At 70.0% G+C, this 896,942-nt stretch carries 796 protein-coding genes, 4 tRNA genes, 1 other RNA gene, 33 pseudogenes and 2 riboswitches (1 of these 836 cut by a window edge); of the genes and pseudogenes, 338 read left to right on the top strand and 496 right to left on the bottom strand.

Annotated elements, in window-relative coordinates; translation table 11 throughout:
* Nucleotides 1-656, bottom strand: partial view of a cation:proton antiporter gene (locus tag JHW41_RS05810; protein WP_250449318.1) — the 5' portion only. The gene continues 652 nt to the left of window position 1, outside the view; only the first 656 of its 1,308 coding nucleotides appear in the window; the start codon lies at nt 654-656; its stop codon lies beyond the left edge, outside the window.
* A 510-nt stretch (nt 657-1,166) separates the two neighbouring features.
* Nucleotides 1,167-3,041, bottom strand: coding sequence for an ABC-F family ATP-binding cassette domain-containing protein (locus JHW41_RS05805; protein ID WP_250449317.1), 1,875 nt, complete (start codon nt 3,039-3,041; stop codon nt 1,167-1,169).
* A 205-nt stretch (nt 3,042-3,246) separates the two neighbouring features.
* Here JHW41_RS05805 and JHW41_RS05800 point away from each other — a divergent pair, with 205 nt between their 5' ends.
* Together JHW41_RS05800 and JHW41_RS05795 are read left to right on the top strand one after the other, a co-directional pair.
* Nucleotides 3,247-5,643 (top strand): TonB-dependent receptor plug domain-containing protein, encoded by a 2,397-nt coding sequence (locus tag JHW41_RS05800; protein ID WP_250449316.1) that lies wholly within the window; start codon nt 3,247-3,249, stop codon nt 5,641-5,643.
* A gap of 180 nt (nt 5,644-5,823) precedes the next feature.
* Nucleotides 5,824-6,135 (top strand): hypothetical protein, encoded by a 312-nt coding sequence (locus JHW41_RS05795; protein WP_250449315.1) that lies wholly within the window; start codon nt 5,824-5,826, stop codon nt 6,133-6,135.
* 77 nt (nt 6,136-6,212) lie between these two features.
* Here the strand turns inward: JHW41_RS05795 and JHW41_RS05790 are convergent, their stop codons facing one another.
* Nucleotides 6,213-7,076 (bottom strand): alpha/beta fold hydrolase, encoded by an 864-nt coding sequence (locus tag JHW41_RS05790; RefSeq protein WP_250449314.1) that lies wholly within the window; start codon nt 7,074-7,076, stop codon nt 6,213-6,215.
* Nucleotides 7,077-7,715: 639 nt separating this feature from the next.
* Between JHW41_RS05790 and ybaL the strand changes: the two genes are divergently transcribed.
* Nucleotides 7,716-9,404 (top strand): YbaL family putative K(+) efflux transporter, encoded by a 1,689-nt coding sequence (ybaL, locus tag JHW41_RS05785; RefSeq protein WP_057948765.1) that lies wholly within the window; start codon nt 7,716-7,718, stop codon nt 9,402-9,404.
* A gap of 171 nt (nt 9,405-9,575) precedes the next feature.
* Complete coding sequence (locus JHW41_RS05780) at nt 9,576-10,253, top strand: YceH family protein (RefSeq protein ID WP_082644631.1); 678 nt, start codon at nt 9,576-9,578, stop codon at nt 10,251-10,253.
* 404 nt (nt 10,254-10,657) lie between these two features.
* On the opposite strand, the gene JHW41_RS05775 is transcribed toward JHW41_RS05780, so the two are convergent.
* From JHW41_RS05775 to btuB, 13 genes are all read right to left on the bottom strand, one after another.
* Nucleotides 10,658-11,704: an AraC family transcriptional regulator gene (locus JHW41_RS05775; RefSeq protein WP_250449313.1), complete on the bottom strand. Its 1,047-nt coding sequence runs from the start codon at nt 11,702-11,704 to the stop codon at nt 10,658-10,660.
* Between the two features lie 123 nt (nt 11,705-11,827).
* The gene (locus tag JHW41_RS05770) at nt 11,828-12,571 is read right to left on the bottom strand and encodes an adenosylcobinamide-GDP ribazoletransferase (RefSeq protein ID WP_250449312.1); all 744 of its coding nucleotides are present in this window, start codon (nt 12,569-12,571) and stop codon (nt 11,828-11,830) included.
* On the bottom strand, nt 12,568-13,176 hold the full coding sequence (locus JHW41_RS05765) for a histidine phosphatase family protein (protein ID WP_250449311.1): 609 nt from the start codon (nt 13,174-13,176) through the stop codon (nt 12,568-12,570). The genes JHW41_RS05770 and JHW41_RS05765 overlap by 4 nt, the downstream gene beginning before the upstream one ends.
* A 130-nt stretch (nt 13,177-13,306) precedes the next feature.
* Nucleotides 13,307-14,371: a nicotinate-nucleotide--dimethylbenzimidazole phosphoribosyltransferase gene (gene cobT, locus JHW41_RS05760; protein WP_250450793.1), complete on the bottom strand. Its 1,065-nt coding sequence runs from the start codon at nt 14,369-14,371 to the stop codon at nt 13,307-13,309.
* Nucleotides 14,372-14,436: 65 nt separating this feature from the next.
* A complete protein-coding gene (cobU, locus tag JHW41_RS05755; protein WP_250449310.1) occupies nt 14,437-14,955 on the bottom strand; it encodes a bifunctional adenosylcobinamide kinase/adenosylcobinamide-phosphate guanylyltransferase in 519 nt (172 codons plus the stop codon).
* Nucleotides 14,943-16,463, bottom strand: a complete 1,521-nt coding sequence (locus JHW41_RS05750; RefSeq protein ID WP_250449309.1) for a cobyric acid synthase — start codon at nt 16,461-16,463, stop codon at nt 14,943-14,945. Before JHW41_RS05750 ends, cobU begins: the two co-directional genes overlap by 13 nt.
* Complete coding sequence (gene cobD / locus JHW41_RS05745) at nt 16,460-17,452, bottom strand: threonine-phosphate decarboxylase CobD (protein ID WP_250449308.1); 993 nt, start codon at nt 17,450-17,452, stop codon at nt 16,460-16,462. Before cobD ends, JHW41_RS05750 begins: the two co-directional genes overlap by 4 nt.
* Nucleotides 17,445-18,383: an adenosylcobinamide-phosphate synthase CbiB gene (gene cbiB, locus JHW41_RS05740; protein ID WP_250449307.1), complete on the bottom strand. Its 939-nt coding sequence runs from the start codon at nt 18,381-18,383 to the stop codon at nt 17,445-17,447. The genes cobD and cbiB overlap by 8 nt, the downstream gene beginning before the upstream one ends.
* Entirely contained in the window at nt 18,380-19,696 is a 1,317-nt protein-coding gene (locus tag JHW41_RS05735; RefSeq protein ID WP_250449306.1) for a cobyrinate a,c-diamide synthase, read from the bottom strand. Before JHW41_RS05735 ends, cbiB begins: the two co-directional genes overlap by 4 nt.
* 65 nt (nt 19,697-19,761) lie before the next feature.
* Nucleotides 19,762-20,394, bottom strand: coding sequence for a cob(I)yrinic acid a,c-diamide adenosyltransferase (gene cobO / locus JHW41_RS05730; RefSeq protein ID WP_250449305.1), 633 nt, complete (start codon nt 20,392-20,394; stop codon nt 19,762-19,764).
* A complete protein-coding gene (locus tag JHW41_RS05725; protein WP_425606399.1) occupies nt 20,391-20,990 on the bottom strand; it encodes a hypothetical protein in 600 nt (199 codons plus the stop codon). The genes cobO and JHW41_RS05725 overlap by 4 nt, the downstream gene beginning before the upstream one ends.
* A gap of 22 nt (nt 20,991-21,012) precedes the next feature.
* The gene (locus tag JHW41_RS05720; RefSeq protein WP_250449304.1) at nt 21,013-21,660 is read right to left on the bottom strand and encodes a hypothetical protein; all 648 of its coding nucleotides are present in this window, start codon (nt 21,658-21,660) and stop codon (nt 21,013-21,015) included.
* 50 nt (nt 21,661-21,710) lie between these two features.
* Nucleotides 21,711-23,597 (bottom strand): TonB-dependent vitamin B12 receptor, encoded by a 1,887-nt coding sequence (gene btuB / locus JHW41_RS05715; protein WP_250449303.1) that lies wholly within the window; start codon nt 23,595-23,597, stop codon nt 21,711-21,713.
* Nucleotides 23,598-23,715: 118 nt separating this feature from the next.
* A riboswitch (cobalamin riboswitch) is annotated at nt 23,716-23,970 on the bottom strand.
* Between the two features lie 350 nt (nt 23,971-24,320).
* On the opposite strand from btuB, the gene JHW41_RS05710 reads away from it, so the two are divergent.
* The 4 genes and pseudogenes from JHW41_RS05710 (at nt 24,321) to JHW41_RS05700 (ending at nt 30,834) form a co-directional block, all read left to right on the top strand.
* On the top strand, nt 24,321-26,717 hold the full coding sequence (locus JHW41_RS05710) for a TonB-dependent receptor plug domain-containing protein (protein ID WP_250449302.1): 2,397 nt from the start codon (nt 24,321-24,323) through the stop codon (nt 26,715-26,717).
* Between the two features lie 105 nt (nt 26,718-26,822).
* Nucleotides 26,823-26,879, top strand: a pseudogene (locus JHW41_RS26450) (hypothetical protein); the annotation flags it as partial.
* A 217-nt stretch (nt 26,880-27,096) separates the two neighbouring features.
* Entirely contained in the window at nt 27,097-29,133 is a 2,037-nt protein-coding gene (locus JHW41_RS05705) for an amidohydrolase family protein (RefSeq protein WP_250449301.1), read from the top strand.
* A gap of 225 nt (nt 29,134-29,358) precedes the next feature.
* Nucleotides 29,359-30,834: a hypothetical protein gene (locus JHW41_RS05700; RefSeq protein ID WP_250449300.1), complete on the top strand. Its 1,476-nt coding sequence runs from the start codon at nt 29,359-29,361 to the stop codon at nt 30,832-30,834.
* Between the two features lie 81 nt (nt 30,835-30,915).
* Here JHW41_RS05700 and clpB read toward each other — a convergent pair whose 3' ends face one another.
* From clpB to rluD, 7 genes are all read right to left on the bottom strand, one after another.
* Nucleotides 30,916-33,501, bottom strand: a complete 2,586-nt coding sequence (gene clpB, locus JHW41_RS05695) for an ATP-dependent chaperone ClpB (protein ID WP_250449299.1) — start codon at nt 33,499-33,501, stop codon at nt 30,916-30,918.
* A gap of 300 nt (nt 33,502-33,801) precedes the next feature.
* A complete protein-coding gene (gene gloA / locus JHW41_RS05690; protein WP_078998148.1) occupies nt 33,802-34,332 on the bottom strand; it encodes a lactoylglutathione lyase in 531 nt (176 codons plus the stop codon).
* Nucleotides 34,333-34,384: 52 nt separating this feature from the next.
* A complete protein-coding gene (locus JHW41_RS05685; protein ID WP_250449298.1) occupies nt 34,385-35,992 on the bottom strand; it encodes a hypothetical protein in 1,608 nt (535 codons plus the stop codon).
* Nucleotides 35,993-36,546: 554 nt separating this feature from the next.
* Nucleotides 36,547-37,263: a DUF4166 domain-containing protein gene (locus tag JHW41_RS05680; protein WP_057948783.1), complete on the bottom strand. Its 717-nt coding sequence runs from the start codon at nt 37,261-37,263 to the stop codon at nt 36,547-36,549.
* 11 nt (nt 37,264-37,274) lie between these two features.
* Nucleotides 37,275-38,108 (bottom strand): hypothetical protein, encoded by an 834-nt coding sequence (locus JHW41_RS05675; RefSeq protein WP_250449297.1) that lies wholly within the window; start codon nt 38,106-38,108, stop codon nt 37,275-37,277.
* Complete coding sequence (pgeF, locus tag JHW41_RS05670) at nt 38,105-38,896, bottom strand: peptidoglycan editing factor PgeF (protein ID WP_250449296.1); 792 nt, start codon at nt 38,894-38,896, stop codon at nt 38,105-38,107. Before pgeF ends, JHW41_RS05675 begins: the two co-directional genes overlap by 4 nt.
* Nucleotides 38,893-39,867: a 23S rRNA pseudouridine(1911/1915/1917) synthase RluD gene (rluD, locus tag JHW41_RS05665; RefSeq protein ID WP_250449295.1), complete on the bottom strand. Its 975-nt coding sequence runs from the start codon at nt 39,865-39,867 to the stop codon at nt 38,893-38,895. Before rluD ends, pgeF begins: the two co-directional genes overlap by 4 nt.
* Before the next feature lie 105 nt (nt 39,868-39,972).
* On the opposite strand from rluD, the gene JHW41_RS05660 reads away from it, so the two are divergent.
* Nucleotides 39,973-40,890, top strand: a complete 918-nt coding sequence (locus tag JHW41_RS05660) for an outer membrane protein assembly factor BamD (RefSeq protein ID WP_057948787.1) — start codon at nt 39,973-39,975, stop codon at nt 40,888-40,890.
* A gap of 120 nt (nt 40,891-41,010) precedes the next feature.
* On the opposite strand, the gene JHW41_RS05655 is transcribed toward JHW41_RS05660, so the two are convergent.
* From JHW41_RS05655 to sucC, 5 genes are all read right to left on the bottom strand, one after another.
* The gene (locus tag JHW41_RS05655) at nt 41,011-42,648 is read right to left on the bottom strand and encodes an NAD+ synthase (protein ID WP_250449294.1); all 1,638 of its coding nucleotides are present in this window, start codon (nt 42,646-42,648) and stop codon (nt 41,011-41,013) included.
* 80 nt (nt 42,649-42,728) lie between these two features.
* On the bottom strand, nt 42,729-43,025 hold the full coding sequence (locus tag JHW41_RS05650) for a type II toxin-antitoxin system RelE/ParE family toxin (RefSeq protein ID WP_250449293.1): 297 nt from the start codon (nt 43,023-43,025) through the stop codon (nt 42,729-42,731).
* Nucleotides 43,022-43,312: a CopG family ribbon-helix-helix protein gene (locus JHW41_RS05645; RefSeq protein ID WP_078998154.1), complete on the bottom strand. Its 291-nt coding sequence runs from the start codon at nt 43,310-43,312 to the stop codon at nt 43,022-43,024. Before JHW41_RS05645 ends, JHW41_RS05650 begins: the two co-directional genes overlap by 4 nt.
* A gap of 121 nt (nt 43,313-43,433) precedes the next feature.
* Nucleotides 43,434-44,309: a succinate--CoA ligase subunit alpha gene (sucD, locus tag JHW41_RS05640; protein ID WP_057948791.1), complete on the bottom strand. Its 876-nt coding sequence runs from the start codon at nt 44,307-44,309 to the stop codon at nt 43,434-43,436.
* Nucleotides 44,310-44,475: 166 nt separating this feature from the next.
* Nucleotides 44,476-45,642 (bottom strand): ADP-forming succinate--CoA ligase subunit beta, encoded by a 1,167-nt coding sequence (sucC, locus tag JHW41_RS05635; protein ID WP_057948792.1) that lies wholly within the window; start codon nt 45,640-45,642, stop codon nt 44,476-44,478.
* 356 nt (nt 45,643-45,998) lie between these two features.
* Between sucC and JHW41_RS05630 the strand changes: the two genes are divergently transcribed.
* From JHW41_RS05630 to coaE, 8 genes are all read left to right on the top strand, one after another.
* Complete coding sequence (locus JHW41_RS05630; RefSeq protein ID WP_057948793.1) at nt 45,999-47,624, top strand: sensor histidine kinase; 1,626 nt, start codon at nt 45,999-46,001, stop codon at nt 47,622-47,624.
* 98 nt (nt 47,625-47,722) lie between these two features.
* Nucleotides 47,723-49,141 carry a sigma-54-dependent transcriptional regulator gene (locus JHW41_RS05625; RefSeq protein WP_250449292.1) on the top strand — a complete coding sequence of 473 codons (1,419 nt, stop codon included), beginning with the start codon at nt 47,723-47,725 and terminating at the stop codon, nt 49,139-49,141.
* A gap of 599 nt (nt 49,142-49,740) precedes the next feature.
* The gene (locus JHW41_RS05615) at nt 49,741-50,181 is read left to right on the top strand and encodes a pilin (RefSeq protein ID WP_284499531.1); all 441 of its coding nucleotides are present in this window, start codon (nt 49,741-49,743) and stop codon (nt 50,179-50,181) included.
* A 58-nt stretch (nt 50,182-50,239) separates the two neighbouring features.
* Complete coding sequence (locus tag JHW41_RS05610; protein ID WP_250449291.1) at nt 50,240-51,946, top strand: phosphoethanolamine transferase; 1,707 nt, start codon at nt 50,240-50,242, stop codon at nt 51,944-51,946.
* Nucleotides 51,947-52,023: 77 nt separating this feature from the next.
* A complete protein-coding gene (pilB, locus tag JHW41_RS05605) occupies nt 52,024-53,751 on the top strand; it encodes a type IV-A pilus assembly ATPase PilB (protein ID WP_250449290.1) in 1,728 nt (575 codons plus the stop codon).
* Between the two features lie 3 nt (nt 53,752-53,754).
* The gene (locus tag JHW41_RS05600) at nt 53,755-55,023 is read left to right on the top strand and encodes a type II secretion system F family protein (protein WP_078998160.1); all 1,269 of its coding nucleotides are present in this window, start codon (nt 53,755-53,757) and stop codon (nt 55,021-55,023) included.
* A 19-nt stretch (nt 55,024-55,042) separates the two neighbouring features.
* Nucleotides 55,043-55,930 carry a prepilin peptidase gene (locus JHW41_RS05595; protein ID WP_057948799.1) on the top strand — a complete coding sequence of 296 codons (888 nt, stop codon included), beginning with the start codon at nt 55,043-55,045 and terminating at the stop codon, nt 55,928-55,930.
* A gap of 4 nt (nt 55,931-55,934) precedes the next feature.
* Entirely contained in the window at nt 55,935-56,549 is a 615-nt protein-coding gene (coaE, locus tag JHW41_RS05590; RefSeq protein WP_250449289.1) for a dephospho-CoA kinase, read from the top strand.
* Between the two features lie 218 nt (nt 56,550-56,767).
* On the opposite strand, the gene JHW41_RS05585 is transcribed toward coaE, so the two are convergent.
* The 3 genes from JHW41_RS05585 to JHW41_RS05575 all read right to left on the bottom strand — a co-directional run bounded on the left by JHW41_RS05585 (nt 56,768) and on the right by JHW41_RS05575 (nt 61,833).
* Nucleotides 56,768-57,685, bottom strand: coding sequence for a Nudix family hydrolase (locus JHW41_RS05585; protein ID WP_250449288.1), 918 nt, complete (start codon nt 57,683-57,685; stop codon nt 56,768-56,770).
* Nucleotides 57,686-57,827: 142 nt separating this feature from the next.
* Nucleotides 57,828-60,551, bottom strand: a complete 2,724-nt coding sequence (gene secA / locus JHW41_RS05580) for a preprotein translocase subunit SecA (protein ID WP_250449287.1) — start codon at nt 60,549-60,551, stop codon at nt 57,828-57,830.
* 370 nt (nt 60,552-60,921) lie between these two features.
* On the bottom strand, nt 60,922-61,833 hold the full coding sequence (locus JHW41_RS05575) for a M23 family metallopeptidase (protein ID WP_057948803.1): 912 nt from the start codon (nt 61,831-61,833) through the stop codon (nt 60,922-60,924).
* 7 nt (nt 61,834-61,840) lie between these two features.
* Between JHW41_RS05575 and JHW41_RS05570 the strand changes: the two genes are divergently transcribed.
* Nucleotides 61,841-62,293 (top strand): DciA family protein, encoded by a 453-nt coding sequence (locus JHW41_RS05570; protein WP_428995461.1) that lies wholly within the window; start codon nt 61,841-61,843, stop codon nt 62,291-62,293.
* Between the two features lie 328 nt (nt 62,294-62,621).
* Here the strand turns inward: JHW41_RS05570 and lpxC are convergent, their stop codons facing one another.
* From lpxC to mraZ, 15 genes are all read right to left on the bottom strand, one after another.
* Nucleotides 62,622-63,533 carry a UDP-3-O-acyl-N-acetylglucosamine deacetylase gene (gene lpxC, locus JHW41_RS05565; RefSeq protein ID WP_057948805.1) on the bottom strand — a complete coding sequence of 304 codons (912 nt, stop codon included), beginning with the start codon at nt 63,531-63,533 and terminating at the stop codon, nt 62,622-62,624.
* Between the two features lie 376 nt (nt 63,534-63,909).
* Nucleotides 63,910-65,142: a cell division protein FtsZ gene (ftsZ, locus tag JHW41_RS05560; protein ID WP_078996500.1), complete on the bottom strand. Its 1,233-nt coding sequence runs from the start codon at nt 65,140-65,142 to the stop codon at nt 63,910-63,912.
* A 201-nt stretch (nt 65,143-65,343) separates the two neighbouring features.
* Entirely contained in the window at nt 65,344-66,594 is a 1,251-nt protein-coding gene (gene ftsA, locus JHW41_RS05555; protein ID WP_057948807.1) for a cell division protein FtsA, read from the bottom strand.
* Nucleotides 66,591-67,334: a cell division protein FtsQ/DivIB gene (locus tag JHW41_RS05550; protein ID WP_250449285.1), complete on the bottom strand. Its 744-nt coding sequence runs from the start codon at nt 67,332-67,334 to the stop codon at nt 66,591-66,593. The genes ftsA and JHW41_RS05550 overlap by 4 nt, the downstream gene beginning before the upstream one ends.
* Nucleotides 67,331-68,308, bottom strand: coding sequence for a D-alanine--D-alanine ligase (locus JHW41_RS05545; protein WP_057948809.1), 978 nt, complete (start codon nt 68,306-68,308; stop codon nt 67,331-67,333). The genes JHW41_RS05550 and JHW41_RS05545 overlap by 4 nt, the downstream gene beginning before the upstream one ends.
* The gene (gene murC / locus JHW41_RS05540) at nt 68,305-69,738 is read right to left on the bottom strand and encodes a UDP-N-acetylmuramate--L-alanine ligase (RefSeq protein WP_250450779.1); all 1,434 of its coding nucleotides are present in this window, start codon (nt 69,736-69,738) and stop codon (nt 68,305-68,307) included. The genes JHW41_RS05545 and murC overlap by 4 nt, the downstream gene beginning before the upstream one ends.
* A gap of 175 nt (nt 69,739-69,913) precedes the next feature.
* Nucleotides 69,914-70,987, bottom strand: coding sequence for an undecaprenyldiphospho-muramoylpentapeptide beta-N-acetylglucosaminyltransferase (murG, locus tag JHW41_RS05535; RefSeq protein ID WP_250449284.1), 1,074 nt, complete (start codon nt 70,985-70,987; stop codon nt 69,914-69,916).
* Nucleotides 70,984-72,273 carry a putative lipid II flippase FtsW gene (gene ftsW, locus JHW41_RS05530; protein WP_057948811.1) on the bottom strand — a complete coding sequence of 430 codons (1,290 nt, stop codon included), beginning with the start codon at nt 72,271-72,273 and terminating at the stop codon, nt 70,984-70,986. The genes murG and ftsW overlap by 4 nt, the downstream gene beginning before the upstream one ends.
* Nucleotides 72,273-73,358, bottom strand: a complete 1,086-nt coding sequence (gene mraY / locus JHW41_RS05525; protein WP_057948812.1) for a phospho-N-acetylmuramoyl-pentapeptide-transferase — start codon at nt 73,356-73,358, stop codon at nt 72,273-72,275. Before mraY ends, ftsW begins: the two co-directional genes overlap by 1 nt.
* The gene (locus JHW41_RS05520) at nt 73,348-74,745 is read right to left on the bottom strand and encodes a UDP-N-acetylmuramoyl-tripeptide--D-alanyl-D-alanine ligase (protein ID WP_250449283.1); all 1,398 of its coding nucleotides are present in this window, start codon (nt 74,743-74,745) and stop codon (nt 73,348-73,350) included. Before JHW41_RS05520 ends, mraY begins: the two co-directional genes overlap by 11 nt.
* Nucleotides 74,742-76,253 carry a UDP-N-acetylmuramoyl-L-alanyl-D-glutamate--2,6-diaminopimelate ligase gene (locus JHW41_RS05515; RefSeq protein ID WP_250449282.1) on the bottom strand — a complete coding sequence of 504 codons (1,512 nt, stop codon included), beginning with the start codon at nt 76,251-76,253 and terminating at the stop codon, nt 74,742-74,744. The genes JHW41_RS05520 and JHW41_RS05515 overlap by 4 nt, the downstream gene beginning before the upstream one ends.
* An 8-nt stretch (nt 76,254-76,261) precedes the next feature.
* Entirely contained in the window at nt 76,262-78,085 is a 1,824-nt protein-coding gene (locus JHW41_RS05510) for a peptidoglycan D,D-transpeptidase FtsI family protein (RefSeq protein WP_138885282.1), read from the bottom strand.
* 194 nt (nt 78,086-78,279) lie between these two features.
* Nucleotides 78,280-78,543: a cell division protein FtsL gene (ftsL, locus tag JHW41_RS05505; protein ID WP_057948815.1), complete on the bottom strand. Its 264-nt coding sequence runs from the start codon at nt 78,541-78,543 to the stop codon at nt 78,280-78,282.
* A complete protein-coding gene (gene rsmH / locus JHW41_RS05500) occupies nt 78,540-79,586 on the bottom strand; it encodes a 16S rRNA (cytosine(1402)-N(4))-methyltransferase RsmH (RefSeq protein WP_231736194.1) in 1,047 nt (348 codons plus the stop codon). The genes ftsL and rsmH overlap by 4 nt, the downstream gene beginning before the upstream one ends.
* 11 nt (nt 79,587-79,597) lie before the next feature.
* Nucleotides 79,598-80,044, bottom strand: a complete 447-nt coding sequence (gene mraZ / locus JHW41_RS05495) for a division/cell wall cluster transcriptional repressor MraZ (protein ID WP_250449281.1) — start codon at nt 80,042-80,044, stop codon at nt 79,598-79,600.
* A 624-nt stretch (nt 80,045-80,668) separates the two neighbouring features.
* Between mraZ and JHW41_RS05490 the strand changes: the two genes are divergently transcribed.
* Nucleotides 80,669-81,127: an ester cyclase gene (locus JHW41_RS05490; RefSeq protein ID WP_250449280.1), complete on the top strand. Its 459-nt coding sequence runs from the start codon at nt 80,669-80,671 to the stop codon at nt 81,125-81,127.
* Between the two features lie 324 nt (nt 81,128-81,451).
* Here the strand turns inward: JHW41_RS05490 and rnpB are convergent.
* Nucleotides 81,452-81,813, bottom strand: an RNA gene (gene rnpB / locus JHW41_RS05485) — RNase P RNA component class A.
* A gap of 80 nt (nt 81,814-81,893) precedes the next feature.
* On the opposite strand from rnpB, the gene JHW41_RS05480 reads away from it, so the two are divergent.
* Nucleotides 81,894-82,238, top strand: coding sequence for a hypothetical protein (locus JHW41_RS05480; protein ID WP_250449279.1), 345 nt, complete (start codon nt 81,894-81,896; stop codon nt 82,236-82,238).
* Between the two features lie 6 nt (nt 82,239-82,244).
* Here JHW41_RS05480 and rsmI read toward each other — a convergent pair whose 3' ends face one another.
* Nucleotides 82,245-83,075 (bottom strand): 16S rRNA (cytidine(1402)-2'-O)-methyltransferase, encoded by an 831-nt coding sequence (gene rsmI, locus JHW41_RS05475; protein WP_250449278.1) that lies wholly within the window; start codon nt 83,073-83,075, stop codon nt 82,245-82,247.
* Nucleotides 83,076-83,246: 171 nt separating this feature from the next.
* Between rsmI and JHW41_RS05470 the strand changes: the two genes are divergently transcribed.
* The 4 genes and pseudogenes from JHW41_RS05470 (at nt 83,247) to JHW41_RS05455 (ending at nt 87,062) form a co-directional block, all read left to right on the top strand.
* Nucleotides 83,247-84,599: a penicillin-binding protein activator gene (locus tag JHW41_RS05470; protein WP_250449277.1), complete on the top strand. Its 1,353-nt coding sequence runs from the start codon at nt 83,247-83,249 to the stop codon at nt 84,597-84,599.
* Nucleotides 84,583-84,966, top strand: coding sequence for a YraN family protein (locus JHW41_RS05465; protein ID WP_250449276.1), 384 nt, complete (start codon nt 84,583-84,585; stop codon nt 84,964-84,966). The genes JHW41_RS05470 and JHW41_RS05465 overlap by 17 nt, the downstream gene beginning before the upstream one ends.
* An 81-nt stretch (nt 84,967-85,047) precedes the next feature.
* Nucleotides 85,048-85,545 (top strand): annotated as a pseudogene (locus tag JHW41_RS05460) (metal-dependent hydrolase); the annotation flags it as partial.
* A gap of 122 nt (nt 85,546-85,667) precedes the next feature.
* A complete protein-coding gene (locus JHW41_RS05455) occupies nt 85,668-87,062 on the top strand; it encodes an FAD-binding oxidoreductase (protein WP_250449275.1) in 1,395 nt (464 codons plus the stop codon).
* Between the two features lie 12 nt (nt 87,063-87,074).
* On the opposite strand, the gene JHW41_RS05450 is transcribed toward JHW41_RS05455, so the two are convergent.
* Both JHW41_RS05450 and JHW41_RS05445 read right to left on the bottom strand, forming a co-directional pair.
* Nucleotides 87,075-88,208: a hypothetical protein gene (locus JHW41_RS05450; RefSeq protein ID WP_250449274.1), complete on the bottom strand. Its 1,134-nt coding sequence runs from the start codon at nt 88,206-88,208 to the stop codon at nt 87,075-87,077.
* Nucleotides 88,209-88,581: 373 nt separating this feature from the next.
* Nucleotides 88,582-89,805, bottom strand: coding sequence for a hypothetical protein (locus JHW41_RS05445; protein WP_250449273.1), 1,224 nt, complete (start codon nt 89,803-89,805; stop codon nt 88,582-88,584).
* A gap of 227 nt (nt 89,806-90,032) precedes the next feature.
* On the opposite strand from JHW41_RS05445, the gene JHW41_RS26445 reads away from it, so the two are divergent.
* Both JHW41_RS26445 and JHW41_RS26440 read left to right on the top strand, forming a co-directional pair.
* Nucleotides 90,033-90,263 carry a DUF6053 domain-containing protein gene (locus JHW41_RS26445; RefSeq protein ID WP_428995460.1) on the top strand — a complete coding sequence of 77 codons (231 nt, stop codon included), beginning with the start codon at nt 90,033-90,035 and terminating at the stop codon, nt 90,261-90,263.
* Complete coding sequence (locus JHW41_RS26440) at nt 90,193-90,501, top strand: DUF6053 domain-containing protein (protein WP_428995459.1); 309 nt, start codon at nt 90,193-90,195, stop codon at nt 90,499-90,501. Before JHW41_RS26445 ends, JHW41_RS26440 begins: the two co-directional genes overlap by 71 nt.
* Here JHW41_RS26440 and thiL read toward each other — a convergent pair.
* The 5 genes from thiL to JHW41_RS05420 all read right to left on the bottom strand — a co-directional run bounded on the left by thiL (nt 90,483) and on the right by JHW41_RS05420 (nt 94,514).
* Nucleotides 90,483-91,523, bottom strand: a complete 1,041-nt coding sequence (gene thiL, locus JHW41_RS05440) for a thiamine-phosphate kinase (RefSeq protein WP_250450777.1) — start codon at nt 91,521-91,523, stop codon at nt 90,483-90,485. The two genes, JHW41_RS26440 and thiL, sit on opposite strands and share 19 nt — an antisense overlap.
* Before the next feature lie 134 nt (nt 91,524-91,657).
* Nucleotides 91,658-92,125, bottom strand: coding sequence for a transcription antitermination factor NusB (gene nusB, locus JHW41_RS05435; RefSeq protein ID WP_057948826.1), 468 nt, complete (start codon nt 92,123-92,125; stop codon nt 91,658-91,660).
* A complete protein-coding gene (gene ribH / locus JHW41_RS05430) occupies nt 92,122-92,589 on the bottom strand; it encodes a 6,7-dimethyl-8-ribityllumazine synthase (protein WP_057948827.1) in 468 nt (155 codons plus the stop codon). Before ribH ends, nusB begins: the two co-directional genes overlap by 4 nt.
* 144 nt (nt 92,590-92,733) lie before the next feature.
* Nucleotides 92,734-93,894 carry a 3,4-dihydroxy-2-butanone-4-phosphate synthase gene (gene ribB / locus JHW41_RS05425; RefSeq protein ID WP_250449272.1) on the bottom strand — a complete coding sequence of 387 codons (1,161 nt, stop codon included), beginning with the start codon at nt 93,892-93,894 and terminating at the stop codon, nt 92,734-92,736.
* Nucleotides 93,891-94,514, bottom strand: coding sequence for a riboflavin synthase (locus tag JHW41_RS05420; RefSeq protein WP_123646944.1), 624 nt, complete (start codon nt 94,512-94,514; stop codon nt 93,891-93,893). The genes ribB and JHW41_RS05420 overlap by 4 nt, the downstream gene beginning before the upstream one ends.
* A gap of 172 nt (nt 94,515-94,686) precedes the next feature.
* A riboswitch (FMN riboswitch) is annotated at nt 94,687-94,857 on the bottom strand.
* A gap of 82 nt (nt 94,858-94,939) precedes the next feature.
* On the opposite strand from JHW41_RS05420, the gene JHW41_RS26435 reads away from it, so the two are divergent.
* Nucleotides 94,940-95,053 carry a DUF6053 domain-containing protein gene (locus tag JHW41_RS26435; RefSeq protein WP_428995458.1) on the top strand — a complete coding sequence of 38 codons (114 nt, stop codon included), beginning with the start codon at nt 94,940-94,942 and terminating at the stop codon, nt 95,051-95,053.
* Between the two features lie 41 nt (nt 95,054-95,094).
* On the opposite strand, the gene JHW41_RS05415 is transcribed toward JHW41_RS26435, so the two are convergent.
* The 6 genes from JHW41_RS05415 to glyA form a co-directional block, all read right to left on the bottom strand.
* Nucleotides 95,095-95,871: a class I SAM-dependent methyltransferase gene (locus JHW41_RS05415; protein ID WP_250449271.1), complete on the bottom strand. Its 777-nt coding sequence runs from the start codon at nt 95,869-95,871 to the stop codon at nt 95,095-95,097.
* A gap of 92 nt (nt 95,872-95,963) precedes the next feature.
* On the bottom strand, nt 95,964-97,067 hold the full coding sequence (gene ribD / locus JHW41_RS05410; protein WP_250449270.1) for a bifunctional diaminohydroxyphosphoribosylaminopyrimidine deaminase/5-amino-6-(5-phosphoribosylamino)uracil reductase RibD: 1,104 nt from the start codon (nt 97,065-97,067) through the stop codon (nt 95,964-95,966).
* Complete coding sequence (locus tag JHW41_RS05405; protein WP_250449269.1) at nt 97,064-97,546, bottom strand: hypothetical protein; 483 nt, start codon at nt 97,544-97,546, stop codon at nt 97,064-97,066. The genes ribD and JHW41_RS05405 overlap by 4 nt, the downstream gene beginning before the upstream one ends.
* A 5-nt stretch (nt 97,547-97,551) precedes the next feature.
* Nucleotides 97,552-98,070 carry a transcriptional regulator NrdR gene (gene nrdR / locus JHW41_RS05400; RefSeq protein ID WP_250449268.1) on the bottom strand — a complete coding sequence of 173 codons (519 nt, stop codon included), beginning with the start codon at nt 98,068-98,070 and terminating at the stop codon, nt 97,552-97,554.
* 52 nt (nt 98,071-98,122) lie between these two features.
* The gene (locus JHW41_RS05395) at nt 98,123-98,785 is read right to left on the bottom strand and encodes a TonB family protein (protein ID WP_250449267.1); all 663 of its coding nucleotides are present in this window, start codon (nt 98,783-98,785) and stop codon (nt 98,123-98,125) included.
* On the bottom strand, nt 98,778-100,067 hold the full coding sequence (gene glyA, locus JHW41_RS05390; RefSeq protein WP_057948837.1) for a serine hydroxymethyltransferase: 1,290 nt from the start codon (nt 100,065-100,067) through the stop codon (nt 98,778-98,780). The genes JHW41_RS05395 and glyA overlap by 8 nt, the downstream gene beginning before the upstream one ends.
* A 319-nt stretch (nt 100,068-100,386) precedes the next feature.
* On the opposite strand from glyA, the gene lpxO reads away from it, so the two are divergent.
* From lpxO to pyrF, 5 genes are all read left to right on the top strand, one after another.
* Nucleotides 100,387-101,289 (top strand): lipid A hydroxylase LpxO, encoded by a 903-nt coding sequence (gene lpxO, locus JHW41_RS05385; RefSeq protein ID WP_057948838.1) that lies wholly within the window; start codon nt 100,387-100,389, stop codon nt 101,287-101,289.
* Between the two features lie 283 nt (nt 101,290-101,572).
* Nucleotides 101,573-103,234 (top strand): energy-dependent translational throttle protein EttA, encoded by a 1,662-nt coding sequence (gene ettA, locus JHW41_RS05380; protein ID WP_057948839.1) that lies wholly within the window; start codon nt 101,573-101,575, stop codon nt 103,232-103,234.
* A 143-nt stretch (nt 103,235-103,377) separates the two neighbouring features.
* Nucleotides 103,378-103,578, top strand: coding sequence for a YqaE/Pmp3 family membrane protein (locus JHW41_RS05375; RefSeq protein WP_057948840.1), 201 nt, complete (start codon nt 103,378-103,380; stop codon nt 103,576-103,578).
* A 100-nt stretch (nt 103,579-103,678) separates the two neighbouring features.
* The gene (gene map, locus JHW41_RS05370) at nt 103,679-104,416 is read left to right on the top strand and encodes a type I methionyl aminopeptidase (protein WP_250449266.1); all 738 of its coding nucleotides are present in this window, start codon (nt 103,679-103,681) and stop codon (nt 104,414-104,416) included.
* 365 nt (nt 104,417-104,781) lie between these two features.
* Nucleotides 104,782-105,594, top strand: a complete 813-nt coding sequence (pyrF, locus tag JHW41_RS05365) for an orotidine-5'-phosphate decarboxylase (protein ID WP_250449265.1) — start codon at nt 104,782-104,784, stop codon at nt 105,592-105,594.
* 103 nt (nt 105,595-105,697) lie between these two features.
* Here pyrF and JHW41_RS05360 read toward each other — a convergent pair whose 3' ends face one another.
* Nucleotides 105,698-106,567, bottom strand: a complete 870-nt coding sequence (locus JHW41_RS05360; RefSeq protein WP_250449264.1) for a hypothetical protein — start codon at nt 106,565-106,567, stop codon at nt 105,698-105,700.
* A gap of 104 nt (nt 106,568-106,671) precedes the next feature.
* Nucleotides 106,672-107,556, bottom strand: a complete 885-nt coding sequence (locus JHW41_RS05355; protein ID WP_078996528.1) for a hypothetical protein — start codon at nt 107,554-107,556, stop codon at nt 106,672-106,674.
* 158 nt (nt 107,557-107,714) lie between these two features.
* Between JHW41_RS05355 and JHW41_RS05350 the strand changes: the two genes are divergently transcribed.
* Together JHW41_RS05350 and JHW41_RS26430 are read left to right on the top strand one after the other, a co-directional pair.
* Nucleotides 107,715-108,701, top strand: coding sequence for an MBL fold metallo-hydrolase (locus JHW41_RS05350; RefSeq protein WP_250449263.1), 987 nt, complete (start codon nt 107,715-107,717; stop codon nt 108,699-108,701).
* Nucleotides 108,632-108,796: pseudogene (locus JHW41_RS26430) on the top strand (hypothetical protein); the annotation flags it as partial. The gene JHW41_RS05350 and the pseudogene JHW41_RS26430, both read left to right, overlap by 70 nt.
* 61 nt (nt 108,797-108,857) lie before the next feature.
* Here the strand turns inward: JHW41_RS26430 and JHW41_RS05345 are convergent.
* The 19 genes from JHW41_RS05345 to xerD form a co-directional block, all read right to left on the bottom strand.
* Nucleotides 108,858-109,748, bottom strand: coding sequence for a glycosyltransferase (locus JHW41_RS05345; RefSeq protein ID WP_082644642.1), 891 nt, complete (start codon nt 109,746-109,748; stop codon nt 108,858-108,860).
* A 7-nt stretch (nt 109,749-109,755) separates the two neighbouring features.
* Complete coding sequence (locus JHW41_RS05340; protein ID WP_057948846.1) at nt 109,756-110,595, bottom strand: glycosyltransferase family 2 protein; 840 nt, start codon at nt 110,593-110,595, stop codon at nt 109,756-109,758.
* A 423-nt stretch (nt 110,596-111,018) separates the two neighbouring features.
* On the bottom strand, nt 111,019-113,280 hold the full coding sequence (gene gspD / locus JHW41_RS05335; RefSeq protein WP_057948847.1) for a type II secretion system secretin GspD: 2,262 nt from the start codon (nt 113,278-113,280) through the stop codon (nt 111,019-111,021).
* A gap of 23 nt (nt 113,281-113,303) precedes the next feature.
* On the bottom strand, nt 113,304-114,080 hold the full coding sequence (locus tag JHW41_RS05330) for a hypothetical protein (RefSeq protein WP_057948848.1): 777 nt from the start codon (nt 114,078-114,080) through the stop codon (nt 113,304-113,306).
* Nucleotides 114,070-114,765, bottom strand: a complete 696-nt coding sequence (gene gspM, locus JHW41_RS05325) for a type II secretion system protein GspM (protein ID WP_231736197.1) — start codon at nt 114,763-114,765, stop codon at nt 114,070-114,072. The genes JHW41_RS05330 and gspM overlap by 11 nt, the downstream gene beginning before the upstream one ends.
* A complete protein-coding gene (locus JHW41_RS05320; protein WP_250449262.1) occupies nt 114,755-115,942 on the bottom strand; it encodes a PilN domain-containing protein in 1,188 nt (395 codons plus the stop codon). Before JHW41_RS05320 ends, gspM begins: the two co-directional genes overlap by 11 nt.
* Nucleotides 115,939-116,868, bottom strand: coding sequence for a general secretion pathway protein GspK (locus JHW41_RS05315; RefSeq protein WP_250451428.1), 930 nt, complete (start codon nt 116,866-116,868; stop codon nt 115,939-115,941). Before JHW41_RS05315 ends, JHW41_RS05320 begins: the two co-directional genes overlap by 4 nt.
* 53 nt (nt 116,869-116,921) lie before the next feature.
* Nucleotides 116,922-117,623, bottom strand: a complete 702-nt coding sequence (locus JHW41_RS05310; RefSeq protein WP_250449261.1) for a prepilin-type N-terminal cleavage/methylation domain-containing protein — start codon at nt 117,621-117,623, stop codon at nt 116,922-116,924.
* A complete protein-coding gene (xpsI, locus tag JHW41_RS05305) occupies nt 117,620-118,096 on the bottom strand; it encodes a type II secretion system protein XpsI (RefSeq protein WP_250449260.1) in 477 nt (158 codons plus the stop codon). The genes JHW41_RS05310 and xpsI overlap by 4 nt, the downstream gene beginning before the upstream one ends.
* Nucleotides 118,093-118,527 carry a type II secretion system protein XpsH gene (xpsH, locus tag JHW41_RS05300; RefSeq protein ID WP_250449259.1) on the bottom strand — a complete coding sequence of 145 codons (435 nt, stop codon included), beginning with the start codon at nt 118,525-118,527 and terminating at the stop codon, nt 118,093-118,095. Before xpsH ends, xpsI begins: the two co-directional genes overlap by 4 nt.
* 188 nt (nt 118,528-118,715) lie before the next feature.
* Nucleotides 118,716-119,153 carry a type II secretion system major pseudopilin GspG gene (gspG, locus tag JHW41_RS05295; RefSeq protein ID WP_057948849.1) on the bottom strand — a complete coding sequence of 146 codons (438 nt, stop codon included), beginning with the start codon at nt 119,151-119,153 and terminating at the stop codon, nt 118,716-118,718.
* A 340-nt stretch (nt 119,154-119,493) separates the two neighbouring features.
* Nucleotides 119,494-120,711 carry a type II secretion system protein XpsF gene (xpsF, locus tag JHW41_RS05290; protein ID WP_057948850.1) on the bottom strand — a complete coding sequence of 406 codons (1,218 nt, stop codon included), beginning with the start codon at nt 120,709-120,711 and terminating at the stop codon, nt 119,494-119,496.
* A gap of 15 nt (nt 120,712-120,726) precedes the next feature.
* Nucleotides 120,727-121,980: a tetratricopeptide repeat protein gene (locus JHW41_RS05285; RefSeq protein ID WP_250449258.1), complete on the bottom strand. Its 1,254-nt coding sequence runs from the start codon at nt 121,978-121,980 to the stop codon at nt 120,727-120,729.
* Nucleotides 121,977-123,686: a type II secretion system ATPase GspE gene (gspE, locus tag JHW41_RS05280; protein ID WP_057948852.1), complete on the bottom strand. Its 1,710-nt coding sequence runs from the start codon at nt 123,684-123,686 to the stop codon at nt 121,977-121,979. The genes JHW41_RS05285 and gspE overlap by 4 nt, the downstream gene beginning before the upstream one ends.
* A gap of 395 nt (nt 123,687-124,081) precedes the next feature.
* Complete coding sequence (locus tag JHW41_RS05275; RefSeq protein WP_250449257.1) at nt 124,082-124,543, bottom strand: hypothetical protein; 462 nt, start codon at nt 124,541-124,543, stop codon at nt 124,082-124,084.
* Nucleotides 124,544-124,665: 122 nt separating this feature from the next.
* The gene (gene purL / locus JHW41_RS05270) at nt 124,666-128,709 is read right to left on the bottom strand and encodes a phosphoribosylformylglycinamidine synthase (protein ID WP_250449256.1); all 4,044 of its coding nucleotides are present in this window, start codon (nt 128,707-128,709) and stop codon (nt 124,666-124,668) included.
* 299 nt (nt 128,710-129,008) lie between these two features.
* Entirely contained in the window at nt 129,009-129,893 is an 885-nt protein-coding gene (locus JHW41_RS05265) for a DsbC family protein (RefSeq protein ID WP_057948855.1), read from the bottom strand.
* A gap of 455 nt (nt 129,894-130,348) precedes the next feature.
* Nucleotides 130,349-131,236, bottom strand: a complete 888-nt coding sequence (locus JHW41_RS05260) for a DsbC family protein (protein WP_250449255.1) — start codon at nt 131,234-131,236, stop codon at nt 130,349-130,351.
* 193 nt (nt 131,237-131,429) lie between these two features.
* Nucleotides 131,430-132,374 (bottom strand): site-specific tyrosine recombinase XerD, encoded by a 945-nt coding sequence (gene xerD, locus JHW41_RS05255; RefSeq protein ID WP_078996011.1) that lies wholly within the window; start codon nt 132,372-132,374, stop codon nt 131,430-131,432.
* 127 nt (nt 132,375-132,501) lie between these two features.
* Here xerD and JHW41_RS05250 point away from each other — a divergent pair, with 127 nt between their 5' ends.
* The gene (locus JHW41_RS05250) at nt 132,502-132,981 is read left to right on the top strand and encodes an RDD family protein (protein WP_078996012.1); all 480 of its coding nucleotides are present in this window, start codon (nt 132,502-132,504) and stop codon (nt 132,979-132,981) included.
* A gap of 169 nt (nt 132,982-133,150) precedes the next feature.
* Here JHW41_RS05250 and lptG read toward each other — a convergent pair whose 3' ends face one another.
* On the bottom strand, nt 133,151-134,251 hold the full coding sequence (lptG, locus tag JHW41_RS05245; protein WP_250449254.1) for an LPS export ABC transporter permease LptG: 1,101 nt from the start codon (nt 134,249-134,251) through the stop codon (nt 133,151-133,153).
* A complete protein-coding gene (gene lptF, locus JHW41_RS05240; protein WP_057948859.1) occupies nt 134,248-135,330 on the bottom strand; it encodes an LPS export ABC transporter permease LptF in 1,083 nt (360 codons plus the stop codon). Before lptF ends, lptG begins: the two co-directional genes overlap by 4 nt.
* Nucleotides 135,331-135,632: 302 nt before the next feature.
* Here lptF and JHW41_RS05235 point away from each other — a divergent pair, with 302 nt between their 5' ends.
* The 6 genes from JHW41_RS05235 to JHW41_RS26420 all read left to right on the top strand — a co-directional run bounded on the left by JHW41_RS05235 (nt 135,633) and on the right by JHW41_RS26420 (nt 141,267).
* On the top strand, nt 135,633-137,105 hold the full coding sequence (locus JHW41_RS05235) for a leucyl aminopeptidase (RefSeq protein WP_057948860.1): 1,473 nt from the start codon (nt 135,633-135,635) through the stop codon (nt 137,103-137,105).
* Nucleotides 137,106-137,120: 15 nt separating this feature from the next.
* Nucleotides 137,121-137,426, top strand: a complete 306-nt coding sequence (locus JHW41_RS05230) for a DUF6968 family protein (protein WP_057948861.1) — start codon at nt 137,121-137,123, stop codon at nt 137,424-137,426.
* Between the two features lie 6 nt (nt 137,427-137,432).
* Nucleotides 137,433-137,858, top strand: a complete 426-nt coding sequence (locus JHW41_RS05225) for a DNA polymerase III subunit chi (RefSeq protein WP_057948862.1) — start codon at nt 137,433-137,435, stop codon at nt 137,856-137,858.
* 141 nt (nt 137,859-137,999) lie between these two features.
* Nucleotides 138,000-140,765, top strand: a complete 2,766-nt coding sequence (locus JHW41_RS05220; protein WP_250449253.1) for a valine--tRNA ligase — start codon at nt 138,000-138,002, stop codon at nt 140,763-140,765.
* Nucleotides 140,766-140,819: 54 nt separating this feature from the next.
* Nucleotides 140,820-141,002 carry a DUF6053 domain-containing protein gene (locus JHW41_RS26425; RefSeq protein ID WP_428995457.1) on the top strand — a complete coding sequence of 61 codons (183 nt, stop codon included), beginning with the start codon at nt 140,820-140,822 and terminating at the stop codon, nt 141,000-141,002.
* Nucleotides 140,953-141,267, top strand: coding sequence for a DUF6053 domain-containing protein (locus JHW41_RS26420; protein WP_428995456.1), 315 nt, complete (start codon nt 140,953-140,955; stop codon nt 141,265-141,267). The genes JHW41_RS26425 and JHW41_RS26420 overlap by 50 nt, the downstream gene beginning before the upstream one ends.
* Here the strand turns inward: JHW41_RS26420 and rimI are convergent.
* From rimI to pssA, 3 genes are read right to left on the bottom strand one after another with little or no spacing between them, the layout of a single operon-like run.
* Entirely contained in the window at nt 141,173-141,667 is a 495-nt protein-coding gene (rimI, locus tag JHW41_RS05215; protein ID WP_250449252.1) for a ribosomal protein S18-alanine N-acetyltransferase, read from the bottom strand. The genes JHW41_RS26420 and rimI overlap by 95 nt on opposite strands.
* Nucleotides 141,664-142,101 carry a hypothetical protein gene (locus JHW41_RS05210; RefSeq protein WP_250449251.1) on the bottom strand — a complete coding sequence of 146 codons (438 nt, stop codon included), beginning with the start codon at nt 142,099-142,101 and terminating at the stop codon, nt 141,664-141,666. The genes rimI and JHW41_RS05210 overlap by 4 nt, the downstream gene beginning before the upstream one ends.
* Entirely contained in the window at nt 142,098-142,892 is a 795-nt protein-coding gene (pssA, locus tag JHW41_RS05205) for a CDP-diacylglycerol--serine O-phosphatidyltransferase (protein WP_078996017.1), read from the bottom strand. The genes JHW41_RS05210 and pssA overlap by 4 nt, the downstream gene beginning before the upstream one ends.
* A 121-nt stretch (nt 142,893-143,013) precedes the next feature.
* On the opposite strand from pssA, the gene JHW41_RS05200 reads away from it, so the two are divergent.
* The 3 genes from JHW41_RS05200 (at nt 143,014) to JHW41_RS05190 (ending at nt 146,267) form a co-directional block, all read left to right on the top strand.
* Entirely contained in the window at nt 143,014-143,475 is a 462-nt protein-coding gene (locus tag JHW41_RS05200) for a DUF4124 domain-containing protein (RefSeq protein WP_078996018.1), read from the top strand.
* A 235-nt stretch (nt 143,476-143,710) separates the two neighbouring features.
* A complete protein-coding gene (locus JHW41_RS05195; RefSeq protein ID WP_250449250.1) occupies nt 143,711-145,429 on the top strand; it encodes a proline--tRNA ligase in 1,719 nt (572 codons plus the stop codon).
* Nucleotides 145,430-145,880: 451 nt separating this feature from the next.
* On the top strand, nt 145,881-146,267 hold the full coding sequence (locus JHW41_RS05190; RefSeq protein WP_057948867.1) for an H-NS family nucleoid-associated regulatory protein: 387 nt from the start codon (nt 145,881-145,883) through the stop codon (nt 146,265-146,267).
* 124 nt (nt 146,268-146,391) lie between these two features.
* Here the strand turns inward: JHW41_RS05190 and JHW41_RS05185 are convergent, their stop codons facing one another.
* Entirely contained in the window at nt 146,392-147,642 is a 1,251-nt protein-coding gene (locus tag JHW41_RS05185; protein WP_057948868.1) for a threonine/serine ThrE exporter family protein, read from the bottom strand.
* Nucleotides 147,643-147,780: 138 nt separating this feature from the next.
* Between JHW41_RS05185 and JHW41_RS05180 the strand changes: the two genes are divergently transcribed.
* The 13 genes and pseudogenes from JHW41_RS05180 (at nt 147,781) to JHW41_RS05120 (ending at nt 165,267) form a co-directional block, all read left to right on the top strand.
* A complete protein-coding gene (locus JHW41_RS05180) occupies nt 147,781-149,208 on the top strand; it encodes a sigma-54-dependent transcriptional regulator (protein WP_250449249.1) in 1,428 nt (475 codons plus the stop codon).
* Between the two features lie 4 nt (nt 149,209-149,212).
* Complete coding sequence (locus tag JHW41_RS05175; protein ID WP_250449248.1) at nt 149,213-150,523, top strand: sensor histidine kinase; 1,311 nt, start codon at nt 149,213-149,215, stop codon at nt 150,521-150,523.
* Between the two features lie 160 nt (nt 150,524-150,683).
* On the top strand, nt 150,684-151,940 hold the full coding sequence (locus tag JHW41_RS05170) for an efflux RND transporter periplasmic adaptor subunit (protein ID WP_250449247.1): 1,257 nt from the start codon (nt 150,684-150,686) through the stop codon (nt 151,938-151,940).
* Nucleotides 151,941-151,987: 47 nt separating this feature from the next.
* On the top strand, nt 151,988-152,713 hold the full coding sequence (locus tag JHW41_RS05165; RefSeq protein WP_425606404.1) for an ABC transporter ATP-binding protein: 726 nt from the start codon (nt 151,988-151,990) through the stop codon (nt 152,711-152,713).
* A gap of 10 nt (nt 152,714-152,723) precedes the next feature.
* Nucleotides 152,724-155,159 (top strand): ADOP family duplicated permease, encoded by a 2,436-nt coding sequence (locus tag JHW41_RS05160; protein ID WP_250449246.1) that lies wholly within the window; start codon nt 152,724-152,726, stop codon nt 155,157-155,159.
* Between the two features lie 429 nt (nt 155,160-155,588).
* Nucleotides 155,589-158,351: a class III lanthionine synthetase LanKC gene (lanKC, locus tag JHW41_RS05155; protein ID WP_250449245.1), complete on the top strand. Its 2,763-nt coding sequence runs from the start codon at nt 155,589-155,591 to the stop codon at nt 158,349-158,351.
* Nucleotides 158,348-160,066 carry an ATP-binding cassette domain-containing protein gene (locus tag JHW41_RS05150; RefSeq protein ID WP_250449244.1) on the top strand — a complete coding sequence of 573 codons (1,719 nt, stop codon included), beginning with the start codon at nt 158,348-158,350 and terminating at the stop codon, nt 160,064-160,066. The genes lanKC and JHW41_RS05150 overlap by 4 nt, the downstream gene beginning before the upstream one ends.
* Nucleotides 160,067-160,155: 89 nt before the next feature.
* Nucleotides 160,156-160,299: a class III lanthipeptide gene (locus JHW41_RS05145; protein WP_157490432.1), complete on the top strand. Its 144-nt coding sequence runs from the start codon at nt 160,156-160,158 to the stop codon at nt 160,297-160,299.
* Nucleotides 160,300-160,614: 315 nt separating this feature from the next.
* On the top strand, nt 160,615-161,736 hold the full coding sequence (locus tag JHW41_RS05140; RefSeq protein WP_057948876.1) for an ABC transporter permease: 1,122 nt from the start codon (nt 160,615-160,617) through the stop codon (nt 161,734-161,736).
* A gap of 37 nt (nt 161,737-161,773) precedes the next feature.
* A pseudogene (locus JHW41_RS05135) lies at nt 161,774-162,592 on the top strand (ABC transporter ATP-binding protein); the annotation flags it as partial.
* Nucleotides 162,593-162,693: 101 nt separating this feature from the next.
* Complete coding sequence (locus tag JHW41_RS05130; RefSeq protein WP_250449243.1) at nt 162,694-163,578, top strand: CPBP family intramembrane glutamic endopeptidase; 885 nt, start codon at nt 162,694-162,696, stop codon at nt 163,576-163,578.
* Nucleotides 163,579-163,612: 34 nt separating this feature from the next.
* Nucleotides 163,613-164,551, top strand: a complete 939-nt coding sequence (locus tag JHW41_RS05125; protein ID WP_057948878.1) for an MlaD family protein — start codon at nt 163,613-163,615, stop codon at nt 164,549-164,551.
* A 47-nt stretch (nt 164,552-164,598) separates the two neighbouring features.
* Entirely contained in the window at nt 164,599-165,267 is a 669-nt protein-coding gene (locus JHW41_RS05120) for an ABC-type transport auxiliary lipoprotein family protein (RefSeq protein WP_425606405.1), read from the top strand.
* 283 nt (nt 165,268-165,550) lie between these two features.
* On the opposite strand, the gene JHW41_RS05115 is transcribed toward JHW41_RS05120, so the two are convergent.
* Nucleotides 165,551-166,144 carry an alpha-ketoglutarate-dependent dioxygenase AlkB family protein gene (locus JHW41_RS05115; RefSeq protein ID WP_250449241.1) on the bottom strand — a complete coding sequence of 198 codons (594 nt, stop codon included), beginning with the start codon at nt 166,142-166,144 and terminating at the stop codon, nt 165,551-165,553.
* Nucleotides 166,145-166,385: 241 nt separating this feature from the next.
* Here JHW41_RS05115 and JHW41_RS05110 point away from each other — a divergent pair, with 241 nt between their 5' ends.
* The gene (locus JHW41_RS05110) at nt 166,386-168,041 is read left to right on the top strand and encodes an electron transfer flavoprotein-ubiquinone oxidoreductase (RefSeq protein ID WP_250449240.1); all 1,656 of its coding nucleotides are present in this window, start codon (nt 166,386-166,388) and stop codon (nt 168,039-168,041) included.
* A 208-nt stretch (nt 168,042-168,249) separates the two neighbouring features.
* Here the strand turns inward: JHW41_RS05110 and JHW41_RS05105 are convergent, their stop codons facing one another.
* From JHW41_RS05105 to JHW41_RS05095, 3 genes are all read right to left on the bottom strand, one after another.
* Entirely contained in the window at nt 168,250-170,625 is a 2,376-nt protein-coding gene (locus tag JHW41_RS05105; protein WP_250451419.1) for a reprolysin-like metallopeptidase, read from the bottom strand.
* Between the two features lie 407 nt (nt 170,626-171,032).
* Nucleotides 171,033-171,665: a CoA transferase subunit B gene (locus JHW41_RS05100; RefSeq protein ID WP_057948883.1), complete on the bottom strand. Its 633-nt coding sequence runs from the start codon at nt 171,663-171,665 to the stop codon at nt 171,033-171,035.
* Between the two features lie 31 nt (nt 171,666-171,696).
* Complete coding sequence (locus tag JHW41_RS05095; protein ID WP_250449239.1) at nt 171,697-172,413, bottom strand: CoA transferase subunit A; 717 nt, start codon at nt 172,411-172,413, stop codon at nt 171,697-171,699.
* Between the two features lie 128 nt (nt 172,414-172,541).
* Here JHW41_RS05095 and JHW41_RS05090 point away from each other — a divergent pair, with 128 nt between their 5' ends.
* A complete protein-coding gene (locus JHW41_RS05090; RefSeq protein ID WP_057948885.1) occupies nt 172,542-173,453 on the top strand; it encodes an ATP-grasp domain-containing protein in 912 nt (303 codons plus the stop codon).
* A 196-nt stretch (nt 173,454-173,649) separates the two neighbouring features.
* Here the strand turns inward: JHW41_RS05090 and JHW41_RS05085 are convergent, their stop codons facing one another.
* Nucleotides 173,650-175,062: a mannose-1-phosphate guanylyltransferase/mannose-6-phosphate isomerase gene (locus JHW41_RS05085; RefSeq protein ID WP_057948886.1), complete on the bottom strand. Its 1,413-nt coding sequence runs from the start codon at nt 175,060-175,062 to the stop codon at nt 173,650-173,652.
* Between the two features lie 176 nt (nt 175,063-175,238).
* Here JHW41_RS05085 and JHW41_RS05080 point away from each other — a divergent pair, with 176 nt between their 5' ends.
* Nucleotides 175,239-176,099 carry a D-hexose-6-phosphate mutarotase gene (locus JHW41_RS05080; protein ID WP_250449238.1) on the top strand — a complete coding sequence of 287 codons (861 nt, stop codon included), beginning with the start codon at nt 175,239-175,241 and terminating at the stop codon, nt 176,097-176,099.
* A 49-nt stretch (nt 176,100-176,148) separates the two neighbouring features.
* Here JHW41_RS05080 and JHW41_RS05075 read toward each other — a convergent pair whose 3' ends face one another.
* Complete coding sequence (locus tag JHW41_RS05075; protein ID WP_250449237.1) at nt 176,149-176,745, bottom strand: hypothetical protein; 597 nt, start codon at nt 176,743-176,745, stop codon at nt 176,149-176,151.
* Nucleotides 176,746-177,207: 462 nt separating this feature from the next.
* Between JHW41_RS05075 and JHW41_RS05070 the strand changes: the two genes are divergently transcribed.
* Both JHW41_RS05070 and JHW41_RS05065 read left to right on the top strand, forming a co-directional pair.
* Nucleotides 177,208-177,954 carry an electron transfer flavoprotein subunit beta/FixA family protein gene (locus JHW41_RS05070; protein WP_250449236.1) on the top strand — a complete coding sequence of 249 codons (747 nt, stop codon included), beginning with the start codon at nt 177,208-177,210 and terminating at the stop codon, nt 177,952-177,954.
* A gap of 115 nt (nt 177,955-178,069) precedes the next feature.
* Complete coding sequence (locus JHW41_RS05065) at nt 178,070-179,011, top strand: electron transfer flavoprotein subunit alpha/FixB family protein (RefSeq protein ID WP_250449235.1); 942 nt, start codon at nt 178,070-178,072, stop codon at nt 179,009-179,011.
* Between the two features lie 84 nt (nt 179,012-179,095).
* Here JHW41_RS05065 and JHW41_RS05060 read toward each other — a convergent pair whose 3' ends face one another.
* From JHW41_RS05060 to JHW41_RS05045, 4 genes are all read right to left on the bottom strand, one after another.
* On the bottom strand, nt 179,096-179,866 hold the full coding sequence (locus JHW41_RS05060) for a PIG-L deacetylase family protein (RefSeq protein WP_250449234.1): 771 nt from the start codon (nt 179,864-179,866) through the stop codon (nt 179,096-179,098).
* On the bottom strand, nt 179,856-180,704 hold the full coding sequence (locus JHW41_RS05055) for a GNAT family N-acetyltransferase (RefSeq protein WP_250449233.1): 849 nt from the start codon (nt 180,702-180,704) through the stop codon (nt 179,856-179,858). The genes JHW41_RS05060 and JHW41_RS05055 overlap by 11 nt, the downstream gene beginning before the upstream one ends.
* A 140-nt stretch (nt 180,705-180,844) precedes the next feature.
* Nucleotides 180,845-181,867 carry a glycosyltransferase family 2 protein gene (locus JHW41_RS05050; RefSeq protein WP_057948893.1) on the bottom strand — a complete coding sequence of 341 codons (1,023 nt, stop codon included), beginning with the start codon at nt 181,865-181,867 and terminating at the stop codon, nt 180,845-180,847.
* 171 nt (nt 181,868-182,038) lie between these two features.
* Nucleotides 182,039-183,778: a glycosyltransferase family 39 protein gene (locus JHW41_RS05045; RefSeq protein WP_250449232.1), complete on the bottom strand. Its 1,740-nt coding sequence runs from the start codon at nt 183,776-183,778 to the stop codon at nt 182,039-182,041.
* Nucleotides 183,779-183,902: 124 nt separating this feature from the next.
* On the opposite strand from JHW41_RS05045, the gene JHW41_RS05040 reads away from it, so the two are divergent.
* On the top strand, nt 183,903-184,442 hold the full coding sequence (locus JHW41_RS05040; protein WP_250449231.1) for a hypothetical protein: 540 nt from the start codon (nt 183,903-183,905) through the stop codon (nt 184,440-184,442).
* A gap of 24 nt (nt 184,443-184,466) precedes the next feature.
* Here JHW41_RS05040 and JHW41_RS05035 read toward each other — a convergent pair whose 3' ends face one another.
* From JHW41_RS05035 to JHW41_RS26415, 11 genes are all read right to left on the bottom strand, one after another.
* Entirely contained in the window at nt 184,467-186,044 is a 1,578-nt protein-coding gene (locus JHW41_RS05035; RefSeq protein ID WP_250449230.1) for a class I SAM-dependent methyltransferase, read from the bottom strand.
* Entirely contained in the window at nt 185,995-190,110 is a 4,116-nt protein-coding gene (locus tag JHW41_RS05030) for a glycosyltransferase family 4 protein (protein ID WP_250449229.1), read from the bottom strand. The genes JHW41_RS05035 and JHW41_RS05030 overlap by 50 nt, the downstream gene beginning before the upstream one ends.
* Nucleotides 190,111-190,182: 72 nt before the next feature.
* Nucleotides 190,183-191,157 (bottom strand): GDP-mannose 4,6-dehydratase, encoded by a 975-nt coding sequence (locus tag JHW41_RS05025; RefSeq protein WP_057948898.1) that lies wholly within the window; start codon nt 191,155-191,157, stop codon nt 190,183-190,185.
* Nucleotides 191,154-192,089, bottom strand: coding sequence for a GDP-mannose 4,6-dehydratase (locus JHW41_RS05020; RefSeq protein WP_057948899.1), 936 nt, complete (start codon nt 192,087-192,089; stop codon nt 191,154-191,156). The genes JHW41_RS05025 and JHW41_RS05020 overlap by 4 nt, the downstream gene beginning before the upstream one ends.
* Nucleotides 192,086-193,486 (bottom strand): methyltransferase domain-containing protein, encoded by a 1,401-nt coding sequence (locus JHW41_RS05015; protein WP_250449228.1) that lies wholly within the window; start codon nt 193,484-193,486, stop codon nt 192,086-192,088. The genes JHW41_RS05020 and JHW41_RS05015 overlap by 4 nt, the downstream gene beginning before the upstream one ends.
* Entirely contained in the window at nt 193,483-194,739 is a 1,257-nt protein-coding gene (locus JHW41_RS05010) for an ABC transporter ATP-binding protein (protein ID WP_198944554.1), read from the bottom strand. Before JHW41_RS05010 ends, JHW41_RS05015 begins: the two co-directional genes overlap by 4 nt.
* Nucleotides 194,736-195,527 (bottom strand): ABC transporter permease, encoded by a 792-nt coding sequence (locus JHW41_RS05005; RefSeq protein ID WP_057948901.1) that lies wholly within the window; start codon nt 195,525-195,527, stop codon nt 194,736-194,738. Before JHW41_RS05005 ends, JHW41_RS05010 begins: the two co-directional genes overlap by 4 nt.
* Before the next feature lie 2 nt (nt 195,528-195,529).
* Nucleotides 195,530-196,912: a glycosyltransferase family 4 protein gene (locus JHW41_RS05000; protein ID WP_250451416.1), complete on the bottom strand. Its 1,383-nt coding sequence runs from the start codon at nt 196,910-196,912 to the stop codon at nt 195,530-195,532.
* 56 nt (nt 196,913-196,968) lie between these two features.
* Complete coding sequence (locus tag JHW41_RS04995; protein WP_250449227.1) at nt 196,969-198,150, bottom strand: cystathionine gamma-synthase; 1,182 nt, start codon at nt 198,148-198,150, stop codon at nt 196,969-196,971.
* A gap of 308 nt (nt 198,151-198,458) precedes the next feature.
* The gene (locus tag JHW41_RS04990) at nt 198,459-199,829 is read right to left on the bottom strand and encodes a pyridoxal-phosphate dependent enzyme (protein ID WP_250449226.1); all 1,371 of its coding nucleotides are present in this window, start codon (nt 199,827-199,829) and stop codon (nt 198,459-198,461) included.
* Nucleotides 199,830-199,846: 17 nt separating this feature from the next.
* Nucleotides 199,847-200,053 carry a DUF6053 domain-containing protein gene (locus JHW41_RS26415; RefSeq protein ID WP_428995455.1) on the bottom strand — a complete coding sequence of 69 codons (207 nt, stop codon included), beginning with the start codon at nt 200,051-200,053 and terminating at the stop codon, nt 199,847-199,849.
* Here JHW41_RS26415 and JHW41_RS26410 point away from each other — a divergent pair.
* Entirely contained in the window at nt 199,971-200,192 is a 222-nt protein-coding gene (locus JHW41_RS26410) for a DUF6053 domain-containing protein (protein ID WP_428995454.1), read from the top strand. The genes JHW41_RS26415 and JHW41_RS26410 overlap by 83 nt on opposite strands.
* A 162-nt stretch (nt 200,193-200,354) precedes the next feature.
* On the opposite strand, the gene JHW41_RS04985 is transcribed toward JHW41_RS26410, so the two are convergent.
* Entirely contained in the window at nt 200,355-200,573 is a 219-nt protein-coding gene (locus tag JHW41_RS04985) for a YdcH family protein (RefSeq protein WP_057948905.1), read from the bottom strand.
* Between the two features lie 319 nt (nt 200,574-200,892).
* Here JHW41_RS04985 and JHW41_RS26405 point away from each other — a divergent pair.
* Nucleotides 200,893-201,108 (top strand): annotated as a pseudogene (locus tag JHW41_RS26405) (hypothetical protein); the annotation flags it as partial.
* Here the strand turns inward: JHW41_RS26405 and JHW41_RS26400 are convergent.
* From JHW41_RS26400 to JHW41_RS04975, 3 genes and pseudogenes are all read right to left on the bottom strand, one after another.
* Nucleotides 201,024-201,281: a DUF6053 domain-containing protein gene (locus JHW41_RS26400; protein WP_428995453.1), complete on the bottom strand. Its 258-nt coding sequence runs from the start codon at nt 201,279-201,281 to the stop codon at nt 201,024-201,026. The pseudogene JHW41_RS26405 and the gene JHW41_RS26400 sit on opposite strands and share 85 nt — an antisense overlap.
* 26 nt (nt 201,282-201,307) lie before the next feature.
* Nucleotides 201,308-201,904: pseudogene (locus JHW41_RS04980) on the bottom strand (hypothetical protein); the annotation flags it as partial.
* Entirely contained in the window at nt 201,901-202,278 is a 378-nt protein-coding gene (locus JHW41_RS04975) for a DUF4398 domain-containing protein (protein WP_078996049.1), read from the bottom strand. The gene JHW41_RS04975 and the pseudogene JHW41_RS04980, both read right to left, overlap by 4 nt.
* Before the next feature lie 103 nt (nt 202,279-202,381).
* On the opposite strand from JHW41_RS04975, the gene JHW41_RS04970 reads away from it, so the two are divergent.
* Entirely contained in the window at nt 202,382-203,497 is a 1,116-nt protein-coding gene (locus JHW41_RS04970; RefSeq protein WP_057948907.1) for a PilT/PilU family type 4a pilus ATPase, read from the top strand.
* Between the two features lie 197 nt (nt 203,498-203,694).
* Here the strand turns inward: JHW41_RS04970 and maiA are convergent, their stop codons facing one another.
* On the bottom strand, nt 203,695-204,357 hold the full coding sequence (gene maiA, locus JHW41_RS04965; RefSeq protein WP_057948908.1) for a maleylacetoacetate isomerase: 663 nt from the start codon (nt 204,355-204,357) through the stop codon (nt 203,695-203,697).
* A 281-nt stretch (nt 204,358-204,638) separates the two neighbouring features.
* Nucleotides 204,639-205,619 (bottom strand): fumarylacetoacetate hydrolase family protein, encoded by a 981-nt coding sequence (locus JHW41_RS04960; protein ID WP_123646873.1) that lies wholly within the window; start codon nt 205,617-205,619, stop codon nt 204,639-204,641.
* Nucleotides 205,620-205,859: 240 nt separating this feature from the next.
* On the opposite strand from JHW41_RS04960, the gene JHW41_RS04955 reads away from it, so the two are divergent.
* On the top strand, nt 205,860-206,378 hold the full coding sequence (locus JHW41_RS04955; RefSeq protein WP_250449224.1) for a GNAT family N-acetyltransferase: 519 nt from the start codon (nt 205,860-205,862) through the stop codon (nt 206,376-206,378).
* Nucleotides 206,379-206,639: 261 nt separating this feature from the next.
* Here JHW41_RS04955 and JHW41_RS04950 read toward each other — a convergent pair.
* The 3 genes from JHW41_RS04950 to rplM all read right to left on the bottom strand — a co-directional run bounded on the left by JHW41_RS04950 (nt 206,640) and on the right by rplM (nt 207,626).
* Nucleotides 206,640-206,714 (bottom strand) — tRNA-Gln (locus tag JHW41_RS04950).
* 75 nt (nt 206,715-206,789) lie between these two features.
* Entirely contained in the window at nt 206,790-207,182 is a 393-nt protein-coding gene (rpsI, locus tag JHW41_RS04945) for a 30S ribosomal protein S9 (protein WP_057948911.1), read from the bottom strand.
* A gap of 15 nt (nt 207,183-207,197) precedes the next feature.
* On the bottom strand, nt 207,198-207,626 hold the full coding sequence (gene rplM, locus JHW41_RS04940) for a 50S ribosomal protein L13 (RefSeq protein WP_057948912.1): 429 nt from the start codon (nt 207,624-207,626) through the stop codon (nt 207,198-207,200).
* A gap of 229 nt (nt 207,627-207,855) precedes the next feature.
* On the opposite strand from rplM, the gene JHW41_RS04935 reads away from it, so the two are divergent.
* Complete coding sequence (locus JHW41_RS04935) at nt 207,856-209,034, top strand: (Fe-S)-binding protein (protein WP_250449223.1); 1,179 nt, start codon at nt 207,856-207,858, stop codon at nt 209,032-209,034.
* A gap of 113 nt (nt 209,035-209,147) precedes the next feature.
* Nucleotides 209,148-209,789 carry a 2-polyprenyl-3-methyl-6-methoxy-1,4-benzoquinone monooxygenase gene (gene coq7, locus JHW41_RS04930; RefSeq protein WP_250449222.1) on the top strand — a complete coding sequence of 214 codons (642 nt, stop codon included), beginning with the start codon at nt 209,148-209,150 and terminating at the stop codon, nt 209,787-209,789.
* A gap of 470 nt (nt 209,790-210,259) precedes the next feature.
* Here coq7 and speD read toward each other — a convergent pair whose 3' ends face one another.
* Nucleotides 210,260-211,054, bottom strand: coding sequence for an adenosylmethionine decarboxylase (gene speD / locus JHW41_RS04925; protein WP_057948915.1), 795 nt, complete (start codon nt 211,052-211,054; stop codon nt 210,260-210,262).
* A gap of 243 nt (nt 211,055-211,297) precedes the next feature.
* On the opposite strand from speD, the gene crp reads away from it, so the two are divergent.
* Together crp and JHW41_RS04915 are read left to right on the top strand one after the other, a co-directional pair.
* Entirely contained in the window at nt 211,298-211,963 is a 666-nt protein-coding gene (gene crp / locus JHW41_RS04920) for a cAMP-activated global transcriptional regulator CRP (RefSeq protein ID WP_036148366.1), read from the top strand.
* Nucleotides 211,964-211,969: 6 nt separating this feature from the next.
* Nucleotides 211,970-212,431 (top strand): global regulator CLP-associated N-acetyltransferase, encoded by a 462-nt coding sequence (locus JHW41_RS04915; RefSeq protein WP_250449221.1) that lies wholly within the window; start codon nt 211,970-211,972, stop codon nt 212,429-212,431.
* Here the strand turns inward: JHW41_RS04915 and JHW41_RS26395 are convergent.
* The 11 genes and pseudogenes from JHW41_RS26395 to JHW41_RS04875 form a co-directional block, all read right to left on the bottom strand.
* The gene (locus tag JHW41_RS26395) at nt 212,412-212,771 is read right to left on the bottom strand and encodes a DUF6053 domain-containing protein (protein ID WP_428995452.1); all 360 of its coding nucleotides are present in this window, start codon (nt 212,769-212,771) and stop codon (nt 212,412-212,414) included. The genes JHW41_RS04915 and JHW41_RS26395 overlap by 20 nt on opposite strands.
* Nucleotides 212,693-212,860 carry a hypothetical protein gene (locus tag JHW41_RS26390; protein ID WP_428995628.1) on the bottom strand — a complete coding sequence of 56 codons (168 nt, stop codon included), beginning with the start codon at nt 212,858-212,860 and terminating at the stop codon, nt 212,693-212,695. The genes JHW41_RS26395 and JHW41_RS26390 overlap by 79 nt, the downstream gene beginning before the upstream one ends.
* 85 nt (nt 212,861-212,945) lie before the next feature.
* On the bottom strand, nt 212,946-213,698 hold the full coding sequence (locus tag JHW41_RS04910; RefSeq protein WP_250449220.1) for a haloacid dehalogenase-like hydrolase: 753 nt from the start codon (nt 213,696-213,698) through the stop codon (nt 212,946-212,948).
* Nucleotides 213,695-214,486, bottom strand: coding sequence for an indole-3-glycerol phosphate synthase TrpC (trpC, locus tag JHW41_RS04905; RefSeq protein WP_057948918.1), 792 nt, complete (start codon nt 214,484-214,486; stop codon nt 213,695-213,697). Before trpC ends, JHW41_RS04910 begins: the two co-directional genes overlap by 4 nt.
* Nucleotides 214,483-214,824 (bottom strand): antibiotic biosynthesis monooxygenase family protein, encoded by a 342-nt coding sequence (locus tag JHW41_RS04900; RefSeq protein WP_057948919.1) that lies wholly within the window; start codon nt 214,822-214,824, stop codon nt 214,483-214,485. The genes trpC and JHW41_RS04900 overlap by 4 nt, the downstream gene beginning before the upstream one ends.
* Before the next feature lie 52 nt (nt 214,825-214,876).
* On the bottom strand, nt 214,877-215,905 hold the full coding sequence (trpD, locus tag JHW41_RS04895; RefSeq protein ID WP_057948920.1) for an anthranilate phosphoribosyltransferase: 1,029 nt from the start codon (nt 215,903-215,905) through the stop codon (nt 214,877-214,879).
* Nucleotides 215,906-216,038: 133 nt separating this feature from the next.
* A complete protein-coding gene (locus JHW41_RS04890; protein WP_057948921.1) occupies nt 216,039-216,620 on the bottom strand; it encodes an anthranilate synthase component II in 582 nt (193 codons plus the stop codon).
* Nucleotides 216,621-217,213: 593 nt separating this feature from the next.
* Nucleotides 217,214-217,282, bottom strand: a pseudogene (locus JHW41_RS26385) (hypothetical protein); the annotation flags it as partial.
* Nucleotides 217,283-217,322: 40 nt separating this feature from the next.
* Complete coding sequence (locus JHW41_RS04885; RefSeq protein WP_250449219.1) at nt 217,323-218,696, bottom strand: sensor histidine kinase; 1,374 nt, start codon at nt 218,694-218,696, stop codon at nt 217,323-217,325.
* An 88-nt stretch (nt 218,697-218,784) separates the two neighbouring features.
* Nucleotides 218,785-219,459: a response regulator transcription factor gene (locus JHW41_RS04880; RefSeq protein WP_057948930.1), complete on the bottom strand. Its 675-nt coding sequence runs from the start codon at nt 219,457-219,459 to the stop codon at nt 218,785-218,787.
* 330 nt (nt 219,460-219,789) lie between these two features.
* Entirely contained in the window at nt 219,790-219,993 is a 204-nt protein-coding gene (locus JHW41_RS04875; protein ID WP_057948931.1) for a hypothetical protein, read from the bottom strand.
* A gap of 39 nt (nt 219,994-220,032) precedes the next feature.
* On the opposite strand from JHW41_RS04875, the gene JHW41_RS04870 reads away from it, so the two are divergent.
* Entirely contained in the window at nt 220,033-220,767 is a 735-nt protein-coding gene (locus tag JHW41_RS04870) for a hypothetical protein (protein ID WP_250449218.1), read from the top strand.
* A gap of 75 nt (nt 220,768-220,842) precedes the next feature.
* Here the strand turns inward: JHW41_RS04870 and trpE are convergent, their stop codons facing one another.
* The 5 genes from trpE to JHW41_RS04845 form a co-directional block, all read right to left on the bottom strand.
* Complete coding sequence (gene trpE / locus JHW41_RS04865) at nt 220,843-222,318, bottom strand: anthranilate synthase component I (protein WP_250449217.1); 1,476 nt, start codon at nt 222,316-222,318, stop codon at nt 220,843-220,845.
* Nucleotides 222,319-222,464: 146 nt separating this feature from the next.
* On the bottom strand, nt 222,465-223,445 hold the full coding sequence (yegS, locus tag JHW41_RS04860) for a lipid kinase YegS (protein WP_250449216.1): 981 nt from the start codon (nt 223,443-223,445) through the stop codon (nt 222,465-222,467).
* Between the two features lie 379 nt (nt 223,446-223,824).
* Nucleotides 223,825-224,298, bottom strand: coding sequence for a ribonuclease E activity regulator RraA (gene rraA, locus JHW41_RS04855; RefSeq protein ID WP_078996061.1), 474 nt, complete (start codon nt 224,296-224,298; stop codon nt 223,825-223,827).
* Between the two features lie 226 nt (nt 224,299-224,524).
* Entirely contained in the window at nt 224,525-225,205 is a 681-nt protein-coding gene (rpe, locus tag JHW41_RS04850; protein WP_057948936.1) for a ribulose-phosphate 3-epimerase, read from the bottom strand.
* Nucleotides 225,206-225,349: 144 nt separating this feature from the next.
* Nucleotides 225,350-225,688: a J domain-containing protein gene (locus JHW41_RS04845; RefSeq protein ID WP_057948937.1), complete on the bottom strand. Its 339-nt coding sequence runs from the start codon at nt 225,686-225,688 to the stop codon at nt 225,350-225,352.
* 354 nt (nt 225,689-226,042) lie between these two features.
* Here JHW41_RS04845 and JHW41_RS04840 point away from each other — a divergent pair, with 354 nt between their 5' ends.
* The 3 genes from JHW41_RS04840 (at nt 226,043) to JHW41_RS04830 (ending at nt 228,338) form a co-directional block, all read left to right on the top strand.
* Nucleotides 226,043-226,972 (top strand): phosphoribosylaminoimidazolesuccinocarboxamide synthase, encoded by a 930-nt coding sequence (locus JHW41_RS04840; protein WP_057948938.1) that lies wholly within the window; start codon nt 226,043-226,045, stop codon nt 226,970-226,972.
* Between the two features lie 411 nt (nt 226,973-227,383).
* Nucleotides 227,384-227,719: a DMT family transporter gene (locus tag JHW41_RS04835; protein ID WP_057948939.1), complete on the top strand. Its 336-nt coding sequence runs from the start codon at nt 227,384-227,386 to the stop codon at nt 227,717-227,719.
* A gap of 121 nt (nt 227,720-227,840) precedes the next feature.
* Nucleotides 227,841-228,338: a DUF962 domain-containing protein gene (locus JHW41_RS04830; protein WP_057948940.1), complete on the top strand. Its 498-nt coding sequence runs from the start codon at nt 227,841-227,843 to the stop codon at nt 228,336-228,338.
* A 28-nt stretch (nt 228,339-228,366) separates the two neighbouring features.
* Here the strand turns inward: JHW41_RS04830 and JHW41_RS04825 are convergent, their stop codons facing one another.
* The gene (locus JHW41_RS04825; RefSeq protein ID WP_158229788.1) at nt 228,367-228,822 is read right to left on the bottom strand and encodes a hypothetical protein; all 456 of its coding nucleotides are present in this window, start codon (nt 228,820-228,822) and stop codon (nt 228,367-228,369) included.
* A gap of 248 nt (nt 228,823-229,070) precedes the next feature.
* Nucleotides 229,071-229,502: a hypothetical protein gene (locus JHW41_RS04820; RefSeq protein WP_158229910.1), complete on the bottom strand. Its 432-nt coding sequence runs from the start codon at nt 229,500-229,502 to the stop codon at nt 229,071-229,073.
* Between the two features lie 68 nt (nt 229,503-229,570).
* On the opposite strand from JHW41_RS04820, the gene JHW41_RS04815 reads away from it, so the two are divergent.
* Nucleotides 229,571-230,449: a DMT family transporter gene (locus tag JHW41_RS04815; RefSeq protein WP_250449215.1), complete on the top strand. Its 879-nt coding sequence runs from the start codon at nt 229,571-229,573 to the stop codon at nt 230,447-230,449.
* A gap of 47 nt (nt 230,450-230,496) precedes the next feature.
* Here JHW41_RS04815 and JHW41_RS26380 read toward each other — a convergent pair.
* From JHW41_RS26380 to hppD, 8 genes and pseudogenes are all read right to left on the bottom strand, one after another.
* Nucleotides 230,497-230,541 (bottom strand): annotated as a pseudogene (locus tag JHW41_RS26380) (DUF6053 domain-containing protein); the annotation flags it as partial.
* Nucleotides 230,542-230,568: 27 nt separating this feature from the next.
* On the bottom strand, nt 230,569-231,435 hold the full coding sequence (locus tag JHW41_RS04810) for an NAD-dependent epimerase/dehydratase family protein (protein WP_078998166.1): 867 nt from the start codon (nt 231,433-231,435) through the stop codon (nt 230,569-230,571).
* 10 nt (nt 231,436-231,445) lie between these two features.
* A complete protein-coding gene (gene nhaA / locus JHW41_RS04805) occupies nt 231,446-232,678 on the bottom strand; it encodes a Na+/H+ antiporter NhaA (RefSeq protein WP_250449214.1) in 1,233 nt (410 codons plus the stop codon).
* Nucleotides 232,679-232,760: 82 nt separating this feature from the next.
* Nucleotides 232,761-233,774: a sodium:calcium antiporter gene (locus JHW41_RS04800; RefSeq protein ID WP_250449213.1), complete on the bottom strand. Its 1,014-nt coding sequence runs from the start codon at nt 233,772-233,774 to the stop codon at nt 232,761-232,763.
* Between the two features lie 88 nt (nt 233,775-233,862).
* The gene (locus JHW41_RS04795) at nt 233,863-234,516 is read right to left on the bottom strand and encodes a lectin (protein ID WP_250449212.1); all 654 of its coding nucleotides are present in this window, start codon (nt 234,514-234,516) and stop codon (nt 233,863-233,865) included.
* A 236-nt stretch (nt 234,517-234,752) separates the two neighbouring features.
* Complete coding sequence (hmgA, locus tag JHW41_RS04790) at nt 234,753-236,084, bottom strand: homogentisate 1,2-dioxygenase (protein ID WP_250451414.1); 1,332 nt, start codon at nt 236,082-236,084, stop codon at nt 234,753-234,755.
* A 172-nt stretch (nt 236,085-236,256) separates the two neighbouring features.
* The gene (locus JHW41_RS04785; protein ID WP_057948948.1) at nt 236,257-236,757 is read right to left on the bottom strand and encodes a hypothetical protein; all 501 of its coding nucleotides are present in this window, start codon (nt 236,755-236,757) and stop codon (nt 236,257-236,259) included.
* A 26-nt stretch (nt 236,758-236,783) separates the two neighbouring features.
* Nucleotides 236,784-237,875, bottom strand: a complete 1,092-nt coding sequence (gene hppD, locus JHW41_RS04780; RefSeq protein ID WP_250449211.1) for a 4-hydroxyphenylpyruvate dioxygenase — start codon at nt 237,873-237,875, stop codon at nt 236,784-236,786.
* A gap of 101 nt (nt 237,876-237,976) precedes the next feature.
* On the opposite strand from hppD, the gene JHW41_RS04775 reads away from it, so the two are divergent.
* The gene (locus tag JHW41_RS04775) at nt 237,977-238,549 is read left to right on the top strand and encodes a MarR family winged helix-turn-helix transcriptional regulator (RefSeq protein WP_078998170.1); all 573 of its coding nucleotides are present in this window, start codon (nt 237,977-237,979) and stop codon (nt 238,547-238,549) included.
* A gap of 369 nt (nt 238,550-238,918) precedes the next feature.
* On the opposite strand, the gene JHW41_RS04770 is transcribed toward JHW41_RS04775, so the two are convergent.
* Nucleotides 238,919-240,457, bottom strand: coding sequence for a peptide MFS transporter (locus JHW41_RS04770; protein WP_250449210.1), 1,539 nt, complete (start codon nt 240,455-240,457; stop codon nt 238,919-238,921).
* Between the two features lie 227 nt (nt 240,458-240,684).
* Here JHW41_RS04770 and JHW41_RS26375 point away from each other — a divergent pair.
* A pseudogene (locus tag JHW41_RS26375) lies at nt 240,685-240,738 on the top strand (hypothetical protein); the annotation flags it as partial.
* Nucleotides 240,739-240,842: 104 nt separating this feature from the next.
* Here JHW41_RS26375 and JHW41_RS04765 read toward each other — a convergent pair.
* Nucleotides 240,843-241,715, bottom strand: coding sequence for a tryptophan 2,3-dioxygenase (locus JHW41_RS04765; protein ID WP_057948951.1), 873 nt, complete (start codon nt 241,713-241,715; stop codon nt 240,843-240,845).
* A 342-nt stretch (nt 241,716-242,057) separates the two neighbouring features.
* Here JHW41_RS04765 and JHW41_RS04760 point away from each other — a divergent pair, with 342 nt between their 5' ends.
* The 8 genes from JHW41_RS04760 (at nt 242,058) to JHW41_RS04710 (ending at nt 258,111) form a co-directional block, all read left to right on the top strand.
* Nucleotides 242,058-245,585, top strand: a complete 3,528-nt coding sequence (locus JHW41_RS04760; protein ID WP_250449209.1) for a lamin tail domain-containing protein — start codon at nt 242,058-242,060, stop codon at nt 245,583-245,585.
* Between the two features lie 255 nt (nt 245,586-245,840).
* On the top strand, nt 245,841-249,344 hold the full coding sequence (locus JHW41_RS04755) for a lamin tail domain-containing protein (RefSeq protein WP_284499530.1): 3,504 nt from the start codon (nt 245,841-245,843) through the stop codon (nt 249,342-249,344).
* Between the two features lie 176 nt (nt 249,345-249,520).
* Nucleotides 249,521-252,781: a lamin tail domain-containing protein gene (locus JHW41_RS25940; RefSeq protein ID WP_284499529.1), complete on the top strand. Its 3,261-nt coding sequence runs from the start codon at nt 249,521-249,523 to the stop codon at nt 252,779-252,781.
* Between the two features lie 772 nt (nt 252,782-253,553).
* Nucleotides 253,554-254,624, top strand: coding sequence for a pyruvate dehydrogenase (acetyl-transferring) E1 component subunit alpha (gene pdhA, locus JHW41_RS04730; RefSeq protein WP_250449208.1), 1,071 nt, complete (start codon nt 253,554-253,556; stop codon nt 254,622-254,624).
* Nucleotides 254,621-255,652 carry an alpha-ketoacid dehydrogenase subunit beta gene (locus JHW41_RS04725; RefSeq protein WP_250449207.1) on the top strand — a complete coding sequence of 344 codons (1,032 nt, stop codon included), beginning with the start codon at nt 254,621-254,623 and terminating at the stop codon, nt 255,650-255,652. The genes pdhA and JHW41_RS04725 overlap by 4 nt, the downstream gene beginning before the upstream one ends.
* 1 nt (nt 255,653) lies before the next feature.
* Entirely contained in the window at nt 255,654-256,004 is a 351-nt protein-coding gene (locus tag JHW41_RS04720) for an SH3 domain-containing protein (RefSeq protein WP_057948957.1), read from the top strand.
* A 67-nt stretch (nt 256,005-256,071) separates the two neighbouring features.
* The gene (locus tag JHW41_RS04715) at nt 256,072-257,439 is read left to right on the top strand and encodes a dihydrolipoamide acetyltransferase family protein (RefSeq protein ID WP_057948958.1); all 1,368 of its coding nucleotides are present in this window, start codon (nt 256,072-256,074) and stop codon (nt 257,437-257,439) included.
* Nucleotides 257,440-257,727: 288 nt separating this feature from the next.
* Complete coding sequence (locus JHW41_RS04710; RefSeq protein ID WP_250449206.1) at nt 257,728-258,111, top strand: VOC family protein; 384 nt, start codon at nt 257,728-257,730, stop codon at nt 258,109-258,111.
* 88 nt (nt 258,112-258,199) lie between these two features.
* Here the strand turns inward: JHW41_RS04710 and JHW41_RS04705 are convergent, their stop codons facing one another.
* The 7 genes from JHW41_RS04705 to JHW41_RS04675 form a co-directional block, all read right to left on the bottom strand.
* Nucleotides 258,200-259,579: a sensor histidine kinase gene (locus tag JHW41_RS04705; RefSeq protein ID WP_078998178.1), complete on the bottom strand. Its 1,380-nt coding sequence runs from the start codon at nt 259,577-259,579 to the stop codon at nt 258,200-258,202.
* The gene (locus JHW41_RS04700; protein WP_078998179.1) at nt 259,576-260,265 is read right to left on the bottom strand and encodes a response regulator; all 690 of its coding nucleotides are present in this window, start codon (nt 260,263-260,265) and stop codon (nt 259,576-259,578) included. Before JHW41_RS04700 ends, JHW41_RS04705 begins: the two co-directional genes overlap by 4 nt.
* Before the next feature lie 126 nt (nt 260,266-260,391).
* Nucleotides 260,392-261,024 (bottom strand): class I SAM-dependent methyltransferase, encoded by a 633-nt coding sequence (locus tag JHW41_RS04695; protein ID WP_057948962.1) that lies wholly within the window; start codon nt 261,022-261,024, stop codon nt 260,392-260,394.
* An 82-nt stretch (nt 261,025-261,106) separates the two neighbouring features.
* Nucleotides 261,107-262,225 carry a GGDEF domain-containing protein gene (locus JHW41_RS04690; protein WP_250449205.1) on the bottom strand — a complete coding sequence of 373 codons (1,119 nt, stop codon included), beginning with the start codon at nt 262,223-262,225 and terminating at the stop codon, nt 261,107-261,109.
* 271 nt (nt 262,226-262,496) lie between these two features.
* The gene (locus JHW41_RS04685; protein WP_250449204.1) at nt 262,497-263,444 is read right to left on the bottom strand and encodes an MBL fold metallo-hydrolase; all 948 of its coding nucleotides are present in this window, start codon (nt 263,442-263,444) and stop codon (nt 262,497-262,499) included.
* Nucleotides 263,445-263,711: 267 nt separating this feature from the next.
* Nucleotides 263,712-264,035, bottom strand: coding sequence for a hypothetical protein (locus tag JHW41_RS04680; protein ID WP_231736207.1), 324 nt, complete (start codon nt 264,033-264,035; stop codon nt 263,712-263,714).
* Nucleotides 264,032-265,384 carry a tryptophan--tRNA ligase gene (locus JHW41_RS04675; protein ID WP_250449203.1) on the bottom strand — a complete coding sequence of 451 codons (1,353 nt, stop codon included), beginning with the start codon at nt 265,382-265,384 and terminating at the stop codon, nt 264,032-264,034. Before JHW41_RS04675 ends, JHW41_RS04680 begins: the two co-directional genes overlap by 4 nt.
* 269 nt (nt 265,385-265,653) lie before the next feature.
* On the opposite strand from JHW41_RS04675, the gene JHW41_RS04670 reads away from it, so the two are divergent.
* On the top strand, nt 265,654-266,499 hold the full coding sequence (locus JHW41_RS04670) for a hypothetical protein (protein ID WP_250449202.1): 846 nt from the start codon (nt 265,654-265,656) through the stop codon (nt 266,497-266,499).
* 283 nt (nt 266,500-266,782) lie between these two features.
* Here JHW41_RS04670 and JHW41_RS04665 read toward each other — a convergent pair whose 3' ends face one another.
* The 11 genes from JHW41_RS04665 to JHW41_RS04620 form a co-directional block, all read right to left on the bottom strand.
* On the bottom strand, nt 266,783-267,844 hold the full coding sequence (locus JHW41_RS04665) for an IS30 family transposase (RefSeq protein WP_057945874.1): 1,062 nt from the start codon (nt 267,842-267,844) through the stop codon (nt 266,783-266,785).
* A gap of 718 nt (nt 267,845-268,562) precedes the next feature.
* Nucleotides 268,563-268,763, bottom strand: a complete 201-nt coding sequence (locus JHW41_RS04660; RefSeq protein WP_057948967.1) for a CsbD family protein — start codon at nt 268,761-268,763, stop codon at nt 268,563-268,565.
* Between the two features lie 280 nt (nt 268,764-269,043).
* Entirely contained in the window at nt 269,044-269,193 is a 150-nt protein-coding gene (locus tag JHW41_RS04655; RefSeq protein WP_057948968.1) for an entericidin A/B family lipoprotein, read from the bottom strand.
* A gap of 140 nt (nt 269,194-269,333) precedes the next feature.
* Nucleotides 269,334-270,257: an arginase gene (rocF, locus tag JHW41_RS04650; RefSeq protein WP_123649464.1), complete on the bottom strand. Its 924-nt coding sequence runs from the start codon at nt 270,255-270,257 to the stop codon at nt 269,334-269,336.
* Between the two features lie 399 nt (nt 270,258-270,656).
* A tRNA-Thr gene (locus JHW41_RS04645) sits at nt 270,657-270,732 on the bottom strand.
* A 94-nt stretch (nt 270,733-270,826) separates the two neighbouring features.
* Nucleotides 270,827-271,693: an SPOR domain-containing protein gene (locus tag JHW41_RS04640; protein WP_250449201.1), complete on the bottom strand. Its 867-nt coding sequence runs from the start codon at nt 271,691-271,693 to the stop codon at nt 270,827-270,829.
* Between the two features lie 23 nt (nt 271,694-271,716).
* Nucleotides 271,717-272,475 (bottom strand): type III pantothenate kinase, encoded by a 759-nt coding sequence (locus JHW41_RS04635; RefSeq protein WP_250449200.1) that lies wholly within the window; start codon nt 272,473-272,475, stop codon nt 271,717-271,719.
* Nucleotides 272,472-273,476 (bottom strand): bifunctional biotin--[acetyl-CoA-carboxylase] ligase/biotin operon repressor BirA, encoded by a 1,005-nt coding sequence (gene birA / locus JHW41_RS04630; protein ID WP_250449199.1) that lies wholly within the window; start codon nt 273,474-273,476, stop codon nt 272,472-272,474. The genes JHW41_RS04635 and birA overlap by 4 nt, the downstream gene beginning before the upstream one ends.
* The gene (gene plsY, locus JHW41_RS04625) at nt 273,476-274,153 is read right to left on the bottom strand and encodes a glycerol-3-phosphate 1-O-acyltransferase PlsY (protein WP_250449198.1); all 678 of its coding nucleotides are present in this window, start codon (nt 274,151-274,153) and stop codon (nt 273,476-273,478) included. Before plsY ends, birA begins: the two co-directional genes overlap by 1 nt.
* An 8-nt stretch (nt 274,154-274,161) precedes the next feature.
* Entirely contained in the window at nt 274,162-274,278 is a 117-nt protein-coding gene (locus JHW41_RS26370) for a DUF6053 domain-containing protein (protein WP_428995627.1), read from the bottom strand.
* A 6-nt stretch (nt 274,279-274,284) separates the two neighbouring features.
* Nucleotides 274,285-276,117 (bottom strand): DegV family protein, encoded by a 1,833-nt coding sequence (locus tag JHW41_RS04620; RefSeq protein ID WP_250449197.1) that lies wholly within the window; start codon nt 276,115-276,117, stop codon nt 274,285-274,287.
* Nucleotides 276,118-276,263: 146 nt separating this feature from the next.
* Here JHW41_RS04620 and JHW41_RS04615 point away from each other — a divergent pair, with 146 nt between their 5' ends.
* Both JHW41_RS04615 and JHW41_RS04610 read left to right on the top strand, forming a co-directional pair.
* Nucleotides 276,264-276,545, top strand: coding sequence for a hypothetical protein (locus JHW41_RS04615; protein ID WP_057948975.1), 282 nt, complete (start codon nt 276,264-276,266; stop codon nt 276,543-276,545).
* 36 nt (nt 276,546-276,581) lie between these two features.
* Entirely contained in the window at nt 276,582-277,328 is a 747-nt protein-coding gene (locus JHW41_RS04610; protein WP_250449196.1) for a zinc-dependent peptidase, read from the top strand.
* A gap of 525 nt (nt 277,329-277,853) precedes the next feature.
* Here JHW41_RS04610 and JHW41_RS04605 read toward each other — a convergent pair.
* From JHW41_RS04605 to dusA, 5 genes are all read right to left on the bottom strand, one after another.
* The gene (locus JHW41_RS04605) at nt 277,854-279,260 is read right to left on the bottom strand and encodes an ATP-binding protein (RefSeq protein WP_057948977.1); all 1,407 of its coding nucleotides are present in this window, start codon (nt 279,258-279,260) and stop codon (nt 277,854-277,856) included.
* Between the two features lie 207 nt (nt 279,261-279,467).
* Nucleotides 279,468-280,151 carry a response regulator transcription factor gene (locus JHW41_RS04600; protein WP_031372686.1) on the bottom strand — a complete coding sequence of 228 codons (684 nt, stop codon included), beginning with the start codon at nt 280,149-280,151 and terminating at the stop codon, nt 279,468-279,470.
* Nucleotides 280,152-280,211: 60 nt separating this feature from the next.
* Nucleotides 280,212-280,550 (bottom strand): hypothetical protein, encoded by a 339-nt coding sequence (locus JHW41_RS04595; protein ID WP_057948978.1) that lies wholly within the window; start codon nt 280,548-280,550, stop codon nt 280,212-280,214.
* A gap of 179 nt (nt 280,551-280,729) precedes the next feature.
* Nucleotides 280,730-281,656: an arginine deiminase-related protein gene (locus tag JHW41_RS04590; protein ID WP_250449195.1), complete on the bottom strand. Its 927-nt coding sequence runs from the start codon at nt 281,654-281,656 to the stop codon at nt 280,730-280,732.
* A gap of 201 nt (nt 281,657-281,857) precedes the next feature.
* On the bottom strand, nt 281,858-282,880 hold the full coding sequence (gene dusA, locus JHW41_RS04585; RefSeq protein WP_250449194.1) for a tRNA dihydrouridine(20/20a) synthase DusA: 1,023 nt from the start codon (nt 282,878-282,880) through the stop codon (nt 281,858-281,860).
* Nucleotides 282,881-283,222: 342 nt separating this feature from the next.
* Between dusA and JHW41_RS04580 the strand changes: the two genes are divergently transcribed.
* Nucleotides 283,223-285,289, top strand: a complete 2,067-nt coding sequence (locus JHW41_RS04580; RefSeq protein WP_250449193.1) for a hypothetical protein — start codon at nt 283,223-283,225, stop codon at nt 285,287-285,289.
* Nucleotides 285,290-285,396: 107 nt separating this feature from the next.
* Here JHW41_RS04580 and rtcA read toward each other — a convergent pair whose 3' ends face one another.
* Nucleotides 285,397-286,431: an RNA 3'-terminal phosphate cyclase gene (gene rtcA, locus JHW41_RS04575; protein ID WP_250449192.1), complete on the bottom strand. Its 1,035-nt coding sequence runs from the start codon at nt 286,429-286,431 to the stop codon at nt 285,397-285,399.
* A 118-nt stretch (nt 286,432-286,549) separates the two neighbouring features.
* A complete protein-coding gene (locus JHW41_RS04570) occupies nt 286,550-287,785 on the bottom strand; it encodes an RtcB family protein (protein WP_250449191.1) in 1,236 nt (411 codons plus the stop codon).
* Between the two features lie 479 nt (nt 287,786-288,264).
* On the opposite strand from JHW41_RS04570, the gene rtcR reads away from it, so the two are divergent.
* Nucleotides 288,265-289,854 carry an RNA repair transcriptional activator RtcR gene (gene rtcR, locus JHW41_RS04565; RefSeq protein ID WP_250449190.1) on the top strand — a complete coding sequence of 530 codons (1,590 nt, stop codon included), beginning with the start codon at nt 288,265-288,267 and terminating at the stop codon, nt 289,852-289,854.
* A gap of 53 nt (nt 289,855-289,907) precedes the next feature.
* Here the strand turns inward: rtcR and JHW41_RS04560 are convergent, their stop codons facing one another.
* The gene (locus JHW41_RS04560; RefSeq protein WP_250449189.1) at nt 289,908-290,738 is read right to left on the bottom strand and encodes a penicillin-binding transpeptidase domain-containing protein; all 831 of its coding nucleotides are present in this window, start codon (nt 290,736-290,738) and stop codon (nt 289,908-289,910) included.
* Between the two features lie 248 nt (nt 290,739-290,986).
* Here JHW41_RS04560 and JHW41_RS04555 point away from each other — a divergent pair, with 248 nt between their 5' ends.
* On the top strand, nt 290,987-292,828 hold the full coding sequence (locus tag JHW41_RS04555; RefSeq protein WP_250449188.1) for an ABCB family ABC transporter ATP-binding protein/permease: 1,842 nt from the start codon (nt 290,987-290,989) through the stop codon (nt 292,826-292,828).
* 182 nt (nt 292,829-293,010) lie between these two features.
* Here the strand turns inward: JHW41_RS04555 and JHW41_RS04550 are convergent, their stop codons facing one another.
* The 8 genes from JHW41_RS04550 to JHW41_RS04515 form a co-directional block, all read right to left on the bottom strand.
* Nucleotides 293,011-293,523 carry a GNAT family N-acetyltransferase gene (locus tag JHW41_RS04550; RefSeq protein ID WP_250449187.1) on the bottom strand — a complete coding sequence of 171 codons (513 nt, stop codon included), beginning with the start codon at nt 293,521-293,523 and terminating at the stop codon, nt 293,011-293,013.
* A 148-nt stretch (nt 293,524-293,671) separates the two neighbouring features.
* Nucleotides 293,672-294,343 carry a hypothetical protein gene (locus tag JHW41_RS04545; protein WP_250449186.1) on the bottom strand — a complete coding sequence of 224 codons (672 nt, stop codon included), beginning with the start codon at nt 294,341-294,343 and terminating at the stop codon, nt 293,672-293,674.
* 232 nt (nt 294,344-294,575) lie between these two features.
* Nucleotides 294,576-295,043 (bottom strand): hypothetical protein, encoded by a 468-nt coding sequence (locus JHW41_RS04540; protein WP_250449185.1) that lies wholly within the window; start codon nt 295,041-295,043, stop codon nt 294,576-294,578.
* 246 nt (nt 295,044-295,289) lie between these two features.
* Nucleotides 295,290-295,766, bottom strand: a complete 477-nt coding sequence (locus JHW41_RS04535) for a hypothetical protein (RefSeq protein ID WP_250449184.1) — start codon at nt 295,764-295,766, stop codon at nt 295,290-295,292.
* 193 nt (nt 295,767-295,959) lie between these two features.
* On the bottom strand, nt 295,960-296,688 hold the full coding sequence (locus tag JHW41_RS04530) for an HAD family hydrolase (protein ID WP_250449183.1): 729 nt from the start codon (nt 296,686-296,688) through the stop codon (nt 295,960-295,962).
* 216 nt (nt 296,689-296,904) lie between these two features.
* Nucleotides 296,905-297,285 (bottom strand): hypothetical protein, encoded by a 381-nt coding sequence (locus JHW41_RS04525; RefSeq protein ID WP_057948991.1) that lies wholly within the window; start codon nt 297,283-297,285, stop codon nt 296,905-296,907.
* Nucleotides 297,286-297,769: 484 nt separating this feature from the next.
* On the bottom strand, nt 297,770-298,897 hold the full coding sequence (locus JHW41_RS04520) for a winged helix DNA-binding domain-containing protein (protein ID WP_250449182.1): 1,128 nt from the start codon (nt 298,895-298,897) through the stop codon (nt 297,770-297,772).
* Between the two features lie 211 nt (nt 298,898-299,108).
* A complete protein-coding gene (locus JHW41_RS04515; protein ID WP_250449181.1) occupies nt 299,109-299,297 on the bottom strand; it encodes a CPXCG motif-containing cysteine-rich protein in 189 nt (62 codons plus the stop codon).
* A gap of 316 nt (nt 299,298-299,613) precedes the next feature.
* Here JHW41_RS04515 and JHW41_RS04510 point away from each other — a divergent pair, with 316 nt between their 5' ends.
* Both JHW41_RS04510 and JHW41_RS04505 read left to right on the top strand, forming a co-directional pair.
* Nucleotides 299,614-300,117: a hypothetical protein gene (locus JHW41_RS04510; RefSeq protein ID WP_078997120.1), complete on the top strand. Its 504-nt coding sequence runs from the start codon at nt 299,614-299,616 to the stop codon at nt 300,115-300,117.
* Nucleotides 300,118-300,485: 368 nt separating this feature from the next.
* Nucleotides 300,486-301,628: a PQQ-dependent sugar dehydrogenase gene (locus tag JHW41_RS04505; RefSeq protein ID WP_250449180.1), complete on the top strand. Its 1,143-nt coding sequence runs from the start codon at nt 300,486-300,488 to the stop codon at nt 301,626-301,628.
* A gap of 157 nt (nt 301,629-301,785) precedes the next feature.
* Here the strand turns inward: JHW41_RS04505 and JHW41_RS04500 are convergent, their stop codons facing one another.
* Complete coding sequence (locus tag JHW41_RS04500; RefSeq protein WP_250449179.1) at nt 301,786-302,589, bottom strand: lytic transglycosylase domain-containing protein; 804 nt, start codon at nt 302,587-302,589, stop codon at nt 301,786-301,788.
* A gap of 234 nt (nt 302,590-302,823) precedes the next feature.
* Between JHW41_RS04500 and JHW41_RS26365 the strand changes: the two are divergent.
* Nucleotides 302,824-302,988: pseudogene (locus JHW41_RS26365) on the top strand (hypothetical protein); the annotation flags it as partial.
* Nucleotides 302,989-303,359: 371 nt separating this feature from the next.
* On the opposite strand, the gene JHW41_RS04495 reads toward JHW41_RS26365, so the two are convergent.
* Entirely contained in the window at nt 303,360-303,542 is a 183-nt protein-coding gene (locus tag JHW41_RS04495) for a hypothetical protein (RefSeq protein WP_057948996.1), read from the bottom strand.
* Between the two features lie 578 nt (nt 303,543-304,120).
* Between JHW41_RS04495 and JHW41_RS04490 the strand changes: the two genes are divergently transcribed.
* From JHW41_RS04490 to JHW41_RS04480, 3 genes are all read left to right on the top strand, one after another.
* Nucleotides 304,121-305,425 carry an APC family permease gene (locus JHW41_RS04490; protein ID WP_250451407.1) on the top strand — a complete coding sequence of 435 codons (1,305 nt, stop codon included), beginning with the start codon at nt 304,121-304,123 and terminating at the stop codon, nt 305,423-305,425.
* Nucleotides 305,426-305,610: 185 nt separating this feature from the next.
* Entirely contained in the window at nt 305,611-306,198 is a 588-nt protein-coding gene (locus JHW41_RS04485; protein ID WP_250449178.1) for an NADPH-dependent FMN reductase, read from the top strand.
* A complete protein-coding gene (locus JHW41_RS04480; RefSeq protein ID WP_250449177.1) occupies nt 306,195-306,692 on the top strand; it encodes a RidA family protein in 498 nt (165 codons plus the stop codon). The genes JHW41_RS04485 and JHW41_RS04480 overlap by 4 nt, the downstream gene beginning before the upstream one ends.
* A gap of 163 nt (nt 306,693-306,855) precedes the next feature.
* Here the strand turns inward: JHW41_RS04480 and JHW41_RS04475 are convergent, their stop codons facing one another.
* Complete coding sequence (locus tag JHW41_RS04475) at nt 306,856-307,644, bottom strand: N-acetylmuramoyl-L-alanine amidase (RefSeq protein WP_250449176.1); 789 nt, start codon at nt 307,642-307,644, stop codon at nt 306,856-306,858.
* 348 nt (nt 307,645-307,992) lie between these two features.
* On the opposite strand from JHW41_RS04475, the gene JHW41_RS04470 reads away from it, so the two are divergent.
* Nucleotides 307,993-308,199 carry a hypothetical protein gene (locus JHW41_RS04470; protein ID WP_250449175.1) on the top strand — a complete coding sequence of 69 codons (207 nt, stop codon included), beginning with the start codon at nt 307,993-307,995 and terminating at the stop codon, nt 308,197-308,199.
* Between the two features lie 117 nt (nt 308,200-308,316).
* On the opposite strand, the gene JHW41_RS04465 is transcribed toward JHW41_RS04470, so the two are convergent.
* From JHW41_RS04465 to JHW41_RS04450, 4 genes are all read right to left on the bottom strand, one after another.
* The gene (locus JHW41_RS04465) at nt 308,317-308,823 is read right to left on the bottom strand and encodes a hypothetical protein (RefSeq protein ID WP_250449174.1); all 507 of its coding nucleotides are present in this window, start codon (nt 308,821-308,823) and stop codon (nt 308,317-308,319) included.
* 299 nt (nt 308,824-309,122) lie between these two features.
* The gene (locus JHW41_RS04460) at nt 309,123-310,367 is read right to left on the bottom strand and encodes a glycosyl hydrolase family 8 (protein ID WP_250449173.1); all 1,245 of its coding nucleotides are present in this window, start codon (nt 310,365-310,367) and stop codon (nt 309,123-309,125) included.
* A 722-nt stretch (nt 310,368-311,089) separates the two neighbouring features.
* Nucleotides 311,090-311,992 (bottom strand): phosphogluconate dehydrogenase (NAD(+)-dependent, decarboxylating), encoded by a 903-nt coding sequence (gnd, locus tag JHW41_RS04455; RefSeq protein ID WP_057949001.1) that lies wholly within the window; start codon nt 311,990-311,992, stop codon nt 311,090-311,092.
* Nucleotides 311,993-312,262: 270 nt separating this feature from the next.
* The gene (locus tag JHW41_RS04450) at nt 312,263-313,327 is read right to left on the bottom strand and encodes an alpha/beta fold hydrolase (protein ID WP_250449172.1); all 1,065 of its coding nucleotides are present in this window, start codon (nt 313,325-313,327) and stop codon (nt 312,263-312,265) included.
* Nucleotides 313,328-313,584: 257 nt separating this feature from the next.
* Between JHW41_RS04450 and JHW41_RS04445 the strand changes: the two genes are divergently transcribed.
* Nucleotides 313,585-313,974, top strand: a complete 390-nt coding sequence (locus tag JHW41_RS04445) for a YciI family protein (RefSeq protein WP_250449171.1) — start codon at nt 313,585-313,587, stop codon at nt 313,972-313,974.
* A 133-nt stretch (nt 313,975-314,107) separates the two neighbouring features.
* Here the strand turns inward: JHW41_RS04445 and JHW41_RS04440 are convergent, their stop codons facing one another.
* From JHW41_RS04440 to JHW41_RS04435, 3 genes are all read right to left on the bottom strand, one after another.
* Nucleotides 314,108-314,995, bottom strand: coding sequence for an aldo/keto reductase (locus JHW41_RS04440; RefSeq protein ID WP_250449170.1), 888 nt, complete (start codon nt 314,993-314,995; stop codon nt 314,108-314,110).
* A 140-nt stretch (nt 314,996-315,135) separates the two neighbouring features.
* Nucleotides 315,136-315,330 carry a DUF6053 domain-containing protein gene (locus tag JHW41_RS26360; RefSeq protein WP_425606278.1) on the bottom strand — a complete coding sequence of 65 codons (195 nt, stop codon included), beginning with the start codon at nt 315,328-315,330 and terminating at the stop codon, nt 315,136-315,138.
* Between the two features lie 26 nt (nt 315,331-315,356).
* Nucleotides 315,357-315,902, bottom strand: coding sequence for an HD domain-containing protein (locus tag JHW41_RS04435; protein ID WP_250449169.1), 546 nt, complete (start codon nt 315,900-315,902; stop codon nt 315,357-315,359).
* Nucleotides 315,903-316,327: 425 nt separating this feature from the next.
* Here JHW41_RS04435 and JHW41_RS04430 point away from each other — a divergent pair, with 425 nt between their 5' ends.
* Nucleotides 316,328-317,242 carry a hypothetical protein gene (locus JHW41_RS04430; protein WP_250449168.1) on the top strand — a complete coding sequence of 305 codons (915 nt, stop codon included), beginning with the start codon at nt 316,328-316,330 and terminating at the stop codon, nt 317,240-317,242.
* Between the two features lie 62 nt (nt 317,243-317,304).
* On the opposite strand, the gene JHW41_RS04425 is transcribed toward JHW41_RS04430, so the two are convergent.
* Nucleotides 317,305-318,837, bottom strand: coding sequence for an amidohydrolase family protein (locus JHW41_RS04425; protein WP_250449167.1), 1,533 nt, complete (start codon nt 318,835-318,837; stop codon nt 317,305-317,307).
* Between the two features lie 152 nt (nt 318,838-318,989).
* Here JHW41_RS04425 and JHW41_RS04420 point away from each other — a divergent pair, with 152 nt between their 5' ends.
* Nucleotides 318,990-319,676, top strand: coding sequence for an SIR2 family NAD-dependent protein deacylase (locus JHW41_RS04420; protein ID WP_250449166.1), 687 nt, complete (start codon nt 318,990-318,992; stop codon nt 319,674-319,676).
* A gap of 13 nt (nt 319,677-319,689) precedes the next feature.
* On the opposite strand, the gene JHW41_RS04415 is transcribed toward JHW41_RS04420, so the two are convergent.
* Entirely contained in the window at nt 319,690-320,121 is a 432-nt protein-coding gene (locus JHW41_RS04415; RefSeq protein ID WP_250449165.1) for a hypothetical protein, read from the bottom strand.
* 112 nt (nt 320,122-320,233) lie between these two features.
* Here JHW41_RS04415 and JHW41_RS04410 point away from each other — a divergent pair, with 112 nt between their 5' ends.
* A complete protein-coding gene (locus JHW41_RS04410) occupies nt 320,234-320,731 on the top strand; it encodes an SRPBCC family protein (protein WP_078997136.1) in 498 nt (165 codons plus the stop codon).
* Entirely contained in the window at nt 320,731-321,576 is an 846-nt protein-coding gene (locus JHW41_RS04405) for a sterol desaturase family protein (protein WP_057949011.1), read from the top strand. The genes JHW41_RS04410 and JHW41_RS04405 overlap by 1 nt, the downstream gene beginning before the upstream one ends.
* A gap of 636 nt (nt 321,577-322,212) precedes the next feature.
* Here the strand turns inward: JHW41_RS04405 and JHW41_RS04400 are convergent.
* Nucleotides 322,213-322,830 (bottom strand): glutathione S-transferase, encoded by a 618-nt coding sequence (locus tag JHW41_RS04400; RefSeq protein WP_250449164.1) that lies wholly within the window; start codon nt 322,828-322,830, stop codon nt 322,213-322,215.
* A 148-nt stretch (nt 322,831-322,978) separates the two neighbouring features.
* Here JHW41_RS04400 and JHW41_RS04395 point away from each other — a divergent pair, with 148 nt between their 5' ends.
* Complete coding sequence (locus JHW41_RS04395) at nt 322,979-323,455, top strand: Lrp/AsnC family transcriptional regulator (protein WP_078997138.1); 477 nt, start codon at nt 322,979-322,981, stop codon at nt 323,453-323,455.
* Between the two features lie 65 nt (nt 323,456-323,520).
* Here the strand turns inward: JHW41_RS04395 and JHW41_RS26355 are convergent.
* A pseudogene (locus JHW41_RS26355) lies at nt 323,521-323,568 on the bottom strand (DUF6053 domain-containing protein); the annotation flags it as partial.
* Here JHW41_RS26355 and JHW41_RS26350 point away from each other — a divergent pair.
* Complete coding sequence (locus JHW41_RS26350) at nt 323,546-323,599, top strand: hypothetical protein (RefSeq protein WP_428995626.1); 54 nt, start codon at nt 323,546-323,548, stop codon at nt 323,597-323,599. The pseudogene JHW41_RS26355 and the gene JHW41_RS26350 sit on opposite strands and share 23 nt — an antisense overlap.
* 13 nt (nt 323,600-323,612) lie before the next feature.
* Here JHW41_RS26350 and JHW41_RS04390 read toward each other — a convergent pair whose 3' ends face one another.
* Nucleotides 323,613-324,500, bottom strand: a complete 888-nt coding sequence (locus JHW41_RS04390) for a LysR substrate-binding domain-containing protein (protein ID WP_250449163.1) — start codon at nt 324,498-324,500, stop codon at nt 323,613-323,615.
* A gap of 127 nt (nt 324,501-324,627) precedes the next feature.
* Between JHW41_RS04390 and JHW41_RS04385 the strand changes: the two genes are divergently transcribed.
* Entirely contained in the window at nt 324,628-325,410 is a 783-nt protein-coding gene (locus JHW41_RS04385) for a glutathione S-transferase family protein (RefSeq protein WP_250449162.1), read from the top strand.
* 241 nt (nt 325,411-325,651) lie between these two features.
* On the opposite strand, the gene JHW41_RS04380 is transcribed toward JHW41_RS04385, so the two are convergent.
* Together JHW41_RS04380 and JHW41_RS04375 are read right to left on the bottom strand one after the other, a co-directional pair.
* Nucleotides 325,652-326,797, bottom strand: a complete 1,146-nt coding sequence (locus JHW41_RS04380; RefSeq protein ID WP_057949014.1) for a fatty acid desaturase family protein — start codon at nt 326,795-326,797, stop codon at nt 325,652-325,654.
* A gap of 25 nt (nt 326,798-326,822) precedes the next feature.
* Nucleotides 326,823-327,929, bottom strand: coding sequence for a ferredoxin reductase (locus tag JHW41_RS04375; protein ID WP_250449161.1), 1,107 nt, complete (start codon nt 327,927-327,929; stop codon nt 326,823-326,825).
* 100 nt (nt 327,930-328,029) lie between these two features.
* Between JHW41_RS04375 and fabR the strand changes: the two genes are divergently transcribed.
* The gene (fabR, locus tag JHW41_RS04370; RefSeq protein ID WP_428995451.1) at nt 328,030-328,716 is read left to right on the top strand and encodes an HTH-type transcriptional repressor FabR; all 687 of its coding nucleotides are present in this window, start codon (nt 328,030-328,032) and stop codon (nt 328,714-328,716) included.
* 43 nt (nt 328,717-328,759) lie between these two features.
* On the opposite strand, the gene JHW41_RS04365 is transcribed toward fabR, so the two are convergent.
* The 4 genes from JHW41_RS04365 to JHW41_RS04350 all read right to left on the bottom strand — a co-directional run bounded on the left by JHW41_RS04365 (nt 328,760) and on the right by JHW41_RS04350 (nt 331,200).
* Nucleotides 328,760-329,254, bottom strand: coding sequence for a hypothetical protein (locus JHW41_RS04365; RefSeq protein ID WP_078997144.1), 495 nt, complete (start codon nt 329,252-329,254; stop codon nt 328,760-328,762).
* Nucleotides 329,255-329,352: 98 nt separating this feature from the next.
* Nucleotides 329,353-329,715, bottom strand: coding sequence for a hypothetical protein (locus tag JHW41_RS04360; RefSeq protein WP_250449160.1), 363 nt, complete (start codon nt 329,713-329,715; stop codon nt 329,353-329,355).
* 48 nt (nt 329,716-329,763) lie between these two features.
* Nucleotides 329,764-330,600: an ATP-grasp domain-containing protein gene (locus tag JHW41_RS04355; protein ID WP_250449159.1), complete on the bottom strand. Its 837-nt coding sequence runs from the start codon at nt 330,598-330,600 to the stop codon at nt 329,764-329,766.
* 90 nt (nt 330,601-330,690) lie between these two features.
* On the bottom strand, nt 330,691-331,200 hold the full coding sequence (locus tag JHW41_RS04350) for an STM3941 family protein (protein WP_250449158.1): 510 nt from the start codon (nt 331,198-331,200) through the stop codon (nt 330,691-330,693).
* A 175-nt stretch (nt 331,201-331,375) separates the two neighbouring features.
* Between JHW41_RS04350 and JHW41_RS04345 the strand changes: the two genes are divergently transcribed.
* The 5 genes and pseudogenes from JHW41_RS04345 to JHW41_RS26340 all read left to right on the top strand — a co-directional run.
* On the top strand, nt 331,376-332,053 hold the full coding sequence (locus JHW41_RS04345; RefSeq protein WP_250449157.1) for a glutathione S-transferase family protein: 678 nt from the start codon (nt 331,376-331,378) through the stop codon (nt 332,051-332,053).
* On the top strand, nt 332,050-332,424 hold the full coding sequence (locus JHW41_RS04340; RefSeq protein WP_078997148.1) for an ArsR/SmtB family transcription factor: 375 nt from the start codon (nt 332,050-332,052) through the stop codon (nt 332,422-332,424). Before JHW41_RS04345 ends, JHW41_RS04340 begins: the two co-directional genes overlap by 4 nt.
* Nucleotides 332,421-332,891, top strand: a complete 471-nt coding sequence (locus JHW41_RS04335) for an SRPBCC family protein (RefSeq protein ID WP_250449156.1) — start codon at nt 332,421-332,423, stop codon at nt 332,889-332,891. Before JHW41_RS04340 ends, JHW41_RS04335 begins: the two co-directional genes overlap by 4 nt.
* Before the next feature lie 94 nt (nt 332,892-332,985).
* A pseudogene (locus tag JHW41_RS26345) lies at nt 332,986-333,039 on the top strand (hypothetical protein); the annotation flags it as partial.
* Between the two features lie 65 nt (nt 333,040-333,104).
* Nucleotides 333,105-333,158 (top strand): annotated as a pseudogene (locus JHW41_RS26340) (hypothetical protein); the annotation flags it as partial.
* 49 nt (nt 333,159-333,207) lie between these two features.
* On the opposite strand, the gene JHW41_RS04330 reads toward JHW41_RS26340, so the two are convergent.
* Both JHW41_RS04330 and JHW41_RS04325 read right to left on the bottom strand, forming a co-directional pair.
* Nucleotides 333,208-333,744, bottom strand: coding sequence for a DUF3916 domain-containing protein (locus JHW41_RS04330; RefSeq protein ID WP_250449155.1), 537 nt, complete (start codon nt 333,742-333,744; stop codon nt 333,208-333,210).
* A 294-nt stretch (nt 333,745-334,038) separates the two neighbouring features.
* On the bottom strand, nt 334,039-335,031 hold the full coding sequence (locus tag JHW41_RS04325; RefSeq protein WP_078997151.1) for a hypothetical protein: 993 nt from the start codon (nt 335,029-335,031) through the stop codon (nt 334,039-334,041).
* Nucleotides 335,032-335,337: 306 nt separating this feature from the next.
* Between JHW41_RS04325 and JHW41_RS04320 the strand changes: the two genes are divergently transcribed.
* Together JHW41_RS04320 and JHW41_RS04315 are read left to right on the top strand one after the other, a co-directional pair.
* On the top strand, nt 335,338-337,002 hold the full coding sequence (locus JHW41_RS04320; protein ID WP_250449154.1) for an alkaline phosphatase: 1,665 nt from the start codon (nt 335,338-335,340) through the stop codon (nt 337,000-337,002).
* Between the two features lie 56 nt (nt 337,003-337,058).
* Entirely contained in the window at nt 337,059-337,808 is a 750-nt protein-coding gene (locus tag JHW41_RS04315; RefSeq protein WP_250449153.1) for a hypothetical protein, read from the top strand.
* Between the two features lie 282 nt (nt 337,809-338,090).
* Here JHW41_RS04315 and JHW41_RS04310 read toward each other — a convergent pair whose 3' ends face one another.
* The 7 genes from JHW41_RS04310 to JHW41_RS04280 form a co-directional block, all read right to left on the bottom strand.
* Nucleotides 338,091-338,429: a hypothetical protein gene (locus JHW41_RS04310; protein WP_250449152.1), complete on the bottom strand. Its 339-nt coding sequence runs from the start codon at nt 338,427-338,429 to the stop codon at nt 338,091-338,093.
* Nucleotides 338,430-338,588: 159 nt separating this feature from the next.
* Nucleotides 338,589-338,999 (bottom strand): hypothetical protein, encoded by a 411-nt coding sequence (locus JHW41_RS04305; protein WP_250449151.1) that lies wholly within the window; start codon nt 338,997-338,999, stop codon nt 338,589-338,591.
* Nucleotides 339,000-339,171: 172 nt separating this feature from the next.
* Nucleotides 339,172-339,654, bottom strand: coding sequence for a hypothetical protein (locus JHW41_RS04300; RefSeq protein ID WP_250449150.1), 483 nt, complete (start codon nt 339,652-339,654; stop codon nt 339,172-339,174).
* Nucleotides 339,655-339,760: 106 nt separating this feature from the next.
* On the bottom strand, nt 339,761-341,206 hold the full coding sequence (locus JHW41_RS04295; protein WP_250449149.1) for a peptidoglycan-binding domain-containing protein: 1,446 nt from the start codon (nt 341,204-341,206) through the stop codon (nt 339,761-339,763).
* Between the two features lie 30 nt (nt 341,207-341,236).
* Complete coding sequence (locus JHW41_RS04290) at nt 341,237-341,866, bottom strand: hypothetical protein (RefSeq protein ID WP_250449148.1); 630 nt, start codon at nt 341,864-341,866, stop codon at nt 341,237-341,239.
* 807 nt (nt 341,867-342,673) lie between these two features.
* Entirely contained in the window at nt 342,674-343,384 is a 711-nt protein-coding gene (locus tag JHW41_RS04285) for a DMP19 family protein (RefSeq protein WP_250449147.1), read from the bottom strand.
* A 536-nt stretch (nt 343,385-343,920) separates the two neighbouring features.
* Nucleotides 343,921-344,163, bottom strand: coding sequence for a helix-turn-helix domain-containing protein (locus tag JHW41_RS04280; protein ID WP_250449146.1), 243 nt, complete (start codon nt 344,161-344,163; stop codon nt 343,921-343,923).
* Between the two features lie 205 nt (nt 344,164-344,368).
* Between JHW41_RS04280 and JHW41_RS04275 the strand changes: the two genes are divergently transcribed.
* A complete protein-coding gene (locus JHW41_RS04275; RefSeq protein WP_250449145.1) occupies nt 344,369-346,237 on the top strand; it encodes a DUF262 domain-containing protein in 1,869 nt (622 codons plus the stop codon).
* Nucleotides 346,238-346,282: 45 nt separating this feature from the next.
* On the opposite strand, the gene JHW41_RS04270 is transcribed toward JHW41_RS04275, so the two are convergent.
* Both JHW41_RS04270 and JHW41_RS04265 read right to left on the bottom strand, forming a co-directional pair.
* Nucleotides 346,283-347,926, bottom strand: a complete 1,644-nt coding sequence (locus tag JHW41_RS04270; RefSeq protein ID WP_250451395.1) for a M28 family metallopeptidase — start codon at nt 347,924-347,926, stop codon at nt 346,283-346,285.
* Nucleotides 347,927-348,373: 447 nt separating this feature from the next.
* The gene (locus tag JHW41_RS04265; protein WP_057949035.1) at nt 348,374-349,255 is read right to left on the bottom strand and encodes a LysR family transcriptional regulator; all 882 of its coding nucleotides are present in this window, start codon (nt 349,253-349,255) and stop codon (nt 348,374-348,376) included.
* 286 nt (nt 349,256-349,541) lie between these two features.
* Between JHW41_RS04265 and JHW41_RS04260 the strand changes: the two genes are divergently transcribed.
* The 4 genes from JHW41_RS04260 (at nt 349,542) to JHW41_RS04245 (ending at nt 355,538) form a co-directional block, all read left to right on the top strand.
* On the top strand, nt 349,542-351,101 hold the full coding sequence (locus JHW41_RS04260) for an MFS transporter (protein ID WP_250449144.1): 1,560 nt from the start codon (nt 349,542-349,544) through the stop codon (nt 351,099-351,101).
* Nucleotides 351,102-351,342: 241 nt separating this feature from the next.
* Nucleotides 351,343-352,242 (top strand): class A beta-lactamase, encoded by a 900-nt coding sequence (bla, locus tag JHW41_RS04255; RefSeq protein ID WP_250449143.1) that lies wholly within the window; start codon nt 351,343-351,345, stop codon nt 352,240-352,242.
* A gap of 124 nt (nt 352,243-352,366) precedes the next feature.
* Nucleotides 352,367-353,293: a class A beta-lactamase gene (bla, locus tag JHW41_RS04250; RefSeq protein ID WP_250449142.1), complete on the top strand. Its 927-nt coding sequence runs from the start codon at nt 352,367-352,369 to the stop codon at nt 353,291-353,293.
* Between the two features lie 136 nt (nt 353,294-353,429).
* Nucleotides 353,430-355,538 carry an NHL repeat-containing protein gene (locus tag JHW41_RS04245; protein ID WP_250449141.1) on the top strand — a complete coding sequence of 703 codons (2,109 nt, stop codon included), beginning with the start codon at nt 353,430-353,432 and terminating at the stop codon, nt 355,536-355,538.
* 119 nt (nt 355,539-355,657) lie between these two features.
* On the opposite strand, the gene JHW41_RS04240 is transcribed toward JHW41_RS04245, so the two are convergent.
* Entirely contained in the window at nt 355,658-356,125 is a 468-nt protein-coding gene (locus JHW41_RS04240; RefSeq protein WP_078997166.1) for a hypothetical protein, read from the bottom strand.
* A gap of 714 nt (nt 356,126-356,839) precedes the next feature.
* On the opposite strand from JHW41_RS04240, the gene JHW41_RS04235 reads away from it, so the two are divergent.
* Nucleotides 356,840-357,268 carry an OsmC family protein gene (locus JHW41_RS04235; RefSeq protein WP_250449140.1) on the top strand — a complete coding sequence of 143 codons (429 nt, stop codon included), beginning with the start codon at nt 356,840-356,842 and terminating at the stop codon, nt 357,266-357,268.
* A 95-nt stretch (nt 357,269-357,363) separates the two neighbouring features.
* On the opposite strand, the gene JHW41_RS04230 is transcribed toward JHW41_RS04235, so the two are convergent.
* From JHW41_RS04230 to JHW41_RS04205, 6 genes are all read right to left on the bottom strand, one after another.
* Nucleotides 357,364-357,882 carry a hypothetical protein gene (locus JHW41_RS04230; RefSeq protein WP_250449139.1) on the bottom strand — a complete coding sequence of 173 codons (519 nt, stop codon included), beginning with the start codon at nt 357,880-357,882 and terminating at the stop codon, nt 357,364-357,366.
* A gap of 191 nt (nt 357,883-358,073) precedes the next feature.
* Entirely contained in the window at nt 358,074-359,225 is a 1,152-nt protein-coding gene (locus tag JHW41_RS04225) for a metallophosphoesterase (protein WP_250449138.1), read from the bottom strand.
* A 389-nt stretch (nt 359,226-359,614) separates the two neighbouring features.
* Nucleotides 359,615-361,999: a TonB-dependent receptor gene (locus JHW41_RS04220; protein ID WP_250449137.1), complete on the bottom strand. Its 2,385-nt coding sequence runs from the start codon at nt 361,997-361,999 to the stop codon at nt 359,615-359,617.
* Between the two features lie 330 nt (nt 362,000-362,329).
* Nucleotides 362,330-363,289 carry a DUF2268 domain-containing putative Zn-dependent protease gene (locus JHW41_RS04215; RefSeq protein WP_250449136.1) on the bottom strand — a complete coding sequence of 320 codons (960 nt, stop codon included), beginning with the start codon at nt 363,287-363,289 and terminating at the stop codon, nt 362,330-362,332.
* 101 nt (nt 363,290-363,390) lie between these two features.
* Nucleotides 363,391-364,176: a signal peptidase I gene (gene lepB, locus JHW41_RS04210; protein ID WP_250449135.1), complete on the bottom strand. Its 786-nt coding sequence runs from the start codon at nt 364,174-364,176 to the stop codon at nt 363,391-363,393.
* A 182-nt stretch (nt 364,177-364,358) separates the two neighbouring features.
* A complete protein-coding gene (locus JHW41_RS04205) occupies nt 364,359-364,607 on the bottom strand; it encodes a hypothetical protein (protein ID WP_250449134.1) in 249 nt (82 codons plus the stop codon).
* A 343-nt stretch (nt 364,608-364,950) separates the two neighbouring features.
* On the opposite strand from JHW41_RS04205, the gene JHW41_RS04200 reads away from it, so the two are divergent.
* Both JHW41_RS04200 and JHW41_RS04195 read left to right on the top strand, forming a co-directional pair.
* Nucleotides 364,951-365,148 carry a DUF6229 family protein gene (locus JHW41_RS04200; protein WP_057949046.1) on the top strand — a complete coding sequence of 66 codons (198 nt, stop codon included), beginning with the start codon at nt 364,951-364,953 and terminating at the stop codon, nt 365,146-365,148.
* A 106-nt stretch (nt 365,149-365,254) separates the two neighbouring features.
* On the top strand, nt 365,255-368,083 hold the full coding sequence (locus JHW41_RS04195) for a type 2 lanthipeptide synthetase LanM family protein (protein WP_250449133.1): 2,829 nt from the start codon (nt 365,255-365,257) through the stop codon (nt 368,081-368,083).
* 9 nt (nt 368,084-368,092) lie between these two features.
* Here the strand turns inward: JHW41_RS04195 and JHW41_RS04190 are convergent, their stop codons facing one another.
* Complete coding sequence (locus JHW41_RS04190) at nt 368,093-369,157, bottom strand: DUF4105 domain-containing protein (protein WP_428995625.1); 1,065 nt, start codon at nt 369,155-369,157, stop codon at nt 368,093-368,095.
* Between the two features lie 363 nt (nt 369,158-369,520).
* Nucleotides 369,521-370,021: a hypothetical protein gene (locus tag JHW41_RS04185; protein ID WP_250449131.1), complete on the bottom strand. Its 501-nt coding sequence runs from the start codon at nt 370,019-370,021 to the stop codon at nt 369,521-369,523.
* Between the two features lie 333 nt (nt 370,022-370,354).
* Between JHW41_RS04185 and JHW41_RS04180 the strand changes: the two genes are divergently transcribed.
* From JHW41_RS04180 to JHW41_RS04170, 3 genes are all read left to right on the top strand, one after another.
* Entirely contained in the window at nt 370,355-370,891 is a 537-nt protein-coding gene (locus JHW41_RS04180) for a fimbrial protein (RefSeq protein ID WP_250449130.1), read from the top strand.
* Nucleotides 370,892-371,033: 142 nt separating this feature from the next.
* On the top strand, nt 371,034-372,797 hold the full coding sequence (locus JHW41_RS04175; protein ID WP_250449129.1) for a S8 family serine peptidase: 1,764 nt from the start codon (nt 371,034-371,036) through the stop codon (nt 372,795-372,797).
* Nucleotides 372,798-372,799: 2 nt separating this feature from the next.
* Nucleotides 372,800-373,366: a hypothetical protein gene (locus JHW41_RS04170; protein WP_250449128.1), complete on the top strand. Its 567-nt coding sequence runs from the start codon at nt 372,800-372,802 to the stop codon at nt 373,364-373,366.
* 53 nt (nt 373,367-373,419) lie between these two features.
* On the opposite strand, the gene JHW41_RS04165 is transcribed toward JHW41_RS04170, so the two are convergent.
* From JHW41_RS04165 to JHW41_RS04140, 6 genes are read right to left on the bottom strand one after another with little or no spacing between them, the layout of a single operon-like run.
* On the bottom strand, nt 373,420-374,256 hold the full coding sequence (locus JHW41_RS04165; RefSeq protein WP_250449127.1) for a sulfotransferase family protein: 837 nt from the start codon (nt 374,254-374,256) through the stop codon (nt 373,420-373,422).
* Nucleotides 374,253-374,960 (bottom strand): SDR family NAD(P)-dependent oxidoreductase, encoded by a 708-nt coding sequence (locus tag JHW41_RS04160; RefSeq protein WP_250449126.1) that lies wholly within the window; start codon nt 374,958-374,960, stop codon nt 374,253-374,255. Before JHW41_RS04160 ends, JHW41_RS04165 begins: the two co-directional genes overlap by 4 nt.
* Nucleotides 374,957-375,712 carry a hypothetical protein gene (locus JHW41_RS04155; protein WP_250449125.1) on the bottom strand — a complete coding sequence of 252 codons (756 nt, stop codon included), beginning with the start codon at nt 375,710-375,712 and terminating at the stop codon, nt 374,957-374,959. The genes JHW41_RS04160 and JHW41_RS04155 overlap by 4 nt, the downstream gene beginning before the upstream one ends.
* Before the next feature lie 7 nt (nt 375,713-375,719).
* The gene (locus tag JHW41_RS04150; protein WP_250451393.1) at nt 375,720-377,069 is read right to left on the bottom strand and encodes a coproporphyrinogen-III oxidase family protein; all 1,350 of its coding nucleotides are present in this window, start codon (nt 377,067-377,069) and stop codon (nt 375,720-375,722) included.
* Nucleotides 377,069-377,350, bottom strand: coding sequence for an acyl carrier protein (locus JHW41_RS04145; RefSeq protein ID WP_057949056.1), 282 nt, complete (start codon nt 377,348-377,350; stop codon nt 377,069-377,071). Before JHW41_RS04145 ends, JHW41_RS04150 begins: the two co-directional genes overlap by 1 nt.
* Nucleotides 377,343-378,491, bottom strand: a complete 1,149-nt coding sequence (locus tag JHW41_RS04140; RefSeq protein WP_197414765.1) for an AMP-binding protein — start codon at nt 378,489-378,491, stop codon at nt 377,343-377,345. The genes JHW41_RS04145 and JHW41_RS04140 overlap by 8 nt, the downstream gene beginning before the upstream one ends.
* On the opposite strand from JHW41_RS04140, the gene JHW41_RS04135 reads away from it, so the two are divergent.
* Nucleotides 378,478-378,720 (top strand): hypothetical protein, encoded by a 243-nt coding sequence (locus JHW41_RS04135; RefSeq protein ID WP_175429300.1) that lies wholly within the window; start codon nt 378,478-378,480, stop codon nt 378,718-378,720. The two genes, JHW41_RS04140 and JHW41_RS04135, sit on opposite strands and share 14 nt — an antisense overlap.
* On the opposite strand, the gene JHW41_RS04130 is transcribed toward JHW41_RS04135, so the two are convergent.
* From JHW41_RS04130 to JHW41_RS04105, 6 genes are all read right to left on the bottom strand, one after another.
* Nucleotides 378,689-379,285, bottom strand: coding sequence for a chorismate--pyruvate lyase family protein (locus JHW41_RS04130; RefSeq protein WP_250449124.1), 597 nt, complete (start codon nt 379,283-379,285; stop codon nt 378,689-378,691). The genes JHW41_RS04135 and JHW41_RS04130 overlap by 32 nt on opposite strands.
* A 321-nt stretch (nt 379,286-379,606) precedes the next feature.
* The gene (locus tag JHW41_RS04125; protein WP_250449123.1) at nt 379,607-381,691 is read right to left on the bottom strand and encodes a hypothetical protein; all 2,085 of its coding nucleotides are present in this window, start codon (nt 381,689-381,691) and stop codon (nt 379,607-379,609) included.
* Nucleotides 381,688-382,467, bottom strand: a complete 780-nt coding sequence (locus tag JHW41_RS04120; protein WP_250449122.1) for an ABC transporter permease — start codon at nt 382,465-382,467, stop codon at nt 381,688-381,690. Before JHW41_RS04120 ends, JHW41_RS04125 begins: the two co-directional genes overlap by 4 nt.
* A 44-nt stretch (nt 382,468-382,511) precedes the next feature.
* Complete coding sequence (locus JHW41_RS04115; protein WP_250449121.1) at nt 382,512-383,195, bottom strand: GrpB family protein; 684 nt, start codon at nt 383,193-383,195, stop codon at nt 382,512-382,514.
* A gap of 1,427 nt (nt 383,196-384,622) precedes the next feature.
* Nucleotides 384,623-385,555 (bottom strand): hypothetical protein, encoded by a 933-nt coding sequence (locus JHW41_RS04110; RefSeq protein WP_250449120.1) that lies wholly within the window; start codon nt 385,553-385,555, stop codon nt 384,623-384,625.
* A 65-nt stretch (nt 385,556-385,620) separates the two neighbouring features.
* On the bottom strand, nt 385,621-385,902 hold the full coding sequence (locus tag JHW41_RS04105; protein WP_250449119.1) for a hypothetical protein: 282 nt from the start codon (nt 385,900-385,902) through the stop codon (nt 385,621-385,623).
* A 979-nt stretch (nt 385,903-386,881) separates the two neighbouring features.
* Between JHW41_RS04105 and JHW41_RS04100 the strand changes: the two genes are divergently transcribed.
* Entirely contained in the window at nt 386,882-388,036 is a 1,155-nt protein-coding gene (locus JHW41_RS04100; RefSeq protein WP_250449118.1) for a hypothetical protein, read from the top strand.
* Nucleotides 388,037-389,283: 1,247 nt separating this feature from the next.
* The gene (locus JHW41_RS04095) at nt 389,284-389,508 is read left to right on the top strand and encodes a hypothetical protein (RefSeq protein ID WP_250449117.1); all 225 of its coding nucleotides are present in this window, start codon (nt 389,284-389,286) and stop codon (nt 389,506-389,508) included.
* A 366-nt stretch (nt 389,509-389,874) separates the two neighbouring features.
* Here the strand turns inward: JHW41_RS04095 and JHW41_RS04090 are convergent.
* The 8 genes and pseudogenes from JHW41_RS04090 to JHW41_RS04055 all read right to left on the bottom strand — a co-directional run.
* Nucleotides 389,875-389,994 (bottom strand): annotated as a pseudogene (locus tag JHW41_RS04090) (DUF3574 domain-containing protein); the annotation flags it as partial.
* 171 nt (nt 389,995-390,165) lie between these two features.
* Complete coding sequence (locus JHW41_RS04085) at nt 390,166-390,540, bottom strand: hypothetical protein (RefSeq protein ID WP_250449116.1); 375 nt, start codon at nt 390,538-390,540, stop codon at nt 390,166-390,168.
* A gap of 7 nt (nt 390,541-390,547) precedes the next feature.
* Nucleotides 390,548-393,601 carry an RHS repeat domain-containing protein gene (locus JHW41_RS04080; protein ID WP_250449115.1) on the bottom strand — a complete coding sequence of 1,018 codons (3,054 nt, stop codon included), beginning with the start codon at nt 393,599-393,601 and terminating at the stop codon, nt 390,548-390,550.
* 73 nt (nt 393,602-393,674) lie between these two features.
* Nucleotides 393,675-396,392 (bottom strand): RHS repeat protein, encoded by a 2,718-nt coding sequence (locus JHW41_RS04075; protein WP_250449114.1) that lies wholly within the window; start codon nt 396,390-396,392, stop codon nt 393,675-393,677.
* Between the two features lie 487 nt (nt 396,393-396,879).
* Complete coding sequence (locus tag JHW41_RS04070) at nt 396,880-397,245, bottom strand: hypothetical protein (RefSeq protein ID WP_250449113.1); 366 nt, start codon at nt 397,243-397,245, stop codon at nt 396,880-396,882.
* A gap of 260 nt (nt 397,246-397,505) precedes the next feature.
* Nucleotides 397,506-397,742 carry a hypothetical protein gene (locus tag JHW41_RS04065; RefSeq protein ID WP_250449112.1) on the bottom strand — a complete coding sequence of 79 codons (237 nt, stop codon included), beginning with the start codon at nt 397,740-397,742 and terminating at the stop codon, nt 397,506-397,508.
* A gap of 136 nt (nt 397,743-397,878) precedes the next feature.
* The gene (locus JHW41_RS04060; RefSeq protein WP_250449111.1) at nt 397,879-398,043 is read right to left on the bottom strand and encodes a hypothetical protein; all 165 of its coding nucleotides are present in this window, start codon (nt 398,041-398,043) and stop codon (nt 397,879-397,881) included.
* A gap of 36 nt (nt 398,044-398,079) precedes the next feature.
* A complete protein-coding gene (locus JHW41_RS04055) occupies nt 398,080-398,565 on the bottom strand; it encodes an amidohydrolase family protein (RefSeq protein WP_284499553.1) in 486 nt (161 codons plus the stop codon).
* 142 nt (nt 398,566-398,707) lie between these two features.
* Here JHW41_RS04055 and JHW41_RS26335 point away from each other — a divergent pair, with 142 nt between their 5' ends.
* Both JHW41_RS26335 and JHW41_RS04045 read left to right on the top strand, forming a co-directional pair.
* Nucleotides 398,708-398,893 (top strand): helix-turn-helix transcriptional regulator, encoded by a 186-nt coding sequence (locus JHW41_RS26335; RefSeq protein WP_428995624.1) that lies wholly within the window; start codon nt 398,708-398,710, stop codon nt 398,891-398,893.
* A complete protein-coding gene (locus JHW41_RS04045; RefSeq protein ID WP_428995623.1) occupies nt 398,854-398,940 on the top strand; it encodes a hypothetical protein in 87 nt (28 codons plus the stop codon). The genes JHW41_RS26335 and JHW41_RS04045 overlap by 40 nt, the downstream gene beginning before the upstream one ends.
* A 342-nt stretch (nt 398,941-399,282) precedes the next feature.
* Here the strand turns inward: JHW41_RS04045 and JHW41_RS04040 are convergent, their stop codons facing one another.
* The 4 genes from JHW41_RS04040 to JHW41_RS04025 all read right to left on the bottom strand — a co-directional run bounded on the left by JHW41_RS04040 (nt 399,283) and on the right by JHW41_RS04025 (nt 403,990).
* Entirely contained in the window at nt 399,283-400,062 is a 780-nt protein-coding gene (locus tag JHW41_RS04040) for an NrdJb (RefSeq protein WP_250449109.1), read from the bottom strand.
* 160 nt (nt 400,063-400,222) lie between these two features.
* Entirely contained in the window at nt 400,223-400,717 is a 495-nt protein-coding gene (locus JHW41_RS04035; RefSeq protein WP_250449108.1) for a hypothetical protein, read from the bottom strand.
* Nucleotides 400,718-400,982: 265 nt separating this feature from the next.
* Complete coding sequence (locus tag JHW41_RS04030; protein ID WP_250449107.1) at nt 400,983-403,136, bottom strand: adenosylcobalamin-dependent ribonucleoside-diphosphate reductase; 2,154 nt, start codon at nt 403,134-403,136, stop codon at nt 400,983-400,985.
* Between the two features lie 698 nt (nt 403,137-403,834).
* Entirely contained in the window at nt 403,835-403,990 is a 156-nt protein-coding gene (locus JHW41_RS04025; RefSeq protein ID WP_250449106.1) for a hypothetical protein, read from the bottom strand.
* 42 nt (nt 403,991-404,032) lie between these two features.
* On the opposite strand from JHW41_RS04025, the gene JHW41_RS04020 reads away from it, so the two are divergent.
* From JHW41_RS04020 to JHW41_RS03950, 15 genes are all read left to right on the top strand, one after another.
* Nucleotides 404,033-405,472 carry a Do family serine endopeptidase gene (locus tag JHW41_RS04020; RefSeq protein WP_057949065.1) on the top strand — a complete coding sequence of 480 codons (1,440 nt, stop codon included), beginning with the start codon at nt 404,033-404,035 and terminating at the stop codon, nt 405,470-405,472.
* 273 nt (nt 405,473-405,745) lie between these two features.
* Complete coding sequence (locus tag JHW41_RS04015) at nt 405,746-406,108, top strand: hypothetical protein (RefSeq protein ID WP_057949066.1); 363 nt, start codon at nt 405,746-405,748, stop codon at nt 406,106-406,108.
* Nucleotides 406,105-406,614: a phage holin family protein gene (locus JHW41_RS04010; RefSeq protein WP_231736219.1), complete on the top strand. Its 510-nt coding sequence runs from the start codon at nt 406,105-406,107 to the stop codon at nt 406,612-406,614. The genes JHW41_RS04015 and JHW41_RS04010 overlap by 4 nt, the downstream gene beginning before the upstream one ends.
* The gene (locus JHW41_RS04005) at nt 406,611-406,985 is read left to right on the top strand and encodes a hypothetical protein (RefSeq protein WP_057949067.1); all 375 of its coding nucleotides are present in this window, start codon (nt 406,611-406,613) and stop codon (nt 406,983-406,985) included. Before JHW41_RS04010 ends, JHW41_RS04005 begins: the two co-directional genes overlap by 4 nt.
* Before the next feature lie 489 nt (nt 406,986-407,474).
* A complete protein-coding gene (locus JHW41_RS04000) occupies nt 407,475-408,596 on the top strand; it encodes an AI-2E family transporter (protein WP_057949068.1) in 1,122 nt (373 codons plus the stop codon).
* Between the two features lie 7 nt (nt 408,597-408,603).
* The gene (locus JHW41_RS03995; RefSeq protein ID WP_250449105.1) at nt 408,604-409,098 is read left to right on the top strand and encodes an endonuclease V; all 495 of its coding nucleotides are present in this window, start codon (nt 408,604-408,606) and stop codon (nt 409,096-409,098) included.
* Nucleotides 409,099-409,169: 71 nt separating this feature from the next.
* Entirely contained in the window at nt 409,170-409,916 is a 747-nt protein-coding gene (locus tag JHW41_RS03990) for an HAD family hydrolase (protein WP_057950286.1), read from the top strand.
* A complete protein-coding gene (locus tag JHW41_RS03985) occupies nt 409,913-411,289 on the top strand; it encodes a leucyl aminopeptidase family protein (RefSeq protein ID WP_250449104.1) in 1,377 nt (458 codons plus the stop codon). The genes JHW41_RS03990 and JHW41_RS03985 overlap by 4 nt, the downstream gene beginning before the upstream one ends.
* 25 nt (nt 411,290-411,314) lie before the next feature.
* Entirely contained in the window at nt 411,315-412,013 is a 699-nt protein-coding gene (locus tag JHW41_RS03980) for a nucleoside 2-deoxyribosyltransferase domain-containing protein (protein WP_250449103.1), read from the top strand.
* A gap of 504 nt (nt 412,014-412,517) precedes the next feature.
* Nucleotides 412,518-414,611 carry a hypothetical protein gene (locus JHW41_RS03975; RefSeq protein WP_250449102.1) on the top strand — a complete coding sequence of 698 codons (2,094 nt, stop codon included), beginning with the start codon at nt 412,518-412,520 and terminating at the stop codon, nt 414,609-414,611.
* A 228-nt stretch (nt 414,612-414,839) separates the two neighbouring features.
* A complete protein-coding gene (locus tag JHW41_RS03970; RefSeq protein ID WP_057949072.1) occupies nt 414,840-416,105 on the top strand; it encodes an efflux RND transporter periplasmic adaptor subunit in 1,266 nt (421 codons plus the stop codon).
* Between the two features lie 271 nt (nt 416,106-416,376).
* Nucleotides 416,377-417,069, top strand: a complete 693-nt coding sequence (locus JHW41_RS03965) for an ABC transporter ATP-binding protein (RefSeq protein WP_057949073.1) — start codon at nt 416,377-416,379, stop codon at nt 417,067-417,069.
* Nucleotides 417,070-417,085: 16 nt separating this feature from the next.
* The gene (locus tag JHW41_RS03960; protein ID WP_057949074.1) at nt 417,086-418,252 is read left to right on the top strand and encodes an ABC transporter permease; all 1,167 of its coding nucleotides are present in this window, start codon (nt 417,086-417,088) and stop codon (nt 418,250-418,252) included.
* Nucleotides 418,253-418,264: 12 nt separating this feature from the next.
* On the top strand, nt 418,265-419,590 hold the full coding sequence (locus JHW41_RS03955) for an ABC transporter permease (protein ID WP_057949075.1): 1,326 nt from the start codon (nt 418,265-418,267) through the stop codon (nt 419,588-419,590).
* A gap of 214 nt (nt 419,591-419,804) precedes the next feature.
* On the top strand, nt 419,805-420,833 hold the full coding sequence (locus tag JHW41_RS03950) for a hypothetical protein (protein WP_250449101.1): 1,029 nt from the start codon (nt 419,805-419,807) through the stop codon (nt 420,831-420,833).
* A gap of 1 nt (nt 420,834) precedes the next feature.
* Here the strand turns inward: JHW41_RS03950 and rarD are convergent, their stop codons facing one another.
* The 3 genes and pseudogenes from rarD to JHW41_RS03935 form a co-directional block, all read right to left on the bottom strand.
* Nucleotides 420,835-421,743: an EamA family transporter RarD gene (rarD, locus tag JHW41_RS03945; protein ID WP_078995865.1), complete on the bottom strand. Its 909-nt coding sequence runs from the start codon at nt 421,741-421,743 to the stop codon at nt 420,835-420,837.
* Nucleotides 421,744-421,823: 80 nt separating this feature from the next.
* Nucleotides 421,824-422,717, bottom strand: a pseudogene (gene yedA / locus JHW41_RS03940) (drug/metabolite exporter YedA); the annotation flags it as partial.
* Between the two features lie 372 nt (nt 422,718-423,089).
* Nucleotides 423,090-423,602, bottom strand: a complete 513-nt coding sequence (locus JHW41_RS03935) for a GNAT family N-acetyltransferase (protein ID WP_057949078.1) — start codon at nt 423,600-423,602, stop codon at nt 423,090-423,092.
* A 139-nt stretch (nt 423,603-423,741) separates the two neighbouring features.
* On the opposite strand from JHW41_RS03935, the gene JHW41_RS03930 reads away from it, so the two are divergent.
* Entirely contained in the window at nt 423,742-424,251 is a 510-nt protein-coding gene (locus tag JHW41_RS03930) for an Lrp/AsnC family transcriptional regulator (RefSeq protein WP_057949079.1), read from the top strand.
* 113 nt (nt 424,252-424,364) lie between these two features.
* Here JHW41_RS03930 and JHW41_RS26330 read toward each other — a convergent pair whose 3' ends face one another.
* From JHW41_RS26330 to JHW41_RS03920, 3 genes are all read right to left on the bottom strand, one after another.
* Nucleotides 424,365-424,556 carry a DUF6053 domain-containing protein gene (locus tag JHW41_RS26330; RefSeq protein WP_428995450.1) on the bottom strand — a complete coding sequence of 64 codons (192 nt, stop codon included), beginning with the start codon at nt 424,554-424,556 and terminating at the stop codon, nt 424,365-424,367.
* Entirely contained in the window at nt 424,553-425,446 is an 894-nt protein-coding gene (locus tag JHW41_RS03925; protein ID WP_078995867.1) for a bifunctional transcriptional activator/DNA repair enzyme AdaA, read from the bottom strand. The genes JHW41_RS26330 and JHW41_RS03925 overlap by 4 nt, the downstream gene beginning before the upstream one ends.
* A gap of 339 nt (nt 425,447-425,785) precedes the next feature.
* Nucleotides 425,786-427,999, bottom strand: a complete 2,214-nt coding sequence (locus tag JHW41_RS03920) for a carboxy terminal-processing peptidase (RefSeq protein ID WP_078995868.1) — start codon at nt 427,997-427,999, stop codon at nt 425,786-425,788.
* 589 nt (nt 428,000-428,588) lie between these two features.
* Here JHW41_RS03920 and JHW41_RS03915 point away from each other — a divergent pair.
* A complete protein-coding gene (locus JHW41_RS03915; protein WP_250449100.1) occupies nt 428,589-428,933 on the top strand; it encodes a hypothetical protein in 345 nt (114 codons plus the stop codon).
* Nucleotides 428,930-429,802 (top strand): DUF6973 domain-containing protein, encoded by an 873-nt coding sequence (locus JHW41_RS03910; RefSeq protein WP_250449099.1) that lies wholly within the window; start codon nt 428,930-428,932, stop codon nt 429,800-429,802. The genes JHW41_RS03915 and JHW41_RS03910 overlap by 4 nt, the downstream gene beginning before the upstream one ends.
* A 169-nt stretch (nt 429,803-429,971) precedes the next feature.
* Here the strand turns inward: JHW41_RS03910 and lipA are convergent, their stop codons facing one another.
* The 3 genes from lipA to JHW41_RS03895 all read right to left on the bottom strand — a co-directional run bounded on the left by lipA (nt 429,972) and on the right by JHW41_RS03895 (nt 432,066).
* Nucleotides 429,972-431,009: a lipoyl synthase gene (gene lipA, locus JHW41_RS03905; RefSeq protein WP_250449098.1), complete on the bottom strand. Its 1,038-nt coding sequence runs from the start codon at nt 431,007-431,009 to the stop codon at nt 429,972-429,974.
* A gap of 95 nt (nt 431,010-431,104) precedes the next feature.
* Entirely contained in the window at nt 431,105-431,800 is a 696-nt protein-coding gene (gene lipB, locus JHW41_RS03900; protein WP_250449097.1) for a lipoyl(octanoyl) transferase LipB, read from the bottom strand.
* Complete coding sequence (locus JHW41_RS03895; RefSeq protein ID WP_057950289.1) at nt 431,788-432,066, bottom strand: DUF493 family protein; 279 nt, start codon at nt 432,064-432,066, stop codon at nt 431,788-431,790. Before JHW41_RS03895 ends, lipB begins: the two co-directional genes overlap by 13 nt.
* A 230-nt stretch (nt 432,067-432,296) precedes the next feature.
* Between JHW41_RS03895 and JHW41_RS03890 the strand changes: the two genes are divergently transcribed.
* The 3 genes from JHW41_RS03890 to JHW41_RS03880 all read left to right on the top strand — a co-directional run bounded on the left by JHW41_RS03890 (nt 432,297) and on the right by JHW41_RS03880 (nt 434,660).
* A complete protein-coding gene (locus JHW41_RS03890) occupies nt 432,297-432,995 on the top strand; it encodes a hypothetical protein (RefSeq protein WP_250449096.1) in 699 nt (232 codons plus the stop codon).
* A complete protein-coding gene (locus JHW41_RS03885; protein ID WP_250449095.1) occupies nt 432,992-433,585 on the top strand; it encodes an NIF family HAD-type phosphatase in 594 nt (197 codons plus the stop codon). The genes JHW41_RS03890 and JHW41_RS03885 overlap by 4 nt, the downstream gene beginning before the upstream one ends.
* Nucleotides 433,586-433,751: 166 nt before the next feature.
* Nucleotides 433,752-434,660: a hypothetical protein gene (locus tag JHW41_RS03880; protein ID WP_078995874.1), complete on the top strand. Its 909-nt coding sequence runs from the start codon at nt 433,752-433,754 to the stop codon at nt 434,658-434,660.
* Between the two features lie 258 nt (nt 434,661-434,918).
* Here the strand turns inward: JHW41_RS03880 and JHW41_RS03875 are convergent, their stop codons facing one another.
* The 15 genes and pseudogenes from JHW41_RS03875 to JHW41_RS03800 form a co-directional block, all read right to left on the bottom strand.
* Nucleotides 434,919-436,160, bottom strand: a complete 1,242-nt coding sequence (locus JHW41_RS03875) for a D-alanyl-D-alanine carboxypeptidase family protein (protein WP_057949088.1) — start codon at nt 436,158-436,160, stop codon at nt 434,919-434,921.
* Between the two features lie 264 nt (nt 436,161-436,424).
* Nucleotides 436,425-438,110: a septal ring lytic transglycosylase RlpA family protein gene (locus JHW41_RS25935; RefSeq protein ID WP_284499528.1), complete on the bottom strand. Its 1,686-nt coding sequence runs from the start codon at nt 438,108-438,110 to the stop codon at nt 436,425-436,427.
* A gap of 77 nt (nt 438,111-438,187) precedes the next feature.
* Nucleotides 438,188-439,363: pseudogene (gene mltB, locus JHW41_RS03860) on the bottom strand (lytic murein transglycosylase B); the annotation flags it as partial.
* Nucleotides 439,364-439,721: 358 nt separating this feature from the next.
* Nucleotides 439,722-440,162 (bottom strand): hypothetical protein, encoded by a 441-nt coding sequence (locus tag JHW41_RS03855; RefSeq protein WP_250449093.1) that lies wholly within the window; start codon nt 440,160-440,162, stop codon nt 439,722-439,724.
* A gap of 7 nt (nt 440,163-440,169) precedes the next feature.
* Nucleotides 440,170-440,454 carry a cytoplasmic protein gene (locus JHW41_RS03850; RefSeq protein ID WP_250449092.1) on the bottom strand — a complete coding sequence of 95 codons (285 nt, stop codon included), beginning with the start codon at nt 440,452-440,454 and terminating at the stop codon, nt 440,170-440,172.
* Complete coding sequence (locus JHW41_RS03845; protein ID WP_250449091.1) at nt 440,451-440,942, bottom strand: GNAT family N-acetyltransferase; 492 nt, start codon at nt 440,940-440,942, stop codon at nt 440,451-440,453. Before JHW41_RS03845 ends, JHW41_RS03850 begins: the two co-directional genes overlap by 4 nt.
* Nucleotides 440,942-441,451, bottom strand: coding sequence for a YcxB family protein (locus tag JHW41_RS03840; protein ID WP_250449090.1), 510 nt, complete (start codon nt 441,449-441,451; stop codon nt 440,942-440,944). The genes JHW41_RS03845 and JHW41_RS03840 overlap by 1 nt, the downstream gene beginning before the upstream one ends.
* A 286-nt stretch (nt 441,452-441,737) precedes the next feature.
* Nucleotides 441,738-444,011, bottom strand: coding sequence for an XVIPCD domain-containing protein (locus tag JHW41_RS03835; protein WP_250449089.1), 2,274 nt, complete (start codon nt 444,009-444,011; stop codon nt 441,738-441,740).
* A 60-nt stretch (nt 444,012-444,071) separates the two neighbouring features.
* Nucleotides 444,072-444,977: a hypothetical protein gene (locus JHW41_RS03830; RefSeq protein WP_250449088.1), complete on the bottom strand. Its 906-nt coding sequence runs from the start codon at nt 444,975-444,977 to the stop codon at nt 444,072-444,074.
* A 233-nt stretch (nt 444,978-445,210) separates the two neighbouring features.
* On the bottom strand, nt 445,211-445,618 hold the full coding sequence (locus JHW41_RS03825) for a DUF1801 domain-containing protein (protein WP_250449087.1): 408 nt from the start codon (nt 445,616-445,618) through the stop codon (nt 445,211-445,213).
* A 46-nt stretch (nt 445,619-445,664) separates the two neighbouring features.
* The gene (locus JHW41_RS03820) at nt 445,665-446,318 is read right to left on the bottom strand and encodes a DUF1801 domain-containing protein (protein WP_250449086.1); all 654 of its coding nucleotides are present in this window, start codon (nt 446,316-446,318) and stop codon (nt 445,665-445,667) included.
* A 20-nt stretch (nt 446,319-446,338) separates the two neighbouring features.
* Nucleotides 446,339-446,785 carry a hypothetical protein gene (locus JHW41_RS03815; RefSeq protein WP_250449085.1) on the bottom strand — a complete coding sequence of 149 codons (447 nt, stop codon included), beginning with the start codon at nt 446,783-446,785 and terminating at the stop codon, nt 446,339-446,341.
* Nucleotides 446,785-447,471 carry an SIMPL domain-containing protein gene (locus JHW41_RS03810; RefSeq protein ID WP_250449084.1) on the bottom strand — a complete coding sequence of 229 codons (687 nt, stop codon included), beginning with the start codon at nt 447,469-447,471 and terminating at the stop codon, nt 446,785-446,787. Before JHW41_RS03810 ends, JHW41_RS03815 begins: the two co-directional genes overlap by 1 nt.
* 57 nt (nt 447,472-447,528) lie before the next feature.
* A complete protein-coding gene (locus tag JHW41_RS03805; RefSeq protein ID WP_250449083.1) occupies nt 447,529-448,038 on the bottom strand; it encodes a YcxB family protein in 510 nt (169 codons plus the stop codon).
* A gap of 52 nt (nt 448,039-448,090) precedes the next feature.
* Nucleotides 448,091-448,717, bottom strand: coding sequence for a HEAT repeat domain-containing protein (locus JHW41_RS03800; protein WP_057949099.1), 627 nt, complete (start codon nt 448,715-448,717; stop codon nt 448,091-448,093).
* 265 nt (nt 448,718-448,982) lie between these two features.
* Here JHW41_RS03800 and JHW41_RS03795 point away from each other — a divergent pair, with 265 nt between their 5' ends.
* Nucleotides 448,983-449,480 (top strand): hypothetical protein, encoded by a 498-nt coding sequence (locus JHW41_RS03795; RefSeq protein ID WP_250449082.1) that lies wholly within the window; start codon nt 448,983-448,985, stop codon nt 449,478-449,480.
* Nucleotides 449,481-449,513: 33 nt separating this feature from the next.
* Here JHW41_RS03795 and JHW41_RS03790 read toward each other — a convergent pair whose 3' ends face one another.
* Nucleotides 449,514-449,858: a hypothetical protein gene (locus tag JHW41_RS03790; RefSeq protein WP_250449081.1), complete on the bottom strand. Its 345-nt coding sequence runs from the start codon at nt 449,856-449,858 to the stop codon at nt 449,514-449,516.
* Between the two features lie 239 nt (nt 449,859-450,097).
* Here JHW41_RS03790 and JHW41_RS03785 point away from each other — a divergent pair, with 239 nt between their 5' ends.
* Nucleotides 450,098-450,415: a hypothetical protein gene (locus JHW41_RS03785; RefSeq protein WP_250449080.1), complete on the top strand. Its 318-nt coding sequence runs from the start codon at nt 450,098-450,100 to the stop codon at nt 450,413-450,415.
* Between the two features lie 86 nt (nt 450,416-450,501).
* A complete protein-coding gene (locus JHW41_RS03780; protein WP_250449079.1) occupies nt 450,502-452,778 on the top strand; it encodes a hypothetical protein in 2,277 nt (758 codons plus the stop codon).
* 77 nt (nt 452,779-452,855) lie between these two features.
* On the opposite strand, the gene JHW41_RS03775 is transcribed toward JHW41_RS03780, so the two are convergent.
* From JHW41_RS03775 to JHW41_RS03735, 9 genes and pseudogenes are all read right to left on the bottom strand, one after another.
* The gene (locus JHW41_RS03775; protein WP_250449078.1) at nt 452,856-453,332 is read right to left on the bottom strand and encodes a low molecular weight protein tyrosine phosphatase family protein; all 477 of its coding nucleotides are present in this window, start codon (nt 453,330-453,332) and stop codon (nt 452,856-452,858) included.
* A gap of 169 nt (nt 453,333-453,501) precedes the next feature.
* Nucleotides 453,502-454,611, bottom strand: a complete 1,110-nt coding sequence (locus JHW41_RS03770) for an FG-GAP repeat domain-containing protein (RefSeq protein ID WP_250449077.1) — start codon at nt 454,609-454,611, stop codon at nt 453,502-453,504.
* Between the two features lie 131 nt (nt 454,612-454,742).
* Nucleotides 454,743-455,039, bottom strand: a complete 297-nt coding sequence (locus JHW41_RS03765) for a hypothetical protein (RefSeq protein ID WP_057949107.1) — start codon at nt 455,037-455,039, stop codon at nt 454,743-454,745.
* A 460-nt stretch (nt 455,040-455,499) separates the two neighbouring features.
* Nucleotides 455,500-455,922 (bottom strand): hypothetical protein, encoded by a 423-nt coding sequence (locus tag JHW41_RS03760; RefSeq protein ID WP_250449076.1) that lies wholly within the window; start codon nt 455,920-455,922, stop codon nt 455,500-455,502.
* A 116-nt stretch (nt 455,923-456,038) separates the two neighbouring features.
* A complete protein-coding gene (gene rodA / locus JHW41_RS03755) occupies nt 456,039-457,154 on the bottom strand; it encodes a rod shape-determining protein RodA (protein ID WP_057949109.1) in 1,116 nt (371 codons plus the stop codon).
* A gap of 254 nt (nt 457,155-457,408) precedes the next feature.
* Nucleotides 457,409-459,415: pseudogene (gene mrdA, locus JHW41_RS03750) on the bottom strand (penicillin-binding protein 2); the annotation flags it as partial.
* A gap of 1 nt (nt 459,416) precedes the next feature.
* Nucleotides 459,417-459,902 carry a rod shape-determining protein MreD gene (gene mreD / locus JHW41_RS03745; RefSeq protein WP_057949110.1) on the bottom strand — a complete coding sequence of 162 codons (486 nt, stop codon included), beginning with the start codon at nt 459,900-459,902 and terminating at the stop codon, nt 459,417-459,419.
* Complete coding sequence (mreC, locus tag JHW41_RS03740) at nt 459,899-461,113, bottom strand: rod shape-determining protein MreC (protein WP_250449074.1); 1,215 nt, start codon at nt 461,111-461,113, stop codon at nt 459,899-459,901. The genes mreD and mreC overlap by 4 nt, the downstream gene beginning before the upstream one ends.
* Before the next feature lie 185 nt (nt 461,114-461,298).
* Entirely contained in the window at nt 461,299-462,345 is a 1,047-nt protein-coding gene (locus tag JHW41_RS03735; RefSeq protein ID WP_057949112.1) for a rod shape-determining protein, read from the bottom strand.
* Nucleotides 462,346-462,848: 503 nt separating this feature from the next.
* Between JHW41_RS03735 and JHW41_RS03730 the strand changes: the two genes are divergently transcribed.
* Entirely contained in the window at nt 462,849-463,781 is a 933-nt protein-coding gene (locus JHW41_RS03730; RefSeq protein WP_057949113.1) for a carbohydrate kinase family protein, read from the top strand.
* A gap of 88 nt (nt 463,782-463,869) precedes the next feature.
* Here JHW41_RS03730 and JHW41_RS26325 read toward each other — a convergent pair.
* The 6 genes and pseudogenes from JHW41_RS26325 to JHW41_RS03705 form a co-directional block, all read right to left on the bottom strand.
* Nucleotides 463,870-463,953: pseudogene (locus tag JHW41_RS26325) on the bottom strand (DUF6053 domain-containing protein); the annotation flags it as partial.
* A 62-nt stretch (nt 463,954-464,015) separates the two neighbouring features.
* On the bottom strand, nt 464,016-464,801 hold the full coding sequence (locus tag JHW41_RS03725) for a GH25 family lysozyme (RefSeq protein WP_250449073.1): 786 nt from the start codon (nt 464,799-464,801) through the stop codon (nt 464,016-464,018).
* Between the two features lie 39 nt (nt 464,802-464,840).
* Nucleotides 464,841-465,539: a hypothetical protein gene (locus JHW41_RS03720; protein WP_250449072.1), complete on the bottom strand. Its 699-nt coding sequence runs from the start codon at nt 465,537-465,539 to the stop codon at nt 464,841-464,843.
* A gap of 43 nt (nt 465,540-465,582) precedes the next feature.
* Complete coding sequence (locus tag JHW41_RS03715) at nt 465,583-466,314, bottom strand: hypothetical protein (protein WP_250449071.1); 732 nt, start codon at nt 466,312-466,314, stop codon at nt 465,583-465,585.
* Nucleotides 466,311-467,252, bottom strand: coding sequence for an alpha/beta fold hydrolase (locus tag JHW41_RS03710; protein ID WP_250449070.1), 942 nt, complete (start codon nt 467,250-467,252; stop codon nt 466,311-466,313). Before JHW41_RS03710 ends, JHW41_RS03715 begins: the two co-directional genes overlap by 4 nt.
* Before the next feature lie 52 nt (nt 467,253-467,304).
* Nucleotides 467,305-469,266 carry a M1 family metallopeptidase gene (locus JHW41_RS03705; RefSeq protein ID WP_250449069.1) on the bottom strand — a complete coding sequence of 654 codons (1,962 nt, stop codon included), beginning with the start codon at nt 469,264-469,266 and terminating at the stop codon, nt 467,305-467,307.
* Nucleotides 469,267-469,573: 307 nt separating this feature from the next.
* Between JHW41_RS03705 and JHW41_RS03700 the strand changes: the two genes are divergently transcribed.
* Nucleotides 469,574-470,317 carry an SDR family oxidoreductase gene (locus JHW41_RS03700; protein WP_250449068.1) on the top strand — a complete coding sequence of 248 codons (744 nt, stop codon included), beginning with the start codon at nt 469,574-469,576 and terminating at the stop codon, nt 470,315-470,317.
* Between the two features lie 280 nt (nt 470,318-470,597).
* On the opposite strand, the gene JHW41_RS03695 is transcribed toward JHW41_RS03700, so the two are convergent.
* From JHW41_RS03695 to JHW41_RS26320, 3 genes and pseudogenes are all read right to left on the bottom strand, one after another.
* Nucleotides 470,598-470,807, bottom strand: coding sequence for a hypothetical protein (locus JHW41_RS03695; RefSeq protein WP_139381769.1), 210 nt, complete (start codon nt 470,805-470,807; stop codon nt 470,598-470,600).
* A gap of 13 nt (nt 470,808-470,820) precedes the next feature.
* Nucleotides 470,821-471,585 (bottom strand): bifunctional demethylmenaquinone methyltransferase/2-methoxy-6-polyprenyl-1,4-benzoquinol methylase UbiE, encoded by a 765-nt coding sequence (gene ubiE / locus JHW41_RS03690; RefSeq protein WP_250449067.1) that lies wholly within the window; start codon nt 471,583-471,585, stop codon nt 470,821-470,823.
* A 42-nt stretch (nt 471,586-471,627) separates the two neighbouring features.
* A pseudogene (locus JHW41_RS26320) lies at nt 471,628-471,711 on the bottom strand (DUF6053 domain-containing protein); the annotation flags it as partial.
* Between the two features lie 87 nt (nt 471,712-471,798).
* On the opposite strand from JHW41_RS26320, the pseudogene JHW41_RS03685 reads away from it, so the two are divergent.
* Nucleotides 471,799-472,276 (top strand): annotated as a pseudogene (locus tag JHW41_RS03685) (GNAT family N-acetyltransferase); the annotation flags it as partial.
* 35 nt (nt 472,277-472,311) lie between these two features.
* On the opposite strand, the pseudogene JHW41_RS26315 reads toward JHW41_RS03685, so the two are convergent.
* Nucleotides 472,312-472,878 (bottom strand): annotated as a pseudogene (locus JHW41_RS26315) (DUF417 family protein); the annotation flags it as partial.
* Between the two features lie 409 nt (nt 472,879-473,287).
* Here JHW41_RS26315 and JHW41_RS03675 point away from each other — a divergent pair.
* The 3 genes from JHW41_RS03675 (at nt 473,288) to JHW41_RS03665 (ending at nt 475,592) form a co-directional block, all read left to right on the top strand.
* Nucleotides 473,288-473,743 (top strand): nucleoside deaminase, encoded by a 456-nt coding sequence (locus JHW41_RS03675; RefSeq protein ID WP_057949121.1) that lies wholly within the window; start codon nt 473,288-473,290, stop codon nt 473,741-473,743.
* A 33-nt stretch (nt 473,744-473,776) separates the two neighbouring features.
* A complete protein-coding gene (locus JHW41_RS03670) occupies nt 473,777-475,045 on the top strand; it encodes a hypothetical protein (RefSeq protein WP_139381770.1) in 1,269 nt (422 codons plus the stop codon).
* A gap of 76 nt (nt 475,046-475,121) precedes the next feature.
* On the top strand, nt 475,122-475,592 hold the full coding sequence (locus JHW41_RS03665) for a GNAT family N-acetyltransferase (protein ID WP_123646694.1): 471 nt from the start codon (nt 475,122-475,124) through the stop codon (nt 475,590-475,592).
* 302 nt (nt 475,593-475,894) lie between these two features.
* Here the strand turns inward: JHW41_RS03665 and JHW41_RS03660 are convergent, their stop codons facing one another.
* The 9 genes from JHW41_RS03660 to JHW41_RS03620 all read right to left on the bottom strand — a co-directional run bounded on the left by JHW41_RS03660 (nt 475,895) and on the right by JHW41_RS03620 (nt 483,543).
* Entirely contained in the window at nt 475,895-476,368 is a 474-nt protein-coding gene (locus JHW41_RS03660; protein ID WP_123646693.1) for a DUF2269 family protein, read from the bottom strand.
* Nucleotides 476,369-476,372: 4 nt separating this feature from the next.
* Nucleotides 476,373-477,716 (bottom strand): SDR family oxidoreductase, encoded by a 1,344-nt coding sequence (locus tag JHW41_RS03655; protein ID WP_250449065.1) that lies wholly within the window; start codon nt 477,714-477,716, stop codon nt 476,373-476,375.
* A gap of 212 nt (nt 477,717-477,928) precedes the next feature.
* Nucleotides 477,929-479,305, bottom strand: coding sequence for an ATP-dependent protease ATPase subunit HslU (hslU, locus tag JHW41_RS03650; RefSeq protein ID WP_250449064.1), 1,377 nt, complete (start codon nt 479,303-479,305; stop codon nt 477,929-477,931).
* A gap of 109 nt (nt 479,306-479,414) precedes the next feature.
* On the bottom strand, nt 479,415-479,966 hold the full coding sequence (hslV, locus tag JHW41_RS03645) for an ATP-dependent protease subunit HslV (RefSeq protein WP_057949125.1): 552 nt from the start codon (nt 479,964-479,966) through the stop codon (nt 479,415-479,417).
* 121 nt (nt 479,967-480,087) lie between these two features.
* Nucleotides 480,088-480,972 (bottom strand): tyrosine recombinase XerC, encoded by an 885-nt coding sequence (gene xerC / locus JHW41_RS03640; RefSeq protein ID WP_078995904.1) that lies wholly within the window; start codon nt 480,970-480,972, stop codon nt 480,088-480,090.
* Nucleotides 480,973-481,047: 75 nt separating this feature from the next.
* On the bottom strand, nt 481,048-481,731 hold the full coding sequence (locus JHW41_RS03635; RefSeq protein ID WP_057949127.1) for a DUF484 family protein: 684 nt from the start codon (nt 481,729-481,731) through the stop codon (nt 481,048-481,050).
* Nucleotides 481,728-482,585, bottom strand: coding sequence for a diaminopimelate epimerase (gene dapF, locus JHW41_RS03630; RefSeq protein WP_250449063.1), 858 nt, complete (start codon nt 482,583-482,585; stop codon nt 481,728-481,730). Before dapF ends, JHW41_RS03635 begins: the two co-directional genes overlap by 4 nt.
* Nucleotides 482,578-482,925, bottom strand: a complete 348-nt coding sequence (lptM, locus tag JHW41_RS26310; RefSeq protein WP_078995906.1) for an LPS translocon maturation chaperone LptM — start codon at nt 482,923-482,925, stop codon at nt 482,578-482,580. Before lptM ends, dapF begins: the two co-directional genes overlap by 8 nt.
* Before the next feature lie 153 nt (nt 482,926-483,078).
* Nucleotides 483,079-483,543: a YbaN family protein gene (locus tag JHW41_RS03620; RefSeq protein ID WP_250449062.1), complete on the bottom strand. Its 465-nt coding sequence runs from the start codon at nt 483,541-483,543 to the stop codon at nt 483,079-483,081.
* Between JHW41_RS03620 and JHW41_RS26305 the strand changes: the two genes are divergently transcribed.
* Nucleotides 483,542-483,700: a DUF6053 domain-containing protein gene (locus tag JHW41_RS26305; RefSeq protein WP_425606283.1), complete on the top strand. Its 159-nt coding sequence runs from the start codon at nt 483,542-483,544 to the stop codon at nt 483,698-483,700. The two genes, JHW41_RS03620 and JHW41_RS26305, sit on opposite strands and share 2 nt — an antisense overlap.
* 213 nt (nt 483,701-483,913) lie before the next feature.
* On the opposite strand, the gene JHW41_RS03615 is transcribed toward JHW41_RS26305, so the two are convergent.
* From JHW41_RS03615 to JHW41_RS03595, 5 genes are all read right to left on the bottom strand, one after another.
* Nucleotides 483,914-486,079 carry a S9 family peptidase gene (locus tag JHW41_RS03615; RefSeq protein WP_250449061.1) on the bottom strand — a complete coding sequence of 722 codons (2,166 nt, stop codon included), beginning with the start codon at nt 486,077-486,079 and terminating at the stop codon, nt 483,914-483,916.
* A 421-nt stretch (nt 486,080-486,500) separates the two neighbouring features.
* Nucleotides 486,501-488,621, bottom strand: coding sequence for a prolyl oligopeptidase family serine peptidase (locus tag JHW41_RS03610; protein ID WP_057949132.1), 2,121 nt, complete (start codon nt 488,619-488,621; stop codon nt 486,501-486,503).
* 351 nt (nt 488,622-488,972) lie between these two features.
* Entirely contained in the window at nt 488,973-489,371 is a 399-nt protein-coding gene (locus JHW41_RS03605) for a hypothetical protein (RefSeq protein ID WP_241833637.1), read from the bottom strand.
* 124 nt (nt 489,372-489,495) lie between these two features.
* Nucleotides 489,496-490,464, bottom strand: coding sequence for a patatin-like phospholipase family protein (locus JHW41_RS03600; protein ID WP_057949133.1), 969 nt, complete (start codon nt 490,462-490,464; stop codon nt 489,496-489,498).
* Nucleotides 490,464-491,432, bottom strand: a complete 969-nt coding sequence (locus JHW41_RS03595; RefSeq protein WP_078995910.1) for a helix-turn-helix transcriptional regulator — start codon at nt 491,430-491,432, stop codon at nt 490,464-490,466. The genes JHW41_RS03600 and JHW41_RS03595 overlap by 1 nt, the downstream gene beginning before the upstream one ends.
* Nucleotides 491,433-491,522: 90 nt before the next feature.
* Between JHW41_RS03595 and JHW41_RS03590 the strand changes: the two genes are divergently transcribed.
* A complete protein-coding gene (locus JHW41_RS03590) occupies nt 491,523-492,113 on the top strand; it encodes a hypothetical protein (RefSeq protein ID WP_250449060.1) in 591 nt (196 codons plus the stop codon).
* A 56-nt stretch (nt 492,114-492,169) separates the two neighbouring features.
* Here JHW41_RS03590 and JHW41_RS03585 read toward each other — a convergent pair whose 3' ends face one another.
* Nucleotides 492,170-492,373 (bottom strand): hypothetical protein, encoded by a 204-nt coding sequence (locus tag JHW41_RS03585; protein ID WP_057949136.1) that lies wholly within the window; start codon nt 492,371-492,373, stop codon nt 492,170-492,172.
* A 116-nt stretch (nt 492,374-492,489) separates the two neighbouring features.
* Here JHW41_RS03585 and JHW41_RS03580 point away from each other — a divergent pair, with 116 nt between their 5' ends.
* From JHW41_RS03580 to JHW41_RS26300, 6 genes are all read left to right on the top strand, one after another.
* A complete protein-coding gene (locus JHW41_RS03580; protein ID WP_250449059.1) occupies nt 492,490-495,366 on the top strand; it encodes a molybdopterin oxidoreductase family protein in 2,877 nt (958 codons plus the stop codon).
* A gap of 95 nt (nt 495,367-495,461) precedes the next feature.
* Nucleotides 495,462-495,665 carry a hypothetical protein gene (locus tag JHW41_RS03575; RefSeq protein WP_139381771.1) on the top strand — a complete coding sequence of 68 codons (204 nt, stop codon included), beginning with the start codon at nt 495,462-495,464 and terminating at the stop codon, nt 495,663-495,665.
* Nucleotides 495,662-496,471: a 4Fe-4S dicluster domain-containing protein gene (locus JHW41_RS03570; protein ID WP_284499527.1), complete on the top strand. Its 810-nt coding sequence runs from the start codon at nt 495,662-495,664 to the stop codon at nt 496,469-496,471. The genes JHW41_RS03575 and JHW41_RS03570 overlap by 4 nt, the downstream gene beginning before the upstream one ends.
* Nucleotides 496,472-496,764: 293 nt before the next feature.
* On the top strand, nt 496,765-497,718 hold the full coding sequence (locus JHW41_RS03565; RefSeq protein ID WP_250449058.1) for a dimethyl sulfoxide reductase anchor subunit family protein: 954 nt from the start codon (nt 496,765-496,767) through the stop codon (nt 497,716-497,718).
* 235 nt (nt 497,719-497,953) lie between these two features.
* Complete coding sequence (locus JHW41_RS03560) at nt 497,954-498,667, top strand: DUF481 domain-containing protein (protein WP_057949140.1); 714 nt, start codon at nt 497,954-497,956, stop codon at nt 498,665-498,667.
* 116 nt (nt 498,668-498,783) lie between these two features.
* Nucleotides 498,784-498,867: a DUF6053 domain-containing protein gene (locus JHW41_RS26300; RefSeq protein ID WP_428995622.1), complete on the top strand. Its 84-nt coding sequence runs from the start codon at nt 498,784-498,786 to the stop codon at nt 498,865-498,867.
* 73 nt (nt 498,868-498,940) lie between these two features.
* Here JHW41_RS26300 and JHW41_RS26295 read toward each other — a convergent pair.
* The 6 genes and pseudogenes from JHW41_RS26295 to JHW41_RS03535 form a co-directional block, all read right to left on the bottom strand.
* Nucleotides 498,941-499,033: pseudogene (locus JHW41_RS26295) on the bottom strand (hypothetical protein); the annotation flags it as partial.
* Nucleotides 499,034-499,104: 71 nt separating this feature from the next.
* Nucleotides 499,105-500,046 (bottom strand): hydroxymethylbilane synthase, encoded by a 942-nt coding sequence (gene hemC / locus JHW41_RS03555; RefSeq protein WP_250449057.1) that lies wholly within the window; start codon nt 500,044-500,046, stop codon nt 499,105-499,107.
* Between the two features lie 479 nt (nt 500,047-500,525).
* The gene (locus JHW41_RS03550; RefSeq protein ID WP_057949142.1) at nt 500,526-501,260 is read right to left on the bottom strand and encodes a LytR/AlgR family response regulator transcription factor; all 735 of its coding nucleotides are present in this window, start codon (nt 501,258-501,260) and stop codon (nt 500,526-500,528) included.
* Between the two features lie 17 nt (nt 501,261-501,277).
* Nucleotides 501,278-502,348, bottom strand: coding sequence for a sensor histidine kinase (locus JHW41_RS03545; RefSeq protein WP_082644678.1), 1,071 nt, complete (start codon nt 502,346-502,348; stop codon nt 501,278-501,280).
* Between the two features lie 65 nt (nt 502,349-502,413).
* Complete coding sequence (locus JHW41_RS03540; RefSeq protein ID WP_250449056.1) at nt 502,414-503,118, bottom strand: alpha/beta hydrolase; 705 nt, start codon at nt 503,116-503,118, stop codon at nt 502,414-502,416.
* Between the two features lie 164 nt (nt 503,119-503,282).
* Complete coding sequence (locus JHW41_RS03535; RefSeq protein WP_250449055.1) at nt 503,283-504,371, bottom strand: energy transducer TonB; 1,089 nt, start codon at nt 504,369-504,371, stop codon at nt 503,283-503,285.
* Between the two features lie 388 nt (nt 504,372-504,759).
* Here JHW41_RS03535 and JHW41_RS03530 point away from each other — a divergent pair, with 388 nt between their 5' ends.
* From JHW41_RS03530 to JHW41_RS03510, 5 genes and pseudogenes are all read left to right on the top strand, one after another.
* Nucleotides 504,760-505,119 carry a hypothetical protein gene (locus tag JHW41_RS03530; protein ID WP_250449054.1) on the top strand — a complete coding sequence of 120 codons (360 nt, stop codon included), beginning with the start codon at nt 504,760-504,762 and terminating at the stop codon, nt 505,117-505,119.
* A gap of 92 nt (nt 505,120-505,211) precedes the next feature.
* Nucleotides 505,212-506,594 carry a TolC family protein gene (locus JHW41_RS03525; protein WP_250449053.1) on the top strand — a complete coding sequence of 461 codons (1,383 nt, stop codon included), beginning with the start codon at nt 505,212-505,214 and terminating at the stop codon, nt 506,592-506,594.
* Nucleotides 506,591-507,640, top strand: coding sequence for an efflux RND transporter periplasmic adaptor subunit (locus JHW41_RS03520; RefSeq protein WP_250449052.1), 1,050 nt, complete (start codon nt 506,591-506,593; stop codon nt 507,638-507,640). The genes JHW41_RS03525 and JHW41_RS03520 overlap by 4 nt, the downstream gene beginning before the upstream one ends.
* Nucleotides 507,630-510,911: an efflux RND transporter permease subunit gene (locus JHW41_RS03515; protein WP_250449051.1), complete on the top strand. Its 3,282-nt coding sequence runs from the start codon at nt 507,630-507,632 to the stop codon at nt 510,909-510,911. Before JHW41_RS03520 ends, JHW41_RS03515 begins: the two co-directional genes overlap by 11 nt.
* Nucleotides 510,912-511,029: 118 nt before the next feature.
* Nucleotides 511,030-511,923 (top strand): annotated as a pseudogene (locus tag JHW41_RS03510) (cation diffusion facilitator family transporter); the annotation flags it as partial.
* A gap of 1,094 nt (nt 511,924-513,017) precedes the next feature.
* Here the strand turns inward: JHW41_RS03510 and JHW41_RS03505 are convergent.
* From JHW41_RS03505 to JHW41_RS03495, 3 genes are read right to left on the bottom strand one after another with little or no spacing between them, the layout of a single operon-like run.
* Nucleotides 513,018-513,605, bottom strand: a complete 588-nt coding sequence (locus JHW41_RS03505) for a hypothetical protein (protein WP_157490439.1) — start codon at nt 513,603-513,605, stop codon at nt 513,018-513,020.
* 26 nt (nt 513,606-513,631) lie between these two features.
* Complete coding sequence (locus tag JHW41_RS03500) at nt 513,632-515,818, bottom strand: xanthine dehydrogenase family protein molybdopterin-binding subunit (protein WP_250449050.1); 2,187 nt, start codon at nt 515,816-515,818, stop codon at nt 513,632-513,634.
* A 58-nt stretch (nt 515,819-515,876) separates the two neighbouring features.
* Nucleotides 515,877-516,413 carry a (2Fe-2S)-binding protein gene (locus JHW41_RS03495; RefSeq protein ID WP_078997461.1) on the bottom strand — a complete coding sequence of 179 codons (537 nt, stop codon included), beginning with the start codon at nt 516,411-516,413 and terminating at the stop codon, nt 515,877-515,879.
* Nucleotides 516,414-516,769: 356 nt separating this feature from the next.
* Here JHW41_RS03495 and JHW41_RS03490 point away from each other — a divergent pair, with 356 nt between their 5' ends.
* On the top strand, nt 516,770-517,795 hold the full coding sequence (locus tag JHW41_RS03490) for an XdhC family protein (RefSeq protein WP_250449049.1): 1,026 nt from the start codon (nt 516,770-516,772) through the stop codon (nt 517,793-517,795).
* A 3-nt stretch (nt 517,796-517,798) separates the two neighbouring features.
* A complete protein-coding gene (locus JHW41_RS03485; RefSeq protein ID WP_250449048.1) occupies nt 517,799-518,392 on the top strand; it encodes a nucleotidyltransferase family protein in 594 nt (197 codons plus the stop codon).
* Between the two features lie 376 nt (nt 518,393-518,768).
* Here the strand turns inward: JHW41_RS03485 and JHW41_RS03480 are convergent, their stop codons facing one another.
* Nucleotides 518,769-518,987, bottom strand: a complete 219-nt coding sequence (locus tag JHW41_RS03480) for a hypothetical protein (protein WP_057949150.1) — start codon at nt 518,985-518,987, stop codon at nt 518,769-518,771.
* 295 nt (nt 518,988-519,282) lie between these two features.
* Nucleotides 519,283-520,221 carry a LysR family transcriptional regulator gene (locus JHW41_RS03475; protein WP_250449047.1) on the bottom strand — a complete coding sequence of 313 codons (939 nt, stop codon included), beginning with the start codon at nt 520,219-520,221 and terminating at the stop codon, nt 519,283-519,285.
* Between the two features lie 103 nt (nt 520,222-520,324).
* Here JHW41_RS03475 and JHW41_RS03470 point away from each other — a divergent pair, with 103 nt between their 5' ends.
* Complete coding sequence (locus tag JHW41_RS03470) at nt 520,325-520,783, top strand: carboxymuconolactone decarboxylase family protein (RefSeq protein ID WP_250449046.1); 459 nt, start codon at nt 520,325-520,327, stop codon at nt 520,781-520,783.
* A gap of 53 nt (nt 520,784-520,836) precedes the next feature.
* Here the strand turns inward: JHW41_RS03470 and JHW41_RS03465 are convergent, their stop codons facing one another.
* Nucleotides 520,837-521,646 carry a class I SAM-dependent methyltransferase gene (locus tag JHW41_RS03465; RefSeq protein WP_250449045.1) on the bottom strand — a complete coding sequence of 270 codons (810 nt, stop codon included), beginning with the start codon at nt 521,644-521,646 and terminating at the stop codon, nt 520,837-520,839.
* Between the two features lie 342 nt (nt 521,647-521,988).
* Between JHW41_RS03465 and JHW41_RS03460 the strand changes: the two genes are divergently transcribed.
* On the top strand, nt 521,989-522,933 hold the full coding sequence (locus tag JHW41_RS03460; protein ID WP_250449044.1) for a DedA family protein/thiosulfate sulfurtransferase GlpE: 945 nt from the start codon (nt 521,989-521,991) through the stop codon (nt 522,931-522,933).
* A gap of 61 nt (nt 522,934-522,994) precedes the next feature.
* Here the strand turns inward: JHW41_RS03460 and gloA2 are convergent, their stop codons facing one another.
* Nucleotides 522,995-523,402 (bottom strand): SMU1112c/YaeR family gloxylase I-like metalloprotein, encoded by a 408-nt coding sequence (gloA2, locus tag JHW41_RS03455; RefSeq protein WP_250449043.1) that lies wholly within the window; start codon nt 523,400-523,402, stop codon nt 522,995-522,997.
* A gap of 137 nt (nt 523,403-523,539) precedes the next feature.
* On the opposite strand from gloA2, the gene JHW41_RS03450 reads away from it, so the two are divergent.
* The gene (locus JHW41_RS03450; protein WP_250449042.1) at nt 523,540-523,824 is read left to right on the top strand and encodes a DUF4031 domain-containing protein; all 285 of its coding nucleotides are present in this window, start codon (nt 523,540-523,542) and stop codon (nt 523,822-523,824) included.
* 161 nt (nt 523,825-523,985) lie between these two features.
* On the opposite strand, the gene JHW41_RS03445 is transcribed toward JHW41_RS03450, so the two are convergent.
* Nucleotides 523,986-524,615 carry a LysE family translocator gene (locus JHW41_RS03445; protein WP_057949156.1) on the bottom strand — a complete coding sequence of 210 codons (630 nt, stop codon included), beginning with the start codon at nt 524,613-524,615 and terminating at the stop codon, nt 523,986-523,988.
* Between the two features lie 602 nt (nt 524,616-525,217).
* Between JHW41_RS03445 and JHW41_RS03440 the strand changes: the two genes are divergently transcribed.
* Nucleotides 525,218-525,622, top strand: a complete 405-nt coding sequence (locus tag JHW41_RS03440; RefSeq protein ID WP_250449041.1) for a hypothetical protein — start codon at nt 525,218-525,220, stop codon at nt 525,620-525,622.
* Between the two features lie 17 nt (nt 525,623-525,639).
* Nucleotides 525,640-528,042, top strand: coding sequence for a type II toxin-antitoxin system VapC family toxin (locus JHW41_RS03435; protein WP_250449040.1), 2,403 nt, complete (start codon nt 525,640-525,642; stop codon nt 528,040-528,042).
* 180 nt (nt 528,043-528,222) lie between these two features.
* Here JHW41_RS03435 and JHW41_RS03430 read toward each other — a convergent pair whose 3' ends face one another.
* From JHW41_RS03430 to JHW41_RS03420, 3 genes are all read right to left on the bottom strand, one after another.
* Nucleotides 528,223-531,360, bottom strand: a complete 3,138-nt coding sequence (locus JHW41_RS03430) for a S8 family serine peptidase (RefSeq protein WP_250449039.1) — start codon at nt 531,358-531,360, stop codon at nt 528,223-528,225.
* A gap of 343 nt (nt 531,361-531,703) precedes the next feature.
* Complete coding sequence (locus JHW41_RS03425) at nt 531,704-532,363, bottom strand: response regulator (RefSeq protein ID WP_057949160.1); 660 nt, start codon at nt 532,361-532,363, stop codon at nt 531,704-531,706.
* Nucleotides 532,360-533,880, bottom strand: coding sequence for a HAMP domain-containing sensor histidine kinase (locus JHW41_RS03420; protein ID WP_057949161.1), 1,521 nt, complete (start codon nt 533,878-533,880; stop codon nt 532,360-532,362). Before JHW41_RS03420 ends, JHW41_RS03425 begins: the two co-directional genes overlap by 4 nt.
* 127 nt (nt 533,881-534,007) lie before the next feature.
* Here JHW41_RS03420 and JHW41_RS03415 point away from each other — a divergent pair, with 127 nt between their 5' ends.
* Nucleotides 534,008-535,198 carry a DUF418 domain-containing protein gene (locus JHW41_RS03415; RefSeq protein WP_250449038.1) on the top strand — a complete coding sequence of 397 codons (1,191 nt, stop codon included), beginning with the start codon at nt 534,008-534,010 and terminating at the stop codon, nt 535,196-535,198.
* Between the two features lie 134 nt (nt 535,199-535,332).
* On the opposite strand, the gene JHW41_RS03410 is transcribed toward JHW41_RS03415, so the two are convergent.
* The 3 genes and pseudogenes from JHW41_RS03410 to JHW41_RS03405 form a co-directional block, all read right to left on the bottom strand.
* On the bottom strand, nt 535,333-536,397 hold the full coding sequence (locus JHW41_RS03410) for a lipid A deacylase LpxR family protein (protein ID WP_057949163.1): 1,065 nt from the start codon (nt 536,395-536,397) through the stop codon (nt 535,333-535,335).
* Nucleotides 536,398-536,720: 323 nt separating this feature from the next.
* Nucleotides 536,721-536,792, bottom strand: a pseudogene (locus JHW41_RS26290) (hypothetical protein); the annotation flags it as partial.
* A gap of 32 nt (nt 536,793-536,824) precedes the next feature.
* Nucleotides 536,825-537,226, bottom strand: coding sequence for a DUF3224 domain-containing protein (locus JHW41_RS03405; RefSeq protein WP_250449037.1), 402 nt, complete (start codon nt 537,224-537,226; stop codon nt 536,825-536,827).
* Nucleotides 537,227-537,555: 329 nt separating this feature from the next.
* On the opposite strand from JHW41_RS03405, the gene JHW41_RS03400 reads away from it, so the two are divergent.
* Together JHW41_RS03400 and JHW41_RS03395 are read left to right on the top strand one after the other, a co-directional pair.
* Nucleotides 537,556-539,802: a TonB-dependent receptor gene (locus tag JHW41_RS03400; protein WP_250449036.1), complete on the top strand. Its 2,247-nt coding sequence runs from the start codon at nt 537,556-537,558 to the stop codon at nt 539,800-539,802.
* Complete coding sequence (locus JHW41_RS03395) at nt 539,799-541,151, top strand: PepSY-associated TM helix domain-containing protein (RefSeq protein WP_250449035.1); 1,353 nt, start codon at nt 539,799-539,801, stop codon at nt 541,149-541,151. The genes JHW41_RS03400 and JHW41_RS03395 overlap by 4 nt, the downstream gene beginning before the upstream one ends.
* 13 nt (nt 541,152-541,164) lie before the next feature.
* Here the strand turns inward: JHW41_RS03395 and JHW41_RS26285 are convergent.
* Nucleotides 541,165-541,245: pseudogene (locus tag JHW41_RS26285) on the bottom strand (DUF6053 domain-containing protein); the annotation flags it as partial.
* Here JHW41_RS26285 and JHW41_RS26280 point away from each other — a divergent pair.
* Nucleotides 541,211-541,351 (top strand): annotated as a pseudogene (locus JHW41_RS26280) (DUF6053 domain-containing protein); the annotation flags it as partial. The pseudogenes JHW41_RS26285 and JHW41_RS26280 sit on opposite strands and share 35 nt — an antisense overlap.
* An 80-nt stretch (nt 541,352-541,431) precedes the next feature.
* Here JHW41_RS26280 and JHW41_RS03390 read toward each other — a convergent pair.
* The 8 genes from JHW41_RS03390 to JHW41_RS03355 form a co-directional block, all read right to left on the bottom strand.
* A complete protein-coding gene (locus JHW41_RS03390; protein WP_250449034.1) occupies nt 541,432-549,318 on the bottom strand; it encodes an autotransporter outer membrane beta-barrel domain-containing protein in 7,887 nt (2,628 codons plus the stop codon).
* A 539-nt stretch (nt 549,319-549,857) separates the two neighbouring features.
* Nucleotides 549,858-550,283: an organic hydroperoxide resistance protein gene (locus tag JHW41_RS03385; RefSeq protein WP_057949168.1), complete on the bottom strand. Its 426-nt coding sequence runs from the start codon at nt 550,281-550,283 to the stop codon at nt 549,858-549,860.
* Nucleotides 550,284-550,445: 162 nt separating this feature from the next.
* Complete coding sequence (locus tag JHW41_RS03380) at nt 550,446-550,913, bottom strand: MarR family winged helix-turn-helix transcriptional regulator (RefSeq protein WP_057949169.1); 468 nt, start codon at nt 550,911-550,913, stop codon at nt 550,446-550,448.
* 221 nt (nt 550,914-551,134) lie between these two features.
* Entirely contained in the window at nt 551,135-552,244 is a 1,110-nt protein-coding gene (locus JHW41_RS03375) for a serine hydrolase domain-containing protein (protein ID WP_428995621.1), read from the bottom strand.
* Nucleotides 552,245-552,390: 146 nt separating this feature from the next.
* On the bottom strand, nt 552,391-553,188 hold the full coding sequence (locus tag JHW41_RS03370; protein WP_250449032.1) for a M15 family metallopeptidase: 798 nt from the start codon (nt 553,186-553,188) through the stop codon (nt 552,391-552,393).
* A complete protein-coding gene (locus tag JHW41_RS03365; protein WP_250449031.1) occupies nt 553,148-554,710 on the bottom strand; it encodes a serine hydrolase domain-containing protein in 1,563 nt (520 codons plus the stop codon). Before JHW41_RS03365 ends, JHW41_RS03370 begins: the two co-directional genes overlap by 41 nt.
* Nucleotides 554,711-554,831: 121 nt before the next feature.
* The gene (locus tag JHW41_RS03360) at nt 554,832-557,792 is read right to left on the bottom strand and encodes a TonB-dependent receptor (RefSeq protein WP_250449030.1); all 2,961 of its coding nucleotides are present in this window, start codon (nt 557,790-557,792) and stop codon (nt 554,832-554,834) included.
* Nucleotides 557,793-557,837: 45 nt separating this feature from the next.
* Nucleotides 557,838-559,274: a transglutaminase-like domain-containing protein gene (locus JHW41_RS03355; RefSeq protein ID WP_428995620.1), complete on the bottom strand. Its 1,437-nt coding sequence runs from the start codon at nt 559,272-559,274 to the stop codon at nt 557,838-557,840.
* A 336-nt stretch (nt 559,275-559,610) separates the two neighbouring features.
* On the opposite strand from JHW41_RS03355, the gene JHW41_RS03350 reads away from it, so the two are divergent.
* The 5 genes from JHW41_RS03350 (at nt 559,611) to JHW41_RS03335 (ending at nt 564,346) form a co-directional block, all read left to right on the top strand.
* Nucleotides 559,611-561,062 carry an SH3 domain-containing protein gene (locus JHW41_RS03350; protein WP_250449029.1) on the top strand — a complete coding sequence of 484 codons (1,452 nt, stop codon included), beginning with the start codon at nt 559,611-559,613 and terminating at the stop codon, nt 561,060-561,062.
* Complete coding sequence (locus JHW41_RS26275; RefSeq protein WP_425608197.1) at nt 561,059-561,196, top strand: DUF6053 domain-containing protein; 138 nt, start codon at nt 561,059-561,061, stop codon at nt 561,194-561,196. Before JHW41_RS03350 ends, JHW41_RS26275 begins: the two co-directional genes overlap by 4 nt.
* Before the next feature lie 111 nt (nt 561,197-561,307).
* The gene (locus JHW41_RS03345) at nt 561,308-562,408 is read left to right on the top strand and encodes a dipeptide epimerase (RefSeq protein WP_057949172.1); all 1,101 of its coding nucleotides are present in this window, start codon (nt 561,308-561,310) and stop codon (nt 562,406-562,408) included.
* A gap of 67 nt (nt 562,409-562,475) precedes the next feature.
* Entirely contained in the window at nt 562,476-563,324 is an 849-nt protein-coding gene (locus JHW41_RS03340) for a MurR/RpiR family transcriptional regulator (protein ID WP_250449028.1), read from the top strand.
* Between the two features lie 251 nt (nt 563,325-563,575).
* Complete coding sequence (locus JHW41_RS03335; protein WP_428995449.1) at nt 563,576-564,346, top strand: L,D-transpeptidase family protein; 771 nt, start codon at nt 563,576-563,578, stop codon at nt 564,344-564,346.
* A gap of 485 nt (nt 564,347-564,831) precedes the next feature.
* On the opposite strand, the gene JHW41_RS03330 is transcribed toward JHW41_RS03335, so the two are convergent.
* The 9 genes from JHW41_RS03330 to JHW41_RS03290 form a co-directional block, all read right to left on the bottom strand.
* The gene (locus JHW41_RS03330; RefSeq protein ID WP_428995448.1) at nt 564,832-566,694 is read right to left on the bottom strand and encodes a DUF885 domain-containing protein; all 1,863 of its coding nucleotides are present in this window, start codon (nt 566,692-566,694) and stop codon (nt 564,832-564,834) included.
* Nucleotides 566,695-566,843: 149 nt separating this feature from the next.
* Nucleotides 566,844-568,130, bottom strand: coding sequence for an alpha/beta hydrolase family protein (locus JHW41_RS03325; protein ID WP_250449027.1), 1,287 nt, complete (start codon nt 568,128-568,130; stop codon nt 566,844-566,846).
* Nucleotides 568,131-568,464: 334 nt separating this feature from the next.
* Nucleotides 568,465-569,676, bottom strand: coding sequence for a M24 family metallopeptidase (locus JHW41_RS03320; protein ID WP_250449026.1), 1,212 nt, complete (start codon nt 569,674-569,676; stop codon nt 568,465-568,467).
* A complete protein-coding gene (locus JHW41_RS03315) occupies nt 569,673-571,280 on the bottom strand; it encodes an aldehyde dehydrogenase family protein (RefSeq protein WP_250449025.1) in 1,608 nt (535 codons plus the stop codon). The genes JHW41_RS03320 and JHW41_RS03315 overlap by 4 nt, the downstream gene beginning before the upstream one ends.
* A 2-nt stretch (nt 571,281-571,282) precedes the next feature.
* Nucleotides 571,283-572,188: a dihydrodipicolinate synthase family protein gene (locus tag JHW41_RS03310; protein ID WP_078997485.1), complete on the bottom strand. Its 906-nt coding sequence runs from the start codon at nt 572,186-572,188 to the stop codon at nt 571,283-571,285.
* Complete coding sequence (locus tag JHW41_RS03305; RefSeq protein WP_250449024.1) at nt 572,185-573,528, bottom strand: FAD-dependent oxidoreductase; 1,344 nt, start codon at nt 573,526-573,528, stop codon at nt 572,185-572,187. Before JHW41_RS03305 ends, JHW41_RS03310 begins: the two co-directional genes overlap by 4 nt.
* The gene (locus JHW41_RS03300; RefSeq protein WP_057949179.1) at nt 573,521-573,769 is read right to left on the bottom strand and encodes a 2Fe-2S iron-sulfur cluster-binding protein; all 249 of its coding nucleotides are present in this window, start codon (nt 573,767-573,769) and stop codon (nt 573,521-573,523) included. Before JHW41_RS03300 ends, JHW41_RS03305 begins: the two co-directional genes overlap by 8 nt.
* Nucleotides 573,766-574,866 carry an NAD(P)/FAD-dependent oxidoreductase gene (locus JHW41_RS03295; protein ID WP_250449023.1) on the bottom strand — a complete coding sequence of 367 codons (1,101 nt, stop codon included), beginning with the start codon at nt 574,864-574,866 and terminating at the stop codon, nt 573,766-573,768. Before JHW41_RS03295 ends, JHW41_RS03300 begins: the two co-directional genes overlap by 4 nt.
* 19 nt (nt 574,867-574,885) lie before the next feature.
* Nucleotides 574,886-575,824: a 4-hydroxyproline epimerase gene (locus tag JHW41_RS03290; protein WP_250449022.1), complete on the bottom strand. Its 939-nt coding sequence runs from the start codon at nt 575,822-575,824 to the stop codon at nt 574,886-574,888.
* A 192-nt stretch (nt 575,825-576,016) separates the two neighbouring features.
* On the opposite strand from JHW41_RS03290, the gene JHW41_RS03285 reads away from it, so the two are divergent.
* Entirely contained in the window at nt 576,017-576,715 is a 699-nt protein-coding gene (locus JHW41_RS03285) for an AraC family transcriptional regulator (RefSeq protein ID WP_250451370.1), read from the top strand.
* Between the two features lie 37 nt (nt 576,716-576,752).
* On the opposite strand, the gene JHW41_RS03280 is transcribed toward JHW41_RS03285, so the two are convergent.
* Entirely contained in the window at nt 576,753-578,108 is a 1,356-nt protein-coding gene (locus tag JHW41_RS03280) for a Gfo/Idh/MocA family protein (RefSeq protein WP_250449021.1), read from the bottom strand.
* A gap of 242 nt (nt 578,109-578,350) precedes the next feature.
* Here JHW41_RS03280 and JHW41_RS03275 point away from each other — a divergent pair, with 242 nt between their 5' ends.
* The 4 genes from JHW41_RS03275 (at nt 578,351) to JHW41_RS03260 (ending at nt 583,124) form a co-directional block, all read left to right on the top strand.
* A complete protein-coding gene (locus JHW41_RS03275; protein WP_250449020.1) occupies nt 578,351-579,577 on the top strand; it encodes a hypothetical protein in 1,227 nt (408 codons plus the stop codon).
* A 199-nt stretch (nt 579,578-579,776) separates the two neighbouring features.
* Nucleotides 579,777-581,066: an amino acid deaminase gene (locus JHW41_RS03270; protein WP_250449019.1), complete on the top strand. Its 1,290-nt coding sequence runs from the start codon at nt 579,777-579,779 to the stop codon at nt 581,064-581,066.
* A gap of 28 nt (nt 581,067-581,094) precedes the next feature.
* The gene (locus JHW41_RS03265; protein ID WP_250449018.1) at nt 581,095-581,967 is read left to right on the top strand and encodes a MurR/RpiR family transcriptional regulator; all 873 of its coding nucleotides are present in this window, start codon (nt 581,095-581,097) and stop codon (nt 581,965-581,967) included.
* On the top strand, nt 581,964-583,124 hold the full coding sequence (locus tag JHW41_RS03260) for a 2-dehydro-3-deoxygalactonokinase (protein ID WP_250449017.1): 1,161 nt from the start codon (nt 581,964-581,966) through the stop codon (nt 583,122-583,124). Before JHW41_RS03265 ends, JHW41_RS03260 begins: the two co-directional genes overlap by 4 nt.
* 136 nt (nt 583,125-583,260) lie before the next feature.
* On the opposite strand, the gene JHW41_RS03255 is transcribed toward JHW41_RS03260, so the two are convergent.
* Both JHW41_RS03255 and JHW41_RS03250 read right to left on the bottom strand, forming a co-directional pair.
* Nucleotides 583,261-583,815, bottom strand: coding sequence for a nuclear transport factor 2 family protein (locus tag JHW41_RS03255; protein WP_250449016.1), 555 nt, complete (start codon nt 583,813-583,815; stop codon nt 583,261-583,263).
* A 269-nt stretch (nt 583,816-584,084) separates the two neighbouring features.
* A complete protein-coding gene (locus JHW41_RS03250) occupies nt 584,085-584,321 on the bottom strand; it encodes a hypothetical protein (RefSeq protein WP_057949188.1) in 237 nt (78 codons plus the stop codon).
* 699 nt (nt 584,322-585,020) lie between these two features.
* Between JHW41_RS03250 and JHW41_RS03245 the strand changes: the two genes are divergently transcribed.
* The 28 genes from JHW41_RS03245 to JHW41_RS03110 are packed head-to-tail and all read left to right on the top strand — an operon-like array spanning nt 585,021 to nt 606,779.
* Entirely contained in the window at nt 585,021-586,160 is a 1,140-nt protein-coding gene (locus JHW41_RS03245) for a tetratricopeptide repeat protein (protein ID WP_139381943.1), read from the top strand.
* Between the two features lie 28 nt (nt 586,161-586,188).
* The gene (locus JHW41_RS03240; protein ID WP_057949191.1) at nt 586,189-586,455 is read left to right on the top strand and encodes a flagellar biosynthetic protein FliQ; all 267 of its coding nucleotides are present in this window, start codon (nt 586,189-586,191) and stop codon (nt 586,453-586,455) included.
* Nucleotides 586,456-586,459: 4 nt separating this feature from the next.
* Entirely contained in the window at nt 586,460-587,212 is a 753-nt protein-coding gene (locus JHW41_RS03235) for a flagellar biosynthetic protein FliR (RefSeq protein ID WP_250449015.1), read from the top strand.
* Nucleotides 587,209-588,273, top strand: a complete 1,065-nt coding sequence (locus JHW41_RS03230; protein ID WP_250449014.1) for an EscU/YscU/HrcU family type III secretion system export apparatus switch protein — start codon at nt 587,209-587,211, stop codon at nt 588,271-588,273. The genes JHW41_RS03235 and JHW41_RS03230 overlap by 4 nt, the downstream gene beginning before the upstream one ends.
* Complete coding sequence (locus tag JHW41_RS03225; RefSeq protein WP_250449013.1) at nt 588,270-590,390, top strand: flagellar biosynthesis protein FlhA; 2,121 nt, start codon at nt 588,270-588,272, stop codon at nt 590,388-590,390. The genes JHW41_RS03230 and JHW41_RS03225 overlap by 4 nt, the downstream gene beginning before the upstream one ends.
* 8 nt (nt 590,391-590,398) lie before the next feature.
* The gene (locus JHW41_RS03220) at nt 590,399-591,208 is read left to right on the top strand and encodes a flagellar hook-basal body protein (RefSeq protein ID WP_250449012.1); all 810 of its coding nucleotides are present in this window, start codon (nt 590,399-590,401) and stop codon (nt 591,206-591,208) included.
* 3 nt (nt 591,209-591,211) lie between these two features.
* Complete coding sequence (locus JHW41_RS03215; protein ID WP_250449011.1) at nt 591,212-591,982, top strand: flagellar hook-basal body protein; 771 nt, start codon at nt 591,212-591,214, stop codon at nt 591,980-591,982.
* Between the two features lie 2 nt (nt 591,983-591,984).
* Entirely contained in the window at nt 591,985-592,581 is a 597-nt protein-coding gene (locus JHW41_RS03210) for a hypothetical protein (RefSeq protein WP_250449010.1), read from the top strand.
* A complete protein-coding gene (locus JHW41_RS03205; protein ID WP_250449009.1) occupies nt 592,578-593,177 on the top strand; it encodes a flagellar basal body L-ring protein FlgH in 600 nt (199 codons plus the stop codon). Before JHW41_RS03210 ends, JHW41_RS03205 begins: the two co-directional genes overlap by 4 nt.
* Nucleotides 593,178-593,182: 5 nt before the next feature.
* Complete coding sequence (locus tag JHW41_RS03200; protein WP_250449008.1) at nt 593,183-594,340, top strand: flagellar basal body P-ring protein FlgI; 1,158 nt, start codon at nt 593,183-593,185, stop codon at nt 594,338-594,340.
* Between the two features lie 36 nt (nt 594,341-594,376).
* The gene (locus JHW41_RS03195; protein ID WP_057949199.1) at nt 594,377-594,742 is read left to right on the top strand and encodes a flagellar basal body rod protein FlgB; all 366 of its coding nucleotides are present in this window, start codon (nt 594,377-594,379) and stop codon (nt 594,740-594,742) included.
* A gap of 5 nt (nt 594,743-594,747) precedes the next feature.
* Nucleotides 594,748-595,209, top strand: coding sequence for a flagellar basal body rod protein FlgC (locus tag JHW41_RS03190; RefSeq protein ID WP_078997504.1), 462 nt, complete (start codon nt 594,748-594,750; stop codon nt 595,207-595,209).
* Complete coding sequence (fliE, locus tag JHW41_RS03185) at nt 595,206-595,520, top strand: flagellar hook-basal body complex protein FliE (protein ID WP_250449007.1); 315 nt, start codon at nt 595,206-595,208, stop codon at nt 595,518-595,520. The genes JHW41_RS03190 and fliE overlap by 4 nt, the downstream gene beginning before the upstream one ends.
* Nucleotide 595,521: 1 nt before the next feature.
* Complete coding sequence (fliF, locus tag JHW41_RS03180) at nt 595,522-596,973, top strand: flagellar basal-body MS-ring/collar protein FliF (protein WP_250449006.1); 1,452 nt, start codon at nt 595,522-595,524, stop codon at nt 596,971-596,973.
* Complete coding sequence (locus tag JHW41_RS03175; protein ID WP_250449005.1) at nt 596,960-597,508, top strand: hypothetical protein; 549 nt, start codon at nt 596,960-596,962, stop codon at nt 597,506-597,508. Before fliF ends, JHW41_RS03175 begins: the two co-directional genes overlap by 14 nt.
* Nucleotides 597,509-597,549: 41 nt before the next feature.
* The gene (locus JHW41_RS03170) at nt 597,550-598,254 is read left to right on the top strand and encodes a hypothetical protein (protein WP_250449004.1); all 705 of its coding nucleotides are present in this window, start codon (nt 597,550-597,552) and stop codon (nt 598,252-598,254) included.
* Between the two features lies 1 nt (nt 598,255).
* Nucleotides 598,256-599,584 (top strand): FliI/YscN family ATPase, encoded by a 1,329-nt coding sequence (locus JHW41_RS03165; RefSeq protein WP_250449003.1) that lies wholly within the window; start codon nt 598,256-598,258, stop codon nt 599,582-599,584.
* A complete protein-coding gene (locus JHW41_RS03160) occupies nt 599,581-600,060 on the top strand; it encodes a hypothetical protein (RefSeq protein WP_078997509.1) in 480 nt (159 codons plus the stop codon). The genes JHW41_RS03165 and JHW41_RS03160 overlap by 4 nt, the downstream gene beginning before the upstream one ends.
* Nucleotides 600,057-600,752, top strand: coding sequence for a hypothetical protein (locus JHW41_RS03155; protein WP_250449002.1), 696 nt, complete (start codon nt 600,057-600,059; stop codon nt 600,750-600,752). Before JHW41_RS03160 ends, JHW41_RS03155 begins: the two co-directional genes overlap by 4 nt.
* Entirely contained in the window at nt 600,742-601,158 is a 417-nt protein-coding gene (locus JHW41_RS03150) for a flagellar hook capping FlgD N-terminal domain-containing protein (RefSeq protein ID WP_057949207.1), read from the top strand. Before JHW41_RS03155 ends, JHW41_RS03150 begins: the two co-directional genes overlap by 11 nt.
* Nucleotides 601,159-601,171: 13 nt before the next feature.
* The gene (locus JHW41_RS03145) at nt 601,172-602,431 is read left to right on the top strand and encodes a flagellar hook-basal body complex protein (protein WP_057949208.1); all 1,260 of its coding nucleotides are present in this window, start codon (nt 601,172-601,174) and stop codon (nt 602,429-602,431) included.
* Nucleotides 602,428-603,267, top strand: coding sequence for a FliM/FliN family flagellar motor switch protein (locus tag JHW41_RS03140; protein WP_250449001.1), 840 nt, complete (start codon nt 602,428-602,430; stop codon nt 603,265-603,267). Before JHW41_RS03145 ends, JHW41_RS03140 begins: the two co-directional genes overlap by 4 nt.
* The gene (locus JHW41_RS03135) at nt 603,264-603,605 is read left to right on the top strand and encodes a FliM/FliN family flagellar motor switch protein (protein WP_250449000.1); all 342 of its coding nucleotides are present in this window, start codon (nt 603,264-603,266) and stop codon (nt 603,603-603,605) included. Before JHW41_RS03140 ends, JHW41_RS03135 begins: the two co-directional genes overlap by 4 nt.
* Before the next feature lie 40 nt (nt 603,606-603,645).
* Nucleotides 603,646-603,987, top strand: a complete 342-nt coding sequence (locus JHW41_RS03130; RefSeq protein ID WP_250448999.1) for a hypothetical protein — start codon at nt 603,646-603,648, stop codon at nt 603,985-603,987.
* Complete coding sequence (fliP, locus tag JHW41_RS03125) at nt 603,984-604,769, top strand: flagellar type III secretion system pore protein FliP (RefSeq protein WP_123646598.1); 786 nt, start codon at nt 603,984-603,986, stop codon at nt 604,767-604,769. The genes JHW41_RS03130 and fliP overlap by 4 nt, the downstream gene beginning before the upstream one ends.
* Nucleotides 604,766-605,515, top strand: coding sequence for a sigma-70 family RNA polymerase sigma factor (locus JHW41_RS03120; RefSeq protein WP_250448998.1), 750 nt, complete (start codon nt 604,766-604,768; stop codon nt 605,513-605,515). The genes fliP and JHW41_RS03120 overlap by 4 nt, the downstream gene beginning before the upstream one ends.
* Nucleotides 605,512-606,150: a tetratricopeptide repeat protein gene (locus JHW41_RS03115; protein WP_250448997.1), complete on the top strand. Its 639-nt coding sequence runs from the start codon at nt 605,512-605,514 to the stop codon at nt 606,148-606,150. The genes JHW41_RS03120 and JHW41_RS03115 overlap by 4 nt, the downstream gene beginning before the upstream one ends.
* An 8-nt stretch (nt 606,151-606,158) precedes the next feature.
* Nucleotides 606,159-606,779 carry a lytic transglycosylase domain-containing protein gene (locus tag JHW41_RS03110; protein ID WP_250448996.1) on the top strand — a complete coding sequence of 207 codons (621 nt, stop codon included), beginning with the start codon at nt 606,159-606,161 and terminating at the stop codon, nt 606,777-606,779.
* Between the two features lie 55 nt (nt 606,780-606,834).
* Here the strand turns inward: JHW41_RS03110 and JHW41_RS03105 are convergent, their stop codons facing one another.
* Entirely contained in the window at nt 606,835-607,179 is a 345-nt protein-coding gene (locus JHW41_RS03105; protein ID WP_057949213.1) for a hypothetical protein, read from the bottom strand.
* A gap of 221 nt (nt 607,180-607,400) precedes the next feature.
* On the opposite strand from JHW41_RS03105, the gene JHW41_RS03100 reads away from it, so the two are divergent.
* Both JHW41_RS03100 and JHW41_RS03095 read left to right on the top strand, forming a co-directional pair.
* Nucleotides 607,401-608,000, top strand: a complete 600-nt coding sequence (locus JHW41_RS03100; RefSeq protein WP_250448995.1) for a hypothetical protein — start codon at nt 607,401-607,403, stop codon at nt 607,998-608,000.
* 133 nt (nt 608,001-608,133) lie between these two features.
* Entirely contained in the window at nt 608,134-609,636 is a 1,503-nt protein-coding gene (locus tag JHW41_RS03095; protein WP_250448994.1) for a PLP-dependent aminotransferase family protein, read from the top strand.
* A gap of 256 nt (nt 609,637-609,892) precedes the next feature.
* Here JHW41_RS03095 and JHW41_RS03090 read toward each other — a convergent pair whose 3' ends face one another.
* From JHW41_RS03090 to JHW41_RS03080, 3 genes are all read right to left on the bottom strand, one after another.
* Entirely contained in the window at nt 609,893-610,168 is a 276-nt protein-coding gene (locus tag JHW41_RS03090; RefSeq protein WP_250448993.1) for a hypothetical protein, read from the bottom strand.
* A gap of 126 nt (nt 610,169-610,294) precedes the next feature.
* On the bottom strand, nt 610,295-610,648 hold the full coding sequence (locus JHW41_RS03085) for a hypothetical protein (protein ID WP_250448992.1): 354 nt from the start codon (nt 610,646-610,648) through the stop codon (nt 610,295-610,297).
* Between the two features lie 135 nt (nt 610,649-610,783).
* The gene (locus JHW41_RS03080) at nt 610,784-612,460 is read right to left on the bottom strand and encodes a sensor domain-containing diguanylate cyclase (RefSeq protein WP_078997757.1); all 1,677 of its coding nucleotides are present in this window, start codon (nt 612,458-612,460) and stop codon (nt 610,784-610,786) included.
* A gap of 550 nt (nt 612,461-613,010) precedes the next feature.
* Between JHW41_RS03080 and JHW41_RS03075 the strand changes: the two genes are divergently transcribed.
* On the top strand, nt 613,011-613,877 hold the full coding sequence (locus JHW41_RS03075) for an endo alpha-1,4 polygalactosaminidase (protein ID WP_250448991.1): 867 nt from the start codon (nt 613,011-613,013) through the stop codon (nt 613,875-613,877).
* A 78-nt stretch (nt 613,878-613,955) separates the two neighbouring features.
* On the opposite strand, the gene JHW41_RS03070 is transcribed toward JHW41_RS03075, so the two are convergent.
* The 10 genes from JHW41_RS03070 to JHW41_RS03025 form a co-directional block, all read right to left on the bottom strand.
* Nucleotides 613,956-614,729 (bottom strand): Crp/Fnr family transcriptional regulator, encoded by a 774-nt coding sequence (locus JHW41_RS03070; RefSeq protein ID WP_078997789.1) that lies wholly within the window; start codon nt 614,727-614,729, stop codon nt 613,956-613,958.
* Between the two features lie 584 nt (nt 614,730-615,313).
* Nucleotides 615,314-615,652, bottom strand: a complete 339-nt coding sequence (locus JHW41_RS03065; RefSeq protein ID WP_057949220.1) for a RebB family R body protein — start codon at nt 615,650-615,652, stop codon at nt 615,314-615,316.
* Nucleotides 615,653-615,755: 103 nt separating this feature from the next.
* Entirely contained in the window at nt 615,756-616,076 is a 321-nt protein-coding gene (locus tag JHW41_RS03060) for a RebB family R body protein (RefSeq protein ID WP_057949221.1), read from the bottom strand.
* A gap of 56 nt (nt 616,077-616,132) precedes the next feature.
* Nucleotides 616,133-616,837: a hypothetical protein gene (locus tag JHW41_RS03055; RefSeq protein ID WP_250448990.1), complete on the bottom strand. Its 705-nt coding sequence runs from the start codon at nt 616,835-616,837 to the stop codon at nt 616,133-616,135.
* Entirely contained in the window at nt 616,834-617,097 is a 264-nt protein-coding gene (locus JHW41_RS03050; RefSeq protein WP_250448989.1) for a hypothetical protein, read from the bottom strand. Before JHW41_RS03050 ends, JHW41_RS03055 begins: the two co-directional genes overlap by 4 nt.
* Nucleotides 617,098-617,374: 277 nt before the next feature.
* A complete protein-coding gene (locus JHW41_RS03045) occupies nt 617,375-618,325 on the bottom strand; it encodes a hypothetical protein (protein ID WP_250448988.1) in 951 nt (316 codons plus the stop codon).
* A 70-nt stretch (nt 618,326-618,395) separates the two neighbouring features.
* Entirely contained in the window at nt 618,396-618,623 is a 228-nt protein-coding gene (locus JHW41_RS03040) for a RebB family R body protein (protein ID WP_057949224.1), read from the bottom strand.
* 112 nt (nt 618,624-618,735) lie between these two features.
* Nucleotides 618,736-619,365 carry an RNA polymerase sigma factor gene (locus JHW41_RS03035; RefSeq protein WP_250451368.1) on the bottom strand — a complete coding sequence of 210 codons (630 nt, stop codon included), beginning with the start codon at nt 619,363-619,365 and terminating at the stop codon, nt 618,736-618,738.
* Nucleotides 619,366-619,654: 289 nt separating this feature from the next.
* Nucleotides 619,655-620,167, bottom strand: coding sequence for a hypothetical protein (locus tag JHW41_RS03030; protein ID WP_057949226.1), 513 nt, complete (start codon nt 620,165-620,167; stop codon nt 619,655-619,657).
* The gene (locus JHW41_RS03025) at nt 620,164-620,748 is read right to left on the bottom strand and encodes an RNA polymerase sigma factor (protein WP_250448987.1); all 585 of its coding nucleotides are present in this window, start codon (nt 620,746-620,748) and stop codon (nt 620,164-620,166) included. Before JHW41_RS03025 ends, JHW41_RS03030 begins: the two co-directional genes overlap by 4 nt.
* 214 nt (nt 620,749-620,962) lie before the next feature.
* Between JHW41_RS03025 and JHW41_RS03020 the strand changes: the two genes are divergently transcribed.
* Both JHW41_RS03020 and JHW41_RS03015 read left to right on the top strand, forming a co-directional pair.
* On the top strand, nt 620,963-621,286 hold the full coding sequence (locus tag JHW41_RS03020) for a DUF6249 domain-containing protein (RefSeq protein WP_057949228.1): 324 nt from the start codon (nt 620,963-620,965) through the stop codon (nt 621,284-621,286).
* 193 nt (nt 621,287-621,479) lie between these two features.
* Nucleotides 621,480-622,478 (top strand): polysaccharide deacetylase family protein, encoded by a 999-nt coding sequence (locus JHW41_RS03015; protein ID WP_428995619.1) that lies wholly within the window; start codon nt 621,480-621,482, stop codon nt 622,476-622,478.
* 117 nt (nt 622,479-622,595) lie between these two features.
* Here JHW41_RS03015 and JHW41_RS03010 read toward each other — a convergent pair whose 3' ends face one another.
* A complete protein-coding gene (locus JHW41_RS03010; RefSeq protein ID WP_250448986.1) occupies nt 622,596-623,030 on the bottom strand; it encodes an Lrp/AsnC family transcriptional regulator in 435 nt (144 codons plus the stop codon).
* A 123-nt stretch (nt 623,031-623,153) separates the two neighbouring features.
* Between JHW41_RS03010 and JHW41_RS03005 the strand changes: the two genes are divergently transcribed.
* From JHW41_RS03005 to JHW41_RS02980, 6 genes are all read left to right on the top strand, one after another.
* The gene (locus tag JHW41_RS03005; protein WP_250448985.1) at nt 623,154-623,723 is read left to right on the top strand and encodes a cysteine hydrolase family protein; all 570 of its coding nucleotides are present in this window, start codon (nt 623,154-623,156) and stop codon (nt 623,721-623,723) included.
* A 725-nt stretch (nt 623,724-624,448) separates the two neighbouring features.
* Nucleotides 624,449-624,517 (top strand) — tRNA-Thr (locus tag JHW41_RS03000).
* A 2-nt stretch (nt 624,518-624,519) separates the two neighbouring features.
* Nucleotides 624,520-624,587 (top strand) — tRNA-His (locus tag JHW41_RS02995).
* Nucleotides 624,588-625,002: 415 nt separating this feature from the next.
* The gene (locus tag JHW41_RS02990) at nt 625,003-626,133 is read left to right on the top strand and encodes a slipin family protein (protein ID WP_057949231.1); all 1,131 of its coding nucleotides are present in this window, start codon (nt 625,003-625,005) and stop codon (nt 626,131-626,133) included.
* A gap of 147 nt (nt 626,134-626,280) precedes the next feature.
* On the top strand, nt 626,281-627,150 hold the full coding sequence (locus JHW41_RS02985) for a hypothetical protein (protein ID WP_250448984.1): 870 nt from the start codon (nt 626,281-626,283) through the stop codon (nt 627,148-627,150).
* Nucleotides 627,151-627,153: 3 nt separating this feature from the next.
* The gene (locus JHW41_RS02980; protein ID WP_250448983.1) at nt 627,154-628,374 is read left to right on the top strand and encodes an RtcB family protein; all 1,221 of its coding nucleotides are present in this window, start codon (nt 627,154-627,156) and stop codon (nt 628,372-628,374) included.
* A 64-nt stretch (nt 628,375-628,438) separates the two neighbouring features.
* Here the strand turns inward: JHW41_RS02980 and JHW41_RS02975 are convergent, their stop codons facing one another.
* Together JHW41_RS02975 and JHW41_RS02970 are read right to left on the bottom strand one after the other, a co-directional pair.
* Nucleotides 628,439-628,867 (bottom strand): hypothetical protein, encoded by a 429-nt coding sequence (locus JHW41_RS02975; protein WP_250448982.1) that lies wholly within the window; start codon nt 628,865-628,867, stop codon nt 628,439-628,441.
* Nucleotides 628,868-629,111: 244 nt separating this feature from the next.
* Nucleotides 629,112-630,032, bottom strand: coding sequence for a DMT family transporter (locus JHW41_RS02970; RefSeq protein ID WP_250448981.1), 921 nt, complete (start codon nt 630,030-630,032; stop codon nt 629,112-629,114).
* Between the two features lie 226 nt (nt 630,033-630,258).
* On the opposite strand from JHW41_RS02970, the gene JHW41_RS02965 reads away from it, so the two are divergent.
* Nucleotides 630,259-631,680 carry a PLP-dependent aminotransferase family protein gene (locus JHW41_RS02965; protein ID WP_078997771.1) on the top strand — a complete coding sequence of 474 codons (1,422 nt, stop codon included), beginning with the start codon at nt 630,259-630,261 and terminating at the stop codon, nt 631,678-631,680.
* A 209-nt stretch (nt 631,681-631,889) separates the two neighbouring features.
* Here JHW41_RS02965 and JHW41_RS02960 read toward each other — a convergent pair whose 3' ends face one another.
* The 8 genes from JHW41_RS02960 to JHW41_RS02925 all read right to left on the bottom strand — a co-directional run bounded on the left by JHW41_RS02960 (nt 631,890) and on the right by JHW41_RS02925 (nt 646,330).
* Nucleotides 631,890-632,522, bottom strand: coding sequence for a TetR/AcrR family transcriptional regulator (locus JHW41_RS02960; RefSeq protein ID WP_057949237.1), 633 nt, complete (start codon nt 632,520-632,522; stop codon nt 631,890-631,892).
* Complete coding sequence (locus JHW41_RS02955; protein ID WP_250448980.1) at nt 632,519-633,976, bottom strand: efflux transporter outer membrane subunit; 1,458 nt, start codon at nt 633,974-633,976, stop codon at nt 632,519-632,521. Before JHW41_RS02955 ends, JHW41_RS02960 begins: the two co-directional genes overlap by 4 nt.
* Entirely contained in the window at nt 633,969-637,163 is a 3,195-nt protein-coding gene (locus JHW41_RS02950) for an efflux RND transporter permease subunit (protein ID WP_250448979.1), read from the bottom strand. The genes JHW41_RS02955 and JHW41_RS02950 overlap by 8 nt, the downstream gene beginning before the upstream one ends.
* A gap of 12 nt (nt 637,164-637,175) precedes the next feature.
* Nucleotides 637,176-638,351, bottom strand: a complete 1,176-nt coding sequence (locus JHW41_RS02945; protein WP_197414779.1) for an efflux RND transporter periplasmic adaptor subunit — start codon at nt 638,349-638,351, stop codon at nt 637,176-637,178.
* Between the two features lie 538 nt (nt 638,352-638,889).
* Nucleotides 638,890-639,234, bottom strand: coding sequence for a hypothetical protein (locus tag JHW41_RS02940; RefSeq protein WP_138885372.1), 345 nt, complete (start codon nt 639,232-639,234; stop codon nt 638,890-638,892).
* Complete coding sequence (locus JHW41_RS02935) at nt 639,231-644,105, bottom strand: RHS repeat-associated core domain-containing protein (protein WP_250448978.1); 4,875 nt, start codon at nt 644,103-644,105, stop codon at nt 639,231-639,233. The genes JHW41_RS02940 and JHW41_RS02935 overlap by 4 nt, the downstream gene beginning before the upstream one ends.
* A gap of 192 nt (nt 644,106-644,297) precedes the next feature.
* The gene (locus JHW41_RS02930; protein WP_250448977.1) at nt 644,298-645,305 is read right to left on the bottom strand and encodes a hypothetical protein; all 1,008 of its coding nucleotides are present in this window, start codon (nt 645,303-645,305) and stop codon (nt 644,298-644,300) included.
* A 344-nt stretch (nt 645,306-645,649) separates the two neighbouring features.
* The gene (locus JHW41_RS02925) at nt 645,650-646,330 is read right to left on the bottom strand and encodes a DsbA family oxidoreductase (RefSeq protein WP_250448976.1); all 681 of its coding nucleotides are present in this window, start codon (nt 646,328-646,330) and stop codon (nt 645,650-645,652) included.
* A gap of 452 nt (nt 646,331-646,782) precedes the next feature.
* Here JHW41_RS02925 and JHW41_RS02920 point away from each other — a divergent pair, with 452 nt between their 5' ends.
* The 4 genes from JHW41_RS02920 to JHW41_RS02905 all read left to right on the top strand — a co-directional run bounded on the left by JHW41_RS02920 (nt 646,783) and on the right by JHW41_RS02905 (nt 652,488).
* Nucleotides 646,783-648,054 carry an MFS transporter gene (locus tag JHW41_RS02920; protein ID WP_250448975.1) on the top strand — a complete coding sequence of 424 codons (1,272 nt, stop codon included), beginning with the start codon at nt 646,783-646,785 and terminating at the stop codon, nt 648,052-648,054.
* Between the two features lie 398 nt (nt 648,055-648,452).
* The gene (locus JHW41_RS02915) at nt 648,453-650,057 is read left to right on the top strand and encodes an N-acetylmuramoyl-L-alanine amidase (RefSeq protein WP_250448974.1); all 1,605 of its coding nucleotides are present in this window, start codon (nt 648,453-648,455) and stop codon (nt 650,055-650,057) included.
* Between the two features lie 92 nt (nt 650,058-650,149).
* Nucleotides 650,150-651,478: a condensation domain-containing protein gene (locus tag JHW41_RS02910; RefSeq protein WP_250448973.1), complete on the top strand. Its 1,329-nt coding sequence runs from the start codon at nt 650,150-650,152 to the stop codon at nt 651,476-651,478.
* A complete protein-coding gene (locus JHW41_RS02905; RefSeq protein ID WP_250448972.1) occupies nt 651,475-652,488 on the top strand; it encodes a glycosyltransferase in 1,014 nt (337 codons plus the stop codon). The genes JHW41_RS02910 and JHW41_RS02905 overlap by 4 nt, the downstream gene beginning before the upstream one ends.
* A gap of 155 nt (nt 652,489-652,643) precedes the next feature.
* On the opposite strand, the gene JHW41_RS02900 is transcribed toward JHW41_RS02905, so the two are convergent.
* The 5 genes from JHW41_RS02900 to JHW41_RS02880 all read right to left on the bottom strand — a co-directional run bounded on the left by JHW41_RS02900 (nt 652,644) and on the right by JHW41_RS02880 (nt 658,107).
* Nucleotides 652,644-653,186: a DUF6630 family protein gene (locus JHW41_RS02900; protein WP_250451356.1), complete on the bottom strand. Its 543-nt coding sequence runs from the start codon at nt 653,184-653,186 to the stop codon at nt 652,644-652,646.
* A 174-nt stretch (nt 653,187-653,360) separates the two neighbouring features.
* The gene (locus JHW41_RS02895) at nt 653,361-653,570 is read right to left on the bottom strand and encodes a cold-shock protein (protein WP_057949247.1); all 210 of its coding nucleotides are present in this window, start codon (nt 653,568-653,570) and stop codon (nt 653,361-653,363) included.
* Between the two features lie 395 nt (nt 653,571-653,965).
* Nucleotides 653,966-654,904, bottom strand: coding sequence for a HEAT repeat domain-containing protein (locus JHW41_RS02890; RefSeq protein ID WP_250448971.1), 939 nt, complete (start codon nt 654,902-654,904; stop codon nt 653,966-653,968).
* A 229-nt stretch (nt 654,905-655,133) separates the two neighbouring features.
* Nucleotides 655,134-655,910 (bottom strand): M23 family metallopeptidase, encoded by a 777-nt coding sequence (locus tag JHW41_RS02885; RefSeq protein WP_057949249.1) that lies wholly within the window; start codon nt 655,908-655,910, stop codon nt 655,134-655,136.
* 55 nt (nt 655,911-655,965) lie between these two features.
* Nucleotides 655,966-658,107 carry a SpoIID/LytB domain-containing protein gene (locus JHW41_RS02880; protein WP_250448970.1) on the bottom strand — a complete coding sequence of 714 codons (2,142 nt, stop codon included), beginning with the start codon at nt 658,105-658,107 and terminating at the stop codon, nt 655,966-655,968.
* On the opposite strand from JHW41_RS02880, the pseudogene JHW41_RS26270 reads away from it, so the two are divergent.
* Nucleotides 658,089-658,175 (top strand): annotated as a pseudogene (locus JHW41_RS26270) (hypothetical protein); the annotation flags it as partial. The gene JHW41_RS02880 and the pseudogene JHW41_RS26270 overlap by 19 nt on opposite strands.
* A gap of 89 nt (nt 658,176-658,264) precedes the next feature.
* Here JHW41_RS26270 and JHW41_RS02875 read toward each other — a convergent pair.
* On the bottom strand, nt 658,265-660,241 hold the full coding sequence (locus tag JHW41_RS02875; protein WP_250448969.1) for an N-acetylmuramoyl-L-alanine amidase: 1,977 nt from the start codon (nt 660,239-660,241) through the stop codon (nt 658,265-658,267).
* Between the two features lie 326 nt (nt 660,242-660,567).
* On the opposite strand from JHW41_RS02875, the gene JHW41_RS02870 reads away from it, so the two are divergent.
* Together JHW41_RS02870 and JHW41_RS02865 are read left to right on the top strand one after the other, a co-directional pair.
* Nucleotides 660,568-662,667 carry a hypothetical protein gene (locus JHW41_RS02870; RefSeq protein ID WP_250448968.1) on the top strand — a complete coding sequence of 700 codons (2,100 nt, stop codon included), beginning with the start codon at nt 660,568-660,570 and terminating at the stop codon, nt 662,665-662,667.
* A gap of 328 nt (nt 662,668-662,995) precedes the next feature.
* Nucleotides 662,996-665,128, top strand: coding sequence for a hypothetical protein (locus JHW41_RS02865; RefSeq protein WP_250448967.1), 2,133 nt, complete (start codon nt 662,996-662,998; stop codon nt 665,126-665,128).
* A gap of 201 nt (nt 665,129-665,329) precedes the next feature.
* Here the strand turns inward: JHW41_RS02865 and JHW41_RS02860 are convergent, their stop codons facing one another.
* From JHW41_RS02860 to JHW41_RS02850, 3 genes are all read right to left on the bottom strand, one after another.
* A complete protein-coding gene (locus JHW41_RS02860) occupies nt 665,330-666,358 on the bottom strand; it encodes an aldo/keto reductase (protein WP_250448966.1) in 1,029 nt (342 codons plus the stop codon).
* Nucleotides 666,359-666,538: 180 nt separating this feature from the next.
* Entirely contained in the window at nt 666,539-667,711 is a 1,173-nt protein-coding gene (locus JHW41_RS02855; protein ID WP_250448965.1) for a lactonase family protein, read from the bottom strand.
* A 177-nt stretch (nt 667,712-667,888) separates the two neighbouring features.
* Nucleotides 667,889-668,578 carry an SIMPL domain-containing protein gene (locus JHW41_RS02850; RefSeq protein ID WP_250448964.1) on the bottom strand — a complete coding sequence of 230 codons (690 nt, stop codon included), beginning with the start codon at nt 668,576-668,578 and terminating at the stop codon, nt 667,889-667,891.
* 149 nt (nt 668,579-668,727) lie between these two features.
* Between JHW41_RS02850 and JHW41_RS02845 the strand changes: the two genes are divergently transcribed.
* Complete coding sequence (locus tag JHW41_RS02845) at nt 668,728-668,982, top strand: DUF3297 family protein (RefSeq protein ID WP_057949257.1); 255 nt, start codon at nt 668,728-668,730, stop codon at nt 668,980-668,982.
* Here the strand turns inward: JHW41_RS02845 and JHW41_RS26265 are convergent.
* A complete protein-coding gene (locus JHW41_RS26265) occupies nt 668,952-669,029 on the bottom strand; it encodes a hypothetical protein (RefSeq protein ID WP_428995618.1) in 78 nt (25 codons plus the stop codon). The two genes, JHW41_RS02845 and JHW41_RS26265, sit on opposite strands and share 31 nt — an antisense overlap.
* Between JHW41_RS26265 and JHW41_RS26260 the strand changes: the two genes are divergently transcribed.
* Nucleotides 669,028-669,243: a hypothetical protein gene (locus tag JHW41_RS26260; protein ID WP_428995617.1), complete on the top strand. Its 216-nt coding sequence runs from the start codon at nt 669,028-669,030 to the stop codon at nt 669,241-669,243. The two genes, JHW41_RS26265 and JHW41_RS26260, sit on opposite strands and share 2 nt — an antisense overlap.
* A gap of 80 nt (nt 669,244-669,323) precedes the next feature.
* On the opposite strand, the pseudogene JHW41_RS26255 reads toward JHW41_RS26260, so the two are convergent.
* Nucleotides 669,324-669,575 (bottom strand): annotated as a pseudogene (locus tag JHW41_RS26255) (tetratricopeptide repeat protein); the annotation flags it as partial.
* 277 nt (nt 669,576-669,852) lie between these two features.
* Here JHW41_RS26255 and JHW41_RS02835 point away from each other — a divergent pair.
* Complete coding sequence (locus JHW41_RS02835) at nt 669,853-671,505, top strand: vWA domain-containing protein (RefSeq protein ID WP_428995447.1); 1,653 nt, start codon at nt 669,853-669,855, stop codon at nt 671,503-671,505.
* A 1,035-nt stretch (nt 671,506-672,540) separates the two neighbouring features.
* Here the strand turns inward: JHW41_RS02835 and JHW41_RS02830 are convergent.
* The 5 genes from JHW41_RS02830 to tsaA all read right to left on the bottom strand — a co-directional run bounded on the left by JHW41_RS02830 (nt 672,541) and on the right by tsaA (nt 677,528).
* The gene (locus tag JHW41_RS02830) at nt 672,541-673,911 is read right to left on the bottom strand and encodes an amino acid permease (protein WP_057949259.1); all 1,371 of its coding nucleotides are present in this window, start codon (nt 673,909-673,911) and stop codon (nt 672,541-672,543) included.
* Nucleotides 673,912-674,253: 342 nt separating this feature from the next.
* On the bottom strand, nt 674,254-675,015 hold the full coding sequence (locus JHW41_RS02825; protein WP_057949260.1) for an ABC transporter permease: 762 nt from the start codon (nt 675,013-675,015) through the stop codon (nt 674,254-674,256).
* The gene (locus JHW41_RS02820; RefSeq protein ID WP_250448962.1) at nt 675,012-675,995 is read right to left on the bottom strand and encodes an ABC transporter ATP-binding protein; all 984 of its coding nucleotides are present in this window, start codon (nt 675,993-675,995) and stop codon (nt 675,012-675,014) included. Before JHW41_RS02820 ends, JHW41_RS02825 begins: the two co-directional genes overlap by 4 nt.
* Nucleotides 675,996-676,250: 255 nt before the next feature.
* Nucleotides 676,251-676,757 carry an SRPBCC domain-containing protein gene (locus JHW41_RS02815; protein WP_078997400.1) on the bottom strand — a complete coding sequence of 169 codons (507 nt, stop codon included), beginning with the start codon at nt 676,755-676,757 and terminating at the stop codon, nt 676,251-676,253.
* A 240-nt stretch (nt 676,758-676,997) separates the two neighbouring features.
* Nucleotides 676,998-677,528 carry a tRNA (N6-threonylcarbamoyladenosine(37)-N6)-methyltransferase TrmO gene (gene tsaA / locus JHW41_RS02810; RefSeq protein ID WP_250448961.1) on the bottom strand — a complete coding sequence of 177 codons (531 nt, stop codon included), beginning with the start codon at nt 677,526-677,528 and terminating at the stop codon, nt 676,998-677,000.
* Between the two features lie 305 nt (nt 677,529-677,833).
* Here tsaA and JHW41_RS02805 point away from each other — a divergent pair, with 305 nt between their 5' ends.
* The 4 genes from JHW41_RS02805 to JHW41_RS02790 all read left to right on the top strand — a co-directional run bounded on the left by JHW41_RS02805 (nt 677,834) and on the right by JHW41_RS02790 (nt 681,506).
* Complete coding sequence (locus JHW41_RS02805; protein WP_057949264.1) at nt 677,834-678,208, top strand: YciI family protein; 375 nt, start codon at nt 677,834-677,836, stop codon at nt 678,206-678,208.
* 113 nt (nt 678,209-678,321) lie between these two features.
* Nucleotides 678,322-680,340 carry a beta-propeller domain-containing protein gene (locus JHW41_RS02800; protein WP_250448960.1) on the top strand — a complete coding sequence of 673 codons (2,019 nt, stop codon included), beginning with the start codon at nt 678,322-678,324 and terminating at the stop codon, nt 680,338-680,340.
* Nucleotides 680,341-680,399: 59 nt separating this feature from the next.
* A complete protein-coding gene (locus JHW41_RS02795; RefSeq protein WP_250448959.1) occupies nt 680,400-680,792 on the top strand; it encodes an excalibur calcium-binding domain-containing protein in 393 nt (130 codons plus the stop codon).
* A gap of 141 nt (nt 680,793-680,933) precedes the next feature.
* Complete coding sequence (locus tag JHW41_RS02790; RefSeq protein ID WP_057949267.1) at nt 680,934-681,506, top strand: DUF3016 domain-containing protein; 573 nt, start codon at nt 680,934-680,936, stop codon at nt 681,504-681,506.
* A 170-nt stretch (nt 681,507-681,676) separates the two neighbouring features.
* Here the strand turns inward: JHW41_RS02790 and JHW41_RS02785 are convergent, their stop codons facing one another.
* The 3 genes from JHW41_RS02785 to JHW41_RS02775 form a co-directional block, all read right to left on the bottom strand.
* On the bottom strand, nt 681,677-682,096 hold the full coding sequence (locus tag JHW41_RS02785; RefSeq protein ID WP_057949268.1) for a VOC family protein: 420 nt from the start codon (nt 682,094-682,096) through the stop codon (nt 681,677-681,679).
* Between the two features lie 167 nt (nt 682,097-682,263).
* Nucleotides 682,264-683,025, bottom strand: coding sequence for an ATP-grasp domain-containing protein (locus tag JHW41_RS02780; RefSeq protein WP_057949269.1), 762 nt, complete (start codon nt 683,023-683,025; stop codon nt 682,264-682,266).
* 138 nt (nt 683,026-683,163) lie between these two features.
* Entirely contained in the window at nt 683,164-683,646 is a 483-nt protein-coding gene (locus JHW41_RS02775; protein WP_250448958.1) for a PepSY domain-containing protein, read from the bottom strand.
* A gap of 424 nt (nt 683,647-684,070) precedes the next feature.
* Between JHW41_RS02775 and JHW41_RS02770 the strand changes: the two genes are divergently transcribed.
* Nucleotides 684,071-684,943, top strand: coding sequence for a hypothetical protein (locus JHW41_RS02770; RefSeq protein WP_057949271.1), 873 nt, complete (start codon nt 684,071-684,073; stop codon nt 684,941-684,943).
* Nucleotides 684,944-684,980: 37 nt separating this feature from the next.
* Here JHW41_RS02770 and JHW41_RS02765 read toward each other — a convergent pair whose 3' ends face one another.
* On the bottom strand, nt 684,981-685,817 hold the full coding sequence (locus tag JHW41_RS02765; protein ID WP_250448957.1) for an arylamine N-acetyltransferase family protein: 837 nt from the start codon (nt 685,815-685,817) through the stop codon (nt 684,981-684,983).
* A gap of 160 nt (nt 685,818-685,977) precedes the next feature.
* On the opposite strand from JHW41_RS02765, the gene JHW41_RS02760 reads away from it, so the two are divergent.
* Nucleotides 685,978-686,865: a hypothetical protein gene (locus JHW41_RS02760; RefSeq protein ID WP_250448956.1), complete on the top strand. Its 888-nt coding sequence runs from the start codon at nt 685,978-685,980 to the stop codon at nt 686,863-686,865.
* Nucleotides 686,866-686,911: 46 nt separating this feature from the next.
* Entirely contained in the window at nt 686,912-687,388 is a 477-nt protein-coding gene (locus JHW41_RS02755; RefSeq protein WP_250448955.1) for a hypothetical protein, read from the top strand.
* Nucleotides 687,389-687,403: 15 nt separating this feature from the next.
* Here JHW41_RS02755 and JHW41_RS02750 read toward each other — a convergent pair whose 3' ends face one another.
* Together JHW41_RS02750 and JHW41_RS02745 are read right to left on the bottom strand one after the other, a co-directional pair.
* Nucleotides 687,404-687,916: a DUF1697 domain-containing protein gene (locus tag JHW41_RS02750; protein ID WP_250448954.1), complete on the bottom strand. Its 513-nt coding sequence runs from the start codon at nt 687,914-687,916 to the stop codon at nt 687,404-687,406.
* 101 nt (nt 687,917-688,017) lie between these two features.
* Nucleotides 688,018-688,269: a hypothetical protein gene (locus tag JHW41_RS02745; RefSeq protein WP_250448953.1), complete on the bottom strand. Its 252-nt coding sequence runs from the start codon at nt 688,267-688,269 to the stop codon at nt 688,018-688,020.
* A 155-nt stretch (nt 688,270-688,424) separates the two neighbouring features.
* On the opposite strand from JHW41_RS02745, the gene JHW41_RS02740 reads away from it, so the two are divergent.
* A complete protein-coding gene (locus tag JHW41_RS02740) occupies nt 688,425-689,306 on the top strand; it encodes a tetratricopeptide repeat protein (RefSeq protein WP_250448952.1) in 882 nt (293 codons plus the stop codon).
* Between the two features lie 117 nt (nt 689,307-689,423).
* On the opposite strand, the gene JHW41_RS02735 is transcribed toward JHW41_RS02740, so the two are convergent.
* Nucleotides 689,424-689,969: a DUF2058 domain-containing protein gene (locus tag JHW41_RS02735; RefSeq protein WP_057949278.1), complete on the bottom strand. Its 546-nt coding sequence runs from the start codon at nt 689,967-689,969 to the stop codon at nt 689,424-689,426.
* A 173-nt stretch (nt 689,970-690,142) separates the two neighbouring features.
* Here JHW41_RS02735 and JHW41_RS02730 point away from each other — a divergent pair, with 173 nt between their 5' ends.
* From JHW41_RS02730 to JHW41_RS02705, 6 genes are all read left to right on the top strand, one after another.
* Complete coding sequence (locus JHW41_RS02730; RefSeq protein WP_250448951.1) at nt 690,143-690,862, top strand: hypothetical protein; 720 nt, start codon at nt 690,143-690,145, stop codon at nt 690,860-690,862.
* A gap of 291 nt (nt 690,863-691,153) precedes the next feature.
* A complete protein-coding gene (locus tag JHW41_RS02725; protein WP_250448950.1) occupies nt 691,154-691,969 on the top strand; it encodes a gasdermin in 816 nt (271 codons plus the stop codon).
* Between the two features lie 56 nt (nt 691,970-692,025).
* A complete protein-coding gene (locus JHW41_RS02720) occupies nt 692,026-693,171 on the top strand; it encodes a trypsin-like serine peptidase (RefSeq protein WP_250448949.1) in 1,146 nt (381 codons plus the stop codon).
* Nucleotides 693,172-695,097 carry a trypsin-like serine peptidase gene (locus JHW41_RS02715; protein WP_250448948.1) on the top strand — a complete coding sequence of 642 codons (1,926 nt, stop codon included), beginning with the start codon at nt 693,172-693,174 and terminating at the stop codon, nt 695,095-695,097.
* A complete protein-coding gene (locus JHW41_RS02710; RefSeq protein WP_250448947.1) occupies nt 695,094-698,315 on the top strand; it encodes a hypothetical protein in 3,222 nt (1,073 codons plus the stop codon). The genes JHW41_RS02715 and JHW41_RS02710 overlap by 4 nt, the downstream gene beginning before the upstream one ends.
* An 84-nt stretch (nt 698,316-698,399) precedes the next feature.
* Nucleotides 698,400-699,011 carry a DUF1353 domain-containing protein gene (locus tag JHW41_RS02705; RefSeq protein ID WP_250448946.1) on the top strand — a complete coding sequence of 204 codons (612 nt, stop codon included), beginning with the start codon at nt 698,400-698,402 and terminating at the stop codon, nt 699,009-699,011.
* A gap of 31 nt (nt 699,012-699,042) precedes the next feature.
* Here JHW41_RS02705 and JHW41_RS02700 read toward each other — a convergent pair whose 3' ends face one another.
* From JHW41_RS02700 to JHW41_RS02690, 3 genes are all read right to left on the bottom strand, one after another.
* Nucleotides 699,043-700,275: an MFS transporter gene (locus JHW41_RS02700; RefSeq protein ID WP_250448945.1), complete on the bottom strand. Its 1,233-nt coding sequence runs from the start codon at nt 700,273-700,275 to the stop codon at nt 699,043-699,045.
* A 90-nt stretch (nt 700,276-700,365) separates the two neighbouring features.
* Entirely contained in the window at nt 700,366-700,614 is a 249-nt protein-coding gene (locus tag JHW41_RS02695) for an Imm32 family immunity protein (protein ID WP_250448944.1), read from the bottom strand.
* Nucleotides 700,611-701,219 (bottom strand): hypothetical protein, encoded by a 609-nt coding sequence (locus JHW41_RS02690; protein ID WP_250448943.1) that lies wholly within the window; start codon nt 701,217-701,219, stop codon nt 700,611-700,613. The genes JHW41_RS02695 and JHW41_RS02690 overlap by 4 nt, the downstream gene beginning before the upstream one ends.
* Before the next feature lie 129 nt (nt 701,220-701,348).
* On the opposite strand from JHW41_RS02690, the gene JHW41_RS02685 reads away from it, so the two are divergent.
* From JHW41_RS02685 to JHW41_RS02665, 5 genes are all read left to right on the top strand, one after another.
* Complete coding sequence (locus JHW41_RS02685; RefSeq protein WP_250448942.1) at nt 701,349-702,722, top strand: amidohydrolase family protein; 1,374 nt, start codon at nt 701,349-701,351, stop codon at nt 702,720-702,722.
* An 80-nt stretch (nt 702,723-702,802) separates the two neighbouring features.
* A complete protein-coding gene (locus JHW41_RS02680; protein WP_250448941.1) occupies nt 702,803-703,480 on the top strand; it encodes a winged helix-turn-helix domain-containing protein in 678 nt (225 codons plus the stop codon).
* The gene (locus JHW41_RS02675) at nt 703,464-704,708 is read left to right on the top strand and encodes a sensor histidine kinase (RefSeq protein ID WP_250448940.1); all 1,245 of its coding nucleotides are present in this window, start codon (nt 703,464-703,466) and stop codon (nt 704,706-704,708) included. The genes JHW41_RS02680 and JHW41_RS02675 overlap by 17 nt, the downstream gene beginning before the upstream one ends.
* Before the next feature lie 211 nt (nt 704,709-704,919).
* Nucleotides 704,920-706,053 carry an agmatine deiminase family protein gene (locus JHW41_RS02670; protein WP_250448939.1) on the top strand — a complete coding sequence of 378 codons (1,134 nt, stop codon included), beginning with the start codon at nt 704,920-704,922 and terminating at the stop codon, nt 706,051-706,053.
* 134 nt (nt 706,054-706,187) lie between these two features.
* Nucleotides 706,188-706,859, top strand: a complete 672-nt coding sequence (locus JHW41_RS02665) for a DUF2306 domain-containing protein (RefSeq protein ID WP_250448938.1) — start codon at nt 706,188-706,190, stop codon at nt 706,857-706,859.
* 9 nt (nt 706,860-706,868) lie between these two features.
* On the opposite strand, the gene JHW41_RS02660 is transcribed toward JHW41_RS02665, so the two are convergent.
* Both JHW41_RS02660 and JHW41_RS02655 read right to left on the bottom strand, forming a co-directional pair.
* Nucleotides 706,869-707,117 (bottom strand): hypothetical protein, encoded by a 249-nt coding sequence (locus JHW41_RS02660; protein WP_250448937.1) that lies wholly within the window; start codon nt 707,115-707,117, stop codon nt 706,869-706,871.
* A 216-nt stretch (nt 707,118-707,333) separates the two neighbouring features.
* A complete protein-coding gene (locus JHW41_RS02655; RefSeq protein WP_250448936.1) occupies nt 707,334-709,640 on the bottom strand; it encodes a VWD domain-containing protein in 2,307 nt (768 codons plus the stop codon).
* 759 nt (nt 709,641-710,399) lie between these two features.
* On the opposite strand from JHW41_RS02655, the gene JHW41_RS02650 reads away from it, so the two are divergent.
* The gene (locus JHW41_RS02650) at nt 710,400-711,947 is read left to right on the top strand and encodes a hypothetical protein (RefSeq protein ID WP_250448935.1); all 1,548 of its coding nucleotides are present in this window, start codon (nt 710,400-710,402) and stop codon (nt 711,945-711,947) included.
* 98 nt (nt 711,948-712,045) lie between these two features.
* On the opposite strand, the gene JHW41_RS02645 is transcribed toward JHW41_RS02650, so the two are convergent.
* The 6 genes from JHW41_RS02645 to JHW41_RS02620 all read right to left on the bottom strand — a co-directional run bounded on the left by JHW41_RS02645 (nt 712,046) and on the right by JHW41_RS02620 (nt 717,154).
* Nucleotides 712,046-712,525 (bottom strand): VOC family protein, encoded by a 480-nt coding sequence (locus JHW41_RS02645; protein WP_250448934.1) that lies wholly within the window; start codon nt 712,523-712,525, stop codon nt 712,046-712,048.
* 180 nt (nt 712,526-712,705) lie between these two features.
* Nucleotides 712,706-713,377, bottom strand: coding sequence for a hypothetical protein (locus JHW41_RS02640; RefSeq protein WP_250448933.1), 672 nt, complete (start codon nt 713,375-713,377; stop codon nt 712,706-712,708).
* An 83-nt stretch (nt 713,378-713,460) separates the two neighbouring features.
* Nucleotides 713,461-713,886 carry a DUF6869 domain-containing protein gene (locus JHW41_RS02635; protein WP_250448932.1) on the bottom strand — a complete coding sequence of 142 codons (426 nt, stop codon included), beginning with the start codon at nt 713,884-713,886 and terminating at the stop codon, nt 713,461-713,463.
* Nucleotides 713,887-714,238: 352 nt separating this feature from the next.
* Nucleotides 714,239-714,793: a hypothetical protein gene (locus tag JHW41_RS02630; protein WP_139381934.1), complete on the bottom strand. Its 555-nt coding sequence runs from the start codon at nt 714,791-714,793 to the stop codon at nt 714,239-714,241.
* A gap of 73 nt (nt 714,794-714,866) precedes the next feature.
* The gene (locus JHW41_RS02625; RefSeq protein WP_250448931.1) at nt 714,867-716,024 is read right to left on the bottom strand and encodes a PAAR domain-containing protein; all 1,158 of its coding nucleotides are present in this window, start codon (nt 716,022-716,024) and stop codon (nt 714,867-714,869) included.
* A gap of 533 nt (nt 716,025-716,557) precedes the next feature.
* Nucleotides 716,558-717,154 carry a hypothetical protein gene (locus JHW41_RS02620; RefSeq protein ID WP_250448930.1) on the bottom strand — a complete coding sequence of 199 codons (597 nt, stop codon included), beginning with the start codon at nt 717,152-717,154 and terminating at the stop codon, nt 716,558-716,560.
* 403 nt (nt 717,155-717,557) lie between these two features.
* Between JHW41_RS02620 and JHW41_RS02615 the strand changes: the two genes are divergently transcribed.
* From JHW41_RS02615 to JHW41_RS02605, 3 genes are all read left to right on the top strand, one after another.
* Nucleotides 717,558-718,103 (top strand): hypothetical protein, encoded by a 546-nt coding sequence (locus tag JHW41_RS02615; protein WP_139381936.1) that lies wholly within the window; start codon nt 717,558-717,560, stop codon nt 718,101-718,103.
* Entirely contained in the window at nt 718,100-719,218 is a 1,119-nt protein-coding gene (locus JHW41_RS02610) for an XVIPCD domain-containing protein (RefSeq protein ID WP_250448929.1), read from the top strand. Before JHW41_RS02615 ends, JHW41_RS02610 begins: the two co-directional genes overlap by 4 nt.
* Before the next feature lie 139 nt (nt 719,219-719,357).
* Nucleotides 719,358-719,771, top strand: a complete 414-nt coding sequence (locus JHW41_RS02605) for a hypothetical protein (RefSeq protein ID WP_250448928.1) — start codon at nt 719,358-719,360, stop codon at nt 719,769-719,771.
* A gap of 17 nt (nt 719,772-719,788) precedes the next feature.
* Here JHW41_RS02605 and JHW41_RS02600 read toward each other — a convergent pair whose 3' ends face one another.
* From JHW41_RS02600 to JHW41_RS02590, 3 genes are all read right to left on the bottom strand, one after another.
* Nucleotides 719,789-720,319: a lysozyme inhibitor LprI family protein gene (locus JHW41_RS02600; RefSeq protein WP_250448927.1), complete on the bottom strand. Its 531-nt coding sequence runs from the start codon at nt 720,317-720,319 to the stop codon at nt 719,789-719,791.
* Between the two features lie 474 nt (nt 720,320-720,793).
* Nucleotides 720,794-721,606, bottom strand: a complete 813-nt coding sequence (locus JHW41_RS02595; RefSeq protein WP_250448926.1) for an endonuclease — start codon at nt 721,604-721,606, stop codon at nt 720,794-720,796.
* Entirely contained in the window at nt 721,603-722,058 is a 456-nt protein-coding gene (locus tag JHW41_RS02590; RefSeq protein ID WP_250448925.1) for a very short patch repair endonuclease, read from the bottom strand. Before JHW41_RS02590 ends, JHW41_RS02595 begins: the two co-directional genes overlap by 4 nt.
* 133 nt (nt 722,059-722,191) lie before the next feature.
* On the opposite strand from JHW41_RS02590, the gene JHW41_RS02585 reads away from it, so the two are divergent.
* Nucleotides 722,192-723,508, top strand: a complete 1,317-nt coding sequence (locus tag JHW41_RS02585; protein ID WP_250448924.1) for a DNA cytosine methyltransferase — start codon at nt 722,192-722,194, stop codon at nt 723,506-723,508.
* 205 nt (nt 723,509-723,713) lie between these two features.
* Here the strand turns inward: JHW41_RS02585 and JHW41_RS02580 are convergent, their stop codons facing one another.
* Both JHW41_RS02580 and JHW41_RS02575 read right to left on the bottom strand, forming a co-directional pair.
* A complete protein-coding gene (locus tag JHW41_RS02580) occupies nt 723,714-723,905 on the bottom strand; it encodes a hypothetical protein (protein WP_250448923.1) in 192 nt (63 codons plus the stop codon).
* Between the two features lie 18 nt (nt 723,906-723,923).
* A complete protein-coding gene (locus JHW41_RS02575; protein ID WP_250448922.1) occupies nt 723,924-724,481 on the bottom strand; it encodes a hypothetical protein in 558 nt (185 codons plus the stop codon).
* A 68-nt stretch (nt 724,482-724,549) separates the two neighbouring features.
* On the opposite strand from JHW41_RS02575, the gene JHW41_RS02570 reads away from it, so the two are divergent.
* Nucleotides 724,550-725,683 carry an XVIPCD domain-containing protein gene (locus tag JHW41_RS02570; RefSeq protein WP_250448921.1) on the top strand — a complete coding sequence of 378 codons (1,134 nt, stop codon included), beginning with the start codon at nt 724,550-724,552 and terminating at the stop codon, nt 725,681-725,683.
* Nucleotides 725,684-725,695: 12 nt separating this feature from the next.
* On the opposite strand, the gene JHW41_RS02565 is transcribed toward JHW41_RS02570, so the two are convergent.
* From JHW41_RS02565 to JHW41_RS02540, 6 genes are all read right to left on the bottom strand, one after another.
* Nucleotides 725,696-725,968 (bottom strand): transcriptional regulator, encoded by a 273-nt coding sequence (locus JHW41_RS02565; protein ID WP_250448920.1) that lies wholly within the window; start codon nt 725,966-725,968, stop codon nt 725,696-725,698.
* Nucleotides 725,969-726,203: 235 nt separating this feature from the next.
* On the bottom strand, nt 726,204-727,781 hold the full coding sequence (locus JHW41_RS02560) for a DUF262 domain-containing protein (RefSeq protein WP_250448919.1): 1,578 nt from the start codon (nt 727,779-727,781) through the stop codon (nt 726,204-726,206).
* On the bottom strand, nt 727,768-728,082 hold the full coding sequence (locus JHW41_RS02555; protein ID WP_250448918.1) for a putative phage abortive infection protein: 315 nt from the start codon (nt 728,080-728,082) through the stop codon (nt 727,768-727,770). Before JHW41_RS02555 ends, JHW41_RS02560 begins: the two co-directional genes overlap by 14 nt.
* Before the next feature lie 134 nt (nt 728,083-728,216).
* Entirely contained in the window at nt 728,217-728,774 is a 558-nt protein-coding gene (locus tag JHW41_RS02550; protein ID WP_250448917.1) for a hypothetical protein, read from the bottom strand.
* 100 nt (nt 728,775-728,874) lie between these two features.
* On the bottom strand, nt 728,875-731,580 hold the full coding sequence (aceE, locus tag JHW41_RS02545; RefSeq protein ID WP_250448916.1) for a pyruvate dehydrogenase (acetyl-transferring), homodimeric type: 2,706 nt from the start codon (nt 731,578-731,580) through the stop codon (nt 728,875-728,877).
* A gap of 296 nt (nt 731,581-731,876) precedes the next feature.
* The gene (locus JHW41_RS02540) at nt 731,877-732,566 is read right to left on the bottom strand and encodes a hypothetical protein (protein WP_250448915.1); all 690 of its coding nucleotides are present in this window, start codon (nt 732,564-732,566) and stop codon (nt 731,877-731,879) included.
* A gap of 176 nt (nt 732,567-732,742) precedes the next feature.
* Between JHW41_RS02540 and JHW41_RS25930 the strand changes: the two are divergent.
* A pseudogene (locus JHW41_RS25930) lies at nt 732,743-733,150 on the top strand (transposase); the annotation flags it as partial.
* A gap of 230 nt (nt 733,151-733,380) precedes the next feature.
* Here the strand turns inward: JHW41_RS25930 and JHW41_RS02530 are convergent.
* Both JHW41_RS02530 and JHW41_RS02525 read right to left on the bottom strand, forming a co-directional pair.
* The gene (locus JHW41_RS02530; protein WP_250448914.1) at nt 733,381-733,710 is read right to left on the bottom strand and encodes a DMT family transporter; all 330 of its coding nucleotides are present in this window, start codon (nt 733,708-733,710) and stop codon (nt 733,381-733,383) included.
* The gene (locus JHW41_RS02525; protein WP_250448913.1) at nt 733,707-734,327 is read right to left on the bottom strand and encodes a glutathione S-transferase C-terminal domain-containing protein; all 621 of its coding nucleotides are present in this window, start codon (nt 734,325-734,327) and stop codon (nt 733,707-733,709) included. Before JHW41_RS02525 ends, JHW41_RS02530 begins: the two co-directional genes overlap by 4 nt.
* An 85-nt stretch (nt 734,328-734,412) precedes the next feature.
* Between JHW41_RS02525 and JHW41_RS02520 the strand changes: the two genes are divergently transcribed.
* Together JHW41_RS02520 and JHW41_RS26250 are read left to right on the top strand one after the other, a co-directional pair.
* Nucleotides 734,413-735,294: a LysR family transcriptional regulator gene (locus JHW41_RS02520; RefSeq protein ID WP_250448912.1), complete on the top strand. Its 882-nt coding sequence runs from the start codon at nt 734,413-734,415 to the stop codon at nt 735,292-735,294.
* Between the two features lie 37 nt (nt 735,295-735,331).
* Nucleotides 735,332-735,481 carry a DUF6053 domain-containing protein gene (locus JHW41_RS26250; protein WP_428995446.1) on the top strand — a complete coding sequence of 50 codons (150 nt, stop codon included), beginning with the start codon at nt 735,332-735,334 and terminating at the stop codon, nt 735,479-735,481.
* 32 nt (nt 735,482-735,513) lie between these two features.
* On the opposite strand, the gene JHW41_RS02515 is transcribed toward JHW41_RS26250, so the two are convergent.
* Nucleotides 735,514-736,416, bottom strand: coding sequence for a LysR family transcriptional regulator (locus tag JHW41_RS02515; protein WP_250448911.1), 903 nt, complete (start codon nt 736,414-736,416; stop codon nt 735,514-735,516).
* A 104-nt stretch (nt 736,417-736,520) separates the two neighbouring features.
* Between JHW41_RS02515 and JHW41_RS02510 the strand changes: the two genes are divergently transcribed.
* The gene (locus JHW41_RS02510; protein WP_250448910.1) at nt 736,521-737,150 is read left to right on the top strand and encodes a flavodoxin family protein; all 630 of its coding nucleotides are present in this window, start codon (nt 736,521-736,523) and stop codon (nt 737,148-737,150) included.
* 168 nt (nt 737,151-737,318) lie between these two features.
* Here the strand turns inward: JHW41_RS02510 and JHW41_RS26245 are convergent, their stop codons facing one another.
* The 6 genes from JHW41_RS26245 to JHW41_RS02485 form a co-directional block, all read right to left on the bottom strand.
* Complete coding sequence (locus tag JHW41_RS26245) at nt 737,319-737,363, bottom strand: hypothetical protein (protein ID WP_428995616.1); 45 nt, start codon at nt 737,361-737,363, stop codon at nt 737,319-737,321.
* Nucleotides 737,364-737,406: 43 nt separating this feature from the next.
* Nucleotides 737,407-738,429, bottom strand: a complete 1,023-nt coding sequence (locus JHW41_RS02505) for a glycosyltransferase (protein ID WP_250448909.1) — start codon at nt 738,427-738,429, stop codon at nt 737,407-737,409.
* A 42-nt stretch (nt 738,430-738,471) separates the two neighbouring features.
* Nucleotides 738,472-740,784: an NADP-dependent malic enzyme gene (locus JHW41_RS02500; RefSeq protein WP_057949308.1), complete on the bottom strand. Its 2,313-nt coding sequence runs from the start codon at nt 740,782-740,784 to the stop codon at nt 738,472-738,474.
* 218 nt (nt 740,785-741,002) lie between these two features.
* Nucleotides 741,003-742,175 (bottom strand): ABC transporter substrate-binding protein, encoded by a 1,173-nt coding sequence (locus JHW41_RS02495; protein ID WP_250448908.1) that lies wholly within the window; start codon nt 742,173-742,175, stop codon nt 741,003-741,005.
* Nucleotides 742,172-743,581 (bottom strand): sensor histidine kinase, encoded by a 1,410-nt coding sequence (locus JHW41_RS02490; protein WP_250448907.1) that lies wholly within the window; start codon nt 743,579-743,581, stop codon nt 742,172-742,174. The genes JHW41_RS02495 and JHW41_RS02490 overlap by 4 nt, the downstream gene beginning before the upstream one ends.
* Nucleotides 743,574-744,266 (bottom strand): response regulator transcription factor, encoded by a 693-nt coding sequence (locus JHW41_RS02485; RefSeq protein WP_057949310.1) that lies wholly within the window; start codon nt 744,264-744,266, stop codon nt 743,574-743,576. The genes JHW41_RS02490 and JHW41_RS02485 overlap by 8 nt, the downstream gene beginning before the upstream one ends.
* Nucleotides 744,267-744,490: 224 nt before the next feature.
* Here JHW41_RS02485 and JHW41_RS02480 point away from each other — a divergent pair, with 224 nt between their 5' ends.
* The 3 genes from JHW41_RS02480 (at nt 744,491) to phbB (ending at nt 747,987) form a co-directional block, all read left to right on the top strand.
* The gene (locus tag JHW41_RS02480) at nt 744,491-745,687 is read left to right on the top strand and encodes an OprO/OprP family phosphate-selective porin (RefSeq protein WP_250448906.1); all 1,197 of its coding nucleotides are present in this window, start codon (nt 744,491-744,493) and stop codon (nt 745,685-745,687) included.
* Between the two features lie 113 nt (nt 745,688-745,800).
* A complete protein-coding gene (locus tag JHW41_RS02475) occupies nt 745,801-747,129 on the top strand; it encodes a CitMHS family transporter (RefSeq protein WP_078997452.1) in 1,329 nt (442 codons plus the stop codon).
* A gap of 117 nt (nt 747,130-747,246) precedes the next feature.
* Nucleotides 747,247-747,987: an acetoacetyl-CoA reductase gene (gene phbB / locus JHW41_RS02470; RefSeq protein ID WP_250448905.1), complete on the top strand. Its 741-nt coding sequence runs from the start codon at nt 747,247-747,249 to the stop codon at nt 747,985-747,987.
* Between the two features lie 127 nt (nt 747,988-748,114).
* Here phbB and JHW41_RS02465 read toward each other — a convergent pair whose 3' ends face one another.
* A complete protein-coding gene (locus JHW41_RS02465) occupies nt 748,115-749,389 on the bottom strand; it encodes a flavohemoglobin expression-modulating QEGLA motif protein (protein WP_250448904.1) in 1,275 nt (424 codons plus the stop codon).
* A gap of 78 nt (nt 749,390-749,467) precedes the next feature.
* Nucleotides 749,468-750,655, bottom strand: coding sequence for a ribosome small subunit-dependent GTPase A (gene rsgA / locus JHW41_RS02460; RefSeq protein WP_057949315.1), 1,188 nt, complete (start codon nt 750,653-750,655; stop codon nt 749,468-749,470).
* A gap of 273 nt (nt 750,656-750,928) precedes the next feature.
* On the opposite strand from rsgA, the gene JHW41_RS02455 reads away from it, so the two are divergent.
* The 4 genes from JHW41_RS02455 to JHW41_RS02440 all read left to right on the top strand — a co-directional run bounded on the left by JHW41_RS02455 (nt 750,929) and on the right by JHW41_RS02440 (nt 755,301).
* On the top strand, nt 750,929-752,179 hold the full coding sequence (locus tag JHW41_RS02455; protein WP_250448903.1) for an aminotransferase class I/II-fold pyridoxal phosphate-dependent enzyme: 1,251 nt from the start codon (nt 750,929-750,931) through the stop codon (nt 752,177-752,179).
* 7 nt (nt 752,180-752,186) lie between these two features.
* Nucleotides 752,187-752,801, top strand: coding sequence for an SGNH/GDSL hydrolase family protein (locus JHW41_RS02450; RefSeq protein ID WP_078997456.1), 615 nt, complete (start codon nt 752,187-752,189; stop codon nt 752,799-752,801).
* A gap of 320 nt (nt 752,802-753,121) precedes the next feature.
* Nucleotides 753,122-753,793: a methyltransferase domain-containing protein gene (locus JHW41_RS02445; protein ID WP_057949318.1), complete on the top strand. Its 672-nt coding sequence runs from the start codon at nt 753,122-753,124 to the stop codon at nt 753,791-753,793.
* Nucleotides 753,794-754,239: 446 nt separating this feature from the next.
* A complete protein-coding gene (locus tag JHW41_RS02440; protein WP_057945874.1) occupies nt 754,240-755,301 on the top strand; it encodes an IS30 family transposase in 1,062 nt (353 codons plus the stop codon).
* A 660-nt stretch (nt 755,302-755,961) separates the two neighbouring features.
* Here the strand turns inward: JHW41_RS02440 and JHW41_RS02435 are convergent.
* Nucleotides 755,962-756,747, bottom strand: a complete 786-nt coding sequence (locus JHW41_RS02435; protein WP_250448902.1) for a polysaccharide deacetylase family protein — start codon at nt 756,745-756,747, stop codon at nt 755,962-755,964.
* Between the two features lie 345 nt (nt 756,748-757,092).
* Here JHW41_RS02435 and grxD point away from each other — a divergent pair, with 345 nt between their 5' ends.
* The 3 genes from grxD to JHW41_RS02420 all read left to right on the top strand — a co-directional run bounded on the left by grxD (nt 757,093) and on the right by JHW41_RS02420 (nt 760,695).
* Nucleotides 757,093-758,019, top strand: coding sequence for a Grx4 family monothiol glutaredoxin (gene grxD / locus JHW41_RS02430; RefSeq protein ID WP_250448901.1), 927 nt, complete (start codon nt 757,093-757,095; stop codon nt 758,017-758,019).
* 490 nt (nt 758,020-758,509) lie between these two features.
* The gene (locus JHW41_RS02425) at nt 758,510-759,076 is read left to right on the top strand and encodes a hypothetical protein (protein ID WP_250448900.1); all 567 of its coding nucleotides are present in this window, start codon (nt 758,510-758,512) and stop codon (nt 759,074-759,076) included.
* Entirely contained in the window at nt 759,073-760,695 is a 1,623-nt protein-coding gene (locus JHW41_RS02420; RefSeq protein WP_250448899.1) for an XVIPCD domain-containing protein, read from the top strand. The genes JHW41_RS02425 and JHW41_RS02420 overlap by 4 nt, the downstream gene beginning before the upstream one ends.
* Nucleotides 760,696-760,989: 294 nt before the next feature.
* Here JHW41_RS02420 and JHW41_RS02415 read toward each other — a convergent pair whose 3' ends face one another.
* From JHW41_RS02415 to JHW41_RS02400, 4 genes are all read right to left on the bottom strand, one after another.
* A complete protein-coding gene (locus tag JHW41_RS02415; protein ID WP_250448898.1) occupies nt 760,990-761,547 on the bottom strand; it encodes a DUF924 family protein in 558 nt (185 codons plus the stop codon).
* A 165-nt stretch (nt 761,548-761,712) separates the two neighbouring features.
* Nucleotides 761,713-762,276, bottom strand: coding sequence for a lysozyme inhibitor LprI family protein (locus JHW41_RS02410; RefSeq protein WP_057949324.1), 564 nt, complete (start codon nt 762,274-762,276; stop codon nt 761,713-761,715).
* Between the two features lie 121 nt (nt 762,277-762,397).
* On the bottom strand, nt 762,398-763,348 hold the full coding sequence (locus tag JHW41_RS02405) for a serine hydrolase domain-containing protein (protein WP_250448897.1): 951 nt from the start codon (nt 763,346-763,348) through the stop codon (nt 762,398-762,400).
* Between the two features lie 277 nt (nt 763,349-763,625).
* Nucleotides 763,626-764,402: an AMP nucleosidase gene (locus JHW41_RS02400; protein ID WP_057949325.1), complete on the bottom strand. Its 777-nt coding sequence runs from the start codon at nt 764,400-764,402 to the stop codon at nt 763,626-763,628.
* A 146-nt stretch (nt 764,403-764,548) separates the two neighbouring features.
* On the opposite strand from JHW41_RS02400, the gene JHW41_RS02395 reads away from it, so the two are divergent.
* Together JHW41_RS02395 and JHW41_RS02390 are read left to right on the top strand one after the other, a co-directional pair.
* On the top strand, nt 764,549-765,985 hold the full coding sequence (locus JHW41_RS02395; protein ID WP_250448896.1) for an amidohydrolase: 1,437 nt from the start codon (nt 764,549-764,551) through the stop codon (nt 765,983-765,985).
* Nucleotides 765,986-766,224: 239 nt separating this feature from the next.
* A complete protein-coding gene (locus tag JHW41_RS02390; RefSeq protein ID WP_428995445.1) occupies nt 766,225-767,529 on the top strand; it encodes an amidohydrolase family protein in 1,305 nt (434 codons plus the stop codon).
* Between the two features lie 117 nt (nt 767,530-767,646).
* Here JHW41_RS02390 and JHW41_RS02385 read toward each other — a convergent pair whose 3' ends face one another.
* Complete coding sequence (locus JHW41_RS02385) at nt 767,647-768,168, bottom strand: hypothetical protein (protein WP_250448894.1); 522 nt, start codon at nt 768,166-768,168, stop codon at nt 767,647-767,649.
* A 276-nt stretch (nt 768,169-768,444) separates the two neighbouring features.
* On the opposite strand from JHW41_RS02385, the gene JHW41_RS02380 reads away from it, so the two are divergent.
* From JHW41_RS02380 to JHW41_RS02370, 3 genes are all read left to right on the top strand, one after another.
* Entirely contained in the window at nt 768,445-768,849 is a 405-nt protein-coding gene (locus JHW41_RS02380) for a DUF1761 domain-containing protein (protein WP_250448893.1), read from the top strand.
* A gap of 10 nt (nt 768,850-768,859) precedes the next feature.
* Complete coding sequence (locus JHW41_RS02375; protein ID WP_078996913.1) at nt 768,860-769,492, top strand: 2-hydroxychromene-2-carboxylate isomerase; 633 nt, start codon at nt 768,860-768,862, stop codon at nt 769,490-769,492.
* A gap of 108 nt (nt 769,493-769,600) precedes the next feature.
* Complete coding sequence (locus tag JHW41_RS02370) at nt 769,601-770,548, top strand: DegV family protein (RefSeq protein ID WP_078996914.1); 948 nt, start codon at nt 769,601-769,603, stop codon at nt 770,546-770,548.
* A gap of 14 nt (nt 770,549-770,562) precedes the next feature.
* Here the strand turns inward: JHW41_RS02370 and JHW41_RS26240 are convergent.
* Nucleotides 770,563-770,703: pseudogene (locus JHW41_RS26240) on the bottom strand (DUF6053 domain-containing protein); the annotation flags it as partial.
* Between JHW41_RS26240 and JHW41_RS26235 the strand changes: the two are divergent.
* Both JHW41_RS26235 and JHW41_RS02365 read left to right on the top strand, forming a co-directional pair.
* The gene (locus JHW41_RS26235) at nt 770,657-770,773 is read left to right on the top strand and encodes a DUF6053 domain-containing protein (protein WP_425606422.1); all 117 of its coding nucleotides are present in this window, start codon (nt 770,657-770,659) and stop codon (nt 770,771-770,773) included. The pseudogene JHW41_RS26240 and the gene JHW41_RS26235 sit on opposite strands and share 47 nt — an antisense overlap.
* A 33-nt stretch (nt 770,774-770,806) precedes the next feature.
* Entirely contained in the window at nt 770,807-774,262 is a 3,456-nt protein-coding gene (locus tag JHW41_RS02365) for an amidohydrolase family protein (RefSeq protein ID WP_250448892.1), read from the top strand.
* Nucleotides 774,263-774,331: 69 nt separating this feature from the next.
* Here the strand turns inward: JHW41_RS02365 and JHW41_RS02360 are convergent, their stop codons facing one another.
* The 6 genes from JHW41_RS02360 to JHW41_RS02335 form a co-directional block, all read right to left on the bottom strand.
* A complete protein-coding gene (locus JHW41_RS02360) occupies nt 774,332-775,810 on the bottom strand; it encodes an FAD-binding protein (RefSeq protein ID WP_250448891.1) in 1,479 nt (492 codons plus the stop codon).
* Entirely contained in the window at nt 775,807-776,643 is an 837-nt protein-coding gene (locus JHW41_RS02355) for a TauD/TfdA dioxygenase family protein (protein ID WP_250448890.1), read from the bottom strand. The genes JHW41_RS02360 and JHW41_RS02355 overlap by 4 nt, the downstream gene beginning before the upstream one ends.
* Nucleotides 776,640-777,680 (bottom strand): L-tyrosine/L-tryptophan isonitrile synthase family protein, encoded by a 1,041-nt coding sequence (locus JHW41_RS02350; protein ID WP_250448889.1) that lies wholly within the window; start codon nt 777,678-777,680, stop codon nt 776,640-776,642. Before JHW41_RS02350 ends, JHW41_RS02355 begins: the two co-directional genes overlap by 4 nt.
* 455 nt (nt 777,681-778,135) lie before the next feature.
* A complete protein-coding gene (locus tag JHW41_RS02345; protein ID WP_250448888.1) occupies nt 778,136-779,380 on the bottom strand; it encodes a pyridoxal phosphate-dependent aminotransferase in 1,245 nt (414 codons plus the stop codon).
* Between the two features lie 30 nt (nt 779,381-779,410).
* The gene (locus JHW41_RS02340) at nt 779,411-781,117 is read right to left on the bottom strand and encodes a pyridoxal phosphate-dependent decarboxylase family protein (RefSeq protein ID WP_250448887.1); all 1,707 of its coding nucleotides are present in this window, start codon (nt 781,115-781,117) and stop codon (nt 779,411-779,413) included.
* Nucleotides 781,114-782,088: a DMT family transporter gene (locus JHW41_RS02335; RefSeq protein WP_250448886.1), complete on the bottom strand. Its 975-nt coding sequence runs from the start codon at nt 782,086-782,088 to the stop codon at nt 781,114-781,116. Before JHW41_RS02335 ends, JHW41_RS02340 begins: the two co-directional genes overlap by 4 nt.
* Nucleotides 782,089-782,326: 238 nt before the next feature.
* On the opposite strand from JHW41_RS02335, the gene JHW41_RS02330 reads away from it, so the two are divergent.
* Nucleotides 782,327-782,671, top strand: coding sequence for a hypothetical protein (locus JHW41_RS02330; RefSeq protein WP_057949335.1), 345 nt, complete (start codon nt 782,327-782,329; stop codon nt 782,669-782,671).
* Nucleotides 782,672-782,696: 25 nt separating this feature from the next.
* Here the strand turns inward: JHW41_RS02330 and JHW41_RS02325 are convergent, their stop codons facing one another.
* The 4 genes from JHW41_RS02325 to JHW41_RS02310 all read right to left on the bottom strand — a co-directional run bounded on the left by JHW41_RS02325 (nt 782,697) and on the right by JHW41_RS02310 (nt 784,836).
* The gene (locus tag JHW41_RS02325) at nt 782,697-783,638 is read right to left on the bottom strand and encodes an ADP-ribosylglycohydrolase family protein (protein WP_250448885.1); all 942 of its coding nucleotides are present in this window, start codon (nt 783,636-783,638) and stop codon (nt 782,697-782,699) included.
* The gene (locus tag JHW41_RS02320; protein ID WP_057949337.1) at nt 783,635-784,015 is read right to left on the bottom strand and encodes a cupin domain-containing protein; all 381 of its coding nucleotides are present in this window, start codon (nt 784,013-784,015) and stop codon (nt 783,635-783,637) included. The genes JHW41_RS02325 and JHW41_RS02320 overlap by 4 nt, the downstream gene beginning before the upstream one ends.
* 253 nt (nt 784,016-784,268) lie before the next feature.
* Nucleotides 784,269-784,475 (bottom strand): twin transmembrane helix small protein, encoded by a 207-nt coding sequence (locus tag JHW41_RS02315; RefSeq protein WP_057949338.1) that lies wholly within the window; start codon nt 784,473-784,475, stop codon nt 784,269-784,271.
* A 40-nt stretch (nt 784,476-784,515) separates the two neighbouring features.
* Nucleotides 784,516-784,836, bottom strand: a complete 321-nt coding sequence (locus JHW41_RS02310) for a hypothetical protein (protein ID WP_057949339.1) — start codon at nt 784,834-784,836, stop codon at nt 784,516-784,518.
* A 217-nt stretch (nt 784,837-785,053) separates the two neighbouring features.
* Here JHW41_RS02310 and JHW41_RS02305 point away from each other — a divergent pair, with 217 nt between their 5' ends.
* Entirely contained in the window at nt 785,054-786,472 is a 1,419-nt protein-coding gene (locus JHW41_RS02305) for a PLP-dependent aminotransferase family protein (RefSeq protein WP_057949340.1), read from the top strand.
* Here the strand turns inward: JHW41_RS02305 and JHW41_RS02300 are convergent.
* Both JHW41_RS02300 and JHW41_RS02295 read right to left on the bottom strand, forming a co-directional pair.
* Nucleotides 786,390-786,854, bottom strand: a complete 465-nt coding sequence (locus JHW41_RS02300) for an MmcQ/YjbR family DNA-binding protein (RefSeq protein WP_250448884.1) — start codon at nt 786,852-786,854, stop codon at nt 786,390-786,392. The two genes, JHW41_RS02305 and JHW41_RS02300, sit on opposite strands and share 83 nt — an antisense overlap.
* 77 nt (nt 786,855-786,931) lie before the next feature.
* Nucleotides 786,932-787,351 (bottom strand): GFA family protein, encoded by a 420-nt coding sequence (locus JHW41_RS02295; protein ID WP_250448883.1) that lies wholly within the window; start codon nt 787,349-787,351, stop codon nt 786,932-786,934.
* Nucleotides 787,352-787,633: 282 nt separating this feature from the next.
* Between JHW41_RS02295 and JHW41_RS02290 the strand changes: the two genes are divergently transcribed.
* Nucleotides 787,634-787,849, top strand: a complete 216-nt coding sequence (locus tag JHW41_RS02290; RefSeq protein WP_057949342.1) for a hypothetical protein — start codon at nt 787,634-787,636, stop codon at nt 787,847-787,849.
* Between the two features lie 184 nt (nt 787,850-788,033).
* Here the strand turns inward: JHW41_RS02290 and JHW41_RS02285 are convergent, their stop codons facing one another.
* A complete protein-coding gene (locus JHW41_RS02285; RefSeq protein ID WP_078996925.1) occupies nt 788,034-788,441 on the bottom strand; it encodes a GFA family protein in 408 nt (135 codons plus the stop codon).
* 85 nt (nt 788,442-788,526) lie between these two features.
* On the opposite strand from JHW41_RS02285, the gene JHW41_RS02280 reads away from it, so the two are divergent.
* Nucleotides 788,527-789,504, top strand: a complete 978-nt coding sequence (locus JHW41_RS02280) for a helix-turn-helix transcriptional regulator (protein ID WP_250448882.1) — start codon at nt 788,527-788,529, stop codon at nt 789,502-789,504.
* 59 nt (nt 789,505-789,563) lie between these two features.
* Here the strand turns inward: JHW41_RS02280 and JHW41_RS02275 are convergent, their stop codons facing one another.
* The 6 genes from JHW41_RS02275 to JHW41_RS02250 all read right to left on the bottom strand — a co-directional run bounded on the left by JHW41_RS02275 (nt 789,564) and on the right by JHW41_RS02250 (nt 800,652).
* Nucleotides 789,564-791,777, bottom strand: coding sequence for a S8 family serine peptidase (locus JHW41_RS02275; RefSeq protein WP_250448881.1), 2,214 nt, complete (start codon nt 791,775-791,777; stop codon nt 789,564-789,566).
* Nucleotides 791,778-792,382: 605 nt separating this feature from the next.
* Nucleotides 792,383-794,353 (bottom strand): GMC family oxidoreductase, encoded by a 1,971-nt coding sequence (locus tag JHW41_RS02270; RefSeq protein ID WP_250448880.1) that lies wholly within the window; start codon nt 794,351-794,353, stop codon nt 792,383-792,385.
* A complete protein-coding gene (locus tag JHW41_RS02265; RefSeq protein ID WP_057949347.1) occupies nt 794,350-794,853 on the bottom strand; it encodes a hypothetical protein in 504 nt (167 codons plus the stop codon). Before JHW41_RS02265 ends, JHW41_RS02270 begins: the two co-directional genes overlap by 4 nt.
* 12 nt (nt 794,854-794,865) lie before the next feature.
* Nucleotides 794,866-796,230, bottom strand: a complete 1,365-nt coding sequence (locus tag JHW41_RS02260) for a hypothetical protein (RefSeq protein WP_250448879.1) — start codon at nt 796,228-796,230, stop codon at nt 794,866-794,868.
* Between the two features lie 623 nt (nt 796,231-796,853).
* Nucleotides 796,854-799,289 carry a S8 family serine peptidase gene (locus JHW41_RS02255; protein ID WP_250448878.1) on the bottom strand — a complete coding sequence of 812 codons (2,436 nt, stop codon included), beginning with the start codon at nt 799,287-799,289 and terminating at the stop codon, nt 796,854-796,856.
* A 400-nt stretch (nt 799,290-799,689) separates the two neighbouring features.
* Entirely contained in the window at nt 799,690-800,652 is a 963-nt protein-coding gene (locus tag JHW41_RS02250; protein ID WP_250448877.1) for an AraC family transcriptional regulator, read from the bottom strand.
* Between the two features lie 573 nt (nt 800,653-801,225).
* On the opposite strand from JHW41_RS02250, the gene JHW41_RS02245 reads away from it, so the two are divergent.
* On the top strand, nt 801,226-804,444 hold the full coding sequence (locus tag JHW41_RS02245) for an efflux RND transporter permease subunit (RefSeq protein ID WP_250448876.1): 3,219 nt from the start codon (nt 801,226-801,228) through the stop codon (nt 804,442-804,444).
* Complete coding sequence (locus JHW41_RS02240) at nt 804,441-805,589, top strand: efflux RND transporter periplasmic adaptor subunit (protein WP_250448875.1); 1,149 nt, start codon at nt 804,441-804,443, stop codon at nt 805,587-805,589. The genes JHW41_RS02245 and JHW41_RS02240 overlap by 4 nt, the downstream gene beginning before the upstream one ends.
* A 130-nt stretch (nt 805,590-805,719) precedes the next feature.
* Here the strand turns inward: JHW41_RS02240 and JHW41_RS26230 are convergent.
* From JHW41_RS26230 to ppc, 6 genes and pseudogenes are all read right to left on the bottom strand, one after another.
* A pseudogene (locus JHW41_RS26230) lies at nt 805,720-805,788 on the bottom strand (DUF6053 domain-containing protein); the annotation flags it as partial.
* Between the two features lie 12 nt (nt 805,789-805,800).
* Entirely contained in the window at nt 805,801-806,631 is an 831-nt protein-coding gene (gene fghA / locus JHW41_RS02235; RefSeq protein ID WP_250448874.1) for an S-formylglutathione hydrolase, read from the bottom strand.
* A gap of 10 nt (nt 806,632-806,641) precedes the next feature.
* Nucleotides 806,642-806,953, bottom strand: a complete 312-nt coding sequence (locus tag JHW41_RS02230) for a hypothetical protein (protein ID WP_250448873.1) — start codon at nt 806,951-806,953, stop codon at nt 806,642-806,644.
* 7 nt (nt 806,954-806,960) lie between these two features.
* Nucleotides 806,961-808,070, bottom strand: a complete 1,110-nt coding sequence (locus JHW41_RS02225; protein ID WP_250451352.1) for an S-(hydroxymethyl)glutathione dehydrogenase/class III alcohol dehydrogenase — start codon at nt 808,068-808,070, stop codon at nt 806,961-806,963.
* Nucleotides 808,071-808,156: 86 nt separating this feature from the next.
* The gene (locus JHW41_RS02220; RefSeq protein ID WP_057949354.1) at nt 808,157-808,429 is read right to left on the bottom strand and encodes a metal/formaldehyde-sensitive transcriptional repressor; all 273 of its coding nucleotides are present in this window, start codon (nt 808,427-808,429) and stop codon (nt 808,157-808,159) included.
* Between the two features lie 271 nt (nt 808,430-808,700).
* Complete coding sequence (ppc, locus tag JHW41_RS02215; RefSeq protein WP_250448872.1) at nt 808,701-811,463, bottom strand: phosphoenolpyruvate carboxylase; 2,763 nt, start codon at nt 811,461-811,463, stop codon at nt 808,701-808,703.
* A 147-nt stretch (nt 811,464-811,610) separates the two neighbouring features.
* Here ppc and JHW41_RS02210 point away from each other — a divergent pair, with 147 nt between their 5' ends.
* Together JHW41_RS02210 and JHW41_RS02205 are read left to right on the top strand one after the other, a co-directional pair.
* Nucleotides 811,611-812,336, top strand: coding sequence for a hypothetical protein (locus tag JHW41_RS02210; protein ID WP_250448871.1), 726 nt, complete (start codon nt 811,611-811,613; stop codon nt 812,334-812,336).
* Between the two features lie 96 nt (nt 812,337-812,432).
* A complete protein-coding gene (locus JHW41_RS02205; protein WP_250448870.1) occupies nt 812,433-813,188 on the top strand; it encodes a tetratricopeptide repeat protein in 756 nt (251 codons plus the stop codon).
* Nucleotides 813,189-813,293: 105 nt separating this feature from the next.
* Here JHW41_RS02205 and JHW41_RS02200 read toward each other — a convergent pair whose 3' ends face one another.
* Nucleotides 813,294-814,238 (bottom strand): LysR family transcriptional regulator, encoded by a 945-nt coding sequence (locus tag JHW41_RS02200; protein ID WP_250448869.1) that lies wholly within the window; start codon nt 814,236-814,238, stop codon nt 813,294-813,296.
* 66 nt (nt 814,239-814,304) lie between these two features.
* Between JHW41_RS02200 and JHW41_RS02195 the strand changes: the two genes are divergently transcribed.
* From JHW41_RS02195 to JHW41_RS02155, 9 genes are all read left to right on the top strand, one after another.
* Nucleotides 814,305-815,411 (top strand): DMT family transporter, encoded by a 1,107-nt coding sequence (locus tag JHW41_RS02195; protein WP_250448868.1) that lies wholly within the window; start codon nt 814,305-814,307, stop codon nt 815,409-815,411.
* Nucleotides 815,412-815,611: 200 nt separating this feature from the next.
* Complete coding sequence (locus tag JHW41_RS02190; RefSeq protein WP_250448475.1) at nt 815,612-816,673, top strand: IS30 family transposase; 1,062 nt, start codon at nt 815,612-815,614, stop codon at nt 816,671-816,673.
* A gap of 583 nt (nt 816,674-817,256) precedes the next feature.
* Nucleotides 817,257-818,249 (top strand): lytic polysaccharide monooxygenase, encoded by a 993-nt coding sequence (locus JHW41_RS02185; RefSeq protein WP_250448867.1) that lies wholly within the window; start codon nt 817,257-817,259, stop codon nt 818,247-818,249.
* Nucleotides 818,250-818,571: 322 nt separating this feature from the next.
* The gene (locus tag JHW41_RS02180) at nt 818,572-819,771 is read left to right on the top strand and encodes a lytic polysaccharide monooxygenase (RefSeq protein WP_057949360.1); all 1,200 of its coding nucleotides are present in this window, start codon (nt 818,572-818,574) and stop codon (nt 819,769-819,771) included.
* Between the two features lie 91 nt (nt 819,772-819,862).
* Nucleotides 819,863-820,429: an L-threonylcarbamoyladenylate synthase gene (locus JHW41_RS02175; RefSeq protein ID WP_078999221.1), complete on the top strand. Its 567-nt coding sequence runs from the start codon at nt 819,863-819,865 to the stop codon at nt 820,427-820,429.
* A gap of 175 nt (nt 820,430-820,604) precedes the next feature.
* On the top strand, nt 820,605-821,039 hold the full coding sequence (locus JHW41_RS02170) for an EamA family transporter (RefSeq protein ID WP_250448866.1): 435 nt from the start codon (nt 820,605-820,607) through the stop codon (nt 821,037-821,039).
* Between the two features lie 62 nt (nt 821,040-821,101).
* Nucleotides 821,102-821,995, top strand: a complete 894-nt coding sequence (locus tag JHW41_RS02165) for a DUF4124 domain-containing protein (RefSeq protein ID WP_250448865.1) — start codon at nt 821,102-821,104, stop codon at nt 821,993-821,995.
* Nucleotides 821,995-822,681: a DUF4124 domain-containing protein gene (locus tag JHW41_RS02160; RefSeq protein WP_078999226.1), complete on the top strand. Its 687-nt coding sequence runs from the start codon at nt 821,995-821,997 to the stop codon at nt 822,679-822,681. Before JHW41_RS02165 ends, JHW41_RS02160 begins: the two co-directional genes overlap by 1 nt.
* Nucleotides 822,682-822,768: 87 nt before the next feature.
* Complete coding sequence (locus JHW41_RS02155; protein WP_250448864.1) at nt 822,769-823,350, top strand: hypothetical protein; 582 nt, start codon at nt 822,769-822,771, stop codon at nt 823,348-823,350.
* Here the strand turns inward: JHW41_RS02155 and JHW41_RS02150 are convergent.
* A complete protein-coding gene (locus tag JHW41_RS02150) occupies nt 823,338-824,114 on the bottom strand; it encodes an SDR family oxidoreductase (RefSeq protein ID WP_078999231.1) in 777 nt (258 codons plus the stop codon). The genes JHW41_RS02155 and JHW41_RS02150 overlap by 13 nt on opposite strands.
* A 100-nt stretch (nt 824,115-824,214) precedes the next feature.
* Here JHW41_RS02150 and JHW41_RS02145 point away from each other — a divergent pair, with 100 nt between their 5' ends.
* Complete coding sequence (locus JHW41_RS02145) at nt 824,215-824,433, top strand: hypothetical protein (protein WP_078999238.1); 219 nt, start codon at nt 824,215-824,217, stop codon at nt 824,431-824,433.
* 214 nt (nt 824,434-824,647) lie between these two features.
* On the opposite strand, the gene sppA is transcribed toward JHW41_RS02145, so the two are convergent.
* Together sppA and JHW41_RS02135 are read right to left on the bottom strand one after the other, a co-directional pair.
* Nucleotides 824,648-826,534 carry a signal peptide peptidase SppA gene (gene sppA / locus JHW41_RS02140; RefSeq protein WP_078999241.1) on the bottom strand — a complete coding sequence of 629 codons (1,887 nt, stop codon included), beginning with the start codon at nt 826,532-826,534 and terminating at the stop codon, nt 824,648-824,650.
* Nucleotides 826,535-826,705: 171 nt separating this feature from the next.
* Nucleotides 826,706-828,127: an MATE family efflux transporter gene (locus tag JHW41_RS02135; RefSeq protein WP_250448863.1), complete on the bottom strand. Its 1,422-nt coding sequence runs from the start codon at nt 828,125-828,127 to the stop codon at nt 826,706-826,708.
* A 119-nt stretch (nt 828,128-828,246) separates the two neighbouring features.
* Here JHW41_RS02135 and JHW41_RS02130 point away from each other — a divergent pair, with 119 nt between their 5' ends.
* Both JHW41_RS02130 and JHW41_RS02125 read left to right on the top strand, forming a co-directional pair.
* Nucleotides 828,247-829,731 (top strand): DUF3667 domain-containing protein, encoded by a 1,485-nt coding sequence (locus JHW41_RS02130; protein WP_250448862.1) that lies wholly within the window; start codon nt 828,247-828,249, stop codon nt 829,729-829,731.
* Nucleotides 829,732-829,798: 67 nt separating this feature from the next.
* Nucleotides 829,799-830,125 carry a DUF4286 family protein gene (locus JHW41_RS02125; protein WP_250448861.1) on the top strand — a complete coding sequence of 109 codons (327 nt, stop codon included), beginning with the start codon at nt 829,799-829,801 and terminating at the stop codon, nt 830,123-830,125.
* A 263-nt stretch (nt 830,126-830,388) separates the two neighbouring features.
* On the opposite strand, the gene JHW41_RS02120 is transcribed toward JHW41_RS02125, so the two are convergent.
* Complete coding sequence (locus JHW41_RS02120; protein WP_250448860.1) at nt 830,389-831,081, bottom strand: DUF3106 domain-containing protein; 693 nt, start codon at nt 831,079-831,081, stop codon at nt 830,389-830,391.
* Complete coding sequence (locus tag JHW41_RS02115) at nt 831,078-832,094, bottom strand: hypothetical protein (protein ID WP_250448859.1); 1,017 nt, start codon at nt 832,092-832,094, stop codon at nt 831,078-831,080. Before JHW41_RS02115 ends, JHW41_RS02120 begins: the two co-directional genes overlap by 4 nt.
* Before the next feature lie 443 nt (nt 832,095-832,537).
* Between JHW41_RS02115 and JHW41_RS02110 the strand changes: the two genes are divergently transcribed.
* The gene (locus JHW41_RS02110) at nt 832,538-834,790 is read left to right on the top strand and encodes a primosomal protein N' (protein WP_428995444.1); all 2,253 of its coding nucleotides are present in this window, start codon (nt 832,538-832,540) and stop codon (nt 834,788-834,790) included.
* A 339-nt stretch (nt 834,791-835,129) separates the two neighbouring features.
* On the opposite strand, the gene JHW41_RS02105 is transcribed toward JHW41_RS02110, so the two are convergent.
* Nucleotides 835,130-835,576 carry a g-type lysozyme inhibitor gene (locus JHW41_RS02105; protein ID WP_250448857.1) on the bottom strand — a complete coding sequence of 149 codons (447 nt, stop codon included), beginning with the start codon at nt 835,574-835,576 and terminating at the stop codon, nt 835,130-835,132.
* Nucleotides 835,577-836,409: 833 nt separating this feature from the next.
* Here JHW41_RS02105 and JHW41_RS02100 point away from each other — a divergent pair.
* On the top strand, nt 836,410-837,891 hold the full coding sequence (locus JHW41_RS02100; protein WP_250448856.1) for a hypothetical protein: 1,482 nt from the start codon (nt 836,410-836,412) through the stop codon (nt 837,889-837,891).
* A 365-nt stretch (nt 837,892-838,256) separates the two neighbouring features.
* Here the strand turns inward: JHW41_RS02100 and JHW41_RS02095 are convergent, their stop codons facing one another.
* A complete protein-coding gene (locus tag JHW41_RS02095) occupies nt 838,257-839,099 on the bottom strand; it encodes an NYN domain-containing protein (RefSeq protein ID WP_057949377.1) in 843 nt (280 codons plus the stop codon).
* 166 nt (nt 839,100-839,265) lie between these two features.
* On the opposite strand from JHW41_RS02095, the gene tal reads away from it, so the two are divergent.
* Nucleotides 839,266-840,219, top strand: coding sequence for a transaldolase (gene tal, locus JHW41_RS02090; RefSeq protein WP_250448855.1), 954 nt, complete (start codon nt 839,266-839,268; stop codon nt 840,217-840,219).
* A 10-nt stretch (nt 840,220-840,229) separates the two neighbouring features.
* Nucleotides 840,230-841,513 (top strand): NAD(P)/FAD-dependent oxidoreductase, encoded by a 1,284-nt coding sequence (locus JHW41_RS02085; RefSeq protein WP_250448854.1) that lies wholly within the window; start codon nt 840,230-840,232, stop codon nt 841,511-841,513.
* A gap of 82 nt (nt 841,514-841,595) precedes the next feature.
* On the opposite strand, the gene JHW41_RS02080 is transcribed toward JHW41_RS02085, so the two are convergent.
* The 3 genes from JHW41_RS02080 to JHW41_RS02070 form a co-directional block, all read right to left on the bottom strand.
* A complete protein-coding gene (locus tag JHW41_RS02080; protein ID WP_057949380.1) occupies nt 841,596-842,024 on the bottom strand; it encodes a hypothetical protein in 429 nt (142 codons plus the stop codon).
* Between the two features lie 80 nt (nt 842,025-842,104).
* Nucleotides 842,105-842,533, bottom strand: a complete 429-nt coding sequence (locus tag JHW41_RS02075; RefSeq protein ID WP_250448853.1) for a hypothetical protein — start codon at nt 842,531-842,533, stop codon at nt 842,105-842,107.
* Between the two features lie 181 nt (nt 842,534-842,714).
* Nucleotides 842,715-843,197 (bottom strand): DUF1203 domain-containing protein, encoded by a 483-nt coding sequence (locus JHW41_RS02070; RefSeq protein ID WP_250448852.1) that lies wholly within the window; start codon nt 843,195-843,197, stop codon nt 842,715-842,717.
* A 138-nt stretch (nt 843,198-843,335) separates the two neighbouring features.
* Between JHW41_RS02070 and JHW41_RS02065 the strand changes: the two genes are divergently transcribed.
* The gene (locus tag JHW41_RS02065; RefSeq protein ID WP_250448851.1) at nt 843,336-844,847 is read left to right on the top strand and encodes a hypothetical protein; all 1,512 of its coding nucleotides are present in this window, start codon (nt 843,336-843,338) and stop codon (nt 844,845-844,847) included.
* A gap of 197 nt (nt 844,848-845,044) precedes the next feature.
* Here the strand turns inward: JHW41_RS02065 and rpoH are convergent, their stop codons facing one another.
* Nucleotides 845,045-845,923, bottom strand: coding sequence for an RNA polymerase sigma factor RpoH (gene rpoH, locus JHW41_RS02060; RefSeq protein WP_057949384.1), 879 nt, complete (start codon nt 845,921-845,923; stop codon nt 845,045-845,047).
* A 594-nt stretch (nt 845,924-846,517) separates the two neighbouring features.
* Between rpoH and JHW41_RS02055 the strand changes: the two genes are divergently transcribed.
* Nucleotides 846,518-849,640 (top strand): TonB-dependent receptor domain-containing protein, encoded by a 3,123-nt coding sequence (locus JHW41_RS02055; RefSeq protein WP_250448850.1) that lies wholly within the window; start codon nt 846,518-846,520, stop codon nt 849,638-849,640.
* A 121-nt stretch (nt 849,641-849,761) separates the two neighbouring features.
* On the top strand, nt 849,762-850,217 hold the full coding sequence (locus JHW41_RS02050; RefSeq protein ID WP_057949386.1) for a hypothetical protein: 456 nt from the start codon (nt 849,762-849,764) through the stop codon (nt 850,215-850,217).
* A 123-nt stretch (nt 850,218-850,340) separates the two neighbouring features.
* Here JHW41_RS02050 and JHW41_RS02045 read toward each other — a convergent pair whose 3' ends face one another.
* Entirely contained in the window at nt 850,341-851,849 is a 1,509-nt protein-coding gene (locus JHW41_RS02045; protein WP_250448849.1) for a PLP-dependent aminotransferase family protein, read from the bottom strand.
* Between the two features lie 92 nt (nt 851,850-851,941).
* Between JHW41_RS02045 and JHW41_RS02040 the strand changes: the two genes are divergently transcribed.
* Nucleotides 851,942-852,637, top strand: coding sequence for a glutathione binding-like protein (locus JHW41_RS02040; protein WP_250448848.1), 696 nt, complete (start codon nt 851,942-851,944; stop codon nt 852,635-852,637).
* An 11-nt stretch (nt 852,638-852,648) separates the two neighbouring features.
* On the opposite strand, the pseudogene JHW41_RS26225 reads toward JHW41_RS02040, so the two are convergent.
* Nucleotides 852,649-852,720: pseudogene (locus JHW41_RS26225) on the bottom strand (DUF6053 domain-containing protein); the annotation flags it as partial.
* Here JHW41_RS26225 and JHW41_RS26220 point away from each other — a divergent pair.
* The gene (locus tag JHW41_RS26220) at nt 852,686-852,760 is read left to right on the top strand and encodes a DUF6053 domain-containing protein (protein WP_428995615.1); all 75 of its coding nucleotides are present in this window, start codon (nt 852,686-852,688) and stop codon (nt 852,758-852,760) included. The pseudogene JHW41_RS26225 and the gene JHW41_RS26220 sit on opposite strands and share 35 nt — an antisense overlap.
* On the opposite strand, the gene JHW41_RS26215 is transcribed toward JHW41_RS26220, so the two are convergent.
* Both JHW41_RS26215 and JHW41_RS26210 read right to left on the bottom strand, forming a co-directional pair.
* Nucleotides 852,750-852,845: a DUF6053 domain-containing protein gene (locus JHW41_RS26215; protein ID WP_428995614.1), complete on the bottom strand. Its 96-nt coding sequence runs from the start codon at nt 852,843-852,845 to the stop codon at nt 852,750-852,752. The genes JHW41_RS26220 and JHW41_RS26215 overlap by 11 nt on opposite strands.
* Before the next feature lie 127 nt (nt 852,846-852,972).
* A pseudogene (locus JHW41_RS26210) lies at nt 852,973-853,047 on the bottom strand (DUF6053 domain-containing protein); the annotation flags it as partial.
* On the opposite strand from JHW41_RS26210, the gene JHW41_RS26205 reads away from it, so the two are divergent.
* The gene (locus JHW41_RS26205; protein WP_428995613.1) at nt 853,013-854,410 is read left to right on the top strand and encodes a cupin domain-containing protein; all 1,398 of its coding nucleotides are present in this window, start codon (nt 853,013-853,015) and stop codon (nt 854,408-854,410) included. The pseudogene JHW41_RS26210 and the gene JHW41_RS26205 overlap by 35 nt on opposite strands.
* Nucleotides 854,411-854,425: 15 nt before the next feature.
* On the opposite strand, the gene JHW41_RS02025 is transcribed toward JHW41_RS26205, so the two are convergent.
* From JHW41_RS02025 to JHW41_RS02015, 3 genes are all read right to left on the bottom strand, one after another.
* The gene (locus JHW41_RS02025; protein ID WP_250448845.1) at nt 854,426-854,791 is read right to left on the bottom strand and encodes an ArsR/SmtB family transcription factor; all 366 of its coding nucleotides are present in this window, start codon (nt 854,789-854,791) and stop codon (nt 854,426-854,428) included.
* Nucleotides 854,781-855,236 (bottom strand): SRPBCC family protein, encoded by a 456-nt coding sequence (locus JHW41_RS02020; protein WP_250448844.1) that lies wholly within the window; start codon nt 855,234-855,236, stop codon nt 854,781-854,783. Before JHW41_RS02020 ends, JHW41_RS02025 begins: the two co-directional genes overlap by 11 nt.
* A gap of 128 nt (nt 855,237-855,364) precedes the next feature.
* Nucleotides 855,365-856,000: a hypothetical protein gene (locus JHW41_RS02015; protein WP_250448843.1), complete on the bottom strand. Its 636-nt coding sequence runs from the start codon at nt 855,998-856,000 to the stop codon at nt 855,365-855,367.
* 107 nt (nt 856,001-856,107) lie between these two features.
* Here JHW41_RS02015 and JHW41_RS02010 point away from each other — a divergent pair, with 107 nt between their 5' ends.
* From JHW41_RS02010 to JHW41_RS02000, 3 genes are all read left to right on the top strand, one after another.
* The gene (locus tag JHW41_RS02010) at nt 856,108-856,806 is read left to right on the top strand and encodes a response regulator (protein ID WP_057949394.1); all 699 of its coding nucleotides are present in this window, start codon (nt 856,108-856,110) and stop codon (nt 856,804-856,806) included.
* Complete coding sequence (locus JHW41_RS02005) at nt 856,807-858,183, top strand: ATP-binding protein (protein WP_250448842.1); 1,377 nt, start codon at nt 856,807-856,809, stop codon at nt 858,181-858,183.
* A gap of 143 nt (nt 858,184-858,326) precedes the next feature.
* Complete coding sequence (locus JHW41_RS02000) at nt 858,327-858,761, top strand: hypothetical protein (protein WP_139381816.1); 435 nt, start codon at nt 858,327-858,329, stop codon at nt 858,759-858,761.
* A 37-nt stretch (nt 858,762-858,798) separates the two neighbouring features.
* On the opposite strand, the gene JHW41_RS01995 is transcribed toward JHW41_RS02000, so the two are convergent.
* Nucleotides 858,799-859,467, bottom strand: a complete 669-nt coding sequence (locus JHW41_RS01995) for a TetR/AcrR family transcriptional regulator (protein WP_250448841.1) — start codon at nt 859,465-859,467, stop codon at nt 858,799-858,801.
* 907 nt (nt 859,468-860,374) lie between these two features.
* On the opposite strand from JHW41_RS01995, the gene JHW41_RS01990 reads away from it, so the two are divergent.
* The 3 genes from JHW41_RS01990 to JHW41_RS01980 all read left to right on the top strand — a co-directional run bounded on the left by JHW41_RS01990 (nt 860,375) and on the right by JHW41_RS01980 (nt 867,283).
* Nucleotides 860,375-864,400 carry an amino acid adenylation domain-containing protein gene (locus JHW41_RS01990; RefSeq protein ID WP_250448840.1) on the top strand — a complete coding sequence of 1,342 codons (4,026 nt, stop codon included), beginning with the start codon at nt 860,375-860,377 and terminating at the stop codon, nt 864,398-864,400.
* A 10-nt stretch (nt 864,401-864,410) separates the two neighbouring features.
* Entirely contained in the window at nt 864,411-865,796 is a 1,386-nt protein-coding gene (locus tag JHW41_RS01985) for a glycosyltransferase (protein WP_250448839.1), read from the top strand.
* A gap of 221 nt (nt 865,797-866,017) precedes the next feature.
* Nucleotides 866,018-867,283 (top strand): patatin-like phospholipase family protein, encoded by a 1,266-nt coding sequence (locus tag JHW41_RS01980; RefSeq protein ID WP_250448838.1) that lies wholly within the window; start codon nt 866,018-866,020, stop codon nt 867,281-867,283.
* 1,091 nt (nt 867,284-868,374) lie between these two features.
* Here JHW41_RS01980 and JHW41_RS01975 read toward each other — a convergent pair.
* Together JHW41_RS01975 and JHW41_RS01970 are read right to left on the bottom strand one after the other, a co-directional pair.
* The gene (locus tag JHW41_RS01975; protein WP_250448837.1) at nt 868,375-870,042 is read right to left on the bottom strand and encodes a phosphoethanolamine transferase; all 1,668 of its coding nucleotides are present in this window, start codon (nt 870,040-870,042) and stop codon (nt 868,375-868,377) included.
* Nucleotides 870,039-870,782: a phosphatase PAP2 family protein gene (locus tag JHW41_RS01970; protein ID WP_250448836.1), complete on the bottom strand. Its 744-nt coding sequence runs from the start codon at nt 870,780-870,782 to the stop codon at nt 870,039-870,041. The genes JHW41_RS01975 and JHW41_RS01970 overlap by 4 nt, the downstream gene beginning before the upstream one ends.
* A 412-nt stretch (nt 870,783-871,194) precedes the next feature.
* Between JHW41_RS01970 and JHW41_RS01965 the strand changes: the two genes are divergently transcribed.
* Genes JHW41_RS01965 through JHW41_RS26200 form a run of 3 tightly spaced genes read left to right on the top strand, consistent with a single transcriptional unit; the run spans nt 871,195 to nt 873,264 of the window.
* A complete protein-coding gene (locus tag JHW41_RS01965; protein WP_250448835.1) occupies nt 871,195-871,896 on the top strand; it encodes a response regulator transcription factor in 702 nt (233 codons plus the stop codon).
* Nucleotides 871,883-873,178, top strand: coding sequence for a sensor histidine kinase (locus JHW41_RS01960; protein ID WP_057949403.1), 1,296 nt, complete (start codon nt 871,883-871,885; stop codon nt 873,176-873,178). The genes JHW41_RS01965 and JHW41_RS01960 overlap by 14 nt, the downstream gene beginning before the upstream one ends.
* A complete protein-coding gene (locus JHW41_RS26200; RefSeq protein WP_428995612.1) occupies nt 873,109-873,264 on the top strand; it encodes a DUF6053 domain-containing protein in 156 nt (51 codons plus the stop codon). Before JHW41_RS01960 ends, JHW41_RS26200 begins: the two co-directional genes overlap by 70 nt.
* Before the next feature lie 98 nt (nt 873,265-873,362).
* Here JHW41_RS26200 and JHW41_RS01955 read toward each other — a convergent pair whose 3' ends face one another.
* Together JHW41_RS01955 and JHW41_RS01950 are read right to left on the bottom strand one after the other, a co-directional pair.
* Entirely contained in the window at nt 873,363-874,238 is an 876-nt protein-coding gene (locus JHW41_RS01955; RefSeq protein WP_057949404.1) for an EcsC family protein, read from the bottom strand.
* Between the two features lie 385 nt (nt 874,239-874,623).
* The gene (locus JHW41_RS01950; RefSeq protein ID WP_078996384.1) at nt 874,624-875,316 is read right to left on the bottom strand and encodes an FMN-dependent NADH-azoreductase; all 693 of its coding nucleotides are present in this window, start codon (nt 875,314-875,316) and stop codon (nt 874,624-874,626) included.
* 134 nt (nt 875,317-875,450) lie between these two features.
* On the opposite strand from JHW41_RS01950, the gene JHW41_RS01945 reads away from it, so the two are divergent.
* Complete coding sequence (locus JHW41_RS01945; RefSeq protein WP_250448834.1) at nt 875,451-876,353, top strand: LysR substrate-binding domain-containing protein; 903 nt, start codon at nt 875,451-875,453, stop codon at nt 876,351-876,353.
* A 106-nt stretch (nt 876,354-876,459) separates the two neighbouring features.
* Here JHW41_RS01945 and JHW41_RS01940 read toward each other — a convergent pair whose 3' ends face one another.
* Entirely contained in the window at nt 876,460-876,870 is a 411-nt protein-coding gene (locus tag JHW41_RS01940) for a tautomerase family protein (protein WP_057949407.1), read from the bottom strand.
* Between the two features lie 128 nt (nt 876,871-876,998).
* On the opposite strand from JHW41_RS01940, the gene JHW41_RS01935 reads away from it, so the two are divergent.
* On the top strand, nt 876,999-877,853 hold the full coding sequence (locus JHW41_RS01935; protein ID WP_250448833.1) for a LysR family transcriptional regulator: 855 nt from the start codon (nt 876,999-877,001) through the stop codon (nt 877,851-877,853).
* 186 nt (nt 877,854-878,039) lie between these two features.
* On the opposite strand, the gene JHW41_RS01930 is transcribed toward JHW41_RS01935, so the two are convergent.
* Complete coding sequence (locus JHW41_RS01930; RefSeq protein ID WP_036110112.1) at nt 878,040-878,255, bottom strand: transcriptional regulator; 216 nt, start codon at nt 878,253-878,255, stop codon at nt 878,040-878,042.
* Between the two features lie 1,053 nt (nt 878,256-879,308).
* Here JHW41_RS01930 and JHW41_RS01925 point away from each other — a divergent pair.
* Complete coding sequence (locus JHW41_RS01925) at nt 879,309-879,845, top strand: XRE family transcriptional regulator (protein WP_250448832.1); 537 nt, start codon at nt 879,309-879,311, stop codon at nt 879,843-879,845.
* A gap of 146 nt (nt 879,846-879,991) precedes the next feature.
* Here the strand turns inward: JHW41_RS01925 and ung are convergent, their stop codons facing one another.
* From ung to rhlB, 5 genes are all read right to left on the bottom strand, one after another.
* On the bottom strand, nt 879,992-880,696 hold the full coding sequence (gene ung, locus JHW41_RS01920; protein ID WP_250448831.1) for a uracil-DNA glycosylase: 705 nt from the start codon (nt 880,694-880,696) through the stop codon (nt 879,992-879,994).
* Complete coding sequence (locus JHW41_RS01915; RefSeq protein ID WP_057949411.1) at nt 880,693-881,547, bottom strand: response regulator; 855 nt, start codon at nt 881,545-881,547, stop codon at nt 880,693-880,695. Before JHW41_RS01915 ends, ung begins: the two co-directional genes overlap by 4 nt.
* Before the next feature lie 261 nt (nt 881,548-881,808).
* Nucleotides 881,809-882,705 carry a permease-like cell division protein FtsX gene (gene ftsX / locus JHW41_RS01910; RefSeq protein ID WP_250451350.1) on the bottom strand — a complete coding sequence of 299 codons (897 nt, stop codon included), beginning with the start codon at nt 882,703-882,705 and terminating at the stop codon, nt 881,809-881,811.
* A 152-nt stretch (nt 882,706-882,857) separates the two neighbouring features.
* Nucleotides 882,858-883,544, bottom strand: a complete 687-nt coding sequence (gene ftsE / locus JHW41_RS01905; protein ID WP_057949412.1) for a cell division ATP-binding protein FtsE — start codon at nt 883,542-883,544, stop codon at nt 882,858-882,860.
* 299 nt (nt 883,545-883,843) lie between these two features.
* The gene (rhlB, locus tag JHW41_RS01900) at nt 883,844-885,634 is read right to left on the bottom strand and encodes an ATP-dependent RNA helicase RhlB (protein ID WP_250448830.1); all 1,791 of its coding nucleotides are present in this window, start codon (nt 885,632-885,634) and stop codon (nt 883,844-883,846) included.
* 289 nt (nt 885,635-885,923) lie between these two features.
* On the opposite strand from rhlB, the gene trxA reads away from it, so the two are divergent.
* Together trxA and rho are read left to right on the top strand one after the other, a co-directional pair.
* Nucleotides 885,924-886,256, top strand: coding sequence for a thioredoxin (trxA, locus tag JHW41_RS01895; protein WP_057949414.1), 333 nt, complete (start codon nt 885,924-885,926; stop codon nt 886,254-886,256).
* Between the two features lie 263 nt (nt 886,257-886,519).
* Nucleotides 886,520-888,313: a transcription termination factor Rho gene (gene rho, locus JHW41_RS01890; protein ID WP_057949415.1), complete on the top strand. Its 1,794-nt coding sequence runs from the start codon at nt 886,520-886,522 to the stop codon at nt 888,311-888,313.
* Between the two features lie 219 nt (nt 888,314-888,532).
* Here rho and JHW41_RS01885 read toward each other — a convergent pair whose 3' ends face one another.
* The 3 genes from JHW41_RS01885 to JHW41_RS01875 form a co-directional block, all read right to left on the bottom strand.
* Nucleotides 888,533-889,036 carry an Ohr family peroxiredoxin gene (locus JHW41_RS01885; RefSeq protein ID WP_250448829.1) on the bottom strand — a complete coding sequence of 168 codons (504 nt, stop codon included), beginning with the start codon at nt 889,034-889,036 and terminating at the stop codon, nt 888,533-888,535.
* A gap of 80 nt (nt 889,037-889,116) precedes the next feature.
* Entirely contained in the window at nt 889,117-889,887 is a 771-nt protein-coding gene (locus JHW41_RS01880; protein WP_250448828.1) for an SDR family oxidoreductase, read from the bottom strand.
* A 144-nt stretch (nt 889,888-890,031) separates the two neighbouring features.
* The gene (locus JHW41_RS01875; protein WP_250448827.1) at nt 890,032-890,964 is read right to left on the bottom strand and encodes a LysR family transcriptional regulator; all 933 of its coding nucleotides are present in this window, start codon (nt 890,962-890,964) and stop codon (nt 890,032-890,034) included.
* A 385-nt stretch (nt 890,965-891,349) separates the two neighbouring features.
* Here JHW41_RS01875 and JHW41_RS01870 point away from each other — a divergent pair, with 385 nt between their 5' ends.
* From JHW41_RS01870 to sigJ, 3 genes are all read left to right on the top strand, one after another.
* Nucleotides 891,350-891,829, top strand: coding sequence for a carboxymuconolactone decarboxylase family protein (locus JHW41_RS01870; RefSeq protein ID WP_250448826.1), 480 nt, complete (start codon nt 891,350-891,352; stop codon nt 891,827-891,829).
* Between the two features lie 110 nt (nt 891,830-891,939).
* On the top strand, nt 891,940-892,368 hold the full coding sequence (locus JHW41_RS01865; RefSeq protein WP_250448825.1) for a cupin domain-containing protein: 429 nt from the start codon (nt 891,940-891,942) through the stop codon (nt 892,366-892,368).
* Nucleotides 892,369-892,454: 86 nt separating this feature from the next.
* A complete protein-coding gene (gene sigJ / locus JHW41_RS01860; protein ID WP_250448824.1) occupies nt 892,455-893,345 on the top strand; it encodes an RNA polymerase sigma factor SigJ in 891 nt (296 codons plus the stop codon).
* Nucleotides 893,346-893,587: 242 nt separating this feature from the next.
* Here sigJ and JHW41_RS01855 read toward each other — a convergent pair whose 3' ends face one another.
* The 3 genes from JHW41_RS01855 to JHW41_RS01845 form a co-directional block, all read right to left on the bottom strand.
* Entirely contained in the window at nt 893,588-895,393 is a 1,806-nt protein-coding gene (locus JHW41_RS01855) for an XVIPCD domain-containing protein (protein WP_250448823.1), read from the bottom strand.
* Nucleotides 895,394-895,665: 272 nt separating this feature from the next.
* Nucleotides 895,666-895,827 carry a hypothetical protein gene (locus JHW41_RS01850; RefSeq protein ID WP_158229802.1) on the bottom strand — a complete coding sequence of 54 codons (162 nt, stop codon included), beginning with the start codon at nt 895,825-895,827 and terminating at the stop codon, nt 895,666-895,668.
* Between the two features lie 232 nt (nt 895,828-896,059).
* Nucleotides 896,060-896,902 (bottom strand): energy transducer TonB, encoded by an 843-nt coding sequence (locus JHW41_RS01845; RefSeq protein ID WP_250448822.1) that lies wholly within the window; start codon nt 896,900-896,902, stop codon nt 896,060-896,062.
* Nucleotides 896,903-896,942: the final 40 nt, after the last annotated feature.

Here is an 896,942-nt window from a genome sequence, read left to right as displayed (position 1 = left end):
GTGGCGAACGCGGCGATCATGCCGACCATCACCAGCAGCGAGAACTCCGAGCCCGGCGCGTGCGGCGCGACCCAGCGGCCGAGCGCGACGAACACCAGCGGCAGCCCGATCAGCATCGCGATCAACGCGGTCGAGGACAGCGCCATGCGCATCGGATCGCCGGCCTGCAGCACCACGAACAACGCCACCAGCGCCAGCAGTTCGCCGGCGATGGCCTTGCTGGTGACCCAGAACCGCTCCTCCTCGTCCAGCCCCAGCCGGGCCAGGCTGTCGAGGATGAAACCGGTCGACGGCGTCAGCAGCGCCAGCGCCAGCAACCCCGCGGCCTGCCAGCTCATGCCGGCATAGCGCCAGGCCAGCCAGCCCACGCCGAACAACGTCGCGGTGCGGATCACCAGGTGCGCGATCAGCGGCCACAGCCCCTTGCGCAGCGCGCTGAGCTCCACTTCCAGGCCGGCGAACAGGAACAACGAGGAGATGCCGAGCGTGGCCAGCATCGCCACCACGGTGTCGTGCGACTTGTCGCCCCAGGCCAGCATCGCGACGATGCCGAACAGCAGGCAGGTCAGCGGAGCCGGGATCTTGTAGCGCTGCAGCGCGCGCGGGACGACCAGCAGGCCGAAGATCAGCAGCAGATAGATCAGTTCGCGGCTCATGCGGCCCCCTGGTGCGAAATCAGGGCGGGACGATAGGGGGTCGGGTGTGGAGAGGGCGACAAGCCGGGGCGGCGCGATGCAGGCGTTGCGCGTGTTCGTCGGTGCGACGGGTACGCCGGGCGCGGCGGGCGCGACGAATACCTCACCCCCGTCATTCCGGCGAAAGCCGGAACCCATTTTGACTTTGCCGTTGCGTGAGCCTTCGCGCGAACGGGAGTGCGTTCGCGAATGCCAGAAGCAAAATCAAAATGGGTTCCGGCTTTCGCCGGAATGACGGGTTATGAGGGTGTACGCGTTATGAGGGCATACGGGTTATGGGGGTGCACGGGTTATGGGGGTGCACGGGTTATGGGGGTGCACGGGCTATGAGGGTGCACGGGTTATGAGGGCGTACGGGTTAAGTGGCGTGCGGGTCGGGGGGTATCGGACTGGCCGCCCCCAAGCGCATCGGCGGCGCAAGCTCGGGCGGTTCGGAACCCGGCTCCGAATCGCAACCGTCGAACCGCTGCCTCAAGCCCCGTCGTACAACGCCATCCACGCCGCCTCGGCCTTCTCCAGCTCCGCCGCCATCGCCTCGCGCTGGCGCGCCAGTTCGCTGGCGTTGTCGCCGCCGCCGGCGTACTTGGTCGGGTCGGCGAGGTCCATGTCGAGGGTGTGCAGCTTCGATTCCAGCTCGGCCACGCGCTTCTCGGCCTCGGCCAGCTTGACCGGGTTGACCTTCTTGCCCGGCTTGCCCGGCGCCGGCGCGGCCGCAGCCGCAGCCGCGGCAGCGGCAGCGGCCGGCGCGGCCTTGGCCTTCTTGCCCTCGCCGCTGTCTTCGCGCGTGCGCAGCCACACCGCGTACGCGTCGAGGTCGCCGTCGAACGGCTGGGCGACGCCGTCGGCGACGCGCACGAAGGTGTCGCAGACCAGGCCGATCAGGTGGCGGTCGTGCGAGACCAGCACGATCGCGCCGTCGAAGTCGCTCAGCGCCTCGGCCAGCGCTTCGCGCATGTCCAGGTCGAGGTGGTTGGTCGGTTCGTCGAGCAGCAGCACGTTGGGCTTGCGCCAGGCGATCAGCGCCAGCGCCAGGCGCGCGCGCTCGCCGCCGGAGAAGCCGTCGACCGATTCGAACGCGCGGTCGCCGGGGAAATTCCACTTGCCGAGGAAGTCGCGCAGCTGCTGCGTCGCCACGCCCGGAGCGAGGTCGCCGAGGTGGTCGATCGGGCTGCGCCCTTCCTGCAGCGATTCGACCGTGTGCTGGGCGAAGTAGCCGATGCGCAGGTCCGGATGGCCGCTGCGCTCGCCGGCCAGCAGCGGGATTTCGCCGACCAGGGTCTTCACCAGGGTCGACTTGCCGGCGCCGTTGGGACCCAGCAGGGCCACCCGGTCGCCGGCTTCCATGATGAAGCTGGCGTTGCCGAGCACCTGGTGCGTTCCGTAGCCGCAATCGGCCTCGACCAGGCGCAGCAGCGCGTGCGGCAGCTTGGCCGGCTCGGGGAAGTCGATGCGCAGCGAGCGCTCGGCGCGCACCGCCTCGGTGCCGGCCAGCTTGGCCAGCCGCTTCATCCGGCTCTGCGCCTGCTTGGCCTTGCTGGCCTTGGCCTTGAACCGGTCGATGAAGCTTTGCAGGTGGGCGCGCTCGACCTGTTCCTTCTCGAACGCGATCTGCTGCTGGCGCAGGTGCTCGGCGCGCTGGCGCTCGAACGCGGTGTAGTCGCCGACGTAGAGCTTGGCCTTGCCTTCGTGCAGGTGCAGGGTATGGGTGCTGACGCCGTCGAGGAACTCGCGGTCGTGCGAGATCATCAGCAGGGTGCCGGGGTACTTCAGCAGCCACTGCTCCAGCCACAGCACCGCGTCGAGGTCGAGGTGGTTGGTCGGTTCGTCGAGCAGCAGCAGGTCGGACGGCATCATCAGCGCCCGCGCCAGGTTCAGGCGCACGCGCCAGCCGCCGGAGAATTCCTTGACCGCGCGCTCGTGGGTGTCGGGGCTGAATCCCAGGCCGTGCAACAGCTTGCCGGCGCGCGCGGTGGCGTCGTAGCCGCCGATCTCCTCAAGCCGGTGGTGCGCCTCGGCCACCGCCTCCCAGTCCTCGCGCTCGACCGCTTCGCGCTCGGCGATCACCGCCTTGTGCACTTCGGTGTCGCCGGACAGGACGAAGTCCAGCGCCGGATCGGGCAGCGCCGGGGTTTCCTGGGCGACGCTGGCGATGCGCACCCGGTTGGGCACGTCGATGTCGCCGCGGTCGGCCTCGACTTCGCCCTGGATCGCCGCGAACAGCGAGGACTTGCCGGTGCCGTTGCGGCCGATGACGCCGACCCGCCAGCCCGCGTGCAGGGCCAGGTCGACATTGGACAGGAGCAGGCGTTCGCCGCGCCGAAGGGCGAAATCACGGAAGGAAATCATGCCGATATGGTCGCATGACTGATCGGCATTTGCTCATGAGGATCGGTTCGGCCGCGCGCCGGGCCGGCATCGAATAATCCAGACGCCGGCCTCAGACCGCCCCCACGCGTCAACGAGATCGCCTTTCGCGGCAAACCGCCCCACCGGGCCGGCCGCGCGGGTTCGCTCGGCCCGACGTTCCCCGTTCGCATCGCCCGGAGTCTTCATGCACCGCCGCCTGTCCCTGCTCAGCAGCGCCGTCCTGCTCGCCCTCGCCGCTCCCGTGGCCGCCGCCGACGCCCCGGCCGAGGCCGAACGCGCCAACCCGACCAACCTCGACACCCTGATCGTCACCGGCACGCGCGTGTCCGACCGCACCGTGGCCGAATCCACCGCGCCGATCGACATCATCACCCCGCAGACCCTGGAGGCCACCGGCACGGTCGAACTGGCGACCGCGCTGGCCCGCGCCCTACCCTCGCTGAACTTCCCGCGCCCCTCGATCACCGACGCTACCGACGCGGTGCGCCCGGCGCAGCTGCGCGGCCTCGCCCCGGACCAGGTGCTGGTGCTGGTCAACGGCAAGCGCCGCCACACCACCGCGCTGATCAACCTCAACGACAGCATCGGCCGCGGCTCCTCGCCGGTCGACCTCAACGCGATCCCGATCGCCGCGATCGAACGCGTCGAAGTGCTGCGCGACGGCGCGTCCGCGCAATACGGCTCCGACGCCATCGCCGGCGTGGTCAACATCGTGCTCAAGGGCGCCGGCGAAGGCGGCTCGGTCGCCGCGCGCTACGGCCAATACAGCGCCGGCGACGGCGAGCAGTACCAGCTGTCCGGCGACGCCGGCTTCAAGCTCGGCGACAACGGCGCGCTGCACCTGGCCGCGCAGGGTGGCCACAGCGACAACACCAACCGCGCCCGTCCCTACCTCGGCCCGGTCACGCCGACCAGCAATCCCAAGGGCCGCGTGGTCCACCGCTACGGCGATCCGGAAATCGACCAGGCCGCGTTCGCCTACAACGCGCGCTACCAGGCGGCCGAGGGCGTGGAGTTCTATTCCTTCGGCACCGCCAGCCGCCGCCGCGCGATCTCCAACGGCTACTACCGCGCGCCGGGCAATCCGAACAACATCCTCTCGGTCTATCCCGACGGCTTCCTGCCGCAGATCGACAACCTCAGCCAGGACCGCGCCTTCGTCCTCGGCCTGCGCGGGCAAACCGCCGGCGGCTGGAACCTCGACCTGAGCTACAACTACGGCCAGAACCAGCTCGACTTCGACGTGCGCCACAGCCTCAACCGCACCCTCGGCGCCGCCTCGCCGCGCAGCTTCTACATCGGCACCCTGGAAACCACCCAGAACGTGCTCAACGCCGACTTCGACAAAGCCTTCGACGTAGGCTGGCTGAAGTACCCGCTGACGGTGGCGTTCGGCGCGGAATGGCGCGGCGAGAAATTCGACCAGGGCGCGGGCGAGCCGGCCTCCTACATCGCCGGCCCCGAGCCCGGCGCGCCCGGCGCGCAGGTGTTCCCCGGCTTCACCCCGGCCGACGCCAGCCGCCGCGACCGCCACAGCTACTCGTTCTATGCGGATCTGGAAACCGACGTGACCGACAAGCTCTCGCTCGGCGCCGCGGCGCGCTACGAGCGCTACAGCGATTTCGGCGAAACCACCTCGGGCAAGCTGTCGGCGCGCTACGCCTTCACCGACAAGGTCGCGCTGCGCGGCACCGTCTCGACCGGTTTTCGTGCGCCGTCGCTGCAGCAGCAGTTCTACCAGTCCACCCAGACCGTGATCGTGCTCGGCGATCCCAACCCGTTCCAGGTGCGCACCTTCGCCGTCGACGACCCGGCCGCGGTCGCGCTCGGCGCCGAACCGCTCAAGGCCGAGGAATCGACCAACCTCGGCCTGGGCCTGGTGCTGCAGCCGGCCGAGGGCCTGTACATCACCGTCGACGCGTACCAGGTCGACATCGACGACCGCATCATCCTCTCGGAGAACCTGCGCGGCCCGGCGGTTGCGAGCTTCCTGGAAGCGCGCGGCCACCCCGGCATCAACGGCGGGCGTTATTTCACCAACGCGGTGGACACGCGCACCCGCGGCCTCGACATCGTCGGCAGCTACAGCTTCGAACTGGCCGGCGGCGCGCTCGACCTCACCGCCGGCTACAACCGCAACAAGACCACGCTGGAGCGGATCGCGCCGAACCCGCCGCAGCTGACCGCCGGCGGCCTGAACCTGCAGCGCATCGGCCGGGTCGAGCGAGGCCGCATCACCCAGGGCGCGCCGCGCGACAAGTTCTTCCTCGGCGGCAGCTGGAAGCGCGACGGCTGGCGCTTCGACGCCACCGCCACCCGCTACGGCGAGTTCCACACCTTCAACGACGACCCCAGCGGCATCCGCGACCAGACCTTCGCCGCGAAGTGGACGCTCGACCTCGCCGCGACCTATGCGGTGGACGGCTGGGAGTTCACCGTCGGCGGCGACAACGTGCTCAACGAGTACCCGGACGAGGCGATCTACGCCAACAGCGAGAGCGGGCAGTTGCCGTACACCAGCTACGCGCCGTTCGGGTTCAACGGCGCGTTCGCGTACGCCAAGGTCGGGTACAAGTGGTGACGGCGCGGGAGGCGGTGCGCGCCGCCTCCCGGGCGTTGTGAAACCAGCGCCGCGTCGCCGACGGGATCGGCGGCGCGGCGGCTTTCGGCCCGGTTTTGTGCGACGCGCCCAAAACCCACGCGACCCCGGTGCTACCTTCGGCGGGCCGAACGACTCGGCGCGACCATGGGAAGGACCGTCATGTTCAAGTCTCGCTTGCTGACCCCCGTACTGCTCGCCACCGTCACCGCCATTTCCGCGTTGCTGCCGATCTCCAGCGCGTTCGCGGCCTGCAACGATTGTCCCTGGCTGTTCGTCCGCTGCATGAGCCGCGCCGACACGCCGGAGAAGGAACAGGCCTGCGAAGAATCGCGGCAGTTGTGCGAAGAGACCTTCTGCAACAATCCGCGCGCGGCGCGCCTGTCGGCGTCGCCGGCGATCGTCGAAAATCCGTTGCCGCAGGCGCGCGACCTCGCGGATCGCCGGCCGCAGGCGCGCCGCAGCGCGCAGTAACGCGTTCGCCGCGGCCGATGGCCGACTCCGAGCCCCGCGTCCGGCGGGGCTTTTTTATGCCCCCGGCGCCGCGGACGTCACCCGTGCGCGCGTTGCAGGAACTCGCGAACCCGCGGCAGCGCCTGGTCGAAATGGGTTTCCAGCAGCCAGTGGCCGGCGCCGTCGAGCAGGTGCAGCTCGGCGTCGGGCAGGTCGCGCAGGTACGCGCGCGCCGCGGCGGCCGGCATGTAGCCGTCCCGCGGCCCCCAGACGATCAGCCCCGGCGGGCGATGCTCGCGCAGGTAGCGCTGATAGCGCGGGAACCAGTCGAGGTTCGCTTCCAGTTTGTCCATCAAGCCGACCATCGCCGCGCGCCGCACCGGCGTGTCCATCAGCGGCCAATGCAATTTCCACAGGTCCGGCGCGACGCGCGACGCGACTTCCTCGCTCACCTCGCCGACGAACTCGTCGCGAAAACCCTGTTCGCTGACCGCTTCCTCCAGCGGCGCGCGATTGTGCGGCGAGCGGTCGGCCCAGTACCTCTTGATCGTCGCGTACTTGGGGCCCAGCGCGTCTTCGTAGATGTCGCCGTTCTGCACGATCAGCGCGGCGATGCGCTGCGGATGCGCGATCGCGTGGCGCAGGCCGATCTGCGAGCCGTAGTCGTGCAGCCACAGCGCGTAGCGATGCAGTCGCAGGCGGTCGGCGAACTTGGCGAGGAAATCGGCGTACGCATCGAAGTCGTAGCCGAACTTCCGCGGATCGGGCGTGCCGCTGTAGCCGAACCCGGGGAAGTCGGGCGCGAGCGTGCGCCAACGGTCGCCCAGCGCGGGCATGAGGTTGCGGTACTGGAACGAGGAACAGGGATAGCCGTGCGGCAGCAGCAGCACCGGCGCGTCGGCGGGGCCGGCTTCGCGGTAGAAGATGTCGGTGCCGTCGATCTGCGTGGTCAGGTGGCGCATCGCGCGCTCCTCGCCCGCGTTGGGGGCATGCGTCAGGTTGCGGGCGATGCTAGCGGGCGTGGGTCCACGTTCCGTTAAGCGCGCATGCGCGGGCGATGTCGCGCGGTGGCTTCGATACGGGCCAGCGCGGCGATGTGAGTTGCGGTGTGCGGTGTTCCGCTCGGGGCTGCGTTCGTCGCGGTTGGGCTGGCGTGGTCGCGACTTGCGTCGCTCCTACAGTGGCTACGGCGGAAAACGCGAACGCTCGTGCTATCGACGGTGCGGGAACCAGTTGCGAATCGCGCGGTCTCAGACCCCGGCCAACGCGCGGGCGCGACCCGTCCGCCCGCGCATTCCCGGCCGCCTCCCGCGCAAATCCGCCCACCGCCGCCGTCGCGACGACGCGGGGATGAATCCCGGTTCATCCTCGCGCATCACGCCGGAGCGACCGGCGCGCAGGCATAAAACCCGCTGTCCCCACTCGGCTGCAGGCCTTGCCGCGCGGGCCCGGGCAGGTGCGTCCTGCTCTCGTCCGCACGCGGTGCACTCGGGGAAAAATCTCGCAGAAACAATCGTTTGCGAGCATGAATCGCACCGGAAAACCTTGCATCTGACCGGTTCAGCGCACATTCTTGCAAGGACCAGACCACAGGAGAGCCGATGCACCACACGTCCCTGATCGCGATCCTGGTAGCCGGCTTCGTCCTGGCCTTCATCTTCGGAATGATCGCTCAACGCCTGCGGCTGTCGCCGCTGGTGGGCTACCTCATCGCCGGCGTCATCGCCGGCCCCTTCACGCCCGGCTTCGTCGGCGACCAGACGCTCGCGCCGCAGCTCGCGGAAATCGGCGTCATCCTGCTGATGTTCGGCGTCGGCCTGCACTTTTCCCTCGGCGACTTGCTGGAGGTGAAGGCCATCGCGCTACCGGGCGCGGTATTGCAGATCGCGGTCGCCACGGCCCTGGGCTGGGGCATGGCGTATTACCTGGGCTGGTCGCACGGCGCCGGCCTGGTGTTCGGTCTGGCGCTGTCGGTGGCCAGTACCGTGGTGCTGTTGCGCGCATTGGAAGAACGGCGCCTGGTGGAAACCGCCAAGGGCCGCATCGCCGTCGGCTGGCTGATCGTCGAAGACCTGGCGATGGTGCTGGCCCTGGTGCTGCTGCCGGCGCTGGCCGGCCTGCTCAAGGGCGAGGCCGGCGACGCCAGCCAGATCTGGAGCCAGTTGTTCGTGACCCTGGCCAAGGTCGGCGCCTTCGTCGCCTTCATGCTGATCGTCGGCCGCCGGGTGATCCCGTGGATCCTCGAACGCGTCGCCGGCACCGGCTCGCGCGAGCTGTTCACCCTGTGCGTGCTGGCGATCGCGCTGGGCGTGGCGTTCGGTTCGGCCACGCTGTTCGGCGTGTCGTTCGCGCTGGGCGCGTTCTTCGCCGGCATGATGCTCAACGAATCCGAGTTCAGCCATCAGGCCGCCAACGAGACCCTGCCGCTGCGCGAGGCGTTCGCGGTGCTGTTCTTCGTTTCCGTCGGCATGCTGTTCGATCCGCAGATCCTGATCCAGGAGCCGCTGGAAGTGCTGGCGGTGTTCGCCATCATCGTGATCGGCAAGTCGGTCGCGGCCTACGCCCTGGTGCGCGCGTTCGGCAAGCCGAGCTCGACCGCGCTGATGATCTCGGCCAGCCTGGCCCAGATCGGCGAGTTCTCCTTCATCCTCGCCGGCCTCGGCATGGACCTGGAGATCCTGCCGAAGGAAGGCCACGACCTGATCCTGGCCGGCGCTTTGTTGTCGATCGTGGTCAACCCGCTGCTGTTCGCCTGGCTCGACCGCAAGAACGCGCGCGAAGCCGCGGCGGCGCAGGAAGCCCGCGGCGAGGATGCGCCGCCGGTGCCGGCCGACATCGACAACCACGTGATCCTGATCGGCTACGGCCGCGTCGGCAGCGAGCTGGCGCGCCTGCTGGGCGAGCAGAAGGTGCCGATGGTGGTCATCGACGGCGAGGAAAGCCTGATCGCCAAGGCGCGCGCGGCCGGGTTGCCGGCGATCCTGGGCAACGCGGTCGACCCGCGGGTGCTGCGCGAAGCGGTGCCCGAGCGCGCGACCACGGCGATGCTGGCGATCCCGCAGGCGCTGGAGGCCGGCGAGATCATCGCCAAGCTGCGCGAGATCAACCCCGGGCTGAGCATCGTCGCCCGCGCCCACAGCGACAACGAGGTCAAGCACCTGATCGAGCACGGCGCCGACGGCGCGGTGATGGCCGAGCGCGAGCTGGCGCACAGCCTGGCCGAGATGGTCCTGGCCGCGCCGGTGTACCGCGGCGAGCGCCACCTGCCGCCGTCGACGGCGCTGGCGTGAGGGCGCCGGCCTGGTCTCGGACGGCCTGGCCTCGGCCGTCCTGGTCTCGGCCGTTCTAAGCCCGGACGGCCCGCGCCTGTCCGCCCGCCGCCGCGGACTGCGATGTCCGTGGCGGCCCGCGGCGCGATACGCTTGCGCCGCCTCCTTCCACGCCGCCCGCGAACCGCAGCCATGAGCGATATCGATCCGTCCGCCGCCGATGACACCCCAGCCGCCGCCGTCGAGGCGCAACTCACCCCGACCGAGGCGCGCGTGGTCGCGGTGCTGATCGAGAAGGAAGCGACCACGCCGGACGTGTACCCGCTGACCCTCAACGCGATCGTGGTCGCCTGCAACCAGAAGACCTCGCGCGATCCGGTCACCAATCTGGAACAGGGCGAGGTGGCGCATGCGCTGCGCCAGCTGGAGCCGCGCGGCTGGGTCAAATCGCACCATTCCCCGCGCGCCGAACGCTACAGCCACCGCGCCGGCACCGCGCTCGACGCGACCCGACCGCAGACCGTGCTGCTGGCCCTGCTGATGCTGCGCGGCCCGCAGACCGTCAACGAACTGCTGAGCCGCAGCGACCGCATGGCCAAGTTCGACGCGGCCGGCGACGTGCAATATGCGCTGGAACGGCTGGCCCAACACCAGCCGCCGCTGGTCAAACTGCTCGGCCGCCAGTCCGGCCAGCGCGAAGACCGCTACGGCCACCTGCTGTGCGGCGAACCGCAATGGACCGCCGCCGCGTCCGGCGCCGACCCGGCGTTGGCGAGCCCGGCCGCGCAGTCGGCCTTGGGCGAACGCATCGCCGCGCTGGAAGCGAAGGTCGCCGAACTGGAAGCGCGCCTGGAAGCCGCCGGCGCCTGATCGGTTGGTTCCTGTAGCAGCGGCGCGAGCCGCGACCGCGGCAACGCAAGCACCGGCGCCATGCTTCCCGGGCGGGCGACGTTCACGGCTCCTGATCGGTCCGACGGCGTTCGCATTGGCGCGGTCGCGGCTCGCGCCGCTCCTACAGGGGGCAACCGAAGCCGCGGCGCAGCGACTGTAGGAGCGGCGCGAGCCGCGACCACGACAACTCAATCGCCGGCGCCATGCTTCCCGAGCGGGCGACGTTCACGGCTCCGGATCGGTCCGACGGCGTTCGCATTGGCGCGGTCGCGGCTTGCGCCGCTCCTACAGGGGGGCGGCCGCAATGGCGTCGAAGCGGAGGCATCCGCCGCGCCATGATTTTCGCGCGGATGCGTTTCGCGGGATCGATTCGGCCGCGCCGGTCAGACCAGCGGCAGGTAGATATCGGTGCGCAGCACCGCTTCCGGGGTTTCGTCCGGGTCGTCCAGGTATTCGTGGAACAGCGGGGCGTCGCGCAGCGATTCGCCGCTCTCGGGCAACCAGCGCGCGAGCAGGGCGTCGGTCAGCGCTTCGAGCCCGTCGAAGGCGCCGACCAAGCGGACGCGCGCGTAGCGTCCGCCGCCCAGGACCTGCAGGCGGATGCCCTCGCCGGCGTCGGCGCCGAACGGCGCGCCCAAGGCCAGCATGCAGTCGAAGGCGCAAGCCTGCGGCGGGACGTCGCGGCGGTCGTCCAAGGGCACGCCGTAGAGGCCGCGCAGCGAGTCCAGCAGGCCGTTCTGCGCGGCCCAGCCGAACAGCCGGCCGTAGCCCTGGTTCTGTTCGGGGTAAGCGCCGGTCACCCGCAACGCGGCGACCTGGAACGGCTCCACGCTGACCACTTCCACCCGCAGCGGCGCGGCCTCGCCGTGTTCCGGCGCGGGCGGCTGGGCCAGGCGGTCGATCTCGCGCCATAGCCGTTCGGGCTCGGCGCGCAGTTCGCTCGGGGTGCCGCCGACGCCCTGGCGCAGCGCGCGGGTGAAGGCCTGCGGGGTCTGGTAGCCGACCGCGAGCGCGGCGTCGGTGACGCTGCGTCCGCCGTCGGCGAGCACGCGCAGGCCTTGCAGCAGGCGCAACCGGGCCACGGTCTGGCCGGTGGTCTCGCCGGTCATGGCGCGATAGACGCGGTGGAAGTGGAACGGCGAGAACGCCGCCGCTTCGGCCAACCGGCCCAGTTCCGGCGGCTCCTCGCCGGCGGCGATGGCTTGCTCGATCAGCGCCACCGCGCGCTGGATGCGGCGGTGGTGGGCGTCGCGGGTGCCGGGCTTGAGCGCGGCGCGCGCGGACGCGGCGGCGGTGCGGCCGGACTCCGGCGCCGCGGCGACGACAGGCGCCGGGGCGGCATGCGCTTCGATCGCGTGCGCAGCCGGCGCGGCGACGGCCGGCGTATCGGCCACGGATGCGGCGGCGGGCGAATCCTTGACGGGAGGCATGGTCTTGCTCCTCGCACTCGGCGGTGGGATGGCGGCCAGCATTGCAGCCGTGACGGCGCGCGGCGGTTCCTATCTTGCGCTTTCGCCGGTTCTCGCCTGCTCTGGCCGACTCCGGCCGGAGAATCAGTACGACAGCGCCAGCGCCGCCAGCACCGCCGCCTCGGTCAGCTCGGCCAGGGCGCCGCAGGTATCGCCGGTCATGCCCTGCAGCCGGCGCAGGCAGGCGCGCCGCCACAGCGCGAACACCAGCAGCGCCGCCGCCAACGCCAGCGCGCCGCGCCAGCCGGCCAACGCGCAGGCCGCGGCGCTGACGATCAACGCGGCGATGCAGCCCGCGCGCGGCGCGCCGGCCAAGGCCTGGCCGAGGCCGCCGCTGCGCACGTACGGGGTGGTCAGGAAGGCCAAGGTCAGCGCCGCGCGCGCCAGCAGCGGCGCCAGCAGCAGCGCGGCCCAGGCCGGCGCCGGCAGGCTCGCCAGCGCGGCGAACTTCAGCAACAGCAGCAAGGCCACCGCCGTCACCGCCAGCGGACCGCTGCGCGGGTCTTTCATGATGTCCAGGGTGCGCGCGCGGCTTTGCTGCGGATCGGCGCGCAGGCCGCCGACCCAGGCGTCGGCCGTGTCGGCCAGCCCGTCCAGGTGCAGCGCGCCGGTCAGCGCGGTCCAGGCGATCAGCAGCAAGGCCGCCGACAACAGCGGCGGCCGCGTCTGCAAGCTCCACGCCAGCGCGCACAGCAGCAGGCCGATCAGCGCGCCGGCCAACGGATACCAGGCCAGCGCGCGACGCTGCGCGTCGGCATCGGCGAACACCCGCGCGGGCACCGGAATCCGGGTCAGGAAACCGATCGCGGCCAGCGCGGCGCGCATCACCCGTCGACCGGATCGGCCTGCGCGCGCGCCGCCGCGCCGTCGCGCGCGGGCTTGGGCGGCCAACTGACCGCATGCAGCGAGGCGTGGGCGACGTCGATGTTGAGCAGGTCGGTGTAGCGGCGGCCGGCGGCGATGCAGCGCAGCAGGCGGATCGCGCCGCCGTGGGTCACCACCAGCACGCGGCGGCCGCCGTGGCGTTGGGCGATCTCGTCCATGGCCGCGGTCAGGCGCGCGGCGAAGTCGTCGAAGCGCTCCGCGCCGGGCGGCGGATACGCCACCGGATCGGCCCAGAACCGCGCCAGCGCCTCGCCTTCCTGCGCGGCGATGGCGTCGACCGGACGACCCTGCCAATCGCCGAAATGGTACTCGCGCAGGCGCAGCTCCAGCGCCCACGGCAGGCCGCGCGCCTGCGCCAGTTCCTGCGCGAACGCGGCGCAGCGCTGCAGCGGCGAGCTGACGATGGCGTCCCATTCGCGCCCGAGCACGGCGTCGCGCATCTGCCGCCAGCCCAGTTCCAGCAGGCTGTCGTCGAGCTGGCCGCGATAGCTGCGGTGGCCGGTATCGCCGTGGCGCAGCAGGTCCAGGTGCACGGGGTTGATGCTCATCGCGGCGTCGGTCCTTGTACGCGTCGGTGAAAGAACGGGCAATCGGCGCAAGAACCGGATGATGCCCGCAGGTGTGCCGGCAAGGGAATATGCCGCACGCCGGTCGCATCGCGCGCGAGTGCGCGTGCGTTCACGCGCGCGCGGCCGCCGGGTCGCTGTGCGAACCGTTCGCGCCCGACACGCCGGCCTGGGCGAAGGTCGCCATGCCCGCATGCAGTTCGCAGGCCAGCCGCAGCAGCGGCACCGCGACCGCGGCGCCGCTGGCCTCGCCCAGGCGCAGGCCGAGATCGAGCAGCGGCTGCGCGTCCAGCGCGTCGAGCAGCGCGGCGTGGCCGCGTTCGTGCGAACGGTGCGCGTACAGCAGCCACGGGCCGCAACCGGGATTGAGCCGCTGCGCGGCCAGCGCCGCGACCGTGGCGATGAAGCCGTCGACCAGCACCGCCACGCCGCCCTGGGCGCAGGCGATGTAGGCGCCGGTCAGGGCCGCGATCTCGAAACCGCCGAGCCGGCGCAGCCGTTCCCAGTCGCTGCCGGCGTCGGCATGCAGGGCCAGCGCGCGTTCGATCACCGCGGTCTTGTGGGCGATGCCGGCCGCGTCCAGGCCGGTGCCGGCGCCGGCCAGCCGCGCCGGCGCGCAGTCCAGCAGTGCGCTCGCCAGTGCGGCGGCGGCGGTGGTGTTGGCGATGCCCATCTCGCCGCCGACGAACAACTGCGCGCCGGCGTCGCGCGCGGCGCGCACGCTGGCGGCGCCGGCGGCCAGCGCGGCGCGCAGCTGCGCCGGCGTCATCGCCGCGGCTTCGCAGAAGTTGGCCGTGGACGCGGCGACGATCGCGCGGTGCACGCCCTTGATCGGGCCGGGGTCGTTGACCGTGCCGAGATTGACCACGTCCAGGCTCGCGCCGAGGCTGCGCGCGAGCACGGCGATCGCCGCGCCGCCGCCGGCGAAGTTGCGCAGCATCTCGCCGGTGACCGCCTGCGGGAACGCCGATACGCCCTCGGCGGCGACGCCGTGGTCGGCGGCGAACACGCTGATCCACACCCGATGCAGCGACGGCCGCTGGCTGCGCTGCAATCCGGCCAGCCGCACCGCGAGCTCTTCGAGCCGGCCGAGCGAACCCGGCGGCTTGGTCAGCTGGTCCTGGCGCGCGCGCGCTTGCGCGGCGCTGTCCTCGTCGACGCGCAGGCATTCGCGCAGCCACCAGGAAGTCTCGTCGTTCAAGTCCGCGTTCTCCGCATCCGCAGGGCTCCGATCACCGCCGCTCACAACGCCGGCCCCTTCAACACCAGCGGCAGGCCGGCCGCCACGAACGCCACCCGCTCGCAGACCTCGCCGAGCGCCTGATGCAGGCGCCCGGCTTCGTCGACGAAACGCCGGCTCAACTCGCCCATCGGCACCACGCCGAGGCCGACTTCGTTGCTGACGAACAGCACCGTGCCCGGCAACGCGGGCACGGCTTCGAGCAGGGCGGAGCGTTCGCGATGGAACAGCGAGGGATCGTTGGCGCCGAGCAGGTTGCTCAGCCACAGGGTCAGGCAGTCCACCAGCACGCAGCGCTGCGGCGCGACGTGCGCGCGCAGCGCATCGGCCAGCGCGATCGGCTCTTCCACGCAGCCCCAGGCCGCCGGCCGGCGCGCGCGGTGATGGGCGATGCGCGCGTCCATCTCGCCGTCCAGCGGCTGCGCGGTGGCCAGGTAGACGACGTCGGCGTGGGCGCCGGCCAGGCGTTCGGCCAGCGCGCTCTTGCCCGAGCGCGCGCCGCCGAGAATCAGGGTGCGCATGCGCTTTCCTCGCGTTGTGGTGTGTCGCGGTCCGCGCCCAGGCCGAACAGCCGGGCCAGCGCGGCGGTGTCCAGGTGCCGCTCGACCGCATCGGCGAGACGGTCGATGGAGTGTTCGCGCAAGCTGCGCAGGTCGAGCGGCTCGGCCTGTTCGAGCCCGGCCCAGCCCAGCAACGCGGCCAGCGCCTGCGGATGATCGAACACGCCGTGCAGGTAGGTGCCGAGCACTTGCCCGTCGGCGCTGATCGCGCCGTCTTCGCGGCCGTCGTCCAGGCGCAACGCCGGCCGTTGCAAGCCCGCGCCGGCGCTGACGCCACAATGGATCTCGTAGCCTTCGGCCACCGCGTCGGCGAAACTCAGCCGGCCCTTGGCGTTGCGCAGTTGCTTGTACGGCTGCAGCGTGGTGTCGAGATCGAGCCAGCCCAGACCGTCGCTGGAACCGGCCTCGCCCTCGATGCCGTGCGGGTCGTGCACCGCGCGGCCGAGCATCTGCAAGCCGCCGCAGATGCCGATCACCCGGCCGCCGTAGCGCAGGTGGCGGGCGATCGCCTCGGCCCAGCCGTTGCGGCGCAGCCACGCCAGGTCGGCGCGGGTGGCCTTGGAGCCCGGCAGCACGATCAGGTCGCACGGCGGCGGTGCATCGCCCGGGCCGACGAAGCGGCAATCGACCTGCGGATGCGCGCGCAGCGCGTCGAAGTCGGTGTGGTTGCTGATCCGCGGCAACGCCGGCACCGCCACGCGCAGGCGCGCGCCGGCTTTCGCGTCGGCCGCGCGCGGCAGCGCGTCCTCGGCTTCCAGATGCAGGCCGTGCAGGTAGGGCAGCACGCCGAGCACCGGCTTGCCGGTCTCGCGTTCGAGCCAATCCAGCCCGGATTGCAGCAATCCGATGTCGCCGCGGAAGCGGTTGATGACGAAACCCGCGACCCGCGCGCGTTCGCTGTCCGACAGCAGCGCCAGGGTCCCGACCAGATGCGCGAACACGCCGCCGCGGTCGATGTCGGCGATCAGGATCACCGGGCAGTCGACCGCTTCGGCATAGCCCATGTTGGCGATGTCGCGGTCGCGCAGGTTGATCTCGGCCGGGCTGCCCGCGCCCTCCACCACCACCGCCGCGTAGCGCTCGCACAGGCGCGCGTGCGAGGCCAGCACCGCGTCCATCGCAACGCGTTTGTAGTCGTGGTAGGCGCGCGCGTCGAGCTGGGCGACGGCGCGGCCGTGCACGATCACCTGCGCGCCGGTGTCGCTGCTGGGCTTGAGCAGGATCGGGTTGAAGTCGGTGTGCGGCGCCAGCCCGGCGGCCTGCGCCTGCACCGCCTGGGCGCGGCCGATCTCGCCGCCGTCGGCGGTCACCGCCGAGTTCAGCGCCATGTTCTGCGGCTTGAACGGCGCCACCGCGACGCCGCGCCGGCGCAGCCAGCGGCACAGCGCCGCGACCAGCGCGCTCTTGCCGGCGTCGGAGGTGCAGCCTTGCACCATCAACACGCGCGCGGGTCCGCACGATTCGCTCATCGCAAGCAGTCTCCGAGTTCGGCCAGAGCGGTTTCGAGCCGCCGCCATTCGTCTTCGCCGCCGGGCAGGCCGAAGCGCAGGCTGGATGGTTGTTCGAACAGGCGGGTGAGGATCGCGCGTCGCGCCAGCGCTTCGTGCAGTTGCGCGGCGCGCGGATCGCGCCGCCACTGGAAGAACGCGCTGCCGCCGCTGGGCGCGAGGCCGTGCGCGCGCAGCATCGCGGCCAGGCGCTCGGCTTGCGTCTGCAACTGCGCGCGCATGCCCCGCTGCCAGTCGCGGTCGGCCAGCGCGTGGCGCAGGACGTGGCGCGCCGGGCCGGTCAGGGTCCACGGGCCGAGCCGCTCGCGCAGCGCCGCCAGCAGCGCCGGCGCGGCGCAGACGAAACCGGCGCGCGCGCCGGCCAGGCCGAAGAACTTGCCGGCCGAACGCAGCACGATCAAGCCGTCGCGCGCGCTCTCGCCGCACAGGCTGCTTTCGGGGGTGGCGTCCATGAACGCTTCGTCGATCAGCAGCCAGCCGCCGCGGGCGGCGAGATCCCGGTGCAGCGCGAGCAAGGCCTCGCGTTCGAAGCGCTCGCCGCCGGGGTTGTTGGGATGGATCAGCACGACCACGTCGAAGCGCGCGCGCTGCGCCAGCAAATCGTGCGCCGGCAGCGTTTCGACCGCGTGCCCGGCGCGCCGCCAGGCATGCGCATGTTCGGCGTAGCCGGGCGCGATCACGCCGACGCGCGCGGGCGAACGCAGTTCCGGCAAGGCCTGGATCGCCGCCTGCGAACCGGCCACCGGCAGCGTCTGCGGCGCGCCGTAGTACGCGGCGGCGATCTCGGCCAGACCGTCGTCGTCCTCGGGCAAACGCTGCCAGGCGCGCGCGGGAATCTCCGGCACCGGCCAGGCCTGCGGGTTGATGCCGGTCGACAGATCGAGCCAATGCGCCGCGGGAATGCCGTAACGCTGCGCGGCGCGCAGCAGGCGGCCGCCGTGTTCAAGCATGCCGCCACCCCGCCAGAGCGAACGCTGCTACGGCCACCGCCAGCAGCCACAGCGCGGTGCCGCGCTCGACCAGCGCCAGCGCGCGGCGGATCGAACCGGCATCGGGCGTCGCGCCCTCGCCCAACTGCGGGCGCGATTCCCACACGCCGCGATACGGCGCGTCGCCGCCCAGGCGCACGCCCAGCGCGCCGGCGCCGGCGGCCATCACCGGGCCGGCGTTGGGGCTGTCCCACCGCGGCGCCTGCGCGCGCCAGCAACGCAGCGCGCGCGCGCCGTCGCCGAGCGCGGCATAGGTCAGCGCGGTCAGCCGTGCGGGCACCCAGTTCAGCGCGTCGTCGATGCGCGCGGCGGCCCAGCCGAAGCGCTCGTAGCGCTCGCTACGGTAGCCCCACATCGCGTCGAGGGTGTTGCTCAGCCGGTACAGCACGGCGCCGGCGGGCCCGAGCAGGGCGAACCAGAACAACGCGGCGAACACCGCGTCGCTGCCGTTCTCCAGCACCGACTCGGTGGCCGCGGCGGCGACGCGTTCGGCATCGAGCGCGTGCGCGTCGCGGCTGACGATGCGGCCGACCGCGGCGCGCGCGTCTTCCAAGCGGCCGGCGTCCAATGCCTCGGCCACCGGCACGGCATGCTCGCGCAGGCTGCGCAGGCCGATGGCGAAGTACAGCGCCAGCGCCGCGAACGCGCCGCCGGCCCACGCCGACCATTGCCACAGCGCGCAGTGCAGCCAGCCGGCGGCGGCGCTCAGCGGCAGCGTCGCCAGCGTCCACGCGGCCAGCCCGCGCGCGCGGCTGTCGGCGTGCAGCGCGGTTTCCAGCGCGCGCGCCAGGCGGCCGAAGGCGACCAGCGGATGGGCCCGGCGCGGCTCGCCCAGCGCGGCGTCGAGCAACACGCCGCCGAGCATCGTCCACGCCAGCGCCTGCGCGCTCATGCCAGGAACAGCCGCACGGCCGCGTCCGGGTTCGAGGGAAAGTAGAAGTGCACGAAGCTCGCGCTCATGCGATCGCGCCGGTACACCGCTTCGCGGCTCGGGCCGCCGTTGGGGTTGGCCGACATCGCGATGGCCTGCGCGGCGACCTCGGCCTGGGCGTAGTGGAAGGTGTGGCCGCGCAGTTCGCCTTCCGGCAACGCCACCGACTGCAGGCCGAGCGCGGCCAGACGCGTGCCGATGCGCGCGCGGCCGCGCAGCAGGCCGGCCATCGCCGCGCCGCGGCCGTCGCGGTCGGTCAGTTCGTCCAGGCAGTACAGCAGCCCGCCGCACTCGGCCAGCAGCGGCTTGCCGGCCGCGACGTGCGCATGCAGCGCGTCGCGCAACGCGGCGTTGGCCGCGAGCGCGTCCAGGTGCAGTTCCGGATAGCCGCCCGGCAGCCACGCCGCGTCGCACTCGGGCAGCGTCTCGCCCGCCACCGGCGAGAAGAACGCCAACTCGGCGCCGGCCGCGCGCAGCAGTTCCAGGTTGGCCGGATACAGGAAGCAGAACGCCGCGTCGCGCGCGACCGCGATGCGGCGGCCGCGCAGGCGCGGCGGCACCGCAGGCGCCTGCGCGGGCTCGAAGGCGACCGCCGGCGGCAACTCGGCGTCGGCGTGCGCGGCCCAGGCATCGGCCAACGCGTCCAGGCGCGCGTCGATATCGCTCAGTTCGCCCGCCGCGACCAGGCCCAGGTGCCGCTCCGGCAGCGCCAGCGCCAGCTCGCGCGGCAGCGCGCCGAGCCAACGCAACTCGCCGGGCAGGCTCTCGCGCAGCAACTGCGCGTGATACGCGCTGCCGATGCGGTTGGCCGCGACGCCGTACACCCGCAGCCCCTCGCGGTAACGCGCCAGCCCGAGCGCGAGCGCGCCGAAGGTCTGCGCCATCGCCGAGCCGTCGATCACCGTAAGCACCGGCACGCCGATGCGCTCGGCCAGATCGGCGCTCGACGGCGATCCGTCGAACAGCCCCATCACGCCCTCGATCAGGATCAGATCGGCCTCGCTCGCGGCCGCGTGCAGGCGCGCGCGCACGTCGTCCTCGCCGCACATCCACAGGTCCAGCTGCTGCGCCGGCGCGCCGCTGGCGCGTTCGAGCACCATCGGGTCGAGGAAGTCCGGCCCGGTCTTGAACACCCGCACCCGCCGCCCCTGGCGCGAATGCCAGCGCGCCAACGCAGCGGTGACGCTGGTCTTGCCCTGGCCGGAAGCGGGGGCGGAGACCAGCAGGGCTGGGCAGTGGCCGGGACCGGGGCCCCGGGACCCGGGACCTGCCAAGTCGATTCCAAGCTCGGCTCCGGACTTTACGGGTCCCCGGTCCCGAGTCCCCGGTCCCGCAACGCTCACAACTCGACCCCCTTCTGCGCCTTGATCCCGGCCTTGAACGCATGCTTGACCACGCGCATGTCGGTGACCGTGTCGGCGGCCTCGATCAGCGCATCGGGCGCGCCGCGGCCGGTGATCACCACGTGCTGGCGCGGCGGGCGCGCTGCGACCGCGGCCAGCACGTCGTCGACCGCGACGTAGCGGTGCGCGAGGGCGATGTTGAGTTCGTCGAGCAGGACGAAGTCGTAGGCCTCGTCGCCGAGCATGCGCGCGGCCACCGCCCACGCCGCCTGCGCGGCGGCGATGTCGCGCTGCTTGTCCTGGGTTTCCCAGGTGAAGCCCTCGCCCATCACGTGGTAGTCGAGCTCTTCGAAGCGGCGGAAGAAGGCTTCCTCGCCGGTGGCGAAGCTGCCCTTGATGAACTGCACCACGCCGCACTTGAAGCCGTGGCCGAGCGAGCGCGCGAGCATGCCGAAGCCCGAGGAGCTCTTGCCCTTGCCGTTGCCGGTGTTGACCACCAGCACGCCGCGCTCGATGGTGGCGCGCGCGACCTTGCGGTCGATCAATTCTTTCTTGCGCTGCATGCGCTCGCGGTGCTTGTCCTCGCTGGCCGCGGCGAAGCCGGCGCGGTCGCCATTGTCCTCGCTCATGCCGCCGCTCCGGCGCGCTGGCGCGATTCGATCAGCCGCGCCGCGGCGTAAACGGCGAAGCCGGCGCCGACGTAGCCGGCCAGGGTGCCGAGCGCGCGCGGGTAGTAGCGCGGGATGCGCTCCACGAACCCGGCCCAGCTCGCGTCCGGATAGCGGCCGGACAGGAAATAGAAGCCGCCCTTGGAGATCAGGTAGGCCACCACCGAGGTCGCCAGCAGGGTCAGCGCCAACATCGGCACCGTGGCCAGGCGGTCGCGGTGCATGCGCGCATAGATCCGCCCGCCCCACCACAACGCACCGTAGGCCAGCGCCAGCGCCCAGTACGCCGGCGACAGGCACCAGTCGGTGACCCGGCCCAGCGCCAGGCTGGCCAGGTCCAGCAACGACGACAACACGAAAAACGCAGGGAACAACCAGGCCGGGCGCAGCAGCGCGCCGGCGAGGAAGAACACCGCCCACGACGCGCTCGGCAGCGCATCGACGGTGGCGAAGTGCTGGCCGCGGGTGCACACCATCAGCGCGGCCAAGGCCAGCGCGGCGGCGATCTGGCCGTTGCGCGCGCGCAGCGGCAGCGCGGCCTGGCTCGGCGGAAGCAACAAGCTCATGACGCTCTCCTTCTCAGTGGCGCGGGCCGGATGCGGCGCCGCGCGGACGGGCGAAACGCGCGACCAGCGCATGCGCCAGCAACGCCGCGCCGACATAGGCCATCGTGGTGCCGACGAACAACGGGCCCCAGCGCCAGACCCGCTCGATGTACTGGGCGAAATTCGGATCGGCGTAACGGCCGCCGAACCAGTAGAACGCGCCGTTGGAAATCAGGAACGAGGCGCTGGCGGCGACCAGCGCCACCGCCAGCGCGCCGGCCAGCGCGCGCGGCCGCGCCGCCATCGACGGCGCCCAGGCCCGGCCCAGGTACCACAGCACCGCATACGCCAGCAGCAGGAACGCGTACGACGGCGTCACGCAGTAGTGATCGAAGAAGCTCAGCCCGCGCCCGGTCACGGCGATGTAGTCGATCGCCACCGCCGCCACCAGCAGCCCGGCGAACAGCCGGTGGCGCTGCAGGTACAGGCCGCCGAGGAAGAACACCGCCATCGATGCGTCCGGCAGGTGCAGCGCGCTGCCGACCGCGTGGAAACGGGTCGCGGCCATCAGCGTCAGCAGCACGGCCAGGATCGCCAGTTGCGCGGGGCCCGCGAGCAGCGGCCGCAGTTCGTGCCGGCGCGGGGCCGGGCGGTTCGGCTGGGACTGGGTCGTGGAGATCATCGTCGTCTCTCGGTCGGGGCCGGCCGCGCGCGCGGCCGGCGCGGGCGGGTTCAGCGGTTGGGACGGTAGCGCAGGCTCAGCAGGTAGGTGCGTCCGGGCTGATTGTAGAAGGCCGCGGTTTCGTAGCGCTTGTCGAACAGGTTGTTGGCCGCCAGCTGCACGCTCCAGTCCGTGCCCAGCGCGTAGCCCAGGCGCAGGTCGGCCAGGGCGTAGCCGCCGAGTTCGCGCTTGTTGGCGAGGTCGTCGTAGCGCTGGCCGGCGGCGTAGACGCTGGCGCCGAGCGAGAACGCGTCGCCGCGGTCGAGTTCGAAGCGGCGGTCCAGGTCGATGCGCGCGCTCTGCCGCACGCGCCGCGGCAGGATGTTGTCGCGGTAGCCGCCGCGGCTGTCGTTGCGCGGGTCCAGCCAGGTCGCGCTGGCGCGCAGGTCCCAGCCGGCCACGCGCGTGTCCAGCGCCGCTTCCAGGCCGCGGATGCGGGCGCGGTCGACGTTGCCGGGCAGGCCGATGGAGGCGTCGTAGGCGATCAGATCGTCGATCCGGGTCTGGTAGGCGTTGAGCGACCACACCTGGCGGCCGCCCTCGCCGAAGGTGCCGCGCAGGCCCAGTTCGAAGCTGCGCGAGGTTTCCGGGCCCAGGTCCGGATTGCCGTACCCCGGGTAATACAGCTCGTTGAAGGTCGGCGCCTTGAACGCGGTGCCGTAGCTCGCGGTCAGCCGCAGCGCGTCGGCGAAGTTCCAGCCCCACAGCACGCTGCCGGTGGTTTCGCCGCCGAACTGGCTGTCGTCGTCGCGGCGCAGGCTGGCCTGCAGCGCGTGCGCGCCGAACTCGCGCTGGTACTGGCCGAACGCGCCGCGCAGCACGCGCGCGTCGCGCTTGTAGGCGGTGTTGCTTTCGACTTCGTCGCGCTGCCAGTCGAAGCCCAGGCTCAGCAGGCCGCCGCCGAGGCCGAGGTCGCCCTGCAGCGAGCCGAGCTGGCGGCGGGTGTCGAAGGTGCTGGAGTACTTGCCGTCCTTGTATTGCTCGCTGAGGTCCCAGCTGCGGCCGGCGTTGAGGCTCAACGCGAGGCGGTCGCTCGGGCGGTAGCGCAGCTTCGCGCCGGCGACCTGCTGGACGGTGTCGGCCTGGTTGTTCTGGCTGCCGTCGTATTCGTTGTAACCCTGCGCGCGGAACACCCGCGCCTCGCCGTCCCACCGCTCGTTGAAGCGGTAGCCGCCCTGCAGGGTCAGCGACGAGTTGCGGTAACCGTCGCGATCGGGCGAATAGGTGAAGCAGCCGGCGCCGCCCGGCGACGGCTTGCCGCGGCAGGCGTCGATGCCGTCGGTGTCCTCGTGCGCGGCGTTGATCGAATACCAGCCGCGCTCGCCCTTTCCGGCCACGCCGGCGGACGCGCGATGGGTCTTGTCGCTGCCGATGCCGACGCTGAAGCTCGGCGCGAACGGCCCCTGCGGGCGGCGGGTGAAGATCTGGATCACGCCGCCGATGGCTTCCGAGCCGTACAGGCTGGAGAACGGGCCGCGCACGATCTCCACGCGCTCGATCTGCTCGACCGGGATGTCCTGCAGCGAGGCGCCGCCGCTGGTGGCCGAACCGAGCTTGATCCCGTCGACCAGCACCAGCACGTGATCGGATTCGCTGCCGCGCAGGAACAGCGAGGTGCTTTTGCCCGGCCCGCCGTTGTTGGCCAGCGACGCGCCCGGCGTGCCGCGCAACAGGTCCGGCAGCGACGAAGGCTGCAGGCGCTCGATGTCGGCGCGGTCGATCACGGTGACCGCGGCCAGGGTCGCGTCCTGGGTCTGCGCGGTGCGGGTGGCGGTGACCACGACCTGGTCGAGATCGACCGCCGGCGCGGCAGGGGCGGTGGCGGCCGCGGCGGACAGGGCGATGGCCAGGGCCGGCGCGAGCGCGCGGCGCGGGGAACGGACGAAGCGGTGCTGCATGGCCTGCGGGTCTCCAGGGCCGCGCTCTCCCGCGCGGCCGACAAGGGTCGGGACCGGCGCGAAAACAGCGCGGAAGGACACGCACAGGCGCGCTCGCTCCGCCACCAGGCCCGCCGCCGGTCGGTTCGCGCTCCAGGCCGGTCTCCGGGCTTGCGAGTGGAACCTGTCGAGCGTCCTTGTCCGAGGTTCCGGCGCCGCGCCTTCCCATGCATGAAGCACAGTGGCCGTTGCGGTGCGTGGACTCGCCTACCGTTGCGGGGGCAGCTCCGGCTTGAGCGCGCGGACCGTTCTGGCGAACAGACCCGCGGCGCGACCGGATTCCCGTTTCAATCGCCGGACTGTGCCGGCGATCACCTTGAGCGCGCGCATCTTAACAGTCGCGACGCCCGGGCGAGCGAACGGCACCGCCAGCACGCGGCCCTGTTTCGGACCGGTCCTATTCAATCGTCGCCGCATCCGCGGCCATGCTGGCGGCGGGCCTGCGCGCGATCGGGCCCCGCGCCACACCCCCGATCCTTGTTCGTTTTCCGGCCGCCGGCTCGCCGCGCATATGCGACCGGCGGTTCTTTTTGCCCGCGATCCGCGGCGCAGCGCCGAAAACGAGGCGTCTACCACTTTTTGATTACTTGCGTTAGCCGGTTCCTGGCCGCTTCATTGACCGGGTTGTTATGACCGTGTTAAACCCGGATGACATCGCTGTCAGTCCCCCATGCAGGAGTCTTCATGCACGCCAGCCGCACGCTCGCCCACCCCGGTCTCCGCGTCCGCCACCCGCTCGCCCTCGGCTTGGCCATCGCCTTGAGCCTGACCGCCGCCCCCGCCGTCCTGGCCCAGCAACCCGCCCAGGCCGACGCCAAGACCCTCGACCAAGTCATCGTCACCGGCACGCGCGTGTCCGACCGCACCGTCGCCGAGTCGACCGCGCCGATCGACATCATCACCCCCGAGACCCTGGAAGCCACCGGCACGGTCGAGCTGGCGACCGCGCTGTCGCGCGCCCTGCCCTCGCTGAACTTCCCGCGCCCGGCGATCACCGACGGCACCGACGCGGTGCGTCCGGCGCAGCTGCGCGGCCTCGCGCCCGATCAGGTGCTGGTGCTGGTCAACGGCAAGCGCCGCCACACCACCGCGCTGATCAACCTCAACGGCAGCCAGGGCCGCGGCTCTTCGCCGGTGGACCTCAACGCGATCCCGATCGCCTCGATCGAGCGGGTGGAAGTGCTGCGCGACGGCGCGTCTGCGCAGTACGGCTCCGACGCCATCGCCGGCGTGGTCAACGTGGTGCTGAAGGGTTCCGGCAGCGGCGGCTCGATCGCCGCGCGCTACGGCCAGTACAGCGCCGGCGACGGCGAGCAGTACCAGCTCTCCGGCGACCTCGGCCTGGAAGGCGAGCGCGGCTGGCTGCGCCTGGCCGCGCAAGGCGGCCACCAGGACAACACCAACCGCGCGCGGCCGTTCCAGGGCGTGGTCGAACAGCGCTACGGCGATCCGGAGATCGACCACGGCGCGTTCTCCTACAACGGCGAATTCAAGCCGGTGGACTACCTGTCGTTCTATTCGTTCGGCAGCTACAGCGAACGCGACGTGCTGTCGAACGGCTATTTCCGCTTCGCCGCCGATCCGCGCAACATCCCCTCGATCTATCCCAACGGCTTCTTGCCGCAGATCCACAACGTCAGCAAGGACCGCGCCGCGGTGTTCGGCGTGCGCAGCGAAACCGCCGGCGGCACCCAGATCGACCTGAGCTACAACTACGGCCACAACGGCCTGACCTTCGACATCGAGAACACGCTCAACCGCAGCCTGGGCCCCAGTTCGCCGACCAAGTTCTACGCCGGCGCGCTGGAAGTGACCCAGCACGTGTTGAACCTGGACTTCACCCGCCCGGTGGACTTCGGCTGGAAGTACCCGATCACCTTCGCCTGGGGCGCGGAATGGCGCGGCGAGGAATTCAGCCAGCGCGCCGGCGAGTTCCTGTCCTACGCCAACGGCGGCGTGCCCGCGTCCAACGGCCAGGTGCTGCCGGGCGCGCAGGTGTTCTCGGGCTTCCGCGCCAGCGACGCCGGCGAGTTCGACCGCCACAGCTATTCGTTCTATCTCGACGTGGAAGGCGACCTGACCGACAAGTTCTCCGCCGGCCTGGCCGCGCGCTACGAGAGCTACAGCGACTTCGGCGACACCACCTCGGGCAAGCTGTCGGCGCGCTACGCCTTCACCGACGCGGTCGCGCTGCGCGCCACCGTGTCCACCGGCTTCCGCGCGCCGTCGCTGCAACAGCAGTACTTCCAGTCCATCGCCACCAACTTCATCAGCGGCGTGCCGTACGAGATCGGCACCTTCCGCGTCGACAACCCGGCCGCGGTGGCGCTGGGTTCGGAACCGCTGAAGGCAGAGGAATCGACCAACTACAGCCTGGGCCTGGTGCTGCAGCCGGCCGACGGCCTGTACATCACCCTCGACGCGTACCAGATCAAGGTCGACGACCGCATCCTGCTGTCGGAGAACCTGACCAGCACCGCGGTGCGCAACTACCTGCAGGCCAACGGCTATCCCGGCATCGGCGGCGGCCGCTATTTCACCAACGCGGTCGACACCAAGACCCAGGGCGTGGACCTGATCGCGACCTATGCCTGGGACGTCGGCAACGGCAAGCTCAGCACCACCGCCGGCTACAACTACTCCAAGACCGAAATCGAGAACATCGCGCCGAACCCGCCGCGGCTGGCGGCGATCGACCCGGCCGCGGTGCGCATCGGCCGCACCGAGATCGGCCGCATCACCAAGGGCGCGCCGCGCGACAAGTTCTTCCTCGCCGGCGACTGGAAGAGCGGCAACTGGAACTTCACCGCCACCGCCACCCGCTACGGCGAGTTCACCGAACTGCACGCGAGCGATCCGCTGCAGGACCAGACCTTCAGCGCCAAGTGGACCCTGGACCTGGCCGCGACCTACCGCCTGGACCGCTGGGACTTCACCGTCGGCGGCGACAACGTGCTCAACGAATACCCCGACGAGTCCAAGCTGGTGCGCGGCACCCGCAACTACCTGCCGTACAACACCGCCTCGCCGTTCGGGTTCAACGGCGCGTTCACGTACTTGAAGGTGGGTTACAAGTGGTGAGGCGCGCGGCGCGCTGAAACCTGAGCGCATGAAGGCCCGGGCCCAGTCCCGGGCCTTCGCGCTTTTGCGGGAGGGCCTGCATGCTGCTTTTGTGGGAAGGGCTGCATGCTCTTGTGGGGAGGGCTGCATGCTTTTGTGGGAGGGCCTTCAGGCCCGATGCTTTTGTCTCAGGTCGCGGCGACCTGACCGGAAAGCATCGGGCCTGAAGGCCCTCCCACAGAGACCTCCCACAAGAGCCTTCCCACAAGACCTTCCGACAAAGCCGGCGACCGCCCGTCGGCACGCGAGTCCCCACTGCCGGCACATCCTCGCGCCGCGCGGATCGGCTATACCGCATCGGTACCGTCCCGCCACCAGCACGCCACCCCGGAGCCCGTCGATGCGCCCGATCGCCCTGCTGTCGCTGTCCCTCGCCCTCGCCGCCGCCTTGAGCGCGCATGCCGCGCCCGCCACCCGCGACTACGCCGTGCTGATGCAAGGCCGCAGCGCCGGCGAACAGAAAGTGACCACCGCCGACGACGGCTCGGTCCGGGTCGAGTTCCACTACACCGACCGCGGCCGCGGCGACCGCAGCAGCACCGGCTGGCGCCTCAACGACGACGGCACCCTGCGCGAGTACAGCGGCCGCGGCAACGACTACCTGCTGACCCCGTTCGAGGAAAGCTACCGGGCCGAATCGGGCAGCGCGCGCTGGAAGAACCCGAGCGAAAGCGGCGAGCGCGCGCTGACCGCGCCGGCGTTCTTCCTGCCGCTGCAGGCCGCCCCGGAAGCCACCGGCGCGCTCGCCCGCGCCCTGCTCAAGGCGCCGCAGCGCACGCTCGCGCTGTTGCCGGCCGGCGAGGCGCGGATCGAACGCGTCGGCGAATACCCCATAGCCGGCCGCGACGGCACGGTCACGCTGCAGCTCTACAGCATCCTCGGGCTCGACTTCACCCCGCGCATGGTCTGGCTGCGCGAGGACGGCCGCACCGCCGCGACCATCGCCGCCTCGGGCTGGTTCGTCACCGTCGACCGCGAGTTCGAACCGGCGGTGGCGAAACTGACCGAGCTGCAGGAAGCCGCCGGCGCGCGCTGGGGCGCCGATTTCGCCCAGCGCCTCACCCATGCGCCCAAGGGCCCGCTGCTGATCCGCAACGCGCGCCTGTTCGACCCGCGCGACCTCAGCGTCGAGGCCGGCACCAGCGTGCTGATCGAGAACGAACGCATCGTCCGCGTCGGCCCCGACGCGCAGGTGCGCGCGCCGCGCGGCGCGGAAACGATCGACGCGCGCGGCCGCTTCCTGATGCCCGGCCTGTGGGACGTGCACAAGCACTACAGCAGCACCGAGGACGGCGCGCTCGACATCGCCGCCGGCGTCACCAGCGCGCGCGACATCGCCAACAACTTCGACACCTTCCTGCAACGCGTCGAACGCTTCGACGCCGGCAGCGAGATCGGCCCGCGCGTGCTCAAGGCCGGCTTCATCGACGGCCCCGGCCCCTACGCCGGCCCGACCAAGATGCTGGTGTCCACGCCCGAGGAAGCGGTCAAGGCGGTGGATTTCTACGCCGACCGCGGCTACATGCAGATCAAGAGCTATTCCTCGCTGAAGCCCGAACTGGTGCCGGTGATCGCCGACCGCGCCCACGCCCGCGGCCTGCGCTACAGCGGCCACGTGCCGGCGACGATGTCGGCGCGCCAGTTCATCGAGGGCGGCGCCGACGAACTGCAGCACATGATCTACGTCGAGCTGAACTTCATGTACCCCAAGGTCGAGGACACCCAGGGCATGAAGCGGCTGACCGCGGTCGCCGAACACGCCCACGAGTACCCGCCCGAAGCGCCGAAGGTGCGCGAGTTCATCGACTTCCTCAAGCGCCACCGCACCGTGCTCGACCCGACCATGGCGCTGGGCGAGGACCTGTTCGGCGGCGATCCCACCGACAAGACCCCGCCGGGCCTGCGCGGCGTCGCCGAGCGGCTGCCGCCGCAGGCGCGGCGCAACCTCAGCTGGGGCGCGCTGAAGCCGCCGCACGGCAAGGAAGAGGCCTACCAGCAGGCGTTCCCGAGCATGCTCAAGCTGCTCAAGGCGCTGCACGACGCCGGCGTGACCATCCTGCCCGGCACCGACGCGATGGCCGGCTACATGCTGCACGCCGAGCTGGAAGCGTATGCGCGCGCCGGCATCCCCAACGCCGAAGTGCTGCGCTTGGCGACGCTGACGCCGGCGCAGGTGCTGGGCGTGGACAAGGACCGCGGCGCGGTCGCGCCGGGCAAGTACGCCGACCTGGTCCTGATCGACGGCGACCCGCTCAAGGACATGCGCGACATCCGCAAGGTCGATGCCGTATTCAAGGGCGGCAAGCGCTTCGATCCGGGCGAGATCGAGCAGGCGCTGGGGATCGTGCCGCGCAAGGCGGCGGCCGGCGCGCGCTGATGCCGAGTCCTGCGCCGGGACGGCGAGGCGCGCGCCGTTGCTTTGCCGGCGGCGCGGCGCGGTGGCGCGAAATCGCCCGGATCGGGCGGTAAAACAGGCACCGCCGCGACGGCCCGGCGGCGGCGCCGCGCTGGCCGGCGTTGCCGGGCCCATGTCCGTCGCGGCAGGCTTGCGCGCGATGTCCAATGAGACGCACCGCGCGATCCACGCGACCGGAAGGCTGCCATGAACCCCACGCCCCGAACTGCGGACCCCGCCGCGACGCGCCCTCGCGCATTCGCCCCGGTCGTCGCCGCCCTGCTCTTCGCGGCGCTCGCCCTGGCCGCCGTCGCCTGGGCGCTGGTCCTCGCCAGCGCACCGGTCACCGGCCCGCAGCCGATGCGCTGGCAGCGGGCCGACGGTTCGCCGCCGGCGCCGGCCGATGCCGGCGGCTATCCCTTCCGCGGTTGCCGGCTGGCCGACGTCCAACTCGACATGGCGCTGTGGAACGGCGGTGCGATCGTTCCCTGCCACGACCCGGCGCTGGGCAGCGGCTGGGCCTTCCTCGATCCGTGGCGACGAACGGCCACGCTGCGTTGGCCGCTGGCGGACGGCGGCGAAGCGCCGCTGACCCTGGGCCTGTCGCCCGGGCCCGGGCGGCGGCTGGCCTTGGTGTTCCAGCGGGCCGTCGAGGGCGACGCCTTCGTCGGCATCGCCGGCGCCGACGGCTGGGCGCGCGCACCGGAAAAACTCGGCCGCGTCCGTTACCTCGCCGCGGCCTGGGTCGGCGACCGGCTCGAACTCGCGCTGGTGCCGCTGACCGGGCAAGACCCTCACGGCCTGCGCGGACCGGTCAAGGTGGTCGGATTCGACGATGCAGGCAGGCAGGAACGCATCGCGGTCCGGGCCTGCGGCGCGGACTGCCCGACTCCACCGATCGCCTACCGCGCCGGCGCGCGCTGGGTGTTCGAGTACGCCGGCCGCGCGCATGCCGAAGGCGGCGAACCGGTCGCGCCGGCGTTCCCCGGGCGCACGCTCGAAGATCTCGACCTCGACCTGGTCGCGCACGGCCGGCTGCGTTCGCCGATCGGCCTCTCGCTCGGCCGCGGCGACACCCCCGCGATCGGCGCCGACGGCAAGCCCACGCTGGCCGCGCCGGCGCCCTGGGACGGCATGCGGACGGTGCGCCAGGAACGCTTCATCGTCGATGTCGCGCCGCAGCGGCTCGCGCAATGGGCCGAACCTTCGCTGCGCGCGATCACCGAGCGGGCCGGCGCGCGCACGCTCACCTGGTACACCGACGAGCGCGACCGCGTCCATGTCACCGATGCGCGGCGGCCCACGATCGAGGCGATGGCGGCCCTGCCGGCCGTGGCGCGATGGCCACAGGGCCTGGCCAGCCGCATGTTCGCGTCCGACGACGCCGGCGGATGGTGGCTGGTCGACAGCAGCGGCGAATCCATCCATCTCGACCGCGACCTGCGCCGCACCGATCCCCTGCCGCTGCGCCAGCACCTGCGCGACGCACGCGGCGAGATCGCGGTCTACGCGCTGGATTGGGCGTTGTTCGCGCTGCCCGCGCTGTCGATCCTCTGCGCGGGACTGTCGCTGTGCGCCGCGCCGCGCCGCCCGTTGCTGCGCGCCCGGCCGCTGGCGATCGCCGCGCTGCTGTACCTGCCCGGCGCGGTCTGGGCGCTGCTGCAGGTCGCGCCGCTGCTTTGACCCTTCGGGCGCGATCGCGCCGATGCCAAAAAAACGGCCCGCATCGCGGGCCGTTTTCGTTTGCCTCACAACCGAAGAGCCTCAGCCCTTGGCGAACACCAGATGCCCACCCGCGGCATCGACCTGGATCGTATCGCCGTTGACGAACTCGCCGCTGAGGATCTTCTGCGCCAGCGGATTCTCGATCTGCTGCTGGACCGCGCGCTTGAGCGGCCGCGCGCCGTAGACCGGGTCGAAACCGACGTTGCCGATCAACGTCAGCGCCGCCTCGCTCAACGACAGCTTCAAGCCACGCTCGGCCAGGCGCTTCTCCAGACCGTGCAGCTGGATCTTGGCGATCTCGCGGATCTGGCTCTTTTCCAGCGGATGGAACACCACGATGTCGTCGAGGCGGTTGATGAACTCCGGACGGAAGTGGGTCTGGACCACGCCCATCACCGCCGCCTTCATCTGGGTGTAGGCCTCCGGCGTGTTGTCGTTGCTGAGCTCCTGGATCATCTGCGAGCCCAGGTTCGAGGTCATCACGATCACCGTGTTGCGGAAATCCACGGTGCGGCCCTGGCCGTCGGTCAGGCGGCCGTCGTCGAGCACCTGCAGCAGGATGTTGAACACGTCCGGATGCGCCTTCTCGACTTCGTCGAGCAGGATCACGCTGTACGGACGGCGCCGCACCGCTTCGGTGAGGTAGCCGCCCTCTTCGTAGCCGACATAGCCCGGAGGCGCGCCGACCAGACGGCTGACCGCGTGCTTCTCCATGAACTCGCTCATGTCGATGCGGATCATCGCGTCGGACGAGTCGAACAGGAATTCGGCCAGCGCCTTGCACAGCTCGGTCTTGCCCACGCCGGTCGGGCCGAGGAATAGGAACGAACCGCTGGGGCGATTGGGATCGGACAGGCCGGCGCGCGAACGCCGCACCGCGTCGGACACCACCCGCACCGCCTCGTCCTGGCCGACCACGCGCGCGTGCAGGGCCTGCTCCATCTTCAGCAGCTTGTCGCGCTCGCCTTCGAGCATCTTCGCCACCGGGATGCCGGTCCAGCGCGCCACGACCTCGGCGATCTCCTCGGCGGTGACCTTGTCCTGCAGCAGCTTGAAGCCCTGGGTCTCGGCTTCCTGCGCGGCCTTGAGCTGCTTCTCCAGCTCCGGCAGCTTGCCGTACTGGATCTCGCTCATGCGGCCGAAGTCCTGGGTGCGCTGCGCGGCTTCCAGGTCGAGCTTGGCCTGCTCGATCTGCTCCTTGATCTTGGTCGCGCCGTGCAGGGTCGCCTTCTCGGCCTTCCACACCTCTTCCAGGTCGTTGAAGTCGCGCTCGAGCGTGGCGATCTCGGCCTCCAGATCGGCCAGGCGCTGCTTGGATTCGGCGTCCTTCTCCTTCTTCAGCGCCTCGCGCTGGATCTTGAGCTGGATCAGCCGGCGCTCCTTGCGGTCGAGCTCTTCCGGCTTGGAATCGATCTCCATGCGGATGCGCGAGGCCGCCTCGTCCATCAGGTCGATGGCCTTGTCGGGCAGCTGGCGGTCGGCGATGTAGCGGTGCGAGAGCGTCGCCGCGGCGACGATGGCCGGGTCGGTGATCTCCACGCCGTGGTGCACCGCGTAGCGCTCCTTGAGCCCGCGCAGGATCGCGATGGTGTCCTCGACCGTCGGCTCGCCGACGAACACCTTCTGGAAGCGGCGCTCCAGCGCGGCGTCCTTCTCCACGTACTTGCGGTATTCGTCGAGCGTGGTCGCGCCGATGCAGTGCAGCTCGCCGCGCGCCAGCGCGGGCTTGAGCATATTTCCCGCGTCCATCGCGCCCTCGGCCTTGCCGGCGCCGACCATGGTGTGCAGCTCGTCGATGAACAGGATCACCTGGCCTTCGTTCTTGGACAGGTCGTTGAGCACGGCCTTGAGCCGCTCCTCGAACTCGCCGCGGAACTTGGCGCCGGCGATCAGCGCGCCCATGTCGAGCGAGAGCACGCGCTTGCCGCGCAGGCCCTCGGGCACCTCGTTGTTGACGATGCGCTGGGCTAGGCCTTCGACGATCGCGGTCTTGCCGACGCCGGGCTCGCCGATCAGCACCGGGTTGTTCTTGGTCCGGCGCTGCAGCACCTGGATGGTGCGGCGGATCTCCTCGTCGCGGCCGACCACCGGATCGAGCTTGCCGTTCTCGGCGCGCGCGGTCAGGTCGATGCAGTACTTTTCCAGCGCCTGGCGCTGGTCTTCGGCGTTTTCCGATTGCACGCTCTCGCCTCCGCGCAGTTTGTCGATGGCCGGCTCGAGCTTGGCCTTGGTCGCGCCCGCGGCCTTGAGCGCGCGGCCGGCGTCGCCGCCGTCGTCGAGCGCGGCGAGCAGGAACAGTTCGCTGGCGATGAACGCGTCGTTGCGTTGCTGCGCCAGTTTGTCGGTGACGTTGAGCAGCCGCGCCAGGTCGTTGCCGAGCGACACGTTGCCGGCCTGGCCGCTGACCTTGGGCAGCTTTTCCAGCGCCTCGCCGAGGCGCTCGCGCAGCAGCGGCACGTTGACGCCGGACTGGGCCAGCAACGGCCGGGTGCTGCCGCCGCTCTGGTCGAGCAAGGCGGTCAGCAGGTGCGCCGGTTCGATCACGCTGTGGTCGCGCCCGACCGCCAGCGACTGCGCGTCCTGCAAAGCCTGCTGGAAGCGCGAGGTCAGCTTGTCCATCCGCATGGAGGGTTCTCCGAAAGGTAGGTGGCGGCTGCCGCGCGAGTCTGCCGAACGGGCCGCGAATGGGCTGTTAATGCGGGCTTTGGCGGGTGTTTCAAGCCGGTACCGGGGACCAGGGACCCGGGACCGGCATCAGCAACTGCTTGCTTTACGGGTCCCCGGTCCCGCCGCTTCAAACCCGCGACGTCGGCTGCAAGATTTCGCCCCATTGGCGGATGCCTCAAGCCGGGACGGGGACCGGCAACAGCAACCGCAAAGGCTTGCTCTACGGGTCCCGGGTCCCAGGTCCCCGGTCCCGCCGCTTCACACCCGCGAAGTCGGCTGCAGGATCTCGACCCAGTAGCCGTCCGGGTCCTTGATGAAGGCGATGTCCTTCATGCGCCCGTCGGTGAGCCGCTTCTGGAACGCCACGCCGAGCTGCTCGAAGCGCGCGCAGGCCGCTTCCACGTCCGGCACCGACACGCAGATGTGGCCGAAGCCGCGCGGGTCGCTGTTGCCGTGGTGGTAGGCGAAGTCCGCGTCGTTCTCGGTGCCGTGGTTGTGGGTCAGTTCGAGCACGCCGCGCTGGCTCAGCAGCCACTGCCCGCGCGCCGGTTCCTCGGCCGGGATCTGCGAAGGGTCGTTGACCAGCACCAGGAAGTACAGGCTGAACTTGGCATCAATGAAGTCGCGCTTGCGCACCAGGGTGAAGCCGAGCACGCGGGTGTAGAAGTCCAGCGAGGCGGCCGGGTCCTTGATCCGCAGCATGGTGTGGTTGAACACGAAGTCGCGGGTCGCGGCCTCGGGTTGCGCGGTCACGCCGGGCACGGCGTTGAGTTCGTTCTGCAGGGACATGGCGTGGGCCGGTGTGAGGGAAAAGAAAATCTGGGGCCGCGCGCGGCCGCTCTCAAGCCTGCGGCGGCGGCGCGACCGGGTCGCGCTGCAGGGACAGCAGGATCAGCAAGGCCGCCAGCCCCAGGTAGGCGCCGATGAACTGCCAGGCGATGACCTTCTGCAGCCCCTCCAGCGCCCACGGCAGGTACACGCCGCCGCGCGGATCGACCGAGTGGATGATCCCGAACAGCGCCAGCGCGGCGCCGCCGAGCAGGAACGCCGCGGCGCGGCGCAGGCGGCCGTCGACCATCGCCGCGACCGCCGAAGTCCAGATCATCGAGGTCATGATGAAGCCGTTGCCGAGGGTCACGATCACCGCCAGTTCCGGCAGGCCGTGGCCGTCGAGCGCGCCGGTCAGCTCGGCGTGGCGGGCCGGATCGATCCAGGCCGGGTTGCCGGTCTTGATCGACAGCATGTAGGCGATCGGCGGCAGGAAGCCGAACACCATCGCGGTGGCATGCTTGGCCGGGGTGGCCTGGAACGCCTGGGTGGTGATGTCGAGCGCGACGTAGACGATGATCGGCGCCAGCACCGCCAGCGGCAGCCACTGCACCAGCCCCGAGACGACGCCGAGGATGCCGCCCAGGCCGATGAACAAGCCGGTCAGCAGGGTGTAGCCGCTGCGCGCGCCCATGTGCTTGTACGCGGGCTGGCCGATGTACGGCGTGGTCTGGGCGACGCCGCCGACGAAGCCGGCGACCAAGGTCGAGAACGCCTCGGCCAGCAAGATGTCGCGGGTGCGGTAATCGTCGCCGGCCGCGCGCGCGCTTTCGCTGACGTTGATGCCGCCGACGATCATCAGCAGGCCGAACGGCAGCAGCAGCGGCAGGAACGGCACGGTGTGCGGCAGGCCTTCGATGAAGCCCAGGGTCGGCAGCGGCAGCACGAGTTGCAGCGGCTGCGGGGTCGGCCAATGGAAGCCCGGCGCTCCCAACCCAACCGCCCCGAAGCCGTAGAACAACACAGTGCCGAACACGAACGCGACGAACACCCCCGGCAGCTTCACCGGCAGCCTGCCCTTCGCGACCAGCACGTACAGCAGCAAACCGAGGGTCATGAACCCGACCAGCGGCGAACGCAGCGTCTCGATCAGCGGCAGGAAGCCCATCAGCACCAGCGCGGTGCCGGCGATCGAACCGAGCAGGCCGGCGCGCGGAATCATCCGCGTCACCGCGTCGCCGGCGAAGGACAGCGCGAACTTCAGCGCGCCCATCACCACCAGCGAAGCCATGCCGAGCTTCCAGGTCGCGTCGGCCGCGGCGGCCTCGTCCAGGCCGGCCTGCTTGAAGCCGACGAAGGCCGGGCCGAGCACCAGCAGTGCCATGCCGATGCTGGTCGGCGCGTCGAGGCCCAGCGGCATCGCGGTGACATCGTCGCGGCCGCTGCGCGCGGCCAGGCGCCGCGCCATCGCGGTGTAGATCAGATTGCCGACCAGCACGCCGAACGCGGTGCCGGGGAACATGCGGGTGTAGATGACCTCGGCCGGGAAGCCGAAGATGCCGATCAGGGCCGCGGCGATGAAGCCGAGGATCGACAGGTTGTCGACGACCAGGCCGAAGAAGCCGTTGAGGTCGCCGGCGACGATCCACGAGCGCTGCGACTTTCTCGATTCGACGTTCACCGTCCGCGTCCCCCGTCCACCCAGCCAGTCCTCGACCAACGACTCAACGCGGCCACGTCCGCAAGGCCAGGACGAAACCCTATCGAAACAAGGCGTTTGAAACGCATCGGCAGTACTCGCAAAAGGCAACGCGGAAGGGACGCATCCGTGCCGGCCAAGCCTGCAATCCATTCGCAACCGTGAGTGTGCCGGCAATCGAAGGCGCCGGGGCGTTTTCGCGGCGATGGATGGGTTATCGGCTTATGCCAACCGAAGTCGCGCAGCCCCGCCGCACCCATCCCGAAGCCCCGCACCTGCCCCGTCATTCCGGCAAAAGCCGACCGGAGCGACGCAGCCCCGCCGAAACCACCTACCCGGTCGTTCCGGCGAACGCCGGAATCCATCTTGATCTTGCTCCTGCGCGGGCAACGGTCGAAGGCCAAGAGCAACGTCAAGATGGATTCCGGCGTTCGCCGGAATGACGGATCGGGGAGGAATGCGCGGTCCACAACGTATCTCGCATCCGCACCCCGCACCCCGCACCCCGCATCCACACCTCGCATCCCATACCCCGCTCACTCGCCGACGTCGAGCCAGCCGCGATAGCGCACCAGCAAGCCCACGCCCGGCAGCTGCGCATCCACCTCGAAGTGATAGCGCCCCTCGCGTTCGAACTCGCGCGCCTGCACGCGCGCGAACCAGCCCGCCGGCAGCGGCAGGCCGAAGGCGCGCACCCGCATCAGGCGCCAGACCAGGCCGGGTTCGTTGCCGATGCCGTCCTCGTCCGCCTGTCCGGCGATGCCGTAGCTCGTCGGCGCGCCCATCGCCGCCGCCGGCAGCGCCGCCGACGAGACCGTGATCGAATCGCCGGTGTGCGCCGACACCGTGCGCGCCAGCGCCGCTTCGGGCGCCTCGCCGACCGGTTCCAGGGCGAACGCGAAGCGCATCGGGCCCAGGCGTTCCAGCACCAGTCCGTCGCGCCCGGCCAGGCGCGAGCGCATCCTGGACTTGCCGAAACGCCGGGTCCAGGTCTCGCCGCGCGGGCCGGCCACGACTTCGACCTCGATCGGACCGGCATACGCCGCGGGCAGGCGGACGATGCGCGCGAACAGCCGCGACCACAGGCCGCTGCCGCGCTCGACCTTGGCCTCGCCGCGATAGGTCTGCCGGCCGCTGCGTCCGTGCATCAGCCGCAGCGTGCGCGGCAACAATACGAAGCGCACGCCGAGCACGCGCGGGTACAGACCCTCGCGCGCGCCGAGCCGCGACGCGTCGCGCGAAGGGTTGGTCATGGCTGCGCCCACTACAGCCCGCGCAGTTCGCGGGGAACCGCGTACTGGCGCCCGTCGAATCCCAGGCGCTGGCTGCTCTTGCGCTTGGGCGCGGAGATGTCTTCGCAGTCGTCGTTCTGGGACGCGTTGCGGCGCGCCTGCGACACCGTGTCGATCCGCAAGCCGGCATAGCCGTGGTCGCGCTTGGCGTCGATGGCGACGGTGCGCTGCACGCTCTCGAACTCGCCGGTGCAGTTGCCGTCCCATTCGCCGCGATCCAGCGACACCTCTAGGTTGCTCAGCACCGGCCGCAGCGCGTCGCCGTCGGCGGCGTACAGGCTCAGCACCGTGTTTTCGTACGGATTGACCCGCGACGAGCCGCTGTAGGTCACGCGCACGCCGAACGCGGTGGTGGCCTCGTTGAGGCGATAGCGCGCGGTGTCCAAGGTCACCGAGGAGATCCGCATCGCGTCGGAGACCAGCGGCTCGCGCTCGCGGTAGCGCTGCAGGATGCGCGGCTTGGCCGAGTCGGCCACCAGCACCTCCAGATCGGCGGTGTCGACGTCGCCGCTGGCCTCGTCGTGGCGCAGGCGCACCGCCAGCAGGGTCTTGCCGGGCGCGGCCGGCCAGACCTTGCAGGCGACGTCGTCGAGCTTGATCCAGCGCTTGGGCGAACCCGCGGTGCGCAGGAATTCGCCCTCGTCGCCGGTCACGCTGTCCGCGCCGGGATAGGCGGCCAGCAGCAAGTCGTAGGAACGCCCGCCGCAACCGTCGTCGGCGCGCGCGCCGAAGGGCGCGGCGCCGAACGCCGCGGCGAGGGACAGCGAAAGCAACAGGACCGTCCGTTGGGCCTTGGGGTACGTCATCGTGTTTGCATCCAGACAAGAGTCGCCATGCGGCCGGTGCGGCGGTCGCGGCGGTGGGAGAAAAAGCGGTCGGGTTCGGAAATCGTGCACAAGCCGCCGCCGTGGATATGGTCGGCGCGCAGGCCGGCGCGCGCCAGCCGCTGCCGCGCCAGCGCGTACAGGTCGACCCGCCAGTGGCCGGGCCGGGTCGCGGCGAACGCGGTTTCGGCCGCGGCATCGACGGCGAGGAACGCGTCGCGCACCTCCGCGCCGATCTCGTAGCGCTGCGGCCCGGCGGCCGGGCCGAGCCAGGCGCGCAGGCGCGCGGGCTCGCTGCGCATCGCCGCGACCGTGGCTTCGAGCACGCCGTCGGCGAGCCCGCGCCAACCGGCGTGGGCGGCGCCGACTTCGCTGCCGTCGTCCGCGGCGAACAGCACCGGCAGGCAGTCGGCGGTGAGGATCGCCAGCACCGTGCCGGGCGTCGAGGTCACCGCGGCGTCGGCCTCGGGTTCGCCGCCGCCGGCATCGCCCGCGGCGGATTCGCCGTCGAAGCGGACCACCCCGGCGCCGTGCACCTGATGCAGCCAGCGCGGCGCCGACGGCAGGCCGGCGGCCTGCGCCAGCAGTTCGCGGTTGCGCCGCACCGCGGCCGGATCGTCGCGCTGCTCGCCGTAGAGCGTGCCGAGGTTGAACGCGTCGAACGGCGCCTGCGACACGCCCAGGCCGCGGCGCACCGTGGCGAAGCCGCGCACGCCCGGCGGCACCGGCCAGTCGGCGTCGATCCAAGGATTCGCCGTGGGCTCGGTCACCGCCCGGCCTCGGCCGCGGCGCGCGAATCCTCGCGCAGTTCGGCGACCAACTGCAGCATGTCGGCCGGCACCGGCGCGGTGCAGCGCACCGGTTCGCCGCTGATCGGGTGGACGAACTCCAAAGTCTCGGCGTGCAGCGCCTGGCGCTTGAAGCCGCGCAGGGTCTCGACCAGCGAATCGCTCGCGCCCTTGGGCAGCTTGAGCGGGCCGCCGTACAGCGGGTCGCCGACGATGGGGTGCTTGAGGTGCTGCATGTGCACGCGGATCTGGTGGGTGCGCCCGGTTTCCAGGCGGCATTCCAGCAGGGTGTGGGCGCGGAAACGCTCGCGCAGGCGGAAGTGGGTGACCGCCTCGCGGCCGTCCTCGCGCACCGCCATGCGCAGGCGGTCGCGCGGGTGGCGGTCGATCGCGGCGTTGGCGGTGCCGCCGGAGACCAGCGCGCCGACCACCACGGCCAGGTACTGGCGGTGGACCTCGCGCGCGGACAATTGATCGACCAGCGAGATGTGCGCCGGCAGGGTCCGCGCGACCACCATGACCCCGGAGGTGTCCTTGTCGAGGCGGTGGACGATGCCGGCGCGCGGCAGCGCGGCCAGCGACGGGTCGCGGTGCAGCAGGGCGTTGACCAGGGTGCCGGCGGAGTTGCCGGCGCCGGGGTGGACGACCAGCCCGGCCGGCTTGTCGAGCACGATCACCTCGGCGTCCTCGTACAGCACGTCCAGGGCGATGTCCTCGGCCACGGCGTGGGTCTGGGTGTCCAGGACCACGTTCAATTCGACCGCCTCGCCGCCCTGGACCGGGTCGCGCGGGCGCGCCTCGCGGCCGTTCAGGCGGGCGTCGCCGGACTTGATCCAGGCGGCCAGGCGCGAACGCGAGTAATCGGGGAACAGTTCGGCCAGGACCGCGTCGAAGCGGCGGCCGGCGGCGGCGTCGGGCACGGTCGCGGTCAGGGTCTGGCGGGAGTCGGTCATCGCGGCTTCGGGGGTGAGTGAGGGAAGACGGGTCCGGTTAAGGGCTCGGACCCGCGGACTGCTATTATCGGCTCTTCGTGCCTCCGGCGCCTGTCGATGCCTGCCATGACCGAACGTTCCACCCCGTCCCGCGCCGTCGTGCGCCTGGTGTCCCTGCTGCTGATCGTCGCCGTGGCCGGCACTGGCTGCTCGCGGGTCGGCAAGATGTTCAAGAAGAACAAGGACGCCGACGAGGGCCAGCCGGTCGAGGCCATCTACGAGAAGGCCCACAAGTCGATGACCAACGGCAACTGGGCCTCGGCCGAGCTCAGCTTCAAGCGCCTGGTCGCCCAGTACCCGTACGGCCCCTACACCGAGCAGGCCCTGATCGAGACCGCGTACGCCCAGTACAAGTCGGGCAAGCACGACGACGCGATCAGCAGCATCGACCGCTTCATCCGCACCTACCCGACCCACCGCAACATCGCCTACCTGTACTACCTGCGCGGCCTGGTCAATTCCAGCCGCGACACCGTATTCCTGCAGAAGGTCTGGCGCCTGGACGTGAGCCGCCGCGACCTGGCCACGCCGATGCAGGCCTACAACGACTTCCAGATCGTGGTCGAGCGCTACCCGAACAGCCGCTACGCGCAGGACGCGCGCAAGCGCATGATCGTGCTGCGCGACACCTTCGCCCGCCACGAGCTCGACGTCTCGCTGTACTACCTGCGCCGCACCGCCTACGTGGCCGCCGCCGACCGCGCCAAGTACCTGCTCGAGACCTACCCGCAGAGCGGCTACCAGAACGACGCGGTGGCGGTGCTGATGAAGTCCTACGAAGGTCTGGCCAACCCGACCCTGGCCGCCGACGCCAAGCGCGTGCTGCAGCAGAACGACGCCGGCCACCCGGCGCTGACCGGCGACTGGCCGGACTACCCGAGCAACCTGCGCAAGCTCAACCCGTTCGCGGGCGAGCGCTCGGCGGTGGACAACCGCGACAAGCTCGAAGCCAAGCGCGCCGAGCAGGCGGGCAAGGGCGAGTAAGCCTCCCGCCTTCGCCGCAAACGAAAACGCCGCCTCCGGGCGGCGTTTTCGTTTATGGCCGTGGCGACCTGCAGGAGCGGCGCGAACAGACGCGAGTACGCCACGGCCGCGGCAGCGACGTCAGCCGGAATAGCGATTGGTGATCGGATAGCGCCGCTCGCGCCCGAACGCGCGCCGCGACACCTTCGGCCCTGGCGCCGCCTGGTGCCGCTTCCATTCGCTGATCCGCACCAGCCGCAGCACCCGGTCGACGGTCGCGGCTTCGAACCCGGCGGCGACGATCTCCTCGCGCGACTGCTCCTGGTCGACGTAGCGCAGCAGGATCGCGTCGAGCACGTCGTACGGCGGCAGCGAATCCTGGTCCTTCTGGTTCTCGCGCAGCTCCGCCGACGGCGGCCGGTCGATCACCGCCCACGGGATCACCGGCGAGCCGGCGACCGCGTTGCGCCAGCGCGCCAGCGCGAACACCTCGGTCTTGTACAGGTCCTTGATCGGCGCGTAGCCGCCGCACATGTCGCCGTAGATGGTGGCGTAGCCGACCGCGTATTCGCTCTTGTTGCCGGTGGTCAGCAGCAGGCCGCCGAACTTGTTGCTCATCGCCATCATCAGCGCGCCGCGGGTGCGCGACTGCAGGTTCTCCTCGGTCACGTCCACCGGCTTGCCGGCGAAGGCCTCGGCCAGGGTGTCGAGGAAGCCCTGGAACGGCGCCTCGATCGGCAGCGCCAGCAAGCGCACGCCCTGGCTCGCGCACTGCTCGGCGGCCAGGTCGTTGGACAGGTCGGCGGTGTAGCGCGAGGGCATGCGCACCGCGACCACGTTCTCCGCGCCCAGCGCATCGACCGCGATCGCCATCACCAGCGAGGAATCGATGCCGCCCGACAGGCCCAGCCAGACTTTCTCGAAACCGTTCTTGCGGCAGTAATCGCGGGTGCCGCGCACCACCGCGCGCCAGGCCAGCGCATCGCGGCTTTCCTCGTGCTCGACCGGCCACGACACCGGCACGAAGCGCCGGCTGGCGTCGTCGTAGTCGGCGACCAGCCAGTGATCCTCGAACGCCGCCGCGGCCGCATGCACGTTGCCGTCGCCGTCGGCCAGCACCGAAGCGCCGTCGAACACCAGCGCATCCTGGCCGCCGACCACGTTGAGATAGGCCAGGGCCACGCCGGTCTCGCGCGCGCGCAGGTCCAGCAGCGCGTCGCGCTGGGCGTGCTTGTCGCGCTCGAACGGCGAGGCGTTGGGCACCAGCACCAGGCTCGCGCCGGCCTTCGCCGTCGCCGCCAGCGGTTCGGCGAACCACAGGTCCTCGCAGATCACCACGCCGACCTGCACGCCCTTGACGTCGAACACGACCGCTTCGCCGTCGGGGTCGACGTCGAAGTAGCGGCGCTCGTCGAACACCGCATAGTTGGGCAGTTCGCGCTTGCGATAGGTCGCCTCGATGCGGCCGCCGCGCAGCACGCTGGCTGCGTTGTAGACCACCGCCCCGGCCGCCTGCGGCCAGCCGACCACGGCGACGATGCCGTGCGTCGCCGCGGCCACCCGTTCCAGCGCGGCCTGGCAATCGGCGAGGAAGCTCGGACGCAGCAGCAGGTCTTCGGGCGGATAACCGCTGATCGCCAGCTCCGGGAACAGCACCACGTCGGCGCCGTGCTCGTCGCGCGCCTGCGCGATCAGCGCGGCGATGCGCTCGGCGTTGCCGTCGACCGCGCCGACGGGGAAATCGAACTGGGCCAGGGCGATGCGCAGGGGTGCGGACATGCGGGACTCGGCGTTCACAAATGGGAGTGGAAAGCCGGCGCGAACCGTGTGGTCCGCGCCGGATCGGAAACTCGCTGCGCTCAGGGCTGCGCGTAACCGGCTTCGCGCTGGGCCCGGATCGCCAGGATCAGGACAGTATCGAATTCGCTCAGGTAGCGGTACAGCGCCACATAGCCGCTGACGTCGCGGCCGATGACCAGTTCGCGCAGTTCCGCTTCGGCCGGCCGGCCGATCAGCGGATTGTCGCTCAGTACGTCGATCGCTCGCAGGATGCCGTCGATGCGCTGCTCGCGCCTTGCCGCATCGTGGCGGTCTAGATGATCGAGAATCCGGGCGAAGTCCTCGGCCACCGCGGGCGCCAGGACGATTCGGGTCACGGCTTGCGCCCGAAGGGCTTCTTCGCTGGCGGCGACGCGTTCTCGCCGCGCGCGCGGCGACCGAGATAGTCGCGCATGTCGCCCCACTCCAGGGCCTGTCCGTCGGCGACGAAACTGCGCCAGCGCGCCTGCGCCTCGTCCAGGAATTGCGCGCGGCGCTCGGCCTCGCCGACCTTCTCCTCCAGCGCGCCGAGGATGAAGCCATGCGGCGTGGTGCCGGCGCGTTCGGCGGCGTCGGCGATGCGCGACTTCAGCTCGTCGCTGAGGCGGATGGTGGTGGTGGACATCGGGCGTCTCCGCAAGGCGGGTCGGACGCCACTGTAGCACTTCTGTGACACACAAAGAAAAAGCCGCCCGAAGGCGGCTTTTTCCAGCTTCGGGCCGAAACCTCCGGCCCGGACGTTGAACTTACTTGCCCAGACGCTTGGCGATCGCCGCGCCCAGGTCGCCCGGCGACTTGACCGTGGTGACGCCGGCCTTTTCCATCGCCGCGAACTTGCCTTCGGCCGTGCCCGAACCGCCCGAGGCGATCGCGCCGGCGTGGCCCATGCGCTTGCCCTTCGGCGCCGAGGCGCCGGCGATGAAGCCGACCACCGGCTTGGTCACGTACTGGGCGATGAACTCGGCCGCTTCTTCCTCGGCCGAACCGCCGATCTCGCCGACCATGATGATGCCTTCGGTCTGCGGGTCGTCCTGGAACCACTTCAGCGCGTCGATGAAGTTGGTGCCGTTGATCGGGTCTCCGCCGATGCCGATGCAGGTCGACTGGCCCAGGCCCACGTCGGTGGTCTGCTTGACCGCTTCATAGGTCAGCGTGCCCGAGCGCGAGACGATGCCGATCACGCCCGGCTTGTGGATGTGGCCCGGCATGATGCCGATCTTGCACTCGCCCGGAGTGATGACGCCGGGGCAGTTCGGACCGACCAGCACGACGTCGTCGTAGCCGTTGAGGGTGTTCTTGACCCGCAGCATGTCCAGCACCGGGATGCCCTCGGTGATGCACACGATGACCTTGATGCCGGCGTCGGCCGCTTCCAGGATCGCGTCGGCCGCGAACGGCGGCGGCACGTAGATCACCGAGGCGTCGGCGCCGGTCTCTTCGACGGCGTCGCGCACGGTGTTGAAGACCGGCAGGCCCAGGTGCTGGGTGCCGCCCTTGCCCGGGGTCACGCCGCCGACGACCTTGGTGCCGTACTCGAGCATCTGCTCGGCGTGGAAGGTGCCCTGCGAGCCGGTGAAGCCCTGCACGATCACCTTGGTGTTCTTGTTGATCAAAACGGACATTTTGGTAAGTCCCTGCAAACGTGTTGTTGGGCGTCTTCGGACAGAACGGGCGCCGACTGCGTCGGCGTCCGCGGCGCATGCCTCCACATCCCCACCTCGCCGCTTCGCGTCGAGGTCGCCCCTTGACTCAAGGGGCTAGGCGCGGGGCAGGCCGCTGCGTCTGTTCTTAGGCGCCGGCGACGGCGGCAACCGCCTTCTTCGCGCCATCGTTGATGTTGTCGGCCGGGGTGATGGCCAGACCCGAGTTCTTCAGCAGTTCCTTGCCGGCTTCCACATTGGTGCCTTCAAGACGCACGATCACCGGCACCTTGACGTCGACTTCCTTGACCGCGGCGATGATGCCCTCGGCGATCATGTCGCAGCGGACGATGCCGCCGAAGATGTTGACGAAGATCGCCTTGACCTTGTCCGAGCTCAGGATGAGCTTGAACGCCTCGGTCACGCGCTCCTTGGTGGCGCCGCCGCCGACGTCGAGGAAGTTGGCCGGCGAGCCGCCTTCCAGCTGGATGACGTCCATGGTGGCCATGGCCAGGCCGGCGCCGTTGACCATGCAGCCGATGTTGCCGTCCATGGTGACGTAGTTGAGGTCGTGCTGGCTGGCCTTGACCTCGGTCTCGTCTTCCTGGCGGATATCGCGCATGTCGGCGAGATCCTTGTGGCGGAAGGTCGCGTTGTCGTCGCTGTTGACCTTGCCGTCGAGCACGGCGAGGTCGCCGTTGGTGAGGATCGCCAGCGGGTTCAGTTCGACCAGCGCCAGGTCCTTCTCGTTGAACAGCTTGTACAGGCCCAGCATGATCTTGGTCAGCTGGCCGGCCTGCTTGGCGTTGAGGCCCAGGTCGAACGCGAGCTCGCGGCACTGGTAGGCCTGCAGGCCCTGCACGTAGTTGACGTGGATGGTCTTGATCGCCTCCGGGGTCTCCTCGGCGACCTTCTCGATCTCCACGCCGCCTTCGGCCGAGGCGATGAAGGTGACCGACTTGGTCGAGCGGTCGACCAGGACCGACAGGTACAGCTCCTTGGCGATGTCGGTGCCTTCGGAAATCAGCACCGTATCGATCGGCAGGGCGACGCCGGCCGACTGGTAGGTCTCCATCTTGGTGCCCAGCATGGCCTGGGCGTACTGCTTCACTTCGTCGAAGTTCTTGGCCAGCTTGACGCCGCCGGCCTTGCCGCGGCCGCCCGCGTGGATCTGGGCCTTGACCACCCACAGGTCGCCCGGGATGGCCTTGGCCGCCGCGACGGCCTCTTCGGGAGTGCGCGCAACGCGCCCGGCCGGCACTGCGATGCCGTAGTCGGCAAACAGTTGCTTTGCCTGATATTCGTGGAAATTCATGCGTCACCGAGGGGAGTGAAAGACGTCCCGCGCGGACGCACGGCCGGGGGCCGGAGCGGGCGCGAGGGGGCCGCATTGTCGCCGATCGCGGCGGGGCGAGCAAAACCCGGGGCGGCCGGGCCGACCGGCGGAGCCCCGCATCCCGGGCTGCGACCGGTCCGGACGGGACTTGGGCAGCGGTCGCGGCCGGGGCCGCCGCGGACCCACGCGGGCGTGTGGCCAAATCCGGCAAGGCCGGCACGCTGCAAACGCAAGGTCTGCGCCCGCCCGCCCCCAAGGCCGCCCTGCGGCGATCCCGCCCGCGCCGGCCAGCCGCCCTATACTGATCGATACTCCGCCCGCGCAGGGAAACCCGCTTGCCGTCAGGTCTCGCCCCCGTCGCTCCGGCCGATGCCGACTCCGCGCTGCGCCGCGAACTGTATTTCTTCACTCTCTACCGCCTGCTCGAGGCGGCGCTGCTGGTGCTGTTCCTGTTCGGCCCGGTCGAGAACCTGATCGGCGCGCCGCGCCACGACCTGTTCGCGCGCTCGCTGTCGCTGTCCTATCTGTTCATCGCCAGCCTGCTGTTCGTGTTCGGCCGCCGCGGCGACCTGCGCGCCCAGGTCTTCGCCGGCATCGCCTGCGACCTGTTCTTCGGCATCCTCTCGATCCACGCCCTGCCCGGCGCCGGCACCGGCATCGCCCTGATGCTGATGTTCAACGTCGGCGCCGCCGCGCTGCTGCTGCCGACCCGCTTCGGCATCGGCGCGGCGATCGCCGCCTGCCTGGGGCTGGTCGGCGAATGGCTGTGGACCGAACTGGGCAACGAGGCGCTCGGCCGCACCGTCGCCGAACCGGTGATGTTCGCCCTGGGCTACCTGTCGATAGCGCTGCTGACCAGCACCCTGGGCCGGCAGATGCGCGAGAGCCAGGAACTGGCCGAGCGCCGCGGCGCCGAAGCCGCCAACTACGCCGAGATCAACGAACTCATCATCCGCCGCATGCGCACCGGGGTGCTGCTGGTCGACGGCGAAGGCCGGCTGCGCCTGGCCAACGAGGCGGCGATGCTGCTGCTCGGCGACAACGGCGAGCACAACGGCGGCCAGCACGGCCACCGGGTGCTGGCGATCGCCTCGCCGGAACTGTCGCGCCGGCTCGGCCGTTGGCGGGTCGAGGGCCGCCCCGACGAAAGCCCGCTGCGGCTGGCGCCGGACCTGCCGGAAGTGGTGCCGCGCTTCACCCGCCTGCTCGCCGGCAGCGACCAGACCCTGATCTTCCTCGACGACACCTCGCTGGTCTCGCGCCGCGCCGAATCGATCACCCTGGCCGCGCTCGGCCGCTTCTCCGCCAGCCTCGCCCACGAGATCCGCAACCCGCTGGCGGCGATCAACTACGCGGTGCAGCTGCTGGAGGAGTCGCGCGACATCGCCGTGTCCGACCGGCGCCTGCTCGAGATCATCCGCCAGCAGGGCTCGCGTATGAACGGCATCGTCGAGAATGTGCTCGGCATGGCCCGGCGCGAGCCGGCCAAGCCCGAGCACGTCGAGCTGATGGGCTTCGTGCGCCAGTTCGTCGACGAGTACCGCGCCATCCACCCGATCGAGCAGGACACCCTGCGCGCCACCGGCGCGCACGCGCAGGCGCCGGCGCTGGTCGATCCGCGCCAGCTGCACCAGGCGCTGACCGTGCTGGTGCACAACGCGCTGACCTACGGCCGCCAGCCCGGCGAGCCGGCGCGGGTCAGCGTGCACGTGTACTTCGACGACGTCGGGCTGCCGGCGATCGACGTGCTCGACCGCGGCCCCGGCATTCCCGACTCGGTCGCCGAACGCCTGTTCCGGCCGTTCTTCACCACCTCCGCGCACGGCACCGGCCTGGGCCTGTACATCGCGCGCGAGCTGTGCCGCGCCAACCAGGCCTCGCTCGACTACGTGCCGGTGCCCGGCGGCGGCGGCTGTTTCCGCATCCGCCTGGCCGGCGCCAGCGCGCTCGCGCCGGCCTGAGCGAACAGTGTGACTGCGCGCACGGCAAGCAGAAAACGTGCCACCAGCGTCTTGGCCGCGACAGGTTCGTTAAGTTATCGTGGGCGGTGGAGGGCGTAATGGCTGAAACCCGTAGTGCATTGGTAGTCGACGACGAACGCGACATCCGCGAGTTGCTCGTCATGACGTTGGGCCGCATGGGCCTGCGTTGCGATACCGCGTCGGGCCTCAACGAGGCCCGCAGCCAGCTGCTGCGCAATCGTTACGATCTGTGCCTGACCGACATGCGCCTGCCCGACGGCTCGGGCATGGACCTGGTCGCCGAGATCAGCCAGAAGCATCCCAACACTCCGGTGGCGATGATCACCGCCTTCGGCAACGTCGAGGCCGCGGTGGAAGCGCTCAAGGCCGGCGCGTTCGACTTCGTCGCCAAGCCGGTCGACTTGTCGGTGCTGCGCGACCTGGTGCGCCACGCGCTGGAGCTGCACGAGACCCGCCGCAGCGCCAGCGAGGCGGTCGGCTCGCGCCTGTACGGCGAATCGCCGGCGATGATCAAGCTGCGCCAGACCATCGGCAAGGTCGCGCGCAGCCAGGCGCCGGTGTACATCGCAGGCGAATCGGGCGTGGGCAAGGAACTGGTCGCGCGCACCATCCATTCCGAGGGCGGCCGCGCCGACGGCCCGTTCGTGCCGGTCAACTGCGGCGCGATCCCGGCCGAGCTGATGGAAAGCGAATTCTTCGGCCACAAGAAGGGCAGCTTCACCGGCGCCCACGCCGACAAGCCGGGCCTGTTCCAGGCCGCCGATGGCGGCACCTTGTTCCTCGACGAAGTCGCCGAGCTGCCGCTGGCGATGCAGGTCAAGCTGCTGCGCGCGATCCAGGAAAAATCGATCCGTCCGGTCGGCGCCCAAGCCGAGGTCACGGTGGACGTGCGCATCCTCTCGGCCACCCACAAGGACCTGGCCGCGCTGGTCGCCGAAGGCCGCTTCCGCCAGGACCTGTACTACCGCATCAACGTCATCGAGTTGCGCGTGCCGCCGCTGCGCGAGCGCCTGGACGACCTGCCCGGCCTGGCCGCGAAGATCCTCCACCGCCTGGCCGGCAACCAGGGCCGGCCGGTGCCGCGACTGGGCGACGACGCGCTCGAGGCGCTGCGCGCCTACAACTTCCCCGGCAACGTGCGCGAACTGGAGAACATCCTCGAACGCGCGCTGGCCCTGGCCGAAGGCGAAGTCCTCAGCGCCGGCGACCTGCGCCTGCCGCGCCTGGCCACCCAGGCCCCGCCGGGCGCCGTCGCCCCCGGCGCCGCCCCGCCGCCCGCCGGCCAGCCCGTGCCCCCGGGCGCGGTCGACCCGCGCACGCTCAACCCGCGCGACACCGCCACCAGCGCCCTGCCGTCCTACATCGAAGAGATCGAACGCGCCGCCATCCAACAGGCGCTGCAGGAGAACCGCTACAACAAGACCCGCACCGCGGCCGCGCTGGGCATTACGTTCCGGGCGCTGCGCTATAAGCTGAAGAAGCTCGGGATCGACTGAGCGGCGCTTGCGCCGCCGCGGCATAGGGGCCGTTCCGGCCCCCTCCTAATCTTTTGTGCACAGTTGCGTCTCGCCGCGCGGCGAGGCGTCCTTGAGTAGCGAGCGGTACGGCGCCGATAGTATTCGCGCCAATCAAGCAAGCCGCTTAGCGATCCGATTTCGAGCGAGTCCGGTTCAAGCCTCCGCGTGCCAGGCTTCGCCCACGGAGTCTGCCGGCAATCCATTCCTTGTATCGCTTCCGATTCGTCGTCGCCCGACATCGCCAGCCAGCCCTGACGAGACCCGCGCAACAGCCTCAGCGCGGCGCCGCGCAAGGAAAATTGCGATATTCATCGCAAATCACCCCTGGCCTCGACCAACCTGACGCTGTTGGTCACCCTCCCTTCCAGCGAACTGACCCTTAACGTCACACGATCCGAAGACGGGCCGTCGGGATACGTGACCGAGCCAGCACTTTCCTTCCAGACAACCCCGTCGCCAGAGGTTGGCATGGGTTGTGCGTAGTCCTACATGCACGTGCGGCATGCACGGCTGCCGAAGGATCGAATACCGATGCCTGCTGGCACGTGAAGCAACCAATCACTCCTAGGGGATACACCATGAAGAAGCAGCAAGGCTTTACCCTCATCGAACTGATGATCGTCATCGCGATCCTCGGCATCCTGATCGCCATCGCGCTGCCGGCCTACCAGGACTACCAGGTCCGCACCAAGGCCACCGAAGGTCTGAACGTCGCCGCCGCCGCCAAGCTGGCCGTCGCCGAAGCCGCCAACGACAATGGGGGGGTCGACAAGATCAAGACCGCCGACGTCGCTTACAAGTTCACCGCGGGCGACACCAAGTACATCGACACCATCGTCATCGGCGACGCGGGCAAGATCACCGTGACCACCCGCAACACCGGTGCGACCGCCCCGATCGTGTTCGAACTGACCCCGACGACCAACACCGACCGCACCGCGATCGACTGGGCGTGCAAGGGCACCGGCGGCGACAAGCCCTCGCAGCTGCCGTCCTCCTGCCGTCCGAAGGCCACCTAATCCGTCGATCGTCTGATCGATGCGCTTAGTGTTGGTGCAAGACCCGAAGCCCCGCCGCATGGCGGGGCTTTTTTATGGGCGGCTGCGCGATCTCGCGCTGGGCCTGCTGTTCCTGGCCTGCCTCGCCCCCGCGATCACCTTGCTGCTGTACTCCAACATCGCGTTGAACGCCGGCGAACGCGTCACGGTGATGGGCGCCAGCGCGCTCAGCCTGCTGGTGCTGTACGCCTTGCTGGAGCGCTTCCCGCGCGCGGCCTTGCTGCTGCTGGCCGGAGCGAGCGCCATCGCCTTGCTGGAGATCCGCTTCATCACCGACTACGGCTGGCCGATCAACGCCAACAGCCTGTCGCTGATCGCCGAAACCAATACCGCCGAAGCGCGCGACTTGCTCGGATCCTTGCCATCCGGCCTCATCGCAGGCTGGGCCGCGGTCGCCCTGCTGACGTTGGCCGCATGGCCGGGTGCGCCGCCGGCGATGCCGGTACGGCGACGCGGGCGGATTCTCGCCTACAGCCTCGCCGGCTCGGCCGCGCTGACCGCCCTGGCCTTCGTCAGCACCCCGGCGGCGGACGCCGAGGGCGACGACGCCATCTTTCCTGCGCAGATCTACGGCCAAGGATTAGCCCTGCGCGGCGCCTTCCCCGCGGGACTGCCCTTCGTGGTGACCGACTACTTCCGCGAAAGGCATGCCCTGAAGGTCGCCTACGAACGCAATCAACGCTTCCGCTTCGGCGCGACCGGCGCGAAGTCGGACCATCCGCGGGTGTTCGTGCTGGTGATCGGCGAAACCTCGCGCGCCGACCGCTGGGGCCTCAATGGCTATGCGCGCGACACGACCCCGCGGCTGGGCGCGCGCCACGACCTGATCGCCTTCCGGCACATGCTGTCGCCGTGGAGCTACAGCCGCCAGGCGGTCCCCACCATCGTCAGCAGAAAGCCGCCGAGCAACACCTCCGCCGTGTTCGACGAGGCGTCGATCGTCACTGCCTTCAAGGAAGCCGGCTTCCATACCACCTGGATCTCGCTGCAGGCGCCGGTCGGCTTCTTCGAGTCGCCGATCTCGATCCATGCCTACGAGGCGGACCGGGTCCTGTTCCTCAATCCGGTCGACTACACCAGCCACGGCAAGCCCGACACCGCCGCGATCCCGGAACTGGAAAAGATCCTGCGCGCCCCGCAAGACAGGGACCGCTTCGTGGTCATCCACACTCTCGGCAGCCATTTCCAGTATTCCAACCGCTACCCGGCCGAGTTCGCCCGCTACTTGCCCGACCGCCCGCGCGACCGCCCCGCGCGCCTGTTCGACCCCGGCGATCGCGAAGTGCTGTCCAACGCCTACGACAATTCCATCGCGTTCACCGACCACTTCTTGAACCAGGCGATCCAGTCGCTCGAACGTCATCCGGACGTCGAGTCGTGGCTGTTCTACTCATCCGACCACGGCGAGGCCCTGTTCGACGACTGCCGCCAGTACAGCGGGCACGGGCAGTCGAGCCGGCAGAGCCATTCGGTGGCCTCGCTGTTCTGGGCGTCGCCGCTTTACGCGGCCGGGCATCCGCAGTACCTGCAGAACCTGCGCGGCTACCGCGAGCGCCTGGTGTCCACCGCGATGCTGTTCGAAACCTTGACCGACCTGGGCGGGCTCACTGTGCCGGGCCGGCGCCAGAACAACAGCCTCGCCGCCGAAAACCTGCGCAAGGCCGAGGAAGTTGTGACCGTGTTCGACGATTCGGGCTGGAAATGCCCCACGCCGCAGGCGCCCTAGGCGATACTGGATGATGCCGGAACCCTTGGGGAGGGTTTGCGGTAGAGTTTGCAGGGGATAGAAGGGGAATCAGCACCATGTCCGTGGCAACGACAGCCAACCTGGTCGGCATCACCGGCATCGTCCGGCGCTTGGTGCTGGACGGCGCCCTGGAGGACGCGCGGGCCCGCGAAGCCTTGGCCGCGGCGACCAGCGAGCGCAAGCCGATCGCCGCCTATCTCACCGAACACCGGCTGGTCACGCCGAACCAGCTCGCGGCCGCCCACTCGGTCGAGTTCGGCGTGCCGTTGTTCGATCCCAGCGCGATGGATCCGGGCCAGGCGGCCGTGCGCATGATCGGCGAAGACCTGATCCGCAAGCACAACGCCCTGCCGTTGTTCAAACGCGGCAACAAGATCTTCATCGGCCTGTCCGATCCGACCAACACCTCCGCGCTGGACGAGATCAAGTTCCAGACCAACGCCGCGGTCGAGGCGATCCTGGTCGACGAGGACCTGATCCGGCGCACGCTCGACCGCTGGCTGGAGACCTCCGACTCGCTCGGCGACACGGTCGGCGACGGCGAAGGCCTGGAAACGCTGGAAATCGGCAAGGACGACGACCTGTCGACCAAGGGCGACAGCGGCATCGACGCCAAGGGCGACGACACTCCCGTCGTCAAGTTCGTCAACAAGGTGTTGGTCGACGCGATCCGCCGCGGCGCGTCCGACATCCATTTCGAGCCTTACGAAACCGACTACCGCGTGCGCCTGCGCATCGACGGCCTGCTCAAGCAGGTCGCCAAGGTGCCCAACAAGCTGCACTCGCGCATCGCCGCGCGCCTGAAGGTCATGGCGCAGCTGGACATCGCCGAGAAGCGCGTGCCGCAGGACGGCCGCATCAAGCTCAACCTGTCCAAGACCAAGCAGATCGACTTCCGCATGAGCACCTTGCCGACCCTGTTCGGCGAGAAGATCGTGCTGCGTATCCTCGACGGCTCCGCCGCCCGCCTGGGCATCGAGAAGCTCGGCTACGAGGACGACCAGAAGGAGCTGTTCGTCGGCGCGGTGGTCAAGCCCTACGGCATGGTCCTGGTGACCGGCCCGACCGGTTCGGGCAAGACGGTGTCGCTGTACACCGCGCTCAACATCCTCAACGACGAGCAGCGCAACATCTCAACGGTCGAGGACCCGGTCGAAATCCGCGTGCCGGGCATCAACCAGGTGCAGATGAACGTCAAGCGCGGCATGACCTTCGCCGCCGCGCTGCGCAGCTTCCTGCGCCAGGACCCGGACGTGATCATGGTCGGCGAAATCCGCGACCTCGAGACCGCCGAAATCGCGATCAAGGCCGCGCAGACCGGCCACATGGTGCTGTCCACCCTGCACACCAACGACGCCCCGCAGACCATCGCACGCCTCATGAACATGGGCGTGGCGCCGTACAACATCACCTCCTCGGTGACCCTGGTGATCGCCCAGCGACTGGCCCGGCGCCTGCACGACTGCAAGCGCGAAGTGCATCTGCCGGAACATGCGCTGCTGGCCGAAGGCTTCACCCACGAGGAAGTCGCCGCCGGCATCACCCTGTTCGAACCGGTCGGCTGCCCCGACTGCACCGAAGGCTACAAGGGACGTACCGGCATCTACCAGGTCATGCCGATGACCGACGAAATCCAGGCGATCGTGCTCGAAGGCGGCAACGCGATGCAGATCGCCGCCGCCGCGACGAGGTCGGGCGTGCGCGACCTGCGCCGTTCGGCGCTGGTCAAGGTGCTCAACGGCGTCACCAGCCTGGCCGAAATCAACCGCGTAACCAAGGACTAACCCATGTCCGCGACCCGTTCCGCCACTCGCGCCGCCAGCAAGACCGCCCCCCAGGTCCGCCGCGAAAATCCCCTGGCCCTGTTCGTCTGGCAGGGCACCGACAAGCGCGGCATCAAGATGAAGGGCGAGCAGGCGGCCAAGAACGCCAACCTGCTGCGCGCCGAGCTGCGCCGCCAGGGCATCACCCCGACCGTGGTCAAGCCCAAGGCCAAGCCGCTGTTCGGCGCCTCCGGCAAGCGCATCACCGCGACCGACATCGCCATCTTCAGCCGCCAGATCGCGACCATGCTGAAGTCCGGCGTGCCGATCGTGACCTCGCTGGAGATCATCGGCGAGGGCCACAAGAACCCGCGCATGAAGACCCTGCTCAACGCCGTGCGCTCCGATCTGGAAAGCGGCTTGTCGCTGTACGAGGCGATGTCCCGGCATCCGGTGCAGTTCGACGAGCTCTACCGCAACCTGGTCAAGGCCGGCGAATCGGCGGGCGTGCTCGAAACCGTGCTGGACACGGTCGCCACGTACAAGGAAAACATCGAAACCCTCAAGGGCAAGATCAAGAAAGCCTTGTACTACCCGGCCACGGTCATCGCGGTGGCGATCCTGGTCAGCGCGATCCTGCTGGTGTTCGTGGTGCCGCAGTTCAAGGCGACGTTCCAGAGCTTCGGCGCGGATCTGCCGGCCTTCACCTTGATGGTGATCGGCATGAGCGAATTCATGATCCAGTGGTGGTGGGCCGTCCTGCTGCTGGTGGTCGGCGCCGGCGTCGCCTTCGTCATGGCCAAGAACCGCTCGCTGGCGTTCTCCCACTTCATCGACCGGATGATGCTCAAGCTGCCGATCGTGGGCCAGATCCTGCACAACGCGGCCATCGCCCGCTTCGCCCGCACCCTGGCCGTCAGCTTCCGCGCCGGCGTGCCGCTGGTGGAAGCGCTCGATACCGTCGCCGGCGCGACCGGCAACGTCGTCTACGAGAAGGCCGTGCTGCGCATCCGCGACGACGTCTCGGTCGGCTACCAGGTCAACATGGCGATGAAGCAGGTCAACCTGTTCCCGCACATGGTGATCCAGATGACCGCGATCGGCGAAGAGGCCGGCGCGCTCGACACCATGCTGGTCAAGGTCGCGGAGTTCTACGAGCAGGAGGTCAACAACGCCGTCGACGCGCTGTCGAGCCTGCTCGAACCGCTGATCATGATCATCCTGGGCGTCATCGTCGGCGGCATGGTCATCGCGATGTATCTGCCGATCTTCAAGCTGGCCGCCACGATCTGATCGGCGATATCCTGCGCACATGGCATTCCTAGACCAGAACCCCGGCCTCGGGTACCCGCTCGCGGCCGGCCTCGGGCTGCTGCTCGGCAGTTTCTACAACGTCGTCATCCTGCGCCTGCCCAAGCGGCTGGAATGGCAGTGGAAGAAGGACGCGCGCGAAATCCTGGAGTTGCCGGAGGTCTACGACCCGCCGCCGCCCGGGATCGTGGTCGAGCGCTCGCATTGCCCGCACTGCAAGCACCAGCTGGCCTGGTTCGAGAACATTCCGCTGTTCAGCTATCTCGCGCTGCGCGGTCGCTGCCGGCACTGCAAGACGCCGATCTCGATGCAGTACCCGGCGGTCGAGTTCATCACCATGCTGCTGATGGTGGCTTGCGTCGCCCGCTTCGGCTTCGGCTGGCAGGGCTTCGGGGCGATGGTGTTCACCAGCTTCCTGATCATCCTGTCCGGGATCGACCTGCGCACCCAGTACCTGCCCGACAGCCTCACCCTGCCGTTGATGTGGCTGGGCATCGTCGCCGCCAGCGACAACCTGTATTTCCCGGTGAAACCGGCGGTGCTCGGCGCGATCGCCGGCTTCGGCAGCCTGTGGCTGGTCAACTGGATCTACAAGCAGTACCAGGTGGTGGTCAGACGGGTCAAAGATCCGCGCGACGGCATGGGCGGCGGCGATTTCAAGCTGCTCGCCGCGATCGGCGCCTGGGTCGGGCTCAAGGGCGTGCTGCCGACGATCCTGATGTCCTCGCTGGTCGGCGCTGTGATCGGTTCGATCTGGCTGGCGATCAAGGGCCGCGACATGGGCGTGCCGATCCCGTTCGGGCCGTACCTGGCCATCGCCGGCTGGATCGTGTTCTTCTGGGGCGAGAGCCTGCTGCAGGCCTACCTGTCCTACTCCGGACTGCGTTGAGCCCATGGCCGCGTTCTGCGTCGGCGTCACCGGCGGCGTGGCCTCGGGCAAGAGCGAGGTCACCCGGCGTTTCGAAGCGCTGGGCGTAACAGTCGCCGATGCCGACCTCGCCGCGCGCGCCGCGGTCGCGCCCGGCAGCGACGGGCTGGCCGAAGTCGCGGCCGCGTTCGGGCCGCAGGTGCTCGACGCCGACGGCGGCATGGACCGCGCCGCGATGCGGCGCCTGGTGTTCAACGACGACGCCGCGCGCAAGCGCCTGGAATCCATCGTCCACCCGCGCGTGCGGGCCATGCTGCAGGCGCAGTGCGCGCAGGCGCCGGGCGCTTACGCGATCGCGGCGATTCCGCTGCTGGCCGAGGGCGGCCGCGAAGCCTATCCGTGGCTGCAGCGGGTGCTGGTGGTCGACGTGCCGGTCGCCGTGCAGCAAGCGCGGGTCATGCAGCGCGACCGCATCGATGCCGAACTGGCCGCGCGCATGATCGCCGCGCAGGCCACGCGCGAGGCGCGACTGGCGATCGCCGACGATATCGTGGTCAACGACGGGTCGCTGGACGCGCTGCAGGCGCAGGTCGAGGCGCTGGACCGGCGCTATCGGGCGATGGCGGCCGCGGCGGATTGAGCGCGGCGAGCTGAAACACGAGCGTCGGACCTGAAGGCCCTCCCACAAAAGCCGCGGGCTCTGTCGCGACGCGGCGGCAAGGGTTCGGCTGTCGTGGGAGGGCCTTCAGGCCCGACGCTTTCCGATCCGACCCCAGCGCCGGTCCGGACCTTGCGAACAAACAGCGCTTTCGCCGACGGCCTTGCGCGCACCGCTGGCCCGTCCGTGCCGCCTGGTCCTCAACCCGGCCACAAGCTGCGGATCGCCGCCACGCCCTGCGCGCCATGCCGGCGCGCCTCGGCGAGGTCGTCCGGCCCCAGCCCGCCGATCGCATAGATCGGCAGCGACACCGACTCGCGCAGCGCCGCGAACGCTTCCCAGCCGATCCCGAGCACGCTCGGATGGCTCGGCGTCGGCTTGACCGAGCCGACCACGGCGAAGTCGCAGCCCAACGCCTGCGCCGCACGCAGCTCGTCGGCATCGTGGCAGGACGCCGCCAGCGGCAGGCCGGCGGCGAGCGGGCGCTCGCCCAGCTCGCGCAGTTGCGCGGCGCGCAGGTGCAGGCCGAGGCCCAGCTCATGCGCCAGTTCGAGATCGGCATTGACCAGCAGCTCGGCCTTGGCCGCGCGGCAGCGCTTGGCCGCGGCAGCGGCGAGCTGCCGCCACCGCGCGCGGTCGCCGGCGGCCAGCGCCGGCGCGCGCAGTTGCACGCGCCTGACGCCGGCGGCCAGGGCCGTGGACAGGCCCGCCAGCCAGACGCCGTCGTCTTCGGGTTCCGGCGTCACCAGATAACGCTCGGGCTGCTCCAGCGCCGCCACCACCGGACGGTCGGCCGGCGGCATCGCATAGCTGGCCAGTTTGTGCGGCGGCACCCAGGCCAGGGCCTGGCCCTCGCGGCCGCGCGCGCTGCCGCGCCAGGCGCGCACGTGGCGCACGTCCAGCACCAGGCGCTTGTCGGGATAGATCTGCGGCACCCGGATCACCTCGGCGCCGATCTCGGCGTCGATGCCGAGCTCTTCGTGCAGCTCGCGGCTCAGCGCCGCCTCGGGCGTCTCGCCCGGCTCGCGCTTGCCGCCCGGGAATTCCCACAGGCCGGCCAGATCGCGGCCTTCGGTGCGGCGGGTCAGCAGGACCCGGCCGCGCGCGTCGCGGATCACGCCGGCGACGACTTCTATCCGCCGCGACGGGCGATCCGGGGCCGGGGATTCGGCAACAGCGCTCGCGACAGCCGCGGGCGGCTCGGGATCGGCATCGGCGCTCTCGCCGACCCCGAATCCCGAATCCCGGGTCGCGGCCGTATCAGCCCAACTGCCCATGGCAATGCTTGTACTTCTTGCCGCTGCCGCAGGGGCAGGGATCGTTGCGGCCGACATTGGCGAACGCGTCTTCCGCCAGCTGCACCTGCTCGGCTTCCTCGTCGGCGCCGTAGCCGCCGGCGCTGGCGTGCTGGAACTGCATCTGGCGCAGCTGCGACTCGGCCTGGGCGCGCTCCTGCTGTTCCAGCGCGGCGATCTCTTCCTCGCTCTGGATGCGCACGCGCGCCAGGATCGTCACCACCTCGCGCTTGACCTTGTCGAGCATCTCCGAGAACAGCTCGAAGGCTTCCTTCTTGTATTCCTGCTTGGGCTGCTTCTGCGCGTAGCCGCGCAGGTGGATGCCCTGGCGCAGGTAGTCCATGCGCGCCAGGTGCTCCTTCCAGTTCTGGTCGAGCACGTTGAGCATGATGTGCTTTTCCAGCATGCGCATGGTCTCGGTGCCGAGCTGCTGCTCGCGCGCGGCGAAATGGCCGTCCACCGCCTCCTGCACCTGGCGCGCGACGCCTTCGGCGTCGAGCTCCTCGGCCTTGGCCGCGGTCTCCACCAGCGGCACCTGCACGCCGAACTCGGACGCCAGCACAGCCTGCAGGCCCGGCAGGTCCCACTGCTCGTCGACCGAATCGGCCGGCACGTGGCGCTGCACCAGCTCGGCGACCACGTCGCCGCGGATGCCGTCGACGTTCTCCTGCACGCTCTCGGCTTCCAGCAACTCGTCGCGCTGGCCGTAGATGACCTTGCGCTGGTCGTTGTTGACGTCGTCGAAGTCGAGCAGGTTCTTGCGGATGTCGAAGTTGTGGGCCTCGACCTTGCGCTGCGCGTTGGCGATCTGCTTGGTCACCAGCGGGCTTTCGATGATGTCGTCTTCCTTCAGGCCCATGCGCGCCATCACCTTCTGCACCCAGTCGGCGGCGAAGATGCGCATCAGGTTGTCTTCCAGCGACAGGTAGAAGCGCGAGGAACCCGGGTCGCCCTGGCGGCCGGCGCGGCCGCGCAGCTGGTTGTCGATGCGGCGCGATTCGTGGCGCTCGGTGCCGATGATGTGCAGGCCGCCGGAGGCCTTGACCGCGTCGTGGCGCTGCTGCCACTCGCCCTTCAAACGCTTGTGGGTGACCTCGTCGACCGGCTCGCCGTTGTTCTGCGCGGCAAGGTCGGCCAGCTCGGACTCCAGCGAGCCGCCGAGCACGATGTCGGTGCCGCGGCCGGCCATGTTCGTGGCGATGGTGATCGCGCCCGGCCGTCCGGCCTGGGCGATGATGTTGGCCTCGCGCTCGTGCTGCTTGGCGTTGAGCACTTCGTGGTGCACGCCGGCGGCCTTGAGCTGCTGGCTCAGCATTTCCGACACTTCGATCGACGTGGTGCCGACCAGCACCGGCTGGCCGCGCTCGTGCGCCGACTGGATCTCGGCCAGCACCGCGCGGTACTTGCCGTTGCGGTTGAGGAACACCTGGTCGGAGTGGTCCTTGCGCTGGGCCGGACGGTTGGTCGGGATCACGATCACTTCCAGACCGTAGATGCTCTGGAACTCGTAGGCCTCGGTGTCCGCCGTGCCGGTCATGCCGGCCAGCTTCTTGTACATGCGGAACAGGTTCTGGAAGGTGATGCTCGCCAGGGTCTGGTTCTCGCGCTGGACCGGCACGCCTTCCTTCGCTTCGACCGCCTGGTGCAGGCCGTCGGACCAGCGCCGGCCCGGCAGGGTGCGGCCGGTGAATTCGTCGACGATCACCACCTCGCCGTCGCGCACGATGTAGTCCACGTCGCGCTGGTAGATCGCATGCGCGCGCAGCGCCGCGTTGAGGTGATGCACGACCGAGATGTTCTGGCCGGCGTACAGCGAATCTTCGTCGCCGATGATGCCGGCCTTGCGCAGCAGGTCCTCGGCGTGTTCCTGGCCGGCCTCGGACAGGTGCACCTGCTTGCCCTTCTCGTCGACCCAGAAATCGCCGTCGCCGTCTTCCTTCTCCTGGCGGGTCAGCGAGGGGACGATGCGGTTGACCTTGATGTACAGCTCCGGCGACTCGTCGGCCGGGCCGGAAATGATCAGCGGCGTGCGCGCCTCGTCGATCAGGATCGAGTCGACTTCGTCGACGATCGCGTAATGCAGGCCGCGCTGGAAGCGGTCATCCTTCGACAGCGCCATGTTGTCGCGCAGGTAGTCGAAGCCGAATTCGTTGTTGGTGCCGTAGGTGATGTCGGCGGCGTAGGCAGCGTGCTTGTCGGCGTGGTTCATGCCCGGGTAGACCACGCCCACGCTCAGGCCGAGCCAGTTGTAGAGCTTGCCCATCCAGGCCGAGTCGCGCCGGGCCAGGTAGTCGTTGACGGTGACCACGTGGGTGCCCTTGCCTTCCAGGGCGTTGAGGTAGACCGGCAGCGTGCCGACCAGGGTCTTGCCTTCGCCGGTGCGCATCTCGGCGATCTTGCCCAGGTGCAGGACCATGCCGCCGATCATCTGCACGTCGTAGTGGCGCATGCCCAGCACGCGCCGGGACGCTTCGCGGCAAACCGCGAACGCTTCCGGCAGCAGCTTGTCGAGCGGCTCGCCTTCGGCGATGCGCTTCTGGAACTCCGGCGTCTTGGCCTGCAGCTGCGCGTCGGAGAGCTTCTCCATCTCCGGCTCGAGCGCGTTGATCTTGACGACGGATCGTTGCAGTTGGCGCAGCAGGCGATCGTTGCGGCTGCCGAAAACGCGGGTAAGCAAGCTGTTGAGCATGACGGGTCCGTGTAAAGCGAAACGGGGTTGCGCGGGCGGGACGTGTTAAGAACGCGTTGCCGCCGGCAAGTTCCCCAGGAATCCAGCAGACCGGCCGCCCCTTGCGTCCGCGCCCCGTTTCGGGGCCCTGAAACGCGATCGGGGGCGCCATGCGCCCCCGATCGGATCGAGCCTGGTCTTTGGCCACACGCATTCTAGCGTGGGGGGCGACCTGAACGGTATCAAGGGGGAAAAGCGACGGCGGAATGTGGGACTTTGCCCAATTCCACGGTTCGTGGGTCAGTCCTCAGCGGCGACTTGCGCGTCCGGCCGGCCGCGGAGCGGCCGGCGTTCGGCAGGCCGCGAGCCAGTGGCTCGCGAGCGGCCTGCCTCACCCCCGCAAAGGCGACTGCTGGTTGAGGAACTTGATCGGGTTGACCACCCGGCCGTTCTCCCACACCTCGAAATGCACATGGGCGCCGGTGGAACGGCCGCTGGAACCGGCCTTGGCGACTTCCTGGCCGGCCCGGACCAGCTCGCCGACCTTCATCAGCAGACGCGAGTTGTGCGCGTAGCGGGTCACGTAGCCGTTGCCGTGGTCGATCTCGACCACGTTGCCGTAGCCCGAGCGCACGCCCGAGTAGCTGACCACGCCGTCGGCCACCGCCAGCACCGGATCGCCGACATCGGCTTCGAAATCGATGCCCTTGTGGAACGCGGCGCCGCCGTTGAACGGGTCGGCGCGGCCGCCGAAGCCGGAGGTGATGTAGCTGTTGGCGATCGGCGCGCGCGAGGGCACCGCGTTCATGTCGATCTGGCGGTTGAACAGCAGCGACTCCAGCACCGTCAGCTGCTCGCCGGAGGCCTTGAACTGCTGCTTGAGCTGGTCCATGCCGGTGTCGAGCTCGGGCTTGGACATGTCGCGGACCGGGCCGGCGCCGCCGACGCCGACCGGCTTGTTGAAGTCGAATTCGCCGTCCTGGAGCTGGCCGATGCGGGTCAGGCGCTCGCCCAGGGCGTTGAGGCGGTTGGCCTCGGCCTGCAGCTCGCCCATGCGCGCGGCCAGGGCGTTGATCTCGCGTTGCGCGTCGCGGCGGGTCGCGACGATCTGGGTCTGCTGCTGCGCCAGTTCGGCGCGTAGCATGCGGTTGTCGGCGATGCCGGCGCCGGCGCCGACGCAAACGCCGGTGCCCAGCAGCAGCGCGATCGCCAGTGCGGGACGGCGGGCGCCGGCCCGGCCGCACTGCTGGAAGAAATGCCCCAGCCGTTCGCGCGTGTGCTCTACGATGGATTGATAGGTCATGAGTCCGATGTCTGATTCCAAGCCCAAAAGGCCGCCCTCGCGCCGCCCTTCCACTCCACGCATCGCTCTGGACGCGTTGATGGAGGACACCGCCGGCAACCCGATCAAGCGAGCCCTGTGGCTCGACGATCTGGACCTTCGGTTACGCCCCTACCTGCCGCCTTCGCTCGCCGCGCACGCGCGGCTGGCCAACTTCGAACGCGGCAGGCTCGTGTATGTCGTCGATGCTCCGGTGTGGCGCGCCAAATTGCGGCTGGCCGCACCGGAAATGCTCGACGCAGCCCGGTCCGTCGGGCTGAAAGCGGCCGAACTCGTCGTCAAGACGACGATCCCGCAGCCGGCGGCAGCACCGGTGCGACAGGCCAAACCCCTGCCGGCCGCGACGCAGAAAGCGCTGCAGGCCGCGTTGGATTCGCTGCGCGGCCCCGATGGTTCCAAGGGCCGCGACGACGCCAACTGACTGCTCGGTGCGGTTCGCGCGGGGGCGTTCCGATAGGGGCCGAGAGCCGGGTCGGGGCATCCTACTGGCCCGATCCCCGGGGGTTGTTAAACGATCGGAAGCATTCCGGAAAAGTTTCGTTAGAAATACGTTAACCCGTCACGTCGCGTTCACGAGTGTGATCTGGTTAACGTTCCTGACTTTTTCGGGTCGGCGTCATGGGCCGAGGGTGACGCGCGTTCAGCTTGAAACGCGGGATGAAGCCGAGAAGTGAGCGTGGAGGAGTGAGGAGTGAGCGGGGCGGCTTTCGCTCACTCCTCACTCCTCCACGCTCACTCCTAGCGAAGCGTCAGGCGAACGCGGCCTCGCCGCCGTACGCGACCGGGCCTGCCTCGGTCTCCGGATAGCTCACCAGCTCCCACGACGAGCGCTCGGCCAGCAGCGCGCGCACCAGCTTGTTGTTGAGCGCGTGGCCGGACTTGTAGCCCTCGTAGGCGCCGATGATGGCGTGGCCGGCCAGGTACAGGTCGCCGACCGCGTCGAGGATCTTGTGGCGGACGAACTCGTCGGCGTAGCGCAGGCCGTCGTCGTTGAGCACGCGGAATTCGTCGAGCACGATCGCGTTGTCCATCGAGCCGCCGAGGCCGAGGTTGCGCTCGCGCATGTATTCCAGGTCGCGCATGAAGCCGAAGGTGCGGGCCCGGCTGACTTCGCGGATGTAGTTCTGGGTCGAGAACTCGACCTGCGCGCGCGACTGCGAGGCCGGGATGGCCGGGTGGTCGAACACCACGGTGAAGCCCAGGCGGAAACCGTCGAACGGTTCGAAGCGAGCGATCTTGTCGCCGTCGCGCACTTCCACCGGGTGCTTGATGCGGATGAAACGCTTGGGCGCGTCCTGCTCGGCGATGCCGGCGGACTGCAGCAGGAACACGAACGGACCGGCCGAGCCGTCCATGATCGGCACTTCCGGCGCGGACAGTTCGACATAGCAATTGTCGATGCCCAGCCCGGCCATCGCCGAGAGCAGGTGCTCCACGGTCATGACCTTGCCGGCGCCGTAGGTCAGGCCGGTGCACAGCGTGGTCTCGGTGACCAGATCGGCGCGCGCGGGCATCTCCACCACCGGATCGAGATCGGTGCGGCGGAACACGATGCCGGTGTCGACCGGCGCCGGGCGCAAGGTCAGGAAGACCTTTTCGCCGCTGTGCAGGCCCACGCCGGTGGCGCGGATGACGGTCTTGAGGGTGCGCTGGCGCGACATGGGAATGGGGCTTTCCGCGAAAACGGGTTGGATTCTTATGGCGATCGGCCCGCGCGGCCGAAGCGGCTCGCAGGGGCGGAATAGCTGATTGGGGTCGCTATCAAACCGCGCAAGGTTAGCACGCGGGTTCCTGAACCTGAACGGAAAGGACACACTGTCCCGCCGTTGTCAACAGCGCGATTCAAACTGACCGGTCGGCCCGCTTTCCGGGCCGACCGGCCCAAAGGCCCCGACGCCTGAGCGCCGGGGCAAGGTGCCCTGGGGACCGGGGACGAGTCCGGTCCGGGGATGGAGCAGGAGCGAGCGCGGAGAAGCGAAGAGTGAGCGAAAGCGTCGCTTTACTCTCTTCTCACTCCTCTACGCTCGCTTCTCGCCTTCAGTCCGCCTGGCGGCGCAGGAACGCCGGGATGTCCAGGTAGCTGTTGTCGCTGCCGAAGTCCGCGACCGCCGGGCCGGTCGGCTCCTGGCGGGCGTTGCCGCGCAGGTTGCCGCCGAAGCTCGGCATCGGCGCGTGGCCGACATCGTCCATCGCCGAGAACTCGGGCTGGCCGGTGGTCGCGTTGCGCACCAGCTGGATCGGCGCGCGCTGCGCTTCGCGCTCGAAGCCGTGGCTGCTGCCATGGCCGCGCACCGACTGCTTGGCGGCGACGCGGTTGAGGCCGGTGGCGACCACGGTGACCTTGACCTCGTCCTGCATGTCCGGGTCGAGCACGGTGCCGATGACCACGGTCGCGTCTTCGGAAGCGAAGTTCTCGATGGTGCGGCCGACTTCGTCGAACTCGGCCATGGTGAAGTCCGGGCCGGCGGTGATGTTGACCAGGATGCCGTTGGCGCCGGCCAGGTTGACGTCGTCGAGCAGCGGGTTCTGGATCGCCGATTCGGCCGCGGCCTGGGCGCGGTCGTCGCCGCGCGCGGCGCCGGTGCCCATCATCGCCAGGCCCATCTCGCTCATGACCGTGCGCACGTCGGCGAAGTCGACGTTGATCAGGCCCGGACGCACGATCAGGTCGGCGATGCCCTGCACGGCGCCGAGCAGCACGTCGTTGGCGGCGCGGAAGGCCTGGATCATGGTCGCGTTGCGGCCGAGCACGGTGATCAGCTTCTCGTTCGGGATGGTGATCAGCGAGTCGCAGTGGTGGCTCAGTTCCTCGATGCCCTTGAGCGCCACCTGCATGCGGCGGCGGCCCTCGAACGGGAACGGCTTGGTGACCACGGCGACGGTCAGGATGCCCATCTCCTTGGCCAGCTGCGCGACCACCGGCGCGGCGCCGGTGCCGGTGCCGCCGCCCATGCCGGCGGTGATGAACACCATGTCGGCGCCGGTCAGCGCGTCCATGATGCGCTCGCGGTCTTCCAGCGCAGCTTGACGGCCGACTTCCGGATTCGCGCCCGCGCCCAGGCCCTTGGTGACGTTGCTGCCGAGCTGCAGCTGCAGCTTGGCGCCGCAGTTCTTGATCGCCTGCGCGTCAGTGTTGGCGGTGATGAACTCCACGCCGTCGACGTTGCCGCTGACCATGTGCGCCACGGCGTTGCCGCCGCCGCCGCCCACGCCGACGACCTTGATGACCGCGTTCGGGGCCATTTTTTCAACCAGTTCGAAATGTGCCATGTCCTCGTCCTCTTTGAGCCGGGATCTGGGATGGGGACTGCGGGATTCGCAACATGCGATCCGACCCTCCATCACCTTCCCGGCGTTTATGGTTTTTATGTTGAACAACTAAACGACGTACCGCTTCGTTACGACTTCCCTGTTTGCCCTGTTCCGCGTTGCCCTTTGCTGTAACTGAACTTCAATCCCGGACCGCGGCGATCAGAACTCGCCGCGATACCAGTTCTTCAACTTGCTCAGGAAGCTGCCGGCGCGTCCGGTCGAAATCACCGGACGGCGCGGGTTCTCGATCTGGCTGCCCATCAGCAGCAGGCCCACGCCGGTGGCGTGGACCGGGTTGCCGACCACTTCGCCCAGGCCGGTGACGTGCTGGGGAATACCGACGCGCACCGGCATCTGCAGCATTTCCTCGGCCAGCTCGACCACGCCTTCCATCTTCGCCGCGCCGCCGGTCAGGACCATGCCGGCGCGCACGTGGTGCTCGAAGCCCGAGCGGCGCAGTTCGGCCTGGATCATTTCGAAGATCTCCTCGTAGCGCGCCTGCACCGCCTGCGCCAGCGAGTGGCGCGGCATCCGCCGCGGCGGCCGGTCGCCGACGCTGGGCACCTGGATCGATTCCTCGGCGGTCGCCATCTGCGCCAGCGCGCAGGCGTAGCGGACCTTGATCTGCTCGGCCTCCGGCGTCGGCGTGCGCAGCATGTGGGCGATGTCCTCGGTGACCTTGTCGCCGGCGATCGGCAGGCTGGCGCTATGGGCGATGGCGCCTTGCACGAACACCGCGATGTCGGTGGTGCCGGCGCCGATGTCGACCAGGATCACGCCGAGCTCGCGCTCGTCGTTGGTCAGCACCGCATTGCTGGACGCCAGCACGCCGAGGATCAGATCGTCGACCTGCAGGCCGCAGCGCTGCACGCACTTGCTGATGTTGGCCGCGGCCGACTGCGCGCACACCACCAGGTGCGCATGCACCTCCAGGCGCACGCCGGTCATGCCGACCGGATTGCGGATGCCTTCCTGCGAATCGTCGAGCACGTAGTCGCGCGGGATCGCGTGCAGGATCTTCTGGTCGGCCGGGATCGCCACCGCCTTGGCCGCTTCCAGCACCCGGTCGAGGTCGCCGTAGGTGACCTCGCCGTCGCGGATCGGGGCGATGCCCTGCGAGTTGCGGCACTGGATGTGGTTGCCGGAGATCGAGGCGTAGACCGAGCGGATCTCGCAGCCGGCCATCAGCTCGGCTTCCTCGATCGCGCGCTGGATCGACTGCACGGTGGATTCGATATCCACCACCACGCCGCGCTTGAGCCCGCGCGATTCGTGCGAACCGATGCCGATCACCTCGATCGGGTTGCCAGGCCGGCCGTCGGAAGGTGTGTACTCGCCGACCAGCGCCACCACCTTGGAGGTGCCGATGTCGAGGCCAACGATGAGCGACTTGTCGCCTTTGCGGTTCATGACTGTCCTTGCTGCTTCGGTGCGGCCGCCGGCGCCTGTTGCGCGGGCGCCCACGTCAGCGAAAAACCATTGGTGTAGCGAAGATCGGCGCGTTCGAGCACCTGCGCCTTCTGCGCGGTGAGCTGCGGCAGCATGTGCACGAAGCGGCTCAGGCGCGAACGCTGCTCGGTGCGGCCGATCACGATCCGCGCGCCGTTGCTCAGGCCCATGGTCCAGCTGCCGCGCTGGTCGACCTCGACGTCGCGCACTTCCAGTCCCACCGGCGCGAACAGCTCGCGCGACTCGTTGTACAGCGCCACCACGTCGGCGACCCGGCTCTCGGGCCCGCCGAACCGCGGCAGCTTGTCGGGCACCTGCAGGTCCTTGCCGATCGGGAACAGGCGGCCCTGCTCCGACAGCAAACGGTCCTCGCCCCAGCGCGCGAACGGCTTGTGCTCGACCACGGTCACTTCCAGCACGTCCGGCCAGCGCTTGCGCACCTCGGCGCGCTCGACCCACGGCAACTTCGACACCGCGTCCTGCGCCTTGGGCAGGTCGACCGCGAAGAAACCGCGCTGGGCGTAGGGCAGCAAGGTCTTGCGCAGCGACGCCGCGTCCACCCGCTCGAACTCGCCGGTCACGCGCAGGCGCTTGAGCGGCCACTGGTTCGCGCCGATCCAGCCGTTCAACACGGCCACGATCGGCAGCGCCACCAGGACCAGCGCCAATGCCCATCCGACGAGTCGCAGCAGGGCGTTCACGCCGCGCCACCTCCCGCGACCACGGTGGCTTCGAGCACCCGCCAGCACAGTTCGTCGTATTCGATGCCGACCTGGCGCGCGGCCTTGGGCACCAGCGAGTGGCTGGTCATGCCCGGCGCGGTGTTGACCTCGATCAGGTAGAACCGGCCGTCGCGGTCGCGCATGAAGTCGACGCGGCCCCAGCCCTTGCAGCCGGCGGCGACGAAGGCCTGCATCGCCAGGCGGCGGATCTCGTCTTCGGCGGCGCCGTCCAGGCCCGGACACAGGTACTGGGTGTCCTCGGCGATGTACTTGGCATGATAGTCGTACCACTCGCCCTTCGGCACGATCCGGATCGACGGCAGCGCGGTGTAGCCCTCGCCGTCGATCAGCACCGCGACGGTGAGCTCGTCGCCGACGATCATCTGCTCCATAAGCATCTCGCCGGGATAGCGCGCGGCCAGGGCCACGGCTTCGTCGATGTCGGCATCGGCGAGCACGCGCGAAACGCCGACGCTGGAGCCTTCGCACGACGGCTTGATGATCACCGGCAGGCCGATCTCGCGCGCCGCCGCATGCACGTCGTCGCCCTTGGCGATGCGCTTGAAGCGCGGGGTCGGCAGGCCCGAGCCGATCCACACCTGCTTGGTGCGGATCTTGTCCATCGCCAGCGCCGAGCCGAGCACGTCCGATCCGGTGTAGGGCACGCCGAGCGCCTCGAGCACGCCCTGCAGCACGCCGTCTTCGCCGCCGCCCTTGTTGCCGTGCAGGATGTTGAACACGCGGTCGACGCCGCCGACGCGGATGCGCTCGATCAACGCCGGGATGCCGTCGACCGCGAACGCGTCCACGCCGCGCGAGCGCAGCGCGTCGAGCACGCCGCGGCCGGAATCCAGCGACACCTCGCGCTCGGCGCTGGTGCCGCCCATGAGCACGGCGACGCGGCCGAACACGGCCGGGTCGGTGACGCGCAGCGCGGCGAACTTCACACTCACTTCGACTCTCCTTGGAAACCGGTGGCGGCCAACTGCTGGGCCGCGGCGCCGATGTCGCCGGCGCCCATCAGCAACAGCAGGTCGCCGTCGTTCAATACGTCCGGCAGCACGCCGGCGAGGTCGCCGGCGGCGCCGACCACGACCGGGTCGATGCGCCCGCGCGCGCGGATCGCGCGCGCCAGCGACTTGGCGTCGGCGCCGGCGATCGGCGCTTCGCCGGCCGGATAGACCTCGGTCAGCACCAGCGCGTCGACCGACGACAGCACCGCGGCGAAGTCGTCGAACAGGTCGCGGGTGCGGCTGTAGCGGTGCGGCTGGAACGCCACCACCAGGCGCTTGTCCGGCCAACCGCCGCGGGCGGCGGCGAACACGGCTTCCAGTTCCTTCGGGTGGTGGCCGTAGTCGTCGACCAGTTGCACGGTCGCGCCCTTGTCGGTCTTGATCTGCGCCAGCAGGTTGAAGCGGCGGCCGATGCCGGCGAACTTCTCCAGCGCGCGCGCGATCGCCTCGGGCTGCACGCCGAGCTGCCACGCCACCGCGGCCGCGGCCAGCGCGTTGAGCACGTTGTGGCGGCCCGGCAGCGCCAGGGTCACCGCGGTGCGGGTGGCGTCGGGCAGGCACAGGGCGAAGCGCATCGCGCCGCCGTCCTGGCTGACGTCCTCGGCGCGCACGTCGGCCTCGGGCGCGAAGCCGTAGGTCATCACGTGGCGCGGCGTCTCCGCGGCCAGCCGGGCGACGTTGGCGTCGTCGATGCACAGCACCGCCAGGCCGTAGAACGGCAGCCGGTGCAGGAATTCCTCGAACGCGGCCTGGACCTTGGCGAAGTCGCCGCCGTAGTTCTCCAGGTGATCGGCGTCGATGTTGGTGACGATGGCGATCTGCGGGTTCAGGCGCAGGAAGCTGCCGTCGCTCTCGTCGGCCTCGGCCACCAGCCACTGGCCGCCGCCGAGGCCGGCGTTGGCGCCGGCGGCGAGCAGCTTGCCGCCGATCACGAAGGTCGGGTCGATGCCGCCCTCGGCCAGCACGCTCGCGGTCAGCGAGGTGGTGGTGGTCTTGCCGTGGGTGCCGGCCACGGCGATGCCGCGGCGGAAGCGCATCAGCTCGGCCAGCATCTCCGCGCGCGGCACCACCGGGATGCGCTGGGCGCGCGCTTCCATCAGTTCGGGGTTGTCGCGCTTGATCGCGCTGGACACCACCACGCAGTCGGCGCCGAGCACGTTGGCGGCGGCGTGGCCGCGGTGCACGGTCGCGCCCATCGACGCCAGCCGGCGGGTCACCGCGTTGTCGGCCATGTCCGAGCCGGACACCTGATAGCCCAGCGTGCACATGACTTCGGCGATGCCGCTCATGCCGGTGCCGCCGATGCCGACGAAGTGCACGCGCGGGAACGCCTTGGCCAGGTCGCCGGTGTGCTGCAGGCGGCGGCGCAGGGCGGTGCTCATGGCGTGGCTTCCGAAGTCGAGGGGTGGGAGTTGCGCAGAAGAGAAGTGGTCATGTCGCGAAGGCCTGAAGGGGCGCGCAGGGTACGCACAGCGCGTGAAGCCGCGAAGAAGGCGCGGCCTTCGATCGCGCGAACGCCCGCGGCGTTTCCGCAATGCGTACGCTTCATCGCGCCACCTCCAGCACCGCATCGGCGACGCGCTCGGCCGCGTCGGGCTTGGCGATGGCGCGCGCGGCCTCGGCCATCTGCAGCAGCACGCCGCGTTCGGCCAGGATCTCGATGGTCGCCGACAGCCGCGCGCCGAGGTCGTCGCCGGCCTGCGGCAGCAGCTGCGCCGCGCCGCGGTCGACCAGATAGCGCGCGTTCTTGGTCTGGTGGTCGTCGACCGCCTGCGGGAACGGCACCAGCACGCTGCCGACACCGGCCGCGCACAGCTCGGCCAGGGTCAGCGCGCCGGCGCGGCAGACGACCAGGTCGGCCCAGGCGTAAGCGGCCGCCATGTCGGCGATGAACGGCTCCAGCGAAGCGGCGACGCCGGCCTTCGCATAAGCCTCCTGCGCATCGGCCAGCATCTTCTCGCCGCATTGGTGGCGAACCTCGCACGGCACCCGCCCGCGCAAGCCGGCGACCGCTTCGGGCACCGCGCGGTTCAAGGCGCGCGCGCCCTGGCTGCCGCCGAGCACCAGCAGCTTGAGCGGGCCGCTGCGCTCGGCGAAACGCTGCGCTGGCGGCGCGATCGCGGCGATCTCGGCGCGCACCGGATTGCCGGCCACGTCGTCGTGGTCGCCGAAGGTGTCCGGGAAACCGGTCAGCACGCGGCGGGCGAAGCGCGACAGCACGCGATTGGTCAGGCCCGGCGCGCGGTTCTGTTCGTGCACGACCAGCGGCAAGCCGGCCAGGCGCGCGGCCAGGCCGCCGGGGCCGGCGGCGTAACCGCCGAAGCTGACCACCGCGCGCGGCTGGCGCTGGCGCAGCACGCGGCCGGCCGCGCGCACCGAAGCGGCGAGCCGGAACGGCGCGCGCAACAGCGTGGCGACGCCCTTGCCGCGCACGCCGCCGATCGCGAGCGTGTCGATCTCGATGCCGTGTTGCGGCACCAGCCTGGTTTCCATGCCGCCGTCGGCGCCGAGCCATGCGACCGCAACGCCCCTCGCCCGCAGCGCCTTGGCCACGGCCAGGCCCGGAAAGATATGCCCGCCGGTGCCGCCGGCCAGGATCAACACGGGACGCTCGCTCATGCGGTCCTCCCGAGCGAAGGCTCGACCCGGTCGCGCAGGCGGCTGGTGCCGCGCGCGGCGCCCGCGGCGGCCGCGGCCGGCGCCGGGCTCGCCGTCGCCGGCGCGCTGCCGGCGGCTTCGCCGCGCAGGCGCGCGACCTGGCGCTGGGCGCGGTCGAGCTCGTAGGACACGCGCAGCAGCACGCCGAGCGCGGCGCAGCTCATCAGGATGCTGGAGCCGCCGTAGGAAATCATCGGCAGGGTCAGGCCCTTGGTCGGCAGCAGGCCCAGGTTCACGCCGATGGAGACGAAGCTCTGCAGGCTCATCCACAGGGCGATGCCGAACGCGACATAGCCGGAGAAGTGGCGGCGCATCTCCACGCACTTCAACCCGGTCCACAGCGCGCGGCCGGCCAGCAGCGCGTACAGGCCGACCACGGCGCACACGCCGGCGAAGCCGAATTCCTCGGCGATCACCGCCATGATGAAGTCGGTGTGCGCTTCGGGCAGGTACTGCAGCTTCTGTACCGAGGCGCCGAGGCCGACGCCGGTCCACTCGCCGCGGCCGACCGCCATCAACGCATTGGTCAGCTGGTAGCCGGTGCCGAACGGATCGCTCCAGGGATTCATGAACGAGGTCAGGCGGATCACCCGGTACGGCTCGGCGATGGCGATCACCGCCAGCACCGGCAGGCCGATCAGCACCGGTCCGAACATGCGCGGCATGTTGACGCCGCCCAGCACCAGCATGCCGGCGGTGATCGCCAGCAGCAGCGAGGACGAGCCGAAGTCCGGCTGCATCAGCAGCAGGCCGACCAGCACCACCGCCACGCCGATCGGCTTGAGCATCGCGCCCCAGGTGGCCGAGATGTCCTCGCTGAAACGCTTGAGGTAGCTGGCGAGCCAGACGATGTAGAGCAGCTTCACCGCTTCCACCGCCTGGAAGCCGATCACCGCCAGGTTGATCCAGCGCTTGGCGCCGTTGACCTGGCGGCCGATGCCGGGGATGAACACCGCCACCAGCAGCACCACGCACACCAGCAGCAGCCACTGGTTGTGCTGCTCGATGGTCTTGAGCTCGGTGCGCATCAGCCAGAACGCCAGGCCCAGGCCGATGGCCAGGAACATCAGGTGGCGGGTCAGGAAATAGAACGGATCGACTTCGTGGGTGTTGGCCACGCCCAGCGAGGCCGAGCCGACCATGATCACGCCCACGCACGCCAGCGCCGCGGACGCGGCGAGCAGCCACGGGTCGTAACGACCGTGGATCGCTTCGAGTCGGGTCGCCTGGCGCGCGGTGTTTTCCATCAGCGGACCTTGAGGGTGGCCAGGCCGACCAGCACCAGCACCACCGAGATGATCCAGAAGCGCACGATCACGCGCGGCTCCGGCCAGCCCTTGAGCTCGAAGTGGTGGTGGATCGGCGCCATGCGGAACACGCGCTTGCCGGTCAGCTTGAACGAAGCGACCTGGATCATCACCGACAGCGTCTCGATGACGAAGATGCCGCCCATGATCACCAGCACCAGTTCCTGGCGCACGATGATGGCGATGGTGCCGAGCACCGCGCCGAGCGCCAGCGCGCCGATGTCGCCCATGAACACCATCGCCGGGTAGGTGTTGAACCACAGAAAGCCCAGGCCGGCGCCGGCGATGGCCGCGCAGATGATCACCAGTTCGCCCGCGCCGGGCACCGCCGGGATCTGCAGGTACTTGGAGAACTCGGCATGGCCGGAGGCGTAGGCGAAGATGCCCAGCGCGCAGGCCACCAGCACGGTCGGCATGATCGCCAGGCCGTCGAGGCCGTCGGTGAGGTTGACCGCGTTGGAGAAGCCGACGATCCACAGATACGCCAGCGCCACGAAGCTGACACCGGCCAGCGGCAGCGCCACCGACTTGAACAGCGGCACGTAGAAGGTAGTCGCCGCCGGCACGTCGGCGTACAGCCACAGGTACAGGCCGGCGGCGAGGCCGAAGATCGACTGCAACAGGTACTTCCAGCGCGACTTCAGGCCGTTGGGATCGCGCTTGACGATCTTGATCCAGTCGTCGTACCAGCCGATCGCGCCGAACGCCAGCATCACCAGCAACACGATCCACACGTACTTGTTGCGCAGGTCGCCCCACAGCAGGACCGAGGCCATCACCGTGAACAGGATCAGCGCACCGCCCATGGTCGGCGTGCCGGCCTTGGAGAAGTGCGACTGCGGGCCGTCCTTGCGGATCGGCTGGCCGCCCTTGAGCTGGCCGAGCTTGCGGATCACCGCCGGGCCCCACCACAGCGACAGCGCCAGCGAGGTCAGCGCGCTGAGGATGCCGCGGAACGTCAGGTACCCGAAGATGTTGAACAGGCTTTGCAGCTGTTCGAGCCATCGAGTCAATTCAAGCAACATGCGTCGTGCCCTCCCCCGGCCGGTGTGCCGACAACAACGCCGTCACGATCTTGTCCATCGCACTGCTGTGCGAACCTTTCACCAACACCCGCACGCCGGCGGCGAGCTCCGCGGCCAGCGCCGCGGCCAGTTCGTCGTGGCTGGCGAACGTGCGCGCGCCGTCGCCGAACGCGGCCGCGGCCGCGGCCGGCAGCTCGCCCAGCGCGTACAGCCGGCGCAGGCCGGCGGCCTTGGCGCGGCGGCCGATCTCGGCGTGCATGGCGATTTCTTCGTCGCCGATCTCGCGCATCGCGCCGAGCACCAGCCAGTTTTCGCCGCCCATTTCCGCGAGCGTGTCGATCGCCGCGCCGGTCGAGCCCGGGTTGGCGTTGTAGCTGTCGTCGATCAGCACCGCACCGCTCGGCAAGCGGTGGGTGATCAAACGGCCGTCGACCGGCTGCGCGGCGTTGAGGCCGTCGGCGATGTGCTGCAGCGACACGCCCGCGCCCAGCGCCAGCGACGCGGCGGCCAGGGCGTTGCGCACGTTGTGGCGGCCCACCAGCTTCAGCGCGACCTGCGCCTCGCCTTGCGGCGCAACCAAGGTGAAGGTCGAACCTTCTGGCGCCACTCGCACGTCGCGCGCGGTGACCTCGGCGCTGGCGTCCAGACCGAAGCGGATGACGCGGCGACCGGCCACGCGCTGCTCGAAATAAGGCGCGAACGCGTCGTCGGCATTGATCGCCGCGACGCCGCCGTCCGCCAGCGCGTCGTAGATCGCCGCCTTGGTGTCGGCGATGCCGAGCAGGCTGCCCATGCGCTCCAGGTGCGCCGGCGCGATGTTGTTGACCAGCGACACGTCGGGACGCGCCACCCGCACCAGATAGGCGATGTCGCCGGGCTTGCCGGCGCCCATCTCGTAGATCGAGTAGCGCGCGTCTTCCGGCGCGTCGAGCACCGCCAGCGGCAGGCCGATCTCGTTGTTGCGGTTGCCCGGGGTCGCGTAGGTCTTGCCGGCGCGCTCCAGGATCGCCGCGGTCAGCGCCTTGACGCTGGTCTTGCCGTTGCTGCCGGTGATCGCGACCACGGTGTTGCCGGCGCGCTGCGCCTGCACGCCGGCGGCGAGGTCGGCCAGCGCCTGCTGGGTGTCGGCGACCACCACCTGGGCGATCGGCGCGTCGATCTCGCGCGACACCAGCGCCGCGGCGACCGCGGTGTGGGCCAGCCCGGCGACGTGGTCGTGGCCGTCGAAGCGCTCGCCCTTGAGCGCGACGAACAGCGCCGCGCCTTCGGCCGGCAGCGCGCGGGTGTCGGTGCATACGACGTCGATCGTGCTCTCTCGACCGCCGTCGCCGCCGCGCAGGCGGCCGCCGGTGAGGCGCGCGATCTCGCTGAGGCTCAAGCGCTTCATGGCCGCTCCTGCCCATCCTGGGCGCGCGGCACTTGCACATCCATGTGCGGCGCCCGCGCCTCCAGCGCGGCGCGCGCGATCAAGGTGTCGTCGAAGGGATGCCGCACGCCGTGGATTTCCTGGTAAGGCTCGTGGCCCTTGCCGGCCACCAGCACGATGTCGTCGGGGCCGGCTTCGGCGATCGCGCGCTCGATCGCGGCGCGGCGGTCGCGCAGCACCAGCGCGCGCTGCGGGTCGCGAAAGCCTTCGAGGATGTCGGCGACGATGACGTCGCCGTCCTCGCCGCGGGGGTTGTCGTCGGTGACGATGGCCAGGTCCGCGCCGTGCTCGGCGATCGCCGCCATCTGCGGACGCTTGCCGCGGTCGCGCTCGCCGCCGCAGCCGAACACGCAGATCAGCCGCGCCTGCGCGTGCGCGCGCAGCGAGGCCAGCGCCTGCTCCAGCGCGTCGGGGGTGTGGGCGTAGTCGATCACCACCAGCGGCAGGCGGCCGTCGCCGCCGAGCCGGTTCATGCGGCCGTGGATCGGTTCGAGCTGCGACAGCACCCGCGCGATGGTCGCCGGCTCCTGCTCCAACGCATACAGCGCGCCGGCCACCGCCAGCAGGTTGTCGACGTTGAAGCGGCCGAGCAGGCGCGAGGCCACCGGGTGGGCCTTGCCGCCGACGACCAGGTCGAAACCGATGCCGCGGCTGTCGAAGCTCAGCCGGTCCGCGCGCACGCTCGCGCCGGCCTGGCCGCGCGAGCTCAGGCCGATGCCGCGTACGCGCTTGGGCAGCTGCGCGAGCAGTTCGCGGCCGAACTCGTCGTCGAGGTTGATCGCCGCCGCCTTCAGCCCGTCCCAGCCGAACAGCCGCGCCTTGGCCGCGCCGTAGCTGGCCATGTCGCCGTGGTAGTCCAGGTGGTCGCGGGTGAGGTTGGTGAACACGCCGACGTCGAAATGCACGCCGGCCACGCGGCCCTGGTCGAGCGCGTGCGAGGAGACTTCCATCGCCACCGCCTGCGCACCGGCGTCGCGCATGCCGGCCAGCAGCTCGTGCAACGGCAGCACCAGCGGGGTGGTGAAGCCGTTCGGCACGACCTGTCCGTACAGGCCGGCGCCGAGCGTGCCGATAGTCCCGCAGGACAGGCCGAGCAGGTGCCAGGCCTGCGCGATCAGCTGCACGGTCGAGGTCTTGCCGTTGGTGCCGGTAACCCCGACCACGCGCATCGACGCGCTGGGACGGCCATGGAAGGCGTCGCCCATCTCGCCCAGACGCGAACGCAGCCCAGGCACGGCGATGGCGTCGGCCGGCGCTGGCAGGTCGTCCGGCGCCGGCGGCTCGAACAGGATCGCGGCCGCGCCGGACGCGCGCGCCTGCTCGACGAACTTGAGTCCGTGCGCGCCGAAACCGGCGATGGCGACGAAGGCGTCGCCCGCGCGTACCGCGCGGCTGTCCATCACCAACCCACCGATGCGCAGATCGCCGGGGATACCGGCGACGTCGGGCAGCAGCTCTGACAGGAGCATCGAGCGGCTCATTGCGCGCCTCCGTGCGTGGAGGCCTGGGCCACCGTCGCCGGCAGGCCCGCGGCGATCGGCGCGTTGTCGGGCCTGAGCGGCGGCTTGGCGGCCGAGCGCGTGGACGCCGGCACCACCGGCCCCACCGGCTTGCCGCCGTTTTGCTTCTGCCGCTTGGCCTCGGCCGCGGCCTGCACCGCCATCCAGGTCTCGATGTCGTCCGGCGCCACGTCCATCAGCCGCAGCGCGCCGTCCATGACGTTGCGGAACACCGGGCCGGACACCGAACCGCCGTAGTAGCCCTTCTTGGTCGGATCGGGTTCGCTGACCACCACCACCATCGAGAAGCGCGGCTTCTCCACCGGCACCACGCCGGCGAACAGCGACACGTACTTCTTGGAATAGCCGCCGGTGGCGCTGAACTTGCGCGTGGTGCCGGTCTTGCCGGCGACGTGATAGCCCAGGATCGCCGCTTGCTTGGCGGTGCCGCCGGGCTCGGTCACGGTCTGCATCATGCGCATGATCTCGCCGGCCACGACCGGTTCGAGCACCTGCTTGCCCTCGTTGCGCTGGCCCTTGACGAAGGTCGGCGCGATCAGCTTGCCGCCGTTGGCCATCGCCGCGTACACCATCGCGATCTGCAGCGGCGTGGCCGACAGGCCGTAGCCGTAGGACATGGTGGCTTTGGTCGTCCCGCTCCAGCGCTGCGGCGGCGCGAGCAGGCCCGAGGACTCGCCCGGGAAGCCGCTGCCCGGCTTGCTGCCATAGCCGAAGCTGTGGATGAAGTTGTAGTAGTAGTCGTTCGGCAGCGGCAGCGCGAGCTTGGCCGCGCCGACGTTCGAGCTCTTGGTGATGACGCCGGTGACGGTCAGCACGCCGTTGTTGTGGGTGTCGGTGATGCGGTAGCGGCCGTTGGGCATCCAGCCCGGGGTGGTGTTGACCAGGGTCTGCGGCGTCACCGAGCCCTTGCTCAGCGCGGCGGCGACGGTAACCGGCTTCATCGTCGAACCCGGCTCGACCACGTCGGTGACGGCGCGGTTGCGGTGGGTGTCGCGGTTGCCGGCGCCCGGCAGGTTCGGGTTGTAGGTCGGCAGGTTGGCCATCGCCAGCACTTCGCCGGTCTCGATGTCGAGCACCACCGCCGAGGCGCTGGACGCACCGGTGTCGTTGAGCGCGCGGCGCAGCTCGCGGTAGGTCAGGTACTGGATGCGGCGGTCCAGGGTCAGGGTCAGGTCCTTGCCCGGCTCGGCGCTGCGCACCAGGTCGACGTTCTCGACGATGCGGCCGGCGCCGTCGCGGATCACCCGCTTGGTCCCGGGCTTGCCGCGCAGCTCGTGGTCGAACGCGAGTTCCAGGCCTTCCTGGCCGCGGTCGTCGATGTTGGTGTAGCCCAGCACGTGCGCCATCGCCTCGCCCTGCGGGTAGAAGCGGCGGAACTCGCGCTGCGAGAACACGCCCGGCACCTTCAGCGCCAGGATCTGCCGCGCCTCGTCGGGGTTGATGCGGCGCTTGAGGTACATGAACTCCTTGCCCGAACGCTGCGCCAGCTTGCGCGCCAGTTCGTCCGGGGCCACGTCCAGCGCCTTGGCTAGCTCCGGCAGGCGCTCGGTGTTCTTGGCCAGTTCCTTCGGGTTCGCCCACACCGACTCCACCGGCGTGGACACCGCCAGCGGCTCGCCGTTGCGGTCGGTGATCATGCCGCGCGAGGTCGGGATCGGGATCTCGCGCAGCGAGCGCGCATCGCCCTGCTGGCGGTAGAAGTCGTTGCTGATCACCTGCAGGTCGAGCGCGCGGGCGACCAGCGCGACCGCGCACAGGCCGAGCGCGCCGCCGACCAGCATCAGCCGGTTGCGCAGGTTGAACTGCAGGTTGCGGCCGCGCGGCTTGTTGCCGCGGCCGCGCTCCTCGCGCAGGCGGGCGAAGCCGTCGCCGAGGTTCTCGACCAGGCGGTCCAGGCCGCCGCGGCCGGCGCGCGCGCCGAGCACGCGGTCGAGCGGTCCGCTGCGGCCGTTGCCGCGATTCTTGCGCGCGCCGCTCATGGCCGGATCACCACGGTTTCGGCGCCCTCGGGGAACCGCATCCCGATGCGCTCGCGCGCGACCTGGTCGATGCGGTTGCTCTCGGCCCAGGTCGCCTGTTCCAGCTGCAGCCGGCCGAATTCGATGTTGAGCTCGTCGCGCTCGCGCTGCAGCTTGTTGAGCTGCACGAACAGCTGGCGGTGCTCGTGGCGCGCGAACACCACCAGCAGCGCCGAGGCGACGTTGGCGACGATCAGCAGGATCAGCAGCAGGCGCATCATGCCGCGCCTCCTGCGCTCGGGACCGGGGACCCGGGACCCGGAACCCGCGAATGCCCAGAAACGTCCGCCTCGGCCTTGCCGGGTCCCCGGTCCCCGGTCCCTGGTCCCGCAGCGCCCAGCTTTTCGGCCACGCGCAGCACCGCGCTGCGCGCGCGCGGATTGGTCGCGAGTTCGTCCTCGTCGGCCTTCTGCGCGCCGCCGACGGCGAGCAGGGTCGGGGTGAACGCGATCTCGACCGGCAACCGGCGGTTGCTCGGCGGGGCCTTGGAATGGCGGACGATGAACTGCTTGACGATGCGGTCTTCCAGCGAATGGAAGCTGATCACCGCCAGCCGCCCGCCCGGCTTCAGCCGCGCCAGCGCGGCGTCGAGCCCGGCTTCCAGGTCGGCCAGCTCGCGGTTGATGAAGATGCGGATCGCCTGGAAGCTGCGCGTGGCCGGATGGATCTTCTGGTCGCCGCGCGGCATCGCCTGGGCGATCACTTCGGCCAGCTCGGCGGTGCGCGCCAGCGGCTGGGCGGCGCGGCGAGCGAGGATCGCGCGGGCGATGCGGCGGCTCTGGCGCTCCTCGCCGTAGGTCCACAGCACGTCGGCGATGTCCTTCTCGGCGGCGCTGTTGAGCCACTGCGCCGCGCTCTGCCCGCTGTCGGGATCCATGCGCATGTCCAGCGGGCCGTCCTTGCCGAAGCTGAAACCGCGCTCGGCCACGTCGAGCTGCGGCGAGGACACGCCCAGGTCGAGCAGCACGCCGTCGAGGCCGCCGGCGGTGGCGTCCCAATGAGCGAGCTCGGCGAAGCTGCCGCGATGGATGGACACGCGCGGATCGGCGCCGAACTCGCGTTCGGCCACGGCGATCGCTTCGGGATCCTTGTCCATCACCAGCAACCGTCCTCCGGCCTGCAATTGGGAGAGCACGCCGCGGGCATGCCCGCCGCGTCCGAACGTGCCGTCCAGATAGGCTCCGTTCCCGTGCACCCGCAGGCCTTCCAGCGCCTGCCGATACATCACGGGAAGGTGGCCGGATCGCGCGTGAGTGCGTTCCATGCCACCGTCCGTCATAGCTGCAGGTCGAGCAGCTCGTCGCTCAGATCGTCGTCGCTGATGGTCTGACGGATCTGCGCGTGATGCGCCTGCTCGCTCCAAAGTTCGAACTTGTCGCCCATGCCCAGCAGCACCGCCTTCTTCTCGATGCCGACCGCGGCGCGGTGGCTGGGGGGCACGGTGATGCGGCCGTTGCTGTCGAGTTCGACGAACGCGGCGGCGCCGACCAGCTTGAGCTGCATCGTGCGGTTGACCGCCTTGGCCTTGGGCAGCTTGTTGACCTGATCGCGCACGCGCTCCCAGATCGTCAGCGGATAGAGATAGAGAGAGCCGGACTCGAACGGGTTGTAGGTGATGACCAGGCGGTTGTCGCATTCGCGCGCGACGAGTTCGCGGTAGGCGGTGGGCACCGCCAGCCGGCCCTTGTCGTCGATCGTGATGGCGGTCTCGCCCTGGAACATTGCGCACCTTGTGGGCTCCCGTCTCTACCGGACGGGTCGCCTCGTTCATTCGTCCCTACCGACCGGGACGACTGGCCTCCGAAAACCACAAAAACCCCGGTTTTCCCTCGGATGCCCACATTAGCAGGGCGCAACGGGTTGTCAACAACTTTCCTGACTCAATTTCGCTAGGCGCATCAATGGCTTGCGAAGAACTTCAGAGTCTTATTCAAGACTTATCCACTAAGCGTTGTTTCGTCTCAGGTTTTGAGACTATTAACGTCACAAAGTGACCCTGGCGCGAGCGCCGTCACATTTTCTTCACCCTGCTGAAATTGCGGCGGTTTGCGCGAATCGGCGCTAAGCATCGGAATGCAAAGGATGATCGGCCTCGGCTATGGGGCTGGACGTGCGGCGTCCAATTCGCCGGCGTAGGGTGGACTCGACATTCATTTGACGTGCCTCGCCCTAGCGTGGCGACGACTTGTCCCGGAGTTATCCACAATGCGCGCGATCGGCCCCTTTCGACCCGTCCCGCGGGGCGCCGCCCTGCCCCTTGTCGTCCTGATCGCCGCGGCCGTCGCGGGCTGCGCGCGCCCGCAGCCGGCCCAGGTTCCGCTGACGGCGGCCCGCGCCGACGCCGCCGTGCTCAAGCGCCTGCAGGCCGAGCAGGCCCAGCAGGACCGCAACCTGCAGACCTTCGACGAACTCGACTTCGTCCACTACAGCGGCCAGCAATGGGACCACTTCCACCGCAGCCACGCCCAGAACATCCTCGTCCATTACCCCGACGGCAGCACCACGACCGGCCTGGACGCGCACCTCGCCGCGCTCAAGCCGCAGTTCGAATTCGCCCCCGACACCCGGATCAAGGTCCATCCGATCAAGGTCGCCCAGGGCAACCTGACCGCGGTGACCGGAGTGATGGAAGGCACCTTCACCCGCCCGATGGCGCTGGCCAACGGCAAGACCCTGGCGCCGACCAACAAACCGTTCAAGCTCGACATGGCCACCTTCGGCCGCTGGGAAAACGGAGTGATGGTCGAGGAGTGGCTGTTCTGGGACAACCAGGCCTTCATGCAGCAGATCGGCGCTGCGCAGTGAGGTGCGTCGGGCGCGGGCGACCGGTTCGCCTTGAGGCGTGAGCGGGACGAAGCGCAATCGAGCGGCAGAATCAAAATGGGTTCCGGCTTTCGCCGGAATGACAGAGTGGGGAGTGCGCCGAACCTCCACCACCGTCATTCCGGCGAAAGCCGGAACCCATTTTGATTCTGCATTCAGCCCTCTCTCCAAATCACAACGCCCCTACCTACAGGAGAGCCCCCTTTGGTAAAGGGGGCGCCCCGAAGGGGCGGGGATTTGGAAGCTCATAGCCGGCGCCCGAAGTTTGCGCAGCAAACTTGGGTTTTGGGGCTTCGCCTAAAAAAGCCGCAAAGTGGGCCTGTAAGCCGGGTTCTGTCGTGGACAGTCATTCCTCTAGGCGCAGCGTCGCCGCTACGCTCAAGCAACCTACCCGGAGGCGACGCGGGCCGCGTCATGACCTCCCTATTTGGTTTTGCTCCCGGTGGGGTTTGCCGTGCCGGTCCGTTGCCGGACTCGCGGTGCGCTCTTACCGCACCGTTTCACCCTTACCACGCGCTTCCGAAGAAGCCGTTCGGCGGTCTGCTCTCTGTTGCACTTTCCGTCGGCTCGCGCCGCCCAGGCGTTACCTGGCACCGTGCCCTATGGAGCCCGGACTTTCCTCGGCACCGGATCTTGCGACCCGATGACGCGACTGCCTGGCCCACTTTGCGGCGCGCATTGTCGCACGAGCGCGCCGGCCCCGCAGCGCTAAAGTGAACGCCGCCCCCGTACCGGCCGCGCGACCGCGATGAGCGACCCCGTCGATCCCGAAGACCACTACCCGCTGTATCCGCGCGGCATGCTGCGCCGGCACGGCCTGCTGGACGCGCACGACCTCGCCGACTATCTGCCCGATTGGAGCGAAACGCAGTTGCGCGAGGATTTCAGGCGCGGCCTGGACGCGATCGGCGGCTCGGCCGAATTCGTCCTGGAGCAGAACCTGGGCCTGGACGGCGGCGAGACCGTGCTGCGCGTGCACGGCCTGCCGCTGCTGCTGTCGGACGACCTCTGGAACTTCCAGGTGCTGGCCCCGCCGGAGCTGCTGCGGCCGCTGGCCGAAGCGATGCGCGCGCTGCGCAAGCGCCGTTCCTGAGCCGGCTCAGTCGCCGCCGCTGCCGTACAAGGCCTTGCGCGGCGCCCCGCTCAATTCCGCGGCGAGCTTGGCCGCGGTCGACGGCGGCAGATGCTCGCTGAGCTTGGCGTACAGCCGCTTGCCTTCGATCACCTTGGCGTCGGCATCGTCGCCGGCGCCTTCGACGATCATCACGAACTCGCCCTTGCGCTGGTTCGGATCGGCCTTGACCTGCGCCGCCAGCGCCTCCAGCGGACCGTCGAGCACGGTCTCGAACAGCTTGGTCAGCTCGCGCGCCAGCACCGCCGCGCGCGCGCCGCCGAACGCGGCGGCCATGTCGTCGAGGGCTTCCTCGATCCGGTGCGCCGATTCGTAGAACAACAAGGTGCGCGGCTCGGCCGCGAGCTTGCCCAGGCGCTCGCGGCGGGCGCTGGCCTTGGCCGGCAGGAAGCCCTCGAAGGCGAAGCGGTCGGAGGCCAGGCCGGCCACGCTCAGCGCGGCGATCGCGGCGCAGGCGCCGGGCACCGGCGAGACCTTGATCGCGGCCGCGCGCGCGGCGCGGACCAGGCGGAAACCCGGGTCGCTGACCAGCGGCGTGCCCGCGTCCGACACCAGCGCCAGCGAATCGCCCGCCTGCAGCCGCGCCACCAGCTGCGCCGCCTGCTGCTCCTCGTTGTGCTGGTGCAGCGCCAGCAGCGGCCGCTCCAGGCCGAAGTGGGACAGCAGCTGGCGGGTGTGGCGGGTGTCCTCGGCACAGATCGCCGCGACCGTGCGCAGGGTCTCCAGCGCGCGCGGCGACAGGTCGCCGAGGTTGCCGATCGGGGTGGCGACGATGTGCAGGGTGCCGGGAGTTTGCATCGTAGGGCGGGACCGACTCGGAAGCGGGCGGGAATCTGACTGAACGGCGCGGCCCCGGCACGCATCCGCGTCGCCCGGGCCGGGTAGAATCCTACCCGGTCCCACAGGAACGCCGCCCGCGGCGCACGCAAGCCGATGAATCGAAGCAAGAACCGGCCCGCTCTCACATGGATGTTCTGCGCCCTGGCCGCCACCGCCGTGCTCGGCGGCTGTGCCAGCGTCGAGACCCGTCCGGTCGCGACCGTCGCCGCCTCCAATCCCATCGTCGCCCAGGCCCAGCACCTGGCGCGCAACCACGCCTCGCTCAGCGGCACCGAACGCAGCGAAAACGAGCGCCAGATCGAGCGCCTGCTCGGCCAGCTCGACGACGCCACCCTCAGCCGCGAAGCCAACGCGCTGATCGAAGGCGACCCGCTGTACAACTTCGTCGGCCGCGCGCTGATGAAGCGCGGCCTGCCGCTGCCGCGCCCGTTCGACCGCACCTCCGACTGGAGCTTCCACTCCGCCCAGCGCCCGCCGGCCGAGGCCGACGGCTATCGCCCGCCGGTCAAGCTGGCGGTGCTGCTGCCGAGCACCGGCCCGGCCGCGGCCGCCGCCGCCGCGGTGCGCGACGGCCTGCTCGCCGCCTATTACGGCGAAAGCCGGCGCCGCCCGGAGATCCACTTCTACGACACCGCCGGCACCCCGGCCGGCGCGCTGTCGGCCTACGACAAGGCCGCCGCCGAGGGCAACGACTTCGTGATCGGCCCGCTCGGCCGCGACGAAGTCAGCGCGCTGTTCGGCAAGAACGCGTTGCCGGTGCCGGTGCTGGCGCTCAACCGCGGCAACACGCCGCCGCCGAGCGGCAACGTCAGCTTCTCGCTGACCCCGGAAGACGAAGGCACTGCCGCCGCCGACTACCTGGTCGAGCGCAAGGCCAAGCGCGTGCTGGTCATCGCCGGCGACGACGACAGCCAGCGCCGCGCGGTCGCCGCGTTCAAGGAACGCCTGGCCGGCCGCGGCGCGGCGGTCACCGACGCCATCGGCGAAGGCACCGCCGACCTCACCCCGTTCGTGACCAAGGAAGGCGGCGTCGACGCCGTGTTCCTGGCGGTCAAGGGCAGCGTCGGCCGCACCCTGGTGCCGAAGCTGGCCCTGTCCGGACTGGCCGACAAGCCGCGCGCGGCGACCTCGCAGCTGTTGCTGGGCACCGGCAAGCCGGAGCAGGACCGCGTCCTCGACGGCATCGCCTTCCCGTCCGAATCCTGGATCAGCGGCGGCATCCGCGGCCTGCCGCCGGCGGTGGGCACCGCCCAGCAGCTGCCGACCGCGCGCGGCCCGGCCGCGCGCCTGTTCGCCTTCGGCTACGACGCCTGGCAGCTCAGCGCGTATCTCGAACGCCTGGCCGGCCGCTCCGACGCCTACGTCGCCGGCGCCACCGGCGTGCTGCGCATCGACGGCTTCGGCAACGTGCTGCGCACCCCGGCGTGGTCGACCTTCAGCAGCGGCGTCGCGGTGCCGCTGGCGGATGCCTCGCGCCGCTGACCCCGGCACGCGCGGGCGCGGCGCCGCGGTGGAAGCCGCGGCGCGCGACCACCTGCTCGGCTACGGCCTGCGCCCGCTGGCCAGCAACGCCGGCTTCCGCGTCGGCGAGCTGGATCTGGTGATGCTCGACGGCGACACCGTGGTCTTCGTCGAAGTGCGCTATCGCCGCGACGACCGCTACGGCGGCGGCGCGGTCTCGGTGGACGCGCGCAAGCGGCGCAAGCTGGTGCTCGCCGCGCTGGCGTTCCTGCAGCGCCATCGCGCGCTTGCCGACCGCGCCTGCCGTTTCGATGTGGTCGAAGCGCAAGGCGATCCGGAGCGGCCGCGACTGAATTGGCTGCGCGACGCCTTCCGCGCCGACGATTGATATCGCCGCGATCCGCTCCCGCGCGCGATCGCCCGCATTCCCGCCGCACCCGCGCTCACACTCGCTCCCGGACCCGACCGCATGCCGACCGTGATGACCCACGCCGTAGTCCCGCTGGCCTTGGGCCTGGCGCTCGGACGCCAGCGCATTTCCCCGCGCCTGCTCGCCGCCGGCGCGCTCGCGGCGATGCTGCCGGACGCCGACGTGGTCGCGTTCAAGCTCGGCATCGCCTACGCCGACGACTTCGGCCATCGCGGCGCCAGCCATTCCTTCGCGTTCGCCGCGGCCCTGGCCGCGCTCGGCGCGCTGGCCGCGCCATGGCTGCGCGCACCGCGCTGGCGCGCGGCGTGGTGGCTGTTCCTGTGCGCGGCCTCGCATCCGCTGCTGGACGCGCTCACCGACGGCGGCCTCGGCGTGGCCCTGTACTGGCCGTGGTCGGACGCGCGCATCTTCGCGCCGTGGCGGCCGATCGAGGTCTCGCCGATCGGCGCGCGCTTCTTCAGCGCGCGCGGATTGGAAGTGTTGTGGTCGGAGGCGCAATGGGTGGTGTTGCCCGCGCTGTCGCTCGGCATCGTCGGCGCGCTGCTGCGCAAGCTGATGCGCGCGCCGGCCACGGCGGCGCCGCGGCGGGGACGTGCTGGACAGGAGCCTGCTGGACAGGGGTCTGCTGGACAGGAGTCTGCTGGACAGGAGCCGGCGCAGTGAACGCCGGCGCGCCGCTGCCGCCGGCGCTGCAGGCCGAACTGGCGCAGCTGCTCGGCGAGGCCTGGCTGACCGATCCGGGCGAGCGTTTGGCCTACGCCTACGACAACTCGCGCCGTCTCGCCCTGCCCGACGCGGTCGCGCTGCCGCGCACGCGCGAGCAGGTGCAGGCGCTGGTGCGCGCGTGCCGGCGCGAGCGCGTGCCGGTGATCGCGCGCGGCCGCGGCACCAACACCACCGGCGCCTCGGTGCCGGTCGCCGGCGGCGTGGTGGTCTCGTTCGAACGCATGAACCGCATCGTCGACATCCGTCCCGGCGACCGCTGCGCGGTGGTCGAGCCGGGCGTGCTCAACGGCGACCTGCAGACCGCGCTCAAGCCGCACGGCCTGTTCTGGCCGCCGGATCCGACCAGCGCCGCCTACAGCAGCGTCGGCGGCAACCTCGCCTGCAACGCAGGCGGCCCGCGCGCGGTGAAGTACGGCGCCAGCCGCGACAACGTGCTGGCGTTGACCGCGATCACCGGCGCGGGCGAGTTGATCGTCTGCGGCACCGCGACCACCAAGGGTTCGACCGGCTACGACCTGCATCGTTTGCTGGTCGGCAGCGAAGGCACGCTGGCGCTGATCGTCGAGGCCAGCCTACGCCTGACCCCGTCGGCGCCGGCGCGCGCGGCGCTGCGCGCGGTCTATCGCGACGTGTCCTCGGCGGCGCAGGCGGTGGCGCGGCTGATGGCGCAACCGGTGACGCCGTCGATGCTGGAATTCATGGATGGCCAATGCGTGCGCCTGGCGCGCGACGTCGGCGGCGCCGATCTGCCGCTGGATGCCGGCGCGCTGTTGATGATCGAAGCCGACGGCGACGCCCACACCCTGCCCCACGCCATCGACGCGCTCAAGCGCGCGGCCGCGGGCGACGGCCTGCTGTCGCTCGACGACGCCGCCGACGAAGCCGCGCGCGAGACTTTGTGGGCCGCGCGCAAGGCGCTGTCGCCGTCGCTGCGCACGCTGGCGCCGGGCAAGATCAACGAAGACGTGGTGGTGCCGGTCTCGCGCATTCCCGAACTGGTCGACGGCGTGCAGGAGCTGGCGCGCGAGTTCGACCTGCCGATCGTGTGCTTCGGCCACGCCGGCAACGGCAACCTGCACGTCAACCTGTTGTTCGATCCGGCCGACGCGGATCAGAGCGCGCGCGCCCACGCCGCGATGGGGCGCGTGTTCGAACTGGCGCTGGCGCTGGGCGGCACCTTGTCGGGCGAACACGGCATCGGCCTGGCCAAGCGCGATTTCATGCCGCAGGCGGTGGGCGCGCAGACGCTGGCGTTGATGCGCCAGCTCAAAACCGTGTTCGATCCCGATGCGATCCTCAATCCGGGCAAGCTGCTGCCCGACGCCTGAGCCGCGCGCGCGTCAGCGCCGCGGATCGGGCAGCAGTTCGATCCCGGGAACCGAACGGAAATAGCGCGCGACCTCGCCGGCGCTGGCATGCGCGCGGCCGGCCTGCCCGGCCGAACCGTAGCGGCCGTAGTTGCCCGAATTGCCCGAGTTTCCGCTGCCGCCCGAGCCGCCGCTGCCGGAACCGCCGGAACCGCCGCGCCCGGACGAGCCGGCCGTGCCGCCTTCGCCCGGCAGGCCGCCGTCGACATCGAGCAGCAGCTGCCCGGCCAGCTCCGGATAGCGCGCGTCGTAGACCAGCTCGATCGCGCCGCCGTTGCCGCCGACGCCGCCATCGCCGCCGGAACCGCCGTGGCCGCCATCGCCGCCGCTGCCGCCCTGGTTGCCGTTGCGGTCGTCGCTGGCGCTGGCGCCGCTACCGCCGCTGCCGCCTTCGCCGCCGGCCCCGCCGCTGCCGCCCCGGCCGCCCTGCCCGCCGCGCGCGACCAACGCCAACGGACGGTCGGCCGGCGCGAGCACGAAGTCGTTCATATCGCCGCGTACGCGCACCGCGAGTAATTTCGGATGGCGCTTGGTGCGCACATAGGTCGCATAGACCTGCAGTTGCGGGCCGTCGTAACCGTTGCCGCCGGGACCGCCGCTGTCGCCCCAACCGCCTTCGCCGCCGCGCTGGCCGCTGCCGCCGCTGCCGCCGGAAGCGCCGTCGGACCCGTCGGCGCCGGCACGGCCGGGCGCACCGGGCGCGCCCACGCTGACGATGCAGCTGTAGTCGGCGTCGTAGTGCTGGGTCTGGCGCAACGGCGCATCGGGATGCAGCAGCTGCGTGGCGATCGTGAAGCCGCTGTCCACCGTCGCCAGCACATCGGGATTGGGCTCGAACCAGCCCCATTCGTCGAACCGTCCCTGCTCGCTGGCGAACGCGAAATCGGCGAAATCCAGCTTGCCGTTGCGGCGCATGCCCGGCGCGCCGCGCCAGGTGTCGTACGTCGCCGGCGCCGCTTGCCCGGGCCATTGCGCCGACACCGCCACGTGCATCTGCATCGGCTGGCGCGGACAGATCACCCGCGCTCCGCCGCCGATCTCGACTTCCATCGCATCGACCCGCGCATCGTGCAGGCGCAAGGTGTTGACGCCTGCGAGCGTGCGCACCGCGCCGCAGCCGCTCAGTGCGAGCGCCGCGACGATCGCGAGCGGCCACGCGGGCGCGATCGCGCGCGCAGAAACGCGCGACGATGCGAATGAAGAAACGAGCGACGAACGGACGGCACGGCGCATGAAATCCTTCTCGGCGGGTGCGATGGCGACGGTCGGCGATCAGACTCGCATTGTCGCGGTTAAAACGTTCTTAAGCCCACGGCCGGCGCGGCGGTCGCGGCGGTCGCTTGTGTTTTGCGCAACGCATGTCGCCGTGGCGAGAGCGCTCGCGCAATCGCGAACGCAGCGCAGCGCCGCCTCTGTCCCGCGCGGGCGCACACGTGCCGACGCCGCGTCCGCAACCGACGGCGCGCGCGCCGCGGTGGCGCTACAACGGCTTCACGCCCGGCAAGCCGCGAAACTGCGCCGACACATCGCCCGCCCGCATCCGCGCCAGGCCCGGGCGTCCGCTGGGACCGACCGGCCCGCTGCTGCCGTAGTCGCCCGAGTGCCCGTCGCGGCCCTTGCCCAGGCCGCCGCGGCCGCCATCGCCGCCGCTGCCGCCGGAACCGGCGCTGCCGCCGCTGCCGCCGCCCCCACCGGAGACATCGAAGCGCAGCAGTTCGGCGAGTTCCGGAAAACGCCGGTCGTAGATCAGTTCGATCTCGCCGCCGTCGCCGCCGTGGCCGCCCGGCGCGCCGTACCCGCCATCGCCGCCGTCGCCGCCATCGCCGCCATGGCCCGGGCGGTCCTTGTCGTCGCTGCCGCGACCGCCGTCGCCGCCCGCGCCGCCGCTGCCGCCGTCGCCGCCCGCACCGCCGCGGCCGCCGCTAGCGATCACGGTGAAGGCGCGCATGGCCGGCGCCAGCACCAGGTCCTGCAAGTCGCCTTCCACCCGCACCGCGAGCAGTTTCGGGTAGCGGCCGGTGGCGATGTAAGTCGCGTACGCGCGCAGGTGCGGGCCGTCGTAACCGCCGCCGCCGGGCTCGCCGTCGCCGCCGTTGCGGCCATAGCCGCCGCGACCGCCGTGGCCGCCGTCGTGGCCGTCGTGGCCGCTGTCGCCGTAACCGCCGTCGCGGCCCTGCGCGCCGCCGCCGCCGGGCGCGCCGACGGCGGCGATGCAGTCGTAGCTGGGCGGATAGTGCGCGGTCCGGGCGAACTGCGCGCTCGGGTGGATCAGGTTCGCGCCGATCGCGAAGCCGCTGTCGACGGTCGCCAGCACGTCCGGATTGGGCGCGAACCAGCCCAGTTCGTCGAACCGGCCCTGTTCGCTGTTGAACGCGAAGTTGCGGAAATCGAGCATGCCGTTGCGGCGGGTGCCGTTGCTGCCGCGCCAGGTTTCGTAGAGCAACGGCGCGGCCTGCGACGGCAACTGCGCGCCGACGACGACGTGCATCTGCACGCGCTCGCGCGGGCAGACCGTGGCCGCGCCGGAGGCCAGATCGACCTGCATCGAATCGACCCGCGCCTGCTCCAGATGGACGGTGTTGATGCCGACGATGGTGCGCACCGCGCCGCAGCCGCCCAGGCCGAGCGCGAGCGCGGCGCAGGCGCAGGCCGACGCGATCCGGCGCCGACGCGAACGAGGAGAAGTCGGCGCGATCCGGCGCATGCGGGCGATCCGTGGAGAGAGGCGTTCAGGCTTGCATCGGCGCGATGAAAACGGTCTGAACTTTTTCGCCGCGCCGACCCAACTGATGGCAGGGTGCGCGAGCGGAAATCGGTTTCGGCAAAGTAGGCAAGGCGGCGTGCGGTTCCTCGCGCCGCGCCGAGGTCGCGGCTCCATGGCTCGATGACAAAGTCAGTGCCTTGACTCTCGTGGGAGGGACTTCAGTCCCGATGCCGTCCGCTCAGGTCGCCGCGAGTTGGCACAAAAGCGTCGGGGCTCAAGCCCCTCCCACAAGAGCCGGACGCGACGCGGCGGGCTTGCGCCTGCGCCTGCGCCAGGCGACCCGACGGCGAGGCATCGTCTCGAAACCTTCGTGGTCTCGAAGCTTTCGTGGGAGGGACTTCAGTCCCGACGCTTTCCGCTCAGATCGCCGCGAACGGGCACAAAAGCGTCGGGGCTGAAGCCCCTCCCACAAGAGCCGGACGCGACGCGGCGCGCTTGCGCCCGATCCATCGCCAAGCGACCCAACGACGAGGCGTCGTCTCGAAGCTTTCGTGGGAGGGACTTCAGTCCCGACGCTTTCCGCTCAGTTCACCACGAACGGGCACAAAAAGCGCCGGGGCTGAAGCCGCTCCCGTAAGAGCCGCGCGCACGGCCCGAAGCCGCTTCCGGGCCTCGCTTCAACCGAAATGCTGGTAGCCGCGCTTCGACGGCGTCCACATCGCGCCGTCGGCCAGCCGCACGCGCACGCCGGGCTCGGCCTCGATCCGACCGATCACCGCGGCCGGCGTGTCCGCGGCGGCCAGCGCGCGGGCGATGGAGTCGCGTTGGCGCGCCGGCGCGGTGAAGCACAGTTCGTAATCGTCGCCGCCGCCGAGTTGCAGCGCGCGGCGCGCGTCCTCGGCGCAGGCCGCGAGCAAGGCGGGCGAAGCCGGCAACGCCGCCGCATCGAGGCAAGCGCCGACGCCGGACGCGACGCAGACATGCCCCAGGTCGGCGAGCAATCCGTCGGACACATCGATGCCCGCGCGCGCCAAGCCGCGCAGCGCGCGACCGGCGGCGACGCGCGGCTGCGGCCGGCGCAGGCGCTGGTACAGCCACGCGCTGGCGGCGTCCGCTTCGCTGTCGACGCCAGCGCCCGCATCGGCGCCGTCGATGCGGCGCACGGCGAAATCGCGATAGCCCTCGATCCCGTCCAACGCCAATGCGGCGCCGGCATCGCCGAGCGTGCCGGTCACCCAGATCTCGTCGCCTACGCCGGCCGCATCGCGGCGCAGCGCCCAACCGGGTTCGACGAAGCCGATCGCGGTCACGCACACCGACAGCGGCCCGCGCGTGGTGTCGCCGCCGACCAGGGCCACGCGATGCCGCGCGGCCAGTTCCAGGAAGCCGTCGGCGAAGCCCTCGACGAAGGCGGCGCGCGCGCGCGCATCGCCGTCGGGCAGCGACAGCGACAAGGTGCACCACGCAGGCTCGGCGCCCATCGCGGCCAGGTCGGACAGATTGACCGCCAGCGACTTCCAGCCGATGTCGCCGGCCGCCGCGTCGGCGGCGAAATGCACGCCGCGATTGAGGGTATCGGTGGCGACGACCAACTGCCGTCCCGCCGGCGGCGCCAACAGCGCGGCATCGTCGCCGATGCCCAGCGCGACGTCGCCGCGCGCCTCCGCGAGCGCGGCGGCGCGAGCGCGGATCGCGGCGATCAGATCGAATTCGGCCATCAGGCTACAAGCGAGCGGAGAGGAGTGAGGAGTGAGCAAGAAGCAAACGGGCGCGAATCCAGCAAGAGCGGCTCCGCTTTCGCTCACTCCTCACTTCTCTACGCTCACTTCTACGCTCCCCCCTTCCAACCGCGTCAGCGTTTCTTGGCCGCGGCGGCCGCTTCGGCCGCGCGCCACTGCGCGGCCGCGCGGTCGAGCACGCCGTTGACGTAGGTGTGGCCGTGCTCGGCGCCGAAGCGCTTGACCGACTCGATGGCCTCGTTGATGACCACGCGGTAGGGCACGTCGAGGCGGTGGCGCAGTTCGTAGGCGGCGATGCGCAGGCCGGCGCGCTCGATCGGGTCGACCTGTTCGATCTCGCGGTCGAGGAACGGGGCCAGCGCCGGGTCGAGGTCGTCCTCCTGGTGGCGGGCGACGCCGCGCACGAGGTCTTCGAAGTAGGCCAGGTCGGCGACTTCGTGGGCCTGTTCGTGGGCGAACTGGGCGATCACCTCGTCGGCGCGGGTGCCGGTCATCTGCCAGGCGTAGATCGCCTGCAGGGCGCGGCGGCGGGCGCGCGAGCGCGCGACGGGGTCGATGCCATCCGGACGGCGGCGATTCATGGCAGTTGCTCCAGCAGATGACTCATTTCCAACGCGGCCAGCGCCGCTTCCTCGCCCTTGTTGCCGTGGCTGCCGCCGGCGCGGTTCTCCGCGTCCTCGTGGCGTTCCACCGCGAGCACGCCGTTGGCGATCGGCAGGCCGTAGTCGAGCGAGACGCGCATCAGGCCGTCGGAACAACCGTCGGCGACCTGTTCGTAGTGGCGGGTGTCGCCGCGCACCACGCAGCCCAGCGCGACCACCGCGGCGTGCTGGCCGGCGGCGGCGAGGCGGCGCGCGAGCACCGGCAATTCCCAGGCGCCGGGGACGCGGACCACGTCGATGGCGTCCTCGGCGATGCCGTGCTCGGCGAAGGTCTTGCGCGCGCCGGCCACCAGGGTATCGGTGATGCGCGGATTCCAGCGGCTGGCGATGATGGCGTAGCGCGCGCCCGGCGGGCTGCGCAGGTCGCCTTCGTAATGGGGCATGGCGGGATTCGCTGTGCGGGGGGCGGACGTAAGGGGGCTTAGTCTACCGGTTGGGGGGCGATGGCGGGCCGCGCCGGGGCCGGGGCGCGGCCCACGGGGCATCGCCGCCCGCGCGCCGGGGGCGCGCGGGCGGCGTCGCGGGCCTCAGCCCAGGCGGGCGATGTCCACGTACTCGACCACCTCGAGCCCGAACCCGGCCAGGCCGATCTGCCTGCGCGGGGTGCCGAGCACGCGCAGCTTGCCCAGGCCCAGGTCGGCCAGGATCTGGCCGCCGGCGCCGTTGCGCCGCCATTCGGCCAGGGCGTGGCCGCGGGTCGGCGGCGGCGCGGCCGCGGCCGGCGTTTCGTCGTGCTCCCCGGCATGCGGCTCGTGCGCGCCGGGCTGCTCGCGCACCCGCGCCAGCAGCGCGTCGGGGTCGGCGTGGTCGGACAGCAGCACCAGCGCGCCGCGGCCCTCGCGTGCGATCGCGGCGAGCACGTCGCCCACCGCCGGGCCGAAGTCGGGCCGGCGCCAGTGCAGCGCGTCGGCCAACGGGTTCTGTACGTGCACGCGCACCAGAGTCGGCGCGTCCGCGTCGGCTTCGCCGCGCTGCAGGGCGAAGTGCACCGCGCGGGTCAGGCGGTCGCGATAGCTCAGCAACTGGAACGGGCCGTGCTCGGTCTCGATCTCGCGCGCGTCCACCCGCTCGACCGTGTGCTCGGTGGCGAGCCGATAACGGATCAGTTCCTCGATCGAACCGATCTTCAAGCCGTGCTCGGCGGCGAACTTCTCCAACTCCGGGCGCCGCGCCATGCTGCCGTCGGGATTGAGCACCTCGACCAGCACGCCGGCCGGCTCCAGGCCCGCCAGCATCGCCAGGTCGCTCGCCGCCTCGGTGTGGCCGGCGCGGCTGAGCACGCCGCCGGGCTGCGACATCAGCGGGAAGATGTGGCCGGGCTGGGCGAGATCCGACGGCTTGGCGTCGGGCCGCACCGCGGTGCGCACGGTGTGGGCGCGGTCGTAGGCGGAGATGCCGGTGGTGACGCCCTCGGCCGCCTCGATGCTGACGGTGAAGTTGGTGTGGTGCGGCGAAGTGTTGTCGCGCACCATCGGGCCGAGGCCGAGCTGCAGGCAGCGCTCGCGCATCAGCGACAGGCACACCAGCCCGCGGGCGTGGGTGACCATGAAGTTGATGTCGGCCGGGCGCACCAGTTCGGCGGCCATGATCAGGTCGCCTTCGTTCTCGCGGTCTTCGTCGTCGACGATGACGACCATGCGGCCGGCGCGGATTTCCTCGAGCAGTTCGGGAACGGTAGCGAAGCTCATGCCGACACCTCCGCGCCGCCGGCGCCGGGGCGCTCGCCGAGCAGGCGCTCGACGTAGCGCGCGACCAGGTCGATCTCCAGGTTCACCGGCGCGCCGACGGCGCTGTCGGAGAACGCGGTGTTGGCGACGGTGTGCGGGATCAGCGCGACCTCGAACCCTTCGCTGTCGACTTCGTTGACGGTCAGGCTGACGCCGTCGACGCAGATCGAGCCCTTCTTGGCGATGTAGCGCAGCAGCGGCGCCGGTGCGCGGAAGCGCCAGCGCTGCGCGCGCGCGTCCTCGCGCACGGATTCGACCGCGCCGACGCCGTCGACGTGGCCGCTGACCAAATGGCCGCCGAGCCGGTCGCTGGGCCGCATCGCGCGTTCCAGGTTGACCTTGGCGCCGGCCTGCAGCGCGCCGAGCGTGGTCAGGGCGAGGGTTTCGGTCGACGCGTCGGCGTCGTACCAATCCGCGCCGAACTCGATCACGGTCAGGCAGACGCCGTTGACCGCGATGCTCTCGCCGAGCTTGGGTTCGGAGAAATCCAGGCTGCCGGTGGCGATGCGCAGGCGCACGTCGCCGCCGATGGGCTGGGTGGACACGAGGCGGCCTACGCCTTCGATGATGCCGGTGAACATCAGCGGACCTCCTGGCGGAGCGCCGACGCGGCAGTGCTGTGAAGAGTGATCATGAAACGTTTCCCGCAAGTGGTGAGCGAAAAACGCCTCAAGGCGCGAAGGACAACGCACGACGCGCGGCGCGGGGCCGCGGGAACCGTTCTCGCCCGGCCTGGCGGACGGGCTCGCGCGCAGTCGTCTTCTTTCATCCGGACTGTGACCGTCGGCTCCGGCATTCGACCGGATCTGCTGACCCCGCGCGGCGCGGCTTCCTGACAGGAAACCGGACCGCCCGGGCGCTCGCGGGCTCGCGCGCAAGGCGCCTACCGCCGGTGGGGAATTTCGCCCCGCCCTGAAGACGTTACTGGTGGTGCCGGCCTGGGCCGGCGGGGTGCAGTTTAGCACCCGGCGGCCGGCCGGCCGGTTGTCCGGGGCGGTCGGATGCTGTGTTCCGCGGGCCGGCCCGCTGTTTTGGCGGGCGCCGGGTTGTTGTGGGAGGGCCCGCTGTTGTGGGAGGGCCTTCAGGCCCGATGCTCTCGTTTCAAATCGCTGCGAATTGAGACAAAAGCACCGGGCCTGAAGGCCCTCCCACAACAGCCGATTACGCCGGCTTGTGGCGCAAATGCAGCACCAATGGCCAGCGCAGTTCTCGCTCGGCGTCCGGCGGGCCCCAGGCGCGGCTCAGCGCGGCGCGGTGGGCGTAGACCGGGTCTTCGCCGGTCGCGTTCTTGCAGCGCTCGCTGGCCGACAGCGAATTGAGATACCCCAGGAACCGCGCCAGCCCCCAGCGCGCGCTCAACCACAACTCCGGCGCCGGCACCGGCTCGAACGGCCAGTCGTAGCCGGCGTAGCCTTCGCGCACCTCATGGTTCTCGCGCTGCCAATAGCCGTCGATGTCGGCACGGAACGCCGACACCGCCGCGTCCATGCCCTCCGGGATCTCGAAATCGCCGTAGCACCACGCCGCCAGCACGCCGCCCGGCGCCAGCACCCGCGAGCACTGCGCGAAGAAGCGCTCGCGCTCGAACCAGTGCAGCGCCTGCGCCACCGCGACCAGGCCGACGCCGCCGTCGTCGAGATCGCAGCGCTCGCCCGGCGCGACGCTCAAACGCACATTGCCTTCGCCGCGCAACGCGGCCGCATGCGCCCAATGCCGCTCGACCTGCTGCGCGCTGGGATCGCAGGCATGCACCCGCGCCCAGCGCGCGGCTAGGCCGCGCGTGGCCTGGCCGCTGCCGCAGCCGGGTTCCCAGACCTGCGCCTGCGCCGGCACGTGCGCGGCGATCGCGTCGAACAAGGCGTCCGGGTACTCCGGCCGCGCGACCGCGTAGGCCTCGGCGATGGCGGAGAAGTGGTCTTTGAAGTCGTTTCGGCTCATGGGGCGAGGAGTGAGCGCAGAGGAGTGAGGAGTGAGCGAAAGCAGGATGCGCTGATGCGCGGCGCTTTCGCTCACTCCTCACTCCTCTGCGCTCACTCCTGGCCCCTGGGCTTCAACAGCACCCGCGTATCCTCGCCCAAGCGCCGCACATCGATCACGTCGAGCTGGAACTTGCGGCTCATCGCATCGATGCCGAGGCCGTCGAACAGCGGTCGCGCGGTTTCGCCGAGCAGCACCGGCGCGACGTACAGCAGCACTTCGTCGACCAGGCCCTGGGCCAGGAACGCGCCGGCCAGGGTCGCGCCGGCTTCGAGCTGGATCTCGTTGACCTCGCGCTGCGCGAGCAGCCGCAGCACCGCTTCCAGGTCGATGCGGCCTTCGCGCACCGGCACCGCCGCGAGCTGGGCGTCGAGGCCGCGCGGCGGCTTGGCGTCGGGCGCGTGCAGGTACAGCGTCGGCGCGTCGCCCTCGCGCACGCGGCCGCGCGCGACCGTCGCCAGGCCCGGATCGAGCACCACCCGCAGCGGCGCCACGAACGGCGTGGCGTCGCCCAGGCGCACGGTCAGCGACGGGTCGTCGGCCAGCACCGTGCCGGCGCCGGTGACGATGGCGCCGGCGCGCGCGCGCCAGTGCTGCACGTCCTGGCGCGAGGCCTCGCCGCTGATCCACTTGGATTCGCCGCTGGCCAGCGCGCTGCGTCCGTCCAGGCTCGCCGCCAGCTTGACCCGCAGCCACGGCCGGCCGCGTTCCACCCGCGACAGGAAGCCGCGGTTGAGCGCGCGCGCCTGCGCCTCCATCAGCCCGCTGCTCACCGCGATGCCGGCGGCCTGCAGCTTGGCGAAGCCGGCGCCGTCGACCTGCGGGAACGGATCGCGCATCGCCGCGACCACCCGCGCCACGCCGGCCACGATCAAGGCCTCGCTGCACGGCCCGGTGCGGCCGGTGTGCGCGCACGGTTCCAGGGTCACGTAAGCGGTGGCGCCGCGCGCGCGTTCGCCGGCGCCGCGCAGCGCGTGCACTTCCGCGTGCGGCTCGCCGGCGCGCTCGTGCCAGCCTTCGCCGACGACGTCCTCGCCATGGGCGATCACGCAGCCGACCAGCGGATTGGGCTTGGTGGTGTAGGCGCCCTTCTCGGCCAGGCGCAGGGCGCGGGCCATGTGGGCGTGGTCGGTGGCGGTGAAATCGTTCGCGTTCATTCGTTCACCATCGGCTCGTATCTGGCCTGCGGGGCGTGTCGGCGGAACTGGGCGACGAACTCGTCCATATTGTCCAGGCCGGTCACGATCTGATAGCTCGGCCCCGCACGTTCGGCGACCAGCCGCACGGCCCGGCCCGAGCGCGCGTACAGGCGCACGCGCTCGACGTCCGCCAGCGACACGAACGACAGGCGCTCGCCGCTGCGCTCCACGCCGAGGTGGCCGGCTTCGAGCCAGACCCTCGCGTCGCCGTATTCGCGCCATAGCCTGGTCGACTGCCAACGCGCCGCCGCGCAGGCGAACGCCGCCACCGCGCCCGTAGTCAGGACGATGGCGAGCATCCCCGGCTCGACCAGCCCGTCGATCGCCCAGACGAACGCGGCGAACGCCGCCCACAGCGCCAGCAGCCATTCGGCGCCGCTGCCGTAATGCTTCGCCAGGGCCTTGCGCTCGTAGCGGAAGCGGCGCGACGTCCTCATCGCGCTCAGCGCTTCTTCTTGTCCGGGCGCGGATCGTCCCCGCCCAGCAACGGCAACTGCCCGTCGCCGGGCGCGTCGCGCTCGAGCCGGTCGAGCTCTTCGCGGAAATCGGCCACGTCCTCGAACGAGCGGTACACCGAGGCGAAACGCACATACCCCACATGATCGAGCTTGCGCAGCTCGGCCATGACGAACTCGCCGACCCGGCGCGAGACCAGCTCGCGCTCGGCGGTCATGCGCAGCTGGTGCACCACCGCGCGCACCGCCGCCTCGATCTGTTCTTCCGACACCGGCCGCTTCTGCAGCGCGCGGTCGAAGCCGGCGCGCAGCTTGCGCGCGTCGAACGCCTCGCGGCGGCCGTCGCCCTTGATGATGACCGGCAACTTCAACTCGATCGTCTCGATCGTGCTGAAGCGCTCGCCGCACGCCTCGCAGACGCGGCGACGGCGGATGGTGGCGCCGTCGTCGGACACGCGCGAGTCGATCACGCGGGTGTCGTGGTGCTGGCAGAAAGGGCAATGCATCAAGACACCGTAGGTCGATACGCAAGTGGACAGCCGCGGCGTCCGGGACCGGTCATTTGTGCCGCCGGAACCCGTATTGCGGCCCGTCCGGATAAAAACGCATGGACACATTGCCATAGTCGGCGACCGCCCGGCCATCGCGCAGCGCCGGCTTGAACACGACTTTCCTGGCGAACGCGAGCGCGGGCGCGTCGAAGACGGTGTCGTTGCTGCAGATCACCATCGCGTCGCGGGTGCGCCCCTTGGCGTCGATGACGACCTTCACCACGACCTCGCCGACCTTGCCGCCGGCCGCCGCGGGATACACCGCGTCGGGACGATTGTCGGGCTCCGGCGCGCGGCTGCCGGGTCGCGCATACCAGTCTGGCGCCCCATGGCGGTCGAGCTCGGACAACCACGCAACGCCGTTTTTGTCGTGGAAATCCGAAATCTCGCGCCAACTCGCCCGGTACGCGCCGCCCGGCATGCCCATGCGGCAGGCCGGGATGTAGTAGGTCTCGGTCATGCCGATGTCTTGGCTGAAGTCCGGACTGTTCGACGGCGGCGACGGTGGGGCGACCACGCTCGCCGCGTTCGCCCTCGCCTTCGCCGGCGTCAGCGTCCTGGATACGACCGCGGACGGCGCGGCGTCTCCGCCCGGCGGAGCTTCGGCGGCTTGCGCGCTCACGCACGCAAGCCAGCCGAGCGCCGCCGCCCGGAGAACGGCTTTAGCCATACACCGGGAACTGCGCGCACTGCTTGGTCACGTTCTCGCGCACCCCGGCGATGACCTTCTCGTCCTTCGGGTTGTCGAGCACGTCGCAGATCCACTCCGCCAGCGCCACGCAGTCGGCTTCCTTGTAGCCGCGGGTGGTGACGGCCGGGGTGCCGATGCGCAGGCCCGAGGTCACGAACGGCTTCTGCGGGTCGTTCGGCACCGCGTTCTTGTTGACCGTGATGTGGGCGCGGCCGAGCGCGGCTTCCGCGTCCTTGCCGGTGATGCCCTTGCCGATCATGTCGACCAGCATCAAGTGGTTCTCGGTGCCGCCGGACACGATCTTGTAGCCGCGCGCGATGATGGTCTTGGCCATCGCCTGGGCGTTCTTGATCACCTGCGCCTGGTAGGCCTTGAACTCCGGCTCCAGCGCTTCCTTGAACGCCACCGCCTTGGCCGCGATCACGTGCATCAGCGGGCCGCCCTGGATGCCCGGGAAGACGATGCTCTGCAGCTTCTTCTGCATGTCGTCGAAGCCCACCGCGCCCTCGCCGTCGCCGACCGCGCCGTCCCAGCGCTTGGCCACGACGATGCCGCCGCGCGGCCCGCGCAGGGTCTTGTGGGTGGTCGAGGTGACCACGTGCGCGTGCGGCACCGGGCTCGGGTAGACGCCGGCGGCGATCAGGCCGGCGACGTGGGCCATGTCGACGAACAGGAACGCGCCGACCTTGTCGGCGATGGCGCGGAAGCGCGCCCAGTCGACCACCTGCGAGTAAGCGCTGAAACCGCCGACGATCATCTTCGGCTTGTGTTCCAGCGCCAGGCGCTCGACTTCGTCGTAATCGATCAGGCCCTGATCGTTGACGCCGTACTGCACCGCGTTGAACAGCTTGCCCGAGGCGTTGACCTTGGCGCCGTGGGTGAGGTGGCCGCCGTGGGCCAGGCTCATGCCGAGGATGGTGTCGCCCGGGTTGAGCAGGGCGAAGTACACCGCCTGGTTGGCCTGCGAGCCCGAATGCGGCTGCACGTTGGCATAGTCCGCGCCGTAGAGCTGCTTGACCCGGTCGATCGCCAGCTGCTCGGCGATGTCGACGTATTCGCAGCCGCCGTAATAGCGCTTGCCCGGGTAGCCCTCGGCGTACTTGTTGGTCAGCACGCTGCCCTGGGCTTCCAGGACGCGCGGGCTGGCGTAGTTCTCCGAGGCGATCAGTTCGACGTGGTCTTCCTGGCGGCGGGCCTCGTCGGCGATGGCCTGGGCGAGTTCGTCGTCGAATCCGGCAATACGGGTGGTGCTGGGGAACATTCGCGGGCCTCGGGAGATTGAGCGGACGGGAGGGGGGAGGACTCGCGCCAGGGCGCCCACGGGCCCGGACAGCGCCGGCGCGGGCCCGCCCGGGCTTGAAATCTCGGGCCGGGCGGCCCCATCTGTGCGGCGCGGCCCGAGGAAACCTGCCCGGGCGGCTTGACGTAAGACTTGAAATGTTAGCCTAGGGGCGTATGGCGGCCAACCGCCAAAGCGCGGCTCCCGCCGGCCCCGCCCGGGGCGGACAATGGCCCCGCCCTTCCCCACCCACGGCCCGCCGCCGCCCGGCCGGCCCGCCCGCACCCTGGATGTCCCGACCGTGAAATGGGTCTTCGTCTTCCTGTTCCTGGCCGCCGCGGTCTACGTGCATTTCCGCGGCCGGGTCCGTCACCGCCTCGGCCGGCAGCTGCTGGACCACTCCACGTTCATGGCCCCCATCAACGTGCTGATGTACGCCTGCTCGAAGGTGCCGACCACCCCGTACCTCAAGCCCGACGAGCACTTCCCCGAGCTCGAGCCGCTGCGCGCGCGCTGGCGCGAGGTCCGCGCCGAGGCCCTGCACCTGCGCGAGATGCAGCAGATCAAGGCCGCCGACCAGTACAACGACGTCGGCTTCAATTCGTTCTTCCGCCGCGGCTGGAAGCGCTTCTACCTGAAGTGGTACGACGAGGCCCATCCCTCGGCCGCCGAGCTGTGCCCGGTCACCACCCAGCTGCTGCGCGAGGTCCCCAGCGTCAAGGCGGCGATGTTCACCGAACTGCCGCCGGGCAGCGAACTGCGCCCGCACCGCGACCCCTACGCCGGCTCCTTGCGCCTGCACCTGGGCCTGGAAACGCCGAACGACGACGCCTGCTTCATCGACGTCGACGGCCAGCGCTACAGCTGGCGCGACGGCGAATGGACCATGTTCGACGAGACCTACATCCACTGGGCGCAGAACGGCTCGCAGCACAACCGCATCATCCTGTTCTGCGACATCGAGCGGCCGATGCGCTTCGCCTGGGCGCGCGGGCTCAACCGCTTCATCGCCAAGCGCCTGATCGCCGCGGGCGCCTCGCCGAACAGCGAAGGCGACAAGACCGGCGCGATCAACAAGATCTTCAAGTACTTCTACGCCCTGCGGCTCAAGTCCAAGGCGCTGAAGGAACGCAGCAAGGGCGCCTATTACTTCTTCAAGTACGCCGCGGTGGCCGCGGTGATCGCCCTGATCGTCTGGCTGTAAGCCCGGCGGCGGGGCCGGCTCTTGTGGGAGGGCCTTCAGGCCCGATGCTCTTGTCTCAGGTCGCGGCGATCTGAGCGAAAGGCATCGGGCCTGAAGGCCCTCCCACAGAAGCCGGCCCCGGCCTGTCCAGGCGGGCCGGCGCCCCCGGATTCACCCCCGCCCGGCGCCCCCGCGCTGGAACCCGTCACCCGGCTGCGGGATAATCGGCTGTTCGCAACGCCCCCCGCCCCGCCCCGCGGCCCCTTCCGGGCCCGGCCAGGCGCGCCTCTGCTTCGGAGTCCGCATGCAATACATCTACACCATGAACGGCGTCAGCAAGACCGTGCCGCCGAAGCGTCAGATCATCAAGGACATCTCGCTGTCGTTCTTCCCCGGCGCCAAGATCGGCCTGCTGGGCCTGAACGGCGCGGGCAAGTCGACCGTGCTCAAGATCATGGCCGGCGTCGACACCGACTTCACCGGCGAGGCGCGCCCGGCCACCGGCATCAAGGTCGGCTACCTGCCGCAGGAACCGCAGATCGACCCGGAAAAGACCGTGCGCGAAGCGGTCGAGGAAGGCGTCGGCGAGGTCCTCAACGCCCAGGCCGCGCTCGACGCGATCTACGCCGCCTACGCCGAGGACGGCGCCGATTTCGACGCGCTGGCCAAGGAACAGGAGCGGCTGGAGGCGATCCTCGCCGCCGGCGACGCCCACACCCTGGAAAACCAGCTCGAAGTCGCCGCCGACGCGCTGCGCCTGCCGCCGTGGGACGCCGTCGTCGGCAAGCTGTCCGGCGGCGAGAAGCGCCGCGTCGCGCTGTGCCGCCTGCTGCTGCAGAAGCCCGACATGCTGCTGCTCGACGAACCGACCAACCACCTCGACGCCGAATCCGTCGAATGGCTGGAGCAGTTCCTGGCCCGCTACACCGGCACCGTGGTGGCGGTCACCCACGATCGCTACTTCCTCGACAACGCCGCCGAGTGGATTCTCGAACTCGACCGCGGCCGCGGCATTCCGTGGAAGGGCAACTACACCGACTGGCTGGTGCAGAAGGACGAGCGCCTGAAGCAGGAAGACAACCAGGAAAAGGCCCGCCAGAAGGCGATCCAGAAGGAACTGGAGTGGGCCCGCCAGAACGCCAAGGGCGGCCGCTCCAAGGGCAAGGCGCGTCTGGCGCGCATCGAAGAGCTGCAGGCGGTGGACTACCAGCGCCGCCAGGAAACCAACGAGATCTTCATCCCGCCGGGCGAGCGCCTGGGCAACAAGGTGATGGAGTTCAAGAACGTCTCCAAGAAGTTCGGCGAGCGCCTGCTGATCGACAACCTGAGCTTCGTCGTGCCGCCGGGCGCGATCGTCGGCATCATCGGCCCGAACGGCGCCGGCAAGTCGACCCTGTTCAAGATGATCATCGGCCAGGAAAAGCCCGACTCGGGCGAGATCGACATGGGCCCGACCGTCAAGCTGGCCTACGTGGACCAGAGCCGCGACAAGCTGGAAGGCAACCACAACGTCTTCCACGAAGTCTCCGGCGGCCTCGACATCCTCAACATCAACGGCATCGAGATCCAGTCGCGCGCCTACATCGGCCGCTTCAACTTCAAGGGCCAGGACCAGCAGAAGATGGTCGGCAGCCTGTCCGGCGGCGAACGCGGCCGCCTGCACCTGGCCAAGACCCTGCTGCAGGGCGGCAACGTGCTGCTGCTCGACGAACCGTCCAACGACCTCGACGTGGAAACCTTGCGCGCGCTCGAAGACGCCCTGCTCGAGTTCCCGGGCAACACCTTCGTGATCTCGCACGACCGCTGGTTCCTGGACCGCATCGCGACCCACATCCTGGCGTTCGAAGGCGACTCGCACGTGGAGTTCTTCCAGGGCAACTACCGCGAGTACGAAGAAGACAAGAAGCGCCGCCTCGGCGAGGAAGGCGCCAAGCCGCACCGCCTGCGCTTCAAGGCGCTGAAGTGAGCGCCTCCCGGCAGCTTGCCGGGTTGCGGTAAAGTAAGACGGCCGGCCGCGCTCCCATCACGACGGGCGCGGCCGGTTTTTTTTGTAGCGCGCGCCCCCCCGCACGAACGCCGGCGCCGCCGCCCGACAAAAGGACTCGACGCATGCGACTGATCATTGCCATCTTCCTGCCGTTCCTGGTGTTCTTCACCATCGGCCGTCCGCTGGCCGGCATCGTCTGCCTGATCCTGCAGATCACCCTGATCGGCTGGCTGCCGGCGGCGATCTGGGCGGTGTACGCCTTGAGCCAGTACAAGACCGACGTCAAGATCCGCAAGGCGCTGGACGAGCGCGGCCAGGCCTGAACCGCGCCGCGGCGAAGACGAGTGCGATGGCGATCGCGAACGCCGCTTCGACCGTAGCCCTGAACGCCTGCGTGTCCGCACCGCAGCCCGAGGTGTCGCCATGACCCTGATGCACGCATTCGAACTCGAAGGCCTGCGCCGCGCCGGCGCGCTGGTGTCTTCGATCCTCACCACCATGCGCGAGGCCGCGGTGCCCGGCGCGGTCTCGCGCGATCTCGACGCGATCGGCGCGGCGATGCTGCGCGAGGCCGGCGCGCGTTCGGCGCCGCAGCTGACCTACGACTTCCCCGGCGCGACCTGCATCAGCATCAACCAGGTCGCCGCCCACGGCATCCCCGACGGCAGCGTGCTGCGCGCGGGCGACCTGGTCAACATCGACGTGTCGGCCGAACTCGACGGCTACTTCGCCGACACCGGCGGCAGTTTCGTGGTCGGCGAGCCGACCGCGGCGCAGCGCAAACTGCTCGACGCGACCTTGGAGGCGCGCGACGCCGCCATCGCCCAATTGCGCGCCGGCAACCTGATCAACAGCATCGGCCGTACCGTCGAAGCGGTGGCCGCGCGCCACGGGCTGCGGGTGATCCGCAACCTCGGCAGCCACGGCGTCGGCCGCGCCCTGCACGAAGCGCCCGGCAACATTCCCGGCTACTACGACGCGCGCGACACCCGCCGCCTGCACGAAGGCATGGTGATCACGGTCGAACCGTTCCTGGCCACCCACTGCACCCAGACCGATGAAGGCAAGGACGGCTGGGCGATGATCTGCCGGCGCGGGTTCGCGGCGCAGTTCGAGCACACGGTGGTGGTGACCTCGGGCGAGCCGATCGTGGTGACTTGATCGAGCGGCATAGCCGCACCGTAGCGCCCCAACATCGAATACCCCCCACCCCGTCGTTCCGGCGAAAGATCGAATACCCCCCACCCCGTCATTCCGGCGAAAGATCGAATACTCCCCACCCCGTCATTCCGGCGAAAGCCGGAACCCATTTTGATTTTGTTCTTGCTCTTTATTTCTGATGCCGCAACGGCAAGATCAAAATGGGTTCCGGCTTTCGCCGGAATGACGGAATCGGAAGTTGCGCTCAGGCATCTCGGCTTTAGCCGCTTCCGCTTTAGGCGATTCCGCTTCAGACACCTCGGCTTTACCTTCTTGCCGTTCCACCCCCGCTTCGCGCCCCCCACCGCACCACCAAGGAATCCCCCATGAGCTTCATGCAGGCATTGCGCCGCCGCTGGCAACAGGCCGACACCCTGGTCTGCGTGGGACTGGACCCGGAGCCGGCCAAGTTCCCGGCGGCGTTCGCCTCCGATGCCGATGCCGTGTTCGCGTTCAATCGCGACATCGTCGACGCCACCGCGCAGTACGCCTGCGCGTTCAAGCCGCAGATCGCCCACTTCGCCGCGCTGCGCGCCGAAGACGCGCTGACCCGCCTGATCGCCCACATCCACGCGAATCATCCCGACGTGCCGGTGATCCTGGACAGCAAGCGCGGCGATATCGGCAGCACCGCCCAGCATTACGTCGGCGAGGCGTTCGAGCGCTACCGCGCCGACGCGGTGACGGTGAATCCGTATCTTGGCCGCGATTCGGTCCAGCCCTTCCTCGACCGCGCCGACCGCGGCGTGGTGATCCTGTGCCGCACCTCCAATCCGGGCGCCGGCGACCTGCAGGATCTCGACGTCGGCGGGCGGCCGCTGTACCAGCACGTCGCCGAGAAAGTCGCGCGCGACTGGAACGGCCACGGCAACTGCGCGCTGGTGGTCGGCGCGACCTGGCCGGAGCAGCTGCGCGAGGTGCGCGCGATCGTCGGCGACGTGCCGTTCCTGGTGCCCGGCGTCGGCGCGCAGGGCGGCGACGCCGGCGCGGTGGTCAGCAACGCCAAGAGCGCCGACGGCACCGGGCTGATGATCAGCAGTTCGCGCGCGATCCTCTACGCGTCCAATGGCGCCGATTACGCCGAAGCGGCGGCGAACGCGGCGCGCGAGTTGCGCGACGAGATCAACCGGTACCGCTGAAGGCGCCGCGGCGCGGGCGAATGGGGCGAGCGGATCGCGATCTGAAAGAACAGCGTCGGGCCTGAAGGCCCTCCCACAAGAGCGCTCTGGATCGAAGCCGCCGTCAATCCTCGAACGCGCGCAGGCCGCCGTCGCGCCATACGAACAGACCGGCCGACAGGCCGTACGCCGAACTGCCGGCGATCTCCTGCGCGATGCCGCGCAGCGAGGCCAGGTTTTCGCCGTCGTCGCTGCCGCACATCAGCAGTTCGTCGCGCGCGGCGATCGCGAACACCGGCTCGCCGCGCAGCGATACCCGCTCGCGCCAGCGCTCGAACAGCAGCGCCATGCCGGCGTCGTAATTGCGGTCCAGGCGCGCGGCGTAACGGCCATCGCCGCCCTTGATCTCCAGTTCCGGCAGCCGGCGGGCCAGGTTGTCCAGCGCGTGCGCGCGCAGCGCCGGTCCGTGCAGTTCGCGCTGCGCGGCTTGCTCGGGCGAGAGGAAACTCATCGACGCCGGGGTGTCGAGCACGTAGGTCACGACCAGGTCGCCGGCCAGCGGCTCGATCACGAACGGCGACGCCGCCTGCGGCTGCGACGCGCTCAGTTGGCGTATCGCCACCTCGTGCCAGGCGCGGGTCTTGATCACCGGCAGCACCACGCCCTCGCCGGCCTGCGCGTCCTCGGCCGACAGCTGGCGCTGCACCTCGCGCGCCGAGGCGATTTGGTCGGCGAGCGTCGCCTCCAGGTCTTCCGGCGCATTCAGATAACGCTGGTAGGCGTTGCCGACCTGCAGGTTGGCGCGGATGCCGTCGGCCAACGCCAACTCGATGCGCGCTTCGTGCTGCGCGCCGGGATGAATGCGGATGTGGGCGTCGGGAAAGGCGTCGCGCAGGGCGCCGGCGAAGCGCTGGGAGAACGCCTGCAGGTCCAGGACCTGCGCCGCCGCGGGCGCGGCCGGCTTGCGGCCGAACAGCTTGCTGAAGAAAGACACGACCGGTTCCTTGTGGTCAGGGGTGGCCCGACTATAGCGCCGCATCGCAATGCGGCAACGCCACGGCCGCGCCGGCCGTCCGCGCGCAGCGGCGCGCGCCCCGTTCAGTCCTCCAGCACGCGCAGCGCGCCGTCGCGCCAGACGAACAGCGCCGACGACAGGCCGTAGGCCGAGGTGCGCGAAATCTCCGCGGCGGCTTCGCCCAGGCGTTGCACGCCTTCGTCGTCGTCGCGGCCGCACAGCCACAGCTCGTCGCGCGCGGCGATCGCGAACACCGGCTCGCCGCGCACCGGCGCGCGCTCGCGCCAGTGCTCGAACAGCAGCGCCATGCTCGCGTCGTAGTTGCGGTCCAGCCGCAGCACATAGCGGCCGTCGCCGCCCTCGATCTCCAGCTCGGGCAGGAACCGCTGCAGGTTGCGCAAGGCGCGCGCGCGCAACGCGTCCGGGGCCAGGCCGCGGCGCTCGGCCTCGCTCGGCGACAGGTAATCCATCGAGTCGGCCCGGTCTTCGACGAAGCTCAACACCAGGTCGCCGGCCAGCGCTTCGACCACGAACGCGATCCCGGCGCCGCCGCCGATCGCGCGCGCCTGCTGCAACGCCACCTCGTGCCAGCCACGGGTCTTGAGCACCGGCAGGATCGCGTCGTCGTCGCCGGCTTGCGCGCCGAGCGCGTGGCGCCGCTGCAGCTCGCGCGCGGCCTCGACCTGTTCGGCGAGCACCCGCTCCAGCGCTTCGGGCGCATCGAGATAACGCCGGTAGCCGGAGGCGACGAACTGGGTCGCGGCGAAGCCGTCCGGCAGGCTCCAGTCGATGCGCGTATCGGCCAGCCGCGCGCCGTGGCCGACGCGCAGGCGGGCTTGCGGCCATAGCGCGCGCAAGGCCTGCGCATAGCGTTCGGTGAACGCGTGCAGGTCGAGCGGCGCCGGGCAAACCCCGGCATCGGCGCGCGCCAGGCGGCGTCCGCGGAACAGCTTGCTGAGCAACGACATCGGCATCCCGCCCCCTGCTCCGGGCGCCGGGCCCGTCGCGGCCGACTATACGAACGCGTTCGTGATGGCGCGCGTCACGCCGCCGGCACGCGGCGAACGCGAAGCGCGTCGCTTTCGCGCCGGACCGTCGCGGCGGCCCGGCGGTTAAGCTGGCGCGCATGCATACGCCCGACGATCCCGCCCGCCGCCGCATCCTCGCCGCTTCGCTGGCCGCGCTCGGCGCCGCCGCCCTGCCCGCGCTGGCCGCGGCCGCGCCGTCCGCCTCGGCCTCACCGGCGGACGCAGGCGCGCCGGCGCGAGCCGGCACCCGGCTGATCCTGCTCGGCACCGCCGGCGGCCCCACGCCCAAGGCGTTGCGCGCCGCGCCGGCCAGCGCGGTGGTGGTCGACGGCGCGGTCTACGTGGTCGATTGCGGCAACGGCGTGGCGCGCCAGCTGGCCCTGGCCGGGCTGCGCCTGGGCGCGCTGCGCGGCGTGTTCGTCACCCATCACCATTCCGACCACAACGCCGATTACGGCAACCTGCTGCTGCTCGCCTGGGCCGCGGACTTGCGCACGCCGGTGGACGCGTGGGGGCCGCCGCCGCTCAAGCGCATGACCCGGCAGTTCCTGCGCCTCAACGCCACCGACATCCGCACCCGCATCGCCGACGAGGGCCGGGTCGATCCGGCCACGCTGATCCGCGCGCACGAGCTGCGCGCCGGCGGCGAGGTCGTGCGCGACGAACGCGTGCGGGTGCGCGCGGCGGTGGTCGAGCATCCGCCGCTGACACCGGCGTTCGCCTATCGCTTCGACACCGCCGACCGCTCGATCGTGTTCTCCGGCGACACCCGCCCGAACGCGGCGCTGATCGAACTGGCGCGCGGCGCCGACGTGCTGGTGCACGAGGTCATGTACCTGCCGGCGCTGGAAAAGCTGATCGCCAGCGAAGCGCAAGCCGCGCGGCTGCGCCAGCACTTGCTCGACAGCCACACCACCGCCGAACAGGTCGGGCGGGTGGCGAGCGAGGCGGGAGTGAAGACGCTGGTGCTCAATCACTTCGTCCCGGGCGGCGATCCGGCGCTGACCGACGACGTGTGGCGCGCGGCGGTGGCGCCGCATTTCAAGGGCGAACTGGTGATCGGGCGGGACTTGCTGGAGTTGTAGGCGCGGCGGCTTGTGGCGGCGTCGGCCGCGATGCTCTTGATGCTTTTGTGGGAGGGACTTCAGTCCCGACGCCCTTCGGTCAGGTCGTAGCGATCTGGCACGAAAGCGTCGGGACTGAAGTCCCTCCCACAAAAAACTCCGCCTACGACATCGTCATCAACGCAACGCCGCGCGCAGCGCCGCGATCGGGAACCGCAGCCAGATCGCCGCGAACACGCCCGCGCGCACCAGCGCGCCGCGCCGCGGCGCTTCGAACTTGCGGAAATAGCGCCACAGCCCGCGGTGCTTGTTCCATTCCACGAAGAACGGCCGCGAGCGGCTCGACACGCCGCGCACATGCACCACGCGCACGCCGTTGGCGACCGCGACGACCCCGCCGGCCTCGCGCACGCGCCGGCACAGGTCGAGGTCTTCGGCGTGCAGGCGGTAGCCTTCGTCGAAGCCGCCGATGCGCGCGAACAGCGACCGCGGCATCAGCATCAGCGCGCCCGAAGTGGCCTGCACGTGCTGCAGCGCCAGCGCATCGTCGGGCGCGACCGCCATTTTCGGCGCCGCCCACGGCCGGGCGATGCCGGCCAGCATCGCGGCGAAGTCCGGATCGCGCCGGCGCACGGCGGCGTCGCGCTCGCCCTGTTCGTTGACCAAGTCCGCGCTGAGCAGGCAATCGCCGAGCCCTGCGCCGAGCGCGTGCAGGCGGCGCAGGGTGTCGGTTTCGACCATGCAGTCGGGATTGACGAAGGCCAGCCAGTCGTCGCCGTCCGCCGCCGGCTCCAGGTCGGCCGCGCCCTGGTTGCAGCCGACCGAGAAGCCGGGATTGTCGGGATTGGCGATGAAGCGCAGGCGCGGGTCCAGCGAGGCCTGGCGCTGGACGATGTCGAGGGTGCCGTCGTCGGACTGGTTGTCGACCACGCGGATCGCGCCGACGCCGTCGCAGGCGCGCAGGCGCTCCAGGCAGTCCTCGATGGTGGCGGCGCTGCGGTAGCTGACCACCACGGCCTTGAACGGCGCGGCGGCGCCGGCGCGCGCGGATGCGCCCGGCGCGGACACGGCCGGGTCAGAGGAAGAGATCACGTTGCATGTCCGGTGGGCCGACCTCGCTGAGGCGGTCGGCGAGTCGTTGGCGCAGGTCGCGCAGCGGGTCCTGCATGAGGAAATGGGCCAGGCGCGAATGCCAGTCGGGCCAGCGCGCGGCCAGCGCGTCCATGTCGCCGTCGTGCGGCCGGCCCTCGCCGGCGCGCGCGACGAAGGCGGTATCGCACAACACGTTGCGCCAGCCCAGGCCGGACAGGCGCAGCGAAAGATCGGTCAGCGCGGCGTACCACGAGCCGTAGCTTTCCGCGTCGAGGCCGCCGGCGCGGCGGCGCGCGCCGCCGCGCAGCAGCACCGCGTGGCCGACCGCGGCCGGAAGTTCCGGGTGCGCGGCCGGCATCTGCGCCAGCGCGCGCGCCAGCCGCTCGGCGTCGCCGGCGTCGGGCATCGGTTCGATTTCGCCGATGCGCGGCCACGCCGCGGCCTCGCCGGCGTTGCACCACGGCGTGGCCGTGGCGATCGCGCCGTCGGCGGCGAAGCTGGCCTGCAGCCGGCTGAGCCAGCCCGGCGCGGGCACCGCGTCGGCCGCGAGCACGGCCACGTCGCTGTCGCCGCAGGCCTTGAGGATTTCGTCCAGGTGCGCGACTTCGCCGATGCCGCGCTGGCGCCGGCTGTAGTCGGCGCGCAAGCGGGTGCTGCGCAGCCAGCGCTCGACGATGGCGTAGCCGCGCGGCCCGGACTGGGCGTCGTCGGCCAGCCACACCCGCGCGCCGGGCGGGGTGCAGGCGTCGAGCGCGGCCAGGCAGGCGTCGAGCGCGTCGTCGTCGACGCCGACCGGGACCACGACGATCGGCAGGTCGCTCATCGTCCCGGCTCCGCGCGGCCGCGCCCGGCGGCCTGCGTGCCAGCGGCCTGCGTGCCAGCGGCCTGCGCCGGGCCGTTGCGCGGCGCCGCCGGGACGCGGCCGGCGCTGGCCGCGGAAGCGGCGGCGCGGCGGTGCGTCGGCGGGAGCGTGCGGCGATCGGCCATCGGGGCGTCGGTATGGGGCGGCCCATAGTGTGCGCGATCGCAGCCGCCCGCGGGTGATGGCGGCGTCAGAGCGCGCGGCGCGCGGTGCGGCGGCGATGCGGCGCGGGGCGATGCGGCGCGATGCGCAAGGCGACCTGCCGCGCGCGCCGGTGCGCGATCCGAGCGGCGGCAGCGCCCCGCCGGCGCCGTGCGGCAGCGCAAAAAAAACGGGGCCGGCGATGCCGGCCCCGGTTGCGGCGTGCGCGCGCGTGCGCGGCGCTTACTTCTTCTTCGGCTTCGGATTCAGCGGTTCCATCGCGCGGAAACGACGGGTGTACTCGTCGGTCAGGCCGCGCGATTCCTGCGGGTTGCGCACCAGCGTCGGGGTCAACAGGATCACCGTCTCGGTGCGGCGCGTCGCCGAACCCTGCCGGCCGAACAGCGCGCCGACCACCGGAATCCGGCTCAGCCCCGGCAGGCCGCTGCCGGTGCGGTTGCTCTCGTCCTTGATCAGGCCGGCCAGCAGCACGGTCTCGCCGCTCTGCACCGCCGCCTCGGTCTTGAGCTTGCGCGTGTCGATGGAGACGTTGGTCGAGGCGTCGCCGGCCGCGCGCGGCACCGCCGCGCTGACCTCCTGCACGATGTCCATGAACACCATGCCGTCGCGGCTCACCCGCGGGCGCACCTTGAGGATCACGCCGGTGTCGAGGTACTGCACCTGGCTGTAGGTGTTGTTGTTGCTGGTGCCGGTGTTGACCGAGACCGACTCGATCGGGATGCGCGTGCCGACGTTGAACGAGGCCTCGGCGTTGTTGCGCACGAACACCGACGGCGTCTGCAGCACGTGCACGTCGGTCACCGAATCCAGCGCGCTGATCACCGCGGCGGCGCCGTTCTTGACCAGCGACCAGGACATGCCCGGGCCCTTCACCCCGCCGATGCTGGCGGCGATCGTGCTCCACTTCAGCGGCACGTTCGGATTGGTGCGGCGGTCGAGGTTGGGGAAGCCGTTGTCGGTGGCGGCCTGCTCCAGGAACCAGTTCACGCCGTAGCTCAACTCGCCGGCCAGGTTGACCTCGACCACCTGCGCTTCGATGTGCACCTGCATCGGCATGACGTCGAGCTTGTCGATCACGTTGCGGATCGAGCGCCACGCCTGCGGGGTGGAGCGCACCAGGATCGAGTTGGTTTCCTCGACCGCGGCCACGCCGACCTTGGCGCCGTCGACTTCCAGCGTGACCGCGCCGTTGCCGGCGCGGCGCTGGCCGAGCGAGGCGCCGCTGCCGAGCCCGCCGCCGCTGCTGCCGCTCGACCCCAGGCCGCTGCCGCTGTCGTCGCTCTTGCCGATGTCGGCGCTGGAGGTGCCGTTGCCGCCGTCGCGCAGTTCGGTGGATTCCAGGCCCGGCATCAGCGAAGGCGCGCCTTCCCCGCCGCCACCGCCGCTACGGCCGGCGCCGAACACTTCGGCCAGCCGGTCGGCCAGGTCCTTGGCCTTGATGTACTTGAGCTCCTGGGTATAGAGCTGGATGCCGTCGCCGGCGCTGTCGATGCGGTCGAGCCAGTCCTTGATGTCGTCCAGGTACTCGGCCTGCGGGGTGATCACCATCACCGCGTTGGCGCCCTCGATCGGCATGAAGCGGAACATGCCCGACACCGGCGACTTGCCCTGTTCGCCGAACACTTTTTCCAGGTCGGCCACGACCTTGGTGGCCTTGCCCGACTGCAGCGGGAACACGCCCACCGACATGCCCGACAGCCAGTCGACGTCGAACACCTCGACCGTGCGCAGGTAGTGCTCGAGTTCCTGGCGGGTGCCGCCGACGGTGATGACGTTGCGCGCGTTGTCGACGTTGACGATGGCGTTGGGGCGCGCGTACGGCTTGAGGATCTTCTCCATCTCGGTCGCCGAGACGTACTTCAGCGGCACCGTGCGCACCTCGAAGCCGCGCGCGTTCTCGGCGCCGCCGGTGCGCGGCGACACGTTGCCCGGCAGGGCCTGGTCGGCCGGCACGATGTTGTAGCGGCCGCCGCTGTAGATCAGGCGCGCGTTGTTCCAGCTCAGCACCATCTCCAGCAGGTTCATCGCCTCGGCGGCGTTGACCTGCTTGGGCGTGGCCAGGGTCACGGTGCCCTGCACGCCCGGGGCGATCACGTAGTTCTGGCCCAGCATCTCGCCGAGGATGGCCTTGACCACCGCGTGCAGCGATTCGCCCTCGAAGTTGAACGAGGCGGTGCCGGTGGTGCCGGGCAGGCCCGGCGGCGGCTTGGCCGCGACCGAGTTGTTGATGACCCGGCCGGTGCCGCGGCGGATCTGCGCCTTGGGACCGTCCGCGTCCTCGGCCTGGACCGGCAGCGGCTCCTGCTCGACGCCGTTGCGGACCATGCGCACGCCGGCCTGCTCCCCGCCTGTCCCGTTCATGGCCTGCGGATCGCCTTCGCGCTTGATCCTCGGGGAAACCACGCTGGCGCACGACGCCAGTTGCGTGGCGATGATCGCTGCGGCCAGGGCGTGGGTGGCGAATTGCTGGGTTCGTTGCTTCATGCGTTCCACTCTGCGTGCCAGTCTTAAGGCGAATTGGCCGGGGGTTGGGCGGCTTGCTGTTGCTGCTGCCGCAGTTGCTGACGTCGCGCTTCGATGCGCTTTCGGATGGCTTCCATTTGCGCCTGCTCGGTCAGCGGCGCCGAGGCTTCGGCCGGTTGCGGTTGAGGCTGGGGTTGCGGTTGTTGCACCGGCGCGGCGTTGGCCGGCGGCGGTCGGTTCGGCGGCGCGGGTTGCGGCTGCGGCACCGGGCGGCCGGCGGTCGGCGGCGCGGCGATCGCCGTCGGCGGCTGCCCGCCCTGGCCGTTGTACACGCGCAGGTCGAGTTCGCGCCGCCCTTCCGGCCCTTCGAACACGGCCCGGCGCGGCTCCAGCGAGGTCAGGCGCCAGGCCGGATGCGACTCGGGCACCTCGCCGAGCTTGACCGGCACCGACTCGCTGCCGTCGGCCGGCTGCAGGATCGCCATCGACAATTGCGGAGTGATCAGCACGCTGGTCAGCAGGTAGTCGAACGCGGCCTGCTGGTTCTCGCCTTCGCCCTTGCCCTGCATGAAGAACGGCTTGGGCCGGCGGTCGTCGACGAACAACGGGCGCGCGGCGATTTCGCCGTACTGGGTCAGCGGGCCGAGCGTGTCCGGCGGGCTCTTGCGCGCCTGCGGCAGCGGCTTGACCAGCGACGGGTCGGGCGGCAACGGGTCGACATGGCGGCCCATGCCGGCCAGCGCCAGCACCCAGGTCAGCAGCGCCCAGCCGGCCGCGGTGGCCAGCAGCCAGGTACGCGGGCTGGCGTCGTCAAAGCGCATCGGCGGCTCCGGCGGGGGCGTTGGCGTTGTTGCCGCCGCGCGCGTTGGCCGGCGCGGCGCTGGGGTTGGGACGCAGGTAGCCGTACAGGTCGAAGCTCACGTCCAGGCCGCCGTCGTTGGCCGGGCCGGCGCTGCCGGGCACGAAGTAGCCGCGCGTCGACAGCAGGTTGAGGTTGCCGACGAACAGCCGCGGCGAGCCGCTTTCCAGCGAGTGCAGCACCGCCGCGGTCTCCGGCGCGCCGCAGCGCAGGCGCACCTGCACGACCACGCGCGCGTAGCGGTCGCGGCGCGGTTCGGCCAGCGGCGAACGGTTGACGATGCCGCAGCTGCGGTTGCCCGGGCTGGCCTGCTGGACCACGGTTTCCAGGCGCTGGACCAGGCCGGCGGTGGCCAGTTCGGCGGTGGCCTCGGGCAGGAAGCCCGGCCGGCTGGACTGCTGCTGGCGCACGCGCTGGAGCAGCTGCGCGACCTGCGGCGCCTGCTGCAGCTCCATGCGCTGGCGCAGTTCGCGCTCCTGCAGGCCGTGCAGGGTGTCGTCGGCCTCCATCATCGGCACCGTCCACCACGGGTGGATCAGCACCGCATAGGCGATGCCGAGCGCGGCGACCAGCAGGCCCAGGGCGAGCCAGCGTTCGCGGTCGGCGGTGAGTTGGCGCAGGCGGGAGCCGGTAGCGTTAAGGGCCACGCGCGCCCTCCGCGTTCTGCGCCTTGGGCGGGCCGATCTCGGCGGTCAGGGTGAAACGGTCGCGGCCGGTGGCCGGATCGGGCTGGACCGCGCCGGTCAGCGCCGGCGAACGCCACAGCGGCGTGCCCTGCAGCTTGCCGATCAGCGACGAGGCCTCGCGGCTGAGGCCGATCATCAGCAGGCTCTCGTCCTCGATCGCGAGTTTTTCCAGGTAGGTGCTGTCGGGCATGCGCCGGCTCAGTTCGTCGATGATCTGCACCGTGCTCGGGCGCGCGGCGCGGGTGCGGTCGAGGAAGGCCTGGCCTTCGATCAGGTCGACCACTTCCTGGCGCTGGCTGGCGGCCTGGCGCGCGGCGTTGGCGTTGCGGGCGATGGTCTGCTGCAGGTCCTTGATCGCGGCGCGGCGGTTGTCGAGCACCTGCCACATGCCCGCGGCCAGGGCCAGCAGCGCGACCGCGGCCAGGGCCAGGTTCCAGTAGCGGAACGGGTCGCGACGGGCGCGGCGCTGCGCCGGCGGCAACAGGTTGACGCCGAGCGGGACGCCGTCGGCGCCGGCCACGTCGATGCCGGCCAGGGTCGCGGCCAGCGGGCCGATCGCGTGCAACTGCGGGTCCAGCGCCTGGCGCGGCACCGCGACCAGTTCGGCCTCGATCTGGCCGTCGCCGTCGCGCCGCGCCAGCACGCGCGCGTCGAACGCGACCGCCTCGGCGGTGAACGGGGTCTGCCGGTCGATCTCGAAGCCGACCACGTCGCGCAACCGGTCGGCGGCGGCGGCGGGCAAGTTCAGGCGCCGGCGCAGGCTGGTCGCCGGCGGCAGCAGCAGCCAGCGCGGCAGCTCGCCGATGCGCGGCGGCAGCAGCGGCGCCAGCGGATCGGCGGCGGCATCGGCCGGCGCGCCGGAATTCCAGGCGGACAAATCGGGCAGCGTGGCCAGTTCCTGGACCTGATCGGCCTGCTGCAGGCGCAAGCGGATCGAGCCGCCCTGGGCGCCGCCGTCGACCTGCAACAGCAGCCGGCCGCGGTCCACGCCCAGGGCCTGGCGCGTGCGCAGCGGCAGCCACGAGGCCAGGGTCCGGCCCCACCAAGAGAAAAAGCCGCCCGCGCCGGGCGCCAGGCGCGCGCTCAGACTTCGCAACCGGTTGGCGGCCAACCGGCCTTCGGCTACTTGCGAGTTCATCGTGTTGAAGCTCCCTCCTCCCAACGCAGCGGGGTATAAGGCATTCCCGGCACCGCTCCCCCTCCCGCTCGCACGACCACCCGCAACACCGATTCGCGGCCATCCGTCAGCCGTGCACGGCTCTCGATACTATAGGTGCCGCTGCGTTCGCCGACGAGACCGCCGCCGACGCCGCCCGCCCCGGCACCCTGCAATTGTGACCCCGGCTGGTTTCTTTCTCGTTGACGCACCAGGTCGGCGCCGTTCAACCCCATAGCATCGAGCACTTCCTTCGCCGCGAAGGCCTGCTCGGGACGCGTACGGCCGCTGTAAACCGTGACCAGGGGCTCGATCCGCGCATACAGCTCCGGGCTGATCCCCAGCACCTGCTGGAGTTCGGCCACGCTTTCGAATTCCGCATCCTTGGCGCCATAGGGACGCCCGGCGGACGCGTAATCGGCATCTTCGGCGCCGCCGGCCGGTTGCGTGAGGGTGTCGGCGTCGCGCCAGTCGATGATCGCGCCGGCCAGTCGCGCCGCTTCGGACTGCTCCATCTTTCCGGTCGCCTGCAGCAAGGCGGTGAGCAGCTGCGCGTCGGCCTGATTGAGGTCGACCTTGCCGTTCTCGTCGACGATCTTGATCTCCAGCTGCGCATCGCCGTAACGCCAGCGATTCGGGCGGCCGTCGGGCAGCCACTGCAGCTTCTGGTCGCTCATCGCCACCCGGGTCAGGGCGTACTCGACCCCAGCGCGCGCGGCGTTGTGCGCGACCAGCCCGCGCACCTGCACCCGGCCCTGCAGGTTCTCGGTGCGCGCGGTCAGCGCGAACGCGCCGATCAGCGCGGTCAGCAGGGCGACCAGCCACATCACCAACAGAAGCGCCGCACCGCGGGTTCTCGAAGGTCCGACAAAAGCGACATCGCGATCCACGCGCGGCCGCGCAACCATGCCCGCGCCGCGCAGCCGCTTCGTCGTCTCCCGATCGCCGATGCCGGTCTCCATCACAACTCCGGCACGAAACCGCCGCCCGCGGCCGAGGCCAGGGGCAGCGACACCACCAGCGGCGGCCAGGCGCGGCCGTCGCGGTCGGTGAGGGTGACTTCCACCAGCAGCGGCAATTGCTCCGGCTGCTGCCATTGTTCCTGCCATTCGCCGAGCTCGCCGCGCTGCGGGTCCAGGGTGCGGTAGCGGAAACGCGCCGATTTCAGCCCCTCCACCAGCACTTCGGGCTTGCGCGGGCGCTCGTCCTTGATGGTTTCGCCGGCCAGCACCATCGACAGGTTCAGCACGATCCGGGCCTGGTCGCCGTCGCTCTCGATCGCGAAGTCGTGCAGGTACGGCCCGCCCTGGCCGAGGTAATCGGGCAGGTCGGCGACGAAGCGCAGGCGGTCGGGCTCGCCGACGAAGCGCTGCGGCACCGCCGTGCTCTGGTCGAACGCGAACGGGATCGGCCGGGTCGCGGCGATGCGCCGGCGCAGGAAGTTCTCGACCGCGCGCTCGCGCTCGCTGCGCTGGGCCAGGGCCTCGCCGCGCGAGGCGGTCTTGGTCGCCGCCGACAGGGTCGCGAACGCCAGCGCCAGTCCGGCTACCAGCAGCACCATCGCCAGCAGCACTTCGATCAGGGTGAAGCCGCGCGCGGACGCGCGGCGCGACGGCGCGCGACGGCGCGGCGCGACTGCGCGGCCCGCGCCGACGCCGCTCACAGCTGCGCCTCGTTGCCGGCGTTGCCGCTGCGCAAGGTGCGCAGCAGCAAACGACGGCCGCCGCCGCCCTCGCCCCACTCCACCGCCAGCTGCACTTCGAACAGGCGCATGGCGTTGGGATCGATGGGCTGGTTCGACGCCGGCAACTGCGCATCGCGCCACGGCGCGATGCCCAGTGTCCAGCGGTAGCGGCCGTTCTCGAACTCGCCGCTGCGCTGGCCCGGACGCACCGGCTGGCCGACGCCGACCTGGTCCATCAACGATTGCGCGTACAGCGCGGCGCGGCCGGCGTCGGACGACCAGCGCACCTGCTTGGCCGCGCCCGACAGCGAGCCCAGCAGCAGGGTCAGCGCCATCGCCAGCAGGGCGAAGGCGACGATCACCTCGAGCAGGGTGTAGCCGCGCTGGCGCGCCCCGCGGACGCAGCCGCGCGCGCGGCGCGGCGAATGCGCAGCGAAGGCGCGCGCGCTCATCGCGGCGCCTCGCCGCGCTTGAGCTTGACCTCGCCCGTCAGCCAGGCGACATCGACGTTCCAGGCCGCCTGCTTGGCGTGCAGCTTGACCCGGCCGCCGGTGGAGGCGCCGTCGGGGAAGAACACGATCGCGCCTTCGCCGCGGCGCGGCTGCACGTCGCGCGCGCCGGTGAAGACGATGCCGACGCCCTTGGGAATCTCACCGCTGCGGCCGTTCGGCGCGCTCCAGGTGTGCGCGGCCGGATCGATGAGGAACTTCTGCGAGCGCCCGCTGGCGATGGCCTGGCTGCGGGTGTAGCGCAGCTGCGCGGCGACCTGCTTGGACGCCGAGCGCAGCTGCATGCCGGCGATGCCGCCGTTGAGCGCGGCCACGGTCAGCACGCCGATGGCGCCGATCAAGGCGATCACCAGCAGGATTTCGAGCAGGGACATGCCGCGCTGGCGCGCGCGCGGCGACAGTCCGTCCAGGCGCGCGCGCGGCGGGTTCGCGCCGCGGCGCGGCGCGTCCGGCGACGACGGCGCGAGACCGCGAACGGCGCCGCCGGCCGCTGGCGCGGCCGGTCCCCGACGCCCTCCGCGGGCGGAGGGACTGTGCCGCGCGCCGTGCATCTATCGCCGGCTCAGTTATTCTTGATGTCGCCGTCGACGCTGCTGCCGCCCGGCTTGCCGTCCTTGCCGTAGCTGACCAGGTCGTAGGGACCGTTCTCGCCCGGCTGGCGGTATTCGATCGGATGGCCCCACGGGTCCTTCAGCTCGGTTTCCTTGGCGTACGGACCGAGCCAGCCGCTGGCGTCGGCCGGCTGCTTGACCAGTTCGTCCAGCGTGCCCGGCAGGCGGCCGGTGTCCATCTGGAACGAATCGACCTTGCCGGCCAACGTCTGGATCTGGCCCTTGGCCAGGTTGTAGTCGCCGCGGTCCTTGCCGCCGAGCACGCGGTTGCCGACGAAGGCGAGCACCGCGCCGATCAGCACGATCACGATGATGATCTCGATCAGGCTCATGCCCTGCTGCTGGCGGGCCGGGGACGGGGAGCGGGTCATGGAGCGGAGGTTGCGCATCGTCGTCGTCATCCGTTGTTGGCGGCAGAGGGGTCCTGCCGGGGCTGCGGTCGAATGGGGTGGTGGTGCAAAGGGTCGTGCGGCCGGACAGCGCCGGCGGAGCCGTCGCGTCCAGGTTCGCCTGCGAACGTCTCGCGCATGCGGACGGGGTCGCTAGGATTCTGTTCCGCGCGCATTTGCAAAGTTCGCGGTTTGGACACCGCGGTACAGGCTGCGTTCAATCCGCGCGCATGAACAGGCGCATCGGTGTGACGCAGCGCGGCAAACCGGCGCGCGGGCGTGCCGCGCGGGACGCGGCGGCGGACGGACGCGGGCACGGCGACCGGAGCGGCGGGCATGCTCAACCGATCGCGTTGGTGAGGTCGTACAGCGGCAACAGCACCGCCATCACCACCGTGCCGACGATGCCGGCCAGGGCCACGGTCACCACCGGAACCAGCGCGGCCAGCATGCGGTCCAGGGCCATGCCGGTGTCCTGCTCGAAGGTCTCGGCGGTCTTCATCAGCATCGCGTCGAGCGCGCCGGATTCCTCGCCGACCTGGATCATCTGCAGGGCCAGGCGCGGGAAGCGCTTGCCCTTGGCCAGCGCGGTCGACAGCGCCACACCGTTCTTGACCTCTTCGGCGGCGGCGTCGACGTCGGCGGCGAGCACGCGGTTGTTGAGCACGTTGCGGCCGATGCCGATCGCGGTCATCAGCGGCACGCCGTTGCGCACCAGGGTGCCGAGCGTGCGCGCCAGCCGCGCGGTCTCGATCTTGCCGATCAGCGGGCCGACGAACTTGCGCTTGAGCAGCCACTCGTCGAGCGCCTCGCGGAACGCCGGGTCGCGGCGCTTGCGGTCGAACCACAGCAGCGCCAGCGCCGGCACCGCGATCAGCACGATCCACCAGTCGCGCACGAAGGTGCCGGCCCACAGCACCACCTGGGTGAACATCGGCAGCTCGGCGTCGAGGCTTTCGTACATCGCGCCGAACTGCGGCACCACGTAGCCGAGCAGGAACAGCAGGCTCGCGCCGACCATCAGCAGCAGGATCGCCGGATAGATCAGCGCGTTGATCACCCGCCCCTGCATCTGCCGGCTGCGTTCGAGGTAGTCGTCGAGCCGCGCCAGCGTGTCGTGCAGGTTGCCGCCGGCCTCGCCGGCGCGGACCATGTTGATGTACAGGCGCGAGAACGTGCCGTGCTGGCGCTCCAGCGCCACCGACAGCGACGTGCCACCGCGCACCGCGTCGCGGATGTCGGCGACCGTGCTCTTGGCCGCCTCGTCCTCGGGCAGGTCGAGCAGGATGGTCAGCGCTCGATCGAGCGGCTGGCCGGCGCCGAGCAAGGTCGACAATTGCTGGGTGAACTGGACCAGGCGCGCGCCGGTGAACGGCTTGGGCTTGAACAGCCCGCGCCAGCTCGAACCGCCGCCGCCTTCGCTGGCCAGCCGGGTGTCCACCGGCAGATGGCCCTGCTCTTGCAGGCGAGCCACCACCTCGGCGACGCCGCCGGCTTCCATCTGCCCATCCAGCAATTCGCCGCGGGCATTGAGCGCTTGGTAACGGTAGAGGGGCATGGAGGGCGGAATCCTTCAGGGCGCGCCGAGCGTTTTCAGCGCATCCTGGTAGTGCGCGAACAGCCGTTCGCGCTGCGAGAGGGTAGCACTGAAGTTCTCCTGCGGCTGGAGCATGCCGGCGCAATCGCCGCTGTCTTCGTCGCAATACGCGACCCACGCGGCGCGCGCCGCCTTGGCCTCGGCGAGCATGGTTTTCGCCTTCGCGCACACGGTGTCCGCCGCGTCGGTGCAGCCCATCGCCAGCGCGAGATACACCAGGTAGCCGCTGCCGACGCTATTGCGCTGCGCCTGCGCATCGCCCAGCGGATGCCCGATCAGGATCGTCTTGGCGAGCAGGTCGCAGCCCTCGCCGTCGATCAACGGTTCCTCGGCGCGGACGAAGCAGGCGGCCGACAGCAAGCGCCAGGCCTCCGCGTTGTCTTTTTTCGCGCCGATGCCGGTCTGGTGCATCCAGCCCAGGTACTTGCACGCATACGGCGCCTGGCCGGGATCGGAGCCCTTGCAGGAGCGGTCCAGGCGCTCGTAGGCCTTGGCGTAATCGCGCAATTGGCGGTTGTGCAGGTACAGCTTGCCGCCGTCGTAGCAGCCGTAGGTGACGAAACCGGCGTCGCAGGATTTGTCGTAATACCCCAGCGCCAGCGCAAGGTCGCCGGCGCGCGCCGCGGACACGCCGAGGCTCCAGCACGTGTCCACGTCGTTCTTGCGCGCGCACGGCGGCGCTTCGGAGAGCGGTCCGGGACGGTCGATGTCGTAGTTGCTCAGCGTGGTGCCGTCGGAGGCGTGCGTGCGCCCGCGCTCGCGCATGCGCTCCAGCAGCAGGTCCGGCGTGCGCACGATGGTTTCCGGCGCGCAGGCCAGTTCGGCGAGCGTGGCGCCCTGGCGCAGCACCTGCACGGTTCCGAATTTGTGCAGCGCGGACGGATCCGGCTTGCGGCCGTCGCGGAACCCGAACGTCACCCGGTAGGAATGGTCGCCGCTGGCGAAGATCGCGGTCTCGTCGACGGTCACGCCGGCGCCGCTCGCGGTCAGGTAGCCCAGCTCCATCAGCGGCACGCGCAGAACCAGCTCTTCCTTGCCCTGCACCGGGCCGTAGCGGTACGCCACGTCCATCGGTCCGGATTCGTCTTCGTAGAGGCAGATCGACACCTGCTTCTGCTGGCCTTCGATGCGGCAGGTCGCCACCGTTTCTTCCGCGGCCGCGCATCCGGCCACGGCATCGGCCGCGGCCAGGCCGCACAGCAGCACGAGGCCATGCAACAGCCGTTTCATGCGTCCTCGGTCACCCGCAGCACTTCCTCGATCGTGGTCAGCCCCGCCAGCGCCTTGGCGATGCCGTCCTCGTACATGGTGCGCATGCTCGCGGTCTCGCGCGCGATCTGCTCGATCTCGCCCATGCCGGCATGGCGCATCACCGCGCGGCGCAGTTCGTCGTTCATGACCAGGAACTCCATGATCGTGGTGCGGCCGTGGTAGCCGCTCGGCGCGAGCGCCGATCCACGCGGGCGGTACAGATAAATCTCGCCTTCGGGCTGGTAGCGGCGCAGCGAGAACTTTTCGATTTCCTCGGGCGAGGCCGGGTATTTCTCGGCATGGGTCGGCTCCAGCCGGCGCACCAGGCGCTGGGCGAGGATGCCGTTGATGGTCGAGGTCAGCAGATAGTCCTCGACGCCCATGTCGAGCAGGCGGGTGATGCCGCCGGCGGCGTTGTTGGTGTGCAGCGTCGACAAGACCAAGTGGCCGGTCAGCGCCGACTGGATCGCGATCCGGCAGGTCTCCAGATCGCGCATTTCGCCGATCATGATGATGTCCGGGTCCTGGCGCACGATCGAGCGCAGGGCGTGGGCGAAGTCCAGGCCGATCTGCGGCTTGGCCTGGATCTGGTTGATGCCCTCGATCTGGTACTCGACCGGGTCCTCGACGGTGATGATCTTGACGTCGCTGGTGTTGAGCTTGCTCAGCGCGGTGTACAGCGTGGTGGTCTTGCCCGAGCCGGTCGGGCCGGTCACCAGCATGATCCCGTGCGGCTGGTCGAGCACCTTCTGGAACTGCGGCAGGAATTCGTCGGTGAAGCCGAGCTTGTAGAAGTCGAACACCACCGTTTCGCGGTCGAGCAGACGCATCACCACCGACTCGCCGTGCGCGGTCGGCACCGTGCTCACGCGCAGGTCGAGCTCCTTGCCCTGCACCCGCAGCATGATGCGGCCGTCCTGCGGCAGCCGGCGCTCGGCGATGTTGAGCTTGGCCATGATCTTGATGCGGCTGATCACCGCCGCGGTCAGGTTGGCCGGCGGGCTCTCGCCCTCGGCCAGCACGCCGTCGATGCGGTAGCGCACCTTGAGCCGGTTCTCGAACGGCTCGATGTGGATGTCGGACGCGCGCAGCTCGACCGCGCGCTGGATCACCAGGTTCACCAGCCGGATCACCGGCGCTTCCGAGGCCAGGTCGCGCAGGTGCTCGACGTCGTCGAGGTCGCCGCTGCCCTCGCCTTCGGCGGTCTCCACGATCGCGCCCATGGCGCTGCGGCCCTGGCCGAACCAGCGCTCGACCAGGTCGCCGACCTCGGCGCGCAGCGCCACCGCCGGGCGGATCTGGCGGCCGCCGCTGGCCAGGCGCAGCGCGTCGAGCTGGTAGCCGTCCTGCGGATCGGCCATCAGCACATCGACGTGGGTCTCGCTCTCGGCCACCGGGCACACGGCGAACTGCTTCATGAACTTCGGGGTCAGGCTGACGCCCTCGGGCGGCAGCTCCGGCGCGTCCTTGACGCTGACCAGCGGCAGGCCCAGCACCGCCGCGACGGTCTCGGCGTGGTCGCGCTCGGACACCAGGCCCAGGCGGGCCAGCAGCGCCAGCAGGCTGCCGCCGGTTTCCTCCTGCAGGCGGCGCGCGCGGGCCAGGTCGGCGTCCTTGAGCCGGCCCTTGGCCAGCAACGCGTCGACGATGCGCGCGTCGACCGCGGCCTGGCCGTCCGCGGCCACGGCCGCGCCGGGTTCGGCGCCGGCATCCGCATCGGTAGTGTGGGCTACAGCATTCACATCACGCTCCTGCGCATTCACCCAGTCGCGGGTGACTCCTGACTTTAGCAGTTTCGATCGCGCTGTTTGCCAGTTCCGGCAAAGCCGCGAAAAGCCCGTGGCGCGGGCGCCTTGGGGCAATCTGAGCAGAGTAGTACGCGGACGTTTCAGTATGCGAGAAAGCAACCCGGGCCGGCCGATTTATAGCCCTGGTCACATTTCTCCTGACCATCGCCGGCACCGCCGGCTTGTCGGAATCGAGATGTTGTGGATATCGCGCCCGGCCCATGGCGGCACTCGACCGGATCGTTTGCCGCGGTACCCGGTTGCGCCGGCCCTCCCGCTGCGAGCCCTCCGATTCATTTGGAGCAATCGGCCCGCAGATCGATGCCGTCGCGCTGCCTGAGCACGAATGCCTCGAACGCGCCGGGTTGCGAGGCCGGCGGCTTGACCGGCTGCCCAGCCAGGCGGCGCAATCGCGGCAGCAAGCGATCCCGGAACCCGATCACCCCAGGCGCGCGCCGGGCGGCACCGGCGCTGGTCAGGATGGAGAACGCGCGTTCGTCGTTGATCAATACCAGCTCCGGGACGCCTCTGCATTCGAATTGAACCGACTGCGATCCCGAATCTCCCGCCGATACCGTGATGCCCAGCGGTCGCAACGGTTCGCCGGCCGCGATCGCCTGTTCGCGCAGCAGCCCGAAGTCCGAGCGGCTCAAGGGCTCGAAGTGATCGTTGTCGGCTTCCAGGCCTGCCGGGAAAAACACGACAGCGAATCCCGCCGCACACGCCAGCGCTATCGCAACGGCGATCTTTTTCATCCGATGGCCCCTAGTCATCGATACTGCGGATGCATACGCGCTCCACCGCCGTCGAGGCGGCGCGAAAAACAACGGGCGCTCAAGGCGCCCGTTGCTTCGTCGAGGTCGCGACGGCTGTCAGCTTATCCGACCCACACCCGCGCATTGCGGAACATCCGCAGCCACGGCGAATCCCCGGCCCAGTCCTTCGGCGCCCAACTGAAGTTGGCCGCGCGCAGGGTGCGCTCGGGGTGCGGCATCAGGATCGTCGCGCGGCCGTCGCGGCTGCTCAGGCCGGCGATGCCGTCGGGCGAGCCGTTGGGGTTGAGCGGGTAACGCTCGGCCACGCGGCCGTCGCCGTCGATGTAGCGCAGGGCGATGTCGGCCGCGCTCTGGTCGAGGTTGTCGGCGAAGCTGGCGCGGCCTTCGCCGTGCGCGACCGCGACCGGGATGCGCGAGCCGGCCATGCCGCGCAGGAACAGCGACGGCGATTCGACCACTTCCAGCAGGCCCAGGCGCGCTTCGAACTGTTCGCTGCGGTTGCGCAGGAACACCGGCCAGTGCTCGGCGCCGGGCACGATCGGCTTGAGCTGGGCCAGCATCTGGCAGCCGTTGCACACGCCGAGCGAGAAGCTGTCCTCGCGCGCGAAGAACGCGGCGAAGGCGTCGCGCAGCGCGCTGCGTTCCAGGATGCTGGTGGCCCAGCCGCGGCCCGCGCCTAGCACGTCGCCGTAGCTGAAGCCGCCGCAGGCGGCGAAGCCCTTGAACTCGGCGAGGTCGAAGCGGCCCGAGATCAGGTCGCTCATGTGCACGTCGAAGGCTTCGAAACCGGCCTGGTCGAACGCGGCCGCCATTTCGATCTGGCCGTTGACGCCCTGCTCGCGCAGGATCGCCACCTTCGGCCGCGCACCCGTGTTGATGAAGGGTGCGGCGATGTCTTCGTTCGGATCGAAGTTGAGCTTCGGCTTCAACCCCGGCGCGGCGAAGTCGCGCGCGAGCGCGCGTTCCTCGTCGGCGCAGTCGGGGTTGTCGCGCAGCTTCTGCAGCGCGTGGCTGGTCGACCACCAGGCGTCGAACAGCTCGTCCCAGCGCCATTCGACCAGGATCTTGCCGTCGTCCTTGACCCGCACCGACGGCGCCGTGGTCGGCTTGGCGATGCGCTGGGCGCAGTCGATCAGGCCGTGGCGCGCGACCAGGTCGGCGAACACCGCGCGGTCTTCGTCGTGGATCTGCACGATCGCGCCGAGCTCTTCGTTGAACAGGGTGCGGAACGGGTCCTCGCCCCAGCCGTCGAGGCTGATGTCCAGGCCCAGGCGCGAGCAGAACGCCATTTCCGCGAGCGCGGCGAACGCGCCGCCGTCGCTGCGGTCGTGGTAGGCCAGCAGCAGGCCGGCCTCGCGCGCGTCGCGGATCAGTTCGAAGAAATCGCGCAGGCGCTGCGGGCTGTCGAGATCGGGCACGCCGCTGCCATGGCGCGCGTTCTCGCCCGGCGCGCCGGCGAACGCCGGCAGGCCGCCGCCGTCGGACGCATTGCCGGCGCCGGCGTGCGGATGCACCTGCGCCAGCACCGAACCGCCCAGGCGCTGCTTGCCCGCGCCGAGGCCGATCAGCCACAGCTCGGTCTCGGCTTCGCGCGACAGCAGCGGCGTCAGTTGCTGGCGCACGTCGACCACCGGCGCGAACGCGCTGACGATCAGCGACACCGGCGACACCGATTTGTGCGTCACGGGACCGGGGACCGGGGACCCGGGACCGGTAGAGGCATCGGCATCCGGGTCCCCGGTCCCCGGTCCCCGGTCCCCGCTCCACTGCGCCTGCATCGACAGCGAATCCTTGCCGACCGGAATGCTCAGTTCGAGCTCGGGACACAGTTCCATGCCGACGGCCTTGACCGCGTCGAACAGCAACGCGTCTTCGCCCGGGTGCGATGCGGCCGCCATCCAGTTCGCCGACAGCTTGATCCGGTTCAGCGATTCCACCGGCGCCGCGCACAGGTTGGTGATCGCTTCGCCGACCGCCATGCGCGCGGCCGCGGCCGCGTCGAGCAGGGCCAGCGGGGTGCGTTCGCCGATCGCCATCGCTTCGCCGACGAAACCGTCGAAGCCGCTGAGGGTGATCGCGCAATCGGCCACCGGCACTTGCCACGGGCCGACCATCTGGTCGCGCGCGACCAGGCCGCCGACGGTGCGGTCGCCGATGGTGATGAGGAAGTTCTTCGCCGCCACGGTCGGATGGGCGAGCACGCGCAGGCCGGCTTCGCGCAGGTCCAGGCCGCTCCAGTCCAGTTCCGGCCACGGCGCGGGCGCCGGGTGGCGGGTGTCGCGGTGCATCTTCGGCGGCTTGCCGAACAGCACGTCCATCGGCAGGTCGATCGGCCAGTCGCGGCCGCTTTCGCGCGCGTTCTCGACCGTCGCGCCGTAGCCGACGACCAGATGCTCCTCGGCGGTGGCATAGCCGACCACCGCGAACGGGCAGCGCTCGCGTTCGCAAATCGCGGCGAAGTCGGCCACGCGGTCTGCCGGCAGACCGAGCACGTAGCGCTCCTGCGATTCGTTGCACCACAGCTGCATCGGCGACAGCGAGGGATCGTCGCTGGGCACGCGCGCCAGATCGATCACGCCGCCGAGGCTGGAGTCGTGCAGCAGTTCGGGGATCGCGTTGGACAGGCCGCCGGCGCCGACGTCGTGGGCGCTGTCGATCGGGTTGGCGTCGCCGAGCGCGACGCAGCGGTCGATCACTTCCTGGCAGCGGCGCTCCATCTCCGGGTTGTCGCGCTGCACGCTGGCGAAGTCGAGCGACTCGTCGCTGTCGCCGGACGCGACCGAGCTGGCCGCGCCGCCGCCCAGGCCGATCAGCATCGCCGGGCCGCCGAGCACGATCACCGCATGGCCGGGCTTGAGCCCGCGCTTGGCGACCTGCACGCGGTCGATCGCGCCGAGGCCGCCGGCGAGCATGATCGGCTTGTCGTAGGCGCGGGCGATCTCGCCCTGGCCGAGTTCGAAGCTGCGGAAATAGCCGACCAGGTTGGGCCGGCCGAATTCGTTGTTGAACGCCGCCGCGCCGATCGGGCCGTCGAGCATGATCTCCAGCGCCGGCGCCATGCGCGGGTTCAGCGCGCGCGCGCCTTCCCACGGTTGCGGCAGGGTCGGGATGCGCAGGTGCGAGACGCTGAAACCGCACAGGCCGGCCTTGGGCCGGCCGCCGCGGCCGGTCGCGCCTTCGTCGCGGATCTCGCCGCCGTTGCCGGTGCTCGCTCCTGGAAAGGGAGCGATCGCGGTCGGATGGTTGTGGGTCTCGACCTTGATGCAGAACGCCGAGTCGACCTGCGCTTCGGCCGCGTAGGCCTGGCTGCCCGGCTGCGGGCGGAACCGGCGCGCCGGATAGCCTTCCACCACCGCGGCGTTGTCGCTGTATGCCGAGAGCGTGTTCTCGGGCGTCTGCGCGTGGGTGTACTTGATCATCTTGAACAGCGACTGCGGCTGGTCGCGGCCGTCGAGAGTCCAGGATGCGTTGAAGATCTTGTGCCGGCAGTGCTCGGAGTTGGCCTGGGCGAACATCATCAGTTCGACGTCGGCCGGGGCGCGGCCGAGCGCGGTGTAGCGCTCGCGCAGGTAGGCGATCTCGTCCTCGGCCAGGGCCAGGCCGAGGCGGGCGTTGGCGGCTTCCAGTTCGTCCAGGGCGATGCGTTCGAGTTCGCCGCGCGCCGGCGTCGCGAACAACGCGGCCGCGTCGTCGCGCGCTTCCAGCAGCGACTGGGTCATCGGATCGTGCAGGACCTTGGCCAGCGCGCCCTGGGTCGGCGCGTCGTCCGGCCATCCGGCCAGGTCGTAGCGCAGGCCGCGTTCGACCCGCTTGACCGGCTGGCCGGCGCCGCGCAGCAGCTCGGTGGCCTTGCTGGCCCACGGCGACAGCGTGCCCAGGCGCGGGGTCGCGTAGCGCGACACGGCGCCGTCGGCGCGCGCGGCTTGCGCCGCTTCGGCCTGCAGGATGCGGCGCAGGGTGGCGTCGTCGGGCGCGCGGCCGGACTCGGGCTCGACCCAGTACACGGGCCAGGCATCGAGCAGGCGGACGGAGGGATGGAGGGCGGACAGGCGGGCTTGCAGCCGCTCGCGGCGGAACGAAGACAGGGCCGAGGGGCCCTCGAGGACGATCATGTCCGAAGAACCGTGCAACGCAGGGCCCGTCATTGTACCCGAAGGGCCGGCGGGGCTCGGGGTCGGGGGACCGAACGGCCGCCGGGGATCGACGGTTCGGCCGCCCCTGCAGGAGCGGCGCGAGCCGCGACCGCGCGGCCTGGGCGGGCGGCGTTGTCCGGATGCGCGGCGAAATCGCGCCCGGTCGTGGTTTGCGCCGGCGGCTGCGTGGTCGCGGTCGCGGCTTGCGCCGCTCCTGCAGGGGGCCATCGGGATGCCCGCGGGCGGGCCGGAAACGGCGAAAGGCCCGCTCGCGCGGGCCTTTCGGGCAAAGCTGCCGGGGCGGGCCGGGCTTACAGGCCGCCGACCGGGGTCGCCACCGCCGCGGCCGGCTTGGCCGCGGTCTTGGACTCGGCCGCCAGCTTGTCCAGCGCCTCGCGCAGCTGCGCCGGCGGCACGTAGCCGCCGAGCTGGACGCCGTCGACGTTCAGGATCATCGGGGTGCCGGTCAGGCCGGCGCGCTGGCCGACTTCGTACTGCTGCTCGACCGAGTTCTTGCACTGCTTCGACGACACCGCGCCGTGGTCGGACTTGGCGTCGGTCAGGGCCTTGCGGCGGTCGGTCGCGCACCACACCGACACCATCTTCTTGTAGTCCTCGCTGCCGATGCCCATGCGCGGGAACGCCAGGTACTCCACCGCGATGCCCTGGCGGTTGTACTCGGCGATCTCGCTGTGCAGCTTGCGGCAGTAGCCGCATTCCACGTCGGTGAAGATGGTGACGGTGTGCTTGGGGTTCGGCGGGGCGAACACGATGCGCTCGCTGGCCGGGATGGTCTTGAGCAGGTCGCGGCGCATGCCGGCCAGGGTGTCTTCCATCACGTTGCGCTTGGCCTTGGTGTCGAACAGCGCGCCACCGGAGCCGGGCAGGAACAGGTAGCGGCCGTCGTCGCTGACGTAGACCACCTGGCCGCCGACCACCGCCTCGCGGAAGCCCGGCATCGGCGCCGGGCCGACCTTGTCGATGTCGACCTTCGGGTTGAGCGTGCGCACGGCTTCGACCGCGCGCGCGTCGGCGCTGCCGGCGGCGACCTTGGGCGCGTTGCCGGTCGGCACCGCCGGCTGGGCGGCGTCGGCCTTGGCCGGATCGGTCTTGGCCGCGGCGGCGGCGCCCTGCGGCGCCTGGGCACAGGCGGACAGGCTGATGGCGCCGAGCACGGCGAAGAGGATGCGCTTCATTTGCTGTGAATCCTTGGCGGGAGCGATGGGGCGTTGGACCGCCCGGGGGACGTTAGGTTCGGTCGATTGTGGCATGGAGGGGGTTTGCAGTTCGTGTTCCGCGACCCGGGTCACGTGGGCTTGGGCGGGCATCGGTCGCGGATTGGAATCGTCGCCGCGCGGCGGGTCCGGCCGGATTAGGGCCCGCCGCGCGCGCCTTCGGCCGCCGGCCGAACGCTGGCGCGGTGCGGGCGGGCACGCCGCCGGCGCGGGCCCGGAGCGGCAGCGGCCGCACGGGCGGAGCCTTGCCCGGCCGGCGTCTTGCCGCCCGCCTGTTGCCGCCCCCTGTGGGCGCGAACCGCATGCGGCGAGCGCGATGCGGCGATGCCCGCCCGGGCGGCGATACCCGGGCCTCGGGACGGGAGCGCCGGGACGTGTGCGCCGGGACTCGATCGCCGGGATTCAGCCTCCGCGACTCACGCGCCCCCAGCCGCCGACGCCGGCCCGGCCGCGCCCGCGGGCGGCGCCTTCGCCGCCCCCTTGGCCTCGGCCGCCAGGCGGTCCAACGCCTCGCGCAGCCGCGCCGGCGGGACATAACCGCCGAGCTGGACGCCGTCGGCGGTCAGCACCGTCGGCGTGCCGGTCTCGCCGACGCCGGCCTGCAGCCCGATCCGGTACTGCTGCTCGACCGTGTTCGGACACTGCCGGGCCGGCAGGTCGCGCCCGGCCTTGACCTCGGTCAGGGCCTTGCGCCGGTCGGCCGCGCACCACACCGACACCATTTTCTTGTAGTCCTCGGTGCCCAGGCCCATGCGCGGGAACGCCAGGTACTCCACCGCGATGCCCTGGCGGTTGTACTCGGCGATCTCGCTGTGCAGCTTGCGGCAGTAGCCGCATTCGGCGTCGGTGAACACGGTGACCGTGTACTTCGGGCTGGCCGGGGCGAACACGATGCGCTCGCTGGCGGGGATCGCCTTGAGCAGGTCGCGGCGCAGGCCGGCCACGGTGTCCTGGGTCAGGTTGCGCTTGGCCCGCAGGTTGAACAGCGCCCCGCCGGGCCCGGGCAGGAACAGGTAGTCGCCGTCGTCGCTGACATAGACCACCTGGGTGCCGGCGACCACCTCGCGGAAGCCCGGCATCGGCGCCGGGCCGACCTTGTCGATGGCGACCGCGGCGTTGAGCGAGCGCACCGCCGCGACCGCGCGCGCCTCGGCGCTGCCGGCGGCGACCTTCGGCGTGGCGGGCATCGCGGCCGCGACGGCCGGCTTGGCGGCCTCCGCCGGGTTCGCGACCGCGCCCTGCGGCGCCTGCGCGCAGGCGGACAGACTGGCGGCGCCGAGCATGGCGAGCAGGATGCGTTTCATGGCCTGGATTCCTTGGCGGATGGGCGAATCGACCGCCCGCGGCGGATCGGAGTTCAACCGCCGGTCGCGGGCCGCGCGTTCATTCCGACGTTCCGTGAGTCCGATCACGGCGGGTGCGCCAGCGTCGCCGTTCGCCGCCCCGCCCCGCGCAGGGGATCGCGCGCACGCCGCCGCCAGACGCCGCCACGCCGGATCAACCGCGCGGATGGTGCTTCGCGTGCAGGCGCTTGAGCTGCTCGCGCGCGACCAGGGTGTAGATCTGGGTGGTCGACAGCGAGCTGTGCCCGAGCAGCAACTGCAGCGCGCGCAGGTCGGCGCCGCGATTGAGCAAATGGGTGGCGAAACTGTGGCGCAGGCCGTGCGGGCTGATCCGCGCGGGGTCGATGCCGGCCGCGGCGGCGTAGCGCTTGACCAGGTGCCAGAACGCCTGCCGGCTCGGCGCTTCGCCGCTGGGCTCGATGAACAACGGCGCCAGCGCGCGCTTGCCGGCCAGGGTCGGCCGCGCCTGCGCGAGGTAGCGCTCCAGCCAGTGCTGGGCCTCCTCGCCCAGCGGCACCAGCCGCTCCTTGCTGCCCTTGCCCATCACCCGCAGCACGCCCTGGCGCAGGTTGATCGCGGTCGCCGGCAACTGCACCAGCTCGCTCACGCGCAGGCCGCAGGCATACATCAGTTCGAGCATGGCGCGGTCGCGCAGGCCCAGCGGCTGTTCGATATCCGGCGCGGCCAGCAGTGCGTCGATCTGACTCTCGGCCAGCGCCTTGGGCAGCGAGCGCGGCAGTTTCGGCGGCGCCAGCAACGCGGTCGGGTCGTCGCGGCGCAGGCCGCGGCGCAGCCGGTAGGCGTAGAACGCGCGCAGCGCCGACAACAGCCGCGCATTGCTGCGCGGCGAATAGCCCTCGCGGGTGCGCCAGGCCAGGTAATCGAACAAGGCCGCGCGGTCGGCGCCGGCCAGCCCGCGCCCGTCGCGCCAGCGCGCCAGGCCCTCCAGGTCGCGGCGATAACTGTGCAGGGTCTGCTGGGCGAGGCCGCTTTCGGCCCAGATCGCATCCAGGAACGAGGCGATCGCATCGGCATCGGCCGGCTCCAGCGGCGGCAAGGCCATGGCGAGGACGCGGCGGTCGGCAGGGGTGGAGGTCATGGGGCGAGCTTAGGGCACAGGAGCGAGCGTGGAGGAGTGAGGAGTGAGCGAAAGCGGAAAGCAGGCGTTTGCGGCTTTCGCTCACTCCTCGCTCCTCCACGCTCGCTCCTGCCTTTATCCTGCCGCGATGACTCAACCCGCCGCCGCCACAGCCCCCGACCGCCCCGCCGCCCTGATCGGCTGGCGCCTGCTCTCGCTGTTCTACGACTTCTGGCCGGTGCTGGCGCTGTGGATGCTGATCGGCGCGGTGATGGTGGCGGCATTCACCGTCGCCGGGCACGACACCCACGAGAACATCCGGCCGCTGACCGCTTGGTGGTTCCTGGAATGGGCGCTGTGCTGGCTCGCCGCCGGCGGCTACGCCACGTTGAGCTGGCGCCGCGGCGGCCAGACCCTGGGGATGCGGCCGTGGCGGCTGCGGGTCGGCGCCGCCGAGGGCGGCGTGCCGGGCTGGAAGGCGCTGTGGCTGCGCTACGCGGTCGGCACGCTGTCGCTGGCGCTGGGCGGACTGGGATTCTGGTGGGCCTGGTTCGACCGCGACCGGCTCACCTGGCACGACCGCGCCAGCGGCACGCGCACTTCGCGCCTGCCCAAGCGCCCGCGCTGATCGGCCGCCACCTTTAGGAGCGACGCGAGTCGCGACCGCGCAACCGCGGACGCGCCAGCGCCATCACGACCCTGGCGAAATCACGGCGAACTGCGGCTTGGGTCGCGGGTGCGGTGTCGCGGTCGCGACTTGCGTCGCTCCTACAGGGAGATGCCCACCGGCGTTGCGGCTAGCCCGACCGTCGTCGGAACAAGAACGCCGACACCGACAGCATCACCACGGTCGGCATCAGATAGGCCAGGCGGAAGTCGAAGCGGAACACCTTGGCCAGTTCGACGAACTGGTTCTGCAGCAGCCAGAACATCAGCGCGAACACGATGCCGATGAACAAGCGCTTGCTCATGCCGCCGCTGCGCAGGCTGCCGAAGGCGAACGGCACCGCCGCCAGGCACAGCGCCAGCACGTTGAGCGGGTAGAACCAGCGGCCCCAGTAGTGGGCCTCGAACTCGCCGGCGTCGAGCTGGTTGCGCTGGCGATCCTCGATCGCCTTGTGCAAGGCGGTGGCGCTGAGGTAGCGCGGCCGGTTGGTGCCGCTCATCAGCGCCGAGCTGTCGAGCTTGGACTCCCAGCGTTCCTCGGCGATGTGCTTCTTCTCCGCCGATTTCTCGTGGAAGGTGGTGCGGGTGACGTCGCGCAGCAGCCAGCCGCCGGGGCGGTGCTCGGCCACGCCGGCCACCGCGATCGACACCAGCCGCCCGTCCGGGCCGAACTGGTACAGGTTGACGTTGCGCAGTTCCAGCCAGCGGTCGGCGCCCTGGCTGCGCTCCTGGCCCTGGCTGGCGGCCAGGATTACGTCGCCCTCGCGCGCCCACAGGCCGGAGTACTCGGCGACCACCTGGTTGTTGGACTTGGCCGCGGCCTTGAGGCTCTCGGCGCGGCGCTGCGCGGCCGGCGCCAGGGTCTCGCCGTTGAACACCATCAGCAAGGTCAGCAGCGCCAGTGCGCCGGCCACCGCGATGCTGAGCCGGCGCCGCGACAGGCCGACCGCGCGCAGCACGGTCAGCTCCGAGGTCGAGGCCAACTGGCCCAGCGCCATCAGCGAACCGACCACCGAGGCGTAGGGGAACAGCGCGTAGGCGCGGCGCGGCACGGTCAGGGCCATGTAGGCCAGCGCCTGCATGATCCCGTAGCGGCCCTTGCCGATGTCGCCGAATTCGCCGACGAAGCTGAGCATGAAGTCCAGGCCCAGCAGCACCGCCCAGGTCAGCAGCACGGTGCTGAGCACCACCCGGCCGACATAGATGTCGTGGATCTTCGGGAAGGGCTTCATGCCGCCGCTCTCCGCCGGCCGACCCGGCCGTCGCGCAGGTACATCCACGACGCCACCGCCAGCAGCGGCACGCTCAGCCACCACAGGCCGAGCGGGCCGGGAATCTTGCCGTCCTCGAGCCAGCCGGTGCCCATCATCATGAAATTGAAGCCGATCAGGTACGCCAGGAAGCCGATCAGCATGCTGCCGTAGCGGGCCTGGCGCGGCGTGCTGCGCGCCAGCGGGATCGCCAGCAGGGCGAAGGCCAGCGCCATCAGCGGCGGGGTCAGGCGGTAGTGCAGCTGGGCGTTGGCCTCGCGGCGCGGATCGCCGATCAGCTGCAGCGTGGTCAGCATTTCCGGCGACTTGGGATCGTAGCGGTCCTCGTTGGCCGGCAGCAGCACGTCGTTGCGCTTGTAGCGCATCAGCCGGTAGTTGAGGTCGCCGTTGTCGGGCCCTTCGACCTCGAAGCCGTCGTCCAGGGTCAGGTAGCGCTCGCCGTTGGCGTCGACGGTGAGGCGGCCGGTCTTGGAGGTGGTGACGTCGCGGCGGTCGGGCTTGGCGCGGTAGATGAAGACCCGGTCGAAGCTCTTGCCGTCGTTGGACATGCCGCCGACGTAGATCACCCCGTTGCCGTTGGGCAGGCCGGTGAAGGCGCCCGGCTCCAGCCCGGCCACCACCAGGCTGCGGTTGGCCTCGTTGATCATCGCCCGCGAGGAGCGGTCGGCCCAGGGGCCCAGCCACATCGAGCAGGCGCCGACCAGCAGCACGATCGGCCCGGCCACCAGCAGCAGCGGCCTGAGCAGCCGGCGCGGGCCGACGCCGACCGAGGCGATCACCGGCATCTCCGAATCGCGGTACAGCCGGCCCATGCCCAGCATCAGCCCCAGCAGCAGGGCCAGCGGCAGGATCAGCGGCAGCCACTTGATCAGGACCAGGCCCAGCTGGACCAGCATCAACCCGGCCGGGACCTTGCCCTTGGCGATGTCCTCGAGCACGTCGGTGAAGGCGCCGCCGACGCAGACGATCAGCAGCACCACCAGGGTGGCGAAGATCGCCTGGGCGAATTCGCCGGTCAGGTAACGGTCAAGCTTCTGCATGAGGCGTGGGGGCGCGCTTCGGAATGGGCTTCGGCATCGGGCGGGCTTGCTTTAAACTCGGGGGTTCGTTCGACGGCTGGCCTGCCCTCGCCGCCCGGCGACCGGTCCGATTCCGGTCCCGGAACGCCATGGCGGGCCTGGCCCCGGTCGCGAATCCTTCCGCGCCCCGCGTCGCCGGCCTTCCGCCGGTTCCGCGGTCCGCCCCGCAAGGCATGCCGCAGGGCATGCGTTCTCAGGATCGGCCTCGGCATAGCCGGACGATTGTACGTACTCACCTTCCTATCTGCTCGGGAATCTGTTGGATGACCCTCGAATTCGACCTGAACCGCGACGCTGCGGCCGCCGCCCAAACCGATTGCGTCGTGGTAGGCGCCTTCGCCGACAAGACCCTGACCGCTGCGGCGCGAACGCTGGATGAAGCCAGCGGCGGCCGCCTGACCGTGCTGCTGGAACGCGGCGACATCAGCGGCAAGACCGGCAAGACCGCGCTGCTGCACGACGTGCCCGGCGTGGCCTCGCCGCGCGTGCTGGTGGTGGGCCTGGGCGAGCCGGGCAAGTTCGGCGTGGCCCAGTACCTCAAGGCGGTCGGCGACGCGGCGCGCGCGCTCAAGGCCGGCCCGGTCGCGCACGCGCTGCTGACCCTCAGCGAAGAGCCGGTGGCCGGCCGCGACGCCGCCTGGGCGATCCGCCAGGCCGCCATCGCCGCCGATCACGCCTGCTACCGCTACACCGCCACGCTCGGCAAGAAGAAGGACGAGCCGGGCCTGCGCAAGCTCTCCATCGCCGGCGGCGACGCCGCCGCGCTCGCCCACGGCCAGGCCATCGCCGCCGGCGTGCAGTTCGCGCGCGAGCTCGGCAACCTGCCGCCGAACGTCTGCAACCCGGCCTACCTGGCGCAGCAGGCCAGCGAGTTCGCCGGCCGCTTCGCCAACACCGAGTGCGAAGTGCTCGACCGCGCGCAGATGCAGGAACTGGGCATGGGCTCGCTGCTCGCGGTGGCGCGCGGCTCGGCCAATCCGCCGAAGCTCATCGTGCTCAAGTACAGCAACGGCGGCGACGCCAAGCCCTATGTGCTGGTCGGCAAGGGCATCACCTTCGACACCGGCGGCATCAACCTCAAGGTCCAGGGCGGCATCGAAGAGATGAAGTTCGACATGTGCGGCGCGGCCTCGGTGATGGGCGCGTTCGTCGCGGCCGTGGGCATGCAGCTGCCGATCAACCTGGTGGTGATCGTGCCGGCGGTGGAGAACATGCCCGACGCCGACGCCTACCGTCCGTCCGACGTGCTGACCAGCATGTCCGGCAAGACCATCGAGGTCGGCAACACCGACGCCGAGGGCCGCCTGATCCTGTGCGACGCGCTGACCTACGCCCAGCGCTTCGAACCGCAGGCGCTGCTCGACGTGGCCACCCTGACCGGCGCCTGCGTGGTCGCCCTGGGCAAGTTCGCGACCGGCCTGATGAGCAAGCACGACGACCTCAGCGCCGAGCTGATCGGCGCCGGCGAGCAGGTGTTCGACCGCGCCTGGCGCCTGCCGCTGTGGGACGAGTACCAGACCCAGCTCGAATCCAGCTTCGCCGACGTCTACAACATCGGCGGCCGCTGGGCCGGCGCGATCACCGCCGGCTGCTTCCTGGCCCGTTTCGCCGAAGGCCAGCGCTGGGCGCACCTGGACATCGCCGGCGTCGCCAGCGAAGAAGGCAAGCGCGGCCTGTCGACCGGCCGGCCGGTCGGCATGCTGTCGCAGTGGCTGCTGGAGCGCGGCGGCGCCTGAGCGCCGCGCACGGGCATGTGGCTGGCCGAACGCCGTCTGCGCAGGGTCGCGGCCGATGGTTCGGTAGCGACGGTGCGGGTCCGCATCGGCCAGCCGCGGACCCACCGCGACGACTGCGTCTGCGCGGTCGAGCTCGACAGCGGCTCCGGCCCGGCTTCGCGCCATGAGATCCATGGCGTGGACGCCTGGCAGGCGATCGTCCTGGCGATGGGCTTCGCCCGCGCCATGCTGCAGGCGCAGTTGCGGCAGGGACACCGCCTGCTGTGGCCCGACGACGACGAACCCTACGCGCTCGACGACCTCTTTCCCTCCGCAAAGTAAGCACCCATGCCCCGCGCCGACTTCTACCTGATCCAATCGCCGCGCTTCAAAGAAGAGCCGATGCGCCTGGTGTGCGAACTGGCGCGCAAGGCCCACGCCGCCAGCCTGCCGACCCTGATCCTGGCGCGCAGCGCCGAGCAGGCCGAGCAGCTCGACGACATGCTGTGGGACATGGGCGAGGACGCCTACATCCCGCACCAGATCGCCGGCATGGACGAGGACGAGGACGAGGCCGACGTGCTGATCGCCGCGCCCGACCACGACCCCGCGCTGCGCGCGCTGGTGATCAACCTGCGCGACGCCGCGGTCGCCGACGGCTTCGAGCGCGTGCTCGAAGTCGTCCCCGCCGACGACGGCGCGCGCGGCCCGCTGCGCGAGCGCTGGAAGCAGTACCAGGCGCGCGGGTTGCAGCTGAACAAGCACGACATGTAGCCGCACGGCGAGGCGCGACGGCGATGGGAGCTAACCGCAACGGTTGTTCACCACGGCCTTCGCCCTCACCTTCGACCTAACGATTTCCCCGCTCGCGCTGTCCCCGCCTTTCCCATTCCTTTCATTGCCTGCCCTGACCCTATGTCCCTCGAGTCCAGCTACGATCCCAAACAGTTCGAAGCCCGCCTGTACGAACAGTGGGAAAGCAGCGGCGTATTCAAGCCGCGCGGCGAGGGGCCGGCCTACACCATCCTGCTGCCGCCGCCGAACGTCACCGGCACCCTGCACATGGGCCACGCGTTCCAGCACACCCTGCAGGACGCGCTGATCCGCTACCACCGCATGCTCGGCTGCGACACCTTGTGGCAGATGGGCACCGACCACGCCGGCATCGCCACCGAGATGGTGGTGGCGCGCAATCTCGGCCAGGAAGGGCTGACCCGCGACGGCCTCGGCCGCGAGGGCTTCATCGAGAAGGTGTGGGAGTGGAAGCAGCACTCCGGCGGCACCATCGAGCGGCAGATGCGCCGCCTCGGCGCGTCCGGCGACTGGTCGCGCTCGATGTTCACGATGGACCCGATCGCGTCCAACGCGGTGGTCGAGGCGTTCGTGCGCATGCACGAGCAGGGCCTGATCTACCGCGGCCAGCGCCTGGTCAACTGGGACCCGGTGCTGAAGACCGCGATCTCCGACCTGGAAGTCGTCAACGAGGAAGAGAACGGCTTCCTGTGGTCGATCTCCTATCCGCTCAGCGACGGCAGCGCGACGCTGGTGGTCGCCACCACGCGTCCGGAAACCATGCTCGGCGACACCGCGGTCATGGTCCACCCCGACGACGAGCGCTACGCGCACCTGATCGGCAAGACCGTGAAGCTGCCGCTGAGCGAGCGCGAGATTCCGGTCATCGCCGACGCCTACGTCGACCGCGAGTTCGGCACCGGCGTGGTCAAGGTCACCCCGGCGCACGACTTCAACGACTACGCGGTCGGCCAGCGCCACAACCTGCCGCTGATCAACATTTTCACCCTCGACGCGAAGGTCAACGGCAACGCGCCGGCGAAGTACGTCGGCCTGGACCGTTTCGACGCGCGCAAGGCGGTGCTCGCCGACCTAGAGGCGCTGGGCCTGCTGGTCGAGACCAAGGACCACAAGCTGCAAGTGCCGCGCGGCGACCGCACCAACCAGGTGATCGAGCCCTACCTGACCGACCAGTGGTTCGTGAAGATGGACGGCCTGGCCGCGCGCGGCCTGGAAATCGTGGAAAAGGGCGAGGTGCGCTTCGTTCCGGGCAACTGGATCAACACCTACCGCCACTGGATGGAGAACATCCAGGACTGGTGCATCAGCCGCCAGTTGTGGTGGGGCCACCGCATTCCGGCGTGGTACGACGACGCCGGCGCGATCTACGTCGGCCGCGACGAAGCCGACGCGCGCGCGCGCGCCGGACTCGGCGCGGACGTCGCGCTGCGCCAGGACAACGACGTGCTGGAGACCTGGTTCTCCTCGGGCCTGTGGCCGTTCAGCACCCAGGGCTGGCCGGACGAGGCGGCGATGGGCGCGCGCGGTTTCGAGCGCTACCTGCCGACCAGCGTGCTGGTCACCGGGTTCGACATCATCTTCTTCTGGGTCGCGCGCATGATCATGCTGACCGACCACTTCGTCGGCGTGGTGCCGTTCAAGGACGTGTACATGCACGGCCTGGTGCGCGACAAGGACGGGCAGAAGATGTCCAAGTCCAAGGGCAACGTGCTCGATCCGCTCGACCTGATCGACGGCATCCCGCTCGAGGACCTGGTCGCCAAGCGCGTCTCGGGCCTGATGCAGCCGAAGATGGCCGAGAAGATCGAAAAGGCCACGCGCCGCGAATTCCCCGAAGGCATCCCGGCGTTCGGCGCCGACGCGCTGCGCTTCACCATCGCCGCGCTGGCCACCCACGGCCGCGACATCAAGTTCGACCTCGGCCGCGCCGAGGGCTACAAGAACTTCTGCAACAAGCTGTGGAACGCCACCCGCTTCGTGCTGATGAACACCGAGGGCGCGAGCTTCTCCGGCGCGCCGCAGCCCAGGACCGACGCCGAGCGCTGGATCCTGGCGCAGCTGGCCAAGACCGCGGACGAGGCGCAGGCCCACTTCGCCGCCTACCGCTTCGACCTGCTCGCCCAGAGCCTGTACGAATTCGCCTGGAACGCCTACTGCGACTGGTTCGTCGAACTGTCCAAGCCGGCGCTGCAGGGCGAGGACCGCGCCGCCGCCGACAGCACCCGCCACACCCTGCTGTACGTGCTCGAACGGCTGCTGTCGCTGCTGCACCCGCTGATTCCGTTCGTGACCGACGAACTGTGGCAGCAGATCGCGCCCAAGCTCGGCCTGGACGAGGCGACGGTGATGCTGCGGCCGTACCCGCGCGCCGCCGACATCGCCGGCGGCGATGCCCAGGCCGAGGCCGACGTGGAGTGGCTCAAGGCGATGGTGTCGGCGCTGCGCAAGGTGCGCAGCGAGCTCAACGTCAAGCCGTCCGACGCGGTCTCGCTGCTGCTGGCCAAGGGCGACGCCAGCGATCGCGAGCGCAGCGCGCGCTTCGCCTCGCAGCTGCGCTTCCTCAACAAGCTCGACCGGATCGAGTTCGTCGAGGACGCGGCGTCCGCACCGCCGGCCGCGGCGGCGGTGGTCGGCGAACTGACCCTGCTGGTGCCGCTGCCGGCGGAGAAGCTCGACGCCGAGCGCGTGCGCCTGGACAAGGAAAGCAAGCGCGTGGCCGGCGAGATCGACAAGTGCAAGGCCAAGCTCGCCAGCGACACCTTCGTGCAGAACGCGCCGCCGGCGGTGGTGGAACAGGAGCGCAAGCGCCTGGTCGACTGGACCGCGATGCTGGAAGAACTGGCGGCGCAGCGGCGCAAGCTGGACTGAGTCCGGGCGTTTGGGATCGACGAAAAAGCCGCGACTTGGTCGCGGCTTTTTCGTATGCGTCCGGCGGTCGGCTTTCTGCCTTGCGCAGCGACCGGACACAAGAGCGTCGGGCCTGAAGGCCCTCCCACGACCAGCCAAGCGACCCAGGAGCCCGGGACTCGCTCTTGTGGGAGGGGCTTCAGCCCCGATGCCTTCCGATCAGCGCCCGGCGACCCGACACAAAAGCATCGGGCCTGAAGACCCTCCCACGCCCGCCGGGCGGCGTCGGAGCCCGGGACTCGCTCTTGTGGGAGGGGCTTCAGCCCCGACGCCTTCCGATCAGCGCTCGGCGACCCGACACAAAAGCATCGGGCCTGAAGGCCCTCCCACGAAACATCGAGCCCGCAGGACCCTCCCCCAACGGCCGCTCACTCCTGCGCGAGCAATTCGATCGCCATCACCAGCGCGTCCTCGCGCCCGCCGCGGGCCGGGTAGTAGCGCGGGCGGCGGCCGATCTCGTTGAAACCTTCGCTGTGGTACAGCGCGATCGCGCCGGGGTTGGACGGGCGCACTTCCAGGAACACCCGCTCGGCGCCGCGGCCGCGGGCGATGCGCAGCAGCGCGCGCAGCAGCCGGCGGCCGTGGCCGCGGCCGTGCGCTTCGGGCGCGACGCAGACGTTGAGCACGTGCGCCTCGCCGGCGGCCACGCTCATCAGGAAATAGCCGATCACGCGGCCGGCGTCGGTCAGCACCCAGGACGGATAGTCCGCGCGCAGGCAGTCGCGGAAGATGCCCGGGGTCCAGGGGAATTCGTAGGCGCGGATCTCGATGGCGTGGACCGCGTCGAGGTCGTCCTCGCGCATCGGCCGCAGTCCGGTCGGCGCGGCGCTGGCGTCCTCCAGGTCCGGCGCCAGCGCGCTCATCCGCGCGCGCCCCGGCGCAGCGCGCGCAGGCGCGGCCACAGCGCGCGCTTGGCGGCGGGCGCGCGCAGGGCGTCCGGATCGAACAGGGCCTGCACCTCGGGGTCGCCCGATGCGCGCCGGGCGGCACGCAGCAGGTTGCGCAGCAGCGCGCTCTCGGCGCCCTGGTTGCGCTGTCCCTGTGCGCCGGCGTTCGCGCGTCCGCCATCGCCGCGCGCCGGTTCGCCGCGTTCGTCCGCGCGCCGGTCGGCGCAGGGCGCGCCGCGGTTCGGCGTCTCGTTCGGGGCGCGGGCCGCGGCGCGATCGCGCTCGCTTGCGCGCGCGTCCTCGCCTGCGTCGCGGGACGGCGCAGTCGGCTCGTCGCCGGCCAGGGCCAGCACCGAGTAGCCCATCGCCTGCAGCCACTCGCGCTGCTGCGCGTCCCACAGCCCGCTCATGCCGCCCCCGCTCCGCCGGCCGGCGGCGACGGCGTTTCCGGCGTGCGCCGCAGCCGGCGCCAGAGCGCCTGCACCGGCCCGGACAAGGCATAGGGCGCGAAGATCGCCAGCAGCACCCGCGGCGGGTCGATGGCGATCGCCACCAGCACCGCCACCACCACCAGGATCGCCAGGAACGGCACCCGGTCGTTGCGCGGGCCGCTGCCCTTGAAGCTGACGTAGCGCACCCGGCTGACCATCAGCAGGCCGGCGAGCACGGTCACCGCGAGCGCGGCGTAGCGCAGTTCCTCGCCGGACAGGTCGAAGCTGTGGCAGGTCCACACGAAGCTCGCCACCAGCCCGGCCGCGGCCGGGCTGGCCAGGCCGATGAACCAGCGCTTGTCGACCTGGCCGACCTGGGAATTGAACCGGGCCAGGCGCAGCGCCGCGCAGGCGGCGTAGAGGAAGGCGCCGACCCAGCCGATCTTGCCGGGGATGACCCCGTCGAGCTTGGTCGCCTCCAGCGCCCAGTGGTACATCACCAGCGCCGGCGCCAGGCCGAAGCTGATGAGGTCGGCGAGCGAGTCGTACTGCACGCCGAATTCGCTCTGGGTGTTGGTCAGCCGGGCGACCCGGCCGTCCACGCCGTCGAGGATGGCGGCGACGAAGATCGCCACGCAGGCCTCGTCGAAGCGGCCCTGGGTGGCGGCGATGATCGCGTAGAAACCGGCGAACATGCCGCCGGTGGTGAACAGATTGGGCAGCAGGTAGATGCCGCGTCCGCGCGGGCGGGGCGTGGGTTGGGGTTCCATAACTGGGAAGTGTAGCGCTTGCCGTCGTCATGGCAGGATGCTGCAATTCCGTTTCCCCCCGCCGTACCGCGGCCTGGTCCGCGTTTTCCGACGTTCCGCTGCCCCGCTTCCGGAGCCATCCATGTCCCGCACGTCCCGCATTTCCGCCCGTCGCGCCCTGCCGGCGCTGGGCCTGGGCGCCATCCTGGCCGCCCTGACGGCCTTCCCGGCCGCCGCCACCGACCTGTACCAGTGGAAGGACGCCCAGGGCGTCACCCACTATTCCGACTCGCCCCCGCCGGCCCAGTCCGGCAGCGGCCAGGTCAAGAACCGGGTGATCCGCAACAAGAGCGGCACCCCGAGCCAGACCGCCGCCGCCAGCGCGCCGGCCGAGAACAGCCAGTGCACGTCCGCGCGCGCCAACCTCAAGCAGTTGCAGAGCTCGGCCCAGGTCGGCGTGGACAACGACGGCGACGGCAAGCCCGACAGCGCGCTCGACGCGCAGCAGCGCGCCGCCCAGGTGCAGTTGGCCGAGGCCTCGATCCGCGCCTACTGCACGCCGGCGCCGGCCGCCGCCGGGCAAACGGGCGAACCCAAGGCCTGACCCGGGCCGCGGGGCGCGCCCGGCGCGCGCCTCGCCGCCGCAGACCGCCGCCTCGCGCGGCGGTTTTTTTTCGCCCGCCGCCGGCCGCGGCCTCTTGCACGGCCCCGAACCCCGGCGACGTGGTCTTTCCGCCGCGCGCTGCGCGAGCCGTCGGCGCCCACGCCGGCCGGCCGCGGCAGCCCGCGCCGCGCGCGTGGCACACTGTCGCCCTTTCCCAGCCCACGAATCCCGACCGATGCGCCTGTCGCAGTTCCACCTCCACACCAGCAAGGAAACGCCCGCCGAAGCCGAGATCGTCAGCCACAAGCTGATGCTCAAGGCCGGCATGATCCGCAAGCTCGCCGCCGGCTTGTACACCTGGTCGCCGCTGGGCCTGCGCGTGCTGCGCAAGGTCGAGCGCGCGGTGCGCGAGGAGATGGCGGCGGCCGGCGCGATCGAGGTGCTGATGCCGGCGGTGCAGCCGCGCGAGCTGTGGGAGGAAACCGGCCGCTGGGAGAAATTCGGCGGCCAGCTGCTCAAGGTCAAGGACCGCAAGGAGGCGTGGTACTGCGTCGGGCCGACCCACGAAGAGGTCATCACCGATTTCGCCCGCAACGAACTGGCCAGCTACAAGCAGCTGCCGGTGAACTTCTTCCAGATCCAGACCAAGTTCCGCGACGAGATCCGCCCGCGCTTCGGGGTGATGCGCGCGCGCGAGTTCCTGATGAAGGACGCCTACTCCTTCCATCTCAGCGATGAGGACCTGGGCCGCGAATACCGCAACATGTACGACACCTACGGCCGCATCTTCACCCGCCTGGGGCTGAAGTTCCGCGCCGTGTTCGCCGACACCGGCGCGATCGGCGGCAGCGCTTCGCACGAGTTCCACGTGCTGGCCGATTCGGGCGAGGACGCGATCGCCTTCTCCGACGGCTCCGACTACGCCGCCAACGTCGAACTGGCCGAGGCGGTCTCGCCGGGCCCGCGCGCGGCCGCGGCCGAGGACCTGCGCAAGGTCGAAACGCCGGTGCAGAAGACCTGCGAGGACGTCGCCGCGCTGCTCGGCATCGACCTGCAGCGCACGGTCAAGTCGGTGGCGATCGTGGGCGTCGACGCCGACGGCGCGGCGCAGTTCGCGCTGGCGCTGGTGCGCGGCGACCACGTGGTCAACGAGATCAAGCTGTCCAAGCTCGCCGGCCTGGCCGAGTATCGCCTCGCCACGGAAGCGGAAATCCTCGAACACCTCGGCGCGCAGCCGGGTTTCCTGGGGCCGGTCAAGCCGGTGCGCGCGATCCGTATCGTCGCCGACCGCAGCGTTGCGGCGATGGCCGACTTCGTGGTCGGCGCGAACGACAACGGCTACCACCTCGCCGGGGTCAACTGGGGCCGCGATCTGGCCGAGCCGGACGAGATCGCCGACATCCGCAACGCGGTCGCCGGCGATCCCTCGCCCGACGGCCGCGGCACGCTCGGCATCGCCCGCGGCATCGAGGTCGGCCACGTGTTCCAGCTGGGCCGCAAGTACGCCGAGGCGATGAAACTGACCGTGCTCGACGAAACCGGCAAGGCCGCGACGCCGGCGATGGGCTGCTACGGCATCGGCGTGTCGCGCATCGTCGCCGCGGCGATCGAGCAGAACTTCGACGACGCCGGCATCGCCTGGCCCGAGGCGATGGCGCCGTGGCAGGCGGTGGTGTGCGTGATCAATCCCAAGAACGATGCCGGCGTGGCCGAGGCGGCGCAGGCGCTGTACCAGGACCTGCTCAAGGCCGGCGTCGACGCCGCCCTGGACGACCGCGGCCTGCGCCCCGGCGCGATGTTCGCCGACATGGAGCTGATCGGCGTTCCGCACCGCGTGGTGGTGTCCGAGCGCGGCCTGGCCGCCGGCAGTTTCGAATACCGCCACCGCCGCAGCGATGCGGCGGAGAATCTCGACCGCGCCGCGGTGCTGGCGCGGATCGGCGCCGGCGCCTGAGTCCGCCGCGGCGCCGGGGATTTTCCCGGCGCCCGCCGGACGCGACCGGGTTCGGCCGCGACCGAACCCGGCCCGGCTCGCCCAAGCAGGTTTCGTGCCCGATTTAGATAACCGCGGTCGCGTTGTGCGAAATCCAACCGCCATAACCGCGGCATACCGCGCCGCAGCAATGCCGCCGCCGCGGATTCAGCCCGCTTCGGCCCGCCTCGCCTCGCCCCAAGCCGCCGCCCGCCCACTGGTGCGCTGCGTTTCCAGCACCCGCGCGCTCTCGCGCCCACCGCCGCCGGCGCCTGGATTTACCCCCATGCCGGCGCCGAGGAATACCGCGCGCCACCTGTTAAATATGCCGGGCAATATCCCGTTCGGCATTTACGCCGCCCCGGCCCTGCCTTTACTATGCTGCCGCGCGCCAGGGACTGGCCGTTATTCCGACCATACTCCCGGAGGCTCCATGACGATCGACATCTCTGCGTTGTCCGCGAAAGAACTGGAAAATCTGATCAGCCAGGCCAAGAAGCGCAAGACCACCCTCAACAAGCGCAAACCGCTGGCCGCGGTGCGCAAGAAAGTCGTCGCCCTGCTCAAGGCCGAAGGCTACGCCCTGGAAGAACTGTTCGGCGGCGCCGCTCCCGCCGCGCGCGCCGGCCGTCCGGCCAAGGCCGCCAAGAGCGCCGCCCCGGCCGCGCGCAAGGCGCGCAAGCCGCTGGGCAAGGTCGCGCCGAAGTACCGCAACCCGGCCAATACCGGCGAAACCTGGACCGGCCGCGGCAAGCAGCCGCGCTGGCTGGCGGCGTACACCGCCCAGGGCAAGAAGCTGGAAGACTTCCTGATCAAGTAATCGGGACTGAAAAGCAAAATCCCCCGAAACCGCCGGCCTCGAGCCGGCGTTTTCATTTGCTCTCGTCTTTTTCGAACACGCCGCCCGATCCGAGACGAATCAACGCGCACGATCCCCCATCGCGCTACAGATTCCGCCGCGACGGCAACAACAGATTCCCGAATATCAATCCCGCGATCAGCGCCAGCAGGATATTCACCACCGCCAGCACCGCGTCCTGCCCGACCTGCACGTCCTGCTGCTGCAGCATGTTCAGCAGCCCGCGCAGGCTGACGCTGCCGGGCACCAGCAAGATGATGCCGGGCACGCGCAGGATCGCGCCGGGCCGGTTGCCCCAGCGCGCGTAGGCGTTGCCCAGCGCGGTCATGACCAGCGCGGCCAGGAAGATTCCCGCCGGACTGCCCCAGGCCAGGCCGACGAAACGCGAGATCAGATAACCGCCGGCGGCCGCGGCCATGACCTTGGGATAATCGGCGCGATGGGCGCGGAACAACACCGCGAACGCGTACGAGGCCACCGCCAGCCCGGCCCATTCGACCCAGCCGTCCTGCGGCCGCCACGCGCGCACCACCGGTTCCAGGCCGACCAGGTCGGCCAGGTACAGGCCGATCACCGTGCCCACCGCGAGTTTCACCACCGTCGTCACCGCACCGGCGAAACGCGCGGTGCCCGACACCAGGTGCTGGCTGGTCAGTTCGTTGACCGCGTTGGTCAGCGCCATACCCGGCAACAGCACGATCAGCGACGCGATGATCACCGTGTTCTGGTTCAGCGGGGCGACGAAGTTGGCCACCAGCACCACCGCCGCCGCCGCGAACATGCCGGCGATGGCCTCCAGCGCCTCGCGCAGGCGCGGGCGCTGGCCGGACACGTCGACCAGCAGGCCGATCATCAGGCCGTTGACCGCGGCCACGCCGATGTCCAGCCACGGCAGCCGCAGCAACGCCGCCACCGCGCCGGCGGCCAGGCCGTAGCCGAACACCTGCATCGCCCGCCAGCGGCGCGTGCGCGGGCGGTCCAGCGCTTCCAACGCGGCGTGGCCGGCGGCCAGGTCCAGGCGCCCGGCCATCACGTCCTCGGCGATGCGGTCGGTCTCGCTGAGCCGGTACAGATCGTTCTCGCCCGGCGGCAGGCGGATGACCCGGGTGGTGTCGCTGTCGCCCATCGGCCGCTGCGGGTCGCTGAAGGTCAGGATCAGCCCGGTCGGATTGGACCAGGGCTCGCACTCCAGCCGCAGCTTCTGCGCCACCGAGGTGACCGCCCCCTCCAGCCGCTGCGCGGTGGTGCCGTAGCTGTGCAGGCGTTCGGCCAGCTCGACCACGAAGGCGATGCGGGCGGCGTAGCTGGTGGCGCTGAGCGGATGCGGGACGGACATATCGGCAAAGCATGGCACGCGCGCGCGCGCTTGGGCAGCGGCGGCGCGCTCGCCATCCGCGCAGCGACAGGGCATGCTGGGCCGTCGCTCGCGCATCGCGGCGCGGCGCATTCCGCCCCTTCCACCGACCACCGGCCCATGGACGACGCAGCGGTCAGCCACAGCCCACGCAAGCCGGCGCGCGCAGCGCCGCCGCGGCGCGTGCTGATCGTCGAGGACGACGCCGACGTCGCCCAGGCGCTGCGCCTGCTGCTGGTCTCCGACGATTACCAGGCCGACATCGCGGCCTCGCCGGACGAGGCCGCGGCCCGGATCGAAAGCGCGCAGTACGCCGCCGCGATCGTCGACATGAACTACCGCCGCGACACCACCTCCGGCGGCGAGGGCCTGCAGCTGATCGCGCGCCTGCGCGCGGCGGCGCCGCAGCTGCCGGTGCTGGCGATGACCGCCTGGGCCAGCGTCGGCCTGGCGGTGGAGGCGATGCGCGTGGGCGCGGCCGACTTCATCGAGAAACCGTGGAGCAACGTGCGCCTGCTGCAAGTGCTGGCGACCCAGATCGCGCTGCACCGCAGCCATCTCAACGAACAGCGCCTGAGCGCGGCGCAGACGCTGCTGCTGGCGCACGACGGCGAGTTCGTGGCCGAATCGCCGAGCATGCGCGCGGCGGTCGAATCGCTGCGGCGCATCGCCGGCACCGACGCCAACGTGCTGCTGCTGGGCGAGAACGGCACCGGCAAGACCCTGATCGCGCAGAAGCTGCACGAGTGGTCGCCGCGCGCGGCGCGCGCGTTCGTCAAGGTCAACGTCGGCGCGCTGGCGCCGGGCGTGTTCGAATCGGAACTGTTCGGCCACGTCCGCGGCGCCTACACCGACGCCAAATCCGAGCGCGCCGGCCGCTTCGAGCTGGCCGACGGCGGCAGCCTGTTCCTCGACGAGATCGGCACCGTGCCGGCGGCGCAGCAGGCGGCGCTGCTGCGCGTGGTCGAGGACGGCGAGTTCGAGCGCGTGGGCTCCTCGCGCACCCAGCGCGCCGATGTCCGCCTGATCGCGGCGACCAACCTCGACCTGGCCCACGAGGTGCGCGAGAGCCGCTTCCGCCAGGACCTGCTGTACCGCCTGAACACTTTCGAGATCACCCTGCCGCCGCTGCGCGAGCGCGACGCCGACATCGTGCCGCTGGCGCGCCTGTACCTGGCCCAGGCCGCGGCCCGTTACCGGCGCGAGCCGCCGGCGCTGAGCGCGGCGGCGGAACGCGCGCTGCTACGCTACCCGTGGCCGGGCAACGTGCGCGAGCTGGCCCACGCGATGGAACGCGCCGCGCTGCTCGCGCGCGGCGCGCAGTTGGACGCGGCCGAGCTGCAGTTGCGCGGCGGCGGCGGCGCCGACGGCGACGAGCCGGATTGGAGCCGGATCACCCTGGAACAGGCCGAAGCGCGCCTGATCCGGCAAGCGCTGGAGCGCCACGGCGGCAACCTGCAGCGCGCCGCCGACCAGCTCGGCATCACCCGCCAGAGCCTATACCGGCGGCTGGAAAAGCACGGCCTGAGCGCGCCGGAAGAGCGCTGACCCGATGCGTTCGCGCGCCCTGCTCGCCGCCGCCGCGATCGCCTCGCCCGCGCTGGCGGCGCTGGGCCTGGTGCTGATCGCCGGGCGCCCCGACGGGTTCGTCGGCGCGGCGCTGATGGCGCTGGTGCTGGCGCTCACCGCGACGATCGCGTTGAGCCTGCGCCCGCGCGAACCGCACCGCCTGCGCACGCTCGGCACCCTCGCCGACGCGCTGCGCGACGGCGACTACGGCGTGCGCGTGCGGCCGCCCGCCGGCCCCGGCGGCTACGCCGAGCTCGCCGCCACCCTCAACGCCCTGGCCGACCACCTGCAGCGCGAACGCCACGACCTGCACGAAACCCTGCAACTGCTCAGCAAGACCCTGGCCGGCCTGGACGGCGCGGTGCTGACCTTCGAGGCCGACGGCCGGCTGAAGCTGATCAATCCGGCCGGCGCGCGCCTGCTCGGCGCCGACGCGACCGCGCTGGTCGGCCGCACCTGGAGCGAACTGGGCCTGGGCGAGCTCATGCGCGCCGACCCCGAAGCCCCGGCCAGCCGGGTGCGCGCGTACGAGTTCCCGGCCCGCGGCGGGCGCTGGCAGATCACCCACAGCCCGCTGCGCAGCCGCAGCCTGGCCGGCCACCTGCTGGTGGTGCAGCCGATCGAGCAGGCCCTGCGCGAGGAAGAAACGCAGGCGTTCGAACGCCTGCTGCGGGTGCTCGGCCACGAGATCAACAATTCGATGACCCCGATCATCTCGCTGGCCGACACCCTGCAACGGCTGATCGAACGCGGCGACGCCGGCGACGACGTCCGCGCCGGCCTGCGCCTGATCGGCGAGCGCGCGCAGTCGCTGCAGCGCTTCATCGCCGGCTACGCCGCGCTGGCGCGGCTGCCGCGCCCGCAGCCGCACGCGGTGTCGCTGCGCGCGGCCTGCACCGATGCGGCCGCGCTGCTGGACCGCTGCGGCGCGCGCATCGTCCTGGACGAGGGCGACGACCTGTGCGTGCGCGCCGACCGCGATCAGTTGCAGCAGGCGCTGATCAACCTGTTGCGCAACGCCGCCGAGGCCGGCGGCGAGGACGAGATCCGGGTGCGCTGGAGCGCCGAGGACGGACGCGCGCTGGTGCGCATCCTCGACCGCGGCCACGGGCTGCCGGCCAGCGACAATCTGTTCGTGCCCTTCTTCACCACCAAGCCCGAGGGCTCCGGCATCGGCCTGGTGCTGTCGCGGCAGATCGTGGAAGCGCAGGGCGGCCGGCTGAGCCTGCGCAACCGCGACGACGGCCACGACGGCGCGGTGGCCGAACTGGAACTGCCGCTGTGGGCGGCATGAGCGGCGCGGCACCGGCCCGGCGGCGGCCGCGACCGTAGCGGGCGCGACCGCAAACGGACGGTGCGATGTCCGATTCCGGACGGTCGCGGTGTCGCTCCCACACAGGATCAGACACTTAGACGTTCATCGGCGCTGGCACGCTCCTTGCGTGGAACCCCGCATGGACATCGCCAAGTCGCCCGCCGCCCGCCGCCCGTTCTGGAAACGCCACCGCCTCGCGCTGGCCGCCGCCGCGGCGCTGGCGCTGTGCGCCGTGGCGGCGCTGTGGAGCCTCGGCCAGGCCATGCCGAGCGTGGCCCGCACCCAGGTGTGGATCGACGACGCCCGGCGCGGGCCGATGCAGGTCGAGATCCGCGCCAGCGGCACCCTGGTGCCCAAGGACATCCGCTGGATCACCGCCGGCACCACCGCCACCGTGCAACAGGTGGTGGTGCTGCCCGGCGCGCGGGTGGAACCCGACACCGTGGTGCTGCGCCTGTTCAATCCGGCCGCCGCCGCCAACCTCGGCAAGGCCGAGGCGGCGCTGGCCGGCGCCGAGGCCGACGTCGCCGCCAAGCGCACCGCGCTGACCTCCGAACTGCTCGACCATGAGTCGACCCTGGCCGAGGCCGAGTCGACCTTCCGGATCAACCAGATGAAGGCCGACGCCTCGGTGCTCGGCGAACAGAAGGGCGTGATCTCGCGGCTGGAAGCGCGCCAGGCCACGATCACCGCCGACCAGAACCGGCAGTTGCTGGAGATCCAGCGCAAGCGCTCCGCCGCGTTCCGGCAGAACGTGCAGGCGCAGATCCGCGCGTCCGAGGCCCAGCGCGACGGCGCCCGCAGCGCGCTGGAGATCGCCCGCCAGGAGGCCGCCTCGCTGGTGGTCGTCGCCGGCATCTCCGGCATCCTGCAACAGGTGGTCGCCGAACCCGGCCAACAGGTCGCCGCCGGCGCCAACCTGGCGCGGGTCGCGCGGCCGGAAGCGCTGCTGGCCCGGCTCAGCGTGCCGGAGGTCCAGGCCAAGGACCTGGTGCTCGGCCTGCCGGTCAACATCGATACCCACAACGGCGTGGTCGAAGGCCGCATCGGCCGGATCGACCCGGCGGTGCGCGACGGCAGCGTCGCCATCGACGTGGAACTGGCGTCCAAGCTGCCGCCCGGCGCGCGCCCGGACCTGTCGGTGGACGGCCGCATCGTGCTCGGGCTGCAGAAGGACGTGGTCAGCATCGGCCGGCCGCCGCTGGCCGCGCCCAACAGCGTGTCCAGCCTGTTCGTGCTGCCCGCCGGCGCGGACGTGGCGCGGCGCACCAGCGTGACCTACGGCGCGGCGTCGAGCGACCGCATCGCGGTGCTCGCCGGCCTGCGCAACGGCGACCGCGTGATCCTGTCCGACACCAGCCAGTGGAACCAGTTCGAAGCCCTTCGCATCCGCTAACCGGAGTTGTCCCCGTGGCCCAATCGCACGACCGCCCGTCCGAGCCGCTGATCCGCCTGCAGGCGCTGCAGAAGGTGTTCCACACCGACGAACTGGAGACCCACGCCCTGTCGCAGGTCTCGCTGGAGATCGCGCGCGGCGATTTCGTCGCCATCACCGGCCCGTCCGGCTGCGGCAAGTCGACCCTGCTGTCGTTGCTGGGCCTGCTCGACGGCGCCGACGGCGGCCAGTACTGGCTGCAGGGACGCGATGTGACCGAACTGGGCAACGCCGAGCGCGCGCGCATCCGCAACCGCCAGATCGGCTTCATCTTCCAGTCGTTCAACCTGATCGCCGATCTGAGCGTCGAGGAGAACGTCGAGCTGCCGCTGACCTACCGCGACGACATCGACAAGGCCCAGCGCAAGCGCCAGGTGCGCGAGGCGCTGGACCTGGTCGGCATGAGCCACCGCCTGCAGCACTACCCCGGCCAGCTGTCCGGCGGCCAGCAACAGCGCGTGGCGGTGGCGCGCGCGCTGGCGGGGCAGCCGGCGATCCTGCTCGCCGACGAACCCACCGGCAACCTCGACAGCCGCAACGGCGAGGCGGTGGTGCAACTGCTGGAGCAACTGCACCGCGCCGGCGCCACCTTGTGCATGGTCACCCACGACGCGTCCTTCGCCCAGCGCGCGCAGCGCATCGTGCACATGCTCGACGGCAAGATCGTCGACGAAGACGCCTTCGAACGCCTGCGCCACCACTACGACGCCATGCCGGCGTTGGCCGAAGCCTGAGGCGCGCGCGATGAAAGCCGACGTGGCGATCGCCGAAGCCTGGCAGACCTGGCGCGCGCTGCTGCGCCGCCCCGCTTACCTGACCCTGGCCGCGGCGACGCTCGCGCTGGGCGTGGCCACCACCGCCGCGGTGTTCTCGCTGATCGACCAGGCCTTGCTGCGGCCGTTGCCGTTCCCGCAATCGCAGCAGTTGGTCACCCTCGGCGCGGCCCAGGGCGACGGCACCAACGTCGCCTCGCCGCTGCTGTTCGCGCGCCTGCGCGAGCTGCCGCAGCTGCGTTCGGCCGGATTGATCACCGGCTACCGCTCCACCACCAACCTCTCCAGCGGACAGGCGCCGGTGGTGGCCGCGACGGTCAGCGCCGACCGCGGCTTTCTCGACACCCTCGGCCAGCCGCTGGCGATGGGCCGCAACTTCAGCGCCGAAGAAGACCGCAAGAACGGGCCGGCCGCGGTCATCGTCAGCCACGCGTTCTGGATCGGCCACTTCGGCGGCGATCCGGGCCTGCTCAACCGCACCCTGCGCCTGGAAGGCCGCCCGGCGACCGTGGTCGGCATCCTGCCCGCCGATTTCCAATGGCCGATCGCGTTCGACCTGATGCTGCCGATGCAGCTGCCGTCGAATCCCGAGTCGGCGGCGACCAACGAGTTCCTGGTCGCGCGCATGCGCGAGGGCGTCGACGCCGGCGCGCTCAGCGTCCAGGCCGACGCCTCGATCAAGGCTGCGCTGAACGAACGCCGCGCGGCGATCGGCGAGAACGCCTACCGCAATTTCGCCGACCAGCGCTTCGACGCGCAGCCGCTCAAGCACAGTTTCACCAGCACGTCCGGCGCGACCCTGCTGCTGTTCGCCGGCGCCGCCGCCTGCGTGCTGCTGATCGTGGCGATCAACCTGACCAACCTGATGGCGCTGCGCGCGATCGCCCGCAGCCACGCGACCGCAGTGCGCGCGGCGATGGGCGCGCCGACCTCGCGCCTGGTCCTGCCGGCGCTGATGGAGGGCGCGCTGATCGGCGCGCTCGGCGCGCTGATCGGCGTGGCCCTGGCCTGGGTCGCGCTGACCCTGATGGCGGCGCTGGTGCCGCCGGAATGGCTGCGCGGCGCGCAGGTCCGCTTCACCGCGCTGTCGTGGCTGTTCGCGGCGGTCACCGCGCTGTCGGTCGCTTCGCTGGCGGCGTTGTTCGGCGTCTGGCGCGGACGCGGCGCCAACCTCGCCCATGAGCTGGTCGGCGGCGGCCGCGGCGGCTGGAGCCGCGCGGCCGGTCGCCTGGGCCGCGCGCTGGTGGTCGCGCAGATCGCCATCGCGGTGGTGCTGCTGACCGCGGCCGCGCTGTTCTCGCGCAATCTCTATTCGCTGGCGACCACGCCGATGGGCTTCGACGCGGCGCCGGTGCTGACCTTCAGCCTGTCGCCGGTGAAGACGCTGTATCCCGACACCGCCGCGGTCGAGCGGCAGACCCGGCGCTTCCTCGAACGGCTGGCGCGGCTGCCCGGGGTGCAGGCGGTCGGCGCCTCGACCAACCTGCCGACCGGCTCGCAGCTCAACATGCCGGTGGGCCTCGCCGACGGCCGCCAGATCGGGCCGCAGTACCGGCCGGTCAGCGCCGGCTTCCTCGACGCGCTGCGCGTCCCGCTGCGCGCCGGACGCGGCCTGGACGATCGCGACCGCGCCGGCGGCGAGCCGGTGTGCCTGGTCAGCGAGTCCTTCGCCCAGCGCTATCTCAGCGGCAATCCGCTCGGACAGATCCTGCACGGACCCGACCGCGGCGAACGCACGGTGGCGATGCGCATCGTCGGCGTGGTCGGCGACGTGCGCCAGTACGGCCCCGGCGAAGCGCCGCCGCCGGTGGTGTACGTGCCGCTGGCGCAGATTTCCGACGAGGTGTGGACCACCCTGCGCGATTTCGCCCCGCTCAACTACGCGCTGCGCGTGGCCGGCGCGCCGCAGACCTACGAGCCGCAGCTGCGCGCGGCCATGGCCGAGATCGACGCGGACCAGCCCATCGCCAACGTGCGCGGCATGGACGCGGTGGTCGCCGGCACGACCGACCAGCAACGCCTCGCGCTGCTGCTGGTCGGCGTGTTCGCGGCGATCGCGCTGCTGCTCGCGTCGATCGGCCTGTACGCGGTGACCTCGGTCGTGGTCGGCGCGCGCCAGCACGAGTTCGGCGTGCGCGCCGCGCTCGGCGCGCAACCGGCGAGCCTGCTGCGGCTGGTATTGAAGGACGCGGCGCTGCAGGTCGGCCTGGGCCTGTTGATCGGCCTGATCGCGGCGCTGGCGCTGTCGCGATTGATCCAGGGCTTCTTGTATGGCGTCAGCGCGGCCGACCCGCTGGCCATCGCCGCGGTGCTCGCGGCGTTGGCGTCGGCCGGCTTGCTCGCCAGCATCGCGCCGGCGCTGCGCGCATCGCGGGTGCACCCGATGCAAGTGTTGCGCGCGCCTTGATCCACTGCGAGCCATGATGTTTCGCGCGCGCAACATGCTGGAAAACACGTACGGTCGTGTTGCGCAGCGCGATCTCGCACATTGCTTGATTCGCGATGAAAATCACGAAAAACATCATAAAAGACACAGCGCTACGATTGACAGCGATACACGCGCAAACGATTCTGAGTTCATCAAGGACACAACAGACAGGACGTCGAAACCACTGCGCACCAGGCACCGCGTTCGCGAGAACGCATCCTTGCATCGATAGCGGCGAAAGATTCCGCCTCTGCCGATCGCGGCCGAACTCCCCTTCGGCGATAAGCCCTCGCGCGCAGCGCAACACACACAATCGGACCGGATCGCTTCGTCCGCGGAACGCGGGCGCGCCGCTGCGCCGAGCCGCGGCGGGATCCGTTGCGCAACGGAAGTCCTCAGGGGAGAGGCATGCATTTGCAGAACATGATGGTGAAGTCGCGATTCTTCGAATCGATCGACTCCTACCCGCATCTGTCCGACTGGCACGACGTCGTCGCCGCACGCCTCGGTCCGGGCTGGAGCCTGCACCGCTGGTCGTTCTGGCTGCAGGCCATGCCCGACGGCGAAACGCTGCCGGCGCAGGGCTTCAAGCTGCACGTCTCGCCGGATCTGACCCGGCTCGGACAGCAGGTCGCCGCCGTCGTCGAGGTGCTGGCGCGCGAGCGCGCCGGGTTCAAGTTCGTCGCCGACCGGCACTTGCTGGAGATGATGAACTCCAAGAACTTCGCCCGCACCGCCTCGGCCAAGTTCTTCACCGTCTACCCGCGCGATCACGATCACTTCCTCGCGCTCGCCGCCGGCCTGCGCGAGGCCATGATCGGTTACGACGGCCCCTACATCCTCACCGACCGGCGCGTACCGCGCTCGCGCGTGGTGTTCTACCGCTACGGCGGCCTGACCAGCGTCAAAAGCCAGGGCGCGGACGGCGAAGTCGCGCACATGATCCAAAGCCCCGACGGCGAAGCGGTCGAAGACAAGCGCGAGCCGATGTTCCAGCTGCCCGAGTGGGTGGCCGATCCGTTCGAGCGCGAGCACGAACCCGAGCCGCAAGACGATTCGCCCTACCTGGGCGGCCGTTTCGAAGTTAAAGAAGCGATCTACTTCTCCAACAGCGGCGGGATCTACACCGCCGTCGACCGCGAAACCGGCGATACCGTCGTGCTCAAGGAAGCGCGCCCGCACGCCGGCTGGCGCGGCGCGGAAGGCAGCTACATCGCCGCGCCGGAAGCGGTGAGCCACGAATACTCGATCCTCAGCCTGCTCGAACCGCTGAACATCGCGCCCAGGCCGTATGCGCTGTTCAAGGAATGGGAGCACACCTTCCTGGCCGAGGAATACCTGGATTGGCCGACGTGGATGCAGTACTTCGTCCGCGAAGAGATCTTCCTCGGCCCGTTCGTGCGCGGCACCTGCCCGGTGTTGCCGTTCCTGCGGGCGCTGGTGCCGGTGACGCGCAACGCCATCGCGCTGATCCGCAGCGGCCACGAACACGGGGTCATGTTCGGCGACGTCTCGCCCAACAACTTCCTGATCGAAGTCGAGACCCACCAGGTGAAGGTCATCGACGTCGAGTCGGTGGTCGCCGTCGACGAACGCTCGTCGTGGCAAACGCTGTGGGCGACCCAGGGCTTCGAGAACCCCGAACGCAAGCGCCGCGGCGCGCTGGCGCCGGAAGACGATTGGTACGCGCTCGGCAAATGCGTGCTCTCGGCGATCATGCCGCTGCAGGGCCTGACCGCGATGGGAATCCTGTCCGATCGCGAGCTGGCGCAGCGGCTGGTCTACGAAAGCGGGCTGCCCGGCGACGTCTACGACCTCATCGACGCCTTGCTGCGCGCCGACCCGGACGCCGCCACGGCGATCTGCGAACGCCTGGCCGAACAGTTGCAAGGCCCGCCGCAGGAACTCAAGCTGCAGCGCGCGCCGCTGGCCGCGCCGCGTCCGCAGCCGCTGCGCCTGGCCGACGATCCGCAGGCGCCGCAGCGCATCGCCGATTTCATTCTCGCGTCCTACCGCGGCCTGTCGGCCAACGAAGTGTGGCCGGGCGATCCGAGCCTCTACGAAACCGGCAAATGGAACCTGGCCTACGGCGCGACCGGCGTGGCCCTGTTCCTGGAGGCGGCCGGGCGCGAATTGCCGGCGGAACTGACCGCCGCGCTCGCCGACGAACGCCTGCTCGGCGAGCAGGTGCGCGAGATCGGCCTGTACAGCGGCCTGGCCGGGATCGCCGCGTACCACGGCCTGCACGGCCGCACCGGCATCGCCGGCGCGCTGCTGCAGCGCGCCGCGGCGAGCCCGTTGCGCTACCGCAGCGCCAACCTGTTCGCCGGCGAAGCCGGCCTCGGCCTGGCCGCGTTGTCGCTGCACGGCAACGGCGCCGGCGGCGCGCTGGCGCTGGCCGCGGACTGCGCCGGCTATTTGCACCGCAGCGCGATCGAAGGCGAGCACGGCGTGCACTGGAAGACCGGCGCCCAGGCGGAACGGGTCCAGTACGGCTACCTGCGCGGCATCGCCGGCATCGCCTGGTTCCTGTCCGAATACGCCCGCGCCGGCGACTGCGCGCGCAGTCGGGAGCTGTCGCGGCTCGCCATCGACTACGTGCTCGCGCACGCGGTCACCGATGCCAAGGGCCGGCTGCAATGGGGCGTGGACATCAAGGACATGCGGCTGATGCCGTACTGGTCCAACGGCGCGGCGGGCATGGGCGGCGTGCTGCTGCGCATGGGCGTGCTCGACCGGCGTCCGGATTACCTCGCCGTGGCCTGCGATCTGGCCCATTCGGCCTTCAGCAAGCTCTCGGTCAACGTCGGCCAGCTCGACGGGCTGGCCGGCATCGCCGACTTCCTGCACGACCTGTGGCTGGTCACCGGCGAAGCCCGCTTCCGCCATCAACTCGACGAAGTCCTGCAGGGCATCGCCTTGTTCGCCACCCGCACCGACGAAGGCCTGGCCTTCCCCGGCGCGCTGAGCCAGCGGCTGAGCTGCGACTTCGCCACCGGCTCGGCCGGCGTCGGCCTGTGCCTGCTGCGCGCGCGTTCCGGCGGGGCGCGCGTGCTGCACGATTTCGCTCTGCCCAGCGCCGCCCTGTTCGGCGCCGCTGTGTCGGGCGCCGGCCCGACGGCCACCGACGCGCTCGACGCCGATACGTACGCCGCCGGAGAAGCGGCGTGAGCCTGACGCGCCGGGCCGGCAACGTCGCGCGGGTGATCGCGCTGTGCTTCCGCTTCCCGATCCGGCAGATGCGCTGGCGGCGGCGCACGCTGTACCGCATCTTCGCCGTGCACCTGCTGGTCACCTTCGGCTGGTCGTTCGGCGATCCGCTGCTGCAAAAGCTCATGGTCGATCACCTGGTCGCCAAGGACTTCGCCGGCCTCGCCGCGGTGCTGGCGGCGATGCTCGGCATCTACGCGGTGGTCCACTATCTGTCGTGGAAGAACCAACTGGCGCAGGCGCGCGTGCACTACACGCTGCAAGCGCGGCTGATCGACCGCGCCGCGGCCTCGCTCTACGCCGAGCGCATCGGCCGCGACCGCAACGCCGGCGCCAAGCTGCTCGGCCGCCTGCACGCCGAACCCGCGCAGCTCACCGAACTGGTCCAGTTCGACCTGGAAGCGATCGGCATCCTCGCCGGCGGCATTTTCGCCCTGGTGTTCTGCAGCCTGGTCTCGCCGTTCGCGGTGTTGCCGCTGCTGATCCTGGTGCCGCTGGTGCTGTACATGACCGTGCGCGATTTCGGCTCGACCCAGACGGCGGCGGTGCGGGTGGAGCGGCGCAAGAACGAAGCCATCGCCCGGCTCAGCGAGAACCTCGACGCGCTGCCGCTGTTCGCGCCGTTCCGCCTGCTCGGGCGGGTGCGCCGCTCGATCGCGCTGGGGTTCCTCCCGTATCAGCGCTCGGCTTATGCGCTCAGCGCGTCGCGCGCCAAGGTCAGCCGCGACACCCGGATGATGATGACCACCGCCGAGTTGCTGGTGATCCTGACCGCGGCGATGGTGGTGATCTACGCCCAGCTCTCGATCGGCGCATTCTTCGCCCTGACCGCTTCGTACTGGCGGCTGGTCGGCTCGCTGCGCGAATTCGCCGAGCGCCTGCCGAACCTGCCGATCCACTACGGCCGCATCCGCCGCTTCGAACGTTTCTGCGCGCGCGCCCCCGGCCGCTGGTACGAGAACGCCTGGCGCGACGCGCGCGGCGAGGCGCTGGAGCTGCAGCGCCTGTCGCTGCGCCTGGACGCGCAGCGCAGCGTCGGCCCGATCGACCTGCGGGTGGAACCCGGCCGCAGCCTGATCCTGCTCGGCCCCAACGGCGCCGGCAAAAGCACCCTGCTCGGCCTGATCGCCGGCAACGGCATGGAGCACGAAGGCGAGCTGCGCACGCCCTCGCCGATCAGCCTGGCGCTGTCGCCGCCGCGCTTCCCTCATCTGAGCGCGAGCCGGCTGCTGGCGCTGGACGCGCGCGAACCGCTGGACCGCGACCGCCTGCTCGGGCTGGCGCAGCGCCTGGGCCTGAACCTGGAGCGCTTGCAGGAAGTGCCGGGGCACTGGTCCGACGGCGAGAAGCGGCGGCTGGCGATCCTGCTGGCGCTGAGCAAGCCCGCCGCGCTGTACCTGTTCGACGAACCGCTGTCGGGCGTCGACATCCAGTCCAAGGACGAACTGCTGCGCCTGATCCTGGAGGAAACCTCGCACGCGGTGTGCGTGGTCGCCCTGCACGAACCGGACATGGCCGCGCGCTTCAGCCAGCGCCTGGACATCGAACCCGGCGTGCGGCCGCTGCCGCAAGCGCCGGTGCCGCTCGCGCTCGTATCCGCGCCCGAACCCGAACCCACGCCCGAGTACGACCGCGAGCGCGAACCCATGCCCGAATACGCCTCGCCCGCGGCCTAGCCACGGGCGCCCTACTCGCCGCCTGCGGACGCGGAGCCCGCGGCCGGCGCGACATCAACGCTCCGCACTATCGAAAAGGAGTTTCACAAATGAACAAGGTCCTCTCGCTGCAGAGCCTGGAAAACACTCAGCAGCGCGCCGCCGCCGCCAGCACGGTCAGCAACCACTGCAGCGCCGCCAGCAACCAGAACTGCACCAACCAGCAGCAGCAGGAACTCCCGCAGCTGCCGTAATCGGCGCCTGATCCGGGTCTTCGCCAGTCCGCGGCTGGCGGAGCCCTCTGTGCGCGGCCGTACGCGGCCGCGCTCACGACGAGAACACGTTCATGAACAAAGTACTGTCCTTGCAGCGCATGAACCCCGACGACTGCTCACCGTGCCTGCCCAGCACGCTGAGCTTTTTTTGCAGCGTTTCCAGCTGCCAGAACTGCGTGGTGCAACCGCCGGAGCCCCAGCCCTACCCCTGAGCGGCCGCATCCGCCATTCGGTTCGGTAGCGGATGTGTATTGAAGCTTCGCCGGCAGCCTGTATGCTGCCGCCCGAGGCCCTATGACCGTACCGACCACGCAAGCGCCGGAACTCACCGCCGAGGGCAGCGAGCCCTCGCGCTTGCGCCTTTCCGGCTGCTGGACGCTGGAACACGCACTGGCCGTCGGCGCCGCGCTCAAGCAAGCGCCGCACGAGGTCGCCGAGGTCGACGCCACCGGGGTACAGCGCCTGGATTCGGTCGGCGTGCTGCAGCTGATGCGCTTCGCGCGCCGGCACGAGCTCGACTTCGACGCGGTGTTCCGCTTCCACGACAGCCACCGCGCGCTGGTCAGCGCGATCGAGGACGTCGCCGACGAGCGCCCGAAGAAGAAGCGCGAGTACGGCTTCCAGGCCGCGCTCGGGCGCCTGGGCTTCGCGGTCACCGACAACTGGAAGGAAGTGCTGGCGCTGGTGGCCTTCTTCGGCGAAACGCTGGTGAAGATGCTGCGGCTGTTCAAGAACCCCAGCCGCTTCCGCCCCACCGCCACCGTCCACCACATGGAGCAGGTCGGCCTCGACGCGGTGCCGCTGATCGCGCTGCTGTGTTATCTGGTCGGCGCGGTGGTGGCGTTCCTGGGCTCGACCATCCTCAAGGATTTCGGCGCGACCATCTTCGTGGTCGAGTTGGTCAGCATCGCCTTCCTGCGCGAGTTCGGCGTGCTGCTGACCGCGATCGTACTGGCCGGCCGCACCGCCAGCGCGTTCACCGCGCAGATCGGCGCGATGGTCAGCCGCGAGGAAGTCGACGCGATCCGCACCCTGGGCATGGACCCGGTCGACCTGCTGGTGATCCCGCGGGTGCTGGCGCTGCTGGTGATGCTGCCGCTGCTGACCTTCGTGGCCATGATCGCCGGCCTGCTCGGCGGCCTGACCGTCGGCGCCTACGGCCTGGACATCCCGCCGCAGCAATACCTGGCGCGCATGCACGAGACCATGCAGCTGCGCCACTTCCTGGTCGGCATGTCGAAAGCGCCGATCTTCGCCCTGCTGATCAGCCTGATCGGTTGCCTGGAGGGCCTGCAGGTCAAGGGCACCGCGCAGTCGGTCGGCGAGCGCACCACCTCCAGCGTGGTCCAGTCGATCTCGCTGGTGATCGTGCTGGATGCGTTCTTCGCGATCTGGTTCATGGAGATGGGCTGGTGAGCCTGGCCATCGCGAAGCGCGACGCGGAGACGCCGCGGTGACGAGCGCCGATTCCCCGGCGGTCCCGACCGCCCGCGCCGACGGCGAGGCCGGCGACGACGTCATCATCCGCATCCGCGGCCTGGTCAACCATTTCGGCGAGCAGGTGGTCCACGACGGCCTCGACCTGGACGTCAAACGCGGCGAGATCATCGGCGTGGTCGGCGGCTCGGGCACCGGCAAGTCGGTGATGATGCGCTCGATCCTGGGCTTGCGTAAGCCCAACGCCGGGCAGATCGAAGTGCTCGGCATCGACGCGCGCAACCCGGACCCGCAGCTGCGCCGCGAGATCGAGCGCAACACCGGCGTGCTGTTCCAGGACGGCGCGCTGTTCTCGTCGCTGACCGTGGGCGAGAACGTGCAGGTGCCGCTGAAGGAGTACCACAGCGAACTGCCCGACTCGCTGCGCTACGAACTGGCGCTGCTCAAGGTCAAGCTGTCGGGCCTGCCGGCCGACGCGATCGACAAGCTGCCTTCGCAGTTGTCCGGCGGCATGCGCAAGCGCGCCGGCCTGGCCCGCGCGCTGGCGTTGGACCCGCCGCTGCTGTTCCTCGACGAACCCACCGCCGGCCTCGACCCGATCGGCGCGGCCGCGTTCGACCGGCTGATCCGCACCCTGCAGCAGGCGCTGGGCCTGACCGTGTTCCTGATCACCCACGACCTGGACACGCTGTACGCCATCTGCGACCGCATCGCGGTGCTGGCCGACAAGAAGGTCATCGCCTGCGCGCCGATCCAGGAGGTCGAGAAGCTCGATCATCCGTGGGTGCAGGAATACTTCCACGGCCCGCGCGCGCGCGCGGCGCAGGTGGCGCGCGACAAGAACGAACATGGCCGGGACGCGCACGCCAGCCGCACGCACGATGGTGCCGGCAAGCGCGACCCGGCCCACGGCGCGGACGAGGATGCAGCGGCGCGATGAACGCCCTGCTCGCCGATACCGGCACGCTGTGGAGCGTGTCGATCTGGGGGCTGTTGTGCGCGGCCGCGGCGACGCTGTGGTGGCGCAAGGCGCGCATCGCGACGCTGGCGCTGTTGGCGCTGGCGCTGGCCGCAGCGTTCGCGCGCGGCCTGCTCGCGCCGCCGGCGCTGGCCGCGTTGGCGCTGCTGGCGCTGGCCGCATGGCTGGTGCGTCCGGCGCGGCCGCGTGCGGCGCGCATCGGCGGTCACGTAGTGTTCGTGCTGACCGCGTTCGCGCTCGGCCTGCACCTGCTGCCGGGTTTCGACAATCCGCGCTTGCTCGCCGACCTCACGCTCAGCGCCGGCTCGGCGCCGATGTCGCTGTACTTCAACTTCGACAAGCCGCTGGCCGGATTCTGGCTACTGCTGTGTTGGCCGCTGCTGCGCCTGTACGGCCCGGGCGAGCGGCCGCTGGCGGCCTCGCTAGGCGCGGGCCTGGCCGGCGCGGCGGCCGCGGCGGCGCTGTGCCTGGGCCTCGGCGTCGCCCTGGGCCTGCTCGCCTGGGCGCCGAAGTGGCCGTGGTTCGGCGCGCTGTGGGCGCTCAACAACCTGCTGCTGGTGGCGCTGACCGAGGAAGCGATGTTCCGCGGCTACCTGCAGGAAAGCCTGCAGCGGCGCTGGCAGGCGCAGCGCTGGGGCGCGCACGCGGCGATCGCGGTCGCGGCGCTGGCGTTCGGGCTGGTCCATCTCGGCGGCGGCTGGCGGTTCGCGCTGGCGGCGACGCTGGCCGGGCTGGCCTATGGCTGGGCCTACCGCAAGGGCGGCCTGGCCGCCGCGGTGCTGGCCCACTTCGGCCTCAACCTCCTGCATTTCACCCTGTTCACCTACCCCTGGCTGGCATGATGCCGGCCGTGGCTCTGCCGTTCGAAGGTGCCTGATGGAAACCAAGGCCAACTACGTGCTGATCGGTGCGTTCACCATCGTGGTGACGCTGTTCCTGTTGCTGTTCGCCTTGTGGGCGGCCAAGTACTCCTCGGAGAAGAGCTGGCGCGAGTACGCGGTGATCTTCAACGAACCGGTCACCGGCCTGTCGGAAGGCAGCACCGTGCAATACAACGGCATCGGCGTGGGCACGGTGCAGCAGCTGAGCCTGGCGCCGGACGATCCGCGCCGGGTCATCGCCAAGCTGCGCCTGCAGGCCGACGCGCCGGTCAAGACCGACACCCGCGCCAAGCTGTCGCTGACCGGCATCACCGGCACCCCGATCATCCAGCTCACCGGCGGCAGCCCCAACAGCCCGCGCCTGGCCGAGTCCGGCAACGGCGACGTGCCGATCATCCAGACCGAGGCCTCGGCGCTGCAGAACATCGCCGACACCGCCAACCGCCTGGTCGCGCGCCTGGACCAGGTGCTCAGCGACGACAACGTCCAGCACGTGTCCAAGACCCTGGCCAACATCGAATCGCTGACCGGCTCGATCGCCGACCAGCGCGGCGACCTGCGCGACCTGATCGCCAACGCCAAGAAGTCCAGCGAGCAGCTCAGCCAGACCCTGGCCACCACCAACCGCGCGGTCGAAAGCGTCGACCGCGAACTGGCGCAGAAGCTGCCGGGCGTCATCGACAAGCTCGACAGCACCCTGACCAAGCTCGATTCGGCCGCTTCCGGCGCCAACGGCATCCTCAACGACAACCGCGCCGCGATCAGCAGCTTCGCCAACGACGGCCTGGCCCAGCTCGGCCCGACCCTGGCCGAACTGCGCGCGCTGGTGCGCGACCTGCGCCGGATCAGCGACCGCCTCGACAGCAACCCGACCCGTTACCTGCTCGGCCGCGACGCCGCCAAGGAATTCGAGCCCGAGAAGGCCGCCCGATGAACTCCGCGACCCGCCGCCCCGACCGCCGCCACGCGAACGCCACGACCATGCCGACGACCCGCGCGCTACGCCCCTTCTCCGCCGCGCCGCTGCGCCTGTTCGGCGCCGGCCTCGCCGCCGCGCTGGCGCTGTCGGGCTGCTCGATCCTCGACGAAAAGCCCAAGACCCCGACCGTGCAGTACGCGCCGGACCCGCGCGTGCCGGCCGATCCGTCCTGGCCGCAGGCGAACTGGCAGTTGTCGGTGAGCGTGCCGAGCGCGGCGCGCATGATCGACAGCCTGCGCATCGCGGTGCGCCCGAGCGGCGACGAAGTCCAGGTCTACAAGGGCGCGGCCTGGGCCAAGCTGCCCAGCAACATGATCGAGGACGCGCTGCTGCGCACGCTGGAGGACTCGGGCAAGATCGCCGCGGTCGCGCGCCAGGGCAGCGGCATCGGCGCCGAGTACAAGCTGGTGCTGGACCTGCGCCGGTTCGAATCCGACTACGCCGGCAACGCGGTGCCGTCGGCGGTGATCGAGATCAACGCCAAGCTGTTCCACACCGTCGACCAGAAAGTGGTCGCCTCGCGCACCTTCCTGCAGTCCACGCCGGCGGCGACGACCGAAGTGCGCGACGTGGTCGCCGCGTTCGAGCGCTCGCTGGCCGCGGGCACGGGCGAGATCGCCGGCTGGACGCTGGCGTCGGGCGACGCGCACGAGAACAGCCACAAGCGCTGATCGGGCGCGGACCGGCCGCCGCGCCGGCACGCCTCCGAACCACGGCGACGGCCGCGCGCGAGCGCGGCCGTTCGCGTTTGTCGCATGGCGCTTGTCGCGCTGAGTCCGCTGCGCTGACGCATTCGCTCTCGGCTAAGGACCTTAAGACCCGGCGCGTCCGCTCTTGTCGGAGCGCCTCAGATCCGACGCGTTCGCGCTTGTGGGAGCGCCTCAGACCCGACGCCTTCTCTCGTGGGAGGGCCCTCAGGCCCGACGCCTTCCGCTCCGATCGCCGCGCCCCCGATCACCGCCGCGGCGCAATCACCCGGAACGTCAGATTGATCCGCTCCCCCACCGGCCGCGCGGTCCGCGGCAGCGCATGCCGGTAGTTCGCCTGGGTCGGTCCCGCCATCACCAGCAGGCTGCCGTGCCCAAGTTCCAGCGCCGCCTTCAACGACGGATCGCGCCGGTGCTTGAGCGCGAAGCGCCGCCGCGCGCCCAGGCTCAGCGAGGCGATGACCGGCGCCGGGCCGAGCTCGGGTTCGTCGTCGCTGTGCCAGCCCATCGCGTCGCGGCCGTCGCGGTAGCGGTTGGCCAGCACGCTGTTGAACGCCGCGCCGAGTTCGCGCGCGAGCCGCTCGCGCACCGGCCGCAGCGCCGGCGGCCACGGCTGCGGGCGGAACTCGGCGCCGGAATAGCGATAGCGCGCGTCGGGGTCGCCGATCCAACTGCTCAGCCGCGGCGAAGCGTGCTCGCGCCCGAACAGGCGGATGCGGTGCACTTCCCACGCGGTCTGCGCCAGCACCGCCGCGTACAGCGCATCGGCCGCGTCGGCGTCGAGCCAGTGCGGGTCGTAGGCTAGGTCGGCGTCTTGCAGCGGCAGGCGGGTCGGCGGCATCGGCCGGCACGCTAGCACGCGCGGCGCGGCGGCCGCGATCCGATTCCTGCGCCGGCCCGCGCGACGGCGGGCCTCCATACCCGGCCGCACCGATCCGGCTGGAAATCGTTTCAAACACACCGCGAACGTGCGTGCTTGCGCGTCGCGGGCGCGCGCGTCGCCGCGAATCGCGCCGGCGGAAATGGCGCCTGCCGGGCAAACCCGCGACAATGGCCGGATTGCACGCAAGAGTACCGCCAGCATGAGCGAACAGCCGACCGGCACGGTCCCGTCCGACACGCCAGCCATCGAGATCGAACGCGACGTCATGGAATACGACGTCGTCACCGTCGGCGCCGGTCCGGCCGGCCTGGCGTTCGCGATCCGGCTCAAGCAGCTCAATCCGGAGCTGTCGGTCTGCGTGATCGAGAAGTCCAGCACCATCGGCGCGCACATCCTGTCCGGCGCGGTGATCGAGCCCGGCCCGCTCGACGCGCTGCTGCCGGGCTGGCGCGACAACCCGCCGCCGATCTGCGTGCCGGCCGGGCAGGACGAGTTCTGGTTCATGACCAAGACCGGCGGCTACAAGTCGCCGATCGTGCCGCCGGACATGAACAACCACGGCAACTTCATCGTCAGCCTCGGCGCGATGTGCGCGTGGATGGCGCCGCAGGCCGAAGCCCTCGGCGTGGAGATCTACGCCGGCTTCGCCGCCGCCGAAACCCTGCACGATGCCGACGGCCGCGTCGCCGGCGTGCGCATCGGCGACATGGGCATCGCCAAGGACGGAACCCACAAGCCCGGCTTCACCGCCGGCATCGACATCCGCGCCAAGGTCACCGTGTTCGCCGAAGGCGCGCGCGGCCACCTGACCAAGCGCCTGATCAAGCGTTTCGAGCTCGACGCCGAAAGCGATCCGCAAGGCTATTCGATCGGCATCAAGGAGCTGTGGCAGGTCCCCGAGGATCGCGTCACCCCGGGCAAGATCGTGCACAGCGTCGGCTGGCCGGCCGACAGCCGCACCTACGGCGGCAGCTTCCTCTACCACCTGGACAAGGGCCGCATCGCCCTGGGCTACGTCAGCGGCCTGGATTACAGCGACCCGGACTACAAGCCCTGGGAAGCGTTCCAGCAGTGGAAGAACCACCCGCTGATCAAGCCGCTGCTGGAAGGCGGCAACCTAGTCTCGTCCGGCGCGCGCGCCATCGTCACCGGCGGCTGGCAGTCGCTGCCGAAACTCGACATGCCCGGCGCGCTGCTGATCGGCGACACCGCCGGCCTGCTCAACGTGCCCAAGATCAAGGGCACCCATCAGGCGATCCGCTCGGGCATGCTCGCCGCCGAGCATCTGGCCGCGCAGCCGCAGCTCGACAGCGCCGGCTTCGACGCCAAGCTGCGCGCGTCCGATGCGATGGCCGAGCTCAAGAAGGTGCGCAACATCAAGCCCGGCTTCAAGAAGGGCTTCTGGTTCGGCATGCTCAACGCGGCCTGGGAAACGGTCACCGCCGGCGGTTCGCCGTGGACGCTGAAGAACAAGGCCGACTGGTCCTCGCTGGACAAGCTCGGCCAGGCCGAACAGCCCAAGCGCGACTACGCCGACCGCACCCTGGCCCCGCGCGACCGCCTCGCCGGCGTGTACTTCGCCGCGACCGAACACGACGAAGACCAGCCGGTGCACCTCAAGGTCGCCGACACCAACGTCTGCGTGACCCAGTGCGCGAGCGAGTACGGCAACCCGTGCACGCGCTTCTGCCCGGCCGGCGTGTACGAGATCGTCGAGGAAGAAGGCGCCAAGCGCCTGCAGATCAACGCCGCCAACTGCGTGCACTGCAAGACCTGCGACATCAAGGACCCGTACGAGATCATCACCTGGGTCACGCCGGAGGGCGGGTCGGGGCCGAACTACCAGAACATGTAGCTTGGTCGCTTGCGCGCGCCGACGGCGCGCGCGAGGCCCGCAAACGAAGAGGCGCGGCAACCTAGTTGCCGCGCCTCTTGTGTTTTTGCGGTCGCCCTTGCGCGATGCGTGCGCAGACCGAGCGCGCGAAGCAGGCCGGCGAAACGCGCCGGCCGGCACGCTCGCGCTTCGACATCGGGACGCCGAATCGCCGCCGCCGCAGCCGCCGTCAGCGGCTGACGATCTTCCAGTTCATGTCGCCGACCGTGTACACGCCGCCACCGGACTTCACCGTCGGCCCGTCGAGCAGGTGCACGTAGTTCTGGCCGGTGCTGCGGTTGCGCCAGAAGATGTCGTCGCGGCCGTCGCCATCGTAGTCGCCGCTGTTGGCGACCTGCCAGTTCTGGTCGGGCTCGTTGTGGGCCAGGTTGACCACGCTGGGCGCGATGCCGCTCATCGTCCAGACGTAGCACTCGCCGCTGGCGCTGCTGCGCCAGTAGATGTCGCTGCGCCCGTCGCCGTTGAAGTCGCCGATCGCGGCGACCCGGTAGTTGCGATCGGCCACCAGCGGCGCGGCGCCGGAGCCGGCGATGACGCGGGGGCCGGCCATCAGGTGGATGTAGTTCTGGCCGTTGGCGGCGTTGCGCCAGAAGATGTCGGCCATGCCGTCGCCGTTGAAGTCGCCCGCGCCGGCCACCTGCCAGTTCTGGTCGGGTTCGACGTGCACGGTGGCGACGCTGCTCGGCTGCAGGCCGTTCATCAGCCACACGTCGTTGGCGCCGGTGGCGCTGTTGCGCCAGTACAGGTCGGTGCGCTTGTCGCCGTTGAAGTCGCCGGTCGCCACGATCTTCCAGTTGCCGTCGGCGACCAGGGTCGAGTAGCCCGAGGACACCACCCGGCCGCCGTCCATCAGGTGGACGAAGGTCTGGCCGGTGGCGGAGTTGCGCCAGAACGCGTCGTAGCGGCCGTCGCCGTTGAAGTCGCCGGTGGCGACGACCTGCCAGGCCTGGTCGGGCTCGACGTGCACGGTGGCCGCGCGCGCCAGCCAGGCGCCGCTCATGAACCAGACATCGTTGGAACCGGTCGCCGAGTTGCGCCAGTACACGTCCGACTTGCCGTCGCCGTCGAAGTCGTTGCGCGCGCCGGAACCGACCTTGGTCGCGCGGAACGTGGCCGCGATCGGCGCGGTCTGGTCGAAGGTGCGGGCCACGTCGGCCTGGCCCTCGACGCCGCAGGCGCGGTCGCCGCACAGGTTCACGCGCGGATTGGAGAACACGCGGTAGGCGGTCTGGCCGGAATCGCCGTAGGCCATGATGTCGTAGAAATTGCCTTCGGCCGCGCTGGTCTTGTAGCCGAAGGAATAGGCGAAGGCGCCGTACTTGAGCGAGCCGCCCGAGGACGCGGTGGCGCGGTCGTGCTGCGCGCCGAGGTTGTGGCCCAGTTCGTGGGCGAAGGTTTCCTCGCGGCAGAAATAGGTCGTGCCGCCCTGGACCTCGCGGCCGTCGCTGACCACCGAATAGCCCGAGTTGGCCGAGCGCGCGGTATAGGCCTGCTGGCCGCCGCCGATGATCCAGGCCACGCCGCAACCGTTGTGGGTCGCGCGGTCGTACTTGCGCACGAACGAGACCAGGTCGGCGCCGTATTCCTCGCGCGCGGCGCGCAGGGCGTTGAAGGCCGGATCGATCGTGGCGCCGTTGACCCCGCTGAGCGCGTCGAGCGTATCGCCGTTGTCGCCGCTATCGGTGTAGTTGACCTGCAAGGTGCCGACCAGGCGCAGGCGCGCGCCGGTCTGGCTGTTGCGATAGGCCTCGTTGGTGATGTCGACCAGGTTGCTCACCCGGGTCACCGCCTGCGAGGCGCCGCCGAGGCCGGCGGCGAAACCGTTGCTGTAGCCGATCAGCACGTCGATGGTGGCGACCGCGCCGCCGGCGGCGTTGGCCGACACGGCGGCGGCCGCGGCCACCGGCCCGCTGTAGGCCTGCTCGGCCGCGTGCGGGATCTTGAAGTCGTCGGCCTGCACCGAGGCTTCCTGCCCGGTCAGCGCCAACCGCACCGGATCGGTCTCCACCAGCCACGAGGCGCCGTCGCGCATGGTCAGCTTCAGCGACGGCTTGCCGGGCTGGTCGATCACGCCGAACACCGCGTGCGCGCCGAAGGTAACGATGGCCTGCTTGCCGGCGTCGCCGTCCTCGACCTGGCCGACCCAGGTCCAGTCGCCGCTGTCGTGCTCGACATGGCGCTGGTAGCGGAACGACAGGGTCTGGCCCGAAGGCGTGGTCACCCGCAGGCGGCCGCTGGCGATGGCGGCGAGCGCATGGCGCTCGCTGAGCCCGGCGCGGTGCCAGGTGTAGGCGCCGTCGCTCAGGACTTGCGGCTTGGCGGAGTAGTCGACCAGATCGCCGCGGTCGGGCGCGGCGGCGAAGCCGGCGGCGGCGCGTTGCGGCAACGGCGCGGGCACGGCGCGGAAGCCGTCGCGGGCCTGACCCGCGCTCACGCCTGCGCTGGCGAAGCCCGCGGGCGCCGCCGGCTGCGGCGCCGCCGGCGAGCCGGCCTGCGCGATGCGCTGCGAGGTTTCGCCCCATCCCCACCAGCCCGCGGCCCCCATCAAGGCCACGGCTCCCACCAAGAACGTACGACGCATGACGAACCGACCGATTTCGAGTTGAACTGCGCTGCGCATCCTGCATGGATGAACGAGCGACTGCAACGGGCTGAACGCCGCCGGCCCCTGTCACGCAAGCGAAGCAATCCACTATTGCGCACAGTTTTCGCATGCGGCGGCGGCAACGCCGGCGATCGGCCGCTGTTCAGCGCCGCGGTTTCCCGATTCAGGCGCCCGGGCGCTTGCCGGCGCGGACGTGAACCGCCGGTCCCGGGCCGATCCTGGGCCGGCCCCGCGTCGGCCGATCGCCGGCCGACCGCCCCCGCCCGGCGCCCGCGGCGCGACCGGCGCCGCAAACGCAGAAGCCGCCTCGCGGCGGCTTCTGCATCGGTCCGGCGGCGCGGCCCGGGTCAGGCCTTGCGCAGCGGCACGCCGGTCTTTTCCCGCAGTTCGTCCTCGCCGACGCCCGGCGCGGTCTCCACCAGCACCAGCCCGTCGGCGGTCACGTCCATGACCGCCAGTTCGGTGATGATGCGGTTCACCACGCCCAGGCCGGTCAGCGGCAGGGTGCACTCGGGCAGGATCTTGTGCTCGCCGTTCTTGGCGGTGTGCTCCATCAGCACCACCACGCGCTTGACCCCGGCGACCAGATCCATCGCGCCGCCCATGCCCTTGACCATCTTGCCGGGCACCATCCAGTTGGCGAGGTCGCCCTGGTGGGTGACCTGCATGGCGCCGAGGATGGCCAGGTCGATGTGGCCGCCGCGGATCATCGCGAAGCTGTCGTGGCTGCCGAAGTAGCTGGCGCCGGCGCGCGCGGTGACGGTCTGCTTGCCGGCGTTGATCAGGTCGGCATCGACTTCGTCTTCGGTCGGGAACGGGCCGATGCCGAGCAGGCCGTTCTCGGACTGCAGCCACACGTCCATGCCGTCGGGAATGAAGTTGGCCACCAGGGTCGGCAGGCCGATGCCGAGATTGACGTAGGCGCCGTCGGTGAGTTCCTGCGCGGCGCGCTGCGCCATTTCGTCGCGGGTCCAGGGCATTTCGAATTCCTCAAAGAAAGGGGCGGCGGCCTCAGGCGCGCACGGTGCGCTGCTCGATGCGCTTCTCGGGCGTGGCGTTGACCACGATGCGGTCGACGTAGATGCCCGGCAGGTGCACCTGGTCCGGATCGAGCTGGCCGATCTCGACCAGTTCCTCGACCTCGACGATGCAGACCTTGCCGGCCATCGCGCAGGCCGGATTGAAGTTGCGCGCGGTCTTGCGGAACACCAGGTTGCCGGCCTTGTCGGCCTTCCACGCCTTGACCAGCGACACGTCGGCCTTGAGCGCGGTTTCCATCACGTAGTGGTGGCCGTCGAACTCGCGCGTTTCCTTGCCTTCGGCCACCACCGTGCCGTAGCCGGTGCGGGTGAAGAACGCCGGGATGCCGGCGCCGCCGGCGCGCAGGCGCTCGGCCAGGGTGCCTTGCGGGTTGAATTCCAGCTCCAGTTCGCCGGACAGGAACTGGCGCTCGAACTCCTTGTTCTCGCCGACGTAGGACGAAATCATCTTCTTGATCTGGCGCGTTTCCAGCAGCAGGCCCAGGCCGAAACCGTCGACGCCGGCGTTGTTGGAGATCGCGGTCAGGCCCTTGGCGCCGCTGTCGCGCAGCGCGCCGATCAGCGCCTCGGGAATGCCGCACAGGCCGAAGCCGCCGACCGCGAGGATCTGGCCGTCGGCGACGACGCCCTGCAGCGCGTCGTGTGCGTTGGGATACAACTTGCTCTTGGCGGCGACCGCGTCGGCCATGGGACAGCTCCTGTGAGGGATGCGCCCAGTTTAGCGCGCGGCCGCGCGCGGCAGCAGCGGACTTTCGGGCAATGCCCGCACAGCGCAACGGCTGTGCCTGGATTGCAGGCGAAGGCTAGACTTGCGGCATGAGCCGACTCGCCCTGGTCACCGCCATCGCCAGCGCCGGACAGGACGACGACCTGTCGCCGCTGCTCGCCGCCTGCCTCGCCCGCGGCCTGCGCGCCGAGATCCGCGCCTGGGACGACCCCAGCGTGGCCTGGGCCCGATACGACGCCGTATTGCTGCGCTCGCCGTGGGACTACAGCGCCCGCTACGGCGAGTTCCTGGCGTGGTGCGAGCGCGTCGACGCCGCCAGCCGCCTGCTCAATCCGTGGCCGGTGCTGCGCTGGAACAGCGACAAGCGCTACCTCGCCGACCTCGCCGCGCGCGGCGTGCCGGTGGTGCCGACCGCCTTCGTCGGCGCCGACGGCGATCCGCTGCCGGCGTTGCAGGAGTTCCTGGCCGCGCACGCCGACGCCGAGGAGTTCGTGGTCAAGCCGACCGTCAGCGCCGGCTCGCGCGACACCCAGCGCTATGCGCGCGCGCAGGAGTTCGCCGCCGCCAACCACCTGGCGCGACTGCTCGACGAAGGCCGCGACGCGATGCTGCAACCCTATCTGGCCGCGGTGGACCGCGACGGCGAGACCGCGCTGATCCACTTCAACGGCGGTTTCAGCCACGCCATCCGCAAGGGCGCGATGCTGCAGCGCGAGGACGCGCTGAACCTGCGCGCGGTCGAACGCATCGCCGCGCGCGAGGCCGGCGAGGACGAGCGCACCGTCGCCCTGCACGCGCTCAACGCGGCCAGCGCGCGGCTGGACCTGGAAGAACCGCTGGCCTATGCGCGGGTCGACCTGATCCGCGATGCGCAGGGACGGCCGCAGGTGCTGGAACTGGAGCTGTGCGAACCGTCGTTGTTCTTCGCCCACGCGCCGGGCAGCGCGGAGCGGTTCGCGCAGGTGCTGGACGAACTGCTGGCGACGTCGGGCGCCGGCTAAGTTTCGATGCCTTCCTGTAGGAGCGACGCAAGTCGCGACCGCGACAGCGCAACTGCGGCGACAGTTGCGGCGTAGTTGCGTTGTCGCGGTCGCGGCTCGCGCCGCTCCTACAGGTAGATCGCGCAGATTCCCGCGCCGTAAAAAGCGAAGACCGGCCTCGGCCGGTCTTCGCAATGCATCGAAAACCGACGAAGGCTTACGAACGGCCGTACACGTCCTCGAGCCGGACGATGTCGTCCTCGCCCAGGTAGCTGCCGGACTGCACTTCGATCAGCTCGACCGGCTCGGTGCCGCGGTTGCGCAGGCGGTGCACGCTGCCCAGCGGGATGTAGGTGCTCTGGTTCTCGCGCAGTTCGAACACCTTGTCGTCGCAGGTGACCTCGGCCACGCCCGACACCACGATCCAGTGCTCGGCGCGCTTGTGGTGCTTCTGCAGGCTCAGCACGCCGCCGGGCTTGACCTCGATGCGCTTGACCTGGAAACGCTCGCCCATGTCGATGGAGTCGTAATTGCCCCACGGCCGGTAGACCTTGCGGTGGAACAGGTGTTCCTGGCGGCCGGCCTGCTTGAGCTTGTCGACGATCGTCTTGACATCCTGCACCCGGTCCTTGCGCGCGACCAGGGTCGCATCGGGCGTATCGACGATGACCAGGTCTTCCACGCCGATGGTCGCGATCATGCGCCGGTCGGAGGCGCGCACCAGGCTGTCGCGGGTGTCGACCGAGATCACGTCGCCCTCGTAGCGGTTGCCGTCGGCGTCGCGCTCGGCCACCGCCCACAGCGACGACCACGAGCCGATGTCGCTCCAGCCGCAGCTGACCGGCACCACCGCGGCGCGCGCGGTCTTTTCCATCACCGCGTAGTCGATGGAATCGTTCGGGCTGGCGGCGAATTCGTCCTTGCCGACGCGGATGAAGTCGAGGTCGCGGTTGGCCTTGGCGTAGGCGGCGCGCGCGGCGGCGAGGATCGCCGGCGCCAGCGCCTGCAGTTCGTCCAGGTAGCGCTGGGCCTTGAACAGGAACATGCCCGAGTTCCAGGCATAGGTGCCGGCGGCGAGATAGCTCTCGGCGGTCGCCAGATCGGGCTTCTCGACGAAGCGGTCGACCTTGAACCCGCCCTCGCCGAGCGCGTCGCCGCGGGCGATGTAGCCGTAGCCGGTTTCCGGATAGTCCGGGGTGATGCCGAAGGTGACCAGCCAGTCCTGCTCGGCCAGCACCGCGGCGCGCGCGACCGCGTCGCGGAAGGCGTCGACGTCTTCGATCAGGTGGTCGGCCGGCAGCACCAGCATGGTCGCCGCCGGGTCCTCGGCCACCAGGTGCAGCGCGGCCAGGGCGATCGCCGGGGCGGTGTTGCGCGCGCTGGGTTCCAGCACGATGGCGCCGTTGGCCACGCCGATGCCTTGCAGCTGTTCGCCGACCATGAAGCGGTGGTCTTCGGCGCAGACGGTGACCGGGGCGCCGGTGTCCGGCAGCGCGTTGGCGCGCAGCAGGGTTTCCTGGAACAGCGAATGGTCGCCGATCAGCGACAGGAACTGCTTAGGCTGATTCTGGCGCGACAGCGGCCACAGGCGAGAGCCGCTGCCTCCGCTCAATACGACGGGGTGAAGCATCCTGGCTCCAGATTTCGGAACGGAAAGGGGCGCCAAGGATAGCCGAAGCCCCGTTCTCCCCGGCTTCACGACCGCTAAACCGCACCTGTCGAGCGCCCGTTACTATGACCGGCGTGCCAGCTTGGCGCGGCCCGCGCCGCCATGCTGGCGAATTTCGCCTCCCCATGGACGGAACGATGAACGCGCCTGCCCTGCCCGCCCCCTTGATCCTGAACGGCCCCGGCGACGCCCGGGTCGAAGCCAGCGCCTTCGGCGCCCACCTGCTGTCCTGGCACTGCCGCGGCCAGGAGCGCCTGTACCTGAGCCCGAACGCCGGCTTCGGCGCCGGCAAGGCGATCCGCGGCGGCGTGCCGGTGATCTTTCCGCAGTTCGGCGAGCGCGGCGACGGCCCGCGCCACGGCTTCGCCCGCACCCTGACCTGGGAGGCCGAATCGGCCGATCCGGCCGATCCGCAGGCCGCGCGCCTGTCGTTCCGCCTGGCCGACCGCGAGGAAACCCGCCGCCACTGGCCGCACCGCTTCGAGGCCGGCCTGGACATCGAGCCCGGCGCCGACCGCCTGCGCATCGCCCTGAGCGTGCGCAACCGCGACCGCAACGCGTTCGAATTCAGCGCCGCCCTGCACACCTACCTGGCCGTGAGCGACATCGCCACGACCCTGGTCCACGGCCTGGAAGACCGGCCCTACCTCGACAGCGCCCAGGCCGGCGCGGCCTGCCCGCCCAGCGACGCGCCGGTGCGCTTCGACGGCGAGGTCGACCGCATCTACGCCGACACCCGCCGCCCGCTGCGCATCACCGACGGCGAGCAGATGCTGCGCTGCGAAGCCGAGGGCTTCGCCGACACCGTGGTGTGGAATCCCGGCGAAGCGCTCGCCGCCGGCATGGCCGACCTGGCGCCCGGCGGCCATCGCCGCTTCGTCTGCGTGGAGGCCGCGCAGGTGCTGCAGCCGGTGCGGCTGGAGCCGGGCGAGGCCTGGACCGGCGCGCAGATCCTGATCCTGGAGGGCTCGGCCGCGCAGTACCGGATCGGCGGCTGAGCGTGTCCGGCGACGGCCGGGCGCGGCCCGGCCGCGCCGCGCGGCGCGTTCAGCCGCAGCGGTAGCTGACGTCGGCCACGCTGTTGCGGAACGGATCGGTGAGGTCGTCGGAATACTCGCCCAGCAGCAACCGCTGGCGCGGCAGCAGGTTGCCGCGGAAGAACCGGCTGAAGCCGACCAGGCCGCGGCCGCGCTCGGTCAGGCGCACGCAGTCCTCGACGACTTCGATCGTGCCCGACTGCAGTTGCTCGGTCAGGCGCACGTCGATCAGGCGGTGCTCGACCATGTACTCCTGGGTCACCACGTGGTGCAGGCGGTCGACGTGGATGCCGCCGCCGCGCTGGTGGATCTTCTCCAGCAGGTAGAACGACAGCGAGCGGTCGATCACCGTCGGCACCGAGATCGCGAAGGCGTAGCCGCCGAGCATCCACAGGCACAGCATCTGCACTTTCTCGAAGCGGCTGAACTCGGCGAAGGCCTTCAGCGCGAACAGCCCGCCGCCGACGATCGCCGCGGCCAGGGCCGCGTCCAGGACCGCGCTGTACAGCACCACGTCGACCTTGCCGTAGCGCACGTGCGCGGCGTAGACCGCCAGCAGTACGAGCACGAACGCGAACGTCGCCGCCAACGCCTTGAGGTACTTCATCGCCAGCCTTCTCCTTAGCCGTGCCTGTGCGGGGCTGCCCGTCGGGGCGCGCCTGTCGGGGTATGAACGCAATACGGGCCCGGGCGCGGACCGGATGCGGCCAGGACCGCGGCCGCGGCGCACTGTGCCGGGTCGGTCCGCCGGCTTGCCCCCGCCGGCGCTCGCGATCCCCTCGCGCAGCACCGCGCGCCACGATAGCAGCGCCGGCGGCCGCGACGCTCGCCGCCCGTCCGCCGGGGTCGCGCGCCGGAGCCGCGCCAGAGCCGGGCTGCGACCGGCGCCCGTTGCGGGCGTGTCCGCGGTCGCGCCGGGAGCCGGCGCGGGCCGCCCGCGCCGCGCTCGCCCGGCCCCGGGCCCGACGGGGGCCGGACCGGCCGACCTGCGTCGGCTGGCCGTCTCCGCTAGAATCGAGGGCTGTCGGCCGCTCCCGGCCGGACACCCCCCACAAGGAAATCCCGCACGATGAAGATCCTCGTCGGCTACAAGCGCGTGGTGGACTACAACGTCCGCATCCAGGTCAAGCCGGACGGTTCCGGCGTGGTCACCGACGGCGTCAAGCTGTCGGCCAATCCGTTCGACGAAATCGCCCTCGAAGAAGCCCTGCGCCTGCGCGACAAGGGCATCGCGACCGAAGTCGTGGTCGCCACCATCGCCCCCGCCGACGCCCAGGCGCACCTGCGCAACGGCCTGGCGATGGGCGCCAACCGCGCCATCCACGTGGTCAGCGACCAGCCGATCCAGCCGCTGACCGCCGCGCGCACCCTGCTCAAGCTGATCGAGAAGGAACAGCCGGACATCGTCATCCTCGGCAAGCAGGCCATCGACGACGACGCCAACCAGACCGGCCAGATGCTCGCCACGCTGTGGGGCCGCCCGCAGGCCACCTTCGCCTCCAAGCTCGACGTCGAAGCCGGCAAGGCCACGGTCACGCGCGAAGTCGACGCCGGCCTGGAAACCCTGGAAGTCGACCTGCCGGCGGTGGTCACCACCGACCTGCGCCTCAACGAGCCGCGCTTCATCAAGCTGCCGGACATCATGAAGGCCAAGAGCAAGCCGCTGGAAACGATCCAGTTCGCCGACCTCGGCGTCGACGCCGGCGACACGCTCAAGACCACCCATTACGCGCCGCCGCCGAAGCGCAGCAAGGGCGTGATGGTCAAGGACGCGGCCGAACTGGTCGCCGCACTGAAGCAGAAGGGGTTGCTGTAAAGCCCCTTGAGTCAAGGGGCTGCCGCGTCCCGCGCAGCGGGATGCGGCGGGGTTATGGAAGCATGACCTCCTGCAGCCGAAGCCACTCATCTTCAAATTTGGGAAATATTCTTCAATGAGCAAGGTTTTGATCGTCGCCGAACATCTCGAAGGCAAGCTCAACGCGTCGACCGCCAAGTGCGTGTCGGCCGCGCAGGCGCTCAAGCCCGAATCCATCGACATCGTCGTGCTCGCCGCCGATCCGGCCGGCGTCGCCGCGCAGGCCGCGCAGATCGCCGGCGTGAACAAGGTGCTGGCCGTCGCCAACGCCGCCAACGCCAACGCCATCGCCCAGGTGCAGGCGCCGCAGGTCGCCGCGCTGGCGAAGGGCTACAGCCACGTGTTCGGCCCCTCGACCACCTTCGGCAAGGACCTGATGCCGTGCGTGGCCGCGCTGCTGGGCGTGGCCCAGGTCTCGGACGTGATGGCGGTCGAAAGCAGCCACACCTTCAAGCGCCCGATCTACGCCGGCAACGCCATCGTCACCGTCGAGGCCCCGGCCGACCACGCCGTGGTCGCGACCGTGCGCACCGCGTCGTGGCCGGAAGCGGCCGGCGGTGGCAGCGCCGCGGTCGAAGCCGCGTCGGTCGACGCCGCCCTGCCGAGCCACACCCGCTATGTCGGGCTGGCCGCCGGCAAGTCCGACCGTCCCGACCTGCAGAGCGCCAAGCGCGTGGTCTCCGGCGGCCGCGGCGTCGGCTCGCAGGAAAACTTCAAGATCATCTACGACTTCGCCGACAAGCTCGGCGCGGCGGTCGGCGCCTCGCGCGCCGCGGTCGACGCCGGCTACGTCCCGAACGAACTGCAGGTCGGCCAGACCGGCAAGATCATCGCCCCGGAGCTGTACGTCGCCGTCGGCATCAGCGGCGCGATCCAGCACCTGACCGGCATCAAGGACGCCGGCACCATCGTCGCGATCAACAAGGACGGCGAAGCGCCGATCTTCGAGATCGCCGACATCGGCCTGGTCGGCGATCTGTTCAAGCTGCTGCCGGAACTGGAAACCGCGCTGGGCTAAGCGGCGCTGGGATAAGCGGCGCTGGAATAGGCGCTGGCGACGGGCGTCCGCAACGGCCGCCCGTCGCGACCGCGCCGGCGCGTCTCAGGCCTGCCGGTGCGCGGCGGTCGCCGCGGCGAACTCGGCCCAACTCGGGCCGCCGCGGCGCTCGTACAACATCGCCCCTGGGTGCGGCCGCTGCGCGGTGCGGCGCGGATCGACCGGCTGGCGCCGGAACGCATCGGCGCCGAGCATGCGCCACAGATAGAACGGCAACAGGCCGACGAAACTCTTCCACTGCGAACGGTACGCCAGGCACGCCGCGGCGTAGCGCAGGCGCTCGCCCAGCGTCGTCGGCAGGACCTCGCTCGCGCCGTTGTCCGGCAGCGGCGAGAGCACCTTGAACCACGGGCCGCGCAGGCCTTCGCCGTGGTACAGCGAGAACTGCCACATGCGCGCGCCGCGCGCCTGCGCCACGGCGATGCCGACCAGGTGTCCGGCGTCGTGATCGTGATGGCCGCCTTCCCAGGCCGGCATCAACACCTCGCCGCCGCGCACCGAGCCGAAACGCTCGAGCGCGCGCGGCACCGCCTCGTCCAGGCGCAGATGCAGGCCGCCGTCGGCGATGCCCCATTGCTCGCCGCAGAAATGCATGCGCGCCGGGTCCATCCCCAACGCCGACAGCACCGCGACGCTTTCGGCGCGGCGGCGGGCCATGTCCTGCCCGCCCCAGCCGCCGTCGGTCAGCCACACCGCATCGACCGCGCGGCCTTCGGCCAACGCGCGGCGCAGCCATGGGAACGCGGCGAATTCGTCGTCGGGGTGTACGAACACCGCCAGCAACGGCGGCGCCTGTGCGGGAACGTCAGAACGCATCGAAGTCCAATTGCCCCAGGCGCACCGAGTCCGCGGCGGGCACCGCCACGCCTTCGGCCAAGGGACGGAAGATCATGTTCAACGGGCTCGGACGCAGGCGCTGCGGAATCTCGAACCACAGCCCCTGCGGACGCCCGCCGCCGGGCCGCAGCCCCAAGTGCAGGCGCATCGCCCACGCCGGCGAGCGCGCCGGCGACGGCATGCCGGCCGGCAGCGCGAGCTCGTCCCAGGCCAGCAGGCCGGGCTTGCCGGTCGCGGCTTCCGCCCCGATCGCGCCCTCGCCCGCGCGCACCAGCCGATAGGCGCGCTGCGGATTGGCGATGCGCCACTCCAGCGCCGCCTGCGACCAGTCGCGACGGAAACCGTCGGCTACGGCGACCGGCGCCGCGCGCTCGATCCGGCCGAAGCCGACGCGCGCATCGAGCGGCCGCACCAGGGCGAAGCCGAGCTTGCGCAGGAAACCCGGCGTCGAATTCGCGTTGGCCACGCCGTACACCGCGCCGATGCCGGCCTGCGCGCCGAGCTGGTAGGTCGCATCGGCCAGGCGGGTGAACAACCCCTTGCCCTGGAAATCCGGGTGGGTCGCGGTGTTGAGCGACAGCATCGTCCGCATCGCGCGTCCGTTCACCACCGCCTGCGCCGGCACGCAGACGTAATGCGCCGCGAGCCGCTCGCCTTCCCAGGCGTCGCAACCGATCACCGCGCCGGCGGGATTGCGCGCATACAGCCATTGCAGGTAGGCGGCGTTGAGATGCCCGGCGCCGGGAAAACAGGCGCGGAACAACGCTTCGTAGCTCGCCAATGCCGCGGCGTCGGTGCCGACCGGACGGATTTCCACGTTCGCTTTCCTCTCGTTACCGGCGCCGCCGCTCAGCCTGCGAGTGTATCGGGGCGCGCGAGGGCCACCTACCCATTGCGCCCATCATGCCGGTCGCGCCCGCGACCGAGCCGAGAAATGCCGCGTCCGCGCGCCGCGCCTCACTCATCGTGCGAAATGCGCTTGATCAAGGGACGCCGGGCCAGCAGCTGCGACAACGGCCGCCGCGGCACCGACGCGATGTCGTAACCGAAGAACGCGAGCAGGAACTGCAGGCCCGAGACCACCGCGACGGTGGCGATCATCACCGTGCCCACCGGCGTGGCGCTTTCGGCCTGGACCGAACGCACCCAGTGCCAACCGCCGAAGCCCAGGCCGAAGCCGAGCAGCAGCACCGCCGCCAGCAGCTCCAGCGAAGCCAGCGACAGGTCGCGCAGGAAGTAGTTGTAGCCCACGCGCTTGCCCAGGTTGCGCGCGTGCTTGAACAGGAATTCGAAGAAGATCTTCGAGGCCTTCAGGCCGCTGGTCTCGTCGCCGTAGCGCGCGTCCATCGGCACGTCGATCACCACCGCGCGCACGGTGTTGAGCCGGAACAGGATGTCGGTCTCGAAGAAATAGCGCTTGCTGATGCTGTTGAACGGCAGCATCGCGGCGACGCGGGCGTGGATCGCGGTGTAGCCGTTGGTCGGGTCGAACACGTCCCAGTAGCCGGTCGACGCCTTGGCCATGAAGCTCAGGCCGAGATTGCCGATGCGCCGCGCCAGCGGCATCTGCCGGATCTGGGCCAGGTCCCAGAAGCGGTTGCCCTTGGTGTAGTCGGCCTCGCCGGCGAGGATCGGCGCGACGAACGCCGGCAGCAGCGCCGGATCCATCTGCCCGTCGCCGTCGATCTTGACGATTACCGTGGCGCCGTCGGCGATGGCCTGCTGGTAGCCGGTGATCATCGCTCCGCCCACGCCCTGGTTGTGCGGATTGCGCAGCACCCGCACGCGCGGGTCGGTGGCGTTGCGCTCGATGAACTCGCCGCTGTTGTCGGGGCAGGCGTCGTCCACGCAGTAGACCGCATCGACCTCCGGGCCGATCGCGGCGAGCACGCCGAGGATGTGCCGCGTCACCTTGTAGCTCGGGATGACCACGGCGATGCCGCTGGTCCAGGAGCATGGGGCGTTCGCGTCGCGAGTCATTCGGAATTCCAGGGCGGCTTGCAGCAGGGGCGGGCCGAAGCGGCGGCCGCCGCCGGCAGGTCGGCCATCTTAGCCGATCGCAACCGGACAGGTACGTAAATCAGGGAGTTAGGGCCGCCAGGCGTCGGCGCCGGGGCGCCAAGGCACCCCGGGCCGCGCGGCGCGGCCGGCCTACTTCGTCGGGGCCGGGGCCGGCTTCGCCGGCTCGGTCGAGGACAACGATATCCCGTCCTCGTTCTCGCGCGGCGTGAGCCCGCACGGCACGCCGATCCCGTGCAGCGCGATCACCGTCGACGGCCCTTCGATCAGGCGGCAGTCGAACTCCTGGCCCGGCTGCAGGTAGATCGCGGTGCCGTCGCCGATCATGTAGAACGCGGAACGGTAGGCGTCCGCGTCGAGCTGCCTGAACAAGGCGAACTGATGGCCCGAGCGCTTGCCCTCGCGGTCGATGCGCTCGCCGTAGCGGTCGATCGCGCCGGGCTGGTTGGCCCCGCGCCGGACCTTGTCGACCTGGGTGCTGTTCCATGCCAGGTACAGCACCATCGCCGCCAGGATCGCCCTGCCGGCATGGCGCGGCCGCAGCACGAACACCGCCAGCGCCGCCCACGCGGCGAGCATGCAGTTGTAGCGGATGAAGCGGTCGTTGAACGCCGACAGGCCGAGCGCGAAATCGGTGTGGTACTGGTAGACCTCGCGCAGCAGCCACCAGTAGCCCGCCGACGACGCCACCAGCACCGTCGCCGCCACCGCCAGGCGCAGACGCAGGCTCCACAGGCGCCATTCCACCGACGCCACCAGCACCGCGTACATCAGCAGCGGCACCAGCGCGAATTCGTAGTAGCGGCCGTGCACGCGGTCCAGGCTCTCGTACATGCCGGTGCCGGCGACCGCGGCGGAGAACACCAGCGTCACCGCGAAGAAGCAGCCGAAGCCGGCCAGCACGAACCACACCGCCGGACGCATCCAGGCGAACTGCGGCTCCAGCGCCTGCGGACGCAGCAGGTTGCGCACCGCGCTGACCGCGACCAGCAGCAGCGGCAGCGACATCAGCGTGGCCAGGAACGCGAAATGGTTGCGCAGCGCCACGATGCCCTTGCTCAGCAGCAGCGCCGGGCTCAGACCGTTCTCGATGACCGAGGACTGCGCGCCGTAGTGGCCGCCGAACGGATTGAGCACCAGCTTGCCGAAGATCGCGCTCTCCAGCGCGACATAGCTGGCCACCGTCGCCGCCGCATACAAGCCCGCCATGGCCAGCGCCGACGCCGACCAGCCCACGCGCCGCGTGCGCGCGTCGTACACGGCCAGCAGCAGCGCGAACGGCGGCAACAGGAACAGGCCGTGCGGCTTGGTCGCGATCAACAGCCCGTGCAGCAACGCCGCCCACAGCAGCAGCGACGCGCGCGGCTGGCGCAGGTACGCGAACAGCATCGACAGCAGGCCCACGTACAACGCCGCAAACAGGCTTTCCGGCATGAAAAAGGCGATGTAGCCGCCGAGCCCCGCCCAGGCGAACGCGATCGCCAGCAGCAGCGCGCCGCGCGGCCGGTACACCTGCGCCGCGATGCGGTACAGCGGCACGATCGCCAGCGCCGTTACCAGCACGTTGAGCAGGCGCGCCTTGACGATCAACTCGCCGCCGCGCGAATGCGCCAGCGAATACAGCAGCGAGAAGAACCAGTTGTTGACCAGCGGCGCCTGCCCGGGCATGACCTCGCGGTGCAGCACCCAGTACGACCACGCCGCATAGCTGTACTCGTCGGCGAACACCATCGGCGGGCCGAGCGCCGCCACGCGCGAAAGCAGCAGGTAGAACGCGGCGACCATCGCCAGGATGCAGGCGGTGGTCGACAACGGCCAGTCGCGTGGCGCGCTCGCGCCGGAGTCCGCCGAAGCCCCCTGGATACTGCTCATTCAAGCCTGCTTTATGCGTAGAATTAACGACTTACTATAGCCAGCGGCCGGCTCCCGGACAAACCGGCGGCGGCCTTGCGCGGTGCCTCGCGGGGTGCGCCTGGCACAGCAGGAGACCGACCCGATGAGCGCACGATCCTCCCTTCCGTCCCCGGCCTGGGCGGCCCGAGCGCGTCCGCTGCGCGCCGGCGCGGCCGCCGCCGCGCTGGCCCTCGCGCTGTGCGCGTGCAAGCCGCCGGACATCCCGGGCCCGGTCGCCGAGACCGAGTACAAGCTCGGCGCGGTGCCGGAGTCGTCGGTCGGCAAGATCAAGCTCAACTATTGGAAGCTGGAAGGCCCGGTCAAGGCCGGCCAGCCGTTCGCCCTGGGCATCAGCATCAGCAACGGCAGCGAAGTCTGGCTCGCCGCCGGCACCGCCGATTCCCTGCGCCTGTCGGCGAGCTGGCTGGAACCCACGACCTATGCCGCGCGCGCGCCGACCGTGACCATCGAGCGCAAGACCGGAGTCGGTTCGGGTGTGTCCGGCGCTGAGCAATTCACCCTGGTCGCGCCGCCGGCCGCCGGCCGCGTGCTGCTGAAGCTGGTGCTGACCGACGCCGACGGCACGTCGCTGGAAGCGGCCGGGGTGGGGCCGCTGCACTACGACCTCACCGTCGATCCCTGAGCCCGCCCGCCGCCGGCGCGGGCCTCAGCCGCGCTTGCGGATCACCTTGCGCATGCCGCGCAGCAGCAGTTCCTCGCGGGTGTAGCCGCGCTCCAGGCAGCGCGCGAAGTTCGGATGCGCCTCGCCGTCGGGATGCGCGCAGCCAGCCCATTCCGACTCGTGCAGGAACTCGGCCCGCGCGCGCACCGAATCGAACGCCGCGCGGTAGTCGGCCAGACGCCGGCGGTTCATCGCGTAGCGGTATTCCTCGGCCTCGCCGTCGCTGCCGCCGGCGCGCTTGAGCGCGGCGACGAATGCGTCGTCGTCGCTGAGCAGGTGCTGCCACGGCTCCGGCACGCGGTACTGGAAGTGGCTGCCGCTGTCGCAGGTCCACATCGGATCGAACTTCATGCAGATCGTCCCGCCGGGCTTGAGCACGCGCAGCATCTCGCTCAGCGCCTTGGCCGGATCGGGAATGTGTTCGAACGCATCGAAGGAGAAGATCGCGTCGAACAAGCCGTCGCGGTAGATCAGGTCCATCGCGTCGACGCGGTGGAACTCCAGCCGCCCGGACGGCAGTTCGTAGCCGTTGCGCTGGGCTTTTTCCTGCAGCAGCTTGACCAGTTCGCCGCCGAAACGCGCGTTCTGGTCGCTGAAGTCGCTGCAGTAGATGCGGCCGACCCGGCCGGCGATCATCGCGCTGTGCGCGCCGGCGCCGCCGCCGACGTCGAGCACCAGCGCATCGGCGGCGGGCAGCGCGCCGCACTGCGCCAGCACTTCGAACGCGTAATCGACTTCGGCGCGGTGGGCGGCGACGTCGCTGGCTTCGTCGTAGCCGCCGGCGGCGACCGCCGGTTCGGCGGCGGATTCGGCGGAGGATTCGGCCGGCTCGGGCGCGGCGTCGATCAGCTCCAGCGCCAGCTCGCGCGGCAGGTAGAACGTGTTGGTGCAGGCGCCGTGGAACTTCGCCATGCCCTCGCCTTCCCAGCGATAAGGCGCGTAATCCAGCCCGTCCAGCAATTCGGTGACGTTGTGCCAGTCGCTGTTCTCGACCAGCAGCGCGGGCCGGCAGCGGCGGATGGTCTCGACCAGCCCGCGCAGGGCCTGCGCTTCGAAACCTTCGACGTCGACCTTGATCAGGTCCGGCTGCAGTTGGAAATCGTCGCCGCGCACGATCGGCACGCGCACCGATTCCAGTTCCAGGCCACCGCGCTCCTGGTACTTCTCGCGCACCCAGGGCTTGTCGAACTGCGCCGGGTCCAGCGACGACTCTTCCAGGTAAACCACGCCGTCCACCGAGGGCACCAGCAAGGTCAGTTCGCCGGGCTCGGCGCCGAGGCCGCAGCGGTGGATCTCGATCGCGCCGTCGGCCAGTCCGGCGATGCGGTCCAGCCCCGGCCACAGCCGCGGGTTGGCTTCGAAGCAGTGGATCGCGACGTCGCCGCCGAGCACGGCGCGCAGGGTCGCCACGGTCTGGCCGCCGTTGGCGCCGACATCCAGCACCGTGCGCAGCGGCCGCATCTGCCGCCCGATCCAGTCCAGGGCCCGGAAATCGGGATCGTGGATGCTCTTGCTATGCAGCTGGTGGAGCACCCTCTCGTGCAGCGCCGAAACGTCGTTCATCCAAAACTCCCGAGACAATGTCCCAAAGCCTGTCTGCCACCCCGTCCCACCCGAAGCCGCGGGCGATGTCGCGTCCCGCCGCGCCGTGCCGGTCGGCCAGGTCGCGATCGTCGATATAACGCTTGAGTTGCGCGGCCAACTCGTCCACCGAGTCGGCCAGATACCCGTTTTCCCCTTCTTCGACCAGCTCGGCGAACGCGGCGGTGGAACCGCGCGCGACCACCGGGCGGCCCGCCATCCACGATTCCAGCAACACGATGCCGAAGCTCTCGCTTTCGCTCATGTTGGCCAGGCAGCGCGCCTGCGACAGCGCGCCGACCACCACCTCGCGCGGCTGCGGGCCATAGTAATACACGCCCTCGCCGGCCAATGGCGCGCCGTCGTCGTCCGGGCCGATCAGCACCACGTCGACGCCGGTGCCGGCCGCGTTCAGGCGCTGGCACGCCTGCACCGTCGCGGCGTAATGCTTGGCCGCGGTCTTGCGCCCCAGCACCAGCACGAACGGGCGCTCGCCGCGGTGCACGCGGGCGAACGCTTCGCGCCCGCGGGCGACGAAGTCGGGAGCGAAGTCGGCCGCGTTCAGGCCGCCGCCGGCGATGCCCACCGAATGCGCGCCGACCTTGTCGAAGAACGCGCGCCGGCTTTCCTCGGGGAACGCCAGCACCCGGTCGGCGGCGGCGAACGCGTCGTAGAAATCGCGCCAGTGGTAGTAGCGGTCTTCCATGTGGAAATGCGGCAGCACGATCGACGGCAGCCCGTGCCGCGCCGCCGTGCGCACGCCCAGCAGCGAGCTGGCGAACGGCACGCCCTGGGCCAGGATCACGTCGTAATCGGCGGCATGCCGATCCAGCCAGCGCTCCATCTCGGCGCTGTGCGGGCCGCGGATCCTGCAGAAGCGGCGGTCGACGTCGCGCGCACGGCGCTTGGCCGCGGCGATCAGTTCGCCGATCCAGCGCTCCGGCGCGGCGCGGCGCGCGCGCTCTTCCATGCCCTCGCCCAGATCGATCGCGGCGGTCTCGCCGTCGGCGCCGACGGCATCGATGGCGGACACGATCACGCCCAGTTCGCGCGCATCGTCCTCGCTGTGCATCAGCGCCGACACGCGCAGCTCGAGCAAGGTGCCGGGACCGGCGAAGGAATGCCGGAACGAGAACCGGCCGGAGACGTTCTTGGCCTCCAGTTCGATGTCGTCCACGCGCACCGACACCCGCACCGGCTGCAAGGCCACGCCGGCGATGCGCACGCCTTCGCTGCCCTCGGGCAGCAGCGCCTGGGCGATCCGCCCGGTCCAGCGCACCACCCGGCCGTCGCTGCGCTCGGGATAGTTCCAGCCGCCGAGCAGGCCCGGGCCGATGTCCACCGCGAGATCGGCGCCGATGCGCAGCGACTCCTGCATCCACGCCGAATTCAGGATCGCGGCCTGGGCGAAGCGGTCCGCCGGCGGCGGATCGGGCCGGAACAGGCGCACCTGTCCCTTCATCGTCGGCACGCCGTCGGCCGCGGTCGGCGGTTCGTAGTCGGCGGAGAAATGCAGGCGGTCGTGGATCGGCCCGACCGCCGGGGCGACCACGTCGATCTCCAGACCCTCGCGCTTTTCCAGCGCGCGCAGCAGGTTGAGCAGGTAGACCTCGGCGCCGCCGCGCGCCGGTTCGCCGAAGCGGTAGGTCAGCACCAGCATCCGGCACGGGCCGTCGCGGCCGATCAGCTGGCGCAGCTCGCGGCGCATGCGCCCGCCGAGCACGCGCCAGTCCAGATGGGTGGCGACGTAGTCCATGGCCTCGGCGGAAATGCGCGCGCTCAGGCCGCGGTCGCCGCAGAGCTTGGGGATCCACTCGGCCATCGCCTCGGGACCGGCCTCGATGTAGTGGGTGCCCGCGCGCAGGCCGCCGAATCCGCGCACGCCGATCGGCGAGGTCAGCAGCGGCAGGCCCGCGGCGAGGAAGTCGGGCACCTTGAGGCTGGAGCCGCCGCCTTCGAACAGCGGATTCACCGCCAGATCGGCCAGCGCGAACAGCGCCTGCTTGTCGGCCAGGCTCAGGAAGCCGAGCAGGGCCACGTTGGGCGGTACCTCGGCCACGTCGATCGCCTCGCACACCGAGCCGACCAGGGCGAAGTTGACCCGCGGATTGCGCGCGGCCAGCTCATCGACGATGAACTGCGCGGCGCGCACGTTCGGCGGATGCGCGCTGCCGACGAACACCGCCAGCGGCGGCTGTTCCGGCCGCTCCTCGCGCGCCAGGCCGTTGCGGTGCACCTGCGGCAGGCGCACGCCGTTCTCCACGGTCAGCACCCGGCGCGCGCCGTAGCGCTCGCGCAGGCGCGCGGCGTCGGCGTCGGACACGCAGAACACCAGGTCGGCGCGCGACGCGACCTCGCGCTCGAGTTGTTCGGCCAGCTCGATCCACTTGTCGCCGTCCTCGCGCGAGGCCAGCAGTTCGCGCTTGAGTTCGGCCTCGACGTTGTGCGAGGAATGCACCACCGGCATCGCCTGCGGCACCAGCGACAGCAGCGGCGCCAGGAAGCAGTGTTCGAAGTCGACCAGATCGGCGCGCGCGAGCTCCTCGCGGAACGCCGCCAGCAGCGCTTCGTTGTCCAGGCAGTGCTTGGCCGCGACCAGATCGGCCACCGACACGCTGTAGCCCTTGAGCGACTTGACGTCCTCGCGGCGGTGCGCGGCGGTCTTGGGGATCGAGCGCTGGATCACGCCCGGGGCGATCGTGCAGCGCTCCTCGCTCTCGCCGTTGTTCAGGCACAGCAGGGTGACGTCGAACTCGCGCCCCAGCTCGGTCAGCAGTTCGTTGATCCGCACCTGGCCGCCGCCGGCGGCGCGGTGGGTTTCGTAGTCGCACACCGCCAGGATGCGCTTGCGCGCGCTGGCGACGGCCGGCGCCGACAGGGTTTGCGCGATCGCCTGCGCGCTGCGCGCGGCGATGGCTTCCCAGGTGTAGCGCGCGCGCGCGAACCCGGCGCCGCGCTCGCCCAGCGCGCGGCTCGCGCCGGCGTCGTCGAGCAGGCCGCGCAACGCGCCGGCGAAGCCGTCGAGTTCGCTGATCGCGGCCTGCGTGCCGGCCTCGATCTCCAGGCCGCGCGCGCCGATCGGCGTGGACAGCACCGGCGCGGCGTGGCCCATGTAATCGAGCATCTTCAGGTTGGTGCCGGCGCCGCTGCGCAGCGGGTTGATCGCCGCGCCGCAGCGCCACAACAGCGCGTCCTTCTCGGCCGCGTCGACGAAGCCCAGCAGCTTCACGTTGGCCGGCACCGGCTTGTCGTAGGCCTTGCAGACCGAGCCCAGCGCATAGAAGGTGACGTCCTTCAGCGCCGGCGCCAGTTCCTCGGCGATGAACGCCAGCGCTTCCACGTTCGGCGGATGCGCGCTGCCCAGGAACAGCGCCGAGCGCTCGCGCGCCGGCGCCGGCTCGGGCGCGGCGACCGGCTCGTAGCCGTTGGGCGCGAGGAAAATGCGCTCGGATGGGAAACCGAACGCGTCGTGGAACTCGACGCGCTCTTCTTCGCTGATCGCCAGCAGCGCCGAGCAGCAGCCCAGCAGGCGCGCTTCCAGCTCGCGCACGAACGCGGCGCCGCGGCGGCCGATTTCGCCCTCGAACATCTGCTCGGCGAGCCGGTACTCGACGTTGTAGGCGTTGTACATGCGCAGCTTGCCGTCGCTGCCGGCGCCGCGGTCGTACGGCAGGGTGAACGGCGACTCGTGCACGACCACGTCGGCCGCGCGCACCAGCTCGCCCATGCGCCGGCCCAGTTCGGTATCGAACTCGCCGGCCAGCGCCAGCGCCAGGCCCGAGCATTCCGGGCCGATGCGTTCGTTGTCGAGCTTCCAGTGGATCTGGTCGGCCTCGCGCGGCTTGGGCACGCGGATCTCGCGGAAGCCCGGCGAGTGCTCGATGGTCTCGGTCTTGGCGTCGGCGTAGGTCGCCGACAGCAGGGTCACGTCGAAGGCTTCGCTGAGATAGCGATACAGCATGTAGTAACGCTGCTCTCCCCCGCTCCGCGGCGGCACGAAGGCCGGGAAGAAGTTGATCGCCAGTAGCTTACGTCGCTTCTCTGCCATTTCCAGTTCCGGTCATTCCTTTAAATCTTTGGATCGCCGCCGGCCCGCCCTCCCCCGAGCCGGCGGTAGCGCTTACCGCGCGCCGAGGCGGCGAAGGTCCGCGTCCACCATCATCGTGATCAGCTGCTGCAGCGAGGTCTTCGGCGCCCATCCCAGCGCGGCCTTGGCCTTGGCCGGGTTGCCGAGCAGGACGTCGACCTCGGCCGGACGGAAGAACTTCTCGTCGATCACCAGGTGCGCGTCCATGTCCAGGCCGACGTGGCCGAAGGCGATCTTGCACATGTCGCGCACGGTGGTGGTCTGGCCGGTGGCGACCACGTAGTCGCCGCCGCGCTCCTGCTGGGTCATCAGCCACATCGCCTCGACGTAGTCGCCGGCGAAGCCCCAGTCGCGTTTGGCGTCGATGTTGCCCAGGCGAAGCTCCTTCTGCAGGCCCAGCTTGATCCGGGCGACGGCGTCGGTGACCTTGCGGGTGACGAACTCGATCCCGCGCAGCGGCGACTCATGGTTGAAGAGGATGCCGCTGGACGCGTGAAGACCGAAGCTTTCCCGGTAGTTGACCGTCGCCCAGTGCGCCATCAGCTTGGCCACGCCGTAGGGGCTGCGGGGGTAGAACGGGGTGGTCTCGTCCTGCATCTCGGCCTGGATCAGGCCGAACATCTCGCTGGTGGAGGCCTGGTAGAAGCGCGCCTGCGGGTTGACGATGCGCACCGCCTCCAGCACGTTCAGGGCGCCGACGCCGTCGACCTGGGCGGTCAGCAGCGGCTGCTGCCAGGACGAGCCGACGAAGCTCTGCGCGCCGAGGTTGTAGACCTCGTCGGCCTTGGAGGTCTGCATCGCCCGGATCAGCGACGACAGGTCGGTCAGGTCGCCGTCGAGCAGGGTCACCTGGTCGGCGATGCCCAGCTCGCGCAGGCGCCACAGGGTGTCGGAGCTGCGCCGCGCCAGGATGCCGTACACGCCGTAGCCCTTGGACAGCAGCAACTGCGAAAGGTAGGCGCCGTCCTGGCCGGTGATGCCGGTGATCAATGCGTTCTTGTTGCTCATGACTGGTTCCGCTGATCGAGAAGAATGTCTTGCAGGGTCTGTTCCATGGGGATGCGCGGCGCCCAACCGGTCGCCTCGCGCAGCGCGCCGGCCGAGCCGACCATCCGCCGCTGCTCGGCGCGGCGCAGCTTGGCCGGGTCCTGGCGGACCTCGACCTGCACGCCTTCGATCCGGCACATCGCTTCGAGCAGGTCGCGCACCTTGCGCTCCACCCCCGAGGCGACCAGGTACAGCTGGCCGGACACGCCGTCGCGCAAGGCCGCGGCGTAGGCGGCGACGATGTCGCGCACGTCGGTGAAATCGCGGGTGGTGTCGATGTCGCCGGCCTCGATCACCGGCGCCTGCCGGCCCTGGGCGATCGCCGCCACCTGGCTGGCCAGCGCCGGCAGCACGAACTGCCGGCCCTGGCCCGGGCCGATATGGTTGAACGGGCGCAGCACGATCGCGTCCAGCCCCTCGCTGCGCTGCCACTGCAGGCACAGCTGCTCGGCGGCGAGCTTGCTGACCGCGTAGGGATTGCGCGGCGCCGGCAGCAGCGCCTCGGTCACCGGCATCTGCGCCTCGGCCACCTGGCCGTACACGTCGCCGGAACTGATGTAGAGCAGGCGCCCGTCGAACCCGGCGCGCTTGAGCGCCTGCAGCAAGTTCAGCGTGCCCAGGGTGTTGATCTCGAAGGTCTCGCGCGGGTCTTCGAACGAGCGCGGCACGAAGCTCTGCGCGGCCAGGTGCAGCACCGCGTGCGGACGCAGTTCCTCGACCGCGCGGTTCACCGCCTCGGCGTCGCGGATGTCCCAGCCCTGGTCGGGAGTGTGGAATTCGTAGTCGCCGAAATCGCCGGCGCGCACCGCCGCCTCGACGTAGCGGCCGACGAATCCGCTGCCGCCGGTCACCAGCAGCCGGCGCGGCGCGTCCGCGGCGTTCGCGCCGCTCATGGACGCCTCGCCACGATGGCGTAGTCCGGAGCGATGTGCATGCTCCACAACATGTCGTTGAGCGACTTGGAGCCCGGCACTTCCGGCGGCAGCAGCGGCGGCGCGTTGAGCGGGCGATGCGCGCTCAGGCGCTCGATGCGCGACTCGGCGAAGCCGCGGTTCTCCACCACCCAGCGCAGCATCGCCGGCGGCAGCGGGTTGAGGTGGGTGGGGTCCATGTAGAAGTAGTGCGAGCCGACCATGATGTTTTCCGGGTTCGGCGTTTCCAGCAGCAGCAGGCCGCCGGGCCGCAGCGCGCGCAGCGCCGCGTCGATCAGCGCCACCACCCGCTCGAACGGCAGGTGCTCGACCAGGTGCATCGAGGTGACGGCACCGAGCGAACCCTCCGGCATCTCGCGCAGCACGTCCACCGCGTCGCCGGCGACCACCTTCAGGCCGGTGCCGGCGCAGCTGTCGACGAAGTCGCGGTTGAGGTCGATGCCGCTGGCCTGCAGGCCATGCTCGGCGAGCAGTTCCAGCCATTCGCCGCGGCCGCAGCCGATGTCGACCACCGGCGCGTCGGCGCCGCCGGCGCCGGCCTCGCGGACCCAGTCCAGGTACGGCTCGATCCGCGCCCGCACCAGCTCGCGCGAGCCGCGGAACTCGTCCTCGAAATCGGCGTAGAGCTTGTCCATGGTCGGCTGGAAGCGCTCGCGCTCGAGTTCGGCGGCGTGCATGCGCTCGAACATCGGCATCATCCGCGCGACGTTGCGCAGCAGTCCGGCCTGCTGGCCGCGCACCTGCTTCAACTCGTCCATCAGCAGATTGACGTGGCGGCCCAGCTCGTGCGCTTCGCGCGCCTGGGTCGCCTCGATCGTGTACTGGCGGTCGAACAGGCTGCCCAGCCGCGCCACTCCGTGCAGCCACGACAGCGCGCGGCCGAACACCGGCTTGCGTTTCCACTGCTGCAGCTTGTACGGCAGCATCAGCCCGTCGATATGGACCTGCTTGGCCATGCCCTCTTCCGACCAACGCAGCGCGCCGAGCACCTCGACCTTGGTGGTGTGGCCCGAGCGCAGCTCGTGCAGGAAGTAATTGAAGCCGTCCGGATCGGGCTCGCGCCGCAACACCACGCGGTAGGCCATCTCGACGAAGCTGGCGTCGGCCGGGCCGAGCAGTTCCGACAGCACGTATTCGCGCTTGACCGGAATCGAATGGGTGACCGAGCGCCAGTGCTGCAGCTCCTCGCCGTCGCCGCCGCGGCGCGCGAACGCGCGATCGAGCTGGCTGCGCATACGTTCGATCGCGCCGTCGGCGCCGGCGACGCCGTCGCTCTCCACCGGAATCGCCTCGCGCAGGCGCGCGGAGACGGCCTGCATGACCGCATCGACGTCCAGCGGGTCCAGGGCCTGGTTCATCGCACCGCCTCCGGTCGCGCCGGCGCCGCGGAAGCGGCCACTTCGATGACGGGCGGAATCCAGGCGGTGCCTACGAACATCGGCTTGTCCAGGTTGGCCACGGTGAACACCAGCGCGAGGTCGCGCCATTGGTAGTTCTTCTGCAAGTGGGTTTCCGCGCCGGTCAGCGCCACCGAGAACGAATAGGTGCCCACGCCGAGATTGGCCGGGAAACGCACCCGGAACTCGACCTCGCTGCCGGCCTGCAGCTGTTCGTTGGCCTGGCCGGTGTGGTGGGTGTTGGTGCCGTACAGCGCCTGTCCCAACCGGTCGCGGATCATGTAGCCGAACACCAGCCGCTCCAGCGTCTGGTGCACGCGCACCCGCGCGCGCAGCGTCACCGGATGGCCGACGCCGACGAACTCGACCGGCGCGCCGCCCTCGTCCAGCAGCTGCAGGTCGACGATCTCCGCTTCGCCGGTGCCCGACTCGGTCGCGACCTTGCCGTCCTTGGACAGTTCGGTCTTGACCGAGCTGTTCTCGCGCTGGGCGATCAGCGCGTTGTAATAGTCGAAGACCTCGTAGGGATCGCTGTCGAGCACGGCCTTGCCGCCGTCGAGCAGGATCGCGCGGTCGCACAGCGCCTGGATCGCCACCGCGTCGTGCGAGACGATCAGCAGCGTGGTGCCGGCGTCGCGGAACTCGTGGATGCGCTTGAAGCACTTGTGCACGAAGTAGGTGTCGCCGACCGACAGCGCCTCGTCGACGATCAGCACGTCCGGCCGCACCGCGGTCGCCACCGCGAACGCGACCCGCATCTGCATGCCGCTGGAATAGGTGCGCACGGCCTGGTCGAAGTATTCGCCGACCTCGGCGAAGTCCTCGATCTGCGGCATCAATTCCTCGATCTTGTCCTGCGGCAGGCCCATCAGGCCGGCGGCGTGGACCACGTTCTGGCGGCCGGTCAGCTCGCCGTTGAAGCCCAGCCCGAGCTCCAGCAGCGCCGACACCCGGCCGTTCACCGACACCCGGCCCGCGCTGGGCTTGGTGGTGCCGGTGATCATCTTCAGCAGGGTGCTCTTGCCGGCGCCGTTCTGGCCGATGATGCCGATCGACTCGCCCTGGTGGACGCTGAAGGACACGTCGCGGATCACCCAGTGCTCGTGCCGCGGCTTGACCGGGATGCCGAACCAACGCGCGAAGCGCTGCAGTTCGCTGGCGTACTCGACGTACGACTTGCCGACCTTCTCCACCACCATCACCGGGCCGCTCACAGCACGTCCACCATTTCCGCCGAGGCGCGGCGGAACAGGAACATCGCGATCGCCAGCAGCACCGCCGCGGTGACCGCCACCATCACCAGGCTCTGCTGCGGCGCGCGCTCGTAGACGATGACGTCGTGGTAGGCCATCGCCAGCGGCGCCACCGGGTTGAACGCCAGCGAGGCCTTGAACCCGGACGGCACGATCTTGATCGGATAGATGATCGGGGTGACCCAGAACCAGAACTGCAGCAGCACCGCCATCACGTGGCCGACGTCGCGCACGAACACGTTCAGCACGCCGACGATCAGGCCCACGCCGGTGGCCAGGGCCACGGTCAGCGCGATCAGCAGCGGCAGCCACAGGTAATGCGAGTTCGGATAGACGCCCAGGATCGGCAGGATCACCATCACCACGCACAGCAGCGCGATGTTGTTGACCAGCGACGAACCGACCGAGATCACCGGCAGGGCGATGCGCGGGAACTGCATCTTCTTGAGCAGGGTGGTGTTGTCGATGAACACGTTCTGCAGGCGCTGCACGATCTCGGCGAACAGCGACCAGCACAGGATGCCCGACATCAGGTAGATGGCGTAGGCGTACTTGCTGTCGACGCCTTCCAGGCGCGCGGCCAGCACGTTGGACAGGATCGTGGCGAAGATGATGACCTGCGCCAGCGGCTGCAGGATGATCCACAAGGCGCCGAAGGTGCTGCGCGAGAAGCGCGCCTTGAACTCGTTCACCACCGACGAGGCGATGAAACCGCGGTAGCGCCAGGCGGCGCCGAACATACCCACCATGATCAGGGACTCCCCTCGATTGCAGGACGCGACGGCGCGGCGTCGCGCGCCAAGGTCGCGGAAATGTCGCGCAGCCGCGCGGCGATGGCGTCGGCGGCCGCCTGCGGCGCCAGCGTGCGCCGCACCGATTCGCGCGCGCGCCGGCCCAGTTCGGCGGCGAAGGCGCGATCGTCGGCGAGCCGGCGCATGTGCGCGGCGGCCTGCTCGACATCGGCCTGCGCCCACAGCGCGCCGGGCGGATGCGGGTACTCGCCCTCGCCGACCGGCACCAGGCTGTAGCCGACCAGGCAGCTGTCGTTTTCGTCCATGAATTCCAGGTTGCCGGACCAGCCGGTGCCGATCACCGGCTTGCCCAGCGCCATGCTTTCGGCCAGGCCCAGGCCGAAACCCTCGGCCCGGTGCAGCGACACGTAGGCGTCGGCGCAGCGCTGCAGCGCGTGCACGTGGGCGCGGTCGATCACCTCGTCGCGCACGACGATGCGCGGATCGCGCGCGCCCAGCGCCAGCAGGCTGAGGAAATTGTCGGGATGGCGGTAGCCGTTGCTGGACTTGAGCAACAGCTGCACGTCGTCGCGCTCGGGCGGGAACGCGCGCTGGAACGCCTCGACCACCGCGAACGGGTTCTTGCGGTGGATCCAGGAATTGAAGTCGAAGGTCACCAGGAACACGAAGCGCTCCGGCGCCAGGCCGAAGTCCTCGCGGGTCAGGCCGCTGTCGGGCACCGGGCACAACGGCAGCGGCACGCGCAGGATCGGCTTGGCGGTCACGCGCCGGAACGCGCGCTCGACGAACTCGGTGGCGACCAGGATCTCGTCGACCTGGTCCAGCGCCGGCAGCCAGTCGGCCGGAATCTCCTCCAGCTCCCAGAACCAGCAGGCGATCAGATAACGCCCCTTGAGCTTGGCTTCGCCGATGTGGCGCAGCGCCTCGTCGAGGTAATCGGGGTTGACGAAGATGATGCTGATCGCGTGCGTCGCGTCTTCGCCGATGTGGGCGTCGAGGCTGCGGTCGGCCAGGCCGTGCGGCAGGTCGATGGCGATGTCGTGCAGGGCGACCGGATAGCCGGCCTCGATCAGCGCGCGGCCGTACATGCGCGCGCTCTCGGCCAGACCGAACTGGCCGCGCAGGTAGGCGAAGATGTTGACGCCCGGCGTGTCGTCGCGCACGGCGGCCGGCGCGGCGATCGCCGCCTGCTCCGGCAGCGCGCGCGACCACGCCGGCGTATGCGCGAAACGCGCGCGCCGGCTGGCGCGCGCGGCCAGCATGAACGACACCTTGTCGCGCAGGCGCTGCGGGAAGCGCCGGTACAGCGCGCGCAGCCAGGACTGCCGGCGCACCCACGCCGACAGCCCGAGCAGCAGCATTCCCGAATCGGCGCTGGACATCGCGGTCTGGCCCGAGGATCGGTCCGGCGTGGCGTCGGCGGAAGCGGCCACCGGCCTCAACCCGCCAGGGCCCGCTCGAGCTCGTCGCGCAGATCCGCCACGTCCTCCACGCCCACGCTCAGGCGCACGAGGTTGTCGCCGATGCCGAGCGCGGCGCGGCGGTCGGGCGGGATCGAGGCGTGGGTCATCACCGCCGGGTGGTTGACCAGGCTCTCCACGCCGCCGAGCGATTCGGCGATGGTGAACAGATGGCAGCGCTCCATCATCCGGCGCGCGCCGTCCATGCCGCCCTTGACGTAGAGGCTGATCATGCCGCCGAAGCCGTGCATCTGGCGCTTGGCCAGCTCGTGCTGCGGATGCGACTTCAGGCCCGGGTACAGGACCTTCTCGACGTTCGGGTGGGTTTCCAGCCATTCGGCCAGCGCCTGCGCGTTCTCGCAGTGCGCCTTCATGCGCAGGTGCAGGGTCTTCAGGCCGCGCAGGGCGAGGAAGCTGTCGAACGGGCCCTGGATGCCGCCGACCGCGTTCTGCAGGAAGGTCAGCTGCTCTTCCAGTTCCGGCGCGTCGCCGACCACGGCGATGCCGCCGACGATGTCGGAGTGGCCGTTGAGGTACTTGGTCGCCGAGTGCATGACGATGTGCGCGCCCAGTTCCAGCGGGCGCTGCAGGATCGGCGAGGAGAAGGTGTTGTCGACCACCACGATCAGCCCGCGCTTGCGCGCGATCTCGGCGATCCGGGCGATGTCGACCAGCTTCAGCAGCGGGTTGGTCGGGGTCTCGATCCACACCAGCTTGGTTTCGGGGCGGATCGCCGCCTCGAACGCGGCCGCGTCGCTCAAGTCGACCCAGCTGAAGTCGAGCCCGGCGCTGCGCCGGCGCACGCGCTCGAACAGGCGGTAGGTGCCGCCGTAGACGTCGTCCATGGCGATCACATGGCTGCCGGCGTCGAGCGTCTCCAGGATCGTCGAGGTCGCGGCCAGGCCGGAGGCGAAGGCGTAGCCGCGGCTGCCGCCTTCCAGGCCGGCGATGCAACGCTCGTAGGCGAAGCGGGTCGGGTTGTGGCTGCGCGAGTACTCGAAGCCCTGGTGCTGGCCGGGGCTGCTCTGGGCGTAGGTCGAGGTCGCGTAGATCGGCGGCATGACCGCGCCGGTGCTCGGGTCCGGGGACTGGCCGGCGTGGATCGCCAGGGTGCCCAGGCCGGGCTTGCGCGAGCCGTCTTGCGGCGGTTGGTGGCTCATCGAATTCGGTTCCGTGCGCTGCATGACGGCCGGGAATTCGGCCGAATAGGCGTAACCGTGAATTCTAACATCGCCCGCGTGAGGCTCCGGGTTCACGCGTTGGCACTTCAGGCCGCGTGCAGTGGCACTGTGACGGAGCCCGCGCCTGCGGGCGGGCCACGCCATCGGGGCGCAGGCTGAACGCGGATTCAGGAAGGCGGCGGATCGCCGCGGCCGCGTGCGCCGGCCTCCGCGCCGCGGCGCCCGGCCGGTGTTGTGTTGGCCGCGGGAGGCGCCGGCCGCCACGGAGGCGGCCGGCGCGGTCGCGATCACTGCACCCGGCGGCGCAGGAAGTTGAGCAGGTCGATGCGGGTGATCAGGCCGAGGAAGCGGTCGCCGTCGGCCACGATCGCGACATGGCCGCGATCGAACACCGGCAGCAGCGATTCGATCGGCTCGCCGACCTGGATCTTGTCGAGCTTGCTGACCATCGCGGTCGAGACCGGATCGCGGAAGCGCGACTCGTCGCCGTACACGTGCAGCAGCACGTCGCTCTCGTCGACGATGCCGACGATCTGCTCGCCGTCCATCACCGGCAGCTGCGATACGTCGTAGAGCTTCATGCGCTGGTAGGCGGTCACCAACAGGTCGTTGGGGCCGACCACGACCGTATCGCGCTGCGAATACGGGCGCAGGATCAGGTCGCGCAGGTCGCCGTGCTGGTCGCGCTGGATGAAGCCGTTGTCGAGCATCCAGTAGTCGTTGTACATCTTCGACAGGTACTTGTTGCCGGTGTCGCAGACGAACACCAGCACCTTCTTCGGCGCGGTCTGTTCGCGGCAGTACTTCAGCGCCGCGGCCAGCAGGGTGCCGGTCGAGGAGCCGCCGAGGATGCCCTCTTTCTCCAGCAGCTCGCGCGCGGTCAGGAAGCTTTCCTTGTCGGCGATGGCATAGGCCTTCTTGACCCGGGTGAAGTCGGAGATCGGCGGCAGGAAGTCCTCGCCGATGCCTTCGACCATCCAACTGGCGGACTTGTCCGACAGCGTGCCGCGGTTGATGTACTCCTCCAGGATCGAACCGACCGGATCGGCCAGCACCAGCTCGGTGGTCGGCGAGTGCTCGGCGAAGGCGCGCGACAGGCCGGTCATGGTGCCGGAGCTGCCGCAGCCGAACACGATCGCGTCGAGCTGGCCGCCCATCTGCGCCAGGATCTCCGGCCCGGTGCCGAACTCGTGCGCGGCCGGGTTGTCGGGATTGCCGAACTGGTTGATGAAGTAGGCGCCGGGGGTTTCGCGGGCGATGCGCTCGGCCAGGTCCTGGTAGTAGTCCGGATGGCCCTTGGCCACGTCCGAACGGGTCAGCACGACCTGCGCGCCCATCGCCTTGAGGTTGAAGATCTTCTCCCGGCTCATCTTGTCCGGGACCACCAGCAGCAGCTTGTAGCCCTTCTGCTGGGCGACCAGGGCCAGGCCGATGCCGGTATTGCCGGCGGTGCCTTCGACCAGGGTGTCGCCGGGCTTGATCTTGCCGGCCTTCTCGGCCGCCTCGATCATCGACAGGCCGATGCGGTCCTTGATCGAACCGCCCGGATTCTGCGATTCGAGCTTGAGATAAAGCTCGCACACGCCGGTGTCCAGGCGCTGGGCCTTGACGATCGGGGTATTGCCGATGAGTTCGAGTACCGAGTTATGGATGGCCATGCGATTCCTGCGAGCCGCTACCGTGCGGCGAATCGCGCCATTCTAGCCAGCCGCGCGGCGGCGGGGGACGGCGGCTGCCGAGGCTGGGCGGTCAGGGACCGGCGTCCAGGCCAGCCAAGACGGCTCCGGCTGGGGGCTCTTGTGGGAGGGGCTTCAGCCCCGACGCTCTTCTGCCCGGTCGCTGCGATCCGAGAGGAAAGCGTCGGGGCTGAAGCCCCTCCCACAAGAGCGTCTGCCACAGAAACGCGGGGCCCCGGGACAGTCCGCCGAAGCAGGCGGTTGCCCGAAGCCATCGTCCGTATTCGCAAGTATCAGCCGCGGACGGCGGCGACCGACGAGGATGGCCGCCGCCGCCCGCGCTGAGTCTGGAGGCCGCGCCGCGGGCCGGCGCCGGCTTCGAGGACGAGGCGGCCTGGACCGGCCCCGCCCTGGATCGATGACCGGCTCCGCGCCGGCCGGCGGACCTCCGGCGCAACGCCGGGGGTCCGCACCCGCATCCGCCGTCGTGGCGGCGCGGGCGGTGGCTCAGTGGTGTTGCTGTTCGTACAGCAGCAGCAGGCGGTCTTTCGCGGCCAGCTTCTCGCGCTTCATCTGTCCGAGCGTGGTGTCGTCGATCGGCAACACGCCGAGTTCGGCGTCCATGACCTTCTTGTCCAGGTCCTTGTGGCGCTGATAGAGCTGCTTGAACTCGGGGTTGCTCTTGATGAGCGCGTCGATTTCAGGCTGCGGTCGTTCTTCGAACATGAAAAGCCTCCTTCAGCACGAATGCGAACGCCCCGGCCTTGCGGCCAGGGCGTTACGGGGGAGCGTGAGATGGTCGGTCAGGCAGGGCGCGGCGCCGGCTTCACGAAGTCCGGCCGCGCCCTCGTGGGCGGCACCGGACTCCTGCTGAAGGGGTATTTGCGTCATCGGCCTGGCTCTTCGCCGAGCGTTATTCGCGCCGCTCGGATAACCGACCCTACTCCTGCATCCCGGTTCCGGCAAGGGCGCGATGCAAGCGGTTTCAGGTTCCGGCAAGATCGCCGACGAGCGGCGGCGCGATGGCACAAGCGGCTGATTTTTCTTGGTTTTCCCAGGCACGTCTAAAGCGGCTCCGTTGCGCGCTCGCCGCGCTCAAACCCAGGCCCCGCCTGGCTTGGCCGCCGCTCGGGCGAGACTGTCCGCCGCCCGGGCCTGGCCCGGGTGGAAGCGGCTTCAGTCCCGACGCTTTCGGCTGGGCCCGGACCGGGAGGGAGGGGCTTCAGCCCCGACGCTCTTGGGTCCGGTCAACGCGATCCGAACGCAAAGCGTCGGGGCTGAAGCCCCTCCCACAAAAGCGTTCGGGTCGGCGCGCAAACGCGCTACGCCGACCGCTTCGGATCCGAAACCACGGCGCCAAACGCAACGAGCCGGGCGCAGGCCCGGCTCGTCGGCGATGCTCGCAGCGCTCGGGGCTCGGCCCCGCGCGCTCACTTCTTCTTCGGCTTCGGCTTGGGCGTCGCCGGCGGCGGCTCGACCCCGAGCAGCTCGGCTTCCCTGCGCGCCAGCTCGGCGTCGCGTTCGCGCGCGGCGCGCAGCTTGGCCGCCTGCTTGCCGGCGACATCGTCGAGCAGGCCCTCGGCCTGCTGGCGCGCGGCGGCTTCCTGGTCGGCGGCCTGGCGCAGGCGCTCGGCCTCCTCGGCCTGGATCTGCGCCTGCACGCGCAGGCGCTCGGCCTCGGCGCGGGCGCGGTCGGCGTCGCGGCGGCTGGCTTCCACCAGCAGTTCGCTGCGCTCGCGGTCCAGGCGGTCGAGTTCGCGCTGGGCCAGTTGCGTGCGCACCACGATCTCGGCGGTCTCGACCCGACGGTCGGCCAGTTGCACCGCGGCGGGACGGTCGCGGCTGCGCGCCTCGCGCGCGGCGTCGATGGCCTGGCGCGCGCGGTAGCGCTCGAAGGTGCCGACCTGGGCGGTGTCGGGGCTGGCCTCGAGCACGGTCAGGCGCTGCGACAGGCGGGCGAGCTCCGGATCGTCCGCCGGCGCGGCGGCCGCGCCCGCCGCGGCGAGCGAGAGCGCGACGGCGAGGCCGGCGCGCAGGAGCGACTCACGCCGGCTCACTGGCCACCTCCCTGCAAACGGCGGCGCAACTCGGCCACCTCGTTGCGGCGCTGGTTGAGTTCGGCATTGGTGAGCGCCTCCTTGCTGCGGGCGAAGGCCAGGTCGGCCTCGGCCGACGCGCGCAGCGCCAGCCGCCGCGCGTCCTCGGCCTTGCCCTGCGACAACGCGCCCTGGGCCGCGCTGAGCGCGCTGCGGGCGGCGTTGAGGTCCTGGGGCGCGTACTGGTCGGCGTCGGCGTCGTCGGCGCGCATGACCGCCTGCTGGGCGGCGGACAGCTCGCCGGTCGGCGGAGGCGTGGAGGCGCAACCGGCCAGGGTCGAAGCGAGAACTGCGGCCAGCAGCGGCAAACGAATTTGTGCGAAGCTTGCGGACATTCTGGGGAGTGCCGTGCGGAAGGGAAGACGCGCGGTGAACATTGTCGTCAAGCCGCCAGCCTGCTTGCAACGGCTCGCGGCGTCAACAACGGGGTGAGAACGCATGGACATCGGCTATTTCTTGAAGCTGATGACGGAAAAGAACGCGTCGGACATGTTCCTGACCACTGGCGCGCCGGTCTACATCAAGGTCGAGGGGCGCCTGTACCCGCTCGGCAACACCGGCTTGCCGCCGGGAATGGTCAAGAAGATCGCCTACTCGCTGATGGACGAGGGCCAGGTCCCGCAGTTCGAGCGCGACCTCGAACTCAACATGGCGCTGGCCCTGCCCGACGCCGGCCGCTTCCGCATCAACGTGTTCAAGCAGCGCGGCGAAGTCGGCATGGTGATCCGCGCGATCCGCAGCGTGATCCCCAGCATCGAGGAACTGCAGCTGCCGCAGGTGCTCAAGAGCATCATCATGGCCCCGCGCGGCCTGGTGCTGATCGTCGGCTCCACCGGCTCGGGCAAGTCGACCACGCTGGCCTCGATGATCGATCACCGCAACAGCAACACCGCCGGCCACATCCTCACCATCGAGGATCCGATCGAGTACCTGCACAAGCACAAGAAGTCGATCGTCAACCAGCGCGAGGTCGGCCTGGACACCCACGCCTTCCACAACGCGCTGAAGAACGCGATGCGCGAAGCGCCGGACGTGATCCTGATCGGCGAAATCCTCGACGCCACCACGATGGAGGCGGCCATCGCCTTCGCCGAAACCGGCCACCTGTGCCTGGCGACGCTGCACTCCAACAACGCCGACCAGACGCTGGAGCGCATCCTCAACTTCTTCCCCGAGGCCGCGCACAAGAACGTGCTGATGAACCTCGCGCTGAACCTCAAGGCGGTGGTGTCGCAGCGCCTGGTGGTCGGCACCGACGGACGCCGCATCCCGGCCGCGGAGGTGCTGATCAACACCCCGCACATCCGCGACCTGATGCGCCGCGGCCAGGTGCACGAGATCAAGCAGGCGATGGAAGAGTCGCTGGAAGACGGCATGGAGTCGTTCGACCAGTGCCTGTTCCGCCTGTACAAGGAAGGCAGGATCGAGATGGAGGAGGCGCTCAAGGCGGCCGACTCGCGCGACGGCCTGGCGCTGAAGTTCCGCCTGTCCGAGGGCGGCACCGGCGAGCACGATCCGTACGCGGACATGTACGACGCGTCGGCGGCGCACTGAGCGATCGCCGGGCAGGAAACAGGACGGCCGCCTTCGGGCGGCCGTTTTCGTTGCAGCGTCCGTCGCGGCGGAGCGGAAAGCGTCGGGGCTGAAGCCCCTCCCACAAAAGCCTTGGCCGCGAAGTCGGCTTTTGTGGGAGGGGCTTCAGCCCCGACGCTTTTGTTACAGCCGCCCGGCCTGTCCCAGCCCGCCGCGCCTCAGGCCGGCGGACAATCCGGCTGGTTCTCCGGCCGTGCCCGATCGAACTCCGCCAACTCCAGGCAGGCCCGCTCGATCCGCAGAAGGGTCGGGAACGCCTCCAGCGGCGCGCCGAAGCGGCGCGCGTTGTAGAGCTGCGGGATCAGGCAGCAATCGGCCAGCCCGGGCGTGTCGCCCTCGCAGAAGACCCCGGTGGCAGGATGCTCGCGCAGCATCGCCTCGACCGCGGTGAAGCCCTCGACGATCCAGTGCTTGATCCAGCCCTCGCGCTCGGGCTGCGGCACGTTCCAGGTCCCGTCCAGGTACTGCAGCACGCGCAGGTTGTTGAGCGGGTGGATCTCGCAGGCGATGGTCTGGGCAATCGCGCGCACCCGGTGGCGGTCGCGCGCGGTGGTCGGCAACAGGTTCGGCCGCGGCCAGACCTCATCGAGGTACTCCAGGATCGCGATCGACTGGGTCAGCGTGCGCGAGCCGTGCTGCAGCACCGGCACCAGGCCCTGCGGGTTGAGCGCGCGATAGGCCGGATCGTGCTGCTCGCCGCCGTTGCGGACCAGGTGCACGGGCACGGTCTCGTACTCCAGGCCCTTGAGGTTGAGGCCGATGCGCACGCGATAGGAGGCGCTGGAGCGCCAGTACGAATGAAGACGCAGTTGATCGTTCACCGGTAGACCTTGCTGGGAACTCGTTGGGGCGGAATGCAACGGGCGAAGCGGGGCGACGGAGCGTCGGTGCGGAACCGAAGCGGCGCGGCCCGCACGCGCGTCCGCGTATGCGCGTTGGGCACCTTAGCCGGGCGCGACGGCGCGCGCATCGCCGTTCGTCCCGCGCCCGCCACCGTCAGGCGGGAGCGCGGCGCAACAAAAAAGGGGAGCGGACGCGGCGGGGCCGCGCCCGTTCCCCTGTGGTCGTGCGAGCGTAGCGGGTACGCGCGCCGGCGAAGCGCTTACGGCTTCTCGATGCGCTGCTCGATCGCGCCGAAGATGCTGGCGCCGGCGGCGTCGAACATCTCGATGCGCACGGTGTCGCCGTACTTCATGAACGGGGTCAGCGGCTTGCCGTGCTCCAGCGTTTCCACCGTGCGCTTCTCGGCGAAGCACGACGCGCCGAGCGAGGTGTCCTCGTTGGCGACGGTGCCCGAGCCGACGATGGTGCCGGCCGACAAAGGCCGGGTCTTGGCCGCGTGCGCCACCAGTTGAGCGAAGCTGAATTGCATGTCCACGCCGGCTTCCGGCGCTCCGAACCATTCGCCGTTGATGTGGGTGGTCAACGGTCGGTGCACCTTGCTGTCGATCCAGGCCGGGCCGAGCTCGTCCGGGGTCACGAACACCGGGCTCAGCGCCGAGCGCGGCTTGGACTGCAGGAAGCCGAAGCCCTTGGCCAGCTCGTTCGGGATCAGGTTGCGCAGCGAAACGTCGTTGACCAGGCCGACCAACTGGATATGGCCGGCGGCCTGCTCCGGCGTCGCCGCCATCGGCACGTCGTCGGTGACGATCACCACTTCGGCTTCCAGATCGATGCCATAGGCCTCGTCGGGCACCCGCACCGGATCACGCGGGCCGTAGAACCCGGCGCTGACCGCCTGGTACATCAGCGGGTCGACGTAGAAGCTTTCCGGCACTTCGGCGCCGCGGGCGCGGCGCACGCGCTCGACGTGCGGCAGGTAGGCGCTGCCGTCGACGAACTCGTAGGCGCGCGGCAGCGGCGAGGCCAGGGCGGCGAAGTCGAGCGCGAAGACGCCGTCGGCGCGGAACTCGTGGAGCGCGTCGGACAGCGCGTTCAAGCGCGGCGCCACGTTCGACCAGTCCTCCAGCGCGCGCTGCAGGGTGTCGGCGATGCCGGTGGCGCGCACGGCGCAGCTCAGGTCGCGCGCGACGACGATCAGCGTGCCGTCGCGGCCGCCTTCCTTCAGGGTTCCGAGTTTCATCCAGGCCTCGATTCGGTGCAGTCGGTACAGGCGCTCCCCGCTCGGGAGCGCAATTGGTTTCAAGTGTAACGGATTTGCCGGCCGACTCGCGCAGCCGCGGCCGGCGCCCGCGACAGACGCAATTGTGGGCCAGCGCCGGCCGCTTGCCGAGGGGCCGCTTGCCGAGGGCCTGCGGAACCGCGGGCCGCAGTCGCCAGACCCGACCTCACCGCATGGCGCAGCGCTGGGTAGAGTTCGGGCATGGATTCCCACGCCCCGTCCACCGCACCCGCCGCCGAACCGAGTGCGCTGCGCGCGCTCGAACCGGGCGACCGCGACGCCGTGCGCGCGTTCCTGCGGCAACGCTGGAACAGCGCCACGATCCTGCTCGACGGCCGCGCCATCGACGCCGCCGCCCTGCCCGGCTTCCTCGCCCGCGACGCCGGCAGGATCGCCGCGCTGATCACCCTGCTCGATGAAAGCGAACACTGCGAGATCGTCACCCTCGACGCCGTGCGTCCGCGCGCCGGCCTCGGCACGGCCCTGATCGAACGCGCCGCGCAGCGCGCCCGCGCGCTCGGCCTGCGGCGGTTGCTCACCCGCACCACCAACGACAATCTCGACGCACTGCGTTTCTACCAGCGCCGCGGCTTCCGTCTGTACCGACTGGTGCCGGGCGCGATCGACCTGGAACGCGAAGCCGACCCGACGATCGCGCTGATCGGCCGCCACGGCATCCCGCTGCGCGACGAAATCAGCCTGATCCGCGAGCTCGATTGAAGCCGCCGAAGCCCCTGTAGGAGCGACGCAGGCCGCGACGCGGCCGCAACGAACGCCGAGGAAAACGGACGCGCGCGATGTCGCGCGTCGCGGATGCCGCACTCGCGAACGGTTGCGCGGTGGATGCAGTGTCGCGGTCGCGGCTTGCGCCGCTCCTACAGGGGCTGCGGACGAAGCTTGCGGAATGCGGACAACAAAAAACCCGCCTTGCGGCGGGTTTCCTGTTGCGCTTGGAACCTTGCGGTTCTTAGCGATCTTGTTTGGCAGCCCCGGATGGATTCGAACCACCGAATGTCTGAGTCAGAGTCAGATGCCTTACCGCTTGGCGACGGGGCTATAAAACGGATTCTAGCGCAAAATTCCGCGACTGCAAAAACAATTTGAAGCCGCGGAACGACCAGCCTGCGAAGATTAGCGCTTCGAGAACTGGGTGGCGCGACGCGCCTTGTGCAGACCGACCTTCTTACGCTCGACTTCGCGCGCGTCGCGGGTCATGAAGCCCGCCTTGCGCAGCTCGCCCTTGAGCGTTTCGTCGTACTCGACCAGCGCGCGGGCGATGCCCAGGCGGATCGCACCGGCCTGGCCGGTGATGCCGCCGCCGGCGACGGTGATGGTCAGGTCGAACTTGTCGGTCGACTGGGTCAGTTCCAGCGGCTGGCGCACGATCATGCGCGCGGTCTCGCGGCCGAAGAATTCTTCGAGCGAGCGCTGGTTGATGGTGATCTTGCCGTCGCCCTTGCGCAGGAACACGCGGGCGGTGGAGGACTTGCGGCGGCCGGTGCCGTAATTCTGCTGGATAGCCATATTCGTGCCTTTACCTTAGATGTCCAGCGGCTGCGGCTGCTGGGCGGCATGCGGATGCTCGGAGCCCTTGTACACCTTGAGCTTGCGGTACATGGCGCGACCCAGCGGGTTCTTCGGCAGCATGCCCTTGACCGCGATTTCGATCACGCGCTCCGGGTGGCGCTCCAGGGCCTGGCCGAGGGTCTCGCTCTTCAGGTTGCCGATGTAGCCGGTGAACCGGTAGTACATCTTGTCCTGCAGCTTGTTGCCGGTGACCGCGATCTTCTCGGCGTTGATCACCACCAGGTAATCGCCGGTATCGACGTGCGGGGTGTAGACGGGCTTGTGCTTGCCACGCAGGCGGCGGGCCAGCTCGGTGCTGAGACGACCGAGGGTCTTGCCGGTCGCGTCGACGATGTACCAGTCGCGCTGGACGGTCTCGTTCTTAGCGGTAAAGGTCTTCATTGAGAGTCTGCTATGGGTGCCTGGTCGGGCTGGTTCCGGTCGCGGCCCAGGCGGGCAACCTGCGGCGGAACTTCGCCTCGCGTTGTGGAATACGAAACGCAAGAGGCGGAATGATAGCGGCCGTCCGCGCTGCGTGCAAGTCGGCGGGACGGGCCGCCGGACCGCCCATGCTAGCATCGCGCCCATGTCCGCCGCCCCGCCGCAGCCCGCTCCGCCAGGCCCCGGGGCCTTGCCGACCGCTCCGTCCGGGGACTTCGCAGCGGCTGCGGCCCAGGGCGATCCACTGGCGGCGCTGGCCGACCGCTGCGTGCAATGCGGCCTGTGCCTGCCGGCCTGCCCGACCTACGGCCACGACCGGCTGGAAGCCGAATCCCCGCGCGGCCGCATCGCCCTGGCCCGGGCCTGGGCGCTGGACACGATCCCGGCCACCGCCGCGTCCGACGCCCACCTGGACCACTGCCTGGGCTGTCGCAGCTGCGAGGCGGTGTGCCCGGCCGGGGTCGAATACGGCCGCCTGCTGGTCGCCGCGCGCAGCCGCCAGCGCGAACGGCGTCCCGCCGGCTGGCGCCAGCGGCTGGTCGAACGGCTGGCGGCGCGGCCGCGCGCGCTCGCCGCCGGCCTGGCCGTGTACCGCGCCGCCTACCCGTTGCTGCCGATGGCCGCTCGACCGTTGCCGCGGCCACCGGGCCGGGTTCGCGCCCTGCCGCGCCGGGCCGGCGCGTCGACGGCGCGGGTTTCGCTGTTCGTCGGCTGCGTCGCCGGCGCCTATGAAGCGCCGTTGCGCGCGGCGCTGGCGCGGCTGTGCGGCGGCCTCGGCATCGAGCTCGACATCGCTGCGGACCAAGGCTGCTGCGGCGCCCTGCATGAGCACGCCGGCGATACCGCCGCCGCGGCCGCGCTGGCGGCGCGCAATCGCGCCGCCTTCGCCGGCCGCGGCACCGTGCTGAGCCTCGCCAGCGGCTGCCACGACAGCCTGCGCCGGGCGCTCGGCGACGGCGCCCACGCGACCGACGCGCTGGCGTTCGTGGCCGAATGCGCCGGCGCGCTGCGCTGGCGGCGCACGCCGCAGCGGGTCGCGCTGCACCTGCCGTGCACGCAGCGCAACGTGGTCAAGTCGGGGCCGGCGCTGCGCCGGTTGCTGGCGGCGGTGCCGGGGCTGGAGGTGATCGAACTCGATGCCGGATTCGGCTGCTGCGGCGCGTCGGGGACGCAGATGCTGACCGAACCGGCGCGCGCGGCGGAATACCGCGCGCCGCTGCTGGCGCAGTTCGAACGCAGCGGGGCGACGCGGCTGTTGAGCGCGAATATCGGCTGCCGGCTGCACCTCGCCAACGGGACCGCGGCGCCGGTGCTGCATCCGCTGGAGTTCCTGGCCGAGTGCCTGGACGACGGGTCCGCGGCGGGCTGAGCGCAAGGCGTCGGGCCCGAAGGCCTCCCACAGCAACCCGCGGCCCGCGCCCGGGACGATTTGTCCACCCCGCTTAACCGACTTCTACCCCGCGCCCGCCGTAGAATCGGCGCATGAACGCCCGTGCCCTCAGCCCCCTGGATCGCGTGCTCAGCGAAGCGCAGCGCGCCCTCGACACCGTGTTCGGCGCGCCGCTGGCCGAACGCGCGAATCCGGCCGGCAGCACCGCCGAGCTGGTGCTGGAACCGCAGGAAAAACGCCATTCGGCAGGATTGATGCGAATCAACCATGTCGGCGAGGTCTGCGCCCAGGCGCTGTACTGCGGCCAGGCCGCGGTCGCCCGCGACGAATCCACCCGCGAGCACCTGCTGCACGCCGCCCAGGAAGAGACCGACCACCTGGCCTGGTGCGCCGACCGCCTGCGCGAACTCGACAGCCGCCCGAGCCTGCTCAACCCGGTGTGGTACGCCGGCAGCTTCGCCATCGGCGCGCTGGCCGGCCTGCGCGGCGACGGCTGGAACCTGGGCTTCGTGGTCGAGACCGAGCGCCAGGTCGAGGCGCACATCGACGAACACCTGGAGTCGCTGCCCGAGGGCGACCAGCGCAGCCGCGCGATCCTGCGCACGATGAAGGCCGACGAGGCCCGCCACGCCGCGAACGCCGAAGCGGCCGGGGCGCGGATCCTGCCGATGCCGGTGCCGACGATCATGGCGGCGGCGTCGAAGGTGATGAAGGCGGTGGCTTACCGGCTTTGAGGGCGGCGTTCCAGGCGCCGGGCGATTGATCGAGGCCGCTCGACGTCCGCCGCGGAGGCGTTGCTTGCGCCGGCCGCCTGCTGGCGCGGTCGCGGCTTGCGCCGCTCCTACAGGGGCTGCGGGCGGTTCGGTCGCCGATTGTAGGAGCGGCGCAAGCCGCGACGCGGCCCTGTAACGACCGAAGACATCCGGACCGGGCGCCCCCCCCCGCCGCGTCCCGAGGCATCCCGCTGCCAGACCGGGAGGTCGCCCCGCCCCCGACGCCCGCGCTGGCCGACGAACGGCGCGGTCGCGGCTTGCGCCGCTCCTACAGGGGCTACGGGCCAAGGCGAACCGCCTGCCCGGGCGGGCCCGACCGGGCCGAGCCGCGGAGCCCCCCCAAGCGCGCCCACGAAAAAGGCCGGCTCGCGCCGGCCTTTTCGCATCCGCGCGGGATCGCCCTGGGGCGCCCCCGACGCCGGGCCCCGGCCTCAGTCGGCCAGGTTGCGCCCGTGGTAGAGCTCTTCGATCTCGCGCTTGAGCCGCGCCTCGATCTTCATGCGCTCCTTGAACGAGAGGTTCTTGGCCTTCTCCTCGAACAGGTAGGTGTCGAGGTCGAATTCCTTCAGGTGCATCTTCGAATGGAAGATGTTTTCCTGGTAGACGTTGACGTCGATCATCTCGTAGCGCGACTTGATGTTCTTGGCTAGGTAGTCCTGGATCGAGTTGATCTTGTGGTCGATGTAGTGCTTGCGGCCCTTGATGTCGCGGGTGAAGCCGCGCACCCGGTAGTCCATCACCACGATGTCGGACTCGAAGCTTTCGATCAGGTAATTCAGGGCTTTCAGCGGCGAAATGACGCCGCAGGTGGCGACGTCGATGTCGGCGCGGAAGGTCGCGATGCCGTTGTCCGGATGGGTTTCCGGATAGGTGTGCACGGTGATGTGCGACTTGTCCATGTGCGCGACCACGGCGTCGGAAATGATCTCCTTGCCGGCGTCCTTCTTGTCGATCACCGGCTCTTCCGAGATCAGGATCGTGACCGACGCGCCCTGCGGGTCGTAGTCCTGGCGGGCGATGTTCAGGATATTCGCGCCGATGATCTCCGCCACATCCGTCAGGATCTGGGTGAGGCGGTCGGCGTTATACGCCTCGTCGATGTACTCGATATACCGTCGGCGCTCGTCTTCGGAGGCCGCGAAGCAGACATCGTAGATATTGAACGAGAGGGCCTTGGTGAGGTTGTTGAAACCCTGCAACCGCAGGCGCGGCAACGGCTTGACCACTGTAGGAAGATTCCGGAGGGACGGCGAGGGCCGCGATTATGAGGCAATTAGCCCCGGGGGGAAACGCACTGCGTTTTTGGGCCAAGTCGGTGACAAAAGCGTGACCGTCGCTGAACTTCCATCACAGGTCCCTATCGGAGCGGGATTTTCGGCGGCAGGATTTGCCCCAGCGGCCGTATCGCCCTAAGCTCGGTCGAAAACAAAAAGCCCAAATCCCCAATGTCCGCCAACCCGGTAGCTCCCTTGACCGCACTGCGCCGAACCAACAGCCCGTTGTTGCCCGACGGCGCAACGATCGAACGTTTCCTGGCCCACTGCCACCGTCGGCGTTACCCGTCCCGTACGGACGTGTTCCGCCCCGGCGACCCGGCCAGCACCCTCTATTATGTCGTCTCCGGCTCGGTCAGCATCATTACCGAGGAAGAGGACGGCCGCGAACTGGTCCTGGGCTACTTCGGCCCCGGCGAGTTCGTCGGCGAACTCGGCCTGTTCATCGAGAGCGACCATCGCGAGGTGATCCTGCGCACGCGCAGCACCTGCGAGCTGGCCGAGATCGGTCATGAGCGCCTCTACGACCTGCTGCTGACGCGGCTGTCGCTGGACGCGCCCAAGCTGCTGTATGCGATCGGCGCGCAGATTTCCCGGCGCCTGCTCGATACCAGCCGCAAGGCCGGCCGCCTGGCCTTCCTCGACGTGACCGACCGGATCGTGCGCGCCCTGCACGACCTGGCCAAGGAACCCGAGGCGATGAGCCATCCGCAGGGCACCCAGCTGCGGGTGTCGCGCCAGGAGCTTTCGCGCCTGGTCGGCTGCTCGCGCGAAATGGCCGGCCGCGTGCTCAAGAAGCTGCAGGCCGACGGCAAGCTGCACGCCCGCGGCAAGACCGTCGTCCTTTACGGGACCCGCTGAGCCCCGATGGGACGCGCCGCCCCGTCCGACCAGACCGCACCCACGGTGCGGCTGGCGGAAGCGGGAGACGCCAGCGACGTGGCCGAGCTGCTGAGCCAGCTCGGCTACCCGTGCACCCGCGACGAAGCCATCGAGCGCATCGCGCACCTGCGCGAGGATCCGCGCCACTACCTTTTGCTGGCCGAGATCGACGGCCACGCCTGCGGGCTGATTTCCAGCCATACCCGCTACTCGCTGACCCACGGCGCCGAGCTGGCGCGGATCACCGCGCTGGTGGTGGCCCGTTCCTGCCACGGCCAGGGCATCGGCCGGCAGCTGCTGCGCGAGGTCGAGCGCCGCGCGCGGCGCGACGGGGTCAGCCGGGTCGAGGTCACCAGCAACGTGTCGCGGACCGAGGCGCATGAGTTCTACCGGCGCTGCGGCTATGCCGACGGGTCGCTGAAGTTCGTCAAGACGCTGGGCGACTAGGTTCCGCCCTGCCCGCTCCCGCCGCCCAATCGCCGCGCTTGTCGCGGCGATCTGCTTTTATGGGGGCTGCTTTTGTGGGAGGGGCTTCCGCCCCGATGCCCTTGTGTCCGATCACCGCGACCTGAGCGCAAGGCGTCGGGCCTGAAGGGTCCTCCCACGACAGCCTTTTCTCCCCCTGCAGGTCCCGACCAAATCGCCGCACAAACCGCGGCGGTTCCGCTTTTATGGGAGGGGCTTCCGCCCCGATGCCCTTGTGTCCGATCACCGCGACCTGAGCGTAAGGCGTCGGACCTGAAGGCCCTCCCACGACAGCCTTCCACAACAGCCCTGTGGTCCGCATCCGGCTTCATCCGATCCGCTCGCCGCCGCAAGCCGCGGCGATTTCGCTTTTGTGGGAGGGGCTTTAGCCCCGACGCTCTTGTGTCCGATCGCCGCGACCTGAGCGCAAGCATCGGGGCTGAAGCCCCTCCCACAACAAGGGATCGCCGACCCCAGGCCGAAGCCGCGGGCCGGCTCAGCCGGCCGCGGAACCGACCGGTTCGCCGCCGCGGCCGGGGCAACCCCAATTCAGGATCGGGGTGCCGGGCGGCAGGACGCGCTGGAACATCTCGACCCGGCGCGCTTTCGGGTTCACCACCACCGGCTTGCGCGCGGCCTGCAGCAGCGGCAGGTCGGCGCTGCTGTCGGAGTAGGCGCTCTCCACCGGCGAGGTGAAGCCGGCTTCGCGCAGCATGGTCATCTTCATGTGCGAGTGGCAGTGGCGGCGCGCGCCGAGCGCGCCCAGGCGTGGGCCGACCAGGGTGCCGACCACGGGCACGTCCTCGTGGGCGACGAAGGCCAGGATCGCGCGCGCCAGTTCCGGCGGCGCGCCGGTGGCGACCACGACCTGGTCGCCCTGTTCGCGGTGGCGGTGCAGCACGTCGAGCGCGATCGGCAGCAGGCGGGCGCGGATCTGCTCGGTATGGCCGGCGACGTAGCGGTCGATCGCGGCGTCGAGCGTGCGCGCGCCGCTCATTCCGACCGTGCCGACCCAGACATAGGCCGAGATGCCGACCCGGCGCGTGCGCAGCCAGGCCACCATCGGCCCGGCCAGCGGCGTGATCAGCAGCGCCAGCGCCATCCGCCACCACGAGCGCTTGATCAGCCAGGCGAACAGGTGGCTGCCCGAGTCGCCGTCATAGAGCGTGTGGTCGAAGTCGAACACCACCAGCGGCGCGCCTTCGCGCACCGCCGGGAAGCGCCCGGCGGCGGCCGGACGCAGGCTCATGCGGCGAACAGGCGCTGCAGCGCCGTGCCGGGATCGCGCTCGCGCATGAAGCTTTCGCCGACCAGGAAGGTCTCCACGCCGGCCTCGCGCATGCGCGCGACGTCGCCGGCGGTGGCGATGCCGCTTTCGGTCACCAGGGTGCGGTCGCGCGGCACCGCGCTGCGCAGCGCCAGGGTGGTGTCGAGCGAGACCTCGAAGGTGCGCAGGTTGCGGTTGTTGACGCCGATCAGCTCGCAATCGGTCTGCAGCGCGCGTTCGAGCTCGTCGATGTCGTGCACTTCCACCAGCACGTCCATGCCCAGGTCCATCGCCAGGCCGGCCATCTCGATCATCGGGCCGTCCTCGAGCGCGGCGACGATCAGCAGGATCGCGTCGGCGCCGATCGCGCGCGCCTCGTAGACCTGGTACGGGTCGACGGTGAAGTCCTTGCGCAGCACCGGCAGCGCGCAGGCTTCGCGCGCTTCGGCCAGATAGGCGTTGCTGCCCTGGAAGAAGTCGACGTCGGTCAGCACCGACAGGCAGGCGGCGCCGCCGGCCTGGTAGCTGCGCGCGATCTGCGCCGGATGGAAGTCGGGACGGATCACGCCCTTGGACGGGCTGGCCTTCTTGACCTCGGCGATCACCGCCGCGGTGCCCGCGGCGTGCTTGTCGCGGATCGCCTGCACGAACCCGCGCGCCGGCGCCTGGGCGCGCGCGCGCGCGCGCAGGTCGTCGAGCGAACGCACGCGCGAGCGCTGCTGAATCTCCTCGTGCTTGCGCGCGATGATGGTGTTGAGGATGTCGCTCATGCCTTGCTCTTGCTCCCATATGCGCGTTCGACCTTGGCCACGCGCAATTCGAAATGGTCGTACCAGTGCTCGCGCCCGTAGGCGCGGGTGGCGGCGTGGTCGGCCTGGCGCTTCCAGGCGGCGATGGCCGCCTCGTCGCGCCAATAGCTTACGGTGATGCCGAAGCCGTCGCTGCCGCGCGCGGATTCCACGCCGAGGAAGCCGGGCTGCTGCGCGGCCAGCTCGACCATGCGCTGGGCGGCTTCGCCGTAGCCGGCGTCGTCGCCGGGGCTACGCAGGGAGCTGAAGATCACCGCGTAGTACGGCGGCGCCGGCAATTTGGCGAAGCTGGCGGACATGCTGGCTCCTGGGGCGGGAAGGCTTGCGGTGTTGGCGGGCGGCGAGCGGCGTTTATTTTCCTGCGAGTTGCGCGGTCAATGCGACGAACTCGTCGAGCTTGGCCCGCGCCGCGCCGCTGGCCAGGGTGCGTCGCGCCAGCTCGATGCCTTCGGCGATGCTCTCGACCTTGCCCGAGACGTACAGCGCCGCGCCGGAGTTGAGCGCGACGATCTCGCGCGGCAGGCCGTCGCGGTTCTCCAGCGCCTGCAGCACCATCGCCTTGGACTCGACCGCGTCCTCGACCCGCAGGTTGCGGCTGGCGGCCATGGCGATGCCGAAATCCTCCGGATGCACTTCGTATTCGCGCACCTGTCCGTCGCGCAGTTCGCCGACCAGGGTGCCGGCGCCGAGCGAGAGTTCGTCCATGCCGTCGCGGCCCCACACCACCAGCGCGCGCTTGGCGCCGAGTTCTTCCAGCACGCGCACCTGGATGCCGACCAGGTCGGGATGGAACACGCCCATCAGGATGCTCGGCGCGTCGGCCGGGTTGGTCAGCGGGCCGAGGATGTTGAACAGCGTGCGCACGCCCATCTCGCGCCGCACAGGCGCGACCACCTTCATCGCCGGGTGGTGCACCGGGGCGAACATGAAGCCGATGCCGGCGCGCTCGATGCACTGCGCGACCTGCTCGGGCTGCAGCTCGATCGCCGCGCCCAGCGCTTCGAGCACGTCGGCGCTGCCGGACTTGGACGAAACGCTGCGGTTGCCGTGCTTGGCCACCTTGGCCCCGGCCGCGGCGACCACGAACATGCTGGCGGTGGAGATGTTGAAGGTGTGCGCGCCGTCGCCGCCGGTGCCGACGATGTCGACCAGGTGGCTGCGGTCGGCGACCGGCACCGGCCGCGCGAACTCGCGCAGCACGGTCGCCGCGCCGGCGATCTCGCCGACGGTTTCCTTCTTCACCCGCAGGCCGGTGAGGATCGCCGCGGTCATGGTCGGCGAGACTTCCCCGCGCATGATCGTGCGCATCAGCGCGACCATTTCGTCGTGGAAGATTTCGCGGTGTTCGATGGTGCGTTGCAGGGCTTCTTGCGGGGTCATGGTGTCGGAGCCGAAAGTGGGGAGCGGGGAATGCAGGGGTTACGGGAGCGATGCGGCGACGGGCGACCCTCGCCATCGTTGCCCGCCCGCCCCGCTCCCGCCGTTCGTTGCCTTCATGGCGCGCGCCTTCGCTTCAACGCTGCAGGAAATTTCGCAGCAACGCATGACCGTGCTCGGTCTTGATCGATTCGGGATGGAACTGCACGCCCTCCACCGGGTGCTCGCGGTGGCGCAGGCCCATGATTTCCTCGAAGCCGCCGTCCTCGTACTCGGTCCAGGCGGTGACCTCCAGGCCGTCGGGCAGGCTTTCGCGCTCGACCACCAGCGAGTGGTAGCGGGTGGCCTCGTAACCGTCGGGCAGGCCGGCGAACACGCCCGCGCCCTGGTGGCGGATCGCCGAGGTCTTGCCGTGCATGATCCGCTTGGCCCGGATCACCTGGCCGCCGTAGGCCTGGCCCAGGCTCTGGTGGCCCAGGCACACGCCGAGGATCGGCGTATGCGCGCCCAGCCGGCGGATCACCTCGAGCGAGACGCCGGCCTGGTCGGGCGTGCACGGGCCGGGCGAGATCACGATGCGCTGCGGCGCGCGCCGCTCGATTTCGTCCACCGTCAGCTCGTCGTTGCGGATCACCTCGACCTCGCTGCCGAGCGCCTGCAGGTACTGCACGAGGTTGTAGGTAAAGCTGTCGTAGTTGTCGATCATCAGGACGGACATGACGCGCCTCGGGTGCGGGTGGAGCCGGGGTGGAGCGAGCGGGCGCGCCGGCGGACGCGCCGGCGCGAGGACAGGAGTACGGATCGGGACCGCGGCGGCGCCCGTCCCCGGCGGCGTCCCCGGCCGCCCATGGGGCCGGTATTATCGCGTGCGCGGGCGACGCCCGGTGCGATCCGCGAAGCGGTCCTTGCGACCGATTCGGGACCCGGGTCCGGGTGCGGGGAGGATGACGCGGCAGCGTCGCGCAGCGGGAGAACAACGGCGGCGCGGCGGACGCGCCGACCGCGGTCAGCGGTCGCGGGGCGGAAAGGCGATGGCGGGGTCACGCGGGAAATCCTCGGAAGACGGCAGCGGGCGGACGGAGGCGCTACGCCACCATCGCCAGCCCAGGCCGGTCTGCGGGGATTTCGTCGGGATCGCGCGGGGGATCATGCGGCTACTGTAACCGTTGCGGGGCCGGGGGCGCGAGCCGGCTCGGCCTCGGCGGACACGACAGCGTCGGGCCTGAAGGCCCTCCCACCAAGGCAACCGCAGCGCGACTGTCGTAGGCGGGCCTTTCCGGCTCGACGCTGTTGCCTTTGTAGGAGGGCCTTTCAGGCTCGACGTTCTTGTCTTTGTAGGTGGCCTTTCAGGCTCGTTGCTCTTGCCTTTGTGGGAGGGCCTTCAGGCCCGACGCCCTTGTGTCAGCCCGACGCGCCTGCATCAGCCCGCGCCGCCCTGCCCGCCCGCCTCGCCCAGCGTCACCCGCACCCGCAGCCCCGGCGCGTTGTCGAGCAGGGCGATATGCCCGCCGTGGCGGTGCGCGATCGCCCGCACCAGGCTCATGCCCAGGCCAGTGCCTGGCGAGCCGCGGTGCGCTTCCAGGCGGTGGAAGCGGTCGAACACCCGCTCGCGCTCGGCCGCGGGGATGCCGGGGCCGCGGTCGTCGATCCGCACGACCACGGCGTGGCGCTCGCGCTGCACGCCCAGGCCGACCTCGGTGTCGGCCGGGGCGTACTTGACCGCGTTGTCGAGCAGGTTGACCAGCATCTGGAACAACTGGTCGGCGTCGCCGCGCAGGCCGGCGACGCCGGGTTCGGGCAGGTCCAGCGTCAGCGCGATGCCGCGCTCGGCGGCGATCGGGGTGTACAGCTCGGCGGCGTCGCGGACCAGGTCGCTGAGGTCGAGCATCGGTTCGTCGTGCACCGGCGGCTGCGCTTCGATCCGCGCCAGCCGCAGCAGCGCGCCGAAGGAATGCAGCAGTTGGTCGGTCTCGCCGATGGCCGCGTCGAGCTGGGCGCCGGCCTCGACCCCGGGTTCGCGCCGGCGCAGTTCTTCCAGGCGGTTGCGCAGGCGGGTCAGCGGCGTGCGCAGGTCGTGGGCGATGTGGTCGGTGGCGTGGCGCACGCCGTCGAGCAGGTCCTGGATGCGGTCGAGCATGGCGTTGAAGCGCCGCGCCAACAGGTCGAAGGCGTCGTCGCTGCCGTCCAGGCGCGCGCGCAGCGCCATTTCGCCGCTGCCGACCCGTTCGGCGGTGTCGTCGAGGTGGCGCAGCCGGTGCGAGACCCAGCGCGAGGTCAGCCAGCCGATCAGCGCGCCGAGGGTCGCCGCGACCAGCAGCGCGGCCAGCGCGGTGCGCAGCATCAGGCCGAGGAAGCGGTCCTGGCTGCGGGTGCGGGTGCCGGTCAGCAGGGTGGTGCCGTCGGGCAGCCGCTGCAGTTGCGCGACCACGCGCAGGTCGCCGTCGGCGCGGTGCTCGGTGAATTCGATCCAGCGCGCGCCGCGGTGGTGGCGCGGCAACGCGACGTTGCCGGCGACGACGCGGCCGTCAGGCGCGGTCAGCGCGTACACCGCGTCGGGATCTTCGTCGGCGTCGATGCGGTCGCGCAGTTCGCCGAGCAAGGCGGCGCGGCCGTCGTCGCGGTACATCTCGACCAATCCGGCGGCGTCGACCCGGACCAGGTCGCGCGCGTCCTGGGTCAGCATCGCCGACACCGCGTAGTGCACGCCGATGCCGAGCAGCACGAACGCGAGCAGGAACGAGGCGGTGACCGCGAGCGCCAGGCGCGCGCTGGCCGAGCGCGGCATCAGCCTCATGCGCGGGCGTCCGCGCCGGCGCGAACGGCGCGGCGGCCGGTCGCGCGCGCGGGCGCGCCGGGCGCGGCGGCGCGCTTGGCAGCGGCGCTCACGCGCCCAACCGGTAGCCCGCGCCGCGCACGGTGTGCAGCAACGGCCGCGGATAGCCCTGGTCGATCTTCTGCCGCAGCCGGCTGATGTGCACGTCGATGACGTTGGTCTGCGGATCGAAGTGGTAGTCCCACACCGCCTCCAGCAGCATGGTCCGGGTGACCACGCGCTCGGCCTGGCGCATCAGGTACTCGAGCAGGCGGAACTCGCGCGGTTGCAGCTCGATGCGCTTGTCGCCGCGGCGCGCTTCGCGGCTGAGCAGGTCCAGTTCCAGATCGGCCACGCGCAGCCGGGTCGGCTCGCTGCCGCCGGCGCTGCCGCGGCGCAGGATGCTGTCCAGGCGCGCGGACAGCTCGGCGTAGGCGAACGGTTTCACCAGGTAATCGTCGGCGCCGGCGCGCAGGCCCTCGACCCGGTGGTCGACTTCGCCCAGCGCGGTCAGCAGCAGCACCGGGGTGCGATTGCCGGCGCCGCGCAGGGTCTGCAACAGGGTCAGCCCGTCCAGGCCCGGCAGCATCCGGTCCAGGACGATGGCGTCGTAGCTTTCGGTGGTGGCCAGGAACAGGCCGTCCTTGCCGTTGCCGGCGTGATCGACGCTGTGGCCGTCTTCGCGCAGGCCCTTGGCGATGAAGCCGGCGGTGTGGGGATCGTCTTCGACGAGCAGGACGCGCATACCGCCTCCGAAAGCGCGACGGTGCAGGAAGGGGCGCCGACAGGATAGCGCGCGGGCCGGTGGGTGAGGCGCGAATGCGGCGCGGGGATCGGCCGGGCGACGACAGGCGCGGGCGGCTTCAGGACGAAGCGCCATCGCGTCGGCGCGGGCCCGGCGGCAATGGCCTCCGCCGGCTCGCGCCTGCGACCAGCCGTGTAAAAAGATGCCTCGCCGACTCGCGCCGGCAGCGAGCATCTCCCTTGAAAAAAGACACCCCGCCGGCTCACGCCGGCGGGGTGTCACACCCACGCCGACGATGCGTGGGGCTCGGGGGAGCAGGCTCGCGAAGGATCAATTCGAGGCCGGCGCCGCTTCCGGAGCCGCTGCGGCCTTGGCGGCCTTGGCCTTCGAGGCCTTGTGATGCTTCTTGTGCTTGTGCGACGCGGTCTTGGCGGCCGGCGCGGCGGTCGAACCGGCGGCCGCCGGGGCGGCGGCGAAGGCGGAACCGGCGAACGCGGTCAGGGCGGCGGCGAGCAGGACGTTGCGGACGTTCATGGTGTGGCTCCTGGGGAATGGGGCGGGAGGTCTGGACCGGTGGGGTGGGCCCCATCGCGAAGCCAGAGTGCGCCCGCGGCCCTGCCCCGGGCCTTTCCGGCGGATGAACTTTTTTTAATCCGGGCGTGCGCGGTTCTGCGACGCAGCGCGCGGACAAGCCGCCGGCGACGCCGCGGTCGCGATGGACGCCACGGTCCGGCCGTCGCGGAAGCCGTCCCGCGACGGCGCGGGGCCTGCCGGGAGAATTGCTACAGTGCGGCGATGAACGATGCGAACGCGTTCCCCAGCCAATGGCGCGCGATGCGCGAAGCGGACGCCGCGCTGCTCGCCTGCCGTTTCCATCTGAAAAAACACGCGGACTTCGCGCGCATCCTCGCGCAAGCCCTGGCTTCCGCGTCCGAGCGCAACCTCGCGCTGCGATTCCTGCGCGACGATGCCGGCGCGCTGAGCGACGCGCAACTCGCCGAACTGGCGCCGGCCATCGTCGACCTCGCCGTGGACGGGAATCTCGACGACCTCATCGTCGCCAGGCAAACGCTGGTGCGCTACGCCGCCCGTTTCACCTCGAGCCGCGACGTGGTCGAGGACGCGGTCGCACGCGTCATGGACGGGTATCTGGCGCGCGAGGACGATTTCGTCTTGCGCAGGCTGGCGGAACTGCTGCTCGATGCGGGATTCGCGCACGCGCTGCGGCGCTTGCTCGCGGCGTGCAAGGATCACGCCGATCCGGACATCGCCGAGATACACGACGACTTCTCCCGGCATATCGCCTAGAACAGCGAGCGGCGGCACCGCCTCTGCCCGCGCCGCCGCAGGGCAGCGCGCATCGACGCGGGCGTTGCGCGGGAGTTACAGGCCGCGCGCCGCCTCGGCCACGGCGCGGAACAGCGCGCGGCCCTTGTTCATCGTCTCTTCCCACTCCTTCTGCGGGTCGGAGTCGTAGACGATGCCGGCGCCGGCCTGCACGTGCAGGCGGCCGTCCTGAATCACCGCGGTGCGGATCGCGATGGCGGTGTCGGCGTCGCCGTGCCAGCCGATGTAGCCGACCGCGCCGGAATAGACGTTGCGCTTGACCGGCTCGAATTCGCGGATCACTTCCAGCGCGCGGATCTTCGGCGCGCCGCTGACGGTGCCGGCCGGGAAGGTCGCGCGCAGCACGTCGGCGTAGCTCATGCCGTCCTTGAGCCGGCCGGTGACCTCGCTGACGATGTGCATCACGTGGCTGTAGCGCTCGATCACGAACTGCTCGCCCACTTCCACCGTGCCGGCCTTGGACACGCGGCCGACGTCGTTGCGGCCGAGGTCGATCAGCATCAGGTGCTCGGCGCGCTCCTTCGGATCGGCCAGCAGTTCGGCTTCCAGCGCGTGGTCTTCGTCGACCGTCTTGCCGCGCGGGCGGGTGCCGGCGATCGGGCGCACGGTGACTTCCTCGCCCTGCAGGCGCACCAGGATTTCCGGCGAAGAGCCGACCACCTGGGTGCCGCCGACATCGAGGAAGTACATGTACGGCGACGGGTTCAACGCGCGCAGCGCGCGGTACACGTCGACCGGGCGCGCCTTGAACGGCACGCTGAGCCGCTGCGACAGCACCACCTGGAAGATGTCGCCGGCGCGGATCAGCTCCTTGGAGCGCTCGACCGCGTCGATGAAGCCTTCGCGGGTGAAGCCGGAGACGAAGTCGCCTTCGTCCAGGCCGACCGAATCCAGCGTTTCCGGATAGCCCGGCCCGCCGATGCGCAGGCGGTGCACCAGTTGGTCGAGCCGGCGATTGGCGCGCGCATAGGCCTGCGGCTGGCTCGGATCGGCGTGGACGATCAGGTACAGCCGGCCCTTGAGGTTGTCGAACACCGCCACTTCCTCGCTCTGCATGAGCAGGATGTCGGGCGTGCCGAGTTCGTCGGGCTTGTCGCCGCCGGCCAGGCGCGGCTCGATGTACTGGATGCACTCGAAGCCGAACCAGCCGACCAGACCGCCGGCGAAGCCGGGCAGCCCGTCGATCTTGGGCACCTTGTGCTCGGCGCGCAGGCGCTCGACTTCGGCGAAGGGATCGTCGACGGTGCGGCTGTCGACCAGTTCGCCGTTTTCGGTGACGAACAAGGCGTGCCCGGCGAAGGCGTACACGCGCTGCGCCGGCAGGCCGATGATGGAGTAGCGGGCGAAGCGTTCGCCGCCCTCGACCGATTCGAACAGGTAGGTGTGCGGGCCGTCGGCGAGCTTGAGGTAGACCGAGAGCGGAGTGTCGAGGTCGGACAGGACCTCGCGCACGACCGGGATGCGGGTGTAGCCGTCAGCGGCCTGCTGCTGGAAGAGTTCGTGCGAAATCACGCGGGGATTCCTTCATGGACGAGTGGGCAGGAGCGGTGATGACCGACGGCCACCATCGCCAACCCACGTCGGCGCAGAAGGAATGCGGGTTCGCCCAGGCTTGCATGGCCGTCACTGTACCCGACTTCGCGCGCCGTGCGCGACGGTCAGGATGCCGTCGCGCGCGCGGCCGCGCCGGGCAGGGTTTCGGCCGCGGCCGGCTCGCCCAGCAAGGGGCAGCCGGGCGGCAGGTGCATGCGCACCCGTCCCGGTGCGCAGTCGATGCGGAAGTGGCGCGACTGGACCGGCTCGCCGTCGAGGTTGAGGTTCAGCGGCTGCGGCGATTCGATCTCGACCCAGCGCAGTTGCGCGCGCGCGGCGATGCGTTCGAGCGCGGCGTGCTGGCCTTCGGTGAGCAAGGCGCGCACCGTAGCGCCGACCTCGCCGGACAGGTCCGGGACCACGGTCACGTCGAGCAGCCCGTCGTCGATGCGCGCGTCCGGGCACAGCGCCTGGCCGCCGCCGGCCTGGCGGCCGTTGCCGATGCCCAGGGCGATGAAGTCGCCTTCCCACTCGAAGCCCTCGCCGTGCACGCGCGCGCGCATCGGTTCGATCCTGCCCAGCTTGGCGATGCCGGTGACCACGTAGGCCAGGCCGCCGAGCATCTTCTTGAGGCCGGCGTCGGTCTCCAGGGTGACCTGGGTGCCGAAGCCGCCGCTGGCGAGGTTCGCCGCCCAGTGCAGGCCGTCGGGCGCCTGCAGCCGCAGCAGGTCGACCGGGCGCGGCGGGCAGCGCTGGACCAGGTCCAGCGCCTGCGCCGGATCGGTCGGGATCGTGGCGGCGCTGGCGAAATCGTTGGCGGTGCCCAGCGGCAGCAGGCCCAGGCTCGGCAGCGCGTCGGCGTCTTCGTCGCGATGGGCGAGCGTGGTGGCGACTTCGCTGAGGGTGCCGTCGCCGCCGCCGGCGATCACCGTGTCGACGCCGTCGGCGATGGCCTCGGCGACGTAGCGTTCGGCGTCGCCGCCTTCCCAGGTGACGCGCACGTCCAGCGCGACGCCGCGGTCGCGCAGCGCGGCCACGGCCTTGCGCACGTCGTCGTTGCCGGCGGACTTGCCGTTGAGGATCAGGCGCCAGCGGGGCGAGGTCATGCGCGCGGTTCTCCGGTGGGAAGGCGCGGCGAGGCTAGCAGCCGCGCGCGAGGAACGGATGAATGTACGGATGCGCCAAGTCTGTCACACACGTGTCATGGCCGATCCGGAATATAGGAGGCCATATCAGGGACGACGGGCGGAGGCGGGATTGCCTCCAAATCTTCCGGGACGCGGGCCGCAAGGTCCGCGTCTTTTCATTTGCGGACGGTCGTTCGCGGGTGGGGTGCGGCGGCGGCCTGCGGGCGAAGTTCGACGCAGTCGCGGTCTCGCGGTCGCGGCTCGCGCCGCTCCTACAGTCGGATACGCACCGGCCGCAGCTGCTGTAGGAGCGGCGCGAGCCGCGACCGCGAAACCGCGGCCACGACGAAACCACGCGTCACTCCAACGCTTCGTCCGCGAACACCACCCCGTCCTCGTCCGCGCACACCCAATCGCCCGGACGGATCGACACCCCGCCGAACGCGAGCGCGACATCGCGCAGCCCCTGCCCGTGCTTGTCGGTCTTGCGCGGGCAGGTGCCCAACGCCTTCACGCCCAGCGCCATCGCGCCGATCGCGGCGCTGTCGCGGATCGCGCCGAACACGACCACCCCGGCCCAACCGTTCGCCACCGCCTGCGCGGCGAGCTGGTCGCCGAGCATGGCCCGGCGCGAGGAACCGCCGCCGTCGATCACCAGCACCCGGCCCGCGCCGGGTTCGGCCACTGCTTCGCGCACCCGCGAGTTGTCTTCGTAGGCCTTGATCGTGCTGACGATGCCGGCGAAACCGATGCGGCCGCCGAAGTCGCGCAGCGGCAGGTCGAGCACGCGCACGCGCGCGTCGTGGCGGTCGCACAGGTCGCAGGTGTTCATCGCGGCGCATCCGGTCGGCGGGGATGCGGGCACGATGCCATGCGCGGCGCGATGGCGACAGCGGTGCGTCCGGCCGCGGCGAGCCGTGCCGAGTGCGCGGTGCGCGGCGCCGACGGGTCGTATGCGCCGCCGGGTCGGAAACGATCGCGATACGGCGGCCGCTAGCGGCGGCCGCCTCCGCACGCAACCGACGCCGATGGCATCGGCCGCGCTGCCGCCGCGGCGCTTACTTGCGCGCCGCCGCCACCGCCGCCTTCATCCGCCCGATCGTGTCGGCGTAGTCGGGCGCGTTGAAGATCGCCGAGCCGGCGACGAAGGTGTCGGCGCCGGCGGCGGCGATTTCGCCGATGTTGTCGGCCTTGACCCCGCCGTCGATCTCCAATCGGATCGCGCGGCCGCTGCGGTCGATGCGCTCGCGCACCCGGCGCAGTTTCTCCAGCGCCGAGGGGATGAAGCTCTGGCCGCCGAAGCCGGGGTTCACCGACATCAGCAGGACCATGTCGAGGTCGTCGAGCACCCAGTCCAGCACCTCCAGCGGCGTGCCGGGATTGAGCACCAGCCCGGCCTTGCAGCCGAGCGACTTGATCAACTGGATCGTGCGGTGCACGTGCGCGCTGGCTTCGGGGTGGAAGCTGATCGTGGTCGCGCCGGCCTTGGCGAAGTCCGGGACGATGCGGTCGACCGGCTCGACCATCAGGTGCACGTCGATCGGCGCGGTCACGCCGTGCTTGCGCAGCGCTTCGCAGACCATCGGGCCGATGGTCAGGTTGGGCACGTAGTGGTTGTCCATGACGTCGAAATGGACCCAGTCGGCGCCGGCCTTGAGCACGTTGTCGACCTCCTCGCCGAGCCGGGCGAAGTCGGCCGAGAGGATGGACGGGGCGATGACGGTGGATTGCGTGGTCATGGACGGGGCCTGGCGGGGAGATGGCTATTGTCGCGCCGGGGGGCTTTGCCTGCAAAAGCCGAGGAGCGAGCGGGGAGGAGCGAGGAGTGAGAAAGAGCCTGCTTTCGCTCGCTCCTCACTCCTCCCCGCTCACTCCTCAGCTTTTCATCCGCGGCGCTTGCGCAGCGCCCGGATCCGGTCGTACGCGCGGTTGATCTCCCGCGCGCGGGCCTCGGCGCGCTCGCGGGCCTCGGCCGGGTCGTTGGCGTAGCGGTCGGGGTGGTGCTGCGAGATCAGGCGGCGGTAGGCCTTGTCGATCTCGGCGTCGCTGGCCTCGCGGTCCAGGCCGAGCGTGGCGTAGGGGTCGTCGCGGCGCAGCCGGAACCAGTCGGTGTCGACGGCGTGGCCGATCAGCAGGCCGACCAGGGCGACCCAGGGGTTGCCGCGCGACAGCGCCAGGCCGACGCAGAATCCCAGCAGTTTGCCGTACCAGTTCTGCTTCATCGGGGCCGCGTCCGGTCCTGGCTTCGGGCCGCCGCGGCCCTTCGCCGCGCATCTTAGCGGGGCGGCTGCCGGCGCGGGGCCGCCGGGCGGGCCCGGGCCAGGGCGGATCGTCGGAAACGACCGGGCGCGGGCCGCTCCAGGCCGCTTCGCGGCACTCCGGCGCGATCCGGGCCGATGCGCGCGCGACCCGCCCGCCGGGGGGCCTGCACGCCGGCCGCAAGCGGCGTACACTGCCCGGCCCCGTCGCGCACGCACGCGCGCGAACCCGGGCGGCCCGGACGGCCCCGGCCAACGACCGCTCAGGCGCGCAGGCGCGCGGGGAGTCGTTGCCTTACGCCATCAGGGGTCCCCACGTTGACGACCACGCTGCTGCAATCCGAACTGCCCGGCCTGCCTCTTCGCCACCGCGGCAAGGTCCGCGATGTCTTCGATCTTCCCGCCGACCGGCTGCCCGCCGGCGCGACGCCCGGCGGCGACTGCCTGCTGATGGTCGCCACCGACCGCCTCAGCGCCTTCGACGTCGTGCTGCCCGACCCGATCCCGGGCAAGGGCGAGATGCTCTGCCAGATCAGCAATTTCTGGTTCGGCAAGACCGCGCACATCATTCCCAACCACCTTACCGGCATCGACGTCGCCGCGGTCCTGCCCGAGGGCGTGGACGCCGGCCTGTACGCCAAGCGCGCGGTGGTGACCAAGCGGCTCAAGCCGGTGGCGATCGAATGCATCGCCCGCGGCTACGTGATCGGCAGCGGCTGGAAGGACTACCAGCGCACCGGCCGGATCAGCGGCATCGCCCTGCCCGGCGGCCTGCGCCAGGCCGAGAAGCTGCCCGAGCCGATCTTCACCCCCTCGACCAAGGCCGCCGTCGGCGACCACGACGAGAACATCGACTTCGACACCGCGGTGCGTACCGTCGGCGCCGAACTGGCCGAGGCCGTGCGCGACGCGACCCTGCGCCTGTACCGCTACGCCGCCGACTACGCGGCGCAGCGCGGCATCCTGCTGGCCGACACCAAGTTCGAGTTCGGCACCGACGCCGACGGCCGCCTGTACGTGATGGACGAGATGCTGACCCCGGACTCCTCGCGCTACTGGCCGGCCGACGAGTACCAGGTCGGCACCAGCCCGCCGAGCTACGACAAGCAGTTCGTGCGCGATTATCTGGAGACGTTGGATTGGGACAAGACTCCGCCGGGTCCGAGCCTGCCAGCGCAGGTGATCGAACGGACCCGGGCGAAGTACGCCGAAGCCTTGCAGAAGCTGGCCGGGATTTCGGTCGACTGACCCGGAGCCAGACGCACAGGGCCGCGCGAGCGGCCCTGTTTCGTTGCAGGGGTGTCGTTGCGTGCTGGGGCGGTCGTTGCGTGCGAGGGCGCGGAGCCGCGTGCGGTCGCGCCGTGGTTCGGGTTGGCGCGGTCGCGGCTTGCGCCGCTCCTACAGGGGCTTCGGCCGGTTCGTATCCGGCTGTAGGAGCGGCGCAAGCCGCGACGCGGTCAATCGGCCGCCGGGGAACCCCGTCCGGCGACGCTGCAGCCGACCTGGCCTCGGCGCACCCCAACCCCGCCCGGACTGTCGCCTGGTTTACAGACCCCACCGCCGCCGCGCGCGACACTGCGGCCAGTCCCGTCGAGTCCGTGCCAGCCCCGGCCATGCGCGCTACCCTGCCGATCCCCCTCGCCGCAGACCCGCACCCGCATGAATCCCGGCTACCTGTACCTGGCCGTCGCCATCGCCGCCGAGGTGATCGCGACCAGCGCGCTCAAGGCCTCGGAAGGCTTCACCAAGACCGGCCCGTCGCTCGTCGTCGCCGCCGGTTACGGGGTCGCGTTCTACTTCCTCTCGCTGGTGCTCAAGACCGTCCCGGTCGGGGTCGCCTACGCGATCTGGTCGGGCGTCGGCATCGTCCTCATCGCCCTGATCGGCTGGCTGTTCATGAAACAGCAGCTCGATGCCGGGGCGGTCGCCGGCATCGGCCTGATCGTGGCCGGGGTGCTGGTGATCCAGCTATTCTCGAAATCGGCGGCGCATTGAGCGCTGCGCCGGGCCGCGGGCCCGTCGCGCCGCGCCGACGCCGCCACAGCCGCGCGCCGTTCGCCGGCGCGTCCGCCACCGCGCGGGCCGCACGCCCGCTTCTCGCCCACGGGAGCCGTCCATGAGCACCCTCGCCCATTCCGCCGCCGTCGCCGACCGCCCGATCGACCGCTGGTTCGCCAGCTATTCCGGCGACCACGTCAACGCCACCAACCAGCGCATCCACGTGTTCGCCGTGCCGGCGATCCTGTGGAGCGTGATCGCGCTGCTGTGGTGCATTCCCTCGCCCGACCCGATGTTCCGCGCCGGCGTCTGGGCCGCGCTGCCGATGTTCGCGGCGATGCTGTTCTACTACCGCTCCTCGCGCGCGCTCGGCCTGGGCATGCTGGTCCAGTTCGTGCTGTTCGCGCTGCTGACCCACTGGATCGCGCAGACCTTCGGCATCCGCGCGCTGCTGTGGACCGCGGTGACGGTGTTCGTGGTCGCCTGGATCGCGCAGTTCATCGGCCACAAGATCGAAGGCAAGAAGCCGAGCTTCCTGACCGACCTGACCTACCTGCTGATCGGCCCGGCCTGGGTGCTGGCCAAGCTCTACCGCAAGCTCGGCTGGTCGTACTGAGGCCGCGCGCGGCCGGCGCGCCGCGCGCTCAGCCGCCGAGCAGCATCGGCGGCGTCAGCCAGCCCAGCAGCAGCGGCACGCTCAGCACCAGCGCGGTCGCCAGCCACCACGCCAGCGCCGCCGGCACCGCGAGCAGGCAGGCGCGCGGCCACGACAGCGGCCCGCGCTCGCCGTCGCGCACCGCCAGGCGCAGCCCCAGGACCAGGCCCAGCCACGGCAGCGCGGCGACCACCACGACCTGCGCCCACGGCGGCGCCTGCGCGCCGAACAGCCCCCAGGTCAGCGCGGCCGGCATCATCGACATCAGCGCGAACTGCACCGCGACCATCGCCGCGCCGTCGCGCAAGGGCGCGCCCAGCGCGCGGGGCGCCAAGCGCCGCAACACCCAGGCCACCGGCTGCAGCCAGAACAGGAACAAGGCCACGACCACCAGCGCGAAGCACAGCGCGGCCAGGACCACCTTGCCGACCATAGCGATGTCCATGCGCGCTTGTTCTCCGTTGCGGTTGCAGTGTCGCCGGGCGGTATCGGTGTGGCGGGTGGCGCGGTGGCCCGGTTGTCGCGGTGGTTGGGTTGCCGCAACCGTCGGGTTGTCGCGGTTGTTGCAGCGTCGCGGTCGCGGCTTGCGCCGCTCCTACAGGGGCTTCGGCCGGTTCGTATCCGACTGTAGGAGCGGCGCGAGCCGCGACCGCGACAATCGAACGACCGCGATCCCGTAACGCCGCATTGCCCTCAGCCGAGGCCGCCCCACTCCAGCGCCCGCCGCACCAGCACCGCCTCCACCCACAGCAGTGCCACCGCCGGCAACGCCGCCCACAGCGCGCGCCGCCACGCCAGTTTGGCGCCGGCAGGATCGGGCAGATACAGCCGCACGCCGACGCCCAGCGCCAGCCACGACAACGCCGCCGCCAGCGCCGCGAACGGCGCGCCCGAACCGATCGCCGAAGCGTGCGTGGCGATCAACGCCGCCACCGCCAGCATCGCCCACAGCACCACCGCGAACAGCACCGTCCACAGCGCCGCGCCGAACGCCGGCCGCGCGCCGACCGCGCGCGCCACCCGCGCCTGCAGCAGCCACGCCGCCGGCGCCAGCCCGAACACGGCGACCGCCAGCAACAGCAGTCCCCAGCCCATCGGTCCCGCAGCCTGCATCGCTTCCTTCACAATAGCCGTCCCATCACGCCATTCGCGTCCGTCCGCAAGGCGGCCACGATAGCCCACCGGCCCCCGCCATGCCCGCCCGCGATCTGCTCCTGCTGTTGCTCGTCGTCCTGTCGTGGGCGATCAACTTCCTGACCTCGGCGCTGGCCTTGCGCGAGATCCCGCCGTTCCTGTTCACCGCGCTGCGCTTCGCCCTGCTGGCGCTGCCGCTGGCGTTCTTCCTCAAGCGCCCCGCGCCCGGCCAGTGGCCGCGCCTGATCGCGGTGTGCCTGTGCATCGGCGTGCTGCATTTCGGCCTGAGCTTCAGCGCGCTGAAGGCCGCCGGCGACCTGTCCTCGCCGGCGATCGTGATGCAGAGCTATGTGCCGATGACCGCGCTGCTGGCGTGGTGGCTGCTCGGCGAGCGCTTCGCCTGGCGCACCGGCGCGGCGATCGCGGTCAGCTTCTGCGGCGTGCTGGTGCTGGGCTTCGACCCGATGGTGCTCGACCACCCGCTGGCGGTGGTGCTGATGCTGGTCTCGGCCGCGTTCCTGGCCCTGGGCACGGTGTTGATGAAAGGCCTGCGCGGGCTCGACATGCTCAGCCAGCAGGGCTGGACCGCGCTGATCGCGGTGACCCCGCTGCTGGCGATCAGCCTGGCGCTGGAGCCCGGCGGCGTGGCCGCGTTGCCGCACGTCGGCTGGGTGGCCTGGGCCGGCGTGGCCTACGCCGCGTTCGTGTCCTCGCTGCTCGGCCACGGCCTGTACTACGTGCTGGTGCAGCGCCATCCGGTCGCGCAGATCACGCCGTGGCTGTTGTTGGCGCCGGTGATCGCGATCGGCCTGGGCATCGCGTTCTGGGGCGACCGGCCGGGGCCGAGCCTGTGGGTCGGCGGCGCGATGGTGCTCGGCGGGGTGTTGCTGATCGCGTTGCGCAACCTGGCCAAGTCGCGCGCGCTTAAGCGGGCTTGAGGGGCTGTTGTGGGAGGGCCTTCAGGCCCGATGCCTTCGGCTCAGGCCGCGGCGATCCGAAAGAAAAGCATCGGGCCTGAAGGCCCTCCCACAACAGCCCCGCCCTTGCGGGCGCGGGCTCAGCCGCGCGGCGACTCGAACATCTGCGCGCTCGGCCGGAACGGCCGCGGCGCATAGCCGAAATCGCGCTGCGCGGGGCCGACGTCGAACGCCATGTCGCTGCGCATGCGCCGCACCGCGGCCTCGCCCAGGCCGGTGGCGCGGCCGCTGGCCTGGGCGGCCAGCAGGGCGAGGTTGAACAAGGGCGACGGCAGCTCGATCAGCTTCACCGGCGGGCGCAGGCAGGCCAGGGTGCGCGCGACCATGTCGCGGTAGCTCAGGGTCTCGCCGCCGGGCACCGCGTAGGTGTTGCCGAAGCTCGCCGGCGCCGCCAGCGCGGCGAAGGCGGCGTCGGCCAGATCGTCCACGTGCACCGGCTGGCGCAGGCCGTTGGCGCCGCGCGGCAGCGGGAAATAACGCAGGCGCTGGGCCAGCTGCGCGATCCGGGTCAGGGTGGCGTCGCGGCCGGCGCCGTAGATCAGGGTCGGGCGCAGCACCGTGGCCGCGTCGCTGCGCGGTTGCGCGGCGGCGAACAAGGTCGCCTCGCCCTCGCGCAGCTCGGCGGCGACCCGGCGCTCCTCGGCGTCGGCCGAGCCGCGCTTGGTCTCGGCGCTGGTCGAGCCGAAGCCGACCACGCGGCTGGCCTCGATGCCCGAGGTCTCGTACCACTTGGCGAACTTCAACAGCGGTCCGCAGCTGAAGATCGCGTCCACCCGCTTGGGCAGTTCGGGCATGCGTTCCAGGTCGCCGCGCAGCCAATGCAGGCCGGGCCGGTCGGTCTGTTCGCCGCGCGAGATCGCGGTGACCCGCCAGCCATCGTGGTACAGCCGCTGCAGCAGCGGCAGGCCGATCTGGCCGCTGCCGCCGAACACCAATGCGTGCTTCATTCGTTCGTTCTTAGCCCTGGGCGCCGCCGCGCGCGGGCAACACCGCGCGCAGCCAGACATAACCGATCACCGCCGACAGCAGCGAGGCGCCGAGGATGCCGAGGACGGCCTCTTCGTACAAGACCGGGTCCTGATAGGCCAGCGAGGCGATGAACAGGCTCATGGTGAAGCCGATGCCGCACATCAGGCCCAGGCCGACCATCGCGCGCAGGTCCATGCCGGCCGGAAACCGCGCCCAGCCCAGCGCGCGCATCAGCAGCGCCGCGCCGACGATGCCGACCGGCTTGCCGACCACCAGGCCCAGCACCACGCCCATCGGCAGCGCCGCCATCATGTCCTTCATCTCGATCCCGCCCAGCGACAGGCCCGCGTTGACGAAGGCGAACAGCGGCAGGATCGCGTAGGCCACCCACGGATGCAGCGCGTGCTCCAGGGTCTCCAGCGGCGAGTGTTCCTTGTCGTCGTCGATGTTGTTGGTCTTGTCGACGTGCGGGATCAGCAGGCCGGTGGCGACGCCGGCCAGGGTCGCGTGCACGCCGGACTTGAGCACGCACACCCACAGCACCACGCCCAGCGCCAGGTACGGGCCGAGCGACTTGACCCCGCGCCGGTTGAGCAGCGCCATCATCGCCAGCGCCACCGCCGCCCACACCAGCGCGCTCACCGACAGGCCGTGCGAATAGAAGAACGCGATGATCAGGATCGCGATCAGGTCGTCGACCACGGCGATGGTCGACAACAGCAGCTTCATCGCCACCGGCACGCGCGAGCCCAGCAGCGCCAGCACGCCCAGGGCGAAGGCGATGTCGGTCGCGGTCGGCACCGCCCAGCCGCGCATCGCCGCGGCGTCGTCGCGGTTGAGGGCGAAGAACAGCAGCGCCGGCGCGACCACGCCGGCGATCGCGCAGACCAGCGGCAGCACCAGCTGCGAACGCTCGGCGAGCTGCCCGCTGAGCGCTTCGCGCTTGATCTCCAGGGCGACGACCAGGAAGAAGATCGCCATCAAGCCGTCGTTGATCCACAACAGCAGCGGCTTGCCGATGTCGAGCGCGCCGATGCGCACCTGCACCGGGATCTCGCGGAAGGCTTCATAGGCCGCTTGCAGCGGCGAATTGGCGGCGACCAGGGCCAGGACCGCGGCGGCGATCAGGACGATGCCGCCGGCGGCTTCGAGGCGGAAGAACTCGCTGAGCGCGCGCAACGCGCGTCGCGGCAGCCGCGGCGTGGGAGTGATTTCGCTCATCCCGCCATTATAGGCGCGAGACTTGCATGGGGTTTGTGGACGCCCGGCTCGGCGCAGGCGCGGGCGCCGCGCCGAAGCGGGCTCAGCCCAGCATCGCCAGTTCCAGCCCGATCCACGCCAGCAGCGCCAGCACCAGCACCGCGCCCTCGCGCCGGCTGATGCGCAGGTCGCCACGCAGCATCGGATAGAGCATCAGCGCGAACACCGCCGCGGCCGGCAATTCGAAGCGCACGAACGAGGCCGGCAACGGCAGCGTGCGCAGCGCGGCCATGCCGCCGAGCACGAACAGCAGGTTGAACAGGCTCGAGCCGATCACATGGCCGACCACGATCTCGCCCTGCCCGCGCCGTGCCGCGGCGACCGCGGCGGCGGCCTCGGGCAGCGCGGTGCCGATCGCCACCGGCAGCAGGCCGGCCAGCAGCGGCGACAGGCCCATCGCCGCGCCGATGATCGCCGCGTTCGGCGAGCCGAAGCCGCCGGCCGCGGCCGGCAGCGGCGCGTGCAGGCTCCACAGGCCGTGGCCGCCGACGATCAGATAAGCGCCCAGGTGCAGCAACACCGCGGCGATCAGCAGCCGGATCAGGTTGAGGCCGAGGTGGGTCTGGGTCTGCGCGAACGCGGCGATGGCGTCCTGCACTTCGGGCTTTTCGTGGCGGGTGCGCACGGTGGCGAACACCACCACGGCGACGAACACCGCCAGCATCGCCAGGCCCTCGCCGCGGCTCAGCGCGCCGTCCAGGCCCAGGCCGATCACGCCGACGGTGCCCAGCAGCAGCACCAGCAACAGCGGCGCCAGCGCGCGCCAGCGCACCGTCAGCGGCGCGGCCAGCGCCGCCAGGCCCAGGGTCAGGCCGAAATTGACGATATTGCTGCCGACCGCGTTGCCCAAGGCCAGCGCCTGCTGGCCGCGCACCACCGCCTGCAGGTTGACCGCCAGCTCCGGCAGCGAGGTGGCGAAGGCCACCAGCACCAACCCCGCCGCGAACGGCGAGATGCCCAGGCGCTGGGCCAGGCCGGAGGCGCCCTTGACGACCGAGTCGCCGCCCAGGGCCAGCAACAACAGGCCCAGCACGAACAAGCCGACGGCTTCCAACATGGCGTTCTTCCCCTAGTGGCTCTGGATGGCGCGGCGGCGGGGCGTTCGGCCCCGGCCCCATCGGCCGATTATGCCCAGCCCGGCCGCCTCAGGAGCAGCCTTCGACGTAATCGACCTGCGGCGGGATGCCGATGCGCCAGCGCGCCACCTTGCCGTCGCCGGCGGTCTCGAACACCAGCACGCCGCCGCTGGCGTCGCCGACCCGCAGCACCTTGGCGCCCTGCTCGTACTTGTGCGGCTGGACTTCGACCCGGCCGGCATAGAGCTTACCGATCTCGTCGGCGCTCATGCCCTTCTTGCCGCCGCCGGGCGCGACCTCCTTGTCGTTGCCCACGTCCACGCGCACGAACTTGTCGTCCTCGACCATGAAGCCGAACTCGCGCGGATCGCTGCCCCAGATCGGCTGCAGGTAGTAGCAGCCGCCGGCTTCGTCGGGCTTGCCCTTGAGCTCGCCGCCCCAGGCCTGCTTGGCTTGCGCGGCGGTCATGCCGAAGCGCATCTCGCCGTAGCCGTCGAAGCGCGCCAGCCCCGCGCCGGACGCGGGCGGCGGCGTTGGTGCCGGCGCGGTCGCCGGCGGCACGTTCTCGGCCGGCTGGTCGTCCGCCGGCGCCTGATCGACCGCGGGCGCGGTGCTGGCCGACTCTTTCGGCGCGGGTGCGGATTCGCGCTGGCAGGCGCTCAGCCCCAACGCCAGCAGCGCGGCAGCGAGCAGGGAAAGACGGGCGTTCGCAGCGGGAAACATCGGCAGACTCCGGCGCAGTGGGCGCGTTGCGAAAGGCCGGAGCAGCCTAGCGTTTTTGCGTGAACGCAGTGAGAAACGCGGTGCGCGACGGGCAATGGACGGCACTTGCGAATGTGGGAGGGGCTTCAGCCCCGACGCTCTGGCTTCAGCTCATGCAGAGCCGAGAGAAAAGCGTCGGGGCTGAAGCCCCTCCCACAACAACGCAAAAACTTCGCCCCCAAGCGCCGCCGCCGCGCTCAGTCGCGCCCGACCGGATCGAAGTGCTTCTGCAATCCGGCCCAGCAGGCCTGGTAGTCGCGCTGGCGGTGCGCGGCGTCGAAGGCCTGCGCAGCCGGGCGGATCACCGCGCGGGTCTCGAACATGAAGGCCATGGTGTCGACGATGACGTGCGGCTTGCTCAAGTCGGCGTGCGAGGCCTTCTCGAAGGTCTCCGCGTCCGGGCCGTGGCCGGTCATGCAGTTGTGCAGCGAGGCGCCGCCCGGGGCGAAGCCGCCGGCCTTGGCGTCGTACACGCCGTGCACCAGGCCCATGAACTCGCTGGCGACGTTGCGGTGGAACCACGGCGGACGGAAGGTGTGCTGCGCCACCAGCCAGCGCGGCGGGAAGATCACGAAGTCGATGTTGGCCGTGCCGGGCGTGTCGCTGGGCGAGGTCAGCACGGTGAAGATCGACGGGTCGGGATGATCGAAGCTGATCGAGCCGATGGTGTTGAAGCGGCGCAGATCGTACTTGTACGGCGCGAAGTTGCCGTGCCAGGCGACCACGTCGAGCGGCGAATGGCCGATGTCGGCGCGCCACAGGTGGCCCTGGAACTTGGCGACCAGCTCGAACGTGCCTTCCAGGTCTTCGTAGGACGCGTGCGGGGTGGAGAAATCGCGCGGATTGGCCAGTCCGTTGGAACCGATCGGGCCGAGGTCCGGCAGCCGCAGCAGCGCGCCGAAGTTCTCGCACACGTAGCCGCGCGAGGCGCCGTCGACCAGTTCGACCCGGAAACGGATGCCGCGCGGGATCACCGCGACTTCCATCGGCTCGACTTCCAGCGCGCCCAGTTCGGTGCCGATCAGCAGGCGGCCGAGCTGCGGCACGATCAGGGTCTCGCCGTCGGCGTTGTAGAAGAACCGTCCTTGCATCGAGCGGTTGGCCGCGTACAGGTGGATGCCGCAGCCGTGCTGGCCGGCGGCCGAGCCGTTGCCGGCCATGGTGTAGAGGCCGTCGACGAAATCGACCTCGCCCTCGCTCTCGGGCAGCGGCAGCGGGTCCCAACGCAGCTGGTCGGGCGAAACCGGGCCGTCGCCGAAGTCGTTGTGGAAGCGCGGCTGCGCGAACGGCGAGAACGCGCCGTGCATCGCCGCCGGGCGGATCCGGTACAGCCAGCTGCGCCGGTTTTCCTTGCGCGGCGCGGTGAAGGCGGTGCCGCTGAGCTGCTCGGCGTACAGCCCGAACGGCGCGCGCTGCGGCGAGTTCTGCCCTTCCGGCAGCGCGCCGGCGACGGCTTCGGTGGCGAATTCGTTGCCGAAGCCGCTCATGTAGCCGCGCGGGCGCTGGCGCACGGAGTCGGTGCTGGGCATCGGGATCACGTTGTCGATGTCGTTGGCTGCGGTGCTCATACGGGCTCGCTATCGGACTCGCTATGCGGTTGATCGCCGCGCGCGTCGGCGGCGTGGCGCCGCCGTTCGACGACGCCGTTTCGAATCTTCGCGGCCGCGCACCGGCGCTCCAGCGCCGGCGCGGCCGCCGCCTTCACATGACCGGGCGGTGTCCCAGGGAGCGCTCGGTCGAGGACTCGATCGACAGCGCCAGCGCGCCGGCCAGTTCCAGCACCCGCGCGGTGTCCTTGCGCCACACCAGCAAGGCATTCAACTGGTCGCTGAAACTGTCGTCGAGCAGCATCAACCGATAACCGCCGCCGTCCTTGCCGCGCTCGGCCAGCAGCGGGTCGAGCCAGGCGAAGTACTCGTCCGGCAGATACCCGCGCCCATTGGCGTGACGCGGGAAATCGGCCAGCGGCTCGGCGAAGAAATCGCTGACCTGCTCGTGCACTTCGTCGATCTTGTCGCCGACGGCGAGGTGGTTCACCAGTTTGAACACGATCGCGTTCTGGATCAGCTCTTCCGGCGAAGGATCGTCCATCCAGTCCAGATCCGGATCGTCGCCGGCGTTTTCGATCGACGCCACCAGCTCCGCCAGTTCCTCCGGATCGAGTTCCCGGCAGGTCAACAGGTCGATCAGTTCCTTGAGCATGTCCACGGCCTTGCGAGGAGGAGCGCTTATAGTACGCCGCGCTTCATCTGGTCGCGTTCGATGCTCTCGAACAGGGCCTGGAAGTTGCCCTCGCCGAAGCCTTCGTTGCCCTTGCGCTGGATGATCTCGAAGAAGATCGGGCCGATCGCGTTCTGGGTGAAGATCTGCAGCAGCTTGCGCTGGTGGGTTTCCGGATCGGCGTCGATCAGGATCTTGTTCTTGGCCAACCGGGCGACGTCTTCCCCATGATTGGGCACGCGCATGTCGATCACGTCGAAATAGGTGTCCGGCGTGTCCAGGAACTCCACGCCCTGCGCGCGCATCGCCTCGACGGTGTCGTAGATGTTGTCGGTGAAGCAGGCGATGTGCTGGATGCCCTCGCCCTTGTAGGCGTCGAGGTATTCGTTGATCTGGCTCTTGGGGTCGTTGGACTCGTTGAGCGGGATGCGCACGATGCCGTCCGGCGCGGTCATCGCCTTCGACACCAGGCCGGTCTTGGCGCCCTTGATGTCGAAGTACTTGATCTCGCGGAAGTTGAACAGGCGCTCGTAGTAGTCCGACCACTTCTGCATGTTGCCGAAGTACAGGTTGTGGGTCAGGTGGTCGATGAAGGTCAGGCCGAACCCGGTCGGGTTCTGCTCGGCGCCGGCGATCGGCTCGTAGTCGGCGTAGGCGTCGCCCTTGTCGCCGTACTGGTCCACCAGGTACAGCATGCAGTCGCCGATGCCCTTGACCACCGGCGCGTCGATCACGCGGGTGTCGGCGCGGTCGGTCACCGCTTCGCCGCCGTTGGCGAGCACCGCCTTGAGCACGTCGCCGGCCGGCTGCTTGAAGCGGATCGCGAAACCGCTGGCGCAGGGGCCGTGGGCTTCGGCGAACGCGGAAGCGAAGCTGTCGGGGGTCTCGTTGACCAGGAAGTTGACCCCGCCCTGGCGGTAGACGGTGACCGGGCGCGACTTGTGCTTGAGCACGGCGCTGAAGCCGAGCTTGCGGAAGTAGTCGTGCAGCAGGGCGCCCTGGCCCTTCGGCGCGGCGAACTCGACGAACTCGAAGCCGTCGATGCCGAGCGGATTTTCGAAGGTGGTGACCTGCATGCCGAGGTTGGGCTGTGCATTCATGGCATTGTTCTCGATACGTGGCGGGCGGGTCCGCTGCGGGCGGCCTCAGGAAAGTAGCCGTTATAGTTTCAAATGAAACCATAAGCAAGGCATAGCGCAACATGAATCGACCGACTTCCCAATCCGGGGCCGCGGCTCCGTCCGCGACCGGCGCGCCTGAACAGGCCCCGGCCGCGCCGCAGCGCGCGGCCGCACGCGCCAGCGGCCGTCACGCCGAGCTCGACCTCGACCACTTCCTGCCCTACCGCCTGTCGGTGCTGTCGAACCGGGTCAGCGGCGCGATCGCCCGGGTCTATTCCGAGCGCTACGCGCTGAGCGTGACCGAATGGCGGGTGATGGCGGTGCTCGGGCGCTTCCCCGAGCTGTCGGCCAACGAGGTCGCCCAGCGCACGGCGATGGACAAGGTGGCGGTGAGCCGCGCGGTGGCGCGCCTGACCGAGGCCGGCCGGCTGGAGCGCGACACCCACGACGACGACCGCCGCCGCTCGGTGCTGCGGCTGTCGCCGGACGGCTACAGGATCTACGACGAAGTCGCGCCGATGGCGCTGGCGTTCGAGCAGCGGCTGCTGGCCGGGATCGAGACGGCCGAACGCGACGCGCTGTTCCGGCTGCTGGACCGGCTGGACGAGCTGGAGATGCAGGCCGAGGCCGAGATGGCGGCCGAATCGCGCTGAAGTTCCGGTTGCGCCGTGTAGGAGCGGCGCAAGCCGCGACCGCGAAAACACAGCCACGACGGCCGCACCGAACAACCCGGCTTGCGGCTCTGCGACGACGGTTGCGCCGTCGCTGCGTTGTCGCGGTCGCGGCTTGCGCCGCTCCTACGGGGGGCGCTGCGGCTGCGGGTCTATTTCCGCCGGTTTGCGAGGTAAGAGATCAGCCACACCGCGCCGGCCGCGCCGCCGATCAGCGCGAACAGGATCAACCAGTGGAAGATGCCGACGTTCATCGCGGGCGCTCCTTGTGCCTCGCCTGTCGCGCACCATCGCACGAACGAAAACGGCGGCCAAGCGGCCGCCGTTTTCGCGTTCAAACCCGCGGCGCGATCACTTCACGCCGTGCATCAGCTTCTGCACCAGCGGCGCGATCAGGAACAGCAGCACGCCGGCGCCGACCAGGGCCCAGAAGCCGAAGGTGTAGCCGCCGAGCGCCGAGGTCGTGGTCATGCCGCCTTCGCCGCTGACGTGGCCGGCGAAGATGCCCGAGAGGTTGTTGCCGATGCCGGTCGACAGGAACCAGCCGCCCATGCCGAAGCCGACCAGGCGCACCGGCGCCAGCTTGGTCACCATCGACAGGCCGATCGGCGACAGGCACAGCTCGCCGATGGACTGGATCCAGTACACCGCGAACAGGGTCCAGAACGGGATCTTGCCGTTGTCCAGCAGGTTGCCCAGGGCGAACATCAGCAGCAGGAACGCCAGGCCGTTGAAGATCAGGCCCAGGCCGAACTTGCGCGGGATCGAGGGATTGGCCTTGCCCATCGCGACCCAGATCCAGGCGATCAGCGGGGCCAGGGTAATGATCGCGACCGAGTTGACCGACTGGAACCAGGCGGTCGGGAACACGCGCTCGCCGCTGAGGCTGTAGACCAGGTCGGCGAGGCCGCCGGTGAAGATGTCGCGGTCGACGATCTTGTCGGCGAGGAAGGTGAAGGAGCTGCCGGCCTGCTCGAAGAACATCCAGAACAGGATGTTGAAGGTGAAGATGATCAGCATCGCGACGACCTTGTCGCGCTGCTGCGAACCTTCGCGGAAGCCTTCGGCCAGCAGCAGGCCGCACAAGCCCAGGAACATCGCGGTCAGCACGCCCTGCAGCGCGCCGGCGCCCATGGCGAGCAGGAAGTACACGACCGGGATCGCGACCACCGCGCCGAGGAACACGTACAGCACCTTGCGCGGGTCCTGCTGGCCTTCCGGCGGCACGCCGATGCCCTTGAGGCCGGCGCGGCCGAACCAGAACCACACCAGGCTGATCAGCATGCCGATGCCGGCGGAGATGAAGACGATCTTGTAGTCCGGCAGCGATTCGCTGCCGAAGATCTTCTGCGCCAGGTACTGGGTCAGCAGCGGCGCCAGCATCGCGCCGAGGTTGATGCCCATGTAGAAGATGGTGAAGCCCGAGTCGCGGCGTTCGTCGCCGACCGCGTAGAGCTTGCCGACCATGGTCGAGATGTTCGGCTTGAACAGGCCGTTGCCGCAGATGATCGTGGCTAGGCCGAGCTTGAAGATCTGCTCGTTCGGCAAGGCGATCATGAACAAGCCCGCCGACATGATCACCGCGCCGAGCAGGATCGAGCGCTGGTAGCCGAGGATGCGGTCGGCGACGTAGCCGCCGAAGATCGCCGCGGCGTAGACCAGGGCCAGGTAGGCGCCGTAGACGCGGTTGGCCGGCGCCTCGCCGGCGGCGTCGCCGCCGTGGAACTGGTGGACGATGTACAGCACGAGCGCCCAGCGGATGCCGTAGAAGGCGAAGCGCTCCCAGAATTCGGTCATGAACAGCATCCACAACGGCTTGGGATGGCCCAGCCGCGTGGAGAATTCGGGAATGGGCGCCTGGCCCTGGGTCGGTATCGCGGCTCCGCTCATGCGGTGTCCCCTGTCGTGTGGAAACTGAATGAAAATCCCACGCCGACGGCACGGGCCGGGGAGATTTACCGGCACAGGCCGGCGGCGTCAAACATTCGTGAAGGTGCGGGGCGCGTGTTGCGGCGCAACATTCGTGCTTGCAAATGCCTGAACGGGCGAGGATTTTGCGCCGGGCGGGTCGGGAAAGTCCGGCTTCTGGCGGGCTTCTTGCCGCTATCGGGTGACAACTGTCATGGTTTGCGGTTTGGTGCGCGGCGAGCTGGCGCGAAAGCGTCGGGGCTGAAGCCCCTCCCACAACAGCCGGCGTCGGCCGGAACTGGCGCTTGTGGGAGGGGCTTCAGCCCCGACGCTTTCCGCTCCGCCGCGACGCCGCCGCGGACGCCGCTCAGGCCCCATACCCCCCGGCCGGGGCCAGGGTGGTGCGCACCGAGAACAGTTCCGGGAAGAAGGTCAGCTCCAGCGCCTGCCGCAGGAAGCCGACCCCGCTGGAGCCGCCGGTGCCGCGCTTGAAGCCGATGATGCGCATCACCGTGCGCATGTGGCGGAAGCGCCACAGCTGGAACTGGTTCTCCAGGTCGACCAGGTCCTCGCACAGCGCGTACTCGCGCCAGTACACGTCGGTGTTCTCGTAGATGCGCTCGAACACCGGCTGCAGTTCGGCGTCGGCCACGTGCGGCTGGCGCCAGTCGCGCTGCAGGTGCGCGGCCGGCACGGCATGGCCGAAACGCGCCAGATACATCAGGAATTCGTCGTACAGGCTCGGCGCGGCCAGCGCGCGCTCCAGGTCGGCCTGGCCGTTGGGGTCGTAGGCGAAGACCTTGAGCATGTCCTCGTTCTTGTTGCCGAGCATGAACTCGATGGTGCGGTACTGCAGCGACTGGAAGCCCGAGGACGGGCCCAGCGTCTCGCGGAAGCCCATGTATTCCGACGGCGTCAGCGTCTCCAGCACCGACCATTGCTCGGTCAGCAGGCGCAGCACCTGCTTGCAGCGCGCGAGGATCTTCTGGCATTGCCAGACCTGGTCGCGGCGCAGGTGCGCCAGCGCGGCGCTGAGCTCGTGGATGATCAGCTTCATCCACAGCTCCGAGACCTGGTGCTGGACGATGAAGAGCATCTCGTCGTGATGCCCGGGTTGCGACAGCGGGCGCTGCGCCGACAGCAACTTGTCCAGTTGCAGGTAGCCGCCGTAGGTGATGCGTCCCTGCAGGTCGGTATGGATACCGTCTTCCAGTTCGCGCTGGTTCTTCTCTACGGACATCGGGGGCTCTTGGCGGCAAGCGCCGGGCACGGCAGGGGCGCAAAGCGTAGCGCATCCGGACCGCGGCCGGAGGCGCGCGCGGTTGCCGCGAACGGGCCGCATCGCGACGCCTCGCGCCGCACGCGGGCGCATCGCTCCGCGGCTGCCTGCTTCACGACGGCTTGCTCCGCGACCGCGCGCTGCGCGGCCGCTGTCGCATCGAGCGCCGGCCGCGCCGAACGCGGATGCGTCCGCGACGCCGGTCACGCGGTCGCGGCCGGTGCGACGCGCGAAAACTAAAATGGTCGCGCCTGCCCACCGTCGCAACGGTCCAGTCTGCAGGCGCACTTTCAAGGGGATTCCATGCAAAAACTCGCTAGCCGCGCACTCGCGGCCGGTATCGCCGTGGCCTTGTCCGGCACCGCCGGCGCCCAGGTCGTCATCTCCCAGGTCTATCCCAACGCCGGCGCCAACGGCTATCACGCCGATTACGTCGAGCTGCACAACACCGGCAACGCCACCGTCAATCTCGGCGGCTGGAGCCTGCAGTACGCGCAGCAAGGCAGCGGCTGGCAGCGCACCCAGATCAGCGGCACCCTGCCGCCCGGCGGCTACTACCTGATCCGCATGGGCACTACCACCGCGGGCCGCGCGCTGCCGACGTCCAACTTCAGCAGCCCGACCAGCATGGCCCCGCAGTCGGGCAAGCTCGCGCTGCTGTCCGGCGGCGGCACGCTCGCCCAGGCCTGCCCGAGCGCGCAAGCGGGGCTGGTCGATCTGTTCGGCTACGGCGCGACCGATTGCTACGAAGGCAGCGCGCGCGCGGCCGTCGTCTCGCCGCTCAACGCCTACCTGCGCAAGAACGACGGCTGCCAGGACAGCCAGTCCAACGCCGCCGATTTCTCGGTCGCCTCGGCCGCCCCGCGCAACGCCGCGTCGGCGCGCCTGGTCTGCGCGCCGACCCTGCCGAAGCTGAGCGTGCAGCCGGTGGCCAAGGCCGAAGGCCACAGCGGCGTCACCCCGTTCGAATTCGAACTCAAGCTCGACGCTCCCGCCGGACCCACCGGCGTGGATTGGTCCGTGCACATCAGCGGCACCGGCACCGCCACGCCGGATGCGGACTACACGCCGATCAACCTCAGCGGCCGGATCGAGCCCGGCCAGAATTCGGCGCGCTTCGTCCTGCCGGTGCGCGGCGACAGCGAGGTCGAAGCCGACGAAACCGTGACGCTGCAGATCAAGGTCCACGCCGGCGCGACCACCGCCAACGGCGACTACCTCGACACCGTCGCGACCCTCCTCAACGACGACACCGCGCCGCCGCCGACGATGAGCGTGGCGAACGTCGCGCGCAGCGAAGGCCACGACGGCTACGCGCCGTTCGAATTCGAACTGAAGCTGGACCGTCCCGCCGGCGCGGGCGGCGCGCAATGGCGCGCGCTCAGCGTCGACGGCGGCACCGCCACGGCCGGCGCCGACTATCTGCCGATCGACCTGGCCGGCACCATCGCCGAAGGCCAGAGCGCGGCCAGGTTCGCCCTGCCCGTGCGCGGCGACACCGTGCCGGAAGCCAACGAAACCGTGAAGCTGCGCATCGACCTGGGCGCCGGCGCGCGCGCCGCCGACGGCAGCGCCAGCCTCGCCACCGAAGCGGTCATCCTCGACGACGATCCGCTGATCACCCCGATCCACGCGATCCAGGGCCGCGGCGAGCGCTCGCCGATGCTCGGCCAGCAGGTCCAGGTCGAAGGCATCGTCACCGCGATCGTCAAGGACGGTTTCTTCCTGCAAGCGCCGGCGACCGAAGCCGACGCCGATCCGCTGACCTCCGAAGCGCTGTTCGTGCAGACCGGCACCGCGCCGAATCCCAACCTGCAGGCGTTGCGGGTGCGCGCGGTCGGCATCGTCGCCGAACTGTACGCGCCGGGCGATCAGCCCGACCGCGCGTCGATGACCGCCATCGTCGCCACCAACCCGGCGCAGAACGTCGGCAACGTGCGCCAGCCGCTGCCGCCGGCATTGGTCCGGCTGCAACCCGATCCCGGTCTCGGCGCGGCCGGCTACGAAGCCTTCGAAGGCATGCGCGTGCAGCTCGACGACCGCCTCGTGATCGGCGCGACCGGCGGCCGCACCGATGCGGGCCTGGAAACCACGGTCAGCGACGGCGTGTTCTATCTCCTCGACGGCGCCGCCGACGCGCCGCCGCCGATGCGCGAACCCGGCGCGCGCTACGGCGTGCGCGACAACGGCGCGCCGGCCGGCTGGATCCCGCGTTGGGACGGCAATCCCGAGGCCATCGGCGTGGACAGCGCCGCGACCGGCCGCGCGCCGTTCGATGTCGCCGTCGGCGCGCGCGTGGGCAACGCGGTCGGTCCGCTCGATCAACGCAGCGGCCGCTACACCGTGATCCAGCAGGCCGACCAGGCGCTGCTCGCGCTGGCGCCGGCACCGGCGCCGAGCGGCGTCGACGCGGCCGATCCGTACCGCCCGCCGGTCGATGTGGCGTACTACGACCTCGGCGCGTTCCACGACGAAATCAGTCCGCCCAACTCCGGCCAGCCGGCGAGCCAGCCGTTCGCGGTCGAGCGGCGCCTGGACAAGCTCGCCGAAGGCATCGTCGGCAAGCTGCGCCTGCCGCACATCGTCGCGATCGGCGGCGTCGAGAACCGCGCGCTGCTGGAACGCCTCGCGCAACGGATCGACCAACGCGCGGCGACCGCCGGCCAGGCGAATCCGAACTATCGCGCGGTGTCGTTGGAAAGCGATTCGCCGCTGCAGTTGGGCTTCCTGCTGCGCAGCGATCAGGTCGGGCCGGCGCCGCGGGTGCTGCTCGACGGCCACGTCCAGATCGGCTGCGAGGAAACCCTGGCGCTGCCGTCGGGCGACTGGATGCCGCTGTTCGAGCAGGCGCCGCAGTTCGTCGACGCGACGGTGCGCGACAACGGCGCCGAGTTCCGCCTGCGCGTGCTGCTGGCCGCGCTGGCGCCGCTGGACGGCAGCGACGCCGACAGCGCGCAAGGCCGCGCGCTGCGCTCGCGCCGCCACGCCCAGGCCGATTTCCTCGCGCGCTGGGTGCAGCAACATCAGCAGGCGGCGGGCGCGCTGCCGCTGCTGGTGCTCGGCGATCTGCAAGGCTTCGGCTTCGGCGACGGCTACACCGATCCGGTCGGCACGCTCATCGGCAAGCCCAGCGATCCGCTGTGGACGCTGGTGCCGGGCGACGGCATCGATCGCGTCGATCCGAACCTGATCGCGCTGACCGCCACCGGCGCCGACGGCGAACGCTATTCCTCCATCGTCGAAGGCTCGCGCCAGCAGTTGCAGCACGCACTCGCCGACGAGAGGCTGGTGGCGGCCACCGATGCGATCGAGTTGCGCCACGCGCGCATCAACGCCGGCCAGCCGGCGACGGCGCGCAACCAGGCCGGCAGCGAACTGCGCGCGGCGAACGCCGATCCGCTGCATGTGCGGCTGTTGCCGCGCACCCATGCCGATCTGTCGCTGTCGGTGCAGGCGCCGCAGCCGCCTACCGCGGGCCAATGGCTGGAGTACCGCGTGGTTGTCGACAACCTCGGGCCCGACGACGCGCATGGCGTCGGCGTCGGCATGGCGCTGTCGCAGGCCTTCGACCGCGTGCGCGTGCAGGCCCCGCCGGACTGGAACTGCGGCGCGCCGCAGATCGAGGCCGGCCGCACCAGCGCGGCGTGTTCGGCGCCGCGCATGTGGCGCGACAGCGGCGCGTCGCTGAGCCTGTTCGTGCTCACCTACGCCGACCAAGCCGGCACCGACCTGACCCTGGCCGCGTCGGCGACCGCGCAATCGGCCGATCCGCAACCCGGCAACAACGCCGCCCAGGCCAGCGCGAGGCTGACCGCGGCACCGGCGCCGTAAAACCCTGAACAGGCGCCACGCCGCCGCACCGAGGGGTGCGGCGGCGCACTGCCGGGCACGCGCCGAACCACGGGCCGGGCGCGTCCGCGCATGCTGCACTGCATCGCACGGCATCGCATAAAACGATTACGTGCACATTACCGATGGCAGAACTCGCACTGCGTCATCGCATTGCAACGCCAGAAAGTGAGTATTCGTGCACAATCCAGCTGTCTGCGGCCGGGGAGGCCGGCAGACGCTCACTTGGGGAACTACATGGACAAGAACACGAGCCGCCTCTGGGCGGCGGTGGTATTGGCTTTCGCCTCGGCCGGCACGGCCCAGGCGCAGGTCGTAATCAGTCAGGCTTACGGCGGCGGCGGCAACTCCGGCGCACCGGTCAAGAGCGACTACATCGAGCTGCACAACAACGGCGCCACCGCGGTCGACCTGACCGGCTGGAGCGTGCAGTACGCGTCGGTCACCGGCACCAGCTGGCAAGTCACCACGCTCAACGGCTCGATCGCGCCCGGCGGCTATCACCTGGTCAAGCAAGGCGACGGCGCCGGCAGCCAGCCCGCGCTGCCCACGCCCGACTCGGTCGGCGCGATCAACATGTCCGGCGCCAACTTCAAGGTCGCGCTGGTCAACAACATCGTCGCGCTCAGCGGCGCGTGCCCCGCCGGCACCATCGATCTGCTCGGCGTCGGCCCCACCGCCAATTGCGCCGAAGCCAACGCGCCGACCCCGGTGGTGAGCAACTCCACCTCGGCGATGCGCAACGACAAGGGCTGCGTCGACACCAACAACAACGCCGCCGACTTCTCCATCGCCACCATCACCGCCACCTCGCCGCGCAACAGCGCCTCGCCGGCGTTCGTGTGCGGCGGCGTCGGCCCGGTGCTGCCCGCGCTCAGCGTCGCCGACGTCTCGGCCGACGAAGGCAACAGCGGCACCACCGTGTTCACCTTCACCGTGAGTCTGAGCCAGCCGGCCGGCGCCGGCGGCGTGAGCTGGAAGGCCTCGACCATCGACGGCACCGCCACCGCGGGCAGCGATTACGCGGCCGTGTCCGATCTCGCCGGCACCATCCCGGCCGGGCAGAGCAGCGCCACGGTCGCGGTCAGCGTCAACGGCGACACCGTTTCGGAAGCCAACGAAACCTTCAAGCTGCGGTTCCAGAACATCAGCGGCGCGACCCCGGCCGCGCCTGGCTTCGTCGACGCCACCGCGACCATCGTCAACGACGACGTCACCGTGATCGCGATCCACGACATCCAGGGCAACGGCGCCAAGTCGCCGCTGGAGAACCAGGTCGTCACCACCGAAGGCGTGGTCACCGCGCGCAAGAACAATGGCTTCTACCTGCAGGCCACCGACGCCGAAGCCGATGCCGACCCGATGACCTCCGAGGGCATCTACGTCTTCACCAGCTCCGCGCCGACCGCGGCCGTCGCCGTCGGCAACCGCGTGCGCGTGACCGGCACGGTCGCCGAGTACATTCCGGCCGCCGACCCGGGCCAGCTGCCGCTGACCGAACTGACCTTCGCCACCTACAACCAGATCGGCACCGCGCCGTTGCCGGTGCCGGTGGTGCTGCCGGTGGTGCAGCCGACCTCGCCGCTGGACGCGCTTGAGCCGTACGAGGGCATGCGCGTGGCGATCCAGAGCTTCAAGGTCACCGCGCCGAATCAGGCCAACTCGGTCAACGAGACCAACTTCACCAGCACCAACCGCAGCTTCTTCTACGGCGTCATCGGCGACGTGCCGCGGCCGTTCCGCGAAGCCGGCATCCCGCCGGGCACCAACCCGCCGGCCGGCACCGTCCCGCCGATCCCGCGCTGGGACGGCAACCCGGAGCTGATGGTCGTCAACAGCGACGCGATCGGCGGCGCCAAGCTCGAGTTCGCCGCCGGCACGGTCATCGCCGGCCTGGTCGGCCCGCTGGACTACAGCTTCCGCCGCTACACCCTGCTGATCGAACCCGGCGCCGCGCTCAACGTGACCCCGGCGCCGCAGCCGCGTCCGTCGGTGGAGACGGTCGATCCGAACGCGGTGTCGGTCGCCGGCTACAACATGCAGCGCCTGTTCGACACCGTCGACGATCCGAACATCAAGGAACCGCTGCCGACCGCCGACGCCTACGCGCGGCGCAAGCAGAAGGCCTCGATCGGCATCCGCGACTATCTCAAGACGCCGGACATCCTCGGCGCGGTCGAGATCGAAAACCTGAGCACGCTGCAGGACTTGGCCGCGAAGATCAACGCCGACGCGGTCGCCAACGGCCAGCCGAACCCGAACTACGTCGCTTACCTCGAGGAAGGCAACGATCCGGGCGGCATCGACGTGGGTTACCTGATCAAGACCGCCGAAGTGCTGCCGGGCAAGCCGCGCGTGGAAGTGCAGGCGGTGACCCAGGTCGGCAAGGACACCCTGTGGGTGCAGCCCGACGGCAACAGCGACGAGCTCAACGACCGTCCGCCGCTGGTGCTCGACGCCGTCGTCCACTACGCCGACGGCCGCGCGTTCCCGCTGACCGTGGTGGTGGTGCACCAGCGTTCGCTGAGCAAGGCCGAAGAGGTCGGCAGCGAGGGCGACCGCGTTCGCCTCAAGCGCCAGCGCCAGGCCGAGTTCCTGGCCACCTACGTCAACCAGCGCCAGACCCAGAACCCGGCCACCCGCCTGATCGTGCTCGGCGACTTCAACGCGTTCGAGTTCAACGACGGCCTGACCGACGCGATGGGCACCGTGATCGGCGCGCCCAGCCCGGACGACGCCACCGCCGTGCCCGGCGACGGCGCCGACCTGGTCGAGCCGAACCTGATCAACCTGGCCAGCACCATCGACCCGATGGAGCGTTACTCGTACAGCTTCGACGGCCAGGCCCAGAGCCTCGACCACACCCTGGTCAACGAGGAAATGGTCGTCGCCACCAGCTCGATCAAGTTCACCCACGCCCGCATCAACGCCGACTACCTGGAAGCCAACCGCGCCGACGCCAACTCGCCGACGCGCATGTCCGACCACGACCCGATGGTGACCTACCTGGTGCCGCGCGAAATCGCCGATCTGGGCGTGACCGCGGCCGCCAGCGCCACCTCGGTGCAGGTCGGCCAGAGCATCGGCTACACCGCGGTCGCGACCAACCACGGTCCGGGCCGCGCCGACGCGGTCGGCGTGGGCTTCGCCCTCGACGCCGAACTGCCGTCGCTGAGCGTGACCAAGCCGGCCGAGTGGACCTGCGACGCACCGCAGATCGCCTCGGGCAAGACCTCGGTCGCCTGCCGCACCGGCGCCCTGGCCAACGCCGCCAACGCCAACTTCGCGCTGTCGGCCAACGCCACCGCCGACCTCGCCGGCAAGACGGTCAAGCTGGCGGTCAGCGGCGAAACCACCTCGCAGGACGCGGTCGCGGGCAACAACGCGGCCGAAGCCAGCGTGGCGGTGATCGCCCAGGACGACGGCACCCCGGCGCTGCTCAACGGCAAGGCCGTGGAACTCGGCGGCGCCGCCGGCGAAGCCAAGACCTTCCGCCTGGACATCCCGGCCGGCGCGCGCGGGCTGCGGATCATCACCCAGGGCGGCACCGGCGACGTCTCGCTGTACGCCAAGCGCGGCGCGCGTCCGAGCGCGACCGACTACGACCTGCGTTCGATCCGCAGCGGCAACAACGAAGCGGTGTTCTCCACCGTGCCGCAGGCCGGTACCTGGTACGTGACCGTGCAGGGCGGCGCCACCGCGTTCGCCCGGGTGCTGTTGCTCGCCAACTTCTCGCCCTGAGCCTCGCGCCCATAGCGACGACCCAGACCCCGGCTTCGGCCGGGGTCTTTTTTTTTGGCCCGACGCCGCCGCGGATTTTTTCGCCGCGGCGCCGCCGCATCGCCGAATCTGCGACGTCGGTCAGGCACACTCTGCGCACCGCCGCAGGAGCGTCGGTCCAGTCAACAGGGAATGCCATGAACAAGTCAGGGGGCCGCCTGTTGGCGGCAGCGCTGGCCTTCGCCGCGGCCGGCTCGGCCCAGGCGGGGGTCGTCATCAGCCAGGTCTACGGCGGCGGCGGCAGCGCCGGCGCCAGCTACTCGCACGATTTCATCGAGTTGCACAACAACGGCGACACCGCGGTCAGCCTCAACGGCTGGTCGATCCAGTACAACCTGGCGCCGAGCCCGGCGCCGTGGCAGCGCACCGCCCTGTCCGGCAGCATCGCGCCGGGCGGCTACTACCTGATCCAACAAGCCAGCAGCGGCGTCGCCGGCCTGCCGCCGCTGCCCGCGGCCGACGCCGTCGGCACGATCCAGATGCAGACCAGCGGCGGCAAGCTGGTGCTGGTCGACCACAACGGCGCGCTCAGCGGCGCCTGTCCGTCGCCGCGCATCGACGCGGTCGGCATCAGCGGCTCGGCCACCTGCTCGGAAACCCGGCCGCTGCCGGTCGTGCTGACGGTGACCACCGCCGCCGCGCGCAAGGACGGCGGCTGCAACGACACCGGCGACAACGCCGCCGACTTCGAAACCGCGACGCCGGCGGCGCGCAATTCGGCGTCGCCGGCGCGCCTGTGCAGCGGCGGACTGCCGCAACTGCGGATGCAGGACCTCGCCCTCGACGAAGGCAACGCCGGCCAGACCCTGGCGACGGTGCGGGTGCTGCTCGACCGCCCGGCCGGCCCCGGCGGCGCCAGCTTCGCCTTCGCCACCCGCGACGGCAGCGCCCGCGCCGGCGAGGACTACGCCCAGACCGCCGGCAACGCCAGCATCGCCGCCGGCCAGAGCGAGACCACGCTGAACGTCCCGATCTTCGGCGACACCGCGCCGGAGCCGAACGAAACCTTCTTCGTCGACGTCTCCAACCTCGCCGGCGCCACCGGCGCGGACGTCTCCGCGCAAGTCACCATCAACAACGACGACATGGCGATCACCGCGATCGAGGCCGTGCAGGGCACCGGCCCGGTCTCGCCGCTCAACGGCCTGCCGGTGACGGTCGAAGGCATCGTCACCGCGCGCCGCGCCGACGGCTTCTTCCTGCAGTCGGGCGCCGGTTCGCAGCCCGGCCCGGCCCCGTCCGCGATCTACGTCGCGGTCGGCTTCGAGCCGCCGGCCAGCGCCGGCATCGGCAACCGGGTGCGGGTCAGCGGCACCGTGGTCGAGTACGCACCGATCGGCCAGGCCGGCCGCGGCACCCGCACCCAGATCGCCGGTTCGCCGCTGATCACATTGCTGCAAACCGATCAGCCCCTGCCCGACCAGGTCCGCGACCTCGCCACCGTCGCCAGCGGCGATCTGGAGCGCTACGAAGGCATGCGCATGGTCGTGCATTCCCTGCGCGTCGTCGCGCCGGCCGACGGCATCCTCGACGAAGCCCAGGCGCGCGCGCGCAGCCGCGGGCTGATGTACGTCACCGCGGCCGGCACCACGCCGCTGCGCACGCCGGGCATCCGCTACGGCGATCCGTTTCCGCCCGGCGGCGACGTCGAATCCGGCGACTGGCACTACGAGACGCTCGTGCTCGACGCCACCTCGACCCAGGGCCATAAGGAGATGAACCTGTCGGAGGACACCAGCGTCATCGACGCGCACGGCGTCGTCGACTTCGTCGATGGCCGCTATGTCCTGCTGCTGGATTCGGAGAACACGCCCGATTACGGCGGCTACGAGCTCGCCGACGGCGCCATCGCCCTGGTTGCCGCCGCGCAGGCCGACCTCACCGACGGCCCCGGCGTCTCCATCGCCACCTTCCCGGCCCTGCGCCTGTTCGACGCGACCGACGCCGCCGGCATCGCCGAGCCGGTGTTGAGCGTGGCCGCGTTCGAGCGCCGCCTCGCCAAGCTGTCGCTGGCGGTGCGCGGCTACCTCAAGCAACCCGACGTGATCGGCTTCACCGACGTGGAGAACCTCGCCACGCTGCAGGCGCTGGCGACGCGCATCAACGCCGACGCCGTCGCCGCCGGCCAGTCCAGCCCGCAGTACGCCGCGCACCTGCTCGAAGGCAACGACGCGCTCGGGCTCGACGTGGGTTATCTGGTCAAGACCGCCGACGTGCTGCCCGGCAAGCCGCGCGTGCAGGTGCTGCAGGTCGCGCAGATCGGCAAGGACACGTACTGGGTCGGCGCCGACGGCAACACCTCGCGGCTCAACGACCGCCCGCCGCTGGTGCTCGACGCGGTCGCGCATTACGCCGACGGCCTGGCCTTCCCGTTCAGCGCGGTGCTGGTGAGCCAGCATCCGGCCGACGGCATCGTCGCCAACGACCTGGCCGGCCAGCAGGTGCGGCTCAAGCGCCAGCGCCAGGCCGAGTTCCTGGCCGGCTACGTCAACCAGCGCCAGAGCGCCGAACCCAACACCCGGCTGGCGGTGCTGGGCGACTTCAACGCGCCCGAGTTCAACGACGGCTACGCCGACGTGCTCGGCGTGGTCGCGGGCGCGCCGAGCCCGGACGAGACCACCGGCGTGCCCGGCGACGGCGCCGACCTGGTCGAGCCGAACCTGGTCAACCTGACCAGCCTGATCCCGCAGAACCTGCGCTACTCGTCCTTCCTGGACGGCCTCGGCCACAAGCTCGACCACATCCTGGTCAACGAAGCCATGGTCGGCGCGACCTCGGCGATCGAGATCCAGCGCGCCAGGATCAATATGGGCAAGCCGGAGTACCTGCGCGAACAGGCCGATTCGCCGGCGCGCGAATCGCTGCGCGATCCGTCGGTGGCCTACCTGATCCCGCCGCCGCGCGCGGACGTGGCGGTGAGCCTCTCCCATCCGTCGTATGTGTCGCCGAACCAGAGCTACGTCTTCACCGTCACCGTGACCAACCGCGGCCCCAGCCGCGCGCGCAACGTCGGCGTCGGCTTCGCCATCTCCTCGCTGAGCGTCTCCAGCCGCGTCAGCGCTCTGGACGCGCCGTCCGGCGACGGTACGCCCACCTTCGCCAACGCGATCTTCCCGGTGCCCGCCGGCTGGACCTGCGAAGACCCGCTGGCGAGCGGCGAGCAGAACACCTTCGCCTGCAACGCCGCGACGCTGGAGGTCGGCGCCAGCACGGTGTTCACCATCACCGGCCCGGCCGCGCTGGTGCCGAACTTCATCAACTACGGCGTGACCTTGGCGGTTTCGGCCGACGCCACCTCCATCGACGCGCAGCAGGACAACAACAGCGCGGGGGGCACGATCCAGGCGGTGTATACCCCCGGTCCGCCGGATCCTTGCTGCGTCGTTTCGGACATGTGATCGCGCTCGGCCTCGCGCATCCGCGCGCGGCGCAGCGGCCGACGTCCGGCCACGCCGCGCGCGGGTGCGCGACCACCGACTTGCGATCGCCCGCGAACTCCGGCCGCCCGCCGGAGTTCGCGCTTCACCCACGGCACGTTTCACCCACGGCGCGCTTCGCCCATGGCGCATTTGCCGATACGGGCGGTTGGGGCATCGATGCACCCGCCGCGCGCCGCCAGCGAGCGGCGGGTGCAAAGTCCGCCGCACGCGAACCATGCCGAACGGCACGATTCGTCGCAGGCCGCGCGCTTGTCATCGATACCGATGCCCACCCGCCACGCGGCGCCCGCACGCTACGCTGGCCTGCACGCGCCACCGCCGGTCGTCAGTCCGATACGGTACGGTGGCCCGCGAACGCATCCGCATCGCGCACGCGCCCCGCGCCTAACTGCCGGACGCGCATGAGAAAACCCCGGCCCGCGCGGAGATTCGCCGACGCCGCCCGCGCCGCCGCGAACCGCGCGAATTGCGACGCCTAGCGTTTTTCCTTGCGCAATGCATGCCGCAGCGCGCAACGGCGCTTAACGCCGCTTTCGGTATCATCCGCGCCATGACGCAGCGCCCCGCCAGCATCGAACGCGGGGCGCCGCGGCTTTAGCCCGGCCCGGAACCTCCGTCGCTTCACGACGGTCTCCGGACCCAGCCGTCTGAAGCTGACCAGCGCGCCCGGCACTGGATCCGGGACCGGAACGATTCGGACCTCATCCCCACCCGTGAGGACCTTCTCCCGATGACCGTCGCCGCGACGTTCGAAATCGAATACCTCCAATACCTCGGCGCCGACGGCAAGCCCGTCGCGCAGATCCCGGACGCGTTCAAGGACGCCAACACCCTGCTGCCGCTGTTCAAGCAGATGCTGTTCGTGCGCACCTTCGACAGCAAGGCGATCGCCTTGCAGCGCACCGGCAAGCTCGGCACCTACGCCGCGTGCCTGGGCCACGAAGCCACCCATGTCGGCATCGGCGCGTCGATGAAACCCGACGACGTGTTCGCGCCGAGCTACCGCGAATACGGCGCCCAGTTCATGCGCGGCGTGCAGCCGCGCGAAGTGCTGATGTACTGGGGCGGCGACGAGCGCGGCAACGACTTCGCCGGTCCGCGCAAGGACTTCGCCTGGTCGGTGCCGATCTCGACCCAATGCCTGCACGCCGCCGGCGCCGCGCTGGCGTTCAAGCTGCGCAAGGAACAGAACCTCGCCGTGGCCTGCTGCGGCGACGGCGGTTCGTCCAAGACCGACTTCTACGCCGCGCTCAATTCCGCCGGCGCTTACCAACTGCCGCTGATCCTGTGCGTGATCAACAACGGCTGGGCGATCTCGGTGCCGCGCAAGGCCCAGACCGGCGCCAAGACGCTCGCGCAGAAGGGCATCGCCGGCGGCCTGCATTGCCTGCAGGTCGACGGCAACGACCTGATCGCGGTGCTCGAAGGCATGCGCCGCGCGGCCGAACTCGCGCGCAACGGCGACGGCGGTAGCGTGATCGAGTTCATGACCTACCGCCTGCACGACCACACCACCGCCGACGACGCGCGCCGCTACCGCGACGACGCCGAGGTCAAGGACGCGTGGACGCGCGACCCGATGCCGCGCCTGCGCACCTACCTCACCGACCAGGGCGTGTGGAACGAAGAACTGGAAAAGGCCTGGCTGGAGGAATGCGGCAAGAAGGTCGACATCGAGATCAACGCCTATCTGGAAACGCCGGTGCAGCCGGTCGAGGCGATGTTCGATTTCCTTTACGGCGATATGCCGGCGGACCTCGCCGCGCAACGCGAGCAGGCGCTGCAGGAGAACCGTCGATGAACGCCGCCACCCAGAGCAAGATCGACACCGCGCAGACGGCCGCGACGCCGGCCGCGATCACCCTGATCGAGGCGATCACCCAGGCGTTGGCGTACGAGATGCGCAACGACCCGAGCGTGCTGGTGCTCGGCGAGGACGTCGGCGTCAACGGCGGCGTGTTCCGCGCCACCGCCGGCCTGCAGCAGATCTTCGGCAGCGAACGCGTGCTCGACACGCCGCTGGACGAAACCACCATCGCCGGCCTCAGCGTCGGCCTCGCCGCGCAGGGCATGAAGCCGGTGGCCGAAGCGCAGTTCGACGGTTTCGTCTATCCGATGCTCGACCACCTGATCTGCCACGCCGCGCGCCTGCGCCACCGCACCCGCGGCCGCCTGAGCTGCCCGCTGGTGTTGCGCGTGCCGTGGGGCGGCGGCATCCGCGCGCCGGAACACCACAGCGAGGCCAACGAATCGCTGTTCACCAACGTGCCGGGCCTGCGCGTGGTGCTGCCGTCCTCGCCGGCGCGCGCGTACGGCCTGCTGCTCGCCGCGATCCGCGACCCGGACCCGGTGATCTTCTACGAGCCCAAGCGCATCTACCGCCAGTACAAGGAAATCGTCGCCGACGACGGCGAGGCGCTGCCGCTGGACGTGTGCTACGTGCTGCGCGACGGCAGCGACATCACCCTGGTCAGCTGGGGCGCGCAGGTCAAGGAAACCCTGGAAGCCGCCGACAAGCTCGCCGGCGAAGGCATCAGCGCCGAAGTGATCGACGTGGCCACGCTGAAGCCGCTGGACTTCGCCACCATCGCCGAATCGGTGGCCAAGACCGGCCGCTGCGTGATCGTGCACGAAGCGCCGAAGACCGCCGGTTTCGGCGCCGAGATCGCCGCGCGCCTGGCCGAGGAGTCGATGTACGACCTGCTCGCGCCGGTCGAGCGCGTCACCGGCTTCGACACCCACATCCCGCTGTTCCGCCTGGAAATGAAGTACCTGCCCAGCGTCGACAAGATCGTCGCCGCGGCCAAGCGCGCGCTCGGCCACGGCTGACATGCGCGCCGTCGTCCTCGCCGACTACCGCAGCCAGTATCCCGACCCGATCGCGTTCGCGCGCGGCGCGGTGGTGCGGCTCGGCGAGCGCGACGACGAATGGCCGGCGTTCGCCTGGACCACGCTCCACGACGGCCGCGCCGGCTGGGCGCCGCTGCGCTGGCTGCGCCCGCTCGGCGACGGCCGCGCGCAGGCGCTGCGCGACTACGACGCGCGCGAGCTCGACGTCGCCGCCGGCCAGGACCTGCGCCTGATCGACGAGCACGGCGGATGGTGGTGGGCGCAACGCGACGACGGCGCGCAGGGCTGGGTCCCGGCGCGCCACCTGCAAACGATAGCCGAGGGCGCCTGACCGCGCCGATGCCAAGGACGACGCCGGCCCCGCCGCGTCGCCAACCTACTCAAGAGACCGACGAGTTATGAGCGATACCAAGACCTTCCTGCTTCCCGACCTCGGCGAAGGCCTGCCCGACGCGACCATCGTCGAATGGGCGGTCAAGGTCGGCGACACCATCCGCCTCGACGACACCCTGGTGTCGATGGAGACCGCCAAGGCGGTGGTCGAAGTGCCCTCGCCCGTGTCGGGCAAGGTGCTCAAGCTGGCCGGCGCCGCCGGCGATGTGATCGTCACCGGCACCATGCTGGCCGAGTTCGAGATCGATCCGAACATGCCGCAGCGCGCCGACGGCCAGGACACCGGCCACCACCACGGCGGCGGCCATGCCGCGCCGGCGGCCGCGCCCGCTCCCGCCAAGACCGAAGAAGCGCCGGCCAAGGCCGAAGGCAACGAGCGCGCCGACAGCGGCACCGTGGTCGGCGCGATGCAGTCCTCCGACGCCGTGCGCAGCGAGCAGGCGGTCGCGGTCGGCGGGGTCAAGGCGATGCCGGCGGTGCGCGCGCTGGCGCGCAAGCTCGGCGTCGACCTGGGCCGCGTGCGCGCCACCGGCGCCGACGGCACGGTCAGCAGCGACGACGTCAAGCGCGCCGCCGCCGACGGCTCCGCCAAGATCGGTTCCGCACCGGCCGCCGCGGTCGCGCCGCGCGCGGCCGCCGTCGCCGAGGCGCCCGCGCCCGCCGCCGCGCCCGCGCGCAGCACCCTGTCGCAGTCGGGCCGGCCGATGCGCACCCAGCCGCCGGGCGCCGCCGTCACCGGCCAGCCCGAGCAGCTCAAGGGCGTGCGCCGCAACATGGCGCGGGTGATGGCCGACGCGCACAGCAAGGTCGTGCCGACCACGCTCGCCGACGACGCCGACATCCACGCCTGGCTGCCGGGCAACGACATCACCGGCCGCCTGGTGCGCGCGATCGTGGTCGCGTGCAAGACCGTGCCCGCGCTGAACGCCTGGTTCGACGGCGACAAGCTCACCCGCACCCTGCATCCGCACGTCGACATCGGCATCGCCGTGGACACCGACGACGGCTTGTTCGTGCCGGCGCTGCGCAACGCCGACGTGCTCGACCCGCGCGGCGTGCGCGAGGCGATCAACCGCCTGCGCGCGCAGGTCGAGGACCGCAGCATTCCGGCGTCGGAACTCAGCGGCTACACCATCTCGCTGTCGAACTTCGGCATGTTCGCCGGCCGCTACGCCACCCCGGTGGTGGTGCCGCCGACGGTCGCGATCGTCGCCGCCGGCAAGGGCCGCCACCAGATGACGCCGGTCATGGGCGGATTCGAATCGCACAAGGTGATCCCGCTGTCGCTGACCTTCGACCACCGCGCCTGCACCGGCGGCGAGGCGGCGCGGTTCCTCAAGGCGATGATCGACGATCTGGCCCGGGCCAACTGAGGCTCGCGTCCGTCCCTCTCCTTGCGCGGAGAGGGACGGGCGGCGCGATCGGACACGAAAGCATCGGGCCTGAAGGCCCTCCCACAAGAGCAGGCGACAACGCCGCTTTGGTGGGAGGGCCTTCAGGCCCGATGCTTTCCGCTCCGACATCGCGCAACTCCGCACCCAGCCGCATTCGACGGCGGCGGTCACGAACGCGAGCCTCCGCCGCGCCGAACCCGCGCATCGACACTACCGCCGCGACAGCGAACGAGGCAGGCTGGCCGTCCACCCGCACAGGAGACCGCCATGGCCCACCGCAGCCGCTTGGCCGGATTCATCATCGACTGCGAGACCGGCGAGATCGACCAGGCCGCGCGCTTCTGGGGCGGCGCGCTGGGCCTGGCCCCGGGCGAAGTCGAGGACGACGAAGGCGCGCTCTACGTCAGCCTGCCCGACCATCCCACCCACCTGTACGTCGCGGTGCAGAAGGTCGATCACCCCTCGCGCGTGCACCTGGACATCGAAACCGACGACCTCGACGCCGAAGCCGCGCGCCTGGAAACACTCGGCGCGAAGAAGCTCAAATTCGTCAAACGCTGGTGGGTGATGCAAGCGCCGACCGGGCATCGCTTCTGCGTGGTCAAGATGCATCACCCGGACAAAGGCCCGGCGCCGAACGTCTGGGAGTGACTGTGGCGGGAGGGCCTTCAGGCCCGATGCTTTCCGATCCGCCGACCGCGGCTGAGACAAGAGCATCGGGCCTGAAGGCCCTCCCACGTCAGCCCTCGCCTTTGCCGCGAGCCGCCGCCAACGGCAGCGCCACCCGGAAACACGCGCCGCCGCCCTGCGCGTCCGTCGCCTCGACCGCGCCGCGATGCAGGCGCACGATGTCGCGCACCAGGTTGAGGCCGACGCCAGCGCCGCGTTCGTGCGGCTGCAGGCGGAAGAAGCGTTCGAACACGTGCTCGCGGTGCGCCGGCGGAATGCCCGGCCCTTCGTCGCAGACCTCGACCACGCCGTCGCTGGCTTCGATCGCCACCCGGATCGTCACCGTGCCGCGGTTGCCGCCGTACTCGATCGCGTTCTGCACCAGGTTCACCAGCACCCGCTCCAGCGCCAGCGCGTCGCCGTTGACCGGCACCGGCCTGGCCAAGGCGTCGAACGCCAGTTCGTAGCCCGCGGCGATCGCCAACGGCGCCAGGTCGGCGGCCACGCGCTGGCCGATTTCGCCCAGGTCCAGCGCTTCCAGCTGCGGCTCGGGCCGGTCCAGGCGCTGCAGGTCGAGCAAGTGCTCGGCCAGCACCGACATGCGCGCCACGTCCTGCAGCAGGCGCTCGCGCTCGGGCAAGGCCGGCATCGATTCCAGCCGCGCGCTGAGGATCGCGATCGGCGTGCGCAACTCGTGCGCGGCGTCGGCGAGGAAGCGCCGGCGCCGCTCGAAACCGTCGTCGTAGCGCGCCAGCGCGCCGTTGACCGCGCTCACCAGCGGCCGCACCTCGTCGGGCACGCCGGCCTCGGGCAGGCGCGCGCCGCGCCGCTCCACGTCCAGCGCGCGCGCCTGCGCGATCACCGGCTCCAGGCTGCGCAGCGACCAGCGCACCACCATCGGCGTGGCGATCGCGGTCACCAGCGCCATCACCGCCAGCAACGGCAGGATCAAGGTGGCGAACAACGACAGCGCCATCCACATCAGCCGCGAGGCCGACATCACCCGGCCCTTCTCGGTGGTCAGGATGCGGACCTCGCCGAAGCCGGCGTCCACCCGCTTGAGCCGCGCGCCGGCGATGCGGTCGTCGCCGAACAGGTAACCCAACCGCGCCTGGCTGACCCGGTCGAGCGCGCCGCCGATGCCGGCGAACTCGGCCGGCACCGGGCCATGGCGCAGTTCGCGCCCGGCTTCGTCGCGGATCACGTACCACAGCCGCGGCATTTCCTCGCGCAGCTCGCGCAGGTCGGCGGTATCGCGCAGGCTCAGGCGGCCGTGCGCGTCGCGCTGCAGCGCGTTCTGCAGCACTTCCACCGCGTTGTCCTCGTCGACCGCGACGTTGGCCGCGTGCAGGCTCAGCGCCACCAGCACGCCGAACGCGGTCAGCAACAGGCATTGCAGGCCGAGCATCCGCCACAGCAGGCGCGCGCGCAGCGACGGGGCGGCCTTCATGCGCCCTCCGGCAGCGCGCTTTCGCGCAGCAGATAACCGACCCCGCGGATGCCGTGGATCTCGACCCCGGCGCCGGCCTCGGCCAGGCGCCGGCGCAGGCGCGAGACGTGGGCGTCGAGGGTGTTGGACTGGATCTCGTCGTCGTAGCCGTACACCGCCTGCTCGATGGTCTCGCGCAGCACGGTGCGGCCGCGCCGGCGCAGCAGCGCTTCCAGCAGCAGCAGTTCGCGCCGCGGCAATTCCAGCGCGCGGCCGTCGACTTCGCCGGTGCGCGCGTCCAGGTCGAACGCCAGCCGGCCGATGCGCACGCTGTCGGTCTCCGCGCGCGGCGGCCGCCGGCGCAGCGCGCGCAGCCGCGCCAGCAGTTCTTCCACCGCGAAGGGTTTGACCAGATAGTCGTCGGCGCCCGCGTCGAGCCCGACCACGCGGTCGCTGAGCTCGCCGCGCGCGGTCAGCACGATCACCGGGGTGTCCAGCCCGCGCGCGTGCAGGCGCGGGATCAGCGCCAGCCCGTCGCCGTCGGGCAGGCCGCGGTCGAGCACGATCACGTCGTGCGCCTGGCTCGCCGCCGCCGCCTCGCCCTCGGCCAGGCTGCCGGCGTGGTCGGCGACCATGCCGTAGCGCTTGAGCGCGGCGACCAGGGCCGCGGCCAGTTCGGGTTCGTCTTCGATCAGCAGGATGCGCATGCGCCGATCATCGCCCGCCGGCGCCCGCCGCGTACCGTGCCATCGGTGCTCTTACACGCGGCGCTCTTGCACGCAGTGCTCTCACATACGCTGCTCTCATACGCGGTGCCCTCACACGCGGCGCCCTCACACGCCCATCAGGCGCCAGTCGCGGCGACGGGTGACCCGGTACACCGAGGCCGGCGGCAGGTTCAGCCGCGCCGCGCCCAGCCGCTGCACCTTGAAGCCGTAACGCTCCAGCCAGGCGCGCGGCAGCGGGAAGCTCAGGCCGTAGGTGAACTGGTAGTAGGCGCCGTCCTCGCCGAGTTGGGCGAACGCGCCCAGCAGCACCGCCAGGCGCTGGCGCGGCGGCAGGTTGCGCAGCGGCAGGCCGCTGACCACCGCGCCGGCGCCGTCCTCGCCGAACAGGCGCGCGCGGCGCAGCCGGCGCGCGTCGGCGCACAGCACCCGCGCCTGCGGGAAGCGCTCGCCGAGCATCTGCGCGAACTCGGGGCCGTATTCGACCAGGGTCAGGTCGCGCTCGGCGACGCCGCGTTCGAGCAGGGCGCGGGTGAACACGCCGGTGCCCGGGCCCAGTTCCAGCACCGGGCCGGTATCGGCGTCGATCTGCGCGGTGATCAGCCGCGCCAGCGCGGCGCCGGACGGGGCGATCGCGCCGACCCGGCCGGGCGCGCGCGACCACGAGCGCAGGAACGACCAGTAGTCGCCGCGCGCGGGAACGGCGGCGGCGCGGGCGGCGGGAGACAGCGGCTGGCTCATGCGGGCAACGCTCCGATCCAAGTCTTGGCCTCGATTGTCCGCACCGGCATTGCGTCAACATTGCGTCGCCGCGACCGGCCGCTCAGCCCTCGTCGGCGACCAGGCGGTCGCGGCCGCCGGCCTTGGCCCGGTACAGCGCCTGGTCGGCGCGGTCGAACACCTGCTCGGGCCCGTCGCGGCCGGGCTCGCCGGCGGCCATGCCGATCGACACGGTCAGCGCGAACGGCAGCGACGAACGCGCCACCCGCCGGCGGATGCGCTCGCCGACCTCGGCCGCGTCGGCCAGCCGCGTGCCCGGCAGCACCACCAGGAATTCCTCGCCGCCGTAGCGGATGGCGACGTCGTCGTCGCGGATCGAGGCGGCCACCGCATCGGCGACCGCGCGCAGCGCGCGATCGCCGAGCAGGTGGCCGTGGCGGTCGTTGACCTGCTTGAAATGATCCACGTCGATCAGCATCAGCGTGTAGGCCGCGCGGCCGAGCCGGTGCACGGTGTCCGGGCTGCCCTGCAGCTGCGCCAGCGCGCTGCGGTTGAGCAGGCCGGTCAGCGCGTCGTGGCTGGCGCTGTGCTGCAGTTGCTCGTTGCGCCGCAGCAGGTCGGCCTGGGCGCTTTCCATCTGCAGGGCGAAGGCCTCGCGCTCGGACAGCAGGCGGCGCTGTTCCAGCGCGTAGCGGCGCAGCTCGAACAGGTGCTGGGTCTGCCGCCCCAGCGCCGCCAGGCCTTCGGCCTGGGCCGGGCGCAATCGCCGCGGCACTGCGTCGAGCACGCACACCGTTCCGAGCGGATGGCCGTCGGGCGTCCATAGCGGCGCGCCGGCGTAGAAGCGCAGCGCGCGGCCGTCCTCCAGGCTCAGCCCGAGCGGAGCGAAGCGCGGATCGCCGCCGACGTCGTCGATCGTCAGCAAGCGGCCGGGCTGCGACTGCCAGATCAGCTCCGAACAGATCGAATGCGAGCGCGGCAGCTCGCTCGGCGCCACGCCGACGCGCGCCTTGAACCAGACCCGCTCGCGGTCGAGCAGGGCCAGCGCCGCGCCCGGCGTGTCGCACAGGGTCGCGGCGAGGCGGACGATGTCGTCGTAGGCGCTCTCGGCGACGCTGTCGAGCAGGCCGTAGGCGTCCAGCGCGAGCAGCCGCGCGGCCTCGTCGGCCGGCGTGGGCGGCGGCGGGTCGGGCACCATATGCAGCGGGCGGGGACGGGACACGGTCGCGGTAAACGTCTCGGCTCGGGCCTGTTCAGGGTACCGCCGCGACGATTCAACGATCGTGACGGCGGCCGGGCGGCCGCGCCCGCGGTTCAGCCGCCAGCCGGGCTCGTGCGCCGGCCCGCCGCGCGCGACCTGCGACTCGCCGCGACGCTTGCGTTTGCGCCGCTTCCGCGCCGACTAGCCCGCACCGACCGGCCCGCGCCCGCCGTCCCTGCCTGCGCATCGTGCCGGCGAACGCCGGAATCCATGGCGTCGTCCCCTCCGCGCCCTAGCCGCGCGCCAGCCACACCTCGAGCCCCTGCGCATTGAGCTCCACGTCGATCGCCAGCGCCGCCCGCACCTGCGCATCGCTCAACGCGCTGCCATGCGCCCGTGCCCGCGCCGCGTAGTAATCGGCCAGCGCCGCGGTCAATCGCGCGTGCACGCCCTCGCCGCCGACCTGCGCCGCGCGCGCCATCCGCACCATGTCGTCGATCTGTTCCATCAGCTCCGCGCCGAGCCGCTGCGCATCGCCGACCCGGCCGTAGTGGGTCAAGTACATCGCGGCCGGATCGCGCGCCAGCAACGCGCGGATCGACTGCTTGAGCGCCTCCGGCTCGAACTGCACCGGCGAACTGGTCGGCAGGATGAAGGGCCCGCGCGGCGAATCGAATTCGCGATACGACAGGCCGAAGGTGTCGCCGGTGAACCAGCCGCGGCTGCGCGCGTCCCACACGCACAGGTGATGGCGGGCATGGCCGGGCGTGTCCACGCACAGCAACGCGCGGTCGGCCAGGTCGACGACGTGGCCGTCGCCGGCCACCACCACCCGCTCGGCGGGCACCGGCACGATCTCGCCGTAGCTGCGCGCCATTTCCTCCTCGCCGTACACCGCGGTGGCGCCGGCGACCAGCCGCGCCGGATCGATCATGTGCGCCGCGCCGCGCGGATGCACCGCCAGACGCGCGTTCGGCAAGCGCCGCATCAACGCGCCGGCGCCGCCGGCGTGATCGAGATGGACGTGGGTGAGGATCAACCAATCGACGTCGGCCGGCGCCAAGCCTTGCGCGTCGAGCGCGGCGAGCAGGGCCGGAATCGAATGCTGGGTGCCGCAGTCGATGAAGGCCGCGCGGCCGTTCTCGACCACCAGATAGGCCGCGTCGAACGACGGCCGCTGGAATCCGGTGTCGACGGTGATCACGCCGTGTTCGGCGGCGGAAGCGGTGGCTGCGCTCATGGGCGATGGCGGGGCTGTGGCCGGTCCCCAGTCTAGGCCGGCGCGCGCATGCGCGGCGATGCGGCTTTGGTCGGAATCTGCGGGCCGGTAGCGGTTGTTGGTATGGGAGGGGCTTCAGCACCGACGCTTTCGGCTCAGATCGCTTGCGGCTTCACCGCGGCGGATCGGAAAGCATCGGGCCTGAAGGCCCTCCCACAGAAGCCCTCCCACAGAAGACCCTGCCACAGAGGGCCTGCCACAGAAGGCCTCGCCGCCGGAACCGACCGCTTACTCGCGATAGTCCTTGACCCCGCGCAACCAGCGCCAACGCAGCGCGAACGCCACCGTCAGCACCGCCAGGAACACGCCGTAGCCGAGCGAAGTGGCCAGGATCTGCGGCCACATCGCCCCATACTCGCGCCCGGCGTGCAGATGCGCCCAATGCACCGCCAGCACGAACGCGCACACCGATATCGCCAGCGACACCGCGTCGAACAGCTTGCGCGCGGGATTGCGCGGCCGCCGCGGATACAGCCAGAACAGCGCGCCGAGGATCGCGAACCACGGCAGGAACAGGATCAGCGCCAGGTTGAGCTCGACGAAGCGGCTCACGAAGCGGCGCGCTCCTGCGCGGCGGCGGCCTTGGCCTGGCGCGCGGCCTCTTCGGCTTCGCGGATCGCCTGCAGCGCCTGCGCCACGCGCGCGCGCGCGTCGGCCGGAACCGGCTCGCTCGCCGCCAGCAGCGCATCCAACAGCGCGTCCGAGTCCTCGCTCTTGGCCCGGCCGATCAACTGGCCGATGTCCTTGGGCGCGGCGAAACCGCGGCTCTGCAGCAGCACCTCGTCGCCGACGGCGAGCTTGAAGTAGAACCGGCCGTCGGCCTCGCGGTACTGCTTGAACGCCGCCACCGCCGCGGCCCGGGTTTCCTCCGCCAGCGACAGCCCGCCGGCGTCGGACAGGTCGCGCAGGCCGACCGCTTCGCGCAGCCGCTGCAGGTTCGCCTTGCCGTAGCGCTCGCGCACCCGCCGCGCGCCGTCGATCAGCAGCGCCTCGATGTCCTGCGGCCGCGCCATCAGCGCCTCGTACTTCTCGCGCAGCGGCGCGATCTCCGCGTCGATGCGCTCGAACAGCGCCTGCTTAGCCTCGCCCCAGGCGATGCCCTCGGCGAAGGCGCGGCGCATCGCCTCGGTCTCTTCCTCGCTGGCGAACGCCTGATAGATCTGGAACAGCGCCGAACCCTCGGTCGGCTTGGGCTCGCCCGGCGCGCGCGAATCGGTGACGATCGAATAGATCAGCTTCTTCAACTCCTCGCGCGGCGCGAACAGCGGGATGGTGTTGTCGTAGCTCTTGCTCATCTTGCGCCCGTCCAGGCCGGGCAGCGTCGCCACGCTTTCCTCGATCAGCGCCTCGGGCAGGACGAAATGCTCGCCGTACAGATGGTTGAAGCGCTGGCCGAAGTCGCGCGCCATCTCGATGTGCTGGATCTGGTCGCGGCCCACCGGCACCTTGTGCGCGTTGAACACCAGGATGTCGGCGGCCATCAGCACCGGGTACATGAACAATCCGGCGGTGATCGACGCATCGTCGTCCTCGCCGTCCAGCCGGTTCTTGTCGACCGCGGCCTTGTAGGCGTGGGCGCGGTTGAGGATGCCCTTGCCGGCGACGCAGGTCAGGAACCAGGCCAGCTCGGGAATCTCGACGATTTCGCTCTGCCGGTAGAACCACACCTTGTCCGGCTCCAGGCCGCAGGCGAGCCAGCTCGCGGCGATCTCCAGGGTCGAGCGCTGCACGCGCTCGGGCTTTTGCACCTTGATCAGCGCGTGCAGGTCGGCCAGGAAGTAGAAGCTCTCCACCCCCGGGTCGCGGCTGGCGGCAACCGCCGGGCGGATCGCGCCGACGTAGTTGCCCAGGTGGGGAGTGCCGGAGGTGGTGATGCCGGTGAGGACGCGGGTCTGGGTCATGGGGGAAATCTGCGATGGCGCCTGACAGGCCAGTGTAGCGGCTCGCGTCGCGCGCGGTGCGTACGCCGGCGCGGATCGGCGCGGGCGGTTGCGGGCGGCAGGCGCATGGTCGCCAAGCCGGACCGTCGCCCGCGGCTAAACCGTCGGCAACGGCGGCGGCACAGGCGGGCCCGCGACCGCACGGCCTAACCCCGCCCGCGCCGGCCCCGCGTTAGCAACCTGCGACCCCGGCCCCGCCGCGCCGCGCGCGGCCCCACAGGAGATCCGCCATGTTCCGCTCATTCGCCCTGCTCGCCGCCGCCGCGTTGACCGCAGGCGCCTGCACCCCGGTCCAGGCCCGGCCCTTGGTCGACGTGGCGGTGATCGACCGCGACAACGGCGACTGGCTGCCGAACTGGTCCTGGCGCGGCCAGCAATGGATCGCCGGCACGCCCGGCCATCGCTACACGGTCCGCCTCACCAACAACACCGGCGAGCGCGTGCTGGTGGTGCTGTCGGTCGACGGGGTCAACGCGGTCAGCGGCCAGACCGCCAGCCCGGCGCAATCCGGTTACGTGCTCGACGCCTGGCAATCCACCGAGATCAACGGCTGGCGCAAGTCGCTCGACGACGTCGCCCAGTTCGTCTTCACCGACCTGGGCGACAGCTACGCCGCGCGCACCGGCCGCCCCGCCAACGTCGGCGTGATCGGCGCCGCGGTGTTCCAGGAACGCCAGCGCTACCGCCCGTTCTACCCGACTCCGTCGCCCTACCCGTACCCGCCGTATGCGCGCAACGAGAACGGCGCGGCCAAGGCCGAAGGCCGCGCCGCCGGCAATGCCGCACCCGCCGCGCCGGCCGAGCGCGCGCGCGAATCGGTCGCCGCCGACACCGCGGCGCAGGCGCAGACCATCGGCACCGGCCATGGCGCGCGCGAATGGTCGCCGGTGTCGCAGACCGACTTCGTCCGCGCATCGCGTTCCCCCGCGCAAGTGGTGGAACTGCGCTACGACGACTACGCCACCCTGGTCGCGCGCGGCGTGGTGCCGCGCTACCCCGACCGCACCTACCGCCCCGACACCCCGCGCGCCTTCCCCGAAGGCTTCGTCGCCGACCCGCCGCCGCGCCGGTGGTGAGCCCGTCCGATCGGCCGCTGTCGGCTCGGCGGATGCTGATGCAGCTGCCGTTGCAGCTGCCGTTGCCGTTGCCGTTGCCGTTGCCGTTGCCGTTGCCGTTGCCGTTGATGTTCGCTTTGACGCATCTCTACCCGAGGCCCAGGTTCCGCAGCCCCGGAGGGCGTGCGCATGGATGCGCACGCGCGCCATGGGGCAGGATGCCCCTTATGGCGCGGCCCCGCGCCACGATGAGCCTTAGTGGCTCTTGATCCGAAAAATAAGGCCTTTTCTTTGGTTGGCGGAGTCAATGTCCAAGTGCATCACCCTGCGCCCGCGGGTTTTTGAGTTCCTCATAGAGCACCTCGACGGGCGAGCGCCTGCCCAGGCTACGGCGGGGGCGGTTGTTCATTTCCCACGCCACCTCTTTGAGGCGCTGCGCAGAATGCACCGACAGATCGGTGCCCTTGGGAAAGTATTGCCGCAACAAGCCGTTGGTGTTTTCGCAGGTTCCGCGTTGCCACGGGCTATGGGGGTCGGCGAAGTAGATCGCTAAACCAGTGCGTTCGCTCAACTGCCGATGCGATGCCATTTCCTTGCCCTGGTCGTAGGTCAAGGTCTTCTTCAAACTTTCCGGCACGCCTTCGAACGCCGAGCTGAAGGCCTCCAGCACCGTGTGCGCGGTCGCGTCGGCGAGCTTGACCAGCTTGACGTACAAGGTGCGGCGGCAGACCAATACCCCAATCGCCGAGCGGTTGTGCGCGCCCACGATCAGGTCGCCCTCCCAATGCCCCGGCATCAGGCGCTCATGCGCGGCCGGCGGCCGCAGGCGGATGTTGGGCAGATCCGGCAGATGGCCGCGGGCGTCGCTTCCCTGGCGCGTGCGGCGGCCGGACTTGCGCCCCTGCCGCAGCAGACGGGTCACCTGGCGGCGCAATTCGCCGCGCGGCATCGCATAAATCGCGGTATAGATCGTTTCGTGCGACACGCGCAGCCAGGGCCGGTCCGGGTACAGATCCCGCAGTTTGTCGGCAATCTGTTGCGGCGACCAGCACCGTTCCAGCCAATAGCGCACGCGTCGCCACAGCACGGTGTCGCGTCGCAGCTTGCGGCGCACCCGCGCCCGTCGCCGCAGTCGCTGGGCCCGCCGGCCCGCCCGGGTCGCATCGTAGCCAGGGTCGAAACGAGGGCGTCCGCGCAGCGGCGGCCCCGAATGGGACCGAAACCCATTACGGCGCAACTCGCGAGCAATTGTGCTTTGCGCCCGACCCAACGTCTGGGCGATTTGCCGTCCGCTCGCCCCTTGGGCGATCAAGACCATGATGGCCCCGCGCTCTTCTGCGCTCAGATGCGAATACTGCTGACCCATTCACAGTGCCTCACTGAGGTGATGCACTTGAGGTTAGAGACCAGCGTTACTTTCTTTGTGGCTTAAGACAAAGAAAGTGACCCGGCCGCTTGCGGACGGAAGCTCTTGATGGTCGCCTGTCATCACTCGTAGCGACGACAAAAGCGAGAGCAACAACAGAGTCAAAATGGATTCCGGCTTCCGCCGGAATGACGGCTTGGGAGGTTCGTTGCTTCAAGGATCATCGGCGGAACCACGTCGCTTCGGTTGGATTCCGGCTTCCGCCGGAATGACGGCTTGAGAGGTTCGTTGCTTCAAGAAGCATCGGCGGAGCCACGTCGCTTCGGTTGGCTTCCGCCGGAATGACGGCTTGGGAGGTTCGTTGCTTCAAGGAACGCCGGCGGAGCCGCGTCGCTTCGGTTGGACGCCGGCTCTCGTCGAAATGACGCGCTGTGAGAATGGCGCCACACCCGAGCGGCTCCAAAACAACGACGGCGGCAACCCAAACCGCACCGCAACGGCAGCCCGGCTCGGATCTCCGCTCATCCCCAGACGCCCCAATCGCGATAGCGCCGCAGCCGCCCGCAAAAAAGCCGGGCGTCGCCCGGCCTACCGTCCCCACTCCACAGCCGCGACCCAACACCGCTACGGCCGCGAACGGAACGGCGGGTACCTTCGCCCGCCGTCCCGCCCCCGGACCAACGCGCGCAATTCAACGCACTGAAACCGGATAAAGCATTCAGTTCAACGTCTCGCCGAACTCGCGCACTTCCTTCTCCGCCCGATCGCGTTCCCAGCCGTAGCGCTCCTGCAGCTTGCCAGCCAGATATTCGGAATTGCCTTCGGCGACATCGAACACGTCGTCGGTCAGATCGCCCCACTTGGCCTTGGCCTTGCCCTTGAGCTGGGTCCACTTGCCGGCAATGATGTCTTTGTTCATCGTTCCACTCCTGGTTGGGGGAAAACCTCGCGGCCCGCGTCGCGCTTCGCACTCGCAGCGATGCGCTCGCCATCGGCCGGTATCGCCAGGACAGCTTCGCAGCGGACGCATTCGCGAACGGTCACGATTGCGTTAGCCGCTGCTTGACCTCGATGAACGCCTTGAATCCTTCAGCCCGCGATCGCGACCCGCGGCGCAAGCCGCCAGAAAGACAGGCACAAAAAAACGAAGGCCGGGTCGCCCCGGCCTTCGTCGTCGCTCGTCAGGAGCCCGGCGCGCGTTACTTGCCGTCGCGCACGTCCTCGGCCTTCTCTTCGACCTTCTCGCCGGCCTTCTTCACGTCCTTGCCCGCGCCCGCGATGGTGTTGCACGCAGTCAGGGAGCCGATCGAGAACAGGGCCAGCAGCAGCAGGGCAGTCAAACGCTTCATGGGAACTCCTTGGGTCGTCGTTGCGGATAGCGAATCGGCCGCGCCAGCGGCCGCGTCCTGGGTCCGGATAAGACGCGAGCGAACGTGAAGCCGGCGTGCAGCGGCCTCCGTCAGCGCCGATTCATCCGCGCGCCGGCGCCTCAGTCACGCATCAGGGTCGACTTGCCGAACAGGCTCTCGACCAGGTCCACCGCCAGCTTGGCGGTGCGGTTGCGCTTGTCCAGTATCGGGTTGAGCTCGACGATGTCGAGCGAGCCCAGCCGGCCGCTGTCGGCGATCATTTCCATCACCAGCTGCGCCTCGCGGTAGTTCGGACCGCCCGGCACCGTGGTGCCCACGCCCGGCGCGATGCTGGGGTCGAGGAAGTCGACGTCGAAGCTGACGTGCAGGTGGGTGTTCTCGTCCACGCCCTCCAGCGCCTCCTCCATGACCCGGCGCATGCCGATCTCGTCGATGTAGCGCATGTCGTAGACGTCCAGGCCGTGCTGCTGGATCAGCTGCTTCTCGCCCGGATCGACCGAGCGGATGCCGATCTGGCGGATCTCGTCGGGCCGCATCGCCGGCGCATCGCCGCCCAGGCGGGTCAGCTCTTCCGGACCGATGCCGCACAGGCACGACACCGGCATGCCGTGGATGTTGCCCGAGGGCGTGACCTGGCTGGTGTTGAAGTCGGCGTGCGCATCGAGCCACAGCACGCGCAGTTGCTTGCCGGTGTCGCGGCAATAGCGCGCGACCGCGGTGATCGAACCCAGGCCCAGGCAGTGATCGCCGCCGAGCAGGATCGGCAGGCGGCCGACGCGCAGTTCCGCGCCGACGGCATCCATCACCGCACGATTCCACGCCACCACTTCGGCCAGATGGCGGTAGCCGGCGACCGGCTTCTGCCACGGATTGCGCGGGCCGTCGAGATTGCCGCGATCGACCACGTCGACGCCGCGCGCGACCAGCGCCTCGCCGAGACCGGCGATGCGCAGCGCTTCGGGCCCCAGGCGCGCGCCGCGGTGGCCGGCGCCGACGTCGGTCGGCGCGCCGATCAGCGAAACGAGGGGATAAGTGCGACTCATGCGAATGTCCTCTGCGCCGCGCCGGACTAGCCACGGCGCGGCATCGTTAGGTGAACGCGCCAGTGCCGGCGGCACCGCGCGATCGCCGCAACAGGGCCGTTGCGGCCGCCGACGATGCGGGCATTTTAGAGGCTGCGCAGTGAGCGGGCCATGGTGGCGCCGCGGAGCGGCCGGGACGGCAAAGGCTGAAGTGAGATGCGCGTTGGTTTCGCTGGGGATGCGCAGCGGGTATCGCGCGATGAGCGGCGTCTTGGGCGCGAGTCCGGGCTAGGCGGCTGGCGGACGCGGCGGGGATGCGACGCGCAAGAGCCTGGCGTTCACGGCGTTCGCGGCGTTGGCCCGGATCGCGAGCGACCTTCGGATGGTGCGGCCGGGCGGTTGTTTTTACTCGGATTCACGTGGTGCCGCTTGTCCGAATCGAACGGACGACCGCTCGCTTACAAGGCGAGTGCTCTACCAACTGAGCTAAAGCGGCAGCGAAACGCGGGACCGGCGACGCTGCGCGCGCCGGCCGGGCCATTGTATCGCGCCGGCGCGGCCGCGGGACAAGCCGAGCACCGCGGCGGCGCTCAGCGCACCTTGTCGCAGGAAATGCCGCGCCAACGTTGCGCGCCGGCGGCGACGCGCAGGGCTTCGCCCTTGGAGGTGACCGTGGCCGCATCGAGCCAGACCTGGCCGTTGCTTTCGCCGAGCGCCTCGACCTTGGCCGCGAACCCGGCCGCGGCCAGTTCCGCGCCGCGCTTGCGCGCCGATTCCTCGTTGCGGAAACGGCCTAGCGCGATCGCGTTGGCCTCCGCGCCGCTCATCACGAACAGATCGTTGAAGCCGGCCGCGCGGATGCGTTGCGCGGTGGCCTGCGCGGTCTCGGCGCTGGCGGCCGGCAGATAGACCCGCCAACCGCGCGAATTGCCGCCGCCCGACAGCGTGCGGCTCGACACTTTCTGCGCCAGCGGCACGAGCTTGGCGCGCGCCGCGTCGGCGGCAGCCACATCGGCGAACGGGCCGACACTGAAGCACTGCGGCTTCGCGGTCGGCACCGCCGGTGCGGGCGGCGGCGGCACGGCGGCGGTTTCGTCTGCGAGCGGTTTGCTCTCACCGGCTTTGCTCTCACCGGCTTTGCTTTCGCCGGCGTTGTTTTCGCCCGGCTTGGCTGGCGCGACGCTGCTGTCCGCCGGCTTAGCGTCGCCAGGCTCGAGTCCGGCACTCGCCCCATCGAGCGACCGCGCTTGCAGCGGCTGGCCCTGCCCCGCCGCGCCGGCCGCCAGCGCCGGCTTGGCCGCCGCAACGCGCTTGCCCTCGTCGACCAATTGCAACCGGGCCACGCCCGGCGGCAGGGTTTCCGCGACCGGCGCGGGCGGCGCCGGACGCGCGATCCACCACGCGGCGACGCCGATGTTGAGAGCGGCCAACAGGACGATGAGGGCGCGAATGAGCATGCCGGGATTCTAGCCTGCCGCGCTCAGCGCGGAGTTTCGACCGCGGCCCAGATCGCCAGGCCTTCGAGCACCAGCGCGGGCGCGGCCTGCGCCGTCGGCAGCGCCGCCATCAGCGCCTCGCCGCCGCCGCCGTGCAGCAACAGCCGCGGCGGCGCGCCCAGGCGATCCGCCGCGCGCGCCAGGCTGCGTTCGATCAGCGCGATCGCCGCGCCGTCGGCGCCGGAAGCCAGCGCGTCCTCGGTATCGGCGGCGAAGTCGAGCGCGCGGCCGCCGTGCTCGGGCAACTGCGGCGCGCGCGCGTGCAGCGCTTCGCGCATCAGCGTCGGCGACGGCGCGATCAAACCGCCGTGGTGCAGGCCGTCGGCGTCGATCAGGTCGATGGTCAAGGCGGTGCCGACGCCGCAGATCAAGCTCGCGCCGCGCGCGTGCGCGTGCGCGCCGAGCAGCGCGAGGAAACGGTCGACGCCGAACTTGCGCGGCTCGGCGTAGGCGATGCGCACCTCGCCGAAGCCCTCGGCGCGGAACCGCGATTGGGTGCGGGCGATGCTGATGCGGCCGCAGCGCGCGCTCAGCGCCTGCAGCACGGCCATGCGTTGGGCGGGATGGGCGACGCTGGCCAGGTAGGCGACGTCGATGCGCTCGCGCGGCAGCGCCTGCGCCAGCGCGGCGGCGATGTCCTCTTCGCGATGCGGCAGCGCCAGCGCGTCGCCGGGACGCCCGTCGGCGCGCAGCGGCGCGCACTTGAGCCGGGTGTTACCGAGGTCGAACAGCCAGGCGTTCAACGCGTCGCTCCGCCGCGGCGCACGCTGACTTCGCCGGCGTGGAAGCGGCGTTCCTCGCCATCGTCCAGGCGCACGCGCAGGGCGCCGTCGTCGGCCAGTCCCAGCGCCACGCCGCGGTGCTCGCGATCGCTGCCGAGCACGCCGACCGCTTGCCCGGCGAGCGCGTCGAACGCGGCATAACGGTCGAGGAACGGCGCCAGTCCTTGCGCGTCGAACTCGTCCAGCGCCGGCAACAGCGCGTCCAACAAGGCCGCCACGACCGCGTCGCGGGTCGGCGGCCGCGCGCCCGCCAGTTCGGCCAGCATGACCAGATCGCACCAGGGTTGGTCGATCTGCGCCGCCGCGGCCGCCGGCATGCGCACGTTGAGGCCCAGGCCGATCACCGCGCGCGCCGGCCCGGCGTATTCGCCGCCGCCTTCCACCAGCAATCCGCCGAGCTTGCGCAGGACGTCGCCGTCCAGCGCGACCAGATCGTTCGGCCATTTCAGCCGCACCGCGGCGAAACCGAGCGCGTGCAGCGCCTGCGCCGCGGCGATGCCGGCGACCAGGCTCAGCCCGCCCAGCCGCGCCAGCCCGCCGCCGAAGGCGCGCGCCAGCGACAGGTACAGGTGCGCCGCCAGCGGCGAGGCCCAGACCCGGCCGCGACGGCCGCGGCCGCCGGTCTGGCGTTCGGCCAGCAGCACCGCCGCGCCGCGCGCGGGCGTGGCCCGGCGCAGCAGTTCGCTGTTGGTCGAATCGATGCTCCAGGCGACGTCCAGCGAATCCAGGCGCGCGCGCGCCGGCGCCGACAGCGCCGCTTCGATCGCGGCCGCGTCGAGCAGGTCCAGCGGCTGCGACAGCGCATAGCCGCGTCCGGGTTTGGCTTCGATCGCCACCCCGGCCTCGCGCAGCGCTTCGATCCGCTTCCACACCGCGGCGCGGGTCTGGCCCGAGGCCGCGGCGAGCGCATCGCCGGTGGCCGGGCCGGCGATCAGCCGCTGCAACAGCGCGCGATCGTCCATCAGCCCCGGCGCCAGCGATGCAGCAACCGCGCCCGGGAGAAGCGCGATTCGGTGCCGGCGCGCAGCCGCGCCAGGTTGCCGCGATGGGTGAACAGCACCAGCGCCGCCGCGGCGACGCAGAACCACAGCCGCGGCGCGTCGGCGTCGCTGTACCAGGCCAGCAACGGCAGGCTCAGCGCGGCGATCACGCTGGCCAGGCCGACGTAGCCGCTCAGGGCGATGGTCGCGCCCCACACCAGCAGCAGCGCCGGCGTCACGAACGGCCACAGCACCAACAGGCCGCCGACCAGGGTCGCCACGCCCTTGCCGCCGCGGAAGCCGTGCCACAGCGGCCAGACGTGGCCCAGCACCGCCGCGAACGCGGCCAGGTAACCGTGCGCGGTGACCGACAGGCCGTCGCCGAGCGGCGCGTAGCGCAGCGCCGGCCACGCGGCCAGCGCGCCCTTGCCGATGTCGATCGCGACCACGCCGAGGGCGAAACGCGCGCCCTGGGTGCGCAGCGCGTTGGTGCCGCCGGCGTTGCCGCTGCCCTGGGTGCGGATGTCGACTCCGCGCAGCTTGCCCAGGACGAGGCTGCCGGACACCGAGCCCAGCGCGTACGCCGCGGCGAACAGCGCCAGCGAGCGCGGTTCGGCGAGGGTGGCGGACAACGAGGGCGCGAGATCGGAAAACGGCATGGCGCGGATTATGCGGGAGGCGGCGGGAATTGCGCTCCTGTGGGAGGGCCTTCAGGCCCGACGCTTTCCGGTCGGATCGCCGCGAACCGAAAACAAAAGCATCGGGCCTGAGAGCCCGCCCACAGGAGCGCTCACACCGCGCCGGGCACCGGCTGCAGCGACACCAGCAAGGCGCCGCGCCCGGCGTGCGCGCCCAGCGCCGGCCCGGTCTCGACCAGGAACGCCTGCTCCAGGTCGAGCCGCCGCCGCAGCGCTTCGAGCAGGCGCTCGCCGTCGGCGCGCGCGTCGCAATGGCCGACGATGGCGCGCCAGCGCTGCCGGCGCGAGGTACGCCGGGCGATGTAGCCGGCGAAAGCTTCCGGCGCGCCGGCGCGGGCGAACACGCCGCCGCTCACGCCCAGGCGGCCGTCGGCGCGCATGCGCGCGATCGGGGTCAGCCCGGTCCAGCGCACCAGCGGTCCGGCCCACGGCGGGATGCGGCCGCCGCGCACGGCGTGGGAAATATCGCGGGCCATCGCCCAGGTCGAGGTCAGCGGCTTGAGCCGCTCCAGTTCGGCCAGCACCGCCTCCAGGGCGATGCCGTCGGCGGCCAGTTCGGCCGCGCGCCAGGCCAGCAGCGCCAGGCCGCCGGCGGCGTTGCCGGTGTCGAACACCCGCACCCGCTGCGCATCGCTGCGCGCGGCCGCCTGCTCGCCGGCCTGCAACGTGCCCGAAACCGCGCGCGACAGGCCCACGTACAACACCTGCCGGCGATGGCCGGCGAGGAAATCGAACACCCGGCGGAAATCGCCCGGCGGCGGCTGGCTGGTGCGCGGCAGGTCGGCGCCGGCGGCCATGCGCCGGTAGAACTCGGCCGTGCTCAGCCCGGCCTTGTCGAGATAATCGCGCCCGTCCACCGACACCCGCACCGGCACCACCGCGATGCGGTAGCGCTCGGCCAGTTCATCGGGCAGATCGGCGGCGCTGTCGGTGACCACCGCCAGCGCCTGCGGGTGTTCGATGCTGCGCTGCTGCGCCAGCATGTCGTCGGCCTTCATGCCCTCGACCGCGCCGAAGCGCGCGCAGGCGTCGAACAAGGACTGCGGCGAGCCGACATGGCCGTGCACGCGCAGCCGCGCGGCGCCGCCGGCGAGCACCAGCGAGTCGGCGCCGAGCGCTTCGAGTTCGTCGCGCAGCGCCTCGCGCGGCAGGTTCTCGCCCAGCAACAGGCATTCGCTGCACCAGCGCCGCAGCGGATCGACCGCGTCGTGCGCGACCGGCAGCGCGTCGCCGTGGCCCGCGCCGCAGCCGTCGTTGGCGGCCGCGCCCGCGCCGCGCACGCGCAGCGCGCGCGGGCCGCCGTCGACGAACTCGGCGATGCCCTCGAGCAGGTCGACGAAGCCCTGCGCGCCGGCGTCCACCACCCCGGCGCGCTGCAACACCGCCATCTGCAGCGGCGTGCGCGCCAGCGCGCTGCGCGCCTGGGCCAGGGCGCGGGCGAAACCCGGGCGCGGGTCGCCGTCGGCGCTGGCGCGCGCGGCCTCGTCCAGCGCGTCGGCGAACGCGTTGATGACGCTGAGGATGGTGCCCTCGACCGGATGCGCCAGCGCCGCGCGCGCGTTGCCGGCGCCGTGGCGCACGGCCGCGGCCAGGGTCGCCGCGTCCAGCTCGGGCTGGGCGCGGGCGTACTCGGCCACGCCGAACAGGAACTGGGCCAGGATCGCCCCGGAATTGCCGCGGGCGCCGTCGATGGCGTCGTCGCCGACCCGCTTGAGCAGTTCGCCGATGTGCCGGCTGCGCCGGCTCAGCGCCCCGTTCAGCAGGCTGCCGAGGGTATGCGCCAGATTGCTGCCGGTGTCGCCATCGGCGACCGGGAACACGTTGATGCGGTTGAGCGCCTCGCGCCCGGCGATGACCCGGCGCGCGCCGGCGATCAGGGCCCGGCGCAGGGCCGGGGCGGTCAGCGGCGGACGGGAGGCGGACATGAACGCGAGTCTGGCGCAAATGCGTGCCACGTCTTGCTGCAACGCACAATAGGCCGCCGCCTGAGCCGCCGGATTCGGTACGGTTTTCGCGTTATAGTCGGCAACTGCCGCAGCCCCACGGGCCGCGCCGCCCCTAGGATTCCGCCATGTTACGGATCTGCCTGTGCCTGCTGTTCCTGTCCGCGAGCCTGGCCGTGGCGCAGGCGAGCGCGCGCGAGGTCAACAAGCTGAGTCCGAACGACGCCTGCTCGTCCGGCGGCGCGGCCAAGGACGCGCCCGCGCGCGCCCAGGCCCGCGGCGGCAACGGTGGCGCGCCGCAGACCGCGCGCGACACCAAGGCCAAGCCGAGCGTGCACAGCGACTCGGACGCCGGCAACCGGCTGCAGTCGCCGCGCTGGCATAATTTCCTGCCGGGCATGTTCCGCTGAACTGAGCGCGCCGCCCGCTTTCCGCCGGTTTTCCCCTTGTTCGAGTTCCTGCGCCGGCTGCGGCGCCCCGCCGCCATCGACGATGCCCTGTGGCGCGACACCGTCGCCGCCGTGCCGTGGGCGCAGACCCTGGACGCGCCGCGGCGCGAGCGCCTGCGCGAGTTGAGCGCGCGCTTCCTGCACGAGAAGACCATCAGCGCGATCGGCGAGTTCGAGCTCGGCGAGCTGCAGCGCGCGCAACTGGCCGCGCTGTGCTGCCTGCCGCTGCTGGAGTTCGGCGCCGAAGGCTTGCGCGGCTGGTCGCAGCTGATCGTCTATCCCGACGCGTTCCGGGTCGGCCGCACCCACCTCGACGCGGCCGGCGTGCTGCACGAATGGGAAGACGAGCTGATCGGCGAATCCTGGGAGGCCGGGCCGCTGATCCTGTCCTGGGCCGATGTCGTCGCCGACTGCGCCGACCCGCGCGCGGGCTTCTGCGTGGCCGCGCACGAAATGGCGCACAAGCTCGACGCGCTCGACGGCGCGCTCGACGGCACCCCGCCGCTGCCGCGGCCGTGGCAGCGCGAATGGGCGCGCGACTTCCAAAGCGCGTACGACGCTTTCATCGAAGCGGTCGACAGCGGGCGCGAGGTCGCGATCGACCCGTATGCGGGCGAAGCGCCGGAAGAATTCTTCGCGGTCGCCACCGAATACCACTTCAGCGATCCGCGCTTGCTGCGCGAGGCGATGCCGCAGGTAGCCGACCACTTGCGCCGCCTGTACGGCGAATCGCCGTTCGCCTGAGCGTTTGTGGGAGGGGCTTCAGGCGCGATGCTTTTGGCTCAGGCCGTTTGAAGCTTTCATCGCGGCGGATCGGAAAGCGTCGGGCCTGAAGGCCCTCCCACAAGAGCGCTGCGTGATCGCGGTGCAAGCAAGCCTTTTGTGGGAGGGGCTTCAGCCCCGGAGCTCTTGGCTCAGACCGCTCGATACCGCACAGCAACGGATCGGAAAGCATCGAGCCTGAAGGCCCTCCCACAAGAGCGCTGCGCGATCGCGGTGCAAGCAAGCCTTTTGTGGGAGGGGCTTCAGCCCCGGAGCTCTTGGCTCAGACCGCTCGATACCGCATAGCAGCGGATCGGAAAGCGTCGGGCCTGAAGGCCCTCCCACATGAGCGCTACGCGATCGCGGTGCAAGCAAGACTTTTGTGGGAGGGGCTTCAGCCCCGACGCTTTCGGCTCAGATCGCCAAAGCCTTCATCGCGACGGATCGGAAAGCGTCGCACCCGAAAGGCTTGCCGCCCCAAAACGCTTCCGCCCGAAGACGCCTCGTTTACAACCCCGGCGGCAGCTTCACCTCGAAACGCGTGCCGCCGAGCTCTTCCGACGCGGTGACGTCGAGCGTGCCGCGATAGCCGCGCACCAGATCCTGCACGATCGCCAGGCCGATGCCGTGGCCATGCACGCGCTCGTCGCCGCGCACGCCGCGCTGCAGGATTTTCGCGACTTTCTCGGCCGGAATGCCCGGGCCGTCGTCGTCCACCGCCAGCAGCAGGCCGGGGCGGCGCTGGGCCGCGGTCTCGCCGGGCTTGACCGTCAGCAGCACCCGCGAATTGGCCCACTTGAACGCGTTCTCCAGCAGGTTGCCGAGCAGTTCCTGCAGGTCGCCCGGCTCGCCGTGGAATTGCACGCCGTCGGCGAGATCGAATTCGCACAGGATGCCCTTGGACGCGTACACCTTCTCCAGCCCGCGCACGATCTCCTCGGCGTGCGGCTCGATCGCGATCGGCGCGGCGAACAGCGCGTGGCCGCCGGATGCGGCGCGCGCGAGTTGGTAGGACACCAGCTCGTTCATGCGCCGCAGCTGCAGGTCCAGGTCCTCGCGCAGTTCCTTGTCCATCTGCGCGCCGCTGTCGTCGTCCAGGCGCGCGCGCAGCACCGCCAGCGGCGTCTTCAGGCTGTGGGCGAGGTCGGCCAGGGTGTTGCGCTGGCGGTCCAGGTTCTCGCGCTCGCTCTCGATGAAGGCGTTGATGCTCTCGGTCAGCGGCTCCAGCTCGCGCGGGTGGCGCTCGCTCATGCGCGAGGCCATGCCGCGCTGCACCCGCTTGAGCTCCTCGATCACGCGCTTCAGCGGACGCAGGCTCCACTGCATGATCAGCGCCTGCAGCAACAGCAGGATCACGCCGGCGCCGCCGAGGTAGCGCCACAGCGCCTGGCGGAACACGCCGACCTGATGGCGCAGCGCGCTGGTGTCTTCGAGGATCAGGATCGTGTACTGGAACTCGCTCCTGGGATCGCCGTCGACGCTCCAGATCAGCCCGCGCCCGTAGCGATAGGCCTCGCCGGGCTTGCCGTTGATCTCGGTCAGCGGCAGCGGGCCCTCGAAGGACTCCTCGGCCGGCTTGAGCATGCCGCCGTTGGGCAGCACGGGGCCCTGCGCCGACACCGAGTCCCAGTGATCGTTGGGCAGGATCACTTCGGCGTACAGGCCGCTGCCCGGGCGGTCGAAGCGCGGGTCCGGCGGGTCGTAGGGCGGGATGATCTCGCCGCCGCGGCCGAAGTCGGTGTCGGCGGCGTAGGCCAGCGCGTAGCTGGTCAGGCGCTGGCGCAGGTTGTTCTCGGCGGTTTCCAGGAACGCGCGGTCCAGCGCCACGCCGGCCAGGGCGAGGAAGGCGAGCAGGCCGAGGCTGGCGGCGAGCAACTGGCGCGCGCGCAGCGAGCGCGGCTGGCCCCAGCTCATGGCGACCGCCGGGCGGTCGCGGCCGTCTGCGCCGCTACGGTGGATGGCGCGGGCCGCATGGGTCCGAACTGCTCCTGGGACCGAACTGGGGAAACCGCCGCCGGCGCGGTGTCGGCCGGGAAGCGGGCATGCCGCCGCGAAAGCGGCGGTCTATTGGATCGCCGCCGCGCGAATGCTGTCAACGTGCGCGGTCGGCGGACGAGCGGCTCAGTCGCCGCTGCGCGGAATGGCGAAACGGTAGCCGCGGCCGCGCACGGTCTCGATCGGCTTGAGCGCGCCGTCGGGATCGAGCTTCTTGCGCAGGCGGCCGATGAAGACTTCCAGCACGTTGGAGTCGCGGTCGAAATCCTGCTGGTAGATGTGCTCGGTGAGATCGGCCTTCGAGACCAGCTCGCCGGCGTGCATCATCAGGTACTCCAGCACCTTGTACTCGTAGCTGGTCAGGTCGACGTTGCCGCCGTTGACGCTGACCGTCTGCGCGGCCAGGTCGAGCATGACCGGACCGCACTCCAGGGTCGGCTTGCTCCAGCCGGCGGCACGGCGCACCAGCGCGTTGAGGCGGGCCAGCAGCTCTTCGACGTGGAACGGCTTGACCAGGTAATCGTCGGCGCCCTGCTTGAGGCCCTCGACCTTGTCCTGCCAGCTCGAACGCGCGGTCAGGATCAGCACCGGGAATTTCTTGCCCTCGTCGCGCAGGGCCTTGATCAGCTCCATGCCCGACATCTTCGGCAAGCCCAGATCGATGATGCCCAGGTCGAACGGCACTTCGCGGCCCATGTACAGGCCCTCCTCGCCGTCTTGCGCGGCATCGACCGCGAAGCCCTCGCGCTTCAGGCGCGCGGCCAGGGTCTCGCGCAGCGGCGCTTCGTCTTCGACCAGCAGAATTCGCATGGGCACTCCCTTGATGATTTCGGCCCGACAGGATCGTTTTGCGGACCGTCGGAGCGAAGGTTAGTCGTTATTGTTGTCGTCGCGGCGTGTAGGGCGGTCGTCGTCGCGGCGCCCGCGCTGCTGCGGATCGTCCATGTAGACCCGGACCCGGCCGCTGGAATCGACCACCTTGACCCGATTGACGTCGCGGCCGTCGAAGGGGACGCGTTCCGCGCTCAGGACCTGACCGCCGCCGCTTTCTTTCTCGAAGCGGCGGACCGAATCGGACAGGGTCTGCTGCTGGCCTTCGCGCCGGTCGTGGCCGCGCCAGCGCTCGCCGTCGTGCTGCGCCCAGGCGTTGCCGGCCGCCAGCGAGGCGACGAGCAGCAGCGACGGGACGCGGGCGGAGCGGATGTGCATGGCGTTCGGACTAGCCCCCAGCGGAACGATGTAGCGGCGAATAAGCGACGTGCCGGCATTTTCGAAACGCAGCGGTGAATCCGATCTGAACTTTTCCGGCGCCCCCGGGGCGCCATTCAGCCCGCCCGGACCCGCGTCACAGCGGGGCCGTGCGGTCGGCCGGCGGCGCCCGGCCATGCTCAGAACACCTCGCCGACGCAGCAACGCAACGAGCCGCCGGCGGCTTCGATCGCGTCCAGCTCGACCGTCGCCACCGCGAATCCGGCCGAGGCCAGGGCCTGGCGGGTCTCGTCGCGCAGGGCCCGGGACGCGCCCGCGCTCATCCAAAGCGTATACGTCGACAGGGCGATGGCGTTGGCGGCGAAGGCGGCCTGCTCGGCGGCGTCGAGCACGATCCCGCGGCTGCCGTAGAACCCGGCGATGGCCGCGGCGACCGCCGGATCGGCGAAGCCGGCCGGGCTGACCAGGGCGGCGCGTCCGGCCAGCACCGCCAGCACCACGTTGGTGTGGTACTCGCCCTGCGCCAGGTCGAACAGCAAGGTGGCGCGCAGGCCGAAGGCCCGGTGCATCAGCGCCGCGCCGCGTTCGTCGCAGCGCTCCGACAGACCGGCGTAGCCGAGCCCGCGCGAGCGGTCGATCACCATCGCGCCGGTCAGTTCGCACGGGTGCGGCTGCTGCGACAGGTCCACTTCCTCGTAGCCCAGCACGTCCTCGAAGAAGCGGCGGATATCGCTGCGCGCGGCCTCGCGCTGGCGCACCGGGTGGCGCATGCGCCCCACCAGATAGCGCGGCGCGGCGCCGGCAGAGCGGGCGGTGGCGAAGACGTTGTTGGGGAACAGCGCGTCGGGCGTCTCGGGGTCGCCGGCGAAGCAGACCGTCGGCAGGACCTGCGACAGGGCCTGGTGCAAGGCGCGGTGCTGGGCGCCGGCGCGGCCGGCGTCGAAGGCCTGGGCCTGCGCCATGTAGCGGTTGTCGCCGGCCGATTGCTCGGCGCGGGCGAAGCCGTCGGGCGCGACCAGGAACGCGGCGCGGGCGATGGCCGAGCCGAAGTCCGGGGCCAGGTCGCGGGCGTGCTCGAAGAAGGCGTGCGGGTCTCGGGTGATCATCGGCTCGGGTTCCAGCTCGGGTTCCGGCTCGGGTGCGGGCTCGTTTGGGGGCTTCGCCTCGGGCCCAGGTCCGGGTCGCGATCGCGGCCCGGCCGCTCGGTACGCGGAACCGGGCGCGACCGCGTCGCCGCGGACGCAGCGCGCCACCCAGACAGGTACGCAATCGGGCGACGCGACAGGCCTTGCGCCGGCGCCGCGGCCTCAGGCGGCATCGCGCGCGGCGAAGGATTCGGTGAGCGCCAGCGCGCGCTCGATCAGCGCCCAGTCGGCGCCCGGCCGGTGCGCGCCTTCGCTGAGGATCTGGCGGAACGCGCGCCCGCCACGCTCGCCGTGGAACAGCCCGAGCAGGTGGCGGGCGATGTGTTTGAGGAACACGCCGCGCTCGAGCTGAGCCTCCACGTACGGCCGCAGTGAGCGCAGCAGCTCGGCGCGGCTGCGTTCAGCGCCGCCGAACCAGGCGACGTCGAGGCGGTGCAGCAGGTAAGGATCGTGGTAGGCGGCGCGGCCGAGCATGGCGCCGTCGGCATGCTCCAGATGCGCGGTGGCCTCGGCCAGGTCGGCGATGCCGCCGTTGACCACCACCTGCAAGCCGGGCCGCTCGCGCTTGAGCCGGTAGGCCCAGTCGTAGCGCAGCGGCGGCACCTCGCGGTTCTCCTTCGGCGACAGGCCCTTGAGCCAGGCGTTGCGGGCGTGCACGACGAAGCTGCGGCAGCCGGCGGCGGCGACCCGGTCGATGAAGTCGAGAAACACCTCGAAACGGTGCTCGTCGTCGACGCCGAGCCGGCACTTCACCGTGACCGGCACCGCGCAGGCGCCGATCATCGCCGCGACCGACTCGGCCACCAGGTCCGGCTCGCGCATCAGGCAGGCGCCGAAACGGCCGGCCTGGACCCGGTCGGACGGGCAGCCGCAATTGAGGTTGACCTCATCGAAGCCCCAATCCGCGCCGATCCGCGCCGCCTGCGCCAGCAACGCCGGCTCGCTGCCGCCGAGCTGCAGCGCGACCGGGTGCTCGACCGGATCCATCGCCAGCAACCGCTCGCGGTCGCCGTGAATCACGGCGTTGGCATGCACCATTTCGGTGTACAGCCGGGCATGCGGGGCGATGGCGCGGTGGAAGACCCGGCAGTGGGAATCGGTCCAGTCCATCATCGGCGCCACCGACAGGCGGACCTGCGGTGCGGGGATGGCGGGCGAGACGGCGGTGGGCGGGGTCGGGATCATCGCGGCCATTGTAAGGCCTGGGGCCCGCAGGGCCGCCGGCCAGGCAGGGCGGGCCTCGCCGCGACGGTGAGCGTGGCAGCCGCTCGGTCGGCCCGACGTCGCGCAACGGCTCGCCGCCAGCCGCAGGCACGGCGCCCGCCTTCCCCACCCACGCCGGCCGCTACGGCGGCGGCGCCGCGCCGGGCATCCCAACGTGCCGCCAGTCGCCCGAAAATTGCGACCCAGCGAACTTTCCTGCACAACGAGCGCACGTTTTTACGCGTTTTTCATCTCGCTGAGCGGAGCGTGCGAATCGCGCCCGGACGCGCCCATGGGGGACGTCGGCTCCTGAGCCGCAACGCTATGCATAGACACGATCGCTGTTCGCGCAACGCCGGCCTGCGCCCGGCGGCACCTTGGGTGCTGCTCGGGTTGCCGCTGGCGCTGCTGTTCGCGCCCGCCGCGCAGGCCCAGTTCAAGGTCTCCTCGACCTTCCGCAACAACACCGAGGCGGGCTGGACCATCACCGGCACCAATCCCGGCACCAACCGCAGCGGCATCCTGACCGGCGGTTACGGCGCCATCCCCAACAACGTCAACGACGCCAACGGCAGCGGCTGGCTGCGCCTGACCACCAACCTCAACAATCACCAGGGCCAGGCGCTGTACACCGGCGGCTCGTTTCCGTCCACCCAGGGCGTCACCGTCGAGTTCGACTACGTCAACTGGGGCGGCAACGGCGCCGATGGCACCACCTTCTTCCTCTACGACGCCACCGGCACCATGGGCGGCAGCCCCGGCGGCAGCCTGGGTTATTGCGGCGGCAACGGCGCCTACCTCGGCCTGGGCCTGGACGAGTTCGGCAACTTCTCCGGACAACTGCCGGGCGTCACCGGCGGCTGCCCGTCCACCAGCGGCAGCCCCGGCAGCCAGTCCGACCGCCTGGTGCTGCGCGGCCCGGCCAGCGACAGCTACCGCTGGCTGGCCAACGCCGCGGTGAGCGGCGGCATCGACTCGCCCAGCGTCACCACCCGCCCCACCAGCAACCACCTGATGGTGGCGCTGATTCCGAACACGCCGCAGCCGGGCTACACCGTCACCGTTTCGCAGGGCCCGACCGGCGGCACCCAGACCGTGCTGCTCAACAACGTCAATTTCAACTACCCCGCGCCGGCCAACCTGCGCATGGGCTATGCCGCGTCCACCGGCGGCCTCAACAACATCCATGAGATCCGCAACATGCTGGCCTCGGTGCCGGCCGACGTGGGCATCGTCAAGACCGTCTCGGCCCCGCGCATCCGCCGCGGCCAACCGGTGACCTACACCCTGGTGGTCAGCAACAACGACATCAACCCGGTCGTCGCCGGCAACCAGGCGCCGACGATCCCCGGCACCGACGCGCCCGACATCGCCGACAGCTTTCCGGCCCAGGTCACCGGGGTCAGCTGGAGCTGCGTCGCGAGCGCCGGCTCCACCTGTCCGGCCAACGGCAGCGGCAACATCGCCGTGACCGGCGGCTATTCGCTGTTGCCCGGCGGCACGCTGACCTTCACCGTCACCGGCACGCTCGCCAACAACGCCACCTGCAACAGCACCGTGACCAACACCGCCACGGTCGCCTTCTCCAACAGCGACCGCTTCGGCGACATCAACACCGCCAACAACAGCTCCAGCGTCAACTTCGCGGTGGACTGCGTGAACCTGTCGGTGGACAAGACCGCCACGCCGGCCAGCTTCACCGCCGGCGGCACCGGCACCTACGCCATCGCCGTCGCCAACGCCGGCAACGTCGCCACGGCCGGCCAGATCACCGTCACCGACGCGCTGCCGGCCGGGCTCAGCGTGCCCAACGGCGCGGTCGCGCTGGGCGGCGCGAACGCGGCCAACTGGGCCTGCACCGCGGCCAGCAACGTGCTGACCTGCCAGAGCAACGCGGCCATCGCCGCGGCGGGCAGTTCCAGTTTCTCGTTCGCCGTCAACGTCGCCTTCGCCGCGACCGGGCCCTTGATCAATACCGCGCGCGTCGCCGGCGGCGGCGACCCCAATTGCACCCTGGCCACGCCCTGCCCGGATTCGACCCCAACCAGCACGCCGGTGGTGCGGCCGTCGGTGAGCCTGCGCCTCAGCAAGGACGACAGCCGCACCAGCTATACGCCCGGCACCAGCACCATCTACGTCCTCAACGCCTGCAACGACAGCGGTCCGGACCCGGCCAACGGCGCCACCATCACCGACACTCTGCCGGCCGGCGCGACCCTGACCACCGGCTGGACCTGCACCGGCAGCGGCCCCACCCCGGGCACCTGCCCCTCCGGCGGCGGCGCCGCCGGCAATACCTCGATCAGCGTCGCCGGCATCGTGCTGCCGGTCGGCGGCTGCGTCAGCGTCAGCGTGCCGGTGACTTTCAGTTCCAATCCGGCCAACTACTGAGGCGCGCCATCGAAAACGCGGCATCGGCGGACACGAGCGCCGCACCATGAAAAAGGCCGCGCGGTGGGGCCGCGCGGCCTGCTCGTTTGCGCCGTGGCTATGTTTGTTCACGAGTTCACCGTCACCCGCCAGCAGCGCTTGCCCTGCTGGACCCAGTCGATCTCCACCGGCAGGAACTTCTCGATCAGGCGCGCATTGCTCGACAGATGATCGCTGACGAAGGCGGTGGTGAATTCGCCGCCGCCGGCCAGCGCCATCGGCAGCAGCAACTGGTCGGACAGGTGCTCGCCGACCGCCGCGTCCGCGCTCAGGTACTCGCCCACGCGCCGCGCCAGTCCGGCGGCGACCTGCTCGGCGCCGACGCCGCGCTCGCCGAGCGCATCGAACAGCTCGGTGTGCTGGCCTTCGCCGCCGATCTTCAGCATCAGCACATTGGCCGGGCTTTGCGCGGTCGGCGCGCGGCGCAGCTGCAACGCGTCGGGGCCCAACTTCAGCTGCCCGGCCAGCACCTGCAGCTCGCGCTGGCCGATCGCGTCGGCCAGCGACGCCAACAGCGCGGTTGCCTGCAGACGCGGCGCGGGGTCGCGCTCGAGGAAATTCGCCGGGTGCAAGCCCGCGCCGGGCGCGACGCGCAACTGCACGCAGCCGCCGCCGGCCGGGAAGAAGCCGTGGCGGTGCAGCGCGAACGCGGTCTCCACGCCGAACCGGCGCAGCGCCGGCAGGTAGCACTCGGCGAGGAAGTCGGCGCTCGGCGCGAGCGGGTTGTGGGTGCCGCCTTCGACGGTGATTTCCGAGGCCGCATCGCAGGCCCACAACGCCGGCAGCACCGTCTGCAGCACCAGCGTCGCCGAACCGGCGGTGCCGATGGAGAAGCGGTAGCGGCCCGGCTGCACCTGGCCCGGGACGAAGCGCAGCGTGGTCGCGCCGAGCTGCGCGCCTTCGACGTAGGCGCGGCCGATCTGCGCGGCCGCGCCGACCGCGGTGAGGTGCTGGCGCATCAGGCCCGGGCGCTTGCGCTTGGCGCGGATGTGCTGCATCTCGAACGCGGTGCCGGTGCACAGGCTCAGCGCCAGCGCCGTGCGCAGCAGCTGGCCGCCGCCGGTCGCGCCGCTGATTTCGATCATTTCCATTTTCTTGTCCATGGTCTTTCCCGCGCGCGCGGGCTCCGCCGCGCGCTGTCGTTTCCTTGCCGGGTTCGATGCGGGCGGCTCGCGCCGCCCGCTGTGTCGGTTCAATCCGCCGCTCGCGTCCATCCGTCGATCAGCCCTTCACGCACACGACCTGGCGCAGGGTATGCACGATCTCGACCAAGTCGCTCTGCGCGGCCATGACCGCGTCGATCGGCTTGTAGGCGGCCGGCGATTCGTCGACCACGTCGGCGTCCTTGCGGCATTCCACGTGCGCGGTGGCGCGGGCGTGCTCTTCCAGGCTGATGCGCTTCTTGGCCTCGGTGCGGCTCATCACGCGTCCGGCGCCGTGGCTGCAGCTATGGAAGCTGTCGGCGTTGCCGAGGCCGCGCACGATGAAGCTCTTGGCGCCCATGCTGCCCGGGATGATGCCCAGCTCGCCCTTGCGCGCGCTCACCGCGCCCTTGCGCGTCACCAGCACGTCCTTGCCGAAGTGATGCTCGCGGTTGACGTAGTTGTGATGGCAGTTGACCGCCTCGGCCTGCGCCTGGAACGGCTTGGCGATGACCGTGCGCGCCGCTTCGACCACGTGCCGCATCATGATCTCGCGGTTGTCGCGCGCGAACCGCTGCGCCCAGTCCACCGCGAACACATAGTCGGCGTAATGGTCGCTGCCTTCGGGCAGGTAAGCGAGATCCTGGTCCGGCAGGTTGATCATCCAGCGGCGCATGTCCTGCTTGGCCAACTCGATGAAGTGGCTGCCGATGGCGTTGCCGACGCCGCGCGAACCCGAGTGCAGCATGAACCACACGCGCTGTTCCTCGTCCAGGCAGACCTCGACGAAGTGGTTGCCGGTGCCCAGGGTACCCAGGTGGCTCAAGTGGTTGCTGCGCTCGAGCTTGGGATGCTTGGCGACGATGCGGTCGAAACCCTCGTGCAAGCGTTCCCAGGCCTGCAGCGACGCCGCCGGCGGATTCGCCCACGCGCCCTTGTCGCGCAGCCCGCGGCCGACGGTGCGGCCGTGCGGCACGGCTTTCTCGATCGCCGCGCGCAGCGGACCTAACTGATCCGGCAAGTCGCTCGCCACCAGGGTGGTGCGCACCGCGATCATGCCGCAGCCGATATCCACGCCGACCGCGGCCGGCACGATCGCGCCGAGGGTCGGCACCACCGAACCCACGGTCGCGCCCTTGCCCAGGTGCACGTCGGGCATCACCGCGATCCAGCGGTGCACGAACGGCAGCTTGGCGATGTTCTGCAGCTGGCGGCGCGCTTCGTCTTCCAGCGGCACGCCGCGGGTCCAGTGCTTGATCGGCACCGAGCCCGGGTCGTGGATGACGTCGTAGTGGGCGTTGGCGTTGGCGTTCATGGGTGCAGCTCCTGCGGTTCGGGCTTCGTGCCCGTGGCTCGTTCGAGCCGTTGAATTGTCGTGATGCATCGTTGGTCCAGACCGGGCCGGCGGGCCACCCTGGCCCGCCGGCGTCTTCCCTGCGCCGCCTCGCACCTCCTTGGCGCGTGCGGCCGGCGGACCGTCCTGGTCCACCGCGCGGAGGCGATCCGTGCATCCGCGTCGCGGCGCGTCCTTGCGCCGCTGCGGCGACCGTCCGTGTCGCCGCTTGCGCCCGCCTCGCGGCGGTAGCGATCCGAGGCGAGGCGCCGAGGGGTTGGCCATCGGGCATTCGCTTTCGGGACTCGCCAGGACTAACGCAATGGCCGTGCCAACTTTCCCGACCGCGAATCAACTTGTTGTTTTTGAAAGATTTAAGGTCAATCAGCCCGCCGACGCTCGCTATCTACTTCGATCTGTTCCTATACTTTGAGATATAAATTTATCCAAATGGATAGCCCATGAAACGCCAGGTCGTCATCGGCATGCTCGGCACCCAGCTCGACGCCGCCTCCGGCGCCGGCCGCTGGGAGAAATGGCGCCCGACCGTCTCGCTGGGCATGCACGAGGACTTCCTGCTCGACCGCATGGAGCTGCTCGCCGACGAACGCCGCTTCGCCCGGCTCGCCGGGCAGGTCGCCGCCGACCTCGCCCAGGTCTCGCCCGAAAGCGACATCCGCCGCCACGACCTCTACCTCAGCGACCCCTGGGACTTCGAGGCGGTTTACGGCGTGCTCGACGATTTCGTCCGCGGCTACGACTTCCGCCCGGACGAGGAGGACTACTACGTCCACATCACCACCGGCACCCACGTCTCGCAGATCTGCTGGTTCCTGCTGGCCGAAAGCCGGCTGTTCCCCGGCCGGCTGCTGCAGACCGCGCCGCCGCGCAAGCAGGACGGCCGCTCGCCGGGCAGCTTCGCGATCATCGATCTGGACCTGTCGCGCTACGACCGCATCGCCCAACGCTTCGCCGAGCAGCGCCTGCACGACCGCGACCTGCTCAAGAGCGGCATCGCCACGCGCAACCCGGCGTTCAACCGCATGATCGAGCAGATCGAAACGGTGGCCACGCGCTCGAAGTCGCCGATGCTGCTGATGGGCCCGACCGGCGCCGGCAAGAGCCAGCTGGCGCGGCGCGTGTTCGACCTGAAAAAGCAGAAGCACCAGCTGCCCGGCCGTTTCGTCGAGGTCAACTGCGCGACCCTGCGCGGCGACGGCGCGATGAGCACCTTGTTCGGCCATATCAAGGGCGCCTACACCGGCGCCTCGGCCGATCGCGCCGGCCTGCTGCGCTCGGCCCACCAGGGCCTGCTGTTCCTCGACGAGATCGGCGAGCTGGGCCTGGACGAACAGGCGATGCTGCTGCGCGCGCTGGAGGAAAAGCGCTTCCTGCCGGTCGGCGGCGACAAGGAAGTGGAAAGCGACTTCCAACTGATCGCCGGCACCAACCGCGACCTGCAGGCCAGCGTGCTGGACGGCCGCTTCCGCGAAGACCTGTTGGCGCGCCTGAACCTGTGGACCTACCGCCTGCCCGGCCTGGCCGAGCGCGCGGAGGACATCGAGCCGAACCTGGAATTCGAACTGGAACGGCATTCGCGCGAGAACCACCAGCGGGTGACCTTCAACCGCGAGGCGCGCGCACGCTACCTCGCCTTCGCGCTCAGCGGCGAAGCCAGCTGGAGCGGCAATTTCCGCGACCTGGGCGCGTCGGTGATGCGGCTGGCGACGCTGGCCGAGGGCGGACGCATCCGCGCCGATCTGGTCGAGGAAGAGATCGGCCGCTTGCGCGCGCAGTGGCACGGCGCGCAAGCGGTCTCGGCCTTGGACCAGTTGCTCGGCGCGCATGCGGCGGCGCAGCTGGACCGCTTCGACCGGGTCCAGCTGGACGACGTGCTGACGGTATGCCGGCGCAGCAAGAGCCTGTCGCAGGCCGGCCGCGAGCTGTTCGCGGTCTCGCGCGCGAACAAGGCCAGCAGCAACGATGCCGACCGGCTGCGCAAGTACCTCGCCCGCTTCGGCCTGGACTGGGAACGCGTTCGCGCGGGCTGAAGCGGCGGGCGCCGGCGCGCGGGCGCGGCGAACGCCCCGTCAGCGCGCGACGGTCACTGCACGCCGGCGTTGCGCAGCTCGTGGCTCGCCACGATCTCGGCGGCATTCTGCGCCAGGCCGAGCGGGCCGGTCACGCAGCTGACGTAGACGTACTTGCGGTTGTCGCGGGTCAGCATGCCGACCTGCCAGCGCACCGATTCGTTGCCGGCATCGACCGCGCCGGTCTTGATCATCGGCGGCACGCCGCCGGTCATCGCTCCGGACGCGGCGATCACCCGCCCGCGCGAGGACACCACGTAGCCCGGCGGCTCCAGGCTCTCGCGCACGCTCATCATCGACTGGCGCGACACCGGCAACTGGTCGCCGAACAGGCGTTGCAGGAAACGCATTTGCTCGTTCGGCGAGATCAGCAGCGAGCCGCCGTTCCAGTACTCGCCGCCGCCGCGGGTGTCGGCGTTGCCGTAGCCGAAGCGGTTGAGATACTCGCCCATGCGCGTCGCGCCCATCTGCCGGTCGATGTCGCGGAAGTATTCCGGCGAGGAATAGGCCAGCGCCGATTCCAGGGTCTGGCCGTTGCTGGCGCCGGTGGCGCGCACCACCGAGGCGTCCAGCGCGGCCAGCGCCGCGGCCAGTTCGAAGGTGGCCGCTGGCGAGACCTGGCGATCGCAGCCCTGCGCCGGCCGCCGGCGCAGTTCGCTGCCGCCCAGCTCGCTGAGCAGGAAGCAGGCGCGCAGCGGCGGTTGCTCGGGTTGCGGCAGCTCCGACGCCGGCGGCGTCGGATAGCTGCGCGGGTACTGCGCGGCCAGCGGCGGCGCGGCCACGGCGCACGCGAGCGCGGCGAGGACGGCCAGACGGGGGACGAAACGGCGGCGGACGGCGTTCATGCCTGTTGCTCCTTGCAGCGGCGCGGCCCGCGCGGGCCCGCCGGTACGGGCGGACGCGCGCGCCCAGCGCGCGGGGCGCCCAGAATGCCACGGCGACGGCGCGGTTTTCGAGCGCGCGCCGCGCCGACGCGCGCGGTCGCCCGGTTCGGCACCATTCTCCGGCGCCGCCGCGGCGACGGCCCCCGGGTTGACCGCAAGCGCGCTTGAGGTCCTATGCTCGCGCGTTCCCTTCCCCGCGACCCGACCGCATGAGCGCCGTCCCGCCTCCCACCGATCCTCCCGCCGAAGGCGACGCCCGCGACGGCGCCGCGCCGGTCGCCCGCGCCGACGGCCGCCGCGACGACTGGTCGGTGCTGGCCTCGCTGCTGCCGTACCTGCGTCCGTATCTGGGCCGCATCGTCCTGGCCCTGCTGATGGTGCTGGCCGCCAAGCTGCTGAACCTGTATGTGCCGATGGCGCTCAAGCAGCTCATCGACCGGCTCAACGTGCCGGTCACACCGGCGCTGCTGCCGGTGGCGCTGCTGCTGGCCTACGGCGCGGCGCGGGTCGGGGTGACCTTGTTCACCGAACTGCGCCAGGTGGTGTTCGCGCGGGTGATGGCGCGGACCTCGCGCCAGGTGACCCTGCAGGTGTTCCGCCACCTGCACGGCCTGAGCCTGCGCTTCCACCTCGCCCGCCGCACCGGCGGCGTCGCCCGCGACGTCGAGCGCGGCGGCAGCGCGATCTCCGACCTGCTCGACTGGACGCTCTACACCATCGTCCCGGTGCTGATCGAAGTGGCGCTGGTGACCGCGGTGCTGGTGTGGATCTACGACTGGCGCTTCGCCGCGATCGCCATCGGCACCCTGCTGCTCTACGGCCTGTGGACGGTGGCGGTGACCGAATGGCGCACGCGCTATTACCGCGCCGCGGTCGAGGCCGACACCCGCGCCAACGAGCGCGCGGTGGATTCGCTGCTCAACTACGAGACGGTCAAGTACTTCAACAACGAAGAGCACGAGGCGCTGCGCTACGACGACAATCTGCGCCACCTGGAGAACGCGCAGGTGATGTCGATCAAGACGCTCGCCGTGCTCAACCTGGGCCAGAGCCTGACCGTGGCGCTGGGCGTGACCGCGATGATGTGGCTGGCCGCGCAGGGCGTGGCCGAGGGCCGCATGACCGTCGGCGACCTGGTCCTGGTCAATGCCTATCTGCTGCAGCTGTCGGCACCGTTGTTCATGCTCGGCATGATGTACCGCGAGGTGAAGCAGGCGCTGACCAACATGGAGCGCCTGTTCGGCCTGCTCGACGAACGCCAGGACGTGCGCGACGCCGACGGCGCCGTAGCGCTGGCCAGCGCCCGCCCGGCGGTGCGCTTCCGCGAGGTCCGCTTCGGCTACGACCCGCGCCGCGAGATCCTGCGCGGCGTCGACTTCGAGATCGCCGCCGGCGCCACCGTGGCGGTGGTCGGCCACTCCGGCTCGGGCAAGTCGACCCTGGCGCGGCTGCTGTACCGGTTCTACGACGTCGATACCGGCGCGATCGAGATCGACGGCGCCGACCTGCGCGCGCTGAGCCAGTCCTCGTTGCGCGGCGCGATCGGCATCGTCCCGCAGGACACGGTGCTGTTCAACGACACCATCGGCTACAACATCCGCTACGGCCGGCCCGAGGCCAGCGAAGCCGACATCGAGGCCGCCGCGCGCGCGGCCCACATCCACGAGTTCATCGTCGGCCTGCCCGACGGCTACGACACCCCGGTCGGCGAGCGCGGGCTGAAGCTGTCGGGCGGCGAGAAACAGCGCGTGGCGATCGCCCGCGCGCTGCTCAAGAACCCGTCGATCCTAATCTTCGACGAGGCCACCTCGGCCCTGGATTCCAAGTCTGAGCGCGCGATCCAGGGCGAGCTGGACCGATTGGCGGTGGGCCGCACCACGCTGGTGATCGCGCATCGTTTGTCGACGGTGATGGATGCGGACCAGATCCTGGTCATGGACGCCGGGCGCATCCTCGAACGCGGGACGCATGCGCAATTGCTGGCGATGCAGGGCGTGTATGCGCAGATGTGGGATCTGCAGCGGCGGCAGGGCGAGGAGGTTTCGGCCTGAGCCTTGTGCGCGGCCTCGCAGCGACGGCGTCGACCGGGATTCGCGGTCGCGGCTTGCGCCGCTCCTACAGTCGCTCCGAGCCCGTTCGCGGTTACGGCCGCTCCCTGTAGGAGCGGCGCAAGCCGCGACCGCGCACCCGCACGCTCGCGCCGCGACTGCGGGCACCGCGTCGAAACCGCCCCTCAACCGGCAGGCGCCGCCTCCCACACCATGTACACATCCGCGCGCTGGTAATGCGAACCCGCCCGCGGCGCCGGGCGATGGCGGAAACCGACGCTCTCGTACAGCTTCAACGCCGGCGCCAGCTTGGTGCTCGATTCCAGGAACAGCTCGCGCCCGCCCATCTGCGCGAACGCGTCGATCGCGCCGCCCATCAGGCGCCGGCCGATGCCGCCGCCGCGCAGTCCCGGCGCCACCGCCATCTTGGTCAGTTCGACCGTCCCGTCCGGGTACGGCAGCAAGGCCACCGTGCCGAGCGCGCGCTCGTCCGCGCCGACCGCGAACAGGATGCGGCCGCCGCCGGCCAGCAGATGGGTTTCCGGATCGCCGAGCACCTCGCGGTCGATCGGCTCGACCACGAACCAGCGCTCCAGCCATTCGATGTTGAGGCGGGCGAAATCCGCGCGCCAGCGCGGGTCGTAATCGACGATGCGGACGGGCTCGACCGCGACGGTGGGAAAAGAAGGATCGCTCATGCCGCGATCATAGCCGCGCCGCCGCGACCCGGCGCCTGGACCAAAGCCGCATGTGCCCGGCGGGAAACGAAACGTTGGTTTAAAAGCAGGGTGGCTTGAAGCACGGGGACTTGAAGCCGCCGTCGTGCGGTATGCGTTGCGCCCGCGCTCAGTCCTGGCCTTTGCCGGCCGTGCCCTTGCCCGCCGGCCCCTTGGCGGGAGCCTGCTTGCCGCCGTGCGGCTTGGCCGCCCCCTTGCCCGGCTTGGCCGCGTCGCCGCCCTTCGCGTTCTTGGCCTTGGCATCGCTGGCCTTGGCCGGCGCCGGCGTCTCGACGTCGCGGAACGGACGGTTGGGGAAATCGCGGCGCAGCTCGCTGTCGATCAGGATCGGCCGGCCCCACCGGTCGTAGGTCGGCACGAAGCCGCGCTTGAGCTTGTGGAAATCGGCCGAGCCGGGCTTGATGCCGAGCCGCTGCGCGACCGCGCCCCAGCCGTCGGCGTGGTCGCGGTCCCATTCGTCGACCACGTAGCGGCACGGGCGGCCCAGCACCTGGGCGATGGCGCAGGCGTAGTAGACATCGCCCGGCGTCCAGCGGCGGCGATCGAGCAGTTCGCCGACCAGTTCGCGCGGCGCGCCGTAGTAGCGCACCATCTCGTCGACGAACGGCTCGCGGTAGCGCCCGCCGTAGCGGTTGATGTCGCCCAGCCACGCGTCCACCCAACCGTCGCCGCTGCGCGGCTGCCACGCCGGCGCCAGGTCCTGCGCCTGCACCGAGGTACCGAGCAGCGTCGCCAGCGACGCGGTCAGGGCGAAGAATTTTCGTTTCAGCGAATGCGGCATGGCGGGCTCCTCGCGGCGGCGACGCGTTTCGTCGTGGGCGCTGTCGTGTGTGCTGCGCGTCCTTGCTAAATCGGGCCGGCGGTGCGGGGATCAACGCAGCGCGCGCGGCCAGTTCAGCCGGCAGCCACGGCGCGTTCGCGATCCAGTCAGCAGCGGCGCGCGCGATCCGGTCGAGACCAACGCCGGCACGGTTCGATCCGACGATGGCACCGCCGCGGCGCAGTCGCTGCGATCAGCGCGAGATCGTGAACTTGCCGAACGCCACGCCCAGGTCCCAGCCCTGGCCGGTGCCGGCCAGGGCCAGCGAAACCTCGCCCTTGGTCATCACCTGGGCCTTGCTCGAACGCGCTGCGCCGGCATGGGCTTCGGCGGTGGCGTAGCTGCCGAGTACGTCGGAGATCCGGCGCACACCGGCGAACTCGCCGGTGCCGCGATCGATCCGCGACTTGCCGACGGTCAGGCCGCCGCCCTTGGCGCGGATCTTCACGCTCATGCTCTGGCCGTTGCTGCACTGGATCGTGCCCGAGCCGCTGGAGGTCTTGTAGAACACCGACCAGCCCGACATCGAGAACTTGAGCTTGCAGGTCAGCGTATCCGCCGCGGCCGTGCCCGGCAGCGCGAGCGCGGCCAGCAGCGCCGCCGCGAGCGCGGCGCCGCGCAGGCGCGTGGAAGCGGGGGCTTGGACGGAAACCTGGGACATGCAGGACCTCGTGCGGACGGGGCGCGGGCGCCGGGTGCGGCCGCGGGGAAGGCAGGCTATCACCGTCCGCCCACGTTCGTGCGCGAGCCGGCGGCTCGCCCCCTGCGGCCCGGCGCGACGATGGACGCGGCCCGGATGCAACGACGGCGCCACCGGGGCGCCGTCGTCGTGGAGCTTGCCTGGCCGCGGCCCTGCGCCAGCGGCCGGACGCCGCAGGTTCAACCGCGCCGGTTCAACGGCACCGACTCAATCGTCGTCGCGATCGCGCCAGCGGCCGTTGCCATGGCCATGGCCATGGCCATGGCCTCGCCCGCGGTCGTAGTAACGGTTGTCCCAGCGATTGTCGTGGCGGCGGTCGTAGCGCGCGTCGTAATAAGTGGTCCGGCACTTGCCGTGGCGATTGCAGTCGCGGTCGTAATAGCGGCGGTCGTTGGCGTAGTAGCGCGGCGGCGGCGCCGGGCGATAGCGGTAATCGACGTAGCGCGGGGCGTTGCGGTAGTAGGTCGGCCGGCCCCAACGGTCGCGCACCACGATCAGGCGGTCGTTGTAGCCGTAGTTGCCGTAGCGCCAGTACGGCGTGTTGTTGCGCACGATCACGTCGGCGATATCGACGATGACCCGGGTCAGGTCGTCGGCGCGCGCCGGCGCGGGCAGCGCGAAGGCCGCCGCACCGAGACCGGCGGCGAGGGCGACGGGAGCGAACCAGCGGGAAAGAGCGGTCATGGCGGTCTCCTGGGGGATGCCCGCATCGTCGGCGGGCAAGGCGACTTTGCCGCCGTCTCGGTGAACCGGTTTTTAACCGTTCGCGCCGCTTTCACGGCCGCTCAGTCGCGGTTGCCGTCGGCCGCGGCGCGGCATCGGGCCGGTACCGTTTTCATGCGGCGTGTTTCAGGCGGCCTGCTCCATGCGGCCTGCTTCACGAGGCCTGCGCCGCGCGCGCCAGTTCGCGCACCGCCTGCGGCAGCTCGGCCGCGCCGGCGACGCGGCGCAGGCGCGGCGCGTCGGCGGCGACCTCGGCCTCGGTCTCGTGCGCCCAGGTGGTGTGGTACGGCATGTGGATGCCCCAGCCGCCCAGATCCAGCACCGGCGCGATGTCCGAGCGCAGCGAGTTGCCGATCATCGCGAACTGCGCCGCCGGCAGGCCGAACTCGCGCAGCAGCCGGGCGTAGGTGCCGATGTCCTTCTCGCTGACGATCTCGATGCGCCGGAACAGGTCGGCCAGGCCGCACTGCTTCACCTTGGCCTCCTGGTGGAACAGGTCGCCCTTGGTGATCAGCACGATCTCGAAGTCCGCGGCGATCGCCGCCACTGCCTCGGGGATGCCCGGCAGCATCTCCACCGGATGGCGCAGCAGGTCCTTGCCGAGTTCGACGATGCGGTGCAGGTCGGCCGCGGCGATGCGCTGGCCGGTGATCGCCACCGCCGCCTCGATCATCGACAAGGTCATGCCTTTGACGCCGTAACCGAACACGCCGATGTTGTTCTTCTCGATCTCGTACAGGCGCTCGTGCAGGCGCGCGTCGCCGAGGTCGACGTACCGGCCGACGATGCGCTCGAAATCGAGCTGGGCCTGATCGAAATAGTCCTGGCTGCGCCAGAGAGTGTCGTCGGCGTCGAAGCCGATCATGCGAAGGGGTGCGCTCATGCGCGGATTATCCCGCATTTGCGTTGCGCGCACCCGCGCCGGCGAAGCGCCGCGGCGAACCCGGCGCGGACCGAACAACCGCCCGGCGCCGGCGCGCGAATACGCGCAAAAAAGAAGGGCGGCCGAGGCCGCCCTTCGCACAACGCAGGAAGATCCTGCACCCCAAGGGGGCGGCCGGAGAGAGTTCGGCCGCCCTGACCGTGGCTGCAGCCGCGCTTACTTGCCGCCGCTGCTGCTGGCGCCGCCGCCCGACTGGGCCTTGGCGACGTAGTTCTTGTATTCGTCCGGCGTCAGCTGACCGTTGCTGTCGCTGTCGGCCTGCTCGAACACCTGGCTCAGCGCGGGCACGGCCGCGGCTTCGTTCTTGCTGAGGTTGCCGCTCTTGTCGGTATCGACGTCGGCCCAGCTCTTCTTCTGCGCGGTCGGCGCCGGCGCGGCGGTCGCGGCCGCCGGTTCCTGGGCGGTCGCCGCCGGGGTCGCGGCATCGCCGGTCGGCGGCGCCTGCTCGGTGGCCGACTGGGCGAACGCCATCGGTGCGGCCAGCGCGGCGGTCAGGGCCAGGGCGGCGATCAGCGGCTTGCGGGACTTGATGTTCATCCGTCGGTTCTCCTCGTATTGGGTGGGCCGTTGTTGCGCGATCGACGCCTCGTCTGTCGGCGACCGCTCGGCATGTGGTGCTGCGAAGCACGGGGCCACCTTGCCGATCCGGTTCTGAACCGATCACCGGACGCGGGAGTTAAAGCTACGTTGGCTTAACCACAGCGCGGCGCGCAGCGGTTAGGCGCGGCCCCGATCGGGGCGACGCGCTACGACGAAACGTGACTCGCAGCGGCAAATCGTTAGCGCTTCGTTCGATGGATTTGGCTGAATGCAACACAACGTTTACGAAAACGCGGTGCGGCGGGCGGGTGGATCGCGGCTGGCGCGAGAGCGTCGGGACTGAAGTCCCTCCCACAACAGCGATGCCGGAACCGCCTCGCGACACGGCGCCGACGCGTTCGCTATTGATAGGAGGCTTCTTGCGGGAGTGCTTTGTGGGAGGGGCTTCAGTCCCGACGCTCTCGTGCCAGCCGCGACGCCGCTACACCGGCCGCTGCACCCGCGCGAAATGGATCTCGTGCCGCTCCCGATCCGCCGCCACCACGCGCAGGCAATCGGCCGCCTGCGCTTCCAGTTCGGCGCGCTCCGCCGCCGCCAGGCGCCGGAACGGCGAGATCGTCAGCATCGCCGTGCGCGCATCGCGCTGCAGTTTCCACACCCCGGCGACGAAACCGTCCACGAGCACGGTCGCCGCGACCAGGCCGTTGCGGCTGAACACCGCCGGCCGCAGCGCCTCGTCGAGGATGCGCGCGCGCCGCGCGTGGGCGAGCAGGACGTTGTCGAATTCCGGCAGCAAGCGCGACGGCGCCGGCAGTTCAGGCGGCGGCCGCGGCGCGTCGGGCAGATCGAACAACTCGCTGCCGTCTTCGTCGCGGAACACGCACAGGCGCGAACGCAGGCGCTGCAGCCGCTGGTTGGTCGCGGCCAGCCCCGACCACGCCGCGAGATCGCGCGCGCTGGCCGGCCCGAACGCACCGAGGTAGCGCAGCGCCATCGCGTCGACAGCGTCCTCGTCCGGCGCGTCGGCGATCGCGGCGCCGAGCCAATCCAGCGCGGTCGCGAACGCCGCCGGCTTGTGCCAGTCCCAGGTGCCGGCCGGCGGCACGTGCACCAGCGGTTCGAGATTGCGCACCAGCCGCGCCAGTTCGTCGCAATCGTGTTGCGGCCACTGCGCGCGCAAGGCCTCGCCGAGCGCGGTCGCGCCCAGCGGCGCGGCGCGCAGCGCGTCGAAGCCGGCGCGGCGCAGCGCGTGCAGGTCCAAGCCCTTCAGCGCCTTGGCGTGGCCGCTGGCCAGCGACAACCGTTGCAGCACCGGCTGCAACACCGGGCGCAGGGCGCGGTAGTCGTCGGCGCCGACCAGGTGCAAGGTGCCGCGCATCATCGTCGCGCGGACGATGCGGCGCTCGCGCATCGCCTGGGTCAGGTCGTCGAGGGCGAAGTCCTGCAATCGCGTCCACAGGCCCAGGTACGGCGGGTTCGGCGCCTGCGCCTGCAGTCCGAGCAGGCGTTCGACCATCGCCAGCGGCGACTGCGCGCTGCGTTCGAGCAGCGACTGCCGCGCCAGCAGCGCGCGGTTGAGCGCGCGCGCCGACAATAGCGGCGGGCTCAACGCGGCACCGGGCCATGCGGCGGCCAATGGGGATCGTCGCGCCACAACGACCGTGTGCCGGAGCGTTCGCCGGCGGGATCGCGCGCGGACGCTTTCGAATGCCCATCCGGCGCCCACGGCTCGCCGCTCTCGCCGCGCGTGCCGCACTCCGGAAACGGCGCGGCGGCCAAGCCGCACGCAGCCGGGCTCAGCGCCGCCGTCGGCGTCGGCCTCACGCTTCGTTCTCGGCGAACACGTCCACGCGCGGCTCGCCGTCCTCGTCCACGCTCACCGCGACCACGATCGGGCGGCAGCAGACCTGGCAATCCTCGATATAACGCTGATCGCCGGCGGAGTCGTCGACCAGCAGATCGATCGGTTCGCCGCAATACGGGCAATACGCTTCCACGCTGGGCAGCATGCGGCGACTCCATGAGAGAACCTAAGAAACGATGCGACAGCGGCCGCAGGATGCGCGGCCGGCGCGGTCGCGTCCAGTGACGATCCTCATCCCAGGTCGCCGTCGGGCGTCGCGCCGTCGCGGCCCGCTGGCGCCGGGCCGATCGAATCCCTGCGCGAACCGGCCGACGAGCGGCGCGGCGCGTCTCACCGCGTTTTAACCCATCGCGGCGGACGCTGGTTTCGCCACGGCCGTGCAGGCATCGCCGCCGTGCCCGGCCGGGCTGCGACCGGCGTTCCTTCGCGAACGCCAGCGACGGCGGCGCGCGGAGGGCGACATGAAGACCCGTCATGTATTCAGTACTCCCCACCTCGCCAGCGCGCAGGCGGCGATGGACGCCGCGCGCGAGGCCGGCGTGCGCGACGACGACATCCTGCTGATCGCGCGCTCGGACATCGAGCTGGAATCGATCCCCGACGAACGCAAGGAAGCCGACACCGACCTGATGCCCGCGGCGCTGCGCGGCGCGGGCTACGGCGGCGCCGCCGGCCTGCTCGCCGGGCTGCTGGCGGTGGTGGTCACGCCGATCGGCCTGACCGTCGCCGGCACCGCCGCCGCGCTCGCCGCCGGCGCGATGGTCGGTTGCTGGGCCTCGGCGCTGGTGGGGTCGTCGCTGCCCGATCCGATCCGGCGCAAGTTCGATGCGCACATCCGCAGCGGCCGCATCCTGGTGGTGATCGACGGCGACCGCGAGCTGCTCGGCCAGGCCGAGGCGCGGGTGCTGGCGCGCGCGGAAGGAGTGGAACTGCTGCCGTTCGACGCGCCCAAGGCGCTGGCCTGAAGATCGCGCGCGCCGGGGCGGATACCGGCCCGCGAACGCGATGGCCTCACGCGGGCGCCGGCGGCGCACGCGCATCGGTCGCTACGCGTGCGAACGCAGCTTCGCCGCAGGGCTCCGGCTCGGCGGGTTTGCGCAGCCGCAGCAATCGCGTGACCTGCGTACAGCACCGATGCGGGCGCCTGCGCGCGGCCATCTCGCGCGCTTACGATTTCCTAGCGCGCAAGCCACATTGCGCGCGTGATCGCGGTTGAAGATCGTTCGCCATGCCTGCACGGCGGCGATGAACTGCCGAGGCGGTCGCAAGATCGCGCGCGCGGCGGGTGGCACTCTCGGCCGGCCTCCCCTCACGCCCACGCCGGAGACTTCCGATGAAACTCAAGACGCTATGCCTGTCGTGCGTTGCCGCGCTGGCCCTGTCCGCGGCCGCCACCACCGCCAGCGCGCACGATGCGCCGGCCGACGACGCGGGCGCGGCCAAGGCCAACCCGTTCACCGCCACCGAAGTGGCGCGTTTCAACGAACCCTGGGCGATGACCTTCCTGCCCAACGGCCGCCTGCTGGTCACCGAGAAGCGCGGCGTGCTCAAGGTGCTGACCATCGGCGGCAGCGCGCAGACCATCACCGGCGTGCCGGCCGTGGCCTACGGCGGCCAGGGCGGATTCGGCGACGTGATCCTGCATCCGCAGTTCGCGACCAACAGCCTGATCTACATCAGCTACGCCGAGAGAGGCACGACCAGCGGCACCGCCGGCGCCACCGTCGCGCGCGCCAAGCTCAACCTCACCAGTTCCGGCGGCTCGCTGAGCAACCTGCAGGTGCTGTGGCGCCAGCCCAAGCTCAGCGGCAGCAACCACTACGGCCACCGCCTCGCGTTCGGCCCGGACCACAAGCTGTGGATCACCTCCAGCGAGCGGCAGAAGTTCGACCCCGCGCAGGACCTCAACTCGCCGCTGGGCAAGGTGATCCGGCTCAACGACGACGGCAGCGTGCCGACCGACAATCCCTTCTACAACCGCGGCGGCGTCGCCGCGACGGTGTGGTCCTACGGCCACCGCAACCTGCTCGGCATCGCGTTCGATGCGCAGAACAAGCTGTGGACCCACGAGATGGGGCCCAAGGGCGGCGACGAACTCAACCTGATCGAGCGCGGCTCCAACTACGGCTGGCCGCTGGTCTCGCAGGGCGACCACTACGACGGCACGCCGATCCCGCGCCACAACACCCGCCCCGACCTCAACGCGCCGGAAGCGTGGTGGAACCCGGTGATCGCGCCGGCCGGCTTCGTGATCTACTCGGGCACCCGCTTCCCGAACTGGGCCGGCAGCGGCCTGATCGGCGGCCTCGCCTCGCAGGCGCTGGTGCGGGTCAAGTTCAACGGCAATACCGCGGCCGAAGCCGAGCGCTATCCGATGGGCAAGCGCATCCGCGAGGTCGAGCAAGGGCCTAATGGCGATGTGTGGTTGCTCGAGGATGGGACGAATGCGCGGTTGCTGCGGCTTACGCCTCTTTGAAGCAGGAGTGAGCGTGGAGGAGTGAGGAGCGAGCGTTTGCGGCGCTTCGCGCTTGCTCTGCGGCAGCAAAGAAAAAGCGGGCTTCAGCCCGCTTTTTCTTTGCTGCGCCCGCGCGCTTGTGCTCTCGCTCGCTCCTCCGCGCTCACTCCTGCTTCCTTCACTGCGCCGCGCGCAACGCCGGCTTGCGCGTCCCCAACGCCAACTGATAGCGCTGCACCAGCGCCTCGACCTTGGCGATGTACTCCTGGGTTTCGCGGTACGGCGGCACGCCGCGGTAGCGCGTCACCGTGCCGATGCCGGCGTTGTAGGCGGCCGTGGCCAGGGTCAGGTCGTTGTTGTAGCGCCGCAGCAGCGACTTGAGGTGGCGCGCGCCGGCCTTGATCGATTCGTCCGAGGAGAACGGATCGACCACGCCGTATTCCTTCGCGGTGTCCGGCATCAGCTGCATCACGCCCTGCGCGCCCTTGCTCGACACCGCTTGCGCGTCGAAGCCGCTTTCGGCGTGGGCGATCGCGCGCAACCAGGCGTCGTCCAGGCCGTTGGCCTTGGCCGCGCTGCGGAACTGCGCGGCGAACTTGTCCAACTGCGGCTTGCCGACCTTGCCCAGGCCCGGATGCGCCGGCTCTCCCGGCGGCGTTTCCACGCTGAAGCCCATCACCCGCACCGAACCGGGCAGGTTGCGCGTGCTGTAGACGGTCTTGCCGTCCTGCTGGCGCTCGTAGAGGTTGCCGTTGATGACGCCGAGCTCGCCCCACAGGTTCGGCAGCTTCACCGCGTTGTCGTCGATCTGTTTGGCTTCGCAGCGCGAACCCGGTTCGGGCGCGGTGGCGAGGCTGACGGTGCCGTCGCGCACGCAGCGGTACACGGTGCGCGCCTGCACGGCCGTGTTCGCCAGCGCCAGCAGGGCGAAGGCGGCGGCGAAGCGCAGAACCAGGGTGCGGGGGCGCGCGGGGGCGGTCATGGAGCGCGATTCTAGGGCCGCGGGGCGGCCCGGACAGCGCCGGAAGTCAGGGGACGGGCGAAACGTTCATTCAGCTTGCGGGGCGACTCCGCTTGCGTGGATTCAGGCCCGATGCCGCGCGGCGACCTGAGCCGGAAGCGTCGGGGCTGAAGCCCCTCCCACAAAAGCGCGCTTGTCGCGCCGCCGGCCGGTGTACCGCTCTGGTGGGAGCGCCTTCAGGCCCGATGCCTTCCGATCCGCTGCCGCGCAGCGACCCGAGCCGAAAGCCTCGGGCTCAAGCACTCCCACAAAAGCGCGCCTGTCGCGCCGCCGGCCGGTGTACCGCTCTGGTGGGAGGGCCTTCAGGCCCGATGCCTTCCGATCCGACGCCGCGCGGCGACCCGAGCCGAAAGCGTCGGGGCTGAAGCCCCTCCCACAAAAGCGTGCTGGCCGCGCCGCTGGCCGGGAAAACCGCTCTTGTGGGAGGGCCTTCAGGCCCGACGCCTTCCGATCCGATGCCGAGCAGCGACCCGAACCGTGAGCCTCGGGGCCGAAGCCCTCCCACCGCGCCAAGAGCGCCGGGGCTCAAGCCCCTCCCGCCGCCGTCGTTGTCGTTGCCCGCTTGTCGAGGACGGCGCTACGCGGGAGGGGCTTGAGCCGCGGCGTTCTCCGACCGCACGCCAGATTTGTCTCGACCCGAAAAAACGGGCGCGACGCCGCCGACTCGCCCGGCCGCACCGCGCCCGCAAAAACGGGGCCCGGCCGCCCGCTCCGGCGGCCGGGCGCGGGAATCAGCCGCCGTCGCCGCTGGTCGGCGGCGGCGCGGTGGCGGCGTCGGCCGGGGCGCTGGACGGCGTACTCGAAGAGGACGCCGGCGCGTCCGGCGTGGTTTCGCCCTTGCTCGCGCACGCGGCGAGCGACAGCGCGCCCAGCACGATCGAAGCGTAGGCGGCAGTGCGGAGATCGATCTTCATGGAAGCATGCACCTCTTGGTTGGTTCGGCCGGCCCGCGGGGCCGCGGCTCGGCCGGTTCATGGCTACGGCCGCGGCTGCGGCGCGGTGCGGGGGAACACCGAGGGGGCCGCCGCAGCCGCGGCCGGCTGCGCGTGCCGCAGGGGAAGTGGGACGGCACGGGCTGCACACTGCCGTCACCGCGATGAACGCAAACGGGGCGGCGAGCGCCACGGCTACGTTTCTTTAACCAGCCATGGCGGCGGCTGCGCTAGGCCGCGACGCGATCGCGCATGAAAGCGTGATCGGCTAATCGCTAATCCACTGCGGCGCCCGCACGCGCCGCCTGAACGAAACAAAACGTTTACGAACGCGGCGGATTCATGCGCGCCCGCATGTGTCCGCGAGCCGTGCGCCGCGCTCATGCCGATGCGGCGGCGGCACATGCCGCAGTGCGCATTGCGGTCGGCGCGGCGCTGGCACTAAGGTGGCCCATCGCGGCCGCCGCGCGCGCCGCCCGCCACCGAGCGAGGGGAACAACGTCTTGAGCCAGCCGTCGAGCGAGCCGACTTCCGTCCGCGTACCTGCCGCATCCCCTTCCCTGTCCGATCCCAGCCCTGCCCCCGGCGACGCCGGCACCGTGCGCGCGGTCAGCCGCTGGCAGATCGTCGGCCTGTCGATCAACGACGTGATCGGCAGCGGCATCTACCTGCTGCCGGCGACCGCGGCGATGCTGCTCGGGCCGGCCAGCTTGTGGGCGGTGCTGCTGGCCGGCTTCGCCGTGGCGCTGCTGGTGCTGTGCTACGCGCAGGCGGCGAGCTATTTCGACCAGCCCGGCGGAGGCTATCTGTATGCGCGCGAGGCGTTCGGCCCGTTCGCCGGCTTCGAGGTCGGCTGGATGCTGCTGGTCACCCGCATCTCCACCGCCGCCTCGCTCAGCAACGGCCTGGCCGAGGCGGTGGCGCTGTTCTGGCCGGCGGCCAAGGCCGGGCCGGCGCGGGTGTTCATCGTCGCCGGTTCGCTCGGCCTGCTGGTGCTGATCAACGTGCTGGGCGTGCGCACCGCCGCGCGCGCCGGCGTGGCCCTGGCGATCGGCAAGCTGGTGCCGTTGGTGCTGTTCGTGGCGATCGGCGCGTTCTACTTCGACCCCGCGCTGCTGCATTCCGGTGCGCCGCTGCCGATGGACCACCTCGGCGAAGCGGCGTTGTTGCTGCTGTTCGCCTACGCCGGCTTCGAGAACCTGCCCGCGGCGGCCGGCGAATACCGCAACCCACGCCGCGACGTGCCGTTCGCGCTGCTGACCATGATCGTGCTGGTGACGATCGTCTACTTCGCCGTGCAGCTCGTCGCCCTGGGCACCTTGCCCGGCATCGCCCAGTCGACCAGTCCGCTGGCCGAGGCGGCCGCGCATTTCAGCGGCACCGGCCTGGCGCTGGTGCTGACGGTCGGCGCGGCGATCTCGATCCTGGGCACCAACAGCAACACGGTGATGATGGGGCCGCGCTACCTGCTGGCGCTGTCGCGCGACGGCTACGGCCCGCGTGCGCTCGGCGCGATCCATCCTCGCTTCCACACCCCGGCGCGGGCGGTGCTGCTGCTCGGCGCGATCGCGCTGGCGCTGGCGCTGACCGGCTCGTTCCAGCAGTTGGCGCTGCTGTCGGTGGTGGCGCGGCTGTGCACCTACATCGGCACCGCGGTGTCGGTGCTGGTGCTGCAAAAGCGCCACCGCGGCCGCGAGGGCGCGCTGCACCTGCCGGGCGGGCCGTTGATCCCGATCGCGGCGATCGTGCTGTCGCTGGGGCTGCTGGCCAGCGCCAGCGTAAAAAACCTGATCGCCGCGGCGATCGCGCTGGTGGTGGGCGCGGTGATCTACAAGCTGCGGCGCGCGCCGGAAGCCGCCGTGTGATCGCGGCGGTTTCGCTCATTGCGGGAACTGCGCGAGTGCGGTCGCGGGACGGCGATGACGACGGATGTGCGGTGTCGCGGTCGCAGCTTGCGCAGCGCCTACAGCAGCTTCGGGCGGGACGCGCTTGACCTGAGGTTTGGTTGAGGTATTAGCCTGCGGGGCACTTCCCCCGAAGGTGCTTTGCCATGGCTTCCAATCTCCGCCTCGCGCTGGTTTACGGCAGCGCGCGCGAAGGGCGTTTCTGCGACGTGGTCGGCGAGTGGGCGCAGCGCCGCATCGCCCGCCACGGCGGTTTCGACGTCGACCGCATCGATCCGGTCGAATGGCCGCTGTCGGGCCGCCCCAGCCGCGCCGACGAGGCGCAACTGCAGCAGTTGCGCCAGCGCCTGCACGCCGCCGACGCGTTCGTGATCGTCACGCCCGAATACAACCACGGCTATCCGGCGGCGCTGAAGGCGCTGATCGACGCCTGCTACGAACCCTGGCGGGCCAAACCGGTGGCCTTCGTCAGCTACGGCGCCAGTTCCGGCGGGCTGCGCGCGATCGAGCAGCTGCGCCAGGTGTTCGGCGAATTGCACGCAGCGACCTTGCGCGACGGCGTGTGCCTGGCCCACGCCTGGCGCCAGTTCGGCCCCGACGGCGAACTGCGCGAGCCGCAGGCCGCGCACGCGGCGATGGACACGGCCTTGGCGCGGCTGCGCTGGTGGGCGCTGGCCCTGCGCAACGCGCGCGAAACGATGCCCTACGAACTCGCCACCGAGGCGGCAGCATGAGCGGCGCGGGCGAAACCGTGCGCCGGCACCGCTTCGACGGCGGCGACGGCCACGCGCAGGGACCGCAGGCCGGCGACCGTCTGCTCGCCTCGGGCGGCGCGCTGCCGTTCCTGGCCGCCACGACGCTGCCGCCGGGCTGCGAACTGGTGCTGCTCAGCGGGCATACGCCGCCGGTGATCGACGCCTCGGCCCCGGCCGACAGCATCGCCGCCTACGGCGATACCTTCGCCCAGACCGACGGGACCTTGGGCGAACCGCAACGCAGCTTGCGCGGGCTCGGACTGACGATGGGCGACCTGGTGCAACTGCGCGTGTACGTGGTCGGCGACCCGGCTCTGGGCGGGCGCATGGACAACGAAGGCTTCTCGCGCGCGTACGCGCGCTGGTTCGGCACGCCGGAGCAGCCGCGGTTGGTGGCGCGTACGCGGGTGCAGGTGGCCGGATTGGTCAATCCCGGCTGGCTGGTGGAGATCGAGGCGGTGGCGATCGCTTGAGCGGCGCGGTTCGGTTCGGCGCGGGTCTGGTCTGGTCGGCGGATCGGAAAGCGTCGGGGCTGAAGCCCCTCCCACAAGTGCCTGCGAGCACCACTGGGCACTTGTGGGAGGGGCTTCAGCCCCGACGCTCTCGGCTCAGGTCGCCGTACCTACGGGCCGCAGTTCATCGCAACGGCGGCGCGGGCAACGGCGGCGGCGCGCCCTCGGGCAGCGCCAGCAACTGCCGCTGCAGGTCGTACAACACCTCCGCGTCGCCCGCCTGCCACTCGCGCGCTTCATTGCCGCGGAAGCGGCGGTGGAACGAGGCCAACGCCGCGCCGGGGTCGCGCAGGTCGTAGCCGATCAGGCGCAGCGCGGCCCACGGGTCGAAGCCCGGCGGCGGCGGCGCGAGCGGTTCGCGCGGCCACAGGCCGAAGCCGGCATCGGCCAGGCGCTTCCATGGAAACAGCACGCTCGGATCGCTCTTGCGGCTCGGCGCGAGGTCGCCGTGGGCGAGGATCGCCTGTCGATCGATGCCCAAGCGCCGGGTCAGGTCGTCGAGCAGGCGCAACAGGCTTTGCACCTGCGCTTCAGCGAACGGCTCGCTGCCGTCGTTGTCGAGTTCGATGCCGATCGAGACCGAGTTGAGGTCGCCGATCTCGCCCCAGCGTCCCGCGCCGGCATGCCAGGCGCGGCGATCCTCGGCCACCAACTGATAGATCCGCCCGTCTTCGCCGACCAGATAATGCGCGCTGACCCGGCCCTGCGAGTTCGCCGTCTGCAGCGTGCGCAGCGCTTGCCCGGCGCTGTCCATCTGGGTGTGGTGCAGCACGATCAGTTGCGCGCGCCGCTCGTTGTGGTTCGGCGAACCGCGCCATTGCGCCAGCGCATTGTGCGGCGGCGCGCTGGCGCAACCGGCGAGCGCGAGCGCGGCGCAGAGGACGGCGGACAAAGGAAGGCTGCGCGATGTCATGCGGCGGGCGGCGGCGAAAACCCGAGTGTAGAACATGCCGGGCGCGGCGCCGGCGCGGCCGCGCCCGTTCGGGCCCGGGCTCGTTCATAGCGGACCTGCTCCGAGGAGGCCTGCTCCGAGGAGGCCCGCTCCGAGGCGGCCTGCTGCGAGCAGGCCTACTCCGAGCGGACCTGCGGCTAGCGGGCTTGCTCCGAGCCGCCCGCTCTGCACGGACCCGCGCAGGACCCGCGCCTTACAAGTGTCATCGCGCCCGCATTCGGTGACGCGGTCGCCGGTTGCCGGCGGTGCGCGCGCCTACAGTCGCCACGCGCGGGCCTGCCGCGCCATCGTGCCGCAAGGAGCCACGCCATGCCGCTCTTCCGCACCCACCGCAGCGCCCGCCTCTGGCTGGGCGTCTTCGCCCTGGCCGCGTTCGGATTCGGATTCGCCGTCCAGGCCGCCTCGTCGGCGCCGCCGAACCGCGCCTTGTGCAGCCTCAAGGTCTGCCAGGACCGCTGCGGCGGCCTGCCGGGGTGGAATCCCGGCAACGGCCAGCCGTGCCGATGTTGCGACTGAGTCGGGCGCTCTAGACGAGCGCCGCGCAGCCATCGGGCTGCGCGGCGCGCGAATCTCCGGCCGCGACCGCGCCCAGCCGCAACCATCCCGGCGGCTCAGCGCGCGTGGCCGTCGAGCTCAGCGCATGCCGGCCTGGTGCAGCTCGGGCTCGACCCGGTTCTTCTGCGCTTCGCGACGTTGCGAAGCCGTCGTGCACACGCGTTCGGTACGGTTGGAGCCGATCGCGCGCACGCGCTCGCAGCGGACCTTTTCCTCCGGTTCTGCCGCGGCGGCGGTCGCGGTAGAGGGCGCGGCCGCGCCGCCGGCCTGACGGATCCATTGCAGGTCCTGCTGCGCCTGCTCGCGCTCGGCCGCGCTGAGCTGGTCGTAGCTGCGGCCTTGCAACGAGGCCTCCAGACGGTCCTGGCGCGTGCGCAGTTCCTGGCGCTGGGCCGGATCGAGCCTGGCGTAATCGCCGCGGCCGGCGTCGACATCGCCGCGGATCTGCTTCTGCTGCGCGAGCACCGCGGCCGCGTCGAAGGGCTGGGGCTCGCCGGAGGCGGCCGCTGCCGCGCACGCGCCCGCCAGGACCAGAGCCGCCAGGCAGCGGCTCAACGAAAACCGGTTCGACTTCATCTTGCGCATGGCTCCCTTTGCTGTAGTCGATGACGGCGCGAACGCCGCGGGGGCGGCCGCCGAAGCGCCGCCCGCCTTCCTATGGTGTGTGGCCGACCCGCGTGGGGACCCGCGTTGCGATGCGTTCCCCAACGCGATCGGCAACCGATCCTAAATGAGATCGACGCCACAACTCCATAGCCTTTCGACCTAGAACCCCATCCGGCGGCTTGCCGAATCGGCCTGCTGGGTCCGCGGGGCTCCGCCATGCCGACGGGCCCGCGCTGCGCGCGCGGGCCCGCCTGTAATCCGTCCGTGCCGGGGTTCGCTCAGGGCTTGAGCCAGTTGTTCGACACCGCCAGCATCGACAGCAGCTTGACGCTGTCGCCGTAGTAGTCGCTGGTGCCGCCGCTGGCCATGTAGGTCCACAGCTTGTCGAGCCAGGCCTGATCGGTATCGACCGTGGCGGCGACCGCGAACGGCGCGGTGAAGAAGGTGCTGTTGTAGTTCTCGGTCACCGTGCCGTCGAGCTTGTAGCCGCTGCGGACGTTGTTGGCGTTGTTGCCGGCCTTGACCTTGATCCACTGGCTGAGCTTGCGCGCGGCGTTGCGCGAGCGGCTGTCGCCGCTGACCGCGGCGTCGATGCCGATGCGCCACGGCACCCGGCCGGCGTTCCACGAGTACCAGCCGTCGGTGTCGGCTTCCAGGAAGTTGGCCGGCGCCGGCTTGGCGGTGGTGTTGGTGTTGACGATGAAGTCCGGCAGCAGGCCGGTGTTGGGCGCGTAGCCGCTCTGCATCTTCGCGATCAGGTTCTGGTGCGCGTCGAGCACGCCGGTCCAGTAGCTGTCGCCGAGCTTGCTGGCGAAGCCGCGGAAGTGGCCGAGCATCCAGTCCGAGCTGCGGGTGGCGTTGTAGTAGTTCGGCGAGCCGCTGTCGACCCAGTCGCCGAGGGTGACCAGCTTGGTGTTGGCGTTGACGTTGCTGCTGCGGATCGCGGCGATCACCTTGCGCGCTTCGGCCAGGTAGTTGATCGAACCGCCCGAGCCCCATTGCAGGTCGGCCAGCAACAGCGCGTAGGCGATGTCGAGATCGCCGTCGGTGGCCGAATCGGCGCCGGCGACGTTCTTGCAGTTGACGTCCTGGGCCCAGGCCAGCAGGGCGGGATTCTGGTTGCTGGGGTGGCCGCGGTTGTAGCGGTGCAGTCCGTCGAACAAGGCCTGCGCGTCGGGATCGTTGCCGGCCATCATCACCGTGATCAGCATGCCGTAGCCCTGCCCTTCCGAAACCACGTAGGCGTCGGCGGTGGAAGCCTTGACCCGGTACTCGCCGGCCTTGCAGGCCGGCACCAGGTAGCGCTGCTTCCAGGTGCGGTAGAACGAAGCGGTGGACTGGTCGGCGGCGGCGCGGCCGACGCTGGGGCTCAGGGTGCCGGCGACATAGGCCTGGCGGTGGCTGGCGAAGGGATAGTTCGGCGCGGCCTGGGCGGCGAGCGGGACGCCGAGGACGGCGGCGGCGGCCAGGACCAGGGCGAGGCGCGTGCCGCCGCGGCGCGGGCGGGCGTGGGCTTGCTGCATGGGAGGTCTCCGGAACGGAACGAAACGTCGAAGGGCGACCGCGCAGGCGGCGCCGCACGCGGGCGCGGCGCGCCCGCGCCGCGACGGCGGCGGGAGAGAGGAGCGCAGCAGGCGCGGACGGCGCCGCTCGCGCGGTCGATGGGAACCGCGGCGGCGCGCATGCTTCGCCGCCGCGGGCGCAAGCAGGCTAGCGCGGGCGGACGCGGCAAAGCGCGACCGCCGTCATCGCGCGCATGAACGCTCATGCGCGGGTTCGCAGATCGACTTTGGTCTTAGCGCGGCGGGTGCGCGCAGTCGCGGTATACGCGTGCCCGCGGTTGCATTCGCGGGTGGGGTGTCGCGCGCGAGCCGGTAGCGGGGCGGCGGTGCGGAGGTTCTTGGCTCGGATCGCGATGCCGCATCGGATCGGATCGGAAAGCGTCGGGCCTGAAGGCCCTCCCACAGGAGCGCCGAGCTATGTGGGAGGGACTTCAGTCCCGACGCTTTCGGCTCAGGTCGCCATGTCGCGTTTGGATCGAAGAGCATCGGGCTTGAAGGCCCTCCCACAAGAGCGCCGAGCTATGTGTGAGGGACTTCAGTCCCGACGCTTTCAGCTCAGGTCGCCATGTCGCATCGGATCGAAGAGCGTCGGGCCCGAAGGCCCTCCTACAAGAGCGCTGGGCTATGTGGGAGGGCCTTCAGTCCCGACGCTTTCGGCTCAGGTCGCCACGGACCCGCCGCGCTCATTCCTTGCGGATCGCATGCCCGCCGAATTCGTTGCGCATCGCCGCCAGCAGTTTGTCGGCGAAGGAATCCTTCTCGCGCGAGCGCAGGCGCTCCATCAGCGAGGCGGTGATCACCGGCGCGGAAACGTCGAGGTCGATGGCCTCGGCGACGGTCCAACGCCCTTCGCCGGAATCCTCCACGTACGGCGCGATGCCCTGCAGGTCCGGGTTCTTGCCCAGCGCGTCGGCGCTGAGGTCGAGCAGCCAGGACCGCACCACGCTGCCGTGGCGCCAGATCTGCGCGATCTGGTGCAGGTCCAGGCCGAACTCGGCCTTGCGCCCGAGGATCGCGAAGCCCTCGGCGTAGGCCTGCATCATTCCGTACTCGATGCCGTTGTGGATCATCTTGGTGAAATGGCCCGCGCCGCTGGGACCGACCCGGCCCCAGCCGCGCTCGGCCGCCGGCGCCAGGGTTTCGAAGATCGGCCGCAGGCGTTCGACCGCGGCCTCTTCGCCGCCGATCATCAGGCTGTAGCCCTCCTGCAGCCCCCACACGCCGCCGCTGGTGCCGGAGTCGACGTAGTGCAGGTCGTGCGCGAGCAGCTCGCCGGCGCGGCGCACGGTGTCCTTGTAGTTGGAGTTGCCGCCGTCGACGACGGTGTCGCCCGCGGCCAGCAGCGGCCGCAGTTCGGCCAGGGTCGCGTCGACCGCGCCGGCCGGCACCATCAGCCACAGCGTGCGCGGTGCCGGCAACGCCGCGACCAGTTCGGCCAGCGACGCGGCCGCGCCGATGCCGCGCGCGGCGGCCTGTTCGCGCGCCGCGGCGCCGGGGTCGAAGCCCACCACCGTGTGCCCGCCGCGTACCAACCGTTCGGCCATGTTGGCGCCCATGCGGCCGAGGCCGACCATGCCCAGTTCCATGTCGTCTCCCGATATTTCGTGTTCGATGTGGATCGCGTTCGATGTGATCGCGGCGCGGTTCGCCGCCGCCGCGGGACAGGCGATCTTGGTGCCCGTCGCGGTAAGGAAGTGTGAGCGGATCGGGCGAAATAAAGGGGACGCAGCGTTCCGCATCGGGCGGGAATCGCGGCCGCGCTTGCGGCAGGGCCTCCAGGCCCGATGTTTTTCGCTCGGACCGCGGCGATCTGGGACAAACGCTTCGGGCCTGAAGGCCCTCCCACAGCCGCCGCCTCAGCGCCCCATCTGCTTGCGCATCTGCATCGCCTCGAACACGGCGATGGCCGGCGCCGCCGGCTGGTCGTTGGGGATGTCGTGCGAGCTGTCGGCGATGGTCACCCGCTTGGCGTAGCGCGAGGTGCCGATCAACGCCATATGGGTCTGCTCGCGCGCGGCGGTCAGCGCCTTGAGATCGTCGGCCGGCGCGCCGGCGTAGGGCTGCTCGGCGCTGAGCACGATCACCGGCTTGCCGTCGTGGCGCTCGCTCTTGGCCACCGCGCTGCCGTACAGCGACAGCCGGTCTTGCGAGCCGGTGATCACCGTCTCCCAGAACGTCGGCTTGGAGCGCCACGCGCGGATCGCGGCGTTCAATTTGTCGCTGTAGTTCGGGTTCGGCGGACGCAAGCAGTTGCGCAGCTCGGCCGGCGGCCGCGCCGCGCCGAGCCGGCCTTCGCGCGCGCCCTGTTCGCAGGCGCGGTACATCGCCAGCATGCGCGGCGCCATGGCGGCTTCGGTCTTGGCGTAGGAGGCGGAGAACTCGCCGACGTTCTGCTCGGGCGGATCGACCAGCACCAGCGCCGCGACCTTCTTCGGGTGCAGCTCGTCGTAGCGGCGCACCACCTGGCTGCCGTAGGAATGGCCGAGCAGGATCAGCGGCGTGTCCAGGTCTGCGGCCTCGATCAGCGCGTGCAGGTCGGCGACGTCGGCCGTGAGGTCGCGCGGCAGCGGGCCGCCGTCGCTGAAGCCCAGGCCGGCGCGATCGTAGGCGCAGACCCGGTTGCGTTCGGCGATCTGCGGCTGCGACCGCGCCCAGGCCAGCGAATCGGAGCCGAAGCCGGCTTCCAGCAACACCGTCGGCCGGCCCTGGCCGCTGCAGCGCAGGTTGAGCTTGCGCCCGCCGCCGATGTCGATGCGCTCGCCGGGCTCGGCGTAGACGTCCAGGCGCGCGTCCGGCGCCGGCTTGGGCGGCTTGCGCGCGCCCGGCTTGGCCGCGGCGTCGACGCCGCCGGCCACGATCATCAACGTCAATCCCAGGATCGCGCCGGAAGTCCGGCCGAAGTGTCCATGCGCCGCGCCCATCACCGCCCGCCTCAGGTCAATGAAGCGGCGATGGTAAGCAAGGCCGGTGCGGTTGCCGGCATCGGCCGGCACGCGCGAGACAGATTCGATTCAGTTCTGCGGCGCGGCCGATCGCCCGCGCCGAAGCGAAGCGCCGAGGCCGTGTCGATCCGCGCCGCCGCGGTTCGTCGCCATGGCAAGAGCGCGCGGGAACGGCCGCAACCGACCGGACCCGCCGCCCGCCCACCGATCCGCGCCACCCATCCAGGAGACCGACCATGCGTTTCATGATGCTGATGATTCCCCAGGGCTACGAATCCGCCGAACCCGGCACCCTGCCCAGCGCCGACAGGATCGCGACGATGATGGAATACAACCGGGCCCTGCAGGAGGCCGGCGTGCTGCGCGCGCTCGACGGCCTGCACCCGCCGTCGATGGGCGCGCGGGTCAGCTTCCGCGGCGGCGCCTCGCGGGTGGTCGACGGCCCCTTTCCCGAAGCCAAGGAAGTGCTCGGCGGCTACTGGGTGATCGAGGTCGGCTCGCGCGGGGAAGCGATCGCGTGGGCCCGGCGCTGCCCGGGCGCGGACAACGAGACCATCGAGGTGCGGCAGATCATGGGGATGGATGACTTCCCCGAGGACGTGCAGCAGGCGGTCGGGCCGGTGTGATGCGGCGATAGGCGCCTGTAGGAGCGACGCGAGTCGCGACCGCGAAACCGCGCTTGCGTCGTAGCTGCGGTGTCGCGGTCGCGACTCGCGTCGCTCCTACAGGGAGCACGGGGAGAACGCGAAGCGGACGCGCTTACGCGACTTCGCGCCCGGCGCTGGCCTGCCAGACCTCGTACCAGTCCTGCGCCGACAGCTCGATCCGCAACGCGTCCACCGCGTCGCGCAGCCCCTGCTCGCGGCCGCTGCCGGTGATCGGCCACGGCCGGGTCGGATGGCGCAGCAGCCAGGCATAGGCCATGGTCGCGACCGAGGCGCCGCCGTGGCGGCGGCCGAGGTCGGCCAGCACCGCGCGCACGCGTTCGGCGCGCTCGTCGCCGCCGCCGAACAAACGGCCGCCGGCGAGCGGCGACCACAGCATCGGCCGCAGTCGCAGCGCCTGGCATTGCTCCAGGGTGCCGTCGTCGAGCGGCGGCAAGTGCAGCGGCGACAGCTCGACCTGGTGGGTCGCCAGCGGATGCCGCGCATGCAGCAGCGCCAACTGCGCCGGGGTGTGGTTGGACACGCCCACGTGCAGCACCTTGCCCGCGGCCTTGAGCTGCGCGAAGGTCGCGGCCAGTTCGTCGGCGTCCATCAACAGGTCGGGACGGTGGATCAGCAACAGGTCGAGGTAATCGGTGCGCAGCGCGCGCAGCGAATGCTCGACGCTGGCCAGCACATGCGCGCGCGAACTGTCGTAGGACTTGATCGCATGCGTCGGCCTTTGCGCCGAAGTCAGCTTGATCCCGCACTTGCTGACCAGGCGGATACGTTGGCGCAGGCCCGGCTGCAGCGCCAGCGCCTCGCCGAACAGCGCCTCGACCGAATAATCGCCATAGATGTCGGCGTGGTCGAAGCTGTCGATCCCCAGCTCCACCGCCTGCGCGATCCAGCGCAGGCGCCCGGCGGCATCGAGCTTCCATTCGGCCATGCGCCAGCAGCCGGCGACGATGGGAGACAGCGTCAGCGATTCGGAAGCGCTCATGCGGGAAGCCGGAAACAGGGGAATGCAGTCTACCGTGGGAGAGGCCTCAACCCCGATGCTTTCCGCTCGGATCGCGATGTCGCTTCGGACCGGAAAGCGTCGGGCCTAAAGGCCCTCCCACAAAAACCCGCGCCGCGCGCCTAGCCCAGGCTTGCTCTTGTGGGAGGGGCTTCAGCCCCGATGCTTTCCGCTCGGATCGCGATGTCGCTTCTGACCGAAAAGCGTCGGGCCTGAAGGCCCTCCCACAAAACCCGCGCCGCTTCGTCGCCCAGACCCGCTCTTGTGGGAGGGGCTTCAGCCCCGACGCTTTCCGCTCGGATCGCCGTCCAGCGCAAGAACGAAAACCAAGAACCGCCAAGCTTCAGACGCTATCGCCCAACTCATCGATCCTGGCATACACCGCATCGAACTCCTCTTCCAGTACAGGATGCACGCCGCGCAACCCGGCAACCACCTGCGCCGCCCAGTCGAAGTACTCGCGCTTGCGCTGCCGCGTCCACGGCGGCGGCGACTGCAGCAGGTCGCGCAGGTTGCAGATCTTGTCGGCCAGCTTGACCAGCCGGGCCTCGGGCGAGATATGCCGCGCATGTTCGATCTGCAGGCGCTTGCGTTCGGCCTTGGGCAGCGACTTGTCGTCGCTGACCTGCGCCACCACCGCGGCGACGCGCGCGCCGAACGCCAGTTCGATCTCCTCCAGCGTGGTCGCGGTGTCCTCGACGGTGTCGTGCAGCAAGGCCGCGCACAGCACCACCGGATCGGCGATGCCGCCGAGGTTGGCCAGGATGTCGGCCAGCGCCAGCGGATGGTTGATGTAGGGGCTGCGCTCGGCGTCGTGGCGGCGCTGGCGGCGGTGGCGCTGCGCGGCGAACGCCGCGGCGCGCAGGACGGATCCATGGTCGTGGGTCACAGTCGCTCCTTGTGGCGAAACGGCAAAGCGGTCGTACCGCGCGCTCGCCCAGCCGCCGGCGTCGCGCGGCCAGGGGCTGCGCGACGCGGAACGATCCGGGGGAGAGTGCGGCGATGCGCCGCGGGACGGCAGCCGTTGCGGCTGCGCGGCCATTGTAGCGCAGCGGCGCGCGCTCGGAACGCGGCCGCGGCCCGCGCCGGGCCGGCCATGGGCTGCAGCCGCTCGCGCGATCCGGCCGAACGGTTCCGGCGCGCATCGATGCCCCCGCCCACTCCGACTCGCCCACTCCGACTCGCCCGCTCCGATTCGCCCGCTCCGATTCGCCCGATCCAAGTCGCCCGCTCCACGTCGCATGATCCGCCGGCCGCGCTTCCGCACCGCCGTTCGCGATTACCATGGCCGCCGACTCACGGAACGAGCCCCGCATGATCCGCCCGCTGCACGTCCGCCTGCTCGTCGACTTCGCCGCAGGCCCCGGCGCCTTGGTCGCCTTCGGCGCCGGCCCCGACCGCGCGTTGTACGCGTTGCATGCGCTCAAGCCGGTGGATTACCGCACCGCGGGGCCCGGGCCGTCGTATCCGAAGATCAACCCCGCCCGGCCGCAGGACTACCGCGCCCGCGCCTGGCTCGATGGCCAATGCGTGCTCGACCTGCGCATCGACGGCGAACGCTACAACGTGCACGCACTGCAGCCGCTCGGCGACGACCTGCTGCTGGCGTGCGCGCGCTCCGGCGGCAGCGCCGGCCGGGTGTATTCGCGCGACGGGCGGTTGCTGCGCGAACTCGCCCTCGGCGACGGCATCGAACACCTGCAGACCACACCGCGCGGCGCGATCTGGACCGGCTACTTCGACGAAGGCGTGTTCGGCGACGACCCGGTCTCGGCCTGCGGCCTGGCCGCGTGGGACGCGCACGGCGCGAACACGTACCAGTACCAGCCCGAGGACGGCCTCGACACGATCTGCGACTGCTACGCGCTCAACGTCGCCGACGAACGCGAAACCTGGCTCTGCTACTACACCGAATTCGCCCTGGTGCTGCTGCGCGAACGGCGCCTCGCCGGGCATTGGCGGCCGCCGTTCGAAGGCGCCCAGGCGATGGCGGTGCGCGGGCGCCATGCGCTGATGTACCGCCATCCGCGTCGCGGCCACGAGGCGGCGCTGTTCCGGCTCGAAGACGATGGCCGCTGCGCCGAGCTCGCCCGCTTCGAGCTGCGCCGCGAGGACGGCGCGCCGTTGCGGCCCGAGCGTATCGATGGCCGCGGGGATACGCTGTACTTCGTCGCCGACGGCCGCGCCTGGACGGTTTCGCTCGAACAGGCGATGGCGGCGGCGTTTTGAGGCCGCGACGCCGGCGTCGGCGGCGAAGCCCCTGCCGCGGGTTTCGCCGCCGATTTCGCGATCTACTGCGCCACTTGCTTCGCCGCGTCCGCCTTGCGCCGCTCGATCTGGCGCTGCAGCCCGCGCTCGAACGCCTCGCCTTGCGCCAGCTGCCGATCGATCTGCGCGATCGACAGCCAGCGCCCCTGCGCGAACACGCCGGCGACCTTGCCGACGTTGTGGATGTCGGCCAGCGGGTCGGCGTCGAGCAGTACTAGGTTCGCGCGCTCGCCTTCGCGCACCGCGCCGCTGCCGGCCTGCGGGTCGAACAGGCGGTGGGCGTTGAGCGAGGCCGCGCGCAGCACTTCCAGCGGGCTCAGGCCGATCTCGCGCAGTTCGATCATCTCCTGCCGCACCGACACGCCGAACGCCAGCCCCGGCAGCGCGGCGTCGGTGCCGACGGTCAGCGGCACGCCGCGCTTCCACAGCGCACGGGTCAGCACCCGGGCGAAGTCGTAACCGGCGGAAAAACGGTCGGCGCCCTCCTGGTCGCGGAAGGCCTGGCTCAGATAACGGTTGGCCGGCGGCGTCCAGTCCAGCCGGGTCACCGGATCGACCGTGTCCTGCCAGCCGTCCGGCACCGCCGGCACCTCGCGCTGCACGTACATCGCGACGATGGTGCGCAGGGTGACCAGGGTCGGCGTCACCGACGCGCCGCTGTCGGCGACCGCTTGCGCCAGGGCCTCGATCTCGGCCGGTGCGAGGTCGCTGCCGATGCGGGCGAAGCGCGCCAGTTCCTCGCTGTGGGCGATGTTGGTCATCGGATGGGCGAAGGCGAAGGCGCGGTCGGCGCAGCTCGCGCAGCCCAGTTCGGGCAGGTGGCCGGTGGTGACGAAGCCCTGCCGCCGCGCTTCCTCGACCACGGCCAGATACGTCTGCCGATTGAGGAACTGATAAGGCTTGATGAAGTCGTAGCCGCGTTCGCGCGCACGCCGCACCGCGGCGATCCCGTCGGCGGCGGTGGTCGGCGCCTCGGGCCTGGACGCCGGCACCGGCTTGCCGTCGGGGCGCACCGCGACCGCCGCGCGCGGGCCGTTGATGCGCTTGCCGACGTAGAGCTTGGGGCCGATCTCGCGGCCGGCGTCGATCTCGCCGCGCAGGCGCAGCAGGTCGTCGTCGCTGCCGGCGCTGCCGCCGAGATTGGCCGCGCCGGTCACCCCGGCCTTGAGGAACGCCAGCATCGCCTGGCGGTCGTAGTCGTGCCCGTCGCCGAGGTCGAGGCCGTTGATCGCCGGGTCCTTGCTGTCGCGGATCGCGCCTTCGGTGGCGATGTGCACGTGGGCGTCGACGAAGCCGGGCACCAGGTACTTGCCGCGCCCGTCCACCACCTGCGCCGCGTCCGCGCGCAAGCGCTGGCCGGCCGGCGCGATCCGCACGATCCGCCCGTCCTCGATCAGCACGTTGCGATGGGCCAGCACTTCGTCGGTGTCGACCGGAACGACGGTGACGTCGCGGACCAGATAACGCCCGGCCGGCGCGTCGCCCGGTCCGGCCCAGGCCGGCGCCAGCGCGGTCGATCCCAGGGCCAATCCCAGCGTCAAGGAACGGAAATTCATGCGGCTCTCCTGCGGTCCGGTTCGATCATAGGCATCGCTTCGCGCGCCGGCCATCGATCGCGGACCGGCGGCATGGGCAGATGCGCCGCGCCGCGCTATGGTTGAAACGCGCCCGCACGGGCGCGTTTTTCGCTTGCAGGGACGGCCATCGGATGAAACCCAAGATCGTAGTGTTCACCGGCGCCGGCGTCAGCGCCGAAAGCGGGCTCAAGACCTTCCGCGACATGGGCGGCCTGTGGCACGAGCACCGGCTCGAGGACGTGGCCTCGCCCGAGGGCTGGCGGCGCGACCCGGCCACGGTGCTGCGCTTCTACAACGAGCGCCGGCTCGGCGTGCTGGCCGCGCAGCCCAATGCCGCGCACGCGGCCATCGCCCGGCTGGAAGAGAAGTACGACGTCGTGGTGATCACCCAGAACATCGACGACCTGCACGAGCGCGCCGGCTCCAGCCAGGTGCTGCACGTGCACGGCGAGATCCTCAAGGCGCGCAGCAGCGCCGACCAATCGCGCGTCTACCCGATGACCGGCGCGCTGATCGAAATCGGCGACCTGTGCGAACTGGGCAGCCAGTTGCGCCCGGACGTGGTCTGGTTCGGCGAGAACGTGCGCCATCTGCGCGAATCGGCGCGGCATTTCGCCCAAGCCGACAAGGTGCTGGCGATCGGCACCTCGCTGACGGTGTGGCCGGCGGCCGGGCTGGTCGATCACGCGCGGGACCGGGCCGAGCGCGTGTTCGTCTCGCCGGAGCAGCAGGAGATTCCGGATCACTACCGCTTCCTGCGCGGGACCGCGGTCGAGAAGGTGCCGCCGTTGGTCGAAGCGTGGCTCGCGCAGGCCTGAAGCCGGAGCGGCGTCAGGGAAACTCGCCGCGATGCAGGCGCTCGCGCAGGCCCGGCGGCATCTTGTGCCAGACCGGATCCTTGCAGACCGAGCAACCCAGGCGCGCAGTGAACAGGATGCCGTGGGTTTCGCAGAACGGGGTCTGCGCGTCCGGAACGATCGGCTCGTCGCTGACGATGGCCGAGCCGGGCACCGCGAAGTCCGGCACGCTGTCGAGCGCGTCGGGCAGCTGGCGCAGGTGCAAGATCCATTCCAGGCTGACGTACTCGCCGCGCCTGGCCGCGTCGCGGCAGTCCAGATAGCGCGCCGCCACGCTCTTGCCCCCGGCGTGCTCGCTGCGCTGCGCGTACCAGGCCGAGGCGCCCACGACCTTGGCCGGGTCGATCTTGACCCAGACGTTGAACTGCATCGGATCGAAAAACTCGGCGTACTCGGGCGGGAGCATGGACAGGGATCGCGCCCGGAACGATGCGGGCTTCGCCGGCGGAAGTATGCCTGCGGCGCAGAACGTACGCCGGCGTGTGGACAGCCTCCCGACCCGCTCCTAGACTCGCCCCATGCGCCTGTCCCTGACCGCCGAACGCCGCATCGACGCGCCGCCCGAGGCGGTGTTCGCGTTGGCGCTGGACAGCGACCGCTTCCCCGCCCTGTTCCCCGGCTACGGCCCGATCCCGGCGCTCGTGCGCATCACCGCGCTGGCGCCGCCCGCGGTCGGCGCGCTGCGTTCGCTGGAAAGCAGCGACGGCTCGCGGCTGATGGAGCGCATCACCGCACTGGAGCCGCCGCACCTGCACGCCTACACCCTCGACGGGCTGCGGCCGCCGCTGGCGTGGCTGGCGCGCGCGGGCCATGCGCGCTGGGAGTTCGCCGCCGACCGCAGCGAAGGCGGCAACGCCACCCGCGTCGCCTGGCGCTACGACTTCGAACTGACCTCGCCGCTGGCCTGGCCGCTGGCCGCGCCGCTGCTGCGCGGCTGCATGCGCGCGGCGATGCGGCGCTGCCTGGAACGCATGGCCCAGGCGCTGGAAGGCGCCTGGCGCGAGGAGCGGCGCTGATGGAAGAGTGGATCCTGCTGGCGCTGGCGCCGGTGTTCCTGGCCCTGATCGCGCTGGAAGCGTGGTACTGGCGCAAACGCCGCCCCGGCCAGTACAGCCTGCGCGACACCTTGTCGAACGCGGCGCTGGCGCTGATGCACCAGGCCAGCGACGCGATCGCCTGGCTGCTGGTGATCGGCCTGTACTACGCGGTCTACGCCCACCGCCTGTTCGACCTGCCGGCCTCGGTGTGGACCATCGCCGCGCTGTTCGTGGCGCAGGATTTCTTCTACTACTGGTTCCACCGCGCCAGCCACCGCGTCCGCTGGCTGTGGGCTTCGCACGTCACCCACCACTCTTCGGAACGGCTGAACCTGTCGACCGCGTTCCGCCAGAGCCTGACCTACCCGATCTCGGGCATGTGGGTGTTCTGGCTGCCGCTGGCGTGGATCGGCTTCGAGCCCAAGCACATCGTCGCGGTGGTGGCGATCAACCTCGCCTTCCAGTTCTTCGTCCACACCGAAGCGGTGGGCAAGCTCGGCTGGCTGGAGAAGGTGTTCAACACGCCCTCGCACCATCGCGTCCACCACGCGCGCAACCCGCGATACATCGACCGCAACTACGCCGGCGTGCTGATCGTCTGGGACAAACTGTTCGGCACCTATGTCGAAGAGGACGCCGCCACGCCGTGCGAGTACGGCATCGTCGGCCAGATCCGCAGCCACAACCCGATCCGGCTGACCTTCCACGAATGGATCGCGATGTTCGCCGACGCCTGGCGCGCGCGCGGACTGCGCGGCGCGCTGGGGCAGCTGTTCGGGCCGCCGGAGCGCTCGCTGGCGCATCTGGAGCGGGTGCGCGAGTAGCCGGGGCTTTGGCGCATGGGTCGCTTTGGTGGGAGGGGGCTTCGGCTCCGATGCTCCTGGCTCGGGTCGCTTCGTCGCCTCGGATCGGAAAGCGTCGGGCCTGAAGGCCCTCCCACAAAAGCATTCGACACAACTGACGCGACGGCTTGCATTTGCGAGCAAGGCTGCTCTTGTGGGAGGGGCTTCAGCCCCGACGCTCCCGGGTCAGGTCGCTTCGTCGCGTGGGATCGAAAGGCATCGGGCCTGAAGGCCCTCCCACAAAAGCATTCCATGCGACGGCTCGCTCTGGTGGGAGGGGATTGAGCCCCGATGCTTTCGGCTCAGGTCGCTGCGTCGCGCTGGATCGGAAAGCATCGGGCCTGAAGGCCCTCCCACAAAAACTTTCGATGCGACGGCTCGCTCTGGTGGGAGGGGCTTCAGCCCCGACGCTTTTGGCTCAGGTCGCTGCGTTGCGTCGGATCGGAAAGCGTCGGGCCTGAAGGCCCTCCCACAAAAACTTTCGATGCGACGGCTCGCTCTGGTGGGAGGGGCTTCAGCCCCGACGCTTTTGGCTCAGGTCGCTGCGCCGCATCGGATCGGAAGGCATCGGGCCTGAAGGCCCTCCTACTGGATCTGAAACCAGGGTGTCTGCATCGCTCAGTCGTGCGTCTGCCCCGACAACGGCGTCGCCCGCATCGACGCGCGCCGCTCGAACGCGTCCTGCCACGCCGCCAGCCGCGGCCGGCCGATGCGGAAGCCGGGCAGTTCGCGGAATTCCAGCCAACTCAACGCGGTGGCCACGGCGATATGGCCGACATGCAAAGGCGAATCGATATCGAGTTCGCGCTCCAGCCAGTCGTAGCTTTCCACCAGCTTCTGCGTGTAGCCCTCGCGCAAGACTTCGTAACGCAACGCCTCGGGCCGGCGCACGGTTTCCCAGCGCACCTTGATCCCGGCATCGGCCAGCCCCTGCGCCACCGCCTGCAAGCGCAGCGCATGCCAGCGCGCTTCGCCGTCGGCGGGAATCAACGGCGCGCCGGCGTGCAGCGTGTCCAGGTAGGCGCAGATCACGTCGGAGTCGAAGATCGGCGCCAGCCCCGGCCGCAACAGCACCGGTACCTTGCCGAGCGGGTTCTGCGCATACACCGCCTCATTGCGCAGGGTCGGGCTGGTCTCATGGTGGACGACCTCGATGCGCTCGCCCAGGCCGGCTTCCAGGGCGAACACCAGGGCCTTGCGGGCGAACGGCGAGTGGGTCTGGTACAGCAGGCGCATGGCGCCTCCGATGATGGCGGGCGCATCAGGCTAACGGCGCGGCCGCGCGTTTGCGCCGCGTCCGCTGCCGCCCGCGCGCGGTTTTCCGGCGCCGATCCGGGTCCGCGCGTCGCGCCGCAGCGGGGACGGCGGCCCTAAGATGGCGGCCATGAAACTCGACCGCTTCGACCGCCGACTGCTCAACCTGGTGCAGGACGACGCCGACCAGACCGCCGAGCGCCTGGCCGAACAGGTGGCGCTGTCGCCTTCGGCGATCCAGCGCCGGCTGCGGCGGCTGCGCGAGGCCGGGGTGATCCAGCGCCACGCGGCGGTGCTCGATCCAAGGCAGGTCGGCAAGCCGACGTTCTTCCTGGTCTCGCTGCAGGTCGAGCGCGAGCGGCCGGAACTGCTGGCGCAACTGCGCCGCTGGCTGGCCGAGTGCGCGCAGGTGCAGCAGGCGTTCTACGTCACCGGCGAGGCCGACTTCGTGCTGGTGGTCGCCACGCCCGACACCGAGGCCTTCGACGCGCTGATGCTGCGGCTGGTGGCGGAGAATCCGAACGTGCGGCGCTTCACCACCAATGTCGCGCTGAGCCTGGTCAAGCGCGGGCTGGCGATCGCGGTGGCGGAGGAGGGGGACGAGTGAAGTGAAGCGATGCGGCGCGGCGAGCTGAGACAAAAGCATCGGGCCTGAAGGCCCTCCCACAGAACCGTTGTGGGAGGGCCTTCAGGCCCGATGCTTTTGTCCCGGATCGCTGCGCAGCACCGCAAAGAAAAACATCGCGGCTAAAGCCGCCCCACCATCACCGCGACAGGCACTCGACCAGGAACTCGACCGTCGCGCGCACGCCCGGCAACTGCCCGCGCCGATGCGGCATCAACAGGCTCGTCGTCACCGTGCCCGCGTTCCAGCCCGGCAGCACCCGCAGCAGGCGCCCATCGCCGAGTTCGGCCGCGCACAAGCGCTCGGGCAGGACCGCGATGCCGAGCCCCGCGACCGCCGCCGCCGCGAGCACCCGGCCTTCGTTGGCGACCATGCGCGCGCGCGGCGTCGCAACCACGCTGCCGCCGCCGTCCTCGCGCAAGGTCCAGGCGGTGTTGCCCGGCCCGGTCAACAAGCCGTCGTGGCCGGCCAGCTCCTGCGCCGACTGCGGCGTTCCGCGTTCCTGCAGATAGGCCGGCGCCGCCACCAGCACGATCGCCTCGACCGCGGCCTGGCGCTGGATCAGTCCCGAATCCGGCAGCGGCGCGAAGTGACTGCGCACGCCGATGTCGTAACCCTCCTGGACCAGGTCGACGAAGCGGTCGCTGACGTCGATCTCGACCTGCAGGCGCGGATACGCGCGCGCCAGCGCCGGCAGGTGCGGCGCCAGATAGTCCTGCGCGGTCGGCACGCCGCAGGTGATGCGGACCTTGCCGCTGGGCTCGGCGGTCAAGCGGCGCACTGCGTTCTCGGCCGCTTCGGTCTCGATCAGCGCGGCGCGCGCGTGTTCGTGGAAATCGCGGCCGGTGTCGGTCAGCACGAAGCTGCGCGAGGTGCGGTGGATCAGGCGCGCGCCGAGTTCGTCCTCGAGCGCGGCCACACGCTTGCTGATCGTGGACTTGGGCACGCCGAGCCGGCGCGAGGCCGCGGCAAAGCCGCCGCTCTCCACCGCGGTGGCGAACAGGACGAGGTCGTTTAGGTTCAACATGGCCCGCAAAGTACACATGCATGGACTTTGCGTCCACTTTTCGCCGACTACACGGCCGAAGTCCACATTCCTACAGTGGCCACACCCGCCGCGAACGCCGCGGCCACTCCAGCCCAAGGAATCCAGCATGTCCCCGATCCTCTACTACGGCGTCCCCTCCGGTTGCTCGTTCGGCTCCATCGTCGCGCTGGAATGGTCCGGCCAGCCCTACCGTCTGGCGCGGGTGAACATGCCCGAAGACATGCAGACCGATGCCTTCGCCGCGATCAATCCGGTCCGCGAGAGCCCGGCGCTGGCGACCGCGCGCGGCGACTTCCTCAGCGAGAGCATCGCCATCCTCAACCACGTCGGCGCCCTGCCCGGCGCGCTCGACGCCGGCATCTCGTTCGCCCAGGGCACGCGCGAATTCGACCGGCTCAACCGCATGCTGGCCTTCCTCAACACCACCTTCTTCAACTCGTTCGCGTCGCTGTGGTGGCTGCTGGAGCACGAGTCGGACGAAGCGACCCAGCGCGCGCTGACTGCCTACGGCCGCGCGCGGGTGATCCACGCCCATCAAGAACTCGAACGCATGCTCGGCGACCAGCCGTGGCTGCTCGGCGAACACCGCACCCTCGCCGACGCCTATTTCATCGGCATCGCGCGCTGGACCAAGTACCACGACGTGGTCGACCGCCGCGATTACCCCAACCTGCAGCGCCTGTTCGACAAGCTCGAAGCCGACCCGGCGGTGATCTTCGCCCACGCCATCGAGCAGCAGCGGCCGGCGACGAGCGTGGGGCGGTTCGAAGGCGAAGTCGGCATCGCCGAGTCGCTGGCGTCGCGGCCCGAGCCCGGGGCGCGCGCTGCGGATCCGGCGCCGCACGGCGTCGGGGATTCGCGTGGGGTTGGGATGGAACGCGAGAAGTGAGCGTAGAGGAGTGAGGAGTGAGCGAAAGCGGGTTCGCTCGCTTTTCGCTGCTCTGCGCTCACTCCTCGCCTTTCACCGCCGGCAACGCCCGAAACGAAAAATCCCCCGACACCGCGAGGCGTCGGAGGATTCGCGCACCGTTAGGGGAGAAACGAGCGAAGGAACGAAAAGCGCGCGAACCCGCTTTCGCTCACTCCTCACTCCTCCACACTCACTCCTCGCCCGCCCTTCATCTCCGCGCTCAGCCCTGCGCTTCAGCCAAGGTCTCGGCCCGCACCAGCGGCCGGCGCTTGCGCGGACGGCTCGGGAAGGCGTGACGGACGATGCGCCAGCTGACCTCGGCGAACTGCCGCGGCAGCGAGCCGGTGTCGTAGTGCTGGCCATAGCGCGCGCAGATCTCGCGCACTTCCACCGCCATCGACGCGTAACGCCAGGCCGGGATGTCGGGATAGAAGTGGTGCTCGATCTGATGGCTGAGGTTGCCGGTCATCAGGTTCATGGCCTTGCCGCCGGTCAGGTTGGCCGAACCGCGCAGCTGGCGCAGGTACCAATGCCCGCGCGACTCGTTGCGCACCGACTCCTTCGGGAACACTTCCACGTCGTGGGTGAAGTGGCCGCAGAAGATCACCACGTAGGTCCACACGTTGCGGATGCCGTTGGCGACCAGGTTGCCGAGCAGCACCGGCAGGAAGAACGGGCCGGCCAGCAGTGGGAACAGCACGTAGTCCTTGAACAACTGCTTGCCCATCTTGCGCCCGACCGGGACGAACTTGCGCCACATCGCCCGGTGCGTGGTCTTGCCGGCGAGCCAGCGGCCCACGCGCAGTTCCTGGATCGCCACGCCCCACTGGAACAGCAGCGCGAACACCACCGCGATCGGCGGCTGCAGCAGGTAGAACGGGCGCCAGCGCTGCTCCGGGAAGATCCGCAGCAGGCCGTAGCCGATGTCGTCGTCCATGCCGCGCACGTTGGTCCAGGTGTGGTGCTGGTAGTTGTGCGTCTTGCGCCAGTTGTCGCCGGTGGCGACGATGTCCCACTCGTAGCTGCGGCCGTCCAGGTGCGGATCGCGCATCCAGTCGTACTGGCCGTGCATCACGTTGTGGCCGACTTCCATGTTCTCCATGATCTTCGACGCGGCCAGCAGCAACGCGCCGAGCACGCAGGCCGGCCACAGCAGCCACGACACGAACGCGCCGCCGATCGCGCCGACGTACAGCAGCGCGCGACCGGCCAGGCCGGTCCAGCGCACCGCGGCGACCACGCGGCGGATGTAGTCGGCGTCGACCTTGCCCACCTGGGCCAGGGTGCGCGCGCGCAGCGCGTCGAGTTCTTCGCCGAAGCGGTCGAGTTCCTGCGCGCTCAGCGCGCGATTGCGTTGCTTGCTCATGCGGGGCTCGGAGGAAGGAAGTACGTCAGAGGTCGAGGACGAGATCGCCGGCCGGCGCGCTCACGCACAGGCGCAGCGCCGAGGCCGGCTCGGCGTGCAACTCGCCGGTATGCAGATGGCGGGTGGCGCCGGAAGACTTGCCGCAGGCGCAGGTGTTGCACAGGCCCATGCGGCAGCCCGAGGGCAGCTTCAGGCCCTGCGCTTCCAGCGCGGTCAGCAGCGATTCGCCGCGCGGCAGTTCGAACGTGCGGCCGCTGCGCGCCAGCACCACCTGGGCGTGGCCGTCCTCGCGCGTTTCGCGCGGCGGCGGGGTGAAGGCTTCGCTGGCGAACGAACGCGCGGCGCCGTCGGCCAGCGCGCGCGCGCTTTCGACGAAACCGCCGGGGCCGCAGGCGAACACCGCGCGTTCGCGCAGGTCGCGGGCGTGGCGCGCGAGCAGGTCGGCGTCGATGCGGCCGGCGTCTTCGTCGGCGGCCTGCGGCTCCTGCCGGGTCAGCAGGAAACGCACCTGGAAATTCGCATGCGCGGCGGCCAGCGCGCGCAGTTCCTCGATGAAGCACAGCTCTTCGCGGCGGCGCGCCCAATACAACAAGGTCAGCGGCTGCGGCATCGCTCGCGCGGCCTGCGCCCGCACCATCGCCATCAGCGGAGTGATGCCGCTGCCGGCGGCGAGGAACAGGCGCGCGCCGTCGTCGCGCTGCGGCAGCACCATCTCGCCGAACGCGGCGCCGAGCTCGAGCACTTCGCCGATGCGCGCGCGCTGATGCAGGTAGCCGCTGAGCTTGCCGCCCTCGATCGCCTTGACCGTGATCTCGATGCGGCCGTCCGCGCGCGGGGCGGCGGACAGGCTGTAGCTGCGCGTCACCAGCACGCCGTCGATGCGCGCGCCGATCAGCAGGTGCTGGCCGGCGACCGCGCCGTGCCAGTGCCGGTTCGGCGCCAGCAGCAGCGTCGCCGCGTCGGCCGAGGCCTCGCTGCGGCCGACGATGCGCGCCAGCGGACGCTCCCAGGACCAGGTCGGATGGAAGCGCGAGGCCCAGAAATCAAAGACTTGCGGCGAAACGAAGGGCGAAACCAGGCGGCGCAGGCGGCTGCGCGGACGGGCGGCGGCGGGGCGGACGGCAGCGTTCATGGGGGCACTATACAGATATCCGCACAGATGTGTGCACAACCGTATATTAATTCAGCAACGGGAGTATCATGTGCGCTGCCCGTCCACGCGCCGCCGCCCAGTGACCCAACGCCTTTCCACCGACATCGACGTCGACAGTCACCCGGGCCGCAAGGCGACGATTTCGCGCGAGGACATCATCTACGCCGCGCTGAAGCTGGTCGGCCCGCACCGCAGCGTGTCTTCGCTGAGCCTGCGCGAGGTCGCGCGCGAGGCCGGCATCGCCCCGAACAGCTTCTACCGCCAGTTCCGCGACACCGACGAACTGGCGGTGGCGCTGATCGACCTGGCCGGGCAATCGCTGCGCAAGATCGTCGGCGAGGCCCGCCATCGGCTGACCACCCGGCGCAGCATCGTGCGCAGTTCCATCGAGGCTTTCATGGAACAGTTGCGCGCCGATGACCGCCTGCTGCACGTGCTGCTGCGCGAGGGCACGGTCGGCTCGGACGCGTTCAAGCGCGCGGTCGACCGCGAACTGTCGTTCTTCGAGGAAGAGCTGCGCGTCGACCTGATCCGGCTGGCCGCGCTCGACCAGGTCGAGTTGTACGAACCGGCGCTGGTGGCGCGCTCGATCACCCGGCTGGTGTTCGCGATGGGCGCCACCGCGATGGACATGCCGCGCGAGAAGGACCCCGAGCTGATCGAACAGATGAGCGCGATGGTGCGGATGATCCTGGCCGGCTCGCGGGCGATGGCCGAACGCGGCAAGGCCGCGCGCGGGCGCGCCGAGCGCAACCGGACGCGCTAGGCCTCGCGACGGCCGGCGGGGCGGCGCCGCATTGCGCCCGCGCTTACGCCAGCTGCATCGGCACCGTCGCCATCGGCCCCGGCCGCGCGCCGGAGACGATCGCCTCCACCGCCGCCAGGAACGCCCCAGCGTCCGCCGCGGGGCCGTGGCCCCAATTCGCTCGATGGTCCGCGGCCAATTCGGCGATGACCGTGCACTCGCGCTGCTCGGGGAAACTCAGCGAACGCTCCAGGCAGAACACCCGGACGCCGCCGGAGCCGGCGACCGCGGCGACGAAATGGGCATCGTTGCGTTCCGGCGCGGGCAGGCTCAGCAACAGCGCCGGCGAGCCGTCGTCCAGGGCCAGGCCCTGCGCCGCCAACCCCTGCGCGGCGACCCGCTCGTGCTCGGGCAACTCGCTGCCGACCAGTTCCCAGAAACGCGCCAGGCAGCCGCTGCCGTCGGCGCCGCCGAAGGTGTCGAAGAACCAGGTCGCGTCCCGCAGCGCGGTCCGCGCCAACAGGTACTTCGCCTGCATCGGATGCGCGCGGCCGGCCATGCGGTGTCCCCTTTCGCCGCCCCATCGCAGCGCCAACGCATTGTGACCGCGTTCGCGGTGGAGTGTCGACCGCCGCACGGCACGGCCGGACCCGCGCCTCAGTTCTCCCAACCGCAGGCGTCCCACACGCCCAGCGCCTGCATCGGCGGCAGCCCGAGCCGCCACGCCAGCGGCTCGTAGCTACGCTGCGGCATCGGCTCGCCGAGCGGCGTCGCCGCCGGCGTGCGCGGCGCGGGCACGCGCTTGGCGAAGAGTTGATAGAGCGGGCGCTTGGTCGATTGCGGCGGCCGCTGTCCGATCGCGATGTAGTCCGCGTTCTCGGCCACGGCCGACACGCAGGGATCGGACAGGCCCATCGTCGTGGTGTCGTCGATGCGATAGGCCAGGTGCGCCTGGTCGGGCGCGTCGATCCACAGCACCACGTACCGTCCCGACGACCACAGCTCGCGCGAATCCAGCACGCCGCAGCCGCCGGTCGCGAACGCCAGCGCCGCCGCCCCGCAGCGCGCTCATCGCGCGCGCGCGCCATCGGCGCCGGCTTCGCAGGCCAACACCGCGTCCCATATCGCCCGCGGCGACGCGGCGGCATAGCCCGACTCCTGGCCGTCGTTGCATTCGATCACGATCCAGCGCCCATCCGCGGTCTTGGCGAAGTCCACCACCAGCAACGGCACCCGCAGCCGCCGCGCCGCCTCGGCGGCCAGCGCCAGCCCAGCTTCGATGTCGTCGCAGGCGTAAGGCGGGGCCTGATGCCAATAGCGTCCCCAGCCCACGCAGCGCCCGCGCCACCAGAAACTGCGGAACTCCAGCGAGGCCGGCACCTTGCCGGCGATGCCGCCGGCGACCGGCGCCAGCGGCACGAACTCGCGCACCGCCGGGCGCTGCCAATGCAGCACCGGATCGCGCCGATACTGTTCCACCGCCCAGGCGTAGTGCTCGCGGTCGCCGATCACCGACAGCTTGGCGTTGTGCTTGCTGGTCTGGCGCGAGCCTTTGAGGAAGATCGGCCAGGCGAATTCGGCTTCGATGCGCTCCGCTGGCGGCAAGGCGTCGAACACCTGGGTACGCGGGGTCATCTCCCGCAGCAAGGGATACCAATGCTCCAGCTCGCTGGCGCGGTCGTGTTCGGCCGGCGAGTTGACCGGGCGCAGGCCCAGTTCCGTCAACTCGGCATAGCGCACGGCGTAGTCTTCGACCGCGCCGACGCGCAACACGCAGGGCGTCTCCGGCGCGAAGAACGAGGGATGGCTGCAGCGGAAATACAAGGCGAAATCGAAGTCGTACACCGCCACGCCGATGCGGCGGCTGACGATGGCGAGCGTGTCTTGCAGCAAGGCGATGTCCATTCGCGCAGTGTCGCGTATCCGGTGCGGCGTTCAGTGTGCCAAAACAATCGACGACGCGGCAGCGCGGTTCACCGGACCCAACGGCGACGCTCAACCCCTGCCCGGCTCGTACATCGCCGAATACGTGAGGATCCGCTGCAAGACCGCCTGCGGATCGACCGCCGCGCCCGCCAGATTCACGTTGAGCATCGCGTAGCCCATGCGCTGGTTGAGCGCGGCCAGGCGTCGCTGGCGCGGCGACAGCTTGTCCGTCCAATGCTCGGGGTTGCGCAGTTCCAAACAGACGAACGCGTGGCCGCGCACCGTCAGCAAGCGCGCATCGGCGATATCGCGCCACGGGATGATGCCGACGCCGAGGGTGCGGTCGTTCAATCCGTCGTCGTCGAGGATCAATCGCGGCCGGCGATCGAGCAACTGGAACGCGAACAGCACCGCGCCGGCGCCGAAGAACGCGATCGACGCGCCGCCGATCAGGAAACCGCCCAGGCCGGGCTGGCGCAACACGATCAGCGCGCCGATGGCGACGAACGCCAGCGCGCACAGCAGCAACGCCAGGTACTTGCCGCGCGCATTCGCCACCACCAGCCGTTCCGTCCGCATCCGCGCTCCGCCCGTGCCGAAACCGCGCGGCCGCGCCGCGCACGCGGACTCTAGCCGGTGGGCCGCGGCCGCCGCCAATGCTTAGCCGATCGGGAAATTATTCTTGCAATCGCCCGAGGGCCAGGGCAATACTTACCCAATCGGGAAACAATCAACCCCGCCACGCGAGCCCGCCATGTCCTTGCACCTGTATTCGCACCCCCTGGCCTCGTTCTGCCACAAGGTGTTGATCGCGCTGTACGAGAACGACACGCCGTTCCAGGCGCATCTGGTCGACCTCGCCGATCCCGCGGGCAAGGCCGATTTCCTGGAGCGGTGGCCGGTCGGCAAGATGCCGGTGCTGCGCGACGAAGCGCGCGGGCGCACGGTGCCGGAGACCTCGATCATCGTCGAGTACCTGCAGCAGCACTACCCCGGCCCGCGCGCGCTGCTGCCGGCCGACGCCGACGCACGCCTGGACGTGCGGCTGTGGGACCGATTCTTCGACCTCTACGTGCAGGCGCCGATGCAGAAGATCGTCGCCGACTTCATGCTCAAGAAGAAGGACCAAGACGATCTCGGCGTGAGCCAGGCGCGACGCACCCTGCAGACCGCCTACGACATGATCGAGCGCCAGCTCGCCGACGACTGGATCTGCGGCGCCGACTTCACCCTGGCCGACTGCGCCGCGGCGCCGGCGCTGTTCTATGCCGAGATCGTCGAGCCGTTCCATCGCCATCATCCGCGCCTGATGGCCTACCTGACCCGCTTGATGGCGCGCCCCTCGTACGAACGCGTCTTGTTCGAAGCGCGGCCTTACTTTCACTTGTATCCGTTCCACGAGCTGCTGCCGCCGGGTTGGGTCCAGCGATGAGCCCGCAGGCTGCCCGCGCCCCGCGCCGGCGCGAGCCCAACCCCGCGCGACTGGACCGCCTGTTCCACGCCCTCGCCGACGCCAGCCGCCGGCAGATGATTGATCGCCTCAGTGCCGGTCCCGCCTCGGTGTCGGAGCTGGCCCAGCCGCTGGCGATGGCGCTGCCGTCGGTGGTCAAGCACCTCGCGGTGCTGGAATCCGGCGGCATCGTCGCGTCGGAGAAACGCGGCCGCGTGCGCACCTACCGCATCGCGCCCGACGCGCTGGCCCTGGTCGAGACCTGGATCGCCGAACGCAAGGCGCGCTACCAATCGCAGTTCGACGCGCTCGAACGCTACTTGGCGAGCCAACCCGACGAGGACGAGGCATGAACGCACGCAGCGTGCAGCACGGCGAATTCACCATCGAACGCACCTACGCCGCCTCCCCGCGCAAACTGTTCCGCGCCTGGGCCGACCCGCAGGCCAAGCGCGCCTGGAGCGTGTGCCAGGACGGCATGGCGACGATCGAGCACCGCATGGACTTCCGTCCCGGCGGCGAGGAAGTCATCGTCAACCGCGGCCCGAGCGGCGCGATCCATCGTTTCCACGGGCATTACCTCGACATCGTCGAAGACCACCGCATCGTCTACGGCTTCTCGATGGACGTGGACGAACAGCGACTGACCGCCTCGCTGGCGACGGTGCAGTTCCTGCCGGGCGACGCGGGCACGCGCATGGTGTTCACCGAGCAACTGGCGTTCTTCGATGGATTGCAGACGCTGCAAGAACGGCGCGAGGGGACGGCGGTGCTGTTCGACAACATCGCGCTGTACTTGCATGAGGCGACGGCGCAGTAGCGCGGGGCGGTTGGCGGCGCGGCGTCGGAGCGGAAAGCGTCGGGCCTGAAGGCCCTCCCACTACAGCAAACCACCAGCAGAAGGCGAGGCTCTCGTGGGAGGGACTTCAGTCCCGACGCCTTTGGATCAGCCGCTTCGCCGCATCGAAGCGGAAAGCATCGGGCCTGAAGGCCCTCCCACTACAGCAAACCACCGGCAGAAGGCGCGGCTCCCGTGGGAGGGACTTCAGTCCCGACGCCTTTCGATCAGGTGCTGCGTCGCATCGAAGCGAAGAGCATCGAGCCCGAAGGCCCTCCTACACCAGCGGACCATCCGCTCAGCCGACCGGCGCCACTTCGCCATAGCGCCACTGTTCTTCGCGGGCGCACTCATCGCCGGGCCGGCACTCGACGCCACGCTCCAGCATCCCCGGCGGCAACGCCAACCCCCATTCGGACGCCAGCGAGCGACCCTGGATCGGCACGATCGCGGCCACCCCGGACGCGTCGGCTTCGACATGGCTGCGCCAGTAATCCTCGTCGAGATAGATGCACAACTCGCTGCCCCAGACCTCGGGCACGCAGATCGTGCAGGTCACCCGCACACCCGCCGCCCAATCCGGCTTGGTCCGCAGCAGCGCGGCGCAGGCATCGATAAGGCGCTGCGCGCACTCGCGCCGCGTCGCCTGCGCCGCCGCATTCTCGCCCTGCAGCAAGCGGGCATCGAACGGAAGCTTCCAGTTCCAATACCGCGGGTGCTCGCTCAACTCGCGCGCGGACGGGAAACGGCCGGCGAATCCCGCGGCCCAGCGCTCGAGTTCGTGCAACGCGTGCAAGCGGTAGGGCAGCGGCTTGCACGGGCGGGACCGGGCCATATGGCGACATCGGGACTGAGATGTCGGCAGTCTAGCAATTGTCCGGCCAAGCCACCCCGCGATGCTCAATACAAGAGCTACGACAATTGCGAATGCGAGATAGCCACCTGCGTCGTAAGCGCGTTGTCGCGGTCGCAACTGGCGAAGTCACTACAACCGGACCTCGCGCATCGACGCGAGGCCGAACGAAAAATCGCGCCGCGAACCTCCACCGCCCACAAAGGAACGACGGAGACCACGGCGCGACGCGCACTTCAGGCTTGGACCCCGAACCTCAGATCCGTGCCCTTACGCTCACTCGACGCGCATCAGGTAACGCAAGGTGTTGCGCCCGCCACCCATGATCTCGTCGGGGCTGCCGAGCAACCACGAGTTCCAGTTGACAAGATCCTCGTCGTCCTGGTGCACGTAACCGGCGCCCAAAGGATGCGTCGGCATCGAGAGCGGAGCAAACACACCGTGCGCGAAACCGTGCTGCGGGAAGGTCGTCATGTGGCCCAGAGCAGACGAAGCTCCCCCGTCGAAGTGGCAATAAAGCGTGAACCAAGTGTTCAAAACACGGAAGTTCGGGAATACTCCGCCGTACGAACCGTTCTGATTACCCCAAACTTCGTTGGTCTGCATGCGCGTGTAGCGACGCGCGCCGGACGGGCAGAACAAGCCCATGTTCAGCACCGCATAGTCATAGCGGTTTCCGGCCTGGGGCAGCGGCCGGTACTGCATCGACTTGAACGTGCTGACTTTGCAAAAACGCCAGGACGTATTGGCGTTCGACACGGTCGCGCCGATCCAGCCCTCGCGGCGGTTGGCGTTTCGGCGATCCTCATCGTCCATGCGGATTTCCGTCCAGGCATAGCCCGCCGGGCACGCGTTGTTATGAGGAATGATGCCTACGTTGGTGAAACGCATCGTCAGCCAGTCCCACCAGCCCAACGCACGCTTGGCTGCGCTGTGTTCCGGCGAGTAGGCGACGAACACCTCGTCGCCCTTGCGGTCCTCGGGCACGCAAGGGCCATCGAAACCCAATACGTTGCAGTACGCCTGCGCCACCGCCTCGCCTTCGGTTTCCATGAAGCGGGCGACATCGATCTTGGCGCTGTCCGGATAGCGGCGGTCGAGATCCTCCAGCACCTTGAGGAACTTCTTGACCGGCTCGGTCATCGGATCGCTGCGCTCGGCGAGCTCCCATTCCTCCGGCGGGCTTTCCTTCTCCGAATCCTCGGCCCAGGCCGACAACGGTGCGGCGATCAACCCACACAGCACGACAGGCAGCAACTTCTTGTTCATTTCGCTTCCTTGATAAATGACGGATTGCTTGTGCCCCCTAGCGTCCTGGCCGAGTGCGTCGCTCCGTCCGCGCATGCCGGACGGATCGAGACAACAAGGACATTTGCGGTTACAAGCGCCCAAGTTATCGGTGCGCGAACGCGAACCCGGACAGTCGAATCGGGACGTACGCCGCACGACGGAGCAGGCAACGTTCGCAGTCACGATCCCGGTCACGCTTCTGCGATGCGCTTCCCAGTCAGTCATGCGACTGCAATCAAGCCGCCGGACAGTGGCCGCTCCCCCGAACCACCGAGCCCTGCCCTCATGCGCGCCACCTCGCATCGCTCCGCCCTGCCCGTCCGTACCGTCCTGGGCGCCGCCTTGTGCACCACCCTTATCGCCCTGCCGGTCGTCGCCGCGCCCAAGCAGGCCGCGCCGAAGGCGCCGCCGCGCGCGGAGAGCGCGCAGCGCTGGTTCGAAGAGGGCGCCGAGACCGCGCGCGCCGGCGCCAACCTGCGCCCGCTGCCGTTCAAGGCCAAGAACGTGATCCTGTTCGTCGGCGACGGCATGGGCATCTCCACCGTCGCGGCCGCGCGCATCCGCGAAGGCCAGCTCAAGGGCGGCAGCGGCGAAGAGAACTTCCTCTCGTTCGAGAAACTGCCGTACGTGAGCCTGTCCAAGACCTATTCGGTCGACGGCCAGACCCCGGACTCGGCGCCGACCATGACCGCGATGGTCACCGGCATCAAGACCAACCAGGGCGTGCTCAGCGTGACCCAGAAGGCCAAGTACGGGGACTGCGCGTCCGCGCGCGGCCAGGGCGTGGTGACCATGCTGGAACTGTCCGAGGCGCTGGGCCTGGCCACCGGCATCGTCAGCACCGCGCGCATCACCCACGCGACCCCGGCGGCGACCTACGCGCACACGCCGAATCGCGACTGGGAAAGCGACGCCGAACTCAGCGCCGAGGCCAAGGCCAACGGCTGCAAGGACATCGCCCGCCAGCTGATCGAATTCCCCTACGGCGACGGCCTGGAAGTCGCGCTCGGCGGCGGCCGCAGCTACTTCCTGCCCAGCACCGTCAGCGACCCGGAAGACGCCGGCGCCGCCGGCCGCCGCAAGGATGGCCGCAACCTGCCGCAGGAATGGAGCAAGCGCCCCGGCGCGAACTACGTCTGGAACAAGGCCCAGTTCGACGCGATCGACCCGCGCCGCACCCGCCACCTGCTCGGCCTGTTCGAACGCTCGCACATGGAATACGAGCAGGACCGCGCCAAGGACACCGGCAAGGAACCGAGCCTGGCCGAGATGACCTCCAAGGCCATCGACGTGCTCAGCAACAACAGCCGCAAGGGCTATTTCCTGATGGTCGAAGGCGGCCGCGTCGACCACGCCCACCACGCGGGCAACGCCAGCCGCGCGCTGACCGACGCCATCGCCCTGTCCGACGCCGTGCGCGCCGCGCTGAAGAAGACCGACGAGCGCGACACGCTGATCATCGTCACCGCCGACCACAGCCACACCTTCACCGTCGCCGGCTACCCGGACCGCGGCAACGACATCCTCGGCAAGGTCGTCACCAACGGCCAGCTGGCGCTGGACAAGAACGGCAAGCCCTACACCACGCTCGGCTACGTCAACGGCCCCGGCTACCGCGGCCCGAACGCGCGTCCGGACCTGAGCGGCATCGACACCGCGCACCCGGATTTCCTGCAGGAAGCGGCCGTGCCGCTCGGCGACGAGACCCACGCCGCCGAAGACGTCGGCATCTACGCCCGCGGCCCCGGCGCGCACGCGTTCCAGGGCGTGGTCGAACAGAACACGATCTTCCACGTCATGGCCCAGTCGCAGCGCAACACCAGCGTGTTCCTGTGCACCCTGTTCGGCTACTGCAACAACGGCTTCCCGCGCGGCCGCGGCGCGCTGGCCGCGCCGCTGATGGAAGAGGATCTGCGCGCGGGTATGGCGCGCAATCAGGCCAAGCTGTGATCGGTCGGGTTTTGATCGGTCGGGCCGCCATGGTTCGTGCAGTGATGCGTCCCGCAATGAAGCGACCCGCCGCCGTGGTGCGGCGGGTCGCGACGAGTAGCGGCCTTGCGCTCGTTCTCGTGTGCGCGCTCGCCGGCCCCGCGTGGGCCGGCGACGCGGTCGCGACGAACGCGGCGCCGGCCGACACCGTCGCGGCGTCCGCGACCGTGCCGGACACGCAAGCCTTGGTCGCCGAATACAAGGTGCGCGACGCTCGCGGCGAACGCAGCCTGACCCTGGTGCGCAGCGCCGACCGCATCGAATACCGCCAGCCCGGCGAACCCGCCGAACTGTGGCGACAGACGCCCGACGGCATCGCCCGCCTGGAACTGTTCGCCGCGGAAAAGCGCAGCGTCGCCTGGGCGCCCGGCGACCTGCGCACCACCGGCCGCATGCCGCAGTGGGAGCAATTGGCGAGCCCGATCAACCCGCAACTGCGCGACAAGCTCAAGCGCGACGGCTCGGCCAAGGTGTTGGGGCTGAGCGCGGAACGCTATCGCGGCGAAAGCGCGGAAGGCCAAGCGATCGCACTGGAATGGCTGTCCGCCGAAGGCCTGCCGGCGTACTACCGCACCGGCCCGGCGAAACCGAAGGCGGGCGATACCGGTTTCTACGAACTGAAGCTGGTCAAGCTCGAACGTGTCGGCCCGCAAACCGCCTTCACCGCCACCGGCGACTACCGCGAGACCGACTACGCCGACCTCGGCGACATGGAACTCGACCCGTTCGCCGCGGCCTACCTCAAGCGCAACGGCCACGCGCATTGACGCGGGAGGGACTTCAGTCCCGATGCCTTTCGCTCAGGTCGCCTCGCCGCATCGGACCCGAAAGCGTCGGGGCTAAAGCCCCTCCCACACGAGCCGGCCCACTGTGGGAGGGACTTTAGTCCCGACGCCTTACGCTCAGGCCGCACTGACGCATCGGCCCGAAAACGCGGGAACCACACCCTCTCATCACAAACGGCCCCGCTCGACCGCGCGCCGCGCGCAAGAAACGGCGCCGCTTCCGCGACGCCGTTCCGACCTAACCGCAATGGTCCACGCAGCAGCTTACTGCTGCTTCAGACAGACCACATAAGCCGTCGCGATGATGGCACTGTCCGGCGAGGGATAGGCGCTGGTATAGCGAATGCCCCAACCCTGCACGCCATTGTTCGAGATCGGCGCGCTCTTGGAGATGTAAAGATCGAGCGCATCGAAGGTCTTGTAGCCGCCGCCCGTCGCCACTTCCCCGGGCTCGCACCACACATCCACGTCTCGGCTGTGCGGCGCGGGGAAACCCCAGATCGTCGTATGGCGCACGGTCTGGACCAGGGCCGCATGCGCCGACGTGGACACCCCAAGAGCGAACAGGCCCGCGGCCAGGACTTTCAGCTTCTTGCCAAGCATGTACTTCCTCCTTGAATGACGATGAGCGCCGCCAGCCGAAGCGCACCATGCGCTTCCACTGCGCGGGCGATTCATCATGGCATGGGCGAGACACCGATCAGGCGCGCGTTATCTGCGTTCGGTCACAGATGGCAACGGCCCCGCATCGGCCTGAAGCCGTCACCCGCCGGCGCGCAGCGCGGTCTGCTCGTCGAGCCTGCAGAAATAGACCTGGGTGTCGTATTTGCGGCCCTCGCGCACGAAGGCCGCGAACTCGGCCGGCGAGAAATCGCCAGTGGCGAGAAATTCGCGCAGTTTGAACATCGCGTAGTCGATGGTTTCATCAGCCATTGACAAGCGCACCGCGGTCTCGGACTTGACGATCGCATCCTCGGCCGAGCGCGCCAGCACGATGCGGGCCACAGCGACCGAGGCCTCATGCAGGCGCGTCGCCACGAGATCCTCGCTGGCCTCCTCCCGATCCGCCGATGCGAGAGCCCGCATGGCGGCCAGCATGGCTTCGGCGCCGACTCGATCGAACCAAAAGCTCAGTTCGTCGGCGCTGTGCGGACCAAAGCGGTAGGCGATCATGGCGTCTGTCTCCAGTTCCTTGGGCCCGGGCAGGTGGGGCACGGCCGCTGGAAAGACTCGCTCACCCGGCACCGCATCCGCAACGCCTGCGAATTAGCTGGCGTTCGCAAGTGCGATACTTGTAAAGCGGGTAGAAGCTCGTACAAAGCGAATCCAGCCTTCCGCCGGCTCTCTAGAAGTATCGACGCCCATTCGACGAAGGAGGCCACGCTCCGGCTTCCAGTTCGCTCCCCACCACAAAACGCTCCCGGTCCAACTGAAACATCCATTCCTCCCGCCCTCGCACGGCGCCGTCCTTGACGGGGACATGCACGGCCGGCCCGCCGAACCGCTCGCAGAAAAAAAGCCATGCATCGCCCTGGATCGGCTCGTTCACGCTCTCGGGCGGCCGCTCCTTCTCAAGGGGATAGATGAATTCCACCAGCCAGAACCGAGCCTGCGCATCCACTCGGTAGACCGGGATATAACCGGACCACAGCGCCGAGCACCGGATCTTCGTGTCCGGGCTCGGCGTCGCCAGCGTACGGTAGCTTTGCCGCATGTCCCAACCCGATTCGCTGTCGGGCACATGCGCCAGGACCCGGTACAAGTGCAGACCGGAGAAGTCCAAGGCTTCGCATTCGTTGGTGAGGCGATAGGGTCGTTGGGCGGTCATCGGTTCGGAGGCGGCATGGTCCGCGCGGAAGCGTATCCCGGTTTGGGGCTACGCGTACCAAAACCGCTGTAGCTGCCCCCCAGGAATCGCAGCGACCATTGCCTCGTTAGCCCCGTACCAGCGGGCTTTTCTGTAGTTCCTGCACCGCTGTCTCTTGAGCTATATCAAACATCGGAGCCTTGATCTCCTCCAGCTTGCCCAGCGACTCCTCGACAGCGGTCCGCGCCGCAGCCTGGCCTGCCACATCGACACGGCGATTCGCCGGATCGGCCAAGTCTCCCACGACCGCGAATACATGGCGCCCAGAACCATCGGCCGCTGGGTTCCCAACAACGACGTGATCCGGACGATCGATACCTTGACGGCGGCATTCGACCGCCAAGCACACAGCAATCCGATCCATATCCGCATCCGCCGGAACCGCGCCTTGAACGGAAAACGCCCGCGGCAATCGCTCTCGCAAAGATTGCACCAGAGCATCGCTCATTCCCGGCGATGAGGTTGCGGAGAACACGGGATCGAGCGGCCTACGGCGCTCACCGGCTTCTTCGATCTGTCTCGGGGTCGGTGGCGCGCATGGACGGTCGTCCGCTCCCACTCCAAACGGATGAGGCATCGGAGCGAATGGCGCCTCCTGGGGCGAGATCCCCTCGAGCGCGGGGTCGAACGTCGGCGGCGCTTTCGCAGGGATGCCTTGCAACATGTGCCTATCGATATCGCCGGTCTGCGGCACGCATTGCTCACGCTGGTAATCGAGCACCGCACGTTGCATGTTCAAGCGATACACGCCATCGACCTCCAACGGATCGCCGTCTGCACCGATGTGGCCCAAACGGTTCAGATGCTCCTGCACATCGCGGATGCGCGAACTGGACTCCCCTAACCGCAATGCGCCGTCGTCCACCACGGCCCGAGGGCGAATGCCGGCCCGATGCTCGGGCTCCAACTTGAACCGTCCCTCCGTCAAATCGGCAACGTAGTTCTCGAACTGCCGGTAGTAACGGGTGTCCATCTCCAGGTGGACGTGCTTGCCTTTGGTAGCGACATCGTCCTGCTGACCCAGCGTCTGACCGTAAACGACCTGCTTGCCCTCCAGATCGGGAATCTTGCTCATATGCCGCACGCGAGCGATCAGGTCGCCATCCTTGCGGTCGTAGATATCGACCAACCCTTGGCTTCGACTGACTCTTTGGACATAGCCGTCCATAGGCGACGGCACATCCACATCGCGGCCGGCGCCGCGGGGCTTGGTGGAGTCCTCGAGAAGAAAGTCCTTTTTCAGCAGGACTTGATCCGGTTTCAACCCCTGGAAATCGCGACCACCGCGGGCCATCTCGATTTCCTGGATCTCGCCGCTGATGAACGCGTGGAGCCGCCCGGACTGCCCATCCACGACCAAACCGTTTTGCAGTCGCGCCCGCCTGTTGTCGCCAGGGTGATGCGTGGCTAAGCCATCGAAGTCCGCAACCGGCTCATTGACCTGCAAGCCCGCACGTCCACGCGGTGGGCCCAATTGTTCGACCCGATACGGCGTGCCTTCCCCATCGTCCATGATCGCCCCCTTCCAGCTGCCGAAAGAACCTCACCTCATTGGCGCCTCATGCTCGCGCTGTGCGCGGCACTCGTCCGGCCACTTGCACTCTACGATCGCTTCGCGCTCCCAACGTTCCACAAAGCGCCAGCAGCCAGAGGTCAACTCGTAGGTGTCGATATCGCCCTCGTCGTACTCGACCTCATAGCGGACATCCGTCACGCGGCGGATGCGGAAGAGAGGAAGCCCGGCGTAAGACACGTCCGTTTCGTCCGCTTGAATGCTGTTCCATCGCTGGCCCGGCTTCAGCTTCTTGCCCGACCATATGAAACGCTCGCTCGCCGCGTCGTAGCGGTACTTGACCCGTGCCGGACCGGCCTCCTCATCCACCACCCACTTCGGGTGCGCCGGATCGCCGGGCTGGGTGTTGTGCTTCCAGTAGTAGGGATACTTATGGCGGATACGGCGCGCCGAAAACGTGTCCTGCAGATCCGCGCTGTTGACGAACTCTTTCAGGAACACATCGAACTGCTGGGATGGGCAAGCGAATGCGCCATGCGCGCTCTTCGCCACCGACGCCTGACGCGATTCGGGCGGTTTTGGGGAAATCTGCGCGGCTGCGGGGGACACACTCGGCGCCGGTGGTTCCGCCTCGGTGGCGCAAGCGAAGAGCGAGGTCATTACCCCTGCCAGCACCACGGTTCGCAAAAGCCGTTGAGCCAAGCCACGACCTGAACGTCCCTGAGCGAATCGCATGCGCTTTCTCCTGTGACGCTGGCGGCTACCTTAGGCCGCCCGGACCCCGGCGGGAAGTACCCGTTGGTTACTGCCAGACCCGAACCGCCTTCGCCGCTGCTGAATCAGCACATCAGTGCCAGCTCATGTCATCGGAGTACACGATGCATGTGCCGGGCCGGAGGACGATTTCGTAGGCGGATTCCGCTGTCGCGTGCACCGGTCCGGCGGCGCTTCTTCGCGACGCGTGGCTCCGAAGCGACACGCTACGACTCAAGTAAGGATTTTTTGCCCTCCGGAGAGCTTCGCTTAGTCTCGCGCAAGCCGTTTTTGCTCTGCGTTGAGCCTCGCGCGGCTTCGCGTGAGCCTCTTTCGCTCAACGCCAAGCAAATTCGGGGCTCGCATGAAGAAAATCGGCTTAAGCGAGGAGCTTTTCGGGACTCGCGTAAGCGAATTTGCGACATCGATAGAGCAAAACGGGACTTGCGTGAGGAAATTTCGGACTCGCTTGAGCCAAGAAGGGACTCGCGAGAACCAATTTTGTCCATCGATAAGGCAATTCACGACTCGCGTGAAGCTTTTTTGGCTTCGCGAATGGAAAAAAGACTCAAAACTTGTGCACGTCCGGCTGTGCGAGGCGCTGACGGGGTCTATGAACGTCCGGAGCAAAGCCGCCGTGGCGGGAGCACCTGCAGGAGACGAGGGGGCCGGCAGGCGCGTCGGCTTCGCGCCCGCCTCGCGGCGGGGCGCTCGTCACTCTGGTGAGAAGTCCTCAAGCACCAAGCCGCCATCGTGCCGGCCGACCACGCGGAACCGCAGCCGCGTCCCGTCCTTCTGCCGCAACCAGCACCAGGCGCTGCCTTCGCTCTCGAGCGCCAGCCCCATCTCGTAATGCGCCGGACCGCGATTGGCTTCGTATGGATAGACACCAGGCTTATCGGGGCCGGGCGCCTCGAAGAGACCGGCCGACTCGGCCCCATGGAAGAACGTCACCCAAGGCGAAACCAGCGAGCGGACGAACGATTCCTGATGCTCCCGAACATACGCCGCCACCCAGTCGTCGAACGCCTCGCCAAGCGAACGCACGGCACGGTCTTGCGCGTCCCAAAGCGCGCCGGCCTCATCGCCGGACGCAAGCGGATTCATCCGTTCGGCTCGCTCATCGGGTTTGCCGGGCGGCAGGCCGTCGGGGAACACGGCCTTTGCATCCAGACAGGCTTGCCACGCCGCCTCGGCGCCCACCGCCTTGAATGCGTCCGCCACCTCGTCGAGGTCGGCGGACGACGCATACAACTGCGCGAATCCGCCCTCGACGATCACGCCCCTGGCCCACCACGCCAACAGGACGACGCGCTCGGGAACCGTAAGCGCAGCCCTGCCCTCACGCTCGGCCTTGGGCGTCAGTCCGTAGGTATAGATCGCGTGTACGAACTTGAAGGAAGTCAGTGTACCGATGCCAGCCATGATCCATTCCGTGATCCGGGAAATTGGAAGGATATAGAGCTGGCTCAGCGAAATGCGGGAACCTCGGACTTCCACGGGCAAATGCCGAGCCTCACGCGAGGAGGCCGTGGGCGAATCGGGTTAGCGCGCAGGACGCGCGGCCGGCGCTCGACGCTTGGGGTGCGACTTCGGCGCCGACGGACTTACCCGTGCCTTCAACTCCACTGCGAGGCTGCGCTGCTCGCGCTCGGGGAGGAGGCTGAAGGCAAGGATGACTTCGGCCAAGTTGCTGTTGTCAGCGTAAAGGTAAGCACGGGGAACACCGAGAGCATCTGCCCAGTCTTGAACTGCATTCTCTGATGAACCTCCCCCTCTCAAATGTTTCGGTGACTTCACTGCCAACCGAAGGGCATTACGCTGCTGCATATGCGGCTCCTTCCAAGTCCGGTGTCACACGTGACGGCCCGGTAACTGAACCAGAATAGCCCAATTCGGGATAATTTTATCCCAAATTGGGCTATTCGCAAGCAGCACACATAGAATTTGGGTCGCTCAGCTCATTTTTTGGAGTTCGTAACCTGACGAAGGACCTCGCCAGGATCTATCGACAAACAGGCACACACCTGAAGGAAGTCGATGACGTCGAGTCTGCGCTCTCCTAATTCGTACTTCGATACGAACGACTGAGCACGTTTAAGCTTCTCTGCGACTTGCGCTTGAGTCAGCCCTGCTCGCTCGCGAGCCTCGACCAGAAGCTGTCGCAGACGTAGGTACTCGGGCTTGGCAATGGCGGCAGGCACCGCACAAGCCTATAGGCCAAGGGCAAATAACCCATTTTGGGCTAACCCTAACCCCCACCTCGCCTCGATGCCTGCTGTAGCAGGCAGATGATGACAAGGGGGCGCACAGCATGGCCGTCATCTCAAGCGAATTACGTACCGCCTTGCGTCCTGCAAGTTGGATACGCTGTGCCCTAACCAAGACGTCAACAGGGGAATAGTAGCCATGGCGTATATAACACCCGCATCGCTAAGCACTCGCCAATGTTTTCAGCATCATTACTCCCTCCCATACTTCCAGCGTGAGTACAAATGGGAGAACAGTCATTTTTTAGAGATGCTCAATGATATTCAGCAAGCCTTTTTATCCTCTTACGAGCCTACTCACGGACGTAGAGACGTCTCCGGCTACCCCCCCTACTTCCTAGGATCGATAATAACGGCAGGAGAAGTTAGCGGAAAGAAGCCTCTCATCGACGGACAACAACGCCTAACATCTTTATTTCTGCTGATCGCGTTTCTTGGGCGATACGCTAAAGACGGAGATGTAAAAGACCCTCCAGATCTAAAAGGCTTGCTTGGCCGAGTAAACTACGGCGAACTCGACTACAGCATTGAATTTACAGCCGCCAGAAAGGCAATCTTCGATAACTACATAGATGAAGACAAGAATTATGACGAAGCTGTTGCGGCAGCCGAAGATGTTGCCGGCATAGACGACGGCGACAAAAAGATACTAGAGGCCCTTCGCAGCGTCGGCGATGCACTCGACTCGACCGTGAAAGAAAATATAACTTTCTTCATGGACTATCTAGTCGAAAAAGTACAGCTCATTGAAATTTCCGTGGAAACCGAGACGGAAGCTCACCGCGTGTTCGTAACAATGAATGATCGCGGACTTCGACTCGGCCCTATCGATCTATTGAAAGGAAAAATACTTTCCCAGATAAATGACGCAACAGACAGTCGCGCTAGTCACGCTGTGTGGATAGAAACGATGTACCAACTGCGGAAACATGGCAGCGAAGAAGATTCACTGTTTTTCAGAAGTCTACTCCGAGCTCGATGGGCCGAGTCCATGCGCGGCAAGAAGAAAGATGACGCGCCAGGTGATTTCGACATGATTGGCGATGCGTACCATCGCTGGTTTGAGGAGAATAGCCAGAAACTGAAAATTCGAACTTCAGATGATTATTTAAAATTCGCCAAAGACCAGCTCCCTAAATACGCCGAAATTTATCTAAAGATAAAAGAGGCGGAGGAGAACATGATCCCAGGGCTCGAGAGCATTTACTACAACGCCGCTCGAAAATTCAGCTTCCAATCGCAAGTACTGCTTGCATGCATAGACCTGGCAGATACAACAGAAGCATGGAAAAAGAAAATAAACCTAACCGCCAGACTTATTGACTTAATACTTACATCTCGCGCAATCGAAGGAAAGGAGAACAATTACGACAATCTGAAATCTCTCTCTTTTGATCTGACACGAAATCTACGTAACAAAGACTACGACGCGCTACTGGCTTACATCCAACACACGTGGGATGAATACTTCACAGGCATTCAAGCAGTACCATCGATGAAGTATGCGTACGCAGATCGATCTGATTTGCTGTACGTGCTGGCCCGCATAGCTTCCCACTTGGAAATCGAGCTTCTACTTACTAATAAGGTAGGCTTTATCGGATACTGGCAACGAGACAAAGGCGCCAAAACCTTTGATATCGAACACTTGCTGCTAGCTAAATTTGACACAGCCAAGCTACCCAATAACCACGGCTTCGCTGACAGCAAACAGTATGAAGAGAGCAGAGATTCAATAGGCGCACTGGTTCTACTCTCACGATCAAGAAATCGATCCCTTAAAGATTCCAGCTACAAAGACAAGCTGGCCGCTTACGCAACCGAAAACATTCTTTCCCAGACCCTGGCTTCCGAATTTTATAAAAACAACCCCAATGTAACTAGGTACTTTTCTGAAAATCCAGATATCAGTTTCGAGCCATACCCGGAATTTGGTAATGACCAAATCACGTTCAGAGCAAAAGCCTATAAATCTTTAGCCGAAAAAATTTGGAGTAAGCCAGCTTAAAGAAAAGCCGCGGGGAACAGATTCCCCGCGGCGTCTTCCCTACAGCTACTTAGTTGATCGCTCCCCCGCACTCTCATCCCGAGCCGCCCGAAACTCCGAATCCTCCGCCCAGTTCGGCCACCGGTTCGAATTCGCCAGATCGCTACCCAACGTGTAGAGAATCTGCAGATCCCGCGCCATGCCGGTGAAGGTCCAGCTGGCTTCCCACTGGTCCGCCGGCTGGTGGTAGCGATCCTTCACATAAGCCTCGCTCTCCGCCTTGCCCGCGGCGACGCCGCCGTCGACCTTGTCTTCGCCCGAGCCGAACGACACCGCCGGGACGCCGCGCTTGGCGAAGGGGAAGTGGTCGGAGCGGAAGAAGTGGCCGGCCTCGGGCTTGGGGTCGGGCGCGTAGGTGACGTTCCACTTCTGCGCGGTGGCGATCAGTTCGTCGAGCAGTTCCTGCTTGGCGCTGCCGGAGGTGGTGAAGTCGCGCGCGGGGCCGGTGGGGTCGAGGGCGTCGGTGTTGATGACGGCGACGGTCTTGGCCAGCGGGTACAGCGGTTTGGCGCTGTAGAACTCGGAGCCGAGCAGGCCCTTTTCTTCGGCGGTCACGGCCAGGAACACGACCGAGCGCTGCGGCTTCTTGGCCTTGGCGAAGGTGCGGCCCATTTCGATCAGGGCGGCGGTGCCGGTGGCGTTGTCGACGGCGCCGTTGTAGATGGTGTCGCCCTTGGCGTCGGGCTGGCCGATGCCGAGGTGGTCCCAGTGGGCGCTGTAGATGACGGTTTCGTCGGGGCGCTTGCTACCTTCGACGCGGCCGACGACGTTCTGCGAGGTGATGACTTCGCTGTCGACGGCGTAGTTGGCCGAGAAGCTGATGTTCTTCAGCGTCACCGGCTTGAAGTCGCGGGTCTGGGCCTGCTTCTTGAGCTTGTCGAAGTCCAGGCCGGCGCTCTTGAACAGGGCGACGGCGGTGTCGCGCTGGATCCAGCCTTCCAGGGTCGGGTGGGTCGCGCGCGGGTTGTCGCGGACCACGTCGAACATGGTGTTGGTGTTGGAGTTCTTGACTGTGGCCCAGCCGTAGGACGCCGGGTCGGTCTCGTGCACGATCAGCAGGCCGAGCGCGCCGCGGCGCGCGGCTTCTTCGTATTTATAGGTCCAGCGACCGTAGTAGGTCATGGCCTTGCCGCCGAAGTCGCCTTGGCCGGTCTCGAAGTCCGGGTCGTTGATCAGGACGACGGCGATCTTGCCCTTGAGGTCGACGCCCTTGAAGTCGTCCCACTGGCGCTCGGGGGCGCTGACGCCGTAGCCGGCGAACACCAGCGGCGCGTTCTTGATAGCGACGGTCTTGGAGCCGTCGAGCGCGGCGCGCACGGCGATCTCGTTGCCCTGGGTCAGCGGGCGGGCTTTCTTCTTGATCGAGTACGACAAAGTCGGAGTGCCGGCGATCTGCGAGCGCAGCAGCGGCACGGCCTGGGTCCACAGGCGCTTGCCGTCCTTGAGGTCGCCGCCGGGCTGGACGCCGGCCGCCTTGAACTGGGCGACCAGGTAATCGATGGTCTTGGTCTCGCCCTCGGTGGCGGGGCCGCGGCCCTGGAAGTCGTCGGAGGACAGCGTCTTCACTTCCTCGGACAGGCGCTTGGTGTCGAAGGTCGGGGCCTTCGGCGCTTTCGGCGCCTTGGCCGGCTTGGCGGCGTAGGCGGGCATCGACAGGACGGCGGCGCAAAGCACCGCCAGCGGAGTGGCGATCAATTTCATAGGTGGGGCCCCAGGGGTGGTCGGCCGATACTAGCCAGGGGCGCGTGACGGGTCTATTGGTTCTTGGGGTGGGGTTCGTGGGGGAGCCGGAAGCCCTTGTAGGAGCGGCGCGAGCCGCGACCGCGGGGGTGCGGCGGGCGGCGTCGGGTATGGTCGGGCGGCGATTTTCGCGAGGGCGTCGGCATTGAGGGTGGCGCCGGTGGGTGCGGTGGCGCGGTCGCGGCTTGCGCCGCTCCTACAGGCGGAAGCGCGGCTGCGGTCGCATCGTGTGGGGAGCGGCCCCGGCTGTTGTGGGAGGGCCTTCAGGCCCGATGCCTTTCGCTCAGGTCGCGGCGAACTGGAAGAAGAGCGTCGGGCCTGAAGGCCCTCCCACAAGGGCACAGGCTGGGCTTTGGCTCAGGCGCTGCGCAGGGTGCGCGCGGGGGTCGGCGCGCTGTCGGGCAGTTCTTCGATCATGCGGCCGAACGCGGCCACCGCCGGGGTGCAGGCGCCGGGGCGGCGCAGCAACACGAATTCGGCCGGCGGCAGTTTCGGCAGGCCGTAGTGGCCGTCGACGATGCGCATGCCGGCTTCGACGTCGTCCTCGATCATCACGGTGATGCCCAGGCCCGCGGCGACGGCGGCGAGCAGGCCTTGCTGGCTCGGCGAGGTGAACACGACATGCCAGTCCACGCCGGTGCCGTCGAGCGCGGACACGCCGATGTGGCGGTTGACGCACGGCGAGGGAAAGAACGCGAACGGCAGCGAGCGGCCGGCGTCGATGTCGAAGTGGTCGGCGGCGACCCAGACGAACCGCGTGCGCCGCAGCACTTGTTCGCCGTTGCGGCCGGGCAGGCCGATGACCACGGCGATGTCGAGTTCGTCGTTGTCGACCATCTGCCGCAGGTCCATGCTCATGCTGACGTTGACGTCCATGCGCACGTTCGGGAACGCGCAGGCGAACTGGCGCAGCAGGCCCGGCAGGCGGTCGCCGATGAAGTTCTCGGGCACGCCGAAACGCACGCTGCCGGCGATCGGCGAGGGCTGGAAGCGGCGCGACAGCGCTTCCAGCGAATGCAGGATCTGTTGCGCGTGGCGCAGGAAGTCTTCGCCGTCTTCGGTCACGGTCAGCCGGCGCGTGGTGCGGTGGAGCAAGGCGCGGCCGACCTGGTCTTCGAGGCGGCGGATCTGGTGGCTGATCGCGGACTGGGTCAGGTGCAGGCGTTCGCCGGCGCGGGTGAAGCCGCCGGTTTCGACGACGGCGACGAAGGTGCGCAGCAGGGTCGGGTCGAAATCCATCGCGGGGGCCTCGCGATTGATGATGGCGGGTGATGGATTCTACAAAATCAAATCATTTCCCTCATGAGTGACCGGGGAACACAATGGCTGCGCTGTCGGGACGCTGCGCCGCGCGCTCCGGCGGCCGGCCGCGGCGGCCGTCCCCGCCATGACGCTGGCAGCAGCCCCGCGCGAGGCTGAGGCCCCGACGCGTCCTTGCGCCCCACCCTGCCCCACACGCGAAGCCCGCGGGCCCGCGGCGCGTCCGCTCGCCCGCGCTTCGCCGACGTTTTCAACGGATGCCCCCATGACCTTGTCCGTCTCGACACGCAACGCGCTCGCCCTCGGCGCGATCAGCCTGGCCGCGCTGATGTTCGGCCTGGAGATCTCCAGCGTGCCGGTGATCCTGCCGACCCTGGAAAAACAGCTGCACGGCAGCCTGCGCGATCTGCAGTGGGTGATGAACGCCTACACCCTGGCCTGCACCACGGTGCTGATGGCCGCCGGCACGTTCGCCGACCGCTACGGGCGGCGGCGGGTGTTCGTGATCAGCACGATCGCGTTCGGCCTGACCTCGCTGCTCTGCGGGCTGGCGCCGAACATGCCGGTGCTGATCGCGGGGCGCTTCCTGCAGGGACTGGCCGGCGGCGCGATGCTGACCAGCCAGTTCGCGATCCTCTCGCACCAGTTCCGCGAAGGCCGCGAGCGCAGCCGCGCGTTCGCGGTGTTCGGCATCGTGTTCGGCTTCGGTCTGGGATTCGGGCCGATCATCGGCGGCGGCATCGTCGCGCTGTCGAGCTGGCCGTGGGTGTTCCTGGTGCACGCGCCGCTGGCGGCGCTGACCTGGGCGATGGTGATGGCCGGCGCGCAGGAATCGCGCGAGGCTCACAGCCATCGGCTCGACGTGGCGGGGCTGGCGACATTGTCGCTGGCGGTGCTGGGGCTGACGTTCTACATCACCCAGGCGCCGGAGACGGGCTACGCCGATACGCCGCTGCTGGGCGTTCTGGTCGCCGCGGTGGCGGCCCTGGCCGCGTTCGTGCGGATCGAACGGCGCCATCCGCATCCGATGTTCGAGTTCGGCGTGTTCCGCATCCGCGCGTTTTCCGGCGCGATCATGGGTTCGATCGGGATGAACTTCAGCTTCTGGCCGCTGATGATCTACCTGCCGATCTACTTCCAGAGCGCGCTCGGCTACGACGCGGTCAGCGCCGGCACCGCCCTGCTCGCTTACACCGTGCCGACCCTGGCGATGCCGCCGCTGGCCGAGCGCTGGGCCCAGCGCTACGGCGCGGGACGGGTGATTCCGGCGGGATTGGCGCTGATCGGCGCCGGCTTCCTGGCGATGTACGCGGGCAGTCTGCCGGCCGCGGCGAGTTGGAAAACGTTGCTGCCGGGCGCGGTGTTGTCGGGGATCGGGTTGGGGCTGACCAACACCTTGGTCAGCAACACCACGACCGGATCGGTGCCGGCCTCGCGCACCGGCATGGCCTCGGGCATCGACATGAGCGCGCGGTTGATCACGTTGGCGATCAATATCGCCTTGATGGGCTCGATCCTGATCGCAGGGATCGCATCGCATCTGCGCGATGCGGTCGGTGCGGCGCTCGACGACGGACAGTTGCGCGCGCTGGCCGCGCGGATCGCGGTGGGCGATCTGGAAGCTGTGCGCAGGCTCGAGTTGGGCGGCGAAGCGGGCGCGGTGGCGCACGCGGCGCTGGTGCACGGGTTCGCGTGGCTGTGGTGGTACGGCGGGTTCGGCGTACTGGTGCTGGCCGCGTTTAGTTGGCGACTGTTCGCGCAGCAGCGTCGGTCGCATGCGGATGGCGAGGTGCCGCAGGCGTCGTCCGGCGTGCGGGCGCATTGACGTGGGAGGGCCTTCAGGCCCGATGCGTTCCACCTGGATCGCCGCGCCCTGAAACGAAAGCATCGGGCCTCAAGGCCCTCCCACGGCGGGGCGCCGCGGCCAGCAGAACTTGGGCGAACGGACCGCTTGGGCAAATCGCGTTGCGCCGCAAGGATTTCTTTTGCCTCCCGCGAGAAATCCTCGTTTGCGGCATCACGCCGGGCCTGCGAATAATCGCGGCTCGCCCCGACGGAGTTCCCCCATGCAACGACGCGATTTCCTCCAGTTCACCGGCACCGCCCTGCTCGCCGGCGGCGCGTTCGCCAGTTTCGGCGCCGCCGCGCTCAAGCCGGCACCGGCCGACGAAGCGCTGCGGGCGAAGTTGGCGGAACTGGAAAAACGCAGCGGCGGCCGTCTCGGCGTGTCGGCGCTGGACACCGGCGACGGCCGTCGTTTCGATCTGCGCGGCGATGAGCGCTTCGCCATGTGCAGCACGTTCAAGTTCCTGCTGTCGGCGGCGGTGTTGCACAAGGTCGACCGCGGCGATCTCGACCTGCGCCAGCGCATCGCCGTGCCCAAGTCGGCGTTGTTGCCGCACGCGCCGTTCACCGCGCCGATCGCCGAGGCCGGCGGCGATGCCAGCGTCGCCCAGCTGTGCGAGGCGACCATGACCCTCAGCGACAATCCCGCCGCCAACCTGCTGCTGCCGCTGGTCGGCAATCCGGCCGGGCTGACCCGGTTCCTGCGCGGCATCGGCGATGCGGTCACGCGGCTGGACCGCAACGAACCCGAGCTCAACACCGCGATCCCCGGCGACCCGCGCGACACCACTTCGCCCAACGCGATGCTCGCCAGCATGCGCACGCTGCTGCTCGGCGACGCGCTCGGCGCGGCCTCGCGCAAGCAACTGACCGATTGGCTGATCGCCAACAAGACCGGCGACAAGCGCCTGCGCGCGGGCCTGCCGAAAGACTGGCGCATCGGCGACAAGACCGGCAGCGGCAACGGCACCACCAACGACATCGCCATCGTCTGGCCGACCGGGCGCAAGCCGGTGTTCGTCGTCACCTACCTCACCCAGGCCCGCGGCGAGGACGAACAGCGCAGCGCGATCCTCGCCGATTGCGCGCGCGCCCTGGCCGCGCATTGGATCGCGGCCTGAATGCGGCATCGCGGCGCGCGCCGGCGCGCTGCGAGGAAATCTTTTGCCTGGGGCGAGAATTCTTCGTTTGTGGCCGCGCGGCCCGCTTCGAATAATCCAGGCTCCTCACCGCAAGGAGCCGGACATGCAACGACGCGATTTCCTGCACAGCGCCATCGCCCTGACCCTCGCCGTCGGCGCCACGCCGCTCGCCGGCGCGCTGGCGGCGCAACGTTCCGGAGGCCGCGACGCAGCGGCCGCGCGCGCCGACAGCGACCAAGCGCTGCGCGAGCGCCTGGCCGCGATGGAACGGCGCAGCGGCGGACGCCTCGGCGTGGCCGTGCTCGACACCGGCGACGCGCGCCATTGGTCGATGCGCGGCGACGAGCGCTTCCCGATGTGCAGCACCTACAAGCTGCCGCTGGTGGCCGCGGTGCTGCGCAAGGCCGAGCTGGGCCAGATCGACCTGAATGCGCGCATCGCCGTGCCGGCGAACGCGCTGGTGCCCAATTCGCCGGCCACCGCGGCGCTCGCCCGCAACGGCGGCAGCGCCAGCGTCGCGCGTCTGTGCGAGGTCTCGTTGACGGTCAGCGACAACACCGCCGCCAATCTGCTGCTGCCGCTGGCCGGCGATCCGGCCGGCGTGAACGGGTTCCTGCGCGGCCTCGGCGACGCGGTCACCCAGGTGCAGCGCACGCCCGGCGCGCCGCTGCCCGGCGGCGACGCGCGCGATGTCACCACGCCCGACGCCATGCTCGCCACCATGCGCGCGGTGTTGCTCGGCGATGCGCTCGGCGACGCGTCGCGCCAGCGCCTGACCGAGTGGATGCTCGCCGCCACGACCGGCCCGCGCCGCCTGCGCGCGGGCCTGCCGTCGGGCTGGCGCATGGGCCACAAGACCGGCACCGGCCACGACAGCGCCAACGACGTCGCTATCGTCTGGCCGGGCCGGCGCAAGCCGGTGCTGATCGCCAGCTACCTCACCGGCGCGTCGGGGGACAATACGTCGCGCGATTCGATCTTGGCCGATGCGGCGCGCGCGCTGGCCGCGCATTGGATCGGCGCGGCCTGAGCGACGGCGCGGCGGCGATGCGCGGCGCGACGCGACGCAGCGCGGACATGCCGCGCGCCGTCCCAGACGCGCTGACATAGAATCGGGCGCTTGAGCGCGCCGCGTCCGCGATGCGGCGCGCGCCCCGAGGAACCGCATGTCCCGCAAACCCTGGATCCTGCTCGCCGTCGGCGTCACCGCGCTCGCGCTCGCCGCGACCTTCGTGTTCGAACCCAAGCCCGGCGGCTTGCTCGCGCCCAAGCCGGCACCGCCGCCGCCCACGCCGTTCGACTGGAGCTCGCAGGTGGAATGGATCGCCGGCGACGGCGTGCGCGGGCTGCGCAACGGCGCCAAGGCGCAGGCGCGCTTCGACGATCCCTACGGCCTGGTGCGCACCGGCAACGGCACGCTCTACATCGCCGACGCCGGCGACAACAACCGCATCCGCATGGTCGGCGCCGACGGGCGCGTGGCCACGGTCGCCGGTTCCAAGGAAGGCTTCGTCGACGGCTCCGGTTTGTCCGCGGCGTTCGATACGCCCTCGGGCCTGGCGCTGGACGGCGACGGCAATCTGTACGTGGCCGATACCGGCAACCACGCGATCCGCAAGATTTCCAGGCAGGGCGTGGTCAGCACGCTGGCCGGCGACGGCACGCCCGGCTATCGCGACGGGCCCGGCGCGCAGGCGCGGTTCGACGGGCCGATGGGCGTGGCGGTGAGCCGGCGCGGGCGGGTGTTCGTCGCCGACACCTACAACGACCGCATCCGCGTGATCGAGCCCGACGGCACGGTGAGCACATTGGCCGGCAACGGCCGACCCGGCTTCGCCGACGGCGCGGCGGCGATCGCCCAGTTCGACACGCCCACCGCGCTGGCGCTGGATGCGCGCGGCCTGCTGTGGGTCGCCGATACGCGCAACAAGGCGCTGCGCAGGGTCGAGCCCGACGGCGATGTCGCGACCCTGGCGCTGGCGCCGGGCGAATCGAACCGCAGCCCGCTGGTGCGGCCGGCGGCGCTGGCGATCACCCACGACGGTTGGTTCTACGTCGCCGATCAGGCGCTTGGCGGCGTGTTGCAGATCCGCCCCGACGGCAACTGGGCGCTGATCAGCGGCGACAGCCAGGACCAACGCCTGTCGCGCCTGGCCGGACTGGCGCTGGCCGACGACGGCTCGCTGTACCTCAACGACGCCAACGGCCACCGCGTGCACCGCATCGCGCCGGCCGCGCCGGCGGTGGCGCCGCCGGCCAACGGGCCGGTCGGCCCGGCCGACGCCGATCCGCTGCCCGACACCGCGGGGCGCTGGCCGCTGAAGCCGCAGGACGGCTGGCACGAAGTGGTCGGCACGCTCGGCGAGGTGCGCGGCGACGGCTACGGCGAAAGCCGCCACCACCTGCACGGCGGCCTCGACATCCGCGGCGACATCGGCCAGCAGGTGCTGGCCATCGCCGATGCCAAGGTGTCCGCGCCGGTGGCGTCGTGGGGTTTCGGCAATCTCGGCGAAGGCGCCGAACTCGGCCGGCTGTCCTACATCCACATGCGCGTGGGCCGCACCGCGCAGGGCGAGCCGCTCGACACCGACCGCTTCCAGCCGGTCTACGGCGACGACGGCAAGCTCGAACGCATGCGCCTGCGCCGCGGCACCCGCTTCGCCGTCGGCGACGTACTGGGCACGATCAATCCGATGGCGCACGTGCACCTGAGCCTGGGGCCGAGCGGCTTCGAGCGCAACGCGATCGCGCTGGACTTCGTCGGTTACGCCGACCATGTGCCGCCGCGGCTGGAACGCATCGAACTGCTCGACGCGCTCGGCCAGCCGCTGAAGGACAAGCGCGAGGGCCGCTTGATCGTGCCGCGCGCGCTGTCGGGATTGCAGCTCGTCGCCGAAGGCTGGGACCAGGTCGACGACAATCTGCCGCGGCGGCGGCTGGGGCTGTATGCCGTCGGCTATCAATGGCTCGACGCGCAAGGCAAACCGCTGCCGGGCTATGAAACGCCGCGCATGAACATCGAGTTCGACCGCTTGCCGCCGGACGATGCGACCCAGACGATCTACGCGCCGGGCAGCGGCATCACCGTGCATGGCAGCGCGGTGACGCGCTTTCGTTATGTGCTCAGCAACACCGTGCGCGGCGGGCGGGTCAGCGAAGGGCTGTGGCTGCCGAGCGAATTCGCCGCGGGCGACTACACCTTGCGGGTGGTGGCGCGCGACTACAGCGGCAACGAGGCGGTGGGGCGGCGGGATCTGGCGATACGGTTGCAGTGATCGGTTTGCGAGTGGGCGTGCGGTAAGCGCAAGAGCAGGATCAAGATGGGTTCCGGCTTTCGCCGGAATGACGATGTCTTGGGAGCCGGCGATGAGGCATCGGGCGGCGCGCCCGATGCTCAGCCCGACAAGGTCCAGGCGAACACGAAGTAGTGGCGGTCGGTCTCGACCAGCGCCGCCACGTCGTTGAACTGCTGGTACATGCGCAGGCCGCGGCGCCAGCCTTCGGGCTCGCGCACGAACGCGGGCAGCGGCGCGCGCAGCATCGCCGCGTACTCGCCGACGATGCGCGCGAACACCGCACGATCGATCGGTTGGCACAGCGCGGCCTCGATGTAGCGGATCTCGCCCGGATGCGCCTGGGCGCCGTCGATGCGCGCGCCGAAGCGTTCGCCGGCGCGCTGCGCGGCGATCCAGAAATGCAGCGGTTCGGCGAACTTCGCGCGTTCGCCGCGGACCACGCCGATGGCCTGGCCCGAGGCCGGCTGGGAGAAATCGCCGGGGCCGAATTCCACGAGGTCCAGCGCGCCCGCGGGCGCCGGCGGCGCCTGGCGCCAGTGTGCGATCAGATGACTGCGGTCGAACATTGCCTACTGCTCTGGTGACGGCTTGCGTTAGCTGCGCCGGATGATCGCATGCCGGCTCCGGCCAGCGCGACCTGGAGGCAAGGCCACGCTTCAGGTTGTGGCCGCGCGGCGGAAAAAAAGCACAGGCGGTCACGTGGGAAACCGGCGATCGGACCGGAAACGCAAAGTCGGCGCGGCAGGGTGTCGTAGCTGCGAGGCGGGAACAGGAGATCCGCCGAAGCATGGCGCTGAAGTCTCTGGATCCCCGCGTTCGCGGGGATGACGGTAGGTGAGGATGCGGCGAGTCCACCCGCGTCGTTCCCGCGAGGGCGAGGACCCGACTCGGTCGAAGCGCGATGCCGAACGCTTTGGACTTCGACTTCGCGAGATGGCGCGGGCAAGAACGCGGCGCCACACCTACGTCGTTCCCGCGACAGCGGGAGCCCAGGGCGTCATCGCAATGGGCTTGCTACGTGCATGCTTGCGAAGTGCGCACGCATGCTCGCCCGGACATCGATCCGGCGAACATCGAAGGATTCCGGCTGTATCGCAACGACGGCGTGGATCGGCGCCGTACCACAACGCCGCTAAGCCACGCCTACCCCATCCGCCGACGCCGCGGCGTTCGCGGCATGAAACGCTGCATGCGCCCGCGCCCCCTGTCGTCGCCCGCGTCGCGGCCTTACTGTCGTTGTCGCCGCAGCGCCGTCCCCGCCCCTGCCCGAGGAAATCCGCATGACCGCTTCGACCGTCCCCAGCGTCCACGCCCGCGGCGAAGCCGCGCCCTATGCGGTGAGCTTCGTCGACGACGGCGAGCACCGCTGGCAGGCCGACGAACCGGCCGAAGTCGGCGGCGGCGACCGCGCGCCCTCGCCCGAGCGCCTGCTGCTGTCGAGCCTGGGCGCCTGCACCGCGATCACCGTGCGCATGTACGCCGAACGCAAGCAGTGGCCGCTGGCCCAGGTGGAAGTGACGCTGCGCTTCAATCCCGCCGGCAAGCCCGCCGCCGGCACCGACATCGAACGCCATATCGTCCTGCGCGGCGAACTCAGCGAAGAACAGCGCGAGCGCTTGTTGCAGATCGCCAACGCCTGCCCGATCCACAAGGTGCTGAGCGGCGAGGTGCGCATCGCCACGGCGCTGGAAGCAGGCGCGCAGGCGTGAGCCGCGGCTGACGCGGCGCGGGCCCGCGCTGGAAGGCGGGAGCGATCAGCCCCGATGGCGTTCGAGGACCGGCCGGCGGCCGCGCCATTGCCCGCTCAGCGGCACTGGTACTCGTCGGCCGAGTAGTCGCTTTCGATGCCGCGGTCGTCGGCGCTGCCGTCCTGGGCGTCGACCACCCGGCGGAAGATCACGTAAGCCACCGCGTGGGTGCCGGCGACGCAGGGGCGCGGCAGGTCGTTGGGAGCGTAGAAGTTCTCGCTCGCCGACACGCCCTGGCCGTTGAGGGCATAACCGGCGAAACGGCACGAGGACGGGTACTGGTAGCCCAGCACGCACACGCCGGTGGCTTCGACCGCGTCGGCCGCCGCCATCGCCGCGTTGAAGTTGGCGGCCCAGCCGGTACCCGGGTCGGCGATGCAATCGCCCGAGGCCAGCGGCGTGGCGCCGCCCTGGCAGCCGTTGGAGCCGTTGCCGCCGAGCGGACCTTCGCTGAAGTACTGGTAGCGCCCGCTGTGGACCCAATCGGCCGCGGCCGCCGGCAACGCCGCGCCGGCCAGCGCCAGGCCCCACAACGCCGCGATCGCCGCGACCCGACCCGACTTGCGCATGTTCATCCTTGCCGCTCCTGTCGTATGAATGCGCGGCGAGGCATCGCCGGCGCAAGCGGCGCGAGGATAACGCAGGCATGCGAACGGCAGATTGCAGTTTCGGGCCGTCCGCTCATCTTCCGATCGGCTTCGCCGCGGCGGCCCGACGCCGCGCACACTCGCGACGCGCGCGGTGCACGGCGCCCGCGCGAGCGCATTCAGTCTTCGTCGCGCAGGCGCTCGCCGGGCAGCAGCGGCAGCCGGCCGCCGTCGAGCGCGCCGCGGCTGAAGCGGCCGTCCTCGACCAGCAGGATCTCGCCGCTCTCGCCGTTCTTGAGCCCGCTGTCCACGCCGATCACCCGGCCGTCGAAGTAGCTGGCGATGTGGTGGTGGGTGGTGTGGCCGACGACGATGCGCGAGACGCCGAGCCGGGCCGCGATCGCATCGACCTGCTCGCGTTGCAGCGCGGGGTCGGTGAAATAGCCGCGGTACCAGATCGGGCTGGTCTTGCCGTTGTACAGCGGCGACAACCGCGGATCGTCCTGCCACACCGCCTTGGGCGTGCCGAGCGAGGCGCGGTAGAGGGCGTTGCCGCGCTCGATGTCGCCGTCACCGGCGAGGTAGTCGGGCGAGATGCCGCCGTGCACGAACAGCAGGCCGCCGACCCGGGCGATGGCCGGACGGGTGCGCAGCCATTGGCCGAGCACGCTGTCGGGCCCGTACAACTGCGGGTACGTCTCGCCCAGCGCCGCGGCGCTGCGCTGGTAACCGGGATTGACGTAGCGCAGGTCGCCGCCGAGCGCCATCGCCTCGTGGTTGCCGATCAGGTAGTGCACGCCGCCGCCGGCCTCGCGCGCCTGCTGTTCCAGCGAATACAGCAACCACAGCGCCTGGTTGACCTTGGAGCCGCGGTCGAACACGTCGCCGACCACGACCAGATGGCCGCGGCCGTAGCGCCAGCGCAGATCGCGGCCGACGATGCCGTGGGCCTGCAGCAGCCGCACCAGCAAGTCGTACTGGCCGTGCACGTCCGACAGCGCCGCGATCCGCGTCGCCGCGGCGTCCGCCGCATCGGCCGGCGGCTGCGCCGGCGCGCGCACCAGGATCGGCCGCTCGAAACTGCAGCGCGGCGGTACCCGCACCGGCCAGCGCGCGGCCGGGTAGCGGCGCTCCAGCACCTTGCCGGCGCAGACCCAGCGGGCGATGAGTTCGCCGTCGCCGTAGCGGATGTAGGGGCCGTCGTCGAACGCGGCTTCGGCCGCGGGCGGCGGCGGCGCGGCGGCGGCCGGCGTGGCGGCGAAGGCGCTGCCCAGGCATGCGGCGTACAGGGCCAGACCCAGGCTCCAGGGGCGCAAGGCGAATGCGTTCAAGGCGGCTCCCGAAGCTCGAGGGATGGTGGGGGAGCTTGGCGCTTGCGTAAGGCGCGGGCAAGCGGCGGGGTTTGCGGCGGGTGGCGGGATGCGCGGGGTGGTGATGGGTTCCGCGGTTCGGACGTGGGTTGCGGGGCTGGGTAAAGCAAAAGCAACGTCAAAATGGGTTCCGGCTTTCGCCGGAATGACGGGAGGTGGAGGCGAAATTTCCACCTCGGCAATGAAGTGGAGGCAAAACCCCACCCCGTCATTCCGGCGAAAGCCGGAACCCATTTTGACGTTGCTCCCGCTCTTCAACGCGCCCCGCCCCCAAAAAAAACGGGGCTCCGAAGAGCCCCGTCCGGGTCGAACTCAGGATCGCAGCCGCCGGCCGACGCCGGCGCGCGCGATCACGGCCACTTGAGGTTCAGCGACACGCCGACCACGCGCGGCTCGTTGTACACCGCCGCCATGTAGTTCTCGATCACGCCCTTGAGGTTCTTCTCGTTGGTGATGTTGCGCGCGAACAGCGCCACTTCGTAGGCGCCGTAACCGCCGGTGTAGCCGACCTGCAGGCCGCCCTCGAAGTTGCCGCGCGAGTTGAACTCCTTGGAGTCGTACAGCACGAAGCTGGTGTAGCCCTGCTTGTTCCAGTCGGTGGCGACGAAGAACGCGCCCGCGTCGCTGACCGGGATGTCGTAGCGCGCGCCGAGGCTGAGGTTGTACTTGGGCGCGTTCGGCAGCGGGTTGCCGTCGATCTGGGCGAACACGTTGGAGCCGATCTTGATGGTCGGATCGTTGACCGTGCACACCACCTGGCCGTTGAGGCCGCAGACCTGGGCGTAGACGCGCTTGTCCTGGATCTCGCTGTGCAGCCAGCTGGCGCCGGCGGTGATCGACAGGTTCGGGATCGGGCGCCAGTCCAGGTCGGCCTCGACGCCGTAGGCGCGGGCCTTGTCGGCGTTGAACAGCACGCCGTTGCCGTTGGAGTCGTTGCCGTTGAGCTGGATGTCGTCGACGGTGTAGGTGAACGCGGCGGCGTTCAGGCGCAGGCGGTTGTCGAACAGGCTCGACTTCACGCCGGCTTCCCACGACAGGATGGTTTCCGAATCGGCGGTGGTGAAGTCGGCGTTGAACACCGCCGAGCGGCCCTGGATGGTCGGGCCGCGGAAGCCGCGGGCGACGCGGCCGTAGACGCTGACCTGCGGGGTGATCTCGTACATCGCGCTGAGGTCCCAGCTCGGCGTGGTGTCGGCCATCTCCACGTCGCGGCGGCCCTTGTAGGTGGACACGCCGGCGACCGTGTCGGCGGTCTTGAGCAGGCGCGTGCGCTTGCTGTCGCGGGTCTCGCGCACGCCGGCGGTGACGGTGAACTTGTCGCCGAACTTGTAGCTCAGCTGGCCGAACGCGGCCCACGAGGTGTTGCTGTTGCGCAGGCGCACCCAGTTGTTGGGGTTGCGCGCGTTGCCGCTGAGGAACCAGGCGCGCTGATAGAAGTCGGTGGTGTCGCGGCCGTCGAAGTAGAACGCGCCGAGCTGCCACTGCAGCGCGGCTTCGCTCTCGCTGGCCAGGCGGATTTCCTGGGTCAGCTGGTCGAGGTCGCGGACCTGGCCCATCGACTGGCCGTAGCCGTTGGGCTGGCCGTTGAACGGATAGTCGGCCGCGGCGCCGCCGTCGGTGTCGCCGCGGCTGTAGCCGGAGGTGGTCTCGTAGGCGCTGATCGAGGTCAGCGACATCTCGTTGAAGCGCCAGGTCGCCTTCACCGAGCCGCCGTAGGTCTTGTAGGCCTGCGGGTTGTCGCCGGCTTCGTCGTAGGCGACCTTGTCGCGCGCGCCGAACACTTCGTTGGAACCCTTGCGCAGTGCGTTGCGCAGGAACAGGGTCGAGGTGCCGTCGTAGTCGCGGGCGTGGGCCGAGGCCAGCAGCGAGAAGTTCTCGCTCGGCTCGAGCAGGAACTGCACGCGCAGGTTGCGGTCGTCGTAGCCGCCCATCGCGTCGTTCTTCGGCGACACGGTGCCGTCGGCGCTGGCGCCGCGGTAGGTGTTGTCGACCCAGTCGTCGCGGTGCTGGTACAGGGCCGAGACGCGGAACGACAGCACGTCGTTGATCGGGCCGCCGACGCCGCCGTCGAGCGAGACGGTGTTGTAGCTGCCGTAGCTGGCGCTGAGGCGGCCGGAGTAGTCCTGGCTCGGCTTGATGCTGTCGAACTTGACGATGCCGGCGGTGGTGTTGCGGCCGAACAGCGAGCCCTGCGGGCCGCGCAGCACTTCGACCTGGTCGACGTCGAACACCGGGTTGGACTTGAGCACGACGTGCTCGAGCACGACGTCGTCCTGGATGATCGACACCGGCTGCGAGGCGCCGAGGTAGAAGTCGATGTTGCCCAGGCCGCGGATGTAGAAGCGCGGGAAGATGCGGCCGGTGGTGGTCTCGGCGTAGAAGCTGGGGACCTTGCCCGACAGCGCCAGCAGGGTGTCGTCGCCGCCGGCGGTGAAGGCGCGCATCGCATCGCCCTGGACCACGCCGACCGAGACCGGCACGTCCTGCAGGTTCTGCTCGCGGCGCTCGGCGGTGACGGTGATGGCGTCGAGCTGGGTGGCGTTGGCGTCCGCGGCGCGCGCCGGCGGGGCGTCGGCCTCCGCCGCCTGCTGCGCGGTGGCCGGCAGCGCGGCGCCGAGCAGCAGCAGGCTGGCGACGGCGCTGGCCAGCGCGGTCTTGCGCGCGAGCGGACGACGGGAATGGAGAGCGGCGACGCGGCTGCGCTGCGGCAGGCGTGCGGCGGAAACAACGGACATGGGGGTGGGATCCTTTCGTGGCGCCAGGCTGCGAATGCGTCCGGCTGGCGCGGGGCCGGCAGCGGGGGCGGTATTCTCCGCGCCGCGGCAAGGTATGTCACCTGTGTTTCACGCCAATTTCAGGCCCTGTGCGCGCTGCGGCGCGATCGCCGCGACGATGGCGGCGTGCGGACAAATGCGGCAAAGCCGCGCCTTCGCCGCTGCCACGGCTGCGCTGTGGAGCGGCTTCAGGCCCGATGATTCGCATCACCGTGGGAGGGCCTTCAGGCCCGATGCTTTCCGCTCAAATCGCCGCGCCCTCGAACGCGCCCCCTCCGCCGCTCCCCGCGCTTACTCCCCCGGCACCCACCCACTCTCGCGCAGGAACGCCTTCGCGTCGGGCATTTCCAGTATCCGCGCCAACGCCGCGCGCTTGTCCGCGGCGCGTTCGTAGTAGGCCCTGGAGATGCGGTAGCCGACCCAGTAACCCTGGTCGTAAGGCTCGTCCGATCCCTTGCGGTAATTGAACATCCAGCGGCTGAAGTCGCGGTCGTCCTGTTCGCGCAGGAACGCCTCGCCGACGTCCCGCTCGCGGCCGCGCACGCGCACGGCCAGCCCCGGGTTGGCGACGCCGCCGGCGATCAGCTCGGCGACGAACTCCGCGCCGCCCTCGGTCAGCGACATGCCCAACACGCTCGCGCGCGGGTCGCCGGGTTCCAGGTCCTGGGCGGCGGCGGGCTGCTGGATGTGCGCGTATTCGTGCGCGATCACCCGCACGAAGCGATCTTCGGGATCGGGGTTCATGAAGTCCGCGGCGCACAGCGCCTCCAGCCCGATGGTCACGCCGGCCGGATTGGTGATGCCGACCGGCTTGCCGCGGCCGACCACGATCGCCACCGGCGGAAACTTCGACCGCGGATACAGTTCGCCGAGCGTGCGCAGCGACGCCGCCACCCGCCGCTTCACTCGCGGCAGCAGCTTCATGCATTCGCGTGCGTCGCGGTACATCACCGGATCGGCCGCCATCTGCGCGGCGATGCGCTCGCCGGTGACCCGCCGCAACTGCGCGAATTGCTTCAGGCTGTCGGTGCCTTGGGCGAGATACTCATCCAGTTGCGCCGCGTCCGGTTTGCCGTCGGTCGCGGCGTAGAGCGCATAGAAGCGGTCGACGTCGTCGGTACGGATGTCGGGCTCGACCATGGGCTCGGCGGCGCTCGCCGCGGCGGCGACGGCGAACCAGGCGGCCAGCGCGACGAGGCGCAGACGAAGACGGGAACCGGCTGTGGGCGAAGCGAACGGCGGTTTGCGCATGGGCGGACTCGGGCGACGAAAACGCGGGCAGCGCCGAGTCTGCGCCCGATCGTCGGCCCCGCTCACTGCCGCAAGTCATGACTTTGGGGTGCGTCGCACGCTCACGGAATCGAGGTGCCGATCCGCTCGAAGTCGAACCCGTCGTCGAAATTGAGCCACACCAGGAACGCGCGCCCGACCAGATTGCGTTCGGGCAGGAAGCCCCAATAGCGGCTGTCCTCGCTGTTGTCGCGATTGTCGCCCATGACGAAGTACTGCCCCGCCGGCACCGTCCACTCGCCTTCGGCGAGCAGCGGCTGCGGCAGGTCGCGGCGCAGCAGCACGCGATGGACATGCCGGCCCAGCGTTTCGCTCAGTTCCTGCGCGCCGGTCGCCTCCGCGCCGCTGCCGTGGCCGGTGTAGACGCCGACGGACTGGTACGCCACCGCGGCGCCGTTGATGGTCAGCCGCCCGTCGCGGTACTCGACCCGGTCGCCGGGCAGCCCAACCACGCGCTTGATCAGGTTGACGTCGGCGCGCTGCACCGAGTGGAACACCACCACGTCGCCGCGCTCGGGCGCGCCCAGCGGCAGCACCTTGGTGTTGCTGATCGGCAGGCGCAGGCCGTAGACGAACTTGTTGGTCAGCACGAAATCGCCGGTCAGCAGGGTCGGCATCATCGAATTCGACGGAATCCGGAACGGCTCGGCGACGAAGCTGCGCAGCACCAGCACCACCAGCAGCACCGGGAAGAACGCCTTGGAGTAATCCACGACCCAGGGCTCTTCGCCTTCGTCGAGCAGGCCCGCGCGCGCGGCGCGGCGCTTGGCCAGCCAGTGCTTGTCGAGCAGCCACACCAGCCCGGTGAAGGCGGTGAGCGAAACCAGCGCGATTTCGAACCAGCGCATCGATTACTCCATGGTCGTCGGACTTTGGCATCCTGCCGCCGCCGCGCGCGGCGGTCGGCGTCCTGGCGAGTGTGCGCCGTTCGCGCCGGGCGACGCCTGCCACAAGTCACGGTCGGCGCGACCTCGTACAGGCTCGCGCGCGCCACGCAAAAATCGCGCTGCGGCGGCCATCGGCGCCGGTTTCATTCGCGCACGAAGCCTTCGCTCCAGCCGCCGTCCGAGTCCTGATCCAGCCGATAGGCCTGGATGTAGAAACCGTCGCCGTCGCCGTCGCTCACGATCTCAGCGTATTCGCGGAAACCCGGCTGCCGGCCGAAGCGCTGCGCGGCGCGATGCGCGAGCTGCCGCGAACTGTAGACGCCGAGCAGCTTGGATTCTTCGTCGCCGTCGCAGGCGCGGTACAGATGTTGCAGCACGAACACTTCGCTCATCGCATCGCCCTCATCGATCCATTGCTGCGGCGCGGTCCGCGGCCGTCGCCGTCCTTGACGATACCGCGCGGGTGCATAGCGATCACAGTTTTCCGCCGCTTCGGCGCGAACGCACTGTAAGTTTTCTTGCCGCGCCGCACCATTTATGGACAAACGCTTTCGACCTGCGCGAGGATGCGGACGCGGCGTTTTCCCGGATCGGACGATGCGTCCGCAACCGCGCGAAAGCGCCGCGATGCTCAAGGAAGTCGCAGACCGATGTCCGGCAAGGAAGCGCTGTGTGCGTGTTGGACAGCCTCCGTCCGCCGGGCTTTTCCGATACCACAACCGAAGGAGTGGCGACATGCAAAACGACGACCATGTGTCCGACTGGCTCAACGGCGCGGACAGCGTCGACGGCCTCAGCAATCCCGCCGGCCCGCTGTACATCGAAGGCGCCGCGGCGACCGAGGACGCGCTGACGTCCCCGAACGAAGCCAATATGTTCTCGACCCGCACCGCGATCACCTGCATCGGCGCCGCCTGCTGCTTCTGCGCCTGAGTTTCTCCGCGACAACGGCGCGCAGCCGAGCCTGGCTGCGCGCCGCCCGGCAATCCCGGGCCCTCGCGCCGGCGCGGCGCGGGCGCTCCCGCTCATGGACGACACGATGACCGATGCAGGCTCCGCTGGCGGCTTCGCGCCGATCGTCGAACATTTCTGCGCCGCCGCGCGCGCGCGGCTCGCCGCGACCCTGGCGCAGCTGTCGCCGGCCATCGACGGCGAAGAGGCCGCGCGCATCCACGCCGCCGCGGTCGAGGCGCTGCACGGAAACGCGCGCCTCAAGCTCAACCGCGTGCTGCTGCTGGAGTTGTATGCGGCCAAGAGCGCCGGCGAACTCGGCGACGGCGACGATGCCGCGCGTTTCGAGCGGTTCGTCGACCGCTGCCGGCACGACGACTTCGGCCGCCACCTCGACCGCCGCTACCCGAACCTGCGCGCGCGGCTGACGCGGGTGCTGGACGAACAATGCGGCGGAACGGCGACCTTGATCGGGCGCCTGGCGCGCGACCGCGAATCGCTGGCGGCGCTGTTCGGCCGCCCCGCCGGACGGCTGACCGGAATCTCGCTCGGCCTGGGCGATCTGCACGCGCACGGGCAAGCGGTGGCGCGGCTGTCGTTCGCAGGCGGCCAGGTCATGTACAAACCGCGCTCGCTGCGCATCGACGCGGCGCTCGACGGGTTTCTCGAACATTTGTTTCCGTCCGATCCGCAACGCATCCGCGTGCCCGCGGTGATCGACCGCGGCGACTACGGCTGGGCCGCGCATGTCGCCCACCGCTATTGCGACGGCGACGACGAACTGCGCCGTTTCTACCGCGGCCTGGGCCAGTGGCTGGCGGTGCTGCGCCTGCTCGGCGGCACCGACATCCATCTGGAAAACCTGATCGCCGTCGGCCCGACGCCGGTGGTGGTCGACGTCGAAAGCCTGTTCGCAACGGCCCATGGCACGGCGCCGTCGGGATACGGCGACGCCCACGACCTCGCGCGCGAGCTGATCCGCACCTCGGTGCTGCGCACCGGCATCGTGCCTTCGCGCGCGCCGACGCTCGGCTTCGACAAGGTCGACCTGTCCGCCGCCGGCGCCCTGCCCGGCGAGCAGCCGCGCGTGCTGGCGCCGGTGATCGCGCGCGAGGGCACCACCGACGCGCACCTGGAAATCATCAGCGTCGATGTCAGCCCGGCGCAGAACCACCCGAGCCCGCGGCCCGAGCTGTCGCGCTACTGGGACGGCATCAGCGATGCGTTCCTGGAAACCAGCGCGCGCCTGCGCGAACTCGACGCGCAAGCGGCGCTCGCGCCGCTCATGCGCGGATTCGTCGGCTGCGGCGTGCGCGACATCCGCCGCGCCACCAAGGCCTACTTCGAGATCGGCCGCATGCTCTGGCATCCGGCGTCGCTGCACGACCAAGCCAAGGCGGTCGAACGCGCCCGCGACCTGTTCGTGCGCAACGCCGCGGTCATGCCCGCCGCGCCGTCGTCGATGCACGAGATCGACCGCGAAATCGACGACCTGCTGCACGCCGACATCCCGGTATTCGCCTCCGCATTGACGCCCGAGCGGGTCGATGCGGCGCTCGGCAGTTGGCGCGCGATGCGCGTGGATCTGGAAGAAATGACGATCCGCAGCGCGCTGGTGGTGACCGAGCTGAACCATCGCGCCAACGCGTCCGCGAACGCGCCGCCGGACGACGGGCAGCCGCGCTACGGCGCGCGCCGGCCGCACGCCGAAGACCTCGAACCGCGCCGGCGCGCGCTGGCCGCGCAGGCGGTCCAGCGCCTGCTGGGCCTGGCGGTGTACGGCGAGGACCGCTCCGCGACCTGGATCACCCCGGGCGCGAGCAGCACCGGCTGGCACGTGCATCCGCTGCAATCGGACCTCTATTCCGGACTCGGCGGCGTCGCCGTCGCGCTGGCCGGCTACCGCCGCGAGGTCGCGCACGGCCGCGCCGACCCCGTCGCCGGCGTCGACGACGCCATCGACGGCGCGCTGCGCGTGCTCGCGCGGATGACCGCCGAACGCCTGGACAGCGCCGGCGGCTTCAGCGGTTACGGCAGCCGCATCTGGTCGTGGCTGCGGCTGCACGATCTGCTGCAACGCCCCGACCTGCTCGAGCACGCGCTGGTCTACGCCGGCAAGCTCGAGGCCGAAGGTTTCGACGCCGACCGTTCGCTCGACCTCATCGACGGCAGCAGCGGCGCGATCGTGCCGCTGCTCGGGCTCGCCGAACGCAGCGGCGATCCGCGCTGGCTGGAACTGGCGGCGCGCGCGGGCCGGCATCTGGAGGCGACCGCCATCGTCGACGAGCGCGGCGCGCGCTGGCCCGCGGCGGCGTTCGCCGAGCCGGTCGCCGGCTTCGCCCACGGCGCCGCGGGCATCGCCTGGGCGCTGACCCGGCTGGCGCTCGCCGGCGCCGGCAGCGCCGCGGACCGCGAACGCTGGAACGCGCTGGCTGCGGCCGGCTTCGCGTTCCAGGACCGCGCGTTCGACGCAGCCGCCGGCAACTGGCGCGAACCCGCCTCCGGCCGCGCCGACATCCATACCTGGTGCGGCGGCAGCGTCGGCATCGGCCTGGCCGCGGCCGATCTCTACGCGCGCACCAGGACGCCGCGGCACCTGCGCGACCTGCGCCGCGCCGTCGCCGCGTCGCGCGGCCATTGGGGGCTCTCGCACACGCTTTGCCACGGCGACTTCTCGCTGTGGGAGCTGCTGGCCCGCGCCGCGGCGCTCGATCCGGACATGCCGGCGGACGACGGCGCCGACGCGACCGCGCAGATCGTCTCGGCGATGGAAGAGCACCACGGCATGGTCGGCGGCATGACCCGCGAAGCCTTCACTCCCGGCCTGATGACCGGGCTGGCCGGCGCGATCCACGGCCTCGCCGGCATGCACCCGCACGGCCGGTCGATGTCGCCGCTGCTGCTGGAGTGCGGCTGAGGCCGGGCCTCAAGGCGCCGTTTCGGCAGCCGCAATCCCCGGCACGCCGCGCCGGATCGCGCGCGAATAAGCGTCCGCGTCCGCCGCGTCGGCCGGGATCGAACGGGCGCGCGGATTGACGTAGCCGCGCTCGTGCAATTGCGCATAGCTGTATCCCGGCGTCAGCCCGCCCTGGTCGTAGACGTATTCGGCGAAGTGGCCGGCCGCCAGCAAGCGATAGTCCAGCGGCAGGTCCGGGACGACGTGGCGGGCGATCTCGAACACCACCGTGGTGCAGTTGCTGGTCAGGGTGTTGTAGAAGGACGGCGCGCGCCGCAGCGCGTCGGCCTTGGCGAGGAAACCCAGGAACATCGGCCGCAGCGTTCGCGGCGGAACGTTCAGCCGATACAGGTACACGTCCTCGCCGCGCGCGTTGCTGCGGGTGCGCACGATGTCGCGCTCGTCGGCGGCCACCAGCACCTGCTCGAAGCGGCGGAAGAAGCCGCCCAGCGCGGAGAAGCTTTCGCCGCGCTGCTTGCGGATCTCCAGCGAGAACACCAGCCGCTGGCCGTCGTCGAAGCCGAACGACACCAGCGTGTGGGCGATGTCCGGCCCCATCCAGTACGACAGCACGAGGTCGGCCGAGGACAGGCGCGAGAGATCGTATTCGCGGGTCTCCCAGCGCGGCGTGTAGTCGCTTTCGCTGCGCCATTGGAAATTGCGCACGTTGTGCAGCACCACGCGGTCGCCGCGCACCTGGGCATCGAACTGGCGGGCGACGTCGTCGGCCCAGTCGCGGTCCTGCGAGGGCGCGATCGCGGACCACCAGGCCAGCAACGCGGCGAAGCCGGCCGCGAACGCGATCAGCGCCGGCCGCCGCGCCGCACCGCGGTGCCGCCACGGCAAGGCCACGCAGGCGGCCACGCCGAGCAGGCACCACAACACGATGAGGCCGTTGCGAAGCAGCGCCGCGCCCGGGAACTGGAACGCGATCAGTCCCGCGCCCCAGGCCGCGACCGCGAGGATCGCCAACGCCGCCAGTCCCACTGCTGCGATGCGCAGCCACCGCCTGCCCGCGCTGGGCGCCGGCGGGATATCTTCAGCGGGCATGGCCGACTCCTTGCGTGCGGGCGAATCCGGTCCGCTACTTTACGCCGGCGGCCGAGCCGACGGCATGCCGCGCCGGTCCGGTGTCCGAGTCGGCCGTTCGGCCGGCCGCGTCTTGCGCGGCAATGTGAGCGATCGTTCCTGTTCCCCTCGCGCAGGCCGGACAAGCAACCCTCCGCGCGAATCGCCGCGGCGCGCGCCCGCGTCCGCCGGGATCGAAAGCGCCCCGCGCAGACGCGGGACGCTTTCGAGAACGCATGGCCTCATCGGCGAAGGGACGGTGTCAGGGGTACACCGCGCACCGCCGATGGACGGACTCATGCGCATTGCGGCCGCAGCCGGCCGTAGCGGTTACGGCGCGTAGCAGATGCCGCCGCCGATCGGGCAGACCTTTTCCAGGATCCACTTGTTGCCCGTACACCGGTAGTAGTAGCGCCAATTGCCGTGGACGGCGGTTTCCGATTTTCCGTTGGGGCTGCAGCTCTGCCCCGGCACGGGCTCCGCGCTGGCAACGCCGCCGATCGCCACACCGATCGCGAACAGTGCGGCGGCCATTACTTTCATCGTCGTTCGATGCATGAACTGTTTACTCCATGACGTGATGTCGCTGGAATCGCGCTCGCCCACCGGCGAATGCGCAGCCTGCGGCTCGCGGCCGCACGACGGGAACGGACATCCAGCGGTTCTGCCCGCTTCCGGCTTCGGCGCTCCGGGCTGCCGACGCAATGCGTGAAGCGCAACCCGATGCAATCGCTCGGATGTATCGATACCCGATATTTCGCGCGGTGTCCGAGCGCAGGCGATGGGCGTTGTATTTGAACTGTGTGTTTCCTCGCAGTTCTCCAGATGCATGCGCATCGATGTTGCACCGCGAGATCGTATGCGCCGCGCGACCGCCGCAGGCATCGGCGTTGTCGCGCCCGGTGCACGGGCACCGGTCGCCGACGCCATGAATCCGTCGGCCGGCGCGCATCCACGATGAGCAAAATCCATGCCTGATAATCAGTTCGTATGCGCACGTTACGTTGCCTGCGGGTGAGTGCGCGGAACGAAAAATGCGCAGGCCGCTGTCGCGGGCGAAAGCGGAGGTGGGGGGAGCATCCAAGCAACGCGTTTCTAAGCGAGGGGGAAGCGGCTTCCTTCAGGCGCAAGCCATTCATATTCGTTGGAAACGGAGATCATTCGATGAAACTGTTCCCTGTGCTCGCAGGCGTTGCGCTGCTGGCGGCCTCTTCGGCGGCGTCGGCGTACGACGGTACGATCCACTTCGAAGGCTCGGTGATCGCGCCGACCTGCGTGCTCACCAACGGGCCGTCGCCGGCCGACATCCGGGTCAAGCTGCCCGCGGTGGCGGTATCGGCGCTGTCGGCCGCCGGCGAAGTCGCCGGCCGCACGCCCTTCATCATCCGCGTCGCCGATTGCGACGCCAGCACCACGCTGGTCCAGACCTTCTTCGAGCCGGGTCCGACCATCAACACCAGCAACAACAACCTGACCCTGGAAGGCGGCACCGGCACCGCCGCCAACGTCGAGCTGCAGGTGCTCAACGCCGACTTCTCGCAGGTGCTGCTCGGCAACCCGCTGGCGCTGCAGAACAGCCAGCAGGTCGCGGTCGAGACCGGCGGCGCCGCGCTGCGCTATTACGCGCAGTACTACGCCACCGGCGCCGCCAGCGCCGGCTCGGCGAACAGCAGCGTCACCTTCACCATGATCTACCAGTGACACGTCCGGCGATGCGTCGCCGCGGCTGAACCCGTTCCAGCGATCCGCACGCGCGGACCGCGCGTCCGCGGCGAAGGCCGCGGATGCGAAAGGCACAGCGCGTTCGCGACATCTCTCATGACATTTTCAAGGAGTTGGCGGCATGCGACACCCTATCGATAAGAAAACCACGCTGAGCCTGGCCTTGCTGGCCATCGCCTGCAGCGGCGCCGCGCAGGCGCAGGCGCAGCAGGGCGATCCGCTGTATCGCTACCAGTGGCATCTGATGAATTACGGCCAGAGCGTGCTCGGCGATTCCAAGCCGGCGTTCGCGGTCGACCTGGGCATCGACGACCTGCACGACTACAACGTCCGCGGCAAGGGCGTGGTCGTCGGGGTGCTCGACGAAGGCGTGGAAATCGCCCATCCGGACCTCGCGGCCAACATGGTCCCGAACGGTTCCAGGAACTTCGATCCCGGCCGCCCGCTGCACGATCCGACCCCGACCAGTCCCGGCGGCTCGCACGGCACCGCCGTGGCCGGCATCATCGGCGCGGTCGGCTGGAACGGCATCGGCGTGCGCGGCGTGGCGCCGGCGGCGAGGCTCAAGAGCTTCAACGGCTTCGGCGAATCCGGCGGCCTGTCGGAGGACAAGATCGTCTACTCGTGGTGGGACGGCGCCGAATCCAAGGACGTGGCCGTGTCCAACAACAGCTGGGGCGGCTCGCCGGCGTTCGTGCTCGGCCTCACCCAGGACCAGGTCGCGGCGTACGAGCGTCCGATGTCGGCCACCCGCAACGGATTGGGCACGGTCTACGTCAAGGCCGCGGGCAACGGCTACGCCAGCGTGCCCTTCTTCGGATTCAACATGTGCGGCCAGGACGTCATCGATTACAACGTCGGCTGCAGCCAGACCGGCCTGGACCAGCGCAACAACCTATTCAACGTGATCACCGTGGCCGCGGTCAATGCGGCCGGCAAGCGCTCCAGCTACTCGTCGCCCGGCGCCGCGCTGTGGGTGTCCGGGCTCGGCGGCGAGTACGGCCACCAGCGCAAGTACTCCAACGTCGCCGGCGCGACCCGCGTCGATCCGGCCATCGTCACCACCGACCTGACCGGCTGCGCGAAGGGCTTCAACAACTACTTGCCCAAGAACGCGTGGAACCTGGAACGGGTCAACGACCTGGATTCGGCTCAGTCGACCATCGACGACAGCTGCAACTACACCGGCATGATGAACGGCACCTCGGCCGCCTCGCCGACCGTCGCCGGCGTGACCGCGCTGGTGCTGCAGGCCAATCCCAAGCTGAGCTTCCGCGATGTGAAGTACATCCTGGCGGCCACCGCGCGCAAGGTCGATCCGGGCCAGCCCGCGGTCAAGCATCCCAACGGGACCTTGCTGGTGCCCGGCTGGGTCACCAATGCTGCCGGACGCCCCTTCAGCAACTGGTACGGCTACGGTCTGGTGGATGCGACCGCCGCGGTGACCAGGGCGGGGACGTTCAAGCCGCTGCCCGCGCTCGTCGACAGCGGCTGGCAGCAGGTGCAGCCGGCCAGCGCGCCGGCCATCGGCTCGCCCGCGGCGCCGGCGACGCTGAAGATTTCCATCGCCAGCGCGGTGCGCAAGGTGGAGAGCATCCAGCTGGGTTGGACGACCGACTACGCCATCACCAGCGGCGCGCCGCTGCCCTTGCAGTTCGTGCTGATCTCGCCGAGCGGCACGCGCAGCCACGTGATGCCGGCCATGAGCTACGGCTCCGGCGATCTTTTCTCGCCGGGCTATTCGATCCCGTTCATCGCCAGCAACGCCTTCCTCGACGAGCCGGGCCAAGGGGTCTGGACCCTGGAGGTCGCGGACGTTCCGCTCGCCGACGCGGCCTCCAAGGGCGCGCTCCAATCCTTCAAAATCCGCGTTCTGGGGCATTGATCATGAAGAACTCCATCCTCTATCTGTCGTTGTTGGGCGCGATGCTGGCCGCGCCGGCCATCGCCCAGACCCTGCCGACGGCCAAGGCCCTGCAGCAATCGGCCACCGGCGAATCGTTCACCGTCGGCCAGATGCGCTTTCGCGTCGTGCCCGATGCCGTACTCGAACCGTCCGCCGCCAAGGCCCAGGCGACCCCGGCCATCGGCAAGGCCAATGCGCGCCAGCAGCCGGCGATCGGCAAGTACACCGTCAAACTGGGAGCGGCGAAGTCGGCCGCCGCCGTCGCCACCGGCGGCGATGCGCGCATGGCCGTGGCGATGTCCGACAGCGGCGTGCCGGTCGTGGTGACCTCGTCGCTGGACGTCTATGTCAGCCACATCGGCGCGCTGAACGAGGCGGTGCGCGACACCGGCGGAAAGCTGAAGTACTCCTCCGCGCTCGGCGGCAACGGCGTGATCGAGTACGCCAGCGTCGCGCAGGCGTTGCAGGCGATGCAGAAGCTGTCCGCCATCGCCGGCGTCAAGAGCGCCTCGCCGCGCCTGATCCGCGAGGAATTCGTTCTCTACTGACCGCGTTGCCCGCCCCCGCCGGACGCTGTTCCGGCGGGGGCGATCGCCGGCCGCTACCAGGCCTGCGGCCAGGGCCGCGCGGCGGCCGCCGCGAAACCGGCGTTGACTTCGCGGGCATGCTCGCGCAAGCGCGCGCGCAGCGTTGCCGGAATCGCCATCGACGCCTTGCCGGAGTGCAGGCGCGAGGCGGCGGGATTGAGCTTGCGGCGCAGGTGTTCCGGCAGCTCGCGCAACTGCTTCATCGCCGTCATGCGCACGGCTTCGCGCGCGCGCCGGGCATCGAAGCTGACCGCGGCATCGGGGTCGATCCCCAGCCACTGCGCGAGGTCGCGAAAGCCGGCTTCCGGCGCGCGATAGAACTCGTCGAACAGCGCCACGCGCATGCGCTCGCCGGGGAAGCATGCGCGCCAGCGCGCCAGCGGCGTGGCGAAGTCCATCAGCTGCAGGTAATGCAGGCCGAACGGGAAATAGCTCGTGGCGAAGCGGGTCTGCCCGGCGCGCAACAAGGCCGATTCCGGATCGGTCTCGGCTTCGTTGCCGGTGCGCAGGTACAGCTCGTACAGGCTGATCGCCATGTCCGCGGGGTTGCGCAGCAACACCACGATGCGCGCGTCCGGATGGTGCCGCGCGATCCGCACCGGCGCTTCGCGGCTGTACAAGTACCAGACCGAGGCTTCGGCGCGAATCCGCTGATCGCCGGCCGCGGCGAACAGCCGCGCATAGTCGTCGGGATCGGACACCGTATGCGGCTGCGCGGGCAGGTCCGGCGCGTGGAAATGCGGCTCCTTCAGCACCGAGGCGTACACGTCCGGGTGCTGCTTCAACGCGGCGAACAGCGAGGTCGTTCCGCAGCGCGGCGCGCCGACGACGAACAGATTGGGCGAGTTCACCACGGGAACAGCGCCTTGTCCTTGTAGAACCGTCCGGTCTCGCCGCCGCCGTCGAGCGCGAGCCACAGGATCGTGTCGGCGCCTTCCTCCGGCGAGCGCGGCGCGGCGATGCCGCCCAGTTTCGTGCGCACCCAGCCAGGAGTCATGCAGTTGACGCGGATGCCGCTGTCGGCGAGTTCCGCCGCCATCGCCTGGGTCAGCACGTTCAATGCCGACTTGGAACTGCGATAGCCCAGGTTGTTGCCTTCGATCCGGGTGGAACTGCCGTGTCCGCTGGAGACATTGATGATGTGGGCCTGCGGCCGGCCGCGCATCAGCGGCAGCGCCAACTGGCTCAGGCGCCAGGGGCCGAAGAAATTGACGTCGAAGGTCGCCCGGGCCTGCGCCAGGCTCTCATCGCTGGGCTTGTCGCGCACGCCTACGGACATGCCGGCGTTGTTGACGAGCAGATCGAGGTGGCCGTGCGCCTCGGCGATGGCGCCGACCGCCGCGGTCATCGACGCGTCGCTGCACACGTCCAGCCGGATCGGCTCGACGCCGGCGAGCCCGCGGCGCTTGATCGCCGCGCGCCCTTCGTCGAGGTCGCGGCAGCCCATGTACACCCGGACGCCGCGCCGCGCGAAGCCTTCGCACACGGCCAGGCCGATGCCGCGATTGCCGCCGGTGACCAGGGCGATGCGGGTGTCGTCGTTGGCGTCGGTCATGCGGTCACCGCCCGGTACTCGGGGAAACGATTGAAAAGGAAACTTTCCTTGCGCAGGACGAAATCGCGCAGCGCTTCGTCGAAGTAGTCGTCGGCATCGGCGCGCTCGCGGGTCTCGTGCGCCTGTTCGGGCAGCACCCGTTCATGCATGCGTACCGCCTCCGCCTGCGCGGCACCGACCCCGAAGCGGGCGAGCAGGTCGGCCAGGCCGTCGTTCAAGGTTTCCGTCTTCAGAAACTCGACCGGATATTCGTACGGTTCCGCGCGGCCGCGTTGCAGCACTTGTTCGGTGAGGCCGGCGAAGGCCTGGCGGGAGTCGCGGCAGTAGAAGCGCACGAACTGCTCGGTGTGCCAGCCCGGCGCCAGCGCCGGCGGCAAGCGCGGCGTTTCGTAGCCGGTGGCGACGCCGCGGTGGACGTTGACGAAGAACCGGTTGGCGATCTTCACGAAGTCGGCGAAGCCGACATCCGGATAGCGCGGGAAATCCTCGCGGATCGCGGCGGGATCGCAGTATTCCTGCGGCTGCGTCCGCCACCAGCCGTAGTGATACTGCGACACGTAGCGGTCGAACGGCGAGCGCATCACCGACACGATCGGCTTGCCGCGCTCGGCCTCGGGGATCTCATCGCAGGTGGCGTGCTTGCGGCCCGTTTCCAGCGCCGCGTCGCCGTAAACCTTCTGCAGCATCCTGACGATGAAGGTGCCGCCCGTCTTGGGCATGTGGATGAAGACGAAATCCGGAGTGATCAGCATGCGGTCGTCAGGCCCTCAGCGGCTTGGTATCGCCGGTGAACACCCGCCGCAGCCCGGCGCCGAGGTAGCGGCCGCTGTAGTCGCCGTAGACGATGCCTTCGTCGGTCAGGCGAAGACGGCCGTCCTCGACCGCGACCAGGCCTTCGCGCGACAGGTGCGCGATCTCGTCGGCCAGCGCGTGATCCAGGCGCAGGCCGTGCCGGCGACGGTACTCGTCGAGATCGATCACGGTCGTCTTCAGGCCCATGACCAGGTCGCGCATCATGTGGTCGGCGCTGCTGAGTTCCAGCACGCGCTGGGTCGGAATGCGGCCGCTCTCGACGCGTTCGAGGTAGACGTCGATCTCGCTGACGTTCTGGCGCGCATGCCCGGCCACGGTGCCGAACGCGGAGGCGCCGAAGCCGTACAGGTCCTCGCCGCGCCAGCGGCTGATGATGTGGTGCTGCGGGTACTTCCCTTCGCGGGTGAAGGTGAAATAGGTGGACGGCGCATAGCCGTTGTCGCGCAGGCGGTCCAGGCCCCAGCGCGCGAACGCCAGTTCCTCGTCCTCGCTCGGCAGCGAGAGCTTGCCCTGGCGGATCTCGCTCATGTAGTGCGCGTTGGAGTACAGCTCCATCTTGTAGACGGTGACCGCATGCACGCCCAGCGCGATGGCGCGGTTGATCGAATGCTGCCAGCTGTCCATCGTCTCGCCTTCGAGCCCGGCCAGCAGGTCGACGTTGACCACCGCGCCGGTCTGCAGCGCGCGCTCGATCGCCCGCGAGTTCTTCTCGTCGGTGTCGTGGCGGCCGGTCAGCGCGACGACACGGTCGTCGAAGGACTGGATGCCGAAGCTGATGCGGTTGACGCCGAGGTTCGCGAGGCCGTCGATCATCCGGTTGTTGAGCGTGATCGGTTCGATCTCGAACACGAACTCGGGATCTTTCAGGCGAAAGCATCGCTCGATGGTCCGCTTGATCCGCGCCAGCTGCTCCGGCGGAATCACGCTGGGCGTGCCGCCGCCGAAGTAGATCGACCGCACCGCGCGCCCGCGCAGCCGGTGCGCGTCGGCGACCAGCTCGATTTCCCGGCACAGCGCGCTGACGTAGCGCTCGCGCTGCGCATGCGAGGAGTCGGACAGTATCTCGATCTTGTAGAAGCAGTAGCGGCAGCGCTGCAGGCAGTACGGAATATGGAAATACAGGTGCAACGGCTTCTCGGAGGTCAGGTCGGTTTCGCTCGCGGACTTCCAGTAGCGTTGCGGCGGCCAGGCGACGACGAATCCGTTGCGGTTGGGCGTTTCGCCGCGATAGTCCGCCGGCGCTTCGGCCAGCGGCGGCGGGGCGTCGCCGACCAGCGATATCTTGAGCGGTTCCATCACGCGCCGACCTCGCAGGCGCTCTCGGCCAGCCGCTTCTGCACCAGCGCGGCCACGTTGTCGAGCGACTGGAACGTCGCCGACTCCAGGTCCTCGTCGAGGATGCGGATCTGGAACCGGCGTTCGAGCAGGTTGATGAACTCGGCCATGCTGATCGAGTCGAGCGCCAGGCCGTCCTCCAGGAACGAGGCCGCGTCGTCGACCTGGTCGTAGCCGATGTTGAGGTCGAGATCCTCGGCGATGATCTGCTTGAGGATGTCGATGACCCGGGATTTATCCATGGCGGTAGTCCTTGGTGATGGTGTTGCGGTCGGGTTTGCCGCTGCTCAGACGCGGGAGCTCGGCGGCGAGCGCGTAGCGGTCCGGCCGCGCGAAGACCGGCAGCGTGTCCGCCGCATGCCGCTTGAGGGCGTCGACGGTCAGCGCCGGCGACGAGGGTTGGATCACCACGGCGATGGCCTTGCCGGCGGCGCTGTCTTCGTCGAGCGCGATCGCCACGGCGAGATCGACGCCGGGCCAGGCCATGATCGCGCGCTCCAGATCGGCCAGAACCAGAAGCTTTCCCGCTCGATTGAGGCTGAGGTCGGCCCGCCCCTGGATCGCGAAGCCGCCTTCGTGATGGAAGATCGCGATGTCGCCGGTGTCCCATGCCTGCGGCAGGGCGATGGGCGCGTCGGTCTGGGCGATATGCGTGGCCGCGTGCGGATGGCGCACCAGCAGCCGGGTCTGTGCGGCGCCCGCTTCGGCCGCGAACGCGCGCACGCCATCGAGCGGATGCAGCGCGCGCGGTTGGTTGGGGCCGGAAATCGCGATCACGCCCAGTTCGGAACTTCCATACAGGTCGAAGACGCGCTGGAACACCAATTGCGCCTGCGCGCGCAGCGGCTCCGGAATGCCGTCGCCCGCGAGCACCAGGCTGCAGGGCGGCGAGATAGCGGTTTGCTTGCGCTGCACCAGCGTGCGCAGCAGATGCGGCGTCGAGTACACCCAGCTCGGCGCGGCCGCGCGCAGCGCGTCGTTGAAGCTGAGCAGGTTGGCCTTCGGCAGCAGATGCACCTGCGCTCCGGCCAGCAGCGCGGGGATCAACGCCGCGCCGAGGCCATACATATGGTGCAGGGGCACGGTGACCAGCACGCGGTCGTCCGCGCCGAGCGCCAGCCGCCGCATCACCAGCGCCGCGGTCGCGAGCAGGTCGCGCGGGTCGTGCCAGATGGTTTTCGGAGTTCCGAGCGTGCCCGAGGACAGCACCGCCAATCCGTCCGGGCACCGCTCGCGTTCGCCGGTCGCGGACGCGCGTTCGCCCGGCGCGTCCGTCGCGCGCGCCTCGGCCGCGGCGCCGATCGAACCGTCGCACACGGCGGGCGGGGTCGCGTCCGCGGCGCACAGCAGCACCGGGCGCCGGTCGACGATGGCGGCCAGCAACAGCGACAGCATGTCGACGTCGCCGATCCCGCGCAGCGCCGGAAAGCTGCAGGCCGCATGCGCCCGCCAGCCCGCGCGCCCGCGCGCCAACAAGTCCTTCGCCGAAATCGATTCGCCGCCCAGATGCACCACGCTGGCGCTGTCGGCGAGCGCCTGCGTCCAGTCGCGCCCGGTCCGGCGCGCGCGTTCGACCGCGTTCATCGTGCGCGCTCCAGCGATTCGTTGTTGAGGATTTCGCGGATCTCGCCGCAACACTCGCCGTTGAACTTCAGCGAGAAGTAACGCGAGACGGCCCAGTCCGATGCGGTCTGCAGACTGTGCGGCGCCGGTACGCGCGAGACTTCGATGTCGTTCTTTTCGAGCAGGCCGAGATTGCCCGGATCGAGCAGTTTGCCGATGCCTTCGCTGCGCTCGATGAGTTTCCGTCGTTGCCCCGGATCGAGCCGCGACAGTGCGATCTCGGATTTGGCGACCAGCACGATGTTGCGCGCATGGCGCACGTACAGGCGCGCATGCCGGCGCAGGATGTCGCCGCGATTCGGATGCGTCTCGACGCTCTGGTGCAGGACTTCGACTTCGACCGGATGGCCGGAGACGGCTTGCAGGAAGAAGGTCGTCGAGCCTTGCAGGGCCAGGTATTCGGCTAGCCGCTTCGAAGGCACGGCCTCGACCAGACTCGGATCGGCGAGGCTTGGATCGACAGGGCTCGGATCGACAGGGCTTGAACGGGAGTCTGGCGAAACAAGCTCCGCGCCCGAAAGCGCTGGCTGGAGAGCTAGCAAATCGGAGTTCATGGACGTCCGTGTCGAGAAGCAATTCCAATCGGCCGCAAGCGCGGCCAACGCATGTGCGCATCCAGCAACGCCGTCGCGTCCCTTGGCTTGCCTGCCGGTGGACGCGCTGCGATTTGTTGAAGATACGTGACGACTATAGGCACCGAAAACGCGGGAATTCAATACACCTGTCTAATCGCGATCACCATCGATCAGGAACGACATCACGAAACCTTTGAAGACTTCCGCGACGACGCGTTGTTGCGAACAAGGTAGGCCGCGCGGGTCTCGCCGAACGAGAATTCGTCCGTCGCGAACCTCGGATCGGCGGGACCCGAATCGTTATCGCGTGCGTTCAGCGAGCAGGGTTTCGGTCGATACCGAAAACACCCAAGCGGTCTGGCGGCATCGCTTGGCGTTGGGGTCGTAACCGCCGACGTACCACAGGCCCGACGCGAACGGCGACGCGGCGAAGCTGCGCGCGGCGACGAGATCGGCGACGGCGGGCGCGTCCGGATCGTCGACGCGCCCCAAGGTGTAACGCGCGCCGTCGGGGTCGCGCACCAGATACCACGCGTCGCCCACCCAGGCGTCGGCCGGGTGGGTATCGAGTTGCGTGCTGTAGGTCGCGCCCAGTCCGCACAACAGCCGCGGCGCGCCGCCGCGCGGATCGGGCACGGGGGTGAAGTCGTCGTAGGCGGCCACCGCGTAGGTCGGACGCGCACCCCAGTGGCGCTCCAGGAAATCGATGACGTCCAGTTCGAGGGTTTCGCGGTAGCCGTCGTTCGGATCGATGCGCACCACCCGGCACAGGTCGCCTTCCAGCGCGGCCAACAGCACTTCGCCGCGTCCGGCCGGATCGGGCACAGTGGTGAGCCCGCGAAAACCGCTGCTGGGAACGACCAGCGGCAGGCCGATGGTATAGACCTTTTCCCAGCGCGGCGCCGGGCCGTCGATGCGCCGGTAGATGTCGGGCTTGATGCTGACGTACAACTGGCCGTTGCATCGCGCGAACGACATCGGCCGGCGCGTGCGGCCCGACAGTTCCGCCGTGTCGTCCCAGCGGATGCGGCCCGGCACGCCCGGATCGTAGACGCCGCTGAATATGCCGGTCGGCGCGGTGCCCGCGAACACCCGCTCCTGGCCGGTCGCCGTGTCGCGATGGACGAAGAAGCTGCGGGTGCTGCCCGCGCCCGAGCCGCTGCCCAAGTGGGCGCGCGTCCACTGGCCGCTGTCGTCGTCGTAACTGTCGACATAGACATGTCCGCGGCTGTCCGAAGGCGCGGCGAGCAGCAGCGCGACGGGCGCGGCGAGCCTGCGCCCCTGGCCGTCCTCGCTGAAAGTCACCGATTCCAGCGTCGCGCGCCAATGCACGCGCTCGTAACCGCGGGCCAGTCGCCAGTCGCCGTCGGCGCGGTCGAGCACGGCGATCTGCGCGCCGGTGTCGGGATCGCCCGGCCGATAATCGTTCAACTTGTACGACAGCGAGGCGAACAGGCGCCCGCGATGCGGCACCAGGTGCAACACCTCGGTGCCGCCGAGCAGATGGCCCTCGGCGTCGCGCAGGCCGGCGCGGAAGGCGCGGCGGAATCCATCGGCCGCGGCCGGGGGCGATCCGTCCATGGACATGCTCCGTGGGAAGTGCTTGTCCAACACCGCGTGCGAGGCCGGCTGTCGCGCGTGAGCGTAGAGCGATCGCCGGAACTCGGCGCGCCGCGCGTCGTCGGAAGGAAAGTGATTGGACACCCAGGTGTGGATGCGCGCGCCCATGCCCTGGATGTCGCGGTCTGCGCGCTCGTCCAGATACGCGCGCACATTGTCGGTGGCCGCGTAGCCGCGGCCGAGGAACTGCAGGATGCGGAAGGTGATGCGATAGCCGGAGTCGAGCACGCGCCGGTCGGCGATCAGCCGCAGCGCCCTGGCGCGCACGTCGTCGCCGCCGCAGCCCAATGGATCGAGCAGCGCCTGGTCCCGGCAGTCGTAGTAGAACGCGTTGACCGAGAAGTCGCGCATCCGCGCGTCCTCGATCAGATCGCCGTGCGGGGCGAAGGCAGTGCTCCACATGTCGCCGTTGCGGATGTCCTCGCAGCTGCGCAGGATATTGATCTCCACGCCGCCGCTGGCCTCATCGCCCCAGCGCAGCACGCCGAAGCGCTGGTTGTGCATGCGCACGCCGTCGATGTCGGGATAGGCGTGGCGCAGCCGCCGCAGCGCCTCGTCGACGGACGCGTCCACGCACAGGTCGATGTCGATCCCGGGCAGGCCGAGCAGCCAGTCGCGCGGAGCGCCGCCGACGACGAACACGCGCATGCCGGCGGCCTGCAGCAGAGCGATCACGTCGCGCACGCGCACGTCGTGGCGGTCGTCGCGATACACCGGCCGCTCGTAGGCGGCGGCGACCAGGCCGGGATCGATCGCGAAGGTCAAGTGCGCGTCCCCACGCCGCGGCCGAGCAGGAACAATGCGAGCGCGGACAGGCCCAGGGTCAGGACCAGCATCACCGCGATCGACACGCCGACGCCCGGCGCGCCGGTGCCGAGCACGCCGTAACGGAACGCGCCGATCATGTGCGCCAGCGGATTGACTTGCGCGATCTCCTGCCAGGGCGTCTTCAGCAGGCTAATGGGATAGAACACGCCGCCCAGGTAGGCCAGCGGCGTGAGCACGAAGTGGGTAACGTGGCCGATGTCGTCGAGCGTCTTCGCGTACAGCGCGTTGATGAACCCCAACAGCGAGAAGATCGTCGCGGCCAGCAGGACCGACAGGCCGGCGATCCACGGATGCGCCAGCGGCAGCGACGGCGCCAACGCCAGCGCGATGGCGACGACGATCGCGCCCACCAGCAGGCTGCGCACCAGGGCGCCGACGACGTAGCCCAGCAGGATGGTCCGGTTCCGCATCGGCGACGCCAGCATCTCCTCCACCGCGCGGTTGAAGCGGACGAAGAAGAACGAACTGGAGGCGGTGCCGTAGCTGCTGGTGATGACGCACATCATCACCAGCCCGGGCGTGATGAAGTGCAGGTAGCTCGCCCCGCCCTCGACGCTGCCGATGCGGTCGCCGATCAGCTTGCCGAAGATCGCGAAGTACAGCGCCGTGGAGACCGCCGGCGGCACCAGCGTCTGCAGCCAAAGCCGCAGAATGCGCACGACTTCGCGACGCACGATGCAATGCAGCGCGATCAGCTCGGAGCCGACCCTCATGCCCGCGCGCTCCTGGCCTCGCCGCGATGGCGCCCCATCCAAGCTCAAACCCCACCACCGGCGGAGCGCCAGGCGTTGGCCCGCGCGGTAATGCGCACCACCAGGATCTTCTTCAACGCGCTGTATTCCAGCCAGGTCTGGCCCGGCACGGCCGCCAGTTCGCGCTTGAGCTCCACATAACGTTGCCGCTCGTGCGGAAAGGCGCGCAGGAAATCGCGGAAGTTCCTGACTTCGGCGAAGCGCGGATTGTCGGCGACGCAGGTGTGCACCACGAACGAGCGGCCGCCGTCGGGCCCGATCCGCCAATGCCACGAGAACCCGGCGTCGATCGGACTTTCGCCATGCGCCCGGTAACCCAGCCCGGCCAGCGTCGCGGCCGCGCGCTCGATCGCCGCCGGCTCGCGCATCGCCACCACGATGTCGAGGATGTCCTTACTGGCCAGCTGCGGGATCGACGTGCTGCCGATGTGTTCGATGCCGGCCACGTCCTCGCCGGCGAGCGCCGCGAGCAGGCGCTGCTTCTCCTCGTCGAAGGCTTGCGGCCAGGCCGGATCGCAGCCGCTGCGCAGGTTCAGGTCGAGCGTCGGCGCGCGCACGCGCGAGTAGCGGCGCACGAATTGCTCGACACTTTCCGCGCCCAGCTCGCCGGGCTGCACCTGCTCGCGCAGTCGCCTGAGCACGCGGGCCACCTGCAGGGCGCCGCTGAGGTCTCCCGTCGAGGCGTTCATCGCGTTGCGCCTCGTTCTTCGGGCGCGACGTTCTCGCGGCATGCGATGCGCGGTGGCGAGGACGCATCGGAACGCGCGCCCGGGATGCGGCGGTCGGCGCTGCCGGGCACGGCGGAGATGAGCGGGTTAAGTACGGCGGGTACGACGGCTAACGAATTCATCCTGATCCTTGGACGCGACTACTGAACTCCTGCAAGCGCCATAGCATGCCCCTACTCGCGTATCCGAAAGTGAGACTCGGTGCCGCGATCGCGCAATGCCGATACCGCAGCCGCCCCCACTCGACCGGCCTCAGAGTCGTTCAGAGCGACCTCGTCCTGGGCAGCCGCCAGGCTTGAACGGGGAAGCATCGACAGCTTGTCTCGGTGAAGCGTCACTACCGGACGACAGGCGGACGGCCGCCGGAGATGGTGTCGGCGCGTTCGCAGAGAGTCGCCACGCCGCGATCGGTCGCCAGCGTCTGGCAGCCTGACAGCGTGGCTATCGAGACCCGGTCGACCGCGGCTTGGGCTCGCACCCGCTGACTATGCTGAACAACGTTCGGCCGGTCGCTTCAGGAACGCGGCAAAGAAAGCCCGGGCGCGGCACGCAGCTCGCGACATTGCCGACGCTGCGGCAATAAAAAAGGGCTCCTAGGAGCCCTTTTTCAGCAGCATTAGCTTGCGCAACTGCGGCGCCGGCCGCTTCCGTGTGCGCGACTGCCCGGCAGCGACTTGCGGGGCCGCCCACACAGCGACCCGATACAGCCCGAATCGCAGCGTGTGGCTTACCGCACGGGTGTGGGTCTGCTCATAAGGGACTATTGCCCGCCCTATGAAAGCAAGGGTCTCTCCATCTTTGGACACCTCAGCTCGCTAGCAGTTGGAACCCTAAAGATGCTTTTTCCGTGGTAGTTGGCATCCTAAAAGGGCTAGCGCTTGCTCAATCCACAAAAATTCCCAATTAAATCTTACAGTTATGAAGAATTCGGATGGGGTGGAATGCGGCGGAAGCAGTCATCATGCACGCCGAGGATTGGTGGGGATGACTGGCACTGGGCTCTTTGCGGACTGCGCCTCGACGTCAAGCGCTGCAAGGACGGCGCGGACCTTGTATTGGACGATGGGACCGCAGAGCGGCCATTCGAACACCGCGGGCAGTAGTTCCGTGCCGATGGGAAACTTGGTGCTCCCCCTGTGCCGTGCCCAGGTACTCGGCCAGGGCCTTGGCCGTAGGCTGCCGTTCTTCTCCTCCACCTTGATGAGATCCACGAAAAGGCGGTTCTAGTTCTTGCTTGTGTGGTTCGTGGTGAGCCGGCGCGCGGGGGGGGAGGATTCGAGCACCACCAGCACTTTGTCGAACTCCGCCTGGTCGTCCGGCAAGAGCTCGGCGTACGAGCCAGATTGCCACGCCGCTGAGAAGATCCAGGCTGCGAGTCTTGCCACGTTTCAGCGTGCGGACATTGCTGGCAGGTAAGGTAAATACGATGTAACCAGGATGTTGGAAAGGATCTCCCCATCATTCGGCGTGATGAGCACGCCCCTGAGCACCGGCGGCCACAAGCCCAACGCGTTTGACTGCTCCACGTACCGGTTGATGTGGGCCTTCTTACGCATACGACCGGCAACGGCAAGCGCCTCGCGAAGCAACCGTCCGGACGCCGGGCCAGCTCGGTAAAGTGCCGCCCGGAATGCCAAGTCGTAAAGCGTTAACCCTTCCTCCCATCGCCACTGCCAGATGGCCAGCCGTGCCCGACACCAGCGGACCATCCATTCGGTGGCCCAAGGCGCTTTGGCTGCGGCGGCCCGCTGTTCGAACATAAGCAGAAGTTCCGCGGCGTACTCGATGTCTGCGCTCGCCGAGGGACCATCGAATCCAAGACGCTCGAACGTGTTTAGTCCAAGCTCGCTTAGTCCTTCCCAAGCCCGGGCTTGGCGAACGATCTCCGCATGAACCAAAGTCCCGATGTCAAAAACCGGCGCATCCTGAGGCAGAAGCCGCTGTACAGCCGCCGCGAAGGCGCGGGGATCCTCGAGGCGAGCTAAGCCGTATTCGAGCGCTCTCGCCACACGCAATGCGCGATTGAGACGCTGTGCGCGACGGCGATCGGAGTTCGACAGATCCCCAGACGCGGTCTTCTGATTGGACACGGCGAGTAGGAGCTGGCCCATGTCCGGAACATGGTCACCATTGATCCAGTCGCGTACCTTGTCGCGCTGACGGTCGGTTTCCACGGCCGTCCCTTGATATACAGCCGCGAACACGTCCGGCGCGACCTGCCCTTTGTGCCGCAGGTACTCCTCCAGCACGAAGCGAAGTGGGCTTGCCCGTGGGCGATTGACATCGAACGAAAGAGATTCGGCCAGCAGATGTTCCGGCAAGGGAATGAAACCTTTGTCGCGTGCCTCGATCAGGAAGTCGGCGACGACGCGCGGTACGTAGCCTTCTACAGAAGTGGCATCAGCTGTTCACGTGTCAGGGCATCGGCCGAGACCGAACCCAACAGCTTGGCGTAGTGCGGTCGCTTGCACCGAATGAAATCGGCGACGAAGTGGCCGAACTCGGGATCACCCTCGGCAACGAACGAGGTTTCGACCAAGGCGACGACAAGTTCATCGAATGTCTCCGCGTCGAAGTCCCCCTCGCGCGCCGCGCGGTCCAGCCTTTTCTTATCAGCCGCCTCGCCGCGAGCGCGCAAGTCGAGCGCCCCAATGACGAACCGCAGCATCTCTCCCAGTGTCGGATACGCCGCGTACTCGAGATTCCTTGTCACTCGCGCACTCTCCGAGTTTGAACTGTGAAGTTTGCGAACGTCCTGCGGTCGCCCGGCGTGCATGGCACTATAACGGTCACTCCGCAGGGCGCACGGAGCCGGCCGGGTCGCCGCCCGCGCTTGAATGACCATCCGACGCGCACGAGGTCGGCTACGGCGCGGTCGATATCCTTGTCGGTGCAGTATCGGGTAGCCATAAGAGCCTACTTGTTACGGGCGGCTGGGCGCGGGGCGCGAAGGTGCCGGCTTTGACGGCTCCTCCGTTAGCGCGGGCTTGCGTACTCTGGATCCGGGCAGCGGCCGCAGGCATCATCGGGCGCGGCGAGGGCGGGGTCTTCTTCATTGGGTCTCCTAAGGCCGGGCGAATCCCGTGAAAGAATCTTCCGGAGTCCTGTCCCATCCAGCCACCGGGCGAGAGGCCAGAATTTTTGGCCCCTTCCTTGCCACGCCGTAACGTCTTTCCAGTCCGAGCGAGACCTTCGGCCGGCAAGACCACCAGTTCAGCCTCTTCTCAGCCTCATCGCCGCGGCAAAACCCCGCAACGCAAGCCGCCGCCTTCAGGAGCAAAGGACTGCAACGTCCGCTTAAGGTCGGAAGCGAACACTGGCTGGTCGGCGCTGGGAGACTGGGCGGCCTCAGCCGAACCCTTTAGCTGACTCCGGCAGACCCCGGTCTGGATCTGAATCGTCCGCGGTGGTCGGCCCGTCCGGCGCTCCGCCACGGCTGGAACGGTGGCGCAGGGCACCAGCGCACGCAGTTTTAGCGCGCACTTGGAATCGTGGTAGCGGACGGCATACACTAGCCGCGGCGCCCGCCCTGCTTGCACACGAGCAAAAACAGGCCGTATCCCCTGATCGACTCTTCTTCTGGCCAGCTGCCGGGGACTTAAACGTGTGCGCCTGACCCGGATCGGCTTGGCCATTGAGGACGAGTCATGACCATCAAGCAATATGCGTTTCATGTCCATGCATACCTTCGGGCGCAGGGCACTGCGTCGCTTACCCGCAGCCAGGTCCATGAGCTGCTGGCGGCCGCCGCCGGATTTGCTACCCATGCGGCGTTCCATCACCAGGCCGCGTGGTGCGACGTGGCTTGGCGCGACACCGGATTCGCGCCGGATGAGGGCCGCGTCATCCAACGGTGTCTGGACTTTGGGCTGTCAGACGAGGAGGCGGTGCGCGCAGCCCAAGGCCTGGTCTGCTTCCTTGGCGCATCCGGCTACGCGCCGGTGCGCTTTGAGGAGCTGATTGCCGCGCTCACTAGCGATGAAGACGAGTGGGTGGAGGCGGACGAGACGGAGTCGGATGTCGTTGCCGAGTGGCTGTCGACCGCCCTAATCAGCCGCATGCAGCATGAGTTTGACACGCTGCTCCGCGGGCTCCCATTGCTGCTCGAAGGGTTGGAGGCAGCCGCGGCGCGCGGCATCGCCGCGGCGCACCTAGCGATCGCGTACATGCTCGAGCCGCATGGGGAGCTGTCAGATGAGGACGACCGCCGCTTCGGTCGCGAACTTCGCCGGTGTGGTGAGTGGTCGACCGAGCCAGTGAGCTTCGCGGAGATCGCCGCGGGCGCAGACAGATTTATTCGAGTGGTGGCCAAGCATCGGTACCACCTCCTTGCTGCGGCACGGGGCAGGGATAGGCGCGCGATGCTGCTCACCGCAACGCGCTACGGTGATCCTGGCGCGCTCGAGCTCGAGCCATCGGATGATATTTATCCGTACGACATGGCTGACTTGGCCGATGCGAATGATCGACCCGAGTTGGCCTACCAGTGGCTGACCGTGCTAGCACGCGAGGGTGATGTATCCGCCATGCGCGAGCTCATCGAAGATCGGGACGAAACGCCGTTCCGTGCTTGGGTCTGGATGTACCTGTCACGCATGCTGGGTCGGGACCTGAGCCAGGACCGGTATCAAGCGATCAACGAGGACCGCTCTCCATATGACGACGATGTCGGCGGGCCAGCGTATGCCGGGGGCGTCGCCGGAATCGAATTGACGCCACTCGCAGTCGAGGAAGACAGGCACGCCAAAGAAGAGGCTGCTCAGCTGTTCGCCGTAATCGAAGAGCGCTACGAACCGACCTGATCAAGTATGGTCATGGGCGAGCTCCCGCTCAGGGCGGGGGCTCGCCAGGATTTTCCCCTGGTCGTGCGCCATGCGCGCATCGTCAGAGGGGGCGGGCTTGCGTGCCGTGGTAATGGGGTTGCGTCGCTGTAATCGGTCATGTGCGCTTCCGGCCAGAAGCGCACATCGACCGGCACTGAGTTAAGCCGCGCCGCGAAGCGCCGTCGGCTTGGACGAATTGCTAGGCGCGTCACGCACTATATTATGACCCGCCAGACACTCTAACGACCCACCCGCGGCGCGCGGCAATCGCTTGGACAATAGTCTGCAACACAGCGGGCGCGTCTTACTTAAAATCGTAAGTAACCGACGACACTAATGACGTGAGCCTCAGTCGGCGCCAGTCCATCCCATCATGGACTGAGCCGTAGTAGCGGCCAGCGTAGCCATAATTTGTGTGCCGGCCGGCGCGTGCGGAGCGACCACGTGAACTATCTGCGTGATAGACGAGTAGATCACCCTGGAAAGCAGAAACTCCGCGATCCGTGAGAACGCGGCCTGAAAGGCGAATTTCGGGTATGCGAGAAACCATGGATAGCGCCCCCCTACCTAATAGCCGGATTCTTGGGTCCGGTTGTACGACTTATTCGCAGCGCACCGTATGGTGAGCTCCCCCTTTGATACCGCTTGATCTTAGAGCTGCTGGGTCCGGCTAACAAGCCGTTATACGAACGGACCCATAGGTGGCTTGGCCAAAGGTGCGCCTCCTGATTTGACCCTCCTGGGTGTGGACCTCCGAGGCCCCCACTCTTCCGCCAACGGCCCTGTTCCTCCGATGTCCGCTCTGGGTCGGAAGCAGACATCTGAAAGCCGCAAGAAACTGATAACCACATCTCGGCTTTGTGATGCTTTCGCTTCGGCTGTGGGTTTGCTCGTATCCGATCAAGCCCGATACTGCCAACGCTGAGGTCGATGGTCAGGAGTCGTGATCGGGCGGCTCAGGCGCGGCGACTTGGCAGGTGATAACTGGTGCGTCTCGAGACCGTCCGATGAGGCCCTTGGACCTCCGACGTCGCAGGCCTTGCGACAAGTTCATGAGAGGGTCGGTGAAAAGCCCCTTTTTCATCCTGAACCAATGACGGCAGGTCGCCATGTCTATCGCAATTCCTTGGCAAACGATGACCCCGCGTGAGCAGTTGGTCTGGACGGCCCGCTACGCGGCGCTAGCTGATCGTCCGGCCGACGCGGTCCGTCTAGCGAACTAGGCGGTGCAGACGCTTCGTGGCCTCGATGTGGACGACGAACGTTTCCTGGGGCCCGAGTACGAAGCGGCTCGGAGTGGGCCCGGCCTCACGTTCGAAGAGTTCCGCCTGTGGTATCCGGTGGCATTGAAGATCTCCAGGCGCGGCCCAGTTGCGCCCGATGAAGTCGGCGAGGCGGCGTGCCAGCGGGCTTACGACGCCTACCATCAAAGTGCATCGGACTTCTATTGATCGTATAGCCACGCCATGCCCTAACCTTTGGAAGTTCAATGGATTGCCTTCCCCTTTGCGGTTGTGCGCTCGACTGCTCGATCTGCACGACGCCCAACGATTGCCCGGCAACGCATCGGTGTACACACAGGCAGAGCGTACGGGTCGGAGACGCGCTCCTGGACGGACTAGCGGCCCATTGCGAGAGCCGGGCAGTCGACCAGGGGGCTTTGGACATCGTCCAACACCGAGCATTGGCGACCCACGCCCTAAGCGACGCGATAACCGATACGGCCGTGGGCAGCGGACCTGCGGCCGGCAATGTCCCGGAGCGCAACGCGTCTTCGACCTGACGTTGAATCTGCAAGCGCTTGCGCGGCCACAGCTTTAGAAGGAAACGATCGCCGATTGCTGCGGCCAAAACACTGATTGTGTTGAGTTCTCACGCTTCCAGGCCAGACGAAGCGCTTCGATGTCCGATCGGTGCTTTGGCGTGTCTTCGTGCAGTCTTTGGGCGCGCCTCAATTTGAGGCTGGCGATTGTCCTAAACTTCTGGGCAGCCCAAGCCCCCAGAAGGGGTGTCTAAGAATTCCTGATAACTCCATCGCTTGCGCAAGCCGGGTGATAACTTCCAAGCACACACAAGCAACAAGGCCCGCCAATGCGGGCCGTTGCGCTTCAGGGAATCGGATTAGTCCCCTCTATCGCCTTTGATTTCCATGGGGATGTAAGGAACTTTTCCAGAATGACGTTACGCGAATCCAGGACATAAACGGCACCAACGTCGTCCACATACCGGAGATCAAAGACAAAATACCTTTTCCCGCCACCTTCTCTATCCTGGAGTACGCGCGAAAGTGTCAGCTCTGAATAATTGCTGTCCTTAGGGGATTTCTTGTAATCCTCGATCAGCTGGCCGGCGAGCGTTTGATCAGCCGAGCTTGCACTCACAGCATTCAGCTTGGTAGCGTCAAAAGTTCTTACCCGCCATTCACTCCCAGTATTTGCAGGCACTGATTGGCACCCTGTCAAAATGAGGGCCGAAATCAGCATTACAGGGCTAACAATTCGAATGACAATTTCGCCTAGATTCGCCGACCGCATCCTTGTACTCATTCTCTGCATCCATAGCTCTCTCTTCACTTTTACGCTCCCCTGTTGCCGGATTTATGCTCCGATCCATGATGCCCTTGTCTTTGTCCCAACCGTGTCCGAGAAGTTCGTGAGTCAGCACTGTTTCACCGCTTGAAGTCACCTGCGTTCCATCGGAGTTGACCGTCGTCACTTGCGCCGTAGGATCTACAACTGTCTCGCTGCCAGTGCCAACGCCAGCAACACTTTCGTTAGCTCTGACCCCGGTTGTCTTATTTTCCGGTGACTCTCCCGACTGGGGGAATCTGATTGTGTGCAAGTTGTCGGAATCCCGCATCGCCTGCATTCTGGCCTTGGAAGCCGGATTCGATTTCTCAATTTTCTTCAAGGCGCTCTTTATCGCCCTGATCTCGGCCCTAGTCCCGGTTGGCTTAATTTCCCGCCCATCCGGGTCTGTGAAGTTGTAGGGCGCATTCGTCGCGTAAATGTAGCGGTTGAAGAACCGCATATCGCCGTTGTCGTAAGCAGTGACCGGATCGACGGACAAAAACCTTCCGATCTGCGGATCGTAATAGCGCTGTTGCATATTAATCAAGTCAGTGCGCCCATCCATGACATGCCCGGTGTAGCCCACGCCATCGTAGCTGGGCTTCCCGATCGCAGCGCCGTAGGGTTCCCACTCGGTCCGCTCGATCACTTGGCCTGCGCCATTGGTCACCGCGACCGGACTGCCCAGCGCATCGGTGTGGTAGTACTTCGTCTCGGCCGTGCTGGTCGCGCGGTTCCACTCGACGGTCGCCAACAGGCTGCTGCCGAGGTAGATGTGCGGCCGACTGATCTCAGGATAGTTGTCGTTCGTAGCCTCGTTCGCGTGCCCTTCGTAACGGAACAGCAGTTGCCCGCCCAAGCTGTAGAAGGAGTACGCGAATGTCGTGTCGGACCGATTCAACTGACTCAAGCGCCGCCCGTGGGCGTCATAAACGTAGGTTTCCTTCCCCGGCGTTCGACGCAGGCGATTGCCGTAGTCGAACTCGTACGCCTGGCCGTTCTTGTTGCTCAGATTGCCCTGAGCGTCGTAGTCCAGACCCACGACGCCAGCGTTGTTTTCGTCGCGGATATTAGTCAGCCGATTATTGCCGTCGTACCAGTAATCCCGGACCCTGCCGAAGGTGTCGCTCTTACGCTTGAGGTTGTCGAGCGCATCGTAGCTATAGCTTTCGTTGACGTAGTAGTGCAAATGCGCGTTCGCCAGACGGTCCAGGGCGTCGTAGCTCAGATCGCGATTGCCGCTGTAGGTGTTCGGTACAGCGTTGATGTTTCGAATCGTGGCGGTGTTGCCGTTGCGGTCATACTCGTAGGTCAGATCGAGCGCGCCCGCATCGGTGCTGCGCGAGGCTAACTGCCGGGCGTTCTGGGTCATCGTGTGAACGGTGCCGTTGCCGTAGGTGAACTGGCGAATCGCGCCGTTCGGGTAGTAGCTGACGCCGGAGGCGTAGGTTCTTCCGACCGAGCTGACATTAGTTTGCTGCCCCAGCGCGTTGACCGCGTAGTTGACCTGAAGGCCGTCCGGTGCGGTGTAGCTGATGCGGTTGGCATTGGCGTCGTAGCCGTTGTCGCTGCTCCAGACCGCCCCGTTTTGAAGCGTGACCGTTTCGTTGCTCAGCAGTCGTCGCTTGTTGTACTGGTAGCGATTGACGATGAGGCTTTGTCCGGTGCCCTCGTTGTCCGCGGTGATCTCGCGGGCCAAGCCGTCGGGATAGTAGTTCCAGACCTGATTGCCGCGTCCGGTGGGGAAGCTCAGGGTCTTGAGCCGGTTACGCGCATCGTACGTGCGGGCCACGACGCGGCCGGAAGCGGCGGCCTCGGCCCGATTGCATTGGCTCGGATCGGGCAAGTCCAGGCCGGCGGCCGACCACAGCAGATTGCCGGCGTCGTCGTACTCCATCACCGTCGAGCCGGTCTCCGGCTCGATAGTCTTGCACAGTTGCTGGCTCTGATCGTAGACGTAGCGGCGTGATATCCGCAGCGGCGCCGGGATCTTGTAAGTGCCGGAGTTGCCGATCAGCAGGTTGCCCGCGCCAATCGGCGATACACCATGAATAAAGATGCCTTGGTTGGCGTAGGCCTGTTGCTGCGCCGGCGTGATCGGGATCGAGAATCGGTAGGCCGTGCCTTGCGCCTGGCACGCCGCGGCGATGCCTGAATCGCTGGGAAGCGAAGCGGTGTGCCCGCTGACTCGGGTTCCCTGTGGCCAGCCGCCGCCCACGTAGAACTCCACGTCGATCGATGTGTTGTGGCCGCTGGTGCAGGCCCAACCGGTGACCCGGTACTCGCCGTTGCCGGCCGGCTGCACGCCGTCAATGTTGCCGCGAACGGCGGTCTGCGCCACGGCGACCGCGACGGCCGCCGAGGTGGTCTGCTTACCGTTGTTGTCGGTCGCTACCGCGGTGAAGCTGTAGTTGCCGGGGCCGACGTTGTTCCAGGTGAACGGGTAAGGCGCCGCCGTGGCGCTGCCGAGCGACTGGCCGTTGACGTAGTACGCCACGCTAACGACATGACCGTCCGGATCGGCCGCATCCGCCGTCAGGTCGATCTGCGCTGGGTTGATGAACGGCGCGCCGGTTGGCGCACGCAAAGACACGGTCGGCGGCTTCTCTCCGGGCGCGATAACGGTGAAGTTGCGCGTGGCCGATGCGGTACGGTTGAGGTTGTTGCGCGCGATCACCGACACCGCGTAGTTGCCGGGCTGCAGGTTCGACAAGGTGTACTGCAACTCGGGTCCTTGCACCTGGTGCAACTGCCCACTGGCGCCGTTGAGAACGATCGAGGTGACGAACACGTTGTCGTCAAGGACGGTCGCCGTGGCCTTGATCGCCACGTTCGCGGGCGCGACGTACTGCGCGCCCTCGGCCGGGTAATCGAACGCCACATGGATATACGGATTGGGCTGCTGCGCCGACGCCGCCATGGCGAACAGCAGGTACGACGCGACACCCAGCCACCACTTGCTGATCCGGCTCATCCGGAACTCCTTTCCTTTGTTGCGCGACGCCGCTTTGGACTGCGGCCGATTGGAACCACTTGCCTGGAAGCAGTCAGCCATTCGGACCGGACCGGATCAGTTCCAGCGGCTTACCGAACACATCGCGCGCGATCGTGGTCGATACGCCGGCCGGCGCTTCGATCAGTACCGGGCTGCCGAAATCGGGTTCGTCGAAGACCTGGAAACGCTCGTTGGTCGCGTAACCGCGTGGGTTGGTGGTGCGGCGCTGAAAGCCGGACAGGTATTCGATCGAGGTGGTCAGCACGCCCAGCTCGGAGTCCTGCTCGCTGGCGATCGGCCGGTCCAGGGTGTCGTAGCGCGTGCGCACGCCGGGCAGCGCGGCGCCGATGTCGGCGATATCGCGCAGCGGATAGGATTGGAACACCAGCCGGCCGAGGCCGTCGTAGCGCTTGACCACCTGGCTCAGGGTGCCAGCACGGTCGGCCACGTCGTAGGTTTCTTCCAGCACCGGACGCCAATAGGCATCGAAGAACACCCGGTCGCGCTTGTTGCCTTCGCTACGCACCTGGCTCCAGTGGCCCGCCGGCAGGCCGAACGCGGCCGCGCTGCTGGCGTTGAAATCGCTCGACATCGGGTTCCACGCAACGGTATCGCCGCTGGGGTAGGTGATACCGGCCAAGCGCCCCATCGCGTCGTAGCGATAACCGGAGCTGTAGCCGTTCTCGTCTGTGGTCGAGGCGATCAAGCCAGCGTTGTCGACGCTGGCCGACTCGCCCGTGCTGTCGGCGTAGCCGATGGCCTGCGGAATGCCGCGCTTCCATTGCGACAAGACCGTGGCCTGCCCCTTGCCGTCCTTGACGCTCGCCACGGTGCCGTCGGCGTTATAGGTCAGTTCCTGCTGCAGCCGGCCGAACGCGTAGACCTTGGCCGGCAAGGCGCTGGCGGCGTGATAGTCCACCTGCGACACGACCAAGCCCGTGTTCTGGTTGATCTGGCGCTTGCCCTGGCTCAGCACCCAGCGCGCGGTGTCGTCGTAGTACTCGTTCAGGTCGGTGCGGCTGAAGCCCAGCGAACTGGACCGAGTGGTCTGGGTCGGGCGCGCGAACGCATCCACGGTGGCGACCTGGCGATCGAAGTTCACCCCATCCTGCGACACCGTGCGGCCGATCTCCGGGCGCCGATACTCGGAACCGAAACCGTCGCCGCGCGGTTGCTGGGTGCTGCCGAGCGGCGCCGCGAACTGCTGGCCGGGCAGCGCCCAGGCGTAGCGGAACGTCTCCGTGCGCGCGATCGCGCTAGCGTTGCTGCCGCGCTCGATCTTCAGCAGCTTGCCCTCGTTGTAGCGGTAGCTGTTGCCGAAGGTGTAGCGGGTCCAGCTCGACTCCGGACCCTGCATGATCGTGGTCGAGGTGCCGGCGCAGGTGTCGGACGTGCATCGCGGTTGGCCACAGTCGCCGCTGGTGCAGACCGGGCCGGTACCGGGCGCGAACGATATCTGCGCCCCGTAGGTATAGTTCCACTCCGCTGCCGTCACGCCGGGCCCCGACAGTTGCTTCTTCTTGAGTGCGAAGCCGTCGTACGCCAGCGCGTAGTAGGCGACGTCGTCGTTGGGGTTGTTGTTGGGCGTGCTGTAGTTGCTGCACACCATCGGGACGTTGGAGCGCCCCATGCGCTGCACGCCGACCGTGAACACGCCGCGCGCGCCGGCGGGGTGGGTGATAGTCGCGCTCAGATCATCCGGACCGACGACGATGCCGGGATCGCCACAGCTGCGGACGAGCTCTTCCGGGCGGGTCGATTGCTCATAGAGAATCGTGGCATTGGCCAGGGCTGCCATGTCCAGGGTCCAGCGCGAGCCGTCTGGCAGGACCACGGCCGACAGGCTTGTACTAACGCCACCGGGCTGGCTGTACTCGTAGATCCAGCTGCGCGCGCCCTCGTTGACCTTAGCGATATGGCCGGCGGCGTTGTACTCCAAGGTCAGCGCGCGGCCGTCGCTGGCATCGATCCGGGTCAGGCGGACCGGCGCGGTCGCGGCGTTGGTGTAGGTGTAGCTGACCCAGTTGCCGAAGCGATCCTCGACGCGCGAGGCGTACAGAGACACCTGGCGCCGGCCCAGGTAGGTGACATTGCCGCTGGCGCTGCTGCCGCCGGCCGTGGTCTTTTCCAGCGTCGGTTCGAGCAACTGCGCCTGCCAGTCGAACCAGTACCTGGTGCCGTCCGAGGTCAGGGCCAGGAAGCCCTCGCCGCCTGCGTTCTTTTGATTCGGCAGGCAGGAAAAAAACGTCAGGTCCGCGGTCAACCAAGGATACGGACCGCCCGCGGACGGCGTCGCCGGCACCGTACCGTTGGCGACCATCATGTCCTGCGAGCCGCGCCCGGGCAGGATCATGCGATTGCCCTGCCAATACTCGTGCGGATAGAAGAACGCGGGTTGTTGGATCAACGGCGGCTGGCCGTTGCCCTGGTGCGTGCACGCACTGCCCCAACCGGAGCCGGCGGCGAACACGCCGGTCAGGCGCGGCAACTCGATGTCCCAATCGGCGAAGGCCAGTTCGTTCGGCCCGTAACCCTTGCGATTGCCGACCGAAAAAGAGCGCGACACCGCAACGCCGAGGCCGCCTTGATTGCCGGGAACGCTGACATCGGTCGCCGAGAAACTCAGCGCGCCGCTGGCCAGATCGACCGAATCGCCGAACAGGTCCGCGGTCAGCGCGATGACCTTGCCGCGTCCCTGGATGAGTTTGTCGTACTCTTCCCACGGGGCCTTGTTGCCCTGGCCCCATGCGAGCGTGGGCCACAAAGCCACGCAAATCGCACAGTGCAGCCATCGAGGGGAAGCGTTTGCAACCCGGCGCTTCGGGGTGTTCAGGTGTTCAGTCATCGCTCATCCATGTCGGCCAACCGGCCGTGCCACCAATCATTGGCAGCGCATCCCGCGGAGATTAGTCTCGCCAAAAGCGATCTCACCTTGCGATATAGCGTCTGTCTAGCTCAACGTCTGCATGAGCTTGCTGAACCACTACAGGGCAGACGTGCCGTGCTGAAGTCAACGGCTGCGCCAGCCTACTCACAGAGCGAACCAGTTTCTGTAGGAAAACTCTGATTTTGGAGCTGCCTGAATTTCGTGGGCACTCGCCACTTATCCGAGCTGATAGCTGGGGTGATATCCGTTCCCTCGCATATCGCTCAAGCACAAGCCAAGCAGGCCTGCAATCGGACTGCTTGGTTGCCAATCTGTGGTGGTCTAGGGGCTGCGCTTGACCCTGGCCTCTATCCAGGGCTATGGCTGGGCATCAAAGACGGAAGACATCGCGGGCTGGCGGGAACTGATCTGGCATGGCTAGTCGGGCAGCGGCCAGGGACGAGACATCTCCGGGGTCGAGGAGTTCGACGACCTGCCTGCGCGCAAGACAATTATCCAGTGCGCAAACCGCGACACGCTGACGTTGGCGAAGGCCCGCGCCGATATGGAAAAGGCTGTCGCAATTGCCGGAGGCAGACCGGATACCTTCAAGTTCGTCTGCCGCGGCGCCGTCTCCGACGCTAGCCGAACACGGATCGCCGACGCCGCTGCGGCGCTCGGCATCGAGCATGTGACGACATGGTCCAGCATCGAGTTTGAGGAGAACCTGCGCTTGCGCGGCGAGTACCTCTTGCATCGCTCCGTTCGGGGCGTCGAAGGGCCGCCAATAACGCGGAGCTGCCGGTGACCCGAATGACAAAGGCACCCGTCCGATCACGCTCAACAATCTCCACACCCCTCTGTGCGAGTTGCTCGGTGGCCCTATCCGCTATCCCGGCGAGTACATCGGCTAGCCAGTATGTTGGCACGCCACCAACAGACAGGACGTCTATGACAGTCCGCCTGAACGCCGTCGAGCGACCGAACAGGGCACGCAGCCTTGGCAAGGCGCGCGGGTCATTGGTCACGGATTGAGCCTCCCCCCACGCGCTCCTCGAAACCGTCCTGCGCTGCCGACCCAAGCGTCTGAACCACGATGCCCGCTTGGGCCATCCGTTCGATTGCGTCCAGGTCCGCGGCACCTACGACCAAACCACTGCCGCCATCGCCCTCTATGGCTCCGGTATGAGCCTCACGCTCGATCGCAATCAGTTCCGCTTCCTGCATCGGATAGGTTTTGATGAAGGAGCGCATACCCTGGTCCATCTAGCGTGTTGGAACGACGGAAAGGTCAGTACGTCCAGATTTATCTGATGAATCATGTTCAACAACGCAACATGGCCATCTTGGCCGACGCACCGACCTTTTCGGCCCCGAGGGCCCTTCTCGGTTAAGACTCGAATGCCTTCTTGGCATAGTCAGGCAGGTTCTTACTTTCGCGCATCGCTTTGCCGAAGGCCGGATCGTCGACCGCCGTCATCGGCTCCAGGGTCATGGGCCTTGCCGGAAATTGCTCATCCGTCATCAACATCATGCTCAGGGGTTGAGCGTTCATTTCATCTTCGATGACCCAGTCGGCCGCACCGCCGAGTTAACCTGCCAGGAAAAGTTCCTTCTTCCCTGCTTTTTCGAACTCGGGCAGCTTCGACAATCCAAACCGGATGTGCTCAATGGCATCAGCCAGTGTCATCCCGCCAGCGCCGCTTGGCCCTGCCTCTGCCAGGTCAATCACGTACGGCTTGCCACCGATACTGATCTGCTCCGCCGACAGCGGGCTGTAGGTGACCAGCCCATCGACCTCAGCCAAACGTACCCGACCATCGATAACCACGGCTCGGATAGCTGTCTCTTTGGCCTCCAGCAGACGCGCATACGGCTCATCGCCCGCGCCTTCCAGGACAAGCAAGTCAGCCCACTTCCCCGCCTCGATGCTCCCCAAGTAGGGATCCCATCCCACCATGGTGGCAGGGACAATCGTGACGCCTGCGACAATGTCCTCATCGCTGAGCACGTCGTCCATGTGCTGACTCGCAGCTCGTCTCAACAGCGATCTGAGGCGAGCCGTACGCGATTGCACATCTGCGTCAACATCGTGTTTGAACTTGACCTCGACCAGATGTAGTTGGCCCTTAGCAAGCACCACATAGTCGGGCACATGGTTGCGCCGAGCGCCGCACTCGAAATAGCACAAAGTCACAGCTTGTTCCGCGAACGCACTTATCGCACCGCCCAATCGAACCCCTCTCTCTCATGCGCGCTCATTTGGGCATAGACGCGAGGCCGCAGGATTCAGTCAGGAGGCATACGCCGACTCAATAAGCATGCACCGGACCTATTACAGCGCCATCGAACGAGGCAAAAAAACATGCAGTTGGATACCCTTGAGAAGATCTGCAAGGGGTTGAACGTCTCGTTGTGGGAAATTCTGAAAGATGCGGAGTGCACGACTTGACACATCAAGCATCGGCCCCCTTGCGCTACCTGCTTTACATGCACGCCTGAGATCAGCGACGCAGCGCAGTCCAATGCCGTGCCAGCCAGGGCGCTCCCGCAGAGAAGGCTCAGGGCATCCCTATCCGCTCATAAAATCAAGACGTCAAGGCAAAGAAAAAGGGCTCCGAAGAGCCCTTCTTTGTTGCCTTTGTCCCCAGGACTGAACGCCCATCACTTCTCAGTGGACGACGCTCTCCCAGTAGCACTTTTTGGGTTAATCAAGTAGCAACTTATGGGTGCCCAGATTGCAGCTTATGGGTTCCCCCACAAGGGCCAAGCCAAGCCGATCAACCGCCCCGCCTCACCCGCACTTCGAATACCCGCAATTCAAACACGTCGCGCAGCCGTCCATGATCACCACCGCCTTGGTGCTGCACTTATGGCACATGGTCGCGCTGGGCGGGAAGCTGGCGCCGTCGCCGGTGACGGTCACGTCTTCGTTGCGCGGGGCGACTACGGTGATCGAGGCGCCGGCGTCAGCGTTTTTTTTTGAGCGCTCTTCGTACGCGCGACGCTTCTCGGCGATCAGTTCGCGGTGGGAGTCGCTCATTTCCGGGTCGTGGATCATGCCGATCGACTTGAGGTGGTCTTCGACGATCGCGCCGAGCTCGGCCACCAGCGAGGGCATGTACACGCCGCCGGCCTTGAAGTAGCCGCCGCGCGGGTCGAACACGGCCTTCATCTCGTCGACCAGGAAGGTCACGTCGCCGCCCTTGCGGAACACCGCCGACATGATGCGCGTGAGCGCCACGATCCACTGGAAGTGGTCCATGTTCTTGGAGTTGATGAAGATCTCGAACGGACGCCGCGATTCGTGTTCGGTGCCGGCGTTGAGCACGATGTCGTTGATGGTCACGTACAGCGCGTGCTCGAACAGCGGCGATTTGATCTTGTAGGTCGAGCCGATCAGGATCTCGGGGCGCTCGATGCGTTCGTGCATCTGGATCACGTCGGCGGTCGGCAGTTCTTCCGCCTTCACGGATGCGACGCTGGCCGCGGCCGCTTTCGCCGCTTCCTTGGCCTTGTCTTCCGGCGTGACCACGCTGTAGCCCTTGATTTTCTTTTCGATCTTGACGGCCATCGGCCCGACTCCTGCGTTGCTGCGCTGCTGGTGCTGATTGGGGGAACTTCGTTGCCGGGCGGGAAAGCGCCCTGCCCTCTCCCGCCGTGCGACGGGAGAGGGACTCAGGCCGGCCCGGCGGGGTCGCGCTCGGCGAAGGCGCGCCCGGCCAGGCGCCGGCTCAACGCTTGGCGGCCTTCTTGGCGGCTTTCTTCGTCGGGGCCTTCTTCGCGGCCTTCTTGGCGGCGGCCTTCTTCACCGCTTTCTTGGCCGGGGCCTTCTTGGCGACCGCCTTCTTCGCGGCCTTCTTGGCCGGGCTCTTGGCCGCGACCTTCTTGACCGCCTTCTTCACCGCCTTCTTGGCGGCGGCCTTCTTGGTCGCGACCTTCTTGCCCGCCTTCTTCGCGGTCTTCTTGGCCGCGGCCTTCTTGCCGGTGGCCTTGGCCTTGAGCGCGCTCACTTCCTTCTTGGCCTCGGCGCTGGCCTTGGCCAGTTTCTTCTTGGCGGTGCCGACGGCCTTCTTGGCGGCCTTGCGGGCGCGGGTGGCGGTCTGCTTGACCGAAGCCACCGCTTCCTCGGCGCGCGTGGCGATGGCGCTGCCGAGGTTGCTCGCGGTTTCCTTCACGTTCTCCGCCGCCTGGGTCAGGGTCGCGGTCACTCCGTTACCGTTGCTCATTGGTGCCCTCCTGGTGGGCTTGTCTTGGCGTACGCATGGTCAGGTGCAGCAATCGGGGTGTTGCCGGAGTGATGCTATACCCGCGGCGCGCGAGAAAAACAGAGGGCGCGCGCCGCTTTCGACCGACGGCGCCGGCGCGGCGGCGGACCGTGGTCCGCGTCCGGATTTCCCGCCGCGGGCCGCGGTTTCGCGCGCCGCCGCCTGAACGCGAATGCCCGCCTCGCGCAGGCCGGCCCCGGGCCGGCCGCGCGCGGCGGGCGCGCCGTCAGAACTTGCCGTAATAGCCTTCCTTCAGGGCGTCGAACAGGTTCGCGGCGGTGTGCATCTCGCCGTCGTACTCGATCTGCTCGTTGCCCTTGACCTCCAGCACGCTGCCGTCTTCGAGCTCGAAGCGGTAGGTGGTGTTCTCCAGGTCCGCTTCCTTGACCAGCACGCCCTGGAAGGCGGCCGGGTTGAAGCGGAAGGTGGTGCAGCCCTTCAGACCCTGCTGGTGGGCGTAGCGGTAGATGTCCTTGAACTGCTCGTACGGGTAGTCCGTGGGCACGTTCGCGGTCTTGGAGATCGAGGAGTCCACCCACTTCTGCGCGGCGGCCTGGACGTCGACATGCTCCTTCGGCGAGATGTCGTCGGCGGCGATGAAGTAGTCCGGCAGCTTGGCCTCGGGCTCGTCGCTGAACGGCATCGCCTTGGGGTTGATCAGCTCGCGGTAGGCCAGCAGCTCGAAGGAATAGACGTCGACCTTTTCCTTCGACTTCTTGCCTTCGCGGATCACGTTGCGGCTGTAGTGGTGGGCGAACGACGGCTCGATGCCGTTGGAGGCGTTGTTGGCCAGCGACAGCGAGATGGTGCCGGTCGGCGCGATCGAGCTGTGGTGGGTGAAGCGCGAGCCGACGTCGGCGAGTTCGTCGACCAGCTCCGGCGCCGCCTCGGCCACGCGCTGCATGTAGCGCGAATACTTGGCGTGCAGCACCTTGCCCGGGATGTCCTGGCCGACCTGCCAGCCGTCGCGCTTCATCTCCGGACGCTTGCGCAGCATCTCGGCGGTGACGGCGAAGATCTCGTCCATGATCGGCGCGGGACCCTTCTCCTTCGCCAGCGCCAGGCCCATCTCCCAGCCGGCCACGGCCATTTCGCGGGCGATGCGCTCGGTGAACTCGCACGACTCGGCCGAGCCGTACTTCATCTTCAGCATCGTGACCGTGCTGCCCAGGCCGAGGAAGCCCATGCCGTGGCGGCGCTTGCGCATGATCTCGTTGCGCTGCTGCTCCAGCGGCAGGCCGTTGACCTCGACCACGTTGTCGAGCATGCGGGTGAACACGCGCACGACTTCCTTGTATTCCTCCCAGTCGAACTCGGCCCGGTCGGTGAAGGCGTTGCGCACGAACTTGGTCAGGTTGACCGACCCCAGCAGGCAGGCGCCGTACGGCGGCAACGGCTGCTCGCCGCAGGGGTTGGTGGCGCGGATGGTCTCGCACCACCAGTTGTTGTTCATCTCGTTGACGCGGTCGATCAGGATGAAGCCCGGCTCGGCGTAGTCGTACGTCGAGACCATGATCATGTCCCACAGGTGCCGCGCGCGGATGTGGCCGTAGATCTTGCACGCCACCAGGCCGTCGTCGCGGACGATGTAGTTGCGGTGGGTCGGCCAGTCGCGCCAGACCACGACGTTGGCGTCGTCCAGGTCGAGGTCGCCGCGCTCCTTGATATTGACCGGGAACACCAGCGGCCAGTCGGCGTCGCTGTCGACCGCTTCCATGAAGCCGTCGGTGATCAGCAGCGACAGGTTGAACTGGCGCAGGCGGCCGTCTTCGCGCTTGGCGCGGATGAAGTCCTTCACGTCGGGGTGGCTGACGTCGAACGTGCCCATCTGCGCGCCGCGGCGGCCGCCGGCGGAGGACACGGTGAAGCACATCTTGTCGTAGATGTCCATGAAGGACATCGGACCCGAGGTGTAGGCGCCGGCGCCGGCGACGAAGGCGCCGCGCGGCCGCAGGGTCGAGAATTCGTAGCCGATGCCGCAGCCGGCCTTGAGGGTCAGGCCCGCTTCGTGGACCTTGTCCAGGATCCCGTCCATCGAATCTTCGATGGTGCCCGAGACCGTGCAGTTGATCGTCGAGGTGGCCGGCTTGTGCTCCAGCGCGCCGGCGTTGGAGGTGATGCGGCCGGCGGGAATCGCGCCGCGGCGCAGCGCCCAGACGAAGCGCTCGTACCAGTACTGCTGCTTCTCGGCGTTGGGCTCGGCGTCGGCCAGGGCCCGCGCCACGCGCTGGTAGGTGCCGTCGATATCGGCATCGACCGCCTCGCCCGACTTGGTCTTGAGCCGGTACTTCTTGTCCCAGATGTCCTGGGACGCGGGCTGCAGCGCGATTTCCTGCTCTGCCGCCGGGTTCTTGACCGCCTCGAGGCGCACGGTGCTCATGCCTGTTTCGTCTCCTTCAATGGCGGCGGGCCGTTGGGTTGCGCCCGCCGCCGGTGGTTTCTTTGTACGAGGTAACCGGGGATCGTCGTGTTGCGGCGTGCCGGGTCAAGGGCACGGTGTTGCGCTCGCTACGTCGTTGACGCTGGATCGGTGAAGCAGGTCGAACCGGTAATCGGGACGTTCTTTTTGTGTCCCGGGACGTAGCTCCTCACTGACGTGTTGTGTATCGATTCACGTGTGTAGGAGTCGTCGCGGGTTGTCGCATCCGCTCGGGCGGCAGGAGCCCGGGCGGGGTCGTTCGTGGCCCGTCGTCAGCCCCCCGCCGACGACGAAGCCCACGGCGCGTTGGCTTACGCGCCGCGTGCGGCCATTAGTGTCGTTGCGAGGTTCGCGTCCGCTCTCGTCATGAGCATGTCCTGCCTCAAGGAGACGTGAAGACTTTCCCAAGCCGAACCCCTACGCTTGGGCTCCCTCTGCGGGGCCGACCACTACATGTTGTGGCCTCGCAGGGGAGTCACGCTACGCCCGGCGTCTGCGGAAGTCAACGGCTTGTTGATGACTATCACGCTTCGGCTGTCATCGCCGCGACCCGAATCGCAGCTCCGGGGCAGCTGGTCTATAACGCCGCGGCACTCCGCCGGTGCGCCTCGGCACGGATCGGCTTCGCGCATCGCCACAAGGCCCACTTCATCGGTTATTTATTGCCGCTCTCCAACACTGCGGCGCAGCGGGGTGGTCGCCGCCGTGCGGAACACGGCGCGGCCGGCGCGGTCCAAGCCCGGCACGGCGCGCTTGAAGCCGGGCGCCGCCGCCACGATTGCTGAAACACGATTGCTGAGATCGGTCTTCGTCACCGCACCGCCCTTTCTTCCACGCACTTCCGGAACCGCGACACGATGCGTCCCTTGCCGACCCTGTTGACCCTCGCCCTGGCCGCCGCGTTCGGCGGCTTCGCCGCCACCGCCGTGCGCGAAGGCCTGCAAGCGCCGGCGCAGGCCGCGCCGCCGCCGATTCCCTCGATCACCGTGCCGGCCGCGGCCGCGCTGCCGGCCTCGGTCGCCGGCCAGGCGCTGCCGTCGCTGGCGCCGATGCTGCAGCGGGTGACCCCGGCCGTGGTCAGCGTGCACACCAAGCAGACGGTGCGCATCCGCAACCCGTTCGCCAACGATCCGATCTTCCGCCGCATGTTCCCCAACATCCCGCAGGAGCGGATCAACGAGTCGCTGGGCTCGGGCGTGATCGTCGACGCCAAGAACGGCTACGTGCTGACCAACCATCATGTGATCGAGGGCGCCGACGAGGTCTCGGTGACGCTCGCCGACGGGCGCACGGTCAAGGCCGAGTTCCTGGGCTCGGACCCGGACACCGACGTCGCGCTGATGCGGATCCCGGCGCAGAACCTCAGCGCGATCTCGCTGGCCGATTCCGACGGGCTGCGGGTCGGCGACTTCGTGGTCGCGGTCGGCAACCCGTTCGGGATCGGCCAGACGGTCACCTCCGGCATCGTCTCGGCGGTCGGCCGTAGCGGCCTGCGCGGGCTGGGCTACCAGAACTTCATCCAGACCGACGCCTCGATCAACCCGGGCAATTCCGGCGGCGCGCTGGTCAATCTCAACGGCGAGCTGGTCGGCATCAACACCGCCAGCTTCAACCCGCAGGGCAGCATGGCCGGCAACATCGGCCTGGGCTTCGCGATCCCGGTCAACCTGGCGCGCAACATCAAGGACCAGTTGATCGCCAACAACGGCGTCGTGCGCCGCGGCACCCTGGGGCTGGAATCGCAGGACGTGACTCCGCAACTGGCGGCCGCGCTCAAGCTGGCCGAACCGCGCGGCGCGCTGGTCTCGCGCGTGTTCGCCGGCAGCGCGGCGGCGGCGGCGGGGCTGCGCCCGGGCGACGTGATCCTCTCGGCCAACGGCCAGCGGGTCGACGGCCGCGACGCGCTGCGCAACTTCGAGGGCTTGCAGTCGATCGGCAGCAAGATCGCGCTGGAAGTGCGCCGCGACGGCCAGGCGCTGCAGCTCGACGCGAGCCTGCGCGAACAGCCGCGCTCGATGCCCGGCGCCGATCTCGATCCGCGCCTGGCCGGCGCCACCTTCGGCGAGCTGCCCGAGCGCCTGCGCCAATCCGGATTGTCGGGCGTGGTGGTCGAAAGCGTGACCCGCGGCAGCCGCGCGGCGGCCAACGATTTGCGCAAGGACGACATCGTTCTTGCGGCCAGCAGCGGCAACTTCGACGATCTTCCGGGTTTCCGCGCGAGCTTCACGCGCGCTCCGGCACAGTTGATCCTGCGCGTGCAGCGCGGCAACGGCGTCGGCAACCTAGCCATCCGCTAGGGCCGCGGTCCTCGTGACCTTGCACGCGGGCCGTTAACATCGGCCCGCTAAGATCGACCCGCAAGCCCGCCCATCCATTCCAGGCAAGCGCGCCTGGTTCGTGGCAGACATGCAGATCCAGCGCACGCGACCGCCCGTCGGCCGCAGCGCGCGTCACCCGTTCATCGCCGTCGAGGGCAGCCACATCGCCCGGTCTCGTCACGGCCCGCCGAACCCGGGACCCGTTCCGCGGTTCATTCCCGCAGCACTACGGAGCAACACGGAGGAAACACCATGACCCCCACCTCGACCGACAACGTCAAGAGCAACCTCGGCCAGGCCGGCGGCCACCTCAAGCAGGCCGCCGTCGATGCCGGCGACGCCATCCGCAGCGCGGCCGGCGTGGCCGGCGAAGAGCTCAAGCTCGGCAAGGCCAACGTCAAGTCCGATCTCGCCGACAGCGCGCTGGCCGGCATCGCCGCGGCCGAGCACGCCGGCGGCGCCGCGCGCGAGCAGGTCGATGCGCTGATGGACAAGGGCCGCGACCTGATCGAAAGCGCCGCCGAGCTGGTGCGCGAGCGTCCGCTGGCGTCGTTCGGCGTGGCCTTCGCCGCCGGCTTCATCATCGCCAAGCTCGCCCGCAGCGGCGACAAGTGAGCGCAGGCGACGCGCCCCACGGCGAGCAGGCGCGCGCCGCGGGTCCCGATGGCGGCGAGCCCCGGCAGGGGCCGCTGCCGATCGACGAGGCGGTGCGCGAGATCGGCGAGGCGGGCCGCGAGGGCCTGTCCGCCGCGCTCGACACCGGCCGCGCGCTGCGCGGCCTGCTGATCGCCGATCTCGCCCTGGCCCGCAGCGCGCTGGGACGGGCGCTGATGTGGGTGGCGGTGGCGATCGTGTTCGGCGCGTCCACCTGGTTGTTGCTGATGGCGGCGCTGATCGCGCTGCTGCAGGGCGCGTTGGGTTGGTCGTGGCTGGCCTCGATGTCGGCCGCGGCCGGCCTGAGCCTGGTGGTCACCGCGATCGGCGGCTGGCAGGCACTGCGTTATTTCGAACACACCCGGCTCTCGGCGACGCGGCGGCAGTTGCGGCGGATGGGGCTGGGCCACGACGACGACGATGACGACGACCGGGGCACCGGCGCGCGTCGGCAGGAGGCGCGATGAGCCGGTTCGATCGTCTGCAGCGGCGCGTGGACAAGCGCGAGCGGCTGCTCGAAGGCCGCTATGAGCAAGTGCAGGAACGCAAGCAGGTGCTGCAGCGTTCTTGGCGCGAGGCGTGGACGCCGGGTCGGATCGTGATCGCCGGCTTGGTGTCGGGCTTCTTCATGGGCCGCGCCGAGCCGGTCAAGATCGCGGTCAAGAGCGGCAATCTGATGCAGATCGTGAGCCTGTTGTCGGGGCTGTTCGCCGGCGCAGGCGCGCAGGAAGCGGCCGATCAGGCGGGTCAGGCCGCCGGTCAGGCGGGGCGGGCGGCGCGCGCGGCGGATCAGGCGGCCGATGGCGCGCAGGCGGCTGCGGAGCGCAGCGCGGCTTGATTCGGTGAGCGGATACGTCGGGGCGTGGTCGCGAATTAGGTGGGGGCTTTGGACGTCGTCCGGGGGCAACGCAGGATTTTTCGTGTATCGGCCTCTTAGGCTGGGGGCGAGACTTCGGGCTTCCGGACCTTGGCCCGGGGAAGCTCCCCGCCGGCTAGGGCCTGCGGCAAACGCCTGCGGGGAGCTTCCCCGGGCCAAGGTCCTCCACCGCTATTGAGGTTCCGCTTGTTTGCGGGCCGCACGGTTGCATCAACGCGCACGCCCCATGCGTCCGACACCTCTCGCCCCAACGAAAGCCGCAGCCTCGGGCCTGCCGGAGTCCCTCCCGGGCCTTTGCCGCAGGCCTTGGCCCGGGAGGGACTCCGGCAGGCCCGAGGCCCCGCGTAAGCCCCGGCAAGCCCGACACCACGCGCCCCCCCCCCGAAATCCCGCTGGCGCCTACACACGCAAGAGCGCACAGTTTGCGCCGGCTCACCGCACGCTGCCGCCTTGACCCCGTCCGACTCCGCTCCCAACCCGCCGACCACCGCCGTCCCGCCGCCCGCCAGCGAACCCGCGGCGACACCGCCGCGCCCGCGCGGCCCCGTCTCGCTGTTGGTCCTGGCCACTCTCGCACTCGGCTACACCTTGTGGGCGGCGCAGGAACTGCTGCTGCCGATCCTGCTGGCCGCGTTCTTCGCCCTGGTCGGCAATCCGATCCTGCGCCTGCTCGGCAAGCTGCGCCTGCCGCGGCTGCTGGGCGCGCTGATCGTGATGGTCGGCGGCCTCGCCGTCGCCGGCGCGCTGACCCTGCAGCTGGCCGAACCGGCCGGCGAATGGGTGCGCCAAGTGCCCAAGGAACTCAAGCAGGTCGGCCCCAAGCTGCGGCAGATGACCAAGCCGTTCCAGGACGCCAACCGCGCCGCGCAGAACTTCGCCCGCGCCGCCGGCGGCGAGAACACCGCCAGACCGGTGCAGGTGGTCAAGACCGAACTCGACGATCCCTACCGCGCGCTGACCTCCACCCCGAAACGCCTGGCCCAGGTGCTGGCGGTGGTGCTGCTGACGTTCTTCTTCATGGTGTTCGGCGAGTCGCTGCAGCGCAACGCCATCGCGCTGCTGCCGAGCCAGCAGAAGAAGAAGCTCACCATCGACATCCTGCATTCGATCGAGCGCGAGATCTCGCGCTACGTGCTCACCATCAGCCTGATCAACACCGGCCTGGGCCTGGCCCTGGCCGGCGCGCTGTACGCGCTGGGCACGCCGCTGCAGGAAGCGCTGCTGTGGGGCACGATGGCGGCGCTGCTGAACTTCGCCCCGTTCGTCGGCCCGCTGATCGGGGTCGCGGTGATGCTGGTGATGGGCCTGGTCGCGTTCGACCAACTCGGGCCGTCGCTGTTGCCGGCCGGGCTGTACCTGGGCCTGCACACGATCGAATCGCAGGTGGTCACGCCGCTGGTGCTGGGCCGGCGCATGCGCCTGTCGCCGCTGGTGCTGATGCTGGCGCTGATGTTCTTCGGCTGGCTGTGGGGCATCGTCGGCCTGCTGCTGGCGGTGCCGCTGCTGGTGTGCGTGAAGCTGGTGCTGGCGCGCATCGAAGGCCTGGAAGGCTGGGCGCGGCTGCTGGAATGAGCGGCGCGTGATCCTCGCCACCGACGTGCACTACTTCGACGGCCGCGCGCGCGCGGCCGGGGTGCTGTTCGCCGACTGGGGCGACGCGCTCGCGGCGGCGACGCTGACCGCCGACATCGACGCGGTCGCCGACTACCAGCCCGGCGCGTTCTACCGCCGCGAACTGCCGTGCCTGGCCGCGTTGCTGGCGAAGCTGGACGCGCCGCCGGACTGCATCGTCGTCGACGGCCACGCCTGGCTCGACGGCGCCGGCCGCCCGGGCCTGGGCGCGCACTTGTGGGAGTCGCTGCAGCGCCGGGTCGCGGTGGTCGGCGTGGCCAAGACCCGTTTCGTCGACACCCCGGCCGAAGCCGAAGTGCTGCGCGGCGGCGCGCGGCCGCTGTACGTGACCGCGGCCGGCCTGGAACCGGCGCTGGCGCGCGCGGCGGTGGCGCGCATGGCCGGCGCGCACCGGCTGCCGGACTTACTCAAGCAGGCCGACCGGCTGGCGCGCGGCGGCTGAACGCGGCGATCGCCGCGCACGGCGACGCGCGTCGTCCATCGGCGCGGACGCGGCAGGCTAAAATGGCCGCCATGAGCTTCCCTGTCCGCGCCATCACCCTGGACCTCGACGACACCATCTGGCCGATCGCGCCGGTGATGCTGCGCGCCGAGGCGGTCCTCGACCAATGGCTGCGCACGCATGCGCCGCGCACCGCCGCGCTGTATCCGATCGACGCGGTGCGCGCGCTGCGCGACCGCATCGCCGGCGAGCGCCCGGACCTGGCCCACGACTACACCACCCAGCGCCGCCTGACCCTGCAGCACATGCTGCGCGAGTCCGGCGACGACCTCGCCCTGGCCGAGCCGGCGTTCGACGCCTTCTTCGCCGCGCGCTGCGAAGTCGAGCATTACGCCGACAGCGAGGCCGCGCTGGCGCGGCTGGCCGCGCGGGTGCCGCTGGCGGCGTTGAGCAACGGCAACGCCGACCTCAAGCGGATCGGGCTGATGCCGCTGTTCCGCTTCCAGCTCGGCGCGCGCGAGCACGGCCGGGCCAAGCCCGACGCGAGCATCTTCCACGCCGCCTGCGCGCGGCTGGAGTTCGAGCCGGCGCAGGTGCTGCACGTGGGCGACGACATCGAGATGGACGTCGTCGGCGGCCGCGGCGCCGGCCTGCGCACCTGCTGGATCAACCGCGAGGCGCGCCAGTGGCCCGGCCAGCACCCGCGCCCGGACCTCGAATTCTCCACCCTCACCGAGCTGGCCGACTGGCTGGATCGCACCTCCCTGGACCGCGCCGTCGTCGACGGCGCGTCCCGCACGGACACCACCTGCGCATGAGCGAACCCCTGGGCTTCACCTCTTCCGCCAGCGGCGCCTTGCCGCTGGACCTGGTCGGCCGCGTCGACTTCGCCGCCTGGCGCGACGCGCTGCCGCCGGCCTCCGCCGCCTGGGTGCAGACCCAGGGCTTCGACGGCGCGCCGGGCACCGTGGTGCTGGTGCCCGGTCCCGACGGCGAACTGCTCGGCGCGGCGATCGGCATCGGCGATCCGCTCGATCCGTATTCCTACGGCCACGCGCCGTTCGCGCTGCCGGCGCGCAGCTGGCGCGCGCCGACCGGGCTGGGCCCGGGCGTGCGCGACGCGCTGCGCCTGGGCTGGGGCCTGGGCAGCTATCGCTTCGACCGCTACAAGGCGCCGCCGCGCGCGCCGGCGCAGTTGCTGGCCGAGGGCTTCGACGACGAAGTCTTCGCGGTGCTCGCCGCCAGCGTGCGCGTGCGCGACCTGGTCAACACGCCGACCGAGCACATGGGCCCGGACGAACTGGAGCAGATCGCGCGCGGGATCGCCGAGCGCCACGGCGCCAGGATCGAGGTGATCGCCGGCGACGAGCTGCTGGCGCAGAACTTCCCCGCCATCCACGCCGTCGGCCGCGCCTCGCACCGCGCGCCGCGGCTGATCGCGCTGGACTGGGGCGACGCCGCGCATCCGCACGTGGCCGTGGTCGGCAAGGGCGTGTGCTTCGACACCGGCGGCCTCGACCTCAAGCCGGCCGACGGCATGCGCTGGATGAAGAAGGACATGGGCGGCGCGGCGCACGCGATCGCCCTGGCCGAATTGATCATGGCGCGCAAGCTGCCGCTGCGGATCACCCTGCTGGTGCCGGCGGTGGAGAACGCGGTCGGCCCCAACGCGTTCCGCCCGGGCGAGGTGATCGCCACCCGCCAGGGCACCAGCGTGGAGATCGACAACACCGACGCCGAAGGCCGGGTGGTGCTGTGCGACGCGCTGGCCTATGCCGGCGAGCGCAAGCCGGCGCTGCTGCTCGACTTCGCCACCCTCACCGGCGCGGCGCGGATCGCGCTGGGCCCGGACTTGCCGGCGCTGTATTCCAACCAGGACGCGCTGGCGCAGGACTGGCTCGACGCCGGCACCGCCCAGCGCGACCCGGTCTGGCGCATGCCGCTGTGGCGCCCGTACCTGCGCTACCTCACCAGCCACATCGCCGACATCGCCAACGGCGGCCCGTCGAAGATGGCCGGCTCGGTGACCGCGGCGCTGTACCTGGAGCGCTTCGTGCCCGCCGACCTGGCCTGGGCGCACCTGGACGTGTACAGCTGGAACGACGCCGACCGCCCGGGCCGCCCGGCCGGCGGCGAGGCCCAGGGCCTGCGCGCGGTGTTCGCCATGCTCAAGGCGCGCGCGGCCGGCTGAGGCCGGCGGCGCGGGAGGACGGCGGATGACGTACCCGTCGGTGTGCATGACGTTGGCGCTGGCCGCCGCGGCCGCGCTCGCGGTCGGTTGCGCGGGCGCGAAGACGAAACCGGAGATCGCAGGCATGACCCAGGCGGGCCCGACCGGGCGGATCGATTCGGATCAGGCCGCTTCGCGCCCGCCGCAGCCGGCCTCGGCCGCGCAGGCGCGCGCCGACGCGGCGCTGGCGCGGCCGGCGAACTCGCAACTGGTGCGCTCGCCGCAACCGGTGCCGGCCGACGACCGGCTCAAGGTGTTCCTGGCCGGCAGCATCGACATGGGCGGCACCACCGATTGGCAGGCGCAGCTGGCGCGCGAACTGGCCGACGAAGGCGTGGTGCTGCTCAACCCGCGCCGCGAGGACTGGAACCCGGCGTGGAAGCCGGTGGCCGAGGAACCCGAGTTCCGGCGCCAGGTCGAGTGGGAACTCACCGCCCTGCAACGCGCCGACGTGATCGCGATGTACCTGGCGCCGGGCTCGCAGGCGCCGGTCAGCCTGCTCGAACTGGGCCTGCACGCGGGCTCGGGCAAGGTCCTGCTGGCCTGCCCGGACGGCTTCTGGCGCAAGGGCAACGTCGACATCGTCGCCCAGCGCTACGGCATCCCGAGCTACGACAGCCTGCCGGCGCTGGCGCAGGCGGTGCGCGCGCGGCTGGCGGAACTGCGGCAGGCGCGGGCGCGCTGATCGCGCCCGGTCCGCGCGATGCGGACGCCAGCGGGCTTGCGCCGCGACGCTCCCCGGCCGTCATTCCCGCGAACGCGGGAATCCTGAGACTTCAGCGCCCTGTCTGGATAAAGCCCTGGATGCCCGCCTTCGCTGGCACGACGCCGGCGGGCGGCCCAGCGACGCTCCCCAGCTTTCATCCACGCCAACGCAGGGCGGATCTGGTCACAAAGGCCCGGCGGATTCGCGCCACCCTGCCGGCTCCCAAGCCCGCCTCCCGCCCCGCCACGCTTTGCCGCGTCGGCCGGTGTCCTCTGCGCTCCTCGTACCGCGTTGATTCGTTTCGGTTCCGGGTCGCCCAGGGGACTGGCGCCGGCGCCGTCGTTCATACAAAATGTGATTTGTGGCACATCAATTCAGTGTCATGAATCACTGAAACAGGCTCAGGCCTTGCGCCTGGGCCCAGGGCCGCCAGGCAGCCTCAGCGCCCGAACCTTCGCAGTAAGGCTCGCAACAGGGGAATCCATGAATCGCTCGACCCACTTCGGCCGCAAGGCCGGCGCGCTGCTGTGCGCTCTCGCGCTGGCGTTCGCCGGCCCAGTCCTGGCCAGCGGCGCCAACAGCCAGCGCCAGGCCAACGCCACCGGCGGCGTGCTCACCGACGGCTCCGACGGTCTGCGCGTGATCTGGGGCAGCAACAGCCAGTTCCAGGTGCGCCTCGGCAACGCCGACCAGGTCTACAACGCCGGCGCCACGCCCACCAACGGCAGCCTGTTCAACAGCGTCTACCTGCGGGTGGACCGCGGCAACGGCGCGGTGCGGGTCTACAACAACGCCAACAACGCCGCCCAGGCCGCGTTCGCGCTGTTCAACCAGGTCTCGCAGAGCGCGCTGACCGGCGCCGGCACGCCGGCCTCGCCGTACCAGACCACCACCGTGCTGCGGCCGAGCAACGCGGCCGACACCAACATCACCCTGACCATCGTCGACAGCTACATCGTCCCGCAGGCCTGGTTCACCCGCCGGGTCTCGTTGAGCGGCATGCCCGCCAGCGGCGCGACGATCCGCTTCTACCAGAACGTCGATACCTACCTGCAGGGCGGCGACAACGGCCCGGGCTTCAGCCGCACCAGCCCCGGCAACACCAGCGGCCGGCCCGACCTGGTCGGCGTCGCCAAGGGCACCCAATTCGAAGCGCTGTGGTGGGAGCCCTCGTCGGGCACGCCGAACTGGGACCGCTACTTCAGCGGCAGCTACACCTTTCCGCAATGGCAGATCTGCAACGGCGGCAACACCCAGAGCGGCAGCTGCACCACCGCCGGCGGCAACCTCAGCAACGCCATCGACACCAACGCCAACACCGACAACGGCATGGCGGCGCAGTGGAACATCCCCAGCGGCGCGTCCAGCTTCGTCGCCGAGTACCGCATCACCTTCGCGGTCAGTTCGGTCGACCTGGTCAAGCGCTTCGCCCCGGCCACGATCAACGTCGGCGGCGTGTCGACGCTGACCTTCGATCTGACCAACAAGAGCGTCAACACCACCAACAGCATCCGCTTCACCGACACCCTGCCGGCCAACGTGGTGGTGGCGCCGACCCCGAACGTGCGCACCAACTGCCCGGCCGGCGGCGCCTTGAGCAATACGCTGGGAAGCATGACCGTGACCGCAGCGGCCGGCAGCGGCTCGATCGCGGTCAACAACGCCACCGTCAACGGCGCGACCAGCAACGGCGGCCAGCTCGCCTGCCAGGTCACCGTCGACGTCACCTCCGCCACCGTCGGCGTTTACCACAACACCAACGCCAGCATCGGCAACACCAACAACCTGGTGAACCTGGTCGGCGACGAAGTGCTGACCGTGGTCCAGCCGCAGCTCACCGCCAGCAAGTCGGTGGTCGGCGCGCTCGCCGCCGGCCAGACCGGCGCGGCCGGCGACGGTTACTTCAACATCGGCGTGCAGAACAGCGGCAGCGGCGCGACCAGCGGCGCGATCGCCATCGCCGACACCCTGCCGGCCGGCTTCAGCCTGGTCTCCGCCTCCAGTGCGCAGGGCGCGGTGAACTGCGGCACGTTGCCGGCCACCGGCACGGTCACCTGCAGCTTCACCCCGACCGCGCCGATCGCCGCCGGCGACAGCGCCAGCGTGCGCCTCAACGTCGCCATCGCCGCCACCGCGACCGGCTCGCCGGTCAACCACGTCGGCGTGGCCGGCGGCGGCGATCCCGATCCGCTGCCGGCCTGCCCGTCCGCCGGCAACGCGCAGTGCGCGCAGACGCCGTCGCCGATCGCGGTCAACGTCAGCCTGAGCCTGATCAAGACCGAAGATCCGGTGTCGTCGACCTACACCCCCGGCACCTCCACCGTCTACACCCTGAGCGCCTGCAACGCGACCGGGCCGGCGGTGGCCAACGGCGCCACCCTCAGCGATCCGCTGCCCAACGGCGCGCGCCTGTCCGGCCCCTGGAGCTGCACCGGCACCGGCAACGGCACCTGTCCGTCCGGCGGCGGCGCGGCCGGCGACGCCGCGGTCAACATCGCCGGGCTGGTCTTGCCGGTGGGCGGCTGCATCAATGTGCGCGTGCCGGTGCAGTTCAATCCGAACCCGTCGGCTTACTGAGCCGACGCCGCGCGCCGCAGACGGCCGTCGCCGGGGTTCCCGGCGGCGGCCGTTTTGCGTTGCGCCGGCGCGAAGCCGCGACCGCGCGCCGGCGCCGCCATGTCGCGGCCATGACAAGTGTCAGCCGCAGCCGGCGACAGCGGCGCTGACAAAAACTGACTTTAAGCAGGTTGGATCGCGCGCGCGCCCCGGTCACACTAGGCGGCATCTGGCGTCTTGGTTGGGAACATGAGCGCATCCGCCGATCTGCTGAAGGAACTCCGCATCGACCGCAACCGCCCGGCGCCGCCGTCGGGCCCCGGCCGCGGCTTGATCGTCGGCGCGATCGTGCTGGTGCTGGTGTTGGCCGCGGTGGCCGGCTGGTTCGTCTTCGGCCGCAACGCCGGCGTCCAGGTCCGCACCGCCGGCGTCACCGCGATCGGCGCCGGCAGCGGCGGCGCGGGCGCCTCGGTGCTCGACGCCACCGGCTACATCGTCGCCCGCCGCATCGCCACGGTCTCGGCCAAGATCACCGGCAAGGTGCGCGAGGTGATGATCGAGGAAGGCCAGCGGGTCGAGGCCAACCAGATCATGGCCACGCTGGACCCGATCGACGCCAACGCCCAGCGCGAACTCAGCGCCGCCCAGCTCGCCGCCGCGCAGAGCGACGTCGCCCGGGTCCAGGCCCAGCTCAAGGAGGCCGAGGCCAACGCCGGGCGCCTGGCCGGGCTGACCCAGCAACAGTTGGTGTCGCGCTCGCAGTACGACCAGGCCGTCGCCCAGCGCGACTCGCTGCGCGCGCAGCTGCTGACCGCGCAGCGCAACGTCAAGGTGTCCGGCGATTCGCTGCGCATCTCCGACATCGGCGTGGACAACACCGTGGTGCGCGCGCCGTTCGCCGGCGTGGTCACCGCCAAGGCCGCGCAGCCGGGCGAGATCGTCTCGCCGCTGTCGGCCGGCGGCGGCTTCACCCGCACCGGCATCGGCACCATCGTCGACATGGATTCGCTGGAGATCGAAGTGGATGTCGGCGAGGCCTTCATCGGCCGGGTCCAGCCGAAGATGCCGGTGGAGGCCACGCTCAACGCCTACCCGGACTGGAAGATCCCGGCCGAGGTCATCGCCATCATCCCGACCGCCGACCGCGGCAAGGCCACGGTCAAGGTGCGCATCGCGATCAAGAGCCGCGATCCGCGCATCGTCCCGGACATGGGCGTGCGGGTGAGCTTCCTGGAAGCCGCCAAGCCCGCCGGCGCGGCCCCGGCCAAGCCCAGCGCGATGCTGCCCAACGCCGCGCTGGCCCAGCGCGACGGCAAGGACGTGGCCTTCGTGGTCGAGGACGGCAAGGTCCGCCAGGCCGCGCTGACCCTGGGCCGCAAGCTCGGCGACGACCGCGAGGTCACCGCCGGCCTGGTCGGCGGCGAGAGCGTGGTGCTCGACCCGCCCGATTCGCTCGCCGACGGCGCCAAGGTCCGTGTCGAAAACGCCGGCGCCGATTCGTCGGATACGCAATGACGCCGTGACCCGGCACTGAGGCAGACCACGCGCCGGCGGCCCCACGCCGCGGCGCGCGCATTCACCGCAGTTGCGCGCGGCCGTCGCGGCGAGGCGCGCGTTCCACCGGTCCGCGACCGGCGCGCCCGCGCGCGCCCCGCCCTCCGCCGCTTCGCTTCGCGCCGCACCGCTTCGAGCCGCACCGTACCGACCGCACCGCGCCCGTCGCCGCACCGCCCCGCATCGGCAACGCTCACCCGCACCCGCATCCGCACACCCGAGGACGTCGAAGATGGACACCCTGGTTTCGATCAACCACCTCACCAAGACCTACCAGCGCGGCCCGGAAAAGGTCGAAGTGCTGCACGGCATCAACCTGGACATCGCCAAGGGCGACTTCGTCGCGCTGATGGGCCCGTCCGGCTCGGGCAAGAGCACCCTGCTCAACCTGATCGGCGGCCTGGACAACCCCAGCGGCGGCGAGATCACCGTCGAGGGCGAGCGCATCGACCGCATGAGCCCGGGCCAGCTGTCGCAGTGGCGCAGCCGCCACGTCGGCTTCATCTTCCAGTTCTACAACCTGATGCCGGCGCTGACCGCGCAGAAGAACGTCGAACTGCCGCTGCTGCTGTCGCCGCTGGGCGCCGCCCAGCGCAAGCGCAACGCCGAGATCGCGCTGACCCTGGTCGGCCTGGCCGAGCGCCGCAGCCACCGCCCCAACGAGCTCTCCGGCGGCCAGCAGCAGCGCGTGGCGATCGCCCGCGCGATCGTCTCCGACCCGACCCTGCTGATCTGCGACGAGCCCACCGGCGACCTCGACCGGCAGTCGGCCGAGGACATCCTCGGCCTGCTGCGCCTGCTCAACCGCGAACACGGCAAGACCATCGTCATGGTCACCCACGACCCGAAGGCCGCCGAGTACGCCACCCACACCCTGCACCTCGACAAGGGCACCCTGGTCGAGCAGCAGCCCGACGCGCACTGAGCCGGAGGGACGGGCCATGAAGTACTTCCATCTGATCTGGGCCGAGCTGATGCGGCGCAAGACCCGCACCGCGCTGACCCTGCTGTCGATCGTCGCCGCGTTCCTGCTGTTCGGCCTGCTCGACGGCGTGCGCGAGAGCTTCGACCAGGCCGGCAACAGCGCCAACGGCGCCAAGCGCCTGCAGACCGGCTCGCGGCTGTCGTTCATCCAGCCGCTGCCGATGTCGCTCAACGACCGCATCGCCCAGGTCCAGGGCGTCAAGCAGGTGTCCTACGCCAATTGGTTCGGCGGCGCCTACCAGGATCCGCACAACCAGATCTTCAGCTTCGCGGTGGCGTCGAACTACCTCGATCTGTATCCGGAGATCCAGGTCGACAAGGCCCAGCGCAAGGCCTTCGACGAAACCCGCACCGGCGTGCTGGTCGGCGCCCAGCTGATGCAGCGCTTCGGCTGGAAGGTCGGGCAGAAACTGCCGCTGCAGTCGACCATTTTCCCCAACAGCGACGGCAGCAAGAACTGGAACTTCGACATCGTCGGGACCATCGCCGCCGCCGACAAGAAGACCGGGGGCTGGTACGACCAGATGGTGCTGCTGCACTGGAAGTACTTCGACGACTCCAATCCCTACAACCGCGGCCAGGTCGGCTGGTACATCACCGAAGTCGGCGACGTGAACCAGGCCGACCGCGTGGCCAAGGCCATCGACGCGATCTCGGCCAACTCCGACCACGAGAGCAAGACCCAGACCGAGGCGGCGTCGGCGGCGAACTGGATGAAGCAGATGGCCGACATCGGCCTGATCGTCGGCTCGATCATGGGCGCGGTGTTCTTCACCCTGGTGCTGCTGACCGGCAACACCATGGCCCAGGCGGTGCGCGAGCGCACCTCCGAGCTGGCGGTGCTCAAGACGATCGGCTTTCCCGACCGCAGCGTGCTGATGCTGGTGCTGGCCGAATCGGTGCTGCTGTTGCTGATCGGCGGCGTCGTCGGCGTCGCCCTGGCGCGCTTGATGGGCCCGATCGTCAGCGCCGGCAGCCGCGGCGCGATCAACATCCCGCCGATCAGCGGCCACAGCTGGGCGCTGGCGCTGGGCCTGATGGTCGCCATCGGCCTGGTGGTCGGCGCGCTGCCGGCGATCCGGGCGATGCGCCTGAACATCGTCGACGCCCTGGCCGGGCGCTAACGGAGACCGCACATGAAGAAGCTCTTATCGTTCGGCCGCGGCCTGCTGACCGCGCTGGCGTTGATCGCCGGACTGGCGTTGTGGGCGGTGGCGCCGTGGCCGGTGCTGGTCGGCCTGGCCGCGCTGGTCGCGCTGTGGATGCTGCTGACCCGCAGCGGCCAGCAGGCCGCCTCGGTCGCCGGCGTCGGCATCAGCACGCTGCGCCAGCGCCTGGGTTCGTCCTCGGTGGTGGTGATCGGCATCGCCGGCGTGGTCGCGGTGCTGGTGGCGATGCTGTCGATGGCCGAAGGCTACCGCCAGACCCTGGCCCGCACCGGCAGCGCCGACACGGTGCTGGTGCTGCGCGGCGCGTCCGCGGCCGAGGTGATGTCGACCCTGGACCTGGCCAGCATCAACGTGATCGAACAGGCCCAGGGCATCGCCCGCGGCCCCGACGGCCGGCCGCTGGCCTCGCCGGAGACCGTGGTCGCGGCCAACCTGCCGATCAAGGGCGGCGCGCCCGACCAGGACGGCAGCGTGCAGTTGCGCGGCGTCGGCGACCGCGCCTGGCTGGTGCGGCCGCAGGTCAAGATCGTGCAGGGCCGCAAGTTCGAGACCGGCAAGCGCGAGGTGGTGGTCGGCAGCGGCGCGCAGCGCCAGTTCGCCGGCCTCGACGTCGGCAAGCAGATCCGCCTGGGCAGCGAGCAGTGGACCGTGGTCGGCGTGTTCAAGTCCGGCGACGCCATGGACTCGGAAGTGTGGGCCGACGCCGAGATGGTCGCCGCGACCTACCGCCGCGGCGCCTCGCGCAACGCGGTGGTGGCCAAGCTGACCTCGGCCAAGGCGTTCAAGCCGTTCAAGGCCGCGCTGGCCGGCGACCCGCGCCTGCAGGTCGACGTCACCACCACCGCCGACTACTTCGCCAAGCAGTCCGAGGGCATGACCACGGTGATCCGGGTCATCGGCATCGTGGTCGGTTCGATCATGGCCATCGGCGCGGTGTTCGGCGCGCTCAACACCATGTTCGCCACCGTCGCCACCCGCGCGCGCGAGATCGCGACCCTGCGCGCGATCGGCTTCCGCGGCCTGCCGGTGGTGGTGGCGGTGATGCTGGAGACCATGCTGCTGGCGCTGGTCGGCGGCCTGATCGGCGGCGTGCTGGCCTGGGCGATCTTCAACGGCTACACCGCCTCGACCATCGCCGGCGGCGTCGGCCAGCTGACCTTCGACTTCCGCGTCACCGGCGAACTGCTGTGGAGCGGGCTGAAGTGGGCGCTGGCGATCGGCTTCGTCGGCGGCCTGTTCCCGGCGCTGCGCGCGGCGACGCTGCCGGTGACCTCGGCGCTGCGGGCTTTGTAAGCCGCGCCGCTCGAACCGCATCGCCATCGCGCGGACACGAAAGCCCCCTTCGCCGAAGGGGGCTTTTTCGTGACGCGCGGCGCGCCGCGTCGCATCGCGCTGCGCGCGCCTCGCGCAGGTCGCGCGCATGCGCCCCGCGCGGCGGAAAAGGCGCTGGCGGCCGCCACGCGGCGCGCGCTAGGCTGCGCCAACGCCATCGTGTTCGGGGACCGGAATGAGCGCCAGCATGCGCAAGCGGCTGTACCACGTCGCCGCCGTGGTCCTGGGCACGCTCACCCTGATGTTCGCGCTCGAAGGCGTGCGGCCCGACGGGCATTCGCCGTGGCTCGGCCTGCTGCTGTTGCTGGCCGGCATGGCCGCCGCCGGCACCTGCGCGATCGCGGCCTGGCGCATCGACCTGGACGCGGCCGATCGGCGCCATGCGCAGGTACGCGAGGCCTTGCGCGACGGCGAAGTGCGCGGAGTCGGCGCCGACCCTGCGTGGACGCTGGCCGCGCTGGCCGCATTCGCGGCGTTGTGCGGCGGGCTGGCGTGGTCCGAGCTCGCGCGCGGCCGCATCGCCCTGGCGCTGATTCCCGGCGCGCTCGCCGCTGCGTTCGGAATCGGCGCGCTGTGGCGTTGGCGCGCGCGCGGCGCGCGAGGCGAACTGCGCATCGACGCCGCCGGCGTGCGCTCGCCGGACTTCGGCCTGATCGCCTGGGCCGATGTGGTCGGCCTGCGCCGCTACCGCATGCGGGTGCTGGACACCGACAGCGAAGGGCTGCAGCTGCTGGTGCGCGACCCCGCCCGCTACATCGCGCGCGTGCCGGCCTGGCGGCGTCGCTATTCGGGCCTGGACGGCGCCGGCCGCCGGTTCGCGCCGCTGCTGCTGCCGCTGGACCTGTACGGCATCGCGCCCGAACCGGCCTATGTCGCCGCGACGACGTTGCGCCGGCGCGTTGCCGCGCCGTTCGTGGACGGCTGGCAGCCGCAGATGGACGACACCGAGATCGATGAACTGCTGGCCGCTTCGCCCCCGCGCATCGCCGCGCCGGCCAACGACGGCCCGAACGCAGCGAACGACATCGCCAACGCGGCGGCCGACGACGCGCATCCGCAGCTGGCCGCGCTGCGGCGCCAGCTGCGCTACCGCGCGCGCGAACGGCGCTGGCGCGAGACCGCGCCGGTGCGCGCGGGCATCGCGCTCGCCGTGGCGCTCGGCTACGTCGTGCTGCGGGCCTGGAGCGAAGGCTTGCTCGGCTGACTCAGGCCGGGTTCGTCGCCGCCGCCAACCGGCGCGAGCGCAGCACGCCCTCGCTGGCGAACACCGCCAGCCCCGCCCAGATCAACGCGAAGCCGATCGCGCGCTGGGCGTCGAAGGCCTCGCGCAGCACCAGCCAGCCGATCAAGAACTGCAGCGTCGGCGCCACGTACTGGAGCAGGCCGATCGCGGTCAGCGACACCCGCCGCACCGCGTAGGCGAAGCCGATCAGCGGCAGCGCGGTCAACGCGCCGGCGATCACCAGCAGCGCGTCGATGCCCAGGCCCCAGCCGCCGAAGAAGCCGCCCATGCCCTGGGTTTCGCCCCAGGTCATCAGCGCCAGCGCCGCGGGGAACAGGTAGACGTTCTCCACGCCCAGGCCGGTCACCGCTTCCACCGCGACCAGCTTGCGCACCAGCCCGTACACCGCGAACGAGATCGCCAGCCCCAGCGCGATCAACGGCGGGCGGCCGTGCTGCAGGGTCAGCCACAGCACCCCGGCGAAGGCCAGCGCGATCGCCAGCCACTGCACCGTGCGCAGCCGCTCGCCGAGGAACAGCACGCCGAGCATCACGCTCACCAGCGGACCGATGAAGTAGCCCAGGCTGGTCTCGATCACGTGGCCGGCGTTGACCGCCCAGATGTACAGCCCCCAGTTGAACGCGATCAGGCAGCCGCTGACCGCGAGCATGCCGGCCTTGCGCGGCTCGCGCAGCACCTCGCGCAGCCACTGCCGGCCGTTCTTCCAGCACAGCCACGCGCTCACCAGCAGCGTGCTCCAGACGATGCGGTGGGCCACGATCATCAGCGAGGGCACCGAGTTGAGCAGGTGCCAGTACAGCGGCATCAGCCCCCACAGCACGAAGGACGCGACCGCGATCCACAACCCGCGGCGGTCGGTGCCGGTATTCATGTCGATTTCTCCAGTTCGCTCGCGGCGACGACGGCCGGCGCGGACGCGACCGCGGCCGCGACCGGCGCGGCCTTGGCCGCGCGCGCCTTGGCCAGGGTGATGATGACCACGCCGACCAGGATCACCGCCATGGCGCCCAGGTCGTGGGAGGTGAAACGTTCGCCCGCCAGCAGCGCGCCGAACAGTACCGCGATTGGCGGATTGACGTAGGCGTAGCTGGTCGCCAGCGCCGGACGCACGTGGTGCAGCAGCCAGATGTAGGCGGTGAAGCCGAAGATCGAGCCGGCGACCACCAGATACAGCAGCGCCGCGGTGGCGCCGAAGGTCGGCACCTGCACGATGCGCTCGCCGGTGACGGCGGCCGCGCCGAGCATCCACGCGCTGCCGGTCAGCATCTGCGCGCTGGCGGTCATGAACGGCGACGGCAGGTCGAGGTCGCGGCTCCAGATCGAGCCCCAGGCCCAGGCGATCGGCGCGACGATCAGGCACACCAGCCCGAGCGTGGACGCCGACAGCTTGCCGCCGGCGTTGAGCCAAACGACGCCCGCGAAACCCACCGCCAAGCCCGCCCATTCGATCTTCGACGGATGGCGCCCGCGCAGCATCGCGAACACGCCCGCGAACAGCGGCATCGACGCCACCGCGATCGCCGCCAGGCCCGAATCGACCTGGGTCTCGGCCAGGTTCACCAGGCCGTTGGACAGCAGCACCATGAAGATCGACAGCACCCACAGCGTGCGCCACTGCTTGCGCGTCGGCGCCGGCACGCCGCGCCTGCGCAGCACCACCCACATGATCGCGCCGGCCAGGAACATGCGCGCCGCGCCGAGCAGGAACGGCGGATAGCTCTCCAGGGCGAAGCGGATGCCGAGGTAGGTCGAGCCCCACAGCACGTAGACCGAAGCCAGGGCGAAGGCGACGGCCAGCGGGCCGGGAGCGCGCGGGTCGGACGGCGGGGCGGCGGGGGCGCTCATGCGGGTACTCGCGGGGGAGGGGCGAACGGAACGGGGAGAAAAGCGCGATAGCTTGACGCGCCTGCGGGCTAAACAGGAGCGAGAAAAACTTGAGTCAGCCTGTAGCCAATCTTGAGTCCGCGCGGCGACGGCTGCGTGTCGCGGCGCGGTCGCGTCCCTGCGCTGCGGTGCGGGCTCGCGTTTGCGGCGCCGCGCACCTGTCCCGGCGCGCAGCGCTGCGCCGACCAAGCAGCGCGGCTCGGCTTCGTTGCCGGCGCGCCGCGGCGCTGCATCCTCGCGGCGCCGGCGACGCGCGCGCGTTCCCGCGCGCCGCGCCTGCGTCCCGATGCCGCACCGCGCAGCGCCGCCGCACGGCGACGGCGCCCTACCCGCTCAGTCCAGCGCGAGCAGGCGCGACACGCTGGTGCGGCCGCTGCCGACCACGCGCCGGCGCGGATCGTCGTAGACGTCGATGACCTCGAAACCGGCCTTGCGCATCATCCCGGCCGATCCCTCGTTGTCCTCGTGGCGTTCGATGTAGATCTCGCGCAGCCCCATCGCGCGCATGCGCGCCACCGCCGCGGTCAGCAGCCGCGAGCCCAGGCCCTGGCCGCGGTGCGCGCGGTGCACCACCGCTTCGCCGACGTGGCCCTGCCAGGCGATCTCGCGCCCGGCCGGCTGGTAGCGATGGAACGCGTCGCTGGGCTCGAACGTGACCACCGCCACGATCGCGCCGTCGGCCACGGCGATCATCGCCTGGGTGCGCCCGCGCCGGATTCCTGCCAGATGCGTGGCCAGCTCGACCTCGGGCAGGTAGTTCCAGGGGTTGGGCCCGTGTTCGCGGATCAGCGCGAGGATCTCGCCGATCTGCTCGGGCGCGGCGGCTTGCGTCACGTACCGGGACATCCCGGGGGCGTCCGTTGTGGAGGGGCAGGGAGCGCGCGGCGGCACATAAAAATTCCTGAGGACCGATGCGCGAGAATAGCGTATCGATGTCAGTCAAATTGCGGTTGAATAATTGCCCGCGCCGACGCAAAAATCTTGCATGAATTCCGCCCCCCTGGTCCTCGACGAGTTCGACCACAAACTGCTCGAACTGCTGCAACAAGACGCCTCGGCGACCCTGAGCGAACTCGGCGACGCGATCGGCCTGTCGCCCAGCGCGGTGCAGCGGCGCATGACCCGCTACCGCCAGGAAGGCCTGATGCGCCAAGTCGCGGTGCTCGACCCGACCGCGCTCGGCAGCACCCTGGCCGCGGTGTGGGTGACCATGGAGCGCGAATCGGCCGAGGGCAACGCCACCTTCCACGCCCGCGTGCGCGCCGCGCCGGAGGTGCAGCAGTGCTACACCCTGGCCGGCGAGTGGGACTATCTGGTGATCCTGGCCACCACCGGCGTCGCCCACTGCCGCCAGGTGGTCGATCGGTTGTTCCTTGACGAAGGCAACGTCAAGCGCTACGACACCCACCTGGTGTTCGACGTGGTCAAGCACGGGTTGGAGCTGCCGACCCGCGATGCGCCGCGCGCGGCGCGCAAGCGGCGCGGCGGTGGGTGAGGTTGGGCGGATGCGTCGTGGCGATCTGAGCGGAAGGCGTCGGGCCTGAAGGCCCTCCCACAGCAGCCCCTTCAGAAGCAGCCCCTTCAGAAGCGGCACCTTCCGCAGCAACCTCAGCGAGCATTTGTGGGAGGGCCTTCAGGCCCGACGCTTTTCGCCCGGATCGCGACGTTCCGCCCCCGCCCCCTGTAGGAGCGGCGCGAGCCGCGATCGCGACATCCGGCTTGCGGCGCAAGATTGAAGTGTCGCGGTCGCGGCTCGCGCCGCTCCTGCAGTCGCTGCGTCCGACAACGCGGTGGGTTCAAGCCGCCCGCTCGCGCTGCAACAGCGTCTGCTTGAGCGGCAAGCCCCAGCGATACCCGCCCAGCGAACCGTCGCCGCGCACCACGCGATGGCAGGGCACCACCACCGCTACCTTGTTGCTCGCGCAGGCCTGCGCCACCGCGCGCGCGCCGCGCGGCGAGCCGATCTGCCGCGCCACCTCTTCGTAGCTGCGGGTCTGCCCCGGCGGGATCTTCATCAACGCATCCCAGACCTTTTTCTGGAACGCGGTGCCGATCAGGTCGACCGGCACCTCGCCCGCCCCGCCGCCGAGCGTGTCGGCCACCGCCTGCACGCGCGGCGCCAGGAACTCGTCGCGACCGGCGTCCACCCGCTCCAGCGCCGCGCGCGGGAACTCCTCGCGCAGCCGCGCTTCCAGCGCCGCCGCGTCGTCGCCGAGCTCGACCATGCAGATGCCGCGCGCGGTCGTCGCCACCAGCGCCAGGCCGAGCGCGGTGCGGGTCACGCTCCAGCGGATCTGCTCGCCGGCGCCGCCGGCGCGATAGCGCGCCGGGGTCATGCCCAGGCGCGCGGCGCCGGCCTCGTACACGCGCGAAGGCGAGCCGTAGCCGGCGTCGTAGAGCGCGGCGCTGACGTCGTTGCCCTCGCGCAGCGCGTTGCGCAGGCTGCCGAGCTTGCGCTGGGCCAGGTATTCGGCCGGGCTGAGCCCGAAGCGCGCGCTGAAGCGGCGCTGCAGGTGCGACGGGCTCAGGCCGACCGCGGCCGACAGTTCGGTCAGCGAGAGTTCGCCGCCGTCGAGCAACTGCCGGGCGCGTTCGAGCTTGTCGCCGGCCACGGCGTTGGACGAAGCGCCGGCCGCCGCCTGATCGGCGGCGCCGGGACCGGACTTGCGCGTGGGGGTTTTGGCGTTCATGGGGCAAGACTAGGCCGGCGCGCGCGGGGTCGCTATCCGCATCTTGCGTGGGTGGGTTTTTCGTCGCGAATGGCGCGGGCGGTCAAAGCGTTCTGCGCGGGACCGGAGCGGCGCGGTCGCGGCTTGCGCCGCTCCAACCAGAAGGAATGGTGAGCGCGTCCGCAGCCCCTGTAGGAGCGGCGCGAGCCGCGACCGCGATGCCTCGATCTTGCGCCGCAAGCCGAATGTCGCGGTCGCGGCTTGCGCCGCTCCTACAGGGATGCTGCAGGGTTTTCGTCGGCGCCAAAAAGAAAGCGCGCCGTTCGGCGCGCTTTCGGTGTCGCGGGCGAGCGCTCGGGCTCAGTCGGCCCAATGCCCCGGCCGGGTCGCGGTCGGCAGGACCTGCGCCGACAGCTGCCGGTCGGCGTTGAGCAGGCGCACCGCGTCGGCCAGGATCGAGGCCGATTCGCGCAGCAGCGGGTCCGGACGCTTGTCGGCGAGCTTCTCGCGCGCCGCGTCCTTGACGATGTCGCGCTCCGACGAGGCCAGGCCGTCGTCGTTGGCGTCGTCGGCCAGCGGGTCCAGGGCCAGGCCGAGCGTCTTGCGCTCTTCCTGGCGCTGCTTGCGCTTGGCGTCCTCGCGGTCGCGCTCGGCGCGGCGGTCGGCCTCGTTGAGCGAGATCCACTTCTTGGCCCGCTCCTCGCGGAACTGCGCCACGTCCTGCGACCACCACTGGAATTCCTTGTCGCCGGCGATGCGCGCGGTGTGCAGGCCTTCCAGCTTCGGCAGCAACGGCGCGAAGTTGCCGTAGCTGGTGTGCTGCACCGAGGCGATCTTGGTCCACGGCAGGGCGTTGTCGTAGGTGCTCTCGCCGTACTCGGTCGCGTCCACCGACACCGGGAAGGCGAGGTCGGGCACCACGCCCTTGTTCTGGGTCGAACCGCCGCTGACGCGGAAGAACTGGGCGATGGTCAGCTTGAGCTGGCCGAAGCGCGCGCCCTCGTTGGCCGGCCAGCGGTCGAGGTCGAGCATGTTCTGCACGGTGCCCTTGCCGAAGGTGGTCTCGCCGATGACCAGGCCGCGGCCGTAGTCCTGGATCGCACCGGCGAAGATCTCCGACGCCGAGGCCGAGCCGCGGTTGATCAGCACCGCCAGCGGACCTTCCCAGGCGATGCCGGTGTCGCTGTCGCTCTCGACGCTGACCCGGCCGCCGGCCTCGCGCACCTGCACCACCGGGCCGCGGTCGATGAACAGTCCGGTGAGCTCGATGGCTTCGTTGAGCGAACCGCCGCCGTTGTTGCGCAGGTCCAGGACCACGCCGTCGACCTTGTCGGCGCGCAGCTTGACCAGCAGCTTGGCCACGTCGCGGGTCGCCGAGGCGTAGTCGTTGGCGTTCTTGCGGCGGCCTTCGAAGTCCTGGTAGAAGCCCGGCAGCTTGATCACGCCGATGCGCTTGGCCGGACCGTCGCCGGCCGCGGGAATGTCGATGATTTCCGACTTGGCCGCCTGTTCCTCCAGGCGCACCTTGTCGCGCACCAGCACGATGCGGTTGGGCTTGCTGTCCTGGCCGGCCTCGGCCGGGATCACGTCCAGGCGCACCTTGCTGCCCTTGGGGCCGCGGATCTTGGCGACGACGTCGTCGATGCGCCAGCCGATCACGTCCTCCATCTGCCCGCTGTCGCCCTGGCCGACGCCGACGATGCGGTCGCCGGGCTTGACCAGGTTGCTGCGCGCGGCCGGGCCGCCCGGGATCACTTCGCGGATCGCGACCACGTCGTCCTGCTTCTGCAACTGCGCGCCGATGCCGTCGAGCGACAGCGACATGGTCATGTTGAAGTTGTCGGCCGACTTCGGCGTGAGGTAGTCGGTATGCGGGTCGATCGCGTTGGCGTAGCTGTTGACGAAGGTCTGGAACACGTCCTCGCCCTTGAGCTCGCCGATGCTCTTGCCCATGTTGGCGTAGCGCTTGTCGAGTGTCTTGGCGATGTCGTCGGACTTCTTCCCGGCCAGCTTCAGGCGCAGCCAGTCGTTGCGCACCGACTGCTTCCACAGCGCGTCGAGCGCGGCGGTGTCGCCGACCCAGGGCGCTTCCTTGCGGTCGTAGTCGTAGCGCTCGCTGCCGCTGAAGTCGAAGTTGCCGTTCTGCTTGAGCAGGCCGCGCGCATAGGCGACGCGTTCGTCGACGCGCTGGCGGTAGGTGGCGAAGATCGAATAGGCCGGGGTCAGGTCGCCGCTCTTGATCGCGTCGTCGAGCTTGGTCTTGAACGCGTCGAAGCGGCCGATGTCGGCGGCGGTGAAGAACTGCTTGTTCGGGTCGAGCGCTTCGAGGTAGCGCTTGTACATGTCGGCCGACAGCGCGTCGTCGAGCGCGCGCGGCCGGTAGGCGTAGCGGCTGTCGGACAGCAGGCCGTAGACCAGCTTGGCCGCGGTCGCCTGGTCGGCGGTGGGCGCGTTGGGCAGGGTCGAGACGGTGGCCGCGGCGGCGGCGCCGTCGGGCCGGGCCAGCAGCGCCAGCGGGGCGGTCAGCAGCAGGCCTGCGAACAGGGTCAGGGCACGCGTGTTCTTGGGAGTCATCGCGGAGTCTTCCCGGCTGGGGGAGCCGGATTTGTCGGGTGCTGCGGGAGGATGATGCGGCGTTGGACAAGCCCACAGTGCCGAAAGTTGCCGGCCCTGTCACGCGAGCCGGCGCAAATGCCTGTTGCAGGGGTGAATCCGGTTCAGATTGCCCGCCGGGCCGCGCCGCGTGACCGCGCGAAGCCAGGCGGGGCGCGGCATTGCGCCGGATCGGGCCGGCCCGAATCGGCGCTGATCGGCTCGGGCCGGGCCGGCCGAGCCGGCTCGGGCTTGCCGCCCCAACCGGGCTCGACTATGTTGGCGCCGAGCAAAAGGAATGGCTGCGCGGCGCTTGCGCCCGGCCTGTCGCCCCACCCGCACGTGGAGTCCCCATGGAACCGGACCCTTCCGCCTGCGCCCGCCGTCGCGCGGGCGCATCCGCGCCCGGCCTGCGCCGCGCCGGCGCGATCGCCGCCGCCGTCCCGTTCGTATCGGGTCCGCGCCCGCCGGCCGCCCGCACACCGATCCCAACCGCGCCGACCCCGCCATGCGCCTGACCCGCCTCGCCCTGTTCGCCGCCCTTTCCACCTGCCTCTTGAGCGGATGTCCCATGTCCCAGTCCGACGACGCCCAGCATTACTTCACCCAACAAGTCGCCCACCTGCTGCAAGGCCGCGACTCGGCCGTGGTCGACGCCGCCCAGCTCACCGACTTCGACTGGCAGCAGCTGTGCTTCGAGCGCGAGGACCAGCTCGAACTCAAGTTCACCGGCGCCGGCGGCGAGAAGGTGTTCCGCTTCGGCTATGAGGACTATTTCGTCGCCGAGCCCTACGTCGCGCGCTCTCCGGCCGAGCGCTGCATCGGCCGCCAGGACAAGCTGGTGCTGAAGAAGAAGTACCCCGGCTACAAGGACACCGTGGAATTCCAACTCGCCGACGGAGCGGCGACGCCATGAACAATCCGATGAGCGACCTCAAGCGCGGGATCGAGCAGGACGCCTACCGCTATTACGAGCAACTCAGCGGCGAGAAACTGGCGCGCCGGCCCGACGGCAGCTTCGCCGGACAGGGCCACAACGATGCCCTCGACGCGTTCCGCCACGCCTACACCAGCGGCCGCACCACCCAGCTGGCGGCGGGCCAGCAATGGATCTCGCGCAGCTACGGCGACGACAACGAGATCGGCTCCAAGCATCCCAACGATCCGCGCGAACACCGCATGGACCTGTGGAACAACGAGGTCGGCCGGCGCCTGGGCGACGAGGCCTCGGGCAAGGACGACCTGGCCAAGCGCTGCTACGAGGCGGTCAAAAACGGCACCCTGATCACCGGCCTCGACGACAAGCGCATCGGCCAGCTCTATCCCGACGACCCGCGCCTGAAACGCCGCGAGGGCGACCCCGAGCGCGAGCTGATGACCAAGGAAGACGTCGCCAAGGTCAACCGCGACGTCAGTCACGCGCTCGACCATCCGCGCATTCCGTTTCCCAAGGACCACCCCGACCGCGACATGTACGACAAGCTGCGCTCGGGCCTGCCGGCCCAGGTCAGCGACGAAAAGGTCGCCGAGGCGGTGCTGGCGGCCAAGCGCGGCGGCATGCGCGAACCCTCCGACATCGGCAAGGTCGCGCTGCAGGACGGCCAGATCTTCATCGCCGGCAGCACTCCGGGCTTCCGCGCCCAGGTCGATGCGGGCAAGCCGGCGGCGGACATGGGCGGCACGGTGCAGCAGTTGGATTCGCACAACCGCACCGAGGCCTACGAACAGAAGCAGCAACAGCAACAACAACAGCAGCAGCCGACCCAGCAGTACGGCGGACGCTGACGCCGCGCACCGGCGCGGTCGCCAGGATCGGGAAACGAAAAAGCCGACGCATCCGCGTCGGCTTTTTCGTCATGGCGGACCGCGGCGCATCGGCGGCGGATCCCGCAGCGCGGATCCCGCGGCGGAGCCGGCGCCCCGCCCTCGCCCGCCGGCGACCGCGTCGCCCGGCTTACGCCACCGCGAACCCGGCGTCGATGGCCTGGCGGTCGGCGTGGTACGAGGAACGCACCAGCGGCCCCGAAGCGACGTGGGTGAAGCCCAGCGACATGCCGTAGACCTCGAGTTCCTTGAATTCTTCCGGCGTCCAGTAACGCAGCACCGGGTGGTGGTGCGGGGTCGGCTGCAGGTACTGGCCGATGGTGATCATGTCCACGTCGTGCGCGCGCAGGTCGCGCAGCGTGGCCCGCACCTGATCCATGGTCTCGCCCAGGCCGAGCATGATCCCGGACTTGGTCGCCACGTTCGGATGCTGGGCCTTGAACTTCTGCAGCAGGGTCAGCGACCACTGGTAGTCGGCGCCCGGGCGCACGTTGGAATACAGGTCCGGCACCGTCTCGACGTTGTGGTTGAACACGTCCGGCGGGTTGTTCGCCAGGATCTCCAGCGCGCGTTCCATGCGGCCCTTGCCGCGGAAGTCCGGGGTCAGCACTTCGATCTTGGTGCGCGGGCTCTGCGCGCGGATCGCGGCGATGCAATCGACGAAGTGCTGGGCGCCGCCGTCGCGCAGGTCGTCGCGGTCGACGCTGGTGACCACCACGTACTTCAGGCCCATGTCGGCGACGGTGTTGGCCAGGTTGACCGGCTCCTGCGGGTCCGGCGGCTTGGGCCGGCCGTGGGCGACGTCGCAGAACGAGCAGCGGCGGGTGCAGACCTCGCCGAGGATCATGAAAGTCGCGGTGCCGTGGCCGAAGCACTCGTGGATGTTCGGGCAGCTGGCTTCCTCGCACACCGTGACCAGCCGGTTCTCGCGCAGCTTGGCCTTGAGCTGGGCGACCGAATTGCCCGAGGGAATGCGCACGCGGATCCACGAGGGCTTGCGCAGCACCGGCGCGTCGGCGAACTGCACCGGCGAGCGGTTGATCTTGTCGCCGCCGAGCTGCTTGGCGCCCGGGGTCATCGTCGTGGACTGCAGCACCGCCGGATTCGCGACCGGATCGGCCGCGCCGACGACGGTGAGCGGGATGGTCTTGGACGCGGTGTCGCTCATGTGTGCTTCGACTCTGGAGATTGAACCCGCTCTCCCGTTGGCGGGAGAGGGCTGGGGGAGGGCCGCGGACGCCTGCCGCGTCGTGCCGCGCTGGGTCAGCCGAAATTCAACGGCGCCGCATCCTCGACGCTCAAACCGAACTGGCGCGCGAGGTTCGCCACCAGCACCGGCTTGACCTGGTCCATGCCCGAGGGGCCGCCCAAGTCTAGCACCGAGGTCACCTGCAGCCCCTGGTAACCGCAGGGGTTGATGCGCTGGTACGGCGACAGGTCCATCGCGATGTTGAACGCCAGCCCGTGGAAGGTGCAGCCGCGGCGCACGCGGATGCCCAGGGCCATGACCTTGGCCCCGGCCACGTACACGCCGGGCGCGCCGTCGCGGCGCACGCCTTCGATGTTCCACTCGGCTAGGGTGTCGATCACCGCCTGCTCGATCCGGTCCACGTACTCGCGCACGCCGACCTTGAGCCGGCGCAGGTCCAGCAGCGGATACAGCACGATCTGGCCGGGGCCGTGGTAGGTCACCTGGCCGCCGCGATCGACGTGGATCACCGGGATGTCGCCCGGCATCAGCACGTGCTCGTCCTTGCCGGCCTGGCCGAGGGTGAACACCGGGTCGTGCTCGACCAGCCACAGTTCATCGGGGGTGTCGCCGTCGCGGCCGTCGGTGAAGGCCTGCATCGCCCGCCATACCGGTTCGTAGGGTTGCCGGCCGAGATCGCGCAACTGCGCGCGCGGCGGCGCGGACGGGGCGCCGAAGAACTCGGCGACGGCGTCGACTACAGCGTCCACTTCACTTCCGGATGGTCGCGCAGCACCTGGTGGGCCAGGTCGTACTGGGCGCGGTCGGCGGCGCGGAAGCTGATCCGGATCGACACGTACTTGCCGGTCGAGGAGTGCTTCCACTGGATGGTTTCGGTTTCCACGTCGATCCCGGCCTCGAGCAGGCGCCGCGGCAGCTCGCGCTCCAGGCCGGCCTCGGCGGCGCCCATCGCGCTGAGCTCGAAGGTGCCGGGGAACTGGAAGCCGTGATCGGGGTTGTCGGAATGAATGTCCATGCCCGCCATTATGGGTCCGCGCGCAGGGCAACCCAAGCGCGGCGGCGGGACGGCGGCATCGCGCTGGTGGAACGCGGGCGCGGCGCGGCGCCGGGCGCGCGGCGGCGGCAGCCCCGGCCGCAGCCGCCAGATTCGGCACGGCCGCGGCCGCGCCGACGGTGGCGCCCATGCCCTGCCGAAACGGCGCGACAAACGTTAACGTGGGGCTCCCGTTCCGCAGTCAGGCCACGATGGGTCCGCGCGACCGCCAGCATTCGATCCGCCTCAAGGCCCCCGGCCTGCTCGCCCTGCTGCTGTTCGCGGCGGTGCTGGCGGTGGCGGTGCCGGCCCTGCGCAAGCCCGAGCACGAGGGCTGGATCGCGCTGCCGCCGCAGCCGATGGAAGCGACCGGCCCGGACATCCGCGAACTGCTGCGCAAGTCCGCCCAGTTCGCCCCCGCCGGCGAACCGCCCCTGGCCGCCAGCTGCGGCGCCGACGAGGTCGAAGCCGAGCGCCTGCCGCCCGACTTCGCCCGCCCGCCGGCGCCGGCGCAGAGCGACGACGCGCCGATCCGGCAGCGCTACGCCGTGCTGATCGGCGGCCCGGACCGCAAGACCTGGCGGCTCGACCTGCGCCTGGACGGCGAACGCGCGCGCCTGCGCGCGCTCGCCCCCGGCGCGGCCACGACCGAACGCGAACTGCCGCTGGCCGCGCTGGCGCCGCTGCGCGACGCGTTGAGCGCGCCGGAGCTGTGGTCCGCGCCGCAGCGCAGCTCGGTGTTCTGCGCCGACCGCCACCGCCTGCGCCAGGCCTTCTTCGAAGCCTGCATCGACGGCCGCTACTACGCCCGCGACCGCGCCTGCGACCGCAACGCCTGGCCGCTGCTGGACGGGCTGTGGCGCCAGGCGCGTGCGCTGGCGCCGGCCGCCGCGCCGGCGCCCGCGCCGTGATCGCGCGCGACCGTCCCACGCCGCCCAGCGGCGACCGCCTGGCGCTGATGCTGGACCTGGACGAGACCCTGATCCACGCCAGCGACGTCGAGCTCGACCGCGCGGCCGACTTCCGCGCCCTCGACTACCACGTCTACCGCCGCCCGCACCTGCAGGCCTTCCTCGACCACGTGCTGGCGCGCTACGACATCGGCGTGTGGACCTCCTCCGGCCGGCTCTACGCCGAAGCGGTCTGCGCCGAACTGTTCCCGCCGCAGTCGCTGCGCTTCCTGTGGGCCAGCGAGCGCTGTTCGCTGAGCCGCGACTGGAACACCGGCGAGCACCTCTACCGCAAGCGCCTGCAAAAGCTCAAGACCCACGGCTATCGGCTGGAACGGCTGATCGCCATCGACGACACGCCGAGCAAGCACGCGCAGAACTACGGCAACCTGGTGTGCGTGAGCGAATACCGCGGCGAAGACGCGCACGACGACGAACTGCTGCGGCTGATGCCGTACCTGGACGCGCTGGCGGCCGAGGCGAACGTGCGCGGGATCGAGAAGCGGCGCTGGCGCGAGCGGGTCGCCGCCGCGGGCCCGCGGCCGCTGTAGCAGCGGCGCGAGCCGCGACCGCGAAACCGCGGCGACGCCGTATCCACGATGGCGCGGCCGCGGCCCACGCCGCGCCGGCGAGGGGCGGCCTCGGCAACCGGACAGTCTCAATTCTTGCGCACAACGCGCGGTAAATTGGCACTCAAATCGCTCCCGGAGCCCGGCCATGCCCGCCAGCCAGTCCGTCGCCCTGCCGCTGCGCGGCCAGTTCCGCGCGCTGTACCAGCAGCTCAAGCGCCGCGGCGCGCTGGCGCATACGCCGGTGGTGTTCTGCGAGGGCGATTCGTGGTTTTCCACCCCGCTGGCGATGAACCTGCTCGACTGGATCGTCTCGCCCGCGCCGCAGGACGAGGAACGCGGGGTGCCGCTGCTCGGCCGCGGCGGGCTGTTCTTCCGCGCCGAACGCAGCGGCGACCACGCCTCGCGCAATCCCGACGATCCCAAGCGCTCGATGTTCGTGCGCGACAACATCGACGACCTGATCGGCTGGTATGCGAATTTCGAATTCGACCTGATCCTGCTCAGCGCCGGCGGCAACGACTTCGTCGAGGGCTTCCTCAAGCGCACCCTCGGCAGCCGCAGCGGCCTGAGCGCGCAGGCGGCGTTCCAGCGCGTGCTCGACAGCGGCAAGTACGAGACCGTGCGCAAGGCCTACGCGTCGTTCCTGCAGGCGGCGATCGCGGCGCGGCCGGGCGTGCCGGTGCTCGCGCACACCTACGATTACCCGCTGCTGATCGGCCGCGCCGGCGCGCTGACGCCGGGCAACCTCGGCGTGGCGGCGCTGCTCAAGAAGAGCGTGGGGCCGTGGATCGGGCCGTACATCCAGGGCATCGCCGAGGCCGAGCGGCCGGCGTTCGCGCGCCTGCTGATCGACGGCTTCGAGCAGCACGTGCTGCGCGCGCTCAAGGCCGATGCGCGTTTCGCCGCGGTGTTCGACTACGTCGATTTGCGCGGCACGCTGACCCAGCCGGGGCAGTGGTTCGACGAGATGCACCCGACCGAGGCCGGGTTCCATGCGCTGGCCACGAAGTTCCGCGGCGCGATGCTCGGCAAGCTGCCGGCGGCCAAGCGCTGAAGGCATGCGATTTGTGGCAGGGCCTTCAGGCCCGACGCTCTTCGCTCTTGTGGCAGGGCCTTCAGGCCCGACGCTCTTCGCTCTTGTGGCAGGGCCTTCAGGCCCGATGCTTTTGCTCTTGTGGGAGGGCCTTCAGGCCCGATGCTTTTCGCTCAGGTCGCGGCGATCTGAAACAAGAGCTTCAGGCCTGAAGGCCCTCCCACAACAACAAAAAAGGCCGGCGAATGCCGGCCTTTTTCATCGCGGGGGGAACGAAGCTCAGTCCGACTCCCACCACATCCAGAACTCGTCCCACAGCCGCTTGAAGAAGCCGCCTTCCTCGACCGCGGCCAACGCCACCAGCGGGCGCTGCGCGACCACCTTGCCGTCGAGCATGACCTTGACCATGCCGATGGCCTGGCCCTTCTTGATCGGCGCGACCAGGGTCTTGGGCACGTCCATGCTCGGCTTGAGCTGCGGGTACTTGCCGCGCTGCACGGTCACCAGCAGCGGTTCGGCGACGCCGAGCTGCACTTCGGCGCTCTGCCCCTTCCACACCTTCTGCTTGGCGATGGCCTTGCCGGCGTCGTAGAGCTTGTGGGTCTCGAAGAAGCGGAAGCCCCAGTTGAGCAGGGCCTGGCTGTCGCTGGCGCGCTGGGCTTCGGAGCTGGAGCCCATGACCACCGAGATCAGGCGCTGGTCGCCGCGCTGGGCCGAGGCCATCAGGCAATAGCCGGCCTTGGAGTGGTGGCCGGTCTTGATGCCGTCGACCGAGGAATCGCGCCACAGCAGCAGGTTGCGGTTGGGCTGGGTGATCGGCCCGACCTTCAGTTCCTTGATCTTGTTGTACGAGTACGCGGTCGGGAAGTCGTGGATCAGCGCGCGCCCGAGCAGGGCCAGGTCGTGCGCGGTGGAGTAGTGGTTCTCCTGCGACAGCCCGTGCGGGTTCATGAAGTGGCTGTTCTTCAGGCCGATCCGCGCGGCGTACTGGTTCATCAGCGCGGCGAAGGCGTCCTCGCTGCCGGCGACGTGCTCGGCCAGGGCGATCGCGGCGTCGTTGCCGGACTGCACCACCATGCCCTTTTCCATCTCCACCAGCGGCGCGGTCTTGTTGACCTCGAAGCCGGAGTAGCTGCCGTCGGTGGCCGCGCCGCCCTTGCGCCAGGCGTTCTCGGTCATCATCACCTGGTCGGTGTCCTTGACCTTGCCGCCGGCCATCTCGGCGGCGATCACGTAGCTGGTCATGACCTTGGTGATGCTGGCCGGCTCGACCCGCATGTCGGGCTCATGGCTGGCCAGGATGTTGCCGCTGGCGGCGTCCATCAGCACCCACGCGGTGCCGGCGATCTGCGGCGGCGGCGGGACCGGCAGCGAATCGCTGGCCGGCGGCTGCGCGGCGGCCGGGGTGGCGGCAGCGGCGGCGGGCTTGGCCGCGGGCGCCTGGGCCGAGGCCAGGCCGGCGACGGCGGTGGCGAGGAAGGCCGAGGTCAGCGCGGCGAAGGCGGCCGCGCGCGGGGCCATTCTCTTAAAGCGGGAACTCATCGTTGAACTGTCTCCGGGACCGGTACCGTGCCGGCCGCAAGGCTTGGAGGTCGGCGCCGCCGTCCTGGCGGCCACCGTCGAAAGTGGCCGGACCGTGCCTTCCTGCCGCGGTCCGCGAGCCGTGCATCGTGCCTGAGATGCGCGGCGCTTGCAGCCGCCGGCCGGTTCGGCCGGCAGGGCGGGTTCAGTCGGTCGTAGGCCGGACGCCGCCGTTCCCGGCCGCCCTGCCCGCCTGCGCGGCGCTCAGTCGCGCACGCGCTGCGGCTGGCCGAAGCCCAGACCGACGATGCGGGCCGCAAGTTCCGGCGCGGCATCGGCCTGCAGCGGGCCGACCCGCAGGCGCCAGATCTTCTGGCCGCTGGAGGAGTTGCCGTCGAGCAGCCGGGCCGCGGAAATGCCGGCGCCGCGCAGCATGCCCAGGGCGCGGTCGGCGTTGCTGCGGGCGGAGAAACTGGCCACCTGCAGGGTCACGTCGCCCGCGGCCGGGGTCGCGGCGGCGACCACCGCGGCGGCCTTGGCCGGGCTCGGCGGCGGCGGCGCGGCCGGCGGCGCCGGCAATGCGGTCTGCGAGGCGGCTGCGACGGCGGTGGCCGGCGCGGCCTTGCCGGCCTTCTTCGCCGCCTTCTCGGCCTCGGCCAGGGCGCGCTGCTGTTCCTTCTGCTGCTTGGCCAGCAGTTTCTGCTGCTCGCGCTGCTGCTTCTCCAGCGCGCGCTTCTCGGCCTTGGTCAGCGCCTTCGCCGGCGCCGGCGCGACCGGCTGGCCGGTGGCGACGCGCACCTGGCGCGATTTCATCCAGGCGTCGAATTCGTCCGCAGTCATCGACTTGCCGTTCTGCATCATGTCGAAGCGGTAGTCGTGCGGACCGGATTTGCCGGCCGCGGCGGCCGGCTGCGCGCTGGCGACGGTCTTGGCCGGCGCCGGCTGGCCGGTGGCCACCGTGGTCTTGGCCGGCTCGGCCGCGACCGGCGCCGGCTTGCCGGTCGCGACCGTGGTTTTGACCGGCGCGGCCGAGACCGGCGCGGACGCCGCGTTCATCGGCGTCGGCTTGCCGGTGGCGATGCGCACGCCCGGCGGCAGTTCGCCGGCGTTGGCGCTGGCGATCGGCATCGCCGAGACCAACCGGTCGATCGCGCTCGGCGTTTTCTCGCTCGGGGTCTTGGGCGGCGCGGCGGCGGGCGCCGGCGGCGGATTGTTGGCGGCGCTGGCGTACATCGGCGGCGGCGCTTCGCCCGGATGCAGCGCGCGCACCTCGACCCGGCCGGTGCCGCGCTGGGTGATGCCCAGCTTGACCGCGGCCGCGTAGCTCAGGTCGATCACGCGGCCGTCGTGGAACGGGCCGCGGTCGTTGACCCGCACCGTCACCGCCTTGCCGTTGTCCAGGTTGGTGACCCGGGCGAAGCTCGGCAGCGGCAGCGATTTGTGCGCGGCGGTGAAGGCGTACATGTCGTACACCTCCAGGTTGGAGGTGCGGCGGCCGTGGAATTTCTGGCCGTAGTAGGACGCCGTGCCGGTCTCGACGTAGTCGTCGTGCGAGTCGAGCACCTTGTAGGACTTGCCCAGCACCACGTACGGCGAGCGGTTGCCGAACTGCGAGCGCGCCTCGGCGACCACTTCGGGCTCGGGAATGGAATCGACGTCGGGGATGTAGTCCGGCGTGGTGTCCTTGACCCCCGGCGCGTACAGGCCGCCGGCCTTGTAGTTGCCGCGCTTGCTGAGGTCTTCCTGGGCCGCCGCGTACGGCGATTTCTTGCGTCCGCCGGAGTGGGCCAGGGCCGAGCTGTGGACGCGGTCGCGGTCGGGCAGCGCGTGCGCCTGCGAGCTGGATTTCTTCGGGGAACTGGCGCAAGCCGCGAGGGCCAGCGGCAGCGCGGCGACGACCAGCCGTCCGATCCAATCGATCGACGGCCGCTTCGGGCCGGCCGCGCTCACGGGCGCGGCGCCTGGGGTTTGGCGGCGGGCGCCGGCGCGGCGGCGGGCGCGGCGGGGACAGCGGGTGCGGTCGCGGTGGCCAAGGGATTCTCCCGTCCGGCGATCGCTTCCGCCAACTGATACACCGCCATGCCGTAATGCTTGGAGATGTTGTAGCGGGTGATCGCGTAGAAGTTGCGGAAACCGAGCCAGTATTCGGGACCGTTGACCCCGTCGAGATTCAGCAGCGTCGCGGTCTCGGTCGGCGCCACCGGGGTCAGCGGACGGTAGCCGCGCGCGGCCAGGTCCGTCAGCGAGTACACCGGATCCATGTTCTCCGGCACGAAGTCCGGCGCGCTCGGATCGCGGCCGGCGCGCGCGACCACCGGGCCGCCGCGCACCCAACCGCCCTTCTTGACGAAGTAGTTGGCGACCGAGGCGAACACGTCGTCGAGGTCGGTGAACAGGTTGCGCTTGCCGTCGTTGTCGCCGTCTACCGCGAACTCGCGGTAGCTCGACGGCATGAACTGGCCCCAGCCCATCGCGCCGGCGTAGCTGCCGGTGAGGGTGGTGATGTCGATGCCCTCTTCCTTGCCCAGCGCGAACAACTGGCCGAGTTCGCCGCGGAAGAACGCCTCGCGGCGGTTCTCGCGATCGAGCTTGGCCGGGTCGCCGCTGCGCGGATAGGCGAAGGCGAGCGTGTACAGCGCATCGACCACGTTGTACTTGCCGGTGTTCTTGCCGAAGCTGGTCTCGACGCCGACGATGGCGACGATGATCTCCGCCGGCACGCCGGTCTGCGCCTGCACGCGCTCGAGCTGCGCGCGATGCTCGGCGAGGAAGGCCTTGCCGCCGTCGATGCGCGCCTGGGTGATGAAGATCGGCCGGTAATCGCGCCACGGCTTGCCTTCGGCCGGCCGCGCCATCGCCGCGACGATGGCGTCCTTGATCTGCGCCTTGGCCAGCACCGATTCGATGTAGGCCGGCTCCAGGCCGTACTGGATCGCGGTGTTGGCGACGAACTGGGCGCGGGCCTGCTCCAGCGGCATCTGCACCACCGGCTCGGGCAGCGCGGGCGTGCCGACCACGGGCGTGGCCGCTTTGACCGGCGCCGGGGCCTGCGCGGCCGGAGCGGCGGGCCGGGACGCCGGGGTCGCCGGCGGGGCGGCCTGGGCCGAAGCGATGGGCGCGATCGGCGCCTGCGTAGCGCAGGCGGCCAACGCGATCGTGAGCGCGCCGAACAAGGCGCAACGGGCGGTATGGCGTCGGGTCATCGGCGCGAGAGTAGCACGCGATTGCGGGGCAAAAAACCTTGGCATTTCGGGACTTAACCGATTTTATTCATGTAGGGTTTGCGAAGTGCGGGCGCCTCCGGCCGGCACAGAAACATGAACAGCGGGCCACTTTTCTCCCCGACCCGGCCCGCCCGCCCCGGATCGCACGGGATCGTCCTCAGTGCGTCCGCAGGAGCGACCTCGAGCTTTTGTAGGAAAGGACTTCCCGCTTTGTGGGTGGGATTTCCCTCTTGTGTGGGAAGGACTTCCGCTTGTGTGGGAAGGACTTCCCAAGCTTTTGTGGGAGGGACTTCAGTCCCGACGCTTTCCGCTCAGCGCCCCGCGCCGCCCCAACCTCTCACTCCACTCCGCCCACCCGGCTATTGCCGATGGTCAGATGCAAGGCCGGCTGCGGCTCGCGCGGCAACCCCAGTTCCTCGCGCAACGCCAACAGGCGCTCGCAGCGCACCGGACACCACACGAACCCGTCGGTCTCACGCACCGCCGGGTCGTACTCGAACGCCACCGTCGCCCCGTCCCAGCGCTTCCACAGCGCCTCCAACGGCGGCCGCTCGCCGCGGATCGCCGAGATATGCGCGCCCCACAGCGGACTCTGCAACTGGCGCGTGCGTCGATGGCCGAGCAGGAACTGATGGCGCAGGTAGCGCCCCAGCTCCGGATCGCAGTCCACGATCAGCCACCACAGCGTGCTGCCGCCGTCGCGGCGGGTGTGGCCGCCGTGGCCGAGTTGCGGGCTGTAGCGCAGGGTGCCGGTGGCGGCGAGGAAGGCGGCGTCCATGGCGGCGTCAGTCCATGCCGCCGAACCAGCGCGCGCGCATCGCCTGCAGGAATTCGCGCTGCAGCGGAAAACCGGCCGCCGAACCGATCACCGCATCGATGCCGCAGACCGGGCACAGCGCAGTCGTGCCGGCCTCGTCGTCGTCGCTGTCGGCGTCCGCGTCGATCCATTCGTCGATGGCCTGCGGCGAGAACACGGCCAGGCAATAGAAGCAGCCGCAGCGCTCGCTGGCCAGCAACTCGGCGCGATGGCCGGCGCTGTGCCGATGGGCGCGGTCGAGGTCGAAACTCATCGCGGAACGTCCGGTTCGCCCAACACCGCGCGCATCCGCGCATTCGGCACTTCGACCCCGCGCACCACCGGCCGTTGCTGCGCCACGATGTCGAATCCGAAACGGGTGAAGAACGGCTGCGCGGTGCGGCTGACGTTCGAATGCACGACGCGCAGCCCGCGTTCGCGTGCCAGCGCGAGCAGGTGAGCCATCAGCGCGGCGCCGACGCCGCGGCGGGCGAAGTCCGGCGACACGTAGAAATGATCGATCAGGCCGTCGTCCTGCAGGTCGGCGTAGCCGGCGGCGACGCCGTCGATGTCGGCCACGAACGGGTGCAGCGCGCGCACCCGCTCGATCCAGCGCTCGCATTGCGCCGGCGGCCACTGCGCCGGCGACCAGGCTTCGATCTGCTCCGGCGCGTAGTCGCGCGCGGCGGTTACGCGCACGGCGGCGCGGAAGATCGCCAGCAGCGCCGGCGCCTCGTCCGGCCGCAGCGCGCGGATATGCATCAGGCCCGCGGCGCGCCCACGCCGGCGGCCTGCGCCAACGCGACCAGCGCCTGCTCGTCCTGCGGCGAGGCCAGCGCGCGCAGCGGAATCGCGTGCGCCTGGCGCGGCGCGAAGAACAGCAGCACGAAGCCCTGGCTGCGCTTGACCCGCACGATCGCCGACCACGGATGGGTGTGCGCGAACGCGGAGGTGGACACGTGCACGCCGGCGTGGTCGAACACGTAGTTGAACGGCTCCCGCGGCCCGCGACGGACCAGGAAACCGGCCGCGGCGCTGAGCGCCAGCAGCACCGGGATGAACACGATGCACAAGCCGATCATGCGCCACAGCGGCGCGCCGACCGGCACGCCGCCGGCCAGGGCGAGGATCGCCAGGATCAGGCCCACCGCCGGCCACGCCAGCGCGAACGCCAGGAACAGCTTGCGCTGGAAGGTCAGCACCGCGGCGAGACGGACGCGTTCCCAGGGGGTGAAGGCGAACGAACAGCGGATGTCCTGGGCAGATGGCATCGAATACGGTCGGAGAAAGGCGAAAACGTTCGGAGCGGCGGCAAGGACCCGCGCCCGTGCGGAAACAACGCCGACGCGCGCGCGGCGCCCACGGGGGCGACGCGATCGCGAGGCGATGCGCGGGCGGGCGCGATCCGCGCCGCCTGCGCAGGCGAGTGTACGTGGTGAGCGGCATCGGCCGGAAACGTTGCGGCCCGAGCCGCGCCGCGGCCCGACGCGCACCGCGGCGGACCCGCGCCGCCACGCCGCCGCGCCGCCCGCGCAGGACGGCGCGGCGCGCGGGGCGTTACTGCGCCATGGCCTTGGCCTGGGTCTGCTGCGGATCCTGGCGCAGCGGCGCGTTGGCCGGCACGTCCTGGGCCAGCGCCTGGGTGGTCTGCTCGACCGACGGTCCGACCGCCTGGGCCTTGTCGGCGACGACGCGGCGGTGGCTCGGGTCCTGCAGTTCGCCCTGCACCGCGAACAGGCGCTGGCCGTCGGCGCTGGCGACGACGTGGTCGATCTTGTCGAAGCCGCTGACCTTGGCCTCGTACACCATCGTCGCCGCGGCCCGCTCGAGCTTGTCGCGGTCGCCGCCGAAGCCGGCCTGCGGGCCGAGCTTTTCCAGCCCGGCGACGGCCTGGCGGTACATGCCGTTGTCGGGATGGTTCGCATCCGACAGCAGCGGCGCGGCCGGGCGGATCGGCGTGGGCTCGACCGCGCCGCGGGTCTGCGGCGTCGGCGCGACCGGCGTCGCGCCCGGCGCGGCGGTAGCGGGAGCCGGCGTCGCGCCCTGCGGCTGCTCGCGCGCCGGCGCGGGCGCGGTTTGCGTCTGGCCCTGGACCGGCTGGCCGATGCCCAGCGCGTTGAGGCTCTTGGCGCCGGCGATGCCGTCGTCCTCCAGGTCGTGGCTGCGCTGGAAGGCCTTGAGCGCGTCGGTGGTCGGGCGGTCGAAGGTGCCGGTGACCGGCAACTGGGCGCCGTTGCGGTTCAGCGCGGCCTGCAGTTCGCGCACGTCGTCGGGCCGGCCGCGGCCCTCGCGCAACGCGCCGCCGAGCACGGACGGATAGCCGCTGTTGCGATCGCCGGTGGAGACCTCGCGATACGCCTCGTTGGCCGACATCCCGCTCTGCAGGTTCTGCTGGTAGCGCTCGCGCATCTGGGTCAGCGCCGCCGCGGACTGCGCCGCGGTGATCGAGGAACTGTTGCCGCCCACGCCGTCGTGATAGCTGCGTCCGGTGTTCGGATCGGCGACGCTGGCGAACTCCTGCGCCAGCGCCAGCTGCGCGCCGCGCAGCGACTGCGGATTGCCGTCGCCGGTGATGAACGCGCGAACCTGCGGACGTTTTTCGTCGACCAGGTAGTCGGCGAACATGCGCTCCTGCAGCTGCGGGGTGAAACGCGCGTTCGGGTCGATGCCGAGCCGTTCCACCGTCTCGCGCATCGTGCCCGGGACCATCTGGTACTTGCCGACCGCGAACAGCTCGTCGCGATGGCCCGGGTTGGTCTCGTGCAGGCGCTGGCGGCGCATGACTTCGCCGACGGTCAGGTTCGAGAAGTCGATCTGCGCGCCGTTGGCGTCGCCCGCGCGGCCGCGGTTGAACGAGTTGTAGCCGCCCTCGCCGCCGGAGATCAGCGCGCTGAGCGGACTGTCGCGGAACTGCGGCGTGGCCGCGGCGACGGCGGGCGCGGCGGACGTCGCCGGCGTGGGCGTCGCCGGAGTCGGGCTCGGAGTTGGCGTCGGCGTCGGAGTAGTCGCGGCCGGCGCGGGCGCCGGGGCAGGCGTCGGCGCGACCGGAGCGGGCGCGGCAGGCGCCGCGGGCGCCGGAGCCTGCGCCTGCGGCGCGATCCCCAGAGACTGCAGCGTACGCGGGCCGGCGATGCCGTCGACCGGCTCCAGCCCCTTGGAGCGCTGGTACGCGGACACCGCCGCCTCGGTCTGCGGGCCGTACACGCCGTTGGTCGGCAGCTGCGCGCCGTTGCGGTTCAGCGCTTCCTGCAACTGGGTCACCTCGGCGCCTTGCTCGCCGCGGCGCAGCACGCCGTCGCGCATCGGCGAGATCGTGCCCGGCTGGATGGTGCCGTTGTCGATGTCGCGCACGTAGTTCTGGAACTGGCCGCGCTCGACTTCGACGTGGGCATGGATCGACCCCGGCGAACCGACATCGCCCATGCGCCCCAGCGGCTGGCCGTACTCCACGCGCGCGCCTTCGGGCAAGGTCGAGCCGTGGGCCATGTGCAGCACTTGGCCCAGCCGCACCGCGCCGGCCTCGCCGAACGGGCGATCGTAGATCTGCACGGTGTTGGTGCCGTCGTTGAGACGGTGCACGTAGCCGGCGACCGGCGAAGGAATGTTGACCGGGCCCGGGGTGTCCTGCGAGAGGATGAAATCCTTCTTGATGAAGGTGCGCCCGTCGGACAGATGGCGGACTTCCTCGAGCTTGCCGCCGATGACCTCGTAGTCGCGCCCGTCCTCGCGCCCGGCGCTGGGATGGTGCTTTTCCAGGTCTTCGAAGCTGTGCACGTCCTCGCGCCCGCCATGACGGTCGACGCTCTCGCTGATGCGGTACCTTCCGCTCATGACTGCTCTCCTGATCCTTGGTGAGTCCGGTGGTGGTTGAATGCGGGCCGGCCGCGCGCCTCAGGGCGAGGGCGGCTCGGGGTCTTCGGTGAGGCTCCAGCAACCGCCCTTGTCTTCGAAACGGTACGAATTGCCTTCGGACATGTTGAGCCGGTAAGCGACCAGGCGCGCGTTCGCGCCCTGCTTGGACACGTTCAATTTCAGCGGCTGCTTGTCCGGCTGGCCTTCGTAGACGAAGTGGTAGGCGCCGTTCTGATAACGCACATTGAAGCCGCGATAGGCCGAGCCCAGCACATACACCGGCTGCGGCACGTCGCCGTCCTCGTCCGAGCGCAGCTCCACCACCTTGACCAGCGGCGCGGTGAACTGGCGCGCCAGCGCCGGATCGGCCGCGAACCGGGTCAGGAACTGGTCGAAATCGCGCGAGGGGCACGCCGCCGCGACCGGCGCATCCAGGCCAACGAACTCCCAGTAGCGCACCGCGGTGGCGGTGCCGTTGCCGAGGGTGTTGCCGCGGTCGTTGGGGCCGTAGGTGCCGACCCGCACGCGCAGGCCGAGGTCGCGGTTGGCGAACCACATCTTGCAGTAGCCGTCGGAACTGCAACCTTCGACTTCGGGAAGATACGTGCAGACCCGCGCCTCGCCGCCGACGTTGCCGCGGCAATCGGGATCGCGCAGCGGCAGCCAACCGGCGCCGAGCAGGCGCTTGCGCAGGTCGCTGTAGGTCATGTCCTTGGAGAAGGACTTGGCGATCTCGGGTTCGGCGACGGTCGCCGCAGGCGTCGGCGCGACCGGCGCGGCGGCCGGCGCCGGGGTCGCTTCGGGCGCCTTGGCTGCGGCAGGTGCCGGCGCGGGTGCGGCGGGCGCGGCCTTGGCCGCGGCGGCCGCATCGGCGGCGGAAGCGGCCGGCTTGCAGGCCGCCAGCAGCAGCGCGAGCGGCAGGGCGGCGTAGATGGGGTAGCGCATGCTCGTCCGTGGGTGCGTTGATCCGCGCGCAGTCTAGCCAGAAAACGCAGCGGAACGCGCCGCGGGGCCGCAGGCGCTGATGGACGGACTATGAAACCGCCTGAACCGCGACGCGACCCCGCATTCAGCATCGGTGGCGGGCGCCGGCGCCAGTCATGCGGCCGCAATCCGCGCGGCCGGAGACGGCCGGCACCGGCCACCCGGTGCGCGAAGCGCCGCGGCGCGCGCGGCGGTTACTTCTTCTTCGACGCGTTCAAGGCGATCGCCGCGCGCACCAGCGCCTGCAGCGCCTTGCCGTCGATCTTGTCGCCTTCGTGGATGTCGATCGCGCGCCGGGTGTTGCCGTCGAGGCTGGCGTTGAACAAGCCCTTCGGGTCCGGCAGCGACGCACCCTTGGCGAAAGTCAGCTTGACCGCGCTCTTGTAGGTCTCGCCGGTGCACACGATGCCGCCGCGCGACCACACCGGCACCCCGCGCCACTTCCACTCCTCCACGATCTGCGGATCGGCCTCGCGGATCAATTTGCGCACCTGGGCCAAGGTCTCGCCGCGCCAGTCGGCGAGATCCTGGATGCGTTCGTCGATCAGCCGCGATGCGGCGACATCGGTGGGCGCGGCGTCCGCGCCGGTGTTCTTGCTCATGCGCTGGTTCCTGCGGTCGTGGTCGAAACTTCGGAGCCGGCGGCGCTCACATGCGCTCGCCCGGCAGGCGGCTGGCCTGCGCGATCCAATCGGCCAGTCGCGCCTCGTCGAAGGGATCGTGCTCGTGGATATGGTGATAACGCACGTCGGCCATCTTCGATGCGTGCGCCGGCGGCGGGTCCAGCGCCGCGCCGCGGAAGAAGGTGACTTTGAGATAACGGTCGAAGCAATGCATGGCGAGGAACCAATGGCCCTCCTCCACCGCGTACAGCGGCGTGTTCCACTTCACCGCCTTGCTCACGCCGGGCACGGTGCGCTCGACCAGCGCATCGAGACGGCGGGCGATCTCGCGCTTCCAGCCCGGGACGGCGTCGAGATAGGCCTGGACCGGCGCGTCGCCGTAGCCCTTGGGGATCTGCGGATTGCCGCCGGAGAGCAATCGCGGCCCGGGAGCCGCGGCTTTGCCGGGCTTCGCGGCCGCGGCTTTGCGCCGGGACGCGGGCGTTTCGTCGGCCGGCTTGCCGGCCTTCGCCTTTGCCGTCTTCGTCGCCGGCTTTGCAGCCGGCTTGGCCGCGGCCTTCGCTGCGGATTTGGACGTCTTTGCGGTCATCGCCAGCGCTCCCACCGAGAGGCCTAACAGGGCCGGACGATACCCCTTTTCGCAACGCCAGGGCGCGACCGCGTCGGCGGCGAAGATCATCGGCCGCCGGACGGACGCGCTCAGCGCTTGCCCGGCGCGGCCTCGGCGTCGGCGTGATCCCGCGACAGCGTTTGCCGCAAGGTGACGCGGCAGACCGGATCGTAGGTCGCCACGATCCGGATCCTGCGGCGCGTGTCGGTCGTGCGCACCACTGCGAAATAGGTATCGCCCCAACCCACGACCTCATGCGCGTGGGTACGCAACCCCGTCGACAACACCACCTCATCGCCGTCGAGCACCTCCATCCGCGCAACGTCCAGGTCCTTGCCGTCCACCTGCTTGGCCAGCAGTACGAAATACTCGACTTCGGTCTTGGCGTCGTCCGCATCCGTGGCCGGATGTTCGGAGACCTCATAACGGATCGGATCGGGCAGTTCCTTGGGATAACCGTGATCGGCGCAGACGATGCTCAGGGCGAACGCCGCGGGCGAGAAGATCGACAACGCGACGATCGCCAGCCAGCGCATCAGCCGCCTCCCGATTCGGTGCCGCCGATCGCCTCGCCGAACTCGCCGACGCGCAACTCCATCCGCACTGTCAGGCTCAGCTTGCCTTCGTGATTCTCTACCAGCTGATAGCCCTTCATGTCGTCAGCGCTGACCGACAGCTTGGCGCGCGCGCCGCGCGCCATCGGGTAGGCGTGGTCGTTGTCGTCGTTCGGCTCGCCCCACTGCTGCGACAGGCTGTGCACCGAGCGCAGCCGCAGCCCGGCGGCATCGGCGATCAACCGGGCCTGGCGCATCGATTCGGCCACCGCGGCGCGCAGCAATTCGTCGCGCTCGGCGCTGAGGGCGCCGTACTCGCGGCGCATGCCGCGCAGCGACACGCCCTTGAGCGAGGCCAGCCCGCCCAGCGCCTCGGGCACCGACTGAGCGGGCACTTCGCGGATCTCCAGGTCGATCTCGACCGAGGAGCCGGAGAACCAGCGTTCGCCGGCGGCGAAGGTCAGCGAGTCGATGCGGATCTTGTCATCGCCGACGCCGAGGCCGCGCATCAGCTCCTGGATCGCAACCAGTTCCTTGCTCTTGCGCACCGCCGCCATCGAACCGACCGAAGCGGTGCCGACGACGTGGACCTGCAAGGCGATGCCGATGGGCTTGACCCAGGCGTCGCGGACGACCTGGGTTTCGATGCGGTCGGGCTGCATGGACATTCGGGTATCCAGTGGGAGGGCGGGAGTGTCGCGGTGGATCGGATCGGACGCCCGGCTTCAGGCCGAGCGCACGTCGGCGCCGTGCGCCGCGGCCATCGACACCAGCGCGGCCTGCACCGCGGGGTCGGGAATCGCGCGGAACGGAATGCAGTGCGCGCAGCCGGGCGAGAAGAAGAACATCAGGAACCAGCGCTTGCGCTTGACCTTGAAGATCGCCGGCCACTTGTGGGTGAAGTCGTAGGTCACCGCGGCGACGTGGATGCCTTCGCCGTCGAAGGTGTAGGTGAACGGCTCGCGGGATTGGCGATGAAAGTAGTGCGTCATCGCCGTACCGAGCAGCACCATCGCCGGGACGAACGCGAACAGCAGCGCGATGGCCAGGGCAAGTTCGCCGGTGATCGGCCGGCCCTTGACCAGCGCGAACGCCGCCAGGCCGACGCCGCACAGCGGCCACAGCAGCGCCATGCACAGGCTGACCGGGCGTTCGGCGATCAGCGCCAGGGTGGCGCGCGCGCGGTCCCAGTAGCCGAACGCCAGCGAGAAGCGGATTTCCTGAGCGTGTTCCATCGGGCCGGATCCATCCAGTCAGAGCGGGCGGGTCGGCCGCTGTGCGCGGCCGCTACCGCGCATTCTGCAGCCGCTCGGCGAATTGGCGCAAAAACGGCCGCTCGTCGCGCAGCCCCTCCGCCAGCAACGCCTCGAACCGCGGCGATTGCAGCTCGCGCAAGCACTCCAGCGCCGACATCCGCGCCCACTCCTGGTATTCGTCCGGCCGATGCCACGCCGCCCAGGCCAGTTCCTCGGCCGCGCGCACGCCCAGGCCGGCCAGCGAGCGGGTCGCGCGGCGGCGCACGTACTCGTCCTGATCGCTGGCCAGCGCGAACAGCAGCGCCTGCGCTTCCTCGTCCCCGCCCAGGTGCCCCAACTCCACCGCCAACTGCCAGCGCGCGTCGATCTCGCCGTGGGCGAGCGAGGCGCGCGCCAGGAAGCGCAGCGTCCCCGGACGCAGCCGGCGGATCTCGCGAACCAGGTATTGCGCGTCGTTGTCGCGGGCGATCGCGTACAGCACGTGGCCGACCTCCGCGTCCGACCAACCGCGCGGATGGCGCCCCTGCACCCAGGCCAGCACCGCTCGGTGCCAGGCCGGCCACTGGCTGTAGTCGCATTCCCATTGCCCTTCGCGCGGAACGATGCCGGCCCCGGCCCATTCGCGAAAACGGGTGGTCTCGATGCTGAGGTCGGTCATGGCGGCGCGAAGGCCTCCGTGCGGGCGCTGGCGGCCAGCTTAGCGAAAAGCGCGCGCCGCCGGAGCCCGCGGCGCGCGGCCGCCTCACCGCCCCTCACGATGCAACGCCAATCACACTCGCCGCGGTCGCCGCACTCCTAAGATCGCGGCGACGGCGGCGCCTGCCGCCGTCCATCGCAAGGCCAGTCCCCGCGCGCAAGCGCCGTCGTCCCCCAAGCCGCAGTCGCGGCGCGCGCCGTCCGTCTTTTCCTCCACGGAGCAGACCATGAGCCGACGCACTCTCGCCTTTTGCGCTTTCCTGATCGCCGCCCTGCTGGCCGCCGACGCGGCCGCCAAGAACAAAGTCACCCGCCAACTCGGCGGCGCCTGCGGCGAAGACGCCAACACCATCGCCCAATGCGATGTCGGCATGAGTTGCAAGGACGGCTATTGCGCCATGAACAGCTACCTTTCCGAGGCGTCGAGGAGTTGCAAGGACCTCATGATCAAGGCCGGCGTGGTCGGCGCGCGCGAAACCGTCTCGGTGCACGACGGCTTCTGCTACAAGCATTGCGACGGCATGTACGAACTGGCGATGGAGGCCACTCCGGTCACCGAGCGCCTGATGCACCGCGCGCGCGTCGGTTCCAAGGAGTTCGGCGAAGAGGTCGCCAAGCTGTCGGACAGCGAGAAAGCCACGTTCAAGGCGGCCGAGAGCAAGTGCAACTCCTGCGGCAAGCAGTGCACGATCGGATCGAGCTTCCTCGGCCGCGGCGGCTACTGATCCGCAGCGGCGGCGCGCGCCTCCCGGCGACGGTCAAGGCAGGCCGGCCAACGCGCCGGCCACGAATGCGCCGTGAGCGGCCGCCTGCGCGGGCAAGACCTCGGTGGCCGACGCGGCGCAGTTGCCTGCGTGGACGCGGAACCCGGCCGGCAGCCGCCCGCCCGTCCGCGCTGCCGTCGCAGCGCGCTGCTGGTCGAACGCAGCGGCCAGCGACAACGGCATGGTTTCGACCAGATGCAGCGCCGCGGGCGTGCGCGCCCGCGACTGCCGCGCATCGTCCGGCGCGAACCGCAGCGCCGCGCCGGTCGAGGCCATGGCCAACGCATAGACGATGAAAGCCGGCCGCAGGGCCTGGATGAAATCGCTCGGCGTCAGCATGGGCGGAGCCTCGATGGGAATGCCATCGCACGCTATCGCCGGGGCGCCCACGGCGCGGGACTTATCTGTCGAGTGGGGGAATCGGGGGGCCAGCGGCCGCAGGGCCGGGCCAGCGGCAACGCGCGCAGCCGCGATGGCGTGCGGCGCTCGCTGAAACGGACTACCGCCCCCAAGCGACCGCTACGGCACCGAGACGCAACGCCGCCGTACCGGCCGGCCGTGGTGCTTCAACCCGCCCCATGCTGGTCGTCGCCGGCGACAAGGATTTCCACCCGTTCTTCTTGGAGCGGCGAGACTGGCGCGCCGACGCCTACCGCTTGCGCCCGGCGCCGAAGACGCTGTTGACCGTGTTCGGCGCCGAGCATCTGTACGGCGGCATCAGCGGCTACGACGCGAAGGAAACGACGGACGAAGATCCGCAGCGTCTGGCCGATATGCAACGGCTGAGCTGGGCGTATCTGCGCTCGGCGCTGTATCCGCAGGACTCGGCCTGGCCGGCGGTCGTGGAGGAGTTGGCGAAGGCTGAGCGGCCGGTCGCCGCGGTCGAGAGCAAGTAAGGCCGTTAGCCCGTTCAACGACAACGCGAAACAGGAGGCGCGATGGACTTGCGCAAGTCCGCTGCGCCTCCTGTTTCGCCGCGGCGGTGTTGCAGCGTTGCACGCCTGCCGGATGTCCGGTAGGCCGGAATGCCCGCGTTGTACCCAGTGGCGTCACCTGCATCCCGCAAAAGGACCTTGCCATGCCTCCCCGTCTGCTCGACCAGATCGCCACCGGCATCCAACGCGCGTGGCAGGAATCCTTCGTCGACCGCTATCGCCTGTGGTCGGCGCGGGTGAGCGGTATCGAAGTCACCCAAGCCATCCAGTATTACCGTGCGAACGAGCACCTGACCGATGCGGCCGACCGCGGCGCCGACAACTCGGTGCAACTGGTGGCGTTCAAGGCCGCATGGGTGCGCGTGTATGTGCGCTCGGGCTTGTTGGGCAATATCGTCAACGTCACCGGGACGCTGGAGGTGTCGCGCCGGAATCGCTTGCGCGACTACGAGCCGGTCGGCACCCACACGCCGCAAGGCGGCCCGGTCAGCGCTGAACAGCTGCCCGTTTACCGCACCGAGCGCGGCGACCTCGGCCGCAGCCTGAACTTCGTGATACCGGCCAACGAGTTGTACGGAACGCTGCGCCTGACCGCGCGCCTGACCGGCCACGACGGCAGCGAGAAGTCGGTGGAAGTCAGCGTACGCCTCGTGCAAACGCTGCGCGTGCGCGGGATTCTGGTCGCCTACGACGGCGACAGCACCTCGGCGCCGGCGACGCCGAACGCGCCGGTGACGCGATTAACCTTGGCGGCGCCGACGCTCGCGGATCTGCAAAGCACCGCGGCGACCGCGCTGGCGGCGATGCCGGTGCAGGCCATCGGCTCGTTCGCGGTCTGCGCGAACATGACCTGGTCCAAGCCGCTGGACGACGCGCGCGTCGCGCCGGGAAAGTGCTCGGACAACTGGAACGACCTGCTCGACGAAATGTCGCTGTTGCGCGACAACGACGGCAATCGCGACGACGTCGTGTACTACGGCCTGTTGCCGGCCGGCATACCGCTGGGCGTGCCCGGCTGCGGCGACGACGGACTGGGCGCAGCCGCGGTCGGCAACGAGCAGACCTTCCTGCACGAAACCGGGCACGGCTACGGTTTCCAGCACACCCCGTGCGGCGCCGCCGGCGACACCGATGCCGACTATCCGACCTATGAGCCGTACGCGTCGGCCTCGATCGGCGAATTCGGCCTGGACATCCGCGACGGCACGATCCACGACCCCCAGCTCATCTCCGACTACATGAGCTATTGCCGGCCACGCTGGATGTCGCTGTACCAGCATCGTCGCCTACTCAGCCATCCGCGGCTGGCGCCGGAGTGGTTGCCGCCGGATTTCCCCTTGGTGCCGCCGCTGGAGCGGCCGTTCAACCTCGAACACCTGTGGTGGCCCGACCCGCCGTGGCGCTACCAAGGCCCAGAATGGCGCATGACGCCGGTGATCTCCGTGCAGGGCCGGGTGCTGGAGAATGGACGCATCGAAGTCGAATCCGTCGCGCGCATCGAGGTGGCCGCGCCCGCGCTGGGCGTGCCGACCCAATGGAGCGCGCAACTGCTGGACGAGCACGGCGGCGTGCTGTCGCGCGCGGTACTGATGCGGCGCGAACCCCAAGGCGGCGGATGTTGCTGCGGCGGCGGCCATGACCATCGCGACAAAGACGCGCCGCCGTTCGCGTTTCGGGCCTATCTGCGCAACGTAGCGCCGGGTGCGTCGCTGCGGATCGATGGGCCGGACAAGCAGAGCTGGAGTCGCAAGGCTAGCGCGCAGCCGCCGCGCTTTACGCATGTGGCAGTGAAGGTGAGCGGCGAGCAGGAACTCGCGCTGGAATGGAAGCTCGATGCTGCGGACATCAAGGACGTCTGGGCGCAATGGCGCCGCGACAACAAGGACGCATGGCATGGCTTGTCTGTCGGCTTGCGCGGCAACCAGGCACGCCTGCCGCTGCAAGGCCTGCCGGCGAATCGCATCCAGGTCCGACTGATCGCGCACGACGGCTTCCACTCCGGCGAATCCGAACCGGTCGACGTGGACCTGCCCGAGCGCGAGCCGGTGCTGGCCATCGTCAGCCCGTCCAGCGGCAGGACGTTCCGTGTCGGCCGTCCGATGCAGCTGCAAGGCAACCTCACCGACAGCGCCGGCCAGCCGCTGCCCGACGATAGGCTGACGTGGTGGCTCGACGGCGTCCAGATCGGGCACGGCCGCGAGCGCTGGCTCGACGCGCCCGCCGAGGGGCGTCACGAGTTGATGGTGCAAACCCAGTGGAGCGGAGGCGTTGCGAAACGGGCCGTGAAGTTCACGACGGAGCGCGGGCCTGGGCGCGGCGGGTGAGATGCTCGCCTCGAACGGTGCTTGCGCAGGCGCGGGCGAACGCGGAGACGGCCAGCACCAGAGTCGAAGGCAAGAGCCTACGGTAGCCCGAGGATCGAGCCGACCGAGGCCTTGAGCAGATCGATCAGCTCCGGGTCCATGTACTGATACTCGTCCGGGATATCGAGCACATGCACGGGCTTGTTGGCGACGACGCGGCCGAACTCGGCCTGCAGCCTGGACCGATGCTTGTTTTCCATGACGAAGATGGCGTGGGCCCAACGGATGTCGTCGGCGGACACGCGCCGGCGCGCGTTGGGACTGGTGCCGGCGGATCGAGCGCGCAGGTCCGGGTGATTACGCCACACGGCTTCAGCCGTCGGGCTACGCCATTGGTTGCGGCTACAGATGAAGAGGACGTTGAGGGGTTCGTCGTCCTCGATCTCGTGCTGGCTCGATGGGTTCGGGTAGTCGATGCCGAGTTGCTTGGCGCGCGCGAGCTTTTCCGACCGGAGATAGAGCAGCTTCCAGTTCTTCTCTCGCTTTTCTTTGGTTTTGAGGCGGTCTTCTTTCATGAGATACGCAACTGAGTCGGGCCATGGAACGGTCTGTGAGAACTCGACAGGCTCACAGACCGCAGCCGAGATATTCTTGGCAGTGCAAACGGTTTCTGCGGCAATTGCGCGTTAACCGCAGAAACGCCAAGCCGGAAACTGTACCGGCTTGGCGCGACGGAGAACCGCCTTACAGGGCGCAATCGTGACCCTTGAGCAATACGAGATCCTGGTAATAGTCCGCGATCGCGACATCCGTGCACCCGTCGCCATCGATGTCGCCGGCCGCGAGGTCGTATCCGCTGTCGGGGGTGGCGACCGTTTTCTTCACCCAGGCCATCGGGCTGGATTGCAGGTAATACTCCAAAGCGTTTCCACCAAACGGCGCGGCGAAGAGGTCGGTCTTTCCATCCCGGTCCAGGTCCGCCGCGGACACGGCGCCGAAGGTCCCGTTGGTCGGCAGCGTGTGGTCCAGGTACAACTGCCCCGATGTGCGCTGAAAGAACAGGAAAACGCTCTTGGGATTGGCAGACGTGGAACCGGTAGCGGCCAGGTCGGTGTTTCCGCTGCCGTCGATATCGGCGGCCACCAGATTGTTGGCCGGCCGGTCGGACAGTTCCGACGGCGGCAGAAAACCTCCGCTCGCATCGTTGTAGGCGACGTACACGCCGTTGCTGCCGTCGGTGAACGCCAGGTCCGACCAGCCGTCGCCGTTCAGATCGCCCGCCTGGAAGTCGATTCCCGCAGTTCCAGTGCCGGCGAATTGGCTGCTTCGAGCGACCCCGCCCAGGCCATCGCCGAACAGCACCATGACATTCGACACATCGTCGATGTTGGCCACATCGACATTGCCGTCATGGTCGAAATCGGCGACGGCCAACTCCAGGTTCCACGACTGGCCGGCCTGCGTGTGCGCCGCGAACCCGCCCGAGCCGTTCGCCGTCAGCAAGGTCACGCCTTCCGCATGGGCGACGACGAAATCCTTGATGCCGTCGTGGTTCAGATCGGTCGTCGCGAGCGCCCGCGCGCGAGCCGGATCGAAGGTATGCACCGTCGGGCTCGACAGGCCGCCGCTTGCGTTCTGCAGAAACACGCTGATGTAGTGGTATTGGCGGTTGTACGTCGACAGCACGGCGACGTCCTTGCGCCCGTCCGCGTTGAAATCCTCGACGACGACCGACGTGGCCGCGCCGTTGACCGGGGTCGTGGAAAGCGGCTGCAAGGTGTACCCGCTCGCGGCAGCGATACTCGGCATCATGCCCGCCATGAAAGCCAAAGTTTTGATGGCTTTGTAGTCCATTGCGTCCTGCATCCTTGGTTTGCCCGGGAGTGGGCGAGCCGATGGTAGCCATTCCTCGGCCGGCGGAATCTACCTTTCGGCGGGGGACATCGGCGCGACATCCCGGGTGCGGTGAAACACGGACGCGCAGGTCAGAACCCCAGCAACGCCCACAAGGCCAGCCCGAGGCAGGCCGCCCCTGCCAGCGCTGCGATGCCGATGTCGCGCACCAGCGAGCCAGCGAGGCCGCTCGCCCGGCCAGCGGTCTTGCGCGCGGCCGCAGCCCTGGCGGCGTGGCGGTCCTGCACCCATTTCGAGGCGAAATAGGGCAGCGTCATGAAGACCAGGCCGGCCAGGATCGCCAGCGGCGGTTTGCCTTCGGCGAACAACAAGGCGCCACAAACCAGCCAGAACATGGCGAACAGGGCGAAGCTGCCGATCTGGTTCATGACGGTGGGTGGGTTGCCGGCTCGGTTCGATGGGGTTGCGTTCGTCCAGGCGCCGCATCCGCGGCGCTTGCCGTCTGCCGATCTTCCCCGGTCGGGACGGGCCTGCGCAAGCGGCGACAGAGACGAATGGGGAACCGGCGAAACCGAGCGTCGCTTGATCGAGCGAGCAAACGAATTGGTCTCCACGCAAAGCTGGAGCGAGTCGTCGGTGAATGCGCGCTTCTGCCAGGATCATCCCCAATCAGCACGGCGGCTGGCGGGCGATGCGCTGTCCGATGAAGGGCTCGGCAGAGCCGCCGCGACCGATGAGCCTATGCGCAGGCAAGGCGAACGGGAAGCCAGGATGTCGGGACGCGCTTTGGCATCCGGCCTGGACGTATCGTCTGGATCGGACTCACGCAGGGCGGCGCGGTTCGCGGTCGCGGCTGACGCCGCTCCTGCAGGGAGCTTCGGGCGCGGCTCAGCCGTCGAACCAGAAGACGATGCGCTCGGCGCCCAGGGCCTGTAGTTCGCGCAACTCGCTCACGAAGTCCGCGTCCAGGAATTCGCGATAGGTGGCCTCGGTGCAGTTGTCGCCGCGGCCGCCTTCGCGAAAGCGCAGTGGGGCGTCGTAGTCGAACGCCAGCAGTTCTTCCAGGCTCAACCACGACTGCGCCACCGCGTCGCCTTCCTGGCGCTCGCAGGCGGCGGCGATTTCGCGGCTGACGTCGACGGGCAAGCCGCGCGGCTCGCTGATCGGGACGACGTTGAAGGAGTTGCGGATGCCGGCGAGGAAGCTGAAGCGCCAGTAGTTGCGGTGGCTCAACAGTCCTGAGGTGCTCAGTGGACGATAAAGACCTTCGTTGTCCCGGCGCTCGGCGTACAGGTCGATGTCGCAGCCCATCGGTTGCTCCTTGCAGTGGGCGGTTGGGGTTGCGTCGTTCTTGCGGGTTCGCGGTCGCGGCTTGTGACCGAAGGTAATCCCCGTGGGACGCCGCTCCTACAGGGAGGCCATGCGGATTAGCGGCCGCCGTGCACCGGTTTATGAGCGCGTACGGCCATGACCACCCCCAACCCGGCGAGCAACGAAACCGCCGAGGTACCGCCATAGCTCAACAACGGCATCGGCACGCCGACCACCGGCAGCAACCCGGAAATCATGCCGCCATTGACGATCACGTAGACGAAGAACGCCAGCCCCAACGCGCCGGCGATCAATCGCGAGTAGCCATCGCGCGCGCCCGCGGCGATCCACAGGCAGCGGCCGACGACGAACAGGTACAGGGCCAGCACGGTGATCACGCCGACCCAGCCGAACTCCTCGCTGAGCACGGCGAAGATGAAGTCGGTGGTGTGTTCGGGCAGGTAGTTGAGGTGCGATTGCGAGCCTTGCAGCCAGCCCTTGCCGGTCATGCCGCCGGCGCCGATGGCGATCTTGGACTGGATGATGTTCCAGCCGGTGCCGAGCGGGTCGGTCTCGGGGTTGAGGAAGGTCAGGATGCGGTCTTTCTGGTACGGGCGCAGCAGCCAGAACCAGGCGACCGGGGCGATCGCGGAGACGGCGCCGAACGCGGCGACGAACCACCACCACGACAGGCCGGCGAGGTACAGCGCGAACGCGCCGCTGATGCCTACCAGCATCGCGGTGCCGAAGTCGGGCTGCAGCAGGATCAGCACGGTCGGCGCGCCGATCAGCACGCCGGCGACCAGCACGTTGAGGAACTTCGGCGGCAGTTGCTGGCGGTTGAGGTACCACGCCACCATCATCGGCAGGCTCAGTTTCAGCAGCTCGGCCGGCTGGAAATAGAAGACTTTCAGGTCGATCCAGTGGCGGCCGTGCTTGCCGGTGCCGATCACCAGCACGGCCAGCAGCGGGATCATCGACACGGCGTAGATCACCGGGGTCCAGTTGCGCAGTTGGGTGATCGACATGCGCGACAGGCCCCACATCGCGGCCAGGCCGACGGCGAAGCGCGAGCCCTGGGCGAACACCATGCGGGTGGAATGTTCGCCGGCGCTGTAGAGCACGGCCAGGCCGATGACCATCAGCGCGAGCAGCGCGGCCAGCATCATCAGGTCGAGGGTACGGGTGAAGCGCAGGCCCAGGTCCCACAGGTAGCGCAGGATCACTCTCACCGCTGCGGCTCCACGGTCGGGCTCACGTCGTCGTCTTCAGGGTCGAGGTTGGGTTCGATCAGGGCGTCGTCGTGGCGCGCGGGCGCCGCGGCGCCGTCGCCGGCCGGTTCGGGCGGCGGCACGTAGCCGGGCAGGTTCGCCTGCAGGCCCGATTCGGCGCCGGCCGCGGCCTGCGGCACGTGGCCGGGCTGCGCGGCGACGCGGGCGTTGGCCATCGCCACCGCCTTGGCCCAGGCGCCGTTGACCGGCACCGCCACGACCTGGAGTTCGGCCGGCACCGCGGCGCCTTCGCCGGGCGCCTGGCCGGGCGAGACGGTCGGCGCGGAACCGGGCGCGACCGCGAGCGGGGCCACGGTCGGCGCGGGCTTGCCGTCCTTGCCCGCCGGCGCTTCGGGCATCTTGCCGAGCAGCCAGGCGTCGAAGATCTTGCGCGCGATCGGCGCGGCGGTGCTGCCGCCGTAGCCGCCGTGTTCGACCACCACCGCGACCGCGATGGTCGGGTTCTCGGCCGGCGCGTAACCGACGAACAACGCCTGATGGCGCAAGTGATACGGCAGCGAGTGCGGGTTGAGGCTGACGTTGCCCTTGCGGCTGACCTTCTGCGCGGTGCCGGTCTTGCCGGCCATGCGGTAGGGCGCGCCGCGCGCCATGATCCGCGCGGTGCCGCGGCCGCCGTGGATGGTCGATTCCATGCCCTCGTGCACGGCCTGCAGGTGCGCGGGGTTGTCGGTGATGCGGGTCGGCTCGTTGAGTTCCTTCGGCAGCCACGGCGATTCGTAGCCGGTGCGGATCTCGCGCACCAGGTGCAGCTGGCGCAGGGTGCCGCCGTCGGCGATCGCGGCGGTGCCGCGCGCGAGCTGCAGCGCGGTCACCACCCAGTAACCTTGCCCGATGCCGGCGATGACGGTTTCGCCCGGGTACCAGCCTTCCTTCTTGTTGCGCTTGGCCTTCCACTCCGGCGACGGCAGGATGCCGATGTTCTCGCCGAGCAGGTCGATGCCGGTCTTCTGGCCGAAGCCGTAGCGCAGCATGTACTGGTCGACCTTCTGGATGCCCATGTCGAGGGCGAGCTTGTAGTAGTAGGTGTTGACCGACTGGGCGATGGATTCGCGCAGGTCGACCCAGCCGTGGCCGCCGCCGTGCGAGTCGCGGTAGCCGCGCTTCTGGCCGGGGATATGGAACTCGCCGGTCGACAGGATCTTGTCCTCGGCGCGGCGCGCGCCGCTGTCGAGGCCGGCCAGCGCCATGAACGGCTTCATCGTCGAACCCGGCGGGCCGCCGCCGAGTACGTTGCGGTTGAACTGCGGGCGCGAGGGATCTTCGTTGAGCGCCTTGTAGTTGGCGCTGGAGATGCCGTTGACGAACAGATTGCTGTCGTAGCTCGGCAGGCTGACCATCGCCAGCACTTCGCCGGTGCGCGGGTCCACCGCGACGGCCGAGCCGTCCATGTCGCCGAACGCGGTGACCATGGCGCGCTGCAGGTCCAGGTCGATGCTCAGGCGCAGGTCGGCGCCGGGCTTGGCCGGGACGTGGCCGACCTGGCGGATCGGGCGGCCGTCGACATTCGTTTCGATCTGCTCGTAGCCGACCTGGCCGCGCAGCTGCTGTTCGTAGGAACGCTCCAGGCCGGTCTTGCCGATGTGGGTCAGCACGCCGGCGTTGACCCCGAGCGCTTCCTGGTCCTTGGTGTCGATGCGGCCGACGTAGCCGATGACATGCGCGAACAACTCGCCGTACGGGTAGCGGCGATTGAGGTAGGACACCAGCTCGACGCCGGGGAAACGCCAGCGGTCGACCGCGAACGCGGCGACTTCCTCGTCGCTGACGCGCAGCTTCAGCACGATCGGCTTGAACCCGCGGGTGGCCTTGCGCTCGGCTTCGAAGCGCGAGATGTCCTCGGGGGTCAGCGCGATCACCCGCGCCAGCTGCGGCAGCCATTTTTCGCTGTCGCCGGCTTCCGACGGGGTCACTTCGATGCGGAACGCGGGGACGTTGTCGGCGAGGATGCGGCCACGGCGGTCGTAGATCAGCCCGCGCCCGGGCACGACCGGGCGCAGCTTGACCCGGTTCTGCTCCGAGCGCATCGCGTAGTCGTCGTGCTGCCAGACCTGCAGGCGGAAGTACCAGAAGCCCAGGCCGACCACGCCGATCAGGACGAAGAAGAACGCGACCGCGGCGCGCAGGCGGAACTGGTCGGCCTCGGCCGCGGTGTTCTTGAGCACGCGCGGGCGGCGGTTGAGCAGGCGGCGGCGCGGGCCCATGTCAGCGCCTCCGCCAGGTGCCCAGGCGCAGCGCGTCGAGCAGCAGGAAGATCACCGGCCACAGCGCCATGCCGACCAGCGGCGCGAACCAGTAGGTGGTCGGCAGCGAGGGCTCGCGCAGGACCATGTGGACCACGGCGGTGACGATGCGGTCGTTGAGCATCAGGCCGCCGATCGCCAGCGCCTGCTGCGACAGCGGGAAGAACCGCAGCCGCGCGCGGAAGCGTTGCAGGATGAAGGCCATCACCACCAGCCGCAACGCCTGTTCGCCGAGCAGGCCGTCAGAGACCAGGTCGCCGCACAGGCCGACGATGAAGGCGAAGCCCAGGCCGACGCGCTCGGGGTCTTCGATCACCCAATAGGCCAGGACCAGGCCGAGCCAGAACGGACGCAGCGGCGCCAGCACCTGCGGCATCGGCAGCAGGCTCAGCGCGAGCGCGGCGATCAGGCTGACCGGCAGCACCCAGTGGTGGCGGGCGCGGGTCATCGCTGCGGCTCCTGCGGGGCGTTGCGCGGTTGGGGGCGCGCGGCGGCGGGCGGCGCCGAGGTCGCGGGCGCGCGCTGCGCCGACGGGCGCGCGGCGGGCGCTGGGGCGTTGCGGCTGCCGGCGGCGGCGTTGGCGTTGGCGCCCGCGCCGGAGCGCGCGCCCGCGGCGTCGGCCGGCGGCGCCGGTTCGATTTCGGACTTCAGTTCTTCCGGCGACGTCGCGCTGCGCGCCTTGGGCTTGCGCTGCTTGAGTTCGCTCAGGCGCTGCGCGGCGGCCTGCTCGGCCGCGGCCTGGGCTTCGGGCGTGGAGGCCGAAGCGGTCTCGGCCACCGCCGGCTGGGTGTCGAAGTCCTGCGTGTTCACCGGCGGCGGCGGCAGCGACAGCAGCACCAGCACTTCGCGGCCGCGGTCGAGCTGCGCGGCCGGCTTCACTTCGCCGACCAGGAACGCGCGGCTGTCGTCGGGCTTGAGCGCGGCGATGGTGCCGACCGGGAAGCCCGGCGGGAAGCGCCCGCCGAGGCCCGAGGTCACCACCACGTCGCCGACGCGCACGTCGCTGGACAGCGGCACGCTGCGCAGGGTCAGGCGGTCGCTGCGGCCTTCGCCGTACACCACCAGGCGCACGCCGTTGCGGGCGACGTTGACCGGCACCGCGTGCGAGGGGTCGGTGATCAGCAGCACGCTGGAATGCAGCGGGGTGATGCCGGTGACCTGTCCGATCAGGCCGCCGGCGTCGATCACGCTCTGGCCCACGCGCAGGCGCTCGCGGCTGCCGGCGTCGAGGATCAGGCGCTGTCGCGACGGGTCCAGGTCGATGTCGAGGATCGGCGCCAGCACCACGTCGAGGTTGCCGCGCTCGGCCACTTCCAGCAGCCCGCGCAGGCGCTGGTTGTCGGCGGCGACCGACTGCAGCCGGGCCATGCGCGCCTGGTTCAGCAGCGCCTCGTTGCGCAGGCGGCGGTTCTCGTCGGTGAGCTGGCTCAGGGTGCCGGCGTCGTCGCTGACGCGTTCGACCAGCCGGCCGGGCCAGCCGGCCACGGCCCACAGCGGCGCGACCAGGGTCGCGGCCTGCTTGCGCGCCTGGCTCAGCCAGCCGCCGCGGTGGTCGAGCACAATCAGGGTCAGCGCCAGCGCCAGGTAGGCCATCAGGCGCAAGGTGTCGGCGACTTCGCCGCTGCGGGCTGCGGTGGGTGGGCCGGCGTAAGGAGGCATCGGGCCGGGAGGTCGCCGTTGGAATCAGAGGGAGTAGAAACGCGAACGCAGCGAAAGTTCGCTGCGCGCGTGACGATGGAGCCGGATTTGAATCTTAGCCACTGCAGCGCGCAGTGGGCGCATGGTCGGACCGGATCGGGGGAAACGCGGTCCGCGCACGCCGCGCGGTTGGATCGGCGGCCGGATCACTCCGGCGCGAAGAACTCGTTGCCGTGCATGTCCACCAGCTCCAGCGCGCGGCCGCCGCCGCGGGCGACGCAGGTCAGCGGGTCGTCGGCCACCTGCACGTGCAGGCCGGTTTCCTCGCTGATCAGGCGGTCCAGGTCGCGCAACAGCGCGCCGCCGCCGGTCAGCACGATGCCGCGCTCGGCGACGTCGGCGCACAGTTCCGGCGGAGTCTGCTCCAGCGCCAGCTTGATCGCCGAGACGATGCCCGACAGCGGCTCGCGCAGGGCTTCGAGCACTTCGTTGGAATTGATGGTGACCATCTTCGGCACGCCCTCGGCGAGGTTGCGGCCGGAGATCTCGACGGTGCTGGCGCGCTCCTGCGGATAGGCGCAGCCGATTTCGAGCTTGATCCGCTCGGCGGTGGCTTCGCCGATCAGGGTGCCGTAGGTGCGGCGCACGTAGTTGATGATCGATTCGTCGAAGCGGTCGCCGCCGATGCGGACCGAGGCCGAATAGACGATGCCGTTGAGCGCGATCACCGCGACCTCGGTGGTGCCGCCGCCGACGTCGACCACCATCGAGCCGCGCGCCTCGGTCACCGGCATGCCGGCGCCGATCGCCGCGGCCATCGGTTCCTCGATCAGGTAGACCTCGCGCGCGCCGGCCTCCTCGGCCGATTCCTTGATCGCGCGGCGCTCGACCTGGGTCGAGCCGCAGGGCACGCACACCAGCACGCGCGGGCTCGGGCGCAGGAAGCGCGATTTGTGCACCTTGCGGATGAAATGCTTGAGCATTTCCTCGGTATAGGTGAAGTCGGCGATGACGCCGTCCTTCATCGGCCGGATGGTGGTGATGTGGCCCGGGGTACGGCCGAGCATCTGCTTGGCCTCGCCGCCCACCGCCGCGACCGTACGGTTGCCGCCGATCATGCGGTCCTGGCGCACCGCGACCACGGACGGCTCGTTCAGCACGATGCCCTGGCCGCGCACATAAATGAGGGTATTCGCCGTGCCCAGGTCGATGGACAGGTCGTTGGAGAACATGCCGCGAAACTTCTTGAACATCGGGGGATTGGGCCGTCAAAAATGGGGGCGGAGCGGGGCCGTTAGCCTAGCAATCGCCCCCCCTGCGAGCAAGGAAAATCAACGGTTTCGGGCGCCGCCGGCTATTCAGCCAAGGCCCGCCCGGAGCGGCCCGGGACCCTGGGGATAACCCTAGGCCGGGGCCCTGGCGGGGCCGGTCGGGGACCGGGTCCGGGGCGGGGTCCGGGGTCGCCGGCGGCACCGGTCGGGACCTCCCCATCGGGACGATCCGCACGGCGCCCCGCCCCGCCGCGCGACCGGCGCCGCGGTCGCTCGCGAGGCCGGACGTCGACGCTTCGAGGCGATCCCGACGGCTCCCGCACGCCCCCGGCACGCAAAAAACTGGCCGCGCGCGCGTCCAGCCGCTACGCTACCGCCGCCGGGCGGCCACAAACCGCCCGTTCTTGCATTCGCGGACCGGCGCTTGCCGGTTTTTCCGTCCGCGACGACGACGCGTCCAATAACAATCTTCGGGGTGAACCTACATGTCTGCGCTGATCTGCGGCTCGCTGGCCTACGACACCATCATGGTGTTTCCGGACCAGTTCAAGAACCACATCCTGCCCGACAAGGTCCACATCCTGAACGTCTCGTTCCTGGTGCCGCGCATGCGCCGCGAGTTCGGCGGTTGCGCCGGCAACATCGCCTACAACCTCAAGCTGCTCGGCGGCGATCCGATCCCGATGGCCACCGTCGGCCAGGACTTCGGCCCGTACCGCGCGCACCTGGAGTCCTACGGCATCCGTCTGGACTGCGTGCGCGTGTTCGAAGAGCAGTTCACGCCGCAGTGCTTCATCACCACCGACCTGGACAACAACCAGATCACCGCGTTCCATCCCGGCGCGATGTCGAACTCGCACAGCAACCACGTGCGCGACGTCGCCGGCGTCACCTTCGGCATCGTCGCGCCGGACGGCCGCGAGGGCATGCTGCAGAACTCCAAGGAATTCGCCGAGCTCGGCATTCCCTTCATCTTCGACCCGGGCCAGGCGATGCCGCTGTTCAACGGCGAAGAGCTGCGCGCGTTCATCGAGCAGGCCGACTACGTGGTGGTCAACGACTACGAGTCGAACCTGCTGCAGACCCGCACCGGCTGGGACGAGAAGCAGATCGTGTCGCGGGTGAAGGCCTACATCACCACGCTCGGCCCGCGCGGCGCGATCATCCACACGCCGGAAGAGACCTACACCATCCCGCCGGCGTACGAGCGCCGCGTGACCGACCCGACCGGCTGCGGCGACGCGTTCCGCGCCGGCCTGATCTTCGGCATCGAGAAGGGCTACGACTGGATGACCATCGGCCGCATGGGCAACCTGATGGGCGCGCTGAAGGTCGAGCATCCGGGCACCCAGAACCAGCGCTTCGACTACGCCGAGTTCGCCGAACAGTTCCGCCAGCAGTTCGGTTACGCGCTGTAAGCGCGGCGGCGTTCGCGACACCCGAAAAATCCCGGCTCCGGCCGGGATTTTTTTGGGGCCTTCGCCGCTTCTTGGAAGACTTGGCTGTCGTGGGAGGGCCTTCAGGCCGGATGCTTTTGTCTCGGATCGCGGCGAGCTGAGCGGAAGGCATCGGGCCTGAAGGCCCTCCCACGACATCGCTCGCAAGCCGCGACCGCGAATCCGCAATGACGACCAAGCCTTCGACGCGACCGGTTACTGCGCGCTCGCGGCTCGCGCCACGCCCACAGGCGGGTCGCGCGGTTGCGCGTGCACGTCGCGCCAACGCGCGAACGCGGCGGCGTCGCCGTCGAATACGTTGAGGTCCACCGGCCCGTCGATGCCCGCCACCCGCGCGCGGTTGTGGTATTGCCACAGCGTCCACGCGGCGCGCGAGTCCGGCGCGCGCAGGATCGCGCGCCGCCACAGCGGCCGCGACGGCAGCGCCGCGCGGTAGGCGTCGAAGAATTCCGGGGTCACGTACAGCAGCGCCGGTTTGCCGTAAGCGGCTTCCACCGGCGCCAGGAACGCATCGAGCTCGGCGCGCATCGCCGCGCCGTCGGGGCGGCGCCCGCAGTTGCCGCCGAATTCCAGATCCACCGCCGGCGGCAGCGCGTCGGCGGCGGCCGGCGCGGCGGCGAGGAAGTTCGCCGCCTGCGCTCCGCCGTCGCGGCAGAAGGTGAAGAAGTGATACGCGCCGACGGCAACGCCGGCCGCGCGCGCGTCGCGCGCATTGGCCGCGTAGCGGCGGTCGCGGTGGTCGCCGCCTTCGCTGGCCTTGAGGTAGGCGAAGGCGACGTCGTCGCGCGCGACCGCGCCCCAGTCGATCGCGCCCTGATGGTGCGACACGTCGATGCCGCGCAGCGGGTAGCGCGCGCGGTCGGGTTGCCAGTGCAGGAACCACCAGCGCGCGGCGATGCCGATCGCCAGCGCCGTCGCGGCAACGGCGACGGTGCGCATCGCGATGCGGCGCCAACGGGTGCGATCGAACTGGTCGGGCATGGGCGCGTTCCGTTCGCGGCCGGCGCTGCGGCCGCCCGGCTATTCTTCCTCGTCGTACGCGCTCTTCGCCAGCGCGATGCCGGCGCGGCGCAGGATCGCATCGACCGCCGCCCGGTCGCCCAGGCCGCCGCTGTCGCCCGCTTCGCGCTCGCGGCCGGCGGCGACTGCGATTTGGTCGCACTGGTAACACAGCAACACCTCATAGCGCAGGCCGGCGCTGACAAAGCTCACTGCGTGGCGATAGCTCGGCATGCACAGGCTGCTCGCATCGGGGACCTGGCCCAGCGCCTGCGCCAGCGCCGCGCGCACCGCCGGCCGGTCGGCCGCGGCAAGGCGGGTGCGGCCGAGCACGCGTTGATCGTGGAAGCAGCGCTCGCGCTTGCACCAATCGCGGCGGCTGCGCTGCTCCAGCGATGCTTCGCGGCGCGAGAGTTCGACGGCGGACAGATCCTGCCACTGCGGCGGCGACGGCGGCGGCTCCCAGGGCTGCAGCGAATACAGTGTCAGGTCCTCGGCGCCGTCCAGCGCCGACAGCGCGCGGGCGCGCAGGCTGCCGGGCTGCGGCGCGCCGGATGCCGGTTCGGGAGTTGTGAGCCGTGCCGGCGGATCCAGCGCGGCCGGCGCGACGGCGGATGGCGCGCTCGTCGCCTGCGCCTGCGCCACGCCGCAGGCGCCGGTCGCCAACGCCAACGCCAACGCCAGCGCGACCAGCCATCGAAAACATCCTGGTTCGTGCATTCGCCTCCCTCCCTGGCCGGCGCGCGGCGCCGTCGCTATCGCCTCACTTCCACCCCGGCATCTTCTCCGGCTTCAACCCGCCCACCTCGAACGTCGCGGTGCGGGTGCCGCCGGCCTTGACCGGAAACTCGATGCTCAATTCCTTCGCCCCGCCGAGCAGCCGCCACAGCGCGCGCTCGTCCTCGACGAACATGGCGATGGCCTCGTCGGTCTTGGGCCGGCTGCCGGCCATGGTCTTGATCTTGCCGTCGACGCCGACCTTGAGCTTGCAACCGCCGTAGCAGTTGAAGTCGCCGACCTGCAGCACGAGGTAGCTGCTGCGGCCCCAGTCGGGATGGTCGCGGAAGATCAGCTGCACCGGGCGCGGGGTGCTGCCGTCGGTCTCCACGTTCGCCTTGGCGTAGATCGAGGCCGACAGCTGGATGCCGTCCTTGCCCTTGGCGAGCTTGACCGGCGTGCTCATGTACGACCACAGCGATTCGACCCGGCGCTGCTCGCGCGCTGTCTTGGCCTTGCCCTGCGCTTCCTCGTACTGGGCGCGGATGCGTTCGGCGGTGGGCGTGCCGGCGTACTTCGACGTCACGATCTCGCCGTAGGCGGCGGCCATGTCCCATTTCTGCTCGGCGTAGGCGCTGTCGAAGTTCTTGGCCTCGGCTGCGGCGGCCTGTTCCTTCTGCGCGGCCTGGGCCGCTTCGGCGGCCTTGGGATCGGGCTTGTCGCAACCGGCCAGGATCATCGCGGCGGCGAGCAGGGCGGTGGCTTGGCGGACGTTCATCGCGGGCGGGCCTCGGTTATCAGTCGGTTCACCGCCTCGGCGGCTTGTTGCGGTCGTTCGACGATCGACATGTGGCCGCAGCCCTGCAGCAGCACGCGCTGCGCCTGCGGCAGGCGCGCGGCGTACAGGTCCAGCGCGCTGGGATCGATCACCACGTCCTGCGCGCACCATAACAGCAGCGACGGCTGGCGGATGCCGGCGGCCTCGATGCCCGGCAGGAAGCGCTCGTCGCTGCGGCCGATCTTGTCGAGCACGGACTGCTCGAACGCGGCGTCGCGGCGGCGCTTGTCGATGTAGATGCGGCTGGCCGGCCACGGGATCACCGGCTTGGCCGCGTCGTCGTAGAACACGATGTCGATGTAGCGCTGCAGCGAAGCGGCATCGTCGACCGCGAACGGATTCTTGCCGCGCAGTACCGCCAGGCCGAACGCGTTGTCGTTGAAGCGCACGCCGGCGGCATCGAACAGGCCCATGCGGTCCACGTCGTGCGGATGCCGCGCGGTCGTCAGCGCGACGATGCCGCCGCCCATCGAATGACCGAGCAGCACCACCTCGCTGCCGGGCTTGCGCGCGACTTGTTCGATGAAGCGCGCCACCCGCGCGCTCTGGGCGAGGAAGCCGTAATCGCCGCCGGCCTTGCGCTCGCTTTCGCCCCAGCCGGGCAGGTCCGGCGCGAACAGGCGGTAGCGGCCGCGCAGGCGTTGCGCCAGCGGGTACCAGTTCTCCTTGCTGCCGGTGAAGCCGTGGATCATCACCACGGTCGGCGCGTTCGCGGGCGCGTCGTCGTTGTAGGCGTAGACCCAGCGGTGATCGTCGATCTTCGCCGCGTTGCGGGTCAGCCCGGCTTGCCAGCGCTGGCGCGCGTAGTCGGCCAACACCACGCGGTAGGGATCGGGCCACAGCCAGATCGCCAGCGCGCACAGCAAGACGGCCGCCACGAGGGCGGCCGTCCCGAGCAAGGCGCGAGGCTTGCGCATGCGCCCTGCGCGCTTACTGGCCCGCCGCCGCGGCCGGCGCCGACTTGGCCTTGGCGATGACCGCCTCGACCGAACCGGTGGTGATCGGGTGGTAGCCCGGCTTGGCCTTGGCGAAGGTGTCCTCGGCCAGCTTCAGGCCTTCGGGGGTTTTCGCCAGTTCGGTGTAGGTCGGCATGATCAGCTTGCGCCGGCCGATCTTTTCCAGGAACGCGGCGATCGCCTTGTCGGCATCGTGGTAACCGCTGCGCACCGTCAGCGGATACCAGCGCTGGGCGATCTCGCCGTTCGGCGTGCCGGTGAACTTGTAGGCCGCGTCCAGCGCCTTGAGCTGCTCGACGCTGAGCGTTTCGGGCATGCCCTCGATGAAGTGCACCCACTCCTGCGTGCTCCACTTCGCGGTCGCCGCGGCCGCGGGCAGCGTGCCGCCGTCGACCCAGGCCTTGCGCGCGGCGTCGACCGCGTCGAAGCGCGGCGACACCGTCGCCGGCGCCGACTTCGGGATGCCCGGGCCGTAGATCCACTCGTCCAGCTCGGCCTCGCTGACCTTGCCCGGATGCTTGGCCAGCAGGTTGGCCTTGGCGTATTCGACGAACTTGGTGGTCGGGATCGACTGGAACGCGAAATGGTCGAAGTAGCTGCGCAGGAACGGGTCGAACACCTCGCGGCCGTAGCGCTGTTCGAGGAACTGCAGGAACCACGCGCCCTTGGTGTAGACGGTCGCGCTGGAGGCGTCGTCGGGATCCTTCAGCGTGCCAGGCTTCAGCGCCAGCGCCTGCAGCTTGGGATCGATGGTCTTGAACTCGGCGGCCAGCTCGTTGCGGCCGATCACGTTCTCCATGTCGGCGCGCTCCTTGCCGTACAGCGACTCGACGATGCGGTTCTCGACGTAGCTGGTGAAGCCCTCGTTGAGCCAGCCGTCCTTACTGCTGCTGAAGGTGACCAGGTTGCCCGACCAGCTGTGCGCGAGTTCGTGCGCGACCAGCGACACCAGCGACTTGTCGCCGACGATCACGGTCGGGGTGGCGAAGGTCAGGCGCGGGTTCTCCATGCCGCCGTACGGGAACGACGGCGGCAGCACCAGGATGTCGTAGCGCTCCCAGCGATAGGGACCGTAGAGCTTCTCGGTGGTCTCCATCATCTTTTCGGTGTCGGCGAATTCGGTCGCGGCCTTCTTGACCATCGCCGGCTCGGCCCACACGCCGCTGCGGTTGGAGATCGGCTGGAAGCTCAGGTCGCCGGCGGCGATGGCGAGCAGGTACGACGGGATCTTCTGCGGCATCTTGAAGCTGTAGTCGCCGTCGCGCGCCGCCTTCGGATCGTTGTCGGCGCTCATCAGCACCATCGCGTCGTTCGGCGCGGTCACGTGCGCGGTGTAGGTGAAGCGCACGCTCGGCGTATCCTGCAGCGGCACCCACGAACGCGCGTGGATCTGCTGCGACTGGCTGAACATGAAGGGCTGCTTCTTGCCCTCGGTCATCGACGGCTCCAGCCACTGCAGGCCGGACGCGCCCGGCGACGTGAGGTAGGCCACGCGGATGCGCTTGTTGCGCTGCGGCGCGTCGATGGTGAGCTTGCTGCCGAGGGTCTTGTCGGCCTCGGCCAGGGCGAACGTGAGGTCCTGCCACTTGCCGTCGGCGCTTTCGCCGGTGACCTTGTCGATCTTGAGGTCGCGGGTGTCCAGCACCAGCTGGTTGGCCTTGGGATCGGTCCAGTCGAGCGTGTAGGTGGCGCTGCCGGCCAGGGTCTTGGCGGCGAAATCGACCTTCAGCTCCAGCGCGAGGTCGTCGATGCGGACCAGGTCGGGCTGGGCGTAGGAGTGTTCGTCGCGGTCGGCCGCGGCAACGGCAGTGTCGCTCACTTTGGCCTCCGGGGTCGCGGCGGGCTTGCTGGAATCGGCGGCCGGCGCGGATTCGCGCGAGCAGCCGGCGGCGGCGAGGGCCGCGACGAGACAAACGGAGAGGGTCGAAATGCGCATCGGAAAACCACGGAAGCCGGTGAATGGCCGAGTGTAGCGCCTCGCCCCGGGGCGGGGCTTGTGCATCTTGGCAGTCGGCGCGGGCGGCGCCCGTGCGGCGGCGCGGCGACGGCGGACCGGCATCGACGCGGGCGCGCGACCGGCCCGGAACGGGTGCGCCGCGGGGGTCAGAATCCGGATCGGGCCCGCCCCGCCGGCCGGTCTGCGATGCGCGCCGCGATATGCAGCGTCCCGGCCACGCGCACTGGCGCAATGGCCGCGGCCCGGCTAGCCTTGTACCGTTATTCCATCATTCGGAACTTTAGACATGACCCTTCCCCTCGCAGGCAAAGTCGCTCTCGTCACCGGCGCCAGCCGCGGCATCGGCGCCGCCATCGCCCGCCGCCTCGCCGCCGACGGCGCCGACGTGGCGATCACCTATGTCAGCTCCGCCCAGCGCGCCGAGGACCTCGCCGCGCAGATCCGCGCCGGCGGCCGCCGCGCGATCGCCATCGCCGCCGACAGCGCCGACGCGCAGGCGGTGACCGCAGCGGTCGAGCGTACCGTGGCCGAACTCGGCGGGCTCGACATCCTGGTCAACAATGCCGGGGTGTGGACCTACGGCCCGTTCGAGGACGAATCGCTGGAGAACTACGAGCGGGTCATGGCGATCCACGTGCGTGCGCCGTTCGTGGCGGCGCAGGCGGCGTCCAAGCACCTGCCGCGCGGCGGCCGCATCGTCACCATCGGCAGCTGCCTGGGCGAACGCGTCGGCGCGCCGGGGATGGCGCTGTACTCGCTGAGCAAGGCGGCGGTGGTGGGCTTGAGCAAGGGCCTGGCGCAGGACCTGGGGCCGCGCGGTATCACCGTCAACACGGTGCAGCCGGGGCCGATCGACACCGACATGAATCCGGCCGACGGCGAAGGCGCCGACCATCAGCGCGCGGGCCTGCCGCTGCGCGCGTTCGGCAACGCCGACGACATCGCCGCGACGGTGGCGCACCTGGCCGGGCCGGGCGGCGCGTTCATCACCGGCACGCAGATTTCGGTGGATGGCGGGTTTTCGGCCTGATGCGCGGTGGGGCGCAGGTCTCGATGCCGGTTCGCGGCGATTTGAGCGGAAGGCGTCGGGGCTGAAGCCCCTCCCACAAGTTTCATCGCGGTGAAGCCCTGGATGTCCGCGTTCGCGGGCATGACGGCGGGTGGGTTGCGCGGCGTGTGAAGTACGCGATGCTTCGAGAAGTGCGCGATGCTCAGATACGCGACGACTCTACAAGCCGTCATCCCCGCGAACGCGGGGATCCAGAGACTTCAGCGAGCAGGTTCGACCTGATCGTTCGCACTTGCGCCGGCTACCAAAACACCACCAGCAACACGAAGCCAATCACCGCCGCAAGCGCCAACACGCCGACCGCCAGGGTCGCTTGGCCGCCGCCGCAATCCTTGCAATAGCGCGCGCCCGGCAAAATACCGAGCAACGGGAACGTCAGCAAAGCCAGCAGGCTCAGCGACGAATCCTTGTCGACCGGCCGCTCCCCGCATTGCGCGCACATCCGTTGCATGCCGCGGAATCCGTCAGGCCTTGTAGCCCGTATGCACCGCGCAAATCCCCGCCGACAGGTTCTTGTAGTCCACCCGCGCGAACCCGGCATCGACCATCATCCGCTTGAGTTCGTCCTGCGGCGGATGCTTGCGGATGCTCTCGGCCAGGTAGCGGTAGCTCTCGCTGTCGTTGGCGAACAGCTTGCCCAGCTTCGGCAGCACGTTGAACGAGTGGAAGTCGTAGATCGGCTTGAACCAGTCGGCCTTCACTTCCGAGAACTCCAGCACCCGCGCCTGGCCGCCGACCTTGAGCACGCGCAGCATCTCGCGCAGCGCGGCGTCCTTGTCGGTGACGTTGCGCAGGCCGAAGGCGATGGTGACCAGGTCGAAGCTGGCGTCCGGGAACGGCAGCGCCTCGGCGTTGCACTGCACGTATTCGAAGCCGGACACGCGGCCGCGGTCGGTCATGCGGTCGCGGCCGACCTTGAGCATGTCGTAGTTGATGTCGCCCAGCACGATGCTGCCGCTGTCGCCGACGCGGTCGCGCAACAGCGCGGCGATGTCGCCGGTGCCGCCGGCCAGGTCGAGCACGCGGTCGCCGCGGCGGACCTGGGCGGTGGCGGTGAAGTAGCGCTTCCAGACCCGATGGATGCCCAGGCTCATCAGGTCGTTCATCAGGTCGTAGTTGCCGGCGACCGAGGAGAACACTTCGCCGACCAACTTGCGCTTCTGTTCGCGCGGCACGTCGCGGAAACCGAAGTGGGTGGTGTCGTCGGTCTGGGGCTTGGATTCGTTCATGGGCGCGATTATCGCATGGCGGCCGGGCCGGGGTTTTGCCTTGGTGGGAGGGCCTTCAGGCCCGAGGCTTTCGTTTCGGACCGAGGCGACCTGAGACCAAAGCATCGGGCCTGAAGGCCCTCCCACGAAAGTCCTCCTTCCCGCGGGAAAAATCCCCCAAAAGGATTAGCCCCGCCCCGCTCCGCCGGCCGCCCGCTTTGGCATGATGCGGGGATGACCGCGACCGTGACCTGGCAAGCCAAGCGCTACGCCGACCTCAGCCTCGACGAGCTCTACGAGCTGCTGCAACTGCGCTCGCAGGTGTTCGTGATCGAGCAGGACTGCGTCTACCTCGATCCGGACGGCAAGGACCGCCATCCCGAGGCGGTGCACCTGATGGGCCGCGCCGGCGACGGCCGGCTGGCGGCCTATCTGCGCATCCTGCCGGCCGGCCTGAGCTATCCCCAGGTCAGCTTCGGCCGGGTGCTGACCGCGGCGGAGTTCCGCGGCCAGCGCCTCGGCGGGCCGCTGCTGGAGGCGGCGCTGATCGAGATCGAGCGGCGCTGGCCCGGCGCCGACATCCAGATCGGCGCGCAATCGCATCTGCAGGCCTACTACGGCCGCTACGGGTTCGAGCCCGCATCCGAGCCCTACGTCGAAGACGGCATCCCGCACATCGACCTGCTACGGCGCGGGCGCGGCGCCGGCTGATCCGCCGCGGCCCGCGGCCGCACCCGCGCGTAGCAACGCCAGCGCGCCGAGCAGCAGCAACAGGTCCTTGAGCAGGAACTGGCCGGTACCGCCGACGAACGGCGCGCCGTAACCCGGCTGCCAGCCCGGCAGGGTGAACAGGAAGCTGTTGGTCAGCAGATAGGTCGCCACCGCCGCCCACAGGCCCCAGCGCGCCAGCCGCGGCCGCCACGGCCACAGCGCGATCGACGCCGCGGTCGCCAGTTCGACCGCACCGATCAGGTTCGACGCGCCCTGCACGTCCAGCGGCCCGTACAGCCAGGAAAACAGCGGGCTGGAGCGCATCAGCCCGGCCACGCCCTCGGCTTCGACCTGGGTGAACTTCATCAGCCCGATCCACACCAGCACCAGCAACTGCCCGGCCCACAGCGTCCACAGCGCGCGCGCGCCGCCGCGGGCGCAGCCGCGTTCGTGCGCGAACACGCCCAGCGCGAGGCCGGCGATGCCCAGGTGCTTGAGCAGGGTCTGGCCCGAACCGATCACCGGGAAACCCTCGTAGGGCGGCTGGTGGATCCACGCCGCCGGGCTCAGCAAGCCCAGCAGGCCGGCGCCCCAGAACGCCATCGCCGCCAGCGCGGCGCCGCGGCGCCAACGGCCCGCGGGCGCGATCAGCAATGCCGCGCCGATCGCGCATTCCAGCGCGCCCAACGCCGGGCTCAACCACGCCGCCTGCGACGCCAACCCCGCCAGGCCGCTCGCGTTCAAGAACTGGGCCAGGGCCGCGATCTCGAAATCGAGCGCGCGCATCGCGCCGAACCACAGCATCCACAGGCCCAGGACCCGGGCCGAAACCTCCCACACGCGCGCCATCGGCGCGCGCTGCATCGCACAGTGCATCGCTCCACTCCAGTGTGTCCCGCGCATTTCGCGCGTACCCCCATAAGAGGGCGGGACGGCGCGAAAGGATTCGCCGCCCCTCGACCCGGACGCGCCGGCGCGCCAGACTGCGCAGCGATACGCACCGGAGCCCCGCATGATCGCCACCCCCGACTACCGCGCCCTGCTCGCCACCGCCGTCGCCGAGGCCCGCCAGGGCATCGCCGAGGGCGGCATCCCGATCGGCGCCGCGCTCTATCACAACGACGGCCGCCTGCTCGGCTGCGGCCACAACCGCCGCATCCAGGAGAACGATCCCTCGGTGCACGGCGAGACCGACGCCTTCCGCAAGGCGGGCCGCCAGCGCCGCTACCGCGACACGATCATGGTCACCACCCTGGCGCCGTGCTGGTACTGCAGCGGGCTGGTACGCCAGTTCAACATCGGCACGGTGGTGGTCGGCGAATCGGTCAACTTCCGCGGCGGCATCGACTGGCTGCGCGAGAGCGGGGTCGAGGTGATCGACCTGGCCGACCAGGAATGCATCGACCTGCTCGGCGGCTACATCGCGGCCAATCCCGAAGTCTGGAACGAGGACATCGGCGAAGACTGAGCCGCCGCCATGACCGCGGAAAACGGAATTTCCATGCGCGCGCGCCGCCTCTGGCCGCTGCTGCCGCTGGCCGCCGCCGCGCTGGCGCCGGCCGCGGCGCAGCCGCCCGACTGCGGCGCCACCGCCGAGATCGCGCTGATCTGCCGCCAGGCGCCGGACGGCCGCAAGGCCAGCCTGGTGCGCACCGAACTGCCCGCGCGCGGCGGCTGCGAGCGGCCGCTGCTGGAAACCTTCACCGACAGCGACCGCGACCGCCCGCGCAGCCTGGCCCTGGCCGTGGGCCAGAGCGGCGAATGCCGCTTCGCCGACGGCGGCAGCCTGCGCGTGCGCGTGCAGGCCGGACCGCCGCCGCCGGCCGGACCGTGCAGCGGCCAGCCGTCGGCGAGTTTCTCGCTGTGGCTGGACGACCGCCGCGTGGCCGACCAGCGCGAAGTGCGCAGCCGCTGCGAAAGCGCGCCGACGCCATGGACCTACCGCGTCGACGGCGACGCCGTGTACGACTGCAGCAACGGCGACTGCGGGCCGCTGCTGGCGCCGGAGCAAACGCTGGCGGCGCTGCCGGTGGACGCCGGCGAATTTCCCGACGCCGCCGCCGCGGCGACAGCGCAGGCGGCGGCGCAGGCCGCGGCCGCGCCCAACGGCCTGCAACGCCTGCTCGACCGCGGTCCGGTCTGCGCCGAAGCCGAGCGCCAGCTGGCGCTCAGCTGGGACGCGTTCGATCCGTTCCGCCGCGGCGACGACGCCGACGCGCCGCTGCACCGCGTGGCCGCCAGCGAAGCGCCCGCCGGCACGGCGATGCCGGACGCGCTGGCGTTCGCGCACGGCGCATGGCGCGCGTTCGATTTCGACTTCGACAACGACGGCCTGATCGACCGGGTGTACCTGGGCGACGCCCGCGACGAAGGCGAGTGGTACGCCTCGCCTCTATTGGTGGTGCCCGGCGCGTCGGCGCAGCAATTCCAGGCGCGCGCGGGCGCCGCGGCGGCGCAGGCCGTTCCGTGCCAATGGGACGGCGCGCGGCCGCCGCTGTCGCACTGCGACGACCTGCGCAGCCCGGCCTGGAGCCGGCGCCAACCGCTGCAGCAGGCGGTGCCGGCGCCGCTGCCGGGCCTGCCCGGCGGCGACGCGTTTTTCCAGACCCGCACCACCACCGCGCTGCCGCTAAGCTACGAAGACGCCACCTATGTCGCCCTGCGGAGTTCCGCCGGCCCCGCGCGCGATTACGTCGCGCTGTACCGGCCAAAGCCGGGCGGCGGGCGCGAGGCGGTGTGTCTGATCCAGCGTCGGCCGGACGCGCGCTGAAGCCGCGCCGGCGCGCGCCGGGCGCTTACACCCGTCACTGGGCAAGCCGCGGGAGCCGGCGCAGAATCGCCCGCACATGGCCGCCGCTCCCGCCCCGCTGTCGATCCGCGCCTACCGGCTCAGCGACTGGCCGCGCCTGTGCCAGATCCACGACCGCGCGCGCCTGGACGAACTGCAGCGCAGCGCCAGCGCCGACGCGTTCCGCAACCTGGCGCGCACCGCGCACAGCGAGGGGCTGTTCGACGGCCGTCTCGACGTGGCCGAAGTCGACGGCGTGGTGCGCGGCTTCGTCGCGTTCCAGCGCGCTTCGCTCAACTGGCTGTACGTGGACCCCGACAGTTATCGCCAGGGCGTCGGGCGCGCGCTGCTGCGCCACGCGCTCGCGCACTCCGGGCCGGTGGTGTCGACCCAGGCGCTGCTGGGCAACGACCCGGCGATCGCGCTGTATCGCTCCGAGGGGTTCGTCGAGATCGAGCGCCGGCAAGGGCGGCTGGGCGGGTGCGACGAGTTCGTGGCGGTGGGGCTGATCCTGGAGTTGCGACGCTAAGCGATCGCGGCGCCGAATCCGTTCGTTGTTCGGGCGAAAGTCGACCACGCGGGCCCGTCATTCCAGCAAACGCCGAGGCCTCTCAGACGCGTCGTTCCGACGAAAGCCGGGACCTCACAAACCCGTCATTCCGGCGAACGCCGGAATCCATTTTGATCTTGCCATTGCCGTTTCTTCGCAAGAGCGCAAGCAACAGCAAAAAAATGGATTCCGGCGTTCGCCGGAATGACGGGGTTGCGAGCGGCAGGCCTCCATCTGGAAAGGAGGCCGGGTGTTCGCGGCTTCGGGTTGTCGCGGCGGAGCTACGTCGCTGCGGTTGGCTTCAAAACCATCAACCAGAAGATCCCCACCACGCTCAAGAACGCCGGCCAGCCGAGCCAGAACCACCAGAACATCGTGCGGTGGTAGCTCGCCGGCAACGGCGCGTTCGCGGCCGCCGCCTGCGCCGCGAGCCGGCGCGCGCGCGCCTGCAGCCACAGCACCGGCAGCCAGCACGCGCCGACCACGAAGAACAGGATCAACGCGGTCTTGAGCCAGAACAGCGACCACGGAATGCCCAGGTACAGCGCCAGCCACACGCCGGTGCCGAACTGCACCAGCACCGCCGGCGCGGTGAAACAGGCGTCGGCGATGACCACGGTGCGCGCGGTCTCGGCGATCACCTTGGCGTCGCCGCGCTTGTGCGCGATCCAGAAGAAGAACGCGATGCCCAGGCCCGTGCCGAACAGCAGGGTCGAGGACAGGATGTGAATCCACTTCACCCACAGGTACGCCATCGTCTTATCTCCGGTCCGCCAACACCCACGCCACCGCCAGCGCCGGCAGCACCACCAGGTTCTTGGCCAGTCCGCCGAGCGGGTCCAGCCACTGCGCCGGCAACAGCGCGCCGAACGCCAGGGTGTAGGCGAGTACGCTGATCCCCATCAATCCCAGCATCGCGCGCGGCCGCCAGCCGATCAGCAGGCCCAGCGCCAACACCGCATCGAGCGCGCCGGTGATGCGCGCCAGCGCCACCGGCTGCCAGGCCGCCAGCGGCGAGCCGGCGACCATCGCCTCGATCGTCGCCGCCGGCGTCGACCAGCCGACCGCGGCCGAGATCAGCCACAGCGCGACGATGGCGATGCGCAGGGTCGGCGCGAGGAAATACAGCTGCGCGTGCCAGCGGTCTTGCACTTGGCTCGGCGTCGCCGCCAATGCGTCGGCCAGCGCCGCCGGCGCGTGGCCGAAATCGGCACGCACGCGCGCATGCGCGTCGGCGCGGGCGACGTTGCCGCGGCGCAGCATGCGCCACATGGTTTCGCCGACCGGACCGCGGCCCAGGCGTTCGCCGATCGCCACCTGCAGGCTCACCAGCGCTTCGGGAAAGAACACCGCGCCGTGGCCGTCGATGCGCAGCCAGCGCCGCCAGGTCGACTGGTACTCGCGCAGGCTCAGCGGCGCCGGGCCGCCGATCTCGTAAACGCCGGATTGCGCGCCGCCCGCGGCGCGCGCGGCGATCTCGCCGAGGTCCTCGGCGGCGACCGGCTGCAACGGCCAGCGCCCGTCGCCGGGCAGCAGTTGGCGGCCCGGAAACGCGGCCAGCGCGCGCAGCAACGAGGTGCCGCCGTAGGAGCCCGAAGCCGCGTAGACCACCGACGGACGCAGCGCGACCGCGCTCAGCGGCAGTTTCAACAGCTCATCGTCGAAGCGATGCTTGGAGGCGATGAATTCGCCGTCGGCGGGTTCGCCCAACGCCGAGAGCTGGACGAAGCGCGGCACGCCGCAGTCGGCGCAGGCGCGCGCCAACGCCAGCGGGCCATCGACATGGATGGCCTGGAACGTCTGCGCGCCGGCTTCGCGCAGGATGCCGGCGGCGTTGACCACCGCGTCGACGCCGCGCAGGGTCTCGCGCCAGTCTTGCGGCGAGGTCATGCGGGCGAGGTCGGCCGGACGTTCGTCCTCGCGCAGCGCGCGGCCGCCGTCGCGGATGCCGCGCAGCACGCGCCAGCCGTGGCGGCGCAGGGCGGCGATGAGGTAGCCGGCGAGGAAGCCGTTGGCGCCGACGACCAGAACGGTTCGCGGCGCGGCGGGGTGCGGCGGTGCTGCGTCGGTCCGTGGCGCGCGTGCGGGTGCGGGGTCGTCCATGGGGCGACACGGTAGCAGAGCGCGACGAGGGAGAGGACTGTCAATAAAAAAGCGCCTTGCGGCGCTCGTTTTTCTGCTTGTCCCATTTACCCTCACCCTAGCCCTCTCCCGCAAGCGGGAGAGGGAACGGCCTCGTCGCTATCCAACCTTCGCAGTCAAAGCCCCTCTCCCGTTGGCGGGAGAGGGGTTGGGGTGAGGGCCGCTCTACGCGATCAAAGAATGTACCGGCTCAAATCCGGGTCCTTCACCAACTCGCCCAGGTGCTGGTCCACGTACGCCTTGTCGATCGTCACCGCTTGCCCGTCGCGATCGGGCGCCTCGTAGCTCAACACATCGAGCAAGCGCTCCAGCACCGTGTGCAGGCGCCGCGCGCCGATGTTCTCCTGGCGCTCGTTGACCTGCGCGGCGATCTCGGCCAAGCGGTCCACCGCATCGCCGGTGAACTCCAGCGTCACCCCTTCGGTGCGCAGCAGCTCGACGTACTGCGTGGTCAGCGCCGCCTTGGGCTCGGTCAGGATGCGCACGAAATCGTCCTTGCTCAGCGCGCCGAGCTCGACCCGGATCGGGAAGCGGCCCTGCAGTTCCGGAATCAGGTCGCTGGGCTTGGCCAGATGGAACGCGCCGGAGGCGATGAACAGGATGTGGTCGGTCTTGACCGCGCCGTACTTGGTGCTCACCGTCGAGCCTTCCACCAGCGGCAGCAGGTCGCGCTGCACGCCTTCGCGGCTGACGTCGCCGCCGCTCACGCCGGCCTCGCTGCGCTTGGCGACCTTGTCGATCTCGTCGATGAAGACGATGCCGTGCTGCTCGCAGGCCTCGATCGCGGCTGCGCGCACGTCGTCCTCGTTGACCAGCTTGGCCGCTTCCTCTTCGATCAGCTGCGGACGCGCGGCCTTGATCGACAGGTGCTTCTTGTGGGTCTTGCCGCCGGACACCTGCGAGAACATCTGCCGCAGCTGCTGGCCCATCTCTTCCATGCCGGGCGGCGCCATGATGTCGACGCCGCCGAGGTTGACCGCGGTTTCGATCTCGATCTCGCGCTCGTCCAGTTCGCCGCTGCGCAGTTGCTTGCGCAGCTTGGCGCGGGTGTCGCTGTCGGGCGCGCTGTGGTCGGCGGCCGGGGTTTCCGAGCCGAAGCCGAAACCGCCGGGCACGCGCTTGGGCAGCAGCGCGTCGAGGATGCGGTCTTCGGCGCGGTCCTCGGCCTGCACGCGCACGCGCACCTTGGCCTGTTCGCGATACAGCTTGACCGCGGTGTCGGCCAGGTCGCGCACGATCTGCTCCACGTCCTTGCCGACGTAGCCGACCTCGGTGAAGCGGGTGGCCTCGACCTTGACGAACGGCGCGTTCGCCAGCGTCGCCAGGCGCCGCGCGATCTCGGTCTTGCCGACGCCGGTGGGGCCGATCATCAGGATGTTCTTGGGCATCACCTCGTTGCGCAGTTCCGCGGGCAGCTGCATGCGGCGCCAGCGGTTGCGCAGGGCGATGGCGACCGCGCGCTTGGCCGAATGCTGGCCGACGATGTGTCGGTCCAGTTCCTGCACGATCTCGCGCGGGGTCATGGTGGCGTGGCTGTTGTCGGGTTTCATAGAGGCAGGAGTGAGATCGGAGAAGTGAGGAGTGAGTGGCGTGCGCTATGAACGGGAGACGGGGCGAGGAAACCGCTTTTTCTCACTCCTCACTCCTCTCCGCTCTTTTCTACAGCTCTTCCACTACTACATTGCGATTCGTGTAAATGCAGACGTCGCCGGCGATGTTGATCGCCTCGGTGGCGATGCCGCGGGCGTCGAGGCTGCTGTGCGCCATCAGCGCGCGCGCGGCCGACAGCGCGTACATGCCGCCGGAGCCGATCGCGACGATGCCGTCTTCGGGTTCGATCACGTCGCCCGTGCCGCTGATGACCAGCGAGGTTTCCTTGTCGGCGACCGCGAGCAGCGCTTCGAGCTTGCCGAGGCGGCGCTCGGTGCGCCAATCCTTGGCCAGCTCGACCGCGGCGCGGGTCAGTTGCCCGTGCTTTTCGAGCTTGGCTTCGAACAATTCGAACAGGGTGAACGCATCGGCCGCGGCGCCGGCGAAACCGGCCAGCACCTGGCCGTCGCGGCCCAGGCGGCGCACCTTGCGCGCATTGGATTTCATTACCGTATGGCCGAGCGTGACCTGGCCGTCGCCGGCGATGGCGACGCGGCCGTCGCGGCGGACCGAGACGATGGTGGTGGCGTGGAAAACGTTGGGATTCTGACTCGGGTCCATGGCGACCTCCGGGGGATAGCCCTTGGATGGGGGCGCCGGGCGGGCAGTCAAGCCCCCCGGAGGCGGAGGAGTGAGCGGAGAGAAGTGAGGAGTGAGCAAGAGCCTCGCCTCCCGCTTTCGCTCACTCCTCGCGCTTGCGCTTGGCCCGCGGGTGCGCCGCGTCGTACACCTTGGCCAGATGCTGGAAGTCCAGGTGGGTGTAGATCTGCGTGGTCGAAATGTCCGCATGGCCCAGCAGTTCCTGCACGCCGCGCAGGTCGCCGGAGGATTCCAGGATGTGGCTGGCGAAGGAGTGCCGCAGCAGGTGCGGGTGCACGCGCTTGAACAAACCCTGGCGCTGGGCCAGCGCGCGCACCCGCAGTTGCACCGCGCGCGCGCTGATCTGCGCGCCGCCGCGGCCGGGGAACACGAAGGCGTCGTTGGCCGCACCGGTGGACGCGCGCCATTCGCCCAGCGCGGCGCGCGCGTGCGAGCCCAGCGGCACGCTGCGCTGCTTGTTGCCCTTGCCGAGCACGGTGACCAGGGCGTCGTCGAGATCGAGGTCGCGCCAGCGCAGCGCGCACAGCTCGCTCAGGCGCAGGCCGGAGGAATAGAACAACTCCAGCAGCGCGCGGTCGCGCAGGCCCAGCGGCGCGTCGGTGTCGACTTCGACCAGGGCCTTGGCTTCGTCGGGATCGAGCACCTGCGGCAGCTTGCGCGGCGCCTTGGGCGCGCGGATCGGCGCGGCCGGGCTGGCCTCCAGCGCGCCCTGCCTGACCTGCCAGGCATAGAAGCTGCGGCAGGCGGACAGGCGCCGCTGCAGGCTCTTGGGGGTGAGGCCGCGCCGGTGTTCGGCGGCGATGAAGGCGCGGATGTCCTCGGCCTGCAGCGCGAGCACGTCGCCGCCGGCGTGTTGCAGGGTCCACACGGTCAGCGCATCGAGGTCGCGCCGGTACGCGTCGAGGGTGTGCGCGGACATGCGCTTTTCCACCCGCAGGTGATCGAGGAAGGCGTCGACCGGATTCATGCCGCGCATCCTACTCCGCCGCGCGCGGACGCGGCGTCGCGGCGCCGCATCGGCCGCATCCACCGCCGCCCCAGCTCAATCGAAGCGGCGCAGCGCCACCGCCAGCGATTCGCCCATCATCCGCAGGAACAGCGTGCCCATGCCCGGGAAGAAACGGTTGGCGTCGCGGCTGCCGACCGCGATCAGGCCCACGCCCGGCAGCGGCAACAGCGCGGTGGACTGCACGTCGGCGGCGCGATCGGCGTACAGCACCGCGTGCTTTTCCGGCTGCAGGCGGCCGCACAGCGGCTCGCCGTCGGCGAGCGCGTCGCGGAACGGCTGCAGGCGCGCGTCGCCGTCCTCGATGGTCTGCAACCACTCGCTGTCGGCGACGCCGTCGTAGCGGCGCAGCACGATCAGCCGGACCAGATCGCCGTTGAAGTCCTCGGCCAGGCTCGCGGCCATCGCGCGCAAGGTGTCGCCGGCGTTGGACTGGCGCATCAACGCCAGGGTCAGCTGGTGGGTGCGCACGGCCAGGCGTTCGTTCTCCTGGGCGTTGCCGAACAGTTCGTGCAGGCGGCGCGAGAGTTCGCGGTTCTTGTCGCGCAGCACTTCCAGCTGGTAGCTGGCCAGCGAGGCGGCCGAACCTTCCTCGCGCGGCACCACCAGGCTCATCGACAGGTCGGGGAAGTGCTGCAGGAAACGCGGGTGACGGCGCAGCCACGCGGCGACTTCATGGGCGCCGAGCTCGGTCGGCTTGTCGCCGGATCGTTCGCTCATCGATTCCACTCTCCTTCGAACACGAATGCGGTCGGCCCAGACATCGACAGCGTCGACTCGGCGTCGGGCCAGGCGATGCGCAGCTCGCCGCCGGGCAATTGCACGGCGACTTCGCGCTGGATCCGGCCGCGCTGCATCAGCACCGCGGCGGCGGCGCAGGCGCCGGAGCCGCAGGCCAGGGTCTCGCCGACGCCGCGCTCGTACACGCGCAGGCGGATGCGGTCGGGCGCCAGCACCTGGGCGAAGCCGACGTTGGCCGATTCGGGGAATTCCTGGCTGGACTGCAGCATCGGCCCGATCGTCTCCACCGGCGCGGCGTCGACGTCGTCGACCTCGATCACCGCGTGCGGGTTGCCCATCGACACCGCGCCGAAGCCGATCACGGTGTCGTGCACGTCGAGCACGTACTGGTCCTGGCGCGCGGGATAGCCGCGCAGCGGAATCCGCGCCGGATCGAATTCGGGACGGCCCATGTCGATGCGGAAGCGGCCCTCGCCGAGCGCGGCGACCGGATGGCGGCCGGCCGGGCTGTCGACGGCGAAGTCGCCATCGGCGGCGGCGCCGTCGCGCACCAGCCACGCGGCGATGCAGCGCGCGCCGTTGCCGCATTGCTGCGAGGCCGAGCCGTCGGAGTTCCAGATCCGGTAGGACGCCACCGCGCCGGCGCTGAGCGGGTCTTCGACGGTGAGGATCTGGTCGCAGCCCACGCCGGTGTGGCGGTCGGCCAGGCGCCGGCACAGTTGCGCGTCCGGCGCGACGCCGCCGCCGCGCAGGTCGAGCACGACGAAGTCGTTGCCGGCGCCGTGCATCTTGCTGAAACGCAGCGGCGCGGCCGGTGCGGCGGCCTCAGCCATCGCCCTGGCCGCTGGCGGGGACCGGCTCGGCGGACTTGTCCTGCGCCGGCTTGTCGGCGCCGTCGGTCGCGTCCTGCTTGTCCTTGTCCGTGCCATCGGCCGGCGGCGGGGTCAGCACCTGGTCCAGCGACGGCACCGCCGCGCCTTTCTTGCGCGGGTCGGTCGCCACCGGCGGCGCGTTGGCGTTGGAGATGGTCACCGGCACTTCGCCGGGCTTGGCCTTGGGCGGCTCGGGCGGCGGCGGCGCGGTCGGCAGGACCAGCGGGCCCTTGTTGCCGCAGGCGGCCAGGACCAGGGTCAGCGCGGCCGGGATCAGGAGCGGGGCGAGGCGTGCATTCATGGCCGAAGTGTAGCCCGCGGGGGTGACCGAATCGAACCCGGCGCGCGGGGACTGGGAGCGGCGTCGGGGTGCGGGTTCAGGCTGGATGCGACGACGGCTCGGTGGCGCGCCGGGCCGGAACCGGGGCGTCGTGGGCGGCGCCGCGCGCGACGCTCAACCGGCCGGCGGCTCGGGGCGACGCCACAGCCAGATCGCCACCGCGGCCATGATCGCGGTGCCGGTGGCGGCCATCCACCATTTCGGTGAGGTCAGGAACATGATCGCCGCGCACAGCGCCATCATCGACACCGCCAGCCGCTTGGCCCGGCGGCTCACCGCGCCGTGCGCCTGCCAGTCGCGGATCATCGGGCCGAACTGGCGGTGCGCCAGCAGCCGCGCGTGCAGGCGCTGCGAGCCGCGCGCGGCGGCGTAGGCCGAGAGCAGCACGAACGGCACCGTCGGCAGGCCCGGCACGACGATGCCGACGATGCCCAGGCCGAGGCTGGCGTAGGCCAGCAGCCACCAGGCCCAGCGCAATCGGCTGGAGCGCGCGGGCGGCGGGGGCGGCGCGGCCTCGGTCGCTGCGGGCGGCGTCGGCGCGGGGCCGGCGGCGTCCTGGGGAGGCGGGGGTACGGACATGGCGGGAGTATGCGGGGTGGCGCGATGGGGTTGCAGCGGGGGTGCGGCGAGCTGGAACAAGAGCGTCGGGGCTGAAGCCCCTCCCACGACAGCCGCTCGAACCGAGGCCGCGGGCGGCTGTTGTGGGAGAGGCTTCAGGCCCGACGCTCTTCACTAGTTGTGGGAGGGCCTTCGAGCCCGATGCCCTTCGCTCTTGTGGGAGGGCCTTCAGGCCCGACGCCCTTCGCTCTTGTGGGAGGGCCTTCAAGCCCGACGCCCTTCGCTCTTGTGGGAGGGCCTTCAGGCCCGACGCCCTTCGCTCAGATCGCGACGCCACCCCACAAACGAACAGGCCCGGCTCGCGCCGGGCCCGTCGTTCAATCGCGGCGAATCACTTCGCCTCGACCTCGTGGCTCACCCGCAACTGGTCGATCATGAACGCGAACATTTCCGACTGCTCGCGATAGCGCCGGAACCGGCCCGACTTGCCGCCATGGCCGGCGTCCATGTTGGTCCGGAACAGCACCGGGTACTTGCCGGTGTCGAGCGTGCGCAGCCGCGCCACGTACTTGGCCGGCTCCCAGTACTGCACCTGCGAATCCCACAGGCCGGTGCCGACGAACATCGCCGGATACGCCTGCTGCTTCAGATTGTCGTAGGGCGAGTACGACAGCATGTACTCGTAGTACTCCTTCTTCTCCGGATTGCCCCACTCGTCGTACTCGTTGGTGGTCAGCGGGATGCTCGCGTCGAGCATCGTCGTCACCACGTCCACGAACGGCACCTGCGACAGGATCGCCCGGTACTTGTCCGGCGCCATGTTGGAGATCGCGCCCATCAGCAGGCCGCCGGCGCTGCCGCCGTACGCGGCGACGCGGTCCGGCGCGGCGTAGCCGGCCTTGACCAACGCGTCGGTCACGTCGACGAAGTCGTTGAAGGTGTTCTGCTTCTTGAACAGCTTGCCGTTGTCGTACCACTGCCGGCCCATTTCCTGGCCGCCGCGGATATGGGCGATGGCGTAGACCATGCCGCGATCGAGCAGGCTGACGTTGGTGCCGGAGAAGCCCGGATCGCTGGAGATGCCGTAGCTGCCGTAGGCGTACTGCAGCAACGCGGCCTTGCCGTTCTTCTCGAACCCCTTCTTGTAGACCAGCGACACCGGCACCTTGACGCCGTCGCGCGCGGTCGCCCAGAAGCGTTCGGTGACGTACTTGTCCGGGTCGTAACCGATCACCGGCTGGCGCTTGAGCAGCTTGCGCTCGCCGGTGACGGTGTTGAGCTCGTAGGTCGTCGCCGGCGTGGTCAGCGAGGTGTAGGTGTAGCGCAGCCACGGCGTGTCGTGTTCGGCGTTGACCGACAGGCCCATCGAGAACGCCGGCTCGTCGGCCTTGACGAACTCTTCCTTGCCGTCCTTGCCGTCGGCGCCCTTGTGGATCAGGCGCAGGCGCTCGAGCGCTTCGGCGCGCTCGGACACCACGGTGTAGCCGTCGAACAGTTCGAAGCCCTCGATGAAGACGTCGTCGCGGTGGGCGATCCAGTCCTTCCATTCCTTGCGCGAGCGCGCGCCGTCGGGCGCGGTCACCAGCTTGAAGTTCGGCGCCGGCTTGCCGTCGGCGCCGGGCGCGTTGGTGCGGATCACCCAGCGGCCGTCGAGACGGTCGGCGTCGTATTCGACGTCGCGCTCGCGCGGGGCGAGCACGGCGAACTCCCTGGGATCGGCGGCCGGCGCGCAGCGGGTCTCGCTCGACACGGTGCTGTGCACCACGATGCACAGGTAGGCGTCGTCGCGGGTGCGGCCGATGCCCATGTAGAAGCTGTCGTCCTTCTCCTCGTACACCAGTTCGTCGCTGGCGGCCGGGGTGCCGAGCACGTGCTTCTTGACCCGCACCGTCAGCAGCGTTTCCGGATCGTTCTCGACGTAGAACAGGGTCTTGTTGTCGTCGGCCCAGACCAGGTCGGTGGACACGCCCTCGATGACGTCGGGATAGATCTCGCCGGTGTCGAGGTTCTTGAAGCGGATCACGTACTGGCGGCGGCCGACGGCGTCGTCGGCCCAGGCCAGGATGCGGTTGTCCTGGCTGACTTCCATCGCGCCGACGTTGAAGTAGTCCTTGCCCTTGGCCATGACGTTGACGTCGAGCATGACCTGTTCGGCCGCGTCCATGTCGCCCTTGCGGCGGGCGTGGATCGGGTAATCCTGGCCGGTCTCGAAACGGGTGTAGTACCAGAAGCCGCGCTCGCGGTACGGCACCGAGCTGTCGTCCTGCTTGATGCGGCCGACGATTTCGCCGTAGAGCTTGTCCTCCAGCGGCTTGAGCGGCTTCATCACCGCGTCGACGTAGGCGTTCTCGGCGTTGAGATACGCCAGCATCTGCGGGTTCTTGCGCTTGTCGTCGCGCAGCCAGTAGTACTCGTCCTGGCGTTGCGCGCCGTGCGGCGCCTTGACGGCGTGCGGCTGCTTGGCCGCGACCGGCGGCGCGGGCAGGCCGGCGGCGGGAGCGTTGAGGGTCGTGGTCATCAGGAGCGTGGCCGCTAGGGTGAAGAATGAAGGTTTCATATGGGGTCCGCCGGATTATTCCTCAATGGCGCGGGGTGGAGCGCGGGGAAACACGAACTGGGACGTGGGTTGCGGCAGCGCGAGGGCCGGGCGGCCGCCGGAGAGCGGCACGCCTTCGGCTGCGCCGGCGCTTCGCGAAGCTCGGTTTTCCAAGCCAGCAACTCCAGAACCGTCATTCCGGCGAAAGCCGGAACCCATTTTGATTTTGCCCTTCTCCGGCCAACGCAGCGAAGCAACAACAAGGTCAAAATGGGTTCCGGCTTTCGCCGGAATGACGGGGCGGGAAGAGGCGTCGCAGCTTGAGGCCCGTTTGTCGCGGCCGCACTGCGCGCTTCGCGCGAACCCGCCCCGCCGATGCGAGAACGGGCGCCCGAAGGCGCCCGTCCATGATCGGAATCCGTCGCGGTCGCCGCCGGCCGGATCACTTGGCCAGCTGCTCCCACAGGAAGGTGTAGGCCAGCGCGTTCATGTGCGCGGACTGGGCGTTGTTGGCCGCGCCGCCGTGGCCGCCTTCGATGTTCTCGTAGTAGCGCACGTTGCTCTTGCCGGCATCGAGCATCTTCGCCGCCATCTTGCGCGCATGGCCCGGATGGACGCGGTCGTCCTTGGTCGAGGTCATGAAGATCACCGGCGGGTACTCGCGCTTGGCGTCGAACAGGTGGTACGGCGAGAAGGTCTGCACGAACGACCAGTCGGCGGTGTCCGGATCGCCGTACTCGGCCATCCACGAGGCGCCGGCCAGCAAGTGGCTGTAGCGCTTCATGTCCAGCAGCGGCACCTGCACCACGACCGCGCCGAACAGCTCGGGGTACTGGGTCAGCATGTTGCCGGTGAGCAGGCCGCCGTTGCTGCCGCCCTGCACGCCCAGGTGCGGGGTCGAGGTGATCTTGCGCGCGATCAGGTCGCGGCCGACCGCGGCGAAGTCCTCGTAGGCCTTGTGGCGGTTGGCCTTGAGCGCGGCCTGGTGCCAGCGCGGGCCGTACTCGCCGCCGCCGCGGATGTTGGCGACCACGTACACGCCGCCCTTCTCCAGCCAGCCCTTGCCGATGCTGCCGGAGTAGTTCGGGGTCAGCGAGATCTCGAAACCGCCGTAGCCGTACAGCAGGGTCGGCGCCTTGCCGTCGTACTTGAGGTCCTTCGGCCGCACCACGAAGTACGGCACGCGGGTGCCGTCCTTGCTCGAGGCGAAGTGCTGCTCGATCACGTCCTTGGACGCGTCGAAATAGCTCGGGTTGGTCTTCAGCGTTTCCGGCTTCTGGCCGACCTGCGCGATCGCCAGCGTGGTCGGGGTCAGGTAGTCCGACACCGACAGCCACACCGCATCGCTCTCGTCGGCGTCCACACCCGAGACCGAGACGGTGCCGAACGCCGGCGCGCCGACGAATTCGCTGCGTTTCCACTCGCCCGGGCCCGGGGTCAGCACGCTGAGCTTGTACTTGACGTCGTCGAGCACGTTGAGCACGAGGTGGTTGCGGGTCCACGCGGCGCTGGCCAGCGAGGTGGTCGCGGTCGGCGCGAACAGGACGGTGAAATCGCGCTTGCCGGCCATGAAGTCGTCGAAGCCGATCGCGATCAGGCTGCCAGCCGGGTACTGCTTGCCGCCGGCCTCGTACGGATCGCGCAACTCGGCCATCAGCCATTCGCGGTACGCGTACTTGCTGGCCGAGTTCGGCAGGTCGATCTTGGTGAGCTTGCCGTCCTTGCCGCGCAGGTACAGCTCGTCGTTGTAGAACGCCAGGGTGCGGCGGACGAAGTCGCGCTCGAAGCCCTTGGTCGGGTCGTGGTAGGCATCGACCGACATGTCGGTGTCCTTGCCCTCGTACACCAGCTTGGCGTCGGCCATCGGCGTGCCGCGCGTCCACAGCCGCACGGTGCGGTTGTAGCCCGAGGTGGTCATCGTGCCCTTGCCGAAATCGGTGGCGACGTAGACGTGGTCCCGGTCGATCCAGCCCAGGCTGCCCTTGGCCTCGGGACGGAAGAAACCGTCCTTGACCCAGGTCTTGCTGGCCAGGTCGAACTCGCGGGTCACGTCGGCGTCGGAACCGCCGCGCGACAGCGCGACCAGGCAGCGCTGGTAATCGGGCCGCAGGCAGTCGGCGCCGTGCCAGACCCACTGCTCGTTCTCTTCGCGGTTGAGCGCGTCCAGATCGATCACCGTTTCCCACGCCGGCTGTTCCTTGCGGTACTCGGCCAGGGTGGTGCGGCGCCACAGGCCGCGCTGGTGCTGCGCGTCCTTCCAGAAGTTGTAGTAGTAGTCGCCGATCTTCTCCACCGCCGGGATCTTGGCGGTGGAATCGAGCACGGCGAGGATGCTGGCTTCGAGCTGCTTGAACTGCGGGGTCGCGGCCAGCTCGGCCTCGGTCTTGGCGTTGCGCGCCTTCACCCACTCCATCGCGCGCGCGCCGTTGACGTCTTCCAGCCAGGCGTAGGGATCATCGGTCACTGTGTTCTTCTCCTGGGCGGGCGCCGCGCCCGCGCTGGCGGCCACGGCCAAGCCGGCCGCGAACAACAGGGACTGACAGCTCTGGGACAACTTGGGCATGGCGGTTCCGGGACATAGGAAGGCCGCCACGCTAGCACAGGGCGCCGGGGCGGCCGCCCTGTCCTTGGTCATGTAGGGAGTTGCCGGGTCTGGCGCGTTGAAGGCGCCGCGGCGGAGGTCGCGAAAACCGCTTCGCTATCGGGGAAATCGCTCGCGTGCGGCCGCGCCGTCGGCGGTCGCGCCGGTCCGCAGCGGGGCCGTCGCCAGCGAATGCGTTTGCAGCGGCCCGGTGCGGGGCGGCCCTGTCCACGGCGCCTCGGTTCGAAGCATCCCTGTAGGACGCCGGCGGCCCGCGCTACGGCCGCACCGCGGCGGCCGGCCGTGCGCCGAAGCCGCCCGCGCCCGGATCGCTCATGCCACCCGCGGCAACGGCCGCGGCGCGGCCGGACGGTTGCGGCGGCGCGCCTGGATCGAGCCGCGGCGGCGACGGCGCGCGGGCTGGGCCGCGGCCGGTTCCTGCGCTTCGCCCCACGCCGGCAGGCGGAAACGGTTGAGCGCCCACCACGCCAACGCCGGCATGCCGACCAGCCACAGCGGCAGCCAGCCGATCAGCGCGTGCGAGCCGCGCGCGGCGGGCAGCATCAGCACCAGCAGCGCGCCGACGGCGGTGGCGTAGCCCAGGGCCGTGCCGAGGTCGGCGCGCCAATCCGGCGCGGCGCGCAGGTCGCCGCCGAACTCGGGATCGAACCCGCCATCGAACGAGGAAGCCGACGGGGAATCGGCGCGGCGGGCGGTTTCGAGGACGGTCATGGCCGGACTCCGGAAGCGTGGAAGTGGAAACTCGTGGTGAATCCAACTTCCCGCCGCGGCGTCTCAGGGGCTGCGATATCGGCGACCGCTCGTCGGGACCGCCGTCGCCGCGGCGGCGGCCGGCTCAGTACCCGGCCTTGTCCAGGGCCTGCTCGGCCTGCTCGCGCCCGAGTTCGATCAATTCCTTGGCGCGCCAGAATTCATAGAACTGGCAGGCGTCGCGCGGAATGCGGATGACCAGCTCGGGCGGGTCCAGCGCCAACTGCACGCGCGCGATCTGCGCCTGCATGGTGTCGAGCGAACGCGCCATCAGTTCGCTGAAGCTCAGCTCGTGCGGCGGCGCGTCTTCGGGCGGGTCGACCGTCACCGGCTGGTTGCGGCGGAACCAGCGAGTCAGCGGCGGCGGCTTGACCGAGACGATCTGCGAAGCCGGCACCGGCGCGTGCCGCGCTTCGTCGGCGCCGGCATGGCGGCCGAGCGCGCCGGTGGGCTGGTCGGGCCAGCCATGCATGTCCACCGCGATCAGCCGGTGCGCGTCGGACAGGCGCGTGGCGGTGATCGGCAGCGGCGCCAGCAGGCCGCCGTCGACCAGCTCGCGGCCGTGCAGCTCGTACGGGGTGAACACGCCGGGGATGGCGATCGAGGCGCGGATCGCGTCCCACAGGTCGCCTTCGCGCAGCCACACCTCGCGCTGGCGCAGCAGGTCGACCGCGACCGCGGTGAACTGCACCGGCAATTCCTCGATGCGCGGCTCGCCGATCAGCTCGCGCAGCGCGTGCATGAGCCGGTCGCCGCGGAACAGCGCCGGCTGGCCGAATACCGGGTCGAGCAGGCGCAGCATGTCGGTGCGGCTCATGCTGTAGAGCCAGTCGCGGTAGACCCCCATCTTGCCGGCGGCGAACAAGCCGCCGACCAGCGCGCCGCTGGAGGACCCGGCGACCGCGACGATGCGCAGGCCGCGCGCCTGCAGCGCTTCGATCACCCCGATCTGGGCCAGCCCGCGCGCGCCGCCCGCGCCGAGCACCAGGGCGACGGGTTCGCCCTGCTCGGCCAGGCCGGTCTGGCCGGCGCGCGGAATATCGGCGCCGGCCATCAGCGGCCGTAGTTGCTCAACGCCAGCTCCAGCATGGTCTTGGCCTGCTCGCGCAGCACCACCGGCTCGACGATCTCGGCGTCGTTGCCGTAATGCATCACGTCCATCAGCAGCTCGCGCCCGGCGCTGTAGGGCACCTTGAGCTCGTAGCGGCCGTCGGGCAGGAACCGGCCCTGCTGCTGCGAATGCCAGTGTTCGTCGGCGACCCAGCGCGCCGCCTTGGCGCTGAACAGGATCGTCGCCCAGCCCTTGGGCGCGCCGGAGAAGATGCCGTAGCTCGACGCGAGGTGCTGGTCGAGTTCGTCGTCGGCGACGTCGTGCGCCGCGTCCTCGCCGATCTTGGCCGCGCTGATGCGGTCGACCGAGAAGCTGCGCAGCGCATCGCGCTCGTGGTCCCAGGCGTCGAGGTACCAGTTCTCGCGATAGTGCGTCAGCCGCTGCGGCGAGACGCTGCGGCGGGTGCGCTCGTCGGTGGAGCGGGCGCGGTATTCGAACGTCAGGCGCTTGCGGTCGAGCACCGCGGTGGCGACCGCGCGGAACGCGGTCTCGTCCTGGCGGCGGGTGCGGTGCGGGATCACCCGCACCCGCTCCACCGGCAGACGGCGGCCGCCCGCATGCTCGTCGAGCAGCTTTTCGATGCGCTGCTGCAACGGCGCCAGCGCGTTCGACAACACGCCCCCGCCGCTGCGCATCAGCAACTGCTGCGCGGCCAGCAGCGCGTGCAGTTCCTCCGAGCTCAACCACAGGCCGGGCAGCTCGAAGCGGTCGCCCTCGCTGGTGTCGTAGCGGAAGCCCGCCTCGCCGTTGCCGACCACCGGTGCCATCAGGTAGTCGCGCAGATAGGCCAGGTCCCGATAGACGGTCGCCCGCGAGCATTCCAGGTCCTCCTGGAGCCGCTGAACTGTGACCGGGTACCTGGCCGCAGTGAGAATCCGGTGCAACGCGTGAATGCGTTCGATACGTTCCATGTCGGCCGAGATGTGGTGGAAGCGGTGGGGACGGAATTAGCATGGCACCGGCCGCTGTCCGGCCGCCACCATCGAACCTGGGGATCCTACGTGATCAAGACGTCATTATCCGCAACACTGGTCCCGGCGGCGGTACTGCTGGGCCTGGCCGCCGCCCACCCGGCCGTCGCCGGGCCGAAGGAGGAGGTGGTCGCCGCGGTGGACAAGTTCCTCGCCGCCAAGAGCTACCACGCCAGCATGAGCATGGGCCCCGGCGCGGCCACCGAGACCGACTTCGTCGCGCCCGACCGCATGCGCGTGAGGCTGGGAGCGGTGGGCGACCAGGTCCTGATCGGCGACACCATGTACGTGACCGTCCAAGGCAAGACCCGCAAGCAACCCGCGCCCGGCGGCGGCGTGGCGGGCACGCGCAGCCGCGAGAAGGTGTTGGGCAACCTGCAGACGCTCAAGGTCGCCGCGCTGGGCGGCGAAACCCTCGCCGGCACCGCGACGCGCAAGTACAAGGTGGAGAACAGCCAACCGAACAAGACCTCCTCGACCTTCTGGGTGGCTGCCGACACCGGCTACCCGGTGCAGGCGGTCAACGTGGCCGAGGTCGGCGGCAAGACCTATACCTCCACTTTGAAGTATTCGCGTTACAACGATCCGAGTATCAGGATCGAGGCGCCGGCGGTGAAGTGACATTAGACACGGGCGCGGTCGCATGGACTGCGACCGCGGCGACGCGGGTCGCGCATTCAGCCGCCCGTCGCGCGCATCGCCGCGCCCATTTTCTGTAATACGAACAAGGCGCCGACGCCGAGCGCCGCGGAGACGATCGCGGCCAGATGCCAGCGATTGAAGCCGGGCCGGCGCACGCGCTCGCGGTAGCCGACCCAGGCCAGCAGCGCGGCGGTCCAGATCGGTCCGCCGTAGGCGGCGAACCCGAATACGAAATCCATTCCCTGTCGCTCCCTGGGCGCGTCGCCGCGCGTCGCAGTATGTCCGCACCGCCGCAGCAGCGACAAGCCGCGCCGGCGCGCTCGCCTGAGTGCGACGCAGTAGGCACAATGGCCGCATGAGACAGCCCGCTCCGTCCGAGCCAGCGCTCGACCTGTCGCCCTCGCCCGGCGATACGGTCAAGACTACAACTTGTTACATGTGCGCCTGCCGTTGCGGCATCAAGGTGTGGCTGGCGGACGGTCGCATCCGCTACATCCAGGGCAACCCCGAGCATCCGGTCAACCAGGGCGTGCTGTGCGCCAAGGGCTCGGCCGGGATCATGCAGCACTACTCGCCGGCGCGGCTGAGCAAGCCGCTGCTGCGGGTCGGCGAACGCGGCCGCGGCGAGTTCCGCGAGATCGAATGGGACGAAGCCTTGTCGATCGCCGCCGGCTGGCTCGGCGCGATCCGCGAACGCAACCCGGACGAACTGGCGTTCTTCACCGGCCGCGACCAGTCGCAGGCGCTGACCGGCTGGTGGGCGCAGCAGTTCGGTACGGTCAACTACGCCGCGCACGGCGGTTTCTGCTCGGTCAACATGGCCGCCGGCGGGCTGTACACGCTGGGCGGTTCGTTCTGGGAATTCGGCGAACCCGACTGGGAGCATTCGCGCTACCTCATGATGTGGGGCGTGGCCGAAGACCACGACTCCAATCCGATCAAGCTCGGCCTGGGCAAGCTCAAGGCGCGCGGGGCCAAGATCGTCGCGGTCAATCCCGTGCGCAGCGGCTATGGCGCGATCGCCGACGAGTGGATCGGGATCCGGCCGGGGACGGACGGGCTGTTCGCGTTCGCGCTGATCCACGAGTTGCTGAAAGCCGACACGATCGACCTGGACTACCTGGTGCGCTACACCAATGCGCACTGGCTGGTGCTGCGCAATCCGGGCGGGGCCGACGATGGCTTGTTCGCGCGCGACGGCGAAGGCCGCGCGCTGTGCTGGGACCGCGACTCCGGCGGCGCGCAGCGCGCCGAGGCGGTGGACATCTCGCCGGCCGTGGTCGGCGAATACGCGCTCGCCGACGGCCGCCGCGCGGTGCCGGTGTTCCACCTCGTCGCCGAGCGCTACCTCGATCCGCAGTACGCGCCCGACGCCGTCGCCGAACGCTGCGGCATTCCCGCCGACACCATCCGCCGCATCGCCCGCGAACTGGCCGAAGCCGCGTTCGAACATCCCGTGCGCCTGCCGGTCGCCTGGACCGACGCGCACGGCCGCGAGCACGCCGAGATGGTCGGGCGCCCGGTCAGCCTGCATGCGATGCGCGGCATCAGCGCGCACAGCAACGGCTTCCACACCTGCCGCGCGCTGCACCTGTTGCAGCTGTTGCTCGGCGCGGTCGACACGCCCGGCTCGTTCCGCTATCAGCCGCCCTACCCCAAGCCGATCCCGCCGCCGAACCGTCCCGGAAAACAGCGTCAGGCCAACGGCGCGCTGGATGCGGCGCCGCTGGGTTTCGTCCACGGCCCCGAGGACCTGGTGGTCGACGCCGAAGGCAATCCGCGCCGCATCGACCACGCCTTCTCCTGGGGCTACCCGCTGTCCGCGCACGGCATGATGCACAGCGTGATCCGCAACGCCTGGGCCGGCGATCCGTACAAGATCGACACGCTGATGATGTTCATGGCCAACATGAGCTGGAACTCGGCGATGAACACCCGCCAGACCATGGGCTGGCTGACCGACAAGGACGAAAGCGGCGAGTACCGCATCCCGCACATCGTCTACGCCGACGCCTACGCCTCGGAGATGACCGCCTACGCCGACCTGGTGCTGCCGGACACGACCTACCTGGAGCGCTTCGACGCGATCAGCCTGCTCGACCGGCCGATCTCCGACGCGGATTCGGCCTGCGACGCGATCCGCCATCCGATCGTCGACGCGGCCAGCCAGCGCCTGCGCGAGGACGAAGCGCCGCGCGACGTGCGCGGCTTCCAGTCGGTGCTGCTCGACCTCGGCGCGCGCATCGGCCTGCCCGGCATGACTCTCGACGACGGCAGCCCGCGCTACCGCGATTACGCCGACTACATCGTCCGCCACGAGCGCGCGCCCGGCGTCGGCCTGCTCGCCGGCTGGCGCGGCGAGCGCGGCGAACTCGAAGCCAAGGGCCCGCCGAATCCCGAGCAGTTGCAGCGCTACATCGACAACGGCGGCTTCTGGCGCGGCCACGTGCCGGAGGCGGCGCGCTACTTCAAGATGAGCAACCGCGCGTATCTCGACTGGGCGCAGAAGCTGGGCTTCCTCGGCCACGCCGATCCGATCGCGCTGCAGTTGTACAGCGAGACGCTGCAGAAATTCCGCCTCGCCGCGCAGGGCCACGGCGCGCAGCAGCCGCCGGAACAGCATCGCGAGCGCGTGGCGACGTACTTCGATCCGCTGCCGATCTGGTACGAGCCGTTCGAAGGCGCGCAGGTCGAGGACGGCGCGATGCGCTTCCCGCTCAGCGCGGCGACCCAGCGGCCGATGTTCATGTACCACGCCTGGGGCTCGCAGAACGCCTGGCTGCGCCAGATCGCCGCGCGCAACTACCTGTACCTGCATCCGGACACCGGCGCGCGCCACGGCATCGCCGACGAGGACTGGATCGAGGTCGAATCGCACCACGGCCGCATCCGCGTGCAGGCCAAGTTCGCCGGCAACGTCCAGCCCGACACGGTCTGGACCTGGAACGCGATCGGCAAGCGCCGCGGCGCGTGGAAGCTCGACAAGGACGCGCCGGAAGGGCGCAAGGGCTTCCTGCTCAACCATCTGATCAGCGACGTGACGCCGCGCGGCGACTACGCCAACGCCGACCCGGTCACCGGCCAGGCGGCGTGGTTCGACCTGCGCGTGGCGATCCGCAAGGCCGACACCGCCGGCGACGCGCAGTCGCAACCGCAATTCGACCCGCTGCCGGGCCCGGCCGCCGATGACCGGCCGCTGCGTTACGGCGTAGAGTTCCGGCGACAGCGATGACCGACGTCGTTGCCGCATCAACGCCAGGGAGGCGAGCGCATCATGATTGCCGTTGCAAACACCGGCCGACGGGCCGCGTCGACGGGCGCATCGCGATGAGGGCGGCGCGGGTGTTCGCCGGCCTGCTGTGCATGCTGGCCGGCGTCGCGGTGGTGTTCCTGCTCGGCCTGGGCGGCCTGGATCCGGCCGCGCCGGCCGCGGCGACGCCGGCGATGGTGGCGTTGCTGCCGAGCGTGGCGCTGGGCCTGTCGGTGTTCGCGCTGGGGCTGTGGCTGGTGTTCGCAGGGCGCCGGCGATGACCGCGCTGCCGCCGCCGTCGAAGAAGAAACTCGGCCTGGTGATCGACCTGGACACCTGCGTGGGCTGTCATGCCTGCGCGGTCAGCTGCAAGGAGTGGAACGCCGGCGGTTTCGCCGCGCCGCTGACCGACGAGCGTCCTTACGGCGAAGACCCCAGCGGGGTCTGGTTCAACCGCGTGCACAGCTACGAGCTGGCGGCGCAGGACGCGCCGGCCGGCGGCTGCGGTGCCGCCGGTGCCGCTGCTGGTGCCACCGTCGCCGACGCGCCGCAACCGGCGATGACTCTGCACTTCCCGCGTTCGTGCCTGCACTGCGAGCAGCCGGCCTGCGTCACTGTGTGCCCGACCGGCGCCAGCTACAAGCGCGCCGAAGACGGCATTGTGCTGGTCGACGAGGACAAGTGCATCGGCTGCAAGCTGTGCTCGTGGGCCTGCCCCTACGGCGCGCGCGAGTACAGCGCGGTCGAAGGGGTGATGAAGAAATGCACGCTGTGCATCGACCGCATCTACAACGAGAACCTGTCCGAAGCCGAGCGCCAGCCGGCCTGCGTGCAGGCCTGCCCGACCCGCGCGCGCCACTTCGGCGACCTCGGCGACCCGGAGTCGGCGGTGTCGAAGCTGGTGGCCGAACGCGGCGGTGTCGACCTGATGGCGCAGCTCGGCTACCAGCCGACCAACAAATACCTGCCGCCGCGCCCGCGCCGCGCGGGCCAGGCGCAGGCCGACGCGCCGCAACCCGAGGAAGCGCTGGACCCGCAGGCGTTGCCGACGGTGCTGCGCTGGCTCGACCGGGTGTTGTCGCGATGAAGTTCGCGCGGCGCGGGGAACTGCAAACCACACGATCCGGCGCGTGGCGGCGCACGCTTCGGCGCGCGCGGCGGGTCGGGGCGGACGCGACTCGCGCGAACTCGGCTGGGGCCTGCACGACGCGCGCGCGCCGGATCGTCGCCCATCGGGCGCTGCCCGACCAGAATCCGCCGCACCCGCACCCGATGCGGACGGATCGGATCGGCACCGACGCATCGCTTCCTGCGCTGTCCCGTTCGATCCGCCCGGCGCCGGGGCGTTCGACTCCGCTCGCGGCTCGCCTTCGCTGACCCATGCATCCGGCTTTCTCGGTCATTTTCTTCACCACCCTGTCCGGCGCCGGCTACGGGCTGATGGCCTGGCTCGGCGCGCTCGCGCTGCTGCAGCACGCCGGCCTGCGCGACGCGCCGCAACTGCCGTCGTTCGCGCTCGGCGCCGGCCTGCTGGCGTCGCTGGCGCTGGTCACCATCGGCCTGCTGAGTTCGACCGCACACCTGGGCAAGCCGCTGCGCGCCTGGCGCGCGTTCTCGCAATGGCGCACCTCGTGGCTGTCGCGCGAGGGCGTGATGGCGCTGCTGACCTACGCACCGGCGCTGGCGCTGCTGGGCTGGCTGCTGGCGCTGGACCCGCAGCGCGCGCTGCCGCCGGCGTGGCCGGCGCTGGCCGGCGCGGCGCTGGCGGTGTGCGCGCTGCTGACGGTGGCGTGCACGGCGATGATCTACGCCTCGCTGCCGCCGATCCCGGCCTGGCGGCATCCGCTGGTGGTGCCGGTGTACCTGGCCTTCGCCCTGCTCAGCGGCGCGGCCCTGCTCGCGGCGCTGCCGGCCTCGTTCGCCGGCGGCCGCGTCGCGGCCTGGGCGGTGCTCGCGCTGGCGCCGCTGACCGCGCTGCTGAAATGGCGTTACTGGCGCGCGATCGACCGCGACCGGCTGCCGGTCACGCGCGGCGAGGCGATCGGCCTGCCGGCGCGCGCGCCGTCGGTGTTCGAACGCCCGCACACGCAGGACAACTACCTCACCCGCGAAATGGGCTATGTGCTGGCGCGCAAGCATGCGGCCAAGCTGCGCGCGATCGCGCTGGCGCTGTTCGCGGCCCTGCCGCTGGCGCTGGCCGCGCTGGCGCTGGCGTTGCCGGCGGCGACCGCGCCGCTGATGGCCGCCGCCGCGCTGTCGGTGCTGGCCGGCGCCCTGGTCGAGCGCTGGCTGTTCTTCGCCCAGGCCCGCCATCTGGTGACGCTGTACTACTGAGGCCGCGACGCCTCGAAAGCCGGTCGCATCAGGCTAAATAGCCTGAATATTGCCATGATCTTCACATTTAGTTTCGCGCCCGCGGCGCTTACAGGACGCGGCCCCTGGTATCGACTGCCGCCCGGCGTGGGTGCGGCCGGCCTGGAGATCGAATCGGACCAATGCACCACTTGCGTGACCGAAAGCTGTCCGATGCGCACTTCGGTCGCCGTCCTGTAACCGGTTCCATGGCATTATGCTGGGCCGTCTCCACGACCGCTTCCAGACGATGCTCGGTGCAATCGGGCTCGCCCTGCTCGGCGCGCCCCTGGTCACATTGCCCAATCCCGCCTTCGGCGGGGACCCGACGTTGATCGCCATCGCCAGCGATCCGGCGCAGATGCGCCTGTACTGTTTTTCGACCCGCTGCGGCGACGAAGAATGGCGCGTGGCGATGGCGCCGAAGCAGCGCCTGCCCGACATCGACCCGGCCGAACTGCCGCCGCTGCGGCCCAACGTGTTCCTGCCCGGCCAGCAGCGCGTCGGCATCGGCGGCGTCAGCGCCCCCGCCAGCTCGCGCGAGAGCCGGGCGATGTATTCCAACGACCACCGCATCGGCGCCCGCTACGGCGTTCAGGCCATGCGCGACGGTCCGACCCAGATCGGCCTGAGTTTCGGCGCCGGCTACCGCCTGGCGCCGCTGTACGACGACGGCATCAACCGCACCGGCGCGGTGTTCCGCGGCGAGCTCAACCTCGGCCAGCGCCTCACCGACCGCGCCCGCTGGACCCAGCGCGTGCAGGTCGAAAGCGGCCGCGGCGACACCTTCGTCAAACAGTCGGTGCGGCTGGACGTAGACCTGTACCCGAACTGGAAACTGGAAACCGACTTCGCCATCCGCCACGACAACAAAGGCGGCGGCGGCACCGACAGCGCCGAAAGTTCGATCGAACTGATCCGTCGGTTCTGAGCCCGGTGGAAGGGCTTTCAGGTCCGATGCCTTTCGCTCAGGTCGCTGCGCGGCAGCGGATACAAAAGCGTCGGGGCTGAAGCCCCTCCCACAACAGCCTTGGCGGCTTGCATGGCGTGGCTGTTGTGGGAGGGCCTTCAGGCCCGACGCTCTTCGCTCAGGTCGCAGCACAGCAGCGGACACAAAAGCGTCGAGGCTGAAACCCCTCCCACAGCAGCCCCCCGCGGCTTGCGCGGCTGTTGTGGGAGAGCCTTCAGGCCCGATGCTCTTCGCTCAGATCGCCACGCAGCATCGGACACGAAAGCGTCGGGGCTGAAGCCCCTCCCACAACAGCCCCGCGGCTTGCGCGGCTGTTGTGGGAGGGGCTTCAGGCCCGACGCTCTTCGCTCAGGTCGCCATGCAGCATCGGACACGAAAGCATCGGGGCCCCCTCCTGCTCAGTCGTCTTCACCAAGCCCGCCCTGCAGCGACGCGGCGATGAACTCGCCCGCGCCCTGCTCCAGCAGCCGGCCCGCCACTTCGATTCCCAGGCATTGCGGCGCGTCGCCGCGGCCTTCGCCGTGCGCGCGCACGCTGCGGCCGTCGCCGGCGCTACCGACCTGGCCGTCCAGGCGCAGGTGTTCGCCGTCGAGCCAGGCATAGGCCGCGACCGGCACGTGGCAGCTGCCGTGCAGGCTGCGGTTCATCGCCCGCTCGGCCTCGACGCAGGTGCGGGTGGCGGCGTGGTCGAGCGCGGCGCACAGCGCGCGCGTGGCCGCGTCGTCTTCGCGGCATTCCACCGCGATCGCACCCTGCGCCGGCGCCGGCAGCCAGTGCGGCGCCTCCAGGCGGCGGCGGATGCGCGCGTCCAGGCCGAGCCGCTGCAGGCCGGCGCAGGCCAGGACGATGGCGTCGTAGTCGCCGGCGTCGAGCTTGGCCAGGCGGGTGTTGACGTTGCCGCGCAGGTCCTGCAGCTGCAGGTCCGGACGCAGCGCGCGCAACTGCGCCTGCCGGCGCAGCGAGGAGGTGCCCACGCGCGCCCCCGGCGGGAGGTTCTCGATGCCGTCGTGATGGTTGCTGACGAAGGCGTCGGCGTAGTCTGCGCGTTCGAGCACGGCCGGCAAAGCGAAGCCGGGTTCCAGCTCCATCGGCACGTCCTTTAGCGAGTGCACGGCGCAGTCGGCTTCGCCGCGCTGCATCGCCAGTTCCAGCTCCTTGAGGAACAGGCCCTTGCCGCCGATCGCCGCGAGCGAGCGGTCCAGCACCTCGTCGCCGCGCGTGCTCATCGGCACCAGGGTCACCGTGAGGCCGGGGTGCGCGGCGCGCAGGCGGTCGGCGACATGCTCGCTCTGCCACAGGGCGAGCGGGCTCTTGCGGGTGGCGATGCGCAGGGTCTTCATGCCGGCATTATCGCCGCTGCGGCGGGTTGCGGCCAAAGGGGGCCGGGAAGGCGCGGCGGGGCGCGTGATCGAACAAGGGGCGGCATCGCCCTCCAGGCCGTCATTCCCGCGAAGGCGGGAATGACAGTTGGGGAGATGTCGCTGAAGGCTCTGGATTCCCGCGTTCGCGGGAATGACGGTTGAGGGATGGCGCTGAAGGCTCTGGATTCCCGCATCCGCGGGAATGACGGTTGGGGGGATGGCGCTGAAGGCTCTGGATTCCCGCGTTCGCGGGAAGAACGGCTTGGGGCTTGCGGTCGAGGCGCGGTGTGTGCCGGTCTGCGCTGTCGCAACGCAAGCCCCTCTAGGCGCTGCGCAAGCTGCGACCGCGATCCTGCGCTTGCGACGCAAACGGCAGCCCCGCGGTCGCAGCTTGCGCAGCGCCTACAGGGGGCGACCGGTTTTCAAGCGAGAAGGCGGGCCCATCGCCCGCGCCGCGATCACAGGTGCTTCAATGTCTCGCGCAGCGACGCCACGCAGCGCCGGCTCACTTCCAGCGGCTGCTTGCCGTGGCGCAGGATCGCCTGCACGTGGCCCTCGGCGTTGCGCTTGAGTTCGACGATCTCGTGCCGCGCCACCAGGCAGTTGCGGTGGATGCGCACGAAGCGTTCGCCGAATTCGTCCTCCAGCGACTTGAGCGATTCCTCGATCAGGTCCTCGCCGCGCGCGTGGTGGACGATCACGTACTTCTCTTCGGCGTGCAGGTAATGCACGTCCTCGATCGGGATCAGCCGCAGGCTGCCGCGCAGGCGCGCGCACAGGTGGCTGCGGACCTGGCCCGGCGCGGTCTCGCCGTCGCCGGCGCGCTCGCGCCCGGCGGCGAAGGTGCGCACGCGCTCGAGCGCGGCGTCCAGGCGCTCGGCCCGCACCGGCTTGACCAGGTAATCGATCGCCTCGGCCTCGAACGCCGACAGCGCGTGGGCGTCGTAGGCGGTGCAGAACACCACCGCCGGGCGCGGCTCGAACGCGGCCAGGTGGCGCGCGGCCTCCAGGCCGTCGATGCCGGGCATGGCGATGTCGAGCAGGACCAGATCCGGCCGGTGCTCGGCGCAGGCGTGCAGGGCGTGCTGGCCGTCGGCGGCTTCGGCGACGACCTCCACGTCCGGCCGCAGCGCCAGCAGCCCGCGCAGGCGTTCGCGCGCCAACGGTTCGTCGTCAGCGATCACCACTCTCATGGCCAGCCTCGCACCCTTCATCGGCTCTGCGCCTCCACCCCGGTCGGCACGTGCAGTTCGCACAGATAGTAGCCCCCGTCCCATCCTGCGGTCATCCGCGCCGTGGGTCCATAGGCATAGCGCAGGCGCTGGCCGATGCTGTGCTGGGCATGGCGGGCGCCGGCGCGGGCCTCGGCCGGGGCCGGGGCGGGGTTGCGGATGCGCAACAGCAGGTGGTCGCTGAGCTGGGTCAGCTCGATTTCGACCTCGCCGCCGCCGGGCAGGCGCGAGATCCCGTGCAGGACCGCGTTCTCGACCAGCGGCTGCAGCACCAGCCGCGGCAGCGGCATCTTCCACGGCAGCGGCTCGCGCTTGCGCCAGACCACCCGCAGCCGCTCGCCCAGGCGCAGCTGCTCGATCGCCAGGTAGCGCTCGGCCAGCTCGACCTCCTCGGTCAGGCTGGAATCGCTCTTGGACGCGCCCAGCGCGGCCCGGAACAGGTCCGACAGGTCCAGCACCGCCCGCTCGGCCACGGCCGGGTCGCTGCGCACCAGCCCGGCGATGGTGTTCATGCTGTTGAACAGGAAATGCGGCTTGATCCGCGCCTGCAGCGCCTCGACCTCGGCGCGCGCGTTGGCGCGGACCTGCGCCTTCCAGCTGTCGTTGACGTAGAGGTAGCGCAGCACCACGCTCACCGCCAGGATCGCGATCGCCGCGGTGCCGCCGACGAAGCGCGCGAACGTGGTGCCGGCCGGGATCAGGCCGACCCCGGTGACCGAGTCGATCCAATGGGTGACCGCCGCCACCGCGGCGGCGATGGCGGCGGCGGTGGCGGTGGCGATGAAGCCGCCCAGCCCCGGCGGCAGCCGCGACAGCTGCCGGCGCGAGACGCACAGCAGCACCGAGATCGCCAGCGCCAGCCACAGGGCGAAGGCGCTGGAGGACACGAACCGGCTCAGGTTCCAGGCGCTGCCGTCCGGGGCCAGCGCCAGCACGATCACGATCAGCTCGGCCATGCTCAGCATCACCACCAGCCGCGGCAGCCGGCACAGGTCCGGCAGCCAGGGCTCGGGTTCGCTCGCGGCGGTGCCGCTACGCAGGTCGGCCATGGGCGCGCGGTTCGGCGGCGGGCTCAGACGGGCGGGCTCGGATGGGCGGGCTCAGACAGGCCGGCTCAGGCGGCGGCGAAGCGCTGCGACAACCAGGCGGCGACCGCGTCGATTTCCTCGGCGCAGGCCTGGTGCGCCATCGGATAGGTGTGCCAGTCGATGTCGAAGCCGAGCGTGCGCAGGCGCGCGGCGGCCATCTCTCCGCCCTGGAACGGCACCACCGGGTCGTAGCTGCCGTGGGCCATGAACAGCGGCTGCGCGCTGGCCGCGGGCGCGGCCTCGCGGACCAGGCGGTCGGCCATCGGCAGGTAGGTCGACAGCGCGATCAGGCCGGCCAGCGGCTCGCGCCGGCGCAGGCCCGCGGCCAGGGCGATCGCGCCGCCCTGGGAGAATCCGGCCAGGATCACGCGCGCAGCCGGCACGCCGCGCCCGGCCTCGCGCGCGATCAGCGCCTCGACCTGGGCCACCGACTCCTCCACCCCGGCCTCGTCGGCGCGGTTGGCGAGGTCCTGGAAATCGCGGATGTCGTACCAGGCGCGCATGCGCGCGCCGTTGTTGATCGTGACCGCCCGCACCGGCGCGTGCGGGAACACGAAGCGCAGCGCCGGCCAGTCCTTGCGCACCAGCTCGGGCACCACCGGCGCCCAGCCTTCGCCGCTGTCGCCCAGGCCGTGCAGCCACAGCACGGTCCAGGCCGGCTGCGGGCCGGTTTCGATTTCGACGGTTTCGAGCGGGGCGGCGACGGCCGCGTCAGAGGTGGCGTTGTCCATGCGCGGCATTGTGGCCGCTCGCGCCAACCGCGCCAACCGCGGCGCCGAAGCGCCGGGCCGGGGCCGGTCCGGCGCGCGCCGGCCCGGCGGGCGGTTCGTGGTCCGGCCCGCCGTGCGCCGGCCGATCGTGCGACCGGCCGCGAGCCGCTGCGCGCGGCCCGCGCTCAGCGCCGCGGCAGCCTGAAGTTCAAGGTGCGCCGGGCCGGATGGCTCTGGCCGCTGGCTTCGAAACGCAGCCGCGCCACCGCCGACAGCGCGGCCTCGTCGAACACCCCGACCGGCTGCGAGGACAGCACCCGCGCCGCGCCGGTGCTGCCGTCGGGCTGGATGGTGAAGGCGACCTCGACGCTGCCTTCGAGCTTGCGGGTGATCGCCACCGACGGGTAACGCGGGCTGGCGTCGGCGATCAGGCGCGGCGCGATCTTGGCCGCCGGCTTGGGCGCGGCCGGCGCGGGCGCGGCGGACGCGGCCGCGGCCGCGGCGCTCGCCCCGGCCGGATGCGCCGCGGCCGGATGCGGCACCGGCGCCGGCGGGGTCGAAGCGCGCGCCGCGGCCTCGTCGGCCGCCGCCGCGCTGGCGTTGGCCTGGGCCTTGAGCGCGGCGTTGGCCGCGGCGGTGCGTTGCGCGGCCTGGGTGCGGGCCAGGGTCGCGGCCTCGGCGCGTTCGCCCGCCAGCCGCTCGGCGTCTTCGCGCGCGCGCCGCTCGTGTTCGCCCTGCGCGCTGCGCAGGCCCTCGCGCAGGCGCGGCAGCGCCGGCGCCTGCGGGTCCATGCGCGCCAGCAGGTCGGTCAGGCGCCGCGATTCGGCCAGGTCGCCGTCGGCCAGCGCCTGCTCGCCGGCGATCACCACGTACGGCTGCAGCTCGGTCAGCGCGGCGGCGACGTCGGCGTGGCCGGGGGCCTTCTCGCGCAGGGCCAGGTAATAATCGACCGCGCTGTCGCCGGCCGGGGTGTGGATGCGTTGCTCGCGCAGCGCGCGCGCGGCGCGGTCGCGCAGGCCGCCGGCATCGAGTTCGTCCAGCGCCGGCGGCAGCGGCGCGGCGCGGTCGGCGGCGTCCTGCGCGGACGCCGGCGCCGCGGCGGCCGATTCGGACGCGGCCGGCTGGCCGGAACCGCATCCCGACAAGATCGCCAGCCCCAGACCCAAGGCGACGCCGGCTGCGGCGTCCTGCCATCCCCACGCGCCATTCCTGCGGCGCGCGCCCGGGCCCTGGCCGGCGGCGACGATGCGCACCGGCTCGATCACAAACTTCACTGCCAACCCCCTGTACCACCGACTGCAGAATGCGAATTGCGGACTACGGACCGCCAGATGCGCGCGCAGATTAGGGCCGGGATGTGACGCGGCGAATGCACCGCATTGACCGCTCCTGGCGGATGCGGCCGTGCCGTCCGCGCCCCAGCGTCCTGCCGCGCGGCGCGGATTATCGCGGGGGCGCGACGCCGGCGCGATGCGCAATCGGTCCACTGGCGCCTGCGGCGCAAGGTCGCGGCATCGCGGCGCCCAGGCGCGCGTCCGCGCCAGGCGCCGCGGCCCGCGCGCGCGATAGCGCTGCCTGGCGCACGAAATGCAGGCTCAGACTGAACGATCTGCGCCCCGGTGAAATTGTATTGCGCGCGCGCCGGCTTCTAAGATCGCGCCCATGCCCGCCCGGTCCGCCCTCGCCAACGTCATGCGCCACCTCGTCTTCGGGGTGCTGATCGCGGTGATGCTGTTCAAGCCGGTGCTGGCCTTCGCCGGCGAAGTCAGCGAACTGGACGACCTGGTGCCGGACGCCGCCCTGGTGTTCGACGCCGCCCACGCCGGCGGCCTGCCCGACCAGGACGGCTGCGGCGACCTGCAACGCCACCTCACCCATTGCTGCGCCGTGCAGGCCGCCCTGCTGCCGCGCATCGAGCTGGGGCTGCTCGCCCCCTCCCCCGCGAGCCCGCTTCCGGCGCGCGCCACGGCCTTCGTCGCGGCCGATCCCACGCAACCGCTGCGCCCGCCGATCCGCGCCTGAGTCGCCGCCGGCCGTCGCCGGCACGGACACGACGTCCGCTCTCGCCGCGCCCTTGAGGCCGCGGCGTCTACAGCGATTCAGGAGACAACCCCATGCGTTTGCGTCCGACGGCCCTGGCCGTCCTGACGGCTGCGCTGTGCTTTTCCGCACAGGCGCGGCCGCCCGTTGCTGCACCCGCCGCTTCCGCCGCGCCGCCCGGCGCGCAGGACGGCATCCACGCCGAAACCGGCGCCCAGCGCGGTTCCGTGCGCGCCGCGTCCACCCGCGCGTCCTCGGTCTTCACCCTCGACGATGCCTTCGGCCGGATCCAGGACACCCACCCGGACCTGCGCCTGTTCGGCAACCAGCGCGGCGTGCTCGAAGCCGAGCGCGACATCGCCGCGCAGAAGCCCGCCTACGTCGCCGGCGCGGCGATCGACAACGCGCTCGGCACCGGCGCGCTCAGCGGGACCAAGGCGGCCGAAGTCACCCTGACCCTGGCCTCGGTGTTCGAACGCGGCGGCAAGCTCGACGCGCGCCGGGCCTTCGCCCAGAGCCGCATCGACGCGCTCGCAGTGGACCGCGAAGGCCGCCGCCTCGACCTGCTCGCCGAAACCGCGCGCCGTTACCTGGCGGTGGTCGCCGAACAGCGCCGGATCGAACTGGCCGAGTTCGACATCGCCCAGCGCAAGCGCGCCGTGGCCGCGGCGCGGGTGCGCCTGGAGGCCGGCGCCTCGCCCGAGTCGGGCCTGCTGACCGCGCAGGCGCAGCTGGCCCGCGCCGAGCTCGACCGCAGCCGCGCGCAGCGCGCGTTGCTGGCCGCGCGCCAGTTCCTCGCGGCGCTGTGGGGCGAGCGCGATCCGGGCTTCGCCGCGGTCGCCGGCGACCCGTTCGCGCTGCCGCAGGTCCAGGACGCGACCGCGCTGGCGAGCCTGCTGGAACGCAACCCGGAACTGACCCGCTTCGTCGACCAGCGCCGCATCGCCGAATCGCGCGTGCGCCTGGCCCAGACCCAGTCCAAGGCCGACGTGGATTGGCAGGTGGGCCTGCGCCGGCAGCAGGAGAACGGCGATTTCGGCTTCGTCGCCAGCGTGTCGATGCCGCTGGGCGCGGCCGCGCGCGCCGAACCCGGCATCCGCGGCGCCCAGGCCGAGCTGGCGATGCTGGAAACCGAGCGCGAGGCCAAGGGCCTGTCGCTGTACTCCACGCTGGTGGAAGCGCAAGGCCGTTACCGCCTCGGCGCGCTGGAAACCGAACGCTTGAAGCAAGACGTGCTGCCGCGCCTGGAGCGCGCGGAGAAAGCCGCCGAGTACGCCTACCGCGCCGGCGCGATCAGTTATCTGGAACTGGCCCTGCTGCAGGCCGAGAGCGTCGCGGTCCGGCGCCAACGCCTGGACGCCGCGCTGGACGCGCAACTGGCGCTGATCGAGATCCAGCGCCTCACCGGCGAGCCCTTCCTCGCCGTCACCACCGCCCCCGCAGGAGCCACGCCATGAAGCCCGAACTGTTGATCGCCGCGGGCCTGCTGGCCCTGAGCCTGAGCGCCTGTGGTGGAGCGTCCGACAAAGACAAGACCGCCGCGGCCGCCGCCGCGCAAGGCAAGGACGACCACGCCGACGAAGGCCATGCCGACGAAGGCGACAGCGGCCACGCGCACAAGGAAGCCGAAGGCGAAGCCGGTCACGGCGAAAGCGCGCCCGGCAAGGGCGGCGGCGAAGAAACGCCCGAAGCCGCGACGATCCCGAACGAGATCGCGCGCCGCTCCGGCATCGTCGCCGCCGCGGCAGGTCCCGGCACGGTCGCCGACGAGCACGACGTGCAGGGCCTGATCACGCCGCTGGAAGGCCGCGTGGCGCGCATCACCGCGCGCTACCCCGGCCCGGTGCGCTCGCTGCGCGCCAACATCGGCGATGCGGTCAAGGCCGGGCAGACGCTCGCCACCATCGACAGCAACCTCAGCCTGACCACCTACGGCATTTCCGCGCCGATCTCCGGCGTGGTGCTGGCGCGCAACGCCTCGGTCGGCGAAGTCGCGGTCGAAGGCACGCCGCTGTTCGAGATCGCCGACCTGTCGACGCTGTGGGTCGACCTGCACGTGTTCGGCGCCGACGCCTCGCACCTGCGCCCGGGCCTGCCGGTGACGGTGATGCGCATGGGCGAGGACAAGGGCGTGGACACGGTCATCGACCGGATCCTGCCGGGCACGGCGACCGCCAGCCAGAGCACGGTCGCGCGCGCCTCGATCAAGAACCCCGACGGCCTGTGGCGTCCCGGCTCGGCCGTGCACGCGCGGGTGACGGTCGAGCAGCAGCCGGTGGCGCTGGCGGTGCCGCTGACCGCGCTGCAGCGCATGGACGACGGCGATGTGGTGTTCGTGCGCGACGGCGAGCGCTACAGCGCGCGCCCGGTCAAGCTCGGCCGCCGCGACGCGCGCCGCGCCGAAGTGCTGTCCGGGCTCAAGGCCGGCGAGCAGGTGGTGGTGGAGCAGAGCTTCCTGATCAAGGCCGACATCGAAAAGTCGGGGGCCTCGCATGAGCACTGAGCCGCGGCCCGCGAACAAGGGCGAAGACCCGGCCGGCGCGCTGGAGCGCATCATCGGCTTCGCCATCCGCCACCGCTGGCTGATGCTGGCGCTGACCGTGGCGCTGATCGGCCTGGGCGTGTGGAGCTTCACCAAGCTGCCGATCGACGCCACCCCCGACATCACCAACGTGCAGGTGCAGATCAACACCCAGGCGCCGGGCTATTCGCCGCTGGAGGCCGAACAACGGGTCACCTTTCCGATCGAGACCGCGTTGGCGGGCCTGCCGAAACTCGATTACACGCGCTCGCTTTCGCGTTACGGGCTTTCGCAGGTCACCGTGGTGTTCAAGGACGGCACCGACCTGTACTTCGCCCGGCAACAGGTGACCGAGCGGCTGCAACAGCTCAAGTCGCAGATTCCCGACGGGCTGGAACCGCAGCTCGGGCCGATCGCCACCGGCCTGGGCGAGATCTTCATGTACACCGTCGACGCCGACCCGAAGGCGCGCAAGCCCGACGGCAGCGCCTACACCGCCACCGACCTGCGCACCCTGCAGGATTGGGTGATCCGGCCGCAGTTGCGCAACACCCCCGGCGTCACCGAGGTCAACACCACCGGCGGCTTCGCCCGGCAGATCCACATCACCCCGGACCCGGCGCGCTTGATGGCGCTGAACCTGAGCCAGCGCGACATCGTCAACGCGCTGGCGGCCAACAACCAGAACGTCGGCGCCGGCTACATCGAACGCAACGGCGAGCAGTTCCTGGTGCGCGTGCCCGGGCAGATCGTCGACATCGAGCAGATCGGCGGGATCGTGCTCGACCGCCGCGACGGCGTGCCGATCCGCATCCGCGACGTCGCCACGGTCGGCGAAGGCCCGGAACTGCGCAGCGGCGCGGCCACCCAGAACGGCCACGAAGTCGTGCTCGGCACGGTGTTCATGCTGGTCGGCTCCAACAGCCGCGACGTCGCCCAGGCCTCGGCCGAGAAGCTCAAGGTCGCCAACGCCAGCCTGCCCAAGGGCGTCAGCGCCAGCCCGGTGTACGACCGCACCTCGCTGGTCGACCGCACCATCGCCACCGTCGCCAAGAACCTGGTCGAAGGCGCGCTGCTGGTGGTGGTGGTGCTGTTCCTTCTGCTCGGCAACTTCCGCGCCGCGCTGATCACCGCGCTGGTGATTCCGCTGGCGATGCTGTTCACCATCACCGGCATGGTCCGCGGCGGCGTCTCGGGCAACCTGATGAGCCTGGGCGCGCTCGACTTCGGCCTGATCGTCGACGGCGCGGTCATCATCATCGAAAACTGCCTGCGCCGCTTCGGCGAGGCCCAGCACTCGCTCGGCCGCGAGATGACCCGCGAGGAACGCTACGACCTCACCGCCAAGGCCACCGCCGAGGTGATCCGCCCCAGCCTGTTCGGCCTGGGCATCATCACCGCGGTGTACCTGCCAATCTTCGCGCTCAGCGGGATCGAAGGGAAAATGTTCCATCCCATGGCGATCACCGTGGTGCTGGCGCTGACCGGCGCGATGCTGCTGTCGCTGACCTTCGTGCCGGCGGCGGTGGCGATCTTCCTCGGCGGCAAGGTCGACGAGAAAGAGAACAAGGCCATGGCCTGGCTCAAGCGCCGCTACGAGCCGGCCCTGGCCTGGGCGCTGCGCAGCCGCGCGATCGTGGTCGGCGGCACCGCCGCATTGGTGATCGTCAGCGGCTTCATCGCCACGCGCATGGGCACCGAGTTCGTCCCCAGCCTCGACGAGGGCGACGTGGCGGTGCAGGCCATGCGCATCCCCGGCACCAGCCTGACCCAGTCGACGACGATGCAGAAGCACCTGGAGCAGGCGCTGCTGGCGATGCCCGAGGTCGAGCGGGTGTTCAGCCGCATCGGCACTTCGGAAGTCGCCAGCGACCCGATGCCGCCGTCGGTCGCCGACGCGTACCTGATCCTCAAGCCGCGCAAGCAGTGGCCGAACCCGAAGAAGTCCAAGGACGCGCTGATGGAGGAGATCGAAGCCATCGCCGGCACCCTGCCCGGCAACAACTTCGAGTTCACCCAGCCGATCCAGATGCGCACCAATGAGCTGATCTCGGGCGTGCGCGCCGACGTCGCGGTCAAGGTCTACGGCGACGACCTGCAGCAATTGCTCAAGGTCGCGCAACAGATCGAGGCGGTGGCGCGCAAGGTGCCGGGCGCGGCGGACGTGAAGACCGAGCAGGTCACCGGCCTGCCGATGCTGAGCATCGAGCCGAACCATCGCGCGCTGGCGGTGTACGGGCTGAACCCGGCGGCGGTGCAGGAGACCGTGGCGACCGCGGTCGGCGGCGAAGTGGCCGGGCAGTTCTTCGAAGGCGACCGCCGCTTCGACCTGGTCGTGCGGCTGCCGGAAAACCTGCGCCAGGACCCGGCCGCGCTGGCCGACCTGCCGATCCCGCTGCCGCCCGGCACCGCCGACCGCGACGAGTCCAGCCGCGACGCCACCTGGCTCGCCGGCGCGCCGCGCACGGTGCCGCTGCGCGAAGTGGCGACGATCAAGTCGGTGCTCGGCCCGAACCAGATCAACCGCGAGAACGGCAAACGCCGGATCGTGGTGACCGCGAACGTGCGCGATCGCGACCTGGGCGGCTTCGTCACCGACCTGCGCTCGCGCATCGACGCGCAGGTGAAGCTGCCGGAGGGTTACTGGATCGGCTACGGCGGTACCTTCGAGCAGTTGATCTCGGCCAGCCAGCGTCTGGCGGTGGTGGTGCCGGTGACGTTGGTGCTGATCTTCGCGTTGCTGTTCATGGCCTTCGGCTCGGCCAAGGACGCCGCGATCGTGTTCAGCGGCGTGCCGCTGGCGCTCACCGGCGGCGTCATCGCGCTGTGGCTGCGCGGGATACCGCTGTCGATCTCCGCCGGCGTCGGCTTCATCGCGCTGTCGGGCGTGGCGGTGCTCAACGGCCTGGTGATGATCGCCTTCATCCGCAAGCTGCGCGAACAAGGCGCCCCCCTCGACAACGCCATCGTCGACGGCGCGCTCGGCCGCCTGCGGCCGGTGCTGATGACCGCGCTGGTGGCCTCGCTGGGCTTCATCCCGATGGCCTTCAACGTCGGCGCCGGCTCGGAAGTGCAGCGGCCGCTGGCCACCGTGGTGATCGGCGGCATCGTCTCCTCGACCCTGCTGACCCTGCTGGTGTTGCCGGTGCTGTACCGCTGGCTGCACCGCAACGAGGAGCGCGGCGGCCACGGCGACACGCCGGCACCGACGCCGGCGGCGCTGCCGCCGGGCGAGCCCGCGCCGGCGCACTGACGCCGGTCCCGCGCGGGCCGCGCGAATGCGGCCCGCGTCCATGCCGCGCCGCTCACGCGCGGCGCGCTTGAATGGGCCGTCGCCGCCCGGCGGCGGCCCGCACTGACGGAGAATCGACATGGGCAGCGGACACGACCACGGCACCGCCGCGATCCGCCACGAGAAACCGCTGTGGTGGGCGCTGGGCCTGACCGGCGGTTTCCTCATCGCCGAAGTGATCGGCGCCTTCCTCACCAACAGCCTGGCGCTGCTGTCCGACGCCGCGCACATGGGCACCGACACGGTCGCGCTGATGATCGCGCTGACCGCGGTGCGGCTCAGCCGCCGGCCGGCCGACGCCAAGCGCAGCTTCGGCTATGCGCGCATGGAAGCGATGGGCGCGATGGCCAACGGCCTGATGCTGTTCGTCGTCGCCGGCTACATCCTTTACGAAGCGGTCGGCCGCTTCGCCAAGCCGGCGGAGATCGCGACCACCGGCATGCTGGTGATCGCCTCGCTCGGCCTGGCGGTGAACCTGATCGCGATGCGCCTGCTGCGCGCCGGCAGCGGCGAGAGCCTCAACATGAAGGGCGCTTACCTGGAAGTGTGGAGCGACATGCTCGGCTCGGTGGCGGTGATCGCCGGCGCGATCGCGATCCGCTACACCGGCTGGGCCTGGATCGACCCGGTGCTGGCGGTGCTGATCGGCCTGTGGGTGCTGCCGCGCACCTGGACCTTGCTGCGCGAAGCCGGCAACGTGCTGATGGAGGGCGTGCCCAAGGGCATCGACCTCGACGCGGTGCGCGCCCTGCTGGCCTCGACCGCCGGCGTGGCCGGCGTACACGACCTGCACGTGTGGTCGCTGGGTTCGAGCACCCCGGCATTGACCGCGCACCTGGTGGTGGCGCCCGGGACGGATGGCGAGGCGTTGCGGCGGGAGCTGACGAAGCTGCTCGATGAGCGTTATGGGATCGAGCATTGCACGTTGCAGATCGAGAACGAGGCGTGCGAGGGCGAGGCGTGCGACGCGCCGCATGCTTGAGTCCGGGGTATCGGCGCCGAAATCCGAACGCATGGAACCTGCAGCCCTTTTGCCGTTGCCGTAGCTGGTGCCATTGCAACTGCTGTTGCTGTTGCCTTCGCTTTCCCCTCATCACCCGAGGCCCCAGCTGCGCAGACCCGGAGGGCGCGCGCATGGATGCGCGCGTGCGCCGTAGGGGCAGGATGCCCCTTACGGCGCATCCCCGCGCAAGGTGCTGGACCTGGTGGCTTTTGACCTTAAACAAGCGTTTTTCTTTGGCTACTTTCTTTTGTCGCGCTGACAAAAGAAAGTAGCTCGGCCGCTTGCGGACGAAAGCTTTAGATGGTGGCTTGTCGTCATGCGACACATCGGTAACGGCGAAAGCAGCAGCAACGTCAACATGGGTTCCGGCTTTCGCCGGAATGACGGTTGTGAGGGTGCGTATCCGACTGTAGGAGCGGCGCGAGCCGCGACCGCGACAACGCAACCACATCGAAACTTTCGCCGCAAGCGCGATCGCGCGGTCGCGGCTTGCGCCGCTCCTACAGGGGGCGTGCCGCGGTAGGCTCTGCGTTTGCGTGTTCGTTCGGGTGACGACAAGCGAAGATCCAGAGCTTCCGTCCGCAAGCGGCCGGGTCACTTTCTTTGTCTGAAGCCACAAAGAAAGTAACCAAAGAAATGGCCTTATCTTTTTCGGATCAAGAGCCACTATGGCTCGAAAGTGGCGCGGGGCCGCGCCATAAGGGGCATCCTGCCCCATGGCGCGCGTGCGCATCCATGCGCACGCCCTCCGGGGCTGCGGAACGTGGACTTCACGTAGGGTTGCGTCCGAGCGACCGGCAACAGCAACAGCAACAGCAACAGCAACAGCAACAGAAATATTTCGGGTTCCGGCTTTCGCCGCGATGACGACGGATAGGCTCGACGTGGTCGTGCCGGCACAGCCGCAGCATCTGCGTTGGCTGCAGCCAACCACGAAACCGCCCGAAAACCCCTGTAGGAGCGGCGGAAGCCGCGACCGCGACATCGCGCTTAAGACGCAAACGAGGTTTCGCGGCCGCGGCTTCCGCCGCCCCTACAGGCGGCTCGCGCCGCCACGCAGCGGCTCATCCCTTCGGACAAGGCCCGCCCGCATCGGCCCAGGTCTTGAACGCCTCCACGAACCGATCGTGCGCCACCGGCACCGGCGCGCGCGTGCCGCCCGGGGCCCAGCCCCACAGCACCAGCTTGTCTTCGCTGACGTGCTTGATCAGCGCGGCGAAATCGCGCCCGCCGTTGCGTTCCTTGTCCTTGATCATCGCGCACAGCTGCGGCGCGGGCAGGCCGATCCAGGCCATCTTGTGCTGCGGCGGCGGCAGTTGCCAATGCGGCGCGCCCGGCGGCGCGCCGGGGCCGTAGCTGGCCGGCAGGTTGGCTTCGCCGTGGCAGGTCGAGCACGGCAGGCCGGCGGCGCCCTTGCCGTCGGGGCCGCGCACCACGCCCTGCGCGTGCGGGCGGCCGTCGTCGAATTGCAGCGGTTGGTCGCCGGGGATGTGGCAGTTCTGGCAGCGCGGATGCTGGAACACCTTCTGCACCGTGGCGAAGGCGGCCACCGCGCGCGCTTCGCCGGCGGGCGCGGGCTTGGACCCGGCGCCGAACACCGCCAGCAACGGCGCCAGGGCCAGCGCGGTCAGGATCAGGGGCGTTGCGCGCATCGTCGATTCTCCTCGGGCCGGCCGGTTCACGCGGGCACCCGCAACGGCAGCTCGCGCAGGCGCGTGCCGCCCAGCGCGAACACCGCGTTGGCCACCGCAGCCGCCACCGGCGCGGTGCCCGGTTCGCCGGCGCCGCCCATCTTTTCCGCGCTCGGCACGATATGCACCTCGATCGCCGGCGCCTCGTCCATGCGCAGCACCCGGTAATCGTGGAAGTTGGATTGGCGCACGCGCCCGTCGCGGAAGGTCAGCTCGCTGTACAGCGCCGCGCCCAGGCCGAAGTTGATGCCCGATTCCATCTGCGCGCGCACGCCGTCGGGATTGACCGCCAGCCCGCAATCGATCGCGCAGACGAAGCGGTGCACGCGGATGCGCTTGCCGCCGGGCGCATCCTCCAGCGAGACCTCGGCGATCTGGGCGATGTAGCTGCCGAAGGATTCGTGCACGGCCACGCCGCGCGCGCGTCCGGCCGGAAGTTTCGAGCCCCAGCCGGCCTTCTCCGCCGCCAGGTTCAACGCCGCCAGATGCCGCGGGTGCTCGCCCAGCAGCGCGCGCCGGTATTCGACCGGGTCGCGGCCGGCCGCGTGCGCGGCTTCGTCGATCAGGCTCTCCATGACGAAGCCGTTGTAGCTGTGCCCGACCGAGCGCCACCACAGCACCGGAATCCCGGTCTGCGGCGAATGCAGTTCGACGAAGTGGTCCTTGACGCCCTGGATGTACGGCGAATCGGCCACGCCCTCGACCGAGGTCGAATCGACGCCGTTCTTGACCAGCATCGGCGCCATCGGCGTGCCGGTGATGATCGACTGCCCCACCAGGGTCTGCTTCCACGCCACCGGCCGGCCCTGCTTGTCCAGGCCGATGCGCGCCCGCTGCAGGTACATCGGCCGGTAGTAGCCGCCGCGCACGTCGTCCTCGCGCGACCACACCGTCTTGACCGGCTTGCCCGCGGCCTTGGCCACATGCACCGCTTCGGACACGAAGTCCGAGCTCGGCGTCGCGCGCCGGCCGAAACCGCCGCCGAGGAAGGTGGTGTGGATCTGCACCTGCTCGGGCGCAAGCCCGGTGATCTTGGCCGCCACGGCCTGGTCCAGGGTCTGGAACTGGGTGCCGGTCCAGACCTCGCAGCGGTCCGCGCCGATCCTGACCGTGCAATTGAGCGGCTCCATCGGCGCATGCGCGAGGTACGGCACGTGGTACTCGGCCTCGATCACCTTCGCCGCGCCCTTCAACGCGGCGTCGGCGTCGCCGGCGCGGCTCGCGACCGCGCCGCCGCCGGCCGCGGCCAGGCGCGCGAACTCGGCGCGCAACTTGGCGTCGTCCAGTCCGTCCGCGTTCGGGCCGGGATTCCAATCGATCTTCAACGCGTCGCGGCCCTGCTTGGCCGCCCAGTAGTGATCGGCGACGACGGCCACGCCGCTGGGCACCCGGACCACGTCGCGCACGCCGGGCACCTTGCGCGCGGCGCTGTCGTCGAAGGATTTCACCGTGCCGCCGAACACCGGCGCGCGCGCGACCATCGCGGTCAGCAATCCATCGAAGTGCACGTCCATGCCGAACTTGGCGCGGCCGTCGATCTTCTCCGGGCCGTCCAGGCGCCGGGTCGGCTTGCCGATGATCTTCCAGTCCTTGGCGTCCTTGAGCTTGGGCGGCGTCGCCGGCGCCGTCAGCCCGGCGGCGGCCGCGACGAGTTCGCCGTAGCGCAGGCGGCGCGAACCGTCGATCACCGCGCCGTTCTCGGTGCGCAAGCGTTCGGCCGGCACGCCGAGCCGTTTCGATGCGGCCGCCAGCAACAGCGCGCGCGCCGTGGCGCCGGCCATGCGGTAGCGCTCGAACTCGCTCCAGGTGCTGGTCGAGCCGCCGGTCATCTGCATGCCGAACGCGGTGTGCTTGTAGTCCGGCGCGGCCGGCGCGTGCTCGACCTTGATCTTCGACCAGTCCGCGTCGAGCTCTTCGGCGATCAGCATCGCCAGGCCGGTCCAGATGCCCTGACCCATTTCCGAGTGCGACAGCAGCACGGTCACGGTGTCGTCGGCGGCGATGCGCAGGAACGCGTTGGGCGCGAAGCCCGCGGACACGGCGGCGGCCGCCGCCGGCGCGGCCTGGGCGAAGCGCTTGGCGCCGGGCACGAGGAAGCCGACCACCAGGCCGCCGCCGATCGTCGCCCCGCTCTTGAGGAACCGGCGCCGCGAGGGCGCATCGAGGGTGTTCACAGCCACCTCCTTGCAGACGCATGCGGCGGCGGCGCGGGCCGCGGCCGCGGAACGGGAATCAGGCGGTTTCGACGTTGCGCAGCACCGGCAACGGCAGCGGCACGGCGCTCGCGGCGGTCGGCGGATCGAACGCCGTCGCGCCGCCGCCGGCGATCTGCGCGGCGCGATGCACCGCCGCGCGGATGCGCGGATAGGTGCCGCAGCGGCAGATGTTTCCGGACAGCGCCTGGTCGATGTCGGTGTCGGTGGGTTGCGGGATTTTGCCCAGCAGCGCGGCCGCGGACATGATCTGGCCGGACTGGCAGTAGCCGCACTGGACCACGTCGATCTCGGCCCAGGCGCGCTGCACCGGATGCGGGCCGTCGCGGCCGAGGCCCTCGATGGTGACGACCTTGCGTCCTTGCACCGTCGCCGCCGGCGTCACGCAGGCGCGGCGCGGGGCGCCGTCGACGTGCACCGTGCAGGCGCCGCATTGGGCGATGCCGCAGCCGAACTTGGTCCCGGTCAGGTGCAACAGGTCGCGCAGCACCCACAACAACGGCATGTCCGGCGGCGCGTCGACGTCGTGGTCGATGCCGTTGACGTTGAGCTTCATCGGTGTCCCTCGCGGCGGCTGGGGTGGTCCGAGCCTACACCCGGCTTCGCCGCCGATGCCAGCGCCCCGCGGCGCCGCTGCGGCGATGCATGACGGGCGTCGCGGCCGGCCGATCCGGCCCGGGCTTGCCCAGGACTGCAGGCCGCAGCGCTATACGCGTCCGCCGGATCGGCTCCGGCGTCGCGGCGACGAGAGAAATCCCTGCGCGCCGGCGCCGCGGCGCCGGTCCGGGCGGTGTGGCGGCTTGCCTGAAACTGCCGTTCGCGCGGCGCCGCCGGCGCGCCGCGACGGCGGCGGCATGCCGCGCCGCCGCAGTCGTTCTAGACTCGACCCTACCCCGCCCACGGTCGCCCTCCATGGCCGATTCGCCGGAACCCGGTTCTTCCCCCCGCAGCGCGCCCGGCGGCGCGCGCGCGGTGCTCGAAGCCAGCGCCGCCGCGGCCGCGCGCGGCGACCCGGCGACGCTGGCGCTGGTGCTGGAGACCGAAGGCTCGACCTACGTACGCGCCGGCGCGATGGCGCTGTTCGGCGCGCGCGAGGGCCAGGTCGGCTGGCTCAGCGGCGGCTGCGTCGAGCCTGAGATCGAGCAGCGCGCCGCCGAAGCCGCGGCCGCCCAGGGCATCGACTGGATCGACATCGACACCCGCAGCGACGAAGACCTGTTCGCCGGCTCCGCGCAAGGCTGCCGCGGCCGCCTGCGCCTGGCCCTGCTGCCGCTGGCGGGCCTGCGCGACTGGCCGGCGCTGGTGGACGAATGGCGCCGCGGCCACGGCGACCTGCGCCTGGACCTCCAGGCCGGCGGCGCGCTGGCCGCGGCGGTCGGCGACGAACGCCAGCGCTGGACCCTGCCGGCGGCGTCGCTGCCGTGGCCGTCCGCGGCCGGCTCCGCCGAACCCGGCCGCTGGCGCCTGGAGATCGCCGCGCCGCCGTCGGTGCTGGTGCTCGGCGCCGGCCCGGAGACCCCGACCCTGCTGCCGCTGCTGCGCACGCTCGGCTGGATGACCACCCTGGTCGAACGCCGCCCGCGCTGGGCCGCGCTGGCGGCGCTGGCCGACCACGCGCTCGCGCGCAGCCCCGCGCAGGCGCTGGCGACCGCGCGCGCGCACGACGCCGCGCTGGTCATGCACCACCATTTCGAACTCGACCGCGAAGCGCTGGAACACCTCGGCGGCGACGGCGGCCAGGGCATCGGCTTCGTCGGCCTGCTCGGCCCGCAACGCCGTCGCGACGACCTGTTCCGGGTGCTGCCGGCGGCGGCGCGCGACGCGCTGGCCGCGCGCCTGCACTCGCCGATCGGCCTGGCGCTCGGCGGCGAAGGCCCGGAGGCGATCGCGCTGAGCGTGGCCGCGCAATTGCAACGCCACCGCCACGGCGCGGACTGAACGATGGACTTCGCCGCCGTGCTGCTCGCCGCCGGCGCCAGCCGCCGCCTCGGCCAACCCAAGCAACTGCTGCGCCGAGACGGCGAAAGCCTGCTGCGGCGCGGCGCGCGGCTGGCGCTGGCCTGCGGCGCGGCGCGCACCGTGGTGGTGCTCGGCGCGCGCGCCGAACGCCTGGGCGCCGAACTCGACGGCCTGGCGGCGCAGAGCGTGCTCAATCCCGAGTGGCAGGACGGCATGGCCAGCAGCCTCGCCACCGCCGCGCGCACGCTGGCCGGATTCGACGGCGCCGTGCTGGTGCTGGCCTGCGACCAACCGGCGCTGGAGCTGGCGCACCTGCGGGCCCTGCGCGACGGCGCCGCCGCGGCCGGCTGCGCCGCGACCGAACATGCCGGCGCGCTCGGCGTGCCGGCGCTGATCTCGGCGCAACTGTGGCGCGAAGCCACCGGCGTGCGCGGCGACCGCGGCTTCGGCGCCGCCCTGGCACAGGCGCCGGACGGCGCGGTGTGGCGCCTGCGCGCGCCGGAACTGGAACTGGACCTGGACACGCCCGACGACGTCGACGCCGCCATCGCCCGCGGCTGGCTGGATCCGCTCTGAGCGACCTCGGTTTTGGAGTTGGCTTGCGTCGCGCACTCGTGGCGTCGGTCAGGTGTGCTGCCTGTAGGAGCGGCGCGAGCCGCGACCGCGAAACCTCGCTTGCGTCGTAAGCGCGATGTCGCGGTCGCGGCTTACGCCCCGCCCGCAGCGGGCAGCGCACGAGGAAACCGGCTTGAGTCATAGGCCGCGGCCGCTGGGGAGGGTCGAGGTCGACCTGGGGATGCGACCGCGACCTATGACTCAAGCCGGCTGCTTCGCCCCACGCGAGGCGGGCGGTGCGGGCGGGAGGGGGTGCGAAGGGCCGACGCGGCGGCGGAGGCCCGCGCCGCCCGGCCAGACGTCCTGTCGGCCGGGCGGCGCAAACCGCACGCCGGCCCTAGGGAACCAACGTGCCAAACACAGGCTGCGAGTCGCCGTTGTAGAAGACGCGCAGCCACAAGCCCTTGCCGGCCTGGAGCGCGTACTTCCGCGCCGAGGGCAGCACGGACTTCAGCGCCGCTTCGGCGCTGCGGTACTCCTGCTCGATTTCCGCCACCGCCGCGGTCAGCGCTCTATCGTCGCCGCCGTCGCGTTGCTTCAGTTCCACGCGAAACATGGGTCATCCTTGTTGAAAAGTTCAGCCGGTCCGGTCTGGGGGATGTCCGCTTCCTGGCGGATCTGTGACTCGGTAGTGCCGTCGAGCGATTCAAAAGATGCTTGTTGCGCGCAATAGAAACTGTCGTCGGAGTGCTCTACAGCGTGTAGGAATTTTCCTAATCCGACGTGCCACGCGTCACAAGTTGCAAACGCAACGGTGGACTTGTGATGCCGTTTGCTCATGTGGACCTGCTTCACGGTCGCTACCCCGGGGCCGCGCTAGGCGGTCCGGGCCGGACTTGGCCGGATCGGACCTACCCGATCGGACCTGCCCGACCGGACAGGTCCGGCTGCAGCGCGCGCACGCCCTCGCGCAGGGCTTCGGCCAGCGCGCGCACGCGCTCGGTCCGGCGCAGGTCGGGGTGCTGCAACAGCCACAGGTCGGCGCCCATCGCCTCGACCGGGTCGCCGACCCGGACCAGCCCGCGCTCGCCGTCGCCGAGGTAACACGGCAGCACCGTCAGGCCGAGGCCGGCGACCGCGGCCTCGCGCAGGCCGAGCAGGCTGTTGGCGCTGAACACGGCGCGGCGGTCGTACTGCATCCGCCGCAGCCACTGGGCCATGGCGATGTGGGCGAGGTTGCCGGCGGGCAGCAGCCAGTCGTAGCCGTCCAGGTCCTGCGGCCCGGCGCCGCGCGGCAGGCGCAGCGCGCGCGGCCGGTACACGGCGCTGGCCAGGCGCGCGAGCTTGCGCCCGACCAGCCCCTCCGGCGGCTCGCCGCCCGGGCGCAGGGCGAGGTCGGCCTCGTGCCGCGACAGGTCTTGGGTGTGGTTGTCGGCGGTGACCTGCACGACGATGCCCGGATGGGCGCGGCGGAACCGCGCCAGCAGCGGCGGCAGCACCCGGTGCAGCAGCGGCTCGACCGTGGCCAGGCGGACCGTGCCGGTCGGACGCGCGTCCAGGCCGGCCAGGCGGCGCTCGGTCGCGGCGATGCGTTCCTCGATCTGCGCCGCCGCGGCGATGGCTTCCTCGCCGTTGGGCGTGGGCGCATAGCCCTCGCGCGCGCGTTCGAACAGGCGCACCCCGAGCGCGCGCTCGATCGCGTTGACGCGCCGGAACACGGTGGGATGGCTGACGCCCAGGCGCTTGGCCGCGCCGTTGAGCGAGCCGGCGCGGCCGATCGCGAGCAAGAAGCGATAGTCGTCCCAGGACAGCGGCGCGGCGACGGCGGCGAGGCGGGAGCGGCTGTTCATTCGTGCAAGCCCGGATTGCATCGGTGGGGAAATGTATTTCAGCACTGAACAGCCTAGCCTGCGTCCACCGCGTCGCACGACGCAAGTTTCGAGGAGCCCGTCCATGTCCCCCCGCCTGGATTACAACAAGGTCGACCCGCGCGGCACCCAGGCCCTGCTGGGCCTGCGCAAGTACATCGAACACAGCGGCCTGGAGCCGTCGCTGGTCGATCTGGTCAATGTCCGCGTCTCGCAGATCAACGGCTGCGCCTACTGCATCCGCGCGCACACCGAGGAAGCGGTGGAACGCGGCGAGAGCCATCGCCGCCTGCACCTGTTGCGGGTCTGGCCGGAGGGGCCCTTCAGCGAACGCGAGCGCGCGGCGCTGGCCTGGGCCGAGGCGATCACCCACGTCGGCGATCCGCTCGACCAGGCGCCGGTGGACGATGCGGTGTATGCGCGGGCGCGCGCGCAGTTCGCCGATTCGGACTTGGTCGCGCTGACGTATGCGGCGATCGCGATGAACGCCTGGAACCGCTTGGCGATCGCGTTCCGCAAGCCGGATCCGGCGTTGGCGGGTTGAGCCGCGGCGCGGGACGGCGCGGAAGCGATGCCCGAGCGCGTACGCCGCGTCGCTCAGAACCGGTAGCGCACCACCCGGCCCAGTTCGCGCAGCCAGCGCGAGCGTTCGTACAGGCCGATGGCCCAGCGCTGCGTCCACGGCAGCGCGGCCATTTCCGGCAGCTGCGTGTAGCGCGCCTCGTCGACCAGTTGCAGCCGCGGATGCCAGGATTCGACGCCGCCGGCGCCCTCGCGCCCCCATTCGCCGATGCGCGCGTCGGTGGCGCGGATCATCCGCGCGTGGCGCAGCAGCCGCAGCGCCAGGCGATTGTAGACATCGCACAGCAACTGCCCGCCTTGCGGGAAATGCTCGACCAGGCGCCGCACCAGTTCGCGCGCGCGCCATTCGTCGAGATAGGGAAACAACCCCTCGGCGATCACCAGCACCGGCCGCTCGCAGTCGAGCCGGCCGATCCAGTCCGGCTCCATGACGTTGGTCGCCAGGGTGCGGTACAGGCCCAGCCGCTGCGGCAACAGCTCGCGACGCAGTTGGATCACCGCGGGGAAGTCGATGTCGAGCCAGTCCACGTCCAGCGCCGGATCGACCCGGTAGATGCGCGAGTCCAATCCGCAGGCCAGGTGCAGCACCAGGGTGTCGGCGCGCGACTGCAACGCCGCGCGCGTCCACTTGTCGATCGCCAGCGAGCGCAAGGCCAGGCCGCGGATGTCCAACGGCCCCAGGCCGAAGCGCTCGAAGTCGTAATCGATGCGGCGGACCAGGTCGTCGGCGAGGCGATCGTGCAGGACCGGATGCGCGGCGCGGTTGTCCATCGCCTTGGCGTAGAGGGTGATCAGCAGGGTTTCCTGGCTGCCTTCCAGGCGCATCGACGGCTCCATCGGACGAACGAAGACGGGCTGCGGGCCGCCGATCCGGCACGGCCCGGACGACGACACTAGGCCCGGCCGCGGTAGCGCGGCGTGATGCCGGTGCGCGCCGCCGCGCCCTATGCGCCACGACCGCACTTGGCGCCGCGCCCGTCGCCGGCCACGCAGACCGGTTCCGCCCGCGCCTGCCGGGCCGCGCAGCGGCGGCGTCGCGCAGCGGCGGCGTCGCGCCTGCAACGATCCGTGCCCGCGGTGCGATTGCGCGGCCGCGGACGCGCGCGGAGACTTCACGCCATCGCCGGGCCGCCCTCCTCGCCGCGCCGGCCATGCCCAGGACCCCGGATGGACGCGTTGCTGCACCTGATCGAGAACTACGGCTTGCTCGTAGTGTTCGTCTGCGTGCTGCTCGACCAGGGCGGGCTGCCGGTGCCGGCGTATCCGCCGATCGTGGTCGCCAGCGCGGTGGCCGTGGACCACCAACCCAACCTGTGGCTGGCGTTGCCGCCGGTGCTGCTGACCGCGGCGCTGGCGGCGCTGCTGGCCGACAGCGCGTGGTACTTCGGCGGCCGCCGCATCGGCGCGCGCCTGTTGCGGCTGATGTGCCGGCTGTCGCTGTCGCCGGATTCGTGCGTGCTGACCACGCGCAGCCTCTACGCGCGCTGGGGCGCGCCGTCGCTGGTGGTCGCCAAGTTCGTGCCCGGCTTCGCCGCGGTGGCCACGGTGCTGGCCGGCGAGACCGGCACCCGCGCACGCCGCTTCGCGTTCTACGACGGCCTCGGCGCGCTGCTGTGGGCCGGCGCGGCGGTGGCGTTGGGCGCGGTCTTCCACCGCGCGGTCAACCAGTTGCTGGAACGGCTCGACACCCTCGGCCGCTACGGCCTGATCGCGTTGGCCGCGATGCTGGCCGCGTGGATCGGCTACAAGCTGCTCAAGCGCCAGCTGTTCCTGCGCGAACTGCGCATGGCGCGGATCTCGGTCGCCGAACTGGCGCAGTTGCTCGCCGCCGGCTCCGAGCCGACGATCCTGGACGTGCGTCCGCACCAGCAGCGCGACGCCTCGGGCTGGATTCCCGGCGCGATCTTCGTCGCCACCCTCGCCGACGAGTCGCTCAACGGCATCGCGCCGCAGCGGCGCGAGGAAGTGATCGTCTACTGCGACTGCCCCAGCGAAGCCTCCGCGGCGACGCTGGCGCGCGAACTGCGCCGGCGCGGCTTCAAGCGGGTGCGGCCGCTGGCCGGGGGCTTCGAGGCGTGGCGGGCGCAGGGGCTGGCGGTGGCGCAGGAATGAAGGGCGAGGAGTGAGCGTGGAGGAGTGAGGAGCGAGAGGGAGCGCTGCTGTCGCTCACTCCTCACTCCTCTGCGCTCACTTCTCGGCATTCGTAGAACTCGATCGGCAAGCCGTCCGGATCGGCGCAGAACGCGAACCGCCCCCCGGTGTATTCGTCCACGCGGACCGGTTCGGCCGCGACGCCGTGCGCGGCCAAGCGGGCGATGCAGGCGTCGAGGTCGGGCGTGCGGAACGCCAGGTGGCGCAGGCCGCAGGCTTCCGGATAGGACTGACGCGGCGGCGGGTCGGGAAACGAGAACAGCTCGATCTGGCCGCCGTCGGGCAGGGCCAGGTCGAGCTTGTGCGAGCGCCGCGCCTCGCGCCAGGCTTCGGCGATCACGCGCAGCCCGAGGGTCTGGACGTAGAAGCGCCTGGAGCGCTCGTAGTCGGCGCAGATGATCGCGACGTGGTGGATCGCGGACAGGTGCATGCGGCCTCCGGCGGGCGCGGGGTGTCGCTCGCCCGGGGCCGATTGTCGGATACTGCGCGCGTCCTGTCGCGCCGCGACGCCGCCGCTCCCCGGATGCCCATGCCGCGCAAGCCCCGCCCGTCCCGCAGGAGAACGCCATGACCGTCTACGTCGACGACGCCGTGTGGCCTTGGCGCGGCGAGCGCTGGGCGCACCTGATGGCCGACACGCTGGAGGAACTGCACGAATTCGCCCAGCGCCTGGGCAAACCGCGGGTGTCGTTCCAGGACAAGCCCAGCGGCTGCCATTACGACGTCAACGCGCGCATGCGCGAACGCGCGCTGGCGCTCGGCGCGGTGGCGATCTCGCGCCACCGCGACCGCGCCCAGGTGCGGGCGATCATCCAGCGCGCGCGCGACCAGGCCGCGCGGCGCGCGCCGTGAGAGGTTGAGGGAAGGCTCTCGGGCCCGATGTCTTCCTGTTGGGCCCGCGCGAGCCGGGACGAGAGCATCGGGCCTGAAGGCCCTCCCACAAAGGCAAGAGCGTCGGGTCCGAAGGTCTCCGACAGCCGCATCGCCCCATGCCGGGGGCCGGAAGCGCCCGCTCAGCGGCGCGAATCCACCGCCATGCGCAGCGCCAGCGCCGACAACACCCCGCCCATGACCCAGCGCTGCGCCGCGATCCAGCGCGGGCGCCCGGCCAGGAACGCGGCGATCGTGCCGGCGGCGGCCACGATCAGCGCGTTGACGCCGACGCTGATGCAGATCTGCACCGCGCCTAGCAGCAACGACTGCGGCATCACGCTGCGCGCCGGGTCGATGAACTGCGGCAGCAGCGCGAGGTAGAACACCGCCACCTTGGGATTGAGCAGGCTGGTCAACAGCCCCATCGCGAACAGCCGGCGCGGGCTGTCCGGCGCCAGTTCGCGCACCTGGAACGGGGAACGCCCGCCCGGCTTGATCGCCTGCCACGCCAGCCACAGCAGATACAGCGCGCCGCCGAAGCGCAGCGCATCGTAGGCGTAGGGCACGGCGAACAGCAGCGCGGTGATGCCGAAAGCGGCCGCCAGCAAATAGAACACGAAGCCGACCGCGACCCCGGCCAGCGACGTCCACCCGGCGCGGCGGCCCTGGCAGATCGAACGCGAGACCAGGTAAACCATGTTCGGTCCCGGGGTCAGCACCATCACCAGGGCCAGGCCGGCGAACGCCAGCAACGACGACGGTTCGATCATGCGGGGCTCCATGGGTAGAAGGCGAGGCGGCGCCGGGAGCGGCCATGATCGCCGATCCGGACGGGGCGTGGCTGTGCGCATTGCGAGCAGAACTGCTATCCGTTCCGTCCCTGAACGCCCGGCGGATCGGGATGTCTCATGCGGGGCAGTGCGGCGGCGGCCGTAGATACCGCCGGCCGGTTGGCAACGTTGGCGACGACGTCATTGCCACTACACCTATTGAAGGAAAAATCAGCATGCCCTGTTGCCGGAATGCTATGGCCGGCGCCACGTCGGCACAAAGCACACACATAAGATCATCGTTTTTGTCATCCGCTTCGCTCCGGGCGAATCGCCATCGTCAGCGGCTCGCGATTAATGCGTGTTGACGCCCGATCTAAAAGCGATCCAATCTTCGGCTCGGAAACGATCCATCACACGAACCCGCTGTACGAATTTTCTGAAGGTTACGCTGCGCCGGCAGCAGGGCAACGCGACCTTCTGCCATCCCGCTCGGCGAGCGCTCCTCGTTATGCATCACCCTTCTCAACGTGCGCCAACAACTCCCAAGAAACTCAAACCCAACCTGATGCATGAACAGTCGGGCGACAAGGAGCCACACCATGCCAATCAGCCCTGAGCTCCAAGCCAAGATAGACGCGCTGGAGGACGAAGGCCTCAGAACCAGGATCCTTCGGGTCCTCACCGGCCCTGGCAAGAGACGCGTTAGCGATGAGGCGATCTACGAAAATGCGCTAGCCGGCTACCTGGTCGCGAAAGAGCAGCAAGCGCGGCTGCGGACATGGCACGACGACGAGATCGTGGCCTTCGCTCGCTACTTCCTTGAAAAAAGGCCGGAAGACTACGCCGAGTTCTTGCGCCAGGAAAAGGAATTCAACGAGATCGAGCCCGATCTCGCCCTGGCGGTCCGCCATCTGATTTGGCAATGGATGCCGGACCTGGATTTCCCCGACTGCGATGAACTCTTCGGGAAGTTCCGCGACTACGTCAAATCGGATCGCGTCTGACCAGGGAGGGTCGGGCCATGACGAACTACTTTTTGTCCGACACGAGCAGTTTGGTCTACGCCTATCGCGCAGGCGGCTCGCAGTTGCTGGACACTTACATGGATGTCGCGAAGGCCGAAGGATACGAACTGGCCATCTCCAATACCGTACGCCTGGAAATACGCAACGGCCCTCTCAATCGTGAGCTTCTCGCGTACATCGCCGATCGGCAGATCCCGGTCCTCAAAGCCCCCGACACCGAAAGAGAACTCAGGGCCGCCACCGACCCCGACGAGCGCTCCCGGCTCGCCAAGAACGCCGGCGAACGTTCCCTGACCGAGATCGCCGCGCGCGAGCACGCGCAAGGTCGCGACACCGTCGTCTGGTCCGACGACAAGCACTTCGTTTCGCCGCAGATCCAACGCCAGTTGCAGCGGGAATTGCCTGGCCTGCAGACGACGACCACCGCCGAGTTGCTGGACCGATCCTATCGCGACGGCTTCATCGCCGAGGCCGAATACAAACAATACTTAGCGGGCTACCAGAACCAACCGGTCTTCAAAGACAGCCCGCGACTGAACTCGTTCGACACCGCCCTGTCCGGAGCCGTGGCCGATCTCGCCGAAGGCGATGCGTCCGTGCGCGCTCCCGGCGGGCAACGCGGATACGCCTCGGCGCAATTGCTGATCGGCGAAGTGCCCAGAAACACGCTGATACGTTCCGGCGGCCTGCTGGCGACCGGGGCCGACCTGACGGCCAGCGCCACGCGCGTCGCCGAGCTGCTGGAGCAGGACAATCCGGCCGCGGCGCAGTCGGAAGCCAGCCATGCCGTGGCGCGCAATGTCGGCGGCTGGCTGGGCGGCAGCGCCGCCGCTGCGACCGTGGGCACGTCGGGCTACCTGCCGGCCGCCATCGTCGTCGCCGACGCGATGCTGATGAGCAAGGCCTTCGACAAAGCCGTAGACCTCAAGGAAAACCGCGACATCACCCGGCAGACCGATCGGCAGGGCGTGGCCTGGACGTTCGACGGCCGCAATTGGGTGCGCGAGGGACGGATCGACAAGACCGCCGACGGTCGCGACGATCCGGTCGAGGGCCGGCTCGGCGCCGGCTACGAAAAAGCGCGCGAGCTGGGCGCGTACGCCAGCGCCCGGGCGGTCGAGCTGGCCTTGGCCAAGACGCCGAGGCCTCAGGACCCGTTCGATGTTCCGGCTGGGCCAGGCGATCGGCGCGGCCTGGACAACCAGAACTGGCGGCGCGACCCGGAAACGGAACAATGGCAACGTCTGGTCAAGACCGCGGTGACCGGCGCCGGCGAGCGCGGCGTGTACCAACAGCAGATCGCTACGCCCGAACGCGCCGCGGAGCTCAACCGCGAAGCCGTCGTACGCATCCAGCACAACATCGCCAATGGGCGCGAATCCGTCGCCGCCGCCTATCTGGAAAGCCATGCCGCGCAGCGCTCGCGCGACTTCGTCGAGGTTCCGTCCGCGGTGCAGTGGGCGCGGCCCCGGCCCGACGAAGCGCAGGGCTCCGACGGGCAACGCTACCGGCGCGGCGCGGACGGGGAATGGAGCGGCGGCGGCCGGGTCGCGCAAGGCAATCTGGCGCTGGAACTGGACTTGACCCAGGCCGCCCGCGAACCGTCGCTGCAGCGCTTCGATGCGCGCATCGCCGCGCTCGAAGCGCGACCTGCGCCGACCGAGCAACAGCGGCAGCAGAACCAGCTGCTGCATCAGTACCGGGTCACCGGCGAAAGGACGGAACTCACGCCGCAATGGCAGCGGGCGATCGAGCTGGCGGTTCAACGCACCCGCGAGCAGCACGGCATCGCCGGGCCGGGCGCGCTGCAACTGCAACCGCGCGACGGGGCGTACGGCGCCGACAGCGCGGTCGCGCACTATCGGCGCGGCGTGGATGGCGTGAATCGCTTGGTCGCGGTCACCAGCACGGAAGAGATTCTGCAGGCGCGCCAGCAGGTGCTGGCGCAGGATGCGCAGCGAGCGCCGCCCTCGAAACCGGACGCCGCACAGACGCCCCAACACGTCCGACCCGATGCCCGGCACGAGCCCGAACCGCCCGTGGACCTGTCGCGCTTCCCGCGCGAGGATCGGGCGATGATGGCGAAAATCCGCGCCAGCGTGCCCGACGGCGTAACCGATGAACAACTCGCGGCGGGGGTGCTGGCGGCCAAGCGCAACGGCATCCGCGATGCGGACAGCCTGGGGCCGGTCGGCGTCGTCGGCGCCACCTTGTGGATGGATCGCACCGTGCCCGGTTTCCACACCGGCGTGAACCTGGCACAGCCCGCACCGCCGTTGCAGGACACGCTGCGCGACACGCTGCGGTTCGATCAAGAGCAGGCGCAGCGGCACACCCAGGAACGCGAGCGCGAGCAGCACAACGAACGCCAAGCCGGCGCCACGCGAGCCCAGCCATGAGCCGGCGCGCGCGCCGATAGCCGCTCCAGGCCGCAATCGCGCGGCAACCGCCTGCGAAACGGCGGATCGCTGCAACGATCCCTGCGCCGTCGATGGCGAAAAGCCCCACGCGCTTGCACAAAAAAAGCCGCGACGGCAACGCCGTCGCGGCTTCGTGCATCCGTCGCCGGATGCGATCGCTCAGAACCGCAGCGAGTAACGCGCGTTGAAGCCGTGGTCGTTGCCTTCGTTGGCGAACTGGCCGCTGTAGTTCAACTCCAGCAGGCCGTTGGCGCTCAGGCGCGCGGCCACGCCGGCTTCGACCAGGGTCGAGTCGTCGGCCAGCGGAGCGCCGGCGACGGCGAACGCGCTGCCGCCGCGCCAGGCGACCTGGGTGACCGGGGTCAGGTCGCCGCTGGCGTGGCGACGGCCGAGGCCGCCGCGCAGGCTCAGCCAGCTCTCGTCCTGCTGCGAACCCTTGAGGTCGACGTTGAAGCGCACGCCCAGGGTGGCCAGGTCGACTTCGCTCTCGGCGCTGGCGCCGCTCAGCGCGGCCGCGCCGCCGGTTTCCTGGAACGCGTCGGTCTTGGCCCGCAGCTTGGCGACCTGCAGGTACGGCTCCAGGCCCCAGCGTTCGTTGCCGAAGCGGTAGCCGCCTTCGACGAAGGCCTGCTGGGTGCGGCCGTCGTACGACGCGCGGGTGCGGTCGGCGAAGCCGTTGAAGCCGATGCGGCGGTCCAGGGTCAGGTCCTGGCGCGCGTGCGTGTAGCCGGCGCTGAGGGCGATGCGGCCCCAGTTCTGGCCGGCGTAGACGCCGAGTTGGGTGCTCTTGATCCGGCCCTTGTCCTGGCGCTCGCTGTCGTTGTCGGTGCGGGCGCTGCCGCCGAGCGCGCCGATGCGCCAGCCGTTGGCGAAACGGTAGTCGTAGCCGACCAGGGTGGCCGAGCCGCTGTACTCGTTGCGCGCGGCGTTGCCGTCGCCCGACAGGGTGCCGCCGGACTTCAGCACCTGCGCCCAGGCGCCCTGCGAGGCGCCCTCGCCGTCGGCGGCGAACTCGGCGCGGCCGCTGCGCGCGCGCGCCAGCGCGGCGTCGCGAACGTGGCGGGCGTCGTCGATGGCGATCGAACGCAGGCTGGCGTGGCCTTCGCCGCTGAGGGTGTCCAGCGCGGCGATGGCCTGCGCGGGGAACAGCTGGGTCAGCGGCTGCGGAATGCCCTGGCCCACGCCGAGGCGGTCGGCCGCGGCGCCGGCGGCGATCTGGTTCGGCGTGGTGCCCGCGCCGGCCAGCGACAGGCCGCGGGTCACTTCCACCCCGACCGAATTGGCGCCGTAGCTCAGGCCGAACTTCAGCAGCGGCGAGAACGCGGTCTGGTCGAGCGCGGCGAACTGGCCGCTGATCCCGCCGGCGGCGCTGATCAGGTTGAAGTTCTGGCCCAGCATGTACTGGCCCGGCGCGTGCAGGACCATCAGCGTGCCGCCTTCGAGCACGGCCTTGCCGGTCACGTCGATGCGGTCGGACTGGCCGCCGGCGGACAGCTCGGCGACATAGGTCGAACCGGCCGCCTGGGCGTAGTCGCCCTGCACGGTCAGGGTGCCGATCGAATTGCCCGGCGAAACCGCGCCTTCCACGCGCACGTCGCCGACGATGCGGCCGCTGCCGCCGAGGCCCGCGCCGGCGCGCACCGGCAGCTGCGCGGTGGTGAGGGTGCCGTTGACCACCAGGGTGCCGCCGTCGACCTGCGCGGCGTAGACGTTGTCGCCGGTCAGTTCCAGCACGCCTTCGCGCACGTGCAGGCCGCCGAAGCTGTTGTCGCCGCTCAGGCGCAGCCAGCCGATGCCGGACTTGGTCAGCACGCCGGTGCCGCCGATGTCGTTGCGCCAGTCGTCCCAGGCCTTGCCTTCCCAGACCTTGGCGCCGCCGGCGAGGCGGTCGACGATCACGTCGGTGTCGACGCGGATCTGGCCCGGGCCGTCGATGGCCTTCTTCAGATCGATCAGGCCCCAGCCGTAGACCTCGTCCACGCCGGCCGCGCCGAGGTCGGTGGCGGTGGTCAGCAGCACGTCGCGCACCTGCGCGCCGGTCATGTACGGGAAGCGTTCGAACAGCAGGCCGAGCGCGCCGGTGACGTGCGGTGTCGCCATCGAGGTGCCGCTGAGCAGGCCGTACTCGTAGGTCGGCGTGCCGGCGGTGATATTGAACGACTGCGAGCCGTCCGGGTTGCGCACCAGCCCGCCCTGCAGCGAGCCTTCGCCGCCGAGGTAGGTCGAGGCGATGTCCGAGCCCGGCGCGGCCACGCACCAGTTGGCGGCCTGCGCGCAGCGCATCGAGAAATCGCTGAGGGTCAGTTCCTGGTTCACGCTGACCACGGTCAGCCAGTACTGCTCCAGGTCCTTGAACGCGCGCGGCAGGCTCGCGTACAGGCCGGCCTGCGGCGCGGTCTCGGGGGTGACGACCTCGTTGTGGTTGCCGGCGGCCCAGACCTGCAGCATGCCCTTGGCGCGCGAGGCGTCGCCGAACACGTTGAAGTAGGCCTCGTTCTCCGGCTCGAACAGATAGCCGTCGAGGTCTTCCAGGGTTTCCGGCTCGGTCGCCAGGCCCCAGCTGTGGTTGAGCGCGCGCACGCCCTGCGAATTCATGTCGGCGTACATGCGGGCGATGGTCGCGTCGTCGGCGCTCGGGCGCGGGATGCGCACCACGCTGTAGCCGGTGGCGGTGCGCTGCCATTCCTGCACGGCGTTAAACGACCACTTGGCGACGCTGAGGTCGGAGCCGAAGGCCACGCCGTGGGTGCCGTTGCCGTCGCGGTTGGCGGCGATGGTGCCGCCGACGTGGGTGCCGTGGGTGTTGAACTCCCAGCCCGGCTGCACGTACGGGCCGGACATGATGATGCGGCGGATGTTCTCCGGCACGTTGGCGTTGAAGCCGGTGTACGAGATCTGGCCCTCGTCGCCGCGGCTGTAGAAGCAGGCGCCGGGGCCGGTCAGCACGCTGGTGTTGCTGCAGAAGCTGCCGTCTTCGAGCTGCTCGGCCATGATCACCGCGCGGTTGTCCTTGCCGGCGAATTCCGGATGCGCCAGCGCGGTGCCGCTGTCGTACACGCCCAGGCGCACGCCCTTGCCGGTCAGGCCGCGGGCGTAGGCGTACTGGGCGTTGATCGCGCTCAGGCCCCAGTCGGCGTCGAATTCTTCGCTATGCCAGCTGTCGGGATCGCCGGTCTGGCCGTTGGCGCTTTGCGCCGCGGCGGAACCGGCGCCGGCCAGCAGGCCGCCGGCGATGGCCAGGCACAGCAGGGAGCGGGAAAGGGAGCGGTGCGACGGAAAAACGTGCTTGCGCGTCATTGCGCGATTGGAGCCTTGCATCTTCTTGATGAACCCCTGTCATGTAGAAGACGTCCTTGCGGACGCCATTGGTCAATGGCGGATGCGCTGATGGCATCGCAGACGAGAACGGGCCGCTAGGGCGGCCTCTAACAACACTAACGCGGTTTTAACGCTGCCACCCTACCCACATTTCCGCGCATGTGGATATGACCAAAGACACATGAAATGGCGAGCGCGCTTAGGTTCGCGGCGTTTTCAGGCGCATGCGCGCACGGCGCGATCGCGGCCTCCGCCTGCGACGCACGCGCGGTTTCGCGGTCGCGGCGTGCGCCGCGCCTGCAGGAGCGAGCCGCCGCGCGGCTCAGTCGTCGTCGCGTTCGCCCGACATCAGCCCGCGCCGCCAGGCGAAGGCCACCGCCTCGGTGCGGTCGGCCAGGTGCAGCTTGGCCAGCACGTTGCCCAGGTGCGACTTGACCGTCTTCTCGCCGATGTTGAGCGCGGCGGCGATGCGCGCGTTGCTGCCGCCTTCGGCGAGCTTGCGCAGCACGTCGAGCTCGCGCTCGGTCAGGCTGGCGAACGGGTCCTCGCGCGGTTCGCGCTTGCGCCGCACCGCCTTGAGGATGCGTTGGGCGACGAAGGGATGGATCACCGCCTCGCCGCCGGCGATGCGCCGCAGCGTCGTCAGCAACTCGTCGCCGAGCATGCTCTTGAACAGCAGCGACTGCGCGCCGGCCTCGATCGCGGCGAAGGCGAGATCGTCCTGGTCGGTCGAGGTCAGCACCGCGATCGCGCTGCGCGGGCTGAGCTTCTTGATCGCGCGGATCGCCTCGACGCCGTCGACGTCGGGCATCATCAGGTCGATCACGATCAGGTCCGGCGCCAGGTCGCGCGCGCGCTCGATCGCCTCGGCGCCGCCGGCGGCCTCGCCGACCACCTCGAAATCGTCGGTCAGCGCCAACAGGCTGCGGATGCCCTTGCGCACCACTTCGTGGTCGTCGACCAGCAGGACCGAGGTGCTCATGCGGATTCTCCTTGCGGCGCGGGCAGAGTGAAGGACACGGTCACCACCGTGCCGCTGGCGGAACTGGCGATGCGGAAACGCCCGCCGGGCAGGGTCCGCGCGCGCATGCGCATGTTGCCCAGGCCCATGCCGGTGCTTTCATGTTCGTTGACGGCGAAACCGCAGCCGTCGTCCTGGATGGTCCAGCCGTAGCGTTCGTCGGCGCTGTTGAGCACCACTTCGATCCGGCGCGCGCCGCTGTGGCGCAGGCTGTTGGACGCGGCCTCGGTGGCGATCAGCAGCAGCTGGCCGGCGTGCTGGTGATGCGCGCCGACGCCGCGCTCGGCGACGCCGTCCAGCAGCAGCCGCCACTCGATGCCGCTGCCGCCGAGCAGGTGCGAGAACGTGTCTTCCAGCGCCTTGCGCAGGCCCTGTTCGGCCACGGTCGGCGCGGTGAAGCGCTGGATCACGTCGGCCAGATCGCGCTGCAACTGCCCGGTGAGGCCGAGCGCGGCCTTGATCAGCGCGCCCTGGCGCGGATCGCGCCCGGCCTCGCCGTCGCGGCCGTTCAAATGGTCGAGCACGCTCAACTGCAGGCCGAGCGCGAAACTGCGCTGCTTGGCGGTGTCGTGCAGGTCGCGCGCCAAACGATTGCGTTCCTCCGACACCGCCAATTGCTGGCGCACCTGGATCACTTCGCCGAGCGCGTCGGCCATGCGGTCGAAGCGGTGCGCCAGGCCGCCGAATTCGTCGCGGCCGCGATCGTGGATGCGCGCGTCGAGACCGCCGGCGGCCCACGAGTCGGCGACCTGTTCGGCGTGGCCGATGCGCCGGGTCAGCAGCGTCGCCACCGCGACCGAAGCCATCGCGCTGATCACCAGCAGGTAGAACGCCAGCCACACCATGTCGCCGGATTCGCCCGAGCTCATGCGCAGGAACGTGGCCGTGGTGTCGGCAGCGTGCTGGCCCACGCCGAGGCTGGCGCCGGGCGCGCCGGCCAGCGGCAGGGCCGCGACGCTGACCCAGTCGCCGTCGCGGTCGAGCGTGCGCGCGGCGGCGACGCCGTCGGCGGCGACATCCTGTCCGGCCTGCTCCAGCGCGCGCGCGAGCGGCGCGCTGGGACGCTCGGGATACAGGCACACGCGGCCGTCGCGATCGCGGTAACGGATCGCGATGCGGCCGTCGGCGGCGCCGCCGGCGAAGCTGTGCGAGTACATCCACTTGGGGGTGTCCATGCCGACCACGCGGACCAGCAAGCCCTGCAGCAAGGCCTGGCATTGCGCCGGCGACACCGCGGCCAGGTCCGGCATCGGCCCGAGCTGGGCGAGTTCGCGCCGCATCGAGGTTTCCAGCGCCGGCGGCGCCATGTCGTCGCGCAGTTCCCGCCGCAACAGGTACACGCCCAGCAGCGACAACAAGATGGTGCTGATCCAGCACGCGGTCAGCATCGACAGCAGGCATTTCCAGAACAGCCCGCTCCACCAGCGCCGCGTCGGCGCACGTGCGGCCGGGGTCGGGCGTGCGGCGGTTTCGTCCATATCGCTAGTATTCCAGGTTCCGCGTGCATTTGATCCGCCAAACGTCCGGGATCCGGCCCGCCCCAGGCCCGATGCCGGGCCCTGGCGCGCGCCGCACCATGCGCCCGTCTCCGATCGCGGCCCGCGCATGCACCCTCCTGTTTCCGCTGTACGCGCCGCGCGCATCGAACACCTCGACGCCCTGCGCGGCCTCGCCCTGCTCGGCATCGCGCTGGTCAACGTCGGCGTGTTCGCCTCGCCGTGGTGGGGACTGGGCGTACCCGACCCGGCGTTTTCCGCGCCGCTCGACCGCATCGCGCTGGCGCTGGTCGCGACCTTGTTCGAGATGAAATTCTACCTGCTGTTCTCGTTCCTGTTCGGCTACAGCTTCAGCCTGCAACAAGCCGCCGCCGCACGCGCCGGGCAGGCGTTCGCGCCGCGCATGGGCCGGCGCCTGCTGGGGCTGTGGCTGATCGGCGCGCTGCACGCGGCGCTGCTGTTCCACGGAGACATCCTCACCACCTACGCGTTGATGGGCGCGCTGCTGCTGGGCTTGAGCCGCGCCGGCGAAACCGCGCAGTTGCGCATCGCGCACGGGTTGATCGTCGCAACGGCGCTGGCCTGGGCCGCGCTGGGCGTCTTGGCGTGGCTGCAGCCCGCGCCAGCCGCCGATGCGGCCGCGCAGGCGCAGGCCGTGCTGCGCGGCTTCACCGGCGCGCCCGCCGGCGTGCTCGCCGCGCGCGCGGACGCACTCACGAGCGCCTGGCCGATCCTGTTGGCGTTGCAGGCGCCATGCGCGCTGGCGATGTTCCTGTACGGCCTCGCCGCCGGCCGCCGCACGCTCGCCGCGCGCCTGGACGACTACCGTCCGCTGCTGCGGCGCCTGCGCCGCGTCGGCTTCGCCGTCGGCCTGCCCGCCGCGCTCGCGCTCGGCACGATCGAAGCGTGGCCGGCGTCAGAGCCGGTGCAGCTGTGGGTACTGGCGCTGAGCCTGCTGACCGCGCCGCTGCTGAGCCTGGCCTACGCCGCGCTGGCGCTGCCGTGGTTCGCCGGCGGCGGCGCGCGCATCGCCGACCGGCTGGCGCCGGCCGGACGCATGGCCTTGTCGAACTACCTGCTGCAATCGGCGGCGATGGCGCTGCTGTTCACCGGCTACGGCCTGGGCTGGATGGGCCGGGTATCGCCGGCGGCGACGCTGGCGATCGTGCTGGCGCTGTTCGCCGCGCAGCTGTGGCTGAGCCGCGCGTGGCTGCGCCGCTTCGCTTACGGGCCGGTGGAGTGGCTGCTGCGGGCGGCGACCATCGGCGCGTGGCCGCGGATGGGCAAGACGGCGTATTGACGGATGCGTTGGAGCGCAACCGCGGAGGATACAAGGGCATCGGGCCTGAAGGCCCTCCCACAAAAGCAGGCCCGTCTCGCTCTTGTGGGAGGGCCTTCAGGCCCGACGCCTTCCTGTCGGCCGGGACCGAACCCTCAGAACGCCCGGCTCACGGTGAAGCTGCCGAACACCGGCGTCTGCTTCTGCCCTTCGAATTCGCGCGTGCTGTGGTAACGCGCCAGCGCGAACTTCCAGCGTCCGCGCATCAACGCCACGCCGTAGCCCACTTCGGCCACGAACGGGCGCTTGTCGACGCTGTGGCTGGCGCGGAAGGTGTTGCCGTCCAGGGTGATGTCGCGCAGCACCCAGCGCGCGTCGCTGGTCAGGAACAGGTGCGCGGCGAACGGCCGGTCGCCGGTGTTGTAGTGCTCGGTCGGCGCGGTGTTCTCGCCGGCGGGGCGCAGCGGTGTGCTGCCGAAATCGTCGGGCAGGCGCAGGCCGAAGCGCACTTCCATGCCGGCATTGGCGTAGGTGGCCAAATTGCCGAAGCTGCCGCCGTAGTGGCCGATCGCGTCCCAGCCCCAACGCCGCTCGTGCGCGTCCTTCGGCGCGAACCGGCGCATGCGCTCGTGCACGATGCGGAACACCGGCTCGTCGTGCAGTTGGTTGTCCCAGCCCTGGAAGGTTTCGTCGCCGAGCGCGCGATGCACCGCGTTCTGCACCTGCTTGCCCAGCGCCGACGGGCCGACGATGCCGACCTGCAACTGGGTGGTGCGCAGGTAATCGCCGGTGCGCGCGTTGTAGCCGAGCCCGACGAGCAGCGCGCCGGCGTAGGGCCGGTCGTCGCGGATCAGGTCGCGGCGGCTGTAATCGGTGGGGGTGAAGATGCCCTGGGAGAAGGTCGCGATCATGTTGCGCTGCTCGTAGCCCTGCGGCGGCTGCAGCGCGTCGAGGCGGCGGTTGATCCAGCGCGCCAGGCGCGGGATGCAGGGATCGTCGGTGTAGTCGGCGAGGTTCGGCGACACCAGGGTCAGCTGGATGCCGTTGCTGTAACCCTGGTCCTGGCCGCCGAACAGGTCGTTGTCCAGGCGCAGGTTGACCGTGGGCGGCAGCCGGGTGTGGCCGTTGGTGCAGGCCTCGCGGCCTTGCGCGGCGGCGGCGCCGGCGTGCAGGGCGGTGCCGGCGAACAGCAGGGACAGCAGCAAAGCTTGGCTACGCATGGGCGATCACAGGCAGGCGCCGCCGCGTCAGGCGCGGCGGGCAGGTGAGTGCGGCGGGAGCGCCGCGACCGTGGCGACGGCGGCGCATCGGGTGGCGCGGCCGGCTGGCGGGGCAAGGCGCACAAAGTCTCACGGATCGCGCGCGGCGGCGCTGGCGCGGCCGCGACGGTTCGTCCCGCCGATGGTGCTTGAGAAGGGCGGCGGCGTCTTTGCCGCATGGGGCTGGTGGGTGCGGACGCGTCGCGACCGGACAGGAGAGCGTCGGGCCTGAAGGCCCTCCCACAGAAGCACGAGGGTCGGGCTGCTGCGGGGGAATCAGGTCGCTATGGGAGAACCGAGCTGTCGAGGAAAAACGGCAGGCCGTGAAAGCAGCCGGCTGTCGTGGGAGGGCCTTCAGGCCCGACGCTCTTCGCTCAGCCCGCCGCGCTCACTCCACCCCGGGCAACGCATACTCGAACCGATAGAAGTGCGCCCCGCCCTCGCGGATATCGATCTTCATCCGCCCGCTCAAGCCTTCCAGTTCGCCGCTGCCCGAATCGGGCACCACCACGATCGTCAGCTCGGCCTGACCGCGATTCATCAGTCCGCTGTGCAGCAGCAGGAAGCTGCCGCGACGGCCGTCGAGCGCGCCGTCCACTTTCTCCAGCGCAACGTAGCCGGCCGAGCCCGGCACCGCGGTCGTCGCCGCCAGCATCTCGCCGCGGCTGTCGGCCTGGAGCGCGCCCTCGAAGCGCTTGTCCAGCGCCATCCGCCCGAACATGCCCTCGGCGGCCGCGTGCAGCGGCTGCGGGCTCAACTTGACCTGGAACGGACCTTCGACCTGCGGCATGGCGGCGGCTTCCGAAATAGCGGCGGCGCCACGGCAGCGCGGCCCGGGATGAGCTGCACGGACAGTGACAGCGACCGCGCATGCTAATCCGATTCGCGCCGCGCCGGTTGCGCCGCACTTGCGCGCCCGCCGGGCGCAGTGCGGCAACTTGCCGCAGCCGCCGGCGCGGCCGCTCGCCTAGCATCTGCGGCGGCCGCAACGCGGCGCCTGCTGCGTCCCGCGCTGCCCCGCTTCCCGTTCCTCGCGCTGCGACGCGCCGGCGGCGCGCGCCGCCCTCCCCTCCTCCCGCGCGCCGCCGACGCCGCGCCCGAGCCGTCCCGCGCCTCGCCATGCCGACCCATCGCCTGTCTTCTTCATCGTTCTTGCGCGCCGCGGCGCTCGCGCTCGCGGCCGCCGCGCTGCCGGCGCCGGACGCGCACGCCGAACCGATCGGTTCGCGGCCGGCCGACGCCGAACCAACGCACAGCGTCCGCGCCGGTTCCGACCAAGCCGTGGACCTCGACGCCGTGCGGGTGCAGGCCGAACGCCGCGACGCGCGCGCCGCGTCGGTCGCCAGCGCCAGCCGGCTCGGCCTGGATCCGGCCGAGATTCCGGCCACCCTCGACCTGCTCGACGCCGAAGCGATCCAGGCGCGCGGCCTGCGCGACAGCGTCGAAATCCTGCGCGCCATGCCCGGGGTGATGGCCGGCAACCTGCCCGGCCAGCCCGGCGTCGCCTCGATGCGCGGTTTCGCGTCCGGCGCGGTGTCGTACCTGTTCGATGGCGTGCGCCTGACCAGTTCGGGGTTTTCCGCGCGCAACTGGGACAGCTTCCAGTTCGAGCGGGTGGAAGTGCTCAAGGGCCCCGCGTCGGTGCTGTACGGCGAAGGCGTGCTCGCCGGCGCGATCAATTTCGTCCCCAAGAGCGCGCAGTTGGACGAGCGCGGCGGCGAGCTGCTGCTCGGCTACGGCAGCCACGGCAGCGCCCGCCTCGGCCTGGACCGCAACGCGCCGCTGAGCGACACCGTGGCGGTGCGCGGCGTGCTCAGCGCCAACCGCAGCGACGGCTACATCGACGACACCGCCTCGCAGGCGCAGGCCTTCGGCGGCTCGCTGCTGTGGCAGCCCGACCCGCGCCTGAGCCTGCGCGCGGCGCTGGACTACCAGCGCGACGACTTCGACACCGCCTACTTCGGCGCGCCGCTGGTGCCGGCCGAGGTCGCCGCCGATCCCAGCGCGCTGGTCGACAACGCGCTGGGGCTGGTGGTGGACAAGGCCGCGCGCGACCGCAACTACAACGTCCGCGACGGCCGCATGGATTCGCGCTCGTGGTGGCTGCGCACGCGCCTGGACTATCGCTTGAACGACGCCTGGAACCTCAGCAACGAGGCCAGCGTCTACGATGCGCGCCGGCGCTGGGACAACAGCGAAGACTTCGCTTACGACGCCGCCAGCGGCCGGCTGCAGCGCAGCGCCGCGCGCATCCACCACGAGCAGCGGGTGTGGAACCAGCGCCTGAGCCTGCGCCACGAGGGCCGCGTGGGCGGCCGCCGTCACCTGTTCGCGGCCGGTTTCGAATACAGCGACACCGACTTCTTCAACCTGCGCCGCTTCGGCAACGCCGGCTCGGTCGATCTGCTGGCGCACGAACGCGGCGCGCTGCCGCCCGACAACCCGCTCGACTACGGCGACGGCCGCAACGATTTCAGCACCCGGGCGAAAGTCGCCGCGGTGTTCGCCGAGGACGCGCTCAACCTCACCGAACGCTGGCTGCTGGTGGCCGGTCTGCGCCATGAGCGGATCGAACTGCGGCGCCGCAACCTCGATCTCGACAGCGGCCTGCGCAGCGGCTTCGGCCGCGAGTTCTCGCCGACGTCGTGGCGCCTGGGCAGCGTGTTCGAACTGCGCCCGCGGACCCAGCTCTACGCCCAGTACAGCAGCGCGGTGCTGCCGGTCAGTTCGTTCCTGACCATCAACCAGCGCAACAACGCGTTCGACCTCAGCCACGGCGAATCGTTGGAAGTCGGCCTGCGCAGCGAACTGTTCGACCAGCGCCTGCGCCTGACCGCGGCCGCCTACAAACTGCGCCAGGACGACATCCTCACCCGCGACCCGCTGCAGCCGCAGATCAGCGTGCAGGACGGGCGCCAGTCCGCGCAGGGCGTGGAATTGTCGCTGAGCGCGCAGGCCGCGCCGCGCCTGCGCATCGACGCCAGCGCCGCGCTGCTGTCCTCGCGCTTCGACCGCCTGCGCGAGGCCGGCGGCGCCGACCGCAGCGGCAACCGCCCGTCGAACGTGCCCGAACGCACCGCCAGCGTCGATGCCTGGTATCGCCTCGACGGCCTGCCGCTGAGCTTTCATCTCGGCCTGCGCCACGTCGGCGATTTCTACACCGACAACGCCAACCAGTTCCGGGTGCGCGCGCATACCGTCGCCGACGCGGCGGTGGACTGGAACGGCGCCAGCGGCCGTTACACCCTGCGCGTGCGCAACCTCGCCGACGCGTTCTACGCCGACTGGTCCGGCTACAGCGCGCGCCAGGTCTACCTGGGCGCGCCGCGCAGCGTCGAACTGACCTACACCCGCGCGTTCCGATGAGCGCGACGGCGCGCCAGCGCGGGTTCTACCGCAGCGTGTGGCGCTGGCATTTCTATGCCGGCCTGCTGGTCATGCCGCTGTTGCTGATGCTGGCGCTGACCGGCGCGGTGTATCTGTTCCACGACGAGATCGAAGACGCGCTGCACGCGCCGCTGCGCTTCGCGCCGCAACGGCGCGCCGACCTGCCGCTGTCGCAGCTGATCGACGCGGCGCGCGCGGCCTACCCGGGCGCCGTCGCCCGCATCGACCTGCCGTCCGATCCGCGCCGCACCGCGCAGGTGTTCGTGACGCCCGCGCAGGGCGAACCGCTGCGCGTGTTCGTCGATCCCGGCAGCGCGCGCGTGCACGGCGCCTTCGTCTACACCCGCACCCTGGTGGGTTTCGCCGACACCATGCACGGCTCGCTGATGCTCGGCCGGTTCGGCGACGCGCTGGTGGAACTGGCCGCGTGCTGGGCCCTGCTGCTGGTCGCCACCGGCGCCTACCTGTGGTGGCCGCGCGGACGCGGATGGCGCGACGCGCTGTGGCCGCGCTGGCGCGCGCGCGGCCGCGCGTTCTGGCGCAGCCTGCATGCCAGCGTCGGCGCCTGGACCGCGGCGCTGATCGTGTTCCTGGTGTTGACCGGCCTACCCTGGGCCGGGGTGTGGGGCGAGTTGCTGCGCGCCGGTTTGCAGCCGCTGGGATGGGGCTATCCGGCCGAACATCGCCACCATGCCGCGCCAGCGCCGCGCGTAGGCGCGGCGGTCGCCGATGCGCCGTGGACGTTGCGCGACGCGCCGCTGCCGGCCTCGCACGCGCAGCATCGCGGCCACCACGGCGGGGCGCGCGACGTCGGCATCGACGCGGTCGCCCGCACGCTGGCCGCGAACGGGCTGCGCGGCGACTACCGGTTGTCGCTGCCGCGCGGCGCGGACGGCGTCTACACCGCGGTGGTCTATCCCGACCGGCCGCAAGGGCAGCGTACCGTGCACGTGGATCGCTACAGCGGCGCGGTGGCCGGCGACACCGGCTTCGCCGACTACGGCCTGGGCGCGCAGGCGGTGGAACTCGGCGTGCAACTGCACATGGGCCGTTACTTCGGCCGCGCCAACCAGCTGCTCATGCTGCTGCCGTGCATCGGCATCGTCGTGTTGAGCGCGAGCGGCGCATGGATGTGGTGGCGACGGCGGCCGCGCGGCCGCCTCGGCGCACCGCCGGCGCCCGCGCCGGCGCGGCTGCGCACGGTGGCGTGGATCGCGCTCGGTTGCGGGATCGCGTTTCCGCTGCTGGGCGCGTCGCTGTTGCTGGTGTATGCGCTGGATCGCCTGCTGATCGCGCGGGTGCCGCGCTGGGCGGCGTTCGTGCATTGAGCCGCGTGGGTGTGGGATGGGCTTCGGACCTGGGGCTCGGGTTTCGGATCGCGGCGACCGCGGCGCGGGGCATCGGGCCTGAAGGCCCTCCCACAACAGCGCTGGCTTGGGCAGAAGCGATGAGATCCGCCACAAAACGACATCGCCGCTCGCGCGGCGATGTCGTCCCCTGCCGATGCTTCGTCCGCGCATGGCGATAAAAGCGACTACCGGCCCCGGTCCAGCGCACCGGAGCCGGTAGCGCCACCCGTCCGGCGGCGCTGATGCTTCCGGCCCGTGCTTACGGCGTACGGGCCGAAGCCTCGTCGCACCAGGTCGTCGGCTGGGTCACCGCGCCCGACGGAGGGACGGATCGCGGTGTCGCGGCGGCCAGCCGCGTCGCCGGACGACGCGGCTTGGCCTTGCTGCCGGTGCCGCGCGAGGCGACACGCTTGCTCTTGGAGATCGGGCGCGCGCCGCCGTGCTTGGCCTTGGCGAGCGGGCGCGCCGGCGCGGCCTTCGCCGCCGGACGCAGCTTGCACTGGCCGAAACCGGCGCTGCCACTACCAACCTTCGCATCCGCGGCCGTGGCCGCTGCGCCGCCGCCGGCCGCGGCCAGGGCGCCGGCGCGCGAAGGATCCGACGGCGTCGCGGACGCGGCGTTCGTGCTCGCCGCATTGGAGCCGGCCGTATTGGAGCCTGCTGCATTGGAGCCGGCCGTCGCCGACCCGGCCGCCAGCGCCGCGCCCGCCACGGCGGCCGCGCCGCGCGTCGAACCCGAGCCCGAACCGGCGCCCGGCGCCGAAGCCGCCGCCGGATCGGCTGCAGCGGCCGCACCCGCTGCAGCCGCACCCGCCGCGCTCGCCGCGCTCGCCGCCTTCGTCGACGCACTCGAACCCGAACTCGAACCCGCCGCCGCGGCGCCCGGCGCGGACGCGCCCTGCGCCGCCCACCCGGCCGCCGTCGGCGTCGCCATCGGCGCCGCGCGCGCCGCCGCCATCGCCGGCGTCGCGCCCCAGCCCAAACGCAAGCCGAGGTTGAGCGAATGCGCGCGATCGTCGCTGCCGAGGTCGCCGCGATATTCCAGGAAACCGCTGCTCGCCGGTCCCATCCGGTACTGCAGGCCCAGGCCCACGTTCCAGCGATTGCGCTCGGCGGCGAAACCGGTGGTGGCGAAACCCGGCACGCTGGCGCCGGCGAAGGCGTTGCGCGCGTACGGGCGGTCGTCCTGCAGGTCGTGCAGGTAACGGATGTCCGCGGTCGGGCTCCACTTGCGCGCGCCGTTGCCGGGCGCGCCGGAGAAGCGCACGCCGACGCCGGCGGTGGTGGTGTCGTAGCTGGCCACCGACACCAGCAGGTCGGCGTCGCCGGCGCCGCGCTCGCGGAAGCTCACCGACTCGACCTTGTTGTAGTACACGCCCAGCAACGGCTCGATGCGCACGCTGGCGCCGTCCCAGCGCCAGCCGGCTTCGAGCATCGCGTACGCGCCGTCGTTGCTGAAGTGCGCCTGGGTGCGGCGGTTGTACACGCCCACCGCGATCTCGCGCTCGGCGTCGAAACTGCCGTAGCTGTAGCCGGCCGCGCCCTGGGTCCAGAACGCGCCGGGCGCGTACAGCCAGTGGATGCCGACGTTGAACAGGTCGCCGTCGACCTTGTCGTCGCGGCGGTCGGTTTCCATCTTCGAATGGGCCATGCCGATATGCCCGCCGAAGCGGAAATGAGCGCCGGGCGAGCCTTCCAGGCCGATCGCCAGGCCGCCGACGGTGTTGTCGATGCCGGCCAGGCGCTCGCCGTCGAACTCGGCGCGGCCGCCGTAGGCGGTGGCCCACAACGTGCCCAGCGTGCTTTCCTCGTCGACGCCGTTGTCGCGCGCCAGGTCCAGCTGGCGCGCCACGCTGCGCTGCAGTTGCTCGGCGTTGTAGCGCTGGGCGCTGGCGATGGAGGCGTAGGTTTCGCCGTTGAGGGTGTCGAACGCGCGCGGCGCCTGCGCCGCGCTGAGGCCGCGCGCGGCGGCGATCAAGGTCGGCAACTGGCCGCTGTTGCGGTCGGCGATGGCCTGCAGGGCGTTGGCCACGGCCTGCTGGTTGGCGCTCAACCCGGGGAACTGGTTGAAGCGGATGCCGGTGCCGCCGGCGTCGTGTTCGCTCAAGCGCAGGAACACGTCGTTGCCCTGCACGAACAAGGCCGCGTCGAGGAACGGCAGCGCTGTCTGGCTGACGCCGGTGAAGGCGCCGCTGAGCGAGGACGCGTCGAGGATGCGGTAGTCGGTGACCGGCGCGTAGCTGCCGGCCTGCGGGATCGCCACCACCTGGCCGCCGTTGATCGCCGCGTTGCCGGCGACCACGACGCTGTCGGTGGCGCCGCCGCCGTTCTGGCGCACTTGCAAAGTCGCGCCGGGATTGACCGTCAGGCTGGCGACGTTCAGCGACGCGCCGACCGCGCCGGTGCCCGCGGCCGCGCCGCTGGCGCCGGCGAGGCCCGACGGCGCGAGCGTGCCGCCGAGCGTCAACGCGCCGGCCAGCGCGCCATCGCCGATCAAGGCGCCGCCCGCGGCGACCGAGGCGTTGCCGCCGAGGTTGCCGTCGAGCACCAGAGTGCCGCCGATGCTGGAATCGGCGAACGCGCCGCTGGCGCCGCCGGGCAACACCAGGGTGCCGCCGGGCGCGAGCGAGAGATTCTCGAACCCGCTCAGGCCCGCCGCCGGCAGGACGCCGTCGCCGCTGCCGTTGACCGCGAACGTATCGCTGCCGGCGCCGGCGTTGATCGCGCCGGTGAGGCCGGCGAGGTTGGCCAGGCTGGAGGTCAGCGAATCGTTGCCGGCGCCGAGGTTGACCGCGCCGGCGACCGCGCCGGTCACGGTCAGCGCGTCCGCGCCGCCGCTGAAGTTGGCGGTGGTGCCGGCGGCCGACGCCAGGCCCGCGGTGATCGCGTTGGCGACGTTGAGCGTGCCGCCCTGGATCGACAGTCCGCCGCTGAAGCCCACCACCTGCCCGTTGAGGCCGAGCGCGCCGCTGCCGTTCTTGACCAGGGTGCCGCTGCCGGACACGGTGCCGTTGAAGTCCAGGCTGTTGTTGCCGTTCAAGTTCAACGCGCTGCCGGCGGCGAGATTGACCGCGTTGGCCAGCGCGAGCCCCGGCAGCGCCGAGGTCAGCGCGGCGTTGCCGCCGATGTTGAGCGCGCCGGTGCCGAGCGCGGCGTTGTTGCCCAGGCTCAGCGTGCCGGCGTTGAGGTTCACCCCGCCGGCGAAGGTGTTGGCTGCGCTCAGCGCGAGCGTGCCGCTGCCGTTGAAGCCGAGGCTGCCGGCGCCGTCGATGACCCCGCCCAGGCTCAGGTCGTTGCCGCCGCCGATGCCGAGCTGCGCGCCGGCGCCGAGGGTGACGGCGTTGCCGAGCGCGATGCCCGGCGCGATCGCGCTGAGGCCGGCGCTGCCGCCGACGTTGAGCGCGCCGGTGCCCAGCGCGGTGTTGCTGCCGACGCCGAGCGAACCGGCGTTGAGCGCGACGCCGCCGCCGAAATTGTTGGCGCCGCCGAGGTTCAAGGCGCCGCTGCCGTTCATCGCCAGCCCGCCGCTGCCGCCGATGCTGCCGCCCAGCGCGAGGTCGTTGCCGCCGGTGACGCCGAGCACGACGCCGGCGCCCAGGTTGACCGCGTTGCCCAGGTTCACCCCGGCCGCGCTGGCGCTGAGGTTGGCGCTGCCGCCGACGTTGAGCGCGCCGGTGCCGAGCGCGGTGCTGGTGCCGACGCCGAGGGTGCCGCCGCCGAGCGCGACGCCGCCGCCGAAGCTGTTGGCGCCGCCCAGGGTCAGGGTCGAGGGGCCGTTGAAGCTGATCCCGCCGCTGCCGCCGATGGCGCCGTTCAAGCCGAGGTTGGCGCCGCCGCCGATGGCGAGCGCGGCGTTGAGGTCGATGGCGTTGCCCAGGTTCGCGGCCGCGCCGGCGTTGAGCGTCGCCGCGCCGTTGACGCCGAGCGTGCCGGTGCCCAGCGCGGTGTCGCTGCCGACGTTGAGCGTGCCGGCCTGCAGGTTCAGGCCGCCGCCGAAGCTGTTGTTGCCGTTGAGGGTCAAGGCGCCGGCGCCGGTCTTGATCAGCGCGCCGCCGCCGTCGATGGCGCCGCCCAGGGTCAGGTCGGCCGCACCGCCGAGGCTGAGCGCCGCGCCGGCACCGAGGTTGACCGCATTGCCGAGGTTCAGCGCCGCGCCGGTGCTGGCGAGGCTGGCGTTGCCGGTGACCGCGAGCGTGCCGGTGCCGAGCGAGGCGCTGCCGCCGAGCAGCAGGTTGCCGGCACCGAGCGCGACGCCGCCGCCGAAGCTGTTGTTGCCGGTCAGGGTGAAATCGCCGGCGCCGTTGATCGACAAACCACCGCCGCCGCCGATGTCGCCGCCGAGGTTGAGCGCGTTGGCGCCGGTAAGCCCGAGCACCGCGCCCGCGCCGAGATCGATGTTGTTGCCCAGCGCGATGCCGGGCGCGCCCGCGGTGAGCCCGGCGCTGGCGCCGACGCTGAGCGTGCCGCTGCCGAGCGCCAGATTGTTGCCGACGCTGAGCGTGCCGCCGCCGAGCGCGACGCCGCCGCCGAAGGTGTTGGCGCCGTTGAGCGCGAGCGTGCCGGTGCCGTTGAAGCCGAGCCCGCCGCCGCCGCCGATCGTGCCGCCGAGCGCCAGGTCGTTGCCGCCGCCGATGGCGAGCGTGGCGCCGGTACCGAGGTTGACCGCATTGCCCAGCGCGATGCCCGGCGCGGTCGCGGTCAGCGCCGCGTTCGCGCCGACGTTGAGCGCGCCGGTGCCGAGCGCGAGGTTGTTGCCGACGCCGAGCGTGCCGGCGTTGAGCGCGACGCCGCCGCCGAAGTTGTTGGCGCCGCCGAGGGTCAGGGTGCCGCCGCCGTTCATCGCCAGGCCGCCGGCGCCGCCGATGGTGCCGCCCAGGCTCAGGCTGTTGCCGCCGCCGATGCCGAGGGTGGCGCCGGCGCCGAGATTGACCGCGTTGCCTAGCGCGACGCCGGGCAGGCCCGCGCTGAGGCTGGCGCTGCCGCCGACGTTGAGCGCGCCGGTGCCCAGCGCGGTGTTGCTGCCGACGCTGAGCGAACCGCCGCCCAGCGCGAGGCCGCCGCCGAAGTTGTTGTTGCCGTTCAAGCTCAGCGTCGCCGGGCCGTTGAAGCTCAGCCCGCCGCTGCCGCCGATGGCGCCGTTCAAGCCCAGGTCGACGCCGCCGCCGAGGCTCAGCCCGGCGTTGAGGTTGATCGCGTTGCCCAGGTTCATCGCCGCGCCGGCGTTGAGCGAGGCCGCGCCGTCCACCGACAGCGCGCCGATGCCCAGCGCCGAAGCGTTGCCGAGCGACAACGTGCCGGACTGCAGGCTCACGCCGCCGGTGAAACCGTTGACGCCGTTCAAGGCCAGGGTGCCGGCGCCGGTCTTGACCAGCGAACCGCCGCCGTTGATGCCGCCGCCGAGGCTGAGATTCGCCGCGCCGCCGACGGTAAGCCCCACGCCGCTGCCGAGGTTGATCGCGTTGCCCAGGTTCAAGGCCGCGCCGGTGCTGGCCAGCGAGGCGTTGCCGCCGACGTTGAGCGCGCCGGCGCCGAGCGAGGTGTCGGTACCCAGCAACAGGTTGCCCGCGGCGAGGTTCACGCCGCCGCCGAACGTGTTCGCGCCGCCGAGGGTGAAGGTGCCGGCGCCGTTGATCGACAAACCGCCGCCGCCCCCGATGGCGCCGCCGAGCCCGAGCGAATTGGCGCCGCCCAGGCCCAGCGTCGCGCCCGCGCCGAGGGTGACGCCGTTGCCCAGGTTGATGCCCGGCACGCCGGCGTTGAGGTTGGCGTTGCCGGCGACGTTGAGCCCGCCGAGGCCGAGCGCGAGATTGTTGCCGACGCTGAGCGTGCCGCCGGCGAGGTTGACCCCGCCGCCGAAGTTGTTGGCGCCGTTGAGCGCGAGCGTGCCGGTGCCGTTGTAGCTGAGCCCGCCGCCGCCGCTGACGATCCCGCCCAGGGCGATGTTGTTGCCGCCGCCGATGCCGAGCCCGGCGTTGAGCACCACCGCGTTGCCGAGGTTCACCCCGGCGTTGGCGTTGAGCGTGGCCGCGCCGTTGACGGTCAGCGCGCCGAGCCCGAGCGAAGTGTTGGTGCCGACGGTCAGGCCGCCGCCGAGCAGGTTGAACCCGCCGGCGAAGTTGTTGGCGCCGCCGAGGGTGAGGTTGCCGGCGCCGTTCTTGGTCAGCCCGCCGAGCCCGTTGATGGTGCCGTTGAGGGCGAGGTTGCTGGCGCCGCCGATCGACAGGCCGGCATTGAGGTTGAAGTTGTTGGCCAGGCCGACCCCGGCGTTGGACGCCAGCGAGCCGGCGCCGCTGACGGTGACCGCGCCGGTGCCCAGGGCGAGATTGTTGCCGACGGTCAGCGCGCCGCCGCCGAGGTTGAAGCCGCCGGCGAAATTGTTGGCGCCGTTGAGCGTCAGCCCCGGCACGCCGGCCATGCTGATCCCGCCGGCGCCGCTGATGGTGCCGTTGAGGGTCAGCGCGCCGCCGCCGGCGCCGAAGTTCAAGGTGTTGTTGAGGACGACGTTGTTGCCCAGCGCGACTCCGGCCGCGCCGGTGAGGCTGACGGCGCCGTTGACGGTGAGCGCGCCGGCGCCGATCGCGCCGCTGTTGCCCAGATGCAGCGAGCCTGCTTGCAGGATGGTGCCGCCGGTGTAGTTGTTGGCTCCGGTCAGGGCGAGATTGCCGCTGGCCAGGGTCAGCGAACCGGCGCCGTTGATGTTGCCGCCCAGGGTCAGGGTGCCGGCGCCGTTGAGGGTCAGCGCGCCGTTGAGCTGCACCTGGTTGGTGAGCGTGCCGGTGAACGCGGTATTGAGCTGGGCCGGGCCGCCGACCAGGAACAGGCCGGTGCCGAGCGAGTTGGCCGTGCCCAGGGTCAGGCCGCCGCCGTTGAGGGCGAGGCCGCCGTTGAAGTTGTTGTTGCCGGCCAGGGTCAGCGTGCCGGCGCCGTTCTTGATCAGCCCGCCGGCGCCGCTGACGGTGCCGCCGAGGGTGAGGTTGTTGCCGCCCTGTACGATCAGCCCGCCGGTGAGGTTGACGTTCTGGCCCAGGGTCAGGCCGCCGACCGCAGCCTGGATCGCGCCGCCGTTGCCGGTCAGCGTGCCGGTGCCGAACGACAGCGCGTTGTCGAAGATCGCGGTGCCGCCGTTGAGCGTGGCGCTGCCGCTGACCACCGCGCCCTGCAGGGTCCAGGTGCCGCTGTTGAGGGTCAGGTTCTCGAAGTTGAGGTACTGCAGCGCCGAGATCGTGCCGGCGCCGCCGTTGCCCGAGCCCGGTCCGGCGGCGGTGTTCTGCAGCACCAGGGTGTCGCTGCCGCCGATGCCGGCGTCGACCGTGCCGCCGGCGGCGTAGGTCAGGAAGCTCGGCGGGATCGACAGCGTCGGGATCGTCACGCCCGGCAGCGGCACCAGGCCGCCGTTGACGCTCGAACCGGTCACCGCGACGAAGGTGTCGTTGCTCAGCGTGGTGCCGAGCGAGACGCTGCCGTTGATGGTGCCGACGTTGACGAAGGTGTTGCCGCCGGCGGTCGGGCTGGAGAACGCGACCCGCCCGGTGATGGTGCCGGTGTTGGTGAAGTTGACGTTGCCGCCGCCGTAGATGCCGACCGCGATCGAGTTGATCGGATCGAACAGGCCCAGCGCGCTCATGCCGATGGTGCCGGAGTTGGTGATCGTGGTGGTGCCGGTGTTGGCCACCACCATCGCCGAACCGCCGAGGCCGAAGGTGCCGTCGAAGGTGCCTTCGATCAGACCCTGGTTGTCGATCACGACGTTGCCGGCTGCGGGCACGACGGTATTGCCGACCATCAGCCCGCGCGCCAGCACCAGCGAACCGAAGGCGTTGGCGTCGATCGCGCCGAGGTTGGTGAGGTTCAGGCCGTTGCCGCCGAAGGTCATCGCGGCGCCGCCCGGCAACGTGCTCATGATCGCGCCGCTCTGCACGGTCGCGTTGAGGTTGTTGGCGTTGCTCAGGAACGAATTCGGATTCGGCGGCAGCAGGATCGGCACGCCGGTGCAGCTGACCGTGGCGCCATCGGTCGGCACCGCCGGCGTGCACGCCGCGGCGGCGCTGCCGCTGTAGAACTGCAGGACCAGCAACAGCGGGATCGCCTGGGCGACGCCGAGGCTGAGCGGATGGAAGCGAAGACGACGTTGCGCGCGAGCGGACATGACCGATCCTCCGTTTATTCCGAGCTGCTGGTTCCGATCTGCTGGTTGCATGCCTGCAGTACGGATCGCACGGGCGGATGCCGGAACGGGCGGACTAGCGAAGGACGAGGGCCTTCGCGATCTGCGTCGTCGCGCTCGTGCCGGCGATGGACCGGGCTGCAGGTTTCCCGGTGCATCCGACTGCGACCGAACCGCTATCGACAGCGTTGCGGAGCGTTCGGCTCCGGTAGGGGCGAAACAACGAAAACGCTTGGATCGCGTGAACGAACGGCCGCAGTGTATGAGCAGAAAAATTCCGTAAAACTCACTCTCGCTCACGGCTTGCTGAGCGCATTCATGCGTCTGTACGGGGATCACGCACGCTCACCGGATGTCATGCCTTCGCGAAAGGAATTTGCAGCGGGTTGCCCGTTTCGAAACTGCCGTCGGCAGCGCTTCGCCGGCGCCGCGCCGGCCGCGCACGAAAAAACCCCGGACGCGCGCGCGTCCGGGGTTTCGTGAGCGAGTCGCGGTTGCGGCGCGCCGCGGACGTCGGCGGCTCAGACCAGGGTCAGGGTCACGTCGATGTTGCCGCGGGTCGCGTTCGAATACGGGCACACGATGTGGGCCTTCTCGATCAGCTCCTGCGCCTGCTCGCGCGCCAGGCCCGGCAGCGAGATCTTCAGTTCGGCCTGGATGCCGAAGCCGGTCGGCAGCGGGCCGATGCCGACGCTGCCGTCGATGGACGCATCGGCCGGGAACGCGATCTTGTCGCGGCCGGCGACGAACTTCATCGCGCCCATGAAGCAGGCGGAGTAGCCGGCCGCGAACAGCTGCTCGGGATTGGTGCCGTCGCCGCCGGCGCCGCCGAGATCGCGCGGGGTGGTCAGCTTGACGTCGAGCGCGTTGTCCGAGGACACGGCGCGGCCGTCGCGGCCGCCGGTGACGTGGGCGTGGGCGGTGTAGAGGACTTTTTCGAGGGACATGGCTGGGTGCTCCGGGAGTGGGGATCGAGGGATCGGAAGGGTGTGCGGCGGGTGGTGCGGTTTCTATCGTTGGCTATTGAATCGCTTGCTATTTTTCTGTCGTGGCTGCGTCCGCATGTTCGTCGCGGCGGGGCAGGATTGGGAGAATCAGGAATGGAAGAATCAGGAATGGGCGATCAGGCTGGCGCGCAGGGATTCGAGCTGGGCCTTGAGCGCGGTCAGTTCGTCGATGCTGCAGTCTTCAAGCGCGCAGCCCATGCCCTCGGGCACGCTGCGGGCCTTGGCCTTGAGCGCGCGGCCGGCCTTGGTCAGCTCGATCACCACCTGGCGCTCGTCGCTGGCGGCGCGGGTGCGGGTCAGCAAGCCGGCGGCCTCCAGGCGCTTCAGCAGCGGGGTCAGCGTGGCCGAGTCCAGGAACAGGCGCTCGCCGATCTCCGACACCGTGACCCCATCGCGCTCCCACAGCACCATCATCGCCAGGTACTGCGGATAGGTCAGCTCCAGCTTGCCGAGCAGCTTGCGGTAGACCTTGTTGAGCGCCAGCCCGGTGGAATACAGGGCGAAGCACAGCTGGTCGTCGAGCAGCAGGGTCGGCTTGGGCGGATGGGCGGGGGCGGTGCGCGTCTTCATGGGACGCAATTTACATAGCGCGCTATTTAATAGCAAGCATTAAATAGCCGGCCGCCCCGGCCCGCAGCGTTCCGTCCATGGCGCGAATCCCCCGGAACCCCCTGTAGGAGCGGCGCAAGCCGCGACCGCGAGACCACAGCTACGCCGCAGGCTTCGACGCAAGCGAGGTGTCGCGGTCGCGGCTCGCGCCGCGCCTACAGAAGGCCTGACCCGTCGGGGGATCAGTGCAGATACAACGCGCCGATCTTCAACGCCGTCCGGTACGGCTCGGGATCGTTGCGGTTGCTCAGCATCGCCACGGTCAGGCGCCGCTGCGGCCAGCGCACGATGACGTTGCGAAAGCCGATCGTCTCGCCCGAATGCCACAAGGTCTCGCCGGTGATGCGCCAACCGTAGCCGTAACCGACTTCGGCCACGTCGGTCGGCGTGTGCGCCGCGAACGCGAGCCGGCGCGAGGCGTCGCTGAGCAAGCGGTCGTCGTACAGCGCCGCGTCCCACTTGGCCAGGTCGTCGATGGACGAATAGATGCCGCCGTCGCCAAGCACCGCGCTGGTCGGGCTCTGGTCGGTGCGCCGCCAGCGCCCGTCTTCGAAGCTGTAGCCGTAGGCGCGGTGCGCGACCTGCGACACCCCGCGCTCGTAGGCGACGGTGTCGCGCATGTCCAGCGGGGCGAAAATACGCTCGCGCAGGAAGGCGGCGAACGAACGGCCCGAGGCCTTCTGCACGGTCAGCGCCAGCAGCGCGTAGCCGCTGTTGCTGTAGCGGTAGCCGCCGCCCGGCGCGAAGTAGGTACGGTCCTGGCCCTCGAGCGCCACCAGCACGTCGGCGTCGCGCATCTGCCGGGCGTCGGCGTCGAAGCGCGCGGGCATGACGTCTTCGTAATCGATCAGGCCCGATTGATGGCTGAGGATCTGGCGGATCGTGATCGCATCGCAGGCCTGGGGCAGGCTCGGCAGCCAGCGCTTGATCGGATCGTCCAGGTCCAGCGCGCCGTCCTGGGCCAGCAACAGCACCGCGGCGGCGGTGAACTGCTTGCTGACCGATGCCAGCCGGTAGTTGGTCCGCGGCGCGGCCGCCACGCTGTCTTCGAGCACCGCCATGCCGTAGCCGCGCCGCAGCACCGGCCGGCCGTCGCGCAGCACCAGCACGCTGGCGCCGGGCACGCGGCCCCGGTAATCGGCGAGCAAGGCATCGACCTGTTCGGCCCGCGCCGCGTCGTCGGCGCCCTGCTCCGCCGTGCGCTGCGGCGCGCCGGCGCACGCGGCCGCGCCCAGGCAGGCGGCGACGACGACGAGACGTCCGCCGCGCAACCCGGTGGCGGCGGCCGGCATCGCTACGTTCATCGCATCGCTCATCGCTTCGCCTCCATCGACCCCAGCGGCCACCCACGAACGATGGCTTGGGATCGGACGCGGCGCCGCTTCCGGCGGCCTGCGTTTCGATTCCCCAGCCCCCTCTGTTCCCGCCCCCGCCCCGCTCACCTCACCGGAAAATCGAACGCCGTGCGCGGCGTAGGCTCCGGCTTGAAGGTGTAGTGCCACCACTCCAGCGGATAGTTCTCGAAGCCTTCGCGCTGCATCGCCGCGCGCAGGCGCTGGCGGTGGCCGCGCTGGGCCAGGCTCGCGCCGGGCGCGTCGGTGTGGGCGAGTTCGTCGAAGAAATCGAAACCGGTGCCCATGTCCAGCGGCGCGTAGCCCTCGCCGCTGGGTTCGAGCAGGGTCAGGTCCAAGGTCGCGCCGCGGCTGTGGCCCGAGGTCGGCGAGATGTAGTCGCCGAGCAGTCGGCTCTTGTCCAGCGTGGGGTAGTAGCGCGGCTTGGTCTTCTGGTCGTCGGGATCGGCGGCCCAGGCGACGAAGTCGCGCACCGCGCGCACCGGGCGGTAGCAGTCGTAGATGCGCAGGCGCAGCCCCTGCGCGCGCAGTTCGCGCTCGACCCGCGCCAGCGCCTGCGCCACCGGCCGGTGCAGGTAGCACGCGGCGCCGAGGTAGCCGGCGACCGGGCGGCCGACGAAGTTGTCGCCGCCGGCGTAGCGGATCTCCAGGTCGATGTCGGGCACCAGGCTGCGGATCTCGACCATGCCGGCCGCGGCGGCGTCCTGGGCGGTGGAGATGGTCGGCGCGACCGCCGACACCGGCGCGGCCGCGGCCGCCGCGGGCGATGGCGCCGGCCCGGTCCGCGCCTGCGGCGAACGCACCGCGGCGACGCAGCCGATCAGCACCAGCAGCGCGCAGGCCTCAACCGCAATCGCCGACGCGCGCGAACGCCAGGTCTTCATAGTCGTAGCTGAAATCGGCATCCGGGTCGAGCTTGCTCATGCTGAAGGCGGCTGGCTCGGCCGCGGCGGCGAAGTCGATCCAGGCCTCGGCGTCGACTTCCTCCGCGTCCCAGTCGACCAGCAGGCGCGGCCCGACCCGGACGATCTTACCGGTCATCAGCGGCGACTTTCGCGAGGCGAATTCCACTTCGCCGCCGCGCGCGCACAGACCGACCTCGCCGAACCACGGATCGCGGTAGACGCCCAGGCGCCCGCGCAGCTCCTCAGGCTTCGCCGGCCGCCGCGCCGAAGCGTCGGGCGCGCGGCCGGCGGGCGGTGCGGTCGCCTCGCGTTCGATCGCGTCGGCGTACCAGGCCACGCCGCGCTCCCCGCGCGGCCGGCCGTCGCGCATCCGCGTGTAACGCTGGCTCAACACCTGGTCGAACACGCTGCGCGCGTCGCCGGCGTCGCCGTTGATCAGCACCACGAAGCCGGCCTTGCGTTCGGGCAGCAGCGCGGTCAGCGAGTACATGCCCATCAGCGTGCCGGTGTGGGCGACCTTGAATTCGCCGTCGAAGTCGCTGAGCCGCCAGCCGTAGCCGTAGGCGGCGAAACGGGTGCCCGACCATTCGCGCTGGCGCCGGGTCGGGGTCATCGGCATCTGCGCGCGCCACAGGTCGCCGCGCTGCTGCGCCGACAGCCACGGCCGGCCGTCGCGCGCGGGCGCGGCCGGATCGAGCCAGGCGCGCAGCCAGCGGGTCATGTCGTCCAGGCCGCAGCGCACGCCGCCGGCCGGGTCCATCGGCGTGGCGGCGATGGCGTCGCCGTCCTCGCGCACCGGCACGTAGCGGCCCCCGCGCCGTGCGTGCGGCTGCGCCAGCGGCGCCGCGTCGCGGCGCGCGAACGCGCCGACCCGGCAGCCGTCCATGCCCAGCGGCGCGAACACTTCGCGCCGCAGCAACTGCTCGTACGGCGCTCCGCCCGCGGCCGCGGCGACTTCGCCGGCGACGATGTAGAGCAGGTTGTCGTAGTCGTAGCGCGAGCGGAAGCTGTGCACCGGCTTGAGGTAGCGCAGGCCGTGGATCACGTCGCCGCGGCTGAAGCGGTTCGGCTCGGGCCACAGCATCAGGTCGCCGGCGCCGGCGCGCAGGCCGGAGTTGTGGATCAGCAGGTCGCGGACCTGCATTTCGCGGTTGACCCAGTCCTCGTGCATGCGGAAATCCGGCAGATGCTTCGTCACCGGATCGTCCCAGCGCAATTTTCCCGCATCCACCAGCCGCGCCAGCAGCGCGGTGGTCATCGACTTGGTGTTGGAGGCGATCTTGAACAGCGCGTCCGGACCGATCTTTCGCCCGGAACCGGCGACCAGCTCGCCGTCGGTGCGCGCATAGACCACCTTGCCGTCTTCGACCACCGCCACCGCCAATCCGGGCAGGCGGTAGCGTGCCTGCACTTCGTCGACGAGGCGGTCCAGGCCGGCGGCGCGCGGGTCGTGCGCGGCCGCCGGCGCGGACGAAGAAAAGAACAGGGCCGCGCCAAGCAAACCGATGCCCGCGATGGCGCGGGACAGCGATGCCGGCCCTGTCGAGGTAGAACGAAGACGGCCCCGTTCTGCCGGGGCCGCCCGAAAGCACGAGGCGGCAACGCGGTTCACGCCGCGCGGCTCAGAAATCCACCGACACGGTCAGCTGGGCGTAGCGCGGGTTCTGGTAGCCGGTGCCCAGGCCGTAGAACTTGTTGACCACGCCGACGCCGGTCTCGTAGGAGTCGTCCACTTCCACCGCGCGCTGCTGGTTGAGCAGGTTGTAGACCGCCAGCTTGACCCGCAGGTCGGCGGCGCCGAAGGACTTCTGATAGGTCAGGCTGGCGCCGACGTCGTAGATCCACGGCGTGCGCCCGCCGGCGCCGCGCCCGCGCAGCTGGTACACGCGCTGGTCGTAGGGCAGCGTGCACTTGTCCACGCACACGTAGAAGCTGTGGTAGATGCGGCGATCGTACGGCGTGCCCATGCCGAAGGCGTTGATCGGGCGGCCGGACTGGGCGTTCAAGGTCGCGCCCACGGTCCAGTGGTCGTCGATCGCATAGGCGCCGCGCAGCTTGAGCTGGTGGCGGCGGTCGTTCGGCAGCGGGCCGTCGCCGTCGAGGTTGACGTAGGGATCGTCGAAGGACTCGGTGCGGCTGGTGTTGTCGAAACCGAAGTCGGAGTTCGACGGGCCCTCGGCGTTGCCCTCGCTCTTGGACCAGGTGTACGAGGCGTTGAACGCCCACTTGTCGTCCCAGGCGCGGTCGAGCATGAACTCCAGCGCGCGATAGGTGCGCTTGGGCTTGACCCAGCCGCGCTCGCCCAGGTACTTGCCGTTGGCGTCGTACACCGCCCAGCCCGCGCGCGAGGTGTCGATGGTGACGTAGGCGTCGTTGACGCCGTCGCAGTCGGTGTCGGTGTACAGCGTGACGTTCTTGCCCGGGTTGGCCATCACATAGCCCATGTCCTTGCGCTTGCCGTTGCAGACGATGCCGTTGGACGAGATGTTCATGTCGTCGATGGCGTTGTGCAGGCGCCGGTAGATGCCGCGCACGCCCCACGACCAGGTGTCGCCGAACATCGCCTGGTAGCCCAGGATCGCCTCGTCCTGGTAGACCGGATCGAGGTCGCGGTCGACCTCGCTGCGCAGGTCGCCGACGGTGCCGTCGCCCTGGCTGTTGTCGATCGGGCCGATCTGCGCGCCGAGGATCGGCCGGTAGTAGGTGGTGCCGTTGCGCTCGAACGCTTCCAGCCCCTGGAACGCGTAGTAGGTGCGCTCGTCGAGGAAGGCGCCGGCCTGCTTGACGTTGATCTGGTTGACCAGCGGCAGGTAGTAGCGGCCGATGTTGCCGAACACCTTCGAGCGCCCGTCGCCGCGGAAATCCCACGAGAATCCCGCGCGCGGGGCGATCATGTCGTCGATCTTGATGTAGGTGCTGCCGGCGCCGTTCTTGTTGTCGAAGCTCTCCACGCGCACGCCGGCGTTGAGCATCAGGTTCGGCGTGACCTGCCAGTTGTCTTCCAGGTAATAGGCCGAGTTGATCGTCTCGAAGGTGCCGCTGACCTCCTGCTGGCGCGCGCGCACGTAGGCCACGACGCCGGCCGGGACGATGCCGCCGTTCTCCAGCTCGGTGCCCGGCGCGGTCGGATAGATCTGGTAGAACTTGCGCGAGGGCCCCGGATAGAAGCTCTCGTTGTCGGAGGTGTTGGTTTCGCGGTCCAGGCCGAAGCGCAGCAGGTGGTCGCCGAGCTGCCATTCGAAGTCCAGGCGCGCGGCTTCGCGCTTGTCGGCGCCGTTCTCGACCTGGGCCGAGGACACGCAGCCGATTTGCGGCAGGCTGCCGTCGCGGCGGTCCTGGACCGCGTCGCAGTCCTGGTCGTTGAGGCTGCTGGCGATGCGGTCGCGCTTGTTCTCGCCGTACAGCGCCTTCATCGAGAAATTCTCGCTCAGGTAGCCGGTGTAGGTCAGTGCCCAGTTGACGCCGCCGACCTCGCTGTACTGGGTGTTGCTGCGCACGCCGCGGCGGCCGGTGGTGAAGTCGTAGTTGTCGGTGGTGGTCTCGTTCTTGTCGGAGAAGGCCAGGAACTCGAGCAGGTGGCGGTCGCTGATCTGCCAGTCGAGCTTGGTGCCCCAGAAGCCCTTGTCGGACTTGCCGTCGAAGAAGGTGCCGCCGGCGTTGTTGGTGCTCTGCGGCTGGTAGTCGCGGAACTCGTACATCGCGTAGAAGAACAGCTTGTCGCGCACCAGCGGCCCGGACGCATGCACGTTGAGGTTGGTGCGGTCGTACTTGTCCTTGCTGGAGATGCGGTAGGCGCGGCCCTGGCGGTCGTAGTGGTCGTCGCCGGTGGACTGCAGCGACTTGGGCTCCCACACCAGCTCGGCGCCGTACTTGAACTCGTTGGTGCCCGACTGGGTGACGGCGTTGATCACGCCGCCGGTGGTGCGGCCGAATTCGACCGAATAGCCGCCGGTCTTGACCTGGAACTCCTTGAAGAAGCCGAACGGGATGGTCGAGAAGCCGACCCGCTTGTAGAAGTCGGTGACGTTGAGGCCGTTGATGTAGACCGCGTTCTCCGACACCGACGAGCCGCCGAACGAGGCGCCGCCGTACTGGCCCTGGACCACGCCCGGCGCCAGCAGCGCTACCGCCTGGGCGTCGCGGGCGATCGGCACGCGCTCGAGTTCGGCCTGGGTGATGTTGGTGGCCGATTCGGTCGAGCGCACGTCCACCGGGGTGATCACGCGCGAGCCGATCACCTGCACCGCGGCCAGGTCGGTGGCGCCGCCGAGGCTGACGTTGGATTCGTTGCCCAGGCTCACCACCACCTGCACCGTCTCGCCGACCGCCTGGCCGTCCTTGCTGGCCTGCAGCTGGTAGGTGCCGATCGGCAGGAACGGGAAGCGGTAGTTGCCCTGCGCATCGGCCTTGACCGTGCGGGTGAAGCCGGTGTCGGCATTGCGCACGGTGACCTCGGCGCCGGCGGCGACGCGGCCGGACAGCGAACCGTCGGTGTTGGCCGCCAGCGCCGGCAGCATCATCGATGCGAGGCAGATCCCCATCGCCACGCACAAGCCGGACCTGCGAAAGCTCTTGCCTTTCATTGCCGCACTTCCTCCCCTAACTGATGTGGGCGGTGCCGCGCCGCGTCACTGCTTCGTCGTCAGCACCTGCGCTTTGTAGTCGTAGTCCCACTGGTCGAAGTAGAGATTTCCCCCTTCCCACTCGACCTCGCCGCGTTGCGAGTCCACGGTCTCGGAACGATCGAACCGCTTGGCCGGGACGAAGCCGCGGCCGTAATCGTCGTTGTACGCCACCCGGTACGCGTCCAGGCCGCCGAGGTAAAAGCCGGCCAGTTGCGGATCGGGCGATTCGAAGCGGCCGGTGGTGACGTCCACCGGCAGCCAGCCGTACGGGGCCAGGTACAGCCAGGCCCAGTCGTGCATGTTGGTATAGCCGTCGTCGCCGTAGACCCAGCCGGACTGCCAGCGCGCCGGAATGCCGTTGAGGCGCAGCAGCGCCATCAGCAGCAGGGTCTGCTGGCCGCAGTCGGCGTGGCCGGCTCGCAGCGCGTAGTCGGAAATGTTGGAGATCGTCGAATACTCGCGCGCGCCGGCCCACGGGATCGCGTCGACCGCGGCATAGAGCTTCTGCGCGATCCGGTACGGATTCTTCTCCGCGCCGACGACCTTGCGCGAGAATTCGCGCAGCGCCGGGGTGAACACGATGTGCGGCGGGCGCTCGCCCAGGTAATCGCGGGTTTCCCCGTTGTCCGGCGCGGGCGCGACTTTGTCCGGATCGATGCGCCGGTACTGGCCGAACACGGTCAGCTCGTAGCTGACCTCGAATTTCGTCGGTTTGCCGGCTTGCGCGGGCTGCTCGAAGTGGACCGTGCGCTGCAGGCTCGATGCCGGCGCGATCTTGTGCGCGGCCGGCGCGCTGGCGAGGAAACGGATGTCTTCCTGCTGATGCGGCAGTTCGCGCGGATACGGCAGCCATGCGCGCAACGTCTTGCCGGCCGGCACCGCGTCGGCCTTCACCGTCAGCGACTGGACGATGCGCACGCGCCGCGGCGCGCCGTAACCGCGTTCGAGCGCGTCGTCGCGCACTTCGCGCTGATGATCGTTGAGCGTTTCCATCGGCCCCGCGCTCAACGGCTTGGCATCGGGCCGCCGCCGCGCCAGCGCCTGCGCGCTGAGCCGGAACAGGTTCGACGGCGCGCGGTTGAAGTAGCGCTTGTCGCCGTCGATGGTCATCGATTCGAGCAGGCCCTGGCGGTCCCAGGCGTCGAACTCTTCGCGCTTGAGATCGGGAATCTGCGCGCGCACCTTCTGTTCGGCCTGGGCCCGGTCCAGGCCGAAGTCCAGGCGGATGCGGCGCATGCGCTCGCGCTGGAAGGCCAGCGCGGCGCGTTCGCGTTCGTCGACGCCGGGCTGTTGCGATGCGGCATCGATTCGCGCGCGCGCATCGTCGAAACGGCCGGCGTCGATCAGCGCCACGATGGCGTCGAGTTCGCGCGCGGCGGCCTCGTCGGCCGCGCGCGCCTGCGCCTGTGCGGGGCCGACCGACACGCGCAGGCCCAGCACAAGCGCCGGCAGCGCGAAGATCAGGCCGAACGCCAACGCGCACGGGCGCCAGCGTCCGCCGGGAGAGACGATGGCCCTCGCGCGGGGAGCGATAAACAGCAGGTCAGTCACGGGATCCATACCTGTGTCACCCACGCGGGGCCATCGGTTCATGGCTGTGTAACATGTGGAAGAAAGGCGGTCAATAAATTATTCCGTATCTATTTTCGCTAGGAAGCATGTATTCTCCGGCTCGACCCCGGACGCGCCGCGGCGCGCCCGGCATCGATGCCGGACGTCCGGCATCGCCCTGTGACGGCGCCCGCCGACCGCGCGCGCCCGCCGGAGCCTGACGCGATGGGTATCGCCCCGAGCCGCCGACGCCCCACCCGCTTTCGCGCACTCGCGCGCTGCATCGCAGCATCGGCGCTGCTGTCGGGCACGCTGTTCGCGCAGAGCCCTAGCACCGCGCCCGGCGCCGCGCGCGACCGCGGCATTCCCGCGACCGGCGTGATCGGCATCGAGGAGGGGCAATTGAACGCCGATTACTGGATCCGCCAGCAGCGCAAGCCCGACGCGGTGATCCTCGACGGCCGCGCCATCGCCCGCCAGAACGCGCGCCTGGCCGAGCTCGACGCGTCCGTGCACGACATCGAGCGCCTGCCGGCGACGCTGCCGCGCGAGCGCGTGCGCGAATGGATCGCAGCGATCTCGCAGGCGCGCGACGAACCGCTGTTCGACGAACGCGGCGAAGACGTCCCGGCCGCCACGTTGCAAGGCTTCGACGCCGAACTCGCGCTCGACGCGATTCCCGCGCAGCAAGCCGTCCGCTACGGCTTGGTGGTGCGCCGCGCCGATTTGCGCACCTTCCCCACCCGCATGCGCGTGTTCAATTCGCGCGGCGATACCGACATCGACCGCTTCCAGGAAAGCGCGCTGTTCCCGGGCACGCCGGTGGCGGTCGCGCACGAAAGCCGCGACCGCAAGTACTGGTTCGTGGTCAGCCCGCTGTACGCCGCCTGGGTCGAGAAGGACCGCGTCGCCCTCGGCGACAAGCCGGCGGTGTTCGCCTACACCCGCAAGACGCCGTACCTGGTCGTCACCGGCGCGACCGCGCGCACCGTGCACACGCCCGAGCAGCCCGGCGTCTCCGACGTGCAACTGGAGATGGGCGTGCGCGTGCCGTTGCTGGCCGACTGGCCGGCGGACCGGCCGGTCAACGGCCAGCACCACTACGCCTCGCACGTGATCGAACTGCCGTACCGCGACGCCGACGGCACGCTGAAATTCTCGCCGGCGCTGCTGCCGCGCACCGCCGACACCGCGGCGGACTACCTGCCGCTGACCCAGGCCAACCTGGTCCGCCAGGGCTTCAAGTTCTTCGGCGAACGCTACGGCTGGGGCCATTCCTACAACACCCGCGACTGCAGCGGCTTCGTCTCGGAGATCTACCGCAGCTTCGGCGTGCAGCTGCCGCGCAACACCCGCGACCAGGCGGTGAGCCCGGCCTACAACCGCATCGACCTGGACGAAACGCTCGGCCACGAAGAACGGTTGAAGATCGTCAAGACCCTGGAGGTCGGCGACCTGATCTACATCCCCGGCCACGTGATGATGGTGGTCGGGCACGAGGACGGCTGGCCGTACGTGATCCACGACACCACCGGCATCACCTTCCGCGACCGCACCGGCGACCTCGCCCGGGTCCATCTCAACGGCGTCTCGGTGACGCCGCTGGTGCCGCTGCTGTTCAACAAGGAGCAGCCGACGGTGGACCGGATCACCAGCATTCAACGTATTCGTCCATGAGCGCCGCCCCTGTGGGAAGGCCTTCGGCCCCGATGCAGCCTGCTCTTGTGGGAGGGCCTTCAGGCCCGACGCTTTTCTTCCAAGCCACCGCGACCGGGAACAGAAGCGTCGGGCCTGAAGGCCCTCCCACATAAAAACGGCTCGTCGCGAAGCGCCGCTCGCCTCTGCGACCGGACCGGCTTACCTTCTTCTACGGCGCCCGGCGCCTCACCCGAACACGACGCACCCCACGACACCATCGACACATGAAGATCACCGACATCCGATTCGGCATGCTGCGGGTTCCGCTCAAGACGCCGTTCAAGACCGCGCTGCGCACGGTCGACACGGTCGAGGACATCGTCGTCACCATCCACACCGACACCGGCCACGTCGGCTACGGCGAGGCGCCGGCGACCGCGCCGATCACCGGCGACACCCACGGCTCCATCGTGGAAGCGATCCGCAAGTTCATCTCGCCGCGCCTGATCGGCCAGGAGATCGCCAACCTCAACCGCATCACCGGCCTGATCCAGGGCGCGATCGAGAAGAATTCCAGCGCCAAGGCGGCGGTGGAGATCGCAGTCTACGACCTGTTCGGCCAGCTCTACGGCGCGCCGCTGTACAAGATGCTCGGCGGCGGCGATCCGGTCATCACCACCGACCTGACCATCTCGGTGGACTACATCGAGAAGATGGTCGCCGATTCGATCGCCGCGGTGGACCGCGGCTTCGAGTCGCTCAAGATCAAGGTCGGCAAGGACATCGGCGTCGACATCGAGCGGGTCAAGGCGATCTACGCCGCGGTCGAGGGCCGCGCCCTGCTGCGCCTGGACGCCAACCAGGGCTGGACCGCGAAGCAGGCGGTGTACGCCCTGCAGACGCTGGAAGACGCCGGCGTGCGGCTGGAACTGGTCGAACAACCGGTCAAGGCGCAGGACCTGGAAGGGCTCAAGTACGTCACCGACCGCGTCCACACCCCGATCATGGCCGACGAAAGCGTGTTCGGCCCGGTCGAGGTGATCGACCTGATCCGCATGCGCGCGGCCGACATCATCAACATCAAGCTGATGAAGACCGGCGGCCTGTCCAAGGCGATCCAGATCGCCGACATCGCCGCGATGTACGGGGTGGAATGCATGATCGGCTGCATGATCGAGACCTCGATCTCGGTCGCCGCGGCGGTGCACCTGGCGGTGGCCAAGTCCAACGTCATCACCAAGGTCGACCTCGACGGCCCCTCGCTGTGCGCGTTCAACCCGGTCGACGGCGGGGTGATCTTCAACGAGTCCGAGATCACCGTCACCGATGCGCCGGGCCTGGGCATCCGCGAGATCCGTGGCCTGGAGACGCTGGCCGCCGCCTGACCTGCGCACCGGCGCGAAGCCGGCTACGCTGTAGTCCACCGCCGCGCCCGGGACCGGACCCCTGCCGATGTCGCCCCTGCTCAAGATCCGCTCAGAACGCGACCAGATGTCGGCGATCGAACGCCGCATCGCCGACTACCTGCTGGAGAACGCGCACCTGCTGCGCGACTACTCTTCGCAGCAGTTGGCCAACGCGCTCGGGATCAGCCAGTCGAGCGTGGTCAAGTTCAGCCAGAAGCTCGGCTTCAAGGGCTATCCGGACCTGAAGTTCTCCATCGGCGAGGCGATCGCGCGCGGCGACCGCCACGACGACGGCGCCGGCGCCCAGGCCGCGCCGACCGATCCCAACCAGGCCCTGGCCGAACGGCTGTGGCACGGCAAGGCCCGCGCCGAGGAAGAGACCCGGCTGATCAATCCGCCCGAGCGCATCGAAGCCATCGCCGAACTGATCCAGCACGCGCGCCGTGTCTACGTGATCGGCCTGGGCGAGGACGGCGTGCCGGCGCGCGCGCTGTCGATGAAGCTGGCGATGATCGGCATCCTCGGCATCCACCATTTCGATCCGGTGCTGATGGCCGCCAGCACCGCCAGCGCCGGCGCCGGCGACGTGCTGCTGGTGCTGTCCGAACAGGGCAAGCTGACCTCGCTGTGCCATCTGGCGCGCAGCTTCGCCGAGAGCGGCGGCCGGGTGGTCTCGGCCACTCGGCACACGCCCAACCCCTTGCGCGCGCACGCCGACCACGCGCTGCTGGTGTCGGCGCACGACGAGCGCGCGCACGTCGAACCGCTGCTGTACCACAGCGCGCTGCAGCACTTGCTCGACCTGATCTTCGTGCTGCTGTGCGAACGCGGCCAGGACCGGCTGCGCCAGCTCGACCGCCAGGCCGAGCGGGTGCAGGACATGCTCGACATCTGAGGCGGATCGTTGGCGATGCCGCGCGATCCGAACACCGCAGCGACCGCGATGCCGCGCGGTTTCCGCATCCCATCGACCGCGCTGCCGCGCGATCTCCCTGTAGGAGCGGCGCGAGCCGCGACCGCGACACTTCGCTCGCGACGAACCTTGCGCCGCAGGTGCGATGTCGCGGTCGCGGCTCGCGCCGCTCCTACAAAAAACGACGCAAGCCCGTCGCACCCGGCGAACCATTTTCCAGGAACCAATCCGCCATGCCCCGCTACGTCCCCGCCCTGCTCTTCGCCGCCGCCATGACCCTCGCCGGCTGCGCCAGCACCCGCGCCGACCGCGCCGGCGACGGCGCCGCGCAGCCGCAGCTGGTGCTGGTCACCACCGCCGACTGGAACGCCACGCAAGGCCGCCTGCAGCGCTATCTGTTCGAAGGCGGCCAGTGGCTCGCGGTCGGCGAACCGGTCGCCGTCAGCATCGGCCGCAACGGCGCCGCCTGGGGCCGCGGCCTGCGCGCCGCGCCCGACGACGGCGGGCCGCTCAAACGCGAAGGCGACGGCCGCGCGCCGGCCGGCATGTTCGCGGTCGGCACCGCGTTCGGTTACGCCGAAACCGCGCAGACCGCGCTGCCGTACGCGCCGATGCGCGCCAGCCACTACTGCATCGACGTGCCCGCTTCGCCGCTGTACGACCGCATCGTCGATGCGCGCCAGGTCGGCGACGAAGCGGTGAAGGGCTCGACCGAACCGATGCGCCGCGACCTGCACGCCGACGGCGATCCGCGCTACCGCCTGGGCTTCGTCATCGCCCACAACCCGACGCACGTCCCCGGCGCCGGCAGCTGCATCTTCGCCCACCTGCAGCGCGCGCCGGGCGAACCGACCGCCGGCTGCACGGCGATGAGCGACGCGGCGATGGACGAACTGCTGGCGTGGCTGCGGCCGCAGGCGCGGCCGCTGTTCGTGCTGTTGCCGCAGGCGCAGTATCGGGCGGTGTGGAAGGCGTGGGGCTTGCCGCAGCCGGTTGCGGACTGAGCGCGACCGACGGCGTCGCGTCGCAACGCATACCGTCTAGCCCCCACGACCGTCATTCCGGCGAAAGCCGGAACCCATTTTGACTTTGCTTCGACCCGCACGCCGCAGGGACTTCAAAACACTGTCGCGATGAAGCCCTGGATTCCCGCGTTCGCGGGAATGACGATAGGTGAGGTCGCGGCAAGAGGGTCGAGCGCTGCATCCGCGCCACCGCATATCGCACTGCTCATCGACCCGCCGCGCAGTCCTCACACCGTCATTCCGGCGAAAGCCGGAACCCATTTCGACTTTGCTTCGACCCGCACGCCGCAGGGACTTCAAAACACTGTCGCGATGAAGCCCTGGATTCCCGCGTTCGCGGGAATGACGATAGGTGAGGTCGCGGCGGGACGAAATAGCGTTGCATCACGCCGCATCACGCTGCCGCATCACGCCGCTCGATCGCGCTGCCGCATCACACCGCTCCGCTCGATCGAGCCACCCGATCACCCCGCCGCAGCGCTCTTCTTCGCCGCCGCATCGCGCTTCTTCTCCGCCGCCTTGGCCCGGCTCTCCTCGATGAACCGGTCCACCCGCCGCTCCAGCACCGGCAGCGGCACCGAGCCCAGCGCCAGCACCGCGTCGTGGAAGGCGCGGATGTCGAAGTCCTCGCCCAGCGCTTGCTCGGCCTTGGCGCGCGAGCGCTCGATGCTCATCTGGCCGAGGTAGTACGACAGCGCCTGCCCCGGCCAGCCGATGTAGCGGTCGACCTCGGTCTCGATCTCATGCTCGCTCAGCGCGGTGTTGTCGCGCAGGAACGCCAGCGACTGCTCGCGGGTCCAGCCCAGGTGGTGCACGCCGGTGTCCACGACCAGGCGGCTCGCGCGCCACATCTGGTAGGTCAGGTAACCGAAGTAATCGTAGGGCGTGTCGTACATTCCCATCTCGATGCCGAGCTTCTCGGTGTACAGCGCCCAGCCTTCGCCGTAGGCGGAGATGTAGGTGTAGCGGCGGAAATCCGGCAGGCCCTCGTGTTCGGCCGCCAGCGACATCTGCAGCGAATGGCCCGGCGCGGATTCGTGTAGGGTCAGCGCCGGTAGGTTGAACAGGGGGCGCGACGGCAGGTCGTAGGTGTTGACCAGATAGACGTCGCGGCCGCCGCGGCCGGCGGTGTAGAACGGCGCCAGATCCGGCGGCACCGGCTTGATCGCGAAGCGCTGGCGCGGCAGCAGGCCGATGTAGTTGCCGATCTCGGCGTCCACGCGCTTGGCCAGCCACGAAGCGCGCATCAGCAGTTCGTCGCCGCTCTTGGGATAGAACTTCGGATCGGTGCGCAGGTAGTGCAGGAACTCCGGGAACGTACCCTTGAATCCCGTCTTGACGATGGTCTGCTCCATCTGCGCGCGGATCTTGGCCACTTCCTCCACGCCGATCCGATGGATCTGCTGCGGAGTCAGGTCGAGCGTGGTGAATTCGCGGATCTTGGCGCGGTAGTAGTCCTCGCCGCCGGGCATCTTCTCCGCGGCGAGGGTGGTGCGCGCCTGCGGCGTGTACTCGTCCTGCATGAACCGCAGCAGCTTGCGGTACGCCGGCAACACCGAGGCGTCGATCGCCTTGGCCGCTTCCGCGCGCAGGCGCGCCTGCTCGGCGGCGGGGATGGTGGCCGGCATCTTCTTGAACGGGGTGTAGAGCAGGTTGTCCTCGAGCTTGGCGTCGACGACTTCCTTGATCGACACGTCGCGCCCGGTCAGCGTCACCCGCGGCACGCTGAAACCGCGCTTGAGGCCCGCGCGCATGTTGACGATCTGCTCGTCGAAATAGCGCGGGATGTCGCGCAGCTGGCCGAGGTAACGCTCGTAGCCGTCGACGTCGCGGAAGGTGCGGCGCGCGGTGAAGCCCAGGTTGGTCCAGAACGCGCTGTCGCTGTTGAACGGCATCTCGTACTGGCGCACGCGCTGGTTGGCGAGCAGGCTCTGGATCTGCTGGCGGAACACTTCCAGGTTGACCGGGTCTTCGCCTTCGAGCTGCTTGGCGTCGATGGCGTCGAGTTCCTTGAGCACCTGCGCCCAATAGCGCTCGCGCTCGGCCTGGGTGGCTGGATCGACCTTCGGCAGGCGCGCGGCCGGCTGGCCCTGCGGACCGTCCTCGTCGTCGCCGCCGGCGAACTGCGCCTGGCGCCATTTCCATTCGCGCGTGTACAGCGCCTTGAAACGCGCCGCGGCGCTGTCGGCGGCCGCGCTGGCGGCCTTGTCGGCGGCGGCGGGCGCGGCTTGCGCAGCCAGCGCGGACGCGGGCGCGAGCGCCATCAGCACGGCCACGGACAACGCGGCCAGCGGCGCGCGCACGGAAACGGAACGGATCGAAGGCATCGCGGGACCCTGCGGTTACGGATTCGCCCATGATGCGGGAATCGCCGGGTCCGCGGATATGCCTTTGGGGCTAGAAAACAGCGAAAAGCAGCGAGAAGCGAGCCGGGCCCGGCCGGCTCGCCGCTCGCGTCTTTGCGCCGTCGGCTGTTTCAGGGCACCGGGCGGAACTCCGGATACGCCGGGCTGCCGCGGTCGAACAAGCGCGTCGGCCGGCCCTTCAAGTACAGGTCGAAGAACGCGCGGTTGTGGTAACGCGTCGCGGCCACGGCCTGCGCCGGCGGCAGGCTGCCGTAGACGGCGACGCCGAAGCCGGGCGGCACCGCGTCGCCGAGCGCCGGCAGCACCGCGGTGAAATCGCTGAAGGTGAAATGCTCGCCGCGGGCGACGTTGACCTCGCGCTTCCAGCCGCGTTGGCTGGCCCAGAACTGCGGCCACGACGGATCGTGCGAATCCAGGTGGCTGTGCACGCCGGCGCCGACCAGCAGGAACGGCCGGTCCAGGCCGAAACGCGCGGCCAGGGTCGGGCCGTACGGCAGGTCCTGCGGCGGGCCGTAGGTGGTCGAGAGGCGGCCGTCGTAATCCAGGCCGGCGTCGAAACGGCGGTCGAAGAACATCGTCTCGGCCGCGGTGGTGCCGCCGTAGGAATGGCCGAGGAAACCGACCCGCGCCAGGTCCAGCCCGCCGCGCCAGCCCGACGGCAGGCGGCCGTGTCCGGCGCCGGGATAGAAACCGCGGTTCGACAGCGTCAGCGCATCGAGCAGATGACGCGAATCGCCGACCCGCGTGTCGAGCCACATCTGGGTCGATTCCACCGTTTCCACCAAGTCCTGGCCGCGCACCACGCGCCCGCCCGGGAATGCGGTGTAGAACGCTTCGTGGGTGTGGGTCATCGACGCGACCACGTAGCCGTGGCTGGCCAGATCGTCGGTGAGCGAGCTGTAGAGTTCGCGGAAGTACTGCAGGCCCGGCGAGAACAGCACCACCGGCCAGCCGCGCGGGCTGCGCAGCAGCGGCGCGCCCTGGATCGCCGGCCGGCGCGCGCCGGCCCAGTCCACCGCTTCGGGCGCGATGCCGTAGCCGGCGGCGGTGGCGCTCCATTCCGGCACCATCGCCGGTTCCAGCCACGGCGCGCGCGCGCCGCGCGCGTGCGGCGCGATCGGATAGCTGACGGTGACCATGTACTCGCGCGGCCCACCGACGAAACGATCGGTGCGCGCGCGGTCGACGATGTGCAGGGTGAAGGTGCCGACCTTGTACGGGCCGGTGGTCGGCGGCAGGTCGAAGCGCTTGGGCGCCGCTGCCGGTGCCTGCGGCGTCGCCGCGAGCGCGGGCGCGGCGGCGAGCAGCGACAGCGCCGGCGACAACAGCGCCACGGCCAGCAAACGTCGGGGCGCGGCGGCGAAACGGGACAAGCCAATGCGGATTGCGCGGAACATGCGAACCTCCTTGGACGGCGTGTTCAGGGGACGCGCCGCGCGCAGGGCGCGAGCCCCGGCGACGGCGCGGACCACAGCGAAACGCGGACCGCACGGGCGCGGCCAATGCCGCATTGCATGGTCGGGAGCGCAAAGCTTGATCGGCCGCGCAGATACGCAGTTCGGAACGAACGGTTGCCGCGCGTTGGCGGGTTGCGCCGGCGGTTGGGGGTGCGCGGTCGCGGCTCGCGCCGCTCCTACAGGGGCTTCGGTCGGTTTCGTCTCCGACTGCAGGAGCGGCGCAAGCCCCGACCGCGCACCCGCGACCGCCGACGAACCTCGCCCCGCGCGCGAATCAATCCGCGAACGGCCGGTCGATCGCCACCGACGGCTCGGTGAACCAACGCGCGCCGTCTTCGGTGACGAAGAAATGATCCTCCAGCCGCACCCCGAACCGCTCCGGCACCACGATCATCGGCTCGTTCGAACAACAGTTGCCGACCTCCAGCCCGACGCGGTTGCCGCGCACCAGGTACGGCGCCTCGTGCACGCTCAACCCGCAGCCGTGGCCGGTGCGGTGCGGCAGCCCAGGCAGACGGTAGTCCGGCCCCAGGCCGCCGCGCTGCAACACCGCGCGCGCCGCGTCGTCGACCGCTTCGCCGCTAACGCCGGGACGCACCGCTTCGAACGCGGCGCGCTGGGCCGCGTGTTCCAGGTCCCAGATGCGCCGCTGGTCGTCGTCGGCGCGGCCGCAGATGTAGGTGCGGGTGATGTCGGAGTGGTAGCCCTGCACCGCGCAGCCGGTGTCGATCAGCACCAGTTCGCCTTCGCGCAACTGCTGCTCGCCGGGGATTCCGTGCGGGAACGCGGTGGCGCGGCCGAACTGGACGATGCAGAAGGTCGAGCCGTTGTCGGCGCCGAGCGCGCGGTGCGCTTCGTCGATGAAGCGGCGCAGGGTCGCGGTGGAGACGCCCTCGTCGGCCAGGCCGGCGGCGAGACGATGCACCTGCAGGGTCATCGCCGTGGCCTGTTGCATCAGCGCCAGCTCGGCCGGCGACTTGCGCGCGCGGCAACCGTCGACGATCGCCGCGGCGTCGCCGAGTTCCAGCTGCGGCGCGGCCGCGCGCAGGCCGGTGAAGATCGCGAACGCCGCGCCGGGGTCCAGCGCCAGCCGGCGCGCGCCGCGCTCGCGCAGGGCCGCGGCGACCAGCGCGTGCGGGTCTTCGTGTTCTTCCCAGAACCGCGCCTGGGCCGGAATCTTGAGCACGTGCGCGAGCGAACCGGCTTCGAACGCCGGGCACACCAGCAGCGGATCGCCGTCGAGGGTCAGCAGCAGCGCCACCAGCCGCTCGCTCGCACCCCAGGGCACGCCGGCGAAATAGCGCAGCGAGGCGCCGGCGCTGACCAGCAGCGCGTCGAAGCCGTGCGCGCGCATCAGCGCGCGCGCGCGTTCCAGGCGCCGCTGGTACTCCTCCGCGCCGATCGCCGGCGCGCGTTGCGCCCACGGCGCCAGCTGCGCGCGCGCCGTTTCCAGGGTCAGTCCGCCGATCTGCGCCGCTGCGTTCATGCCGTCGTTCCGCCCGTCTTCGTCGCGATGTCGTCCAAGGTCCAGCCGCCGTCGATCCAGCGCGACAGCCCGCCGGGATTGCGGTCACGCAATTCCTCCGGCAGCACGTCCTGGCGCACGTGGTCGTAGCAATGCAGCGCGGCGAAGCGGCGGATCGCGCTGGGCATGCCGACCGCGGTGAAACCCGGATGGCCGGTGCTCGGATACGGGCCGCCGTGGTTCATCGCCGCGCTGACCGCGACGCCGGTGGGCATGCGCCCGTCGATCAGCCGGCCCACGCGCGGGCGCAACGCGCCGGCCAGACGGCGCCAGTCGTCGTCGTCCGCGGCGCTGTCGCCGCCGTAGATGGTGCCGGTGAGATTGCCTTCCAGCGCCGCGGCGACCCGCAACGCCTCGTCGATGCCGTCGACCCGCACCACCAGGCTGGCCGGGCCGAACGCCTCGCTCTGCAGGCGGCGGTCGGCCACGAACGCAGCCGCGTCCACGCCGAGCAGCGCCGGCCGCACCCGATAGCCCTCGCCGTCCGCCGCCACGTCGCCGCCGAGCGGCTGCGCACCGGCCGCGCGCCAGGCCGCCACGCCCGCGCGCAGGTGATCGAGCACGCCTTGCGAGAACATCGTGCCGGCCGGCGCGGCGTCGAAACGCGTGGCCGCGGCGGCGACGAACGCGTCGCCGGCCTCGCCGCGCGGCACCACCACCACGCCGGGGTTGGTGCAGAACTGGCCGACGCCGAGCGTGCACGAAGCGAAGAATTCCTGCGCCAGCGCCTCGCCGCGCTCGCGCAACGCGCCTTCGAGCAGGAACACCGGGTTGACGCTCGACAGCTCCAGATAGGCCGGCACGCCGGCCGCGTCGGCCGCGGCCTTGAGTGCGAGCCCGGCGCTGCGGCTGCCGGTGAACGCCAGCGCGCCCAGGCGCGCGTCGCTGGCCAGTTCCAGGCCGAGCGCGGGGTCGAGGTGATACAGCACCTGCAGCGACTGCGCCGGCAGGCCGGCGTCCAGCAACGCGCGGTGCGCCAGCTGCGCCAGCCGCTGGCTGGTGCCCGGATGCGAGGGATGGACCTTGGCGATCACCGGATTGCGCGCGGCGATGGCCGAGGCGAAATCGCTGCCGGCGACCGCGTTGAACGCGAACGGGAAATTGTTCGGCCCGAAGATCAGCACCGGCTTGCGCAGCGGTGCCAGGTGCGAGCGCAGGCCGGCGGCGGTGTCGATGATCGGCTGGGTCCAGCTGCGCTCGCGCGCGGCGCGAGCGGCCTGGCGCAGCTGGCCGCTGGCGCGCGGCAATTCGACCTCGGCCAGGCGCGGCCGCGCCGGCAGCGCGGTTTCCAGGTGCGCCAGTTCGACCAGCGTCTCGCCGTCGGCCTCGATCGCCGCGGCGTAGGCGTCGAGGAACGCCGCGATGCGCGCGGGCGCGCACGCGGCCAGTTCCTCGGCGGCCGCGCACGCGGACGCCAACGCAGCGCGCGCGTCCTGCGCGCCGGAGATCGGGAACGCCGCGCCGACCTCGACCGCGCGGGTCGGGTCGAAGGCGCGGAACTCGCCGGCCGCGTCCAGCGAAGCCTGCCAGCGCCCGCCCACCAACACCGGTTCGCGCGCGCTCATCGTCACAGCTCCGGACGCTGCGCCTGGGCGCGTTCGATCACCGCCAGCGCGGCGTCGCGCTCGGCGCCGGTCACCGGCAGGCGCGGCGCGCGCACGTGCTCGGCGCCCATGCCGACCTGGGCCTGCACCAGCTTGATCAGCTGCACGAACTTGGGCACGGTGTCGAGCCGCAGCAGCGGCAGGAACCACGCGTACAACGCTGCCGCCGCGGGCGCGCCGCCGTCGCGGGCGAGTTCGAACAGGCGCACCGATTCCTTCGGATAGGCGTTGACCAGGCCCGCGATCCAGCCGGTCGCGCCCATCGCCACGCCTTCGACGATGGCGTCGTCCATGCCGACCAGCAGCTCCAGCCGGTCGCCGAGCAGCGCGCGCAGCGCGGCGAAGCGGCGCACGTCGGCGGAGGATTCCTTCACCGCCTGCACGTTGGCGAATTCGCCGGCGAGTTCGGCGATCTGTTCGGGCGAGAAGTCGGTCTTATACGCGACCGGGTTGTTGTAGATCATGCACGGCAGGTCGGTGGCGGCGATCACCGCGGCCACGTGCGCCTTCATCTCGCGCCAGTCGGTCGAATACACGTACGGCGGCAGCACCATCAGGCCGGCGCAGCCGATCTTCTTGGCTTCCTGGGCCAGGCGCACGGCCTCGGCGGTGGACAGCGCGGCGATGCCCGGGATCACCGGCGCGCGGCCGTCGAGCGCGGCGACCAGGGTGCGCAGGATCGCCAGCTTGTCGTCGAAGCTCAGCGTCGCCGCCTCGCCGAGCGAGCCCAGCGGGACGATGCCGGTGCAGCCGGCGTCGATCAGCTCGCGCGCGTGGCGGGCGAGGAAGTCGTGGTCGATCGCGCCGTCGGCGTGGAAGGGAGTGGTGATGGCGGGGATGACGCCGCGCCAGATGGAAGCAGTGCTCATGGAACGGTTCCTTGTGGGACTGAGTGCGTGATCGGTTCGGACGCCGCCGGCGGCGGCGCGTGCGGCGCGGCGCCGTGCGCGGCCAGGGCCGCCAGGCGCACGGGGAAAACGGGAGGACGCGGGCCCGCGGCGGACAGCGACGGCGCGAACGCCGGCCCGCGCAACTGCGCCAGCGCGGCGCCGCAGACGCGGCCCTGGCAGCTGCCCATGCCGCAGCGGGTGGCGAGCTTGGCCGCGCGCCAGTCGGCGTGGGCGTCGATCTCGCCCAGGCGCACGTCTTCGCAGCGGCATACCAAGGCGTCCGGCGTCGCCGCGGCCAGGACCCGCGGATCGAGCCGGAAGTGTTCCGGCAACAACGCCGCGAACGCGCGCGCCCGCGCGCGCCGCGGCTGCAGCGCGCGCGCGGCCTCGACCGCGCCGGCGGCGGCGTGGCCGGCCATCGCGCCCTCGACCAGCGCGCAGTCGCGGCCGCCGATGCCGCAGACCTCGCCGGCGGCGTACACCGAAGCGACGCTGGTGCGCAGCAGCGCGTCCACGCGCACGCAGGCATGGGCGCCGTGCGCCTGCAGCTCGCAGCCCAGTTGCTGCGCCAGTTCCAGATTCGGCACCAGCCCGTAGCCGACCGCGAGTTGGTCGACCGCGATGCGTTCGCCGTCGTTCAATTCGGCCTCGACCACGCGGCCTTCGCCGTGCGCGGCCACGACCCAGCGGCCGGTGCGATACGGCGTGCCGGCCAGACGCGCGCGCAAGGCCGCGGCCTGGGCCAATTTGCCCGGCCAGCGCCACAGATGACGCGCGAACGCGTGCAATCGCGCGGCCGGCGCCTGTTCGCAGATCGCGACCACGCGCGCGCCGTGGCGCTGCGCGGTGGCGGCCGCGGCCAGCAGCAGCGGGCCGCTGCCGGCGACCAGTACGCGCCGGCCGGCGATCGGCCAGCCTTGCTTGACCAGCGCCTGCAGGCCGCCGGCGCCGGTGACGCCGGGCAAGGTCCAGCCCGGAAACGGCAACAGCAATTCGCGCGCGCCGGTGGCCAGCACCAACGCGCCGTAACTCAGTTCGATGGCGGTTCCGGCTTGTTCGACCAGCACCTGCCCGGGCTCGGCCGCGACCACCTGCGCCTGCCCGAGCCAGCGCACGCGTGCGCCGGCGAGCAATGCGTCGAGGCGCTCGCGCGCCGGATCGGACGCAGGCCGGCGCGCGTCGCGCCGCCACACCTGTCCGCCCGCATTGGCCTGCATGTCGACCAGCGCGACCCGCGCGCCGTGCGACGCGGCCGCCTGCGCCGCCGCCAGCCCGGCCGGGCCGGCGCCCACCACCAGCACGTCGCAGCGCTCAGTCATCGCAGGCCACCCGCATGCCCTCGCGCGCCGGCACCAGGCACGAGCGCTGGTGCTCGACGCCGTCGATGCGCACCCGGCATTCGAAGCACACGCCCATGCCGCACAGCGGCGCGCGCGGCTGGCCGCTGCGCGAGCGGCGGAAATGCGGCGCGGCCAGCGCCACCGCGGCGGCGACGCTGGCGCCGGCGGGCACTTCGACCGCGACGCCGTCGATGTCCAGGCGAACCGGCGCGGCGCTCATCGCAGCATCCGCGTCGGCGCGTACGGCGCCGGATCGATGGCCGGCGCGCGGCCGAGCAGTTGCTCGACCAGCAACTGCGCCGTGCCCAGCGCCGTGGTCACGCCCAGGCCTTCGTGGCCGGCGGCGACCCAGGTGTGCGGGCGCGGCGCGAACGCGCCGATGTAGGGGAGGCCGTCCGGCGTGCACGGGCGGAACCCCGTCCACACCCGCAACGCCTGCAATTCGCGCAGCATCGGCACGAAGGCGAAAGCGCGTTCGAGCATGCGCCGCAGCATCGGCGGCGAGACCGCCCGCTCTTCGACGCCGAACTCGCGCGAGGAGCCGATCAGGATCTGCCCGGTCGGCCGCGGCTGCACGTTGAAGGCGACGCTGCTGTCGGCGTCGCCGTGGGCGCTGTCGGCATAGCCGAGTTCCAGCAGTTGATGGCGGATGCGGCCGGGATAGCGCTCGGTGATGACCAGATGGCCCTTGCGCGAACGCATCGGCAGTTGCGGCAGCAGTTCGGGCAGGGCGCAACCGGTGGCGACCAACACCGGGCCGCGCAGTTCGCTGCCGTCGTCCAGGCGCGCGCCGTGCGCGGTCAGCGCGACCGCGCGGCGGCCGAGGAAGGCCTGCGCCTGGCGTTCGCACGCCAGTTGCAGCAGATGCTGGGCGACGCGCGGCGGATACACCACCGCTTCGCCCGCGACCAACATGCCGCCGCACAGGCCGGGCGTGAGATACGGCTCCAGCGCGTACAACTCATCGGCACCGACCGGCCGCGCCTCGATTCCGGCCGCGGCCAGGCGCGCGACCTTGGCCGCGACGCCGTCGAGTTCGCGCGGCTCGCGCGCGACCCACAAGGTGCCGCAACGGCTGAATTCGGCGAGCGGCAGGTCGGCAAAGCGCTCCCACAACCGCAGCGACAGGCGCGACAACGCCAGCTCGGCCGGATCGTCGTCCATCGCCACCAGATGCCCCATCGCCGCCGCGGTCGCACCGCCGCCGACCGGGCCGGGTTCGACCACCGCCACGCGCAGGCCCTCGCCGGCCGCGCGCTCGGCGCAGGCCGCGCCGACGATGCCGGCGCCCAGGACGATGAGGTCGTAGCTGGCCATGGCGCGCTAGGCGGCGCGCTCAGCGCGCGCCGATGCCCCAGGCGAAGGGATCGGTTTCGTCGATCAGCAACTGCGCGCGCGCGGTGATGTGGGCGCTGCCGGTGATGGTCGGATGCACGCCGCGCTCGCCGCTGCGGTACGAGCCTTCGAACACGCTGCCGAGCACGCTCTCCTGGCGCCACAGCGCGCCCGGCGCGAGCTTGCCGTCGGCGGCCAGGCAGGCGAGCTTGGCGCTGGTGCCGGTGCCGCACGGTGAGCGGTCGTAGGCCAGGCCCGGGCACAGCACGAAGTTGCGGCCGTCGATGCCGGGCGTGGTCGAAGCGGTTTCCAGTTCGATATGGTCGATCTGCGCGCCGTCGGCGCCGCGCACGCCGGCCGCTTCCAGCGCGGTGCGGATCGCCTCGGCGAACGCGCTCAGCTCGCGCACGTGGGTCAGCGCGATCACCCGCGCGACCTTGACGATGAAGAACCAGTTGCCGCCCCAGGCCACGTCGCCGCACACCGCGCCGTAGCCGGGCACGTCGAGCCTCACCTGCGCGGCGTGGCGCCAGCTTTCGACGTTGTCGACCGACACCCGTCCGTCGTCGTGCAGGCGCGCGCCGACCGTGCCGACCGGGGTGTCGATGCGGTGCTCGCCCGGCTCGATGCGGCCGAGGAACTGCAGCGTGCGCACCAGGCCGATGGTGCCGTGGCCGCACATGCCCAGGGTGCCGACGTTGTTGAAGAAGATCGTGCCGGCGCAGGCGTCGGGCGACTGCGGCGGCAGCAGCAGCGCGCCGACCACGGTGTCGGAACCGCGCGGCTCGCAGGCGATCGCGCTGCGCCAGCCGTCGTATCGCTCGCCGAAGCGGCGGCGCTGTTCGGCCAGGCTGCCGCCGCCGAGGTCGGGGAAGCCGGCGACCACCACGCGGGTGGGTTCGCCGCCGGTGTGCGAGTCGATGATGTCGAGGCTGTGCATCCGCTCATGCTCGCGTCGCGGGCGCCTGGAGGTCTAGACGGGCTTGCCGGTCGCCGATGCGGAATTCGGCACAATGGCCGACGCGGCTGCGGGCATAATCGGCGGGGTCTCCACTGCCTGCCCGCGGCTGCCGCCATGGCCACTGCCCTGCCCGCGCCCCAGCCCGATCCGGTGCGGATCGACGCCGAACTGATGCAGACCTTGTGCGACGCGCTCGCCGACGTGGTGTTCTTCGTCAAGGACGAAGCCGGCCGTTACACCCACGCCAACCTGACCCTGGTCCGGCGGCTGGGACTGAAGCGGCGCGAGGAGGTGATCGGCCGCGACGTCGCCGAAGTGTTTCCGGCGCGATTGGCCGCGCGCTACGCCCAGCAGGACCGGCGCGTGCTCGACGGCGACACGATCGAGAACCAGTTGGAAGTGCATCTGTATCCGAACCGCCGCCCGGGTTGGTGCCTCACCGGCAAGCGCCCGCTGGCGCTGCCCGACGGCGGCCACGGCCTGGTCGGGCTGTCGCGCGATCTCGGCGCGCCGGACGGGCGCGATCCCACCTACGAGCGGCTGCGGCGGGTGTTGGAACACATGCAGGCGCACTACGCCGGACCGCTGCGCATCGCCGCGCTGGCGCGGCTGGCCGACCTGTCGGTAGCGCAGCTGGAACGGCATTTCCAGCGCGTGTTCCAGCTCACGCCGCAGCAGAGCCTGACCCGGCTGCGGATCGAAGCGGCGATGCGCGAGCTGTGCGGCGACGCGAGCATCGCCGAGGTCGGGCTGGCCTGCGGCTTCACCGACCAGAGCGCGTTCGCGCGCCAGTTCAAGGCGATGGTCGGAATGGCGCCGCGCGATTACCGCGCATTGCATCGCGGCGGCCAGTGGGGGCCGGCGCGCTGACGCGCCGCCGTCGCGCGGACGGCGGCGCGCGCGGGCTTCAGTAAAGCTCGTCGAAGCCGAAGATCGGCTTGCGGTCCTTCCACTTGCCGTCGGTGAAGTCCGGGAACTCCAGCGTGCGGTGCTCGGCGATGGACTGCTCCGACAGCGGCGTGATCGCGCTCCAGGCGACCGCGTCGAAGATGTCGATCGGCATCGGCGCGCCGGCCTTGAGCGCTTCGACGAAGGCGTTGATCACGAACCAGTCCATGCCGCCGTGGCCGGCGCCGGCGGCGGTCGCGCCGTGGCGCTTCCACAGCGGATGGTCGTACTTGTCCAGCCACACCTCGGCCTTGTCCCACTCGTGCGGCTTGCTCTTGCCTTCGATGTGGATCGAATCGTTGACGTCCATCCACAGCCCGTCGGTGCCCTGCACGCGGAAGCCCAGCGAGTACGGGCGCGGCAGCGAGGTGTCGTGCTGCAGCACGATGGTCTCGCCGTTGGCGCAGGCGATCTGGGTGGTCACCAGGTCGCCGAGCTTGAACTTGACCTTCGCGTTCGGATGGTCCGCGCCGGCCTTCTTGACGATGTAGTCGTGCAGCCCGCGCGGCTTGCTCGACATCGCGCTCAGATAGGTGAAGCGGTTGCCGCGGTGGATGTTCGCCGCCATCGCGCAGGGGCCGATGCCGTGGCTCGGGTACAGGTCGCCGTCGCGCTTGACCGAATGCTCGGTGCGCCAGCGCGCCTCCGACCATCCCTTCGGCCCGAACTCCACGCCGCTGCCGTAAGGCTGGTCGGGATTGCCGTTGTTGAACTTCACCGCGCGCAGGTCGTGCTGGTAGCCGCCCTGCAGGTGCACCAGTTCGCCGAACAGGCCCTGGCGCACCATGTTGAGCACGGCCAGCACGTCGCGGCGATAGCACACGTTCTCCAGCAGCATGTACGGCGCGCCGGTCTTGAGCTGGGTGCGCAGCACCTGCCAGTGATCGTCCAGGGTGATGCCGGCGACCACCTCGCAACCGACCGCGATGCCGGCCTGCATCGCCGCGATCGCCATCGGCGCGTGGTACTCCCAGGGCGTGGCGACGATCACGCCGTCGAGCCCGTCCTTGGCGAGCATCTTGCGGTACGCCTCGACGTCGCCGCCGTCGCCGTACGTCGCCGGCTTGGGCTTGCCGGCCTTGTCGATCATCGCCAGCGCGCGGCCGAGCATGATCGGCTCGATGTCGCACAGCGCGACGACCTCGACATCGTCGCGGCGCACCAGCTCCTTGAGCAGGACCTGGCCGCGCATGCCGGTGCCGATCATGCCCAGGCGCAGCGTGGAGCGCTTGCGCGCGAGCGCCGGGGCGAACGCGTTGGCGGCGAGCAGGGTGCCGGCGGTCGCGGAGCTGGCGATGAAGTCGCGTCGGTTCATGCGGGTGCCTCGATGGATGCGGTGCGGTGGAAAGAAGGATCGTGCGTTGCGCGCGGGCGCGGGCAAAATCGAAATATTTCGCCCGGAAATCTTTCTAATTTCTTTCGATAAAATATATTACGAGTATCTGGGATGCATTTTGCGCCGCACAATGTGGCATAAGTATCGAATTTATTAGGATGCGCCTGAAAGCCCTCGGCAATATCGAAAGTTATCGCTTGAAAACCACAAGGAATCGAAAGATGTTGCTCGGCCGTCCGCCCGCGCTGCGTTCGCTCTACGTCTACCCCTGGGACGTGGCGTCGCAGGGCGCGCGCGAGTTCGCCGCGCAGGCGCTCGGGCTGGGCCTGACCGCGGCGACCGTGGCGCTCGGCGGCCGCGCCGGCAAGTTCGTCGCCGCGCAGCATCGCGGCAGCCGCGTGGTGTTCGCCGAAGAAGGCACGGTGTGCTTCGAACCCGATCCGCGCGGTTACGGCGAGATCGTGCCGGTCGCCCACAGCGACCCGGCGCTGCGCCACGCGGTCGAGGATCTCGCCGCCGACGGACGCCTGCAGCTGCGCGCGAAGCTGCCGCTGCTGCACAACGCCCGCCTCGCCGCGCAGCATCCGCTGCACGTGGTGCGCAACGCCTGGGGCGACGCTTACGCCCACCACCTGTGTCCGTCGTCGCCGGCGGCATTGGAATACGCGCTGGCGCTGAGCGCCGACTGCGCGCGCCTGCCGCTGCGCGGGCTGGTGCTGGAAGCGCCGAACTGGCTGTCCTATGCGCACGGCCACGCGCGCGAGTTCGCCCAGGCGCACGGCAACCTGTGGCTGGAAGCGCTGCTGAGCCTGTGCTTCTGCAGCCACTGCCGCCAGCGCGCCGGCGCGGCCGATGTCGACGCCGACGCGCTGGCGGCGCGGGTACGCGCGCGCGTCGACGCCTACCTGGCCGCGCCGGTCGACGCCGCGGCCGACCAGGCGGCGGCGTGGCTGCTGGCCGACCTGCTGGAGATGCCGCAGTTGGCGGCGTATCTGAGGTTGCGGCACGAACGCGTCGCCGAAGCCGTCGCGGCGATCCGCGCGCGCCTGCCGCGCGACCGCGACGTCTGGGCGATCGCGACCACCCGGCGGCCGAGCGCGAACGCCTGGCTCGAAGGCAGTCCGCTCGCCGCGCTGGCGCGCGCTTGCGACGGCGTGGAAGTGCGGTTCGACCATGCCGACGCCGCGCGCGTGGCCGCCGACGCCTTCGACGCGGTCCAGCGCGTCGGCGATCCGGCGCGGGTGCGCGCGATCCTGCGCCCCGGCCCACCGGAGCTCGGCGACGGCGCCGCGCTCGCCGCGGCGCTGGCCGCGCTGCAGACGGCCGGCATCGGCGATGTCGCGTTCTATCACTACGGCCGGCTGCGGCCGCACCAGTTGCACGCGCTCGGCGCGGCGCTGCGCGCCGGGTCGGCCGGCGCCGCGCATCCATCGGCGGGCGTCGCATGAGCGCGTCGCGGCCCGCGGCGATGTTCGCGGCGCGCGCATCGGCCGCGTCCAGGCGCGGGCGCAGGCGCACAGACCCGCGGCCGCGCGTCGCCGATGATGCGTTTCGGCGCGGCCGTCGCGCCTGCGCCGCGCCGGCCGCGCGCGCGATCGCCCGCAGCGCCGGCCAACCCACCCGACCGCCGGCGCTCCGGAGACGACCATGAACGAAGCATTGCGCGCGTTGCAGAACCAGACCCTGTTGCCGGGCGTCAAAGGCCTGCCGCTGCAAGCGCCGCTGGCGCAGGACCGGATCGCCGCGCAAGGCTATTGCGTGCTCGACGGCCGCTTGTCGTATCCGGTCGCGGTGCTGCGGCAATCGACGCTGGACCACAACCTGCGCTGGATGCGCGAATTCGCCGAACGCGCCGGCGCGCTGCTGGCGCCGCACGGCAAGACCACGATGAGCCCGCAGTTGTTCCAGGCCCAGCTCGACGCCGGCGCCTGGGCGATCACCCTGGCCACGGTTCCGCAACTGCGCGTGGCCCATCGTTTCGGGGTTCGGCGGGTGCTGCTGGCGAACCAACCGGTGGCCTACGCCGACATCGAGAGCCTGGCGGCGCTGCTGCGCGAAGACGAAGGCTTCGAGGCCTGGGTGCTGGTCGATTCCAGCGCCGGCGCGGCGCGCTTGAACGAGGTCGTGCGCCGGCACGCGCCGCGGCGGCGGCTGCCGGTGTTGGTGGAACTGGGCCTGTCCGGCGGCCGCACCGGCGCGCGCGGCGTCGACGCCGCGCTGGCGCTGGCCGGCGAAGTCGCCGCCGCCTCGCACCTGCGCCTAGCCGGCATCGAAGGCTACGAAGGCCTGTGGACCGGCGCCGACCGCGCCGCCGACCTGCAACGCGTGCAAGCCCTGCTCGCGCGGATGCTCGACGCCACCCGCCGCTGCGACCGCGCCGGCCTGTTCGACGGCGAGGAGATCCTGATCAGCGCCGGCGGCTCGGCCTATTTCGATCTGGTCGCCGACGCCTTCGCCGGCCTCGACGGCCTGTCGCGGCCGCTGCGCCGGGTGCTGCGCTCGGGCTGCTATCTGACCTCCGACCACGGCCTCTACCACGGTCTGCAGCAGGAAATGCGCACCCGCCACGGCGCCGAGTTCCGCCACGGCCTGCAGCCGGCGCTGGAACTGTGGGCGATGGTGCAGTCGCGGCCCGAGCCCGGGCTGGCCTTGCTGACGCTGGGCAAGCGCGACGCGTCCTACGACGTCGAACTGCCGCGCCCGCTGCAATGGCACCGTCCCGGCGAACCCGCGCCGTGGCCGCTGCGCGAGGCGCGCATCGCCCGGATGAACGACCAACACGCGTATCTGGAACTGCCGCCCGAGCACCCGCTGCAGGTCGGCGACCTGGTCGCCGTCGGCATCTCGCACCCGTGCACCACCTTCGACAAGTGGCCGTTGATGCTGCTCAGCGACGACAGCTACCGCGTCGTCGGCGCGATCAACACCTTCTTCTGACCGCCCCGCCAATGAGGAGCGCAGCCCCGTGTCCGACAACCTGATCCCGGCGATCCGCGGCGCGCTGCACGCGCTGCGCCCGGCCGAACGCAAGGTCGCCGCCGTGGTCCTGGCGGAACTGGATTTCGCCGCCGGCGCCAGCATCCGCGAACTGGCCGCGCGCGCCGGCGTGTCCGAGCCGAGCGTGACCCGCTTCAGCCGCGCGGTCGGTTGCGGCGGCCTGCGCCAGTTCAAGCGCCGGCTCAGCCACAGCCTGGCCGCCGGCGTGCCGTACCAGGCGGTCACCATCGACAAGCGCGACGGCGCGGCGCTGCTGGTGCACAAGGTCTGCGACAGCATCGCCGCGGCGCTCGACGAGATGCGCGAACGCACCGATCCGGCCGCGCTCGACGAGGCCGCCGCGCTGATCGCCGGCGCGCGCCGGGTGTGCTGCATCGGCGTCGGCCCGGGCTGCGCGGCGGTCGCGCAAGAGGCGTGCCTGCGCCTGCAGCGCCTGGACATCGCCGCCAGCGCGCACAGCGACGGCGAATCGCAACGGCTGGCCGCGGGCCTGCTCGGCGCGCAGGACGCGCTGCTGGCGATCTCGCTGTCCGGATGCAGCGCGGAAATCGCCGACTGCGCGCGCATCGCCCGGCGCCAGGGCGCGCGGACGATCGCGCTGACCGCCGCCGGCACGCCGCTGAGCCGCGACGCCGACGTGCCGCTGCTGCTGCCGCCGTCGAGCGCGGCCACGCCGTACTCGCCCGGCGTGGCCCAACTGATGCAGTTGGCGCTGGCCGACATGCTCGCCATCGCCGTGGCGCTGCGCCAGCAACCGGCGGTGCTGGAGAAAGCGCGCCGCGCCGCGGTCGGACTCGAACGCGCGCCATCGGCGCCGGCGCCGGGGACGGTGCGCGCATGAATCCGCATCCGTTCGCGCCGGCGACCGCCGCGGCTTCCACCCGCGCCGTCGGGGCCGCGCCGCGCGCCGGCGCGGATCTCGGCAACGCATGCCTCGACCGCGCGCTCGCGCACGGCGTCGATCCGGACGGCGCGCAAGCCGCGCCAACGCGGGCCTTGCGCGGGCGCGCCGACGACGCCGCGTTCGCGCCCGGCCTCGGCCGTCGCACGGCCGCCGCGCGCACGCCGCCGGGCCCGCAAATCGCCCTGATCGGCGTGGACTGGGGACCGACGCGGGTCCGCGCCCACGCCTTCGACAGCCACGGCGGCGTGCTCGCCACCCGCGACAGCGCGCGCGGCATGGCCGGGCTGGCCAACGCCGACGAATTCTCCGCCGCCCTCGACGAACTGCTCGGCGCGGAACTGGACGACGGACGCGCGCCGATCCTGCTGGCCGGCATGGTCGGCGCGCGCCAGGGCTGGCAGGAGGCGCCGTACGCAGCGTTGCCGGCCGATGCCGATGCGATCGCGGCGATGCTGCAGCCGCTGCGGTTCCGCGGCCGCCACGCGGCGATCGTGCCCGGCGTGTGCGGCCCCGCGGTCGCCGGTTTCGGCATCGACGCGGCCGCCGCCGGATTCGCCGACGTGATGCGCGGCGAAGAGACCCAGGCGATGGGCGTACCGCCGGGCACCGCGCGCGCGGTCGCTCCGGGCGCGCACAGCAAATGGCTGCGCCTGCGCGCCGGCGCCGTGGTCGGATTCTCCAGCTACCCGACCGGCGAGCTCTATTCGCTGCTGCTTGAGCAAAGCTTGCTCGGCCGCGGCCTGCCGGCGCAGGCCTGGTCCGAACGCGGCTTCGCGCTCGGCCTGGACACGGCGCGCGCGCGGCCGGACTGGCTGCACCAATTGTTCGGCGTGCGCGCCCGCCACGTGCGCGACGCCGCGCCGGCCGAGGAACTGCCGGCGTTCCTGTCGGGCTTGCTGATCGGCTACGAATGCCTGGCCGCCCAGGCCGCCGACCCCGGCGAGGGCGAAATCGCCATCGTCGGCGACGCCCGCCCGGCGGCGATCTACGCGCAAGCGCTGCGCCGCTACGGCCAGGCGCACTACATCGTCGAAGGCGACACCGCGTTCTGCCGCGGCCTGTGGCGCATCGCCCGCGCGGCCGGCTATGCGTGAGCGCGCGCTCGGCGTACGCGAGGAGTGAGCGCAGAGGAGTGAGGAGTGAGAGAAAAGCCGCTGTTCTCACTCCTGTAAGCGCGCCGGAATCAGGGGCGAGAAGGCCGCTTTTCTCTCACTCCTCACTCCTCTGCGCTCACTCCTGCTCCCCAACCGCCCGATGCGCGTAGCTCAGCGCCCGCGTCACCCGCCAGCGCTCGCCGTCGCGGCGCCAGACCATGACGAACTCGCCGTGGCCGTGGCAGGCGCCGCCGTCGGGTTTGCAGAAGCGATGCTCGCCGATTTCCATCACTCCGAATCCGGGAATCGGATAGGCGCGCAGGCTGCCGGCGACCAGCTCGCGGCGGAACTTGCCGCAGACGTTGCGGCGCACGCTGTCGACCATCGCCTCGCGGGTCCAAGTGACGCCGCCGAGATCGTGATAGAACTCGATCTTCTCGTCGAACAGCGCGCCATGGCGCTCGAGCTGGGCCGGATCGGTGCAGCGGTTGAACGAGTCGAACAGCTGCGCATCCAGTCCGGCGACCAGTTCGTCCAGCGCCGCGCCCTCCGGCAGCGCTGCCTCGGCCGGCGCGGAAGCGCCATCGGCGCCGGCCGGCTTGGCGGGCGTTTCCGCCCAAACCGGTTGCGACGCTGCGGCCGCGCACATCAACGTCGCGGCCAACGCCGCCTTGCCTGCAATACCCAACATCGCCACGCCTCCATCGTTGCGGTCGGCGCAGCCTAGCGCGGCCTGCCGGCGCGAACCGCGGGGCGGAGGTCACCCTGTCTTTTGGCGGGTGCGGGTTCGATCGGCCTGCGTGCGCAGCGGCAGCCTGTCATGGCTGGGCAGATTGCGGCCTGAAATCGGCGCATGGCCGCCGGCGAGTTTCGATCAGGCGCACCGCGGCAGAGCGCGCTGCGGCGAGCGCCTCCATGCGAGGCGTGTCGTACGGATACGAGAACGCTCGACCGGTCTTCTCAACCCACCGGCGCGTCGTCGAGCGCGTCGTCGTTGGCCTGCGCCGGCGCGCCGTCCTCGACGATGGCCTTGCGGATCTCCGCCAGCATCGGCAACAGGTTGTAGAACGAATTCGCCACCGCCTTGCGGCCCAGCGCGGTGTAGCGGTCGCCTTCGCTCAGCGCGAAGAACGTCGCCTCGCGGATGGCCTGGATCGCGCGGTCGGCTTGTGCGGCGGAAACGGATGGGGTGCTCATGGCGGGCCTGCGTCGGCGACGTGCGAGGACGATGCGTCCAGCCTAGCCGAGCGCCGATGCACTGCCTGCGACGGCGGCCCGGATTATGCCGACGCCGACCGCGGCGGCGGATCGGCGTTGGGCTGGCGATCAGTTTCGTTCTCTGCGACGCGACGATGGGAGTCTGCGATTGCGCCGGCCGGCGCGCGAACGTGCGAAGGCCTGCGCAGCGGACAACGATGCGCGGCGAACGAGCGCCTGCATGAGCGCTCACGAACCGGCGGCGCGCGCGGCGATCGGCATCGATGCGCCGCGCGCGGCCTCGGCGCATCGGCAAGGCGCTCGCCCCGGATCGCGAGCGCATTGCCTGAAGCGGCTGAAGCGCGGCTTGCAACCGGCCGGCGCCGAGCCGGCTCTGTTGCGCTGGGCCGCCCCGCAGCCGCGGCGACGGTAACGGGGACAGACGGCAGGGCCGAAGCACAGCGCATCCGTTCGTCTGGCGTCACAAAATTTAATGCCAGATAAACAGAATTTCGTCACAAATTTGTTCTCCAATCGTCAAGCCATTGACCTAAATAGAAAACAATCAGGACAAAGACCGTATATGAATCACGATTGGGATCACATTTACTCGATCCGAAAAGTTACGATAGCGTCAAAGCGTTGCGCTTTAACTTTTTATTCACATTTGTGAAACCCGGTACAAGGACGCACGGATCAATGAGCGCAGCTCCCGATTTCGCCGCTTTGACGGCGCGGCACCAGCGCCTGCAGCAGTACCTGCAGGCCGACCCGGACAACCTCGGCCTGCTCGCCGACGCCGCCTCCGCCGCCTTCGACGCCCGCCACCTCGACGAATGCGATGCGCTGATCGCGCGCTATGCGCGGCATGCCGCGCCGACGCCGTCGCTGCGCAATCTCGCCGGCCTGTCGGCGATGTCGGCCAGCCGTTTCGAGGAAGCCGAAACGCAGTTCGCCAGCCTGCTGACCGAGTTCGACGATCCCCAGCTGCGCTTCAACCACGCCTATGCGGTGGCGATGCAGGCGCGCTATGAAGAGGCACTGCAAGGGCTCGACGACGCGGTGCTGGAACAGGTCGCCGAAGCGATCCGCCTGAAGATGCTGTGCCTGTACCACCTCGGCCGGCTCGATGACGTCGTCGAACTCGGCGAGCGCTACGCGCAGCATCCGCAGGCCGGCGAACAAGTGCGCGGCCTGCTCGCCACCGCGCTGTTCGACGCCGACGAATTCGAGCGCGCCCAGCACTACGCCGCGCTCGCGCCCGACTCGGTCGGCGGCCTCACCGTGCTCGGCCTGCTGGCGCTGCACGAAGACGACACCGCGACCGCGCGGCAACGTTTCGCGCTGGCGCTGGAAGCCGATCCGGCCAGCGGCCGCGCCCAGCTCGGCGAAGGCCTGGCCTGCCTGGCCGAGCACGACTTCGCCGCGGCCGCGCCGCGCCTGGACCGCGCCGCGACCTTGCTGCGCAGCCACGCCGGTTCCTGGCTGTCGGCCGGTTGGGCCTATCTGATGGCCGGCCAGCCGGCGCAGGCGCGCGAGCGTTTCGAACGCAGCCTGCAGACCGATCGCGGCTTCGCCGAAGCCACCGGCGCGTTGGCCGTGGTCGATGCCTTCGAAGGACACGACGAGCAGGCGCGCCACCGCGCCGAAGTCGCCCTGCGCCTGGATCCGAACTGCCTGTCCGCGACCTACGCCCGCAGCCTGTTGCTGGCGCGCGGCGGACGCGAGCAGGAAGGCGCCGCGCTGTACCAGCAGATGCTGCAGCGCCCGCTCGGCGAAGACGGCCCGAGCATCGCCCAGTTGATCGCGCGCCGTGCCTCGCACGGCGCGCGCGACTGAGCGGCCGCGACCGTCCACAGGGGGACCCATGTCGGCCGACCAAGCGCTGCAGCTGATGGAACAGCTGTTCTGGAACAGTTTCCTGATCGCCTCGCCGATCCTGATCGCGACGCTGCTGGTCGGCGTGCTGATCAGCATCGTGCAGGTGGTGACGCAATTGCAGGAGATGAGCCTGAGCTACGTGCCCAAGCTGGGCGTGGCGGTGGTGATCGTGGTCGTGCTCGGCAGTTGGATGCTGGGACGGCTCACCGGTTTCGCCACCGAGCTGTTCAAGAGCATCGCCAACCTGGGCTGACGCGATGAACGCCTATGTCGCCGCGATCGCCTTGTTGACCCTGCGGATCGGGCCGGTGTTCGTGCTGTCGCCGCCGTTCTCGCTGGTGCGCGTGCCGCAACGGGTGCGGGTGTGCCTGGTGCTGGCGCTGGCCGCGCTGCTGGCGCCGGTGCTGCCGATGGCGCTGCCCGCCAACGAAGGCGCGTTCGTGCTGTCGGCGCTGTCGGAACTGCTGATCGGCCTGACCTTCGCGGTGGCGCTGCAGATGGCGTTCGCCGCGCTGTCCTTCGCCGGGCGCGTGCTCGACGTGCAGGCCGGCTACGGCCTGGCGCTGGTGATCGACCCGTCCACGCGCGCGCAGTCGCCGCTGTTCGGCACGATCTTCTCGCTGGCCGCGGCGGCGATCTTCTTCGCCAGCAACGGCCACCTGGAACTGGTGCGGGTGCTGGTCGCCAGCGCCCACGCCATGCCGATCGGACTGCCGGTCATGGCCGGCACGCCGCAGGCGCTGATCGGCTACCTGGGATTGCTGATGAGCACCGCGTTCGGCGCGATCGCCGCGGTCACCGTCACCTTGTTCCTGATCGACCTCACCATCGCCCTGCTCTCGCGCGCGCTGCCGCAGATGAACGCGTTGATGCTCGGGCTGCAGGTCAAGACCATCGCCACCCTGGTGATGCTGACGCTCTCCGCCGGCCTGCTGGCGCCGGTGGCGCTGCGGCTGATCCGCCACGCGCTGGACTTCATGGCCGCGCTCGGTCCGGGAGGCGCGCCATGAGCGAGAGCGATCTCAACAAATCCGAACAGGCGACGCCGTACAAACTCGAACAGGCGCGCAAGAAGGGCATGATCGCCAAGAGCCAGGAGCTGGGCCTGGTGGCGGCGTTGGCTTGCGCGGTCGGTTATCTGTACGCGCGCGGCGACCTGTTGTTCGCCCGGCTCGGCGCGCTGAATGCGCGCGCGCTGGCCGAGGCCGCCGCGCTCGACGGCGGCGGCCGCGCGCTGCTGCACTGGCTGCAGCGGCTGATGCTGGAAACCGTCGCCGCGATCGCGCCGCTGATCGGCGTGGTCGCGCTCGGCGCGCTGGTCGCCAGCCTGGCCCAGACCGGGCTGCTGTTCGCGCCCGCGGCGATCAAGCCCGACATGTCCAAGCTCAACCCGATGCAGGGCTTCAAGCGGGTGTTCTCGCTGCAGACCCTGATCGAGGCGGCCAAGGCCTGCTTCAAGATGCTGGTCTACAGCGGCCTGTGCCTGCTGCTGATCTGGCAGCTCGCGCGCACCCTGGCCGACGCCGACCGCAACGCCGCCGGCATCGCCGTGTCGCTGTCCTCGCTCGGCCTGAAGTTGCTGCTGTGGTTCCTGTTCGCCGCGGCGGTGTTCGCCGCGATCGACCAGATCCTGGTGCGGCGCATGTTCGCCCGGCGCATGCGCATGAGCAAGCACGAGATCAAGCAGGAACACAAGCAGCGCGAAGGCGATCCGCGCATCAAGCAGCGGCGCAAGCAACTCGCGCGCGAACTGCTGCAGCGCGCGCAGAGCATGCGCAACGTGCGCGGCGCCGACGTGCTGGTCACCAACCCCACCCATTACGCCATCGCGCTGAAGTACGAGCCGACCAAGATGCTTGCCCCCACCATCGTCGCCAAGGGTTCCGGCGAGTTCGCCCTGCGCCTGCGCAAGCTGGCCTTCGTCTACGGCGTGCCGGTGATCGAATCGCGCGCGCTGGCGCGGCAGCTGTTCCACAAGATCCCGCTGGAGCGCGAGGTGCCCGACGCGCTGTACCGCGACGTGGCCCAGCTGTACCTGCGCCTGCGCCGCGGCGCGGAGGCGCGCGCATGACCGCGCTCGCGTCCAAGACCTGGCTCGGCAGGCTAGGCCGCCACGCCGACCTTGCGCTGGTCGGCGCGGTGCTCGGCATCCTGCTGATCCTGTTCATCCCGATCCCGCCGGCGCTGCTGGACCTGCTGATCCTGGTCAACTTCGCCTTCGCCCTGTCGATCCTGCTGATGACGTTCTACGTCGCCCGGCCGGTCGATTTCTCCACGTTCCCGTCGCTGCTGCTGATCGCCACGCTGTTCCGATTGGCGCTGAACATCGCCGCGACCCGCCTGATCATGTCCGGCGCCGACGCCGGCAACGTGATCCATTCGATCGGCGACTTCGTGGTGCGCGGCAACTACGTCATCGGTTTGATCGTCTTCTTCATCCTGATCGTGGTCCAGTACGTGGTGGTCACCGCCGGCGCCCAGCGCGTGTCGGAAGTGGCCGCGCGCTTCGTGCTCGACGCCATGCCCGGCCAGCAGATGAGCATCGACGCCGACCTCAACATGGGCCTGATCGACCAGGACGAGGCCAAGCGGCGGCGCAAGGAACTGGAGAAGGAAGCCGGCTTCTACGGTTCGATGGACGGCGCCAGCAAGTTCGTCAAGGGCGACGCCATCGCCGGCATCGTGATCCTGCTGATCAACATCTTCGGCGGCTGGGCGGTCGGCGTGGCGCAGATGGGCATGCAGTGGCACGACGCGCTGCGCACCTTCACCCTGCTGACCATCGGCGACGGCATCGTCACCCAGGTGCCGGCGCTGGTGATCTCGGTCGCCACCGGCATCATCGTCACCCGCTCGTCGTCCGACAACGAGCTCAGCGCCGAAGTGGTGCGGCAGATGGTGCGCTTCCCCAAGATCCAGCTGATGGTGGTGCTGGCGCTGATGGGGCTGCTGTTGCTGCCGGGCATGCCGAAGTGGCCGCTGCCGATCCTGGCGGTGGTGGCGCTGGCGATCTGGCTGCTGGTGCGCAAGATCCAGCGCGCGGCCAGGAGCGAGCCGGCCGCCGAGACCGAGGACGCGCCGGCCGATGCCGCCGCGGCCGGCGCGGTGGCGCCGATCGAAATCGCCTTCGGCCCGGCCCTGGCCGCGGCCTGGCTGCCGATGCGCAGCGTGCTGACCGACCGCATCGCCTCGTTCCGCAAGCACTATTCCAAGGACATGGGCGTGAGCGTGCCGGCGGTGACCTTCCGCGAGGAAGCGATGCCCGGCGCCGACGACTACCGCATCTATCTGTTCGGCGACCGCTACGCCGACGCCACCGTGCACGCCGACAAGACCCTGGCGATCCACGCCTCGGACAAGGCCGGCAAGCTCGCCGGCATCGCCACCAAGGACCCGGCGTTTGGCCTGCCGGCGGTGTGGATCGACAACGAACAGGCCGCGCAGGCGCGCCAGCTCGGCTACACCCCGATCGATCCGGTGACGGTGCTGACCACCCACGCGATCGAGGTGATCAAGGCCAACATCGCCGGCCTGCTGACGCGCGCGGAGACCATGGCCATGCTCGAAGGCGTGCGCGCGCGCCAGCCCGGGCTGGTCGAGGAACTGGTGCCGAACGTGCTCGCGGTCAGCGACGTGCAGCACGTGCTGCAAGGGCTGCTGGAAGAGAACGTGTCGATCCGCAACATCGACCTGATCGTCGAGGTGCTGGCCGACAACGGCCGCCACGAGAAGGACCCGGCGCGGCTGGTCGAAGCGATCCGCCGGCGCCTGGGCCACGGCATCTGCCGCGCGCTGCAGGGCGAGCGCGAAACGCTGTCGGTGCTGACCCTCGATCCGGCGGTGGAGAACCGCATGCTGCAGAGCCTGGCCCAGGCCGGCGACGCCAGCCACGGCTTCGTGCTCGACCCGCGCCTGGCCGAGAGCTTCCTGGCGCGGCTGCTCAAGCTCAACGAAGCGATGATGCGCAAGAACCTGTCGCCGGCGCTGCTGTGCCGGCCGGAGATCCGCCGCGCGCTGCGCCAGTTCAGCCGCCGCGTCGCGCCGCGCCTGGCGGTGCTGTCGATGAGCGAGATCCCGCATTCGATCAGCCTGACCTCGTTCGGCACCGTCGGCGCCGAGCTGCCGCCGGCGCCGGCCGACGCGACCGCGCCCGCCGCGCCCGTCTCCTTCAAACCCGTCGCCGCCTGAGGATCGCCATGGACAACCTGATGCTGACGGCCACCCAGATGATCGCGCGCGAATCCCAGCGCGTGGAGGTCTCGGCCAACAATATCGCCAACGTCGCCACGCCCGGCTTCAAGCGCGAACTCGCCTTCCACAGCGTGCTCGGCGCGCAAGCGGCGCAGCAGCTGCAGCAGCAAGCGCTGGACGCCGCCGCCGGGATCGCGCCGGACGCGGAGCTGCGCGAAGGCGCGGCGCAGGCGCCCGCCGCGAGCCGCGCGGTGCGCCGCGCCACCGACTTCGCCGCCGGCAAGCTGCAGCACACCGGCAACCCTTACGACCTCAGCGTGACCGGCCCGGGTTTCCTGCAGCTGGCGACCGAACGCGGCTTCGTCTACGCGCGCACCGCCGCGCTGCACCGCGACGGCGAAGGCCGGCTGGTCACCGCACAGGGCTGGCGGCTGCAGGCCGCCGGCGGCGGCGATGTGACCGTGTCCGGCGAAGACTGGAAGCTCGAGCGCGACGGCACCGTGGTCGACGCCGGCAATCCGGCCAGCGCGGTGCGCCTGGTCGAGTTCGACCGACTCGAACGCCTCGCCCGCGCCGGCGGCAACGCCTTCGCCGCGCCGGACGACGCGCGCATGAGCGAGCGCCTGCCCGGCGCGCAGGGCGGCGCGCTCGCCAGCGCGGTGCAGCAGGGATACCTGGAAGCGGCCAACGTCTCGGTCGGCGACGACATGGTCCAGATCATGGAAGCGATGCGCCGCATCGAATCCGCACAGAAGCTCGTCCATGCCTACGACGACATGGTCGGCAGCGCACTGCAACGCCTCGGAGGCATGTAAGCGATGAACGGAATTTTCTATATCGGCGCGACCGGACTGGACGCGCAGGGCAAGGCGGTGGAGACGGTCGCCAACAACGTCGCCAACATCAACACCGCCGCCTACAAGCGCGGCACGGTCTCGTTCTCCGAACTGCTGAGCGCCGACGCAGCGAACGGCGCGGCCGGCGCCGACGAGGTCAAGCGCGCCGCCGCCGGGGTGATGGCCAACCCGACCCTGCACGTGTTCGCCCAGGGCGACCTGCGTCCGACCGGCAACGACATGGACATCGCCGTGCAGGGCGAGGGCTTCCTGGAACTGGCCGGCGGCGACGGCCGCACCACGCTGTGGCGTGGCGGCACCCTGCGCATCGGCGCCGACGGCTTCCTCGCCGCCGCCAACGGGCTGCCGCTGGCGGCGATGATCGCGGTGCCGGCCGACGCCGAGGCGATCCACATCGCCAAGAACGGCATGGTCACCGCGACCCTGCGCAACGAGCGCACGCCAGTGGAGATCGGCCATATCGAGCTGGCAGTGCCGGCCGACCTGCAACGCATGGAATCGCTCGGCGACGGCCTGTACGCGCTGCCCGACGACGCGCTGTCGGTGACCCGCTCGGTGCCGGGCGAGGACAAGGCCGGCCTGGTCGCGCAGGGCTTCAGCGAAGCATCGAACATCAAGCTCGCCGACGAAATGGTGAGCCTGATGATCTATCAGCGCGCCTACGCCTCCAGCGCGCGGCTGGTGCAGATCGGCGACGAGCTGATGGGCATCGCCAACGGGCTCAAGCGCTGAACATGGCCGCCGTCGCGCTCCCGCCGTCGTCGCCGCGCCTGCGCGCCGCGCTGCTGTGCGTCCTCGCCGCCGCGCCGGCCGCGGCGACGGCGGGCGTGCGCCTGGATCGGGCCGCGGACGCGGTCGACGTCGCCGCGGCGGACGTCGCCGCGCCCGCGCCCGCCGGCGAGCGCGCCTGCATGCGCGTGCTGCGCGCGGTCGCGCGCGGCCAGGCCTTCGTCGCCGCGGATCTGCGCAGCGCGCGCTGCGGACGCGAGGACACCGTGCTGCGCGCGTACTACGACCGCGACGCCGGACTGGTGCGCGCGCCGGCCGATCTCGCCGCCGGCGCGGCGATCGCGCCGGTCGCGCCGACCCTGCTCGCCGATCTGCGCCAGGGCGACAAGGTCGCGCTCATCTACCGCGACGGCGCCATCGCAATATCGCGCGGCGGCGTCGCCGCGCGCGACAGCAAGCCCGGCGCGCCGGTGCGCGTCGCCCTCGCCGACGGCGCGGTGGTGACCGCGCCGTCTTCCGCCGCCGATGCCGTCTTCGTTCCCGCACTTCAGTCGCTTCCGCTTCCGCTTCCGCCTTCGTCCCGTCCCGGGGAAACGCCATGAACCGCCGCAACCGCACGCCGCTGGCCGGCGCGCTGCTCGTCCTGTCGATCGCCGCGCCCTTCGCGGGAATCGCCGCGGCCGCCGATCTGTACCGCGAGGAAAGCTTCCAGCCGCTGACTTCCGACCGCCGCGCCCAGCGCGTCGGCGACCTGGTCACCATCCTGGTCTACGAGAATTCCAGCGCGCGCAACACCGCCGACACCACCACCAAGACCGATGTCGGCATCGGCGGCAACATCAAGACCCTGGGCGACACCAGCTCGGACTTCAGCGTCGGCCTGGGCGACCGCTACGGCGGCCGCGGCCAGATCCAGCGCTCGGGCAACCTGCTCGCGCAGATCAGCGCGACCGTCACCGGCACCTATCCCAACGGCGACCTGGCCATCTCCGGCGAGCAGCGCATCAACATCAACGGCGAGAAGACCCAGATCCGCCTGACCGGCAAGGTCCGCCCCAACGACATCGGCCAGAACAACACCGTGCTGTCCAGCCGCATCGCCGATGCGCGCATCGACTACACCGGTGACGGCTACGTCAGCGACCGCACCAAGCCCGGTTTGATCCCGCGCATCCTCGGCTGGCTGGGGCTGTGGTGAACCTCATGAACGCGAATTTCGCCGTGTACAAGCACACTCTCGTCGCGTTCGGCCTCGCCGTCGCGCTGGCCGTCGCCGCGCCGGCCGCGCGGGCGGCCGAAGACGCCGCCGCCGGTTCGGTGCGGCTGAAGGACCTCGGCCGCTTCCTCGGCCGCCGCGACAACATGCTGGTCGGCTACGGCATCGTCACCGGCCTGGCCGGCTCGGGCGACGCGCCGCGCAACCAGGCCACCCGTCAGGCCATGCAGAACCTGCTGTCGCAGTTCGACCTGACCGTGCCGCTCGATCAGATCCAGAGCCGCAACGTGGCGATGGTGATGATCACCGCGACCCTGCCGGCCACGTCCAACATCGGCGACAAGATCGACGTCAACGTCACCTCGACCGGCGACGCGCGCAGCATCGCCGGCGGCACCTTGATCATGAGCGCGCTGCGCGGTCCGGACAAACGCACCTACGCGCTGGCGCAGGGCCCGGTCACCGTCGGCGGCTACCGCTTCGATGGCAACGGCAACCTGCGGCAGAAGAACCACCCCACGGTCGGCGTGGTCTCCGAGGGCGCGACGGTCGAGGTGCCGGTGCGCGCGCAGATCGCCGCGCAGGACGGGCGCGTGGACTACGTGCTCAAGAACAGCGACGCGGTCACCTCCGAACGCATCGCCGCGCGCATCAACCAGGCCTTCGGCGCCGGCGCGGCGGTGTCGCTGGACCCGGAAACCGTGCGCATCCGCGCGCCGCAGGACCCGGGCCGGCTCAATGCTTTCGTCGCCTCGATCGAGGCGCTGGCGGTGGTGCCCGACGTGGCCTCGCGGGTCGTCATCAACGAACGCACCGGCACCGTCGCCGCCGGCGGCGACACCCGCATCTCGCCGGTGACGATCTCGCACGGCGATCTGCGCGTGTCGATCGACACCGAATACACCGCCTCGCAACCCAACTTCATCGGCGTCGCCGACGACTCGGTGCGCAGCCTGATCGTCGGCAACAGCCGCCTGGACGTGGACGAGAGCGGCCAGCGCGTCGCCCAGACCTACAAGCAGACCACGGTGGCCGAACTCGTCGCCAGCCTCGCCCGCGCGCGGGTCGGCACCCGCGAGGTGATCGCCATCCTCCAGGCGATCAAGGCCGCCGGCGCGCTGCACGCCGACCTGGTCGTCCAGTAACCGCACGCACCGCACAGAACCCACAGAGGAACCACCATGACATCGCCGGTACTCGAAGCGATCGTAAGCAAGGCCCTGGACGGCCTGCACCTGCGCGAGATCGCCACCTCGCACAACGTCGCCAACGCCTCCTCGCCCGGCTTCGTGCCGGTGCGGGTGAGTTTCGAAGGGCAGTTGCAGGAGCTGGCCCAGGCCACCGCCGCGATGGCGCCGCCGCAGCGCGCCGCCGAGCTCTCGGCGTTGCAGCCGCGGGTCGCCGCATCGGCCGACCCGGCCGAACGCAGTGTCAAGATCGACCAGGAGATCGCCATCGCCTCGGAGACCTCGGCGCGCTACGCGATGCTGATCGGCATGCTCAACCGCAGCCTGCAGATGCAGCAGCTGGCGATCCGCGGGAGCTGACGGCCATGAGCGATACGCTTTTCGCCATCGCCCGCTCCGGCATGGACGTCGAACGCCTGCGCATGGAGGTGATCGCGCAGAACCTGGCCAACGCCAGTTCGGCGCGCGGCGCCGGCGTCGAGGGCTACCAGCCGGTGCGGCTGGTCTCCGGCCCGAACACGGTATCGGGCTTCGAGCAGGCGCTCGGCGACGCCGCGCGCGGCTACACCGTGCACGCGCCCGGCGCGCTCGCCGGCGCGCGCAGCTACGGCGTGCAAGCCACCGCCGCGCCGCCGCGGATCGTGCACGAACCGGCCAATCCGCTGGCCGACGCCGACGGCAACGTCGCCTACCCCGGCGTCGACCACGCCGGCGAGATGGCGCTGATGGTGCAGACCCAGCGCGTCTACGAGGCCAACGTGGTCATGTACAACTCCGCGCGCAGCATGTTCATGCGCGCGATGGACATCGGAGGCAACAGCCCGTGAGCATCGACGCCATCGCCGCGCTGAGCGCGGCCCAAGCGGCCGCGGCCGCACCGCAAGCCGCCGCGCCGGCCGCCGCGCCGAACGCCGCCGGCCAGGACTTCGGTTCGATGCTGCTGGCCAACGTCATGCACGCCGACGCCTCGGTGCAGGCCGCCGAAAGCGCCGTGCAGGCCTTCGCCCTCGACGGCCAGGCGCCGCCGCACCAGGTCATGCTCGCGCTGGAAGAGGCGCGCATGTCGCTGCATTTCGCCCTGCAGGTGCGCAATCGCCTGGTCGAGGGCTACCAAGAACTGATGCGCATGCAGCTCTGACATGGATACCGCCACGCACACCCCAAACGCCGGCGGCTGGCTGGCGCGCCTGCAGGCCGATCCGCGCCGACGCCAGATCGCGGTGGCCGTCGCGCTGTCGCTGCTGATCTTCGCGCTGCTGCTCGGCGGCTACCTGATGCTGCGCCCGAACTACATCGTGCTGTTCCGCGGGCTCAAGCCGCTGGATGCGGCGGCGGTGGTCAAGGAGCTGGAGAAGGAGAAGATCCCTTACCGCTACGACGAAGCCGCGAATGCCATCCTGGTGCCGGAAGGCGAGTCCAAGGCCGCGCGGATCAAGCTCGGCAGCGCCGACCTGCGCCTGCAGGACGTGGTCGGCCTGGAGCTGTTCAAGGACTCCGACCTGGGCCTGACCGAGTTCGCGCAGAAGGTGAACTACCAGCGCGCGCTGCAGGGCGAGGTCGCGCGCACGCTGATGTCGCTGGAGGAAGTGGACATGGCGCGGGTCCACCTGACCCTGCCGGAGTCGTCGATCTTCCGCCGCGACCAGGTCAAGCCGAAGGCCTCGGTGACGATCTTCCCCAAGAGCAGCGCCCCGCTCGGCGAAGACAGCATCCGCGGCATCCAGAAGCTGGTCGCCGCCTCGGTGCCGGGCATGGCGCCGGGCGACGTGATCGTGCTCGACCAGCGCGGCGCGGCCGCGACCGCCGACGAGATCGGCGACGTCTCCGATCCCAAGTTCGCGCTCAAGCAGGCGATCGAGCGCAGCTACGAGAAAAAGATCTCCGAGCAGCTGGCGCGGGTGCTGCGCGAGACCGGCGCCACCGTCAGCGTCAACGCCGAAATCAACTTCGATCAGGTCCAGACCACGCGCGAGACCGGCATCGCGCCACCGGCCGAAGCGGCGCCGCGCGCGCTGCCGCCGTTGCCCGCGGTGGCCGGCGCTTCCGCCGCGCCCGGCGCCGCCGATCCGCTGCCGCCGCTGCCCGCCTCGGCGGCGACGCCGGCCGCGCCGGTGCGCACCAACCGCGTGCTCGAACAGATCGTCAGCGCGCCGGGCACGGTGCGCCGGCTCAGCGTGGCGATCGTGCTCGAACGCGAGCAACCGGCCGAGGTGGTGGAGAAGGTGCAGGCAGTGGTCGCGGCCTCGGCCGGCATCGACGGCAAGCGCGGCGACGTGGTGTCGATCGTGGTCCGCGATCCGGCCCTGCCGGTGGCCGCCGCGGCGACGCCGGTTGCGGCGCTGCCCGCGCTGGCGGCGCCGCGCGCGCAGCCGGTTTCGGCCGCCACCGCGAACGCCACGGCGTTTGCCGCCAAGGACGCGGCCCTGCTCGGCGCCGCCGGCGTGTTGCTGCTGGTCGGCGGCGTCGCCTGGCGCGCGCTGCGCCGGCGCGAGCCCGCCGCGCGCCGGCTCAGCGAGCACGAGCGCGAGGAATTCGCCGCGCGCCTGAAGCGGCTGCTGCAGGAACAGGGAGACGCGCATGTCCGGCCTTGAAACGATCCGCCCTGACGGCGCGCGCGGCAAGTCCGAACGCGAGCTGCGCCGCACCGTCGGCCGTCTGAGCCAATGCTCGATCGAGGACATCGAGGCGATCTGGTCGCAGCTCGATCCGCGCGAACAGGCGCAACTGCGGCCGTTGCTGGCCGAAGCCAGCGGCTCGTTGCCGGAGTCGGCGCTGGGCGCGCTGCCGGCCGTGTCGCAGGCCGCGGCCGAGGCCGCGCCCGCGTCGCTTCCGCCCGCGTTCGGACACTATCTCGCGCAGTTGCCCGAAACCGTCGCCGCCAGCGTGCTGGCGAGCCTCGACGCGTCCGCGCGCGAGGCCGCGCTGCAGGCGCTGCCGGACCCGGCACGGCGCGAAAGCCTGCGCGCCGCGGCCGCGCCGCTGCGGCTGCGCCCGGCCGCGCGCCGAGCCCTGCATGACGCGGCGCTGGCGGCCGCGCGCGAAGCCGCGCCCGCACCGATCCAGGCGCCGGCGGAAACCGCGCCGCGCGGCCTGTCGCGGCTGTGGCGGCGGAGCGCGCGCGCATGAGCGGCCCGCCTTTGAACGGCCCGCCTTTGAATGGCCCGCCTTTGAACGGCGTGATCAAGGCCGGCACCGTCGCGGTCAGCGGCGAACGCCGTTCGACCGTGCGCGATCTCACGCCCGCGTCGGCGGCCGTCGCCGCGCCCGATCCGCAGGCGCTGCGCATCGCCGAACTCGAACAGGCGCTGGCCGCCGCGCAGGCGCAACTGGCGAGCCAGGCCAAGGCCGCCGAAAGCCGCGAGAAGCAAGCCTTCGAACGCGGCCGCGCGCAGGGCGCCGAAGCCGGCCAGGCGGCCGCGCAGCAGCGTTACGACGAACGCGTGCAGGCGCTGACCGAGGCGGTGACGGGCGCGCAGCAGCGCTTCGAAACGCAGTTGGCCGACGTCGCCCGCGACTGGTCGCTGCAACTGGCGCAAGCGGCGTTGGCGCGGATCGTCGGCGACGGCGCGCTCCACGCCGAGCTGGTCGCGCGCACGCTCGCCCATCACCTGTCCGCGTTGAGCCGGGACAGCGTGCTCGCGGTGGAAGTCTCCGCCCAGGACTTCCCCGATGCCGACTTCCCCGACCCGCCGGCGCTGCGCGCCGCGCTGTCGCGCCACGGCGCGCTGCCGCCGTGCCGGATCGACGCCGATCCCGCCCGCGCGGCCGGCAGCTGCGTGGTCCGGCTGAAGCTCGGCCGCCTCGACCTCGGCCTGGCGTCGCAACGCGAGCGCCTGGACGCGGCGTTCGCGCAACTGCGCGAGGGCGACTGACATGGCCTTGCGCGCGCTGCTCGATGCGATCGGCCGGGTCGATACCGCGACCCGGCTCGGCACCGTGACCCGGATCATGCCGACCTTCATCGAGGCCGACGGCCCCGGCCTGCCGCTGGGCTCGCTGTGCCGGGTGCGCGCGGGCGGCGGCCAGGAACTGCTGGCCGAAGTGGCCAAGGTCGAGACCGGCCGCATCACCCTGGCGCCGTATGGCGCGGTATCCAGCGCGCACGTCGGCGACAGCGTCGAAGCGCTGCGCGTCGGCGCGACCTTGCCGGTCGGCCCCGGCTATCTAGGCCGCATCGTCGATCCGATGGGCGCGCCGCTCGACGGCGGCGGCGCCATCGGCGAATGCGAACGCGACTGGCCGCTCGCCGGCGCGGCGACCTCGGCGCTGGACCGGCTGTCGCCGCGCGCGCCATTGCACAGCGGGCTGCGCGCGATCGACGCGCTGCTGACCCTCGGCGTCGGCCAGCGCGCCGGCATCTTCGCCGGCAGCGGCGTCGGCAAGACCACGCTGCTGGCCGACCTCGCCGGCCAAGTGCAGGCCGACGTGTGCGTGCTGTGCCTGGTCGGCGAGCGCGGTCGCGAGGCCGACGATTTCTGGCGCCATTCGCTCGACGACGCGGCGCGCCGGCGTTCGGTGATGGTGGTCGCCAGTTCCGACCAGCCGGCGATCCTGCGCGCGCGCAGCGTGCTCGCGGCGCTGTCGCTGGCCGAGTATTTCCGCGCCCAGGGCAAGCACGTGTTGCTGTTGCTGGATTCGATCACCCGCTATGCGCTGGCCTTGCGCGAGATCGGCCTGGCCGCGGGCGAGCCGCCGACCATCCGCGCCTACACCCCGAGCGTGTTCTCGGCCCTGCCGAAGGTGATCGAACGCTGCGGCGCGCTGCGCCAGGGCGGCGCGATCACCGCGCTGATGACGGTGCTGGCCGAGAGCGACGACATCGACGATCCGATGACCGAGACCCTGCGCGCCCTGCTCGACGGCCACATCGTGCTGACCCGGGCACTGGCCGAGCAAGGCCACTATCCGGCCATCGACGTGCCGCGCAGCATCAGCCGCGTGTTCGGCCAGGTGACCTCGTCCGAGCATCGCGCCGCGGCCAAGGCCGCGATCGCCCAGCTGTCGCTGTACGAAAGCTCGCGCACCCTGGTCGAATCCGGCCTGTACGCGGCCGGCACGAATCCCGAACTCGACCGCGCCTTGCGCACGCGCCCGGCGCTGATCGACTTCCTGCGCCAGGACAGCGGCCAGGCCGACGACGCCGCGGGCAGCGTCGAGCGCCTGCGCGCGCTGCTCGCCGCCGGCGAAGGAAGCGCACGATGAACCGCGACCGCCTGCGCCAGTTCGAGTCCATCGCCCAACTGCAGCGCGTGCGCCTGGATCGGGCGCAGCTGCACGCGGCTGGGCTGCGCCGTGAACTGCAGCGCGCGCAACAGGCCTGCCAGGCCAGTCTGACCGAGCGCGACGGCCTCCAGGCCCAATGGCGGGCCGCGTTGGACCGCGGCGCCGGATTGGATCTGGCCGCGATCGCCGGCTGGCGCTCGCTCGCCGGCGAGGCCCAACGCCGCTGCGACGAAAACGAAGTCGCGCAGCGGCAGGCCGGCGACGCCGTCGACGCGTTCGCACGCGAACTGCTGCGCCTGCGCACCCAATCCGAACGCAGCGACGCGGACGTCGCGCGCGAACGCGCCGCGCTGACGCGCAAGCGCGAGGAAAAACTCGGCGATGCCGCGCTGGAGCGGCACAACGCCTTGCTGCACGAAGCGACATCGACACACGCCCAGGGAGCCGCGCCATGAAGATCTCCGCACCGGCTTCGCCGCCGCTGCCCGCGCCCGCCAACGGCGCGGCGCCGCGCGGCCAGGAGCGCGGGCCGTTCCAACAACTGGTGCAACGGCTGGAGCAGGACATGTGGTCCGGCGCCGCCGCCGGCGGCGCGCCGGGCTCGGCGCCCGCGCCGCGCGCCGGTGCGCGCGCGCCATTGGCCGCCGCCGCACCGGCGGTGATGCGTCCGCTCGCCTACCTGCGCGATCCCGACCTGCCCGCGGGCGGCGCCGAACCGACGCCGCAGTACGGCTTGCGCGACATCGTCGAAGCCAGCGCTACGGCGCCGGCCGTCGCGATGCCGGCGGCCGCGCGCGGCAACGGCGACGCCACCGCGTTCGCGGCCTTCGTCGCGACGCCGCCGGCGCGCATGGGCATCGGCGCGGCGACCGGATCGGACAACGCCGTCGCCGACGCCACGCGTGTCTTCCACGCGAACCCCGCGCCGCAACGCGAGGAATCCGCCGGCGACCGCCTCAGCCTGCTCGCCGCGCCCGGCGGCTTCGGCCTGGCGCTGCGCCTGCGCGAGGACCGCCCGCTGGACGCGGACCTGCTCAAGCGCGCGCTGGCGCGCGTGCTGCACGAACACGGCGCGCGCCTGATGCGCCTGACCATCGACGGAACCGACGCAAGCCTTTTCCAAGGGGAAACACCACATGGCGATTAGTCCCATCAGCGGCGGCGGCGGCAGCGCCGGCACCTCGCAGCGCATCGATTCGCTGGGCCTGGACATGCAGTCGCTGCTGCAGATCATCCTGACCCAGCTGACCTACCAGGACCCGCTCAAGCCGGTCGACAACTTCGAGTTCGTCTCGCAGCTGGCCCAGTTCACCTCGCTGGAGCAGAGCCGCCAGCTGACCGACAAGATGGACCAGCTGCTGGGCGTGCAATCGGCGACCCAGACCCTGGGCCTGCTCGGGCGCAGCGTCGACGTGCAGCAGGGCGAGGCGCTGGTGTCGGGCGTGGTCAAGAACGTCTCGTTCAAGAACGGCGCGCCGGAACTGACCATCACCACCGCCGGCGGCGAGTTCCTCGCCAACGCCTCCCTGTCCCAGATCGTGCAAGTGCGCTGAAGGAGCCACCGACATGCTCGACAGCATCTACATCGGCATGAGCGGCCTGACCGCCCATTCCAAGGGTCTGCAGACCATCAGCAACAACGTCGCCAACCTCAACACGCCCGGCTTCAAGACCACCACGCCGCGCTTCTCCGACCTGTACTACGGCCAGCGCTTCTTCGGCCAGGGCCCGGATTCGGCGCGCGTGGCCAGCGGCGGCAGCGGCGTGGAATACGGCTACGGCGCGCTCAACTTCAAGCAGGGCGAGATCCGCCGCAGCGACGGCCAGCTCGACCTGGGCATCGACGGCCCCGGCTTCCTGGCCCTGCTCCAGGACGGCAAGGTGCGCTACGCGCGCACCGGCCAATTCGTCATCGACGACGACGGCATCGTGCGCGAGAAGGGCAGCAAGATGGAGCTGACCACGCTCGGCGCCGACGGCAAGCTCGCCAACATCCTGATCGACAAGCTGCGCACCAGTTCGGCCAAGCCGACCGCCACGGTCAAGATCGAAGGCAGGCTGCAGTCCAACGTCAATCCCAACCAGCCCGGCAGCGGCAACAACCCGCCCACCGGCACCGCGCCGGAAACCTTCTCGATCGCCAACGTCGAGATGTACGACGCCTCCGGCACCAAGATCGTCACCACGGTCAAGATCACCCGCGACCTGATCTCGCCGCCGCTGGGCAACAACTCCGCGCGCTGGCAGGTGGCCTTGATCGACAAGGACAACAAGACCATCGGCCAGGGCGAGATCCGCTTCATCAACTCGACCATCGAGCCGGGCGCGGACAAGGTCGCGATCCGGGTGACCTCCGGCAACGGCATGACCAGCGAGGTGACCCTGGACTTCGCCAACATCGCCTATGTGTTCGGGCCCACGGTCAATTCCGACCTCAAGGTCGCCAAGACCGACGGTTACGGTCCCGGCACGATGTCGGGCATGCGCGTGGACGACACCGGCGCGCTGGTCATCGACTACTCCAACGGCCAGAAGGAAACCCTCGGCAAGATCGCGATGGCCGACTTCGCCGACCCGCAACGCCTGATCCAGCTCGGCGACGGCGTGTTCGACGCCTCGCAATTGCCGGACCCCGCCTACGTCGCCAGCAAGCAGGGCGCCGGCACGCTCTCCTCGGGCGCGATCGAGGCTTCCAACGTCGACCTGTCCACCGAGTTCGGCCGGCTGATCCTGATCCAGCGCGGCTTCCAGGCGTCCTCGCAGGTCATCAGCACCGCCAACGAGATGATCATGCAGCTGTTCCAGATGAAGAGCGGCCAGGGATGAGCGCCGCGGCCGATGTTTCCTCGCGCGGCGCCGAAGCGGCGCCGCGCTGGCGTCCGCTCGGTCAGGCCGACGCCGATTGGCTGCGCGAGCGCGCGGCGCCGGCGCTGCGCGCCTGGCAGGACGAATGGTTCGACGCCGGCGCGTTCGACGTGCTCGACGCACAGGCGTTCGCGCCGGGCCAGGCATGCGCCGACGGCGGCGCATGCTGGCGCGCCGGCGCCTCGCTGGCGGCGCAGACCGAGCCGGGCGCGTGGAAGCGCCATGCGCTGGCGGCGATGGCGCTGTCGGCGCAGGCCGACGCGCAGGTGCCCGAAGCGCTGCTCGCGCCGCTGCAGGCGCAGATGCTCGACGCGCTGCTCGCGCGCCTGGCCGACGCGCTGGCGGACGGCGCGTCCGGCGTCCGCGCCGGCTTCGAGCGCGCCCTGCCGGGCGACGACGCCGGCTTCGCCGCCGGCGGGGTGCGCCTGCGCATCGGCACCGCGCGCGACCCGCAGCTGCTCGACCTGTATTGCGCCGCCGAACTGGCCTGGGCGCGGCCGCTGAGCGCCGCGCCGGCGGCCAAGCCGGCCGCGCCCGCCGCGCGCGCCGAAGCGCTCGGCGACAACCCAGTGCGGCTCTCGGCCGTGCTCGGCCGTTGCCGGCTCACCGCGCTGCAGCTCAGCGAGCTGGCGGTCGGCGATGTGCTGACCACCGCGCAGTCGCTGCACGAACCGATCGCGCTGCGCCTGCACGCCGACGGCGTCGCGCCGCGCACCATCGCCCACGGCCGGCCGGGACGCGCGCAGCAGCGGCTCTCGATCGAGCTCACCACCCTCCAGCAGAAGCGAACCCCATGAACACCCCGCTCGGCGTCAGCAAAATCGACATCATGCAGATCGACCTTCCCGAACACGCCGCGCCCGCCGGCGAGCGCGCCGGCGCCGAACCGTCCGGCCAGCGCATCCCGCTGGACATGCTCGGCGAGATTGCGGTCGAGGTCGAAATCCAGCTCGGCACCGCCCGGCTCACGGTCAAGGAACTGATGGCGCTGCAGGCCGGCTCGCTGCTGACCCTGGACCAGCACCTGCTGCAGGACGTCGACGTGCTGCTCAACGAACGCGTGGTCGCGCGCGGCGAAGTGGTCGCGGTCGGCGATCGTTTCGGCGTGCGGATCAAGGAACTCGGCGCCGCCTGAGCGCGCCGTCCGCCGCCGCGGACGGCCCGGATACCGAACTATGTCCATGCAGATCGACTACCTGCGCGTCGCGCTGTCGCTGGCCCTGTGCCTGGGACTGGGCGTGGCCGCCATCTTCCTGCTGCGCTCGCGCTTCCGCGGGCTCAGCGTCGGCCCCGCGCGCGACCTGGCGCTGCTGGAAAGCCTGCGCGTGGACCCGCGCACGGCCGTGCACGTGCTGGCCTACCAGGACCAGCGCCTGCTGCTGACCACGCGCGACAACGCCGTGCACGTGACCGTGCTGCCCGCCGGCGCGCCGGCGCCTGTAGCGTCCGCGCAACCGCACGACGCCGGCGCGCAGCCCGCTTCCCACGACGCCAGCGACGGAGCGCCCGCGCCATGACCGCCTTCTTCGTCCGCCATCGCCGCCTGCTGTTGCTGGCGCTGCTGATGGGCGTGTTCGCCGCCGCCTCGGCGATGGCCGCCGCGCCGCCGCAGGCGCCGGCCGTGCCCGATCCGTTCGTCCAGCAAGGCGCCGTGCTCGGCGCGCTCAAGGGCGGCACCAGCGAGAGCGTGCGCATCGCCACCGTGCTGACCCTGCTCAGCATCGTGCCGGCGCTGGTGATCTCGATGACCGCGTTCATCCGCATCATCATCGTGCTGTCGATGATCCGCCACGCCTTCGGCATGCCCGAGACGCCGCCGACGCCGGTGCTGATCAGCCTCGGCCTGCTGCTGACCGTGTTCACCATGTTGCCGACCCTGGAGAAGGTCAACAGCGAGGCCTACCAACCTTTCATGAGCGGGCAGATGGCGCTCGACGTCGCGCTGGACAAGGGCAGCGCGCCGGTCAAGGACTTCATGCTGCGGCAAGTGCGCGAGGACGAGCTCAAGCTGATGTACGAAATCTCCGGCAAGCCGCTGCCGGACGAACCGGCGCAAGTCGGCATGCTGCAGCTGACCTCGGCCTTCATCCTCAACGAACTGCGCGTGGCCTTCCAGATCGGCTTCGTGATCCTGCTGCCGTTCCTGCTGATCGACCTGGTGGTGTCGAGCGTGCTGTTGTCGCTGGGCATGCTGATGGTTCCGCCGGCGACGATCTCGCTGCCGCTGAAGGTGCTGATGTTCGTGCTGGTGGATGGTTGGAGCCTGATCCTGCAGGGCGTGGTGCTCAGCTTCAAATGACCGCGCCGCCCGCCGTCGCCGCCGAAGACGACGCCGCGCCCGCGGCGGAGGCGGCGCTGTGGGCGGCGTTGCGGCGCGACGGCTCGACCGCGGCGCGCGAGGCCCTGTTCCTGCGCTATCAGCCGTACGCGCAGGCGCTGGCGGCGCGCATCTACGGCGGCCGCCACAGCCGCGAGGTCGAGTTCCGCGATTACCAGCAACTGGCCTACATCGGCCTGCTCGATTCGATGGACCGCTACGATCCGCAGCAAGGCGCCGGCTTCAAGACCTTCTGCACCCCGCGCATCACCGGTAACGTGCTCGACGGCCTGCGCCAGCTCAGCGAGGCGCAGGAACAGATCTCGCTCAAGCGCCGGCTGCAGCGCGACCGCCTGAGTTCGCTCAAGGACGGCAAACCCGCCGGACGCAAGCTCGACGCGCTGTCGGAACTGGCGGTCGGCCTGGCCATCGGCCACATGCTCGAGGGCACCGGCATGTACGCCGACGGCGAGCAGGCCGACCGCCACGACGGCTATGCCGCGGTCGCCTGGCAGCAGACCTGCCGCAGCCTGCGCCAGGCCGTCGACCGCCTGCCGGCGGATATGGCCAAGGTCGTGGGCTACCACTATTTCCATTCGCTGCCGTTCGAACAGATCGCCGGCATCCTCGGCCTGAGCAAGGGCCGCATCTCGCAGATCCACCGCGCCGCCCTGACCCAGCTGCGCGAGAAGATCCAACCCCATTCCCCATCGCGGACCACGACATGAGAGACGACCGTTACCCCATCGCCTGCGACGACGACACCCTCGACGCGATCAAGGCGGCGATGCAACGTTCCGACGAGGAAGCGCTCGCGCTGCTCGACGCCGCGGTGTCGCGGCACCCCGCCGACGCGCGCCTGGCGCTGCTGCGCGGTTCGGTCTACGCCAGCCAGGGCGCCTACCCGCAGGCCTTCGCCGACCTCAGCCAGGCGGTGGTGATGGCGCCGGAGCTGTACGCGGCGCGTTTCATGCTCGGCTACCTGGAGCTGTGCCATCGCGGCGCGGCGCAGGCGATCGCGGTGTGGCACCCGCTGACCCAGCTCGGCGAGCACGAAGCGCTGGGCGACTTCGCCCGCGGCCTGACCTTGCTGGTGACCGGCCAGCCGGAGCAGGCGCGCGCGTTCCTGCAGCGCGGCCTGGAAGGCAACCGCGAACATCCCGAACTGTCGCCGTTCGTGCAGTCGCTGATCGAGAAGTCGCACGAGATCGTCGCCGCCGGCGAACCGGCGCCGGTGCCCGGCTTCGGCGCGGTGCCGGCCGCCGCCGAAACCGACCACGACACCGGCGACGGCGCGGACGAGGATCTCGGCAACGGCAGCCACCTGCTGCTCGGCGGTTATCTCGACCGCCGCGATCACTGAGTCCGCGCATGAATCCCCACCGTCTCCCGCCGCGACGGCGCGCGTTGGCGCCCTCGCTGGCGCTGGCCGCGCTGCTGGCGTCCGCGCCGGCCGCGGCCGACTGCATCGACGACGCCGCGCGCTACCAGGGCGTGCACCCGCACGTGCTGCGCGCGATCGCGTACCACGAATCGCGGATGAAACCCGAGACGGTCAACCACAACAAGAACAGCACCCGCGACATCGGCCTGATGGGCATCAACACCGTGCACGGCGGCGAACTCTCGCGCTACGGCATCGGCCCCGACCGTTTGTTCGACCCCTGCGTCAACGCCTACGTCGGCGCGTGGCTGTTGCGGCGCAAGGTCGACAAGTACGGCGCCACCTGGAAGGCGGTGGCGGCGTATCACTCGGAAACGCCGCAGATCGGCGAGGCGTACATGCGCCGGATCCAGGACGTGATGCGGCGGTGGGGATTGTTGCCGGCGGTCGCGGCGGCGGCGCCGAAGCTCGTCCCGTCCGCCGCGCAGTCGTCCGCGAACGCCACGAGCGACGCGATGGCCGCGGCTGCGGCCGTCGCGCCGGCCGCGCCGCAGGCCGCGACTCAGAACGGCGGCGGCGAACTCGACGCGCTGGCGACGATCCGCTGACCCGCGGCGCCCGCGGAACTATTGCGGCCCGTAACGGCCAGCCGCAGCGCGGCGCTCAGGCTTCCTCGACGCAGGCCCGGCACAAGGCCCAGGCCTCGGCATCCTCGCCCAGCACCGAAACCACCACGGCGATGGTCTGATGGAACTCGGCCGAATTGGCGAGTTCGTCGCCGAACTCCTCGGCCAGCAGCCCCTCGACCAGGCGCCCGACCAGCACCTTCTCGTCGCCCACGCCGGCGGCCTTGAGCGCCTGCACCGCCTGCAGCGGCGACTGCCGCCCGGCCTCGCGCGCCGGCGCGCCTTCCTGTCGCGGCTGACGCGCGGCGGTGGCGCCGCCTTGCTTGCGCAGGTGCACGCGCAATTGCGCGATGAGGCGGTCGAGACGGGAGATTTCGGTCATCGCAGGCGTTCGGTTTCGAAGAGCGGCGGAAGGGAACAGCGGCGCATTGCGACGGCGAGACAACCAGGCGCGCGACGACGAACGGCGCGCGGCCTGCGCCATAGTATGCGCCATGGCTGCGCGGCCGCGGCGATCCTGGCCGGACGCGGCACGGCTTAATGGCCCTGTCGCAGCCCACGCGGAACGCGCACCGTGAAGCCCCGTCTTCGTGAGCCGCCCGCATGCACGCACCCCGCTCCCCGTCGCGCCGCCGCGTCCTCAGGCAAGCCTGCGCCGGCGCCGCCGCCCTGGGTCTGTCGCCGCTGGCCTTCGCCGCCGCCGGCGCCAAGACCTTGCCGGGAACCGATATCGCGCTGCCGACCGGCGATGTACGCGACTTCGACTTCTTCGTCGGCCATTGGACCTTCCGCAACCGCCGCCTGAAACAGCGCTGGGTCGGCAGCGACGACTGGGACGAGTTCCCCGCTTCGCTGCGCTGCGAAAGCCGCATGGGCGGCGTGGTCAACCTCGACGAAGGCGCGTTCCCGACCAAGGGCTGGCAGGGCATGACCGTGCGCGTGTTCAATCTCGCCGAAAAACGCTGGTATCTGTACTGGATCAACAGCAGCACCGGCCAGTTGTTCCCGCCGGTGGCCGGCGGCTTCGACGGCGACCGCGGGGTGTTCTACGGCGACGACAGCGACGAAGGCCGCCCGGTCAAGGTGCGCTTCCTCTGGACCCGCATCGACGCCGACCACGCGCGTTGGGAACAGGCGTTCTCGCGCGACGGCAAGGCGTGGGAGACGAACTGGACGATGGAGCACACGCGAGTCGGCGGCTAAGCCGACGGACGCGGCCGAAGACGCCGCGCCATCCGCACGCCGCGGCGACGCCCTCGCGCGTGCGCACGGCGGCGAGGCGAGGTCATGACAACCATCATGCGCGGCCCCCGCCCGCGCCGGCTACGCTACCGGCATGGCCAAGCATGCCGGCTCCGTATTCAGCGTCGACGTCACCGGGCTGGAACCCGAGGCCGGCCAGCCGGCCTATGCGCGCATCGGCGAACGCATCCGCGCCGCGATCCTCAGCGGCGCGCTGCCGCCCGAGGCGCGCCTGCCGTCGGCGCGCACCCTGGCCCACGACCTCGGCGTCGCCCGCAACACCGTCGACTGGGCGCTCGACCAACTCGTCGCCGACGGCTACATCGTTCGCCGCCGCGGCGCCGGCAGTTTCGTCGCCGCGCGCTTGCCCGAACGCGACGCGCCGCCGCTGCGTCCTGATAGCAGTCGCGTCGCGCTCCCCGACGCCGCTCCCCGCCGGCTTTCGCGTCGTGCCGAAGCGCTGCGCGCGTATCCCGGCCACTACGCGCCAGCCGCGGCCACGCCGTTCACGCCATCGCTGCCGCCGACCGACCTGTTCCCGCGCCAGACCTGGAACCGCCTGCTGCAACGCGAAGCCGCGCGCAGCGGCGACGATTACTGGCACTACGGCGCGAGCAACGGCCTGCCGGCACTGCGCCGCGCCATCGCCGCGCACGCCTCGGCGATGCGCGCGGTGCGCTGCTCGGCCGAGCAGGTCGTCGTGGTCACCAGCACCCAACAGGCCGTCGAACTCGCGGCGAAAGCGCTGGCCGATCCCGGCGACCGCGCCTGGTGCGAGTCGCCGGGCTACCCGCCGGCGCGGCACGGCCTGCGCAGCGCCGGTCTGGACATCGTCGACGTCCGCATCGACGACGAAGGCCTCGATGTCGCCGCCGGCCTCGTGGCCGCGCCCGACGCGCGCCTGGCTTATCTGACGCCCGCGCACCAATACCCGTTGGGCGTCGAACTCTCGCTATCGCGCCGCCGCGCCCTGCTCGACTGGGCCCACGAGCGCGACGCCTACGTGCTCGAAGACGACTACGACGGCGACTACCGCTACGAAGGCCGGCCCATCGCCTCGCTGCAGGCCATGGACGAACGCGGCCGCGTCGTTTACATCGGCAGCTTCAACAAGATCCTGTTCCCCGCACTGCGCATCGCCTACGCCATCGTGCCCGAACCGTTGATCGACGCGTTCGTCGACGCCAAGCACATCGCCGACGGGCATACCGCGCTGCTGATGCAGGGCGTGCTGGCGGCTTTCATCGAAGAAGGACACCTCGGCCGGCATTTGCGCAAGACGCGGGCGGCGTACGACCAGCGGCGTTTGGCGTTTCTGGAACACGTGCAGGTAGTGCGGCCGTGGCTGGACTTCGGCCCGGCCGTCGCCGGAATGCACGTGGCTACGCGATTCACCGATGCGGCCGCCGGGCTGGACGACCGCGCCGTCAGCGCGGCGTGCGCCGAAGCAGGAATCGTCGTGCATCCCTTGTCGAAATACGGCGAGAGCGGGCGCGGCGGTTTGGTGTTCGGATTCGCGTCGGCGCTTCCGCATCGTATGCAGAGCGGATTCGAAGTGGTCCGTAAGGTGCTGGCGGGCTGTCGTTCGCGGGCCTGAGTGCAACCGAACGACTCGCACCGTCTCGATCGCCGCATACACGGATCCGACAAAGCCGACCGCGCAGCCCGACCAGCCGTGGACGGCGTTCGCCGTCCGCACCAGTTCATATCTCTACCGGACTTGTGGACGTTGCCCGCTAACGGTGGCGCGGAGTCGACGCCGCGTCGTCGCTCGCGTCGCGACCAGTGCGGCGACGCGAGAACGCAGCGCCCCGCCTCGACCTTCCCCGCCGGTCGCGCACCCGGCTCAGCCGCTAGTCCACAAGCCCATGCTTGTCGAAATGCGCGACGACGCAAGCCGCCACGTCCTTGTCGTTCTCCACGGAACAAACCTCCACCGTCTGCCCGACAGGCAAGGAGACAAGCCAGACTGCATCGCCGCGTCGAACGGAGAATCCGCGGGCGTAGACCTTTATCCCGCGCGATTGCCTTGTTTCGGTTCCGCCATGGATCACCGGCGGTTCGACCGAATAGATCTCGGCTACGAACCCCTCGCTTTGCAGCTGCTGCGCGATCAGATCGACCGACATTTTTGTCCATCGTAATGAGGCCGGTATCGCCGCGAACTCCGATTCGCGTTACCACATCCCGTCGACGTGGATATCAACGCACGAGACAGTTCAGGCAATAGCCACGCGACCGATTCCCGAAAGTACCTACCTCAACAATTCCTGCACCACCCTGCCTGCTACCGAATGCGCGGTTTTCGCGTCATAGCCATGGCCGCCGGCCTCCGAGTCCGGCAGCGACAGCAGATAACCCCGAAAGTCATCGACACGTTCCGTCGTCAACAACACCTCGTCCAACTCGATATCCCGCAGCCCCGGCGGAAGATTCTCGTGATCGTTTATCCATTCATCGCAGGCCAGCAAAAGCCACCCGCCATCGCTGCCGGCTTCGTCGGTGACGAATGACGGCAGGCTCCAAGCGATAGCCTTGACCCACTCCCGTAGCTCCACGTCCGCGACAAACACAGAGTGCCCCTTGAACCTGATAGCGCTGGTCGTCATTGGTCGCCCTTGACATAGATGATTCGAACCTTCGAACCCTGCAGCGATTGCTGCAACGCCTTCACCGCCTGATCGGAAAGTCCCGTCATATCGATGACATGGGCAGCCGGCGCCGCGGCGCCGGCCCGCGGCGGCTCAGATCGCCACTTCCTCCATCGCCGCGCGCTGCACGGTGACCCGGTCGCGGCCGCCGGCCTTGCTCGCGTACAGCGCCGCGTCGGCGCGTTCGAGCAACTGGTCGAAGTTCTCGCCCGGGCGCAGTTCGGCCACGCCCATGCTCAGGCTCAGGTTGAGCGCGCGGCCGTGCACGCTGGGCGGGTTGGCGCCGACCGCGCGGCGCAGGTGTTCGGCCACCACCAGGCCTTGCTCCAGGCGCGTGCCGGGCAGGCCGACCAGGATCTCGTCGCCGCCGTAGCGGCCGCACAGGTCGGTCGCGCGCAGCCGGTTGCGGGTGCGCTCGGCGACCGTGCGCAAGGCTTCGTCGCCGGCGCTGTGGCCGTGTTCGTCGTTGATGCGCTTGAAGTGGTCGATGTCGAAGAACACCACGGTCAACGGCCGCCGGCTGCGATGGGCTTCGAGGATCGCCTCGCGCAGGCTCTGCTCGATCGCCTGCCGGTTCATCACGCTGGTCAGGCGGTCGTAGGTGGCGCGGTGCTTGGCAGTGTCGTGGTCCTCGCGCAGCTTCTGCAGCTTGGCGGCCAGGCCCAGCAGCAGGCCCAGGCCGCCGAACACCAGGCCGAGCGGATAGGCGTATTCCAGCCAGGCGAACATCGGCCACCATTTCTGGAAGCCGCCGACCAGCACCACCAGCACCGCCAGCAACGGCACCCAGGCGCCGGCGAGGAAATAAGCCTCGTGCTGGCGCCGCGAAATCGCTACCGCGCAGGCATAGAACACCGCGCCGATCAGCACCAGCAGCACCAGGTTGCCGAAGCTGGCGCTGAGCTTCCAGGTCTGCACCAGCGATACCGCCAGCAACGCGCCCAGCACCCAGCTGCAGACGTTGAGCACCTTGGCCACTCCGGCCTGGGTGGTGCGCAGGTCGAGGTAGAACATCAGGAAGCGCACGCTGGCGAGGGTCGCGGCGGTGTTCAGCACGACGTTGGTGCGGCGATTGGGCAGCACCTCGTACAGCCACGGGATCATGCGGATCTCGCCGCCCTCCACCGCCAGGTTGACGGTCTGCACCAGCAGGGTCAGGCACAGGTAGGCGTAGCCGCGCTCGCGCAGGCCGACCCAGAAACCGAACGCCAGGATCGCGGTCGCGCCGAGCGCGGTCAGCACCACGCTGCGCAGGGCGACGTGGCCCATGTCCTGGCGGTGCACCTGCGCCAGCGGTTCGATGCGCAGGGTCGAGGGGGTGAACTCGGTCGCGTAGGTGCGCAGGTAGATCACCTCGCCCTTGCGCAGGCCGCCTTCCAGCGGATAGACCACGAACCGCGAGGAATGCTGGAACTCGCTGCCGCGGCCGTGCAGCGCGCGCCGCACCGGGTCGGCGTCGCGGTGGCGCCAGATGTCGAAGAACTTGCGGTAGGGCTGGTCGATCACCAGTTGCGGCAGTTGGTCTTCGCCGACGTCGGCGGTCGCGGTCAGGCGCAGCCACTGCATGCGGCGATCGGGATAGGCGATGCGTTCGCCGGCCACCGGCGCGAAGCGCGCGTCGTAGCGCCCCGCCAGCACCTGCGCCAACGGCGGGTCGGCGCCGGGGCCGAGCCGCGCGACCACGAACGGCTGCGCGCACGCCAACGCCGCTGCGCTCAGACCCAGCAGGGTCAGCAGGGTCTGCCAGAGTAGGCGCCAGGACCGTTCCATTTCCTCAGCAACGTGTTTTCAGCCTGTGGAGGATAGCCCACGGTATACGGTCGGCCGGCCGGCGCCGGCACCGATGGCGGCGCGGCGAGCGCGGAACTGGGACGTGGATTCCGGTCGCGGCCGCGGCCGCCGCCTGTTCACCGAGGCCGCCGCGGCGCGCGGGATTTGTAAGCGTCGGTCAAGCTGAGAAGTCGCGCCGGTTTCGTTGCCGGCCGCCGCCGCGATGCTGGCGTCCCCGGTCGGGCCGCAGTCGCGGGCCGATCGCGGGCGGCCCCGGGGCCGCGACGGTGCGCGACGCCCCTGGCGTTCGCGCCCCGCCGCCCGGGCCGCGCAATCGCAATCCACGCGCGCAGGAAGCACGGCAGGAGCCGCTGCGCGCCGCCGACGTCGCCCCCATCCCCCATCGCCGCCCGGCGCTCGCGCGCCCGGGCCGGCCGCGACCGATCCGCCGCTGGCGCGCGGCGCGACGGCGCGTGGGAGCCGCGGGCGGCGCGGTCCGCCTCGCACGTCCCCTCCGTCCGATTCCCTACATTCCGATTCTGGAGATGCAATGAACAAGTTCGCGCTCATCGCCCTGGCCCTCTCCGCCGCGCTCTGCGGCCCCGGCGTCCACGCGCAGGCTCCCGCCGTCCGCGCCGAAGCCGCCGCCCCGACCTGGAAGCCGCTGACCCCGGGCACCAGCTGGAACTGGCAACTCGACGGCCGCGCCGCCAACACCTCGATGCTCGACGGCTTGGCCAATCCGAAGAAGATGCTCGACATCGACCTGGACGCGACCTCCGCCGCCGAAGTCGCCCGGCTCAAGGCCAAGGGCATCTACGTGGTGTGCTACACCGAAGTCGGCAGCTACAACATCCAGCGCGCCGACGCCGCCGAGTTCCGCAAGGTGCCCGGCCTGATCGGCAAGCCGATGGACGGCTTCGAGGACGAGTACTGGATCGACGTGCGCATGACCGACGCACTGATGCCGATCATGACCGCGCGCCTGGACAAGGCCCGCGCCAAGGGTTGCGACGGCGTCGAGCCGGACCTGGACGATTCCTTCAACCAGGGCGAGGAGAACACCGGCTTCGACCTGACCATGGAGGATTCGCTGCACTATCTGCAGCTGTTGGTCGACGCGGCGCATGCGCGCGGCCTGTCGATGGGCCTGAAGAACGGGCCGGAGATGGCGCCGTACGCGGCCGCGTTCGCCGACTGGGCGCTCAACGAGGAATGCAACCAGCACGACGAATGCGGCGGGTACAAGGAGTTCATCAAGCGCAACAAGGCCGTGTTCCAGGTCGAGTACCGTTCCAACGGCACCCGGCTCAAGGACTTCTGCCCGGCCGACAACAAGAACGACTTCGACGGGCTGCTCAAGGACGCCAGCGAACTGCTGCGCGCGCTGCCGCGCGACGCCTGCCGCAACGGCTGATGCCCGCGTGCGGGCGTGGCCCGCGACGCCGGCCGCGCGAGCGGTCGGCGTCGTCGCGGGCGCCGCCGGCGCCCGCGCTCAGGCGTTGCGCCACGCGGACCCGGCGCGCGCGCGGCCGCCCGGCCGCTCGAAGTCGCGGCCCAGGTAGGCCTTGCAGCGGAACTGGTCGATGTCGTTGATGCGCAGGATGTTGCGCTTGCGGCTGACCAGGCCGCTGCGGTGCCAGGTCTGCAACTGCGCGTTCAACTTCGGCCGGCTGGCGTTGACCATCGCCGCCAGGATGCTCTGGGTCGGCGGCAGCGCCACTTCGAAATCGCCGCCGCGCGGCTGCGGCTGGTTGTGCATCAGCGACAGCAGATAGCGCGCCAGACGCGATTCGAGCCGGTGCAGGCACATCGTCTCCAGACTCTCCACCGCCTGGCGCAGGCGCAGGCACAGCGAGGCGTGGGCGCGCTCGATCACCACCGGATCGTTGGTCAGGCTGGGAAAGTGCCGGCGCGGCAGCAGCAGCACCCGGGTCGGGCTGTAGGCGACCGCGGTGAAGGTGTGCGCGTGGGTGTCCAGCAGCGGCGTCTCGTCGACGGTCTCGCCGCTCTCGATCGTGTCCACGATCAGCTCCTGTCCGTCCGGGCCGTACAGCAGCTTGTAGATGCGCCCGTGCACGACGAAGGCGAGGCAGTCGCTGGGATCGTTCTTGAAGAACAGCGCGTCGCCTTCTTCCAGATTGGCCTCGCTGCTGTGGCGGGCGATGTGTTCCAGCAGCGTGACCGGCAGGCCGCGCAGCAGCGCGCAGCGGTCCAGGCCCCAGCGGCGCCTGCGCACCGCGGCGCCGTCGGCGGCGCTCAGGGCCATGCGCCCGGCCGCGCGCACGGCGCGGCGGCCGGCCGACCCGCGCATCGGCGCGGGTTGCGGCGGGCAAGGCGAAGGACGGCCCGGACGCCGCGGCAGAAGGCTCCGGAACGGCCGCGGGCGCGGCCGGTGGCAGGATTCATAACGCCCCCTGTGGACGTCGGCACGGCGCGGACGCGGCAAGCGACCGGCGACCCGCGCCGCGGACGCGGCGCGCGGATCGATGCGGCTCGGCTGGGTTCGGATCGGATCGGATCGAACCGACGCGGATCGATCCGGGGCGAAACTGTTCGAATCGAGTCGGTTCGAAGCGAGTCAGTCCGAAGCGGTTCGGCTCGAAACGGTTCGGCTCGAAACGGTTCGGCTCGAAACGGTTCGGCTCGAAGCGGTTCGATTCGAAACGGTTCGATTCGAAACGGCTCGATTCAAAATGGCTCGATTCAAAGCGGCTCGGTGCGAAGCGGCTGAGTGCGAAGCGCGTGCGGCCCGGGTCGATTCCAATCGGCTCGCCACGGCCAGGCGCGGCCGGGATGCGGCAGCGACGATGCCGGAGCCGTGTTCCGGCCCGGCATCGCGCGGCGCGGGCCTTACGGGCCGTACGGATTGCTCTTGAACGACTGCAGCACGGTCATCAGGCTGGTCAGGTTGTCGGCCACGCCGGTCTGCGCGATCTTCTCGGTCGCGCCGGCCGCGGCGGTGGTGTCGACGGTGTAGATCTGCATCACGCCCTGGTTGGTGGCGGCCTGCGACAGCGACGTCTGCTGCTGCTGCGACGCGATCGCGTTCTCGAACAGGATGCCGGTGGAGTGGGCCGACGCCTGATACATCGAGCCCATCGCGAAGGCCGGGCCTTCGGCGATGACCTTGACGTTGGACTGGGTGACGGCGTCGGTGATCTGGTTGTTGACTGCGGTGGGGTATGCCATGGAACGCTCCTCGGTATCGGGTTGGGGCTAGGCTGCGACGCCGGCCCTCATGCCGGGCGGGCGCCGCGTGGCCCGATCACGCGGATCGGGCGCCGAACCGGCCTTACTTGAACGCCCGCAGCACGGTCAGCAGGCTGGTGAGGTTGTCGGACACGCCGGTCTGCGCGACCTTCTCGGTGGCGCCGGCGGCGGCGGTGGTGTCGACGCTGTAGATCTGCATCACGCCCTGGTTGGCCGCCGCCTGCGAGAGCGAGTTCTGCTGCTGCTGCGCAGCCACGGCGTTCTCGAACAGGATGCCGGTGGAGTGGGCCATCGACTGGTAGATCGAACCCATCGCGAAGGCCGGCGCTTCGCCGATGACCTTGACGTTGGACTGGGTGACGGCATCGGTGATTTGATCGTTGACGGCGGTCGGGAATGCCATATCGAGCTCCTTGGAAAGTGAAGTACGGCCGCTGCCGTACATGGCTGATTAACGAGTCATGCCTTGCCTTGTGAAGCGGCCCCGCCGTTCGCCTGAGCGGCGGAATCGGAGTTGTTGTCGCGGTCGGGGCGAACAGCGTCGGCGCTGTCCGGGGCGGTTGCGCGCGACTCGTCGGAGGACGCGGAACCGTCGTTTTCCTGCGCGGGCGCGTCGGCGTCGGGCAAGACCCCGTTGGCGCGCGCGGCGTCGATCACTTGCTGCAATTGCCGCGCGAGCGGGCCGATCTCGCGCTGGAAGCACGCCTGCACTTCCTCGCGCACCAATTCGCCCAAGCGCACGGCGATCTGCTCCATCGGCGTGGCCGGCGCGGTCCGCGCCGGCGCGCCCGGCGCCGGCTTGGGCGGGATCAGGTCCTGCAGCGACTGCGCGCGTTCGACCACGCCCAGCACTTCGCGTTCGGCGGCCTCGCCGGCGCGGGCGTTGCTGGCGACCGCGGACTGGGTGCGCTGCAGGCTTTGCCGGATCACCTCCTGGATCTGCTGGCGTTCGCTGTCGAACAGATTGCCGACCTCGCCGCGCGACGCCGTCGCGGGCGCCGGCGACTGCGCCTCGACCAGCGCCACGTAGGCCGCCAGCACTTGCTGTTCGTCCTGGCCGAGTTCGCGGCCGAGCTGGGCGCGGGCGAAATCGCGCACGACCTTGTCGAGCTGCTCGCGCGCGCCGCCGGCGGCGGGCGCTGGCGTCGATGTCGGCGCGCTCATGCGTGCAGCCCCAGCAGGCGCACCAGCGCTTGCAGCAGCTTCGGATCGCGCAGGCGCTCGGCCCGGGTCGGTTCGAACGCCGGCCCGGCGCCGTCGTCGGCGTCGCGATCGGGCTGCGCCGCGACGGCCGCGGACGGCTCGGCCTGCGTCGCGGACGCGGCCGGCGACGGCGCGCCGTCGCCCGTCCCGCCGCCGGCCGACGGCCGATCGAACAGCCCGTCCAGTTCCTGGTGCAGCAGATAGTGCAGATTCTCGTCCATCGCGAACTCCGTCTTACACGTCATGCGATACGCAATGAGGGCGCCGATCAGGCCGACTCGGCGGGCGGGTAGAGCGTGGCGGGCGGCCCCTGCGGCGCGGCGACGCGGCGACGGCGGCCGCATGCGGGCGCCGGCAGCCGTCGCTGGGGCAGGCGCGCCCGACGGGTGCGCCGGCGTCCGGCGCGACCGGTCCGGCGGCAAGGCGGACCGGTGGCCGCGGGCGGTTCGGTTGCGACGCCGGCGCGGTATCGAAGGACCGGCCCGGCGCCGCCGCGGGCTACTTGGCGCCGCTGTTCTGCAGCACCGAGGTGTACTTGGAAATGCTCGAGTCGATCGCGTCGATGGCGAACTTGGCCGACTCGGCCTCCATCGCCCCGGCCGCGGCCGCGACCGCGGCGGCCACGCCCATGAACACATCGGTGGCGAGGATGCCGACCGCGTCTTCGGCGGCATTGGTGACCTTGCCTGCGACGATGTCTTGGGTGAGCTGCTTCATCAGCACGCCCTGGCTGGCCAGCGCGATCTTGGTGACGCCGTCGAAGTAGGCCGCCGCCGACTGCGCGACCAGGCCGGCGGCCTGGCTGATCATCATGTCGGCGTTGGTGGCGATCTGCGCCGGCGCGTAGGACGCGGTCTCGGCGTTGCTGAACTGCACCGCCTGGACGATCTGCGTGTTCAACGCGCTGGTGTCGGGCGGCGTCGCGCTGCCGCTCATCATCGCCTTGCTGCGGGTCAGCGCCCGGCCGCGCGCGGCGGCGAGCGGCGACTGCGGCAGGCGGCTGCCGTTGTCGTCGCCGCTGCCGGCGCCGTCGCTGCCGCCATTGCCATTGCCATTGCCATTGCCGCCGCCACCGCTGCCCGGGCCGGCGCCGTCCCCATTCGCGCCATTGCCGGAGCCATCGTTTCCGGGAGCGCCCGCGGCGGGATCGCCGTCCGCCGGCGCGTCATCGCCGGCCGCTGCGCCGGCGGACTTCGCCTTGCCCGCATCGCCGCCGGCACCCGCGCCGCCGGCATCGTCCGGCAGGGTCTTCGCGGCCGCGGGCGGCGTACCGTCGCTAGCGTCGCCGTCGGCGGTCTTGGCCGCAGCCGCCGCCGCAGCGGCCGCCGCGGCGCCGTCGGCCGCCCCCCGCGCCGCGCCCGTCTCCGCATCCGGCCCCGCGCCGGGACCGTCGCCGTGCGCGGCGGGCGCGGCGCCCGCCTGTTCGTTTTCGTCCCAAGCCAGTTTCATCGCTGTCCTCCCGGACGCTCGTCAGCCCCGTATCGCTCGCGCCGTCGGCGCGGTGCGCTGCGCTGCGTCCTTACTTGTCGCCCACGGCCATGATCATCTGCACGGCCTTGGACACCACCGCGCTGGAGATCTGGTTGAGCACCTGTTGGCTGTGCACCGCGTTCTGCAGCGCCAACCCGGTGGAATGGCTGGATACCTGGTACAGCGAGGCGATGGCTTGCGCGGGCGCCTCGGCGACCACCTTGACGTTGGTCTGGGTAACGGCATCGGTGATCTGCGAGTTGACGGGGTCGGCCATGAGCCTGTCCTTGGTGAGAGATGCGTTGCGGAGTCGGTCGCGTGCGTTCGGTTGCGTCTGTATGGGGTGGAACGCGGGCCCGGGGCCCTTGTGAACCGCCGCGCCGGCGCGCTCACTCGCGTCCCACCGCCACCCGCAGCCGGTTGCGCAACAGTTCGACGTGCTTGCGCGCCAGCGGCTGGTTCATTTCCAGACGCTCGGCAATAACCGGATACGGCAATTCCTCGACAAAGCGGTAAGCGAACAGCCGGCGCTGCTTGCGGCTCATCCGCGCCACCGCCGCCACCACCCGCTCCAGTTGCTCCTCCAGCTCGAGCTTCTGCAGCGCCGACAGGCCCTCGTGGGCGAAGCCGCCGCCTTCGCCGTCGACCTCGCGGTGGCGGTCGAACACTTCGCGGTCGCGGCTGCGCTGGCGCACGCTGTCGAGGAAGACGTGGCGCAACACCACGAACAGGAACCCGCCCGGATCGGTGATGGTGTGCGGCGCCCGGCGCATGAACAGCAAGGCCTTGATCGCGGCGTTGCCGAGCAGTTCCTCGGCGCGGTCGCGCTGGCCCTCGGCGAAGCGGCGCGCGCGCGCTTCCAGTTCCGGAAGGTTGCTGCGCCAGGCCTCGGTGAACATCTGGTCGGCGAGCTTGAAGTCCGCGCACGGCGCGCCGGCGGCGCCGCGGTCCTGCGCGGCGCCGGCCGGCGCTGGGCGAAACTGCTCGGTATCGGCACGCTCGCGTCCGTTCGCATCCATCACGGTCCCCCTCCTGTCGTCTGCAGTGCAGGCGAGTCTGGACAGGGGGTCGGGCGATGGCTGTTACTTGGGTGACACGCACACGGCGCATGCGGCGGGGCAACTGCGCACCCGGTCGCGATACAGCGAAATAGCGGGGTTTTTCGCGATTTCCGGCGCCGCGATCGCAGCCGCGGCGGGTCGGCGCGCGTGCGCCGGGCAGCGGCGCGGGCTTGCGCGCGGCCGCATTCGAAGCATGCGCGGGCTCACATTCGTCGCGCTGCGGCGTTGTCGCCGCGCGCGGCGGCGGTCACGCCGCGCGCGCCGATGCGCCGGGCTCCAGGCCCGCCGCGCGCGCGAGCGCGCTCCAGCCCCAGCTCAGCAGACAGCACGCGCCGGCCAGCGCGCCCCACGAGACGATGCCGGACGGCAAGCGCCGCAACGCCGCGTCCACGCCCGGCAACCATTCGCTCGCGCCGCCCGCGATCAGGCTCGCGCCGGCCACCGCCAAACCCAGCAGCAACAGGCGTTGCAGCCAGCGTTCGATGCCGTCGCCCGCCTCCGCCGCGGCCTGCGCGCGCCGCGCGACCTGCTCGGCGAAACCGTAGGGGATCGGCTCCATCGGCGGCGCGCGCAGCGCCCGGCTCAGCAAGCGGTACTGGGCCAGGCGCGGCTCGTCCTCGCTCATCGGCGCGCCGCGCCGCTCGTCCTCGCGCGCGCGCTCCTGCAGCGCCCACTCGCGCGCGGCGGCCGCGGTCTCGGAATGCGGCGGGTGCGGACGCGAACCGCCCGGGCGCGCGTCGGAATCGTCGTTGCGGTTCATGCGATCTCTCCCAGCCGCGCTTCCAGCCGCTGGCGCAGGCGCGCCCGGGTCCGGAACAGGTGGCTCTTGATGGTGCCCTCGGCCAGGCCGGTCATCTGCGCGATCTCGCCGATGGGCACTTCGTCCAGGTGATACAGGGTCAACAGGGTGCGCTGCAACGGCGGCAGCGCCTCGATCTCGGCGTGCAGGCCGGCGGCGATCTCCTCGTCGGCGCAGGCCGCCTCCAGGTCGAAGCCGTCGCTGACCGCCTCCAGCGGCGACAGCGCGTCCTCGTCGGCGGCGGCCTCCACGATCGGGATGCGCTTGCGTTCCAGATGGCGCTTGGCCACCGAGTAGGCGACCTGGCCGATCCACGACTTCAACGCGCTCTCGTGGCGGTACTGGTGCAGACACTGGTGGACGCGCAGGAACGCTTCCTGGCACAGCTCGCGGGTGTCGTCGGGATGCCGGACCATGCGCTGGATGATGTGCCAGCACAGCCCCTGGTACTCGCGCACCAGGCGCTCGAACGCGCCCGGCTGGCGGGACAGGACGGCGTCGACCAGGGCGCGGTCGTCGGTCGGGGCGGGGTTACCGGTCATCGCAGCGAGGATGCGGGCAAGGCGCGCGCGGTTGCAGTGCCCGCCGCGCCCGCCCGGGTGTGACGACTGTCACCCCGTCGCCCGCGGCCGCTGCAACCGCCCCGCGGCCGGCCGTATCTCTTGCCCCGAAGCCCGGCTCCGCCCGCGGCACTCCTCTTCACGGCCCGCCCCATCCGCCCCTGTCACCCGGACACGAACCCAAGAGACCGCCGTCATGCCCGATATCCTGGTTCCCATCACCCTGTTCGTCTGCATCGCCTTCGCCATCAAGGTCGTCGTCGAGGCGCGCGTGCGCGGCAAGCTGGCGCAGAGCGCCGGCAGCGAAGAACTGCTGCGCTCGCTCGCCCGCGACGAAGACCAGCGCCGCCGCCACGGCGCGCTGCGCTGGGGCATCGTGCTGGTGCTGCTCGCGATCGCCTTCGCGATCATCGAAGCGGCCGGCTGGCGCGACGCCACCGCCGGCACCTTCGCCCTGCTGCTCGGCGCGGTCGGCCTGGGCAACCTGGCCTACTACGTGATCGTGCGCAAGCTCGATTGACGACACGGCCCGCGCACGACCGTGCGGCCGGCGCGAAAGACCGGTTAACCACCCACAGCGCGAGCTAAACGGCGGGCGCGCCGGCGTCCGCCGCGGCCCGGGATGCGCCGTAAGTCGCTGGTCATGCGCCGCGGGCGCGGCCATCATCGGCGTCATCCCGACCGGATCGTTCCGCATGCGCCCGTCCGCCCGTCTGCGTTGCCTGCTCGCCTGCCTGTTGATGATCGCCGCGGCCGCCGCGGCCGCCGCCTCGAAGCCCCAGACGCCGCCGCCGGACCGGCGCATCGCCCTGACCGTGGACGACCTGCCCTGGGTGCAGCTGCCCGTGGTCTCCACCGGATCGATCCTCGACGGCCACCGCCGCCTGATCGCCGCGATCCGCCGCGCCGACGTGCCGGTGGTCGGTTTCGTCAACGAAGGCAAGCTGGACGCCGACGGCCAGCCGCAACCGGCGCGGCTGGCGATGCTGCGCGACTGGCTCGACGCCGGCGCCGAACTGGGCAACCACACCTACGGCCATTCCGACCTGCACGCGGTCGGCCTGGCCGCCTACCAGGACGACATCCTGCGCGGCGAGCGCCAGCTGCGTCCGCTGCTGCAGGCGCGCGGCCAGGCCCCGCGCTGGTTCCGCCATCCTTACCTGCGCGCCGGCCGCAGCGCCGCCGACAAGGCCGCGCTTGCGCGCTTCCTCGACCAGCACGGCTACCGCATCGCCCCGGTCACGGTCGACAATTCCGACTGGATCTGGGCCGCCGCCTACCTGCGCGCCGACGAACCGCTGCCCGCCGGCGTCAAGCCCAGCGCCAAGAACGACCCGCAGCGGCTCAAGGCGCGCCTGCGCCGCGACTACGTCAAGTACATGGGCCGCAAGCTCGACTACTACGAACGCCAGTCGGTCGCGCTGCTCGGCTACAACCTGCCGCAGGTGTGGCTGATCCACGCCAACGCGCTCAACGCCGACACCTACGGCGACCTGATCGCGATGACGCGCAAGCGCGGCTACCGCTTCATCGGCCTGGACGAAGCCATGCGCGACCCGGCCTACCAGCGCGCCGACGCCTACACTGGACCGGCCGGCCCGAGCTGGCTGCATCGCTGGGCGATCGGCGAGAAGCGGCCGGCGAGTTTCTTCGCCGGCGAGCCGTCGGTGCCGGACTGGGTGCTGAATCTGGCGCAGATCGATTCCGAGTAACGCCGGCCGCCGAAACTTCGCGACCACCGCTCGCGCCGCTCCCGCATGGCCTACCTGTAGGAGCGGCGCAAGCCGCGACCGCGACACCGCAATCGCCGGCGCAAGTCCCTCCTCGCCTCACAGCCGACCCAGCACCGTCCGCAACACCGGCACCGTGGTGACATCGTCCACGCCCTTGAGCCCCATCACCCGTTCGCGCAGATCGGCCAATTCGCCCGGCGAACGCGTTTCCACCAACACCATCAGATCGGTGTCGCCGACCACGCTGTGCGCCAGCCGCACCTGCGGCAGCGGCGTCAGCAGCGGCACCACGTCGTCGCAGCTGAAACCCTCGGCGTAGCGCAGCAACAGCCACGCCCGCAGCGGATCGCCGCCGCTGCCCAGGCGCACGGTGTACTGGGCGATGGTTCCGCTCGCTTCCAGGCGCTGCAGGCGTTCCTGCACGGTGCTGCGCGACAACGCCACCGCCTTGGCCAGGGCGACGGTGGACAGGCGTGCATTGTCCTGCAACAACGCGATCAGCTTGCGGTCGATCTCGTCGAGGGTCTTCATGCCAGGGCGATCCGTAACGTCGCGGCCGGCGCGGCGCCGGCGGGAGCCGTCATTCTGCCGGGTTGAGACCGGCCGCGGCGAGCGGCCACGATGGCGCGTCCCGCATCCATCGAGCCCCCTGCCATGACCGTCGCCCGCCAACGCATCGCCCTGATTCCCATCGACGTGCAGCGCGGCTTCGACCATCCGCCGTGGGGCCGGCGCAACAACCCGGACATGGAAGCCAACGGCCGCCGCCTGCTCGCGGCCTGGCGCGAACGCGGCTGGCCGCTGATCCACGTGCGCCACGATTCGGTGCAGCCCGGATCGAGCCTGAGTCCCGGGCATCCCGGCAACGCCTTTCGCGACGGCTTCGAACCGCTGCCGGGCGAAGCGGTGGTGGCCAAGTCGGTCAACGCCGGCTTCATCGGCACCGATCTCGACCTGCGCCTGCGCCGCCTCGGTGTCGATACCGTCGTGCTGTTCGGCGTCAGCACCGACATGTGCGTGTCCACCACCGCGCGCATGGCGAGCAATCTCGGTTATCGCACCGTGGTGATCGGCGATGCCTGTTTCTGTTTCGATCTGGACGACGGCGCGGGCGCGACGATCGCGGCCGAAGCGATCAGCGCCGCGCATCTGGCGACCCTGCGCGCGGAGTTCGCGCAAGTGCTGGACACCGCCGAGTTTCTGGCGACGCTCGACGCAATCTGATGCCTGCTGCCGCTCTTGCGCTTGCAGGCGAAGAACAGAGCGAGGCCGTCATACGCGCGCATGCGCGCTGCCTCGTCCAGCGCATGCGCGATGCGGTCCGCGAGCGTGCCGCGAAAAACATCCGCTCATAAAACGACGAACGGTCTTGCAAGGGTAATTTTCCCCGCGTAAAGTTCGCGCCCATCTTCCCCACACCTTCCGACCGCCTTCTCATGTGCATCGAATCGAACATCGCCAAGCACAACGCGCAAGGGCACAGCCCCGCGGCGTTTGCGTGCGCGTCGATCCCGCGCGGTCGCGGCCGGGATACGCGCACCCCGCACTGATCTTCCATTCCAGGAAGATCGGTCGCCCCGATCTTCCGAGGAAGCCCACGCCCTCGGAGCTCGCTCCGGGGGCGTTTTCGTTTCGGGCGTCGGCAAAGGACTTGCTGCAGGAAATCACCTTAAAAATAGCTCTTTCCGCATACCCCCGAAGCATCCGAGACGAAGGGGGATCGACCGTCGAGGCGTCGAAAGACGCTGTGCCCCGATGCTTCGGCACGGGCGGTGCGTGCGCGAAAGAAACCAACAGGGGCGCTTGCGCCCGAATGGATTGCCGTCCGGAGACGGGCGGCAATAGGCAGCACCCGATGAAACGCACCGCAGCGGCGCCGGTTTCCGACCGGCCCGGTGCGCGCGGCCCTGCCGTGGCGTATGCCGCGGTGCGTGGAGGGGCTCCAACCTAGGGAAGTAGCTCAGCGGTTAGAGCGGCGCCTCGTGCGCAGGCCGTCGGTTCGATTCCGACCTTCTCTGCCGGATATAGCTCAGACGGTTAGAGCGCAGCAAATGATGCTGTTGTCGCGGGTTCGACTCCCGCTATCCACTGTCCTGAAACGACAGTCGTTGAACGCGGAACGAAAGTTCCGACCCGGGAAACGCCCCGCGCGGCGTTCCTCTTCGCATCGCCGGCACGGGACGCGCGAAGGAACGTCGCAGCGGCGATGCCGCCGGCTTCATGCCCGGCGAGCGATGGCGCACGGCGCACGGCATCGGCCACAACGGACGTGGCGATGCCGGCGCCGACCGCGCCACGCCCGCCGCGCATGCGGTCCGCGACGACGACGCCAGGGGCGTTCCCACCCTATTGCCTTCCGTCGCGCTCGCACGACGGAACCCGAGATTCGCGTTTATCGCCGTTCGCGTCGCCGACGCGATCCACCGCGCCGTTGCGACACACCGATTCGGTCGCATCGGCCCACACCACGGATCGGACCACACCGGAACCCAAGGAGAAACTCATGTTCTGGACGAAGAAGGTCGTGGTCGGCGATGCCGAGCGCGTCCTGGTTTACCGCAACCGCCGCATCGAGCGCGTGCTCGGCCCGGGCGTGCACAGGCTGCGCGACCTGCGCGACGAGCTCACCCTGGATCACTGCAACATCGGCAACAGCGCCTATGCCGGCAACGACAGCGAAGCGCTGATCGCCGGCCTCGGCGAGCGCCTGTCCGAGTATTTCGTCCTCGCCGACATCGGCAACGACGAAGTCGGTCTGGTGCTGCGCAACGGCCGCTACGCCGAGGTGCTGGCGCCGGGTCTGCGCCGCCTGTACTGGAAGGGCCTGGCGACGATCGAAGTGCGCGCGCTGCGACTGGGCGAGGGCCTGGAAATCGAGCGCGAAGTCGCCGACGGCCTGCGCCAGATCGCCCAGCTCGACCGCGTCGCGGCGCACGGCACCGTGCCGACCGAGTCGGCCGGCCTGCTGTTCGTCGACGGCAAGTTCGTGCGCGTGCTGGCGCCGGGCGCGTACGCGTTCTGGAACCTGCGCAAGAACGTCGCGGTGGAAACCGTGGAGCTGCGCGTGCAGGCGATGGAAGTCTCGGGCCAGGAACTGCTGACCCGCGACAAGGTCACCCTGCGCGTGAACCTCGCCGCCAGCGTGCGCGTGGCCTCTCCGGTGGCCGCGCGCACCAAGGTCGCCAAGTACGCCGAGCACGTCTACCGCGAGCTGCAGTACGGCCTGCGCAAGGCGGTCTCGTCCAAGACCCTGGACGAACTGCTCGGCGACAAGGCCTCGCTCGACGCGGACATCCTCGCCAGCGCGCGCGGCGCCTGCGCCGAGATCGGCGTGGACGTGCTCGGCGTCGGCGTCAAGGACGTGATCCTGCCGGGCGAGATGAAGGAAATCCTCAACGCCGTGGTGCAGGCGGAGAAGACCGCCCAGGCCAACACGATCCGCCGCCGCGAGGAAGCCAACGCGACCCGCAGCCTGCTCAACACCGCCAAGCTGATCGAGGACTCTCCGGTGCTGATGCGCCTGAAGGAACTCGAGGCCTTGGAAAAGATCACCGAAAAGATCGACAAGCTGACCGTCTTCGGCGGTCTGGAGGGAGTCATGAAGCAGCTCGTCAGCCTCAAGGGCCACGGCTGAAACGCAGGGCCGGACGGCATCGCGCCGTCCGGGTTCCGATAGCGCGACAGCGTGATCCAACGCGAACGCCGCCCCGGACGGGGCGGCGCAGGGTCGCGTGCGCGCAACGCAAGCCGCGCGCGGCCGACTATCGGATACGAAATCCCTATGCAAAGCGATATGTACAAAGTGATCGTGGAACGGCCGCGCACGGGCGCCGGCTGGACCAAGCCGGGGCGCCAACCGCGCGAGCCGGACGATCGTCGCGCCTGCGAAGGCATGCGCCCGCGCGGCAGAAGCCGCAAATGGCTCAACGAGAACCTGCGCCCCTTGCAGCGCTGGCTGGAGCGCCAGGCCGGACGCCGCTGGGACGCGGTCTATTCGGAACTGTGCAAGGGCGTGGACCGGCGCAATACCGTGCAGCAGCACATCCACGAACACCTGCGCGATTTCGTCGCCGTCGACGTGCTCGAGATCGGCGGCCGGCTCTGCGTCGCGCGCGATTGGGGCGGCGTTGTCGCCCTGGCCGACAGCCGCTGCGACCTGTACGTGGACCCGCGCAACGGCTGCCTGATGCGCAACGAGGAAGCCGCGGCCGACCGCGCCCGGCGGCGCCGCGAGCATCTGCTCGCAGTGCGGGCGCACGAAGCGGGTTGGCGCGAAGGCGTGCGCCGGCTCGACGACACCGCCCAGCTGCATCGGGTGGATGGCATCTGGTACCGGGTGGAACTCGCGCCGGTGCCGCCGCCGCGTCCCAGCAAGCGCAAGCCCGGCGCCTGCGTGCCGGTGCCGGCGTTCGACGCGCTGCTTCGCGACAAGGTCGGCTCGTGCGCGGGCAAGCGTTGCGGCCTGTACGGCCGCTGCGATGTCTATGCGCGCAGCAAGCGTCAGCTGAGCCAGACCGAATTGATCGCATACCGGCTGCGCAACGGCGACGGGCCCGATCCGTTCGACCCGCGCTGGACCGCCACGCGGCGCGAGCGCACGCGCAAGTGCCGCGGTCCGCTGTACTTCGGCGAACAACACAAGGAACACTGAACCATGAGTACTTCACACTACGAACTGCTCCACGCCGACGAAGGCGTGGCCCCGGTCAAGGCCTGGATCCGCGGGGTGCCGGTCGACGAGGGCGCCAAGCGCCAGCTGCGCAACATCGCCGCCCTGCCCCATGTCGGCCCCTGGGTCGCGGCGATGCCCGACGTGCACCTGGGCAAGGGCGCCACGGTCGGCTCGGTGGTGCCCACGCGCGGCGCGATCATTCCCGCCGCGGTCGGCGTCGACATCGGCTGCGGCATGGCCGCGGTGCGCACCACGCTGCGGGCCCAGGACCTGCCCGACAGCCTGGCCCGCGTGCGCGCGGCGATCGAGCACTGCGTGCCGGTCGGCAACGGCCGCGGCGGCGAGCACCGGCGCCTGCCCGACAGCCATGCCACCCGGCTGGCGAAGTCGGGGCTGGCGACGCGGCTCGACGCGATCCACGCCAAGCACCGCAAGCTGCGCACCGACAAGCTCGACAAGCAGATCGGCACGCTCGGCGGCGGCAACCACTTCATCGAGCTGTGCCTGGACGAGGCCGGCGCGGTGTGGGTGATGCTGCACTCCGGCTCGCGCGGCACCGGCAACCTGATCGGCAGCTACTTCATCGAGCTGGCGCGGATCAAGCTGGAGAAGCGCACGCTCGGCTTCCACCTGCCGGACAAGGACCTGGCCTTCCTGCTCGAAGGCGAGCCCTTGTTCGACGACTACGTCGAAGCGGTCGGCTGGGCCCAGGACTACGCCCGCCACAACCGCGAGGCGATGATGGACCGGGTGCTGCACGCCATGCGCATCCAGCTGCCGAAGTTCCAGCTCGACAAGACCGCGGTCAACTGCCACCACAACTACGTCCAGCGCGAACAGCACTTCGGCGAGCCGTTGTGGGTGACGCGCAAGGGCGCGGTCAGCGCGCGCGAGGGCGAGCTCGGGATCATTCCCGGCAGCATGGGCGCGCGCAGCTACATCGTGCGCGGCAAGGGCAACGCCGACAGCTTCCACAGCTGCAGCCACGGCGCCGGCCGGGTGATGAGCCGGGCCGAGGCGCGCCGCAGCATCACCCTCAAGCAGCACCGCGAAGCCACCGCCCACGTGGAATGCCGCAAGGACGCGGCGGTCATCGACGAATCGCCGGCGGCGTACAAGCCGATCGAGGCGGTGATGGCGGCGCAGGCCGACCTGGTCGAAGTGGTACACACCTTGCGCCAGGTGGTCTGCATCAAGGGCTGAGCCAGGATCCGCGTTGGGTTTGTTGCGGTACTTTGCGCCGCCCGCGAGGGCGGCGTTTTTTTGTTCAGTCGGCCAATACCAGCCGCCAGGCGCCTTCGACGTCGGCCTCGACCTGCGACCACGACGCGCGCTCGGCCCCGCGCAACCGTTCCCAGCCGCGCGCGAGCTCGTCGCGGATGTCGTCCCAATGGCGCTCGCCGTGGTGCAGGCGCGCGCCCAGGCCATAGGTGATGGCCAGTTCGCGGGTACGGTGGGGAATCAGGGCCTGGACCGCGGCGGTCGCGGCGGCCGACGCGGCGTCGGTCCCGCTGGCCTCTTCTGCGCTGATGGAACTGAACCGATCGACGTTTCGAGGCGGCATGGACGAATCCGTTGGCATCCCTTTTGCATCTCGACGATAACGTTTTTTATCGCGCGGGAGTTCGGCAAAAGTCGAATCCGCACGCGCAAAACGCGAGCGATGTCGCAAACGCGAATCGGGGATCGCAGGCATTCGTTCGTCCGCTGCGTGAGCGCCCTGCGACGAACCGGCGACGAACGCCGCTCGCGACTGAACGCGCGTGACCGCATTCACAGCACGGGCGTCGCGCGACAAAGTCCCACCGGCGCGTCCTTGTGCCGGCCACCGCGCGCGAGGGCGCGGCGGATCCGCTAATGGGCGGAACGGGTCGAGAAAACCGTCGTCGCCGCAACCGTATACCGTTGCGCGGGCGCGGCGTACGCCCGGGCCCGCGCGCTCATGCGCGCGCCGGCTGCGCGCGCAGGCGCCACCGCCACTTGAGGTTGACGCCGAGCGTGCCGAGCACGATCAGCGCCACGCCCAGGCTCTGCACCGGCGCCAGGGTGTGGCCGTAGACCGCGTAATCCAGCAGCAGCGCGACCACCGGATAGATGAAGGCCAGCACCGCGATCGTCGCCACCTGCAGGCGCGGGTAGGACGAATAGAACAGCACGTAGCACACGCCGCTGTGGATCAGGCCGAGACCGGCCAGCCAGAACCAGTGCGCGCCGGGCAGCATGACCTTGGCGTAGTCGGCGAACGGCGCCAGCATGACCACCCCGACCAGGCACTGGATCAGCACCACCGCGAACGGCCGCTCGCGGCTGATCCGGCGCGACAGCAGCAACGAGGCGCCGCACAGCACCGCCGCGACGAAGGTCAGGCCGACCCCGATCAGATAGCCGCTGTCGGCGCTGCGCAGCAGCTTGAACGGATCGGCCGAGCACAGCACGCCGACGAAGGCGATCGCGGTCCAGCCGATGTCGGCGGCGCGGCTGCGCTCGCCGTAGAACGCCGCGGCCAGGCCCAGCACCACGAACGGGAAGAAGTGGTAGACCATCGTCGCCACGCCGATCGACGAGCGCTGCATGCCGGCGAACAGGGCGACCCAGTTCAGCACCAGCAGCACGCCGCTGAACACCGCCGAGCGGATCAGCGCACGCTCGCCGAGCAGGCCGCGGAACAAGCCACGCGCCCAACCCCAGGCGAGCAGGAAGACGACGCCGAACACGCAGCGGAACAGCACCGCGGTGATCGCGTCCTGGCCGCTCTCGTGCACGAACACGCCGACCGAGCCGATCAACAGTTCGGCGATCAGCAACTGGATCAGCGCGGTGCGCGAATCGGCGCTCGGCGCGGTGGCGGCGACGGTGCTCATGGGGGGACGGACGGGGACGGGAGGCTCAGGGTAGGTCCGGGCGGTGGACCGATACAGATTCAGTTAGGATGAATTTCGACCGATACAGATTCACCCGCTGTCTTGCTCCCTCTCCCGCTTGCGGGAGCGGGCCGGAGTGAGGGCAAGCGCATCGCCGGGCGGCCGCGCCCTCACCCACCCCCTCTCCCGCTTGCGGGAGAGGGGCTTTCCAGTCGCGAGGTTCGTGATGTCCCAGGAGCTGCTCTACGAACGCCTCGCCGAGCGCATGCGCCGGCAGATCCAGCGCGGCGTGCTGCGCGCCGGCGAACGCCTGCCGTCGCTGCGCCGGCTCGGCCGCGATCAGCGCATCAGCCTGGCCACCGCGGTCGAGGCTTACCAGCAACTCGAACGCGAAGGCCTGATCGAGGCGCGGCCGCGCTCGGGCTACTACGTGCGCGCCGCGCCGGCGGCGCCGCCGCGCAGCCACCGCGCTCGCCATCTGTCGCGCGCGCCGACGCCGATGCGCAATCCCGCGCTGCTCGGCGTGCTCGATGTGCAATCGCGCCGCGACCTGGTGCCGCTGCACGCCGCGACCCCGGCCGCGGCGCTGCTGCCGAGCGCCGCGCTGGCCGCATCGGTGACCCGGGCGATGCGCCGCGATCCCGCCGCCGCGCTCGGCTACACCGTGCCGCAGGGCCTGCCGGCGCTGCGAGAGCGCATCGCCCAGCGCTACGCGCAATGCGGGGTGGAGATCGATCCGGACGAGGTCATCGTCACCGCCGGCGCGATGGAGGCGATCAGCCTGACCCTGCGCACGCTGACCCGGCCCGGCGACATCGTGATCCTGGAAACGCCGACCTACCACGGCCTGTTGCAGGCGGTGGCCGCGCACGGGCTGCGCGTGCTGGAGATCCCCAACCATCCCGGCCGCGGCCTGGATCCGGCGCAACTGCGCGAACTGCTCGAACGCCACGCCGTGCGCGCGGCGCTGCTGGTGCCGAACTTCAACAACCCGCTCGGCAGCCTCACCGGCGAGGCGGCCAAGCGCGAGATCGTCGCCGCCTGCGCCGCGCACGGCACGGTGTTGATCGAGGACGATCTGTACGGCGAACTGGCCTATTCGGGCGAACGGCCCGCGCCGCTGCGCCGCTACGACGACGGCGAGCATGTCGTCACCTGCGGCTCGTATTCGAAGATCCTCGCGCCCGGCCTGCGCGTGGGCTGGATGCTCGGCGGCCGGCGGCGCTCGGAGCTGCTGCGCACCAAGAGCTTCTCCACCGTCGCCACCGCGACCCTGCCGCAGATGGCGCTGATCGACTTCCTCGCCCGCCACGACATCGAACGCGGCCTGCGCCGCCTGCGCCGCGCCTTGGCCGGCAACGCCCAGGCCTACCGGCAGGCGCTGCTGGACCACTGGCCCGAGGGCACCTGCGTGGCCGAACCGGCCGGCGGGATGACGCTGTGGGTGGAGTTGCCCGAACGCAGCGACGGCCAGGCCTTGTTCGAAGCGGCGCTGGCGCGCGGCATCGGCATCCTGCCGGGGCATCTGTTTTCCAACCGCGGCGATTACACCCACCACGTGCGGTTGAGCTGCGGGCAGCCGTGGGATCGGGCGATGGAAGCGGCGTTGAAGACGTTGGGCCAGTTGGCCAAGCAACTCGCGCGATAGCCGCGCGGCATTCCTGTAGGAGCGGCGCGAGCCGCGACCGCGACAACGCAACTACGCCGCGAGCTTCGTCATGGTTGCGTTGCCGCAGTCGCGGCTTGCGCCGCTCCTACAGGGTGCGACCCTACATTCGCCGCTATCGAAACGAAACGAGCCGCGGTCCCGCGACCGCGGCTCGTTTCGTTATCGCTTCGGGCCGGACCGGCCCCGTCTCAGGCCTGCGCCGTCAACAGGCTCGGCAGGAACTGGCTCAACGCGGTCTTGACCTGATCGACGGTGAGGTCGGGCTGGCTGATCGCGCGCATCGCCAATCCTTCGATCAACGACTGCAGGATCAACACCCGCGTGCCGACCTGGTCCTGCGGCACGCCCAGGCCGCCCTCGGCGGCGCTGCGCGCGAACCACGAGGCCAGATCCGCCCGGAACACCTTGTCGGAGGCGTGCGTGGCCGCGGCGATCTCCGGATCGCGCGTGGCTTCGGCGGTCAGCTCCAGGAACAAGGCCGCGCTGGTGATGCCGGGATCGTTGGCCTGCCATTGCTGGAAGACCTCGGCGATCCCGCCGACCAGGTCGCTGCTGGTGTTGAGCTTGGCCACATCGGCCCGGGCCTCCTCGAGCTGGCGCTCGATGATGGCCAGGATGATGTCGTTCTTGCCCTTGAAGTAGCGGTAGATCAGCCCGGCGCTCATGCCCGCGGTTTCGGCGATGTTGGCCATGCTGGCGGCATGGAAGCCGTGCACGACGAAACATCGCTGCGCCGCGACCAGGATGCGCTCGCGCTGGGCCTGCGCGCGCGCGGCGGCCTTGGCGCTGGGCTTGGCGGTCGTGTTGCCGGGGCTGCTCATTGGCTGCGCTCGTTCCAGCCACCTCCGAGCACTTTGTACAGCGCGACCCGATTGCTCTGCTCGGCCAGGCGCGTGGTCACCAGCCCCTGCTGCGCGCCGTACAGCGTGCGCTGGGCATCGAGCTGGTTGAGGTAGCTGTCGCGGCCGGCCTTGTAGCGCGCGGTCGACAACTGGTCGGCGCGCGCGGCCGCCTCGACCAGCGCTTCCTGCGCCTGGCGCTGTTCGGCCAGGGTCTTGGTCAGCGCCAGCGCGTCGGACACGTCGCGGAAGCCGGCCTGGATCGCCTTCTCGTACTGGGCCAGCGCGATCTTCTGGTCGGCCTTCGCCGAGGCCAGGTTGGCGCGCAGCTTGCCGCCCTGGAAGATCGGGATGTTGACCACCGGATTGACCAGCCAGCTGCGGGTGTTCGAATCGAACAGCCCCGACAGTTCGTTGCTGGCGCTGCCGAGGAAGCCGGTCAGGCTGATCGACGGGAAGAACGCGGCGCGCGCGGCGCCGATGTTGGCGTTCTGCGCGCGCAGCAGGTGCTCGGCCTGGAGCACGTCGGGACGGCGCAGCAACACCTCCGACGGCAGCCCCTGCGGCAACGCCGCCAGGCCGGCGACGCCGGCGGTGAGCTTGCTCGGCAGCAGCGCCGGATCGACCTGTTCGCCGACCAGCAGGTTCAGCGCATTGGTGTCCTGCGCCACCTGCCCGGCGTAACGCGCCGCGTCGGCGCGCGCCTGTTCGACCTGGGTCCGCGCCTGGCTCAGTTCAAGCCCCGAGACCGCGCCGAGTTCGCGACGCTTCTGGGTCAGGTCGTAAGCCGACTGCTGGTTCTTCAGCGTCGCCTCCGACACCGACAGCAGCTCGCGGTCCGCGGCCAGGGTCAGGTAGGCGTTGGCGACTTCGGCGATCAGGCTCAGCTGGGCGGCGCGGCGCGCCTCCTCTTCGGCGAAGTAACGCTGCAACGCCGACTGGCTCAGGCTGCGTACGCGGCCGAACAGGTCGAGCTCGAAGTTGGCGATGGACGCGCCGGCCTGGTACTCGTCGACGACCTGCTGGTTGTCGCCGCCGGTGCGCCGCAGCTGCGCCGTGGCGTTCAACGCGGGCAAGCGGTCGGCGCGCTGGATGCGGTACTGCGCGCGCGCCTTCTCGACGTTGAGCACGGCCACGCGCAGGTCGCGGTTGTTGTCCAGCGCGCGGCCGATCAGCTGCTCCAGGTTCGGGTCTTCGAAGAAATCGCGCCAGCCGATGTCGGCCACCGCCGCGCCTTCGCTCGCGGCGGCGGTTTGCGACGCCGCCGGATCGGAGGTCAGCGGCTGCGCGCCGACGAAGGACTGGGTGGTCGGCGGCAGCGGCCACTGCGCCGGGATGCCGGCCTCCTGCGCCGGCAGCTTGGGCGCCAGGCTCACGCAGCCGGTCGCCGCCAGGGCGATCGCCAGCGCCAGGGCGTGGGTCGAAAACTTACTCATGGCTCTGCGCTCCTTGGGCGCTGTGCTCAGCGGGCGCGTGTTTCTTGCGGACGAAGATCTTCTCGACTACGACGAAGAACAGCGGGACGAAGAAGATGCCCAGGAAGGTACCCACGACCATGCCGCCGAGCACGCCGGTGCCGATCGCGCGCTGCGCGCCGGAACCCGCGCCCGAGGCCAGGGCCAGCGGCAACACGCCCAGGCCGAACGCCAGCGAGGTCATGATGATCGGGCGCAAGCGGTCGCGGACCGCGGCCAGCGTGGCCTCGATCAGGTCCATGCCCTTCTCCAGGTTTTCCTTGGCGAACTCCACGATCAGGATCGCGTTCTTGCTCGACAAGCCGACCGTGGTGAGCATCGCCACCTGGAAGTACACGTCGCGCTCCATGCCGCGCGCCCAGGTCGCCAACACCGTGCCGAGGATGCCCATCGGCGCGATCAGCAGCACCGAGGTCGGGATCGCCCAGCTCTCGTACATCGCCGCCAGACACAGGAACACGATCAGCAGCGACAGCGTGTACAGCAGCGGCGTCTGCGCGCCCGCCTGGCGTTCCTGGAACGACAGGCCGGTCCACTCCAGGCCGATGCCCTGCGGCAACTGCGCCACCAGCTTCTCGACCTCGGCCATGGCCTGGCCCGAGCTCACGCCCGGCTTGGCCTCGCCGTTGATTTCCAGCGCGGACACGCCGTTGTAGCGCTCCAGGCGCGGCGAGCCGTATTCCCAACGGGTCGTGGCGAACGCCGAGAACGGCACCATCTCGCCCTTGTCGTTGCGCACGTACCAGCGGTTGAAGTCGCTGGGCACCATGCGGAACGGCGCATCGGCCTGCACGTAGACGCGCTTGACCCGGCCGCGGTCGACGAAGTCGTCGATGTACTGGCCGCCCCAAGCCGCCTGCAAGGTCGAGTTGATGTCGGCGATGCTCAGGCCCAGCGCGGCGGCCTTCTGGTTGTCGACGTCGACGCGGAACTGCGGGGTGTCCTCCATGCCGTTGGGACGCACGTTCTGCAGCAACTGGCTCTGCGCGGCCATGCCGAGGAACTGGTTGCGCGCGGCCACCAGCGCATCGTGGCCGAGCGCGCCGTTGTCCTTCATGTAGAACACGAAGCCGTTGGAGTTGCCCAGTTCGAACACCGCCGGCGGCGCCAGCGCGAACACGAACGCGTCCTTGATCTGCATGAAGCGGCCCATCGCGCGGCCGACCACGCCGTTGACGCTGTTGTCCGGCGCGGGGTTCTTGCCGAAGCTCATCCACGACTTGAAGCGGTCGCCCCAGCTGGTGGCGCGCTCTTCCCACGGCTTGAGCTGCGAGAACGCCATGCCCGCGTTCTGGCCGTTGCCGGCGAAGCTGAAGCCCTGCACGGTGAACAGCGAATCCACGGCCGGGTCGTTGAGGAACTGGTCCTCGACCTTCTTCAGCACTTCGCCGGTGCGTTCCTGGGTCGCGCCGACCGGGGCCTGCACGATGGTGAACAAGAAGCCCTGGTCTTCCTGCGGCAGGAACGAGGACGGTAGGCGGAAGAACAGCACGCCCATCAGCGCGGCCATCGCCGCAAACACGATCATGAAGCGGCCGGCGCGGGTGACGATGCCGTGGACCACGCCCTGGTACTTCTTGTTGCCGGCGTCGAACTTGTTGTTGAACCAGCCGAAGAAGCCCTTGTCGGACGCGTGATGGCCCTTCTGGATCGGCTTGAGCATGGTCGCGCACAGCGCCGGGGTCAGCACGATCGCGACCAGCACCGACAGGAACATCGCCGAGACGATGGTCACCGAGAACTGGCGGTAGATCACGCCGGTGGCGCCGCCGAGGAAGGCCATCGGCACGAACACCGCCGACAGCACCAGGCCGATACCGATCAGGGCGCCGGTGATCTGGTCCATCGACTTGCGCGTGGCTTCCTTGGGCGAGAGGCCTTCCTCGCTCATCACGCGCTCGACGTTCTCGACCACGACGATGGCGTCGTCGACCAACAGGCCGATGGCGAGCACCACCGCGAACATGGTCAGCATGTTGACCGAGTAGCCGAACAGCGCGAGCAGGCCGAACGTACCCAGCAACACCACCGGCACCGCGATCGTCGGGATCAGGGTGGCGCGGAAGTTCTGCAGGAACAGGTACATGACCAGGAACACCAGCACGATCGCTTCGAGCAGGGTCTTGACCACTTCCTCGATCGCCACGCGCACGAACGGCGTGGTGTCGAACGGCGTCACCGCCTTGAGGCCCTTCGGGAACGAGGGCTTGAGCTGCTCCAGCTCGGCCTGCACCGCCTGCGCGGTGGCCAGCGCGTTGGCGCCGGTGGCCAGCGAGATGGCGATACCGGTGGCCGGCTTGCCGTTGAAGCGGGCGATGGTGCTGTAGTCCTCCTGGCCCAGCTCGACGCGGGCGACGTCGGACAGCTTCAGCACCGCGCCGGTGCTGTTGGCGCGCACCACGATCTGCTTGAACTGTTCGGCGGTCTGCAGGCGATCCTGCGCGGTGATGGTGGCGTTGAGCTGCTGGCCCTTGACCGACGGCGTACCGCCGAGCTGGCCGACCGCGACCTGGGCGTTCTGCGCGCGCAGGGCGTTGATGACGTCGGTCGGGGTCAGCTTGTAGGTGTTGAGCTTGTCGGGATCGAGCCAGATCCGCATCGCGTACTTGGTGCCGAACAGCTGGGTGCTGCCGACGCCGTTGACGCGGGCGAGCGGGTCGACCAGGTTGGCGGCCACGTAGTCGGCGATGTCGGCGCCGTTCATGCTGCCGTCCTCGGACACGAAGCCGATGACCTGCAGGAACGACGAGTTCGCCTTGGACACGCTCACGCCCTGCTGCTGCACGATCTGCGGCAGCAACGGGGTGGCCAGCTGCAGCTTGTTCTGCACCTGCACCTGGGCGATGTCCGGATCGGTGCCGCTTTCGAAGGTCAGCGTCACCGAGGCCTGGCCGTCGGACGAACTGGTCGCCGACATGTACATCAGGCCGTCGATGCCCTTCATGTTCTGCTCGATGATCTGGGTCACCGAGTTTTCGACGGCTTTGGCCGAGGCGCCGGGATACGACGCGTTCACCGCGACCGTGGGCGGCGCGATGGTGGGATATTGCGAGATGGGCAGCCGGGTGATCGCGATCGCGCCACCGAGCATGATGATGATCGCCAGAACCCACGCGAAGATGGGGCGATCGATGAAGAACCGTGCCATGAATGTCTCCGATTACTGCTTCGGCGCGGCGGCGGGGGCCGCCGGCTTGGCCGGCGCGGCGCCCTTCTCGGTCGCGTCCACCGGCATGCCGGGGCCGATCTTCTGCAGGCCTTCGACGATGACCTTGTCGCCGGCCTTCAGCCCGCCCTCGACCAGCCACTTGTCGCCGATGGCCTGGCCGACCTTGATCTCGCGCGGCTCGACTTCGCTCTTGGCGTTGACGACCAGCGCGGTGGCGTTGCCCTTGGGATCGCGGGTCACGCCCTGCTGCGGCACCAGCAGCGCGTTCTGGCGCACGCCGGTACCGACCTGGGCGCGCACGTACATGCCCGGCATCAGGATGTTGTCGGGATTCGGCACCACCACGCGCAGCAGGAAGCTGCCGGTGCCTTCATCGACCGTGACCTCGGAGAACGCCAGCTTGCCGTCGTGTTCGTAGCGGCTGCCGTCCTCGAGCAGGATCTGCACCGGCGTGCTCGCCTCGCTCAGCGTGCCCGCGGCGATCTGCTTGCGCAGGGCCAGCAGTTCGGCGCTGGACTGGCTGATGTCGACGAACACCGGATCGAGCTGCTGCACCACCGCCAGCGCATCGGCCTGATTCGCGGTGACCAGCGCGCCGGCGGTGACCGCCGACTTGCCGATGCGGCCGCTGATCGGCGAGACGATGCGCGCGCGGCCGAGGATGACCCCGGTGCTGGCGACCTGGGCGCGGCCGGCGGCGACGTCGGCGCGGGCCTGCTTGAGCGTCGCGGTCGCGTTCTCGTCGTCCTGCTTGCTGACCGCGTCGATCTTGACCAGCTCGGTCGAGCGGCGCGCGTTGAGCTGGGCCGAATTCAGCGACGCCTCGGCGCGCGCCAGCGTGGCCTTGGCGTTCTCGGCGTCGGCCGCGTAGGTCTTGTCGTCGAGCTGGTACAGCGGCTGCCCCGCCTTGACCAGCCCGCCTTCGGTGAACAGGCGCTTCTCGACGATGCCGTTGACCTGCGGCCGTACCTGCGCGACCAGCGACGCGCTGGTCCGGCCCGGCAGCTCGCGGGTCAGGGTGATGGTCTCGGGCTTCAGGGTCACCACGGTGACTTGGCCCTTCTGGCCGCCCGGCCCGCCGGGGCCGCCTTGTTGATCGCCGCCCTTACCGCAGGCCGCGAGGGCCAGCGCAAGCGCGGAAACAGTGAAAATTGCCTTGTAGGACATGGACTTGCGCGACGGCATTGGGGGAGCCTCAGGTCGGTGGTGCGGCCGGGACGGACTGCGGGCGGACCGTAGAATGAACGATCATTCTCTTTTTTTGAGTGTGAACGTTCCATCAACGGGAAGGCCGGAGATGTGCCGTTTCAGGGATTGAGGGCGCGGAGGATGTGTTTTTTTGTGCAGGGCAGCAACGAAAATGCGAATTGCGCAAAGTTGATTGGCTCGCCGGGGCGGCGCACTCATCATGCGAGGGCTGCAGTCGCGGCCTGCGCGGCTCATAGAGGCAAATGCTGCGCGAGGTACTTCAACCTCAAGCACGGCGCGGCCTTGCGGCCGCGCGATCTAGCCGCCCCTAAGAAGGCCGAGAGCAAAACCAGGAACTACGCACCTGATCGATCTGTATGAATGCGAGGGTACGTTCTCGATCGCGCTCAGCTTGATCGGCCCGCCCCGTAAGGCCGCACTTGGCCTTGCAAAATCGCTTCTATCGAAGCGAAGCCTGCTGGCTCGAACTCTGGACCAGCACACCTCATAAGGTGGTCTATGCCGTGGGATAAACGCTTAGCTCGATAAGCAAGCCGGCATCAACGACTTCCTGACGCGGTTTGATCCGACCGGTATATGTCGCACTCTCGTTGTAAACCGCAATCCTCAACGTCAAGCCCGCCTGGGAAGCGAATTCACCCAACACACCGATTCTTTCCAAATTGGCCTCCAGGCACGAATCGGTGTCCGTGTACTCGCATGGATCTTCTAGGGTCAATCCCCAGGATGAATCCGCTGCCTCGACTACCGGCATCTGCCTAATCAACCCGTCCAATTTGGAGCGTGGGATCACACTCGGATTCGAGATCGCAAGAAGCGCCTCAATGGAAACCCGGCTCATGGATTACTCTTCGGATTGTTCGGCTCAGTGAAATCCGGAATTCCGTTACGGTCGCAATCCAGATCGGAACACCCCAACTCAGTAGGCGTAATCTGCCAAGGAATCAGCCACTCCAAAAGCCCGAGATCGGCACTACCTCTTTCACTGCTCCGCCCCTTCTTCTTAGTGTCCGGCGTAGGGCAACCCAAATCATCCCACTCCTTGCGCAATGCTTCCGCCTCTTCCTTCGTGAGGTCGGGGTCGCCAGCCTTCTTGACTTGCCGGTGGTACCACCGCCAGAACTGCTTTGGCAGCCCAAAGAACTGGTCGAACTTACTCAGACCGTAAGGATCCTTATAGCTGACCGGATCCCCGCCTACATAAGCATAGGTACTCGGACCAGCAATCAAGCCTATAGGGTCACTCTGAATGTATCGTCCTATTGCCGCGTCATAATCGCGGAAATAATTGTAAAACTGGTTGCTCGCAGCATCATATCGCTGCCCCGGAAATCGCATGTCGAACACAAGCGATGTACCGTCAAGATCGGGATCCTGGTTCGGTGCACTGGCGCCAAACACCTCACCCTTGGCATCCCAAGTCCAGACCGCGACATCACGAGCAGAATCGATGACAGCGCGCGGCGTTCCGAGATGATCTGATTGGACGTAATGCAGAGCCTGGACTCCGCCGCCCCCCACAATCAATCCGACGGGAATGCCGTCAAGCCACACCACCTGCTGCTTGGCTACGCCGATGCCATCGTAGTCACCGATCCAATTGCCAGCCTCGTCGTACAGCGTGTAGCTATCGACGGAACTTGCCTCCACACTCGAGACTGCAACACGTTCGCCGACGGTATTGTAGAGATAGCTGGCCTTGACCTCGCCCGCCTGCTTGAACTGGCTCAATCGATCGTTCGCGTTGTAAACGAACTCTTTCGCCATGCCTCCCACGCTAACGGAATTACCTACCGCGTCGTAGCCACGAATCACGCCGCCGACGCTGCTTAGGCGGTGACTGGTCGCCGGATAAACGTAAGCATCGGTGATACCGCCATGCAGCAGACTCTTACGGTTACCCGTTTCATCGTAGGCATAGGTTTCCAGCGGATTGGACAAGCCGTCGCGAGTAACGGTCAGCCGGCCGAGCGTGTCGTAGTCGTACTTCGCCTGAATCGCACTGTTCAAGCCATCCTTCAGCTCGGTTAATTCGCCGACCGCGTTGTAGCCATACCCCACCGACAGACCGCCACTGGCGTTATCGAGGATCGTCTTCGCACGGTAATCCAGATCGTAGGTGCGGCTCAGGACACGGCCGTTGCCATAGGTCCAATCGGTCACCGGGCCAAAGGGACTGTAAGTCGCGTTGCTCAACAGCAACGCGCGGACGCCACCATTCGGTCGAACGCCGATCTCCTTGATCCGGGCCTGCGCATCGCGCACATAGTCCACGATCGCGCCGTCGGGATAGGTAACGGTGCTGAGCTGCCCTCCGAGGGTGTAGGTGTAACTCAGGCTGAAACTCTTGCCCGCAACGATCTGCACCTTGCGCGCCACTTGCCCGAAGCGGTCGTAGCAGTACTTCAGCTCTGTTCCATCGGCACGCATCGCGGCAACTCGGCCGGTCGCGAAAGTCTCGCCGGCCGTGCAGACGCTGTTGACCGTGTCGTAGTCGTACTCCACATCAGCCGGTCCGCTGGCGGTGTAAAACACGGCTTTCGGGCGACCGAGCGCGTCGTAGGTGTAACGATGCGGCACTGCGTCGTTGGCGTCCTGCTTGGTCGCGACCCTGCCTGCGGCGTTATAGGTGTAATCGGTGATGCCGGTGTCCGGGCTGGTCAGCCGGGTCTGATCCCCGAAGCCGTTGTAGGCGTAGATGGTATTCAGTCCCTTCGGATCGGTGACTTTGGTCAGCCGGTCGAGCGCGTCGTACTCGAATTTGGTTTCGACGTTGAGGCCGCCGACATCCTGCAGCGTCCGCACCAACCGATTCAGCGGGTCGTAGCCCTGATCGGTGATCCGGCCAAGCGCGTCGGTCGTACGGTCCTTGTTGCCGCTGGCGTCGTAGCGATACACCGTCGCGTTCTGCGAGGCGTCCTTGTTGGCCTGCAGTTGATCGAGTTGGTTGTAGACGCGCGAGAGCGTCCGCTTGAGGGTACCGTCGCTGGCGTGGGTATCCTCTTTCAAGCGATTGCCGGACGCGTCGAGCGTGTAGCGGATCGAATTGCCCTGTGCGTCCTCGATCCGAACCAAACGGTTGTCGACGTCGTAGCCGTACGTCGTCGTCGCGCCATCGGGCAACACGACCTTCTTGACCTGCCCCGTGGGCCAGTACTCCATGCGGGTAATGCGATCGTCGGTCTCGACGACATCGTTGGCGCCGCGTTGCTTGGTCGCCAGCACACGTCCGCGGTCGTCGTACTCGATGTCGGTCCTTACGCCGTTGGCGTCGCGCGTGGCCGCGGGCCGCCCCATGCCGTCGTAGCCCAAGTACTCGGTGACATGGCCCAGCGCGTTCTGGAGTTTCCACAAGTCGCCCTTGCGGTAAGCGCAAGGAGCCGAAGAACCGGCACAGGACGGATCGTCGTTCTGGTAATAGACGAACGAGCTAACGTCAGCGACATCGCTCCGGGGACCATCCACCGACCGCAAACGGCCCAAGACCGGGCAAGTGGCCGCTGCAACATCTGCCGCCTCGCAGTAGGCGTACGTAGTTGTTCGGGTCGCGCTGGTAGCCGGATCTACTTGCGTCGCGGTCAGCACCTGGCCGCGATCGTTGTAGACGAAGTCCTGCTGCGATTTCAGCGCATTCGACGCATCGTAAACGCGACGGCTGGCGACTTCGTTGAAATTCGGGTTCCAGTCGGTTCGCACCGTGCGGGTGAACGCGGTCGCTGAACCACCCTCGCTCAATCCCTCGACCCGGGAAGTTTCCTGCAATCCGTTGTAAGCGTAATTCGTGCGGTTACGCTTGCCATCGATGCTGCTGGTCAGCCACATCCAGTCGTAATTGCGAGTGATGCGCTCGGCCACCGATCCGTCGGTGGCGCTCAGCAGAATCTCGGACGGCTTGCGGAAAGGCGTTTCGACGAACTGATAGGTCTTCTTCGCCCCGCCCGGCAGGGTCACCTCGACGTTGCCGGTGTCCTTATAGTCGGACGTCACCCGGCCGATGCCATCGGCGTGTTCACTGCGGGTGACCCGGCCGTAGCGGCCGTAGCTGTAGGTCGCGATGCGCTTTCCGGCTTCGTCGATCACACCCGTCATATAGTCCGCGAAATCGGCCGGGGCGCACTGCGCGACGGGCTGGTCGGCGGCATCGCGGCACAGGTGCGCGGGCTCGGCGTACAAGTAACTGCGTCCCTGTTCGCTTTGCCCCACGGGTATGGAGGCACCGATCAACCGGCCTTGTGCGTCGTAACCGTACTCGACCAGCACCTTGCCGCCGGTCTTGATCCGGCTGATCACGGTATCGGTGCGGGTCTCGTCGGGTTCGGACCCGACCGGGACCGTCACTTGGCCGTACTCGAACTCCAGGGTGCGGCCGGTATCGCTCACGACCCGATTCAAGGCCCCACGCACCGCGCAGGTGCCGGCCTGGAACTCCGCGTCCGTGCAGTACTTGAGGTCATAACTCCGCTGACCTTGCTCGATCCGGAGCAAGCTACCATCGTCGGCGAATCGCAACTGCTTGCCATTGCCCAACGCCATGCGCCAGCGCCCGGACACCGCCGCCACCGGATCGCTCTCGCGATAGAGCACGACCCCGGGCCGACTCGGCGACTTGAACGCATTGCCGCTGACGAACTGGAACTGCTCGTAGTAGCCGTCGCTGCGCATCCAGGTGCGCATGCAGGTATCGCCGCCGCAGCTAGAGCGGTTCATGATCCAGTCCGAGAACGTATGGGCCCAGTTCCCACCCATACCCGACCGGGTCGGGATGTCGCGAATGGAGTTATAGGCGCGGACGAAGCTCAACCCGTCCCAATCGAAGTCGGTTTCGCGGTACTCCTTGTTGCCGGTCGCAGCAACGCAAGGATTCCCGTTCTTGGTGCAGGAGTCGTACTGCCTGGAGACGACGCTGATGTAGCCCGTCGTTTCGTTGACGCATACCTCCGGCCAGCGGCCTCCCATCTCCGACGACTTGCCCCGGAAATCTTTTGGACACATGTAGTAATCGGTTCGCCGAACTACCGGATAATAAGTTTGGTCGCCCGACGTGGCCACGAACTCTCGCTCGTGCGTACGCCATACCGAAACGAAACTGCGTCCGGTCGTCGAATCCGGTGCGACTCCATACCACGTTGACGGCGGCATCGGCGAATACTCGCCTCGATAACTCCCCGACCAGTCCGGCCCGTAAGGCCATGTCCGCAGCAGATCGGTCTTGAGGGTCTCTTCGCTGTCGCAACCATAGGAGACGACCGATGAGATCGGAACCCGGGTACCACAGTTCGCAGTACCCCAGGCGCCGCCGCCGTTGACAGTGACGCTCCAATACCACGAACCGAACAGACGCTCGGGGGCCTTCGGCGGCACGCTGTAATACAGGGTGTAGTTGCCATTCGGAGACTGGCTGGGGCTGGTCGACCGCAAGTATTTACGGCCAACGGCAGGCACCGGTTCTTGCCGGAGGAACGCCTCAGCGGCGCCCAATGTGTCGAAACAGCGATAGGTCGGCGCCGGCGCATCGCGATTGTCCGCGCAATACTCGATCTTTTGCTGCTCGGCCTGGACCGGGAGGCACCACACGGCGGCGAAAACGATCGACAGAAGTCCCGCAATGAAACGCAGGCTCCTACGCCGTATGGCACCCTGCCCCCCTGACCCGCTCGACTCGCCGATATTGCCGGACGCGCCGCTACCATTCTCCGTGTCCCCGATTGCCATCCCAACACTCCATTTAGCGCGTTCAGATCCAGCCCGAAGGACGCGACTCTTCCTTGAGCACCAGACATCCGAAAGCATAGCCGACCTTGATCGCAGCAGATGGCATTCGACGCGAAACACTCGTGCGTTGGGCGCATGCACAAGATTGATGCACCTGCGTTCGCCTGACCCCATCGCCGAGCCGCAGCCGGCTCACCGATACGGGTTATAGCTATACGCCCCGCTCACCGCCTCCGGAATCCGGAAGTAGTTCATCGTCAGCCCCACCGGATCCGTCGCCAGCGCGCCGCGCCCCGGGCCGTCGTTGCTGTCGTCCCAGCCCCACGGCGCGTTCGCCGCGTTGACGCTGCAGCCGATCGCGCCGCTGCCGCAGCCGCCGCTCTTGTCGCCGGCGAAGCTGCCATAGCCGGCGAACAGCGACGGGTTGTTGCGCTGGTCCCACATGCCGCCGGGTTCGAAGATGTCGATGAGCTTGTATTTGACGTCGCGGTCGTCGGGGCTTGAGGGGACTTCGGCCACGGTCAGCGAGGGGTAGTAGACGACGCCGTCGCCCTTGATGTCGTACGCGGGCCAGGCCTTGAGGCCGTGGCCCTTGGCTTCCTGCGCGGTCACCGGGTGCGGGGCGCCGAGGTAGCTCAGGAACGACAGGCTGCCGTCGACGTTCTCGGCGTTGCCGGTCCAGTCGCTGCCGGCGGGGACGTAGGAAAAGAAATCGGTGTGGGCGACGGTGACGGCGGCCTTGAGCGTGCCGTAGGCGCTGCCGTCGCGGGCGACGGCGAACATCACGCCTTCGGCGTCGTTCTCGTGTTCGGTGTCGAAGAACGAGTCGGTCCAGTCGCGCGGGTGGAAGAACAGGTAGGTGATGTACCAGTGGGTCGCGGTCTCGACCACCGAGTAATAGGCGTGGGCGGCCAGCGGGTACGCGGCCTGGCCGGCGCGGTCCCAGTTGTTGCGCGCGTCGAGGTCGCCGTCGAAGTCGTAGCGGGCGATGTAGTCGGCGGCGCCGCCGAGGGCATGGCTGCCGGTCTGGTCGACATCCTGATAGTGCACCGGCGCCCAGCGCAGGGCGAGCGCGGCGCGGTCGGCGGCATTGGCCGCGGACAGCGCGGCGGCGTTGGCGCCGAAGGCGGCGAGCAGGCCGAGGCCGGCGACGGCCGCGCGCACGGCGCGGCGCAGCGTGGAGGAAACGGGTCGGAGCATGGCAACGGTCCTGGCGTCTGGGCGAACGCCGGAGCTTGCCTGGGCCGCGATGGCAGCGTTGTTGCAAGCGCGGCCGCGACGGCGGCCGCGTGCGCGATCCGCTCGTAAGGTCTCGGTATAAACGGGCGGCGGTCACCGCGCGCGGGCGAGGCGTGCTGCGATGCGGGAGGCGCGAAGAGAACGGCTGGCGTCTGCGGACACGGGACTGGCGACGATGAGGCGCGACCAAGCAACAAGCACGGCGCGCGCCAAGAAAGACGACGGCATCGCTCAGGGCGATGCCGCCGTCGTCATCCTGTTTTCAACCGGCGCGAATCGACTCGACGCGATGCCGCCGCGAAGCCTCAACCGCGCCCGCCGCCCTGCGCCGCGATCTGCCGCAGCGCCGCTTCGAACTGCTCCACCGGCTGCCCGCCCTGGATCAGATGGCGGTCGTTGATGATCACCGACGGCACCGCGCTGATCCCGGCCTCCTGGTAGAAGCGTTCCTGCTGGCGCACGTCCTGCGCGTACTCGTCGGAATCGAGCACGGCGCGGGCGCGCTGCGCGTCCAGGCCGCTCTCGCCGGCGACCGCCGCCAGCACCTCGCGCGAGGACACGTCGCGCCCGTCGGTGAAGTAGGCCTTCAGCAGCGCGTGCTTGAGCGCGCGCTCGGCGTCCGTGCCCTGGGTGCCGGCCCAATGCAGCAGGCGGTGGGCGTCGAAGGTGTTGTAGATGCGGTCGCGCTCGCCGAACGCGAAGCCGAGCGCGGCGCCGCGCTGGCGCAGCGCTTCGCGGTTGCTCGCCAGTTGCTCGGCGCCGAGGCCGTACTTGTGCGCCAGGTGCTCGTCGATGTTCTCGCCCTCCGGCGCCATCTGCGGATTGAGCTCGAACGGCTGGAAATGCAGTTCGACCTCGACCTCGCCGTCGAGCCGGGCGATGGCCTGCTCCAGCGAATTCAGGCCGACCGCGCACCACGGGCAGACCACGTCGGAAACGAAATCGATCTTGACCTTCGGGGTGGGGGAAACGGCGGTCGAATTCATGGCAAGGCTCCGCGCAGCGCGCGATTCGGCGATTGGCCTACACGATGCGGCCGGCGCCGGCCGCCATCAAGACCGGGCCGGCCGCACCGGCGGATCGATGCGTTCCATTGTCCGTGGGGAGCGGCGATCGACATGGCGCCGGCGCCGGCACGAGCGCATCGCGTCGTCGTCCCCAGGGTTCTTTCGCCAGCGCCGGCGTGCGCCGGCAACACCGATTCGGCCTCGTTCAACGACAGCAACCCAAACGGCCGGCGACTTTGCCGCAACTGACCGTTGCCGCACCGGCGCTGGCGCGGACCGCACGCTGTGGCCACACTGTCGCCCGCCTCTTCCCCGATTCATTCGATCCCACCGCGCGCCGCGCCGGCGCGCCCGAGCGAACCGCGACGTGCGCGGCGCGCGGCCTGGCGCCGCTCGTCGTACCCGCAATCCAACCGTCGAAGCCTTCCGCCATGAGCGCCAACGCCGTCCCCGCTTCCGCCGTCCGCCCGCTCTGGCAGGGACGCGCCTGGGTCCTGGCCGGCATCGTGCTGTCGGCGTTCACCTTGCGCACCGCGGTGACCTCGCTGACCCCGCTGCTGGATGCGCTGGGCCGCGAATTCGGCTTCGGCGCGACCATGACCGGCGTGTTCGGCATGGTTCCCACCGCCGCGTTCGCGCTGTTCGGCGTGGCCACGCCCGCGCTGGCCCATCGCATCGGCCTGGAGCGCGCGGCGCTGCTGGCGATGGCGGTGGCGGCTCTGGGCCTGCTCGCGCGCGGCTTCGTCGGCGACACCTGGCAACTGCTCGCCGCCAACGCGGTGGCGCTGGCCGGCATGGGCGTCGGCAACGTGGTGCTGCCGCCGCTGGTGAAACGCTATTTCGGCGACCGCGTCGGCGCCGTCAGCACCGCCTACATCACCGTGCTGCAGCTCGGCACGATCCTGCCCGCATTGGCCGCAGTGCCGCTGGCGCAGGCCGCCGGCTGGCGGATCTCGCTGGCCTCGTGGTCGCTGGTCGCCGCGGCCGCGGCGCTGCCGTGGATCAGCGTGCTGTGGATGGAAGCGCGCGGCCGCTCGGCGCAGGCGCGCGCGCTCGCGCAGGCCCACGACCGCGCGGTCGCCGGCGGCGACGCAGCGCCGGAACTGCCGGCCGCCGCGGCGCGCGGCAAGGTCTGGCGCTCGCCGGTGGCCTGGGGCATGACCTTGATGTTCGGCATGACCTCGCTGGTGACCTATTCGATGTTCACCTGGCTGCCCAAGCTGCTGGTCGAAGCCGGCGGCAGCCCCGCGCTGGGCGGCGCGATGGTCGCGCTGTTCTCGACCCTGGGCATGATCAGCGCGCTGACCATGCCGGCGCTGGCGGTGCGCATCGCCAATCCGTTCCCGATCGTGCTGGCCTGCGTGCTGTGCTACCTGGGCGGCTTCGCCGGCCTGCTGCTGGCGCCGATGCACGGCACGTTCCTGTGGGTCGCCTTGATCGGCCTGGGCCCGAGCACCTTCCCGCTGGCGCTGACCCTGATCAACCTGCGCACGCGCACGCCGGCCGGCTCGGCCGCGCTGTCGGGCTTCATGCAGGGCCTGGGCTACACGCTCAGCTGCCTGGGTCCGCTGACGTTCGGCTGGCTGCACGAGCTCAGCCACGGCTGGGTGTGGCCGTTCGCGATGCTCGGCGGCTGCCTGCTGGTGCTGATCGCCGGCGGACGCATGGCCTGCCGGCCGCGCTACCTCGAAGACAGCTGGTAAGCCGGACACCGCGCGCGCTGCCGCGCATCGGCCGCGCCATCGCGACGCGACGCGCGCGTTCGCCGTGATCCGCTTGCGCGCCGACCGCATCGGCGCGTTCTAGCCCACATCGCATTACGCGCGCCACCGCGCGCACGACGCCTCGCAAGCCCGTCGCGAGCGCCGCGACCGCATCGATCCACCGCCGCGCGCGCGTTCACCAGCGTGAACCGACAAGCGTGCGCGCGATCAAACGCCGGATATGGAAACGCGGGCACAGATCGCCGTGTCATCTCGCGACGGTTTCCGGCAGGCGATCACGTAACGCGCTTGCCCGCTCAAGACAATGAACGCACGGGATCCATGCTTGCCATGCCAACACGCGTCCGCACGCGGCCGCGTCCGAAGGAGATCGTCCGATGCATTCGCACACCCTCGCCGCAGCCCTCGGCGGCGTCTTGTTGCTGGGCCCGCTGAGCGCCGCCGCCACGCCCGACGCGGCCGCGCTGCGCTTCGAACTCGATCGCGCCAACGCCACCGTCGCCGCGCAGGTCGCGCGCGCGGCCTATCCCGAATACTTCCGCCGCGCCTACGCGCGCTACCCCAACCTGCCCGCCGGCGCGCTGGAAGCCATCGCCTACAGCGAGACCAACTGGGTGCACGTGCGCCCGCACGCGCAGGACCCGAACGACCTGCACATGCCGCGCTCCTACGGCGTCATGGGCCTGTACCACGGCGGCGGTTTCGCCGACCAGGTCGGCGAAGGCGCGCGCCTGACCGGCCGTACCGCGCAGCAGGTGATCGACGATCCGGAAAGCAACATCCTCGCCGCCGCCGCCCTGCTCGATCGCGCGCTCGGCGCGAGCCAGGCCGATAAGCGCAGCCGCGCGCTGGCCCAGCCCGAGGACATGGCCGCCGCGCTCGCGCGCTACGCCGGCTACGGCGCCAGCAACGGCGGCATCGCCGACTACGCGCGGCAGAGCTTCGCCTACGGCGTGCTGCAAACGCTGCAGCACGGCGTGGACGCGCAAGGGGTGAAGATCGCGCCGCAACCGTTGCGGCTGGAGCGCGCGTTCGATGCCGCGCAGTTGCGCAAGCTGCGCGCGCCCGCGCTGCTGCTCGATGCCGCCGACGACAGCGTGCGCTTGAATCCCGCGTTGAGCCGCGACATCGCGCGCGCGGCGGCGCCGGCGACCGACGTCGGCGCCAAGGCGGTGGACTTCGGCGAGGCGATCTGGAACCCCGCCAGTTCCAGCAACTACAGCACCGCCTCCAACCAGGCCAGCGCGGTGATCATGCACACCATGGAGGGCTCGTACGCGGGCTCGATCTCGTGGTTCCAGAACCCCAGCGCGCAGGTCTCCGCGCACTACCTGATCCGCAAGTCCGACGGCCAGATCACCCAGATGGTGCGCGAGTACCACCAGGCCTGGCACGCCAAGAACCATAACTACTACACCGTCGGCATCGAGCACGACGGCCGCGCCGCCGACGCCGGCAACTGGTCGGCGGCGATGGTCAACGCGTCCGCGCGGCTGACCAAGAGCATCTGCGCGCGCCGCGGCGTCAATTGCGCCAGCGCCTGGAAGGGACCGGGTTACGACACCTTCCACCTGGTTCCCGACAGCGTGCGCGTAAAGGGCCACGGCATGCTCTCGGGCAACCAGAACCGCTACGACCCGGGCAAATACTTCCCGTGGGCGAACTACTACAACCTGATCAATGGCGGCGGCGGCAACCCGAACCCGCCGGGCAAGTACTGGGTCGACACCTTCGCCAACGCCACCGGCTACAAGTGGCCGTCGACGCTGACCCCGGTCGGCACGCTCAACCAGGGCACCAACTACGTCTACTGCAAGGCCTGGGGCGAGGAAGTGCGCAACGGCGCGTCCTACAACCACTACTGGCTCAAGACCGATCTCGACGTCGGTCCGGCCGGCGCCTGGGTCTCGGCCTACTACCTCAGCCGCTGGGGCAACGACGAAGCCCGCGACAACGCCGGCGCCGTCATTCCCGACTGCTGACCGCGACAACGCCCCTCTCCCGGCGACGGGAGAGGGGTTGGGGTGAGGGCCCCACCCCGCAACGCTTCCGCCTCCCCACACGAGCCCTCCCGATGAAACGCAAGATGATGCTGTGCGAACGCGTCATGTACGTGGATCGCGACGCCACTTTCACCATCGTCCAGGCCGCGCGCGTGCGCGGCGCGCTCGATCCGCAGCGGCTGCGCGCCGCGCTCGACCGGGTCCAGCGCAAGCACCCGATGCTGCGCTGCTCGATCGAGGACGGCGATCCGCCGACCATCGTGCGCGAGGACGATCCCGCGCCGATCCCGCTGCGCATCGCCGAGCGCGTCGATGCCGAGGAATGGCAGCGCCAGTCGCACCTGGAACGCGAAACCCGCTTCGACAGCGCGCACGCGCCGCTGATCCGGCTGACCTGGGTGCGCGGCAGCGACGCCCAGGGCGAGGTCGGCGAACTGCTGCTGGCCTGCCACCACGTGATATGCGACGGCATGTCGATGCTGACCCTGCTGCGCGAGATCCTCGCGCTGTGCGCCGAGCCGGAACTCGACATCGGCGTCCACACCGGCTTCAACGCGCTCGCCGACATCCTGCCGGCCGAGGTGATCAACGACCGCCGCGTGCGCCGCAGCGCGGGCTGGAAGGCGCTGGCGTTCCGGCTGTTCTTCTCGCTGCGGCGCCGGCGCCCGCCGGTGCCGCAGGGCGAGTTCTTCGTCCTGCACTGGAAGCTCTCGCGCGAGGACACCGCCGCGCTGGCCGCGCGCGCCAAGGCCGAGGGCGTGACCGTGTTCGCGGCGATGTCGGTGGCGTTCTCGCTGGCGTTCCGCACGGTCAAGGGCGCCGCCGCCACCGGCAAGATCTTCGCCCCGGTCGACGTGCGCAAGTTCCTGCCGCTGATCCTGCCCGACCAGTTGTTCGCGGCCTCGCCGGGCGCGATCGTCCCGCTGGACACGCAGCTGCCGCCCGAGCGCGTCGACGACGCCGCGTTCTGGGCGCAGGCGCGCGCGTTCAAGGGCCGGCTCAACCAGAAGGTCGAGCGCATGAGCCGCAACGTGCACGAATACTTCATCGGCCTGGAGATGATGCATTCGATCTTCGCCCAGTTCGTCGCCGAGCGCCGCTCGGACCTGGACAAGTTCGACACCACCATCTCCAACATCGGCCGCATCGACATTCCGCAGGACTATCCCGGCTTCCGCGTGGAGACCGTCTACAGCCCGACCGCGCGCCTGCCGTGGCGCAGCACCACCGCGATCCTGAGTTCGGGCTACGCGGGCGAGCTGGACTTCGTGTTCACCTGCGACACCGCCTCGTTGTCGCGCGAACAGGTCGACCGCGTCCGCGCGATCGCCATGGGCCTGCTGCGCGAACGCTCGCATGCGCCGGCCGCGGACGCCGTGCCGCTGCGGGCGGCGGCATGAACGACGCCGGTTTTCCGCGCGTGGACGACGAACCGGCCGATCGCGCCGACGGCCCGTCCGGCGCGCGCGCGACCGCATCGGTCGACCCCGATTCCTACGGCGCGGTGGCGGTGCTGTGGCAACCCCAGCCCGAGCACGTCGACCACCTCGAACGCGTGCGCGCCGCCTGCCGCCACCTGATCGCGGTCGACAACTCGCCGCACGCCGATGCGGCCTTGCACGCGCGGCTGCGCGCGCGCGGCATCGAGGTGCTGCACAACGGCAACCGCGGCGGCATCTCCGGCGCCTACAACCGCGGCGCCGCCGCGCTGTACGCGGCCGGCCGCGAGGTGGTGTTCCTGCTCGACCAGGATTCGCAGCTCGGCGCGGACTTCTTCGACGGCATGATGCGCGCCTGCGCGCGCGCCCGCGTCGACGGCGAGGCCTTCATCGTCGGACCCAAGGTGTTCGAGGTGAACCTGGGCCGCTATCTGCCGGTGTTCGCGCCGCAGCCGCGCATGCCCAAGCCCGAGCGCATCGACGAGCGCCGCGACGGACTGGTGCCGACGCTGTTCGTGATTTCCTCCGGCTCGGCGGTGTCGGCGGCGGCGTTCGCGCGCATCGGCGAATTCCGCGAGGACTACTTCATCGAGTACGTCGACATCGAATACGGCCTGCGCGCGACCCGCAACGGCGTGCCGGTGCTGGTCAACGCCGCGGTGGAGATGCGCCAGCAGGTCGGCCAGTACGTCAAGCGCGGGATCTTCTCGACCAGCAACCACGTCGCCTGGCGCCGCTACTACGCCTCGCGCAACGCGGTGCACGCGCTGCGCTCCAACGCCTCGCGCTGGTCGATCCATTGGCTGATCGAACTGCTGACCCTGCACCAGGTGGCCTGCGTGCTGGTGTGCGAGGAGCACAAGCTGCGCAAGGTGGTGGCGATCGCGGTGGGTTACTTCGATGGACTGTTCGGCAAGCTCGGGACGTTCGAGCAGCGGCATCCGCGGGTGGCGGCGTTCTGCAGGCATTGAAGGATCGCAGCGGCTGGAACAAAAGCGTCGGGCCTGAAGGCCCTCCCACAGGAGTGCGCCAGTCTTCGCCGGCAGGGGAGGACCTGCTCCCGGGAGGGCCTGCTTCTGTGGGAGGGCCTTCAGGCCCGACGCTCTTGTCTCAGCCCCGACGAATCTCAGAACGCCTCGTTGGCCGGCTGCACGTCGATCCCCAGCCCCCTCGCCACCGCCTTCATGTTCTCGTCGTCGCGCCGCAATGCGATCCAGCCCGCGTACGCGTCGCCGCCGGTGTCGTAGTTCCACAGCGTGTAGCCGTGCTCGCGCAGGCGGTCGTAGGCGATGGCCATCAGCTCGGGGACGTCGACGCCGTCGAGGAAGTCCTCGTCGGACGGGTCTTCCACGCCCCAGTCGATGCGCAGGTTCCAGCGCGCGGCGAGCTGGTCGATCACATCGACGAAGCTCGGCGTGTCCTTCCAGTCGACGTAGAAGCCCGAGGTCCAGTCGATCGCCTCGCGCACGGTGTCGACCGGCTCGTCCTCGTCGCCGCTGTCCTCGCGCGCCTCGCGGTAGCGGGCGAACTGCTGCAGCGCGGTGTCTTCGTCGCCGGGGTTGATCAGCAGCAGCAACTGCCAGACCAGGGCCTCGTCGTCGAGGTCCTCGCCGTCGTCGCCGGCGAAGTCGTGGCCGTCGTCTTCGTAGTCGGACTCGTTATCGGGCAGCATCGGCGGCGCTCGCGGGATCGGGCGCACCATGGTCGCGCCGACGACGGGCAAAGGAAAGTACGCGGCCGGCCGGTTGCGCGGCGGCGGGCCCGGCGGACGCGCAAAAGAAAAGCCCGGCTTGCGCCGGGCTTTTCGAACTGCTTTGAGCAGATGCCTTGGCAGGCGGGCCGCTTAGAGCGGCTGCACCTGATCGGCCTGCAGGCCCTTCTGGCCCTGGGTCACGATGAAGGACACCTTCTGGCCTTCCTGCAGGCTCTTGAAGCCATTGCCGAGGATGGCGCGGAAGTGCACGAACACATCGTCGCCGCTCTCGCGGGAGATGAAGCCGAAGCCCTTAGCATCGTTGAACCACTTGACAGTGCCGGTCTCGCGATCAGCCATGTTTGCTAACTCCTTGAAACATAATGTTGAAGTACCGCTTTCGCGGCGTTGGAGCTGGTCGCAAGGAGGAAGCGTGGGACGATGGAGTGGATCTATGGATCGACGATCTACGGCATCGGGTCACGACCTACGGTGACCCTTGACTAACTCAGCACGCACACCGTAGTGGCCTGCGCGGCGAAAATCAATCGGTCCGAAGCAGGAAATTTACCCTCCGCGCCTGGCTGAATTCGCCCCTGGGGACCCATCCGACAGGCTAGCCGCTTGATTCTGATGGCTTTTTCTGCGTATACCGCTCGCAAGCCCGTTCAGCCAAATCCGTTCAGGCGTGTGTCTTTCTCTGCCGACGGTCACGTCCTGGCTGCGAATCCGATCGTCGGCGCGCGCCGGGCGGTTCAGCCGCCCTCGCCGCTCTCGGCGTCGGCGCGGGCCTGGGCGCGCTTCCACAGGGCGTACTCGGCGCGGCTGAGGCGGAAGTCCTGCAGCGCCAGCGCGGCCGCGCCGCGGTCGCCCGGCGCGCTGGCCGGGTCGGCGGCGATCGCCAGCAGCGCGTCCTTGAGCCGCTCGCTGCGCGCGTGCGAGCCGGCCACGGCGTTGATCGCCTTGCTGCGCACCGCCGCGGCCGGGTCGAGCAGGGCGCGGTGCAGCGCGTCTTCGGCCTGGACGGGATCGGCCCACTGCGCCAGTTGGAACACCGCCTCGGCGCGCACCTCCGGATCGGGGTCGCGCGCCAGCGTCGCCAGCTGCGCGGCCACCAGCGCTGCGTCCTCGTCGGCGACCGCGGCCGGGGTCAACAGGCGGATCAGCTCGACTTCGCGCTGCGCATCGCCGCCGGCGCGCAGTTTCGCCAGCAACGCCTCGCGCACCTCGGCGCGCTCCAGCGAGTAGCCGCCGAGCAGGTCGAGCCCGGCGCGCTCGTCCTGGCCGCGGGTGCTGGCGGCCAGCGACAGCGCGTAGCGCAGCACGTCCTCGCCGCCCACCGCCTGCAGCAGCGCCAGCAGTTCGCCGCGCGCGTCGGGCTGGGGGTCGTTGCGGAAGCGCTGCAGCAGGTCCTGCAGGAACGCCGGATCGGACGCCGCGCGCTTGCGCAGCGCTTCGAAGCTGGCCGGAGCGCCGTTGCCGAGGGCGAGGTAGCGCGGGTACGGCGAGCCGGCCTCGCCGCCGCCCTCGACGCTGGCATCGTCGCGCGCGGGCGCGGCGGCGGCGTCCGCGGGCGCGGCGGCGAGCGCCGGCGCGGGCTCGACGCGGTCGCGGTGGCGCACGTAGGCGCCGCCGGCGACGGCGCCGATCGCGGCGGAGACCACGGCGATCGGCAAGGCCTGCTTGAGGTTCATGCGGAGTGGCGATGCGTGCGCATGGGGGCAGGATAACGGCTGGCGGCGGAGGCGTTCGGTTTCGCGGGACGCCGCGGCCACCGGATCAGGATGGGTTCCGGCTTTCGCCGGACCAACGGCTTTGGTCGATTGCGCCATTCGCCGCCATAGCGGACTTGAGAGTCCCCGCCTTCAACGCAACGACCGGCGCCCGCTTCGCAAACGAAGCGGACGCCGGCGCGGCGCGCCGTCAACAGTTCGGCGCCACCCGTCCGTCCGAGCCGGTGTAGGTGTAGGCGTCGGGGATGAAGCGACCGCTGCCGATCCGGTTCCAGATATTGCTGGTGCCGTAGGTGCCGCTGACCGAGGTGCCGGTGGTCTGGCACTGGATCGTCACCTGCGCGCCGTCGGCGAGGCTGCCGACGATCGAGTACGACGTGCCCGGACCCGAACGCACGTTCAGCGGGGTGCCGCTGGTGTTGACCGTGCCGGCCGCGCCGCCGCCACCGCCGCAGGAGTTGCGGCTGGTGTAGCTGGCGCTGCCCCAGTAGGCGATCTGCGCGCCGTTGAACTTGATCTTCTGCGCCGCGCCGTTGAGGCGTTGTTCGAAGTGCAGGTGCGGGCCGGTCGAGCCGCCGGTGCTGCCGACGGTGCCGATGGACTTGCCGATCGCCACGTTCTGGCCGACCGAGACCGAGTACGAGTTCAAGTGCGCGTACAGCGTGCTCCAACCGCCGCCGTGGTCGATCACCACGTACTTGCCGTAGCTGGTGCTGCCGAGGTTGCGCACCACGCTGACGGTGCCGGCCGCAGCGGCGACGACGGTGTCGCCCTCGTCGTTGGCGCGGTTGAAGTCGACCGAGTTCTGCGGATTGTGGTTGGTGCGGGTCTGCCCCTCCCAGACCTGGCCGCAAGGGAACGGCATCTGGAAGGTCGGCGCGGCCTGCGCGGCGGTGCCGAACAGCGAGGCGAAGGCCAGCAGCGCCAGCGCGCTGCGGGTGCGGAAACGGTTGGCTCGGACGTTCACGGGTGCGGCTCCTGGGTGGGTGGCCGCCGCGCGGGCGGCACGGTGGTGGCGGGGGTCAATGGACGATCTGCACATCGTCGAGATAGAGGTTGACGTCGAAACTGGTCTGTTCGCGCAGCAGCCAGACCGCGTCCAGGCGCACGCCGGCGGCGTCGATGCGGCCGTTGCTGGCGCCGGCCCAGGCGTTCCAGTGCGCGTCGTCGGCGAGCGTCCATTCCAGGTACGTCCATTGGTTGGCCGGGATCGCGCGTTCGACGCTGCGCTCGGTGCCGTCGCTGTCGTCGACGCTCAGCGCGGCGCGCAGGCCGCTGCCGCCGGTATAGATCCACAGGCCGACCTTGCCGCCGGCGCGGATCAGCTCGACGTTGTTGGCCGGGGTGCCGCCGCCGGACAGCAGCCGTACCGACCACGCGCTGGCGACGCCGGGATCGTCCTTGAGCAACACCCGCAGCGAACACGCGCCGTTGCGGCGGGTGGCGCAGTCGCGCTGCGCCAGCGAGGCGGCGGAGATTCCGACCGTGCTGCCCGAATAGGTCGGCGCGCTGTCGAAGCGGCCGACGCCGGTTTCGAAATCGTCCAGCACCACCGCGCCCGGGCCCGGGCCGGCGCCGTCGTTGGCGAGGTAGGCGTTGCGCTGGCCGGCGGGCGCGTTGTTGCCGTTGAAGTAGTGGTTGGCGATCCAGCGCCAGTCGCGGCCGTTGTTCGCGGCCCAGCGCTGGGTGCCCCACTGGCTCATGCCGCGGCCGTGGCCGAAGCAGCCGCGGCCGCGCCCGACTTCGTCGGACAGGCACGGCCAGCCGTTGCGCGGCGAACCGTTGCGGCCGTTGCCGCAGCTCAGGTCGGTGTTGACGCAGGACAGGCCGTCGGACGGATCGTCCCAGGCGTTGTTTTCCGAGGAATACTCGCTGAAGGCGGCGCTGGCGCCGTCGCGGGTCAGGACCACGCCGCGGGTGGCCGCGGCGGCGGCGACGGTGGCCGATACGCTGTCGCCGTCGAAGGCCTGGCACGAGGTGCTGGCGCAGATGTCGTAGCGGCCGTTGATCGGATGCGCGACGTAATACGCGGCGTAGCTGCGATAGGCGACCGCGCCGGCGGCGAGCGATTGCGGGTTCCACGACGCGATCCATTCTTCGTCGAGGCCGCGGCCGACGTAGTCCTCGAACGCGTACACCGACACCGAACTGCACGAGCGCCCGGAACAATTGGTGCCGACGCGGATGCTGGCCGGCACCGGCACGTTGGCCGATTGCGCGGCCAGGGCTTGCGCGCGCGCGACCGTCGCCGGGCGCGTCGGGTCGAGCGGGCGCGCGGCGGCGTCCGCATCGGCGCGCGCCTGCGCGGCGTCGGCGGCCGGCATCGGCCGCTGCAGGTCGGCGCTGGCGCGGGCGCGCTGCTGCACGTGGCGGCGGTCGCTGCGGGTCAGGCCCTGGCCGGGTTCGAGATCGACGATCAGCGCGCGCGCGTCGTTGAGCAGCGGCAGGCCGGCGAATACGCGGCCGCGATGGCCGGGCGATTCGACGGTGAGATCGAGCGTGGCCGGCAGCGCATCGGCGGCGGACGCTTCGACGGGCAGCTGCGCGGGCAGTTCGAAATAACCGTCGCGGTCGCTGCGGGTGCGGCGGCCCTGGCTGCTGCGCACGCGCGCGCCGGCCAGCGGCTCGCCGCTGGCGGCGTCGAAGACGCGGCCACTGAACACAGCGCAGCGCGCGCAGGCCGCGGCCTTCAGCGCGAGGCGGTCGAGCGCGTCGGACGCCACCGTCGGCGGCAGCCACATCGTCAACGGCAAGGGTTGCGCGGCATCGATGCGTACGCGCGTGCTCAGGCGCTGGTGACCGGCGGCGCCGATGCGCAGTTCGTATTCGCCGGCGGCCAGGGCGGCGCTGCGCGCGCCGCGCACGGACGGATCGGCGGCGAGCGCGCGCACCTGCGCGCCGGCATCGAGCGGATGGACGCTGACGTTGGCGTCGAGCGCGCCGCCGTCGACGCTGTCGCGCACGCGGATGCGCAACAGGCGGTCGCTGGAAACGGCGCCGAGCGGATGCTGCGAAGACGCCGCCGCGGATGCGGCGAGCGGCGCGTTCGCGGCGGCGCGTTCGCGCACCCATTGGGCGGCGAAGACAGCGCCGGCGAGCAGCAGCGCGAGGATCGCCAGCCAAGTGGGCGCGCGGCGCGGCGACGATGAGTGCGGATCGTTCATGCGGATTCCCGGTGACGCGGGTCTGCGGGTTCGGCCTGAGTGGAGCGGACAGCGTCGGGCCTGAAGGCCCTCCCACAACGGCGCAAGCCCGGTTGCGGATCGTCGCCGAGAGCCGGCGCGCCGGCCGCCGCGGGATCGCGGCCGGCGCGCCGGGCGCTCAGTTCTTCACTTGCACGTCGTCGAGGTACACGTTGACGTCGAACGAGGTCTGGTCGCGGTACAGCCACACCGCGTCGAGCTTGACCGTGGCCGCGGTGATCGCGCCGTTGGCGCCGCCGACCCACGCGTCCCACTGGGCATCGTCGTCGAGGCGCCACTCCAGGTAAGTCCATGTGTTCACCGGAATCGCGCGCGCGACCGAACGCTCGGTGCCGTCGCTGTCGTCGATGCCGACCGCCGCGCTCAGGCCGCTGGCGCCGGTGTAGACCCAGACGCCGACCTTGCCGCCGGCGCGGGTCAGCGCGGCGTTGCTGCCGGGATTGCCGCCACCGGACAGCAGCCGCACCGCCCATGCGTTGGCGCTGGCCGCATCGTCCTTGAGCAACACCCGCAACGAGCACTCGCCGTTCTTGCGCGTGGTGCAGTTGCGCTCGGCCAGCGACGCGGCGGAGATGCCGGTGGTGCTGCCCGAATACGCCGGCGCGCTGTCGAAGTGGCCGACCGAGCTTTCGAAGCTGTCGATCACGCTGCCGCCGCCGGGCGTGCCCGGGTTGAGCAGGTTGTAGTAACGCGCCCAGTCCCAGTACTGGCCGGGGTCGGTGTGGGTCTGGCTGCTGTAGTGCTGATGGCCCTTGACCTTGACGCTGGCCGGCAACACGTTGATGCCGGTGCCGCCCGGGCCCTTGAACGCGCTGGCGCAACCGATCGCGGAGTAAGTCGCGCAGAAGTGCCGGGTCAGCGCGGCCGAGGCGTTGTACATCGCCGCCGTGTACCAGCTGGCGTTGGCGATGAAGCCTTCGTGCTCGATGCCGAGCGTGGTCTTGTTGTGCACGCCGACGTGATGGGCCGCGCGGTTCTCGCGCACCATCTGGGTGATCTGGCCGTCGGAGCTGCGGATCAGGTAGTGCGCGCTGACGCTGTTGGGATTGTTCTGGAACCACGAGATGCTGCCGGCGTAATAGCCCTGCATCGTGTGGATGGTGACCGAGTCGTAGGACGTGCGCGTGGAGTGGTACGGCGAGGCCACCCACAGCGCCGGCGGGTAGTCGGTGCTCTTCTCCGCCGCCGCGGCCTCGCTGCGCGAGCCGGCCGGCGCGCGCAGGGTTTCGTCGAGCGGATCGATGCGCCAGCCACCGTCGGCACCGAGCGCTTCGACCTTGTCGGCGGCGACGTCGAGGCGCACGAACGGCGCGCGCAGGCGCAGCAGCGCCGGCGCGTCGAAGGCGCGTTCCCAGGCCACCGCGCGTTCGGGCACGACGATGCCGCGGTCGTTGACGCCCTTGTCCTGCACCGACAGCACGTCGAAGGCGAAGCTGGCGCGCGCATGCGCCTGCACCGCGCTCTTGGCCGCGGCGCCGGCGCCGGCGGGCGCGAAGCCGGCGTAGCGCTCCAGCGCGGCGCGGGTGGCTTCCACCGGCGACTTCGCGTTCACCGCATCGGCGCGCAGTTCGCGGTCGAGCAAGGCCGCGGCGGCGAGGATGTTGCTGGCCGGATCGCGCATCACCCGTTGCGCAGGCACGCCGAGCAGACGCGCGCCCTCGCCGACCTGATCGGCGAAACCCTCGCCGCGGTACAGGCCCATGACGCCGTAGGCGCGCGGCATGTGCTGGTGCTGCTCGCCGTAGCCGGCGCCATCGGGCTGCAGGTGCTGCCAGCGCGTGGTGACGTAGGCCACCGCCTCCAATGTGCCGGCCGGAATCGACGGATAGCGCGCGTACGCCTGGCGGAAGTAACCGGCGTAGAGCTGGCGGTCGATGCGCGACAGCGATTCTTCCACGCGCAGGCGCTGGGCCAGCGCCGGATCCTGCGGCGCGGCGTTCGCGCGTTCGGCGGCGTGCGCGTCGACGACGAAACCGCAGGCGAGCGACAAGGCCAACGACAAGCACGACAGCGGCTTGGCCGACAGGATGCGGCCGCAAAGCGCGCGCGACAGCGGCCGCCGGCGCGCGCGCCGGGTAACGGAATATTCATTCATGTTGTTTATCCCCGAGAGAATTAAAAATTCCCGCGCCGCTCTTGTACTGCATTTGTTTGTCGCGCAAGTGCTGGCCGCCGCGGTTTGCGCGGGCAGTGTTCGGTTCCGCGACGTCTATCACCCAAGGAGTGCGTGTTGCGGCGAATCCATGGCCGGCTGCGACGGCGCTTGGGTGCGGCGCGTCATGGCGCGGGCCCTGCGGGTTGTCCCCAGTACCGGCATGTTTCGCGTTCTTCTATCTTGCGGCCCGCGGTAGCCGTGCGCGGTACCGCACCGCATCGCCCGGACGCATGAAGCGTCCTGTCCCCCGACGAAGGACCGAACCCATGAGTGGACTCAGCAGTGTGCAGTGGCAGGCGCTCCGCAGCCTGCCGGAAGACGATCGCGCCGGCATCCTCCAGCCCGCCGCGCAACCCACGCCCAACGAACCCTCGCCCGCAACCCCGGTGGCCGCGGCGATCGCGCCGGCGCAGGCGCGATCGGCCGCCGAAGCGGTGCGCGCGATCAACGCGCTGCCGCTGCCGACGCAGGACGACCTGCGCGGCCTCGACGCGCAGACCGCGCAATCGCTGTACCAATCGCGCGTGGTCGAATTCAACAAGACCCGCGGCGGCGAAGCGCAGTCGGCGCTGGAGCGGCTCACGCCCAAGCGCGACGGCGCCGGCAATGCCGACAACCATTACGCCCAGACCCTCGCGGAGTTCGACAAAGACCCCTACGTGGTCGAGCTCAAGCGCATCGTCGACGAGTGCCGCCAACCCGCCGCGCAACTGCCTGCCTACCTCGAACGCGCGCAAGGCGCGCAGGCGCCGCTCGGCCAGGACGCGCTCGCCGGATTGCAACCCGACGCGATGAAGCAAGCGCTCGATGCGCTCGGCGTGGACCTGCCGCCGGATCCGACGCCGGCGCAGATCGCCGCCGGCTACGAACTGCTCGCGACCGTGCCGCGCGATCTGCTCGCCTACGCGATCAATCCGGGCATGTCGGTGAGCTACGCCGGCGAAGTCGGCGCGCCGATGCCGTCGGCCGGCGGCGTGCGCCCGCAGGTTCAGTTGGCGGTCGAAGGCAAGGTCGAGCTGTCGGATGTGCAGACCGGCGTCGGCTTCCAGCAAACCCAGCAGTTCAAGGCCTCGGTGCAGATGCAAGGCGAGATCGGCGTGGAGGCCGGCAAGGCCGGGCCGCTGCATGGCCTGCACCGCTGGAGCGAACGCCTGGGCCTGGTGTCGGAAGGCGCGCAGCGGCTGATCGCCGACTCGCCGCGGTTGCAGCGGGCGATACGCGAAGAGAAGCTCGCCGGCAGCTACACCGACTTCGCCGGCGCGCGCCTGAGCTACGAAGCGACGGTGACGCCGGCGCAAGGCCAGCGGCTCGATCAGGGCGACCTGGCCGCGCTGCCCAATCCGCTCGACCCGTTGGGCATGCCCGAAGGCACTTCGGTGCTGATGCGCGGGCAGCAGCTCAAGGGCCACGAATTCGAATTCAATTACCGCTATTACGGCGGCGGCAAGGAAAGCCGCACCGAACTGGAAGGCGCCGGCTTCGGCGTGCGCAAGCTCGAAGGCGCGCTGGTGGAGGTCTATGCCGGACCGATCAAGACCGCCGAGAACGCGTCGTATCTCGGCCTGGGCAAGGTCGGCACCGCCTCGGTCGGCTTGAGCATGGAAAACTCGGCCGAGACCCGCTCGCTGCACAGCGCGCGCATCGACCTGTCGACCCAGGAAGGGCGCGACGCCTACCAGGCGTTCATGAGCGCGGGCAAGGTGCCCGACTGGAATCCGCCGGGCGTGCAGCGCTCCGGCAAGACCGAGGTGTTCAACGCCGAGGACGCCAAGCGCCTGGGCATCGAGTTGGGGCCGATGTCGCTGGCCCTGGGCGGCAACAGCCAGGTCACCCTGACCCGCAACACCTGGCAGGACGGCAGCGCCGATTGGCAGGCCAGTTACCAATCCGCCGGCGGCATGGCGACCGAACTCCAGTGCCGGATCGGCGCCGACGGCAAGGAAGTGCCGGGCAGCAGCCAGTGGACGCTGACCCTGGCCGATACCGATCCGACCCTGGCCCGCTATTTCAACGCCGCCTTCGATCCCAACCAGTTGGGCCGGCAGTTCGAGCACCGCCAACACCTGCAGATGCAATTCAGCGACGACCAGTTGCTGGACCTGCGCGAGCGCGCGCGCCAAGCCGTGGTCGCGGACGGCGGCGCGGACGGCGAACAACGCCTGCGCGATCTGGATGCGGGGCGCGGCGTGCTCGGCCCCGGCGACGTGATCGAGAAGATCGCCGTCGCCGACACGCCCGACGAAGTGTTCGCAACGATCTCCAGCAACGGCGACACCGGCCACGTCGCCCCCGCCCTGTTGGCGATCGTGCGCGCCGGCGACGATGCCCCGCTGCTCGGCGGGTTCACGATGAAGCAGGCCGGCTGAGCGCGGTGGCGGGCCGGGCCGCGGCGGCGCGGGGCCGCGCGGCTCGGCCCGGCGTCGGACTGCGGCGCCGCTGCGAGTGCGTTGCCGCGGCCGCGACGGACTCGCGACGCGACGGCCTGGGCCGCGGCCGCTCGCGCGCGGCCGCGCGGACCCGGTGGTCCGACTCCGCGCACCCGTTCCGAGGTCGGCTGTCGCGCCTGCCGTGGTGACGGTTGTCATGTCTGTTCCAGTTCTAGGGTTACCCCCAGTTCCGAACCTGAACACGCGCTCTTATCGTGGCGGCCTGGGCGCTTCGCGGCGCCCCCAAGCCAAGACGAGGGGATCAGCGATGAGCGGCATCGACGGCGTCAACTATCAACTGTTGCGCAACCTGCCGCCGGAAGACCGGCAGGCCATCCTCGACGCCGCCAAGACCCAGGCCGCGCCGGCGCCGGAACCTCCGCCGCCGCCCCCGCCGCCGCCCCCGCCGCCGCCGCCGGCCCCTCCGCCGCAGGACGCCAAGACGCCCGAAGAAGCGGTGCGCGCGATCCACGGCCTGCCGCTGCCGAAGAACAGCGACCTGTCTTCGAGCATGCCCTCGCAGGTCTACGACTCGATCTACCGGCCGCGCGTGAGCGAGTTCAACACCACCCGCCGCACCGAAGCGCAGGCGGCGCTGGACCGGATGGAGCCCAAGCTCGAGGACTTCCGCAACAGCGGCCTCAACGGCGCCACCGCCAACTACGAGTACCAGCAGTCGCGCGACGCGTTCGACAGCAATCCCTACGTCAAGGAATTGCAGCGCATCGTCGTGGAGGCCACCGACAAGCCGACCGACGTGCCGGCCTACCTGACCAACAGCGGCGACGCCAAGCCCAGCGAAGTCGCCAAGCTCGATTTCCCGACCGTGCGCGGCGCGCTGGAAACCCTGGGCGTGCAGCTGCCCGACCAGCCCACGCCCGAACAGGTCGCGTCCAGCTACGAGTTGCTCAAGCTGATGCCCAGCGACGTGCTGTCGTACGCGATCAACCCCGGCATGTCGGTCACCTACAGCACGCCGGTCGTCGGCATCGGCACGCCCGGCGTGGTTTCGCCGCAGCTCAAGTCCGACATCGTCGCCGAGGGCAAGGTGGAACTGTCCGACGTGCAGACCGGCGTGGACTTCCAGCAGACCCAGCAGTTCAAGGCCTCGGTGCAGCTGCACACCGAAGCGGGCGTGGAAGTGGCGAAGACGCCGCTGCAGAAGCTCTACAAGTACGCCGACCGGTTCAACCAGGTGCCCGACGGGGTCAAGGAGCTGGTCGACAACTCCAAGCTGCTCAAGGCCGCGCTGAAGGCGCCGCCGGTGCTCGGCCACTACATGGAGGTCGAAGGCACCCGGCTGAGCTACGAGGCGACGGTGACGCCCGAGCAGGGCGCCAAGCTCGACAAGGGCGACATGAGCGGCATGCCCAATCCGCTCGATCCGCTGGCGATGCCCGAAGGCACCTCGGTGCTGATGCGCGGGCAGAACCTGACCGGCTCGGACTTCGCCCTGAACTACAAGTCCTACGTCGGCATCGGCGGCACGCATACCGAACTCGACGGCGCCGGCTTCGGCGTGCGCAAGGTCGACAGTTCGGTGGTCGAGGTCTACGCCGGTCCGATGGAGACGGTGGAGAACGCGACCATGTTCGGCCTGGGCAAGGTCGGCTCGTACTCGATCGGCCTGAGCGTGGAGACCAGCAGCGAGACCCGCTCGCTCAACACCGCGCGCATCGACCTGTCCACCCAGGAAGGCCGCGACGCCTACCAGGCGTTCATCAGCGGCGGCAAGGTGCCGGACTGGAACCCGCCGGGCGTGCAGCGCTCGGGCACCACCGAGGTGTTCAACGCCGAGCACGCCGCGCGGCTGGGCATCGACCTGGGCCCGGTGTCGATGGGCATCGGCAACAGCAGCCAGCTCACCATCACCCGCAACGTGTGGCAGGACGGCACGGTCGACCAGACCAACAGCTACCAGTCGATGGGCCAGACCACCGACGTGCAGTTCCAGGTCGGCGCCGACGGCAAGCCGGTCAAGGATTCCACCCAGTGGACCCTGGTGCTGCCCAACACCAGCGACGTGGCCGCCTCGTACTTCAACTCGTCGTACCACCCCGAGCAGCTCAACAAGAAATTCGACGGCGACCAGCACCTGCAGTTCGAATTCACCGACAAGGACCTGATGGCGCTGCGCGACCGCGCCCGCGAGAGCGTGGGCAACATCGGCGGCGAACAGCACGGCGGCGAGCGCCTGCGCGACCTGGATTCGGGCCGGATCACGCCGTTCCCCAACGACCTGAGCGAACAGATCGCCATCGCCAAGACCCCGGACGAAGTGTTCGCGGCGATCTCGCGCCGCGGCCAATCGGGCTGCGAGGATTTCGTGTCGATGATGATGTGGGGCGACCAGCGCGACACCAAGTTGCCGGGCACGTTCACGCTGAAGGACGCGGGCTGAGGTTGCGGATCCTGGGGAGGGTCGCGAAAACGCCCGGCATGCCGGGCGTTTTCGTTTTTCGCCGCGCACCGCAGCCCCTGTAGGAGCGGCGCAAGCCGCGACCGCGACAACGCAACTACGACGAAACTTGCAACGCGAGCGGACGCCCCGCGGTCGCAGCTCGCGCGGCTCCTACAGGTAGATTACGCGGCGCCGCGAGATTCACACCGGCGAGGGATTGCGCTCGGCGAAACCGGCCTGGTGCCAGTACGGATAAGCCTTATCGCGCGCGCTCGCGGCGTCGAGCGTAGCCACTTGCTCGGGGGTAAGATTCCAACCGACCGCGCCGAGGTTCTGCCGCAGTTGTTCCTCGTTGCGCGCGCCGATCACCACGGTCGCCACGGTCGGCCGCTGCAGCAGCCAGTTCAGCGCGATCTGCGGCACGGTCTTGCCGGTCTGCGCGGCGATGTCGTCGAGCGCGTCGACCACGCGGTACAGGTACTCCTGCTCCACCGGCGGTCCCATGTCGGCGGTGGCGTGCAGGCGGCTGGTGTCCGGCAGCGGCTGGCCGCGGCGGATCTTGCCGGTCAAGCGGCCCCAGCCCAGCGGGCTCCACACCACGGCGCCGACGCCCTGGTCCAGGCCCAGCGGCATCAGCTCCCATTCGTAGTCGCGGCCGATCAACGAGTAATAGGCCTGGTGGGCGACGTAGCGGCTCCAGCCGTGGCGCTCGGCCAGGTCCAGCGACTTCATCAGATGCCAGCCGGAGAAATTCGACACGCCCAGGTAGCGCAGCTTGCCGGCGCGGACCAGATCGTCGAGGGTCGACAGCGTCTCTTCGATCGGCGTGCGCGCATCGAAGCCGTGCAGTTGGAACAGGTCGATGTAGTCGGTGCCCAGGCGCTTGAGCGAGGCGTCGACGCTGCGCAGCAGGTGTTGGCGCGAGGAGCCGACCTCGTTCTCGCCGTCGCCGAAGCGGAAGGTGGCCTTGGTCGAGATCAGGTAGCTGTCGCGCGGGCGGCCCTGCAACGCTTCGCCGAGGATGGACTCGGCCGCGCCGCGCGAATAGATGTCGGCGCTGTCGAACAGGTTGACGCCGGCTTCGAGCGCGATGTCGAGCAGGCGGCGCGCCTCGACCACGTCGGTCTGGCCCCAGGCCTTGAAGAAATCGCCGTGGCCGCCGAAGGTGCCGGTGCCGAAGCTGAGCACCGGCACGCGCAGGCCGGAGCGGCCGAGATAACGGTGTTCCATGCCGCACTCCTGAGATGAGGGGAGAGCGCCATTGCACGCCATCGGCGGCGCGCGCCGCAACCGCGCCGGCGGGACGATGCGTTGTCGCCGTGCGGGGCCCCCGCTCCTGTGGGAGGGCCTTCAGGCCCGACGCCTTCCGATCAAATCGCCGCAGCCCGACGCAACAGCCTCAAGCTACGGTTACCGCGAAGGCCCCGGCACGAACTTCACGTCCGAAGGCGACACCATCGGCAAGGTCTGCACCGTCGCGCCGAGTTCGCCGCTGGCCGGATCGCGCGCGATCACCACCAGATTGCCGCTGTGCTGGTTGGCCACCACCACATGGCGCCCGTCCGGCGCCAGCGCGAATTCGCGCGGCCCGCGGCCTTCGCTGGCGCGGCGCTGCAGCGGACGCAGGCGGCCGTCGCCGGGATCGACCGCGTACACGGCGATGTGGTTGTCCTCGCCGCGGTTGCTGGCATAGAGGAATCGCCCGTCGGCCGACAGGTGCAGCGCGGCGGCGGCGTTGCCCTGGCGCCGGCCCGGGTCCAGCGCCAGGGTCTGGACGATGCGCAGGCGGCCGTCGTCGTGATCGAGCGCGACGATCTCGCCGCTCATCTCCAGGGTCAGATAGGCATGGCGGCCGTCGGCGGAAAACAGCAGGTGGCGCGGCCCGCTGCCGGCCGGCAGCTCCAGCCACGGCGTCGCCGCGGCCTGCAACGGCCGCTCGGCGCTGCGCGCCGGGTCGTAGCGATAGGCATAGACCTTGTCGGCGCCGAGGTCGGCGGCGAACACGTAACGGCCGTCGGGCGATTGCGCGGCGGCGTGCACGTGCGGGCCGAGTTGGCGCTCGCGATCGGCCTGGCTGGCGCGATGGCCGAGCACCTGCACCGCCGCGCCGAGACGGCCGTCGGCATCGACCGGCAGCACGGCGAGGCTGCCGCCGGGGCTCTGCGCGCCGGAGTAGTTCGACACGAACAGGTAGCGCCCGTCGCGGCCGAGCGCGGCGTGCGCCGGATCGTCGCCGAGGGTGTTGGCCCGCGACAGCGCGCGGCTGCGGGCGGCGCCGCGGCCGAGCGCGAAACTGCTGGCGCGGCCGACCGGATCGGGCGAGGCCGGGCCGTTCTCGTTGACCGCGAACAGGCGCGCGCCGTCGGCCGAGACGGCCAGCCACGAAGGATTGTCGGTGACGATGGTTTCCAGCGGCCGCGGATCGATGCGGCCGCTGGCCGGGTCGAAGCGATAGCGGCCGACGCCTTGGCATTGCCCGCCGGTGTAGCAGCCCACCAACAATTCGACCGGCGCGGTCTCGGCGTGGGCGATGGCGGCGCTCATGAGCAGGCTCCAGGCTAGCAGGGCGGAACGCAGGGGCATCGTGGGCTCCGGTGGGCGCGAAGCGTCGATGCTGCCTCAATCGCGGCGTTCGACCAAGGACGGGGTTTGGCGTTCGGGCGGTCGAAGCGACCGGATCCGAGAGCATCGGGCCTGAAGGCCCTCCCACAACAGCCGCTCGTGTGGGAGGGCCTTCAGGCCCGACGCTGTCCTGTCCGCTCAGCGCGAATACTCGAACTCCACCTCCGCCTGCGCCGTCACCTCGCCGGTCTGCGCCGGCGCCTCGGCCGCATAGTCGTACGCGCGCGCGCCGTGCTGCCGCGCGGTCGGCGTCTGCGGCGACCACCACGGACGCTCGTCGAGGAACTTCACCGCGCGCGCCCCGCGCAGACGCCAGCCCAGTTCCTGCGCGATCGCCAGGGCGCGGCGCTGCGCGTCGCGCAGGGCCAGGCGCTGCGCTTGCTCGGTGTACTCGGGCAGGCGTTCGGAGAACGGCCGCAGTTCGAATTCGGCCACGCCGGCCTCGGCCAGGGCCTGCTGCAGCCGGACCAGCGCGGCCTCGCCGCGCACGCGCACGGCGAAACGGCTGGAGAAGCGCCATTGCGGCGCCGCCTGGGTCCCGCGCGACTGCAGCCGAGGCGGGTCCTGCGCGCGCCCGGCCAGGGCGCCGGCGTGGGCGTCGAGCGCCCGCCGCAGCGCCGCCTGCGCCGGCTCGAATCGTTCGCGCGCGGCGTTCGCGTCGGCGCCGTCGCCGACCGCGGCGAACGCCAGTTCGTACAGGTCCGGCTGCCAGGCCACGCGGCCGAATCCGGCCACGCGCAAACGCCCGCCGGTCTCGATGTCCTGCGCCGCCGCCGCGGCCGGCAGCGCCAGCCCCAGCGCCAGGATCCAGGCCGCCGCCATCTTCATGGGCCCTGCCCTCTTGGAGGTCGGCGCCATTCTAGGGCGCCGCGCGCGGGCTTTGCCGAGGCTGGGCCGTGCCGGCGCGCGCGCGTATCCTAGGCGCCGCGCCGGCCGCGTCCGCGCCGGCGCGCAGTCCATCACGCACGAGCGCCGCCATGACCGATACCCCGCCCGACCGCCTCTCCAACGACCCGCGCAGCCCGTTCTACGCCCCTTCCGTGCTTGAGCGCGGCATCGGCATCCGCTTCAACGGCGTGGAGCGCAGCAACGTCGAGGAGTACTGCATCAGCGAAGGCTGGGTGCGCTTGCCGGTCGGCAAGTCGCTCGACCGCCGCGGCAACCCGATGACGATGAAGCACAAGGGCGCGGTCGAGGCGTATTACCTCACCGAAGCGCCCGACGCCGAATAAGTCTTCGCCGCCGCGCGAGCTTTCGTGGGAGGGGCTTCAGCCCCGATGCTTTCGTCTCAGGTCGCCGCGACCCGGGCCGGCGGCGTCGGCGCTGACGTCCCTCCCGCTGCGTTTGCGGGCGCCGCGCGCAAGCCCGCGAGCAATCGGTCCATGTCGGCGGCCAGTTCCGGGATCGGCTGCGGCAGGCGCTGCGCGGCCTCGATCAGGGCGCAGGCGCGCGCCGCATCGCCGGCCGCCGCCGCGTCCAGGGCGCGGGCGTAGTCGCCCAGCGGCGCCGGCGCGTCCAGCACCGGCCGCAGCCACTGGCGCGCATCGCTCGCGATGCCGCGCATCAGCAACAGCTGCGCCAGTTGGAACCGCGCGACCACGAATCCCGGCAGCCGCGCCAGCACCGCGCGCAGGCGCTGCTCGGCGCGGTCGTACAGGCCCAGCTGGGCGTGCTGGATCGCCAGCAGGTACTGCGCGTGGACGTTGTCCGGATCGCATTCGAGCACCCGCTGCAGCAGGCGCACGGCCTCGACGTCGCGCGCCTGGGCGATCGCGGCGTGGGCGCGCTGCAGCAGCGCCGTCAGATCGGGACGCGGTTCGGTCATGCGGTGGGCGGAAGACGACAGGGGGAATCGGCGCAACGGAGGCGGCCGCGCGTTCCCCGACGCGCGGCCCCGCCGTGCGGGGGCGCTCATTGTGCCGCGCCGACGGTCCGCGAAAAAAGCGAACTGCGTCATAACGAAAAGCGAAGACGGCTTGGTGTAGCGTCCGATCGCCGCCGTCCAGGGACGGCCCCGCCACCGGCCACGAAGGCCGCGGCGCGGCCCGCACGGCCCGCGGCATGCAGTTCACCGACGCACAACCGATCATTGGAGGATCACCATGTCGTCGCGTTCCCCGCTCCGCATTCGCCCCCGTTCCCCTCTCCCCGCGCGCGGCCTGCTCGTCGCCGGCCTCGCCGTCGCGCTGGCCCTGGCCGGCTGCAGCCGCAAGGTCGAGCGCGCCGAATCGGCCGATGCCGCCGCCGTGGAGTACGTCTCCGCGCCCGAGCCGCCGATGGCCGCGCAGGCGCCCGAAACCAACACCGAGAACTACGAGAAGATCGAGCCCAACCCGATCCACCGCACCGCCGAACAGCCGGTCTCGACCTTCTCCATCGACGTGGACACCGGCAGCTACGCCAACGTGCGGCGCATGCTCGCCGCCGGCGAACTGCCGCCCAAGGACGCGGTGCGGATCGAGGAACTGGTGAACTATTTCGACTACGGCTATCCGCGCCCGGAATCCAAGGACGTGCCGTTCGAGGTCACCACCGAACTGGCGCCGGCGCCGTGGAACGGCAAGCGCGTGCTGCTGCAGATCGGCATCCAGGGCTACGACGTGGAGCGCGAGCAGCTGCCGCCGGCCAACCTGGTGCTGCTGGCCGACACCTCCGGCTCGATGGACGAACCCGACAAGCTGCCGCTGCTCAAGCGCGCCTTCGCCCAACTGCTGCCGCAGCTGCGCGCGCAGGACCGCGTGTCGATCGTCGCCTACGCCGGCTCGGCCGGGCTGGTGCTGCCGCCGACCCCGGGCGACCACGGCGGCGAGATCATGGACGCGCTCGAACGCCTGCAGGCCGGCGGCTCCACCAACGGCGGCGAAGGCATCCAGCTGGCCTACGCGACCGCGCGCCAGGCCTACATCGACGGCGGCATCAACCGCGTGCTGCTGGCCACCGACGGCGATTTCAACGTCGGCGTGGCCAACCAGCAGGCGCTGGAAACCCTGGTCGCCGACCAGCGCAAGAGCGGCATCGCCCTGAGCACGCTCGGCTTCGGCACCGGCAACTACAACGACGCCATGGCCGAGCGCCTGGCCGACGTCGGCAACGGCAACCACGCCTACATCGACAGCGCGCTGGAAGCGCAGAAGGTGCTGGTCGAGGAAATGGGCTCGACCCTGATGACCATCGCCGGCGACGTCAAGGTGCAGGTCGAGTTCAACCCGGCCACGGTCGCCGAGTACCGCCTGATCGGCTACGAGAACCGCCTGCTCAAGCGCGAGGACTTCAACAACGACCAGGTCGACGCCGGCGAGATCGGCGCCGGCCACGACGTCACCGCGCTGTACGAACTGGCCCTGGTCGGCTCCGGCGGCGAGGCCAGCGACCCGCTGCGCTACGCCAAGGACGAGGCGCCCAAGCCCGCCGGCGCGGTCAAGCCCGACGAGCTGGCGCTGCTGAAGCTGCGCTACAAGCGTCCGGGCGAAGACCGCAGCCGCCTGATCGAGAGCCCGCTGATGCGCCGCGACATCGCCGCGCAGCCCGGCGAACGCATGCGCTTCGCCGCGGCCGTGGCCGGCTTCGGCGAAATGCTGCGCGGCGGCGAGCGCCTGGGTCCGGGTTTCGGCTGGGACGGCGTGATCGGCCTGGCGCGCAGCGCGCGCGGCGACGACCGCAACGGTTACCGCGGCGAGTTCCTGCAATTGGCGCAGACGGCGCGCAGCCTGCAGGCCAAGGCGCCTGGCGGCGGAGCCGTCGCGGCCGGCGAGTAAGCCGGCGTCGTTGGGACGCATCTGCCGCAAGCTCGGCGGATGCGTCCGTTGAGATGACGCATTTCAATGCGCCGCCTCCGAGGGAGGCGGCTTTGAGATCGCGAAGCCGCCAGGTGCTGGTGCTGGTGCTGGTGCTGGTGCTGGTGCTGCCACAGCTCTTGCAGTTGCTCTTCGCTGTGACGCAACCCCGCCCGAGGCCCACGTCGCCTAGCCCCGGAGGGCGCGCGCATGGATGCGCGCGTGCGCCATGGGACAGGATGTCCCTTATGGCGCAGCCCCGCGCAAGGTGCTGGACTTAGTGGCTTGTGACCTTAAACAAGCGTTTTTCTTTGGCTACTTTCTTTTGTCGCGCTGACAAAAGAAAGTAGCTCGGCCGCTTGCGGACGAAAGCTTTTGATAGTGGCTTGTCATCGCGCGACATATCGATAACGGCGAAGGCAGCAGCAAAATCAAAGTGGGTTCCGGCTTTCGCCGGAATGACGGGCGAGGGGTTGCGTATCCGACTGTAGGAGCGGCGCGAGCCGCGACCGCGGCAACGCAACTACGACGCAACTTTCGCAATCGCCGCGATGGCGCGGTCGCGGCTTGCGCCGCTCCTACAGGGGGCGTGCCGCGGTGGGTTTCGTCCTTGCGTGTGCGTGCGCGCGACGACAAGCGAACATCAAGAGCTTCCGTCCGCAAGCGGCCGGGTCACTTTCTTTGTCTTAAGCCACAAAGAAAGTAACCAAAGAAAAGGCCTTATCTTTTTCGGATCAAGAGCCACTAAGGCTCATCGTGGCGCGGGGCCGCGCCATAAGGGGCATCCTGCCCCATGGCGCGCGTGCGCATCCATGCGCACGCCCTTCGGGGCTGCAGAACGTGTGCTTTGCTTGGGGTTGCGTCCCAGCAAAAAGCAACGGCAACGACAACGGCAAAATCAAAACGGATGGTGGTTTTCGCCGGAATGGCGGCGCAGGTACGGAAGCGCCAACCAAAACGCAAAGCGGCGCGAGCCGAAGCTCGCGCCGCCTGGGTCCGGCGCCGTCGCCGCGGCGCTCAATCCACCGCTGCGCGCCGATGGAACCCCAACGCGTAGAACAGCACCGTCAACAGGACCAAGAACGCCGGCCCCACGATCAACGCCACCCGGGTGTCCGGGAAATAGGCCATCAGCCCGATCACCAGCACCAGGAACGCCAGCGCGATCCACGAGCCGACCGGGAACATCGGCGCCTTGAACGCCAGCGCATCGCGCTCGGCCGCGCTCAGGCGGGCGCGGAACTTCATGTGCGCCACCAGGATCACGCCCCAGGTCCAGATCGCGCCGAAAGTGGCGATGGACGTCACCCACACGAATACCTTGGCCGGGGCCAGATAGTTCGCCGCCACGCCGATCAGCAACGCCGCCACCGACACCAGGATCGCCGCACGCGGCACGCCGCCGGGCGAGGTGCGCGCGAACAGCGCCGGCGCCTGCTTTTGCTGGGCCAGGTTGTAGAGCATGCGGCCGGTGCTGAAGATGCCGCCGTTGCACGAGGACAAGGCCGCAGTCAGGACCACGAAGTTGATGATGCCGGCGGCCTCGCGGATGCCCAGGCGTTCGAAGGTCTGCACGAACGGGCTGCCGGTGGTGCCCAGTTCGTTCCACGGGTACAGCGACAGGATCACGAACAACGCGCCGACGTAGAAGATCACGATCCGCCAGAACACCGAGTTGATCGCGTCGGGAATCGACTTGGCCGGGTTGGCCGCCTCGCCCGCGGTCAGGCCGATCATCTCCACGCCGAGGTAGGCGAACATCACCATCTGCAGCGACATCAGCACGCCCTGCGCGCCGTTGGGGAAGAAGCCGCCGTGCGCCCACAGGTTGGAGATGCCGATGGCCACGCCGTTGTTGCCCAGGCCGAACACGATCATCGCCAGGCCGCCGAGGATCATCGCGACGATGGTCACCACCTTGATCATCGCGAACCAGAATTCGAACTCGCCGTAAGCCTTGACCGTGATCAGGTTGACCGAGCCCATCGCCACCAGCGCGGCCAGCGCCCAGCCCCATTGCGGCGAACCGGGGAACCACACCTGCATGTACACGCCGACCGCGGTGATCTCGGCCACGCAGGTCACCAGCCACAGGAACCAGTAGTTCCAGCCGGTCAGGTAGCCCGACAGCGGACCGAGGTAGTCGCGCGCGTAGCGGCTGAAGGAACCGGCCACCGGGTTGTGCACCGCCATCTCGCCGAGCGCGCGCATGATGATGAAGATCGCGCCGCCGCCGAGCAGGTAGGCCAGCAGGATGCCGGGGCCGGCCAGCTTGATCGCGTTGGCCGAGCCCAGGAACAGGCCGACGCCGATCGCGGCGCCCAGCGCCATCAGGCGGATGTGGCGCTCGCTGAGGCCGCGGTGGAGTTGCTGGTGGTCGTTGGGCATCCGCGGTGGCTCCGGCTGCGGTCCGGCGCGACGACCGCGCTGCGCTCAACGCGGCCGGGCCGGGACCGCCGCAGCATACTCCGCGGGTCGGGTATACGGCAGGGTTCGGTCGCGACGAATGGCTGCCGCTTTTCCCGGTTTTTCCCGTGCCGGGCGGTTTTCGGTGAGGGCGCCGTCGGCGGCTGCGGCGAAACTCGCGTCTGCGGCGCTCATCCCCTCATCCCAACCCTCTTCCGCAAGCGGGAGAGGGAACACATTCGCAGCGCCGCTCAAAGCCCCTCTCCCGCTTGCGGGAGAGGGGTTGGGATGAGGGACGCGCTCCGACCGACTAGACCGCCGCGTTCAACTCTTGAGCTTGTAGCCGGTCCGGAAGATCCACCACACCACCACCAGGCACAAGACCATGAACCCCGCGGTCATCCCCACGCTCAGCCCGATGTCCACGTCCGACTTGCCGTAGAAGCTCCAGCGGAACCCGTTGACCAGGTACACCACCGGATTGAACAGCGACACCGAGCGCCAGAACGGCGGCAGCATGTCGATGGAATAGAAGCTGCCGCCGAGGAAGGTCAGCGGCATCACGATCATCATCGGGATCATCTGCAGCTTCTCGAAACCGTCCGCCCACACCCCGATGATGAAGCCGAACAGGCTGAAGGTGACCGCTGTCAGCACCAGGAAGGCGATCATCCACAACGGATGGACGATCTCGAAATCGACGAAGAACCGCGCCGTGATCAGCATCAGCGTGCCCAGGATCACCGACTTGGTCGCCGCCGCGCCGACGTAGCCGCAGATCGCCTCGATGAACGACACCGGCGCCGACAGCAGTTCGTAGATCGTGCCCGACCACTTGGGCAGGTAGATGCCGAAGGAGGCGTTGGAGATGCTCTCGGTCAGCAGCGACATCATGATCAGGCCCGGCACGATGAAGGCCGCGTAGCTGACCCCGCCGATCTCGACCATGCGCGAGCCGATCGCCGAACCGAACACGATGAAGTACAGCGACGTCGACAGCACCGGCGTAGCGATGGACTGCATCAGGGTGCGGAAGGTGCGGTGCATCTCGAAGAAATAGATCGCCTTGATCGCATGCAGGTTCATGCCCGCGCCTCCTGCGCCGGGCGCGGCGCCTTGACCAAGTTGACGAATATCTCTTCGAGCGAACTCTGCGCCGTGCGCAGGTCCTTGAACTCGATCCCGTGCTCGGCCAGGCGCTTGAGCAGCGCGGCGATGCCGGTGTCCTCGGCCTGGGCGTCGAAGGTGTAGACCAGCTCGTTGCCGTCGGCCGACAGCGCCAGCGCGTCGTTGGCCAGTCCGGCCGGCAGCGCGGCCAGCGGCGCCTGCAGTTGCAGGGTCAGCTGCTTCTTGCCGAGCTTGCGCATCAGCGCGCGGGTGTCCTCGACCAGCACGATCTCGCCTTTGTTGATCACCCCGACCCGGTCGGCCATTTCCTCGGCCTCCTCGATGTAGTGGGTGGTCAGGATGATGGTCGTGCCGTTCTCGCGCAGGCGCGACACCATCGCCCACATCTCGCGGCGCAGTTCCACGTCGACGCCGGCGGTGGGTTCGTCGAGGAACAGGATGCGCGGCTCGTGCGACAGCGCCTTGGCGATCAGCACGCGCCGCTTCATGCCGCCGGACAGGGCCATGATCTTCTCGCCGCGCTTGTCCCACAGCGCCAGCTCGCGCAGCAGTTTTTCCAGATAGGCCGGATCGGGCGCCTTGCCGAACAGGCCACGACTGAAGCGGACCGTGTCCCACACGGTTTCGAACGCGTCGGTGTGCAGCTCCTGCGGCACCAGCCCGATCGCCGCGCGCGCGGCGCGGTAGTCGCGCACGATGTCGTGGCCGTCGGCCAGCACCCGGCCTTCGCCGGGATTGACGATGCCGCAGACGATGCTGATCAGGGTGGTCTTGCCGGCGCCGTTGGGGCCGAGCAGGGCGAAGATCTCGCCGCGGCGGATGTCCAGGTCGATGCGCTTGAGCGCCTGGAAACCGCCGGCGTAGGTCTTGGTCAGGCCCTGGATCGACACGATGGCGTCGGCGGCGGGCACGGGGGAAGCGGGGGTCTGTGGCGGCATGGCGGCTCCGCGGTCGCCGCGCGCGGCGCGGCTGTGGAGGTGGCGCGGCGCCGGGGACGGCGCGGCGGCGAAGGACGGTCGGCAACGGGGCAAGACCGGGCGCTGCGATGGTAACGGCGCCGGCGCGCGCGGCGCGTGTGGGTACGAGCGCACCGATGGAACAGTGCGGGCGCGCGGTGGCGGCCGCCAGGGTGGTTTGTCAGGCGCTTGGGGCGCCGACGGCGCCGCGGCAGGGTGCCGCGACGCCGCGCCGGCTCAGCGCTCGGCGAGGTAGGCGTCCAGGCGTTCGAACGAATCGCTCCAGCCCGGCACCGTGCCCATCTCCTGCGCCAGTTCGCGTTCCTCGCGGTCGGGGAACACGATGGCCACGGTCAACAGGGTTTCCTCGGGGCCTTGTTCGGCGAAATCGACGGTCACCTCCGAGGGCTGCGGCGGACGCTCGTCGTCCCAGTCGTCGGTGTAGACCAGCCGGTCGGGTTCGAGGATCTGCCGGTACACGCCCTTGATCGGATACTCGGCGCCGTCCGGCCCGACCATGCAGATGCGGAACTGCCCGCCCACGCGCACGTCCATCTCGCGCACCACGCTGCGGAAGCCGTGCGGGCCCCACCAGCGGGCGACGTGGACCGGGTCGGTCCAGGCCAGGAACGCCAGCTCGCGCGGGGCGTGGATGATGCGTTGCAGGGTGATGCTGCGCTCTTCGATACGGTGGGTCGTGCGCGCGGGCGCCACCGCGAGCGTGCTGGAACCGTCGGACGTCATGTCGGAACTCCTGAGCGAGGAAACGCCGCGCCGCGGACCCCGGCGCTGCGAAGCCGGGGCGAACCGAAGCCGGACGGCACGGACCGCAAATGGTTTGGATCGATCTTATGTGGAGCTGTGGTAGTTAACCGGTTGGGAAACTAGCGCCGGGACCACGCTCCGTCAAGGCAGCGGGCCACAGCATGCACAGCCGCGTCCCAAGGCTTGAGACGCGCGCCGGCGCATAGACGTTGCAAGGCCTCAGGCGCCCGGCGCGGGCGTTCGCGGGCGCTTGGGACCGGGCGCGGAATGGCGGCCCTGGTCGGCGTCGATGTCGTCGATCCAACCCGCGCGCGCGCCGGCGAACGCGTCGGCGTAGGGCACGTACGGCTTGATGTCGAGCACCGGCGTGCCGTCGAGCAGATCGACCCCGCGCAGCACCAGTGCGCCGTCCTCGACCGCCACCAACTCCACCGCCGACAACCCCAGCGGATTGGGCCGGTGCGGCGAGCGCGTCGCCAGCACCCCGCGCTTGGGCCCGCCGCGCGGCGGCTTGACCTGCGCGTTCCAGCCCTGGCTGCGGTGGAACGCGAAGATCAGCCAGATCCGCTCGAACCCGGCCAGGTCGGCGTAGGCCGCCGGCGGCAGGTCGGCGACGAACTCCAGCCGCGCCTGCACCGCCGCGCCGCTTTCGGTGCCGGCCACCACCGTGGACTGGTGCGGCGCGTCGATGCGCTGGGCGTAGGGCGAGCGCAGGTAGGCGATGGGGCGGCAGACGAACTCGGCGGACATGGACGGGACGGCGGCTGTGGGAGGGACGGTTTCGCGGAGGGGGGGCTACTTCTGTGGTTTTGTGGGAGGGACCGCTCTTGTGGGAGGGACTTCAGTCCCGACGCTTTCCGCTCAGCCCTGGACATACTCCCATGGAGCCACTCGCCAGCGGAAACGAAAGCGTCGGGGCTGAAGCCCCTCCCACGACAGCCTTGCCCCGCAGCCGCCCGCGGCAACTGAACCCGCATGCGTTTTGTCACTGCATCGCCCTGCGCTCCCGGCGTTATCCTGCCGGCCGAACGCCCGCCCCCGCTGCCGAGGTCCCGATGAAGTTCCTGGTGATGATCTACAACGACGATGCGCTGATCGAAGCCCTGCCCGACGGCGAGTACGCGACCATGATGCGCGGCTGCATCCGCCATGCCGACGAGATGCGCGAGAGCGGCCAGCTGGTCGACTCGCAGATGCTCGCGCCGCCGGCGCAGGCGGTGTCGCTGCGCACCCGCGGCGGCCGCACCACCTTCATGGACGGTCCCTTCGCCGAGGCCAAGGAATACCTGGGCGGCTTCAACCTGATCGAGGCGGCGGACATGGACGAGGCCGTGCGCATCGCTCAGGCGTTCCCGTGGAGCCGCACCGGCCGCATCGAGGTGCGCCCGGTCGCCGACTTCGAAGCGGTGCGCAAGCACTTCGACGCCTGAGCCGGCCGGCGGCGCGCCGCCGCCGACCCCACGGCGCCGACACGGACGTTGATGGCGATATCCGCCGCGGCCGCCGGCCGCGGCGTCCTCGCCCGGACCACAAGGACGACTCCATGAAATCGCTGTTCGCCGCGGCGCTGTCCGCCGCCGCCCTGCTCGCCCTGGCGGCCCCGACCGTCGGCCGGGCCGCCACGCCGGCCGCGGCGGCCCGCCCTCCCGCCACGGCCGCCGCCGGCAAGACCCTCAAGCCGTTCGCCAGCGAGCGCGAATTCCGCCGCGCGATGGCGCGCCTGCTCGGCTCCAACGCTTCGCGCCGGCACTACGCGCCGCCCGTTCCAGTCGCGGCAGACGCGCCGGCGGCGCCTGCCGCGCCCGCGCCATCGGTCCCCGCCCCGTTGGCGGCGGCGGCGAACAAAGGCACCACCCTCGACCGCATCCAGGTCACCGGCTCGCGCATCCAGTCGCCGTCCGCCGAGTCGCCGTCCGCCGACACCATCACCAACGTCCAGACCCAGGGCGTGGACGAAGGCGACATCGTCAAGAAACAAGGCGACTACCTGATCGTCCTGCGCCGCGGCCGCCTGTTCTCCCTGGACACCGGCGGCGACCGCCTGCGCGCGGTGTCGTCGATCGACGCCTTCGCCCCCGGCTCCGATCCCAGCGACACTTGGTACGACGAAATGCTCGTCGCCGACGGCACCGTGGTGGTGATCGGCTACAGCTACGACCGCGGCGGCACCGAGATCGGGCTGTTCGACCTGCAAGCCGGCGGCGGCCTGCGCTATCGCGCCACTTACCAGCTGCGCAGCAGCGACTACTACTCGGCGCGCAACTACGCCAGCCGCCTGATCGGCAAGACCCTGATCTTCTACGCGCCGATGTCGCTGGAAGACTACGAAACCGACCGCCCCGACGCGCGCCTGCCCGCGCTGCGCCACTGGCGCAACGGCGCGACCCCGGCCGACTTCCGCCGCATCCTGCCGGCCACCGCGATCTACACCGCGCCCGGCCTGCTCGACCCGCACGACGTCGCCCTGCACGCCGTGACCCAGTGCGAACTCGGCGGCCCGCGCATGCGCTGCCGCTCCAGCGCGGTGCTCGGCGCGGACAGCCGCACCTTCTACGTGTCCGAGGACGCGGTCTACGTCTGGACCTCGCGCGACCCCGATCCCGACCACCCCGGCCGGCCCAACGCCGCCGTGTTCCGCATGCCGCTCGACGGCCGCCCGCCCAGCGCGCTGCGCGCCAGCGGCTCGCCGGTCGACCAGATGTCGTTCCTGCAGCGCGACGGCTGGCTCAACGTGCTGGTCGGCAACGACGCCGAGGGCGAAGCGATGTGGGCCTCGCGCACGCGCACCGGCGATCTCGCCCTGTTGCGCGTGCGCCTGAGCGAGTTCGGCGACGGCCGCGGCATCGCCCACCGCGCCGCTTACCGCCCGCTGCCGCAGGCCAACATCTACGACTACGACCTGCACGCGCGCTTCATCGGCGACTGGCTGGTGTTCGGCTTCGGCGGCTACTGGGGCGATAAGGACGGCGTCGACGTGAAGCGGGCCTTTGCCCTGCGCTATGCCCGGCGCGAGCCGGTGTCGACATTGCGGCTGGCCCACGCGGTCGAACGCGTCGACGCGCTCGGCCCGGACGCGATCCTGATCGGCACCGACCGCGACGACGAAGAACAGGTCAGCACGCGCGCGTTGCATTTCACCAGCCTGCGCCTGGGCGCCGCGGCGCGCGTCGCCGGCCACCACCTGCAAACCGGCGCCACCCAGAGCGACGACCGCACCCACGGCTTCTTCTACCGCCCCGAAGACGCCGACAACGGCCTGCTCGGACTGCCGGTGATCGCCGACGACGGCGACGGCGGCGCCCGCGTGCTGTTCCTGCGCAATCGCCGCCTGGACCTGAGCGCGGCCGGCGCGCTGGCCTCCAGCGCCGACGCCGGCCGGCGCCGCGACGACGGTTGCGTGGTCAGCTGCGTGGACTGGTACGGCGACGCCCGCCCGATCTTCGCCGGCCAACGCGTCTACGCCCTGCTCGGCTACGAGTTGGTCGAGGGCCGGCGCGACGGCGGCCGCATCGTCGAACGGCGGCGGCTGGACTTCACGCCGCGCGCCAAGGTTTCGCGCTGAGCCGGGCGGAATGACCGCTTCGCGTCCCCCGCCGCGTTGACGCGCAGACGGGGGACACGATGAAACCGATCCACGAACGGCGCCGGCGCACCGCGCTGGCCGCCCTGCTCGCAGTGCTCGCCGCCGCGCCGCCGGCCGCGCCCGCGCATGGCGGCGGGCTGGACAGACACGGCTGCCACCACGACCGCAGGAACGGCGGCTATCACTGCCATCGCGGCAGCGCGCCGGCCACGGCGGCGCTGGACCGGGGCGGGTCCGCCCTGCAGCCGCCGGGACGGCGCGGCCTGCGTCCGCTGCCGGTCGATGCCGCCGGCGGCGGCAACACGCAGGGCGCGACCGCCTACCCCAACTGCGCCGCGGCCCGCGCCGCCGGCGCGGCGCCGCTGCTGCGCGGCGATCCGGGCTATTCGCGCCGCCTGGACCGCGACGGCGACGGCCGCGCCTGCGAATAGCGCCACCGCCGCCGCCCGCGAACGGCGCCTGGGCCGGCCGCGGCCGGCATCGTGAACTGCCGCCAACACCGCCCGGTCCGCACTGGCCTGCGACGCGCGGCAGGCGGAGAATCGGGGGCGAATCCACTCACGGAGAGCGTCATGACACTCCGAACCGCCTGGCTGGCCCTGGCCGCCGCCGCCGTCCTGGCGAGCGGCGCCGCCGGCGCCAAGTCCCGTACCGTCACCGATCCCGACGCCCCGCGCGCCCTGCCCGAACAAGGCCCGGTCAGCGTGCGCTGGGAGAACCCCGAGCAGTTCGCCGAAATCCGCCAGAGCCGCAACCGCTTCGACGCGCGCCGCGGCAACTGGGTCGAACAAATCGCCCAGCACGTGCGCAAGCGCGGCGAACGCGAACTGGCGCCCGGCCAGCGCCTGGCGGTCGACATCACCGACATCAAGCGCGCCGGCGACTACGAGCCTTGGCACGGCCCGCAGTTCGACGACACCCGCTTCGTCCGCGACATCTATCCGCCGCGCATCGCCCTCAGCTTCACCCTCACCGACGCCAACGGCCAAGTGATCGAGCAGGGCGAACGCACCCTGCGCGACCTCAGCTTCCTGATGGGTCCGCGCAGCGCCACCGAGTCCGACCCGCTGCGCTACGAGAAGCGGTTGATCGACGACTGGATGAACCGCGAGTTCAAGGCCGACGCGCGCAGCGCGGCGCGGTGATGCTCGCCGGTCGCTGAAACAAGGGCATCGGGCCTGAAGGCCCTGCCACGAAAAGCCCCGCGATCGCGGGGCTTTTTCTTTTCCTCCGGAAGGCACCGCTCCTGCGAAAGGGACCGCTCCCGTGGGAGGGACTTCAGTCCCGACGCCTTCCGCTCAGATCGCCGGCTCCCTCAACCCAAAGCCTCGCTCGGCTCCGCATTGGCGTCCATGTAGAAGATCTCCCAGGTATTGCCGTCCAGATCGTCATACGCGCGCTGGTACATGAAGCCGTAATCCTTCGGCGCGTGCGCCTTGGCCCCGGCCGCGACCGCCTTGTCCACCAGCGCATCGACCTCCTCGCGGCTGGGCACCGGCAACGCCACCAGGGTCTGCACCTGGCGCTGCGGATCGATCAGCTCCTTCTGGGTGAAGGTCTGGAAGAACGGCCGCACCAGCAGCATCGCGAACAGGTTCTCGCCGAGCAGCATGCAGGTCGCGTTCTCGTCGGTGAACTGCGGATTGAAGCTGTAGCCGAGCTGGGTGTAGAAGGCGACCGAGCGGTCCAGGTCCTGCACCGGCAGATTGACGAACAGTTGCGCGTGGGTGGTCATGGCGAAGCTCCGATAAGGGATCGAGGTTGGGGCGGCGGGCGCCGGAACGGGTTCCGTTCCCGCCTGCTCATGACAGCGACGAGCCAGGATCGCAGGAATCGACAAGGGCGGCGAAAAAAATTTCGTTGCTGTCGAGCCGCCCTTGCCGCGCCGGAAAGAACGTTCGGTCAGTTCCCGACCGGCAGGCGTGTAGCCATCAGCTGCGCCCAGCGCGCCATCAGCAATTCGGCATAACGATCGGCGGCGATGCCGTAGGCGCCGAGCGCGTAGCCGTCGTTGGCCTCCACCAACGCAGTGTTGCCGTTGTCCAGAACGCCGAAATCGATGCCGTAACCGGCTGGCGCCTCGCCGCTGTCGTGGTAGGCCCGCACCGCCTCGGCGATGGCGCGCTCGCACGGCCGCACATCCGGGTCGCCGGCATAGTGATCCAGCGCGATGACGTCCGCACCGATCACATAGGCCCGGAACTCCGAGCGCCATCCGACCGGCGTCGAACACCATACCGATTGCCGGCGCGACCCGCCGCCCAGGAAATACAGGTCGCCCGGATGCGAAAACACGCGCCCGGTGAAAGTCTTCAGGCGGTCGGCCGGCTTGACGAACAGACTGCCCGCAGCGCCTTCGGACACCCATGACTCCACCGCGCCCAAGGTCTCCCGCCAGACCCGGCGATGCAGCCAGGGCTGCAGCGCCTGCGGGTAATCGTGCGGCGCGGGCACCGGAATGCCGAGCTGTTTCATCGCACCGTGTACGCTGGGCGCCGTGCCCATCACGAAACAGTCTTCGTCCAGCGGCAGGCTGCGCCGGTCGATGTGTTTTCGGGTGTAGCGGCGGATTTCGACGCCGCGCGGGGCCAACGCCTCGGCGACCAGGCGTTCCTCCAGTTCGAGCACGTTGTGCCGCTCTTCCAGATAAGCGATGCGGAACATGCGACGACCGGAGAGCGGGACGAGGAGTCTCACTGTAACGGCCGCCCTGGCGTCGGCGTCAACGGCTTCGCCGCACATCCCGGACAACGCAGCGGCCGCCCTGCGAACAAGGCGGCCGCCTGGCGCAGCCGCCGAGCCTCAATCCTTGTCGACCCCGACGATGCGGCCGTTGTCCGGGTCCAGCCGCAGTTCGACATCGCGGCCGCCCGGGTCCTCGGCCTTGGCCAGCCACAGGCCGTCGCGGTAGTCGAGGTCGTGGATGTCGGTGTAGCCGGCGGCGGACAGCGAGGCCTGGATGTCGCGCCGGCTCAGCTGCGCGACCTGTTCGTCGGGGTAGATCCGGCCGTCGGTCGGGTCCAACGCGACCTGCACGCGATTGCCGTCGGCGCTGCGCGCGTCCGCGCGCCAGACGCCGCCGCTGAAGTCCAGGTCGTTGACGCGGGTGTATCCGCGCTCGGCCAGACGGCTGCGCACGTCGTGCTCGGTCAGCGCGGTCTGGTTCTCGCGTACCTGCGCGCCGGCGGAGAGGCCGGCGCCGGCGACGGCCAGGGCGAGCGCCAGCAGGATCCGACCGCCCAGGCGAGGCGGCACGGGGCGAGGCGGGATCGGCTTGCTCCTCATGACAGGCTCCTGTGATGGGGGAGTTCCGATTTTCCTCGCGGTCCCGGCGCGATGCGCGAACCATGGATGAACATCGCCGCGCGCGTGCGCGCGCCGCGGCGTTCGCGCCAGCGCATCGCGGAAACTGCAGCGGCGCCGCCGCGGTTTTCGGCCGCGCCGGCGCGGGCCTCACCTGCCGCTAACGCGATGTTCGCGCCATCGCGACGCCGCCGATGTCCGTCGTTGCGCCGCCGCATGCGTTTGCGCGGCCATCGCCCGGGGCTGGCTGCGCGCCCCGGGCCTGACCGATAATCGCGCCCACCCTCGGCCCGCGCCGCTTGCGCGCGGCCGCCCCTCCGGAGACCGGCCGTTGTACGCCCAGTGCCGAAAATGCAAACGGCCGATCGCGCCCAACGCCCTGCGCTGCCCGCAGTGCGGGATTCCGATGCCGTTGGGCGGGGTGCCGTCGGTCTGGCAGATGTGGCGCGCCAACGGCACCGCCACCCGCATCCTCTTCATCGGCGCCTGCATGCTGATCACGCTGCTGGTGTTGTCGATGGCCAGCGACGATGTCAGCGACTTCATCGCCCAGACCAGCAAGGCCCACAACGACGCCGCCGACAGCCGCGAACTGCTGCTGCGCGAACAGCAGCGCCTCAACCAGCCCGACGGCAGCGAGAGGCTCGACCGGCCCGAACCTTCGGCCGCCACCGCGCTGGCGCCGGCGCGCGACGCCAAGTCGCTGATGCAGGGCATGCGCATCGTCCTGCGCGAGGTCGGCGACAAGAGCCGCTACCGCCAGGCCAAGGCCCAGCAGCGGATCGAAGGCCTGCACCTGGAGCAGCAGTTGCTGCCGGAAACCCTGCTCGGCCCCAAGGCCACCCAGGCCGCCCGCCGCACCAACCGCGAGTACGCCGAACTGCTCAACTACACGCTGGCGGTCAAGCAGGCCAGCCAGCGCGAACTCGCCCTGCGCCTGCGTGCGCTGACCGGCGAAGGCCCCGACGGCCGCGCGATCATGACCGAGTTCCAGCGCAACCTTGCGCGCGAGAGCGAAGAGGACGCCGCGCTGATGAAGAACCGGCGCGCGATCATCGAGCGGATCGAGCGCATCTACGACCTCGCCGACGCGCACCGCGACGGTATCGAAGTGCGCGACGACGGCAGCCTGGCCTTCGCCGATCCGCTGGTCGCCGAGCAGTACAACCGCAGCATCGCCGAGATCGGCGCGTTCCTGCAGCAGAGCGAGAGCATCGATGTGCAGCGCCGCGCGCGCACCCAGGCGGCGCTGCAGGAAATCGACCGGCTGCGCCGCTGAGCGCGCCCGCCGGGCGGGCTCAACCGCGGCAACGAAACTACGACCGCGTCGCCGCGGCCTCGAATTTGCGCGCCAGCGCCCGCTCCACGTCCGGCCCCGGCGGCAGACGCAGGCCGAACTCGCGCTCCAGCACCTCCATCACCGCTCGCGGGCCGTCGAGCTCGCGGCGCACGCTGTCCTGGCCCAGGCGATGCACGGCGAAGCTGGCGTTGTTCAAGGTCTTGCGCCAACCCGGCCCAGTGCGCGCGACCAGCAACTGGTCGCGGAACGGCGAGGCCGGATGCGCGCTGACGTACCAGTTGCCGACCTCCAGGTCGATCGGCGCCAGCGGCTGCAGGTCGAAGACGTACAGCGCGCGCCATTGCCCGCCGACCTCGGCGCGCAGCAGGTAGCCGTCGTCGCGCAGGTCCAGCCGGTAGGGTTCGTGCGGCGTGGCCTGCGGCTCGCGCGCATCCAGCCGCAGCGGCACGGTCGGCACCATGCCGCCGAAACCGACGTCGGCCAGGTAGTCCGCGCCGTCCAGCCGCACCAGCGCGACCAGGTGGGTGCGCGCGGTCAGCGCGTCCTCCGGCCCGCCCATCACCACCCGGCCGGCGACCGCGCGCAGGTCGAAGCCCAGTTCGCGCAACAAAGCCTGGAACAGGCCGTTGAGTTCGTAGCAATAGCCGCCGCGCCCGTCGTGCAGCAGCTTGCGCTGCAGCGAATCCAGGTCCAGCGCGATCGGCGCGCGGGTCAGGTTGGCCACGGTTTCGAACACGAATTGCGCGCTGTGGCGTTGCTGCAGCGCGGCCAGGGTCGCCAGGGTCGGCGGCGGCGGCGCGTCGAAGCCCAGCCGTTGCAGGTAGCGAGGCAGGTCGTGCAATCGCGGAGACATCGCGGGGCGTCCGGTGATCGGGTACGGCCAGGGTAGTCCCTCGACCGCGCTTGAGGTCAAGCCGATCGATGCGACGCTGGCCGCGCTGCGCGCCATCGCCGATACTCGCGCCGGGATTGGCGCGCAGGGGGCTGCGCCGCCCGTACAGGGGAAACACCGGATGTTCGCGAATGTACGAACCGGCGGCCGGACGGCGCCGCGCCGCATCGCCGCGCAGCGCGGCCAGGGCCAAATCTGGCTGGTCTGGGGTCTGATCGGCGCAGTCGCGGTCTTCGTCGCCCTGATCGGCATCGGCGTGTACGTCGGCGCCAAGCGCCACCAGGAAACCCAGCAGGAGTTGCGCGCGCTCGGCGACACCGGCAACCAGCTCATCGAACAGCAGCGCCGGCTGGCAGAAGGCAAGGCGCCCGACGCCGCGCTCGCGCCGGCGGCGCCGGCCGGCGAGACCGTGCCGGCGCGCAACGAAGCCGAAATGCTGCGCGGCTTCAACGCTCTGCTGCGCGAGATCGCCGGACGCTCGCAGCAACAGCAAGCCCGGATCGCGCGGGAACTCGAAGCGCTCCAGCTCGAACAGGTGCTGACGCCGGAGCGGCTGATCCGCGCCGAAGGGCGGCGCACCAGCCGCGAGGCGCTGCGCCGCTACCGCGAACTGATCGACCGCTCCGCCGCCAGTTCGTTGCAGGCGCGCACCGAGTTGCGCCAGCGGCTGGAGATCCTGACCAGCCGGCTGACCGCGCGCGATCGCCTGCGCGCGCAGTTCGACGGCGCCAGCGCCAAGCGCGTCGAACTGGAACAGCAGAGCATCCGCAACCAGCGCAACGTCGCCGACCTGACCCTGCGCACCGTGGAGCTGATCGAACGCGCCGGTTCGCGCGTGCAGTTGCAACAGGGGCAGCTGGCCTTTTCCAGCCAGCGCGACCTGGATGCGTTCAATGGCTACGTCGGCCAGATCCAGGCGGCGGTCGCCGAAGAACAGCGCCTGGCCCGGCGCGAACAGGAATTGCTGCGCCAGGCCCAGGACCAGTTCAATCAGGTCGCCCGCCCCTGACCACCCGGGCCGCGGCGGCGGCCGCCGCCTGCGCTAGCATGGGCGCATGAGCGACAAGTACCTCACCACCCCGCGCCGGCCGCAGTTCGAAGGCGAGCACCTGCCCGGCAACCGCGTCTGGCACGGCACCCACGTGCACTACCTCAGCGACGCGGAGCTGCCCGGCTACCGCGTGCGCATCCGCGACGGCCTGCTGTACGGCCCCGACGGCGCGCTGTTCGACACTCGCGACGCCTACACCCACTGGAGCGGCCGCGGCCGCGCGATCTTCGTCATGCACGGCGACGGCGCGCTCTACTCCGCGCCCGAGCACCGGGTCGGCGAGTTCCACCATTCCAGCCTCGGCCAGGGCCGGCCGGTGGCCGGCGCGGGCGAACTGGAAGCGCGCGAAGGCCGCCTGCTCGCGATCACCGACCACAGCAGCCACTACTGCCCGCCGCGGCGCTTCACCGAACAGGTGCTGGCCGAACTCGCCGAAGGCGGCGTCGACCTGCGCTGGGTGACCCAGGAGTTCCGCTACTGAGCCGCCGCGCGCGACTCAGGCTTCGCGCGCCATCGCGATCAGCTTGGCGACGGTGTTGAGGTTGCGCGCGGTGCCGGCCTTGGCCGCGGGAATCGCCAGCTTCGAATCGGCCATGCCCTCGCCGTAGTGCACGTAGATCTCGCGCTCGCCGAGCGCGAGTTCCTCGCCCTTGCGATGGCGCACCGTCGCCAGCGCATCGGCCGGCGGCGCCTGGTCGAGGAAGATCAGCACCGCGCGGTTCGGCGCGGCCTGGGCGAACGGATTGGCCGCCAGCGCGCGCGCCATCTCGTCGGCCGTGCGCACGATCGCACCGACCGGCTTGCCCGCGTAAGCGTGCAGCGCGGTCTCCAGCGCCGCCTTGGCCTTGGCCGGGCTCAAGCCGGTACGGAACACCACGTTGCCGCTGGCGATGTACGTGCGCACCTCGCCGAAGCCGAGCGCCTCGCACATCGCGCGCAACTCCGCCATCGGCAACTTGCCGGTGCCGCCGACGTTCACCGCGCGCAACAGCGCGATATAAGTATGCAAAGCCCTCTCCCGCCCCAAACCAGCCCGCATCGTAGTCCTTGTAGGAGCGGCGCAAGCCGCGACCGCGCCACCGCATCCACGCCGCAACCGCCCTATCCCGCTCAATCGCTCAAGCCTTCCTCGACCAAGCCCCGCCGCAGCGCTTCGCCCACCGCATCGGACAATCCGTCGATCTGCATCACCATCGCGTGGAACCACGGATTGACGTGCTCGGCATCGAACGAATACTCGATGCGATACCGACGTTCGCCTCGATCGCGCAACCAGTCGTCCACCCAATCGCCGGCATCGTCGAAATTGTCGCCGCCGAAGCGCTCGCGGATCAGGCGGATCGGAAGTCGGAACACGGCCATGCGGCGATCCTGCAACGAAACCCGGCCCAGTTCACCGCACCGGTGCCGCCGCCGCAAGCGTGCCCCGTCCCGGCCGCCGGACGGCGGATGACGCTGGCCGCGCGGCTTGGCACACTGACCCGGCACACTCACGGACGAGCCAGGGAAAAACGGCGATGAAAGCGTTCCGCACGTTCGCAGCACTGGCCTTGCTCGCGCTGGCGCCGGCCGCGTCGGCCTGCATCAACGAAGTCGGCACCGACCGCAGCGGGCGCAGCTTCTCGCCGGACTGGGTCCTCGGCGATTTCCTGGTCCAGACGATGACGCCCGAACCGCCCGACCGGGAACGGGTCGGCAGGCGCATCGCCGCGGCGCGCGCCCGGCCCGATTTCGCCAATCTCAACGACCTGGGCGTGCTGCTGATCCGCCAGGGCAAACCCATCGCCGCGGCCGAGCTGTTCGTCGCCATCGAGAAGATTTACCCCGGCCGCGCCGCGACCGCCGCCAACCTCGGCACCGCGCTGGAACTGATGGGCCGCGACGCGGCCGCGCTGCGCTGGATCCGCATGGGCATCGAGCGCGACGCCAACGAACACGCGCGCAGCGAATGGCTGCACGTGCGCATCCTCGAAGCCAAGATCGCCGCGGCCAAGGACCCGGGCTGGCTGCAACGCCACTCCATCCTCGGCTTCGAATTCTCGTCGGCGCTGGTGCCGCCCTTCCCGACCCGCATGCCGCCCGGCAACGCCGGCAGCACCCTGATCGGCTCGGACCTCGACAGCGGCCTGAGCTATCAACTGCACGAACGCGTGCAATTCGTGAAACCGCCGGATCCGGTGGTCGCCAGCCTGTTCCGCGACTGGGCGATCCTGCACCTGTCCGGCGGCGCGATGGAGAACGCCGACGCGCTGTACACACTGGCTTTCCGCTACGGCGCCCCGCGCGACGCGCTGTCGCTCAAGCGCCAGGCCCATGCCAGACAGGTCGTGGCGCGCGCGCGCAAACAGGACGAACGCTACGGCGCCGACTGCAAGCTGTGCGACCAGCCGTTTCCCTGAGGGCGCCACGCTTTCGCCGCGTCCCCCGATCCAGCGCACCGTGGGAGGGACTTCAGTCCCGACGCTTCCGTTTCAAATCGCCACGTCCCACCCCGCCCCCACAGGCCGCGCCCGATCTCACCAGACCAAATCGTCCGGCACCTGGAACTGCGCGTAATACGCATCGTCCTCGCTCAGCGGCTCGGCCGGCGCGGTCTTGGACGCGCCATGATCGAGCACCACCATCGCCGCATCGCGCTCGCGCACCTTCTCGGCGACGGCGCGCGGGACCAGTTCGTAGTCCTCGCCATGGCGCACGATCGCCAGCGCGCCGCTGGCCAGCTGGGCGCGCAGAGCCGTATCGACGTACACGGTCCTGATCGCCTCGCCGTCGTCGAAGCGATAGGCGATCTCGCCTTTTCGCTTGACCTTGCCCTGCTCGACGATCTGCTGGATCTGCGCGCGCAGCTCGTGCGCGCGCGCCTGCGCCTTGCGCTGCGCCTCCAGCGCGCGGTCGCGCTCGACCTTCTCGGCGCGGGCGCGTTCGGCCTCGGCCTGTTCGGCGCTGGGCGCCTGCGGGTTCTTGGCCTGGCGCTGCTTGTTCTGCTCGCGCACCGCCTGGGTGGCCTGGGACTTCTTCGCCAGGCCGGCCTTGAGCAGCTGTTCTTGTAATGGATTTCGCATGGACCGCAGTCTAGTACGCCTGCGCCGGGGGCCGGAAGGCGACCGCTGCCGCCCGATCGGGAAAAGCCCGGCGACCGGCGCTGGCCGCAGCGGCTAGAATCGACCCGCTCGGCCCGTCGGCGCACCGCCGCCATGGCCGCGACCTCCCCGCTTCAAGGAACGACAGCAACGCCATGAAGATCGCACCGTCCCTGCTCGCGCTGGCCATCGGCCTGCTCACCCTCGGCGTCCAGGCCGAGGAGACCAAGCCGCGGTTCCGCGTCCACAACACCGATCCCGCTCCGGCGGCGCGCGCGCCGGCGAAGGCGCCGGCCGCCGCCGCTCCGACGGCTCCGGCCGCTGCGGCGCCGGCGGCCAGGCCGGGCCCGACCGGCTCGACCGCTCCGGCAAGCAAGCCGGCGCCGGCGGCGGCGACGCTCTCGTCCTCCGGCAAGCCGGCCGGCGCGCAGCGCGCGCCCTGGGACGCCGCGCGGGTCGCGGCCAGCGCGGTGCCGGCGGTCTATCTCGCCGAGTGGAAGAAGGCCAAGAACCGCGCCCGCTGCGCGCCGCTGGCGCTGGTCGGCGGCGAGAAGACGCCCGGCGTGACCGTGCGCCGCGCCAACTTCTCCGACGGCTGGGCGGTCGCCTACGACCTGCCCGGCCAGCGCAGCGCCTACGGCGTCGCCGGCACCGGCCTGGACCTCGACGGCAAGGGTTACACCTTCCCCAACTCGCTGACCTTCGCCGACGGCAGCAGCGCCCATTACGGCCTCAGCGGCGGCACCGGCCCGGGCTACATCGCCTATGTCGAAGTCGCGGGGCAGCGCTGCCTGTACAACGTGTGGGCCGACGTCGGCGGCCAGGAACGCCTGGAAGAACTGCTGCGCAGCCTGCGTCTGGTGCAGACGCCGTAAGCGCGCGACGCGACGCGGCCGGCCGCCCCACGACCTCCGTTCGTGGGCGCGGCGGCCGTGCGTCGAGTTCGCGGCCGCAGTACCCACACGCTCGCTGGACAGGTCTACCGTCCAACCTCGCTTGCCCGCACCGGGCGGCGATGTTGATCGCGGCGACTGCAATCGCTCGCGCGGCCGCGCGTGGCCCGTGGCCGCGGTTTTTTGCGTTACGAATGGACGAGAGCCGGCCCCTGTCGCGCGTACCGCGCCACAGGAATCCGCGGCCGCATCCAACGGATTGGGAGCCAGGGCATGAGCATACTTCCCGGTTGTAAAGACCCCTCCCTGAGCGCGCTCAAGTCCAAGGGCTACAACGTGGTCCAGTTGCCGCGCGCGGATCTGCGGCCCACCCAGTTGCTGGTCGAGAAGAGCAAGCGCCTGCAGCGGTTGGGCGAACTGCTGTCGGTGTTCGACGCCGCCGCGGACGGCCCGCCGGCGCCGCCGGTCAGCGCCGACCGCCCCGGCCCCAACATCGCCGGCACCCAGTCGGCCGATCTCGACGTCGACCTCGGCCTGAGCGTATTGCGCGGAATCATTTCCGCGCTCGGCGGCTCCACCTTGGGCGTGGACGCGGCCTTTTCCCGCGCCGCGACGGTCCAGTTCGAATTCTCCTCGACCCTGGAAAACAACAGCGAGCTGGCGCTGATCGACCGGTTCCTCGCCGCATCGCGGGTCAACCCGCATGCCCGCGCGGTCGCGGAGATGCTCGAGCAGGACCAGGTCTACGTCGTCACCAGCACGCTCAAGGCGCAGCGGATCAATGTCGCCGCCAAGGATTCGAACAAGCAGTCGCTGGGCTTGAACCTGCCGGTGATCCAGGACGCGATCGGCGCGAACGTCAAGATCGCGGCCGCGGCGGCGAGCGGTTCCACGGTGAGTTTCGAAGGCGCGGTGCCGCTGGTGTTCGGCTTCCAGGCGGTGCGGCTGATCTTCGAACAGGGCCGCTACCGGACGATGCGGCTGATCGACGCCGGCGGGGTCGTCGCCGAGGCGGTGCGGCCCGACGGCGCGGCGGACGGCGAACCGCCCTGCTATCTCGACGTCGAGGCGATGCTGTTGGATCGGTAACGCGCAAGCCAGGGAACGCACAGGGGGAAGGCATGGAGCAGGAACGGATCAGGCAGTTGGCCAAGTTGCTGGCCGCGGGCGCGGGCGCGCGCGCGCGCGATGCGCAGGCCGAATCGATGATGGACGGGGGCGTCGCCGCGGCGCCGGCGCCGGCCGGACAAACGTTGGACGTGGTGGAGCAAGCTCTGTCCACGCCGCCCGACGACGTCGATGAAACGCAGTGGCGCGCGGCGCGCGAGCAATTGCTCACTCACGCGCACAACGGCCTGGTGAAGCTGCAACGCGGCGATCTGCAACTGGACGCCGACGAAGGCTGCGCCATGGAGGCGGTGATCATCAGCGACGGCAGCCGCCCGAGTTTCCTGCTGTGCGACGGCGAGATCGATCCCAAAGACCCCTCCATCGAAACGTGGGCCGGCAACATCGCCGCCGCCCAGGCGCTCGGCATCGCCAAGCTGGCCGCGGCGGTGGGCCGGATCCAGCCGAAGAACGGCCACGCGTCGCGCTATGTCGGCACCGGCACGCTGATCGACCGCGATGCCGGCCTGATCCTCACTAACTACCACGTGATCGAACAAGCGCAGCAGAACTACGGCGTGGCGATGACCCGCAACGGCGATCGCCTGAGTGTGGATGGTTGGCTGGAAATCGACTTCGTCGGCGAATCCTGCTCGCTGCGCACCCACCGTTTCCGCATCGTGGAAGTGGCGTTGCCGCAGGGCTACGGCAGCACCTTCCACGGCATCGACGCGGCGGTGGCGCGGATCGAGCCGCTGCCCGACAGCCCGGCGCTGCCCGACCCGGTTCCGCTGCTCAGCGCCGACGCGGCCTACGCCACCGGCGCGATTTCGTCGCTGGCGCTGATCGGTTTTCCGGCCCGACCCTCGCTGCAGGACGGCAAGGACGTGGATTGGAGCTTCGTCATGCGCGTGCTGTTCGGCAACCGCTTCGGCGTCAAGCGGCTGGCGCCCGGCCAGTTCACCCTGCCGCTGGGCAGCCATGCGCTCGACCAGGGCCGGCGCGCGATCGGCCACGACGCCACCACCTTCGGCGGCGCGTCCGGCTCGCTGCTGATGTCCTGGCTGGACGACCGCACGCCCAGCTTCGCCCTGCATTTCGGCGGCGCCACGGGGGTGAGCAACTACGCGTTGTCTTTCGCCGCCGAGCGCAACGCGTTGAGCGCGATCGGAGCGCGGTTCTAGATGGTCGCGGTCGTGCAAGCGGATTACAGCCGCGCCGAGGCCTTGGCGGTCTGGACGCGGCTTTCGGACGAGTTCATCGGCAACTGCTATGTCAGCGTGCGCCCGCGCCACGCGCCCGCCTGGGAAGTCGTCGTCGCCAGCGCCGCCGGAAGCCTGCGGCTGGAAGCGTTCAAGCGCGCGCACGATCACGATTTCCTGGACCGCCTGGCCGTCGCGATCGGCAACTGGGAGCAGAAAGCGCAACGCCCGGACCACGAGATCGCGCAGATGCTCGACCAGGTCGGCGACTACGGCCTGATGGAGGGCATGACCAATCCCGACAAGGGCTTCATGCACGCGGACATTCTCCTGCCGCTGCTGCAGGCGCGCGACGCCTGCGCCATCGTGGTCAGGACCGAGCCGGTGTTCCAGCAGCTCGGCACCGCCTTCCTGGTGCGGCCGGATCTGATCCTGACCGCCGCGCACGTGGTGATGGATGTGGACGCCGCCACCGGGCGGTGGGCGTCGACGCTTAAGAACGGACTGGCCTTCCACTTCCGCGAAAAGCCCAACCAGCGCGAACATCCCACGCTCGCGATCCGGCCGGCCGCCGTCGCCCTGATTTCGCACGCGCTGCCGCACGGCAGGCCGCCGAACCTGCTCGAACGTTCCCTGGCCGCGCCGGCCGACACCTGCCTGGACTACGCCCTGATCCGGCTGGCGCAGCGCGTGAGCCATCTGCGTCCGGTCGAGGTCGTCGACACCGCGGCGGTCAAGCAAGGCAAGCCGTGCTGGGCGTTCGGATTCCCCGGCGGCAACGCCCTGATGATGGACGTGGACCTGGTGACCGACATCGACCCCGGCTCCGGACGCTGGCTGCACCGCGCCAACGCGGCCGCGGGCATGTCGGGCGGTTGCTGCATCAACCACGAGGGCCAGGTCGCGGGCTTGCACGAGGGAACCCTGGACAGCGAGGACGACGCGACCGTCAAGCGCAACCGCGGCATCAGCATCGCCGCGATCCGCCGCGATCAATGCCGCGACGGCAAGGACCCGCTCAAGCAAGTCGCGAGCTCGCCGAGCCTGGAGTTCCGCGATCCGGCCTTGGTCGACGGCTGGTATCGCGCCGGAACGGCGCTGGCCGGCGAGGCGGGCGCAGCGCAATGGCGCGCTTCGGTCGCCGCCGCACTCGGCGGCCGCGATCCGGACGCGACTGACTCGCTGCCGGCGTATCACCCGTGGTTCGCGCGCGCCGACGTGGAGAAGTGGATCGACAGCGCCGCTCCGGACGAGCGGCTGTGCCTGATCCACGGCCCGCCCGGCGTCGGCAAAAGCTTCTGCATCCACCTGCTGCGCGGCAAGCTCGATCCGTACGCGGATCTGGTGGTGTTCAACCCGACCCAGACCAACGACATGGCCTGGAGCGACGCGACCGGCCACGCGGCCGCGGCCAACGCCTCCGACTACCGCACCGCGGCCGCTAGCGTGCGCTACCGCGCCATCGACGACTTCCTCGGCGAACTGCGCGATCGCTCGGCCGGCGGCACCCGCACCTGCTACGTGGCGATCGACTTCGGCCCCGCCGGCCGGCAGGACCGCTTCGTGGGCACTAACTGGGTGGAGCTGATCGCGATCCTGGCGGCCGCCGGCTGGATCCGCGTGATGCTTATCGGGCTCGACGACTACGAGCGCAGCGTAATGATCGACCGCATGGAAAGCCGTCCCGAAACGGACAGCGTGAAAATCGCCGAAAGCGAACTCGCGCCGATCACCGCCGCCGAGTTCCGCACCTACGCCAAGCACTTGGCCAGCGCGCGCGGCAAGCCCGCCCCGAAGCAAGCGGAGATCGCCAAATACGTGGACAGCGCGGTCGTCGGCGTTGCCGAACCGATGAAAATGGTCGCCGCCGTGCGCGCGGCGATCGAACTGGAGGCCGCGCTGTCATGACGCCGACCGTTCCCGAACTCGAATACGCGCAAGCTACGGCATTCGAATCGAACGTCCCGCCGATCTTCCCCGGGCGCGCCGGCCCGGACGACGGCGCCGACCGCCTGCGGCTCAGGCTCGCGGTGCGCGGCTGGGCGCGGCCGCTCGACCTGATCGACGCCCTCAATTCGCCGGACGACGTCCTGGCGATCCTCGGCGCGCTGGCCGCCGAGGTCGAAACCGCGGTGCAGACCCGCCCGAACCAGTGGTATCTGTCGCTCGCCGCGCGCAAGCGCGAATTGGCGCGCCGCGACGATGCGCAGCTGCGCACAGCGGCAAGCGCAAGCTTCCCCGGCGACGACCACGACCCGGTCCTGCACGCCATGCGGATCGCGCTGGCCGATGCCGCGCCGACGCTTTCCGCACTCGATACCGACGTCCTGGCGGCCTTGGGCAACGCCTGCGACTGGCTCGGCGAGCGTTGGCGCCATGCCGTCGGCGCGCAGCGCATCGCCGGCGAACTGGCGTCCAGGGCCCTGGACGCCGACCTGCGGCGGATGACCCGGGACCCGATGGTGGGGCGCAGCCACCGCGACACCCTCGCCCGCTTGATCGGCTTCGCCACCGCAGCCACACAAACGCCGCTGAGCGTCGCCTACGTGTACGGCGGCGGCGGTGCGGGCAAGACCACCTTGTTGTCGTTCCTGCAACGCGATTTGAGCCAGCGGGCCGAACCGGTGCCGGTGGTGCGCATCGACTTCGACGAACCGGCGATCGATCCCACCCGCATGGTGACGCTCAACATCGCGCTGGTCGAGCAACTGGCGCGCTCCGTCCCGGCGGTTTTCGACCGCGCTTCGGACATGCTCCCCGCCCTGCGCGACATCGCGCTGGTGCAGCACGATGCGGGGCTCTCGCGCGGCGGACCACGCAAGCGGATCAAGTCGAGTCGGCCGGAATCGATGCTCAAGGCCGAGTCGGTGGCCTCGCAGGCGGCCTCCGACGAAGGCTCCATTCTCTATCGCTTGCTGGCCCCCGACATGGTGGCCGGGCCGATCCTGATCGTGTTCGACACCGCCGAGTTGGTGCTCGCGCAGAGCGACCATGTCGCCAGCAGCCTCGTGTCCTGGCTGGGCTTCCTCCACAGCGAAGCCGGCGCGCGCGACCTCAGGCTGGTGATCGCCGGCCGCGATCCGCCCGACGACCAGGACCTCGGGCACGCCGCGAACAATCTGCTGTCCCGGCTCAAGGACACTGGCGCCCGGATCGAAACGCCGATCGGCCTGCCGGAACTCGATCCAGCCGAAGCGCAGCAACTGCTGCGCAACTGCGGCGTGGAAGACCCGACGACCGCGGCCGAAGCGGCCGCCGCGGTACCCGGCAATCCCCTGCTCCTGCGGATCACCGCAGACGCGTTGCTGCAAGGCGAGGCCGAACTGCGCGAGAGCGTGCGCAGGGCGCATCGCGACAGCCGCATCGACGCCGACAGCGCCCGCAATTACCTCCTGCGACGCGTCGTCGCCCACGTCCGCGATCCGATCGCGCGTCCGTACGTGCTTGCGGCGACCTACTCGCCCGTGGTCACCGCCAAGTTGTTGGAAGAAGTGGTCATCCCGGCGGTGGACCGCAGCGAGCGCGAACCCGGGCAGCGCGACTCCGGGCTAGGCAAACCGGCGAATACGAAGTCGGCGACCGCCAAGGCCAAGCGCGTGTTCGACGCGCTCGCCTCCACGTACTGGCTGACCCGGCAGACGCTGCGCTCCGAAATCGTGCCGTTCAACCGCGAGATCCGCGCCTTCGCGCTCAAGCTGCTCGCCGCGACGCCCGAAGGCGCGCTGCTGGAACGCGATGTCCGCCAGTCCGCGGCGATCCACCACCTGCGCCGCCGCTCCGCCGACGACCGCGCGCTGGCGCTGTATCACCTCGCCGTGCTCGGCCATCCCTACACCGTGCCGCGCGATCTCGTATCCGTGCAGACGGTCCTGCGCGACGTGATCGAAGAACTGCCCGCGGATCTGCGCAACCGGCTCGCCCCGCCGGTCGGCAGCGTGGCGCCCGGCGTTGCGCGTGGCGTCGCGCGTAGCAGCATCGACGACATGAGCGACAGCGACTGGCAGCGCTACCTCGAAGGCGATGAGCGCAGCAAGCGCGCGGGCGAAGGCGCGCAGATGGTCAAGGCCGACCGCGCCCGCGAAGCGCTCGATCTCTATCTCGCGCGCCCGACCCGACCGCCCGGATTGCCGCCCACGTTCGTGATCCAGGCGCAGGCCGATCTCGGCGAATGGGACGAAGAAATCACCGACATCGACGCCATCCTTAAGCGGGAAGCCGATGATTGGCTGGCCCGAAAGAGCATCGGGCCCGAGGCGCTGTCGCGGATCTACTGGATCACCCGGCTGGCGTTGCAGGCATACGGGCGCTTGTCGACTCCGCATGCAGCGCTTCTGCGCAACGCATCGGAGACGGCCACGGGGCCCGGGCTGAGTACGTTGCCGGCCTTGATCGCGGTCGCCGAGACTATGAGCGGCGAGCCGATCATGGCCGGGCGCATGCGCTCGCAAGCGCTCAAGACCGACGCCGCGGGCAGGACGCTGCTGTGCCCGATCCACGGGCATCTGCCTGAGACCATCGAATTGTTCGACGCCGGCATCGCGGTCGTGCAATCCGACTGGCGACAGCGAATGATCCAGCTCGCGCCGGCCAGGCTGATCCGCGCGAACGAGGCGCACCTGCGCGATCTTCAGTCCCGGCTCGACGCGCTGCATGCCAAACCGATCGCGCAGGTGAACCAGCTCTTCAACAAAATGCGCGCGCGCATCCCGGTGGAACCCTCGACCGTGTCGGGTCTGAACAGTGCGATGTTGCTGTTCCGCGGACTCACGCCGGAGTTCTACCGCCCGTTGCGCGAGGCGCTGCTCGCGCTGTGCGAGAACGGCGTCGCAAGCCCCATGATGCGCCAAGCGGCCGTTCCCGTCTTCGATCACATGTCGATACGCCCGGCCGAGATGGAACCCGCCACGTTCTATCGCAGGCTGTCGAACAACCCGAACGTCTGGTGCACGGCATTCATCGTCTACGCCGACCGGTGCAGGCTGCTTCCTGGCCTATGCGAGTTCTTGGCCCTCTTCGCGGAAAACCCTAAGTCGCGCCGCATCGCATCCTCGTTCGTGGCCTGGGACAAGGCCCTGTGTCGCGGCGTCAACAGCGACTGGGGGCAGCCGCGCCCCCCTCGCAAGTAAGCGCCAAATCGCCCCCCGACGGATTCCATCGCCGCGGTCGAGCCGAACCCTTCCCATCCACCTCGCCGAACCAGGAGCAGGCCCATGCAAAACACCCTAGACGACGTCCTCGCGCGAATCTCGGCGATGCCCGACAACGATGCCGAAGTCGTCGCCGAAGCCGCCGCCGACTACGGCCGCTTCGTCGGCCTGCCGGCCAAAATCGCGCTGGACGAGAACGGCCGCAGCGCGGAACTGCTCGAACCCATCGGTTACGTCGCCGCCTCGGGCGTCGAATGGCCGGTGCCCGCCGGCGCGTGGCTCGACGGCGCTTCGATTCCGAAAGCGTTCTGGAGCGTCATCGGCGGGCCGTTCGAAGGCAAGTACCGCGAGCCGTCCATCGTCCACGACCACTACTGCATCGTGAAGACCCAACCCTGGCGCGACACCCACCGGATGTTCCATGCCGCGATGCTGTGCCGCGGCGTCTCCGGGTTCAAGGCGCGGGTCATGTACTACGCGGTCTATCGGTTCGGGCCGCGCTGGGGCGTTCCCGGCGACATCGCCGAAGCCGCGCCGGCGCAGGCGGCCGAGGTCGCCGACGACGCCAACGCCGATTCGATCCTGCGCGATGTCGAGGCGATCAGGGACGGGGCCTTGAGCCTGCACGACATCGAGCAGCTGGCGGATCGCTCGGCGGATTCGCCCGCCGGCTGAGGCGCGCCATCCCCGCGTAAATGCGGCGGTCCTACTCCGACCCGCCCGCCAGCACCGCATCGGCGCGCGCATCCGCGCGCGCCCAGAAGTAGATCAGCAGGCCGCCCAGCGCGGTCATCGCGCCGACCACGCCGGTCGAGGTCCAGCCCAGGCCGGCGTTGATCGCCATGCCGCCGAGCCACGGCCCCAGGGCATTGGCCATATTGAACGCGGAGTGGTTCGACGCCGCGGCCAGCGTCTGCGCCGAGCGCGCCACGTCCATCAGATGCGCCTGCAGCACCGTCGCCAGCGCGCCCATGGTGCCGACCGCCAGCACCGCCGGCAGCACCGTCCACACCGAGCGCGCCGCCAGCGGGAACAGCAGCAGGATCGCCATCGACCAGATCAGGATCCACGCGGCCGCGCGGAACTGCAGCCGGTCGAACAGCCAGCCGCCGCCGAGCGTGCCGAGGATGCCGCCGATACCGAACGCCATCAGCCCGAACGGGATGAAGGATTCGCGCACGCCGGTGACGTGGACTAGGGTCGGCGCGAGATAGGCGAACACGCAGAACATGCCGGCGAAGCCGATCGCGCCGATGCCCAGCGCCAGCCACACCGGCTTGCGGTTGAAGTCGCGCAGTTCGGCCAGCGCGTCCGGGCGCGGCGCGTGCATGCCCTTGGGCAGCACGCGCGCGGTCATCGCCACGGTCGCCAGCGCGATCAACGACACCAGTGCGAACGCCCAGCGCCAGCCGAAGGTTTGCCCCAGCCACGTCGCCAGCGGATTGCCGACCAGCAGCGCGATCGACAAGCCCAGCATCACCCGCCCGACCGCGAGGCCGCGCTGTTCGGGCGGGCTGATGCGCACGGCCACCAGCGCGGCGATGCCGAAGTAGGCGCCGTGCGGCAGGCCGGCGACGAAACGCGCGAGCGCGAGCGTGTAGTAGCCCGGCGCCAACGCGCTGGCGAGGTTGCCGACCGCGTAGAAGCCCATCAACGCCAGCAGCAGGCTGCGGCGCGACAGCTTCGAGCCCAGGATCGCCAGCGCCGGCGCGCCGACCACCACGCCGAGCGCGTAGGCGCTGATGACATGGCCGACCTGCGGCTCGTCCACGCCCATCGCCCGGGCGATCTCGGTGATCAGGCCCATCACCACGAATTCGCTGGTGCCGATGGCGAAGCCGCCCATGGCCAGGGCGAACAGGATCAGGCCGACCTGGCGCGGGGACAGGATCGGGGCGGGCGCGGGGGCGGCCTCGGCGGCGGGACGGGCGGGGGTCATGGAAGCATTATTGTGCATCGCAGCATGCGATGCCATTGCGGGGTCGGTCGGGTCGGGGCCGCCGGGACCGGGCAGCCCGCGGGAGCCGCGTCAGAGGCTGGGCGTGGCCGCATCGACCACCACCAGTTGCGGCGAATCGTCGAAGCCCGGCTGGCGGTCGCACAGGTGTTCGTGGCCATAACCCGGCCCCACGCGATCCATTTCGTCGGCGGCCGCGGCGAGGAAGGCGGCGATGCGGCGCAATTCGGCGGGCGTCGCAAGCAAGGTGACCTCCTCCAGCCATTCAGGGCGGGCGTCTTGACCGGACCCATGGCCTTCGCGGTAACCGCAGATTTTCATGGTGTCGCGTCCCGCAGCGGGACGACCGCGCTTCGCAGACTCGCGCGCTCGCGCAGCCGCTGCAGCATCATGTCCAGCGTCCATTGCTGCGGCGTCAGCAGCAAGGCGTGCCGCAGTTCATCCTGCAGGACCCTTTGTGTTTCGACGCCGTGCGCCGCGAGCAGCTCGCATGCCTGGCGCAAGCTGCGCCCGGTGCCGGTGAGCCAACTGCGATTGGCGTCCTCCAGCAGCCAGCGCGCGTCGATCAGCGAGCAGCCCAGGCGTTGGTGCAGATGGACGATGGCGCGCTTGTCGCCTGCCGCATAGTCCGGACGCAGCACGTAATGCGCGCCGGCCGCGTCGTCGAGGTCGTAGATGTCCTGGATGCTTTCGTGCCAGGTTTCGTAACTGGGCGTGATCGTCAGGCGGCCGCTGGCGATATGCACCAGGTAGGCGCCGTCGCCGATCAGGCAATGCTCCGAACGGCCGTTGACCACGTACTCGTACGCGTTGGCGTGGATCACCCAATACTCGCCGCGCGGGTCGAGCCGGCACGAGGCGATGGCGCCGCGGGTATCGACGAAACGGGCTAGGACCCGGTCGCAGGCTTCCTGTTCGCTGATCATCGTGCCTTCTCGCTTGCCGATCGCATCGCCGGCACATGGTCCGCCAGCCGGTTTGCATCATACTCAGGCGCGGCCGAAGACGAGCATCCGCCGCGCGCGAATCGCCCTTGCCTGCCGAGCCCCGCCGACATGTCCCTGCGCCGCGCCTTCCACATCGTCCTGTCGAGCCTGCTGGCCGCATCCGCCATCGTCCCGGCCGCACACGCCGCCAGCGTCGCCTTCGTTCGCGTCCACGTGTTGCCGATGGACAGCGAACGGGTGCTGCGCGACCAGACCGTGATCGTCGAGGACGGCCGCATCCGCGCGATCGGGCCGAACCTGCGCGTGCCCGACGACGCGCAGGTGATCGACGGCGCAGGCCAGGCCTGGCTGTCGCCGGGCTTGGCGGACATGCACACGCATTCGGACAGCCGCCAGGACATGGCGGTCTATCTCGCCCACGGCGTGACCACACTGCTGCACATGGGCGAGGCGCCGACCGCGTTCGCGGTCAAGACGCGCGCGGCGCTCGAGCGCGGCGAACTGCCGGGGCCGCACGTGTACGCCGCGTTCATGGTCGACGGTTCGAACCGCTACGGGCATCTGGCCGTGCGCGGCGCCGCGCAAGCGCGCGCGGTGGCCGAATTGGCGCGGGCCAACGGCTTCGATTTCATCAAGGTCTACAACGACCTCGACGCGCCGGCGTTCGACGCCTTGATCGCCGCCGGCAACGACGGCGGATTGAAGGTGATCGGGCACGGCCTGAGCGCGGTGGGCCTGGAACGGCAAATCGCGGCAGGCCAGGCGGCGGTCGCGCACGCCGAGGAGTTTTTCTACAGCTGGCTGTTCCGTCCTGGCGACGACGATGGAATCGCCGTGCCCGATCCGGCCCGCATCGACGCGGTCGTCGCCGCGCTCAAGCGCCATGGCACCTATGCGACCGCCGACTTGGCCACCTACGCGGCGGTCGCATCGCAATGGGGCCGGGCCGGCGCGACCGAAGCGTATCTGAAGCAAACCCAAGCGGGCTGGCTGGCGCCCGAAGAGCGCCTGGAATGGCGCCGGCGCGGCGACGCCTATGCCGCGCGCACCGGCACGCTGGCGCCGCGGCTCGCGTTCCTGCAGCGCTTGGTCGCGGCCATGGCCGCCGCCGACCTGCCGCTGATGACCGGCACCGACGCGCCGGTGGTGCCCGGGATGTTTCCCGGCTCGGCGCTGCACGCGCAGTTGGCCGCGCTGGAAGCCGCCGGCGTGAGCCGCTATCGCGCCTTGCGCGCGGCCACGCGCACGCCCGGGGACTTCATCGCCCAGCACCGGCCGGGCGGCGACCGCTTCGGCCGGATCGCGCCGGGCTACCGCGCCGACCTGCTGCTGTCGGCGACCGATCCGCTCGACGACCTGGCCACGCTTGCGCAACCGCTGGGCGTGATGGCGCAGGGCCGTTGGTATCCGCGGGCGCGGCTGCGCGAACTGACTGTCCAGGTCGCCGACGAGTATTCCAACGCCTGCGCCCGTCCGCAGTGAGCCGCCCTTGGCGCATCCGGCCCGGCCGGCGGCCGCGCGGCTTCATCCGCCTGTGCATCCGCGCGGGTAAGCTGCGGCCCATGCGCGTCCTGTTGCTCGAAGACCAATCCGATCTGCGCGACGCCGTCGCCGGCCGCCTGCGCGCGCACGGGCACGCGGTGGACGAAGCCGGCGACCTCGCCGAGGCCGAATCGTTCGTGCAGTCCTACGCCTACGGCGCGCTGGTGCTCGACCGCACCCTGCCCGACGGCGACGCGCTCGCCGCGCTGCAACGCTGGCGCCAACGCGGCATCGCCACGCCGGCGTTGTTCCTGACCGCGCGCGACGCGGTCGCCGACCGCATCGAAGGTTTCGCCGGCGGCGCCGACGACTATCTGGTCAAACCTTTTTCGATGGACGAACTGGTCGCGCGCATCGGTGCCATCGGCCGCCGCGGCGGCGCGATCGTGCCGAGCACGATCCGCATCGCCGATCTGGAAGTCGACCTGGGCCGGCGCGAGGCGCGCCGCGCCGGCATCGCGCTGCCGCTGCGGCCGAAGGAATTCGCGCTGCTGCAACTGCTGGCCGAACGCGCGGGACAGGCGGTGCCGCGCCAGGCCATCCTCGCGGCGTGCTGGGGCGAGGAACAGCAACCGGCCTCGAACGCCGAAGAAGTGCTGATCGCAACGCTGCGGCGCAAGCTCGGCGACCCGCCGCTGCTACGCACCGTGCGCGGTTCGGGCTATCGGCTGGACGCGCCCGATGCCGCGCGCTCGTGAGCGTCTGCTGCGCGGGCTGCACCTGCGCCTGAGCGCGGTGTGGACGCTGGCCTGGCTGCTGTGCGTGGCGGCGCTGTGCGCGGTGGCGATCGCGACCCATGCGCGGCTGGCGCAGTTGGATCTCGCCTCCAGCCTGCGTCTGCGCGCGACCGCGGTGTACGGGCTGACCTGGTTCGACGCGCAAGGCCGCTTCCACGACGAAACCGCGCGCAAGGAACCCGGCTTGCTCGACGCCGACGCCGATGTCTGGGTGATCGGCAACGGCGAACCGGCGAAGGTGTTGCTGGCGCCGAAGCGGCCGCGCTTCGACCTCGCCGATCCCTTCGCCAGCGCCGACGCGGCGTTGCGCGACGGCCCCGAAGGCGCGCTGGAAGGCCGCGACCGCGGCGGCCGGCCGTACCTGCTGCAGGCCAAGGAAACCTACGACGAACGCGACCGTCCCGTCGCCACGATCCTGGTGCTGGCCGATCCCGCCGCGCGCGACGCCGCGCAGGCCGCGTTCGTGCGCCACACCCTGCTGATCGCGCTCGGCTTCGCCTTGTTCGGCGTCCTCGTCGGCCACTGGCTGTCGCGGCGCTCGCTGCGGCCGGCCATCGCCTCGTTCGAACAGCAGGAGCGCTTTCTCGCCGCCGCGGCGCACGAGTTGCGCACGCCGGTGGCGCGGCTGCAGGCGCTGTGCGAGACCGCGCACGACGGGCGCGAGCCGGCGGCGCAGGTGCTGGCCAAGGTCGAACGCGTCGCGGCGCAGACCGCCGGCCTGGTCGACAAGCTGTTGCTGCTGGCGCGGCTGGATGCGTCCGCCGCGCCGGCGAGCAAGGAACCGGTGCGGTTGGATCTGCTGGTCGAAGCGATACTGCCGGAAGATCGCGAGATCGAGTTCCACGCGGCCGAGTCGGTGGTGAACGCCGACGTGCGGCTGATCCAGACCGCGGTGCGCAACCTGATCGAGAACGCGCTGGTGCATTCGGTCAGGACCGGCGCCGCCGCGTCCGTCTCGGTCATGGTCGAAGCCGGCAAGGTGATCGTCGAAGACCGCGGCCCCGGCTTCCCCGCCGACCTGCTCGCGCGCCTGCGCGAGCCGTTCGTGTCCGGACCCGGCAGCCCAGGCAGCGGCCTGGGCTTGTCGATCGTGCAGCACGTGGCGCAGCTGCACGGGGGCGAATTGCGGTTGTCGAACCGGCCCGGGGGTGGGGCGCGGGCGGAGTTGGTTTTGCGCGAGCGGGCTTGAACGGGCGGCGGCGTCGATCGCAAGAGCGAGATCAAGATGGATTCCGGCTTTCGCCGGAATGACGGGGGATGGCGCAGCGGCGGTCCGGGTGGGGCGCGTCCGCAGCGCCAGCCTTGCATGAACCGGTTCGCGCCGCGCCCGGGCGGTATCAGCTGGATATCAGGTTCGCTGGCTAAGGTGCGCGGCATCCCCAACCCGCAGGCCCGCCGCCATGCCCACCCCGACCCTCCCCGCCGCCCGCCCCGCCTGGCTCGCCCTCGCCGCCGGCGCCCTGTTCGCCGCCGCCCTGGGCCAGCCCGGCGCCGCGCGCGCCCAGTCAGGCTACATGCCCGACGAGACCGCGCGCCACGACGCCACCTGGCTGCAGTGGCCGCACGCCAACACCTACGGCCGCGCCTACCGCGACCGCCTCGACCCGACCTGGGTGGCGATGACCCGCGCGCTGATCGCCAGCGAGCGCGTGCACATCGTCGTCTACGACGCCGGCGAACAGGCGCGCGTGCGCAAGCTGCTCGGCGCCGCCGGCGTCGCGCTGGACCGGGTCAGCTTCCTGATCCGTCCGACCGACGATGTGTGGGTACGCGACAACGGCCCGCTGTTCGTCTACGACCGCAACGACCGCCTCGCCATTGGCGATTGGGGCTTCAACGGTTGGGGCCTGGACGCGCCGTACCGCAAGGACGACACCGTGCCGGCCGCGGTCGCGCAGCGGCTCGGCCTGCCGCGCATCGACTTGAACGACGTGGTGCTGGAAGGCGGCGCGATCGAAGTCGACGGCCGCGGCACGCTGCTGGCCACGCGCAGCTCGACCCGCGAGCCGCAGCGCAATGCCGAACTGAGCGAAGCCGAACTCGAACAAGTGCTGCGCGACCAGCTCGGCGTCGAAAAATTCATCTGGCTCGACGGCAAGGACGGCGGCAAGGAGGACATCACCGACATGCACGTCGACGGCTTCGCCCGCTTCGGCCTGCCGGACACTATCGTCACCATGAGCCGCGCCGACCTGCGCGAATGGGGCCTGTCCGGCGCCGACATCGAGCGGCTGTACGCCGCCAGCGACGTCGACGGCAAGCCGTACCGCTTCGTGCAGCTGCCGCTGACCGCGAACGACGTGGTCACCGAGTACGGCTACGCGCTGGGCTACAAGGGCTCGTACGTGAACTTCTACGTCGGCAACACCGTGGTGCTGATGCCCGAATACAAGGACCCCAACGACGCGAAGGCCAAGGCGATCCTGCAACGCGCGTTCCCGGGGCGCACGGTGATCGGCATCGACGTGCGCAATCTCTACCGCAACGGCGGCATGGTGCATTGCGTGACCCAGCAACAACCGGCGGCGTTGTAACCGCGCTGTCGCAATCGATCCGGCACGACCGGTCCGCGCTCGTCGCGGGCCGGTGTTCGGCATTCGTCGGATTCGGGCGCGCCGGTCGGCAGGCCGACGAATGGCACAGGCGCGCCGACGCCGACGACGGCTCAATGCGAACGCCGCAATTCGCCGCTCGCCTGCCGATGTCCACGCCGCACCTGCTCAACATCGTCCTGCACGTGCTGGCCGGCTCGGTCGCGATGGCGATCGGCGTCTACCAGCTCGCCAACGCCAAGGGCAGCGACGCGCATCGGCGCTGGGGCCGCGGCTTCTGCTACGCCGGCCTCGTGGTCTGCCTGTCCGCCGCGTTGGGATTGGCGGCGTTCCGGTTTCTGCCGAACTTCGCCGCGCTGACTGTGCTGGTGCTGTATCAGCTGCTCGGCGGCTGGCGCTCGGCGCGCACGCGCGAGCGCGGACCGCAGGCCGCGGATGCCGCGCTGACCCTGGCCGCCGTCGCCGCGGGCGCGTGGCTGGCGCCGATCGTCCTGGCCGCCGGCGCGAACATGCTGGTGTATTCCTCGCTCGGCGCGCTCGCCAGCGTGGTCGCCTACGACGCCGCGCGCTGGCTGTTCCCGCGCCGCTGGTTCGCCCGGCTGTGGCGCTACGAGCACAGCTACAAGCTCATCGCCGCGCTGTTCGGCATGGTGTCGGCGCTGGTCGGCAACGTGGTGCGGTTCGGCCAGCCGTGGTCGCAGCTGCTGCCGTTGGCGCTGGGCTTCGCCACCGTGGGCTTCGTCTTCGTACGCCTGTACCGGCAGGATGCGGCGCGGCGACGCGGTTGAGGCCGGACCTCAGGCGCGTTCGAGCAGGCTCACCCCGACATCCTCGCCGAGCGTGTCGGCGGGATAGTGCACCAGCCCCGCGTCGTGCGCGAAAAGCACGCAACCGCCGCCGAGGTAAGCCCACTCGTCGGCGATGTAGCCCTCCACCGCGGCCTGTTCGTCGATCAGCACCACCACCCGGCAGGTGTCGTGCGCGCCGAAGCTGGCCACGTCGCCCAACCGCACGTCCTGCCCGTCGTGATAACGCATCGTGGCCATGGCCGGCTCCGCGAGAGTCCGCCGCGGCGGGGGCCGCGACGGCCGCAGCTTAGCGCGGCGCACGCGCCGGCGGATGCCGCGCGGTTGGCAGATTCGCGTTGCGGTCGCGCAACATCGGTCGCGGCGCGCGGCGGCGGGCGCAAAAAAACAACGCCGGGGCGGGCCCCGGCGTTGTCGTGCGATGCGGCCCGCCCGTCGGGCGCGGCCGCGGCGGACTTACTTCGACGCGCCGCCCCGCGCCGCCTCGGCCTGCGCCTTGGCTTTCCCCTGGGTCTCCTGCGTGCGCGCATAGGTCTGGGCGAAACCGCGCTCGCCGGTGATCATCACGTCGAACACGCAATTGCCGCGCATGCGCTCGTCGCGGACGATGGCGCACTCCTGCACCGCGATCTCGCGGCTCAGCGGCTTGACCGGCACCTGCCCGGTCAGGTTGCACGGCGGGTTCTCGTTCGGCCAGCTCTTCAAGGTGAAGGTGTCGGTCGAAGTGCCGGGCGCGTAGTCGAACAAGGTGTTGGCGTTGCTCACCCGCCAGGCTTCGCCGAACTTCTTGTACAGATGCTCGTAGCGGTCGCCCAGCGCGGCCGGACGCGGCCCCAGCGACGAACCGTCGGGCAGCGGCGGCAGCCAGCTCTGCGCGGCCAGCGGCGCGCCGATGCCGCCGAGCGGCGCTTCGGCATCGCCCGCGCCGCCGGCGCCGTCGGCCGGCTTACGCGTCACCCCGATGTTGAGGTACCACTTGCCTTCCGACGCCCACCAGCCCGGCGTCACCTGCAGGTTGTACTTCTCCGGGAAGCTCACCCGGATCCCGCCCGGCGCCGAGGTCGGGCTGATGCTGCCGCCGTTGCCCAGGTCGATGCCGGTGCCCAGCGACACCAGCCGCCCGTCGATGCGCAGCTGCAGGCCCTTGGGATCGGGCTGGCCGCTGAGGTTGGGCTGGTAGGTCACCCGGTACTTGCCGACGCGCGCGGCGACCGCGCTGTTGAGGCTCACGCAGGTCGCCAGGCCGCTGTACGGATCGGCGCCGGGATTGAACGAGGTCGCGATCGGCGTCTGCCGCGCCTGGATCTCCACCCCGGCCGGATCGCGCAGCACGGTGTACTCGCCGGCGCCCTGGAAGTCGTAGCGCACGCCGTCGAGCGTGGTCACGTGCGGATCGCCGTCGATGCCGATCACCCCGGTGTTGGTCGGATCGAGCCAGTCCTTGAGCCGGGTCGCCGGCGTGCCGCCGCCGTTCCAGCTCACGCTGAGCTTGCCGTACCAATCCGACGTAGTCGGCGCGCTGCACGAGGCATAGCCGCCGTGCAACTGGCCGATGCAGCGCTTGCTGCTCGCGCCCCACAGGCACGAACCGGACGAACCGCCTTCGGTGGTGCCGCTTTCCCACGCGTCCACGCGCCAGTGGTTGGCGGTGGCGCTGACGGTGTTGGACAGATACGCGGTCGAGGTCACCGCGTTGTTGTTGAACGAGATCGCCTTCTCGTCGCCGCTGGGATGGTGGATGCCGACCGTCGCGGCCGGCGCCGTGCCGCTGATGTCCCAGCCGCTGAAGTAGGGATTGGAGCCCGCCACCGGCGGCGCATTGAGCTCGACCAGCAGGAAATCGCTCGGCGCATACGACGCGCGATAGGTCGCGCCGGTCTGGTTGATCGCCAGGCTGCCGCCGCTGAGCGCGCCGCACGTCGGCGAGTGGAACTGCCAGTAGAACACCAGGGTGTCGTCGTTGGCCGTGGTCACGCCGCAGTGGTTGGCGCTGAGGAAATACGGCTTGAAGTCGTAACTGGTGTTGTTGACCAGCTGGCCGCTGCACAGCGAGGTGCCGCCGATCACGTAGCGCGCCACCGTACGGATCTGCTGCCCCCAACCGGCCGCGACCGGGCAGACCACGTCGTTGTTGCAGCTGCCCTGCTTGTCCCAGTTCTTGGCGGTGAAATCGCGATAGCCCTGGTTGACCGCTCCGAGCGTCAGCTTCGGCTGGGCCGCGCCGTTGGGCACGAACAGCTCGACCACGACCTCGTCGCCTTCGATCATCGGCGTCCACAAGCGGCCGTGCTGGCTGCGGTCCCTGGCGGTGTACGCGCCTTCGACGTGCTTGCCGGCCGGATCGTAGATCCACAGCTTGGCGCCGGGCGTCATGTCGTAGCGGGTGAAGCCGAGGTTGTGGTTGGTCGCGCCGGGCGTGTGGATGCGCAGGCGCCACAGCAGGCCGTCGGGCAGCTTGTGCCAGGTGCCGGAACCGCCGGTGTCGTAGGTCACGCCGGCGTTCACCGCGAACCGCAGCGGCTGCGGCGCGCTGACCGCCTTCGCCCGCATCTCGTCCTCGGCCAGCAACCGGGCCGGATCGACGCTCGGCAGGGTCTTGCGCTGCACCGCGTCGAGCGACTTGTCCTGCAGCGCGAAACTGCGTGGCGCCTCGGTCATGCGCGCGACCGCGCTGGCCAGCGGCAGCGCCGCCAGCACGGTCGCGATCGCGAACCGGCGCAGCCAGCGCACGCCGGACGGCGTGTGTTTGCTTGGAACTCTCATCGCACACTCTCCTTAGGATGGGTGGAACGTCCTGTCGTCCAGGCCATGAGTGATGCCCGCAACTTCGCCGATGAGTCCCTGTCGCATGCGCACGCCCAGTTCCGCGCGCCGCGGCTGCACGGGCCGGCCTGTGCGGCCCGCCGATCCGCAAAACGGAAGTTGCTGTGTAGCCAACGCCCGCGCCCGCGCGCGTCGGACAGCGCTTGCGCGCCGGGTTTGTTAAATCTCGACGGGAAGCGCTTTCTCGCCGCGGCGACGACGCATTTGCGTGACGCGGCGAATGAAAGCCTGCCGATGCAACGAGGTTCGCCTGGCACGTGCGTTCGTTTTTCCGGCGCGCGCGGAGCCGCGGAATTGGACGCAGCGCACGTGTATACCGAGAGATCGGCGTGAGCGGCGACGTCGCGTGGGCCGGCATGGCGGCGCGCTACTGCGCGGCGCGCGGTCGCGATCGAGGGCCACATCGCGCTCGATCGCGCGTGCGCGCTCGCAAGCGGCAATCGACAGTCGCGATGCGGTTCGCGCAGCGCGACGGATCTCGCTCGCTCGCGAAGATCCGCGCGAGTGCTACCTGCGGAAAGCGACAACGAATCGACAACACCTCGCCCATGCGCCTTATGGCCGTATCGCCGCAGGCGCCGCGACGCGGTCCTGGTCCGCGACGACAACCGGTATGCTTGGCCGCTGGGCGCGCCGTTCGCAGCTGCGATGGCCGCCAAGGACCGACGCGGCCGCGCCGGCCTGCCGTCTGGGGGATGCATGCACCATCGAATTCGCGCCGCGGGCCGCGGCCTGGCCCTGACCTTGTCGCTCGCCTCCGCGGGCGCGTCCGCGCAGCAAACCCCGCCCGCGCCCGCGCCGGCGCAGCCCGCCACCGCGCGCAACACCGAGGCCGCGGTCGAAGCCGAGGTCACGCGGTTCCTGGAGAGCATCAACATCGCGCTCGCTCATTCGCGCGAAGGCCGTTACGAACAAGCCGACGCCGCGTTCGCCGAGGTGTTCAAGCATCCGGCGTTCGCCGTCCTGGGCGCCGGCGACCGGCGCGTCGCGCTCGCCGCCGCCGCGCAGGCCGCCGCGGTCACCGGCCATATGCCGCGCGCCATCGGCCTCTACCGCCAGGCCATCGCGGCCGAGAACACCCCCGACGATTGGTACCGGCTGGCGCTGGTCGAATACGACCTCAAACACTACGAGGCCGCCGCCGACGCCTTCGTCCAGCTGGTCGAGTACTGGCCGGAATCGCTGGCGAAAGTGAATTCCGACATCCTCTCGCGCCTGCAGACCGAACTGCCGCACGGCTCCGAGCAACGCCTGACCCTGCTGCGCGCGCTGTACGCCGCCAACTGGAGCCACCGCACCGCCGACGCCAGCCCGGTCTGGTTCGCCCTGGTCGAAATGCTGGTCGAACGCGGCCGCCGCGACGAGGCCCGCACCGTCGTCAAGCGCATCGTCGATCCGATGCAGCTGGTGCGTTTGCGCATCGACAAACGCTTCGACTTCCTCGCCCAGGACGGCGGCTGGGCCAGCGACATCGCCAACGCCTCGCGCCGGCAGATCGAAGCCCAGCGCGAGAAAGCCGAACTCGCCCCGCGCAGCCTCGACAGCCGCGTGCAGCTGAGCTACGCGCTGCTGACCGCCGGCGACAACGCCGGCGTGCTCGCCCTGGCTCAGGACGCCGACCAGCGCAGCGACAGCGACTACGACGACCCGCACCAACGCGCCTGGCTGATGAATACCGCCGCGATCGCGCTGCGCCGCCTCGGCCGCGGCGACGACGCCGTGGCCAAACTCGAACGCGCCAGCCGCCTCACCGAAGACGGCCTGCCCAACGTCAGCCAGACCATCAACCTCGCCTCGCTGTACTGCAGCCTGCAACGCCCCGACGATGCCCTCGCCGCGCTCGGCCGCATCGGCTCCGATCTCAACGCTTACGCGCGCCTGGTCGTGCAGAACGTGCGCCTGTGCGCCGCCGAGGCCAAGGGCGACCGCCGCGGCGCCGACCGCGCCCTGCGCCAACTCGGCGAACAGCGCAAGGACGGCCCGCGCGTCTACCTGGAAAGCCTGCTGCGGATGCAGAGGCTGGACGAGGCGGCGGCACTGACTGTCGAACTGCTGGCGACGCAGGACGAGCGCGTGGAGACGCTGCTGTGGCTGCAGGAGTTCCGGCGGCCGGATCCGTTGCCCGGGGATGTGGCGTATCGCGAAGCGCGCAAGGCGTTGCTGGCCCGCGCGGACGTGCAGGAAGCGGCGGCGAAGGTGGGACGAATCGGGCGGTACGAGGTGTTCGGGTCGGGGGAGATGGACTGACGCGGCGATGGCGCCGGTCTGCGGCGATCGTCGGACCGCAGGGAAACGCCGCCCGATCGATACCGCCCGATCCGCAAGCCTCCGTCATCGCAGCCGCATCACCCTCTGCGCGCCGCCTCGATCTTGGCGATGTCGATCTTGCCCATCGTCATCATCGCGTCGAACGCGCGCTTGGCCGCGGCCCGGTCCGGATCGGTGAACGCATCGAGCAGCGCGCGCGGCGTGATCTGCCACGACAAGCCCCACTTGTCCTTGCACCAGCCGCAGGCGCTTTCCTTGCCGCCGTTGCCGACGATGGCGTCCCACAAACGATCGGTCTCGGCCTGGTCGTCGGTGGCGATCTGGAACGAAAACGCCTCGTCGTGCTTGAACGCCGGCCCGCCGTTCAAACCCACGCACGGAATGCCCGCCACCGTGAACTCCACCGTCAGCACATCGCCCTGATGGCCGTCGGGATAATCGCCGGGCGCATGATGGATCGCGGTCACCGCGCTGTCCGGGAACGTCTTCGCATAGAACTCGGCGGCTTCCAGAGCGGCGCCGTCGTACCACAGGCAGATGGTGTTCTTCGGGGTCATCGTCGTTCTCCTGTCGCAGGGAAGGAACACGGGTCGCGTCGCGCGAGCTTCCGATGGTAGCAGCGCCCCCACGGCGCGAATGCGCACAGACCGGCTTTATGCGACCAGCGGGGCTCGAATCGCCTCGCTAAACGGGGGCGACCGCGCCGATGCGCAGCCCCCTCCATCGTCATGGCCCACTCAATCGCCCAGCCCGCGCGGCAGCGCCAACCCCGACGCGCCCGCGATCACCTTGCGCACGCTCGACACCGCCGCCGACGTCAACGGCCCCTTGGCCATGAACGCCGGCGTATTGCCGCCGATATCGGTCAACGACGCATACACCAACCGCGTCCCCCCGGCCGACGGCGTCATCAACCACTCCCCGCGCGAACGCAGCGCCACGCAATCCGGCGCCGCCCCCGTACCGGCCTCGTCCAGCGACGCAAACTTCACCCGCACCGCACCATCGGCCAGGTCCTGCCGCTCGAAGCGCATCGAATAGCAACGATCCGCCACCGGCGTGCGCAGCACATCCGCCCACACCACCACCTCCGGCCCGCGCTGGATGAAACGCCGCCGGATGTTCTTATTCCTGGCGTCGAGATACTTCCCGAGCAGGAAATCCGCGACCGCATCCGGCGACACCTTCAACGACGTGCTGACGCGAAGCTCGTCGAAACGCTCGCCCGCGACGCGGCGCGCCTCGAGGTGGATGCCGTCCTCGTTGCTGAGGGTGCGCCAGGGCGAAGGTTGCGCGGCGGCGGCCGGCGAGCAGGCCGCCGCCGCGCAGAACAACATCGCCGCAGAGCGTATCGACTTCCTGCGGATAGCCAGGATTCGCCCTTCGACCGGAGTGTGGATCGACGCCATGTCTCGTCTCCCGGCAACTGGACCGTTGCGCGGATTCGATGCGACAGGCATGACAGGGGCAAGACAATTCCCGGACCGTGAAACTACGGCTCCGGCCGGACGTCGAGCCCATCGCCACATTCAGGTTCGGGACCACGAGCCGCCTTGACCCGCTCCCACAGCGCGTCCGGCGTCGCGTTCTTCCAGACACCATGCAGCAAATCGCGGAACGCCGGATCGCGCCGCGCCGTGTCCTCGATCCGCTCGATGAAGTAATCGCCGAAGCAGGCGATCATGTCTTCCAGCGGCCCCGCCGCCAGATAGCCGAGCACAGGCCCGGGCGGTTTTCGGGCCAATACGGCCGTAACGAACTGCCACATCGTCTCGAAGTCGACGGGCCTGAGAACGAACATGGTGCGCTCATCGGCCCACCACAAAGGATGATCGGAGCCGGTGTCTGTGCCTTCCGGCAACGTTCTGATTTGTATGAAGGCGTCTACCCAAGCATCGAGCGAAGGTTCGGGGTGCATGAATCGGGCGGCAGGGCCGCGGGTTGGGGAAAGCAACGAAAAGGCGTGCGTCGCCGAATCGGCTCTGGGAGCGATCGAGCGGGTTTTCCTGGGGAGTCGGTCGACAGAGCAGGCGCTGAGGGCCTGCGGCGCCGTTGCGGCGCGATGAGGTGGCGCAGATCATACGGGGGTTCGGGCTGGAAGCAAGCCCCGCTCCCGCGCCCTTATCGCAAGCAGCGCCACGACAAGCGAACGCTTGTCACGCCAACACGCAGCTCAGTCCTTGACCTGAGCCTTCAAGAGCACATTGGCCCGGTGGTACTTCAAGCGGAAGAACGCCACCCGTTCCACCCAGTGGCTTTCGCTTCCTTCTTTACGGCGAAGACGATATCGCTTTCAGCAAAGCCAGCGCTCGGTCAAACGACACCCTGTTGCCGATTTCTTCCCTGACCTGCTGCTCCGGGCGTCCCTGGGCATACCCTCGCAAGAAATCCTCGGCGAACGGAGTGACGTATTCATCCGTCTTCTTCAGGTTGATCTGGCGGTTGAAGTCGATCTGATCGCGGCGATGCTTTTCCAACGCCTGGCGATAGGTTTCGCGTAGCGAGGGGTCCCGAATTTGCTCGGGCGCCGCGCCGGGCAGGAGAACGCGGCCGTCTTCCTGCGGTGGAGATACATTGCGTGGGGGAACGCGGGTCGGATCGAAGCCGATCGCCTTCGCATCGTCGATTTGATGCAGCAGTTGCAGCCACGCATGCAACACCAGCCGCTGCGTCGGCGCCCGGGTAGCTTCGGACTCGCCGTCCAGATCTACCGAGCTCAATGCATCGGCACTGCGCTCCAAAAGATAGGGTTCGGCATCGCGTTTATCGCGAAACTGAGTCGCCAATGCCGCGGCCTCGGCCAGCCTGTTTTGATTCTCGGTCATGGGTTTGGCTCCGGTCAGGACCAGGATCAACAAGGAAACGACAAGAACACAGGTACGCGTGCGCATGAAGTGCCTACCATGACCATGAAGTCGGTTCAGAGTACAGGATGGACTCGGTATGGCCGCCCTTCCGGCTTTCGCAGCGACCATCGGCGAATAGCTGGCTTTCCTGCGCTTGCAGTGGGAAATCGTGAACCGTCGTCGCTCCGTACACCTGCCATTGCATTCGGATATCGAAATGCAGTTGCCCCGCCGTGAACGGAACGGCGGTCCCGGTGCTGCCGGCGCCGCAGTCACCGGAGTAAATCTGGTCCAGGCTGGAGTCGGTGGTTCCATCGGCGGTGTGTCCCGTCAAGCGGAACCAAGGGCTGGCGAAATCAGGGCCTGGATAGCTACCGTGCTTGTTTCCGTGCTGGCACGCCATGCCGCCCGACGCGGTGCAGGTGGAGTCGACTTCCCGGGTCTGCAGGTTCTCGAAATTCACATCGGTGGGATGCACGAAGAACTCACCCAGCCAGCCACAATCCGGGCGACCGTTGCGATGCTTTTTGGGCCGACCGGCAGCAAGCTTCATGATCCAGCTCGCAGGCTCCACTACATCCAGGGTGATCGAGCACGTGCCGCTGCTTCCCGTCGCGCTGATCTCGACCTGAGCGGCCGCTTCGCCGGCGGTATACGTGACGGTTGAGCCGCTGGTCGCCGACAGCGTGCCTCCGCCCCGCACGATTCGCCAAGTCGCGGCTCCCGAGTTGTAACGCAGGCGCACCCGCTCCGCGACGCCTATCCGGGTTCTTGCCCGGTTCGATGGCGAGGTGGCCACCGTTTGCGATGTGATGCTGCAGGGCGGCCCCGGCGGTGGGACGGTGGCTCCCGGCGCGGGGGCGGGCGATGTCCCGGCAGGGACGTTTTGCCCGCTGGCTGCCTGCATGCGCTCGCCGCGGGCCTGTGTGACGGCGGGCGCGGCAGCGCCGCCGGCATCCACCAGCACGTGGGACTGCAGCGCCGAGAGTACCTTGCAACCGCACGCCAATGAACTTCCGTGCAGGGCGACTGGCTGGCCATCAACGAGCATCGTGCTGTCCCCATCGACGATGGGAAATACGCCCTTGTGCACCGGACAGATTGCAGAATCGGTAACGCGCGATACCGGCTTGCCGTCGATATCGGTGAACGGCGAGCCTGAAATTACCCGGCCGCCGCTGGAGGTCGGGTCGCCGACCACGATCCACATCCTTGTCATCGCAAACTCCTGTGCGACTTCTGCGTGTATGCGGCCTGGGAAAGGATTAAGCCTCTACGGCTTACTCCATCCCGACCTGTCCATCAGGCCACCGAGTTGCGGCTGCGAGTGGGGGCGACCATGAAGTTAACAGTACCCGTATTGAACTTGTCGTGGCCGACTTTGTGAGCCAGTTTCGTGAGTATTGCAAGTTCCAACGCAATGGATCGAGGGCTCTATGTTAGGGCAGCCTACCGCTTTGGAGTAAATGGCGAAAATATGTGGCTTAAGTGCACACGCACTCACAATGCTCGCACTGATGATAAACGTTCGGCTCTGGGGGACGATCGCGCGGGTTGTCGTGGGGAGTCAGGCGCTGAGGGCCTGCGGCGCGATGAGGTGGCGCAGATCAAACGGCGCTGCGGGCTGGAATCAAGTCCTGCAAAGAGCGACCGCATTCGGAAGACAGCTGATTCTTTCGTATGATGCCGCTGCGTCTTGATCGTTCAGGCGGCTTCCAACTGCGAGTTGGGTCCAGCCTTGATTCAATCCGCTCCGTGAACGGAAATGGATTCCAAGCAAGTCTTCGTGGCCGTGCCGCCGTCTGGAGCCGCCATCGTCCACTCGCGGATGATGATGTTCACCTCCCCCCTGCTAAGCGAGTAGTTCTGCAGTTGCCCTATTTCGCCAAACTCGGGGCCGCCCTCGTAACCGGCATGCCTCAGCTCAGCAAGGGCATCGTTCAACCCGAGTTCGCACACCGGGCCCGCATCGCGGCCTCGCTGATCGTTGGCGAAGTCGAGGCTGAAAGTTTTTCGCTTCAGGCCGGCGGACTCCAGGAAATCGACGCCGTAGGACCATCCGCTGTTAGGCAGAACGATGCGGAAGGCGTAGCCACCGGATGCGGTTCGCTTCAAAGGAATGCCCAGTTCCCGGGCTACATCGGCAGGCGATAAATCGGACACGCCTTGCAGCGAGGACAAGTATTTGAGGAATTTGCGGGAGACCGCTGCTGGAGTCAGGTCGGGATGCTCGGCCAGCGAACTCGGCTTGAACGTGTCGACCGACGTCATGTCGTATTGCTTCTTGTTGGATGCAGAAGAAGGCTGAACGGGCTCGTGAGCGCAGGCGCTGCCCAGCACCAGAAGTATCGCTGCTAGCGCGAATCGTGGCAGACGGCGCAACGCTGAGCGCTTACGATCCCATCCGGAACTTGCACGGCACGATTGAGATGCAGTCCGTCGCAAATCGGAAGTAAACGCTCTCGCGCCATCTGCCGAACGACAATCAAGCGAAATGAACTGAAAGTTGCGCATTCCGTGCACCGCTGCACCTTACAGATGGGGCGAGCATAAGCGAGTCGACTCGCAACGAGTAGCGAACCACTCAAGCCCCGCTCCGAGCGCGCAAATTTTGAGAAATATGCGTTGAGATTGCGTGCCCTTTATGAGCCTGCATACGCGCGCGTCCGGCTGCCGCTCGCCATCATTCGGAGCTATTATCGTCGAGCAAATAAGCCGCAGGCTCCTCACAGGATCTGAATACATGAGGTCAACGACCGACACCTGCCGCGCTGAATCCGAAGCTCCGCAGGTCGCCAGCCAAAGGCAGACCGCCATTTGGAGTATCGCCTCCCTGCTCGTCCTTTCGTCCGCATTCGGCTGCGCATCGACTGTCGAAACCAAATCGGAAGCGGATGAGGCGCCTACGATCGAGCGATTGCTGACCACGCCGCTTACCGGAATCGAAGGCAGAAACCGTACTCGGTCCGCAATGATGAAGCTGTACGGCATCGCGGGTGCGGATTCGAAACGCATCGACAACCAGCCCAAGACGCTGCAAGACCGGCACGTGCTTTCGATGTTCTGGCTGGAGCCCGCCCCCCCCGACTTTATGTCGATGGCTGTGGCGGCTGAGCCATGTTTCCAAACCGAGCGCGCGCTCCAAATTACCCAAGCCAAACCGCACACCCAAGAGCGGACACCCGGCCCACAGACTTACGACGCGACCCGGAACGGAGTGATGGTGAGCTTCAGCACCACATCCGACGAAAAGTGCGTTTCCTACATCCATATCGAGCCTGACCGATGAGCCAAAAGGAAAGGGATTTCCTCGAAACCAACCGCAACTTCCAGGCCATGCCGGAGCACATTCGCGGCTGGATACTCGCTTCGCCCAACGCTACGGCCGACTTCACCACGTTCTTCGAAAAGGGCGGCGCGATTCAGACCGATCCCAGCCAATCCAAACCGCTCTATCGCCCCAGCTCGCCACCGGCGATCGTAGTGAACGAGAGCGAATGGACCGCCCTGCGCCAGTACGGCACGAACCCGTGGCCGCAGCGTCATATGTTCGCAATGCTGGCCCATGAAATCGGGCACGACAAAGACAACACCACCCGTCCCTTCCCTGCAGGCGGCTCCCGCGACGAGTACGTGCAGTACCGAAGCGAGATCGAAGCCACCGCTATCTTCAATGCATTCCCGATCTTCAAAGATTTGAAGAACACGCCGGAGTTTTCGAAAGAAGCGCCCTTCGATTCCATCGGGTATCTGCATGGTATGGAACTGGCCAAGCTGTACCGCGAATGGAGCGGCGGCGAATTGAACGACAAGCAGGTCGTCTCAGCCATCGCCAGCAAAGTAGCCGATACGCGATACACCCTCGGCAGTTCGTTGACCGATCAAGACGGCAACGGCGTGCTGACCCATCGCGATGCCTACCTCCGGGACTTCGAACGCGTGCTACGGCCTAAGGGCGAGGCGCAGCCGTCCGCGCCAAGAAGCGACGGTGAACCGAAGCAGCCGCATCGGAGCGATCACGGCAGCGCGAATCCCGAAGACGCGCTTTGGCGGAACACACGCGAGAAGACGCAGGAAGCATTCGCCCAGCATGAGCTGAAGCCCAGCGACCAGTCGCTGGATTGCATCGCCGGCTGCCTGTCCGCACAAGCCGCGCGCGACGGCCTGGGCCGGATCGACCATGTGCTGCTGAGCCAGCATCCGGGCGGCGAAGTCGGCCGGAACGTTATCGCGGTGGAAGGACGGTTGGACGACCCGGGCCACAAGCGTTCGCATGTGAATGCACAGGCCTCGGCGGGCATTCCGCTGGAGGAGTCCATGCGGGCTCTGGCGTCGCTGGATACTCAACGGAGCCAGCAACAAATCCAGCAGGCGGAGACAGTTGATCGACCGATGCTGCGCTGAAGAGCAAAGCCGGACAACCGCTTGGGAGTAGACGGTGAAAATATGTGGCCTGCGTGCGCACGCATGCGCAACGCTCAAGCTGGCATTGATTGCGTTGAGCGTGACTGCATGTGCGATCAACCCGACGACACCCACTGATATGTCCGATCAGTTAACCGTCGAAGCCATGCTGACCCAGCCTCTTCAATCAGGAACCGACGGCTTCGATCACTTGACACGAATGCTTCGGGCCCGGTTTCCCATGAACGATCAAGCGCCGGTAACCGATCAGATCGAACGTCAGAAGCCACTGAAATTGCGTGACGGGTACATCGTCCTTCGTTACCTGCAACTGGAAGGCCGACACGCGTTAGTAGAAATCGACAGTGCCCCGTGCTTTCCCATCGAGAAGGCCATCGCTGTTACGCATCTCGATCCGTCACGACTGGATCAGTCCCGGGACTCTGGCATCTACCTTGCGACGGGCAGCGGCATGTCGGTCGGGTTCTCATCTACCGACCCCAAACGACTGTGTGTAACCGCGCTGGAGATCGCGGAGACTCCTCGACGGTAGCGACCGTCGTTGCGCATCTACATCGAAGAAAACAATTCCTTGATCTGCGCGATACGCGCCTGGGTCCGCTCCACGCGGCAGGCTTCGGTCAGGTCGCCGGCCTCGCGCCTGGACATGCCCTGGGCGAAAGGCTGCAACAAGCAGTCGGCATCGCGTGAGGCCGCCCACGCCTTGCCCGACGCGTCGATATAGGCCGACAGGTCGCCGAGGTAGGCCGCATCGTCCTCGGCGTAAGCGGCGTACCGCTTCTGTGCCCGCGCGGACAGATCGCGGGTGAGCGCGGCCAGTTCCCGGTCGAGCCGGTGCATGTCGCGGTACGGCTTGCACGCGAAGGGCCGCATGCGCTCGCACTCCTCGATCTCGGCCTCGGGCTTGCGGGAAAAGCACAATTCCCGCGTCTGGGTATTGCCGACGACCAGGCAGTCCTCTTCCGCAGTGGCCGGCCCAGGGGCTTTGCCCGTACCGGGGCGAGCCGCGGACGCGCAGCCGCACCCCAACGACAAGGCCGTCACCAGCGCCGCGTGTTTCAGCAAAGTGAACGTGGACATCCCTGACAAACTCTCTGAAAGACCGGCTCGAAGCTACCGAAGGCGGACGACTCATCGGCGTCCAACATGCCCGGTCGCTGCGCTTTTGGATAGGCGCAAGCAGCCCGCCAAATCGGTGCTTCGCGATACCCAAGGAATGGATGCAGGGCGGACTTCGCGATTCGCCGCGATGCCCATACGGCCCGGGGCGGGCCGCGCTAGTCCTTTTCGCCCGCCCTACCCGCCAGCGCCAGCCGGGCCTTGAGGACGGCCGCGGCCTTGCGCTGTTCGGACTTGGACAGCAGCCCAGGGCCAGGATGGCCTCGGCCAGCGCGCCGGTGTCGGCGTAGAGGTAGGCGAGCGGGACGCCCAGCGACTGCGCGATGCGGCGCGCGGTGGCCAGATCGGCGTCGTGGAAGTCCTTTTCGTAGCGGTCGATGCGGACCGCGGCTGTTTGCAGATACGGCTAGGGCAAGCCTGACTAACCACCGACGATCACCAGTCCTTCCTTCTGCTCCTGTACAAATCCAAATCCGCACCGGTAATGCTGGATGCAGGAACCAGTTCGTAGTGCTCCTCCGAAACCACGCGAATCTCGTCGTCCTGCATTCCTAGCTCGAACATCGCGATCTTGCTGCTGGTGATGAACTGCGCGGATACCGGCCTACAGCGCAACTTCGGGAATTTTTCTTTGCAGCAAGCCATATCCTGCTCGGTCTGCTGAATGCCGTGCTTGTCCTTGCCGCCCTTGGCCTGCACAGGAACCACGTAGTGGCAACCGTGCCGATCAAGGCCGACATAAAGCTCGTCGATTTCGATCTGCCCGATGTCTTTTACCGTAGTGCGCAGGTGGTTCTGCAAGGAAGAGGCGGTGATGCCCAGAAAGATGTCGATCAAACGGTTGTAGCGGACTTTCGCCAGCAACGCCTGCTCGTCGCCCAGCGCATAAGCGCCGATGATTTCGGGCGTGGCGTCGGGAATTTTCACCACCATCCGGTTCTCGCTAGGCGCGATGGACAGTGGTTTCACCAGACGGAACTCGTACTTGGAGCGCCCAGCCCCCGCGATGATCCATTCGAAACCGTCAGGAGCCGTATCCGCGATGGAAGCGGGCAGCGCCACCCGGTATTTGAACGAGTAGACCGCATCCCCGAGGTTCTTGGGGACCTCGACGCCTTTTTCGTCCGCGATTTTCACGAACTCTTCTCGAACGAACGGAACGACTTTCGCGCCGTCTTCATAACGCTGCCGGAAGATCTCCGCGACGATCTCGGCGTACCTGTTCGGCTTCTTCTCTTTTTTGCTCATGGCCTCTTCCGTAGCCCTTCTCTTTTCGGCTCTGCGGACGGCGAACCAGGGCCGCTCAGAGCGCGATTCAGTTTTTCGGCCAGCTTGACCGGATTCTTAAGCTCGCATTCCCAAACTACGACGACCTGCCATCCAAAGGCCTTCAACGCGCGCCGCTTCCGAGCGTCGCGTCGGCGGTTCCCTTCGATCTTCTCCACCCAATAGTCCTGGCGGGTCTTGGGCATCTTGCTGCGCTTGCACGCATGCCCGTGCCAAAAGCAACCGTGAACGAAGACGACCGTCGACCGTCCAGGCAGCGCGATGTCGGGCGTTCCCGGCAGGTCGCGACGATGCAGACGGAACCGATACCCCAAGCGGTGCAGCAAAGACCGAACCGCGATCTCGGGCTTGGTGTTCGAGCCGCGAATCCGCGACATCAACCAGCTTCTACGTTCGGGAGTCAACCTGTCCACGGCCCGTTCCTCGCAATCGCAGGATCTGAGACGCCGAAGCCGATCATACCCGGTCGTGATCGGCCGAGTTTCCTACCCGCTTCGCGGAACAATTCCGATCGACTCCACGGTACCGAGCGCCTATACTCTCTCCATGACCAGACCTATTGGAATCGACCTCTTCGCCGGAGCCGGCGGCCTCAGCCTCGGCTTCGAACAGGCCGGCTTCGACGTGGTGGCCGCAGTCGAGATCGACCCGGTCCACGCGGCCGCCCACAAGTACAACTTCCCCGACTGCGCGGTGATCCCTCGCTCGGTGACCGAGCTGACCGGCAAGGCCATCCGCGCTGCCGCCGGAATCGGCAAACAGAAGGTCGACGTGGTCTTCGGCGGGGCGCCCTGCCAGGGCTTCTCGATGATCGGCCAGCGCGCCTTGGACGACCCCCGCAACTCGCTGGTGAAGGACTTCGTCCGCATCGTGCGCGAGCTGGACTCGGACTATTTCGTGTTCGAGAACGTGAAGGGGCTTACCGTCGGCAAGCACCGCAAGTTCCTCGACGAGATCATTCAGGAATTCGGCGCCGCCGGTTACGGCGTAGTCGAACAGTGGAAGGTGCTGAACGCCTGCGAGTACGGCGTCCCCCAGGATCGCCAGCGTCTGTTCCTGTTGGGCGCGAAGAAAGGCCTCAAGCTCCCCGAGTACCCCGCCAAGAAGACCGCGAAGCCCGGCTACGACAGCGAGCTCCCCAGCTCGCCGACCTGCCAGGACGCTCTGAGCGACTTGCCCGATGCCGAGCGCTACGCGGCCTTGACTCACAGCGACGAAGTGCGGGTCAAGAAGTTCGGCCGCCCCAGCGAGTACGCCAAGCTGTTGCGGTGCGAAACCCCGCAAGGCTGGGGCTACGGCTACAAGCGCAGCTGGGAGCCCGACCTGCTCACCTCCAGCGCCCGCTCGGAGCACACCGAGATTTCGCGCTCGCGCTTCGCCGCCACCGAGCCCGGCGACGTCGAGCCGATCTCGCGTTTCTTCAAGCTTCCACCCGACGGCGTCTCCAACACCTTGCGGGCCGGCACCGACTCGGCCCGTGGTGCGTTCACCAGCCCGCGGCCGATCCATTACAAGTGGAACCGCTGCATCACGGTCCGGGAAATGGCCCGCTTGCACGGCTTCCCCGACTGGTTCCGATTCAACGTCACCAAGTGGCACGGCGCCCGCCAGATCGGCAATTCCGTCCCGCCGCCGCTGGCGCGGGCCGTGGCCGGTCAAGTGATCGAGGCGATGGGCGCCAAGCCCAAGCGACCGACCAAGACGATCAAACTGGAAACGCCGGCCCTGCTGAAGGTCAGCATTTCCGAGGCGGCCGAGTACTGGGGCATTCCGAATCCGATCAGCCAGCGCGACCGGAAAAGCGGGGCGAAGAAGCGCAGACAGCGGGACATCGACCCGGCGCAGAACGCCATACCGCTCTGAAGCCCATAGAAAAAGGCGGCCTAGGCCGCCTTTTTCTATGATCCGTCGAAGCCGCTCAAGTTTCGGCGCGCTCTAGGACCCTAGATCGTCCCCGCTCGTCTCCTGGGGCTTACGCGAAGCATAAGCCTGCGGTTGCGCGCATGGATTGGCGAATTTATCGCCAGGGTGGCGCAGCACACGCCGAGTCCCCTGGCTATCGAACGAACTACCGGTCGGCCCTAGTCGCCCGCCCCGCCCGCCTGCGCCAGCCGGGCCTTGAGGTCGCCACGACCTTGCGCTGCTCGGACTTGGACAGCAGGCCCAGGGTCAGGATGGCCTCGGCCAGCACGTCGGTGTCGGCGTAGAGGAAGGCGAGCGGGACGCCCAGCGACTGCGCGATGCGGCGCGCGACGGGCACCTCACTGAGAAATCTCGATCAGGCTCCCGATTGTGTCAGCACAATGGAGCCTACGCATTCAGAGCCGGGCCCAGCGGTAGAAACTATCGCCAGCATGCCGTTTCTCTTCGTGGTGAAGGTGCGGCCGTGTTCGTCGTCGTGCTCTTGCGGGAGAGCTTTCGCGATTTGCACATCCGTTATCCCCTCGACTTGCGCGAGCGGAAAGCACTTGTCGCTGTCGAAGGCCAAACTCAACTTCCGTTGCCCCTTATAGTCCTCAACGGTTACGTCACTCACAACGATTCCGTCGGTGAGCGTGATCGGTCCCGCGGCTTTCAGAATGGGCGGCTCCTGCCGCAGCAGCTTGAAATGGACCACTGAACGAAGCGCCTGGGCGACGCGATCATAGCCAACGGCTCCCTGCTCAAGCGGAAGTCGAAGAATGTCCTGCGCTTCCAATGTGGCGACGTGTTCCTTTCGCACCGAATTTCCATCCGGTTTACTGAGGCAACCTGTAGATAACAGCAAGAAAATCGCACAGATTGTGTAGCTGCGAATCTTAGGACGTCTCATACGAATCGACACTCCCTGTTCCATGACGTTAGCCTAGGCGCGGAAGATGCGGCCGACAAGCCGTGTCAGAACCCACGGGCAACGGGGCAGTGATGGAAAGCACGGACCGCAGCGCCAAGCATCGTCAAGACCTGGCCGTCTTGGATGGCAGTGCCGAATTTGCACGTATGCCTGAACGCACGAAACAATGGATCAGGCAATCGCCTCATGCCAGCGAAGATTTCGCGGAATTCTTTCGCAAAGACGGCCGGATCGACAGCTCGCAGCGCCTCGACCTGCCGTACTACCAAGCCACCGAGCCCCCGGTCATTCGAATAGGCAGCAATACCTATGACGCGCTCCGCGGGCCGGACGCCGAAAAGTTCCTGCTCATGGAGCAGTCGATGTTCACGACCCTGGCGCACGAGATCGGCCACGACCGCTACAACACGGCCGCGATCAAGTTCCCGGTGGACGGCTCCAAGGAGGAGTACGTCGACTACCGAAGCAAGCTCGAAGCCCAGGCCATCTTCAACGCGTTCCCGATCATCGACGAACTCAAGGACAAGTCCACGTACTCTGCGCGCTGGCAGGACCTGGGCTACTTGCCGGGACTTGAGCTCGCACAGATGTACAACGACTGGAAGCAGGGCGCCGACTCCGCAACCATGGTCGACCGGATCGCCAAGCAAATCGCGGATCGGCCCTACACGCGGTCGGAGCCATTGAGCGATCAGAACCAGGACGGCCGACTGACACATCGCGACTTATACCTGCGCGACTACGAATATTTCCGGCGATCCAACCCACTGCCGGGCCAAGCACCGGACGCCCCTCATGAACCTCGCACCGGATCGCCCCCTGGGCGCGATGAGCACAGCCAAGCGTCCTGGCGGCAAACGCGGGAACTGACGCGCGAGGCCTTCGAACGACAGGGCCGCTCACTGAATCCAGAAGCCCTCGACTGCATCGCGGGTTGCCTGGCGACGCAGGCGAAGCGCGATGGCCTGGACCGGATCGATCATGTGGTGCTGAGCCAGCACGCCGGCGGCGAAATCGGTCGGAACGTCATCGCCGTAGAGGGCCGGCTGGATGACCCGGCCCAGAAACGCTCGCACGTCGAAACTCAGCACGCGTCGACGGTTCCGCTGAGCGATTCGTTGCGCGCACTGGAAGCAGTGACCGCCTCCGTAGACCAATCCCTGGTGCACCCCACGCCTACGCCCGATCGGCCGATGGCCCGCTGAGTCCCGTCGCGGCTAAGACTTCCCAACCGGCTCGCCGCCGGCCCCGCCCGCCTGCGCCAGCCGGGCCTTGAGGTCGGCCACGGCCTTGCGCTGCTCGGACTTGGACAGCAGGCCCAGGGTCAGGATGGCCTCGGCCAGCACGTCGGTGTCGGCGTAGAGGAAGGCGAGCGGGACGCCCAGCGACTGCGCGATGCGGCGCGCGGTGGCCAGATCGGCGTCGTGGACGGTCTTTTCGTAGCGGTTGATGCGGACCGCGGCCGTTCGTTGTGGCAAACCCGTGATCATGTCCAACTCTCCATCCCCTGAAAATGCCCGCTCAAGAAGCAAGACGGCCGATTAGGGTGAAGGATTGCCTTCATCAGGGCTCCCGTCAATTTCGTTAATCGTAATTACGATTAACGAAATTGCGGTGACGGCGACGAGTTATCCAGAGCGGATGAAGTCCACATCCACGGAATCAGAAAGACGCCAAAAAATCAACCTGGCTATTTAAATGACTAACTGAACAAGTTGCAGAAGATCATATGCCATCGTCGACAATCCAATCGTCTTCTAAATAACCGAGTCCATCTATCGCACCCAACGTGAAACTCACCTCGCAACCCGTGACTTGCGAAATATAACCAGCAATGATCCCTCCGCGCTCCGTCAAGAAATCGTACACCGAAGCATACTCCGGAGTCTCAGGCAAAAAATGTTGTTGCCTAATCTCCGCCCCATCCCCCAAGCAAGGGCGATCTGGATAGGGGTGAATTATTCGCGCGATATTTGATTTTGACAGGCCACTACCATCATCAATAATCGATGAGTAATATTTACTTTCTTTCACCCTAAGATACATTGGGTCAATTGATCGCCCATCGACGGTCATTTCCGGCTGCCTGCTGGCAAGAAGCAGAGAAAAACCGGTGCTGGTCGAGTTTCGCAAATTAAATTTATCGCAGAAAAATCCAGTCGCGTCTATAGCATCACGCGCATACAAGTTGCCATTCAGCCCCCGGGCAAAATCACGAACCTTCGCAAGATCTTTACTGTTCTGCCCAGAATTCGATGAGGTGAAATAGCGGGTGACTGTCGTAAACCAAAGCCAGCCTAAAATTTCCCGCTCTAGATCTCTATCTACGGACTGTTGAATGCGGAAAATTTCCACCAAATGAGTAAATTGCATCGCATATGGCAGTCTACTAAAATCAAATACGGAAAGCCTTCTGGTTAGAAAGGCAGCCGTCTTGCCAACAGCTTCCCGCACTGACGCCGTCGCTTCCTTCAGCTGCGCCGGCTTAATCTTTCGCAACCGCTGAATATCGTCTTTGTTGATACCCAATCCAGCGGCGGCTGAAATTGAGCGAAGGACAATTTGATCCTTTACGCCTGCCAGACCCGCAGCTTCAGCAGAGTCGATAATAAGCTGAATTTCTTGATTCAGGTCAAAATCATCACTCCAGGTTGCCGCCATCATTAAATCAACGATAGTTAATTTACGGCCAGTACTATTTATTCTTTCGAATATCGGAGCAACCTCTTCTACGGTCATGTCACCAATCTTAACAACAGCGATCTTGTAATCTTTTATCGCACGCAGAAGCTTTTCAGCATTACGAGTGTAAACAACTCCTCTATCATGATGCTCGAATTTCATGCATTGCTTAATGAAATCGCTGGTCTCGATTAACTTATTCAGCGGAAACAAATGAACGAGATCCGGCTCATCCGGGTAAACAAATTCTTCGCTCTCTAGATTAAAATGAATATTCCAATGATTAACCAGCTCCTTTCCGTGCCAAAACAGAGCGCCGCACAGAGTCGTGAGCCTTTGCTGCCCATCTAACAAGTAATTAGTTGGATAACTTGTCAATTCTCGATCGTTAAGCTCCAAACCTGAGATCGATCTTTCACTTGTAAGGCGCTGAGAACTGTTCCACATCAACAGACTACCAATGGGATAGCCCTTATATATGCTATCAAGAAGATTCAGCATATCAGTCCTCTTCCAGACGAAAGGACGCTGAAACTTCGGAAGCTTGATATCTCCAGATTTGACGGCAATTGCCAACTCCTCGAGACGCTGAATCTCAGGCTTTGGATCACGCCTTTGCATCACCGCCCCCTATGTTTCGCCCTTCGCGAAACACTTGATTATGAATTGGATGAACCAAGCACCCAACTACAAGCGCTGAAGTAAACTCATATTTCTGGAGCATATCCCGTTTCACAGTGGACTGACCAAGCTGATTCACTGGAATTGCATTATAGAAAATAGAGACTATTTCAATATCAGATAACTGAGCCCTAAAGGTCCGCGCATAAAGCTTCTTCTGCTCGAAGGGGACGGATTTTGACCCATCTAAAAAATCAAGCACATTGTAAAAACTACGAAAATAATGTGCGTAGTCGCTCATGCTTTTATCGCAAGCTTTATTATAAGCCCTTCTAATCTTATCCGAATGCATACCTTGATTTTCATCAAGGTATGACTCAAAAGCTCGAGGCATCTTATCCAAAGCATCTTGTATTGTAGACACGTCAGATGCATTTAGCTCCGGATAATTTGCTTCATCGACAACCTTCCCATCCTGAATCTTTCTAATTTCATCCCTATTAATTTTCTGAAGGGAGCGAAATACAACGAAATCCTCTTCGCTATTACAGAAAATCTCAAAAAAACCTTTAACGCCCCATGCCCCTCAGCTCCGGGTGCGTACAATTTACTTGTAATGTCGTTATGGAGCTCAAGCAATTTGAAGAAAGTATTTTCGAACCGCTGCTGCTCCAATACAACATTTTGATCATCAAATCTGGCGGCATTATTTTGCAGCTCTTCTCTCTGCATGGCCAATTCGCGGCGCTGAAGCAGGACCGCAAATATCACCCCAGCAAACGCCAAGCCTGAGAAAAGTGCATTTACAGCGCCAAATTTGTCACCGAACGCACCTCGAAGAGATTCATTCGACACATTCTTATCCGCGCTTACGACATAAGCGTCAATAAAATACCAACCGGCACACCATACTGCAGAAACCACAACCAAGATTGTTAAAAACCCAATCCAATCCGAGAGCCCCGCCCTTTGTTTCCCCTGGTTTTTTCCCATTTATCAACTCCTTGTAATTTGCCGCAGTTGCATATCGCCTCTTGACTGTATAACGAAATAAGGCGACCTAACGGCCGCCTTATTCATTCAAGCAAAGGGCTCAAACCCCCAACGGATTCGGCTTCTCCACATCAATCTTGTACTGCTTGATAGCCCGAGCCACATCCTTCCCGGTCATCTTCCCTTCCGCCGCCAGCGCCGCAATGGCCGCATGGGCGATGTAGTACCGATCGACCTCGAAGTGACGCCGCAGATTCGCGCGCGTATCCGACCGCCCGAACCCATCCGTACCCAGCACGGTGTAGCGCATCGGCACGTAAGCCCGCACCTGCTCCGGATACACGCGAATGTAGTCGGTCGCGGCGATCGCCGGCCCCTGACGCCCTTCCAGCAGCTCGGTGATGTACGGCTTACGCGGAGTCTTCGCTTCCGGGTTGAAGCGATTGAATCGCTCGCAATCGGTCGCGTCGCGCGCGAGTTCGTTGAAGCTCGGGCAGGACCAGATGTCGGCGGTGACGCCGAAGTCTTTATCCAGCAACTCGGCCGCGGCGATGGCTTCGCGCAGGATCGTGCCGCTGCCCATCAGCTGTACGCGCAGTTCGCCCTTCTTCGGTTTGCCGGCGTCCTTCAGCAGGTACATGCCCTTGATGATTCCGTCGGCGGCGCCTTCGGGCATGTCCGGGTGCGGGTAGTTTTCGTTCATCAGGGTGAGGTACCAGTACTCATCCTGCTGTTCGGTCAGCATGCGCTGCATGCCGTGCTGGAACAGGGTCACCACTTCGTAGCTGAAGGTGGGGTCGTAGCTGCGGCAGTTCGGGATCAGGCCGGCCTGGACCATGCTGTGGCCGTCTTCGTGCTGCAGGCCTTCGCCGTTCAAGGTGGTGCGGCCGGCGGTGGCGCCGAGCAGGAAGCCGCGCGCGCGCATGTCGGCGGCCTGCCAGGCGCTGTCGCCGATGCGCTGGAAGCCGAACATCGAGTAGTAGATGTACAGCGGCAGCATCTGCAGGTCGTTGGTGCTGTAGCTGGTGGCGGCGGCGAGCCAGGACGCGAACGCGCCGGCTTCGGTGATGCCTTCTTCCAGCACCTGGCCGGTGGTGTCTTCGCGGTAGTACATCAGCTGGTCGCGGTCGACCGGCTTGTACTTCTGGCCGTGCGGGGCGTAGATGCCGAGCTGGCGGAACAGGCCTTCCATGCCGAAGGTGCGGGCTTCGTCGGCGACGATGGGCACCAGGCGCGGGCCGACCTGCTTGTCGCGCAACGCGATGTTCAGCGCCTGCACGAACGACATGGTGGTGCTGATCTCGCGCTCGCCGGTGCTCTTAAGCAGGCGGTCGTAGGTTTCGAGCTTCGGCACGTCGAGCGAGGTGCTGGCCTTGCGCCGGCGCTGCGGCAGGTAGCCGCCCAGCGCCTTGCGGCGCTCGTGCATGTATTCGATTTCCGGCGACTTGTCGCCGGGGTGGAAGAACGGCACGGCGCCGTCCTTCAGCTGTTCGTCGCTGACCGGGATGTTGAAGCGGTCGCGGAACAGGCGGACGGCTTCGTCGTCCATCTTCTTGGTGCCGTGGGTCGGGTTCAGCGATTCGCCCGACGCGCCCATGCCGTAGCCCTTGACCGTCTTGGCCAGGATCACGGTCGGCATGCCCTTGGTGTTCACCGCTTCGTGGTACGCGGCGTAGACCTTGTGCGGGTCGTGGCCGCCGCGGTTGAGGCGCCAGATGTCCTCGTCGGACAGGTTGGCGACCAGCGCGGCGGTTTCCGGGTACTTGCCGAAGAAGTTGTCGCGGGTGTACTTGCCGCCGAAGGCTTTGCAGTTCTGGTATTCGCCGTCGACGGTTTCCATCATCAGCTGGCGCAAGCGGCCGGTGGTGTCGCGCGCCAGGAGCGGATCCCAGTAGCTGCCCCACACGGTCTTGATGACGTTCCAGCCGGCGCCGCGGAACTGGCCTTCCAGCTCTTGAATGATCTTGCCGTTGCCGCGCACCGGGCCGTCGAGGCGCTGCAGGTTGCAGTTGACGACGAAGATCAGGTTGTCGAGGCCTTCGCGGCCGGCGACCGAGATCGCGCCGAGCGATTCGGGTTCGTCGGTCTCGCCGTCGCCGAGGAAGGCCCACACCTTGCGGTCGGACTTGGGCAGCAGGCCGCGGCCTTCCAGGTATTTCCAGTTGCGCGCCTGGTAGATGGCGCTGATCGGGCCCAGGCCCATCGACACGGTCGGGATCTGCCAGTAATCCGGCATCAGCCACGGGTGCGGGTACGAGCTGACGCCGCGGCCGTCGACTTCCATGCGGAAGTTGTCGATCTGCGATTCGCTGATGCGGCCTTCGAGGAACGAGCGCGCGTAGATGCCCGGCGAGCTGTGGCCCTGGATGCCGATGAGGTCGCCCGGGTGGTCGGCCGAGGGGGCGCGCCAGAAGTGGTTGAAGCCGACGTCGTACAGGGTGGCCGCGGACGCGAAGCTGGCGATGTGGCCGCCGAGGTCGCCGGGCTTGCGGTTGGCGCGCACGACCATCGCCATCGCGTTCCAGCGGATCAGCGAGCGGATGCGCCATTCCATCGCGGCGTCGCCGGGGCTCTTGGCCTCCAGGTGCGGCGGGATGGTGTTGATGTATTCGGTGGTCGGCTGGAACGGCAGGTGGGCGCCGGCGCGGCGGGTGACTTCGACCATGCCCTCCAGCAGCTGGTGGGCGCGTTCGGCGCCGTCGCGGGCGATGACCGCCTGGACGGATTCGACCCATTCCTGGGTCTCGGTCGGGTCGGGGTCGTTCTGCAGCAGGTCGTGCAGGGAGCTGGCAAGCGGCTGGTTCATCGATCTCGCGGCCCCTGTGGCCGCGCCTCGTGTTTGTGGGGGCGGATTAGAGCGTCGAGTCTAACAAACGGGGGCGACGGATCGGCTTGCTTTAGGTGGTCGGAGGGGTGGGATAGTCCGTTTTGGCTAGGGGGTTTGGGTCGTACGAAGGCTGGCTTCGCGTGGATACGCAGGCGTGTGGTCGAGCGCCGGTCGCGCGAGAGACGCCCGCGCCCCATCCCCGGCAAAGGCGGGCCGCCGTGGGGTCCGTGGGTTTTGCGCAGTCGGCCCGTTCGGATCGGGCCGGCCCATGCCGGCTAGGCCGGCTCGCGGGCGAGGGTTTGTCGCGCCAGGTCGAGGCTCGCGTGCTTCGTCAACTCCGCGGACGGCTCGCGGCCGTCCAGACGCTGCCATTCCTCGTAGTTATCCATCAGCACAGCGACGTTGCCGAACAGTCCCTTCAACGACCACCACCCGAATACGGCACTGACGATCGACGCCGATCTGAGTTCTTTGTCGTAGCAACGCCGGCAGCAGCAAACCTCGTACCGGTCGCGGATGGACGCGACCAACACCGAGACCATCCGCTGTACCTTGCGGACTTCGATGATCTCGCCCTGACGCGCGCAGCGCGGGCAGGAGCCGCGCCGCAGCTGCCGTGCATGTTCGGCGATCGCCGCGGGATCCAGGTCCAGCGCCACTACCGACAATTTCGATCCGGTCAGGCAGCGCTGGCTGCAGAACTTTTGGCCATCGGCAGCGATCCGGCCTTGCGCGATCGTCGCCCCGCAGTAGTCGCAGTTCCGAGTCACGCCGCTGCCTTGCAGGCGCGCGCGGATCACTTCCTTGGTCTTTTCGCGGGCGGCGTCGCCGGTCAGGCCGCGCTCGGCCAGAATCTCGGCGGTGGCCTCCATCGCCTCGTCGGTCAGCGGACGCGAGGCGTTGAGAATCAGCTCTTCCGTGTCCATCGCGCGGAAACGCTGTTTGAATTCTTCTTTGGTGTACACCTGCGCCCCTGTTGTCACGCCCCTGGGCGGAGTTTATCGGTGTGCGGGGAATAGTGGCAGCGTCGGCGGGGTGCGACGGCGCGGGGCCGGTGCTACGCCTTTGGCTGGGTTAATCCGACGCGGCAGGTCGGCGTTTTCCGATTCGCCGCTTCGGCCCGGCGAGCGATGGTGCGCTCATGGACGAATCGATGACTCTCACGCCGGTTCGCGGCCACGCAGCCCTGCGCCGCGGCCGGGTTTCGGAAGCGCAACGGATTTATCTGCTGACCTTCGTGACGTATGGGTGCGCCGCGTGGTTCGCAAACGGGCCGTTGGCCGAGGCCGCGATCGCCGCCTTGCTGGATCGGCGCTCCTGGCAGCGATCGACGCTGCTGGCCTGGGTGCTGATGCCGGATCACTGGCACGGCGTGGTCGAACTTGGGCCGGACGAGTCGTTGCCAGCGTTGGTGCGGCAGCTGAAGTGCGCGAGTTCGCGGCGGATTCGCGCGGCGATGGGAGCGGCAGTGCCTTGGGCGGTGTGGGGGTCGGCGTATCACGACCGGGCGTTGCGGAAGGAGGAGGGGTTGGTGGCTATGGCGAGGTATGTGGTGATGAATCCGGTGCGGGCGGGGTTGGTGGAGCGGGTGCGGGAATATCCGTATTGGGATGCCGTCTGGGCGCAGCGGACGGTTTCGGTCCCGGCGGAGGGTTGCGCGGTCGCGACTTGCGTCGCTCCTACAGGGGTGTCGGACCCATCTGGGCTACCTGTAGGAACGACGCAAGTCGCGACCGCGACAACCGAACTACGGCGAGACGACCCGTCCGCCGAGAACCCTCAAGCCGGCGCGCTCCGCAACAACATGATCCCGCCGACGATCAGTCCAACCCCACCGAGCTTCAACGGCGTCAACGATTCGCCGAACAACACCGATCCGATCAACACCGTCCCCGCCGCGCCGATCCCGGTCCACACCGCATACGCCACGCCCACCGGCAACGCCGTCAACGCCCGCCCCAGCAGCCACACGAACGCGGCCAGCGCGATCAGCGACACCGCGGTCCAGCCGGGCCGGGTGTAGCCGTTCGACAACTTCATGCTCAGCGCCCAGGCCACGTCGATCAGGCCCGCGGCGATCAGCATGATCCAGGCGGTCCCGGCGCTCATGGCTTGGCGTCCTCGCGCTCGGCGCGCAGCGCTTCGCGCACGCTCGGGCGCTGGTCCAGGCGGGCGAGGTATGCGGCCAGGTTCGGATACGGCGCGAGGTCGAGCTTCAGCAACCGCGCCCAGCCGGCGACGGTATAGAGGTAGGCATCGGCGATGCCGAAGCGTTCGCCGAGGAATTCGCGGCCCTCCAGATGGCGATCGACCAGGGCCAAGCGCGGCTGCAGGCGCTCGCCGGCGATGCGGCCCGGGGCTTCGCCGTATTCGGGGTGGAACAGCCACGGGCTGAAGGTCTTGTGCAGCTCGGAGTTGATGAAGGTCAGCCACTGGTCCTGTTCGGCGCGCTCGAAACTGCCGAGCGGGGCGCTGAGGCCGGCGGCCGGGTCCTGGTCGCCGAGGTAACGCAGGATCGCCACGCCTTCGCGCAACAGGCGGCCGTCGTCGAGTTGCAGCAGCGGGACGTAGCCGAGCGGGCTCAGTTCGCGGTAGTCGCGGTCTTCGGCCACGACACGGGCCTCGGCACCGAGGCGCACGCGGCGCAGGTCCAGCGGCAGGCCGAGTTCGCGGGCGACGATGTGCGGGGCGAACGAACAGGTGTGCGGGGTGTAGTAGAGCTTCATGGGTGGGGTCCGTGAGGAGATGGCGCTACTCTCCTCGTCCGGCCCGGCGCGCGGAATACGGCGCCTTCCCAAGGATCGCTTGCGCATGCGCCAAACCGCCCGCCTGTCGTTGGAAGACTTCGAACTGCTGCGCGCGATCGGCGCGCACGGCAGCCTCAGCGGCGCGGCCAAGGCCTTGGCGCTGGATCATTCCAGCGCGTTCCGGCGGCTGGCCGGGATCGAGGCGCGCGCGGGGACGCCGTTGTTCCGGCGTAGCCGCACGGGCTATACGGCAACCGAGGCCGGTGCGGTCGCGATCGAGGGCGCGCAGCGGATTCTCGACGATGCCGACCAGTTGCAGCGGCAGTTGGCCGGGCGCGATGCGCGCGGCGGGGCGCGGCTGCGGATCACGATTCCGGACACGCTCGCGGACGTGGCGGCGCGCTTGTGCGCGGCGTTCGCCGCGGCGCATCCGCAGATCGGCTGCGATCTGCTGGTGTCGAATGCGTTCGTGAACCTGCAGCAGCCCGAGGCGGACGTGGCGTTGCGGGCGTGCGCGTTGACGCCGAGCGGGTTGTCGGTGCGGCGGGTCGGGTCGATCGCGACGGCGGTGTATGCGGCGAGCGGCGCGAAGGTCGGCAAGCGCGAGGCCTTGAGCGACGGTGCGTGGGTCGGATTCGACGAAAACCTGTCGCATCTGTCGTCGGCGCTGTGGCTGCGCGCGAACGTCGACGAGGCGCGGATCGCGATGCGGGTGAATTCGCTGCCGGCGGCGCTGGCGGCGTGCAAGGCGGGAGTCGGCAAGGCCTTGTTGCCGTGTTACTTCGCCGATGCGGCCGGTGGGGTGAAGCGGGTGTCGCAGCCGTTGGCGGAGGTGCCGACGGAGTTGTGGTTTGCGATCCATCCGGATCTGCGCAGGTCGGCGCGGGTGCGGGCGTTGCGGGAGTTTGCGTTGAGATGGTTGCCGCCGGAGATGGCGTTGAGCTGAGGTCGGGCCTGCTGTTGTGGGAGGGCCTTCAGGCCCGATGCTTTTCTGTCAGGTCGCTGCCATCGGGAACAAGAGCATCGGGCCTGAAGGCCCTCCCACAACAGCGGCTTGCGTCGTCGGTGAATTGGCGCGGTCGCGACTTGCGTCGCTCCTACAGGTAGCCCGGATGGGTCCGAAGCCCTTGTAGGAGCGACGCAAGTCGCGACCGCGAATCCGCAGCTACGACGCCAACTCCGAAGCCCCCATCTCTTCATCCAACCACGCCAAAAACGCCCGCACCGGCGGATGCCGCTCGCGCCCCGGCACGCACAGCACGTGGTAGGTCTCGCCCGGCACCACGATCTCCGGCCGATACGCCTCCAACAAGCCACGCGCCACATTGCCGGCGACCACCACCGAACTCGCCAGCACCAAGCCCTGCCCAGCGCCGGCGGCATACATCGCGTAATGCTCTTCGTCGTACGCCCGCACCGTCGGCGCGCGTTGCAACCAATCGACGCCGGCGCGTTCGCACCACGCTTCCCAGGTGCGGCAGTACAGCTGCGAATCGCCCCATTCCACCGAGATCAAGGTCGGCGGCGACTTCGCCGCTTCGGCCTGCGTCCGCCCCGGCGCGCCGTACACGCCGAAGAATTCGCGCAGGCCGCCGTGCCGGTGCAGGCCCGCCGGCACCGCGCCGCCGTAACGAATCGCGAGGTCGACGCCGGCGTTCTGTTCGAGGTCGACCACTTGGGCGCTGGTGTCGATGCGCACGGCGATGTCGGGATGACGCGCGTAGAAGCGGCCCAGCCGCGGCACCAGCCATAGCGCGGCGAGCGATGTCGAGGTGGTGACGGTCAGGCAGCCGGCGTCGGGGCGCGGGCGCAATGCCGCGACGGATTGCGCCACTTCGAGCAGGGCGCCGTGGACGTCGCGGAACAGCCGGCGGCCGTCGTCGGTGAGGGCGACGCCGCGCGGCTGGCGCTGGAACAGGGGCCGGCCGAGCCAGCTTTCGAGCTGGCGGATCTGGTGCGAGATCGCGGTCGGGGTGACGTGCAGCTCCTCGGCCGCGGCCTTGAAGCTGGACAGGCGAGCGGCGGCTTCGAAGCTGCGCAGGGCGGTCAGGGGGAGCTCGGCGAACATCGCGTCAGGCCTGAATTTGACTCATGCCGGATCAATTATCGTCATTTGAGGCAGTCGATGTCGCGAACTAGATTCATCCCAGCCCTCACTACGACAGCCCACCGATGACCTCCGACCGTCCCCGCCGTCTGCTGATCCTCGTCGCCAGCCCCCGCCGCAACGGCAACAGCGCCGTGCTCGCCGAAGCCGCCGTGCGCGGAGCGCAGGATGCCGGCCTCGACGCCTCGCTGCATTTCGCCGACGACCTGATGCAGACCTTCCTGCGCGATTGCCGCGACTGCCGCGACGAGCACGGGCGCTGCCGCATCGACGACGGTTACGCGGATTTCTTCTTCGAGCATTTCCTCGAGGCCGACGGGTTCGCCCTGGCCTCGCCGGTGTATTGGTACGGCATGTCGTCGCAGGCCAAGGCGTTCTTCGACCGGATGTTCTGCTATGTCGCGCGCAGCTATCCCGATTCGCAGCGGGTGCGCGAGCGCATCCAGGGCAAGCGGGTGGGTTTGTTGACGGCGTCGGAGGAGATGTATCCGACCATCGCATTGAGCCTGGTCAACCAGATGCAGGAGTACGCGCGCTACACCCACTCGCAGTTCGTCGGCGCGGTGCATGGGCAAGGGGACCGGCGCGGGTCGGTAGCCGAAGATCGGCACGGAGCGATGGCGGCAGCCGAGGCGCTGGGGCGGCAGTTTTTCGAGCGGCCGCATGCGGATTACCACGTCGATTCGGTGCGGTGACGGGTACGCGGTAGTTGCGTCGTAGTTGTATTGGCGCGGTCGCGACTTGCGTCGCTCCTACAGGGGCTTCGGATCGATCTGGGCTCGCTGTAGGAGCGACGCGAGTCGCGACTGCGCAACCGCACTTGCGTCGCAACTCAGAGGTCGCGGTCGCGATTTGCGTCGCTCTTACAGGAAGTTGGCGCGTAGCGCGGCGATTTGAGAGGAAAGCATCGGGCCTGAAGGCCCTCCCACGACAAGCAGGCGCTTGCAGGAATCAGCGCAGGCCGAACCACGACCGCGGCAGCAGCAGCTTGAGCGCGCGTTCGGCGCTCTTGCGGCGCAGGCCGCGCTGGCCGAGGCCGCGCAGTACCGGGCCGAGCCAGCGCCAGCGCGGTTGCTGCAGGATCGCTTCGCGCGCGTCGGCTTCGATGCGGTACATCGCCAGCACCTGTTCGGCCAGGCGGCGCTTGCTGCGCGGCAGTTCCGGCATCTTGCGCAGGCAGGCTTCCAGGTCGTCGGCGGTGCCGCGGTAGAACTGCACGGTGCGTTCGTAACGGCGGCGGGTCGCCAGCGCGCGCGGTTCGTCGCGGGCGAACACGGTGCCGCTGACGCTGCCGGGGTGGCGGCGGTACTGGATCAGCGGCTGGCGCAGGTTCAAGGATTGGCCGAGCAAGGCGCCGCGCAGGCTCAGCGCGTTGTCCTCGATCGGGCCGAGCAGCGGGCCGAAGCGGTCGTAGACCTCGCGCCGGAACGCCATGGTCGCGCCGAGCAGGCCGATCAGCCGGCCGATGCGCACGTAATAATCGAAGTCGTAGCGCTGCGGGCGCTGGCGGAAACTGACCCGGATCGGCTCGCCGTGGCTGCCGATGGCGTCGAAGTCGCTGCCCAGCACGGTCGCGCCGGGGTGCTCGTCGAAGGCGCGCACGATCGTCGCCACCCGCTCGGGGTAGGCGATGTCGTCGCCGGCCATCATCACGATGATCTCGCCGCTGGCCAGCGCCATCACGTCGTTGAAGTGCGCCGAGACGCCGAGGTTGCGCTCGGTCTTGCGCACGTGCACGCGGTGCGGGCCGCGGTAGGCGGCGACCAGTTCCTCGGCGATCTCGAAGGTGCCGTCGCCGGAACAATCGTTGGAGACGATGATCTCGCACGGCACGGTCTGGGCGAAGGCACTGTCGAGCGCGGCGCGGATGTAGTCCGCGTCGCGGAAACACAGCAACAGCACGCTGACCCGCGGCCGGGGTTCGGCCACGGATTCCAGCACCGGCAGCGCGCTCACCGCTGGCAGTTCGGTCAATACCGCGTTCAGTGCGCCCCCTTCGCCCGCCCGGTCATCCGGTCAGGCTCCGCCCAGCTCGGCCAGGCCCTTTCGGCCCGATTCTCGCGCCGTGCGGATCTGCGCGTCTACCGCCGCGATGGCGGTCATGTTGACCACTCGTCGGGGGGTCGAGGCCGGGGTCAGGATGTGCGCCGGCTTGTCCAGGCCCATCAGGATCGGGCCGATGGCGACGCCGTCGGTCATCACCCGCACCATGTTGTAGGTGATGTTGGCCGCGTCCAGGTTCGGCAGCACGAACAGGTTGGCGCGGCCGTGCAGGGTCGCGTTGGGGAAGATGCGCTTGCGCAGCAGGTCGTCCCAGGCGGTGTCGGCCTGCATTTCGCCGTCCATCTCCAGCTTCGGCATGCGCTGCTGGATGATCTGGCGGACCTTGCGCATCTTCGCCGCCGACGGATTGTCGTGGCTGCCGTAGTTGGAATGCGACAGCAGCGCCACCTTCGGCTCGATGCCGAACAGGCGCAGGCGGTAGGTCGCCTGCAGGGTGGCTTCGGCGATCTGCTCGGCGGTCGGGTCGACCTGCACGTGCGTATCCAGGAAGAACCACGCGCCCTGGTCGTTGATCACGCCGGTCATCGCCGAGGTGCCGGACACGCCCGGGTCGAAGTCGAAGATGCTGCGCAGGTAGCCCAGTTTCTTGTGGAAGCGGCCGACGATGCCGGAGATCATCGCGTCGGCTTCGCCGCGCTCGACCATCAGCGCCGCGATCAGCGTCGGGCGCGAACGCAGCAGGTTCTTCGCCGCCGCCGGGGTCACGCCGCGGCGCTCGGTCAGCGCGTGGTACTGCTGCCAATACTCGTTGAAGCGCGGATCGTCGTTGATGTTGGTCAGCTCGAAGTCCACGCCCTCGCGCATGCGCAGGCCCAGGCGCTTGATCCGGGTGTCGATGACGTCGGGGCGGCCGATCAGGATCGGGAACGCCAGTTCTTCGTCGATCACCGTCTGCACCGCGCGCAGCACGGTCTCTTCCTCGCCCTCGGCGTAGACCACGCGCTTGCGGTCGGCGCGGGCGCGGTCGTAGACCGGCTTCATCAGCAGGCCGGTGCGGTAGATGTACTGGCTGAGCTTTTCCTCGTAGGCGTCCATGTCGACGATCGGACGCGTCGCCACGCCCGAGTCCATCGCCGCCTTGGCCACGGCCGGGGCCAGCATCACCAGCAGGCGCGGGTCGAACGGGCGCGGGATCAGGTATTCGGGGCCGAAGGTCGGCACGTCGCCGCCGTAGGCGCCGCCGAGGTCCGACGATTCCATCCGCGCCAGCGCCGCGATCGCACGCACGCACGCCAGCTTCATGTCCTCGTTGATCACCGTCGCGCCGACGTCGAGCGCGCCGCGGAAGATGTAGGGGAAGCACAGCGCGTTGTTGACCTGGTTCGGATAGTCCGAACGGCCGGTGGCGACGATGCAGTCCGGACGCACGGCCTTGGCGTCTTCCGGCAGGATTTCCGGATACGGGTTGGCCAGGGCCAGGATCACCGGCTTGTCGGCCATGGTCGCGACCATCTCCGGCTTGAGCACGCCGCCGGCCGACAGGCCGAGGAAGATATCGGCGCCGGCGACGATGTCGGCCAGGGTGCGCTTGTCGGTGTCGCGCGCGTAGCGCTCCTTGTCCGGGTCCATCTTGCCGCGGCCGGTGTAGAGCACGCCGTCGCGGTCGACCGCGAGGATGTTCTCCGGCTTCAGGCCCAGCGCCACCAGCATGTCGAGGCAGGCGATGCCGGCCGCGCCGGCGCCGCTGGTGGCCAGCTTCACTTCGGCGATGTTCTTGCCGACGATCTCCAGCGCGTTGAGCACGGCGGAGCCGACGATGATCGCGGTGCCGTGCTGGTCGTCGTGGAACACCGGGATCTTCATCCGCTCGCGCAGCTTGCGCTCGACGATGAAGCACTCCGGCGCCTTGATGTCTTCGAGGTTGATGCCGCCGAAGGTCGGCTCGAGCGAGGCGATGATGTCGACCAGCTTGTCGGGGTCGCGCTCGTCGATCTCGATGTCGAACACGTCGATGCCGGCGAACTTCTGGAACAGCACGCCCTTGCCTTCCATGACCGGCTTGCCGGCCAGCGGGCCGATGTCGCCGAGGCCGAGCACGGCGGTGCCGTTGCTGATGACCGCGACCAGGTTGCCGCGCGCGGTGAGCTCGCTGGCGGTGTTGGGGTCTTCGACGATGGCCTCGCAGGCGTAGGCCACGCCCGGCGAGTAGGCCAGGGCCAGGTCGCGCTGGGTGACCATCGGCTTGGTCGCGGTGACCTTGATCTTGCCCGGCGGGCTGAGGCGGTGGTAATCGAGCGCGGCGGTTTTCAGATCGTTGTCGGACATCGCAAAGGCAGCCGTGGCAAGGGGCGCGAAAGTGGATTGGATCAGCAGTCTAATGGATGCGTCGGACGGTTTCGCGCGACCGCCGGCACCTGTTCATTAGTACTTTGGAGTTGTACCGGGTTGCGGCGACCGCGTCAGGCGCCGGCTTTGCCCGGTCGGCCGGCCCGTCTCGCCCAACCGGCCCGCCGGCCCGACGCCGGGGTATGGACACCCCGCGATCACGGCGGCGGCGTCCCGGGCCGGGCGCCCTGCGGCTGCACGGTGCTGCGCCAGGCATCGAGGAATTGCCGGCGCTTGAGCGCGTCCAGGTAGACCAGCAGGCCCGGCCCGAGCGGGATCGGCCGCAGCGCGCGCACCCGCGCGCCGTCGCCGGCCTGCGGCGCCAGCGGCGCGCCGCTGGCCGAGCGGATCGGCTGCAGGCCGACCTGGCGGGCCAGCACCGCCTGGCCGCGCGGCGAGATCAGATAGTCCAGGAAGCGCCCGGCCTCGACCGCGTTGGCGGCCTCGCGCGGGATCAGCGCGGTGCGCAGCAGGACCAGGGTGTAGTCCTCGGGCAGGACGATCCCGAGCGGGGCGCCGGCGTCGATCCGGGCCTGGGCGTAGGAGCCCAGCACGTTGTAGGCCAGGGCCAGCTGGCCGCGCGCGACCCGGTCCAGCAGCGGCCCGGTACGCTCCTCCAGCACCACCGCATTGTCGCCGAGCGCGGCCTGCAGCGCCCCGGCCATGCTGCCGAGCTGATGGTCCTGGGTCGCCAGCAGGTAGCCGACGCTGCTGCGGCCGGCATCGTAGGTGCCGACCCGCCCGGCCAGTTTCGCCTTCGGGTCGCGCAGCAGCGCCAGCAACTGGCGGCGGGTGCGCGGCACCTGCGCCGGGGCCAACAAACGTTTGTTGTAAACGATGACGATCGGCTCGTAGCTGATGCCGAAGGCCTCGTGCCGCCACTGCGACCACGCCGGCAGCCCGGCGGTGGCCGGCGAGCGGTGGACCAGGGCGTGGCCGTCGTTGACCAGCTTGGTCTGCAGGTCCATGCCGCTGCTGATCAGCAGGTCGGCACGATCGCGCGGCGCCGAGCGCAGGTAGCGGCTGTAGATGTCCTGGGCGACCAGATCCGAGTATTCGACCTGGGTCCCCGGGCTGAGCTTCTGGTAGTCGGCGATGACCGCGGCGAAATTCTCGATGTCGGTCGAGCCGTGGATGCGCAGGCGGGCGGTGGTGGTTTGCGGGCTTTTGAAGGTTTGGACGTCGCCGGGGGCGGCGGCGGCGGGGAAAATGAGGAGTGAGCTGAGAGGAGTGAGGAGCGAGAAAAGGCAAAAGCGCAGCCACGCGCCAGCCCGCCTCCCGGCACGCCTTTGATTTTCCTCACTCCTCACTTCTCTCAGCTCACTTCTCATACCGCTGTCCTCGGCAACCGCAACGTCACCACCAACCCGCCGCCCACGCGATTGCTCAGATCGATCGCCCCGCCGTGGCTTTCGACGATGCGCTTGACGATCGCCAGGCCCAGGCCGGCACCGCCGGCGGCGGCGTCGCGGCCGCGGGCGAAGCGCTCGAACACGGTCTGGGCATCGGCGGGGGCGATGCCGGGGCCGTGGTCGGCGATGGTCAGCACGGCCGTCGGCGCGGCGGCGCCTTCGCCGGCGGCGGTCAGGGCGATCTGCAGCGGCGCGCGTCCGTGCTTGAGCGCGTTGTCGATCAGGTTCTTGATCGCCTCGCGCAGCAACAGCGCGTCGCCGCGCACGCGCAGCGCTTCGCTGGTCAGCGCCAGGTGCAGGTCCGGGCGCGGGCCGGACTGCGGCACCGCCTCGAAGATCGCCTGGTGCAGCAATTCGGCCAGATCGACGGTTTCGAACTGCTGCAGATGGCTTCGATGGATCGCGCTGGCGTCGCTGAGCAACTGGTTGAGCAGGCGGCTCATGTGGCTGGCGTTGCGCTCGATGGTCTCCAGGCTGCGGCGCTGCTCGGCCGGATCGTCCTCGTCCAGCGCCAGCTGCGCCTGCGCGCGCAGCGCGGCCAGCGGCGTGCGCATCTGGTGCGCGGCCTCGCCCATGAACGCGCGCAGGGTTTCGTTGCTGGCCGCCAGCCGGGCCATGAAGCGGTTCAGCGATTCCACGGTCTGGTCGAGTTCGGCCGGCACCTCGCGCGCGACCGGGCGCAGGTCGGAGGGATCGCGTTCGGACAGCTCGCGCTCCAGCCGCTGCAGCGGCCGCAGCGCGCGGTAGACGCCGATCCACACCAGCGCCAGCGCCGCCAGCGACAGCGCCACGATCGCGACCAGCGCGCGCAGCACCATGTCGTCGGCCAAGGCCTCGCGCGCGCGCCGGGTCTGGCCGACCTGGACGATGGCCTGGCCCTGCGCGGCGGGCCCGGCGACCCAGCGCGAGACCGCGACGAAGCGGGTGTTTTCGCCGCGGTACATCGCGTCGAACAAACGCGGCTGGCCGTCGCGCGACGGGCTCGGCGGCGCCGGCAGGTCGGCGTAGCCGGTGATCGCCTGCCCTTCGCGGCTGGACACGCGGTAGAACACCCGGTCCTCCGGCGCCATCGCCAGCAGATCGAGCGCGGCGTACGGCAGGTCGACCTGCCACTGGCCATCGACCAGCGCGACCGAATCGGCGATCGACAGCGCCGAAGCGATCAGCAGGTGGTCGTAGGAGCGGTCGGCGGCGGCGCGGCCGTAGCTGCGCGCGGCCAGGAACAGCAGCGCGGCGCCGATCAGCGACAACGCGCCGAGATAGATCAGCAAGGTCTTGCGGATCGAATCGCGGCGCCCGGCCGCCGCGCGCGCGGGCTCAGCCATCGCCGCCGCCTTCGGCCGCGGCGCCGGCCTCGATCATGTAGCCCGCGCCGCGCACGGTCACGATGCGCAGCGGCGCGGCCGCGAGTTTCTTGCGCAGACGCCCGACGTACAGCTCGATCGCGTTCGGCCCGGCCTCATCGTCGAAGCCGAACAGGCCGTTGCCGATCTCGTCCTTGCTGACCACCTGGCCGAGCTTGCCGATCAGGATCTCGAGCAGGCGGAATTCGCGGTTCGGCAGCTCGATGGGCTCGCCGTCCAGGGTGACCCGGTGCGCGCCGGCGTCGAAGGCGAAGCCGCCGACCTGCACCGTGCCGGCGGCCTGGCCGCGGTTGCGCCGCAGCAGCACCCGGCAGCGCGCTTCGAATTCGCGGAAATCGAAGGGCTTGCTGAGGTAGTCGTCGGCGCCGGAATCCAGCGCGCGCACGCGGTCGTCGATGCCGTCGCGCGCGGTCAGCATCAGCACCGGGGTGGCGTCGCCACGCTCGCGCAGGCCCGCCAGCAGGCCCAGGCCGTCGAGCCGCGGCAGGCCGATGTCGAGCACGATCAGGTCGAAGCCCTGGTAGCGCAGCACGCTGTCGGCCTTGAGCCCGTCGCTCTGCCAGTCCACCGCGTGGCCGTCGCGGCGCATGCGCCGGACGATGGCGTCGGCGAGGTCGGCGTTGTCTTCGACGAGCAGGATGCGCACTCGGTGTAGTCCTCTGCCTCTTGCCGCCCATGCGCCGCGGAATGCCGGTTCGCGTCGAAAGCCCCGAACCGTCATCCCCGCCATGACAGGTCTTTGACAGCTTCGACCGCCTAGCCTGCGCTGGAGGGGTTGGGACAGGCCGTCCGGGCCGACCCAACTATAAGCGCCCATCGCGCCGTTGTGCGCGAAAAGAGGCGGGAAAAGAAGGGTCGGGAGAGAAATCGATGGCTGTTGCCCCCCGCGCCGGCGCGTGCGTCGCGCTGTGCCTGCTCGCCGCGTCCGCCGGCTCCGTCGCGGCCGCCGAAGGCGCCGACGATCGCCCCGTGACCGCCGAACTCGGCGGCCGCATCCACTGGGATTTCGCCGAATTCGACAACGACCGCCGCGGCGCGCCGAACCCCGACGACACCGAAGTGCGGCGGCTGTGGCTGGACGTGTCGGGCAAGTTCTACGGCTGGGGCTACAAGATCGAAGGCGACTTCGCCGGCCTGCAGGACGAGTTCAAGGGCGACAGCGTCGAGGCCAAGGACGTCTACGTCACCCGCGATTTCAAGGCCGGCAAGCTCACCGTCGGCCAGTTCAAGCAGTACTTCACCCTCGACGACCGGATCAGCTCGAACTACGGCGTGTTCATGGAGCGCAGCATGTTCGCCAGCTCGGTGGCGCCGCTGTACCGGCTCGGCGCGGCATGGATCACCGCGCGCGACGACTACACCATCGGCGGCAGCGTCTACAGCCTGGAAAGCATCGACGTGTGGCAGGTCAAGGGCCGCGCGTTCGGCGCGCGCGGCACCTGGGCGCCGCGCCACGACACCGGCGACGCGCTGCACCTGGGCCTGTCGCTGGCGCGCGAGTATTACGATCACCCGGGCCGCGACGGCGCCAACGGCTTGCGCATCGCCCCGCGCCCGGCCGGGCATTTGTCCGACAACAGCCGCGCGACCCTGGTCAACTTCAACCGCGGCCTCGACACCGACGTCGACAAGTACTCACTGGAGTTCGCACTGGCGCGCGGCCCGGTCTACCTGCAGTCCGAACTCAGCGGCGCGGACTTCGACGACGGCAGCCAGCGCGGCGAGATCCGCTCGGCTTACGCCACCGTCGGCTGGTTCATCACCGGCGAAAACATGCCCTACGACACCAAGTCCGGCCGCTTCGGCCGGGTCAAGCCGTCGCGCCCGAACGGCGCCTGGGTGGTCGCGGCGCGCTACGACACCATCCGCGGCAAGCAGCACCTCAACGGCGCGGCCGACTTCAGCGACGTGTCGATGGAGCAGACCAGCGTCGGCGTGAACTGGCACCTGCGCGCGAACCTGCGCTTCATGCTCGACTGGATCGAGAGCCGCAATCGGGATCGGCTCGCCGGCGTGACGCTCGACCGCACGCGCGCGGTGACGGGGCGGTTCCAGTACGACTTCTAAGACAGGAGCGAGCGTAGAGGAGTGAGGAGTGAGCGAGAGCGCGTTCCCCTCCCCTCCGGCTTTCGCTCGCTCCTCACTCCTCTACGCTCACTTCTCGCTTTACGGAGCCAATAATGCTGACGATCCTCGGCTTCGGCATGGTCCTCACCTTCATGTACCTGATCATGAGCAAGCGGCTGTCGCCGCTGGTGGCTCTGATCGTGATCCCGATCGCCTTCGCCCTGGCCGGCGGTTTCGGCGCCGGGATCGGCGAGATGATGATCGAGGGGATCAAGAAGATCGCGCCGACCGGCGTGATGCTGATGTTCGCCATCCTCTACTTCGGGGTGATGATCGACGCCGGCCTGTTCGACCCCATCGTCAAGCGCATCCTCAAGCTGGTGAAGGGCGATCCGGTCAAGATCGTGGTCGGCACCGCGGTGTTGGCGATGCTGATCTCGCTCGACGGCGACGGCTCGACCACCTACATGATCACCGTCTCGGCGATGCTGCCGCTGTTCCAGCGCCTGCGCATGAACGCCTTGAACCTGACCTGCGTGACCATCCTCGCCAGCGGCGTGATGAACCTGACGCCGTGGGGCGGCCCGACCGCGCGCGCGGCGACCGCGCTGCACGTCGACCCCAGCGAGGTGTTCGTGCCGCTGATCCCGGCGATGGTGGTGTCGCTGCTGAGCATCCTACTGCTGGCGTGGTACCTCGGCCTGCGCGAACGCAAGCGCCTGGGCATCGTCACCCTGCACGGCCACGCAGCCGACTGGAATCCCGAGCTCGACACCGCCAGCGACAACCTGCCGACCCTGGCCGACAGCGAGGACACCAAGCGGCCGAAGCTGCTGTGGGTCAACGCCGGCCTGACCACCGCGCTGATGGCGGCGCTGATCCTGGGCCTGCTGCCGCTGCCGGTGTTGTTCATGATCGGCTTCGCGATCGCGCTGGTGATCAACTACCCGGACCTCGCCGAACAGCGCCGGCGCATCGGCAACCACGCCGGCAATGTGCTCGCGGTGGTGTCGCTGATCTTCGCCGCCGGCATCTTCACCGGGATTTTGTCCAACACCGGCATGGTCGAGGCGATGTCGCGCAGCTTCCTGGCGGTGATCCCCGACGCCTGGGGCCCGTACCTGGCGGTGATCACCGCCATCGCCAGCATGCCCTTCACGTTTTTCATGTCCAACGACGCGTTCTATTTCGGCGTGCTGCCGATCCTGTCGGAAGCGGCCGGTCACTACGGCATCACCCCGGTGGAGATGGCGCGCGCCTCGCTGGCCGGACAGCCGGTGCACCTGCTGAGCCCGCTGGTGCCGTCGACCTATCTGCTGGTCGGCATGGCCAATGTGGACTTCGCCGACCACCAGAAGTTCACCCTGAAATGGGCGGTGATGGTATCGCTGGTGCTGATGTTCGCTTCGCTCGGATTCGCGCTCTACCCGTTCGCCGCCTGACGGCCACGAGGAGTGAGCGGAGAGGAGTGAGGAGTGAGAAAAGCGCTCCTGCTCCTGCTGCTGCCCTTGCTCACTCCTCACTCCTCTCCGCTCACTCCTCGCCCCAAAGAGGCACACATGACTCTCCGCATCGCCTACGTCACCAGCGGCATGGGCAGCCTGGGCACCGCGATCTGCCGCAAGCTCGCCGACAGCGGCCACACCGTGGTCGCCGGTTGCGGGCCGAATTCGCCGCGCAAGGCCGGCTGGCTGCGCGAGCAACGCGAGCTGGGCTACGACTTCATCGCCTCGGAAGGCAACGCCGCCGACTGGGACTCCACCGTCGCCGCGTTCGCCAAGGTCAAGGCCGAGGTCGGCGAGGTCGACGTGCTGGTCAACAACGCCGGCGGCACCCGCGACGTGCTGTTCCGGCAGATGAGCCGCGACGACTGGAACGCGGTCATGGCCGGCAATCTCAATACCTTGTTCAACATCACCAAGCAGGTCGTCGACGGCATGGCCGCGCGCGGCTGGGGCCGGATCGTCAACATCGGCTCGGTCAGCGCGCAGAAGGGCCAGATCGGCCAGGTCAACTACGCCACCGCCAAGGCCGCGATGCACGGCTTCACCCGCGCGCTGGCGCAGGAGTTCGCCGCGCGCGGGGTCACCGTCAACACGATCTCGCCGGGCTACGTCGCCAGCGCCGCGATCAGCGCGTTCCCGCCCGACGTGCTCGACCGCCTGGCCGCGTCGGTGCCGGTGCGCCGGCTCGGCAAGCCCGACGAGGTCGCGAGCCTGTGCGCGTGGCTGGCCGGCGACGACGCGGCGTTCGTGACCGGCGCGGATTACGCGGTCAACGGCGGTTTGCAGATGAGTTGAAAGCATAGGAGTGAGCGTGGAAGAGTGAGGAGTGAGCGAAAGCGGCAAGCGCAGTCGGCTTGGAGCTCTTGCTCACTCCTCACTCCTCTCCGCTCACTCCTCACTCTCCTGTAACCACTTCTCGGCCTCACCCAATCTCGCTGAAATCGCCTTCGGCCATGTGATCCAGGCGGATGCGGTTGGCGAACAGCGAGAACGCCAGCATGCCGGCCAATCCGTTGGCGCGGGTGATCCACGGCGGCATCCAGCGCGGCGGCGCCAGCACGCCGGCCTGGAACAGCGGTTCGAAGCGCTGTACGTCGCCGAGGGTCATCTTGCCGGCGAACAACCAGCGGCACAGGTGCAGCTTCTGCTGGCGCAGCGCCCAGCGGAAGAAGGTGTGCACGCCGACCAGGCCGCGCAGGTAGACGGTGTCCTTGGTGAAAGCCGCACCGCCGTCGGTGGGCACGCCGCGGAACACCCGCTGGGCCGAGGCGAAGCTGTCGTCGGGCGATTGCCCGGCGTCGATGAAATAGCGGAACACCTGGATGAAGTCGGCGCCGTCCAGCGCCATCGCCACCGCGTCGATGCGCAGGCTCAGCCGCTTCATCCGGCCGATGTCGATGCTGCCGGTGATCTGTTCGGCGAAGGTCGCCAGCCCTTCCTGGGTCGCGGTGCTGCGCGGCGAGGACAGCGCCAGGCTCGGCAGCACCGGCTGCAGGCGGCCGTTGAGCGCGGTCAGCGAATGCACGAAGGCTTCGTGCTGCAGCAGCTGGTGGCGGTCGTAATCGCTGAAGGCCGCGCCGCTGCGCAGGCGGATGCGGGTGGCGCCGGCCGCGGCCTTGGCGATCAGGTCGGGGTCCAGCACCACGTCGATCACCCGGCTGTCGAAGTAGTCGTCGAGGTCGCGCTGCAATTGCAGGCTCAGCGCGGTCGCCGAGATCTGCACGGTCTCGGCCGGCGACATCAACTCGCGGTCGAGTTCGTTGGCGATCGAAATGAAATGGTTGGCGGCCTCGCGCGTGCTCGGGCCCTGGCCCGGCAACGCCACGTCGGGCTTGCCGAACAGCTGCACCGAATAATCGGTAACCCGGCGGGTGCCCAGGCATTCGAGCAACTGCGCGGCGATGCCCCAGGAATGCGCCGATTCGATCAGGTACTCGCCGAGCGGATGGTCCGGATCGGCGGCCTGGGCGATCGCCTCCAGCTCGGCACGGACTTCGCTGAAGTCGTGCTTGGGATAGTCGATGACCGGCAGCGCCGCCGCGCCGCGCGCGTAGTCGGCCAGGAACTTGACCTCCAGGCCGGCCGGCCAGCTGGCCATGGTCAGCAGCTTGATCCCGCGCGCGGCGCGGACCATGCGCGCGTCGAGTTCGGCATGGTGCTGCAGGTCGGGCGACAGTTCGATCGGGAGGGCGCTCATGCGGCGGCCTCTGGGCTCGGGGGAAAGGGGAGGGACGCGGAACGCGGCAAGCCGGCGCGGGAGACGCGCGGCGCTCGCTCAGTGCCGCCCATATTTCTCGTCCAGGCGCTTGTTCAGGGCCTTGCCGAGGACTTTCTCCTCGGACTTCTGCGCGCGCCGGTTGGCCAGCTTGTTGGCCGCGCCGGCGACTTCCTCGCGCAGCTTCAGGTAGTTGGCGAAGCGCTGCGGGTCGAGCTTGCCGGCCTCGATCGCCGCGCGCACCGCGCAGCCGGGCTCGCGGTGGTGCGAGCAATCGCGGAACTTGCACTGTTCGGCCAGCGCCTCGACGTCGGCGAAGTTCTCGCCGATGTCTTCCTCGCCGGTCGGCTTGAGCTCGCGCATGCCCGGCGTGTCGATCAGGCAGGCGCCCGACGGCAGCGGGATCAGCGCGCGGTGGGTGGTGGTGTGGCGGCCGCGCGCGTCGCTCTCGCGCACCGCGCCGGTCTTCATCCTGTCGCTGCCGAGCAGGCTGTTGGTGATGGTCGACTTGCCGGCGCCGGACGAGCCGACCAGCACCACGGTGCGGCCCGGGCCCAGCCACGGCGACAGCGCCGCGAGCACGCCGTCGCGGTCGCGCGCGTTGACCGCGCGCACCTGGATGCCCTGGCTGAGTTCGACCAGCGCGCCGGTGGCCAGCGCCACCGCTTCGGGATCGGCCGCGAGCGCGGCGTCGGCCTTGGTCAGCACGATCACCGGCTCGGCGCCGCCGCGCACCAGCAGCAGGTAGCGCTCGATCCGGCGCGGGTTGAAGTCCGCGTCGAGGCCGCAGACAACGAACACGGTGTCGATGTTGGCGGCGATCAGTTGCTGCTTGTAGTGCTCGCCGGCGGCGCCGCGCTTGATCGCGCTGTGCCGCGGCAGCAGCGCCACGACCTTGTCGCGCGAACCGGCGCGTTCGATCAGCAGCCAGTCGCCGACGCCCGGGCGCTGCTCCGGCGGGAACCGCGGGCGCTGCCATTCGGGCAGCGAATCGACCGGGAAGCCGGCGCTGTCGGGACCGTCGGAGACCACGTAGCCGCTGCGGTGCTGCTCGATCACCCGCGCCGGGCGGGCCTGGGGATGCTCGGCCAGGAGCCGGCGCCAGGCCGGGTCGTCTCCGGGCGGTGCGGACGCTGCGCCAGCGGGCAAGCCCGGGTCGGGCAGCGCGGAATCGGAAGGGACTGCGTCGGCCGGCTCGGCCGGGAGCGGCCAACCGATCGCCTGCAAGGCGGCCAGTTCGGGGATCAAAGGCGCGGGAGGCGGTTGGGCATGGCGCGATTCTACATAGCCCGCTCGCCGGTTTTGCCGTCGCGCGGTTGGATTTCGGCGCGCCCGGAACGATCCGCGCCGGCCAGGGACATCGCTGGGGAAAACGTTTGCACGACCGCGACCGCGGCCCGGGCTCGGCTTTTTCCGCGCCCGCTCGCGCCCCGCGCCGTACCGGGAAGCTCGATTCAGGCTGTTTACCAGGGCGGATTCGGCTAGTCTGGACGTTCATCCACTTTCCCATGTGACGCCCCGATGTCCTTGCCGCCCCTGAAGACCCGCGAACGCCTTTCCGAAGTCCGTTACGAAATCCGCGGTGAATTGGCCCGGCGAGCTCGCGAGTTGGAGGCCCAGGGACGCAAGCAGATCAAGCTCAACATCGGCAACCCCGGCGCGTTCGGTTTCCGCGCCCCGGAGCACCTGCAGCGCGCCATCGCCGAACGCATCGCCGACACCGATCCCTACACCCACCAGCAGGGCCTGCCGGCCGCGCGCGAGGCCATCGCCGCGTTCCACAAGCGCCGCGGCACGCCCAACGCCTCGCCCGAGCGGGTGTTCGTCGGCAACGGCGTCAGCGAGCTGATCGACCTGTCGCTGCGCGCGCTGCTCAATCCCGGCGACGAAGTGCTGCTGCCCTCGCCCGACTACCCGCTGTGGTCGGCCGCGACCATCCTCAACGACGGCCGCCCGGTGTACTACCGCTGCCAGCCGGAGAACGGCTTCCTGCCCGATCCGGACGAGATCGAGCAACTGGTCTCCAGCCGCACCCGCGCGATCGTGCTGATCAACCCGAACAACCCGACCGGCGCGGCCTACCCGCGCGAGCTGATCGAACGCATCGTCGCCATCGCCGCCAAGCACAAGCTGCTGCTGATGTGCGACGAGATCTACGACTCGATCCTTTACAACGGCGCCCAGTTCGTGCCGGTCGCGCCGATCGCCGGCGACCTGCCGTGCCTGAGCTTCGGCGGCCTGTCCAAGGTCCACCGCGCCTGCGGCTGGCGGGTCGGCTGGGCGGTGCTGTCGGGCGATCCGGTCGCCAGCGGCGATTTCCACCATGCGATGGACCTGCTCGGCGCGCTGCGCCTGTGCGCCAACGTGCCGGGCCAGTTCGCGATCGAGGCCGCGCTCGACGGCACCGACACCATCACCCCGCTGTGCCGGCCCGGCGGGCGCCTGTTCGAGGCGCGGCGCGCGGTGGTCGAAGCGGTCGAAGCCAGCCGGCACCTGCAGCTGGTGGTCCCGGCCGGCGCGCTGTATGCGTTCCCGTCGGTGACCGGCGCGGCCGCGCAAGGCTTCGACGACCACCAGTTCGCGCTGGAACTGCTGGAGACCGAGGACGTGCTGGTGGTCCCCGGCTCGAGCTTCAACGTGCCCTACCGCAACCATTTCCGCGTGACCCTGCTGCCGCAGCCGGAAGACGTGCGCGAGGTGTTCGGCCGGATCGAGCGCGTGCTCGACCGCTACGCCGAACGCGCCGGCGCGCCGCGCGCCGCCGTGGCCTGAGCCGCCGATGGCGCAGTCCTACCTGGCGCTGGGCGACAGCTACAGCATCGGCGAGGCGGTGCCCGAAGCCGGACGCTGGCCGGTGCAGCTGGCCGCCGGCCTGCGCGCGCGCGGCATCGCGCTGGCCGCGCCGCGCATCATCGCCACCACCGGCTGGACCACCGACGAACTGGCGCTGGCGCTGGACCTGGCCGAACCGCTGGGCGACTGGGACTTCGTCAGCCTGCTGATCGGGGTCAACAACCAGTACCGCGGCCGCAGCGCCGCGCAGTACGCCGGCGAGTACCGGCAACTGCTGGAACGCGCGATCGGCTACGCCCGCGGCCGGCCCGACCGGGTCCTGGCGCTGGCCATCCCCGACTGGGGCGCGACCCCGTTCGGCGCCCAGGACAAGCGCGGCGCGGCGACCATCGGCGCCGAGCTCGACGTGTTCAACATCACCGCCGGCGAGATCTGCGCGCGCCACGGCGTGGCCTTCGTCGACATCGCCCCGCTCTCGCGCGAACTCGCCGCGCAGCCGGCGATGTTGGCCGACGACGGGCTGCATCCCTCGGCGCAGATGTACGCGCGCTGGACCGAGCTGGCGTTGCCGGTGGCCGAAGGCCTGTTGCGGCAGGACTGAGCGGCGGCGCGGGACGGCCGGACTGCGGCGGCCGCCTCGCCCAGGCCCCGTCCCGATCAGGCCGTTGCCGCTCCTGCTGAAGCGCCCCGCCTCACGCGCCCCCGCCTGACGCGCAACCAAGCCGCGCGTCCCTCGCGCAGCGTTCGACGGCCGTGCCGCGCGGCCCCGCGCTGGGACGACGAATGTGTTCATTGGTAATACCCGCCGCCGCGGCCGCAAACCGCGGTTTTCGCCCGGGGCCGGCCGGTGCCACACTGCGGGCACCGGCGACGACGACGCCGGGGGAACCTCCGACCCGAATGACTTCAGCGGTACAAGCCATGCCTCCCGGCCAGGCCGTGCGGATCGCCCGCGCCTACCTGCCCGAGCATCCGCTCGGCAATCGCTGGGACTACTACTACAGCCGGGCCAAGCTCGGCAGCGACCCGCTCTACCCCGGCGTCAGCCAGGCGCTGCGCGGCACCCGCGCGCCGCTGCTGGACCTGGGCTGCGGCCTGGGGCTGCTCGCCCATACCCTGCGCGCCGACGGCATCGCCCTGCCCTACCGCGGCGTCGACAGCGACGCCGCCAAGATCCGCCGCGCCGGCCGCGCCGCCGCCCGGGTCGGCCTCGACGGCGCCGGCTTCGCGGTCATGGACCTGTCGCGCGAACTGCCCGAACACCGCGGCAGCGTGGCGATCCTGGACGTGCTGCAGTTCATCCCCTACCCGGCCCAGGCGCGCGCGATCGACGCGATGATCGCGATGCTGGTGCCCGGCGCGCGCCTGGTGATCCGCACCGGCCTGGACGACGGCACCGGCCGCGCGCGGGTGACCCGCGCGGTGGATCTGTTCTCGCGCGCGCTGGGCTGGATGAACGCGACCCCGCGCTACTACCCCGACGGCGAAGCCTTGCGCGCGCGCTTGCAGGCCGCCGGCTTGCGGGTGGAGTTCGCGCCGATGTTCGGGCGCACGCCGTTCAACAACTGGCGGATCGTCGCGGCGCGGGAGTGATCGGCTGCGGGTTGCGGCCGGCTTCGCGGTGGCGGGCGCGCCTGCCGGTGCCAGCGACGCGGGACGGCTTTCGTCGCGATCGGATTTTCGCGGCCGCGGCTTGCGCCGCTCCTACAGGGGCTGCGGCCGCATCGCATCCGGCTGCAAGAACCGCGCCCACGCACGACGCCAGCCCGTCGTTCCGGCGAAAGCCGGAATCCATTTTGCCGTTGCTGTTGCCATTGCCGTTGCTATTCGCTCGGACGCAACCCCACGAAAAGCACACGTCTCGAAGCCCCGGAGGGCGTGCGCATGGATGCGCACGCGCGCCATGGGGCAGGATGCCCCTTATGGCGCGGCCCCGCGCGCCTTTCGAGCCATAGTGGCTCTTGATCCGAAAAAATAAGGCCTTTTCTTTGGTTGCTGGTCTCTAACCTCAAGTGCATCACCTCAGTGAGGCACTGTGAATGGGTCAGCAGTATTCGCATCTGAGCGCAGAAGAGCGCGGGGCCATCATGGTCTTGATCGCCCAAGGGGCGAGCGGACGGCAAATCGCCCAGACGTTGGGTCGGGCGCAAAGCACAATTGCTCGCGAGTTGCGCCGTAATGGGTTTCGGTCCCATTCGGGGCCGCCGCTGCGCGGACGCCCTCGTTTCGACCCTGGCTACGATGCGACCCGGGCGGGCCGGCGGGCCCAGCGACTGCGGCGACGGGCGCGGGTGCGCCGCAAGCTGCGACGCGACACCGTGCTGTGGCGACGCGTGCGCTATTGGCTGGAACGGTGCTGGTCGCCGCAACAGATTGCCGACAAACTGCGGGATCTGTACCCGGACCGGCCCTGGCTGCGCGTGTCGCACGAAACGATCTATACCGCGATTTATGCGATGCCGCGCGGCGAATTGCGCCGCCAGGTGACCCGTCTGCTGCGGCAGGGGCGCAAGTCCGGCCGCCGCACGCGCCAGGGAAGCGACGCCCGCGGCCATCTGCCGGATCTGCCCAACATCCGCCTGCGGCCGCCGGCCGCGCATGAGCGCCTGATGCCGGGGCATTGGGAGGGCGACCTGATCGTGGGCGCGCACAACCGCTCGGCGATTGGGGTATTGGTCTGCCGCCGCACCTTGTACGTCAAGCTGGTCAAGCTCGCCGACGCGACCGCGCACACGGTGCTGGAGGCCTTCAGCTCGGCGTTCGAAGGCGTGCCGGAAAGTTTGAAGAAGACCTTGACCTACGACCAGGGCAAGGAAATGGCATCGCATCGGCAGTTGAGCGAACGCACTGGTTTAGCGATCTACTTCGCCGACCCCCATAGCCCGTGGCAACGCGGAACCTGCGAAAACACCAACGGCTTGTTGCGGCAATACTTTCCCAAGGGCACCGATCTGTCGGTGCATTCTGCGCAGCGCCTCAAAGAGGTGGCGTGGGAAATGAACAACCGCCCCCGCCGTAGCCTGGGCAGGCGCTCGCCCGTCGAGGTGCTCTATGAGGAACTCAAAAACCCGCGGGCGCAGGGTGATGCACTTGGACATTGACTCCGCCGTTACTTTCTTTGTGGCTTCAGACAAAGAAAGTGACCCGGCCGCTTGCGGACGGAAGCTCTTGATGGTCGCTTGTCGTCAAGCGCACGCACACGCAAAGACGAATCCCACCGCGGCACGCCCCCTGTAGGAGCGGCGCGAGCCGCGACCGCGACAACGCAACTACGGCGCAACTCTCGCAATCGCCGCGATGGCGCGGTCGCGGCTTGCGCCGCTCCTACAGTCGGATACGCAACCCCACGTCCGTCATTCCGGCGAAAGCCGGAACCCATGTTGACGTTGCTGCTGCTTTCGCCGTTATCGATGTGTCGCGTGACGACAAGCCACCCTCAAGAGCTTTCGTCCGCAAGCGGCCGAGCTACTTTCTTTTGTCAGCGCGACAAAAGAAAGTAGCCAAAGAAAAACGCTTGTTTAAGGTCACAAGCCACTAGGTCCAGCACCTTTCGCGGGGATGCGCCGTAAGGGGCATCCATGCCCCTACGGCGCACGCGCGCATCCATGCGCGCGCCCTCCGGGTCTGCGAAGCAAGGGCTTCCGGTGAGGTTGCGTGCAAGCCAAGGCAACAGCAGAGACAAAATCAAAATGGATACCAGCTTTCGCTGGAATGACGGCGAATGCGGCCCGGCGTGATCGCCTCGCGCGCGAAACGAACGACTACTCCCGCACTTCGGGCAACACGCAGCGATACCCCAACGCCTGCAACCGCGCCAGCAACGCCGCCATCGTCTCCACGCTGCGCCCATGCCCGGCGCCTTCGTGCATCAGCACGATCGCTCCCGGCGCCAGACCGCGCTCGACCCGCGCCACCACCCGCGCCGGGTCCGCCGCCACCGCGTCGAAGCCGCGCGCGCTCCACGCCACCCGCGCCAGGCCGCAGCGCTTGAGCCCGCGCGCGACGAAGGGATTGGCCATGCCGACCACGGCGCGGAACCAGTGCAGGCGATAGTCCGGCAACAGTTCGCGCAAGGTCCGGTCGGCTTCCTCGATCTCGCGCCGCATCGCCGCCGGGCCCAGCCGCCAGAACGCGGCCGACGGATGGCTGCCGCTGTGGTGGCCGACGCCATGGCCGCGCTGCACGATCCGGGCCAGCAGCTCGGGCCGCGCACGCGCGCGCTCGGCGACGACGAAGAAGGTCGCCTTGGCGCCGTGTGCGTCGAGCAGGTCGAGCATCGCGGCGGTGTCGTCGGACGGGCCGTCGTCGATGGTCAGCCAGACCACCGGCTCGCGCGTGGGCAGGCGCCGCAACACCGGGCTGAACAAGGCCGAGCCGGGGCGCAGCGTGCCCCAGAGCATCGCCGCGTGGCTCAGCGCCAGCGCCGCCAGGCCGATCTTCCAGCCGGCCGCCCACCACAGGCCGAGCACGGCCAGTTGCGAGGCCGCGAACAGCCACGGCGCGGCCTCGGGGTGGCGCGGCGGGCGGTGCGGAACCGTGGGGTTCATCGGCGAACGGGGACTCCGGCGGGGGCGATCATCGTAGCCGGGCGGGGGCGCCGGGGCACGGTGGCTGCACAGGCCTCGTCGCGGGCGAGGCGGGGCGGCGGCGACGGCTTGACTGGCGGCCAGGGCGGTTGTGCCGGTGGCGAGAATGCGGCGGCGGAAACGAAAGCGTCGGGCCTGAAGGCCCTGCCACAACGGCCTCACGGCGCGCCCGGGGGTGCGTGGCGTTCGGGCCTTCGCGGACCTTCCCACGCCGGCAAGCCCCCGGGCCGGCCCGCCGCTGCCTACTTGCATCGCCGCGCCGGCGCCCCCATGTGCCCAGGACTTCCGTCAGCTTCCGCCAACTCCATGTCCCTCACTCCCGAACTGCGTTCGCGCATCGAATCCCTGCTCCAGTCCAACCGCGTCGTGTTGTTCATGAAGGGCGCGCCGGACGCGCCGCAGTGCGGCTTCTCGGCCAAGGCCGCCGGCACCCTCAACGCGCTGCTGCCGCAGGGCTATGCGCATGTGGACGTGCTCGGCGACGGCGAGATCCGCGAGGGCATCAAGGCCTACGGCGAGTGGCCGACGATCCCGCAGCTGTACATCGACGGCCAACTGGTCGGCGGCAGCGACATCATCTTGCAGATGGCCGGCAACGGCGAACTGCACGGCCTGCTCGGCCTGGCCGCGCCCGACCGCAGCCCGCCGAAGCTGGAGATCAGCCCGGCCGCGGCGAAGATGCTGCGCGAAGCGGTGGCCGGCGCGGGCGAAGGCTATGCGGTGCAGTTGGAGGTCGACGCGCGCCACAACGTGCGCCTGCAGCTGGCGCCGGCCGACGCCGACGCGGTCGCGGTGGAGATCGACGGCGTGCGCGTGCAGACCGACTGGATCAACGCGCGCCGCGCCGACGGCGTGTCGATCGACTGGGCCGACGACGAACGCGGCCGCGGCCTGGTCATCACCAATCCGAACGCGCCGCCGGCGGTGCGTTCGATCGCGCCGGCCGACGTGCGCGAGCGCGTGCAGGCTGGCAGCCTGCGCCTGATCGACGTGCGCCCGGCCGACGAACGCGCGCTGGCTCAGGCCGATGTCGCCTTCGACACCTTCGACCACGGCACCGACGCGCTGGAAGGCCTGCCCAAGGACGCGCCGATCGCGTTCCTGTGCCACCGCGGCGGGCGCAGCGCGCAGGCGGCGGAGCAGTTCCGCCAGCTCGGCTTCCGCGAGGTCTACAACGTGGTCGGCGGGATCGACGCCTGGGCCGATCTGGGCGGCGGCATCGCCAAGTACTGAGCGCGGATTCGTCCCCTCACGCGAAGCCGCGGCCTCCGGGCCGCGGCTTCGTCGTTTGCGGCGGGCGCGAACGCGCTCGCCGGCCGACGACCGCGATGCCGGACACGTTCGCGCACGCGCGCGCCAGGCGCCGCCATCCCGCCCCGGCTTGCCGCACGCGGGCCGCTTAGCGATACTCGTCACACTACGCGCCTGGAACTGGGCGCGGCGAGCCCCACCATGGATTCAGGACGAATCGCCTGCGTTGCGCGCCAGGCCGTCTCGCCGCCGGCGAGCCGGGTCCGCCACAGCGTCCCCGCATCCGCTCGCGCGCCGTCTTGCGCGGCCGCGCCCGCGCGGCGCCGACCGCATCCTTCCCCCGACCACCGCAGTACGGCCCCGGCCGCGAGACGGCGCGCCCCGGCGCGCGCGCGCCGCGGCCGGCCGCTGTCCTGAGATCCCGCGCATGCCGCCCATGAAGTCCTTTCTTCTTGCCTCAGTGGTGACCTTGATGACCGTTTCGACCGCCGCCTGCCAGCAACCGGTGCCACCGCCGCAGGTCAAGGCCAATCCGAATCCGCAGCACAAGTACGAAGTCGTGATGACCGTGCGCAACGCGCCGCGCGCGTTCGAGCAGGTCGCCGGCAGCGCCCAGTTCGACATTCCCGCCGAACAGGATGCCTGCCTCCCGCTCGACCAGACCCGCGCGCTGGCCGGCGTGCGCAACCGCCCCAGCGAAACCGTGCCGCTGCAGTTCCGCAAGGTCTCCGACACCGAGTACCGCGCCGAATTCTTCGCCGACGCGCTGCTGGACGAGGACTACTACGGCCTGGGCGTGTGCCACTGGAAGCTCACCGCGGTCGGCGCGACCCTCACCGCCAAGCCGGCGGTGTTCTCCACCGAGACCTGGAACGAGGCCATCGTCAGCGGCGCGCAGCAGGTCACGTTCGCGCCGAAGTCGCTGTTCTCGCTGTCGCCGGATCCCATCGAGTTCCATCCCATGACCCTCGCCGGCGAGCGTGCGCCGTCCGCCGAGGACTTCGAGGTCGTGTTCCAGTCCAGGAAGATCGAACAATGACGCTGCCCAGCCGCGCCTACGCCTCCCTCGCCGACGACTGCTACCAGGACCGCGCCAAGCAGGAAGGCGCGAAGATTTCCGTCGAGGGCCGCGAGTACAAGGTCCTCAAGACCTCGTCGGATTTCGCCAGCGGTTACCAGGGCACGATCTACCAGGACGTGAAGTCCGGCGAGATCGTGGTCGCCCACCGCGGTTCCGAAGGCGGCCTCACCAGCGCCGTGCAGGACTGGGTCGGCGGCAACGGCAACATGGTGCTCAACCGCACCAATCCGCAGATCAAGCACGCCAACGAACTGACCGAAGTGGCGATGAAGCTGGCCGAGCGCTATCCGGTCAACGGCCACGCCGCGCAGGTCTCGGTGACCGGCCATTCGCAGGGCGGCACCCTGGCCCAGGCCACCGCGGCCAAGTACGGCCTGCACGGCGAGACCTTCAACGCCTACGGCGCGGCCAGCCTCGACCTGCACCTGCCCAAGGGCGCCAAGCTCGACATCGTCAACCACGCCCGCGCCACCGACATCGTCAGCGCCGCCAGCAAGCACCTGGGCGAAGTGCGGCTGTACGCGATCGACAAGGACGCCAAGGACCTGCTGGCCGACAAGCAGGATCCGCGCACCCAGGGCGTCGCCGGCTTCGCCGCCGACATCAAGAAGGTCGGCTTCGATCCGCACAGCGTCACCCAGTTCTACAAGCAGAACGACATCTCCGGGCCGCCGCTGCTCAGCGACGCGAACCGCCAGACCTACGCCAAGAACAAGGACATGTTCGACTCGTTCCGCCACGACATCTACCAGATGCGCGCGGTCATCACCAACGGCAAGGACCTCTCGGACTGGAAGTTGCCGAAGGAGCCGACCGCGGGCATGCCCGACGTGCTCAAGCGCGAGATCAAGCACCGCTACGAGGACGCCAAGGAAGGGGTGCAGCAGGGCTACGAGAAGGCCAAGCAGGGCGTGCAGCATGGCTACGACCGGGCCAAGCAGGGCGTGCAGGAAGGCTACGACCGCGCCAAGCACGGCGTGCAGGAAGGCTACGATCGCGCCAGGCAGGGCGTGCAGGACGGCTACGACAAGGCCAAGCGCGGCGCGCAGGACGCCGGCGAGCGCCTGCAGGAAGCCGGCGACAAGGTCCGCGGCGCGGTCAAGGACGGCTGGGACCGGTTGCAGAACAACATCCCGCACATCCGCTTCCCGGGCCTGTCCGCCAACGACGCGCGCCAGCCTGGCGCGCCGCTGCTCAACGAACCGGGCCACTCGCACAACCCGATGTTCAACAAGGCCTTCGCCGGCATGAGCGAGATCGACGCGCGCCACGGCCGCCCGTCCGACGACGCGACCGCGCGCGCGGCCGGCGCGCTGACCGCGGCGGCGGTGGCCGGCAACCTGCGCGACATCGACAAGGTCGTGCTCGGCAAGGACGCACAGCACCTGTTCGCGGTCCAGGGCGATCCGCGCTCGGTTCACCACAACGCGGTGTCGGTGCCGACCGAGCAGGCCATGCAGCAGACGCTGGTGGCGAGCACCGAGCAGGTCGACCGCTCGGTGCGGGGGCAGGAAACGCAGCGCGATCAGCAGCTGGCCCAGCAGCAGAACGAGAGCCGCTCGCGCTCGATGGGCTGAGCGCGCTTCGCGGCGGTTTTGCAGAATCGGGGCGGCCTTGGCCGCCCCGAGTCGTTTCTACGGAAGCTGGCGGCCTCGATTGGTTTTTTGCGCGGCCCAGGGCGCCGCGAACCGTTCTTGCGAGCCGGCCGCTCCGAGTCGTCTTTACGCAGCCTTGGCCGCCCCGCACCGTTTCTACGCGGCCTTTTCGTTCTTGCTCGCGCGTGGGCGCTGCATATCGTCGCTATCCGCCTCGACCGCGCCGGGCCGCATCCGCATCACGGCGCGACGGCCGCGCCGAACCAGCCGCGCGCCTCAGCCCTTGAAGCCGCCGCCGTCGAGGTAGGCCTGCTCCTCGGCCGTGGTCGCCCGGCCCAGCGCCGGGTTGCGGTGCGGAAAGCGGCCGAAGCGCTCGACGATCTGTTGGTGCTGCACGGCCCACTGCGCCGGATCGCTGCCGTCGGCCGACGGCGGCAGGGCGCGGTGCAGCTCGACCGAGCGCTGCTGGTCGGCGAGGTCTTCCGAATGCTCCAGCGGCAGGTAGAAGAACGGCCGCAGCGGCGCCTCGATCTTTTGGTCGTGGCCCAATTCCAGCGCGCGCCGGGCGTATTGGCGCGCCAGCGGATCGGTGGCGAAGGCATGCGCGCTGCCGCGGAACACGTTGCGCGGGATCTGGTCGAGCAGGATCAGCAACGCCAGCGCCGACTCGGCGTCGCGTTCGACCCAGTCGTCGTGCTCGCGCCGCGCCGCGGCGAAATGCGCTTCGAGGAAGCCGCTGCGGCATTGCTGGTCGAAGCGGTCGCTGCGGTCGAACCAGCGGTCGGGGCCGGCGTCGCGCCAGAACGCGACGACTTCTTGGGCGGTGACGGACATGGCGGATCCGACTTGGGGGACAGGGCCGCACCGTAGCACGAAGCCCGAAGCACGACTGTAGGAGCGGCGCGAGCCGCGACCGCGAAACCGCGCTTGCGTCGTAGGCGCGATGTCGCGGTCGCGGCTCGCGCCGCTCCTACAGGGGGAGTGCTGCGTTCGCGGCGATCAGCCGCCTTCGCCGAGCTGGGTCTCCAGCTCGTTGATCCAGGCCACGGTGATGCTTTCCATCGTCACCGCGTAGATCAGCGGCCGCACCGAGCCGGACGAATACGACTGGGCGACGAAGCGCGCGTGCTGTTCGCGGAACGCCATCCAGGCGTCGTGGACGCGCTCGAACGCGGCGCGGCCGTCGCCGTCGAGCCGGTCGCGCAGGTGCGCGACCACCGCGTCCAGGCGCGCCTGCTCGCGGCCGAGCTCGGCCACGGCCTGCTGGTTCATGTCGGCCTGGCTGACCGCGGCATCGCCCTGGTCGCGGGCGATCGCCTCGGCCTTGCCGACGTAGCTGTCGGCCACGCGCGCGGCGTGCTCGGCCTTGCCGATCAGGCGGCTCTCGAAGCGCTGCAGTTCCTCGACGCTGGTGTGCGCGCCGTCCAGTTCCTGCTTGAGCGCGAGCAACTGCTTGCCGCGCTCGATCGCGTCGACGGTGCCGCGGCGCTCGGCGATGCGTTGGATGAAGTAGAAAGCCCAGGTGAGCAGGGCGCCGATGACGGTGAAGATGAGCTGTTCCATGACCTGTCCTCCGTCGTGGAGCACAGTGTCGCGTCCGGGGGTCTCAGGCCTTCGGATGTCGCGTGTCGCGCGTCGCAAAAACCCTATAAAAATAGGGGTTTTATGACAATCAATGAAGCGTTCAGCGCGATTTCTCAGTTCCGTCGGCGCGCGTCGGCGCGGCGCCGAGCAGCGCGCGCAGGATGTCCTGCGAGCGGCGCTGGCCGTAGCCGCGGCCGTAGGCGCTGGACTGGATCGCCACCACCATGCGCAGCGACGGCACCAGGTAGAGCTTGTTGCCGCCGTTGCCCGAGGCGAACACCACCGGGACTTCGCCGGCGCCGACGCGCAGGCGCTTGCGGTACCACATGTAGCCGTACTCGTCGGCGTAGGGATCGACCGCGCCGATGCGCGCGCGCGGCGCCAGGATCGCGCGCAAGGTATCGGCGCGCACGATCTCGCGCCCCTGCCAGCGGCCGTCGTCGAGCGCCATCTGGCCGATGCGGGCGAAATCCCCCGCGCGCAGCGACAGGTTGCCCTGGCCCTTGGCGTGGCCGCCGGCGTCGCGCTGCCAGCGCCAGTGCGCGATGCCCAGCGGCGCGAACAAATGCGCGTCGGCGAACGCGTCCAGCGGCTGCCCGGTCGCGCCTTCCACGCACAGGCCGGCGAGGTACGCGGTCAGCGAGTTGTAGGCGTAGCGCGTCCCCGGCGGCTCGCGCCGCGGCGCCGACAACGCGAACGCCACGGGATCTGCGGCCTCGTCCAGGCGGTCCTCGTTGCCTGGCGACTGCGGGTTCTCGTCGTCGGCGTCCAGGCCCGAGCGCATGCTCAGCAGATCGCTCACGCGCGCGCCCGCCAGCGCCTGGCCCGCGCCGGGCAGGCAGCGCGCGGCCGGCTGATCGAAGCGCAGGCGACCGCGGTCGGCCGCGATCCCGGCCAGCAACGCGGTCACGCTCTTGCCGGCCGAACGGATGTCGTGCAACGACTGCGCGTCGTTGCCGTTGTAGTAGCGCTGCGCCGCCAGTTGCCCGTCGCGCAGCACCACCACGGCCTTGAGGTCGGCGCGGGCGTCGCCGTCCCAGCGTGACAGCACGCGCTCCAACGCCGGGTCGGCGGTCGTCTGTGCGGCAGCGGCGGCGAAGGGAACGCACAGACACAAACCAAGCAACCAGCGGGATGCGGCACGCATGCGAATGCCTCGCGTAGAGGTGGCGGGATGGGCGCGCGCGACCGGCGCGACCGCTCCGAGGACCTGCAGCATCGCCTATCGGGCCGATGCGGGCTCGTGCCGACAGTCATTGCCGTACCCGCGCCGACGCGACGGCGCGGGCCGGGGCCGCCGCGCCGCGTTCGGCGGCGCAGCGCGGCGCTTACTCGTCGAAGCGCAGGTGCCGCACCGACTTGCCGTGGCGGCGGATCAGCTTGAGCGCCTCGATGCCGACGCCGATGTGGTTGTCGACGTAGCTGGCGCTGACCTTGGCGTCGGAGGCCTCGGTCTTGACGCCCTCCGGGATCATCGGCTGGTCCGACACCAGCAGCAGCGCGCCGCAGGGGATGCGGTTGGCGAAGCCGGCGGCGAACACGGTCGCGGTTTCCATGTCGATGGCCATGCAGCGCATCGCGCGCAGCCGTTCCTTGAACGCTTCGTCGTGCTCCCAGACCCGGCGGTTGGTGGTGTAGACGGTGCCGGTCCAGTAGTCGTGGCCGAGGTCGCGGATCGTGGTCGATACCGCGCGCTGCAGCGCGAACGCCGGCAGCGCCGGCACTTCGGGCAGCAGGTAATCGTTGGAGGTGCCTTCGCCGCGGATCGCGGCGATCGGCAGCACCAGGTCGCCGAGTTCGTTCTTGCGCTTGAGCCCGCCGCACTTGCCCAGGAACAGCACCGCCTTGGGCATGATCGCCGAGAGCAGGTCCATCATGGTCGCGGCGTTGGGGCTGCCCATGCCGAAGTTGATCATGGTGATGCCGTCGGCGGTGGCGCTCGGCATCGGCCGGTCCAGGCCGACCACTTCGGCGCCGGTCAGGCGGGCGAAGGTGTGCAGGTAGCCGCCGAAATTGGTCAGCAGGACGTGGTCGCCGAACTGGTCCAGGGGCACGCCGGTGTAGCGCGGCAGCCAGTTCTCGACGATCTGTTCTTTGTCTTTCATGGGGTTTTCCCTTTTTTGTTGTTGTAGTCCGACCATTGTCGCACGGCCATGACCATCGTCAGGGTTGGCACGGTGGCGGGCGGCGGCTACGGTTCCGGGGCTGGCCCCGGCGCCAGTGCCATCGTCCGCGTTCTTCGGGGGAAACCATGTTCCGACCCTTCCTGGCCGGCTGCGGCCTGGTCTTGCTCGCCGGCGCGGTGCAGGCGGCGGCGCCCGCGCCCGCCTCGCGCTACACCCAGGACCCCTACCCCAGCACCTACAAGCCGGTCGCGTCCGGCCCGGTGCTGCTGCAAGGCGCGACCGTGCTGACCGGCACCGGCCAGCGCCTGGACGGCGCCGACGTGCTGCTGCGGGACGGCAAGATCGTCGCCGTCGGCAGCCGCCTGGACGCGCCGGGCGACGCCAGCGGCAAGTGGATCACCCCCGGCATCATCGACGTGCACTCGCACCTGGGCGTCTACCCCAGCCCGGGCGTCGGCGCGCACAGCGACGGCAACGAGATGACCAGCCCGGTCACCCCCAACGTCTGGGCCGAGCACTCGATCTGGCCGCAAGACCCGGGTTTCGCCAGCGCCCTGGCCGGCGGCATCACCTCGCTGCAGATCCTGCCCGGCTCGGCCAACCTGATCGGCGGCCGCGGGGTCACCCTCAAGAACGTGCCGGCCGGCAGCTACCAGGCGATGAAATTCCCCGGCGCGCCGTGGGGCCTGAAGATGGCCTGCGGCGAGAACCCCAAGCGCGTCTACGGCAGCCGCAACGTCTCGCCGGGCACGCGCATGGGCAACGTCGCCGGCTACCGCGCGGCCTTCATCGACGCCAGCGAGTACCTGCGCAAGACCACGCCCAAGGCCGCCAAGCCGGCGAAGAAACGCTGGTGGCAGAGTTCCAGTGCGCCGGCCGCGAGCGACAGCGAAAAGGACACCGGCGGCAAGCGCGACCTCAAGCTCGACACCCTGGCCGGCGCGATCAAGGGCGACATCCTGGTCCACATCCACTGCTACCGCGCGGACGAGATGACCACCATGCTCGACCTGGCCAAGGAGTTCGGCTTCAAGGTCAGCGCCTTCCACCACGGCGTGGAGGCCTACAAGATCGCCGACCGGCTCGCCGCCGAAAACGTCTGCGGCGCGCTGTGGGCCGACTGGTGGGGCTTCAAGATGGAAGCCTTCGACGGCATCCAGGAAAACATCGCCATCGTCGACCGCCCGGCCAACAGCTGCGCGATCGTGCATTCGGATTCGGAAGAAGGCATCCAGCGGCTCAACCAGGAAGCGGCCAAGGTGATCGCGCACGCGCGCCTGGCCGGGATCGAGATCGCGCCGGAACGCGCGATCCGCTGGCTGACCCAGAACCCGGCCAAGGCGCTGGGCATCGGCGAACGCACCGGCACCCTGGAGGCCGGCAAGATGGGCGACGTGGTGGTGTGGAACGGCAATCCCTTCAGCGTCTACGCCAAGGCCGAGCAGGTCTATATCGACGGCGCGCGGGTCTACGACCGCAACGATCCCTCGCGCCAGCCCAAGTCGGACTTCATGCTCGGCCAGCCGGCCGCGCAGGGCGCGGCGGCGGGAGGCGTGCGATGAGCCGCTTTGATCGCGCTGCCGCGACATTTCCCCGCACCGTCGTTCCGGCGAAAGCCGGAATCCATTTTGCCGTTGCTTCTGAAATAGACGGGGACGCACGGCATGCGGCGAGCGCGAAAACAAAATCAAAATGGATTCCGGCTTTCGCCGGAATGACGGCTGGGGTTTTCGCCGGCGCGACGGCTGAGGCTTTCGCCGGGACGACGGGAACGGGAACGGGAACGGCGATGGGAGTCGCGATGTCCAATCCACGCAACGCGCGCCTCGCCCGCACCGCCCTCGCCGCCGCGCTGCTGTGCGCCAGCTTCGCCGCGTCCGCGCAGAACCTGCTGATCCGCAACGCCACCGTCCACACCGCCAGCGCGCAAGGCTCGCTGGAGAACGCCGACGTGCTGGTGTCCGGCGGCGTGGTGCGCGCGGTCGGCAAGGGCCTGAGCGCGCCGGCCGGCGCGCAGGTGATCGACGCGGCCGGCAAGCCGGTCACGCCGACCTTGTTCGGCGGCATCACCGAGATCGGCCTGGAGGAAGTCTCCGGCGAGAAGTCCACGGTCGACCAGACCGTCGCGCTCGGCGCCGACACCAAGGAAATGACGGTCCGGCCGGAGTTCGACGTGACCTTGGCTTACAACCCCGATTCGGTGCTGATCCCGGTGACCCGGATCGAAGGCATCGGCTGGACCCTGCTCGGCGCCGGCACCGCCACCGGCGGCTCCATCGTCGCCGGCCAGGGCGGCGTCGAACGCCTCGACGGCGGCGCCGACCCGATCGGCCCGCGCGTGCTGTTCGTGCGCCTGGGCAAGGACAGCCTCGGCCTGAGCGGCAGCTCGCGCGCAGCGCAGTGGATGATCCTCGACCAACTGATCGACGAAACCCGCGGCCGCATTACCCCCGACCACCACGCCGCGCTGCTGACCCCGGCCGGCCGCGCCGCGCTGCAGAAGTATTTCGGCGGCGGCGGCCGGATCGTGTTCGGCGTCGACCGCGCCGCCGACATCCGCCAGCTGCTGCGCTGGTCGTCCAAACACCAGTTGCGCATCGCCATCGCCGGCGGCGCCGAAGCCTGGCGGCTGGCGCCGCAGCTGGCCGCGGCCAAGGTGCCGGTGTTCGTCAATCCGCTGTCGAACCTGCCCAGCGATTTCGATCAGGTCGGCGCCAGCATGGAGAACGCCGCGCGCCTGCGCGCCGCCGGCGTGGCGGTGGGCTTCAGCGAAGGCGGCGCCTCGCACAACGCGCGCAAGGTGCGCCAGCTGGCCGGCAACGCGGTCGCCGCCGGGCTGCCTTGGGCCGACGGCCTCGCCGGGCTGACCCGGGTGCCCGCGGAAGCCTTCGGCGTGGCCGGCGACGTCGGCGCGATCGCCCCGGGCAAGCGCGCCGACCTGGTGCTGTGGAGCGGCGATCCGCTCGACGTCGCCAGCGTCGCGCTGCAGGTGTGGATGGACGGCCGCGCGATCCAGATGCGCAGCCGCCAGACCGAGCTGCGCGATCGCTACCTACATCCGGACAACGGCCTGCCGCGCGCGTATCCGCTGCCGGCGGGGCGCTGAAGCGGCCGCGGCCGGCGCCCTCGGCGTTGGCCGCGTTGCGCGCGGCGCGGCGGGCGACCGCGCCGATTCGGCGATTCAACGATTCGCAGGATTTGCCTACGCGCCGCGACGCCCGGCTCAGGCCTGCGCGTCCGGCGTTCCCGTCTTCGTTCCCGTCTTCGTTACCTGCTGCGGCGAGCGCGGCGGCCGCGGCGCCAGATACGCCGCTGCGCAGGCGCTGACCACATACGCCACCGCCAGCGCGAAGGCGAACCGCAGCGGGAACAGATTGGTCAGCCCCGCTTCCGGCCGCGGGTTCCAATCCGCGCTGCCGAACTGCCAGGTGAAACAGGCGCAGAAGGCGGCCACCGCCACGGTGTTGGCCATCCACGCCGCGCGCCGCTGCGAGCGGACCCGGCGCCGCAGCGCGACGAAGCCGATCAGCCACGCGGCGAGCACGATCGCGATCAGCGCCAGTCCGGACGGAAACGCGATCGCGGTATCGGTCACGCTGCCGGGTACCCGCTTGCCCAGTTGCCAGACGAGCGTGGTGGAAAGCGCCCACAGGAACGGCAGGGCGAAGGACAGCAGCAACGCTGCGGTCGAAGCGATGCGCGAATCGCGAATGCGCGCGGCGAGGGTTGCGGTCATGCCGGGCACAATGCCCGACGCCGGCCCGCGGCGATAGCCCGCCGCGCGCGCCTGACGCGCTCGCCTGACGCGCTCGCCTGACGCGCTCGCCTGACGCGCTCGCGCGAGCGCCGCCGTGCAACGCGCCGCCTACACCCACGCCGCCCATGCCCGCGCCGCGAACGCCCCGTCCCGCCGCCACGGCGTATGCTTGCCGCACGGCGCGCCACGCCGTCGCGCGCCCGCCGCGCATGGACCGGCGCCCGCCTCACGCAACCGCCTCACGCACCGTCTCCGGAGCCCCGCATGAACGTCCCGCTCGACCAGGTCAACTGGCTCGCCATCGCCGCCGCCACCGCGTCTTCGTTCGTCCTCGGCGGGCTGTGGTACGGGCCCCTGTTCAAGAAAACCTGGTGCCGCGAGGCCGGGGTCGATCCGGACGCCAAGCCCGCCCACGCCGGCCGCGTGTTCGCCACCGCGATCGTCTGCGCGCTGCTGTCGGCGACCATCTTCGCCGCGCTGATGCCGCCGCAGGCCACCGCGGTCGACGGCTTCGGCGTCGGTTTCGTGGTCGGCCTGTTCTTCGTCTCGATGAGCTTCGGCATCAACTACGCCTTCGCCGGCCGCAGCCTCAAGCTGTGGATGATCGACAGCGGCTACCACATCGTCCAGTTCGTCCTCTACGGCGCGATCCTCGGCGCCTGGAAATAAGGAGCATGCGATGAGCGCCCCCGCGCTGCGTTGGTACTTCGATTTCATCTCGCCGTTCGCCTACCTGCAGTGGCAACGGGTGCGCGCGCTCGCCGCGCAGCGGCCGGTCGCGCTGGTGCCGGTGGCGTTCGGCGCGGTGCTGGCCGCGCACAGCCACAAGGGTCCGGCGGAAATCCCGGGCAAGCGCGAGTTCACCTATCGCCACGTGCTGTGGCAGGCGCGGCGCGCGGGCGTGCGCCTGCGCTTCCCGCCGGCGCATCCGTTCAATCCGCTGGCGTCGCTGCGCCTGAGCGTGGCCGCCGGCAACACGCCCGAGGCGGTGGAGGCGATCTTCGACTGGATCTGGGGCCAGGGCCGCGAAGGAGACAGCGTCGAGGCGCTGGGCCCGGTCGCGGCCGGCCTGGGCGTGCCGGCCGAGGCGCTCGCCAGCGAGTCGGTGAAGACCGCATTGCGCGCGAATACCGAAGCGGCTCTGCTTGCCGGTGTATTTGGCGTGCCCACGCTGAGCATCGGATCAGACCTGTTCTGGGGCAACGATGCACACGATTTCGCCCTTGACGCGCTGCAACATCCGGAAATGCTTGAAGATCCCGAAATGCAGCGGCTGCTGCAGTTGCCCATCGGAGTGCAGCGCCGGGCCTGAATGAACGCCCGACCGTCGCCGGCCTGCGTGAGTGCGCGGCCGGTGTCGCCGCGGGTATGCTGCCGGTCACATTCGATAGCCACGCGCCAAGAACCCGGGGGGGGACCCATGCGCATTGGAATCGTCGTCGACTCCGCTTGCGACCTGCCGCTGGAGTATCTCCAGCAGCACCACATCCACCTGCTGCCGATCACCGTTCGCATCGGCCAGGCCGTGCTGGCCGACCACCGCAACGAAGAGGCCACCCTGCAGTTCCTGCAGGCGCACCTGGCCGAACGCGGCTTCGAGGCCGAAACCACGCCGTTCACCGTGCAGCAGGTGCGCGACCTGTTCGTGAGCCAGCTGGCGATCGACTACGACTACGTGTTCTGCATGACGATCACCAAGACCCGCAGTCCGGTGTTCGAGAACGCCAACCAAGCCAGCTTCGCCATCCTCAACGACTACAAGCCCGTGCGCAGCGCCGCCGGCTTCAACACGCCGTTCTCGCTGCGGGTGATCGACACCTTGAACCTGTTCGCCGCGCAGGGCGTCACCGCGGTCGAGGCGGTGCGCATGCGCGCGGCCGAGGAGCCGCCGCCGAAGATCCGCGCGCGGCTGGAGCAACTGGTCAACGCCACCCACGGCTATCTGATCCCGCGCGACCTCAACTACCTGCGCGCGCGCACCCGCCATCGCGGCGACCGCAGCGTGAGTTTCCTCAGCGCGACCCTGGGCACCGCGCTCGACATCAAGCCGGTGCTGCACTGCAACCGCGGCGAGACCGGCCCGATCGCCAAGATCAAGACGTACGAGGCCGCGGCGCAGAAGCTGCTGGAGTTCGCCGCGCGGCGGGTGAGCCGCAACGAGCTGCTGACACCGACCGTGTGCCTGAGCTACGGCGGAGAACTCGCCGAACTGCGCGCCCTGCCCGGCTACCAGACCTTGCGCCTGGCCTGCGAACAGCACGGCGTGGAATTGTTCGAGAGCCTGATGAGCCTGACCGGCATGGTCAACATCGGCAAGGGCGCGCTGGCGCTGGGGCTGGCGACCGAACAGGCGGCCTGGGACGGCTGAGCTGTGGGAGGGCCTTCAGGCCCGATGCTGTTGTTCCAGACTGCGGCGACCTGAGCGAAGAGCGTCGGGCCTGAAGGCCCTCCCACGACAGCGGCGGCCCCGTTCCAGATCGCGGCGATCGGACCGGAAAGCGTCGGGCCTGAAGGCCCTCCCACAACAGCGGCGGCCCCGCATCGCGGCGAACAGGACTTCCAGCCCAGGCCCGCACCACGCGCGCCGGGTTAGCCTGCGGGACTGTCCGTCCCAGGTATCCGCTCCATGCCCAGCCACCGCCTGCTCGCCCTCGCGCTCGCCAGCGCGCTCGCCGCTCCGGTCTTCGCCCAGACGCCGCCGCCGGCGCCCCAGGACAAATCAGGCCAGGATGCCGACAAGCCCGCCGCCCAGCTCGAACAGGACGCGCTCAAGCCCGCCGGCACCGACCCGGCGCGCGCGCCGGCGGCGACCGCCAAGGGCGCGGCCAAGGCCGGCGACAAGGACGAGAAGAAGTGGGACGTCAACGCCGCCCACGGCCCGACCAAGACCATCGCCTTCGACACCGACGAAGGCACCTGGATGGACCTGGACGTGTCGCCCGACGGCCGCGAGATCGCCTTCTCCCTGCTCGGCGACATCTACCTGCTGCCGATCGGCGGCGGCCAGGCCAAGCGCATCAGCCAAGGCCCGGCCTGGGACGTGCAGCCGCGCTACTCGCCCGACGGCCGCCAGATCGCGTTCACCTCCGACCGCGGCGGCGGCAACAACCTGTGGCGGATGAGCCGCGACGGCGCCAACCCGGTCGCGGTGACCAAGGAAGACTTCCGCCTGCTCAACAACCCGGCGTGGACGCCCGACGGCCAGTACCTGATCGGCCGCAAGCACTTCACCGGCGAGCGTTCGCTCGGCGCCGGCGAGCTGTGGATCTACCACGCCGCCGCGGGCGGCGGCGGCCTGCAGCTGACCAAGCAGAAGAACGACCAGCAGGACCTCGGCGAGCCGGCGGTGTCGCCGGACGGCCGCTACGTGTACTTTTCCGAGGACGTCACCGGCGGCCCGAGCTTCCAGTACAACAAGAACCCGCACGACACCATCTACGCGATCAAGCGCCTGGACCGCCAGACCGGCAAGACCGCGACGGTGATCGACACCGCCGGCGGCGCGGTGCGCCCGCAGCCCTCGCCCGACGGCAAGTCGCTGGCCTTCGTCAAGCGCATCCGCGAGAAGTCGGTGCTGCACGTGCTCGACCTCGCCAGCGGCGAATCGCGGCCGGTGTGGGACGGGCTCTCGCACGACATGCAGGAAGCCTGGGCGATCTTCGGCCCCTACGCCAATTTCGCCTGGACCCCGGACTCCAGGTCGGTGGTGATCTGGGCGCAGGGCAAGCTGTGGCGCGTGGGCATGGCCGACGGCAAGCCGGCGCAGATTCCGTTCAGCGCCCACGTCGAACAGACCGCGGCGCAGGCGCTGCGCTTCGAACAGAAACTCGACGCCGGCCGCTTCGACCCGAAGATGATCCGCGACGTCGCCACCAGCGCCGACGGCAAGACCCTGATCTTCCACGCGGTCGGCCAGCTGTGGCGCAAGCGCCTGCCCGACGGCCGGCCCGAACGCCTGACCGGCAACGACAACCTCTACGAATACCAACCCAGCTTCAGCGCCGACGGTTCCAAGCTGCTCTACACGACGTGGTCGGACGCCGCGCTCAGCGCGATCTACGTCACCGGCGCGGGCGGCGGCGGCGGCAAGCGCCTGACCCAGGACAAGGGCTTCTTCTACAGCCCGCGCTTCTCGCCGGACGGGCGCCGCATCGTCTACGCCAAGACCGGCGGCGGCGGCCTCACCGGCAGCCTGTGGTCGGTCGACCGCGGCATCTACGTGATGAGCGCCGACGGCGGCAAGCCCACGCGCGTGGCCGCCAGCGGCGAGTCGCCGCAGTTCAGCGCCGACGGCAGCCGCGTGTATTACCTCACCGGCGGCGGGCTGAAGAAGAAGCTGATGTCGGTCGGCTTGAACGGCGAGGACGAGCGCGAAGTCTTCAACCTCAAGTACGTCGATTCGATCAGCCTCAGCCCCGACGGCAAGTGGGTCGCGTTCACCGAACTGTTCAACGCCTATGTCGCGCCGATGATGACCGGCACCGGCTCGGTCGAACTCAGCCGCGACAGCAAGGCGCTGCCGGTGGCGCCGGTCAGCGCCGACGTCGGCAGCTACCTGCACTGGTCGGCCGATTCCAGTTCGCTGCACTGGATGGTCGGCAACCAGTACCACTCGCGCGCGCTCAACCACGCCTTCGCGTTCCTGCCGGGCGCGCCGGCCAGCATCGCCAAGCCGTCGGCCGAGGAGCGCGGCATCGCGGTCGGGCTGGAGGTGCCGGTCTACGCGCCGAAGGACACCGTCGCCTTCACCCACGCGCGGGTGGTGACCATGCGCGATGCGGACAAGGCGCAGGAAGTGATCGAGGACGCGACCGTGGTGGTGCGCGGCAACGAGATCGTCGCGGTCGGTCCGAGCGCGTCGACCGCGGTGCCGGCCGGCGCGCGCAGCATCGACGCCAGCGGCAAGACCATCCTGCCGGGCTACATCGACGTGCACGCGCACGCCGCGCACTTCGGCCAGGGCGTGGTGCCGCAGCAGAACTGGGCGTACTACACCAACCTCGCGTTCGGCATCACCACCATGCACGACCCCTCGGCGACCACCGAATTCGTTTTCTCCGAATCCGAACTGGTCAAGGCCGGCAAGATGGTCGGCCCGCGCGTGTTCTCGACCGGCACGATCCTGTACGGCGCCGACGGCGACTTCAAGGCGGTGGTCAACTCGCTCGACGACGCGCGCAGCCATCTGCGCCGGATGAAGGCCAACGGCGCGTTCTCGGTCAAGAGCTACAACCAGCCGCGGCGCGAGCAGCACCAGCAGATCAACCAGGCCGCGCGCGAGCTCGGCATGCTGGTGGTCGAGGAAGGCGGCTCGACCTTCAACCACAACCTGCCGATGATCCTCGACGGCGCCACCGGCATCGAGCACAACATCCCGGTCGCGCCGCTGTACAAGGACGTGGTCGAGCTGTGGCGGCAGACCGACGTGCGCAACACCCCGACCCTGGTGGTCAGCTACGGCGGCCTGTCGGGCGAATACTGGTGGTACGCGCGCGACAACGTCTGGGAGGACAAGAAGCTCAACCGCTTCTTCCCGCGCGAGACGCTCGACGCGCGCTCGATCCGCCGCGAGACCGCGCCGGATTGGGATTACTGGCATGTGCAGGTGTCCAAGTCGGTCAAGAAGCTGCGCGACGCCGGGATCAAGATCCAGGTCGGCGGCCACGGCCAGTTGCAGGGGCTGTCGGCGAACTGGGAAATCTGGATGCTGACCCAGGGCGGCATGAGCAACTTCGAGGCGCTGCGCGCGGCGACCATCGACGGCGCCGATTACCTCGGCCTGTCTAAGTCGCTGGGCTCGCTGGAGCCGGGCAAGAAGGCCGACCTGGTGGTGCTCAACAGCAATCCGCTGGAAAACATCCGCGCCACCATCGACACCCGCTACGTGATGGTCGACGGGCGTTTGTTCGACGTCGACGCGGACATGGCCGAGATCGGCAACCAGGCCGAGAAGGCGCCGTTCTTCTACTGGCAGCGCCACCGCGACGGCCGCACCTTCGGCGCCGAGTACGGGCCGACCTCGGTCTGCCATTGCCCGAAGGGGCACGGGCCGCACCAGGCGCACGATCACGACGAGGAGTAAGCCTCGCCGTGGTCGGGACGGCATCGCCGCGCGCGATCGGCGTGCGCGATCGGCGCGCGCGGCGGCCGCTCAGGCCATCGCCACGGTCTCGCGCTGCATCAACGCATCGAGACAGGCGAGGATCGCCGCGCCGCCGTCGCCGGGCGCGGCCGCGGCGATATGCGCATCGGGCCGGACCAGGAGCATCCCGTCCGGGTACGGCAACTCGGGCGATTCGGGCGACTCGGGCGCGTCGATCCGGATCGTCTGGACGAACGCCGGCAACCCCACCGGCGCGCGGCAATCGCCGAACAGCAGCAAGGCGAAGCGCCGGTAATCCAGCAACGAATAGACCCGCACCAGGGCGTCGCCGCGGCGGACCATGAAATCCAGCAGGCGCTTGCCGCAGATGGCGTCGCCATCGACGGCGGCGTCGCCGTAGGCGATGCCCATGCCGGTGATGTAGCCGGCGCGCCGCTCGACGATCTTCACGTAGTCCTGCGCATGGGTATTGCCGCTGGAGTACTTGGTCGAATGCACCAGCTGGCTCGAGGTCTCCACCACGCCCAGGGCGACCGGCTTGCGCTCGTCCTGGTAGCTCGCGAGCAGGCTCTGCGGGGCGCCGTGGCGCAACACCAGGTGCATCTTCCAGATCAGGTTGAACGCATCGGCCAGGCCGGTGTTGAGGCCTTGGCCGCCGTTGACGGAATGGATATGGCAGGCGTCGCCGGCCAGGAACAGCCGGTTGTCCACCGCATAGCGCTCGGCCACCGCCTCCTTGACCGAGAACCGCGAGAACCACGCCACCTCGCTGAAACGCAGCGTGTGCGGGCGCATCGCCCGGTTGATCTTGGCCACCGCCTGCTCGAAGCTGAATTCCTGGGTGTCCATGCGTACGTAGAAGCGATCCAGGTCGCCCTCGCGCGGAATCCAGGCCACGTCGGAGGTCTCCGCCTGGAACACGATGATCTCCGGCACCTTGGCGAAGTCGGTCTCGACGACCCCGTCGATCACCGCCCAGATCAGCTGCGGCCGGCGGATCTCGAAGCCGATGCCGAAGGCCTCGCGCAGCGGCGAGCGCGAGCCGTCGGCGCCGATGACGAAGCGCGATGCGAGCGTCCGTCCGTCCGACAGCCGCGTCAGGCAGCCGCGTTCGCCGAGTTCGGCCTGTTCGACCGCGGTATCGCGCAGCACCGGCGCGCCCAGCGCTTTCAGCCTGTCGTCGAGCAAGCGTTCCAGGTGGGACTGCCCGAGCATCAGGAAGTGCTTGTGGAAACAGCCGTCCAGCGCCTTCCACCAGGCCGACTGGCGCGAGACGAAGGCGCCGTCGGCCCACACCGAACTGGTGTCGCAGGTCTTGCCCTGCGGGTACAGCGCGTCGAACAGGTCGGCGATCTCCAGCAGCTGCAGCGTGCGCGCGTTGAGCGCGTCCGCCCGTCCGGCTTCGAGCGGCCCCGCGGTCTTGTCCACGATCGCCGTGCGCAAGCCGCAGCGCTGCGCGAGGTAGGCGCACAGCAACCCGACCGGTCCGGCGCCGGCGATGACGATGTCGGTCTCGTCAAAGCTCATTCGTAAGCCACCAAATGCGGATTGTCGAGCGGCGGATCGCCGAGCACGTGCACGCGGCGCAGGTGCCGCGGCGCGCCGCTGACGAAGCCCTCGCGGCCGTGCAGCAGGGTGTAGTTGTCGGTGACCACCACGTCGCCGTCCTGCCAGGCGTGCGCGTACAGGTTCTGCGGCGCGTACAGCGCCTCGTGCAGGCTGCGGTGGAATTCGCCGAGTTCGTCCGGCTCGACGCCGACGAACTCCAGGTCGGGCCGGTTGACGAAGCCGGCCGCGTCGGCGGCGGGCGGCTCGTTGTAGCGGATCACCGGGAATCCGCGCACCGGGTGCGCGGTCACCACCGGCGCGATGGTCTTGCTGTCGTAGAACTCCATCTTGCGCCGATAGACCCCGGTCGCGCGGCTCCACAGCGAGCGCAGGCCGGGCGCGGCGCGTTCGAGCGCGCCGGCGGTGTCGGAAAACGTCGTGCGTCCGCCCTGCGCCGCCGCGGGCGCGCTGACGCAGTGGAAGACCTGGAACTCCGGCACCTGCTTGCGGTACATGCCGTCCCAATGCAGCGGCACGTACTTGTTGTCGAAGATGTGGTCCTCGGGCGCCTCGTGCTCGACCAGTTCGAGCACCTTGCCGAACGGCCACAGGCTGACTTCGCCCCAGCCTTCGCAATAGTCGGCGAAATCCTCCGCCCCGGCGAACGCGCCGAAGCCGCGCAGCGCCAGCAGGCGATGGCGGCGAACGTGCTCGCGCAGCTCGGCGATCGGCAGCTCGCGCACATCGACCGCGCCGCCCGCGGGCCGCAGCATCAGGCCGAACGGCTGCATCGGCGACATCTGGTAGTTCACTTCGACTCCTTCGCGCCGCAGGCGGCGCCCGTGGGGTGGCGCGGCGGCGCCGCGCGCAGGACGTAGTGGCTCGGCCGGCCGTCGCGGAACACCATCTGCGCGCCCGCCGCCTCGGCTTCGCGCCGCTTGATCAAGGTGAAGTTCCCGTTCGCCAGCGCGGCGACGCCGTGCCACGGCGTCAGCCATTCGTCCGCGGTCGCCATCATGTGGATGCCGATCTTGCCGCTGCCGCAGCCCTGCGGATGGATCGACAGCCGCACCGCATCGGGAAACTGTCCCGCCAGCAGCCCGTCCCAGGCCTTGCTCCGCTGCACCACGTGATAGGCGCGCTCGCGGCAGAGCTTCTGCAGCGCGGTGCGGCTGATGCCGAGGTCGGGACGCAGCGCGTCCTCGAACAGGAAGCGGGTGATGCCGCAATAGATCTGCCGCGCTTCGCCGCCGGCGCGCACCGCCGCGCGCAAGTCGTCGAGCGGCCGGCCGTGGCGCGCCATCAGGCGCGAGCGCATCTCGGCGAAGTCGCAGCCGGGGAACAAGTCGTCCAGGTTGAAGGTGCTCAGCGCCTCCAGCCGCAGTTCTTCGATGATCGACTCGATTCCGCGCTGGTACGCGGTGACGTCCGGTTCGTGCAGTCCGACCGCGTCGCTGAAGACGCGACCGTCCGAACACAGGATCAGCCGCGCACCGGGCGCATGGCGCTCGCCGATCTTCCGGCACAGCGTATTGAGGAAGGTCAGCGATGCGCGCTCGGCCATGTCCGGCATCGGGCCGAGCACCTTGGCCGGGTTCGGCGACTTGCCCGGGAACGACGGCAGGATGAAAACGATCGGCTGCGCACGCTCCACCGCCCTGGCGACGCGATCCAGATGCGGCCGCACGCAGGCGTCGGAACACAGCGCGCCCTTGCAGGCGCACCGCGCCGGACTGCGCCGATGCTTCATGACTTCGGCGAGTATCCTCGCCGCATGTTCGCGAACGGATGGATCGGACATGGCGCCTCGCACTGACTGGCTTCGACATGCGTCGAGTCGCCCCGACATGTATCGATAACGCGACGAACCCGCCGGACCCTACATCAATTCTTTCGCGATCTTCGTTGCCGTTGCGGGTTTGTGACTGCCCGCATTCTTCTTATTGCACCTCGTCGCGATGCGCGCGCCATCGACGACGCGATGCGATCGCTTCGTGGTGCGGCGCTGCATGCGATCGCGCGCACAAGATTCTTCGACGACCGAAAAAGCCGCGCTTTTCCGATGCGACGCTTGCGCGACTGCGTCATGCACAAGCCGTGAAACCTTAAGCACTTTCGTACGAATCCGTACGAATGCATCGATGCGATTCCGATGCAAGGGCCGCCAGACATGAGCGATGCGTCGCGCTTTCGCGCCCGCGCGCCGCCAGCGGCCGCATCCAGAACAGATGCGGCCGCGATGGAGTTCGCCTCACGTGCGATGCGGTGGCTCGCGTCGTGCGGCCGGATCGGCCGCGCGCGCGCTCAGGCCGCCGCGTCGCGGCGCAACGCCGGCCACGCGCGCAGCCGCCGCAGCGCTTCGTCGAGCACGGCCTCGGCCTGCACCAGCGCGATCCGCACCCGGCCCGCGCCGCCCGGGCCGAAGCCGCTGCCGGGAGCGACCAGCACGCCGGTGGCGTCGAGCAGGGCTTCGACGAAGTCCAGATCGTCGCCGTCGAAACCCGGCGGCAGCGGCGCCCACAGGAAGAAGGTCCCGTGCGAGGGCGCGATCCGCCAACCCAGCGCGGCGGCGCCGTCGACGAAGCGGCGCATGCGCGCGGCGTAGACGGCGCTGTTGCGCGCGGCGATGGTTTCCAGCTCGTCGAGCATCTCCGCGGCCACGCATTGCAGCGGCAGGAAGGTGCCGAAGTCGGCGTTGAACTTGGCCGCGCGGATCTTCGCCACCAACGCCGGCGCGCCGGCAGCGAAGCCGATGCGCCAGCCGGCCAGGCCGCAGGATTTGCTCAGGCTGTGCAGTTCCAGCACCCGCTCCAGTGCGCCCGGCGCCGGCAACGCGGCGCCGCCGAGCACGCCGCCGCGCGGCGGCTCGAACGCGATCTCGGCGTAGGCGCGGTCGATCAGCACGTACAGGTCGTGGCGCCGGGCGAAGTCCAGCACCTCGTCGAGCTTGGCCGGCGACAGCGCGATGCCGGTCGGATTGCTCGGCGAGCAGATCACCAGCACCCGCGCGCCGTGCAGTTGCTCGGCGCGGATCGACTCCAGCCGCGGCTGGCCGCGCTCGTCGCAGGCGAACAGTTCCACCCGCGCGCCGAGCAGACGCGCGGTGCTCTGGTAGACGGTGTAGGACGGATCGGGCATCAACACCGCCTCGCCGGGCTTCAAGCAGGCGAACAGGCTGTGGAAGATGCCCTCCTTGGAGCCGAGCAAGTCGATGACGTGGCGCTGCGGATCCAGCAGCGCCGGCGCGCCGGCCGGCAGGAAGCGGCGCTGGTAGTAGGCGGCGAAGCGCTCGCGCAGGCGCTGGTTGAGGTCGGCGCGGAATTCGCCGTAGCCGTGCAGGTCGTCGCGGCCGACGTAGTGCTGCAGGCGTTCGCGCCAGCGCCGCTCGGGGGCGAGATCGGGATTGCCGATCGACAGGTCCAACAGCGGCGCGCCGGCGAAACCGGGCGCGTCCTGGCGCGCGCGGTGGCGCTCGGCCAGGGTCTTGAGCAAGGCGAAAGCATCGCGCGGCGCGGACTGCGCCGGCGCGGGGTCGGTCATCGGGTTCATGGCGGCGATTCCGGATTCGGGGAGTGACGATCAGCGAATGGGTTTTTCGAACGCGCTCGCGCTCAGCGCGCGCGGCTGCGCGCGCAGCCGGGCCTGGAAGTCGTGGAACTGCGCCGCGATCAGCGCCACCGCGCGATCCCATTGCGCGTCGCTGCGTTGCTGCATCGGATACAGCAGGAAGCCGGTGGTGACCGCATCGGGATCGTTGTCGATGCGATAGCCCGGCACGATGCTGAACAACGGCAGGTCGTAGCCGGCGTTGACCCGGTCCCAACACTCCTGCATGAAGCCCAGGGCGAGGTCCTGCCGCGACGGCGCCAGCGCCAGCAGGTCCGGCGCGAACGGCGCCTCGAACACCAGCTCCCAGCCGAGGCTGGCGCGGTTGAGCACGCGGAACAGGCCGTGGCGCTGCAGCGCGTCGGCGAGCGCGTCGCGCGCCTGGTGCAGGCCGGCGAGGTAGTCGCCGTAACCGGCGCGGCCGAGCCGGCGCAGGTTCATCCACGCCGCCAGGATGCCTTGTCCCGGCCGCGAGTTCTCGAAGGTGTAGCGGTAAGCGCGGAACTGGCCGTACTGGAAATCCTGTTCGCCGTAGCGATAACTGCCGTCGCCGAGTTCGTCCATGAAGCGGCGGTCGCGGGCGACGAAGAAACTGCTCGCGTACGGGCACAGGCCGTCCTTGTGGAAATCCACGCCGAGCGAATCGAAGCCGTCGACGCCACGCAGACGGCGCAGCACTTCGGCGATGCGCGCGCGGCTGCGCGGATCGGGCACGCGCTCGCGCAGTTGCGCTTCGTCGGCGTCGAGCAGGCTCAGGTACAGCCAGCCGATCACGCTGTCCAGGTGCAGGTAGGGCCGCGCGGGCAGCTTGCGTTCGCGCGCGAACGCTTCGGCGATCTCGCGCACCTCGCGCGCGTCTTCGCAGTTGAAATTGATCGTGGTGCCGCCGCAGCACACGATCGCCGCGACCCGGCGCCCTTGCGCGTGCTGTTCGTCGAGCATGCGCCGCAGCGCCTCGGGCCGCATGCGTCCGTCGCTGCCGCTGGGCACGCGCAGGCAACGGCCCGAGCCCAGGCCGAGCAGGCTGGCGGCGTGCTCGACGCAGTAGTGCGCGCCTTCGCTGCACAGAATCACCAGATCGCGCGGCAGGCCGTCGCGGATCGACTCCGGCGCGATCCGGCTCAGCGCCGACTTGATCGCGTACATGATGGTGAACTTGCCGCCGTTGCAGGAGATCCCCATCGCCTGCGGCCAGCCGGCCCAGCGTCCGATCTTGCGCGCGACCTGCTGCTCGATCAGCAGCGCTTCGCCGCCGAACGCGTCCATCAGGCTGTTGGCGTTGTAGGCGGTGGCCAGCCAGGCCGCGGCGGTGGCTTCGACGCTGGGCTCGGGCACCATGTTGAACAGCGAATGCGGCGATTGCGGACGGATCGCGCCGCGGAAGTAGCGCGCGGCCTCGTCGAGCAGCGCCGCCTCGGCGGCCGGCGCATCGTCGTCGCCGCGCTCGAGCTCCTCCAGGTAAGCGAACGCGCGCGCCGGATACTTCGGCCCCAGCGCGGCGCGCGCGTCCGGCGCGAGCGCCAGTTCCGGCAAGGCGGCGAGATCGGCGCGCGCGCGCCGTTGCACGTGGCGGTCCAGTTCCAGGGTGCGCTCGATCAGCGCTTGCATGCGTTCCGGCGCAGCGGGCGCGGCCGCGGCTTCGGTTCGGGGCGGCAGGGCGAGGCGTTGCAGCATGGTCATGACGGTGTCTCCGGTTGCACGGCGGGAAGATCGGCCGCAGCCGCCGGCGCCGCCGCGGCCGTGCCGCGGCGCCACGCCAACCCGGCCAGGCCGGAACAGAACAGAGCGATGCCGAACCACTGCGCGGGCGCGATCGGCGCGCCCAACCACCAGCGCGCGTACAGCGCCGCGGCCGGCACTTCGACCAGCGCGAACACCGTCGCCAGCATCGGTCCGCCGAGCGCGATCGCGCGCACGTACAGCACGTCGGCGAACACGGTCGGGATCAGGATCAACGCCGCGATCCACAGCCACGCAGGGACGTCCGACAGCGCCGGCCACGCGGCCGGCGCGGCGCCGGACAGCGGCGCGAGGCACGCCGCGCCGAGGCCTAGGCTGAAACTCACCACCACCCAGGTGTCGAGCGGACCGAGCGCGCGCGCGAAGATCGGGAACAGGCCGTAGCACAGGCCCGACAACAGGCCCCAGGCGACGCCGGCATACCACGGCGCGGCGAACAAGCCGGCGGCAGCGGGTTCGCCGCGGCCGCACAGCACGCTCAGCGCCAACCCCGACAACGCGAGCAGCACCAGCCGCCACGCCGCGCCGTCGAGGCGTTCGCCGAAACACAGGCGGTCGATCGCGGCGGTGAACAGCGGCCCCATGCACAACAGCACGATCGCGAGACTGCTGCCGGCGCCGTCGACCGCGGCGGAGAACGACACGCTGCCCAGCGCCTGGCAGACCGCGCCGATCGCCGCCAGCCAAGCCCATTGGCGCATGCTCAACGCGCGCACCCGGCGCAGCGCCAGCGCGGCCAGCAAGGTGATCGCGAACGCGCCCCCCAGGCGCAGCAGCGCCAGTTGCGCCGCGCCCAAGCCGTAACCGAGCAGCGCGCGGGTGATGAGTCCCAGCGATCCCCACAGCGTGCCGGCGGCGAGCGCCAGCGCGATGGCCGCCAGCGGCGCGCCCGCGCGGGTTGCGGTGATCATGAATTACGTCCTTGTAGAACGGCGGCCCGGGGCCGCGCATCGGCCGCGCAGTGTCGTGCGCGCCCGTCTCAACGGTTGCGCGGGCAATCACAGATCCACCGGCCGACAGGGTCGGCAAACGCGGCGCATGACGGGCTTTGGAATTCAGGATCGCTTAGGCGCGGTCCTTCGACCCCATTCACGCCCGACCCATGCGTCGCTCATTAATCTGAACGCGCCCACTCACCGAGAGATGCGAATGGCCACCCGTTACTTCCTCAGCATTCCCGACGCCGACCGCGCCCGCGGCAGCGATGCCGATCTGTCCTTCACCGCGATCAGCTCGGAGGGCTTCGCTGCGCAGTTGCAGGACGCGCTGCGCAGCGATGCGCTGTTCGAGCGCTGGCGCGCCAAGCAGCCCGATCCGGACGAGGTCGATCCCAGCCTCGGTGCGACCGATCCCAACGCCACCGTCGTCGGCGAACAACGCGACCTGCGCATGGACCTGACGGTGGTGACCGCGCTGTCGGGCACCGTGCTCAAGCACCGCCTACGCCTGCTCGCCGGCAGCGGCTGGGAACTGCGCGACGTGACCGCGGCCTGAGCCGCCCGCGGCGGCGGGGCGTGCGCTACTCCGCCGTCTCGAACGGTTCGTCCGACAAGACCAGCAGCGCCTGCGCCATCGCCGCGATGTCCTCGCGCATGACCAGGCGCCGCAACCAGGCTTCGGGAATGCCCTGCACGCCGTAGAACGCGCCGGCGACCTGTCCGCAGATCGCCGCGGTGGTGTCGGCGTCCTCGCCGAGGTTGGCCGCGCGCAGGATCGCGGCCTCGAACGAGTCGGTGTGCAGGAAGCACCACAACGCGGCTTCCAGCGATTTGACGCTGTAGCCGCTGCCGCGGATTTCGTCCTCGCGCTTGCCGGCGTAGCCGCGCGCGTGGATCGCGGCGACTTTTTCGCTTTGCGGCGGCGGCATCGCCGGCGTCAGCACGGCGTCCTTGCCGGCGCCCATCAGCGCCGCGCGCACTTGGCTGGCGAACAGGCGCGAGCAATCCAGCGCCTCGGCCGCGCCGTGGGTGGTGCGGGTGGATTCGGCGGCGTAGCGGCGCAGGCGCTCGGGATCGCGCCGCCACAGCATCGGCACCGGCGCCAGCCGCATCAGCGCGCCGTTGCCGGCCGCGCGCGGGCCGGGATCGCCGGCGTAAGGATCGCCGCTGCGCAGGTAGCGGTCCAACGCGGCGCTCACCGTCGCGCCGATGTCGAAACACTCGCCGTTGCTGCTGAGATAACCGTGCGCGCGCCAGTTGCAATAGCGGTTCATCTGGTCGCGCGGATCGAAGCCGCGGCAATGCAGCAGGCTCGCGCCCAGGCACAGCGCCATCGAGGTGTCGTCGGTCCATTCGCCCGCGCGCAGGCCGAACGGGCCGCCGCCGGTCATGTCGGTCAGCGGCGCGAAATCGCCGCGCGCCTTGAATTCCACGGTGGTGCCGACCGCGTCGCCGCAGGCCAGGCCGAGCAGGCAGCCGAGGTAGCGTTCGCTCAGGTCGGGGCGCGCGGCGACGGCGTTCATGCGTCGGGCGACTCCAGGTTCTCGTAGCACTCCGGCACGAAGCGCGGGGTGCAGATCGCCAGGAACATCAGGTCGTCGTCGCCGAGGTTGGCGATGCGCTGCGCGGCGCCGGCGGGAATGAAGACGGTATCGCCCGGGCCGACTTCGGCCGGCGCGAGGCCCTCGACTTCGATGCGGCCGCGGCCGGTGTGGATCAGATAGCGCTCGGCGGTGCCGCGCAGGCGGTGCAGCTGCGTGGTCGTGCCCGGCGCGACGCGGATGCGGGCGATCGAGGCCTGCGCGTCGTCGGGCGAGTTCCAGTGTTCGACCACGTGGCAGCGTTCGCTGAGGTAGAACTCGGTCGGTTCGTCGCGGCGGACGATGCGCGGCTCGGTCATGGTTCGCGTTCGGTCGGGGCGGGAGCGCCGAGTCTAGCGCTGCCGGGCGGCAGCCAGTCCGACGTCGATCCGGCACCCGCCGCGCCGCGCCAGCCGGCACTGCGCGACGACTGCGGCGATCGCCGCCAACCACTCGATCCAGGCCGCTGCCGAACCCATGCCGGCGCCGCTCCGCGCGCCCTGTCGCAGGGCATCGCGGCCAGTATCGCGCCGCCGGCGGCGCGCGCCCAGGCGGCGCCCGCGCGGGCGCGGATCAGACGCCGACGCCGTGCGGCTGGACCACGCCGGTGGCGATGCCCACGACCACCAGCGCGATCAGCGCGATGGAGAAGCCGATGCGCCGGGTCAGCGCGTTGACGGTGCGTTTGCTGGTGCCCTTGTCGACCAGCATGTAATACAGGCCCGCGCCGAGGTTGTAGACGATCACGGCGAGAAACGCGGCGACGAACAGCAGTTTCATGGTGCGACCTTGCCCGGGTGGGCGATGGGGAACGGAAGAGTCAGGCGGCGACGCGGCGTGCGCGCAGCCAGCGCCAGCGCGCGAGCAGCGCCGCGGTCATCACCGCCAGGAACAGGCCGTAGGCGACCGAGGTCGCGAGCACCTGCTTCCAGATGGCGCCGGCGTGCGGATCGGCGTTGTACATGCCCCAGTGCATGCCCCAGAACGCCGCCAGCGTGGCCAGCACCAGGCTGGCGCTGTCGAAGACGGTGCGCGCGGCCGAGCGCGGCTGGCGCGGATAGGCCCAGAACAGCCAGGCCAGGATCGAGAACCAGGGGATGAACAGGATCAGCGCCAGGTTGAGTTCGATTTGCGGGTTCATGTCGTTGGACGCTTGCGCAGCCTTTGCTGCGGGGTCCATTGTTCGCCTATCGGCGCAGATTGCGTAGACTCAGATTCGGAGCAAAAAACCGGATCAGTCGCACAAAAGCTGGAGAACGGGACCGGGGACCGGGGACTCGGGACCCGGACGGCAAGCCTGGTCAACGCCCCGCTTTTCGGGTCCCCGGTCCCGGGTCCCCGGTCCCGAGCCCCCCGACATGACCCGCTACCAATCCCTCGCTGACGACATCGCCCGCTCGATCCGGCAAGGGCTGCTGCGGCCCGGGCAGCGGCTGCCGTCGGTGCGCCAGGCGAGCGCGGCGCGCAAGCTCAGCCCGGCCACGGTGTTCCAGGCCTATTACCTGCTCGAGGCGCAGGGGCTGGTGCGGTCGCGGCCGCGTTCGGGCTACTACGTCGCGCCGGCCGCGCAACGGCTGCCGCCGGAACCGGACACGGCCTCGGCGCCGCGCGGCGAGTCGCGGCCGGTCGACGTCAGCGCGCTGGTGTTCGACGTGCTGGAGTCGGCGATGGCGCGCGAGATCGTGCCGCTGGGCTCGGCCTTCATGAGTCCGGCGCTGTTCCCGCTGGCCAGGCTCGGCCGGGCGATGGCGCACGAGGCGGTGCACCTGGACCCGCGCAGCACCGTCGACGACCTCACCCCGGGCAACGCCGAACTGCGCCGCCACATCGCCCTGCGCTACCGGGTCGAAGGCGTCGAGCTCGGCGCGGGCGACCTGGTGGTCTGCAACGGCGCGATCGAAGCGCTGAACCTGTGCATCGCCGCGACCACCCGCCCCGGCGACGCGGTGCTGGTCGAATCGCCGTGTTTCTACGCCGCGCTGCAGACCCTGGAACGCCATGGCCTGCGCGCGGTGGAAGTGCCGACCCATCCGCGCGAAGGCATCGAGCTCGGCGCGCTCGAAGCGGCGATCCGCCGCCACGCGCCCAAGGCCTGTTGGGCGATGACCCGCTTCCAGAATCCGCTCGGCGCCAGCCTGCCCGAAGCCAAGACCCGCGAGTTGGTGCAACTGCTCGCGCGCCACGACCTGCCGCTGATCGAGGACGACGTCTACGGCGAGCTGCACTTCGGCGCGCGCGCGGCGCCGCCGGCCAAGGCCTTCGACACGCGCGGGCTGGTGCTGCACTGCTCCTCGTTCTCCAAGACCCTGGCGCCGGGCTACCGCATCGGCTGGGCCGCGCCGGGGCGCTACACCCAGCAGGTCGCGCGGCTCAAGCTGACCAACACCCTGGCGACCTGCGTGCCGGCGCAACTGGCGATCGCGCGCTACCTGCAGCGCGGCGGCTACGAGCGCCACCTGCGCGGGCTGCGCAAGACCCTGGCGCAACAGCAGGCCGCGTACCTGGACGCAGTGGCGCGGCACTTCCCCGCCGGCACCCGCGTCACCCGTCCCGACGGCGGCTATTTCCTCTGGATCGAACTGCCGCCGGGCCGCGACGCGCTGGCCTTGCAGCGGCAGGCCGCGCAACGCGGCATCAGCATCGCGCCCGGGCCGATGTTCTCGGCCGAACGCGGTTACGGCCGCTGCCTGCGGCTCAACTACGGCCACCCGCTCGATGCGCGGATCGAGGATGCGTTAGCGACCTTGGGCGCGCTTTCGGCGGCGCCACCGGCGTGAGCCGCTCGCGCACCGCCGCGCTGGCCTCGCGCAAGGCCTCGGCCTGGCGCTTGCGGCTGAGGTTGCCGAGCGCGCGCCGGTACGACCAGTCCACCAGTTCGCGCAGGTAGTCGGCCGGCATCTGGCGTACATCGACCACGGTGACCCAGTGGTGCCGGCCCATGAAGCGCGCCGGCTTGATCCCGGGGATGCCGGTCAGTTCGAGGAAGCGTTCGGCGTCGGCCCGGAAGCTGAAACGCCAGCGTTCGGGCTCGCTGGTCTTGAAGTAGGCGAAGAACTTTCCGCCGACGCTGTAGACCAGGATGTTCGATGGCGCGGCGTGGAGTTTTTCCTCGACGCCCGGATAGCTGCGGCAGACTTTCTTGAGAGCGTGGGTGTCCATCGGATTCGCGCGTGAGGACCGTCGCCAAGCATGCGCGGGTTTCGCCGCGGCGCAAAGATCGCGACGAACCCCGCCGCTTACATATGCGCCGTCACCGCCGGCGGCCGCTCCCAATCCTCGTCGCGCCCGTTGAGGTAGGCCACCGGCACCGCCGCCAGCCATTGCGGGGCGACGTCGAGGCAGGCAAGGCTCAACGACACGTAGTCGCCGCCGAGTTCCTCGACGTGGTTCTGGGCGAACACGTGCACGCCGCAGTGCCGGCAGAACCGGTGCCGCGCCACGCCGCGGCCGAAGCGATAGTCGGCCAAGGCGTCCTCGCCTTCGAGCAGTTCGAACGCCGACGGCGCCAGGATCGCGGCCCAACGCCGTATGCGCGCGCACAGCGAACAGTTGCAGCGCACGCTGCCCTGGGCGGGATCGACTTGCGCGCGGAAGCGAACCGCGCCGCAGTGGCAACCGCCGTGGAAGGTGCCGCTGTGTGGGGTGTGCTCGCTCATGCCGGACTCCGAGGGAAGGGCGACAAGCATGGCCGGCGCCTGCGGGCGGGTTCGGTCCTGGATTCGCCCGCCGCCGCGCACGGGCGATGCGGACGATCCTTCGGCAGTGCAGCGCAAACGCCGCCGTGCGCCAAGCGCACGATCGTCCGGATCGGGAGCGGTGTCGCAATGCGCCGGGCCTGCGCCGCCATCCATCGGCTGAAGCCGGCCGGCGCGGCGGCGGCGCGCAACGCGGTTGCTAAGCTCGGCGCGCCCGATCCCGGGCATCCAAGGAGTGGGAACATGGCCCGAAAGACGCAACTGGCAGCGCTGTGCACCTTCGCGTTCGGACTGAGCTTCGCCGCTGCCGCGTTCGCCGGCCAGGACTACGACCTGGCCTGCGTCTCCAACTGCCAGCAGATCGAGATCGAGCGGTGCCAGGCGGCGGGCGGCGGCGACGAATGCCGGCTGATCAATATCGACCACTGCTATTACCAGTGCCCGCTGATCTATCCGTGATAGGAGCTCGATCGAAGGCTTCGGATCGTCCTGGGCGCCTTGTCGGTCGCGACAAGGCGCTTTTCCGTTTCGGCGCCGGTAGCGCACGCGCGTTTTCGCGGGGCGGCGGGGTTCGTCGTCGTCGCGGGTTCGCGGTCGCGGCTTGCGCCGCTGCTACAGGCAGGCCATGCGGGTGCGGCGCGGTTTACATGTGCGAGGTCATCGCCGGCACTTCGAACCAGTTGTTGTGCAGGCCGTCCATGAACCGCACCGGCGCGGCGGCGAGGACGGCGTGGTCCACGTCCAGGCAGGCCACGTTGATCGCGTAGTACTTGCCGCCCAGCACTTCCAGTTCGCCTTCGCCGAAGGCGTGGATGCCGCACTGCTTGCAGAAGCGGTGGTGGCCGCTGAAGGTGCCGAACTGGTAGTCGCCCATCTGCGCCACGTCGCCTTCGAGCAGGCGGAACGCGTCGGGCTTCACGATCGCGCCCCACTTGCGCAGCTTGCCGCAGATCGAGCAATTGCAGCGCGAGGTGCCGGCGTCCAGGTCGAGGTCGACTTCGTAACGGATCGCACCGCAGTGGCAGCTGGCCTGGTAGGTCTGGACGGTCATGGCGGTGGCTCCGGTTCGGGTGGTGGCGGGCGGTTGCCCGGTTCGCAGCCAGATTACCCCGCTTTGAGGACAGGATATGTCCTCAATGGGTTCTACACTGGGCCCCATGCTCAAGACCTCGACCCGCCTGCTGCGACTGCTGTCGCTGCTGCAATCGCGCCGCCACTGGACCGGGGCGGAGTTGTGCGAACGCCTGGAGGTGGACGCGCGCACGGTGCGCCGCGACGTCGACCGGCTGCGCGAACTGGGCTATCCGGTGCAGGCCTCGGCCGGGGTCGGCGGCGGCTACCGGCTCGCCGCCGGCGCCAGCCTGCCGCCGCTGCTGCTCGACGACGACGAGGCGGTGGCGATGGTGGTGGCGCTGCGCAGCGCCGCCAGCAGCGTGGCGCGGATCGAGGACACCGCGGTCGGCCTGCTCGGCAAGCTCGACCAACTGCTGCCGGCGCGGCTGCGGCGCCGGGTCGGCGCGCTGTACTCGGTGACCCTGAGCCTGGGCCAGAACCAGGAAAGCCCCGATGTCGACACCCTGACCGAACTGGCCGGCGCCTGCCGCGACCATCGGCTGCTGGAACTGGACTACAACGACCGCGGCGGCCGCGCCAGCCAACGCACCATCGAACCGCTGCGCCTGGTCAACAGCGGCCGGCGCTGGTACCTGCTGGCCTGGGACCGCAGCCGCGACGACTGGCGGCTGTTCCGCGCCGACCGCATCCGCGGCCTGCGCTGCGGCGGCGGCTTCGTGCCGCGCAAGTTCCCCGAGGACGTGGCCGCCTACGTGCAGCGCTCGATCAGCCAGGTGATGACCGGCGAAGGCCTGCGCGTGCGCCTGCGCGGCAGCGCCGAGGCCCTCGCCCCGACCCTGCCGCCGTGGTGCGGCGTGCTCGAGCACATCGACGAGGGCAACAGCCTGCTGCATGTGCGCGGCGACAGCGCCGAGGAAATCCTGGCGCTGCTGGCGCTGACCGGGGTCGAGTTCGAGTTGATCGACGGCGCCGAGCGGGTGGCGCAGCTGCGCGAGGTGGCGCAGCGGCTGTTGCGCGGACTCGACGCGCAGGCCGGCTGAGGCCGCGGCTGCCCGAGCGCGCGGGAGGCCGGGCCCGCAGGCCCGGCCAGGACGCCGCCTCAATCGCCGGCGCAATCGGCCAGATACGTCGCGTGCAACTCGTCGTAGGCGGCTTCGCCCGGCGGCAGCGGCGCGTATTGCAGGTACTGCGGCACCAGCCACGCGCGCGCGTTCGCATCGGCGGCGTACATCTGGGCGAAGAAGCACGACGGCGAACGGTCGTCGAACCGCAGCAATCCATAGCCGTGGACGTTGTCGACGGGCTCCGCGCTCATGCGGTTTCCGCGCGCGCCGGCCACCGCCTTGAGAGTGCGTTCGGTCGCGTCGGCCAGGGCCAGGCGCCGGTCCAGTTGCACCTGAGCCAGGGCCTGGCGTTGCGACGGCGTCGCGTCCGGGCGCATGACGCCGGTCAGGCTGGTTTCCGCCAGCGCCGCGTGCCAACCCAGTGTCGCCGCCGGCCGCTGCGCCGCCTTGCGCGCTTCGATCATGGCCACTTGCCGGTGATGCTGCAGCGCCAGCGCCGCCAGTCCGGCCGCGTGCGGCGCGGCGGCGGAGGTGCCGTCCATGTAGCCGCCGCGCGTGGCGACCATGGTGTAGCTGGTCAGGTCGGGTTTGGGCGCGGACGACGGCGCCACGGGCAGGACGCCGCCCGGACCGAGCACCGGTCCGCGCGAGCTGTAGCTGGCGTCGATGAAATCGATCATCGACGTCGCTCCCACCGTCAACACTTGCGGCGAGTCGGCCGGCGAGTCCAGCGATCGCGCCATGACCCCATGCTCCAGTTCGTGCACCGTACTGAGGAACAGGCGCAGGAAATGCCCGGCCGACGGCGTCTTGCGCACGATCCGCACGCCGAAGATGCCGGCGCCGGAAACGCTCCCGGGGGGCGCATTCGCCACCACCGCGTCGCAGCGCCGGGTGTGGTCGGCCGCCGACGCGGCGTAGGACAGGCGTTCGGTCGGCAGCGCGCCCGGCCTGCCGTCCTGCGGGGCGTCGGCTTGCGCCACCACCGTCCAACCCGCCGGCTGCGCGACGATGCGCTCGCCGTCGCGTCGATCGCTCCTGCCATCGGTCCAGCGCACCAGCTGCAGACGGTAATCGCTGGCGGCGTTGCTCCAGCGCGTTGGCCAATCGCTCCAGGTCAGGCTCAGTTGGAATAGATGCAGGGCGCCGAGCTCCGGGTCGGCATAGAACGGAACGCAGTTGGCGAGTTCCGCATCGTCATCGCTGCGCAGCAGCGGACTCAGGCGCAGCACATTGACCTCTACCGGCGCCGCCGCGCCGCCGTCGTCCGGGTCGAAGTCCTGCGCCACCGGAGCGGCCGCGCCCGCGGTGGCCTGCCCGTCCCAATAGGAATGAGCGGAATTGCCCGCCGCGACGATCGTCACCACGCCGTTGGCGCGGGCCGCGTCGATGGCCTGGTACAGGCCCTGCGCCTCGCCGGCGCCCCCGGTGCCGTCGCCGGGCGCGCTGCCGATCTCGCCCAACGAGGTGTTGATCACTTGCGCGCGCGGCGGCCCGAGGCGCTGGTTGTTCGCATCCAGATTGGCCGCGTCCTGGATCGCGCGGGTCCAGTTGATCAACGAGAACGGCGCGTCTTCGTCGTCCAGGTCGCCGACGTCGTACAAGCGGTACTTCGCGCCCGGCGCGAAGTCGTAGACGATCTCGGTCACCGAATTGCCGTGCGAGGACTCGGCATGGCCGAAGATGCGCCCGTTGGCCGGAATTTCCACCGTATCCGCCGCCGCCGGCCATTCTCCGGCCTCGCGCAACGAGGCCGCCCGCGACCGGCCGAAACTGTCGATCACCGCGACGGTCAGGCCGGCGCCGTCGAGCCGGCGGCGCACCGCTTCGGGAATGCGCTCGGCCTCGCCGAACCCGCGCAGGAGTTCGGCGCCGCTCGCCGCGACGCCTGCGCTGACGGTGGCGGCGCTGGCCTGCGGCGCCAACCGGATCGCGGCCACCGCGTCCAGGCCGGCCAGCCATTCCAGCCGCGCCAACGGCACCGCCGCCAGCAGCGCCGGCGAGCCCGGGACGGCGTATGCGCGCAAGCCTGCGGCGTCGAGGCGCCGCTGCAGCGCCGCGCTCGCGCGGGCGAGCGCGACCGGCTCGACGACGGCGTCGTACCGCAACGCCAAGTCGATGCCGACCATGACGTTCTCGCCGTCGCGATGCGACGGCGGCAGCCCGACCCGGTCGAGCGCGGCGATCTGCAGCGCGGCGTCGGCGGCGCGCGCGCCCGAGCCGCGACGGCGCTGCTCGAACCATTGCAACGCGTGCAGCAGTTGCCCGCGACCGAGCTTGGCCTGGGCCGCGTTGCGCGGTTCGGGCGCGGCTTCGCCCGGGAATACGGCCGCGCGGGAGAACCCGTGCGCAAGCGCGTGGTGCGCGGGCGACGGTCGGGCATGGACCGACGGTGAAGGCGGCGATGCGTCGGCATGCGGCGATGGCGCCGATAAGGGCGATAGCGGCGATAGCGGCGAAGCAAGCCACAGCGCGCACGCGCACGCCGCGGCCAGCGCGCACAGGCGCGCAGTAGGGAGAGGTTTCATCGATAAGTATCCGGCAGGGGCGACGCCGCGCACCGCGGACGCCGTCGGAACGATGCCGGCCGCGAGATGGCCGGCCTGGAGTGCGAACCCATCGGCAGCGACCGATTGCCGACGAGTTCAAGGATTAAAACGCGAACTACATCGCATTTCCCCACTGATACTCGTCTGATTCATCGCGACAATCGCCCTCGAGCGGCGCAATGCGCCGCGACGACGCAACCGCGAAAACGCCGACACTGGCGGTCGCGGCATCGGCATCGGGGCCGTCGCGCAAACACCGACGGCGCCCGTCGCCGGGCGCCGTCGTCATTCGCAACCTTCGCTTCTCAGCCCAGATCGTGCAGCAGGTTGTCCGCCGCCTGCAGCGCCAGCGCGGCGATGGTCAGGGTCGGGTTCGCGGTCGCGGTGGTCGGGAACACGCCGCTGCCGACCATGTACAGATTGTCGTGGTCCCAGGATTGCTGGCGCGCGTTGAGCACCGAATCGCTGGGGCTGCTGCCCATGCGGTAGGTGCCGATGATGTGGCCGGCGCCGTAGAAGATGAAGTTCTGCCCCTGGTAGCGGAAGGTCGTGGCCGAGGCCTTGGGCCCGCTGAGCTGCGCGTTCTGCGGTTCGCGGGTGTACTCGGTCGCGCCCAGCGCCTTGAAGATCTGCGTGGACGCCTGCTTGGCCGAAACGAAGGCGTTGCGCACGTAGTCCTCGCGGATGCGGTAGGTCACCTGCGGCCGCGGCAGGCCGAGGCGGTCCTTGTACTGGCTCGACAAGGTCACCCGGTTGTCGGGATCGGGCACCTGCTCGATCAGGTAGCCCAGGCGCAGTTGCCGGATGTAGACGTCGTTGAGCGTCGTCGCCAGCTTGGAACCGAACAGCTGGCTGTACGCCGGCAAAGTCGGGTCGAACCGCAACGCGGTTCCCTGCGCGTTGACCGAGTCGCCGTTGAGCTGGCTGTTGTTCTGCCCGAACACGAAATCCGCGAGCGTGGTGTTGGGATCGTTGGCCGCCCAGTTCCAGCCCTCGTTGCCGATCTCGATGCGGTAGGCCGCACGCTGGCTGCGGAACGCGCCGTCGCGCGCGGCCTCGATGCCGGACGTCGCCAGCGGCCCGCGATAGGCATACACCGGTTTCTTGGCCAGGCCCCAGGCCAGGTACATCACGTGGTCCATGAGGTTGCGCCCGACCTGGTCGGAGCTGTTGGCCACGCCGTTGGGATAGCCGGGGTTGCCTTTGGACATCAGCAACAGCTTGGGCGTCTCGATCGCGTGCGCGGCCAGCACGTAGCGCTTGCCCACCGCGGTGCCGCCGCCGGTGGACGGGCCGGTCTGGGTGTCGTAGCTGAGGTAATCGATGCCGCTGACCTGGTTGCCCTTCAGGCGGATGTTGCTGGCCACGCTCTGGTACTGGATCTGCACGTTGCCGGTCTGCAACGCCTGGGCCAGGGTCACGGTGCCGTCGTACTTGGCCTGGATCGGGCAGATCGGAATGCAGTTGGTGTTGCCGGCGCACTGGCGGCGCTTGCCCGGACGCGAGTTGCGCCCCTGCGGCGTCGGCGTCACGAACAGCGGGATGCCGTCGATCTTCAGCGCGGTCACGTTCTGCTGGTACAGCGCGTCGTTGGTCGAAGGCACGATGCCCGGCATCGGGAAATCGTAGTCCGGCCCGTACACGCCGTTGGGCTGCACGTTGAAGGTCTTGTACAGGTCGACCATCGGATCGCGGTCGCTGGACACGCCGATCACTTCGGTCGCGGCGCGATAGTACGGCAGCAGCTGGGTGTAGAAGTTCGCGCCTCCGGGCCAGTCCACGCCCTGGCCGTACTTGGTCTTGAGCTGGAAATCGTTGGGCAGGTGCATCAGCGAGGTACCCAGCCAATGCCAGGTGGTGCCGCCCGCAACGCGTTCGTAGGAACTGCCGAAGGCGAAGGTCATCTGCGGGTCGCTGGCCGAGGTCGCCGCCTGCGGCCCGTAGACGAAATAGCACTGCTTCGGGTCCTGCCAGGCATTGATCTGCAGCACCGTGTAGCGCGGCGTGTTGAGCGTGGCCGGGTCGGGCTGGCCGAGCGGGTTGTCGGTACCGCTCGCGCCCTGGGTGGTCGGTGGGTACGGCGACTCCGGGGTCTTGGCGTCGGCGGTGAAGAAGGTCTGCATGTAGTCCTCGCGGCTCTTGGGCACCGGCGGCCCGCCTTCGAGGATCAGCACTTTCTTGCCGGCCTTGCCGAGCTGGTAGGCGATGATCGAACCGGAGATGCCCGAGCCCACGATCACCACGTCGAAGCCGCCGGGAGGGGTGACGATGCTCATACCGGATTCTCCAGATAGGCCGACAGCGGCGGCGGGTCTGCAGCCCAGTAACCGTAGTTGTAGGTCGAGCTGCCCATCGGATGCGATTGCATCACCCGCCACACCAGGCCCTGGGTGTAGCTCTCGGCGGAGATCACGCTGCTGAAGGTCTGCCCGCGCGAGGGACTGTTGTCGTACTGCACGGTCGGCCACGCGCCGGCGTACCACAGGAAGATCAGTTGCCGCATCGCCAATATCTGCGCGGGCGAGGTGCCGCTGCCGGCGAGCATCTGGCCGACGAGTTGCTCCTCGTTGCCCGGCTTGCCGCCGGCCGCATCGAACAGCGCCTTGTAGCGCTGCAGGATCTGCTCGGCCATGCCGTCGGGCAGTTTCTCGTCGAACGCCTGCAGGTAGACGGCCTTGATTCCGACCGGATCGATTTCCGGCGCGATCGCCTCGCTGGCGAAGCCGGTCAGGCCGACGCTCATGCTGACGAAGTAATCCATGTAGTCGAACACCATGTCGCTGTCCCCTTATTGCGCGCGCTGCAGCAGGTAGGTGAAATCCGAAGGCAGTTGGCTGTTCATGGTCGCGTTGTTGTGGCAGGCCATGCAGCTCGACGAGGCCTGCGGCACCCGGCCCTGGATGTAGGTTTCCAAGGTGGCGTTGGCGAGGAAGCTCGGCGCGGGATTGCCGGTCGGGTCGATCGGGTTGTTGGCCTTGGTCGGCCACTGCGTGCTGATCAGCTCGTAGTTGGCCCAGACCGTGCCCGGATAGTTCTTCTGCAACAGCGCCTGGTAGGTCGCGTTGAGCCGCTTGGTCGAGTCGGTCAGCGGAATCTCGCGCATTACCTGGGTCGGCACGGTGTGCGGGTTGTTGGGATTCCACGGCCGCGGCGGCGGCTGGTTGACCTGGCAGGTGGTGCAGTTCTTGTCGAAGAAGTTGTAGCGCGGCTTGTCGATCGGCTCGCCCTGGGTCGGCACGTTGTCCACGTGCTCGAAGGTCGACCACACCCACTGCGGCGCGCTCTGGGTCTTGTGCGCGATGTGCAGGCCGACCAGGCCCATCGTCTGCAGCTTGCACGCCGCCTGCACGCCCTCGTTCTCGTCGGGATTGGTGTAGACCAGCGCCTTGGCGGTGTGGAAGCGGGCGGCGTTGTCGTTGGCGCCGAGCACCTTCCACGCCGACTTGATCATGATCGCGCCGACCTTGGGCGAGCCCTTGGGCAGGGCGAAGTTCGCGGGCTTGCCGAACTTCTTCTGCCCGGCCGTGCTGTACAGGCCGTTGGCGACGATGTTGTCGAACATGTCGCGGTTGGTCAGGATCGCGAAGCGCACGTACTGGCCGTTCTGGTCGATCAACGGGCCGGTCTCGAACGGCTCGCCGCTTTCGTCGAGCACGTTGGGGGTCTTGCCGACCTGGGTCAGGCGCAAGGTCGCATCGCCCAGGCCCTTGCACACCGCCGGCGGCGGGGTGTCCTGGCCCCACGGCGGCGGAGTCGCGCCGCCGGGCAGGAAGATCTCGCGGCTTTCCTTCCAGTTCTCCCACACCGTCGGCACGTCCGGGCCGATGGTCGCGCCGGGCTTGGGATTGCCGTCGGGCCCGGCCGGCCAGTTCACCGCGACGAAGGACTGCCACGACAGCAGGTCGAAATCGTCCTGCAGGTCCTGCAGGTCGGGATTGGCCTGCGGCACGCTGACGTCCTGCGGAATGGTCGGGCTCAGCGGCGGCGGCGGCGGCCCGTCGTTCCACCGCTGTTGCGCAGTGGCCTGGGCGGCGGCCTCGGGCTTGACGTTGCCGTCGCCGCAGGCGGCCAGCGCGAGCGTCAGCGCCGCCGCCAGCAGCGGCAGCGCCGGCGCGCGCGCGCCGGCGGCGAAGGTATGGAAGGTCTGCGGCATGTCCTGCTCCCCTGGCTCCTCGATGAGCGAAGCGGAGGCTTCCGCTTCGCGGCGAGACGGCCCGGGCCAGTGCGCGCGGCCGCGCGCTGCGCGGTCGTGGCGACGTCGGCTGGCTGGCATAGCGCGGGCTGCTTCGCGTCGGGAACGCACGCTAGCCGCGCGCGCCGGGCGAAAGTGCGATGCGCCAAGCAAAAGCCGCGCGCGGCGCGCAAGCGCGAACTCGTCCGGCGCGTTTGTCCTCGGCGCGGACGCGATTGCGTATGAACCTGTGGGGCGATGCGGCCCGCGCCTCGGCGGCGGCGGCGCCGATGTGAGCGTGAGTGAGCGCTGTTGCGTCGCAGCGCGGATTTGCGCGGACAGGCGCGGATCGACGCGGCGCGAGCGCGCTCGCCCCAGCGACGGCGATGCCCGTCCGAACCAGGCGGGAGCGCGCAGAGGTTCGCGACGCCGACTCGCGGATTCGGCGTGGCCGCTCATGCGCGGCCCGACGCCACCTCCACGCCGAACGAAAAAAGCGCCGGACCGAAGTCCGGCGCCCCGGGTGCGACCCGCGCCGCATGCGCACGATGCGGGCCGCCGACCCTACGGCGCGGCCCCGGCACGGGTCCGCGCCGCTGCGGTGCTCAGCGCGCGACGGCCGCCGCCGCTGCCGCCGCGCAGGCCACGCTGTTCTCCTGCGCCAGCGTGTCGTAGCTCTTCTGGCCCTGCGCCTGCACCGGCAGCAAGGCGCGGTAGCGGGCGTCGTAGGTCGACGCCAGCAGGCAGGCCGCCGACTGGGCGTGGAACTTGAGCCGGCCGTTGCCGAAGCTGCTGTCGAAGCCGGCCGCGCCGAGGTCGTTGCCGCCGGTTGCGGCGACCCTGACCAGCGAGTCGTAGGTCAGGTCGGCGAGATCGACGCGGCGCTGGCGCAGTTCGGTCTCGCGCTGCGCCTTCTGCGCCGCGGTGGCGTTGGCCGGCAACGCCGCGGGCACGGTCGCGTCGGTGAGCTGGCGCTGGTGCTGCAGGCCGAGCAAGGCCAGCGCCGCGGCGTGCGGCGCCGCCGCCGAGGTGCCGTTGAAGCCGGCGCTGGACTCGGTGCTGACCACCGCGAAGCTGGCCAGGTCGGGCTTGGCGTTGCCCGCGGCCTGTCCGGCCGGACGCGCGCCGCCGGCGGCGAGCACCGGGCCGCGCGAGCTGTAGGCCTCCAGCGCCGAAGTCGCGGCGTTGATCGCCGCCACCGTGATCGCGCTGGCCGAATCCGACGGCGGCAACAGCGAGCGTTCGTTGGAGCGGAACTCCGGATCGATCGCCTTGCTGCCCATGATGCGCAGGAAGTTGGCCGCGCCGGCGGTCTTGCGCAGGATGCGCACGCCGAAGATGCCGCCGCGGATGTTCGGCGCGCCCGCGAACGCGTTGTTGCACAGCGCGGTCGAGTCGGCCTGCGGCGGCTTGTAGTTGACCAGTTCGATCGGGCGCTGGCCGGCGCCGCCGTTCTGCGCGGCGTCCGACGAGGCCACCTGCACCCAACCGGCCGGCGTCGGGTTGATCCAGGTCCAGGTCGACCAATCGAACACGCGCTGGGTCACCGCGTCGCGCCAGCGCACCAGCTCCAGTCGGTAGTCGGCGTCGGTGGCGTTGGTCGCGCTCTGCCAGTCGTTCCAACCCATGGCGGCGAACAGCGACCAGGTCGACGCGCTCGGTTCGCTTAACCCCACCGGCGTGCACTGCGCCTGCGCCGCGGGCTGGCCCAGCACGCCGCTGGTCGGCAGCAACACCATCACGTTGGACGGCCGGGCGGTGCCGTCGGGATTGAGGTTGGCGGCGCCGAAGTTCTGATAGACGTTGGCGCCGGCGCCGGCGGTGCTGTCGCCGTCCCAGTAATGCTGGCCGTGGTTGCCGGCGGCGTTGAGCACGATCGCGCCGTTGGCCGCGGCGGCGGCGATGGCGTCGTACAACCCCTTGAACTCGCTGTTGCTGGTGCTGCCGTCGCCCGGCGAGAACGGATAGTTGAAGCCCAGCGAGGCGGTGATCACCTGCGCGCGCGGCTCGCCCTGCGGCACGTTCTGGGCGTTGAGGTTGGCCGCGTTCTGCACGCCCGACACCCAGGCCGCGTCGCTGCCGGAGACGTCGTAGGCGCGGAAGCTGGCGTTCGGCGCGATGTCGTAGACGATCTCGGTCACCGCGTTGCCGTGCGACTCGCCCGTGTAGCCGAACGCGCCGGCCGGGCTGGCGATCTTGGTCAGGCGCGCCGCCGCCGGCCAGTTGCCGCCGGCCTGCAGCGCCGCGACCTGGCCGTTGTTGTCGCCGAACTGGTCCATGATCGCGATGGTCAGGCCGTCGCCGCGCAGTTCGCGGCGCAGCGCCTGCGCGACCACCGCCGAGTTGCCGAACGCGCGCAGCGTATCGAGCGCGCTGGCGTTCGCGCCTTCGGTGTAGGCGACCGGCTCGGCGATCGCCTTCAGGCCCACCGTCGCGACCTCGCTCAGGCCCGCGACCCATTCCAGCTTGTCCAGCGGCACCAGCGCTTCCAGCGCGGGCGAGCCGTTGATCGCGGCGGCCCGCACGCCCTGGGCGAGCAAGGTGTCGCGTAGCGCGTGGCTGGCGCGTTCGAGCAGGCTGGGGTTCTGCAGTTCGTCGAAGCTCAGCGCCAGGCCGACGCTGACCTTGACCTTCTCGCCCTCGCGCCAGCGCCCGGGGATGCCGGCGCGCTCCAGAGCGGCGATCTGCGCCGCCGCGGTCGCGGCGCTGCGCGCGGCGCTGCCCGAGGCGGGACCGCCCGCGCCCGCACCGGCGCTGCGCGCGGCCGGACTGGCGGCGAAGGACTGCACCGCTTCGAGCAACTGGCCGCCGCCGAGCTTGGCCTGCGCGGGGTTGCGCGGCGTCGGCGCGGCATAGGCGACCGGACGCAGGCTGGCGGCCGCGGACGGCGGCGCCGCGGCCAGCGCGCGGCTCGAATCGCCCGCCACCGGCGCCTGCGACGAGGCCTGCGGCGCGGGCGCCTGGCGCGACCACACCAGCACCGAGGCGCAGGCCGCGGCCAGGCCGAGCACGGCGAACTTGTTCGGAGAAAGCTTCTTCATGGACCGTTCCCGAGTTCGATGGGACGAACGGCCGCGCCTTGCGTCTGCGCGCAGCCGTCCGCCTCGCAGCGTCCGGCCTCAGGGCCGCGCGCCTGCGAAAGAAAGGATGTAGGTGGAGTTCGAGCGCCTGAAACTTCGGCTTTCCGTGGCTTTGTTGCGCGCTCCCTTAGTCAAACGCGCGTCATGCGAAATCCCCCCACTCACGGGTGGAATTTCGCTAAGAACGAATCGCCATGAAATCGGCACTGGGGTGATCGCGCGGCGGTGCGTTGCAAGCACAGCGCTCGCCGCGTGCGCCGCGGCCATGCCGCGCGCGAAGAAACCCAGGCGACGCCGACCGCGCGGCGGACGAAACGGTTTCGTCGGAAACGATCGCGCCGGCTTCGGCGCCGCGCCGCCTTCAGCCCAGCGGCAAGCCGCGCGCCAGGCTCACTTCCGCGCGCGGCGGCGCGCCGAACAGGCGCTTGTATTCGCGCGAGAACTGCGACGGGCTCTCATAGCCGACGCGGTGCGCCGCGGCCACCGCCTCCATGCCGTCGATCATCATCAGCCGGCGCGCCTCGTGCAGGCGCAGATGCTTTTGGAACTGCAACGGCGACATCGTGGTCACCGCCTTGAACTGATGGTGCAGCGACGAAGTGCTCATGTGCAGTTCGTCGGCGAGGTCTTCGATGCACAGCGGCAGCAGGTAACGCTGGCGCAGCATCGTCACCGCCTTGGCGATGCGGTGCGAGCGGCTGTCGTTGAGCGCCAGCGCGCGCAGGCGATGGCCGAGGTCGCCCATCAGCACGCGGTAGAAGATCTCGCGCAGCGCCATCGGCGCCAGCACCGGCAGGTCTTGCGGCGTATCGAGCAGGCGCATCAACCGCAGCACCGCGTCCATCAGCGTCGCGTTGACCCGCGCCGCGTACAGGCCCAGGTCCATGCCGACGCCGTCGCGCGCCTCGCGCGAGCGCTCGCCCGGCGGCGATTGGCCGGCATCGACGATCAGGCGCGCGATCTCGGCCGGATCGATGTCGATGCGCAGGCACAGGTAAGGCTTGTCCGGCGTCGCCTCGACCACCTGCCCTATCATCGGCAAGGTCACCGACACCACCAGATAGTTGAGCGGGTCGTAGTGATAGACGCGATCGGACAGCGTCACCACCTTGCGTCCCTGCGCGACCACGCACAGCCGCGGTTCGTACACCGACGGCGAGCACTCGGTCGGCCGGTCCATCCGGATCAGGTGCAGCTGGCGCACGTCGGTGCCGTGGACGCCGTCGCCGGCGACCGTCAATCGGGCAATCCGGTCGACCAACTCGGCCTGCTGGGCGCAATGCCCGCGCTGTGCGATGGTATCGGCGGAAGTGCTGGCGCTCATGGCTTCCCGTGGGCGGTCGGGGTGACACGATTATCGGTATGAATCTGTCCTGACACTGTGCCGCTTCGGCCGAATTGCAGGATCGTGCAAGGATGCGGCAGTAATGTACTAACGCGTCCGCGCTTTCGGGCCTACCTTAATCGCGCTCCCCCAGCGGTTCGAGCTGCGCCCCGCGCAGGCGGTCCGGTGGGCGGCGGCCCGGTGTCCCGTCGCGCGCGACGGCGGCGGCCGCGGCCCGCGCGCCGGCCCGGAGCCGCCGGCGGGCCGGCGCGCGAGCGCCGCCGATCCGCCCAGCCAGCGAGGCACGCCAGCCCCCACGCGTTCGATCCGCCGCCGCCCGCCGACATCGCCGGCGCGGCGCGCCTGACGAATTTGTCAGCGCGGCGACAGCCTCGCGTATGTACGCGCCGCCTACAGTTGCGACGTCGGCGCGCGCCGAAGCCGCGGCTGCCGGCCACGCATCCGCCGCAGCGTTGCGGCACGCATACGAATCATTCCACGCGGTACGGCTGCGCGACGGCCGCGCTGCGTGGAGACTTCGCACCACTCATCCAGCCGTCGGAACCTGACACGATGTGGATAGTCCAATACGCCCTGAGCCGCCGCTACACCATCGGCGTCCTGGCGATCCTGATCCTGCTGTTCGGCGTGCTGTCGGCGCGCAAGATGCCGACCGACATCCTGCCGGAAGTCGGCATCCCCTCGGTCAACCTGGTGTGGACCTATAGCGGCCTGCCGGCCGCCGACGTCGCCGCCAAGATGACCTCGTTTTCCGAGGCGGCGATCCTCAACACCGTCGACGACCTGAAAGAAGTCCGTTCGGAGACGCTCAACGGCGCCAGCATCGTGCGCATCGACTTCCAGCCCACGGTCAGCCTCGACCGTGCGCTGGTGCAGATCACCTCGGTCTCGCAGACGATCCTGCGGCGCATGCCGCCGGGCACCTCGCCGCCGCTGGTGGTGCGCAACAACGTCTCCTCCACGCCGGTGCTGCAGTTGGTGCTGTCGTCGGACTCGCTGACCGAGGCCCAACTCTACGACTACGCGCGCCTGCAGCTGCGCTCGCAGATCCAGACCATCCCCGGCATCCGCATGACCCTGCCCTACGGCGGCGCGCCGCGGCAGATCATGGTCGACCTCGATCCCTCGCGGCTGCAGACCTACGGCCTGACTCCGGCCGACGTGACCGCAGCGCTGGAGCGCGGCAGCCCGACCCTGCCGTCGGGTTCGATCCGCGAGGGCGCGCGCGAGATGCAGATCTCGATCGACACCAGCCCGGCCACCGCCAGCGAGTTCCTCGACATCCCGGTGGCCTCGCGCGCCGGCACCGTGATCTACGTGCGCGACGTCGCCTCGGTCCGCGACGGCGGTGCGCTGCAGACCAATGTGGCGCGCATGGACGGCTCCAGCGCGGTGTCGGTGGCGCTGATCAAGCTCGGCGGCGCCTCGGCGGTCGAGATCGTGCGCGCGGTGCGCGAGCGCCTGCCCGAGATCGAAGCCTCGGCGCCGCCGGGCACGCGCATCCACGCGATCTTCGACCAGTCGGTGTTCGTCGACAACGCGATCGGCTCGATCGAGCACGAAGCGGTGCTGGTCGGCCTGCTGGTGGCGCTGGTGGTGCTGGTGTTCATCGGCTCGTGGCGCTCCAGCCTGATCGTGCTGTCGGCGATCCCGCTGGCGCTGCTGGCGTCCGTCGCGATGCTGCATCTGCTCGGCTACACCTTCAACGTGATGACCCTCGGCGGCCTCGCGCTGGCGATCGGCATCCTGGTCGACAACGCGGTGGTCGACGTCGAGAACACCAACCGCAACATCGCGCTCGGCAAGGACGTGCGCATCGCGATCATCGACAGCGCCAAGGAAGTGGTGTTCCCGGAAATGGTCTCGACCATCTCCATCTGCATCGTGCTCACCCCGATCCTGCTGATGACCGGCCTGTCGGCCTGGGTGTTCACTCCGCTGGCGCTGGCGGTGATCTTCGCCATGCTGGCCTCGTTCCTGCTCTCGCGCACGCTGATCCCGGTGCTGTGCTACCTGCTGCTGCCGGCCGACATCCGCAGCCGCGCCAACCCGCGCTGGGCGCCGGAAAAGCTGCTGCTCAACGTCAACCACAAGGTCGAACACCGCCTCGACTCGCTGCGCGACAAGCACCACGCGCTGCTGGTCAAGCTCGGCCACCACGGCGGCGTGCTGGCCCTGGCCGCGCTGCTGGTGTTCGCGCTCGGCGCCGGCGCGGCGATGTCGCTGGGCCGCGAATACTTCCCGCAGGTCGACGCCGGCCAGCTGCGCCTGCAGGTGCGCCTGCCGACCGGCACCCGCCTGGAGGAGACCGCGGCCAAGCTCAGCGAGATCCAGCGCGAGATCCGCGCGATCATCCCGCCGAACGAACTGCAGACGGTGTACGAGCAGATCGGCGTGCCCGACGCGATCAACCTGTCGCTGGTCGACAGCACCGTGGTCGGTTCGTTCGAAGCCGAGATCATGCTGCAGCTGCGCTCGCCGCACGCCAACAGCCACGACTACCTGGTCAAGATCCGCAAGCGCATCGCCGAGCGTTTCCCCGAGGTCAAGCTGTTCGAGCGTCCGCCGGACGCGACCAGCCGCACCCTTGCCGGCTCCGCCGCGGCCGCGTTCGAAGTGCGCCTGATCGGCCGCGACGTGCCCGGCAACATGGCGCTGGCGCGCGAGATCGAAAAGCGCCTGCATCAGGTGCCCGGCGCGGTCGACATCTCGCTGCGCCAGGTGCTCGATCTGCCCGAATATCAGGTCAAGATCGACCGCACCCGCGCCGCCCAGCTCGGCCTGGACCCGCAGCAGGCCGCGCGCGCAGTGCTGGCGGTACTCGGCTCGGCCGGCACGGTCTCGCCGGTGTACTGGACCGACACCGTCAACGCCATCGCCTACACCGTGCAGGTGCAGGCGCCGCTGACCCAGATGCAGGACATCGACCAGCTGATGAATTCGCCGCTGCGCATCGGCGCCAATGGCGAAGCGGTCCTGCTGCGCAACATCGCCACGGTGGTGCCGCGCAAGGTCCCGGCCAGCATCGCCCGCACCACGCTGGCGCCGACCATCAGCGTCATCGCCAATGTCGAAGGCACCGACCTGGGTTCGGTCTACGACAAGCTCAGCGCGATCACCCAGGAACTCAATGGCCAGCTCAAGCCCGGCAACCGCATCGAGATCGTCGGCCAGGCCGGCGAGATGCAGAACGCCTACGGCGAACTCGCCGCGGGCCTGGTGATGTCCGCGATCCTGGTATTCCTGGTACTCGTGGTGAACTTCCAGTCGTGGATCCAGCCGGCCGTGGCCATGTCCGGCCTGCCGATCGCCATCGCCGGCGCCGCCATCGGCCTGTTCGTCACCGGCACCCCGCTGAGCGTGCCGGCGCTGATGGGCGTGATGATGGTGATCGGCGTGTCGACCGCGAATTCGGTGCTGGTGACCAGCTTCGCGCGCGGATTGATCGCCGACGGCCACGATCCGGAACTGGCCGCGTACGAATCGGCCGCGGTGCGCCTGCGCCCGGTACTGATGACCGCCAGCGCGATGATCCTGGGCATCGTCCCGATGGCGATCGGCCTGGGCGACGGCGGCGAGCAGAACGCGCCGCTGGGCCGCGCGGTGATCGGCGGCCTGCTGTTCGGCACCCCGGCCACGCTGATCCTGGTGCCCTCGATCCTCGCCGTCGTCGGCCGCCGCCGCAAGCCGGCCGGCGACGAAGACGCCGCCGCCACGAACCTCCCCGCCGCCGCCCCGGGCGACGGCGCCCCCGCTGGAGTCAACGCATGAACCGCACCCTCCGTACCCTCGCTCCCCTGCCGCGCGCCGCGCTGAGCGCCGCGGTCGCCGGCCTCGTGCTGTTCGCCGCCACCGGCTGCGGCCGCAGCGAAGCCGAGACCGCGCAGGCGCCGGCCACGCCCGAAGTGCTCACGGTCAAGGCCAAGGCCGCCGAGCCGGTCTACGACCTGAGCCTGCCGGCGCGCGCCCAGGCCGGCGAATCGGCGGCGCTGTACGCGCGCGCGACCGGCTTCGTCAGCGAACGCAAGGCCGAGCTCGGCGACAAGGTCGGCGCCGGCCAGGTGCTGGCGACGATCTCCGCGCCGGAAATCGACCAGGCCGTGCGCGAGGCGCGCGCGGTGCTCGCCCAGGCCAACGCCGACGAAGAACTGGCCAAGGTCAACTACCAGCGCGCGCAGCAACTGATCGGCTCGGGCGCGGTGTCGAAGGAATACTTCAGCGACCGCAAGGGCAACTTCGATGTCGCCGTGGCCGCGCGCAACGCCGCCCAGGCGCGGCTGACCTCGGCGCTGGAGCGGCAGTCCTTCACCGCGGTGCGCGCGCCGTTCGCCGGCGTGGTGGTGGCGCGCAACATCGAGCGCGGCGACCGCGTGGTCGGCGATTCGGCCACCGCCACCGTGCCGATGTTCGAAGTCGCGGTGCTCGACCCGCTGCGCGTGGTCGTGGACGTGCCGCAGAACGTGTCGCTGCAGATCAGCAACGGCCTGCAGGCCGAAGTGAGCTTCCCCGAACTGCCGGGTCAGGTGTTCCAGGCCGAAGTCGCACGCAGCGCCCGCGCGCTGTCGCGCGACGCCGGTGTGATGCGCACCGAACTGCGCCTGCCCAACCCCGACGGCCGCATCCCCGCGGGCATGGTCGGCAGCGCCCGCCTGCACCTGCCGCGCGCGGCGACGGCGGTGGTGTTGCCGGTCTCGACCGTCGTGCAGCGCGCCGCCGGCACCCAGGTGGCGACGGTGACGCCGGGTTCGACGCTGACGTATCGCGACGTGACCGTGGGCCGCAACCTCGGCAACGAGATCGAAGTGCTGACCGGCATCGCCCCGGGCGACACCGTGGTGCTGGCGCCGAATGCGTTGTTGGCCGAGGGCAACAAGGTCAGCGCGAAGGCGCTGCCGCCGCCGGCCAAGAAGTCCTGATCGGTGGGAGGGCCTTCAAGCCCGATGCTTTCGTTTCGGATCGTCGCGATCCGAGCCAAAGGCATCGGGCCTGGACGCCCACCCACAACGGCACAGGCCTCGCGCCCCACCCTCGTCCCCGCCTGCGCGGGGACGATGCGTTTGTGGGAGGGCCTTCAGGCCCGACGCTCTTGTGTCCGCTCGTCGCGGCCAGCCGCAAACCCCGTCCGCATCAGCCGCGCAAGGCCTTGGCGTGATGCGCGAGGTGCTCGCCGATGAAGCTCGAGATGAAGTAATAGCTGTGGTCGTACCCCGGTCGCAGCCGCAACTGCAGCGGATGCCCGGCCGCTTCGCACGCCGCTCGCAACAGCTCCGGCTTGAGCTGGTTCGCCAGGAATTCATCGTCGCCGCCCTGATCGATCAGCAGCGGCAACCGCTCCTGCGCGCCCGGCACCAGCGCGGTCGCGTCCCACGCCAGCCATGCCTCGCGATCCTCGCCCAGATACGCCGAAAACGCCTTCTCGCCCCACGGCGACTGCGACGGCGCGGCGATCGGCGAGAACGCCGACACGCTGCGGTAGCGCCCCGGATTCTTCAGCGCGATGACCAACGCGCCGTGCCCGCCCATCGAATGGCCGCTGATCGCGCGCGCGCTGGTGGTCGGGAAATGCGCATCGACCAGCGCCGGCAGTTCGTCGACCACGTAGTCGTACATGCGGTAGTGCTGCGCCCACTTCGGCCGGGTCGCGTTGAGGTAGAAGCCCGCGCCGATGCCCAGGTCGTAACCCTCGGCATCGGGAATGCCCTCGCCGCGCGGACTGGTGTCGGGCGCGACCAGGATCACCCCGTGCTCGGCCGCATACCGCTGCGCGCCGGCCTTGGTGATGAAGTTCTGTTCGCTGCAGGTCAGGCCCGACAGCCAGTACAGCACCGGGCAATCGGCGCTCTCGGCCTGCGGCGGCAGGTAGACGCCGAAACGCATCGTGCAGCCCAGGGTGGTGGCGGTGTGGCTCCAGACTTGCTGGCGGCCGCCGAAGCAGCCGTGGGATTCGATTTTTTCCATGTTCGCTCTCTCAGCGGCGCAGCGTGGATCCGTTCGGATTGACCGCCAGTTCGTCCACGCGCTGCGGATAGAACGGCTTCTTTTCGTCGAGTTGGTAGAACAGCAGGCCATGCAGGCCGACGACCTCGCGCTTGGGCACGCGGTTGCGCCACAAACGCTCGAACACCGGTTCGAGCGCGGCCGGCGGATGCCGCGCGAGGACTTCGTCGATGAAGGCGACGTCCTGGCCCGGCGGGAACAGCAACGCGAAATCCGCATCGTCGAGCGCGAACACGTCGTAGACGCAGTTGATCGCGCCGTCGACGACCTGGACGTTCTTCATCGCCGCCTCAGAAGTGGATCACCGTGCGGATCGACTTGCCTTCGTGCATCAGGTCGAAGGCCTCGTTGATCCGCTCCAGCGGCAGGGTGTGGGTGATGAACGGGTCCAGGTCGATCTCGCCGCTCATCGCCTGCTCGACCATGCCCGGCAGCTGGGTGCGGCCCTTGACCCCGCCGAACGCGGTGCCGCGCCACACCCGCCCGGTCACCAGCTGGAACGGACGGGTCTTGATCTCCTGGCCCGCGCCGGCCACGCCGATGATGACCGACTCGCCCCAGCCCTTGTGGCAGCACTCCAGCGCCGAACGCATCACCTCGACGTTGCCGATGCATTCGAAGCTGAAATCGACGCCGCCGTCGGTCATCTCGACCAGCACGTCCTGGATCGGGCGCGCGTGGTCCTTCGGATTGACGCAATCGGTCGCGCCCATCTTCTTCGCCAGTTCGAACTTCGACGCGTTGGTGTCCACGCCGATGATGCGCCCGGCCTTGGCCTGCACCGCGCCCTGGATCACCGCCAGGCCGATGCCGCCGAGGCCGAACACCGCGACGGTGTCGCCGGGCTGGACCTTGGCGGTGTTGTGGACCGCGCCGATGCCGGTGGTGACGCCGCAACCGAGCAGGCAGACCTTCTCCAGCGGCGCCTCGGGATTGACCACGGCCAGCGAGATCTCCGGCACCACGGTGTACTCGCTGAAGGTGCTGCAGCCCATGTAGTGGTGGATCGGCTGGCCTTCGTAGCTGAAGCGGGTGGTGCCGTCGGGCATCAGGCCCTTGCCCTGGGTCGCGCGCACCGCCTGGCACAGGTTGGTCTTGCCCGACAGGCAGAACTTGCACTGGCGGCATTCGGCCGTGTACAGCGGGATCACGTGATCGCCCGGCTTGAGGCTGGTCACGCCCTCGCCGACCTCGACCACCACGCCGCCGCCCTCGTGGCCGAGCACGGCCGGGAACAGGCCCTCGGGATCGTCGCCGCTGAGGGTGAACGCGTCGGTGTGGCACACGCCGGTGGCGTGGATGCGCACCAGCACTTCGCCGGCCTTGGGCGGCTGCACGTCGATCTCGACGATCTTCAACGGTTCGCCGGCGGCGAAGGCGACGGCGGCGCGGCTTTTGATGACCCGGCTCATGGGCGATGGTCTCCTGGTGGCGGGAGGTGGAAGCGGAAGCGCGCGGCTAGCGTCGCGCAAATCGTGGTGAAGCGTTATTTCAGGTACGAGCGCACCAGCGCGGCGATCTCGTCGATGCTGGCCTCGCGCCCGCGATCGGCCACGGCCTGGCCGAGCTCCTCGCGGATATGGCTTTCCAGCACCTGCGACATCAAACCGTTGACCGCGCCGCGGATCGCGGCGATCTGCTGCAGCACCGCCGCGCACTCGCTGCCGGCCTCGAGCGCGCGCTCGAGCGCCTCGGCCTGGCCCTTGATCCGGCGCACGCGGGCGAGGACGAGTTTTTTCTCTGCGGGGGAGTGCGGCATGGCGGGCTTCGGTGGGGCGTCGCTGGATACTGGGGGATAGTATCAGATCGCGCCATCGCGCATGGCCTTCCTGTAGGAGCGGCGCAAGCCGCGACCGCGGCACCACATACGCCGGCGACACCCAGCGCAACCCGGCTACAACACGCCCGGCAATCGGTCGCGCCGGCGCTCGCGGATTCGCGGTCGCGGCTCGCGCCGCTCCTACAGGGACTTCGGATACGAAAACGGCGCGCCGAGGCGCGCCGTTTCCAAGCAGCACGGGCCGCCGCCCTCAACCGGTGTTCTGCACCCCCGCCGCAATGCCGTTGACCGTCGCCACCAACGCCTGCAACAACGCATCGTCGGGGCGGTCGGCGGCGCGCCAGCGTGCGAGCAGATCGACCTGCAGCAGGCTGATCGGATCGACATACGGATTGCGCAGCCGGATCGACTGGCGCAGGCGATGGTCGCCGCGCAGCAGTTCGTCGCTGCCCTTGATCGCCAGCACCGCGGCGCGGGTGCGTTCGAATTCGGCGGCGATGCCTGGGTGGAAACGCGCGTGCAGGTCGCCTTCGGGCAGCGCTTCGGCCAGGCGCGAGTAGCGCTCGAAGATCGCCGGGTCGGACTTGGCCAGGACCATTTCCAGGTCGTCGATCAAGGTGCCGAAGAACGGCCAGTCGCGCGCCATCTCCGCCAGCGCGTCGCGGCCGTGCTGCGCCAGGGCGCGTTCCAGGCCGGTGCCGACGCCGTACCAGGCGGTCAGTCCGGCGCGGTTCTGCGACCACGCGAACACCCACGGGATCGCGCGCAGCGAGGAGATGTCGCCGGTGCCGGCGCGCTTGGCCGGACGCGAGCCGATGCGCAGGCGTTCGATCACGTCGATCGGCGTGGCGGCGCGGAAGTAGGCCGGGAACTGCGGGTCTTCGTGCACCAGCGCGCGGTAGTGTTCGCGCGCGTCGAGCGCGAGCCGGCCGGCGATGCCGCGCCAGCCGGCCTCGCGCGGCTCCGGCGCGCGCGGGCGCAGGGTCGCGCGCAGCACCGCGCCGCTGGTCTGTTCCAGGTTGCGCAGGGCCAGCGCGCGGATGCCGTACTTGCGATGGATCACCTCGCCCTGCTCGGTCAACCGCAGGTAGCCGTCGACCGAACCGCGCGGCGCGGCGATCACCGCGCGCTCGGTCTTGCCGCCGCCGCGGCTGATCGAGCCGCCGCGACCGTGGAAGAACGCGATGCGCACCCCGCTGTCGGCGGCCAGCGCGGTCAGCGCGATCTGGGTCTGCTGCAGGGCCCAGCGCGAGGCGACCATGCCGCCGTCCTTGGCGCTGTCGGAATAGCCCAGCATCACCACCTGGCGGTCGCCGCGCGCACGCAGGTGGCCGCGGTAGACCGGATCGGCGAACAACGCGCGCAAGGTGTCGGCGGCGGCGTCGAGGTCGTCGACGGTCTCGAACAGCGGCGCCACGTCCAGCGGCACCCGGCCCTGGTCGTCGGCGCAGCCGGCGGTACGCGCCAGCGCCAGCACCGCCAGCGCGTCGGCGGCGCTGCGGCTCATGCTGACGATGTAAGGGCCGAACGCGCGCGCGCCGAAGCGCGGGCGCAGGCGCGCGACCGCGCGGAACACCTCCAGCGTCGACTGCGCCGCGGGCGCGGCCGGACGCGCCGGCGGCGCCTCGCCGTCGAGCAGGCGATGCAGGCGCGCGGCGCGCGCGGCGACGTCGAGCTCGGCCCACTCGGGCTGGTCCAGCAACGCCGCCAACGCGGCGTCGTGGGTGGCCGAATCCTGGCGCAGGTCGAGCCCGGCCAGGTGGAAACCGAAACATTCCGCGCGCCGGCGCAGGCGCCGCACCGCGAAGCCGCCGGCGTGCGCGCCCTGGTGCGCGGCCAGGCTGCGTTCGATCAGATCGATGTCGGCCAGGAACGCGGCCGCGTCGGGATAGCCGTGCACGCTTTCGTCCAGCGTCGCCTGCAGCCGCGCCGACATCAGCCCCAGCAGGTTGCGGTAAGGCATATCGGCGTGGCGCGGCTTGAGCAGCGCGGCGGCCTTGGGCAACAGGTAGCGATAGTCCTCGACCTTGGCCAGCACCGCGTCGTCGACGCGTACGCGATGCACCGACTGGCTCAGCAGTTCTTCCAGCGAAGCCAGATCGCGCCGGTACGCGCCCAGCACCAGCGCGCGCTGGCCGGCGAGCGTGGCGGCGACGGTGTCGGCGCCGACATTGGGATTGCCGTCCATGTCGCCGCCGACCCAGGTGCCGAAACCGAGCACGTCCGGCAGCGCCGGCGCCGCGCCGTAGGTTTCGCGCAGCGCCTCCTCGAACACTTCGTAGTAGACCGGCAGCACCCGGTAGAGCACGTCGGACAGATAGAAGCCGACGTGCTCGAACTCGTCGGCGACGCTGGGCTTGGCCGCCGGCGCCTCGGCGGTCTGCCAACTCGCGGTCAGCGCGAGGCGGATGCGCTCGCGGTCGGCGCGGCGCTCGGCCGGGGTGCGGCCGCGGTCGATGTCGGCGACCAGGCATTCGACGATGGTGCGCTCCTTCTCCAGCAACGCGCGCCGCACCGCTTCGGTGGGATGGGCGGTGAACACCGGCTCGATCCGCAGCCGCGGCAGCAGCGCCGCCACTTCCTCGGCGCTGACGCCCTGCCGCGCCAGCGCCGCCAGCGAATCGCGCAGGCCGCCGGGCTGGGCGCCGGCGCCGCTGCGCTCGTAATCGCGGCGGCGGCGGATGCGGTGCACGCGCTCGGCCAGGTTGACCGCCTGGAAATACGTGGCGAACGCGCGCACCAGATCGGCGGCCTGATCCAGGTCGATATCGGCCAGCGCCGCGGCCAGCGCGTCGACCGGCTCGCCGGCCTCGCGGCGGCGGATCGCGGCGCGGCGCAGCCGCTCGACATCGTCGAGGAAGCCCTGGCCGCGTTGCTCGGCGAGGATCTCGCCGACCAGGGCGCCGAGCGTTTTGACGTCCTCGCGCAGCAGGGCGTCGGTGGGCGCGAAATCGGCCGCGCGGTCGGCGGCCGGGTCGGCCGCGCGCAAGGATTCGTCGTTGCTGTCGGTCATGACGTTCATTCGTCCAAGGCTAGCGCAGAGGCTTGTGCATTGCAGCATGCCGCCGTTCAAACCGCGCGAGGGCGCGTTAGTTGCCGCGGTAACCAATGCCGCGGCGGCATCGGGCATGCTGGGCCGCAACCGCATTGGAGCCGTTCCATGCACCCGTCCGCGCTCGCCCGCTGCCGCCCCGCCGTCGCCGCGGCGCTCGCGCTGGTCGCGATCGGCTGTTCGCGCCCGCCGCCGTTGCTGGCCGACGCCGCGGCGCTGACCCAGGCCCAGCGCGCGCTGGCGGCGTTGCCGGAGTTCGCCGGGCGCGCGCCGCAAGTGCATGCGGCCGCGTTGTTTCACGACGATGACATCGAGATCGCGATCGTCGACCCGGGCGATGCGCGCACGCTGCACACCTACCGTTATCGGCAGGGCCGCTGGCGGCGCGAGGACGCGATGGGCCACAGCTGCGCGCAGTGGCGCGACGCGTTGGGCGAAAACAACGACGACCTTGCGCTGCAACGGATCGATTTCGCCACCGCGGCGCGGGTGCGCGCGAACTGGTACGAGCGCGCGCGCGGCGTCCCCGGCGCGCTCGCCGATCCCGACTACGACCGGCTCAGCGGCGTGTGGTTCTACACCCGCGACCACCGCCGGAGCGTCGGGCGCGGCGACGATGGCGCGGCGGACAGCGATGCGCCGCCCGGCGGCGGGCGCGGCAGCGACGAGCCCGGCAGCGACCAGCGCGACCGCGTCGCGCCGGGCCCCGGCGAGCGCGACGACGGCGAGCGCGGCCAGTGGTCCACCGGCCCGATTTCCGGCCAGGGCGGCGTCGGCTACCAGATCGAGTTCGGTATCGACGGCTCGGTGCGCCGCTTCGAACGCCTGCGCTGACCGCTCGTCCGCGACCGTCGCCGCGGCGCTGGCGCCGGTCGCGCAAAACCCGGACACTTGCGCCCTTTCCGCCGCCCGCCTCGCAAGGATCGCGTCATGCCGTACTTCGGCCTCGGACTGCACGTGCTCGTCGCCCTGTGTTTCGCCGTCCACGCCGTGCGCAGCGGCCAGGACCGCTATTGGCTGATGATCCTGTTCATGTTCCCGCTGCTCGGCAGCGTGGTCTACGCCTTCGCCATCTGGCTGCCGGAACAGCGCCACAGCCGCCACGGCCGCGCCCTGGTCGGCAACGTGCGGCGCATGCTCGACCCGGGCCGCGAACTGCGCGAGGCGCAGGACGCGTTCGACACCTCGGCCACCACCGACAACCGCCTGCGCCTGGCCGACGCGCTGCTCGGCGCCGGCCGCGCCGGCGACGCGCTGCCGCTGTACCGCGCCGCGCTCGGCGGCGTGCATCGCGACGATCCGCAGATCCAGGTCAAGCTCGCCCACGCGCTGCTGGAAGCCGGCGAACCGGCGCAGGCGCGGCAGTTGCTCGACGAGCTGATCGCCAAGCGCCCCGACTTCCGCTCGCCCGAAGGCCACCTGGCCTATGCGCGCGCGGTCGCCGCGCAGGGCGACCGGGCCAAGGCGAAGGAAGAGTTCGAAGCCCTGGTCGGCTACAGCAGCGGCTTCGAGGCGCATGCGCGCTACGCCGAGTGCCTGATCGGCTGGGGCGAACTCGGCCGCGCGCGCGAACTGTGCGAACAGGTGCAGGCCAAGGCGCGGCGCCTGCCGGCGTATGCGCGCAAGATGCACAAGCCGGACCTGGACAAGCTCAAGGAACTGGACAAGCGCGCGCAGGCGATGTGAGCGCGGCCGGCTGAAACGAAAGCGTCGGGGCTGAGGTCCCTCCCACGACCGCACGCTCTTGTGGGAGGGACTTCAGTCCCGACGCTCTTGCACCCGATCGCCGCGCTACACCGCCTCCTCGCCGCGCAACAACGCCACCACCCAATCGCGCACCCATCCCAGCCGCGCCGCGCCTTCGGCTTCCGGCAGCCACGCCAGGTACAAGCGCTTGGCCGGCGCGGCGCGCGGCAGCGGCAAGGCCTTCAACTCGCCCTGTTGCAACCGCTGCGCGATCAGCCGCGGATACAGCAAGGCGATGCCCTGCCCGGCCAGCGCCGCGCTGATCGCCGGCATCGGCGAGGACAGGCTCAGCTGCGGCAGCGGCCAGGCCGCGACGTCGTCGCCGAACCAGGCCGGCCAGTCTTCGCGCCAGCCCTCGCTGACCACGTGCAGCAGGCGCGCGCCGGGCACCGGGTCCAGCCACCAGCGCTGCGGGTCCAGCCGCGCGTGCAGCGCGGGCGAGACGACCGGCACCAGCGCCTGCTCGAACAGCAGCTCGCCGCGCAGCCCTTGTTCGCCGGGATCGCGATGCATCAGCAACGCATGCACGCGCGCTTGGGCGAGGTCGGCGGCGCCGGCCGGGCAGATCAATTGCAACTCGAATCCGGCGCGGGCGGAGAACTCCTCGATCCGCGGCAACAGCACGCTCACGCTGAGGCTGGTCGGCGCACCCAGCAGCAGGCGCCGGCTTTCGTCGCCGCGCAGGCGCAGGCGCGCGCTCGCCGCCTCGATCCGGGCGAAGCCGTCGATCAGCGCCTCGCCGAACTCGCGCCCCAGCGGGGTCGGCCGCGCGCGGCCGCCGCTGCGGTCGAGCAGGCGCAGGCCGAAGGCCTCCTCCAGGTGCTGGACGTGCTGGCTCAGCGCGGCGTGGCTCAGGTGCAGGTGCTCGGCGGCGCGGCGCATGCCGTCGTGGCGGACCACCGCGGCGAAGGCCTGCAAGGCGCGCAGCGGCGGCAGCCGGCGCGCGGGCGGGGCGTCGCGGGGTTCCGGAGCGTCGATGCCTGTGGTCATTTTTACTTACCACCTTTCTCGATAAACGAGATTTTTCAATAGCGAACCTGCGGATAGATTTACCACATGTCTTCCGCCCAGCTGACCGCCACGGCCGCCCCGCCCTCCCGCTCCCTGCCCCTGCGCGCCGGCCTGATGGCGGCCGCGTCGGTCTCCCTGGCCCTGCTCGCCGTGCTCAGCCGCTACACCCGCGGCCTGGCGCCGGAGCTGGTCACCTGGGGCCGCTTCGTCCTGCCGGTGCTGGTGCTGACCGCGTTCGCGCGCGGACCGGACTGGCGTGCGGCGTGGTCGCTGGCCGACCGCCTGGGCTGGCTGCGCGCGCTGTGCGCGGTGATCGCGCAGATCTGCTTCGTGTTCGCCGCGACCCAGGGCGACCTGTTGCAGGCGGTGCTGCTGTACAACACCGGCCCCTTGTTCATCCCGCTGGTGGCGTGGCTGTGGCTGCGCGAACCGCTGCGGCCGGCGACCGTGGCCGGGCTGGCGCTGGGCTTTCTCGGCGTGCTCGCGGTGCTGCGCCCGGGCGGCCGCGCGCCGGACCCGCTGGCCCTGGTCGCGCTGACCGGCGGCGTCGCCATGGCGGTGTCGCAGGTGCTGTTCTATCGCAGCGCGCAGCGCCAACCGCCGCTGCGCAACCAGTTCAAGCTGTACACCCAGGCCTCGCTGCTGAGCCTGCCGCTGGCCCTGCTCGGCGCGGCGCACACGCCCTGGGCCACGGTGCTGGGCGGCGGCGCCGCGTCCGAGCCGGTGTGGGTGCTGACCCTGGCCTTGCTCGGCATGACCGCGTGCAGCCTGGGCAACCAGTCGCTGCGCGACCTGGCATACCGCGGCATGGACAACGCCTCGACCCTGGCGCCGTTGATGTACGTGGCGGTGCCGGTCAGCGCCGCGCTCGACTGGCTGCTGTTCGGCCGCGTCGCCGCGCCGATGGCGCTGTTCGGCGCGGCGCTGATCGTCGCCGGCGCGGTGGTGGCGCTGCGCAGCGGGCGCGCGAGGCGGCGCGGGCTTCGCCTTGAGGGAATGCGGCGGCGCGGTTGTCGAGGGCGCGCGCGGCGCGGCGATGGCGTTGGGACGGAGCGGGGCGTGCTCAGGATGAAGCATGAGCATCGCGGCTTTGATTGCTGTTGCTGTCGCTGCTGTTGTTGGTGGTGGTGTTGCTGTGGCTGTTCGCTTTGACGCACCCTCGCCTGAGGCCCACGTCGCCCAGCCCCGGAGGGCGCGCGCATGGATGCGCGCGTGCGCCATGGGACAGGATGTCCCTTATGGCGCAGCCCCGCGTCGGGTGCTGGACATAGTGGATTTTGACTTAAAACAAGCGTTTTTCTTTGGCTGGCGGTCTCTAACCTCAAGTGCATCACCCCAATGAGGCACTGCGAATGGGCCAGGCATATTCACATCTGAGCGCCGAAGAGCGTGGCGCCATCATGGTCCTGATCGCCCAAGGGGCGAGCGGCCGCCGGATCGCTCAGGTGCTGGGCCGCGCGCAAAGCACCATCGCTCGCGAACTGCGCCGCAACGGATACCGGTCCGATTTGGCGGCGCCGCTGAGAGGGCGCCCTCGCCTGGAACCGGGCTACGACGCAACCCGGGCGGGCCGACGGGCGCAACGATTGCGTCGGCGAGCACGGGTGCGCCGCAAGCTGCAACGCGATACTCCGCTGTGGCGGCGCGTTCGCTACTGGCTGGAGCGGTGCTGGTCGCCGCAACAGATTGCCGACAAACTGCGAGATCTGTATCCCGACCGGCCCTGGCTGCACGTGTCGCACGAAACGATCTATACCGCGATCTACGCGATGCCGCGCGGCGAACTGCGCCGCCAGGTGACCCGGCTGTTGCGGCAAGGGCGCAAATCCGGCCGCCGCACGCGTCAGGGAGGCGATGCCCGCGGGCATTTGCCGGATCTGCCCAACATCCGCCTGCGGCCGCCGGCGGCGCATGAGCGCTTGATGCCGGGGCATTGGGAGGGCGATCTGATCGTCGGCGCGCACAACCGCTCGGCGATCGGCGTGTTGGTCTGCCGCCGCACCTTGTACGTCAAGCTGGTCAAGCTCGAAGACGCGACCGCGCGCACGGTGCTGGAGGCCTTCGGCTCGGCGTTCGAGGGCGTGACGCCGCAGCTGCGCCAGACCTTGACCTACGACCAGGGCAAGGAAATGGCGTTGCATCGGCAGTTGAGCGAACGCACCGGTTTATCGATCTATTTCGCCGACCCGCATAGTCCTTGGCAACGCGGCATTTGCGAAAACACCAACGGTTTGTTGCGGCAATACTTCCCCAAGGGAACCGATTTGTCGGTGCATTCTGCGCAGCGGCTCAAGGAGGTGGCGTGGGAAATGAACAACCGCCCCCGTCGCAGCCTGGGTGTGCGCTCACCGGTTGAGGTGCTGTATGAAGAGCTCAAAACCCTACAGGTGCAGGGTGATGCACTTGGAACTTGACTCCGCCAACCAAAGAAAAGGCCTCTTCTTTTTCGGATCAAGGGCCACTAGGGCTCATCGCGGCGCGGGGCCGCGCCATAAGGGGCATCCTGCCCCATGGCGCGCGTGCGCATCCATGCGCACGCCCTCCGGGGCTTCGGGACGACTGCATCGCGCTGGGGGGCGAGCACAAGCAACAGCTACAGCTACAGCTACAGCTACAGCTACAGCTACAGCAAGATCAAAAAGGACTCCGGCTTTCGCCGCAATGACGGCTCGGCATCGCCTCGCGGTCGCAACCGCGCGAAACGTCGTAGACAAGCTCGCTCCGCACCAGCGACGCGTCGTCGCAGCCCGCCCCGCCATCCGTGACGCACCCCCCGTTTCGCGCATCGCGACCGCCGCCACACGCCCGCGCATGTCCCTCCAGGCGACCGCCCGCACAGAATCGCCCGGCCACGGTCACTAGGATCGGGCCGCATAAACGCCGGGGCGCCGCCGCGCGGCCGCACCCGTCCCGAGACGCGATCGCAATCGCGCCGGAAGCACGCCATCGCGAAGCTGTTGGGGGGCCCGTCACCATTGCCCATCGACAGGAGTCGCCATGACCCGCATCCAGCGTTGCACCCTGCTGTCCGCCGCCGTCGCCCTGTGCGCGGCCGCGCTGCCCGCCTCCACCGCCTTCGCCCACGGCACGTTCGTCAATCCGCAAAGCCGGATCTACAAGTGCTACCTGGGCAACAAGGAAAATCCCTCCGATCCGGCCTGCCGCGCCGCCTGGGCCGTGGCCGGCTCGCAGCTGTTCTACGACTGGAACGGCATCAACCAGGCCAACGCCAACAGCAACCACCGCGCGGTGGTGCCCGACGGCAAGCTGTGCAGCGGCAACAACCCGACCTTCCGCGGCCTGGACATCGTGCGCAGCGATTGGCAGACCAGCACCGTGCGCTCCGGCAGCAGCTACACCTTCACCTTCTACGCCACCGCGCCGCACGCGACCAAGGACTGGACGTTCTACGTGACGCCGCAGGGCTGGAACCCGAACTCGACCCTGCGCTGGGGCGACCTGCAGCAGTTCTGCAAGACCGGGCCGATCCCGTTGTCGGCCGGCAACAACTACCACATCACCTGCACCCTGCCGGCGCGCACCGGCCGCCATGTGATCTACAACACCTGGCAGCGCTCGGATTCGACCGAGGCGTTCTACACCTGCATGGACGTCAACTTCACCAGCTCGCTCGCCGACGCGCGCTCGCCGTGGCGCGAGGTCGGCCCGCTCAACGTGATCAACGACTACCCGGCCGGCACCGCGGTGACCCTGCGCGTATTCAACGCCGACGGCAGCGACGCGGAGAAGATCGAGACCGTGCTGCGCGCCGGCGAGACCTCCACCGCGCAGTGGCCGCAGCGCGTCGCCGCGCAGGTCAACGCGCGCGCCAAGTTCGCCCGCATCGGCCAGCAGCGCGGCGGCCAGGTGCAGGCGCAGGCCGGCACCGACAACCGCGTCTACGTCAGCGGCAACCGTTCCTACGCCTTCGACGTACGCCTGCCGGCGTCTGCGCAGCCGCCGGCCGATCACGCCCATCACGGCCACTGAGCGAACGCGCGACGGTTTCACCACGCCAACGGCGGCGCGGGCAACCGCGCCGCCGTTGGCGTGTTCGCATTTCCACGGCCGCCAGTACGCACAGCGCGTTCAATGCACACGCGCTCGATGCCGTACGCACGCAATCGAAACACACTCGATCCGCATTCGTTGCAGGCGCCGTTTTCACCCTATTCGACCATCGCCCGATTACGCGACGGCGACCGATCTTCCAGCATGGATCCGGAGCGCGGACCGCATCGCCGGTGCGCGCTCCGCCGCCAGACTTCCGCGCCGGCGCCCCCGCGCCGCATCCCGTCACCCGGAGACTTCCATGCCCCGCCCCGCTCCTCTTGCGCCTTCGCTGCTGGCGCTGTTCGCCTTGTCGTTCCTGTGCCCCGCTGGCGACGTTCGCGCGCACGGTTCCATGGTCCACCCCAAAAGCCGCATCTATGCCTGCAAGCAAGGCGATGCGGAGAATCCGTCCGATCCGGCCTGCCGCGCGGCCTGGCAGGTGTCGGGCTCGGCGATGTTCTACGACTGGATGAGCATCAACCGGGCCGACGCCGACGGCCGCCACCGCGCCGTCGTGCCCGACGGCCAGTTGTGCAGCGGCGGCAACCCGACGTTCGCCGGCCTCGACCTCGCTCGCGCGGACTGGCAGGCGCAGCCCATCGCGGCCGACGCCAACGGCCGCTTCGCGTTCCTGTTCAAGGGCACCGCGCCGCACGCCACGCGCGCGTGGACTTTCTACATCACCCGCGACGGCTGGAACCCGGAGCGGCCGCTGCACTGGAGCGACCTGGAGCCGTTCTGCACGCTCGGCAACGTGCCGCTCGGCAGCGACGGCAACTACCGCCTGGACTGCCCGCTGCCCAAGCGCAGCGGCCGCCACGTGATCTACAACACCTGGCAGCGCTCGGATTCGACCGAAGCGTTCTACACCTGCATGGACGTGCGCTTCGGCGCCGGCTCCAGCCCGCCGCCGGGCGGCGAACCCGGCACGCCGCCGACCCGGCCGGGCCCGCAGTGGAACGACGCCGGCGCGCTGGGTCTGCGCGGCGAACTGGCGGTCGGCACGGTGCTGACCTTGCGCCTGTTCCAGGCCGACGGGCGCGACGCCGAACGGATCGAGGTCGCGCTCGGCGCCGGCCAGACCGGCGCCGAAGCGTGGCCGCTGCGCCTGGCCGAGCGGGTCAACGCGCAATCGCGCTACGCGCGCGTCGGCGTGCTCGAAGGCGGCGTGGTGACGCCGCGCGCCCCGGCCGAGGCCAACCGCGTCTACCTCGGCGGCGTCGCCCGTCGCTTCGCCCTGGAAACGCGGACACCCGCGCCGCAACCCGGCGACCGCTACGACTACGCCTATCCCGACGGCATCGGCCGCTACCGGCCCGGCGAGACCGTGGTGCTCGGTCGCGACGGCAAGCGCTACGCGTGCCGGCCGTTCCCGCAAGGCGGCTGGTGCAACATCGACCACGACGCCTATCGCCCGGGCAGCGGTTACGCCTGGCAGGACGCCTGGATCGCGTACTGAAACGGCCGTATCGGGCGGGCAACGACGCGCCCGATGCGAAGCGCCGGGGCGGGACCATGCGACACTCGGCTTTTGCCGCCGGGCCCCGCGCATGACCGCCTCTTCGCTGAGCATCGAACAAGCCGCCGCCGCGCTCGCCCGCGGCGGCGTGCTGGTGTATCCGACCGAAGCGGTGTGGGGCATCGGCTGCGATCCGTTCGACCGCGCCGCGGTGCTGCGGTTGCTGGCGATCAAGCAGCGGCCGGTGGACAAGGGCGTGATCCTGATCGCCGCGTCGGTCGCGCAGTTCGACGCGTTGATCGATTGGGACGCGCTGCCGCCCGAACGCGCGCAGGCGGTGCGCGCGAGCTGGCCCGGTCCGCATACCTGGGCGCTGCCGGCGACGCCGGCGGTGCCGGCATGGATCAGCGGCGAACACCGCAGCGTCGCGCTGCGGGTCAGCGCGCATCCGCAGGCCGCCGCGCTGTGCCGCGCCCACGGCGGGCCGCTGGTGTCGACCAGCGCCAACCTCGCCGGCCAGCCGCCGGCGTTCCGCCGCGAGCAGCTCGACCGCGCCGTGCTGGCGCTGGCCGACGGCGTGTGCGAAGGCGAGACCGGCGGACTGGCCGCGCCGACGCCGATCCGGGTGGCGCTGAGCGGCGAGGTGCTGCGCGGCTGAGCGGCGCGCGGCGACAGCCCATCGGCGCGCGCGACTGGGCGCGACGGCGTCATAGCCCAGGCGCGGGCGCTGCGGCATCCGTACGACGGCTTGCGCGCATCGACGCACGCCGCTCCGACACCGCCGCGACCGCCGTGGCGCTAGGTTCGCGGCATCGCGCAACGGAGCCGCCGTCATGACCTCCTTCCCCGCCTGGGCGATATGGGCCCTGCTTTCGGCCGTGTTCGCGGCGCTGACCGCGGTGCTGGCCAAGGTCGGCGTGCAAGGCATCTCGGCCGACTATGCGACGCTCGTGCGCACGGTGGTGATCCTGTGCGTGCTGGCCCTGCTGGTGCCGCTGAGCGGGCAGTGGGTGGACCCGCGCAGCCTGCCGGCGCGCTCGCTGCTGTTCCTGGCCCTGTCCGGGCTCGCCACCGGCGCCTCGTGGCTGTGCTACTACCGCGCGCTGCAGCTCGGCGAGGTCGCGCAAGTGGCGCCGGTGGACAAGCTCAGCGTGGTGCTGGCGGCGCTGTTCGCGGTGGCCTTCCTCGGCGAGCGGCCGTCGCCGCGCGACTGGTTGGGCCTGCTGCTGGTCGGCGGCGGCGTGCTGGTACTGGCCTGGCGGCGCTGAACCGCCGCCGGACGGCGCCGGTTCGACTTTTCCGTAACCCCTCGGTGGCGCAAGATGGGCACATGCCCTCCGCGCCGCGCCACCGCATCGCCGCCGCCGCCGTCCTCGCCTGCCTCGCCGCGGGCGCGGCGCAGGCCACGGGCGCGCCGGCGCCACCGGCCGCCGACACCCCGGCCCGGCCGACCGCGGCGCAGGCCGCCGCCGCGGGCAAGCCCAGCGGCGAAGTGCTGATCTACCGCTGCACCGACGCGCGCGGCCAGCTGAGCCTGCGCGATACGCCCTGCGCCGGCGGCGAGCGCCAGCAAACCGTCAGCATGGTCCGGCCGGTGGACCCGCCGCCGCGTCCCACCGCGCCGACGCCGGCGCCCGCCCCGGCCGCCGCGCGCGCGCCGGCGCCGGCGACCCAGGTCGTGGTGCTGCGCGCGCCGCTGCCGATGTACGACTGCGTGCGCCCCGACGGCAGCCGCTACGTCAGCGACAACGGCGACGGCAATCCGCGGATGATGCCGCTGGTCGACCTCGGCTACGGCCTGCCGATCTACCCGAACGGTTCCTATTCGAGCGGTTCGTACTCGCGCAGCGAGTACTCCGGCGGCATTTCCTCGCACAGTTCGCTCGGCACCGGCCTGCCGCCGCCGCAAGCCGGCGTGCGGGTGGCCGACTCGTCCACCCGCATCGCCATCGGCGGCCGCCACGGCCACGTCTCGTATTCGCGCAACAACGGCTATGTCGTGCCCGGCGGTTACGATTACGGCTACGGCGCCTACTACGGCAGCCAGCTGGTACGCGACGAATGCCACCCGCTGCCGCAGCAGGAAGTCTGCGCGCAGCTGCGCGACCAGCGCTGGGCCGGCGACCGCCGCTACAACAGCGCGCTGCAGAGCGAGCGCGCCAGGATCACCGAGGAACAGCGCGTCATCGACGCGCGCCTGAACGCCGATTGCGGAGCTTACTGATGCGCGTGTGGGGGTTGTGGATGTTGCTGCTGGCCGTTTCCGGCGCGCAGGCCCAGGGCAAGGTGGTGATCTACCGCTGCACCGACGCGATCGGCCAGCTCACCGTGCAGAACAACGTGCCCTGCCCCAAGGGCAGCACCCAGGAAAAGCGCGTGATCGAGGACGCGCCGGTGTCGTCGGCGCCGCCGACGGTGATCACCGGCCCCGGCCAGTATCCGCCGCCGGCGCAGCCGGCGCCGCCGATGCACCCGCCGGTGTCCTCGCAACTGCCGCAAGTGGCGCGGCCGCCGCAGCGTCCGGCGCCGACCGCGCCGACGCCTCCCGCGCCGCTGCCCAAGGCCGACATCGCCGACGCCGACCGGCTGCCGCCGCCGGCGCTGTACGAGTGCCGCACCTACGACAACGGCCGCTACCTCAGCGACACCGACGCGCCGCCGCAGCGCTGCGCGCCGCTGCAGACCACCGGCCTGGGCAACGTCGGCAACGGCGCCGGCGTGGCCTGCCAGATGGTCGACGACCAGTGCCAGCGCATCCCCGACGAGCGCCTGTGCGAGAACTGGAAGCAGCGCCTGCGCGAAGCCGAATCGGCGCTGCGCTTCGGCCGCGCCGACGACCGCGACGCCTCCGCCGGCGAGTACGCGCGGATCCAGCGCATCGTGGTCGAGAGCACCTGCGGCAAGCAGTGACGGCGGCGGCGCCGCCGCGCCCGTCGCGTTTGCCAAACCCGGCCTGCGCCGGCAAAGTCCGCGGATCGCCCTGAGCCCGGCGCGCCCTTGTCGAATCCCGCCCCCGCCGAAGTCCGCCGCATCAACCGCCTGTACTGGATCGAACTGATCCTGGCCTGGGCCGGGCTGTGCGCGAGCATCGTCTGGTCCGGCGAATACGCCGAAACCTTCCAGTACTCGCGCGATGCCGCGTGGATGCGATGGGCCTCGCACGCGCTGCTCGTGGCGCTGTCGCTGGGATGCTTCGCCGCCCTGCAGCGCTGGCAGCCCCGGCTCGCGCCGGACCGCCCGCTCACCGGCATCAACCTGATCCTGACGATGATGGTCGCGATCGGCCTGTACGCGCTGCTCGACATCGTGCCGATCGCGCTGCACCGTGGGGCCGACCCGCAACCGCTGACCGCGGTCGCCTCGGCCGATCCGCGCTATTCCAGCTGGAGCCGCAACTGCAAGCGGCGCGTCTGGATCCAGGGCGACACGCCGCTGCGCGGCCTGCGCCTGTGCGTGCGCGATCGCGCCATGTACGAGCAGTTGACCGCGAGCAAGCGGATCGAAATCGCCGCCACGGCCTCGCCCTACGGCATCGCCATCCAAAGCTTCCGCGCGGCGCCCGCGGCTCAGAACCCGTAACGCAGGAACCCGCCGTCCACCGCGATGCATTCGCCGGTGATGTAGGCCGCCGCCGGCAGGCACAGGAACGCGACCGCCGCGGCCACTTCCTCCGGCTCGCCGATGCGCCCGGCCGGGGTGCGCAGCAGCACTTCGTCGAGATAGTCCGGATCGGCCAGCTTGTCGGAGGTGCGGCGGGTGCGGATGTACCACGGCGCCACCGCGTTGACCCGGATGCCGTCCTCGGCCCATTCCACCGCGAGGTTGCGGGTCATCTGGTGCATCGCCGCCTTGCTCATGCCGTACGGCGAGCCGGTGCGCACGTGGGTCGAACCCGACACGCTGCCGACGTTGACGATGCTCGAGGCCGCATGCCGGGTCAGCAGCGCGTGCGCATAGCGCGACAGCTCGAACGCCGAGAACAGGTTGATCTCGAACACCTGCCGCCACTCGTCCTCGGTGTAGTCGTTGGTGGCCTTGCTGAGGTTGCCGCCGGCGTTGTTGACCAGGATGTGCAGGCCTTCGCCGAAATCCTCGACCCAATCCAGCAGCTCGCGCCGCTGCTCGTCGTCGGCGACGTCGGCGACGAAGGCCTGGACCTCGCGCTCGGGAAAGTCCTCGACCAGTTCGGCGCGCGCCGACTCCAGCGCGGCCGCATCGCGCGCGGCCAGCAGCACGTCGGCGCCGAAGCCCAGCAGTTCGCGCGCGATCGCCCGGCCGATGCCGGCGCTGCCGCCGGTGATCAGCGCGAGCTGTCCGTCCAATCGCCAACGCTTGGGGTCCATCGTTGCCTCCGTCACGGTCGTTGCTTGCGGTCGTTCGCCGCCGCGCGCGCGGCGCGCGACCGGCGTAGCATACCGGCCAGACCGTCGAGAGGATGCCGCGATGAAGCCCAGCCTTGCCGTTATCGCCCTGACCTGCGCCGCGCTGCTGGCGGCGTGCTCCAAGCCGCAGCCGCCCGAGAAGGAGCATCCGGTGGACCCGCAGGCCACGCAGATGCGCGACGCGATCCAGAAGCCCATCGAAAAGGCCAAGGCCGTGGAAGGCGACGTCCAGCAGGGCGCGCAGAACACCCGCGATGCGATCGACGCGGCGGGCGGGTAAAGGTCCGGGCGATCTGAGCGGAAGGCGTCGGGCCTGAAGGCCCTCCCACCACAGCCGCGCAGGCCAGGGCCCGGGTGTTGTGGGAGGGCCTTCAGGCCCGACGCTCTTCGTTCCGCCGCGACGAACCCCCATAACGAAAACGCCGCATCGCGAACGATGCGGCGTTTTCGTTTGCGCGGCCGGCGCAAGACGCCGGCCGCGAGGCACGATCAACTCACAGCGTGCAGAAGCAGTACGCCAGCGCCTTCACCGGCGCGCCGTTGCCGGACTTGGTCGCGTTCTCGACGAAGCGCAGGTCCGCCGCCGCCTGCGGCACGGCCTTGATCAGCAGGCTGTGGGCGAACTCGGACCGGCCCAGCACCGCCGCGCCGGCGCCGCTGCCGGCGAAGCCGGCGAAGAAGCGCTCGAACGGGCTCGGGGTCTTCTCCACGTAGCGCACGCGGAAGTCCTCGGCCTTGCCGAGCTTGGCGCGCTTGGCGACGTCGTCGACCGCGGCCTGCAGGCCGCCCAGCTCGTCGACCAGACCGCGTTCCTTGGCCTGCGCGCCGCTCCACACGCGGCCGCGGGCGATGGCGTCGATGTCGGCCACCGGCTTCTTGCGCGCCTGCGCGACGCGGCCGGTGAAGTCGGCATAGCCCTTGTTGATGATGGTCTGGATCACCTGGCCGACTTCCGGCGCCAGCGGCCGGGTGATGTCGTAGGAGCCGGCGAAACGCGTGGTGCCGACGCCATCGGAATGCACGCCGATCTTCTCCAGCGCGCGCGGCACGGTCGGGATCAGGCCGAAGATGCCGATCGAACCGGTGATGGTCGAGGGATCGGCATAGATGCGGTCGGCGTTCATCGAGATCCAGTAACCGCCCGACGCCGCCAGGTTGCCCATCGACACCACCACCGGCTTGCCGGCGGCCTTCAGGCCGACGATCTCGCGGCGGATCTGCTCGGAGGCGAACACTTCGCCGCCGGGCGAGTTGACCCGCAGCACCAGCGCCTTGACGTTGTCGTCGTCGCGCGCCTCGCGCAGCAGCGCGGCGGTGGAGACGCCGCCGATCGTGCCCGGCGGCTGCTCGCCGCCGGTGATCTCGCCCTCGGCCACGACGATGGCGACCTGCGGGCGGCTGTCGGCCGGGTTGACCACGCGGTCGAGGTTGAACAGATAGGCGTCCATCGCGATCTGGCGGAAGCCGCCGTCGGCGTCCTCGTCGGCGACGCCGCGCTTGGTCAGGATCTGGTCCACTTCCTCGCGCGTCTTCAGCCCGTCGACCAGCTTCAGGCCGAGCGCGTACTTGCCCAGGTCGCCCTGGACCGCGTCCAGGCGCGCCGGCAGTTCGTCGATCGCCGCGCTCAGCGCGGCCGGCTGCAGCTTGCGCGCCTTGGCCACGTCATCTAGATAGCGCTGCCACAGGTCGTTCATCCAGAACAGGTCGGCGGTCTTGGACTCTTCCGAGGCGGCGTCGAGGATGTAGGGCTCGGCGGCCGACTTGAACTCGCCGACCCGGAACAGGTGCACGTCCACGCCGAGCTTGTCCTGCAGCAGCTGGCGGTAGTACAGGCGGTAACGGCCCAGGCCCTCGAGCATCATCGCGCCCATCGGGTCGAGATAGACCTCGTTGGCCTGCGCGGCGACCAGGTACTGCTTCTGGTCCATGCTCTCGGAGAAGGCGATCACTTCCTTCTTGGCCGCGCGCACCCGCGCCACCGCGGCGGCGACCTCGCGCAGGCCGGCCATGCCGCCGGACTGGAGCTTGTCCAGGCGCAGCACCACGCGCTCGATGCGCTTGTCGTTCTTGGCCGCGTCCAGCGCGCGCACGACGTCGCGCAGCTGCACTTCCGGATTCTTGTCGCCGAGGGCGCGGTTGAGCGCGCGCGAGGCCGGGTCGGAGCTGTACTGCTCGACCAGATTGCCTTCCGGCGCGATCACCAGGGTGGTGCGGTCCTGGAACGGCTTGGTGTTGCCGCCGAACAGCATCGCCAGCACCACGATCAGCATGAAACCGAAGAACACCAGGTTGAAGACCAACCGGCGGGTGAAGTTCATCGCGTCCCAGGCGCCTACGAAGAAACGGGCCAGCGGCCCGCGACGTGGGAGGGTCTCGTTCATTTGCACAGGCTCCGTGTGTACGCGCTCAGACTAACCCGGCGCGGGGCGGGGTTTCACCCGCCATTCGTAACGTAGGGTGGTGGAAAAGTTGCGATTCGGCCGCAATCCGTTCATCTGCGCAACGCTCGGCGGCGGCCGGCCCGGTCCGGGGCGGCCGCCGTCCGGGCGCTCTCAGGTGCAGCCGGTCTCGTGCGGATCGACCTCGTGCGGCGCCTCGCGCGCCATCCGCTCGGCCAGCCGCTGCGGCTGGCTGGAGCGCAGGAAGCGCGCGCACAGCAGGACCGAGGCCACGGTCAGGCCGGCGATCAGGCCGATCCACATGCCCTTCGGCCCCCAGCCCAGGCCCAGCCCGAGCCCGGCGCCGATCGGCATGCCCACGCCCCAGTACGCCAGCGCCGCCAGGACCATCGGCACGCGGGTGTCCTTGAGCCCGCGCAGCGCGCCGGCCGACAGCACCTGGATGCCGTCGGGGAACTGGAACATCGCCGAGTACAGCAGCAGCGAGGCGGCCAGCGAGGCGACCGCGACGTCGGTGGTGTAGAAGCTCACCAGCACCTCGTTCGCGCTCAGCAGCAGGATGCCGGAGAACAACTGCGTGCCGATGACGATGGCGTAGCCGGCGAAACCGGCGCGGCGCACGCCGGCGTAGTCGCGCCGGCCCAGGGCATGGCCGACCCGTACCGTGGTCGCCTCGGCCAAGCCCATCGGCACCATGAAGCACAGCGCCGAGAGATTGATCGCGATCTGGTGCGCCGACGCCGGCACCTCGCCGAGCCGCCCGATCAGCAGCGCGGTGACGATGAACAAGCTGCCTTCCATCAGCACGGTCACCCCGATCGGCAGGCCGGTGGCGAGCAGGCCGCGGATGGTCGGCCAGTGCGGCTTGTCGAAGCGCTCGAACAGGCGCAGGTCGGCGAAGCGCTTGGCCGCGCGCAGGACCAGGAAGAAGCCGATCGCCTGCACCCACAGCATCGCCGCCGAGGCGATGCCGAGGCCGCCGGCGCCCATCTCGGGCAGGCCGAACTTGCCGAAGGTCAGCACATAACCCAGCGGCAGCAGCACCAGCAGGCCGCCGGCGCTGAGCAGCATGGTCGGCAAGGTCCAGTGCAGGCCCTCGCTGAGATAGCGCATGCAGAAGAACAGGGTCAGCGCCGGCACGCCCCAGCGGATGCCGTGCAGGAACTCGCGCGTGCCGGGAATGATTTCCGGGGCGATGCCCATCGCCGGCAACGCGTACGGAATCAGGGTCAGGAACGCGAACAGGAACACGCTCAACAGCAGCGCCATCCACAGCGCCTGGCGGAACAGCGCGCCGATCTCGCCGCGGCGGCCGGCGCCTTCGAGTTGCGACACCGACGGCGGCACCGACAGCAGGGTGCCGATCGGGACCATCATCGGCAGCCACCACAACGCGGTGCCGATGGTCACCGAGGCCAGCGTGGTGGTGCTGTGGTGGCCGGCCAGGGTGTTGTCGACGAAGCCGATCAGGCCGGTGGAGACGTGGCCGGCGACCAGCGGCGCGGCCAGAACCAAGGTAGTACGGATTTCCCGGGCCAGGCCGGGGCTCGAGACGGAGGGGGACGACGCAGACATGGGGGGAAACCAACGGCGACTGCGGCCGCGCATCCGGTCGGGGCGCTGGCGCCGGGTCGCGGCGGACGGCTATCTTACCCGCTCGAAAGTGAAGGCCGGGGAGCCTCGTTTCTCGATACATGAGCGCAACCACTGAAGCCACGGCCGCGTCGGCCGGCCACGGCCACGACCGCCCGAGCCACTGCGAGAACTGCCGGGCCGACCTGCACGGGCATTACTGCCACGAATGCGGCCAGTCGGTGCACAACCCGGTGCGCAACTTCGGCCATGCGGTCGAGGAGGTGTTCGAGTCGTTCTGGCACCTGGACGGGCGCGTGTTCCGGACTTTGCGCGATCTGCTGTCTCCGGGCAAAGTCGCGCGCGACTACCTCGCCGGCCACCGCGTGCGTTACCTGCCGCCGCTGCGGCTGTTCGTGATCGCCTCGGTGCTGACCTTCTTCGTCGCCCAGTTCGCGATCCACGTCGAGACCGCCACCCATTTCGACATCGACACCGCGCAGAGCACCACGGTGCGCCTGGGCAACGTCAAGAAGCAGATGCGCGCCGCGCAGAGCGTGGTCGAGGTCGAGGAACTGCGCGCGCGCATCGTCGGCGAGCTGCGCGTCGCGGCCGCCGCCGCGCCGGTGGCGCGCAGCACCATCGAAGCCTCGATCGCCGGGGTCCAGCGCCAGGCCGACAAGCGCATCGAAGCGCTGCGCGCCGAGCAGGGGCTGAGCGCGCAGGACGTGGCCTCGCAACGCGCCGAAGGCGACCGCCTCGCCGCCGCGCCCAAGCCCGGCAGCATGGAAGCGGCGAAGGACCTGGCCGAGGTCGAGCGCCTGCGCGACGCGCGCATCGCCCGCTTGCGCGACGAACACGCCGCGCAGGCCGCCGGCTTGCGCGGCGCCTCGACCCTGGCCGCGCAGATCCGCGTGGCCAACGCCGAAGCCGGCTGCCGCATCGCCCAGTTGCAGATCGGCCACGCCGCATCCAGCGAAGGCGCCCGCGCCCACGACAAGGACCGCGCGCGCTACGGCGAGACCGACTGCGACGGCATGGACGATCCGATCTCGTTCAACGGCAAGCCCTGGGACGCCAAGACCAATCCGCTGACGGTGACGTGGTGGCCGCGGTTCGCCAACGACTGGCTCAACCGCCAGGTCGGCAAGGGCGAGGCCAATTTCCAGCGCGCGACCAAGGACCCGGCGCTGTACATCCACGCGCTGATCGGCGCGATCCCCTCGGCGCTGTTCCTGATGGTGCCGATCTTCGCCCTGCTGCTGAAGATCGCCTACCTCGGCTCGGGCCGCGGCTACCTCGAACACCTGGTGGTGGCGTTGTACAGCCACACCTACCTGTGCCTGGCCTTGCTGGCGATGTTCGTGCTGATGCTGCTGGGCGACGCGATCGCGCCGCACTGGGCCGGTTTCGCCTGGATCAAGGGCCTGGGCATCGGCCTGCTGTGGCTGTGGATGCCGATCTACCTGCTGCTGATGGAAAAGCGCGTCTACGCCAACGGCTGGGCGCTGACGTTGCTGCGCTACACCCTGATCGGCGGCGCCTACTTCTTCCTGATGAGTCTGGCCACGGCCGGGATCATGGCTGCGGCGATCGTGCGGATGTAAGGCGCGGCGACGGCGAGCGCCGTCGGGCGCGACGCATACGGACGACGACGATTCGGAGATCCAGACCATGCACGCGACCGCGGACGAAACCATCTACGAGGTATCGCTGGACGTGGACGCGGCGGTCGCCGCGGACTTCCTCGCCTGGCTGCGCGGGCACATCGACGAAATCTGCGCGCTGCCGGGGTTCCTCGGCGCGGACCTGCACGAACTCGCCGATCCGGCGCCCGCGCCGGGGCGGCTGGCGCTGTGCGTGCGCTACCGGCTGCGCGATGCGGCGGCGCTGGAGACCTACCTGCGCGACCACGCGCCGCGCATGCGCGGCGAAGGCCTGGCCCGCTTCGGCGGACGCTTCGACGCGAGCCGGCGGGTGATGCGGGTGTTGCCGCGTTGAGGCGCGGGCGCGCGGTTTCGTCGTAATCGCATTGGCGCGGTCGCGGCTTGCGCCGCTCCTACAGGGGCTGCGGTGGGTTTCGGCGTGGTTGCGGTGGCGCGGTCGCGGCTTGCGCCGCTCCTACGCGGTCTGCGGTGGGTTTCGTTTGCGACTGTAGGAGCGGCGCAAGCCGCGACCGCGACAACGCAACGACGACGGATTCCAGTCGAGGTCGGCCGTTGCAATAGAGGGCTTGTCCGCGCAACCGCGCGAACGACCCGCGTCTAGCGCGCCAATGCGTCGTGCAACCAGGTTCCGCGTTGCGCCGCCGGCGTCGCCAGCAATCCCGCGCGCAGGCGCTCGCGCTCCTGCGGCGGGGTGCGTTGCACCAGCACCGCGAGGTCCTTGCGCTGCGCCGCGCTGAGCCCGCGCAGCGCCGCCAGCAAGGTCGCGTGCTGTTCCTGCGGCAACTGCGCCAGCAGCGGCTGCAACGCCGGGTAGTCCGCGCCGAGCGCCGGGCCGAGCAGCCAGCCGCGGCGTTCGCTGCGGTCGAGCGCGTCGAATTGCGCGCGCAGCGCCTGTCGCTGCTCCGGCGGCAGCGCGGCATGGCGCGCGGCGGCGGCCTGGGCCTGCGCGCGTTCGTCGGCGCTCAGCGCCTGCCAGGCCAGGTAGCGTTCGCGGCGGGCGCCGCGTTCGGTCGTGTCGAGTTGGTTCCACTGTGCCGCGCGCTGGGCGAATTCGTGCCGTTGCGCCTCGCTCCAGCCGTCCCAGCGCGCGCCGTTGGCGCGGATGCGCGCCTGCACCGGCGCCGGCAGCCGGGCCAGGCTGCGTTCGAGTTCCGGCGGCAGCGCGCGCGCCGGCGCGCTCAGCGCCAGCGTCGTGGCCAGCGCCACGACACCGAACCAGGGCATGCGACTCCAGGCCGCGCCGAAACGCGCGCCGGAGCAGAACGTGCGCGCGACCGTGGTCCGGCTCATTCGCCCTCCTGCGCATCGGTTTCCAGGCCCGCGCGGTCGTTGCCCGCCGGGGCCGGCGTCGCCGCCGGTTCGGCCGGCGGCGCGGCGACCGCCGGGATCGTCCCGGCGTCGCGCGCGGCCAGCCAGCTGTCGAAGTCGACCGCCGCCGACGCCGCCTCGCCTTGCGGGTCGGCGAGCAGCCCGAAGTCGCCGTCGGCGATCAGGCCGGCGTCGCGGCTGTAGCGCTCGGCCGGGCCGCTGCCCTCGGCCAGCGGCGCCACCGTGACGCCGTCGGGGCCGTCGCTGAGCCAGCCGCCGGGCAGCCCGGCCGGCCACCAGAAGGTCGCGGCGAAGGCCAGCGCGCACAGCGCCAGCAGGCTCCACAGCAGCGGCATCAGCCAGCGCGGACGCGGGCGCGCCGGCGCCGGCGCGCGCCGTCCCGGCGGCACGGCGCCCGGCGCGGCGTTGCGCAGCGCGGCGTCGCGCGCCTGCGCCAGACGCTGCAGGCGTTCCGGCGGCAAGGTCTTGATCCGGCGATGGATCTGCTCGCGCAGTTGCTGCCAGGCCTGCGGATCGGCGCGGCCGTCGGCATGCCGCGGCAGCGCCCGCTGCAGGGCCATGCGGTAGGTCGCCGGGGCGACGTGCAATACCGCCGCTGCCTCGGGTTCGGCCAGGCCGGCGGCCAGCCGCAGCAGCAGCGCCGCGCGCGGGCCGCTGCCGAGTTCGCCGAGCCGGTCGGTGGCGTCCAGGGCGATCGCCACCGCGGTGCGCTGGCGCAGGCCGGGCTGGGTCAGCAGCAACGACCAGAAGCGCGCCGGCCATTCGTTGAGCGCGGTCTCGGCGGCGAGTGAGCGGAACCCGGCCATGGCGGCGACCAGCGCGGCGTCGCCGGCGGCGGCGTCGCCGGCCTGCAACTCGGCCAGCACCGCGCCGCGGCGCTCGATCCCGCGCAGGAACGCCGACAGCGCGGCAGGGGCGGCGGGCGCGTCCGTTCGGGGGGTGGACGGCCCCGGGGCGGGGGGTGTGGAACTCATCGGAACGACTTCACCATACGGCGCATCATAGCGATGCCGGACGTGCGCAAAACTGCTTGACAAACCGCCAAACCGCGTCAGCGCGAGGCGGGACGCGGCTTGCGCGAAAATCCGGTTGTGCACAGCAGTAACGGAACCGTCATGCGTCGCCCTTTCACGGAACCAAACCCCCTTGTTACAGCGATGTTTCACGGCTAAGTACATGATTCATAAGAAAAACCTTCAATTGGCGATTTTTTCACCAACCTAACCCGAGGGCTTGATTCAACGCCCTCGCGCAGCCCTGCCGACACACCATGCACAGATTTATCCACAACCCATGTGGATAAGCGCGATTTCCTTTAACAGGCAGCCACTTGCGCGGGCTTTGTCAGGCGCCCCGCAGCAATGGCCGGCAAAGTCCCGCCTGCCGCCCAGGCCGGCGCGCTCGCTAGACTGATGCGATGCCCGAGGCCCCGTTGCTCCCATCGCCCACCGTCTGGCGCATCGCCCTGCCGGTGCCGCTGCCGCGCCTGTTCGACTACCTGCCGCCGGCCGGCGACGCCGGCGGCGACCCGGTCGGCGCGCGGGTGCGGGTGCCGTTCGGGCGGCGCGAGCTGGTCGGGCTGGTCGCCGAGACCGGCGCGCCGGAGCCCGGCACCGACCCGGCCGCGCTCAAGCAGGTGCTGGCCCGGCTCGATCCGGAGCCGTTGCTGCACGGCGAGTTGCTGGAGTCGCTGCGCTGGCTGGCCCGCTACACCCACGCCCCGCTCGGCGAGGTCCTCGCCACCGCCCTGCCCGGCCCGCTGCGCCACGGCGAGCCGCTGCCGGACACCCACGCCTGGGCCTGGCGCCTGACCGAGGCCGGCGCCACCGCCCGGCCCGGCCTGCGCGCCGGCAAGCCGCGGCGGCTGTCGGACCTGCTCGACGAACATGGCGAACTCGACGAAGACCGCCTCGACGACCTGCTCGAGGACTGGCGCAGCGCCGCCCGCGCCCTGGCCAAGCGCGGCCACGCCGAACGCGTCGCGGTGCCGGCCGTCGCCCATGCGCCCGCGCCGCAACCCGGCCCGCCGCTCAACGACGAGCAACAGGCCGCGGTCGATTCGATCCTGGCCGCGCCCGGCTTCACCGGCCTGCTGCTCGACGGCGTCACCGGCAGCGGCAAGACCGAGGTCTACCTGCGCGCGATCGCCGACTGCCTGGCGCGCGGCAAGCAGGCGCTGGTGCTGGTGCCCGAGATCGGTCTGACCCCGCAGACCCTGGCGCGCTTCCGCGCCCGCCTCGGCATGCCGGTGCACGCGCTGCACTCCGGCCTGGCCGACGGCGAACGCGCGCGCACCTGGGCCGCGTTCGCGCGCGGCGAGGCGCGGGTCGCGGTCGGCACGCGCTCGGCGGTGTTCCTGCCGCTGGCCGAGCCGGGCCTGATCGTGATCGACGAGGAACACGACGGCAGCTTCAAGCAGCTCGACGGCATCCGCTACCACGCCCGCGACTTCGCCCTGGTCCGGGCCAAGGCGCTGGACGTGCCGGTGCTGCTCGGCAGCGCCACGCCGTCGCTGGAATCGCTGCGCAACGCCCAGGCCGGCCGTTACGGCCACCTGCGCCTGCTGCGCCGCGCCGGCCAGGCGCAGCCGCCGCGGGTGCGCGTGCTCGACGTGCGCAAGCGGCCGCTGCAGGCGGGTTTGTCGCCGGAACTGCTCGAACGCATCCACGCCGAACTGCGCGCCGGCGGCCAGGCGCTGGTGTTCAAGAACCGGCGCGGCTACGCCCCGGTGCTGCTGTGCCACGACTGCGGCTGGACCGCGCACTGCCCGCGCTGCAGCACCCCGCTCAAGCCCACCCCGATGACCGTGCACGCCGGCGGCCGCCGGCTGCAATGCCACCACTGCGGCACCCGCCGCCCCGCGCCCGACGCCTGCCCCGACTGCGGCGGCCTGGCCCTGCAATCGCAGGGCGCCGGCACCGAGCGCATCGAGGAATCGCTGGCCGCGCGGTTCCCGGATTTCCCGGTGCTGCGCATCGACCGCGGCACCACCCAGAAACGCGACGCGCTGGAGAAGCTGCTGGCCGAATTCGGCACCGCGCCGGGCGTGCTGGTCGGCACCCAAATGCTCGCCAAGGGCCACGACCTGGCCAACCTGACCCTCGTCGCGGTGGTCGGCATCGACGAAGGCTTGTTCAGCGCCGACTTCCGCGCGCGCGAAAAACTCGCGCAGCTGCTGATCCAGGTCGCCGGCCGCGCCGGCCGCGCCGAGAAGCCCGGCGAGGTGGTGCTGCAGACCCATCATCCCGAACACGAACTGCTGATCACGCTGTTGTCCGGCGGCTACCACGCCTTCGCCGAAGTCGAACTGGCCCAGCGCGAAGCCGCCGGCTTCCCGCCGTTCGCGCACATGGCGCTGATCCGCGCCGAAGCGCAGCAGGTGGAACTGGCCAACGCGTTCCTGGCGATGGCGCGGCGCGAACTGCAGCAAGCGGCCGCGCAGCGCGCGCGCCACGACGGCATCGAGCGCAGCGCGCTGGAGATCAACGGCCCGGTGCCCGCGCCGATGCCGCGCCGCGCCGGCTACCTGCGCGCGCAACTGATCCTGTCGGCGCCGCAACGGCGCGAACTGCACGCCGCGCTCGACGCCGCGCTGCCGGCGATCTATGCCGCGCCGGAAGCGCGCAAGGTGCGCTGGTCGCTGGATGTGGATCCGGCGGATCTGTACTGAGCCGCGCCGGCACGGCTGTTCCTTCAAGCGCTGCGGCCGCGGATCTGCAGCCTCCACAAAGCTTGCGCCGTAGTCGCTAATGGCGCGGTCGCGGTTCGCGCCGCTCCTACAGGGGCTCCGGCCGGTTTCGTCGCGGACTGTAGGAGCGACGCGAGTCGCGACCGCGAACCGGCGACTACGACGAAACTTGCGCCGCAGCAGCGACGGCGCGGTCGCGGCTTGCGCCAATCCCACAGGGGCTCCGGTCGCTTGCGCTTCAGACTGTAGGAGCTGCACGAACGGCGACCGCGAACGCTCGATTGCGATCAGACGCCGATACGCGCACGCCCCAATCGCCCCTTACCGAATATCGATCTTCAACGAAAACTTCGACACCGTGCCGCGGCGCGCGATGGCGCGGAACTGGTACACCTGGATGCGATAGGTGCCATTGGCCGGCAATACCGCGCTCTCGCTCGAACGCCCGTTCTGATAGTCGCTGCTCAGTTCCAGGCCGTCCGCGTCCGGGTCCGGCGTTCCGTTCGCGCGCGGCGGAAAGACGTTGACGGTGGCGTTGGTGCTGCCGGAGATCGTCAGGCGCAGGGTCTGACCGGCGCGGGCGACGACGAGGTACTCCACCGAGTCGTAGCCTTTGATGGCGCCCTTGACCGTGACGCCGGTGGTTCCCTTGGCGAACTTCACCGGCACGGTGACGACTTTGTCGGCCGCGCCGACGGCGCCGGCGGCGGTGGCGAGCGCCAGCGAGAGGACCGCGATTCGAGCGAAACGGGCAGGAGAAAAATGCATGCGGGTCTCTTCGGCGACAGGGAGGAACCGCGGAATCTACCGCACGCGCCTGAGCGCGGGTTGAAGTTTTTTCGCCGCGTTGCGAGCGCGTGCCCGCACTGCGCCGAATCGGCAGTCCGCATGCAGTCGCAATGCAGGCATGCAGCGATTGCGCAGCTATTTCTGCGCGTCGCCCAGCCCTTTTCGCCCTTGCCTTTGGCCACTGGCTTGCCCGCGCCATCGTGGGTCGGTTCCTTGGCCGCCTGGCCTTTGGACCGGTGATGGAGCAGCTGTCGCGACTGGGGCCTGGGCGAGCACGATTGCACGGCGCGGCCTGCTGGCGGCGAGCAAGCCGCGCTCGATGGGGCGGAACGCTGAGCGATCGCCCCGACTTCGCGCTCAGATCCGGTTACGACCCATGGCCACCTCGGCGTAATTCGTGGGCGCCGCGGTCTCGTTCGCTCTGCTGGGCGCCACCTGCATCGAGCCCAACTGATTCAGCGCATTGAGCGAGATCAACCCACCCGGCGCCGCCGGCGGATCGACTGCAATACCGCGATTGAGGCGTTCGCGCCGCGTCGCATTGCCAGCGATTTCCGCCGCGTTGCGCGCCGCCTGCGCCGCGCGCTCGGCGCGATGCGCCGAATCCTGCGCTTCATGCGCGGCCTTGGTATTGGCCGGCGACGGATGCCGCGAGCGACCATTCGGTATTTAGGTAAATGAAGAACCGACACTCTGCGCGGAATGCCGCGAAACGAGCCACAGGTACAGCGCGATGAATAATGAACGGGGTGCGTCGTGACACACTGGCGATTCGCGCGAACGAAATCCACCAGACGACAAGGAGCGGCCCGATGGCGAAGGAAGCAGCAAGCATGGATGAAGCGGCCGATGTCGCCGAAAGGATCGCCAGGGCGCCCACTGAAAACGTCGCGCGCCAGATGATCGAGTACGCGCGCAGCGTCGAGCCCGACGGCATGCTCAATATCCAGACCTTGACCGAAAGCATCCGGTTCATGCCGAAGGATCGTCAGGCCGAGATCACCCAGAAGATCTCCGAGATGATTCCGCCCGAAGAGGCCGGTTACCTGCGCAACGCGCTGGCCAAGCCGGATCCCTTCGCCGAGTACCGCGATGCCCATCGCAAAGGCCGCAACATGGCCTTCGCCCCGGAAGAGGCGGGAGTCGATGTGGACATTTCGATCAAGAACGGCGCCGGCCAGGAAGTGAGCCTGACCGACGGCAGCTACACGCAGGGCGCCGGCCCCATTTCCAAGAACCTGGAAACCGGCGAGGTCGGCGTTTCGGTGCCCACGCCCATTCCCGGGGTCGAAGCGAAGGTCGGGCACGGCCCCGGCGCGCTGCCCATGGATCCCAACCAGACCAAGGTCGGCGTCGGCGTGGGCGTCGAGGCCGGGGATATCGGCGTCGAGGCCAGCGTCACGGTGGGTTTGAAGCGGCCGAGTCCCGGCATGGACGGCGCCTGGATCCAGACCAACGAGAAAGGCCAAGCCGTCATGGCCGGGCATGCCCAGCGCACTTCGCGCACCGGCCAGTTCGGGCCGATCGTGGAAACCCGGGTGGTCGGGCCGGACGGCACCGTCACGCGCGCGGACGTCGAAGTCGAATCGAAAAAGATGGCCGAGGCCCTCGTCAATCCGGCGTGGACCGACGGGCGCGCGACCACGGGCGACAAGACGCCCGAGCAAGTCCAGCAGGAAGCGGTGTTCAAGCAACTCAAGGAAGGCATCCCGCCGGGCGATCAAGCGCTGTTCAACAAGCTGCGGGTACTGGCGCCGGCGGGTACGTCCTACGAGACGGTCGCCGAAGCCCTGCTGATCGCCAAGCACAACGGCATCAACGATCCCAAGGACCTCAGCGATGGGTATCGGGACGGAAACTCCTGGAAGCTGACCGGCCCCAAGGGCGACCTCGAACTGGCCATCCTGGACGCGCCCAAGCCCGATGTCGCGGACGTGCTGCATCGCTTGAAGACGGACACGTTCCCGCCGTCGCAGAATCCGCCCGCCGCGGCGCCCGCTGCCGACAGCGCCAAGCCGGAGGAGGCCCGCCAGCAGGCTGCGGCGGCCGCGCCTGCCGCTGCCACGCCGACCGCGAACGCCAGTGCGGTGTCGAGCCTGCTCGATGGCATGCTGGCCGGCGATCGCGCCGCCCTGGCCGCTGCGCGCGAGCAGCCGGCGGGACAGGACCTGCGTGCGTCGGCCGTAGCCGAAGCCGACCGGCAAGAGGCGGCGCAACGCGCGCAGACCCAGGCCGCGCCCGCACCGGAAATGGCGGCCGAATCGCCGGCCGCGCCTTCGCGTGGCGGCCGCTGACACGCAGGAAGGTTCCGGCCACTGGCGAGGCAAGGGCCGCACCCGGGATGCTCGGTGAGCGTCCGGCTTCGTTCTGAGCCGGACGCTCGCGGGAGACGGCGGCGGCGCAGCGGCTCGAACAGCACGCCGCGCTCGACGCCGCACCCGAAGCGCGCAAGGTGCACTGGTCGCTCGAAGTGGACTCCACCGATCTCTACCGAGCCGCACCCGTCCCCTGTAGGAGCGACGCGAGTCGCGACCGCGAAACCGCGCCTGCGACGCAAACGGCTACCCCGCGGTCGCGACTCGCGTCGCGCCTACAGCGGCCGTCCGCCGCGACACCGCGACCCCGGCGATACGTCCGCCGCGTTCGCTGCGAAATGCGATTACGCCTTCGTTTCCTCTTTGACCTTGGGCTTGCCCGCGCCGGCCTTGTCCGGTTCTTTGCCCGGTTCTTTGACCGCGTCCTTCGCCGCATCCTTGACCGCCTTGCTCTTGGGCTTGTCGCGGACCCACACGACTTTGTTATTGCGGCGAGTTTCGAACAACCCCGAAGCTTCGATCAGATCGCTGAGCTTGCGATAACCATAATTGCGCGAGTCGAACGACGCTTGGTTGGCGACCTGGTTGCCGACCGCGCCCAGGTGCGACCACCCGTCGTCGCCGCTGGCCGCTTCCACCGCGCGCCGCAGCATCCGCACCAGGCGGGTGTCGCTGCGCAGGTCCTGCGGGCTGCGCAGCGCCACCGTGGCCACGGTCTCGTCGGCCTGCACTTCCGCCGCCGGCTGGCCCAGCCCTTCGACGTAGGTGAACTTGGAGCAGGCGTTGACGAAGGGCTCGGGCGTTTTCTTTTCGCCGAAGCCGTAGACCTTGACCCCGTCGGTCAGCAGCCGCATCACCAGCGGGGTGAAGTCGGCATCGCTGGAGACGATCGCGAAGGCGTCGAGGTTGCGCGCGTACAGCAGGTCCATGGCGTCGATCACCATCGCCATGTCCGAGGCGTTCTTGCCCTTGGAATACGCGAATTGCTGGATCGGGCGGATCGCGTACTCGTGCAGCACCGCTTCCCAGCTTTTCAGGTTCGGGCTTTTCCAGTTGCCGTAGGCGCGGCGCACGTTGGCCGCGCCGTAGCGGGCGACCTCGGCCAGGATCACCTCGATCTTGGCCGCCGGCGCGTTGTCGGCGTCGATCAACAGGGCGATGCGTTTTTCTTCCGTGGCCACGGCCATGCGCTCAGCTCCCCGGCCGCGGCGCGGCCGTCCGCGCCAGCCTAGCGCAAGCCGGCGCGGGCGGCGATGCGCGCGGCCGCCAGTCAGAAGATAGCGCCGGTTTCATGACGGGCTAACCGCAATGGGCGAAAATGGCGCGGATACCTAACGACAGACCCCACTGCCCATGAGCAACCGACTCGAACAGCTGCGCCAACTCTCCGCCGTGGTCGCCGACACCGGCGACATCGAGGCCATCGCCCGCTTCCACCCGCTCGACGCCACCACCAATCCCTCGCTGCTGCTCAAGGCCGCGTCCCTGCCCGCGTATGCGCCGCTGATCGACGCCGCCGTCGCCCAGGCCCGCGGCGGCGACGCGCAGGCGCGCGTGGCCGACGCCGGCCTGCGCCTGGCGGTGGCCATCGGCAGCGAGATCCTCAAGCTGATCCCCGGCCGCGTGTCCACCGAAGTCGACGCGCGCCTGAGCTTCGACACCCAGGCCAGCCTCGACCAGGCGCGGCGCATCGTCGAGCTCTACGACGCCGCCGGCATCGGCCGCGACCGCCTGCTGATCAAGGTCGCCTCGACCTGGGAAGGCATCCGCGCCGCCGAGCAGCTCGAACGCGAAGGCATCCACTGCAACCTCACCCTGCTGTTCTCCTTCGCCCAGGCGGTGGCCTGCGCCGAAGCCGGCGTGTACCTGATCTCGCCCTTCGTCGGCCGCATCCTCGACTGGCACCTGGCCAACGGCGCGGCCAAGCCGGCCACGCCGCAGGACGACCCGGGCGTGCAGTCGGTCGCCCGCATCTGGAACTACTACAAGCGCCACGGCTACGACACCGTGGTCATGGGCGCCAGCTTCCGCAACGTCGGCCAGGTGCTGGCGCTGGCCGGCTGCGACCGCCTGACCATCTCGCCGGAACTGCTCGGCGAACTGGAAGGCAGCGACGGCGACGTGCCGCGCGCGCTCGAAGACGACGGCGCGCGCGCCGCGCCGGGCGAGCGCCTGGGCGAGGCCGCATTCCGCTGGCAGCACAACGAGGACGCGATGGCCACCGACAAGCTCGCCGACGGCATCCGCCGCTTCGCCGCCGACCAGCGCAAGCTCGAAGACCTGCTCGCGCAACGCTTGAACGGATGAGGAGGCCGCCATGTCCGATACCCGCAAGCATGTCGTCATCGTCGGCGGCGGCTTCGGCGGACTGTGGGCGACCCGCGCACTGGCGTCCGCGCCGGTGCGCGTCACCCTGATCGACCGCCGCAACCACCACCTGTTCCAACCGTTGCTGTACCAGGTCGCCACCGCCGGCCTGTCCTCGCCGGACATCGCCGCGCCGCTGCGCCACATCCTGCGCAAGCAGGCCAACGCGGAAGTGCGCCTGGGCGAGGTCGTCGGCCTCGACGCCGACGCGCGCTGCGTCGTCCTCGCCGACGGCGAGCGCATCGGCTACGACTTCCTGCTGCTCGCCAGCGGCGCCACCCACGCCTACTTCGGCCACGACGAATGGTCCGCGCACGCGCCGGGCCTGAAGACCCTCGACGACGCCCTGCACATCCGCCGCCGGGTGCTGCTCGCGTTCGAGCGCGCCGAGGCGGCGCAGACCGAGCAAGAACGCGCGGCGTGGCTGCACTTCGCCGTGGTCGGCGGCGGCCCGACCGGGGTCGAGCTGGCCGGCACCCTGGCCGAGATCGCGCACAAGACCCTGCGCCGCGAGTTCCGCCGCATCGATCCGGCGCAGGCGCGGGTGCGCCTGATCGAAGCCGGGCCGCGGGTGCTGGCGAGCTTTCCCGAATCGCTGTCGGAAAAGGCGCGCGCGCAGTTGCAGCGGCTCGGCGTGGAAGTCTCCACCGGCACGCCGGTGGGCTCGATCGACGCCAACGGCTACACCCTCGGCGCCGAGTTCGTTCCCGCGCGCACGGTGCTGTGGGCCGCGGGCGTGGCGGCCTCGCCGCTGGGCGCCCTGCTCGACGTCCCGCGCGACCGCGCCGGCCGCGTGCAGGTGCTGCCCGACCTCAGCGTGCCCGGCCGGCCGGAGATCTTCGTCGCCGGCGATCTCGCCAGCCTGCAGCAGGACGAAGGCAAGCCGGTGCCCGGCGTGGCGCCGGCGGCCAAACAGATGGGCAGCTACGTCGCCCGCACCATCCGCGCGCGCTTGGCCGGCAAGCCCGCGCCGCCGCCGTTCCGCTACGTCGACTTCGGCAACCTCGCCACCATCGGCCGCCGCGCCGCGGTGGTGGACCTGCACGGCTGGCATTTCTCCGGCGTGCTGGCGTGGACGTTCTGGCTGGCCGCGCACGTGTTCTTCCTGATCGGCTTCCGCAACCGCCTGATCGTGCTGCTCAACTGGTCGTGGGCGTACTACACCTACCAGCGCCACGCCCGCATCATCCTCGGCGGCGTGGACGACAAGTCCGCCAACGACGACGAGGACTGAGTCCAGGCCGGGCGGCGACGCAGGCCACGGTAAAAAAAGGGCGCCCGAGGGCGCCCTTTTTCGTTCGTGGCCAAGCGCCCGCTCAGGTGTATCCGTCGTAGTAGTAAGCCGTCGCCTGCACCTGCTGGCTCGCGCCGGTGTCCAGGTCGGTCACGGTGGCCTGCACGATCGCCACGCCGTCGCCGGCCAGGTCGGTCGTGATCGGCACCGCGCACGCGTTCTGGTTGGCGCAGGACGCGACGATCGCATTGGTCTCCAGATCGCGCCAGACGAAACCGTAGTTGCCGGCCGGCAGGCCGGTCACGCTGAACACCGCCACCGACGTGTGGTGCGCGCCGTTGGGCACCCACCACGAACTGCAGGTGTCGGGAGTGGGGATGTCGTAACGGAAGGTGTCGACGTAACACACCATGCCGGCGCCGGTAACGTTGCCGGCCTGCGCCGGCGCGACGTGGCCCATGGCCAGCGCCAGCGCGACCGCGCCCAGGCCGATGCTTGTATTGATGCGCATGAAACTCTCCTTGTCCGATATGCGTGATTCGATATCCGCCGCGCGCTACGGCGTTCGCCGCCGGCGCGCGGCGGCCGCGATCAGTTGTAGCCGTCCCAGTACCACGCCGTGGCATCGAGCGAACGCTGCGCGCCGGTGGCCGTGTCGGTCACCACCACGCGCGCGCGCGCCTCGCCGTCGCCGCGGGTCTCGGTGGCGATCGGAACGATGCAGTACTGCGCGTTGCCGCAACCCGACGGCGTCTGCCCGGTTTCCAGATCGGTCCAGGCGAAGCTGTAGTTGCCGGCCGTCAGGCCGGTCACCTCGAACATCGCCACCGACGGATTCGTCGCCGTGCCCGGCGTCCAGGTGCTGTGGCACCACTGCGCCTGCGGCACGTCGAAGGCGAAGGTGTCGACATAGCACGTCAGTTGCGCGCCGCTCAGGTCCCCCGCGCGCGCGGGCGCGACCGCGACCAACGACAACGCCGCGGCGAAGCCTGCCGCGATCAGCATCTTGCTCACTTCCATGACCCCCTCCTTTTGGTTTTAGACCGGCGCATGGCGCGGCCGGCGCCGCAGTCTTGAGCCGGCGCGCGGGCGCCGGCAAGGAGGACGCCGCATTGCTGCGACGCGGCTTGCAGTTCTCAACCGTCCGCGCGGCGCGGCGGCGGCGAAGTTGCGCGCCGGCGCAACCGCGAATGGCGCCGGCTCATGCCTGCGCGGGCTCGCGCTCGATCGCGCACAGGAAACAGCCGTAGCGCGCGTTGTGGGCATGGATCCGGGCCACGCGCGGATCGTCGAAGAGTTCCTGCACCGCCGCCTCGGCGTCGCGTCCTTCGAGCGCGCGCGCCTGCAACATCCAGCCGTCGGCGTCGTAAGCGCGCAGCGACAGATGGCGGGTGGCGAGGATCGACGGCAGCCGATTGCGCAGCGTCGGCGCGCGCACCGCGCCCTCGCGCACGAAGATCGGGCCGCTGGCGCGATACGGACCGTCGCAATCGTGGTGCTCGAAGGTCAACAGCAACAACCGCTCGCCGGGCGCGGCCTCGGCCAGCGAAACGCGGCAGGGATACCCGGTCGGCGAATCCGCCACGACCCGGCGCATGCCGTGCGCGCGCAGCGCGTCGTCGTCGAGCGCGAACAACGGCGCGAAAGCGTGCGGGGCGAGACCGTCGATTCGATAAGCGTGCATGGCCTGGGTTCCGGCGTGTGGGGACGGTGCCAACTTAGGCCGGCCGGGGCGGCGGCGATATCCGGGTCTTGCGGGGCGCGGGCATTGGTTTAGGCTGGCGGCCCGCGCGCAAGACGCGACTCGCCGACGAAGGACCGCATGAGCGCGCAGCGCAATCCGCCCCCGACTACGTACCCGCGTCCGCGCCGCCGTTCGACGCCGGCGTTGCTGCTGGCGCTGGCCGCGGCCGCCTGCGCCGGCGCGAACGCGGCCCCGCCTGGACTCCAGGCTCCCGTGCCCGCCGCGACACCGGCGGCAACCCGTGTGTCGGCCGAGGACTTCCTCGCCCAAGTCGGCGCCGAATCGCAAGCCGCCGACGACTTCGGCCGGCGCCACCTGCCGCTGCAGTTCTCCGGCCGCCTCGACCAGGCCGTGGCCGAACTGGTCGCCTACGCCGAACGCGGCGGCGCCGCGCGCCGCTTCGCCATCGGCAACATGCTGTGGGCGATAGCGCCCGACGCCTCGCTGAGCCTGCACCGCGGCGCCGACGCGCTGCAGCCGGAGCAACCGGAAATCCTGTTCGAGCTGGCCTTGCACTACACCCGCAAGGACGACTGCGCCGCCGCATTGCCGTTATGGGCGCGACTGCGCGCCGGGCCCGTCGGCATCCCGGCTACGGCCACCTATGTCGCCGCGTATTGCCATCTCGCACGCGGCGACCTGCGCGGCGCGGTCGCGATCGTGCGCGACAGCGACGTCGATTCGCACCACGTCGGCGCCGAGAAGATGTCGTACGAAGTCTTCGGCGGCCCCAGCGAACTGAGCCTTTTCGACCGCGACTACCGCCAGGCCGCGGGCGGCGACCGGGTCGCGCTCGAGCGCCTGCTCGCGCGCTCGTTCGATTGGCACGGCGACTGGTGGAACGCCGCGCCGCAAGCCTCGGCGCAGGACGCCGCGATCGCGCTGGCGCGCACGCAATGGGGGCCGCAACAACGCGCGCGCCAGCAATGGGATTGCCTGTGGCCCAAGCTGCGCGACAGCGCGCAGGCCTTCGGCTACGACGACCTCGAGCGGTGCCGGGTGATCGTCGGCGGTCATCCGCCGTCGGCCCATCCGTACCCGGCCAGCTCGGCGCTGGGACGGGTCGCGCTGGGCCGCGCGGTGGCGCGCGCCGTGCAGCCGCCGGATTTCGCCGCCCTGCTCGCCCGTCACGGCGACACGCTGCGCGAACGCGCCCGCAGCGAGGCCGGCGATCTGGAAGCGCTGCGCGTGCTGGCCTATCTGCAACAAAGCGCTGGCGACGCCGCCGGCCTCGCCGAGAGCGACGAACTGGGCTGGAAGCGCTATCGCGACGAACGCTTCGCGCGCAGCCGCATCCAGCACGCGGGCCCCACCGCGGGCGAGACGCAGGATCCGGCCTATCGCGCGATGCTGGCGCAGGCCGCGCGCGACTTTCCGCATTCGCCGCTGTATCCGATGCTGGCGGCGGCCGACCGCGCCGGCGATGGCGATCCGTCGGCCGCCGATCTCGCCCCCATCCTGCAGGCCGAGACCCGCACCCTGGACCTGAGCGTGCGCAGCGGCGGCCTGCGTTCGCATTCGCAGCTCAAGGCGCTGTATCGACTCTTGGACACGGTGCTGGAAAAAGAAGGCGTCCAGCCCGGCGGCTGAGCGCGTCGCTGCCTGGGTGAAAGCGATGGCGAGCGCCGCAGCGCGAGGCCCGATTCAACGAGGCTAGATTCAACGAGGCCAGATCCAACCAGGCCGGCGCCTGCCAAGCCAGCCACAACCAAGCCCGATCCGATCGCACACAAACAAAAACGGCCCGGGTCGCCCCGGGCCGTTCGTCGTTCCGATCCGCCGCGCGCTTAGGCCGCGAACAGGCCGCGCATCTTCTTCAGCGCGTTGGCCTCGATCTGGCGGATGCGCTCGGCGCTGACGCCGTACTCGTCGGCCAGTTCCTGCAGCGTGACCTTGCTGTCGGCATCCAGCCAGCGGCGCTTGACGATGTCGCGCGAGCGCGCGTCCAGCCCGGCCAGGCCCTCGCGCAGCAGCGCGAGCTGGTTGTCTTCCTCGTCCTCGCGCTCGTAGCTCTGCGAGGGGTCTTCCTCGGCGGCGCGCAGGTAGGCGGCCGGCGACGGCGGGGCGTGGTCGTCGTCCTCGTCGGCGGGCGCGTCGAAGCCGATGTCGCGGCCGGACAGGCGCGACTCCATCTCCAGCACTTCGCGCTCGGAGACGTTGAGGTCCTTGGCGACCTGGCTCACTTCTTCGGCGTTCATCCAACCCAGGCGCTTCTTGCTCTTGCGCAGGTTGAAGAACAGCTTGCGCTGCGCCTTGGTCGTGGCGACCTTGACGATGCGCCAGTTCTTGAGGATGAACTCGTGCATCTCGGCGCGGATCCAGTGCACCGCGAAGGAGACCAGGCGCACGCCCTGTTCGGGGTCGAAGCGCTTGACAGCCTTCATCAGGCCGATGTTGCCTTCCTGGATGAGGTCGCCGATCTGCAGGCCGTAGCCGTTGTAGCCGCGGGCCACGTGGACCACGAAGCGCAGATGGGAATGGACGAGTTCGCGGGCCGCGTCGAGGTCTTCCTCGTCGCGGAAACGGCGGGCCAACGCCTGCTCGTCCTCGGCGGTCAGCACCGGGATCTGGTGCACCGCGCCGATGTACGCGTCCAGCGAACCGAGCGCGCTGGGCACAGGCAGGTTGTTGGCGACAAGAGCGGAGGATTGGGCGATAGAGGTCATGTCGGCGATCTTAGCAGTCGGCCTATCGGACTGCTAAAGGGTGGGGAAGTTCCGCAGTGTTGCGCGTTTGGAACGGCCAGGACGGCGGAAAAACGGCTGGCGTTCAGACTGACGGGAGTGTCCGGGAGCGGGCGTGGCCGGGTCGTCGTGAGGCGATGACGACGCCGTAAAAACAGCCTTTCGGATCAGTGGCTTGGCTCGGCAGCGATGCGCCTGGACGGGTTTGGCCGAACCCAAGCCCGGCCAGTTTTCGCGAGCCCTCATGAGACCTGAAACGGCCGCGAAAGTTCCCGCGCCCGACCGGAGCGCCTTCTCGGTTGAGGCCGGCGGAGCCGGCGTTCTCGCCTGCCCACCCCTGTGCCGGCAGTCCCGGACAGGCACCGCCTGATCGCCCGACTGACTCTACGACGTGCGCGCCCGGCACCTGAACGGGGAAAGCGTTGACACCTTTGGGCTGAAACAGCACGTAACAGCAAGCATTCCATCACAGTTTCGCAATGATTCCGGTTGCTTTCGCGCTTGCGACCGCTTTGCCGAATTGGGCGTACTGAGCGTGCGCCGGCCGCCTGCGCCGGCCCGACCCGGGGAGCTCTCATGATCAGCACGTCCACCCGCCGCGTCCTGCGGCGCCGCCCGCTTTTGACCGCTCTGGCCGTGGCCCTGGCCGCGCCGGCCTTCGCTCCCGCCGCGCTCGCCCAGGACGCCGCCGCGCCGGCGCCCGCACCGGCGCCGGCCGAGCGCAAGGCGACCGAACTGGAGGGGATCAAGGTCACCGCCTCGCGCATTCCGCGCTCGGGCTTCGACACCCTCGAACCGGCCAGCGTGGTGTCCAGCGAATCGGTGCGCGAGCGTGGCATGACCAACGTCGCCGACGCGCTCAACCAGACCGTCGGCTTCGGCATCGGCCAAACCCCGGAAGGCGGCCAGGCCAACTTCGCCGGCGGCGTCAATTTCGTGAACCGCTTCGGCCTGGGCAGCAACCGCACCCTGACCCTGGTCAACGGCCGGCGCGTGGTGACCTCGCGCGCGTTGACCAACTTCGGCGCGTCCGCCGGCGCCCAGGTCGACCTCAACGCGATCCCGGTGCAGATGATCGACCGGGTCGAGAACGTCGCCATCGGCGGCGCGCCGACCTACGGCTCCGACGCCATCGCCGGCGTGGTCAACGTGATCCTCAAGGACCGCTTCCAGGGCGTGGAGGCCAACTTCAACTACGGCATCAGCGACCACGGCGACAACGAGCGGCTGGGCTACAGCTTCCTGGCCGGCGCCGATTTCGCCGACGGCCGCGGCAACCTCATGGTCGGCGGCTCCTACGACGACAGCCAGGGCCTGCTGCGCTCGGACCGCACCGACTTCGCCCGCGCCTACGCCTTCCCCGCCAATCCCAACGCCGCGCAGATGCGGACCAACCAGCCCGGCCGCAACCCCGAGAGCGACGGCCGCGTGCACGGCAACATCCCGTTCGACACCGGCCCGAACGACGGCATCCCCGGCACCGTGCTGATCCGCGACGCGCGCACCTTCACCAACACCTTCGGCGGCCTGATCCTGCCGGTCAGCGGCGCGGTCACCCTGCCCGGCGGCGCGCTGCGCGGCTTCGGCCCGGGCGAGCGCACCTACCTGCAATTCGCGCCGAACGGCAACATCGTGCCCTACGACCCGGGCGTGAACTTCGGCACCAGCACGGCCTCCGGCGGCCAGGGCCTCAACACCGCCGACATCACCGCGCTACTGACCAGCCTCAAGCGCCAGACGGTCAACGTGGTCGGCCATTACGACGTCGCCGACAACGCGCGCCTGTTCGTCGAGGCGATGCACTACCACGCCGACGCCTATTCGCCGACCGACATCGGCACCACCGGCAACACCACCGCCGGCACCCGCCTCAACAGCGCGCTGATCGTGCAGTCGACCCACCCGCTGCTCAACGACCAGGCGCGCCAGCAGCTGTCGGCGCTGGGCATCCGCAGCTTCCGCCTGGCCCGCACCTCGGCCGACCTGGGCCTGACCCCGGACCGCACCGAGACCGACATCGACCGCATCGTGGTCGGCGCGCGCGGCGACTTCGAGCTGTGGTCGAAGCCGTTCGACTGGGAAATCTCGGCCAACTACGGGCGCATGCAGGCGACCACTTCGTCGACGGCGCTGAACCAGCAGAACTTCATCAACGCCATCAACGTGCGCAACGTCGGCGGCCGCCTGGTGTGCGACCCGACCGCCGGCAACGCGCTGTACGCCGCCAGCGCCGGCGCCAACTCCAATCCCATCGCCGATCCCAACTGCGTGCCGCTGGACCTGTTCGGCCAGGGCCGGCCCTCGGCCGAGGCGATCCGCTACGTCACCGGCACCGCGCGCACCGACTTCGAGCAGAAGCAGAAGGTGTTCAGCGCCTTCGTCAGCGGCCCGGTCGCCGAACTGTGGAGCGGCCCGCTCAACGTCGCGCTGGGCTACGAGCACCGGATCGAGGAAGGCGGCTTCACCCCCAACGACTTCACCCGCCGCGGTCTCGGCCGTTCGGTCGCGATCCCGCCGCTCAACGGCAAGTACCACACCAACGAGTACTACGTCGAAACGATGCTGCCGCTGGTCTCGCCCGACGCCGGCATCCCGGGCCTGCGCCGGTTCGACATCACCGGCAAGTTCCGCCGCGTCGACAACAGCGTCAACGGCGGCTTCAACGCCTACACCTACGGCCTGCAGTGGGAGCCGATCGAGGGCCTGCAGATCCGCGGCAACAAGACCCGCTCGCTGCGCGCGCCGGTGATCACCGAGTTGTTCCTGCCGCAGGTGGAGCTGTTCCAGGCCACCTCCGATCCCTGCGACCGCCGCAACGTCACCGGCGGCCCGAATCCGGCCGCGCGCGCGCGCAACTGCGCCGCGTTCTACCAGCAGTACGGGCTCAACCCGGTCGACTTCCAGCAGAACAGCGCCAACTCGCGCGCCGCGCGCCAGGGCGAGCCGAACCTGCGCAACGAGGCGGCCGATTCGTGGACCGCCGGCTTCGTCTGGCAGCCGGAGTTCGTCAAGGGCCTGCGCCTGGCGGTGGACTACAACGAGGTCAAGCTCAAGGACCAGATCTTCGCCCAGAGCGTCAACGACGTGCTGTCGGCCTGCTACGACAATCCCGACTTCGCCGCCGGCAACGTCAACACCGCCAACTATTACTGCCAGCAAATCCAGCGCCGGCCCGACGGCCAGTTCGACATCGTCGCGGTGCGCTACCGCAACGGCGACTTCATCCACTTCCAGGGCATCACCGGCGAGTTGGCCTACCGTTGGGACGCCGGCGACTGGGGCCGTTTCGACTTCAGCGCCAACGCGCTGTGGGTCAAGCGCTTCGAGAGCTCGACCACCGGCGTGACCGTCGACGACGACGTCGGCGAGATCGGCATGGCCGAGCGCCAGTACCAGTTCGGCGTGGACTACCAGAAGAACAAGCTCGGCCTGAACTTGAACGCGCGTTACTTGAGCGCCTCGGTGTTCAACAACGAGAACACCGTGGAGACCTCCGACGTGCTGCGCGCGCCGTCGTACTGGCTGCTCGGCGCCGGGGTGAACTACCGCTTCACCGACAACGTGCGGGTCAACTTCGCGGTGCAGAACCTGCTCGACAAGGACCCGCCGCTGGGCACCACGCCGAGCGAGGTCGGCGTCGGTACCTACGACATCCTCGGCCGGCGCTACAGCATGAGCGTGACGTACCGGTTCGATTGATGCAGGGGCGAGCCGCCCGGCCCGCTTGCTCCGGCGATACCGCCATCGGCCCGGACGCGGCGCGTCCGGGCCGACGCGGTGCTAGGCTGCCGGGCGTTGCCCGCGCCCGCGCCCGCGCCTGATGCTCCAGCGCCGCCTCCAACACGATCGAACCGGCTGCGGCCTGGCCTGCGTGGCGATGCTGGCCGGGATCGGCTATGCCCAGGCGCGCACCCTGGCGCGGGCGCTGGCGATCGGTCCGCGGCCGTATCGCTATCGCGCCGGCGGCGGCCTGCGCACGGCGCGCGAGGGCTGGCTGACCGATGCGCGGCAATTGCGGCGGATGCTGGCGGTGCTGCGCATCGGCAGCGGCGGCGAACGCGCGGTGAGCGCCTGGCGCGACTGCGACGGCGACGGCCTGGTCGCGATCAACGCGCGCGCGGACGGCACCTGGCATTGGGTGGTGTACCTGCACGATCCGGTCTCGCCGCGCGTGCTCGATCCGAATCCGCGCGTGCGCCGCGGCGAACGCCGCGATTTCGGCCGGATGCGGCCGGTGCGGTTCGTGCCGGTGACGTTGCACGAAGCCTCCATGTAGAAGCGGCGCGCGCCGCGACCGCAGCAACGCGACTGCGGCGATGCTTTCGGCGCGAACGGCTGCAACGCGGTCGCGGCTTGCGCCGCTCCTACAGGGAGCGACCGCAGGCTGCGCGGATCGCGCTCACTGCGCGCCGATGCCCGCCAACGAACGCGCGAACGCGCGCGTCGCCGGGCGGATCTGCTCGACGTCGGCGACGCCGTAGCCGAACGCGATGGCCGGTTGCGCCGGCGCGCTCATCGCGTATTCGGCGATCGACTGCGCCCCGGGCAGGTGCCGCGGCAGCCGCGCCAGGATCGCCGGGGCCAGGGCCGGATCGCGGATGCGCGCGGCCAGGTGCATGCCGGCTTCGCACGGAATCGGCTGCAGCCACGGCGCCAGTTCGGCGTCCAGCGCCGCCAGCAGCGCCTCGCGCCGCGGCGCGTACACCGCGCGCATGCGCCGCACGTGGCGCGCCAGGTGGCCGTCGCGGATGAAGGCAGCGAGCACCGACTGGGTGATCGTGTCGCTGTGCGAATCGGCGCAGTGCTTGACCGTCGCCAGCGCGTCGCGCGCCCAGCGCGGGGCGACGATGAAGCCCTTGCGCAACGACGGGAACAGGCTCTTGGAGAAGGTGCCGATGTAGAACACCAGGCCGTCGCGGTCGAGCGTCTGCAGCGCGTCGAGCGGGCGGTGGCCGAAACGGAACTCGCCGTCGTAGTCGTCCTCGATCACCAGCGCGTTGCGGCGGCGGGCGAAGTCGAGCAGCGCGCGGCGCCGGCGCAGCGACAGCGCCACGCCGGTCGGCGACTGGTGCGAGGGGGTCACGCTGATCACCCGCGCGTCCTCGGGCAGAAGGTCCACGCACAAGCCTTCTTCGTCCACCGGTATCGGCAGCAGCCGCGCGCCGGCCGCGGCGAAGGCGGCGCGCACCGGCGGGTAGCCGGGCTCCTCCACCGCCACCCGGGTTTCGCCCGGCGTCACCAGCAGCCGCGCCAGCAGGTCGAAGGCCTGCTGCGCGCCGGAGGTCACCACCACGTCCTCGCCGCCGCAGGCGACCGCGCGGGCGAACGCCACGTGCTGGGCGATCGCCTCGCGCAGTTCGGCGATGCCTTCCGAGGGCGGATAGCTGAAACCGGTCCGCGACCACGCCCGCAGCGTTTGCGCCGACAGCCGCCGCCAGATCTCGTGCGGGAAGTGGCGATGGTCGGGAATGCCGAGGCGGAAGCAGCGCTCGGGCAGGTCGCGCGGCGGCTCCGGGCGCAGGAACGGCGTGCGCCAGAGCGGGTTCAGGCGCGGGTCTTCCGGGCCGGCGGACAGGCGCCGCGGCGCGCGCCGGTCGCGGCGCGCGGCGACGTCGGCGACCACCGCCTTGGCGCCGCGGCGCGGCGCGAGGTAGCCCTCGGCGATCAACAGGTCGTACGCGGCGACCACGGTGTTGCGGGCGACGCCCAGGCCGGCGGCGACCCGGCGCGTGGCCGGCAGCGCCGCGCCCGCGGCGAGCCGGCCGTCGAGGATGGCCGCGCGCAATTGCTGGTGCAGTTCGTGGGTCAGCTGGCCGTGGCCGCGCGCCGGCAGGTCCAGCGGGAACTCGAAGACCGGGCCGTCCGGATCGCCGGCCGCGGACGCGGCGGCGTCGAAAACTGGTTCCATGGATTCCGTCCGATTTGGACCAACGCGGGCGCCAGCGTACTCCTAAGCTGGCTCCCTGGAAGCGGCCCCTCGCCGCCGCGGACGCCGCCGAGATGATCGACCTCCACTACGCCGCCACCCCCAACGGCCTGAAGCTGCGCCTGTACCTGGAAGAGACCGGGCTGGCGCACCGGATCGTGCCGGTGAAGCTCTCCGCCGGCGAGCAGTTCGCGCCGCAGTTCCTGGCGATTTCGCCGAACAACAAGATCCCGGCGATCCTCGACCACGCGCCGGCCGACGGCGGCGCGCCGCTGCCGGTGTTCGAATCCGGCGCGATCTTGCTGTACCTGGCGCGCAAGACCGGGCTGCTGTGGCCGCAGGGCGAACGCGCGCAGTTGCAAGCGACGCAGTGGCTGTTCTGGCAGATGGCCGGGCTCGGGCCGATGGCCGGGCAGGCCGGGCACTTCCGCGCGCACGCGCCCGAAGCGGTGCCGTATGCGATCGACCGCTACACCCGCGAAGCCGCGCGGCTGTACGGCGTGCTCGACCGGCGTCTGCACGGGCGCGAGTTCGTCGCCGGCGACGAACTGTCCATCGCCGACATCGCCTGCTATCCGTGGGTGGTGCCGCATGCCGGGCTCGGCCACGACCTGAGCGCAACGCCGGACCTGCAGCGCTGGTTCGACCGCATCCGCGCGCGGCCGGCGACGCAACGCGCATATGCCGGCGTCGAGGACCCGTACGCGAAGCCGGCCAACTTCACCCAGGCCGAGCGGCAGACGCTGTTCGGCCAGGGCGCGCAAGGCTGACGCGCCGCTGTCGTGGGAGGGACTTCAGTCCCGACGCTGTCGTGCCCGATCGCGGCGACCGGAAAGGAAAGCGTCGGGACTGAAGTCCCTCCCACACAAGCCAAGCCAAGCATCAAACCCTAATCGGCCACGAGTCGGCCAGGGCGACAAACCCCGAACGCCGCGCTTTTGTGGGAGGGCCTTCAGGCCCGACACTCTCGTGCCCGATCGCCGCGACCGGAAAGGAAAGCGTCGGGACTGAAGGCCCTCCCACACAAGCCAAGCCAAGCATCAAACCCTGGTCGGCCACGAGTCGGCCACGAGTCGGCCAGGGCGACAAGCCCCGAACGCCGCGCTGTCGTGGGAGGGCCTTCAGGCCCGACGCTCTTGCGCCCGATCGCTGCGACCGGAAAGGAAAGCGTCGGGACTGAAGTCCCTCCCACACAAGCCAGGCATACCCCGTCCTGTCGCGAGGCCCGCCATGCCCTGCCCCATCTGCGAAACCTGCGGCACCCAGTTCGCCGAATCCGCCGCGCCGCCCGTGCATTGCCCGGTCTGCGAGGACGAGCGCCAGTACGTCGGCTGGAACGGCCAGCGCTGGACCACGATGGAATCGCTGGCCCAGCGTCACCGCCTGCGCATCGACGACGACGCCGGCGTGCTCAGCCTGAGCATGTCGCCCGGCTTCGCCATCGACCAGCGCGCGATGTTCCTGCCCACCGGCGCCGGCAACATCCTGTGGGAGACGCTGTCGCTGGTCACCGACGAGGCAGTGCAGGCGCTGCGCGCGCTCGGCGGCGTCGACCTGATCGCGATCTCGCACCCGCACTTCTACGCGTCGATGGTCGAATGGAGCCGCGCGTTCGGCGACGTCCCGATCTACCTGCACGAGGCCGACCGCGAATGGGTGCAGCGGCCCTCGCCGGCGATCCGCTGGTGGCGCGGCGACGAACTGGCGCTGTCCGACGATGTCGTGCTGATCCGCTGCGGCGGCCACTTCGACGGCAGCACCGCGCTGCACTGGCGCCGCGACGGCGCGCGCGGCGCGGCGCTGTTCCCCGGCGACGCGCTGCAGGTCGTCTCCGACCGCCGCCACACCACCTTCATGTACAGCTATCCGAACTACATCCCGATGAAGCCGGCCGACGTGCGCGCGATGCGCGAACGCATCGACCGCTTCGCGTTCGAGGACGTGTACGGCTACAGCCTGGGCCGCAACATCCTCGGCGGCGGCCGCGCCGCGGTGGATGCCTCGTTCCAGCGCTATTTCGACGCGATCGCCGGCTGAGCCCGGCCGCCCACGCCCCACGAGGAACCGCCATGGCTTCCGGCTTCGACGCCCTGCACGACTACCTGCCCGCGCGCATCGGCGCCCGCGCGCAACTGCCGTGGATTCCCGCCGACACGCCCGGCAAGTACTCCAAGCCGCTGCGCTTCTTCGCCGACGACCGCGGCTTCGTCGAACTGTTGCGCATGGACCCGGGCCTGGCGATGCCGCTGCACCGCCACACCGGCGAGGTCCACGCCTACAACCTCAGCGGCACCCGTCAGCTGTGCACCGGCGAACTGATCGGACCGGGCGATTACGTCTACGAACCGCCCGGCAACGTCGACTGGTGGAAGATCGTCGGCGACGAACCGATGATCGCGCTGGTGGTGGTGATGGGCGCGGTCGAGTTCCTCGGCCCCGGCGGCACGGTGCGCCTGCGCGCCACCGCGCAGAGCCAGCGCGCCGCGTACGAGCGCTATTGCCGCCAACAACGGCGGCCGGCGCTGGACCTCACCGACCGCTGAGCGCGCGCCCGCGCCTCAGGTCTCCACGAACGCCCGCAACCGCAGCAGCGCCCGGTCCCACTGCTCGGCGATGCGCTGCAGCGACTGCCGCGCCTGTTCCAGCTCGGCCGGCTCGAACTGCCACAAGCGCTCGCGCCCGGCCTTGAGGTCGCGCACCAGCCCGGCGCCGGCCAGCACCTGCAAGTGCTTGGTCACCGCCTGGCGGCTGATGTCGGTGCCGGCGGTGAGCTGGGCGATCGACAGCGCGCCGCCGGCGCACAGCGCCACCACCAACCGCAGCCGGGTCTCGTCGCCGAGCGCGTCGAACACCCGCGCCGAGCGCCGCAGCGCCGGCGCCTTGAACGCGGCCGCCGGCTTGACGGCGGCAGGCTTACTCGACATAGCGCGCGATGTTCCCGACCTGCGCGTCCCAGCCGCCGGAGTTCATGCGGAACGCTTCCTCGCGGCGTTCGGCCGGGACTTGGTCGAAGCCCGACTCGGTCACCGTCAGCCAGGTGCCGCCGTCGGCGTCCTCGAGCGCGAACTCGACCAACGTCGGCGGCTCGTGCGAGTAGTCGCGGTCCGGATCGACCGCATAGGGATGCCAGTGGAACGAGAACCGGCGCTCGGGCTCCATCGCCTGCACCACCACCCGCATCAGCAGGTGTTCGTAGCCGGGGTAGGTGATGTAGCCCTGCGCGGGCTCGCCGGGGGCGAAGCGCTGGCCTTGCAGCTTCACTCCGAACCATTGGCCGAAGGACTCGGCGTCGGCCAGCGCGCGCCAGACCTTGGCGCGCGGGGCCTTGAGCAGGATGCGGCGTTGGATGCGGTCGGTGGATGCGTTCATGGGCAACCTCTTGGATGCATATCGCCGGGCCAGAGTGGACCGCAAATACGCAACCGTCAAGTTGCTTTTTCAGTCGCCGGCGCGAGGCCGCCAACCTCCGCACCCGCGCCCGGCTCGCCGCGCCGCGCTCAGTACGCCACCGCGAGCGCCGTCCATACCAGCGCGATCGCCAGCGCGACCGCGGTCGCGATCCGCTCCACCTCGGCGTCGCGCCACCGGATTCGGCAAACCACCGCGGCCGCCAACACCACGCACGGCACCGCCAAGGCTTCGATGCCGATCATTCCGCAACGCACCATGCGGTCGCCGACGTCGCACATGAAGCGATTGGGGTTCAGCGCGAGGGCGGTGTCGGCGATGACGGTATACAGCGGCGGCACCAGGGCCAGGCAGAACAACGCGATCCACAGCAACGACTGCGCCGCGCGCGCCGGCCACGCGCGCGGCCACCACTCCAGCGCCAGGCAGCACGCGCAGGCCGCGGCCGCGATCGCGGGCAGGCCCCAGGCGACGCCGCCGCGGTTGATCCAGACGGTGCACGCCAGCCCCGCGACCCACACCGCGGCGACTGCGATAGCATTCCTGCGCGCGGCCGCGCCGGCGCCCGCGCTCATCGCGTCCGCTTCCGCGGCGACCGGGCCGCCTTCGCGCCGGTCCCGCCGGCCGCCGCGCGCGCATCGCACCGCAACCGTCCGCGCCCGCACCGCATCGTCTCCGTGGTTCCGCTCCGCATCGCGCCGCCTCCTTTCGTGCCCCATGTTCACACACGCAAACCCGGCTGACGCTAGCCTCAACGGCAGATGTGTTTATTTGTATCGCCTCCACGGCCCACACCGCCCGGCGCTACCATGCCGGCTCGCATGAGGTGGCCATGAATAAAGTCCTGCTGATCGAGGACGACGCCCGTCTGGCCGGGCTGATCTCCGAGTACCTGCAACGTTACGACTTCCAGACCTCGGTGGTGCTGCGCGGCGACCTCGCGCTGCCCGCGATCGAGAACGATCCGCCCGACGTGATCGTGCTCGACCTGATGCTGCCCGGCATGGACGGCTTCGACGTGTGCCGGCAGATCCGCAAGCAGTCGAGCCTGCCGATCGTGATGCTGACCGCGCGCGCGGACCTGTTCGACCAGGTCACCGGCCTGGAGGTCGGCGCCGACGACTACGTGCTCAAGCCGGTGGAGCCGCGCCTGCTGCTGGCGCGGCTGCGCGCGGTGCTGCGCCGCAGCCAGGCCCAGCCGCAGGCGGCGGGGCCGTCGATCCTCAGTTACGGCGGCCTGCAGATCGACCTCACCGCGCGCCAGGTGCGCTGGAAGGGCGAAGAGATCGACCTCAAGACCGCCGACTACAACCTGTTCGTGATCCTGGCCCAGGCCGCCGGCCGCGTGCTCAGCCGCGACGAACTGCTGCGGCGCTGGCGCGGCATCGGCTTCGACGGCGTCGACCGCACCGTCGACGTCAGCATCTCGCGCCTGCGCCGGCACTTCGCCGACGACGCGCACGAGCCGCGCAAGATCAAGACCGTGTGGGGACGGGGCTATCTGTTCAGCCCGATCGCCTGGGAGGACTGAATGCTCTCGATGCTGGTGCGGTTGTACCTCACCGTGGCGGGGCTGCTGCTGTGCTCGATCCTGCTGGTGCAGCAGGTGTTCCCCTACCTGTTCCCGGACCAGTACTCGGCTTCGGTGCGGCACGAGTTCGTCGGCGAACTGACCCTGCTGCGCGAGCGCCTGGACGACGCCGCCGGCGCCGAGCTCGACCGCCGCCTGGCCGAGCTCAACCGGCGCACGCCCGAGCGCTACAGCCGGGTCACCGCGCAGGAACTGCGCGCGCTGCCGGCGCGCAACCGCGCCGAACTGACCCGCCTGGGCAGCGCCAGCACCCACGTCGGCAGCGAACGCCATCACCTGTTCCTGCGTCTGCCGGCCGGCGACACGGTGCAGATCGTCTATACCGAGAACGACTTTCCGATCCGCTACGTGGCCTACCTGACCGTGTTCGCGATGGTGCTGCTGGGCCTGATGATCTGGCTGCAGCCGCACTGGCGCGACCTGGAGCGGCTGCGCGACGCCGCCGCGCAGTTCGGCGACGGCGACCTGGGCGCGCGCGCGCGGGTGCGCGGCGGCTCGTCGATCCGCCAGTTGTGCGTGTTCTTCAACAACATGGCCGACCAGATCGGCCGCCTGATCCAGTCCCAGCGCGACATGGTCAACGCCGCCTCGCACGAGCTGCGCACGCCGATCACGCGGTTGGAGTTCGGCCTGGCCAACCTCGCCGACACCCTCGACGATCGGGTCGCGCGCGCCCGCGTGCACGCGCTGCGCTGCGACGTGGAGGAACTCGACCTGCTGGTCGGCGAACTGCTGACCCTGGGCATGCTCGAACGCAGCGGCCCGCGCCCGAGCCTGGAGCCGGTGCAGCTGGAAGGGTTCCTGCGCGCCTCCACCGGCGTGTCGGCCGACGAACTGCGCAGCCGCGCCACCCGGATCGAATGGGCGATCTCGGCGGAGCTCGACGAAGTGGCGGTGGAACCGCGCAGCCTGCGCCGCGCGTTCTCCAACCTGATGCGCAACGCGGTGCGCTACGCCGACAGCGCCATCCGCGTCGCCGCCGAACCGGCCGGCAACGACTGGCTGCTGATCGTCGAAGACGACGGCGTCGGCATCCCGGCCCAGGACCGGCGCCGGGTGTTCGAGCCGTTCTACCGCCTCGACCGCAGCCGCGACCGCGCCACCGGCGGTTACGGCCTGGGCCTGAGCATCGTGCGCCAGGTGATCGAACGCCACGGCGGCACGGTCCACGTCGAACCCTCGCCGTTGGGCGGCGCGCGCTTCGTCGCGCGGCTGCCGCAAAGCCCGCGGCTGTGGTCCGAACGCGACGGCGCGGCCGCCGGCGAGGACGGGGCCGGCCCTGGCGACGCGCAGGAACGCCCGTTCCATCTGCAGTGAGCGGCCGCGGTCGCGGCCACGATGACCCCTTTCGCTCCCGCACCGCGTTGGCAACAGCGCGGGCGGCGTTTTCGCGCGCCGTTGCAAGCACGCTCGTTCACACTGCGACCGGCTCCAGGATAGGAACCCCGACCCATATGGACATGAACGCCCTGCCCGACGATCTCGAATCGCGGGTGCTCGACCTCGCCAACCAGGCCATCGCCCACCAGGCCGCCGGCGAGCATCGCCAGGCCGCCAAGCACTGGGGCCGCGCCATCGCCCTGGCCGACAGCGGCCTGGGCAGCGACGACATCCGCCACTGGCTCAGCGCCGGCGCGGCCGAAACCCTGTACCGGCTCGGCGACTACGCCGCCTGCATCGTCGCCGCGCGCGCGGCGCAGGAATGGAGCCGGCAGCAGCACGCGCCGCTGGCCGCGTTGCTGCTCGGCCAGGCGCAACTGCGCCTGGGCCGGCGCGAGGCGGCGCTGCAGGCGCTGCGCGAGGCGCGCGCGCTCGGCGGGGAGGCGGTCTGGGACGCGATCGACCTCGACCTGCGCGCGGCGGCCGCGCGGCTGCTGCGCAGCGACGCGGCCTGAGCGCGGCGCGCGCGCCCGGCGGCGGCGCGGCGCGCGCTCAGAACCGCGACCACCACTGCACGTTGCGCTCGAAATGGCCGACCAAGGTCTGGACCAGGCGATGCCGGGTCTCGGCCGGGCGCGTCTGCGCGTCGCCGCAGGCGATGGCGCGATCGACCGCGCCGTGCATGGCGCTGAAGAAGATCACCGCGGTCATGCGCGGATCCGGCGCCGCCCATACCCGCGCGGCGATGCCGCCTTCGAGCAGTTCCACCAGCTGGTCGATCACCGGATTGTCCTGCCAGGCCTGGCGGTCGTAACCCTTGCTGTGCGTGTGCGCGTCGTGGAACAGCGCGTCGTGCAGCGCCACCTGCTCCAGATACGCGCTCACCGCCGTCTGCACCCAGGCGCGCAGGCGCCCGCCCCAGTCGCCGTCGCGGCACCGGTCCATGGCCTGGCGCACGCGCGCGACGAAACCGTCGGCGAAGCGCTGCTCCAGCGCCGCGCGCAGGCGCCGTTCGCAACCGAAGCGGACGCGCAATTGGGCTTCGTCGAGGCCCGCCGCCGTGGCGATCCGCTCCAGCCGCAGCGCCGCGACGCCGTACGCGGCGACCAGGCGCGCGGCCGCGTCCAGCGCCGGGTCCGGCGTCAGCGCGAGGAAGGCCGATGCGGCGGCGGCCGCGCGCGCATCGGCTTCGCCCGCCACCGCGGGCTGCAGGGTGGCCATGGGTCGAATCTCCAAATGAGAACCGTTCTCATCATACTCCATCAGACGCGCGCCGGGCGGCGCCACCCAACCCCGTCGGCGGCCGCCGGATCGGCCGCCGGATCGATTGCCGAACCGAGCGTCGGGCCGGGCGCCGGCGCGAACGCGAGCGGCGAGGACGCAACCGCCGCATCGCCGACGCGCATTTTCCCGGCTGGATAATTTTTCACCAATCCTCACCCGCGCTTGCGACCGCGATCGACATTCGCATGCGAACCAATCCATTGCCGCGCGCGAAAACACGTTCGCGCTCAGCGGAAACGAATCGGACACGATCACAACTCGCGCGTGATTGAACGCGAGTCCGCGGCATCGCGCGACATGGGCGTTTTCCCCTGGAATTTCGCGTTTTTCGCAAACCCCGTCGGAGTCGAAGACAAGCCCCGACGCTGTAGAAAAACCTTCACATATCCGTCTTGTGATAAGTCTCTCACCGTCGCCCCCGTAAATATTCGACTTGTGATATGCCTCTCATCCACCTTGATGGACATGACTTGAGCGCTCGGGGATATTGACCCCGAAGGCGCCGCACAACGCATCCGCGCAACGTCGCCTTTCGATGCGTTCGCGTCCGCCCGCCGCGGCGGAATGCCGCATCGTTTGTTCCGTCCCCCCTTTGCCACACCGATAAGAACTAAGGCCCACCGTCCGCCGCTCGCGCCGGATGTACACGGATAGAGGCCCTGCCCAGGCGCGCTGCGCCGCGGCCGTGCTGTACTTTTTTGCATTCGCTGACACACGGAGAGGGGGCCACTCGCAAGAACGAGTCGGCCGCAGGCCCGCGCGCACCCGGTACCGCGCGCCGACGGACATCGCGTCCGCCGGCCGGCGGGCGCGCGCGTCCCGGCGCCGGCTCAGAGGAAGCGCCATGAACGAACTCCATGCCCACGGCCTGCCGCTCACCACCGCCCAGCGCGGTCTGTGGGTCGGACAGAAGCTCGCCTCGGCCGAAGCGACCTTGAACATCGCCGAAGCAGTGGAGATCCACGGACCGGTCGAGCCGGCGCTGTTCCAGCGCGCGTTGCGCCAATTCGCCGACGAAGCGCAAGCGGTGCGCGCGCGCATCGTCGAGCACAACGGCCTGCCGTACCAGATCGTGCGCGAGCGCTACGAGTTCGACACGCCCTACATCGATTTCAGCGCCGAACCCGACCCGCGCGCCGCCGCCGACGCGTGGATGCAGGCGGAGATCAACCGCCCGGTCGACCTCGCACACGATCCGCTGTGGGTCGGCGCGATCTTCAAGTTCGCCGACGACCTGTACTGCTGGTACCAACGCGCCCACCACACCGTCTACGACGGCTACAGCGGCGGCATGGCGGCCAAGCGCCTCAACGAGCTGTATTGCGCCTACCGCGACGGCGTCGAACCCGAGCCCTGCGGCTACGGCACGCTGGCGTCGCTGATCGAAGCCGAGGCGTCGTATCGCGATTCCGACCGCTACCGCCGCGACCGCGAATACTGGCTGGAACAACTCGCCGGCCTGCCCGAAGCGGTGACCCTGGCGCGCCGGCGGGTGCGCAACAACGGCGGCCTGCGCCGTTCCAGCGGCCACGTGCCCGAGGCCGGACGCGAGCGCCTGGCGCAGATCGCGCGCGACAACGGCGTGAGCCTGCCGCAGGTGCTGATCGCGCTGATCGCCGCCTACTACCACCGCGCCAGCGGCGCCCACGACCTGGTGTTCGGCATGCCGGTCACCGGCCGCGCCAGCCACGCGCTGCGCAGCACCCCGGGCATGGTCGCCAACGTCGTCGCGATCCGCCTGCAGATGCGCGCGGACATGAGCATGAGCGAGCTGTTCCAGCAGACCTCGCGCACGGTCAAGTCGGCGCTGCGCCACCAGCAGTACCGCTTCGAGGAACTGCGCCGCGACCTCGGCCTGGTCAACCCGGACCAGCACATGGCCTGGCTCGGCATCAACATCGAGCCCTACGACTACAACAACTTCCTCGGCCACCGCGGCAGCGCGCGCAACCTGCACAACGGCACCGCCGAGGACCTGACCGTGTTCGTGTTCGACCGCCTCGACGGCCAGGGCCTGAGCTTCGACTTCGACGCCAATCCCACCCTGTACCCGGCCGCCGAACTCGACGAACACAAGCGCCGGCTGATGCGCCTGATCGACGCGGTGCTGGAAACGCCGGACATCGCCCTGGGCGCGATCGACGTGCTCGGCGCGGACGAGCGCGCGCGCCTGCTGACGCAGTGGAACGACACCGACGCGCCGCTGCGCGACACCACCGCGCTGGCCGAGTTCCGGCGCCAGGCCGATGCCACCCCCGACGCGGTCGCGCTGATCGCCGGGACGACCCGGCTGAGCTATCGCGAACTCGACGAATCCAGCACCCGTCTGGCCCGGCGCCTGGTCGCGCGCGGCGTGCGCCCCGGCGACACCGTGGCGATCGCGCTGCCGCGCGACGAAGTGCTGCTGTCGGCGCTGCTGGCGGTGTGGAAGGCCGGCGCGGCCTACCTGCCGCTGGATCCCGACGCGCCGATGCAGCGCATCGCCCTGACCCTGGACGATGCCGCGCCGAGCCTGCTGCTGACCGCGCCCGCGTTCGCCGACGCGTTCGCCGGACGCGGCCTGCCGCTGCTGTTCGCGCACGCCCAGGACGAACGCTACGACGCGCCCGACGCGCCGGCGCTGCCCGAGGTCGGCGGCGACCACGGCGCCTATGTCATCTACACCTCCGGCTCGACCGGCGTGCCCAAGGGCGTGGAAATCGGCCAGCGCAGCCTGTGGAACTTCCTCCAGGCGATGCAGCGCGAACTGCGGCCCGAACCGGGCCAGCGCTATCTGGCGCAGACCACGATCACCTTCGACATCGCCGGCCTGGAGCTGTTCCTGCCGCTGACCGTCGGCGCCACCGCCGTGCTGACCACCGCCGAGGTCGCGCGCAATCCGCTGGCGCTGGCGCGGCTGATCGACGAACAGCGCATCGACGTGATGCAGGCCACGCCGTCGCTGTGGCGGATGCTGCTGGCCAATTCCGACGTGCGCCTGCAGCGCGTGCACGCGCTGATCGGCGGCGAAGCGCTGTTGCCGGAACTGGCCGAACAGCTGGTGCGGCAGGCGCGCCGCCTGACCAATCTGTACGGCCCCACCGAGACCACGGTGTGGTCGACCGCGATGGAGATCGACGCGCAGGTCCTCGCCGCCGGCAACGGCGCGCCGCCGCCGATCGGCAGGCCGCTGCTCAACACCCAGGTCTACGTGCTCGACGCCGCCGGCCAGCCGATGCCGACCGGCAGCGCCGGCGAGCTGTACATCGGCGGCGCCGGCGTCGCGCGCGGTTATCGCAATCGCGACCGGCTCAACGCCGAGCGTTTCCTGCCCGATCCGTTCCGCCCCGGCGGCCGTCTCTACCGCACCGGCGACCTGGCGCGCTGGCGCGACGACGGCACGCTGGAATACCTCGGCCGCGCCGACCAGCAGGTCAAGATCCGCGGCCACCGGGTCGAGCTCGGCGAGATCGAGACCCAGCTGCGCGGATTCGACGCGGTCGCCGAGGCCGCGGTCGCGCTTCATCGCGACGCCGCCGGCAACGCCCTGCTCACCGCCTACGTGGTGCCGGCCGCCGGCGCCGACGCCGCGCCCGACGCGCTGCGCCGCGCGCTGGCCGCGCGCCTGCCCGACTACATGGTGCCGGCGGCGTGGATCGAACTGGCGGCGTTGCCGATGACGCCCAGCGGCAAGCTCGACCGCAAGGCGCTGCGCCCGCCCGAGCGCAGCCGCCAGAGCGCGTACGTGGCGCCGCGCACCGAGGCCGAACGCAAGCTGGCGACGATCTGGCAGCGGATCTTCAAGCTCGAACGCGTCGGCATCCACGACAACTTCTTCGAACTCGGCGGCGATTCGCTGACCGCGGCCGAGCTGGTCGCGGCGCTGCCGCGCCATTTCGGTTCCGAGCTGTCGATGGGCGCGCTGTTCGAAGGCTCGACCATCGCCGGCCTGGCCGCGGCGCTGGAGCGCAGCGGCGGCGACAACGATCCGCTTGGCGCGCTGCTGGCGCTGCGCGGCGGCGCGGCGGAGCGCAACGCCCATCCCGAGCGGCCGCTGTTCTGCATCCATCCGGTCACCGGCGTGGGCTGGGCCTTCACCGGCATGCTGCGCCAGCTGGAGTTGCCGCTGTACGCGCTGCAGTCGCGCGGCCTGCGCGGCGGCGCGCTGCCGGGCAGCATCGAGGAAGTCGCGGCCGACTACATCGCGCAGATGCGCAAGGTCCAGCCGCACGGCCCGTACCGCTTGCTCGGCTGGTCGCTGGGCGGCCTGATCGGCCACGCGGTGGCGGCGCAGCTGCAGCGCGAAGGCGAGCGGGTCGAATTGCTGGCGATGATGGACTCCTATCCCTTCGCCACCGAACCGGCCACGCCCGACGAGGCCCAGCAGGCCCAGGCCGTGCTCAAGTTCCTCGGCTTCCACCACCGCCTGCGCGAGGCGCCGCAGGACATGCGCGCGCTGACCGAGCTGCTGTGCCAGGAATACGAGGTGTTCTCGAACCCGCTGGTGCAGCAGGTGCTCAAGGAAGACGCCAAGCTGATCGAGCACGTCGCCGCGGTCACCCGCAACAACCTGACGCTGGCGCGCCGCTACGCGCCGCAGCGCATCGACGCCGACGTGCTGTTCTTCGACGCGCGGCGCAAGGAGCGGGTCGACCTGGACGGCCTGCTGCACTACCGCGCCAACGCCTGGCAGGCGCACGTGGCCGGACGGTTCGAGGTGCACGAAGTCGATTGCCACCACCAGACCATGCTCGAGCCGCGCGCCGCCGCGCATATCGGCCGGGTGTTGCGCGAGCGCCTGCACGGCGCGCCCGCGCAGCCCGCGCGCGCCGACGCGCCGCCGCCGGCCGCGCTGACCGCGGCCGCGGCCCTGGTCGCCGCCTATTCGTAAGGAGACGCACGTGTCCGCTTCCGCTTCCGCCGTCGCCGCAACGCTTCCCATCGCCGCCCAACCGGCCGATCCCACGCCCGGCGCCGTGGTGATCTTCACCGTCGGCACCCAGGGCGACGCGCGCCCGTGCATCGGCCTGGGCCAGTCGCTCAAGCGCGCCGGCTATCCGGTGCGCATCGTCACCAGCGAGAACTTCGCGCCGCTGGTGCGCGAGGCCGGACTGGAATTCGCCGCGATCAGCGCCGACTTCAGCGACCTGCTGACCAACAATCCCGAGACCGTCGACAAGGCGCTCAACCCCTGGTACCTGGTCCAGCACACCCGCGCCAAGTTCGCGCAGTGGGCGGCGACCTGGGCGCAGGAGGCGCGCCCGGCGTGCAAGGGCGCGGCGCTGCTGGTCGGCACCGGCATCGTCACCCAGCTGGCCAAGGCGATCGGCGAGGCCGACGGCATTCCCTTCATCCAGGCCCACCTGCAGCCGTTCACGCCGTCGCGCAAGCTCTCGCCGCTGTCGTTCTGGTCCGAGCGCGAGTTCCCCGGCGCGGTCAACATGGCGCTGTTCTCGGTGATGAAGCTGCTGGCCTGGTACACGCTCAAGCCCGCGGTCAACGGCGCGATCCGGCCGCAGCTCAAGCTGCCGCTGTTTCCGTGGTACGGGCCGTTCTTCGACAAGAACCCCGAGCGCATGCGGGTGCTGTACGGCTACAGCCGCCACATCCTGCCGCCGCCGGACGACTGGCCGGCCGAAGTCAAGGTCACCGGGAGCTGGTTCCTCGACCAGGCCGACGTATGGCAGCCGCCGCAGGCGCTGGCCGACTTCCTCGCCGAAGGCGACAAGCCGGTGTATTTCGGCTTCGGCAGCATGCTGGCCAACAACGCCGAGGCGCTGACCCAGGTGGTGCTCGACGCGGTGCGCCTGAGCGGCCGGCGCGCGGTGCTGGCAACCGGCTGGGGCGGACTGCGCTGCGATCCGGGACGCTTGAACGACCAGGTCTATGTGATCGAGGCCGCGCCGCACGACTGGCTGTTCCCGCGCATGGCCGCCACCGTGCAGCACGGCGGCGCCGGCACCACGGTGGCCGCCGCGCGCGCCGGCGTGCCGTCGGTGTTCGTACCGTTCTTCGGCGACCAGCCGTTCTGGGCGCGGCGCATGCACGCGCTCGGCGCGGCGCCGCCGGCGCTGGACCGGCGCACCGTCACCGCCGAGCAGATGGCGCAGGCGGTGGCGCAGGCGCTGCAACCCGAGCGGGTGCGCGCGGCGGCCGAACTGGGCGAGAAGATCCGCGCCGAAAACGGCGGCGCCTCCGCGGTCCGCGCGCTCACCGAATGGGGCCTGTTGCCGCCGCCGCGGCTGGCGCGCGATACGGCCGCGCCGGCGCTGGAGCGCGTAGCCTGAGTTCGCTATCCGGATAGGGGATAGCGCGGGCGCCCCGGCCCCTGCCCCCACTGGCAAGGGCCGGGGCGCGGTGCGCAAGCGCGCAGCGCCGCGCCATGGCGCGACCGCGACGCGCCCAGTCACAGCCCTCGCCCAGTCACAGCCTCGGAGACGAGCCGCGCGCACAATGGCGGACCGCCCCGCGGCGCCCGCGCGCGCCGCCCGCCACCGAGGCGTCCCCCATGCAAAGCACCGATGTCGAACTCGAGCGCCTGCGCGTGCGCCGCGAGGCGCGCCGCGCCGAACTGGCCGCGCGCAGCGGCGTCAACCAGCGCGAAGGCCGCGCCCTGTGCCTGTCCGGCGGCGGCTACCGCGCCGCGCTGTTCCACCTCGGCGGTTTGCTGCGCCTGCACGAAGCCGGCCTGCTCGCCGGCCTGAGCCTGGTCAGTTCGGTCTCCGGCGGCAGCATCGTCTCGGCCTGGCTGGCCTGCCGCTACCTCGACACCCGCCGCGACCGCGACGAGAGCTTCGCCGCCTGGAGCGACCGCATCGACTTCCGCGCCGAGGTGGTCGAACCGTTCCGAGCGGTCGCCGCGCGCGACATCCGCACCCTGCCGGTGCTGGCGACGCTGCCGTTCAACTGGCTCAAGCCGTCGTGGCGCATCGGCCTGCTCGAACGCGGCTACATCCGCGCCTTCGGCGAACGCCATCTGGACGAACTGCCCGAGTGTCCCTCGTTCGTGTTCTGCGCGACCGACCTGAGCTTCGGCGTGAACTGGGAGTTCTCGCGCCGCCGCGTCGGCGACTACCTCGCCGGCTACCTGCGCGACGGCGCGCGGCGGGTGCGGCTGAGCTGCGCGGTCGCCGCCTCGTCGTGCTTCCCGCCGGTGTTCGGCCCGGTGCGCTTCGAAGCCGCGCCGGGCGACTACCAGCGCGGCGACTACCGCGGCGACGACGGCGACGCGCTGCGCGCGCGGATCGAACTCAGCGACGGCGGCGTCTACGACAACCTCGCCACCGAACCCAGCCTGCGCCGTTATCGCGAAGTGCTGGTGTCCGACGCCGGCGGCCCGTTCGTGTTCGAGAGCAAGCGCTGGTGGCTGTCGCGGCTGATGCGCTACACCCAGGTCATCGGCAACCAGGCCGAAGCGCTGCGCAAGCGGTTGTTCTTCGGCCAAGCCGAAAGCGGATCGTTCAGCGGCGTGTACTGGAGCCTGACCGGCTATCGCGACGAAGGCGCCGACGGCTACAGCCCGGCGCTGGTGCGAGAAGTGCTCGGGCGCCTGCGCACCGACCTGGACCGCTTCCTCGACGTCGAATTCGAGGTGCTGGTCAACCACGGCTACTTCGCCGCGCACGATGCGCTATGGCGGCAAAACGGCTGGGTGTCGGAGACGTCGCCGGCGGTCTGGCCTTATCCCGATCGCGCCGACGAAAGCCGGGTGCGGCGCTGGCTGCGGCGCAGCCACGCGCGGGTGCTGCATCGGCGCTGGTGGGGCGCGAGCTGAGCGCCGGCGGAGGTGGGCGACGACGTTGCGTTGCGCTGTCGCCGCTCACAGAAGCAAAAAACGCCCCACACCGTCATTCCGGCGAAAGCCGGAATCCATTTTGCTGTTGCCGTTGCTCGTGCTCGCCCCCGAGCGCGATGCAGTCGTCCCGCAGCCCCGGAGGGCGTGCGCATGGATGCGCACGCGCGCCATGGGGCATGGATGCCCCTTATGGCGCGGCCCCGCGCCCCTTTCGAGCCATAGTGGCTCTTGATCCCAAAAAGATAAGGCCTTTTCTTTGGTTACTTTCTTTGTGGCTTCAGACAAAGAAAGTGACCCGGCCGCTTGCGGACGGAAGCTCTTGATGGTCGCTTGTCATCACTCGTAGCGACGACAAAAGTGAGAGCAACAACAGAGTCAAAATGGATTCCGGCTTCCGCCGGAATGACGGTTTGGGAGGTTCGTTGCCTCAAGGATCATCGGCTCAGCTACGTCGCTTCGGTTGGATTCCGGCTTCCGCCGGAATGACGGCTTGGGAGGTTCGTTGCTTCAAGGATCATCGGCGGAGCTACGTCGCTTCGGTTGGATTCCGGCTTCCGCCGGAATGACGGCTTGGGAGGTTCGTTGCTTCAAGGATCATCGGCGGAGCTACGTCGCTTCGGTTGGATTCCGGCTTCCGCCGGAATGACGGCTTGGGAGATTCGTTGCCTCAAGGATCATCGGCGGAGCCACGTCGCTTCGGTTGGATTCCGGCTTCCGCCGGAATGACGGCTTGGGAGGTTCGTTGCTTCAAGGATCATCGGCGGAGCTACGTCGCTTCGGTTGGATTCCGGCTTCCGCCGGAATGACGGCTTGGGAGGTTCGTTGCTTTAAGGAACGCCGGCGGAGCTGCATCGCTTCGGTTAGATTCCGACGTTCGCCGGAATCACGGCGAAGGGGCGACGCAGTTACGTTGCCGCGGTCGCGGCTTGCGCCGCTCCTACAGGGGCTTCGGCTGGTTCGTATCCGACTGTAGGAGCGGCGCAAGCCGCGACCGCAACAACACAACTACGAGGCCGCCCTCAACGCAACCGAAATCATCCGCCTAAACCGCACACCCACCATCGAAACCCTCAAACCGCCTTGCGCACGCACGGCGCGAACAAATCCATCCGCTTCTCGTACACGCTGGTCTCCACCTGCATCAACCCCAGCACCGAGTGGAACAGGTTGTCCTGGCTCGCCGGCTTGGCCGACTCCGCGCGCAGGCATTGCAGGTCCAGCCCGCGCGAGGCGGCGAAGCCCGGCGAGAACCACATCGTCATCGGCACCTTGGTCTGGGTCTTGGGCGCGATCGCGTACGGCACGCCGTGCAGGTACAGCCCGTTCTCGCCCAGCGATTCGCCGTGATCGGACAGGTAGATCATCGCGGTATCGCGCGACGTGTCCTGGGCCAGGTAGCGGATGGTACGGGCCAGGAACTCGTCGGTCGCCAGCACCGCGTTGTCGTAGGCGTTGACGATCTGCTGCCGGTCGCACTTGCCCAGTTCGTTGGTGTCGCAGGTCGGCGTCCAGCGCCGCAGGCGGTCGGGATAACGGCGGAAATAGGCCGGTCCGTGGTTGCCGAGCTGGTGCAGCACTACCACCGCGTCGCCCGGCTTGGCGCCGATGCGCTCGCGCAGGCCGCGCAGCATCACTTCGTCGAAGCAGCGCTCGCTGTCGCAGTATGCCGGGTCGGTGTCGTGCTCGAAGGTCTCGAACGCCAGTCCCTTGCACACGTTCTTGCAGCCGGTCTGGTTGTCGCGCCACAGGGTCTGGATGCCGGCGTACTCGAGCACGTTGAGCAGCGATTCCGAACCCTGGATGCGGCCCTTGTCGTAATTGGCGCGGCCGTACGGCGAGAACATGCACGGCACCGAGACCTCGGTGCTGCTGCCGCAGGCCGTCGTGTCGGGGAAGTTGATCGGCCCGATCCGCGCCAGTTCCGGCGTGGTCTGGCGCTCGTAGCCGTTGAGCCCCCAGTTCTGCGCGCGCACCGTTTCGCCCACCACCAGCACCAGCAGGCGCGGCTTGGCGCCGGCGGCGCGGCCGGCGGCCACGCGCGCGTCGGTGCCGATCGGGGTGCGGCCGCGCACGCGCGAGGCCGAATCGTCCAGCGCCACCCGCGTCAGCGACACCAGGTAATTGGCCGGCGTCACCAGGTGGCGCATTTCCTTGTGGTTGCGCATCAGCGCCGAGATGTCCTGGAACGAGCCCATCAGCGCCAGCCCGGCCAGCGCCAGCGACGCGAGCAACAGCCCCAGCCGCACCAGCACCGCGCGGGCCAGCGGCCGCGGCTTCAACCGCACCCGCCACAGCAACAGCGCCGGCAGCAGGCCGTACAGCAGCAGCGGCAGCACCAGCCCGCCGGTGAACAGCTCCGCCGACTCCTTGCCGTCGGACTGCAGCACGTTGCGGATCATCCCGGTGTCCAGGTAGACCCCGTACTGGCTCATGAAGTGCGCCGCGCCGGCGGTGACCAGCAGCAACACCGTCAGCAGCGGCTTCACCGTCCAACGGTTCAACAGCACGCCCAGCAACAGCGAAGTGATCGCGACGATGGCCACGAACACGCAGGCCGCGACCCACGCGCCGCCGCCGTTGGCGAACGCGCCGGCGGCCGAGGCCGCGCGCCAGAACGCGTTGTTGGCGAAGGCGGCGAAGAACACGCTCGCGATCAGGACGATCGCCTCGACGCTGAGCTCGGGGCGATACGCCAGCCACGCCGGCCAGCGCAGCTGCGGACGGGCGATGGCGTTCATCGGCCCGCTCCTTCCAGCGATACGCGCTCGGCCGGTGCCCCGCGCTTGTCCGCCGCCAGCGGCGCCTCGCGCCGCGCCATCGCCAAATACAGCGCCAATGCCACGAACCAGCAGATCGCCAGCGTCCACACGTCGTGCGAAAGAAAATGCGCGCCGCGCAGCTGCTGCGAGAAGCCGAACAGCAGCCCCACTGCCAGCCCGCTCGCCAGGCCCGCCCAGCGCAGGCGCGGGCGCACCTGCAGGAAGAAGAAGTACAGCGCGATCCAGGCGTAGCCGCCGCTGGCGTGGCCGGCGGGGAAGCACACGCCGCGATCCAGCCCCGGCGGCCGCCGGTCGAACAGGCCGAAGAAGGGAACCTCGCCGCCGTAGCGGGTCAGGTCCCAGGGGCAGTCTATGTTGGTCAGCGACTTCAGGCCCGACGCCAGCGCCACCGCCAGCAACGTCGCCAGCAACAGATAGGCCAGCGGCCGCCGCCACGGCGCCAGCGCCGGGCGCGAGCGCGCGTACAGCCAGAACGCGAACGCGCCCAGCCACGCCGCGGTGCTGGCGTCGCGGCCGAAGCGATGGATCACCTGCTCGGTCAGGTAGGCGTTCTGCAGCGCCCAGCGCCCGCCTTCCAGCGCGTAGAAGCGGTCGGCCAGCCAGAAGTCGCCGCCCAGGCCCATGGTCGACGCCGACAGCGCCGCCAGCGTCAGCAGGGGCCACAACGCATGCAGCAGCAGGAACCGACGCGGCGACATGCCGGCGGAGATGCCGGGCAGGACGGCGGGGCGCGGAAGGGCCGACGGCAGCGGCCTGGAAGCGGAACGGATCATCGACGGCAGCGGGCTCGGAGACGGGCGTGGAAGACCCGTGCGAGGGCGCTTCGGGCTGCGGGGATGATCGAAACCGCGCTGTCGGAGAGCGGTCGGAACCGGGTTGGCGGCGCGTTAAACAGGCAAAAAAGCCGCGAAGCCGAGCAAACGGCCGGCATTGCGTTCAGATTCGGCCGGCGTTGCGCCGGCGCGGCGCTTGTTCCGACTGCGTTCCGACGCCACCGTATCCACACTGCCCGCCCGCGCCGGGACCGGGGACGTCCGCGCGCCCCATCACTCGACGCCCCGGCAATGGGGCACACTCGTCACGCCGCCCCCGCGGCAGGAGACCCGGCGCATGCGCCTGTTGGTAGTCGAAGACAATCGCAATCTGGTCGCCAATCTCTTCGATTACTTCGAAGCGCGCGGCTACACCCTCGACGCCGCGCCGGATGGCCCGACCGGCCTGCACCTGGCGGTGACCCAGCGCTACGACGCGATCGTGCTCGACTGGATGCTGCCGCGCCTGGACGGCCGCGAAGTGCTGCGCAGCCTGCGCGAGGAAGCCGGCTCCGACGTGCCGGTGCTGATGCTGACCGCGCGCGACGAACTGCCCGACAAGATCGCCGGCTTCCGCGCCGGCGCCGACGACTACCTGACCAAGCCCTTCGCCCTGCCCGAACTGGAAGTGCGGCTGGAAGCGCTGGCCGCGCGCGCCGCCGGCCGCGGCCGCAGCAAGCTGCTGCAGGTCGCCGACCTCAAGCTCGACCTGACCACGCTGGAGGTCAGCCGCGGCGGCCGCTCGCTGCACCTGTACCCGGCCTGCCGCAAGCTGCTGGAAGTGCTGTTGCAGTCCAGCCCCGGCGCGGTCACCCGCGAGCGCCTGGAGCACGCGCTGTGGGGCGACAGCCCGCCCGATGGCGACATGCTGCGCTCGCATATCTACGAGCTGCGCCGCGCGGTCGACGGGCCGTATCCGATCAAGCTGATCCAGACCCTGCCGCGAGTCGGCTACCGCCTCGCCGTGCCGGCGGACGCCGAGGCCGATGGCGACGCCTGACCGTCCCGCGGCGCCGGCCCGTCCGCGCTCGAGCCTGCGCCAGCGCATCCTGCTCGGCCTGTTCGGCTACACCGCGCTGCTCTCCATCGCGGTGGTGGTGCAGGGCTTCTTCGTCAACGAACACGCCGAACATCTGGTGTGGACTTCGCTGATGAACACCGAGATGGACTACTTCGTCGAGCGCAGCCGCAGCGACCCGGACTATCGCTGGAGCGACACCCAGGCGCTGTCGCTGTACGACAGCGCCACCCGGCCGCCGCCGCGCGAACTGGCGGCGCTGGCGCCGGGCGTGCACGACGAAGTCGTCGTCGCCGGCGTCGAGTACGTGACCCTGGTGCGCGACATCGACGGCCGCCGCCTGACCCTGGCGCTGGACATCGACGACATGGAGCACCGCGAGTTCGACCTCGCGTTGACCATCGCCGGCTCCGCCGTCACCACCCTGCTGCTGCTCGGCGTGGTGATCGGCTGGGGCGTGCGCCGGCTGGTGCGGCCGCTGACCAACATGGCCCAGCGCATCGGCGGCCTGCGCCCGGACCGCTCGGGCCAGCGCGTGGACGTGCCCGAATCGGCCAGCTCGGAGCTGGTGGTGATCGCCGACGCGGTCAACGACTACCTGCAGCGCAACGACCGTTTCGTCGAACGCGAGCGCGCCTTCATCGACAGCGCCAGCCACGAGTTGCGCACGCCGATCTCGGTGATCGCCGGCGCGGCCGAGATCGCGCTGGAACAGAACGAACTGCCGGCCGGCGCGCGCCACCAGATCAACCGCATCCGCCGCGCCTCGCGCGATGTCGAACAACTGATCTCGCTGCTGCTGGTGCTGGCCAAGGACCCCAAGCGGCTGAGCGCCAGCAGCGACCGCGTCGCCCTGGACCATCTGCTGCCGGAGATCGTCGAGGACCACCGCCACCTCACCCGCGACAAGGACCTGACCCTGGCGGTGGCGCCGCTGCCGCCGTGCGAGATCCTGGCGCCGCTGCCGATCGTGCAGGCCGCAATCGGCAATCTGCTGCGCAATGCGATCGAAAACAGCGACCGCGGCGAGATCGCGATCCGCCTGCACCCCGACGCCACCGTGACCATCGACGACCCGGGCCACGGCATGACGCCGGAAGAGATCAGCGCGATCTACGCCCGCGTCGCCCGCGGCGGCCGCGAAGGCGGCGGCATCGGCCTGGACCTGATCTCGCGCCTGTGCGAACACCTGGGCTGGACCCTGCGCTTCGACAAGGCCGAACGCGGAACGCGCACGACCCTGGCGCTGAAGGCGACCGGGTAGCCGTCGCGATCGGGAACGAAAGCGTCGGGCCTGAAGGCCCTCCCACGACAGCGCCATCCGCCGAAGCGCAACGCTGCCGTGCGTAAAGCCGTCCCGCTATGCAAACCGCTGCGCGGTGGAAGGCCACAAGGCTGTCGTGGGAGGGCCTTCAGGCCCGACGCAGTTGTTTCAGCCAGCCCGCGCCCTACCCCTCGACCCGCTCCGGCAGCGCCAGCGCCTCGCCCGCCTGCACCCGCCGATAAGCCCGCTCCACCGCCTGCGCGCCGTACCTCAGCTCCAGCCGCTTGACGATGAAATGCCCGCGCGCCATGTCCTGGTAGTGGTTGGTGAACAACACATTCATCGTCGCCGCGGTCGCCGCGCCGAGCACCGGCACGATCTGCGCCGCGGTCTTCTCGGTGATCACGATGCCGAAGCGCGTGGCCACCGTATCGATCAGCTTGGCCATCCACGCCGCCGTCTGTTTCTTGGCGTACGCCTGGGTCAGCTCGTGCGCGCCGCGATGGCCGGCCAGGTGCACCAGCTCGCGGGTGGCGCCCTTGGTCAGCTCCGACAGCATCCCGCGCGAGGCGTAGTAACCCGACTCGGCCGCATCGTCGCTCTTGCTGTTGCCGCCGAACGCGAACACCTCCACGCAGGCCGCGCGCACCCACGGCTCGGACACCGAAAAGCCCTCGCTGCGCGCGATGTCGGCGACCGAGCGCATCATGATCACCGTGGTCACCGGCAGCTCCACCGCCAGCCCGGCCATGCCGAAAAACCCGCCGGCCGCGCCGGACACCGCCGCGGCGAGCTTGTGGGTCTTGGTCGACGCGCCCTTGCTCGGCGCGTCGCCGACCGTGCTCAGCGCCGCCGACGCGGCCCGGTGCAAGGCCGCATGCACGATCTTGTGGATGCGCTCGTGCGCGAACTTGGGCAGCTTGGACATGCCGAACTCGATCGGCGCGCCGGCCAGCGCGGCCATGCGCGCGGTGATCGACGGCGTCTCCAACAACGCCACCGCGCGCTTGAGATCGGCCGCATCGGCCGGGTGCTGCAACGGATCGGAGTCCTGGGTCATCGCCTCTCGCCTGGTCGCGCCGGAATGGCGGCTCGCCGCGAAACGCGCCCGCGGCCTTGCGAAGGTAGGGGCCGGCGGCGGCCACCACAAGCCCGCCACCGCAATCGCCGTTCAGCCGTTCCCCGCCGTTTCCGCCGGCCGGGGGCGGCCGTGGCTGCGTTTCCGACCGCCGGAGGCTGCGCGGGTCGCGGCCGTGCGACTTCAAGCTCGCGTCGCAAGCGCAGTAGCCCGGTCGCGGCTCGCGCCGCTCCTACAGGGAGCGGCCACAGTTTCGTTTCCGACTGTAGGAGCGACGCAAGTCGCGACCGCGGGGCGTCAAGCTCGCGTCGCAAGCGCGATAGCGCGCTCGCGGCTCGCGGCATCGCTACACGCAGACTTCGCAGCTTTACGCCGCTTCGCGCAACACGCGCTCGGCCGTCAGGCGCTGCACCAAGGCGTCGATATCGCGTTCGGCGCGCTCGATCGACGCACGCAGGCGTTCGTCGCCGAATTCGTCGTATTCCACCGCGACCGAATGCGCGTCGTCGATGCCGATATAGCGCAGCGGGGTCAGCACGCCGGGCTCGACGTGGTTGATCGCCTCCAGCCGCTCGCCGCGGCCGTAGCCGTAGTCGCCGCGCGAACTCAACAGCACCAGCTGCCGTCCCTGGTCGGCGAGCATCGGCCAGTACGGCTCGCCTTCGCGCGCGCGGTCGAAGCCGAAGGTGCGGCCGACCCGCACGACGTTGTCGATCCAGGCCTTGAGCTGGGCCGGCATGCCGAAGTTGTACATCGGCACGCCGACGACGACGAGGTCGGCGGCCAGCAATTCCTCGACCAGCGCGTCGCTCTCGGCCAGCGCCTCGCGCATCCACGGCTCGCGCTGCGCGGGCGGGGTGAAGGCGGCATGGATCCAACCGCCGGTGACCGGGGCGGGCGGGTGCAGGCCGACGTCGCGAACGATCACGTCGTCGCCGGGGCGCAGTTCGCGCCAACGGCGCACGAAGCGCGCGCTCAGACGCCGGCTGTGCGAGCCGTGGGCTTGGGTGTCGGACCCGCCGGGGCGGGCGCTGGAGTCGATGTGGAGCAGTCGGGTCATGGCGGGGCTCGCAGGCTATGGGTGAGTCCGGTTGCGCCACTGCAGCGCGGCGCCGGAATGAAGGCCATATTGAAAGCGGCTTCGCCGGGCGACAAACTCCGATTTCTCAACCGACAGATGATTCAATCTCAGCCATGCCCGGCCGCCGCCTGCCCCCGCTGAGCGCCCTGCGCGCGTTCGAAGCCGCCGCGCGGCTGCGCAGCTTCAAGCGCGCCGCGCAGGAGCTGTCGGTCACCCCGACCGCGATCAGCCACCAGATCCGCGGCCTGGAGGAACACATCGGCGTGCGCCTGTTCGAACGCCAGACCCGCCGCGTCGTCCCCACCGCCGCCGCCGAGCGCCTGTTCCCGGTGCTGCGCGACGGCTTCGACGCCTTCGCCGCCGCGGTCGATGCATTGCGCGCGCAGCCGCAGCGCCGCGCGCTGACCCTGTCGGCGACGCTGTCGTTCACCGCCAAGTGGCTGGTGCCGCGCATGGCGTCGTTCCGTCAGGCGTGTCCGGACCTCGACCTGCGCCTGCACGCATCCGACGACCCGGTCGATCTGCACGCCGGCCTCGCCGACGCGGCGATCCGCTACGGTCGCGGCCCCTGGCCCGGGCTCAGCGCGGAACCGCTGGTCCACAACCGCTTCGCGCCGGTGTGCAGTCCGCATCTGGGCCTGCGCGTGCCGCAGGATCTGCAGCGGCACGCGCTGTTGCATTCGGAATGGCGCCACCCCACCGCCGACACGCCGACCTGGCAGCGCTGGCGCGAACGCGCGAGCGCCGACGGTCTCGACTTCGGCGATCTCGACTTCGACGCCGGCCTGCGCTTCACCGACGAGAGCCATGCGATCCAGGCCGCCATCGCCGGCCACGGCGTGGCCCTGCTGAGCCTGGCCCTGGTCGCCGACGACCTCGCCGCCGGCGCGCTGGTGCAACCGTTCGGGCCGGTGCTGGACGGCTACCCGCATTGGCTCGTGCAGGCGCCGGGCGCGGAGCGCGCCGACCTCGCGGCACTGCGCGCGTGGCTGCGCGCGCAGGCCGATGCGGGCTGAGCGCGGCCGCGCGGGTGGGCCGTTTCCGCCGGCACGCCGGGGACGGCCTGCTCATGGCGACCTGTCGACGGCAACAGTTTCACAACGGCCGGCCGCCGCCGCGGACTCAGCGCGGCGCGGCGATGCGCGCGGCCTGGTAGCGCCGTTCCTGAGTCGCGCCGCCGTAGCCGTAGGCGGCGGCGCGCGCATCGACGACATGGATGTACGACACCTCGTGGACCTCGCCGATCAGCGCCGACAACTGCGCATAGGCGCGTTCGATGAAGCGCGCCTTCTCGTCCTTGGTATTGGTCTCGTCGGTGATGCTGATGTCGAGAAAGAACGAGTTTCGCCCGAGCTCCTCCAGGCTGCGGCCGTCGACGAACCACAGCGCGCGATCGACGAAACGCACCTCGATGGCGATCAGCTCGCGCGGCTTGCCCAACGTTTCGACGGTGAGGTCGGCGACCAGGGCGCTGGCGCGGCGCGCCAGCGCCGGATCGGCGGGGCCGGAAATCTGCAGGTTCAGGTGCGGCATGGCGGCGGTTCTCTGCGGCGGGCCGGCATGACTCGGCCCCGGGATGCAGGTACAGGCTAGGCTTGCCGCATCCATCGGAATAGCGGGAAGATCGGCGCTCATCCATCGGCTATCCCGGTAACGCCGCCATGCGCAGCCTCGACCTCGACCAGCTCCGCGCCTTCGTCGCCGTCGCCGAAGCCGGCAGCATCTCCGCCGGCGCCGGCCGCGTGTTCCGCTCGCAGTCGGCGGTCAGCGAACAATTGCAGAAGCTCGAATCCGCCGCAGGCGCGACCCTGTTGCTGCGCTCGCGCCAGGGCGTCGGCCTGACTCCGGCCGGACAGCGCCTGATCGGCCACGCCCGCCAGTTGCTGGCCCTGGGCGAACTGGCCTTGCACGACGTGCGAAACGAAGTGCGCCGCACCCAGGCGCGGCTGGCGATCAGCGATTACTTCCGCAGCGACGAGATCGCCGGCCTGCTCGCGCAACTGAGCCGGCGCTGCCCGCAGCTGCGGCTGCAGGTCGAGGTCGGACTCAGCGCGGCGCTGGCCCAGGGCCACGCCGAAGGCCGCCACGATCTGGCGGTGATCATGCGCACCGGCGCCACGCGCGAACGCGCCGCGACGCTGCCGCTGCGGCGCGAAGCCCTGCATTGGGTGGCCGCGCCGGGCCTGGACCTGCGCGAGGAAAGCGAATTGCCGCTGGTGCTGCTGCCGCCGGACTGCCGCCTGCATGGCCTGGCCGTGCAGCGCCTGCGCGCGCATCGCAGCGCCCATCGCATCGCCCACCAAGCCAGCGGCGTGGCCGGGCTGCAGGCGGCGCTGCGCGCGGGACTGGGCGTGGGTTGTCTCAATGCCTCGGCGATCGGGCCGGGCCTGGCGATCGCGCGATCGCCGCGACTACCCGCCTTGCCGGACTGCGCGTTCGCCTTGCTCGCGCCGCCGGCCGATGCGCCCGCGGACCTGCACGAAGCGGCGGCGATCGTGCGCGCGTTCTTCGCCTGAAGCGCGCGTTCCAGGCGCGCGCTGGAACCCCACCGATGAAGCCTGCGGCTGGAAAGCCGCCCGTCCCGGCGGATCCAGCATTTATGACGGCGGCCAAGCGACCGCGAGCGGCGGCGCATGGCTTCGGGCCGGAGAATCGCCCGCCGCAGCCCGGGCGTGCGGCGAGTCGGCGGTTCCGCGGTGGGGTCAGAGCAGCATCAGCTCCGAGCGTTCCTTGGTGCTGTTGTCGACGAAGAACATCTTCTTGCCCTTGTCGGCTCGGTCCTCGACCACCTGATACAGGCGCAGGGCCTGACGGATCGCCGCGGTCTTGCTGACGCCCTTGCGGACGCACAGCTCTTCGAGGAACTGCATCTCGCTGCCGGCCAGATTGAGGGTCATACGACGCCGGGTCTCTTTCATGAAATCACCTTACGTTGTGGCTGGGAGGATTCACGCTGACATCAGTGACTGCAAATCGCCGACGCCCGAAACGGCGAAGGCGCAATCGCGCCGCCGGACCGGCCGGCGCGAGCCGGCGCAGCCGTGGCGGTGCGTTGAAGCCGCGCCGGCGGACCGGCGCGATGGGCGGACGGCGTCAGGGCCGTCCGCGGCTGCGGCTGTGGGCCGCGAGTTCGCGCGGCGTCGGCCGCCTGCGTACGGAGCGAACGGGAACCGGCTGCGCTCCTAGCTGTGCCGCTGCAATCGAAAGGCATGCGGAGGGTGACTTTCACTGCCCATTGAGGCACGCCCAGGGCAGAAAGCCGGACGCGTTGTATGGATGAATTGATCACTCCGCCGCCCCCTTATGGCCGATGTGGACGCGTAATCGCTGCCGTCCGGCACCCTTCGACTTCCGACACCTGTCCCATCGGAGAAACCCGGGGGCCGAGGACATCGGTGGATTGACCGTGCACCAGACGCCCGGCAGCGGAAAAGCGGGGGGCAAGGCAGCAGGCAGGGGGTTTGTGCGTTTTTTTCGACCGGCGACGTCGACAAATGACCTGTCAGGTCAATATAAATGTGACATGCATCACTAAATTGATCGATCTGTTCGGCAGGGGGCCATGCAAATTTTCAGACAAGTCCGAGCCGTTTTTCTTCACTGCAAGAGCCTTGGAGGTGCCTGCGAGCACACCGTGTCCTCGACTGGCCCGGTCCTGCGTCTCTACATCGGTTGCGACCAGAAGTCGTCCGGCCTGCCCTGCTCCCGCTCCACCTACCCGGCTCCGTCATGACGCGGAGCGAACGTGTCGCCGGTCACCCAGGTTTCCGAGGCTGGCGCACAAAAAACTTGACTAAAGGATGCTGGGTCCGATGCTTGGAAGTTTTGGCGCCTCGGCCTGCCCGCGCCTCCGGCCCGGCCACACGCCCCGATCGCAGTGCGGAGACAAAGGAATGAAATCGCCACACCCGCCGACCCTCGGCGGCCTTTTGCGCGCGCTGCGCGCCCGCAATCAATGGACTCTGAAACAGTTGAGCGAGCTTTCCGGCATCCCGCTGTCCACGCTGTCCAAGATCGAACACGACCGCCTGTCGCTGAGCTACGAGCGGCTGGTGCAGTTGAGCCAGCGCTTGAACCTGAGCATGGGCGAGCTGTTCTCGGCGCCGCGGCCGGCCGAGCGCGGGGTGACGGCGCGCCGCAGCATCGGCCGGCTGCGCGAGTCGCCGCACATCGGCGGCCGCAACTACGACGCCTACCTGCTGTGCGCGGAACTGCGGCGCAAACGGATGATCCCCGCGCTGACCCGGATCCACGCGCGCAGCCTGCAGGAGTTCGGCGAACTGGTGCGCACGCCCGGCGAAGAATTCGTCTACGTGCTCGACGGCGCGGTGGCGCTGCACACCGAGTTCTACGATCCGACCGTGCTGCGCGCCGGCGAGAGCAGCTATATCGACTCGGACATGGGCCACGCTTACGTCCTGGCCGAAGGCTGCGATTCGGCCACGGTGCTGGCGGTGGCGGCCTGCGACGACGAACAGCCGCTGCTGGATGCGCTGGCGGCGCAGTGAGCCAGGCGGCGCAGCGCTTCGGGAATTCGGGAATTCGGGAATTCGGGAATTCGGGACTGCGGACTGCGGACTGCGATCGGCCCGTTGCGGTCCGCATTCGCGCGCCGCGAACTCCCGATCCGCCCGGCGCTTCGCGCGAATAACGACTACAGCGCGCTGCGCGGTGGCAACGCCCAGTCGATCGGCGTCTGGCCGTTGCGCTGCAGGTATTCGTTGGCGGCGGAGAAATGGCCGCAGCCGATGAAGCCGCGATGCGCCGACAACGGCGAGGGATGCGGCGCCTTGAGCACGCGGTGCCGGCGCGCGTCGATCACCTTGCCCTTGGCCTGGGCGTAACTGCCCCACAGCAGGAACACCAATCCTTCGCGCTCGCGGTTGAGCACGTCGACGGCATGGTCGGTGAAGCCTTCCCAGCCCTTGCCCTGGTGCGCGCCGGCGCGGCCTTCCTCGACCGTCAGCACCGCGTTGAGCAGCAGCACGCCCTGGCGCGCCCACGGCAGCAGACAGCCGTGGTCGGGCCGGGCGATGCCGAGGTCGCGGTGGATTTCCTTGAAGATGTTGTCCAGCGACGGCGGCACCGCCACGCCCGGCTGCACCGAGAAGCACAGGCCGTGGGCCTGGCCCTGGCCGTGGTACGGGTCCTGGCCGAGGATCACCACCTTGACCTGGTCGAACGCGGTGGCGTCGAAGGCGGAGAAGATCTGCGGGCCGGGCGGGAAGATCCGCGCGCCCGCGGCCTTGCGCTCGCGCAGGAAGCGCGACAGCGACTGCATGTCCTCGCGCGCGAACCAGTCGCCGATGCGCGACTTCCACGACGGATCGAGCTTGATGTCGCGATCGGCGTCGCTCATGCCGGCACCGCCGCGGGCGTGCCGAGCCGCGACAGGCGCAACTGGAACAAGGTCTTGGTCACCAGCAATCGCTCCTCGATCGGCTTGAGCACCAGATCGTTGGCGCCGGCGCGCAGCAACTCGCTCTGGTTGTCGCGGTTGGCGTCGCCGGTCATCACCAACACCGGCAGGCGGCGCTTGCCGTAAGCGAAGTCGTTGCGCAGCCGGGCGAGCAGGTCCTTGCCGCCGAGCTCGCCCTTCAGATACACGTCGGTCAGCACCAGGTCGGCGCCGGCGTCGCCGCCGTCGCGGCCGCTGGCGCGGTGCGCTTCCAGATGTTCGAGCGCTTCCTCCACGCCGATGAAGTGCAGCACCTGCAGCGCATGGCGTTCGAGCATGCGCTTGGTCGCCACCGCCACCACCCGGCTGTCCTCGACGTAGAGCACGCGCGCGCCGGGAATCGGCTGCGGCTGCACGTAGCCGCGGATGAACGCGGCCAGCGCGCTCTGGCCGAGCGATTTGTCGAAGTAATCGGTGACGTCCTCGGTGAAGCGGCGCGCCTCCAGATGGGCCTGGGCGTCGCCGGACACCACGATCACCGGCACGTAGGCCTGGCCCGCGGCCTCGCGCACCGCGCGCGCCAGGGCGATGCCGTCGCCGTCGGGCAGCACCAGCGAGGTGGTGACCAGATCGACTTCGCCGTGATCGAGCGCGAGCCTGGCCTCGATGATGGTTCCGCACTGGACGATGCGCGCATTCGGCAGCTCGCGCGCGAGCACGTCGGCGATGAGCTTGCGCACCAGCTTGGAGCCGTCCACCACCATCACCCGCGGCGCGGTGTTGTCGAAATGTCGCAGGTTCTGGCTTTGCATGCGGGGCGGTACCGTCTCCGGACGCGCGTCCGGCGGCGCGGGCGGCCGGGGCGGAAGGAGCGCAGGTCGTGCGGGGGGAGTCCGATTCTAGGCGCAAGCGGGGTCGGATTCCGAGTCTTGCGCGGCACGAATGCACATTCGTCGTCGCCGCCCGCCGCTGGGCGGCGCAAGCCGCGACTGCGGCAGCGCAGATACGGCGCGACCGGCTACCCCGTAGTCGCGGCTCGCACCGCTCCTACAGGAGGCATGCCGGGCCTTCGATCAGTCCTGCCCGCCGCGGGTCTGGCGCAGGTAATGCCCGGTCACCACCCCGGCGCCAAGCCAGCCCAGCGCGGCGGCGCCGGCGAGGATGCCCAGTGCCTGCAGCGGATCGAAGCCGCGCAGGGCGAAGCGGCTGCCGTAGCTTTGCGCCAGCGCGCCCAGCGGTTCGCGCAGGCTGTGGTCGGCCGCGGTCAGCAGCGCCAGCGCGACCGCGCCGGCGGCCAGGCCGTAACAGGCGCCCAGGTACAGGAACGGCCGGCGGATGAAGCCGTCGGTGGCGCCGAGTTGCTGCAGCACGCCGATTTCCTCGCGCCGCGACTGGATGTCCAGGCGCACGGTGTTGCCGACCACCAGCAGCGCGCCCAGGCCGAGCATCGCCGCCAGCACCCAGGCCAGGCGGGTGCCGAAGCGCAGCCAGCCGTCCAGGCGCTGGCGCCAGCCGGCGTCGTGCTGGACCACGTCGGCCTCGCCCAACTGCTCCAGCGATTGCGCCAGGGCCAGTTCGTCGCCCTTGGGCGTGACCACCAGCAGGCTCGGCAGCGGATTGTTCTCGACCGCGGCCAGCGCCTCGGCCAGGCCGCTCTTGTCGCGCAACTCGGCCAGGCCCTGCTCGGGCGTGCGCACGTCCACCGCGCCGACGTCCGGCCGCGCGCGCAGCTGTTCGGCGAGCGCGCGGGCGCGTTCGACCTCGATCTGCGGCTTCAGGAACACGCTGATCTGGCGCGAGCGCTGGACGTCGCCGGCGAAGCGCTCGATGTTGCTCAACGCCGCCCACAGGCCCAGCGGCAGCGCCAGCGCCACCGCCATCACGCCGATGGTCAGCAGCGCCGCCCAAGGCTTGCGCAGCAGCCGGCCGAGACTGGCGACCAGGCTGTAGAGATGATGGTCCAGCCACATGCCCAGGCGCGATTGCGCCGAGGCGTCGACCGCCGGCTCGGCGCGTTCGGCGCGCAGTTCGGAAGGGCGCAGGTCGGCGCGGCTCGCGTCGGCGCGCTTGTCGGCCACGCGCTCGCTTGCGCCATCCTCGTCGGGTCGGAAGTCTTCAGCGCTCATTCGGCCAGGTCCTCCGGGGCGATGTCGTCGACCAAGCGGCCGTGGTTGAGCACCAGCACGCGCTTCTTCATGCGCTTGACCAGGGCCAGGTCGTGGCTGGCGATCAGCACGCTGGTGCCGCGTTCGGGCAGCGACTGGAACAGCGCCATGATCTCGGCCGACAGGGTCGGGTCGAGGTTGCCGGTGGGTTCGTCGGCGACCAGCAGGCGCGGCTCGCCGATGATCGCGCGGGCGATGCCGACGCGCTGCTGCTCGCCGGCCGAGAGTTCGCCCGGCAGCGCCGTGGCGCGCGCACCGAGGCCGACCTTCTCCAGCGCCGAGCGCACCCGCCGGCCGATGTCGCCGCGGCGCAGGCCGCGCAGCAGCAGCGGCAGGGCGACGTTGTCTGCGACGCTGCGGTCGGCGAGCAGGCGGTGGTCCTGGAACACCACGCCGACGTCGCGCCGGTGCAGGGCGATGCGGCGGCCGCGCACCTTGAGCAGGTTCTTGTCGGCGAACACCACCGCGCCGCGGCTGGGCCGCTCGCTGAGGTGGATGAGCTTGAGCAGGGTGCTCTTGCCGGCGCCGGAATGGCCGGTGACGAACAGCATCTCGCCGGCGGCGACCTCGAAGCTGACTTCGCTGAGTGCCTCGTGGCCGCTGCTGTAGCGTTTGCTGACGTTGTCGAAGCGCAGGACGGTCATGGCGGAAGTATCGCAGAGCGAATCGCCGGAAGACATCGGGGTTCGGCGCGGCGGTTCGGTTTGCGTTCGCGCTGCGGCCGGCGTGGCCTCATCCGGGATCGGCCGCGCGCGGCTCGAACCGGAACATCGCAACGGAAAGCGTCGGGCCTGAGCGCTCTCCCACAAAAACACGAAGCCCCTCCCACGACAGGCCCCGACGTGCGCGGGCGCTGTTGTGGGAGGGGCTTCAGCCCCGACGCTTTACGACCGCCTCGCCCGCGAGCGCGACGAAGCGGCGCGCGCCGCTTCGCCGGCCGGCCTCAGTGCTGGGTGCGCGGCGGACGCGCCACCAGCGACTTCAGCTTGCGGCCGAGGCGGCTCAGCAGCGAGGGCTGGCCCTGCGGCTGGGCCGGCTGCGCGGCGGCGGCCGGCTTGTGCGCGGGCACCGCCTTGGGCGTCGAGGCGGCCGCCGGCTGCGCGGTTTGCGCGGCCTGCGGCGCGTTGGCCGAACCCTCGGCGCCGTCGATGCGGCGACCGCCGCGACGGCGACGGCGCTTGCGCGGCGCGCGCTCGCCCTCGGCGGCCGGGCTGGCGCCCGGATGCGCGGCCTGCGCGGCGGCGTCCTGGACCGGCGCGCCTTCGACGCGCGGCTTGCGCGGCGGACGCGGCGCGCCCGCCTCGGCGCCGGCCGTCGCGGCCGCGCCTTCTTCGCTGCGCGGCTTGCGCGGCGCGCCGTCGCGACGGCCTTCGCTGCGGCCGCCGGGACCGCCGCTACGGCCACCGCCGCCGCTGCGGCCACGACCGCCGCTGCCGCCGCCGCGACGCTGTTCGTCGGCCGCGCGCTGCTCGCGCGCTTCCTTGAAGATCGCGCCGATGCTCTCGTTCTCTTCCTCGCCGTCCTCGGCCGCCGGCAGCTCGCGCTGCGGACGCGGCAGCGCCACCAGCAGTTCGGCGTCGACCGGCGCGGTCGGCAGCTTCTGCTCGATGTAGGCCTCGATGTCCGGCAGGCTCATCGCGTAGCGTTCGCAGGCGAAGCTGATCGCGTCGCCCTCGGCGCCCAGGCGCGCGGTGCGGCCGATGCGGTGGACGTAGTCCTCCGCGTCGAACGGCAGGTCGTAGTTGTAGACGTGGCTGACGCCGTCGATGTGCAGGCCGCGCGCGGCCACGTCGGTGGCGACCAGGATCTCGAGCTGGCCCTTCTGGAACTTGTTCAGCAGCGACTCGCGCTTCTTCTGCGGCACGTCGCCGGACAGCACGCCGACGCGGTAGCCGCCGCGCTCCAGCGCGCGCGCCACGCGCTCGACGAAGGCCTTGGTGTTGACGAACACCATCGTGCGCGCGCCCTCGCTGCGCGACAGCAGGCCCAGCAGCAGCGGGATCTTCTCGTCGTCGGCGGGGAAGTAGACCTTCTGCCGGACCTTGGCCGCGGTGATGAACTCGGTCTCGACCACGACCTTCTCGGGCTCGTTCATGTGCTCGTAGGCCAGCTCCAGCACGCGATGGCTCAGCGTCGCGGAGAACAGCAAGGTCTGGCGCTCGGTGCGGATCGGCATGCGCCGCAGCAGGAAGCGGATGTCCTTGATGAAGCCCAGGTCGAACATGCGGTCGGCTTCGTCGAGCACGCACACTTCGCAGGCGTGCAGCGAGACCACCTTGTGCTGCTTGACGTAGTCGATCAGCCGGCCGGGCGTGGCGATGATGACGTCGGCGCCCTTCTGCAGCAGCTCGCGCTGCTTGTCGTAGTCGACGCCGCCGTAGACCAGGGCGAACTTCAGCCCCAGCTCGGAGCCGAACTTGACCGCGTCCTTGTGGATCTGGATCGCCAACTCGCGGGTCGGCGCCAGGATCAGCGCGCGCGGGTCCTCGGGCTTGCGCTCGGCCAGGGCCGGGCGGGTCAGCAGGCGGTTGATGACCGCGACCAGGAAGGCCAGGGTCTTGCCGGTGCCGGTCTGGGCCTGGCCGGCGACGTCGCGGCCGGTCAGGGCGATCGGCAGGGTCAGCGCCTGGATCGGCGTGCAGCGGGAGAACCCGGCCGCTTCCAGACCCGCGAGCAGGCTCGGATGCAGGTCGAAGGACGAGAACGTGATATCGGTTAAAGGCTTGTCGCTCATGCGTTTCCGGAATCCGCGCCGGTTCGGCGCCGTAGGGTGTCGCTTGCGTGGGTGGCGTCGGCGAAGCAGACTGCCGGGGCCGAGCCGGACCCCGTTTTATATGTCGGGAAGACCGGTTCGAGGAGGCCGTGGCGCCACGCGATACGCTGTGTCCCAGCCCTTGAAGGGGCCTTGAAGGCGCCACGAAACGCCCCAGTTTAGCGTAAGCCCCCGCCCGGCATGGCCCGCCTGGGCATTCCGTTCCAAATTAGCTCTTTCCGTATGGTCAGAGCACCCGCAGGAGACCCCCGTGAGCGAAAAAGTTCTGCATGCTGGCGCCGCCGATTTCGATGCCACCGTGCTGCAGTCGTCCGAACCCGTCCTAGTCGATTTCTGGGCGCCGTGGTGCGGCCCGTGCAAGGCCATCGGCCCGATCGTCGAGCAGCTGGCCGACCAGTACGACGGCCGCGCCAAGGTGGTCAAGGTCGACGTGCAGGAACATCCCGCGCTCGGCGTGCGTTTCAACATCCGCAGCATCCCGATGCTGATGATGTTCAAGGACGGCCAGATCCACTCGACCCAGTTGGGCGCGCCGCCGAACATCAAGACCCTGCTGACCCAGATGATCGACAAGGCCATCTGAGCCGGCCGACCTGAGCAGCGACCGGTCCGCGCCCGCCACGGGCGCGGACCCTCCCCGACCGGCCGGCGAGCCGCCCCGGTCAGGTGAACGGCAGGATTGGGGAATCTTGCCGCAGCCCCGCAGCAATGCTAGTTTCGCGGTACCCGGCGTCGGACTTCGCGTCCCCGCGCCGCACCCCGTCTAGCAACTCATCACATCCATCCACGTCCCTGACGTCCCGCTCGCCCGATGCGAGCGCTCGCCGCTTAGCGAGGAACCTCCGCTTGTCCGATAAGACCCCCGACGCTGGCGAAACCGCCGAGAAGCGCGTGCGCAAGCCGCGCGCCAGCAAGGCCGCCGAAGCCGCTCCGGCCGTCGTCGCCGATGCCAGCCCCCTGATTCCCGCGCCGATGCCCGCGAGCGAACCCGCTCCGGCGCCGACGCCTCGCGCGGCCAAGGCCGCCGCCCCGGCCGCCAGCGCCGGCGAGTCCGCTCCGGCCGCCTCCGGCGCCGCCGAGACCGCCGCGCCGCAGCACGCCGGCAACGGCCAGCCGGCCGGCGAAGGCGGCGGCACGGCCAACAACAACCCGCAACAGTCGCAGCAGCAAGGCCAGCAGAACCAGGGCGGCCAGCAGCGCGACGGCGGCTTCGACAACCGCGGCGGCAACAACCGCCGCGACCGCTTCCGCAACCGCCGCGACCGCGAGCGCAACAACCGCCAGCAGCAGCGCGGCGGCAACGGCGGCGAGGATTTCGGCGACAACGGCGAGAACTTCGTCCCGCGTCCGCACCCGCAGGTGCCCGAGGGCTTCCCGCAGTACTCGCTGGGCGACCTCAAGCGCATGCCGGCGCCGAAGCTGCTCGACCTGGCCGACCAGCTCAGCATCCAGGAAGGCGTCGCCCGCGCGCGCAAGCAGGACGTGATCTTCGCCCTGCTGAAGGTGCTGACCCGCCACGGCGAGGGCGTCGCCGCCGACGGCGTGCTGGAAATCCTGCCCGACGGCTTCGGCTTCCTGCGCGCGGCCGAGGCCAGCTACCTGGCCGGCCCGGACGACACCTACATCTCGCCGAGCCAGATCCGCCGCTTCAACCTGCGCACCGGCGACCATCTGTCCGGCCGCATCCGCTTCCCCAAGGACGGCGAGCGCTACTTCGCCCTGTCGGTGGTCGACAGCATCAACGGCGAGCCGCTGGAAGCGTCGAAGAACAAGGTCCTGTTCGAGAACCTGACCCCGCTGTTCCCGCGCAAGCGCTTCCGCCTGGAGCGCGGCGACGGGTCCACCGAGGACATCACCGGCCGCATCCTCGACCTGATGGCGCCGCAGGGCAAAGGCCAGCGCGCGCTGATCGTCTCGCCGCCGAAGGCCGGCAAGACCATGATGATGCAGCAGGTCGCCACCGCGATCACCCACAACCATCCCGACGTGCACCTGATCGTGCTGTTGGTCGACGAGCGTCCGGAAGAAGTGACCGAAATGCAGCGCACCGTGCGCGGCGAAGTGGTCTCCTCGACCTTCGACGAACCGGCCGCGCGCCACGTGCAGGTCGCCGAGATGGTGATCGAGCGCGCCAAGCGCCTGGTCGAACACAAGAAGGACGTGGTGATCCTGCTCGACTCGATCACCCGCCTGGCCCGCGCCTACAACAACGTCGTGCCGAGTTCGGGCAAGGTGCTGTCGGGCGGCGTCGACGCCAACGCCCTGCACCGTCCCAAGCGCTTCTTCGGCGCCGCGCGCAACGTCGAAGAAGGCGGCTCGCTGACGATCATCGCGACCGCCCTGATCGACACCGGCAGCAAGATGGACGAGGTGATCTACGAAGAGTTCAAGGGCACCGGCAACTCGGAAGTCCACTTGAACCGCCGCATCGCCGAAAAGCGCGTGTACCCGGCGATCGACATCAACCGCTCGGGCACCCGCCGCGAAGACCTGTTGATCGAGCCGGAACTGCTGCAGAAGATCTGGATCCTGCGCAAGCTGCTGCACGGCATGGACGAGATCGGCGCGATGGAATTCCTGCTCGACAAGATGAAGACGACCAAGTCGAACGACGAGTTCTTCAGCTCGATGAAGCGCTGAGTCGGTCCGGCTCGCCACGAAAAGCCCTCGCCTCGCGCGAGGGCTTTTTCGTTTTGGGGATCGCTCTCGCCGGAACCCATCGCGGTTTCGATTCCGACTGTAGGAGCGGCGCGAGCCGCGACCGCGACACTTCAAGCTCGCGCCGCAAGCGAGGTTTCGCGGTCGCGGCTCGCGCCGCTCCTGCAGCGGGATGGCGCAGGTTCGCGATCGGCTTGAGGCTCAGGCCGGACCGCAATCGACGGTCACTGCATGCTCGATGCCTTGGCGGAACATCTTCGCGTAAGGACAGATGCGTTCGGTGTTGCGCACCAGTTCCGCCGCCAGCGCGCGGTCGAGCCCGGGCAGGCGCACGCGGATTTCGGCCGAGAGCAGGAACAGGCCGTCGGCGGGGTCGCGCGCGAAACTCACCGCCGCGTCCACCGCGAACTCGGGCAAGGCGACGCCGGTGCGCTGCGCCAGCAACATCAGCGCGCCATGGAAACAGGCCGCGTAACCGGCGGCCAACAACTGTTCGGGATTGCTGCCGCCGCCAGGGCCGCCGAGTTCCGGCGGCAGACGCAGTTCCAACGCCAGCGCGCCGTCGTCGGAACGCGCGCTGCCCGACGCGCGCGCATGCCCGGCTTCGCCGCCGCGCACGCTGACGCGCCCGGTGTAGAGCGCGACGCTGGCGTCGCCGCGGTACTTGTCCAGCAGGCTGGCGGGCGGCGCTTGCAGCGGGGCCATGGCCGCGGTCCTGAGGCGGGCGGTGCGGGCGCGGCCGGCGCGCGGTTGCGGCGCGCGTCGGGGCGGCGGCGGACGGCGGCTCAAGCCCGCGGCGCGGGACGCGCGTGCCCGGACTGCGCCAGCCAAGCGTCGAAATCCAACGCGCCGAGCCAGGCCTCACCCTCGGGCACCAGCGTGCCGTCGTCCAGTTCGGCACCGAAGTAGCGCGCGTGCGGGTCGGCGACGGCTTCGCGCGGGTCCTCGACCGCGCGCAGGTAACGCTGTGCCAGGCGCGCCATCGGCAAGCGCTCGGGGCCGGCGATCTCGACGATGCCGTTGGCCGGCGGCTGCTGGGCCAGGCGCGCGACCGCCGCGGCGACGTCCTCGGCGGCGATCGGCTGGATCTGCGCCTGCGGCAGGCGCACGCGCTCGCCGTCGGCGCCGGACTGGACGATGCCGGGCAGGAACTCGAAGAACTGGGTCGAATGGACGATGGTGTAGGGCCGGCCGGATTCGCGGATCAGCCGTTCCTGTTCGATCTTGGCGCGGAAGTAGCCGCTTTGCGCGAGCTTGTGCGTGCCGACCACCGACAGCGCGAGGTGGTGGCCGACGCTAGCGCGCGCTTCGGCGGCGAGGACGGTGCGGCCGGCGGTAGCGAAGAATTCGAGCACCGCCGCGTCCTCGAACGAGGGCGAGTTGGACAGATCGATTACGGTGTCGGCGCCGGCCATCGCCGCGTCGAGTCCGGCGCCGGTGAGGATGTCCACGCCGGTCGAGGGCGCAGCGGCCAGCGCCTCGTGTCCGGCCGCGCGCAGCCGCGCCACCACCTTGCCGCCGATCAGTCCGGTGCCGCCGATGACCAGGAATTTCATGGATCGCCTCCGCAGGTTCGATAAGGGCGGCCGGCGCGCGGGCGGCGCCGGCCGATCGCAAGCGATGCTAGGAAGCCGGCCGCGCCGGCAGTAGCCCTCGCCGCGGCCGCGCGGTGTTGCCCTGCGCGCACCAATCGCTGCGGCTCAGCCGGCGGCGGCCAGCGGCGCGGCGGCGCAGGCATGATCGAGCGCGCAGTCCAGGTCCAGCGCGCGCACCCGCGCGGTGGCGAAGTCGATGAAGGCGCGCACGCGCTTGGGCAGTTGCTCGCGACTGAGGTAGCACAGGTAGTGGCCGCCGTCGTCGGGCGCGTAGCCGCCCAGGCAATGCACCAGCGCGCCGGAGCGCAGCGCGTCGCAGGCCAGGTACGCGGGCAGCTGCGCCAGGCCCTGGCCGTCGACGGCCGCGTGCAGCAGCAGTTCGTCGTCGTTGAACGCCAGCTCCGCCGCGGGCGCGAACGCCTGCGCGCGGCCGTCGACCTTGAACTCCCAGGCGCGCAGGCGACCGCCGCCGAGGCGGCGGTTGAGGCAGGCGTGGCGCGCCAGTTCCGCGGGCGAGGCCGGCAGGCCGTGGCGGCGCGCGTAATCGGGCGCGGCGCACACCAGCCACTGCATCGGAATCAGTCGCTTGGCGATGACCTGGCTATCGTCCAGGCGGCCGTCGCGGAAGGCCAGGTCGAGCCGGTCCACGGCCAGTTCCGGCGTGCGCTCGTCCAGCACCAGTTCGATCGCCACGCCGGGATGGCGGCGGCGGAACTCGCCCAACAACGGCGCCAGCACCTTGCGGCCGAAGCCGGGCGCGGCGCCGATGCGCAGCTGCCCGCGCGGCGGGCCGTCGCGCAGTTCGCGCAGGTCTTCCAGCGCCTGCACGATGCGCTCCATGCCGGGCCGGCACTGGTCGAAGAACAATTCGCCTTCGGGGGTGAGCGAGGTCGAGCGGGTGGTGCGCGAGAACAGCCGCGCGCCGACCTGCCCTTCCAGCTTCTGCACACTGCGGCTCACCGCCGAGCGGCCGATGCCGAGGCGGTCGGCGGCGCGGGCGAAGCTGCCTTCGGTGGCGACGGCGATGAAGGCGACCACGCCCGCGTAGCTGGCGGAGAACGCCGGCGAAAGCGGCGACGGCGGCGGCAGCGCTGGCGGCGAAAGCGCGACGGGCGCGGGCGCGGCGCAGGCAAGCGGCGGCGGTGTCGCACCCGCGGACGGGTCGCGGCGACTCGCGGCCGGGGCGACGGCGGACAGGTTCGCGCGCCGATCTTCTCGCGCGCGCGGCGGAACGGATGGATGCGGGTTCATACCCGATACGTCGAACCAGCGTCGGGGTTTGTGACATCCCGGCGATTGGTGCGTCGCGCTCAACACCGCGCGTCCGCGCGGCGGCCTACCGCGGCGGCGGCCGCCGGCCTAGATTGGCCGCCAACCGCCGGCACTTCCGCCGCGCCGCACCTCACCTCACGGAGCTTGCGTCATGACCCAGCGTCTGGATTACCAGCAGCAGTCCCCGGAACTGTTCAAGAAGTTGGTCGACTTCAGCATGGCCACCAAGAAGCCCTCGCTCGGCCACACCCTGCTGGACCTGGTCAACATCCGCGCCTCGCAGCTCAACGGCTGCGGGTTCTGCCTGGACATGCACGTCAAGGAAGCCACGATCCGCGGCGAGCGTCAGCTGCGCCTGCACCATGTCGCGATCTGGCGCGAATCGACCCTGTTCGCCCCGCGCGAACGCGCCGCGCTGGCCTGGACCGAGGCGCTGACCCAGCTCTCGCCGCAGGGCGTGCCGGACGAGCTCTACGACCGCGTGCGCACCCAGCTGTCGGAGCAGGAGATCGTCGAGCTCACTTATGCGGTGATGACGATCAACGCCTGGAACCGCATCAACGTCGCGTTCCGCGCGACCCCGGGCAGCCACGACAAGGCCTTCGGCCTGGACAAGGCCCAGCTCGCCTGAGCCCGCGCACGGCGGGCGCCGCGCGCGCCCGCCGTGGTCCGCTCGATGCATCCGCCGGTGCGTTCGTCCAGCGCGCGCGCCCGTCCGCAACGCCGTCCCCGGAGCCGCCCATGTCCCCTCGCCTGTCCGCCCTCGCCCTCCTCCTCGCCGCCGCGTGCCCGGTCGCGGCCGCCGTCCCCGGCGCCGCGCCGGCCGCGGGCCACGCCGCGCCCCCTCCGGTCGTGACCGAGGTCATGCGCAAACCGCTGCCCGACTATCCCGGCAAGGAAGCGCTGATGCTTTCGGTCGAATACCCGCCCGGCGGCGCCGATCCGGTCCATCGCCACGATGCGCACGCCTTCGTCTACGTGGTCGAAGGCGCGATCGTGATGGGCGTGGCCGGCGGCAAGCAGGTCGAACTCAAGGCCGGCGAGAGCTTCTACGAAGCGCCCGGCGACCTGCACACGGTCGGCCGCAACGCCAGCGGCGAGCGCCCGGCCAAGTTCGTGGTGGTGCTGCTGAAGGACGCCGGCAAGCCGGCGCTGATGCCGGTGCCCTGAGGCGCCGACCGGACGCGGACGCGCGCCACGGTCGGCGCGCATGCGCCTGGGTCACAATCGCGCATCCCGATCCGACTCAGCGGTGTATGGACGGCGCTCTCGACTGCTTCACCCGCCTGCGCCCGCGCCTGCTCGGGCTGGCCTACCGCATGCTCGGCTCGCTGGCCGAAGCCGAGGACGTGGTCCAGGACGTGTGGCTGGGCTGGAACGAGACCGGCGCCGCGCAGGCCGACGACGCCGAGGCCTGGCTGGCGGTCGCCACCAGCCGCCGCGCGATCGACCGCCTGCGCCGCGCGCGCGCCGAACGCGCGCGCTACGTCGGCCTGTGGCTGCCCGAGCCGGTGCTCACCCAGGACGCGCCGGCCACGCCGGAAGACCTGCACGAAGCCGCCAACGATTTGTCGGTGGCGTTCCTGACGGTGCTGGAACGGCTCGCGCCGCAGGCGCGCGCGGCGTTCCTGCTGCGCGAGGCCTTCGACGCCGACTACGCGCAGATCGCCCGCGTCCTCGACAAGAGCGAAGCCGCGTGCCGGCAGATCGTGCATCGCGCCAAGGCGCAGCTGCGCGAGCAGCAGCCGCGCTACCGGGTGCCGGCGCAGGCGCACCGACGGCTGATGCAGCGCTTCCTCGACGCCTGGAACGCCGGCGACCTCGGCGCGATGAGCGCGCTGATGGACGACTCGGCGACCTTGATCGGCGACGGCGGCGGCATCGTCGCCACCTTCCCCGCGCCGATGGTCGGCGGCCCGCGCATCGCCCGGCTGCTGTTCGCCTCGACCTTGCGCCGCGAGCGCGGCCTGCGCCTGCAGGCGGCGACGATCAACGGCCGCCTGGGCGTGTTGCGCTACTTCGGCGACGCGCTGGAATCGGCGCAGGCCTACCACAGCGACGGCGAACGCATCCTCGGCGTGTACGTGCAGCGCAATCCGCACAAGCTGCGGCGGATCGCGCTGGGGGCGACGGCGCGGTTGGGCTGACGGCGAGGCGGCGGCGACACGCAACGCGGGTCGGCCCGGTCGGGCCGGAACGCCGGCGAAAACACCGACGAAAACACCGGCGAAAACGCCAGGGCCCGCCGGCCCGATGCTCTCCGATCGGACTCCGGTCGTACGCATCGCGACCGGAACGGAGAACATCGGGCCGGCGGGCCCCGTGGTGGGTTGCCGGCGCCCGCGCCGGAGCCCCTGAGGACTCCGGCGCCGAAGCGCCGGCGCGCCGATTACAAGCCGCGGCCGCCCGCGACCTGGTTCTGCTGCGCGTTCTGGCCGTCGCCGCTGGCGGCGTGGTGCGCGGCCAGCTTGCTGCTGGTCTCGATGCTCTGGTCGGCGCCCTTGGCCACATCGATGGCGACCATGCGCCGGGTCGGCGAATCCAGCTCGCCCTGCACCGCGAACACGCGGCTGCCGTCCTTGCTCGGCACCAGGTGATCGACCTGGTTCAGGCCGGCCTCGCGCGCGGCCGGCACCAGCGCCGCGGCGAGGTTCTTCTGCTGCTGCTCGCCGAGCTTGTTCGGCAGGTCGACGCCCTTGACCTTGTCGAGCAGGTCGCGGTACTGGCCGTTGAGCGCGTTGGCGCCGCTGGTCAGGATGCCGGCCACGCGCAGGCCTTCCTCGACCGCGCCGCCGAGCTTGTTGGTGTTGCGGTTGGCGACCTCGCGCTGCGGGTCGGGCAGCAGGTAGGTGCCGCGCTCGCGTTCGCCGTCGCGGTCCTTGACGTAGCGCTTGACGTCCTTGAGCTCGAGGTCGAGGAATTCCTTCGACGCGCCCTTGGCCGCCTGCGCCAACTGCATCGCCTGCTGCGGGGTCAGCTTCTCCAGGCCCTGGCCGCTGGCCAGCGCCTCGACCAGCGACTCGGGCTGCACCTTCTGCTTGAGGAAGGCGAGGAAACGCTCGCGGGTCTCGCCGTTGCCGCCGAAGCCGTCGACGATGCGGGTGGCGGTCGACAAGGCGTTGCCGGCGTCGGTGGGCATGCCGGCGATCTGCCGCATCACCCCGCTGATGGCCTGCTTGGGCTCCATGCCTTCGGCGAAGGGGAAGCGCTCGCGGAACTCGTCCCACTGCGGCTTGAGGATGGCTTCGCGGATGTGCTTGATCAGGCTGTAGGCGCCGGCGGCGAAGGCGACCACGGCGATGCCGATCGGGGCGACGCCGATCAGGCCGGCGACCAGGCCCGAATTGCTCGCGCCCATCAGCAGCGCGGTGCTGCCGACATTGCCGGCGAGCTTGAAGCCGCCGTTGAGCAGGTCGAACGCGGAGTTGACCCGGTCGTCGGTGGTCAGCGCCTTGCCGGTGACCGGGTCGCGGCCGTTGAACACGCGGCCGGCGTTGTGGCTGATCTCGCGCGCGCCGCCGGTGATGCCCTTGACCGCGGTGTAGCGCTCCAGCAGCTTGGCCGCCTCGCGCTCGTGGCCGCTGCGGGTGGCGAACTCCAGCACCGCGCTCAACGCGACCGCGTCCAGCGGCTTGCCGGCCTGCTGCGCGGCGGAACCGGCCTTGATCGCCGCGTCCAGCGCTTCCAGGGTTTCCAGCACGTCGGGCTTGCCGGCGGCGGCGGCCAGGCCCTTGAGCTTGTGCAGCGGAGCGTCTTCGCTGCCGGGCGCGTGCGGGTCGTGCTGCGCGGCCCAGTCCTTGGCGTAGGCGGTCAGCGCGGTCTGCGCGGACGCCGGCACCTGCAGCGAGTACCCCTGGAACGGCGGGGCGACGCGGCCTTCGCCGCGGCTCTCGCCGGGCTGCAGCTTCCAGGCGAAGCCGGCGTCGGCGAAGGCGCCGCCGGGCGCGGACGCGGCGGCGACGGTGGCGTCGAGGGTGTCCTCGTCCACCACCAGGCCGTTGCGTTGCAGGGCGTCGGCGACGAAGGCGCGCATCACCGTCGCGCGCGGCCACTCGCCGTCGGCGGGCAGCAATGCGGTGTAGGCGGTGGCTTGGCTCAGCGGTGCGCCCTGTCCGGCGTACCAGCGCGGGGCGGCGGGGTCCCCGGCCGCGGCGACGCCGGCGGGGGTGGGTGAATCGACTACGGCGGCATTCATAGACACTGGCTCCATGTCGGTGCTATTTGCTTCACGAGTCGCCGAGCCCGACTAGGGATGAGGAGCTCCGGGATGGCGGGCGAACCCGCATGATGCCCTCGAAGCTGAACGACAGCAATTCGTCAGCGTACGTTGGCGCCCGGGTTTGGCCTGAAGAGTGCCCGTTCAGCGTTACCGCCCGTCGGCCGGGGCGACGCGCCCCGGCCCGGCCGGCTGCCGCGGCCGATCCCGCCCGCCCGCGCCGCGTCGCTTCGCGGCCGCCGCCTTCGCTGTCAGCCGACCACCCGCACCGCCGCTGCGCGCGGCGGCGTGGCCTCGCCCTGCTTGGCCTTGCCGGCGACGGCGCCGTCGGCATGCAGCAGCGGCGGACGGTCGAAGGTCGGATTGCACGCGCTCAGCAACAGCGCCGCGAACAGCAAGGTCAGGGTCTTCATCGAAATCTCCATATGGGTCGGCCGGATACGGGCGTATCCGACGGGCGTACGCGGCCGTGAGCGTCCTGCGCAAAACCGGCACATTTCGTGCGGCGGCCGCACGTAATTTTCGCTACCTGCGTTCGCAGGCATCGCGACTGCGCGAGCGCCTTTTCGACACCGCGACCGCAAGCAAAAAAAAGCGCCTCCGCGAGGGAGGCGCTGGTTCGGCATCGGCGCGGGCGCGACGGGTTCAGCCGTTGCCGTCGAGCCCGTCGAGCAACCGCCGGCCACCGCCGAGCAGGCGCGGGCCGTTGCCGGCCATGGCGTCGACGCCGGCGTCGGCGGTCTGCCGCGCCCACGGCGCGCGCTGGCGCGGGCCGGGCACGTACACGTCCCATTGCCCGTAAGCCTTGTCCTGGTGACCGGGCAGCACGAACGTGACCGGCACGCGCACCAGCCAGGAGTCGTTGCCCGCCTCCTCGCCCTGGCTCGGCGGCACGATGCTCCAGCGCCGCACCGCGGCCAGGGTGGCCTCGGCGAAGGACTTGCGGAACCACTCCATCTGCGCCTGGGTGCCGACCCGGTACAGATTGACCTGCTCGACGAAGGACTCCCGGACCTTGCCGTCGCGGCCGAACCGCGCGACCACGTACACCGTGGCCGGCACGCCCTGCATCGCCGCGCGGGTCGGGTAGGTCGGCGGCGGCGTGGAATGGTCGAACGGCGGCTCGGGCTCGCCGAAGCTCGCGCTGACGATGCGCATGATGTACGTGTCGTCGGTCTGCGCCTGCGGATCGCGGCGTACCGCCACGCGCAGCGTCATCGCGACGTCGGCCGACGGCGCGGGTTCGGCCAGCGCCTCGAAGCGCCAACGCGGCACCGCGCCGCCGATCAGCTTCGCCACGTCCGCGGGCACCTGCGCTTCGCGGTCGACGCTCACGCCCTCGACCCGGCCATCGGCGGCGATGCGCACCGTACCGGTCACCACCATGCTCATCTCGGCCTGCTTGCGCACCTCGGCGCGCCCCTGCGCCATGGCCGGCGCCGGCGCCGCCAGCGCGGCGATCAGCACGAGCGCCGCCCATCCTTTCATTGCCTTCATTTGCCGCATGATTCCCTTGCTCGACGAAAAC

Origin of the sequence: Lysobacter enzymogenes (genome assembly GCF_023617245.1) — a bacterium.
Lineage (GTDB): Bacteria > Pseudomonadota > Gammaproteobacteria > Xanthomonadales > Xanthomonadaceae > Lysobacter > Lysobacter yananisis.
This window is presented reverse-complemented; position numbering and strand designations above follow the sequence as displayed.

What these genes read in the sequence shown, in the direction of transcription:
- trpC (WP_057948918.1), bottom strand. Translation starts at nt 214,486, where the DNA reads ATGAGCGACATCCTCAACACCATCATCGCGCGCAAGCACGAGGAGATT.
- trpD (WP_057948920.1), bottom strand. Translation starts at nt 215,905, where the DNA reads ATGACCCCGCAAGAAGCCCTGCAACGCACCATCGAACACCGCGAAATC.
- JHW41_RS04180 (WP_250449130.1), top strand. Translation starts at nt 370,355, where the DNA reads ATGAAACTGTTCCCTGTGCTCGCAGGCGTTGCGCTGCTGGCGGCCTCT.
- JHW41_RS04665 (WP_057945874.1), bottom strand. Translation starts at nt 267,844, where the DNA reads ATGGGTCAGCAGTATTCGCATCTGAGCGCAGAAGAGCGCGGGGCCATC.
- purL (WP_250449256.1), bottom strand. Translation starts at nt 128,709, where the DNA reads ATGACGGGCCCTGCGTTGCACGGTTCTTCGGACATGATCGTCCTCGAG.
- JHW41_RS05115 (WP_250449241.1), bottom strand. Translation starts at nt 166,144, where the DNA reads ATGCCGCCGACCCGCCTGCCGCTGCAAGACGCCGACCTAGCCTACGAC.
- mraY (WP_057948812.1), bottom strand. Translation starts at nt 73,358, where the DNA reads ATGTTGCTTGAATTGACTCGATGGCTCGAACAGCTGCAAAGCCTGTTC.
- JHW41_RS03045 (WP_250448988.1), bottom strand. Translation starts at nt 618,325, where the DNA reads ATGAAACTGGCTTGGGACGAAAACGAACAGGCGGGCGCCGCGCCCGCC.
- JHW41_RS04005 (WP_057949067.1), top strand. Translation starts at nt 406,611, where the DNA reads ATGAGCCGGTTCGATCGTCTGCAGCGGCGCGTGGACAAGCGCGAGCGG.
- JHW41_RS02360 (WP_250448891.1), bottom strand. Translation starts at nt 775,810, where the DNA reads ATGAGCTTTGACGAGACCGACATCGTCATCGCCGGCGCCGGACCGGTC.
- JHW41_RS03910 (WP_250449099.1), top strand. Translation starts at nt 428,930, where the DNA reads ATGAACAATCCGATGAGCGACCTCAAGCGCGGGATCGAGCAGGACGCC.
- ribH (WP_057948827.1), bottom strand. Translation starts at nt 92,589, where the DNA reads ATGCCCCATTACGAAGGCGACCTGCGCAGCCCGCCGGGCGCGCGCTAC.
- JHW41_RS02265 (WP_057949347.1), bottom strand. Translation starts at nt 794,853, where the DNA reads ATGGTGTTCGACTACATGGATTACTTCGTCAGCATGAGCGTCGGCCTG.
- JHW41_RS03210 (WP_250449010.1), top strand. Translation starts at nt 591,985, where the DNA reads ATGGCCGCCGTCGCGCTCCCGCCGTCGTCGCCGCGCCTGCGCGCCGCG.
- JHW41_RS03135 (WP_250449000.1), top strand. Translation starts at nt 603,264, where the DNA reads ATGAACACCCCGCTCGGCGTCAGCAAAATCGACATCATGCAGATCGAC.
- JHW41_RS02390 (WP_428995445.1), top strand. Translation starts at nt 766,225, where the DNA reads ATGTCCAATCCACGCAACGCGCGCCTCGCCCGCACCGCCCTCGCCGCC.
- JHW41_RS05125 (WP_057948878.1), top strand. Translation starts at nt 163,613, where the DNA reads ATGGAAACCAAGGCCAACTACGTGCTGATCGGTGCGTTCACCATCGTG.
- JHW41_RS03985 (WP_250449104.1), top strand. Translation starts at nt 409,913, where the DNA reads ATGAGCGAACCCCTGGGCTTCACCTCTTCCGCCAGCGGCGCCTTGCCG.
- JHW41_RS04770 (WP_250449210.1), bottom strand. Translation starts at nt 240,457, where the DNA reads ATGAGCGGAGCCGCGATACCGACCCAGGGCCAGGCGCCCATTCCCGAA.
- JHW41_RS03225 (WP_250449013.1), top strand. Translation starts at nt 588,270, where the DNA reads ATGACCGCGCTCGCGTCCAAGACCTGGCTCGGCAGGCTAGGCCGCCAC.
- xpsI (WP_250449260.1), bottom strand. Translation starts at nt 118,096, where the DNA reads ATGAGCGCGCGCGCCTTCGCTGCGCATTCGCCGCGCCGCGCGCGCGGC.
- JHW41_RS02680 (WP_250448941.1), top strand. Translation starts at nt 702,803, where the DNA reads ATGCGCGTCCTGTTGCTCGAAGACCAATCCGATCTGCGCGACGCCGTC.
- JHW41_RS03715 (WP_250449071.1), bottom strand. Translation starts at nt 466,314, where the DNA reads ATGAACGTCCGCCAAGCCACCGCCCTGCTCGCCGCCGCGATGATCCTG.
- rpe (WP_057948936.1), bottom strand. Translation starts at nt 225,205, where the DNA reads ATGACCACGCAATCCACCGTCATCGCCCCGTCCATCCTCTCGGCCGAC.
- JHW41_RS04550 (WP_250449187.1), bottom strand. Translation starts at nt 293,523, where the DNA reads ATGAGCGATCCTTCTTTTCCCACCGTCGCGGTCGAGCCCGTCCGCATC.
- JHW41_RS04765 (WP_057948951.1), bottom strand. Translation starts at nt 241,715, where the DNA reads ATGTCCGTAGAGAAGAACCAGCGCGAACTGGAAGACGGTATCCATACC.
- JHW41_RS05520 (WP_250449283.1), bottom strand. Translation starts at nt 74,745, where the DNA reads ATGAAGCGCTTGAGCCTCAGCGAGATCGCGCGCCTCACCGGCGGCCGC.
- JHW41_RS26425 (WP_428995457.1), top strand. Translation starts at nt 140,820, where the DNA reads ATGCGTCCGGCGGTCGGCTTTCTGCCTTGCGCAGCGACCGGACACAAG.
- JHW41_RS05700 (WP_250449300.1), top strand. Translation starts at nt 29,359, where the DNA reads ATGAACCCCACGCCCCGAACTGCGGACCCCGCCGCGACGCGCCCTCGC.
- ftsZ (WP_078996500.1), bottom strand. Translation starts at nt 65,142, where the DNA reads ATGGCACATTTCGAACTGGTTGAAAAAATGGCCCCGAACGCGGTCATC.
- mraZ (WP_250449281.1), bottom strand. Translation starts at nt 80,044, where the DNA reads ATGTTCCAGGGCGAGACCGCCATCACGATCGACGACAAGGGCCGGCTG.
- JHW41_RS04655 (WP_057948968.1), bottom strand. Translation starts at nt 269,193, where the DNA reads ATGAAGCGTTTGACTGCCCTGCTGCTGCTGGCCCTGTTCTCGATCGGC.
- JHW41_RS02860 (WP_250448966.1), bottom strand. Translation starts at nt 666,358, where the DNA reads ATGGAACACCGTTATCTCGGCCGCTCCGGCCTGCGCGTGCCGGTGCTC.
- JHW41_RS03960 (WP_057949074.1), top strand. Translation starts at nt 417,086, where the DNA reads ATGAAGTACTTCCATCTGATCTGGGCCGAGCTGATGCGGCGCAAGACC.
- JHW41_RS03720 (WP_250449072.1), bottom strand. Translation starts at nt 465,539, where the DNA reads ATGCACGAACCAGGATGTTTTCGATGGCTGGTCGCGCTGGCGTTGGCG.
- JHW41_RS01980 (WP_250448838.1), top strand. Translation starts at nt 866,018, where the DNA reads ATGCAAAGCACCGATGTCGAACTCGAGCGCCTGCGCGTGCGCCGCGAG.
- JHW41_RS04560 (WP_250449189.1), bottom strand. Translation starts at nt 290,738, where the DNA reads ATGAACGCCGTCCGCCGCCGTTTCGTCCCCCGTCTGGCCGTCCTCGCC.
- JHW41_RS04380 (WP_057949014.1), bottom strand. Translation starts at nt 326,797, where the DNA reads ATGAGCAAGCAACGCAATCGCGCGCTGAGCGCGCAGGAACTCGACCGC.
- JHW41_RS02105 (WP_250448857.1), bottom strand. Translation starts at nt 835,576, where the DNA reads ATGCATTTTTCTCCTGCCCGTTTCGCTCGAATCGCGGTCCTCTCGCTG.
- pdhA (WP_250449208.1), top strand. Translation starts at nt 253,554, where the DNA reads ATGACCGTCGCCGCGACGTTCGAAATCGAATACCTCCAATACCTCGGC.
- JHW41_RS04600 (WP_031372686.1), bottom strand. Translation starts at nt 280,151, where the DNA reads ATGCGAATTCTGCTGGTCGAAGACGAAGCGCCGCTGCGCGAGACCCTG.
- JHW41_RS02160 (WP_078999226.1), top strand. Translation starts at nt 821,995, where the DNA reads ATGCGCGTGTGGGGGTTGTGGATGTTGCTGCTGGCCGTTTCCGGCGCG.
- JHW41_RS03845 (WP_250449091.1), bottom strand. Translation starts at nt 440,942, where the DNA reads ATGCATATCCGCGCGCTGCGGCCGGACGAGGCGCCGGCGCTGCTGGCG.
- JHW41_RS02475 (WP_078997452.1), top strand. Translation starts at nt 745,801, where the DNA reads ATGCTGACGATCCTCGGCTTCGGCATGGTCCTCACCTTCATGTACCTG.
- JHW41_RS02190 (WP_250448475.1), top strand. Translation starts at nt 815,612, where the DNA reads ATGGGCCAGGCATATTCACATCTGAGCGCCGAAGAGCGTGGCGCCATC.
- JHW41_RS05235 (WP_057948860.1), top strand. Translation starts at nt 135,633, where the DNA reads ATGACCCTCGAATTCGACCTGAACCGCGACGCTGCGGCCGCCGCCCAA.
- JHW41_RS02075 (WP_250448853.1), bottom strand. Translation starts at nt 842,533, where the DNA reads ATGGAAGTGAGCAAGATGCTGATCGCGGCAGGCTTCGCCGCGGCGTTG.
- JHW41_RS05800 (WP_250449316.1), top strand. Translation starts at nt 3,247, where the DNA reads ATGCACCGCCGCCTGTCCCTGCTCAGCAGCGCCGTCCTGCTCGCCCTC.
- JHW41_RS02280 (WP_250448882.1), top strand. Translation starts at nt 788,527, where the DNA reads ATGGGTTCTACACTGGGCCCCATGCTCAAGACCTCGACCCGCCTGCTG.
- JHW41_RS03620 (WP_250449062.1), bottom strand. Translation starts at nt 483,543, where the DNA reads ATGTCCGTACCCCCGCCTCCCCAGGACGCCGCCGGCCCCGCGCCGACG.
- JHW41_RS03040 (WP_057949224.1), bottom strand. Translation starts at nt 618,623, where the DNA reads ATGGCCGACCCCGTCAACTCGCAGATCACCGATGCCGTTACCCAGACC.
- JHW41_RS04300 (WP_250449150.1), bottom strand. Translation starts at nt 339,654, where the DNA reads ATGACCGCCCAACGACCCTATCGCCTCACCAACGAATGCGAAGCCTTG.
- JHW41_RS04365 (WP_078997144.1), bottom strand. Translation starts at nt 329,254, where the DNA reads ATGGCCGGCCGCGCGCATCCGATGCAGGCGAAGTACCTGTTGGCGCGG.
- JHW41_RS02630 (WP_139381934.1), bottom strand. Translation starts at nt 714,793, where the DNA reads ATGACCGAGAATCAAAACAGGCTGGCCGAGGCCGCGGCATTGGCGACT.
- JHW41_RS05130 (WP_250449243.1), top strand. Translation starts at nt 162,694, where the DNA reads ATGAACGCCCTGCTCGCCGATACCGGCACGCTGTGGAGCGTGTCGATC.
- JHW41_RS04990 (WP_250449226.1), bottom strand. Translation starts at nt 199,829, where the DNA reads ATGGCCATCCATAACTCGGTACTCGAACTCATCGGCAATACCCCGATC.
- JHW41_RS01865 (WP_250448825.1), top strand. Translation starts at nt 891,940, where the DNA reads ATGTCCCCTCGCCTGTCCGCCCTCGCCCTCCTCCTCGCCGCCGCGTGC.
- JHW41_RS05350 (WP_250449263.1), top strand. Translation starts at nt 107,715, where the DNA reads ATGCATACGCCCGACGATCCCGCCCGCCGCCGCATCCTCGCCGCTTCG.
- JHW41_RS02320 (WP_057949337.1), bottom strand. Translation starts at nt 784,015, where the DNA reads ATGACCGAGCCGCGCATCGTCCGCCGCGACGAACCGACCGAGTTCTAC.
- JHW41_RS02240 (WP_250448875.1), top strand. Translation starts at nt 804,441, where the DNA reads ATGAACCGCACCCTCCGTACCCTCGCTCCCCTGCCGCGCGCCGCGCTG.
- JHW41_RS02560 (WP_250448919.1), bottom strand. Translation starts at nt 727,781, where the DNA reads ATGCAAAGGCGTGATCCAAAGCCTGAGATTCAGCGTCTCGAGGAGTTG.
- JHW41_RS04845 (WP_057948937.1), bottom strand. Translation starts at nt 225,688, where the DNA reads ATGAAGCAGAACTGGTACGGCAAACTGCTGGGATTCTGCGTCGGCCTG.
- JHW41_RS02645 (WP_250448934.1), bottom strand. Translation starts at nt 712,525, where the DNA reads ATGACCCCGAAGAACACCATCTGCCTGTGGTACGACGGCGCCGCTCTG.
- JHW41_RS01850 (WP_158229802.1), bottom strand. Translation starts at nt 895,827, where the DNA reads ATGAAGACCCTGACCTTGCTGTTCGCGGCGCTGTTGCTGAGCGCGTGC.
- JHW41_RS04385 (WP_250449162.1), top strand. Translation starts at nt 324,628, where the DNA reads ATGTCCCCGATCCTCTACTACGGCGTCCCCTCCGGTTGCTCGTTCGGC.
- JHW41_RS02410 (WP_057949324.1), bottom strand. Translation starts at nt 762,276, where the DNA reads ATGGAACAGCTCATCTTCACCGTCATCGGCGCCCTGCTCACCTGGGCT.
- JHW41_RS02595 (WP_250448926.1), bottom strand. Translation starts at nt 721,606, where the DNA reads ATGAGCAAAAAAGAGAAGAAGCCGAACAGGTACGCCGAGATCGTCGCG.
- JHW41_RS02735 (WP_057949278.1), bottom strand. Translation starts at nt 689,969, where the DNA reads ATGCGAAATCCATTACAAGAACAGCTGCTCAAGGCCGGCCTGGCGAAG.
- xerD (WP_078996011.1), bottom strand. Translation starts at nt 132,374, where the DNA reads ATGACCTCCACCCCTGCCGACCGCCGCGTCCTCGCCATGGCCTTGCCG.
- JHW41_RS03675 (WP_057949121.1), top strand. Translation starts at nt 473,288, where the DNA reads ATGATCGCCACCCCCGACTACCGCGCCCTGCTCGCCACCGCCGTCGCC.
- sppA (WP_078999241.1), bottom strand. Translation starts at nt 826,534, where the DNA reads ATGAACGAGACCCTCCCACGTCGCGGGCCGCTGGCCCGTTTCTTCGTA.
- JHW41_RS05750 (WP_250449309.1), bottom strand. Translation starts at nt 16,463, where the DNA reads ATGAGCGAATCGTGCGGACCCGCGCGCGTGTTGATGGTGCAAGGCTGC.
- JHW41_RS03080 (WP_078997757.1), bottom strand. Translation starts at nt 612,460, where the DNA reads ATGGAACGGTCCTGGCGCCTACTCTGGCAGACCCTGCTGACCCTGCTG.
- JHW41_RS03460 (WP_250449044.1), top strand. Translation starts at nt 521,989, where the DNA reads ATGGACGCGTTGCTGCACCTGATCGAGAACTACGGCTTGCTCGTAGTG.
- JHW41_RS02005 (WP_250448842.1), top strand. Translation starts at nt 856,807, where the DNA reads ATGCTCTCGATGCTGGTGCGGTTGTACCTCACCGTGGCGGGGCTGCTG.
- JHW41_RS04145 (WP_057949056.1), bottom strand. Translation starts at nt 377,350, where the DNA reads ATGGATAAATCCCGGGTCATCGACATCCTCAAGCAGATCATCGCCGAG.
- JHW41_RS02765 (WP_250448957.1), bottom strand. Translation starts at nt 685,817, where the DNA reads ATGTCTCCGCGATTGCACGACCTGCCTCGCTACCTGCAACGGCTGGGC.
- JHW41_RS03890 (WP_250449096.1), top strand. Translation starts at nt 432,297, where the DNA reads ATGGGTCCGCGCGACCGCCAGCATTCGATCCGCCTCAAGGCCCCCGGC.
- JHW41_RS04235 (WP_250449140.1), top strand. Translation starts at nt 356,840, where the DNA reads ATGACCGCTTCGACCGTCCCCAGCGTCCACGCCCGCGGCGAAGCCGCG.
- JHW41_RS02455 (WP_250448903.1), top strand. Translation starts at nt 750,929, where the DNA reads ATGTCCTTGCCGCCCCTGAAGACCCGCGAACGCCTTTCCGAAGTCCGT.
- JHW41_RS04420 (WP_250449166.1), top strand. Translation starts at nt 318,990, where the DNA reads ATGAAACCCAAGATCGTAGTGTTCACCGGCGCCGGCGTCAGCGCCGAA.
- JHW41_RS03595 (WP_078995910.1), bottom strand. Translation starts at nt 491,432, where the DNA reads ATGGAACGTATCGAACGCATTCACGCGTTGCACCGGATTCTCACTGCG.
- JHW41_RS05250 (WP_078996012.1), top strand. Translation starts at nt 132,502, where the DNA reads ATGACTCAACCCGCCGCCGCCACAGCCCCCGACCGCCCCGCCGCCCTG.
- JHW41_RS03610 (WP_057949132.1), bottom strand. Translation starts at nt 488,621, where the DNA reads ATGCCCAAGTTGTCCCAGAGCTGTCAGTCCCTGTTGTTCGCGGCCGGC.
- JHW41_RS04660 (WP_057948967.1), bottom strand. Translation starts at nt 268,763, where the DNA reads ATGAACAAAGACATCATTGCCGGCAAGTGGACCCAGCTCAAGGGCAAG.
- JHW41_RS02795 (WP_250448959.1), top strand. Translation starts at nt 680,400, where the DNA reads ATGAAACCGATCCACGAACGGCGCCGGCGCACCGCGCTGGCCGCCCTG.
- JHW41_RS01880 (WP_250448828.1), bottom strand. Translation starts at nt 889,887, where the DNA reads ATGAAATTCCTGGTCATCGGCGGCACCGGACTGATCGGCGGCAAGGTG.
- JHW41_RS26395 (WP_428995452.1), bottom strand. Translation starts at nt 212,771, where the DNA reads ATGCGGACCACAGGGCTGTTGTGGAAGGCTGTCGTGGGAGGGCCTTCA.
- JHW41_RS03980 (WP_250449103.1), top strand. Translation starts at nt 411,315, where the DNA reads ATGACGTACCCGTCGGTGTGCATGACGTTGGCGCTGGCCGCCGCGGCC.
- JHW41_RS02625 (WP_250448931.1), bottom strand. Translation starts at nt 716,024, where the DNA reads ATGTGGATCGTGGTCGGCGACCCGACCTCCAGCGGCGGCCGGGTAATT.
- JHW41_RS04785 (WP_057948948.1), bottom strand. Translation starts at nt 236,757, where the DNA reads ATGCTCAAGGAACTGATCGACCTGTTGACCTGCCGGGAACTCGATCCG.
- JHW41_RS04540 (WP_250449185.1), bottom strand. Translation starts at nt 295,043, where the DNA reads ATGTCCCAGGTTTCCGTCCAAGCCCCCGCTTCCACGCGCCTGCGCGGC.
- JHW41_RS02095 (WP_057949377.1), bottom strand. Translation starts at nt 839,099, where the DNA reads ATGGCCGTGGCCACGGAAGAAAAACGCATCGCCCTGTTGATCGACGCC.
- JHW41_RS03160 (WP_078997509.1), top strand. Translation starts at nt 599,581, where the DNA reads ATGAACCGCGACCGCCTGCGCCAGTTCGAGTCCATCGCCCAACTGCAG.
- JHW41_RS02695 (WP_250448944.1), bottom strand. Translation starts at nt 700,614, where the DNA reads ATGAAAATCTGCGGTTACCGCGAAGGCCATGGGTCCGGTCAAGACGCC.
- hppD (WP_250449211.1), bottom strand. Translation starts at nt 237,875, where the DNA reads ATGAATGCACAGCCCAACCTCGGCATGCAGGTCACCACCTTCGAAAAT.
- JHW41_RS03370 (WP_250449032.1), bottom strand. Translation starts at nt 553,188, where the DNA reads ATGAAGACCTGGCGTTCGCGCGCGTCGGCGATTGCGGTTGAGGCCTGC.
- JHW41_RS26275 (WP_425608197.1), top strand. Translation starts at nt 561,059, where the DNA reads ATGAGCGCCGCCCCTGTGGGAAGGCCTTCGGCCCCGATGCAGCCTGCT.
- JHW41_RS04305 (WP_250449151.1), bottom strand. Translation starts at nt 338,999, where the DNA reads ATGATCGCCTACCGCTTTGGTCCGCACAGCGCCGACGAACTGAGCTTT.
- JHW41_RS03165 (WP_250449003.1), top strand. Translation starts at nt 598,256, where the DNA reads ATGGCCTTGCGCGCGCTGCTCGATGCGATCGGCCGGGTCGATACCGCG.
- JHW41_RS03075 (WP_250448991.1), top strand. Translation starts at nt 613,011, where the DNA reads ATGAACAAGTTCGCGCTCATCGCCCTGGCCCTCTCCGCCGCGCTCTGC.
- JHW41_RS04470 (WP_250449175.1), top strand. Translation starts at nt 307,993, where the DNA reads ATGCCGCTCTTCCGCACCCACCGCAGCGCCCGCCTCTGGCTGGGCGTC.
- JHW41_RS01945 (WP_250448834.1), top strand. Translation starts at nt 875,451, where the DNA reads ATGCCCGGCCGCCGCCTGCCCCCGCTGAGCGCCCTGCGCGCGTTCGAA.
- JHW41_RS03790 (WP_250449081.1), bottom strand. Translation starts at nt 449,858, where the DNA reads ATGCTGACGCCGAGCGATTTCATCCAGGCCCTGCGGCCGGCTTTCATC.
- JHW41_RS03470 (WP_250449046.1), top strand. Translation starts at nt 520,325, where the DNA reads ATGTCCCCCCGCCTGGATTACAACAAGGTCGACCCGCGCGGCACCCAG.
- JHW41_RS05600 (WP_078998160.1), top strand. Translation starts at nt 53,755, where the DNA reads ATGTCCGCGACCCGTTCCGCCACTCGCGCCGCCAGCAAGACCGCCCCC.
- dusA (WP_250449194.1), bottom strand. Translation starts at nt 282,880, where the DNA reads ATGATCCCGACCCCGCCCACCGCCGTCTCGCCCGCCATCCCCGCACCG.
- JHW41_RS05765 (WP_250449311.1), bottom strand. Translation starts at nt 13,176, where the DNA reads ATGAGCATCAACCCCGTGCACCTGGACCTGCTGCGCCACGGCGATACC.
- JHW41_RS05515 (WP_250449282.1), bottom strand. Translation starts at nt 76,253, where the DNA reads ATGCTCCTGTCAGAGCTGCTGCCCGACGTCGCCGGTATCCCCGGCGAT.
- JHW41_RS01955 (WP_057949404.1), bottom strand. Translation starts at nt 874,238, where the DNA reads ATGACCCAGGACTCCGATCCGTTGCAGCACCCGGCCGATGCGGCCGAT.
- JHW41_RS03270 (WP_250449019.1), top strand. Translation starts at nt 579,777, where the DNA reads ATGAACGAAGCATTGCGCGCGTTGCAGAACCAGACCCTGTTGCCGGGC.
- aceE (WP_250448916.1), bottom strand. Translation starts at nt 731,580, where the DNA reads ATGAACCAGCCGCTTGCCAGCTCCCTGCACGACCTGCTGCAGAACGAC.
- JHW41_RS04810 (WP_078998166.1), bottom strand. Translation starts at nt 231,435, where the DNA reads ATGAAGCACGCATTGGTGTTCGGCGGCAGCGGCCAGATCGGCCTGCCG.
- JHW41_RS02510 (WP_250448910.1), top strand. Translation starts at nt 736,521, where the DNA reads ATGACCTCCGACCGTCCCCGCCGTCTGCTGATCCTCGTCGCCAGCCCC.
- JHW41_RS04695 (WP_057948962.1), bottom strand. Translation starts at nt 261,024, where the DNA reads ATGAGCCAGCCGCTGTCTCCCGCCGCCCGCGCCGCCGCCGTTCCCGCG.
- JHW41_RS02185 (WP_250448867.1), top strand. Translation starts at nt 817,257, where the DNA reads ATGACCCGCATCCAGCGTTGCACCCTGCTGTCCGCCGCCGTCGCCCTG.
- JHW41_RS02135 (WP_250448863.1), bottom strand. Translation starts at nt 828,127, where the DNA reads ATGTCTGCGTCGTCCCCCTCCGTCTCGAGCCCCGGCCTGGCCCGGGAA.
- JHW41_RS04815 (WP_250449215.1), top strand. Translation starts at nt 229,571, where the DNA reads ATGCCCGCCCGCGATCTGCTCCTGCTGTTGCTCGTCGTCCTGTCGTGG.
- phbB (WP_250448905.1), top strand. Translation starts at nt 747,247, where the DNA reads ATGACTCTCCGCATCGCCTACGTCACCAGCGGCATGGGCAGCCTGGGC.
- JHW41_RS03815 (WP_250449085.1), bottom strand. Translation starts at nt 446,785, where the DNA reads ATGCGCTGGCTGGCGATCGTCGCGTTGTCGATCTTCTCGCCCGCGGCG.
- JHW41_RS03970 (WP_057949072.1), top strand. Translation starts at nt 414,840, where the DNA reads ATGAGCGCATCCGCCGATCTGCTGAAGGAACTCCGCATCGACCGCAAC.
- JHW41_RS03735 (WP_057949112.1), bottom strand. Translation starts at nt 462,345, where the DNA reads ATGTTCAAGAAGTTTCGCGGCATGTTCTCCAACGACCTGTCCATCGAC.
- JHW41_RS05675 (WP_250449297.1), bottom strand. Translation starts at nt 38,108, where the DNA reads ATGACGTACCCCAAGGCCCAACGGACGGTCCTGTTGCTTTCGCTGTCC.
- cobU (WP_250449310.1), bottom strand. Translation starts at nt 14,955, where the DNA reads ATGCGCACCCTGATTCTCGGCGGCGCGCGCTCGGGCAAGAGCGCGCTG.
- JHW41_RS03320 (WP_250449026.1), bottom strand. Translation starts at nt 569,676, where the DNA reads ATGAACGCAGCGGCGCAGATCGGCGGACTGACCCTGGAAACGGCGCGC.
- JHW41_RS04265 (WP_057949035.1), bottom strand. Translation starts at nt 349,255, where the DNA reads ATGGATTTCGACCCGACCCTGCTGCGCACCTTCGTCGCCGTCGTCGAA.
- JHW41_RS04670 (WP_250449202.1), top strand. Translation starts at nt 265,654, where the DNA reads ATGTTCCGCTCATTCGCCCTGCTCGCCGCCGCCGCGTTGACCGCAGGC.
- JHW41_RS03110 (WP_250448996.1), top strand. Translation starts at nt 606,159, where the DNA reads ATGAATCCCCACCGTCTCCCGCCGCGACGGCGCGCGTTGGCGCCCTCG.
- JHW41_RS01870 (WP_250448826.1), top strand. Translation starts at nt 891,350, where the DNA reads ATGACCCAGCGTCTGGATTACCAGCAGCAGTCCCCGGAACTGTTCAAG.
- JHW41_RS02830 (WP_057949259.1), bottom strand. Translation starts at nt 673,911, where the DNA reads ATGCCCAACGACCACCAGCAACTCCACCGCGGCCTCAGCGAGCGCCAC.
- JHW41_RS03195 (WP_057949199.1), top strand. Translation starts at nt 594,377, where the DNA reads ATGACATCGCCGGTACTCGAAGCGATCGTAAGCAAGGCCCTGGACGGC.
- JHW41_RS03330 (WP_428995448.1), bottom strand. Translation starts at nt 566,694, where the DNA reads ATGCCTTCGATCCGTTCCGTTTCCGTGCGCGCGCCGCTGGCCGCGTTG.
- JHW41_RS05105 (WP_250451419.1), bottom strand. Translation starts at nt 170,625, where the DNA reads ATGGGGGCCGCGGGCTGGTGGGGATGGGGCGAAACCTCGCAGCGCATC.
- JHW41_RS04830 (WP_057948940.1), top strand. Translation starts at nt 227,841, where the DNA reads ATGAGCACCCTCGCCCATTCCGCCGCCGTCGCCGACCGCCCGATCGAC.
- JHW41_RS03390 (WP_250449034.1), bottom strand. Translation starts at nt 549,318, where the DNA reads ATGTCCGCTCGCGCGCAACGTCGTCTTCGCTTCCATCCGCTCAGCCTC.
- JHW41_RS04320 (WP_250449154.1), top strand. Translation starts at nt 335,338, where the DNA reads ATGCGCGCCACCTCGCATCGCTCCGCCCTGCCCGTCCGTACCGTCCTG.
- JHW41_RS03445 (WP_057949156.1), bottom strand. Translation starts at nt 524,615, where the DNA reads ATGATCGAACCGTCGTCGTTGCTGGCGTTCGCCGGCCTGGCCCTGGTG.
- JHW41_RS02990 (WP_057949231.1), top strand. Translation starts at nt 625,003, where the DNA reads ATGTTCTGGACGAAGAAGGTCGTGGTCGGCGATGCCGAGCGCGTCCTG.
- fliF (WP_250449006.1), top strand. Translation starts at nt 595,522, where the DNA reads ATGGATACCGCCACGCACACCCCAAACGCCGGCGGCTGGCTGGCGCGC.
- JHW41_RS02685 (WP_250448942.1), top strand. Translation starts at nt 701,349, where the DNA reads ATGTCCCTGCGCCGCGCCTTCCACATCGTCCTGTCGAGCCTGCTGGCC.
- dapF (WP_250449063.1), bottom strand. Translation starts at nt 482,585, where the DNA reads ATGGCTGAGGCCGCCGCACCGGCCGCGCCGCTGCGTTTCAGCAAGATG.
- JHW41_RS04640 (WP_250449201.1), bottom strand. Translation starts at nt 271,693, where the DNA reads ATGCTCATTCGCGCCCTCATCGTCCTGTTGGCCGCTCTCAACATCGGC.
- gspD (WP_057948847.1), bottom strand. Translation starts at nt 113,280, where the DNA reads ATGAAGCAACGAACCCAGCAATTCGCCACCCACGCCCTGGCCGCAGCG.
- hslU (WP_250449064.1), bottom strand. Translation starts at nt 479,305, where the DNA reads ATGAAACCCGACAACAGCCACGCCACCATGACCCCGCGCGAGATCGTG.
- JHW41_RS05320 (WP_250449262.1), bottom strand. Translation starts at nt 115,942, where the DNA reads ATGAACTCGCAAGTAGCCGAAGGCCGGTTGGCCGCCAACCGGTTGCGA.
- JHW41_RS02450 (WP_078997456.1), top strand. Translation starts at nt 752,187, where the DNA reads ATGGCGCAGTCCTACCTGGCGCTGGGCGACAGCTACAGCATCGGCGAG.
- JHW41_RS02070 (WP_250448852.1), bottom strand. Translation starts at nt 843,197, where the DNA reads ATGCACGCTTATCGAATCGACGGTCTCGCCCCGCACGCTTTCGCGCCG.
- JHW41_RS02210 (WP_250448871.1), top strand. Translation starts at nt 811,611, where the DNA reads ATGCACCCGTCCGCGCTCGCCCGCTGCCGCCCCGCCGTCGCCGCGGCG.
- JHW41_RS02835 (WP_428995447.1), top strand. Translation starts at nt 669,853, where the DNA reads ATGTCGTCGCGTTCCCCGCTCCGCATTCGCCCCCGTTCCCCTCTCCCC.
- JHW41_RS04405 (WP_057949011.1), top strand. Translation starts at nt 320,731, where the DNA reads ATGGAAGAGTGGATCCTGCTGGCGCTGGCGCCGGTGTTCCTGGCCCTG.
- JHW41_RS05145 (WP_157490432.1), top strand. Translation starts at nt 160,156, where the DNA reads ATGAACAAGGTCCTCTCGCTGCAGAGCCTGGAAAACACTCAGCAGCGC.
- JHW41_RS03120 (WP_250448998.1), top strand. Translation starts at nt 604,766, where the DNA reads ATGACCGCGCCGCCCGCCGTCGCCGCCGAAGACGACGCCGCGCCCGCG.
- JHW41_RS03545 (WP_082644678.1), bottom strand. Translation starts at nt 502,348, where the DNA reads ATGGCCGACCTGCGTAGCGGCACCGCCGCGAGCGAACCCGAGCCCTGG.
- JHW41_RS04035 (WP_250449108.1), bottom strand. Translation starts at nt 400,717, where the DNA reads ATGAGCAACGGTAACGGAGTGACCGCGACCCTGACCCAGGCGGCGGAG.
- JHW41_RS05285 (WP_250449258.1), bottom strand. Translation starts at nt 121,980, where the DNA reads ATGAAACGGCTGTTGCATGGCCTCGTGCTGCTGTGCGGCCTGGCCGCG.
- JHW41_RS04215 (WP_250449136.1), bottom strand. Translation starts at nt 363,289, where the DNA reads ATGCGCAAACCGCCGTTCGCTTCGCCCACAGCCGGTTCCCGTCTTCGT.
- JHW41_RS01975 (WP_250448837.1), bottom strand. Translation starts at nt 870,042, where the DNA reads ATGAACGCCATCGCCCGTCCGCAGCTGCGCTGGCCGGCGTGGCTGGCG.
- JHW41_RS04295 (WP_250449149.1), bottom strand. Translation starts at nt 341,206, where the DNA reads ATGGACGATGGGGAAGGCACGCCGTATCGGGTCGAACAATTGGGCCCA.
- JHW41_RS03565 (WP_250449058.1), top strand. Translation starts at nt 496,765, where the DNA reads ATGCATCCGGCTTTCTCGGTCATTTTCTTCACCACCCTGTCCGGCGCC.
- JHW41_RS05720 (WP_250449304.1), bottom strand. Translation starts at nt 21,660, where the DNA reads ATGATCTCCACGACCCAGTCCCAGCCGAACCGCCCGGCCCCGCGCCGG.
- hemC (WP_250449057.1), bottom strand. Translation starts at nt 500,046, where the DNA reads ATGAAGACCCTGCGCATCGCCACCCGCAAGAGCCCGCTCGCCCTGTGG.
- JHW41_RS02310 (WP_057949339.1), bottom strand. Translation starts at nt 784,836, where the DNA reads ATGAACCCGCAAATCGAACTCAACCTGGCGCTGATCCTGTTCATCCCC.
- JHW41_RS02570 (WP_250448921.1), top strand. Translation starts at nt 724,550, where the DNA reads ATGGAAAGCACGGACCGCAGCGCCAAGCATCGTCAAGACCTGGCCGTC.
- JHW41_RS01965 (WP_250448835.1), top strand. Translation starts at nt 871,195, where the DNA reads ATGCGCCTGTTGGTAGTCGAAGACAATCGCAATCTGGTCGCCAATCTC.
- JHW41_RS03800 (WP_057949099.1), bottom strand. Translation starts at nt 448,717, where the DNA reads ATGACCGACCTCAGCATCGAGACCACCCGTTTTCGCGAATGGGCCGGG.
- JHW41_RS04230 (WP_250449139.1), bottom strand. Translation starts at nt 357,882, where the DNA reads ATGAACATGCGCAAGTCGGGTCGGGTCGCGGCGATCGCGGCGTTGTGG.
- JHW41_RS02780 (WP_057949269.1), bottom strand. Translation starts at nt 683,025, where the DNA reads ATGTTCCGCATCGCTTATCTGGAAGAGCGGCACAACGTGCTCGAACTG.
- JHW41_RS04910 (WP_250449220.1), bottom strand. Translation starts at nt 213,698, where the DNA reads ATGAGCCTGCGTCCGGCCGCCGCCGGGCGCTTCCCGGCGGTGCGCGAA.
- JHW41_RS04890 (WP_057948921.1), bottom strand. Translation starts at nt 216,620, where the DNA reads ATGTCCGTCCTGATGATCGACAACTACGACAGCTTTACCTACAACCTC.
- JHW41_RS04155 (WP_250449125.1), bottom strand. Translation starts at nt 375,712, where the DNA reads ATGCTGATCACTCCGGATTTCGTCTTCATCCACATGCCCAAGACGGGC.
- JHW41_RS05110 (WP_250449240.1), top strand. Translation starts at nt 166,386, where the DNA reads ATGAGCGAACAGCCGACCGGCACGGTCCCGTCCGACACGCCAGCCATC.
- JHW41_RS02020 (WP_250448844.1), bottom strand. Translation starts at nt 855,236, where the DNA reads ATGAACGCATCCACCGACCGCATCCAACGCCGCATCCTGCTCAAGGCC.
- JHW41_RS05160 (WP_250449246.1), top strand. Translation starts at nt 152,724, where the DNA reads ATGAAAGCCGACGTGGCGATCGCCGAAGCCTGGCAGACCTGGCGCGCG.
- JHW41_RS03010 (WP_250448986.1), bottom strand. Translation starts at nt 623,030, where the DNA reads ATGAAGACCCTCGACGAGATCGACCGCAAGCTGATCGCGTTGTTGCAG.
- JHW41_RS02815 (WP_078997400.1), bottom strand. Translation starts at nt 676,757, where the DNA reads ATGACGTCCGACGGTTCCAGCACGCTCGCGGTGGCGCCCGCGCGCACG.
- JHW41_RS01935 (WP_250448833.1), top strand. Translation starts at nt 876,999, where the DNA reads ATGCGCAGCCTCGACCTCGACCAGCTCCGCGCCTTCGTCGCCGTCGCC.
- JHW41_RS03025 (WP_250448987.1), bottom strand. Translation starts at nt 620,748, where the DNA reads ATGACCGGTAACCCCGCCCCGACCGACGACCGCGCCCTGGTCGACGCC.
- lanKC (WP_250449245.1), top strand. Translation starts at nt 155,589, where the DNA reads ATGCATTTGCAGAACATGATGGTGAAGTCGCGATTCTTCGAATCGATC.
- JHW41_RS04615 (WP_057948975.1), top strand. Translation starts at nt 276,264, where the DNA reads ATGTTACGGATCTGCCTGTGCCTGCTGTTCCTGTCCGCGAGCCTGGCC.
- JHW41_RS02260 (WP_250448879.1), bottom strand. Translation starts at nt 796,230, where the DNA reads ATGCCGCAGACCTTCCATACCTTCGCCGCCGGCGCGCGCGCGCCGGCG.
- JHW41_RS04060 (WP_250449111.1), bottom strand. Translation starts at nt 398,043, where the DNA reads ATGAACGCTCAACCCCTGAGCATGATGTTGATGACGGATGAGCAATTT.
- fliP (WP_123646598.1), top strand. Translation starts at nt 603,984, where the DNA reads ATGACCGCCTTCTTCGTCCGCCATCGCCGCCTGCTGTTGCTGGCGCTG.
- JHW41_RS02675 (WP_250448940.1), top strand. Translation starts at nt 703,464, where the DNA reads ATGCCGCGCGCTCGTGAGCGTCTGCTGCGCGGGCTGCACCTGCGCCTG.
- JHW41_RS04995 (WP_250449227.1), bottom strand. Translation starts at nt 198,150, where the DNA reads ATGAGCCACCAACCGCCGCAAGACGGCTCGCGCAAGCCCGGCCTGGGC.
- murG (WP_250449284.1), bottom strand. Translation starts at nt 70,987, where the DNA reads ATGAGCGAGCGTCCCGTGTTGATCCTGGCCGGCGGCACCGGCGGGCAT.
- JHW41_RS04340 (WP_078997148.1), top strand. Translation starts at nt 332,050, where the DNA reads ATGAGCCCGCAGGCTGCCCGCGCCCCGCGCCGGCGCGAGCCCAACCCC.
- map (WP_250449266.1), top strand. Translation starts at nt 103,679, where the DNA reads ATGACCCTGATGCACGCATTCGAACTCGAAGGCCTGCGCCGCGCCGGC.
- JHW41_RS02970 (WP_250448981.1), bottom strand. Translation starts at nt 630,032, where the DNA reads ATGAGCACCGTCGCCGCCACCGCGCCGAGCGCCGATTCGCGCACCGCG.
- JHW41_RS02610 (WP_250448929.1), top strand. Translation starts at nt 718,100, where the DNA reads ATGAGCCAAAAGGAAAGGGATTTCCTCGAAACCAACCGCAACTTCCAG.
- JHW41_RS03295 (WP_250449023.1), bottom strand. Translation starts at nt 574,866, where the DNA reads ATGGCCAGCTACGACCTCATCGTCCTGGGCGCCGGCATCGTCGGCGCG.
- JHW41_RS02820 (WP_250448962.1), bottom strand. Translation starts at nt 675,995, where the DNA reads ATGCCGCCACAGACCCCCGCTTCCCCCGTGCCCGCCGCCGACGCCATC.
- lptF (WP_057948859.1), bottom strand. Translation starts at nt 135,330, where the DNA reads ATGCAGAAGCTTGACCGTTACCTGACCGGCGAATTCGCCCAGGCGATC.
- secA (WP_250449287.1), bottom strand. Translation starts at nt 60,551, where the DNA reads ATGCTCAACAGCTTGCTTACCCGCGTTTTCGGCAGCCGCAACGATCGC.
- JHW41_RS03585 (WP_057949136.1), bottom strand. Translation starts at nt 492,373, where the DNA reads ATGGATTTCGTATTCGGGTTCGCCGCCTACGGCGGACCGATCTGGACC.
- JHW41_RS02330 (WP_057949335.1), top strand. Translation starts at nt 782,327, where the DNA reads ATGGCCACCCGTTACTTCCTCAGCATTCCCGACGCCGACCGCGCCCGC.
- ppc (WP_250448872.1), bottom strand. Translation starts at nt 811,463, where the DNA reads ATGACCGACAGCAACGACGAATCCTTGCGCGCGGCCGACCCGGCCGCC.
- JHW41_RS04800 (WP_250449213.1), bottom strand. Translation starts at nt 233,774, where the DNA reads ATGTTGGAAGCCGTCGGCTTGTTCGTGCTGGGCCTGTTGTTGCTGGCC.
- JHW41_RS03280 (WP_250449021.1), bottom strand. Translation starts at nt 578,108, where the DNA reads ATGAACCGACGCGACTTCATCGCCAGCTCCGCGACCGCCGGCACCCTG.
- JHW41_RS03310 (WP_078997485.1), bottom strand. Translation starts at nt 572,188, where the DNA reads ATGAGCACTGCTTCCATCTGGCGCGGCGTCATCCCCGCCATCACCACT.
- JHW41_RS04505 (WP_250449180.1), top strand. Translation starts at nt 300,486, where the DNA reads ATGAAACTCAAGACGCTATGCCTGTCGTGCGTTGCCGCGCTGGCCCTG.
- JHW41_RS02655 (WP_250448936.1), bottom strand. Translation starts at nt 709,640, where the DNA reads ATGAGAGTTCCAAGCAAACACACGCCGTCCGGCGTGCGCTGGCTGCGC.
- JHW41_RS02150 (WP_078999231.1), bottom strand. Translation starts at nt 824,114, where the DNA reads ATGGACCCCAAGCGTTGGCGATTGGACGGACAGCTCGCGCTGATCACC.
- JHW41_RS03775 (WP_250449078.1), bottom strand. Translation starts at nt 453,332, where the DNA reads ATGAAAGAAGACCGCCTCAAAACCAAAGAAAAGCGAGAGAAGAACTGG.
- lptM (WP_078995906.1), bottom strand. Translation starts at nt 482,925, where the DNA reads ATGAATGCACGCCTCGCCCCGCTCCTGATCCCGGCCGCGCTGACCCTG.
- cobO (WP_250449305.1), bottom strand. Translation starts at nt 20,394, where the DNA reads ATGAGCGAGGACAATGGCGACCGCGCCGGCTTCGCCGCGGCCAGCGAG.
- JHW41_RS02245 (WP_250448876.1), top strand. Translation starts at nt 801,226, where the DNA reads ATGTGGATAGTCCAATACGCCCTGAGCCGCCGCTACACCATCGGCGTC.
- JHW41_RS02380 (WP_250448893.1), top strand. Translation starts at nt 768,445, where the DNA reads ATGAACGTCCCGCTCGACCAGGTCAACTGGCTCGCCATCGCCGCCGCC.
- yegS (WP_250449216.1), bottom strand. Translation starts at nt 223,445, where the DNA reads ATGACCTCGCCCCGCTGGCGCCTGATCCTCAACGGCAAGTCCGCCGGC.
- JHW41_RS02940 (WP_138885372.1), bottom strand. Translation starts at nt 639,234, where the DNA reads ATGAGCCGGGTTTCCATTGAGGCGCTTCTTGCGATCTCGAATCCGAGT.
- JHW41_RS03635 (WP_057949127.1), bottom strand. Translation starts at nt 481,731, where the DNA reads ATGAGCGAACGATCCGGCGACAAGCCGACCGAGCTCGGCGCCCATGAA.
- rhlB (WP_250448830.1), bottom strand. Translation starts at nt 885,634, where the DNA reads ATGAGCGACAAGCCTTTAACCGATATCACGTTCTCGTCCTTCGACCTG.
- JHW41_RS04570 (WP_250449191.1), bottom strand. Translation starts at nt 287,785, where the DNA reads ATGAACGCCAACGCCAACGCCCACTACGACGTCATCCACGACCCGGGC.
- JHW41_RS04705 (WP_078998178.1), bottom strand. Translation starts at nt 259,579, where the DNA reads ATGAAGGCCGCCCCGTCGCTGCGCGCGCGCCTGCTGTGGCGGATGCTC.
- JHW41_RS02525 (WP_250448913.1), bottom strand. Translation starts at nt 734,327, where the DNA reads ATGAAGCTCTACTACACCCCGCACACCTGTTCGTTCGCCCCGCACATC.
- JHW41_RS03285 (WP_250451370.1), top strand. Translation starts at nt 576,017, where the DNA reads ATGCAGACCTTGTGCGACGCGCTCGCCGACGTGGTGTTCTTCGTCAAG.
- ftsA (WP_057948807.1), bottom strand. Translation starts at nt 66,594, where the DNA reads ATGAACCGCAAAGGCGACAAGTCGCTCATCGTTGGCCTCGACATCGGC.
- JHW41_RS04410 (WP_078997136.1), top strand. Translation starts at nt 320,234, where the DNA reads ATGCGCCTGTCCCTGACCGCCGAACGCCGCATCGACGCGCCGCCCGAG.
- rpoH (WP_057949384.1), bottom strand. Translation starts at nt 845,923, where the DNA reads ATGACCTCTATCGCCCAATCCTCCGCTCTTGTCGCCAACAACCTGCCT.
- JHW41_RS03990 (WP_057950286.1), top strand. Translation starts at nt 409,170, where the DNA reads ATGAGCTTCCCTGTCCGCGCCATCACCCTGGACCTCGACGACACCATC.
- JHW41_RS05795 (WP_250449315.1), top strand. Translation starts at nt 5,824, where the DNA reads ATGTTCAAGTCTCGCTTGCTGACCCCCGTACTGCTCGCCACCGTCACC.
- clpB (WP_250449299.1), bottom strand. Translation starts at nt 33,501, where the DNA reads ATGCGGATGGACAAGCTGACCTCGCGCTTCCAGCAGGCTTTGCAGGAC.
- JHW41_RS03420 (WP_057949161.1), bottom strand. Translation starts at nt 533,880, where the DNA reads ATGGACGAAACCGCCGCACGCCCGACCCCGGCCGCACGTGCGCCGACG.
- JHW41_RS04955 (WP_250449224.1), top strand. Translation starts at nt 205,860, where the DNA reads ATGGATTCCCACGCCCCGTCCACCGCACCCGCCGCCGAACCGAGTGCG.
- JHW41_RS03130 (WP_250448999.1), top strand. Translation starts at nt 603,646, where the DNA reads ATGTCCATGCAGATCGACTACCTGCGCGTCGCGCTGTCGCTGGCCCTG.
- JHW41_RS03875 (WP_057949088.1), bottom strand. Translation starts at nt 436,160, where the DNA reads ATGGCCCCGCGCGCGGCCGCCTTCGCCGCGCTGACCTCGGCCTTCCTC.
- JHW41_RS02785 (WP_057949268.1), bottom strand. Translation starts at nt 682,096, where the DNA reads ATGACCACCCACGCGCAACTGTTCGTCAATCTGCCGGTGCAGGACCTG.
- JHW41_RS05610 (WP_250449291.1), top strand. Translation starts at nt 50,240, where the DNA reads ATGGCGGGGCTTTTTTATGGGCGGCTGCGCGATCTCGCGCTGGGCCTG.
- JHW41_RS04530 (WP_250449183.1), bottom strand. Translation starts at nt 296,688, where the DNA reads ATGAGCGCACCCCTTCGCATGATCGGCTTCGACGCCGACGACACTCTC.
- JHW41_RS02955 (WP_250448980.1), bottom strand. Translation starts at nt 633,976, where the DNA reads ATGAGTAAGTTTTCGACCCACGCCCTGGCGCTGGCGATCGCCCTGGCG.
- JHW41_RS02855 (WP_250448965.1), bottom strand. Translation starts at nt 667,711, where the DNA reads ATGCCCCTGCGTTCCGCCCTGCTAGCCTGGAGCCTGCTCATGAGCGCC.
- JHW41_RS04685 (WP_250449204.1), bottom strand. Translation starts at nt 263,444, where the DNA reads ATGAGCGCAGCCACCGCTTCCGCCGCCGAACACGGCGTGATCACCGTC.
- JHW41_RS04345 (WP_250449157.1), top strand. Translation starts at nt 331,376, where the DNA reads ATGTCCTTGCACCTGTATTCGCACCCCCTGGCCTCGTTCTGCCACAAG.
- mreD (WP_057949110.1), bottom strand. Translation starts at nt 459,902, where the DNA reads ATGACCCGCGCCCGCCACCACTGGGTGCTGCCGGTCAGCCTGATCGCC.
- JHW41_RS03435 (WP_250449040.1), top strand. Translation starts at nt 525,640, where the DNA reads ATGACGAACTACTTTTTGTCCGACACGAGCAGTTTGGTCTACGCCTAT.
- JHW41_RS05065 (WP_250449235.1), top strand. Translation starts at nt 178,070, where the DNA reads ATGAGCAAGGTTTTGATCGTCGCCGAACATCTCGAAGGCAAGCTCAAC.
- JHW41_RS03140 (WP_250449001.1), top strand. Translation starts at nt 602,428, where the DNA reads ATGAGCGCCGCGGCCGATGTTTCCTCGCGCGGCGCCGAAGCGGCGCCG.
- JHW41_RS03820 (WP_250449086.1), bottom strand. Translation starts at nt 446,318, where the DNA reads ATGATCTTCGCCGCCGACGCGGTCGCGCCCTGGCGTTGCGAAAAGGGG.
- JHW41_RS03200 (WP_250449008.1), top strand. Translation starts at nt 593,183, where the DNA reads ATGAACGCGAATTTCGCCGTGTACAAGCACACTCTCGTCGCGTTCGGC.
- JHW41_RS03375 (WP_428995621.1), bottom strand. Translation starts at nt 552,244, where the DNA reads ATGCCGGCCGCCGCCACCGGGTTGCGCGGCGGACGTCTCGTCGTCGTC.
- JHW41_RS05045 (WP_250449232.1), bottom strand. Translation starts at nt 183,778, where the DNA reads ATGAGCAGTATCCAGGGGGCTTCGGCGGACTCCGGCGCGAGCGCGCCA.
- tsaA (WP_250448961.1), bottom strand. Translation starts at nt 677,528, where the DNA reads ATGTCCGCCGAGTTCGTCTGCCGCCCCATCGCCTACCTGCGCTCGCCC.
- JHW41_RS02170 (WP_250448866.1), top strand. Translation starts at nt 820,605, where the DNA reads ATGACCTCCTTCCCCGCCTGGGCGATATGGGCCCTGCTTTCGGCCGTG.
- JHW41_RS04170 (WP_250449128.1), top strand. Translation starts at nt 372,800, where the DNA reads ATGAAGAACTCCATCCTCTATCTGTCGTTGTTGGGCGCGATGCTGGCC.
- rtcA (WP_250449192.1), bottom strand. Translation starts at nt 286,431, where the DNA reads ATGGACAAGAAAATGGAAATGATCGAAATCAGCGGCGCGACCGGCGGC.
- JHW41_RS05175 (WP_250449248.1), top strand. Translation starts at nt 149,213, where the DNA reads ATGCGTTCGCGCGCCCTGCTCGCCGCCGCCGCGATCGCCTCGCCCGCG.
- hmgA (WP_250451414.1), bottom strand. Translation starts at nt 236,084, where the DNA reads ATGCCCAGCACCGACTCCGTGCGCCAGCGCCCGCGCGGCTACATGAGC.
- JHW41_RS03810 (WP_250449084.1), bottom strand. Translation starts at nt 447,471, where the DNA reads ATGTCCATGCAGCCCGACCGCATCGAAACCCAGGTCGTCCGCGACGCC.
- JHW41_RS05780 (WP_082644631.1), top strand. Translation starts at nt 9,576, where the DNA reads ATGAGCGATATCGATCCGTCCGCCGCCGATGACACCCCAGCCGCCGCC.
- JHW41_RS03600 (WP_057949133.1), bottom strand. Translation starts at nt 490,464, where the DNA reads ATGGCCGGCGCCGATATTCCGCGCGCCGGCCAGACCGGCCTGGCCGAG.
- JHW41_RS03030 (WP_057949226.1), bottom strand. Translation starts at nt 620,167, where the DNA reads ATGAACCGCAACGACGATTCCGACGCGCGCCCGGGCGGTTCGCGTCCG.
- JHW41_RS03560 (WP_057949140.1), top strand. Translation starts at nt 497,954, where the DNA reads ATGCTGGGCCGTCTCCACGACCGCTTCCAGACGATGCTCGGTGCAATC.
- JHW41_RS02980 (WP_250448983.1), top strand. Translation starts at nt 627,154, where the DNA reads ATGAGTACTTCACACTACGAACTGCTCCACGCCGACGAAGGCGTGGCC.
- JHW41_RS05710 (WP_250449302.1), top strand. Translation starts at nt 24,321, where the DNA reads ATGCACGCCAGCCGCACGCTCGCCCACCCCGGTCTCCGCGTCCGCCAC.
- fghA (WP_250448874.1), bottom strand. Translation starts at nt 806,631, where the DNA reads ATGGAAAAAATCGAATCCCACGGCTGCTTCGGCGGCCGCCAGCAAGTC.
- JHW41_RS04525 (WP_057948991.1), bottom strand. Translation starts at nt 297,285, where the DNA reads ATGAACATCAAGTCCCGCAAGCCGCTGATCGCCGCCCTGGCCCTGACC.
- JHW41_RS03100 (WP_250448995.1), top strand. Translation starts at nt 607,401, where the DNA reads ATGCACGCACCCCGCTCCCCGTCGCGCCGCCGCGTCCTCAGGCAAGCC.
- JHW41_RS05230 (WP_057948861.1), top strand. Translation starts at nt 137,121, where the DNA reads ATGTGGCTGGCCGAACGCCGTCTGCGCAGGGTCGCGGCCGATGGTTCG.
- JHW41_RS02805 (WP_057949264.1), top strand. Translation starts at nt 677,834, where the DNA reads ATGAAGTTCCTGGTGATGATCTACAACGACGATGCGCTGATCGAAGCC.
- JHW41_RS02725 (WP_250448950.1), top strand. Translation starts at nt 691,154, where the DNA reads ATGAGCATACTTCCCGGTTGTAAAGACCCCTCCCTGAGCGCGCTCAAG.
- JHW41_RS02605 (WP_250448928.1), top strand. Translation starts at nt 719,358, where the DNA reads ATGTCCGATCAGTTAACCGTCGAAGCCATGCTGACCCAGCCTCTTCAA.
- JHW41_RS03515 (WP_250449051.1), top strand. Translation starts at nt 507,630, where the DNA reads ATGAGCACTGAGCCGCGGCCCGCGAACAAGGGCGAAGACCCGGCCGGC.
- JHW41_RS04195 (WP_250449133.1), top strand. Translation starts at nt 365,255, where the DNA reads ATGACCGATGCAGGCTCCGCTGGCGGCTTCGCGCCGATCGTCGAACAT.
- JHW41_RS05395 (WP_250449267.1), bottom strand. Translation starts at nt 98,785, where the DNA reads ATGGCTAAAGCCGTTCTCCGGGCGGCGGCGCTCGGCTGGCTTGCGTGC.
- gnd (WP_057949001.1), bottom strand. Translation starts at nt 311,992, where the DNA reads ATGGAACTGGGCATGGTCGGCCTCGGCCGCATGGGCGCCAACATGGCC.
- JHW41_RS05625 (WP_250449292.1), top strand. Translation starts at nt 47,723, where the DNA reads ATGGCTGAAACCCGTAGTGCATTGGTAGTCGACGACGAACGCGACATC.
- JHW41_RS02000 (WP_139381816.1), top strand. Translation starts at nt 858,327, where the DNA reads ATGAACGCCCTGCCCGACGATCTCGAATCGCGGGTGCTCGACCTCGCC.
- JHW41_RS04495 (WP_057948996.1), bottom strand. Translation starts at nt 303,542, where the DNA reads ATGAAGATCGATCTCCGCACTGCCGCCTACGCTTCGATCGTGCTGGGC.
- JHW41_RS02600 (WP_250448927.1), bottom strand. Translation starts at nt 720,319, where the DNA reads ATGTCCACGTTCACTTTGCTGAAACACGCGGCGCTGGTGACGGCCTTG.
- JHW41_RS03920 (WP_078995868.1), bottom strand. Translation starts at nt 427,999, where the DNA reads ATGACTCCCAAGAACACGCGTGCCCTGACCCTGTTCGCAGGCCTGCTG.
- JHW41_RS02100 (WP_250448856.1), top strand. Translation starts at nt 836,410, where the DNA reads ATGGCGAAGGAAGCAGCAAGCATGGATGAAGCGGCCGATGTCGCCGAA.
- JHW41_RS03655 (WP_250449065.1), bottom strand. Translation starts at nt 477,716, where the DNA reads ATGGACGACCCCGCACCCGCACGCGCGCCACGGACCGACGCAGCACCG.
- JHW41_RS02930 (WP_250448977.1), bottom strand. Translation starts at nt 645,305, where the DNA reads ATGCTCCGACCCGTTTCCTCCACGCTGCGCCGCGCCGTGCGCGCGGCC.
- JHW41_RS05680 (WP_057948783.1), bottom strand. Translation starts at nt 37,263, where the DNA reads ATGACCAACCCTTCGCGCGACGCGTCGCGGCTCGGCGCGCGCGAGGGT.
- JHW41_RS03605 (WP_241833637.1), bottom strand. Translation starts at nt 489,371, where the DNA reads ATGACCGTCCTCGAAACCGCCCGCCGCGCCGATTCCCCGTCGGCTTCC.
- JHW41_RS03575 (WP_139381771.1), top strand. Translation starts at nt 495,462, where the DNA reads ATGAGGGCGGCGCGGGTGTTCGCCGGCCTGCTGTGCATGCTGGCCGGC.
- JHW41_RS04445 (WP_250449171.1), top strand. Translation starts at nt 313,585, where the DNA reads ATGCGTTTCATGATGCTGATGATTCCCCAGGGCTACGAATCCGCCGAA.
- rplM (WP_057948912.1), bottom strand. Translation starts at nt 207,626, where the DNA reads ATGAAGACCTTTACCGCTAAGAACGAGACCGTCCAGCGCGACTGGTAC.
- JHW41_RS04590 (WP_250449195.1), bottom strand. Translation starts at nt 281,656, where the DNA reads ATGATCACCCGAGACCCGCACGCCTTCTTCGAGCACGCCCGCGACCTG.
- JHW41_RS04135 (WP_175429300.1), top strand. Translation starts at nt 378,478, where the DNA reads ATGGCGGCCAGCAACAGCGACAGCATGTCGACGTCGCCGATCCCGCGC.
- JHW41_RS03930 (WP_057949079.1), top strand. Translation starts at nt 423,742, where the DNA reads ATGAATTCCGCCCCCCTGGTCCTCGACGAGTTCGACCACAAACTGCTC.
- JHW41_RS03705 (WP_250449069.1), bottom strand. Translation starts at nt 469,266, where the DNA reads ATGCGCATTTCGACCCTCTCCGTTTGTCTCGTCGCGGCCCTCGCCGCC.
- JHW41_RS04555 (WP_250449188.1), top strand. Translation starts at nt 290,987, where the DNA reads ATGAGCGCCGTCCCGCCTCCCACCGATCCTCCCGCCGAAGGCGACGCC.
- JHW41_RS05575 (WP_057948803.1), bottom strand. Translation starts at nt 61,833, where the DNA reads ATGACCTATCAATCCATCGTAGAGCACACGCGCGAACGGCTGGGGCAT.
- JHW41_RS05120 (WP_425606405.1), top strand. Translation starts at nt 164,599, where the DNA reads ATGCCGACGACCCGCGCGCTACGCCCCTTCTCCGCCGCGCCGCTGCGC.
- JHW41_RS05265 (WP_057948855.1), bottom strand. Translation starts at nt 129,893, where the DNA reads ATGAAGCGCATCCTCTTCGCCGTGCTCGGCGCCATCAGCCTGTCCGCC.
- JHW41_RS01845 (WP_250448822.1), bottom strand. Translation starts at nt 896,902, where the DNA reads ATGAAAGGATGGGCGGCGCTCGTGCTGATCGCCGCGCTGGCGGCGCCG.
- nhaA (WP_250449214.1), bottom strand. Translation starts at nt 232,678, where the DNA reads ATGAGCGAAATCACTCCCACGCCGCGGCTGCCGCGACGCGCGTTGCGC.
- JHW41_RS02420 (WP_250448899.1), top strand. Translation starts at nt 759,073, where the DNA reads ATGACGCTGCCCAGCCGCGCCTACGCCTCCCTCGCCGACGACTGCTAC.
- JHW41_RS04775 (WP_078998170.1), top strand. Translation starts at nt 237,977, where the DNA reads ATGAATCGACCGACTTCCCAATCCGGGGCCGCGGCTCCGTCCGCGACC.
- JHW41_RS03340 (WP_250449028.1), top strand. Translation starts at nt 562,476, where the DNA reads ATGTCGCCCCTGCTCAAGATCCGCTCAGAACGCGACCAGATGTCGGCG.
- JHW41_RS03005 (WP_250448985.1), top strand. Translation starts at nt 623,154, where the DNA reads ATGACCGTCGCCCGCCAACGCATCGCCCTGATTCCCATCGACGTGCAG.
- JHW41_RS04960 (WP_123646873.1), bottom strand. Translation starts at nt 205,619, where the DNA reads ATGAAACTCGGAACCCTGAAGGAAGGCGGCCGCGACGGCACGCTGATC.
- JHW41_RS05200 (WP_078996018.1), top strand. Translation starts at nt 143,014, where the DNA reads ATGTCCCGCACGTCCCGCATTTCCGCCCGTCGCGCCCTGCCGGCGCTG.
- JHW41_RS02315 (WP_057949338.1), bottom strand. Translation starts at nt 784,475, where the DNA reads ATGAAACTGCTGTTCGTCGCCGCGTTTCTCGCCGTGATCGTCTACAAC.
- JHW41_RS03350 (WP_250449029.1), top strand. Translation starts at nt 559,611, where the DNA reads ATGGGTATCGCCCCGAGCCGCCGACGCCCCACCCGCTTTCGCGCACTC.
- JHW41_RS03615 (WP_250449061.1), bottom strand. Translation starts at nt 486,079, where the DNA reads ATGAAACCTTCATTCTTCACCCTAGCGGCCACGCTCCTGATGACCACG.
- JHW41_RS04200 (WP_057949046.1), top strand. Translation starts at nt 364,951, where the DNA reads ATGCAAAACGACGACCATGTGTCCGACTGGCTCAACGGCGCGGACAGC.
- JHW41_RS04335 (WP_250449156.1), top strand. Translation starts at nt 332,421, where the DNA reads ATGAACGCACGCAGCGTGCAGCACGGCGAATTCACCATCGAACGCACC.
- JHW41_RS05030 (WP_250449229.1), bottom strand. Translation starts at nt 190,110, where the DNA reads ATGGCAGAGAAGCGACGTAAGCTACTGGCGATCAACTTCTTCCCGGCC.
- JHW41_RS04460 (WP_250449173.1), bottom strand. Translation starts at nt 310,367, where the DNA reads ATGCAGCAAGCCCACGCCCGCCCGCGCCGCGGCGGCACGCGCCTCGCC.
- btuB (WP_250449303.1), bottom strand. Translation starts at nt 23,597, where the DNA reads ATGCAGCACCGCTTCGTCCGTTCCCCGCGCCGCGCGCTCGCGCCGGCC.
- JHW41_RS05570 (WP_428995461.1), top strand. Translation starts at nt 61,841, where the DNA reads ATGTCTGATTCCAAGCCCAAAAGGCCGCCCTCGCGCCGCCCTTCCACT.
- JHW41_RS03400 (WP_250449036.1), top strand. Translation starts at nt 537,556, where the DNA reads ATGCCGACCCATCGCCTGTCTTCTTCATCGTTCTTGCGCGCCGCGGCG.
- JHW41_RS04160 (WP_250449126.1), bottom strand. Translation starts at nt 374,960, where the DNA reads ATGACCGACGCCAACGACGACACCCGCATCGCCCTGGTCACCGGCGGC.
- JHW41_RS05020 (WP_057948899.1), bottom strand. Translation starts at nt 192,089, where the DNA reads ATGAGCGGCGCGAACGCCGCGGACGCGCCGCGCCGGCTGCTGGTGACC.
- glyA (WP_057948837.1), bottom strand. Translation starts at nt 100,067, where the DNA reads ATGTTCCCCAGCACCACCCGTATTGCCGGATTCGACGACGAACTCGCC.
- JHW41_RS25940 (WP_284499529.1), top strand. Translation starts at nt 249,521, where the DNA reads ATGAACAAGTCAGGGGGCCGCCTGTTGGCGGCAGCGCTGGCCTTCGCC.
- JHW41_RS04535 (WP_250449184.1), bottom strand. Translation starts at nt 295,766, where the DNA reads ATGACCGCTCTTTCCCGCTGGTTCGCTCCCGTCGCCCTCGCCGCCGGT.
- JHW41_RS02445 (WP_057949318.1), top strand. Translation starts at nt 753,122, where the DNA reads ATGCCTCCCGGCCAGGCCGTGCGGATCGCCCGCGCCTACCTGCCCGAG.
- JHW41_RS02985 (WP_250448984.1), top strand. Translation starts at nt 626,281, where the DNA reads ATGCAAAGCGATATGTACAAAGTGATCGTGGAACGGCCGCGCACGGGC.
- JHW41_RS04875 (WP_057948931.1), bottom strand. Translation starts at nt 219,993, where the DNA reads ATGAACGTCCGCAACGTCCTGCTCGCCGCCGCCCTGACCGCGTTCGCC.
- coaE (WP_250449289.1), top strand. Translation starts at nt 55,935, where the DNA reads ATGGCCGCGTTCTGCGTCGGCGTCACCGGCGGCGTGGCCTCGGGCAAG.
- sucC (WP_057948792.1), bottom strand. Translation starts at nt 45,642, where the DNA reads ATGAATTTCCACGAATATCAGGCAAAGCAACTGTTTGCCGACTACGGC.
- JHW41_RS04605 (WP_057948977.1), bottom strand. Translation starts at nt 279,260, where the DNA reads ATGAGCTGGGGCCAGCCGCGCTCGCTGCGCGCGCGCCAGTTGCTCGCC.
- JHW41_RS03665 (WP_123646694.1), top strand. Translation starts at nt 475,122, where the DNA reads ATGGCCGCCGCTCCCGCCCCGCTGTCGATCCGCGCCTACCGGCTCAGC.
- JHW41_RS03765 (WP_057949107.1), bottom strand. Translation starts at nt 455,039, where the DNA reads ATGAACCAGATCGGCAGCTTCGCCCTGTTCGCCATGTTCTGGCTGGTT.
- JHW41_RS26420 (WP_428995456.1), top strand. Translation starts at nt 140,953, where the DNA reads ATGCCTTCCGATCAGCGCCCGGCGACCCGACACAAAAGCATCGGGCCT.
- JHW41_RS04755 (WP_284499530.1), top strand. Translation starts at nt 245,841, where the DNA reads ATGGACAAGAACACGAGCCGCCTCTGGGCGGCGGTGGTATTGGCTTTC.
- JHW41_RS04720 (WP_057948957.1), top strand. Translation starts at nt 255,654, where the DNA reads ATGCGCGCCGTCGTCCTCGCCGACTACCGCAGCCAGTATCCCGACCCG.
- JHW41_RS03115 (WP_250448997.1), top strand. Translation starts at nt 605,512, where the DNA reads ATGAGAGACGACCGTTACCCCATCGCCTGCGACGACGACACCCTCGAC.
- JHW41_RS02300 (WP_250448884.1), bottom strand. Translation starts at nt 786,854, where the DNA reads ATGGACACCCACGCTCTCAAGAAAGTCTGCCGCAGCTATCCGGGCGTC.
- JHW41_RS02950 (WP_250448979.1), bottom strand. Translation starts at nt 637,163, where the DNA reads ATGGCACGGTTCTTCATCGATCGCCCCATCTTCGCGTGGGTTCTGGCG.
- JHW41_RS04975 (WP_078996049.1), bottom strand. Translation starts at nt 202,278, where the DNA reads ATGTCCGCAAGCTTCGCACAAATTCGTTTGCCGCTGCTGGCCGCAGTT.
- JHW41_RS02640 (WP_250448933.1), bottom strand. Translation starts at nt 713,377, where the DNA reads ATGGCGTCGATCCACACTCCGGTCGAAGGGCGAATCCTGGCTATCCGC.
- JHW41_RS03095 (WP_250448994.1), top strand. Translation starts at nt 608,134, where the DNA reads ATGGCCAAGCATGCCGGCTCCGTATTCAGCGTCGACGTCACCGGGCTG.
- JHW41_RS04795 (WP_250449212.1), bottom strand. Translation starts at nt 234,516, where the DNA reads ATGTTTCCCGCTGCGAACGCCCGTCTTTCCCTGCTCGCTGCCGCGCTG.
- JHW41_RS02555 (WP_250448918.1), bottom strand. Translation starts at nt 728,082, where the DNA reads ATGAGCGACTACGCACATTATTTTCGTAGTTTTTACAATGTGCTTGAT.
- JHW41_RS02715 (WP_250448948.1), top strand. Translation starts at nt 693,172, where the DNA reads ATGGTCGCGGTCGTGCAAGCGGATTACAGCCGCGCCGAGGCCTTGGCG.
- JHW41_RS04900 (WP_057948919.1), bottom strand. Translation starts at nt 214,824, where the DNA reads ATGTCCGCCAGCTTCGCCAAATTGCCGGCGCCGCCGTACTACGCGGTG.
- JHW41_RS03035 (WP_250451368.1), bottom strand. Translation starts at nt 619,365, where the DNA reads ATGGATGCGAACGGACGCGAGCGTGCCGATACCGAGCAGTTTCGCCCA.
- JHW41_RS04015 (WP_057949066.1), top strand. Translation starts at nt 405,746, where the DNA reads ATGACCCCCACCTCGACCGACAACGTCAAGAGCAACCTCGGCCAGGCC.
- nrdR (WP_250449268.1), bottom strand. Translation starts at nt 98,070, where the DNA reads ATGCATTGCCCTTTCTGCCAGCACCACGACACCCGCGTGATCGACTCG.
- JHW41_RS02690 (WP_250448943.1), bottom strand. Translation starts at nt 701,219, where the DNA reads ATGATCAGCGAACAGGAAGCCTGCGACCGGGTCCTAGCCCGTTTCGTC.
- JHW41_RS03505 (WP_157490439.1), bottom strand. Translation starts at nt 513,605, where the DNA reads ATGCGCGCAACGCCCCTGATCCTGACCGCGCTGGCCCTGGCGCCGTTG.
- JHW41_RS04515 (WP_250449181.1), bottom strand. Translation starts at nt 299,297, where the DNA reads ATGCTGCCCAGCGTGGAAGCGTATTGCCCGTATTGCGGCGAACCGATC.
- JHW41_RS04725 (WP_250449207.1), top strand. Translation starts at nt 254,621, where the DNA reads ATGAACGCCGCCACCCAGAGCAAGATCGACACCGCGCAGACGGCCGCG.
- JHW41_RS04085 (WP_250449116.1), bottom strand. Translation starts at nt 390,540, where the DNA reads ATGCTGATTTCGGCCCTCATTTTGACAGGGTGCCAATCAGTGCCTGCA.
- JHW41_RS03485 (WP_250449048.1), top strand. Translation starts at nt 517,799, where the DNA reads ATGGACTTCGCCGCCGTGCTGCTCGCCGCCGGCGCCAGCCGCCGCCTC.
- JHW41_RS02400 (WP_057949325.1), bottom strand. Translation starts at nt 764,402, where the DNA reads ATGAAAGACAAAGAACAGATCGTCGAGAACTGGCTGCCGCGCTACACC.
- lipA (WP_250449098.1), bottom strand. Translation starts at nt 431,009, where the DNA reads ATGAGCGACACCGCGTCCAAGACCATCCCGCTCACCGTCGTCGGCGCG.
- JHW41_RS04120 (WP_250449122.1), bottom strand. Translation starts at nt 382,467, where the DNA reads ATGAGGGTCGGCTCCGAGCTGATCGCGCTGCATTGCATCGTGCGTCGC.
- JHW41_RS05000 (WP_250451416.1), bottom strand. Translation starts at nt 196,912, where the DNA reads ATGTCCAGCGCCGATTCGGGAATGCTGCTGCTCGGGCTGTCGGCGTGG.
- JHW41_RS03495 (WP_078997461.1), bottom strand. Translation starts at nt 516,413, where the DNA reads ATGAAGCTCAACGTCAACGGCATCGACCACGACGTCGACGCGCCGCCG.
- JHW41_RS03345 (WP_057949172.1), top strand. Translation starts at nt 561,308, where the DNA reads ATGAAGATCACCGACATCCGATTCGGCATGCTGCGGGTTCCGCTCAAG.
- lepB (WP_250449135.1), bottom strand. Translation starts at nt 364,176, where the DNA reads ATGCGCTGGTTCGAAATCGCGCTGGTTTCGCTCACCGCCTTCACCGGG.
- JHW41_RS04595 (WP_057948978.1), bottom strand. Translation starts at nt 280,550, where the DNA reads ATGCACATCCGCTCCGCCCGCGTCCCGTCGCTGCTGCTCGTCGCCTCG.
- JHW41_RS04105 (WP_250449119.1), bottom strand. Translation starts at nt 385,902, where the DNA reads ATGCTGCGGTTCGTCATTGGGGCGCTCGACTTGCGCGCTCGCGGCGAG.
- ftsE (WP_057949412.1), bottom strand. Translation starts at nt 883,544, where the DNA reads ATGACCGTCCTGCGCTTCGACAACGTCAGCAAACGCTACAGCAGCGGC.
- JHW41_RS03695 (WP_139381769.1), bottom strand. Translation starts at nt 470,807, where the DNA reads ATGCAACGGATGTGCGCGCAATGCGGGGAGCGGCCGGTCGACAAGGAT.
- JHW41_RS03300 (WP_057949179.1), bottom strand. Translation starts at nt 573,769, where the DNA reads ATGAGCGCCGCGCCGGTTCGCCTGGACATCGACGGCGTCGCGGTCGAA.
- JHW41_RS04375 (WP_250449161.1), bottom strand. Translation starts at nt 327,929, where the DNA reads ATGAACGCTGCCGTCCGCCCCGCCGCCGCCCGTCCGCGCAGCCGCCTG.
- JHW41_RS04245 (WP_250449141.1), top strand. Translation starts at nt 353,430, where the DNA reads ATGTCCCGCAAACCCTGGATCCTGCTCGCCGTCGGCGTCACCGCGCTC.
- JHW41_RS02230 (WP_250448873.1), bottom strand. Translation starts at nt 806,953, where the DNA reads ATGAAGAACGTCCAGGTCGTCGACGGCGCGATCAACTGCGTCTACGAC.
- JHW41_RS04330 (WP_250449155.1), bottom strand. Translation starts at nt 333,744, where the DNA reads ATGGCCCGGTCCCGCCCGTGCAAGCCGCTGCCCTACCGCTTGCACGCG.
- JHW41_RS02205 (WP_250448870.1), top strand. Translation starts at nt 812,433, where the DNA reads ATGCCGTACTTCGGCCTCGGACTGCACGTGCTCGTCGCCCTGTGTTTC.
- JHW41_RS03915 (WP_250449100.1), top strand. Translation starts at nt 428,589, where the DNA reads ATGTCCCAGTCCGACGACGCCCAGCATTACTTCACCCAACAAGTCGCC.
- JHW41_RS03385 (WP_057949168.1), bottom strand. Translation starts at nt 550,283, where the DNA reads ATGTCCCTCGAAAAAGTCCTCTACACCGCCCACGCCCACGTCACCGGC.
- rsmI (WP_250449278.1), bottom strand. Translation starts at nt 83,075, where the DNA reads ATGCAAACTCCCGGCACCCTGCACATCGTCGCCACCCCGATCGGCAAC.
- JHW41_RS02650 (WP_250448935.1), top strand. Translation starts at nt 710,400, where the DNA reads ATGCACCATCGAATTCGCGCCGCGGGCCGCGGCCTGGCCCTGACCTTG.
- JHW41_RS02055 (WP_250448850.1), top strand. Translation starts at nt 846,518, where the DNA reads ATGATCAGCACGTCCACCCGCCGCGTCCTGCGGCGCCGCCCGCTTTTG.
- JHW41_RS03255 (WP_250449016.1), bottom strand. Translation starts at nt 583,815, where the DNA reads ATGTTGGGTATTGCAGGCAAGGCGGCGTTGGCCGCGACGTTGATGTGC.
- JHW41_RS05595 (WP_057948799.1), top strand. Translation starts at nt 55,043, where the DNA reads ATGGCATTCCTAGACCAGAACCCCGGCCTCGGGTACCCGCTCGCGGCC.
- JHW41_RS03480 (WP_057949150.1), bottom strand. Translation starts at nt 518,987, where the DNA reads ATGTTTCGCGTGGAACTGAAGCAACGCGACGGCGGCGACGATAGAGCG.
- JHW41_RS05140 (WP_057948876.1), top strand. Translation starts at nt 160,615, where the DNA reads ATGACCGTACCGACCACGCAAGCGCCGGAACTCACCGCCGAGGGCAGC.
- JHW41_RS04175 (WP_250449129.1), top strand. Translation starts at nt 371,034, where the DNA reads ATGCGACACCCTATCGATAAGAAAACCACGCTGAGCCTGGCCTTGCTG.
- rpsI (WP_057948911.1), bottom strand. Translation starts at nt 207,182, where the DNA reads ATGGCTATCCAGCAGAATTACGGCACCGGCCGCCGCAAGTCCTCCACC.
- JHW41_RS04400 (WP_250449164.1), bottom strand. Translation starts at nt 322,830, where the DNA reads ATGCGCCTGCTGTACCAGACCCACTCGCCGTTCGCCCGCAAGGCCCTG.
- JHW41_RS02335 (WP_250448886.1), bottom strand. Translation starts at nt 782,088, where the DNA reads ATGATCACCGCAACCCGCGCGGGCGCGCCGCTGGCGGCCATCGCGCTG.
- JHW41_RS03315 (WP_250449025.1), bottom strand. Translation starts at nt 571,280, where the DNA reads ATGAGCGCGCGCGAACCGGTGTTGGTGGGCGGGCGCTGGCAGGCTTCG.
- JHW41_RS04715 (WP_057948958.1), top strand. Translation starts at nt 256,072, where the DNA reads ATGAGCGATACCAAGACCTTCCTGCTTCCCGACCTCGGCGAAGGCCTG.
- JHW41_RS03085 (WP_250448992.1), bottom strand. Translation starts at nt 610,648, where the DNA reads ATGACGACCAGCGCTATCAGGTTCAAGGGGCACTCTGTGTTTGTCGCG.
- bla (WP_250449143.1), top strand. Translation starts at nt 351,343, where the DNA reads ATGCAACGACGCGATTTCCTCCAGTTCACCGGCACCGCCCTGCTCGCC.
- gloA2 (WP_250449043.1), bottom strand. Translation starts at nt 523,402, where the DNA reads ATGCACCTGTCCGCGATCCACCACGTCGCGATCATCTGCGCCGACTAC.
- JHW41_RS03935 (WP_057949078.1), bottom strand. Translation starts at nt 423,602, where the DNA reads ATGTCCCGGTACGTGACGCAAGCCGCCGCGCCCGAGCAGATCGGCGAG.
- JHW41_RS03090 (WP_250448993.1), bottom strand. Translation starts at nt 610,168, where the DNA reads ATGTCGGTCGATCTGATCGCGCAGCAGCTGCAAAGCGAGGGGTTCGTA.
- JHW41_RS04700 (WP_078998179.1), bottom strand. Translation starts at nt 260,265, where the DNA reads ATGCGCATCCTGCTGATCGAAGACGAACCCGAACTGGCCGCGGCCCTG.
- JHW41_RS03290 (WP_250449022.1), bottom strand. Translation starts at nt 575,824, where the DNA reads ATGCACAGCCTCGACATCATCGACTCGCACACCGGCGGCGAACCCACC.
- JHW41_RS03155 (WP_250449002.1), top strand. Translation starts at nt 600,057, where the DNA reads ATGAAGATCTCCGCACCGGCTTCGCCGCCGCTGCCCGCGCCCGCCAAC.
- JHW41_RS02965 (WP_078997771.1), top strand. Translation starts at nt 630,259, where the DNA reads ATGTCCCAGGAGCTGCTCTACGAACGCCTCGCCGAGCGCATGCGCCGG.
- JHW41_RS04220 (WP_250449137.1), bottom strand. Translation starts at nt 361,999, where the DNA reads ATGTCCGTTGTTTCCGCCGCACGCCTGCCGCAGCGCAGCCGCGTCGCC.
- JHW41_RS26250 (WP_428995446.1), top strand. Translation starts at nt 735,332, where the DNA reads ATGCTTTTCTGTCAGGTCGCTGCCATCGGGAACAAGAGCATCGGGCCT.
- JHW41_RS02350 (WP_250448889.1), bottom strand. Translation starts at nt 777,680, where the DNA reads ATGTCGGGGCGACTCGACGCATGTCGAAGCCAGTCAGTGCGAGGCGCC.
- JHW41_RS03880 (WP_078995874.1), top strand. Translation starts at nt 433,752, where the DNA reads ATGCCCGCCAGCCAGTCCGTCGCCCTGCCGCTGCGCGGCCAGTTCCGC.
- JHW41_RS05405 (WP_250449269.1), bottom strand. Translation starts at nt 97,546, where the DNA reads ATGAGGACGTCGCGCCGCTTCCGCTACGAGCGCAAGGCCCTGGCGAAG.
- JHW41_RS05340 (WP_057948846.1), bottom strand. Translation starts at nt 110,595, where the DNA reads ATGAGCGACCTGCCGATCGTCGTGGTCCCGGTCGGCGTCGACGACGAC.
- rluD (WP_250449295.1), bottom strand. Translation starts at nt 39,867, where the DNA reads ATGACCGACTCCCGCCAGACCCTGACCGCGACCGTGCCCGACGCCGCC.
- JHW41_RS26445 (WP_428995460.1), top strand. Translation starts at nt 90,033, where the DNA reads ATGCCGTCCGCTCAGGTCGCCGCGAGTTGGCACAAAAGCGTCGGGGCT.
- JHW41_RS03475 (WP_250449047.1), bottom strand. Translation starts at nt 520,221, where the DNA reads ATGAACAGCCGCTCCCGCCTCGCCGCCGTCGCCGCGCCGCTGTCCTGG.
- JHW41_RS02125 (WP_250448861.1), top strand. Translation starts at nt 829,799, where the DNA reads ATGCACGCGACCGCGGACGAAACCATCTACGAGGTATCGCTGGACGTG.
- JHW41_RS02465 (WP_250448904.1), bottom strand. Translation starts at nt 749,389, where the DNA reads ATGAGCGCCCTCCCGATCGAACTGTCGCCCGACCTGCAGCACCATGCC.
- JHW41_RS02975 (WP_250448982.1), bottom strand. Translation starts at nt 628,867, where the DNA reads ATGCCTGCGATCCCCGATTCGCGTTTGCGACATCGCTCGCGTTTTGCG.
- JHW41_RS02270 (WP_250448880.1), bottom strand. Translation starts at nt 794,353, where the DNA reads ATGAGCATCGTCACCCCTCCCGGCGGCTTCGACGTGGTGATCGTGGGC.
- JHW41_RS03335 (WP_428995449.1), top strand. Translation starts at nt 563,576, where the DNA reads ATGCCCCGCTACGTCCCCGCCCTGCTCTTCGCCGCCGCCATGACCCTC.
- JHW41_RS02915 (WP_250448974.1), top strand. Translation starts at nt 648,453, where the DNA reads ATGCATTCGCACACCCTCGCCGCAGCCCTCGGCGGCGTCTTGTTGCTG.
- coq7 (WP_250449222.1), top strand. Translation starts at nt 209,148, where the DNA reads ATGAACGCCCGTGCCCTCAGCCCCCTGGATCGCGTGCTCAGCGAAGCG.
- JHW41_RS02120 (WP_250448860.1), bottom strand. Translation starts at nt 831,081, where the DNA reads ATGAGCCGGACCACGGTCGCGCGCACGTTCTGCTCCGGCGCGCGTTTC.
- JHW41_RS04285 (WP_250449147.1), bottom strand. Translation starts at nt 343,384, where the DNA reads ATGGCTGGCATCGGTACACTGACTTCCTTCAAGTTCGTACACGCGATC.
- JHW41_RS02850 (WP_250448964.1), bottom strand. Translation starts at nt 668,578, where the DNA reads ATGAAGATGGCGGCGGCCTGGATCCTGGCGCTGGGGCTGGCGCTGCCG.
- JHW41_RS02845 (WP_057949257.1), top strand. Translation starts at nt 668,728, where the DNA reads ATGACCGATACCCCGCCCGACCGCCTCTCCAACGACCCGCGCAGCCCG.
- JHW41_RS05775 (WP_250449313.1), bottom strand. Translation starts at nt 11,704, where the DNA reads ATGCCTCCCGTCAAGGATTCGCCCGCCGCCGCATCCGTGGCCGATACG.
- JHW41_RS05050 (WP_057948893.1), bottom strand. Translation starts at nt 181,867, where the DNA reads ATGACTCGCGACGCGAACGCCCCATGCTCCTGGACCAGCGGCATCGCC.
- JHW41_RS03275 (WP_250449020.1), top strand. Translation starts at nt 578,351, where the DNA reads ATGTTGCTCGGCCGTCCGCCCGCGCTGCGTTCGCTCTACGTCTACCCC.
- JHW41_RS03965 (WP_057949073.1), top strand. Translation starts at nt 416,377, where the DNA reads ATGGACACCCTGGTTTCGATCAACCACCTCACCAAGACCTACCAGCGC.
- JHW41_RS01940 (WP_057949407.1), bottom strand. Translation starts at nt 876,870, where the DNA reads ATGCCGCACCTGAACCTGCAGATTTCCGGCCCCGCCGATCCGGCGCTG.
- sigJ (WP_250448824.1), top strand. Translation starts at nt 892,455, where the DNA reads ATGGACGGCGCTCTCGACTGCTTCACCCGCCTGCGCCCGCGCCTGCTC.
- JHW41_RS03955 (WP_057949075.1), top strand. Translation starts at nt 418,265, where the DNA reads ATGAAGAAGCTCTTATCGTTCGGCCGCGGCCTGCTGACCGCGCTGGCG.
- ftsL (WP_057948815.1), bottom strand. Translation starts at nt 78,543, where the DNA reads ATGATGCGCCTGCTGCTGATCCTGCTGATCGTCGCCAACGTCGCCTCG.
- JHW41_RS02175 (WP_078999221.1), top strand. Translation starts at nt 819,863, where the DNA reads ATGACCGCCTCTTCGCTGAGCATCGAACAAGCCGCCGCCGCGCTCGCC.
- JHW41_RS05195 (WP_250449250.1), top strand. Translation starts at nt 143,711, where the DNA reads ATGCGCCTGTCGCAGTTCCACCTCCACACCAGCAAGGAAACGCCCGCC.
- JHW41_RS02500 (WP_057949308.1), bottom strand. Translation starts at nt 740,784, where the DNA reads ATGTCCGACAACGATCTGAAAACCGCCGCGCTCGATTACCACCGCCTC.
- mreC (WP_250449074.1), bottom strand. Translation starts at nt 461,113, where the DNA reads ATGCCTCCTTACGCCGGCCCACCCACCGCAGCCCGCAGCGGCGAAGTC.
- JHW41_RS02760 (WP_250448956.1), top strand. Translation starts at nt 685,978, where the DNA reads ATGTTCGCGAATGTACGAACCGGCGGCCGGACGGCGCCGCGCCGCATC.
- JHW41_RS02440 (WP_057945874.1), top strand. Translation starts at nt 754,240, where the DNA reads ATGGGTCAGCAGTATTCGCATCTGAGCGCAGAAGAGCGCGGGGCCATC.
- JHW41_RS03725 (WP_250449073.1), bottom strand. Translation starts at nt 464,801, where the DNA reads ATGCCCGACCAGTTCGATCGCACCCGTTGGCGCCGCATCGCGATGCGC.
- JHW41_RS05035 (WP_250449230.1), bottom strand. Translation starts at nt 186,044, where the DNA reads ATGAACGACGTTTCGGCGCTGCACGAGAGGGTGCTCCACCAGCTGCAT.
- JHW41_RS04825 (WP_158229788.1), bottom strand. Translation starts at nt 228,822, where the DNA reads ATGGACATCGCTATGGTCGGCAAGGTGGTCCTGGCCGCGCTGTGCTTC.
- JHW41_RS02960 (WP_057949237.1), bottom strand. Translation starts at nt 632,522, where the DNA reads ATGAGCAGCCCCGGCAACACGACCGCCAAGCCCAGCGCCAAGGCCGCC.
- JHW41_RS05790 (WP_250449314.1), bottom strand. Translation starts at nt 7,076, where the DNA reads ATGCGCCACCTGACCACGCAGATCGACGGCACCGACATCTTCTACCGC.
- JHW41_RS04185 (WP_250449131.1), bottom strand. Translation starts at nt 370,021, where the DNA reads ATGCATCTGGAGAACTGCGAGGAAACACACAGTTCAAATACAACGCCC.
- xpsH (WP_250449259.1), bottom strand. Translation starts at nt 118,527, where the DNA reads ATGTCCCTGCTCGAAATCCTGCTGGTGATCGCCTTGATCGGCGCCATC.
- JHW41_RS26260 (WP_428995617.1), top strand. Translation starts at nt 669,028, where the DNA reads ATGCTTTCGTCTCAGGTCGCCGCGACCCGGGCCGGCGGCGTCGGCGCT.
- JHW41_RS04070 (WP_250449113.1), bottom strand. Translation starts at nt 397,245, where the DNA reads ATGCAAGAGGTACTCGCCGCGCAAGCGCAGGTTCTCCTCAAACTCGAT.
- JHW41_RS03760 (WP_250449076.1), bottom strand. Translation starts at nt 455,922, where the DNA reads ATGGGCTGCGACATCGACCTGTACGCCGAGCGCCGGGACAACGAAGGT.
- JHW41_RS05180 (WP_250449249.1), top strand. Translation starts at nt 147,781, where the DNA reads ATGGACGACGCAGCGGTCAGCCACAGCCCACGCAAGCCGGCGCGCGCA.
- JHW41_RS05225 (WP_057948862.1), top strand. Translation starts at nt 137,433, where the DNA reads ATGCCCCGCGCCGACTTCTACCTGATCCAATCGCCGCGCTTCAAAGAA.
- JHW41_RS05170 (WP_250449247.1), top strand. Translation starts at nt 150,684, where the DNA reads ATGGACATCGCCAAGTCGCCCGCCGCCCGCCGCCCGTTCTGGAAACGC.
- sucD (WP_057948791.1), bottom strand. Translation starts at nt 44,309, where the DNA reads ATGTCCGTTTTGATCAACAAGAACACCAAGGTGATCGTGCAGGGCTTC.
- JHW41_RS02130 (WP_250448862.1), top strand. Translation starts at nt 828,247, where the DNA reads ATGAGCGCAACCACTGAAGCCACGGCCGCGTCGGCCGGCCACGGCCAC.
- JHW41_RS03580 (WP_250449059.1), top strand. Translation starts at nt 492,490, where the DNA reads ATGAGACAGCCCGCTCCGTCCGAGCCAGCGCTCGACCTGTCGCCCTCG.
- JHW41_RS02110 (WP_428995444.1), top strand. Translation starts at nt 832,538, where the DNA reads ATGCCCGAGGCCCCGTTGCTCCCATCGCCCACCGTCTGGCGCATCGCC.
- JHW41_RS02395 (WP_250448896.1), top strand. Translation starts at nt 764,549, where the DNA reads ATGTTCCGACCCTTCCTGGCCGGCTGCGGCCTGGTCTTGCTCGCCGGC.
- JHW41_RS04485 (WP_250449178.1), top strand. Translation starts at nt 305,611, where the DNA reads ATGGCTTCCAATCTCCGCCTCGCGCTGGTTTACGGCAGCGCGCGCGAA.
- JHW41_RS02025 (WP_250448845.1), bottom strand. Translation starts at nt 854,791, where the DNA reads ATGTCGAGTAAGCCTGCCGCCGTCAAGCCGGCGGCCGCGTTCAAGGCG.
- JHW41_RS04510 (WP_078997120.1), top strand. Translation starts at nt 299,614, where the DNA reads ATGAAGACCCGTCATGTATTCAGTACTCCCCACCTCGCCAGCGCGCAG.
- rarD (WP_078995865.1), bottom strand. Translation starts at nt 421,743, where the DNA reads ATGAATACCGGCACCGACCGCCGCGGGTTGTGGATCGCGGTCGCGTCC.
- JHW41_RS03105 (WP_057949213.1), bottom strand. Translation starts at nt 607,179, where the DNA reads ATGACCGAAATCTCCCGTCTCGACCGCCTCATCGCGCAATTGCGCGTG.
- JHW41_RS05060 (WP_250449234.1), bottom strand. Translation starts at nt 179,866, where the DNA reads ATGCGTTCTGACGTTCCCGCACAGGCGCCGCCGTTGCTGGCGGTGTTC.
- JHW41_RS02480 (WP_250448906.1), top strand. Translation starts at nt 744,491, where the DNA reads ATGGCTGTTGCCCCCCGCGCCGGCGCGTGCGTCGCGCTGTGCCTGCTC.
- JHW41_RS04580 (WP_250449193.1), top strand. Translation starts at nt 283,223, where the DNA reads ATGCATAGACACGATCGCTGTTCGCGCAACGCCGGCCTGCGCCCGGCG.
- JHW41_RS02285 (WP_078996925.1), bottom strand. Translation starts at nt 788,441, where the DNA reads ATGACCGTCCAGACCTACCAGGCCAGCTGCCACTGCGGTGCGATCCGT.
- JHW41_RS03395 (WP_250449035.1), top strand. Translation starts at nt 539,799, where the DNA reads ATGAGCGCGACGGCGCGCCAGCGCGGGTTCTACCGCAGCGTGTGGCGC.
- JHW41_RS05660 (WP_057948787.1), top strand. Translation starts at nt 39,973, where the DNA reads ATGACCGAACGTTCCACCCCGTCCCGCGCCGTCGTGCGCCTGGTGTCC.
- gloA (WP_078998148.1), bottom strand. Translation starts at nt 34,332, where the DNA reads ATGTCCCTGCAGAACGAACTCAACGCCGTGCCCGGCGTGACCGCGCAA.
- grxD (WP_250448901.1), top strand. Translation starts at nt 757,093, where the DNA reads ATGTCCCTCACTCCCGAACTGCGTTCGCGCATCGAATCCCTGCTCCAG.
- JHW41_RS02080 (WP_057949380.1), bottom strand. Translation starts at nt 842,024, where the DNA reads ATGCGCATCAATACAAGCATCGGCCTGGGCGCGGTCGCGCTGGCGCTG.
- JHW41_RS03020 (WP_057949228.1), top strand. Translation starts at nt 620,963, where the DNA reads ATGCCCGATATCCTGGTTCCCATCACCCTGTTCGTCTGCATCGCCTTC.
- JHW41_RS04395 (WP_078997138.1), top strand. Translation starts at nt 322,979, where the DNA reads ATGAAACTCGACCGCTTCGACCGCCGACTGCTCAACCTGGTGCAGGAC.
- JHW41_RS03840 (WP_250449090.1), bottom strand. Translation starts at nt 441,451, where the DNA reads ATGCCATCTGCCCAGGACATCCGCTGTTCGTTCGCCTTCACCCCCTGG.
- JHW41_RS05210 (WP_250449251.1), bottom strand. Translation starts at nt 142,101, where the DNA reads ATGAGCGGGCTGTGGGACGCGCAGCAGCGCGAGTGGCTGCAGGCGATG.
- ftsW (WP_057948811.1), bottom strand. Translation starts at nt 72,273, where the DNA reads ATGGAAAACACCGCGCGCCAGGCGACCCGACTCGAAGCGATCCACGGT.
- JHW41_RS02065 (WP_250448851.1), top strand. Translation starts at nt 843,336, where the DNA reads ATGAGCGCGCAGCGCAATCCGCCCCCGACTACGTACCCGCGTCCGCGC.
- JHW41_RS02305 (WP_057949340.1), top strand. Translation starts at nt 785,054, where the DNA reads ATGACCCGCTACCAATCCCTCGCTGACGACATCGCCCGCTCGATCCGG.
- JHW41_RS04325 (WP_078997151.1), bottom strand. Translation starts at nt 335,031, where the DNA reads ATGAACAAGAAGTTGCTGCCTGTCGTGCTGTGTGGGTTGATCGCCGCA.
- JHW41_RS04885 (WP_250449219.1), bottom strand. Translation starts at nt 218,696, where the DNA reads ATGAGGCTGATGCCGCGCTCGGCCAGCGCGCGCCTGGCGCTCGCGGTC.
- JHW41_RS02745 (WP_250448953.1), bottom strand. Translation starts at nt 688,269, where the DNA reads ATGGCCGTGTTCCGACTTCCGATCCGCCTGATCCGCGAGCGCTTCGGC.
- JHW41_RS03305 (WP_250449024.1), bottom strand. Translation starts at nt 573,528, where the DNA reads ATGACTGAGCGCTGCGACGTGCTGGTGGTGGGCGCCGGCCCGGCCGGG.
- JHW41_RS01970 (WP_250448836.1), bottom strand. Translation starts at nt 870,782, where the DNA reads ATGTCGCCGCGTCGGTTCCTGCTGCTGCATGCGTTGTGGCCCCTGCTG.
- rocF (WP_123649464.1), bottom strand. Translation starts at nt 270,257, where the DNA reads ATGAGTCGCACTTATCCCCTCGTTTCGCTGATCGGCGCGCCGACCGAC.
- ribB (WP_250449272.1), bottom strand. Translation starts at nt 93,894, where the DNA reads ATGAGCTTCGCTACCGTTCCCGAACTGCTCGAGGAAATCCGCGCCGGC.
- JHW41_RS02790 (WP_057949267.1), top strand. Translation starts at nt 680,934, where the DNA reads ATGACACTCCGAACCGCCTGGCTGGCCCTGGCCGCCGCCGCCGTCCTG.
- JHW41_RS02220 (WP_057949354.1), bottom strand. Translation starts at nt 808,429, where the DNA reads ATGCCGCACTCCCCCGCAGAGAAAAAACTCGTCCTCGCCCGCGTGCGC.
- JHW41_RS02775 (WP_250448958.1), bottom strand. Translation starts at nt 683,646, where the DNA reads ATGAGGAGCAAGCCGATCCCGCCTCGCCCCGTGCCGCCTCGCCTGGGC.
- JHW41_RS04835 (WP_057948939.1), top strand. Translation starts at nt 227,384, where the DNA reads ATGAATCCCGGCTACCTGTACCTGGCCGTCGCCATCGCCGCCGAGGTG.
- JHW41_RS03895 (WP_057950289.1), bottom strand. Translation starts at nt 432,066, where the DNA reads ATGGACATTCATTCCGACAACCCCGATCACGGCTTCCAGTTCCCCGGC.
- JHW41_RS03380 (WP_057949169.1), bottom strand. Translation starts at nt 550,913, where the DNA reads ATGAAGACGCGCACCGCCCCCGCCCATCCGCCCAAGCCGACCCTGCTG.
- JHW41_RS03700 (WP_250449068.1), top strand. Translation starts at nt 469,574, where the DNA reads ATGACCCTTCCCCTCGCAGGCAAAGTCGCTCTCGTCACCGGCGCCAGC.
- JHW41_RS03055 (WP_250448990.1), bottom strand. Translation starts at nt 616,837, where the DNA reads ATGAGCGCGCCGACATCGACGCCAGCGCCCGCCGCCGGCGGCGCGCGC.
- JHW41_RS02585 (WP_250448924.1), top strand. Translation starts at nt 722,192, where the DNA reads ATGACCAGACCTATTGGAATCGACCTCTTCGCCGGAGCCGGCGGCCTC.
- JHW41_RS05185 (WP_057948868.1), bottom strand. Translation starts at nt 147,642, where the DNA reads ATGTCCGTCCCGCATCCGCTCAGCGCCACCAGCTACGCCGCCCGCATC.
- rsmH (WP_231736194.1), bottom strand. Translation starts at nt 79,586, where the DNA reads ATGGAACGCACTCACGCGCGATCCGGCCACCTTCCCGTGATGTATCGG.
- JHW41_RS05615 (WP_284499531.1), top strand. Translation starts at nt 49,741, where the DNA reads ATGAAGAAGCAGCAAGGCTTTACCCTCATCGAACTGATGATCGTCATC.
- ung (WP_250448831.1), bottom strand. Translation starts at nt 880,696, where the DNA reads ATGAGCGACGCCGATCGCGACATCAAGCTCGATCCGTCGTGGAAGTCG.
- JHW41_RS02935 (WP_250448978.1), bottom strand. Translation starts at nt 644,105, where the DNA reads ATGGCAATCGGGGACACGGAGAATGGTAGCGGCGCGTCCGGCAATATC.
- JHW41_RS04150 (WP_250451393.1), bottom strand. Translation starts at nt 377,069, where the DNA reads ATGGAACCGCTCAAGATATCGCTGGTCGGCGACGCCCCGCCGCCGCTG.
- JHW41_RS03805 (WP_250449083.1), bottom strand. Translation starts at nt 448,038, where the DNA reads ATGGAACACGCTCAGGAAATCCGCTTCTCGCTGGCGTTCGGCTACTGG.
- JHW41_RS02890 (WP_250448971.1), bottom strand. Translation starts at nt 654,904, where the DNA reads ATGAACCTCAAGCAGGCCTTGCCGATCGCCGTGGTCTCCGCCGCGATC.
- JHW41_RS03850 (WP_250449092.1), bottom strand. Translation starts at nt 440,454, where the DNA reads ATGAGTTTCGACCTCGACCGCGCCCATCGGCACAGCGCCGGCCATCGC.
- JHW41_RS03215 (WP_250449011.1), top strand. Translation starts at nt 591,212, where the DNA reads ATGAACGGAATTTTCTATATCGGCGCGACCGGACTGGACGCGCAGGGC.
- JHW41_RS02880 (WP_250448970.1), bottom strand. Translation starts at nt 658,107, where the DNA reads ATGAACGATCCGCACTCATCGTCGCCGCGCCGCGCGCCCACTTGGCTG.
- gspG (WP_057948849.1), bottom strand. Translation starts at nt 119,153, where the DNA reads ATGCGCAACCTCCGCTCCATGACCCGCTCCCCGTCCCCGGCCCGCCAG.
- JHW41_RS04620 (WP_250449197.1), bottom strand. Translation starts at nt 276,117, where the DNA reads ATGTCCGCCTCCCGTCCGCCGCTGACCGCCCCGGCCCTGCGCCGGGCC.
- cobD (WP_250449308.1), bottom strand. Translation starts at nt 17,452, where the DNA reads ATGCTTGAACACGGCGGCCGCCTGCTGCGCGCCGCGCAGCGTTACGGC.
- JHW41_RS04465 (WP_250449174.1), bottom strand. Translation starts at nt 308,823, where the DNA reads ATGCGCAAGATGAAGTCGAACCGGTTTTCGTTGAGCCGCTGCCTGGCG.
- ybaL (WP_057948765.1), top strand. Translation starts at nt 7,716, where the DNA reads ATGCACCACACGTCCCTGATCGCGATCCTGGTAGCCGGCTTCGTCCTG.
- JHW41_RS05655 (WP_250449294.1), bottom strand. Translation starts at nt 42,648, where the DNA reads ATGTCCGCACCCCTGCGCATCGCCCTGGCCCAGTTCGATTTCCCCGTC.
- JHW41_RS02415 (WP_250448898.1), bottom strand. Translation starts at nt 761,547, where the DNA reads ATGTCCGTCACCGCCCAAGAAGTCGTCGCGTTCTGGCGCGACGCCGGC.
- rraA (WP_078996061.1), bottom strand. Translation starts at nt 224,298, where the DNA reads ATGAACACCTGCGACCTGTGCGACCGCCACGACGCGCGCGTGCGCGTG.
- JHW41_RS02340 (WP_250448887.1), bottom strand. Translation starts at nt 781,117, where the DNA reads ATGACCATGCTGCAACGCCTCGCCCTGCCGCCCCGAACCGAAGCCGCG.
- JHW41_RS03825 (WP_250449087.1), bottom strand. Translation starts at nt 445,618, where the DNA reads ATGAGCAAGAACACCGGCGCGGACGCCGCGCCCACCGATGTCGCCGCA.
- JHW41_RS04130 (WP_250449124.1), bottom strand. Translation starts at nt 379,285, where the DNA reads ATGAACTCCGATTTGCTAGCTCTCCAGCCAGCGCTTTCGGGCGCGGAG.
- pssA (WP_078996017.1), bottom strand. Translation starts at nt 142,892, where the DNA reads ATGGAACCCCAACCCACGCCCCGCCCGCGCGGACGCGGCATCTACCTG.
- JHW41_RS02615 (WP_139381936.1), top strand. Translation starts at nt 717,558, where the DNA reads ATGAGGTCAACGACCGACACCTGCCGCGCTGAATCCGAAGCTCCGCAG.
- JHW41_RS03465 (WP_250449045.1), bottom strand. Translation starts at nt 521,646, where the DNA reads ATGCGCCTGGAAGGCAGCCAGGAAACCCTGCTGATCACCCTCTACGCC.
- JHW41_RS03425 (WP_057949160.1), bottom strand. Translation starts at nt 532,363, where the DNA reads ATGAGCACCTCGGTCCTGCTGGTCGACGACCACGAAGTGGTGCGCAAG.
- JHW41_RS02425 (WP_250448900.1), top strand. Translation starts at nt 758,510, where the DNA reads ATGACCGTTTCGACCGCCGCCTGCCAGCAACCGGTGCCACCGCCGCAG.
- JHW41_RS04480 (WP_250449177.1), top strand. Translation starts at nt 306,195, where the DNA reads ATGAGCGGCGCGGGCGAAACCGTGCGCCGGCACCGCTTCGACGGCGGC.
- JHW41_RS03730 (WP_057949113.1), top strand. Translation starts at nt 462,849, where the DNA reads ATGTCTGCGCTGATCTGCGGCTCGCTGGCCTACGACACCATCATGGTG.
- JHW41_RS03835 (WP_250449089.1), bottom strand. Translation starts at nt 444,011, where the DNA reads ATGAGCGGAAGGTACCGCATCAGCGAGAGCGTCGACCGTCATGGCGGG.
- JHW41_RS03795 (WP_250449082.1), top strand. Translation starts at nt 448,983, where the DNA reads ATGAGCCGACGCACTCTCGCCTTTTGCGCTTTCCTGATCGCCGCCCTG.
- JHW41_RS05705 (WP_250449301.1), top strand. Translation starts at nt 27,097, where the DNA reads ATGCGCCCGATCGCCCTGCTGTCGCTGTCCCTCGCCCTCGCCGCCGCC.
- JHW41_RS03520 (WP_250449052.1), top strand. Translation starts at nt 506,591, where the DNA reads ATGAAGCCCGAACTGTTGATCGCCGCGGGCCTGCTGGCCCTGAGCCTG.
- JHW41_RS01885 (WP_250448829.1), bottom strand. Translation starts at nt 889,036, where the DNA reads ATGGCCCCGCTGCAAGCGCCGCCCGCCAGCCTGCTGGACAAGTACCGC.
- nusB (WP_057948826.1), bottom strand. Translation starts at nt 92,125, where the DNA reads ATGAATCGCCGCCGTCCGGATGGCATCGACCCCGTCGCGCGCTCGCGC.
- JHW41_RS02165 (WP_250448865.1), top strand. Translation starts at nt 821,102, where the DNA reads ATGCCCTCCGCGCCGCGCCACCGCATCGCCGCCGCCGCCGTCCTCGCC.
- JHW41_RS03260 (WP_250449017.1), top strand. Translation starts at nt 581,964, where the DNA reads ATGAATCCGCATCCGTTCGCGCCGGCGACCGCCGCGGCTTCCACCCGC.
- JHW41_RS04985 (WP_057948905.1), bottom strand. Translation starts at nt 200,573, where the DNA reads ATGTTCGAAGAACGACCGCAGCCTGAAATCGACGCGCTCATCAAGAGC.
- JHW41_RS02945 (WP_197414779.1), bottom strand. Translation starts at nt 638,351, where the DNA reads ATGTCCTACAAGGCAATTTTCACTGTTTCCGCGCTTGCGCTGGCCCTC.
- JHW41_RS04390 (WP_250449163.1), bottom strand. Translation starts at nt 324,500, where the DNA reads ATGTTGAACCTAAACGACCTCGTCCTGTTCGCCACCGCGGTGGAGAGC.
- plsY (WP_250449198.1), bottom strand. Translation starts at nt 274,153, where the DNA reads ATGCCGTTTTCCGATCTCGCGCCCTCGTTGTCCGCCACCCTCGCCGAA.
- JHW41_RS02520 (WP_250448912.1), top strand. Translation starts at nt 734,413, where the DNA reads ATGCGCCAAACCGCCCGCCTGTCGTTGGAAGACTTCGAACTGCTGCGC.
- JHW41_RS04970 (WP_057948907.1), top strand. Translation starts at nt 202,382, where the DNA reads ATGGACATCGGCTATTTCTTGAAGCTGATGACGGAAAAGAACGCGTCG.
- JHW41_RS04290 (WP_250449148.1), bottom strand. Translation starts at nt 341,866, where the DNA reads ATGACCTCGCTCTTCGCTTGCGCCACCGAGGCGGAACCACCGGCGCCG.
- JHW41_RS02085 (WP_250448854.1), top strand. Translation starts at nt 840,230, where the DNA reads ATGTCCGATACCCGCAAGCATGTCGTCATCGTCGGCGGCGGCTTCGGC.
- JHW41_RS02435 (WP_250448902.1), bottom strand. Translation starts at nt 756,747, where the DNA reads ATGAACCCCACGGTTCCGCACCGCCCGCCGCGCCACCCCGAGGCCGCG.
- JHW41_RS03540 (WP_250449056.1), bottom strand. Translation starts at nt 503,118, where the DNA reads ATGGACAACGCCACCTCTGACGCGGCCGTCGCCGCCCCGCTCGAAACC.
- JHW41_RS02290 (WP_057949342.1), top strand. Translation starts at nt 787,634, where the DNA reads ATGGCCCGAAAGACGCAACTGGCAGCGCTGTGCACCTTCGCGTTCGGA.
- JHW41_RS02710 (WP_250448947.1), top strand. Translation starts at nt 695,094, where the DNA reads ATGACGCCGACCGTTCCCGAACTCGAATACGCGCAAGCTACGGCATTC.
- ribD (WP_250449270.1), bottom strand. Translation starts at nt 97,067, where the DNA reads ATGAACGCGAACGATTTCACCGCCACCGACCACGCCCACATGGCCCGC.
- JHW41_RS02200 (WP_250448869.1), bottom strand. Translation starts at nt 814,238, where the DNA reads ATGACCACAGGCATCGACGCTCCGGAACCCCGCGACGCCCCGCCCGCG.
- JHW41_RS02180 (WP_057949360.1), top strand. Translation starts at nt 818,572, where the DNA reads ATGCCCCGCCCCGCTCCTCTTGCGCCTTCGCTGCTGGCGCTGTTCGCC.
- rimI (WP_250449252.1), bottom strand. Translation starts at nt 141,667, where the DNA reads ATGAGCGCGCTGGCGCCGGACCTGGAGGACGCCAGCGCCGCGCCGACC.
- JHW41_RS02635 (WP_250448932.1), bottom strand. Translation starts at nt 713,886, where the DNA reads ATGCACCCCGAACCTTCGCTCGATGCTTGGGTAGACGCCTTCATACAA.
- JHW41_RS05355 (WP_078996528.1), bottom strand. Translation starts at nt 107,556, where the DNA reads ATGTCGTTGCTCAGCAAGCTGTTCCGCGGACGCCGCCTGGCGCGCGCC.
- JHW41_RS03430 (WP_250449039.1), bottom strand. Translation starts at nt 531,360, where the DNA reads ATGACGCGCAAGCACGTTTTTCCGTCGCACCGCTCCCTTTCCCGCTCC.
- JHW41_RS04065 (WP_250449112.1), bottom strand. Translation starts at nt 397,742, where the DNA reads ATGCGCTCCTTCATCAAAACCTATCCGATGCAGGAAGCGGAACTGATT.
- JHW41_RS03240 (WP_057949191.1), top strand. Translation starts at nt 586,189, where the DNA reads ATGTCGGCCGACCAAGCGCTGCAGCTGATGGAACAGCTGTTCTGGAAC.
- JHW41_RS02925 (WP_250448976.1), bottom strand. Translation starts at nt 646,330, where the DNA reads ATGAATTCGACCGCCGTTTCCCCCACCCCGAAGGTCAAGATCGATTTC.
- JHW41_RS03230 (WP_250449014.1), top strand. Translation starts at nt 587,209, where the DNA reads ATGAGCGAGAGCGATCTCAACAAATCCGAACAGGCGACGCCGTACAAA.
- JHW41_RS01915 (WP_057949411.1), bottom strand. Translation starts at nt 881,547, where the DNA reads ATGCAAAGCCAGAACCTGCGACATTTCGACAACACCGCGCCGCGGGTG.
- JHW41_RS05510 (WP_138885282.1), bottom strand. Translation starts at nt 78,085, where the DNA reads ATGCTGGTCGGCGGCGCGCTCGGCCTGTGCGCGGTCGCGCTGGTCGCC.
- birA (WP_250449199.1), bottom strand. Translation starts at nt 273,476, where the DNA reads ATGGACGATCGCGCGCTGTTGCAGCGGCTGATCGCCGGCCCGGCCACC.
- JHW41_RS05420 (WP_123646944.1), bottom strand. Translation starts at nt 94,514, where the DNA reads ATGTTCACCGGCATCATCGAAGGCGTAGGCCGCCTCGTGTCCACCCAG.
- JHW41_RS01990 (WP_250448840.1), top strand. Translation starts at nt 860,375, where the DNA reads ATGAACGAACTCCATGCCCACGGCCTGCCGCTCACCACCGCCCAGCGC.
- JHW41_RS04315 (WP_250449153.1), top strand. Translation starts at nt 337,059, where the DNA reads ATGAAGCGACCCGCCGCCGTGGTGCGGCGGGTCGCGACGAGTAGCGGC.
- JHW41_RS02490 (WP_250448907.1), bottom strand. Translation starts at nt 743,581, where the DNA reads ATGGCTGAGCCCGCGCGCGCGGCGGCCGGGCGCCGCGATTCGATCCGC.
- JHW41_RS03670 (WP_139381770.1), top strand. Translation starts at nt 473,777, where the DNA reads ATGCGCGCGCGCCGCCTCTGGCCGCTGCTGCCGCTGGCCGCCGCCGCG.
- JHW41_RS02565 (WP_250448920.1), bottom strand. Translation starts at nt 725,968, where the DNA reads ATGATCACGGGTTTGCCACAACGAACGGCCGCGGTCCGCATCAACCGC.
- JHW41_RS03415 (WP_250449038.1), top strand. Translation starts at nt 534,008, where the DNA reads ATGCACCCTCCTGTTTCCGCTGTACGCGCCGCGCGCATCGAACACCTC.
- JHW41_RS05005 (WP_057948901.1), bottom strand. Translation starts at nt 195,527, where the DNA reads ATGGTGGGTATGTTCGGCGCCGCCTGGCGCTACCGCGGTTTCATCGCC.
- JHW41_RS05645 (WP_078998154.1), bottom strand. Translation starts at nt 43,312, where the DNA reads ATGTCCACCACCACCATCCGCCTCAGCGACGAGCTGAAGTCGCGCATC.
- JHW41_RS03855 (WP_250449093.1), bottom strand. Translation starts at nt 440,162, where the DNA reads ATGGACGCCGCCTTCCTCGCCGCCACCGGCACCCTGCGCTACAGCCCG.
- JHW41_RS03065 (WP_057949220.1), bottom strand. Translation starts at nt 615,652, where the DNA reads ATGGCATACCCCACCGCAGTCAACAACCAGATCACCGACGCCGTCACC.
- JHW41_RS03785 (WP_250449080.1), top strand. Translation starts at nt 450,098, where the DNA reads ATGCTGGTCGTCGCCGGCGACAAGGATTTCCACCCGTTCTTCTTGGAG.
- hslV (WP_057949125.1), bottom strand. Translation starts at nt 479,966, where the DNA reads ATGGACCCGAGTCAGAATCCCAACGTTTTCCACGCCACCACCATCGTC.
- JHW41_RS01930 (WP_036110112.1), bottom strand. Translation starts at nt 878,255, where the DNA reads ATGAAAGAGACCCGGCGTCGTATGACCCTCAATCTGGCCGGCAGCGAG.
- JHW41_RS05275 (WP_250449257.1), bottom strand. Translation starts at nt 124,543, where the DNA reads ATGAAAAAGATCGCCGTTGCGATAGCGCTGGCGTGTGCGGCGGGATTC.
- JHW41_RS03925 (WP_078995867.1), bottom strand. Translation starts at nt 425,446, where the DNA reads ATGAACGCCAAAACCCCCACGCGCAAGTCCGGTCCCGGCGCCGCCGAT.
- JHW41_RS02670 (WP_250448939.1), top strand. Translation starts at nt 704,920, where the DNA reads ATGCCCACCCCGACCCTCCCCGCCGCCCGCCCCGCCTGGCTCGCCCTC.
- JHW41_RS04425 (WP_250449167.1), bottom strand. Translation starts at nt 318,837, where the DNA reads ATGAATTTCCGTTCCTTGACGCTGGGATTGGCCCTGGGATCGACCGCG.
- bla (WP_250449142.1), top strand. Translation starts at nt 352,367, where the DNA reads ATGCAACGACGCGATTTCCTGCACAGCGCCATCGCCCTGACCCTCGCC.
- JHW41_RS04205 (WP_250449134.1), bottom strand. Translation starts at nt 364,607, where the DNA reads ATGAGCGAAGTGTTCGTGCTGCAACATCTGTACCGCGCCTGCGACGGC.
- JHW41_RS02920 (WP_250448975.1), top strand. Translation starts at nt 646,783, where the DNA reads ATGAGCGCCAACGCCGTCCCCGCTTCCGCCGTCCGCCCGCTCTGGCAG.
- JHW41_RS05315 (WP_250451428.1), bottom strand. Translation starts at nt 116,868, where the DNA reads ATGGTTGCGCGGCCGCGCGTGGATCGCGATGTCGCTTTTGTCGGACCT.
- JHW41_RS03360 (WP_250449030.1), bottom strand. Translation starts at nt 557,792, where the DNA reads ATGAAAGGCAAGAGCTTTCGCAGGTCCGGCTTGTGCGTGGCGATGGGG.
- JHW41_RS02045 (WP_250448849.1), bottom strand. Translation starts at nt 851,849, where the DNA reads ATGGAACCAGTTTTCGACGCCGCCGCGTCCGCGGCCGGCGATCCGGAC.
- JHW41_RS05445 (WP_250449273.1), bottom strand. Translation starts at nt 89,805, where the DNA reads ATGCGCCGGATCGCGCCGACTTCTCCTCGTTCGCGTCGGCGCCGGATC.
- JHW41_RS02365 (WP_250448892.1), top strand. Translation starts at nt 770,807, where the DNA reads ATGCCCAGCCACCGCCTGCTCGCCCTCGCGCTCGCCAGCGCGCTCGCC.
- JHW41_RS04880 (WP_057948930.1), bottom strand. Translation starts at nt 219,459, where the DNA reads ATGCGCGTCCTGCTCGTCGAAGACGATCCCCACACCGCCGGCTTCATC.
- JHW41_RS02910 (WP_250448973.1), top strand. Translation starts at nt 650,150, where the DNA reads ATGAAACGCAAGATGATGCTGTGCGAACGCGTCATGTACGTGGATCGC.
- JHW41_RS02905 (WP_250448972.1), top strand. Translation starts at nt 651,475, where the DNA reads ATGAACGACGCCGGTTTTCCGCGCGTGGACGACGAACCGGCCGATCGC.
- JHW41_RS01950 (WP_078996384.1), bottom strand. Translation starts at nt 875,316, where the DNA reads ATGACCCGACTGCTCCACATCGACTCCAGCGCCCGCCCCGGCGGGTCC.
- JHW41_RS04270 (WP_250451395.1), bottom strand. Translation starts at nt 347,926, where the DNA reads ATGCCCGCCTACGCCGCCAAGCCGGCCAAGGCGCCGAAAGCGCCGAAG.
- JHW41_RS02665 (WP_250448938.1), top strand. Translation starts at nt 706,188, where the DNA reads ATGCGAACGCCGCAATTCGCCGCTCGCCTGCCGATGTCCACGCCGCAC.
- JHW41_RS02515 (WP_250448911.1), bottom strand. Translation starts at nt 736,416, where the DNA reads ATGTTCGCCGAGCTCCCCCTGACCGCCCTGCGCAGCTTCGAAGCCGCC.
- JHW41_RS02530 (WP_250448914.1), bottom strand. Translation starts at nt 733,710, where the DNA reads ATGAGCGCCGGGACCGCCTGGATCATGCTGATCGCCGCGGGCCTGATC.
- JHW41_RS01995 (WP_250448841.1), bottom strand. Translation starts at nt 859,467, where the DNA reads ATGGCCACCCTGCAGCCCGCGGTGGCGGGCGAAGCCGATGCGCGCGCG.
- JHW41_RS02495 (WP_250448908.1), bottom strand. Translation starts at nt 742,175, where the DNA reads ATGAGAAGTGAGCTGAGAGAAGTGAGGAGTGAGGAAAATCAAAGGCGT.
- JHW41_RS03570 (WP_284499527.1), top strand. Translation starts at nt 495,662, where the DNA reads ATGACCGCGCTGCCGCCGCCGTCGAAGAAGAAACTCGGCCTGGTGATC.
- JHW41_RS26305 (WP_425606283.1), top strand. Translation starts at nt 483,542, where the DNA reads ATGGCGGGAGTATGCGGGGTGGCGCGATGGGGTTGCAGCGGGGGTGCG.
- JHW41_RS02370 (WP_078996914.1), top strand. Translation starts at nt 769,601, where the DNA reads ATGCGCATTGGAATCGTCGTCGACTCCGCTTGCGACCTGCCGCTGGAG.
- JHW41_RS03325 (WP_250449027.1), bottom strand. Translation starts at nt 568,130, where the DNA reads ATGTTCCGCGCAATCCGCATTGGCTTGTCCCGTTTCGCCGCCGCGCCC.
- JHW41_RS04275 (WP_250449145.1), top strand. Translation starts at nt 344,369, where the DNA reads ATGGCGTATATAACACCCGCATCGCTAAGCACTCGCCAATGTTTTCAG.
- xpsF (WP_057948850.1), bottom strand. Translation starts at nt 120,711, where the DNA reads ATGCCCCTCTACCGTTACCAAGCGCTCAATGCCCGCGGCGAATTGCTG.
- ftsX (WP_250451350.1), bottom strand. Translation starts at nt 882,705, where the DNA reads ATGTGGCTGGACCATCATCTCTACAGCCTGGTCGCCAGTCTCGGCCGG.
- JHW41_RS04430 (WP_250449168.1), top strand. Translation starts at nt 316,328, where the DNA reads ATGATCCGCCCGCTGCACGTCCGCCTGCTCGTCGACTTCGCCGCAGGC.
- ettA (WP_057948839.1), top strand. Translation starts at nt 101,573, where the DNA reads ATGCAATACATCTACACCATGAACGGCGTCAGCAAGACCGTGCCGCCG.
- JHW41_RS05805 (WP_250449317.1), bottom strand. Translation starts at nt 3,041, where the DNA reads ATGATTTCCTTCCGTGATTTCGCCCTTCGGCGCGGCGAACGCCTGCTC.
- JHW41_RS03150 (WP_057949207.1), top strand. Translation starts at nt 600,742, where the DNA reads ATGGCGATTAGTCCCATCAGCGGCGGCGGCGGCAGCGCCGGCACCTCG.
- JHW41_RS04350 (WP_250449158.1), bottom strand. Translation starts at nt 331,200, where the DNA reads ATGCGGACGGAACGGCTGGTGGTGGCGAATGCGCGCGGCAAGTACCTG.
- JHW41_RS03175 (WP_250449005.1), top strand. Translation starts at nt 596,960, where the DNA reads ATGTCCGGCCTTGAAACGATCCGCCCTGACGGCGCGCGCGGCAAGTCC.
- JHW41_RS02755 (WP_250448955.1), top strand. Translation starts at nt 686,912, where the DNA reads ATGAGCGACAAGTACCTCACCACCCCGCGCCGGCCGCAGTTCGAAGGC.
- JHW41_RS02825 (WP_057949260.1), bottom strand. Translation starts at nt 675,015, where the DNA reads ATGAACCTGCATGCGATCAAGGCGATCTATTTCTTCGAGATGCACCGC.
- lptG (WP_250449254.1), bottom strand. Translation starts at nt 134,251, where the DNA reads ATGAAGCCCTTCCCGAAGATCCACGACATCTATGTCGGCCGGGTGGTG.
- JHW41_RS03220 (WP_250449012.1), top strand. Translation starts at nt 590,399, where the DNA reads ATGGACAACCTGATGCTGACGGCCACCCAGATGATCGCGCGCGAATCC.
- JHW41_RS04475 (WP_250449176.1), bottom strand. Translation starts at nt 307,644, where the DNA reads ATGACATCGCGCAGCCTTCCTTTGTCCGCCGTCCTCTGCGCCGCGCTC.
- JHW41_RS02255 (WP_250448878.1), bottom strand. Translation starts at nt 799,289, where the DNA reads ATGAAGAAGCTTTCTCCGAACAAGTTCGCCGTGCTCGGCCTGGCCGCG.
- JHW41_RS05480 (WP_250449279.1), top strand. Translation starts at nt 81,894, where the DNA reads ATGAGCGACCCCGTCGATCCCGAAGACCACTACCCGCTGTATCCGCGC.
- JHW41_RS05080 (WP_250449238.1), top strand. Translation starts at nt 175,239, where the DNA reads ATGAACGCGCCTGCCCTGCCCGCCCCCTTGATCCTGAACGGCCCCGGC.
- JHW41_RS05085 (WP_057948886.1), bottom strand. Translation starts at nt 175,062, where the DNA reads ATGCTTCACCCCGTCGTATTGAGCGGAGGCAGCGGCTCTCGCCTGTGG.
- JHW41_RS02050 (WP_057949386.1), top strand. Translation starts at nt 849,762, where the DNA reads ATGCTCCAGCGCCGCCTCCAACACGATCGAACCGGCTGCGGCCTGGCC.
- cbiB (WP_250449307.1), bottom strand. Translation starts at nt 18,383, where the DNA reads ATGAGCGCGCAGGCGCTGGCGTGGACGATGCTCGGCGGCGTGTTGCTC.
- JHW41_RS03245 (WP_139381943.1), top strand. Translation starts at nt 585,021, where the DNA reads ATGAGCGCAGCTCCCGATTTCGCCGCTTTGACGGCGCGGCACCAGCGC.
- JHW41_RS05190 (WP_057948867.1), top strand. Translation starts at nt 145,881, where the DNA reads ATGACGATCGACATCTCTGCGTTGTCCGCGAAAGAACTGGAAAATCTG.
- JHW41_RS05100 (WP_057948883.1), bottom strand. Translation starts at nt 171,665, where the DNA reads ATGCCCTGGACCCGCGACGAAATGGCGCAGCGCGCCGCGCAGGAACTC.
- JHW41_RS03235 (WP_250449015.1), top strand. Translation starts at nt 586,460, where the DNA reads ATGAACGCCTATGTCGCCGCGATCGCCTTGTTGACCCTGCGGATCGGG.
- JHW41_RS03490 (WP_250449049.1), top strand. Translation starts at nt 516,770, where the DNA reads ATGGCCGATTCGCCGGAACCCGGTTCTTCCCCCCGCAGCGCGCCCGGC.
- pyrF (WP_250449265.1), top strand. Translation starts at nt 104,782, where the DNA reads ATGAGCTTCATGCAGGCATTGCGCCGCCGCTGGCAACAGGCCGACACC.
- JHW41_RS02145 (WP_078999238.1), top strand. Translation starts at nt 824,215, where the DNA reads ATGAAGCCCAGCCTTGCCGTTATCGCCCTGACCTGCGCCGCGCTGCTG.
- lpxC (WP_057948805.1), bottom strand. Translation starts at nt 63,533, where the DNA reads ATGTCGCGCCAGCGCACCCTCAAGACCGTCATCCGCGCCACCGGCGTG.
- JHW41_RS05095 (WP_250449239.1), bottom strand. Translation starts at nt 172,413, where the DNA reads ATGGCCGACGCGGTCGCCGCCAAGAGCAAGTTGTATCCCAACGCACAC.
- JHW41_RS05415 (WP_250449271.1), bottom strand. Translation starts at nt 95,871, where the DNA reads ATGAGCCGAAACGACTTCAAAGACCACTTCTCCGCCATCGCCGAGGCC.
- JHW41_RS02375 (WP_078996913.1), top strand. Translation starts at nt 768,860, where the DNA reads ATGAGCGCCCCCGCGCTGCGTTGGTACTTCGATTTCATCTCGCCGTTC.
- JHW41_RS04100 (WP_250449118.1), top strand. Translation starts at nt 386,882, where the DNA reads ATGACCATCAAGCAATATGCGTTTCATGTCCATGCATACCTTCGGGCG.
- JHW41_RS02705 (WP_250448946.1), top strand. Translation starts at nt 698,400, where the DNA reads ATGCAAAACACCCTAGACGACGTCCTCGCGCGAATCTCGGCGATGCCC.
- ubiE (WP_250449067.1), bottom strand. Translation starts at nt 471,585, where the DNA reads ATGAACGAATCCAAGCCCCAGACCGACGACACCACCCACTTCGGTTTC.
- JHW41_RS01960 (WP_057949403.1), top strand. Translation starts at nt 871,883, where the DNA reads ATGGCGACGCCTGACCGTCCCGCGGCGCCGGCCCGTCCGCGCTCGAGC.
- JHW41_RS04355 (WP_250449159.1), bottom strand. Translation starts at nt 330,600, where the DNA reads ATGGACATCGCCTTGCTGCAAGACACGCTCGCCATCGTCAGCCGCCGC.
- JHW41_RS04915 (WP_250449221.1), top strand. Translation starts at nt 211,970, where the DNA reads ATGGGACGCGCCGCCCCGTCCGACCAGACCGCACCCACGGTGCGGCTG.
- JHW41_RS02115 (WP_250448859.1), bottom strand. Translation starts at nt 832,094, where the DNA reads ATGAGTTCCACACCCCCCGCCCCGGGGCCGTCCACCCCCCGAACGGAC.
- JHW41_RS02700 (WP_250448945.1), bottom strand. Translation starts at nt 700,275, where the DNA reads ATGACCCCCGCCCGTCCCGCCGCCGAGGCCGCCCCCGCGCCCGCCCCG.
- JHW41_RS02865 (WP_250448967.1), top strand. Translation starts at nt 662,996, where the DNA reads ATGAGCGGCATCGACGGCGTCAACTATCAACTGTTGCGCAACCTGCCG.
- tal (WP_250448855.1), top strand. Translation starts at nt 839,266, where the DNA reads ATGAGCAACCGACTCGAACAGCTGCGCCAACTCTCCGCCGTGGTCGCC.
- JHW41_RS05260 (WP_250449255.1), bottom strand. Translation starts at nt 131,236, where the DNA reads ATGAAACGCATCCTGCTCGCCATGCTCGGCGCCGCCAGTCTGTCCGCC.
- JHW41_RS03525 (WP_250449053.1), top strand. Translation starts at nt 505,212, where the DNA reads ATGCGTTTGCGTCCGACGGCCCTGGCCGTCCTGACGGCTGCGCTGTGC.
- JHW41_RS03190 (WP_078997504.1), top strand. Translation starts at nt 594,748, where the DNA reads ATGAGCGATACGCTTTTCGCCATCGCCCGCTCCGGCATGGACGTCGAA.
- JHW41_RS02870 (WP_250448968.1), top strand. Translation starts at nt 660,568, where the DNA reads ATGAGTGGACTCAGCAGTGTGCAGTGGCAGGCGCTCCGCAGCCTGCCG.
- JHW41_RS03550 (WP_057949142.1), bottom strand. Translation starts at nt 501,260, where the DNA reads ATGAGAGTGGTGATCGCTGACGACGAACCGTTGGCGCGCGAACGCCTG.
- JHW41_RS02295 (WP_250448883.1), bottom strand. Translation starts at nt 787,351, where the DNA reads ATGAGCGAGCACACCCCACACAGCGGCACCTTCCACGGCGGTTGCCAC.
- JHW41_RS03205 (WP_250449009.1), top strand. Translation starts at nt 592,578, where the DNA reads ATGAACCGCCGCAACCGCACGCCGCTGGCCGGCGCGCTGCTCGTCCTG.
- JHW41_RS04450 (WP_250449172.1), bottom strand. Translation starts at nt 313,327, where the DNA reads ATGGGCGCGGCGCATGGACACTTCGGCCGGACTTCCGGCGCGATCCTG.
- JHW41_RS04080 (WP_250449115.1), bottom strand. Translation starts at nt 393,601, where the DNA reads ATGAGCCGGATCAGCAAGTGGTGGCTGGGTGTCGCGTCGTACCTGCTG.
- JHW41_RS03060 (WP_057949221.1), bottom strand. Translation starts at nt 616,076, where the DNA reads ATGGCATTCCCGACCGCCGTCAACGATCAAATCACCGATGCCGTCACC.
- JHW41_RS05070 (WP_250449236.1), top strand. Translation starts at nt 177,208, where the DNA reads ATGAAGATCCTCGTCGGCTACAAGCGCGTGGTGGACTACAACGTCCGC.
- JHW41_RS02325 (WP_250448885.1), bottom strand. Translation starts at nt 783,638, where the DNA reads ATGAACGCCGTCGCCGCGCGCCCCGACCTGAGCGAACGCTACCTCGGC.
- JHW41_RS03070 (WP_078997789.1), bottom strand. Translation starts at nt 614,729, where the DNA reads ATGGCCCTGAGCGCCGCCGACGGCGCCGCGGTGCGCAGGCGCCGCTGG.
- JHW41_RS05015 (WP_250449228.1), bottom strand. Translation starts at nt 193,486, where the DNA reads ATGAACCAGGCCCTGGACCCGCTGGACGTCGATGCGGTCATGCAGGCC.
- JHW41_RS03440 (WP_250449041.1), top strand. Translation starts at nt 525,218, where the DNA reads ATGCCAATCAGCCCTGAGCTCCAAGCCAAGATAGACGCGCTGGAGGAC.
- JHW41_RS05090 (WP_057948885.1), top strand. Translation starts at nt 172,542, where the DNA reads ATGAGCCGACTCGCCCTGGTCACCGCCATCGCCAGCGCCGGACAGGAC.
- thiL (WP_250450777.1), bottom strand. Translation starts at nt 91,523, where the DNA reads ATGGCCGAATTCGATCTGATCGCCGCGATCCGCGCTCGCGCCGCCGCG.
- JHW41_RS05330 (WP_057948848.1), bottom strand. Translation starts at nt 114,080, where the DNA reads ATGCGCTTTGACGACGCCAGCCCGCGTACCTGGCTGCTGGCCACCGCG.
- JHW41_RS02250 (WP_250448877.1), bottom strand. Translation starts at nt 800,652, where the DNA reads ATGAGCGCCAGCACTTCCGCCGATACCATCGCACAGCGCGGGCATTGC.
- JHW41_RS05375 (WP_057948840.1), top strand. Translation starts at nt 103,378, where the DNA reads ATGCGACTGATCATTGCCATCTTCCTGCCGTTCCTGGTGTTCTTCACC.
- xerC (WP_078995904.1), bottom strand. Translation starts at nt 480,972, where the DNA reads ATGAATCCGGTCGACGCCTTCCTCGATCACCTGCGGGTGGAAAAGCGC.
- JHW41_RS04760 (WP_250449209.1), top strand. Translation starts at nt 242,058, where the DNA reads ATGCAAAAACTCGCTAGCCGCGCACTCGCGGCCGGTATCGCCGTGGCC.
- JHW41_RS04500 (WP_250449179.1), bottom strand. Translation starts at nt 302,589, where the DNA reads ATGACCGCCCCCGCGCGCCCCCGCACCCTGGTTCTGCGCTTCGCCGCC.
- JHW41_RS04310 (WP_250449152.1), bottom strand. Translation starts at nt 338,429, where the DNA reads ATGCTTGGCAAGAAGCTGAAAGTCCTGGCCGCGGGCCTGTTCGCTCTT.
- JHW41_RS02195 (WP_250448868.1), top strand. Translation starts at nt 814,305, where the DNA reads ATGTCTTCCGCCCAGCTGACCGCCACGGCCGCCCCGCCCTCCCGCTCC.
- JHW41_RS02575 (WP_250448922.1), bottom strand. Translation starts at nt 724,481, where the DNA reads ATGGAACAGGGAGTGTCGATTCGTATGAGACGTCCTAAGATTCGCAGC.
- JHW41_RS04545 (WP_250449186.1), bottom strand. Translation starts at nt 294,343, where the DNA reads ATGCCGCATTCGCTGAAACGAAAATTCTTCGCCCTGACCGCGTCGCTG.
- JHW41_RS03770 (WP_250449077.1), bottom strand. Translation starts at nt 454,611, where the DNA reads ATGGACTACAAAGCCATCAAAACTTTGGCTTTCATGGCGGGCATGATG.
- JHW41_RS02730 (WP_250448951.1), top strand. Translation starts at nt 690,143, where the DNA reads ATGAAGATCGCACCGTCCCTGCTCGCGCTGGCCATCGGCCTGCTCACC.
- JHW41_RS04040 (WP_250449109.1), bottom strand. Translation starts at nt 400,062, where the DNA reads ATGGCCGTCAAGATCGAAAAGAAAATCAAGGGCTACAGCGTGGTCACG.
- JHW41_RS05465 (WP_250449276.1), top strand. Translation starts at nt 84,583, where the DNA reads ATGCCTCGCGCCGCTGACCCCGGCACGCGCGGGCGCGGCGCCGCGGTG.
- JHW41_RS03250 (WP_057949188.1), bottom strand. Translation starts at nt 584,321, where the DNA reads ATGAGCACCCCATCCGTTTCCGCCGCACAAGCCGACCGCGCGATCCAG.
- JHW41_RS03450 (WP_250449042.1), top strand. Translation starts at nt 523,540, where the DNA reads ATGACCGTCTACGTCGACGACGCCGTGTGGCCTTGGCGCGGCGAGCGC.
- JHW41_RS03830 (WP_250449088.1), bottom strand. Translation starts at nt 444,977, where the DNA reads ATGCGCTACCCCATCTACGCCGCCCTGCCGCTCGCGCTGCTGCTGGCG.
- JHW41_RS04045 (WP_428995623.1), top strand. Translation starts at nt 398,854, where the DNA reads ATGCAGTTGGATACCCTTGAGAAGATCTGCAAGGGGTTGAACGTCTCG.
- JHW41_RS05025 (WP_057948898.1), bottom strand. Translation starts at nt 191,157, where the DNA reads ATGAGCAACAAGAACGCATTGATCACCGGCATCACCGGCCAGGACGGC.
- JHW41_RS04675 (WP_250449203.1), bottom strand. Translation starts at nt 265,384, where the DNA reads ATGACCCAGACCCGCGTCCTCACCGGCATCACCACCTCCGGCACTCCC.
- JHW41_RS02740 (WP_250448952.1), top strand. Translation starts at nt 688,425, where the DNA reads ATGAAAGCGTTCCGCACGTTCGCAGCACTGGCCTTGCTCGCGCTGGCG.
- JHW41_RS02660 (WP_250448937.1), bottom strand. Translation starts at nt 707,117, where the DNA reads ATGGCCACGATGCGTTATCACGACGGGCAGGACGTGCGGTTGGGCGAC.
- JHW41_RS05040 (WP_250449231.1), top strand. Translation starts at nt 183,903, where the DNA reads ATGAGCGCACGATCCTCCCTTCCGTCCCCGGCCTGGGCGGCCCGAGCG.
- rtcR (WP_250449190.1), top strand. Translation starts at nt 288,265, where the DNA reads ATGAAACGCCAGGTCGTCATCGGCATGCTCGGCACCCAGCTCGACGCC.
- JHW41_RS03660 (WP_123646693.1), bottom strand. Translation starts at nt 476,368, where the DNA reads ATGGCGTACCTGTGGGTGAAGTGGATTCACATCCTGTCCTCGACCCTG.
- JHW41_RS02550 (WP_250448917.1), bottom strand. Translation starts at nt 728,774, where the DNA reads ATGGGAAAAAACCAGGGGAAACAAAGGGCGGGGCTCTCGGATTGGATT.
- JHW41_RS03050 (WP_250448989.1), bottom strand. Translation starts at nt 617,097, where the DNA reads ATGGACGAGAATCTGCACTATCTGCTGCACCAGGAACTGGACGGGCTG.
- JHW41_RS03405 (WP_250449037.1), bottom strand. Translation starts at nt 537,226, where the DNA reads ATGCCGCAGGTCGAAGGTCCGTTCCAGGTCAAGTTGAGCCCGCAGCCG.
- JHW41_RS03975 (WP_250449102.1), top strand. Translation starts at nt 412,518, where the DNA reads ATGAATCGCTCGACCCACTTCGGCCGCAAGGCCGGCGCGCTGCTGTGC.
- JHW41_RS03410 (WP_057949163.1), bottom strand. Translation starts at nt 536,397, where the DNA reads ATGCGTAGCCAAGCTTTGCTGCTGTCCCTGCTGTTCGCCGGCACCGCC.
- JHW41_RS02875 (WP_250448969.1), bottom strand. Translation starts at nt 660,241, where the DNA reads ATGAATGAATATTCCGTTACCCGGCGCGCGCGCCGGCGGCCGCTGTCG.
- JHW41_RS04415 (WP_250449165.1), bottom strand. Translation starts at nt 320,121, where the DNA reads ATGCTCCCGCCCGAGTACGCCGAGTTTTTCGATCCGATGCAGTTCAAC.
- pilB (WP_250449290.1), top strand. Translation starts at nt 52,024, where the DNA reads ATGTCCGTGGCAACGACAGCCAACCTGGTCGGCATCACCGGCATCGTC.
- JHW41_RS03530 (WP_250449054.1), top strand. Translation starts at nt 504,760, where the DNA reads ATGCCCGCCCGGTCCGCCCTCGCCAACGTCATGCGCCACCTCGTCTTC.
- JHW41_RS02800 (WP_250448960.1), top strand. Translation starts at nt 678,322, where the DNA reads ATGAAATCGCTGTTCGCCGCGGCGCTGTCCGCCGCCGCCCTGCTCGCC.
- JHW41_RS02040 (WP_250448848.1), top strand. Translation starts at nt 851,942, where the DNA reads ATGATCGACCTCCACTACGCCGCCACCCCCAACGGCCTGAAGCTGCGC.
- JHW41_RS02895 (WP_057949247.1), bottom strand. Translation starts at nt 653,570, where the DNA reads ATGGCTGATCGCGAGACCGGCACTGTCAAGTGGTTCAACGATGCTAAG.
- JHW41_RS03950 (WP_250449101.1), top strand. Translation starts at nt 419,805, where the DNA reads ATGAGCGCCAGCATGCGCAAGCGGCTGTACCACGTCGCCGCCGTGGTC.
- JHW41_RS05220 (WP_250449253.1), top strand. Translation starts at nt 138,000, where the DNA reads ATGTCCCTCGAGTCCAGCTACGATCCCAAACAGTTCGAAGCCCGCCTG.
- JHW41_RS04115 (WP_250449121.1), bottom strand. Translation starts at nt 383,195, where the DNA reads ATGAACGCCTCGACGGGAGACCTCAGCGGCGCCCTGCAGGTGGCCCGC.
- JHW41_RS04260 (WP_250449144.1), top strand. Translation starts at nt 349,542, where the DNA reads ATGACCTTGTCCGTCTCGACACGCAACGCGCTCGCCCTCGGCGCGATC.
- JHW41_RS04710 (WP_250449206.1), top strand. Translation starts at nt 257,728, where the DNA reads ATGGCCCACCGCAGCCGCTTGGCCGGATTCATCATCGACTGCGAGACC.
- JHW41_RS05470 (WP_250449277.1), top strand. Translation starts at nt 83,247, where the DNA reads ATGTTCTGCGCCCTGGCCGCCACCGCCGTGCTCGGCGGCTGTGCCAGC.
- JHW41_RS04030 (WP_250449107.1), bottom strand. Translation starts at nt 403,136, where the DNA reads ATGAGCACCGTGCGCCTCGAGGCGGTCAAGAACCCGGCGGCAGAGCAG.
- JHW41_RS02010 (WP_057949394.1), top strand. Translation starts at nt 856,108, where the DNA reads ATGAATAAAGTCCTGCTGATCGAGGACGACGCCCGTCTGGCCGGGCTG.
- JHW41_RS04240 (WP_078997166.1), bottom strand. Translation starts at nt 356,125, where the DNA reads ATGTTCGACCGCAGTCATCTGATCGCACACTGGCGCCAGGCGCCGCCG.
- JHW41_RS02345 (WP_250448888.1), bottom strand. Translation starts at nt 779,380, where the DNA reads ATGAACCCGATGACCGACCCCGCGCCGGCGCAGTCCGCGCCGCGCGAT.
- JHW41_RS03145 (WP_057949208.1), top strand. Translation starts at nt 601,172, where the DNA reads ATGCTCGACAGCATCTACATCGGCATGAGCGGCCTGACCGCCCATTCC.
- JHW41_RS05075 (WP_250449237.1), bottom strand. Translation starts at nt 176,745, where the DNA reads ATGAAGTACCTCAAGGCGTTGGCGGCGACGTTCGCGTTCGTGCTCGTA.
- JHW41_RS02770 (WP_057949271.1), top strand. Translation starts at nt 684,071, where the DNA reads ATGCCGTTGGGCGGGGTGCCGTCGGTCTGGCAGATGTGGCGCGCCAAC.
- JHW41_RS04020 (WP_057949065.1), top strand. Translation starts at nt 404,033, where the DNA reads ATGCGTCCCTTGCCGACCCTGTTGACCCTCGCCCTGGCCGCCGCGTTC.
- JHW41_RS01855 (WP_250448823.1), bottom strand. Translation starts at nt 895,393, where the DNA reads ATGAATGCCGCCGTAGTCGATTCACCCACCCCCGCCGGCGTCGCCGCG.
- JHW41_RS04440 (WP_250449170.1), bottom strand. Translation starts at nt 314,995, where the DNA reads ATGAGCGCTTCCGAATCGCTGACGCTGTCTCCCATCGTCGCCGGCTGC.